This window comes from Azospirillum sp. UENF 211521 (assembly GCF_058780535.1).
Map to the genome: position 1 here is coordinate 7,501 of NZ_JBSNCF010000001.1, position 897,900 is coordinate 905,400.

An 897,900-nucleotide genomic window follows, 5' to 3' on the forward strand; every position below is an offset into this window, starting at 1 on the left:
ATCATCCTGCGCACCGGCCAGCCCGGTCAGGCGCCGGAGGAGGACGTGGTCCTCGCCTACGACATCAACGACTACAAGTCCAAGGCGGAGCTGACGGCCAAGAAGCTGTTCACCTCCGTCGTCGCGGCCCTGCGCGCCTACGCCGACATCGTGGCGTTGGAGACCAACCGCCGCGGACTCCAACAGATCATCCAGTCCACCGACCGGCTGTTCGAGCTGCGCTGCATGCAGCAGTTCGCCGCCGGGGTGCTGACCCAGCTGTCCGCCTTCCTGCGGGTGAAGCCCGACGCCGTCCTGTGCGCCCAGCGCGGCGCCGCCGGGCGGCCGCTGCCGGACGGCGCCTTCTACGTGCTGGCCGGCGCCGGCTGCTACGCCGAGGCGGCTGGGCGGACGGCGTCGCCGGCCGAGGCGGTGAGGCCGGGCGCGGCGATCCCGCCGGCCCTTGCCGGCCGCATCACCGACGCCTTCCGCAGCCGCCGCAGCCATTACGGCCCCAACGAGACGACCCTGTTCATCCGCGTGCCGGACGGGCACGAGGTGGCGGCCTGGATCCACACCGACCGCCCGCTGGACGACGTGGACCGCGCGCTGGTCGAGGTGTTCGCCTCCAAGATCGCCATCAGCTTCGCCAACGTCAGCCTGTACGAGCGGCTGCGCGAGGCCAACGAGACGCTGGAGGCCCGCGTCGCCGAGCGCACCCGCGCGCTGGAGGCGGCGAACGCCAAGCTGGAGCGGCTGGCCACCGTCGACCCGCTGACCGCCGTGTGGAACCGCCGGCATTTCCTGGACCTCGCCGCGGCGGAGCTGGGGCGGGCGCATCGCCACGGGCGGCGGCTCAGCGTCCTCCTGCTCGACCTCGACAACTTCAAGGCGGTCAACGACGGCCATGGCCACGCCGCCGGGGACGAGGCGCTGCGCACGGCGGTGATCCGCGCCCGCGAGGCCCTGCGCACCTCCGACCAGATCGCCCGCTTCGGCGGGGAGGAGTTCGTCGCCCTGCTGCCGGAGACCGACCTTGGCGGGGCGCGCATCGTCGCCGAACGGGTGCGCGCCGCCATCGCCGGCAGCCCGGTGATGACCGACGGCTGGTCCATCCCCATCACCGCCAGCCTGGGCGTGGCCGAATGGCGCGCGGCGGAACCCTCCATCGAGCTGACGCTGCGCCGCGCCGACGCCGCGCTCTACGAGGCCAAGCTGGCCGGACGCAACCGCGTGTGCGTGGCCGACGATCCGGAAGCGCCGCCCAGCCCCTGATCCGCCATCGCGATCCCCGGCGTGGCTCGCAACAAAGCAACGCTTTTCCGGCGGTCCGCAAAGTGATCGCACACCGCCCGCATACGGATATTTCCCGGGCTTGAACAAAATTTGCAAATTTCAAGGGTTCTGCACTTTGGCGTTGCAGGGTCCAAGGGCGTGGATTACCGCTCAACCGGACTCGACATCATGAGACGGCGCAAGCGACGAGCGGAATTCGGTCCCGCTGCGGTCTCCTCCGAGGGCTCTGGGTTTCCGTTCAGGGTTTCAGCCATGTGGCACGCGTACGTTCAGGCCCTGTTCCTGGCGCTTGCCTTGGCCGGGCTGGGGTTCGGCATCGGCAAGGCGGCGGTTCTGCTCGGCGAGCGCGCGATCGAGCGGCGGCTCGGCACCGGAAGCCTGCGCAACCTCCTTGCCCGCCGCGCCAAGATGGAAGCCGGGTTCGAGGCGCGCCGGACGCAGCGCATCGCCGACCTGCGCAAGGCCGAGGGGGAGAGCGGCGAGGCCCTGCGGCGGCGCCAGTCGCTGGAACGGCGCCTGCGCGACCTTCAGAACCGCGGCGACGACCTCCTGCGGCTGATCGGCGAGGAGGTCGCCGGAACCCCCTGCTACATCGCACAGGTCGCGAACAAATACGTCGGCGGCGGCACCAACCAGCCGGCGCAGCACGCCTTCATCGACTCCGGCTGGGCGAGGCCCCAGACGGTCGAGGTGTGGGCGCGCACCATGCCGGTGGCCCGGGCGGAGATCGAGCGGCGCTACCCGCCCGCCTTCGGCTATGTGGTGTTGCGGATCCAGGAAGCGCCACAAGCCTCCCCGGTCGCGGCCAACGCCGCGATCATGACCGGCGTTGCGGAAGCCGGCTACGGCGACTCCACGCTGGACGCCGCCCTCCCCTTGGCGAAAGCGAGCTGAGGGCGCCATGGCCCATCCGCCGATCCCCTATCTCTTCTCCGCGCTGGTCGGCGTGGCGACGGTGGCGGTCTCGCTCCTGTCGGCGCGGCGGGAACTCCGGACGGCGGAGGACCGGATCGCCAGCGCCGCGGCCCGCCGGCAGGCCCAGGTGGATCGCCTCAAACGCCTCGCCCGCGCCACGCTGGATCAGGCGCGGGAGCTGCGCGCGGCGCGGCGGCGCAAGGACTCCATCGACCTGGCCTGCGAGGATCTGGAGCGGCGGCTGACGGCGGCGGGCGCGGTGGACCGGCGGGTCTATGTGCTGGACGATCGGCGCACCCCGGCGGACGCCGGATGGGTGGTGACGGTGGCCCACGCCGATTATGGCGCGCGGGTCACCGGCGGCCTGGAGAAGACGGCCCTGGAGCGCTGGAAGAGGGGACGCCGCTTTCTGGTCTGGGGACTGGACGAGACGAAGGCGCGGGAGAAGACCAACGCCCGCTATCCCGTGCACAAAGGCTTCTCCATTCTTTCGGTGAAGCCTTACCTCGACTGAGAACCCGGACGGATAGGCTTCCCCGTTTGGGGGAGCCCCGGTGGCGGTCATCTGCCGGACGGACGGTTGCTGTCACCTCTTTTCGCTACCATGTCCTTCACAGTTGCGTCATTCTGATCGGGTCAAGCGGAGGAGCCATGATGGATCTCGATCTGGTCGTGCTCGTTGGGGCGATGGCTGCGGCCCTCGCCGGTCTCGCTGCCGCCCGCCCGGCCATGAAGCCGGTGCGCGTGCGCAGCCGGAACCGCCGTCGGCGCTGACCGCCCGGCGCCGCGCACGCGGCGCTGCGGTTTACGGTGCCGCACGCGCGGCGCTGCGGTCAGGCGGCGGTTCGGCCCCGGAGGCGCTCCGGGGCTGCCGTCAGCGGTCCAGGTTGCGGATCGCGCGGTTGAGTTCGTACTCTTTGGAAGCGACGTGCGCTTCCAGATTTCCCACGCGCTTTTCAAAATCGCGGAAGCGTTGCGTCAGGCCGGCCAGCGTGCGGTCGGGCTTGATCGATACGCCGCGCCAGAAGGCCTCCTCCTCCGAATTGCGGTAGACCGCCGGCGGCTTGACCGGCAGGACCAGCACCGCGATCACGTAGGCGAGGATCACCGGCGGCATGAAGAAGAACAGGCCGAGCACCAGGGCCAGCCGCACCAGTCCGGGCTTGAAGCCGAAGTAGTCGGCGATGCCGGCGCACACGCCCCCCACCACGCCACGCTGCGGATCGCGGAAGAGCCGGTGCGGGTTGGGCGAGTCGTAGGGCGAAGAACGGTCCATCGTCGGGCTCCCGTCAGGTCGGAATGAGGGTGGAAGGCGGCCGGCTCACAGCTTGTCGCGCCAATTGGGCGACTCCGCGTCGAGCACCCGTTCCAGCGCGTGGATGCGGCCCTCCAGGCGGTTCGAAATGTCCCACAGCTCGGCCAGGAGCTGCTCGTCCTGGGCCGACAGCCCGCGCTGCCCACGCCATTTGGTGATGTAGTGGAAGATGATCCAAAGCGGTGCCACCACGGTCATGAAGAGCACCGCGAGGACGAAGCTGAAACCGCTCATCGGGGGACGGCCTTTCTTGTTGTTTGGGAAACCCCTCTCCCGCGCACCGGCGGGAGAGGGGACTCGAACGCCAACCCCGCCGTCGGAAAGGACGGAGCCTGGGTTGGCGCCGGCACCGGTGCGGGATCAGCTTCCCCGGCGCGCGGCGACGCGGGCCTTCAGCGCGGCCAGCTCGTCCTGGACCTTCTTGTCGGCCTCCAGCTCGGCGATCTCCTCGGTCAGCGTCTTGGTGCGGCCGACGTCGTAGGCCTCCACGCGGCCTTCCAGCTCGTCGAGGTTGCGCTCCACCTGCTCGAAGCGGGAGAAGGCGTCGTTGATCCGCTCGTCATGCAGGGTGGAGCGGACGCGCACGCGGTTGGCCGCCGTCTTGGTGCGGGCGACCAGCGCCTTCTCGCGGTTCTTGGCGTCGGTCAGCTTGGCCTGGAGGCGGCCGATGTCCTCGTTGGACTTGGACAGCGCCTCCTCGACCTGGGCCAGTTGGGCGGTCAGGACGTCCGCCTCCTCGGCGGCGCGCGACTTGGCCAGCAGCGCCTGCTTGGCGAGATCCTCGCGGTCGTGGGTCAGGGCGGTCTCGGCCTTGCGGTCCCAGGAGTCGCGCTCGCGGTGCAGGTCGGCGATGCGGCGCTCGATCTCCTTGCGCTCGGCGATGATCTTCACCGTGGAGGAGCGCACCTCGACCAGCGTGTCCTCCATCTCCTGGATGATCAGACGGATCAGCTTCTCCGGGTCCTCCGCGCGGTCGAGCAGGGAGTTGAGGTTGGACTGCACGATGTCGGTCAGGCGCGAAAAGATGCTCATGGGGATGTGTCCGTTCTTGGTCGCTTTGGGTCGGGCGTCGGTTGCGTCAGCCGAGGATCGTGGCGATCAGCAGGCCGGCGGCGAAGAACGCCCAGTTCTCGGTGGGGCGGCTGGTCAGGTAGGTCCGGATGCGCGCGGCCAGCGGACGGGCCTCGCGGGTGTAGCGGCGGTGGTAGTCGCTGTAGTGGCTCATGCGGGTCTCCTTGTTTGGTTCCCATCTTCGCAATGGCCGTGCCAACGCCGGAAACTCCGGCAAAGCCTTGGATTTCCTGGAGAGGGTGGATGTCGGCCGGGCTTGGAGCATCGCCCTTTCCGCGATAGGATGAGGAAATTCACGAACTCTTCGCCTTTTTGACCATGCAGCCCAATCCGCCCTCCCTGCTCGGGGAATCCCCGGCCTTCCACGCGGTCCTTGCGCATGTCTCCCGCGTGGCACCGCTGGAGCGCCCGCTGCTGGTCATCGGGGAGCGCGGGACTGGCAAGGAGCTGATCGCCGCCCGCCTGCACTATCTGTCCCGTCGCTGGGACCGTCCTTTCGTGAAGGTGAACTGCGCCGCGCTGACCGAGAGCCTTCTCGATTCCGAGCTGTTCGGGCACGAGGCCGGCGCTTTCACCGGGGCGATCCGGCGGCAGATCGGGCGGGTGGAGCAGGCCGACGGCGGCACGCTGTTCCTGGACGAGATCGCCACCGCCAGCGCCGCCGTTCAGGAGAAGCTGCTGCGCGCCGTGGAGTATGGCGAGATCGAGCGGGTCGGCGGACGGACCCAGACCGTCGACGTCCGGGTGATCGGGGCGACCAACGCCGACCTGCCGGCGCTCGCCGAGACCGGGCGCTTCCGCGCCGACCTGCTGGACCGGCTGGCCTTCGACGTGGTGACCCTGCCGCCGCTGCGCGCCCGGCGCGAGGACATCCCGGTGCTCGCCGAGCATTTCGCGCTGGGCATGGTGCGTGAGCTGGAGCGGGCGCTGTTCCCCGGCTTCGCCCCGCGGGCGCTGGAGCAGCTTCTGGACCATGGCTGGCCGGGCAACGTGCGCGAGTTGCGCAACGCGGTGGAGCGGTCCGTCGCCGCGTCCGACCCGGAGGGGATGGTGGAGGACATCCTGCTCGACCCCTTCGCCTCCGCCTGGCGGCCGGCGGCGCCGGCGCTGTCCGCCTCGTCACCGGTCGCGGAGGAGGCGCCTCCCGTTGCCGCCGGAGACTTCCAGGAGCAGGTGCGGCGCTTCGAGTCCGGGTTGCTGGAGACGGCGCTGGAGCGGCACCGCTTCAACCAGCGCCAGACCGCCGAGGCGCTGGGGCTCGGCTACCACCAGCTTCGCGGGCTGCTGAAGAAGCACGGGCTGATCGGCAGACCCGAGTAGCCTTGCCCCTCTCCCGCCCCGGGAGAGGGACTTCACTTCTTCTCCAACAACAACGTGCCTTTGCTCTGCAGCCGGTCCTTCACCTTGTTGGCCAGCAGGCCGAGCGCCCAAGGAAGCTGCACCTCCACGGTGACGCTGTCGTCCTGCACGTCGATGAAGCCGGTGACGGTCTGGGCCATCGCCACCACGCGGAAATCCACGCGGTCGTCGGTCCAATGGTCGTCCATGCTGCTGGCGACCGCGGCGAGGTGGGAGCGGGCCTGCCCCACCCCCTCCGCCACGCGCCGCTTCGCCTCGTCCCGGCCGAGCTTGTGGGGAATGGAAACGGTCAGGGGCTTCGACATGAACAGGCTCTCCGCTGCGTCAACGCTTATTCACACAAACAACAGTCCGCGGCGGCTTTTCTTCCACCCCCGTCATCCATCTGCAACGGTGCTAAGACAAATCTTATCTCTTTCGAGGGCGCTCTTTCGTCGCAACGGGGCGGCGGCGTATAGCTTTCCATCACAGATTACATCGGGCATGGATTTCTTGGGGGCCGCGACCGCGCCGTGAGCAACGATCGACCGGGCGAACTCTTTGCGGGGCCGCGCCCCATCCAGACGCGGGGCGAGGAACCGGCGCTGCGCCCCCGCCTGCCCAAACGCGCGCCCAAGCCGGAAAAGCCCGCCAAGCCCGAGAAACCCAAGGCCGAGAAGCCGCGGAAGGCCACTCCGCCGCCGCGCAAGCCCGCTCCGAAACCGGCCAGAGGCGGCGGCGGGCGGCGGCGGACGATCCTCGGCACGCTGGTCTATGCCGGGATGGTCGCGGGGGTGTGGTGCGGCATCGCGCTGGGCGCGGTGCTGGCCTGGTTCGCGCTGGACCTGCCGGACATCTCCAAGGTGGCGCAGTTCGAACGGCGCGCCTCGGTCACCGTGCTGGCGGCCGACGGGTCGGAGTTCGCGCGCTTCGGCGACCTGCACGGCACGACGCTGGGCGTGCGCGACCTGCCGCCGCACCTGATCAACGCCGTGCTGGCCATCGAGGACCGGCGCTTCTATTCGCATTTCGGCGTCGATCCCATCGGTCTGGCCCGCGCGCTCTACGTCAACTGGCGGTCCGGGCGCTCGGCGCAAGGCGGCTCCACCATCACCCAGCAGCTCGCCAAGAATCTGTTCCTGACGCCCGAGAAGTCGCTGAAGCGCAAGATCCAGGAGGCCATGCTGGCGCTGTGGCTGGAGCACCGCTTCACCAAGGACCAGATCCTCACCGCCTATCTGAACCGCGTCTATCTGGGGGCGGGCACCTTCGGCGTGGACGCGGCGGCGCGCACCTATTTCGGCAAGCCGGCGACCCAGCTCGACCTGCGGGAATCGGCGATCATCGCCGGCCTGCTTAAGGCGCCCTCGCGCTACGCCCCGTCCTCCAACCCGGACGAGGCGGCGGAGCGGTCGCGCGTCGTGATGGGCGCCATGGTCGACGCCGGCTTCATCACCGCGCCGGAGCTGGAGGCGGCGCGCAACGCCCCGCCGTCGGCCAAGCGCAAAGCGGGCGGCGACGGGCGCTATTTCGCCGATTGGGTGACGGAGCTGGTTTCGGCCTTCGTCGGCTCCGGCCACGGCGACGTGGTGGTGCGCACGACGCTGGACCTCAAGCTGCAACGCGCGGCGGAGCAGCGGCTGGAGGAGACCTTGGCCGGCCCCGGTGCCGCCGCCAACGCCCGCCAGGGCGCCCTGGTCGCCATGACCACCGACGGCGCGGTGCGCGCCCTGGTCGGCGGGCGGGACTACGACAACAGCGAGTTCAACCGCGCCACCCAGGCGATGCGCCAGCCCGGTTCGGCCTTCAAGCCCTTCGTCTATCTGGCGGCGCTGGAGGCCGGCTGGTCGCCCGACAGCCCGGTCGAGGACGCCCCCGTCCGCATCGGAACCTGGAGCCCCGGCAACTACGACGGCAAGTTCCGCGGCACCATCACCATGGCCAACGCGCTGGCCCATTCGTCCAACACCGCGACCGTGCGCATCATCGACCGCATCGGGGTGGAGCGGGTGCGCCGGGTGGCGGCGGGGCTGGGCATCAACTCGCCGCTCGGCAAGGACTTGTCTCTGGCGCTCGGCACCAGCGAGGTCAACCTGCTGGAGCTGACCCGCGGCTACGCCGGCATCGCCAACCGCGGCGCCCCGGTCTGGCCCTACGCCATCACCGAAATCCGCGACCGCGACGGCAACGTCCTGTACCGGCGGCAGGCCGGCGGCTCCGTCCCGGTGGTCGATCCGGCGCACGCGGTGCAGCTCACCCGCATGATGACCGGCGTCATCGAATACGGCACCGGCAAGTCGGCGAAGCTCGACCGCCCGGCGGCGGCCAAGTCGGGCACCACCCAAGATTACCGCGACGCCTGGTTCGTCGGCTTCACCGCCGACCTCGTGGCCGGGGTGTGGCTGGGCAACGACAACAACGCCGAGATGAAGCGGGTCACCGGCGGCTCGCTGCCGGCGAAGCTGTGGCAGGGCTTCATGCTGGACGCCCACGCCGGACGCCCGCCCCGCCCCCTGCCGGGGATGGAGGGCGCCCCCGCCTATGTCGCGTCCGGCATCGCCGAGCCCGCCCGCGCCACCCCGGCGGCGGCTCCGGCCCCGGCGCGCGGTTCGTCGGGTGGTGTTGCGGGCGGCATCGGTTCGCTGATCGAAAGCCTGACCGGCAAGGGCAGCGCGCCCCAGGTGCAGTACGACTACGGCAATCCGGTGCGGTGAGGGGGAGCGTATTGCCCCCACCCCGGCCCTCCCCCGCTGTCGCGGGAGAGGGTGCCTTCTGCGAAGCGGCGGCAGTCCCCTCCACCTCGCAGAGGGGGAGGGTTAGGGAGGGGGCAAGCCCGGCAACGACTCAGCCCCCAGATACCCCAGCACGCCCTTCCCCACCCGCGTGCCCATGGCGAAGCAGCCCTGGAGGAGGTAGCCGCCGGTCGGCGCCTCCCAATCCAGCATCTCCCCGGCGACGAAGGTCCCCGGCAGGCGGGTCAGCATCAACGATCCGTCCAGCTCCGCCAGCCGGACGCCGCCGGCGGTGGAGATGGCGCGCTCGATGGGCCGCACCCCGGTCAGCACCATCGACAGGCCCTTGATGTGGCGGGCCAGCGCCGCCGGGTCGGACAGCGCCGACGCCGGGGTGAACTCGCGCAGCAGGGCGGCGCGCGGGCCGGTCAGCGACAGGGACTTCTTCAGGAAGGTGGACAGCGATTCCGCGCCGCGGCGGCGCAGCCGTTTGGCGATCGCCGACTCCGGCAGGTCCGGCATCAGGTCGATGGTCAGGGCGGCCCAGCCCTCGCGCTCGATGGCGTCGCGCAAGGGGGCGCTCAGCGCGTAGACGGCGCCGCCCTCGATGCCGGTCTCGGTGATGACGAACTCGCCCTTCAGCCGGCGGTCGGCGAAGGCGAGGCCGACGCTCTTGACCGGCTGGCCGGCGAAGCGTTCGCGCAGGTGATCGGACCAGGGCACCTCGAAGCCCATGTTGGACGGGCGCAGCGGCGCGATGTCCACCCCGCGCGCGGCGAGAAGCTCCGTCCAGGCGCCGTCGGAGCCGGTGCGCGGCCAGCTCGCCCCGCCCAGCGCCAGCAGGGTGGCGCGCGGGGCGACGGTGGTCTCGGTGCCGTCGCCGCGCTGGAAGTGCAGCGCGCCCTGCTCATCCCAGCCGAGCCAGCGATGACGGGTGTGCAGAGTGACGCCCAGCCCCTCCAGCCGGCGCAGCCACGCGCGGACCAGGGTGGAAGCCTTCATCTGCACCGGGAAGACGCGCCCGCTGGAGCCGACGAATGTCTCGATCCCGAGCCCCGCCGCCCAGTCGCGCAGGTCCGCCGGGGAGAGGTCGGCCAGCAGATCGGCGAACAGCGGCGCCTGCGCGCCGTAGCGGGCGGTGAAAGCGTCCAGCGCTTCGGAATGGGTCAGGTTCAGCCCGCCGCGCCCGGCCAGCAGCAGCTTGCGCGCCGGGGTGGGCATCCGTTCATAGACGGCGACCGAGCGGCCCGCGGCGGCGATGACCTCCGCCGCCATCAGCCCGGCCGGGCCGGCGCCGATGATCGCAACATCGGGAGAGAAGGCGTCGGGAGAAAAGACAGTGTCAGGGGCGTCGGTCATCGGGTCCCCCGAGGGGTGAAGGATGTCGACCGGTCCCGTCCGGCCCGCCGCGTGGCGGCAAGCGGGGACGGGACCGGGGCACTCAAGAAGCGGGTCGGCGGCGCGGGACCGGATCAGTCCGCGTCGTCCTCCTGGGCCACCTCGTCGGCAAGGTCGTTGGCCATGTCGGCGAAGTAACCCGCGTCCACCTCAAGCCCGTTCTCCTCGCAGATCCGCATGAAGATGCGGTAGGCGTGCAGGATCGCGACGTCGAGAACGACGAGGTCGCCCTCCTCGCTGTGCTTGTCGGTGATGCCACGCTCCTGGAGCGTGCCGACGATGTCGTGAGAGGCGGCCTGAAGCACCGCTTCCATGGCTTGTTTGTGCAGAGTCGACATCGCGGGGGTCCTCTTTCTCAAGTGGTCGTCTGCCGTCGGGCGAGGCGCGTTCATTGCCGGCCCGTGGTAGAAAACCCCTCTTAGCAGCTTCGGGTTCTCGCCGCAGCGATCATCGCGCGCCGTCCTTCGCATGGCTCTGCAGATAAGTCAGCAGCAGCCGGCCCTCCTCCTCGTCCAGCCGGGTCAGCCGCTTCATGGCGTTCATCTTGCCGATCCAGGCGTTCGCGTCGAAGGCGGCCGGCGGGTGCAGGGTGTGGCACAGCGAGCAGTTGGCGTCGTAGACCCGCGCGCCGTAGTCCCACAGCGCGCCGAGCGTGCCCACATAGCCGCCCGCCCCGGTCCAGGCGGTCAGGCGGACCTCCGTCCACTCCTGTTCGGTCTCCGGATCGGTGACGGTGCGCAGCGCAGCCGTCTGCCCGGCCGCCGCCGCGTCCAGCTTGACCGTGGTGATGCGCTTGCCCGGCTGGGCGTAGAGCGTCTGGGTGGAGTTGCCGCGCTGCCAGCCGGTGATCTCCACCTTCAGAGCGCCACCTTCCACTGTCAAAACCTTCACCGGAGTCGCCGCGGCAATCTCGCCGTCCCCGGAGACCCCCGGAGCCGGCGGCGCGCCGTACAGGGCGAGACTGGTCAGGGCGTAGGCTGTGTCGCCGGGCTCCAGGGCCAAAGCTTTCGCCTGCTCCGACAGGCTGGCAAAAAACTGGCGATGACCGGCGGTCACGTCGGGAAAGCTGTGGGCGATGCCCTTGTGGCAATCGATGCAGGTCTTGCCGGCCTTCTCCGCCCCTTCCATGGCGCCGGCGGCCTTCGGCGTCTGCTTGTGGAAATCCATGGCGCCGAAGGAATGGCAGTTGCGGCATTCCTGGCTGTCGGTGGCCCGCATGCGGTCCCATTCGCGGCGCGCCAGCGTGTGGCGCTTGGCCTCGAACTTCTCCTTGCTGTCGATGGAGCCGATGAGCCAGTGGTACAGCTCGCCGGACGCCTGCACCTTGCGGATCACCTTGTGCGTCCAGTCGCGCGGGACGTGGCAGTCGGCGCAGGTGGCCCTTACGCCGGAAGCGTTCTGGTAGTGCGGCGAGGTCTTGTACTCGACATACACGGTGTCGCGCATCTCGTGGCAGGAGATGCAGAATTCCATGCTGTTGGTCGCTTCCATCGCGGTGTTGAAGCCGCCCCAGCCGACCACTCCGACGACGACGCCCACCAGACCGGCCAGCGCGAGCGCCCCGAAGCCGCCCGCCAAGCCGCCCGCCGTCTTCCATCCCCACCGCATGTCGATACCCTGCAACCATCCTCAGTAAAAGGAATGAGGCCGGGCCGCCCCAAGGACGCCCGGCCCCATCCAACCCCGAACCGTCAGTCGAAGGGATGCGGCTTCGGCGTCTTGTCCGTGGACGGCGGCAGGATCGGCAGAGCGAAGCTCGGCTGGTCACCGGTCAGCGTCTTCAGGAAGGCGACGATCTTGGCGTTCTCGTCGGTCGAGAACTTCTTGCCCAACTGGATGCGCCCCATGACGTCCACAGCGTCGGACAGCGTCGCGGCCTCGCCGTCGTGGAAGTAGGGGTAGGTCAGCGCGACGTTGCGCAGCGTCGGAACCTTGAAGTTGAAGCGGTCGGCCTCCTCCTTGGTCACCGCGATGCGGCCCTCGGCGGGGTTGTTGGTCTTGTAGGGCTCGACGACGCCCATCTTCTGGAAGGTGTTGCCGCCGACGGCCGAACCGTTGTGGCAGGCGGTGCAGCCCGAGTCCTTGAACAGCTCGTAACCTTCCAGCTCGACGGTGGTCAGGGCCTTCTTGTCGCCCTTCAGCCACTGGTCGAAGCGGGAGTTCGGCGTGACCAGCGTCTCTTCGAAGGCAGCGATGGCCTTGGTCACCTCTTCGATGGTGATCTTGGTCTCACCGAAGACCTCACCGAATTCCTTCTGGTATTCGGGGATGGAGCGCAGCACCTCGACCGCCAGGGCGTGGGTGGAGCCCATCTCGCCGGGGTTGGCGATCGGGCCGCCGGCCTGCTCCTGCAGGGTCAGCGCGCGGCCGTCCCAGAACTGCGCCACGTTCAGGCTGGAGTTCAGCACGGTCGGCGAGTTGATCGGACCCTGCTGCCAGTTGTGGCCGATGGAGGTCTTCAGGTTGTCGGTGCCGCCCATGGACAGGTTGTGGCACGAGTTGCAGGAGATGAAACCGGACTTGGACAGCCGGGGATCGAAGTACAGCTTCTTGCCGAGTTCAACCAATCCGGGATTGGTGACCTTCGCCGGCTCGATCGGTGAAATCGGTTCTCCGGCGGCGAAAGCGGGTGCGCCGAAGGTGGCGACGGAGGCCGCCAGCAGGACCGCAAAGGACACGGCAGCACGCATGGACATCGCACTTCTCCCTTATCGAAGTTCTAATATTTTGGCTAATGCCTTGATGCGGAATGACAGTGACACGCACCGCTCTGGTGATACCAGTGACAGGCGTGTCGCGCGGCAATGCGCCGCATGTCCGTAAACGAATTGTGCCTACTGGAAACAGTCATCGGTGCCGGCATGAAAAAGGGGCGGCGGGAGAACCCGCCGCCCCATCGGAACGTCAACCAATTGATTATTTCAGGTTGTGCCTATTCGGCTGCGGCCTGGCTGGCCATGCCGCCTTGCGCGCCGGACGGCATGCCCTTCACCACCTCGTCCGCCGTGGCGCGGTGGACCTTCACGGAGCCGGTCCACTGGCCCCAGGCCTTCGCGTCGATGGTGTCGCCGTTCTTGCCCAATGCCTTCAGCCGCTTCTGGTCCTCGTCGGTCAGCACCTGCTTGGGCAGGGGGGCCAAGCCGGCGACGTCGGCGGCGGTCATGCCCAGCATGCCGGCGACCCGGCTGCCGTAATCGTCATGGACCAGGAAGAAGTGCCAGAGCATCCGTTCCTGGACGTCGCGTTCGCACTGGCCGAGCAGGGTGCCCATGTTCAGGACCAGATCGTCGCGCTCCCAGTCCATCATGGTGCAGTAGCGGGCGCGCGCCTGGACATAGTCGTTGCGGCGCTCGATCACGCTGCGGGTCAGGCGGCCGTGGATTTCCGGCGGGTTGTTCGGCTCCTCCCGCTGGGCTTCGCTGAGGCCGTTGTGGATGGACGGCTCGAAATTGACGTGCGGGTTCTGCCCCGGCGCCAGATCGCGCTGATAGGACATTTGCCCACCCGACAGGTTGGTGGCGACCGGCGCGTTCTTGGCCTGATTGATCGGCAACTGCTGATAGTTGGGGCCGACCCGGTAGCGCTGCGTGTCGGAGTAGGAGAAGGTCCGTCCGACCAGCATCTTGTCGTCGGAGAAGTCCAGCCCGTCGACCAGAACGCCGGTGCCCATGGCGATCTGTTCGTTCTCGTTGAAGAAGTCCTCGACATTGCGGTTCAGCGTCATCACGCCGACGTGGCGCAGCGGGAAGTCCGACTCCGGCCAGATCTTGGTGTCGTCCAGCGGGTCCCACTCCAGCTCGGGATGGTCATGGTCCTCCATGACCTGGACGAACACGTCCCATTGCGGGTAATCGCCCCGGTCGATGGCCTCGAAGAGGTCCTTGGAGGCGGAGCCGAGATCCTGCCCCTGCACCTTAGCCGCCTCCTCCGCCGTCAGGGAGGCGACGCCGCAGCGCGGGTGGAAGTGGTACTTGACCAGCACCGTGTCGCCGTTGGCGTTCACCATCTTGTAGGTGTTCACGCCGAAGCCTTCCATGTGCCGGTAGTTGGCCGGAATCCCGCGCGGGCTGAACAGATGCGTCAGCATGTGCATGGATTCGGGCGTCTGGCTCATGAAGTCGAAGATGCGGTTCGGCTCCTGGCGGAAGGTCACCGGATCGGGCTTCAGCGAATGGATGACGTCCGGGAACTTGATGGCGTCGCGGATGAAGAAGACCGGCAGATTGTTGCCGACGAGGTCCCAGTTGCCATCCTCGGTGTAGAATTTCACCGCAAAGCCGCGCGGGTCGCGCGCCACCTCCGACGAATCGCGCCCGCCGATGACGGTGGAGAAGCGGATGGCCAGCGGGGTCTTCTTGCCGGCTTGCCCGAACAGCTTGGCACGGGTGTATTTGGACGCCGGCTCGTCGCCGATCTTGCCCGTCGCTTCGAATTCGCCGTAGCAGACGAAACCGCGGGCGTGGACCACGCGCTCCGGGATGCGCTCGCGGTCGAAGTGGGAGATCTTCTCCAGGAACTGGTAGTTCTCCAGCGTCGCCGGGCCGCGGGGCCCCACGGTGCGCTGGGATTGGTTGTTGGTGATCGGGTGGCCCTGACGGTTGGTCAGAGTCTTCGATTGGTCAGCCATCGCTTTCTCCCTGAACAGCAAGCCGTGCCGGCGCACCCCTGGGGCGTCCGGTTGGGAGGTCAACGCCCCCAGTTTGGAACCGTTCCAATCCAAAACGCCGGACGGCGGCACCCTGTCCGTCAGGGAGATGCCCAAACGGAAAAGGGCGGCCCCGAAGGACCGCCCTTTCCGCAAACGTCGTGGCCGCAAACGTCGTGGATGACGTGAGCTTTTCGACGCGGGCTATTAGAAGCCCATGCCGCCCATGTCGTCCATGCCACCCGGCATGCCGGCCGGAGCAGCCTTCTTCTCCGGCTTCTCGGCGATCATCGCCTCGGTGGTGATCAGCAGGCCGGCGATCGAGGCCGCGTCCTGCAGGGCGGTGCGAACCACCTTCACCGGGTCGATGATGCCGGCGGCGACCAGATCGGTGAACTCACCCTTCTGGGCGTCGTAGCCGAAGTTGGCGTCGTTCTGGTCCAGCAGCTTGCCGACCACGATCGAACCGTCGGTGCCCGCGTTGTAGGCGATCTGACGGACCGGGGCCTGCAGGGCGCGGCGGATGATCTCGATGCCGACGCGCTGCTCGTCGTTGATCGGCTTCAGGGCTTCCAGGGCCTTGGTGGCGTACAGCAGAGCGGTACCGCCGCCGGCGACGACACCCTCTTCCACCGCGGCGCGGGTGGCGTGCATGGCGTCGTCAACGCGATCCTTGCGCTCCTTCACCTCGACCTCGGTGGCGCCGCCGACGCGGATGACGGCAACGCCGCCAGCCAGCTTCGCCAGACGCTCCTGCAGCTTCTCGCGGTCGTAGTCCGAGGTGGTCTCCTCGATCTGCGCCTTGATCTGGCCGATGCGGGCCTGGATGTCCTCGGCCGAGCCGGCGCCATCGACGATGGTGGTGTTCTCCTTGGAGATCACGACCTTCTTGGCGGTGCCCAGCATGTCGATGGTGACGTTCTCGAGCTTGATGCCGAGATCCTCGGAGATGACCTGGCCGCCGGTCAGGATGGCCATGTCCTCCAGCATCGCCTTGCGGCGGTCACCGAAGCCCGGGGCCTTGACGGCGGCGACCTTCAGGCCGCCACGCAGCTTGTTCACGACCAGGGTCGCCAGGGCCTCGCCCTCGACGTCCTCGGCGATGATCAGCAGCGGACGCGAGGACTGCACGACGGCCTCGAGGACCGGCAGCAGGGCCTGCAGACCCGACAGCTTCTTCTCGTGGAGCAGGATGAACGGGCTCTCGAGGTCCGCGATCATCTTGTCGGCGTTGGTGATGAAGTACGGCGACAGGTAGCCGCGGTCGAACTGCATGCCCTCGACGACGTCCAGCTCGGTCTCGAGGCTCTTGGCCTCTTCCACCGTGATGACGCCCTCGTTGCCGACCTTCTCCATCGCCTGGGCGATCATCTTGCCGATCTCGGCTTCGCCGTTGGCGGAGATGGTGCCGACCTGGGCGATCTCGTCGTTGGTCGTGACCTTCTTGGCGCGGCCGCGGATGTCGGCCACGACGGTCTCGACGGCGAGGTCGATGCCGCGCTTCAGGTCCATCGGGTTCATGCCGGCGGCCACCGACTTCACGCCCTCGCGGACGATGGCCTGGGCCAGAACGGTCGCCGTGGTGGTGCCGTCGCCGGCCAGGTCGTTCGTCTTCGACGCGACCTCACGCACCATCTGGGCGCCCATGTTCTCGAACTTGTCCGACAGCTCGATTTCCTTGGCGACCGAGACGCCGTCCTTGGTGATGCGCGGAGCGCCGAAGGACTTCTCGATCACGACGTTGCGGCCCTTCGGACCCAGCGTCACCTTCACGGCGTCGGCGAGGATGTCCACACCGCGCAGCATCTTCTCGCGCGCGGAGGCGGAGAACTTAACTTCCTTGGCAGCCATTGCTCACTTCCTTGAAATTCGGGGGGTTGGATCGCTCAGCGCGGGCGGAGGCTCAGGCCTCGACGACGCCCATGATGTCGGATTCCTTCATGATGAGGAAATCCTCGCCCTCGATCTTCACCTCGGTGCCCGACCACTTGCCGAACAGGATGCGGTCGCCGGCCTTCACGTCGAGCGCAACGACCTTGCCGCTCTCGTCACGGGCGCCCGGACCAACCGCGACCACTTGGCCCTCCTGGGGCTTTTCCTTCGCGGTGTCGGGAATGATGATCCCGCCCTTGGTCTTGGTGTCGGACTCCAGACGCTTGACGACGACGCGGTCGTGCAGCGGACGGAACTTCATGGGGATGCCTCCAGGATCAAGGCTTATTGAAAGGATTGGCGCCGGGCTCGGGGCTGTTAGCACTCTCCCCCGGCGAGTGCCAGACAGCTAATCGAGCTGCGGTTTCGATTCAAGAGGCTCGTTGCGGCAATCGGTGCGATTCCTGGCAGCAGTCGCCCACACTTGCTGCTAATGCATTGAAATAGCAGAAAAAATTTTGTTGATTGCCGCAGCCGCGAACGGCACACTTTCACAAAAGAATCACCAGGACGCAGCGGAAGGACGCCATCGGTTCCACCATCACGGAGGCAGAGCATGGCCAGTCTGGGTCTTCAGCTTCGCGATTACCGCCTGACCACGGCGGAGATTCTGTACCACATGCCCGACCACCCGCACCTGCTGCAGAGCTATCTCTGGCAAGAGTTGGACATCGCCCCGGGCTACCCGGTGCTGCGCCGGTTCCTGGATTTCTGGCAGGCCAACCTGGACGGCAGGCTGCATTCGGTGAAGCTGGCGACCAACCGCCTGATCACGCCGGGTGAGGCCCGCGCGGTGGCCGCGGAATTCCGGTGGACCTGACGCCCCCGTAAACGCGGGAAAATGTGAAAAAATAAACCATTATTAAGAGCATAACTCTTTCGATACGCTCTCCTCAGCACGCACTGTCCGTGCCGATGCACGTCCACGACAAGCTGGGGAATGACGAACATGACGACGCCGGTCTGCGAAGAAGCGGTCAACCTCGTGAAGCATTTCGAGGGTCTCTACCTCAACGCCTACCTGTGCCCGGCGGGGGTGCCGACCATCGGCTACGGCCACACCGCCGGGGTCGAGCTTGGGCAGAGCATCTCCTCCGCCCAGGCCGACAGTTTCCTGCAGGCGGACCTGACCTCCGCCGCCGCCCAGGTGGACAAGCTGGTCACCGTCGCGCTGAACCCGGACCAGCGCGGCGCGCTGGCCTCCTTCGTGTTCAACCTGGGGGCCGGCAGCCTGCAGTGCTCGACCCTGCTGCGCCTGCTGAACCAGGGCGACTACGAGGGTGCGGCCGGCCAGTTCGGCCGCTGGGTCTACGCCACGGTCAACGGGGTCAAGACGCAGCTTCCGGGTCTGGTGAAGCGCCGCGCCGCCGAGGCCGACTTGTTCGAAAGCGCCACCACGCCGCTGCCCCAGGCGTCGGTCAGCACCGCCACCGGCGCGTGAGCGCTCTTAATAACCCTCTCCCCTCCGGGGAGAGGGTGGCCCGGAGGGCCAGTGAGGGGGTTGTGCGTGGCGTTAGGTTCGGCAAAAGCGCAACCCCCTCACCCTAACCCTCTCCCCAGAGGGGAGAGGGGATTGCGTCCCTCACCTCTTCCTTTGGCCGGTCAGCCGCAGGCCGCGGTCGATCCATTGGGCGGTCAGCTTTTCCTGGACGGCGTTCTGGCGCAGCCGCTGGTTCAGGTTGGCGAAATCCACGCGGTCCAGGCTCTGGTCCTGGTTGAAGCAGGAGAAGACCACCGTCTCCTCCCCCGTCACCGGGTCGGTGTGCCGTTGCAGGCACTGGGCGCAGATCTCTTTCATCATGCATTGCATGGGGGAGTTGATGGAGCCGATGGCGGCGTGGCCGGGCTTCAGGCACGGCTTCAGCACGCCGTGCCGGGCCGCCCCGACCGCCGCCATCATGCGGTCGGAGCCGATGGCGACGATGCGGTCCACCGTCTCCAGCGGGATGTCCGCCGGCCCCAGCTCGCCCGCCGCGTAGGCGCGCATGGCCTCCACGATGTTGCCCACGAAAGTCCGGTCGCCGGGGCGCGTCGGCGTGAAGCCCGGTGCCTCGTCGCAGCACCAGACGACGCGGTCGGCGGCGGCCTCGATCTGGTCGGTCTTGTAGCGATCCTCCAGCCGCTTGTAGCCGGCGAAGTAGAGGACGCGGTTGCCGCGCGCCCGGCAGGCCTGCCCGATGGAGAACAGCACGGCGTTGCCCAGCCCGCCGCCGACCAGGGCCACCGTCTCGCCCTCCGGGATCTCGGTCGGGGCGCCGGTCGGCCCCATCACCACCACCGGGTCGCCGGGCTTCAGCAGGGCGCAGAGGTCGGAGGAGCCGCCCATCTCCAGAACGATCAGGGAGAGCAGCCCCGCCGCCTTGTCCACCCAGGCGCCGGTCAGGGCCAGCCCTTCCATGGCCAGCGTGGTCCGGCCAATCCGTTGCGCCAGCGTTTCGAAATTCTGCAGCCGGTAGAATTGTCCGGGTTCGAAACGGCGCGCCGCGGCCGGGGCCTTCACCACCACCTCCACGATGGTCGGGGTCAGGCGGGTGACGCTGTGCACCAAGGGCCGCAACTCGGCGTTCAGGCGCCGCACCAACGCCTCCGGCGTCACGGAGGTGGGCGCCCGGCGGGCCAGGGCGCGGCTGACCACTGGATAGCCGCGCTTCGCCCCGCCCATCGCCTTCACCACATTGCCGGCGAAGGACGGGTGCAGGTCGCCGAAGAAGCTGAGGAACCGCCCGTCCGGCGCCCGCGCCATCAGCACATGGGCCTGGCTCGGCTTGGCCTGCCGCTCCGGGGTCACCGGCCGCCCGTCCTCGTCGATGGCACGGAAGCAGCGCCCATCCAGCTCCACCCACTCCGGTTCCTCGCGGGCCAGGACGGTGTTCGGCTGGGTGCCGGCGGCGACCAGAATGGTGCGGGCGGGGAGCCGCGCGTCCACCGCGGCGGGCGCCACCACCCCGTCCGGCCCGACCGGGCTGATGGCGAGGTGGATCGCCCGCGCGGCGCCCGATTCGTCGATCTCCACCCCGCGCGGGGCGGCGCGTTCCAGGAAGCGGATGCCCTCGGCCAGCCCGTGCGCCACCTCCTCGTGGTTCAGCGTGTAGCTGGGGCTGTCGATCAGCCGGCGGCGGTAGGCGATGGTCGAGCCGCCCCAGGATTGCAGCAGCGCCGTAACGCGTGGCTCACGCCCCTGCTCCCCCGCCTCGAGACGCTCCGCCCGGATGGCGCGGGCGTGGGCCAGGAACTCGTCGGCCAGTTCGGCCTCGTCGGGCGTCCAGCGGGCGCGCACCGCCGTCTCCCCCCGGTCGGCCTCCAGAACCTCGTAGCGGGACAGGAACTTCTCGACCTGGACGGGGTAATAGGCCAGCGCCTCCGTCGCCGTGTCGATGGCGGTCAGCCCGCCGCCGATCACCACGATGGGCAGCCGGACCTGGAGGTTGGCGATGCTGTCCGGCTTGGCCGCCCCGGTCAGTTGCAGCCCCATCAGGAAGTCCGACGCCTGCCGCACCCCGCGGGCCAGCCCGTTCGCCATCGGCACCACGGTCGGCTTGCCCGCCCCCATGCACAGGGCGATGTGGTCGAAGCCCAGCTCCAGCGCCCCGTCGATGGTCAGCGTGCCGCCGAAGCGCACCCCGCCGATGATCGTCATGCGCGCCCGGCGTTCCAGCAGCAGCCGGATCACCTTCAGGAAATTCTTGTTCCAGCGCACGGTGATGCCGTATTCGGCCACCCCGCCGAAGCCGGCCATCACCCGCTCGTCCAGCCGGTCGTAGAGGTCGCGCACGTCGCGGATCGGCCGGAAGGGCACCCGCGTGCCGCTGGGCAGGACGCCGGAGAGGTCGGCGGGCAGCGGCTCGATCTTCAGCCCGTCGATGCCGACCACCGTGTGGCCGTCGTTCATCAGATGATGCGCCAGCGTGAAGCCCGCCGGCCCCAGCCCGGCCACCAGAACCTTATAGCCGCTGTCCGGCCGCATCAGCGGGCGGCGCAGGTCCAGCGGGTTCCAGCGGGTCAGCAGGCTGTAGATCTCGAAGCCCCAGGGCAGTTCCAGCACGTCCTTCAGCGTGCGGGTCTCCGCCTGCGGGATGTCCACCGGCTCCTGTTTCTGGTAGATGCAGGCCTTCATGCAGTCGTTGCAGATGCGGTGGCCGGTGGCCGCGCACATCGGGTTGTCGACCACCACCACGGCCAGCGCCCCGATCGGCACACCCTCGGCCTTCAGCGCGTGCATCTCGGAAATCTTCTCTTCCAAGGGGCAGCCGGCCAGCGCGACGCCGAAGGCGCTCTTCTGGAACTCCCCGGTCTTGCGGTCGCGCAGCCCCTTGGAGCAGCTGTCCTTGCCCTGGTTGTGGCACCAGATGCAGTAGTTGGCCTCGTCCAGCGCGCCGGCCAGATCGGTGCCGGGGTCGGTCAGGTGGAAGCCCTGCCGCTCGCGGCAGGCCTCGTCGGGCAGGCGCATCATGGTGACGCCGTGCCGCTCCACCGTCTCCACCGGGACGAGACGCTGCGGGTCGGTGCGGTGCGGCACCTGGAACAGCACGCCGCCGCCGTGCCGGGCGCGCCCGGCCTCGCTGAAGACCGCCCAGGCGGCGTATTGGGCGGCGCTGTCGAGCTGGTCGGCGTGGGCCGCCTCGTCCTCCATCCAGGCCAGCACCTGCCGGGCGAAGGCGGCCTCGGTCAGCGGGCCGCCCAGCCAGTCCTCCAGCCGCGCGGCCAGTTCCGCCCCGTCGAGCGCGGCGACCGCCTCCGGCTTCACCGCCTTGGCGGCGCGGCGCTGAACGAACAGGCGCTTGGCGGTGTAGAGCGGCGCCAGCTCCGTGTGGCGGGCGCGCAGCTCGTCGAGCGCAGCGCGGATGCCGAACAGCTCGCCGATGAAATCCTCGGCGTGGGGGGCGAGCGCGATCAGCAGGTCGCTTTCCGCCTTGGCCTCCAGCCGGTCGGGCTGGGCGCGGGCGGACAGCAGCCGGTTGGCGAGCGCCGCGTCCGTCTCGGACAGCCGGGCGAGGAAGGCGCGGTCGAGCCGGGCCAGCCCGTCCTGCCCGTAAAGCTCGTGGAACGACAGGCCGAAGCCGAGGGTGAGGTCCGCCATCGCCGCCCCGCATCCGAAGCCGTTGGTAAGACTGATATTTGTAACACCCGCGGCCCACCGGCTTCACCCGAAACCCGTGCCCCTCGCCGCGGGGTAACCCGTGTCCGTTTGACGCAGCCGCTGCCGCACCCCACATGAGCCGGAAGCCCCTACCCCGCCGGAACTTTTCCGCATCATCCGGAGCCGCCCGTCCGTGACCGACATCACCGCCCCCGCCCTCGCCGGGAAAGACGTCCGCGACCCCGCCTCCACCCGTCCCATCGCCTATTGGCTTCTCGTCTGCTGTGGGATGGTCTTCGCCATGGCGGTGATCGGCGCCATCACGCGCCTGACCGAATCCGGCCTGTCGATGGTGGAGTGGAAGCCGCTGATCGGCATCCTGCCGCCCTTGTCGGAAGCGGAATGGAACCGCGTCTTCGGCCTCTACCAGACAACGCCGGAGTTCCGCATCTACAACTCGGCGATGGATCTGGCGGCCTTCAAACAGATCTTCTGGTGGGAGTGGTTCCACCGCTTCTGGGGCCAGCTGATCGGCTTCGTCTTCCTGATCCCCTTCCTGCGCTTCTGGGTCAACGGGCGCATCCCCGCCGCCCTGTGGCCGAAACTGGCCGGGCTGTTCCTGCTCGGCGGGCTTCAGGGGGTGATCGGCTGGTACATGGTCAAGAGCGGGCTGGTCGACCGGCCCGACGTCAGCCATTACCGGCTGGCGCTGCATCTCGGCACGGCGATCCTGATCTACGGGCTGCTGCTGCGCACCGCGCTGGGGATTCTCGACCCGCTGCCGCTGGCCGGCTGGGCGACCGAGTCGGGCCGGCTGCGCAAACACGCGCGCTGGGCCCTGGGGCTGACCGGCGTCACCATCGTCTGGGGCGCCTTCGTCGCCGGGACGGACGCCGGGCTGGCCTATAACACCTTCCCGCTGATGGCCGGCCACGTCATCCCGCCGGAGGTCGCCAACCTGACGCCCTGGTGGATCAACCTTTTCGAGAACACAGCGGCCATCCAGTTGACGCACCGGGCGCTGGCGCTGCTGACCGGGCTGGTGGTCTTGGGGCTCGCCCTGCGGGTGTGGGTGGCCCGCCTGCCGGGCCGCGCCGGGCGGGTGGCGCTGCTGACCGCGGCGATGGTGCTGGTGCAGATCGGGCTGGGCATCGCCACGCTGCTGAGCTTTGTGTGGATCCCGCTGGGCGCCGCCCATCAGGCGGGTGCGATCCTGCTGGTGTCCGGGCTGGTCTGGCTGCTCCACGAGCTGCGCCCGGTGCGCGTTCCGAAGCGCTAACGCTGGCTGATTCCCTCTCCCGCCCCGGGAGAGGGTGGCCCGAAGGGCCGGGTGAGGGTCATGCGAGGATCAAGAGGCTGATCCTTGCCGGCACCCTCACCCTTCCCACGCCTTTGGCGCGGGCCCCTTCCCTCTCCCGGGACGGGAGAGGGGTTTTTTCCACTCATCTCAGTCGTGCTTGCGGATGAACTCCCGCACCGCCGGCATGATGCTCTCGCGCCAGCGGCGGCCGTTGAAGATGCCGTAGTGGCCGACGCCCTTCTGGAAATGGCGGGCGCGCATGTCGTCCGGAAGCGAGGCGCAGAGCCGGTGCGCCGACTCGGTCTGGCCGGGGGCTGAGATGTCGTCCAGCTCGCCCTCCACCGTCATCATGGCGGTCCGGCGGATCGCCGCCGGTTCCACCTTGCGCCCGCGCGACTCCATGGTGCCGTTGGCGAGCGAATGCTTCTGGAACACCGTCTCGATGGTCTGCAGGTAGAACTCCGCCGACAGGTCCATGACCGACAGGTATTCGTCGTAGAAGCGGCGGTGCTGCTCCGCGGAGTCGCCATCGCCGCGGACGAGGTGGCGGAACAGGCCGACATGCTCCCCGATGTGGCGGTCCAGATTCATCGACATGAAGCCGGAGAGCTGGATGAAGCCCGGATAGACCTGACGGAAGCCGCCCGGATAATAGGCCGGGACGGTGGTGATGACGTTGCGCTCGAACCAGGACAGCGGGCGGGTCGCCGCCAGCTTCACCGGCGCGGTCGGGTTGGCCATCGGGTCGATGGGGCCGCCCATCAGCGTCATGGAGCGCGGCTGCACCGCCTCGTCCCCAGCCGCCATCAGCGACACCGCGGCGAGGACCGGAACCGCCGGCTGGCACACCGCGATGACGTGGGTCTGCGGCCCCAGGACGCGGATCAACTCCGCCACCGTGTCGATGTAGTCGTCCAGGTCGAACCGCCCGCGCGCCAGCGGCACCAGCCGGGCGTCGATCCAGTCAGTGACGAAGACGTCATGGTCGGCCAGCAGCGCCGCCACCGTGCCGCGCAGCAGCGTCGCGTGGTGGCCCGACATCGGGGCGACCAGCAGGACGCGCGGCTGCGCCGGGGTGCCCTCCGGCTTGGCGAAGTGCAGCAGGTTGCAGAAGGGCTGGCGGTGGGCGATGCGCTCGGTGACCGCCACCGTCTCGCCGTTCACCACCGTGGTTTTCAGGCCGAACTCCGGCTTGGGGAAGCGGCGGGTGGTGCGCTCCAGCAGTTCCGCGCCGGCGGCCATGGCGCGGCCGACGCGGGTGTAGGACACCGGGCTGAACGGGTTCTGGAAGGTGTGCTGGGTCGCTTCGGCCAGGAGGCGCATCGGGCGCAGAGCGGCGTGCTGCAGATCGTAGAGATGGTAGAGCAACAGGTCCTCGCTTCGGCGGTTGGTCCCACGCCCGGTCGGCTGGGTGTCGTCATTGATCGGCCGTCATTGGTCGTATGACCAACCGATAGATTGGCCAGTCCTTATCCGGAAGGTCAATAGCCGACACCCGTTCTCGGGCAAAAAACTTACATAAGAAACAGTCAGCCACACGAAACAGACCATGCAACGCTGCACTGCAAAGGAGGCAAGGCAGGAGGATCAAGCCCAAAGAAAAAGGCGCGCCCGCGGAACCGCGCACGCGCCTTGCAGCGAACAGGTGCCCGGTATGCCCGAGCGGGAAAATCGGTTATGGCACCGCCACGGTGGCGCGCACCGGCAGATGATCGGACGCGCGGCGCGTCAGAACCGTGCGCACCACCTCGTAGGACGGGATGGTCAGCCCGTTGTTCACGTAGATACGGTCGAGCCGCAGCGTGGGCATCCGCGCGTGGAAGCTGCGCGGGCTGGCCCAGTCGGGAAAAGCCTCGGCCAGCTTGCGCAGGCGGGGGGAGTTCGGCGCCCATTCGTTGAGGTCGCCCATGAACAGGGTCGGCAGGGCCGGCTGTTCCTCCAGCCGGTCGACGATGGCGCCGACCTGCCGCGCCCGCTCCCACGGGTCGAGCCCGAGATGGGCGACGATGATGCGCACCGGGCGCCCCTCCACCTCGACGATCACGTCGATGCCGCCACGCGGCTCCCGCCGCCCGACGCTGAGGTCGATGGGCTCGCATTTCAGGACCGGCAGCCGGGTCAGGATGGCGTTGCCGTAATGGGCGTGGGCGTTGTGCTTGGTCGGGCCGGCGTGGGCCTTCAGGCCGGTGGCGCGCTCCAGGAAGGCGAACTGGTCCAGCCCGGATTCGCCGCGGTGGTGCCAGCCGACCTCCTGAAGCCCGACCAGATCGACGTCCAGCTCCTTGATGACCTCGGCGATGCGGTCCGGCGCGAAGCGCGCGTCCAGCCCGACGCAGCTGTGGATGTTCCAGGTCGCCACGCGCAGCGGCGCCATGCCCTCCGGCACCGGACCGCTGCGGCTGTCGACGCGGCGCTTCGGGCGGCGGACGCGGGCGGCGCGCAGCGCGGAGGCGATCCGCTGCACACGCTCTCGGCTGAATCGGATCACCGCTCTTGGTCTCCCCTCGCTGTCTCTCCGGTGGCTGGCCGTCTCGCCGCCAGGGCCCGCACCAGCCGGTTGCCGGCCCAGCCGAGCCCCAGCGCCGTCACCGCCGCCAGACCCAGAAGAACCATGTCGGTGGGCGTCGGTTCCGTCAACACACGCTCAAGCTGGTGCCCGAGCAGGTTGAAGACAAGGATTCCCGGCGCCATTCCCAGGATCGTCCCGAACAGATAGTCGGCAAACCGGATGCGGGACGCCCCGGCGACGAGGTTCACCACGGTGAAGGGGGCCACCGGCACTACCCGCAGCGCCGCCATGGCCAGCACGCCACGCTCGCCGAACGCCGCGCTCGCCCGCTGCACCACAGCGCCGCCGTAGCGCTCGATGGGGCGCCGGCCGGTGAACCGTCCCACCCAGAACAGCGCCGCGGCGGAGGCCAGCACCCCGGCCAGCGCGGTCGGGAAGCCCATCCACGGCCCCAGCGCGATGGCCGTCGCCGCGATCAGCAGCAGCACCGGAAACAGCACGAAGCCCCCGGCGACGTAGAGCAGGATCAGCCACAGCGGCCCGAAGGCCGACTCGCGCAGGCGCTCGAACCCCTCCAGCACGGCGTCCAGCGTCGCCCAGTCGCGCAGCGGCGTGTGGTTCCACAGCCCCCACACCCCGCCCACCACCGCCAGGATGATGCCCAGCGCCAGCCAGTGGTGGCGCCGCGGGATGCGCGACGGCAGGACGCGCCACACGATGTCCGCCGCGCTGACCGGGCGTTCCGGATCGAAGAGCATGGAATCGGCGACGGCGGTGGCCAGCAGGCCGGGGTCGGCGTCCTCCAGCAACTCCAGCGTCCGCCCGCCGGGCCGGCTCAGCGCCTCCACCGTGCGGATGAGCGAGCCGGTGCGGCGCAGCTCCGCCGCCACGCTGTCCGGCGTCACCCCGAGATGCTCGGCGAGCAGGTCGTCGCGCACCCCGGCGATGGCCAGCCGGGCCTCGCGCCCTTCCACCCGCCCCTGGGGCGCCTCCAGCGCCAGATCGCATTCGGTGTCCAGCCCCATCGACCGGTTGTTCAGGTTGGCCGAGCCGATGCGCAGGAGCCGATCGTCCACCACCATCACCTTGGCGTGGATGGTGATGCCGACGCTGCCGGTTTTGGCGCTCTCGGTCTTGGCGATGTAGAAGCGGAAGCGCCCGTTGCGGTCGGCCTCGCGCAGCTCCTTCACCAGCCGGGCGCGGGCGCCGAGCATCACGGTGTTCTCCAGCCAGCTCGACGTGCGGGCGGAGTTGACGACGACGACCTCCGGCCCGTCCGGCTCGGCCAGCCGCGCCTTCAGCGCCTCGGCCACGGCGACCGAGGCGAAATACTGGCTCTCCAGGTAGATGAAGCGCTCGGCCGCGGCGATGGCGGCGGTGTAGAGCGCCTCGACCTCCCGCACCTCGGCGCGCCCGTTGTAGCCGGGCTCGGTGCGGGCGATGCCGACGGGCATGCCCTTGAGCAGCGGGACGAGCTGTTGCGGCCAGGGGTCGGGGCTGTCCGGCCCGGCCCGGCGCGCCTTCAGCCGCAGCCGCCGGGGGCGCTTGCCGTCGGAAGGGCCGCCGCCGCCGCCAAGCACGTCCATGGCGGGCGGCGACAGCACGCAGCCGGTGGCACGGCGCCAGCGCTCGCGGAACAGGTCGCCCAGCGCGCGGGCGGCGTCGCCGTCCACCGCCATCATCAGGTCGTGGAAGGGCTCGTAGGGGGAGCCGTCCGGCTGGCGGCGCAGCGGCTCGTCGGCGCGGTGGGCGCGGGTGTCCCAGCGGTTGGCGGTGATGTCCAGCCCGCCGCAGAAAGCCAGCCGGTCGTCGATCACCAGCATCTTCTGATGGTGGCAGGCCCCGGCGGGATGGTCGCCGTCCAGCCGGTACTGGAGCCGCGAATGGCTGAGCCAGCCGCGCAGGAACAGCGGCTGCGACCAGCGGGCCAGGTCGAACAGCTCCGCGAAGTCCCACTTCAGAACATGGATGGTCAGGTCCGGGCGGGTCGCGGCCAGCCAGTTCAGCAGGTTGCCGAGCTTGTCGGGGCGGCGCGGGTGGCGCGCCTGCGGGGTCAGCCGGATGCGGGCGTCGAAGTCCCAGGCGGTCAGGTAGATGCTGCGCCGCGCCTGCCGCATCGCCGCCTTGGCGAGCGCGAAGTAGTCCTCCCCATCGACGATGACGCCGACCCGCTCGGCCCGCTCCACCCGCCAGCAGGTGCGGCCCGGCACCAGCAGCGGGTCCGCGGCCATCATGGGAGACGCCGGAAGCGGCGTTGCGGGGAGGGATGGCTGGGCGACGGACGGCTGGTCGGGCATGGGACGCGGCTGGACCGGGGTTCCTGCGGGGATCGGCATCGGGGGTTCACATATGGTGCGTCCGGGACGGGCTGCGACCGGCCAGGAAGGCGAATGCCCGAACAACACCGCAGCCGCCCAACCCTCCCCGCCCCCCGCCGAGAGGCGAAATTCCATTGCCCGACCGGCCGGGACCTGGGTACCGTCAGGAGGACTCCATTCGTGCCCGTCCCTGCTCCCGTCCTTGCCCCGTGACCCGCTTGTTGTGAGCCGCTTGTCCGTCCCTCCACACAATCCGCCCGTCACGGCCGCCCGCTCCCGGCGGGACCGATGCTGAGCCTCGTCCTGCGTCAGGTGCTGGCCGCGGTGCCGGCCCTGCTGGGCCTCGCGCTCGCCGCCGGCGTGGTGGCGGCGCTGGCCGGACCGGGCTGGGCCCCCGCGCTCGGCGCCGCGCTGGCCGCCCTGCCGGCGACGCTGGCGCTGGTCGTGCCGGCGCTGGCCCTGGGAACCGGGCTCGGCGCCCTGCTCGGTGTGCTGGGTGGAGCGGGCGCCGTTTTGGGCGGGTTGGGTCCGGCCATGCCGGGCTTCCTGCTGGCCGCGGTCTTCGCCGCCACGCTGGCGAAGGCGCCCGTCCTGCTGGGCGTCGTCGCCGTGACCCTGCCCGCCGCCGCCCAGGCCGCGGTGCTCGCCGGCCGGGCGCGGGCCGGGGCGGAGGACACGGTTTTGCTGGCGGCGCGCGGACGAGGGGTGGACGGTTCCGCCCTGCTGTGGCGGCTCAGCCTGCCGCTGGGGCTGTCGGCGGCGGTGGGCGGCCTGCGCAGCGCCGTGGCGGGAACGGTGACCGCGGCCGTGGCGGTGGAAAGCCTGTTCGGGACCGGCTTTTCCGGCGCCGGGCGGCTGTTCGTCGAGGCGGCGCGGGCCGGGGATGCCAGCATGGCCGTCGCGGCGCTCGCCGGGCTGTGCGGCCTCGCCGTGCTGCTGAACGCGCTGTGCGGCGCGCTGCACGGCTGGATCGACCCGCGCGCCCGGATGGCCTGATGCACGGACCCGCCGGCACCGACTCTCATTGGCGCGACGGTCCCTGGCAGAAGGCCGGGCAGCGGCTGACCGCGCACCGGCCCGCCGCCGCGGGGCTGACCGTCCTCGCGGCGCTGATGCTGGCGGTCGCCGCCGGCCTCGTCGCCGGGGGCGGCCCGGTGGGGGCGGCGCTGGCCGCCGGGCACCAGAGCCTGACCTTCGCACTGTTCGCCGGGCTGGGCGGGGCCGCCCTCGGCCTGCTCTGGGCCGCCACGGCGGTGGCCCTGGGCGAGCGGGCGGAGCGGGCGATGATGACGCCCGCCACCGCGCTGACCGGCCTGCCCCTGGCGCTGGCGCTGCCGCTGGCCGGCGGGTTGCTGGGTCCGGAGCGCGGGCTGGCGCCGATGGCCGTGGTGACCGCCCTGATCGCCGCCCCGGCGGTGGCCGTCGTCGCGCGGGACGAGCTGCGCGCCCTGCTGCGGCGGGAGTTCCTGAGCGCCGCCCAGGCCGCCGGGATTGCCAACGGGCGCCGGTTGCGCCGCCACATCCTGCCCAACGCCGTCCTGCCGCTCGCCGCCGCGGCCTGGACCGCCCTTCCCCGCGCCCTGATGGCGGAAAGCCTCGCCAGCCTGCTCGGCCTCGGCCTGCCGGAGGGGGTGACCGGCTGGGGAACCGCCATCGGCGCGGCGGCGCGGGCGGGCGACGCCGTGGCGCTGGCCGGCCCGGCTCTGCTGCTGGCGCTGACCCTGTGGGCGCTGCACGGGGTGGGCGACGGAATGCGGCTGGCCTTCTCCACGACCGGGGGGCGCCGGTGAGCGGATCGGAAGAGCGCACGCCGCTGCGGGTGGAGGGGCTGTCCCTGCTGACCAGCCGCGACATCCTGCTCGACCGGCTGAGCTTCGCCGTCGAGCCCGGCGAGGTGCTGGCCCTGTCGGGCGGCGCCGGGGCGGGCAAGACGCTGCTCCTGCGCGCGCTGGCCGGCCTCGCGCCCAAGGGCGTCACGGTGCTGGGCGACATCCACATCCGGGGGCGGCGCATCCTGGTCACCCAGGACGGCGCCCTGGACCCGCTGCGCCCGCTGGGCGCCCAGTTCACCGAGCTGTTGGCCCACCAATCCGGGATGGACGAGCGTACCGCCCTGCGCCGCGCCGCCGAGGCGCTGGAGCGTTTCCAGGTGCCCGCCGCCGCGCGCCGGCTGGCGCTCCACCCCCACGAGCTGGGCGAGGCGATGCGCTGGCGGGCGGCGCTGGCGCTGGCCATGGTGGCGCAGCCGGCGCTGCTGCTCGCCGATGCCCCCGCCGCCGCGCTCGACCCCACCCAGCGCGTCCGCCTGCTGAGCGATCTCGCCGCCTGGACGCGCGAGGCTGGAACAGCGCTGCTGCTGGCCGGACGCCCGCAACCCGATCCAATCCAGGCCGACCCGGTCCACTCCGGTCTGGCCGACCGCCGGCTGATCCTGGCCCAAGGGCGCCTGGAAGCGCCGGAGGAGGAGCCCACCCCCGCCCCGCCCCCGGTGGAGCCGGCGCCCTCCGGCCCGCCCATCCTGTCGGTGCGCGACCTGCGCGTCGCTTTTCCGCTGGGGCGGAGCTGGCGCGGCGAGGAGCGCTGGCTGACCGTGGTCGACGGCCTGTCCATCGAACTGGCCGAGGGCGAGACGCTGGCCCTGCTCGGCGAGACGGGCAGCGGCAAGTCGGTGCTGGCCCGCGCCATCCTGCGGCTGGTGCCGCCGGTCGGCGGTCAGGTGTCCTGGCTGGGCACCGACCTCGCCGCCGCCCCGCCGGAGGCGATGCGCCGGGCGCGGCGGGACCTGCAAATCCTCTTCCCCGATCCGCTGGCCGCCCTCGACCCGCTGATGACCATCGGCGCGCAGCTCGCCGAGACGCTGGAGTCGCTGCGGCCCACCCGATCCCCAGCCGACCGCGCCGCGCGGATGGCCGAGGCGCTGGAGGAGGTCGGGTTGCCCACGGCGGTCCTCGACCTCCATCCCGGGTCGCTCCGTCCGGCGGAGGCGGCGCGCGCCGGGCTGGCCCGCGCCCTGCTGCCGGAGCCGCGCCTGCTGGTCTGCGACGAGCCGGCCGCGACGCTCGACGGGGCGGAGCGGGCGGACTTCCTGGCCCTGCTGCAAGCGATCCGCCGCCGCCGCCGGCTCGCCCTGCTCTACGCCACCCAGGACGCGGCGGAGGGCCTGCGGATGGCGCGGCGGGGGCTGGTGCTCCTGCTCGGCCGGATCGTCGAGTCGGCGGACAGCGCGGTTCTGGCGGCGGGGGCGCGCCACCCCTACAGCCGCGCGCTGGTCGCGGCGGCCGGCTTGGTCCGCCCGGCGCTGCACGGCGATCCGCCCTCCCCCCTGCGCCCGCCGACCGGCTGCGCCCTGCGGCTGCGCTGCCCGCTGGCCCATGACGGTTGCGCCCAGGTCCCGCCGTCTCTCGACCCCGTGGCGCCGGGCCACCGAGTCGCCTGCCACGTCGCTCAGGACGAGGCCCAGGACGGCGCCCAGTCTGGCGGAAAAGCGCCCTAGGCCCCGTTCCGGAGCCCGCCGGCGCCTTGGGCACGGCCGCAATTCCGTCCCAAAAAGGTCTGAAACTGCGCGGGTTGGCAAGGAGGCGGGCACGGGATAACGTCCCCGGCCTTCACTGACGCATTGCCGAAATCACGAAAAAGGACAGGGATGCTTCGCGCACGCACCCGGTGGACGGCCCCCTGCATGGGCGCACTCGCCGTCCTTCTGCTGCTCCTCGCCGGCCTCGCCGCGCCGGCGCTGGCCGCCGGCCCCGTTCCGGGCGCCGCCATGCCGGCCCCGGCCGCCGCGGCCCCCGCCGAGCCCGCCGCCTCGCCCGATCCGACGCCCGAGCAGATGCAGGCGATGATCACGACGCTGGAGGACCCGGCGGCCCGCGCCCGGCTGGTCGAGCAGTTGAAGGCTCTGGTCGCCGCGCAGAAGGGGCTGGAACAGGCCAAGGCCGAGGAGGCACCGGCTGCCAGCACCCTGCCCGAGACCATCGGCGCCAGCGCCCTGTCCTTCCTGGCCGAGCGCATGGACGTGCTGAGCCGCCAGCTCGTCCAGGTCGGCAACGTGTTCAAGGAACTGCCCGGCGCCATCGACTGGGCGAACCGCCAGATGGTCGACCCGTCGGCCCGTGACCGCTGGGTGCAGATCGCCATCCAGCTGACGATGATCCTGACCGCCGGCCTGGCGATCCAGCGCTTCGTCGGCTGGCTGCTCGCCCGCCCGCGCAACGCGCTCGCCGCCCGCCGGGGCAGCACGGTGCTGGTGCGCTTCCCGCTGCTGCTCGGCCGCGCGCTGCTGGAGCTGGCGCCCATCGCCGCCTTCATCGTCGTCGCCTACGCCATCCTGTCGGTCAGCGAGCCGGGGCCGCGCGTCCGGCTGGTCGCGCTGGCCGTCATCAACGCCACCGTCATCCTGCAGATCCTGCTGGTCGCCGCCCGCATCCTGATCGCTCCCTTCGCGCCCTCCCTGCGCATGGTGCGGGTGGGCGACGCCAACGCCCAGCGCCTCTACCGCTGGGTCCGCCGGCTGGCCGCGGTCGGCGTCTACGGCTATTTCCTGGCCGAGGGCGCCTATGTGCTGGGCCTGCCGCTCGGCGCCTACGGCGCGCTGCTGAAGCTGCTGGGGCTGGCGATCGCCGGCATGCTGATCGCGCTGATCCTGCAGAACCGCCGCATCGTCGCCGACTGGATGCACGGCAACCCGCTGTCCGGCGACGGCGACCCGGCGGCCACCGCCGAGCGCGAGTCGGAGGGCCAGGGCGCCGTCCTGCGCTCCGCCCGCCGCCGCTTCGCCGACGTCTGGCACGTCCTGGCGATCATCTACGTCGTGGTGACCTTCGGCGTCTGGGTGCTGAACGTCTACGGCGGGTTCGAGTATCTGGCCCGCGCCACCGGCATCACCATCCTGGTCGCGGTGATCGCCCGGCTGCTGGTCAACGGCATCAACCGCGGCCTGCGCCGCGGCCTGCGCATGGTGCCGGAGAGCCAGGGCGCCCTGCCGCCGCTGAAGGACCGCGCCTCCCTCTACCTGCCCTTCCTGCACCGGGCGGTGAAGACGGTGATCTGGGTTGGTGCTGCGATGATGATCCTCTACGGCTGGGGCTTCGACACGCTGGCCTGGACGGACACCCGGCTCGGCCAGCGCATCCTGCGCAGCACTGTGACCATCGGCCTCCTGTTCATCGGCTCCGTCATCGCCTGGGAGGTGGTGAGCGCGATGATCGAGCGCTTCCTCGCCTCCACCGACCGCAACGGCACGCGGATCGAGCGCAGCGCGCGGGTGCGCACCCTGCTGCCGCTGCTGCGCAACGCCTTCCTGATCCTCCTGGTCACCATGGTGTCGCTGATCACCCTGTCGGAGCTGGGCGTCAACATCGCGCCGCTGCTGGCCGGCGCCGGTGTGGTCGGTCTGGCCGTCGGCTTCGGCTCGCAGACCCTGGTCAAGGACATCATCACCGGCCTGTTCATCCTGTTCGAGGACAGCATCTCCATCGGCGACGTGGTGGACGTCGGCGGCGGCCATTCCGGTTCGGTGGAGGCCATCTCCATCCGCTCCATCCGGCTGCGCGACGGGTCGGGCGCCATCCACACGGTGCCCTTCAACTCGGTCAGCACCGTCAAGAACATGTCGAAGGACTTCTCCTACGCCCTGTTCGAGGTGCGGGTCGCCTACCGCGAGGACCCCGACCGCGTGATCGAGCTGCTGAAGGACATCGGCGCCAGCCTGCAGTCCGACACCCAGTTCGCGCCCGACATCATGGGGCCGCTGGAGGTGATGGGCCTGGACAAGTTCCAGCCCGACTCGACCCAGCTCATCACCGCGCGCTTCAAGACCCGCCCGACCAAGCAGTGGGGCGTGTCGCGCGAGTTCAACCGCCGCATGAAGAAGCGTTTCGACGAGTTGGGGGTCGAGGTGCCGACCGGCTCCATGCAGCTCATCGTCGGCGGGAACCACCCCGACCGCGCCCTGGCCGAAGCGCTCAGCCAGGGTTCGTGACGCGCGCGATGCCGGCGGTCACTCCAGTGACCGCCGGTGTCCTCGCCGGTGTCCGCCGCCGGTGTCAGTCGTTGCGCAGCAGCGGGGCGGAGGGCTGGCCGAGCGCCCGCCACGTCCCGAGGAAGCCGAAGGCCAGCGTGATCGCGGTGCTCAGCAGCGCCGTGGTCAGCACCGCCGACGGCAGGAAGGTCCAGTCCCAGCGCATCAGGAAAGTCATCACCGCCCAGGCGGTGATCGTGCCGATGATCCCGGCGATGGCCGCGGTCAGGATGCCGAGCAGCCCGTATTCCAGCAGGAACGCCTTCAGCACGTCGGCCCGCGTGGCCCCCAGCACCTTCAGCACCACCGCGTCGTAGACCCGGCGGCGGTGCCCGGCGGCGACCGCCCCGGCCAGCACCAGCGTGCCGGCGGCCAGCGTGATCCCGGCGGTGACGCGCACCGCCGTGCCGATGTGGCCCAGCATGGTGCCCACCGTGTCCAGCGCGTCCTTCACCCGCACCAGCGTGACGTTGGGGAAGCGCTGCAGGACGGAGCGCTGCACCTCCGGCTCCGCCTGCGGCGTGCTGCGGATGGTGGCGATCCAGGTCTGCGGCGCCCGCTCCAGCGTGCCCGGCGCGAAGACCAGGGCGAAGTTGATGGCCAGCGTCGAGAAGTCGGCGGCGCGCACGTTGCCGACCGTCGCCTCGATGGTGCGGCCCAGGACGTTGATCCCCATGGTGGCGCCGGGACCGATGCCGAAGGCGCTCGCCACGTTCTGGTGGATGGAGATCAGCGGCTTCCCCTTGTAGTCCTCCGGCCACCAGGAGCCGGCGACGATCTCCGAATGCTCGGGCAGCTTGGCGGAATAGGTGATGCCGCGGTCGCCGGACAGCACCCAGGACTGCTCGGGGTTGACCAGCGCCTTTTCCGCCGGTTGGCCGTTCACCGTCTCGATCCGCCCGCGCAAGCTGGGCACCGCCTCGAACCCGCTGGTGCCGGGAAGGGCGGAGAGCGTCTGTTTCAGCGGCTCGAACTGGTCGGGCTGGATGTCCACGAAGAAGAAGCTGGGCGCGTCCTTCGGGATCGTCTCGTTGACCCGGCGGGAGAAGTTGCCCTCGATCAGCGCGATGGCGACCAGCACCGTCAGGCCGAGGCCGAGCGACAGCACCACCGCCCCGGTCGGGTTGCCCGGCCGGTGCAGGTTGGCGAGCGCCAGCCGCATCCCCGGACGGCGCGGCCGCCCCGCCGCCGCGGCCCCGCGCACCACCAGCCACGCCGCCACGCGGAAGGCGATGAAGGTGGCGATGGAACCGCCGACGAACCAGGCGGCGAATATTTTGTTGTGGGCGGTTGCGACGGCCAGCCCGGCCAGAGCCGCCACGGTCAGCGCCATCGCCGCCAGATAGACCGCGCGCGGGCGGCCCCCGGCGGGGGCGACCACGTCGCGGAACTGCGCCGCCGCCGGCACCTCCCGCGCGCGGCCGAGCGGCCACAGCGAGAAGGTCAGCGCGGTCAGCAGGCCGTAGAGCGCGGCCAGAGCCAGGGCGCCCGGGTAGACGCCGATCCGGGTGGGCACCGGCAGCACCTGATCGAGCAGCGACCCCAGCCCCAGCGGCGCCACCGCGCCGAGCAGCAGCCCCAGCAGGATGCCCAGCCCGGACAGGGCGAGGATTTGCAGCAGATAGACCTGGAAGACCAGATCGCCCGGCGCGCCCAGGCATTTCAGCGTGGCGATGGTGCGGGCGCGTGAGTCGAGATGGCTGCGCACCGCGTTGCCCACGCCGACCCCGCCAACCAGCAGGGCGGTCAGCCCGACCAGCGTCAGGAACAGCGTCATGCGGTCGATGAAGCGCTCGATCTGCGGGGAGGCGTTGGTGAAGTCGCGGACCCGCCAGCCGGCGTCGGGGAAGCGCGCCGTCAGCGCCGACTGCCACGCCGCCACGTCGGTGCCCGGCGGCAGGGCCAGCTTGGCGGTCCAATAGACGATGCTGCCGGGCTGGAGCAGGCCGGTGCCCTCCAGCGACGGCAGACCGATCATCACCCGCGGCCCCAGCGAGAAGGCCCCGTTGGACGCGCGGTCCGGCTCGCGCGTCAGCACGCCGCGCACGGCGAATTCGCCCTCGCCCAGCCGCAGCGTGTCGCCGGTCTTCAGCCCCAGCCGGTCGAGCAGCCCGTCCTCGACCAGCGCCCCCCAGCGCCCGTCGCGGTTGGCCAGCGCCGTGTGCAGGTCGCCCTCCGGCGCCAGCGCCACGGAGCCGTAGAGCGGGTAGACGCCGTCCACCGCCTTCAGTTCGACCAGCGTGGAGCGCTGGTCGTCGGCGGAGCGGGCCATGGCGCGCATGTCCACCGACTGCGACAGGCGCCCGGCCTGTTCCAGCCAGGCGCGCTGCTCGTCGGTCGGCGGCGCGTAGATCTGGCGCAGCGCGACGTCGCCGCCCAGGATCGCCCGTCCGTCCGCCTGCAGGCCCGACAGCACGCCGCCGGACACGGAGTTGACCGCGGCGATGGCCGCGACGCCCAGCGTCAGGCAGGCCAGGAAGATGCGAAAGCCCTTCAGCCCCCCGCGCAACTCGCGGCGGGCCAGACGGAAGGCGAGGGCGAGGTTGGTCATGGGGGCGTCCAGCGGGGTATGGGGTGATGGTCGGGAGGGGGGCGCGACGCGACCACTCCCTCAAAGGACGCTCAGTCGCCGGCCACGCGCTCGCGTTCGGCGCGGGCGGCGAGGCCGTCGTCGACGATGCGCCCATCCATCAGGCGCACGGTCCGGTCGCAGCGGTCGGCCAGGGAGGGGTCGTGGGTGATCAGCACCAGCGTCGTGCCGCGCCGCTCGGCAAGGTCGAACAGCAGCTCCACGATGGTGGCGCCGGTGCCGATGTCGAGGTTGCCGGTCGGTTCGTCGGCCAGCAGCAGCGACGGCTCGGCGACGAAGGCGCGGGCCAGGGCGACGCGCTGCTGCTCGCCGCCGGAGAGCTGGCCCGGATAGTGGCTCAGCCGGTGGGCCAGCCCGACCGCCTCCAGCCCGGAGCGCGCGCGGTCGAAGGCGTCGGCGGCCCCGGCGAATTCCAGGGGGATGGCGACGTTCTCCAGCGCGGTCATCGTCGGCACGAGGTGGAAAGCCTGGAAGACGATCCCCACATGGTCGCGGCGGAAGCGCGCAAGCCCGTCCTCGTCCAGCCGGCCCAGATCCTGTCCGGCGACACGCACGGTCCCGCCCGTGGGGCGTTCCAGACCGGCCATGACCATCATCATGGTCGATTTGCCGGAGCCCGACGGGCCGACCACGCCGACCCGTTCACCGGGCTGGATGCGGAGATTCAAGCCTCTCAGGATGTTGACGGGTCCGGCCGCGCTGTCCAATCTCAGATGCACCTCGTCGAGATCGACGATGGTGGACTCAACGGAATCGGGTCGGGACATTGGCATGCGTCTCTGGAACGGGCGGGGGAACGGGCGGGAAAACCTCACGCCATATGGCATGGTGCGCCGCCATTTCAACACGGCCCTCCTTCGGTCGGGGCTGGCCGCTCTCGCCGTCGTTGCGGCAATCGGCGTGGGAATCGGCATGACCGCGCCCGCGTCTGCCCAGACGGGTGCGGGGAAAGGGCCCTACACCCTGCTGGCGCTCGGCGACAGCCTGACCGCCGGCTACGGCCTTCCCGAGGCGCAGGCCTTCACCGTGCAGTTGCAGGCGGCGCTGCGGGCGAAGGGCTACGACGTGACCGTCGTCAACGCCGGCGTGTCGGGCGACACCACGGCCGGCGGCCTGTCGCGGCTCGACTGGGCGCTGGCCGACAAGCCGGACGCCGTGCTGGTGGAGCTGGGGGCGAACGACATGCTGCGCGGGCTCGACCCCGCCGCGGCGCGCGCCAACCTCGACGCCATCCTGAAGCGGCTGACCGGCGAGAAGCTGCCCGTGCTGCTGGCCGGCATGTACGCGTCGCCCAGCCTGGGCCGCGCGTACGTGGAGCGCTTCAACGCCATCTACCCGGAACTGGCGAAGACGTACGACGTACAGCTCTACCCGTTCTTCCTGGACGGCGTGGCGGCCGACGCCGCGCTGAACCAGCCCGACGGCATCCATCCCAACGCGGCCGGCGTGAAGGTGATCGTGGAGCGCATCACGCCCCACGTCGCCCGCCTTCTGGACGGCATCGCCAAAAGCGGAGACTGACACCCATGGCGACCCTGGCCGGCGACAGCGCCACCACCGAGACCCACTTCAAGGCCGCATCGGCCACCGGCACCGAATGGGGCGCCGTCGTCAAGTCGTGCCTGGACGAACTCGGCGCGGTGGAGGGCTGCAACCTCGGCTTCCTCTACATCACCGACGCGCTGGCCGAGCACGCGACGAGCATGGTCACCCTGCTGCGCGGCGTCACCGGCATCCGCGACTGGGTGGGAACGGTCGGCATCGGCGTCTGCGCCAACGACGAGGAGATCTTCGACAAGCCGGGGATCGCCGTGATGGTCGCCCGCCTGCCGCCGGAGGGCTTCCGCCTGTTCCCCGTGGTGTCGGGCGACATGGAGCCGCTGCGCCGCATGGCTGGCGGCTGGCTGGACAAGCACGGCGCCATGCTGGCGCTCGCCCACGCCGACCCGCGCCACCAGGACTTGGCCGGGCTGGTCGTTTCGCTGGCGGAAACAACCGGGGCCTTCCTGGTCGGCGGCCTGTCGGCCTCGCGGTCGGAGTTCCCGCAATTCACCATTCCCGGCAACACCGCCACGATGGTCGGCGGGCCGGTGGCCGACGGCGGCGTGTCGGGCGTGCTGTTCGCGCCGCAGGTGCCGGTCGCCACCGGGCTCAGCCAGGGCTGCACGCCCATCGGGCCGGTGCGAACCATCACCGCGGCGGAGGACAACGTCGTCCTGGAGATCGACGGGCGCCCGGCGCTGGAGGTCTTCAAGGAGGACATCGGCGAACTGCTGGCCCGCGACCTCAAGCGGGTGTCCGGCTACATCTTCGCCGGCCTGCCGATCGCCGGCAGCGACACGGCGGATTATCTGGTCCGCGACCTGATCGCCATCGACCCGCGGGCCGGCTGGATCGCCGTCGCACATCATGTGCAGAGCGGCCAGCCCATCCTGTTCACCCGCCGCGACCAGCAGAGCGCCGAGTCGGACATGCGCCGCATGCTGGCCAATCTGAAGAAGCGCGTGAAGACCACCCCGAAGGGCGCCCTCTACGTCAGCTGCATCGCCCGCGGCCCCAGCCTGTTCGGCGAGGGCAGCCAGGAGCTGGCGCTGATCCGCGAAACCTTCGGCGACATCCCGCTGGCCGGATTCTTCGCCAGCGGCGAGATCTCCAACGCCCGCCTGTACGGATACACGGGCGTGCTCACCCTGTTCCTTTAAGGACCATAACCAAATGCAATACCGTCCGCTCGGCCGCACCGGCCTGTCGGTCAGCGCCATCGGCCTGGGCACCATGACCTGGGGCCGCCAGAACAGCGAGGCCGAAGGCCACGCCCAGATGGACTACGCGCTCGGCGAGGGCGTGAATTTCTGGGACACGGCGGAGATGTACGCCATCCCCCCGACCGCCGACACGTACGGACGTACGGAGGAGGTGATCGGCACCTGGTTCAAGGCGAACGGCAAGCGCGATCAGGTGATCCTGGCGAGCAAGGTCGTCGGGGCCAGCGACGGCGGCTTCGCCTGGGTGCGCAACGGCGAGGCGAAGCTCGACCGCGCCAACATCTTCGCGGCGGTCGAGGCCAGCCTGCGCCGGCTCCAGACCGACTACATCGACCTGTACCAGCTCCACTGGCCCGACCGCTCGACCAACCGCTTCGGCGCGCGAAACTACGTCCACCGGCCGGAGAAGGACGGCACGCCCATCGAGGAGACTCTGTCGGCGCTCGACGAGCTGATCAAGTCCGGCAAGGTCCGCCACATCGGCGTCTCGAACGAGTCGCCCTGGGGGGTGATGCAGTTCCTGAAGCTGGCGGAGGACAAGGGCCTGCCGCGCATCGCCTCGATCCAGAACGCCTACAGCCTGCTCAACCGGACCTTCGAGCAGGGTCTGGCCGAGGTGTCGCTGCGCGAGGATGTCGGGCTTCTGGCTTACTCGCCGTTGGCCGCCGGCACGCTGACCGGCAAGTATCTGGACGGCGCCGTTCCCGCCGGCACCCGCCGCGCGCTGGATCACCGCAAGTCGCGCTACGCCACCGTCAACGCCGACGTGGCGACGAAGGAGTATCTGGACGTCGCCCGGCGCCACGGCCTGTCGCCGACCCAGATGGCCATCGCCTTCACCCTGCAGCAGCCCTTCGTGGCGTCCTCGCTGATCGGCGCGACGACCATGGAGGACCTCAAGTCCAACATCGCAGCGGTGAACGTCACGCTGTCGGACGAAGTGATGAAGGACATCGAGGCGGTCAACGCCCGCTATCCCGACCCCTGCCCGTAACCGTTCCGGAACGCCAATGATCCGTCTCTTCGTCGCCCTCGATTTTCCGGAGGAGGTGCGCCGGCGTCTGGCGGGGCTGGGCGGCGGCGTGCCCGGCGCCCGCTGGACCGACGCGGACAACCTGCACCTGACGCTCCGCTTCATCGGGGAGGTGCCGGAGGATCAGGCAGCGGAGATCGACGAGTCGCTGGCGCAGATCGTGGCGCCGGCCTTCGATCTGGTCCTGGACGGCGTGGGCGTGTACGGCAGCGGCCGCAACGCCCGCGTCCTCTGGGCCGGGGTGGAGCGCAGCGACGCCTTGTCGCACCTCCAGTCCAAGGTCGAGTCGGCGCTGGTCCGCTGCGGCCTGCAGGCGGAGGAGCGCAAATTCTCGCCCCACGTCACGCTTGCCCGGCTGAAGGACGCGCCGAAGGATCGGATCGGGCGCTTCGTCGAGGAGCGCGGGATGTTCCGCGCCGGTCCGATCCGGGTGGATCACTTCACGCTCTACCGCAGCCACCTGGGCAAGGGGGCCGCGGTGTACGAGGCGCTGTCGGAGTACGGGTTGGGATGACGGGCGGGCGGCGCCTTACAGCGGCACGCCCTTGATCATCCGCGGCAGCTCGCCGACCACCCCCATCGCGTGCCGCATGAAAAAGCGCTTCAGCGGCGGCAGGCGGTTGACGACGGCCATGCCGATGTCGCGGGCCAGCTTGATCGGCGGGATGTTGTTCGAGAACAGATGCACCAGACCGTCGCAGACCACGGCCAGCAGCACCGTGTCGAAGCGGCGCCAGCGCTGGAAGCGCGCCAGCACCTCCGGCGAACCGACGTCCAGCCCCAGCCGGTGGGCGTCCACGATCACCTCGGCCAGAGCGGCCACGTCGCGCAGGCCCAGGTTCAGCCCCTGCCCGGCAATGGGGTGGATGGCGTGGGCCGCCTCGCCGATCAGGGCGACGCGCTCGGCGATGAAGCGCTCGGCCAGCAGGACCGACAGCGGCCAGGCGTCGCGCCGGGTCACCAGCTCGATGTCGCCCAGATAGCCGCCCGAACGCCGGGTCAACTCGTCGATGAACTGGTCCTCGGGCAGCTTCAGATACATGTCGACCAGCGACCGCTTCTCGCTCCACACGATGGAGGAACGGTTCTCGGTCATCGGCAGCACGGCGAAGGGGCCGTTGGGCAGGAAATGCTCCACCGCCACGCCGTTGTGCGGCTCCGAATGGCGGATCGTGCAGATGATCGCGGTCTGGTCGTAGGCCCAGGTGCGCAGCTTGATCCCGGCGCTCTCCCGCGCCAGCGAGCGGCGCCCGTCGGCCCCGACCACCAGCCGCGCCTTGACCACCCGCCCGTCGGCCAGCGTCACCGTGGCGCCGGCGCGGCTGCGCTCGATCGACACGGCCTGGGCCGGGGCGAGATGATGCAGGCCGGGCAGTTCCCTGGCGCGGGCGAACAAAGCGCGGCGCATGTCCTTGTTGTCGAGAATCCAGCCGAAGGGCTGGTTCTTGCCGTCCCAGGTCAGCTCCGTGTGGTCGTAGTGGACGAACAGGGGCGAGAACTGGTCGGCCACCCGGATGTCCAGGATCGGGCCGGCGTCGGGCTCCATGTGCTTCCACACGCCCGCCCCCTCCAGCACCTTCATCGAGGCGTAGGCGACCGCCGTGGTGCGGATGTCGAAATCGTCCCCCGCCTGCCGGTCCGGGCTGTCGCGGTCGATGCAGACCACCGGAACGCCCGCGGTGGCCAGGGCCGCCGCCATGCTGAGTCCGGCCAGTCCGCCGCCCAACACGACGACGTCGGTCGTGATCTCCTGCGCTGCGGTGGTGCCCGATTCGGTCATGATGGCGCTGCCCTTCGATCAGTGTAGACGGGTACGAACAATCGTTCCGCTCGGTCCGGATGTCCAGCGGCGCGGCGTCGCGGCACCCGGTTTGCGTAATTATTAGGCATGACCTGCCCAATCGATCGGCGAAACATCCAAAAACCGCTGAAAAGGGCCGATTCTGCAACCGGCACGATTTTTGAAGACATTGCTTTTTATGGTCGAGGCGAACACGCTCGAGTCACGTTCGGGAAACCCGCCGTCACGGCGGGATCGGCCGAGGGGGGACCGGGCGACCGCAAGGGCCCGCAAACACGCATACCAAGGGGAAGCCACATGAAACTGGTTATGGCCATCATCAAGCCGTTCAAGCTCGACGAAGTGCGCGAGGCGCTGACGTCGCTCGGGATCCAGGGCCTGACGGTGAGCGAGGTGAAGGGCTTCGGACGCCAGAAGGGTCAGACCGAGATCTACCGCGGCGCCGAGTATTCCGTGAGCTTCCTGCCCAAGGTGAAGGTCGAGGTCGCGGTGTCCGACGACCAGTACGAGCAGGTGGTCGAGGCGATCCAGAAGGCCGCCAACACCGGCCGCATCGGCGACGGCAAGATCTTCGTGCTGGACATCGCCCAGGCCGTGCGCATCCGCACCGGCGAGACCAACACCGAAGCCCTCTGAGGCGTCCTGGAGGAAGCGGACCGGGCGGGGCGTCATCGCCCGGCCCCTCCCGCGAGGGGGGAAGGCGCGTCCGCTTTTTCTTGCCGCAGGGCGTCGATGATCTGCCCGGAGACTTGAGGCCGGGCGCGCCAATCTTTCCGCTGTGACGCTAAGGCCGCCGGAACGGGCGGCGTATGCTTTCCCTTGACCGGGTCTCGTCCGGTTTTGTGCCCTTGTGCCGGGACTCCACCGCCGGTAGGATCGTTTCCGTTTCGTATCGGGCAGAGGCCCCCGGAGGCCACTGACGGGCCGTGCCCCTCGGGGCCGGCCCGGCCTTCCCGGGCCGTCCTCATGGAAAGGATTCTCGGCGGCATGTCGCTCCCGGACCTCGGCACCTTCGCTCTCGTCAACGACCGGCTCGACCGGCTGTCCGACTACCCCTTCACCCGGCTGGCGACCCTGCTGTCCGGGGTGACGCCGCGCGCCAACGCCGAGCCGATCATGATGTCGGTGGGCGAGCCGCAGCACCAGCCGCCGGCCGTCATCGACGAGACGCTGCGCGCCAACGCCCATTTGTGGGGCAAATACCCGCCGGTCGGCGGCACGCCGGAGTTCCGCGAGGCGGTGGGCGCTTGGCTGGCCCGCCGCTACGCCCTGCCGGACGGGCTGTTCGATGCCGAAAAGTCGGTCCTGCCGGTGTCCGGCACGCGCGAGGCGCTGTTCCTCCTCGCCCTGCTGGCCGTGCCGCCGTCCAAGGCGGGCCGCCAGCCGGCGGTGCTGATGCCCAACCCCTTCTACGCGCCCTACGAGGGCGCGGCCCTGCTGGCGGGGGCGGAGCCGGTGTTCCTGCCCTCGACCCGCGAGACCGGCTTCCTGCCCGACCTCGACGCGCTGACGCCGGAGCTGCTGGAGCGCACGGCGCTGTTCTACCTCTGCACCCCCGCCAACCCGCAGGGGGCGGCGGCCGACGCCGCCTATCTGGAGCGGGCGATCGGGCTGGCGCGGCGCTACGGCTTCATCCTGGCGGTGGACGAGTGCTACGCCGAGATCTATCTGGACACGCCGCCGGTCGGCGCGCTCCAGGTCGCGTCGGGGCTGGCCCATGATGGGAAGCCCTGGGCGAACATCCTGGTCTTCCATTCCCTGTCCAAGCGGTCGAGCGCCGCCGGGCTGCGCTCGGGCTTCGTGGCCGGCGATCCGGAGCTGATGTCCCGCTTCACCCGCCTGCGCAGCTACTCCAACGCCGGGATGCCCCTTCCGGTGCTGGCGGCCAGCGCCGCCCTGTGGCGGGACGAGGCCCATGTCGAGGAGAACCGCGCGCTCTACCGCGCCAAGTTCGACGCGGCGGAGGCTTCGCTGAAGGGGCGCTACGGCTACTACCGGCCGGACGGCGGCTTCTTCCTGTGGCTGGAGGTCGGCGACGGCGAGGAGGCGACGCGCCGCCTGTGGGCGGAGGGCGGCATCCGCGTTCTGCCCGGCGCCTACCTGACCCGCAGCAACCCCGGCGAGGCCAACCCCGGCGCCCCCTTCATCCGCATCGCGCTGGTGAACGACGCCGAGACGGTCGCCCACGCCTGCAGCACCATCGCCCGCATCCTGGGATAAGAGCCGCCCGGTTCGGCTCACGTCACCCCGGTCTTTCGCCCCGAAGGACGGGTCCGGTTCAGCACGTTCTTGAGGACCTTCTGCCCATGGCACGACCCGCAAGCCCCCGCAGCGGAAGCGGCAAAAGCGCCGGAGCACGGCCCGCCGGTGCGCGGCCGGAGAAGCCGCCCTTCTTCTCGCCCGCCACGCGCGCCTTCGTGGTGGCACGGGCGCGCGAGCTGGCGGGCTTCGCGCTGGGCGTGGTCGGTCTGGTTCTGATGGTCATCCTGGGCAGCTACAACCCGGCCGATCCCTCGTGGAACGCGGTCCCGGCGGCGGACGCCCACATCCACAACCTGTTCGGCCGGTTCGGCGCCCATCTGGCGGACGTCCTCATCCAGTCGCTGGGCTGGGCGGCCTATCTGCTGGCGCTGGTCCCGATGATGTGGGGCTGGCGGCTCAGCCTGCAGAAAAGCATCCGTCATCCGCTGTTCCGCAGCGTGCTGGCGGTGTGGGGCGTGCTTCTGGTCGCCATGTTCCTGGCCGGGATGGGCGGCGGAGGCGGGGATCCGCTGAACGGCCATCCCGGCGGCAGCTTCGGCATCGTCCTGCTGGACGGGGTCAGCAAGCTGCTGTTCGGCGGCCCCGGCAATCCGCTGGTCGGCACCGTGGCCGGCGTGGCCGGCGGGTTGATCCTGTTCGTCGCCATGGGCCTGTCGATCCGCGAATGGGCGGCCAGCCTGCGCGAGACCGCCGCCGGCCTCGCCCGCCTCGGGCGGGGGGCGCGGGCCGGCGTGTCCTTCGTGCGCGACAAGGGCGCGGAGGCCGCGCGCAACGCGGTTCACCAGACCGGTGGCCTGCTGCGCCGGGAGCCCAGCCTCGCCACCGCGGACCGGAAGGCCGTCGCCCCGTCTCTCGACGACACACCCGACGAGGACGGCGCCGCCATCACCCTGCGCGCCGCGCCGCGCGGCCGGCTGTCCGACTCCATCAGCGTCGAGCCGCGCGTCGAGGCCAAGACCCGCGCCGTTCCGGTGGTGACCCCACCCGCCGGGGGCAAGACGAAGGCCGCCGACCAGGGGCGCCCGTCCAAGCAGGCCGCTCTTAATCTGGAGGAGGCCGATGGCTACGAGCTGCCGCCGCTCGACCTGCTCCAGATCGTTCCGACCAGCCTGCGCGGCGAGAAGGTGGACGAGGCGGCGCTGCGCGAGAACGCGGTGAGGCTGGAGGGCGTGCTGTCCGACTTCGGCGTGCGCGGCGAGGTGCAGAAGGTCCATCCCGGCCCGGTCGTCACCCTCTACGAGCTGGAGCCGGCGCCCGGCACCAAGTCGTCCCGCGTCATCGGGCTGGCCGACGACATCGCCCGCTCGATGAGCGCGGTGTCGGTCCGCGTCGCCGTGGTGCCGGGCCGCAACGTCATCGGCATCGAACTGCCCAACGCCAAGCGCGAGACGGTGCTGCTGCGCGAGCTGCTGGCCGGAGACGTCTTCGACAAGACGGCGGGCAAGCTGCTGCTGGCGCTCGGCAAGGACATCGGCGGCCAGTCGGTGGTGGCCGACCTCGCCCGTTTCCCGCACCTGCTGGTCGCCGGCACCACGGGCTCGGGCAAGTCGGTGGCGATCAACACGATGATCCTGTCGCTGCTCTACCGTCTGCCGCCCGACCGCTGCCGCTTCATCATGATCGACCCCAAGATGCTGGAGCTGTCGGTCTATGAGGGCATCCCGCATCTGCTGACGCCGGTCGTCACCGATCCGAAGAAGGCGGTGGTCGCCCTGAAATGGACAGTGCGGGAGATGGAGGACCGCTACCGCAACATGTCCAAGCTGGGCGTGCGCAACATCGAGGGCTACAACGCCCGCCTGCGCGAGGCCCGCGCCGACGGCGAACTGCTGACCCGCCGCGTCCAGACCGGCTTCGACCCCGACACCGGAAAGCCGATCTTCGAGGAGCAGCCGCTCGACCTGAAGGAGCTGCCCTACATCGTCGTGATCGTCGACGAGATGGCCGACCTGATGCTGGTGGCCGGCAAGGACATCGAAGCGGCGATCCAGCGCCTCGCCCAGATGGCGCGGGCCGCCGGCATCCACCTGATCATGGCGACGCAGCGCCCCTCGGTGGACGTCATCACCGGCACCATCAAGGCCAACTTCCCGACCCGCATCAGCTTCCAGGTCACCAGCAAAATCGACAGCCGCACCATCCTCGGCGAACAGGGGGCGGAGCAGTTGCTCGGCCAGGGCGACATGCTCTACATGGCCGGCGGCGGCCGCATCACCCGCGTCCACGGCCCCTTCGTCGCCGACGGCGAGGTGGAGCAGGTGGTGAAGTTCCTCAAGACGCAGGGCGAGCCGAGCTACGTCGACGCCATCACCGAGGAGGACGACGAGGACGGCGGCTCCTTCGACGACGGGTCGGGCGCCGGCGGCGGGTCGGGCGACGACCTCTACGACAAGGCGGTGGCGGTGGTCTGCCGCGAGCGCAAGGCGTCGACCAGCTTCATCCAGCGCCAGCTCCGCATCGGCTACAACTCCGCCGCCCGCCTGATCGAGCGGATGGAGAGCGAAGGCGTGGTCAGCAAGCCCAACCACGCCGGCAAGCGCGAGGTCCTGGCCCGCAACATCGAGGAGTGAGCGGGTGATTGCCCCCTCCCTGGCCCTCCCCCTCTTCGAGGTGGAGGGGACTGCCGCCGCTTCGCCCATGCCCCCTCTCCCTCGAAGAGGGGGAGGGTTGGGGAGGGGGTAAAGCGCTCTTTCTCCTTGGAACCACCACCGCCGCGCCCCATTTCCGCCCGGAACGTCCGGTTACCTAGCAGGCATCATGAAGATCCCGTTCCGCCGCATTCTGGCTGCCGCTGCCGTCGCTCTGTCCGTCACCACGGCGGGAGCGGTCCTCGACCCCGCGCTCGCCGCGCCGCGCGCCGCCGCCCTGTCCGCCCAGGACCAGGCGCTGGTGGCCCAGGCGGAAAGCTATCTGAACGGCATCGGCACGCTGCAATCGAAGTTCGTGCAGGTCGCCCCGAACGGGCACCAGACCGCCGGCACCTTCTACCTCGCGCGTCCCGGCCGGATGCGGCTGGAGTACGACCCGCCGGTGAAGGACTTCGTCGTCGCCGACGGTGCTTTCATCTTCTATTGGGACGGGGAGATGCGGCAGCAGTCCAGCGCCCCCATCGGCAGCACGCTGGCCGACTTCATCCTGCGCAAGAACATCCGGCTGTCCGGCGACGTGACGGTGACCGGCGTCTATCAGGCGCCGGGGCTGGTGGAGATCAGCCTGACCGAGACCAAGGACCCCGGCAAGGGCACCCTGACCCTGGTCTTCGAGGACCGGCCCTTCCAGCTCCGCAAATGGCGGGTGCTGGACGCCCAGGGGCTGACGACCGAGGTGGCGCTGATGAACCCGCGCGAGGGCATGCAGTTCGACTCGAAGCTCTTCTACTTCATCGAACCCAGCAAGGGCGACTACGGCCGCAGCAACTGACCTGCCCCAACGAGTATGCACGGAAGTCGCGCGAATCCCGCCACCGCGACAACCCGCCGCCGCAACGAAGTCCTCCTGATCCTGTTGCCGTGATGCATAGGGCGCGTTCACCCGCGCCCGGTGCACTCGAACGGATGAGGGGAGACGAGACATGGCTACGGAGGCGATGTACGAGGCCCGACGGGTCCAGGGCATGAACGATCTGCTGGCGCGCAACTGGTGGGCGCTGGCGTTGCGCGGTGCCGGGGCAGTGATGCTCGGCCTGCTGGCCTTCCTGCTGCCGGGGGCGACGGTCGCCACCCTGGCGGTTCTGCTCGCGGCCTACCTGCTGATGGACGGGCTGTTCGCCATCGTCGGCGGCGTCCGCGCCGCCCAGGCGCAGGAGCGCAGCCTGCCCTTCATCCTGGACGGCGTGGTCAGTCTGGTGGCCGGCACCGTGGCCCTGCTGTGGCCGGAGGCGAGCCTGTTCGCGCTGATCTTCGTGATCGCCGCCTGGTCGGTCATCACCGGCTTCGCCAAGATCATGACCGCGTGGCGCATGCACCGCACCCACGGCAAATGGGCCTGGGGCGTGGCCGGCGCCCTGTCGGTGCTGTTCGGCTTCGGCATGTGGGTCCTGCCGTCGCTGGGCCTGCTGGCCGTGGCGCTGGGTGTGGGCAGCTACCTGATCGCCTATGGCGCGCTGGCCATCATCACCGCTTTTCGCCTGCGCCGCTGCCTGCACGACCGGACCCATCATTCCAACCATGGCAACGCCGTGGCGGCGGAGTAAAGCATCATCGACCGGGGGCGATGCGGCGGTAGCCCAGCGCCTCCGCGACGTGCGGGCGGCGCACGCCGCCCCCGCCGTCCAGATCGGCGAGCGTGCGGGCAACGCGCATGACGCGGTGATAGCCGCGGGCGGACAGCTTCAGCCGCTCCGCGGCCTCGGTCAGCAGGGCGCGGCCCGGCTGGTCGGGGGCGGCAGCCTTCTCCAGCAGCTCGCCGTCGGCCTCGGCGTTGGTGCGCACCGCCCGGCCTTCGGGAAAGGGGCCGAAACCGGCATAGCGCTCCGCCTGGATCGCGCGGGCCAGCGCCACGCGGGCGGCCACGTCGGCGCTGCCCTCGGCGGGCGGCGGCAGGCTGAGGTCGGCGGGGCTAACGGCGGGCACGTCGATGTGCAGGTCGATTCGGTCGAACAGCGGCCCGCTGATCTTCGACTGGTAGTCGGCGGCGCATTTCGGCGCGCGGGCGCAGGCCAGCGACGCGTCGTCGAGATGGCCGCAGCGGCAGGGGTTCATCGCCGCGATCAACTGCACCCGCGCCGGATAGGTCACATGCTGGTTGACTCGGCTGACCACCGCCTTCCCGGTCTCCAGCGGCTGGCGCAGCGCCTCCAGCGTGCCGCGCGGAAATTCGGGAAGCTCGTCCAGGAACAGCACGCCCTTGTGGGCCAAAGAAATCTCGCCCGGCTTGGCGCGCGACCCGCCGCCGACCAGGGCGGGCAGGCTGGCCGACTGGTGCGGCGACCGGTAGGGGCGCTGGCGCAGCAGTTTGCCGCCCTCCAGCAGCCCGGCGACGCTGTGGATCATCGACACCTCCAGCGCCTCCGCCGGGTCGAGCGGCGGCAGCAGGCCCGGCAGCCGCGCCGCCAGCATCGACTTGCCGGAGCCGGGCGGCCCGATCATCAGCAGATTGTGCGAGCCGGCGGCGGCGACCTCCAGCGCGCGCTTGGCCGTCTCGTTGCCCTTCACATCGCGCAGGTCGAGCGGCGCCTCGGCGCTCTCCTGGATGCGCGGGCGCGGGCGGGTCAGCACCTGCTGGCCGCGGAAATGGTTGATGAGAGCCAGCAGCGTGGCCGGCGCCAGCACGTCCAGCCCCTCGCCCGCCCAGGCAGCCTCGCCGCCACAGGCCTCCGGGCAGATCAGCCCGCGGTCGTGGGCCAGCGCGTTGATCGCCGCCGGCAGCACTCCGGCCACCGGGGTCAGCGCCCCGTCCAGCGCCAGTTCGCCCAGCGCGCAGTAGCGGCTCATTTCCAGATCGGGCAGCACGCCCATGACGGTCAGCAGGGCGAGCGCGATGGGCAGGTCGAAGTGGCTTCCCTCCTTCAGCACGTCCGCCGGGGCGAGGTTGACGGTGATCCGCTTGGCGGGCAGGGCGAGGCCGAGCGCGTGCAGCGCCGCCCGCACCCGCTCCCGGCTCTCCGCCACCGCCTTGTCGGGCAGGCCGACCACGGTGAAGGCGACGATGCCGCCGGACATCTGCACCTGAACGTCGATGTCCAGAACCTCGATGCCCTGGAACGCCACCGTGTTGATCCGTGCAACCATGCCAGACGCCATGCTTTGGGAAATGCACGCGATTGTATGGTCCGCTCGTTCATATTGCCAGGATAACGCGTTTGGTGAGGCGGGTCCGGCTCCGACGCTTGTGCGCGTCAGCCGGCCTCCTTGTCTGTCGCATCCGATTCGATGTGCCAGAGCAGGGCGGGAACGCGGGCCTTCAGAACCCGTCGAATGTCCGTTCCCGAGGCGGTGGTGCCGAAGCTGCTCAATCTCAGAAACCGCCCCGTGTAGAAATTGGCGCGGCTTGGCCGGATGAACTGCCGGCTATCCTTCGAGACCCTCAGAACATACATGGATGGCGCGCGTTTCGCTCCCCAAAGACTGCCATGGTCAGCCGACGCGATGTCTTCCCACCGTATGGGGGATACGGTTTGCCCATAAATGAACAAGCCAGTCTCGTCCGCTTTGATAAGCGGCCCCTTGTGGGTCACTGTAGCAAGAACCTCCATGAATTCATGGCTTGCTACAACAGTCACGGCGATGCCTATCCAGGCACGGACCTGAGTCAGGTCGAATGAGGTGAACAAATACAATCCATACGAAACCAAGCACGCGGCGACTGCCAGTAGGCAAAATTGTTGAGTTCTTGAGCAGCAGGCGACGAGCGATTCGTCATTCTCTTCTCTTCTCATCAATCGCATGCCTATTATAATTTGCGAGTTTTCTTTCTAAGGCGCTTTGTCATCAGCATGGCACGCGAGCGGATTGCGTATTTACGGCGCCGCCGATCGGAAAATAGCAGTTCCAACCGACATGCGTTCTCAAGGTATAGAAATTATCGTGAAATTCAACGCAGACGCTCCTCGCGCCGCAGGGACGCCGGCAACGGATTTTTGGGAAGGCGCCTGATCTGCCCTATCTTTGGCGGAGACCACACCGAACAAGGAACCGGGACCGTGCAGCTTCTTCTCAGCACCTGGGCCGAGGCCGAGGCTTACCTGAAGACCTCCAAGGGCATCATCCTGCCCATCGGCTCCACCGAGCAGCATGGGCCGAACGGCCTGATCGGCACCGACGCCATCTGCGCCGAAGTCGTGGCCCGCGGCGTCGGGGACGTCACCGGGGCCATGGTCGGGCCGACCATCCCCGTGGGCATGGCCGTGCACCACATGGACTTCGCCGGCTCCATGACGCTGAAGCCCTCCACCCTGATCGCCCTGCTGCGCGACTACGTGATGTCGCTGGCCGAGCATGGGTTCGAGCGCTTCTTCTTCATCAACGGCCATGGCGGCAACGTCGCGTCGGTCCGTGCCGCCTTCTACGAGATCTACGCGGAGAACCGCGCCCTGCGCGGCCGGCAGGCGCCGGAGCTGCGCTGCACCCTGGTCAACTGGTGGGAGAACCAGGAGATCGGCCGCCTGTCGCGGGAGCTGTTCGGCGGCAAGGAAGGCTCCCACGCCACGCCCAGCGAGGTGTCGCTGACCCAGTACGCCTATCCCGAGTCGATCAAGACGGCGGCGATGGACCCGGAGACGGCGTCGCCCGGCGGCTTCTACGACGCCCGCGACTTCCGGCGCCGCCACCCCGATGGGCGCATCGGCTCCGCCCCCGGCCTCGCCTCGCCGGAGCACGGCAAGCGCCTGTTCGACACGGCGGTGGAGGCGATTTCCCGCCAGTACGGCGCCTTCCTGGCGGAGGCCTGAGCGGAAAAGCCCGCGGAAAAGCCAGCCTGCGGCCTTGAACTTGGGCGGGGCTTCACCGCATCATCCCGCGCCGAGACAACGATTGGGGGAAACAGCCGTCATGCCGAACCGCCAGAGGCGCGCCGCGCTCGCCATCACCATGGGAGCGGTTCTCGGGCTGGCCGGTGCGCTGGCCGCCGGTCCGGTCCTCGCGCAAACGGCTCCCCGCACCGATCTGGTGGTCGGGATGCGGCTGGAGCCGCCGCACCTCGATCCCACGGCGGGGGCGGCGGCGGCCATCGACGAGGTGACCTACGCCAACCTGTTCGAGCCGCTGACCCGCATCGATGCCGAAGGCAAGGTGGTGCCGGGCCTCGCCGAGAAGTGGGAGGTGTCGGCGGACGGGCTGACCTACACCTTCCACCTGCGCAAGGGGGCGAAGTTCCACGACGGCACCGACGCCGATTCGGCGGACGTCAAGTTCTCGCTCGACCGCGCGCGCGGCGCCGAGTCGGTCAACGCGCAGAAGGGCTATTTCGCCGCCATCGCCGGTGTCGAGGCGTCCGACGCGCGGACCGTGGTCGTCACCCTGTCGCGGCCGGACGGGCTGTTCCTCTTCCACATGGCGTCGGGCGATGCGGCCATCGTCGCCCCGGAATCGGCGGGCGCCAACAAGCAGACCCCGGTCGGCACCGGCCCCTTCAAGTTCGAGCGCTGGGTGGCGGGCGACCGGGTGGTGCTGGTGCGCAACCCCGACTATGACGGGGCGAAGCCGGCGCTGGAGCGCGTCACCTTCCGCTTCATCAGCGACCCGGCGGCCCAGGTCGCCGCGCTGAAGGCCGGCGACATCGACAGCTTCCCGCAGTTCGACACCTACGAGGCGCTGCCCCAGTTCCGCGACGACGGGGCCTTCACCGTCATGGTCGGCACGACGGAGGGGGAGACGATCCTCGGCACCAACAACGCCCGCAAGCCCTTCGACGACGTGCGGGTGCGCCGGGCCATGGCCCACGCCATCGACCGCAAGACGCTGATCGACGGCGTGCTGTTCGGCAACGGGGCGGCCATCGGCAGCCACTTTCCGCCGCACCGCGCCGGCTACGTCGACCTGACCGGCCTCTACCCCTACGACCCGGACAAGGCCAAGGCGCTGCTCGCCGAGGCCGGCCTTCCGGACGGGTTCGCGACGACGCTGCGCCTGCCGCCGCCGATCTATGCCCGCCGCTCCGGCGAGCTGATCGCCGCCATGCTGGCCGAGGTCGGCATCCGCGTGACGGTCGAGCCGATGGAATGGGCGCCCTGGCTGGAAAAGGTGTTCAAGGGCAAGGATTACGACCTGACCCTGATCGCCCACACCGAGCCGCTGGACATCGACATCTACGGGCGCCCCGATTATTACTTCAACTATCGGAGCGAGCGCTTCAACGCCGTGGGGGCGGAGCTGGACCGCACCCAGGACAGCGCCAAGCGCAACGCCCTTTATGGCGAGCAGCAGCGCATCCTGGCCGAGGACGCGGTGAACGGCTTCCTCTTCATGCTGCCCTCGGCCACCGTGCAGAAGTCGGCGGTGCAGGGCATGTGGGTCAACCGCCCGATCCAGGCCAACGACGTGACGGGCGTCCGGTGGAAGTGATCCGGCGCGGCCGGACCGGACCCCGCGGGGGCTGACCCGCGTGCTCGCCTTCCTGGTGCGCCGTCTGCTCACCCTGGCGCTGACGGCGTGGCTGGCCACGCTGGTGGTCTTCGCCGTGCTGGAGGCGATCCCCGGCGACCCCGCCCTGGTGATGCTGGGCACCAGCGCGCAGCCGGAGGCGGTGGCCGCCCTGCGCACCCAGATGGGGCTCGACCGGCCCTGGCCCGTCCGCTACGCCGGCTGGGTCGGCGGCATGCTACATGGGGATTTCGGGACCAGCCTGACCTACGCGCGCCCGGTCGCCGGGCTGGTCGCCGACCGGCTGGCCATCACCCTGCCGCTGGCCGGGCTGGCGCTGGTCCTCTCGGCGGGAATCGCCATCCCGCTCGGTCTGTTCGCCGCCGGGCGGCAGGGGCGGGCGGGGGACTGGGCGGTCATGGCCTTCGGGCAGATGGGCATTGCGGTGCCCGGCTTCTGGTTCGCCATCCTGTTGATCCTGCTGTTCTCCGTGCGGCTGGGCTGGTTCTCCGCCGGCGGCTTTCCGGGGTGGGAGGCCGGGGCGGGGCCGGCGTTGAAGGCGCTGCTGCTGCCCGCCGTGGCGCTGGCCCTGCCGGAGGCGGCGATCCTGGCGCGCATCACCCGCACCGCGGCGCTCGACACGCTGCGCGAGGAGTATGTGCGCACGGCGGTCGCCAAGGGCCTGCCGCGCCGGGTGGTCCTGCGGCGCCATGTGCTGCCGAACGCGCTCATTCCGGTGGCAACCATCCTGGGCCTGCAATTCTCCTTCCTCGTCGCCGGGGCGGTGGTGGTGGAGAATGTCTTCACCCTGCCGGGGCTGGGCCGCCTGCTCTATCAGGCCATCGGCCAGCACGACCTGATCGTGGTGCAGAGCGTCGTCGTGCTGCTGGCGGTGACGGTGGTGGCGGTCAACGCCCTGGTCGACATCGCCTGCGCGGCCATCGACCCGCGCCCGCGGGTGCAGGCATGACAGGGTTCATGAAACGGCTGCGGCGCCTGCCGGTCAGCCTGCTGCTGGGCGGGCTGCTCACCGCGCTGGTGGTGGGGGCGGCGCTGCTGTCGCTGGTCTGGACGCCCTTTCCGGCAGAGCAGGTTCGGGTGGTTGCCCGGCTGCGCCCGCCGGGGCCGGTCCACTGGCTGGGCACCGACCATTTCGGGCGGGACGTGTTCTCGATGATCCTGGTCGGCGCCCGCAACTCGCTGGCCGTCGGGGCGGCGGCGGTGGCGCTGGGCGCTGTGCTGGGCGTGCCGCTGGGGCTGGCCGCCTCCGCCTGGGGGCGCTGGGGGGACGAGGCGGTGGCCCGGCTGGGCGACCTGCTGTTCGCCTTTCCCGCGGTGCTGACGGCGATCCTGCTGACGGCGGCGCTGGGGGCGGGGGCGGTGAACGTCGTGCTGGCGCTTGGCCTGTTCAACGCCGCGGTCTTCGCGCGGGTGGCGCGCGGGGCGGCGCTGGCCGTCTGGCGGCGGGACTTCGTGCGGGCGGCGCTGGCGCTGGGGCGCGGGCCGCTGTCGGTGACGCTGGTGCATGTGCTGCCCAACATCGCCGGGGTGGTGATCGTCCAGGGGACGGTGCTGTTCGCCGTGGCGGTGCTGAACGAGGCGGCGCTGAGCTATCTGGGGCTGGGCATCCAGCCGCCCTCGCCCTCCTGGGGCAAGATGCTGGGCGATGCACAGACCTTCCTGTTCACCGCCCCCCTTCAGGCGATCTTTCCCGGGGCGGCCATCGCGGTGACGGTGCTGGGGCTGAACCTGCTGGGCGACGGGCTGCGCGACGCGCTCGACCCACGCCACCGCTCGGCGGGGCTGCTGTAGACTTGACACAAGACGCTTGGGCTTGTGTCAAGTGTCAAGCGGGTGGGAGTTGTCCCCTCTCCCCTCCGGGGAGAGGGTTAGGGTGAGGGGGATGCGCGTAGCGGTACGTTCGGCACAAGCGCAACCCCCTCACCCGGCCCTCCGGGCCACCCTCTCCCCAGAGGGTAGAGGGCAATTTTCAGGTGCCGCGGTGTTGCTTGGCGATCGGCTGGGAGAATTGCAGCTCGATGTCCCAGGGGAAGTGGATCCAGGTGTCCTGGCTCACCTCGGTGATGAAGGTGTCGACCAGCGGACGCCCCAGCGGCTTGGCGTAGACGGTGGCGAAATGCGCCTTGGGCAGCATCTTGCGCACGACCACCGCGGTTTTGCCGGTGTCGACGAGGTCGTCGATGATCAGCCAGCCCTCGCCGTCCCCGGCGTTGGCGCCCTCCACGCCCTTCAGCACCATCGCCTCGCGCTGGTTCTGATGGTCGTAGCTGGAGACGCAGACGGTGTCGATCATGCGCAGTTCCAGCTCGCGCGCGATGATGGCCGCCGGGACGAGACCGCCACGGGTGATGGCGATGATGCCCTTCCAGGGACCCTTGTCGATCAGGCGCCAGGCCAACGCCTTGGCGTTGCGGTGAAGCTCCTCCCAGGACACCGGGAAGTGCTTGTTGAACGGAACGGCTTCTGGCACGGCTATGGACTCCGAAAGAAACGTGCGCCGCTTATACCGCAAGCCCCACGGCCGGGCAATCGACCGCGTGAAACGCCGAAAAAAGGTCTTGCAGCCCGGAATCCTTTTGAGTAAGTTGCGCGCCTCGACGACGGACGGTCACCGCCGACGCCGGGAAGACAAACAGGAATGCGCCCGTAGCTCAGCTGGATAGAGCACCAGACTACGAATCTGGGGGTCAGGAGTTCGAATCTCTTCGGGCGCGCCATTCCTTCCAGTCTGCACAAGAAAGCCGCCCTTGGGCGGCTTTTCTGCTTTCTGGTGTTTGCTCCGCTGAGGTTTATCTCAGCGGCTTTTTTTCTTTTGCGCCGTGCGCTTCGCCTTGGGCGGTTTGGTCATGGCGTTGAACAGGGCGGTTCTGGTTGCGCCGGGCGGCGGCGTTGAACACGCCGCTCCAGAAGCCGATCGCCTGGCTGGCCGTCCGGTTGGCCATGGACAGCCAGAGGCTTTGCGGTGTCCCCTTCATGCTTCCCCCTTTTGAAAGCCCTGCCGATGAAGCTCGGCCAGGGAGGTAACAGCGCGGCGCGGTCAAACTCCCGCGACGATCGCGCGGCGATGGCGGACCCGCGTCCATGACATGGTCAGGCCGACCCGCTCGGCGCAGCCATAATGCCAGGGGCGGTTCTCGCTATCGCCGGCCCAATGCGGTTCCCCGGCCCGCAAAGGTTTCCCGCAATGGCAACAGGTGGGTGGCGCGGGAAGACGTGCGGCGTCCCGTTTCGTCAGCTGGGTCATAGGGCATCTCATCCAGAGCGTCTTATTCCAGAGGCGTCTCAGGCACGGCGTTTCGGGAAGGCACGGCGTCGAGAGCGTGTGTTTTGTCGGGCGTGTCATCTTGCGGTGCGAAGAATGACCGGCCGGCCCTTCCAGGGAAACGTCGCAAAGGTGAAATGCCCATGGGGTGCCCCCGACCACAGGGGTATGCCCATGGTCAGGCCATAGGTCGCGAGATCGTTGGCATTAAACGCTTTTTGCCCTTATCGCGAATCGGCCCGGCGGGACGGCGCGCCCACTCTTGATCACACCCCGATTCACAGCCGGTTAACCATCCGCGCCTAGCGTCCGCCCCCTTCGCCGCGGCTTTTTGCTGCGGCGCAGCATTTTCCGAAGGGTGAAGGCGTTATCCATGGTTTTCCTGTTGCACTACCTGCCGTCCCTGTCGCTGGTCGCGGTGAGCGGGCTTGCCGGTCTGGCGTTGGGCGTCCTGTCCACGCTGCTTCAGGACCGGCGGGCGATCCTGACCGCGCAGGCCGGGGCCGGCGCGCTGTTCGTGGTTCACTTCTTCGCCCTGGGCGCCCATACGGGCATGCTGATGTGCGCGCTCGGCCTCGTGCAGATGGCCGCCGCCTATCCGGACCGGCGGCCGCGCTGGCTGCGCGTTCTGTTCGCCCTGACCGTCCCGGCGGCGCTGGCCGTCGCGGCGGCGACGTGGCAGGGGCCGATGTCCGCCCTGTCGGCGGCGGGCTTCGTCCTGGGCACCATCGGGCGCTGGCAGAGCCGGGTCGGGCGGATGCGGCTGTTCTTCCTGTCCTCGACGGTGGTCGGGGCCGGCCACAACGCGCTGGCCGGTTCGGCCTTCGGGCTGGCGTCGGACGCGATGACCCTGTCCGGCCATCTGCTCGCCCTCTGGCGCGCCCGCCCGGCGGTTCGCCGGCGGTCGGCGTTGGCGCTTCACTGAAAAAGGAAACCGCGCCGGGGGCGGTGCCCCGGCGCGGTTTCGCAGACGCGTTGACGCTACCGCTTCGCTGTTGAGGTTAGCGCTTCTCTGTTGAGGTTAGCGCTTCTCTGTTGAGGTTAGCGCTTCGCTTCGGCGGTGCCGGCGGTTTCGCGGCGCTCCAGATAGGTCTTGGTGAGCTGCGGCAGGCGCTGTTCCAGCCACGCGGCCATTTCCAGCTCCTCGTCCAGGCTCGGCTGCAGCATCCGGGCGATCTCCGGTTCCCCGGCCTGCTCCGCGGCGGAGATCAGGGCGCGGTAGTTGGCGATCTCGAAATGCTCGAAGGAATAGTCGAAGATCGACGCCTTCACGATCTCGTCCGACGCCACGACACCGGACAGCGATTGGGCGTTGCCGATCAGCATGGCGACGCCGGTCTTGATGGCCGAGGTGTCGGTGCCCAGGCGCTGCAGGCACTGCTTCAGCCGGTCGGCCTGCCGGTTCGACACCTCGATGTGCTCCTGCACCTTGGCGAGGACGTCCGGGTAGTTCTTGATGCGCTCCGCCTGCCGCTCCAGCATCTCGACCGCCTGGCTCTCCATGGCGTGGGCGTCGCGGAGCCAGTCGATCAGGGTCTCCTTGGTGGTGTTGGCCACAGGTCCTCTCCCTCGTTGCGTTATCGGACAGTCCATTGGGGATGGACCGACAACAGGCGGAGCCGCGGTTCGTCACCATCGGACGATGCGGACCAACCCAAGCGGAGCACCCTTCGGATGCATCGAGGAACCTTCACCGGAGCGGCAGGTTTTCAAGTGGTTGGGCAGCCTGCCAGGGGAGGAACCGGCCATGTCGGCAAATGAACCGGCCGTGATGGGAAAAGACCAGATCGTCGACACCCTCAACGATCTGATCCGCATCGTCGAGGACAGCCACGAAGCCTATCGTCAGGCCGCTGAGGCTTTGGAAGACGAGGATTTGAAGGCCCTGTTCAACGATCTGGCCGCCCAACGCGGCGCCATCGTGCGCGAGGTGCAGCGCCTCGTCGCCGAACAGGGCGGGGCGCCGGACATGGGCGGCACCGTGATGGGCGGCGCCCACCGCTTCTTTCTGGAGCTGAAGACCAACGTCCTGGGCCACGACCGCGAGGCGATCCTCGCCGAGGTGCGGCGCGGCGAGGGCGAATGCGTCCGTGCCTACGAGGAGGCCCTGGCCAAGGAGCTTCCCCTGCCGATCACCGCGGTGGCGGTGCAGCATCTCGACCGCATCCGCGCCGACCGCGACCGCATGACGCTGCTGCGCGGCACCCCGGCCTGACGCCGGAAAACACGCGAGGGACGGTTACTCCGCGGCGGCGGCCTGACGCTTCTCCAGATCGGCCAGCAGGGCGCGCTTCTGGTCGGCGTTCATGTGCTTCCAGCCGCGGATCTCCTCCAGCGTGCGCAGGCAGCCGATGCAATAGGCGCGGTCGGCGGTCAGCTTGCACACGCTGACGCAGGGAGACGGGACGATGGCGGCGGGGTCGGTTTGCGGAAGTCCGTCGGTCATACCAAAGGCCAAAAGGAAACGGGACGGCACTGGGCCGTCCCGTCCTTACCATCCGCTAGCGTCCGGTCTCAATCCCAAAGGCCTTTTGCCCGATCGTTTCAGTCGGAGATGTTGGGCGGATCGGGATCGTCCGACCAGTCGTCCTTCGGGGCCGGGTAGCGCTCCAGCCACTTGCGGACCAGGGCGACGTGGCCGGCCTCCTCCTCCGCGAACTCGCGGGCGAGGCGGGCGACCTCCGGGTCCTTCGTCTCGGCGGCGACCGAGGCGTAGTAGTTGTTGCCCTGATGCTCGCTCAGCAGCGCCATCTTCAGCGCGTGGTGCGGTTTCATCAGGTAATGGGCGTTCTCGAAGGCCGCAGACTCCGGGGACTCGGTGGTGGCGTCCCACTGGAATTCCCAGGGGGCGACCTTGGGCAGCGCGCCGAACTCCCGGGCGATCTGCTTCACCTCTTCGGCGTGTTTGGCCGAGTAGGTGGACAGATCGCGGAACAGCTTGGCGACCTCCACATTGTTGTGGGCCTCCATGCTGTCGGCCAGCTCGGTGTAGCGCTCCGCCGCCTCGATCTCCAGGGCCAGCGCGTGGGCGAGGAACAGGCCGACGTTGGCGGCCCCGTTCAGCACTTTCGTCTTCATACCGCGAACCCCTCTTCGATCTGGGCGATGCTGCGGGTGGCCGCCGATTCCGGCTGGAACGGACGGCGATTGCCGGCGAGGAAGATGCCGAGGCCGAACCCGTCGTCCTCGAGGACGGCGCGCATCGCCTCGTTCGGGTCGTCCGTCGGCTCGCGGCCGTAGGGATGGACCGTGCTCTTCCAGTTGCGTTGCTCGGGGCGGAAGGTGACGCAGGGGGACAGGATGTGGATGACCGAGAAGCCGGGGTGCCGCACGCCCTCCACGATCAGGCGCGCGACCTCGTTCGGGTTGTTGGAGAAGCCGCGGGCGACGAAGTTCGCGCCGCAGGCCAGCGCCAGGGCGACCGGCTGGATCGGGTTGACGCCGGGCCCTTCCGGGGTCAGCTTCGACTTGCACCAGTCGGCCTCGGTGGTCGGCGAGGCCTGACCCTTGGTCATGCCGTAGACCTGGTTGTCCATGACGATGTAGGTCATGTCGACGTTGCGGCGGCAGGCGTGCAGGAAGTGGTTGCCGCCGATCGAGAAGCCGTCGCCGTCGCCGCCGAAGATCAGCACGTTCAGCTCCGGCCGGGCCAGCTTCACGCCGGACGCCACGGCCAGCGAGCGGCCGTGCACCGTGTGGTAGCCGTAGACGCTGGTGTAGGCGGGGATGCGCGACGAGCAGCCGATGCCCGACACCACGACGGTGTCCTTGCGCTCCAGCCCCATGGTCGCCATGGCGCGGGTGATGCCGGCCAGCACGGAATAGTCGCCGCAGCCGGGGCACCAGATGGGCTTCACGTCGGACTTGTAGTCGCCGGGCAGCGGGCCCACGACATCGTCGGTCAGATGGGTATCCATGGATTTCGTGCTCCGGCCGGTCAGATCAGGGAAAGAAGCGTCTCGTGCACCTCGCGGGCGCGGATCGGCAGCGGGCCGGGGCGGCTGAACACCGACACCGTGCCCGGCAGGTCGTAATGCCCGCGCAGGAACTTGTGGAACTGGGCGCCGTGCGTCTGCTCGACGACCAGGACCTTGGAGACACCGTCCAGCGCCGCGGCCAGCTTGGCCGGCTGGACCGGGGAGATCAGGCGGATGGCGACCAGCCGGGCCTTGGTGCCGGCGGCCTCCAGCCGGCGCACCGCCTCGCGCGACGGGCCGGTGGCGGAGCCCCAGGTGACGACGGCGATCTCGCCCTCGCCCTCGACGTCGGCCCAGGCGTCGCCGTAGTCGTGGCTGGTCAGCTTGCGCAGGCGCTTGTCGAGCTGCTTCTGGTGGTCGGACGCCTGCGAGGACGGCAGGGCGTTCTCCGCATGCTCCAGACCGTCGGCGGTGTGCTCGCCGCCCGGCATGCCGGGGATGGCGGCGGGGGAGACACCCGATTCGGTGTTGGCGTAGCGCTTGTACGTCGCCTCGCCGCCGAGATCGGTCGCCAGCAGCCGGTTCGCCTTGTGGGGGGCGTCGGCCGGCTTGTCGACGATGGCGCGGGACTGGCCCATCGCCTGATCGGACAGCACGATGGCCGGGGTCTGCAGGGCCTCGGCCAGATGCACCGCCCACTGGGTGGTGAACAGGCAATCGGCGATGGAGGTCGGGCCGACCACCAGATGCGGGGCGTCGCCGTGCAGGCCGTAGACGGCGATGTTCAGGTCGGACTGTTCGGACTTGGTCGGGATGCCGGTGGACGGGCCGCCGCGCTGCACGTCGACGATCACCACCGGGGTCTCGGAGGCCACGCCCAGGCCGATGCATTCGGTCATCAGCGACAGGCCGGGGCCGGCGGTCGCGGTGATCGAGGGCACGCCGCTGAAGGAGGCGCCCAGGCACATGGCGATGGAGGCCAGCTCATCCTCCGCCTGGACCAGCTTGCCGCCGGTCTTGGCGAGGTTGGGGGCCAGCCATTCCAGGATCTCGGTCGCCGGGGTGATCGGGTAGGCGGCGCAGAACTTCACCCCGCCCTTCAGGGCGCCCAGTCCGGCGGCCTCGTTGCCGGAGATGTTCCAGCGGGTGGCGCCCTCCTTGTTGGGGGCGGCCAGCTCCAGGCCGAGGTTCCAGCCGGCGGCCTCCTTGGTTCCGGCGTCGATGCCGGCGTTGGACGCCTGGATGGCGGCGTCGCCCTTCTTGCCCAGCGCCTTCTGGATCACCGCGTCGATGCCGGCGCGCGGCAGGCCGACGATCGCCGCGACGGCGCCCAGGCCGACCATGTTGACGCGCCCGCCGGGGATGCGGCCGGCCAGTTCCTTGATCGGCAGCTCGACCTGGCGGGCGCCGCTGGCGGCCAGGACCGCGGGCACCTCGCCCTGGCTGGGGTCGGTGATGATGACGCTCTTGTCCGACAGCGGAAGCTCGGCCGCGAAGCGCTCCACATTCTGCCAGTCGAAGGCGACGATCAGGTCGAAACGGTCCCCCGGACCGTGAACGGGCGTCGGCGACAGGCGAACGAGGGCGGCGGCCTCGCCGCCACGGATCTGCGGGCCGGTGGTCCGCGACATCAACCCGTACCATCCCACGTTGGCGGCGGCATCCAGCAGCATCTGTCCGGCGGTCATCGCGCCGGCGCCACCGCTGCCCACCAGGGCAATCGTGACCGAGTCCACTGTCATTGGTTAATCCCTTGCGTCCGAATGTGAGTCGCCCGACGCCCGTACGGCTACGTCAGCATTGCGGAACAAGGGAATGATCTGGCGCAAATCGGACGAAAGACGCCACGATTTTGCGAAGTCGCGTTCTGAAATGGTCCGGTCAATGTCTTGCCCGGCGACCGGCCGTCCCTTGGCGTCGATTGTCGCCGGGATTGTTTCTGGACCGGAACGGCGGGCGCCGTCGCACGCTACTCGCTGTAGCGCTCTTCCCGCCAGGGGTCGGCGTCATTGTGATAGCCGCGGACCTCCCAATAGCCGCGGCGGTCCTCCGCCAGGAACTCGATCCGCTTCACCCACTTGGCGCTCTTCCAGAAATAGAGCTTCGGCACGACGACTCGGACGGGGCCGCCATGGTCGCGGCTGATCGGCTGGCCCTCCCAGCCGGTGGCGAGCAGCGCGTCCTCCGCCGCGAAGGCCTCCAGCGGCAGGTTGGTGGTGTAGCCGTCGGAGGAATGGCAGAGGACGAAGCGCGCCTCCGGCCGGGGCTGGACGACCGACAGCAGGTGGCGGGTGGACACGCCCTCCCACTGGTTGTCGTAGCGCGACCATGTGGTGACGCAATGGATGTCGGAGACGACGCGCTCCCGCGGCTGGGCCTGCAGGTCCGTCCAGTTCCAGGTGACGGGAGTGTCGACCAGCCCGTCCACCGCCAGGGTCCAGGTCGCCTCGGTCACCCGCGGCAGGAGGCCGAGATCCAGAACCGGCCAAGTTTCGACCAGACGCTGGCCGGGCGGCAGACGGTCGCGCGCCGGATCGGCGGTCTTTCCGGTCAGCCCCCGCCCCTCCCGCGCCCACTGCTCCTTGGTCGCGACCAGCTTGTCGCGGATCTGGCCATCCTGTGGGCCATCTTGAGAACTCTCGTCGGCCATGGCGGTCCTCCGATGGGGTGGATCGGCAGCGATGTCCCTGGTGAGCGGTACGGATTTATGCATGGATGGGGGCTGGTGTCAGCGCCGATGCCGTGGTTTTCTGCGGTGCGAAAGGCTGATCCCCACCCTTTCCGTTTCATTTTTCCGCGGTTGGTCTGGAAATAGACGGTTTGGACGGTCCCCCTGCCCCTGTTCACGCCCTGCCTTGCTCTGATAGCATGTCCGCCATGCATGATCTGCCCTATCACCGCCCATGACCACCGTCCTTCCCGTCGCCCCGCACGCCGATGCGGCGCCTCTTGGGCTGGAGAAGGCCGGGTTGGCGAGCACCGGGTTGACGGGGACCGGGGTGACGAGGGCCGGGTTGGAAATGACTGGGCTGGACATGGCTCCTGAGGATGCGGCCGGCTTGGCGTGGCTGGACGCGCTCGCCACGCCGCTGTGGCTGCTCCACCCCGATGGCCTGACCTTGTGGCTGAACGGCGCCGCCCGCGCGCTGATCGGCCTGGAACCCGGCGCGCCCGCCGCCGCCGTCCGGATCAGCCTGTCCAACCGCTTCCCCGCCGCGCTGGGGCAGGCCGCCGCGGGGCGGACGGTGGAGGTGCGGGCGGTCATCCACGCCCCTCTGGTCCTGCCGCTGGAGGTGGACCTCCGGCTGGTTCCGGCGCCGCTCCCGAACGGGCTGATCCTGGCCGAAGCCCCCGCCGACAGCGGCGCCCGGCAGGAGATGATGCGGCTGAACGAGCAGCTCATCGCGCTGTCCTACGCCTATCCCGACATCCGCTTCGAGCTGCTGCGCGACGGCACCATCCTCGACTTCGCCGCCGCCAGCCCGGGCGACCTGAACGTTCCCGCCGAGCGCTTCCTGGCGCACCGCGTGCAGGAGGTTCTGCCCGATCCCGCCGCCGCGATGCTCGCCGCGGCGCTCGGCCGGCTGAACGAGGGGCAGACGGTCATCGGTCTGGATTTCTCCCTGCCGCCGCCGCTTGGCCAGACGGGGGCCGGATCGGAGGGGAGCACCAAGTTCTTCGAGGCGCGGCTGGTCGCCCTGCCCGACAGCGACCGGGTGATGTGCAGCATCCGCAACGTCACCGAACGGGTGCTGGCGGAAAGCGCCGCCCGGCGCGCCCATCATCTGCTGTCCGACGCCATCGAATGCATCACCGAGGGTTTCGTGCTGTACGACGCCCAGGACCGGCTGGTGCTGTGCAACGGGCGCTATCGCGAGCTGTTTTCCGCCAACACCGACCTCATCACGCCGGGGGCCCGGTTCGAGGAGGTGCTGCGCGGCGGGGTCGAGCGGGGCGTCTACCAAGTGCCGGACGGCGACCTGGAGGGTTGGATCGAGCGGCGGATCGCGCAGCACCGCGGCGCCGGCGCCCCCATGGAGGTGCAGCTTCACGACGGGCGCTGGATCCGCATCGAGGAATGGCGGACCCACGAGGGCGGGACCGTCGGCATCCGCGCCGACATCACCGACCTGAAGGGCCGCGAGGCCGAGCTGAGCGCCGCCCGCGACGAGGCCGAACAAGCCAACCAGCGCAAGTCCGACTATGTCCACCATCTGAGCCACGAGCTGCGCACCCCGCTGAACGCCGTGCTCGGCTTCGCCCAGATCATCCACGACGAGATGATGGGGCCGAACAACCCGCGCTACCGCGAATATGCCGGCCAGATCGCGGCGGCCGGCGTCTACATGCTGGACCTCATCAACAACCTGCTCGACCTCGCGCGGATCGAGGCGGGGCGGATGGACCTCCATGAGGAGGCCTGCAACCTGTCGCTGCTGGTCGACCTGACCTTCGGCATGATGCAGCCGCGGGCCTGCGAGGCCGCGGTGGCGCTGTGCATGGAAATTCCCGACGATCTGCCCAGCCTGCACGGCGACGCCTCGCAGATCCGGCAGATGCTGACCAACCTGATCGGCAACGCCATCAAGTTCTCGCCGCCCAAGGACGGGTGCGTGCGGGTGCGCGCGGAGCTGACGGAGGACGGCGGCATCGCGCTGACCGTCGCCGACAACGGCATCGGCATGCGGCCCGAACAAATCCCGGTGGCGCTGGACGCCTTCGGGCAGGTGCATGGCCGCAACCAGGGTCATAACCACCAGGGCCGCGAGCGGGCGGCGGAGCGCGGCTCCGGCCTGGGCCTACCGCTGACCCGCGCGCTGATCGCGCTGCACGGCGGTGGTTTCCACATCGACAGCCGGGTCGGGGCCGGGACGACGGTGCGCCTGACCTTTCCGCCCTGCCGGGTCGGCGGGGGAATGCAACGTCTCTAAAAAGCGGGTTTTCAAAAACCGGAAACGGGTCCCCAAAACGCGCAACGGCCGCGCGCGCTGAAAGCGCGGCGGCCGTGAACCCACAAGACGATACCCGCAGGAAAAACGGGCGGCCTGTCGAGGCGCTTTGGCTTGGCCTTAAGCTGGCTTGGCCTCAGGCGGCCTTGCGCACGGCGGCGGCCTCGGAGAAGACCTTGACGACCTGCTCGACGAAGGCGGCCAGCTCGTCATGGCCCAGCGCCGTGATGGTCACGTTGTCCACCACCAGAGCCTCGTCGCTGATCTTGCCGCCGGCGGCTTCCAGCTCGGCGCGGACGGCCTCCGGAGCGGCCAGCGTGCGGCCCTTCAGCTTGCCCGGGATGGCCAGGAGCTGGATGCCCTGATCGATCGCGGCGATCGGCTTGCCGGCGTCCAGGAAGTGACCGACGATGCGGCGGGTGTGGGCGCTCTGCTGCAGCTTGGTGACGCTGCGCTCGCCACCCGGCAGCAGCAGCATGTCATAGTCGGCACCCAGAACCTCGCCGACCTGCTTGTCCACCGGGAAGTAATGGCCCCAGGACTTGCCGTGCCAGCCGTTCACCAGACCCTGTTCGGGAGAAATCGTACGAAGAGTAGCGCCGGTCTTGAGGAGAGCCCGTTGCGGCTCCGTCATCTCCAGTTCCTCAAAGCCGTTGGCGACGAGAATGGCAATGCTCTTTCCTGCGAGGGGTTGATCCATACTGTCTTGTCCTTTCATCGTTCAACCAGAGTGCGCGGGCCATCGCCGAGAATGCGCCGACGGGGAAAAGAAACGGCGCACGCCGCGCAAGGCTTTGCGCGGCGATGGGACCCGCAGCCGGCCCTCGTCCGATGAGGTCCGGCGGGGGGGCAATTACGCCCCTGATCGGTTTGTGGTGAGCATGGAACACAAGTGGCGGCAACGAGGTCCCAAGTCAATGGCTTATTCCGCACTGCAACGCAGCTTCCCCACCATCGGGCAGGGCAACCGACACGGCAATTTCGCGGTCGCGCTCAAGACTTAATCACGATTTCCCGATTATGACGGTTGGGATGGCGCAGGTCAGCCATGCCGTCACGGCGCGGCTGTGACAACGAATGGTCGCGGAAACGGCGCCAGACAAAAAAGGCGGCGGACAAAAAGAAGCGGCCGGAGGCGGACCTCCGGCCGTTTGAAGTCGATAGCGTCAGCCGTTCGAAGAGATCCGGCTCGCACACCGGATCGGGAACCACCGGTCACCGGGGCGGCGGGCCGAGGCCAACCGTCCGGAGGATCGGCGCAAACCGGTCATACGGCCCGAGCCGGGGAGGCTGCCGCGATGGGCGGCCGTATGACCCTTTCACACTCTGCCGGGGCAAAGTGCTGTCTCGTCCGAGGCGGGCGCGTCCGGCGGATGGAACCGGACACACCCTGCGGTTGGATCAATGGAACTGATCGGCCTCGGTGGAGTCCTTGTAGGCGGTGGTCGAGGACTGGCCGCCCGAGATCGCCGTGGCGACCGCGTCGAAGTAGCCGGTGCCGACCTCGCGCTGGTGCTTGGTCGCGGTGTAGCCCTCGGCCTCGGCCGCGAACTCCGCCTCCTGCAGCTCCGAGTAGGCGGCCATGCCGCGCGCCGCGTAGCCCTTGGCCAGCTTGAAGGCCGAGTAGTTCAGGCTGTGGAAGCCGGCCAGCGTCACGAACTGGAACTTGTAGCCCATGGCGCCGATCTCGCGCTGGAACTTGGCGATGTCCGCCTCGTCCAGGTTGGCCTTCCAGTTGAAGCTCGGCGAGCAGTTGTAGGCCAGCAGCTTGTTCGGGAACTCCTTGCGGATCGCCTCGGCGAAGCGCTTGGCCTCTTCCAGGTTCGGGCGGGAGGTCTCCCACCACAGCAGGTCCGAGTAGGGGGCGTAGGACAGGCCGCGGGCGATGCAATGCTCGACACCCGTGCCCTTCTTCAGGCGGAAGAAGCCCTCCGAGGTGCGGCCGGCGTCGAAGTCGATGAAGGGATGGTCGCGCTCATCCACGTCCGAGGTGATGAGCTGCGCGGACTCCGCGTCGGTGCGGCAGAGCACGATGGTCGAGGTGCCCATGGTGTCGGCGGCCAGGCGGGCGGCGTTCAGCGTGCGGATGTGCTGCTGCGTGGGGATCAGCACCTTGCCGCCGAGATGGCCGCACTTCTTCTCCGACGCGAGCTGGTCCTCGAAGTGGACGCCCGCGGCGCCGGCCTTGATCATCGCCTTCATCAGCTCGAAGACGTTCAGCGGGCCGCCGAAGCCGGCCTCGGCGTCCGCGATGATCGGCGCGAACCAGTAGGTGTCGCCCTTGCCCTCGGCGGTCTGGATCTCGTCGGCGCGCTTGAAGGTGTTGTTGATGCGCTCGACCACCGCCGGCACCGAGTTGGCCGGGTACAGGCTCTGGTCCGGGTACATCTGGCCGGCCAGGTTGGCGTCGCCGGCGACCTGCCAGCCCGACAGGTAGATGGCCTTCAGGCCGGCCTTCACCGCCTGCATCGCCTGGTTGCCGGTGAGCGCACCCAGCGTGTTGATGTACGGCTCGGTGTTCAGCAGTTCCCACAGGCGCTGGGCGCCCAGTTCCGCCAGCGTGTACTCGATCTTGACCGAGCCGCTGAGGCGCTTCACATCGTCCTGGGTGTAATCGCGCCGGATGCCTTCGAAGCGCGCGGCGCGGAGAGCGGCCTTGGTCTTTTCATCGAGCGACATGGTCGTTTTCCTTCTTTTCATCACCGTTGCGCTGCTTTTGAGCGCTTGCCCTGACAAAACAACTAAAACGACCTTCGCTGCCTTGCAACATGCCCTTGTTTGTAAAAGGGTCTGTTTGTAAACTACCGTCAGAAAAGTTCTGTAAATCAGTAAATATTGTAAATCCGCCAAGCTGGAGTTCGGTCGGCCATGGACAAGAAGGCGATGCTGGGTCCGAAGGTGCGTCGGCTGCGCCGCGACCACGGCCTGACCCAGGCCCAGATGGCCGAGCAACTGGGAATCTCCCCCAGCTACCTGAACCTGATCGAGCACAACCAGCGTCCGGTCACCGTGCCGCTGCTGCTGAAGCTGGGCCAGCAGTTCGGCGTGGACCTGCAGAGCTTCGCGGAGGACGAGGAGAGCCGCCTCGTCGCCGGCCTGCGCGAGGTCTTCGCCGACCCGCTGTTCGACGGCTCCGACATCAAGAACCAGGATTTCCGCGAACTGGCGGCGGTGGCCCCGACGCTGGGGCAGGCGGTGGTGGCGCTCTACCGCGCCTTCCGCACCAGCCGCGACGACCTGCAGACCCTGTCGGAGCGGGTGGCCGACCGCGAGAAGCTGCATCTGGTCCAGACTTCCTCCTTCCCGCAGGACGAGGTGCGCGACCTCTTCCAGGCCCACTCCAACCATTTTGCCGAGCTGGAGACGGCGGCGGAAGAACTGTGGCAGGAGGGCCGGCTGGAGAAGGGCGACCTCTACCGCGGCCTGACCGACTATCTGCTGAACAACCACAGCGTCCGCGTCCGGCTGCTGCCGTCCGACATCATGGGCTACGCGGTGCGCCGGTTCGACCGGCACGGGCGGCGCATTCTGCTGTCGGAAATGCTGGCGCCGTCCGGACGCAACTTCCAGCTCGCCTGCCAGATCGCCCTGCTGCGCCACCGCGACCTGCTGAACCAGATCGTCGAGTCGTCCGGCCTGACCGGCGACGAGGCACGTCGGCTGGCCCGCATCGGTCTCGCCAACTATTTCGCGGCGGCGGTGGTGATGCCCTACGCCCGCTTCTGGGAGGCGGCCAATCAGGTCCGTTACGACATCGAAATATTGCGACGCCGGTTCGATGCCTCGTTCGAGCAGGTCTGCCAGCGGCTGACCACGCTGCAGCGGCCGGGGGCGAAGGGCGTTCCCTTCTTCCTGATGCGGGTGGACAGCGCCGGCAACGTGTCCAAGCGCTTTTCCGGCGCCGGCTTCCATCTGGCCCGCTTCGGCGGCGGCTGCGCCCGCTGGATCGTTTACGAGGCCTTCCGCACGCCGGGAAAAATCCACAGCCAGCTGGCCCAGATGCCCGACGGCACCACTTATTTCTCCATCGCCCGCACGGTGGTGAAGGCCGGTGGCGGCTTCCGCAGCCCGCCGCAGCAATTCGCCATCGCGCTGGGCTGCGATCTCCAGCATGCGGCGCAGATCACCTATGCGGATGGTGTGGATCTCGAAAACACCGAGGCGGCGACGCCCATCGGTGTGAATTGCCGGCTCTGTCCGCGATTGGATTGCTCGCAGCGCGCCTTCCCGCCGCTGAACCATCGCCTGATTGTCGATGAGAATCTGCGCGGTCTGTCGCCCTATCTCTTCGCCCCGCCGGCGGGAGAGTAACGCCGTTTATTGTGCGATATCGTCTTGTGGTAACCGAAAAGCCACAACAAAATTGTTGGTATAAATTAGTGGTCTGTTGACGAATTTGTTGTTAAAGAAGTGTGCTGCAATGCGGCACGGCTTGGCTTCTGAAACGACACCGGCCACGGCATGCCGGTCACCGAAACGGACCTGCGGATTCCATGAGCAATCTGATTCATGAGCGCGTCCTGCGCGTTCACCACTGGACGGACACGCTGTTCAGCTTCACCACCACGCGCGATCCCTCGTTCCGTTTCGATCCCGGACAGTTCACCATGATCGGCCTGGAGGTGAACGGCCGGCCGCTGCTGCGCGCCTACAGCCTGGTCAGCGCCAGCTACGAGGAGACGCTGGAGTTCTTCTCGATCAAGGTGCAGGAGGGGCCGCTGACCTCGCGCCTCCAGCATCTGAAGGAAGGCGACACGCTGCTGGTCAACCGCAAGGCGACGGGCACGCTGGTGACCGACAACCTGCTGCCGGGCCGCAACCTGTACCTGCTCAGCACCGGCACGGGCCTCGCCCCGTTCCTCAGCATCATCAAGGACCCGGAGATGTACGCCCGGTTCGACAAGGTGATCCTGACCCACACGACGCGTACGGTGGGCGAGCTGGCGTACGGCGACATCATCAACACCGTCCTGCCGGAGAACGAGTTCTTCGGCGAGGACGTCAAGCAGAAGCTGATCTATTACCCGACCGTGACGCGCGAGCCGTTCCGCAACCAGGGCCGCATCACCGACCTGATCCGCAACGGCAAGCTGTTCGCGGACGTCGGGCTGGCCCCCTTCGACCGCGAGGTCGACCGCGTGATGATCTGCGGCAGCCCGGCCATGCTCGACGAGACCAGCGGCATCATGGACGAGCTGGGCTTCTCCATGGGCCACAACGGCGAACCCGGTCATTACGTGATCGAAAAGGCTTTTGTGGAACGCTGAGCGGATTTGCCGGAATAAAGCGGGCCGCGGTTCGTTGATGGGACGTGACGATGGCACGTCATCAACTCCAGCCGGCCCGCCTGGGCCGGGTTGGTCCTTGACGGGCGCGTCTCCCTCGCGGGGGCGCGCCCGTTTTCCTTCCGGAACTGACCCGGTTCGCCAGACCGTTTTGCCGATCCCGCATTTGGTGTAGACATCCCCTCCATGCGCCTCATCACGATCCTCGCCGTGCTGCTCGTGGCCGGCCTCGCGAATTTTGCCGTCTGGTCGCTGCCGAACCAGCCGGTGCCGCTCGACCCGCCGCCCGGTGGCAAGCTGAAAAGCGTGTCCTTCGCGCCCTTCCGCGACGGCCAGAGCCCGCTGACCCAGAAATTCCCCAGCACCGAGCAGATCGACGAGGATCTGGCGGCCCTCGCCCCGCAGGTGGCGGGGGTGCGCACCTACACCTCGCTGGAAGGGCTTGAGGTGGTGCCGGAACTGGCGCGCCGTCACGGCATGCAGGTCACCATGGGGGCGTGGCTGTCGTCCCGGCTCGACAAGAACGAGAAGGAGGTCGCCTCCCTCATCGACCTCGCCAACCGCTACCCGGACGTCATCACCCGCGTGATCGTCGGCAACGAGGTGTTGCTGCGCCGCGAGCTGACGCCGGAGCAGGTGGCCGGCTACATCGACCGCGTGAAGGCGGCGGTGAAGCAGCCGGTGTCCTACGCCGACGTGTGGGAATGGTGGCTGAAATACCCGCAGATCGCGGATCACGTGGATTACCTGACCATCCACCTGCTGCCCTATTGGGAGGACGTGCCGACCGACGTGGCCGGCGCCATGGAGCGCATCCGCGGCAGCTACCGCACCATCGCCCAGCGCTTCCCCGGCAAGCCGATCCTGGTCGGCGAGACCGGCTGGCCGACCGAGGGCCGGTCACGCGGTGCCGCGGTCACCGGGCTGGTCAACAAGGCCAAGTTCGTCAACGGCTTCGTCCGCCTCGCCGAGCAGGAGGGCTTCGACTACAACGTGATCGAGGCCTTCGACCAGGGTTGGAAGGCCAAGCTGGAGGGCACGGTGGGCGGCCACTGGGGCCTCTACACCGCCGACCGTCAGGCGAAGTTCGCGCTGGCCGGGCCGGTGGTGGAGAACCGCCAATGGCGGCTGCTGTTCGGCGTCTCCTCCAGCCTCGCCCTGGCGTTCGTCATCGGGCTGACCCTGCGCGGCCGGCCGCTGACCACCGGGGCCTTCGCCGCCCTGGCCGTCCTGGCGCAGGCGCTCTCCACCCTGTACGTCCACGCCGTCTGGGGCGCCCTGCACGGCAAGCACTACCCGCAGGACGTGGCGCTGTCGGTGGTCATGCTGGCGGCGACGGGTGTCCTGTCGGTGGCCGTCCTGCTGGCCGCCCGGCGGGCGCTGGGCAGCGGCGGTCTGGCTCTGGAACCGCTGGCGCCCCTGCGCGGCCGTCCGGCGCTGTCGCGGCTGGAAACGGTGGGCAAGGCCGCCGCCGTGGTCCTCGCCCTGCTGGGGATCGTCTGGAGCTTCCTGATCGTCTTCGATGGCCGCTACCGCGACTTCCCCAACTGGTACTTCGCCCTGCCGGCGCTCGGCCTGCTGGCGCTCGGCGCCATGCGCGCCACGCGGCGTCCGGAGGGCACGGGGGCGCTGGCCGCCTGGGGCATCGGCGGGCTGTTCCGCCCCGCCGTCCCGGTGGCTGATGCCCCGGCGAGCGGCCTGTGCGGCGCCGTCCGCCGCCTGCCGCTGGAGTCGGCGCTGGCCGTCCTGCTGCTGCTCGGCGCGCTGCTGACCGTGCTGGCGGAGGGCGTGGTGCCGATGGAGTCGCTGATCTACGGGCAGCTTCCCTTCCTTGAGGCCCTGCACGAGGTGATGTGGACCAGCCCGAACTGGGAGGCGCTGTCCTGGGCCGGGCTCCAGCTTCTGCTGGCGGTGCCCTACGCCGCCGCCGTCCTGGCCGCCCGCCGTGGCGAGACCGCCCGCGCCGGCCATCAATGGGTCCGCATCGCCGGGCAGTGACGGGTTTCCCCCTCTCCCGCTTGGCGTGGGAGAGGGGGCACGCTCTGCCTCAGGCCGCCTTCTCGCTCTTCCGGCTGCCCTGATGCTCCGCGGTCCAGCGCTTGGGATCGTGCAGGAAGGCGTGGATTTCGCCCTGCGCCTGCCCATCCAGGTAATGGCCGCGGTTCGCCACCTCCAGCACGTCCCACCAAGTCGCCAGCGCGTGCATCGTGATGCCGAGCGGGGCCAGATGCTCCTGGATCTCGTCGAAGATCCCGTACTGGAACAGCACGAACAGGTCGCGCACGTCGCAGCCCGCCTCCTTCAGCGGCTGGGCGAAGCGGGCCTTGCGGTGGCCGTCCGCGGCGATCTGCTCGACCAGCAGCACGCGCCAGCCCGGCTCGACCCGGCCTTCGATCCGGTGCTTGTAGTCCTGCTGTCCCTCCGGCGCATCCTTGCGAACGAAGACGAGGGGAAGGCCCATCCGGTCGGCGATCAGCGCGGCCCAGGGCACGCCGGCCCCCTCGGCGGCGGCGATGGCGTCCAACTCGCCGTCGCCGATCTCCTGCCCGATCATCCGCAGCGCGAAATCCAGCACCTCGTCGCGCACCGCGGGGTAGGAAAGCAGCCGCCGCCCCTCCAGATGGACCGGGCTGACCAGCCCCGAACCGTGGCGGCAGAGATGGTCCGGGTCGTACCGGACGCAGCCGGTCTCGATCAGATGGCGGGCCACCCCGATGGCCCCCTCGCGCAGCTCGATGTCCCAAGCGTCCGGAATCATGGCTTGCCCCCGTCGTTTTCGTCGTTGTCAGCCTCGTGCCTTTCTTCCGATGATCCCCCGTTCGGAGCGGGCCGCAACCCCTCCACACGCGCCGGGGCGGACGCTTTTGCGGTAGCCGGAACGGAGGAGGACAACGCGCCGCAGCCGTCCTCCGCCGGCAGTCGTGCGCAACGGCACACCAGAGCGGTTGACACGAACCGCGACAAACGTTGAAAAAGAGAATCGAATTGTAGCCATGCAGCTTTGGCAAAGCGGGGCGGGGAGCGGCGATGTCGGACATCCAGGGCTGGGGCCAGGACGAGGACGACGAGTTGCTGTTCGCCGACGAGGACGCTCCGGACCCGTCGTCCGCCCCGTCGCGCCCCGCCGCACCCTGGAAGCTGCTGATCGTCGACGATGACCCGGAGGTGCACGCGATCACCCGCGTCGTGTTGAACGATGTGACCTTCGACGGGCGCCGCCTGCACTTCCTGTCCGCCCATTCGGGGGGCGAGGCGCGGGCGATCCTGAACGATCATCCCGACATCGCCGCTGTCCTTCTGGACGTGGTGATGGAGACGGAGGACGCCGGGCTGCGGCTGGTCCACCACATCCGGGAAGTGCTGGGCAACCGGCGGGTCCGCATCATCCTGCGCACCGGCCAGCCCGGCCAGGCGCCGGAACGGCAGGTGATCGTCAGCTACGACATCAACGACTACAAGGCCAAGAGCGAGCTGACCGCCCAGAAGCTGTTCACCACGACGGTGGCCGCCCTGCGCTCCTACCAGCACATCGACGCCATCGAGCGCAACCGCCAGGGGCTGGAGACGATCGTCGACGCCGCCGGCACCCTGTTCGAGCAGCGCCGCATGGACCGTTTCGCCGTCGGCGTGGTGGAGCGGGTCGCCGCCCTGCTGCCGCGGGCGGCCGGCGCCTTCCTGTGCGCCGTGCCGCACAGCGCGACCCCGGATGGCGCGCCTCCGGATCGCCCGCCCCGGGAGGCGGAGGTGCTGTGCGGAACCGGCGTCTTCGCCGACGCCGTCGGCCGGCCGGTCAGCGCCGTGCTGCCCGGCGCGTCCTGCGCCGACATCGCCGCCGCCCTCGCCCGGGGCCGCAGCCTGCACCGCGACGACCACAGCGTCGCGCTGTTCCAGACCCAGCGCCCCGGTCCCGCCGCGCTGTTCATCGGCGGACACGGCGGCCTGCCCGAGGTCGAGCGGCGATTGGTGGAGATCTTCTGCTCCCGGATGTCGGTCGGGTTCGACAACGTGTCCCTCTACGAGCAGCTCCGCCTCGCCCAGGTCGCGACGGTGCACGCCCTGGGCAAGCTGGCCGAATACAAGGACGAGGTCACCGGGGAGCATGTCCGGCGCATCGGCCGCTGGGCCACCGCCATCGCACGGGAACTCCAGACGCGGGGCACCTGTGGCGACGACGCCGACGACCTGTTCTGCGAATTGATCGGGTTGGCCAGCATGCTGCACGACGTCGGCAAGGTCGCCATCCCCGACCGGATCCTGCGCAAGCCCGGCAAGCTGGACCCCGAGGAAATCACCCAGATGCGCGAACACGCCACCATCGGCGGGAGCATCCTGCGCGACGCCTCCGGCCCGGTCGGCGGGCGCAACTACCTGACGATGGGGGCGGAGATCGCCGAGAGCCACCACGAGAAGTTCGACGGCACCGGCTATCCCCGTGGGCTGGCGGGCGACGCCATCCCGCTGTCGGGCCGCATCGTGGCGGTCGCCGACGTCTACGACGCCCTGCTGCACCGCCGCCCGTACAAGGAGGCGTGGGAACTGGCGGCGGTGGTCGATCTGATCCGCGCCGAGTCGGGCCGGCATTTCGACCCGCGCGTCGTCGACGCCTTCGTCGCGGTCCTGGAGCGCGGCGGGCCGGAGGCGTAGCGGGAACGCCCCGGCTGTTTCAGAGCGTCAGGCCGGTTCGGGGACCCGGTCGTCGGCGACGATCCGGTTCTTGCCGGACTGCTTGGCCGCGTACATGCGCTGGTCGGCCAGATCGACCAGCCGTTCCCAGTCCAGCGGGCGGTCGTGAAGGTATTCGGCGAGTCCGACACTGGCGGTCTGGGGAACTCCGTCCGGGCGCTTGCCCAGCCCCCGCGCGTGCAGCCGCTCCACCGCGGTCAGCGCGCCCTCGCGGGAGGTGTTGGGCATGATGACCACGAACTCCTCGCCGCCCCAGCGCACCAGCACGTCGGACTGGCGCAGCATGGCCCGGATCGCCTCCGCCGACCGCCCGAGCTGCTTATCGCCCTGGTCGTGGCCGAAGCGGTCGTTGATCGACTTGAAGTTGTCCAGATCGAAGAAGATCACCGAAAGCGGGTGATCCGAGCGTTGGGCGTGGGCGAACTGCAGCCGCAGAAGCTCTTCGCCGATGCGGCGGGAGAATGCGCCGGTCAGCCCATCGTGCGACGCCTGATCGACCAGGGCCATCATGAAGTGCAGCTGGCTCATCGCCGCCAGCGTCGCCACCACCATGATGAGCACCAGCAGCCACAGGGCGCCCAGATAGGAGGGGAACGGGAAGACCAGCGAGCCGTAGACCCCGGCCAGCATGTGCGCCGCCAGCATCGGCGTCGCGAAGGCCAGCCCCTCCAGGGCGGTCAGCGGAAAGACGCTGAGCCCCGCCACCATCACGAAGGGCAGGAAGGCGTAGCCGGCGGCCACCGCCAGCGCGCTTCCCGCGATCATGTCCTCGTTCAGCATGGGGTGCGAAGCGAGGAAGAAGATCGTCGGCACGGCCAGCAGCAGGGCCAGCCCCCGCCACGCGCTGCCCATGTCGTCGCAGATCCGGTAGCCGAGCGCCAGCGCGCCGAAGGCGAAGCTGGACACCAGCCGCAGGCCGGCCAGATAGCCCCACAGAGGCCAGGGGAAGATGAAGACGTCGATGACGATCCACAGCGGCGTCAGCACGGCGAACACCGCGGCGACCATGCGGACACGGGAATGGATCAGCACGGCCCGGCGACGCTGGATGATCGGGGTGTGTCCGCCCGGATGCATCAGGTCGCGCAACTGCTCGAAGGAGAGATCGCCGCTCACCGCCTGGAATGCCCTCTCCGCGAACCGTCTGAGGAGATTAAGCGCTTGTTGATACACGCGATGCCCCCCATCGGCAACGTCAATCGCCGTGATGTCCAGGATACGTGCGTATGCCGTGCGGCCTGTGGCATCGACGCATAGGTCCGTGGTTTTCGGGGACAGTCGTCCCCGAGTCCCACCGCTGTCAACGCCGAACTGGTCATACCACTGGGGCAAAAGCACGCGGTGCCCACGAAAAAAGGCCCGGCGGCGGGCCGGGCCTTTTTCACGGGTCGGAACGAAGGAAAGACGGTCAGTCCTTCAGGTCTTCCCACAGCTCCTTCACCTTGGCGAAGAAGCCTTCGGACTGCGGGTGGGAGCCTTCCTTGCCGGCGGTGTCGAACTCGCGCAGAAGCTCCTGCTGCTTCTTGGTCAGGTTGACCGGAGTCTCGACGACGGCCTGGATGTACATGTCGCCGCGCTGCTGGCTGCGCAGCACCGACATGCCCTTGCCCTTGATGCGGAACTGGTGGCCGGACTGGGTGCCCGGCGGGACCGTCACCTTGGTGCGGCTCCCCTCGATGGTCGGCACCTCCACCGTGCCGCCCAGCGCCGCGGTGGTCATCGGGATCGGCACCCGGCAGTGGATGTTGGCGCCGTCGCGCTGGAAGATCGGGTGCGGCGCGATGGCCAGGAAGATGTAGAGGTCGCCCGGCGGCGCGCCGCGCAAGCCCGCCTCGCCCTCGCCGGCCAGACGGATGCGCGTGCCGTCCTCGACGCCCGCGGGGATGTTGACCTGAAGGGTCTTTTCCTTGCGCAGGCGCCCGGCGCCGCCGCAGCTCTTGCAAGGGTCCTTGATGACGCGGCCCTGGCCGTGGCAGGCCGGGCAGGTGCGCTCGATGGTGAAGAAGCCCTGCTGGGCGCGCACCTTGCCGTGGCCCTGGCAGGTCGGGCAGGTGACCGGCTGGGTCCCCGCCGCCGCCCCGGAGCCGCTGCAGGACTCGCAGGCGACGGTGGAGGGGACGCGGACGTTGGCCGTGGTGCCCTTGAAGGCCTCCTCCAGCCCGATCTCCAGATTGTAGCGCAGGTCCTGGCCGCGGCCCGACGCGCCGCCGCCGCCGCGGCGCCCGCCCATGAACTCCCCGAACATCTCGTCGAAGATGTCGGCGAAGCCGCCGCCGCCGCCACCGAAATCGAAGCCGCCAAAGCCGCCGCCGGCCCCGCCGCGCCCGTTCTCGAAGGCGCCATGGCCGAAGCGGTCGTAGGCCGCGCGCTTCTGCTCGTCCTTCAGGACGTCGTAGGCTTCGCTGATTTCCTTGAACTTGTGCTCGGCGTCCTTGTCACCCTGATTGCGGTCCGGGTGATACTGCATCGCCATCTTGCGGTACGCTTTTTTGATCTCGTCCGCGCTGGCGCCCTTCGCCACCCCGAGCAGCTCGTAATAGTCCTGTTTCGCCATGGGCCCCGACCGCCTTCACATTCAACAGACCAATCATATCTCCGGCCCGCCACCGCAGGACGGATGACGGGCCGGACGATACTGCATGGCGCCGGGTTCTCCCGGCTGTGACACCGGAGGCAACGGGCGGCTGTCCGACGGCAGCCCGACAATTGCCTCCGGTTCCGAACGCTTACGCCGACTTCTTCTTGTCGTCGTCCACTTCCTCGAAGTCGGCGTCGACCACGCCCGGCTCGTTCGGGGCGGCGCCCGCCGCACCGGCGGCACCGGCGCCCGGGGCCTCGCCCTGGCCAGCCTTGTACATGGCCTCGCCCAGCTTCATCGACACCTGGGCCAGCGCCTCGGTCTTCGCCTTCACGGCCTCCAGATCCTCGCCGTCCAGCACCGACTTCAGCTCGGCCACGGCGGCCTCGGCTGCGGTCTTGTCGGCGGCCGGGATCTTGTCGCCGTTCTCCTTGATCGTCCGCTCGGTGGTGTGGATCAGGGCGTCCGCGTGGTTGCGGGCGTCCACCAGCTCGCGCCGCTTCTTGTCGTCGGCGGCGTGGGCCTCGGCGTCCTTGACCATCTTGTTGATGTCGGCGTCCGACAGGCCGCCCGACGCCTGGATGCGGATCTGCTGCTCCTTGCCGGTGGCCTTGTCCTTCGCCGTGACGCTGACGATGCCGTTGGCGTCGATGTCGAAGGTCACCTCGACCTGCGGCACGCCGCGCGGGGCCGGCGGGATGCCGACGAGGTCGAACTGGCCGAGCATCTTGTTGTCCGCGGCCATCTCGCGCTCGCCCTGGAAGACGCGGATGGTCACCGCGTTCTGGTTGTCCTCGGCGGTCGAGAAGGTCTGGGACTTCTTGGTCGGGATCGTCGTGTTGCGGTCGATCAGGCGGGTGAACACGCCGCCCAGCGTCTCGATGCCCAGGCTGAGCGGGGTGACGTCGAGCAGCAGGACGTCCTTGACCTCGCCCTTCAGCACGCCGCCCTGGATGGCGGCGCCGATGGCGACCACCTCGTCCGGGTTCACGCCGCGGTGCGGCTCACGGCCGAAGAACTGCTTCACCGCCTCGATGACCTTGGGCATGCGGGTCATGCCGCCGACCAGGATCACCTCGTCGATCTCGTTGGCCTTCAGGCCGGCGTCGCGCAGAGCGGCCTTGCAGGGCTCGATCGTGCGGGCGACCAGCTCGTCGACCAGGGCTTCCAGCTTGGCGCGGGTCAGCTTGACGTTCAGGTGCTTCGGGCCGGACTGGTCGGCGGTGATGAAGGGCAGGTTGACCTCGGTCTGCATGGCCGAGGACAGCTCGATCTTCGCCTTCTCGGCGGCTTCCTTCAGGCGCTGCAGGGCCAGACGGTCCTTGCGCAGGTCGATGCCCTGCTCCTTCTGGAACTCGTCGGCGAGGTAGTCGATGATGCGGGCGTCGAAGTCCTCACCGCCGAGGAAGGTGTCGCCGTTGGTCGACTTCACCTCGAACACGCCGTCGCCGATCTCCAGAACGGACACGTCGAAGGTGCCGCCGCCCAGGTCGTACACGGCGATGGTGCCGGCGCCCTTCTTCTCCATGCCGTAGGCCAGAGCGGCCGCCGTCGGCTCGTTGATGATGCGCAGCACTTCCAGGCCGGCGATCTTGCCGGCGTCCTTGGTCGCCTGGCGCTGGCTGTCGTTGAAGTAGGCCGGGACGGTGATGACCGCCTGGGTCACCTTCTCGCCCAGATAGTTCTCCGCCGTCTCCTTCATCTTCTGCAGGATGAAGGCGCTGATCTGCGACGGGCTGTACTTCTTGCCGACGGCCTCCACCCAGGCGTCGCCGTTGTCGCCGGGAATGATCTTGTAGGGGACGAGGCCCTGGTCCTTCTTGGTCAGCGGATCGTCGTAGCGACGGCCGATCAGACGCTTGATCGCGAAGAGGGTGTTCTCGGGGTTCGTCACCGCCTGACGCTTGGCCGGCTGGCCGACCAGACGCTCCGCGTTCTGCGCGAAGGCGACCATGGAGGGCGTGGTGCGCGTGCCTTCGGCGTTCTCGATCACCTTGGCGCTGGAGCCTTCCATGACGGCCACGCAGGAGTTCGTGGTGCCGAGGTCGATGCCAATGACTTTGCTCATGTTCAGCCTCTGTTGTTCGGCAGATGCGTGGCGGCCCGTTTGGTCCGGCACCGCCGCGATCCCCTTGGGGTCGGTGGAACGGTTGGGTGGATTAACGTCTGTCGCCGGAGATATAGGCAGGTGCGTTTCGGGCTGCAACGTCCTGGTCATTCCGCCAACCGTCAAAAGACCAAAAGGTGACGTGCACACCGGGACATATCGTCGCGCCTGCGGCTTCGCGTCGCAAGTGAATACCGGGGTATTCAGAAGCATAAGGCGTGCAACGGCCCCCCTTCATCCCCGTGCCGGGCCGAAAGCACTCTGTTACAGAGCTTTAACACAAGCAAAACCCCCGCAACCCAGCCATGTTAACTTTTCATTAACAAGTAATGGTGTGCATTTCAGTGCACAATCAATTGCCGGTTGCCTTGTTTCTTTGTTGTCCGAAGATTCTAATAGTGGAGAATCGAAGGAAACATGATATATCCCTCCTGGTCAGGGGGCCGCTCGCGCTCGCAGGCATGGCTTTCCGAAGCGGGACCGTGTGCAGCATTCCATAGGGGGATCAAGATGATGGATGAACGGCGCGACATGGCTCTGGCCATCAAGTCCTGCCTCGACAGCCTTATGGACGACGCGACGAAGTGCGACCTGGACGATCTGGCGCGCTTCATCAGCCTGGCCGCCCTGGCGGCGGAGGAGGCGGCCATGGCCTTCGATCCGAAGGCGGCGCAGTTGAAGGCCCTGATGTCCGGCGGCGCCGGCCACTGCTGACCACCGGAAGAACCGGACCGGGAAAAGACCTGCAACGGCAAAGGAACCGGACCGGCAAATGAGCCGGAAAAAGAAAAAAGCCGCCCTCGACGGGGCGGCTTTCCTGTGTGCGGAGCGTGCCCCGCCGAGCCTTACAGAATCTCCGCCGCGCGGATCGCCCCGTCGAGCAGGGCCAGCGTGTCGGCGCAGGACTCGTCGCCGTCCATGACCATGGGCAGGCGGTAGCTGAACATGGCCGCCGCGGCCTTGCCGTCGCGCTCCGCCCCGACCAGCCACAGGTAATGGGCGTCGGTGCCGCCGTCCTCCTCGGTCATCATCACCGCCTGGGCGAGCACGCCGTCGTCGCCCCAGGGCTCGACGATCCGGTCGCTGGCCCGCGGGTCGTCGGGACGCACGAAGCGCAGCGCCATCTCGCGCAGCACCGCCACCGCACCGTCCGGCCCGTCCTTGGGCGCCACCCGGTCGGTGACCAGCCGCAGCACGCCCCCCGCCGGGGCCGGCGGGTGGAAGGCCGCCACGGCGTGGCCCTCGTGCTCCTCGACCTCCGGGCGCCAACCGTCCGGCAGCCGGAACCGCACCACCCCTTCCCATTCCACGCTGTGGCCCAAACCTTGGCCGTCCTGTGCGCCCGTCACGGCATCCTCCGCTGATCCTGTGCCCCTGATCCTGTGCCGGCACTTTAGGCCGAAGCGCCGGCGAATCCAGCCTTGATCGCGGTCCGCCGAGCCACCATGGTTCGGCGATGATCATTTCCGCCAGCTACAAGACGGACATCCCCGCCTTCTACGGGCGCTGGTTCCTGAACCGGCTGGAGGCCGGATACTGCCGCATGGTCAACCCCTACGGCGGCCAAACCCACCGCATCGGCCTGACACGCGCGGAGGTCGAGGGCTTCGTCTTCTGGACCAAGAATCTCGGACCCTTCCTGCCGGCGCTGGAGGAGGTGTCGGAACGCGGCTTTCCCTTCGTCGTCCAATACAGCGTCACCGGCCTGCCGGGCGCGCTGGAGCGTTCCGTCCCCGACGCGGAGCGCGCGGTGGAGCACATGGTCCGCCTGCGCGACCGCTGGGGGCCGCGCGCCGCCATCTGGCGCTACGACCCCATCGTGACGGCAGACGCAACGCCGCCGTCCTGGCACCGCGCGGCCTTCGCCCGGCTGGCCGGACGGATGCGCGGCCTGACCGACGAGGTCGTGGTGTCCTTCCTCCAGCCCTACCGCAAGACGGCGCGCAACCTGGACGCCGCCGGCGTGCCCTGGCGCGACCCGGACGCGGAGGAGAAGCGCGCCCTGCTGGCCGATCTGGCCGGCATCGCCGCGGACCACGGCATGGCGCTGACGCTGTGCACCCAGCCGGAGCTGGCCGGCGTCCCCGGCACGGCGCCGGCCCGCTGCGTCGACGCGCAACGGCTGTCCGACGTCGCCGGGCAGGCCATCGGCGCCCGAACGAAGGGCAACCGGCCGGGCTGCCTGTGCGCGGAAAGCCGCGACATCGGCGATTACGACACCTGCCCGCACGGCTGCGTCTATTGCTACGCCGTCGCCAACCGCGCCACCGCGCAGCGGCGCTTCGCCGCCCACGACCCGGCGGGCGAGTTCCTCTTTCCACGACCGGCGGCCCGACCGAACGGATGAGGCTGCGTCCCCGCCGCGTATGACGGACGCTTGCGGCGGCCGCGTGCCCGTTTCCTTCCTCCTACACAAAACAATGAATTCGTCATACGCGTCGCACGTCGAATTGAATATGCATTCCCCTAATATTTATGACAGAGAATATTTCTCATATTCCGCTTCTTATGGCCGCAAAGTGTTTCTTTGATAATGAAATTTTGCAAATTACGGCAATAATTTTGATGTTATTTTTTCCGGGCTATAGACTTTCATTTTCAGTGTGTCAATATGCCCCATCAATGAAACCAGGGGGCTTTGGCAATGCTCGGCATGCTTCGAAAAGATTATAAGATCACTCATAAGACGACGGCGCTGGACACCGTTCGCGCCAACATCATGATTGCCGACAATGATCTGAAGATCACTTATATCAATCCATCGGTTACATCCTTTCTTCGCCAAGCCGAAGCGGACCTGCGCAAGGAACTGCCGAACTTCAACGTCGACACCCTGGTCGGCAGCAAGATCGATGTGTTCCACAAGAACCCGGTCCATCAGCAGCGCATGCTGGGCGCCATGACCCGCCCGCACAGCGCCACCATCCGGGTCGGCGCTCACCAGTTCGACCTGCTGGTCTCCCCGCTGATGAAGGACGGGCAGCGCATCGGCTTCGTCGTGGAGTGGGCCGACGCCAAGGAGCGCCTTCTGAACCTTGACTACGCCGCTCAGGTCGCGGCCATCCACCGCTCCCAGGCGGTCATCGAGTTCGACACCGACGGCATCGTCAGGACCGCCAACGAGAACTTCCTGACGGCGTTCGGTTTCCATATGGACGAGATCAAGGGCAAGCATCACAGCCTGTTCATCGACGCCGAGCACAAGGCGAGCGCGGAATACAGCGCCTTCTGGGACGACCTGCGGCGCGGCACGTACCGGTCGGGCCAATACCGCCGGATCGGCAAGCAAGGAAAGGTGGTCTGGATCGAAGGATCCTACAACCCGATCTTCGATGAACACGGCAAGGTAGTGAAGATCGTCAAGTTCGCCACCGACATCACCAACCAGATGAACCTGCTGCGGGATCTCAAGGTTCTCCTCGACCAGAACTTCGGCGAGATCGACCAGGCGATGGTGCAGTCGTCGTCCGAGGTGCGGTCCGCGGCGCTCGCCGCCGAGCAGACCTCGGCCAACGTGCAGACGGTCGCCGCCAGCGCCGAGGAACTGGCCGCCTCCATCGCCGAAATCTCGCAGAGCATGGCGAATTCGCGCACCGCCGCCGACAGCGTCTACGACAAGGCGAATGCGGTCGGCGCCAACGCCGGACGCCTCACCGATGCCGCCCAGTCGATGAACAGCATCGTCGGGCTGATCCAGAACATCGCCAGCCAGATCAATCTCCTGGCGCTGAACGCCACCATTGAGGCGGCGCGTGCCGGCGAGGCGGGCAAGGGCTTCGCCGTCGTGGCGTCGGAGGTCAAGAACCTCGCCAACCAAGCGGCCAAGGCCACCGAGCAGATCACCCGCGAGATCGACCTGATCCAGACGACCTCCGCCGAGGTGGCCGGAGCGCTGGACGGCATCCGCGGGGGCATCGAGACCGTGCGCTCCTTCGTCACCGCCACCGCCTCCGCCGTCGAGGAACAGAACAGCGTGACCCAGAGCGTGTCCGGCAACATGCAGAGCGCCGCGACCTCCGTGCAGACGGCCTCCGCCAACATCGCCGGCATCTCCACCGCGGTGTCCCAGATGGCCCAGGCGGTCGAGCGGACGCGCAGCGCCGCCGTCGTGCTGGTGCGGTGACCCCCGGTTGCGGGTTAGGGGCAGACCTTCTTCACGGTCTCGACCAGCTTGTCCGGGTTGAAGGGCTTGACCAGCCAGCCGGTGGCCCCGGCCTCGCGGCCGGCGGTCTTCTTGGCGGGATCCGCCTCGGTGGTCAGCAGCAGGACGGGGGTGGCGCGGTTGAGCGCGCTGCCGCGGATGGCCCGGGTCAGGGCCAGACCGTCCATGCCCGGCATGTTCAGATCGGTGATGATGCAGTCGAACTTCTGCCGGTTGACCTCCGCCAGACCGGCGGTGCCGTCCACCGCCTCGGTGACGCCATAGCCGGCGTTGCGCAGCGTGAAGGCGACCATGTCGCGGATGGTCTTGGAATCGTCGACGGTCAGGATGGTCTTGGCCACGGGTCCGGTTCCCTGAATGAGCGGGCGCCCCGAACGGACAATTCACCGGGCGCCGCGAGGATCCCCGACGCGAACCGGGGTTGCGATGCGAATAGGCGAAGGTCCCGCCCGGCGCAAGCCCTTCGGTGAGCGGGGGACCGCGCGCATCCCTGCCCCCTTGAGGACGGTGGGACGAAAAAAAGCGGCGCAACGGACCATGCCGCCGCGCCGCCGCAAGAGACGTGCCGCCTGCCGTTCCGAAGAACGGTCAGGCTTTGGTATCGACGTGCTGGCCGCCCAGGTCGTGAGGACCGGCCTTGGCGACGCCCACCATGGCTTCGCGCAGCAGGCGGCCGTGGATGGTGTAGCCGGGCTGGAGCACCTGCACGACGGTGCCGGCGGGCTTGCCGGTGTTGTCGATCTCGAACATCACCTGATGGAAGTTCGGGTCGAACAGCTCGCCGGTCGGGTCGATCTTCTTGATGCCCGCGCGCTCGAAGGCGGAGATGAGCTGGCGCTCCGTCGCCTCGACGCCGACGGAAAGGCTTTTCAGCACATCGTCGTTCTCGCGGCCCTCGGCGGGGACGGCCTCCAGCGCGCGGCGCAGGTTGTCGGCCACCGTCACCAGCTCCTTGGCGAAGCTCGACACGGCGAACTTGCTGGCGTCCTCGCGGTCGCGCTGGGCGCGGCGGCGGGTGTTCTCCACCTCGGCCATCTGGCGCAGCAGCTGGTCCTTCAGGCTGGCGACCTCGGCCTCAAGCTGGGCCACGCGATCCCCGGCGCCGGCGTCCGTGGCCTTGTCCTGGGCGGCCTTCTCCTGGGCGGCCTTGTCCTGGACGGCTTCGGTCTGCTCCACCTCGGTTTCGGCGGGCTTGTTCTGCTCTTCGCTCATGGCTCTCTCGTTGTCGTCTTGGGTCGTCGTCTGATGGGGGATGGGTGAAGCGTTGCCAAGGTCGTCATACGACAGGGCGTCACCCGACAAGGCGGCTGATGACCTTGGCTGTATAATCCACAAGCGGGATGATCCGGGCATAATTGATGCGGGTCGGGCCGATCACGCCGATGGCGCCGATCACCTGCTCGCGGCTGTTCTGGAACGGCGAGATGATCAGCGAACAGCCGGAATGGCCGAACAGCACGTTCTCCGCGCCGATGAAGATCTGCACCCCGTCGCCCTTGCCGGTGGCGTCGAGCAGGCGCAGCATGGTCTCCTTGGTCTCCAGCGCCTCGAACAGGGCGCGCACGCGCTCCAGGTCCGACAGGGCGGTGACGTCCTCCAGCAGCTTCGCCTGACCGCGCACGATGAGCTGGCCGCTGCTCTGCCCGCCGCTGCCCGCCCAGGTGGCGAGACCGGCGGAGACCACGCGCTGCGACAATTCGTCCAGCTCGGTCTTCTGGTCCTCGATCTCGCGCAGCACGGCCTGGCGGGCCTCGTCCAGCGTGCGGCCGACCAGCTTGGCGCTGAGGAAGTTGGACACCATCTGCAGCGTCGCGGCGGGCACGCCGACCGGCACCTCGATGACGCGGTTCTCGACCAGCCCGTCCTCGTTGACCAGAACGACCAGCGCCCGGCCGGGGGCCAGCGAGACGAACTCGATGTGCTTCAGCGGCCGGTCGGTCTTCGGCGCCACCACCAGCCCGGCGCAGTGCGACAGGCCCGACAGCAGGGTGGAGGCCTCGCCCAGCACGTCCTGCAGCGACCGCCCGGAGGAGGCGCATTTCGCCTCGATGGAGCCGCGCTCGTCCTCGCTCAGGCTGCCGATCTCCAGCAGGCCGTTGACGAACAGGCGCAGACCCGCCTCGGTCGGGATGCGACCGGCGGAGGTGTGGGGGGCGTAGAGCAACCCCTGCTCCTCCAGGTCGGCCATGACGTTGCGGATGGTCGCGGGCGACAGGGCCATGCCGAGCCTCCGCGAGATCGTGCGCGAGCCCACCGGCTCGCCGGTCGCCACATAGGCGTCGACGATCAGCCGGAAGATCTCGCGGGACCGTTGGTTCAGCTCGGTGATCATGGTGGGGCGGGGACCGGACGGTGCGGGTGGGTTGCGAAAGGGGCGTCCCGAATTTAGGCAGGTGTCCCCGCCGAATCAACGTGCGCCCCGGTTGCGCGCTGGACGGCGGGGGCGGCGGACGCTAGCTTGCCGCCGATTTCAACAAATTCGCGGATCATGCCCGATGCGTCCCTCCGGCCGCGCCCACGACCAGTTGCGCACCATTTCCCTTGAGCCCCATTTCAGCAAGCACGCCGAGGGGTCCTGCCTGGTGCGGTTCGGCGACACGCACGTCCTGTGCACCGCCAGCGTGGACGAGGGCGTTCCGCGCTTCCTGAAAAACACCGGCCTCGGCTGGGTCACCGCCGAATACGGCATGCTGCCGCGCTCCACCCACAGCCGCACCGACCGCGAGGCCGCCAAGGGCAAGCAGTCGGGCCGCACCCAGGAGATCCAGCGCCTGATCGGCCGCGCGCTGCGCGCCGTCACCGACCGCGCCGCCATGGGCGAGAAGCAGATCAAGATCGACTGCGACGTCATCCAGGCCGACGGCGGCACCCGCACCGCCGCCATCACCGGCAGCTTCGTCGCCCTGCATCTGGCCTTCCAGCATCTGATGCAGATCGGCGCGCTCAAGACCATGCCGCTGACCGACCATGTGGCCGCCGTCTCCTGCGGCATCTACAAGAACACCAGCGTGCTGGACCTCGACTACGCCGAGGATTCGACGGCCCAGGCCGACGCCAACTTCGTGCTGACCGGCCAGGGCGGCATCGTCGAGGTGCAGGGCACCGCCGAGGAGCGTCCCTTCAGCGAGCCGCAGTTCATGGAGCTGCTGGCGCTCGCCCGCAAGGGCATCGACGAGCTGGTGGCCTTGCAGAAGGCGGCGATCGCGGTGAAGTAAAGGCGCGGCTGCGCATTGCCCCCACCCTCCCGCTTCGCGGGCACCCTCCCCCGCCGCCGGCGGTGGAGGGGAACAGGCCCCCTCTCCCGCGAAGCGGGGGAGGGTCGGGGTGGGGGCAACAGTCCACATCGAAGGAACTCCCCATGACCACGCCTCCCCGCCGCTTCACGGGCGGCACGCTGGTGATCGCCAGCCACAACAAGGGCAAGGTCCGCGAGATCGCGGCGCTGCTCGGCCCCTACGCCGCCTCCTTCGTGTCCGCGGGCGAGCTTGGCCTGCCCGAGCCGGAGGAGACGGGGACCAGCTTCGTCGCGAACGCCGAGCTGAAGGCCCTGGCCGCCGCCAAGGCGGGGCATGTCGCGCTGGCCGACGACAGCGGGATGGTGGTGCCGGCGCTGAACGGCGACCCCGGCATCTACTCCGCCCGCTGGGCCGGTCCGGACAAGGACTTCCAGATGGCCATGGGCAAGGTCGAGGACGGGCTGAAGGGCCAGGCCGACCGCAGCGCCTATTTCGTCTGCGCCCTGTCGCTCGCCTGGCCGGACGGCCATGTCGAGACGGTCGAGGGCCGCTGCCCCGGCACCCTGGTCTGGCCGCCACGCGGCGCGCATGGTTTCGGTTACGATCCGATGTTCAGGCCGGACGGTTACGACATCACCTTCGGCGAGATGGACCCGGCCCGGAAGCATGAGATGAGCCACCGGGCCGACGCCTTCCGTCAGCTTGTGGAGCGATGCTTCAAGTGAAACCCGATCCGGGCTTCGGGATCTACATCCACTGGCCCTTCTGCAAGGCGAAGTGCCCGTACTGCGACTTCAACAGCCACGTCCGCGACCGGGTCGAGCATGACCGCTGGCGCGCCGCGCTGGTGCGGGAGCTGGATCATTACGCGGACGCAACGCCCGGCCGCCGGGTCACCTCGGTCTTCTTCGGGGGCGGCACGCCGTCGCTGATGGAGCCGGCGACGGTCGGCGCCGTGCTGGAGCGCATCGCCGCCCGCTGGACGGTCGGCGACGACCTCGAAGTGTCGCTGGAGGCCAACCCGACCTCGGTCGAGGCCGACAAGTTCCGCGCCTTCCGCGCCGCCGGGGTCAACCGCCTGTCAATGGGCATCCAGGCGCTGGACGACGACGCGCTGAAGTTCCTCGGCCGCCAGCACAGCGCGGCGGAGGCGACCGGCGCCATCGCGCTGGCCGCCCGGACCTTCCCCCGCTTCAGCTTCGACCTGATCTACGCCCGCCCCGGCCAATCCGTCGCGGCCTGGGAGGCGGAGCTGACCCAAGCGCTCGACCACGCGGTCGGCCACCTGTCGGTCTACCAGCTGACCATCGAGGAGGGCACGGCCTTCTTCCCCCTGCACGCGCGGGGCGATCTGGTGCTGCCGGACGAGGATCTGGCCGGCGACCTCTACGAGGCGACGCAGAGCCTGCTCGACCGCGCCGGGCTGCCCGCCTACGAGATCTCCAACCACGCCCGCCCCGGCGAGGAGAGCCGCCACAACCTGACCTACTGGCGCTATGGCGATTACGTCGGCGTCGGTCCCGGCGCCCACGGCCGGCTGACGCTGGACGGCGAGAAAGTCGCCACCCGCGCCCACCGCGCCCCGGAAATCTGGCTGGAGCGGGTGGAGCGCGACGGCCACGGCGCCGCAGCACCCGAGCCGGTCGCCCGCGAGTCGCGCGGGTCGGAGCTGCTGATGATGGGGCTGCGCCTGCGCGAGGGGGTGGCCCGCGCCCGGCTGGTCGAGGAGACCGGCCGCGATCTCGACGGGCTGGTCGATCCAGCCGCGCTGGAGCGTCTGGTGGCCGGCGGTTTCCTGGAGGTCGGCAAGGACACGTTGCGCGCCACGCACGAGGGGCGGCAGCGGTTGAACGCCGTTCTGGGGGCTCTTCTGGCCTGACCGCAGGAATACCCGGAAACGTGGTGTGACAAAGGCGCCCAGTCCCCGGCGCGCCCCGTATTTTTATACATCCGTTTATAAGTTTCCTGTGACTGTCGATCATTCTTGGAGTCTCGGCAAAGACAAGGGCAAACAACCGCCGCTTGCCGAGACGCGGGACAGGGCAGACAGTTTCAGGCAGACATCCCATGACCCTCACGAAGCTTTCCATCCGGGCCAAGCTGTGGGCGCTCGTCGTCGCGGCTTCGGTCGCATCCTTCGCCATCGCTGGCGCCGGCCTTTATCTCAATTACAGCCGAATGCACGCCGACCGGCTCGACACGCTGCACAGCATCGTGGAAACCGGGGTCACCCTGGCCGCCACGCTGGAGGCGGACGCGGCAGCCGGCAAGATCACCCGCGAGGAGGCGCAGGCGCGCTTCAAGGCCGCGGTGGCCGGCATTCGCTACGCCGGCGGCAAGGAGTATCTCTTCGCCCACACGATGGACGGCTACGGCTTCGCCCACGTCAACGCCAAGCTGATCGGCGCCGACGTCAAGCCGCTGAAGTCGGCCAACGGCGTCCACATGATCGTGGAGTTCATCCGCATGGTCCGCGCCACCGGCGACGGCCTGCTGGAATACGACTGGCCGCGCACGGTCGGCGGCAACGATCTGGCGGTGAAGCTGGGCTATGTCCGCGGCTTCGAGCCGTGGAACATCTTCATCGGCACCGGCATCTTCATCGACGACATCCGCGCCGCCTTCCTGGACCAGCTCCGGACTCTGGCCTTCGTCATCCTGGCGCTGGCGGTGCCGGCCGTCGGCCTGATCGCCTGGGTCGGCACCGACATCAGCCGGGTGCTGCGCGGGCTGGGCGCCAAGATGCGCTCGCTGGCCGACGGCGACCTGTCCACCCGCTTTCCGGAGGCGGAGCGCGGCGACGAGATCGGCGCCATGGCCAAGGCCGTGCTGGTCTTCCAGACCAACGCCCGCGACAAGCAGCGGCTGGAGGCCGAGCAGGCCGCCTCGGCCCAGCGCGCCGGGGAGGAGAAGCGCCGCGCCATGCTGGCGCTGGCCGCCAGCTTCGAGCAGAGCATCGGCGCCGTTGTCCGCACCGTCTCCGACGCGGCGGCGACGATGGAGGAGCGGGCGGCCGAGATGAGCCGCGCCGCCGCCCAGACCGACGAGCTGGCGACCTCGGTCGCCGCGGCGACGGAGCAGACCTCCGCCAACGTGCAGACCGTGGCGGCGGCGTCGGAGGAGCTGGCCGGCTCGATCCAGGAGATCAGCCGTCAGGTCGCCGAGTCGTCGCGCATCGCGGGTGAGGCGGTGACCCTCAGCGGGCGGGCCAACGGCAAGGTCGGCGGGCTGGCCGAGGCGGTGCAGAAGATCGGCGCGGTCGTCCAGCTCATCAACGACATCGCCAGCCAGACCAACCTGCTGGCGCTCAACGCCACCATCGAGGCGGCCCGCGCCGGCGAGGCCGGCAAGGGCTTCGCCGTGGTGGCGAGCGAGGTCAAGGCGCTGGCCAACCAGACCGCCAAGGCCACGGAGGAGATCGCCGCCCAGGTCGCCAACATCCAGACGGTGACCGGCGACGCGGTCGGCGAGATCCAGGGCGTGACCCAGGTGATCCTGCGGGTGAACGAGATCGCCACCTCCATCGCCTCGGCGGTCGAGGAGCAGGGGGCGGCGACCCGCGAGATCAGCCGCAACGTCCAGGAGGCGGCCGGCGGCACGCAGGAGGTGTCGGCCAACATCAGCGGCGTCACCGGTGCGGCGACCCGGAGCGGCGCCACCGCCCGCGACGTGTTGGAGATGTCGCGCCAGCTCGGACACCAGCTCGACACGCTGCACCGGGAGGTCGGGGGCTTCCTCCAGCAGCTCCGTGCGGCGTAAGGTGGGGTGAACGGAACGGGAAAAGGGGTTGGGATGCGCATCAGTCTGGTGGTGGCCGCCGCGCGCAACGGCGTGATCGGCCGCGACGGCACCCTGCCCTGGTCCCTGCCCGGCGACCTCAAGCGCTTCCGGGAGCTGACGATGGGCAAGCCGGTCCTGATGGGCCGGCGCACCTGGGAGTCGCTCCCCCGCAAGCCCCTGCCCGGCCGCGACAATCTGGTGGTCAGCCGCAGCGTCCCGCCGGGCGAGCGGGACGGGGCGCGCTGGTTCGGCGGCCTCGAAGCGGCGCTGGACTGGTGCCGCGGCCGCGGCGTCCCGGAGGTCGCGGTGATCGGCGGCGCCGCGCTGTTCCGCGAAACCCTGCCGCTCGCCGACATCGTCCACCTGACCCGCGTCGAGCGGGATGTGGAAGGCGACACCGTCATGCCGCCGCTGGGGCCGGAGTGGGTGGAGACGGAACGCGGCCCGTTGTTGAGCGAGAACGGGCTGGAGTACCGGTACCTGGACCTCGTGCGGCGCCCTATCAGCGCTGGCCCGTGACGGGTCAGGCCAGCAGCGCCCGCACCCGCTCGGCATCCTCCGGAGACGCCGGGTTGTAGACGAGCATCGTCAGGTCCGGCCGCCCGTCCACGGCGAAGGCCGAATATTCCAGCTCCAGCGTGCCCAGCGTGGGGTGGCGCAGGCGCTTGATCCCCTCCCCGAAATGGCTCACGTCGTTCGCGGTCCACAGGGCGGCGAATTCCGGACTCTGGCGCGACAGATCCTCGACCAGAACCTTCACCGCGTCGTCGGCACCGGCGCGCGCCGCGTCGGAGCGGAAGGCGCCGACGACGAAGCGCGCCACCCCCTCCCAATCGAACTGGGCGGCCCGCACGCGCGGGTCGCAGAAGATCAGCCGCAAAATGTTGCGCCGGGCCGCCGGAAGGGCACCGTAGTCGGTCAGCACCGCGGCGGCGGCGCGGTTCCAGGCGACGACGTCCCAGGTCGCCGTCTTGATCAGGGCGGGGCTGGGGTTCAGCGCGTCGAGCACCCGCTGCAGGCGCGGCGTGACCGCCTCACCCACCGGATGGCGCAGCGTCGGTAAGCGGTTGAGGCCGAGGAGGAAAAGATGCTCGCGCTCGGCGTCGGTGAGCATCAGGGCGCGGGCGATGCGCTCCAGCACGTCGGCGGATGGCGCTCCGCCGCGCCCCTGCTCCAGCCAAGTGTACCAGGTGGTGCTGATGTTGGCGCGCTGGGCCACCTCCTCGCGGCGCAGGCCACGGGTGCGCCGGCGCTCCGCCGAAAAGCCGAAGGCCGCGGGATCGAGCTTCGCCCGGCGGTCCTTCAAATAGGCGCCCAGCCGGCTCTCAGCGGGGCTGCTTTCCCCCGATCCGTTCTCCGCCATGGCGCGCCGTCCCGTCCTGTTGGTCATTATACCCCGATAACGTCACGACTTTACCAGGATAAGCCCCCGGCGGACAGTGGCCTTGCGACCCTGATCGGAAGAGGTTTCCCATGCGTGTCTTCGTCACCGGCGCCACCGGCTTCGTCGGTTCGGCCATCGTCCAGGAGTTGCTCGCCAACGGGCACCGGGTCCTCGGCCTCGCCCGCTCCGACGCGGCGGCGACGTCCCTCGCCGCGGCCGGGGCGGAGGTCCACCGCGGCTCCCTCGACAACCTGGAGAGCCTGCGCGCCGGCGTGTCCGCGGCCGACGGCGTGATCCACACCGCCTTCAATCATGATTTTTCGCGCTTCGCCGACAATTGCCGGGAGGATTATCAGGCGATCCTCGCGATGGGCGAGGCGCTGGAGGGCAGCGACCGTCCTCTGCTGGTGACGGCGGGCGCGGTCGTGGCCACGCGCGGCCCGGTGGCGGTGGAGAGCGATCCGCACCGGCCGCCCTCCGACGCCCTGCCCCGCCGCACCGAACTCGCCGCTGGGGAACTGGCCGCCCGCGGCGTCCGGGTCGGCGTCGTGCGTCTGCCGCCCTCGACCCACGGCGTGGGCGACCATGGCTTCACACGCATCCTGCACGACATTGCCCGCCGGACCGGCGTCTCGGCCTTCATCGGCGACGGCGGGAACCGCTGGCCGGCGGTGCACCGCCGGGACGCGGCGCGGCTGTACCGGCTGGCCCTGGAGGCCGGCGCGCAGGGCGGCCCGTTCCACGCCATCGCCGAGGAGGGGGTGCCGCTGCGCCGCGTCGCCGAGGCCATCGGCGCGCGGCTTGGCCTGCCCGTGGTGTCGAAGACGCCGGACGAGGCGGCCGCCCATTTCGGGTGGTTCGCCTTCTTCGCCGGCGTCGATTGCCCGACCTCCAGCGCCCACACCCGCGCCCTGCTGGGATGGGAGCCGCGCGAGACCGGCCTCGTCGCCGACCTCGGCCAGCCCGGCTATTTCACCGAGTGACCGGCCGGCGGGGGGCGGGGGCTTCGACCCTCAGGCCCCCTTGGTCTCGCCCTTGTTCTCGTGATGGCGGCGCTCGATGGCGTCCCACAGGGTGGCCTCCAGCGCCGACCCGTCGAGCCGGTTGATCTCCTGAATGCCGGTGGGCGAGGTCACGTTGATCTCGGTCATGTAGTCGCCGATCACGTCGATCCCGACGAAGACCAGACCCTTCGCGCGCAGCACCGGGCCGATGGCCTTGCAGATCTCCTGCTCGCGCGCGGTCAGCTCCGTCTTCTTAGCGCTGCCGCCGGCGTGGAAGTTGGCGCGGGCCTCGCCCTCCTGGGGCATGCGGCTGACGGCGCCGGCGGGCTCGCCGTCGATCAGGATGATGCGCTTGTCGCCCTGGCGGATCTCCGGCAGGTACTTCTGCACGATCACAGGCTCGCGGTAGAGCTGGGTGAACAGCTCCAGCAGCGAGCCGAGATTCTCGTCGTCCGGCTTCAGGTGGAAGACGCCGGCCCCGCCGTTGCCGAACAGCGGCTTGACGATGATGTCCTTGTGCTGCGCCCGGAAGTCCAGGACCGCCTGCTTGTCGCTGGTGATCAGCGTCGGCGGCATCAGGTCGGGGAAATGGGTGACGAACAGCTTCTCCGGCGCGTTGCGCACCTCCGCCGGGTCGTTCAGCACCAGCACCTTGGGCTGGATGTGCTCCAGCATGTGGGTGGCGGTGATGTAGGCCATGTCGAAGGGCGGGTCCTGGCGCATCAGCACCACGTCCATGGTCGACAGGTCGACGATCCGCGGCTCGCCCAGCGTGTAGTGGGCGCCCTTCTTGCGGACCACGGTCATTTCGCGAACGCGGGCGGTCAGGACGTTGCCGGTCAGGCTGAGGTCGCGCGGGTGGTAATGGTAGAGCGTGTGACCGCGCTTCTGCGCCTCAAGCGCCATCATGAAGCTCGAGTCGGTGTCGATGTTGATGGACTCGATGGGGTCCATCTGGAAGGCGACGGCGAGGCTCATCCTGCGGGTCTCCGGAACGGGCTTTTTGAAGGGGGATCAGTTCAGTTGGTTCTTGAGCTGCTGGATCAGTGCTGCGACCTGATGGCGGTGCCGTTCGCTGGCGGTCAGCTCCAGGAAGGTTTCCAGCGCGGCGATGGCGGCGGCGAGGTTGCCGTTGTGGGCCTCCAGAAGGCCGGTCTCCCGCCACAGCGACGCCTCGGCCGGGGCGAACAGCCGCATCGCCTCCAGCACCTCCAGCGCGCGCGGCACGTCGCGGGCGGTCAGGTGGCGCAGCTTGATGTTGTTCTGAAGCCGCAGCAGGATCTCGCGGTTGGACACCGTCTGGTAATGGCCGGGCTCCAGCTCCGCGGCGCTGCCGGCGGTGGCCTTCAGCAGGTCGCGCAGGTCCACGGCGGTGCGCACCTGCCCCTCGTTGAAGGGGTCGAGGATGGCGCGGGCGCCGTCGGCCTCCAGCCGCACCAGGAAATGGCCGGGGAAGTTCAGACCCAGCATCGTCCAGCCCTGCGAGCGGGCGGCGTGCAGGTACAGGATGCCCAGCGCCACCGGCAGGCCGCGGCGGCGGTCGATGACGCGGAGCAGGTTGGCGTTCTGCAGGTCGTCGTAGGTGTCCTGGTCGCCGGCGTAGCCGTGGCGCTCCACAATGACCTCGTGCAGCCAGGAAATGCGGGCCTCCAGCCCGTCGAGGGTGGGCGAGACGCGCTCCGCCAGATCGTGGGCGATGTCGGCGAGGTGACGGCGGTAGTCGGCCAGCGCAGCGCCCGGCACCTCCAGCGCGCCCAGCGCCAGGGCGGCTTCGGCCAGATCGATCTGCTCGTCCGGCTGCTGCCCCACGCGGCGCAGGATGTCACGGGCCTCGGCGCGGCTGGTCACGGGCGGAGTCCTTCCTCTTACTTCAGCCTTCGCGTCAGGCCCGCCACGCGTCCGGGACGTGGCGCGGCCACGACCAAGGGGTAACGAGCATGACGTCGAAGCGCAAGACATAGCCGGCATACTGCGGGTTGGCCCCCAGATAGGCGTGGGCGGCGCGGGCGAGGCGGCCCCGCTGGCGGGCGTTGACCGCCTCGTTCGCGGTGTCCCAGTCGCTGCGGGCCTTGACCTCGACGATCGCCAGAGTGTCGCCCCGCCGGGCCACGATGTCGATCTCTCCCATGGGTGTGCGCAGGCGGCTTTCCAGGATGCGGTAACCCTTCAGCCGCAGCGCCAGCCGGCAGAGCTGTTCGGCGTAGCGACCGTAATTCTCCGCCCGCCGGCGCAGGGCATCCGGCGCGCTCATGCTTTCTCCTCCCGCGCCAGCTCCAGCGCGCGGGCGTAGACGGTCCGCTTGTTCTGGCCGGTGCGGGCGGCCACGTCGGCGGCGGCGTCGCGGACCGACAGGCGGGTCAGCGCCTCGCGCAGCAGGGCGTCCACATCGGCCTCGGTCGGGGTGGGCTCCTCGCCGGGCGGGCCGATCACCAGCACGACCTCGCCCTTCGGCGGGCCGGCCTCGGCGTAGTGGGCGGCCAGTTCCGGCAGGGTGCCGCGCCGCACCTCCTCGTAGAGCTTGGTCAGCTCCCGCGCCACCGCGGCCTCCCGCGCGCCCAGGATGTCGGCGAGGTCGGCCAGCGACTCGGGCAGGCGCTGCGGCGACTCGAAGAAGACCAGCGTGGCCGGAACGCTTTTCAGCTCCCCGGCGGTGGCGCGCCGCGCGCTGCTCTTGTTGGGCAGGAAGCCGGCGAACAGGAAGCGGTCGGTCGGCAGGCCGGACAGCACCAGCGCCGCCAGCGGGGCGGAGGCGCCGGGCAGCGTGGTGACCGCCACCCCCTCCGCCACGCACTCGCGCACCAGCTTGTAGCCGGGGTCGGAGACCAGCGGCGTGCCGGCGTCGGTGACCAGCGCGATGGATTCACCCGCTTTCATGCGGCCGATGAGGACCGGACGCATCTTTGCCGCGTTGTGTTCATGATAGGAGACGAAGGGCGTGTGGATGCCATGGATGCCCATCAGCTTCGCCGTCACCCGCGTGTCCTCGCAGGCGATGGCATCGGCGCAGCGCAGCGTGTCGAGCGCGCGCAGCGTGATGTCGGCGGCGTTGCCGATGGGGGTGGCGACCACATAAAGGCCGGCGCCGAGTTTACTTGCGGCCCTCGGCTCGCTACCTTCAGCGTCACCAGAGACGCCGGGCCCGGAAACGGGCTCGGGCGCCGGACCGGATGTGGAGATCGTTGGTGGCACGCTTGACGACACCTTTCTCGCGCGCTTGGGGGCAGCGGGCTGCCGCCGCCCTGTTGGTTGCCGGCACGCTTTCGGCCTGCTCGACTGTAAAGGCCCCGGCGCCGCCGACTCAAGCGCCGCAAGCGCCCGTCGCCGCCGTTCCGGCCGCCCCGCAGACCTTGAAGGTGGCGATCCTGCTGCCGCTGTCCGGGTCCAGCGCCGCCATCGGGCAGGCCATGCTGGAGTCGGCGCAGATGGCCCTGTTCGATCTGGCCGGCGACCGGTTCGAGCTGCTGCCCCGCGACACCAAGGGCACGCCCACCGGCGCCGCCGACGCGGCGCGGCAGGCCATCGCCGAGGGGGCGAGCCTGATCCTCGGCCCGCTGTTCGCCGCCGACGTGGCGGCGGTGAAGCCGGTCGCCCAGTCCGCGGGCGTGGACGTGCTGGCCTTCACCAACGACTGGACCCAGGCCGGCAACGGCACCTATGTGCTGGGCTTCGTGCCCGCCGACCAAGTGACCCGCGTGATCGGCTTCGCCCGCTCGCGCGGTGCGACGCGCTACGTCGCGCTGGCCCCGCGCACCGCCTACGGCGACGCCGTGGTCAACGCCGTGCAGGCCGCCTCGCGCCAGTTCGGCGGGCAGGTGGCGCAGGTCGAGCGCTACGACCCGGCGGTGACCGACCTCGCCCAGCCGGCGCGGCAGGTGACCCAGGCCGGCGTGCAGCCGCAGGCGGTCATGCTGGCCGAGGGCGGGCCGCGCGCCCAGGGCCTGGCGTCGGCGCTGTCGGCCAACGGGCTGAACACCCAGCAGGTGAAGCTGCTCGGCACCGGCCTGTGGGACGAGCCCGGGCTGGGCCAGGAACCCGCTTTGGCCGGCGCCTGGTTCGCCGCCCCGTCCCCGCAGAGCCGCGCCGACTTCGAGGCACGCTTTGAGAGGACCTATGGGCGCAAGCCGCCGCGCATCGCCACCCTGTCCTACGACGCCACGGCCATCGCCGCGGTGCTGGCCAAGATGCCCGACGCGGCGGGCCGCTTCGACCGGGCGGCGCTGAACAACCCCAACGGTTTCGAAGGCATGGACGGCGTCTTCCGCCTGCGCGCGGACGGCGTCGTGGAGCGCGGTCTGGCCGTTCTGGAGGTCACCCCGAGCGGTCCCCGCGTGATCGATCCCGCCCCGTCCAGCTTCGAAATGCTGGGGCAGTGATCGCAAAGCTCTGAAAAAAGCGTTCAACCGCGGCGGCGCGAAGCACGACGGAGATCGTGCCTTGTGCCGTCGCGGTGAACCGCGACATCACCCGTGCTGCTTCGCCAGACGGCGGGCGTTGGCGCGGACGGTGCGGTAGGCGGGGGTCATGCCGGCCTGGGTCAGGGCCGTGGCCGACTCGACCATGTAGAGCGCGGCGTGGATGCCGGCCTCGACCGTCTCGGTGACGGTGCGGCGCTGCAGTTCCATCAGGTCGGCGGGGTTGCGGCACTGGCCGAGGCCGGTCACCATCACCATGGCGGCCTGGAGCTGGCCCTGCATCAGGGTCATCCAGGCCTGCTGCATCTCCCCGATGCCCTTGGCGACGGCGTGGGTGGCCTCCACCATCGCCTCCACCTTCTCGGAGCCCATGCGGACGAACTCCGGGTTGGCGAGGTCGATGGGGTTGTTCATCGCCGCCGCCATCATCGCGGTTCGGTAGCCGATCGTCTGGGCCGCCGCCACCCCCATCTCGCCCGTCTTGACGCCGGTCCGGGTCAGATCGCCCGCCACCGTCAGAAAGCGTTGCGTCGGTTCGCCGTTGCCGGCCTTGCGTCTCGCCATTCGCTCCACCTCACCAAAGGACCCGACCGGACCGGAAGGCCCGGCCGGGCCGAAAAAACCGTGACCCGGACGCCAACGCTGCACTGCAGCATTTGGTTCCGGGTCCAGTCTTTACAGGGAAGCGAGCGCGCGGTCGAGATCTTCAACGATGTCTTGGGCGTCCTCCAGCCCGACGGACAGGCGGAGCAGGTTCGGGCGGATGTTCGCCGCCGCCTTCTCCTCGACCGTCAGCTTGGAATGGGTGGTGGTGTCGGGGTGGGTGATCAGGCTCTTGGAATCGCCCAGGTTGTTGGAGATCATCACCATCCGCAGGTCGTTCAGGGCGCGGAAGGCTTCCTCCTTGCCGCCCTTCAGGAAGATCGACAGCATGGTGCCGCCGCCGGTCATCTGGCTGCGGCAAAGGTCGTGCTGCGGGTGACTGGCCAGACCCGGATAGAGCACCCGCTCCACCTTCGCGTGGCCTTCCAGGAACTCCGCCACCGTCAGGGCCGCCGCGCTCTGCGCCGACACGCGCAGTTCGAGCGTCTCCAGACCCTTCAACAGCAGCCAGGCGTTGAAGGGCGAAATGGTCGGGCCGGTGTGGCGCAGGTAGGGATGGATCACATCCGACCCGTACTGCTTGTCGTTGGTCAGGATGATGCCGCCCAGACAGCGGCCTTGGCCGTCGATGTGCTTGGTCGCCGAATAGATGACGACGTCGGCCCCCATTTCGAACGGGCGCTGCAGGACCGGCGTGGCGAAGGCGTTGTCGACCACCACCTTGGCCCCGGCCTTGTGGGCGAGGGCGCTGACCGCGCGCAGGTCGACGACCTCCAGCCCCGGGTTGCTGGGCGTCTCCAGGAAGACGACCTTGGTCGGCTTTGCCAGCGCCTCTTCCCATTGGGACAGGTCGGTGCCGTCGACAAAGACCGCCTCGACCCCGAAGCGGGCCGACAGTTCCTTGATCACCCAGTAGCAGGAGATGAACAGCGAGCGCGGCGCCACGATGCGGTCGCCGGTGCGCAGGTTCGACCACAGGGCGCCGTGCACCGCGGCCATGCCGCTGGTCGTGGCGTAGGCCCAGGCCGCCCCCTCATACTCGCACAGCCGGTCCTCGAACATCGCCGTGGTCGGGTTGCGGAAGCGCGAATAGACGTGGCGGGAGCCGTCGTTGACGAAGGCGCTCTCCGCCTCCTCCGCCGAGCCGTAGACGAAGCCGGAGGTCTGATAGAGCGCCTCGCAGGTCTCGTCGAAGGACGAGCGGCGGACGCCGCCATGGACCAGACGGGAACGCGGGCGAAGCCCCGCGACGTTCGGATTGCGATGATCGGTGCGCGCCATGGCCGCTGTGTCTCCTCTGTCCGCCGGCGGGGCAGACCGGCACAACAAAAAACGCCCCGACCGATCGGGTCGAGGCGCGGACGCGGCTCGGACCTTTTTAGCGGGTTGTTTTACGTGGCCCGCAAGCCGGTCGACCAAATCACCACGTACCCCCGCTTGTAGGACCGCGGCGCCGCGCCGTCAAGGGACAAGGACGCCGTGACAAAAAGGGGCCGCCCTGCGTCAACATCGCGCAGGACCCGACAACGCCACCCGCTTGCCCATCCGAGGCCCGGCACCGGATCATGGCCGCCGGACGTCGGAAAGGGGTGGGGGCCGTGCAGTATCGCAAGGAGCAGGAGCGGCACTTCGTCCGTCTGGTGCTCACCGGGCGCTTCACGAGCCAGGACGCCGGCTTGGTGCGGCAGGCCATCACCGACGTCAAGGACGGGACGGAGCGCCGCCACCTTCTCGACCTGACCGGGCTGGAGTTCATCGACAGCACCGGCATCGGCCTGCTGCTGGTGATGAACGGCGAGGCCCTGTCGGCGGGCAAGGCGCTGTCCCTGCTCTGCGCCTCCGGGCAGGTGCGCAAGGTGGTGGACCTGACCCGCATCGCCATGATCGTCCCGGTGCACGAAACGGTGGCCGATTACATCGCCGCCAGCGTGCCCGAGGCCCTGCTGGCCGCCACCCATCCCTGCGCGCCGGGTGAGGACCCGATGGCCGTCGCCGCCCGCGCGCTGCACGCCAAGCCGCTCCTGCCGTCCGCGGTCGTGCCGCCGGACGCTTCCGATCGGGACGGCGCTTCCGGATAGGCCGCTCGCAGGGCTGGCGCGGGCTTCCCATGTGAAGCACTGGACAGATCCCGTTCCGCGTTTGGGGAGGCACCGAATGGTTCATCTGCACAAGTCGCTGGAATCCGAAGCGTCGAAGGCCGCCGAGCGGGAGGGCCGCTCGCTCGACCAGTTCGTGACCGAGGCGGTGGAGGAGAAGCTGCGCCACGCGCAACGTTCTGCTGCCCAACGTCACGTCACCCCCATCCGCGACCGCGGCGCCCCGATGGACGAGGACGCCGTGGAACGGGCGTGACCCCGACTGGCGGGATCAACGTCGGCGCATTTGACGTCTGATCCCTCTCCCGCCCCGGGAGAGGGTGCCCGCCAAAGCGGGTGGGTGAGGGTCGCACGAGGATCTGCGCAACAATCCTTGGCAGCACCCTCACCCTTCCCACGCTTCGCGCGGGCCCCTTCCCTCTCCCGGGGCGGGAGAGGGGATATCGTTTCCGTTTAGGAGAGCAATCCCCTCAGTCGGTACAACTCGTCGAGCGCCTGACGCGGCGTCAGGCTGTCTGGGTCGATGGATTTCAGCGCCTCCTCCACCCGCGACGGTTCCGGCGGGGCGGCGGGCGCCGACACCGCGGGGGCCGGCGGCGGGCGCTTCAGGGCGGCGCTGAACAGCGGCAGATCCTCGGCCAGACGGTGGATGGCGGCGTTCTGGTCGCCCGATTCCAGGATGGTCAGCACCTCCTCGGCACGGCCCACCACGGCGCCGGGCAGGCCGGCCAGCTTCGCCACATGGATGCCGTAGCTGCGGTCCGCCGCTCCCGCCGTCACCTCGTGCAGGAAGACCACGTCGCCCTGCCATTCCTTGATGCGCATGGTGTGGCAGGACAGGCCCGGCAGCTTTCCGGCCAGCATGGTCAGCTCGTGGTAGTGGGTGGCGAACAGCGCGCGACAGCGGTTGACGTCGTGCAGATGCTCCACGCAGGCCCAAGCGATCGACAGGCCGTCGAAGGTCGCGGTGCCGCGCCCGATCTCGTCCAGGATGACCAGCGCGCGGTCGCCGGACTGGTTCAGGATGGCCGCGGTCTCCACCATCTCCACCATGAAGGTGGAGCGGCCGCGCGCCAGATCGTCGGCGGCACCGACGCGGCTGTAGAGCCGGTCCACCACCCCGATGTGCGCGCTCTCCGCCGGCACGAAGCCGCCCATCTGGGCCAGAATAGCGATCAGCGCGTTCTGGCGCAGGAAGGTTGACTTGCCGGCCATGTTCGGGCCGGTCAGCAGCCACAGCCGGTTGTCCGGGGCGAGGTCGCAGTCGTTGGCGACGAACGGCCCGGCGTTGCCGGCGTCGAGCACGGCCTCCACCACCGGGTGCCGCCCGCCCTTGATCGAGAAGGCGAGGCTGCCGTCCACCACCGGCCGGCGGTAGCGCCGCTCCGCCGCCAATTCGGCCAGCGAGGCGGCGACGTCGAGCGCGGCCAGCGCGTGGGCCGCCTGGGCGATGGCCTCGGCGCGGCTGGTCACCTCCTCCACAAGGTCGTTGAACAGCTCCAGCTCCACGGCCAGGGCCTTGTCGGCCGCCTCGGAGATGCGGCGCTCCAGGTCCGACAGCTCCACCGTGCCGAAGCGCACGGCGTTCGCCATGGTCTGGCGGTGCATGAAGACCTCGCGCCCCGTCTCGGACATCAGCTTGTCCGCGTGGGTCGCCGTCACCTCGATGTGATAGCCGAGCACGTTGTTGTGCTTGATCTTCAGCGCCGGCACCCCGGCGATGCCGGCGTACTTGACCTGGAGCCCGGCGATCAGCCGCCGGCTCTCGTCGCGCAGGGTGACCAGCTCGTCCAGCGCGTAGGAATAGTCGCGCGCGATGAAGCCGCCGTCGCGGGCGAGCAGCGGCAGTTCCGGCGCCAGCGCCTGGGTCAATTGCTGGACCAGCTCGCTGTGCTCGCCCAGCCCCTTGGCCACGGCGCCCAACCCGTCGGGCAGCGGGCCGCCGGGGTGGCCGTTGAGCAGCAGGCGGATGGCCGAGGCCTGGACCAGACCGTCGCGCACGGCCGCGAGGTCGCGCGGGCCGCCGCGCCCCAGCGTCAGGCGGGACAGGGCGCGCTCCAGGTCCGGGCAGCGGCGCAGCGCCTCGCGCAGGTCGCCGCGCAGCCGCTCCTCGTTCAGCGCGAACTCGACCATGTCCAGCCGCTTGGCGATGGCCGCGGGGTTGGTCAGCGGCGCCGAGAGCTGGGCGGCGAGCAGACGCGCCCCCGCCCCGGTCACCGTGCGGTCGATGGTGGCGAGCAGGCTGCCGCGCCGGTCGCCGGTCAGGGTGCGGGTCAGCTCCAGGTTGCGGCGGGTCGCCGCGTCGATCTCCATGACCGCGCCGGGGCCGAGCCGGCGCGGCGGCGACAGGCGCGGCACGCGGCCCTTCTGCGTCAGCTCCACATAGGCGACCAGAGCGCCGGCCGCCGCCACCTCGGCGCGCGAGAACGGACCGTAGGCGTCCAGCGTGCCGACGCCGTAGAGGGTGAGCAGCCGCTGCCGCCCGTTCTCGCTGTCGAAGCGCGGGGTCGGCTGCACGGTCAGGCGCGACTTCCACTCGCCCCACAGCTCGTAGAGGTCGGGGCTCTGGCACAGCTTCTCGGAGACCAGAACCTCCTGCGGGTCGAGGCGGCCGAGGGCGGCGCCGAGGGCGGCGCGCTCCACCGGCTGCACGACCAGCTCGCCGGTGGACAGCTCCAGCCAGGCCAGCCCGAGGCCGCCCGCCGCTTCCGCCACCGCGGCCAGCCAGTTGGAGGACCGGGAGTCGAGCAGGCTGTCCTCGGTCAGCGTGCCGGGGGTGACGATGCGGATGACGCCGCGCTTCACCACCGATTTGGAACCGCGCTTCTTGGCCTCCGCCGGGTCCTCCATCTGCTCGCAGATGGCGACGCGGAAGCCCTGGCGGATCAGGCGCTGCAGGTAGGATTCATGGCTGTGGACCGGGACGCCGCACATCGGGATGTCCTCGCCCAGATGCTGGCCGCGCTTGGTCAGCGCGATGTCCAGCGTCCGGGCGGCGTTCACCGCGTCCTCGAAGAACATCTCGTAGAAATCGCCCATCCGGTAGAACAGCAGGCAGTCGGGATGGGCCTGCTTGATCTCCAGATACTGCGCCATCATCGGGGTGGCGTCAGGGGGAATGGTGATGGGCGAAACGGTGGCGGGCGCGTCGGACACGGGTCTTCAACCGGTTGCGTTGTGACGGGCGAGGTCGGGCCGGCACCCTAGCACGCCCGCGCTGGTGCCGCGATGACCGCTTCGTTAGACTGTTCGATGCCCGTAGAACGAGCAGCCGAAGCTGAAGGAGACCGCCGTGACGCAAGCGCCCGACAACACTGATGGCCGGACCACGGACGTTCAGGACACCGTCCGGGAGGTGCGCGAGGTCGTCGCCCTGTTCAAGACCCGCGAGGCCTTCGACACGGCCGTGGCCGCCCTGCTGGACGCCGGCTTCGACCGCGACGACCTGTCGGTCCTGGCCAGCCACACCTCGCTGGAGGCCGCCGACCAGCGCCCGCAGGCCCCGACGGACGAAGCCCTGACCGGTCTGGTGGGCGAGCTGAAATACGCCTTCCCGCTGACCACCGCCGGGCTTCTCGCCATCGTCGGCGGCCCGATCGCCGCGCCGCTGGCCGCCATCGTCGCCGCCGGCTTGGGCGGCGTCGCCATCAAGGATTACCTGGACGAGCTGACCAGCCACCCCGACACCGACGAGTTCAGCCGCGCGCTGGAGGCCGGCGGGGTCATCCTGTGGGTGCGCACCGCCGAGGTGGAGGACGAGGTGGAGGCCGCCGAGATTCTCGAAGGCAACGGCGGCGGCAACATCCACCTGTCGGTGCGCGAGGAGTAGGCGGAGAGAGACCGGCCGTCAGGCGGCGCAGGCGCGCCAGTCGCCTCCGCCGCCGACCACGGTCAGCCCGCGCAGGCGGAACTGCGCCCGCACCACCGCGGCCCAGCCCTTGCGGATCTGGGCGATCTTGACGGCGTCGGAGGCCTTGGCGTCGGTGGCGGTGCCGCAGATCTCGAACAGGAGCGCGTCGCCGATGGAGCCGGGGCACAGCGCCAGAGCGTGCACCAGCCAGGCCATCAGCTCGGCCGGGGTGTGGCGCGGCAGGCCGCGCTCCGCCAGGGTCAGGGCATTCCCGAGGTTCGCCAGCTCCCGCCGAGCCGTTCCGGGGTTCGGGATCATCAATGGCCTCCCTCGCGCGTGTCTCACCGGGGACTCCTTATCTCGTTGGGATGGAGCGCGTCAGTGACGGCCATCACAGCACGGCCGTCACCGCGGCGCTCCGAATGGGATCATGCAGGAAACAGACGGCAGCCTCTTTTGGTGTGCCGCGTGCGAATTATCCTCTTTCCCGTTATAGTCGGGACGCCGCACGGTTCGCCACACCCCCTCGCATCCCTGGGAAGGCTCACGTTTTGCCGATGCTCTCCACCCGCGCCGCCTCCGCCGACGCGTCCGACGCCAAGGACGCCGGCACCGCCAACATCCCCAACAAGCGCGCGATCCTGTCCCGGCGCAAGCTGGCGGAGGATTTGGAGACGCTGGTGGCGGAGCATGGGACCGGCGACAAGCTGCGCCCCGCCCTGATCGCCCGGCTGCGCGCCGCGCTGAACGACGGGCGGGCCGAGGTGCGCGCCCGCTTCGAGGCCAAGGGATCGGGCGAGGACTGCGTGCGGCAGAACTGCTACCTCGCCGACGGGGTGGTGCGTTCGCTGGCCGACCTCACGGTCACCCACATCTTCCCCTCGCCCAACCCGACCTCCGGCGAGGTGTTCGACATCGTCGCTACCGGCGGCTACGGCCGGGGCGAGCTGGCGCCCTTCTCCGACATCGACCTGCTGTTCCTGCTGCCCTACAAGCGCACCCCGCGGGTGGAGCAGGTGGTCGAGTACATGCTCTACATCCTGTGGGACCTCGGGCTGAAGGTCGGCCACGCGGTGCGCAGCGTCGACGACTGCATCCGCCAGTCCAAGGCCGACGTGACCATCCGCACCGCCATCCTGGAGTCCCGCTACCTCTGGGGTCCGCGCAAGCTGTTCACCGAGTTGCGCCGCCGCTTCGACCGCGAGGTGGTGGCCGGCACCGGGCCGGAGTTCGTCGAGGCCAAGCTGGCCGAGCGCGACAACCGCCACCTGAAGCTGGGCGACAGCCGCTACGTGCTGGAACCCAACCTGAAGGACGGCAAGGGCGGCCTGCGCGACCTGCAGACCCTGTTCTGGATCGCCAAATACCTGTACCGGGTCGAGGATGTGGATGATCTGGTCGGCAAGAAGGTGCTGCTGCCGGAGGAGGCGCAGCGCTTCGCCAAGGCGCAGAACTTCCTGTGGACCGCGCGCTGCCACCTGCACTACCTGACCGGGCGCATGGAGGACCGGCTGACCTTCGACGTGCAGACGTCGATCGGCAACCGCATGGGCTACACCGACCACGCCGGGACCAAGGGCGTGGAGCGCTTCATGAAGCATTACTTCCTGGTCGCCAAGGACGTCGGCGACCTGACCCGCATCTTCTGCGCAGCGCTGGAGGCGGAATCGAAGCGCCCGCCCAAGTTCAACATCCTGCGGCTGGCGGCGCTGGCCCGCCGCAAGGACGTGGACGGCTTCGTGGTGGACGGCGAGCGTCTGAACGTCCGCAGCGACCGCCAGTTCAAGGACGAGCCGCTGGATATGATCCGGCTGTTCCACACCGCCCAGCAGAACGACATCGACATCCACCCCAACGCGCTGCGCGCCATCACGCGCTCGCTGTCGGTGGTGGGGCCGAAGCTGCGCGCCGACCTGGAGGCCAACCGGCTGTTCCTGGAGATCCTGACCGGCCGCAAGGACCCGGAGATCACGCTGCGCCGCATGAACGAGGCCGGGGTGCTGGCCCGCTTCATCCCCGACTTCGGCCGGGTGGTCGCGCAGATGCAGTACGACATGTACCATGTCTACACGGTGGACGAGCACACGCTGTTCGCTCTCGGCATCCTGCACAAGATCGAGATGGGCGAGCTGACCGACGAGCTGCCGCTGTCGTCGGAGGTGATCCACAAGGTGGTGTCGCGGCGCGCGCTCTACGTCGCCGTGCTGCTGCACGACATCGCCAAGGGCCGCGGCGGCGACCATTCCATCCTCGGCGCGCGGGTGGCGGAGAAGCTGTGCCCGCGCCTCGGCCTGACGGCGGAGGAGACGGAGACGGTGGCTTGGCTGGTGCGCTGGCACCTCGCCATGTCCTACACCGCCTTCAAGCGCGACCTGGAGGACGACAAGACGGTGCGCGACTTCGTCTCGCTCGTCCAGTCGCCGGAGCGGCTGCGCCTGCTGCTGGTGCTGACGGTGGCAGACATCCGGGCGGTCGGGCCGCAGCGCTGGAACAACTGGAAGGCCACGCTGCTGCGCGAGCTGTACAACCGCTCGGAGGAGGTGATGTCCGGCGGCCTGTCGGTCGAAGGGCGCGGGCGCCGCATCCAGGCCGCCCAGGCGGCGCTGCGCGCCGAGCTGTCCGACTTCGACGACGCCGATTTCGAGCGGCACCTCGCGCTCGGCTACCCCGCCTACTGGCTGGCCTTCGACGCGGAGACGCTGGGCCGGCAGGCGCGGCTGGTCCGCGAGGCGCTGCGCGACGAGCGGCCGCTGACCGTCAACACGCGCATCGACCGCGGCCGGGCGATCACCGAGGTGACGATCTTCGCCACCGACCACCACGGCCTGTTCTCCCGCCTCGCCGGAGCGCTGGCGGCGGCGGGGGCGGACATCGTCGACGCCCGCATCTTCACCATGACCAACGGCATGGCGCTGGATGTCTTCACCGTGCAGGACGCGGCGGGCGGCGGCGCCTTCGAGAGCGGCGACAAGCTCGCCAAGCTGTCGGTGATGATCGAGAAGGTGCTGTCCGGCCAGTTGAAGCCACTGCACGACCTGACCAAGCGCAAGGCCCCGCACGCCAGCCGCACCCGCGTCTTCCACGTGCCGCCGCGCGTGCTGATCGACAACAACGCTTCGACCACCCACACGGTGATCGAGGTCAACGGGCGCGACCGCCCCGGCCTGCTCTACGACCTGACCCGCGCGCTGACCAACCTGACGCTGCAGATCTCCTCGGCGAAGATCTCGACCTATGGCGAGAAGGCCATCGACGTCTTCTATGTGAAGGACGTCTTCGGCCTGAAGGTCACCCACGAGAGCAAGCTGGCCCAGATCCGCGAGCGGCTGCTGCACGCGCTCGCCGATCCGGCCGGCTGAGGACGGCGCTTTAGGACAGCGTGTCCTCCGCCCAGCCGTCGAGCGCCTTGGCGGCCAGGCCGGCCAGCACGCCGGTCGCCATGCCGGCGGCGTAGTCGGACGCCCAGTGCCGTTCGGTGGCGAGGCTCGACCAGCCCACCGCCGCGGCGAAGCCCAGGGTGACCATGGTTTCCGGGGACAGGCCGCGGTTCAGCCCGACCGCCGTAGTCAGCGCCGACACGTTGATGGCGTGGCCGGAGGGGAAGGAGGCGTGCTTGCCGTCCGCCTTGCCCCAGCGGCTGGGGTCGCGGCCCTCGTTCGGGCGGGCGCGGCAGACGACGCGCTTGATCCCCTTGCCGGCCACCGTCCCCAGCGCGATGGCGAGCAGCCCCTGCCGGGCGAGGCGCGACCAGCCCGGCTTCTCCATGCCCAGCCCGGCCGCCCACAGCGCGCCCAGCGCCGGCATCAGCACCATGCGCGAGCTGGGCACCTGGAGCCCGTCGCGCAGGGCCGGCACCTCCGCGCCCAGGGCGACGGCCTTGCGGCGGGCGGTTCCGTCCAGCCCGTTCACGCCGTCCAGAACGCGGTCCGTGAAATCCTCGTCGCTCATCTCGCGGATCTCCCAAAGCACGCCCCCATCATCGCGGAGGCCAAGCGTAAACAGCCGCGCTGGCGTTTCGTGCCCGCATGGTCCCGCAAGGCAGGGGTGCCCGGCATGGGGGGCCGTCTTGGGGGAGCCGCCTTGGCAATCGCCGACCGTTCCGACGTCCCTCTCCCGGGGCGCGAGAGGGAGGAGTCGGCGATTGCCAAACCGGCCCACAGCGGCGCCTTGGCAATCGCCGACCACCGGCCCGGACATCGGCCAGACATCGCCAAGTCCACCCATGACATCCCGAGTCGCGACTCGCCCGCCCCACCCCGCCTTGGCAATCGCCGACCAATGCCCGAGTCGCTTTAAGTCTGGGCCGAGTCTCCGATGATTCCCACAAGGTCTCTTGGCGAACGCCGACGAGTCTTCTGGCAATCGCCGACGCACCCCCGAGTCGTCCCCAGGCAATCGCCGACCTAGCAAATAGACTCCAGCAATTAGGTCTCAATTAGCCTCGTCGGCGATCGCCAAATGGACTCTCCCGACGGTGCATGATCGACTGCAGGCAGAATGGACGGGGGGACCTATGGGCGACGTGCACCAACTCATCATGACGCATGGCCGGCGCGAGGCGCGGAACCTCGTGGACCCGAAGCGGGCCAGCGTCGTCGATGTCGCGGCGGCGGTGCTGGAGGACGAGTCCAACGCGCTGGGCATCACCTATTCCGGATTCTGCCTGACCAGCCTGCCCCACCGGAAGCTGGCGCCGGACGCCGAATGGCGCCGCGACCAGGGCCGCGTCACCCTGCTGGTCGAGCCGGGCAAGGAGCGCAAGCGCGACGGCAGCCTGATGCCGGTCGGCGTCCCATACGGCGCCAAGGCGCGGCTGATCCTGCTCTATCTCCAGACCCGCGCCATCCAGGACAACAGCCGCGAGATCGAGCTTGGCCGCTCGATGAACGACTGGCTTGACCGCATGGGCGTCTCGGCCGGCGGCTCCACCTACAAGGCGGTGCAGGAGCAGGCGACCCGCATCAACCTGTGCCGCCTGACCTTCTTCTGGGACAAGGACGGGGCCGAGGGCTTCGCCAAGGAGAACATCGTCAACGGCGGCATCCGCCTGCGCGACGACGACGGCCAGGGCACGCTGTGGCGCGAGACGGTGCAGCTGTCGGAAACCTTCTTCGCCGCGCTGAAGCGCTCCCCCGTCCCGATCTGGGAGCCGGCGATCCGCCACATCGGCGGCTGTTCCATGGCAATCGACGTCTATGTCTGGCTGGCCTACCGGCTGCACGTGCTGCGCGACCCGATTCCGGTGACCTGGAAGGCGCTCTTCACCCAGTTCGGCGGCGGCTACAAGGAGCTGAAGCACTTCAAGCCGGAGTTCCGCGTCGCGCTGGACCTCGCGCTGGCCGTCTACGAGGCGGCGCGGGTGGAGTTCTCCGACACCGGCGTCCTCCTCTACCCGTCGCCTCCGCCGATTCCGGAGCGCAAGATCCTCCCCGCCGCGCGCGGGTGAGTCGGCGGCGGGGCAATCGGCGGCTGGTCAGTCGGCGATTGCCAACCCAACCGGCTCCGGAATCGGAGTCGGCGATTGCCAGAGTCCCGGCGGCCGAGGCGACGCCTACCCCGCCTTGAAGGCTTGCACGTTGCCGCCTTCCCGCGTGTAGACCTGCATCGGCCGGCAGCTCTCGTCCATCTTGACGATGAGGACGCCGGCCTTGTCGCGCGGATAGAGCCACATTTCGTACTGCGACACCCGCGCGCTCGGCCCGGTGCGCGCCTCGCTGTAGATCGCGGTCCGGAACTGCCCGACCGGAATGCCCTCCCCGGCGAGGACCGACGCGGCGGGGCGGTTGCACGGCCCCGTCACCATGGCGTTCAGCGCCTCCACCGCTCCGGGTGCCGGCTCCGCGGTGCGCGGCGGCCCCAGCGAGGCGCAGGCACTGAGCCCGAGAAGGCCGGCGCACAGGATGATCCCGGTGGTGCTGCGAGTGCGCGAAAGGCGTCCGGCGTGGCGATGCATCGCGGCCTCCCTGCCCAATGGCGGAGTTGTTGGCGGTGTGTGGTGACGGTGTGCGGTTACCTCTGCGCAAACACGGCGGCGGTGAAAAAGGTTCATGCCGACCTTTGGCAATCGCCGACCTTTCGGAGAATCGGGCGCGCCGGGGATCAGGCGGACAGAAAAAAGGCGGGGCACCGAGGCCCCGCCTTCCTTGCCGACGAATCAGCCAAGCGGACTCAGTCCACCTGGACCTTCTCGCCGTTCTTCCAGGCCCAGAACACGTAGCCCGGCTGCTTCAGGTCGCCCTTGTCGTCGAAGGACAGCGACCCGACCACCGTGTCGAAGGACGGGCCGGCGCGCAGGGCCTTCGCCACGGCGTCGGGCTTGGCGCTGTTGGCCTTCTGCACGGCCTCCGCGTAGGTCTGCACCGCGGCGTAGGCGAACAGCGTGAAGCCGTCGGTGCGGATGTTCTTGGCCTGCAGGGCCTCCACCACCGGCTTGGCGGCGGGGTTGCGCTGCGGGTCGGGCGAGAAGGTGAACAGCGTGCCTTCCGCCGTGTCGCCGGCGATGTTCCAGTAGGACTGCGGCTGGATGCCGTCGGCGCCGATGATCTGCGGGCGGAACTGCTGGTCGGCGGCCTGACGGGCGATCAGGCCCAGCTCCTGGTCGTAACCGCCGTAATAGAGCACGTCCACGCCGTCCGACTTCAGGCGGGTGATCAGCGCGGAATAGTCCTTCTCGCCGGCGGTGATGCTGGTGAAGGCGGCCTCGGTGATGCCGGCGGCGTTCAGGCGGCGCTTCACGTCGTCGGCGAGGCCCTGGCCGTAGGCCTGCTTGTCGTGGACGATGGCGACCTTCTTGCCCTTGTAGCGGTCGGCGATCAGCTTGGCCGCCACCTCGCCCTGCTGGTCGTCGCGGCCGCAGACGCGGAAGACGTTCTTCAGACCGCGGTCGGTGAGCTGCGGGCTGGTCGCGGTGGGGGAGATCATCACGATCCCCTCCTCGCCATAGACGTTGGAGGCGGCGATCGAAGCGCCGGAGCAGACATGGCCGATCACCGCGGCGACGTTCTGGCTCACCAGCTTGTTGGCGGCGGCCACCGCCTGCTTGGCGTCGCAGGCGTCGTCGGCGATGGTCAGGACCAGCTTCTGGCCGAGCAGCCCGCCCTTGGCGTTGATGTCGGCCACGGCGGCCTCGACCCCGGCGCGGGTCTGCTCGCCGTAGGCGGCGGCGGCGCCGGTCATCGGACCGGCCAGCGCGATGGTGATGTCGGCCTGGGCGGCCCCGGCCCACAGGCCGGCCCCCAGGGCGGCGGCGGCGGTCACAGCCAGCTTCGCACGGATCATGGGTGGATTCCTCTCTCCGGGAACAGGTTCTTTTTATCGAACGCTTTCGGGTCGGAGACGGCGGACGCTGCCTCCGAAACGGGCAGACAAGCAAAGCGGCGGGTCCGGCGCAATGGGCAAACAGGCACGGGCTGCCGCACGCCCGGCGCATGACACGGTTTTAGGATGGCGAAAGGCCGGTTCAGTCAACCAATTCGCGCGGCGCCGCGCCGGACGGCACCGGTGGGCCCAGCGCGGCCGGGGCCAGGGCCAGGGCGATGGCCCGGCGCAGGTCGTCGGCCAGGACGGGCTTGTGCAGGATGCTGAACTTGCCGGCCTCGGCCTCGGCCAGACGCTCCGGAGCGGTGTCGCCGGTCACCAGGATACCGGGGATCGGGCGCTTCGACCGCCGCCGCACCTCGCGGATGGCCTCGGTGCCGGTGTGCCCTTCGCCCAGACGGTAATCGGCGACGATCACGTCGGGATCGGGGTGGCGGCGCAGCGCCTCCACCGCCTCGCCGAAGCTGGCGGCGGGAAACACCTCGTGGCCCCATTGCCGGATCATCGCGCACAGCCCCTCGCGGACGATGGGATCGTCCTCGACCACCAGCACGCGGGCGCCGGCCCGCATGCGGGCGGTCACGGGAAAGTCCTCCGGCAGCGTCTCGGCGGGATCGGGCGGTTCGGCGAGCGGCACCTCCACCCGGAAGACCGAGCCGCGCCCCGGTTCGGAGCGCAGGCTGACCGGATGCTCCAGCATGCCGGCCAGCCGGCGCACCACGGCGAGCCCGAGGCCAAGCCCCTGGTCGCGGTCGCGGCTGGCGTTCCCGACCTGGACGAACTCGTGGAAGATGTCCTCCTGCCGGTCGGTGGGGATGCCGATGCCGGTGTCCCACACCTCGATCCGCAGCAGCGCGCCGCGCCGCCGGCAGCCGACCAGGATGCGCCCGCGGTTGGTGTAGCGCAGGGCGTTCTCCACGAAGTTCTGCAGGATGCGGCCGAGCAGCATCGGGTCGCTCTCCACATGGGCGCCGCAGGGCATGATGTGCAGCAGAAGCCCCTTGCGCACCGCCACCGAGCGGCTGTTGGCGGCCACACGATCCAGCAGCTCGGTCACCGGGAAGACCGTGCGCTTCGGCTCGACCGCCCCGGCCTCCAGCCGCGACACGTCCAGCAGCCCGTCGAGCAGCATCTTCAACGCGCCCAGCGCGCGGTCCATGGTGGTGAGGATCTTGCGCATGGCGGGGTCGGTGGCGCGTGTGGACAGCGCCTCCATCAGCAGCATCAGCGACTGCACGGGCTGGCGCAGGTCGTGGCTGGCCGCCGCCAGAAACTTCGACTTGCCGATGTTGGCGCGGTCGGCCTCCCGCCGCGCCTCGGCCAGCGCGGCCTGGGCGGTCTTGTGCTCGGTGATGTCGCGGACGGTGGCGATCACGCTGACCAGCCTCCCGCCGGGACCGCGCACCGGCGAGGCGCGCAGCTCCAGCCAGACCTCCGCCGCGCCGCGTCCCGCGGCGCCCGGACGGACGAACTCCGCGCGCGTGTCCCCGGCGTCCTCGGCGCCGTCGCACAGCGGGCACAGGCCCTCCTCGTCCTCCATCAGGCTGCCCAGCACGTCCCGCGTGGCGCGCCCGTCGGCGGCGCCGGGAGCGATCCCCATCAGCCGCGAGAAGGCGGGGTTGGTGTAGACCACCGGCACGCCGGGCCGGGTGGCGTCGGCGATCAGGATGCCGTCGCCGCTCCACTCCATGGCCCGGTTGCGGATGCGCAGCGCCCGGTCGCCATGGCGGCGCCGCTGAAACTCGACCAGGAAGGCGGTGGTGAACAGCAGGATCACCGCGGTGGTGGCGGCGGCCCAGACGATCGAGACGAAGCGGTTCTGCCGCCACGCGCCGAACACCGTCTCCACCGACTCGCCGACCACCGTCACCAGCGGGTAGTCGGCGGAGGCGCGGAAGGCGTAGATGCGCTCGACCCCGTCGACCGGGCTGACGACGCGGTGGTGACGGACGGTTCCGCTGCCGGCCTCCGGCCACAGGCCGGAGCCGCGGAAGCTGCGTCCGAACACTTGGTCCTGAAGGGCTTGGCGGGCCAGCAGCGGACCGTCGGCTCGGGCGATGGCGACCGAGCTGTCGCGCGGCAGGTCCAACCGGCCATAGAAGCGGGAAAAGATTTCCGCCGGGACGTCGATCACGGCGACGCCGCGGAACGTCCCGTCCGTCCCCTCCAGCCGGCGCGACACCGGGATGAAGACGTCCATCGTGCCCGGGCTGACGAAGGGCAGGCCGATGACGAACCCCTTCTGGTTCCCCTTCCGGTGGGCGCCGGACTTGTGCCGGGCGAACTCCTCCCACTCCAGCACCGGGTTGCGGGTGGTGGTCCGCCCCAAGCCCATGGACAGCCAGCTGTTCGCGTCGTAAATCCGGATGGAGGCGGCCAGCCCTTCCTCGAACGACCGCCGGGTGGGAATCAGGAGCGGAATGTCCTTCTCGACATGGGAGGCCACGTCGATCAGCAGATCGTCCAGCCGGCGGAAGGTGGCGATGGCCTGTTCCTCGACCAGCTGCGCCATCGCCGCCGTGTGCTGGCGGGTGGTCTGGTCGAGGAAGCGTTCCTCGCGGTCGATGCGGGTCAGCAGCGTCCACCAAAGCGCCGCGATGGCGACGGCGACGGCAACGGCGGGAAGAACGAGACGGGCATCCATCCCCCGCGGAAAAGCGATCCATCGTCGCACTGCCGACCTCAAACACTGCCCAACACGCATTATGCGCCAGCCGACTTCCCTCTTCAATGGACAACCCGGCGACCAATGATACAAAAAGTAGAGAATAATCAAACTTTTGCGGGTTGTTTGGCGACGCTGCCGCGGGGACTGGCGGCGAACCGGGCGGCCGGCGGATGAGCTTTGCCCGCGCCATCGCCACCGTCGGCGGCCTGACCCTGCTCAGCCGGCTGGCCGGCTTCGCCCGCGACATCCTGACCGCGGCGGTGCTCGGCGCCGGGCCGGTGGCCGACGCCTTCTTCGTGGCGCTGAAACTGCCGAATTTCTTCCGCCGCCTGTTCGCGGAGGGGGCTTTCAGCGTCGCCTTCGTCCCGCTGTTCGCGGCGGAGCTTCAGCGCAACGGCCGGGCCGCCGCCGTGGCCTTCGCCGAGCAGGCGCTGGCGGTCCTGCTGTGCGTGCTGCTGCCCTTCACCGCGCTGGCCATCCTGGCGATGCCCGCGCTGATGCACGTCCTGGCGCCCGGCTTCGTGGATGAGCCGGCGAAGTTCGCGCTGGCCGTCGACATGGCGCGGCTGACCTTTCCCTACCTGACGCTGATTTCCCTGGTGGCGCTGCTGGGCGGGATTCTGAACGCGCTGGACCGCTTCGGCCCCTTCGCCGCCGCGCCGATCGCCTTCAACCTGACGCTGATCGCCGCCTTGCTGACCGCGCCGCGGCTGGGGCTGGAGCCGGGACGGGCGATGGCCGCGGCGGTGACGCTGTCCGGCGTGGTGCAGCTGGTCTGGATGGGCTGGGCCTGCCGGGCGGCGGGGGTGACGCTGCGGCTGACCCCGCCGCGGCTGACCGAGGGGATGCGCCGCCTGTTCCGGCTGGTCGGGCCGGGGGCCATCGGCGCCGGTGTCATGCAGATCAACCTGTTCCTGAACGTCGTCCTGGCCTCGCTGCTGCCGTCGGGCGCGGTGTCCTTCCTCTATTACGCCGACCGGCTGAACCAGATGCCGCTGGGCGTCATCGGCATCGCCATCGGCACAGCCCTGCTGCCCGTGCTAGCCCGTTACGCCGCGGCGGGGGACGAGCGGATGGTCCGCCACTACCTCAGCCGCGCCTTGGAGTTCAGCCTGCTGCTCGGCCTGCCGGCGGCGGTGGCGCTGGGGGTGGCCGGGGCGCCCATCGTCTCGGTGCTTTTCGAGCGCGGCGCCTTCGGCCCGGCGGAGGCGCAGGCGACGGCCTGGGCGCTGGCCGCCTACGCCATCGGCATCCCCGCCCATGTCATCGTCAAGGCGCTGAACGCCGCCTTCTTCGCCCGCCAGGACACGGCGACCCCGGTGCGCGTCGCCGTGGTGGTGACGGTGGCCAACCTGGCGCTGGGCATCGCGCTGATGCCGGTGCTGGGCCATGTCGGGATCGCGCTGGCCACCGGGCTGACCGCTTGGTTGAACCTCGCTTTGCTGGCCCACGCGCTGCGCCGCCGGGGGTTCCTGCAGCTGGACGGGCGCTTCCTCGGCCGCGCGCCGCGCATCGCCGCGGCGGCGCTGGGCATGGGGGCGGCGCTCCTGGTCGGGGCGTCGGCCCTGGCGCCATGGCTGGAGGCCGCGTCCACCCTGGTCCGCTTCGGCGCGCTGGCGCTGCTGGTCGGCGGCGGCGTCGCGGTGTTCGGGGCTCTGGCGCAGCTGACCGGCGCCACCGATCTGGCCGACCTGAAGGGCTTCCTGCGCAAGGACACTCCGGAATTGGAGCCGCCCGTGTCTTGACCCCGCCCGGTTCCGGCGCGATAACAGCCGCCTCCCAGAAGTTTCGAGCGAGAGTCCTCCCGTGAACCGCATCTTCTCCGGCATGCAGCCGACCCGGCAGCTTCACCTCGGCAACTATCTGGGGGCGCTGCGCAACTGGGTCGAACTGCAGAACAGCTACGAGTGCATCTTCTGCGTCGTCGACCTGCACGCGCTGACCATCGACCAGGACGCGGAGGTCCTGCGCAACAACATCCGCGAGGTCACCGCGGCCTACATCGCCGCCGGCATCGACCCGGAGAAGAACATCCTCTTCAACCAGTCCTTCGTCCCGGCCCATTCGGAGCTGGCCTGGATCCTCTCCTGCCACACGCCGCTCGGCTGGCTGAACCGCATGACGCAGTTCAAGGAGAAGGCCGGCAAGCAGAAGGACATGGCGAATCTCGGCCTCTACTCCTACCCGGTGCTGATGGCCGCCGACATCCTGCTCTACAAGGCCACCCACGTCCCGGTGGGCGAGGACCAGAAGCAGCATCTGGAGCTGGCCCGCGACATCGCCGGCGCCTTCAACCGCCGCTACGACACCGAGTTCTTCCCGCTGCCCGAGCCGCAGATCCTCGGCGAGGCGACGCGCGTGATGTCCTTGCGCGACGGCACCAAGAAGATGAGCAAGTCGGACGAGTCCGAATATTCGCGCATCAACATGACCGACGACGCCGACACCATCGCGACGAAGGTCCGCAAGGCCAAGACCGATCCGGAGCCGCTGCCGGACAATCTGGCCGACCTGGAGAAGCGTCCGGAGGCCGACAACCTCGTGACCATCTACGCCGCCCTGTCCGGCCAAACGCGCGAGCAGACGGTGCAGCAGTTCGCGGGCGCCCAGTTCTCCGGCTTCAAGGCGGCGCTGGTCGACCTGTCGGTCGCCAAGCTGGCCCCGATGACCACCCGCATGAAGGAGCTGCTGGACGACAAGGCGGAGATCGACCGCCTGCTGCGCCGCGGCGGCGAGCGCGCGGCGGCCATCGCCGAGACGAACCTGAACGGCGTGAAGGACATCATCGGCCTTCTGCGTCCCTGAGCCGTAACCTTCTCCCCTCCGGGGAGAGGGTGGCCCGAAGGGCCGGTGAGGGGGTTGCGCTTTTGCCGGACCTACCGACACGCGCACCCCCCTCACCCTAACCCTCTCCCCAGAGGGGAGAGGGGATTTGGAACGCGATCGTTTTGGTCCCTGCCCCACCGACCGAAAGGCGTCCGCCGTGACGGCTCCCATCCTGCTCACCGGGTTCCAGCCCTTCGGGGATCACGCCGTCAACCCGACGGCGCTCCTCATGGAGCGGCTGGCCGGCGAGCCGGGGATCGTCACGGCGGTCCTGCCGGTCGAATACGACGCCTGCGGCGCGGCCTTCGCCGCCTTGCTGGAGGAGCACCGGCCCGCCGCCGCCCTGTGCTTCGGGCTGGCCGCCGGGTCCGAGTACATCAAGATCGAGCGGCTGGCCTGGAACCGCGACGAGAGCGAGCAGGCCGACAACGCCGGGGTGGTGCGCACCGACGACGCCATCGAGCCGGACGGGCCGACCGCCTACGGCTCCACCCTGCCCGTCCCCACGCTGGTCCGCGAGCTGGCCATCGCCGGGCTGCCGGTGACCTTCAGCGACCACGCCGGCGGCTTCGTCTGCAACCACCTGTTCTACCGCGCCCGCCACCTGATCGAGACGGCGGACCTCGACGTTCCCATGGGCTTCATCCACCTGCCGCCGCTGCCGGAGCAGGTCGCCGACCAGCCCGGCCGCTCCGGCCTGACGCTGGACCAGCAGGAACGGGCGCTGCGCGTGCTGGTCGGGCTGCTGCGCCAGGGGCTGGGGATCGCCGCCTGACCCGGCGGACCGATCACCCCCGCTGCGCCAGCCGCTCCATCTCCTTCGCCCAGCCCGCGTAGTTCTTGTGGAAATCGGCCAGCGCCGGATCGTTCCGGGTGCGCTCGGCCATCGCCTGCATCAGCGGCGCCTGGGCCGCCGCCAGTTCCCGCGCGTCGGTGCGTCGGGTCGCCGTCAGGAAGGAGGACAGGCTGGTCACCAGCTTTCCCCCCGCCGGGGCCGCGGCCATCTTCGCCAAATCGTTGACGATCCACGGCATGTATTTCAGCACATAGTCGGCGTAGGTGCGCATGACCGGCGCCTGCTCCAGCAGGTCGGCGCGCTCGCGGTCGAAGTCCTTGCGGTCGAGGATGGCGTGGTTGCGGTAGACGACCGGCGCCTCCGCCGAGACGTCGCACTCCCAGCCTTTGCGCGGAACCAGCAGGTCGGCCTGATCCTTCTCCTCGCGGTAGGGGTAGAAGGGCATGGTCCGGCAGCGCGACGGCTTGTCGGCGTGGATGCCGCAGAGATTGTCCGGCTGGAGCGCCGGGCAGGGAAAGTGATTCGGCAGATAGGCGCTGGGCTGGATCAGCACCGCCACCGTCTTGCGGTTGGGCAGGCGCACGCTGGTGCCCAGCCGGGTGGCGAGGTCGTAGGATTTCGCATTCGACCGCACCACCGTCCAGACCAGCGCCAGCGGGAAGCGGACGGCGTGGGCCACCGCGTCCGTGAGCGTCAGCGGCAGCAGCCCGTGGCAGCATTTTCCGCAGGCGGTGCAGGCGAAGCGCGGTTCCATGGTCCAGTCCCCGTGGCCCTCAACGGCCGCAGCAGGCCTTGAACTTCTTCCCAGACCCGCAGGGGCAGGGCTCGTTGCGGCCGACCTTGACGACCCGGCGCGGCTCGCCCTTCGGGTTCACCTCGCCGGCGCTGTAGAGCCACTGGCCGTCGATGCGGCGGAAGGAGGCCCGCTCGTGGTGGCGCATGTCCTGGCCGTCGCGGCGGAAGTGGATGAGGAACTCGACGGTGCCCTCGTCGCCCTCCTCCGTCGCGCGCAGCACGTCGAGCCGCTGCCAGTCGCACTCGTCGGCCACCCGCTCCGCCTCGGCGCGGTTGAAGTCCTCGCGGATCTCCGGCGCGTGGGTGCGCTCCACATGGTCGAGGTCGTGGCGCACGAAGGCGGTGTAGCGCGACCGCATCAGCGCCTCCGCCGTCGCGGCGGGCGCGCCGGCCAGGATCGGGCCGCAGCAGGTCTCGAAGGAAAGGCCGGAACAGCAGGGGCAGGCGGAGGAGGTCATGGCGCGCGGGTCCGTCGGTGGGTCCGGGGCTGGTGTGGCAGGATGGGCCACCCCGGTCAAGCGCTGCGGACCGAACACAACGGATGGGCAGGGTAGGTCAGGCCGAACGGGCGCGGCGCGGTTCGGACGGGGTGTGGACCGCCGGCTTCACGATGGCGCGCAGCTCCTCGAGGAAGGCGCGGCCGGTGTCGGTGAGCGTGACGATCTTGCGGCGGCGTTCGCGCGGGTCTTCCTGGGCCTGGACGAGATCGAGCCCGGCCTTCCCGAAGCTGTGCCAGCGGCTGAGCGCGGCGACGTTGCGCGACGCGGAGGATTGGGCGATGCCCAGGCGTTCCGCAAGCTCGCCGATGGAAATCCCTTCGTTCTGCGCGATCGTCATGAAGGACAGCGCGTACTGGATCGGCAGGTCGGGATCGAGCTTGCGAAACGCCTCGAGCACATGGACGACGGTGGTCACCTCGTCAGGGCGAACCCCGTCAGCGCGAACAGGGGCCGGCATCAGCGACCCTCCCCGAGCGAGGACCCCATCGGGCCGGTGTGTAGATGATGTTCAGGCGTCCAAGCCATATCACGAATTCCCCGTTATCCCGCCGGGCGTCGAAAAAACGATCCGGAGAGGCCCAGTGGGCGTGCTCAACGAAGACCGAACGACCGCAAAACCCCAAAAAGACACACATGGCTTCCTCTCGATATCCGGAATTCGCGTTCCAATGCGCTGGGTTGAAGAAGGGAGCCGTTAGCTCGCCGGGCGGTATGGGCGCTCCAATCGCCCTGTCGGCGATTCGGGGTGGTGGGTACGATGGCTTTCATCGTGGTCTCCGTGGGTTGAAGGAAGGCAGGGGTTGAAGGAAGGCGCGGCCCCGAAGGGAAACCGCAGGATCGGGTATCGCCTGTCAGCGGTACGCTTGCAACGTCAAAAATGACCGGGCGTCAGAAAGGTTCCGTTCCCGGATGTGTTGGGCCGGGACATAGCCCGCTTCGGTTCCGTCCAGCCCGATGTCGCGCCGCAGATGGGCGCTCAGCGTCTCCACGCCGGCGTCGTCGCCGTCGCGGTCCAGCCACTGCCGCAGCAGGGCGTTCCACAAGGTCTGCATGACTCCTCTCCTTGGTGCAGAGAAGCAATTAATCCGCTATCGGATGATTTCCGTCAAGCCCGATTACAGCGTGCCGGACCAGGTGGTTGGGCTGCTCCGCCTTCGCCCTTGGCGAACCGCCTTTTCCACGGTATGGAGTCCCGTCATGAAGGCGACCCCAAGTACCACCGGCATCGTGCTCTGACGCGTCCGACGCGCGGAGCCTGAACGCGCGCCCCCCGGAAGGGGAGCCCGCGGTGTGTCCCTGCGCCCGCGCGCAGGCAAAAGGCCGCCGGATCGGCGGCTCACAAGCCGTGAGTGGTTTGATGGAAAACGTCTTCGAAAGCCCGTTCAAGGGCATCACGCTGGACAAGCAGGTCACCAACCCGAACATCGTCGTTGGCCGGTACAGCTATTATTCCGGCTATTATCATGGCCACAGCTTCGACGACTGCGCCCGGTTTCTTCTCCCGGACGCGGGCGTCGACCGGTTGGTGATCGGCAGCTTCTGCTCGATCGGGTCCGGCGCGGCCTTCATCATGGCGGGCAACCAAGGCCACCGGAACGACTGGATCAGCACCTTTCCCTTCTTCTGGATGCCCGAGGTGCCGGTGTTTGCCGGCGCGCGGAACGGCTATCGGCCGGCCGGCGACACGGTGATCGGCAATGACGTCTGGATCGGGTCGGAAGCCATCATCATGCCCGGCGTCACCATCGGTGACGGCGCCGTGATCGGCACAAGGGCGCTGGTGACACGGGACGTCGAGCCCTACGCGATCGTGGGTGGCAACCCCGCCCGGGTGATCCGCAAGCGCTTCGACGACGCTCTCATCGCGCTGCTGCTCGAGATGAGGTGGTGGGATTGGTCCGATGACCAGTTGCAGGGCGCCATGCCGATCCTGACCAGCGGCGATGTCGCGCTTCTGCACCGCCACTGGCAGGACGTGATCAAAGCCACCTGACGGCAACCTTGTCGGCTTCGCCTGTTCATTTGCCGGCGAAGCCGATCCCCGTGAGCGACGCCGGACGCGTCCGGAACGCTCAAGCGGCCGGGCGGCCGCCGACGCGGGCGTCCCAGCCCAGCATCGCCACCTCGGCCACGGCCTCCAGCTCGGCGCGCTCCGCGCCGTCGCGGGCGAGGATCGACATGCCGGCCTGCACCGTCTGCACGAAACGGGCAAGCGCGTGGAGATCGACCGAGGCCGGAATCTCGCCCTCGGCCACGGCCCGCGCCATACGCTCCGTCAGGATATCGACCGCCGAGGCGCGCGCCGACCGCACCACCTCGCCCAGCTCGGCGTGCCCCTCGCTGCCGACCGCGGAGAGCGTCACCATGCAGCCGCGCGGGATGTCGCCGCGGCAGCCGGTGAGCGCCGCAGCCGAGTCCATCAGCAGGCCCATGACAGCCTCGCGGGCGGTGTCGGCGGTGAAGAAGCGCCCCCAGACCAGCCCCTCGTGGCTTTTGCGGTAATGGTTCAACGCCTCGACGTAGAGCGCCTCTTTCGATCCGAAGGCGGCGTAGAGGCTGGGCGAGCCGATTCCCATCGCCTCCGTCAGGTCGGCGATGGAGGTCGCCTCGTAGCCCTTGGTCCAGAACAGCCGGGTCGCCTGGGTCAGGGCGGCCTCGCGGTCGAAGGCGCGCGGCCGTCCACGCCCGCGGGCGGGCGGCGTGCCGGCCGTCTGGGCGGTCCTGTCATCGGTGCGCGGGGTCGGACGTGATTTCTGCATCGATCACTATTTAATCCCGCCGCCGCGTGGGGGCAATGGCCTCGGACAACGGTGTTCTATTTCTGTGTCGATCAATACAAAAAACATTGACCGAGGCGCCGAACACCTCTAGCTGTTTTTGTATCGATCGACACAGAAAGGATGGGTCATGGGTCAGCCGATGGGTGAATTGGTTGGAAAGCGCGCCCTGGTGACGGGCGGTTCGCGCGGCATCGGCGCCGCCATCGCTCTGGCGCTCGCCGACAAGGGTGCGGATGTGGCGATCTCCTACGAGCGGTCGGCCGAGCGCGCCGCCGAGGTCGTCCGGGCGATCGAGGCGAAGGGCCGGCGCGCGGTCGCCATCCAGGCCGACAGCGCCGATCCGGCGGCCATGACGGAGTTGGTCCGTCAGACGGTCGAGGGGCTCGGCGGCCTCGACATCCTGGTCAACAACGCCGGCATCGCCCGCCAGGGCCTGATCGCCGAGATGAGCCTCGCCGACATCGACGCGCTTCTGGACGTCAACGTGCGCGCCGCGGTGCTGGTGGCGCAGGCGGCCATCCCGCATCTGAACGAGGGCGGACGCATCGTCTTCATCGGGTCGTGCCTCGCCGACCGCATCACCGCGCCGGGCGTCACCGTCTATTCGATGACCAAGTCGGCGCAGATCGCCCTGACGCACGGCCTCGCCCGCGAACTCGGCCCGCGCGGCATCACGGTGAATCTGGTCCAGCCGGGGGCGACCGACACCGACATGAATCCGGCGAACGGCGATCATTCCGAAATCCTGCGCTCGCAGACGCCGCTCGGTCGTTACGGCCAGCCGGAGGACGTGGCGGCGGCGGTGGCCTTCCTGGCCAGCCCGGCGGCGCGGCAGATTTCCGGGGCCACCCTGACGGTGGACGGCGGCCTGAACGCCTGAACGCCTGATGCCCGAACCGGTTCGGGGAAGCCTTTGTTCGAAAAGGCTCTCCCGGACGGCTTCGGTCAAGGATTAACGATCCGTTAACGACGAATATGGGGCGACCCGAGGACCGCCCACACCAGCGACGGAGACGCCACAGATGCGCCACGCACCGATGAAAACGGCCGTTCCCTCCGCAACCCGGCCGCCGCGGCGGAGTGTTGCCCGATGAGCCGCTCCGCGACGCTCGACGGGCTGCGTGGCTATTTCCTCGTCTTCATGATGGTGAACCACGTGGTGCTGGCCGGCGGCGTGCTGCTCGCCAAGGTCAACCACGCCGAACTCGGCTATGTGCAGGACGCCCAGGGCTTCGTGCTGCTGTCGGGCATTGTCGCCGGGATGTACTACACCCGCGTCTGGACCCAGCGTTCGCCCGAAGCGGCCCGGCGCCGTCTGTTCGCCCGCGCCCGCGAGCTGTACGTCTCGACCATGCTGGTGATCGCGCTGGTCACCGCCATGGTGGTGCTGGTCCCCGGCGCGCGAGAGCCGCTGGGCGGATTCCTCGGGCATCTGGCCGGACTGGAGCCCGGCACCCTGCTGGCGAGCGCGCTCCTGCTGCATTCGCCGACCTTCACGGATCTGCTGATCCAGTACATCCTCTACCTCGCGGCGACGCCGCTGCTGCTCCGCCTGATCCTCGACGGCCACGCCCGCAAGGTCGCGCTGGGCAGCGCCGCGCTGTGGGCCGCCGTGCAGATGGGCCTGCATGTGCCGGTGCTGAGCGCGCTCGACGCCGGGCTGGGGCGGCTCGGCGACGGGCTGGCGGTGCGCGGGCCGTTCAACCCGCTCGCCTGGCAGGTGCTCTACGTCGCCGGGCTGCTGATCGGCAGCGCCGTGCAGCGGGGCCGCTTCGACACCGACCGCTGGTTCCCGGTCGAGCGGCCGCCCTGGCTGGTTCCGGCGCTGGTCACCGTGGTGGTCTGCGCGGTCTGGCACCTGTCCTTCGTCCACGAGCTGGTCAGCCCGATCGTCGGCGAGCGTTTCCTGCGCTACGTCGACCGCACGGAGTTCAGCCTCGTCTACCTCGCGAACTTCGCGGCGCTGGCCTATGCCGTGTCCTGGCTGCTCATCGCCGGGCCGCGGTCGTCCCACCCGGTCGCCGCCGGCACCGCACGGCTGCTCACCGCGCTGTTCACCCTGCCCTTCCTCCGGCTGCTGGGGCGGCACTCGCTGCAGGTCTACCTGTTCCACGTGCTGGTCGCCTACGCGATCCTGCTGATCGACCTGTTCGGCGGCCCCTTCAACCAACTCACCAAGGCGGTCCTGCTGCTCGCCAGCGTCGCCAGCCTCGCCATCCCCGCCCTGTGGCGCGAGCGGAACCGCGCCAAGCCGGCGGAGCAGGGCGCCGTCCGGATGGGCTCGTCCCAAGGCTGAGCGCGCCGGGGGCTTGGACGGACGGGACCCGTCTTGTCCTGGACAAGCCCGCCCCGCTGGGTCAAAGAGAAAGCATCGAAAGGGGTGGGACGGGTGGAAGGGTCATCGCCCGGCCGATCCCCGCCCGCCCCTGCGCTGCTTGAGGACGATCGACCCGCGTGACGAGACGCGCCCATCATCGGTGGTTGGGGACTCTCGCCGCCGCCCTGCTGGCGGTGGCGGCGGCCCTGGCCCCGGCGCCGGCCAAGGCCGACCCCCGCTTCGTGCCCGGTCCCTGCTGGTTCTCTGTGCCGGAGGGCGAGGCCGCGCTGTGCGGGACCGTCGGCGTGCCCGACCGGCGCGACCGGCCGGCGACGCGGGCCTTCCGCCTGCCGGTTGTCGTCCTGCTGTCCACCGCCAAGCAGCCGTCCCCCGACCCCGTCCTGTTCCTGGAGGGCGGTCCCGGCGCCTCCCCCTTCGGCAGCGGCGAGGCGGTGGAAGAGCGGATGGAGGTGTGGTGGTCGCTGACCGCCGGGTTCCGCCGGTCGCGCCACGTCGTGCTGTTCGATCCGCGCGGCGCCGGGCGGGCCGAGCCGGACACCGACTGCCCGGAGCTGGACGTGCTGGGCGCCTCGCCCCGCTTGCGCCCGGTGTCGCGGGACCGCCGCGCCACGCTGGAGCGCACGGCCATCGCCGCCTGCCGCGACCGCTTCACCGCCGCCGGGCTGGACGGCGCGATGTTCACCACCCCCATCGCCGCCGACGACGCCATGGACGTCGCCGCGGCGCTGGGCGCCCCGCGGGTCAACCTGTTCGCCGTGTCCTACGGCACGCGGGTGGCGCTGGAGATCCTGCGGCGCCACGGCGGGCGGGTGCGCACGGCGGTGCTCGATTCCATCTACCCGCCCGACGTCAACGCGACGGAGGAGGCGCCCTGGCTGGTGCAGCGGGCGTTCAAGCGGCTGTACGACGACTGCGCGGCAAACCGCGTGTGCCGCGCCGCCTATCCGGACCTGGAGCGCCATCTGCTGGAGCTGGTGGAGCGGCTGGGCAAGGCCCCGGTGGACGTGCCGGTGGGCGACCCGGAGATCCCGCGCTGGGCGCGGCTGGACAGTGGCGCCGCCCTGTCGGCCCTGCTGGAGGCGATGGCCGAGGGCGAGAGCGTGCCCCGCCTGCCCGCCCTGATCGAACGGGCGTGGCGCGGGCGCTACGACCGCCTGACCGACTGGGTCCCCGCCCCCTGGCTGGGCGACCCCGACTCGGCGGAGGGCATGGCCTTTTCCATCGAATGCCGCGAGACGGTGAATCCCGCCGATCCGCTGCGGCTGGCCGACGCCGCCCGCCGCTTCGCCCCCTACGGCGCGGTCACCGCCGACGATCCCGGCCGGCGCGTCTGCGCCCAATGGCCCGCCGCCGCGCAGGAAGCGTCGGAGCGGCTGCCGGTGGCCAGTGCGGTGCCGGTGCTCCTGCTGTCCGGCGCCTACGACCCGCTGACCCCGCCGGAGTGGGCGGAGCGCGCCGCGACGACCCTGCCGAAAAGCCGGCACCTCGTCTTCCGCAGCGCCGGGCATCTGGTCACCGCGTCGGACGACTGCGCCGTCGCGGTGGCCGCCCAGTTCGTGGATTCGGAAACCCTGCCCGCCAACGCCTGCCCGGCGGCGGCCAAGCCGCCGGGGTTCCAGCCGCCATAAACCCTACTTCAGCGCGTCCAGCATGAAGGCCGGCAGGGCGAAGCTGGCGACGTGGATGTCGGGCGTGTAGTAGCGGGTGGTCAGCCCCGCCGCGGCGAAGCGCGGGCGGATCGCCTCCGCCGTCTGGCGGCGCAACGCCGCGTCGTCGGTGGCCCAGCCGAAGGCCATGAAGCCGCCGTAGTAGCTGGGCACCGGCGCCACGAAGAAGCTTGCGTCCGCGAACAGCCGGCCCAGCCGCCGGTGGCTGTCCTTCAGCTCGCCCGGCTGGAGGAACGGCACGCCGTTCTGGGTGACCAGCACGCCGCCGGGGGTCAGCCGGGCCTTGCAGTCGGCGTAGAACTCCTCGGTGAAGAGGACCGCGCCCGGCCCGTGGGGGTCGGTGGAATCGACGATGATGACGTCGAACCGCTCAGCCGTTTCCTTTACGAAGGCGCAGCCGTCGGCGATCACCAGATCGGCACGCGGGTCGTCGAAGGCACCGGCGCTGATGGACGGCAGATGGGCGATGGACAGGTCGACCACCGAGCGGTCGATCTCCACCATCGTCACCCGTTCCACCGTCTTGTGCTCCAGGCAGCGGCGCAGCATGCCGCCGTCGCCGCCACCGACGATCAGGACGCGGCGGACCCGCCCATGCGCCAGGATCGGCACATGGGTCAGCATCTCGTGATAGACGAACTCGTCGCCTTCGGTGGTCTGGACGACCCCGTCGAGCGCCATCACGTGGCCCAGCACCGGGTTCTCGAAGATCACCAGGTCCTGGAGGCCGGTGCGGTCGCGGTGCAGGACGCGGCCCATGCGCAAGCGCTGGGCCACGTCCTTGTGCAACGTCTCGTCGTACCAGCCGGAGCCGGAGTCGCTCATGACCCGGTTTCGCCGCGCAGCAGCTCGTCGCACTTCACGCCGGTGGGCTTGAAGGCGCGCTCCAGCACCGGAATGGCCTTCATGGGCTGGGCGTCGCCGCACATGAAGATGTCCAGCGCGGCGTAGCCGCGTTCCGGCCAGGTGTGGATGCTGATGTGCGACTCGGCGAGCACCGCCACGCCGGAGACGCCGCCGTTCGGCGTGAAATGGTGCAGGTGGATGTGCAGGAGCGTCGCCCCCGCCACCTCGACCGACTCGATCAGCGTGGAACGGACATGGTCCAGCTCGTCCAGACGTTCGGCACCCCACAGATCGACGATCAGATGGGTGCCGGCGCAGACCTTGCCATCGCGGACGATGAAATGGTCTTTGCGGTCGTCTTGAGATTCCCTCCAGGGACCGGAAGTGATGTTGGTCCGGTTGGAGATTTGACCTTCCGTTTGGGCTTTCCTTGGATCGCTTCCCAAGTCCATCCCCAATTGGAAGAGAGAAGCGGTCTTCGCCATCGTTCTCCCCCATCAGCAGATGTTCCGCGCAAATGGCGCGGAGGAGGGGGGCATATGGGACAAATTCGCATGCGAATCAACACAATTCTGTCCCCGCATCCCCTTTGTGCTTGGCGGCGGGCCTCTGGCGCGCTGTGCGGCGGCGGCGCATAATCGCCCGGCCGCCGCCTTCCGGAGCGGTCCGGAATCCTGTCTGGAGGTCCCCGCCATGAACCGCAAGCCGCTGATCGGCGTTCCCGCCTGCGCCCGCATGATGGGCGAGCATCCCTTCCACGTCGTCGGCGACAAGTATGTGCGCGCGGTGTCGGACGGGGCCGGCGGCATGCCGCTGCTGATCCCGGCGCTGGGGACGGCGCTGGACATGGACGAGGTGGCGGGACGGCTCGACGGGCTGCTGGTCACCGGAAGCCCGTCGAACGTCGAGCCGCACCGCTACGGCGGGTCGCCCAGCGAGCCGGGCACCCTGCACGACCCGGAGCGCGACGACACCACCCTGCCGCTGATCCGCGCCGCGCTGGAGATGGGCGTGCCGCTGCTCGGCATCTGCCGCGGCTTCCAGGAGCTGAACGTGGCGCTGGGCGGCACGCTGCACCAGCGGGTGCACGAGGTGCCGGGCTATTCCAACCACCGCGAGGACAAGGAGGCGCCGCTGGCCGTGCAGTACGGGCCGTCGCACAGCGTCCGGCTGACCCCCGGCGGCGTGCTGGAACGGCTGGCCGGCGGCGCGGCGGCGGTGACCGTCAATTCCCTGCACGGGCAGGGCGTCGACCGGCTGGCCGACGGGCTGATCGTGGAGGCGATGGCCGAGGACGGGCTGGTCGAGGCGGTGCGCGTGGCGGGGGCGCCGGCCTTCGCGCTGGCCGTGCAATGGCACCCGGAATGGCGGTTTTGGGAGAATCCGCTGTCGGCGGCGATCCTGCGCGCCTTCGGAAGCGCCGCCGCCGACCGGGCAAGTCGGCGCCTTTCCTGAAAGATGGTTTCAGGACAATAGATTAGGTCAACAATCGGCGGGTGCCGCGTGCCCAGGAATTGGGCACGCCGCCCTTACGCCATCGCCCTCAGCCGGCCCGCGAGATGCGGCGGAGGAAGTCGATGAGCTGCGCCTGCTCCTCGGTCGAGAGATCCTTCACCATGGCCTTGTCATGGGCCTGGATGCGCGGAATCAGCTCGTCCAGCAGCTTCTCCCCTTCCGGGGACAGGCGGAGCGCGTAGGAGCGGCGGTCGTTGGGCGAGGGCGCCCGGATGACGAGGCCGCGCGACTCGAGCCGGTCGATGACCGCGACCATGGTCGAACGGTCGATGCCCACCGCCGAGCCCAGGTCGGACTGCGACAAGCCCTCGTTCTCCTTGATCATGATCAGGACGCCGAATTGCCCCGGCGTCATGTCGTGGGGCGCCACGGCGTTCTGGAAGCTCTGGAACACAGCCACCTGCGCCTTGCGCAGATTGTAGCCGACGAGCTCCGGCAGAGGGCCGAGGGCCATCTTTCCGGTCTTGCTCGGACGCTGGCGGGTGCGCCGGTCCGAGGGGGTGGGGCGGTCGATGTCGGTCAACGTGAAAGCCGTCGTTTATTGACTAGTCTATTGGTCGTGTAAAATGCAGGCAGGTGCCGATTTTGTCAGCAAGAACCACACAATCCGCATCATTTGCATAGCACCCATTCCCGTTGCGCATTGGTTCGGCCCGGAAGCGGCTCCACCTCTAACCCTATGAAGTGATCGCGCTCCTGACCCCGGCCCCCCCGGAAACAGGCATGCCGGCGCGGTTGCCCGCCGACGGTTCATTCCCCTGCCGCAGACGGGTTCCGAACACGGAGCTTCCGACGCCCGGTCCCCCCCAGACCGGGCGTCTTCGCGCCAAAGCCCCGGCCCGACGGCTGGGGCTTTTTTCTGGTGCTCTTTCCGGTAGGGTGGTTGCCCGAACCGCACCCCTCCGAAAGAAAGGCGCGCCATGGCCTACGCCATTTCCCTGTGGCCCCAGCCCACCGTTCCGGTCGCCGGCGGCGATCCGTTCCCGGTCCGCCGCATCTACTGCGTCGGCCGCAACTACGCCGCCCACGCGCGCGAGATGGGCGCCGATCCGGACCGCGAGCCGCCGTTCTTCTTCATGAAGCCGGCCGACGCCATCGTCGCCGACGGCACCGCCATCCCCTACCCGCCCCGGACCGCCAACCTGCACCATGAGATCGAGCTGGTCGTGGCCATCGGCACCGGTGGGCGCGACATTCCGGTGGAGCGCGCGCTGGACCATGTCTACGGCTATGGCGTGGGGCTGGACATGACCCGCCGCGACCTGCAGAACGCGGCGAAGAAGGAAGGCAAGCCCTGGGACATGGGCAAGGGCTTCGACCAGTCCGCCCCCTGCGGCACGCTGCGCCGCGCCGCCGACATCGGCCACCCCGACAAGGGGTCTGTGACGCTGTCGGTCAACGGGGAACTGCGCCAGAAGGGCGATCTGGCCGACCTGATCTGGACCGTGTCCGAAACGATTTCCTACCTGTCGGGTCTGGTCGAGCTTCAACCGGGCGACCTGATCTACACCGGCACGCCGGAGGGCGTCGGCCCGGTGGTCGCCGGCGACCGGCTGGAAGGCGCGGTCGAGGGCGTCGGCACCATCGCCGTCACCATCGCCTGACATCGGCAATACGGATCACCGGACGATGCGCATCGCCACCTGGAACATCAACTCCGTCCGCATGCGGATGGACCTGCTGCTGCGCCTCATCGACGAGACGCAGCCGGACGTCATCTGCCTGCAGGAGACCAAGGTCGTCGACACCGACTTCCCGATGGCCCCGCTGGCCGGGAAGGGCTACGTCCACGCCCACATCCACGGGATGAAGAGCTACAACGGCGTCGCCATCCTGTCGAAGCTGCCCTTCGCGTCGCGCGACGTGCAGCACTGGTGCGGCAAGCAGGACTGCCGCCACGTCTTCGCCGAACTGCCCGGCGGGATCGAGCTGCACAGCGTCTACATCCCGGCGGGCGGTGACATTCCGGACCCGGAACAGAATGACAAGTTTGCCCACAAGCTTCAGTTCGTGGACGAAATGACCGAGTGGTGGACGACCCGGCGCAGCCCGGACCGCCGCATGGTCATGGTCGGCGACCTGAACATCGCGCCGCTGGAGAACGACGTCTGGAGCCACAAGGAGCTTCTGAAGATCGTCTCCCACACCCCGGTGGAGGTGGCGAAGCTGACGGCGATGCAGGCGTCCATCGGCTGGGTGGACGCGCTGCGCCATTTCGTTCCGCCCACCGAAAAGCTCTACACGTGGTGGAGCTACCGCGCGAAGGACTGGGCGGCCTCAGACCGCGGCCGGCGGCTCGACCACATCTGGGTCACCCCGCCGCTGAAGGACGCGCTGACCGGCCACCGCGTCCTGCGCGAGGCCCGCGGCTGGGAGCCCAAGCCCTCCGACCACGTTCCTGTGATGGTCGATCTGGCCCTGTGATCGGTTAACTTTCCGCGACCAGCGGCACGTTCATCGCCACGACCGACGGCGTCCCATCCTCCGCCACCCGGAAGCGGTGGGCGCAGCCGTCGGTCAGGCGGTGGGCCGGCTTGCCCACCATGTCCCAGCCGGTGGCCAGCGCGTAGAGCGCCCGCATCACCCCGTTGTGGGCCACCGCCCCGGTCGGCACGCCCCCGGCACCCACCTCGGCCAGCCAGGGGATCAGCCGGTTCTGCACGTCGCGCGGGCTTTCTCCGCCCGGCGCCCGGAAGTCGAGGCCCATCCGCTCGCGGTCGGCGGTCAGGGCGCCACTCGACCGCAGCTCCTCCAGCAGGCGGCCTTCCCATTCCCCCCAGCCCATCTCGACCAGACGCGGTTCGGGTGCCGGGTCAAGGCCGAGCAGCCGGGCCGTCTCCCAGGCCCGCCGCTTCGGGCTGGCGACCCAGCGGTAGCCAAGAACGTCCGGCGGCAGCCTCCAGGTGGCGACTCGGGCGCGGCCCTCGTCGGACAGCGGCTCGTCGATGCCGCCCTGGAGACGGTGCGCGGCGTTCCAGGCGGTCGGCCCGTGGCGCAGGATGATGAGGTCGGTCATGGGTTCCCTTTCCGCGCGGCGCCCCGGACGACTTTGTCCAGAACCTCCATCGCGTTGGTCAGATCGTGCTCCGCTTCGGTGATGCGGCGCGCCGCCTCGCCGAAGCGGCGGCGTCTCCCAGGATCGTCGAGCAGCGCCCGGACGGCGGCGGCGAAGGCCGCCCCGTCGCCCACCGGCGGCAGCAGCCCGGTCACGCCGTCGCGCACCACGTCCGGCACCCCCCCGGTCCGCCCCGCCACGACCGGCAGCCCGGCGGCCTGCGCCTCCAGCAGAGCCATGCCGTAAGCCTCGTTCACCGCCGGCCAGACCATCAGGTCGGCCGCGGCGTAGAGCGCGGCGAGGGCATCCGAATCTTGCTGGCCGAGGAACACAACTCCCTCCCCCGCCCAGCTCTCGCGCAAACCAAAGGTTTGCGCTGACGCGGCAGGCGGACCTTCGGTCCGCCGAGAGCGGGGGAGGGTTGGGGTGGGGGCAAGTGTGCCATCCCCGAACATCGCCTCAATCCGAGCGCGAGCAGGGCCGTCGCCTGCGATCAGCAGATGCGAACCGCTTGCCCCCACCCCGGCCCTCCCCCGCTTCGCAGGGGAGGGAGAGAGGGCTTCGGCCAGGATTTCGTACGAACGCTCCTTGTCGCCGCCGCGCATCATGCCGACGGCCAGCAGCCAGGGAATATCCGGATTCAAACCGTAACGCTCGGCCAGCGCCGCCCGGTGCCGGGTGCGCTCCGCGGCGGCGGCCGCGAAGGGCCGCGTGTCCAGGAAAGGCCGCAGCCGCACCAGACGGTCGGGCGATTGCAGCAGCGGCAGCACCCCCTCGGCGTCGTGGCCGGCGAGGTTGACCACAGCGGCGGCCTGCCGGATCGCCGCCTCGGCGGCGCGATGGCCGGCGGCGAAGGGACCGGTGGCCCGCTTCCCCGCAAAGGACGCCTCCGCCACCACATAGGGAATGCCGAAACGGCGGCTGACCGCCGGGCCGATCCAGTCCGGCGCCTTGTGGTAGAGGTGATAGGTGAACCAGAGGTCCGGCGGGTCGTCCCGCCAGCGCCCCGTCAGCCGGTCGGCGCAACGCGCGCCCAGCGCCGCCAGACGCTCCGCCCGGCCCGGACGGCGCCCGTCGTCCCAACTGCGCAACGTGCAGGCCAGAGTCACGCTGTGCCCGGCCCCCTCCAGCGCAGCCATCAGCAGCCGGGCCATGCGGCGGTCGCCCGACGGCACCGGGTGGGTCGGGGCTTTCAGCGGGGCGTAGAAGGCGATGCGCATCGCGGCCCCGGTGTCATGGTGGAAAAATCGCTCAGAACGGGGTCGGTTCCAGTGCGCAGACGACCCGGTTCCGCCCGGCGGCCTTGGCGCGGTACAGCGCCTCGTCCGCGCTGGACAGCATGGCGTCGACGTCGCGAGTCCCCGCCGCGCAGCAGGCCACGCCGATCGACACGGTGAAGCGCACCGCCTGATCCCCCGATGGCACCGCCAGCTCCGCCGTGCGCCGGCGGATGCGCTCCGCCACCATGCGCGCCCCGGCGACGTCGGTGTCCGGCAGCAGGATGGCGAACTCCTCGCCGCCGGTGCGGCCCAGCAGGTCGTTCTCCCGCAGCAGGGCGCGTCCGGCGGCGGTGAAGGTCCGCAGCGCCTCGTCCCCCACCGCATGGCCGTGGGTGTCGTTGATGCTCTTGAAGTGGTCGAGGTCGAGCATCAGCAGCGTGACCGGCCGGCCGTGGCGGCGGGCGCGGGTCAGCTCCTGCTCCGCCGCCTCGACGAAGTGGCGGCGGTTGGACACGCCGGTCAGCGGGTCGGTGATCGAGAGCCGGCGCAGCCGTTCCTCCGACTCCTTCAGCGCTGTCACGTCGTTGATCAGGACGTAGATGACCGGCAGCCCGTCCCACGGCAGGGGCGACATGCTGACCTGGACGCAGGTCCGCTCCCCATCGGTGGACACCATCACCCCGTCCTGCGACCGCACCAGTTCGCGCTTGCGCAGGCAGCGCAGGAAGGCGTCCCGCTGGTCGTCGATGCCCGATTCCTCGACGAAGTCCAGGAAATGGCGCCCGACCAGGGCGTCGCCGCTCTGGCCCAGGATGCGCGCGGCCTCCTGGTTGGCGAAGACGATGCCCATTTCCTGATGGATCAGCAGCCCGGCGGGGAGCAGGTCGAGCATGTTGCCCAGCTTGCTGCGCGTCAGCGACAGCTCGTGGCTGGTCGCCACGGCGTCGCTGTCGTCGTCGAAGTCGATAAAGGAAAGGGTGTCCAGTTCGGAAGAGGCGTACAGACTCGACATGACGTCGCAAAGGTGGAGCAAAGCCGCACTCTATCCCGTCGTCAGCCGCCGTGCAATGCACAGCATCCTCCGACGGACAGACGAGCAGGATTGCTATTTCCGGTTGCGAAACGATCGTGCAGCCGGTCGATCCCCGAGTCGCTGCCGAAGTCGCGGCGCACCCGCTCGGCCCCCGCCACCGCCAGCGCCGCACGGCGGGCCGGGTCGCGGAGCAGCGACTCGAGCGCGCCGGCCAGCGCGGCGGCGTTCTCCGGCTCGACCAGCGTGCCGGTGACCCCATCCTCGATCAGTTCCGCCACGGCGGCGGCGCGGGTGGACAGGCAGGCCAGCCCCTGGCTCTGCGCCTCCATCAACACGTTGGGCAGCCCGTCGCGGTCGCCGTCGCGCGCGGTGCGGCAGGGCAGGACGAACAGGTCGGCGCGGCGGTACTGGGCGATCACCGCGTCCTGTGCCTGCGCCCCCTGCCAGTCGATCCGCCCGTCCAAACCCAACGCCGCCGCCTGCGCCTTCAGCGCGGGCAGCCGGTCGCCGCCGCCGATGTGGGTCCAGCGCCAGTGCAGCCCGGCGGGCAGGCGGGCCAGCGCGTCGAGCAGCAGGTCGAAGCCCTTCTTCTCCACCGCCCGACCGACCGACAGCAGCCGCAGCGGGTCGGCCGGGTCGGACCCGTCGCGCGCCGGGCGCGCCTCCGCCGGGGCGGGGAAGCGGCTGAAGTCCAGCCCGTGGTAGAGCAGCTCCACCCGGTCCGGTTGCGGCGCCAGCGTGCGCAGGCGGTCGAGGCCGAGCGCGGTGCAGGTGACGCCCCAGCGCGCCTCGGCCAGCTTGTCCCGCAGGTCCCAGTCCGGCGAGGTCCAGATGTCCTTGGCGTGGGCGGAAAAGCTCCAGGGCAGGCCGGTCAGCAGCGCTGTGTAGCGGGCGACGCTGGCCGGGGTGTGCAGGAAATGGGTGTGCAGCCAAGTGACGTCCGCCGGCAGCTCCGCCGCCAGCACGCAGGCCTGGCCGAAGCGCCGCGCGCGGTTGCGGCTGGGGTCGCGCCGCAGGTCGGCCAGCCAGGCGGCCCGCGCCGCCGGCCAGCCGGGACGCCGCCGCGCCGCGGCCAGGGCGCGCAGCACGCGGCCGGGCGCGTCGTGCAGATATTCGGGCAGATAGGTCACCGGGGCGGTGACGCGGCGGTTCAGCTCGTGCACCGCCTTGTCGGTCGGTTGACGCAGGCTGACGATGAGTTGACGCAACCCGCGCCGCTCCAGCCCCAAAATCTCCTGCGCGATGAAGGTCTCCGACAGGCGGGGCCAGCCCTTGACGATGACGGCAACGGTCACGCGGCGTCCCCGGCAGCCATCTGGTGCTCGGGCGCGCACGGCGGCTGCGACAGTGCCGGGGCCGGGTCCGAAGCCAAGTCCGGCAGGTAGCGCGCCGACAGGCGGTTGACGCTCTCCAGCCCGCCGAGCAGGCCCGGCACCACCACCGAGGAGGGCGGCGCCTGCCAGGGCAGCCGGCGCAGCGCCGCCGCCATCGCCGCGGCGTCGCGCACCCCGTCGTCCATCAGCACGGAGACCAGCCCCAGCTCCTGCGCACGGGCGGCGCGGATGGTCTGCTCGCGCCGCGGCACCTCGCGCGGGACGATCAGCGCCTTCTTGTCGAAGGACAGGATCTCGCAGAAGGTGTTGTAGCCGCCCATGGCGACCACCCCGACCGCCCCCTGCATCAGCCGCTCGATCCGCGCCTCGAAGGCGGTGGCCTCGACGTTGGGCAGGGCGTCCGCCCGCGCCAGGAACTCGGCCTGGAGGTCCGGCTGCATGAAGGGGCCGAAGACCAGCACGGCGCGGTAGGGGATGCCGGGATCGCTCTCGTAGGCGCGCAGCACCCAGTCGACCAGCGCCTCGCCGTCGCCGCCGCCGCCGGGGGTGACCAGGATGTAGGGCTCGTCCGGCAGGCCGGGGCCGTGCGGGAGCGCCGGGGGCACGGTGCGGTGCAGGTAGCCGGTGTAGACCATCTTGTCGCGCACCGACTGCGGAACCTCGATCCCCTCCAGCGGGTCGCAGATCTGCGGCAGGCCGTAGGCCCAGATCTCGTCGTACAGGTTTTCCAGCGCCGGCAGGACCTTCTTGCGCTCCCACTCCGGGGCGAGCAGGGCCGGCTCGTCCATCACATCGCGCAGGCCGAGCACCAGCGGCACGCCGCGGCCCTTCAGAAGCTCCAGCGTCTCCCGCACCTCGCCGCGCAGGCCGAGCGGCTCCTTGTCGACGATGAACAGGTCGGGCTGGTAGACCTCCGCGGTGTGGCGGATCAGCGAGGCCCGCATCGACAGGATCTCGTCAATGTCCAGATGCAGGTTCAGCGCCGTGTATTCGCCGTTGCGCAGCTTGATGACGCCGGGGATGCGCACGAAGTCCACCCGCGTGCGGAAGTCGAAGCTGCCGACGATGGGCGAGCCGGACAGGATCAGCACGGACAGGTTGCTGTAGCGCTCCACAAGCGCATGGGCGATGGCTCGGCAGCGGCGGAGATGGCCGAGGCCGAACGTGTCATGGCTGTAGATGAGCACGCGGCCCGAGGTCGGACGTTCGCTCATAGACTTCCTACCTCTCCCGATTGGCCTCTTGTGTCCGGCCGCGGCTTGGCCGATGAACGGGTGTGCGCCGTGCCGCCGCCGGGATGGCGGTGGGCCGCGTGCAGGCTCACCATATCCTCAGCGGCCAAGCGGCAGAGGGGGTAAGGTGTCTGCCTGCTCCCGGCACCGGCGTCCCCTTGCGTAGAATGGCGCTATGGAATCCAGCATTTTCCGATTCATCCTTCGGCACAGCGTCCGTCAGCAGATCGTGCTGACCCTGATGACCCTGGCGTCCTTCCCCTTCCTCTACGCCTCGCTCGACCTTCCGAAGCGGATCGTCAACGAGGCGATCGCCGGGAAGAAGCTGCCTGAGTCCTTCCTCGGATTCCATCTCGATCAGGTGACTTACCTGTTCGTCCTATGCGGACTGTTCCTGACTTTGGTGCTGGTCAACGGCGCGTTCAAGTATGTCATAAACACCTACAAGGGCCGGCTGGGCGAGCGGATGCTGCGCCGCCTGCGGTACGAACTGTACGTGCGCGTCCTACGCTTCCCCCTGCCCCGCTTCCGAAAGATGTCGTCCGGGGAGATCATCCCCATGATCACGGCGGAGGTGGAACCGCTGGGTGGCTTCATCGGGGACGCCATCGCCATCCCGGTGTTCCAGGGCGGCACCCTGCTGGTCTACATCGCCTTCATCTTCGTCCAGGACCCGGTGCTGGGGGCAGCGGCGGTGTCGCTGTACCCGTTTCAAGGCTGGCTCATCCCACGGCTTCAGCGCAAGGTCAATCAGCTTGGCAAACAGCGCGTACGTGCCATGCGCCAGATCGCCGACCGCATCGGCGAGACGGTGTCCGGCATCCAGGAGGTGCACACCCACAACACGGCGTCCTGGCACCTCGCCGACCTCAGCCACCGCCTGGGCGACGTGTACCGCATCCGCTTCGAGATTTACCAAAGAAAGTTTTTTGTCAAATTCCTGAACAATTTTATAAACCAGCTCACCCCGTTCTTCTTCTACGCGATCGGCGGTTACCTGGTGATCCATGGCCAGCTCTCCTTCGGTGCGCTGGTCGCGGTGCTGGCCGCCTACAAGGACTTGGCAGCCCCTTGGAAGGAACTCCTCGACTGGTACCAGCAGAAGGAGGACAACCGGATCAAGTACGAGCAGGTGGTGGAGCAGTTCCACGTCCCCGACCTGCTGGCCGAACGCCTGCTGCAGGAGGAGGAGGACGTCCCCTTCACGGGCAGCCTGTCCTTCCGCAACGTCGGGTTCGGGGAGGACGGCGGATCGCCCATCCTGGAGGGGGTGACCTGCGACATCCCGCTGGACGGCCACACCGCGCTGATCGGCCTCGGCTCGGGACGGGACGAGTTGGCGCAGCTCGCCGCCCGCGTGCTTCTGCCCTCGTCGGGCCAGATCCGGCTGGGCGAGCATGATTACGCGGAGCTGCCGGAGAGCGTGACCGGGCGCCGCGCCGCCTATGTCGGCGCCACCCCCTACCTGTTCTCCGCCTCGCTCTACGACAACCTCGTCTACGGGCTGCGCCACCGGCCGCTGCGCGAGAACGGCGAGAGCGAGGAGGAAGCGGAGCGGCGCAAGAGCCGGATGACCGAGTCGGTGCTGTCCGGCAACGCCACCGACGACGTGCACGCCGACTGGATCGACTACGCCGCCGCCGGCTGCGACGGGCCGGAGGATCTGAAGGCCCGCATCCTGCGCGTGGTGACGATGGTCTCGCTGCAGGACGACGTGTACGGCATGGGCCTCAACCGCACCGTCGACCCGGAGCACCGCCCCGACGTGGCCGCCCGCGTGATGGAGGCGCGCGACGCCATGCGCGCGATGATGCTGAACAACCCGGAGCTGGGGCGGCTGGTGGAGCGCTTCGACCCCGACCGCTACGCCGTGAACGCCACGCTGGCGGAAAATCTGCTGTTCGGAACGCCGGTCGGGCCGATCTTCCAGACTGACGCGCTGGCTTCCAATCCCTATATGCTGCATGTGCTGGACAAGGTGGGGCTGAGCGACACCATCCTGGAGACCGGCCACAAGGTGGCGGAGACCATGGTCGAGCTGTTCGCCGGCCTGCCGCCCGGGCATGAGTTCTTCGAGCGCTTCTCCTTCATCGGCTTCGCCGAGCTGCCGGAGTACCAGGCCATTCTGGCGCGCACCGCGAAGGAAGGGCTGGAGGCGCTGCGGCCCGAGGAGCGGACCCGGCTGATGACGCTGCCCTTCAAGCTGATCGGCGCCCGTCACCGTCTGGGCCTGATGACCCCGGACCTGGAGAAGAAGCTCCTGCAGGCGCGGCACCTCTTCGCCAGCGACTTGCCGGCGGACCTGAAGCACGCCGTCGCCTTCTTCGACCCGGAGGCCTACAACGCCGCGGCCAGCATCCAGGACAACATCCTGTTCGGGAAGATGGTCTACGGGCAGGCGCAGGTGCAATCCAAAGTGGGCCGCATTGTGGCGGAGCTGGTCGACCAGCTTCACCTGCGCGACACCATCGTGGAGGTCGGGCTGGACCATCCGGTGGGGGTGGCCGGGTCGCGCCTGTCCGCGGCACAGCGCCAGAAGGCGGCGCTGGCCCGCGCCCTGCTGAAGCGCCCCGACCTGCTGGTGCTGAGCGAGGCGACCAGCGGCCTGGACACCAGCAGCCAGAGCAAGGTGCATTCCGCGATCCTCGGGGAACGCAAAGGATGTGGCCTTGTGTGGGTTCTGCAGCGTGCCGGCTTGGCACGGGCGTTCGAGCGAGTCATTGTGATGAAGGACGGTCGAATCGCCGAGCATGGACGCTTCGACGAGTTGAACAGGCCCGGTACGTTGTTGCATGAATTGATAGCCGCCGAATAAAGCCGGCGGCGTTGAGGAGGCAGACGGCATGAGCATCGCCGAAGAAGTCAATTGCCTGCGCAGGATTCCCCTGTTCGCCAACATCGACACTTCCAAGCTCAAGCTTCTGGCCTTCACCAGCGAGCGGTTGAGCTTCCGGTCGGGGGACATCCTGTTCGAGCAGGACGAGATGGGGACCTGCGCCTACATCCTGCTGCGCGGGGAGGCCGAGGTGGTCATCGCCGGCCCCGGCGGGCCGCTGGCCGTCGCCACGCTGGGATCCAACGAGATCGTCGGCGAGATCGCCATCCTGTGCGACGTGCCGCGCACCGCCACCGTGCGCGCCAGCACCGACCTGGAGGCGCTGTGCGTGCCGAAGGACCATTTCCTCCAGATGATCGCCGACTTCCCGCAGATGGGTCTGGAGATCATGCGCTCGCTGGCCCACCGCCTGGAGCAGACGACGGTGCGCCTGCGCGAGGTCCTGGCCGCTCAGGCGACCTGACGCGCCGCGATCGACATCCCATGCGTGTTCTCTTCCACGTCCAGCATCTGCTGGGCATCGGCCACGACCGCCGCGCCGCGCTGATCACCCGCGGGCTGGCCGAGGCCGGCGTGGCGGTGACGGTGCTGCGCGGCGGGCATCCGGTGCCGGGGATCGATTACGGCCCGGCGGCCGAGATCGTCCAGCTTCCCCCCGCCCGCGCCGCCGACAGCGGCTTCAAGACCCTGCTGGACGAGCACGGCCGGCCCATCGACGACGCGTGGCGCGCCCGGCGCCGCGCCGCAGTTCTGGAGACCCACGAGCGGGTCCGGCCCGACGCGCTGCTGATCGAGTCCTTCCCCTTCGGGCGGCGCGCCTTCCGCTTCGAGCTTCTGCCGTTGCTGGAGGCCGCCAAGGCCGGCGGGGCGGTCACCGCCTGCTCGGTGCGCGACATCCTGGTGACCAAGGCCAAGCCGGAACGGCTGGAGGAAACCGTTTCGACGGTGGAACGGCTGTTCGACCATGTGCTGGTCCATGGCGACCCGGAGCTGATCCCCTTCGCGGCGACCTTCCCCGCCGCGGCGCGGATCGCCGACCGCATCCGCTACACCGGTTACGTCGCGGCCCCGCAGGGCGGCGCTGCGACCGGCGCCGACGGCACCGGCGAGGTGATCGTGTCGGTGGGCGGCGGGGCGGTCGGCCTGCCGCTGCTGCGGGCGGCGCTGGCGGTGCGTGCGTCAACCCCCGCCGGACTTGACGCACGCTGGCGCCTGCTGGCCGGGCCGGACGTGCCGGAGGCGGCGTTCCGCGCGCTCGTCGCCGACGCCCCGCCGGGCACCATCGTGGAGCGGGCGCGGCCGGACTTCCCCGCCCTGCTCCGCCGCTGCCGCCTGTCGATCAGCCAAGCCGGCTACAACACCGTGCTCGACGTGCTCCAGGCCGGCTGCCGGGCGGTGGTCGTGCCCTTCGCCGCGGGCAGCGAGACCGAGCAGGCCACCCGCGCCCGCCTGCTGGAGGAGCGGAGCCGGCTGGCCGTGGTCGACGAAGCCACCCTGACCCCGGAGACCCTGGCCGCGGGCGTGGCCAAGGCGCTCGCCCTGCCCCCGCCGCCCGTCCTCCCCCTGCGCCTGGACGGCGCCACCACCACCGCCCGCCTGCTGCGGGACGCGGTGGCCTACCGCCAAGGCAACAGCCGCTAAACCAATCAAGACGCTTGGATTTTTCCGGTGCGGGGGCCATGCTGACGGTCACCGTGTTCGCTGTCCTTCTAACCCTTTCCCCTCTCGGGAGAGAGGAGGGGGAGGGGGTTTGCGCAAGGCGGTATGTCCGGCAAAAGCGCAACCCCCTCACCCTGACCCTCTCCCCGGAGGGGAGAGGGAACAGAGCAGACGATGACCGTGACCGCCACCGCCCCTTCCGACAGCCCGCCGCGCGCCGGTTGGGACGATCTGACCGCCGAGCTGGACGCCTGGGCCACCGCCGGGCGCACCGCCACCCTGTGGTGGCGCGACGACGACGCCGTCGAGCCGACTCCCGCGCTCGACCGGATGATCACCCTGTCCGTCGAAACCGGCGCGCCGCTGGCTCTGGCGGTCATCCCCGCCGGGGTCACCGACGCCCTCGCCCCCGTCGTCGATGCCGCCCCCACCGTCACCGTGCTCCAGCACGGCTGGTCGCACGCCAACCACGCCGCTCCCCCCGCGAAGAAGGCGGAGCTTGGCGCGGACCGCCCCACCGCCACCGTGCTGGCGGAACTGGCCGAGGGGCGGAGCCTGCTGGAGCGCCGGTTCGGGCCGCGCGCCCTGCCCGTCCTGGTGCCGCCCTGGAACCGTGTCGCGCCCGGCGTGGTGGCCGCCCTGCCCGGCGCGGGCTTCGCCGGCCTGTCGGTGTTCGGGCCGCGACGTGTGTCAACCGTCAACATGATGTGTGTCAATACACACCTCGACCCGGTGGCCTGGAAGGACGGCAAGCGCTTCCTCGGCGACACGGAGTCGCTGGGCATGGCGGTCGCCCATCTGCGCGCCCGGCGGCGGGGTGCGGTGGACGCTGAGGAGGCGACCGGCCTGCTGACGCATCATTTGGCGATGGACGGTGAAACCTGGGCCTTCACCGCGCGTTTCCTGACCGTGACGCGACGCCACCCGGCGGCTCGTTGGCTGCCCGCTGATACCCTGTTCGCCGCAGAAGGACTTCGCTGAGACATGGCCGAGCTGCCCATGGCCCGACCCTCCACTGGGGAGACGCCGACCGTCGCGGAGATGCGCTACCCCGCCGGGGCGCTGGCCGGCGACTACGCGCGGGCCGGGGCGGGACTGGCGCTGACGGTGCTGCCGCTGGCCTTCCTGCCCGTCATCCCGTGGATCGCCGTGCCGCTGGCGGCCTGCGCGCTGCTGTTCGCCGTCTTCGCGGCGCGCACCCTGCAACGCCAGCTGACCCGCCTGACCATGGACGGCGAGGGCCTGCGGGCCGACGGGCCGCTGGGCGGCGCCGTCCGCTGGGACGCGCTGTCCGGCCTGAAGCTGCGCTACTACGCGACCAGACGGGGGCGCGACGACGGTTGGATGCAGGCGGCGCTGAGCGGCGGCGGCAAGACCCTCCGCTTCGACAGCAACCTGGAGGGCTTCGACGCGGTGATCGAGCGGGCCGCCCTGGCCGCCGGGCGCAACGGCGTGACGCTGACCCCGGTGACGGTGGACAATCTGATCGCCCTCGGCATCGAGCCGCCGGAGGACCCCAACGAGACGAGGCCGGCGCCATGAGCCGCACGCTGCTCCGGGTGGAGGACCTCAAGGTCGATTTCCAGGTGCCGGGCGGCGTGGTCCATGCGGTGCGCGGCGTGTCCTTCCGGGTGCGGGCGGGGTCCACCGTCGCCCTGGTCGGCGAATCCGGATCGGGCAAGTCGGTGGCGGCGCAGTCGATCCTGCGCATCCTGCCGCGCAACGCCACCATCGCGGACGGGAAAATCCTGTTCGATGACGGGGTCGTCAACGAGGGTGCCGGTCCCGTCGACATCGCTTCGCTGAAGGCCGACGGCACGGCGATGCGCGCGCTGCGCGGCGGCCGCATCTCGATCATCTTCCAGGAGCCGATGACCTCGCTGTCGCCCCTGCACACGGTGGGCGACCAGGTGGGCGAGGCGGTGCGGCTGCACCAGCGGGTGACCGCCCGGCAGGCCCGCGCCCAGGCCGAGGACATGCTGCGCCGGGTGCGCTTCCCCGACCCGAAGCGGGCGCTGGACACCTACCCGTTCGAGCTGTCGGGCGGCCTGCGCCAGCGCGCGATGATCGCCATGGCGCTGGTCTGCCGCCCCGCCCTGCTGATCGCCGACGAGCCGACGACCGCGCTGGACGTCACCATCCAGGCGCAGATCCTGAAGCTGATCAAGGACCTCCAGGGCGATCTCGGGATGGCCGTGCTGCTCATCACCCATGACCTGGGGGTGGTCGCCAACCTCGCCGACGAGGTGGTGGTGATGCACCGCGGGCGGATCATGGAATCCGGCACGCGCGAGGACATCTTCGCCGACCCCCGCCACCCCTACCTGAAGGCGCTGCTGCGCGCCGTCCCGCGCTTCCACATGGCGCCGGGCGAACGGCTGGTGCCGATCCGCTCCATCACGTCCGAAGGCGGCAGCCTGCTGGAGAAGGACCACCAGCCCTGGCCGGCCGGCGCCGACGCGGCGGGGCCGCTGCTGGCGGTCGAGGGGGTGCGCAAGCGCTACGGCGCGCGCAAGGCCGGCTGGTTCGGCGCCAAGGCCGGGGCGGGCACGCTGGCGGTGGACGATGTCAGCTTCGCCATCGCGCGCGGCGAATGCGTCGGGTTGGTCGGCGAGTCGGGCTGCGGCAAGACCACCCTGTCGAAGATCCTGATGCGCGCCCTGACCCCGGACGCCGGCGACGTCCGCTTCAACGACCATGGTCGGATCGTCGACGTGCTGGGGCTGGAGGGTGCGGCCCTGACCGCCTTCCGCCGCAAGGTGCAGTTCGTCTTCCAGGACCCCTTCGGCTCGCTGAACCCGCGGATGACCGTCTTCGACATCATCGCCGAACCGCTGGTCATCCACGGCATCGGCGACGAGGCGGAGCGCGGCGCGCGGGTGAAGGAGCTGATGGGGCTGGTCGGGCTGGACGCCCGGCACCTGCGCCGCTACCCGCACAGCTTCTCCGGCGGCCAGCGCCAGCGCATCGGCATCGCCCGCGCGCTGGCCCTGCGGCCCGAGCTTCTGCTGCTCGACGAGCCGGTGTCGGCGCTCGACGTGTCGATCCAGGCTCAGGTGCTGAACCTGCTGAAGGACCTGAAGGAACGGCTCGGCCTGACCTACCTGTTCGTCAGCCACAATCTGGCCGTGGTGGACTACATGGCCGACCGTATCCTGGTGATGTGCCGCGGCCGGATCGTCGAGTCGGCGCCGCGCGAGGCGCTGTTCCGCAACCCGGTCCACCCCTACACCCGTGCCCTGCTGACCGCCGTGCCGGAGCCGGACCCCAGCCGCCCGCTGTCGCTGACCGACCTGGAGGAAGGCCGCGCCTCCGACCCCGCGCGCTGGCCCGCCCCCTTCACCATCGACGACGACCACCAGCCGCATCTGGTCGATCTCGGCGGCGGCCATTGCGTGCGCGCCGACGCCGCCATCCGCGTGCGGGAGGTGGCGTGATGATGTGGACCGTTCCCGATGCGACGTTCAATACCCTCTCCCCTCTGGGGAGAGGGAAGGGTGAGGGGGTTGCGCTTTTGCCGGACGCCGCGCCACGGGCAACCCCCTCACCCCGACCCTCTCCCCAGAGGGGAGAGGGAGGATGGCGGCGACGTGCCCTTCTGGCATTGGCCTTCCTCGGGCTCAGCGCCTTCGACGCGGTCGAGACGCCGATGCTGGAGAACGCGGTCGGCGCCGGGTCGCTGCCGCCGGTGGAGAAACGGCTGCCGCTCACCCCGCTGGTCGAGCCGATGGACCGCGCGTGGCAGTCGCCGGGGCGCCATGGCGGCGACCTGCGCCTGCTGATGGCGCGGACCAAGGACACCCGGCTGATCTACGTCTACAGCTACGCCCGGCTGGTCGCGCTGACCCCGAACCTGCGCATCGTTCCCGACATCCTGGAGCGGGTGGACGTCGAGGAAGGGCGGATCTTCACCTTCACGCTGCGCCGCGGCCACCGCTGGTCGGACGGCCATCCCTTCACGGCGGAGGACTTCCGCTACTGGTGGGAGGACATGGCCAACAACGCCAAGCGCTCCCCCGGCGGACCGCCGCCGGAGATGATGGTGGCCGGGGAGGCGCCCAAGTTCGAGGTGCTGGACGCCGCCGCGGTGCGCTACACATGGTCACGCCCCAACCCCTTCTTCCTGCCCATGCTGGCCGGGGCCAAGCCGGTGGAGATCTACGCCCCGGCCCATTACCTGCGGCGCTTCCACCCGCGCTTCACCGAGCCGCTGGAGCTGAAGCAGCGGGTGGAGGCGGAGCGGCAGAAAAGCTGGCAGCAGCTTCACAACCGCAAGGACAATCTGACCGAGTTCGACAACCCGGACCTGCCGACCCTGCAGCCCTGGGTGCCGACGACCGCTCCGCCCGCGGAACGTTTCATCTTCGTAAGGAACCCCTATTTCCATCGGGTCGACCCGGCGGGGCGGCAGTTGCCCTACATCGACCGGGTCATCATGACGGTGGCCGACGCCAAGATCATCCCGGCCAAGACGGGGGCGGGCGAGAGCGACCTCCAGGCGCGCTACCTGCGGTTCGACAACTACACCTTCCTGAAGCAGGGGGCGAAGCGCAACGACCAACGGGTCACGCTGTGGCGCACCGGCATCGGGGCGCAGATGGCGCTGTTCCCCAACCTGAACTGCAACGACCCGGTGTGGCGCGCGCTGAACCGCGACGTGCGCTACCGCCGCGCCCTGTCGCTGGCCATCGACCGCGAGGAGATGAATCAGGTCATCTATTACGGCCTCGCCATTCCCACCAACAACACGGTGCTGGAGGTCTCGCCGCTCTGGACGCCGGCCTACCGCGACCGCTGGGCGCAGTTCGACGTGAAGCAGGCCAACCGGCTGCTCGACGAGATCGGCCTGACCGAACGCGACGTCAACGGCGTCCGCCTGCTGCCCGACGGCCGCCCGCTGGAGATCGTGGTGGAGACCGCGGGGGAAAGCACGGAGGAGACCGACGCGCTGGAGCTGATCGCCGACGGCTGGCGGCGCGTCGGGGCGCGACTCTACATCCGCTCCTCGCAGCTCGACGTGTTCCGCAACCGCATCTTCGCCGGCGACACCTGCATGTCCATCGCGCGCGGGCTGGACAACGCCATCGCCACCGCGGAGATGAGTCCCGCCGAATTGGTGCCGGTCGATCAGGCCAAGTACCAATGGCCGAAATGGGGCCAGTTCTTCCAGACCATGGGCAAGGACGGCGAGCGCCCCGACATGCCCGAGGCGCGCGACCTGCTGGAGGCCTTCCGCGCTTGGCGCGACGCCCCGGACGAGGCGGGGCGGGCGGCGGCCTGGACGCGCATCCTGACGCTCAACGCCGAGCAGGTCTTCACCATCGGCACGGTGGCCGGGGTGCCGCAGCCGGTGGTGGCGCGCCGCACCCTGCGCAACGTGCCGGAGGAGGGTCTGTTCAACTACGACCCCGGCGCGCATTTCGGGCTGTACCGGCCCGACGGCTTCTGGTTCGACGGAAAGGGGTGAGGCCATGCTGGGCTACGTGATCCGCCGCATCCTCATCATGATCCCGACGCTGCTGGCGATCAGCGTCATCACCTTCGTCATCATCCAGCTTCCCCCCGGCGACTATCTGACCACGCTGGTCAACGAGATGCAGAGCCGGGGCGAGAGCATGGACCAGGGCCGGCTGGCCATGCTGCGCGAGACCTACGGGCTCGACCGGCCGATGTACGAGCAGTACGCGCTGTGGCTGGCCGGGATGCTGCGCGGCGACTTCGGCTATTCCTTCGAATACAACCTGCCGGTGTCGGACGTGGTGGGCGACCGGCTGTCGCTGACCGCCATCGTGTCCTTCGCGACCATCCTGTTCATCTGGGTGGTGTCCTTCCCCATCGGCATCTATTCGGCGACGCGGCAGTACAGCCTGGGCGACTATGTCCTGACCTTCCTCGGCTTCCTGGGGCTGGCGACGCCCAGCTTCCTGTTGGCGCTGGTGATGCTGTATTTCGCCAACGTGTGGTTCGGCACCTCGATCGGCGGGCTGATGGACCCGCGCTACATCGGCCAGCCCTGGAGCTGGGGCAAGGCGATGAGCGTGTTCGAGCACATGTGGATTCCGGTGATCGTCATCGGCACCGCCGGCACCGCCGCGATGATCCGCCGCCTGCGCGCCAACCTGCTGGACGAGCTGCACAAGCCCTACGTCGTCACTGCGCGGGCCAAGGGCCTGCCGCCGGGGCGGGCGCTGGTGAAATACCCGCTGCGGGTGGCGCTGAACCCCTTCGTGGCGGACATCGGCAACCTGCTGCCGCAGGTCGTCTCCGGCGCTGCCATCGTCTCGGTGGTGATGTCGCTGCCGACGACGGGGCCGATGCTGCTCCAGGCGCTGCGCAGCCAGGACATGTATCTGGCCGGGTCCTTCCTGATGTTCCTGGCGGTTCTGACGGTGATCGGCGTCTTCCTGTCCGATCTGGCTCTGGCCGCGCTCGACCCGCGCATCCGCCTGAGCGGGGGAGCCAGCCGATGAGCGCCGCCCTGCCTCCCACCACCCCCCTGCCCCACAGCGTCGACACCGACCCCTGGGACCCCGACGAGGTCGAGCGGCTGTCGCCCGAGCAGGAGCGCTTCACCACCGCCTCGCAATGGCGGATGGTCTGGTGGAAGCTGCGGCGGCACAAGCTGGCGGTGGCGTCGGGGATCGTGCTGCTGCTGCTCTACGCCTCGACCCTGGTCAGCGAGGTCCTGGCCCCCTACGCGGTGGACAGCCGCAACTCGCACTTCATCCACGCCCCGCCGCAGAGTGTGCATCTGTTCCACGAGGGGCAATTCGTCGGCCCCTTCGTCTACGGCTACACCTACCGCCTGGACATGGAGATCCTGAAGCGGGAGTACACGCCGGACCCGGCGAAGGTGCAGCCCATCCGCTTCTTCTGCCGCGGCGACCGCTACGAGTTCTGGGGGCTGGTGGAGAGCGACTGGCACCTCGCCTGCCCGGCGGAGGGTGGGACGCTGTTCCTGATGGGCACCGACCGGCTGGGCCGGGACCTGCTGTCGCGGATGATCTACGGGACGCGCATCTCGCTGACCATCGGGCTGATCGGCGTCGCGGTCAGCTTCGTCCTGGGGATCGTCATCGGCGGCATCGCCGGCTATTACGGCGGCTGGGTGGATAACCTGATCCAGCGGCTGATCGAGATCATCCGCTCCTTCCCCGAGCTGCCGCTATGGATGGCCCTGTCCGCAGCATTGCCCGTCACCTGGAACCCGATCTTCATCTATTTCGGGATCACGGTGATCCTCGGCCTCCTGGAATGGACGGGCCTCGCCCGCGCCGTGCGGTCCAAGCTGCTGGCCCTGCGCGAGGAGGACTTCACCACCGCCGCCCAGCTGATGGGCGCCAGCCCAGCCCGCATCATCGGCCGGCACCTGCTGCCCAGCTTCATGAGCCACCTGATCGCCTCGGCGACTCTGGCCATCCCCGGCATGATTCTGGGCGAGACGGCGCTGAGCTTCCTCGGCCTCGGTCTGCGCCCGCCGATCACCAGTTGGGGGGTGCTGCTGACCGAGGCGCAGAACATCAACGTGGTGGCGCTGTACCCCTGGCTGATGCTGCCGGTGCTGCCGGTGATCGTGACCGTGCTGAGCTTCAACTTCCTCGGCGACGGCCTGCGGGACGCCGCGGACCCCTATCGGTAACCCTCAGGGCTTCTTCTTCGCCGACGCGTCCGGCTGCTCCTTGAGGGAGGCCAGCACCATGCGGACGCGGGCGAGGTCGGCGTCGTTGCCCTTCACCGGGGCGGCGGCGGGCGCGGCCTTGGCCGGGGCGCGCTTCGGCGGCGGGGGCTCGGCCGCGGCGACCTGGGTCCGGGGAGCGGGCGATGCCTTGGCGGCGACCGCCTTGCCCGACGCGGCCTTCGTCCTGGCCTCCAGGATGCGGGGGTCGCCGCCCTTCGGGCTCCAGGTGCGGACCGGGCCGGTGTCCACATGGACGTGGCCGGTGTGGGGGTAGAGCGCGTAGCCGCCGCGTTGCAGGGCCGCGGCCTCGTCGGCGAGGCGGCGGGGCGGGACGCCGGGGATGGAGATGTCGGCGGCCTGCCCGCGCAGGTGATAGCTGTTCTCCGCCACGTTCGGGTTGCTGCGCGCCAGCGTGACGTTGGTCAGCGGCGAGCGGTAGCCCGAGGTGATGTGGACCGGCGTGTCGGGGCCGGCGCCGCAGCGGTCCCGCAGGTCGGCGAGAAGCTCCACCAGGGTGGGATCGACGGGCACCGTCTCGCCGGTGCGGCGGTCGCGGAACAGGGTGGCAATGCGGTCCAGGGCCTGCGGGTCATAGCCGTCGGCGCGACGGTAGGTGACGCTGACCGTCTCGCCGCTGGCGGGATGGTGCAGGGTGATCGAGCGGGGGCCGCCATCGAACGAGGCCTGGGGACCCGGAGTGGAGGCGCAGCCGGCGAGCGTTCCGCCGGCGAGCAGGCCCAGCAACGATAAGCGCAGAAGATGCCGCATGCGTCTCCCCAGAGTTCTCTCTGTGGTTGCAGGCGGTTTTCATACCATAATTGTCACACGATCCGGCAGTGACAACGGGCCACGGGACGCGAACGGAGGCTTGGCCGTGTCATCGGCGCATCACTGTCCAAGGGGATAGTTGCCGATCAGAGGGGAAGCGCCATGCCTTCGCGGGCGACCAGCGTTCCGGGGCGCCGGGCCTCGGCGGCGGTGGCGATGACGTCCAGGTCGGCGTCGGTGCGCCGGGGGTCGTGGTGGAAGATGACCGCGCGCTTCACCCCGGCCTCGTCGGCGATGCGCAGGCACTCCTCCCAGGTCGAATGGCCCCAGCCGACGCGGGCGGCGTATTCGGCGTCGGTGTAGGTGCAGTCGTAGATCAGCAGGTCGCTGCCGCGCACCAGCTCCATCACCGCGGGGTCGCGGCCCTCGGCCGGGTGCTCGGTGTCGGTGACGTAGCACAGGCTGCGCCCGGCGAACTCCACGCGGTAGCCGGTGGCCCCGTCCGGGTGGTTCAGCGCGGCGGTGCGCACGGTGACGCCCGGCTTCACCGCCAGCGTCTGGCCGCTGACGAAGTCGTGGAAGGTGCAGTCGGCCCGGAAGATCTCCACCGGCACCGGGAACAGCGGCGCCGACATCATGCATTCCAAAACGGAGCGCATCGTCCGCTCCCGCTCCAGGTGGCCGGCCCTGATCCGCACGCGGCTGGCCGCGTCGAAGGCCGGCGCGAAGAAGGGCAGGCCGCAGATGTGGTCGAGATGGCTGTGGGTCAGCAGCAGGTCGACGTCCACCGGTTCGCCCTGGCGCATCAGCGCCTCGCCCAGCGGGCGCAGGCCGGTGCCGGCGTCGAGGACCAGAAGAGCGTCCCCGCAGCGCAGCTCGACGCAGGGGGTGTTGCCGCCGTAGCGGACCGTGTCCGGTCCCGGGGAAGCGATGCTGCCACGCACGCCCCAGAAGCGGACGGTGAAGTCCGGCGGGGTGTCAGGCGCACCGGAACAGGCGTCGGAAACGGTTCGTGCCGTCATGGTACCGACAATTTGGCGGTAGGACCGTCGCGAGTCGAGTGAAAAGGTTGCTTCACGAAACGACCCTCCGAACCGTCCGATGGTCGATCCGGGGCCGCATAGGGTGACCAGGGGGGAGCCGATCCGCCTCGACGGAAGGGGGGATGGCGCGGGACGGGGGTAGGAGGAAAAGGCGTGCCGCACCGCCGAGATGCGGAGATGCCCAATCCAATAAGATGTGGTAGTTTGCGCCCGTTCGCCCATCGACGCGAAAAATCGCCTCCGGACCCCGACCCCTCGGATGGACCCAGACAAACTCGCCAAAGTGCTCGCCATGGCCGAGTCGGAGCATCAGGGCGAGGCCCAGTCCGCTCTGCGCGCCGCGCGCATCATGCTGTCGAGGGCCGGCCTGTCGTTCCGCGATCTCGCCCGCGGTGCCCGTCCGGTTTCCACCGCTCCGGAACCGCCGCCCGCCGCCAGCGCTCCGCCGCCCGACCGTCCGCCGCCGCCCGACCAGCTCGTCCAGGGGCTGCGCCGCCAAGTGCGCGATTTGGAACTGGAGGTCGCCGGGCTGAAGCGGCAGCTTGAAAAGAGCAACGGCGACATGGAGCGCCAGCGCGAGGAGGCCGACCGCTGGCGCGGCCTCGCCCGCGAGACGGCCGAGAAACTCTGGGACCTCGGCAAGGCGCTGGAGCGCAAGCACAGCCGCCACACCAGCCTGGACAAGCGTCGCGCCATCCTCGACCTGCTGCAGGACCCGAACAGCGCCCTGCTGGCCGATCACGAGATCGCCCGGCGGGTCGGCACCTCGCCCAAGCTGGTCGCCCATTGGCGCCGCCGTCTGGCCATCGTCGGGCGGAAGATCCGCCTGCTGCCCGTGGTGCCGCGCGGCCGCGGCCTGTGGGGCGGCGGCCGGCCGGCCGGGTCGGCGCGCGGTGGGGCCGCGCTGGAGGGCAAGCGGCAGCGCTGGATGGGTTATCCGGTCGCCGTCACCATCTCCGACCGCAACACGTCGAGACCGTCAGGGCCGCCCGGCAAGCGGCCCTGAACAGGTCCTTCGCGTCAGTTGGCCCCATCAGTTGGCCCCATCAATTGGACGACCCGTTGCCTTCGGTCGTCGCGCTGCCCATGTCGGCCGGCGCTTCGGCCGGTGCCTGCGCGGTCGGCGAGCGGTCGGTCACCGCAACACGCCAGACCGTGTTGGACAGATCGTCGGCAACGATCAGCGCGCCCTTGGGGTCCACCGTGACGCCGACCGGCCGGCCGTAGGTGTTGCCGTCGTCGCCCATGAAGCCAGTCACCACCTCGACCGGATCCCCGGCGGGGGCGCCGTCGCGGAAGGGGACGAAGATCACCTTGTAGCCGCTGGGCACGCTGCGGTTCCAACTGCCATGCTCGCCGACGAACACGCCGTCGGCGAAGCGCTCGCCCATCACCGGCGAGGAGAAGGCGACGCCGAGGGCCGCGACGTGCGAGCCCAGAGCATAGTCCGGCTTGATCGCCGCGGCGACCAGCTCGGGCTTCTGCGGCTGGGCGCGCGGATCGACGTTCTGGCCCCAATAGCTGTAGGGCCAGCCGTAGAAGCCACCCTCGCGGACCGAGGTCAGGTAATCGGGCACGAGGTTCGGACCAAGCTCGTCGCGTTCGTTGACCACCGCCCACAGCGTGCCCGTTCCCGGCTGGATGGCCAGCGCGGTCGGGTTGCGCAAGCCCGTGGCGTAGGGCCGGTGCGCGCCCGTCTTCGCGTCGATCTCCCAGACCATCGCGCGGTCGGCCTCGGCGGGCATCCCGCGTTCCGTGATGTTGCTGTTGGAGCCGATGCCGACATAGAGGAACCGCCCGTCCGGGCTGGCGGCCAGCGACTTGGTCCAGTGGTGATTGATGTAGGCGGGCAGGTCGGTGACCTTCTCCGGCGGCCCCTCGGCGCGGGTCTGGCCCTCGCGGTAGGGGAAGCGCACCAGCGCGTCCTGGTTCGCGACGTAGATCTGGCCGTTCGCGAAGGCCAAACCGTAGGGCGCATTCAGATGGTCGGCGAAGACCGTGCGCTCCTCGTACCGGCCGTCGCCGTCGGCGTCGCGCAGCAGGGTGATGCGGTTGCCGCTCGGCACCGAGGTCGTGCCCTTGGCCTTGATGATGCCGGCGATCAGGTCCTTGGGCCGCAGCGGCGGGGCCGAGCCGCCCCGGCCTTCGGCGACCAGGATGTCGCCGTTGGGAAGCACCAGGGTCTGGCGCGGGATGCCGAGGTCGGTGGCAATCGCCGTAACGGTGAAGCCCTCCGGCACGGTCGGCTTCCGGTCCCCCCAGTTGGCGGGCTTGGCGATCTTCATGCTGGGGAGCAGGCCCTGTTGCTGCTCCGGCAGGGGCGGGTTGGCGCCGTAGACCGGCGGCGACGGGGTGCCGTCGTCGCAGGCGGTCAGCAGGGCGACGAGTGCGGCGGCGGCCAGCAGGCTGGAGCGTTTCATCGCGTCACTCCCGCGTGGCGGCCCGCATGGCGGCCCATGGGTTGGCCTGTGAGATGGCTCATGCGGAAGCTGGAGAAACCGAACCAGGTCGCCAGGACGGCGGTCACGGTGACGGCCGCCGACAGGATCAGGCCCTCCGGCATGATTCCCCAGGCGTCCCGCGCGTGCACGAAGGCATTGACGAGGCCGAGCGCGACGGTGATGACCAGCAGCACGAAATAGGCGAGCCCGCGACCGCGACGCCGGCCGGCGCGGAACAGGTCGATGAAGGCCCAGAAAAGCGAGACGCCGGCGAAGACCATGCCGCCGGCGATCAGCCAGGCGGCGAAGTTGCTCCACTGGATCTCGAAGCTCCTGGAATAGGCGATGTCGCAGAGCAGGCCCCCCAGGAACAATGGAAGGGAGGCGGCGAGCAGCACCGCGTGCAAGGGATGGATGGCCCTTGCCGGTCTGCCGTGATCGACGATGGCTACCAAGACGTCATCTCCTTGCCCGACGGGGGTCCGCGCCGGAGCGGCGCGGAAATCAATCCTTTCAATGGGCAGGCAGGGAGATGGTTCCGCGCTGCGGCAGGCCGGCAAGAGACGGTCCGGGGATCGGCGAACCGGCGGTAACCGGCGGTCAGGGCACCAGCCGGTAGCCGCCGGGCTCCGTCACCAGGATCTCGGCGTTGGACGGATCGCGCTCGATCTTCTGGCGCAGGCGGTAGACGTGGGTTTCCAGCGTGTGGGTGGTGACCCCGGCGTTGTAGCCCCACACCTCGCCGAGCAGCGTCTCCCGCCCGATCACCGCGCCGCCGGCCCGGTACAGGTATTTCAGGATCGCCGTTTCCTTCTCGGTCAGGCGGATCTTGCGGGCGCCGCCGTCGGCCAGCAGCAGCTTGCCCGCCGGGCGGAAGCTGTAGGGGCCGATGGTGAAGACGGCGTCCTCGCTCTGCTCGTGGACGCGGAGGTGGGCGCGCAGCCGGGCCAGCAGCACCCCCATGCGGAAGGGCTTGGTGACGTAGTCGCTGGCCCCTGAATCGAGCCCCAGGATGGTGTCGGCGTCGGACGCCGCCGCGGTCAGCATGATCACCGGGCAGCGTACCCCCTCGCGCCGCAGCAGGCGGCAGAGGTCGCGCCCGTCCATGTCCGGCAGCCCGACGTCGAGCAGGATGGCGGCGAAACCGCCCTCCCGCGCCACGGCCAGCGCCGAGGCGCCGTCCCCGGCCTCCACCGTCTCGAATTCCTCCAGAAGCTGGAGCTGTTCGGCGAGGGACTGCCGGAGGGCGGTGTCGTCGTCGATCAGAAGGATGCGTTTCGCAAGCGTCATTCGGGGGCGTTCACCGGTGGCTCCGGGCGCGGAACTTATCATGGCCCGCGCGGGATTGCCCTAGACTTATCGGAAGGGCCGAAGACAACCGGAAGACAAGCCTCAGGCGCCCCACAGGCCGCCCAGCCGCGCGGCCCCGGCGGCGTCCGGGGAAAGGATGACCGCCGTCTCCGGGGCGAGGCCGAGGTCCACCACCGCCCGCGCCGTTGCGGCGTCCGGCACGGCGACGGCGCGCGTCAGCGCCAGCGTGCCCTGTTCCAGATGGCGGCGGGCGGCGGCGTCCTCCCCGCTCAGGCCGGGCTCCCGGCAGAGCAGCCGTTCCACCAGCGCGACGATCCTCAGGCGCCGGTTGTCCATCGCCAGGGCGGCGGCGAGGCCGGGCAGGGCGCCGCCGTCGACCAGCACCCGCGCGCCGTCCGGCAGGCGCGACAGCGCGATGTCCGCCGCCAGCACCGCCGAGGCGTCGAGCCGCGGGTAATCGCCGGGCAGGGGATGCCGCAGGACGCTCCGTCCCTGCGCCTCCAGCGCCAGCGCCAAGCGTTCCGCGTAGCCACCCGGCGCCCGGTTGGCGGGGAGGAGGAGATGCAGGGCCGGCTGGTCCGCCATGGCGATGGGTCTCGCGTGCAGGGGAGGAAGTGAAGGCGGCGACCATAGCGCAAGGTGGATTCGCCCGCACCGGCGGCGGTTTGCGCCACCGTTGCACCACCGGCAACGGTGTGGCGCGCGGGATTTGCTGGACAGGGGTGCGCCACCTGCGCTTTGCTTCCGGCGCTCTCCGACCCATGTCGGGATCTTTCGCCCTTCGGGGCGCAGCACGCGAAGCCTCCGTTATGTACGCCGACGCCCCGTCCGACTCCGCCCCGCCCGAAGCCGTCCTGCCCATGGACGAAGCCGCCATGCGCGCGGTCGACCGGGCCACGGCCGCCCTGCGCCGGGGCGAGGCCGTCGCCATCGAGACCGCCGACGGCAGCGTCGGCGCCGCGGTGTCGGTGGAATCCGTGGCGATCGACGCCGTGCAGCGGCTGGTGCAGCTCACCGGCGCTGCGCCGGTCCTGGCCGTCACCCGCCGCCGCGCCACCGTGCTGAAGCTGATGGGGGAGGGCACGGGCGTCGTCGCCCTGTCGCTTCCCCGCTGCCTGACCGCGGACGAGGCCCACGCGCTGGGCGACCCCGAACACCGCCCGGACGGAGCGATGCCGGACGGCCTGACCGCCACGGCCATGGACCCCGGGTCGCGCGAGACCGCCGCGGTGGACCTCGCCCGTCTGGCGCGGTTGCTGCCGGCGGCCATCGTCGCCCCGGCCACCGGACACACAGCCGCCGGCCACACCGGCAGCGCCGCGGAATGGGCGGCGAAGCACGACCTGTTGCTGGTCCGCGCCCGCGACATCGCCGACTACCGCGTCCATGTGGTGCGCACGCTGCGCCGGGTGGCCGAGGCCCGTGTCCCGCTGTCCGGCGCCGAGAACACCAGCATCGCCGCCTTCCGCCCCATCGACGGCGGGCCGGAGCATCTGGCGATCATCGTCGGCACCCCGGTGGCGGGCGAGCCGGTGCTGGCCCGCCTGCATTCGGAATGCTTCACCGGCGACCTGCTGGGGTCTTTGCGCTGCGACTGCGGCCAGCAGCTGCGCGGCGCCATCGCCGAGATCGCCCGGCAGGGCAGCGGCGTCCTGCTCTATCTGGCGCAGGAGGGGCGGGGGATCGGCCTCGTCAACAAGCTGCGCGCCTACCGCATCCAGGACCGCGGCTTCGACACGGTGGACGCCAACGAGATCCTGGGATTCGAGGCGGACGAGCGGGTCTATCTGCCGGCGGCGGAGATGCTGCGCCAGCTCGGCTTCACCGCCGTGCGGCTGATGACCAACAACCCGGAGAAGCTGCGCCAGCTCGCCCGCTGCGGGATCGAGGTGGTCGAGCGCGTTCCCCACATCTTCCCGTCCAACGGCCACAACGAAGGCTATCTGCGCACCAAGGCGGAGCGCAGCGGCCACATGTTCTGAGACGGCCTTTTCCGAGAATCGACTCTTCGGGGGGCAGGAAACGTCCCTTGCCCGGCAGCTCTTGCCGGGTCGCGGTCCGGACCCGGACCGAAAGCGCCCGATCGGGCGGGATTCCAGCCCACGGAACTGGCACGCCGGTTGCTTAGGGTAGGGCTGGACACCGCGACGGGAGACCGCCCATGGCCATCGACGCCACCACCATCGACGCCGCCGCCGCTCCGCGGCCGGTGCAGCGCGAGCGGTCGCCGGCCCAAGCGGCGCCCGCCCTGACGGTGATGGAAAGCCGGGACAGCCCCGACCGGTACGAGGCCGAGGCCGAGATGTCCTTCGGCGACTTCCTGGACATCATCAACCCGCTTCAGCACATCCCCCTCGTCAACACCGTCTACCGCGAGATCACCGGCGACACGATCAAGCCGTCGTCGAAGGTCATCGGCGGCATCCTGTTCGGCGGCCCGCTGGGCGGCATGGCGTCCATCGCCAACGCGGTGGTGGAGCAGGCCCAGGGCAAGGACATCGGCGGGCAGATCATGGCGTCGCTCGGCTTCGACGGGGACACCGCCACCGGCCACACTCCCCCCGGCACTTCCGGAGCCACCGCCGGAGCCACCGCGATGGCCGCCCTGCCGGACTCCGCCGCCGGAACGTCGGCGCCGGCCGTGGCCGCTGCGGCGGCGGACGCCCAGCCGGCCCGCACCGTCACCGCGGAGTTGCCGGACGCCAAGCGGTCCACGGCCCCGTCGCACGGGGTGGGGGCGGCGATGGGCGGGTCCGGGCGCGATGGCCTGACGGACACGCCGCATCCCTCGCGCATGCCGGCGCGCGACACCCCGCTGGCGAACAGCCTGATGGCCAAATACGCCGCCAAGCCGCACCCCTCCACCATCGGCTTCGCCGCCGCCGCGGCCCCCTCCGGCGCCCGGAAGGCCGCGGAGGCCCAGGCGCCCGCGGCTCAACCGGACGCCGCAGCCGGAACCGGAGCCGCGGCCGCGCCGACCAACGCGGCCGCGCAGGCGAACGCCGCCCCGGCAACCACGCCGCCGACGGCGGCCAACAGCAACGCGTTCGCGCCCGTGACACCGGACATGCTGTCTGAGACGATGATGCGCAACCTGGCCAAGTACGAGCAGGGCCGGCGGGCAGCGCAGACCCAGGCGCCCAGCCTGCGGGTGTCGGGCTGAGCGTCATGAAGCCCGGCTGCGGGTGAAGGAAGGGCGATGGAGATCACGGTTCGTCTTGAGGATCCGCCGTCCGAAGGCCGTCTCGACTGGCCCGGCGGGTCGTTCCGCTGCGTGCTGGGCCGCGGCGGCATCCGCGCCGACAAGCGGGAGGGCGACGGCGCCACCCCGGTCGGCCGCTTCGCGCTGCGCCGCGTGTTGTGGCGCCCCGACCGGCTGGAGCGGCCCGAGACGGCCCTGCCGGCCTCGCCCATCGCGCCCGACGACGGCTGGTGCGACGATCCGGCCGACCCCGCCTACAACCGTCCGGTCAAGCGCCCCTGCGCCGCCAGCCACGAGGAGCTGTGGCGCGACGACCATGTCTACGACGTGATCGTGGTGATGGGGCACAACGACGACCCGGTGGTGCCGGGCCTGGGCAGCGCCGTGTTCATGCATGTGGCGCGGCCCGACCGGGCGCCCACGGCGGGCTGCGTCGCGCTGCCCCTGCCGGACCTGCTGCGTCTTCTCAAGGACTGCGCGCCGGGCACCGCGCTGACCGTGACGGACCCGGCGGGCTAGGCGGCGCTAACCGGCGGCGGGGGTGGGGCGGGCGCCGAAGATCGCCGTGCCGACCCGCACATGGGTGGCGCCGAAGCGGATCGCCGTCTCGTAATCGCCGCTCATCCCCATGCTGACCTCGGGCAGGCCGGCGCGCCGCGCCATGTCGGCGAGCAGGGCGAAATGCATCGCCGGTTCCTCGTCCACCGGCGGGATGCACATCAGGCCGCTCACCGGCAGCGTCCAATTGTCCCGGCAGGCGGCCAGGAAACCGTCCAACTCCGCCGGGGGAATGCCGGCCTTCTGCGGTTCCTCGCCGGTGTTGACCTCGATCAGGCAGCGCGGGCGGCGCCCGCTGCGTGCCATCTCCTCGGCGAGCGCCTCGGCCAGCTTGGGCCGGTCCACCGTCTGGATCACGTCGAACAGGGCCACCGCGTCCTTGACCTTGTTGGTCTGGAGCGGGCCGATCAGGTGCAGCTCCAGGTCCGGGAAGCGCTCGCGCAGGGCGGGAAACTTCGCTTTGGCCTCCTGCACGCGGTTCTCGCCGAACACGCGCTGGCCGGCGGCCAGGGCCTCCTCCACCGCCTCGACCGGATGGGTCTTCGAGACGGCGACCAGGGTCACCGCACCGGCATCGCGCCCGCCGGCGGCGCAGCCTTCCCGGATGGAGCGGCGGACGGCCTCCAGCCGGGTCGTGACGGTGCCGTCTGATGGATCGGTGTGCGAAGCGGACATGGCCGTCCTCCCCCCTTTGTGCTGCCCCGGCTGCGGCGCCTGCCTGTACAGGGACCGGAGGGCGTGGTAACGGACGGACCGACGAAACGCAAGCACCCCGAGGAGAACACGGCATGCGTGGTTGGATGCGTCCCCTGATCCTGTCGGCGCTGATTCTGGGGGCCGCGCCGTTCACGGCCGGCAGCGCCCTTGCCCAGAGCACCGGTGGCCAGAACGCCGGGAGCCAGAATGGCGGGAAGCCCGCCGCCGGCAAGGAAGCTCCGAAGGAGGCTCCGAAGACGGTGGCCGGATCGGCCATCGCCCAGGCGCCCTTCGCCGTGCAACCGTTCCCGCTGCAGGACGACGGCACCTACAAGGAATTCTTGGGCGCGGCGGCCGCCGACCTCAACCGGCGCTGCACCAAGCAGGAAAATTACGGTTGGGAGTTCAAGAAGGACGACGACGCCCGCCGCGACCAGATCCTGGAGTCCACCCTGGGCGGCTTCCGCAAGGCCGGCTGGAAGCTGGGCGAGGTGAAGGTCCGCTCCGTCCGCGATCCGGGGACAACCGCCTACACGGCGGAGAAGGCCAAGCAGCGCCTGCTCGCCGTCTGGACGCCGATGGAGGACGCGGCGATCCTGTTGCTCTGCGAGACCGAAGCGGCGCCCGCGACCAAGAAGTAGCGGGCCAAGGCCAAAGGAAAACGGCGCCCAAAGGAAAACGGCGGCGGATGGGTATCCGCCGCCGTTCTCTTTTTCAACGGGCGTCAGGCCGATCAGAAGGCCAGACGGGTGTCGATCATGATGATGTGCGCGCGGTCGTCGGGGTTGATGCCGCCGTTGTCCAGCGTCGTCATCTTCGAGTCGAGGTCGAGGTAGCTGTACTCCAGGCCCGTGGTCAGGCCGGGCGCGATGGTGTAGGTCACGCCGGCCTGATACAGCTCGGCCTTGACCGGGGCCACGAAGCCGGTGTTCGGGCTGGTGCCGTTGGAGCGCGACTGCGAGTAGTTGGCGGCCAGGATGAACGGGCCGGTGGCGTACTGGGCGCCGACGATCCAGATGTCCTGCTTCTCCTTCACGGTCAGCGACTTGTCGTAGCCGCTGTCGCCGCTGTAGGCATAGCTGCCGCCGATCTTGAAGTCGCCGTAGCCGACGTTCAGGCCGGCGTGGACCGAGCTGAGCTTCTCGAAGCGGGTGGCGCCGACGCCGACGCCGTCATCGACCGCATCGCCGAACTGATAGAAGGCGCTGGCCGCGACGCTGAAGCCGCCGAACTCGTTGGTGTAGGTGCCGCCGGCCTCGACGACGTCCTGGAAGCCGCCGTTGTCCTGGCGGCGGTTGATCGAGGTGTGCGAGTCGCCGGTGCGCGGCGTGTAGGAGACGCCGCCCTGGAAGCCGGCGATAGTCGGGGTCAGGTAGATCACCTTGGTGCCGACGTCGCCCGACGCGAAGGCGCGGAAGTTGTTGGTGGTGGTCGGCAGCAGCGAGTAGGTCTGCGAACCGCCCAGGAACTCCACCGTGTTGTTGTCCGGACCGCCGGCGATGCCTTCGACGTTCGGGCCGATGATGCCGAACTCATCCGACAGGCCGTTGATCGTGCCGGCCTGCAGGGTGCCGAAGCCGCTGTTCACGAAGATGAAGGCGCGGTCGGCGTCCATGGTGCGGACGTTGCCGGTGCCGTTGGCGGCGCGCATGCGCACGCGGCCGCCGTACTCCAGCCCGTTGTCGGCCGTGGCCACCGGCGTGACAATCACGCGGAAGCGGTTGGCGAACTCCGTCGAGCGGGTGTCCTGGTCACGATCCTGATTGACGTAGGCGCCCTGGAAGAACGCGTCGCCGCCGATCTTGACTTCGAACTTGGTCTGGGCGGAAGCCACGCCGCTGCAGGCGATGATCGCGATGGCGGCGCAGCCCGTAACAAGAGAACGCTTCATTGATGGTCCATCCTTCTAGCAGGCCCCCAAGGAGACCGGAGCCGTGCGGTTGTGCTTCCCACCAACTACTAAGCCACTCGTTCCTTTACCCGGCAAGGGTGATTCAGCAGGGAATTCGGTTCAACTGTAACACAGTTGCCATTCCGACACAGTCATAAGTAACTGAAAGCTATTGGTTTTTCCCGCATGCCGTAAATATAGCACATTGCTTGACGAGATTTTGGGCGCAGTGAACAAAGTTTGCGCACGCGAACGCGCCCTGTCGAACCCCGTCGGGCAACGGGGCGGGAGGCGAACGACGCAAGGAAAAGGCGAAACGCCGGCAACCCGGGCCCGGCAACCCAGACGATGCGCAAAGAAAAAGGGCGGTGGCCGAAGCCACCGCCCTTCTCCATCCACGGATGACCGCAGATTAGAACGCCAGGACCGTACGGAGCAGGACGACGTGACCGTCGTTGTCCAGGTCCACAGCGGCCGTGCTCAGGTCGCTGTCGGCCTTGAAGTAGTCGTACTGAGCCTGCAGAGTCAGGCCCGGAGCGACGGTGTAGCCCGCGCCGAACTCGTAGACTTCCAGCTTGCGGCTGCCGGCGGTGTAGAGGCTGCCAGCGTCCTTGCCGTTCTTGTAGTTGGCGCCGACGACGATCGGGCCGGCGGTGTACTGAGCGCCGACAACCCAGAGGCGGCTCTTCTCGTTGTCCGAGGTCGCGGTCTGGATCTGGCCCGACTCACCGAAGTCGGTGTACGAACCGCCGAGCGAGAAGCCGGCGTAGCCAACCTGGGCGCCAACCTGCCAGGCGTTCAGGTCCTCGACGCTGGCGCCGACCGTGGTCGTGCCGGCGGCGTTGCCCCAGTAGTAGCCAGCGCTGGCCTTCAGCGAAACGCCGCCGAAGGTGTTGCTGTAGTTGGCGCCGACTTCGACCAGATCCTCGAACGTGGTCGAGAAGCCGCGGCCGGTGGCGGTGACCGGGGTCAGGTCAGCGCGGTTGACCGAGGCGTGCGAGTCGTCGTTGCGCGGGGTGTAGCTGGCGCCCACCTGCAGGCCGGCGAAGCGCGGCGAGAAGTACACGATCTTGGTCGCGTTGTTCTCGACGACCAGCGACTGGCTCAGCATCGAGCCGTTCAGGCCGCCCAGGCCGCCGGCGATGTCGGTGGTCTGACCGATCCAGGCGGTGACGCCGTCATAGATGCCGAGCTGCAGGTAATCCTGCGGGGCAGTGACGTAGGTGGCGTCGTTGAAGGAGTTGGTCACGCCCATCTGGACCTGACCGAACGCGCCCTGCGCGAAGATGTAGCCGCGGTCGGCGTCCATCGTGCGGGCGTTGTTGGCGCCCGAGTTGGCGCGCATACGGATGCGGCCGCCGTACTCCAGGCCGTTGTCGGCCTTGGCGGTCGGGGTCACGATGACGCGGAAGCGGTTGCGGAAGTCAACCGAACGGGCGCCCTGGTCGCGGTCTTCGTTGACGTAGCCGCCTTCGAAGTAGGCGTCGCCGCCGACCTTGACTTCAAACTTGGCCTGAGCGTTGGCAGCGCCGGCACCCAGAGCCAGAGCGGCAGCGGCGCAGCCCGCGAGCAGATAACGGTTCATGATTGTTGCCTCCATCCTGGCAGCAGAATTTTCAGCCCGGTTAACGTCCTGGCTGGCTCTGTGGTACGCAGATGCGGGGACGCCAGCAAGCCGGAAATCGCAAAGTTGCAGCAATGAAGGAACAGTGTGTCCGACGGAACACACCTTGATGGTGCGCCGCCGTCGCGATTCCGCGGCGCACACCGACCCGCGCCAGGGGGTCCGGTCACGCCCCCGGACACAGCAAAGGCACAGGCGGCGCCCCGCATCGCCTGTTGCCGCGGGCGGGCTTTTATGGTCTTTTCACCCGCATCCGCCGCGGTATCGTGCGCGGTACCCCGAATTTATTGATCCAGGTTCCGACCATGCGCCGTTCCCGTGTCCTTCGCCTTGCCCCCGTCGTGCTCGCGGCGTCGCTCGCCGTGGCCGGTTGCTCCAGCTGGGGCGGCCAGACGGAAACCGTCGATGAGCAGATCAAGAAGGAATACAAGTTCGGCAGCCTTCTCGGCACCGACGGCGGCTTCAGCCTGTTCGGCAAGAACAAGCGCAACGGCGCCGAGCAGGGCGATCCCAACGGCATCGGCGTCAACAGCTTCCTGTGGCGCGCCTCGCTGGACACGCTGTCCTTCATGCCGATCGTCTCCGCCGACCCGTTCGGCGGCGTCATCCTGACCGACTGGTACACGCCGCCGGACACCCCGAACGAGCGTTTCAAGGTCAACCTGTACATCATGGACCGCCAGCTCCGCGCCGACGGCGTGCGGGTGTCGGTGTTCAAGCAGCAGCGCGCCGGGTCGGACTGGCGCGACAGCGCGGTCGGGCCGGAGACGGCGACGACGTTGGAGGACGCGGTGCTGACCCGCGCCCGCCAGATCCGCGTCGCCCAGCAGGCGGCGGCGCGCTGAGCGGACGTGCCGGTTCGGCGGGAAGCGTGGCAGGGCAGGGCGCCGACGGAGCGCCGCCTGTCACCCCGCCGCCGGCGCCTTATCTATCGAGACCTACGAAACTCACGGAACGGCGTCTGCGGTCATGTCGCGTTACAATGTCAAGGAAACCGAAGCGAAGTGGCAGGGCGAGTGGGAGCGGCAGGGCTGCTTCACCGCGCGCGAGGACGCTTCCCGTGAGAAGTACTATGTGCTGGAGATGTTCCCCTACCCGTCGGGGCGCATCCACATGGGGCACGTCCGCAACTACACCATCGGCGACGTGATCGCGCGCTACAAGCGCGCCCGCGGCTTCAACGTGCTGCACCCGATGGGTTGGGACGCCTTCGGCCTGCCGGCGGAGAACGCCGCGCTGGAGAAGAAGACCCACCCGGCCAAATGGACCCGCGAGAACATCGCGGCCATGCGCGCCCAGCTGAAGACGATGGGCCTGTCCATCGACTGGGACCGCGAGGTCGCCACCTGCGACGTGGAGTATTACCGCCACGAGCAGAAGATGTTCCTGGATTTCCTCAAGGAAGGCTTGGCCTACCGCAAGGAGTCCTGGGTCAACTGGGACCCGGTCGACAACACGGTCCTCGCCAACGAGCAGGTGATCGACGGCCGCGGCTGGCGCACCGGCGCGCTGGTCGAAAAGCGCAAGCTGTCGCAGTGGTTCCTCAAGATCACCGCCTACGCCGACGAGCTGCTGAAGGGGCTGGACACGCTGGACCGCTGGCCGGAGCGCGTGCGCCTGATGCAGGAGAACTGGATCGGCAAGTCCACCGGCGTGCGCTTCCGCTTCGACCTCGTCGGGCGGGCGGACACGCTGGAGGTCTTCACGACCCGGCCCGACACGCTGTTCGGCGCCTCCTTCGCGGCGATCTCCGCCAACCATCCTCTGGCCGCCGAGCTGGCCGCCGGCAACCCCGCGCTGGCCGAGTTCATCGCCGAGTGCAACCGCCTGGGCACCAGCGAGGAGGCGATCGAGACCGCCGAGAAGCGCGGCTTCGACACAGGACTGAAGGTGGTGCATCCCTTCGACCCGTCCTGGGAGCTGCCGGTCTACGTCGCCAACTTCGTGCTGATGGAATACGGCACGGGCGCCATCTTCGGCTGCCCGGCCCATGACCAGCGCGACCTGGACTTCGCGCGCAAGTACGGCCTGCCGGTCACGCCGGTGGTCGTCCCGGCGGACGCCGACCTCGCGACCTTCGCGGTCGGCGACGAGGCCTACACCGGCCCCGGCCTGCTGCGCAATTCCCGCTTCCTCGACGGGATGGAGGTCGAGCCGGCCAAGCAGGAGGTCGGCAAGCGGCTGGAGGAGCAGGGGCAGGGCGAGCGCACCACCCAGTACCGCCTGCGCGACTGGGGCGTTTCCCGCCAGCGTTACTGGGGCTGCCCGATCCCGGTCATCCACTGCGAGAGCTGCGGCATCGTCCCGGTCCCGCAGCAGGATCTGCCGGTCGTCCTGCCGGAGGATGTGACCTTCGACAAGCCCGGCAACCCGCTGGACCATCACCCGACCTGGAAGCACACGAGCTGCCCGAGCTGCGGCAAGCCGGCGCTGCGTGAGACCGACACCTTCGACACCTTCATCGAGTTCGAGCTGGTATTTCGCCCGCTTCTGCTCGCCCAAGGCCGAGGACGTCGCCTTCACGCGCGAGGCGGTGGACTACTGGCTGGCCGTGGACCAGTACATCGGCGGCATCGAGCATGCCGTGCTGCATCTGCTCTATTCCCGCTTCTGGACGCGGGCGATGAAGCAGTGCGGCTACCTGAATGTGGAGGAGCCCTTCGCCGGCCTCTTCACCCAGGGCATGGTCAACCACGAGACCTACAAGGACGCCGGCACCGGCGCTTGGCTGGCCCCGACCGACATCCGCAGGAACGATCTCGGCGACTACATCCGCAACGACAACGACGGCCCGGTGACGGTCGGCCGCGTCGAGAAGATGTCGAAGTCCAAGAAGAACGTGGTGGACCCGGCGCACATCATCGGCACCTACGGCGCCGACGCCGCCCGCCTGTTCATGCTGTCCGACAGCCCGCCGGAACGCGACCTGGAATGGACGGAAGCCGGCATCGACGGCGCCTGGCGCTACATCAACCGCCTGTGGCGCATGGTGACGGAGTCGCCGGTCGCTCTGCCGCCCGCCGACGCGCCGAAGCCGGACGCCTTCAGCGCCAAGGCCGAGGCCACCCGCCGGCAGGTCCACAAGGCCATCGCCGGCATCTCGGAAGACCTGGAGAAGTTCCGCTTCAACAAGGCGGTGGCCCGCGTGCGCGAGCTGTCCAACGCGCTCGCCGAGCTGGACGGCACGGGAGAGGGCGAGGCCTGGGTGCTGCGCGAAGGCTTCGAGACCACCGTGCGCCTGATCGCCCCGATGATGCCCCACCTGGCCGAAGAGCTGTGGGCGCAGCTCGGTCACGCCACGCTGCTGGTCAACCAGCCCTGGCCGCAGGCTGACGCCGCCCTGGTGGTCGAGGACTCGGTCACCATGGCGGTGCAGGTCAACGGCAAGCTGCGCGCCACACTGGAGCTGCCGCGCGACATGGCGAAGGACGCCGCGGAGCAGGCCGCCCTGGCCGATCCGAACGTTCAGCGCGCCCTGGAAGGCAAGCCGGTGCGCAAGGTCATCGTCGTCCCGAACCGGGTGATCAATGTCGTCGTCTGACCTCCACAGCGGCCATCGCCGCAACGGCAAGGCCGGCGTCCGGCGGCGGGGGCTTCTCGCCCTCGCGCTGCTGGCGCCGGCGGTGCTCGCCACGGCGGCCTGCGGCTTCCAGCCGATGTATGGAACCCTGGGGACGAACAGCATCGGCACCGCCGAGCTTCAACAGGTGGACATCGGGGTCATCCGGGACCGGAACGGCCAGAAGCTGCGCAACCTCCTGATCGACCGCTTCTACGCCGACGGCCGCCCGGCCAGCCCGCGCTATCGGCTGGAGACGACGCTGACCGCGTCGGAGCAGAAGCTGTCCCTGCAGAAGGACGCGACCGCCACCCGCGCCCAGCTCGTCGTGAACGCCCCCTACCTGCTTGTCGACGCGGCGACGGGAAAGATCCTGTTCCAGTCCAACGCGCGCTCCTACATCAGCTACAACGTGCTGGAGCAGCAGTACGGCGCCCTCGCCACGGTCGAGAACGCCTACGACCGCGCTCTTCTGGAAATCTCCAACGAGATCACCACCCGCGTGGCCGCCGAACTCGGCCGCAAGTCCTGATCCGCCCTGGACAACGGGGGCTGGTCCTCCGCCACCGACGGTGACTTCGTGAAGCTGCAAGCCCGGGCAATCGACGGCTTCCTGCGCAGCCCCGATCCCAAGATCCGCGCGGTCCTGCTCTACGGTCCGGACACCGGTCTGGTGCGCGACCGCGCCATGGGGCTGGGCCGCACCGTGGTCCCCGACCTGTCCGATCCCTTCCGCGTGACGGAGATGCTGGGCCGCGCCGTCGCCGACGATCCGGCGCGCCTGGCCGACGAGGCCGCCGCCCTGTCCTTCACCGGCGGGCGCCGCCTGATCCGCGTGCGCGAGGCGGAGGACAACGCCGCCGCCGCCTTCACCGCCTTCCTGGCCGACCGGACACCCGGCGACAGCCTCGTCGTCGTCGAGGCCGGCGACCTCGGCAACCGGTCGAAGCTGCGCACCCTGTTCGAGGGGGCGGACGGCGCCGTCGCCATTCCCTGCTATGTGGAGGAGGAGGCGGCGCTCGGCCGGGTCATCGCCGACATCCTGCATGGCCACGGCCTGACCGCCGATCCCGATGCGCTGACCTTCCTCGCCGGCAACCTCGTCGGCGACCGCATGGTCGCGCGCGGCGAGATGGAGAAACTGGCGCTCTACATGGGGGCGGAGACGCGCGTCCGGTTGGAGGACGCCCAGGCCTGCGTCGGTGACAGCGCCGCCCTGTCGCTGGACGAGCCGATCTGGGCGGCCGCGGAGGGCGACTTCGCGACGCTCGACCGCTCGCTGGCCCGTTTGTTCGCCGAGGGCATGTCCCCGGTGCCGATCCTGCGCGCCGCCCAGCGCCATTTCCAGCGCCTGCAGCTGGTCGCCGGGCAGGTGGCGGCGGGCAAGTCGGCGGACGCCGCGGTGGAAGCGCTGCGCCCGCCGGTGTTCTTCAAGATGAAGCCGCGGCTGACCGGGCAGGCCCGCCGCTGGCCGTCACCGCTGGTCCGGCAGGCGCTGGAGCGGCTGGTCGAGGCCGAGGCGGACTGCAAGCGCACCAACATGCCCGACCAGACGCTCTGCGCCCGCGTTCTCTTCCAGCTCGCCTCGCTGGCGCGGCGCTGACCCTCTTTCTTATTTCGCGGCCCCTTATTTCGCCGCCAGGAACTGCGGCACCCGCAGCAGGATCAGTTCGTTGTGGTCCTGCTTGCCCAGCGCGCGGCCGGACGAGTAGGGCAGGTTGTTGTCGTTGCCGACGACGATGTGCTCCGCGTCAACCACATCGACGTTCTCGATGGTGACGAAGGGGAAGGTGAACTTGCCCTTTGCGCCGCCGATCTGGGCGACGCCCTTCGGATCGTCGATGTCCATCAGGTCGACATAGCCCACCTTCTTCACGAAGCCCTCGGCGTCGGCCTGGGCGAAGTCGATCTTGTAGACCCGCTTGAACCGGGCCGGGACGTTGAAGCAATCCGGGGTCGGCTGGCCGGTGCAGCCCTGGGCCGGGTCGCCCTCGCCGTTGTCACGCTCGATGATCAGGCCGGTGGTGGCGTCGATCATGTTGAAGTCGCCGATGTTGTTGCCGTTGGCCTCCAGCAGGTACTTGAAGCTGCGGCCCGTGAAGTCGCCCTTGGCGACGTCGAATTCGGCGATGCGCAGATACTCCCGCCCGTCCTTGGTCTCCCACGCGCCACCCGTCCCAAGCTGGGCGTTGAACAGCGGGCCTTCGAACAGCGGGTAGAGGAACTTCCCGTCCTTCGACGCCGCCATGCCCTCGAAACCGCGCGAGCGGCGCACCTCGAAGGCGACGGCGCCGGGCACCGCCGGGGTGGACACTGCGTAATGGTCGGGGGAGCGCACGGGCTTGCCGTCCACCGTGCTCTCGCGCAGGGACAGCAGTGTGCCGGTGCGGTCGGTCTCCAGAATGTAGGGGCCGAACTCGTCGCCGAAATACAGGCGGTCGCCGATGATCTGCACGCTCTCGACGTCGAAGTCGGCGCCGGTCAGATAGCGTTCCGCGGTCGCCTCGGTGACGATGGGAAAGGGCACCTTGCGGTCGGGGTCGCGCAGGAACAGCGTTTCGGCCACCACCGCCTTGCCGGTCTTCCAATCGATGGTCAGCCGGTGCACCGTCAGCATCGCGTCGGCGGAGTTGCCCTTGCTGCCGAAGCCGTTGTCGGTCAGCACCAGGAAACTGCCGTCGCCCACCGCCTTGATGCCGGAAAAGCCCTGGACCGGCTGGCCTTCGAAAGGCAGCGCCATGCCGGTGGCGCGCGGCGCGCCCGGCGCCGACAGGAAGGACGTGCCGTCGATGCTGCGGGGCTGGTCCACGCGCTTGCGGTCGGCGGCGGTGAACTTGCCGGAGGTGCGGAACAGGTCCGGCGCGTCGGCGGGCGGGGCGATGAAGGTGGCGGCGTCGATAACGCCGTGGCCGGCCAGTTCCGCCGGGAATTTTTGGTCCGCGAACGCCGGACCGGCCAGCAGGGCCGCGGTGAGGCCGGCAAGGCACAGGCCGTGGATGGGCTTCATGAATCTCCCCCTCTGTGTCGGCTCCGGCCGCGTCGCTGCGGCCGGACGACCCTGTTTAGGGGGAGTTCATGTTAGCGCCGTTTCACTAAAGTGACAGTTTGGTTCCGCGACACCCTACTCGCCGCCAAGGCGCCGCAGCACGTCGTCGAGCTGGTCGAGCGTCTGGTAATGGATGGTGATGGAGCCGCCCTTGCCCTGCGGGGTGATCGCGACCTTCAGCCCGATGCGGGCGGAGATCTCCTCCTCGAGATTCACCAGATCGACGTCCTTGAGCGTCGGGTCAGTGGCGGCACCGCCACGCCCTCCACCGGCCTTTTTGGTTTTGACCGGCGCGCTGCCGCGCATCAGGTCCTCGGTCTGGCGGACGTTCAGGCCGCGCTTGACCACCTCGCGCGCCACCGACACCGGATCGGAGGAGGTGAGCAGCGCGCGGGCGTGACCGGCGCTGAGCGCCCCCTCCTGCACCATGCCCTTGACCGGGTCGGGCAGGGCGAGCAGGCGCATCATGTTGGCGACGTGGCTGCGGCTCTTGCCGACCGAGCGCGCCAGATCCTCCTGCGTGTGCTCGAACTCCTCCATCAGGCGCTTGTAGCCCTCGGCCTCTTCGAGCGGCGTCAGGTCCTGGCGCTGGATGTTCTCGATCAGCGCGATTTCCAGCGCTTCACGGTCCGACAGCTCGCGGATGACGACCGGCACCTCATGCAGGCCGGCGATCTGGGCGGCGCGCCAGCGGCGTTCGCCGGCGATCAATTCGTAGGAGTTGGTCGTTTCTGGGTCCCGGCGGACGAGCAGGGGCTGAAGAATGCCCTTGTCGCGGATCGACTCGACCAGCCCCTGCAGCGCCTCGTCGTCGAAGGTGCGGCGCGGCTGGTACTTGCCGGGGTGGATGAACTCGATGGGCACCTGCTTGGACTGGCGCACCTTGTCGAGCGCGGAGTAATCCTCCGCCGCCTCGCCGAACAGGGCGGACAGGCCACGGCCCAGGCTGGCGCGGCGGGCACCGCCGTCCGGACGTTTGGTATCCTCCATCACGCGCTCAGCCTCTTCTCACGGCGCAGCACCTCGCCGGCCAGATGGATGTATGCCTGCGACCCGGGGCAGCGCATGTCGTAGATCAGCACCGGCTTGCCGTGGGACGGCGCCTCCGACACCTTCACGTTCCGCGGGATCACGGTGTCGTAGACTTTCTCTCCGAAGAAGCCGCGGACGTCGGCGGCCACCATGTCGGACAGGTTGTTGCGCTTGTCGAACATGGTCAGCACGACGCCGTGGATGTCGAGTTCCGGGTTGAAGGCGCGCTTCACCCGCTCGATGGTGCGGACGAGGTGGCTGAGGCCCTCCAGCGCGTAGAACTCGCACTGCAGCGGCACCATCACGGCGTGAGAGGCGACCAGCGCGTTCAGCGTCAGCAGGCCGAGCGCCGGCGGACAGTCGATCAGCACGTAGTCGTATTCCAGCGCGCTCTTGTCGACCGCCTCGCGCAGCCGGAACTCGCGCCGCTCGGAGGTGACCAGCTCGACCTCGGCGCCGGACAGATCGACGGAAGAGGTGATGATCGAGAGGTTCGGCACCGTCGACACCGTGGCGGCGTCCTCCAGCGGCATGCCGTCGAACAGCACGTCGTAGATGCCGACGCGGCGTTCGGCGCGCGGAATGCCGAGGCCGGTGGAGGCGTTGCCCTGGGGATCAAGATCAATCACCAGGACGCGCTTGCCGATCGCGGCCAGAGCGGTTGCCAAGTTGATGGTGGTCGTGGTCTTGCCCACGCCGCCTTTCTGGTTGGCAATCGATATGACGCGCGCGGAAGGAAGGGCGGAGGGCATGTCAGCCTCGCGGGAAGCGTCGGAGCGGGAATGCATCAGGGTCGCGGTCTTAGACACGGGCGATACCACTCACACGCAGGATGGTTCCGGTGGGGTCGGTGCGGCTGTCGAAGCGCTCGGTCCGCATCTTCCAATATTTGGTGGTATCGGTCAATTCGTCCGCCACATTTTGCCCCTTGGGAAACAGTGCCGCACCCCGGTCTTGGACAAAGGGATGGGCCCAATTCAGCAGATCGTTCAGCGGCGCCAGAGCGCGGGCGGTCACCACGTCGGCGGCGATCGGCGGCACCGCCTCGATCCGCTTGTTGTGTACAGTGACCGACGCTCCAGCCACACGGGCCGCCTCGCGCAGGAAGGCGCATTTGCGGGAGTCGCTCTCCACCAGATGCACCTCCGGCACGCCCATGATGGCGAGGACCAAGCCGGGAAAGCCGGCCCCGCTGCCGAGATCGACCAGCACCCGAGCGCCGTCGGGCAGCAGCGGGTAAAGCTGGGCGGAGTCGAGGAAGTGCCGGCGCCAAGCGTCGGGCAGGGTGGAGGGGCCGACGAGGTTGATTTTCGGCTGCCACTTGCGCAGCGTCGCCTCGTAAGCGGCCAGGCGGTCCAACGTTTCACGTGAAACACCGGTCGCCGCCTGGAAGGCCGCGGCATCGAACAGGCTCATCAGACGGCCACCTTCACGTCGCGCCGTTTCACGTGGCGGAGCAGGGCGACCAGCGCCGCCGGGGTCATGCCGGGAATGCGGGCGGCCGCCCCCAAGGTCGCCGGACGGGCCTGCCGCAGCTTCTGCCGGATCTCCGCCGACAGGCTGCCGATGCTGTCGGGATCGAGATCGTCGGGAAGCTCCAGCGCCTCATCCTTGCGGAAGGCGCGGATGTCGGCCTCTTGCCGGTCGAGATAGCCGGCATACTTCCCGTCGATCTCCAGCTGCTCGACAACATCGGAAGGTATTGCCGACAGCTCCGGCCACAGTCGGGCGAGGGTGGCAAGGTCGAGGTCCGGATAGCGCAGCAGATCGGCGGCGGTCCGCCGCACGCCGTCCTGGTTGACAGCAATGCCCTGCCGCTGCAACTCCGCCGGGGTGGCCTGGAGGGCGCGCACAAGAGTGCGGCCGGTGGACAGCGCCTCAGCCTTCGCCGTGAAAGCATCACGCCGCGCCGACCCGACGCAGCCGATCACCAGCCCCTTCGGTGTCAGCCGCTGGTCGGCATTGTCGGCGCGCAGGATCAGCCGATACTCGGCGCGCGAGGTGAACATCCGGTACGGCTCGTTGGTGCCTCGGGTGATCAGGTCATCGACCAGCACCCCGATGTAGGCGTCGGCGCGGTCGAGCACGAAGCCCTCCGCCGAGCCGCCGGCCAGCAGGGCGGCGTTGATGCCGGCCATCAGGCCTTGCGCCGCCGCTTCCTCGTAGCCGGTGGTGCCGTTGATCTGGCCGGCGAAGAACAGGCCGGGGGTCCGGCGGGTCTCCAACGTCGGCTTCAGCTCCCGCGGGTCCACGAAGTCGTACTCGATGGCGTAGCCGGGGCGGATCATTGCCGCGCGCTCCAGCCCGGGCATCGTCTTCAGGAAACCGAGCTGGACGTCGCGGGGCAGGGAGGTCGAGATGCCGTTCGGGTAGACCGTATCGTCGTCCAGCCCCTCCGGCTCCAGGAAGATCTGGTGGCGCTCCTTGTCGGCGAAGCGCACCACCTTGTCTTCGATGGACGGGCAATAGCGCGGGCCGGTGCTCTGGATCTGGCCGGAATACATTGGCGCGCGGTGGAGGTTGCCGCGGATCAGCGCGTGCATCTCCGGCGTCGTCCAGGTGATCGCGCAGTCGATCTGCGGCGTGTCGATGCGGTCGGTCAGGTAGGAGAAGGGCGGCGGCGGCGTGTCGCCCGGCTGCTTTTCCAGCGCGGCCCAATCGATGGTCTTGCCGTCGAGACGCGGCGGGGTGCCGGTCTTCAGCCGGCCGAGCGGAAAGCCGAGACGCGCCAACGTGTCGGACAGGCCGATGGACGGCGCCTCGCCGACGCGACCCGCCGGGGTGGTTTCCTCGCCGATGTGGATCAGGCCGCGCAGGAAGGTGCCAGTGGTCAGTACCACGCTTCCCGCCGCGAGGGTCTCGCCGGAACCGGTCACCACGCCGGTGACCCGGCCGTCGTCGCCGATGGTCAGGTCCTCGGCGCCGCCGGCCTCGATGAACAAGTTCGCCTGTTCCGCGAGGATCGCCTGCACCGCCCGCCGGTAGAGCTTGCGGTCGGCTTGGGCGCGCGGGCCACGGACGGCCGGTCCCTTGCTGCGGTTGAGGATGCGGAATTGGATGCCGCCGCGGTCGATGGCGCGGGCCATGACGCCATCGAGGGCGTCGATCTCGCGCACCAGATGGCCTTTCGCCAACCCGCCGATGGCCGGGTTGCAGGACATCTCACCGATGGTGTCCAGCTTGTGGGTGAGCAGCAGGGTGCGCGCACCCATGCGCGCCGCGGCGGCGGCAGCCTCGCAACCGGCGTGGCCTCCGCCGACAACAATGACGTCGAACGTTCGCATGGCCGGACCATAGCCGAGTCAGCGCCGGACGCCAAGCGCCGCGACGCCGCAACGCCCGTGTTTCACGTGAAACAGGGGGACCCGGCGCGTTTGTCACGCCATCCCCGGCTCACTTGCCGATGCAGAAATCCCGGAAGATCACGTCCAGCAAATCCTCCACATCGACCCGTCCGGTGATGCGTCCAAGGGCCCGGCTCGCCAGACGCACATCCTCGGCCATCAGCTCCGGCAGGGGGGCGGTCAGGGCGCGGCGCAGGGCGTCCCGGCACTCCTCCAAGGCGGAGCGGTGCCGCGCACGGGTCAGGGCTGGCGCACCGCTGCCGGCCAGCCGGTCGGCGGTAAACGCCGTCAAACGCGTTTCCAGCTCCGGCAAGCCGGCACCGGTCCGGGCGGAGACCGTGGTCGCCTCCCACTTGCCGACCGTCGGCACGGCTGCATCGGCGACGTCCGTCTTGTTCAGAACCACCACCGTGTCCTTGTCGAGCAGAGCAACCGTCGCCGGGTCAAGCGCGGGCAGGGCGGTGGCGTCGAACACGGCGACCTTCACGTCGGCGCGGGCGGCGCGGTCGAGCGCGCGGCGGATGCCTTCCTCCTCGACCTCGTCGGCGGCCGCCTCGCGCAGACCCGCCGTGTCGGCCAGCACCACCGGGTAGCCGCCAAGGTCGAGATGGACTTCGATCACGTCTCGCGTGGTGCCGGCGCGGGCCGAGACGATGGCGGCCTCGCGCCGGGCGAGGGCGTTCAGCAGGCTCGACTTGCCGGCGTTGGGCGCGCCGACGATGGCGATGTGCAGACCTTCGCGCAGCCGCTCCCCACGTCCACGGTCGTCGAGATGGGCGTCGATCTCCGAGGCGAGGGCGTCCAGCACGGGACGCGCGGCGTCCGAGACACCCGAGGGCAGGTCCTCGTCGGGGAAGTCGATGTCGGCCTCGATGTGGGCCAGCGACCGGGTCAGCCGCTCCCGCCAACCGTCGTAGAGTGTGCCGAGCGCGCCTTCCATCTGGCGCAGGGCCTGGCGGCGCTGGGCGGAGGTCTCGGCGTCCACAAGGTCGGCGACCGCCTCGGCCTCGGTCAGGTCGAGCTTGCCGTTCTCGAAGGCGCGGCGGGTGAACTCGCCGGGCTCGGCGACGCGCAGACCGGGCAGGGCGGACAGCGCCTCCACCACGCCGGCCACCACGGCGCGCCCGCCATGCAGATGCAGCTCCACCACATCCTCGCCGGTGAAGCTGCGGGGGGCGGTGAAACGCAAGACCAGAGCGTCGTCCAGCGCCTCGCCGGTCCGGGGATGGCGCAGCCGGACCAGGGTTGCCATGCGGGGTGTGGGAAGCGGCTTGCCGGTCAGGGCGGCGAGGGCCTCGCCGGACGCCGGACCCGAAACGCGAACCACCGCCACACCGGCGCGGCCGGGGGCGGTGGCGAGGGCGAAGATGGTTGGGATCATCGTGCCAAATGTCATCGTGCCAATATTATCGTGCCGGTTCCGGAATGATCAGCCGACCTGTTCCGGCAGCAATTCTTTTTGTTCCGGCTTCAGCATGAGCCGCTCCACACGGCCACCACCGATCACATGCGTTTCCAGGATCGCGTCGACGTCGGCGAAGGAGTGGTAGGTGTACCAGACGCCCTCCGGATAGACGACCAGCACCGGACCCAGCTCGCAGCGGTCCAGGCAGCCGGCGGCGTTGATGCGCACACGGCCGTCCAGACCCAGCTCACGGGCACGCGCCTTCATGTAGTCGCGGAGCTTTTCGGACCCCCGGGCGGCGCAGGAGCCGCGCTTGTTGCCGTCGGGGCGGCGGTTGGTGCAGGAGAAAACATGGGCTTCGAAGTAGGGCTTCGGATCGGTCACTTGCGTCCATCCTGTCCCATGGCGGCGGCCATCTGGGACCAAAACATTTTCTGAAGCTGCTCCATGCCCTGAATTCCCGCCGGCAGCCACGTCTTCATCATCGTCTCGGGGTCCATGGCGAGCAGGGAGGCCTGCATCCGGTCCTGGATTTCCTGCATCATGGCGTCCTGCATGGGCTTCACGTCGGGAAGGCCCAGGAAGTGGCGCGCCTCCTCGGGTGTGCAGTCGATGTCGATGGTGATCTTCATGGCCCCATTCCCTTGGAAGGCGCGCGGTGCGCGGGAAATTAAGGGTTGAGCGCCGCTTCGGCTCATGCCCCACTATACAGATAGGAAGCCCTGGCGCAACGGCACCGCCGCGCCAGTTTATTCCCAACCACGCCACAGACCGGAAACGCCTGCGATGCCCGCGAACCTGCTTGGCCGGGAGACCAGCCCCTACCTGCTTCAGCACAAGGACAACCCCGTCCATTGGATGGCCTGGGGCCGCGACGCCTTCGAACGGGCCAAGCGCGAGAACAAGCCCGTGCTGCTGTCGGTCGGCTACGCCGCCTGCCACTGGTGCCACGTGATGGCGCACGAGAGCTTCGAAAGCCCGGAGATCGCCGGGCTGATGAACGAGCTGTTCGTCAACATCAAGGTGGACCGGGAGGAGCGGCCGGACGTCGATCAGATCTACCAGTCGGCCCTGGCGATGCTGGGGCAGCAGGGCGGCTGGCCGCTGACCATGTTCCTGACGCCGGACGCCGAGCCCTTCTGGGGCGGCACCTACTTCCCGCCGGCCTCGCGCTACGGGCGGCCCGGTTTCCCCGACGTGCTGCGCGGCGTGGCGGAGACCTACCGCAACAAGCCGGAGAACGTGACCCGCAACGTCACGGCGCTGAAGGACGCGCTGGGCAAGCTGGCCGAGAACCGGGCGGCGGGGGAGGTCGACCTCGCCATGCTCGACCAGATCGCCGATCGGCTGGTCCACGAGGTCGATCCCTTCCACGGCGGCATCGGCCACGCCCCGAAATTCCCGCAGGTGCCGATCTTCACGCTGCTGTGGCGGGCCTGGCTGCGCACCGGCAAGGAGCCCTACCGCGAGGCGGTCACCAACACGCTGGCCCACATGAGCCAAGGCGGAATCTACGATCACCTGGGCGGCGGCTTCGCCCGCTACTCGGTGGACGAGATGTGGTTGGTGCCGCATTTCGAAAAGATGCTCTACGACAACGCCCAGCTTCTCGACCTGATGACGCTGGTCTGGCAGGCGGAGCGGGAGCCGCTGTTCGAGACGCGCATCCGGGAAACGGTGGGCTGGGTTCTGCGCGAGATGATCGCCGAGGGCGGCGGCTTCGCGGCGACCCAGGACGCCGACAGCGAGGGCGAGGAGGGCCTCTTCTACATCTGGAACGAGGAGGAGATCGACCGTCTCCTCGGCCCCAACGCGGAGGTCTTCAAGCGCGCCTACGGCGTCACGCCGCAGGGCAACTGGGAGGGGGCGACCATCCTCAACCGGCTGCACCGCATCGAGGCGCTGGACGCCGAGACCGAGGCGACGCTGGCCGAACAGCGGGCGATCCTCTGGCGGGAGCGGGAGAAGCGGATCAAGCCGGGCTGGGACGACAAGGTGCTGGCCGACTGGAACGGCCTGATGATCGCGGCCCTCGCCCAGGCCGGCATGGTCTTCGACGAGCCGGACTGGATCGCCGCCGCGCAGCGCGCCTACGCCTTTGTCCGCGACCGCATGACCGAGGACGGGCGCCTGCTGCACAGCTGGCGGGCCGGGCAGCTCAAGCACCGGGCGACGCTCGACGACTACGCCCACATGGCGCGCGCAGCACTCGCCCTGCACGAGGCGACCGGCGACGCGGAGCCGCTGGAACAGGCGCGGGCCTGGGTGCGGGTGCTCGACGCGCATTTCTGGGACTCCCAGGCCGGCGGCTACTTCTACACGGCGAACGACGCCGACGACCTGATCGTCCGCACCAAGTCGGCCGGCGACGCGGCGACGCCCAGCGGCAACGGCACCATGCTCGCCGTGCTGGCGACCCTGCACCACCGCACCGGCGAGGCCGCCTACCGCGAGCGAGCGGACGCCCTGGCCGCCGCCTTCTCCGGTGAGCTGAGCCGCAACTTCTTCCCGCTGCCGACCTATCTGAACGCGGCGGAGCTTCTCCAGAAGGCGCAGCAGATCGTCATCGTCGGCGACCCGCAGGCATCGGACACCGCGGCGCTGCGCCGGGCGGTGCTCGACCGACCGCTTCCCGACCGCATCCTCAGCGTCCTGCCGCCGGGGACCGATCTGCCCGCCGGGCACCCCGCGCATGGCAAGGGCATGCAGGGCGGGGCGGCGACCGCCTATGTCTGCACCGGCATGACCTGCTCCCCCCCGGTGACCGCGCCCGACGCGCTGGGCGCCGCCCTGACCCGGAGATGACCCCATGGCGCAGACCCTCAATAACCCGGCCGCCGGCAGTCTGACCGTCGACAGCCCGCTGGGCCTGCTGACCCTGACCAGCGCCGCCGGCGCCATCGTGGCGCTCGACTGGGGCCGGTTGGGCGATGACCGGCCGGACCCCGTGCTGGAGGCGGCGGCGCGCCAGCTCCGCGACTATTTCGCCGGAACGCGGTTGGATTTCGACCTGCCGCTGTCCCCCCGCGGGACGGCCTTCCGGCAGAAGGTCTGGGCGGCGATGCAGGCCATTCCCTACGGCGGCGTCCTGACCTACGGCGACGTCGCGCGGCTGCTGGACACGGCGCCGCGGGCCGTCGGCGGGGCCTGCGGGGCCAACCCGATCCCGGTGATCATCCCCTGCCACCGCATCGTCGGGGGCGGCGGGGCCCCCGGCGGCTATTCCGGCCTGGGCGGCCTGCGGACCAAGGACTGGCTGCTCCGCCACGAGCGGCGGCACCGGGTGACAGCGGACCAAGCCGGCGATACGCTGGAGCTTCAGCTTCTATAAAAAGGGAAGGGACCGACCACCATGGTTCACGCGATCCGCATCCACGAGTACGGCGGACCCGAGGCACTGCGCTGGGACGAGATCGAGGTGGGCGACCCCGGCCCCGGTCAGGTGCGGCTGCGCCAGACCGCGGTCGGGCTGAACTACATCGACACCTATCACCGCTCCGGCGCCTACAAGCTGCCGCAGCTTCCCGCCATCATCGGGACCGAGGGCGCCGGCGTGGTCGAGGCCGTGGGGCCGGACGTGACGACGCTGAAGCCCGGCGACCGGGTCGGCTACGCGCCGCTGATCGGCGCCTACGCCGAATCCCGCCTCGCCCCCGCCGACCGGCTGATCCCGCTGCCGAGCTGGATCGAGGACCGGCAGGCCGCCGCCATGCTGCTCCAGGGCATGACCGCTCAGTTCCTCCTGCGCTCCACCTACGCGGTGCAGCCGGGCGACACCATCCTGGTCCAGGCCGCCGCGGGCGGCGTCGGCCAGATCCTCTGCCAGTGGGCGAAGCATCTGGGCGCCACCGTGATCGGCACGGTCAGCAGCGACGAGAAGGCGGAGCTGGCCCGCGCCGCCGGCTGCGACCATCCCATCGTCTACACGCGCGAGAATTTCGTGAACCGCGTGAAGGACCTGACGGACGGGCAGGGCGTGCCGGTGGTCTATGACGGCGTCGGCAAGACGACCTTCATGGACAGCCTGGACTGTCTGCGGCCCCGTGGCTTCATGGTGCTGTTCGGCGCGGCGTCCGGCCCGGTTCCGCCACTGGATCTCCAGGTGCTGGCGGCCAAGGGCTCGCTCTACGTCACGCGCCCGACCCTGTTCAGCTACGTTTCCAAGCGCGACGACCTGATGGCCAGCGCCGCCGACCTGTTCGAGGTGGTGCACACCGGCGGAGTGACCATCAACGTCGGCCAGACCTTCGCGCTGCGCGACGCGGCGGAGGCCCACCGGGCCCTGGAGTCCCGTGCCACGACCGGGTCCACGGTGCTGCTGCCGTAAGGTTCAAAGCCCTCTCCCGCCCCGGGAGAGGGAGGGACCCGCGCGTGAGCGTGGGAGGGTGAGGGTATTGGCAAGGATCAGTGCCTTGATCCTCGTGCGACCCTCACCCGGCCCTTCGGACCACCCTCTCCCGGGACAGGAGAGGGAACAGGTCACTCGGCGGCCCAGAGCGGATTCTTCAGCTTCTTGAGAAGCTCGGCATGGGCCGCCAGCTCCTCCTCGCTCGGCGCGTGGGCGCGCGGGGCGCGGTAGGGGCGGTCGATGCGGATCGCCGCCGGGCCGCCCGTTGCCGGGCCGGAGGCCAGCGCCAGACCGGCCTGACGGCCGCCGCGCAGCTCCAGATACACCTCGGCCAGAAGCTGGGCGTCGAGAAGCGCGCCGTGGTAGGTGCGGCTGGAGTTGTCGACGCCGAAGCGCTTGCAGAGCGCGTCCAGGGTGGCCGGCGCGCCGGGGAACTTCTGCCGCGCCATCAGCAGCGTGTCGATGGCCCGGTCCTTCGGCATGACCGGATAGCCGGCGATCCGCATCTCCCAGTTCAGGAAGTGCATGTCGAAGGCCGCGTTGTGGATCACCAGCGGCGCGTCGCCGATGAAGGCCACGAACTCCGCCACCACGTCGTTGAACAGCGGCTTGTCCGACAGGAACTCCGTCGTCAGCCCGTGCACCGCCACAGCGTCCGGCGGCACGTCGCGCTCCGGGTTGACGTAGCAGTGGAAGGTCTTTCCGGTGGCGACGTGGTTGTGCAGCTCGACGCAGCCGATTTCGATCAGCCGGTGCCCTTCCTCGGGCTTGAAGCCGGTCGTTTCCGTATCGAGGACGATCTCACGCATGAACCACCTGTCCGGGCTGGTATCCCCGCGGCGGCCATTGCCGTCCGCGGCGCCGCTTCACGTCGGCGAGGATGTTGCGCAGTGCCCGCCGGGTGGCCCGCCGCCCGTCGCCGGTGTTGACGACGTGGTCGGCGCGCCGGCGCTTCTCCGCGTCGGGCATCTGCCGGGCCAGAATAGCGGCGAACTTGTCCGGCGTCATGCCCGGCCGCGCCAGCACCCGTGACTTCTGCACCAGGAAGGGGGCGGTGACCACCACGCTGCGGTCCACCTTGGCCTCCCCGCCGGTCTCGAACAGCAGGGGGATGTCCAGCACCGCCACGCGGACGCGGCGGCGCGCCGCCTGCTTCAGGAAACGCCGCTGCGCCGCCTGCACCGCCGGATGGAGGATCGCCTCCAGCCGCTTCAGCGCCGCCGGGTTGCCGAACACCGCGGCGCCCAGCGCCCGCCGGTCCACCGCATCATCCACCACGACACCGGGGAAGGCCGCCGCGATGGCCGGCACCGCCGCTCCGTGGCGCCCCAGCAGCCCATGCACCACGGCGTCGCTGTCGCAGACCGGCGCGCCCATGCGCTTCAGCATGCGCGCCGCCGTGCTCTTACCCATGCCGATGGAGCCGGTCAGTCCCAAGACGATCATCGCGCGACCTCAGCCCTGGAGAACGACGGCCCTCAGCCCCTCGGTCACCTCCGGTTCGCGGCCGAACCAGGCGGCGAAGCCGGGGCGGGCCTGGTGGAGCAGCATGCCGACGCCGTCCACCACGCGGTTGCCGCGGGCCTGCGCCGCGGTCAGCAGCGGGGTCATCAGGGGCGTGTAGACGATGTCGGTGACCACGGCCGAACCGGGCAGGGCGCGCAGGTCCAGCTCCAGAGGCGGCTGGCCCGCCATGCCCTGGGTCGTCGTGTTCACCACCAACGCCGCCCCTTCGAGGAGCGTTTCACGTGAAACCCAATCGGCGGTCTCAATGGCGCCGCCGATATCGGTGGCCAGCTCGTCGGCCCGCGTCCGCGTGCGGTTGACCAGCCAGACCCGCGGCGCCCCTTCGTCGAGGAGCGAGGCGACGACGGCCCGCGCCGCGCCACCGGCCCCGATGACCAGCGCCGGTCCATCCGCAGCCTTCCAGCCCGGTGCGCCGCTCCTCAAATTCTCGATGAAACCGAAGCCATCGGTGTTGCGACCCTCCAGCGACCCGTCCTCGCCGACCACGATGGTGTTGACGGCGCCCATCCGCTTGGCGGTGGCGTCCAGCCGATCGACCGTGCGGTAAGCGGCTTCCTTGTGCGGCACCGTGACGTTGCAGCCACGGAAGCCGAGAGCGGGCAGGGCGCGGATGGCCTGCTCGATGCGGTCGGGCGGCACGGCCAGCGGCACATAGGCGCCGTCAATGCCATACTGGTCCAGCCAGTAGCCGTGCAGCCGGGGCGAGCGCGAATGGCCGATCGGCCAGCCCATCACACCGGCCAGCTTCGCCTTGCCGCTGATCGTCATTCCGCAATCACCCCATGCACCCGCAGGAACCCGAGCAGCGGCAGCAGCGGCAGCCCGAGGATCGTGAAGAAGTCGCCGTCCACCCGGTGGAAGAGCTGCGCGCCCAGGCCTTCGAGGTGATAGGCACCGACCGACCCCAGCACGTCGTCGCCCGCCGCGTTCAGGTAGGAGTCGAGAAAGGCGTCGCTGAACGGGCGCATGGTCAGGCGGGCGCGGTCGACATGGTGCCACAGCCGCTCGCCGTCGCGGAGCACCACGGCGCAGCTGACCAGCCGGTGCGTCTTGCCGCGCAGGTCCTGCAGCTGGGCTCGAGCGGCGTCGCGGTCGGCCGGCTTGTCGAACCAGCGGCCCTCGCACTCCAGCATCTGGTCGGCGCCGATCACCAGGGCGCCGGGGTGCTTGCGGGTGACCCGCTGCGCCTTCAACTCGGCCAACGCTTCAGCCACATCCTCGACCGGGGCGCCCTCGGCGCGGGCGGCGAGCTTGATCTCCTCCTCGTCCACCGCGGCGGGGGCGAGCGTGACGCGCACCCCGGCGCGCTCCAGCATCTCCGCCCGCGTGCGGGAGCCCGAGGCGAGGACGACGGTGGGAACCGCTGCGCTCACGTCAGCGGCCCCTCAGGAACGACGCCGGGCAGGCCGCCGGTCTGACGGCGGGCGAGCAGCATCATGATCTCCGCCGCCGTCTCCTCGATGGAGCGGCGCGACACGTCGATCACCGGCCAGCCGCGGCGGGTGAACATGCGCCGGGCGTCGGTGACCTCGGCGCGCACCACCTCCGGATCGACGTAGGTCGAGGACTCGTTCTGGTTCAGCAGCTTCAACCGGTTGCGGCGGATCTGCACCAGACGGTCCGGGTCCTTGGTCAGGCCGACGACCAGCGGCCGGGTCAGCTTCTCGATCTCCGGCGGCATCGGGCAACCGGGGACGATCGGAATGTTCGCCGCCTTGATGCCGCGGTTCGCCAGATAAATGCAGGTCGGCGTCTTCGACGTGCGCGACACGCCCATCAGGATCACGTCGGCCTCGTGCAGGTCCCAGCTCGACTGGCCGTCGTCGTGGGCCAGCGCGAAGTCCATCGCGTCCATGCGCCCAAAATACTCGGCGTCCAAGGCGTGCTGGCGGCCGGGCTGGCGCTGCGATTCCACGCCGAGGAAGGCGGCCAGCGCGTTGATCAGCGGGTCGAGCACCGGGATGCAGGGGACCTGCACCTCGCGGCAGAAGTCCTGGAGACGGCGGCGCAGCTTCTCGTCCACCAGCGTGAACATGACGAGGCCGCGATTCTCCTGGACGCCCTCCAGAACCATGTCGAGCTGACGCTCGGTCCGCACGAGATTCCAGAAATGCTCGACCGGGCGAACATCGTCGAACTGGATGACGCAGGCGCGGGCGACGCTGTTGATCGTCTCGCCGGTCGCGTCCGACACAAGATGCAGGTGGAACTGTCTCATCCGTCCCCAACGTGTTGTGGAGAACCCGTCCGAATCTGTGGACAACGGGGATCTCCTGGATTCTGTCCCTCGGGGCGGGACTCGTCGCCCCCGCTGGCGCCCCCTTCGGGACAATCCGCGCGCCCTCTCCGGAACATGGGTACAATGACTCCCGCGGACCATGTTATCCACGGGATTCCCAGGCTTCCCGGTATAGCATTTCCGCCGTTTCCGGCGAAAGCGTCCGGAGTCGTCCACAGAATCCGATTTTCGTCCACAGCGCGCCGTCCAGCCTGTGGACGATTCGGCGCAAAGCGGGGATTCCCGTTTTCCACAGGCACCCACCACCCCTTCTTCCTTTCTCTCTTTAAAAAGAATACTGAGTAGAGGGGAGACAACCCGCAGACCCGATTCACTCATAGGGGAACGATCCGCCGTGTCCGAGGCCGTGTCCAAGATTGCCAAGCCGATGCTCGCCGCCCTCGCCGGCGAGGTGCGTCCGCGCTCGCCCTTCTGGCTGATGCGCCAGGCCGGCCGTTACCTGCCGGAATATCGGGAATTGCGCGCCAAGGCCGGCAGCTTCCTGGACATGTGCTACAACCCCGACCACGCGGTCGAGGTGACCCTGCAGCCGCTGCGCCGCTACGACATGGACGCGGCGATTCTGTTCTCCGACATCCTGGTGGTGCCGCACGCCCTGGGCCAGCCGCTGGCCTTCCTGGAGGGCGAGGGGCCGAAGCTCGACCCTGTGAGAAGCGTGGAAGACCTCAAGCGCCTGTCGCGCGACCGCTTCCACGAGCGGCTGGAGCCGGTCTACGAGACCGTCCGCCGCCTCTCCAGCGCGATTCCGGCGCACACCACGCTGATCGGCTTTGCCGGAGCGCCCTGGACGATCGCCTGCTACATGGTCGAGGGGGCGGGGTCCAAGGAGTACGCGCACGTCAAGCGCTGGGCCTACGGCGATCCGGCCGGGTTCGGCGCGCTGATGGATCTGCTGGTCGAGGTGACCGCCGATTACCTGTGCACCCAGATCGAGGCCGGGGCCGAGGTGGTCCAGCTCTTCGACAGCTGGGCGGGTGTTCTTCCGGCCGGCGAGTTCCGCCGCTGGGTGATCGAGCCGACGCGGCGGATCGTGGATCTCATCAAGGCGCGTCACCCCGCGATTCCGGTCATCGGTTTCCCGCGCGGTGCGGGCCTCTCCTATGAGGCTTACGTCACGGGCAGTGGTGTGGATGCGGTCGGGCTCGACACCACCGTCCCGGTGGCTTGGGCGGCCGGGAATCTGCAATCCAGATTGCCGGTGCAGGGCAACCTCGACCCGATCATGCTCGCCGCCGGTGGCGAGGCCCTGCGCACCGCCGCGTCGGAGATTCTGGAGACGCTTGCCGGCAAGCCCTTCGTCTTCAACCTGGGCCATGGCGTGATCCAGACCACGCCGCCGGACCATGTCGCCGAGCTGGCCCGTTTGATCAAGGACTGGCCGAACCGCGGCTAAGCCCCGGCAGGTTCCAAGAAACGCGCAACGGGAAGGGAAGGGGATTCCAGTGCTTTATCTCTGGGTCAAGGCTCTGCACGTCATCAGCATCATCGCCTGGATGGCCGGGCTTCTCTATCTGCCGCGGCTGTTCGTCTATCATTGCGAGACGGCGCCGGGCTCCGAATCCTCGGAGCGGTTCAAGGTGATGGAGCGCCGCCTGCTGCGCGCCATCATGAATCCGGCGATGGGCGCGGCCTACCTGTTCGGAATCGCGATGATCGTGATGGAGCCGGCCTGGATGAAGCAGGGATGGCTTCACGCCAAGCTGCTGTTCGTCCTGGCGCTCACCGGCACGCACATGATGATGGCACGCTGGCGCAAGGACTTCGAGGCGGACCGCAACACCCGCCCGCAGCGCTTCTTCCGCATGTGGAACGAGGCGCCGACCCTGCTGATGATCGGCATCGTCATCTTCGTGATTGTGAAGCCGTTCTGACGGGACGGGGCGGCGGTCAGCCCCGCCGTCCCTTCACCCGACGGGTGACCGCCTTCTCCGCCTCCACCGCCAGGAAGATCGCCAGACCGGCCGCCGTCATGGCCACCCACTGGCTCCAACCCACCGCCGCCGTGCCGAACAGGCTCTGCAGGGGCGGGGCGTAGGTGAAGGCAAGCTGGAAGACCAGCATCAGCCCGATGGAGATCCACACCGGGCGGCTGCCGAACAGCCCCCGCCGGTTCATCACCGAGGCGGTGACCGCCCGCGCGTTCAGCAGGAAGAAGATCTCCCCCATCACCAGCGCGTTGACGGCCATCGTGCGGGCGACCGGCGTCGGGTCGCCGTGGCCCTCGTGCAGCAGGAAGAATCCGAAGCTGGTGGCGACCAGGAGCGCCATCACCAGCACCATCCGCCCGATCAGGAAGCCGGGCAGGATCGGCTCGTCCTTGGGGCGGGGCGGGCGCTTCATCACCGCGGCCTCCGGCGGCTCGAAGGCCAGCGCGAGGCCCAGCGTCACCGCGGTCACCATGTTGACCCAGAGAATCTGGACGGGCGTGATCGGCAGCGTGTAGCCGGCCAGCACGGCGACCAGGATCACCAGCGCCTGGGCGCCGTTGGTCGGCAGCATGAACAGGATCGTCTTGCGCAGATTGTCGTAGACGGTCCGCCCTTCCTCCACGGCGTGGGCGATGGAGGCGAAGTTGTCGTCGGCCAGCACCATGCTGGCGGCCTCTTTCGCGGCCTCCGTCCCCTTGCAGCCCATGGCGACGCCGACGTCGGCGCGCTTCAGGGCGGGGGCGTCGTTCACCCCGTCACCGGTCATCGCGACCGTGTAGCCGGCCGTCTGGAGCGCGCGGACGAGGCGCAGCTTGTGCTCCGGCGTGGTGCGGGCGAAGACGTCGGCGTCGCGCGCCACGGCGACCAGCGCCGCGTCGTCCAGCCGGTCCAGCTCGCTCCCCGACACGGCGTCGCCCGACAGGTTGAACTGCCGCCCGATGGCCTGGGCGGTGCCGGCGTGATCGCCGGTGATCATCTTCACGCGGATTCCCGCCGCCTGGCACTCGGCCACCGCCGCCACCGCCTCCTCGCGCGCCGGGTCGATGAAGCCGCACAGGCCGAGCAGGGTCAGCCCCTCGCGCACGTCGTCCATGTCCAGCACGGTCTGGCCGGGCAAGGCGGGGCGTCCGGCGAGCGCCAGCACGCGCTGGCCGCCCGCCGCCAGCTCCTCCACCCGCGCCAGCCAGTGGCCGGTGTCGAGCGGCGCGCCGCCGCCGTCCGGGGCCCGTACGTGCGCGCACATGGACAGCACGCGCTCCGGCGCGCCCTTGACGTACAGCACCCCGTGCCCCTCATGGTCGTGGTGCAGGGTGGCCATGTACTTGTGTTCGGATTCGAAGGGGATGACGTCCGTACGCGGGCGACGGGCGGCCTCCTCCCGCGCGTCCAGCCCGGCCTTGATGCCGAGCGCCAGCAGGGCGCCGTCGGTCGGGTCGCCGGCCACCGTCCAGCCCTCCTCGCCCCGCTGAAGCTCCGCGTCGTTGCACAGCAGGGCGGCGCGGGCCAGTTCGCTCAGCACGGGATCGGCGCCGGGGTCCAGGGCCTTGCCGTCGCGGCGGAACTCGCCCTCGGGGCGGTAGCCGGTGCCGGTCACCGCGCAGTCGCCCGCAGCGGTGACCACGGTCTGCACGACCAGCTCGTTGCGGGTCAGCGTGCCCGTCTTGTCGGAGCAGATGATCCCGACCGAGCCCAGCGTCTCCACCGCCGGCAGGCGCCGGATGATGGCGTTGCGCCGGGCCATGCGGGTGACGCCGATGGCCAGCGTGATCGTCATCACCGCTGGAAGCCCTTCCGGAATCGCCGCCACCGCCAGACCGACCGCGGCCATGACCATCTCCGGCCAGGGCTCCCCCTGGACCAGCGAGCCGTAGAGGAAAGTCAGCGCGGTCAGCGCCAGGATGCCGATGGTCAGCCAGCGTCCGAAGACGGCCATCTGGGCGAGCAGCGGCGTGGTCAGCTCCTCCACGCCCGCCAGGAGCGTGCCGATGCGGCCCAGTTCCGTCCGGTCTCCTGTAGCCACCACGACGCCGGTGGCCTGTCCCTGGGCCACCAGCGTGCCGGAATAGGCCATGCCGCCGCGCTCCGCCAGGGGAGCGTCCGCCGCCACCGCGTCGGCGCTCTTGGCGACCGGCACGGATTCTCCCGTCAGCGCCGCCTCCTGCACACGCAGGCCCTTGACCCGGACCAGCCGCAGGTCCGCCGGCACCTTGTCGCCCGAGGCCAGAAGGACGCGGTCGCCGGGCACCAGCTCCTCCGCCGGGACGGTGACCTGATGGCCGCCGCGCAGCACCACCGCCTGCGGCGACAGCATGCTGCGGATGGCGTCCAGCGCCTGCTCCGCCTTGCCCTCCTGGACATAGCCGATGGCGGCGTTGATCAGCACGACGCCGGCGATCACCGCGGCGTCCACGAACTCGCCCAGCAGCACCGTGACGACTCCCGCGCCGATCAGCACGTAGATCAGCAAATTGTCGAACTGCGCCAGGAAGCGCATCAGCGCCGACCGGCGGGGCGGCGGGGTCAGCCGGTTGGGGCCGTAGCGGTTCAGGCGCTCCGCCGCCTCGTCGGGCGTCAACCCGTCGTCGGGGCTGTCCAGCGCGGCCAAGGCCTGGTCCGGCGGTTGGGCGTGCCAGGGCAGGGGGGCGGCTTCGGGAGCAGCGATGGTTCCGGGTCCGGAACGGTCATGCGGGCTCATGATCTCAACCAAACCGTTTCTATCCTGAACGTCCAGGTCGTACACTGGTGGCTTGGTTAACAGGGGATGCGGCATCGTGACCCGGATGACATGTCCCGGACGGGAACGCGCAAGAATCCACCCTGTTTCCAAGAATTCGCTTTCATTTGACTTGCAGACGGCGTTCCGCTAACCATCTTTCCCACCACGGGGCGGCAAGCCTCGCGGGCACCCATCCCACATCCGCCGTTCCGTCCCTCCCCAACGATCTGGGCGCGACGTCCGACAGGCATTCCCAGCCTTCAGCGCCGTTCGACGCTCAACCGACGCACCCTGCGCCGGCCCGGGACCTCTGGCACTCCCCCTCGCATGACCGATTCCCTTAAGGCACCCCCATGCATCTCCAAGAGCTGAAGTGCAAGAGCCCCGCCGAACTGCTGGCGTTCGCCGAGGAACTGCAGATCGAGAACGCCAGCACGCTGCGCAAGCAGGACATGATGTTCGCCATCCTCAAGCAGCTGGCGGAGAACGATGTTCCGATCTACGGCGACGGCGTGCTCGAGGTTCTTCAGGACGGCTTCGGGTTCCTGCGTTCGCCGGAGGCCAACTATCTTCCCGGCCCCGACGACATCTACGTCAGCCCCAGTCAGGTGCGCCGCTTCAGCTTGCGCACCGGCGACACGGTCGAAGGGCAGATCCGCGCGCCCAAGGACGGCGAGCGCTACTTCGCCCTTCTCAAGGTCAACACGATCAACTTCGATGCGCCGGACAAGGTCCGCCACCGCATCAACTTCGACAACCTGACCCCGCTCTATCCGGAAGAGCGGCTGCGCATGGAAGTCGACGACCCGACCAAGAAGAACTACACGGGCCGCATCATCGACCTCGTGGCGCCGCTGGGCAAGGGCCAGCGCGGGCTGATCGTCGCCCCGCCGCGCACGGGCAAGACCGTGATGCTGCAGAACATCGCCCATTCCATTGCGACCAACCACCCGGAAGCCTATCTGATCGTCCTGCTGATCGACGAGCGGCCGGAAGAGGTGACCGACATGGCCCGCTCCGTGCGGGGCGAGGTCATCAGCTCCACCTTCGATGAGCCGGCGACGCGCCACGTCCAGGTCGCCGAGATGGTCATCGAGAAGGCCAAGCGGCTGGTCGAGCACAAGCGCGACGTGGTCATCCTGCTGGATTCCATCACCCGTCTGGCCCGCGCCTACAACACCGTCGTTCCCTCCTCGGGCAAGGTGCTGACCGGCGGCGTCGACGCCAACGCGCTGCAGCGCCCGAAGCGCTTCTTCGGTGCGGCCCGCAACATCGAGGAGGGCGGCTCGCTGACCATCATCGCGACCGCGCTGATCGACACCGGCAGCCGCATGGACGAGGTGATCTTCGAAGAGTTCAAGGGCACCGGCAACTCCGAGATCGTGCTGGACCGCAAGCTCTCCGACAAGCGCACCTTCCCGGCCATCGACATCTCCAAGTCGGGCACCCGCAAGGAGGAGCTGCTGGTCGACAAGGGCACCATTTCCAAGATGTGGATCCTGCGCCGCATCCTGATGCCGATGGGCGTGACTGACGCGGTGGACTTCCTGGTCGACAAGCTGAAGCACACCAAGTCGAACTCGGAATTCTTCGAGTCCATGAACCAGTAGTCCGCAGCCGTCTCCCCCGCCCGGTCGAAGGGCGGGGGAGGGCACGAAAAAGGCGGGAGGCCCCTTGGAGCCTCCCGCCTTTTTGTTTGTCCGAAACCAATGGCCCGGATCAGAACCGCGTCATCAGAACGGCGGCCTCAGAACGGCGGCCTCAGAACGGCGATTGGGGCGCCTGTTCGGCCTGACCCTGCTGACCAGCGGTCTGGCGGCGGTACAGGTCGACGAAGTCGATCGGGTTGATCATCAGCGGCGGGAAGCCGCCGTCCTGGGTGCAGCCGGCCACGATGGCGCGGGCGAACGGGAACAGCATCCGCGGCGCCTCGATCAGCAGCACCGGGCGGTGATGCTCTTGCGGCAGGCCCGGGAGCTGGAACAGGCCGCCGTAGGCGACCTCGACCAGGAAGGCGGTCGCCTCGGCCTGCTTGGCCTCGCAATGCAGCTTCAGCACGACCTCGTAGACGTCCTCGCCCATCGGCTGGACCTGCACGTCCACGCCGATGTTGACCTGCGGCTGCGGCTGGCCGGGCAGCAGGCTCTGCGGGGCGTTCGGGTTCTCGAAGGACAAGTCCTTCACATACTGCGCCAGCACATGCATCGGCAGCGACGAGGCGGCTTCCTGATCTTGACCGTTGATCTGCTGATCGGACATGGACAACTCCTGGCCGCGGGGCGGCATCACGATGGAAAGGTCTTCAAGACCCGCTGGCTAGCACGGAACCGAGGGCTCCACAAAGTGAAACCGCCGCGTTTCACCCGCGGTCGTTGCGGTGGGGCGAACCGGGCGGCGCCCAGCGGGAGTCACCGAGCTTGGGCATGTCGTCCGGACCGTCGCGGTCCGACGGACCGGCGCTTCCCGGGCGGCCGCCGTCGGGGTCCACCTCCTGGTAATCGACGTCGATCACGCCCGGTGGCGGGCGGTTTCCGGGGCCGCCATGGGGGCCGCTGCTGCTCCAGGTCCGGCCGCCCGCCCGGCCGTCCATCTGGCCGCCCATCTTGAATGACGCGACCCCCTTCATACGGTCGAACAGCCAACGGCCCAGGGCGTTGCGGATCGGGCGCACGAACAGCAGGAGTCCGACGATGTCCGTCAGGAAGCCGGGGATGATCAGCAGCAGGCCGGCGACGACGACGCAGAAGCCCTCGAACACGGCGCCGACCGGGCTCTCGCCGCGCTCCGCCGACGCCTGCGCGCGCTTCAGCACGGACAGGCCCTGCCAGCGGATCAGGACGGACCCGAGGATGGCGGACAGGACGACCAGCCCGACCGTCGGGCCGGCGCCAATCCAGTCGCCGACCTCGATGAAGGTCGCGATTTCCGCGATCGGCAGCAGAAGGAACAACAGCAACAGTGGATTCATGGCCGTCCTTGCTCTTTCAACCCCGAGGGCCTATCTACACCAGGGTACGTCACCCGATCTTTGGTTGGACGAACAGCTCCGGCACGGGTCATCGGGTGGAATCCTCGGCGGAGAGAGCGAGCTGGGATCTGGTCCCGGCACCGTTCCGGTACACTTAATGCTCACCCGCCGGAGGGTCCAGTAGTGGATCAAGCGGGGTCGGTGATTTCGGGGCCGGCCTTCAGTCACCCGGAAGGATGGATGATGGGAGATGGGTTTGTGTTCGTCGAGATCCTGATCTTCGCGATGATCGCGGCGTTTCTCGTGTACCGGCTGCGCAGCGTGCTCGGCCGCCGCACCGGTGAGGAACGCCAGCGGCCGAACCCCTTCACGGCCCGCCCCAACAACCAGCCCGACAACGTGGTGGCGATGCCCAACCGCGAGCGGCCCGTGCCGAACGCCGTCCCGTCGCCCGACGAGCCGGTGTCGCTGGCCACCGCGCTGGAGCAGATCAAGGCCGCCGACCCCAGCTTCGACGAGAAGTATTTCCTGCAGGGCGCCCGCGGCGCCTTCCAGATGATCGTGGAGGCCTTCGCCAAGGGCGACACGGCCACCCTGCGCCCGCTGCTGTCGGACGAGGTCTACGACAACTTCGCCCGTGCGGTGCGCGAGCGCCAGTCGGCCGGCGAGACGCTGGAGACCCGCATCGAGACGATCACCGACGCCGACGTGGTGGAGGCCCGCATGGACGGGCGCACTGCCCTGGTCACCGTGAAGTTCGTGTCGGAGCAGATGAACGTCGTGCGCAACAGCGCCGGCGCCGTGGTGGACGGCGATCCGAACAGCGTCGTCGAGGCGGTGGATGTCTGGACCTTCGCCCGCAACACCCGCGCCGGCGACCCGAACTGGGCGCTCGTCGAAACCCGCACCCCCCGATGACCGATCGGTTCTGATGCTGTCTCTTCCGGTTGTTCGTCTCAGCGCCGCGGCAGTCCTTGCCGCGGCGTTTCTCGTTGGCTGCGAGCGGAAGGAGGAGGAGGCCAAGGCGCCGCCGCCCCCGCCGCCCGAAAAGCTGGTCCTCACCCCCGTCGCCTTCACGGCGCTGCCCGGTTGGAGCGCCGACCGCGTGGCGGAGGCCGTCCCGGCCTTCCAGCGCTCCTGCGCGAAGGTCAAGGCGCTGGCCGCCGACCGCTCCATCGGCCCGGACGGGGTCGGTGGCAAGGCGGCCGACTGGCAGGCTCCCTGCGCCGAGCTGGCCAAGCTGCCGCCCGGCGACGACGCGGCGGCGCGGGCCTATTTCGAGGCGTGGTTCACTCCCTACGCCGCGGCCAACAACGCCGAGCGGCGCGGCCTCTTCACCGGCTATTACGAGGTCGAGCTGAAGGGCAGCCGGACGCCGGACCCGGCCTTTCCGGTGCCGCTCTATAAGCGTCCCGCCGATCTGGTGATGGTCGATCTGGGCGAGTTCGCCGACCGCTGGAGGGGTGAGCGCATCGCCGGGCGGGTGACGGCCGGCCGGCTGAAGCCCTTCGAGGACCGCGCGGCCATCGAGGCCGGGGCGCTGAGCGGCAAGGGGCTGGAGCTGGTCTGGCTGCAGGATCCCATCGCCACCTTCTTCCTGCACATCCAGGGGTCGGGCCGGGTCAGCTTCGCGGACGGGACGGAGACGCGCGTCGGCTACGCCGCCCAGAACGGCCACAAATACGTCGCCATCGGGCGGGAGCTGATCGACCGCGGCGCCCTGAAGCGCGAGGAGGTGTCGCTGCAGACCATCCGCGCCTGGCTCCAGGCCAACCCCGGCGAGGCGGCGGCGCTGATGAACAAGAATCCATCCTACGTCTTCTTCCAGGAGCTGAAGGGGGAGGGGCCGAACGGCGCCCAGAACGTCGCCCTGACGCCGGGGCGCAGCCTCGCCATCGATTCCAAGTTCCTGCCCTACGGCGTGCCGGTCTGGCTGGACGCCGAGGACCCGCTGGACGCCCAGACGCGGCTGCGCCGCCTGCTGATTGCTCAGGACACCGGCGGGGCCATCCGCGGCCCGGTGCGCGGCGACGTCTTCTGGGGCCACGGTCCGGAGGCGGAGGAGAAGGCCGGCGTGATGAAGAGCGCCGGGGAGTATTACGTTCTGCTGCCGAAGACCGTCGCCCCAGCGAGCTGACCGCCGCCTCTGTCCCCCGCTAAGGAACCGAAGCGCAGCGGCTTCGGTTGTGTCAACCACCGCCGATCCTGGTCGTTCCGGCCAACGGCGGCTCTGGTTGACACACGGGGGGAGGGGGCCATGACCCCGCTGCAACGGCAAATCGACAGGCTCAACGAAATCGAAGGGCTGGCGCGGCTCGGCTACGCCGCGCGCGGTCTCGTCTATCTGATCGTCGGCTGGTTCGCCGTCACGGCGGCCTACGGCAGCAATCGGCCGACCGACACCAAGGGCGCGCTGGTCGAGTTGTTCCAGCACCCCTTCGGTTCGGTCCTGCTCGCGCTGACCGCGCTCGGTCTGGCCGGCTACGCGCTGTGGCGGGTCATGCAGGCGGTGCTGGACGTCGACCATGTCGGGACCTCGCCCAAGGGGCTGGTGGTGCGCGCCGGCTTCGTCGTCGCCGGGGTGATCCACGCCGGTCTGGCGGTCTTCGCCATCAAGCTGCTGGCCGGGCAGGGCGGTGGGCGCGGCGACGGCGAAGCGGCCGCCCATGACTGGACGGCGTGGCTGCTCGCCCAGCCGATGGGCCGTGTCCTGGTCGCCGCCGTGGGGGCCGTCATCATCGGGGTGGCCGTGGCCCACGCCATCAAGGCCTACAAGGCCAGCTTCCGCCGTGAGCTGGACGCCGACCCGGACACCATGAAGGTGATCTGCCCGATCGGCCGCTTCGGCTTCGCCGCCAAGGGGCTGGTCTTCGCGGTGGTCGGCAGCTTCTTTCTGGTGGCGGCGTGGCAGTCGGACTCGTCGGAGTCCGGCGGGCTGCTCAAGGCGCTGCAGTTCCTCCAGCAGCAGCCTTACGGCCCCTGGCTGCTCGGCGTGGTGGCCGCCGGGCTGTTCGCCTTCGGCGCCTTCAGCGTCGTCCAGGCCGTCTATTGCCGCATCGACGGCGAAGCGGCGGAGCGGCAGTTCCGCGCCATGGTGTAAGCGAAAAGAACCGGACCAAAAGAAAAGGGCGCCGAGGGTTTCCCCGGCGCCCTTACGTCTCAGGCCGATGTTTCACGTGGATCGTCGTGCCTCTCGGATGATCACCCCTGAGTGATCATCGGGCCCAGGCGGCGGCCGGCGAAGACGTGGATGTGCAGGTGCGGAACCTCCTGGTTCGCGTCCTCGCCGCAGTTGGACAGGATGCGGTAACCGGGCTCGGCGGCGCCGGCGCCGCGCGCCACCTCGCCGACCGCGCGGAACAGGCCGGCGATCTCCGCCTCCGTCGCGCGGGCGCTGAAATCGTCCATGTCGACGTAGGCGCCCTTCGGGATCACCAGGATGTGCGTCGGAGCCTGCGGGTTGATGTCGTGGAAGGCCAGCGCGTGCTCGGTCTCCAGGACCTTCTTGCACGGGATTTCGCCGCGCAGGATGCGGGCGAAGACGTTGTTCGGATCGTAGGTCTTGGCCATCGCGTCGTTTCCCCTTCCGCCTTTGTCGATTCAAGCCGTGATTGTCAGGCCTTGCGCGCGTTCTTTTCGGCGATGCCGCTGGTGCCCTCGCGCTGGGCCAGCTTCTCCCACACTGCGGAGGGTTCCAGCCCGGCGTCGGCCCACAGCACCATCAGGTGATAGAGCAGGTCCGCCGATTCCGAGGCCATCGCCGCCGTGTCGCCGCGCACCGCCTCGATGACCATCTCCACCGCCTCCTCGCCGACCTTCTGGGCGATCTTGGCGGTGCCGCGGTGGAACAGCTTGGCGGTGTAGGAGGTCTCCGGATCGGCGCCCTTGCGCGCCTGGACGGTGGCGTAGAGCCGGTCCAGGACCTCGGCGGAGATCTTGTCCTCAGCCATGCGCGGCCTCCCTCACGCGGGCCGGGCGCACCGGGATGCCGGCCTCGGCGAGCGCCGCCTTGGCCTGCCCGATGGTGTAGGTGCCGAAATGGAAGATGGAGGCCGCCAGCACCGCCGTGGCGTGGCCCTCGCGGATGCCTTCCACCAGATGGTCCAGCGTGCCGACGCCGCCCGAGGCGATGACCGGGATGCGCAGCCCGTCGGCCACCTTGCGGGTCAGGGCGAGGTCGAAGCCGCTCTTGGTGCCGTCGCGGTCCATCGAGGTCAGCAGGATCTCGCCGGCGCCGTAGGACTCCATGCGCTTGGCCCACTCGATGGCGTCGATGCCCGTGGCCTTGCGCCCGCCGTGGGTGAAGATCTCCCAGCGGCCCGGCTCGACCTGCTTGGCGTCGATGGCGACGACGATGCACTGGGCGCCGAACTTCTCCGCCGCCTCCTGCACGAACTCCGGACGGTGGATGGCCGCGGTGTTGATCGACACCTTGTCGGCGCCGGCCAGCAGCAGCTTGCGGATGTCGTCCACCGTGCGCACGCCGCCGCCGACGGTCAGCGGCATGAACACCTGCTCGGCGGTGCGGCGCACCACGTCGTAGATGGTGTCGCGGTTCTCGTGGCTGGCCGTGATGTCGAGGAAGGTCAGCTCGTCCGCCCCCTCCCGGTCATAGACGCGGGCCTGCTCCACGGGGTCGCCGGCGTCGATCAGATCGACGAAGTTGACCCCCTTGACGACCCGCCCGTCCTTGACGTCCAGGCAGGGGATGACGCGCATCTTGAGCATCAGCCGGCCTTTCCGGTGACGGGAGCGGGGGAGAGCAGGTCCAAGGCCGTCTTCGGATCGATGCGCCCGTCGTAGAGCGCGCGGCCGCAGATGACCCCCTGGATGCCGGTGTCCTCCTCCTTCTTCAACGCGATCAGGTCGTCGATGGAGGAGACGCCGCCCGACGCGATCACCGGGGTGGTCAGGTGGAAGGCGAGGTCGGAAGTTGCCTCGACGTTCACGCCGCCCATGGCGCCGTCGCGGTTGATGTCGGTGTAGATGATCGCGGCGACGCCGCTGTCCTCGAACTTCAACGCCAGATCCAGCGCCTTGATGGTCGAGGTCTCGGCCCAGCCGGCGACGGCCACATAGCCTTCCCGTGCGTCGATGCCCACCGCCACCTTGCCGGGGAACTCGCGGCAGGCTTCGCGGACCAGCTCCGGCTCGCGCAGGGCGACGGTGCCGAGGATGACCCGGCTGACGCCCTTCTCAAGCCAGTGGGCTATGGTCTTCAGGTCGCGGATGCCGCCACCCAGCTGCACCGGGATGGTCACGGCGCCCAGGATGTCCTCGACCGCCTTGCCGTTGACCGGCTTGCCCTCGAAGGCGCCGTTCAGATCGACCAGATGCAGCCATTCGAAGCCCTGGCTTTCGAACAGGCGGGCCTGGTCGGCGGGTTCGGTGTTGAAGACGGTCGCCTGGCTCATCTCGCCGCGCAGCAGCCGAACGCAGGCACCGTCTTTGAGGTCGATGGCGGGATAGATGATCATCGCGGTGTCTCGTCCTATGGCGTGTCGTGAAGCGTGTCGGGGGTGAGGTCTTTCACATAAAAATGGCCGGCCAGCTTTTTGCCGTCCACCAGCGCATAGAAGGGATGCGTGCCCCAGCGTCTGAAGCCGAGGTCCTCGTACAGCGCGATGGCCGCGGTCTGCGTCTCGCGCACGTCGAGGTTCAGCACGCGGAAGCCGGACGCCCGCGCCTCCTCCTCGACCGCCACGGTCAGGCGGCGGGCGAGGCCGTGGCCGCGCGCCCAGGGGGCGACGAAGCTGGTGGTCAGGGTCGCGGCGTGGGCCTGCGCCTCGTTGTTGCGGGCCGGCTTGACGAGCTGGGCGGAGCCGGCGATGACGCCGTCCAGCCGGCCGACGAACAGGATGCGCTCCGGCACCACCAGAACGCCCTTCCAGTAGCGCTCCATGATCTCGCGGGGTGGCGGCGCCACCCAGCCGAAACCGCCGCCGGCCTTGACGGCGTCGTCGGCGGCGTCGCACAGGTCGTGCAGATCGCCGGTCTTCAGCGTGTCGATGCGTTCGACCGTGACGTCGGTCATCGTCAGACCCGCCAGGTCAGGAAGTTGGCGACCAGGGCGAGGCCGGTCTCCTGGCTCTTTTCCGGATGGAACTGGGTGCCGACCAGATTGTCGCGCCCGACCACCGCCGCGAACGGGCCGCCGTAATCGGCGCTGGCGATCACGTCCTCCGGCCGCTCCACCGCGAAACGGTAGGAGTGGACGAAGTAGGCGTGCGCCCGCTCCGGCAGGCCGGCCAGCAGCGGGTGCTCCCGGCGCACGTCCAGCTCGTTCCAGCCCATGTGCGGGATCTTCAGCGTCGGGTCGGTCGGCTCCAGCTTCGCCACCTCGCCCTTGATCCAGCCCAGACCCTCGGTCACGCCGTATTCGCGCCCGCGTTCCGCCATCAGCTGCATGCCGACGCAGATGCCCAGGAAGGGGCGGCCCTTGCCGTGCACCACCTCCTCCAGCGCGTCGAGCATGCCGGGAACCTCCGACAGGCCGCGCTTGCAGTCGGCGAAGGCGCCGACGCCCGGCAGCACGACGCGGTCGGCCTTGCGCACCGCGTCGGCGTCGGACGTCACCAGGACCTGGAAGGAGGCATGGGACTCCGCCGCCGCGCGCTCCAGAGCCTTGGCGGCGGAACGCAGGTTGCCGGAGCCGTAATCGATCAGCGCAACGGTTTCCATGAAACGAGGACCTTGTGACAGAGAGCCGGCCTTATGGAAGCCGCCGGTTTTTTTTAGAGAGAGCCGCCCAGCGTCCCCTTGGTGGAGGGCACGGCGTCGCGCTTGCGCGGGTCGATGTCGATCCCGGCCCGCAGCGCGCGGGCAAGCGCCTTGTAGCAGCTTTCCACGATGTGGTGGTTGTTCTCGCCATAGAGGCATTCGACGTGCAGCGTCACGCCCGCGGCCATGGCGAAGGCCTGGAACCACTCGCGGAACAGCTCGGTGTCCATGTCGCCGATCTTGTCGCGGCTGAAGGACACCTTCCAGATCAGGTAAGGCCGGTTGGAGAAGTCCAGCGCGACGCGGGTCAGCGTCTCGTCCATCGGGATGTAGGCGTGGCCGTAGCGCTGGATGCCCTTGCGGTCGCCGAGCGCCTTCGCCACCGCCATGCCGATGGCGATGCCGCTGTCCTCGGTCGTGTGGTGGGCGTCGATGTGCAGGTCACCCTCCGCCGCCACCGTCAGGTCCATCAGGCTGTGGCGCGACAGCTGCTCCAGCATGTGGTCGAGGAAGCCGACGCCGGTCTTCACGTCATAGACGCCGGTGCCGTCCAGATTCACGGCGACCCGGATCCGGGTTTCGGTGGTGTTCCGCTCGATCGAGGCGCGGCGGACGCCATTGGCAAGGCTCTGGTCCATGAGTCCGGGTTTTATCAGGAAGCGCGCGGGCGCGCCAGAGGTGCCGCCTCCGAAAACGCCTATGACCTTCGGGCGCGATGCCGCATAATGCGTGTGTGTGCATGAATGAATGCACGTTGAACGCGCATAATGGGATATGCCACCAGACATGCCGACGCCCGGACGTCTTTTTCCGGCCCTCGCGGCCCTGCTGGCGCTGGCCGCCTGCATGGGCGGGGAGCTGCCGCAGACCCGCAAATCGCCGCCCGTCGCCCGCGGTTCGACGGAGCCGGTCCGCTTCGACGGCCTGTCGCTCGGCTCGATGCGGCGGGGCATGGTGACGGGACGCTATGTCTGGGCGCTGGAGTGCTGGCCGCCCTACGAGGACGTCTATTGGACCAGCGGGCGCAGCCTGCACGAGAACTCCACCTTCCAGGAACGCTTCGCCGAGGTTCTGGCCGACGCCGGCTACGACGTGGCGGGCGTGCAGGGCAGCGATTACGAGGCGGAGTTCGACCGCAAGCGCGCCCGCTACATCCTGCGCGGCGACCTGCGCGCGGTGAACAGCGACCTGTGCCGTCGGCGGAGCTGGCTGACCGGCCGCAGCGAGGGCGTGTCGGGGGTCGGCAGCCTGCGGGTGGACTGGGCGGTCTACGACGCCGTGACCGGGCGGCTCATCCACCGCGTCACCACCACGGGGGTGGCCCGCCAGGACAGCGGCGTGCCGCAGGGCGACGTCCTGCTGATCGAGGAGGCCTTCGCCACGGCGGTGGAGGCGCTGGGCGCCGACCCCGGCTTCCGCGCTGCGGTGTCGCGGGGTGGGGCGTTAGCGTCAAGTGGACCGGCTATAGTGTCAAGTGGTCGGGGAGGAGTGTCAACCGCCCCACCGGGAGCGTCAAGTGCGGCTCCGCTAGTGTCAAGTGGGGCGGCGGGAGCGTCAAGTGCGCCCCCGGATGCGTCAAGTGGCTTGGCCGTGGTGTCAACCATGACGGTCGATCCCGGCGGTGCCTCCGCCGGACCGGCACCTTTCCTGGAGGAAACCCGTCACCCGACCCTGATTCTGCGCATCGCCGACCCGCTCCAAGGCTACGCCGACGATCCCGCCGCCCGCGTGTCCGCCGCCGCCGTGCGCGTCGGTCCGGAGGAGCGCAAGGGCCGGGGAATCGTGCTGGGCGAACTGGACGGCCAGTCGCTCGTGTTGACGTTCGACGCCGGGCTGGACGCGACCGTGACCGTCGCGCCGTCCCGCGCGGTGTCGCTGGACGGCATGGTGATGGCGCGGGACCGGTCGGGCGGGATCGCCCTGGTCCGCGTCCCGGCCCGGCTGCGCGCGGCGCCGCTGCGTCTGGACACCCCGGCGGTCAGCGAAGCGGTGACGGCGGTTCTGGAGCGGGGCGCCGACACGGCATCCGGCATCCTGGCGGCCCGGCGCGCCGACCCGCAGGCGATGCCGGGTGTGGAGGCGACGCTGCTGCAGGCCGACCTGAGCGGGCCGGACCCGGCGCCGGGCGACCCGCTGGTGGACGAGGCGGGCAACCTGCTGGGCGTGGCCCGTCCGGGTCCGTTGCCCGGTGGGGCGCACGGCCTGTCCGCCTTTGTCCCGGTGATGGAGGCGCTGGCCCGGCTGGGGGTGGAGGTGACGCAGTTCGCCGCCCGGCCAATTCCGTCCCGTGGGATACCGGTCCATGACGGCAGACTTGACGGGACCCGCCGTCCCCCCACATAGACCCGTGTTCCGATGTGCCTATATCGGCCGGCGTCACGCCGGGCCGTTCGGGCACGGGCGCCTCTTCCTTAGACCACGGTCCCGATGACTTCCCACGATCCCATCCAGTGGCACGGCACCACCATCCTCTCGGTCCGCAAGAACGGGCAGGTGGTCATCGCCGGCGACGGCCAGGTGTCCGTCGGCCAGACGGTCATGAAATCGAACGCCCGCAAGGTGCGCTGGCTCGCCGGCGGCACGGTGATGGGCGGCTTCGCCGGCGCCACCGCCGACGCGCTGACCCTGTTCGAGCGGCTGGAGACCAAGCTGGAGAAGCACCCCGGCCAGCTGCTGCGCGCCTGCGTCGAGATGGCCAAGGACTGGCGCACCGACCGCTACCTGCGCCGGCTGGAGGCCATGATGGCCGTGGCCGACCGCAACGTCAGCCTGATCCTGACCGGCAACGGCGACGTGCTGGAGCCGGAGGACGGGCTGATCGGCATCGGCTCCGGCGGCGCCTACGCCCTGTCGGCGGCGCGCGCGCTGGTCGACATCGATGGTCTGGACGCGGAGGCTGTGGCCCGCAAGGCGATGAAGATCGCCGCCGGCATCTGCGTCTACACCAACGAGAACGTCACGCTTGAAAAGCTCTAACCCTCAGACCGGGTCCCACGCCATGTCCGCCCCCAGCATCGCCGCCGCCACCGCCGCCTTCAGCCCGCGCGAGATCGTCTCCGAACTCGACCGCTACATCGTCGGCCAGCACGAGGCCAAGCGCGCGGTCGCCATCGCGCTGCGCAACCGCTGGCGCCGCCAGCAGCTCCCCGAGGGGCTGCGCGAGGAGGTTCTGCCCAAGAACATCCTGATGATCGGCCCGACCGGCGTCGGCAAGACGGAGATCGCCCGCCGCCTGGCGAAGCTGGCCCAGGCGCCCTTCCTGAAGGTCGAGGCGACCAAGTTCACCGAGGTCGGCTATGTCGGCCGCGACGTCGAGCAGATCGTCCGCGATCTGGTGGAGGCCGCCATCGGCCTGACCAAGGAGCGGCTGCGCAAGGAGGTCGCCGCCAAGGCCGAGCTGCGCGCCGAGGAGCGCGTGGTCGACGCGCTGTGCGGCGAGAACGCCAGCCCGGAGACGCGGCAGAAGTTCCGCAAGATGCTGCGCGAGGGCACGCTGAACGACCGCGAGATCGAGATTCAGGTGGCCGACACCGCCGGCGGCCTGCCGACCTTCGACATCCCCGGCATGCCGGGCGCCCAGATGGGCATGCTCAACCTGAACGACATCTTCGGCAAGGCGCTGGGCGGGCGCACCAAGTCCCGGCGCATGTCCGTCGCCGAGAGCTACACCGTTCTGATGGCGGAAGAGTCGGACAAGCTGCTCGACCAGGAAAAGGTCGTTTCGGAAGCGATCCAGGCGGTGGAGCAGAACGGCATCGTCTTCCTCGACGAGATCGACAAGATCTCCGCCCGTTCCGACTACAAGGGCGGCGCCGACGTCAGCCGCGAGGGCGTGCAGCGCGACCTGCTGCCGCTGATCGAGGGCACGACCGTCAGCACCAAGCATGGCGCGGTGAAGACCGACCACATCCTGTTCATCGCGTCCGGCGCCTTCCACCTGTCCAAGCCGTCGGACCTGCTGCCGGAGCTGCAGGGCCGCCTGCCGATCCGCGTCGAGCTGAAGGCGCTGGAGCAGGAGGATTTCCGCCGCATCCTGACCGAGCCGGAAGCCAGCCTGATCAAGCAGTACAAGGCGCTGCTGAAGACCGAGGAGGTCGACCTCGTCTTCACCGACGACGCCATCGACGAGCTGGCCCGCCTCGCCACCGAGATCAACGCCACGGTGGAGAACATCGGGGCGCGGCGCCTGCACACCGTCCTGGAACGGCTGCTGGAGGACATCAGCTTCACCGCCAGCGACAAGGCCGGCCAGACCGTCACCATCGACGCGGAAACCGTCCGCGCCCAGGTCGGCGGCCTCGCCAAGAACGCCGACCTGTCCAAGTTCATTCTGTAGGGCGCGCTGCGGCTATCGCATTGAAGTCCCCTCTCCCCTCTGGGGAGAGGGTTATGAGAGTCCACCCGCCTTGATCGGCTTTCTTGATCGGCGGCCCGGCTGGCCTTAGGATGGCCGGCGTCTCACCACGGCAGGATGCGCAGACCAATGGATTTCAACCCGACCGCAACGTCCGTTCGTTTCGTCTTCGGGGAAATCCGCGTCCATGCCTGCTTCCATCACGCCGCCCGCCATCACTCTGGCGAACCTGTCCTGGTCCACGCCTGACGGGCGTTCCGTCCTATCCGACATCAGCCTGGGGTTCGGCCTTGAACGGACCGGGCTCGTTGGACGCAACGGCACCGGGAAATCGACCCTTCTCAAGCTGATGACGGGGGCGTTGCGCCCGCAATCCGGGACCGTGACCGTCCGCGGCAGCCTGGGAATCCTGAATCAAAACCTGTCGGTGAGACCGGACGACACGGTCGCCGGTCTGTTCGGCGCGGCCGCCATGCTGGACCTGCTGCGCCGCGCCGAGCGGGGCGATGCGGACGTCGACGCGCTGGCCGAGGTAGATTGGACGCTGGAAGGCCGCATCCGGTCGGCGCTCGGCCGGGTGGGGCTGGAGGCGGAGCCCGAGACGCCGCTGACGCGCCTGTCCGGCGGGCAGCGCACGCGCGCCGCCCTGGCCGCGGCGATCTTTCCGGAGCCCGATGTCCTGCTGCTGGACGAGCCGACCAACGATCTCGACCGCGAGGGACGGGAAGCGGTCGTCGGGTTGCTGGCCTCCTGGCGGGCCGGGGCGGTGGTGGTCAGCCACGACCGCGACCTGCTCGACCGCATGGACGCCATCGTCGAGCTGACCACCCTCGGTGCCACCCGCTACGGCGGCAACTGGAGCCATTACCGCGCCGCCCGGGCGCTGGCCCTCGATGCCGCCCGCCACGATCTGGCGGATGCCGAGAAACGTGTGGCGGAGGCGGCCCGGACGGCGCAGGCCACCGCCGAACGCAAGGCGCGCAAGGACCGGGCGGGGCAGCGGAAGGCGGCGAAGGGCGACCTGCCGCGCATCCTCCTCGGCGGCCGGAAGGAGCGCAGCGAGGCCACCGGCGGCGACAACGCCCGCCGCGCCGCCCAGCAGAAGGCCGACGCGCTCGACGCCGTGGCCGGCGCCCGCGCGCGCATCGAAGTCCTTCAGCCGTTGTCGGTCGTGCTGCCGCCCACCGGCCTTCCGCCCGGCCGGACCGTGCTGACGCTCGACGGCGTCACCGCCGGCTACGAAGCGGGAAGGGTGGTCGTCCGCGACCTGTCCTTCACCATCACCGGGCCGGAGCGCGTCGCCGTCACCGGCCCCAACGGGTCGGGCAAGACGACCCTGCTGGCGCTCGTCGCCGGCCATCGTGCCCCCTGGTCCGGGACGGTCCGCGTCGTTGCCGGTGCGGTGATGCTCGACCAGCGGGTGAGCCTGCTCGACCCGTCGGAAACGATCCTGGACAACTTCCGGCGCCTCAACCCGCGGGAAGGAGAGAACGCCTGCCGGGCGTCGCTGGCCCGCTTCATGTTCCGCGCCGACGCCGCGTTGCAGCGCGTGTCGACCCTCAGCGGCGGGCAGACGCTGCGCGCCGGACTCGCCTGCGTCCTCGGCGGCGCCGTTCCTCCGCCCCTGCTGATCCTGGACGAGCCGACCAACCACCTGGACATCGAGTCCATCGAAGCGGTGGAAGCCGGGCTGCGCGCCTATGACGGGGCGCTGCTCGTGGTCAGCCACGACGAGGCCTTCCTCGACGCCATCGGGCTCACGCGCCGGCTGGACCTCACCAGTCCGTCAGGAAGCGCTCCTTCGGCAGGTGGATGACCACCGACGTGCCGGCGCCTTCCAGCGAGCGGATCTCCAGCCGGCCGCCGTGGCGCTCCACCAGCGACTTGGCGATGGACAGGCCCAGCCCGATTCCCTCGAACCGGCGGGCCAGCGAGGAATCACCCTGGAAGAAGGGCTGGAAGACGGTTTCCAGACGGTCCTCCGGGATGCCGACGCCGCTGTCGAACACCTCGGCGACCAGGGCGCCCGCGGAATCCACGCGGGCCGACACGCCGACGCGCCCGCCTTCCGGGGTGAACTTGATGGCGTTGGACAGAAGATGGAGCAAAACCTGCTTCAGCGCCCGCGGGTCGGCCAGCAGGGGCGGCAACTCGCTGGCGATGTCGGCCTCGACCTGGAGCTTGCCGCGCTCCGCCCGCTTGGCGACAAGACGGACGCAGGACACCACCACGTCGCGGAAGTCGCAGAGCGCTTCCTCCAGATCGACCTGACCGGCCTCGATGGTGGCCATCTCCAGCAGGTCGTTGATGTTGGCCAGCAGCAGCTCGCCCGAGCGTTTGATCTCCGCCGCGAAGTTGACGTACATGGGATTCTCCAGCGACCCGAGCATCTGCTGGTGGATCACGTCGGCGAAGCCCAGGATGCCGTTCAGCGGCGTGCGCAGTTCGTGGCTCATGTTGGCGAGGAAGGCGGTCTTGGCGCGGTTGGCCAGTTCCGCCGCCTCCTTGGCCTCGATCAGCGCCTGTTCGGCGGCCTTGAAGGCGCTGAGGTCGCGCAGCATCGCGACGAAGACGTGGAAGCCCGGCAGGTCGATCTCCGACAGGGACAGCCAGACGACCATGGCGGTGCCGTCCCGGCGCAGGACGGTCACCTCCCGCCCGACGCCGATGACCTGCCGAACCCCCGTCTCCCGGTAGCGGCGCATGTGGTCGCCGTGCTGCGCGGCCTCCTCCGACGGCATCAGCACGGCGATGTGCCGGCCGGTCAGCTCGTCCGGACTGTAGCCGAGAAGCAGCTCCGCCGCCTGGTTGGCGGCCAGGATGACGCCGCGGGCGTCCACGGTCAGGATGGTCTCGACCGCCTGCTCCACGATGGCGCGGTTGCGCGCCTCGCTGCGCTGGAGTTCCTCGTCGGCGGCGCGGGCGGTCGTCACATCCTCGATCACCGCAGCCAGCGCCCGCAGACGCCCGTCGGGACCGTGCAGGCAGGACGGGCGCATGGCGGCGCGCATCACCCCGCCGTCGGCGCGCAGGAAACGCTTCTCGAAAGGGGCCGGCGCCGTCTCGCCCCGCACCATCCGGCCGAAGCGCAGGCTTTCCCAGGCCCAGTCCTCCGGATGGGTGACGTCGGCCAGATGCCGTCCGGCCATGTCCGGCGGGCTGTATCCCAGGCTGCGGGCGAAAGCGGGGTTGGCGGCCAGGATGCGGCCGTCCGGCGCGGCCACGACCATGCCGACCGACGCGCTGTCGAAGATGGAGCGGAACAGGGCGTCCGTGACGCCGTCCCCCGGCATTACGGACCCGACCTCGGCGGTCATACGATAATCCCGTCTGGTCAAGCCTGGCTTCGGGGCAACCCAGGCTGGATGGTAAGGGATTCGGCGCGGTGAAAGCGAACGCGAAACGTCCGGTTGCCCAGGCCGAAGGTGCGACCGATTAACCCACAAGGCAATTCAGGATGTTGCGGCAGGGGGAATTCTTTCCGGGGTTGTGCTCCCTACCGCCGCCTTGGAGCCGTCCGCCGCCGCACCGCCGCACCGCCGCGGGCCGGCGCCTCGTCCAACAGAAGGAGAAGCCGATCCAGCGTTCCGTCGTCGAGGTCGTGGATGCGCTCGGCCAGCCGGTTCGCCAGCTCGGTCGCCTTCGGGTTGAGCCCGGCGGTGTCCACCGTCACGCGGGGGTGGGACAGGGCGGCCAGCCGCTCCAGTTCCTCCGCCTCGTCCCAGATGATGCCGAAATAGGCGCAAATCTGCCGGACGAGCTGGGCGGAGGGCTGGCCACGCTTGCCATGCTCCAGCGCCGACAGATAGGCCGAGGAGATGTGCAGGTCCGCCGCCATCTGCTTGAGCGTCACGCTCTTGCCCTCGCGCAGGGCGCGGACCCGTTCGCCGAAGGGTGTCATCGCGGCCCCATCCTACCGGTGATGGTCGCGCCGCCGCTTGACGAGGACATACAGCGCCCCGTCTCCGCCGTGCCGGGGCTGCGCCGGGCGCACCGCCAGAACCATCGGGCGCAAGGAGGCGTCGGCCAGCCAGCGCGGCACCGACTGGCGCAGCACGCCGACCCCGCCGGTGTAGGTGCCCTTGCCGGTGATGACCAGCACGCAGCGCCGCCCCTCGTGCCAGGCGCGGCGGACGAAGCCGGACAGGGCGCCGTGGGCCTGGTCCTGGCTCATCCCGTGCAGGTCGATCCGCCCGTCGATCTCCATCTCGCCGCGCGAGAAGCGGTCGGCGGTGCGGCGGTCGATGTTGTCGAGGTTGCCGACCTTCAGCGGCGGCTGCGACGGGCGCCCGCCCTTCGGCAGGCCGCCGCGCGGCGGCAGGGTGGGGGGGAGAGGCGGTGGTGGCGACCGGCTCCGGCTCGCCCGCGGGGGCGGCGGGGGGATCGGGGGCCTCGACGATCCGGCCCGGCATCGGCTCCGCGTCGCGCATGGCGATCCGCCACAGCCGCCGTTCCTCGGTGGAGACCGAGCGGCGGCGGCTCATGATGGGGACCTCGGCGCGGCCCGTCCGGGCGCGCGGGTCGAAGGGCGGGTCGGATCAAGCACGGGTGAACAGGGGTTCCGGCACGGACAACGCTCCGATAAACCCTTGAACACTCAGCCGTGTCAATCCTCCACCAGAAGAATGTGAAGGCGCCGCGGCCCGTGGGCGCCCAACTCGATCCGCATCTCGATGTCGCCGGTCCGCGACGGCCCGGTGATGAAGTTGACGGTGCGGGGCAGGGCGTCCTTTCCGCCACCATCCCCACCGGCGGCGCGCAGCCGGTCCCAGGCGTCCTCCATGGTGCCGACGATCTGGCCGCGCCGCAGCACGACGATGTGCGTGTCGGGCAGGAAGTTCAGCGTGGTCGGCCGCTCGGCCCCGGACAGCAGCATCAGCGTGCCGGTTTCCGCCACCCCGGCGAAGGCGCCGGTCAGCGACGCGCCGTCGCTGTCGCGGGCCCGCCCCTTGGTCACCGTGAGGGTCGGGCGCTGGTCCCAGGGGATGGGGTCCAGGGCGGCGTCCGGGGCGACGCGGACCTCGGCGGGCAGGTTCAGTCCGGCCAGATAGTCGGCCACCGCCCCCGGCACCTCGGCCATTCCGCCCAGGAGCTCGATGGTTGCCGAGACCTCCGTCGCCATGGCGGCGAACAGCTCGACCTGCTCGTCGTGGGGACGCTGGGCGCGGGCCGGGATCAGATTGCGCGGGTGGGTGGCGAGCCTCCGGCGCGCCTCCTCGGACCCCTCGGCGGAGTTCAGCGCCTTGCGGATGCCGCCCAGGATCTGGGCGCGGGCGGAGCCGGTGTCGGCCATGGTCAGCGCGTCCCCTTCTTTTCGGCCGCTTTCTTCTCGGCCCACATCTGCTGAAAGGTCCTGCCCTCCGGCGCCGGCATGTCGCGGTGCCGCGTCCAGCCCTGGGCCAGCGGCAGGCGGGCGAAGCGTCCCTTGCCGCGGCCCAGCATCCCCAGCGCCCGCGCCGCCATCTTGGTAGCGGCGTGGTACAGCGCCGGGCGCCGCGCGAACCAGCCCCACAGGGCCAGCCCCCGGCGCATGGCGGCGGGCTGGAGATTCTGCTCGAACTCCTTCTCCCGCCAGTGGCGCATCATCTTGGGCAGGGGGATGCGCATCGGGCAGACCGCCTCGCACCGCCCGCAGAAGGTGGAGGCGTTGGGCAGGTGCCCGGCCTCCTTCACCCCCAGCAGGGCCGGCTGCATCACCGACCCGATCGGCCCCGGATAGACCCAGCCGTAGGCGTGCCCGCCGACCGCGCCGTAGACCGGGCAATGGTTCATGCAGGCGCCGCAGCGGATGCAGCGCAGCACGTCCTGGAACTCGGTGCCGAGCAGCGCCGACCGCCCGTTGTCGAGCAGAACGACGTGGAACTCCTCCGGCCCGTCGAGGTCGCCGGGGCGGCGCGGCCCGGTGGAGAAGGTGGTGTAGGCCGACGCCTCCTGGCCCGTCGCGGAGCGCGCCAGCAGGCGCAGCACCAGGGCGGCGTCCTCCAGCGTCGGCACCACCTTGTCGATGGTGGCGATCACCACATGGACGCGCGGCAGGATCTGGGTCAGGTCGCCGTTGCCCTCGTTGGTGACGATGACGGTCGAGCCGGTCTCCGCCACCATGATGTTGGCGCCGGTGATGCCGACGTCGGCCTGCTGGAACTTGCGGCGCAGCACCTGCCGCGCCTCGGCGATCAGCACCTTGGGCTCGTCCAGGACGCGGTCCGCCGGCAGGTCGGTGTGGGCCTGGCGGAAGGTGCCTTCCACGTCCGCCTTGGACAGGTGGAAGGCCGGGGCGATGATGTGGCTGGGCGGTTCGCGGCGGAGCTGGATGATGTATTCGCCCAGATCCGTCTCGATGGGGGTCAGCCCGTTGGCTTCCAGATAGTCGTTGATCCCGATCTCCTCGGAGATCATCGACTTGCCCTTGGTGACGGTCTTCGCCCCGACCTTGCGGCAGATGCCCAGGATGGCGTCGCGCGCCTCCTGGTCGGTGCGGCACCAGTGGACATGGCCGCCCTGCTCGGTGACCTTGCCCTCGAAGGCCTCCAGATAGGTGTCGAGGTTGGCCAGGACGTGGTTCTTCAGGTCGCGGCCCTGGTCGCGCAGCGCCTCGAACTCCGGCAGGCGGTCGGCGGCCTGTTTGCGGCGGTTGACGAAGCCGGCCGGCGCGATGGCCAGGACCTTCTGAAGCCGCTCGTCGCTCAGCGCCTTGCGGGCGTTCTCGGGGAAGGCGTGGGTGGTCGGCTGCATGGGGTCACGCCCTCCCACTTTTTATGGGCTCGCCAATCGGTGGGGTGTCGGTGACGCCGGCCAGCACCTCCGCGACGTGGCGGACGCGGACGGCGGAGCCCTCGCGCTTCAGCTTGCCAGCCATGTTCAGCAGACAGCCCATGTCGCCGGCCAGCAGCGTGTCGGCCTTCGTCGCCGTGATGTCCGCGGTCTTGGCCTCGACCATGCGGTTGGAGATGTCCGGGTACTTGACGCAGAAGGTGCCACCGAAGCCGCAGCAGACGTCCGCCCCCGGAAGCTCGTTCAGCGTCAGCCCCTCGACCTTGGCCAGCAGGCGGCGCGGCTGCTCCTTGACGCCCAGCTCGCGCAGGCCGGAGCAGCTGTCGTGATAGGTGATCGTGCCGTCGTAGCGCGCGCCGGTGTCCGTCACCCCCAGCACGTCGGTCAGGAAGGACACCAGTTCGTACGTGCGCGCCGACAGGTGCTGCGCCCGCGCCGCCCAGGCCGGATCGTCGGCCAGCAGCTCCGGGTAATGCTTGCGGATCTGCCCGGCGCAGGAGCCGGAGGGGACGACCACGTGATCGAACCCCTCGAAGGCGGCGATGGTGCTGCGGGCGAGGTCCCGCGCGGTGGCGCGGTCGCCGGCGTTGAAGGCGGGCTGGCCGCAGCAGGTCTGGGACGCGGGCACTTCGACCGTGCAGCCGGCGTCCTCCAGCAGCTTCACCGCGGCGAAGCCGACCGTCGGGCGGTAGACATCGACGAGGCAGGTGACGAACAGCCCCACTCGGGGGGCGGGGCGCGTGTCGGCCATGATGTCCTTGCGTCTTCCTGGTGCTGATCCCCTGACGGTGGCGACTGTAGGTCCTCCCGCCGGGGATGGCAACGGGCCGGGCCGGCGGCGTCCGGTCGCGGTGTGCCGCTGGTCGAAGGGTCTCTGCACAACCAAAAGTAAGAAAGGTCAAACATACAGAAAGCGAAACAAACAATGGGGCAGGCGCGCTTTCTGTTTCAAAAAGATGGAAAACGTTTTTACCAAAATGAAATCTAAATTCACATATCGTCCGTATACGAAATCAGGCCGACCAATCAGTTCGGTCATGGGAATCGTCTGGAAGTTGTAGAGAACGTTGTGTGAGGGGGAGGGGCAAGTCCATGAGTCTGATGGGATTTTTCCGGGGTGGGTCCAAGGGCGGCAACGGGCGCGGCGCTGAACTGGCCGAGCTGACCGAAGCGCTCGACCTCTACGGCAACCACGCCGGCGTGGGACTGTGGGACGCGGTGTTCCACAACGGCGACCCGGCGCACCCGCAGAGCCGCTGGACCTGGTCCGGGCAGTTCCGCCGCCTGCTCGGCTTCGAGGGCGAGCAGGATTTCCCGAACCTGATGACCTCCTGGTCGGACCGTCTCCACCCGGACGACAGCGCCCCGACCTTCGCCGCCTTCGGCGCCTTCCTGGCCGACGCCAGCGGCCGCACGCCCTTCAACGTGCGCTACCGCGTCAAGATGCGCGATGGTTCCTACCGCTGGTTCCGCGCCATCGGCGGCTGCCGGCGCAACGCGGCCGGCGTGGCGCTACGCGCCTGCGGCTCGCTGATCGACGTCCAGGAGGAGGAGGAGATGCGCCAGCGCGCCGGCTCCCTCGCCGCCGACTTCGACGTGAAGGTCAGGAGCGTGGTGCAGGCGGTGTCCGGCAGCTCGACCGACATGCAGGGCGTGTCGCGCCAGCTCGGTGCCCTGTCGGAACGGTCGACCCGCCAGAGCGCGGAGGCCGCTGCCGCCACCGCCCAGGCGGCGTCCAACGTCCAGGCGGTCGCCGCCGCGGCGGAGCAGCTCTCCGCCTCCATCGGGGAAATCGGCCAGCAGGTCGAGCGGTCGGTCGCCATCGCCCGCGAGGCGGTGTCGCGCACCGAGCAGATCGGCGGCACCGCCGACAGCCTCGCCCAGTCGGCGCAGCTCATCGGCGACGTGGTGAAGCTGATCCAGGGCATCGCCGGCCAGACCAACCTGCTGGCGCTCAACGCGACCATCGAGGCGGCGCGGGCCGGCGAGGCGGGCAAGGGCTTCGCCGTGGTGGCGAGCGAGGTGAAGAGCCTCGCCAACCAGACGGCCAAGGCGACCGAGGACATCTCCGCCCAGATCGCCGGCATCCAGGCGGCGACCAACCAGACGATCGGCGCCATCCAGGGCATCGGCGAGACGATCCGGTCGATCAACGAAATCTCCACCACCATCGCCTCCGCCGTGCAGGAGCAGGCGGCGGCGACGCAGGAGATTTCCAACAACGTCGCCCAGGCCGCCCGCGGCACCGACGAGATCGCCCGCAGCATCGAAGCGGTCAGCGTGGCGGCGAACGAGACGGCGCAGGCCTCCACCCTCGTCATCCGCTCCTCCTCCGACCTGTCCGGCCAGTCCGACAGCCTGAAGCATCAGGTCGAGACCTTCCTGCAGGCGCTGAAGGCGTCCTGACGACCGGACCGGCGCGGGGAAGGGGGATCTCCGCGCCGGTCCTCCATTGCTCAGGCCACCAGACTCGCCGCGATCGCGCACATGACGACGCCGATGCTGGTGTCGAGCGCCCGCCACGCGCCGGGCCGGGCGAAGACGGGCCGCAGCAGGCGGGCGCCGTAGCCCAGCGCGAAGAAGAACAGGAGGGAGGCGGTCATCGCCCCCAGCGCGAAGGCGTGTTTGCCCTCGGCGAACTGGGTCGACACCGACCCGACCAGCACCACCGTGTCCAGATAGACGTGCGGATTCAGCCAGGTCAGCGCCAGGCAGGTCGCCAGCGTTGCGCCAAGCCCCGCCGGAACCGCCGAGGCCGGGTCCAGCGCGCCGCCCGCCCGGAAGGCCGAGCGGAAGCTGCGCAGCCCGTAGACCAGCAGGAAGGCCGCTCCGGCGTAGCGGGTCGCCGTCTCCAGCCAGGGCAGCCATTGGGCGGCCTGGGCGAAGCCGCCGACCCCGGCCAGGATCAGCAGGGCGTCCGACACCGCGCAGGTCGCGCAGACGGCCAGCACATGCTCCCCGCGCAGGCCCTGGCGCAGCACGAAGGCGTTCTGCGCGCCGATGGCGACGATCAGGCTGAGACCCAGCAGAAGGCCGGGAAGGAAGGCGGAGAGCATGGCAGCCTCACGGGGTGAAACGAGGCCGTTCCCCTACCACCGCCGTCCGGATTAGAATAACTAAAGTCCCTTATCCTGATTAAGGAACGCTAATCCCATGCTGGACTACGCCCTGCTCGCCGCGCTGGCCGCGGTGGTCCGCACCGGCAGTTTCGAGCGGGCGGCGACGCAGCTCCACGTCACCCCCTCCGCCGTATCCCAGCGGGTGAAGCTGCTGGAGGAACGGATGGGGACGATCCTGGTGGTGCGCGGATCGCCCTGCACCGGCACCCCCGCCGGCCTGCGGCTGAGCCAGCACGCGGAGCGGGTGGCCCTGCTGGAAAGCGAGCTGCGCGACGGGCTCCCCGGCCTGCCGCAGGACGGGCCGGCGGTGACGGTGCGCATGGCGGTCAACGCCGACAGCCTCGCCACCTGGTTCGTCGCCGCGATGGCCGGGACGCCGGACGTGCTGTTCGACCTCGTGCTGGACGACCAGGAGCACAGCGCCGACTGGCTGCGCCGGGGCGAGGTTCTGGCGGCGGTGACGGCGAGCGCCCAGCCGGTGCAGGGCTGCGACAGCACCCCGCTGGGTGCCTTGCGCTACGTGGCGACGGCCAGCCCGGACTTCCTGCGCCGGCATTTCCCCGATGGGGTGGAGGCGGCGGCGCTGGCCCGCGCGCCGCGCTTGACCTACAACAGCAAGGACCGGCTGCAGACGCAGTGGACCCGGCAGGCCTTCGGGGTGGAGATCGCCTCGCCGACCCACTGGATGCCCTCCACCCACGCCTTCGTCGACGCGGCGCTGGCCGGGCTCGGCTGGGGGATGAATCCGGAGCCGCTGGTCGCCGACGCCCTGCGCGACGGGCGGCTGGTGGCGCTGGTGCCGGACCAGCCGCTCGACGTGCCGCTGTTCTGGCAGCGCAGCCGCATCGCCAGCCGCACCCTGGCCGACATCACGCGCTCGGTGTTGACGACGGCGCGCGCCCAGTTGACACAAGTCTGACGCTTACCGGTTAACGGTCGGCACCATCATGCTCGCCAGGAAGAGGGCGGCAGCGGCGACCACGATGCTCGGCCCGCCCGGCAGGTCCCAGTTCAGCGAGGAGAGCAGGCCGCCCAGCACCGCGGCGATCCCGAAGACCGAGGCCAGGGCGGCCATCGCCTCCGGCGTGCGGGAGAAGCGGCGGGCCGCCGCCGCCGGGATGATGAGGAGCGAGGTGATCAGCAGGATGCCGACGATCTTCATCGCCGCCGCGATGACCAGCGCGATCAGCAGCATGAAGGCCAGCCGCAGCGCCTCCACCGGCATGCCCTCGACCCGCGCCAGATCCTCGTCCACCGTCACCGCCAGCAGCCGCCGCCACAGCAGCAGCAGCCCGCCCAGCGCCGCCGCTCCGCCGGTGTAGATCCAGGCCAGATCGGCGGTGGTGACGCTCAGGATGTCGCCGAACAGATAGGCGACCAGATCGACGCGCAGCGTCTCCAGGAAGGCGATGGCGACGAGGCCCAGCGACAGCGACGAATGCGACAGGATGCCCAGCACGGTGTCCGTGGCCAGCGCGCGGCGCCGCTGCAGCCCGACCAGCGCCAGCGCCAGCGCGACGCAGACCCCGACCACCCCGATCAGCGGGTTGACGCCCAGCAGGAAGCCCAGCGCCACCCCCAGCAGGGCGGAATGGGCCAGCGTGTCGCCGAAATAGGCCATGCGCCGCCACACCACGAAGGACCCCAGCGGGCCGGCGACCAGCGCGATGCCGCAGCCGGCGGCCAGCGCGCGCAGAACGAAATCATCCATGGCAGCAGTCCCCGTCATGGCCGGGTACCACGGCGCCGTCGCTGGCGTGCGCGTGGTCGTGGTGATGGACATAGACGGCCAGCGCGTCGGCGTGGCCGCCGAACAGGGCGCGGTATTCCGGGTGGCGCCGCACGTCCTCCGGCGCGCCCTGGCAGCAGAACATGGCCGTTCAGGCAGAGCACGCGGTCGGTGCGGGCCATCACCGTGTGCAGGTCGTGGCTGACCAGCAGCACGCCGCAGCCGCGGGTGCGGCGCAGCGTCTCGATGCGCCCGAACAGCTCCGCCTGCCCATGGACGTCCACCGCCTGGTCGGGCTCGTCGAGCACGAGAAGCTCTGGATCGCCGAGCAGAGCGCGGGCCAGCAGCACCCGCTGCATCTCGCCGCCGGAGACGGTCTGGACCGGGCTGGCGGCGAGGTGGGAGACGCCGGCTTCCTCCAGTGCCGCGGTGATGCGGGCCTCGGTCACCGGGCGCCACAGCGCCAGGAAGCGGCGGACGGTCAGCGGCAGGGTCGCGTCGACGGTCAGGCGCTGCGGCATGTAGCCGATGCGCAGGCCCCGGCGGCGCTCCACCACCCCGGAGGAGGCGCGGACGAGGCCCAGCACGGCGCGCACCAGCGTCGTCTTGCCGGCACCGTTGGGGCCGATCAGCGTGACGATCTCGCCGGGCCGCACCTCCAAATCCACGCGGTCGAGGATCGTCCGCCCGCCCAGCCGCACCGTCAGGCCCTTGGTGTCGACCAGGGGAGGGGCCAGGGCCGGAATCGGCGAACGCGCCGCGCGGGAGGCCGCGTGATGGGCCCCATGATCGATTGACATGTTATGTTATAACGTGACATTGCTGGAAACGAAGACAGCTATGCGCCGGAAAGACCCGGCTGTCCAGTCAGACGATGAGGAACCCACCCATGCGCGCCGCGATGCGTCCCCTGCCGCTCCTTGCCCTCGCCGCAACCCTCGCCGCTGCCGGCCCGGCGCTGGCCGAGGCGCCGAAGGTCGTCGCCTCGATCAAGCCGGTCCATTCCCTGGTCGCCGCGGTGATGGAGGGTGTGGCGGAGCCGGCGCTGATCGTGCGCGGTGCGGCGTCTCCCCACACCTACGCCATGAAGCCGTCGGACGCGAAGGCGCTGGCCGCCGCCGACCTCGTCTTCTGGATCGGGCCGGAGCTGGAGGGCTTCCTCGAAAAGCCGGTGACGGCGAACGCCAAGGAGGCCACCTCCGTCACGCTGCTGGAGGCGCCGGGTGTCACCCTGCTCGACGCCCGCGAAGGCGGCGCCTGGGAGGCCCACGACCATGGGCACAAGCACGATCACGGGCACGACCATAAGCACGACGACAAGCACGCCCATGAGGACGAACACGACCATGACGAGGTGAACACCCACATCTGGCTCTCCCCCGCCAACGCCCGCGCCATGGTGGCGGCGATCGCCGAGGCTCTGTCGGCCAAGGACCCGGCCAACGCCGCCGCCTACACGGCCAACGCCGAACGCACCGCCCGTTCCATTGACGCGCTGGACGCGGAGCTGAAGGCGGCGCTGGCCCCGGTGGCCGGCAAGCCCTTCGTCGTCTTCCACGACGCCTACCAGTATTTCGAGGCGCAGTACGGCCTGAACGGCGTCGGCGCGATCACCGTCAACCCGGAACGCCGCCCCTCGGCCAAGCGGCTGTCGGAGATCCGCGCCAAGATCGGCGGCCTCGGCGCCGCCTGCGTCTTCGCCGAACCGCAGTTCGAACCGGCCCTGGTCAACACCATCGTCGAGGGCACCCCGGCGAAGAAGGGCGTGCTCGACCCCGAAGGGGCGGACTTGAAGGACGGCCCCGGCCTCTACCCCGCGCTGATGCGCAACATCGCCGCCTCGCTGAAGGATTGCCTGGGGTCCTGAGGCGTCTCGGCGCTTAAGCCTTGCCCCCGGCTGTGCTAGACCCGTGTCGGAATTCTCCCAGGGAGGCAGGCATGAAGATCGGGGTCGTCGGGTGCGCGGGGCGCATGGGGCAGATGCTGGTGCGCGAGATCGCCGCCACGCCGGGCTGCACGCTGGCCGGCGGCACGGAGCGGGTGGGCGGCCCGGCGCTCGGCAAGGACATCGGCGTCCTCGCCGGTCTTGAACCGCTGGGCGTCACCGCCATCGACGACGCGGCGGCGCTGTTCGCCGAGGCCGACGCGGTGATCGACTTCACCAGCCCCGAGGCCAGCGTCCGCCACGCCGCGCTGGCCGCCCAGTCTCAGACGGTGCTGGTCATCGGCACGACCGGCATCGGCCCGGCCCAGCAGGAGCCCATCGCCCAGGCGGCGACCCACACGCCCATCGTCCAGTCGCCGAACATGTCGCTGGGCGTCAACCTGCTGCTGGCGCTGGTCGAGCAGGTCGGCCGGGCGCTGGGCGACGACTACGACATCGACATCCTGGAGATGCACCACCGCAACAAGGTGGACGCCCCCTCGGGCACCGCGCTCGGCCTCGGCCGGGCGGCGGCGGCGGGGCGCGGGGTGGCGCTGGAGGATGTCTGGCAGAAGGTCCGCGACGGCCACACCGGCGTCCGCCCGCGCGGCGAGATCGGCTTCGCCACGCTGCGCGGCGGCGACGTGATCGGCGACCACACGGTGGTCTTCGCCGCCGAGGGCGAGCGGGTCGAGCTGACCCACAAGGCGTCGGGCCGCCAGGTCTACGCCAAGGGCGCCGTCCGCGCCGCGCTGTGGGCCAACGACAAGCAACCCGGCCTCTACAGCATGAAGGACGTGCTGGGCCTCTGACCGGTCAGGCCGCGGCCACTAAGCCGCGGCCTCGTCCTCCGGCATGGCGTGCCCCTGCTCCCAGGCGAGCAGGGCGCGCTTGCGGGGAATGCCATAGCGGTAGTTGTGGATGATTCCCGATTTCTGGATCACCCGGTGGCAGGGGATCAGCACGCAGACCGGGTTGCGCCCCACCGCCGCCCCCACCGCCCGCATGGCGGTCGGCTGGCCGATGGCGCGGGCCACGTCCTCGTAGGACACGACGGCGCCGGAGGGGATGCGCAGCAGCGCCTCCCACACCTTGATCTGGAAATTGGTGCCCTTCATCAGCAGGCGCAGCGGCTCGCGTCCGGCGGAACCGTCCCAGCGGAAGGCGCGGGCGGCGACCGGGCGGGTGGCGTCGGCGTCCTCCACCAAGCGGGCGGCCGGCCACGCGGCGGCCATCTCGGCCAGCGCGTCGCGCCCGTCCTCCTCCTCGGCGAAGCTCAGCCAGCAGACGCCGCGCTCGGTGGCGGCGACCAGCGACGGGCCGAAGGGGGTGGGGTGCAGGCCCCAGCGGATGGTCAGCCCGCCGCCCAGCGCCTTGTACTCGCCCGGCGTCATCGCCTCGCAGGCGACGAACAGGTCGTGCAGCCGTGACGGGCCGGACAGGCCGACGTCCAGCGCCACGTCCAGGACGCTCTGGTTCGCGGCGAGCAGCCGCTTGGCGTTGTCCAGCGTCAGGAACTGCAGGAAGCGCTTCGGGCTGATCCCTGCCCATTGGGTGAACAGCCGCTGGAAATGGAAGGGGCTCATGCCGGCGACCGTGGCCAGCTCGTCCAGCCCCGGCTGGTCCTGCCAATGGTCCACGAGATGGCGGATGGCGGCGGCGATGGCGCGGTGGCGCCGCGCGTCAACGGGGTCTTCAGCAGGATTCAGGCAGGGCATGGCGGTTCTCTCCCAGGCTCCATGTCCGGCGCAGGATGCGCCGCCGGAGCGGGCCGACCAACCCGTTTCTTGCGCATTCCTTCGGTGGTCAGGGCACCGGTTCGGGATGGCAGGGCGCGCGGCGCCACAGGGCCAGCGCGCCGCGCAGCGCCTGGGCGAAGTCCGCCCGCTCGTCCGGCGTCAGGAAGGCGCCGACGGCCACCGACTGGCCGTGCGAGGTGAGGGTCACCCGGCCGCCGTGCCGGGGCGGGCCGTCCAGGGTGACGCGCAGCCAGTTGGGCTGGAGGCTCCAGCGACGCTCCGGCTTGTTCCGGGCGACGCGCTGGACGGTCAGGTCGGTTTCGGTCAGGCGCACCCGCTCGTACAGTTGGGCGGCGCGGTTGTTGACGCGGAAGGCCAGCCAGAGAATCACCACGTCCAGCCCGCAGAAGGGCACCACCGGCCACGCCCCGTTGGCCGCGAAAATCCCGGCGATCAGCAGGTTGACGAGGATCACCACCCCCATCAGAACGCGGTATCCGTGCCGCCCCAGGCTGCGGTGCGGGTGCAGGATCGCGTCGAAGAAGACGCGCGGCGCCGGAGTCAGGGCCGGGGTTGGGGCCGGGGATGGGGTATGACGGGCCATGGTCATGCACACAAACTAGTCCACATCGGGCGCGCCTTCCACCCGGCGTGTTTGCAAGAACCGCCGGGGTCCCGCTATGCTGCGCGCCATGAAGCCCGCCGCCGTCCAGGAATTCTTCCGCCGCCTCAGCGCCGCCAACCCGGAGCCGAAGAGCGAGCTGGAATACATCAATCCCTACACCCTGCTGGTCGCCGTCGTCCTGTCGGCGCAGGCCACCGATGTCGGCGTCAACAAGGCCACCGGCCCGCTGTTCCAGATCGTCACCACGCCGCAGCAGATGGTGGATCTGGGGGAGGAGCGGCTGCGCGGCTACATCAAGACCATCGGCCTCTTCAACACCAAGGCCAAGAACGTCATCCGGCTGTCGGAAATCCTGGTCGCCCAGTATGGCGGTGAGGTGCCGCGCGACCGCGAGGCGCTGGAAACCCTGCCCGGCGTCGGGCGCAAGACCGCCAACGTGGTGCTGAACGTCGCCTTCGGCGAGGAGACCATCGCGGTGGACACCCACATCTTCCGTGTCGGCAACCGAACCGGCCTTGCCCCCGGCAAGACGCCCGACGCGGTGGAGGCGAAGCTGCTGAAGGTGGTCCCCAAGGCCTACCGCCGGCACGCCCACCACTGGCTGATCCTGCACGGCCGCTACGTCTGCAAGGCCCGCAAACCCGACTGCCTCGTCTGCCCGGTCAGCGACCTGTGCGGCTTCAAGGACAAGGTGCTGCCGGCCGCCGTGGTGTGAGCGGCAAGCTGTGATGTTTCCCGTGAAACGGCGGCGATAACTGGAAAAAGAAAAAGCCCGGCGAGGGGTGATCCCCGCCGGGCTTGCTCGTGAAACCGCGTTTAACGGCGTTTAGCCGTCCACCACGATGGGGTCGAGTGCGGCCGGGGCCGGGGCCGCTTCCGCCGGGGCGGCGGGGGCCGCGGCCGGCTTGGCCGCCGGGGTGTATTTGCCGATCTCGCCGTTCAGCAGGGCGCCGGCCTCGACCGCCAGCTCGCCGTACTTGATCGAGCCGTTGATCTTGCCGGTGGAGCGCACGGTCAGGCGACCGCGCACGATGATGTCGCCCTCGAAGCGGCCACCGATGTCGGCTTCGTCGATCTCCACGGCGCCCTTGAACAGGCCGGTCTCGGCGATCTCGATGGACCGGCCGTCGCGCAGCTTGGCCTCCACCGTGCCTTCCACCACCAGCACGTCGCAGGACCCGATCTCACCGTTCAGGGAGATGTCGCGGCCGACGATCAGGCGGCGCTGGTCGCTGGCCAGCGGGGCGGCCAGCGGGGCTGCCGGCACCGGAGCGACCGGGGCGGGGGCCGCGGCGGCCGGGGCACCATACCCCTCGGGACGGCGCGGCGCGGCACCCGGCAGGTCGACGGTGCGGCGCGGAATGTCCGTCGGCTTGTAGCTCGAACCGGGGATCGGGGCGCCGGCCGGCGGCTTCGGGGTGCTCGTGTTCATCTCGGGTCCCTTGGAGGAAAACGGCTCGGGTTGCGGCGTGCGGCCGGCCGGGGCGGGGCCGGCCGGCGGATTCGCCGCGGACGGGTTGCTCAGGGAGGCGAGCGGCGACACCGCCGCCGCGGGTTCGGCGGCGCCCGCCTGCGGTGCGGCCAGGGTGGCCGGGTCGGCGCTTTGGGTCTTCGGCGCACCGACGGGCGGATTCTTTCGTCCGAACAGCATGAACGTTGATCCCCAGGTCAGTCAGGTCGTGAAGGTTGGCAGGTCGTCGAGGTCGGGTCATCGGAGGCGGTTTCGCATGAACCGGGCCCGATCGACGGCAGCCAAAAGACCACCCCGCCGGGGTAACACGGTCATCCGGCCGGCCGCAAGTGGGCTTTGGTGCACGGTCGGGGCCGCGCCGCAGGACGGTCCGTCACGGCCCTTCCCGGCGGGGAAGGCCCGTCATGGACCCCGTCATGGAGTGGTAGATGTGGACCATGAAGGCGCTCGCGATCACCGGCACCAGCAGGTTGACGAAAGGAATTGTCGAAAGAAAGGCAATTACGGCGCCAGCCAAAAATGGTTTCAACGGGCTGGAACGCCGCAGAAACCCCGCCTCCTTCCGGCCCATCCGCCGGATCGCCACCATCTCGAAGTATTCGCGGCCGAGAAGATAGCCGTTGGCGGTGTAGAAGATCAGCAGGTTCAACCCCGGCACCATCAGATACAGGGGCAGGGCGAACAGATTGACGAGCAGGACGATGGCGAAAAAGCGCAGCGCGGTCAGCAGTTCTTCGCCAAGGCCGGTCTGGCGGGGCGGCGGCAACTGGGGATAATGGCGCCGCTCCACCGCCTGCACCACCTCGTCGAGGAAGAAGCTGGACACCATGCCGACCGTGGCGGGAAACAGCACCCAGGCCAGCAGCAGGACCGCCAGCCCGCCCAGCACGTCCAGCACCCCGTCGACCCAGGCGTAGCCGGTCAGCGCCGTGTGGAACAGCGCCCACCACACCGCCCCGGCCAGCAGGGCGAAGGCCAGGATGGCGGACAGCACGCCGATCCACACGACGCGGCGGGACGCCGGGTCGGAAAGCTGTCCAATGGCGAGAAGCAGGGCGCGGATCATACGGACTCTCTCGATGGGGCCGTTGCGGTCAGGCGACGCTTATCTACGACGGCGGGCCGTTCCATTCCAGGGGGCCTTGCGCCGCGCTTGAGATGTGGAGGCGGGCGGCTATACTCGCGCCCGGTTTTCCTCCACGGTTCCGACACCGTCTTTCCCCGCCTTTTCCCAAAGTTTCCAAGGAGCGCCCATGGCCACGGCCGAATTCGACGTCACCGGCGTCGGCAACGCCATCGTCGACGTGATTGCCCATGCCGACGACGCCTTTCTCACGGCCAACGGCATCGAGAAGGGCGCGATGACGCTGATCGACGCCGCCCGCGCCGAGGAGCTGTACGGCCGCATGGGCCCGGGCATCGAGGTGTCGGGCGGCTCCGCCGGCAACACCATGGCCGGCATCGCCTCGCTGGGCGGCAAAGGCGCCTACATCGGCAAGGTCCACGGCGACCAGCTCGGCCAGGTCTTCCGCCACGACATCCGCGCCGCCGGCGTGCATTTCGAGACGGCGGCCGGCCATGGCGGCGCCCCGACGGCGCGCTGCCTGATCCTGGTGACGCCGGACGCCCAGCGCTCCATGAACACCTTCCTCGGCGCCTGCGTGGAGCTGGGGCCGGAGGACATCGACGAGGCGCTGATCGTCAACTCGCAGGTCACCTACCTGGAAGGCTATCTGTGGGACCCGCCCCGCGCCAAGGAGGCCTTCCGCAAGGCCGCCGCGACCGCCCACGGCGCCGGGCGCAAGGTGTCGCTCTCGCTGTCCGACAGCTTCTGCGTCCACCGCCACCACGCGGAGTTCCTGGACCTCGTCGAGGGCCATGTCGACATCCTGTTCGCCAACGAGCATGAGATCACCGCCCTCTACAAGACCGACCGCTTCGAGGACGCGCTGGAGGCGGTGAAGCGCCTCGGCAAGACCGCCGCCCTGACGCGCAGCGAGAAGGGGGCCGTCATCGTCTCCGGCGGGGAGGTGGTCGAGGTTCCCGCGTCCCCGGTCGCCCGCGTGGTCGACACCACGGGGGCCGGCGACCTCTACGCCGCCGGCTTCCTCTACGGCTTTACCCGCGGCATGGCCCCGGCGGTGTGCGGCCGCATCGGCGCGCTGGCCGCCGCGGAGATCATCAGCCACGTCGGCCCCCGTCCGGAGGTCGTGCTGGCCGATCTGCTGAAGGACGCGGGCGTTCCGGCCTAATTGCCGTAACAGCGCCTGTACGGTATAAGCTGGCGGACCTTCCCGTCCGCCGGCTTTGCCCCCATGCAAGTGTATCTGCCGATCGCCGAGATGTCGGTCAACGCCCTGCTCGTGCTCGGCATGGGGGGGCTCGTCGGCTTCCTGTCCGGCATGTTCGGGGTGGGCGGCGGCTTCCTGATGACGCCGCTGCTGATCTTCATCGGCGTTCCGCCCGCCATCGCGGTGGGCACCCAGGCCAACCAGCTCGTCGCCGCCAGCGTGTCGGGCGTGCTCGCCCACTGGCGCCGCGGCAACGTGGACGTCAAGCTGGGCGTCGTCATGCTGCTGGGCGGCATGGTCGGCACGGTGGTCGGCGTCTGGATCTTCTCCCTGTTGCAGCGGATCGGCCAGATCGACGCGGCGATCACGCTGTCCTACGTCTTCTTCCTCGGCACCATCGGCACCATGATGATGGTGGAGGCCAGCCGCGCGCTGATCCGCCGCCGCGCCCCCACCGCCAAGCGGGGCAAGCTGCACCGCCACATGTGGCTGCACGGCCTGCCGCTGAAGATGCGCTTCCAGCGCTCCAAGCTCTACATCTCCGCCCTGCTGCCGGCCGGGATCGGGGCGATCGGCGGAATGCTGGTGGCGATCATGGGCATCGGCGGCGGCTTCATGCTGGTGCCGGCGATGATCTATCTGCTGAACATGCCGACCGGGCTGGTGGCCGGCACCTCGCTGTTCCAGATCATCTTCACCACGGCCATGGCGACGCTGCTCCAGGCGGCGACCAACCAGACGGTGGACGTGATGCTGGCGCTTCTGCTGCTGATCGGCGGGGTGATCGGCGCGCAGTTCGGCACCAAGGCCGGCGGCCGGCTGCGCGGCGAGCAGGCGCGCCTTCTGCTGGCCTCGCTGGTCGTCGCGGTGGCGCTGAAGCTCGCCTTCGATCTGGTGGTCGAACCCAACGACGTCTTCACCATCTCGACGAGGATGTCGTGAGCGCTGTCGGCAGGGGCGCCGGGCGGCTGTGGTCCGTCCGGGTCGTCGGCGGGCTGGTGGGGCTTCTGGCGGGGGGGTTCCTGGCCTCCATGGTGTGGGCGCAGCAGCTCGTCGCCGACCTGTCGAGCCACCTGATCGCCATCACCACCGGCTTCACCGGGACGGAGGTCGTGCTGTTCGGCACCACCGACGGGGCGGGCGACGTCGCCATCGTGGTGACCGGCCCGCGCACCCCGGTCACGGTGCGCCGCAAAGAGCGCATCGCCGGCATCTGGATCAACGCGCGCAGCGTGCGGTTCGAGCAGGTGCCCGGCTATTACATGGTCGCGACGAACCGCCCGCTGGACCAGTTCGTGGGCCGCCCGGTGCTGGAGCGCCACCAGATCGGCCTGCCGAACCTCCAGCTCGGCCCGCGCGAGCAGCTGGCCCCGGACCAGCTCGCCCTGTTCCGCTCCGCCCTGATCCGCAACAAGCAGCGGGCCGGGCTCTACGGCATCACGCTGGGGCAGGTGGCCTTCCTCGGCGAGCGGCTGTTCCGGACCAACATCTATTTCCCGGCCAACGTGCCGACGGGGCTGTACAATGTGGAGGCGCTGCTGATCCGCGACGGCGAGGTGGTCAGCGCCCAGACCACGCCGCTGGTGGTGTCCAAGGTCGGCTTCAGCGCGGAAATCTACGACTTTGCGCGCAACCAGCCGATGATTTACGGTGTTGCCGCGGTGATTGGCGCCATCGCCGCCGGCTGGCTGGCCGGCGCCATCTTCCGGAGGGTGTGACCCATGTCCGATCCGATTGCGACCGATCCGAACGCCGGGGCGGACGTCACCCCGGACGCCACGGCCAAACCGCCGGTCCGCATCTTCCTGGTCGTGGTGGACGAGAGCCCGGAGCTTCAGCTCGCCCTGCGCTACGCCTGCCTGCGCGCCCGCAAGTCGGGGGGCAAGGTGGCGCTGCTCTACGTCATCGAGCCGGGCGAGGTGCAGCAGTGGCTGGCCCTGGAAAACCTGATGCGCGAGGAGCAGCGCGCGGAGGCGGAGCAGAAGCTGCAGAAGCTGGCGCGCGACGTCAACCGCCTGACCGGCACCCTGCCGGCCCTGTACGTACGCGAGGGCAACCGCCGTGACGAGGTGCTGGCCCTGATCGACGAGGAGCCGAGCATCTCCATCCTCGTGCTGGCCGCCGGTATCGATCCGGAAGGGCCGGGACCGCTGATCTCCTACTTCACCAACCGCGGCCTCGCCAAGATGCGCATTCCGCTGACCATCGTGCCGGGCGGCATCGGCATCGATGCGCTGGACGCCATTACGTAAAGCGTCAACGCCCGTAAAGCGCGGTGAGGCTGCGCTGGTCGATGTCGGACCGATCATCGGTCAGCACGGGATGGCCCTCCAGCGTGGCGGGGGCCAGCGTCTCCAGGATGCGCGAGGCCGCGTACGTCGCACCCGGCGGAGCGGCGCGCAGGCGTACGCTCAGATCCTCGAGCGTACGGGCCTCCTTCGTGGCGATCAGCAGGTAATTCCCGCGTCCGGCATCGGCGACGTACACCGACGGGAAGACCGCGCCCTGCGTCGCCGCCAGCGGCCCGACCAGGGCGTCGCGGTCCATGGGGGAGGCGACGTTCATGACCAGCACGCCGCCCGGCGCCACCCGCCGCTCCACCGCCGCGAAGAACTCCCGGGTCGCCGTGAAGAAGGGGATCAGGGCGGTCGAATAGAGATCGACGATCACCACGTCGTGCTGCTCCGGCGACCGCTCGACGTGGCGGCGGGCGTCCTCCACGGCGACGCGCACCTCGGGCCGCAGGCCGAACCTCTCGCGCGCCACATCGACCACCGCGGGGTCCAGCTCCACCCCCAGGATGTCGGCGCCGGGCCAGCTGTCGAGGATCTCCTTGGCGGCGGCTCCACCGGCCAGCCCCAGCACCAGGACGCGCGTGCCATTGCCCAAGGCCGGAACGGCGGCGAACAGGTCGTAATACAGACCGGTCGGCCCGCCGTCCTTGCGCAGCCGCGACTGGGTGGCCCAGGCCACGTTCAAGTGCAGGCGGATCTGCTCGGCGTCCTCCTGCACCATGATCGTGTTGTGCGGCGTCTCGCGGTAGAGGGCGAAGCCCTGCCCCTCGCCATGGCCGGCGGCCCAGGCCAGGGGAACCGCCAGGGCCGCGGCGGCGGCCACCCGTTTCCCACCCGGAACGAACAGGCAGGCGAGCGCCGGCAGGACCACCGCCAGGGCGTAGCCCGCCGACACCCCGACCTGCGGGATCGCGTAGAAGGAGGCGAAGAAGGTGCCGCCGATGCTGCCCAGCGTGCCGACCGCATAGATCCGCCCCGCCGCCGCCGCACCGGTCAGGCTGCTCAGGCCCGCGCAGAGCGGCGACACCATGGCCAGCGCGAAGGACGGCAGGCCGAGGATCAGCGCCGCCCCGACGACCGACCCCTCGACCGCGTTGAAGCGGCCCGCGGCGTCGGCCAGCATCGGCTTGCCCAGCCAGGGCGTCAGCGCCGCCGCGGCGACCCCGGCCAGCAGGGCGGCGCGCAAGGCCGGCACCGCCTTCGGCCCGTCGCCGAGCTGCCCGCCGGTCCAGTAGCCGGCGGCCATGAAGGTCATCACCACGCCGATGACGGCGCCCCACTGATAGACCGAATAGCCGAAATGCGGCGCCATCAGCCTTCCGCCGAGGATCTCCATCATCATCAGCGACCAGCCCGCCGAAAACGCGGCGGCGGCCAGCGCGACGGGACGGAGGGACGGGCGGGCAGGGGAGGGGTCGCGACCGCTCAAGGCCGGCGACCGCGGGTTCGTGGCAGCGCCCTATTCATCGGTCCCGTCATTGGTCCCTGTCTTCTCCTTCAGCCCATAGACCTCGATCGGGTCGTTCAGCCCCTTCACCGGATGCCAGCCGACCGAGACGAGGCGGCTGGCGCAGGCCTCGGCCACCTCGGCGGAGGTCAGGACGTTGCGCTCCAGCCGGCTGCACAGCCCCTCGATCCGGCTGACCAGATTGACCGCCGGGCCGATGACGGTGAAGTCCAGCCGGTTGGCGGAGCCGATGTTTCCGTACATGACCTCGCCCATGTGGAGCGCGATGCCGCAGCGCAGGGTGGGCTGGCCCCAGGCGGAGCGTTCGGCGTTGCGGGCGGCCATGTCGGTCAGCGCCTCCTCCGCGGCGTCCAACGCCTTGGTGCAGGCGGCGGCGCCGGTCGGGTCGCTCTCCTCCAGCGGGAAGATGGCCAGCATGGCGTCACCGATGAACTTCATGATCTCGCCGCCGCGGCTTTCCACGGCGCCGCCCATGATCTCGAAATAGCCGTTCAGCAGGGCGATCAGCTCCTCGCGCGGCAGCCGGTCGGCCAGAGAGGTGAAGCCGCGCAGGTCGCAGTACCACAGCACGGCGCGGACGTTGGCGCCGGTGCCGCGGCGGATGTCGCCCGACAGGATGCGCGCGCCGGTGCGGTGGCCGACATAGGTGTCCAGCACGGTCGTCGCCAGCCGCCGCAGCGCCAGCGTCTCCAGCACCGCGCCCAGCGCCGGCAGCACCGCGTCGACCAGCGCCAGATCGGCGGTGGAGAAGCCGCCGGGCCGGTCGGTGGTGAAGCTCAGCACGTTGCGCCGCCCCCCGGCGAACAGCACGGCCATGGCGACGTAGTCGGTCGCCCCCTGCGCTTTCAGCTCGGCGAAGACCGGGTACGGGTAGGGCGGCTCCATCTGCTCCAGCCGGTAGCGCAGGCCATCGGCGCCGTCCTCGATCAGGGTGGCGAAGGGGCTGGTCAGGTATTCGGTGCTGGTCTCGGTGCCGTGGGCGCGGGTGGTGGTCTCCACCTGTTCGGCGTTGCGGCGCCAGAAAAAGGCGATGGTGCGGATCTGCGGGTGCAGCAGGGGCAGGGCGCAGACGGCGCGCAGCAGCGGCACGCCGGAGGCCATCAGGCGCCGGCAGAAGCGGTCCATCATCGGCTCGAAGCCGGGCGCGTGCCGGCCTTCCAGCAGCAGCCATTCGACGACCTCCCGCGCGGCGTCGTCGATGGAGGGGCCCCCAGGGATGGCCGCGGGAACGGCCGGTGCGGTGGCCGCGGGCGGTGCCATGCTCACGGATCGATAACCATAAAGATGCGATGCTTGATCTGTCGGCGGATTCTGCCCAAGTTTCGCCTACGCCGCCAGTGTTGTTCGGCGCCGATGGAGGATATCACCATGTTCATTCAGACCGAGCAGACGCCCAACCCGGCGACTCTCAAGTTCCTGCCGGGGCGTGACGTGCTCGGACGCGGCACCGCGGACTTCCCGTCCCGCGACGGCGCCGCCGCTTCGCCGCTGGCCCAGCGGCTGTTCGAGATCGACGGGGTCCAGGGCGTGTTCCTGGGCGCCGACTTCGTGACCATCACCAAGGCCGGCGACAAGGAGTGGTTCCTGCTGAAGCCGTCGATCCTCGGCGTCATCATGGAGCATTTCACCGCCAACCGGCCGGTGCTTCTGGAAGAGGCGGCCGGCGACGGCCACGCCGCCAGCGCGGACGACGACGAGATCGTCACCCAGATCAAGGAGCTGCTGGACACCCGCGTGCGCCCGGCGGTGGCCCAGGACGGCGGCGACATCACCTTCTACGGCTTCGAGGAGGGCGTGGTGTATCTGGAGATGAAGGGAGCCTGCTCCGGCTGCCCCAGCTCCACCGCCACGCTGAAGGCCGGCATCGAGAACATGCTGCGCCACTACATCCCCGAGGTGGTCGAGGTCCGCGCCGTCCGCTGACGGCATCCACCGGACGGGCGTGGCCGGCACAGGCCGCGCCCGCCGGCGTGTCTCTCCGCTTGCTCCGGCCGTTTTATTCCGGCCGTTTTATTCCGGCCGTTTTATTCCGGAACGACGAACTGCATGCCCAGCCAGCGCCACCGTCCTTCGGGACCCGGCAGGGTGCAGTTCACGCGCGTGCGGCCCGGCGGGAAGGGATCGCGGATGCGCACCTCCACCCGGTCCTCCGTCACGCGCTCCAGCGCCGTCCGGCCCTGGCCGGCGGCGAAGCAGGCCAGCCGCGCGATGTCGCCGATCTCGTCCGACACGGTGAAGCCGATCGACGGCGGGTTGACGGTCAGCAGCGGGTCGTCGGGCGTCAGGTCGGTCACCGGCAGCGGCAGCGCGTTGGCGGCCAGCCGGAAGCGGTCCACGCTGCCGAAACTTTCGTTCATCACGAAACGCGGCAGGGTCGCCCGGTCGGCCTGCGGGTGCAGGACGCCGGACTGCTGGCCGAAGGCGGCGGCGAAGCCCTGCTCCGTCACGATGGTCCGCAGCGCCGACGACACCTCGCCCTGCGGGTAGGCGAACAGGGTGGGGCGCTGGCCGGTCTCCGCCTGCAGCCGGTCGGCCATGCGGCGCAGCTCCGCCTTCACCTCCTCGGCGGGGCGGGACACCAGCGACTGGGTGGAGGCGCCGAGCCCGCCGAGCGTGACCCCGGCGGCGGCGAGCTGCCGCACCTCCGCCCAGGTCATGTGGGCGGGCGACCCGCGGTCGACGGCGTCGGTCGCCACGAACAGGGTGAAGGGAAGACCCGCCGCCTTCAGCCGGGGCCATGCCTCGCGGAAGGCGGAACGGCTGGCCTCGTCGATGGTGATCGCCACCGTCCGGTCGGGCAGCGGCGCGCCGCTGCGCAGCGCCTCCAGGATGCGGGGCAGGGGCAGGACCTGGTAGTCGCCGTCCTGAAGCTCGTCCAGATGGGCTTCGAACTGGTCGATACGGATGCTGATGGACGGAGTCTGGTCCTCGCCGAAGCGGTCGTAGGCGAAGACGACGGCGGTGTTCGTGGTTCCGTCTCCAGCAACGGCGGGCGCCGCAACGCCGGGGCTTCCCGCCAGGGCCTGGAAGGCCCAGGCGGCGGCCACGGCGAAGAGGGTGGCGGCGCGGCGGAACGGCATGGCGGCCTGTCGTGGGTCCGGAACGGTCGCGCGGCCGGACCGGAGCCCAGGCTGCGCCACGGCTGGTGTGGCACAGGGATGGCGCCGGGAACAAGTCCGCAACACGCACGATGCGCTTCGAGCGCCTTCGTGATGCAGCCTTGCAACAACCCCTGTGACATTGGGCCTTATGGCGCCCGGCCGCGGGGATGGCGCCCGCGACCGGGGTCGTGGGCCATCACCCCATCATCACGCCGCCGAGCGCGGCGTCGGTCAGCAGGGGGTAGCGCTGCTCGTCCGGCAGCTGGTAGTGCCACCACTCGAAGCTGTAATGCCGCCAGCCCGCCGCCGTCATGACGCCGAGAAGGGCGGCGCGGTTGCGCTGCTGCTCCGTGGTCAGGTCGGTGCGGCCATGGTGGGACTGTTCGGTCATGTCGTCGAAGCCGGTGCCCATGTCCAGCGGGCGCCCGGAGCCGTCGGCCAGCGTCAGGTCCACCGCAACGCCGCGCGAATGGGTGGAGCCGCCCGACGGGTCGGCGATGTAGGAGGGATCGGGCAGCGCCCGCCACAAGGCCCATTGCGCCTCGACCGGGCGGAAGGCATCGTACAGCCGCAACCGGCAGCCGATGCCGCGCGCCAGCCGGATCGCCGCGCGCAGCGCCGCCGCCGCGTCGGGGTGCAGCAGGCAATGCGGGTGCCGGTAGATCGGCGCCCCGGTCAGGTTGTCCGGCGTGGCGTACAGCAGGTCGATGTCGACGTCGAAGTCCGGTGGTGCGATGGGTGTGAGCATGATCCATGCCGTCAGGGAAGGTCGGGGCTGTCTATCACGCTCTTGACCCAGGCTTGAAGTGGGGCTTTGAAGATGGCGGACCTGACGACGCGTGTGAGGCGATGAGAGTTCTGGGACTGGACACGGCGACCTCCGGCTGTTCGGCCGCGCTGTGGGACGATGGCGCCGTCACGGTGCAACGGCGCGAGCCGATGGCCCGCGGGCAGGCGGAGGCGCTGGTGCCGTTGGCGCAGGCCGCGCTGGCGGAAGCCGGCTGCGCCTTCGACGCGCTCGACCGCATCGCCGTGACCGTCGGGCCCGGCGCCTTCACCGGCCTGCGCATCGCGCTGGCCGCGGCGCGCGGCTTCGCGGTTGCCGCCGGGCTGCCGGTGGTCGGGGTCACCAGCTTCGACGCGATCGCCCACGGCCTGCCGGAGGCGGAGCGGGACGGCCGGACCGTCCTGGTCGCCGTGGACTCCCGACGCAGCGAGCCGTTCCTGCAGCTGTTCCACCCGGACCTGACGCCGTTCGGCGAGCCGGCGATGCTGGAGCCCGCCGCGGTGCCGGGTTGGCTCGACGGGCTGCTCGCCGGTGAAGCCGGTGCCATGCCGTTGCTGGTCGCCGGGGACGGGGCGGCGGCGCTGCGCCCGCTTCTGGAGGGGCGTGCCGACACCGCCTTCGCCGCCGGGCCGGGCACGCCCGACGCCGCCGTGGTCGCCGCGCTGGGCGCCCGGCGCGAGGTCGGACTGCCGGCCCAGCCCTTCTATCTGCGTCCGCCCGACGTCTCCCTGCCGCGGAAGACGGCATGACGGCGGCCCCGCCCGAGACGTTCCGTTCCCCGGCGTCTCATCCGGTGCGGCTTCAGACCGCCGGCCTTGCCGACGCCGCGGTGATCGCGGCCCTGCAACAGGGGTGCTTTCCCGACGATCCCTGGGGCAGCGAGGCGGTCGCCAGCCTGATCGGCCAGCCCGGCTTCTTCGCCGCTCTGGCCTTGCGGGAGGGCGTGGAGGGCGACGATCCGGTCGGCTTCCTGCTCGCGCGGGTTGCCGCCGACGATGGCGAGATCATCGCCGTCGGCGTCCGGGACGACGCGCGGGGGCAGGGGACCGGGCGGCGGCTGGTGGTGGCGGCTTTGGACGGCGCGCGGGCGCTGGGCGCCACGGCGCTGTTCCTTGAAGTCGCCGAAGACAATGGTATGGCGCAATCCCTGTATAAATCTTGTGGCTTCTTTGCCGTGGGCCGTCGTCCCGGCTATTACCGCAGGGTGGACGGAAGGGTTGCCGCCCTGGTGTTGCGGTATTCGTACACCGACGAATAAATCTTAACCTTTCTGAATCCACAGGCGGTGCACCCCGTCCGGCTCATCCGGATTTTCGGGCGTCACGGCGAGAATGGAGTGACCCAGTTCGGCTAAGGATCGGGGTACATTCTCCAAGGGTTCGCCAGCGTTCAGCCGGACTTCAAGCGTCTGCCCGGCCGCCATGCGCTCCACCGACAACTTGGTCTTGACGAAGGTTAACGGGCACACCTCGCTGGTGATGTCCAAAAACAAATCCGGAGATTTTTTTTCGTACACTGCTTCCTCTTTAAGAGCAAAGGATGGATATTGCACGCGGCCACAAACCTCTTTATATGGAGAGGAATGCCAAGCTGCGGAGCAAGCTTACATGAGCAATGGTAACCCTTCCAACGCGCTGTTGTCTCTGACCACGGAGATCGTGGCGGCGCATGTCTCGAACAATACAGTCGCTCTCGGCGATCTTCCGACGCTGATTGAGCAGGTGTACAAGTCACTCGCGAATGTCGGGACCGAGCCGGTTGCGACTGAGGAGCGTCCGCAGCCCGCGGTGCCCATCAAGAAGTCCGTCACTCCCGACTACATTGTATGCCTGGAGGATGGCAAGAAGCTGAAGATGCTGAAGCGCCATCTGAAGACGGCCTACGACATGTCGCCGGAGGAATACCGCGACCGCTGGGGCCTGCCGGCCGACTATCCGATGGTCGCCCCGAACTACGCCCGCCAGCGCAGCTCGCTGGCCAAGCAGATCGGTCTCGGCACCCGCGCCCGCCGCGGCGCGGCCTGAGGTCCAGGTCCATCAAGCTTGTGCGTTGGTGTCCGGCGGACCGCCGCTGTTCGGTCCGGTCCGCCCCGGAACCCCTTCGCCCGGATGTGACCGCTTTTTCCTTCCCGCGTGATCCCTGCCGTCCCGTCTTGCCGCCGTCCCCGTTCGCCGGGGCCGGACCTTGTGGCTTGCCCGGAGTCCGGGCATGCCGGGGGCGGGATCGTCACGTCGCGGTTGACCGGCAACCGGCCATTCGTGTTATCCCTGTTCCGTGCCCGACCGGGCTCCGGATGGAGAACCGGCGGTTGCCGCGACCCGAACAACGCCAGCGAAGCGTCGAGTATGGCTGATACAGGCACGGACCAGGGCAGCTCTTCGGATCTGCGCATGGGCTCCCTCGAAGTGCGGCTGGCCGAAAGCGCCGCCGAGATCGATTGGGCGCAGGCGTTGCGCTACCGCGTCTTCTACGAGGAGATGTCGGCGGTGCCGTCGCCGGACATGGCCGCGCGCCATCGCGACTTCGACGATTTCGACACCCTCTGCGATCATCTTCTGGTCATCGACCACGCCCGCGGCGACGGCCCGGACTCCGTGGTCGGCACCTACCGGCTGATCCGCCGCCCGGCGGCGGCCAAGGCCGGCCGCTTCTATTCCAGCGACGAGTACGACATCGGGCGGCTGCTCAGCTATCCGGGGGAGATCCTGGAGCTGGGGCGGTCCTGCGTCGACGCGGCCTACCGCACGCGCGGCAGCAGCATGCAGCTGCTGTGGCGCGGCATCGCGGCCTATGTCTTCCACCACGACATCGCGGTGATGTTCGGCTGCGCCAGCCTGCCGGGCACCGACCCGGTGGCGATGGCCGAGCCGCTCGCCTACCTGCATCACTTCCATCTGGCCCCGGAGGAGCTGCGCCCGGTGGCCCTGCCGGAACGCTGTGTCGGCATGGACCTGATGCCCCGCGACCAGATCGATCCGAAGCGCGCGCTGTCCGTTCTGCCGCCGCTGATCAAGGGCTATCTGCGGCTGGGAGGCTTCATCGGCGCCGGCGCGGTGATCGATCACCAGTTCAACACCACCGACGTGTCGATCGTGGTGAAGACCGACCTGATCACCAACAAGTATTCCAAGCACTACGAGCGGCGCAGCCGCGACGCCCAGATCGCGTGATCCGCGATTGCATCAGGAGACGGGTGGCATGACGGCGGTGGATGCAACCGGTGCGCGCGCCCTGGGATCGCCGGTGCGCGGCGGCCTGCGTCTGGCAGTCTATGTGCTGTGGACACTCCTGCTGGTTCCGGTGCAGGCGCTGGCCGTCGCTGTGCGCTCGCCGCTGCGCTTCCGGATACCGCGCTTCTACCACCGGGTCTGCGCCGCCATCCTGGGCATCGGCGTCGTGGTGCGCGGCGAGCGCGCCACGGACGGGCCGGTGCTGTTCGTTTCCAACCATTCCTCCTACCTCGACATCACGGTGCTGGGGTCGGTCATTCCGGGCTCCTTCGTGGCGAAGAGCGAGGTCGCCGGCTGGCCCTTCTTCGGGGCGCTGGCGAAGCTGCAGCAGACCGTCTTCGTGGAGCGCAAGGCCCGCTCCGGGGTGGAAAAGCAGCGCGACGAGCTGGGCGCCCGGCTGGACGCCGGCGACAGCCTGATCCTGTTTCCCGAGGGCACCTCCAGCGACGGCAACCGCACGCTCCCCTTCAAGACGGCGCTGTTCGCGGTGGCCGCCCGGCGCATCGGGGACCGGCCGCTGACCGTGCAGCCGGTCAGCATCGCGCCGACGCGGCTGGACGGCATCCCGATGGGGATCGCCTTCCGTCCCTGTTACGCGTGGTATGGCGACATGGATCTCGCCCCCCATCTGTGGACGGTCTTCACGCTGGGCCGCATGACGGTGGAGGTGGAGTTCCATCCCCCGGTGACCATCGACGGCTTCTCCAGCCGCAAGGCCCTGGCCGATCATTGCCAGCGCGCCGTGGCGCGGGGCGTGGAGCGCGCGGTGTCCGGGAAGCCGCTGCCCGCCGCGACGCCGTGACGGGAACTTTCCACACCGCGAAATGGAAAGACGCCGCGCGGGCACGATTGACTCGTTTTCCCGCACTCGTGCTACCATATCGGCAGGGTGCGACGCCGCGACGCGGCGGGTCGCGCGCCGGATAGCGCCGCTCGATGCGGTGCCGTCCTGGCGCGCGTTTTTGCATTGGTCGCGATCGCGGTTGGTCGGATCGTTCAGCGCTGTGGAAGGGATCGTTGGGTAAGAAGCTCTTCATCAAGACCTGGGGCTGCCAGATGAACGTCTACGACTCCGCCCGCATGGCGGATGTCCTGGCACCCCTGGGATACCGGCCGGTGGACGAGCCGGACGGCGCCGACATGGTGATCCTCAACACCTGCCACATCCGGGAAAAGGCCTCCGAGAAGGTGTTCTCGGAGCTGGGCCGCCTGCGCCAGCTCAAGGACGTCAAGGCCGAGGCCGGCGACGGCCGGATGATCGTCGCGGTGGCCGGCTGCGTCGCCCAGGCCGAGGGCGAGGAGATCGTCGCCCGCGCCCCCTTCGTGGACATGGTCTTCGGGCCGCAGACCTACCACACCCTGCCGGAGATGGTCGCCAAGGCCAGCCGCAAGGCGGGCAGCGTGCTGAACACCGACTTCCCCGTGGAGTCCAAGTTCGACTTCCTGCCGGACGAGAGCGCCAGCCAGGGCGTCTCCGCCTTCCTGGCGGTGCAGGAGGGTTGCGACAAGTTCTGCACCTTCTGCGTGGTGCCCTACACCCGCGGCGCCGAGTTCTCGCGGCCCGGCGCCCAGATCGTGGCGGAGGCCCGGCGCCTCGTCGCCGGCGGCACGCGCGAGATCAACCTGCTCGGCCAGAACGTCAACGCCTGGCACGGGGAGGGGCCGGACGGCACCACCTGGGGCCTCGGGCGGCTGGTCCGCGAATTGGCCGAGATCGACGGTCTGGAGCGCATCCGCTACACCACCTCGCACCCGCGCGACATGGAGGACGACCTCATCCGCGCCCACGCCGAGGTGCCGCAGCTCATGCCCTACCTGCATCTTCCGGTGCAGGCCGGGTCGGACCGCGTGCTGGCGGCGATGAACCGCAAGCACACGGCGGACGACTACCGCCGCATCGTCGACCGGCTGCGCGCCGCCAAGCCGGATCTGGCGTTGTCGGGCGACTTCATCGTCGGCTTCCCCGGCGAGAGCGACGCCGATTTCGCGGCGACGCTGCGCCTCGTCACCGACGTCGGCTACGCCCAGGCCTATTCCTTCAAGTACAGCCCGCGCCCCGGCACCCCGGCGGCGCTGGAGCACGCCCAGGTGCCCGAGGATGTCAAGGAGGCCCGTCTGGCCGCGCTCCAGCAGTTGCTGAACGCGCAGCAGCAGGCCTTCAACGAGAGCTTCGTCGGGCGCACCGTGCCGGTCCTGTTCGACCGCGTCGGCAAGCGCACCGGCCAGCTCCTGGGCAAGAGCCCCTTTCTGCAGTCGGTGCACGCCGAGGCCAACGAGCGGCTGCTCGGCCGCATCGTCGCGGTGCGCATCGACGCGGCCCATCCGAACAGCCTTGCCGGCAGCGTGGCGACCGGTGAATACCGCAGCTCCGCCACCGGCACGCAACCCGTGGAGGCGACCGTTTGAACGGCTTGCCCGATCAGCGCCCTGACCAGCGCTCCGATCAACGCCCAGATCAACGGATTGATCTGAACTTCGACGACAACCGGCTGTTGCCGATGCTGTACGGGGAGCATGACCGCCACCTCGCCCGCATTGAGAACCAGCTGGGCGTTTCCCTGATCTCCCGCGGCAACACGCTGACCATCGCCGGCCCGGCGGAATCGTCGGAAGCCGCCCGTTCGGCCATCGACGCCCTCTACGAGCGCCTGAAGCGCGGCATGACCGTCGGCACCGGCGAGGTGGACGCCGCCGTCCGCATGGCGACCGGCGTCGGCGGCGCGGTGCGCGACCAGAATCTGGCGACGCTCAGCCGGGGCGAGGTTGCGGTGCGCACCCGCCGCAAGGGCGCCATCACCCCGCGCTCCCCCATGCAGGCGGCCTATCTGCAGGCGCTGGCGGAAAGCGAGATGGTCTTCGGCCTCGGCCCCGCCGGCACCGGCAAGACCTACCTCGCCGTGGCCCAGGCGGTGGCGCTGCTGACCACCGGCCAGGTGGACCGCATCATCCTGTCGCGCCCCGCCGTCGAGGCGGGGGAGCGGCTGGGCTTCCTGCCCGGCGACCTCAAGGAGAAGGTGGATCCTTATCTGCGCCCGCTCTACGACGCGCTGCACGACATGCTGCCGGCGGAGCAGGTGAAGAAGCGGCTGGAGTCCGGCGAGATCGAGATCGCGCCGCTCGCCTTCATGCGCGGCCGCACGCTCGCCAACGCCTTCGTCATCCTGGACGAGGCGCAGAACACCACGCCGATGCAGATGAAGATGTTCCTCACCCGCCTGGGCGAGGGGGGCCGCATGGCGGTCACCGGCGACATCTCCCAGACCGACCTGCCGGCCGGCGCCAAGTCCGGCCTGCGCGAGGCGCTGGACATCCTGGAAGGGGTGGAGGGCATCCGCTTCGTCCAATTCACCGCCGCCGACGTGGTGCGCCACCCGCTGGTCGCCCGCATCATCCGCGCCTATGACCGTGCCGAGGGCGCCCGCGCCGAGAACGACCGGGCCGCGGAGGACCGTGCCCGGGGCACCCGCGCCGACGGCCGGCGCCGGCCGGCCCCGGACGGGGAGGGAACACCGTGATGGCCGTCGACGTCGTCGTTTCACGTGAAGCGGGCGAGTGGGCGGACAACGCCGAATGGCTGTGCGAACAGGCGGCGCTGGCTGCGCTCTCCGTCACCTACGACGAGGATGAGGGGCCGGCGGAGCTGTCCGTCGTGCTGGCCGACGACGCGCTGGTGCACCGCCTGAACCGCGAATACCGCGGCAAGGACAAGCCGACCAACGTGCTGTCCTTCGCCCTGACCGAGGCGGAGGAGCCCGAACTGGGCGAGGACGCGCCGGTCATGCTGGGCGACGTGATCCTGGCCTGGGAGACCGTCGCCCGTGAAGCCGCCGAGCAGGGTAAAACACCTTCGGACCATATGACCCACCTTGTGGTGCATGGCGTTCTTCATTTGCTCGGGTATGATCACGAGACGGATGACGAGGCCGAGGAGATGGAGCAGCTCGAAACCGACGTGCTCGCCACCCTCGGAATCGCCGATCCGTACGCCGCCACGCGCTCTCCGCCCGGAGAGCCGAACCTGGACGAACAACCACCGGACCGATGAGCGAGATTTCCGACAGTCGAACGCCCCGTGAAGACGGGGCCGAAGATCAGCAATCCTTGGGCCACCTGTTTCGCGGGTGGATGAGGACCGTTTTGGGGGGGCGCGACGACGCCACCCTGCGCGCCACGATCGAAGACCTGATCGAGGATCAGGACAGCGGCGAGGGATCGCTGGGGGCGGCCGAGCGTGCCCTGCTCGCCAACATCCTGAAACTGCGCGACCGCACCGTCGACGACGTGATGGTGCCCCGCGCGGACATCGTGGCGGTGGAGGTGGACACCCCGTTCCCCGCCCTCGTCCAGCGCATGGCGGAGGACGCCCATTCCCGCCTGCCGGTGTTCCGTGAAACGCTCGACGACGTCGTCGGCATGGTCCACATCAAGGACGTGATCGTGGCGATGGCCAGCCGGACGCCGGTCGAACTCAAGGACATCGTGCGCGATCTCAGCATCGTCGCGCCCAGCATGCCGGTGGTCGACCTGCTGGTGCAGATGCGCCAGAAGCGCCAGCACATGGCGCTGGTGGTCGACGAGTTCGGCGGCATCGACGGCCTCGTCACCATCGAGGATCTGGTCGAGGAGATCGTCGGCGAGATCGAGGACGAGCACGACGAGGAGGCGACTCCCCATTTCGTGGAACGTCCCGACGGCTCGATCATCGCCGACGCCCGCGTCTCCATCGAGGATTTCGAGGATCGCGTCGGCGCCTTCCTCACCGAGGAGGAGCGCGAGGACATCGACACGCTCGGCGGTCTCGTCGTGTCGATGGCCGGGCGGGTGCCGGGCAAGGGCGAGACGCTGATCCACCCCTCCGGGCTGGAATTCGAGATCGTCGAGGCCGACCCCCGCCGCATCAAGCGGCTGCGCGTCCGCACCGCTCCCGCCGAGAATTCCGCTCTGGCCGAGGTCGGGTAAGACCCCGCGGGTATTTTCACCACGAGGGCACGAAGGACACACAGACGGCGCAAAGAGGCTCCACCGCATCCCCGGACCGACCGGCGAAGCGGGCGCCTCTTTGTGCCTCTCTTCGTGTCTTCGTGGTGAGGCCGTTTCCAGCCCGGCACAATCGCCTCTCCAGCCCATCCGCATCCGGAGTGCCACCCCTTGACCGCCACCGACATGACGACCACCCCGGCCCGGCTGGGCCGCCTGTCCGCGGGTCTGGCCGGTCTGACCGGCTGGCGCCGGCTGCTGGCGGCGGCGGGGTTCGGCGGGCTGGCGACGCTGGCGCTGCCGCCGGCCGATGCGGTGCCGCTGCTGCTGATCGCCTTTCCGGGGCTGCTCTGGCTGCTCGACGGCGCGCGGACCAGGCGGCAGGCATTCGCGGTCGGCTGGTTCTTCGGCTTCGGCCATCACCTGCTCGGCCTCTACTGGATCAGCGCGGCTCTGTTCACCGACATCGAGCGTTTCTGGTGGGCTCTGCCGCTGTCGGCGGCGGGCCTGCCGATCCTGCTGGCGATGTTCACCGGCTTCGCCACGCTGCTGGTCTGGACGCTGCGGGGCCGAGGACTGGGGCAGGGGCTGGGGAAAGCGGTTCTGTTCGCCGCCTCCTGGGCGCTGTTCGAATGGCTGCGCGGCCATGTCTTCACCGGCTTCCCGTGGAACCTGATCGGTTATGGCTGGACGGGCGTCCTGCCGGTTCTGCAGGGCGTCTCGCTGATCGGCGTCTACGGCCTCAGCCTGCTGACCGTGCTGGTGGCGGCGCTGCCGGTGGCGCTGGCCGATCCGGCGGTGCCGCGCCGCCGCGCCTGGGGGGCGCTGGCCGCCGGGCTGGCGCTGTTCGCGGCGCTGGGTGCCTGGGGCGGGCTGCGGCTGGCCGGGGCGTCGGACGCGACGGTTCCGGACGTGCGGCTGCGGCTCGTCCAGCCGGCCATCGACCAGCGGTTGAAATGGGCGGCGGGCGAGCGGGTGCGCAACGTCCAGCAGCAAATGGAACTCTCCGTCGCTGCCGCCGCGGACTCCACAACCGCCGCGCCGGTCACCCATGTGATCTGGGCGGAGACCGCGGTGCCCCTGTTCCTCGACCAGGACGCCCGCCTGCGCCAGGCGCTGGGGTCGGTCACCCCGCCCGGCGGGCTGCTCATCACCGGGGTGCCGCGGATGGAGGCCGGGCCGGAGGGCGAGCCGCTCTATTACAACAGCTTGGCGGCGGTGGACGGCAGCGGGGCGGTGACCGGGCGCTTCGACAAGTTCCACCTTGTGCCGTTCGGCGAGTACATGCCGCTGCGCCGCTGGCTGCCGGTCGGGGCGATCGCCGGCAACGGGGCGGAGTTCTCCGCCGGGCCGGGGCCGGTGTCGCTGGACCTCAAGGGCCTGCCGCCGGTCAGCCCGCTGATCTGCTACGAGGTGATCTTTCCCGGCGCCGTGCTGCCGGCGTCGCAGGACGGCGCCACCCGGCCGCGCTGGATGCTGAACCTGACCAACGACGCCTGGTACGGCAACACCGCCGGCCCCTACCAGCATTTCGCCATCGCCCGGACCCGCGCGGTCGAGGAGGGGATGCCGCTGGTGCGCGTCGCCAACACCGGCATCTCCGGCGTCGTGGACTCCCACGGCCGCATCACAGCCATGCTCCCGCTTGGTTACAGGGGTGTGGTCGATGCGGCCTTGCCGGAGGCGTTGCCCACCCCCACTCTCTACGGACGTGTGGGCGATGGCGCGTTTGGGTTGCTTCTTTTGACCTGTTTCGCGGTGGGCCTGCGCGCACGACATCGCGGTTAGCGCAACCGAGACTCTTTTTTCAATCACGCGCATCGGGAGCGCTCGGGCGCGCTTGACTGCATACATGGATATGTCGTATCAAGGTTGCACAACTGTTTCAGGGAATTAGAGCAATGCCAGCAACAGAAACGCGGGGCCGCCGGGCCACTGCCGGCCGCCCCAAGACGGGCAAGCCGAACCCGATCGACGTTCACGTCGGCTCCCGCGTCCGGTTGCGCCGGACCCTTCTCGGAATGAGCCAGGAGAAGCTGGGCGAGGCCATCGGCCTGACCTTCCAGCAGGTGCAGAAGTACGAACGCGGCGCCAACCGCATCGGCGCGTCGCGCCTGTTCGACCTCAGCCGCGTCCTGGACGTGCCGGTCTCCTTCTTCTTCGACGACATGCCGGCGGAAGCCGCCGCGGCTCCGGTCGATGACGAGGAGGGCGGCGCCGCCGGTTTCGAGGAGCGTTCGGGCGGCTACGAGCCGGATCCGATGGCCAAGCGCGAGACGCTGGAACTGGTGCGCGCCTACTACCGCATCAACGACCCGTCGGTGCGCAAGCGCCTGTTCGAGCTGACCAAGGCCGTTGCCAATTCCGGCATGGTCGAAGCGGCCGAATAAACGCTTCAGAGACGCGAGCCGAACAACCGGAAGCAATCCGGACGGCAGGATGATTGGGGAACGCGGCCAACCGGCCCGTTCCCCGATGTCGTTTCTAAGGGGAATTTCCCCCCGACTCCTCCAACCGCGGGGAGATCGCTTGACCTGAAACGCAAACCTTGCCACATACGGCAAACGACTGGCTTTCCGTGGGTGCTGCGCCGGTCTCCCAAAAAACTTTTGTTGAATAGCCCCCGCCCATTGCCGAGGTTCGTCGTGGCCAAGCTCAACTACGTGTTCACCAGCGAGTCCGTGTCCGAAGGCCATCCGGACAAGGTGTGCGACCGCATCTCCGATGCGATCGTCGATCTGTACCTGTCGCACGACCCCTACGCCCGCGTGGCGGTGGAGACGCTGGCGACCACCAACCAGATCGTTCTGGCCGGTGAGGTGCGTGGGCCCGAGAGCATCACCCCCGACATGCTGGTCCAGGTCGCCCGCGCCGCGGTGAAGGACATCGGTTACGAGCAGGACGGCTTCCATTGGGAGAAGATGGACGTCAAGTGCTTCGTCCACTCCCAGTCCGCCGACATCGCGGTCGGCGTCGACGCCGCCGGTGAGAAGGACGAGGGCGCCGGCGACCAGGGCATCATGTTCGGCTACGCCTGCAACGAGACCCCGGCCCTGATGCCGGCGCCGATCTACTACAGCCACGCCATTCTGAAGTCGCTGGCCGAGGCGCGCCACTCCGGCGCCGCCCCGCAGCTCGGCCCCGACGCCAAGAGCCAGGTGACGCTGCAGTACGAGAACGGCAAGCCGGTGCGCGCCACCGCGGTGGTGGTCTCCACCCAGCACGCCGACGGCCTGACCCAGGAGGAGGTGCGCGAGATCGTCCGTCCGCACGTCCTCAACTGCCTGCCGGCGGGCTGGATGTGCGACGAGGCGAACTTCTACGTCAACCCGACCGGCCGCTTTGTCATCGGCGGTCCGGACGGCGACGCCGGCCTGACCGGCCGCAAGATCATCGTGGACACCTACGGCGGTGCCGCCCCGCACGGCGGCGGCGCCTTCTCCGGCAAGGACCCGACCAAGGTCGACCGCTCGGCCGCCTACGCCGCGCGCTACCTCGCCAAGAACGTGGTCGCCGCCGGCCTGGCCGAGCGCTGCACGATCCAGCTCTCCTACGCCATCGGCGTGTCGAAGCCGCTGTCGGTCTATGTCGACACCCACGGCACCGGCACGGTGGACGAGGACCGGCTGTCGGAGGTCCTGCAGAAGCTGGTGGACCTCTCCCCGCGCGGCATCCGCACGCATCTGGGCCTGAACCGTCCGGTCTACGCGCGCACCGCCGCCTACGGCCATTTCGGCCGCGATGCCGAGGCCGACGGCGGCTTCTCCTGGGAGAAGACCGACCTCGTCAACGACCTGCGCGCCGCTTTCTTCTAAGAGCGGCTTCTTCCAAGACCGGACCCGTCCGTCCGGGATGCAGGGGCCATGCGGCCCCTGCACTTGTTTTGGGACCCTGTTGTCACGATGACCGACTCCTTCCTGGACTCGTCCAAGAGGCTCTACGGGCGGCGCAAGGGGCGCCCGCTCCGCAAGCGCAAGACCGAGCTGCTCGACGGGCTCCTGCCGTCACTGGAAATCCCGGTGCCGCAGCCGGGCGACCGCATCGATCCCCACGCCCTGTTCGCCGCCCCGATGCGCGACATCTGGCTGGAGGTGGGCTTCGGCAGCGGCCACCACATGGCGTGGCAGGCGGCGAACAACCGCGACGTGGGCGTGATCGGCGCCGAACCCTTCATCAACGGCGTGGCCGGCCTGCTCAAGCTGGTCGACGACGAGAAGGTTCAGGACAACGTCCGCATCCTGCCGGACGACGCCCGTCCGCTGCTCGACGCCCTGCCGGACGCCTCCATCGGGCGCGCCTTCGTGCTGTTCGCCGATCCCTGGCCGAAGAAGCGCCACTGGGAGCGCCGCTTCATCGGCCCGGACAACCTGCCGCGCCTCGCGCGCGTGCTGAAGGACGGGGCGGAGCTGCGTCTGGCCAGCGACGACATGGGGCTGGTGCGCTGGATGCTGGAGCACACGGTTCGCCACCCCGATTTCGAATGGACCGCCCGCGGCCCGTCCGACTGGCGCCACCGCATCGCGGAATGGCCGCCCACCCGCTATGAGGAGAAGGCCATCGAGGCCGGGCGCAAGCCGGTCTTCCTGCGCTTCATACGGAAGGCGCGGGGGTAGACACCAGCGGCGCGCCGTAATGCTCCACCACCGGGAACGGGTCGTAGAAGTGGTGGAGCAGGGCCTTCCAGCGGGCGTAGCGGTCGGATCCCCGGAAACCTTCGGTGTGGTCCTCCAGCCGCTCCCAGCGGACGAGCAGAAGATAGCGGTCCGGCGCCTCCAGGCAGGGGCGCAGCTCCAGCCCGAGGAAGCCCGGAGTCGCGGCGATCAAGGGCTGAGCCTCGGCCATCGCCCGTTCGAAGGCCGCGCCCTGGCCGGGCCTGACGGTCAGGAGGGCGGTTTCAAGGATCATGGCGGACTCCGTTCCGAGGGTGTTTTCCGGGCGGCACGGCGGCCGCCGAGGGCTTGACGATACCCCGGCCAAAGCCCTCCACCAAGGCCCGGGCATAGGACTTTGCGGAAAAGCGCTTGCGGCCTGCTCCGGAATGTCTATATTCACCGCATGAACCCATACGGATCGGCGGCTCGGGAAACCGGGCCGGCGGGACGCTTTGCGGGTGGGCCTTGGCCCACTTATTTTTTTATCAGCGTATGGAATCCTCGTGTTGGTCCCAGGGCGCTGTGCCAGGGGAGACCGCGGGGGCGGGTCAGGTGGAATGGAAGCAACCGGTCGTATCGAGCAGATCATCACGCCGTCGGTCGAGGCCATGGGCTACGAACTCGTGCGTGTGCAGTTGACCGGTGGGCAGCGCATGGTTCTGCAGGTCATGGCGGAACGCGCCGACGGCGCGCCCATGACGGTCGAAGACTGCGCCGACATCAGCCGCGCGATCTCCGCGGTGCTCGACGTTGAAGATCCGATCAAGAGCGCCTACACGCTGGAGGTCAGCTCGCCCGGCATCGACCGGCCGCTGACCCGTCTGAAGGATTTCGAGCGTTTCGCCGGTTTCGAGGCCAAGCTGGAGACCCGGCTCGCCGTCGATGGCCGCAAGCGCTTCAAGGGCATGCTGAAGGGCGTCGACGACGGCCTCGTGTGCATCGAATCGGAACAGGGAGCCGCCCGGCTGGAGTTCGACAACATCCTGCGCGCCAAACTGGTTTTGACGGATGAACTGATCCGCGCCAGCCAGGGCCAGGGTTGACGGCCGCTCCGGGCTTCACTCGAAGAACAAACGCCAGTCCAGGAAGTGTGACGGATGGAACTGCTGCAAGTCGCTGACGCGGTTGCCCGCGAAAAGAACATCGACCGGGACGAGGTCCTGGAGGCGATGGAGCAGGCGATTCAGAAGGCCGGGCGCTCCAAGTACGGCCACGAGCACGACATCCGCGCCCGCATCGACCGCAAGACGGGCGACATCCACCTGACCCGCCACCTGGAGGTGGTCGAGGCGGTGGAGAACGAGGCGACCCAGGTGACCCTCGCCTACGCCCAGCGCCGCAAGCCCGGCGCCCAGCTCGGCGACTTCCTGGTCGATCCGCTGCCGCCCATCGACTTCGGCCGCATCGCCGCCCAGACGGCCAAGCAGGTCATCGTCCAGAAGGTCCGCGACGCGGAGCGCAAGCGCCAGTTCAACGAATACAAGGACCGCACCGGCGAGATCGTCAACGGTCTGGTCAAGCGCGTCGAGTACGGCAACGTCACCGTCGACCTGGGCCGCGCCGAAGCGATCCTGCGCCGCGACGAGCTGCTGCCGCGCGAGCACTTCAAGAACGGCGACCGCGTGCGCGCCTACATCTTCGACGTGCGCGAGGAAGCGCGCGGTCCGCAGATCTTCCTGTCGCGCACCCATCCGATGTTCATGGCGAAGCTGTTCGCCCAGGAAGTGCCGGAGATCTACGACGGCATCATCGAGATCAAGGCGGTCGCTCGTGACCCGGGCTCGCGCGCCAAGATCGCGGTGATCAGCAACGACAGCTCCATCGACCCGGTCGGCGCCTGCGTCGGCATGCGCGGCAGCCGCGTCCAGGCGGTCGTCGGCGAGCTGCAGGGCGAGAAGATCGACATCATCCAGTGGAACCAGGAGCCGGCGACCTTCATCGTCAACGCCCTGGCCCCGGCCGAGGTCGCCAAGGTCGTGATGGACGAGGACAACAGCCGCATCGAGGTGGTGGTGCCCGACGACCAGCTGTCGCTGGCCATCGGCCGCCGCGGCCAGAACGTGCGGCTTGCCACCCAGCTCACCGGCTGGGACATCGACATCCTGACCGAGCAGGAGGAGTCGGAGCGCCGCTCGGACGAATTCCGCACCCGCTCGCAGCTCTTCATGGAAGCGCTGGACGTGGACGACGTGATCGCCCATCTCCTGGTCGCCGAAGGCTTCACCACGGTGGAGGAGATCGCCTACGTCGAGACCGAGGAGCTGGCCGAGATCGAGGGCTTCGACGAGGACGTGGCGGAAGAGCTGAAGCAGCGCGCCCTGAACTTCCTCGACGAGCAGGACGTCCGCATGACCGAGAAGCGCCAAGCGCTCGGCGTCGAGGACGCGGTGGCGGAAGTCACCGGCTTCAGCCCCACCCTGCTGGTCAAGCTGGGTGAGAACGGCGTGAAGACGATGGACGACCTCGCCGATCTCGCCGCGGACGAGCTGCGCGACATTCTCGGCAAGGAGGCCCCGACGGAAGACGAGGCCAACGAGATCATCATGGCCGCCCGTGCCCACTGGTTCGACGGCGAGGAAGGCGCGCCCACCCCGGCGCAACCCTCGGCGGACGACCAGGCGGCGCAGAGCTGAGCCGGGACTTAGGACGCACAAACGGTACGGATGGTTGGGCTGAGCGACAGGAACGAACAGACTCCGGCGGACGGTGAACCGGACGGCCTCGCGGCCGAAGGGGAGGCGCTGCTGCCGGCGGACCTGGAAAAAGGCCCGCTGCGCCGCTGCATCGCCACCGGAACCGTGCAACCGAAAGACGGCATGATCCGTTTCGTGGTATCACCCGACGGCGAGATCGTGCCCGATCTGGAGGAACGGCTTCCGGGCCGCGGCCTCTGGCTGTCGGGGGACAAGGCGGCCTTCACGAAGGCCATTGCCAAGAACATGTTCGCCAAGGCGGCGCGGCGCGCGGTGCGCGTCCCGCCCGATCTGGTGGAACGGTTGGAGAAGCTGCTGGAACGGCGGTGCCTGGATGCCTTCGGGCTGGCACGCCGGGCCGGGCAGGCTCTGGCCGGATACGAAAAGGTGCGCGAGGCGCTGAAGACCAACCAGGTCGGACGCGCCGGACCGCCCTATCTGCTGGTCGAGGCCAGCGACGGTTCGCCCGACCAGCGGGGCAAGATCACAGCGCTGGCGCCGGATATGCCGGTCGTGGACCTGTTCGACGCTGCGGCGATGGCCGCGGCCCTGGGACGGGAAAACGCCGTGCATGCGGTGGTGGCGCGCGGGAAGCTGGCCAAGGGATTGGCACGCGACTCCGCGCGTCTCAAGGGTATCAAAGGCTTTGTCGCCGGCTCCGCGCCGGCCGGCCACGTAAGCAACGTCTGACCATTCGGGAACCGATGACCGACAGCAACGACCAGGACCAAAAGAAAGTCTTGCACCTCTCCGGCTCCGGCAAAGGGAAGCTGGAGCTGAAGAAGCCGGTCGAGACCCAGGTCCGGCAGAGCTTCTCCCATGGCCGGTCGAAGCCCGTGACCGTGGAGGTCAAGCGTAAGCGGGCCGTGGAGAAGGGCGCCCTGCCGGGCGTGGCCGACGGCGGCGCCGCCGCGCGTCAGGCCGCCCAGGGCATCCCCGTCCGGGGTGGGCCGGGCCAGCGCCAGCGTGGCGGTGGCGGCGGCGCCGTCCGTCAACTGACCAACCAGGAACGCGAGGCGCGCATCCGCGCCCTGCAGGGGGCGGCTGAAGACAACCGCCGCCGCGCCGAGGAGGAGGCCGAGGCCGCCGTCCTGGCCGCCGAGGCTGCCGCCCGCGCCGCCGAGGAGGCGGCCTCCCAGCCGGCCCCGGTGGTCGAGGCGGAGCCGGAGATTCTCGACGCCGAGACTCTGCGCCAGCGCGAGCTGGCCGAGCTGCGCGGCATCGAGGAGGCGGAGCGCGCTAAGGCCCAGGAGGCCGAGCGTCGCCGCCAGGAAGAGGAAGCCAAGCGCAAGGAGGCCGACGAGGCCAAGCGCAAGGACAGCGAACCGGCCCGTCCGCAGGGCGCCGGCGCCCGTCCGGCCGCCGGTGGCGCCGGTGCGCGCACCGCGGCCACCACGGAGGCTCCGGCCGCCCGTGGTCCGGGCGCTCCGGCCGCTCCCCGCTTCGGCGAGGAAGAGGACGACCGCCGCGGCAAGCCCGGGAACAAGAAGGCTCCGGCTCCGGCTCCGGTCCGCAAGGCCGCTCCGGGCGCCGACCGCCGCAAGGGCTCCAAGATGACCGTCTCGCAGGCGCTGAGCGACGAGGGTGGTGAGCGCACGCGCTCGCTGGCCGCCGTCCGCCGTGCCCGTGAGCGCGAGCGGCTCCGTCAGATGAGCCGTCAGGAGACGCAGAAAGTGACCCGCGACGTCGTGCTGCCCGAGGTCATCACCGTCCAGGAGCTGGCGAACCGCATGGCGGAACGCGGCGCCGACGTGATCAAGCAGCTCATGCGCATGGGCGTGATGGCCACCATCAACCAGACGATCGACGCCGACACGGCGGAACTGATCATCGCCGAGTTCGGCCACCGCGTGCGCCGCGTGTCGGAGGCGGACGTCGAGGTCGGCCTGCGCCTCAACGACGATGCGGAAACGGCCCTGGTGCCGCGTCCCCCGGTCGTCACGATCATGGGCCACGTCGACCACGGCAAGACCTCGCTGCTCGACGCGCTGCGCCAGACCGACGTGGTCAGCCGCGAGGCCGGCGGCATCACCCAGCACATCGGCGCCTATCAGGTGCAGCTGGAGTCGGGTGCGAAGATCACCTTCATCGACACGCCGGGCCACGCCGCCTTCACCGAGATGCGCGCCCGCGGCGCCAACGTCACGGACGTGGTGGTGCTGGTCGTGGCGGCGAACGACGGCGTCATGCCGCAGACGATCGAGGCGATCCATCACGCCAAGGCCGCGAAGGTTCCGATCATCGTCGCCATCAACAAGATCGACCTGCCCGACGCCAAGCCGGACCGTGTCCGCCAGGAACTGCTCCAGCACGAGCTGGTCGTGGAAGAGCTGGGCGGCGACATCCAGACCGTGGAAGTGTCGGCCAAGGCCAAGCGCAACCTGGACAAGCTGGAGGAGGCCATCCTCCTGCAGGCGGAAATCCTGGAGCTGAAGGCCAACCCGGGCCGCACCGCCGAGGGCGTCGTGGTCGAGGCCAAGCTGGAGCGCGGCCGCGGTTCGGTCGCCACCGTGCTGGTCCAGCGCGGCACGCTGAAGGTCGGCGACGTCTTCGTCACCGGGTCGGAATGGGGCCGCGTCCGCGCCCTGGTCAACGACCGCGGCCAGAGCGTCGAGCAGGCCGCCCCGGCCAGCCCGGTCGAGGTGCTCGGTCTCAACGGCACGCCGCTCGCCGGCGACGACTTCACCGTCGTCGAGTCGGAAGCCCGCGCCCGTGAGATCGCCGAGTTCCGCCAGCGCAAGAAGCGCGAAGCCGCCAACGCGGCGTCGGCCCGCGGCTCGCTGCAGGACATGTTCAGCCGCATCCAGGCCGGCGAGGCCAAGGAACTGCCGGTCGTCATCAAGGGCGACGTGCAGGGCTCCATCGAAGCGATCTCCAACGCCCTGGAGAAGCTCACGGCGGAGAACACCGAGGTCAAGGTCCGCGTGCTGCACGCGTCGGTGGGTGCGATCAACGAGTCCGACATCACGCTGGCGAACGCCTCCAACGCGATGGTCATCGGCTTCAACGTCCGCGCCAACCCGCAGGCCCGCGACATGGCCAAGCGCGACAGCGTCGAGATCCGCTACTACTCGATCATCTACAACGTGATCGACGACGTGAAGGCGGCGCTGACCGGCATGCTGTCGCCGACCCTGCGCGAGCGTTTCATCGGCTACGCCGAGATCCGCGAGGTGTTCAACATCACCAAGGTCGGCAAGGTCGCCGGTTGTATGGTCACGCAGGGCACCGTCAAGCGCGGCGCCGGTTGCCGCCTGCTGCGCGACAACGTCGTCATCCACGAGGGCACGCTCAAGACGCTCAAGCGCTTCAAGGACGAGGTCAAGGAAGTGCGCGAGGGTTACGAGTGCGGCATGGCCTTCGAGAACTACGACAACATCCTGGCCGGCGACATCATCGAGGCCTTTGAGATCGAGGAGGTGGCGCGCGAGCTGTAAGCCCGCCGCCGCACCCCGGCTCACGGACCGGTCACAGACGACGTTGCAGATGACAAGGGCGCCCGTGCGCCCTTGTCGCGTTTTCGCGGAGGGAGCGATCCCTCCCGCACCGCATTCGGGATCGACAGCATGAGAAAGAAACACGACCTGGCCGGAAAGCCGCCGTCCCAGCGCCAGCTCCGCATCGGCGAGGAAATCCGCCATGCTCTGGCGGACTTGTTCCGGCGCGGCGACTTCCACGACCCCGAACTGGCGGAACTGAACGTCACGGTGACCGAGGTGCGGATCAGCCCGGACCTGCGCAACGCCACCGCCTTCGTCACGCCGCTGGGCGGCGGCCCGATGGACGAGACGCTGTCGGCCCTGCGGCGTGCCGCCCCCTTCCTGCGCGGCCAGGTCGCCCGGGCCATCAACCTGCGCCACGCCCCGACGCTGAGTTTCGAGGCCGACACCTCTTTCGACTACGCCGGTCGCATCGACGACATCCTGCACAGCCCGGCGGTCGCCCGCGACGTCGGCTACCGCTCGCTCGCCGACCGTGTGAACGGCGACGACGACCATGACGACGAGGACGACGGCTGGGACGAGGAGGACGAGACCGAGATGGACGATCTCGACGACGATGAGGACATCGACGACGAGGACGACGACGACAAGGACGACGACGAGGATGAGGGCAACGGCGGCGGGGACGAGGGGCGCCGTGGCTCGTAAGCGCAAGGGCGAGCCGATCCACGGCTGGATCGTGCTGGACAAGCCGGCGGGGATGACCTCGACCCAGGCGCTGTCCAAGGTGCGCCGCCATCTCAACGCGGAGAAGGCCGGACACGGCGGCACGCTGGACCCCATCGCCACCGGCATTCTGCCGATCGCGCTGGGCGAGGCGACCAAGACCGTCTCCTACGCCATGGACGGCGAGAAGACCTATCGCTTCACGGTGGCCTGGGGCGCCCGCACCACGACCGACGACCGTGAGGGAACGGCGGTGGAGACCTCCACGGTGCGTCCCGACGCCGAGGCGATCCGCGCCGCTCTGCCCGGCTTTCTGGGTTTCGTCGAGCAGATCCCGCCACAATACTGCGCGCTGAAGATCAACGGCGAGCGCGCCTACGACATGGCGCGCGAGGGCGAGGTGGTGGACATCGCCCCGCGCACCGTGCGCATCGACCGGCTGGAGCTGATCGAGGTTCCGGACGCCGACCACGCGGTGCTGGAGGTCGATTGCGGCAAGGGCACCTACGTCCGCTCCATCGCCCGTGACCTCGCCGAACGGTTGGGGACGGTGGGGCACATCCGCGATTTGCGACGCCTGCGCGTGGGGTCCTTCACGCTGGACGGGGCGATTTCCCTGGACGATCTGACCGCGATGGAGCAAGGTGCCGCGGTCGAAAGACTTCTGCTTCCGATCGAGACCGCGCTGGACGACATCCCGGCGCTGGCCCTGACGGATGTGGAAGCGCACCGACTGAAGCACGGCCAGACGGTGGCACTCCTCACCCGGCAGGACCGCGAACGCCTCACGGCGCTGCGCGGCGATGTTGGTGGGGATGGCACCGTCATTGCGCTTTTCGGCGGCAAGCCGGTGGCGCTGGCGCGCGTGGAGGGGGCGGAGGTCCGTCCGGTGCGCGTTCTCAACCTATGAACGATGGAGACCCCGATGTCGATCACGCCCGATCGCAAGCAGGAACTCATTAAGGACTATTCGCGCGGCACCAACGACACCGGTTCGCCCGAGGTCCAGGTCGCGATCCTGTCCGAGCGCATCCGGAACCTGACCGAGCACCTGCAGGGCCACAAGAAGGACTTCCACTCCCGCCGTGGTCTGCTGGTGATGGTCGGCCAGCGCCGCCGTCTTCTCGATTATCTCAAGAAGAAGGACAACAGCCGCTACGCCACGCTCATCGAGCGTCTGGGCCTGCGCCGCTGATTTTCAAAAGGCGTCCGTCCTGGTGACCGAACATCCGTCCCGATCCGCGCTCGATCCGCCGCACCGTCCTTCGGTGCACCGGGAAGTGTCGCGCCGGTCGGGGCGTTTGGTTGTTCGCGAAGGTATGTTCTAGTCAGACGGCCGGCCCGGACCTTCCGGGACCGGCCGTTTTGATGTTTTAGCCCTTTTCGGGTTTTAGCCCTTTGCTTGGGGTTTCACATGCGGGGTCCGACGACCGATGACCCCGGCTTAGGCCAGCAATCCGGCGGGCCTAGGTGTCGGATGGAAGGAAGAATCCATGTTCAAAGTTTTCCGCAAAGAAATCGAATGGGGTGGACGCAAGCTGACGTTCGAGACGGGCAAGATCGCTCGTCAGGCCGACGGCGCGGTGCTGGTCACCTATGGTGAGACCACGGTCCTCTGCACGGTCGTCGGCGCCAAGTCGCCGAAGCCGGGCGTCGATTTCTTTCCGCTGACGGTCAATTACCAGGAAAAGTCCTTCGCAGCCGGCAAGATTCCCGGCGGCTTCTTCAAGCGTGAAGGCCGCCCGACGGAGAAGGAGACGCTGGTCAGCCGCCTGATCGACCGTCCCATCCGTCCGCTGTTCGCCGATGGCTTCCGCAACGAGACGCAGGTCATCTGCACCGTGCTGAGCCACGATCTGGAGAACGATCCGGACATCGTCGCGATGGTCGGTACCTCGGCCGCGCTGACGATCTCCGGCATCCCGTTCCTCGGTCCGATCGGCGCCGCCCGCGTCGGCTACGTCGACGGCCAGTATGTGCTGAACCCGACCATGGACTCCGTTGACGGTTCCGCGCTCGACCTCGTGGTCGCCGGCACCCAGGACGGCGTGCTGATGGTCGAATCGGAAGCCAAGGAGCTGTCCGAGGAGGTCATGCTGGGCGCCGTGATGTTCGGCCACAGCGGTTTCCAGCCGGTCATCGACGCCATCATCGATCTCGCCGAAGAGTGCGCCAAGGAGCCGTGGGACCTGCCGGAGCCGGCCTACGACCGCGCCGCCCTGAAGGCGAAGCTGCGCGCGACCGTCGGCGCCGACGTCGAGGCCGCCTACACCGAGACGGTGAAGCAGGTCCGCTACGAGAAGATCGGCGCCGCCAAGGCGAAGGCGCTGGAGGCTCTGGCCGAGGCCCATGAGACCCAGGCCATCGTGACCGAGTTCAAGGAGCTGGAGGCCGACATCCTGCGCGGCGCCGTCCTGAAGACCGGCCGCCGCATCGACGGCCGCGACACCAAGACGGTCCGCCCGATCGTGTCGGAGGTCGGCGTGCTGCCGCGCGCCCACGGTTCGGCGCTGTTCACCCGCGGCGAGACGCAGGCGCTGGTCGTCACCACTTTGGGCACCAGCCAGGACGAGCAGATCATCGACGCGCTGCAGGGCGAGTACCGCGAGCATTTCATGCTCCACTACAACTTCCCTCCGTACTCGGTGGGCGAGGCCGGCCGCATGGGCTCGCCGGGCCGCCGCGAGATCGGCCACGGCAAGCTGGCGTGGCGCGCCATCCACCCGCTGCTGCCGAAGAAGGAAGACTTCCCCTACACGCTCCGCGTGGTGTCGGAAGTGACCGAGTCCAACGGTTCCTCGTCGATGGCGACGGTCTGCGGCACCTCGCTGTCGCTGATGGACGCCGGCGCTCCGCTGGCGCGTCCGGTGGCCGGCATCGCCATGGGCCTGATCAAGGAAGACGACGGCTTCGCGGTCCTGTCGGACATCCTGGGTGACGAGGATCACCTGGGCGACATGGACTTCAAGGTGGCCGGCACCGACGCGGGCATCACCGCGCTGCAGATGGACATCAAGATCACCTCGATCACCGAGGAGATCATGAAGATCGCCCTGGGCCAGGCCAAGGACGGCCGCCTGCACATTCTGGGCGAGATGTCCAAGGCGCTGACCGGCGCCCGCGAGGCGGTGAACGAGAACGCCCCGCGCATCACCGTGATCAACATCCCGAAGGAGAAGATCCGCGACGTGATCGGCTCCGGCGGCAAGGTGATCCGCGAGATCGTGGAGCAGACCGGCGCCAAGATCGACATCGAGGACGACGGCACGGTCAAGGTCGCCGCGGTGGACACCAAGGCCGCCCAGGCCGCCATCGACTGGATCAAGGGCATCGTCGCCGAGCCGGAAATGAACGTGGTCTACACCGGCAAGGTCGTGAAGGTCGTCGATTTCGGCGCCTTCGTGAACTTCCTGGGCTCGCGCGACGGCCTCGTCCACATCTCCGAGCTGGCGCAGCAGCGCGTCGGCAAGGTGTCGGACGTGGTGTCGCAGGGTGACTCGGTGAAGGTGAAGGTCATCGGCTTCGACGACCGCGGCAAGGTGAAGCTGTCGATGAAGCAGGTCGATCAGGCCACCGGCGAAGACCTGACCAAGAAGGACGGCCCCGCCGCCTGATAAGCGGGGTCCTTTTCTCCCTCTCCCGCGCGAGCGGGGGAGGGTCGGGGGAGGGGGCAAGGCGCCGAAGGGCGCCTTTTTTCATGCGCGCCAGCCCACCAGCCAGCCGGTTTCGGCCTATCGCCATAGCCCGCGCCGAAAGGCCGGTTTGTTGTTTTCCGTCCGCTGAACGGGCGGTCCATTTCCGTAAGCGATTTCTGCACGGAGTGGTTTGCAAAGTCCCTCGCTCACTGATTGCTTCGAAGATTCGAATATAGCAGGCGAGCCAAGACCTCTTATTGAGAAAGCAAATTTTTGGCGCGCGTCATGTTAGCGCCCGTCAGATCGGCGTCCGTCAAGTTGGCGCCCGCTAAGTCGGCTTCCATCAGGTAGGCGCCCGTCAGATTGGCGCCCGTCAGGTTGGCGCTCGTCAGGTCGGCTTCCATAAGGTAGGCGCCAGTCAGGTTGGCGCCCGTCAGATCGGCGCTCGTTAGGTAGGCGCCCGTCAGGTTGGCGCCCGTCAGGTTGGCGCCTGTTAAGTCGGCTTCCATCAGATTGGCGTCCGTCAGGATGGCTTCCATCAAATAGGCGTCCGTCAGGTCGGTGCCGGTCAGGTCGACGCGCGTCAAGTTGGCGTCCATCAGGTAGGCGCTCGTCAGGTAGGCGCCGGTCAGGTAGGCGCCGGTCAGGTTGGCATCCGTCAGGTTGGCATTTGTCAGGTCGGCGAACATCAAGTTGGCGCCCGTCAAATTCAGGCAGGACAAACAATCTCGGGCGATGCTCCAATCGGTGAGAGGCCCAAGCAGACGATGCAGGGTGGTGGCGGCCAGCGTGGAGTTCTCCACGCCCTCCGGCTCCAACCGGATGATGGACCGTTCGGACGGCACCAGCGATGCCGAAACGGCGGCGTCCAAGGTGGCGAGAAGGGCAACCTCGGCGTTGCGGACTCGCCGTTCGGCCTCCCGGGCACGAAAGCTTCCTTCAGGAAGGGGCATGCCCACCCGGACGCAATCGTCGAACAGGCGGGTTAGGGTGTGCCTCCAGCCGGCGGCATCCTCAGCGTTCTTTTTCGCCCTGCAAACGACCTCCGCCCTCAGGAATTCCAGCAGGTCGCGATCCATCACCGCCGGGCCGCACAGGGCGAGCCAGCGACGGAGTGCGCCCAGGACATCATCCCGGTCGCCATCCGGCCCGACCTTGCGGTGGATGACCGTGACCTCGTGCGCAATGCGCCGTGCGGTCAGGAATTGCCCGAAGCTCTTGTGGGTGAACTCGATGGCGCGATGCTCCTGCCCTGCGTGGGCGCGGCAGAAAAAGCTGTCCAGCAGGCTGCTGAGCGCCTCGTCTCGCTGCTCTTTCAGCTGGTCCAGATGACCATCGAGCCCGGCGTTCCTGAGCCGCTCCCGAACCACGGGGAAGGGCACGGTTCGGTCGCCACCAGCATGCCAAGCCGCCACCGCCACCTCTTCCAGCATCCGTTCCAGATCGTCGCGTTCCAGCGAGTCCACCGCTTCCGGCGGCGCGCTTGCATTCCGGCGATGCGCTCGGTTCAGCACGTGGCCGAACAGGCGCGTGTAGAGGTCGTGAACGTCGTCGATGGTGGCGGCTCGCTCCTCCCCTTCCAGTGTCAGAAGCTGGGCGACCAACCAATTCAGCAGCGGCTGTTCGGTCAGCGAATCCAGATGGGTGCTGTTTTGTTTCAGAACATCCGGCAAGCCTTCGGCCCGGCCAAAGCGTTTCCACCACTCGGCCCGCTGGTCCAGTTGCGCAACCTCTTTGTCATCGAACCACTCGCGCCGGTGATCCTCAATGCAGAACCGCAGAACATGCAGGCGAGCGCCATCGGCGCGGGCGATCGGCTCCATGGCGTTGGCCGCCCCTGGGCGACCGGCCAGCAGCAGCAGAACGCGCATGCCGTCCCGATTCCATTCCGACCAAGCGTGCCCCAGGTTGCCGACGAAGCCACTCAGGAGCGTCTGCGCGCCCTGGCCGGCCTTCGCCAATTCGTCCAGCCCGTCGAGGATCAGGATCAGCGGCGGCCCACGGTCGATCCGGATGCCCTCCAGCGCGTCGTGGCCCAACTCCTCCCGCAGGAAGCGGGACAGTTCAGTCCCCGCGTCGCCCCGATAATTCAGCCGACCGAGCGGCACCAGCAGCACCCGCCGCCCCCGCCGCGCCAGCCTTGCGGCCAGCATGGCGCAGGCGCTCGACTTGCCGGCCCCAGGTTCACCCGACAGGACCCGGACCGCGTCCCGCGCGTCGGTCCGTTCGACCCATCCATCGAGTTCGGCGTCCAGCCACCGGATCGGGATCGGCGGATCGTCCCTCCGCCGCTGGCCGGGGGCGGGCGGTTCCCCGATCGACGCCCGCAGAGGCACATAAAGATCGTGTAGGGAAAAGCGCGGAATCCTCTCCGGATCGAGCGAGCGTAGAGGCTGATGCACCGCTTCCACCAGACGGGCGCGGTAGGCTTGCCAATCCAGCGTCCGTTGCGCCGCGCCGTCCAGCGGCGTCGTTCGTGTCACCTCGGCGAGCATGGCGCGGTAATCGGCCTCCCGGCTGGGGGCGCGCAACTCGGCGGCCAGCGCCAGGACAAAATCCTCGCGGAAGGCCAGACGCATCACCTCCCGATGCTCCTTCGGCACGCGGCAGACTCGTTGCCAGTCGGTGAAGGCGTCAAGCACCACGGACAGGGCGGGCCAGCGGTCCGGGTCGGAAAAGGCGGCGGCGGTCAGTTCCAGGGTAGTGTCGGCGGTGTGGCGGGCCAGTTCGGCCTCGATCTCGCGCGGGTCCGCCTCCGCGGCGAGGAGAGGGGCCTGCCGGGCGAAGCGCTGGATGCTGCGGATCGCCGCCGTGTAGGCGCCGCGCTGAAGCAGCAGGCGGGCGCCGTCCTCCGCCGTGGCGTCGCTTGGCCCGTCGCGGGTGAAGGCGTCCGCCGCGTCGATGAATTCCTTGACGGCCTCGACGATGTTGCCGGCAGCGGCGTTCAGCCCGACCTTGCCGAGGGCGATGGCGAGTTTCTTCTTATCGACGATGATCGGCATGAGCGGCCCCTGTCCGGAAGACCGGTCGAAACTAGGAAGTAGGCGCTCTCTTCGGTGGTTCTTTGTTTTGAGATGCCGTTGCCCTACGATCGGCTTTCCCGCTCCACGGCCCCGGTGATCCGCGATGCCCGTTTCCATTCCCGCCGACATCACCCTGTGCACCCATTACGGCGACGGCATGCTCCTGACGAGCGAACTGATGACGCTCGAACAGCGGTTCTTTCTGAATTGGAACGCGTTGCAGAACCGGCTGCTCCAAACGCCCGGTGTGCTGGAGGGGCTGGCGGTGACCCAGGGTGACGGCAATCAACTGTCGGTCGGGAGCGGTGCGGGCTTCGATGCCGTGGGACGTTTCCTGGTGCTGCCCGGCGAGGGCGTGTCCCTGACCGTGCCCGGCGGTTCGTCCGCTCCCTGTTACCTCCACCTGCTCTTCCCCGATCCGGTGCCGGTCAGCGAATTTGCGACCACCATGAATCTGGCGGCCTCGCCGCGGGTCGGCGACACGGAGGAGGCGCCGGGCAGCGGCGTGCTTCTGGCCGAAATCCGGCGCGATGCGGCGGGGGCGGTCACCGGCGTGATCGACCGGCGCCAGCCGGTGCGCTCCCGCCTGCCCGCACCGCTGACCGACGCCGGGTGAGGTGAGGGCGGCTGTTACAGCCGCTCCGTCCCGAAGGTGTCGCAGGCCTTCATCTGGCCGCTCTCCAAGCCGGTGCGGAACCATTGCACCCGCTGGGCGGAGCTGCCATGGGTGAAGCTGTCGGGGGCCACGGTGCCGCGCGACTGCTTCTGCAGACGGTCGTCGCCGATGGCGCTGGCCGCCGTCAGGGCCTCCTCGACGTCGCCGGGCTCGATGATTTGGCGCTCGCGGTTGGCGTGGTTGGCCCACAGCCCGGCGAAGCAGTCGGCCTGAAGTTCCAGCCGCACCGACAGCCCGTTGGCGTCGGCCTGGGAGCCGGCTTGCCGCTGGGCCTGCTGCACCCGGTCGGAGATGCCCAGCAGATTCTGCACATGGTGGCCGACCTCGTGGGCGATCACATAGGCCTGGGCAAAGTCGCCCGGCGCGCGAAAGCGGTCGCGCAGGTCGCGGTAGAAACTGAGGTCGATGTACACCTTGCGGTCCTGCGGGCAGTAGAAGGGCCCCATGGCCGCCTGGGCGAAGCCACAGCCGGAATCCACCGTGCCGGAGAACAGCACCAGCGCCGGGTCCTGGTAGGTCCGGCCCATCTGCTGGAACTGGGCGGTCCAAGTGTCCTCGGTGTCGGCGAGGACGACGGAGACGAAGCGCTTCAGCTCGTCGTCCCCACCGCCGCGCGGGGCGTCGGTTTGCTCGTTGCGGGCCTGCTCCTGCGGGACGGTGCCCTGCAGCAGGTCCAGCGGGTTGATGCCAAGCAGGAGCGAGACCACCACGATCACCGCCAGCCCGCCGATGCCGATGCCGCCGCGCCCGATGGGGATGCCGATCCCACCGGTGCGGAACCCGCCGCTTCCAGGCGCGCCGCGCCGGTCCTCGACATTCTCGCTCTCGCGACCGTCCTGCCACCGCATCGCCCGATCCTCCCCCGACGCATTGCGAGAGGAAAACCAGCGAGGAGGCTCGGCTGTTCCGGCGCTCCGCCGGATGCGTCATCCACGCGCTTGACCGCAAGCGGAGCCGTGCCATTTCCTAAGGCATGAACCACCGCTCCTTCGTCCCGACGGAACCCGCAACCGACACCGGCCCGCTGCCCTTCCGCGTGTACTGGTGGCAGGCTCTGGTCTTCTGGCTGCTCACCAACACCTACGGCGTGTTCGAGCGGGGCGGGGAGCCGTTTCCCGGCTACCAACCCTCGCCGCTGCAGCCGCCGGGCTGGGCCTTTCCCGTCGTCTGGTTCAGCATCAGCCTGATCCAGCTCTGGGGTTGCGTGCGGATGCTGAACGCGCCCTGGCCGATCCGCTGGCGCCCGGCGCTGATCGGCATGCAGGGGGCGCTGTGGCTGCTCTACGCCAGCTTCGGCTTCGCCTATTTCACGATGGGCAGCCCGATCCTGGCGGCGGCCTGGACCATCGCCTACTTCATCATCGCCTCGACCTGCGTGCTGCTGGTCTGGCCGGATGACCGCGCCATCGCGGCGAGTTGGCTGCCGCTGGTGCTGTGGACCGGCTTCGCCTCCATCGTCGCCGTCCATGGCGTGGTCCTGAACCCGGACCCGCTGTTCGGGCTGGGGCCGGGGCTGGGGACGCGCTGATCAGCCGCGGTAGCGGTGAGTCGTCCCGGTGAAATCCTCCGCGAGATAGCTGCCGTCGCCGTCGGGCCGCACCCAGCCCGGCGCGGCGGGAGCCTTGCCGTGCCCGCCGGGGATGTCCAGCACATAGGTCGGCTGGCAGAGGCCGGAGACGCGCCCGCGCAATCCCTTCACCAGCGCCTGCCCCTCGGCCAGAGTCGGGCGGAAATGGCTGGTGCCGGCGGCGAGGTCGGGATGGTGCAGGTAATAGGGTTTGATCCGGTTGCGCACCAAGCCCCGGAACAGCGCCTCCAGAGCCGCCGCGTCGTCGTTGATGCCCTTCAGCAGCACCGTCTGGCCCAGCAGGGGAATGCCGGCGTCGGCCAGACGGGCGATGGCGCCGCGCGCCGGCTCCGTCAATTCGTCGGCGTGGTTGACGTGGATGGCCATCCAGGTCGCCAGCTCCGGCGCCTTCAGCGCCTCGACCAGTTCTGGGGTGACGCGCGCCGGGTCGGCGACGGGGATTCGGGTGTGCAGCCGGACCACCCCGACATGGGGAATGTCCGACAGGCTGCGGACGATGTGCGACAGCCGCCGCGGCGACAGCAGCAGGGGATCGCCGCCGGTCACCACCACCTCCCACACCTCGGGGTGCGCGCGCACGTACGCCAGCGCGGCGTCCAGCTCCTCGGGCGACAGAGCCTCGCCGCCCGGGCCGACCATTTCCCTTCGGAAGCAGAAGCGGCAATAGACCGCGCAGGCGTGCAGCGGCTTCAGCAGGACCCGGTCGGGGTAGCGGTGGACGATGCCCTTGACCGGGCTGCGCACCACGTCGCCGATGGGGTCCTCGCGCTCCTCCGGGGCGGTGTACGCCTCTTCCGGAGTGGGGACGTACTGCGCGTACAGGGGATCGCCGGGCGCGGCGTCCGCCAGCGTTTCCAGCAGGTACGGGGTCAGGGCGATGGCGTAGCGGTCGGCCACGGTGGCCACGGCCTCGCCCGCCGCGGGCGTCATCAGCCCGGCGGCCACCAGATCGGTCACGCTGTGGGCTGCCTTCATCGCTCGTTCCCGATCCGCCGCTTTGCGCCTATCATGAGAGGCCCGCTCTTACTCCCGCAGGACCCATGCTGTCGACTCTTCCCCGCCTGATCGGCCACCGCGGCGCCAAGGAAAACGCTCCGGAAAACACGCTCGCCAGCCTGCGCGAGGCCGCCCGCCAGGGTGCCGCCTGGGTCGAGGTCGACGTGATGCTCACCCGCGACCGTGTGCCGGTGCTGATCCACGACGACACGCTGGAGCGCACCACCAACGGCGCCGGGCCGGTGCCGGACCTGACCCTGGCGGAGCTGAAGGCGCTGGACGCCGGTTCCTGGTTCGACACCCGTTTCGCCGGCGAAACGGTGCCGACCCTGGAGGAGGCGCTGGGCGTGATCCGCAAGTTGGGTCTTGGCCTGAATCTGGAGATCAAACCCTATCCCGGCCAGGAGGTGCCGACGGCGGACGTTGCGCTGGACCTGCTGGCGCGGCTGTGGCCCGCCGGCCTGCCCCTGCTGGTGTCGAGCTTCGAGGTGCCCTGCCTGGAGGTGGCGCGCGACCGGGCGCCGGAGATTCCGCGCGGCTACCTGCTGTGGGACCCGCCGGCCGACTGGGCGGCCATCGCCGACCGCATCGGTGCGGCCACGCTGAACGTCCACCAGAACCGCCAGACGGCCGAGAGCGTCGCCGCCTACCGCGCCACCGGGCGGCCGGTGCTGGCCTACACGGTCAACGACGCGGCGCGGGCGCGGACTCTGTTCGACTGGGGCGTTGCCGGTGTCTTCACCGACGCGCCGGGCCGGCTCGCCGTAGAACTGGCCGAACCGACACCGCTGTGAAGCGGTTGCCGTTGGGACCGCCGGTTGACGTTTGGGGAACTGTCGCGGTGACAGATTTTTTTCTAACACCGCGAATCCGCTCGTCCGCACGGAAATTTCCTCATATATAGATCGCTCATGGCGGCCAGGCCGTCGGGGGCACGACTCCCGGCGGCGTTTTTCGTCGTCTTTCGGGTCGCGCTGTCCGGGCGCCCGTGCGCGGGCGCTCTCATGGTCTTGGAGGTTTCGTTGAAGGCGCTTAAGCCGTTGCTGATGTCTGGCCGGGAGGTTCTGCCGCTCGTCGAGGGTGGCAAGGGAATTGCCGTCTCCAACGGGGAAAGCTCGGGCGCCTGGTCGGCGGCCGGGGGTATCGGCACATTCTCGGGCGTGAACGCCGACAGCTACGACGAGAACGGGAATCTCCTGCCGCAGGTCTATCACGGCAAAACCCGCCGCGAGCGTCATGACGAGCTGATCAAGTTCGGCATCGAGGGCGGCATCGCGCAGGCCCGCATCGCGCACGAGACGTCGAACGGCCAGGGCCGCATCCACATGAACGTCCTGTGGGAGATGGGCGGCGCCGAGCACATCCTGCACGGCGTGCTGGAAGGCTCGCAGGGCATGATCCACGGCGTCACCTGCGGCGCCGGCATGCCCTACCGCGTGGCGGAGATCGCCGTGCGCTACGGCGTGCACTACTACCCCATCGTCTCCTCGGCCCGCGCCTTCCGCGCCCTGTGGCTGCGCGCCTATCACAAGTTCCGCGAGAATCTGGGCGGCGTGGTCTACGAGGACCCGTGGCTGGCCGGTGGCCACAACGGCCTGTCCAACTCCGAGGACCCGCTGAAGCCGGAGGATCCGTTCCCCCGCGTCCTGGCGCTGCGCCAGATGCTGAACAGCTTCGGCCTGAACGACACCCCCATCGTCATGGCGGGCGGCGTCTGGTGGCTGTCGGACTGGGAAGACTGGATCGACAACCCCGACCTCGGCCCGGTGGCCTTCCAGTTCGGCACGCGCCCGCTGCTGACGCAGGAGAGCCCGATCTCCAACGCCTGGAAGCAGCGCCTGCTGACGCTGAAGGAAGGCGACGTCTTCCTGAACCGCTTCTCGCCGACGGGCTTCTACTCCTCCGCCGTCAAGAACCCGTTCCTGATGGACCTGATGGCCCGCTCCGAGCGTCAGGTGGCCTATCTGCCCAAGCCGGTGGGCGAGCATTCCGCCGAACTGCCGCTGGGGCCGCGCGGCCGCCCGGTCTATGTGACCGAGACGGACAAGGCCCGCGCCGAGGGCTGGCTGTCCCAGGGCTTCACCAGCGGCCTGAAGACGCCGGACAGCACGGTCATCTTCGTCACGCCGGAGCAGGCGGAGCGCATCCACCGCGACCAGGTGGACTGCATGGGCTGCCTGTCGGCCTGCAACTTCTCCAACTGGGCGCAGAACGAGGAAGGCACGAACGGCAAGCGCGCCGATCCGCGCTCCTACTGCATCCAGAAGACCCTGCAGGCGGTCAGCCACACCGACGACTGCGAAAACCAGCTCATGTTCGCCGGTCACAACGCCTTCCGCTTCGCGTCGGACCCGTACTACAAGGACGGCTTCATCCCGACCGTGAAGCAGCTGGTCGAGCGGATCGCCACCGGCTACTGACGCCGGCGGCCCGCGGTTTTGCGGGGGCTCTTGCTCCCCGACCTGAAATCGTTCTAAAGTGAGCGGGCTGCGGCGGATCGCCGCGGTCCGTTTCGCGTTCTGACTTTGTGACCTGAACCTGGGCGAACAGACGACGATGACCGGCACCCGACCCTTCAAGCGCGCCCTCGACCGCCTGCAGACGGCCGGCTTCCGCCCGACGCGCCAGCGTCTGGGGCTGGCCCGCCTGCTGTTCGAAGGGGAGCACCGCCACGTCACCGCCGAGCAGCTCCACACCGAGGCGATGGGGGCGGATCTGCGGGTGTCGCTGGCCACCGTCTACAACACGCTGAACCAGTTCACCGCTGCCGGCCTGCTGCGCGAGGTGGTGGTGGAGGCGGGCAAGTCCTACTTCGACACCAACACCAGCGACCATCACCATTTCTTCCTGGAAGGGACGGGCCGGCTGGAGGACATCCCCGGCGACGACGTGGTGGTGCAGCATCTGCCGCCGGCCCCGCCGGGCACGCGCATCGCGCGGGTGGACGTGATCGTCCGGCTGAGCGCGGAGCAGGGCGAGGACCGCTGAGGAACGGCCGGCCGCTGGCCGCGTCACGGAAAAAACGGTCGTCCAACCGGGTCCCTGGGGAATTTCCGGAACATTGACGCGTTTTGGGAGCAATGGCATAAGCCGTAGCCGAGGCTCGGCCGCCGGAGGCCCCACGCCCGCGCGCGGCCGGGCCGGACAGAACCCCGTCTGGAGAACGCCGCCATGTCGCTGAAGGGCACGAAGACCGAGCAGAACCTCAAGGCGGCCTTCGCGGGGGAGAGCCAGGCCAACCGCCGCTATCTCTATTTCGCCCAGAAGGCCGACGTGGAAGGCCACAACGAGGTCGCCGCCGTCTTCCGCTCCACGGCGGAGGGCGAAACCGGCCACGCCCACGGCCATCTGGAATTCCTGGAGGAGGCCGGCGACCCGATCACCGGCCTGCCCATCGGCGACACGGTGAGCAACCTCAAGGCCGCCATCGCCGGCGAGACCCACGAATACACCGACATGTATCCGGGCATGGCCCGCACCGCCCGCGAGGAAGGCTTCGAGGAGGTCGCGGACTGGTTCGAGACGCTGGCCAAGGCCGAGCGGAGCCACGCCGGACGCTTCCAGAGGATGCTGGACCAGCTGTCGTCATGACGGCGCGCCGGACCGAAATCACCCGCGCCGACATCCTTCCCCTGGACCGCTACGCCCGCGAACGCGCGGCCCGCCGCAGCGCCCTGGTCGCCGTGAAGAAGAGGCGCCGCGTCGCGGTCGGCCCCTGCGCCGTCGTCCATTTCGAGAATTACGAGACGATGTGGCAGCAGGTCCACGAGATGCTGTTCATCGAGCGGGGCGGCGAGGCGCAGATCGACGGCGAGCTTCGCGCCTACAACGGCCTGATCCCGCAAGGGACGGAACTGGTCGCCACGCTGATGTTCGAGATCGCCGACCCGGCGCGGCGCGCCGCCGAGCTCGGCGGGTTGGGCGGGGTGGAGCGCACGGTGACTCTGCGCTTCGCCGGCCACACGGTGACCGGCCGGCCGGAGGAGGACGTGGAGCGCACGAACGAGGCCGGCAAGGCGTCCGCCGTCCATTTCCTGCATTTCGACTTCACGCCGGAGCAGATCGCCGCCTTCCGCATCCCCGGGACGGAAGTGATCCTCGGCATCGGCCATTCCCGCTACGGCCACATGGCGGTGGTGCCGGAGGCGGTGCGGGCGGAGCTTGCGGGGGACTTCGGGTAGAGGGGACCCTTGCCCCCTCCCTAGCCCTCCCCCGCTTCGCAGGGGAGGGAACTGTCTCTCTCTCCTGCGAAGCGGGGGAGGGGAGGGGCCCGCGGCGCCAGCCGTGGGAAGGGTGGGGGCAACGCTTGCCGGTTACTCGAACGTCTCGTCCTTGTAGGCGCCCCAGAACTCACCGCGGCTCATCCAGCCGCGATAGCCCTTCAGGTCCACCTCGCACCACTCGCCCTTGCACTTGCGCAGCCAGCCGATCACCCCCGGCTGGGCGCGGGCCACGACGGCGGCATCGCCGCGCGGCTCTTTGCGGACGGTGCGGATGTCGCCGGTGATGACGATGCTGCGCTTGCCCGACAGCATGCTCTGGTGGACCCAGCCCTCGCTGCCCTCCCAGTCGCGGATGCGCCGCCAAGTGTCGAACTCCTGGGTGATCTCGACCGGCATTTCCTTGCGGGTGAACACCCATTCGATGGGGTAGCGCACGTTGGGGCCGGTGCGCGCGTTCACCTCGCCCGAGCGCAGCGACACGAAACGGGGGATCGGCAGGCCCGAGGCGTGGGTCGGGTCCTTCTCGCGCCGCGCGCCGTCGGACGCGTCGGCTGTGGACGGCGTGACCGGCGCCAAGGCTGCGATGGCCAGCGCCAGAACGGCGAGAGCGCGGCGGATGGCAGACGTCGTCGGCAACGGCAACACCGGCAGCCCCGTGCTGTGGAGATCGGAAGGATTTGAGTCGGACGCACTATAATTAGGGGTAGCCGCCGGGGGCAAGCGCAAGGCGCGGGCGGGCGCACGGCATCGGTTCTTGTCACATGGCGGGGCGGCTCATCAGGCCGGCCACCGCGCCGAATCGTCACTGCCATCTGGACAGCTTCCCAACCGCTTGATAGGACAAGCGTCGGCCCGGAATGGGGGAGGCACCGTCTATGACCGAAAAGAAGAAGCCGCTCGTCGTCGTCACGCGGAAACTGCCCGACGTCATCGAGACGCGGATGATGGAGTTGTTCGACGCACGGCTGAACTCCGACGACGAACCCCTGACCCACGCGCAGCTCATCGAAGTGGCGCAGGCGGCCGACGTGCTGGTTCCCACCGTCACCGACCGCATCGACCGCGAGGTGATCGAGAAGGCCGGGCCGCAGCTCCGCCTCATCGCCTCCTTCGGGACGGGCGTCGATCACATCGACCTGAAGGCGGCGCGGGAGCGCGGCATCAGCGTCACCAACACGCCGGGCGTCCTGACCGAAGACACGGCGGACATGACCATGGCCCTGCTGCTGGCGGTCGGCCGCCGGGTGGCGGAAGGCGAGCGGCTGGTGCGCTCCGGCCAGTGGAAGGGCTGGGGGCCGACGACGATGCTCGGCCACCGCATCCAGGGCAAGCGGCTGGGCATCCTCGGCATGGGCCGCATCGGGCAGGCGCTGGCGCGGCGGGCGCGCGCCTTCGGCATGTCGATCCACTACCACAACCGCCGCCGCGTCTATCCGGACGTCGAGCAAGAGCTTGAGGCGACCTATTGGGAGAGCCTGGACCAGATGCTGGCGCGCATGGACGTGGTGTCCATCAACTGCCCGCACACCCCGGCCACCTACCACCTGCTGTCGGAGCGCCGGCTGAAGCTGCTGCGCCCGCACTGCTTCATCGTCAACACCTCGCGCGGCGAGGTCATCGACGAGACGGCGCTGACCCGCATGCTGTCGAAGGGCGAGATCGCCGGCGCCGGCCTGGACGTGTTCGAGCATGAGCCGGCGGTGAACCCGAAGCTGTTGCGGCTCGACAACGTCGTCCTGCTGCCGCACATGGGCTCCGCCACCATCGAGGGCCGCATCGACATGGGCGAGAAGGTCATCATCAACATCAAGACCTTCGCGGACGGCCACGCCCCGCCCGACCGCGTCCTGGAAACGCTGCTGTAAGGCTGAGTGCTGGAGAGGGCGTCTAGAGGATGCCCTCATACAGCACGGCCATGGGGATCTCGATCCCGACCGAGGGGAAGCGCAGCGTCCCGCCCCCGATGACGTCGCGGACCACCCAGCTTTGTTCGTCCTCGCGGTGCCACAGCTCGGCATAGCGCTTTGTCGAGTTCGAGCAGCAGGATTTCCTGCACCGACGGGATTTCCCGGTAGATCGCCAGCTTCCGGCCACGGTCGAACTGGGCGGTGGAGGGCGACAGGATCTCGACGATGATCGTCGGGTCCACTGTCCCCGGCTTGCTCGACGTCGGTCCACACGCAATGGCGACATCGGCCTGGAACCAGGCATCGTCACGATCGGGCAGGCGGATGCCGGCTTCGACCCGCGCCCGGCAGGGCGGGCGGAGACGTTTCCCGAACTCGACGACGATGTTGGCCGCGAGAAGAGCGTGCGCGTCGGACGGCGGCGCCATGGCGACGGGTTGACCGCCGACCAGCTCATAGCGGGTGTCGGTTCCGTCGTCCCAGACGAGGAATTCCTCCACGGTCATCGGGCGGGGTGCCGGATCGCTCATGCCCATGAGTATGGCCCTCTCCCTCGTCGCTTCCAAGGGGGCGCCGTCCAGGAGGCCGCCGCAGCTATTTCGCGGCCAGCCCGCCGCCCAGCTCGATGCGCACCTCCACGACTCCCGGCTCGTCCAGGTTCTCCTTGCGGATGAAGCCGAGCGCGCGGCACATGCCGAGCATGCTGGTGTTCTCGCGCAGGACCTCGCCGTAGACCTCCCTGATCCCGCGGGAGCGGGCGTAGTCCAAAATCTTGTTCATCAGCTGGTAGCCCAGCCCCTGGCCCTTCATGTCCGACCGCACCATCACGGCGTATTCGGCGCGCAGGTTGTCGGGGTCGGCGGTGATGCGCACCACGCCGTACATGATGGTCTCGCCGGTTTCCGGGTCCGGCCCGACGGCGACCAGACCCATCTCGCGATCGTAGTCCATCTGGGTCAGGCGGGCGGCGGCCTGGTGCGACAGCCGCTTCAGCGGCGCGAAGAAGCGCAGCCGCAAGTCCTCCTGCGTCTGGTTGGCCACCATGTGGTGCACCAGCGGCTCGTCCTCCGGCAGGATGGGGCGGACGAGGAACTGGCGGCCGTCCTTGATGGTGATCCGATCCTCCAGCCCCTTGGGGTAGGGGCGGATGGCCAGACGCTTGGCGCCGGGCAGGGCCGGCACGCCGACCTTGATGCGGGCGTCGAGCGCCAGCACGCCTTCCGCGTCGGCGAGCAGCGGGTTGATGTCCAGTTCGGCGACTTCCGGGAAATCGACGATGAGCTGGGAGATCTTGTTCAGCGTCAGCGCCACCGCCTCCAGATCGACCGCGGCGCGCGAGCGGTAACCCTGCAACTGGCGCCAGATGCGGGTGCGGCCCATCAGCTCGGTCGCCAGCTTCATGTTCAGCGGCGGCAATGCCAGCGCGTAGTCCTCCACCACCTCCACCCCGATGCCGCCCTCGCCGAACAGCAGGACGGGGCCGAACAGCTCGTTCTCGGTCATGCCGACGATCAGCTCGTAGGCGTCGGCGCGCACCGCCATCTCCTGGACGGTGAAGCCTTCGATGCGGGCGTCGGGCACCGCCTCGCGCACGCGGGCCAGCATGGCCTCGGCCTCGGCCTTGACCTCCGCCGGCTCGGTCAGGTGCAGGGCGACGCCGCCGACGTCCGACTTGTGGGTGATGTCCGGCGACAGGATCTTCAGCGCCAGCGGCCCGCCGATCATCTCGGCGCAGTGGGCGGCCTCGTCCGGCGTGTCGGCGCGGCGGGTGTCGACCACCGGGACGCCGTAGGCGGCGAGCACGCGTTTGGCCTCGTACTCGCTCAGCCAGTCGCGCTTCTCGGCGATGGCACGGGAGATGATCTTGCGCACCGTGATGCCGTCGGGCTGGAAATCCTCCGGCACCGACGGCGGCGTCTCCATCAGAAGCTCCTGGTTCCGGCGGTATTCCACCAGATGCAGGAAGGCGCGCACCGCGTGGCTGGGCGTGTCGTAGGTCGGGACGCGGTTGGCGGCGAACAGCTTGCGCGCCTCCGCCGCCGTGTTGTCACCCAGCCAGCTCGTCAGCACCGGGTGCTTGCGCGTCTTGTTGGCGATCATGGTGTCGACCACGGCTTGCGCGGCGGCCCGCCCGTCGGTCACCGCGGTCGGGCAGTTCAGCACCAGCACGGCGTCGTTGTTGGGATCGGCCATCAGCGCGTTCAGCGCGTCGGCGTAGCGCTTGGGCGGAGCGTCGCCGCCGATGCGCAGCGGGTTGCGGGCGCTGCCGGCGCCCAGCGCCTTCTCCAGCGCGTCCATCGTCTCCGGCGCGAACTGGGCCAGCCGGCCGCCGGACAGGATCAGGCTGTCGGTCGCCATCACCCCCATGCCGCCGCCGTTGGTCAGGATGGCCAGCCGGTCGCCGGTGATCGGCGACCCGGTGCCCAGCGTGCCCACCGCGTCGAACAGCTCGTCCAGCCCGGTGACGCGCAGGATGCCGGCGCGGCGGAAGGCGGCGTCGTAGACCGCGTCGGACACCGCCAGCGCCCCGGTGTGGGAGGTCGAGGCCTCCAGCGCCTCGTCGGTGCGGCCGGACTTGATGACGATCACCGGCTTCTGGCGGGCGGCGGAGCGCGCCGCCGACATGAACTTCCGGGCGTCGCTGATGCTCTCGATGTAGAGCAGGATGGCCCGCACGGTGGCGTCGCCGGCCAGATAGTCGAGCAGGTCGCCGAAATCGACGTCCGCCTTGTCGCCCATCGAAATCAGGTGCGAGAAGCCGATCCCCCGCGCCGTCGCCCAGTCGGCGATCGAGGTCACCACCATGGAGGACTGCGCCACCAGGGCCACGTCGCCCTTCTTCGGCGTGACGTGGCCGAAGCTGGCGTTGACCCCGCGGCCCGGCACCATGATGCCCAGGCTGTTGGGACCCAGCACGCGCATCAGGTGGGGCTTTGCCGCCTCGCGCAGGGTCTGGATCTGCTCCTTGGAGAAGCCGCTGGAGATGACGATGGCCGCCTTGGTTCCGCGATTGCCCAGAGCTTCGACAGTGGCGGGCACCGTGGCGGCGGGGGTGCAGATCACCGCAAGATCCGGCGTGACCGGCAGATCGTCCACCGACTTGTAGGTCAGAACCCCCTCGACCGCGCGCTCGCCGGTCACCGGCATGATCGGGCCGTCGAACCCGGCGTTGAACAGGTTGCGGGCCACCACGGCGCCGATGGTGTTCGGCTTTCGGGTCGCCCCGATCAGGGCGATGGAGGCGGGCTTGAACAGGCGGTCGAGGTTGCGAACGGTCATGGCCGGGTTCCGGGAGTTCGTCTCACACAGCAAGGCTCGAACAGCCGCCATTCCGCTAAAGATCGGACCGGGGCCGTCGAGTTGCAATCAGCGGTAAGGAGGCAATCGCAGGACGGGAACGCGACCGATCGCCGCTCATGTTGCGGTGCAACATACACATTGGTCATACCTTTGTACAGGCGCCCTTTGTCGCGCCCCCGTCCGGAGCGGATATCCCTGCCGCTCATCGGGGCTTGAGCGGGCGGGCGTGATGCTCCACCCTGTTGACCCTCAACGGAAAAGAACAGGGAGCGGGAGCCATGAAGGTCGGGATCGTCGGGGCCGGCGCGGTGGGCGCCACGGCGGGATTCGCCATGGTGATGAGCGGTGCGGCCAGCGAGGTCGTGCTGGTCGACATGAACGAGAAGCTGGCCGCGGCCCAGGCGCAGGACATCGCCCACGCCGTACCCTTCGCCCGCGCCGCCCAGGTGCGCCAGGGCGGCTACGCGGCGCTGGCGGGGGCCGGGGTGGTCGTGCTGGCCGCCGGCGTGGCGCAGCGGCCCGGCGAGACGCGCCTGCAACTGCTGGAGCGCAACGCGGCGGTCTTCGGCGCCATCATCCCGGCGGTGCTGACGGCGGCGCCCGACGCGATCCTGCTGGTGGCGACCAACCCGCTGGACGTGATGACGCAGATCGCCACCCGCATCTCCGGCCTGCCGCCGTCGCGGGTGATCGGCTCCGGCACGATCCTCGACACCGCGCGGTTCCGCGCGCTTCTGGCCGACCGGCTGGGGGTGACGCCGAAGTCGGTGCACGCCCATGTGGTGGGCGAGCATGGCGATTCGGAAGTCCTGCTGTGGTCCGGCGCCACCGTGGCCTGCCTGCCGGTGGACCGCGGCGCCGAGCGGCTGAAGCGCCCCCTGACCGCGGAGGACCGCGCCGCCATCGACGAGGGCGTGCGCCGCGCCGCCTACCGCATTATCGACGGCAAGGGGCACACCGCCTTCGGCATCGCCGGCGGCCTGTCGCGCATCGTGGCGGCCATCGCGGGGGACGAGCGGGCGGTGCTGACCTGCTCCATCCTCAACGACGAGGTTCTGGGGGTGCCGGACGTGGCGCTGTCGCTGCCGCGGGTGATCGGGGCGGGCGGCGTCCTGGAGACGGTGATGCCCGACCTGTCGGAGGCGGAGGCGGCGGCGCTGAAGCGCAGCGCGGAGATCCTGAAGGAGGCGGTGACCTCGGTGGAGAAGTCGCTGCCGTGACGGGGAAAAGAGGAGTGGGGCCGGTCCGCGTTGCAGGACCGGCCCCGCGCTGCGGAGCCGGCCCTTGCAACCCGTCCAGTCGAGAGGCGCGTCAGACCACCGGGCCGAGCTGGCCCTTGGTGGCGGCGGCGGCGCGCTCCATGCCTTCCTGGATCTTCTTGGCGGCTTCCTGCTCGTCGCCCCAGCGCAGGATCTTCACCCACTTGCCCTTTTCCAGATCCTTGTAGTGCTGGAAGAAGTGGGCGATCTGCTCGGTGGTGATCTCCGGCAGGTCCTTGTAGGACTTCACGCTGCTGTAGAACGGGTGCAGCTTGTCGACCGGAACGGCCAGCAGCTTCTCGTCCTCGCCGCCCTCGTCCTCCATGAACAGCACGCCGATCGGGCGCGAGCGCAGGACGGCGCCCGGGATGACCGAATGGCGGCCGACCACGCAGACGTCCACCGGGTCGCCGTCACCCGACAGGGTGTGCGGGATGAAGCCGTAGTTGCAGGGGTAGTACATGGCGGTGTGCAGGAAGCGGTCGACGAACATCGCGCCCGACTCCTTGTCGATCTCGTACTTCACCGGCTCGCCGCGCAACGGGATCTCGATGACCACGTTCACGTCCCACGGGGCGTTCTTGCCGACCGGAACCTTGCTGAGATCCATGGAAAACCATCCTTCGACTGCAAAAGCGGGTTGCGCTTGGTTGTGGACGCGGGCCAAAGCTCCCGGCGCCGCGCGCGCGGAGTTTAGGCAGATGCGGGCGTAAGTCAAAGCCACTTGCGCAGGTGCGGCAAAGGGACGAGCCTTCGCCATGCCCTGCATCCTCTTTGCGCTGCTCTGTCTCGCCTTTTTTCCCCTTGCGGCACGGGCCGATCCCCCCGCGAAGGCTGTCCACGCCATCGCCATGCATGGCGACCCCGCCTATCCGCCGGGCTTCGCGCATTTCGCCTACGTCAATCCCGACGCGCCGAAGGGCGGCACACTGCGCCAGGCGGTGACCGGCGGCTTCGACACGCTGAACCCCCATGTGGTCAAGGGCGTGCCGGCGCTGGGGCTTGGTTTCGTCTTCGAAACGATGCTGGCCCGCTCGTGGGACGAGCCCTTCTCGCTCTACGGTCTGCTGGCCGAGAGCCTGGAGGTGCCGGAGGACCGGAGCGCCGCCGTCTTCCATTTGAACCCCGCCGCGCGCTGGCACGACGGGACCCCGGTGACCGCCGCCGACGTGCTGTTCTCGCTGGAGGTCCAGCGCGCCCATGGCACGCCGAACCGCCGCCAGTATTACGCCAAGGTGGCGAGCGCCGAGGCGCCGGACGCGCGCACCGTCCGCTTCGCCTTCGCCCCCGGCCCGGACGGGCGTTTCGACCGCGAGATGCCGCTGCTGATGGGGTTGATGCCGATTCACGCCAAGGCGTGGTGGGCGGGGCGGGACTTCGCCGCCACGACGCTCGACCCGCCGCTGGGCAGCGGCCCCTACCGGGTCAAACAGGCGGAGGCCGGACGGCGCATCGTCTACGGGCGGGTGGCCGACTACTGGGGGCGGGATCTGCCGTCGCGGCGCTGGCTGTTCAACGCCGACACGCTGGATTTCACCTATTACCGCGACGACTCGGTGGCTCTGGAGGCGTTCCTGGCCGGCCAGGGCGACGTGCGGCGCGAATCCGATCCCGCCAAATGGGCCACCGGCTACGACGGCCCGGCGCTGCGCGCGGGGCGGATCGTGCTGGAGGACCTGCCGCACCGCCGCCCGGAGTTCGCCCGCGGCCTGATCTTCAACACGCGGCGTCCCCCGTTCCAGGACATCCGGGTGCGGCGGGCGCTCGGCCTCGCCACCGACTTCGCCTGGATCGGCAAGACGCTGTTCCACGGCGCGCTGGTCCGCACGGCGAGCTACTACCCGAATTCCGAACTGGCGGCGGAGGGCCTGCCGGGGCCGGAGGAAGTGGCGGTGCTGGAGCCCTTCCGCGACCGCCTGCCGCCGGCGCTGTTCACAGACCCCTTCACACTGCCGCGCAGCGACGGCAGCGGCCCGGCGGGGGCACGGGACAATCGGCGCGAGGCGCTGCGCCTGCTGGCCGAGGCCGGCTGGCGGGTGAGCGGCGGGCGGCTGACCGACGGGGCGGGGCGTCCCTTCGCCTTCGAAATCCTGCTGGGCAACCCGGCGGACGAGCGGGTGGCGCTGGAATACGCCCGTTCGCTGGAGCGGCTGGGCATCGCCGCCACGGTGCGCACGGTGGACAACGCGCAGTATCAGGGACGGCTCGATCATTTCGATTTCGACATGACCTTGCGCTGGTGGGTTTCCAGCCTCTCGCCGGGCAACGAGCAGCTTTACTATTACGGGTCCGAGGCGGCGGACCAGCCGGGCAGCCGCAACTACCCCGGAATCCGCGACCCGGTGGTGGACGCCATCGCCGCCTCCATCGCCGAGGCGCGGACGCGCGCCGATCTCGTGGCCCGCGTCCGCGCGCTCGACCGGGTGTTGCTGTGGGGCCATTACATGGTGCCGCTGTTCCACAGCCCGGCCGACCGCATGGCCCGCTGGTCGCGGCTGAAGCATCCGGAGGCGACGCCCCTCTACGGCCCGCTGGTCGAGTCCTGGTGGATCGAAGAGGGCGGCTGAACCTCCGCGTGACCGCCATGGACCCGGTGGGCGTGCAGGATCAGGTCCGTGACGGCGTCCAGGTCGGTGAAACGGTCGGTGTTGACGATCAGGTCGTACTGCAGCGGATCGCCGTTGGAGACCTTGAAGAACTCCTTGAAATACTTGGCACGGGCGGCGTTGACCCGCTGCACCTCGTGCAGCGCGTCGGCGACCTTGGCGGGATCGCCGCCGGCCAGCCGCGCGGCGCAGACCTCGTCCGAGCCGACGATGCGGACGCGGAAGCGCGGCGCCCCGCGCAGCAGCAAATGCGCCCCACGCCCGACGATCACCCCGCCGCGGAAGGCGATGCCGTTGACGACGCGGGTCAGCAGCCGCTGGTACTCGGTCAGCGGGTCGTGCAGCCCCATCAGGCTGGCGTAGAGGAACATCCCCGCCCGTCCCGGCAGCTTCTCGTCGAGTTGGCGCATCAGCGTCGGGTCAGAGGTGGCCGTCGCCACCACGGCGTCGAGGATCTCCTTGTCGAAGCAGGGAACCCCCAGCGACGCGGCGAGCTTCGCCGCGATCGCCTCGCCGCCGGCCCCATGCTCGCGGGCGATGGTGACGACGGGGGGCGGGGACTCCAGCGGGCCAAAGCGGGGCCGGTGCGGCTGGAGCTGGTCGGTTCGGATGTAGGTCAGAAGCGCCTGGAAGTCGTCGCGGGCCATGGCTTCCCTCCGCGAACGGTTGCGACGGTTCCAGTGTCCGGCCGGGCGGCGGCGGGGTCAACGACGCCCAAGGGGGAGGGGCACGTCGCCGCACCCCTTCCGCGCGCCGCCGAAAAGACCTTACAGCACCTTCACCGCGATCACCGTCAGCAGGACGACGATGATCCACAGGGCGACGCGCTCGCTGATCCGGCGCTCCACCCAGCGGTCGAGCATGTGCTTGATCGAGTGGGGGTGCAGGCGCAGACCGCCGTCGGCCAGTTCGGCGGCGGCGCGTTCGGCCTGGTTCACCAGCCGGGGCAGACGGCGCACCGTCGACACCATGGCCTCCAGATCGTCGAGGATCTGGGCTTCCGGCCCGCGGTTCTCCCGCATCCAATCCTCGATCAGCGGGCGCGCCAGTTCCCACATGTTGATGTCGGGGTTCAGGATGCGGCCCACCCCCTCCGCCGTCAGCATGCTCTTCTGGAGCAGGAGGAGCTGCGGCTGGGTCTCCATCTCGAACTGCTCGGTCACCGCGAAGAGCTGGGCGAGCAGCCGGCCGACGGAAATCTCGCTCAGCGGCTTGTTCTGCAACGGCTCGCCGATGGCGCGGCAGGCCTGGGTGAAGACCTCGATCGACTGGTGGCGGGGGACGTAGCCCGCCTCGAAATGAACCACCGCGACGCGGCGGTAGTCGCCGGTCAGGAAGCCGATGAGCATGTCGGCGAGGTAGGTCCGCGTCGCCCGGTCGAGCCGGCCCATGATGCCGAAATCGACGGCGGTGATGTTGCCGTCCTGGGTGACGAACAGGTTGCCCGGATGCAGGTCGGCGTGGAAGAAGCCGTCGCGGAACACCTGGTTGAAGAAGCTGGCCGAGGCCTTGGCCAGGATCTCGTCGCGGTCGTAGCCGGCGGCGTCGAGCCTTTCCGACTCGTCCACCTTGAAGCCGCGGATGCGCTCCAGCGTCAGGACGCGGCGCGCCGTGCGGTCCCAGTCGATGGTCGGGACGTTGAAGGTGGGGTCGTCCTTGAAGTTGTCGCCCAGCTCCGACGCCGCCGCGGCTTCCATCCGCAGCTCCATCTCCAGGCGGGAGGTGCGGGCGAAGGTGTCCACCACCTCGCGCGGGCGCAGCCGCTTCAGCTTGGGCATGACCGCGACGGCCAGCTCGGCCAGCCAGTAGAACAGGTCGATGTCCCGCTCGAAGGCGTTCTCGATGCCCGGCCGCAGCACCTTCACCGCGACCTCCCGCCCGTCGGCGGTGACCGCGAAATGCACCTGCGCGATGGAGGCGGCGGCGACCGGCACCTCGTCGAAGCTGCGGAACAGCTTGTTGATCGGGGCGCCCAGCTCCTCCTCGACGATGGTGCGGGCCTGCGATCCTGGGAAGGGCGGCAGCTTGTCCTGAAGCTCGGCCAGATCCAGCGCCATCCGCTCGCCGACGAGGTCGGAGCGGGTGGACAGCAGCTGCCCCAGCTTGATGTAGGTCGGCCCCAGGTCGGCCAGCGCGCGGGCCAGCCGCTGGCCGACGCGGCCCGGCTCCTTGGCGTTGCCGACCCAGCGCCAGAACAGGGCGAAGCCGGGGGCGGTCTGCGGCAGCGTTTCCGGCAGCGCGTTGTAACGCGCCAGCGTGCGGCCGATCACGAAGAGGCGGCCGATGTTTCGGGCGGTCCGGAACAGCATCCGGTCAGATCCGCCAGCCGGAATGGATGGCGGCGATGCCGCCCGTCAGGTTGCGCACGCGCACCGCGCCGAAGCCCGCGGCCTCGATGCGCTTGACCATCGCCTGCTGCTCGGGGAAGCGGCGGATGCTCTCCGCCAGATAGCGGTAGCTGTCCTCGTCCCCGGCCACCACGCGGCCGAGCCGCGGCAGGACCTGGAAGGAATAGACGTCGTAGATCTCGCGCAGGACCGGAAGGACCACGTGGCTGAACTCCAGGCAGAAGAACTTTCCGCCGGGCTTCAACACGCGGCGCGCCTCGGAAAGCGCGGCGTCGATGCGCGTGACGTTGCGCAGGCCGAACGCAATGGTGTAGGCGTCCACCGAACGGGAGGCGATGGGCAGCCTTTCGGCGTCGCCGACGGTCCAGTCCACGCCGGTCAGCAGGTTCCGGTCGTAGGAACGGTCGCGCCCGACGCGGACCATCGACTCGGTGATGTCGCAGACCACGGCCCGCCCGCCGCCGCGCTCCAGGAAGCGGAAGGCGATGTCGCCGGTGCCGCCCGCCACGTCGAGCAGGGTCATGTCGGCGCGCGGCGCCACCATCTCCATCAGCGTGTCCTTCCACAGCCGGTGGATGCCGCCCGACATCAGGTCGTTCATCAGGTCGTAGCGCCCGGCCACGCTGTCGAAGACGGCGCGGACGAGGCCGGACTTGGCGTCGGGATCGACGGGGCGGTAGCCGAACCAGTTCCCTTCGGCCCCGGCGGACACGCCGGTGGCCTGGGCCGGAGCTGCGGGCTGGGACGGGGCGGAGGGGGTGCGCGGATCGGTCATGGCGCGCAACATAGCGCGCGACCTGGGCTTGCGCCAGCCGGGGCGTTGCCGTGACGCACCCCCGGCGCGCGGTTTTTGCGGGCTTGACCCCACGCCCCGGCTTCGCCACCGTGCCGGCCGGTGGACGATGCCAGTGGATGACGGCGGACGGACGGGGACCATGGCCACGCTGCAGGAAGCCCTGCTGATCGCCTTCGACCTCCAGCGGGAGGGGCGCTTCGCCGAGGCCGAACTCGGTCTACGGGCAGATCCTCGACGCCGTTCCCGGCCACCCGCCGGCCCTGCATCTGCGCGGCCTTCTCCTCGCCCAGTGCGGGCGGCTGGAGGAGGGATGCGCGCTGGTCGGGCAGGCCATCGCGAGCGACGGCTCCCAGCCCGACCTGCACGCCAACCACGCCAGCCTGCTGGAAGCGCTGGGCCGCTTCGGCGCGGCGGCGGAGGCGCTGTTCCGCGCCGCCGCCCTCGATCCGGAGCGGGTGGCGCTTCTCAACAATTTCGCGCTGCGCCGGCTGGCCGCCGGTGATCCGGCCCCGGCGGAACAGGCGCTGCGCGCGGCGGTGGCCCTCCGGCCGGGGCTGGCCGATCCGCGAATCAACCACGCCGAGGCGCTGGATGCGTTGGGCCGCGTGGAGGAGGCGCTGGCCCAGCGGCGGATCGCCGCGCTGCTGGTGCCGGACGACGCCGCTCTGCTGGGGGCGCTGGCCCTGCGGCCCGACGCCGTGGAGGCCGACCTGCGCCGCGCCCTGCGGCTCGACCCGGAACGGGCGGTGCTGTGGAACCGGCTGGGCGCGCGGTGGAAGGACCGTGGCGCGCTGCCCGCCGCCCGCAACGCTTATGAGCGCGGTCTGGCGCTGGACCCCGCCGACGCCGCCCTGTGGAACAACCGGGCCAACGTGCTCAAGGGGCAGGGCGATGCGGAGGGCGCGCGGGGCATCCTGCGGCGGGCGGCGGCGCTCCAGCCGGACTCGGCGGCCATCCGCAACAACCTCGCCGACGCCCATGCCCTCTGCGGCGACCCGGCGGCGGCGCTGGCCGAGGCGGAGGCGGCGCTCGCCCGCGATCCCGCCCTGGCCGACGCGCGGCTGGTGCGGGCCGCGGCGCTGCTGGCGCTCGGGCGTTTCGCCGAGGGCTGGGACGCCTGGGAGGACCGCTGGACCGCCGAGCCCTGGTGCCGCACCGTCGGGCGCTTCCCGCAGCCGCTGTGGAGCGGGCAGCCGTTGGGCGGCGGACGGCTGCTCGTCTGGGGGGAGCAGGGGGTGGGCGACGAGCTGATGTTCGCCACGCTGCTCCCTTTTTTGACGCAATCGTCAACAGATGAGATGCAATCATCAACAGGGGCTTTGGCGGGTTGCCTGCTGGAGTGCGACGCCCGGCTGGCGCCGCTGTTCGCCCGCGCGCTGCCGGGGGTGGAGGTGGTGCCGCGCGGTCCGCAGCCGGACCCGCGCCTGTCGGCCCCGGACATCGCCGCGCAGATCCCGTCGGGCAGCCTGCCGCGCCTGCTGCTGCGCGCCGAGGAGGATTTCCGCCGGCTCCGTCCGATCCTGGCGCCCGATCCGGCGCGGGCACCGGCGCTTCGGCGGACCGGCCGGCGTCCCCTGGTCGGCATCGCGTGGCACACCACCAACCCGAAATGGGGACGCCTGCGCAACGTGCCGCTGGCCGAACTGGCCCGCCGGCTGGACGCGGCGGGCGCCGACATGGTCGTCCTGCAATACGGCGACTGGTCGGATGAGGTGGCCGCGCTGGCGGCCGACGGCGTCGCCGTCGCGCTGCCGTCCGGGCTGGACCGCAAGGACGACCTGGAGGGGCTGGCCGCGCAGATCACCGCCACCGACCTCGTCGTCACCATCGACAACGCCACCGCCCACCTCGCCGGCGCGCTGGGCCATCCGGTCTGGGTGCTGCTCGCCCACGCGGCGGACTGGCGCTGGCTGGTCGGCCGGGACGACTCGCCCTGGTACCCCTCGGCCCGCCTGTTCCGGCAGACGGCGGCGGGGGACTGGCGGGCGCCGCTGGAGGCGGTGGCCGACCGGCTGCGCGCCCTTTTCCCGTAGGTCTGCTACCCTTCGCACCCTCTACCATCCAGCGCGGACACACGCGGACACATGGCGACAATCGCGGAAGCCCTGGCCATCGCCTTCGACCATCACGAGTCCGGCCGTCTGGCCGAGGCCGAGATCCTCTATGGCCGCATCCTCGACGCCGATCCCCATCAGGCGACCGCGCTGCATCTGCTGGGCGTGCTCTACGGCCAGACGGACCGGCCGAAACTGGCGGCGGCGCTGTTCGTCGGCGCGATCGGTCTGGTCCCCGACAACCCGGGCCTGCGCTACGACCTCGCCCGCGTCCGGCTGATTCTGGAGGATGGGGAGGGTGCGGTGGCCGCCCTGCGGCGGACGTTGGCGCTCCAGCCCGACCACGCGGCGGCGCTGTTCCAGCTCGCCCTGGCCTGCCGCGGCGTCGGGCGGCACGACGAGTCGCTGCTGGCGCTGGAACGGCTCCTGACGCTCCAGCCCGACAGCCTGGAGGCGCGCTACCTCGCCGATCGGGCGGTGGCGCGGGAGGGCCGGGCGCTTCTGGAGCGGGGGGAGATCGGGCGGGCGGTGGCGCGGCTCACCCGCCCGGTGGCGGAGGCGGTGGGCGTGCCGCTCCTCTCCGCCCACGCCGCCGCCCTCTACCGCGACGGGCGGGCGGTGGAGGCCGCCCGGCTGCTGCGCGGGATTCTCGCCGTCCTGCCGGCGGAGGCCCTGGCGCTGTGGAACCTGTCGCTGGGCCGGCTCGACGGCGGCGTCGAAGGCGGCGACGCGGCGGCGGCGGAGCGGCTGGCCCGCCGCGCCCGCGCCCTGGCCCCGCAGGAGGCGGAGGCCCACGCCAAGCTGGGGCTGGCGCTGGCCGCCCAGGGCCGGCGGGCGGAGGCGGCGTTGGCCGCGCGCGCGGCGCTGGCCTGCGATCCGGCGCACGCGCCGTCCCTGTCCAACCTTGGCGCGCTGATTGTCCAGAAGGATTGCGGGCAGGCCCTGCGGCTGGCCGACCGGGCGCTGCGGCTGGCCCCCGATCTGGGCGAGGCCTGGGTCGTCCGCGGCGACGCCCTGGTGCATCTCGACCGCCCGCGGGACGCGGAGGCGGCCTTCCGCGGCGCGCTCCGCGCGGCGCCGCAACTGGTCGTCGCCCATTGGAATCTGTCCCATCTGCTGCTGCGGCTGGGCGATTACGCCGCCGGCTGGGCGGAGTACGAGTGGCGCTGGCGGAGCGAGGCCCTGGCCGGGCAGCGCCGGCCCTTCCGCCAGCCGCTGTGGGACGGCTCGGACCTGACGGGGCGGACCATCCTGATTCACGCCGAACAGGGGCTGGGCGACACCATCCAGTTCGTCCGCTTCCTCGACGCGGTTCTGCGGGCCGGACCGGCGCGCGTCTATCTGGAGGCGCACGGCCCGCTGCTGTCCCTGCTGGAGGGCAACACCAACCCGGGGCGGGTGACGGTGATCCCGCGGGCGCCCGACTTTCCGGGGGTGGGCGGCCTGCCCGGCACCGACGTCCAGATCCCGCTGATGAGCTTGGCCCGCCTGTTCTGTCCGAGCCTGGAGTCGATTCCCGCCCGCGTGCCCTATCTGCACCCCGATCCGCAACGCGCCGCCGCCTGGTCTGAGCGGCTGGCGGGCGAACGGCTGGCGGACGGGCAACCGACGGGTGGGCCGGGGCTGCGGGTCGGGCTGGTCTGGGCGGGCAACCCGTCCTTCCACGGCGACGCCCAGCGCTCGCCCCGGCTGGCCGGGCTGCGGCCGGTGCTGGAGGTGGCGGGCGTGCGTTTCTTCGCGCTGCAGAAGGGGCCGGGGCGGGAGGATCTGGAGGGGATGGACCTGCCGTCCTCCTTCACCGACCTGGGGCCGGACATCGCCGACGTCGCCGACACCGCGGCGATCATGGCCAACCTCGACCTCGTCATCTCCTCATGCACCGGTCCGGCCCATCTGGCCGGGGCGCTGGGGGTGCCGGTGTGGGTCGTGCTCCCGCACCCGCCGGACTGGCGCTGGCTGATGGAACGGGACGACAGCCCCTGGTACCCCACCGCCCGGCTGTTCCGCCAGACCCGGAGCGGCGACTGGTCCGGCCCGGCGGAGGCGGTGGCGCGGGCCTTGCGGAGGCTGGTGGACGGTTTGGGGGGCTGAAGGCGCCCCTTGCGTCAACCGGCGCTTCCCACCATCCTCCTTGCCATCATGCCCGAACTTCCCGAAGTCGAAACCGTCTGCCGCGGCCTCGCCCCCCATCTGGAGGGGCGGACCCTGGTCCAGGTGCTCCAGCGCCGCGCCAACCTGCGCGTTCCCTTTCCGGACGGCTTCTGCGAGCGGCTGACCGGCCGCCGCGTCGAGTCGGTGCGCCGCCGCGCCAAGTACATCCTGGTCCATCTCGACGACGGGACGGTGCTGATCGCCCATCTCGGCATGTCGGGCCGCATGATCATCACGCCGGAGCGTCCCGACGCCTGGGGCGCCCACGACCATGTCGTGCTGGAGACCGACGCCGGAACGGTGGTGACCTTCAACGACGCCCGCCGCTTCGGCCTGATGGACCTCGCCATGGCGGAGACCCTCGCCGAGCATCGGCTGCTGCGCGGCCTCGGGCCGGAGCCGCTGGGCAACGAATTCTCCGGACCGGTGCTGGCCACGCGGCTGGCCGGGCGGATGACCAGCATCAAGGCCGCCCTGCTGGACCAGAGCGTGGTCGCCGGGCTCGGCAACATCTACGTGTCGGAGGCGCTGTTCCTCGCCCGCCTCAGCCCCACGCGCATCGCCGCCACGGTGACCGGCGCCAAGGCGGAGCGGCTGGCCACGGCGATCCGCGCGGTGCTGGAGCGGGCCATCGCCGCGGGGGGATCGTCCTTGCGCGACTACCGGCAGGCGTCGGGGGAACTCGGCTATTTCCAGCACCAGTTCTCGGTCTACGACCGCGAGGGCGCGCCCTGCCCGGGCTGCAGCTGCGACGTGGCGAAGACCGGGGGCGTCCGCCGGATCGTCCAGGCGGGCCGTTCGACTTTCTATTGTCCGCAACGCCAGCGTTGATATAGGTGGAAGGTATGACGGCTCCATCGGCCACCGCGAGGGCGACGCTCGCCGCCCTCCTCCTCGCCGGCCCCGCCCTTGCGGGTCTGGCCGGGGTTCCTTTGCCCGCAACCTCGTCGGCCTGGGCGGCAGACCCCGCCCGTGCCGACTCCGCCCGTGCCGATTCTGCCCGTTACGTCGAAGGCATGGGAGACGTGCCGGTCATGCCGGGCCTCGCCCCCGCCGAGGAGGCGCCGCTGGTCTTCGACAAGCCCGCCGGACGCATCGCGCAGTCCGTCATGGCGGGCGCCATGGACCGCAACGCGGTCCTGTCCTTCTACAACCAGACCATGCCGCAGCTCGGCTGGAGCCGCGCCCCGCAACGGGCGGGCGGCAGCGCCAGCTTCCTGCGGGAGGGCGAGGAGCTGCGCCTGGAATTCGTCGAGCCGGCCCGCGCCGCCGTCTCCGCCGCGAAGGCGGCGGCCACGGTGGTCCGCTTCTCGCTGATTCCGCGCTGACCCTCCAAAAAGAGACCAAGAGCAAACCAGAAGCACCCCCGCCCGGAGCGAGGGGGCAAACCACGGGAGCCTGCTGCATCATGCCGTACGAAACCATTCTCGTCGAAACCCGCGGACCGGTCGGGCTCGTCACGCTGAACCGGCCCAAGGCGCTGAACGCGCTGTCCGACCTGCTGGTGACCGAGCTGGGCCAGGCGCTGGACGCGCTGGAGGCCGACGACTCCGTCGGCGCCATCGTGGTCACGGGTTCGGAGAAGGCCTTCGCCGCCGGCGCCGACATCAAGGAGATGCAGAACTTCTCCTACATGGACGTCTACAAGGCCAACTTCATCACCGCCAAGTGGGAGCGGCTGGCCAAGTGCCGCAAGCCGACCATCGCCGCGGTCGCCGGCTACGCGCTGGGCGGCGGCTGCGAGCTGGCGATGATGGCCGACTTCATCCTGGCCGCCGACACCGCCAAGTTCGGCCAGCCGGAGATCACCATCGGCACCATCCCCGGCGCCGGCGGCACGCAGCGCCTGACCCGCTTCGTCGGCAAGTCCAAGGCCATGGAGATGTGCCTGACCGGCCGCCTGATGGACGCCGCCGAGGCCGAGCGCGCCGGCCTCGTCAGCCGCGTCGTGCCCGCGGTGGATCTGGTGGACGAGGCGGTGCGGGTCGCCGAGAAGATCGCCAAGCTCTCGCGCCCGGTCGTCATGATGGCCAAGGACGCCGTCAACGCCGCCTACGAGACCACCATGTCCGAGGGCATCCGGGTCGAGCGCCGAATCTTCCACGCCACGTTCGCCGTCGAAGACCAGAAGGAAGGCATGGCCGCCTTCGCCGAGAAGCGTCAGCCGGATTGGAAGCATCGCTGACATCCCCCAACTCCTCCCCCGTATCTAGCGGGGGAGGACCAGAAATCCGTCAAGATCTCGTAATCTTTCCTTTGCCGAAAAACAGTGTTGGACGGTGCCTTGACTCTCATTCGGCTGGAGCGTATAAGGCCCCCTCGCACTGGGACAGGCGTGTCGTCCGGAGTAGGGTTTTCATGGCCAATCATAAGTCTGCTGAAAAGCGCATTCGTCAAACCGCGCGTCGTACGGAGATCAACCGTAACCGCGTCAGCCGTATCCGCACCTTCGTGAAGAAGGTCGAGACGGCGATCTCGTCCGGCAACAAGGCTGAAGCCGCTGAGGCTTTCAAGGCCGCGCAGCCGGAAATGATGCGTGGAGCCTCCAAGGGCGTTCTGCACAAGAACACCGTGTCGCGCAAGCTGTCGCGCCTGTCGGCCCGCATCAAGGCTCTCTGAGTTTACTCGGCGTTATAAAGCCGCGCACCAGGTCTGGGCGCGGCTTTTTGCGTTTTTGATAAGTACAGTCTCCGTTCTTTCCGAGTCCTCCGGCAGAACTCCGGTGGGGCAGGGGATCGCGGCTGTTGGATGGCGAGTCGCCTCCAGTGGTCCTGGTCTTTGGTGAAGACAGGGGCGGGTTTCGGAATCGCTGCGTGATTTTTGCCGCAGTCCGGACCGTTCGCTTTCTGTCCTATTGCCACGGCGAGGGCGGCTGATTAGACTTTCCTTCCGTTGGGAATGACGCACCGATGTCGTCTTTGACGTCACGCGCCGTTCGCTGAGGGACGGAGACGTTCAAAGCCGCGGGCAAGGTTGCGGGACGCTCAAGAAGCTCGACTCGACCCGTTGCTCCTGGAGCGATGCTTTTCTTAAAACTCGACGTGGCAAAGGCGGAGTCCAACTTCGCCGAAGGGATAGTATTGCCGTCCAGTTGGGAGGCATCCACCGTTGGAGTCTTCAGGAGAGGAACGTTTTGAAGGCAGGACGCCTAAGTTAAAGGACTTGCGTTAAGCGGTCCGGGTTCGGTCGGGCGGGATGGTGCCCCCTGCGGCGCGGGGCCGTCCGGGGGGAAAGGAGCGGGGTAGGGGAAGCATGTCGGTCGGCGCGTCGTTGGATCAGCAGTGGGCCCGCATCCGGGGCCGCCTCAAGGACGAGGTGGGCGAGATCGCCTACCGCAGCTGGCTGCAGCCGCTTTCCTTCGCCGGAATCCGCGGCGGGGAGGTGCGCATCGTCGTGCCCACCCGCTTCATGCGCGACTGGGTGCTGACCCACTACGCCGACCGCATCCGCAACCTGTGGGCCGGCGAGAATCCGGACGTCCTGTCCATCGACGTCGTGGTCGCCTCGGCCAACGCCCCATCCATGCTGATGCCGGAGGAGGACGCGGGCGAGCCGTTGCGCGATCCCGCTCCGGCCGACGGTGCCGGCGGCGGCCCGGTTCCCCCGCCGCCCGCCCCGCGGGCCGCGGCGCTCAACCAGTCCGCGTCCTATGGTGCCGCCTCCTACGGGGCCAATTCCTACATCGGCTCGTCCTATTCGGCGGGGCCGCCCTCCTTCGCGTCGGACGAGTCGCCCACGGCGGTCGCCTCGGTGCTGGAGGACCGGACCGACATCTCGGCGCCGCTGGACCCCCGCTTCACCTTCGAGAATTTCGTGGTGGGCAAGCCGAACGAGCTGGCCCACGCCGCCGCCCGGCGCGTCGCCGACGCCACCTCGGTCACCTTCAACCCGCTGTTCCTCTACGGCGGGGTCGGGCTGGGCAAGACGCACCTGATGCACGCCATCGCCTGGCAGATCCGGCGGAACGATCCGAACCGCAAGGTGATCTACCTGTCGGCGGAAAAGTTCATGTACCAGTTCATCCGTGCGTTGCGCTTCAAGGACACCATGGCCTTCAAGCAGCAGTTCCGCTCGGTGGACGTGCTGATGATCGACGACGTGCAGTTCATCAGCGGCAAGGACAGCACCCAGGAAGAGTTCTTCCACACCTTCAACGCGCTGGTGGACCAGAACCGTCAGGTCATCATCTCCGCCGACAAGAGCCCGTCCGACCTGGAAGGCATGGAGGAGCGGCTGCGCTCCCGCCTCGGCTGGGGCCTCGTCGCCGACATCCACCCGACCACCTACGAGCTGCGGCTGGGCATCCTGCAAGCCAAGGCGGACGCGCTGAACGCGGCCATCCCGCTGAAAGTGCTGGAGTTCCTCGCCCACAAGATCACGTCCAACGTGCGCGAGCTGGAAGGGGCGTTGAACCGCATCGTCGCCCACGCCGAGCTGGTCGGCCGGGCCATCTCGCTGGAATCGACGCAGGAGGTGCTGCACGACCTGCTGCGCGCCAACGACCGCCGCGTCACCATCGACGAGATCCAGAAGCGGGTGGCGGAGCATTTCAACATCCGCGTCGCCGACATGCATTCGGCCCGCCGCGCCCGCGCCGTGGCCCGCCCGCGGCAGGTCGCCATGTACCTCGCCAAGCAGCTCACCGCCCGCTCCCTGCCGGAGATCGGGCGCAAATTCGGCGGGCGCGACCACACCACCGTGATGCACGCGGTGAAGAAGGTGGAGGAGCTGCGCACCACCGACCCCGCCTTCGCCGAGGACGTCGAGCTTCTCCGCCGCATGCTGGAGAGCTGAGCGGGCCGTTACAGGTCGATGAAGTTTGCGCCCACTCCCGCTTGAGCCATGGACGGCGCCCGGATATCGCGGCACAGTTGCCGCTGCGGCGGAGTCCGGCAGGACCGGCCCCGCGGCCGGCCCCGCGATGGGCACAGCCAGCATGAATTCGGGCCAATAAGAAAAGGGGAGAGCAGGTGCCATGACCAAGGTTCCGGAAACCACCAGCCTGGAACAGCGCTCCAGCGCCGAGACGCAGCGCGCGGCCAAGGGCTTCACCCGCCGCCTGCTGCTCCAGGGGACCGCCGCCGCCGCGGGCGTCTCCGCGGTCGGCCCCTTCATCCTGCGCGAGGGCCGCGCCGCGTCGGGCAGCGTCAAGATCTTCTCCTGGGCCGGCTACATCAGCCCGGACATGTTGGCCGACTTCGAGAAGAAGACCGGCATCAAGGCCACCCTGACCGAATACGGCACCAACGACGAGCTGCTGAACCAGCTCAAGGCCACCGGCGGCGCCGGCTTCGACATCATCCACCCGACGGTGGACCGCGTGCCGAACTACGTGGAGTTCGAACTGGTCCAGTCGCTGGACGAGTCGAAGGTCAAATGGGACGGCTGCCTGAAGTCGGCGGTCGAGGGCTCCGCCGCCATGGGCGGCGTGGTCGGCGGCAAGCGCTTCTTCGCCCCCGCCGACTGGGGGACCGAGGCCATCGCCTATGATCAGGCCAAGGCGCCGCTGACCTACGGCACCGCCAGCTACGGCGACCTGTGGAAGCCGGAGCACGCCGGCAAGGTGACGGTGCGCGGCCATTCCGGCCTGATCGGCATCGGCCTGTGGCTGGAAGGCCAGGGCAAGCTGCCCCACCCGATCCGCGAGCAGTTCAAGGACGAGGCGAAGGCGCGCGCCAACTTCGACGCGATCCTTCAGGTCGCCGCCGCCAACAAGAAGGCCATCGGCCAGTTCTGGTCGAATGAGAACGAGGCCCAGGGCGCCTTCCGCACCAACGGCTGCGTCATCGGCCAGACCTGGGATTCGTCCGCGGTCGCCCTGCGCAAGGAAGGGCTGCCGATCCGCTTCCTGGCGCCGAAGGAAGGCGCGCTGGCCTGGATGGAAGGCTTCGCGATTCCGGCCAAGGCGGCGAACCTGGAGCAGGCCTATGCCTGGATCAACTGGTTCTACACGCCGGAGGCGGGCGCCCTCTACACCAACCATTCCGGCATCTCCAGCACGGCGGTCGGGGCGGAGGCGCATCTGTCCGACCTGAACAAGCAGTTCTTCGCCGACGCCTATCCGGGCGACGCGCTGCAGAAGCTGTGGTGGTGGCCGATCCAGGAGGCTTGGTACGTCTCCATCCGCAACGAGTACCAGGACCGCTTCCTGGCGGCGTGAGTGCGACCCTCTCCCGTCCCGATTGTCCCCTCTCCCCCCTGGGGAGAGGGTTAGGGTGAGGGGGTTGTGCATGGCGCCACGTCCGGCACGAGCGCAACCCCCTCACCGGCCCTCCGGGCCACCCTCTCCCCGGAGGGGAGAGGGTTAAAGGCGGCGGCCCAACCGGGGATTTCCAGCATTCCAATCAGGTGCCTATGAGTCAGGACGTCCAGCTCGAGTCCGTCACCATGCGGTTCGGTTCCGTCACCGCCGTCCGCGACGTGTCGCTGACGGTCGGGGCGGGGGAATTCTTCAGCTTCCTCGGCCCGTCGGGCTGCGGGAAGACCACCATCCTGCGCATGGTCTCCGGCTTCATGGAGCCGACGGAGGGCGCCATCCGCATCGGCGGGCGGGACATGCGCGGCATCGGCCCGAACAGGCGGCCGACCGCGCTGATCTTCCAGAATCTCGCCCTGTTCCCGCTGATGACGGTGGCTGAGAACATCGGCTTCGGGCTGGAGGTGCGCGGCGTGCCCTCGGCGGAGCGCCAGGGGCGGGTGCGCAAGCTGCTCGACCTCGTGGCCCTGCCGGACGCCGCGGAAAAGAAGGTGACGGAGCTGTCGGGCGGCCAGCGCCAGCGCATCGCCATCGCCCGCGCGCTGGCCGTGGAGCCCGCCGTCCTGCTTCTGGACGAGCCGCTGTCGGCGCTGGACCTGAAGCTGCGCCAGCACATGCGCGCCGAGCTGCGCGACCTGCAGAAGCGGACCGGCGTGACCTTCATCTACATCACCCACGACCAGGGCGAGGCGCTGACCATGTCCGACCGGATCGGCGTGATGTCCAGGGGCGTGCTGGAGCAGGTGGGCGACGGCCGGGCCATCTACGACCACCCGGAAACCGCCTTCGTCGCGTCCTTCGTGGGTGAGAACAACCGCTTTGCCGGCACCGTCGCCGAGTCGGCGGGGGGCATGGCCGTTCTGGACACGCCCCGCGGCCGTCTGGTCGGGCGCAACCCGCGCCGCCTGTCGCCCGGTGACCGCGCCACCCTGTTCGTCCGGCCGGAGCGCATGGCGGCGGGGGCGGGGGCGGAAAACGCGCTGGAGGCGCGGGTCACCCACCGGGATTTCGAGGGCGCCTTCATAAACGCCTTCCTGGAGGGCGGCATCACCGTCCAGGTGCCGCATCTCGGCGACGAGCCGCCGCTGACCCCCGGCGAACCCGCCCGCATCGCCTTCCGGGCCGAGGACGCCGTGGTGCTGCCGGACGCGCCGGCGTAACGCCGCTCAGCGACCTACCGGGACAACCGCGCGGAAGGGCACCTTCTCGAAATCGCTGACCAGCGCGTCCAGCCGCACCGCCCAGGCCCCGGCCACCGGCAGGGTAATGCCGTCCGCCGCGTAGACGCCGGGCGCCAGCTTGGGCAGGGGGCGGGTGATGCCCTCGATCCCGGCGGCGGGCAGGGCCAGCTCCGCCGACACCTCCAGCGCGTCGAGCGGCGCGCCGTCCGGTCCCGTCAGGCGCATCTCGACGCGGTTCGCTCCCGGCGTCGCCGGGGTCACCGTCACGATGGCGGTGCGCCCGCGCGCCACGACCGCGGTGCTGAAGCCCGCCGGCTTCTCGGCGAAGACCGGCGGGGCCTGGGTGCGCGGCGGGGGGGTGGTGCCCAACCCGGCGGTGAACAGGATGACCAGCCCCGCCACCACCATCTCGGTGTGGACGCTGGCGCGCAGCCGGACCGCTCCCTCGGCGCCCATGGTCTCCAGCCGTGGGGTCAGCCGCCAGCGGTTGACGGCGGCCAGCGCCAGCAGGGCCAGCGCGCAGACGATCTTGCCGGTCCAGATCTGCCCATAGGCGGTGGTCAGGATGGTGCGCGGGTCGGCGATCTGCAGGACGCTCAGCCCCGCCCCGGCGAGCAGAAGCACGCCCACCGCCGGAACCGCGATGGCGGAGAAGCGCCGGACCAGCCGCAGCGACTCGGCCGGCGGCTCCGTCCGCAGCAGCACGGCCAGCGGCCAGAAGCCGCCGATCCAGAAAGCCACCGCCAGACCGTGCAAAGCGACCAGCGGCACGCTGAGCCAGCGTGGCTCCGCGGTCGCGGCGTGGCCGGTGGCGGCCAGCGCCAGCGCCGCCCCGACCGCCCCAATGACCAGCAGCACGCGACCCGCCGTTCCCCTCTCCTCCAGCGCCAGCCCCAGCGCGGCGGCGATCAGGCTGAGCAGGGCGAGAAGGGCGCTCGGCCCCGCCGTGCTGGTCAGGCCGGCGGTCCAGGGCGAGGCGCTGGCCAGGGCGGACAGCGGCGCCCCTTCCAGCACCGCCCCGGCCAGCCCGGCGTTCAGCACCGCCACCAGCGCGGCGACGCCGACGCCCAGGCACAGGCCGGGGCGCAGGCGGCGGTTCAGCGGACTCCACCGCCCCGCCACCAGCACCAGGAACAGCCCGCCACCCACCGCGGCGAGCAGGCTTCCGTAATGGAGCGCCCGGACCGCGGCGGCGGCCAGCAGCGTGGCCGGCGGCGTCGCGCCGCCCAGTTCTACAGGTCGTTCCGGTTCCGCACCGATCCCGAACAGGAGCGATCCGGCGACCGGGTGACCGTCCGCCGAGCTGACGCGGTAGCTGAGGATGTGGGTCCCCACCGCCAGCCCGCCGGGCAGCGGGACGCGCAGCGCCCCGTCCCCGGCGGCCGGGGCGGGCAGGGGAAGGGTCACCCCGCCGGGACCGATCAGCGTCACCGACACCGGCCGAACCGGCTCGTTGAAGCGCAGCACGGCCTCGGCGGGCGGGCTGTCGAGACGCGCCCCGTCCTCCGGGGCGCTCTCGACCAGCACGGCATGCGCCAGGGCCGGCGCGGACAGGGACAGCAGCATCAGGGCGGCGATCCACCCCACGACCAGCCGGCGCATGCGTTTTTCCTTTTCTTACGGCTTGGCGGTCAGGGTGACGCCGGGGGCCGGCTCCTTGTAATCGTGGTCGGTCTTGCCCGGTTCCGGGATCTCGATCCAGCGGTGCACGCCCGTCTCGCATTCCTGCACCACGGGAAAATAGACCACGGTGCCGGGCGCGGCGTCCGGCAGGCGGGCGCGGAAGACGAACTCGTCGTAATGGGCGTCGGGCAGCGAGCCGCCGGTCCAGGCGATCTCGGTGACGCCCTTGCTCAGCGACTCGCCGTAGTAATCATAGGCCTTGGCGTATTGGCCCTCCTTCGTCGTCAGGGTCCAGCCGGGCTTGGGCATCGGCTTCACCGCTATGACGCCCTCCGGGATCTGCACGCGCAGGGCGACGGTGGGGGAATTGCCGCAGCCATGGCCGACGCGCAGCACGCCCTTGTAGGTGCTGGCGGCGGGGGCCTGCTTGGTCTCCAGCGTGGTGTGGGCGAGGGCGGCGGAACCGGGAAGAAGACCGGGCAGGCAGGCGAGGACGGCGGTGGCCAGCAGGGCGCCGCGGGTGTTGCGGATCATGGGAACTCTCCGGTGTGTGCGCAGGCGCCGGATGGGGCCGCAAGGCCTTGGTTCCGACCGACGGCGTTTCCGTTTCCGCAGCGGCCCCCACCCCGGCCCTCCCCCGCTCCGCGGGAGAGGGTGCCTTGCGCGAAGCAGCGGTAGTCCCCTCCCCTGCGAAGCGGGGGAGGGTCAGGGTGGGGGCAACCGTCAGCGACGACGGGGAGACGGAAGGAGAAAGCGGTCGCGTGTCGGAAAAGGCCGTTCAGCCGCAGGTCCGCGCCTGTGAATGCGTGTGTCTGCGAGGGAACTCGGTCAGACACCCACCGGAGGCGCCCGGGCGGAGAAGGCGCGCGGGGCGCGGCCGGCCCCGGCCTCGTCGTCCGCGGGCCGCGGAACGGCGGCCAGCACGATCCCGGCCGGCGGCAGCGGGGCCGGCGCCACGGCCGGACCCAGCAGGGACCCGCCGCCCAGCGACAGGCAGATCGGGCAATAGGTGACGTGGCCCGGCGTGCCGTCCGGAACCGGGCCATGGTCGGAGTGCTGTGTGGCGGAGACGTCGGGCGCGGCGCCGGAATGGCAGATCGAGCCGGCCATGGCGAACGGCACCGACTCCGCCAGGACCTTGGCCAGCGGCGCCGGGACGTGGGTGGCCATGACCAGGGCGTGGAAGACCAGCACCAGCGCGGCGACCCACGCTGTGGCTTCCCTCATCACCCCGGATGTCCGCCATGCACGCATGCCCCCACTATGGGCACAGTCCAAGCCTCGAAAAAAGGCAATAAAGTTGTGGTTATTGGACGGGACATGGCCTCGCTTGCGCTCCGGCCTGCGGTCGTGAGAGGCTTTCGATCCTAGAATCTCGGCGGGTTGGGGGAGTGGTCATGGGCGGCGTGCTGCGCCGGTACGGTCCGGTGTTGACCGCGGCGATCCTGCTGGCGGTGGCCGCGTGGCTGCTGCTGCTGGTCGTGCTGCCGCAATTGCTGATGGTGGATTTCTCCTTCCGCCCGTCGCTGCCGCCCAGCAAGGCCGGCGGGCCGGAGGACGTCTACACGCTGCGCAACTACGCGACGCTGTGGACCAACCAGATCCATCTGGCGATCTTCCTGAAGACGATCTGGGCGAGCAGCCTCGTCACCGCCGTCACGCTGGCGGTCTGCTACCCCGTCGCCTTCTACATGGCGCAGGTGGCGCCGCGGCGGCGCCTGCCGCTGCTCGTGTTGATGCTCGTCGTGCCCTTCTGGATCAACGAGCTGCTGCGCACCTTCGCCTGGTACATCATCCTGGCCTTCAACGGGCCGCTGAACGCGCTGCTGGTCGGGCTCGGCCTTTTCTCGGAGCCGCAGCGGCTGCTCGGCGGCGACGTGGGTGTGATCGTCGGGATGGTCTACGTCTACATCCTCTTCATGGTGTTCCCGATCATGAACGCCATGGAGTCGCTGGACCGCAACCAGATCGAGGCGGCGCGCGATCTGGGGGCCGGCTGGCTGCGCATCCACCGCCGCATCGTCATCCCCCACGCCAAGCCGGGCATCGCCGTCGGCTGCATCATGACCTTCATGCTGGCGGCGGGCAGCTACGCCGTGCCGGCCCTGCTCGGCGGACCGCAGAGCCGCTGGTTCACCGAGGTCATCTACAACTGGTTCTTCGAGGGCGGGAACTGGAACCAGGGGGCGGCCTACGCCTTCATCCTGCTGATCCTGTGCGTCGCCTTCATCCTGCTGATGATGCGGCTGTTCCGCGTCGGCCTCACCGACATCGCCAAGTGACGGGTATCGCGACATGACCGCCGCCACTTTCCGCCGCTGGGTCACCGGGGCTTATCTGGTCCTGTTCTTCGGCTATCTGTTCCTGCCGCTGGGGATCATGGCGGCGGCGACCTTCAACAGCAGCCGCTTCCCGACCGTCACCCCCTGGATGGGCTTCACGCTGCAATGGTTCGGCGCCCTGTGGGCCGACCAGCGCATGTGGCAGGCGCTGGGGACCAGCCTGCTGGTCGGGGCGGGGGTGATCACGGTGGCGGTGCCGCTGGGCTTGGCGGCGGCGCTGCTGCTCGACCGGCTGCACAGCCGGGCGCGGACCTTCCTCTACGCCGTGATGGTGTCGCCGCTGCTGACGCCGGGGGTGATCGTCGGCATCTCCACGCTGGTCTTCTGGCGGGAGTGGTTCGGGGTGACCGGCGGCCTGTTCCTGACCATCCTGGCGCAGTCCAGCTTCATCGCGGCCTACGCGATGCTGCTGTTCCTGGCGCGGCTGCAACGGTTCGATCAGACGCTGGAGGAGGCGGCGCTGGATCTGGGCGCCACCCACGGGCAGGTGTTCCGGCGGATCACACTGCCCTATCTGACGCCGGCCATCCTGTCGGCGTCCTTCCTGGCCTTCCTGCAGAGCTTCGAGAACTACAACACGACGCTGTTCGTCCGTGGGCTGGACACCACGCTGACGGTCTACATCGCCTCGAAGGTGCGCACGGGCCTGACGCCCGCGGTCAACGCGCTGTCGCTGATCCTGATCGCGCTGACCATCCTGGGCGCCGTCGTCTACGAAATCCTGCGCCGGCGCGAAGCGCGCCGGCAGCCGGACCCCGCGTGACGGCGGCAGACCTTATTCTTCGCTCTCGTCCGCGTCAGCCTCGATCTGGGCGGCCAGATCGCGCAGCATGTCGATGACGTCCTCGTGGCTGGTCTCGTCCACGGCGGTGTTCACGGCGGCCTCAATCATCGCGACGGCGATGTAGGGGCCGAGAACCCCGCCTTCCTTGATCGCCGCCTCGAGATGCTTCTCGGCGACCGACAGGGCCTTCTCGAAGAGGGCCTCGGCCGTCTGGTTGGTGCTGTCCTTGCTCATCTTGCGGTCCGTTGCGGGTGTTATGGTGCGACTCCTATAACACCGCCCCGCCCGGGTTGGCGCGGCAAATCGGGACGGTGCGGGGAATGACCGTCATGCCCGGGCTTGCCCCGGCCCGCGCCACCGGCCACATTCGGCCCGAACCATCATCCGACAGGCGACCATGACCGATCCGACCCGCCCCGACCTCTACCGTTTCTGGATCACGGAGCATGTGCGCTTCGCCGACCTCGACGCGCTCGGCCACGTTAACAACAACGCCATCGGCGTGTATTTCGAGCAGCTGCGCGTGTCGCTGGTCCATGACTGCGGCGGTTTCCGCGGCGAGTCGCCTTGGACCGTCGTGCTGGCGCGCAGCGTCATCGACTACAAGGCGGAACTGCTGTTCCCGGCGGACATCCGCGTCGGCGCGCGGGTGGCGAAGGTCGGCAACACCTCCGTGGTGTTGGGGGCCGCGATCTTCGACGGCGACCGCTGCATCGCCGTGCAGGAGGCCGTTTGCGTCATCGTCGACAAGGACAGCCACCGCCCGACCCCGGTGCCGGCCGACCTGCGCGACGCCCTGTCCCGCTACGCGTGAGGACGCCGTGCCGCCCCTGTCCCTCGACCGCCGCACCCTGCTGACCGGTTCCGCCCTGCTGGCCGGGGCCGGCCTGCTGCCACACGCGGCCTGGGCGGCGATGGCGGCGGCGATGGGGGCGGCGGTGGGGGAGGGGACGGCGGTCAGCCTGTCGGCCGTTCCGGCCCGTGCCAATCTGGCGGGGGCGGGCTTTCCCGACACGGCGGTCTGGGCCTATGACGGGCGGGTTCCGGGGCCGGAGCTGCGCTTCCGCCAGGGCGACACGGCGCGCATCGCCTTCGCCAACGGCCTGCCGGAGCCGACGAGCATCCACTGGCACGGCCTGCGCGTCCCCAACGCCATGGACGGGGTGCCCGGCCTGTCGCAACCGCCGGTGCCGGCGGGCGGGCGGTTCGACTACGAGTTCCCGCTGAAGGATGCCGGCACCTTCTGGTACCACCCGCACGTCAACAGCGGGGTGCAGGTGGCCCACGGCCTGACCGGCGCCTTCATCGTGGAGGAACGGGAGCCGATCCGCGTTGACCGCGACCTGCTCTGGCTGCTCGGCGACTGGCGCCTGACGAATGAGGCGGAACTGGCCGGCGGTTTCGGCCATCCCATGGACGCCACCCACGCCGGGCGCATCGGCAACACCGTCACCATCAACGGTGCGGTGCGGGACAGCGTGCCGGTCCGCGCCGGGGAGCGCGTCCGCCTGCGCCTGATCAACGCGGCGAACGCCCGCGTCTTCGCGCTCGACTTCCAGGGGCACGCGCCGCGGGTGATCGCGCTCGACGGCCAGCCGGTGACGCCGCACGCCCCGCCGGACGGCAGGGTGGTGCTGGCGCCCGGCCAGCGCGCCGACCTCGTGATCGACATGGAAGGCCGACCGGGGGAGGGCTTCGACGTGGTCGACGGCTTCTACCCGCGCATGGCCTACCGGCTGACCCGCCTGACCTACGGCGACGAGGCGCCCCTGCGCGACTCGCCGCTGGACGCCCCGATCGCGCTGGCCGCCAACCCGCTGCCGGAGCCCGATCTCGCCGGCGCCGTCCGCCAGGACGTGGTGCTGGACGGCGGGATGCACGGCGCCATGCCGAAGACCGCCGGGCCGCGCGGCCCCTTCTGGGCGCTGAACGGCGTCGCGGCCATGGAGCATCATCATCTGGAGCCGCTCATCACCGTCAAACGCGGTCAAACGCAGGTGACGGCCTTTGTCAACGAGACCGGCTGGTGGCACCCCATGCACCTGCACGGCTTTCCCTTCCGCGTCCTCTCGCGCAACGGCCGGCCGGCCGAACACCGCGAATGGCGCGACACCGTCCTGCTCGGCCCCCGTGAGACGGCCGAGATCGCCTTCGTGGCCGAAGAGGCCGGCGACTGGATGCTCCATTGCCATGTTCTGGAGCATCAGGAGACCGGCATGATGGCCGTCCTGAGAGTGACCGCGTGAAACGACCCGCCCCCAAACACCGCCCTTCCCCCCGCGGCAGCGAACCGCGCACCGCCCCCCGTGTCGCCCCGCAGGTTGCCGAGGTGACCGTCACCGAGGTCGGCGCCCGTGGCGACGGCATCGCCAGCTTCGACGATGCCAAGCTCTTCGTGCCGCTGACCGTTCCCGGCGACCGCGTGCGGGTGGCCGTGAAGGAAGCCGCCAACGCCAAGGGAGACGGCCTGCGCGCCGACCTGCTGGAGATCCTGGAGCCCGGCCCCGGACGCGCCGCGCCGCCCTGTTCCCATTTCGGAACCTGCGGCGGCTGCACGCTCCAGCATATGGAGGACGCCGCCTACGCCGCCTGGAAGGTCGGGCTGGTGCAGGGCGCGCTGGCCCGCGTCGGGCTGGGCGACACGCCCCTGGAGCCGCTGTCGCGGACGCCGCCGGCCGCGCGCCGCCGCGCCCGTTTCGCCGCGCTGAAGCGGGGGCGCCGCGTCTGGCTCGGCTTCAACGAGCGGATGAGCCACCGGCTGACCGATCTGGCGGAGTGTCCGGTGCTGCGGCCCGGCCTGTTCGCGCTCGTGGAGCCGTTGCGCGGGCTGCTGCTGTCGGTTCTGCCGGACGGCGGCGGCTGCGACGTGAACGCCACCGAGCTGGAGGGCGGGATCGACCTCGTGCTGGTCGGCCCGCGCAGCCTGGACCGTGCGGCGCGGGAACGGCTGGTGGCCTTCGGCGAGGCGGAGCGGGTGGCGCGCATCTCCTGGCAGGCCGATGAGCGTGGCACATCGGAACCCATCGCCCACCGCCGTCCGCTGGCGGTGTCCTTCGCCGGACTGCCGGTCACCCCGCCGCCCGGCGCCTTCCTCCAGGCGAGCGCCGAGGGGGAGGCCGCCCTGGTCGCCGCCGTCCTCGCCACCATCGGGGAGCCGAAGCGGGTGGCCGACCTGTTCGCCGGGCTGGGCACCTTCGCGGTCCCGCTGGCCCAGCGGGCGGCGGTCCATGCGGTGGAGGGGGACGCCCCGGCGCTGGCCGCGCTGAACAAGGCGGCCGGGTCGCTGCGCCTGACCACGGAGCGGCGCGACCTGTTCGAGAATCCGCTGACGGCGAAGGAACTGGCCCGGTTCGACGCGGTGGTCTTCGACCCGCCGCGCGCCGGTGCCGCCGCCCAGGCGCAGGCCTTGGCCGGCTCGAAGGTGCCCCGCGTGGTGGCGGTGTCCTGCAACCCCGCGACCTTCGCCCGCGACGCCCGGACGCTGGTGGACGGCGGCTACGTGTTGAGCCGCGTTTACCCCGTGGACCAGTTCCTGTGGTCGGCCCACGTCGAGGTCGTCGGGGTGTTCAGCCGCCCGTAGCGGCCGCGAGGGGAACGGGGCACCACGAAGGCACGACGATCATCGCCATCGTCGCGCCCTCGTGGCGAGTCGCCCTCAGTCCAGCTGCATCACGATGGCCTTGAGATAGGCCGACTCGGGCAGATGCGGGTGCACCGGATGGTCCGGCCCGGCCCCGGCGCTGCGCAGGATGCGCCCGGTCCGCCCGGCGTCGTGCAGGCCGCGGGCGACCTGTTCGGCGAAGGTCGGCGGGTCGACGTTGTGGCTGCACGACGCGCAGAGCAGGAAGCCGCCCGGCGCGGTGATCTTCGCGGCCAGACGGGTCATCTTGCGGTAGGCGCGGCAGCCGACGGCGAGGTCCTTCTTGGACTTCACGAAGGCCGGCGGGTCGGCGATGACGACCTCGAACGTCTCGCCCTCGGCGTTCAGCCGTTCCAGCTCGTTGAAGGCGTCGGCGCGGCGCGCCTCGAAGCGGTCGGCCACACCGTTGGCCTCGGCGGCGCGGGTGGCGTTGTCCAGCGCCCCCTGCGAGCGGTCGACCGACACCACCGACGACGCGCCCTCGACGGCGCAGAGCACGCCGAAGCCGCCGTTGTAGCTGAAGAAATCGATGGCCCGCTTGCCCTTCGCCAGCTTGGCGATGAAGGCGCGGTTGTCGCGCTGGTCGTAGAACCAGCCGGTCTTCTGACCGCCCAGCGGGTCGGCGAAGAAGGTGGCGCCGTTCTCCTCCAACCGGATCGGGCCGTCGATCTCGCCCTTCACCAGCCGGCTTTCCTCGGGCAGCCCCTCCAGCGCGCGCTGGGTGCTGTCGTTGCGCAGGATGACCGCGCGCGGGGCCAGCACCTCGTCGATGGCGGCCAGGATGGCGTCGATCCGCTGGTCCATGAAGACGCTGTTGGCCTGCACCGTCACCACGTCGCCATAGCGGTCCACGATCAGCCCCGGCAGCCCGTCGGCCTCCGCGTGCACGACGCGGTAGTAGGGCCGGTCGAACAGCGCCTCGCGCATCGCCACCGCGCGCCGCAGCCGCCCGGCGAGGAAGTCGTGGTCGACCACCGTCGCCGGGTCGCCGGAGAGCATCCGCGCGGCGATCAGCGTGTGCGGGTTGAAGGTGGCGATGCCCAGCGGTTTTCCGCCGGGGTCCAGCAGGCGCACCGGGCTGCCCGCCGGGATGGCCTTGGCCGCCGTGTCCATCTGGACTTCGTTGGAATAGACCCAGGGGTGGCCGTGCAGGACGCGCCGCTGGCGGCCGGCCTGCAGATGGATCGCCCGGTATTTGACGGGGGTGGTGGGGGTGTCGGTCATGATGGCCGCATCCTAGCCGCTCGCGCCCGCCGAGCAAACGGTCACGTCGCCGGAGTCGTGGGAAACGGAGTCGTGGGAAACGGGGCCGGGATTCGCGGGATAGGGCGGGGCGCCGGCCCGTTCCGGTGGGACTTACGGGATGCCGTGCGGGCTTTCCGCCTGCGACCGATGCGCGCGGTTGTCGTTGGCGCCGTCCATCGCCTTGCACAGCCGCAAGGTTTCCGTGCGGTGCCCGTCCTGGTGAAAGCAGGTCAGCAGCGACCCGCGCGACCCGGTCTCCCCGGCCAGCAATTCCGGCAGGGAGGTGTGGATCGCCGTGCATCCGTGGCCGCGCGCCAGCCCGTCCATCGAGCGCAGCAAAGTCTCCGCGGGGCCGCTCATGTCGAACAGATCGAGCACGACGAAATTCTCCACCGCCAGAATTCGGCCGTGGCGAAGATGCTCCGCAATAGCGTATGAGAAAAGTCCATGGAGGTACCCCCGTGCGTTCTGCACGGTCATGATGCCCGACGGCGTCGCGGGGGTATCAACCGGCCCGATAAGTGCTGCGGCAAATGCGCGCCATTGCTCCACCGGCAAGTCCGGGAAGATGGCCCGCACCAGCGGATAGGCCTGGTCGATCTGACGCTGACCGAGAGGTTTCGCGATGAAGCTTTCGTCCATGCCCGTCCGACCGCGTGAAGGACGGTGAACGATGGCAGGCACCGGTAAGACCGGTCGTTGACGTAGATCAATGTTGCAAGGTCCACCCCTACACATATTGGGATTATTGGAGGCAGGCGCAACCGGCGTCCGCATAAGAAGTGCATCGTATGTGAACCTGCCCCCCTCCTTAACAGTACGTACCCAGCGGTGGTGCAACCTCAGAGGGAGCGGCCCGAGCCGCCCGGGGCAAACGGGAGAGATTGAATGACATCAGCGACTCTGACGCCAGGGGCCGCCCTGGGCAGCCAGCGGGTGTCGGAAAATGTGCGTTACTACGAAGACGCCGTCCGACTCTTCGTCATCGCTGCAGTGTTCTGGGGCGTCGTCGGCTTCCTCGCCGGCGTCTTCATCGCGCTGCAGCTCGCTTTTCCGGCGCTGAATCTCGGCCTTGAGTGGACGAGCTTCGGGCGCCTGCGGCCGGTCCACACGTCGGCCGTGATCTTCGCGTTCGGCGGCAACGTCCTGTTCGCCACCTCGCTCTACTCCGTGCAGCGCACCAGCCGCCAGTTCCTGTTCGGCGGTGAAGGCCTCACGAAGTTCGTCTTCTGGAACTACAACATCTTCATCGTCCTGGCGGCGCTGAGCTACGTGCTCGGCTACACCCAGGGCAAGGAGTATGCGGAGCCGGAGTGGATCCTCGACCTCTACCTGACGGTCATCTGGGTCCTCTACGCCATCCAGTTCGTCGGCACGGTGATGACCCGCAAGGAGTCGCACATCTACGTCGCCAACTGGTTCTTCATGGCGTTCATCCTGACCGTCGCGATCCTCCACATCGGCAACAACGTCAACGTCCCGGTGTCGCTGACCGGGATGAAGTCCTACCCGTTCGTCTCGGGCGTGCAGAGCGCCATGGTGCAGTGGTGGTACGGCCACAACGCGGTCGGCTTCTTCCTGACCGCCGGCTTCCTCGGCATCATGTACTACTTCGTTCCGAAGCGCGCGGAGCGGCCGGTCTATTCGTACCGCCTGTCGATCGTGCACTTCTGGACGCTGATCTTCCTCTACATCTGGGCCGGCCCGCACCACCTGCACTACACGGCCCTGCCGGACTGGGCGCAGACGCTGGGCATGACCTTCTCGGTCATGCTGTGGATGCCGTCCTGGGGTGGCATGATCAACGGCATCATGACCCTGTCGGGTGCCTGGGACAAGCTGCGCACCGATCCGGTCCTGCGCTTCCTCGTGACGTCGGTGGCCTTCTACGGCATGTCGACCTTCGAGGGCCCGCTGATGTCGGTGAAGCCGGTCAACGCCCTGTCGCACTACACCGACTGGACGATCGGCCACGTGCACTCCGGTGCGCTCGGCTGGGTGGCCTTCATCTCCTTCGGCGCGATCTACTATCTGGTCCCGGTCCTGTGGAAGCGCTCGCAGCTCTACAGCCTGCGTCTGGTCAGCTACCACTTCTGGACCGCCACCATCGGCATCGTGCTCTACATCACCGCCATGTGGGTGTCGGGCATCATGCAGGGCCTGATGTGGCGCGCCTACGACAACCTCGGCTTCCTCCAGTACTCGTTCGTCGAGACGGTCGCGGCCATGCATCCCTTCTACGTGATCCGTGCTCTGGGCGGCGTCCTGTTCCTGGCTGGTGCCCTGATCATGGTCTACAACCTGTGGCGCACGGCCAAGGGTGACGTCCGCATCGAGAAGCCCTATGCCTCCGCCCCGCACAAGGCGGCGGTCGGTGCGGCCTGACGCCGGAGGAACTGAGAAAATGGCTGAGCAAAAAAAGGGCTTTAGTCACGACACGATCGAGCGGAACACGCTTCTGCTCATCGTCCTGATCCTGATCACCGTGTCGATCGGCGGCCTCGTCCAGATCGTCCCGCTGTTCACGATCGAGTCGACGATCGAGAAGGTGGATGGGGTCCGTCCCTATTCGCCGCTCGAACTGGCTGGCCAGAACATCTACTTCCGCGAAGGCTGCTACAACTGCCACAGCCAGCAGATCCGTCCGTTCCGCGATGAGGTGGAGCGTTACGGTCACTACTCGCTGGCTGCGGAAAGCATGTACGACCATCCCTTCCAGTGGGGCTCCAAGCGCACCGGTCCGGACCTGGCCCGCGTGGGCGGCAAGTACTCCCACGACTGGCAGGTCGCCCATCTGGTCGATCCGCGCGCCGTGGTGCCGGAGTCGATCATGCCGGGCTACGCCTGGATGAAGGACCGTCCGCTGAAGTACACCGACATCCAGGATCACATGAAGACCCTGCGCATCGTCGGCGTCCCCTACACGGACGAGCAGATCGCCAGCGCCAAGGCCGACCTCGAAGCGCAGAAGAACCCGGACGCCGACACGGCCGGTCTGATGAAGCGCTACCCGAAGGCCGTCGTGGCCAACTTCACGGGCAACAAGGGCGTCACCGAAATGGACGCGCTGGTGGCCTACCTGCAGGTCCTGGGCACCATGGTGGACTTCACCAAGTACCAGTCGCCCAAGCAGCTCCAGCAGTAACCGGGAGGGATCCATGGACTTGGATTCGATCACTGTCGCCCTGCGGTCCTTCTGGACCGTCTGGCTGGCCCTGCTCTTCACCGGCATCGTGGTCTACGCCATGTGGCCAGGCAACCGGGGCAAGTTCGAAGACGCCTCCCGGATCCCGCTCAAGGAAGATGGTCAGGAGTTTTAGGCCATGGCACAGAAAGAAAAGGACGCCCTGTCCGGCGTCGAGACCACCGGCCACGAGTGGGACGGCCTGCGGGAGCTGAACAACCCCCTGCCCAAGTGGTGGCTGTACATCTTCTACGTCTGCATCGCGTGGTCCCTCGTCTACTACGTGCTCTACCCGGCCTGGCCGCTGGGCAAGAGCTACACGAAGGGCCTGCTCGGCTACTCGCAGCGCGAGGAGCTGGTGCAGAAGGTCGCCGACGGCAAGAAGGCCCAGGAAAAGTACCTGACGGCCATCGCGGCGACCTCCGTCGAGGACATCCAGAAGAACAAGGACCTCCTTGCCTTCGCGATGGCCGGCGGCCGCTCCTACTTCAACGAGAACTGCGCGGCCTGCCACGGCGCCGGCGGCCAGGGCGCCAAGGGCTTCCCGACGCTCGCCGACGACGTGTGGCTGTGGGGCGGCACCACCGCCGACATCTACAAGACCATCCAGCACGGCATCCGTGCGGATGACGGCGACACCCGCGGCACCGTCGGCATCGGCATGACCGCCTTCGGCCGGGACGGCATCCTGAACCGTGACCAGATCGGTCAGGTCGCCGAGTACATCCTGTCGCTGAACAAGCGGTCGACCGACGCCGCCGCCGCGGAGAAGGGCAAGACCGTCTACGACGAGAACTGCGCCGCCTGCCACGGCGAGAACGCGCAGGGCTCGCTCGCGGTCGGCATGGAGGTCGGCGCTCCGCCGCTCGTCACGGCCAACTGGCTGTATGGCGGCGACAAGGCTACGCTGGTCCAGACCATCACGAACGGCCGCGCCGGCGTGATGCCCGCCTGGTCGAAGCGTCTGGACGACGCGACGATCAAGTCGCTGGCCGTCTACGTGCACAACCTGGGCGGCGGCAAGTAAGCCGTCCAGACAGGAGGACCCGCCGGGGTGGGGGACGCCCCCCCGGCGGGTCCGCCGGACTTCGGTGCCGGGGAGGCGACTCCCCGGCATTTTCTTTGTCTGGTTCTTTGTCTGGGCATCTTTGCTCCGGCCCGCGACACGGGCGCGGGGGAGGGCGCAAGCACCCCGATTCCGCCCCCGAATCCTTTGATCCAGCGCAATGCCCCTGTGACGTTGTGCCGCCATAGTCCCTTCGCCACGGCCGAACCATGTCGGCTTGGCCAAGCCGCCCCAAGGGCGGACGCCAGACGAAGAAGGCGAGGTCATGAGCGCGACCACCGAACAGCCGCCACCGCGAAGCGATGTCTTGGAAGGCCCGGTCCCGTCTGCCGGGAATGCACCCGCTGCCCCGCCGAAGGCGCCGCGCCGCGCGTCGCGCTCCATGTACCAGAAGCACGCCAAGGTCTATCCCAAGGCGGTGCACGGCCCCTTCCGCAGCCTCAAGTGGGCGGCGCTGGCGGTTCTGCTGGCCATCTACTACGTGCTGCCCTGGGTCCGCTGGGACCGCGGGCCGAACGCCCCCGACCAGGCGGTGCTGCTCGACCTCGCCAACCGCCGCTTCTACCTGTTCTTCGTCGAGCTGTGGCCGCAGCAGATCTATTACCTGACCGGCGCGCTGATCCTGGCGGCGCTGGGCCTGTTCCTGGCGACCTCGCTGGCCGGCCGCGTCTGGTGCGGCTACGCCTGCCCGCAGACGGTGTGGACCGACCTCTATGTCTGGGTTGAACGGCTGGTCGAGGGCGACCGCGGCGAGCGCATCCGCCTCGACCAGGGCCCCTGGACCGCCCGGAAGGCCGGGCGCAAGGTGGTGAAGAACCTGATCTGGCTGCTGATCGCGCTGGCGACCGGCGGCGCCTGGATCTTCTACTTCACCGACGCCCCGACCCTGCTCGGCGAGATGCGGCGCTTCGAGGTGTCCTCGACCGCGCTCGGCTTCATCGGCCTGTTCACCGCCACCACCTATCTGCTGGCCGGTTTCGCGCGGGAGCAGGTTTGCACCTACATGTGCCCGTGGCCGCGCTTCCAGTCGGCGATGATCGACGAGGACAGCCTGATCGTCACCTACCAGGACTGGCGCGGCGAAGGCCGCAGCCTGCTGCGCAAGTCGCAGAGCTGGGAGGAGCGCAAGGCCGAGGGGTTGGGCGACTGCATCGACTGCTTCAACTGCGTCCAGGTCTGCCCCGCCGGCATCGACATCCGCGACGGGCTGCAGATGCAGTGCATCGGCTGCGGCCTGTGCATCGACGCCTGCGACGAGATCATGACCAAGGTCGGGCGCCCCACCGGCCTCATCACGTTCGACACCCAGACCAATCAGGTGGCCGTCGCCACCGGCGGGCAGCCGGTGCCCTACCGCCTGCTGCGCCCGCGCACGATCCTCTACACGCTGATGATGCTGGTCATCGCCGGCGGCATCGGGGTCGGGCTGCTGCTGAAGCCGGGGCTGGACATCAGCGTCCTGCGCGACCGCGCTCCGCTGTTCGTGGCGCTGTCTGACGGGTCGGTGCGCAACGCCTACACCTTCAAGATCTCCAACATGACCCGCGACCCGCGCGCCTACACGCTGGCGGTGTCCGGGGTGGCGGGGGCCAGCCTGTCGGTGGCCGGCGACGGCCAGGACGAGCAGGCCGGCACCCAGCGCCTGACCGCCGGGGCGGACATGGTGGCGACCTACAGAATTTTCGTGACCGCGCCGCGCACCGGTTTGCAAGGCACCTCCCAGCCCCTTACCTTCAGGCTTACCTCGGCCGATGGTGAGGTGGCGACCTATGACTCCGTCTTCATGGGGCCGGCCAACTGATCCCGACCGGCTCTTCGCGCTGCATTCACCAAAGGTCAAGACGACGATGACGCTGTCCACCGACGCCGGAACCCGCCGCACCCCGCCCCGCCGGACCGGCCGCCAGCCCGGCTGGTACATCCCCTGGATCTTCGTGGCCGGATTCGCCGTCGTGATCGCGGTCAACGGCGTGATGCTGCACTTCGCCCTGTCGAGCTGGACCGGCGTCCAGACCGAGCAGCATTTCATGAAGGGCCTGAAGTACAACGACGATCTGGCCGGCGCCCGCGCCCAGGCCGAGCGCGGCTGGAAGGTCTCCACAGACTTCACCAGCACTGAGGCGCAGAAGGGCATCCTGGCGCTGACGCTGCACGACAAGTACGGCAATCTGCTGAAGGACGCCGAGGTGAAGGTTGCCTTCATCCGCCCGACCAGCGAGGGCCACGACGTCCGTCTCGACCTGCCCTATCTGGGCGAGGGCCGCTTCGCCGCCCTGGTGGCGCTGCCGCTGCCCGGCCAGTGGGACCTGCGGGTGGAGATCCACCATTCCACGGGCGACTACCAGGACGAACAGCGCCTCTTCGTCAAGTAAGTGTCCCCCAAGCACGCATCCCCCAAGTAAGCGTCCATCGAACGGGCGCACGGCACACCAGCACACGGGTTTCGTGACATGACCGTCTGCCTCCACTGCGGGCAGGAGCATCCCGAGGGCACCGGCACCACCGCCTCCGATGGCGCCGGCCCCTTCTGCTGCACCGGCTGCGCGGCGGCCTACGACCTCGTCCGCGGGCTCGGGCTGGAACGCTACTACGAGCGGCGCTGCGTCGATCCCGCTGCCCGGCCCCTGCGCCCCGACGGCGAGGCGCCGCCGCTCGACTACGCCCCGCACGCCAAACCGGGAACCGACGGCACCGCCTCGTTGCACCTGATGATCGACGGGCTGCAATGCGCGGCCTGCGTCTGGCTGATCGAGACGGCGCTGGCCCGCCAGCCGGGGGTGACGCACGCGCGGCTGAACATGACGACGCGCCGCCTCTCGGTGACGTGGCGCGTGGCCGAGACCGACGCCAACACGGTCGTCGACACCGTCGCCCGCATCGGCTACCGCGCGGTGCCCTTCGACCCGGAGCGGCTGGGCGACGCTCAGGCGAAGACGGAGAAGGAGCTTCTGCGTTCGCTGGCCGTCGCCGGCTTCGGCGCCAGCAACGTCATGCTGCTGTCGGTGTCGGTCTGGGCCGGCCATGCGACGGGCATGGGCTCCGCCACCCGCGACCTGATGCACTGGCTGTCGGCGCTGGTCTGCATGCCGGCCATCGCCTACGCCCTGCGGCCCTTCGCGCGCTCCGCCTTCCAGGCGCTGCGCCGCGGGCGGACGAACATGGACGTGCCGATCACCATCGGCGTCCTGCTCGCCACCAGCATGAGCCTGTTCGAGACCATCAACAGCGGCCAGCACGCCTATTTCGACGGCGCGATGATGCTGCTGTTCTTCCTGCTGATCGGCCGCTACCTCGACCAGCGGGCGCGCGGCCGGGCGCGCTCGGCGGCGGAGCAGCTTCTCGGCCTGCACGCCACCTCGGTGACCGTGCTGAACGAGGACGGGCGCAGCGCCATCGTCCCGCCGGATCAGGTCAGCCCCGGCTCCACCATCCTGGTGGCGGTGGGCGAGCGGGTCGCGGTGGACGGCACGGTGGCCGACGGCGTGTCCGACCTCGACACCGCCCTGATCACCGGCGAGACGGTGCCGGGCAGCGTGCGCCCCGGCGACCGCGTGTTCGCCGGCATGCTCAACCTTACCGCCCCGCTGCGCGTGACCGTCACGGCGGTGGGCGAGGGCACGCTGCTGGCCGAGATCGTCCGGCTGATGGAGGTGGCGGAGCAGGGCCGCGCCAAATACGTCGCCATCGCCGACCGGGTGTCGCGCCATTACGCCCCGGTCGTCCATGTGGCGGCGCTGGGCACCTTCCTCGGCTGGCTGCTGCTCGGCGGGCTGCCCTGGCAGGATTCGCTGATGAACGCCGTCGCTGTGCTGATCATCACCTGCCCCTGCGCGCTGGCGCTCGCCGTTCCGGTGGTGCAGGTGATCGCCAGCGGGCGGCTGATGCGGCAGGGCATCCTGCTGAAGACCGCCACGGCGCTGGAGCGGCTGGCCGTCATCGACACGGTGGTCTTCGACAAGACCGGCACGCTGACCGAGGGGCGCCCCGTCCCGCAGCTCGACGGCGTGGCCGAGGACGACCTGCGCCTCGCCGCCGCGCTCGCCGGGGCCAGCCGCCACCCGCTGGCCCGCGCCCTGACACGTGCGCTGCCCAACGTCCCCGTCGCCGCCGGCGTGCGCGAGATTCCCGGCGCCGGCCTCGCCCTGGATGACGCTGATGGCGAGGTCCGGCTGGGCAGCCGCGCCTTCACCGGCGCGCCGGACACGGCGGAGGACGCCGCCGGGCCGGAGCTGTGGCTGGCCCGCCCCGGCGCCGCCCCGGTGCGCATCACCTTCCTCGACGCGCCGCGCGCCGACGCCGCGGCGGTGGTGCGCGGGCTGAGGGCGCGAGGCCTCGACGTCCGGCTGCTGTCCGGTGACCGCCGTGGTGCCGTGGCCGCGGTGGCCGCGCAGCTGGGCATCGAGGACTGGCGGGCCGGTCAGACGCCCGCCGACAAGACCGCCGTCCTCGACGCCCTCGCCGCCGAGGGCCGCAAGGTGCTGATGGTCGGCGACGGGCTGAACGATGCCCCGGCGCTGGCCGCGGCCAGCGTGTCGATGTCGCCGTCCACCGCGGTGGACGTCAGCCAGACCGCCGCCGACGTGGTGTTCCAGGGCCGCCGCCTGCGCCCCATCCTGGAGGCGCTCGAGGTGTCCCGTCGTTCCGGGCGGCTGGTGCGCCAGAATTTCGGCATCGCGCTGGTCTACAACCTGTTCGCGGTGCCCATCGCCATGGCGGGCATGCTGACGCCGCTGCTGGCGGCGCTGGCCATGTCCTCCTCCTCCCTGATCGTTATCGCCAACGCCCTGCGGCTCAGCCGCGGCGCGGTGACCAAGGACCTGACCGATGACCGAGCTTCTCTATCTGATCGCGATCGCGCTGAGCCTGGGGCTGATGGGCCTGGGGGCGTTCCTGTGGGCTCTCAAGTCCGGGCAGTTTGACGATCTCGACGGGGCGGCCCACCGCATCCTGTTCGACGACGAGCCGCCGCGCCCGAACGCCGAGCCGTCGAGCCCGCCGAAGGGGCGGTGAGGAGGCCGCTCTTAAGGCGTGGCTATGGCAATTCGGCCACGGTCCCTGCGAGCACCGTTGCGAAACAGACCGAATATGACGATTATGGGAGCGTTGTACGGCTAAGGGTTGGGTCATGCCATGCCACCCTTTGACATGGGACGCGCCCGCGAAAAGGGCGCGGCGAGTGAGATGAATCCCTGTGGGGCCTGTCCCGTGCGCAGTCTGACCGTCTGCGCCGCTCTGGATCCCGAGGAACTGCGCCGTCTCGCCGACATCCTCCAGACCTCCCGCGTCGAAGCCGGACAGACCCTGTTCAGCGAAGGCGACGCGGCCGACGCGCTCTACAACGTCACCGCCGGCACCGTGAAGCTTTACAAGCTGCTGCCGGACGGGCGCCGCCAGATCACCGGCTTCCTCGTCACCGGCGACTTCCTGGGGCTGGCCGTCAACGACAGCTACGCCTACACCGCGGAAACGGTCACGGCGGCGACGCTCTGCCGCTTCCCGCGCAAGAAGATCGACGCGCTGATGGACGAGTTTCCGAAGATGCAGCGCCGTCTCTTCTCCATGGCCTCGAACGAGCTGGCGGCGGCGCAGGACCAGATGCTCCTGCTCGGCCGCAAGACGGCGAAGGAGAAGATCTGCTCCTTCCTGCTGATGCTGTCCCAGCGCGCCGCCCGGCGCGGGCACAAGGAAAACCCCGTCTACGTGCCGATGAGCCGGGCCGACATCGCCGATTACCTGGGCCTGACCACCGAGACGGTCAGCCGCACCTTCACCCAGCTGAAGACCGCCGGCGTGATCTCGCTGCAGGAAGGCAACAAAGTTCTGATCAGCGACATGGACGCCATCTACGACATGGCTGAGGGCTGCTGAGCTTCCTTTCGGATACGGAATGATCGCTTCGATCATCGTTCGTGATCTGATATGTCGTATTCCAGGAAAAATTCGCATCTTTCGTGCGATCCCGCTCTGGCGGGACGCGCCCGCGCGGGCTAACATCCGCCGCCCGACCGGCCGGAACCGAGAACAAACAACGACGGCCGGCCCAAAGAAGAACGGCTGCAACAGCCCACGCTCAGGAACCGAACCCCGATGACCGAACCCGATACAAAGCGCGTCACCGACGAAGAAGCCCTTCTGCTGCACTCCTCCGGGCGTCCGGGCAAGCTGGAGATCGCGCCCACCAAGCCGCTGACGACCCAGCGCGACCTGTCGCTGGCCTATTCGCCGGGCGTGGCCGTTCCCTGCCTGCGCATCGCCGAGGACCCCAGCACGGCCTACGACTACACGGCCAAGGGCAACATCGTCGCCGTCATCTCCAACGGCACGGCGGTGCTGGGCCTGGGCGACCTCGGCGCGCTCGCCTCCAAGCCGGTGATGGAGGGCAAGGCGGTGCTCTTCAAGCGCTTCGCCGACGTGGACGGCATCGACCTGGAGGTCGACACCAAGAGCGTCGACGAGTTCGTCAACTGCGTCCGCTTCCTCGGGCCGAGCTTCGGCGGCATCAACCTGGAGGACATCAAGGCGCCGGACTGCTTCATCATCGAGGAGCGCCTGCGCGAGCTGCTGGACATTCCCGTCTTCCACGACGACCAGCACGGCACCGCCATCATCGCCGCCGCCGGCCTGATCAACGCCTGCGACATCACCGGGCGGGCCCTCAAGGACGTGACGATGGTGGTCAACGGCGCCGGCGCGGCGGGCATCGCCTGCGCCGAGCTGTTCACGACCATGGGCGTGCCGCGCGAGAACATCATCCTGTGCGACACCAAGGGCGTGGTCTACCGCGGCCGCACCGACGGCATGAACCAGTGGAAGTCGTCCTTCGCGGTGGAGACCGACAAGCGCACGCTCCAGGAGGCGGTCGCCGGGTCCGACGTCTTCGTCGGGCTGTCGGCCAAGGGCGCGATGACGCCGGAGATGGTCAGGTCGATGGCGGACAAGCCGATCATCTTCGCGCTGGCCAACCCCGATCCGGAGATCACCCCGGAGGAGGTGAAGGCCGTCCGCTCCGACGCCATCGTGGCGACCGGCCGCTCCGACTACCCGAACCAGGTCAACAACGTCCTGGGCTTCCCCTACCTGTTCCGCGGCGCGCTCGACGTGCGGGCGACCACCATCAACGAGGCGATGAAGGTCGCCGCCGCCAAGGCGCTGGCCGCCCTGGCCCGCGAGGACGTGCCGGACGAGGTGGACGCCGCCTATGCGGGCCGCCGTCTGCGCTACGGGCCGGAATACATCATCCCGGTGCCCTTCGACCCGCGGCTGATCGTGACGGTCCCCGCCGCGGTGGCCCAGGCCGCCATGGAGACCGGCGTGGCGCGCAAGCCCATCGTCGATCTGGCGGGCTACCGGAACGCGCTGCGCACCCGGCTCGACCCGACGGCGGACAGCCTCCAGCTCATCCTGGAGAAGCTGCGGGCCAACCCGCGCCGCGTCGTCTTCGCCGAGGGCGAGGAGGAGCGGACGATCCGCGCCGCGCTCGCCTACCGCGCCGCCGGCTTCGGCACGCCGGTGCTGATCGGGCGCGAGGCGGTCATCAAGGAGCAGCTGGCGGCGATGGGCCAGTCGGCCGTCTCGCTGGAGATCCACAACGCCCGCATCTCCGACGCCAACCGCCGCTACAGCGACTATCTGTACCGCCGGATGCAGCGCCGGGGGGCCCTGCTGCGCGACTGCCAGCGCATGGTCAACCAGGACCGCAACGTCTTCGCCGCGCTGATGGTGGCGCAGGGCGACGCCCACGCCATGGTCACCGGCCTGACCCGCAGCTTCGGCGTCGCCTTCGAGGAGGTCCGCCGGGTCATCGATGCCAAGGCGAACGAGCCGGTCTTCGGCCTGCACGTCTTCCTGACGCGCAACCGCACGGTCTTCATCGCCGACACCACGGTGCATGTCCGCCCCGACGGCCGGACGCTGGCCGACATCGCCATCGGCGCGGCGGCCAAGGCGCGCCAGATGGGGCACGAGCCGCGGGTGGCGCTGCTCTCCTTTTCCAACTTCGGCCAGCACCCGCACCCCCACGCCGACCCGCTGCGCGAGGCCATCGCCATCCTCGACAGCCGCCGCGTCGATTTCGAGTATGACGGGGAGATGTCGGCGGACGTCGCGCTGGACCATCAGCTGATGAAGCGGGTCTACCCCTTCTGCCGCCTGTCCGGTCCGGCCAACGTGCTGATCATGCCCGGCCTGCATTCGGCCAACATCACGGCCAAGATGCTCCAGAAGATGGCCGGCGGGCAGATGATCGGCCCGCTGCTGATCGGCTTGGACAAGCCGGCGCAGATCGTCACCATGGGCGCCTCGGTCAGCGATCTGGTCACCGCGGCGGCGCTGGCGGCCCACGACTCGCTGCCCTGGTGAGCGAAGGGGGCTCTTCGAACGACGCGCGGGTCGGGCATTTTCCCCGGTCCGCGCGTTAATCTTTTGTGACGCCCGCTCGCCGGCTTGCGGGATGGTGTAAAAGCGGAGTTCCGTCTCCAAGACCGTCCGCATGACGCACGGAAAGCGCCGTCCATGACTCCCAAGCCGATGCCGCCTCTCCGGTTGATCTTCGCCGCCGCGCTGGTGCTGGCGCCGCTGCTGCCGGCCCTGTGGGGGCTGTGGCGGCAGGGGACGATCGGGCCACTGGTGGCGATGCTGGGCGGGCTGGCCGGGATCGGCGGGGTGGCGCTGATGATCCAGCTCTATTTCCGCGACCTGCGGACGGTGGCCGCCCACGCGGCCCGGCTCGCCGCCGGTCCGACGGAGCCGGTGCCGTCCCTGCCCGTCACCGCCTCCCGCCCGGTGCGGGCGGCGGCGGCGGCGGCGGTGCGGCTGCACCGGGTGATGAACGCCCGCACCGAACTGGCGCTGGCCCAGCTCGAAGCCAACGAGTCGATCATCGAGGCGCTGCACGACCCGCTGGTGCTGGTCGGGGCGGAGCGGCAGGTGGCCCGGGCCAACCAGGCGGCGCGCGCCCTGTTCGGCGACCGCATCCTCGACCGCGACCTCGCCGCCTCGCTGCGCAACCCGGCGGTTCTGGAGGCGGTGGACGCCGTGCTGAAGGGCGGCGCCTCGCGCATCCTGGAATTCAGTCTGCCGGTGCCGGTGGAGCGCATGTTCGAGGTGCGGGTCAAGCCCTTCCAGCGCCGCGTTCCCCGCCCGGTCCCCGGCGAGGACGGGGCGCCCGCCGGGACCGTGCCGGGGCGGATGGTCATCCTGACGCTGCACGACATCACCGCGCTGCGCCGGTCGGAGCAGATGCGCGCCGACTTCATCGCCAACGCCAGCCACGAGCTGCGCACCCCGCTGTCCTCGCTGCTCGGCTTCATCGAGACGCTGCGCGGCCCCGCCCGCGAGGATCTGGAGGCGCACGAGCGTTTCCTGTCGATCATGCAGGACCAGGCCAGCCGCATGGCCCGCCTCGTCAACGACCTGCTGTCGCTGTCGCGGATCGAGCTGGACGAGCACATGCCGCCCGCCGGCACGGTCGACATGCTGGACCGGCTGGACGGGGTGATGGCGGCGCTGGAGCTGAAGGCGGCCAGCCGGCGCATCCGCCTGACGCTGGAGGCGCCGGAGAACCTGCCCGCGGTGGTCGGCGACGAGGACCAGCTCACCCAGGTCTTCCAGAACCTCGTCAGCAACGCGATCAAATACACCCGCGAGAACACCGACGTGACCGTCGCCGTGTCGCTCGCCGACGGCATGGCGGTCGGGGTGTCCGGTCCGGCGGGACGCGGCGGGCGGGGGATGCCAATGGTCGCCGTCGCCGTGCGCGACCAGGGGGAGGGCATCGCCCGCACCCATCTGCCGCGGCTGACCGAACGCTTCTACCGCGTCGACGCCGCGCGCTCGCGGGCGATGGGCGGCACCGGGCTGGGGCTGGCCATCGTCAAGCACATCGTGAACCGCCACCGCGGCCGCCTGACCATCGAAAGCGCGGTCGGGGTGGGCAGCACCTTCACGGTCTATCTCCCCGCCGCGTCTGAGGAGTCGGGAGAGGGCCGCGCCGCGGAGCCCGCGCGGCGCCAAGCCTGAAGGTTGCGTCTACCCCGTCCGGCGTGACCGAAAGTGGGCGTCGTCATGAAACTGTCATAAAACCGTAATCAGCGCGTCGCGGACCCCGACTAGTGTCCGCCCCGCAAGCCGCCCGCCCCTGGGGGAAGCGGCACGGGGTTGAACCATCGCGTTCCCCGGAAAAGGGGCAACCGGACCATCGGAGGGATACCGTGAATTCCAAGAAGCTCGCCGTCACCGCCGCCGCGGTCGTCGCCATGACCGCCGCCTTCGCGGGTGCTGCGAACGCCCAGTCGCGCGACCAGATCCGCGCCGTCGGCTCCTCGACCGTGTTCCCGTTCACCACGGCGGTTGCCGAGGCCTTCGGCAAGGGCGGCAAGTTCAAGACCCCGGTCGTCGAGTCGACCGGCACCGGTGGCGGCCTGAAGCTGTTCTGCGCGGGCGTCGGCCCGCAGCACCCGGACGTGGCGAACGCCTCGCGCCGCATCAAGAAGTCCGAGGTCGAGCAGTGCGCCGCCAACGGCGTCGCCCAGATCACCGAGCTGAAGGTCGGCTTCGACGGGATCGCGCTCGCCTATTCCAAGCAGGCCCCGCACACCGATCTGACCACCCAGATCCTGTGGAAGGCGCTGGCCAAGGAAGTCCCGGTCGACGGCAAGATGGTCGCCAACCCCTACAAGAAGTGGTCGGACATCGACCCGAAGCTCCCGAACAAGGAGATCGAGGTCCTCGGCCCGCCCCCGACGTCCGGCACCCGTGACACCTTCAACGAGCTGGTGATGCTCGAAGGCTGCAAGAAGGTCGCCGAGGTCAAGACGATCGTCGCCGACGAGAAGGCCCGCGAAAAGGCCTGCATGACCATCCGCGAGGACGGCGGCTACGTCGAGGCCGGCGAGAACGACAACCTGATCGTCCAGAAGCTGACCGCCAACCCGGACGCCTTCGGCGTGTTCGGCTACAGCTTCTACGACCAGAACCGCGACAAGCTGCAGACCGCCAAGATGGACGGCGTCGAGCTGTCGCCGGAAGCGGTCCAGGCCGGCAAGTACGAGCTGTCGCGCCCGCTGTTCATCTACATCAAGAACGCCCACGCCGGCGTCATCCCGGGCATCCGCGAGTTCATCGCCGAGTACACCTCGGAGCGCGCGATGGGAGAGGATGGCTACCTGGGCGACAAGGGCCTGATCTCCATGCCGAAGGCGGAACGCGACGCCGCGCGCACCTCGGCGACCAACCTGACCCCGCTCCAGCTCTGACCGGCTGACGGAACCGGCGGCTCTCCTCGGAGGGCCGCCGGTTTCCCGTTTGTGCCAGGAGCCCGTTTTCAGCCCATTTCCGGCGGTTTCGCATGCAGCTCACGGTACTGCTCATCGTTCTGGCCCTGCTCACAGTGATCGGTTACCAGATGGGCCGGTCGCGTGCCGTCGCCTCCGTCGGCGGCCGCATCGTCGAGCTTCATTCGGTGCCGTCCTACCACGGCTTCTACGTCGCCCTCTGGGCGGGGCTTCCGGCCCTGCTGCTCTTCGCCTTCTGGGGGGCGTCGGAAGGCTGGCTGGTCATGCAGATGGTCCTGTCCGGCCTGCCGGACCGGCTGGTCAACGGCGACGCCCAGTCGCTCGGCCTGCTGCGCGCCGACATCCTGAACCTCGCCCACGGCGTCACCACCGGCCGCGAGCCCGATCCGGAGGTGGTTGCCGCGGCGGAACGCTACGTGCGGCTGCACGCGCTCGGCGACTGGAGCCTGCTGGTCATCGGCTGCTGCGTCGCCATCGGCGGCCTGCTCTACGCCCGCCGCCGCATCGACCCCGACCTGCGCGCCCGCAACCGGGTGGAGCGCACGGTCAACATCGCGCTGGTCATCTGCTCGCTGGTCGCCATCCTGACCACCATCGGCATCGTGCTGTCGCTCCTGTTCGAGGCGATCCGCTTCTTCGCGGTGGTCAACCCGCTGGAGTTCCTGTTCGGCACGCACTGGAGCCCGCAGATGGCCATGCGCGCCGACCAGGTGGGCTCCAGCGGCTCCTTCGGCGCGATCCCGCTGTTCGCCGGCACGCTGCTGATCACCGGCATCGCCATGGCGGTGGCGGTTCCGGTCGGGCTGATGGCGGCCATCTTCATGTCGGAATACGCCAGCCCGGGCCTGCGCACCTGGCTGAAGCCGATCCTGGAGGTGCTGGCCGGCATCCCGACCGTGGTCTACGGCTTCTTCGCCGCCCTGACCATGGCGCCCTTCGTCCGCGACGTGGGCAACAGCCTGGGGCTGAGCGTCAGCTCGGAATCGGCGCTGGCCGCCGGCTTCGTGATGGGCGTGATGATTATCCCCTTCGTCAGCTCGCTGTCGGACGACGTCATCAACGCGGTGCCGCAGAGCTTGCGCGACGGTTCCTACGGGCTGGGCGCCACCAAGTCGGAGACGATCCGGCTGGTCGTGCTGCCCGCCGCCCTGCCGGGCATCGTCGCCGCCATCATGCTGGCGGTCAGCCGCGCCATCGGCGAGACGATGATCGTCACCATGGCCGCCGGCCTCACCGCCAACCTGACCGCCAACCCGCTGGACGCGGTGACCACGGTGACGACGCAGATCGCCACGCTGCTGGTCGGCGACCAGGAGTTTGACAGTCCCAAGACGCTGTCGGCCTTTGGGCTCGGCCTCGTCCTGTTCGTCGTCACCCTGACCCTCAACATGGTCGCCCTCCGGGTGGTCCAGAAGTATCGAGAGAAATATGACTGACCTCGTGGAACAGGATACGCGGGCCATGTCGGTCGCCGTCACCAAGTCGCGCTACCAGAGCGAGGAGTTCTCCGCCCGGCTGCGCCGCCGCTACGCCGCGGAGCGCCGGTTCCGGATCGCCGGGATGGTCGCCGTCGGGATCGCCTCGCTGATGCTGGTGGTTCTGCTCGGCTCGATCATCAGCAAGGGCTACACCGCCTTCTGGCAGGCGCAGATCCGGCTGGAGGTGACGCTGGACAAGCAGCAGGTGGAGGAGCGGAACTACACCGCCCTTCTCCGGCAGGCGCTCTACGCCCAGGTCCCAACCGCCACTGACCGCGCCACCCGCCGCTCGCTGAACGACCTGCTGTCCTCCGGCGCGCCGTACGAGCTGGAGGCGAAGGTCAACGCCAACCCGTCCCTCGTCGGCACCACGCAGACGGTCTGGGTCCGCGCCGACGACGAGATCGACCAGTTCATGAAGGGCTTCATCCGGCGCGACGTGCCGGAGAGCGAGCGCCGGCTGAACGACGTCAAGATCGCCGCCATCGACGCGCTGGTCGCCAACGGCTCCATCCGCAGCACCTTCAACACCACCCTGTTCACCGCCGGCGACAGCCGCGAGCCGGAACAGGCGGGCATCCTGGGGGCCGTCGTCGGCTCCGCCCTGACGCTGGTGGTGACCATGCTGCTGTCGGTGCCGATCGGCATCGCCGCCGCGGTCTACCTCGAGGAGTTTGCGCCGAAGAACCGCTGGACCGACCTGATCGAGGTGAACATCAACAACCTCGCCGCGGTGCCGTCGATCATCTTCGGCCTGCTGGGTCTGGCGGTGTTCCTCGGTTTCTTCGGTCTGCCGCGCTCCGCCCCTCTGGTCGGCGGCTTGGTGATGGCGCTGATGACCCTGCCGGTCATCATCATCGCCTCGCGCGTCGCCCTGAAGGCGGTGCCGCCGTCGATCCGCGAAGCGGCGCTGGGCGTCGGCGCCTCGCCGCTGCAGACGGTGACGCACCACGTCCTGCCGCTGGCCCTGCCGGGCATCCTGACCGGCACCATCATCGGCATGGCCCGCGCGCTGGGCGAGACGGCGCCGCTGCTGATGATCGGCATGGTGGCCTTCATCGTGGACATCCCGGGCGGCCTGACCGACAGCGCCACGGCCATCCCGGTGCAGATCTACATGTGGGCGGACAGCCCCGAGCGGGCCTTCACGGAGCGCACCTCGGCGGCGATCATGATCCTGCTCGCCTTCCTCATCCTGATGAACGGCCTGGCCGTCTTCCTGCGCAAGAAATTCGAGAGGCGTTGGTAACCCCATGAGCGTCCAGACCCACATCCCGGCCACGGCCATGCCTTCGCGTCCCGCCGCCGGCATCCACGGCACCAAGATGGTCGCCCGCGACGTCAAGGTGTTCTACGGGGCCAAACAGGCGCTCAAGGGCATCAACCTGGAGATCCAGGAAAACCGCGTGATGGCCCTGATCGGCCCGTCCGGTTGCGGCAAGTCGACGTTCCTGCGCTGCCTGAACCGCATGAACGACACCATCGAGAACTGCCGCGTCGAGGGGCTGATCGCGCTCGACGGCGAGGACGTCTACGGCAAGAACATCGACGCCGTGCAGCTCCGCGCCCGCGTCGGCATGGTCTTCCAGAAGCCGAACCCCTTCCCGAAGTCGATCTACGACAACATCGCCTACGGCCCGCGCATCCACGGCATCGCCAGCCACCGCGACGAGATGGACGAGATCGTCCAGACCTCGCTGAAGCGCGCCGGCTTGTGGAACGAGGTGAAGGATCGCCTGCGCGAGCCGGGCACCGGCCTGTCCGGCGGCCAGCAGCAGCGCCTGTGCATCGCCCGCGCCATCGCCGTCAGCCCCGAGGTGATCCTGATGGACGAGCCCTGCTCGGCGCTCGACCCCATCGCGACCGCCCACATCGAGGAGCTGATCGACGAACTGCGCGAGAACTACACGATCGTCATCGTCACCCACAACATGCAGCAGGCGGCCCGCGTCTCCCAGAAGACCGCCTTCTTCCATCTGGGCGACATGGTGGAGTGCGACGACACCGAGGAAATCTTCACCAACCCGCGGGACGAGCGCACCCAGGGCTACATCACCGGCCGCTACGGCTGATCCCCGGCCTCTGATTCCCGGCCTCTGATTCCGGGCACCGCCGCGACTCCTCCTCAGCGAAGGACGTGAAGCATGAGCAACGAACACATCGTGCGTTCCTTCGCGCACGAACTTGAGCGCCTGTCCAACCTGATCACCCAGATGGGCGGCGTCGCCGAAGCGCAGGTGGACGCCGCCGTGAAGGCAGTGGCCCGCCGCGACGTCGCGCTGGCCGCCCAGGTCATGCAGGCCGACCAGCGCATCGACGCCTACGAGCGCGACATCGACGCCGAGGCCGTGCGCCTGCTCGCCCTGCGCCAGCCGCTGGCCCAGGATCTGCGCGAGATCGTGTCGGCGCTGAAGATCGCGTCGGACCTGGAGCGGATCGGCGACTACGCCTCCAACATCGCCAAGCGCTCGCTGGCGCTGGCCCAGGTGCCGGTGGTGCGCCCGGCGGTGGCCATCCCGCGCATGGGGCGGCTGGTCGAGTCGATCATGAAGGACGTGCTGGACGCCTACATCGAGCGCGACGTTCAGCGCGCCATCGCCGCCTGGGAACGCGACGAGGAGCTGGACGACCTCTACACCAGCCTGTTCCGCGAGGTCCTGACCTACATGATGGAGGACCCGCGCAACATCACGCCCTGCACGCATCTGCTCTTCATGGCGAAGAACCTGGAGCGGATCGGCGACCACGCCACCAACATCGCCGAGACCATCCATTACCTGGTGGTCGGCACGCCGCTGCGCGCTGCGCGCCCGAAGAGCGACGGCAGCAGCTTTGCCGTGGTCGAGCCGGAGGGGCTCTCCACTGAGTCGGCGGAACGGGGATTGCCGCGGGACGGCGGCCCGGATAACGATGGAGCGGGACATGCCGCGTGACGGCGAGACGCGCAGTGGGAGCGGGACAAGCATGAATTCGGCGCTGAAGCCGCTCGTTCTCATCGTCGAGGACGAAGCCGACATCGTGACGCTGCTGAAGTACAATCTGGAGAAGGAAGGCTTCCGCGTGAACGCCGCCACCGACGGCGAGGAAGCCCTTCTGCTGGCCGGCGAGCAGACGCCGAACATCGTCCTGCTCGACTGGATGCTGCCGCTGATGTCGGGGCTGGAGGTCTGCCGCCAGATGCGCCGCAACAGCAAGATGCGCGACATCCCGATCATCATGCTGACCGCCCGCGGCGAGGAGGCGGACCGCGTGCGCGGCCTGAACTCCGGCGCCGACGACTACATCACCAAGCCCTTCTCCCCGACCGAGCTGGTCGCCCGCATGCGCGCCGTGCTGCGCCGCTCGGCCCCCGGCATGACCGACGAGACGCTGCAGTTCGCCGACGTCACCATGGATCTGGCCGCCCACCGGGTGCGCCGGAACGGGCGCGACGTGCATCTGGGGCCGACCGAATTCCGCCTGCTGCGGCATTTCATGCAGCACCCCGGCCGCGTCTTCTCGCGCGAGCAGCTTCTCGACGTGGTGTGGGGCCACGACGTCTATGTCGAGCCGCGCACCGTGGACGTGCACATCCGCCGCCTGCGCAAGGCGATGAACGAGGAGACGGAGATGGACCTGATCCGCACCGTCCGCTCGGCCGGCTACGCGCTGGACAGCAAGTCCATCTGAGCGAAATGCCCAAGCGCTGACCTCGCCCCCACCCGAACCCTCCCTCGCTGACGCAGGGGAGTGGACTGATTTTCCCTCTCCTGCGAAGCGGGGGAGGGAAGGGGCCCGCGGCGAAGCCGTGGGAAGGGTGGGGGCCAAGTGTGCGTTGCGAAAGCTACCCCTCCAACAGCTCCACAGCCTCGCGCAGGATCGCCACCTTCGGGCCGAAGCGCTTCGCCGGGTCGCTGTCCTCGATGAAGCCGATCATCATGCGCAGGGCATGCGCCACCCGCGGGGCGAGGTCGGGGTGCGCCGTCACATGCTGCGCCTGATGGGCCAGCGCGTCCCGGTAGGGGTGGCCCTCGAACCCCTCCGCGGCGATCGCCTCGAAGCGGTTCGCGTGCTCGATCACCAAACCATTATCCACCGGGCTGTGGTCGTCGGTCATTGCGCTCACACAAAGAGGATCGCGCCGGTCTTCGGCGCGTCGTTCAGGAAGGTGACGACGCCGCCGGTCGTCACCGGCACGTCGGGGCGCAGCGGCGCGCCAACAGGCAGGCCGAGCGCGCGCAACCCCATCTCGCAGGCCATGACCGTGACCTTGAGCATCACGCAGGCCTCCAGCAACTCCTCGAAGCCGGCCAGCCCGTTGGCGGTGAAGGCGGCGTCGCGCTCCGCCGGGCGGCTGCCGTCGTCGGCGGGGTCCAGCCGGTGCCAGCCCGGTGCGCCGTCGGCGTCCCCGGCCAGCAGCGTGTTCAGGGCGCGGCCGGTGAAGAACAGCGTGACCTTGCGGTTGGTCGCCGCCGCCGCGCTGGCCATCACCAGGGCGTAGTGCACCCGGTCGAAGCCGCCCGCGAACAGGACGATGGACAGGTTTTCAGGACCTTCCATGGGGGGAGCCTCTCAGCCGCCGCTCAGTGGGCGGACAGGTCGTGGATGGTCGGGTGGGCGCCGCACAGGGGGCAGTCCGGGTCGCGGCGCACGGTGATGCGCTGGAACGAGGCGTGCAGCGTGTCCAGCATCATCAGGCTGCCCGACAGGCCCTCGCCGATGCCCATGATCTCCTTCAGCACCTCGGTCGTCTGGAGCGAACCGACGAAGCCGGCCAGCGCCCCCAGCACGCCGCCCTCGGAGCAGGACGGCACCAGACCGCGCGGCGGCGGTTCTGGGAACAGGCAGCGGTAGCAGGGGTGCGGGTCGCCGAGATGCGCCTTGAAGGTGGAGACCTGCCCGTCGAAGCGCAGGATCGCCGCCGACACCAGCGTCCTGCCCGCGAAGTAGCAGGCGTCGTTGAGCAGGAAGCGCGTGGCGAAATTGTCCGAGCCGTCGGCCACGATGTCGTAGCGCCCGATCAGATCCAGCGCGTTGTCCTTCGTCAGGCGCGTCTTGTGCACCTCCACCGCCACGTCGGGGTTCAGCGCGCGGATGCGGGCGGCGGCGCTCTCCACCTTTGGAACGCCGAGCGACGATTCGTCGTGGATGACCTGCCGTTGCAGGTTGGACAGGTCCACCGTGTCGTCGTCGATGACGCCGATGGTGCCGACCCCCGCCGCGGCGAGGTAGAGCAGCAGCGGCGCGCCCAGCCCGCCGGCCCCGACGACCAGGACGCGGGCGCGCAGCAGCGCCTCCTGCCCGACGCCGCCGACCTCCGGCAGGATGATGTGGCGGGAATAACGGTGAAGCTGGGTGTCGGTGAAATCCATGATCCGCAGAATAGCGCGGAACGCCCCGTGCCGCGCAAGTCCCCTTGCTCAGGGCCTTGCCGCGGGCGGCGGCGTCAGGCGAGCAGGCTCATCTTGTAGGGAGTGGTCTTCGACGTGCTGGACGACTTGCTCGCGTCCTCCGCCGCCCACTGCTTCAGCCGCGCCTCGCGCTCCCGCATGATCTTGTCGAACGGGCGTTCCTCGGTCGACTCAGGCGTTTTGGCGACCTTCTGGATGAAGTTCAGCTGATAGGGGATTTCGCCGATCACGTTCTTCGGCGGGACGATCACCAGCTCGTACTGGCCGGGGTCGATCTTGAAGCTGGGCTTCTTCAGCATGTCCTCGCCCGATTTCGTCGGGTCCATCGTGTCGCCGGAGGCCACGACCTTGCCCTCCTTGCTCATGAGGGCCCAGCGCGTGTAGGGCAGGGACATGTTGCCGACGAACTCGCCGCCCTGGGCGACGGTCAGCGTGTGCTTCTGGACGCCGCTGTCGTTGCCGACGACGGCGCGGGCGATGCCCTTCATCTGGGCGCCGTTCGCCACCATCATGATGTTCTGGCGCTCGGTGATGTCGAGCGTGTATTCGCGCTCGTTCACCCCGCGGACGGCCTGGGAGATCACCGCGGTGTAGGTGCCGGGGCCGAGCTTGGCGCTGGTTTCCGCCGCCTCGTTCTTCGCCTTCGCCTCGGCGACGACCTTGTTGTTCTGGTCGACGATCTTGATGTTGGTGTTGATGTCGGCGATCTTGAAATTGAATTCGCCGGTCTTCGACACCGTGAACTGGCGGTAGTCGGTGGATGCGAGGTTGGAGTCCAATTCGTTGGTGATGCCGCGGAACTGGAACCAGTTCATCGTCGAGGCATTCGGAATCGCGACGCCCATGGTGGCCTCCCCCCGCTGGTCCTGTGCCGTCAGCTCCGCATCGTCGGGCGGTCGTGCCGCAAGCCGGACCGCCGCCCGGAACGGCGGAGCCGCGCCGGCTGAAACACCCGGCACCGACAGGCTAGATTACTAAAATCCAATCTTTCTGTCAAACCGCCGCCCGATTCCAGGGGCGGGCACAAAGACCGGACGCATCCCACTCTACAGCAGGATGCGCGACGATGCAATATTCGCCGCCCGGTTGCGCGGGGCGGCCGGCCGAAAGTCCCCTGCCACGCCCATGGGCGGGCGCGGCAGGGGGCAACGGTTTACTCCAGCCCTTCGAACAGGGCGGTGGAGAGGTAGCGCTCGGCGAAGGACGGCAGGATCACGACGATCAGCTTGCCCTCGTTCTCCGGACGGGAGCCGATCTCCAGCGCCGCGGCCAGCGCCGCGCCCGAGGAGATGCCGACCGGGATGCCTTCCAGCTTCGCCACCTTGCGGGCCGTCTCGAAGGCGCGCTGGTTGGAGATGCGCACGACCTCGTCGATCAGGTCCTTCTTCAGGACGTCCGGCACGAAACCGGCGCCGATGCCCTGGATCTTGTGCGGGCCGGGCATGCCGCCGGACAGGACGGGGCTGTCCTCCGGCTCCACCGCGATGGTGCGGAAGCCCGGCTTGCGGGCCTTCAGGACCTCCGACACGCCGGTCAGCGTGCCGCCGGTGCCGACGCCGGAAATCAGGAAGTCGGCCTTGCCGTCGGTGTCCTTCCAGATCTCCTCCGCCGTGGTGTTGCGGTGGATCTCCGGGTTGGCGCCGTTCTTGAACTGCTGGAGCATGTAGGCGTTCGGATCGGTGGCGACGATCTCGTCGGCCCGGCGGATGGCGCCCTTCATGCCCTCCGCCGCCGGCGTCAGCACCAGCTCGGCGCCCAGCAGCTTCAGCATCTTGCGGCGCTCGACCGACATGCTTTCCGGCATGGTCAGGATCAGCCGGTAGCCCTTGGCGGCGGCGACGAAGGCCAGCGCGATGCCGGTGTTGCCGGACGTCGGCTCGACCAGGGTGGTGCGGCCCGGCTCGATGGTGCCGGCGCGCTCCGCGGCGTCGATCATGGCGAAGCCGATGCGGTCCTTCACGCTGGCCAGCGGGTTGAAGAACTCCAGCTTGCCGACGATCTGGGCCTTGGCCCCGGCGTCCTCGGCCAGCCGGTTGACGCGCACCAGCGGCGTGGCGCCGACGGTGTCGAGAATGCTGTCGTAGATCTTACCGCGAAACTCGGAACCCGGCATTTTTCACTCCTCCGGTGTGTGGTATTTTCCCACTTTCTACATCATGCGTAGAATTTAACCGTTTTCCGTGTGGGATCAAATCGTAAAATCGATGCGGTCTTCGGTCTCGCTCTCGACGCCGGCGGTGCGGGCGCGCAGGCAGAGATCCTCGATGGTGATGTCGTCGAGCTTCTTCATGCATTCCTCCTGAAGCTCGTTCCACAGCGGACGCACCACCTTGTGCCCCAGGATGGAGCCCGCCGGCTCCTCGATGGGGTCGGTCGCGGTCTCCATGGAGCGGACCACCTTCACGATCTCGCCCAGCGTGATCCGCCGGCGCTCGCGGGCCAGCCGGTAGCCGCCGCGCGGCCCGCGCACGCCGGCCAGGACGCCGTCGCGGACAAGCTGCTGGAGCACCTGCTCCAGATAGCGCTTGGGAATGCCCTGCCGGCGGGTGATCTCGCCGGACTGCACGGGTTCGGTGCCGGCGTTGTAGGCGATGTCCAGAACCGCCTCGATCGCGAACATCAGCTTCTTGGAGATGCGGAGCATCAGTGCTTCTCCTGCGCGGGGGCGGGCGGGGTGAACTGGCCGGTGGAGCCGAAGCCCCCGGTGCCGCGGGCGCTGTCGGGCAACGCCGCCGACTCGGCCCAGGCGGCGCGCTCGTAGCGGGCGATCACCAGCTGGGCGATGCGCTGCCCGCGCTCCACCGTGAAGGGCTGGTCGCCGTGGTTGATCAGGATCACCCCGACCTCGCCGCGGTAATCGGCGTCGATGGTGCCCGGGCTATTCAGCACCGTGACCCCGTGCTTCAGCGCCAGGCCGGAGCGCGGCCGCACCTGCGCCTCGTAGCCGTCGGGCAGGGCGAAGGCGACGCCCGTGGGAATCAGCGCGCGGCGGCCCGGCTCCAGGACGACCGGCTCCGCCAGCGCGGCCAGCAGGTCCATGCCCGCCGCGTGTTCCGTCGCGTAGGCCGGCAGGTCCAGCCCCGCGGCGTGGGCGAGCCGGACGATGGGAACGGGAATGGCGGATGCCGTTGCGCTCACGGAATGGTCTCCTGGGGGGTGGTGTCGGGGGTGGGGGGCGGGTTGAAATGCCGGGCGATGGCCTCGGCCAGGCGGGCGGCCACGGCGTCCTTGCCCATGGTGGGCCAGTCCTCGGCACCGTCGGCGCGGATCAGGTGGACGGTGTTGTCGGCCCCGCCGAAGGTGGTGGTGCCCGGCGACACGTCGTTGGCGACGATCCAGTCGCAGCCCTTGCGGGCGCGCTTGGCGGTCGCGTAGTCCACCACGTTGCCGGTCTCCGCGGCGAAGCCGACGACCAGCGCCGGGCGGCGCGGTCCGGCCTGGGACAGGGTCGCCAGGATGTCGGGGTTCTCGGTCAGGGTCAGGCTCGGCGGGCCGCCGCCGTCCTTCTTCAGCTTGCGGTCCGACTCGCCGGCCACGCGCCAGTCGGCGACGGCGGCGGCGCAGACCGCGATGTCCGCGGGCAGGGCCGACTCGCAGGCCGCCAGCATCTCCCGCGCGGTCTCGATGGGGCGCACGGTGCAGCCGGGCGGGTCGGGCAGGCGGGTCGGGCCGGTGACCAGCGTCACATCCGCCCCCAGCCGGCGCAGCGCCTCGGCGATGGCGTGGCCCTGCTTGCCGGAGGAGCGGTTGGCGATGTAGCGCACCGGGTCGATGGGTTCGACGGTCGGACCGCTGGTGACCAGCGCGCGCTTGCCGGCCAGCGGCTTGGGCGCGTCCAGCTCCTCGAAATGGGTGGCGATGGCCTGGACGATCTCCATCGGCTCGGCCATGCGCCCGAATCCGTACTCGCCGCAGGCCATCTCGCCCTTGTTCGGGCCGACCCGGCGCACGCCGCGCTTTTCCAGAAGCGCGAGGTTGTCGCGGGTCGCCGGATGCTCCCACATGCGGACGTTCATCGCCGGGGCGACGAGCACCGGCTTGTCGGTGGCCAGCAGCACGGTGGCGGCCAGATCGTCGGCCATGCCGGCGGCCATGCGGGCCAGCAGGTTGGCGGTGGCCGGGGCGACGACCAGCAGGTCGGCGTCGCGCGACAGCTGGATGTGCCCCATCTCAGATTCGTCGGTCAGGGACCACAGGTCCTGGTAGACGGTGTCCTCGGTCAGCGCCTGCACGGACAGGGGCGTGACGAACTGCGCCCCGGCCCGGGTCAGGACCGCGCGCACGCGCACGCCCCGCTCCTTCAGGCGGCGGATCAGCTCCAGGCTCTTGTAGGCCGCGATGCCGCCCGCGATGACGAGCAGGATGCGCTTGCCGGACAGCACGGATGTTTCGGCCACGGGGGTCCGCCGCTCCTTGCTATGGATTTTGTAGAATTCAGATATTCCATCACGGCGCCCGGTACAAGCGTCCTTCGCTGATCCTCACAGCGAATCCGGTGTGAAATGCACATCCATGACCGGAATGTGAAACCATGGATGGGATATTTCGTTGCGCGACCGCATTCCGGGTCTTTCGCCCGCGGCCCGTCATCGCGTAGAGTGCATTTTTAAGGATTTGCTGATAACCAGTGCAATCCGACTGTCTTTTTCCGCATTTTCCATTTGAATTCAAACGGTCCATGCCCGCCCGCTCAACGCCGATCCTTCTCGTCGAAGACACGCCGTCACTGGCCCGCGTCTATGCGGAGTTCCTGAAGAAGGACTGCACCTCCGTCACCACGGTGGAGACGGGGGCGGCGGCGCTGGAGCAGCTGGCCGACGGCGCGCCGCGGATCGTGCTGCTGGACCTCCAGCTTCCCGACATGCACGGGATGGACGTGCTGAAGCGGATCAGCGCCCAGGCGCTGCCTTGCGCGGTCATCATCATCACCGCCCACGGCTCGGTCGGGGTGGCGGTGGAGGCGATGCGCTACGGCGCCTATGATTTCCTGGTGAAGCCCTTCTCGGCGGAGCGGCTGACCGTCACCGTGCGCAACGCCATGGAGCGGCTGCGCCTCGCCCAACTCGTCGACAGCTTCGAGAAGGACCTGGGGCGCACCCGCTACCACGGCTTCCTCGGCTCCTCGCTGGCGATGCAGGCGGTCTACCGGATCATCGACAGCGCCGCCTCCTCCCGCGCGACGGTCTTCATCACCGGAGAGTCGGGCACCGGCAAGGAGGTCTGCGCCGAGGCCATCCACCGGCAGAGCCCACGGGCCGACCGTCCCTTCATCGCCATCAACTGCGGGGCCATCCCCAAAGACCTGATGGAGAGCGAGATCTTCGGCCACATGAAGGGCTCCTTCACCGGGGCGGTGGCCGACCGCGAGGGGGCGGCGGCGCGGGCCAACGGCGGCACCCTGTTCCTCGACGAGATCTGCGAACTGGCGCCCGACCTGCAGACCAAGCTGCTGCGCTTCATCCAGACCGGCACCTTCACCCCGGTCGGCGGCAGCCGGCTGGAGAAGGTCGACCTGCGCATCATCTGCGCGACCAACCGCGACCCCCTGCGCGAGGTCGAGGAGGGGCGCTTCCGCGAGGATCTCTATTACCGGCTGCACGTCATCCCCATCCACCTGCCGCCGCTGCGCGAGCGCGAGGACGACGTGCTGGAGATCTGCCGCCAGTTCCTGGCCGACTACACCCGGGAGGAGGGCAAGGGCTTCGTCCGCTTCTCCCCGGCGGCGGAGCAGGCGCTGCGCACCTACCACTGGCCGGGCAACGTCCGGCAGGTGCAGAACGTGGTGCGCAACATCGTGGTGCTGCACGACGGCGACACGGTGACGCCGGCCATGCTGCCGGCCCCGCTCGGCACCCCGGCGGGGACCGCCGCGCCGGTCCCCGGCAACGGCGGAAACGGTCATGGCGGCGGCCATGCCCATGCCCACCCTTCCGCGGCCCAGGCGCCGTCGCCCAAGACGGTGAAGCCGCTGTGGGAGGTGGAGCGCGACGCCATCGAGGAGGCCATCGCCGCCTGCGACGGCAACATCCCGCGCGCCGCGGCCCTGCTGGAGATCAGCGCCTCGACGATCTACCGCAAGCGCCTTGCCTGGCAGGCCGAGGGGAAACTCTGACCCCCGGCCGTTCCGGGACCGCCGCACCCCTGTTTCGTTTCCGCGCCGATGGTCCAGACGAAGCATAGGCTTCGTGTGCGTTCAATTCACGCAAGACCATCGAAAGTCTTGCCGTGCCGGGACCTGCCGCCATCGGCTTATTTCCAAATGACCAAACTGGCCACATTGGGCATATGCCGTGAAGCCGCCTTGCCGGTTCCGGTGCCATCCGGCTAGCCTCCCCTCGCGTTGCTTTGCTTGCGCTTCCGCCCGGCGCCACACCGGACCGCTTCACCGGATCGCCACGCATGTCCGCCGCGCACAGCCCATCGTCCTTCGCCGGCCCCTTGCGCCCTGCGGCGCGGACCGGCGGCGGGTCCCGACCGAGGAGCAGGAGTTCGCCTTATGACCACCGGCACCGTCAAATGGTTCAACACCACCAAGGGATATGGCTTCATCGCGCCGGAGGCTGGCGCCAAGGACGTGTTCGTGCACATCACGGCCGTGCAGAAGTCGGGTCTTCACGCCCTGTCCGAGGGCCAGCGCGTCGAGTTCGAGGTCGCGCGCGGCAACAACGGCAAGGACGCCGCGGTCAACATCAGCGTCATGGAGTGAAGCGGCGTCATGACGTGACGTAGCCGCGGAGCCGGTAGGCCTCCACGGCTTCCCGGGTGAGGCGGGGGATGTCGCGGCACAGCGACCTCACCTCACCCACCGCGTTGCTCCGGCAGGCCAGCTCCAGCGCCCGGGCGGCCGCCGACAGGTCGCGGGCGCCGAAGGTCCCCGCGGTGCTCTTCAGCGTGTGGGCCTCCTTCGCCAGCCCGGCGAGATCGGCCGGGTTCCCGTCCGCCGCCGCGGCACCGCCGCGGGCGATGCGTTCGGCCCGCTCCAGCGTCTCCTCCACGAACTGCCGGATGACGTCGGCCAGAAGCTCCGCGTCGAGATCCTGGGCGAGCTGCTGCAGCACCTCCATGTCCAGGACGCCTCGGCCCGGGACGCCTCTGTCGGGCGCCCCTTCCACCGTCGGGACCGCGCCCTCCTCGGGCGCGGGGGGCGCAACGGGGTCCGGCGGGGCGGCGTCCAGCCAGCGGGCCACCGTCTCCAGCAGATGCGGGCGGTCGATGGGCTTGGCCACATGCCCGTTCATCCCGGCGGCCAGACAGCGGTCGCGGTCGCTGTCCATGGCGTCGGCGGTCATGGCGATGATGGGGACGCTGCCGGCCGGCGGCGGCAGGCCGCGCAGACGGCGTGTGGCGGTCAGCCCGTCCATCTCGGGCATGGCGAGGTCCATCAGCACCAGCCCGTAGGGCGACGGGCCGGACGCCGCGGCCTGCACCGCCTCCAGCGCCTCCCGCCCGTTGCTGACGATGTCGACCCGATGGCCGGCGCCGCGCAGCAGCAGGGCGGCGACCATCTGGTTGGTCGGGCTGTCCTCCACCAGGAGAATCCGTCGGCCCGTGCCGGCGGAAGGTGGGGCGGCCGGACCCTGCGGGCGCGGCTCCGCGGCGGGCGGCGGCTCGGCCACGCTCCGCCCGGTGACGGCGGCGAGCAGGCGGGATGGGCGGGCTGGCTTCGTCACTGTGGCGTCGGCGCCGTTGCCGTCGCCGCCCAGGTTGCGGTGCGGCAGGGCGAGCCGGACGATCCGCCCCACGCCCCGCGCGCGCAGCCGGTCGGTCAGCGAGCCGGCGACCGGGGTTTCCACGCTGCCGATTACCGCGATGCCGGCGGCGGGCAGGGTGCCGGCGTCCAGCCCGGCCACCATCGCCATCACGTCCGGCGCGCTCACCGTTGCCCCCCAGGAACGGATCTGTTCAGCCAGCGCCCGCCGGGCGACGGGATTGGATTCCAGAAGCAGGACGGTCTGCCCGGCCAACGGCGGCTCCGCGCCGGCGCGCGCCGTCCCCGGCTCCAGCGGCAGGGTGAACCAGAAGCGGCTGCCCTGGCCGGCGGCGCTGTCGAAGCCGATGCTTCCCCCCATCATCTCGACCAGCCGCTTGGAGATGGCCAGCCCCAGACCGGCGCCGTCGTGGCGGCGCGACAGGCGGGGATGGACCTGGGAGAACTCCGTGAACAGCTCGGCCTGCGCGTCCTGCGGAATGCCGATGCCGGTGTCGGCCACCTCGAAGCGCAGGCGCGGCGGCGCCTGGCCGTCGCCGTCCAACTCCGACAGGGTGACGGCGACGCCGCCCTGGTCGGTGAACTTCACCGCGTTGCCGACGAGGTTCAGCAGGACCTGCCGCACCCGCCCCGAGTCGCCGCGCAGCGTCGCCGGCAGGCCGCCGGGGATGCAGACCGCCAGCTCGATCCCCTTGGCGAAGGCGCGGGCGGCCTGCAGCTCGGCCACGCTCTCCACCGTTTCGGCGGGGGAGAAGCGCCCCGACTCCAGGGTCAGCTTCCCGGCCTCCATCTTGGAGATGTCCAGGATGTCGTTCAGCATGGACAGCAGCGCCTCCGCCGACTCGCGGGCGGTGTGGGCGTAGGCGCGCTGCTCCTCCCCCAGCGGGCCGTCCAGCAGCAGGCCGAGCATGCCCAGGACGCCGTTCATCGGGGTGCGGATCTCATGGCTGATGGTGCGCAGGAACTCCGACTTGGCGCGGCTCGCCAGCTCGGCCTGCTCCTTGGCGAGGCGGAGCTGCGCCTCGGTGCGGCGGTGGGCGGTGATGTCGCGGAAGGACACCATCGCCATGGTCCGCCCGCGGTAGGGAACGTAGCGGGTCTCGCCCTGCACCGTCAGGCGCTCGCCGTTGCGGCGCAGGCAGACGGTCTCGAAGGGAGCCTCGTCGCGGGCGCGGATGCGCTGCCAGGTGAGGTCGCGGTCCTCCGGCGCCATCAGCGCGGTGATCGACTGCCCGGTCAGCTCGTCCGGCGCGTAGCCCAGGATGGCGGCGGCGGCCCGGTTGGCGTCGGCGATCACCCCCTGCTCGTGCACCAGGATGCCGTCCATGGCGGCGTCCGACAGCTTGCGGAAGCGGTCCTCGCTCTCGCGCAGCGCCCGCTCCACCCGGCGGTGGTCGGTGATGTCGGTGTAGGTCATCAGGACCGAGCGGTCGGGCAGGAAGCCGGCGGTGATCTCCAGCACCCGGCCGTCGGGGCGCGTGCGCTCGATGCGGCTGACGCCCTCGGGGCGCAGGTTGGTCAGGTGGCGGGCGACGATGTCCGCCGTGTCGCCGGGGCCGAACTCGCCGCGTTCGGCCATGAAGCGCAGGAAGCCGGCCATGCTGTGGCCGGGATGGAGCGCGTCGCCCGGCAGGTCGAGCATCTCGCGCAGGCGCCGGTTGCAGGTCAGGAAATGATAGTCCGCGCTCCACACCACGAGGCCCTGGGACATGGCGCTGAAGGTGGCCTCCAGCAGGTCGGACTTGTGGGCCAGCTCCTGCTCGCGCCGCTTCAGCTCGCTGATGTCGGTGCGCAGCCCGACATAGCCGCCGTCGCTGGTCCGCCGCTCCTCGATCTTGAACCAGCGCCCGTCACCGATCCGCAGCACTTGCGGCCCCTGCGGGTTGCGGTGCCGCTCCATCTCCCGCTCGACCCAGCGGTCGATGTCGCCGGGGGCGCAGTCGGGGTAATGGCCGGTGGCGGCGGCGCGGCGAATCAGCGATTCGAAGGGAATGCCGGGCTCCAGAGGCCCCAGCAGGGCGTAGATTTCGCGGAAACGGGCGTTGCACTGGACCAGCCGGTCGTCGGCGTCGAACAGGGCGAAGCCCTCGTTGACGACCTCGATGGCTTCGGACAGGCGGCGGTGGGCGTCGGCCGCCCGGCCGTCGGCGGCGCGGGCCTCCGCCTCGGCGCGCCGGGTGGCCTCCCGCTCGCGCAGCACCGCCAGGGCCATCACCGCGCCGGCCAGCCCGATCCCGAAAAAGGGCCAGATCAGCTCGTCCGTCCCATGTTCCAGAAGATGCTGCAGCGTGTGCAGCGCGCTCGCCATCAGAAGGAGGAGCGCGACCAGGGTGAGCCAGCTCCAACGGCGCAGCCGGCGGTGGAGGAACGACATTCGGCGCTCCGCATGGGACGAGGCGAAAACGTTACGGCTTTTGCGCCTCCGGAGCAACGAATCCGGGGGCGGCGCGCAGCCGGCCGACGGCGCGGCGCCGGCCCAGCAGGCCGTGGCGCGGCCCGAACAGGACGGCCAGCGCCAGGATCAGGCCGGACGCCACCGCGATCATCCCCGCCGCGTTCAGCGAGTGGGAGACCCCGAGCAGCATCGGCCCGAAGGCCGCGGCGCCGTAGCCCACCAGCGCCGCCAGCACCCCCAGCGCGACGCTGAGCAGGATCTGCGCGGCCAGCCGGTCGGTCAGCAGGCGGGCGGCGGCGGGCGGGGCGATCAGCATGGCGATGACCAGGATGGAGCCCACCGCCTCGAAGGCGGCGATGGCCGTGGCGGCGACCAGAAGCACCACCCCGTAATGGAACAGCCCGGCCGGGATGCCCAGCGTGGAGGCCAGCGCCGGGTCGAAGGTGGTGATCTTCAGCTCCTTGTAGAACAGCCCGACCAGGGCGACGCAGAGGGCGAAGACCGCGGCCAGCGTCAGCACCTCCCGCGGCAGGGCGGCCCACACCGCCGGATCGGTCAGCGACGCCCAGCCCTGGGGGGCCAGCCACAGGATGGTCTCCAATTGGCCGTAGAGCACGCAGTCGGCGTCGAGGTCGACGCCGGCGGCCGACGCCTGCTCGATCATCACCACGCCGGCGGCGAACATCACGGTGAAGACGACGCCCATGGCGGCGCCCGACTCCAGCCGGCCCAGCCGCCGCACCACCTCGATCAGCAGGCCGGCCAGCGCCGCGGCGGCCAGCGCGCCGAGCATCATCGGCAGCGTCTCCCGCGTGCCGGCGACCAGGAAGCCGCCGACGATGCCGGGCAGGATGGCGTGGCTGACCGCGTCGCCCATCATGCCCTGGCGCCGCAGCACCAGGAAGTTGCCGACCAGCGCGCAGGAGGCGCAGGCCAGCACCGCGGCGAGCAGGGCGGGGGCGTCGATCTGAAGGAATTCCTGGACGTCGGGCATCATGACGGGGCGCTCCGCTCCTCCAGCAGCCGGACCATGTCGCCGGGCAGCACCGAGTCGATGGGGTCGACGCCCCAATTGGCGTGGGCGGGCAGCAGGGCCGGGTAGTCGGCCAGGAAACGCTCCCACAGCCGGCGGTCGCGCGCCGCCGCGCGGGCGGCGGCCTGTCCGGCGGGGGTCAGGGCGCCCCCCTTGCGAACATCGTCCCGGACATAGCCGCGCAGGCGCAGCCAGAGCGCCGCGGCACCCTGCACCGGCCGGCCGTCCAACAGGTCGGTCAGGGCGCGCCGTTCCGCGAAGGTCAGGCGCAGCCGCCCCTGGCGCAGCGCGGCGGCAACCAGCCCGCGCGCCGGGGCGAACAGGAAGCTGAGCAGGAAGAAGCCCCCGGCGACCAGGACGATCACCGCACCGGCCGGCAGCTTGGGCAGCAGGGCCGACAGGGTGGCGCCGAGCCAGCCGGACAGCGCGCCGATCACCGCCGCGATCAACGTCAGGGCGGGCAGGCGGTCGGTCCAGAAGCGCGCCGCGGCGGGCGGGATGATGAGGAGCGCCACCACCAGGATCAGCCCCACCGTCTGGAGCCCGATCACCGTCACCAGCGTCGCCAGCCCCATCAGCACGAGGTCGAGCGCCCCCACCGGCCAGCCCTGCACGGCGGCGAAGCCGGGATCGAAGGCCAGGACCCGCAACTCCTTGAACAGCAGGGCGACGGCCAGCGCCGCCCCGGCAGCCAGCAGGCCGATGGCGATGGCCTCGCCCTGCGCCATGGCGGCGGTCTGGCCCAGGATGAAGGTCTTCAGCCCGGCCTGCCCGCCCAGCTCCAAATTCTGGATGACGCTGAGCAGCACGACACCCAGCCCGAAGAAGACCGACAGCACCGCGCCGATCGCCGAATCCTCGGTCAGCCGGGTGAAGCGGGACAGCGCCTGCACGGTCAGCAGCCCGACCACCCCGCTGGCCACAGCCCCGGCCAGCAGCAGCGGCAGCGACCGCTCCGGCAGGCCGAGCGCCGCCCCGACCAGGAAGGCGACGGCGATGCCGGGCAGGGTGGCGTGGCTCAGCGCGTCGCTGACCAGGGCGCGGCGGCGCAGCAGCAGGAAGGTGCCGACCGTCCCGCCGGCCAGCCCCAGCGCGGCGGTCCCGGCGACCACCACAGCGCTGTTGAAGCCGGACTGGAAGGTCAGGATGCGCAGGGCCTCCTCGAACAGGGGATCGATCATGACGCCTCCGCCCCCAATGCCCCCAATGCCGCCGGGGCCGGCATCGGCCGTCCGCCGTAGGTGCGGGACAGCAGGTCGGGCGTCATCACCCGCGCGACCGGCCCCTGGGCAACCACCCGTGTGTTGAGCAGCAGCGCGTGGTCGAAATAGTCGCTGACCGTCTGCAGGTCGTGGTGGACGCAGATCACCGTCCGCCCGGCGGCGTCGAGGTCGCGCAGCACCTGGAGCACCGCGCGCTCCGTCGCCGCGTCCACCCCGGCGAAGGGCTCGTCCATGAAATAGAGCTGCGCCTCCTGGGCCAGCGCGCGGGCCAGGAAGACGCGCTGCTGCTGTCCGCCGGACAGCTGGCCGATCTGGCGCTTGGCGAAGTCGGCCATGCCCACCCGTTCCAGCGCGTGCAGCGCCGCCTCCTTGTGGGCGCGGGTGACCGGGCGGAACCAGCCGATCTTCCCGTAGCGGCCCATCGCCACCACGTCGAGCGCCGAGACGGGGAAGTCCCAGTCCACGCTTTCGCGCTGCGGCACATAGCCGATCAGGCGGCGCTGCTTGGCGATCGGCCGGCCGAACACCTCGACCGTTCCCGACACGCTCGGAACCAGCCCGAGGCACGCCTTGATGAGGGTCGACTTGCCCGCCCCGTTCGGCCCGACGACGGCGATCAGCCCGCCCGACGGGGCGGCGTAGTCGACGTTCCACAGCACCGGCCGGCGGTGGTAGGCGACGGTCAGGCCGCGGATCTCCAGAGGAGGCGGCCCGATGGGCGAGGCCTCCTCGGGGGCGGTGCGGCTGCCGGGGGTGCGCCAGAGATACTGCATGGTCCGTTCCTCCTCCGCCGCGTCAGCGCTGCGCCAGGGCGAGCTTGCCCTGGAAGCCGCCGGCCGGTGCTTCGCCGCCCAGCGCGCGGGCGATGGTCGTCACATTGTGGTCGATCATGCCGATGTAGGTGCCTTCATAGCTGCCCGGCGCGCCCATGGCGTCGGAGAACAGGGCACCGCCCAGCGTCACCCGGTGGCCGCGCGCGCCCGCCCCTTCGACCAAGGCGCGGACGTTGCGGTCGGACACGCTGGTCTCCGGGAAGACCGCCGGCACGCCGCGGTCCGCCAGCAAAGCGGCCAGTTCCTCGATGATCCGCAGGCCGGCTTCGGATTCCGTGCTGATCCCCTGGATGCCGCGCACCTCGATCCCGTAGGCGCGGCCCAGATAGTTGAAGGCGTCGTGGGCGGTGACCAGCACGCGGGCCTTGCCGGGGATGGAGGAGAGGATGCGCCGGGCGTACGCGTCGAGCCGCGCCAGCTCCGCCCCGTACGCGTCGGCGTTGCGGGCGTACGCCTCGGCGCCCGCGGGGTCGAGCCGGGTCAGCCCGTCGCGGATGGACGGCAGGGTGCTGGCCCAGATCCCCACATCCATCCAGATGTGCGGGTCGTGGGCGCCCTCGAACTCGGGCGGGCTGAGCAGCCGCTCCTTGGGCACCGCGTCGCCCAGCGCCACCACCGGCTTGCCGGACTCGCGCAGCCGGTCGAAGGCGGCGGTCATCTTGCCTTCCAGATGCAGGCCGCTGATGAACACCGCGTCGGCCCGCAGCAGCTTCACCGTGTCGGAGCGGGTGGGCTTGAACAGGTGCGGATCGACGCCTTCGCCCATCAGCGCCTCCACCGCCGCCCGGTCGCCGGCCACCGCCCGTACGAGGTCGGCGACCATGCCGGTGGTGGCGACGATCTTCGGGCGCTCGCCTTGGGGCCGTTCACCCTCGGCCCGCGCCGCTCCCGGCAGCAGCAGGGCAGCGGCCAAGCCAATCGCCAAGACAGCGGTCGCGATAAACTTCGTCAGGCTCTTTGTCGCGAAGGTTTTTGAACATATGTTCATATTCATTGGTCCCGACAAAGATCGGCAAGGTTAGGGTGGAGGGTCCAAGTAAACGGGTTGGAGTGCATTTGCGTTCCACGAATATATGAACCGCCTCTCCGGCCTTGCAAGGCGGATCGTGACGATCCGTGTCTTACCGAACGGGGTGGAGTGCGCTACAGTGGCGGGATGATCGTGCTCTTTACGGATTTCGGGCTGTCCGGCCCCTACACCGGGCAGATGAAGGCGGTGCTGGCGCGGATGGCGCCGGGCCTGCCGGTCATCGACCTGTTCGCCGACGCGCCCGCCTTCGACCCGCAGCTGTCGGCCTATCTGCTGGCCGCCTACGCTCCGGAATTCCCGGCGGACAGCGTCTTCCTCTGCGTGGTGGACCCCGGCGTCGGGACCGACCGCCGCCCGCTGGTGGTGGAGGCCGACGGGCGCCGTTTCGTCGGGCCGGACAACGGCCTGTTCGAACTGGTGCGGCGGCGCGCCGGGTCGGTGCGCGCCTGGAGCATCGGTTGGCGGCCGGAGCGGCTGTCGGCCAGCTTCCACGGGCGGGACCTGTTCGCCCCGGTGGCGGCCAGCCTCGCCATGGGCAACCCGGTCGCGCTGGAGCCCGTCGATTTGGCCGGCCTCGCGCGCGCCGACTGGCCGGACGATCTGGCGCGGATCGTCTATGTGGACGTCTACGGCAACGCCATGACCGGCCTGCGCGCCGACCGGCTGCCGGAGGACGCGGTGCTGCGGGCCGGCGGGCGCACGGTGCGCCGGGGCCGGACCTTCGCCGACGTCCCGGTGGGGGAGGCGCTGTGGTACGCGAACTCCAGCGGTCTGGCGGAGATCGCCGTCAACCGGGGCCGCGCCGACCGTGATGGGGGGCTTGCGGTGGGAATGCCGGTGGAGGTCGTCCTATAGCCCGTCCAGGCAGCGGTCGAGCAGGGCCAGGTCCACGGGGCGGGCCAGCACGGTGACCGGGCTGTTGCCCGGCTCAGCGTCCAACTGGGCGTCCGGCGCGCCGGCGGTCAGGATGATCCGGGTGTGCGGGTAGAGCATGCAGGCCAACGCCGCGGCCCGGTCACCCTCGTCCTCCGGCCGGCGGCGGCGCAGCAGGGCGACGGCCGGCCCCTCCGCTCCGATCAGGCCCAGCGCCTCGAAGCCGCCGGACACCGTGGACACGGCGAAGCCGCGTTCGGCCAGATGGCGCGCCAGCGCGTCCCGCTGGCCGGGATCGTCGTCGGCGATGACGGCGCGGCGGCCTCCCTGGCCGGGCGGGCGGATGTCGGCGTCGATGGAAAAGCCGGTCGTCATGCGGGTCCCACCACGGGCTTTCCTGGAATCTGACCGGTTTTCTACGCCACGCGGAAGCCGGTTGCAAATCCCCATGGGCGGCACGCGCCGCCCGATCAGCGGATACCGACGTCAGCGGATCTTGACGACGGTGGGGCGGTCGACGATGGACAGCATGGGCAGGTCGCTGGGCCGGTTGCCGTAGCCCCAGGTCTCGCCGAACGGGCCGTTGGCGGCGATCCAGCCGCGCACCCGCTCCAGCTTGTCGAGCCGCACGCAGTTGCCGGTGCACAGCCGTCCGGTCAGGGCGCCGTCCTCCACCTCCATCCCGGTGGCGAGCAGATCATCGACCTCCAGTTCGCGCAGCAGGGCCGGCATGTAGACGTCGAGCGCCCCGGTGGCGACAACCACCCGGCGCCCCTCGCGCCGGTGCATCTTCAGGGTCTCGACCAGCGGGGCGTGCCAGCGGATGCGGTGGACCAGCCGTTCCGCGGCGACCAGCGCGTCGGCCAGCGGAACGCCGCGCAGCGTCCGGCGGAGCAGGATGGTCTTGATCGATCCCGGAAAATCCACCCCCGGCCCGCGCCCGCGCGCGTGGCGGTGCAGGCCGGAGCGCAGGGCGTCCAGAAAGGCCAGCCGGGCGCGGTTGCGCCCGATGACCTCGCCGATGAACATCAGCAGGCTGTCGCCGTGGATCAGCGTCCCGTCGAAGTCGAAGAAGGCCACCCCCGGCGCGATGGAGGCCAGGGGGCCGGCGCCATGTGTGGTGGGGCTTCCGGTGGAGGGGCCGGAGGCGATGGCGTCGAAAACGGGAGTGGCGCTGGTCTGCATGCGCCCTTATCCGGCGGAACGCGCCGCGTCACAAGCCAAATGCTTTGAACGGGGCCGTTCGGGGCAACTTCCGGGGCAACTTAGTGCAGCGACGGGCTGGGGGAATCGTCCGCGTCGTCCGTGTCGATGAGCATCTCGCCCATGGCGATTTCTCCGGCGCATTCCTCCAGCCCGGCCTTGACGGCGATCAGGAGGTTGATGATCTCGCCGTTGTCCTGCTCCAGGATGCGCAGACGCTCCTCCAGCTTGTCCAGACGGCGGGTGACGCTGTCGGTCAGCCGGTCGAGGCGGGCGAGAACCGGGTCGTTGTTCGTGTCGTCCATGGCGGCGGTTGGTCCGTCGATGATTCGTGTGCGTTCCTGAAGCTAGGACCACGCATCGCCTCTGGACAGACCCGCGCCCGGCGCAACCCGCAATTGATGGGATTATCGTCCGGATGGTGCCCGGCGAGTCCCAAAGGACTCAGCAACGGGCACGCCCGGTCGTTACTCCCCCTCCGATGTGGTGGTGCGGCGGCTCAGCGGAACACCATACAGTTCAAGCCTATGGCCGAGCAGTTCATAGCCCAATTCGCGGGCTATGACTTCCTTCAGCCGTTCGAGATCTTCATTTTGGAACTCCACCACCTTTCCGGATTCGAGATCGATCAGGTGGTGATGGTGCTCCGACCCGGCTTCCTCGTAGCGGGCGCGGCCGTCGCCGAAGTCCAGCCGGTCGATGACGTTCGCATCCTCGAACAGGCGCATCGTGCGGTAGACGGTGGCGATGGAGATGCGCGGGTCGATGGTGGACGCCCGGCGGTGAACCTCTTCCACATCGGGGTGGTCGGCGGCCTCCGACAGCACGCGCGAGATCACGCGGCGCTGGTCGGTCATCTTCAGCCCTTTCTCGATGCAGAGCTGTTCGAGGCGCGAAGGCATGGAAGTCCCCTTGTTGTCGTCTCATGGGCGCGCATATTCCGGCCGATGTGGCCCGGTCCTTGCGCTGGTCGCCGTCCCTCCCCGGTACGGCCCCCGAATGCCCGAGCACCATACTGTGATTCGGAACCATTCACAAACGCCGACGTTTGGTGTCGGCTTACGGAAAGGGCGCGCGCCATGATGACCCTGGACATCCACCACACCACCACCTACCGCTACGCCAACCCGGTGACCTTCGGCGACCATCGCCTGATGTTCCGGCCCCGCGACAGCCACGATCTACGGTTGATCGAGACGGGGCTGGTGATCAGCCCTCCCCCGGCCTCCGTCCGCTGGCTCCACGACGTCTTCGGCAACTCCATCGCGGTGGCGAGCTTCGACCAGCCGGCGACGGAGCTGCGCTTCGAAAGCCACATCCGGGTCGATCACTACCCGATGGGCGAGCTGGAATTCCCCATCGAGGACTACGCGCGTTCCTATCCCTTCAGCTATTCCGCGGAGGAGGTGCCGGATCTGGCGCTGACCACCCAGCGGCATTATCCGGACCCCGAGCATCTGGTGGACGAATGGGCCAGGCAGTTCGTGACGCTGGGCGAGGGCGGCCCGCCCGACACGCAGGACATGCTGGTGTCGATGACCCGGGCCATCAAGGAGACCTTCACCTATCAGGCGCGCGACCTGGAGGGCACCCAGAGCCCGGTGGACACCCTGACGTGGAAGAGCGGCTCCTGCCGCGATTTCGCGCTTCTGATGATGGAAGCGGTGCGCTCGCTGGGCTTCGCGGCGCGCTTCGTGTCCGGTTACCTCTACGATCCCGCGCGGGACGGGCAGGAGGGTGCGATGACCGGCGGCGGGGCGACCCACGCCTGGGTGGAGATCTATCTGCCGGGCTGCGGCTGGGTGGAGTTCGACCCGACCAACGGCATCATCGGCGGCAAGAACCTGATCCGCGTCGCCGTTGCCCGCGACCCCTCGCAGGCGGTGCCGCTCGGCGGTTCCTGGACCGGGGCGCCGGCGGACTTCCTCGGCATGACGGTGGATGTACAGGTCACGGCGACCGGCGGGACGGGTGCCGGCAACGCTCTGCAAAACCCGGTGCCGGCGGCCGGAGCCGCCTGACACGGCAACCAATTGCAAACGAACGTCTGCCAGAATGGAGGGTCCGGGGCCGTTTCGGTGCCGGACCGACCGTCCCATCCGACAGACGAGGCTGCGTCACCCCGTGCTCGATCCCGATCCGACCAGTCCCGCCCCCAGCGGCACGCCGGAAACGGAGGCCGCCCCCGTCCTGGTCGCGGGCCTGCTGGCCGTCCGTGAGCCGTCCGTCGGGCCGGACACGCCCTGCCGCGCCCTGCGGGACCGGCTGGCCGCCCAACCCGGCCTGCCGGCGCTCGCCGTGACGGCGGAGGACGGACGCGTTCTTGGGCTGGTGGACCGCGTGGCGCTGGCGGGGGTGGCCGATCCGGAGGCCTTGGCGCGGACGGCGATGGACCCGGTGCCGCTGCTGGTCGAGGCGGACCTTCCGCTCTGCGAGGTCGCGCGGCGGATCATTCAGGACAATCCCGGCGCGCTGGCTTCCGGCTTCGCCGTGCTGGAGGACGGGCGGTACCTCGGCATCGGGTCGGGGGTGGCCCTGCTGGCGCGGACCGACGAGCAGATCATTCAGCGGACCCGCCAGCTCGACGAGGCCCGCCGCGCCGCCGAGCGCGCCAACCGCGCCAAGACCGCCTTCTTCGCCTGCATGAGCCATGAGATCCGCACCCCGCTGAACGCCATGATGGGCTTCGCGGAGCTGCTGGAGCAGGAGGTCCTGGGACCGATCGCCAACCCGCTCTACCGCGACTACGCCCGCGACATCGCGGAAAGCGGCCGCCACCTGATGGACCTTATCAACGACCTGCTCGACCTGTCGAAGGCCGAGGCCGGGCGGCTGGAGCTGGCCGAATCCCTGGTGGACGTGCCGCGCGTCGCCATGGGCAGCGCCCGGCTGCTGTCCGACCGCGCCGGCCGGGCCGGGGTCGGCATCGACACGGACCTGCCGCCCGACCTGCCGCCGCTGCGCGCCGACGAGCGCAAGCTGCGGCAGATGCTGCTGAACCTGCTGTCCAACGCGGTGAAGTTCACGCCTCCCGGCGGGGTGGTCACCCTGAACGGCCGCGTGGCGGCGGACGGGACACTGTGCCTGTCGGTGCACGACACCGGCATCGGCATGACCGCCGATGAGCTGGAGAAGGCGCTGGAGCCCTGGGGCCAGATCGACAGCGCGCTGGGCCGCAACCACATCGGCACCGGCCTCGGCCTGCCTCTGACCAAGCGGCTGGTGGAGCTTCACGGGGGGAGGCTGGACATCGACACGGCCCCCGACCGCGGCACCACCATGACGCTGGTCTTCCCGGTGGAGCGGGTGGGGGGGTAACCTTTGCCCCCACCCCGGCCCTCCCCCGCTGCGCGGGAGAGGGAGATTGGGTCCCCTCCCCTGCGAAGCGGGGGAGGGTTAGGGAGGGGGCAACGGGAGCGGGTTACGCCAGCCCCTTCTCCATCGCGCTGGCCAGACGGCGGGCGAAAGCGGCGGGGTCGGGCAGGGCCTCGCCTTCCACGATGCGCGCCTGGTCGAGCAGCAGCCACGCCGCGTCGTCCAGCGAGGTCGCCGCACCGCTCGCCTTGGCGCGCTCGGCGAGGCGCTTGATCAGCGGGTGGGCGGGGTTGACCTCCAGGATGCGCTTGGCCGCCGGGGCGTCCATGCCGAGCTGCTTGTGCTGCTTCAGCAGGCGCTCCAGATGCATGTCCATGTCGTTCTCGTCGGCGACGAGGCAGACGGCGCTGTCGGTCAGGCGCTCCGACGGGCGGACGTCCTTCACCACGTCCTGAAGCGTCAGCTTCAGCAGGACCAGCAGGTCGGTCAGCTCGCCCTCGGACGCCTTCTCCTCGGCGGGCTTCTCCTCGCCGCCCTGGATCTTGCCGAGATCGGCGCCGCCGCGGGTCACCGACTTGAAGGGCTTGTCCTGGAAGCTGCCGACCGACGGCACCCAGAACTCGTCCACAGGGTCGGTCAGCAACAGCACCTCGACGCCCTTGGCCTTGAAGCCTTCGAGCTGCGGGCTGCGCTTCAGCGTCTCGATGTCGTCGCCGCTGATGGTGAAGATGGCCTCCTGGCCTTCCTTCATGCGGGCCAGATACTCCTCCAGCGAGACCAGACCGTCACCGGCGGTGCTGCGGAAGCGCATCAGCTTCAGCAGATCGTCCCGGTGCTCGTAGTCGTCGTAGAGGCCTTCCTTGAGGACGGCGCCGAAATTCTCCCAGAAGGCCGCGTATTCCTCCGCCTTCTCGGCGTCGCGGGCCTTCTTGCCCAGCTCCGACAGGACGCGGCGGGTGATGCCGGCGCGGATCTTGGCCAGCATCGGGTTGTGCTGGAGCATCTCGCGGCTGATGTTCAGTGGCAGATCCTCGCTGTCCACAACGCCGCGCAGGAAGCGCAGGTAGGGCGGCAGCAGGCCTTCCGCCGAATCGGTGATGAAGACGCGCTTGACGTACAGCTTCACCCGGTGGGCGCGCTTGGGGTCGAACAGATCGAACGGCTTGGAGGACGGCACGAACAGCAGGTTCGTGTATTCGATGGCGCCCTCGGCCCGCCAGTGCAGGGTCAGCCACGGATCGTCGAAGGCGTGCCCGACATGGTGGTAGAACTCCGTGTACTGCTCCGCCGTGATCTCGTTCTTGGAGCGCATCCACAGGGCCGACGCGCTGTTCAGCGACTTGGCGTCCTCGCCCTCGCCGAAGAGGATCGGGATGGCGATGTGGTCGGAGTATTTGCGGACGATGGCGGAGAGGCGGTGCTCCTCCAGATACTCGTCGTCGCCTTCGCGCAGGTGCAGCTTGATCTGCGTGCCGCGCGGCAGGTCGGCGACGTCGGAGATGGTGAACTCGCCCTTGCCGTCCGACAGCCAGCGCCAGCCCTGCGTCTCTCCGGCCTTGCGGGTCAGCACCTCCACCCGGTCGGCGACCATGAAGGCGGAGTAGAACCCGACGCCGAACTGGCCGATCAGGTTGACGTCCTTCTTGGCCTCGCCCTCTTTGGCGCTGTCCTTCAGGTTGCGCATGAAGGCGGCGGTGCCGGAGCGCGCGATGGTGCCGAGGTTCTCGACCAGATCCTCGCGGTTCATGCCGATGCCGTTGTCGGCCACGGTGAGGGTCCGCGCCTCCTTGTCCACGACCAGCCGGACCTTCAGGTTCGGGTCGTCGGCGGACAGTTCGGGCTGCGTCAGCGCGGCGTAGCGCAGCCGGTCGCAGGCGTCGGAGGCGTTGGAGACCAGCTCGCGCAGGAAGACTTCCTTCTCGCTGTAGAGCGAGTGCGCGACGATGTCGAGCAGGCGGCTGACCTCGGCCTGGAAGCTGAGCCGTTCCTCGGTCATGGTGTCATCCTTGATCGTTCTTGTTGGTGGTGGGCTTGTTTGTAATGGGCTTGCCGGTGGGTCCGGAGGACGGCGCAGATATGTGTGAGCGCGCCGCCCCATGCAAGAGCGATCGGCTGGCGTTGCGCTGGAGTTTCGCAACCGGAGTGGTGGGTTTGGGGGAGCGTTGCCGCCTCCCTAACCCTCCCCCGCTAACGCAGGGAAGGGGATGAACTCGCTCTCCTGCGCAGCTCTCGCGCAAACCAAAGGTTTGCGCTGACGCGACAGGCGGACCTTTGGTCCGCCGAGAGCGGGGGAGGGAAGAGGCCCGCGAAGCGGGAAGGGTGGGGGCAACCCGGCCCCGCAGCCTCAGCGCTTCTTGCCCTGGATCGGTTCCGGCTCCGGCGCCGGCTGGCCCATGCCCATCAGCGCGCTCATGTCCGCCCCGTTCAGTAGGAACTGGCCGGTCTCGGTGACGTCGATCTTGTAGCTGCGCACATCGTTGCCGGCGTCGTCCTTGGACGCCTGCCCGAAGGCCTGGAGCATGGCGATCACCCCCAGCGCGTTCTGGGTGCTCTCGTCGGCCTTCTTGCCCGGCTTGGGCTGCATCGCCTTGGTGGCGGCGTCCAGGCCGCGCAGCAGCACGGTGCTGCTGCCCACCGCGCCGAAGGCGGAGTTGGCGGCCATGCGCATTGCGCCGGTCATGGTGCCGGAGGCCGCCGGGGTGTTCACCACGAAGCGGTCGATGCGCAGCTCCGTCCCGACCTCGGCCATGGCGCCCATCAGCCGGTTGCCGATGGCGGTCATCGCCGCCTCGTCGGTCCCAACATCGGCGCCATCGTCCGGCAGGGCGGCTTCCTCCTCGCCCTCACCCTCTTCCTCATCCTCCTCACCGGCGGCGGCCTGGGATTCGGCGAGCGTGGCGAGGTCGGCGAAGGCCCGCCACAACGAGGCGGTCGGCAGCTTCGCGGTGCTGATCTGGATGTCCAGCTTGTCTGGCATGAAGGCCTTCGGGGCCACTTCCGGCTCCAGCGTCAGGCCGCTGGACTCGATCCCGAAGGTGGTGGAGGCCATCGGCTTGTCCAGGTCCTCGGCGCTGCCGCGCAGGACGAGCTGGCCGAGGGCGAGGCGGGTGCCGTCCTCCGGGTTCAGGGCCGTCAGGCCGGACAGGCGGACGCGTCCGCTCGCCCCGCCCATCAGGTTCTGCATCAGCGGGATCAGCTCCGCGGCCGGGGGCTGGGTGCCGGCCAGGGCGTGGGTCTGGGTCAGCCGCTGCATGGCGTCGGCGCGGGCGAGGTCGACGCGGGTGTAGGTGCCCTCCATCGTCAGGCCGCCGAGGTTCAGCACCTCCTTCTTCGTCTCGTCGAGGAAGCGCAGGTTGCTGACGGACAGGGCGCCGGGGCCGCTCCACAGCGGGGTGCCGGCGGCGGCGGTGCCGTCCGGCTTCAGCTCCCCGGCGACGGTGATGGCGCCGACGGTCAGGGCGCTCTCGTCCTTCTTGCCCTTCTTGCCCTTGCGGTCGCTGGTGACCGACAGGTCGCCAAGCTCCGCGTCCATGGACAGCGCCGTCTCGTAGGCGCCGGACCACAGGGCGCTGATGCGCTGGCGGCCCAGCTTGACGGTGGCCGACGGCTTGCCGTTGTCCAGGATGGCGACGCGGTCGGGCAGGGTGGCGGTGACGGCGTGGGTGTTGCCGTCCTGCGGCTTCACCGTCAGACGGATGGTGCCGATGTCGGCGGTGGTGCCATCGTCCGACACCGCGGCCAGGGCGGGCAGCGCCACCTCGTAATGGTCGCCGGCCGGGGTCGCCACCGGCTCGCCGGTCCAGCGCAGCTCGGTTTCGTCGCCTTCGCTCTTGGGGAACCAGCGGGCCAGCCCGTCCTTCAGCGCGGCGGCGAGCGCCCTGGCCCCGTCCTCGGTCACCGGGGGCGCCTCGGCGCGGGCGGCGGCGGGCGGCAGCGCCAGGGTTGCGAGCATCAGCGCGGCGGCGAGCGGACGGGCGGGAAGACGGCGCATGAGGAATCCCTTAGGGTGGAGCGCGCCAGGGTAGACGGGATAACCGGCGCCCGTCCATCGGCCCGAGGTTTTATACCGTTTCCGAAAGAGTTCGGCCCCGGATGGGCGTTGCAGCATGGCACGGCCGCCCTGACGCTTGCATTGCCGGTCCCCAGGCCCAAAACTTACGCTTATGACCTCTGTCCTTTCTTCGTCCGGGGGCGGTCTGGGTGCGGGTGGCCGGGTGGTCGCCGTGCTGGGGCCGACCAACACCGGGAAAACCCATCTCGCCATCGAGCGCATGCTCGGCCACCGGACGGGGATGATCGGCTTTCCGCTGCGCCTGCTGGCCCGCGAGAACTACGACCGCATCGTGTCGATCAAGGGCAAGAACGCCGTGGCCCTGGTGACGGGGGAGGAGAAGATCCTGCCGCCCAGCCCGTCCTACTGGGTGTGCACGGTGGAATCCATGCCGCTCGACCGGGCGGTGGACTTCCTGGCGGTGGACGAGGTGCAGCTCTGCGCCGATCCGGAGCGCGGGCACATCTTCACCGACCGGCTGCTCAACGCGCGCGGGCTGGTGGAGACGATGTTCCTCGGCTCCGACACGGTGCAGCCGCTGATCCGCCGGCTGGTGCCGCGGGCCGAGTTCATCAGCCGGCCGCGCTTCTCGCAGCTCACCTACGCCGGCTACCGCAAGCTGACGCGCCTGCCGCCGCGCTCCTGCGTCGTCGCCTTCTCGGCGACCGACGTCTATGCGCTGGCCGAGATGATCCGGCGCCAGCGCGGCGGCACCGCGGTGGTGCTGGGGGCGCTGTCCCCGCGCACCCGCAACGCCCAGGTCGGGCTCTATCAAGCGGGGGAGGTCGACTATCTGGTGGCGACCGACGCCATCGGCATGGGGCTGAACATGGACGTCGACCATGTCGCCTTCGCCCGCATCGTGAAGTTCGACGGCTTCGCCCCGCGCCGCCTGCGCGCGCCGGAGGTGGCGCAGATCGCCGGGCGCGCCGGGCGACACATGCGCGACGGCACCTTCGGCACCACCGACGAGGTGGGGGAGCTGGAGGCCGACGTGGTCGACCGCGTCGAGAACCACCAGTTCGAGACGATCAAGACGCTGATGTGGCGCAACAGCAAGCTGCGCTTCGACACGCCGGGCTTCCTGCTGAAGTCGCTGGAGGAGCGCCCGCCGATCCCCGAGCTGCTGCGCGCCCGCGACGCCGACGACCATCTGGCGCTGCAGGCGCTGGTCCGCGACCATGAGGTGATGGACCTCGCCAAGGGCCGCGACAACGTGCGCCTGCTCTGGGAGGTCTGCCAGGTCCCCGACTTCCGCAAGGTGCTGTCGGACGCCCACACCCGGCTGCTCGGGCAGATCTTCCGGCAGCTGCGCACCGGCATCGGGCGGCTGGACGAGGATTGGGCGGCCAAGCAGATCGCCCGGCTCGACCGCACCGAGGGCGACATCGACGCGCTGGTCGCCCGCATCGCCCACATCCGTACCTGGACCTACATCTCCAACCGGCCGTCCTGGCTGACCGACCCGGTGCACTGGCAGGCGCGCACCCGCGCCATCGAGGACAAGCTGTCCGACGCCCTGCACGAGCGGCTGACGCAGCGTTTCATCGACCGCCGCTCGGCCACGCTGGCGCGCACGCTGAAGGACGGGCGGGAGCTGATCGGCGGCGTGCGCGCCGACGGCGAGGTGGTGGTGGAGGGCCATCCGGTGGGCCGGCTGGAGGGCTTCCGCTTCGTCCCCGACGCCCCGGAACGGTCGGAGGAGGCCAAGTCCCTGCTGACCGCCGCCCGCCGCGCGCTGCGCGAGGAGGTGGCGTCCCGCCTGCGCGCCTTCGAGCAGGAGCCGGACGACGTGTTCGCTCTGGGTCCGGACGGGGTGCTGACAGCGGACGGCTTGCCGGTGGCCCGGCTCGGCCCCGGCCCGTCGGTGCTGACCCCGGCGGTCCTGCCCTTCGACGAGGGGCTGCTCGACCAGGGGCAGCTCGACCGCGTGCGCGTCCGGCTGGAACGCTGGCTGAAGGACCGCGTGGCCGCCCGGCTGCGCCCCCTGCTGGCGCTGCGCGATGCGGACGATTTGACGGGCGCCGCGCGCGGGCTGGCTTTCCAGCTCGTCGAGAACATGGGGGCGCTGCCCCGCGCGCCGGTCGCCCCGATGGTGGAAGGGCTGGAGAAGGCCGACCGCAAGGCGCTGTCCCGCCATGGGGTGCGGCTCGGCGTGTCCCACCTCTACCTGACGGCGCTCGCCAAGCCGGGGGCGGTGGAGCTGCGCGGGCTGCTGTGGGCGGTGAAGCACCGCCTGCCCCTGCCGGTGCCGATCCCGCCGCCGGGCCGCGTCTCGGTGGAGGCGACCGGCGCGCCGCCCGCCTTCTGGGACGCCATCGGCTACCCGGCGGCCGGGCCGCGCGCGCTGCGCGTGGACATGCTCGACCGGCTGGAGACCGAGCTGCTGACCGCCGCCAAGGAAGGCCGGACGGTGGCCGAGCCGGCGCTGGCCCAGATGATCGGCGCCAAGCCGGACGAGCTGGGCGCGGTGATGAAGGGGCTTGGCTACACCCGCTCGGTGGCGGAGGATGGGGCGGTCTCCTGGCGCCGCCGCCGCAACCCGCGCCACAAGCCCCGCCGCGAGGCCCCCGTCAACACCGACCACCCCTTCGCCAAGCTGCGCCAGCTTTCGGGAATTGGATGAAGAGATTTGCTTTTGCCCCCTCCCTGACCCTCCCCCGCCTTCGGCGAGGGAGGGGACTTCGCAAATTTTCCCTCTCCCGCGCAGCGGGGGAGGGAGGGACCCGCGCGGCAGCGCGGGAGGGTGGGGGCCCCGCATGACCGACCTCGACGACGATGACGATCTCCCCGACTCCGGCTCCGACCCCACCCCGGCGGGGCGGCTGCGGATCGACAAGTGGCTGTGGTTCGCGCGTTTCTTCAAGACGCGCAGCCTCGCGGCGAAGCTGTGCAACGGCGGCGGCGTGCGGGTGTCCGGCACGGTGGTCGGCAAGGCGCATTACGCGGTGAAGCCCGGCGACGTGCTGACCTTCGCCCAGGGGCGGCACATCCGCGTCATCAAGGTGGTTGCTCTGGGCAGCCGGCGCGGCCCGGCGCCGGAGGCCCAGGCCCTCTACGAGGACCTCGCCCCGCCGGTGCGCGAGGAGGCGATCCAGGACCCCTACCGCGCGCCGCCGGCCCCGCGGGAGCCCGGCGCCGGCCGCCCGACCAAGCGCGACCGCCGGGCGCTCGACCAGCTGCACGGAGAGGAGTAAGCCGGAACAGCCGGGAAAAGCGGCGGTGAAGCGCGGGCGGGGCCATTGCCATTCGGGCGCCGCAACCTCATCTGCGCAAAATAATCCCGCAACGGCCGACTTTTTCGGAGCCCGCCGCCCCCATGCTCGAACTGTTCTCCGACCCGCAGGTCTGGGCCAGCCTCCTGACGCTCACCGCGTTGGAGATCGTGCTCGGCATCGACAACATCATCTTCATTTCGATCATGGCGGCCAAGCTGCCGGTCCACCAGCAGCAGAAGGCCCGGCAGCTCGGTCTGGCGCTGGCGCTGATCATGCGGCTCGCGCTGCTCGCCTCCATCTCCTGGGTGGCGACGCTGACGGAGCCGCTGATCACCGTGCTCGGCATGGGCTTCTCGGGCCGCGACCTGATCCTGCTCGGCGGCGGCCTGTTCCTGCTGGCCAAGGGCACCATCGAGATCCACAACACCGTGGAAGGCCACGAGGAGGACAGCGCCGCCCCCAAGCTCGCCAGCTTCGGCGCGGTGGTCGGGCAGATCATCGTGCTCGACATCGTGTTCTCGCTGGACAGCGTGATCACCGCGGTCGGCATGTCCAACGACCTGCCGGTGATGATCACCGCCGTCGTCATCGCCATGGCGGTGATGCTGTTCGCCGCCCGCCCGGTGGGCGACTTCGTGAACCGCCACGTCACCGTGAAGATGCTGGCCCTGTCCTTCCTGCTGCTGGTCGGCGTGGCGCTGATCGCCGACGGCTTCGGCTTCCACATCCCGAAGGGCTACCTGTACTTCGCCATCGCCTTCTCGACGCTGGTCGAGGCGCTGAACCTGATGGCCGCCGCCCGCCGCAAACGGAAGAAGGCCGAAGCGCACTGACGCTCCGGCCCTCCTGAACGGGTCCTCCGACGGGCCGTCCCTTCGCGGGGGCGGCCCGTTCGCCTTTCCGGGTCAGGTCCGCATCAGACCGTCGCGGAACTCCACCTCCTCGACCAGATGCTCGTAGGCGAGCTTGAACAGGTCGCGGATCGAGACGATGCCGACCGCGCGCTTGCCCTGGGTGATCGGCAGGTGGCGGTAATGCTTCGACTGCATCAGGGTCAGCGCGTCGATGGCGTCCGCGTCCGGCGGCAGGGTGTCCGGGTTGCGGGTCATGATCGTCGACACCTCGGTCTCGAAGGCGTCGATCTGGGTGGAGAGCACCTTGTTGTTCAGGTCGCGCTCGGTGACGATGCCGACGAGGTCGCCGTGGTTCACCACCAGGACGGCGCCGATGTTCTTTTCCGCCATCAGCTTCGACACGGTCAGGACGGAGGTGTCCTCCGTCACCAGGATGAGTTCCTGCGACTTCACCACGTCCGGAACCAGCTTCCGCTTCATCATTTCCCCCAATTTGTAATTTGTTTACAAACTCAAGCGCTGCAGGGAAACAATAGCAAATCTCGCGGGTGCGAAACTGCGGCAGAAGACCGCACCTCGGATGGGGTGGTCCGGATTGGGGATCGGGCGGAGTGTCAGACGCGCCGGAGGACGACGGTCAGGTTGTTGGCCGGCATCTCCACCAGCTCGGCGAGGGTGAAGCCGGCGGCGGCGCGCTCCACCGCGTCGAGGTCGCGCACGCCCCAGGCGGGGTTGCGGGCCTTCAGGTCGGCGTCGAAGGCGGCGTTGCTCGGCGCGCTGTGCCGCCCGCCGCGTGTGAAGGGGCCGTAGAGCAGCAGCGGCGCGCCGGCGGGCAACAGTCGCCCCGCCCCGGCGAACAGGCCGAGCGCCGCCTCCCACGGGGCGATGTGGATCATGTTGATGCAGACCACCGCGTCGGCCGCCTCGACCGGCCAATCGGGCGCGGCGGCGTCGAGGTCCAGCGGGTCGCGCAGGTTGGGCAGCGCCGCGGCGGCGGCCCACGAACGGACGCTGTCACGCAAGCCCGGGTCGGGGTCGCTCGGCTGCCACGTCACGCCGGGCAGCGCCTCGGCGAAGGCCACGGCGTGCTGGCCGGTGCCGCTCGCCACCTCCAGCACCAGCCCTTGCGGCGGCAGGACGCGGCGCAGCACCTCCAGAATGGGGGCTCGGTTGCGCTCCGTCGCGGGAGCGTGGCGGCGGGAGTCCTCGGGGTGCAGCGGATCGAACATGGCGACAGGCTACCCGCGCCCGGCGCCCAGGGCAACCGCGGCGGGGTCGTGGCGCCCGGCCATCCAGGCCCCGGCGGCGAGGAGGAGGGCGCCGGCCAGCACCGCCGCGGCGGCGCCCAGCAGGGCGGAATCGAAGCTGCCGGTGCGCGCCACCACCAGCCCGGCCGGCACCGGCCCGATGATCTGCCCCAACCCGTAGACGGCGGTCAGCGCCCCGATAACGCGGGCCGACGCCCCGCCCGACAGGTGGCGCCCCAGCGTGAAGGACAGGGTGACGATGCCGACGAAGGTCCCGCCGAACAGCACCGCCGACAGCAGGGCCGCCGCGGGGGACCCGGTGATCGGCAGCAGGATGCCCACCGTCTGCACGACATGGGCGAGGATCAGCGCCCGCCAGAGGCCGAGCCGCCGCCCGGCCGCCGCCCAGACGATGCCCGACGGCATGGCCGCCAGACCGGTGACCATCCAGGCCGCGGCGCCGAGCGATGCCGTCTCCGGCATCGTCTTCAGGATGGCGACCAGGAAGGTGCCGGTGACGATGTAACCGGCCCCCTCCAGGAAATAGGCCAGCGTCAGCAGCACCATGGGACCGGAGGGGCGGAAGGGGGAGGCGGGTGTGGGGCGGCCGGTGGTTTGGGCGGCGGCGTGGGGGGCCTCCCTCGGCGGGTCGCCCACCCACAGCCAGGACAGCGTGCCGAAGCCCAGGCAGGCCAGCCCCAGCCACAGCCAGTCGCCGCGCCAGCCCAGCCGGTCGCCCATCACGGCGACGAACAGGCCGCTCGACGCGATGCCGAGGCCGACGCCGGTGTAGAGCCAGCCGGTCCAGGACTCCCGCCCGGCGCGGGCCAGCGCGTCCAGCGTCATGGCGATGCCCAGGATGAACAGGCCGGCGCTGGCCAGCCCGGAGACGAAGCGCAGCACGGCCCAGGCCGTCAGGTCGTCGGTGAAGCCCATGCCGGCGGTGGAGGTGACGCTGGCGATCAGCGCGGTGCGGAAGACGGCGGTGCGCGCCGCGCCGTGGGGCACCAGCCCGACGCCCAGCGCCCCCAGGAAGTAGCCGAGATAGTTCAGCGAGGCGAGCAGCCCCGCGGCGTCGGTGCCCAGCCCGGTGGCCGCCTGCATCGCCGGCAGGATCGGCGTGAAGGCGAAGCGCCCCACCCCCATGGAGACGACCAGCACCAGCACGCCGCCGATCAGCGTCCGGACCATGCACTCCTCCCACCGGCTCGTTTTTTTCGTGTGCGCCCATCCTCGCGCGTCGGAACCTTCATTTCCAATGATTTGTTCCGATGCTATGCTTCACTATGAGTGATGGCACTGGATCGGGGAGGAGGCGATGGACCTCGCGGGCCTGCGGGTGGTGAAGGCGGTGGCGGACACCGGCAGCGTCAGCCGGGCGGCGGAGACGCTGAACTGCGTCCAGTCCAACGTGACGGCGCGGCTGAAGCGGCTGGAGGAGGATCTCGGCGTGCCGCTGTTCCTGCGGCTCAGCCGCGGCATGGCGCCGACGCCGGCCGGGCGGGTGCTCGCCGACTACGCCGACCGCGTGCTGCGCCTCGTCGCCCAGGCACGCGACGCGGTGGCCGACGCCGCGGGGCGGGGCGGGCGGCTGTCCATCGGCACCATGGAGACCACCGCCGCCGTCCGGCTGCCGCCGATCCTCGCCCGCTTCCACGCGGAGAATCCGGACGTCGAGCTGACCATCGTCCCCGGCCCCACCGAAACCATGCTGGGGGAGGTGCTGGCCGGGCGCATCGACGGCGCCTTCGTCTCCGGGGCGGTGGAGCATCCCGAGCTGGTCAGCCAGCCCGTTTTCGAGGAGGAGCTGGTGCTTGTCGAACCGGCCAGCGGCATCACCAGCGAGTCCGGGCGGAACACCCTTCTGGCCTTCCGGCGCGGCTGCGCCTACCGCGCGCGGGCCGAGACGGCGATGCGCGAGGCCGGGCGGGTTCCCTACCGCGTCATGGAGTTTGGGGCGCTGGAGGCCATCCTGGGCTGCGTCGGCGCCGGCATGGGCGTCACCGTCCTGCCCCGCGTCGTGGTGGAGCGGGAGCCCTGGCGCGGCCTGTTCACCGCCCGCGCGTTGCCGCCGGAACTGGCCCGCATGCCCACCCGTTTCGTCCGGCGGGTGGATTCCATGGAGACGGTGGCGCTGCGCACCTTCCTGGAGGCGGTCGCGGAGGGGAATATGGAGGGTGGGGCTGCGTCGCTTGCGCCCACACAACCGGCGGGGTTGATCCCGTCTCGGGCGGCGTGCTAGGCAAGCGCCGCGGTCGGGCCATGGTCCATTCATGCCCCCGGCCGCGCCCACGCGCGAGCACGTCAGTCGAAGCGTCCATCGATGCGACTCGAACCCCGGCGCGTGAACACCGCCGGAACTGGCGAGAACAGCGGAGAACGAATCATGCCCTACGTCGTGACGGAAGACTGCATCAAGTGCAAGTACACCGATTGCGTCGAGGTCTGCCCCGTGGACTGCTTCTACGAGGGCGAGAACATGCTGGTCATCCACCCGGATGAGTGCATCGACTGCGGCGTGTGCGAGCCGGAATGCCCGGCCGAGGCCATCGTGCCGGACACCGACGGCCGCGCGGAGAAGTGGATGGAGCTGAACCGCGACTACGCGGCGCAGTGGCCCAACCTGACCCGCAAGAAGGACGCGCTGCCCGACGCCGACGCCATGAAGGGCGTGGACGGCAAGTTCGACAAGTTCTTCTCTCCGAAGGCCGGCGGCTAAGCGGAGTCGGGACTATTGCGGCGCATGGCATTCTTTTGCCGCCATGCAAAAACGACAGGTCGGCCATCGGCGGGCAACGTCAGAATCCGGACGGCTGCCCGCGCGTAGCCTTTGTAACCCGGCCGTAACATCGCTATAATACGCGCCCGGAGCCGGCCTCAGCGTCATTGCCGGAATTCCCATCGACCAAGGGCTCAGTGCAACAGTGCGCGGCGTGGAGGACCCCATCCCCACGGTGTGTCGTTGTCACCGGGCCTTTTTCGCCCCCTCCACCGGGGCGGCAAAATGGCGCGATCGCGAGAAGTGAGAGCCAACCCAAATGTCGAACAAGCTTGACTTCGAGGCCGGTGACTTCGTCGTCTACCCGGCCCATGGCGTCGGTCGGGTCGAGGGAATCGAGACCCACAGCATCGCTGGCATGGATGTTCAGCTCTACGCGATCACGTTCGAAAAAGAGCGCATGACGCTCAAGGTTCCGGTCGGCAAGGCCAAGGCCGCCGGCCTGCGCCGCCTCAGCACGAAGGACCGCATCAAGGTCGCCCTGGAGACGCTGCAGGGCCGTTCGCGCGTCCGCCGCACGATGTGGAGCCGCCGCGCCCAGGAGTATGAGGCCAAGATCAACTCGGGCGACCCGGTGGCCATCGCGGAGGTCGTGCGCGACCTGTACCGCGGCGCCGACCAGTCCGACCAGTCCTACAGCGAGCGCCAGATCTATCAGGCCGCCCTGGAGCGTCTGGCCCGCGAGCTGGCCGCTGTCGAGAAGATCGACGAGACCAAGGCCACCGAGCGGCTGGAGCTGGTCCTCAAGAAGGCCGCCTGATCCGGTGCGGACCCGCTTCCCGGCTTCAGGGGCCGGGAACCGGTTCGAAAATGTGATGTTGACGATGAAGGCGCGGCGCTTTGGCCGCGCCTTTGTCTTAAGTTTTCGTCTTTCGCCGGGCCTGTGCGGCGCCTACACTCCCGCCCCCGGCCTGTTCTGGGCCGGTCCGTGACCGCTGGATGGGGTGAGCGTCTCCGGCATGTCTGAAGCGCAGAAATTCATCGATCTCCGAAACCCGCGGCGCATCTGGGCCGTCGGCTCGATCCACGCGCAGACGGACCATCTCCACGCCGTGCACGAGGTGATCGCGGCGCGCTTCCTGCCCGGCGACCGGCTCGTCTATCTCGGCAACATGGTCGGCTGGGGCGAACGGGTGCTGGAGACGGTGGACGCGCTGCTGGCCTTCCGCACCTGGCTGCTGAGCTGGCGGGGCATGGAGGCCGGCGACATCGTCTATCTGCGCGGCGCGCAGGAGGAGATGTGGCACAAGCTGCTCCAGCTCCAGTTCGCGCCCGACCCGCAGCAGGTTCTCGACTGGATGACCCGCCATGGCGCGGGGGCCACGCTGGCCGCTTATGGCGGCACGGTGGAGCAGGGCATGGCGGCGGCTCGCGGCGGCACCATGACGCTCGGTCGCTGGACCCAGGGGCTGCGTCAGGCGATGCACGCGCAGCCCGGTCACGAAAATGTGTTCAACACCCTGCGCCGTGCCGCCTACTGCACCGGGCCGGAACAGGGGCAGGGCGGCGTGCTGCTGGTCAGCGCCGGGGTGGACATCCGCCGCCCGCTGAACCATCAGGGCGACGCCTTCTGGTGGGGGGCGCCCGGTTTCGCCCAGATGTCAGAGCCTTACGGTGGTTTCGCCCGCGTCGTGCGGGGCTACGACCCGGCTCGCAAGGGCGTCGCGGTGACCGACCGCGTGGCGACCCTGGACGGCAATTGCGGGTTGGGTGGGCATCTCGTTTGTGGATGCCTGTCGCCTTCGGGTGAGATCCTGGACCTGTTCCAGGTCTGACCCATCTCCCTTTTTCCTATCCGTCTTATCCGTCCCCTCGGCCTCCGCCACCGAATCCCTTCCGGTGCGGATGATCCGAAACGTCTTGTGCTGCGTATGACGTGCAACAGGGCGAGGGGAACGGCTGTTGTCCCAACCGTCGGCACTCCGTGGCGAAGCGGCCACGACGAACCGACGGATCTTTGGACCTGAGGGGGCCTGTCCCTTCGGACTCCGCAGCACAGGGCACGAGCAGCCTGAAACGCGGCCGCCCAGACGGGAAGGAAGGGACGTATGGCTTACATCGACGATCCCGAGACTCAGCGCGCGAATCTGAGTTTCATCAAGGCCTCCATGCGTGAGCCTTTGCTGACGCGCGACCATGAATTCGATCTGGCCCGCAAATGGCGCGAGGGCGGCGACGAGCGCGCCCTCCACGAACTGGTGCGCGCCTACACCCGTCTGGTGGTGGCGACCGCCGCGCGCTTCCGCAACTACGGCCTGCCCATGGGCGACCTCGTGCAGGAGGGCAATGTCGGGCTGATGCAGGCGGCCAGCCGCTTCGAGCCGGACCGCGAGGTGCGTTTCTCGACCTACGCGGCCTGGTGGATCCGCTCGGCCATGCAGGACTACATCCTGCGCAACTGGTCCATCGTCCGCACCGGCACCACCGCCGCCCAGAAGTCGCTGTTCTTCAACCTGCGCCGCCTGCGCGCCCGCATCGAGAGCCTGAGCCAGGGCGGCACCGGCTCCGGCAACGGCCTGACCAAGGAAGGGCGGGAGTGGATCGCCGGCGAACTCCAGGTCGACGTGACCGAGGTCGAGGCGATGGAGATGCGGCTCTCCGCCTCCGACCAGTCGCTGAACTCGCCGGTGGCCGACGGCTCCGACGAGGACTGGCAGGACTTCCTGGCCGACCAGCGCCCTTCGCCGGAGGAGGTGGTGATCGGCATGCGCGACAGCCGCACCCGCTCGCAATGGCTGGCCGAGGCGCTGGGCGAACTCAGCCCGCGCGAACGCACGATCATTCAGGAGCGCCGCCTGCGCGAGGAGGGCGCCACCCTGGAGCAGCTGGGCCGTGAACTGGGGGTGAGCAAGGAGCGGGTGCGCCAACTCGAACACCGCGCCCTGCTGAAGCTGCGCCAGTCGATGCTGAAGCGGGTGGAAGGGTTCGGGGATCTGCTGGCGGACGCCTAGCAGACCGCTTGCCCCCTCCCTAACCCTCCCCCGCTTTCGCAGGGGAGGGGACGGACGCCGCTTCGTGATCATCTCCCTCCCCTGCGAAGCGGGGAAGGGCCGGGGTGGGGGCAAAGCCCGCTTACGCCTTCTCTTCCTCCCGCACCGCACCGGCGCCATCCCCGCCACCGTTGTTCCCTTCGCCATCCAGGGCGACCCGCCACACCTCGGTCGTGCCGTTGCGGCCGCGGAGCGTCCGGTCGCCGACGCAGTCCAGCGGGGCCGCGCCGTCACCCTGGAAGGCGGTGGCGGCGCTCGACAGGACAATGACCTCCTCGTCCCCCTGAAGGGCGGAGGCCAGCTCCTCGATGCGGGCGGCGACGTTCACGGTGTCGCCGACGATCGTGTAGTTGATCCGGCTTGCCGACCCGATGTTGCCGACCACCACCGGCCCGGAATGCAGGCCGATGCGCACGCGGATCGCCGGCAACCCCTCCGCCGCGCGGCGGCGGTTGCCTTCGCGCACGGCGCGGGTGATGGCGTGGGCGGCGCGCAGCGCGCGGGCGGCGTGGTCCGGCTGCTCCTCCGGCGCGCCCCAGAAGGCCATGATGGCGTCGCCGATGAACTTGTCCACCGTGCCACCCTCCGCCTCGATGCAGTTGGCGAGCAGGGTGAAATGCTCGTTCAGCAGGGCGGCGGTGTCGGCGGCGCCCATATGCTCCGCCATGCGCGAGAAGCCGCGGATGTCGGTGAACATCACCGTCACCTCCCGCTCCTCCGACTGGAAGCTGGTCAGGCCGCCGCGGCGGTGCATCAGCCGCAGCACCAGGGCCTTGGGCACATAGGTCTCGAACCAGCGCAGCCCGGCGACCATGGCGTTGAAGGCGCTGTTGGCGCGGGCCAGCTCGCGCAGTCGCGAATCGGGAAGCTCGTCGATCGCGCGGAAGTCGAAGGTCCGGACATGGTCGGCGGCCTCGGCCAGATGGGCCACCTGGGTGCTGATGCGCCGCCCGACGATCAGCGCCACCGCCACCGAGATCAGCAGGATGCCCAGCCCGGCCAGCCCGGTGGTGTAGAGGCGGCGGACCTCCGCGCTGGCCTCGTTGGCGCGGAAGCTGATGCCGATGGTCCAGTCCTGCTGGCCGTAGCCGGCCATGCTGCGCATCAGGAACAGGTAATCCTCGTCCAGCACGTTGACGGTCCGGCCCTCCACCCGCTTCTTCAGGGCGTCCACCGGCTGGCCGGACTGCCAGAGCGCCGCCAGCGCCGGATCGGCCACCTGATCGATGCGCGGCAGGGGCGGACCGTCGGTCTTGGTGGAGAAGTCGAACTTCATGCCGGCCAGCGACGGGTGGGCCAGAACGTGCTGCCGGTCGAACAGGACGAAGGCGTTCAGCCCCTGCTCCACATAGAGCGTGGACAGGAAGCGCGACAGGTCGCCCAGCGACACCCCGACGACCACCTGCCCCAGATAGGCGCCGTTGCGCCGCACCGGCTGGAATAGGGTGACGAAGCTGGTCCCCGCCTCCTTCGACCACAGCGGGTCGGCCCAGACGGCGGTGGTGCGGTCGGCGCCGTTGCGCAGCTCCGGCGCCAGTTCCGGCTCGTGGCGCAGATCCTCCCGGCCGATGTGGAGCTGATTGCCCAGCCGGTCGGCGCGCAGGCCGGTGCGGTCGGGGTGGAAGAAGGCGATGCCCGTGACATCCGGCGCCCCGGCCAGCGCGCCGCGCAGCGTGTCCTGGAGCGAGCGGGAATCGGTGGGGTCCAGCTCCCCCCGCTCCATCAGTCCGGCCACGAAACGGGCCATGTCCCGCGCGGGGTTGAGCTGGTTGCGGATGCGCACCTCCACCCCCGACAAGGCGAGGTCGGCGCGGTCGTTCAGCAGGGCGAAGGTATTGCGGCTGGCGCTGACGAGGCCGAGCACCAGCACGCTCGCCACCGCCAGCAGCATCAGCGAGCCGAAGCCCGCCACCAGCACCGCCGCGATGGGCAGGCGCAGGCGCGGGCGGCCCAGCGCGGGCGGGCGCGTCCGGCGCGGACCACCCTTTTTGCGCACAGCCTCCTTCAACGCGGAAATCCGGGCTCCGGTTCGCAGAAAACGCCGTTTGGTGGGTTGGTCAGCCATGGCGCGGAGCCTACAGGACGCACGCGGCCATCGGCAATCGGCCATCGCGCCGCGTCCTGCAACGGTCACTCCACCGTCAACTGGGCGCCGTCAACCGGGCGCCATCAGCCGGTGATGATCTTCACCGGACGTCCGGGCTGGATCGGCGTGCCCGGCGGTAGGTCGTTGATGATCCGGAACAACTCCTCCGCGTAGGGCTCGCGCGGCATCTGGCGGACGAAGCTCTCGACGCTGTCGCCGGGGCGGGCGGTCAGCACGCGGATGCGCCGGGGCTGGTAGGACGCCGCCTCCTGTTGGGTCAGCCGGCGGAAGCTGTTGGCGGTCTCGCGGAAATCGCCGTCGAAGCGGGACAGCCCGCCGCCGGGGGCCAGGAAGGTGAAGCGGTAGAGGGTGCCGGAGTCGGCGCGTATGGCAACCAGCCGCATGTCCACCGCCCCGGCGTCGGTCTTGCCCTGCGTCAGCGCGGTCGCCGCCGGCATGCCGTTGACGGTGAAGGATTGCAGGTCGCGCAACGGCGCCCCCTGCGCCCAGGTGCCGGTCAGATAGGCGGCGGGGTCGCGCGCGCCCGGCGCCTTGCCGCCGTCGAAGACGATGGCGCCGCCGTTGGGACCCTTGGCGATCACCTGCTGCGCCCCGTTGAGCAGGCTGTAGCCCTGCGGCACATCGAAGGCGATGCCCAGCTGCGGGTGGGCGAAGCTGCGGCCGCGGACGAAGCCGTTCTCCGGGCTGTCGCCGTAGATCACCCCGTCCATCGCCGTCATGTAGGGATCGACGGGCCGCGCCCCGCGGGGCAGCTCGCGGGCGATGGCCGCCGCCTCGTCGACGCGCGACGCGGTCTGCGGGTGGGTGGCGAAGAAGTCGAAGCCGCCCTCCGCCGCCCCCTTGCCGGCGCGCAGGCCGGAATACTGGGTGTCGCGGCGCATGGTTTCCAGGAAGGTCGCCATGGCGAAGGGGTCGTAGCCGGCGCGGTGGAGATACTCGATGCCCAGCCGGTCGGCCTCCGTCTCCTGGCCGCGCGAGTAGCGGGCGAGCAGGGCGGTGCCGCCGATGTTGGCGATCTGCGCCAGCTCCGGGCTGCCCAGCACGAGGCCGATGCCGGCGGCGAGCAGCCCGGCGATGGTCTGGTTGGTCTGCCGTTCCTGGCCATGGTGGGCGATGACATGGCCGATCTCGTGCCCCAGCACGCTCGCCACCTCCGCCTCGTCCTTGGCGAGCGCCAGCAGGCCGCGGGTGATGTAGACGTAGCCGCCGGGCAGGGCGAAGGCGTTGACCACGTCGCTGTCCAGGACGGTGAAGGTCCAGGGGCCGGAGCGGTCGGTCTGGGCGGCCAGCCGGTCGCCGAGGCCGGTGATGTAGGCCTGCAGCCGCTGGTCGGGGTAGGCCCCGCCATACTGGGCGAGGATCTTGGGATGCTCCTGCGCGCCGATCGACTCCTCGCTGCCGCCGAGGAGCTGGGCGCTGGCCGGGGCACAGGCCGAGGTGAGCAGCAGAACGGCCAGCCCCGCGGCGACGATCCGGCGCAGCGGGGACGGGGAGGGTGATTGCTTCTGACGTCCCCTCTCCCCTCTGGGGAGAGGGGTGGGGTGAGGGGGTTGCGCTTGTGCCGGACATTGCGCCACGCGCAACCCCCTCACCGGCCGTCCGGGCCACCCTCTCCCCAGAGGGGAGAGGGCTGGATCGGCCGATTGCCTTGGCGAAAACAGGGAAGACGGCTTGCGTTCGGTCGTCGGTTCGGTCGTCATGGGTCGTCATATCGGAAGGGGGCTCGCAGACATCAAACTCCCCGTCCGCTCCGCCTGTTCCACGGCTCCATCCCCATGCTCACCATGCCGCGCCGCATTCTCTCGCTGACGCTGTCCGCCCTGCTGCTGATGGCGACCACCGCCGGGTCGACGGAGCTGCGCGTCGCCGCGGTGACCGACGGCGCCACGCTGCTGCTGGAGGACGGGCGCAGCCTGCGTCTGGCCGGCATCGAGCCCGCCGCACCACCCGCCCCACCGCCCACGGGGGCGGAGCCGGGCCGGGGCTGGCCGCTGGCCGAGGCGGCGCGGCTGGCGCTGGCGGAGCTGGCCGTCGGGCAAAGCCTGACGGTGCGCGGAGAGGCGCGGACCGACCGGCACGGGCGCGTGCTGGCGCAGGTGATGCGCGGCGACGGGCTGTGGCTCCAGGGCGAGTTGCTGGCGCGCGGCCTCGCCCGTGTGCACACCCGGCCCGACGCCCGCGCGCTGGCCCGGGAGATGCTGGCGGCGGAGGCCGCCGCGCGGGACGCCGGGCGCGGCATCTGGCGGACCCGCGCCTACGCGGTGCGGCCTGCCGACCCCGACGCGCTGCGCCGGGACCGCGACAGCTTCCAGATCGTCGAGGGGCGGGTGCTGCGGGTGAGCAAGGCCGGCGGCGACGCCTATCTGGATTTCGGCGAGGATTGGCGGACCGACGTCACGGTGCACATCGGGCGGGCCGCGCTGCGCGAATTCGTAACCGCCGGCATCGACCCGCTGTCCTACGAGGGGCGGACCGTCCGGGTGCGCGGCTGGGTGGGCCTGCGCGCCGGTCCTCTGATCGAGGCGACCCATCCCGAGCAGATCGAGCGGCTGGATGGGGCGGCATCGCCCCTCCGGGCGACGCCCCACCCGTCCGCTCCTCCGCCGGACGTTTCCGACGACGAGGAGGAGTGAGCCTGTGGCGGACGGCGGACGGGCGTCCTACACTTGCTCCCATTCGGCCCGGACTGACAGGACCTCTTCATGCCCCGCAGCGAGCTTTTCCCGCCCATCGACCCCTACCAGACCGGCTTCCTGCCCGTGGACGAGATCCACACGCTCTATTGGGAGCAGTCGGGAAACCCGCGCGGCGTGCCGGTGCTGTTCCTGCACGGGGGGCCGGGGGCGGGCGCCTCGCCGACGCACCGGCGTTTCTTCGATCCCGGCCATTACCGCATCGTCGTGATGGACCAGCGCGGGGCGGGCCGCTCCACCCCGCTGGGCGAGGTCCGGCGCAACACGACCGAGCTGCTGGTGGAGGACGCCGAACGGCTGCGCCGCCATCTGGGGATCGAGCGCTGGCTGCTGTTCGGCGGAAGCTGGGGATCGACCTTGGCGCTGGCCTACGGGCAGACCCATCCGGAACGCTGCCTGGGGCTGATCCTGCGCGGCATCTTCCTGATGCGGAAGGCGGAGATCGACTGGTTCCTCTACTCCATGCGCACGATCTTCCCGGAGGCCTGGGCCGCCTTCGCCGGCCACATCCCGCCGGAGGAGCGCGGCGACCTGCTGGAGTCCTACTGGCGGCGGCTCAATTCGCCCGACGCCGCGACCCGCATGGCGGCGGCGCGGGTGTGGAGCCTGTACGAGGGGTCCTGCTCCTCGCTGCTGCCCTCGCCGGAGCTGATCGCGACGAGCGCGGAGGACACCCACGCGCTGGGCCTCGCCCGCATCGAGGCGCACTACTTCCGCTCCAACCGCTTCACCCCGGAAGACAAGCTGCTGCGCGACGTCCACCGCATCCGGCATCTGCCGGGGGCGATCGTCCAGGGCCGCTACGACATCGTCTGCCCGATCACCAGCGCCGACGAGCTGCGCCGCGCCTGGCCGGAGGCCGACTACCGCGTGGTGCCCGACGCCGGCCATTCCGCCATGGAGCCGGGCATCCGCGCCGCGCTGGTCCAGGCGACGGAGCGGTTCAAGGAGTACCGGTAGGGGAAGGGGGGCGCCGGCCCCCTCATACCTCTCCCGCATGCGCTCCCCCTTGCGTTGCGGCGTGGCCGCGCGTATAACCCTGCGCTCCAACGGGCGGCGAGGCCGGGTCCGAGACCCAGGGCATGCCCAACCGTCAGTCGGGAACATCCAACGCAAGGATTGAAAATGCCCAAGCTGAAGACGAAGAGCGGCGCCAAGAAGCGCTTCAAGGTGACCGCGTCCGGTAAGGTGCGCGCCCAGGCGGCCTTCAAGCGCCACTGCCTGGAGCAGAAGAGCCCGAATATGAAGCGCAACGCGCGCGGCATGATGACCCTGGCCGAGCCGGACCAGAAGATCGTGCTGAAGAACTGGCTGCGCAACGCTTGATATCGTAAGGGAATCTGAACCATGGCTCGTGTTAAGCGCGGCGTCACCACGCACGCCCGTCACCGCAAGATCCTGAAGCTCGCCAAGGGCTACCGGGGTCGCAATTCCAAGAACTTCCGCATCGCGATTGAGAAGGTCGAAAAGGCCCTTCAATACGCGTATCGCGACCGCCGCAACAAGAAGCGCGATTTCCGCGGCCTGTGGATCCAGCGCATCAACGCCGGTGTCCGCCAGTACGGCCTGACCTACTCGCGCTTCATCAACGGCATCAAGCTGGCCGGCATCGAGATCGACCGCAAGGTCCTGTCGGATCTGGCCGCCCGTGAGCCGGAGGCCTTCAAGGCCATCGTCGATCAGGCCCAGGCCGCTCTCGCCTCCAAGGCCGCCGCCTAAAGGGTTCGCCGCGCAAGCGGAAACCCCGGTCCGGCGCCGGACACGAAAGAAGGGAGCCGTGCCTCTGGGCCGGCTCCCTTTTTCTTTACGCTCGCACTTCCTTATGGCTCGCGGGAAATGACATGCTCGATGCGCTGAAAGACGAACTCCTGTCGCAGGTCAACGCCGCTGGCGACCTCGCGGCCCTCGAAGAGGTGCGGGTCACCGCGCTCGGCAAGAAGGGGCGCATCACCGGCTTCATGAAGGAGCTGGGCGGGCTGTCGCCCGACGAACGGCGCGAGCGCGGCCAGCAGCTCAACGCGCTGAAGGACGAGATCGCCGCGGCCATCGACGGCCGCAAGGCCGACCTCGCCCGCGCCCATCTGGAGGCCCGCCTCCAGGCCGAGCGCATCGATGTGACCCTGCCGGTCCGTCCGGAGACCGAGGGGCGCATCCACCCGATCAGCCAGACCATCGACGAGATGGTGGCGATCTTCGCGGAGATGGGCTTCAGCGTCGCCGAGGGGCCGGACGTCGAGGACGACTTCCACAACTTCACCGCCCTGAACTTCCCGCCGGGCCACCCCGCCCGCGACATGCACGACACCTTCTATCTGCCCGATGCGGGCGACAAGAAGATGCTGCTGCGCACCCACACCAGCCCGGTGCAGGTCCGCACCATGCTGAACAAGAAGCCGCCGATCCGCATCATCGCGCCGGGCCGCACCTACCGGTCCGACTACGACATGACCCACACCCCGATGTTCCACCAGATCGAGGGGCTGGTCATCGACGAGGCGACCCACATGGGCCACCTCAAGGGCTGCCTGATCGAGTTCTGCCGCGCCTTCTTCGACGTGGACGACCTGCCGCTGCGCTTCCGCCCCAGCTTCTTCCCCTTCACCGAACCGTCGGCGGAGGTGGACATCGGCTGCTCCCGCAAGGGCGGCGAGCTGAAGCTCGGCAATTACGGCGACTGGCTGGAGATCCTGGGCTGCGGCATGGTGCACCCCAACGTGCTGGAGGCCTGCGGCATCGACAGCACGAAGTACCAGGGCTTCGCCTTCGGCATGGGGATCGAGCGCGTGGCGATGCTGAAATACGGCATCCCCGACCTGCGCACCTTCTTCGAAGCCGACCTCCGCTGGCTGAAGCATTACGGCTTCGTGCCGCTCGACGTTCCCAGCATGGCCCAGGGCCTGACGCGCTAAAGGAGCCGGACCCATGAAGTTCACGCTGTCCTGGCTGAAGGACCATCTGGAGACCGACGCCACGCTCGACCAGATCGTGGAGAAGCTGACCGCCCTCGGCCTGGAGGTCGAAGGGGTGGAGGACCGTTCGAAGGAGCTGAAGCCCTTCCGCGTCGCCCACGTCGTCTCCGCCGAGAAGCACCCGGACGCCGACAAGCTGCGCGTCCTGGTCGTCGACACCGGCACCGAAAAGCTCCAGGTCGTCTGCGGCGCGCCCAACGCGCGCGCCGGCCTGAAGGGCGTCTTCGCGCCGGAGGGAGCCTACATCCCCGGCTCCGACATCACGCTGAAGAAGGGCGTCATCCGCGGCGTCGAGTTCGAACGGCATGATGTGCTCCGAGCGCGAGCTGAAGCTGTCGGAGGAGCACAACGGCATCATCGAGCTGCCGGACGACGCGCCGGTCGGCGTGGCCTACGCCGATTACGCCGGCCTGGGCGACCCGGTCATCGACATCAGCCTGACGCCCGACCGCGCCGACTGCGCCGGGGTGCGCGGCATCGCCCGCGACCTCGCCGCCGCCGGTCTGGGCACGCTGAAGCCGCTGGCGGCGGAGCCGGTCAAGGGCGCCTTCGCCAGCCCGTTCGGCGTGACCATCGAGGCGCCGGACGCCTGCCCGATGTATGTCGGCCGCTATTTCCGCGGCGTGACGAACGGCCCGTCGCCGAAGTGGCTGCACGACAAGCTGGTCGCCATCGGCCTGCGCCCGATCTCCGCGTTGGTCGACATCACCAACTTCATCACCTTCGACCTGTCGCGCCCGCTGCACGCCTTCGACGCCGACAAGGTGAAGGGCGGCATCGTCGTCCGTCTGGCCCGCGAGGGCGAGACGCTGGCGGCGCTGAACGGCAAGGAATACCCGCTCGACACGGGCATGACGGTCATCGCCGATCAGGAGCGGGCCGAGGCGCTGGGCGGCATCATCGGTGGCGAGGCGTCGGGCTGCACCGAGACGACGGTCAACGTCTTCCTGGAGGCGGCGATCTTCGACACCGTGCGCACGGCGCAGACGGGCCGCAAGCTGGGCATCGAGTCGGACGCCCGCTACCGGCTGGAGCGCGGCGTCGATCCGGCGGCGGTCGTGTCGGGGATGGAGCGGGCCACCCGCCTGATCCTGGAGATCTGCGGCGGCGAGGCCTCCGACCTCGTCATCGCCGGTGAGGAGCCGCAATGGCGCCGCACCCTGACGCTGCGTCCGGGCCGGGTCGCCGCCCTGGGCGGCGTCGCGGTGCCGCGCGACGAGCAGACCCGCATCCTGATCGATCTCGGCTGCGAGATCGTCGGCGAGGATGTGGACGGCACCCTGCGCGTCGTTCCGCCCTCCTGGCGCGCCGACATCCACGGCGAGGCCGATCTGGTGGAGGAGGTGCTGCGCATCCACGGCTTCGACGCCATCCCGGCGACGCCGCTGCCGCGCGAGAGCGTGCTGACCCGCCCGGCGCTCTCCACCAAGCAGCGCCGCGTCGGGTTGGCCAAGCGCACGCTGGCCGTTCGCGGCCTGTCGGAAGCGGTCACCTGGTCCTTCATGGCCGGTCCGGTGGCCGAACTGTTCGGCGGCGTTGGCGAGGGGCTGACGCTGGTCAACCCGATCAGCGCCGATCTCGACGTGATGCGCCCGTCGATCCTCGGCAACCTGATCCAGGCGGCCGGGCGCAACGCCGACCGCGGCCACGCCGACGCCGGCCTGTTCGAGGTCGGCCCGGCCTTCCGCAAGCCGTCGCCGGACGGGCAGGACATCGTGGCCGCCGGCATCCGCGCCGGCAACGCGGTGCCGCGCCACTGGGCGGAGAAGGCCCGCGGTGTCGATGCCTTTGATGCCAAGGCCGACGCGATGGCCGTGCTGGAGGCCGCCGGCGCGCCGGTGACCAACCTGCAGGTCACCACCGACGCGCCGGGCTGGTACCACCCCGGCCGCTCGGGCGTGCTGCGCCTCGGCCCGACGGTGATGGCCCGCTTCGGCGAGATCCACCCGACCGTGCTCGGCACGCTGGGCGTGAAGGGGCCGGTGGTCGGCTTCGAGGTCTTCCTCGATGCCATCCCGCTGCCCAAGAAGAAGGGCGGCACGGCGCGTCCGCTGGTCCAGCTCTCGCCCTTCCAGCCGCTGGAGCGCGACTTCGCCTTCGTCGTCGGCAAGGACGTCGAGGCCGACAAGCTGATCCGCGCCGCCAAGGGCGCCGACAAGGCGCTGGTCAGGGACGTGACCGTCTTCGACGTCTACCAGGGCACAAACGTCGAGGAGGGCAAGAAGTCCGTCGCGCTCTCCGTCACGCTCCAGCCGACCGAGCGGACCCTGACCGAGCCAGAGATCGAGGCCATCGGCCAGAAGATCGTCGCCGCGGTCGCCAAGGCCACCGGGGGCAGCTTGCGCAGCTGATCCTTGCGCACCCAAAGGCTGCGGATCTGGAAAAAGGTTCAATTTCATAAGACAAAGTTCGGGCCTCCGCCGCAAGGCGGGGGCCCGTTGTTTTTTGGTGTCCGAATGGAACGGGTCCTGGTTTGGACAGTTCAAAGGATTGTTTCGGACTCGACACGTCTGGATTCGCCGTGCACGCTGCGTTCCGTTGTTTGCGGCGCGCTTCGGTGCGGCGTTGGCGCGTGCCGCATATGCGCTTTTTCAGAGTTGAAGAGAGTTGATCCATCAGATAAAGCGAATGAACAGAAGTTTTCAAAACATGCGTCCGTATTGTCGCGATGCTGCGCGTCACTGCCTATAAATTTCAGAAATGGAATGTTTTCTTTCCACGATACATGGCGGGCATTCCAAAAAATTAGTGTCACTGATATTTCGATTTTTTTAATAGTTTTCATTCTTTTTTGAGGTGGTCATGTTGATAACGGCGCGGGGTGTTGTGGCCCCGCCGCCCTCAGACCTGGTGAAGAATCCGATGGTGAGCTTTACGAACGACGATGCCAGAACCGCGCCAGTCCTCGCCATGACCGGGGATGCCGGTGGCGGTCCGGCGGGCGGTGACGGCGCGTTGCGCCGCGAGGACGGCGATGGCAACGCGCCGGCCGAAGCCAGCCGGCTGGTCATCGTGGTGGACGACGACCGGTCGATCGTGGAAGGGCTGGCGCTGCTTCTGGAGGCCTGGGGGTACGACGTGCTGACCGCCCTGTCGCTGACCGAGTTGGCGCAACGGCTGCCGCAGGCGCCCGGCCGTCCGGGGCTGGTCCTGGCCGATCACTTCCTGCCGGCGGGGGGCACGGGCGCCCAGGCGGTGGAGATGGTGCGGGCCCATGTCGGCGCCACGGTGCCCGCCCTGATCCTGACCGGCGACACCATGCCGGAACGTCAGGTCGAAGCCGCCGCCATGGGCTGCCGGCTGCTGCACAAGCCGGTGCAGATCGGTCCGCTCAAGGATATGGTCGACACGCTGATGAACAGCGCCGGCTGACCCCGGCCAAGGGGGTGGCGCGGGGGTGGGGCGTCCGCCTCACTCCCGGCGCAGGCTGCCGGACACCGCCAGGAAGGCGTCGACCACCAGCGGGTCGAACCGGCTGCCCGACAGGCGGCGGATCTCGGCCACCGCCACGTCATGGTCCAGCGCCTTGCGGTAGGGACGGTCGCGGGTCATGGCGTCGAAGCTGTCGGCCACCGCGACGATGCGGGCGCTCAGCGGGATGGCGTCGCCCTGCAGGCGGTCGGGATAGCCGGTGCCGTCCCAGTTCTCGTGGTGCGAGCGGGCGATCTCCGCCCCCAGATGCAGATGCGTCCGCCCTTCGGACCGCCGGCTGGCGCGGTCCAGCAGGTCCCAGCCCGTGGTGGTGTGGGCCTGCATGACGGCCCGCTCCTCCGGGGTCAGCGGCCCGGTCTTGCCGAGGATGACGGGGTCCAGCGTGGCGTTGCCGACGTCGTGGAGGATGGCCGCCAGGCCGACCGACTCCAGGAACACCGTGTCGAGGATGGCGGGGTAGCGCCCCTCCTCGGCCAGCCGGCGGGCGATGCGGTCGGTCACCAGCGCGATGCGTGGGCCGGTCTCGGCCTCTGCGCCGGGGTGGCCGGCGCGTTCCGCCAGATCGGCCATGGCGATGACCGTGTGCTCCTGGCTGCGCCGCAGCTGCTCGTAGAGATGCAGATTGTCGAAGCCGACGGAGATCTTGCGGCAGAACACCTCGATCAGGTTGCGGTCGAGGTCCGACAGCGGCCGGTCGGAACTCAGATAGACCACATTCTCGCGGTCGTTCGGCGTGCGGATGTAGAGCGTGCAATGGTCGGCGGCGTAGCGATTGCTGCGCGACTCCAGGCAGCGCTTGACCTCCGCCAGGACGGCGGGCTCGACATGGTTGGCCGCCGGCTCGTCGATCAGCGTCTCGAAGCGGCCGGAGCCGGCCAGCACATACAGCCCGTCCGCCGCACCGCTGATGACCGGGCCGCGCTGCACGCACAGGATGGCGTCCGGCCCGACGCCGAGGATGCCGGAGAGCTGGGTCAGCACCCCGGCGGCGAACAGCTTCATCGAGCGCGCCTGGAACAGCGACGACGACGCCTCGATGATCTTCTCCAGCCCGCGCCGGTTCTTCTCGATCGCCATGATGTCCTCGTAGGAGCGCAGGGCGGCGACCGTGGTGGTGAACAGCTGCTGGGCGGTGAGCTGCGTCTTGGCCTTGTAGTCGTTGATGTCGTAGTCGAGGATCACCGCGCGCTCCGGCGCCTGGCCGGGCTGGCCGGTGCGCAGGATGATGCGGACGTGGCGGTTCTTCAGCTCCTCGCGGATGTGGTGGACGAGCTGCAGCCCGGCGTCGTCGGTCTCCATCACCACGTCCAGCAGGATGATGGCGATGTCGTCCTCGCGCTCCAGGATCGCCCGCGCCTCCGCCGCGGAATAGGCGGAGATGAACTCGGCGGGGCGTCCCTTGTAGGCGAAGTCGGCCAGGACGAGCTTGGTGATGGAGTGCACCTCCGGCTCGTCGTCCACGATCATCATCTTCCACCGGTTGCCGGTGGCCGGCGACCCGGTTTCGCCGTTGCCGTCGCCGTCCTGGTCGTCCAGAAAGAGGAACTCGTCGTCGGAGTCGGTCATTGGCAGGGCCTGGGACGGAGCGGGCGGGAAGCGCAAAAGATTAACACGGCGCGGCTGCGCCCGCCTACCGCCACGATCGATGCATTTTCGACGAAAAAGCTCAGTAATTTAACGGAGGCGGCGCGTTGCGGCCGCATGGCGGAGAACGGCGCTGGGATCAGAAGGTGTCCAGCTCGATCACCCAGCAGTCCATGGAGCGCTGGGCCAGCGCGCCGCAGACATTGTCCACCTGCGTCCGGGTGAAGGGGCCGACGCCCATCTGGTAGGTGGTGCGGGCGCCGCGGAAGACCGGCCAGACCATCGGCGGCAGGTCGCGGTAGGCCGTTCCCGGGCCATAGGTGAATTCCTGCCACGCCCGCAGCCCCTCGGCGTGGCTGACATACTCGCCAAGCCGCGCGGCGAACAGCGGCCCCGGCTCGATCGGCGGCATGCCGGGCAGCGGGTAGGGGGCGACCACTCCGATCAGCCCCTCCGCCGTGGCGACCGCCCGCGTCCGGCCGGGCATGCCCAGCGTCACCCGCCCGTTCGCGGAATCGATCAGGCTGACCACGTCGCCCTTGCGCAGGGTGAAGCCGCGCCGCTTCTTGTTGTCGAGGATCTCCGTCGCCTTGATGGCGTCCGCCGCGACGACGTAACCCTGGGCCGGCACCTGGGCGGCGATCTCCCAGGCGCTGCGCGGCACCACGGCGGCGCCGCGGTGGATGACCGGCGGCTTGCCGGTCGAGGGAGGCGATCCGCCGGCGTTGGCCCCGGCGGCGGTGGCCCCCATGGCGGCGGTGATCGAGCGCGACACCATCAGCGCCGGGTCGAGCGAGTCGGAGGGCACGTAGCCGATCGGCTGGCCGCCGATGGCGACCTCGGTCCAGCTGGTTCCGCGGGGCGTGCCCAGAGCGTTCAGCGCCTTGCCGCGCGGCAGGGTCTGGATGATCCGGGCGTCGGCGTTGGGGCCGATGCGCACCTCGATGTCGCGGTTGAGGACAACCTCGCCGGTCAGCGGCGCGCCGATGGCGACGGGGCTCTGCGCCAGAGCGCCGTCCGGGGCGAACCACATCGTCGCCGCGGCCAGGATCAGCCGCAGCGCCAGAACGCGGAGGGCGGTGGTGGAACGCGTGCGCACGGCGGTGGACCCCCATGGAGGAGGGGCCATTTTGCCTCGGTCCGGCCCGCCGGGGCAACCCGGCGCGTGCGCCCCGGGGCGGATGTCACGGAACGGCACGGTCGCTCAGGCCGCGCGATCCCCGCCCTGGCTTCCTCCCTGGCTCCCGCCCACCAGATCGTGGATGGCTTCGGCCAGCAGGCGGACCGGCTTGGCGGCCATGCCGGGGGCGCGGTGCAGCGCGATGTCGATGTCCGGCAGGTCGGGAAAGCCGTCCGCCACGGTCAGCCGGCGCAGGCTGGGCGGGATGGTGCATTCCTCCATGGCGGTGACGCCGAGCCCGCCCAGCACGGCGCCATGGACCGCCACCACGCTCTTGCTGATGAAAGCGACGCGCCAGCCGCGTCCGATCCCCTCCAGCGCCGCGACGGCGAGGTCGCGCACCACGCAGCCCTTGGGGAACAGGGCCAGCGGCAGCGGGTCCTCGCGCTCGATCGGGGTGGAATCGACGACGGTGGAGCGTGGCGGGGCGACCCAGGCCACCGGCTCCCGCCGGACCAGTTCGCCGCTGCGGCTGTCGGGGTGGCGGGTGACGAGCGCGAGGTCGTAGCGGCCCTTGTCGATCTCCGCCACCAGATCGGGGCTGTTGTCGCAGATCACCTCCACCGGCACGTCGGGGTAGGCGGCGGCGAAGCGGGCCAGCACGCCGGGCAGCAGCATGGTGGCGTAATCGTCCGGCGTGCCGATGCGCACGCTGGCCACCGTGGCGGGCCGGCGCATCAGCGTCAGCACCTCGTCGTTCAGGGTGAGCATCCGCCGGGCGTAGGTCAGCAGAAGCTCGCCCTCCTGGGTCAGGTGGACGCTCTTGGTGTCGCGTTGGAAGACGCGGGTGCCCACCACCTCCTCCAGCCGGCGGACCTGCTGGCTGACGGCGGCCTGGGTGCGGCCCAGCGTGTCGCCGGCACGGGTGAAGCTGCGCGCGTCGGCGACGGCGACGAAGGCGCGCAGGAGGTCGGTGTCGAGGTTGGCCGGCATGGTCACGCATTCAAGCAGAGGGGGCGCGCGGGTTCAACGCACGAAAGGACCATCACGATCTGTGATGATCCTCATAAAGCCTATTCGTTTCCAAGATTTTTCGCGCGGGCGCAGGGTGCCCTCCGATCTTTGGGAGGGCTGAGCGATGGGCGTGTTCGAGGCGATGACGACGGTGGTGCTGGAGGCCGGACGGCTGGACCGCCGGGAGGAGCGCCGGATCGGCAGGGTGCCGCCGCCGCGGCGCTTGCGTCTGCCGCGGATGCCGGCCTTGCCGGTGCTGCTGCTGGCGATCCTGGTGGTGTGAGTGCGGGGTCAGAGGGTGGGCGTGCCGTCGGCGGGCACCGCGGCGGCGGGCGCCGGCTCGGGGGCGGGCGCCACCACGGGGGCTGCGGGCGGAGTGATGCGCAAGGGGGCGCTGTCCGGAGGCGAGGCGGCCGAAGCCGGGGCTTCCGCGGGAGTTTCCGCCGGGGCTGGGGCGGGAAGCTCCTCCGCCTCGATCGCCGCGGCGGGCTTGGCCTCGTCCTTGGCCGCTTCCTTAAGCGTGTCCTTCGGGGTGTCCTTCGCCGCGTCCTTGGCAGCGTCTTTGATCTCGGGGGCCGGAGTCGGGTCGGTCGAATAGTCGGCGACGATGCGGGCCTGGCTGCCGGCGATGACCAGAACCTTCTGTCCGATCTCGATCGGCTTCTCTTCCCGCTGCGTGACCGACAGCAGTTCGCCGTCCGGCTTGCGGACGATGTATTCCCAGCCCGTAGTGTCGCCGGTCACATGCTCGATCGAGGTGCCGAGCAGCCCGCCGATGGCCGTGCCGCCGACCGCGCCCAGCGCCGAATTGATGCCGAAGGTGCCGGACTGCGAGCCGAGCACGCCGCCGGCGGCCCCGCCGGTGACCGCGCCGACGGTGCCGCTGGTGCTGATCTTGACCTGACGGAACCCGATGACGACCGCCCGCTCCACCTTGTTCGCCTGCTGGGTCGCGGTGGCGGCGTAGGTGTTCGGGGAGTAGTTCGGGGTGCAGCCTGCGAGAATGCCGGCGACCAGGGCCGCGGCGGGCAGGCCAAACATGACAGTGCGCGTCACGGGACATCATCCGTTTGGAAGCCTGACCGGGTGATAGGCGATTCCGCGCGGCGAGTCATTCGACTTTTTGTGGGCTCCGGGATGCGTGGACAAAAAGAAAGCGGGCCTTGCCGGACCCGCTTTCCGTCACATCACCGCGAAGCCGGCGTTCACTCGTCGCCCATCTTGAGGGCGGCGATGAAGGCGCTCTGCGGGATTTCGACCTGGCCGAACTGCCGCATGCGCTTCTTGCCTTCCTTCTGCTTGTCCAGCAGCTTGCGCTTGCGGCTGATGTCGCCGCCGTAGCACTTGGCCGTCACGTCCTTGCGCAGCGCGCCGATGCTCTCGCGGGCGATGATCTTGCCGCCGATGGCCGCCTGGACGGCGATCTTGAAGAGCTGGCGCGGGATCAGCTCCTTCAGCCGCTCGCAGAGCTGGCGGCCGCGGCGCTCCGACTGGGAGCGGTGGACGATCATCGACAGGGCGTCCACCGGCTCGGCGTTCACCAGGATCGACATCTTCACGAGGTCGCCTTCCTCGTAGCTGTCCATCTGGTAGTCGAAGCTGGCGTAGCCGCGGCTGATCGACTTCAGGCGGTCGTAGAAGTCGAAGACCACCTCGTTCAGCGGCAGGCGGTAGACCAGCATGGCGCGGGCGCCGGCGTAGGTCAGCTCGATCTGCTGGCCGCGCCGCTCGGTGCAGAGCTGGAGGATGCCGCCCAGATACTCATCGGGGAGCATGATGGTGGCCTTGATCCACGGCTCGTCGATGCGGTCGATCTTCATCACGTCCGGCATGTCGGCCGGGTTGTGCAAATCCATCACCGTGCCGTCGGTCATGTGGAGCTTGTAGACCACCGACGGCGCCGTGGTGATCAGGTCCAGGTTGAACTCGCGCTCCAGCCGCTCCTGGATGATCTCCAGATGCAGCAGGCCGAGGAAGCCGCAGCGGAAGCCGAAGCCCAGCGCCGCCGACGTCTCGGCCTCGTAATGGAAGCTGGCATCGTTCAGCTTCAGCTTGCCCAAGGAATCGCGCAGCCGCTCGAAGTCGGCGGCGTCGACCGGGAACAGGCCGCACCACACCACGGGGATGGACGGCTTGAAGCCGGCCAGCGGCTCGGCCGCCGGGCGGCGGTCCTCGGTGATGGTGTCGCCGACCTTGGTCAGCGTGATGTCCTTGATGGCGGCGGTGATGAAGCCCATCTCGCCCGGCCCCAGCTCGCCGGTCAGCAGGGCCTTCGGGGTGAAGACGCCGACGCGGTCCACCTCGTGCGCGCTGCCGGTGGACATGAAGCGGACCTTCTGGTTCACCTTCAGCCGCCCATCCACCACGCGCACCAGGATGACCACGCCGAGATACGGGTCGTACCAGGAATCGACCAGCAGGGCCTTCAGCTCGCCGTCGGCGTTGCCCTTGGGCGCGGGCAGGCGCTGCACCACGGCTTCCAGCACGGCGTCGATGTTCAGGCCGGTCTTGGCCGAGATCTCCACGGCGTCGGTGGCGTCCAGGCCGATCACGTCCTCGATCTGCTGCTTGACGCGGTCGGGCTCCGCCGCCGGCAGGTCGATCTTGTTGAGGACCGGGATGATCTCGTGGTTGTTGTCGATCGCCTGATAGACGTTGGCGAGCGTCTGCGCCTCCACACCTTGGCTCGCGTCCACCACCAGGATCGAGCCCTCGCAGGCGGCGAGGCTGCGGCTGACCTCGTAGGCGAAGTCGACGTGGCCCGGCGTGTCCATCAGGTTCAGCGTGTACTGCTGCCCGTCCTTGGCCTTGTAGAGCAGGCGGACGGTCTGCGCTTTGATGGTGATGCCGCGCTCGCGCTCGATGTCCATGCTGTCGAGCACCTGTTCGCGCATCTCGCGCGAATCGAGGCCGCCGCACTGCTGGATCAGCCGGTCGGCAAGGGTCGACTTGCCGTGGTCGATGTGCGCGATGATCGAGAAATTGCGGATGTGCGAAAGGTCAGTCATCGGTGCCCGGAGCCCTGGTTTGGGCCGGAACATAGGGCGGACGGACGATGCGCGCAATGGAGAAGGGTGACGGCCCGGCTTCGACCGGCGTCGGCCGCGGTGCACGGGGCGGCTTCCCCAACACCCTCTCCCATGGTCCGCCGCGCGACAACCATGCCGCGCGCCGGCCAGGGGCGGGGCCGCCCATGGCACGGTGCGGCGTCCGGCCTTTTCCCTTTACCGTCCCGCGCCAGCCATGGACTATGGCGGCGCGAAGCGTGCCCTTGGGGGATCATTCATGAAATGCGCGGTGATCATCCCGGTCGGGCCGGGGCACGATGGCTTGTCCGAAGAGGCGGCCGCCTCCGTCGAGGCGGCGTTCCGCACTGGCCAGGGACCCTTTTCGGACGTGATGATCCTGCGCATTCCCGACCCGGACGGCGCGATCGGCCGCTCGCGGTGCCGGAACTTCGGCGTCGAACACGCCATCCAACACGGTGCGGAATGGGTCTTCTTCCTGGACGCCGACGACCTGATGGATCCAAACGGCTTCGCGGCGGTCCGCACCCATGTGGCGGACGTCGACGCCGTCTTCGGGATGATTGCCGAGCAGTGGTACGGGTCGGACGCGGTGAGTCTGCGGGACAAGCAAGTGGGGGCGACCACGCTTCTGAGCGACATCCTCCTGAACGACCCGTATCTGACCCTGCAGATGGGGCATTTCGTCCGCGCGCGCGTCGCGCGATCCATCCCGTTCGACGAGGCCATGGATACCGGCGAGGACTTCAAATACTACCTGGAGCTCTGGCGGACGCACCGATGCTGCAAGATCGGGCAGCCGCTCTTCATCAACCGGCGCGGCGCCCACTCCACCGGCCCGCGGTCGGCCGACGGCGGCGGGTGGCGCCGGGCCGTGACGCGGGTGTTCGGCGACTTCTTCCGCACCCACCCCATCGTGATCAACTTCGTGGTGTCCGGCGTGAAGGTCGGCTTCGCCATCGCCAACCCGTTCGACAGGATCCACCGCCATTACCTGCGCCGCGTCTTCTTCGAACAGGAGGAGCTGGACTGTCTGCGGGGTCTCGTGCCGGCCGGGTCGTCGATCCTGGAGATCGGCGCCAACGTCGGGAACCACGTCGTCTACTACGGCCTGTTCATGGCGCCGCGCCGCATCATCGCGGTCGAGCCCAACCCGGCGGCCCTGCATTTCCTGAAAAAGAACGTGGAGATCAACCGGCTCGACCCGGCGACGGTCACCGTCCTGGAGTGCGGCGTCGGGGACCGCGCCGGTTCCTTCGACCTGTGCGTCGCCGACGAGGCCGACCTGGGGGCGGCGCGGCTGGTGCCGGCGGAGGGCGGGCGCGTCGCCGTCCACCCCATCGACGATCTCGTCCGGGAGCGCGTCGACTTCATCAAGATCGACGTCGCGGGCATGGAGATGGACGCGCTGTCCGGCGCCCGGAACACGATCGCCCTCCACAGGCCCATCCTGTTCATCGAGGTCGGGAGCGCCAACAGGGACGCCTTCTTCGACTGGGCCGGACGGAACGGTTACCGAATCGCCAAGGAATTCCCGTGCGCCGACGCCTCGAACTGCGTGGCCGTGCCGGTGTGAGGCCGCCGGACGGGGTTACGGGATGCCCGGCCCGACCCCCACCGGAATGACGCGGACGCCGTCCTGATCGGTCGGAATGTAGCGCCAGGGATCGAGGACCACCGAGCCCGCCGGAAAGCGCAGACCGGCAAAGGCGCTGTGCTTCGCCCCGATCAGGTAGGTGGCGACGGGCAACGAGTCCTCGACGAGGGGAGCGGAGTCCATGTGGGGGTCGATCAGGGTGACCGGGACGCCCCGCTCCTCCAGGATCGCGCGCAACAGCAGGGCCGGGCTGCCCGTGGCCATGTCGCAATCGGACTTGAACGCCCAGCCCAGGATCACCTTGGGCGGCTCATGGGCGCACATCAGGTCGGCAAGCCATTCGGTCTGCTTCTCGCGTGACCTCATGACGGCGTCGAAGGTGTCGAAGCTGAGGTCCAGCTCGCGCGCCAGCCAGGACATGGCGATGTTGTCGCGGGGGTGGCATCCGCCGCCGTCGCCCATGCCGCCCTTCATGTAGCTTGGGCTGATCAGCCGCCGTGACGCCAGCGCCAGACAGTCCGTCACCGCGTCCACGTCGGTGCCCGGCAACTTGTGGCACACCTCCATCATCGTGTTGGCGAAGGCGATCTTCATGCCGATGAAGGTGTTGTAGGCCACCTTGATCAGTTCGGCGTTCTCGAGGGCGGTGGCGTAGAACGGAGCGTCCGTGATGGTGCGGTAGAACGCTTCGGCGAGCGCGGCGGCTTCCCGATCGTGTCGGCCGAAGAGAACGAACTCCGGTTGGAGGAAGTCGCGCATGGTCGTGCCCATGGCGATGAAGAACGGGTTGTAGCAGAGCTTGATGCGGGGCGTCAGGACGGGCAGGACGTGGCGGCGGATGGTCCCCGGCAGGACGGTGGAGATGATGACGACCACCGTGTCGCGCGACGCCACACGCGCCACGTCGCGGCAGGCGGCCACCAGATGCTCGTAATGGAAATCGGTCCGGCTGTCGGGAAGGCGCGTGATCCCCTCGTACAGGGGGTCGTGGGGGGTCTGGACCGCGATGAAAAGAAGGTCGGCGTGGTCGACGACCTCCTCCAGCGTTCCGAACCGCAGGCTGCTCGCTTCGAGATAGGGATCGAACGGTTCGCAGCCGTCCGGACCGGTTTCGGTGTAGGAGCGCCGCCCCTTGTTCATCACATCGGGGCGGACGTCGAAGCCCATCACGTCATGGCCCTTCAGCGCCATCGCCACCGCGCAGGGCAGGCCCAGCTTGCCCAGGCCGATCACGCCGATCCTCATTGGGCGTCTCCCGTTTCGACCGGACGGTCGCCGCTGGAACGGATGATGGCCGCGAGCCGGTCGGCGTCGCGCTGCCGCACCGGCCACGTGCGATCCAGTATCAGCATGTCGCGGGCGATCCTCTCGCGGTTTTCCCCCGACCGATGGCGCAGGTAGGTTTCGTCGAGTTCCGATTTGCCGACCGAGAAGTGGCGGTGCTCCACCGTCACATCGCCGATGAAATGCAGTCGCTCGACCCGCTTGGCCACGTCCATGATCCAGGTGTCGTTCGCGATGAATTCAAAGACGCCGGGGGTGAAGTAGCCCAGGGTCTCGTACCAGCGGCGGCTGACGACGGGAAAGGCACAATGCTTCTCGCCATTGATGCCGTCTTCGAACCACATGCAGTAAACGTCGTCTGGGAACTTGGCGATTTCCTGGTCCAGGCGATGGTCCCATCCCGACTGGACATAGACCTGGTCGTCGTTGGCCATCATCAGGACATCGCCGGTGCAGGAGGCGGCGAGGTCGTTCCAGGAGAGGGAGACGCTTTTCGGGGGGCCGACCAGCGCCGTGAAGCGGCGCAACTGGACCCCGACCTCGGCCAACGCCTCGAACATCCGTTTGTAGTCGGGTAAAGCGGGGTCGTCGGAGTCGACATAGGCCAGGACTTCGACCCGTTCCACCGCCCCCGCGGTTGCGGCAACGCTTTCGATCAGCCGCTGCAGCCCATCCGGCCGCCCGCGGGTGGGACAAAGGAGGGAATAATTCAGAGTCCGCATAGGGCCGTCCCAGATGTCGCTGTCACCGGGGTCATGGTGTGGTTTCCGGCGACGTTCTACGGTTTCACGCAAGGACCGACGTTTGGAGGGAAGGGAGTGCTCGCCCGAAGATTGAACAAGGGTGCGAGGCGCCCGACGACCTTAGGGTGCGATCCAACGAAAATTCCATCGGGCGCACAATAGACCAGGGATGTCCCAACCGGGAAGGGAAAGCGTGGCGGGCGTCATGCCATTCTCGCGATGTCACGCGCTCCGCCGCTTCGACGGTACCGATCCGCAATCGTCCGGAACAGCTCGCCGTTGCGCTGTCCCCTGCCTCGCCCCCTCCGTCACCCCACCAGAACCGGCGCCACTGCGCGGTACAGCTCCATGTACTCCTCGGCCGGACCGTGCCAGCCGAAGTCGCGGGTCATCGCGTGCTGCTGCAGGACGTGCCAGCGTTCGGGCTTGCGGTAGAGGGTGGCGGCGCGGCGCAGCGCCCAGGTCAGCTCCTGGACGTTGGCGTTGACGAACTGGAAGCCCGTCGCGCTGCCGTCGTTCACCGCCGCCGGGTTGGCGTCCACGATGGTGTCGGCGAGGCCGCCGGTGCGGCGGACCAGCGGCAGGGTGCCGTACTTCAAAGCGTACATCTGGGTCAGGCCGCAGGGCTCCGACCGCGAGGGCACCAGGAACAGGTCGGCGCCGGCCTGGATGCGGTGGGACAGCGCCTCGTCATAGCCGATGCGCACGCCGACCGACTTCGGGTACCAGGTGGCGAGATGGCGGAAGCCGGCCTCCAGCGCCGGTTCGCCGTTGCCGAGAACGGCGAGCTGGCCGCCCCAGGCGATCCATTGCGACGCCGCCTCCAGCACCAGATCCAGCCCCTTGTGGCCGGTCAGGCGGCTGACCACCGCGGCCAGCGGGGCGTCGGGCCGGCGGTCCAGCCCGAAGGTCGCCTGGAGGTCGGCCTTGCACAGGTCCTTGCCGCCGAGGTCGGCAGCGCCGTAGCGGGCGGCGATGTGCGGGTCGGCGGCCGGGTCCCAGATCGCGTAGTCCACGCCGTTGAGGATGCCCGTCAGCGCCTCGGCCCGCGTGGCGAGCAGCCCCTCCAGGCCGGAGCCGTGCTCGGCCGTCTGGATCTCGTGGGCGTAGGTCGGGCTGACCGTGGTCAGGCGGTCGGAATAGAAGCAGCCGGCTTTGAGGAAGCCGACGCCGCCGTAATACTCCACCCCGTCGATCCGGAAGGCGGCCGACGGCAGGCCGAGGTCGCTCATCATCCAGGCGCCGAACAGGCCCTGGTAGGCGATGTTGTGGATCGTCGTCACCGTGCCCGGCCGGAACGGCCCGGCGAAGCGGTCGGGGCGCAGTTCCAGATAGGCCGGGATCAGGCCGGTCTGCCAGTCGTGCCCGTGCAGCACATCGGGACGCCACCAGGGGTCGAGGCCGTCCTCCGCCGCGAAGCCCGCCGCGCACCAGGACAGGGCGGCGAAGCGTTCGGCGTTGTCGGGCCAGTCCTTGCCGTCCGGCCCCAGATAGGGGTTGCCGAGCCGGTCGTAGAGCGCCGGCGCGTCCAGCACATAGGCCAGCACCCCGTCCGGCGTCCGTCCGATCCGCAAGGTCGCCGGGGCGCCCCCGGGCCGGTCGGTGCCGGGCAGATCGGTCAGGGGCTTGCCGACCGGCTGCAGGTCGGTCAGCCCGTTCAGCACCGCCGGATAGCCGGGCAGCAGCAGGCGGACCTCGGCTCCAGCGCGGTTCAGGGCGGGGGGCAGGGCGGCGGAGACATCGGCCAGCCCGCCGGTCTTCACCAGGGGGTAGCATTCCGGCGTTATGTACAGGACGCGCATGGAGGCGGGGTCTTTCGGTTTCTTCTTGGTCTTGCTTCATCTCCCTCTCCCCTCTGGGGAGAGGGGCGGGGTGAGGGGGATGTCGAGGGACCGGACGCGCAGGCGGCGCCGGACCCCCTCACCCTAACCCTCTCTCCAGCGGGGAGAGGGGATTTGTGCTCAGTCCTTGGGCAGGCGGTCGATCATGTCCTGGGTGATCAGGCAGACGCCGCCCTCGCTGCGGTGGAAGCGCTTGGCGTCCAGCTCCGGGTCCTCGCCGACGACCAGCCCCTCGGGGATCACCACGCCGCGGTCGATCACCACCTTGGTCAGGCGGCAGTGGCGGCCGATGTCGACGTCCGGCAGGACCACCGCCTGGTGCAGCTCGCTGAAGGAGTTGACGCGCACCTCGCTGAACAGCAGCGAGTTCTTCACCAGCGAGCCGGAGATGATGCAGCCGCCCGACACCAGGCTGTCCACCGCCATGCCGCGCCGGTTCTCGTCGTCGAAGACGAACTTCGCCGGGGGAAGCTGCTCCTGGTAGGTGAAGATCGGCCACTCGCGGTCGTACATGTTGAGCTGCGGCGTGACGTGGCAGAGGTCGAGGTTGGCCTCCCAATAGGCGTCGATGGTGCCGACGTCGCGCCAGTAGGGTTCGGACTCGTGGCCGTTCAGGATGGCGGAATCGGCGAAGTCGTGGGCCATCACCCGCGCCCCGCTGGTCACCAGATGGGGGATGATGTCCTTGCCGAAGTCGCGGGACGAGGCGGGGTCGTTGAAGTCGCGCTCCAGCTGGTCATAGAGGAACTGCGCGTTGAAGACGTAGATGCCCATGCTGGCCAGCGACTTGTCCGGATTGCCCGGCATCGGCGGCGGGTCGGCGGGCTTCTCGACGAAGTCGATGACGCGCTGGGTCTCGTCCACATGCATCACGCCGAAGCCGGTCGCCTGGGCGCGCGGCACCTGGATGCAGGGGATCGTCACATCGGCCTTCTTGGCGATGTGGTCGAGCAGCAGCGCGCCGTAATCCATCTTGTAGATGTGGTCGCCGGCCAGGATCAGGATGTATTCCGGCTCGTGGTCGCGCAGGATGTCCAGGTTCTGGTACACCGCGTCGGCGGTGCCCTGGTACCAGGCGGTCTCGCTGATGCGTTGCTGCGCGGGCAGCAGGTCGCAGAACTCGTTCATCTCGCCGCGGAAGAAGTTCCAGCCGCGCTGCAGGTGGCGCAGCAGGCTGTGCGACTTGTACTGCGTCAGCACGCCGATGCGGCGGAATCCCGAATTGATGCAGTTCGACAGCGCGAAGTCGATGATCCGGAACTTGCCGCCGAAATAGGTGGCCGGCTTGGCGCGACGGTCGGTCAGCTGCTTCAGCCGGCTGCCCCGGCCACCGGCCAGGACGAGGGCCACGGCGCGGCGCGGCGCCAGCCGCAGATCCCGTTTGTCGAGCATGTGTCTCCCCTTTCGGTTCTCTTTTTTGCTGTCGGCCATCCGGAAGCGTCCGGCAGACCCGTGTGGGCGGGGACCGCTTGTCCCCGGTCCCGTCCGGCTCCGCCGGTCAAGAGCTGACCGTGCCACATTTCCCGGGGGCGGGCCAATAGGCCGAGGGGAACAGGCCGGAAATAGAAGGGGTTGCCCAACGGTTGTGCGGAATTGAGGCGCAGTGTTGTGCACAATAAACAGGCAAGCGCGCGTGAAACGGGCGTGCGGCGCCTTGATGGGAAGCAACCGGCCCACAATCCACGGGCGAATCACCCGGCAACGCAAGGCTTTGGGTGGTTCGATTTTCTGCCCAATTTCTGGGCAGCGCAGGCGCGCGAACTCGGGTCCTATGCTGCTTTGCGGTCATCCGAAAGGCCGCAACCCCCGCGATTCCTAGCCCTTTTGGGTTGGCACGCTTCTTGAAGACAAATCGGCGTACACGGCCCCCTCCCGCCGCCCCGTCTGTACCGGGGACGGGGCGAAACGGGCCAGAAGCATTCGAATAAAGAGGAGCCTCGATGAGCCGTCTCTTCACCCTCGCCGCGCCGACGATGGCGGCGATTCTGGGCTTGGCCGGTCTGCCTGCCGCCGCCCTCGCCCAGGAAGCGGCCGCCGCCGCGGCCGAGCCCACCCTGAGCAGCGGCGACACGGCTTGGATGCTGGTCGCCACGGCGCTGGTCCTGTTCATGACCATCCCGGGTCTGGCGCTGTTCTACGGCGGCATGGTCCGCAAGATGAACGTGCTGGCCATCGTGATGCAGAGCTTCGCGATCTGCTGCCTGGTCAGCATCCTGTGGTTCTTCGCCGGTTACAGCATCGCCTTCACCGAAGGCACCCCCTATTTCGGCGGCCTGTCGAAGTTCATGCTGGCCGGCATCACCAAGGACGGCCTGTCGGGCGTCATTCCGGAGACGGTCTTCATCGTCTTCCAGATGACCTTCGCCATCATCACCCCGGCCCTGATCACCGGCGCCTTCGCCGACCGCATGAAGTTCTCCTCCATGCTGGTCTTCACGGGCCTGTGGTCGCTGATCGTCTACGCGCCGATCACCCACTGGGTCTGGGGTCCGGGCGGCTATCTGGCGGGTGACGGCGTGCTCGACTACGCCGGCGGCACCGTGGTGCACATCAACGCGGGCGTGGCCGGTCTCGTCGCCGCCATCGTGCTGGGCAAGCGCAAGGGCTACCCGAACGAGAACTTCGCCCCGCACAACCTCGTGCTCAGCCTGATCGGCGCCTCGATGCTGTGGGTCGGCTGGTTCGGCTTCAACGCGGGCTCCGCCGTGGCCGCCGACGGCCGTGCGGGCATGGCCATGCTGGTCACGCAGATCGCCGCCGCCACCGCCGCCATGTCCTGGCTGCTGGTCGAGTGGGCCACCAAGGGCAAGCCCTCGGTCCTCGGCATCATCTCCGGCGCCGTCGCCGGTCTGGTCGCCATCACCCCGGCCTCGGGCTTCGTCGGTCCGACCGGCGCCCTGGTCATCGGTCTGGTCTCCGGCGTGGTCTGCTACTGGGGCGCCACCGGCCTCAAGCGCGCCCTCGGCTATGACGACTCGCTGGACGCCTTCGGCGTGCACGGCGTGGGCGGCATCGTCGGCGCCATCCTGACCGGCGTCTTCGCCCAGGAAGCCATCGGCGGCACCGCCGGCGCCCTGGAAGGCAACGTCGGCCAGATCTGGACGCAGGTCTACGGCATCCTCGCCACCGTCGCCTACTCGGCGGTCGGCTCCTTCATCATCCTGAAGGTCATCGACGTGGTGATGGGCCTGCGCGTCGACGAGGACGTCGAGCGCGACGGCCTGGACCTCGCCCTGCACGGCGAGACCATCCACTAAGCACTCTTTGCAGCCTGGTTGTTTCCTCCATGAACTTCCGCCGCCGGGGCCTCCCGGCGGCGGATTTTTCATATCGGGCCCCCGACGTCAGGGGCCGTGACGCGCTCAGCGGCGCAGATACATCTTGCCGACGCCGTTCAGCGCTGTGAAAAGCTGAATGAACTGCGCCAGGAAGGCGTCCCAGGCCAGCGGCCCGGCCCTCTCCGCCACCGCTTGGTGCATGGCGCCCAGGCTGGTCCGCCCGTCCACCCGCGCCAGGATCGGCCCGGCCAGACGGGGCAGGGGCAGGGGGACGACGGCGCCCATCAGCTCCGCCTCCAGCACGCCGCCGGGAGGCAGGCCCTTGGCCACCGCGGTACCGTCGAGGTCGCGCAGCACCGGCACCACCTCCGGCCCGTCCGGGCGGGCGACCGCACCCTCGGCGTCCTCGGGACGGACGAGATAGGCGATGTGCTTGGTCATGCTGCCGGTGACCTGCTCGGCCCAGGCGGCGCGCTCCAGCCGGGACAGCCCTTCGAGCCGCTTCAGCAGGCGGGGGTCCTTCACCCAGACGGCGGGGTCGTAGCGGTACGGGTCCACCAGGGCGGCGATGGCGAGACCGCCCGCCGCGGCCAGCTCGGCCAGCTCCGGCACGGTGAAGGGCCGGTCGCAGGAGTGCAGCAGCAGGTCGTAGAGGTCGGCGTCGGCCTGTTTGTGGTCGTTGATGAAGGGGTTGCGCAGCAGCCAGTTGGACGTCGGCAGGCGTTCGATCAGCCGGCGGGCCAGCGCCACCTGTTCCTTCGGCGGCAGGTCCGCCGCGATGGTGCGCAGCGCCGCCTGCATGGGATAGACGCCGGTGCGCCCGTACGGCGCGTAGACCATCAGCCCGATCCCGCCGCCCGGCTTCAGCGCCCCAGCCAGCGAGCGGACGCCCGCCGCCGGCTCGTCCAGATGGTGCAGCACGCCGCAGCAGTCGATGTAGTCGAACGGCCCCCCCTCCTCCAACAGCCCGCCGAGGTCGAGCAGCGAGCCGCGGCGGAAGTCGATGTTGGTCAGCCCGCGCGCCGTGGCCCGCGCCTCGGCGATGTCCCGCGCGGCGTCGGAGAGGTCGAGATAGGTGACGCGGCCCGGATTGCCGGCGTCGGCCAGTTGCTGGGCGATCATGATCGTCCCGTCGCCGGTCCCGCCGCCGGCCACCAGAACCCGGAGGGGCACGGCGTGGTCGAGGCGCCCGCCGAAGACGTTGTGGTTCACCTCGTCCAGATGGCTGGGCGATCCGGTGATCAGGCGCTTTTTCTCGTCGGCGGGGTTGCGCGCGGGATAGGGGAAGGCTTCGTACTGGGCGCGCAGGGTGTCGATGCTCATGGATCGGGCAACCGGTCAGGTGGACGGGTGCCGGACCATAGCATCAATGGAACGGCCTTGGGGGAGGCGGAGGGGAGGAACACCTCCCCTCCGCCTCCTCTCACGCCAAAGGCAACCGGATCTCCGTCAGCCACTCCTCGGGGGGAAGAGTGCGGGGATTGTTCAGATATTCCTCGACGCAGGGGCGGTCGGCCGGCGCATGGCCGCTCGATGGCAGCCAGTCGCGGTAGAGCCAGCGGTAAGGGCGTTCCAGCTCCGCATAGGGCCCCTTGTGGACCAGCACCGCGTGGCGGCCTCCGGCGACCTCCAGGGGATGGACGGCGCCGTCCTCGGGGATCGGCCCGTCGAGCAGCAAGGCCGCTTCGGAGCGGAGCTGGTCGGCGGGGACGGATTCCGGGTCGTCGTAATAGACCGCAAAGGCGCGCACTCGCGGTCCCATCAGCCCGCGGGCGGCGGCCCAGGCGTACAGCCGTTCAAAGGCCGTGCCGATGTCCATGTAGGGGCCGCTGTGGGCCATGGCTGCAAGGCGCAGCGGCGGCAGGTCGCGGATGATGACGTCGTGCATGCTTCGCTCCTCGTCCGGTGGTTGGTCGGATGGAGGAACCAGGCGGCCTTGCCGCCGGTAGGCGCCGGGGCTCAGGCCGTAGACCTGCCCGAAGGCGCGGGTGAACGCCTCCACGCTGCCGTAGCCGGCGCGCCGTGCGACCTGCGCCATGCCGTCTCCGCCCTTCACGAGGTCGCCTGCGGCCCGGTGCAGGCGCAGCCGCCGCAGCGTGTCCGCCACCGTCTCCCCCGTCATGGCGCGGTAGATGCGGTGGAAATGATAGGGCGAGAAGCAGGCGACGGCGGCCAGCCGTTCCAACTCCAGAGTCTCGTCCAGATGGGCGGCGATGTGGTCGATGACACGCGCGATGCGGCGGCCGTAGTCCAGCAGGGTGTCGGGCTTGGTCATGGGTCCTCCATGCCCGGCACCCTAGCCGAGGGCCGCTTGATCGCGCTTGCGGACCTTCAGCCTTCCGCCGGGCGGACCACGCCGACCTCCAGGCCGTTGCGGTTGGTCACCGGCTGGTGGATGAGCTGGTCGGCCCGCGCCCACTGTTCGTCCGACAGCACCTTGGTGGCGCGGATCAGGGCGGCCAGGGCGACCTCGCGGGCGCGCGGGGTGCCGTCGTCGATCTTCAGGGCGATGCCCAGCCCCTGCTTGGGCAGAACGGCGCAGCCCACGCCCTCGGCCCCGCCCTTGACCAGCACCAGGCCGCCCGCCGCCTGCATCATGCCGGTGTCGAAGCTGTCCTTGCCGGCGATCAGGTGCGGGTGCGACCGCCAGGCGCGGCGGATGCGGGCCACCGCCTCGGCGCGGGAGTCGGGCAGGTCCTTGGGGTCGCCGATGCGGGCCATGGCGTAGGCGATGGCGCCCAGCGGGATGCCGATGGTCGGGATGGCGCAGCCGTCGACGCCCCAGGGGGCCTGCGACAGGTCCTGGCCGGTCATCTGCTCCATCACGCCCAGGATGCGCTGCTGCACCGGGTGGTCGAAGCGGACATAGCCCTTGGTCGGCTCGCCCTTGTGCAGGGCGGTGGTCAGGAAGCCGGCGTGCTTGCCGGAACAGTTGTTGTGGAAGGCGGTCGGCGTCTCGCCGTTGCGGATCATCTCGTGGGCGGTGTCGGTGTCGGTCGGCAGATGCGCCCCGCACTCGTAGTCGTCCACGGTCAGGCCGATGCGCTTGATCCAGGCCTCGGCGATGCGGGTGTGGCGGATCTCGCCATGGTGGGAGGAGCAGGCCAGAGCGAGCTCCTGGTCGCCCAGCTCGTAGGAGTCCAGCGCGCCGGTCTCGACCAGCGGGATCGCCTGGATCGACTTGATGGCGGAGCGCGGGTAGACCGGCGCCTGGATGTCGCCCCACTGGGCCAGCACGCGCCCGTCGGAATCGACGATGCAGGCGCGCCCGCGATGGACGGATTCCACCATGCCGCCGCGCGTCACCTCGACGAGGATCGGCGCCTCCGGCGGTCCGGACAGGTCGGCGTGCCCCTCGGCGGGGTGGTGATGGTCGGCGTGGCCGTGGTGGTCACCGTGGCCGCCGCAGCAGGAGGAATGGTCGTGGCTCATGGGTGGAGAGCTTGCCTCTCTCCGGGTCGCGAGGCAAGGTGTCGCACCATCGGACCCGCCGGATCATGGCTGATTCGCCGCCGATCCGCGCCATGCGCGGGCCGAAACTACGAGTGATTGTGCAAGCCATGCGTGGATATTTCGCCATCGGGGTGGAGCGGATCAGCAAGCCGGGCAATGTCGGCAACCTGATGCGCTCCGCCCACGCCTTCGGCGCCTCCTTCTTCTTCGCCATCGACCCGGAACCCGACCTGCACGAGGCGCACATCGTCGACACCTCGGGCGCCGCGGAGCATCTGCCGCTCTACGTCTACGACCGGGTGGCCGATCTGGCCTTGCCCAAGGACTGCCAGCTCGTCGGGGTGGAACTGACCGAGGACGCGGTGGAGCTGCCCAGCTTCCGCCACCCGACGCGCGCCGCCTATGTGCTGGGGCCGGAGCGCGGCAGCCTGTCCGAACCGCTGCTGGAGCGCTGCGACTTCACGGTGAAGATCCCCATGAAGTTCTGCATCAACGTCGGGGTGGCCGGCGCGCTGGTGATGTACGACCGGATGATCAGCCTGGGCCGCTTCGCCGAACGGCCGGTGCGCGTCGGCGGCCCGACGGAGCCGCTGCGCGATCATCAGCACGGTCGCCAGATCATGCGCAACCCGGAGCGCCGCCGCCGCATGCGCGGCATCCAGAAGCCGGTGGTCGTCCGCGACGACGAGTGATCCGGAAAGCCTCCACGGTCCAGGAACCGCCACGCCGCGAAGGAGACGTTCGATGTCCGACCCGCTCTACGACGACCGCTTCTACGACATCCAGGAGGAGGGGTCGCTCCGCTCCGCGCGGGTCATCGCGCCGCTGGTGCTGGGCTGGGTGGGGGCGGACTCGGTCCTCGACGTCGGGTGCGGGGTCGGCACCTTCCTGCGGGCCTTCGCGGAGGCGGGGATCGCGGACATCCAGGGGGTGGACGGGGACTATGTGCGCCGCGACCGTCTGCGCATCGATCCGTCCCGCTTCCGCGCCCAGGACCTGTCGCAGCCCTTCGAGCTGGGGCGGCGGTTCGGCCTCGTCCTGTCGCTGGAGGTGGCCGAGCATCTGCCGGAAGAGCGGGCGGAAGGCTTCGTCGACGATCTTTGCCGCCATGGCGATGTCGTGCTGTTCGGGGCCGCCATCCCCGGCCAGGGGGGCAAGGGCCACATCAACGAGCAGTGGCAGAGCCATTGGGCTGGAAAGTTCCTGTCGCGCGGCTACGAGGCCTTCGACATCCTGCGGCCAATCCTGTGGGCCGATCCGTCCGTCGAGTTCTGGTACCGCCAGAACACGGTGATCTTCGCCAGTCCGGACGGCATCGCCGCCAACCCGGCTCTGGCCGCCATGCGGGGGAAAGGGCTGCCGCTGTCCTGCATGGGGCTGGTCCATCCGGAACTGCTGGCCCTCCACGCCCATCAGGCGGCCCGGTCGCGGCGGGTGGTGGACGTCTTCAACCAGATGGCCGCGCAGGGCGGCAGCTACCGCTTCGACAAGGGAGTGGACGGGTCGGTCAACATCGTGCGCATCGAGTGACGCGGTTGGACGATGGTCGCTCCCGTCGCCCTTCAGCCGCGAGCCCTGCCCCGAGCCTCAGAACGTCACGAAGGGGTTGAGGATCAGCCCCAGCGCGCCGGTGAAACGAAGCGGCGCGTCGGTCACCGCCAAGCACAGGCAGCCCTCCTCGTCGGCCACCGGGCGGTGGCGCACGGAGTCGTCGGCGACGGACAGGTCGCCGCGGGCGAACTGGCCGAGATCGTCGGTGAAGCCGCCGTCCAGCACCAGCGTCAGCTCGATCCCGCGGTGGGTGTGGTGGGGCGGCCCGACGCCGCTGGCCAGCCGCATCAACCGGGCCTTGCCGCGGCGTTCGGAGTCGTAGCCGGAGCCGGAGCCCAGCGGGATGTCGTAGCAGTCCATGCCGCGCATCAGCCGCTTCCAGGGCAGGCGCGACAGGTCGCCGCCGATGTAGCGGCGCAGCGGTTCGGGCAGCAGCGGCACCTCGGCCGGCTGGCAGACCAGCTTCGGGCGGGGCACGCGGGGCAGGGGCGGCAGGTCGTCCAGCCGGGCCAGCACCGTTTCCAGGCAGGCGGGATCGACCTCCTCCGGCTCGATGCTCTCCAGCAGGGCGCCGCCGACCGCCTCCATCTCGGCGACGTTCAGGCGGCAGCAGGGGCACAACGCCAGATGGGTCGCCACGATCAGCGACGCCGCCTCGCCCAGAGCGCCGCCGGCGTAGTCGATCAGCAGGGTGTCGCCGGGATGGTGGGTGGGCACGGTCATTGGGAGTCCCTCATGGCCTTGCGCAGCCGTTCCATGGCCAGCCGCAGGCGCGACTTGACGGTGCCCAGCGGTATGCCCTGTTCGGCGGAGATCAGGCTGTGCGGCTTGTCCTCGAAATAGGCCAGACGCAGCAGGTCGGCCTGTTCCGGCGGCAGGGTCCTCAGCGCGGCCCGCAGGCGTCCGGCGGTCTCGCGCGCCGCCACCCCGTCGTCGGCGCTTTCCACCGGGTCGGGCACCAGGGTGGGGTCGGCGGGGTCGATCTCGGGCCGCTGCTCCCGCCGCAGCGCGTCGATCCGCCGGTTGCGGGCGATGGTGAACATCCAGGTGGCGGCGGACGCCTGGCTCGGGTCGTAGGTCTCCGCGCGGCGCCACACCAACAGCATCACGTCCTGCACCAACTCCTCCGCACCACCCGCGTCACAGCCCTGGCGGCGCAGATAGGCCTTCAGCCGCGGGGCGAAATGACCGAACAGGGCCGCGAAGGCCGTGCGGTCGCGGTCCCGCCCGACCGCGGTCAGCAGCTCTTCGAACGTCCGGTCGGCGCCGGCGGCTGGGGAACCGAGATCCTGCATCCACGTCTTCGGGCACGTCTTCTGGCACGTCGTCGGGCACGCCGTCTGTGCGCTCAGGGGCTGTGCGCACGAAGGCAGGCCCCGCAACACATGGTGCGCGGGGCGCCCCGCTGCAAAGCGTGTTTGGCGCTCCTCCGCGTTCTGTGCACCGTCGTGTGGTCGGGCGGCCAAGGGAGTCATGGGTGGGCTGCGGCGTTCCGTCGGGCGTTCGATGGGCCTTCTACGCACCCCGCCGGCCATCGGATCACCGGCTTTCGATACGAAATCGAGCGATCGATTGCAGGACCGGGCTTTGGGACAACCCGTGACTTCGCCGCCGGGAGGGGGCGGCGGCCCTGGAAAGCCTCACCGAATTGGGGTAGGGTCCGCCCCACTCCCGAACCCGTCCGCGAAACCATTCGAGCCTTCGCCAACCGATGTTGCCCATTCGCACCATCCGTCGCACCGCCGGCGCCGCTCTGCTTCTGGCCGGTCCGATCCTCGCCGCAACCGTTGCCACGGCCAGCGCCGCCGATCCGCGCCTGCTGGGGTCCTTCAAGGACTGGAACGCCTTCGCCTTCGACGAAGGCGGGCACAAGGTCTGCTACATGTCCAGCCAGCCCAAGAAGAAGGAACCCGCCGCGGCCAAGCGCGGGGACATCTACGTGCTGGTGACCCACCGCCCGGCGGAGAAGGCGCTGGACGTCGTCAGCGTCGTCGTCGGCTATCCCCTGAAGAAGGACAGCGAGTCCACGGTGGACGTGGGCGGCAAGTCCTTCAAGCTGTTCACCGACGGCGAGACCGCCTGGGCGCGCGACGCCGACACCGACAAGGCCGTCACCGCCGCGATGCGCGACGCCAAGGGCAAGTCCATGGTGGTGAAGGGGGTTTCGGCCCGCGGCACGAAGACCACCGACACCTACGGCACCGACGGCTTCGCCCAGGCTTACGACGCGATCAACCAAGCCTGCGGCGTGAAGCGCTGAGCAGCGCTGGTCTTTTCACTTGGTCGCTCCTCGTTTCGTCTTTTGACTCCGGACGCTCGTGGCCCTATTTAGGGGGCCATGAGCGCCTCCAACCATGCTGCTGCCTTTGCCCTGCCGGCGACCGACGCTGACGGGCGCAAGAACCTTGTCGGCCTGTCCCGCGACGAGCTGGAAGCCGAAATGCTGTCCGTCGGCCTGGAGAAATTCCGGGCCCGCCAGCTCTGGCACTGGATCTACCACCGCGGAGCGACCGACTTCGCGGTGATGACCACGCTCGCCAAGCCGGTGCGCGAGAAGCTGGCGGAGAGCTACGCCGTGGCCCGCCCGACGGTCGTGCGCGACCTGAAGTCGGTGGACGGCACGCGCAAGTGGCTGCTGCGCATGCCCGACGGGCAGGAGGTGGAGAGCGTCCACATCCCCGAGGAGGACCGCGGCACGCTCTGCGTCTCCTCGCAGGTCGGCTGCACGCTGACCTGCCGCTTCTGCCACACCGGCACGCAGCGTCTGGTGCGCAACCTCGACGCCTCGGAGATCGTGGCGCAGGTCATGCTGGCCCGCGACGCGCTCGGCGAATGGCCGGCGCCGCCGGACGGGCGGATGATCTCCAACATCGTCATGATGGGGATGGGGGAACCGCTCTTTAACTACGAGAACGTCGCCAAGGCGCTGAAGATCGTCATGGACGGCGACGGGATCTCGATCTCGAAGCGCCGCATCACGCTCTCCACCTCCGGCGTCGTCCCGGCCATGAAGCGCTGCGGCGAGGAGCTGAACGTCAACCTCGCCGTCAGCCTGCACGCCGTGACGGACGAGCTGCGCGACATCATCATGCCCATCAACCGGAAATACCCGTTGAAGGAGCTGATGGACGCCTGCCGCAATTACCCCGGCCTGAACAACGCGCGGCGCATCACCTTCGAATACGTGATGCTGAAGGGCGTCAACGACAGCCCGGCGGACGCCCGCGCCCTGGTCAAGTTGCTGGAGGGCATCCCGTCGAAGATCAACCTGATCCCCTTCAACCCCTGGCCGGGCGCCCCCTACGAGCGTTCGACCGACCGGGCGATCCAGGTCTTCGGCGACATCGTCAACAACGCCGGCTACGCCAGCCCCGTCCGCACCACCCGCGGCGAGGACATCATGGCCGCCTGCGGCCAGTTGAAGAGCGCGTCCGTCCGCCTGTCCGCCGCCGACCGCGCCGCCATCGAGAAGGTGCTGGCCGAGAAGGACGCGGCGCTGGCCGGATAAGGCCGGACCTATCCCTGGGAGTGCTCCGTGCCTGAGTTCGCCGTCGATCCCGGCCTGATCCTGTTCCTGTTCAACGCCGCGGCGGTCTGGCCGCTGATGCGCATCTTCCGCCGGGCGGGCTTCTCGCCCTGGTGGGCGCTGGTGATCTTCGTGCCGGTGATCGGGCTGGTCGGCGTGCTGGGGCTGCTGACGGTGCGGCGCTGGCCGGCGCGGGTGCTGGTCGACGGGCCGGCGCGTCCGCGCAAGGCGCGGAGGGCCGCGTGATGGAGATGCTCGATTCCGTCGTCGCCCTGCTCAACGCCGTCTATTGGCAGCCCTGGGCGGCGATCATGTCCACCGACCCGTGGACCGCGAACCTTGTCATGGCGATCCTGCTGATGCTGAAGCTGATCTTCGGCGGCTGGGTGCTGGCCAAGGGCGGGCGCAGCCCGCTGTGGGCGCTGGTCCTGCTGATTAACGGGGCGGACATCCTGGCGATGTGGCTCTACGCCTACATCCGCTGGCCCTTCGTCGACCGGGCGCCCGCCCGCCCCGCTGCGGAGAGCACCGTTGCGGCCGACGCCGGGACGGATTGAGTGCCCCAGCCCTCTCCCCTCTGGGGAGAGGGTGGCCCGAAGGGCCTCTCGCGCTGGCTGAAAGCCAGCGCTGACGGCGGCAGGCGGATGCCTCTGGCATCCGCCGAGAGCCGGTGAGGGGGATGTGCGTTTCGGTACGTTCGGCAGAAGCGCAACCCCCTCACCCTAACCCTCTCCCCAGAGGGGAGAGGGGACTTATGAGCGGGACCGATTGATTCGCATCGGTCGTAGGGCTACTGTCCGGCACCGATATTTTTCCCCACCCGCGTGAGTAGTCCCATGAGCGGTGCGTCCGGCAAACAGATCAAGAAAGTGGTGCTCGCCTATTCGGGCGGCCTCGACACCTCGGTGATCCTGAAGTGGCTGCAGGAAACCTATCAATGCGAGGTGGTGACCTTCACCGCCGACCTCGGCCAGGGCGAGGAGCTGGAGCCGGCACGCAAGAAGGCCGAGCTTCTGGGCATCAAGCCGGAAAACATCTTCATCGACGACCTGCGCGAAGAGTTCGTGCGGGACTTCGTGTTCCCGATGTTCCGCGCCAACACCCTCTATGAGGGCACCTACCTGCTCGGCACCTCGATCGCCCGGCCGCTGATCGCCAAGCGCCAGATCGAGATCGCCAACCAGGTCGGCGCCGACGCCGTGGCCCATGGCGCCACCGGCAAGGGCAACGACCAGGTCCGCTTCGAGCTGGGCTACTACGCGCTCCGCCCGGACATCAAGATCATCGCCCCGTGGCGCGAGTGGGATCTGAACAGCCGCACCCGGCTGATCGACTACGCCGAGAAGAACCAGATCCCGATCGCCAAGGACAAGCGCGGCGAGGCCCCGTACTCCACCGACGCCAACCTCCTGCACATCTCCTACGAGGGGAAGGCGCTGGAGGATCCGTGGGTCGAGCCGTTCGAGGACATGTACACCCGCTCCGTCGCCCCGGAGAAGGCCCCGGACACCCCGACCTATGTCGAGGTCGAGTTCAAGCGCGGCGACGCCGTGGCGATCGACGGCAAGGCCCTGTCCCCGGCGGCCCTGCTGACCGAGCTGAACCGCCTGGGCGGCGAGAACGGCATCGGCCGCCTCGACCTCGTCGAGAACCGCTACGTCGGCATGAAGTCGCGCGGCGTGTACGAGACGCCGGGCGGCACCATCCTGCTGGCCGCCCACCGCGCGATGGAGAGCATCACGCTCGACCGCGGCGCCGGCCATCTGAAGGATGAGCTGATGCCGCGCTACGCCGAGCTGATCTACTGCGGCTACTGGTTCAGCCCGGAGCGTCTGGCGCTCCAGGCGCTGATCGACCAGACCCAGGAGCCGGTGAACGGCGTGGTCCGCCTGAAGCTGTTCAAGGGCAACGTCACGGTCGTCGGCCGCAAGTCGCCGAACAGCCTCTACCGCATGGACTATGTGACGTTCGAGGAAGACAGCGTCTACAACCAGAAGGACGCGGAAGGCTTCATCAAGCTGAACGCGCTCCGCCTGCGCCTGGGCGCCATGGCCCGCGCGAACGTCAAGTAAGCGCGAGACCATTCCGGATGTGGAACGAGGGGGCTTCGGCCCCCTCGTTTCGTTTCTGCAATGGCTGCGTGGTGCGCTCACGCCGCCCGGATGTTGACGAGGAAGCGCTCGACCTCCAGGCGGAGCGTTTCCGCCTGCCGGCTGAGTTCCTCGGCCGACGACAGCACCTGGGAAGCCGCCGACCCGGTCTCCACCGCGGCCTGATGGACCTGGACGATGCTGCCCGACACCTCCGTCGTGCCATGGGCGGCCTGCTGGACGTTGCGGGCGATCTCGCCGGTGGCAGCACCCTGCTCCTCCACCGCGGCGGCGATGGTGGTGGCGATGCCGTTGATCTCGCCGATGGTCGCACCGATGGTCTTGATGGCGCGGACGGTGTCGGTGGTCACCCCCTGGATCGTCTGGATCTGGGTGGCGATCTCCTCGGTCGCCTTGGCCGTCTGGTTGGCGAGGCTCTTCACCTCCGAAGCCACAACGGCGAAGCCCTTGCCGGCCTCCCCGGCGCGGGCGGCCTCGATGGTGGCGTTGAGCGCCAGCAGGTTGGTCTGGTCGGCGATGGCCTTGATGAGCCCGACCACCTCGCCGATCTTCTGCCCGGCCTCCGCCAGCCCCTGGACCGTCCGGTCGGTGCGGGCCGCCTCCTCCACGGCGTTGCCAGCGATGGTGGTGGAGGTCGCGACGTGGCGGCCGATCTCGGTGATGGAGGCGGACAGCTCCTCGGTGGCCCCGGCGACCGCCTGGACGTTGGTGGTCGCCTGCTCCGACGCGGCGGCGACCGTTGACGCCTGCCGGCTGGTCTCCTCCGCCGTGGACGACATGGACTCCGCGGTGGCGCGCATCTCGGTGGCGGCCGACGCCAACATTTTCAGCGTCGCGTGCACCGTGCCGTCGAAGCCGACGATGTATTGTTCGACGAGCGCCTGCCGGGCTTCCTTGCGGGCCTGCTCCTGGCGCTGCTCCTCCTCCATCCGGCGGTTCGCGACGGCGGAGTCCTTGAACACCGCCAGCGAGCGGGCGAGCGTGCCGACCTCGTCCATCCGGTCGGTGCCGTCGACGGTGATGCCGAGGTCGCCCTTGGCGAGGCGCTGCATCAGTTCGGCCATGGCGCGCAGCGGGGCGACCACGCGGAACAGAGTCGTCGTCACGGCGAAGGCGGCGGCCAGCACGCCGAGCAGCACCGCGATCCCCAGGATCCAGCGGGAGGTGTCGTAAGCGGCGTTGGTCCGCTCATACACCGCCTCGGCCTCCTTCAACTGCAGATCGACCAGCTTGCCGACGGCCGCCGCCACCGGGTCGATGCTGGGGTAGAGCGTGGACACCGCGAAGGCGTCCAGCGCGGCCTGATCCTTGGCCTGCATCAGCCTGCGCGCGGTCGTCGCGGCGTCACGCGCCTTGCCCATGTGGCGTTCGGCCTCGTTCGCCAGTTCCTTTTCGCGGGCGTTCATCGAGGTGGCCGTGAAGGCCGACCAGCGCGTCGCGATCTCGCCGAGCGCCGCATCGATGGACTTGAGGCCGTTCTCCCACGTCTCGGCGCCGCCGCGCACCTTGTGCGTGGTGTCGACGATGTTGACGGCGAACATGTCGGAGACGACCTTCAGGTCACGCAGCGGGACGACGCGGTCCTTGAACACCGTCTCCATGCCCCGGTGCGACTGCCCCAGGGCCAGCCAGCCGGTGGCCGCAATCGCGAAAAGAAAGAAGCACAGAACAGAGAGGGCAACCAAAAGGCGTGCTTTGACCGTAGACATCGGCTTATTCCACGATGCGTTGACATTTCCAGTCGATGCATTGTGAAGGATATATATTAACATTATGCTGCATTTTAGCGAAAAAATATTTCGCCAAAAGGTTATGGTCGGTGTGTGGGCAAGGCACCGCCGTGGATGTCACGGCGGCGTCTTGCCCTGGACGGCTTCGATGTGTTTCAGGGCCTACCATTAAAGGTTGTTGGTTGGGGCGGTGCCCGTCACCCCTCCAGCCGGAAGCTCCCATCCTCGTCCAGCCCGGCGAAGGGGTTCCAGGCGACCTCCCAGGGATGGCCGTCCGGGTCGGCGAAGTAACCGCTGTAGCCGCCCCAGAAAACGTCCTGCGCCGGTTTCAGGATGCGCCCGCCGGCCCGCTCGGCCTGGGCCATCACCGCGTCCACCTCCGCCTTGTTGCGCAGGTTGTGGGCCAGCGTGATGCCGCCGAAGCCCGAGGTCGGGCCGGACTCGGCCAGATGCGCGTCCTCGGCCAGCGCCTCCCGCCCGAACAGGGCGAGCGCCACGCCGCCCAACTGGTAGAAGGTGATGGCGTCCTGGCTGACCGGGGAGGGGGTCCAGCCCAATCCCTCCTCGTAAAAGCGGCGGCTGCGCGCGAGGTCGGCGACGCCCAGCGTGATCAGGCTGACTCTCTGTTCCATTAGCTTCCCTTCCGTTCCATGGCGGGCGGCATGGCGACGGGCAGCCCGGCCTCCTTCCAGCCTTTGAAGCCACCCTCCAGGTGGCAGACATTCTCCAACCCCATCGACTGCACGGTGTCGGTGGCGAGCGCCGAGCGCCAGCCACTGGCGCAGTAGAAGACGAAGCGCTTGCCCGACGCGAAGACCGGCTTGTGATAGGGGCTGTCCGGGTCCACCCAGAATTCCAGCATGCCGCGGGTGGCCGGGAAGGCGCCGGGGATCATGCCGTCGCGCGTCAGCTCGCGCGGGTCGCGGATGTCCACGAAGACCACGTCGGGGTCGCCGTGCAGGGACAGCGCCTCCTGCGGCGTGATCGCCTGGATGCGGGCGTTCGACTCGGCCAGCAGTTCCTTGTAGCCCTTCTTCATCGGCATGGCGGTTTCCTCCGTTTTGACCCTTTGGCGTTATCGAACCCTTGGCGGGACCGTTGGCGCGTCCGCGCTGTTGTCGCTCTGAGCAACTGTGCAACAGGCCGCACCGCCCGGTCCACCGGGAAGGGCGGCGGGGGCAGGGGGAGTTCAGGGATAGCCATGCCGATCGCCACCGACGGACCCACCGAAGCCGCCGCCGCTTTGCCCACCGTCATCGACCCGGTCCGCGTGGAGCGGAACGAGCGCTACGTCCGCCGCCGCTTCTGGAACACGCTGCGCGCCAACCTGCACCGCGTTCCCTTCCTGGAGCAGGCGCTGGCCGCCTTCTTCTGCGCGACCGACCCGCGGACGCCCTTCAAGGCCAAGGCGATCCTGATGGCGGCGCTGGCCTATTTCGTGCTGCCCGCGGACTCGATCCCGGACTGGCTGATCGCGGTCGGTTTCGTGGACGATGCGGCGGTGCTGGCCACGGCCGTCCATGCGGTGCGCAGCAATCTGAAGCCCGAGCATGAGGAGCGTGCCCGCGCCGCCCTGCGCAAAGAGCAGCAGATGAAGCCTGCCGCGGGTGACGCTTCCGGGATGAAGCCCGCCGGAAACGGCTGACGGCTCACGCCTTGGCCGCGGCCGCCCGCTCGGCCCGCGACTGCGCGGCGTCGCGGTGCGCGGTGTAGAGGGCGGAGGCGGCGATCACACTGGCGCCGACCCAGCCCCAGAGGTCCATGGCCTCGCCGAACAGCGGCCAGGCGAGCAGGGCGGTGAAGGGCAGGCGGGCGTAGTCGTAAGGCATCATCGCCGAGGCCGGCGCCAGCTTGAAGGCGCGGGTCATCGCCAGTTGCCCCAGGGTCAGGACGCCGCCCAGCAGAGCGAGCCAGCCGAGCGCCGTCCAGCTCGGCCACTCCCACACGAACAGCGCCGGCACCAGCGCCATCGGGGTCAGGAACAGCCCCATGTAGGCGACCACCACCATCACCCCGTCGGAGGTCGCCAGCGCCCGCACCTGGAGCGTGGTGATGGCGGCGGCGACGCAATGCAGGAGCATGACCAGGATCGTCGGGTCCAGGGTGGCGTCGTCCGGGCGGATGACGATCATCACTCCGGCCAGCCCGACCAGGACGGCGGCCCAGCGCCGCGCCCGCACCGTCTCGTTCAGGAACAGCGCGGCCCCGGCGGTGACGAAGAGGGGGATGGTGAAGCTGAGCGCCGTGGCGTCCGGTAGCGGCATGTGGGTGACGCTGTAGAACCAGCACAGCATCGCCACCAGACTGGTCGCCGAGCGCGAGGCGTAGAGCCCCGCCCGCCCGGTGCGCAGCCGCCCCAGCCCGACCGCTGCGATCCAGGGCAGCATGAACATCAGGCTGAACAGGTTGCGGAAGAAGACGATTTCGAAGGGATGAAGCTCGCCGCTGACATGGCGGATCATCGCGTTGCCGATGGCGATGAACAGGGCGGCCCCCAGCATCCAGAAGGCCGCCTCCAGCGGCTTTCCCGCCATGCCGGGGCCGGAGGCGGGACCTTTGGCGGTGAGCGCGTGGGTGGGCAATCGGTCGCGTCCCTGGCGGATCGGCCTGCGGGTGGCGCTCCATTGCCGGAAACGCCACCCCAGCGTGCATCGCTATCCTGCTCTTCGGACCGGTCCGGGTGCAAGGGACATTCGGGGGAGGATCAGCCGCCGGCCTTCAGTGACTCGAGGCGGGCGCGAATCAGCGTGTATTCCGGCTCCTCCGGCTTGAACTGGGCCAGCAGGCGGGTCCACAGGTCGGTGGCCTCCGCCGTCTGGCCGACGCCCGCGGCGTTCAGGCCGAGCAGCCAGAGCGCGTCGCGGTTGTCGGGTTCGGCCGCCAGCGCCTGACGGAGCGAGGCGACGGCCTCCTCCGGCATCGGGCCGGGCTTGCTGCTCCGCGGTTCCGCCGACAGCAGGGCGGAGGCGTAGGCGACCAGCACGTCGGGCCGCGTGGGCGCCCGCTCCCGCGCCTTGCGGGCGGCGTCGATGGCCTTGGCCGATTCGCCCATCACGCCGTAGGAGCGCGACAGCCGCAACCAGCCGTCCACGTCGTCCGGGTTGGCCTCCAGCCGGGCGGCCAGCCCGTCGACCATGCCGCGGATCATCTGCTGCTGGTCCTCGCCCTCGGCCTGGCCCTGCGCCTGGCCCTGGCCCGGATTCTGGCCCTGCCCCTGGCTCTGGGCGACCGGCGGCTGTTGCTGCGCGGGCAGGGGCTGCGGCGTCACCTTGGCCGGGTCGAGGTTCAGCGCCTTGGCGGCCTCCGCGATCTGCGTCCGGACGATCGGCACCCAGGGCGCGTCGGCGTGGGACTCGGCGAGTAGGGCGCTCCAGCGCTCCAGGGCGTCCTTGCTGTCGCCGGCCTGGAAACGAGCCAGCGCGGCATAGAAGCGGGCGCGCGGCTCCGTCGGGTCCTTCGCCAGCACGCGGTCGAAGGTCTTGCGGGCCTCGTCCGGCACGGTGCCGCCGTTGGCCGAGATCAGGACCTCGCCGTAGCTGCCGAGAAGCTCCAGGTCGTCGCCGGCCAGGGCCACCGCCTTGCCCAGCGCGTCGGCGGCCTCGGGCAGGCGGCCCATCTTGGCGTAGGCTTGGCCGAGGATGGCCCAGCCCTGCGGGTCGTCGGGGGTCTCGGCGAGCTGGGCCTTCAGCTTGTCCATCGCCGCCAGCACGTTCTTCGGCGGCCCGCCGCGCTCATGGTCGAGGTTGCGCGAGGCCAGCGGCTGGGCCGGCAGCTCCGGACGGCCGAGCTTGCCGTAGACGGCCAGCGTGCCGAGCGGCAGCAGGACGGCCAGCAGGGCGGCCAGCGCCATCGCGCTGCGCGGCGCGCGGGCGGCGGGCACCTTGCCCTTCTTCGCGTCCTTCGCCCCATTCTTCACGGGGCCCTTGCCGCGGTCGGCGATGGCCAGCATGCGGCGGCCGATCTCGGCGCGGGCGGCGGCGGCCTGCGCCTCGCTGATCAGGCCGCGGCCCTGGTCGCGTTCCAGCTCGCCCAGCTGGTCGCGGTAGACCTCCAGGTCGTAGGCGGCGCGCTCCTCGGCGGCTCCCTCGGGCTTCCTCAGCAGCGGCGGCACGATCAGCAGCACCACGGCCGCCGTCAGTGCGGCGGCGACGATCCAGAACAGCATCAGGCTTTGTCCTTGCGGAGCAGGGCGTCCAGGCGCCGCCGCTCGTCCTCGGTCAGCGGGGCGGTGTCGCCGCCCGCAGCAACGGCAATCCCTTTCCGCCCGCGCAGGTACAGGGCCGTCACGACGCCGCCGATGGCCAGGATCACGAAGGGGCCGATCCACAGGAACAGCGTCGTCGCCTTGAAGGGCGGGCGCAGCAGCACATAGTCGCCGTAACGGTCGGTGACGAAGCTCAGCACCTGCTGGTTGCTGTCGCCGGCGGTCAGCCGCTCGCGGACCAGCACGCGCAGGTCGCGGGCGAGCGGCGCGTTGGAATCGTCGATCGACTGGTTCTGGCAGACGAGGCAGCGCAGATCCTTGCTGATCTCCCGGGCGCGGCCCTCCAGCGCCGGGTCCTTCAACACCTCGTCGGGCTGGACGGCGGAGGCGGCGACCGGGGTCAGCGCCAGCAGGACGGCGAGAAGGAGGGCTCTCACGACGCGCTCCGCAGATGCTTGACCATGGGCAGGATCTGCTCCTCGACCACCTGCGGGGTCAGCGGGCCGACATGCTTGAAGCGGATGCGGCCCTGGCGGTCGAGCAGGAAGGTCTCCGGCACGCCGTAGACGCCCCAGTCGATGGACACGCGGCCGTCCAGGTCGACGCCGATGCTGGCGTAGGGATCGCCGTTGCGGTTCAGCCAGGCGATGGCGTCCTCCGCCTTGTCCTTGTGGTTGATGCCGCGCACCGTCACCCCCTGCTCGCGGGCGAGCCGGGTGATGATCGGATGCTCGGCCTTGCAGGGGATGCACCAGGAGGCGAAGACGTTCACCAGCGTGACGTCGCCCTTCAGCGTCGCGTTGGACAGCCCTTCCTTGTGGCCCGGCAGCGGCGGCAGGGAGAATTCCGGCGCCGGCTTGTCGATCAGGGCGGACGGAATGTCGCGCGGGTCGCGGTCGAACCCACGCAGGAAGGCCACGCCGACACCGACGAACAGCAGCAGCGGCAACAGATAGATCAGGCGGCGCATCGGAAGCGTGTCCTTACTCGGCGGGCTGAAGAGTGCCCTTGGCGGCGCGGCGGCGTTCCGGGGCGCCGATGCGGAAGCGGCGGTCGGACAGGCTGACCAGCCCGCCCAGCATCATCCCCAGCGAGCCGATCCAGATCCACGGCACCAGCGGGTGATGGTACAGCCGCACGGTCCAGGCCGTGCCGTTCTGCGTCGGGTCGCCCAGCGCCACATAGACGTCGGACAGCCAGGTGGTGTGGATCGCCGCCTCGGTCGTCGTCATGCGGGTGACCGGGTAGCTGCGGCGCTGCGGCGTCAGGGTGGCGATGGTCCTGCCGTCGCGGGTGACGGTGAAGACGCCCTGTTCGGCGCTGTAGTTCGGGCCCTGCACCGTGCCGACGCGGTCGAAATGCACGGAATAGGCGCCGACCGTGGCGGTGTCGCCCGGCTTCATCGCCTTGATCGTCTCGCTCTGCCACGCCGAGGTGCCGGTCATGCCGGCGATGGCGATGCCCATGCAGGCGTGGGCGATGGTCATGCCCCAGGCGCTGCGCGGCAGGTTGACCGCGCGGTTCCAGCTGTCCTTCACCGGGATGCGGAACAGGCGGATGCGCTCGGCGAACTCGGCGATCGAGCCGAAGAAGGCCCAGGCGGCGAGCGCGACCCCGACCAGCGCCAGCAGCGGCCCGCCGCCATTGGTGACGTAGGCGGCGATGGCGACGCAGGCCACGGTCGCCACGCCCGCCGTCCACAGCCGGGTCAGGGCGCCCAGCAGATCGGCGCGCTTCCAGGCCAGGAAGGGGCCGACCACCATGGCGATGACCATCGGGATGGCGACCGGGATGAAGGTGGCGTTGAAGAAGGGCGGGCCGACCGACACCTTGCCGAGGTTGAGCACGTCGAGGAACAGCGGGTAGAGCGTGCCGATGAAGACCGTCGCCGTCGCGGTGGACAGCAGCAGGTTGTTCAGCACCAGCGAGCCCTCGCGGCTGACCGGGGCGAACAGGCCGCCGGTCTTCAGGCTGGGCGCCCGCACGGAGTAGAGCAGCAGCGAGCCGCCGGTGGCGATGGCCAGCAGGACCAGGATGAAGACGCCGCGCGCCGGGTCCACCGCGAAGGCGTGGACCGAGGTCAGGATGCCCGACCGCACCAGGAAGGTGCCCATCAGCGACAGCGAGAAGGTGATGATCGCCAGCAGGATGGTCCAGGTCTTCAGCGCGTCGCGCTTCTCCACCACGATGGCGGAGTGCAGCAGCGCGGTGCCGGCCAGCCAGGGCATGAAGGAGGCGTTCTCGACCGGGTCCCAGTACCACCAGCCGCCCCAGCCCAGCTCGTAATAGGCCCACCAGGAGCCGAGCGCGATGCCGGCGGTCAGGGTCGACCAGGCGGCCAGCGTCCAGGGACGCACCCAGCGCGCCCAGGCCGGGTCGACGCGCCCTTCGATCAGGGCGGCGACCGCGAAGGAGAAGGCGACGGAGAAGCCGACATAGCCCGCGTAGAGGAAGGGCGGGTGGAAGGCGAGTCCGGGGTCCTGGAGCAGCGGGTTCAGGTCGTTGCCGTCGAGCGGCGCCGGAACCACGCGCAGGAAGGGGTTCGAGGTGATCAGGATGAACAGCAGGAAGCCGACGCCGATCATGCCCTGGACGGAGATGACGCGGGCCTTCAGCGAGGGCGGCAGGTTGCGCCCGAAGATGCCGACCGCCGCGCCGAACACCGTCAGCATGACGATCCACAGCATCATAGAGCCTTCGTGGTTCCCCCACACGCCCGACACCTTGTAGAGCATCGGCTTCATCGAGTGGCTGTTGGCGACCACGTTCGACACGCTGAAGTCCGACACCACATGCGCCCAGGTCAGGGCGCCGTAGGCGACCAGGACCAGCAGCATCTGGGCGATGGCGGCGGGGCGGGCGACGCCCATCCAGGCGGCGTTGCCGGTGGCGGCGCCCACCAGGGGGACGCCGGACTGCACCAGCGCCACGAACAGCGCCAGCACCAGCGCGTAATGGCCGAGTTCGGGAATCACGGGCCCGATGCTCCCTTGAAGAACGGAATGAGGAGGAGTGGGGAAGCCGCCAGCGTCACGAGCTGGGCTTCTGCTCCTTCGAGTTCGCCTTGAAGTGCTCCGCCTCCTTCAGGGCGGCGGCGACCTCCGGCGGCATGTAGTTCTCGTCGTGCTTGGCCAGCACCTCGCGCGCCTGGAAGACGCCGTTGATCATGCGGCCTTCCGTGATGACGCCCTGGCCCTCGCGGAACAGGTCGGGAAGCTGGCCGCGGTAGCTGACCGCGACGGTGTGCACCGTGTCGGTGACGCGGAACCGCGTCGTCACCCCGTCGGGCATCTTGCTGACGCTGCCTTCCTCGACCAGACCGCCCAGGCGGAAGTTGCGGTCGCCGATGTCCTGGGTCTGCAACTGCGTGGGGCTGAAGAAGAAGACGATGTTGTCTTCGAACGCCGTCAGCGTCAGGGCGGTGGCCGCGCCAAGGCCCAGCAGGGCGAGGCCCAGCATGTAGAGGCGCCGTTTCTTGCGGGTCATCCTTCACCAACCTCCGCCGCGGGCGACGCCGCGGCTCCGTTGCGCGCCCGGCGCCGCCGCGGCGGGCGGCTGCCTTCCAGCGCCTTCAGGGTCGTCTCGGCGCCGCGCAGCGCCTTCAGCGTGGCGACCAGCAGGCCGACCATCACCAGCGCCGCCAGCGCGTAGGACGACCAGACATACGCGGCGTAGCCGCCCATCGCGAAAAACTCTGCCATCCTTGCCTCCGGCCCCGCCTGTTCCCGTGCCTCAGCCCTGCGCCTCGGTCAGGCGCATCGTCTGGATCTTGCGTTGCACGATCTCCGCCCGCAGGCGCAGCAGGACCACCGTGATGAAGTAGGCGGTGAAGCCCAGCGCCATGACCAGCAGCGGGACCAGCATGGACCCGTCGATGGTCGGTCCGCCCATGCGGATGACGCTGGCCGGCTGGTGCAGGGTGTTCCACCAGTCCACCGAGAATTTGATGATCGGCACGTTCACGATGCCGACGAGAAGCAGCACGTTACCCGCCCGCGTCCCGCGCTGCGGGTCGTCGAAGGCGTTCACCAGCGCCATGTAGCCGAGATAGAGGAAGAACAGGATCAGCACGCTGGTCAGCCGCGCGTCCCACACCCACCACGTCCCCCACATCGGCGCGCCCCACAGCGAACCGGTGACGAGGCAGATGAAGGTGAAGCCGGCGCCGACCGGGGCGGCGGCCTTGGCGAACAGGTCGGCCAGCGGGTGCTTCCACACCAGCCCGCAGGCGGCGGCGATGGCCATGTTGACGTAGACGAACAGGCTCATCCAGGCGGCGGGCACGTGGATGTACATGATCCGCACGGTGTCGCCCTGCTGATAGTCGCGGGGCGAGCCGATCAGCGCGATGTAGAGCCCGACGATCAGCAGGATCACGGTCGCCCCCGCCGTCCAGGGCAGGATCGCCGCCGACAGGCGCTGGAAGCGGGCAGGATTTGCAAATCGATGCATAGGACCTATGGGCCTCTGGTCGTGCTGCGGACGATATAAGCTCAGTGATGCCCCAGCGCGAGGGGTTTCGCCTTGATCTTGGTCAGGAAACATGGCCGCACACCGTGGTGTTTTCAGGACGGTGCGGCGGCCTGTCGCACTGACGGTACGACGGGTTGACGCGGCCTTTCCATGCTACGTTGGTGCAGGACGGGGGAAAAAGTCCGGCCGGTCCGGGTAATGGGGCGAAACCGCGCTCAGTGCCGGTGGGCGTGGTGGGCGTCCGGAAAGTGGGCGTGCCGGTGCCGCAGGCGCCCGTGGCGGTGCCGGTGGCTGTGCGGTTCGGTTACCGGGCCATCTTGCGGGCCGTCGTGATGGTGCCGGTGGTGCGCGTCATGGACGTGCGGGTGGTCGTGCTCCATCTCGTCATGGTCGTGCTCGTGGTCATGGTCCTCCGTCAGGTGCAGCCAGACGCCGACCCCCATCAGGACCGCCGCCGCCGCCAGCCCGAGCGTCACGGGCTCCCCGAAGATCGCCAGGGAGGCGATGCCGCCGACGAAGGGGGCCGTCGAGAAATAGGCCCCGGTGCGGGCGGCGCCGATGTGGCGCAGGGCGACCACGAACAGCACGAGGCTGACGCCGTAGCCGAGCAGACCGACCAGCATCGCCCCCGCCGCGGTCGGCGCGGCGGGCAGGGCGTCGCCGAGCGCCAGGGCGATCCCGACATTGGCGGTGCCGGCCACCAGCCCCTTGATCGTGGCGATGTCCGCCGGGTCGGCCAGGGACACCTTGCGGGTCAGGTTGTTGTCCACCGCCCACATCAGGCAGGCGGCGGCGACCGCGGCCGGTCCCCAGCCGCCGTTTCCCCAGCCGGCGGCGAGACTCACCGGTCCGCCCCAGGACAGCACGACCGCTCCCGCCACGATGGCGGCCATCCCGGCGACGAGCCGCCGGTCGACGCCCTCGCGGAAGACGAACCAGGCCAGCAGGGCGGTGAACACCCCTTCCAGATTGAGCAGAAGCGAGGCCGTCGATGCCGGCGTCGCCGTCAGGCCGAACATCAGCAGAACCGGCCCGGCGACTCCCCCGGCAGCGACGGCGGCGAGCAGCCACAGCCATTCGGCGCCGCGGAGGCCGCGTTCGCCGCGCTGGCGTGACCCTGTCAGCAGACGGACCAGCCCCAGCCCGGTGCCGGAGCCGAGATACAGCAGGCCCGCCAGCATCCAGGGAGACAGGTCATGGACCAGCAGCTTCGCCAGCGGCGTGCTGAGGCCGAAAAGGACCGCGGCCAGGATGGCGGTCGTCGCGCCGGTTCGGGGCATGAGCGCCTCGCACGCCTGTTGAGTGGGGGAACCCTTGCCCCACCCTAACCCGCCCCTGCTCTCGCAGGGGAGGGGATGAAGGCTACCCCCTCGCCCGCAAATAGGGGGTCATGCGCCACTCCGCGTAGCGGATCAGGCGCGAGGCGATGAAGTTCAGCAGAAGATAGATGCTGCCCGCCACGATGAACACCTCGAACACCGCGAAGCTCTGCGCGATGATCTTGCGGGCGATGCCGGTGATCTCCAGCAGCGTGATGGTGCTGGCGAGCGAGCTGGCCTTCACCATCAAAATCACCTCGTTGCCGTAGGCCGGCAGCATCTGGCGGATCGCCACTGGCATCACGATTCGCCGGAACAGCAGCGTGCGCGACATGCCGCAGGCCCGCGCCGCCTCGATCTGGCCCTGCGGCACCGACAGGATGGCGCCGCGCAGGATCTCGCTGGTGTAGGCGCCGGTGTTCAGCGTCAGCGCCAGGATCGCGCACCAGAAGGGCTCGCGCAGGTAGATCCAGAGGAAGCTGCTGCGCACCAGCTCGAACTGGCCCATGCCGTAATAGATCAGGAAGATCTGCACGAGCAGCGGCGTGCCGCGGAAGACGAAGACATAGCCGGCCATCAGCCGCTCGGTGACGCGGTTGCCGTACAGCCGCAGCAGGGCCACCGCGAAGGCCACGCCCGCGCCGAACAGCAGCGCCAGCCCGACCAGCTGCAGGGTCACCGGAACGCCGCGCAGGAGGGTGGGCACGCTGTCCCACATCAGTTCCCAGTTCATGGGTCAGGCCCTCCGCACGCCGCGATTGGCGTAGCGCTCCGCCCGCTCGAACGCCACCGTGGAGACGGTGGTGAGCAGGAGGTAGAGCACCGCCGCGGTGGTGTAGAACAGGAACGGCTGGCGGGTCGACCCCGCCGCCACATGCGACACGCGCATGATCTCGGCCAGCGCCGTCACGGAGATCAGCGCCGTGTCCTTCAGGGTGAGCTGCCAGACGTTGCCCAGCCCCGGCAGGGCGTAGCGCAGGGTCTGCGGCACCAGGATGCGGCGCAGGATCAGCCAGCGCGACATGCCGCAGGCGCGCGCCGCCTCGATCTGGCCGTGGGGCACCGCCTGGACGGCGCCGCGGATCACCTCCGTCGAATAGGCGCCGGAGATCAACCCGACCGCCAGCACGCCGATGGAGAAGGCGTTCAGCTCGATGTAGCCCTCGTAGCCGAAGACCCGGCCGACGGCCATGACCGCGCCGCTGCCGCCGAAGAACAGCAGGTAGATGACCAGCAGTTCGGGGACGCCGCGGACGACGGTGGTGTAGACCTCCGCCACGCCGGTGAGGGCGAGGTTGCGGCTGAGCTTCGCCGACGCGCCGAGCGAGCCGAAGACGAGGCCGAGGACGAAGGCCGACACCGACACGGCGACCGTCATCGCGGCCCCGCCGAGAAGCTGGCCGCCCCACCCGTTCGGGCCGAAGGAGAGAAGTTCGAACATGGATTCCCGGCGTGAGCCTCCGCGGGGGGCGCCTCGCGGAAAACCGCCGCCCCGCGGAGGGAAGGCGGCCTTACTTGATCGAGATGTCGTAGCCGAAGTGCTGGGTGCTCAGCTTCGTGATGGTGCCGTCCTGGTTGGCCTCGGCGATGGCCTTGTTGAACAGCTCCTTCAGGTCGCCGTCGGCCTTGCGCAGGCCGACGCCCACGCCCTTGCCCAGCACGCCGCGCGCGAAGGCCGGGCCGAACAGGGTCATGCCGTTGCCGGCGTCCGCCTTGAGGATGGCGTCCACCGCGGACCGGTCGCCGAAGATGGCGTCGACGCGGCCGGCGGCCATGTCGATGCCGGCGTTGTCCAGCTTGTCGTAGGTGCGGACCGCCACCTGCGGCAGAAGCTTCTCCATGAAGTTCGCCTGGATGGTCGAGGTCTGCACGCCGACCGTCTTGCCCTTCAGCGCGTCGGCCAGGGCGGCGATGGCGGCCTTCGGGTCATCCTTGGACAGGTCGTAGCGCTCGCCGGGGAAGGTCGCCTTGGCGAGCGGCGAATTCTTCATGGTGCCGAACATCGACGGCTCGGTGCCGTAGGGGCCGGCGAAGGCGATGACCTTCTCACGCTCGTCGGTGATCGACATCGCCGCCATGATGGCGTCGTACTTGCCCTGCTGGATGGCCGGGATCATGCCGTCCCAATCCTGGGCGACGATCTCGCACTCGGCCTTCATCTTCTTGCAGAGTTCCATGGCGAGGTCCGGCTCGAAGCCGACCAGCTTGCCCGACGGGTCCGTCGCGTTCCACGGGGCGTAGGCGCCCTCGGTGGCGATGCGGATCTTCTTCCAGTCCTTGGCTTCGGCGGCGGTGCCGGCAACCGCAACGATGGCGCCGAGCGCCAGGGCCGCAACGATCTTCTTCACGGGAAAACCTCCTCTGTTCTGATGCCCTTATGGATGGCTCTTATGCTCGGGCAGGCTCTGAGGTTTACGGTTTTACAGCGCCAGTCAAGGGAATTGAGCGGGCCGACTTCGCGCGACCGATTCAGCCGCCGCCGGACAGGTGGCGCGACAGGAACTGTCGCACGCGGTCCGATTCCGGATTGACCAGAACCCGGTCGGGCGGCCCCCGCTCCTCGATCCGGCCCTGGTGGAGGAACACCACCTCCGACGCGACCTCGCGGGCGAAGCCCATCTCGTGCGTCACCAGAATCATGGTGTTGCCCTCCTCGGCGAGCTGGCGGATGACCAGCAGCACCTCGCCGACCAGCTCGGGGTCGAGCGCGGAGGTCGGCTCGTCGAACAGCATCACCTTGGGCTGCATGGCCAGCGCGCGGGCGATGGCGGCGCGCTGCTGCTGCCCGCCGGACAGCTGCACCGGGTAGGACTCGGCCTTGGCCAGGATGCCCACCTTGTCGAGAAGCTTGCGGGCGCGGTCCACCGCCTCCGCCTTCGGGACGCCCAGCACATGGACCGGCGCCTCGATGACGTTCTCCAGGATGGTCATGTGGGTCCAGAGATTGAAGCTCTGGAACACCATGCCCAGCCGGGTGCGGATGCGGTCCACCTGACGGGAATCGGCGGGGACGGTCTGGCCGCCGCGCGCCTTCTTCAGGCCAATGGCCTCGCCGCCGATGACGATCCGCCCCTCGTCCGGGACCTCCAGCATGTTGATGCAGCGCAGGAGCGTGCTCTTGCCGGAGCCGGAGGAGCCGATCAGCGTGATGACGTCGCCCTCGCGCGCGGTCAGGGAGACGCCCTTCAGCACCTCCAGCGGACCGAAGCGCTTGTGGACATTCTCGACGAGGACGGCTTCGGGGGCGTGGGGATTCGTGGGCGGGTGTCGGTGCATGCGGGGCTTGTCGGCGGAGAGCGGGGCGGGGAGCGGACTGGTCCGCCCAACCCTGGACGGTGCCGCTAGGCTAGACCGCCGGACAAACTCCCGCAACGCGGATTTTGCGGGCTCCGGGGCAACCGCGCGGCGGGGCAAGCCGGCGGGTTTTTCACCACAGCAGCAGCACCAGAAGCTGCGGCGCCAGGATGCGCAGGCACATGGCCAGCGGGTAGACGGTGGCGTAGGCCAGCGCCGGCGCCTCCGACGCGACCACCGCGTTGGCGTAGGCGAGGCCCGGCGGGTTGGTCTGCGCCCCGGCCAGCACGCCGCAGATGCTGAGGAAGTTCAGCTTCATCACGCCGCGCGCCAGCAGCCCGGTCAGCAGCAGCGGGACCAGCGTGACCAGGACGCCCCAGGCCATCCAGGGCAGTCCGGCGCCGCTCGCCATCGTCTCGACGAAGCGGTCGCCCGACGCGATGCCGAGCACGGCGAGGAACAGGACGATGCCGATCTCGCGCAAGGCGAGGTTGGCGGCGGGCGGCATGAACCAGACCAGCGGCCCGATGTGGCCGATGCGCGCCAGCACGATGGCGACGATCAGCGGCCCGCCGGCCATGCCCAGCCGCAAGGGCGCCGGCATGCCCGGCAGGAACAGCGGGATGGCGCCGAGCAGCGCCCCCAGCGTGATGCCGACGAAGACCGGGATCATCTCCACCGTCTGCAGCCGCCGTTCGGAGTTGCCGATGATGCAGGCGGCCGCCTTGAGGTCGTCGGGCTTGCCGATCACCGTCAGGATGTCGCCGAACTGCAGCTTGAGCGCGGCGTTGGGCACCAGCTCCACGCCGGCGCGGTTGACGCGGCTGACCACCACGTCGCAGGCCCCCTTCAGGTTCAGCGCGGCGATGGACTTGCCCAGCACCGGGTTGGCGGTGACGACGATGCGCTCCCACCGCAGGTCGCTGCCCTTGGTGGTCAGCCGGACGTCGGCCTCCCGCCCCATCAGCAGGCGGACTTGCTCCAGCCGCGGGCGCGGGCCGACCACGTGCAGCACGTCGCCCTCCTCCAGCCGCGTGTCCTCGCCGGGCACGCGGAGCTGGCCGCCGCGCAGCAGCCGCGACGCGCAGACCCCCAGGCTCGCCAGCATGGTCAGGTCGCCCAGCCGCACCCCGCGCAGGGCCGGGTTGGTGACGGCGATGTCCATGGTGTCGAGCGCCGCCACCTCGGCGCGCCGGGCGGCCTCGAAGGCCCTGGCCTCCTCCTGCGGGTCGATGCGGAAGACGATCCGCACCACCGCCATGGCCAGCAGGTTGCCGGCGATGCCGAAGGGGTAGGTGACGGCGAAGGCCAGCCCCGGCAGGGCCATCACCGCGGCGTCGGCCCCGACCTCCTTAAGCACCTGCTGCGAGGCGGCCAGCGCCGGGGCGTTGGTCACCCCGCCCGCGAAGACGCCGAGGCCGGAGCCCAGCGGCACGAGGTCGAACAGCACCAGGATCGCGGTCAGCAGGATGCTCGACCCGACCATCAGCAGCGCCAGCCCGTTCAGCGCCAGCCCGGACTTCTTCAGCGCGGCGAAGAAGCCGGGGCCGACCTGGATGCCGATGGTGTAGACGAACAGGATCAGGCCGAAATCGCGGATGAACTCCATCATCTCGGCGTTCAGCGTCACCCCGGCCTGCTTGGCGAAATGGCCGACCGCGATGCCCGCGAACAGCACGCCGCCGATGCCCAGCCCCACGTCGCGCAGCCGTATGTGGCCGAGCGCCAGCCCGAGGGCCGAGGTGATGCCCAGCATGAACACCACGCGCGCGATCGGCGGCATGGCCAGGAAGAGGTCGATGAGCGCGTGCATGGCCGCGTCTCCCCACGCGAGGACAGACCGCCCTGCTACCAGAGGAATAGGACGATCAACTGCGGTGCAAGGATACGCAGAAACATAACCATAGGGTAAACAGTGGCATAGGCGAGGGCGGGAGCCTCCGATGCGCTCATTGCGTTTGCAAAGGCGAGCGCGGGCGGGTCCGTCATGCTGCCGGACAGTAAGCCGCAGATCGTCAGGTAATTCTGCCGGGCGAAGACCCGCGCGACGAAGCCGACGGTCAGCAGCGGGATCAGCGTCACCAGCACGCCGCAGCCGATCCACAGCAGCCCGTCGCCGTGCACCAGCGTCTCGACGAAGCGGTCGCCGGACATCAGCCCGACCACCGCCAGGAACAGGACGATGCCGATCTCGCGCAGCGCCATGTTGGCGGCGGGCGGCATGAACCAGACCAGCGGCCCGATGTGGCCGATGCGCGCCAGCAGGATCGCCGCCACCAGCGGCCCGCCGGCCAGCCCCAGCTTCAGCGGCGCCGGCATGCCCGGAATGTAGAAGGGGATGGAGCCGAGCAGCACGCCGAGCAGGATGCCGAGGAAGACCGGCACGAACTCCACCTGCTGGAGCCGCCGCGCCGAGTTGCCCATCAGCGCCGCCACCCGCTGGAGGTCCGACGGCTTGCCGATGGCGGTCAGGATGTCGCCGAACTGGAGGTGCAGCGCCGGGCTCGGCACCAGCTCCACGCCGGCGCGGTTGACCCGGCTGACCACCACGTCGTAGGCGTCGGCGAGGTCGAGCTGGCCGATGGCCTTGCCCAGCACATGCTCGTTGGTGACGACCAGCCGGTCCCAGCGCATGGCGGTGCCCTTGGTGGTCAGGGTGACCTCCGCCGCCTCGCCGAGCAGCCGCTTCGTCGCCTCCAGCTTGATCCGCGGCCCGACCAGATGCACGACGTCGCCGGCGCGCAGGCAGGTGTCGGGGTGCGGCACCTGGAGCCGCCCCTCGCGCAGCAGGCGGGAGATCATCACCCCCTGGTCGCCGAACAGCGCCATGTCGCGCAGCGGCAGCCCCATGGCCGACCGGTTGCGCACGGCGACGTCCAGCGTCTCCAGCGTTTCCACCTGGGCGCGGCGCTTGCGTTCGAAGGCCTCGGCCTCCGCCGCCGGGTCGATGCGGAAGACGACGCGGATCAGCCCCATGGTGATGAGGATGCCGACGATGCCGAAGGGGTAGGCGACGGCGTAGCCGAGGCTCGGCGTGTTGATCTCCGCCGCCGAGGCCCCGACCTCGCGCAGCATCTCCTGCGCCGCACCCAGCGACGGCGTGTTGGTGACGGCGCCGGAGAAGATGCCCAGCACCGCCGGCAGCGGCACCCCGCCGATCTCGTGGATCGCCACCGCCACCAGCACCCCCAGCCCGACCAGCGCGGCGGCCAGCAGGTTCAGCGTCAGGCCCGATTTCTTCAGGGCGGCGAAGAAGCCGGGGCCGACCTGCACGCCGATGGTGTAGACGAACAGGATCAGCCCGAACTCCCGCATGAAATGCAGGACGTGATGGTCGAAGGTCAGGCCCAGCGCCTTGGCGACATGCCCGGCGGCGATGCCGGCGAACAGCACCCCGCCGATGCCCAGCCCCACGCCGCGCAGCTTGATCTGTCCCAGCGCCAGCCCCGACGCCGCCACCACGCTGAGCATCAGCATGATGCGGGCGATGTCGGGAAGGCCGTTGAACAGATCGATCAGCAGGGTCATGGCGGGCACCCGGTCCGGTTGAGCATTGAGGGGGCGAAGGCGCCTATGAATGCCCGCTCCGTTCCGTCCGGGCAATGCCCTGGAATGGAAAGGGACATTCCACGGATCAAAATTTCGCCACTTTCTGGCCCTAAACCGGAGGAAGCCTTACGGCATGAAGTGGCTGGCCGGACCCGTGAACCCCTGCGGCCCGGCCCCTAAGCGACGATCAGGGCTCCGGTTTTTCCGGCGCTCCCAGCCAGGCCCCGGCTGGATCGGCGGCCATCGCAAGAACCCCCTTGCGATGGCCGTTTCTTTTTGGGCCGTTTCCGTTTGGCCCGACCTTTTGTGAGGCCGTTTCTTTTTGGCACCCGGACGGGCTGTGCTATAGCTCCCCCCGCTTCGTCCACCGCAAGAGCCCGCCCGCCGCCATGCCCGTTTTCGCCGGTTCCGCGCTGACCTGCCTCCGTGGCGACCGGCTGGTCTTCACCGGGCTGGACTTCCGGATCGCGCCGGGCGAGGCGCTGTTCCTGCTCGGCCCCAACGGCAGCGGCAAGTCCAGCCTGCTGCGCGTGATGGCCGGGCTGCTCAAGCCGATCCGCGGCCAGCTGTCCTGGGACGGCGTGCCGGTGACCGACGACCCCGACGCCCACCGCGGCCGCATTCATTACGTCGGCCATCTCGACGCGGTGAAGCCGGTGCTGAGCGCGGTGGAAAACCTGTCCTTCTGGGCCACGCTGGGCGGCGCCGCCGACCCGCGGGGCAACGCGCTGAAGGCGCTGGAGCGGCTGGGCGTGCCGCACATCGCCAACGTGCCGGGGCGCTACCTGTCGGCGGGGCAGAAGCGGCGCCTGAACCTCGCCCGCATCATGGCCGCCCCCGCCGCCCTGTGGCTGCTCGACGAGCCGACCGTGGCGCTCGACCGCGCGGCCATCGCCCTGTTCGAAGGGATCATCGCGGAGCACCGGGCCGGCGGCGGCATGGTCGCCGTCTCCACCCATGTGGACATCGCCATGCCCGGCGCCGGCGAATTGCACCTCGACGAGTTCACCCCCGTCCCCCACGACGAGGACGACGGGGGCGAGGGCGACGACGTTTTGGAAGAGGAGGACGCGGTATGACCCGCTTCCTGCGCCTGATCGGGCGCGACCTGCGGCTGGCGCTGCGCCAGGGGTCGGACGCCAGCATCGCCGTGATGTTCTTCGTGCTGTGCGTCGTGCTGTTCCCCTTCGGCGTCGGGCCGGAGCCGAACATCCTCGCCCGCATCGCCGCCGGGGTGATCTGGGTGGCGGCCCTGCTCGCCTCGCTGCTGTCGCTGGAGCGGCTGTTCCAGAACGACTACGAGGACGGCTCGCTGGAGCTGCTGTCGCTGTCCACCCTGCCGATGGAGGCGGTGGTGCTGGCCAAGACGCTGGCCCACTGGCTGGTGACCGGCCTGCCGCTGATCGCCGCTGCCCCGCTGCTGGCCCTGCTGCTGAACATGGACGCGGAGGGATTCGGGGTTCTGGTGCTGACCCTGCTGGTCGGCACGCCGATCCTCAGCCTGATCGGCAGCATCGGGGCGGCCCTGACGCTGGGCGCCCGGCGCGGCGGCGTTCTGCTGTCGCTGCTGATCCTGCCGCTCTACATCCCCGTGCTGATCTTCGGCGCCGGGGCCATCGACGCCGCGCTGAACGGCCTGACCCCGCGCCCGCACCTGCTGCTTCTGGGCGGCCTTCTGGCCGGCGCCCTGCCGCTGGCCCCCTGGGCCGGCGCCGCCGCGCTGCGCCAGGCGGTGGAGTAGGGCCGGCCTTCCTTCCCCCTCGCCGAATTCAGGCGGGGAGGCGGACGGTGCAGAGCTTGTCCGGGCTTTCCTTGGCGATGGCCTTGTGGCCCGCGATGGCGGTGTTGATCGCGTCGGGGGTCAGGCGGTGCGGGCCGGGCGCCAGCACCACGGCGACGCCGCTGGCCGACAGCAGCGGGAAGCGCCGCACCGCCCCGTAGCGGTCCTTGCCCTCGAAGCAGCCGGCCTCCCGCGCCTCCGCGTCGTAGAGGCTCTCCGCGTCGGAGCGGAACTGCGCGACGAGGTCCGCCACGCGGGCCAGCGCCTCCCCGTCCGCGGCGCCGCTGAGGGCGACGAAGAAGTCGTCGCCGCCGATGTGGCCGGCGAAGCCGCCGTTGCCCGACGCCCAGGCCTTCAGCCGTTCGCTGAACATCAGGATGGCGCGGTCGCCCTGGCGGAAACCGAAACGGTCGTTGAAGGGCTTGAAGTTGTCGAAGTCGAGATAGGTCAGGACATGGCCGCGGTCCTGCTCCTGCAGGGCGCGCTCAATGTGGCGCACGATGGCGGCGTTTCCGGGCAGGCGGGTCAGCGGGTTCTGGTCGGCGGCCATGGCGAGGTTGCGCTCGTGCACCAGCCGGATCAGCGCGCCGCTGGACAGGAAGCCGGCATACTCGCCGCCTTCGATGATGATGATGCCGTCGCTGGCCTCCTCCGCCGAGAAGGCCTCGATCACCTGGTCGAGCGGCGTGGAGATGTCGCAGACCGGGCTTTTCACCACCAGATCCAGCAGCGTGTCGCCCAGCCCCTTGTTGCGCAGCAGCTCGCTGCCGAAGCGGGAATAGACGAAACGCTTCAGGTCGCGTTCGCGGATCAGCCCCAGCGGGCGCTGCTGGCGGTCGACGATGGGGGCGATGGACGGGCTGTTGTCGCCGCGGAAATACTCCAGAAGCTCGGTCTTGGGGGAGGTGACGGCCAGCGGCGGCTGCCGCTCGATCACCTCGGACAGGCGCAGGCGGGCCTCGTTCGGCTTGCGGCGGTCCTGGCGGTTCAGCTCCTCGACGATGCCGTAGAGCTCGGGCACGGCGGTCAGCTCCAGGCTCGGCCGGGCGATCAGATAGCCCTGGGCGAAGTCGCAGCCGAGATCGCGGCAGGTGTAGAATTCCTTCTCCGTCTCCACCCCCTCGGCGATGATGAGGATGCCGAGCGCGTGGGCGTAGCCGACCAGCGCGTGGGCGATGGCCCGCTTGCGCGTGTCCTGGTCGATGCCGTCGATGAAGTAGCGGTCGATCTTCAGATAGTCGGGCTTGGACTCGTAGAGCAGCCGCAGCCCGGCGAAGCCGACGCCGAAATCGTCCAACGCCACCCCGATGCCCGACTGCCGGTAGCGGTCGATGGCCTGTTCGATGCTGTGGTCGGGGCGCAGCTCGCGGCGTTCCGAAATCTCCAGGCTGACGGTCAGGCGCGGGTCGGCCGCGCCGCCGTCCAAAGCGAAGGGGGGCAGCCAGGGCGAGCCGGCAACCCCGACCACCCGCGCGTCGATGTTCAGGAACAGCTTGGCGCCCGGCCAGTTGTCCAGCTTGCGGAAGGCGGCGGCCGCCTTGGTGTGCAGGGCGCATTCGACCTCGGCCAGCAGGCCCTGCATGCAGGCGGCGTCCAGCAGGTCGTTGGGGGTGGTGAAAGGGCTGCGCTCCAGGCCGCGCAGCAGCGCCTCCATCCCGTGGCAGCGCCCGGTGCGCATCTGCACGATGGGCTGGAAGGCGACCGACAGGCCGGCCAGCAATTCGGTCCACTGCGCCGGCAAGGGGGCCTTGCGGGCGCTCCCCATCGGGGCGCCGCGGCGATCGTCCCACTCTTCTGCTGGCACCGAGGCCATGGCTTCGTCCACCGCCGGCTGTCCATGTTCGTCACGGGCTACCCCATCTTGTAGCGGATCATCTTTTCGATTTCGTGACAAAGGCCGGGCGTGCCGGCGGCGGGCGATCCAAAATGCCCTTCGCACCGCGGCCCCGCTTTGCGCTATAGGGGTGCGCTTCAACGCAGACGATGATGGATCGGGGGGCGGCGGGGCATGAAGGTCGGCATCGACATGGGGGCGGCCATGACGGCTGGCGCGACGGGGGCGTCGGCGATGCTGGATCTCGAGGAGCTGCTGGCGACCCGCCTGCTGGTGCAGGGCAACTCCGGCTCCGGCAAGTCGCACCTGCTGCGCCGCCTGATCGAGCAGAGCGCGCGCTGGGTGCAGCAGGCGGTGATCGACCCCGAGGGCGACTTCGTGACCCTGGCCGAGCGCTTCGGCCACATCGTGGTGAACGCCGACGAGCACAGCGAGGCCGCCCTGCAGAGCGTCGCCGCCCGCGTGCGCCAGCACCGCATCTCCGTCGTGCTGAACCTGGAGGGGCTGGACGCGGACATGCAGATGCGCCACGCCGCCGCCTTCCTGGGCGGGCTGTTCGACGCCGACCGCGACCACTGGTACCCCATGCTGGTGGTGGTGGACGAGGCGCAGCTCTTCGCCCCGTCGGCCGCCGGCGAGGTGTCGGACGAGGCGCGCAAGGTCTCGCTGGGCGCCATGACCAACCTGATGTGCCGCGGCCGCAAGCGCGGGCTGGCCGGGGTGATCGCGACGCAGCGCCTCGCCAAGCTCGCCAAGAACGTGGCGGCGGAGGCCTCCAACTTCCTGATGGGCCGCACCTTCCTCGACATCGACATGGCCCGCGCCGCCGACCTGCTGGGCATGGAGCGCCGCACCGCGGAGATGTTCCGCGATCTGGAGCGCGGCCATTTCATCGCGCTCGGCCCGGCCATCTCGCGCCGTCCGCTGCCGCTGCGCATCGGCGCGGTGGAGACGCAGGGGCGGGCCGGCAGCCCGAAGCTGATGCCGCTGCCTGACACCCCGCTGGAGGACGCGCGGGAGCTGATCTTCAAGCCGGGCGAGCTGGAACCGCCGCGTCTGCCGGTGCGCCGCCCCTCGACCAGCGCCAGCGCCGACCTGCTGGCCCAGCTTGCACGCCCGCGCCCCTTGCCGGTGGAGCCGGAGGGCGAGGACGCGGCCCCCGCGCTGCCCATGGAGGAGCCGGAAACACCGGAGCAGGCGGCGGAGCGCAAAGCCGCCTACGAGGCGATCCTGCGCGCGGTGTTGGCCGATCCGGAGGCGCCCTACCGCTCCATCGCCGTGCTCTATCAGGACTTCCTGGTGCGCTGCCGGACCCAGGGGGTGCGGGGCGAGCTCCTGGAACTGCCGGCCTTCCGGCGCAAGCTGGCGGCGGCCCGCGCCGGGGCGGGGGACGGCACCGAGGAGAATCCCGCCTGGGAAAAGGCAACCCAGGTGGCGGCCACCCTGCCGGAGGACATCCAGGTCGTCTTCCTGCTGCTGGCCCGCGCGGCGCTGGACCATCTGCCCTGCCCGTCGGACGCCGAGGTGGCGCGCGCCTGTGGCAGCCGGTCGCGCGGGCGGGCGCGGCGCCTGCTGACCTACATGGAGCAGCGCGGCTTCGTCGCCACGCGCAGCGGATTGGGCAACACGCGCAGCATCGCCCTGCCGGCGCTGGGCTGGGAGACGGCGCTGGGCGACCCGAACGCCGATGACGGATCGGAGGGGCCGGAGGATGGCGGGTTGTTCGCCACCGCCTGATTCCTCTTTACTCGTCGTCGGGCTCGATCCCGGCGGCCAGGGCGTGGGCCAGACGCCCGGCGGCGGCGACTGCGGCCATGGCCTCCTGCGCCTTGGCAGTGATGCGCGCGGTGCCCTCGGGAGCCGGTTGGTAAAATGACGGGTCGGGCAGGCGCTCGGCGAAATCCCAGGCGCCGGTGGCGGGGTCCCAGACCTCGAACACGTCGGGGTTGGGGCGGCGGGCGACCCAGGCACGGGCGGCGTTGCCCTCGGCGCGGAAACGCACCCCGAAGAAGCGGCTGGCCGCCATGGCCCCGATGGCCGCGGTCAGATCGGCGTCGGCGTCCGGGAAGCGCTGCGTCAGAGCGGCGCGCAGGGCTTCCGCCAGCGCGCGGCGGTCGTCATGATGGGGGAGGCCGTCGGGATCGGTTCTCATGGCCCGCGATGGTAGAGGGACGGCACGCCTCCGCAAGCGGGCGCGATGTCGCAAGCCCCCCGAACGTTCCCGGAGTCGTCATGGTCAGCCTGTCCGAAGCCTATGCCATCGCCATCGGCCACCACCGGGCCGGACGGATGGGCGAGGCCGCCGGGGTCTACCGGGCGATCCTCGACGCCGACCCGCGGCAGGCCGACGCGCTGCATCTGCTGGGTGTCCTGGCGGGCCAGACCGGGCGGAGCGAGGAGGCGCTGTCGCTGATCGCCCAGGCCATCGCGCTGGACCCGGAGGCGGCGGACTATCACGACAATCTGGGCAGCCTGCGCCGCGGCGGCGGGGACGCGGTGCGCGCGGCCGCGCAGCACGCGCGCGCCCTGGCGTTGGAGCCGGCGCGGGCCAAGGCGGCCTTCAACCGGGGGCTGGCGCTCGGCGATCTGGGCCGGATGGGGGAGGCGCTGGAATGCTTCCGCACGGCCCTGCGGATCGACCCCAGCTATGGGGCGGCGGCGCTGGTGGCGGGGCGGCTTCTGGCCGGTGGGCCGGAACCGTTGGCGGCCGGGCGCTGGCTGTCCCATGCGCTGTCCGTAGCGCCGGACAGCGCCGACGGCTGGGCGGCCGTCGGGCGTGCACGGCTGGCGGCGGGGGAGGCCGATGGGGCGGTGACGGGCTACGACCGGGCGGCGCGGCTGCGTCCGGACGACGGGGCGGCGCTGAGCAACCTCGCCATGGCGACCTTGCAGGCGAGCGGCGCCCTGCCGGAATTTCCCCGCGCCGACCACCCGGAGGCGAGTTGGGGCGAACCGCTCGCCCGCGCGCTCGACCTGTTCCTGGCGGCGCTGGAGCGCGGGGCTGGGGAGGTGGCGGAGGCTGCGCTGTTCCGCACCGCCGTGCTGACCATCCACCGTGGCATGCTGGACGACGCGCGGCTGGAGCGGATCGCCGGGCGGGCGCGGGACCGGCTGCGACGCGCGCCGGGAGACGGTGCGGCGGCGGCCTGCATCGCCCACGGCCTCTACCGGCGGGGGCGGCTGGTGACCGCCTCGAGGCTCGCCCGGCGCTGTCTGCGCGGCTGGTCGGAGGAAGCGATCCGCGCCGACCCGCAGGCGGCGAAATGGCGGCAGGTCGACGCGCGCCCGGTCTTCCTCGATGCGCTCGCCGGGTATCGGCCGCGCATCGCCGAGGCGGGGGAGCGGTCGATGCCGGTTCCGCCCGCGGCGGGTGGTGGCGCGATCCTGCTGGTCAGCGTCGATTCCGGCTATTGGCGGCGCTTCGGCGGCTGGTTCCTCTCCCACGCGCTGAAGCACCCGGCGGGCGACCGCGTGCATGTCCACATCGTCAACCCCGGCGCGGCGGACCGCGCCGATCTGGACCGCCGCTGCGCCGCCCAGCCGGGGCGGCTGTCCTGGTCGCTGGAGCGCATCGACCTGTCCACCCACGCGCCGGGGGCGGAGACCACCTATTACGCCTGCGCGCGCTTCTTCGTGGCCCTGGACCTGCTGGACCGGACGGGGGCGCCGGTCTTCATCACCGACATCGACGCCCGTTGCACGGCGCCGCTTCGACCCGATCTGCGCAGCGGGGCAGACTGGGACCTGACGATCATGCGCGACCGCCGCGCCCGCGGGCCGTTCGACGACATCATCGTCAGCTTCCTCGGCATCGCGCCGACCGCGGCGGGGCGGGAATTCCTCGGCCTCGTCGGCGCCTACATCGGCTGGTTCTTCGACCGCGGCGAGGCGGCCTGGACGCTGGATCAGGCGGCGCCCTACACCATCCTCCACGACTGGACGCGGCGCGGGCGGGTGCCACGGCTGCGCGAGTACGAATTCCTACGCCTGCCCTGGTTCGATTTTCCGGTGAAGGGCGAGGGGTGACGGGCCGCTACGACGCCTGGACGCTGTTGTCCTTGCGCCGCGACAGCTGCAACTGGCCGTCCAGGCACTTCACGTAGGTGGTCTTGCCGGCCTTCAAATTGTCGCAGACGGTGACCAGAGCGCGCGGGATCGCCGCGAACTCCTTCGAGCCGCGCGACTGCGTGTTGTAGGCGGCGAGGTGCTGGCGCAGCCCCTCCTTCGACACCGGTTTTCCGTCGTTCCCGATCATGCTCGTCCCCGCGCGCGTGGTTTCTGGTCGCCGAAGCTACGCGGGGACGGTTCCGGACTCAACGTTCGCCATGTCAACCTTTGGCATCATCCGCCGGCTGATCCGCCGGTTTTCCGCCGTCGCCGGTCCAGTCGTCGGTGATGTAGCGCTGCGCGTCGCTGATTTTTTCCACCTCGTCGCGGCTCGGCGGCTTGGGCACGCGTGACTGGCCGTTCTCGTGGTCCTGGTCCATGGGTCCTCCATCGCTTTGCCAGTGATGTGGACGGACGGGCGGGATCGGCAAGCCCGTTCCGGACCGGGGTACGGCCTTCGCGTTTGGTCGCAGGGGACCGCTATGACCGCCGCCCGCTTGACAGGCGAACCCGCGCCGCCGGATCATCCGGCCGTTAACCGCTAAGAATTCCAAAGAGAATTCGCCCCATCCGGGGTCGTTCCGGGATCACGCAGGGAGTATGGGAACCATGAACACGCTCGCGCGCCGTCTGGCCGGCGCCGCCATCCTTTCCGCCGGTCTTTCCTTCGGCCTCGCGGCCACGCCGGTCCTGGCCGACACGCCGAAGGACACGCTGGTCATGGCCTGGCAGTTCGACGACATCGTGACGCTCGATCCCGGCGAGATCTTCGAGCTGTCGGGGGCCGAATACGGCGCCCAGGTCTATGACCGGCTGATCCGCTTCGACGTCAACGACGTCAGCAAGATTTACGGGCAGGTGGCGGAAAGCTGGACCGTTTCCGACGACGGCAAGACCTTCACCTTCACCATCCGCGACGGCATCACGTTCCACTCCGGCAACCCGCTGACGGCGGAGGACGTGGCCTACTCGCTCCAGCGAGCCGTGAAGATGAACAAGGGGCCGGCCTTCATCCTGACCCAGTTCGGCCTGACGCCGGAGAACGTCGATCAGAAGGTCCGCGCGACCAACCCGCGCACCCTGGTCTTCGAGACGGACAAGACCTACGCCCCGACCTTCGTGCTCTATTGCCTGACCGCCGACGTCTCCGGCGTGGTCGATGCCAAGCTGGTCAAGAGCAAAGAGGTCAACGGCGACTTCGGCGCCGCCTTCCTGAAGACCAACTCCGCCGGGTCCGGCCCCTTCGTGCTGCGCCAGTGGAAGGCCAGCGAGCTTCTGTCGCTGGAGGCCAACGCCAAGTACTGGGGCGGTGCGCCGGCGGTGAAGCGCGTGCTGATCCGCCACATCGCGGAGCCGGCGACCCAGCGCCTGCTGCTGGAGAAGGGCGACGTGGACGTGGCCCGCAACCTGAAGCCGGAGCAGTTCGAGCCGCTGCGCGGCAACGACAAGATCCGCATCGTCCAGGCGCCCAAGGGCACGCTCTATTATTTCGGCCTGAACCAGAAGAACGAGGTGCTGGCCAAGCCCGACGTGCGCAAGGCCTTCAAATACGCCGTGGACTACGACGGCATGGCGAAGACCATCATGAACGGTCTCGGCACCGTCCATCAGGCCTTCCTGCCCAAGGGCTTCCTCGGCGCGCTGGAGGAGAACCCGTACACGTACGACCCGGCCAAGGCGAAGGAGCTGCTCCGCCAAGCCGGCTATCCGGACGGCATCACCGTGACCATGGACGTCCGCAACACCTCGCCCAGCATGGACATGGCCCAGGCCATCCAGGGCAGCGCGGCGGCAGCGGGCATCAAGATCAACCTGCTGCCGGCGGACGGCAAGCAGGTGGTCACCAAGTACCGCGCCCGCAACCACGAGGCGCTGCTCTACCAGTGGGGTGCCGATTATCAGGACCCGAACACCAACGCCGACACCTTCGCCGCCAACCCGGACAACGCCGACGACGCGAAGGCCAAGCCGCTGTCCTGGCGCAACGCCTGGGACATCCCCGAGCTGACCAGGAAGACCGCCGCCGCGGTCGAGGAGCGCGACACCGCCAAGCGCGCTGCGATGTACCAGGAGCTTCAGCGCGAAGTTCTGGAGACCTCGCCCTTCGTCATCATGTTCCAGCAGACCGAGGTGATCGCGGAGCGCAGCAACGTCGAGGGTCTGGTCTGGGGGCCGAGCTTCGACAGCAACTACTACTGGAAGGTCAGCAAGAAGTAAGGCGGGCTTTATCCTTCCCGCACGTCATCCCCTCTCCCCTCCGGGGAGAGGGTTAGGGTGAGGGGGATTCGCACGGCTCGTACGTTCGGCACAAGCGCAACCCCCTCACCCTCCCCTCTCCCCAGGGGGGAGAGGGTTTTTGCTTTCAAGCTTGGGTGAAACTTGGCCGCTATCTTGAAACGACCGGGGATGCCGGGGCGGCGTCATGCGATCCGCGGAGCGGGTCTGCTCGTCTCGGTGGCGCTGACCGTCCTCGGCCTCCTGCTCGTCACCTTCCTAATCGGGCGCGTGGTGCCCATCGACCCGGTGATCGCCGTGGTCGGCGACCGTGTGTCCGCCGACACCTACGCCCGCGTCCGGCAGGAGCTGGGGCTGGACCTGCCGCTGTGGCAGCAGTTCCTGCGCTACGTCGGCGACGTGATCCAGGGCGATTTCGGCACCTCGGTTCTGACCTCCCGCCCGGTGCTGGAGGACATCCTGCGCGTCTTCCCGGCGACGCTGGAACTGGCCACCGCCGCGCTGGTCGTCGGCGTTCTGCTGGGCATCCCGGCGGGGGTGATGGCCGCCGTCCACCGCGGGCGCTGGCCGGACCATCTGATCCGGGTGATCGGGCTGATCGGCCATTCCATCCCGATCTTCTGGCTGGGGCTGATGGCGCTGCTGGTCTTCTACGCGCGGCTCGACTGGGCGCCGGGGCCGGGGCGGGTGGACGTCTTCTACGAGGGGCTGGTCGATCCGGTGACCGGGATCATCACGGTGGACGCCCTGCTGGCCGGTGAGAGCGACGTGTTCTGGAGCGCGCTGCACCATCTGGTGCTGCCGGCGGGCATCCTCGGCCTCTACAGCGTCGCCTACATCGCGCGCATGACGCGCAGCTTCATGCTGGACCAGCTTCGCCAGGAATACATCACGACGGCCCGCGTCAAGGGCATGTCCGAGGCGCGGGTGATCTGGCGCCACGCGCTGGGCAACATCGCGGTGCCGCTGACCACGGTGGTGGCGCTGTCCTACGCCTCGCTGCTGGAGGGGTCGGTGCTGACGGAGACGGTGTTCGCCTGGCCGGGGCTGGGGCTCTACATCACCAACTCGCTGCTGTCGGCGGACATGAACGCGGTGCTGGGCGGCACGCTGGTGGTGGGGGCGGTCTTCATCGGCCTGAACCTGCTGTCCGACCTGCTCTATCGTCTGTTGGATCCCCGTGCGAGATGAGGGTGGCGCGATGACCGCACAAACTGACACCACCGAAGGCGGAATGCGGGCGTGGCTGACGGCGGAGACGCCGCGGTCCCGCGGGCAGGCCCGGCTGGGCCGGGTCTATCTGGGCTGGCTGGCCTTCGCGCGCAACCGGCTGGCGATGATCGGGCTGGGCATCGTGCTGCTGCTGGTGCTGATGGCGGCGCTGGCCCCGCTGCTCGCCCCCTACGATCCCTACACGCAGGACCTGTCGCAGCGGCTGCTGCCGCCCAGCGCGGCGCACTGGCTGGGCACCGACGCCTTCGGGCGGGACATCCTGTCGCGCATCCTCTACGGCTCCCGCCTGACGCTGATGATCGTGGCGCTGGTCGCGGTGACGGCACCGGTCGCCGGGCTGCTGATCGGGACGGTGGCTGGCTATCTCGGCGGCTGGGTGGACGCGGTGCTGATGCGCGTCACCGACATCTTCCTGGCCTTCCCGAAGCTGATCCTGGCGCTGGCCTTCGTCTCGGCGCTGGGGCCGGGCATCGAGAACGCCATCATCGCCATCGCGATCACCAGCTGGCCGCCCTACGCCCGCATCGCGCGGGCCGAGACGATCACCATCCGCAAGAGCGACTTCATCAGCGCCGCCCGGCTCCAGGGCGCCTCGACGCCGCGGATCATCCTCGGCCATGTCGTGCCGCTCTGCTCCTCCTCGCTGATCGTGCGGGTGACGCTGGACATGGCGGGGATCATCCTGACGGCGGCGGGGCTGGGCTTCCTCGGCCTCGGCGCGCAGCCGCCCGCCCCGGAATGGGGCGCGATGATCGCCACCGGGCGCCAGTATGTGCTGGAGCAGTGGTGGGTCGCCACCATGCCCGGCATCGCCATCTTCGTGGTCAGCCTGGGCTTCAACCTGCTGGGCGACGGCCTGCGCGACGTTCTGGACCCGAAAGGCCAATGAGCCAACCGCCAATGAGCGACAAACCTCTGCTGGAGGTCGAGAACCTCCGCATCTCCTTCCCCACCCGGACGGGCGTGACGCAGGCGGTGCGCGGCGTCTCCTTCACCGTGGGCCGGGAAAAGCTGGGCATCGTCGGCGAGTCCGGCTCCGGCAAGTCGATGACTGGGCGGGCCATCCTGCGGCTGGTCCCGCCGCCCGGAATCGTGACCGCCGACCGGCTGAGCTTCCAGGGCGAGGACCTGCTGACCCTGCCGGAGAAGCGGCTGCGCGGCATCCGCGGGCGCCGCATCTCCATGGTCATGCAGGACCCGAAATTCTCGCTGAACCCGGTGATGACCATCGGCGCCCAGATCGCCGAGGCCTACCGCGTCCATTCCAGCGCCGGCACGGCGGAGGCGAAGCGGCGCGCGCTGGAGATGCTGGAGGCCGTGCGCATCCGCAACCCGGAGCGGGTCTACGGACTCTACCCGCACGAGGTGTCGGGCGGCATGGGCCAGCGCATCATGATCGCCATGATGCTGATCCCCAACCCCGACCTGCTGATCGCCGACGAGCCGACCTCGGCGCTCGACGTGACGGTGCAGATGCAGGTGCTGGCGATCATGGACGAGCTGTGTTCCAGCCGCGGCATGGGGATGATCTTCGTCAGCCACGACCTGAACTTGGTGGCGTCCTTCTGCGACCGCATCCTCATCATGTACGCCGGCCGTGTGGTCGAGACCTGCCGCGCGTCGGAGCTGCACGCGGCGACGCATCCCTACACCCGCGGCCTGCTCGACAGCCTGCCCCGGCTGGACGACACGCGGGCGGAGCTGCCGGTGCTGGCGCGCGACCCGTCCTGGCTTGAAGATATCTCTCCCTCTCCCCTCCGGGGAGAGGGGCGGGGTGAGGGGGATGTTGGGGGACCGGTGCGTTCGGCAATGGCCGGACCCCCTCACCCTAACCCTCTCCCCAGAGGGGAGAGGGGACATGGTCCGGCGGAGGGTGGGCGATGATCGACGTCAGGGATCTGCGCGTCACCTTCGGCCATGGCGCCGACGCCGTGGCCGCCGTGCAGGGGGTGTCCTTCGCCGTGCGGGAGGGTGAAAGCTTCGGGCTGGTCGGCGAATCGGGCTCGGGCAAGTCCACCGTGCTGCGCGCCGTCGTCGGTCTGAACCACGACTGGACCGGGTCCATCGCCGTGGCCGGGGCCGCGCAAAGCCGCCGCCGTGAGAAGGGCTTCTTCAAGTCCTGCCAGATGGTCTTCCAGGACCCCTACGGCTCGCTGCACCCGCGCCACACCATCGACCGCATCCTGGCCGAGCCCATCGCCATCCATGGCTTGCGCGACGTCGACGCGCGGATCGACCGGGTGCTGCGCGACGTCGGGCTGGGGCCGCAGTTCCGCTTCCGCTACCCGCACCAGCTCTCCGGCGGGCAGCGCCAGCGCGTCGCCATCGCCCGCGCCCTGGTGCTGGAGCCGCGCGTGCTGCTGCTGGACGAACCGACCTCGGCGCTCGACGTGTCGGTGCAGGCGGAAATCCTCAACCTGCTGAAGCGGCTGCGGGCGGAGCACGCGCTGACCTACGTGCTGGTCAGCCACAATCTGGCGGTGGTCGCCACCATGTGCGACCGGCTGGCCGTGATGAACCGGGGCCGCATCGTCGAGGAGATGGACGTGGAGGCCCTGCGCCGGGGCGCGGCGCGGGAGGACTACACGCGCCAGCTCCTGCGCGCCAGCCAGGGCTACGACCGCGCGGCGGCGGACAGCTTCAAGGACTTCGCGTAGGCGCTCAGTCCGCGTCCGGGATCTGCGCGGCGGGGCGGGTGGCCAGCGCGTCGGCCCGGGCCTGGAGCTTGGCCAGCAGGCCGTCGAGCTGGCCCATCTCCTCCTCAGTCAGGGCGCTGGTCAGCTCCCGCTCGTAGGCGAGAGCGAGGGGGACGATCTCCGAGTAGATCGCCAGCGCCTTGGGCGTCAGGGTGAGCTGCGCCTTGCGGCGGTCGGTGGCGCCCGATTCGCGCAGGATCAGCGCCGAATCGAGCATCCGGCTGATCGCCCGGCTGACCTGAACCTTGTCCATGGCGGTGCGTTGGGCGATCTCCCCCGCGCTCAGCGTCTCGCCGCCGCCCAGCACGGCGATGACCCGCCATTCCGGGATGGTGATGGCGAATCGCTTCTCGTACAGCTTCGCCACGGTGTGGCTGACCGTGTTGGACAGCACCGACAGGCGGTAGGGCAGGAAGCGGGTGAGATGCAGCACCGGCGCGGCGGGGTCGGCGCCGGAACGCTTGCGGCGGGGGGAGGCCATGGGGTGTCGCGCCTTATCGGAATGCGGGAACCGGAAGCCGGTTTCTCCATCCTGCCCCGGAAATTGGCGGACGCAACCGTTTCAGGTAAAAATTTCCAATCCGCGGATACGTCCCCGACCGGCTCAGCGGTTGAGAATCAGGGGTTGAGAATCAGCGGTTCACGATCAGCGCCACGCCCAGCACCGCGACGATGGCGCCCGCCCAGGCGCCGGCCCCCGGACGCTGGCGGGTCAAGGCCCACAGCATCGGCAGGATCAGCACCGGGCTGGTGGCCGACAGGGTGGCGACCACGCCGGCGTTGCCGTGGGCCAGCCCGATCAGCAGCAGCGTCATCCCCAGCCCGAGCCCGATGAAGCCGTTCACCACCACCTGGGCGAAGATGCGCGGCGTCAGGCCGGGGCCGAAGCCGAAGCGCTGGCCGGGCAGCAGCCCACCCGCGAACAGCAGCAGTCCCGACATGCCGACGCGCACCGCCGCCGCCGCGATGGGGTCGGCGCCCGCCGCCATCACCGGCCGGGCGATGACCGAGCCGGCGGCCTGGCAGACGGCGGCGATCAGGCAGGCGCCGACGCCGACCAGCAGGCGCCCGCGCACCGACTCCCAGTCGTGGGGAACGGTGCCGGTGCCGTTCGGGATCGGGCTGGCGCGGAAGAAAATCGCCAGCATCACCCCGGCGGTGACCAGCGCGATGCCGACCGCCGTCCACGGCCCCAGCGCCTCCCCCAGCACGGCCCAGGCGAGCAGCGCGGTGATCGGCGCGTTGGTGGCGTAGATGACCGAGTTGCGGCGCGGCCCGATGCGCCCCAGCGCCCAGAACAGCGCGGTGTCGCCCATCACGATGCCGACCGCGCCGGACAGCGCCAGGATCGCCGCTCCCTGCAGGTCGAGCGTCTGCCAGCCGCCGAGAAGCGTCGCGGCCAGCGCCGTGCCGACGAAGACGATGCTCATGCGCAGGCGGTTGAAGGCGACCGAACCGATGGCCCGCACCGGGCCGATGGCGATCAGCCCGCTGGCCGCCCAGCAGAGCGCGGCCCCCAGGGCGGCAAGGTTGGCGGTCAGCATGATGGGAGCTTCGCAAGGGCGGGGTGGGGCGCAGGGCAGGGCATCGTGCCGGCACCCTATCCGGAACCCGGCCGCCGCGGTAGTGCGGCGGTGGCATGACGGGGGTGTTGGGCGGGGGTGTGGGCGGGCGGTCCGCTTACTGGACCACGATCCGCCGCACCACGGCCCTGGTGGCGCGGGCGAGATCCGCCGGGGCCAGGGCGATCTGCAGGCCGCGGCGCCCGCCGTTGACGACCATCTCCGTCAGAGACTCGGCGCTGGAATCGATGAAGGTGGGCAGGGCCTTGCGCTGGCCCAGCGGGCTGATGCCGCCGACCATGTAGCCGGTGGTGCGCTCCGCCAGGGCGGGGTCGGCGAGATCGGCCTTCTTGGCGCCCGCGGCGGCGGCCAGCGCCTTGAGGTCCAGCTTCGCCGCGACGGGGATGACGACGCAGGCCAGCGCCTTCGGCTCCAGCTGGACGATCAGCGTCTTGTAGACCACGGCCGGGTCCAGCCCCATCGCCGCGGCGGCGTGCAGGCCGATGGCGTCCGCCGAGGGGTCGTACTCATACTCCATCAGGCGGTGGGCAACCCCCGCCGCCTTCGCCGCGTTCACCGCCGGTGTGACCTTCGCCGCCATGATGCCCCTGCTCCCCCGGGCGCGGATTCGCCCTTGCGCGCCGGGAGCTTAGCAGACCGCTCGGACGAGGGGGAGAGGGTGGCGGGGGGACGGGCGTCCGGCCGCGGTGCACCCCTTTCGACGACGCAATTTTGCCCAAATTGCGTCGGTGTTCATGCCAACGCGCCTTGGACAGACGGGCCGCCTGCCGCGATTCTGACCACCGGCCCGTTTCCCGGTCGGAGAGTTGGAGAATCATGGTTCCACGCACGCTGCTTGTCGTCGATGACGATCCCACCCTGGAAGGCCGGGTCCAGGATGCCCTGCCGGTGTGCCGGATCGTCGCCGCGGGCGGCGTGGCGGACGCGCTGGAGGCGGTGCGGGCGCACCGGCCCCCGGTGGTGGCCCTGTCGGTCGATCTCGCGCGGCTGGACGAATCGCCGCAAGACGGCGGTGGCGGCCTGGACGCCCTGTCGCTGATCCTGGGCGAGGCGCCGTCGATCAAAATCATCGCTCTGGCCCCGCAAGACCAGCGGGTGCTGGCGGTGCGCGCGGTGGCGCGCGGCGCCCACGAGGTGTGCGGCAAGCCGATCGACGCGCAGGAGCTGGCCGGCGTGGTGCAGCGCGCCTTCCAGCGCGCCGACCTGGAACTGGAAGGGCGCCGGCTGGCCACCGGTGACGCCCCGCCGACGCTGCGCGTCCTGCGCGACGAGACGGAGCGGCGCGCCCTGATCGACTCGCTGGCCCGCTCCGGCGGCAACCTGTCGGCGACGGCGCGCCTGCTCGGGGTCAGCCGCCCGACGCTCTACAGCCTGCTGCGCCAGCACGGCATCCGCGCGGATTAGCGCGGGCTCGGCTCACTCCGCGCGGGAGCCGGGGTTGCCGATCATCGACAGGAACTCGCGCCGGGTGGACGGGTCGCTGCGGAAGGCGCCCAGCATCCGGCTGGTCACCATGGTGACGCCGGTCTTGTGCACGCCGCGCGTGGTCATGCACTGGTGCTGCGCCTCGATCACCACGGCGACGCCTTCGGGCTGCAGCACCTGATCGATGGCGTTGGCGATCTGCGCCGTCATCTTCTCCTGGATCTGCAGGCGCTTGGCGTAGGCCTCGACGAGGCGCGCCAGCTTGGAGATGCCGACGACGCGCTGGCGGGGCAGGTAGGCGACGTGCGCCTTGCCGATGATCGGCACCATGTGGTGCTCGCAATAGGATTCCAGCCGGATGTCGCGCAGGACGACCATCTCGTCGTAGCCGTCGGTCTCCTCGAAGGTGCGCGCGAGGATCTCCTCCGGCTCGATGGCGTAGCCGGCGAAGAACTCCTCGTAGGACCGGACCACGCGGTCCGGCGTGCCGACCAGCCCCTCGCGCGCCGGGTCGTCGCCGGCCCAGCGGATCAGCGTGCGGACGGCCTCCTCGGCTTCGGCGCGGGTGGGGCGCGCGGTCTCGCCGTGGGTGGCGCCGACGGAATGGCCGGGGCCGCGGAGGATGTTGTCGGCGTGCGGGGTCTTGGAAGCCGTCACGGGGCGAAGCCTTTCGATTCCTGGTCGAGTCTCGGTCGGATGGGTCCTGGCGACAAGCGGTCCGGTCGCGCGGCGCGCCGATGCCGGAGCCGGCTTATCGGGTATAGATACGACCCGCCGCTCGCCCGGATCACTGCAATCTTCCGAAGGCAGGCAGCGCAGCGGAGTATGGCGCAAGTGGGTGCGCCGCCCCACGGTCAAGGCGCCGGACCCCGCCGTTCCGCGCGCCCTGCGGCGATCGGTTGCAGGCGCCCGGGAAATCCAAGACGGCACCGCCGCGCGGGCGGCGTCCGTCCGGCTGTCAGTTCAGCTGGCGGGGCTGGTGCGGGCTGTCCAGCGAGAAGGCGGGAACCGCCACGTCGAAGGCCTCGCCGGCGCCCGTCTCGAACCGGTAGGAGCCGACCATGATGCCGGAGGGCGTGGGAAGCGGCGTGCCGCTGGTGTATTCGAAGCTGCCGCCGGGCTCCAGCACCGGCTGTTCGCCCACCACGCCGGGCCCGCGAACCTCCTGCACGCGCCCCAGCGCGTCGGTGATGTGCCAATAGCGCGTGCGCAGCCGGACGGTCTCCTGGCCTTCGTTCTCGATCCGGACGTGATAGGCCCAGACGTAGCGGCTTTCGGCGGGCATCGACTGCTCGTCGAGAAAGACCGGCTGGACGGTGACGCGGATCGCGCGGGTGACTTTCGTGTACATGGCGGCACTCCCGGCCCAGAGAATAGGGGCGGGGGAAAGCGCCTGTCCAGTGGTGGAGCGAGGGACACCCCCTCCGGATGCCCCGAGGCGGCGGGACGGGGGTGCGGCGATGCATGCAGGACACACCGGGAAGCCATGCGCAACGGACCGGTTCCGGCCCTTTCACGATCGCTTGAACCCCCTGTCCGCTGGTGTTATATGCGAGGTCCCTGCAACGGCCGAAGAGCCTTGCCCATGTCTCGTCCGCACAGCATCAGCATCCGACGACGACGCCATACCGCGCTGCGCGCGGTTGCGGCCGTCCTTGGGTCGCGTGCGGACGCTTCGGGTCTCCGCCGGCACTGATCCGGCGCTCCCCCGGCGCGGCGGCGCGGTCCGCCTCCGACCACAGTCCTTTTGCCGGGAAGCTCCTGACATGATGATCTCCCTGGAAGAGCCGCGGCACGACGCGGCGATCGAAGCCCTGCTCGACCGGTCCTTCGGCCCGGATCGTTTCAAGAAGACCGCCTACAAGCTGCGGGAGGGCGTTGCCCCGATCCCGGAGCTCGGCTTCGTCGCCATCGAGCATGACGAACTGGGCAACGAGATCCTGGAGGGCACGATCCGCTATTGGCCGGTGACCATCGGCGGCACGGTGCCGGCGCTCCTGCTCGGCCCGATCGCCGTGTCGGACCGGTTGCAGGGCGGCGGGCTCGGCAGCAAGCTGATCCGGATGAGCCTGAACAAGGCGGCGGCGCTCGGCCACCGGGCGGTGATCCTGGTCGGTGACGCGCCCTATTACGCGCGGTTCGGCTTCACGCGGGAGCTGACGCTCGACATGGCCCTGCCGGGCCCGGTCGATCTCGACCGCTTCCTGGGGCTGGAGCTGGTCCCCGGCGCCCTGGCCGGCGCCGCCGGCATGGTGACCGTCCCGGCGACGGACGAGGGCTATGGCGTGCCCGCGAACGAGGACGTGCGGCCGGCTTCCGGCGGCACCGCCTTGTTTCCGCGGCTGATCTCGCCGCTGGTGTCGGTTTTCGCCGCCTCCCCGCGGGAACTTGCCGAATCCCGCCTGTGGCATGCTCGAACCGCTTGAAAGCGGCGAAAGCGTCGCCTATAAACATGCGGCGCGCGGGTGTAGCTCAATGGTAGAGCAGAAGCTTCCCAAGCTTACGACGAGGGTTCGATTCCCTTCACCCGCTCCAACGACTTCCCTAGAAGATCAATGAGTTAGCGCCGAACCGGGATGCCCGGTGGTGCCTCGTTGTGCCTGATTCTGCCCCATGCTAGCTTACATCGGTGCTTACACAGGGCGTGTAAGCGGGCTGTAAGCCGAAGGCAGGCGAATCAACGCCCCCACGCGGAAAGCCCGCCCAGCGGCCGTGTGAGCGCCTCTCGTGTAAGCAGGGGGTGACACAGCATGGCCCGCGTCCGCCTCACCAAGACCCTTGTGGACGAGCTACAGCCGCCGGAGAAGGGGCAGGCCTTCGTCTGGGATAGCGAGGTGCCCGGCTTCGCCGTCCGTGCCACGCCCAGCGGTGCGAAAGCCTGGATCGTGCAGATGCGCGTTCGTGGTGGCAAGGAACGCCGCATGACCATCGGGTTCTGCAACAAGGTGCCGCTCGACAAAGCGCGCCAGGAGGCCCGGAAGGTTCTCGCCACCGCCGACCTTGGCCGCGATCCCGCCCAGGAGCGCAAGGAGGCGCGCGAGGTCAAGCCGGACATGAACCCGACGCTGACCGAGTTCGCGACTCGCTGGCTGGAGGAGGTCGCCGGACGGCGCAACCGCGCCGGCACCCTGAAGAACCGCCGCCTGCTGCTGAAGAACCACATCCTGCCGGTCCTTGGCGAGAAGCGCATTACGGACATCCGCCGCAAGGACATCGAGGACATGCACCACGGGATTTCCAAGCGCTTCCCCGTGGCTGCGAATCGGGCGGTGTCACTGTGCTCCGCCATCTTTTCCACCGCCGAGCGCTGGGGGATGCTGGCCGAGAACCCTGCCAACAAGATCGAGCGCAATGCGGAGGAAGGGCGCGAGCGGTATCTGACGCCAGAGGAGATTGCGCGCCTACAGACCGCTCTGGACCAGAGCCAGGCACAGGACTCCGCCGATGTGGTCCGCTTGCTGCTGCTGACCGGCGCTCGGGTTGGCGAAGTGCTGGCAATGCAATGGGGGCATGTGGACCTGAGCGTCGGCCTGTGGGTCAAACCGGCCGCGACGACGAAGCAGAAGCGTATCCACCGCGTCCCCCTCTCGCCCGCCGCCGTCGAGGTTCTGGCGAAGCGTCAGAGCGCCCAGGAGGCGAAGCAGCGCAAGGGCGAGCTGCCGCCGTGGGTCTTCTCCGGCGACGGCGCCAACGGTCACATGACGACCATCCGCACCTTCTGGGCGGCGGTCTGCCGCCGCGCCGGCATCGAAGGAGTTCGGGTGCATGACGTGCGCCACACCTTCGCCAGCTTGCTCGTGTCGTCGGGGGAGAGCCTGCCCGTGGTTGGGGCATTGCTGGGACACACCCAGGCCAAGACGACCAGCCGCTATGCTCATCTTCAGGATGATGCATTGAGAATTGCCACGAACCGTGTTGCGGGAATTACCGTATCTCTTCAGAAACAATAATCCTAAGCATTGTGATGGTTGGGAGGGAATATGGAGCGTGGACTTCCTTATGAAGACTTCCTTTATAATAAACTTGGATCAAAGATTGCCGATACAACAAATATTAGAAAGGGTTTAGGTGAAAAAGAAGGGATGGAATATGTTCACGATTTTATAGATATGTTTATTAATGGAGCAGTGGTTGCGTATGGGCGCCCTCGTGATGGTGATTTGCACAGCCAAATAACAAGAGAATTTTGGATCTACTTTAAGGCGCATGCCAAGATGAGAGATTTTTCATTTGATATCCGTGATGACCATTGGGGTGTTGTAGGCCCTACGTTTGGAAAGTGTTTTGTGGATGTCATTGTTAAGGAAACTAAAGAGATGCCGGCACTTCCTCGTAAGGGACGGGCTCCGAAATCTGGATGGAAGATTGTTGCGGCTATTGCATGCAGAGTAATAGAAAAGGAAAGCTATCCAGAAACCCAGGCAAAGATGATAGAAAAAATCGACGAAGAAATAAATAACCTTGGAATTAATCTCGACTATAGTCATGAAACCATAAAAGATTTCGTGTCTACTATATATAAATTTAAGCCAAGATAATTAGGTGAGGTTGGGGAAAGCCGTTTTTCCCCTTTCTTACCCTACTTACGTCGACAAGTACGCATCCGTGGGAAAAATGAGGGCCTCTTGACCGCTGAGAGGCACCTCGATGAGCAAACGTTCCATTCTACGCAAGTCTGCGGCAAACCCCCTCGAGAGGCTTTGCACGCCGGAGGAGGCGGGTGAAACTTTTGGAATTGCACCGCAGACGCTGGCCCATTGGCGCGTCCGTGGATGCGGTCCCCGCTATCTCACCCTGTCGGCGCGTTGCGTTCGATATCGGGTTTCAGACATACAGGAGTGGCTTGATGGCCGAACAAAGGAGTCGACAGCGGAAAACGATAAATCGTGACCGCCATGAAATTTCCCAGCGCGGCGGGTCAAGTTGCCTCTCGTCCAAACCATTTGATCGAACAACAAAGTAGTAGTTCGCACTCTCAACGGGTATCGCAAGAAACACCGATTGAGAATATTAATGACGTGGGAAAACATCTAAAATCACGCAAGCCGATTGTGGAGCGAATTATCAATGCGGGAGCCGAAATTCGATCATCAAAACCAAGTTCCATAAACTTTCTGCATTCAGTGTTGTGTCAAGTTGGATTGCCTCGTAGCTGCACCAAGGATGATAGCTTCGAGCGAACAAACGGAAATGTATCATTGTTATTGAGGGCAGGTTCGCTTTGGACAGGACGCGGGTGGGAAAAACAACCGCTTCCCTATGGGGCTATGCCCAGGCTGGTGCTGATTCACCTGTGTTCTGAGGCGGTCCGAACAAACTCACCGGTTATGCAACTCGGCGACAGCATACGCAGTTTTCTGCTGACGATCGGTGTTGATACCGGAGGACACGAATACAAGCGCTTCCAGGCACAGATGAAGGCTCTGGCGGCCTGCGAAATGCGGCTGGGCATCGGACAGACCACGGTACAAGCTCAGCCTATCGAACGTTTCGAGGCATGGCTACATGAGACAGGGAAGCAGGGAACGCTATGGCCGGGCACGTTAGAGCTTTCACTGCGCTTCTACGACACGTTGCGTCAATTCGCAGTTCCTTTGGACCCGCGCGCCCTGGGCGCCTTGCGGCACTCGGCGTTGGCCTTGGACACCTACACATGGTTGGCTCACCGGCTGCACCGTGTTCGGGCAGCAGCCGGCGCCAAGGTATCGTGGGCGAACCTTCGCGACCAGTTCGGACAGGAGTACAGCGACAAGAAGAACTTCAAGCGTGAAATGTGGAAAGCGTTGATAATGGCTATGGCGGTCTATCCCGAGGCCAGGGTCGAGCCCGTTGAGGGCGGCATACTTTTGCGACAGTCGCCCCCACCCATCGCGAAGGAGGCGTTCCCCGTCAAAACCCTTTGGTCGTGATGGTTCGGGACATCACCACCCCCTCGCAGGTGTGCGTATCGCGCGGGAAACTGCAAGGTTATCCACGGGACATTACCACCCCTTCGTTCGGGACTATGCCACCCCCGGCATTCGAGTCGGATACGGGAGATCACCACCCCATAATACCGGTAATATTATTCCTCTAAATTTCTTACCGGTGGTTGGATGGTCACCATCGGGGGATAATGCGCGGCGACCATGCTCCGCGGCGCGACCCCCGCGCTGACCGCGGAGGTCATGGACCACAGCCTCACCCATCCTACTCCATGGACAGTCTGGTAGGCAGAATGGCTTCGAGCTGCCGATACAGCTCGTTGCGCATCAACGTCAGCCGTTGACGCGTCATGATCCGAGTGTCGGCGTTGGCAATAACCTCCGCAAAGGTTCTTCGCTTCTCCAACATCTGGCGTAAATCTGTGCCAAAGGTCGCGGGATCTTTGTTCGGGATTTGAATGAGGCCGGCGTATCGGTGAAGATTGCTGGTATAAACCTTCATCTCTTTGAACGAGTGTCCGTCAGGGGCGATGATCGGGCCGAAAAATTCATTCAGCCACACGATGATTGGAACGCTGGGCGGCAGCGAGTGAATGGTCCGGCCCAAGCCTTCCAGTGTCTCAAGTTGGGCCGAGGTGCCCGCGACAACGGAGTGAACCATCACGTTCCACCCCCGGCTTTCCAACGGGCGCACGATTGAGCCATCGGCGAGACGATTGGCCAACGGGATGAACAGCGCTGGACCGATGTCGATCACCACGTCGCCGTGGTGGTCAAGCGCGGCGTCGATCATCTGGTTCACATCGGAAAGGTTCACGGTGCCGTCGGGCAGCACGTCGAGCGTCTGGGCGCGAAAGCGCCGATAGGTCGAGAAGGTGCTGTTCACCGGATCGGCGTCGAAGGCCAGCAGCCGGCCGTCGTTCTTGTGGCTGTCCTGGATGTACTGGGCGAGAACGCTGGCGACCAGGGTCTTTCCCACGCCGCCTTTGCCCTGAAGCACGATATGAACGAACGCCATGTTTGCACCTTTCAGTAAAGATCGCTGGAGGTCGGCTTGCTGTTACGGAGGAAGACCTGCGGCGGCGGTTCGGAACCGTGGGACGCCCGTTGCGGCGCGGGGGCCAGCGAGGGTAGCGGGGTGGCGGGAGTTGCGGCGCCGGACACCTCGGCCAAGGCGACGAAGCGCGGCAGCGATTTCTCGACGAGGTAGCGCTTCACGTAGATCTGGAACTGGCGAAGGCCAATGGGCACCTCGGCCGCGAACTGACGGTGGACCGAAGATACCGACCAGCCCTTGGTCAGTTCCACCCAGATCGCTTCCCGTCGCGCCAGAAACGCCACCCGTCCCGCTGTCGCCTGTAGTCGTGACATCATCAGCCTTCCCGTTTGTGCGTGCGAAGCTCTTAGTCAGCACATAATCCACAAACGCGGATTTGAAAATGAATTTCGCGCACACGCGAAGTATTGCGAATCGTTTTGCGCTGCATGGAGTAATTAAGAACCAAGTGGCATAACGCGACGATCCTCGTATGTACTGCGAATCAATTTTCATTTGCGTTGCAGGGCAGGATGGGTGATGTACCAGTACACTGGTCCATCACGTCCTTATTCGCCTGCGGCTCAACGGCTTCCTGCTCTGCGAGGCCAGCAGGCTCCGCCTGCACGTCGAGGAGTACGCCATGAAGAGAACGCCGCAGGGTGAAGGCACCCGCCGAACCACATCGCCCATCAACGTCTGGTGCTTGCCTGCAGAGCGCGCGGAGATCGAAGCGAACGCCAAGGCCGCCGGACTGTCCCTATCGACCTATCTGCGGGAGGTGGGACTCGGGACCAAGCCACGGAGCGTCGTGGACTATGAACAGGTAGCCGTGTTGGCCCGGACCCACGCCGACCTCAATCGACTCGGAGGCCTGCTCAAGATTTGGCTGACCAACGAGGAGAGGGAAAACCACCATCAGGTGTGCAACCTTCTTGAACGGATCGCCGATACAAGTGAAGCCGTTATCAATACCGCACGTAAGATAGTGATGTCCCCGTAGGACTGATCCGGTCTGGCGAAACTCCGACCGCAGCCGCATCTTACGCCGCCCCTCGCGCTTCCGGTTCTCTCTGTGTCTGCGTCGTCGCGGTCAGGATATCGCGTGGTGCTGCGCTCGCTGGCGTGGTGCCAACTGCACAGGGAAGGAGGTGAAACGATGAACGTCGTCGAGATGGAGGAAGCCGTATCCGCACTGGCGCTTCAGCCCTTCGATGCGGCGGAATTCCTCTATGAGCCCGTTTGAGAAAGGTGATTTGCCTGTTTTCGGTGTGGAAACAGGAGACAGGCGATGTGGACGAAGACCCATCGGGCGAAGCAGGCGCGGCAGGACCGGCGGTCGGAGCGGTATTCGACGGAACTGACGGACCAGAGTGGATATTGATCGAACCGCTGCTGCCTCGCCTGGCCAAGCGGGGCCAGCGGTGCAGCGTCGATCTGCGGGAGGTTCTGAACGCCTTTGGGGCTGGGATGAAGGGACATGGCCAGTTCCTTCCCGGAGAGCTGGAACCACTTCAGCCCAGGCAGCGTACCCCCATCACTCATTCCAGCCATTCCGCCAGCTGTGTCGAATGAGCGGATGAACCCCAACCCGACGCCGGTTGACACGTTAGCGATGTGGTTGCCTCTTTAGTGGGTGATCAAAGGCTGCTATCACAGCAGAGAATGCAAAGGGACGCACGCCAGTGACCACAATGGATCAGGAAGACCTCGCGGGACGCCTATGGAGCTTGTGCCATGTCCTGCGGGACGACGGCATCGTTTACCACAAATACCTATCTGAGCTTACCTACCTCCTGTTCCTCAAGAACGCGAAGCAGCTCGGCGCAGAGCGTGAGATTCCGCAGGGCTGTCGATGGGACGACCTCCTCGCAGCTCGAGGGCCCGGCATGCTGGGCTTTTATCGTAAGTTGCTGACGCGACTTGGCGAGGACGTTGTTGATGAGAACGTCCGCAGCATATTTTCCTTTCCAACAACCGTATTTTCCCACGACGAAAATCTCGAAAAGGTAGTTTCAGGGATTCAGGCTATTAATTGGCATGACTGCAGCCGTGATGACCTGGGATTGATCTATGAGAGCCTCCTGGAACGCAATGCGACGGAGGCCAGGTCTGGCTCTGGTCAGTATTTTACTCCAAGGCCATTGGTGGACGTGATGGTGCGAGTGACAAAGCCGCAGGCAGGCGAGACCATTTTTGACCCGGCGGCCGGGACTGGCGGCTTCCTTATCGCTGCGCATCGCGCAAATACATCTCGAACTGCGCAGGATCGCGTCTATCAAGGCTTGGAGATCGAGCGGGACACCTTCCGACTATGCCTCATGAACCTTTATCTCCACGGGATGAACGGCCGAGTGATCCACGGCGATGCGTTAACGACGGATTCGGAAGGTCTGCAGCCAGCGAACCTTATCCTAGCTAATCCGCCGTTCGGAATCAGCGCCGGTGGTGCACGCAAGCGGCGGGCCGACCTCCCTTATCCTACCGCAAACAAGCAACTCGCCTTCCTCCAGTATATCGGTCTCGCAATGGCCCACCGTGGACGCGCCGCAGTCGTGGTCCCAGATAATGTACTATTTGAGCCGGGAGTCGGTCTGCAGGTTAGACGGGATCTCATTGAGAATTTCGACCTGCACACTATACTGCGCCTGCCTGGGGGTATTTTTTATGCCCCTGGTGTGCGAACCAACGTCCTCTTCTTTAATCATCGCGATACCGAGCAGCCAGCAAACGAGGATGTATGGTTTTACGATCTCCGGACCGGCATGCCGACCTTCACGAAGCGCAAGACCCTCCAGGACGGCGACTTTAAAGATTTCGAGACCGTGTTTGGAGAGGATCCGTATGGTCGATCGCAGCGTACCCCGAGTGTGCGGTTCAAACCTGTATCCAAGGAAGAAATCCGAAGGCGAAACTACGATCTCGATATTCGGTGGACGGAGGACGCTCCTGAGGAGGGCACGCCCGACTTGGCCGATCTCATGACTCAGATGGACGACGCGCTCACTGAGGCACGCGCGGCCCTGTTGGAGATCAGCGCGATCGTGAGCGGTGTTGAGGAAATAGATGCCCCGAACTCAGGTGGATAAGGCAGTCATGACATTGATTGCGCCGGAAGAAGGCGGCAAGATCGAACTCGGTACGGTGGTCACCCAGATTCGGGTATCAGCGATGCCCGGCGACCTGCCAACAGGTACGTATTTCATTGGCCTAGAGGACATCGCGTCTCAAGATGGGCAAATTATCAATCTGTCTTATGCCTCCGATGTCCGAAGCCGAGTTATCCAATTCCAAAGCGGGGATGTTCTTTACGGCCGCCTCCGACCCTATTTGAGAAAAGCTGCTGTCGCTAACTTCGAAGGCTCTGCGTCCAGCGAGATCATTGTTCTTCGATGTACGGAAAAAATCCTTCCACGCTACCTGCTAACCCTTCTGCTGAGCGACGATTTTACTCAGTTTGTCAATGCGCGAACGAAGGGCGACCGCCCGAGAACATCTTTCGCGACGATTGCCAGCTATCAACTCGACCTTCCATCTCTGGAAGCCCAAGCAGAAGTCTGCACTTACGACAGTCGGCTTGTCGCAGCAGTGTCAAGGCTTTCAGAGGCCATGGCGGAACTGGAGCGCGCAGCCACGGCTCTCATGGAAACGACGCGGTCAAGGCTGATTTGGGGTGCGGGCGGGGAAAGATTCCTGGTTCCTCTGGCCGACCTTGTGAAGTCCATCGATTACGGCACGTCTACAAAAAGCGCTTACGGTGGTGTCGGCACACCAGTTTTGCGTATTCCCAACATTGCACCGTCTGGTGAAATCGACGCGACCGATCTCAAGTACACATCGATGAACCGGCGCGAGTATGAGCAGTATCGCCTTAGAGCGGGAGACATCCTTCTTGTTCGATCCAACGGAAGCCTTTCGCTGGTGGGACACGCTGCCAAGGTCGACGAGGTCCATGAGGGGTATGCCTTCGCGGGATATCTCCTACGTATGCGGCCTCGGGATGGCGTGTTGAGTGATTACCTGCTGGAACTCGTCCGCAGCGGTCCCTTCCGGCGAATGGTCGAGGCAGCGGCACGATCAAGCACTGGCATCAACAATCTGAGCGCCAAGCGCTTGTCCGCATTTCTTGTCCCACTCCTACCGATGGAACGCCAGGAGCGCATCGTCGATACACTGGCGCGTTTGTACAGTGTCGTGGCCTCGTCTTCGCAAAACCTGAGCGAAGTGCTGTCCTGCGCAAATGCGCTTCAGAAGACCGTGAGGCGGGGCTGGTTGAGGCACTCTGAATCGCAAGCGTTGGAGCAACCGACCAGTACGAACCGTGGCGAGCGCGCTAGTCCTGATCATTTGAACGCAAGGGATCTGCATATGGACGAGGATATCGAAACTATGCTGTTGCGGCGCCTAGACGCAATGCCGTCCAGAGCGGGCAGTTTCGAGACACTCTCCGAGGGCGTGCAGGCGGATTATGATGCGCTTCGGGATGCAGTATATAAACTGCTTGCGGCGAATCCGCCAGGCTTAGAGCAGGTTTTCGATGAGCAAAGTGGCTCAATCATATTGCGGAGGCCGAAATGAGGCTGGTCTACCTCAAGGTTTACGAGGCTGAGGCGTGCGGAAATTTACTGAACGGACTAAGCTTATCTCTTGATAGAGGTGACATCAAAGATAATCAGCCATTTTCCACTCTTTGTCTGGTTGGGCGTAATGGCTCAGGAAAGTCGCAATTCCTACAAATCATTGCCGAGATTTTTCAGGATGCGTGGCACACCTGCGCGGAAGATCAAGAGAGAGCCGACGCCAATAGAGGGTTAACATTCGAGTTAATTTATGACTTCGACCACGCCGTCCTCGAGCAACAAAGGGTGAGGCTGTCACGATTGGCCTCTCATAGGCGTCGCGCAGCGGTGCGCATGGAGAGGGAAGGAAGCGAAGGGTGGACAGAGGTGCCGTCCGACGACCCACTCTACGGCGAACTGCTGCCGCCGATTGTGGTTGGCTATACCTCTGGCGACAATGAGACGCTCAGCCTGCCCTTTTTCAAGAGCCGAGCGGGCTACGCGAAGGACGTGAGTTCGGCGGCACTGGATCCAGAAAGGCGGACAAGGGAGGTTCCCGACAATAGACTGCTTCTGATTGATTACGGCACCAATCTAGAAGTATTGATCGCCAACCTGATGCTGGGCTCCGAAGAACTCCGCGGAAAGATGCTCGAGCATGCCGCCCTTGCAGAACTAGCCTCCTGGCGATGCATAATTCAGCTCGAGCCTTCCACTATAACTCGAACGAAGCCGATAAATGGTCGCCGAGGCGTGAAGTTGACCGAGGAATTGGAGACCATCCTGCTCAAGCTGCGGGCATGTTCGACCTGCCAACACCATGATAGTGGCTCGGATACTTATACTCTGGACTTTTTTGTTAACGGACAGAGCCGTGCTGCCTTTAGGAAACACTGGAACGATGCTGCAGAGCTTTACCGCTCATTCCACAAACTTGCGATGCTCAACGATCTTGCCATCCCGAAGAAGGTGCGCAATCGCCTAACACGCCAGATCATGAGAGGGCATTTCGCGACACGACTACCGGAGCCACAGGACGAGCAGAAGGTATTCAGGTTCGAGGAGGTGCGATTTCACGCCAAAAAGGCTGGAGAAGCTCCAGTCGATTATGTAGCGCTATCCGACGGAGAGCATCAACAAGCACAGATCTTTGGCGTATTCTCAATGATCACTGATGCCAATGCGCTCTTCCTGCTTGACGAGCCGGAATCTCATTTCAATCCACAGTGGCGCGTCAAATTCATAAACCGACTAATGTCGATACCTATCCCTAAGGTGACGCCCCGGGAGGTAATTCTAACATCCCACGCCCCGTTCGTCCCCTCCGATATGCGGCGCGAGCAGGTGATCATTTTCAAAAGGACTAAAGACGGCATTGAGGCGCGCAATCCCTCCAACGAGACCTTCGGGGCAAGCTTTGATCGCATCCTAAAGGACTGTTTCGAGATCGAGCCACCCATCTCGCAAGTGGCGCGCGACGAGATCAAACGCCTTACGGAAGAGGCCGGGGTAGAAGAAATCGAGGAAGCTCTTCCCAAGATCGGGGCATCTGTAGAAAAGGCCTTTTTGATCGACCGACTCAATCAAATGAAGGGCGGAGGCGAATAGTTGCTGTTCAATTTTCCACCGAATCCAGTTCAGTCAAACTGGTTTCAGGACTTCCTGATCGATATGGTTAAGGAGGTTCTTAACGCAAGAATATCTGGTGTGGCCTCCAAGTTATGGAAAGCGCTTCTGCCCCCGGCGCATTCAGATGTGCTTTCCGCCCGCCATGGCTTAAAATCGCGTTATGAAAAGCTGAATAAAGCAGCTCAGAGTCTCTCCGTCGCCCAAGCCCAACACCTACTTGCTCTGGTCGGCTCCGCCAGCTACTACAAGGACGTACTGTCTGGTATTATACCCTATCAGACACCGCTTGGGATTACGGATGATTTCGAACAATCCCTGAAGTCGCTGTTTGACTTTTCGTTTGACCTTCTCGGCAAATTAAAAGGCGTGCCGGCCGACGGGCGGACCATTAGAGACGCCTTATACCATCGTGCCTATCATGCTATGCCAGGGCACTACTGTCCATTCTGCGGTATCGATCGCTTCGATGCTCCTCATCCGGATATGCCACGCCACGCGCTGGACCATTATTTGGCGATCTCCATCTACCCTATTTTCGGGACCCATCTGCCGAACCTTGTGCCGATGTGTGGGCGCTGCAACAGTAGCTTCAAGCTCGCAACCGATATGCTCACAGCCGAGGATGGTAACGCTCGGCCCTGCATTGACCCCTACGGAGGGCAGACGGCGAAGGTTTCGCTGATGAACAGCTCCCCCTTCGGGGGCGCGGGAAATGACCAGATGCCTCAATGGGTAATTGATTTCCAGCCCCCACTACAGGCGTTTGAGACCTGGGATAAGGTCTTCAGCATCCGATTGCGTTACAAGGAAAGCCTGCTGAATGCGGAGTACAAGTCCTGGCTGGGGGATTTCGCACGGTGGGTTGTGGATAGCCAGCTCACTGTGACCAACAACGTGGATGCCAGCACCGTTCTCAGGAGATGGGCTTCCCTTTGTCCCGAGCTGAGCGACCAAGGTTTCATCAAACGGCCTATGTTCGAGATGCTCGCAGCATCTGCGTTGCGGGCGGACCCAATAGGAGATCGCGTCACTAAGCTAGTCAAAACTCTATGCGCGCTATGACAATTGCCCGCCTCCGTCCTTTTCCAAATCCTGTTTGGAACGGCTCATGCAGGGTTCTGGCGGGACAGCGCTGTGTGATTCACCGGACGGCCACCCTGCCGCGCCCTACCCCGACGGCAGCGCAGCCGCAGCACCTATGCCTGGACAAGGGCTACGATTACGATGGCCCGCGGCAGATCGCCTACGACTGCGGCCTCACCGCCCACATCCGGCGCCGGGGCGAGGATCGACCGCCCCCCCCGCCCAGCCCGGCAAACCACGAGGGTGGGTGGTGGAGCGGGCGCACTCCTGGCTGAACCGCTATCGGCGCATCCTGGTCCGCTGGGAAAAGCTCGCCCTCACCTACGAGGCCATGCTCCACATCGTCTGCGCCGTCACCGTCTGGGAGTTCGTCTCCCTACTGGAATAGGTTCTTAGTCCTACAGTTGAGCCTGAGAGGCTGGGGGGTATGAGCTGTTGAAGGGAGTCTCCGTTTTTGGAGGCTCCCATGACCGCAGCCCTGGATGTGTTGACGGGGTGGCCGGCGCGGCTCGATGAGCTGTTCGGCCGCATTTCCAATGAATTCGCGCGTGCCGAGCCGCGTCGGCAGGCCCGCAAGTACCTGGAAGGGCTGCTCGGAGGCGCCAAGCGCAAGAACGGCTGGCAGTTGGCCGAACAGATCGGCGACGCCCGGCCCTGGCGCACGCAGCGGGTGCTCAGCCATGTGCTGTGGGACCAAAACCATGTCCGCGACGTATGCCGCGCCTACGTCGTCGAGCAACTCGGCCGTGACGGTGTGCTCATCGTTGATGAAACCGGCTTTCTCAAGAAGGGCGAGCACTCCGTCGGCGTGGCCCGGCAATACTCCGGCACCGCCGGGCGCATCGACAACTGTCAAGTCGGTGTGTTCCTGGCCTACGCTACCGAGCGTGGCCACGCACTGATCGACCGCCGCCTCTACCTGCCCGAGGACTGGCTGGATGACGTGCATCGGCGCGAGGGGCGCATCCCGGCCGACGTGGCGTTCGCCACCAAGCCGGCGATGGCGCGGGCGATGATCGCGCAGGCCCTGGATGCCGGCGTGCCGTGCGGCTGGGTGGCGGCGGACGCGCTCTACGGCTCGGACAAGAGCCTGCGCGTGCTGCTGGAGCAGCGCGCGGTTCCCTACGTGCTGGCGGTGCGCGGCAACGAGGTGCTCAACGTCCTGACCGCTGAGCGCGAGTTCCTCCACCTCAAGGCCTCGGCCTTGGCCGACCTCGTGCCGGAGGATGGCTGGAAGCGGCTGAGCGCCGGCGTCGGCGCCAAGGGGCAGCGCTATTACGACTGGGCCCGGTTGCGCCTGTTCCGGCTTCAGGAACCGCCCTGGGATCACTGGCTGCTGATCCGCCGCAACCGCAAGGACCACGCCGACAAGGCCTACTACGTCACCTTCGGGCCGATGGAAACCACCTTGGCGGAGTTGGTACGGGTGGCCGGGTGGCGGTGGGCGATCGAGGAATGCTTCGAGATCGCCAAGCAGGATTGCGGATTGGCCGATTACGAGGTCCGCAGCTGGCACGGCTGGTACCGGCACATCACCCTCGCGATGCTGGCGCTCGCCTTTCTCGCCGCCATGCGCCGGCGGCTCAATGTGGAAAGGGGGGCGGCAGCCGTACGCCATTCGAGCCGATTGCCTACAGCATGCCGGAGATCCGCCACCTCATCGCCGCCCTTCAGAGGCAATGTCCACCCGGGCTCACCTTGATCCTCGGTTGGTCGGTGTGGCGGCGAACCCATCAAGCCGTCGCCCGTGCGTATCACTGGGGCCGCCAGCTCATGCCCAGGCAACCTCAACTGTAGGATTAGAGTGCGTAACAAAACCGGCTGGGAGCGGTTGGTAGGGGCATGGCAGCCCCTCTTGTTTGCGACGCCTTGTGGGCGATCATCGAGCCTCTGATCCCGCCGGAGCCGCCCAAGCCAAAAGGCGGACGGCCCCGGTTGGACGATCGTGCGGCGTTGACCGGCATCCTGTTCGTGCTGCGCACGGGCATCCCTTGGGAGCTCCTGCCGGTGGAGATGGGCTGCGGCTCGGGTATGACCTGCTGGCGGCGTCTGCACGAGTGGCATCGGGCTGGCGTGTGGGAACGGCTGCATCGTGTGCTGCTCGACCGGCTCGGCTATGCCAACGCCATCAACTGGGATCGTGCGGCGGTGGACAGCGCCAGCGTCCCGGCAAAAAGGGGGGTGAGGAGACCGGCCCGAACCCGACGGATCGCGGCAAGCCGGGCTCCAAGCGCCACATCCTCGTCGATGCTAACGGCATCCCGCTCGCCCTGAGGATCTCGCCAGCCAACCGGCACGACAGCAAGCTGCTGGAGGCGCTGGTCGATGCCGTGCCGGCGATCCGCCAGTGTGCGGGCCGGCCCCGGCGGCGACCGGCCAAACTGCATGCCGACAAGGGCTACGACTTCGCTCACTGCCGGCGGGCGCTGCGCCAACGAGCGGTCATTCCGCGGATTGCCCGGCGTGGCGTCGAAAGCAGCGAGCGTCTCGGCCGATACCGATGGGTGGTCGAGCGTACGCTCGCTTGGTTTGCCCGCTTCCGCCGCATCGCCGTCCGCTACGAACGGCGCGCCGACATCTTCACTGCCTTTCACCATATCGCGGCCAACCTCATCTGCTGGCGCTTCGTCCAGAGATGGTTCTGTTAGGCGCTCTTAGCGCATTGCAACTTACATAGCAGCTTACTTTTCTGTGCACGAGAGCGAAATACTATGTAATATCAATACAATACAGCAGGAATTCCAGAGCTTCCCAAGCTTACGACGAGGGTTCGATTCCCTTCACCCGCTCCAACATCTCCCTTAAAATCAGACGTCTGCTGGAGCCCTGACATTGAGGGCGCACAGGCGTGTGGGGTGGCCGCGGACACTGGTCCGGCGGCCTGATCCCCGTTGTGAAATCGGTGCTTACCGGTGCTTGCCGTTGTTGGAGGTCAAGGCGCCGACCGCGGCGCCGGCCGCGCCGCCGATCACGCCGCCCATCACCGCGCTGCCCCCCGTCAGGGCGCCGACCGCGGCACCGCCCGCGGCACCGATGGCGCCACCCGACAAGGTCCGCTGTTCGCGGTGGCTGAGGTTCGAGCAGCCCGTCAGGACAAGGCCGCCAACCACGATCACTGCCAGTTTCTTCACCATGATCCTACCCGTTTTCTTCCCTGCATTCTTGGATGCCGCCAGCCTCGGAAAGCAGCGGTCAAGCCTGCGCTTGTGGCGCATGCTTACGGAATGAACACGCCTTTGCGTGTGACTATTCCGGGGCGGAGAGCCGTCCGTTCCATCCCTAAGAGGGCCGGTTCGCTCCCCCTTCCTTCCTCGAAATAGGGGGCCAGAGGCGTCCTGCAAAGCCGCTGGTGGTGATGTTTGGCTAACAGCCAAGAAACTATAATAAAAATCAGGTTATTGTTCGTTTACCTTTCTCCGCGTCGAAAGGTTGCACGGTTTCGGAGGTGTTTCCTCTTTACTTCATCCAGGCCGCGTGGAAGGTTCAGTGTCCTAACGACCTGCGCGACATTGAGGACGCAGGCCTATCGGAAACGTCCCAGGATGCCCCACATGCTGCATCTTTCCAGGCCGCAGGCCCATGCCGTCCTCCCGGCGAGCCGCCCGAGCGACCGCCGCGAACGGCACCCGCTGCAACTGGTGAGTGCCCATCCGTGCGCGCCAGCCTTTGAGCGCTCGAATGCGGCAATGCATCCAGCGGTGTCGGCAGCAGATGCGGCGGTTGGCCACTCCACGTCCAAGGCCCGTTCCGGCTTCGACGGGGAGCCGCTGGCCCGCGTCATCCACATGGCGGCCACCGGCGTGTGGGTGGTGAAGCGTCAGGGCCGGATGCTCGAAATCGGCGGGCGGCTTCATTGGAGTTGCCCGCGCTCCCTCGCGTCGGACGCCGAGCGGGCCGGCGTCGCCCTGTCCGATCTGGTCATGAACACCGGTCGCCAAGCCTGACCCGGCGGGACAAAGCAAGGCGGTGAAAAAGAACGAGCGGCGCCCGGAGGTGCCGCTCGTTCGCATGGTCCGGCCCGGATGGGGCGCCGGTCAGCGCTCCATGGTCACGGCCTTGATGGTTTCGACGCGGATCTCCTCGGTCAGCCGTTCCTTGTAGGCGGCGAACTCCGGGGTGGTCTTGACCTTGTAGGAGCGGGGGTGCGGCAGATCGATCGGGATGTCGCACTTGATGCGGCCGGGGCGGGCCGACATCACCACGACGCGGCTGGCCATGAAGATGGCCTCGTCGATGTCGTGGGTGACGAACATCACCGTCTTGCGGTCGGCCTCCCAGATGCCCAGCAGCAGCTCCTGCATCAGCTCGCGAGTCTGGTGGTCCAGCGCGCCGAAGGGCTCGTCGAGCAGCAGCATCTTCGGGTCGTTGGCCAGCGCGCGGGCCAGCGCCGTGCGCTGCTGCATGCCGCCGGACAGCTGGGCGGGGTGGTGGTTCTCAAAGCCCTTCAGCCCGACCTGGGCCAGGAAGCGGTCGGCGATCGCCAGCTGCTCCGCCCGCGGCAGGCCGCGCTCGCGCAGGCCGAAGCAGACGTTGTCGCGCACGGTCAGCCAGGGGAACAGCGTGTAGGACTGGAAGACCATGCCGCGGTCCGGGCCGGGGCCCGACACCGCCTTGCCCTCCAGCAGCACCTCGCCGGCGGTGGGGGTTTCCAGACCGGCGACGATGCGCAGCAGCGTGGACTTGCCGCAGCCCGACGGCCCCAGGATGGTGATGAAGTCGTTGTCGGCGACCTCCAGGCTCGTCGGCACCAGCGCGCGGGTCGGCGCCGTGCTGTTGCGGCCGGGGAAGGTCTTCTCGACGTTGCGGATGGACAGCTTGCTCATGGCCGGCGCTTATCGTCCTTTGGCCCACGGGAAGAGACGGGCGTTGAGCGCCCGGAACAGCAGGTCGGTGATCAGGCCGATCACGCCGATGATGAAGATGCCGAAGATCATCTGCCCGGTGTCGAGGAAGCGCTGGGCGTCGATGATCATGTGGCCGATGCCGCGCGACGCGCCCACCAGCTCCGCCACGATCACGTAGGTCCAGGCCCAGCCGAGCACGAGGCGCAGCGCCTCGAAGATCTGCGGCGAGGCGGCGGGCAGCAGGACGCGCAGCACCACGCCGTCGCGCTTGGCGCCCAGCGTGTAGGCGGCCTCCACCAGATCGCTGCGGATGCCCGACACGATGACCGTCACCATGATGATGAGCTGGAAGACGGAGCCGATGAAGATGACAAGGATCTTCTGAAGCTCGCCCACGCCCGCCCACAGGATCAGCAGCGGGATGAAGGCCGAGGCCGGCAGGTAGCGGGCGAAGGACACGAAGGCCTCGAAGAAGGCCTCCACCGGCTTGAAGGCCCCCATCAGGATGCCCAGCGGCACCGCCAGGGCGGCGGCCATGACGAAGCCGGCGAAGACGCGCCAGACCGTGACGGCGATGTCCTCGGCGAAGCCGAACTCCCGGAACAGCGCGATGCCCGCCGTCAGCGTGTCGCCGGGCGAGGCCAGGAACAGCGGCTTCACGAAGCCGCCGTAGGTGGCGATGCCCCAGCCCAGGAAGAACAGCACGAAGCAGGCGATGCCCAGCACCGTGCGCAGCGCCGGAGCGACCGGCTTCAGCGGAGTGAAGAGGGGGGACATGGGATTGGCGGACCGTTGTCGGGTTTGGAAGGCGGTGCCCCCTCCCTAACCCTCCCCCGCCTTCGGCGAGGGAGGGAACTCAACCCCCTCTCCCGCGAAGCGGGGGAGGGCTGGGGGAGGGGGCAGGAACTTACTTAACGAAGGACGTGTCGGTCATGCTGTCCAGGCTCGGCGGCGCCTTGCGGATCAGCTTGGCCTCCAGCATCACGTCCTGGACCTCCTTGATGAAGGTCGGCATGGTCTTGGTCAGATACTCGATGTTGCCGGCCTTGTCGTACCAGAGCACGGTCTTCGCGGAGGAGGCGAACTGCTCCGGCGTCTGGTTGACGTCGCGGGCCATGATCTCGAAGGCCTTCTTCTCGTCCTTCTTGATCTCGTCCAGCGCCTCGAACCAGCTGTCGACGAAGGCCTTCACGACCTTCGGGTTCTTCTGGATGTAGTCGGGCTGGAAGGCCAGCGTGTCGATGATGACGCCCGGCGTCTGGTCCGACGTGACGATGATCTTGCCGTTGGCCTCGCGCACCTTGGACAGGTACGGCTCATAGGTCACGGCGGCGTCGAACTGGCCGGCGACGAAGGCGTTGGCGGCGTCGGACGGCTGGAGGTTGACGGTCTGCACCTCGCCGATCGACAACCCGTTCTTCTTCAGCACATAGGCCAGCCAGAACTGCGGCACGCCGCCGTACTGCACGGCCACCTGCTTGCCCTTCAGGTCGGCGAGGCCGTTGATCGCGTCGCGCACGACGATGCCGTCGCCGCCGTGCGAGCTGTCGAGCACCAGCACCTGCGTCACGTCCACGCCGGAGGAGGCGTAGAGCAGGTGCGTGTCCACCGTGGTGGTGATCGCCTGCACCTCGCCCGCCGCCATCGCCTGGTGGCGGTTGGACGTCGGCATCTTCTTGATCTCGACCTCGATGCCGTTCTTCTTGAAGATGCCGGTTTCCTTGGCCAGCGTGATCGGTGCGAAGCCGGTCCAGCCGCTCATCGCCACGGTCACCTTGGTCTGCGCCGAGGCCGAAACCGCGCACAGCCCGGCGACGGCCGCCGCCAGGGCTCCGGCCATCCACGACGTCTTCCTCATGATCCCCCGCTCCCGGTTCTGAAGGTGTCTTTTGATCGCGCCGGGCGGCAGACCGCCGCCCACGCATCCGTGTGCCGCATTGTGCACGCGCGCGGGGCGGGTGGGAAGAGACGGGCCGATGCGGCGGCGCAAGCCTGACCTTCGTTGGAAGGCGCGGGGGAAGCTCTTGCAACCAAAGGCTAATTGGGATGCTTGCGTGCCCAATCCATATACCAACTGAACAAAGTGCGACGGGTGTATGCCGTTCTTTTGGGCACCACAGAGGGGAGGCCGGACCGATGCGCTCCATGGACCCGATGAAGCCGCCGCTGAACCCGCCGGCGAACCCGCCGATGACCGCGACGGACCGCCAGCGCACGCTGGACTATTTCGAACGACTCGGCCGGGACAAGGTGCGGCTGTACAGCGCCATCGACTGCGACCGCTACCTGGGCGGCTGGCAGGTGCGCGAACTGGCCGACCAGTGGCTGGCCGAGAAGGCCGAGGAGGAGCGCCCGGTGCCGCTGTGGCGGAGGATCGTGCGGCGGCGCTGACGCCGCCGTACGCTTTCCTTGCGTCTGCGCCGCCTCGGGCCGTTTACGCCGCCCCGGCGTTCGCCATCATCTTGCGCAGGTCGTTGGGGAAGACCGGCTTGTGCAGGATGCTGAAACCGTTGCGGCGGGCCTCGTCCAGCCGTTCCGGGGCGGTGTCGCCGGTCAGGATGATGCCCGGCACGTCCTTGCCGACCAGCCCCTGCACCGCGGCCAAGGCCTCCGGACCGGTCCGCCCCTGCTGGAGCTGATAGTCGGCCAGCACGATCTGCGGACGCCGACCGTCGGCGCGCAGCCGCTCCAGCGCCTGGTCGCCCGACCGCGCGGTCAGCACGCTGTAGCCCCAGCCCTCCAGCATCGCCTTCAGGCCGAGCAGGATGATCGCCTCGTCGTCGATGACCAGCACCATGCCCTTGGTCGCGCAGTCGTTGGCGGCCTGCCGGAAGAGGTCCATGGCGGGCGGCGGCGCGGCGGCGCGGGTCCTCTCCACGACGACGCGCGGCATCTCCACCGAGAAGACCGAGCCGATCCCCTCCTTCGAGCGCACGCGGACGCGGTGGTCGAGCAGCTTCGACAGGCGCTTGACGATGGCGAGGCCGAGGCCCAGCCCGCGGTCGCCGCTGCCCTGGATCTGGGTGAACTCCTCGAAGATGTCCTCCAGCCGGTCGGCGGGGATGCCGACGCCGCTGTCCCACACCTCGACGCGCAGACGGTCGGGGCCGCTGCGGCGGCAGCCGATCAGGATGCGGCCCTGACGGGTGTAGCGCAGCGCGTTCTCGATGAGATTGCGCAGGATGCGCTCCAGATGCGACGGGTCGGTGCGCACCCAGGCCCGCGTCGGCACGGCGCGCAGCTCCAGCCCCTTCTGGGCGGCGCGCGGCGCGTATTCGGCGACCAGACGGCCCAGCACCTGGCCCAGGCGGACCTCCGCCGGGTTGGCGGCGATCTTGCCGGACTCCAGCCGCGACATGTCGAGCAGACCGTCGAGCAGGCCCTTCAGCGTGTCCAGCGCCTGACGCATGTTGTCGAGCAGCGGCAGGCTGGGATGGCCCTGCAGGCGGTCGCCCAGCGCCGCGGCGAAGAGGTAGAGCGACTGCACGGGCTGGCGCAGGTCGTGGCTGGCGACGGCCAGGAACTTGGACTTGCCGGCGGCGGCGTGCTCCGCCGCCTCCCGCGCGCGGCGCAGGTCGGCCTCGGCCTGCTTGCGGCCGGTCACGTCGACGGCGGCGCAGGTGATGCCGGCCAGCGCGCCGTCGGGGCCGCGCAGCGGGTCGATGGTCATGTCGTAGAAATGGTCCTGCCCGGCGCGGCGGATGCGGACCTCCTCGCGCACGCCCTCGCCGGTCTCCAGCGCCCGGCGCTTGATGGCGGTCAGGGCCTCGGCGTCGTCGGCGTCCTCGAACACCTCGGCATCGGTCTTGCCCACGACGTGCTCCGCCGTGAAACCGAGCGCCGGGTTGTGCATCCAGGTGTAGCGCAGGGCGCAGTCCTGGTTGAACACCACGACGCCGGAGTTGCGCAGCGCCGTGCGGAAACGCTCGTTGGCGACGCGCAGCGCCTCCTCGGTGGACTTGCGCTCGGTGATGTCGATGCCCGAGACGATCAGGTGGGTGATCCGCCCGTCGGGGCCGCGCATCGGGGTGACCCGCATCTCCATGATCGCCGCACGGTCCCCGGCGATGCGCACCGGCGCGTCGAAGCGCGCGGAGTCGCCATGGGCGGCGCGCTCCACCGCCGCGCGCAGGCGGTCGCCCGCGGCGCCGGCGAAGGCGCGCCGGCAGGCCTCGTGGAAGGGATGGCCGACGATCTGCTCGACCGGCAGGCCGGACGCCTGGACGGCGGTCTGGTTGACCTGAAGAACGTCGCCGTCCGGGCTCAGCACGCCGACGAAGGTCGGCAGGGCGTCCAGAACGGCGCGCAGATGCTCCTCCGAGCCGCGCAGCGCGCGCTCGCGGGCCTCCAGCGTCTCGGCCATGGCGTCGAAGGCGCGGCCGAGCTGGCCGATCTCCGACTTGCGGTCGACCAGACCGGCCCGCGCGCTGGAGTTGCCGGCGCTCCACCCCTGGGTGGCGCGGATCAGCGCCTCGACCGGACGGCGGATGAACAGGGTGCCGCCGATCCAGGCGGCCAGGATGGCGACCAGCAGGCCGGTCAGCGTCATCAGCAGGCCCTGGCGGGTGGCGCGGTCGATGGTGCCGGCCACGGCGGTGTGGTCGAGCCCGACGCTGATGAAGAGGTCGCGCGTGCCCTGGCGGGACGGCGAATAGGCCAGCACCCGCGCCACCCCATCCATCCCCGGCAGGGTGGTGACGCCGCCGCGGTTCTCGTTCAGCAGGTCCAGATAGGGCCGCGGCACGCGCTCGCCGCGCTGGGCGATGCCGTTGGGCAGCTTGACCAGGATGGTGCCGTTGCGGTCGGTGACCAGCAGGCTGGCGTTCTCGGGCAGGGGGCGCGCGGCGAAGTTGGTGGCCAGCCAGGGCAGGTCGAGGCCGAGCGTCACCACCCCGGTGACCGTGCCGGCCTCGTCGCGGAAGGGGACCGCGAAGGGCAGCATGGCGGTGCCGGGCTCCGCCGCCGGGCCGGGGGTCGTCCATTCGCCGACGACGAAGCGGCCCTCCTCCAGCGCGCGGCGGACATAGGGGCGCTGGGCGTTGGCGAGGCCGGAGGCGGCCGACGCGCGGTCGGGCGTGGCGCTGCACAGGAGGGTGCCGTCGCGGTCGAGGACGGACAGGTTGCGGTATTCGGGCGCGCGCTGGGCGAGCCGGATCAGGTGGGCCTGGCATTGCGCGTAGTCGCCGGACCGCAGGGTGGCCGATTCCGCGATGGAGGTGACCATCAGACGGGCGCCGTCGACGATCCGGGCCTGTTCCCCCTCGACCAGATGCAGCAGCCGCTCGGCCTGGGCGGCGACTTCCTCGGCACGCTCCGCACGGAACTGGAACACGCTGTAGGCCTGGATGCCCAGGGCCGGCAGGACGGCCAGAAGCACCAGCAGGAAAAGGCGGGCCAGCAAGGTCATCGTGTCACAGGCTCCCATCGGGCGGGAAAGCAGTCGGAACCAAAAGTCCGCTATCGTTTCGCCTGTGTTCCGAATAACCTTTGCATGGTTAAATCGCAGTTAATGGTCAGGATTTATTTTCTTACAGATTGGCAACCTGCGGGATTTCTGCTGGAAATAAAGGGGTAGGTGGGGTGGGTGTGTCAAAGATTTACTTCTGAATTTCTCCTAAAATTTTTGGATCTTCAGCATCGAAAGAGGTAATCACCACCACTTTTGACGGTCGGATCCGGAAGGCGGTCATTCTGGGGCCGCACCGGACGCCGCGCCCCGCCATCGTGGGGAACGGGCGCCCGGCGCTCCGCGGCAACTCAGGCCAACAGGTCGACGCCCTGCGAGCCGCGCGGCGCCAGGGACGAGAAGGTCTTCTGCGCGCCGGTCAGGTCGCCCGACTGAAGCGCGCTGTTCATGCTTTGCAAAGCCGTCTTGAACAGCTCGGCGACCGATGTCGAGGAGGAGGATGTCGACGAGGAGGACGATGAGCCGCCGTCCGACGCCTCCTTTAGAAAGGACAGCAGCGACGAGACGGAGTCCTGCGCTCCCGGCAAGTCGCCCGATTGCAGCGACTGCGACAGGCTGCCCATGGCGTCCTTCATCGCGTCCGGCGGGCCACCGGCACCGCCCGGCGGCGGGCCCGGAGGCGGGCCGCCCGCGCCGCCCTGTCCACCGGCGCCCTTCGGGCCGTTCGCCGCGAAGGCCTGCTGGACCTGGGTGACGTCGCCGGTCTGCAGCGCTTCGCCCACGGCGGTCAGCATCTTGGTAAGGGGGGAGTTGGCGTCGGACGCCGAACCGCTCCCGCTTTGCAGCTTGGACAGGGACTCGTAGGCGCTCTGAATCGAATCGAGGTCGCCGGATGTGACGGCGTCCTTCAACTGGTGCAGGCCCTCGCGCACCTCCTTGCCCGGTCCGGTGGGCCTCTGCTGGGCGATGCCGGACGCGGCCGATGACGTCACGCTCGAAATGGACATGGCGGTCTCCTTCGTCCCGCGCCGTTCCGCGCCGTGCAGGCGGAGTTCGGCTTGTACGGGTCGGGTTGCGGATGTCGGATTGGACGCGCCCCGGCCGCGACTCCTGCGCGGCGGCCGGGAAATATTTCTCCGTATCTCTCCCAGGAGGAGGTGCCCTGGGTCGATGGACTCTCGTTGCGCAACCTTTGGTAAATGCGGGGTGCCTGACCCTTCCGAACCGGATCGCCCGCTTCCTGTGGAGGGGGAGCGTGCTACAGTGCAGGCCCCGCCGTTCCGGAAGACCCGTTTGCCGTCGAAGATCCACCACCGTCCGCTGGTCCTTCTCGTGTTGGCCGCGCTGCTGCCGCTGGTTGTCCTGTCCGCAGGTCTGGGCGGCGCGTGGCTGCGCGGGCAGCAGAGCGCGATGGAGGCCAACGCCGTAGCGCTGGTGGACCGGCTGTCGGCCCTGGTGGACCGGGAGCTGTCGGCGCAGATCGACGCGCTGAAGGCGGTGGCGGCGTCGCCCCTGCTGGACGGTCTGGCCACGGGCCGCGACGTCGATGCCGTGACCTTCTTCGAATACGCCGAGCGGGTGCAGGGCGCGCTTCCCCTATGGTCGACCATCGTCCTCAGCGACGTCGAAGGGAACCGGCTGGTCGACGCCCCCTTCCTGGTCGGCGGTGTCCGGGGCAGGGTGCTGGACATCGACAGCCACCGGCGCGTGGTGGAGACGGGCAAGCCGGCGGTCGGCACGATCCTGCGCGGCCCGCGCGGCGCCTACGCCTTCCCCATCCGCGTTCCGGTGACGCGCAACGGCGCGCCGGTCGCCGTCCTGTCGGCGGTGGTGATGCCGGAGGGCTTCCAGAGCCTGCTGTTTGGCAACCGCCTGCCGCCGGGCTGGATCGCCGCGGTCATCGACGCCGAGGGACGTCTGGTGGCACGGGCCGGCGGTGAGCCGGACATGATCGGGCGCCACGCCAGTGAAAACGCGCTTCGCGCCCGCCGCACCGCCGACAGCGGCGTTTACGACGGAATGACCCTGGAGGGCGCTCCGACAGTGGTCGCCTTCCGCACGCTGCCCGACTATGGGTGGTCGGTCCATTTCGCCATCCCGCAGGACGTCTACCGGGCGCCGGTCTCCAACGCGGTCTGGCTGGTCGGGGTGGGGGCGCTGGCCAGCCTGACGCTGGCCGGCGCCTTCCTGTGGCTTCTCGCCCGCGAGTTGCGGCTGCGCCGCCGCCAGGAGACGGCGCGGGAGGAAAGCCTGCGGCTGGAGGCCCTGGGCCGGATGACCGGCGGCGTCGCCCACGACATTGCCAACCTGCTGACCGTCGTGAAGAGCGGCATCGCCGCCATCCGCAGCCGCCCCAACGATCCGGAGCGCATCGCCCGCGTGCTGCCCGAGATCGAGGGGGCGGTGACGCGCGGGCAGGCGCTGATGCGGCAGATGGCCGCCTTCGGCCGGCGCAGCGTCTACGAGCCGGTGCCCTTCCGCCTCCAGGACCGCAAGGCGTCGCTGGAGGCCCTGCTGGCGCGCTCCGCCGGCAGCGCGGTGGACACCGCCCTGATCGTTCCGGACGATCTCTGGTCCATCCTGGCCGATCCCGAGGCCATGGAGGTGGCGCTGCTCAATCTGGCGGTGAACGCCCGCGACGCCATGCCGGACGGCGGCACGCTGACCATCCTGGCGGAGAACCGCGGCCTGCCGGGGCGGCGGGGCGACGACACCGGGCTGACCGGCGATTTCGTGGCACTGGCCGTCCGCGACACCGGGACCGGCGTCCCGCCGGAGCATCTGCGCCGGATCTTCGAACCCTTCTTCACCACCAAGCCGGAGGGCAAGGGCACCGGGCTGGGACTCAGCCAGGTCTTCGGCTTTGCCCGGCAGTCGGGCGGGACGGTCACGGTGACCAGCACGGTCGGGGCCGGCTCCACCGTGACGCTCTACCTGCCGAGGGCGCGGGCGGGCGACTCCCCCGGCTGAGACGGTCCGGGGGGGCGATGCGGCGGCGCGGGAACCGCCGTGCCGCGCGCCGTGTTGAACGGGCGCCATGAACACCGCATTCCGCACGCCCCCCCATCCCACCACGACGGACGGCGCCCCGCGCACCGTCGGCGTGGAGGTCGAGTTCGCCAATCTCGACGCCCCGTCGGCGGCGGCGGTGGTGCGCCGCCTCTACGGCGGCGCGCTGGAGCCGGAGAGCCCGCACCGCTGCCGGGTGACCGGCACGCGGCTGGGCGACTTCGCGGTGGAGCTGGACATGCGCTCCGCGCATCCGGGCAAGGCGCCGGACAAGGTGGAGGCCAGCAAAGCGGAGGAGGGCGAGGCCGGCCCAACGGACAAGGGACTGGGCAAGGCGGTCGGCAAGGCGGTGGACGGCGTGGTCGAGGCGCTGCGGCCCTGGTGGGGCAACATCGGCAGCCTCGTCATGCCCTTCGAGATCGCCGCCCCGCCCGTCCCGATCGCCCGGCTGGCCGAGCTGGAGCCGCTGTTTTCCGCCTTGAGCGACCAGGGCGCCGCCGGTACCGACGCCAGCCCGCTGTTCGCCTTCGGCCTGCACCTGAACCCGCAGGTGGCGCGCACCGACGGGGACTATGTGCTGGACCATCTGAAGGCCTTCCTGCTGCTGGCCCCCTGGCTGCGCCGCGAGATCCGCGTGGACCCGACCCGGCGTCTGACCGGTTTCATCGCCGCCTTCCCGGTGGACTACGCGGTGAAGGTCGTCGATCCCGCCTACCGTCCCGACCTCGACGGGCTGATCGGCGATTATCTGGAGGCCAACCCGACCCGCAACCGCGAGCTGGACCTGTTCCCGCTGTTCGCCCATCTCGCCCCGCAGACGATGGCCGCCAAGCTGGCCGACCCGCATGTGCGGCCCCGCCCGACCTTCCACTACCGCTTGCCGAACGCCCGACTGGGCGATCCGGACTGGCGTCTGGCCCAGGACTGGAACCGCTGGGTGGCGGTGGAGGAACTGGCGGCCGACCGCGGCCGGCTCGACGCCCTGGGGACGGACTTCCGCGCCTTCGCCGCGCGCAAGGCGCTGGACGACTGGGCCGCCGAGGCGGGCCGGCGGCTCGCCGTCTGAGGGCGAGGGCATGGCCGCCTTCATCGCACGGGGACGTCCCCTGATCGGAGTCACCGCGTCGGTGCACGGCAGCCGCATCGCCTGGTGGGCGAACCGTCTGGCGCTGCGCCGGGCCGGGGCGCGGGCGGTGCGCATCACGGCGCGCGACCCCTTTCCCATCGAGCGGCTGGACGGTCTGGTGGTTGGCGGCGGCGACGACATCGACGCCGCCCTCTACGGCGAGACCGCCCGTCCGAAGATGCGCATCGACCCGGAGCGCGACCGGCTGGAGCTGTGTGCGCTGGACGGCGCGGCGGCGCGGCGGTTGCCCGTTCTGGGCATATGCCGGGGCTCGCAAATGATCAACGTGCACCGCGGCGGCTCGCTGATCACCGACATCCACGAGGTCTACGAGGAGGCGCCGCGGCTGCGCACGGTCCTGCCGCGCAAGCGCATCCGCATCGATCCGCGCAGCCACCTCTACCGCATCCTGGGCATCGCCGAATGCCGGGTGAACGCGCTGCACCATCAAGCGGTGGACCGGCTGGGCGACGGGCTGCGCGTGGTGGCGCGCGAGACGGTGGGGATCGTCCAGGGGATCGAGGCGGTCCATCACCCCTTCCTGATCGGGGTGCAGTGGCATCCCGAATATCTGGTCGCCGATCCGCGCCAGCAGGCGCTGTTCCACACGCTGGCCGCCACCGCCGCCGGAACCGCAAGCCTGGAGGACGCCGCGGCCTTGTAACCGCGCCTCACCTGCGCAATCGCTCCTTAACTGTTCGTTGTGCCACCATTTCCCTCGCGCGCGGAAGCGGCTATCCTAACGATCGGGCCTAATGATCGGGCCGCCGCAACGGCGGAGGGGCAAGGGCGTGACGGAGAAACAGACGGGCCGGCGGCTTCGGCTGCACACGGTGACGATGATCACCGCGCTGGCCACGGCGTTTCTGATGGCCGGGCTGACCCTCGGGGTGGGCGGGGCCTTCGTCCGGGTGCTCGACCTTGCCGAAGAAGCGGACCGCGCCATCGTTCCGCAGATCACCCGCCAGCACCAGTACGCCGTCTTCGCCGCCCGCATGGGCCAGCTCGCCGAGGCCGTCCTGCGCTCCCGCTCGCCGGAGGAGCGCGCCGGCGCCCTGGCCGAGGTCGAGGGCGTGTCGCAGCGCTTCGCGGCGGACGCGGCAGCCCCGGAGCTGCTGCAACGGCTCGATACGGCCATCCAGGCGGTGCGCCGCACCGCGGAGCGGGCCGACGCCATCGACGCCCTGGCCGCCCAGGCCGTCGCCCTGCAGCGCAAGGGGGACGAGGCGTTCCTGAGCCTGCTGCGCTCCGGCGCCCCCCTGGCGGTGCAGGAGCCCTACCACCGCGCGCTGGAGGCGCTGGCCGCGGGGGTGACCGCGACCGACACGGAGCAGCTCGCCGTCGAGGTCGCCCGCTTCCACGAGCACGCCGCCGCGGTGGTGAACGCGCTGATCCCGCTGGAGGCGGGAGAGCGGGCGCCGCTCGCCCGCACCGCGCGCGACCTCGACGGGCTGGGCGCGCTGTTCACCCTGCGCCAGACCATCCTGTCCGAAGCGGGCTTGATGGGGCTGGAGACGGAAATCGCCCACGGCGTGCTGAACGACCTCAGCGGCAGCCTGACCGACGCCGCCGCGACCAACACGCGGCGCATCGCCGACACGCTGACCGACCAGGCGCGCAGCGGCCTGTGGATCGTTCTGGTCGGGCTGGGCATCGCCTCGGCGGTGCAGACGGTGCTCTACGTGCTGTTGCGCGTCCATGTGGTCCGCCCGATCCGCCGCGCCTCGCAGGCGCTGGCCATGGTGCAGAAGGAGCGCCGCACCGTCCGCCTGCCGCCCGCCCTGTTCGCGGAGCTTCAGGCCATCTCCACCAGCGTCGAGCGGTTCGGCACGGCGCTGGTGGAGACCCATGCCTACGCCGAGGCGCTGAAGGCGGGGGAAGAGCGGATGCGCGCGATCCTGGCGGCCTCGCCCTTTCCCATCGTGATCGCCCGGCGGTCGGACGACGCCGTCCTGTTCGCCAACCCCCAGGCCGAGGCGCTGTTCGGGACCGAGGGGTCGCGGCTGGCGCTGACCCGTAACGCGCGCTTCTTCCTCCACCCCTCCGACGCCGCCCGGCTGTCCCGTCTGGTCGCCGAGCAGGGGGCGGCGAGCGACCTGGAGATGGAAATGCGCACCGCCGCGGGCCGGCCCTTCTGGGCGATGATCTCCGCCGTGGAGATCCACGACGTGGACGAGCCGGCCATCCTCATCGCCGTCAACGACATCACCCTGCGCAAGCGCTCGGAGGAGGAGACGGAGGCCGCCAAGCAGCGCGCCGAGGGCGCGCTGGCCGACCTGCGCGACACCCAGGCCCACCTGATCCAGGCGGAGAAGATGGCCTCGCTCGGCGGAATGGTCGCCGGGGTGGCGCACGAGGTGAACACGCCGGTGGGCATCGCCCTGACCGGCATCACCCATCTGGCCGACCAGACCCGCAAGGTGGTCCGCGGGGTGGAGGCCAACACGCTGCGCCGCGCCGACTTCACCGGCTACCTGACCACCGCGGGGGAGGCCTGCCGGCTGATCGAGAGCAACCTGAACCGCGCCGCCGAACTGATCCAGAGCTTCAAGCAGACCGCCGTGGACCAGACCAGCGAGGAGCGGCGCCGTGTCGATCTGGCCGCTTATCTGGACGATGTGCTGACCAGCCTGCGCCCGCGGCTGAAGCAGACCCCCCACCGGGTGGAGGTGGTTTGCCCGGCCGGGCTGTGGGTTGACAGCTACCCCGGCGCGCTGTTCCAGGTCCTGACCAACCTGACCATGAACGCCGTGATCCATGCCTATCCGGACGGTCGGGCGGGCACGCTGACCATCGCCGTGACCCGCCCCAACCCGCAGGAGGTCGAACTGCGCTTCGCCGACGACGGCTGCGGGATTCCCGCCGCGAATCTCGGGCGCGTCTTCGACCCCTTCTTCACGACGCGGCGCGGCGAGGGGGGAGCGGGCTCGGCCTGCACATCGTCTACAACATCGTGACCACCCGCCTGCGCGGCAGCATCCGCGTGGACAGCCGCGACAGTGGCCGGGAGGGTGGCCAGGGGAAGGGGGGCACCTGCTTCGTCCTGCGCTTCCCCGCCAAGGCTCCCTCCGCGGTGGACAGCGGCGAACCGGCTGCGATCCGGCCGGAACCCGCGGTCTGAAACGAAAAAGGCGCGCCGGAGACTCCGGCGCGCCCTTCGCTGCAAAGCTTGAAGGCCTTACTTGCTGCCGTCCGGGCCGCAGTTCGGGGTGCCCGGCGGGCAGTGGGTGCCGGTCGCGGTCTGGTTGTCGCGGGCCGGGTTGCTGCTGGTGGCGCTGCCCATGCCCGACGGCACCGTGGTCTGGCCCTGCCAGGTGCCGCCCGACGAACCGCTGCCCATGGTGCCGTTGCCCATGGTGCTGCCTGACGAACCGGGCATGGTGGTCCCCGGCATGGTGTTCATGGTGCCGGACGAGCCGGCGGTGCCCGGGGTGGTGACGCTGCCCGGAGTGGAGCCCGGGCCGGAGGTGCTCAGGCCGGTCGACGGCGACGTGGTGGTGCTGGGGACGGTCGGGCTCACGGAGGTGCCGCCCGACTGGGCGACGGCGGAGCCGGCCATCAGCGCGAGGGCCGACGCGGCGGCGATCAACAGGGTACGCATCCTCATCTCTCCATCTGGTGGCGGCGCCCTTTGGCCGGGCGCCCTCCTGGCGGGGGTTCGGTCCGGCGCCCTGCGGCGCGCCCGTCCCCCATTCGCCCATCCCCAACAGGAGGCCCGGCGCATCGTTGCGGCAAAACCGAAGGCCCATTCCGATCTTTTGGCGAGCCGCCCGCCGTCCGGGCGTTCCGTCCGCCGCCATCCGGAAGCGGCCGCCGGGCGATTCCGGAGCAGCCCGCCGCCTTGCGGAACAGGCCGCCGCCGGAAGAGTTGACGCAAGCACCGTTACGGCACGTCGAGGCAGGAATGAGCGAACATCGGGATGCGGCTGACCTTGCCGGGACGCGGCCCATCCTGCGCCCCGGCGCCACCTGCTGGCGGAGCGAGCGGGCGGACCGGGTGGCGGTGCTGGTCGACGGCGCCGCCTTCTTCGCGGCGGTGCGCGCCGCCCTGCTGCGGGCGCGGCGGTCGGTGATCCTGCTCGGCTGGGACATCGATCCGCGGATGCGCCTCGACCCCCACGACCCGGAAACGCTGGGCGATTTCCTCGCCCGCCTGATCCGCCGCCGCCCGTCGCTGCAGATCCACGCGCTGAAATGGGACATGCCGTTCCCGATCTCGCTGGAGCACCCGCACGGGCCGCTGGAGCGGCTGAACCGGCGCACCGGCCCGCGGCTGACGCTGGAGTTGGACGACGCCCTGCCGGTGGGCGCGGCGCAACACCAGAAGCTGGTGGTGGTCGACGACGCGCTGGCCTTCTGCGGCGGCATCGATCTGGCCGGCGACCGCTGGGACACGCCCGAGCATCTGGACAACGACCCGCGCCGCCGCTGGCCGACCGGAGAGCTTCACGCGCCGCGCCACGACGTGATGATGGCGGTGGACGGACCCGCCGCCCGCGCGCTGGGGGTGATGGCGCGCGAGCGCTGGAGCCACGCCACCGGGCAGGCGCTGCCGCCCCCGCCGCCGGAGGGCTTCCTCGCGGCCGGCGCCGATCCCTGGCCGGAGGGGCTGCACCCGCTGATCACCGACGCGGATGTGGGCATCGCCCGCACGCTCCCCGACTGTCTGGTCGGCCGTCCGGTGCGCGAGAACGAGGCGCTGACCTTCGCCGCCATCGCCGAGGCGCGCCACAGCATCTATCTGGAGAACCAGTATTTCGCCTCCTTCCGCGTGGCCGAGGCGCTGGCCCGGCGGCTGCGCGAGCCGGACGGGCCGGAGGTGGTCGTCGTCGTCCCCATGGAAAGCCCGAGCTGGTTCGACCGCATGGCCATGGACACGCCGCGCGGCGTGGTGCTTCAGGAACTGCGCGCCGCCGACCGCCACGGCCGCCTGCGCGCCATGACCCCGCTGACCGAGGGGGGCAACGGCATCGTCGTGCATTCCAAGCTGATGGTGGTGGACGACCGGCTGCTGCGCATCGGGTCGAGCAACCTGAACAACCGCTCCATGGGCTACGACACGGAATGCGATCTGGCGGTGGAGTCGCCGCCGGGCGACCGCAGCGCCGCCGCCCGCAGCACCGCCAATGCCATCGGGGCGGTGCGCAACCGCCTGCTGGCCGAGCATATGGGGGTGGACCCGTCGGAGATGACCGCCGCCGTCCGCGCCACGGGCAGCGTCGTGGCCGCCATCGACCGGCTGAACAAGCCGTCCGGACGCCGGCTGGCGCCGCTGCCCGACACCGACCCCGGCCTGACCGAGCAAGCCTTCGCCGCCTTGCGCATCGCCGACCCCGACCGCCCGGAGGAGGCTTGGGCGGTGTGGAAACGCATGCCGCCGGCCCCGGCGCCGGCCCGCTCCCTGACCCGCGCGGTGGGGGCGGCGCTGTTCACCGCCGGGGCGATCGCCGGGGTTTACGCCGTGGCGTTGGCGATGGTCGAGACCGACCGCGGCGGCCGCTGACCGGCCTGCCGCGAGCTGTCGTCAGGCGGCCCGTCTGCGGACGTTGGACAGGCCGCGCAGATTCTCCTCCAGCCCGTTCAGCCGCGCCAGCCCGCCGCTGATCGCGTCCAGCTCCCGCCGCAGCCCCTCGGGCACGCGCAGGTCGCCGGCGAAGCCGGTCAGGGTGTCGGCCAGGGTGTCGCCCAGCCGGTCCAGCTCGCCCATCAGGTGCCGTTCGTGCCCGGCGACGTCCTGTTGGCCGGTGCTGAGGCTTTGCAGGCGGGCGGCCAGATCGGACAGCAGCGCGTGCTCGGCGGCCACCTTGGCCTGGGCGTCCTGCCCGGCGATCTGCTGGGCGATCGCCTGCTGCATGCGGTCGATGCCCTTCTGGATCACCTGGATGGCCTCGTTCGACTGGCGGGCCAAGTCGCGCACCTCGTTCGCCACCACGCGGAAGCCGTGGCCGTATTCCCCGGCCCGCGTCGCCTCGATGGCGGCGTTCAGCGCCAGCATGTTGGTGGCGGACATGATGCGGGTGATGGCGTTGACCGAATCCTCCAGCGCGCGGGATTCCGCGACGATCTGCTCGAACCGCGTCAGGTCGGAGGTCGCCTCGGCCCGGCGGCGGTCGAGATGCTCCTGGAGGTTGGCGAGAAGCGCGCGGTTCTCCGTCGCGCAACGCTGGGCGTCGTCGTGGCGGCCGGCGATCTGCACCTCGCTGTCGCGGATGAAGCCGACCAGGGCGGCCACCGCGTCCTCCGTGTCGGACAGGCGGGCGCGCAAAGTCTGCACCTCCCGCTCCGCCTGGTCGAGCGCCGCGCCGACGCGGGCCTTGGCCGCGTCCACCGCCTGCGGCACCTCGGCGATGGCGCGCTCCGCCTCCGGCGGGATGCCCTGGGGGCGGCGCGCGAAGGCCAGACGGGCGGCGCACAGGCTGCCGAACTCGTCCAGCGGGCCATCCATGCCGTTGTCGCTCAGCAGGCGCCGCCACTCCTCGGAATCCCGGTGCAGGGTGACGAACAGGCGGTTGGCCTCGTCCGTCGTCAGCGTCTCGCCGTCGAAGGTCAGATGCTCGTGCGGGATGAAGTTGAACAGCGAGGTGACCATGGTCCGCCGCGTCTCCAGCACCCAGTACTGCACGACCATCACCACCATGATGGTGACGATCATGCCGAGCGCCGCGGCCGGCCCCTCCGGCACGCCGAACCGGTGCAGCGTGGCGTTCCACAGCGGGTTGAGGAGAACCACCACCACGATCACCGGAAGGCCGATGATGAGGAGAAGCAGAGCCTGCGCCTTCAAAAATCCCCTGCTGAGCATCGCTCCCTCGTCACCTTGTCCAGTGGTCATTCCGAATCCCCGCGCAATCAAAAGGACGCGATGGTCCCTCATGTTCGCGCATCGTAAAACCACACACCGTAAAAGGTAAAGAAGCATTGATTTTGCCTAGCATTCGAGACAAATTTTTTGAATGGCCGCGCTTCCGGTGCAGAGGTGGAGCGGGACGGGCAAGTCGGGGCGGGAAAAACAGCCGAAAATCGGGCCGGAATCGAAGCGGGCGAGCCGTTTCCGGCCCGCCCGTTCCATGTCACCCACACGCTGCGTCAAATGGCAGCACGACCCGTCAGGAGCGCGTCTCCGCCACCGAGCCCGGCTCGGAGATCACGATGTCGACGCGGCGGTTCTGCTGTCGTCCCGACTCCGTGCTGTTGGAGGCGACCGGCTGGGCCGACCCCAGCCCCTGCGCGGCGATGCGGCTGGGGTTGACGCCGCGCGCGGTCAGCGCGTCGCGCACCGCCATGGCCCGCTCCTCCGACAGGCGCAGGTTGGTGGCCGACGAACCGGTGGTGTCGGTGTAGCCCTCGATCCGCACGGTCCGTTCCGGGTTGCGCTGCAGGAAGCTGGCGAGTTCGCTCAGACGCGCGTCGGCGCCCGGAGTCAGGCGGGCGCTGCCGGTGGCGAACAGCACGTCGCCCAGCGACATCACCAGACCGCGTTCCGTCCGCTCCGCCTGGAGGGCGCGGATCTGGTCCTGGAGGCGGTAGGTCTCGGCGTTGGCGACGACCTGCTGCGCGCCCTTCATCGCCGCCACGTCCTGGGCGATCTGGATCTGCCGGTTGGCGAGATAGGCCTGATGGTCCATCTCCGCGGTGTTGCCGTCGCTGCGCGCCCGCTCGCCGCGCTGCAGCGCCTCTTCGGCGCGGCGCAGCTCCAGCGTGGCGTTGCTGGCCAGCTGCGGGTTGGCGGCGGCGCTGGAATAGGACTGGCGCGCCTGGGCCAGGGCCGGGGTGTCGTCCGGGGTGGCGCAGGCGCCGAGCGACAGGGCGACGACGCCCAGCGACGCCAGGGCCAGGCTTTTCCTCATCGTCCAAGTCTTCTTGTCGGTGGTGTGCATCACGGCGTGCCCTCCAGCGTGCGCGGGGAATCCCAGGTCGAGGTCCCGCTCATGCCCGACGGGGCCAGGGGAGCGGCGGCGGAGGCGGCGGGCGCCCGGCCCGGCACACCGCTGTTGGGCACACCGCTGTTGGGATTCGCGAGCGTGCGGACCGCGCTGGCGGCCTGCTGCGCCGTCGCCCGCTGCGAGCGCACGGTGGCGAGTTCGGCGTCGGCCTGCGCCTGCTCGGCGAGGCGGCGGGCCTTGGTCCGCTCGTCCTCGCGCATGGCGGCGTTGGCGGCGGCCAGCTTCTCGCGGGCGGATTGGAACTCCGCGGGGGAATGTTCGAGGGCGCCGGCCCGTTCGGCCTGCTGGATGGCCTGCGCCGACGCGCCGAGCTGGGCGGTCGGCGGCGGCACGCTGCCGGCGCAGGCGGCCAGCCCGAGCGACGCCGACAGGATGGTCGCGGCCCTCCATCCCACCCTGGGCCATCCCAATGTCGAAATGCTGTTGCGGTTCATGCTGCGGCTTCCCGAATGACCGCGGCGCATGGCCGCGGGAGAGTGATCGCCGCTCCAACGCGCCGCCGGGGGGAAGGTTCCTTGTCCGCACATCCGCGCCGGGAAACGCCCCGCCTGCGCACAAAAAGACGGCCGGGGGAGTGCCCCGGCCGCAAGGTCTGCCTGGATGGGAGGGGGAAAGGGAGGGGCTTTACTTCTGGATGCCGGTGACCTGCTGCTGGGCCTTGTTGCCGATGCCGGCGGAGAGGTTGGAGACGGTGCCGAGGTTCTGGTTGAACAGGGCGCCCGGCGCACCGAACTGCATGGCCTTGACCTGCTGCTGGGCGGTGTTGCCGATGCCGACCGCGCTGTTGCTGACGGTCCCGGCGTTGCTGTTGAAGCCACCCAGAGCGAAGGGCGCCTTCACCCCGCCGCCCATCCCGCCACCCGCCTGCAGCCCGAAGACCTGCTGCTTGGCGGTATTGCCGACGCCGGCGGCGAGGTTGGAGACGTTGCCCAGGTTGGAGGCGGTGCCGAAGGGCCCGGCCAGCCCGCCACCGGCTTGCACGCCCATCACCTGCTGCTGCGCCTTGTTCTGGATGCCCGCGGCGGTGTTGGAGATGACGCCCAGGTTGCTGGCGTTGCCCAGCGGGATGCCGCCGGTCATCAGGTCGCCGGCGAAGGCCGGGGCGGAGCAGAGCAGGACGGCGGCGGCGGCGATCAGGGTGGTGCGGCGCATGGTGTGTTTCCTTCCGGTGTCTGGGGGAGTTGGCTGCCGGTTCCGTCTGCGTCGGGGCCCGGCCTGTCCGATGACCAGACCCTACGCCCCGCCGCCCTCCCCCGCTGTGGCCTGCGCCACACCCGGATGCGGTTTGCCTTCACGGTTCCAATTTTGACGTTCATCAAGACTCCGCCCGGCAAAGCGGTGTTTCCTCGCATCCCATGACCACCGATCTTCTTCTCGCCGCCCTGTTCCTGTTCGCCACCCACGCCGTGCCGTCCTGGCCGGGGGTGCGGCCGTGGCTGATCGCCCGGCTGGGGCGGGGCGGCTTCGTCGCCCTGCATTCGCTGGGCTCGCTGCTGGCGCTCGGGCTGTTCATCTGGGCCTACCGCGAGGCCGGGGGCGGGGAGCCGCTGTTCGTTCCCGCCGGCTGGGCGGCGCCGCTGGTCGTCGCGCTGATGCCGCTGTCCTTCCTGCTGATCGCCGCCCGCGTCACCAGCAAGGCCGGCGAGCCCGACGCGCCCAACCCGCCGCGGGGCATCTACCGGATCACCCGCTTTCCCGGTTCCATGGGGCTGCTGCTGTGGGCGCTGCTGCACCTGCAAGCCACCGGGGACGGGCGGCGGGTCGTGCTGTTCGTCGCGATGGCGGCCATCGCCCTGTTCGCCATGGTCAAGAACGACTGGCTGCTGCGCTGCGGTGCTGCTGGGCGGGCCTACCGGGCGGAGACCTCCGCGCTGCCCTTCGCCGCCATCCTGGCCGGGCGCCAGCCTTTCCGGCCCGGCGAGATCGGCTGGGGCCGCGTCCTGGGCGCGCTGGCCGCCTACGCCGCGATGATCGCGCTGCACCCTTGGCTGTTCGGGGTCAGCCCGCTCTATTGGCTGTAGCGGCACAGCGTGCCGCTCCGCCTGTTGATGGTCTTGAGACCAGACCGCACCGGAAGGACAACGCCATGGAGCATCACACCAGCCCCGACGACCCCCGCGTCCGCGAGCGCGCCCGCGCCATCTGGGAACGGGAGGGCCGTCCCGAGGGGCGCCACATCGAGCATTGGCAACAGGCCACCCGCGAGATCGCCGAAGAGGACGCCGTCCCCGGCCCGGACGCCGGTCTGCAGACCCCCGACAGCGCCAGCGAGCGCGCCCTGCACGAGGCCGCCGAGCATCTGCGCGGCGTGGACGCGCACAGCCACCACCGCCAGTCGACGACCATGGAAAGCTGATCGGGGGAAAGCTGACCGGGGGAAAGCTGATCGGGCAGGCGGCCCGTCAGTCCTCGTCGTCCAGCGACAGCTGGCGGACCTCAAGCCGGGGATCGGGCCGTTGGGAATGGGGCTGCGGCAGCGGGCGGGGCTCCGCCGCCCGGCCCGCGGCGGGAGGCGGCGCAGCGCGCGGCGGGCGCAGCGGCTTGTTCACCGTCCCGCGCGGCCCGATGCTCGGCTCGTCGCCGAAGTCGGGCAGGGGCGGGCAGCGGTCCATCACCGCGCGCATGAGGACGGCGACGCGGTCCGTCTGCTTGCGCAGGCCCTGCCCGCGCTCCCCGTCGTAGAGCGGGTCGTCGAGGAACTTGCGGATCTCCATCAGCGCGCGGAACTCCACCCCCACCGTCTCGTGGGTGCCGATGGGCAGCGCCTTGACCCGCGCGAAGGTGTTGAAGAAGCCCAGGCTCTCCTCCACGAACAGGATCACCATGCGGGCGTGCAGGCGTTCCAGCGCAGTGGTCATCGGGCCGATCAGCTCCTCCATCTCCGACGGGGCGGCGTCCAGCCGTTCCTGGGTCACCGCCGCCAGCGAGAAGAAGTCGCGCACCTTGCGGGAGAATTTGCGGTAGCGGCCCATCCCGCCGACCGACACGCGCTCCCGCGCCGCCGCCGCCAGATCCGCGCAGACCTTCAGCATGTCGTCGAGCCGCATCAGCATGCGGGCGACTTCGCGCTGGCGTTGGGCCGCGCTGACCATGGGGGCGGGCGGGGCCTGCCGGCGGGGAGGGGAGGGGCGGCCGATCATCAGACCATGGTTATCCCGATCCGGTCCGCCGGGTCTAGTTCGCCGTTCGGACGTTCAGCACCCGTTCGCCGCCGCCGCGCAGGACGGTCACCTGAAGCGGCGTGCCGGCCCGCACCAGACCCATGCGGTTGCGGAAGTCGGTGGCGCTGCGCACCGGCCGCCCGTTCACCGCGGTCACCACGTCGCCGCTGCGGAAGCCGGCGCGCTCGGCGGCGGACCCGCGCTCCACCTGGGCGATGACCGCCCCGGCGTCGCCGGTCAGATTCATGCTGTCGGCCAGATCGGGGGTCAGGTCCTGGATGGAGACGCCCAGCCGGCCGCGCCGCACCTCGCCATACTCGACCAGCTGCTCCATCACCGAGCGGACGATGCTGACCGGGACGGCGAAGCCGATGCCGACCGACCCGCCGGCCGGGCCGATGATGGCGGTGTTGATGCCGACCAGCTCGCCGTTGAAGTTCACCAGCGCGCCGCCGGAATTGCCGGGGTTGATCGAGGCGTCGGTCTGGATGAAGTCCTCGTACCCCTCGATCTTCAGACCGCTGCGGCCGAGCGCCGAGACGATGCCCGAGGTCACCGTCTGGCCCAGCCCGAAGGGGTTGCCGATGGCGACCAGGAAGTCGCCGACCTTGAGCTGGTCCGAATCGCCCCAGGGCAGGGCGGTCAGCTTCTCCGCCTCGATCTTCAGCAGCGCGATGTCGGTCGCCGCGTCCCGCCCGACCAGCTTGGCGCGCAGGCGGCGGCGGTCCTTCAGGGTGACGGCGATCTCCTGCGCGTTCTCCACCACATGGGCGTTGGTGATGACGTAGCCGCGCCGCGCGTCCACGATCACGCCCGACCCGGCGCTGACCTGCGGGCGGGCCTGCTGCTCGGGGACGTTGAAGAAGCGGCGGAAGAAGGGGTCGCGCAGCAGCGGGTTCTCGGCCTGCGGCGCCCGCGACAGAACGGCGATGTTGACGACGGCGGGGGTCACCTGCTCCAGCATCGGCGCGATGGTCGTCACCCCGGTGACGCCGGCGGGCAGGGCCGCGGCGGCGGGGGCCGGGCCCGCGCCCGGAACGCCGATCCCCAAAAGCCCGGCCACGCACATCGCCCCCGCAAACCGAAGCGCCGCGAACCGAAGCGTTGTCGTCATCGGCATCTTGTCCCTATTCCAGTTGTTCCGCACCGCGTTGGCGCCGCTGATGTGGGCGAGCGGCACCCGCGGGTCAAGCCTGTGCGCCCTTTGCCCCACCGCTCGGCCAGCGCAGAGGGATGGAGTATAGGGCGAGGGCGGCGACGGGTGAATCCTCCATACCGCCGACCGCCGTCTTTCGCGGCACCGCTCCGGCGGCCGGCTTCTATGCTTGGTTGCATGACGACAGGGTGTGTCATCGCGCGCCGTCCAGGACTTCATTAAGACTTTGTTCAGCGGGATCTGCGAGGACGTATTGTGAAGGATTTGCCTGAAATCCAGGCCATGTCTGGTGTAACCTCAGTTTTCCTAAGACGTGCTTTCCTCCATGGCGGATACTCAACAGCGGCCCGCCGACGGTGACGACGATGAGCGACGTTCCTCTGATGGAACTGACCGAGCATGATTACCTCCAGATGGAGGAGGCGCTGTCGCAGACCGCGCGCGGCCGCGCGTTCCTGCGCATGCGCGACCGACGATCACGCGTGGTCGCGATGGACGAGTTCCATCGGCTGACCGGCGCGCTGGAGCAGCAGATCAACCGGCTGCGCGGGGTGGAACCCGGCGCTCTCCCCCGCCTGACTCCGGGCGGCGGCATGGGGAGCGGCATGGGCGACAATCTGCAGCTTCAGCAGGAGCTGATGTCGATCACCCAGGTGGTGCGCGAGACGCGCAGCGACATCGCCGCGCTGCGCCCCGCCGACACCGGGTCGAACCGCATCGAGGCGGCGACCGGCGAGCTGGACGAGATCGTCGCGGCGACCGAGCGCGCCACCACCGACATCCTGAACGCCACCGAGAAGATCCAGGAGATCACCCAGGGCATCCCGCGCACCGATCCCGACATCGCCGAGATGGTCGACGCCATCGACGCCTGGAGCATCGAGATCATGACCGCCTGCGCCTTCCAGGACATCACCGGTCAGCGCACCACCAAGGTGGTCAACACGCTGCGCTACATCGAGCAGCGCGTGAACACGATGATCGAGATCTGGGGCGTCGACCGCATCGCCACCGCCTCGGAAACCGCGTCGATGGGCGAGGGGACGTCCCACCGCAAGCTGGGCGACACCCGGCCCGACGCGCATCTGCTGAACGGCCCGCAGCTCGGCGGGCCGGAGGTCAGCCAGGACGACATCGACGCCCTGTTCGACACGCTGGCCACACAGATCCCCCAGGTGCTGGAACGGGCGGAGCCGGCCGAGACGCCTGCCCCGCCCCCGCCGCCCCCTCCGCCGCCCGCCGCGAAGCCGGCCCCGCGTCCCGCGCCCCCGCCGCCCGAACCGTCGGGTGGCGGCAGCGAGATTTCGCAGGCCGACATCGACGCGCTGTTCGCCTGAGGCGCCGATGGCGAACGACGGCTCCCACAAGTCCCGGATACGCTTGAGCCAGGAGCAGCTGGACCGGGTGTGCGAGCGCCATGTCCGCTTCACCGAGGGGCGGCCCAACGGCGCCCGCGCCAACCTGCCCTTCTTCGACCTGACCGGGCTCGACCTGTCGGGCCGCAACCTGACCGGCGCGCACCTGTCCGGCGCCATCCTGCGCGACGCCCGGATGCAGGGCACCATCCTCGACCACGCCGACCTCTACGGCGCGGACCTGCGCGGCGCCGACCTGTCGGAGGCGCGGCTCTACCGCACCGACATGCGCGGCGCCAACGTGCGCGGCGCCATCCTGGACGGCGCGGTGATGGTGGAGGTCGACCTGCGCGACGGCAGCGTCGCCAACCGCAGCGCGTCCGGCGAGCTGAAGGTGATCGGGTTCGAGCCGGGACCGGCGGACATGGCCTCGGCCAAGCTGACCAACGCCGACATGGCGCGGGCCAAGCTGTCGGGCAGCTTCGCGCGGGCGGCCGACTTCACCAACTCCCGCCTGTCCGGCGCGCGGCTCCAGCGCACCGACCTGCGCGACTGCAACTTCTCCGGCGCCGACCTCCAGGGGGCCGACCTGAACGGCGCCGATCTGCGCGGCGCCATCCTGGACGGCGCCAAGGTGTCGGAACTGGACCTCGTCACCTCCATCCGCACCGACGAGGAGGCCGCCGCCGCCGCCGAGGCGCCGCAGCCTTCCCCGGAACCGGACGAGGAGCCAGCGGCCGAGCCCGCCCGCCCGGCGATCGCGGCGGCGGAGATCGAGAGTCTGCTGCACCAGCATCTGCTGTGGCTCGGCACCAGCGGCCAGCAGGGGCGCCAGCTCGATCTGACCGGCCTGAACCTGGACGGGGTGGACCTGTCGGGCAAGGTCCTGACGCTCGCCAAGGGCTCGGGCGTTCGGCTGCGCCACGCCCGGCTGAACGGCGCGCAGCTCCAGGCGGCCCAGTTCGACGGCGCCGACCTGCGCTCCGCCGACCTGCGCGGCGCCGACCTGCGCGGCGCCAAGCTGGACCGCGCGATCCTCATCGACGGCTGCCTGGACGGGGCCAATCTGGGGATGCTGCTGATCAGCGCCGGGGCGAAGATGATGCGGGCGTCGCTGGTGCGCGCCCGCATGGCCGGCGCCTCGCTCAGCGCCACCAACATGAAGGGCTGCGACCTGACGCTGGCCGACCTGACCGGCTGCGACCGCAGCAGCGCCATCTTCGACGAGGCCATCCTGGACGGCGCCCGGCTGGGAAACGCTTAGGGTTCGGGGCATAGGGTTCAAAGCCGCTGCACCACAAAGAAAAAGCCCCTCCCCGGCGGACCGGGAAGGGGCTTTTTTCGTGCTGCGACCGGCCTTGGAGTCAGGTCGCCCCCTGGGGGGCGATCTGGCCGCCGGGGGCGACGCCCGGCTGGCCGGTGACCGGCTCCGTCGCGTGGTGGGCGATGGCCGTCGGCGCCGACTCCGGGCTCATCAGCGACATGCTGACGGTCGGGGTCTTCCATTCCAGGCTGTCGAAGGCGCCGCAGTGGCCGCACAGGCCGCCCCAGCTCGGGCTGACCGCGTTGCAGGCGCTGCAGGTCCAGGCCGCGTCCGCCGGGGCGTTGGCCGCTTGGGCCAGCCAGGCGCGCGCCGCCTCCTCATCCTGCCGCTCCGCCCGTTCCAGCTCGGCCAGGAGCTGGAAGACGCGGCGCGACGGCCGCATCTCCAGCGCCTTGGTCAGGTGGGCGCGGGCCTCGCCCCACAGATGGGCGTCGAGGGCGGCGCGGGCCACGGCCAGCAGCGACTCGACGTCGTTGGGGGCGTGGTTGCGCAGCTTCTCGAACAGCTTGACGCGGGTCATCGGGTCGTAGCTGGAGACCACCTCGCGGTAGGCCGAGGTCAGGTCGGGGTGCGGGTTGACGCGCCAGCAGCGCTCGATGGTCTTGGCGGCATTCTTGTGCTTGCCGATGGCCATCTGCAGCCGGGCCGCGCGGGCCGCCGCCGGGACGAAGCCGGACAGCAGGTCGTGCGCCGCCTGGGCGTGCGACAGGGCCGAGTCGGACCGGCCGCGGCGCTCCGCCTCGAAGCTGCGCTCCAGAAGCAGGGTGGCGCGGTGGCGGCGGCCGTCGTCGGGGTTGATGGCGCCGGCCTGGACGGCCTGCTGCAGCGTGCCTTCCGCCGCCGCCCATTCGCCCGAGCGGGCTTCCAGGTCGTACAGCGTGCCGAGCAGCCAGGGCGTGTTGGGCTGGAGCGACTGGGCGCGGCGGGCGAGCTGCAGCGCCTCCACCCGGTCGCCGGCCTTCAGCGCCTGCGTCAGCAGGCCGCGCAGGCCGAGGAAGGCGGTCTCCGGCCGGTCGAGCATGGCGGTGAAGTATTCCTTCGCCGCACGGTCGTCGCCCTGGAGCTGGGCGGCCTGGGCCGACAGCAGCATGGTCAGCGGCGGCTCGTTGAGCAGCCCGTCGGCCTTGCGGGCCATCTTGCGGGCGGTCGTGGCGTCGCCGGCGGCGACGGCGACCATGCCGCGGGTCAGCGCCTGGTAGCCGCGCTCGCGCCGGCGCGACCGGCGGTAGCGGCCGTAGTTGCGCGGCGCGCCCAGGATGGCGCGGGCCAGCCGGTACAGGACGATGCCCGCCGCCAGGGCCGCCACGCCGATCAGGATGGCGATGCCGATGCCGGTCTCGACGACGTAGCCCTGCCAGTTGATGGCGAGGGTGCCGGGGTGGTTGGCCAGCCAGACCGCGATCGCGACGACGATGGCGACCTTGATGATGAACCAGATGGCGCGTGTCATTGGGCCGCTCCCTTGACCCCGGCGGACTGCGACAGCAGGCCGATGGCGCGGTTGGTGAGCTGCTGGCCGGCCTCGTTGGCGGCCAGACGGGCCTTGGCGTCGGCGATCCACGGCGCGGCGACCTGCGCCGCCGGGCCCTTCAGGGCCGCCAGCTCCTTGACCGCGCCGCCGAGGTTGCCGGCCTGCAGGGCGGCTTCCGCGCGGGCGACCACCGCCGAGGCGCCGTCGCCGACCGCGTCGCCGCCCGAGCGGCGCACGGTGACCAGCGTGGCGATCTTGCCGGTGACCTGCTCGACCCAGTCGTTGCCCTCGCCCTGGTTGTCGGCGCGCACGATGTCGGAGGCCATGGCGGAGAAGCGGTCGGTGAGCTGCGGCTGCGTCGGCACGCCCTTGGCGGCGTAGCCGGCCACGGCCTCCAGCGGCTGCGTCACCTGGGCGTCGCCCGACGCCACGGCGCGGACGGCCTGGAGTTCCTGCTGGAACGGCTGCCCGGCGGCCAGGGCGGAGCGGAGCTGCCCGGCGGCGAGCACCAGCGTCTGGGCGGCGGTGGCGGCGTCGCGGCGGGTCTCCACCGCCTGGTTGACGGCGGCCAGCTCCTGCTTCAGCGCGTCCACCTCCTGGCGGATCTGTCCGGCGGCCTGGGCCTCGCTGCCGACCGCGTCGACGCGCTGCTGGACCTGGCCGAGCTGCTCGGTCAGCTGGGCGACGCGCGGGTCGGGCTCGGCCGGAGCCGCCGCGGCGGCGGCCTGCGGACGCTCCTCGAGCTGCTGGATGCGGGCGGTGAGCTGGCCGACGGCGTTGTCCAGCGTCTGCTGGTCGATGCCGGAAGCGGCCGCGTTGCCCTCGGCCGGGGCGGCGGCGGGGCGCTGCTCCAGCTTGGCGAGGCGCTCGGACAGCTGCTGGATCTGGTTGCGCAGGGCCGGGTCGGGCTGCGCCGCCGGGGCGGCCGCGGACGGGGCGGCGGGGCCGCCGGCGGTGGGCCAGCCGGGAACGCGCGGGCCCCACCAGGGCTGCGACAGGGCGGCGGCGCCGACCAGCAGGGCGATCAGCGACACGGCGGTGGCGAAGCCGGCCCCGGACTTGCGCTCCTCGCGCGGCGCCTCGTAGCGCGGCGGCTCGTAGGAGGAGGTGGTGTAGGCGGAGGCGGGGGGCTCCACCGGCGGCGGAGTCTCGCTTTTGACCTCGTCCGACGTGTAGGCGGCGGCCTTGAAGGGATCGGCCTTGGCCTCTTCCTTGATCTCTTCGGAGCGGATCTCCTCGCCCTCGATCGTCTCGGCCTTCACGCCGCCGCCGGGCAGCGTGTCGGCGGCGCCCGGAAGAGTATCAGCGACGGGCGGCAGGGTGGAGGGCGGCAGGTCCGCGGCCGGCACCGGGCCACCGCCCGGCAGGGTGTCCTCGGCCTTGCCGGACTCGGTTTTGAACGGCTCGGCGCCTTCGGAAAGGGGAGCGATCGGCGTGATGACGGGAGCGTCCGGCGGCGGCAGCGGCATCACCGAGCCTGCGGCGTCGGGAGCGTTGCGGTCCTCGCTCGGCGTGGCGGCTTCCAGGTCGGCTTCGCTCAGCTTGATGCGGTGCTTGGCGGCGGAGGCGCGGAGGTCGGCGTGGCGGGCCAGCGGGATGGCGCCGCGCTTCTTCCAGCCCTGCACCGTGGTGACCGGGATGTCCAGCTTGTGGGCCATCGGGCGGATGCCGCCGAAGCGCTCGATGATGCGTTCGACGGCGGGGCCGCCGGACACCTGGTTCTGATCGGCCAACGGGTTCTGGTTGGGCGTCTGGTTCTGGTCGGACGGCGTGTGGCCGTTCGGGTCAGCCTCGTGTTCGGAGCCTGGGCGAGAGGTCATTGGGTGCCTTCTGGTCGCAGTTGTTCTCAACGAACGCCACACAAGCCCCCAAGCGGATGCGCTCAAGCCCGGCCCGTGCCGCCGGATGGTTCCGGCAGCAGGCCGAGCAGAGAGTCCTGCTCCGGCCGTGGCGCCACCCGTACGTTCTGCCACGGTGTCACTCCCAGCTCACCGTACGCGCGGGCAGCCTCCGCGACCGCGGGGCTGAGGCAGAGCGCGTCCACTGTACGACAGCGGTCGATGAGCCCGGCCTCGGCGACAAGCCTAACAAACGAACGGGCGGTACGGGGAGAGAAAAACAACACGGCGTCCAGTGTTCCCGTACGCAACAGCGCCGCCGTGCCGTCCGACAGCCGCGCGCTCGGAACGGCGTCGTACAGCGTTTCCCGCAGGATGGAAAATCCGGACTCGCCCAACATGGCCGAGAGGTCGCCGGCGAGCTTGGTTCCTGCGACATGAAGTAGCGGACCCGCTGCTGCGGTGCAGCGGCGGCGCACCAGATCGGCCAGCGCGTACACGTCGCCGGACGCGCTCTCGACCTGCGTGAAACCGGCCGCGCGGGCGGCGGTCGCGGTGGCGTCGCCGACCGCATAGACCGGACGGTCACGTCGGCTCGTACGTCTGGTGTAGCCCCGTACGCCGTTTGCGCTGGTGAAGAGGAGGGCCTGTACGTTCCCGACGTCCGGCTCCGGCCCGTCGAGCCAGCGGATTTCCAGCATCGGCTCCGTCGACACGGCGAATCCGAGTGCGCCCAGACGGGCCGCCAGCGGCTCGGAATCCTCCGCCGGACGGGTGACCAGGAGGTGAGGGGCCGCCATCGCCGGCCGCCGTCAGCTCTTGAAGAAGTCGGGCGGCAGGACCGCCTTGATCTCCGCCCCGGCGTCGGCGCCGATCGCCGCGGCGTCGGCGGCGCTGCCGCTGCGCTCGGCCCGGAAGACCTGCCGCCCGTCGTTGGACAGCACCTTGGCCTTCAGATGCAGCCGGTCGCCGTCCAGCGTGGCCAACCCGGCGATGGGGGTGCGGCAGGAGCCGTCGAGCATGGCGAGGAGCGCGCGCTCCGCCGTCACGCGGGCCGTGGTGGCGGCGCAGTTCAGCGGGGCGAGCAGGGCGCGGGTGGCGTCGTCGGCGCTGCGGATCTCGATGCCGATGGCGCCCTGGGCGACGGCGGGCAGCATCTCCTCATGCTCCAGCACGGCGGTGATGCGGTCGGTCAGGCCGAGGCGGCGCAGCCCGGCGAGCGCCAGCAGGGTCGCGTCGACCTCCCCGGCCTCCAGCTTGGCGAGGCGGCTCTGCACGTTGCCGCGGAAGGGCACGACGGTCAGGTCGGGCCGCCGCTCCAGGATCTGGGCCTGACGGCGCAGGCCGGCGGTGCCGACGACCGAGCCGGCGGGCAGCGTGTCCACCGTGTGGCCGCCGCGCGAGAAGAAGGCGTCGCGCGTGTCCTCGCGCGGCAGGAGCGTGGAGACCTCCAGCCCGTCGGGCATCCAGGTCGGCACGTCCTTCATGGAATGGACGGCGAGGTCGGCGCGGCCGTCGAGCAGCGCGTCCTCCAGTTCCTTGGTGAACAGGCCCTTGCCGCCGGCCTCGGCCAGCGTGCGGTCCAGGATGCGGTCGCCGGTCGTCTTGAAGACGACGATCTCGATGGCGCCGGGGGCGGCCAGATGCGGGTGCGCCGCGATCAGCCGGTCGCGGGTCTCGTGGGCCTGCGCCAGCGCCAGCGGGCTGCCGCGCGTGCCGATGCGGAGCGGTTGGGTCATGAGGGCAGTGTTCTAGGCGATCCGCCGCGCTTTGCAAGCCCTGGTGACGGGCATGCTACTCTTTGGTGAAACACTTTGCGGCGTATCTCACGATGCGCGCCGCGCCGTGACCACCATGCGGCGGCTGTCCACCGTCCAGGGCGCATCCTCGAAATCGCCGGCCAGCCGTTCCACGGCGAATCCGGCGGTCTCCAGCATCAGCTCCAGCTCGTAGCGGAAGATCATCCGCCAGGTGAAGCCGTATTCGGTCACCGCGATCTTGCCGTCCGCCAGCAGCTCGTCGTACCAGCCGTGGATGCGCTGGCATTGCTGTTCGTCCAGGCGGGTGGCCATACTGTTGCGGATGTAGCGGTTGCCGCTGTGGGGGCTGCGCCGCGGTTCCGACGGGCTGGGCTTGGACTCGGCATCCATCGGCATGGTCAGCGGGTTCATCACGTCCAGCGCCAGCGCGCCGCCCGGCGCCAGATGGGCGGCGGCGGCGGCCAGCGCGCGGCGCTCCGCCGCCAGGTCGGGGATCAGCATCAGCACGTTGAAGGGAAAGACGGCCAGCCGGAAGTCCCGTACCGGTAGGTCGAGCGCCGTGGCGTCCTGCCGCACCATGTGGACGCGGTCCCGCACCTCCGGCGCCTCGCGCGCCAGTTTGGCGCGGAGCTGGTCGAGCATGGCGTCGGAAACGTCCACCGCCCACACCGTGTGCCCGGCGCGGGCCAGCGGGATGGTCAGGCGGCCGGTGCCGCAGCCGATCTCCAGAACCGGGCCGCCGGTCTCCGCCGCGCGCTCCTTGTAGAAGGGCACGTCGCCGAGGATGCCGAGCCGGGCCAGCGTCGCCGCATGCTCGGCCCGCGCCTCGCCGATCTCCAGCGAGGGGTAATCGCCGTCGTAATAGACGATGCTGGCGTCGTTGTCGGGGACGTCCTTGTTCATGGAAAGGGAAAGTCCTGAGGAATCCGGGTCAAGACCCTATACCAGAGCGATGGAGACGGCTAGTTTGACGGCCATCATGATCGTTCTTGGAATCGAAACGAGCTGCGACGAGACGGCGGCGGCCATCGTGACCGACGCGCGGGAGATCCGCGCCGACGTGGTGCTGTCGCAGCTGGACGACCACACGCCCTACGGCGGGGTGGTGCCGGAGATCGCCGCGCGCGCCCATCTGGAGCATCTGGACGGGCTGATCCGCCGCGCCATGGCGGAGTCCGGGCTGGGCTTCGCCGACCTCGACGCCGTGGCGGCGACGGGCGGGCCGGGGCTGATCGGCGGGGTGATCGTCGGGGTGATGACCGCCAAGGCCATCGCCGCGGCGCGCGGCCTGCCCTTCGTCGCGGTGAACCATCTGGAAGGCCACGCGCTGACCGCCCGGCTGACCGACGATGTGCCCTTTCCCTACCTGCTGCTGCTGGTCTCCGGCGGGCATTGCCAGCTTCTGGTGGTCGAGGGGGTGGGCCAATACCGGCGGCTCGGCACCACCATCGACGACGCGGTGGGCGAGGCGTTCGACAAGACGGCCAAGCTGCTCGGCCTCGGCTATCCCGGCGGGCCGCTGCTGGAAAAGGCGGCGGCTCTGGCGACGAACCCGGGCCGCTTCGACCTGCCGCGCCCGATGGTCGGGCGCCCCGGCTGCGACTTCTCCTTCTCCGGCCTGAAGACCGCGGTGCGGCGCCATGTCGAGGAACTGGGAACGCCCCTGTCGGCGGAGAACCGGGCCGACCTCGCCGCCGCCTTCCAGACCACGGTGGCCGAGGTGATGGCCGACCGCTGTGCCCGCGCCATGCGCCGGTTCAAGGAGCTGCACCCGCAGGGCGGCGCCCTGGTGGTGGCCGGCGGCGTGGCGGCCAACAAGACGCTGCGCGCCCGCCTGCAAAGGCTGGCCGACCGCGAGGGCATGCCCTTCGTGGCGCCGCCGCTGCGGCTGTGCACCGACAACGCGGCGATGATCGCCTGGGCGGGGATCGAGCGGCTTCGGCTGGGCCAGACCGACCCGCTGGACTTCGCGCCGCGCCCGCGCTGGCCGCTCGACCCCAACGCGAAGCCGGCCATCGGCAAGGCCGGGGTCGGCTCCGGCGTGAAGGCGTGAGGATGAGCCCGTCGTGACCCTGACCTTCCGCACCGCCGGACGCGACGACGTCCCGGCGATTATTCGGCTGACCGTCGACGACGCCCTGTCCACGGCCGGGGACGTCTACAGCGAGCCGCTCGACCCGGTCTACGGGGAGGCCTTCGACCGCATGGCGGCCCAGCCGGGCAATTCCATCGTGCTGGCGGAGTTGGACGGGCGGATCGTCGGCTGCTTCCAGTTCACCGTCGTGCACGGGCTGGTCCGCCGCGGCGCGTCGCGGGCGACGGTGGAGGCGGTGAAGGTGGACAGTGCGCTGCGCGGCCAGGGGATCGGCAGCGCCATGATGCGGCACGCCATCGCGCTGGCCCGCGCCGAGGGATGCGTGATGGTGCAGCTGACCAGCCAGACCCGGCGCACCGACGCCCACCGCTTCTACGAGCGGCTGGGCTTCCGGGCGAGCCATGTCGGGATGAAGCTCCTGCTGACGCCGGAGGCGTGACCGTCCGGGTTGCGGACGGGGACCGCTCCGCCTAAACAGTCGGCCAAATCCAATGAACCAGAACAGGAAAACGGGGGAATCCATGGCGGCGACGGACGTCCGGCGCATCGGCGTGATCGGTGGCGGGGCCTGGGGCACGGCGCTGGCTCTGGCCGCCCTGCGCGCCGGGCGGGAGGCCCTGCTGTGGGCGCGCGAGCCGGCGGTGGTCGAGTCGGTCAACGCCGCGCGGGAGAACCGCGACTATCTGCCCGGCGTGAGCCTCCCCGCCGCGTTGCGCGCGACCGGCGACCTGGCCGAAGCCGCCGCCTGCGACGCCATCCTCCTCGTCACCCCGGCCCAGCATCTGCGCAGCGCCTGCGCCGGCCTTGCCGGCCATCTGCGGCCGGGCACCCCGCTGGTCATCTGCGCCAAGGGGATCGAGCTGGACAGCCACGCCCTGATGAGCGAGGCCGCGGCCGCCGCGCTGCCGGCGGGGACGCCGCTGGCCGTGCTGTCCGGCCCGACCTTCGCGGCGGAGGTGGCGCGCGGCCTGCCGACCGCGGTGACGCTGGCCTGCGCCGACGCCGCGCTCGGCGCCCGTCTGGTCGAGGCGCTGGGCAGCCGCACCTTCCGCCCCTACCTGTCGGACGATGTGGTGGGGTCGCAGATCGGCGGGGCGGTGAAGAACGTGCTGGCCATCGCCTGCGGCGTGGTGGAGGGCCGCAAGCTGGGCGACAACGCGCGGGCGGCGCTGATCACCCGCGGGCTGGCGGAGATCACGCGGCTGGCCCTGGCGCTCGGCGGACGGCCGGAGACTCTGATGGGGCTGTCGGGGCTGGGCGACCTGACGCTGACCTGCTCCAGCCTGCAGTCGCGCAACATGTCGCTGGGCGCCGCCCTGGGCGCCGGCCGGACGCTGGCCGAGGTGCTGGCGGAGCGCCGCTCCGTCGCCGAGGGCGTCTACACCGCCGCCGCGGTGATCGGGCTGGCCGGGAGGAAGGGCGTCGACATGCCGCTGTGCGCCGCCGTGGACGCCATCCTGAACCGCGGCGCCGGGCTGGACGCGACCATCGACGGTCTGCTGTCGCGGCCCTTCCGCGGGGAGGGTCGCTGAGGAACGGGCGGTTTCCCGAATTCGGAATGGTTGCAAGGGCGGATGGGTTGTGCGAGGCTTCGCGCCATCGCAATAGGAGTCCGTTCCATGTTCGCCCCGCCGCACCCGTTCGCCCTGCTGGCGCTCCGCGCCGCCGCCCTGCTGGACGCCGGGCGGACGATCGCCGCCCGACGGGGCGGGGACGGGCGAAAACAGCGCGGCGCCTGAACGAACCCTCCGCAACGACGGCCGCGCGCGTCCCGGGCGTCCGCCGCCGCTGCGCGCGCCCTTCCTCTGGCTGCACCGCTGAGGCATGTCCGTCCGCGGCCGACCGCGCGTCGCGGCACCTTCCGCGGCGGTCGCGGCTGCGCTAGGCTCCCGCCCGACCGAACGGAGGGGTTCCCCATGCTGTACATGTTCCATTGCACCGACAAGGCCGGCGCCGCCCAGGTGCGGGCCGACAACCGCCCGGCCCATCTGGCCTATCTGGAGGCGCACGCCGACCGTCTGTTCGCCGCCGGCCCGCTGCTGGCCGACGACGGCCAGGGCATGGCCGGCAGCCTGCTGATCGTGGAGTGCGCCGACGAGGCCGACGCCAAGGCGTTCGCCGCCAACGACCCCTACGCCCAGGCCGGGCTGTTCGAAAGCGTGGAGATCCGGGCGTGGCGCCGGGTCTACCCGAAGTCCTGAGCGGGGGCGGACGGCGATGGCCCGCTGGCTTCTGAAGTCGGAGCCCTTCAAATACTCATGGGAGCGCATGGTCGCCGACGGCACCACCCATTGGGACGGCGTGCGCAACCATCAGGCGTCGAACAACCTGAAGGCCATGAAGGTCGGCGACCGCGCCTTCTTCTACCACTCGAACGAGGGGCTGGAGGTGGTCGGCGTCGTCGAGATCGCGCGGGAATACTACCCGGACCCGAGCGACGAGGCGGGGCGCTTCGGCATGGTCGACGTGCGGGCGCTGCTGCCCGTGAAGACGCCGGTCACGCTGAAGACGATGAAGGCCGACCCGCTGCTCCAGGGCATGGCCCTGGTCAAGCAGTCGCGCCTGTCGGTCTGCCCAGTGTCGGACGCCGAATGGGCCCATGTCTGCGCGCTGGCCGGGATCGAGGCGTGACGGCTCTTTAAAACTGGCGAGAGCGCTCGTCTGCGCCCGGCGGGTCAGTCCGCCGGTTCGCAGATGGCCGCCTGGAAGTCCTGCGTGGCCTGAAGCATCCGGCGGGCCAGCGCCTGCATCTCCGCCGCGGCCCCGGCGAAGCCGGCCTCCGTTCCGAACGGCGCCAGGGCGGCCGAGCCGGACGTTTCCAGTTCGGCCAGCGACGCCGTGCGCAGGGCGGCGTCGATCACCATCAGGCTGGTGCGGCTGCCCATCTCCGACAGGCGCCCGGCCAGTTCGATGCCCTGCCCGGCGCTGCCGCCGGCCGCGCCGCTTCCTGTGGTGCCGTTTCCGGTGGTGCCGTCCGCGTTGGTCGTGCTGGCCATTCCGGTGCCCTGCTGTTGGGGGAACGCCATGCACGCTAACGATGCGCCGGTTAAGACCGGGTTAAGCGGCCCCCCGAAGGGCGTTATCATGCTTTCGTATTATGCGCGACAAATAGTCGCGCGGTCGCGCCGGCGTGGATGCTGGTGACGTCAAAGGAACGGGCGGTGCGCTGCAACAAAGAGGGACCGAAAGCCCCGATGGAGAGGACGGACAATCAGCCGTTCTGCTTGTGGTGACGGGAACTTGTGTGGATAATGTCCCGCAACAGGGGCGGTCGGAAGCCGCTCCCCAACAGCCCTTCAGGGCGTAACCAGAAGCACTACGGGGGAATCGCGAGCCAATGTCCGACAATTCGTTTTTTCCTGTTAAGCCGGAAATCGCCAAGACCGCTTACGTGGACGAAGCCGCCTACGCCCGCCTGTACGAGCAATCGATCAACGATCCGGAAGCCTTCTGGGGCGAGCAGGGCAAGCGCATCGACTGGATCAAGCCCTACAGCAAGGTGAAGGACGTCAGCTACACCGGGGACGTCCACATCAAGTGGTTCTACGACGGCACGCTGAACGTCTCGGCCAACTGCGTCGACCGCCATCTGGCGACGCGCGGCGACCAGACCGCCATCATTTTCGAGGGCGACGATCCGGGCGTTTCCAAGCACATCACCTACAAGGAGCTGCACGAGCAGGTCTGCCGCCTCGCCAACGTTCTGAAGAAGAACGGCGTCAAGAAGGGCGACCGCGTCACCATCTACCTGCCGATGATCCCCGAGGCCGCCTACGCCATGCTGGCCTGCGCGCGCGTCGGCGCCATCCACTCCATCGTGTTCGGCGGCTTCTCGCCGGACAGCCTGAAGGACCGCATCGTCGACTGCGACAGCCACTTCGTCATCACCTCCGACGAGGGTCTGCGCGGCGGCCGCAAGGTTCCGCTGAAGGCGAACGCCGACAAGGCCGTCGCCGCGGCGCCGGGCGTCAAGCATGTGCTGGTCGTCAAGCACACCGGCGGCAACGTCGCCTGGACCGAGGGCCGCGACCTCTGGTACCACGAGGAGATCGCGTCGGTCTCCGCCGACTGCCCGCCGGAGGAGATGAGCGCGGAGGACCCGCTGTTCATCCTCTACACCTCGGGCTCGACCGGCAAGCCGAAGGGCGTGCTGCACACCACCGGCGGCTATCTCGTCTACGCGTCGATGACCCACCAGTACGTCTTCGACTACAAGGACGGCGAGGTCTACTGGTGCACCGCGGACGTGGGCTGGGTCACCGGCCACAGCTACATCGTCTACGGCCCGCTGGCCAACGGCGCCACCACGCTGATGTTCGAAGGCGTGCCGACCTATCCGGACATCTCCCGCTTCTGGCAGGTGGTGGACAAGCACAAGGTCAACATCTTCTACACCGCCCCGACCGCCATCCGCTCGCTGATGCGCGAGGGTGAGGGTCCGGTGAAGAAGACCTCCCGCTCCTCGCTGCGCATCCTGGGCTCGGTGGGCGAGCCGATCAACCCGGAAGCCTGGCTGTGGTACTACAACGTGGTCGGCGATGGCCGTTGCCCGATCGTCGACACCTGGTGGCAGACCGAGACCGGCGGCATCCTGATCACCCCGCTGCCGGGCGCCATCGGCCAGAAGCCGGGTTCGGCGACCAAGCCCTTCTTCGGCGTCAAGCCGGTCGTCGTGGACAACGACGGCAAGGAGCTGGAGGGCGAGACGGAAGGCAACCTGTGCATCGCCGACAGCTGGCCGGGCCAGATGCGCACGGTGTTCGGCGACCACGAGCGCTTCGTCCAGACCTACTTCTCGACCTTCGCGGGCTACTACTTCACCGGTGACGGCTGCCGCCGCGACGCGGACGGCTATTACTGGATCACCGGCCGCGTCGACGACGTGATCAACGTGTCGGGCCACCGCATGGGCACGGCGGAAGTGGAAAGCGCGCTGGTGGCCCACCCGAAGGTGGCCGAGGCCGCCGTCGTCGGCTACCCGCACGACCTCAAGGGCCAGGGCATCTACGCCTACGTCACGCTCAACGCCGGGGAAAGCCCGACCGAGGAGCTGCGCAAGGAACTGGTGGCCTGGGTGCGCAAGGAGATCGGCCCGATCGCCTCGCCGGACCTGATCCAGTGGTCGCCGGGCCTGCCGAAGACCCGTTCGGGCAAGATCATGCGCCGCATCCTGCGCAAGATCGCCGCGAACGAGCACGACAGCCTGGGCGACACCTCGACGCTAGCCGATCCGACCGTCGTGACCGACCTGATCGAGAACCGCATGAACAACGCCTGATCGCGGCGTTCATCGGAGCCTGTCTACGGACCGGGGGCCTTCGTGGCCCCCGGTTTCGTTTTGGAACTGTTACTTGGGTGTGGAGTCCGATCCGTCGGAGGCGCCGCTGCCGGACTGCGACTTCACGTCTTCGGCGGTGCCGGGCTTCAGGCCGGACTCGCCGCTCGCCGCGTCGGGGACGGAGCCGATGCGGCCTTGCGCGCGGGTTTCCGCTGCGTTCTTCTGCTTGTCGGTTCGGCGCTCGCCCAGCGTCGGGTCCTGGGCGCCGGTCGATTCCATCCAGGCTTCGCCCTGGGACGGCGGGGCGGCGCCGAGGCCACCCTCCACCGTCTTGGCGTCCTGCGCGGCGGCGGCACCGGTCAGGGCGAGGCTGGCGGCCAGCAAGGCGATGGCGCCGGGGACGTAAGACGAGGCCTGGGTCGTCATGGTTCGCTCTCCTCCTTGGTGGGAGGGGCAACAGCGGAGCGAGACGGCGGGTTCCCAAATCATCCTTTGGTGGAGCCGGGTTAGCCCATGCCCGTCCCGTCGCACCAGGGCTGGCGCCGTTCGCCGTGATAGGGGCGGGCGAGCCCCGCCGCGATCAGCGCGGCCGACAGATCGTCACCCCCACCGGTCAGCACGCGGGCGCGCACCCGGCCGCCATATTTGTCGGGCTGGACGTCGAGCAGCCGCACCGGGGCCGCCCCGATCAGGCGGCGCGCGTGGTCGCGGGCGGTCTCCGCCAGTTCCCGCTCATGGGGGCAGCGGGCGCGCATCTCCGGCGCGTCCAGCCCATCCACGCGGACATGGGTTTCCACCACCTGGCCCAGCCAGATGGTCGCGCGCACCAGCAGCGTGTCGCCGTCCAGAACCTCCAGGACCTCCGCCGGGATCGGGCCGGGCAGGGCGGGCGGAGCAGCGTGGGTTGGGCCGGACAGCAACGTGGAGAGAAGCGCCAGCCAGAGCCCGGCGGAGCGGGCCGGGCATGGGGTGAAGGTCTTGGGCGATCCCATGGCACGGCCTTTCCGGGCACCGGTTCGCGAAGCGGCGAACCGGTCACAGAGTAGCGCGCGAACAGGAACGCATCAAGCACAACCTAGGTATTCTATCCTGGTTGCGTATGTATTCAATTTCGGAGCAGGGATGTTCAGGCAATCGGTCCTAGCGGTGCTGGATCAGAAGTCCGAGCAGCGGCCCTTGAACTCCCAATCGCCGAAGCGGGTCGGCTCCGGTCCCTGCGGGCCGCCGATCTCGCCGGGCATCTGCTCGGGTCCCTTCGCCCCCTCTCCGGCGTTGGCGTCCGGGGTCCGGGCCTCATCGGTCTTCGTTGCCTCGGAGGCGGGCTTCGCGGCGTCCTGCGGTCCCGGTCCGGTGGTCTTCGTCTCGGTCATGGCCGTCCTCTGGGGTCGGGTGCGGTGCTTGGCCATCTTGAACGATGCCTTCCGCCAAGCCCATATCACCAGACAGGTCCGGCGGAAAGCCCCGCCGAGGCCGTCCTGTCCAACCAACAGTGAAACCATCCAGAAGATCGCCCGGAACATCGTCAAGAGAACACTGCCATGACCAGCTATGTGAAGACCACCATCCTCCTCGCCGGCCTGACCGCCCTGTTCATGGGCATCGGCTATCTGATCGGCGGCAAGGGCGGCATGATGATCGCCTTCGTCATGGCGCTGGGCATGAACCTGTTCAGCTACTGGAACTCCGGCGACATGGTGCTGTCCATGTACGGCGCGCGGGAGGTCGATGCCTACACCGCCCCCGAATATTACGGCATTGTCCAGAAGCTGGCCGAGCGCGCCGGCCTGCCGATGCCGCGCGTCTACATCATGGAGAACGACCAGCCCAACGCCTTCGCCACCGGGCGCAACCCGGAGAACGCCGCGGTCGCCGCCACCACCGGCTTGCTGCGCCTTCTCAGCCCGGAGGAGATCGCCGGCGTCATGGCGCATGAGCTGGCCCATGTGAAGAACCGCGACACGCTGATCATGACGATCACCGCGACCATCGCGGGCGCCATCTCCATGATCGCCAACTTCGGCATGTTCTTCGGCGCGTCGCAGGGCAACAGCCAGAACGGCCAGGGCGGCAACCCGCTGGGGCTGATCGGCGGCATCCTGATCGCCATCCTGGCCCCCTTCGCGGCGATGATCGTCCAGATGGCGATCAGCCGCACCCGCGAGTACGAGGCCGACCGCATCGGCGCGGAGATCTGCGGGCGCCCGCTGTGGCTGGCCGACGCGCTGACCCGCATCCACAACTACGCCCACCAGATCCCGAATTACGCAGCGGAATCCAACCCGGCCACGGCGCATCTGTTCATCGCCAACCCGCTGCATGGGCGCAGCCTGGACAGCCTGTTCTCCACCCACCCGAACATGGAGGAACGGGTCCGCCGCCTGCGCGGCATGGCCGGCCCCTCCTTCATGCCGCGCAGCCCCTGGGGGTGAGTTCGCCATGTCCATCGCACGACCGGATGGGCGGTGAAGCCGGGGGCAAGATCGACACGGATTTCACGGATTTGGGCACGGATTTCACGGAGTCCCCGATCCGTGCCGCATTCCAGCCGCACCGGGCCGATCAGCTCCGTGAAATCCGGTTTTGATCCGTGAAATCCGTGTCGATTTTTGCCCGCGTTCGCCGGGCGCTGCGTTCAGGCTGGCTTTTCCGGCCCGGACGGTTCGCGGTTGCACGCCGAAAGACGTACGTCTACCTTCCCTCCGCTTGCCGATTGTGGGGCGCTCAGGGGGGAACACCGCATGTCCGACGTCACGAAATACCGCCTCGTCACCCGGTCCGACTTCGACGGGCTGGTCTGCGCCGTGCTCCTGAAGGAGCTGGGCATCCTCGACGAGATCAAGTTCGTGCATCCCAAGGACATGCAGGACGGCAAGGTCGAGATTTCCGACCGCGACATCACCACCAACCTGCCCTATGTGCCCGGCGTCCACCTCGCCTTCGACCACCATCTGTCGGAGACGATCCGCGTCGGCAAGCGCGACAACCACGTCATCGAGGCCGACGCCCCCTCCGCCGCCCGCGTCGTTTACAATTACTACGGCGGCAAGGAGCGCTTCCCGACCATCTCCGACGCGATGATGGCCGCGGTGGATCAGGCCGATTCCGCCCAGTACGGCATCGAGGACATCCTGAAGCCGCAGGGCTGGGCCCTGCTGAACTTCATCATGGACGCGCGCACCGGCCTCGGCCGCTTCCGCGATTTCCGCATCTCCAACTATCAGCTGATGATGGAGCTGATCGACTATTGCCGCAGCCACGGCATCGACGAGATCCTCGCCCTGCCCGACGTGAAGGAGCGGGTGGACCTCTACACCGAGCATGAAGCGAAGTTCTCCGACCAGCTCGCCCGCTGCAGCACGATCCGCGGCAACGTCGTGGTCGTCGACCTGCGGCGGGAGGAGACCATCTACGCCGGCAACCGCTTCATGATCTACGCCATGTACCCGGAATCGAACGTGTCGATCCACGTGCTGTGGGGTCTGAAGCAGCAGAACACGGTTCTGGCCTGCGGCAAGTCGATCATCAACCGCAGCTCCAAGACCAACATCGGTCCGCTGATGCTGGAGTATGGCGGTGGCGGGCACGAGGCGGCGGGCACCTGCCAGGTGGACAACGAGAAGGCCGGGGCGGTGCTGGAGGAGATCGTCGGGCGCATGCGCGCCGACGGCTGACAGGGATCGTGCCGGATCTGTTTCTCGACAAGACCCCGCTGTTCGAGGCGGGGTGGCTGAGCGTTTCCGCCGCCACCAGCCGGGATGACGTGCTGCTGTGCCTCGCCGAGGCGGAGCGCCGCGCCGAGGCGGGGCTGGAGAGACTCGGGCAGACTCTGACGCAGGGCGTTGCCGCGGCGGACCACGACCGGCGCATCGACGCCCTGCTGGCGCTGGAGACGCGCGGCATCCCGGCGTCCGGCACGGCGGCGGACGGGGCGGTGGAGCGCGTCATGATGGAGGTCGGCTTCCGCAAGCGCGACCTGATGCCCCGTTTCCACGAGCTTGCCGAGCACTGCCGCGCCGTCCATCGTCGCGCGCTGGCGGTCGCGCGGGACGCCCGCTGGGCGCTGATGCTGGAGCGCGCCGCCGCCGACCCCGGCGGGCCGTCCAGCCCCATCCAGGGAACCGGGACCCGCTACGTCAAGAGCGACCGCTACGACGCCCGCGCCGCGCGCAGCCTGCCGCCGGACGACCGCGTGCGCGCCGACCGTTTCCTCAAGCGGCTGGGCGAGGACCCGGTGCCGCCGGAGCTGGAGCTGAGCCCGCTGGAGGGGACGGCGCTGTGGGGGATGAAGGCGGGCAACGGCAACCGCTTCATCCTGCGCCGGGGCGAGTTGCGCGGCGTCGTCTGCTTCGTCGTCGAGGACGTCGGCCCCTATCCCGACCACGAGGGCGGACGGCGCGGCGCCCTGGCCCGCTGAGGGGCCCTGCCGAACGGCGTCCGATTCCGCTCGGCCGCGTGCAGCGGCTACTCGACACCCGCGGCCCGGCGCGCTACATCCAGCGGCATGTCCGACGCCTCCCTTGCCGCGCGCTCCGCCGCGCTCGACCTGCTGCGCGATGTGCTGCGCAAGTCCATTCCCTTCGATGACGCGTTCGACGCGCATCCGGAGTTGCGCGCGCTCGACCCGCGCGACCGCGGCTTCGTGCGGCTGCTGACCGCCACGGTGCTGCGCCGGCTCGGCCAGATCGACGCGCTGATCCAGGGCAGCCTCGCCAAGCCGGGCCTGCCCAAGGCCACCGTTCACGACATCCTGCGGCTGGGCGCGGCCCAGCTCGTCTTCCTCGGCACGCCCGCCCACGCCGCCGTCGACACGGCGGTCGAGCTGGCCGCGGCCAGGGGGGCTGAACCTTACAAGGGCCTGATCAACGCCGTCCTGCGCCGCATCGGGCGCGAGGGGACGGAGCTGGCCGCCCAGCAGGACGCCGGGCGCCTGAACACGCCGGACTGGCTGTGGCTGGCCTGGCGACAGGCCTACGGCATCGGCCGCACCCGCGGCATCGTCGAGGCGCACCTGCACGAGGCGCCGCTGGACATCACCGTCAAGGCCGACCCCGCGTTGTGGGCGGAGCGGCTGGAGGCCAGGCTGCTGCCCACCGGCACGCTGCGCCGCGCCGCCGGCGGCAACCTCACCGAGCTGCCGGGCTTCGCCGAGGGGGCCTGGTGGGTGCAGGACCTCGCCGCCTCGCTGCCGGCCAAGCTGTTCGGCGATCTGGCGGGCAAGCGCGTCTACGACCTGTGCGCGGCGCCCGGCGGCAAGACCGCCCAGCTCGTCGCGCAGGGCGCTGAGGTGACGGCGGTCGACCGCTCCGCCAAGCGGCTGGAGCGGGTGCGGGATAACCTGACCCGCCTGAACCTGTCGGCGGAGGTGCTGGCGACCGACGCCGCCACCTGGACCCCGGACCAGCCCGCCGACGCGGTGCTGCTCGACGCCCCCTGCTCGGCCACCGGGGCGATCCGCCGCCATCCCGACATCCTGCGCGTCAAGACGCCGGAGGACATCGGCAAGCTGGCCAAGGCGCAGAGCCGCCTGCTGGCCCACGCCGTCGATCTGGTGAAGCCGGGCGGAACGCTGGTCTACTGCACCTGTTCCATCCAGCCGGAGGAGGGCGAGGCGCAGATCGACCGCATCCTGGCCCGCGACAAGCGGGTCGAGCGGCTGCCCATCACACCGGTTGATCTGGGTGGCGGCCATGCGGGGGATGGCAATTTGGCCGAGTTGCTCAACGAGCGCGGTGAGGTACGATCCCTGCCGGGCATGCTCGGGGACCTCGGCGGGATCGACGGGTTCTTCGTGGCAAGGCTGCGACGGTTGCACGATTAGGGCACCACCGGCTTGCGGGGGTCGAGGCGAATTTGATACGACAACAGGATGCATCCCCCCGATCGCCCGAATGCCTTCAGCGAAGCGCCGGCCATCGCCTCCCCCTGCCGTGTGACGGGGTGAGCCGATGAGCGCCGGGCGTGGGAAAATGGGCCGCTTGCGGGACGGCGTCGCGCAGATCGCCTTCGGCAACCCGATCTACAAGCTGACCTTGGGCGGCCGCGCGCCGACCGCCCTGTCCGCCGTGCCGCCGGACCCCTGGCCGGGCGACGCCGGCGAAGGTTCGGCGATCCTGGCCGGCGTCTTCCGTTTCAGCGGGCAGGCCGCGGCGGCGGACGCCCACGGCGCGCCGAACTGGCGGGCGGGCGGCGCCGTCTGGCAGGACGCCCTGCACGGCTTCGACTGGCTGCGCGACCTGCGGGCGGTCGGCGGCGACACGGCGCGGCGGCGCGCCCGCGCGCTGGTGCTGTCCTGGCTGGACCACAACGGAAGCTGGAACGCCCAGACCTGGGCGCCGGAGGTGCTGGGCTCCCGCATCGCCGCCTGGATCGGCCTGCACGACTTCTACTGCGCCTCCGCCGACGACGAGTTCCGCGCCGCGGTCTTCGACAGCCTCGCCCGGCAGGTCAAGCATCTGACCCGCGTGGTGCCCGGCGCGCTGGACGGCAAGGCGCTGGTCACCGCGGCCAAGGGCCTCGTCTATGGCGGATTCTGCCTGCCGGAGCACGAGCGGGTCGGGCAGGACGCGCTGAAGCTGCTGGAGCGGGAACTGCCGCGCCAGATCCTGCCGGACGGCGGCCATGTCGAGCGCTGCCCCTCGGTGCAGCTGCGCATCCTGCGCGACCTGATCGACATGCGGTCGGTCCTGCGCACCGCCCGCGCCGACGTGCCGGAGGCGCTGCAGCACGCCATCGACCGCATGACCCCGGCCCTGCGCTTCTTCCGCCACGGCGACGGCGGCCTCGCCCTGTTCAACGGCGGGCGGGAGGAGGACGCGGCGCTGGTCGACACGGTGCTGGCCCAGGCCGACGCCCGCGGGCGCCCGCTGAAGAGCGCGCCGCACACCGGCTTCGAGCGGCTGATCGCCGGGCGGACCATGGTGCTGATGGACACCGGCGTGCCGCCGGTCACCGGGCTGGACGCCACCGCCCACGCCGGCACCCTGTCGCTGGAGATGTCGGTCGGCAAGGAGCGGCTGATCGTCAATTGCGGCGCCCACCCGGTGAAGACCGGCCCCTGGCGCGCCGCGCTGGCCGGCACCGCCGCGCATTCCACCGTCGTGCTGGCCGAGACCAACTCGTCGGAGGTGATGGAGCAGGGCGGGCTGGGCCGCCGCCCCTCCCATGTCGGCTGCGAGCGGCAGGAGAACGACGGGGCGGTGCTGGTCGTCGCCACCCACAACGGCTACAGCCGCAACTTCGGCTATCTGCACCGCCGCCGCGTTTATCTGGCGGAGAACGGCGAGGACCTGCGCGGCGAGGACATGCTGGAGCCGGTGATCGGCGCCACGCCGGAGCCGCGGCCCTTCACCATCCGCTTCCACCTGCACCCCGCGGTCCAGGCGAGCCTCGTCCAGGGCGGGCAGGTGCAGCTGAAGCTGCCGAGCGGGGCCGCCTGGCGGCTGCGCGCGTCGGGCGGCACGCTGGAGCTGGAGGAGAGCATTTATCTGGGCAGCGGCGACGAGCCGCGGCGGACCACCCAGATCGCCGTCTCCGGACATACCGGCCCCGCCATCAAGACGGTGAAATGGGCCTTGCGCCGCGAGCGCAAGGGGGGGTAAACCGCGCGCATCCGCGGCGGACAGGCCGTGGGAATACGGATCGGTGCCTGTTTCGAGAGTCTGTGGAGTGTTCGCCCTGCGACCGTGACCCCCGCCCAGGCGGGGGTGGCGAAGCGGGGTGTTTCGCTTTTCCGGCTTTCCGGGTCCCGTCTTCCCATGCCCCGTTTTCTCAGGCCCTGTCCGCCGCAGCCGGTTCCATGACAGCCAGGATGCCCCGATGAGCCCGCCGAACGTCGCCCACTCGCCCGCCCCCGATCTCGTCCGCATCACGCGCGCGCTGATCTCCGTGTCCGACAAGACGGGCCTTGTCGCGCTCGGCCAGGCGCTGGCGGCCAAGGGCGTGGAGATCCTGTCCACCGGCGGCTCGGCCCAGCGGCTGGCCGAGGCCGGCATCCCGGTGAAGGAGGTCTCCGACCACACCGGCTTCCCGGAAATCATGGACGGGCGCGTCAAGACGCTGCACCCGCGCGTGCATGGCGGCATCCTGGCCCGCCGCGACATCCACGCCGAGGCGATGACCACCCACGACATCCCGCCGATCGACCTCGTGGTGGTGAACCTCTATCCGTTCGAGGCGACGGTGTCGAAGGGCGCCGACTACGCCAACTGCGTGGAGAACATCGACATCGGCGGCCCGGCGATGATCCGTGCCGCGGCCAAGAACCATGACTTCGTCACCGTCGTCACCGATCCCGAGGATTACGAGGCGGTCCTGGACGAGCTGGCGACCCATGACGGCGCCGTCACGCTGAAGCTCCGCCGCACGCTGGCCCAGCGCGCCTACGCCCGCACGGCCTCCTACGACGCGGCCATCTCCTCCTGGCTGGCCGGCCAGCTCGGCGAGACCTTCCCGCCGCGCACCACCCTGTCGGGCAAGCTCAGCCAGACCCTGCGCTACGGCGAGAACCCGCACCAGCAGGCGGCCTTCTACGTCACCGGCGAGCAGCGTCCGGGTGTCGCGACGGCGATCCAGCTCCAGGGCAAGGAGCTGTCCTACAACAACCTGAACGACACCGACGCCGCCTTCGAGCTGGTCGCCGAGTTCGAGCGCCCGGCCGTCGCCATCATCAAGCACGCCAACCCCTGCGGCGTGGCCGAGGGGGCGAACCTGCTCGACGCCTACAAGCAGGCCCTGCTGTGCGACCCGGTCAGCGCCTTCGGCGGCATCATCGCCGTCAACCGTCCGCTGGACGCCGCCACGGCCGAGGAGATCGCCAAGCTGTTCGCCGAGGTGGTGATCGCCCCGGACGCCGACGACGCGGCCCGCGCCCTGCTCGCCACCAAGAAGAACCTGCGCGTCCTGCTGACCAAGGACGTGCCGAACCCGGCCGAGCCGGGGATGATGGTGAAGCAGCTCTCCGGCGGCTTCCTCCTCCAGAACCGCGACAACGGCCGCATCACGCTCGACGACCTCAAGGTGGTGACCAAGCGCGCCCCGACCGAACAGGAACTGGCCGACCTGCTCTTCGCCTTCCGCGTCGCCAAGCATGTGAAGTCGAACGCCATCGTCTATGCGAAGAACGGCGCCACGGTGGGCGTCGGCGCCGGCCAGATGAGCCGCGTCGAACTCGGCGCGCATCGCCGCCATCAAGTCGGCGGAGGCCGCCAAGACCGCCGGTCTGAGCGAGCCGCTGACCAAAGGCTCGGTGGTCGCCTCGGACGCCTTCTTCCCCTTCGCGGACGGTCTGCTGGCCGCGGCGGAAGCCGGCGTGACGGCGGTGATCCAGCCCGGCGGCTCGATCCGCGACAACGACGTCATCGCCGCCGCCGATGAGAAGGGTCTGGCGATGGTGCTGACCGGGATGCGCCACTTCCGGCACTGAGCATCCGCGTTCGCGAGCTCTTGCCCCCTCCCTAACCCTCCCCCGCCTTCGGCGAGGGAGGGGACCAACCCCCTCCACCGCGGAGCGGGGGAGGGCCGGGGAGGGGGCAATGCACTTTCTACCCCCGCCGCGCCCCCATCAGCCGCGCCAGCAAGGCGGCGGCTTCGGTCTGCGGCGTTTTCCCGTCCGCAGCCTCGTCCGGCTTCAGGCGCCCGGTCGCCGCCATGGCGATCAGCATCGCCGGATGCAACGCCGGGTGATGCCCCGGCGGCCGTCCCGCCGAATCGTCTTCCCCACGCGCCGCGGCGTGGTCGCGGGCCAGCGCCTCGTTGATGTGGGCGAAGGCCTCAATGTCCTTGATGTGCAACATGTCCGTTCCGCCCTCCGCGCAAAATTCGTTGTGCGTCGCAGCAAAAGGCAAGTTAGCAGCTTCCGCTGGGTGAATCCGCCGTCATGCCGCGGCGGACTGTCGCACCGTATTCGCATCGCCCGGTGCCGGCTCCCGAACCGCCAGCATAAGCCCAAAACCGATGACGAAGAAAGCCACAACGCTCGCCATGCCGGCCCGCTGGCTCTCGAACAGCGCGGTCGCCAGCCCGAAGGCGAGCGGCCCGACGAAGCCGGCCATGCGGCCGGTCAGGCTGTAGAGCCCGAACATCTCCCCCACCATGCCCGGCGGGGCCAGCCGCGCCATCATCGACCGCCCGGCCGCCTGCGCCGGCCCGAAGAAGGCGCCCAGCCCCAGGGCCAGCACCCAGAACCACGCCTTCTCCGTCGCCAGCAGCAGCGGCACGCCGAAGGCGGTCAGGCCGATCAGGCTGACCAGGATGGTCGGCTTGGCCCCCATCCGGTCGTCCACCCAGGCGAAGCCGATGGCCCCGACGCCGGCCACCACGTTCAGCGCGATGGCGAAGAGCAGGATCTCCTCGAAGCTCATGCCGAAGGCGTGGGCGGCGAAGATGCCGCCGAAGGCGGTGATGGTGTTGATGCCGTCGCGGTAGATCGCGCTGGCGATCAGGAAGCGCAGCGTGTTGCGGTATTTGCGCGTCTCCGCCAGCGTCCGGCGCAGCGTCGTCATGCCCTCCCGCGCCGCCTGACGGATGCCGAGACCGGTCGCCGGCACGTCCGGCACGAACAGGAAGAAGGGCAGGGCGAACAACCCGTACCAGGCGGCCGCCAGCAGGGCGGTGGCGCGCACCGGCGCCTGCTCCGCGGTGTCGAGCAGGCCGAACAGCGGGGCGGGCGACTTCACGAAGACGAACAGGGCGACCACCAGACAGGCCAGCCCGCCGAAATAGCCGATGCCCCAACCCCAGCCGGAAATCCGCCCGAGCATCCGCGGCGGCGCCAGCGCGGTCAGGCTGGCGTTGTAGAAGACGTTCGCCAGTTCGAAGGCGACGGTGCCGATGACCACGCAGACCAGGGCGAACAAAGCGTGGGACGGGTCGGGCTTCACCCACCAGAGCGCGGCGCAGAAGACCACGGTCAGGCCGGTGAACAGCGCCATCCACGGCTTGCGCCGCCCCGTCCGGTCGGCCACCGCGCCCAGCACGGGGCTGAGCAGGGCGATCAGCAGCCCGGCGACGGTCAGCGCGGCGCTCCAGCGCGAGGCGCCCGCCACCTCGTCCCCGACCACGCCGCGGGCGAAATAAACCGAGAAGATGAAGGTCGTGATGATGGTGTTGTACGACGAGTTCGCCCAGTCGTAGAGGCACCAGGACGCGATGGCACGGCGGCTCGGCGCCTCGGCGGTGTGGGGCATGCTGAAGGATCGGCCGTCTGTTGTCCGGGATGGCCCACTCTAGGCAAAGCGGCCGGGAATGCCAACCCGGGGGCGGGGCTACGCCGGTTTGGCGGAGTCCGCCACCGGCGTGGTGGCTTTCGCCAGCGCCACGCCCTGGGCGATGCCTTGCGCCATGTTTTGGGCGACGGTGGTGTCCAGTCGGGACTCGAAGCCCTTGAACCACGCCTGTGTCTTCAACGCGTCCGGTGTCTTAAGGATGTGCCGCAGCGGGTCGGACTGCGACCGGTCCATCGCCTGCTTGATCAGGGTCGCGAGCGGGTTGTCGCTGTCGAGCTTTTCCGGTTCATCGCCCTTCTCCCTCGTGTGGATTTCGTAGGACACCTGCGCCGACGCCCGTCGTGTCGCCCATTCGGTCGAGGTCTTCTCCTCGGGGCCGACGGCGTCCAGGAAGGTGAGGTTCGCCTTCATCCTTGCGGCCTCGTCGCCGCGGAACGGATCAGTGAAGCTGGCCTCCTGGCTGATCGGGCCGTTGTAGAGGCCCATGGCCAGACCCTCCTGCTGCGCCATGATCGATTGGGCGATGTCCTGCTCCTGCTTGGAGAAGTTACCGCCGGCGTTGCTGCGGACCGCTTCCAGCGAGCGGCGGTCGAGATCGCCCATCAGGGAGTACCAGTCCCGGCCCTCGAAGCTGTCGAAGTCGAAGGGCTTGCCGCTCGCCTTCATGGCCGCGTACTGCGCGTCCATGCGGGTGCGGGCGTCCTTGGCGATGGCCGGCCCGCTCAACCCCGCCGAACTGGACACCGCCCCCGGATCGGACACCGCCTTGGCCAGCGCCGTGGCGTTCTTGCCGTCACGCGTCGGGAAATAGGCTGCGTAGGGACCGGCGGACGTGCCGTTTCCGGTCTTGCCGGCCTTGGACGCGGTGGTGGTCGCCATGAAGGCCTGGGCTTCGACCGACAGGGTGACGAAGACGGCCGAGCCGCCGGAGGCCGACGCCGCCTGACCGGCGGCGGTCTGCGACGGGGCTCCCTTGTCGGCGCCCAGCACGGTCAGAGCCGCCTTGAGGCTGAAACCGAGGCTGAGGCCGGAGGCCGGCGCGTTCGACGGGTTGATCGACATGAGGCCCTCCCGACCATCCAGGCGGGCACTTTGGTCGCTGCCGCCATTCGTTGACGGCAGCGTAACGCTTTCAGGCGGGAGTTGTCAAAATTGCGAGGTTTTATTCGGTATGGCGAATGGCCGCGGGCGAATTGGGCGGCGCGGGTTCGTCGAGGTGAACCGGAACGACGTCGATGGTGGGTCGACGTTCGTCCAGGCGTGTGTCGATCCTCGCGCGCAGATCCATCATCTGCGCCTGGATCGCCTCGATCTCCGCCTTCTGCCGCTCCAGGTCGGACAGGTCGGGCAAGGGGGAGAGAGGGCGGTGGCGCTGTGGTCGGGCGTCTTGTCGGTGCTCATGGATCCTCTCCGGTTCGGCGTCGGTCGGCTGGCGGGAAACCCCGAAGGCACGCGTCCGCTCAGCCGCCCACGCCGAACGAAATCTGGTTGTTGTCGTAGCGGGCGACGATGGTCAGCCGATCGCCGGGGCGCACCCGGATCGGTGTCTCCAGATAGGTCATCGCCTGCTTCCAGTGATTCGTCCGCGCCCGGCTTTCGGAGCGGTAGACGACCTCCTCGTCCATCTGCAGGTCGAACCAGAAGGCGACGCCGTGGCAGGTGCCCTCCGCCGTGATCTCCACGGCGATCTCGCGGCCGCCCTCCTCGGGCATGTTGCGGGTGAAGTCGAAGTCGAGCGCGGTGAAGGCGGCCGACAGCGGCGTGTGGGTTTCGGCGCCGAGGTCGATCTGCTGGTAGCCGGGGGAGCGGAACACGTCGAACGCCGACATGTCGAAGCCGCCGATGGTCTTCACCGGGTTGATGCGGGCCAGCTCCGGCGTTTCCACCAGCATGGCGTAGACGGTCGAGGCGCGCGGGATGATCGCGCCGCCCGGCTTCACCAGATGGGTGCGCGCGTGCTGAAGGACCGACAGCATGCGCGGCGCCAGCATGCCGATGTTGATGAGTTCCGACACGAAGACGTCGGCCTTCTCCGGCAGGTCGCCGCCCTCGCCCACCGACAGGCGGGTGGACAGCTTCGGCACCACGTCGATGCGGTCGGCGTAGCCGTTGTTGGCGACGGTCTCGCGGGCGATGCGGGCGAGGATCGGGTTCACCTCGCAGGTCACCACCTTCCGTGCCCCGGCGCGCGCCGCCATCATGGCGACGATGCCCGAGCCGGTGCCGATCTCCAGGACCAGCGAGTCCGGGGTCACCGCGCGCTTCAGCGCCGCCTCGTAGGCGTCGTTGCGCTCGAAGTCGTTGATCATCGGCAGGTGCCAGCCGGGGACGGCGTTGGAATGGATCAGCCGGCGGGTGAACTGCACCAGCGGGTGGTCCGGCGCGATGGCGCGGGCGGCCTCGATGGCCTCCACCGCCTCGTTGGCGCGGTCGAGGCTCTGCAGCGTGTGGGCGAGGCCGACATGGGCGGGGACGAAGCGGGGCGCCGCCGCGATCACCACGCGGAACGCCTCCTCGGCCTCCTCCAGAGCGCCGCGGGTGCTCAGCGCCTCGGCGAGGTTGTAGCGGGCCTCCAGATACTCCGGCGCGCGTTCCAGGGCGGCGCGGAAGGCGGCCTCCGCCTCGTCCAGCCGGCCCAGCTCGCGCAAGGTGGTGCCCAGGAAATTGTGCATCTCCGGCGCGTCGCCGCGCAGGGCCAGGGCGGCGCGGAAAGCGCCTTCGGCGTCCTCCAGCCGGCCCAGCGCCTTCAGCGCGTTGCCCAGGTTGCCGTGAAGCTCCGGCAGGCGGTCGTTGAGGGCGATGCCGGCGCGGAACGCCGCCTCAGCCTCCGCCGCGCGGCCGAGCTGGAAGAGCAGGCTGCCGCGGCTGTTGTGGAAGGACGGGTCATTGCCGTCCTCGGCGATGGCGTGCGTGAAGAGGTCGAGCGCGCCGTCGGGATGGCCGGTGTGGGCGGCGACGACGCCCAGCAGGTGCAGGGCCTGCGCGTTGTGCGGGTCGGTCGCCAGGATCGCCCGGCAGGCCGCCTCCGCCCCACCCAGATCGTTCGTCCGCAGCAGGCGGATGGCGTCGTTCAGGGTCGGCTGGGGGTCGGTCATCGCGGCGGGCTCCGGTTGGGCGGACATTCCTTGGAATGGCCGCACCATAGCCGGAAAGCGGGCGGGACGCATGGGGAAACCCTCGTCCGGACCCGCCCGAAGGGAGCCGGACGAGGGGTTTGAAGCTGATTACCCCGCCGTCAGGCCGCGAAGCTGCCGGTTCGCCACCGCCAGCATCGACAGGTCGACGTTGGGCTGGGTGCGCAGCTCGGACAGGAGCTGTTCCACCCGCTCCACCACCGGCCGGCGGTGGGCGATCCAGGCCTCCACCGGGGCGTCCGCGGGAAGCTGGTCCACCGCCTCCAGCACGCGGGTGGTCAGCGCGGTCTGGTGGGCGAACAGGTCGTCCACCAGGGCGGCCACCGCCTGCTTCTGCCAATGGTTCTCCGCCTTCGCCGCGGCGGCCTTGTCGCGCAGCCACTCCAGGCCGAAGCGGCGGCCCAGCATGAAGTAGACCGCGGCGACGTCCGCGACCCCGCGCCCGGTGCGCCCGGCGATGCGAACGAGGTCGGGGGCGGCGGCCAGAACCGGCAGCGCCGCCATGCGGCGGGCCAGCTCGGCGGGGACACCCTGCTCCTGGTAGGAGGCGACGCGGGCGGTCAGGCGGGCCGTCTCCTCGGCGTCCAGCACGTTGTCGAGACCGGTGAGAAGCGTCTCGATGCCGGGCCGGAAGGCCTCCGTCTCGCGGGCGATGTCCAGCGGCTGCTGGCAGCTCGCCAGGAACCAGGCGGCGGCGCGCTCCATGTGGCGGACCGTCTCCAGGATCATGCTGGTCTGGAGCGCGGCGGGAACCACGTTGTCGAGGTCCTCGATCCCCGTCCACAGAGAGCGCAGGCCGAAGGCGTCGCGCACGATGGTGTAGGCGCGGGCGACGTCCCCCGGCCCCATCCCGGTCTTCTCCATCATCTCCTTGACGAAGGTCGGGCCGGTGCGGTTGACGAGGCTGTTGGTGACGCTGGTCGCAATGATCTCCCGCCGCAGCCGGTGCCGTCCCACCGCGTCCGCGTGGGCCTTGCGCAGCGGCTTGGGGAAGTAGCGGGTGAGGTCGTCGGCCATGAAGGGATCGTCCGGCAGGTCCGACGCCAGCAGATCGTCGTAGAGCGTGATCTTGGCGTAGGCCAGCAGCACGGCCAGCTCGGGCCGGGTCAGCCCCTCGCGGTTGGCCATGCGGGCGGACAGCTCCTCCTCGTCGGGCAGATACTCGATGGCGCGGTTGAGCCGGCCCGCCTTCTCCAGCGAGCGGATCAGCCGGGCCTGCGCCTCCAGCGCGTCGGGACCCTGGGCGCGGGCGACGGTCAGCGCCTGGCTCTGCAGATAGTTGTCGGCCAGTACCAGGCCGGCCACCTCGTCGGTCATGGCGGCGAGCAGCTGGTCGCGCTGCTTCAGCGTCATGTCGCCGCGGACGACCACGTCGTTCAGCAGGATCTTGATGTTCACCTCATGGTCGGAGGTGTCGACGCCCGCCGAATTGTCGATGGCGTCGGTGTTCAGCCGCACCCCGTGCTGCGCCGCCTCGATGCGGCCGCGCTGGGTGACGCCCAGGTTGGCGCCCTCGCCGATCACCTTGGCCCGCAGGTCGCGCCCGTCGATGCGCAGCGCGTCGTTGGCCTTGTCGCCGACCTCGGCGTTGGTCTCCTCCGCCGCCTTCAGGTAGGTGCCGATGCCGCCGAACCACAGCAGGTCCACCTCGGCCTTCAGCAGGGTCTGCATCAGCTCCAGCGGGGTGACGTGGTCCTTGGCGATGCCGAAGCGCTGGCGGATTTCCGGGGTCAGCTCCAGCGACTTGGCCGAGCGGTCGAAGACGCGGCCGCCCGCGGACAGCAGCGACGCGTCGTAGTCCGCCCAGGAGGAGCGGGGCAGGTCGAACAGGCGCTGCCGCTCCTCCCAGCTCCGCGCGGCGTCGGGGTCGGGGTCGATGAAGATGTGGCGGTGGTCGAAGGCGGCGAGCAGGCGGATGTGCTTCGACAGCAGCATGCCGTTGCCGAACACGTCGCCCGACATGTCGCCGACGCCGACGACGGTGAAGTCCTGCGTCTGGGTGTCGTGCCCCAGCTCGCGGAAATGGCGCTTCACCGATTCCCAGGCGCCGCGGGCGGTGATGCCCATCTTCTTGTGGTCGTAGCCGGCGGAGCCGCCCGACGCGAAGGCGTCGCCCAGCCAGAAGCCGTGATCCACCGACACCGAATTGGCGATGTCGGAGAAGGTCGCCGTGCCCTTGTCGGCGGCGACCACCAGATAGGGGTCGTCCCCCCAAATTTCCAAGTCGTGGCGGACCACCTCGGGCGGCGGCACCACCGCGCCCCCGGCGTCGAGGTTGTCGGTGATGTCGAGCAGGCCGCGCATCAGCGTCTTGTAGCACTCGATGCCTTCGGCAAGCTGAGCCTCGCGCCCGGCGGACGGCGGCGGCGGGCGCTTGACCACGAAGCCGCCCTTGGAGCCGACCGGCACGATGACCGTGTTCTTGACCATCTGCGCCTTCATCAGCCCGAGTATCTCCGTGCGGAAATCCTCGCGGCGGTCGGACCAGCGGATGCCGCCGCGCGCCACCTTGCCGCCGCGCAGATGGACGCCCTCCATCCGCGGGCTGTAGACGAAGACCTCGACCATCGGGCGGGGCAGCGGCAGGTCGTCGATGTGGCGGCTGTCGATCTTGAAGGAAATGTAGGTCTTGGGCCGCCCGTCCGCGCCGGTCTGATAGGCGTTGGTGCGCAGCGTGTTGCACAGCAGGTTGAGGAAGCGCCGCAGGATGCGGTCCTCGTCGAGGTTTTTCACCCCGTCGAGCGCGCGTTCGATCTCCGCGGCCAGCCCCGGATCGTTCTGCGAACGGCGGGCCGGGTCGAAGCGGCTGTGGAACAGGGCGACCAGCTTGCGCGCGATGGCCGGATGGCCGGCCAGCGTGCTTTCCACCACGTCCTGCCCGTAGGGGATGCGGGCCTGACGCAGATACTTGGCGTAGGCGCGCAGCACCGTCACCTCCCGCGCGGTCAGGCCGGCGCGAAGGACGAGGCGGTTGAAGCCGTCATCCTCCATCCGGCCGTCCCAGACGGCGGCGAGGGCGTCCTGGAACTTCTCCTTCACCATGGCGCAGTCGATGGGCAGCCCGTTCTGCGAGCGCGCGGTGAAGTCGTGGATCCACACCGGGGCGGCGTGGCCGGCGATGGCGATCTCGAAGGGTGCCTCGGTGATCACCTTCAGGTCCATGTGCTCCAGCATGGGCAGCACGTCGGACAGCGGCACCGGTCGGCCTTCGTGGTAGATCTTGACGTGCAGCTCGTCCCCTTCGGCCTCCAGCGGGCGGTAGAGGTTGATGCCCAGCGTGCCCTGGGCCGTCGCCTTCTCGATCCGCTCGATGTCGAAGACCGCGGCCTCGGCGTTGAACTCCTCGCGGTAGGCGGTGGGGAAGGCGTCGGCGTAGCGGCGGAACAGGGTGCGCCCCTGCTCCTCGCCGTGGGTCTCGACCAGCGCGTCGCGCAGATGGTCGTCCCAGCCGCGCGACGCCTGGACCAGCCGCGCCTCCAGATCGGTGGCGTCGACGGCGGGCACGCGCCCCGGCTCGGTCCGGATGATGAAATGCAGGCGGGCCAGCACGCTTTCGGTGAGCTGCGTGGTGAAGCCGGTGCAGGTGCCGTCGTAGGCGGCCTCCAGGATGGACTGGATGCGCCGGCGCAGCGTGGTGTCGTAGCGGTCGCGCGGCACGTAGACGAGGCAGGAGGCGAAGCGCTCGAACGGGTCCTTGCGCACGAACAGAGCCAGCCGCTGGCGCTCCTGCAGGTGCAGGATGCCGACGGCGATGTCCAGCAGCTCCGGCACCTGGATCTGGAACAGCTCGTCGCGCGGGTAGGTCTCCAGGATGTGCAGAAGCGCCTTGCCGTCATGGCCCTGCGGGTCGAAGCCGGCGAGATCCATCACCTCCGCGACCTTGCGGCGCAGGTAGGGGATCTCGCGCGGGCTGCGGTTGTAGGCGACGGAGGTGAAGAGGCCGGCGACCAGCCGCTCGCCGATGATCCGCCCCTCGGCGTCGAAGCGCTTGATGAGGAAGGCATCCATCGGCACCGCGCGGTGCACGGGGGAGGGGCGGTTGCCCTTGGTCACCATCAGGACGCGCGGGTTGCGCAGGAAGTCGCGCACGTCGGGCGGCAGGGTGGCGTAGTTGCGCAGCCCGTCGAAGACGGTGACGGAGTCGTCGCGCAGGATGCCCAGGCCGCTGCCGGCGACCAGCCCCAGCGAGGAATCCGCCCCGTCGGCGCCGCTCTCGAAGCGGTATTCGCGGTAGCCGAGGAAGGTGAAGTGGTCGTCGTCGGCCCAGGACAGGAAGGCTTTGGCCTCGTCCACCTCGTCGTCGGGGATGATGGCCGGGACGGCGGCGCGGGCGCAGTCGGCCTCCACGATGGCGGCGCGCACCTGCTGGCGCATGGCCCGCCAGTCGGCGACGGCGGCGCGCACGTCGGCCAGCACGCGCTCCAGCCCCTCGCGGGCCTGATCCAGCGCGGCGGCGCCGGTGACGGCGCCGACCTCGACATGCATGAAGGATTCGGGGGCGGCGTCGGTGGGGGCCGCCGCGGGTTCGTACAGCTCCACCAGCTGGCCGTCGGCGTCGCGCTTGACCCGCACCACGGGGTGGATGACCAGATGGACGGTCATCCCCTGGCGGTTCAGCTCCGCGGTCACCGAGTCGACGAGGAAGGGCATGTCGTCGTTGACGATCTCCACCACCGTGCGGTGGGATTGCCAACCATGCTCCTCGACCCGGGGGTTGTAGACGCGGACTTTGGCGCGGTCCGTCGCCTCGCGCTGCTGGCCCCATTGCCACATGGCCAGCGCGGCGCCGTAGAGCTGCTCGGCCGGAGCCTGGATGATGTCGTCGGGCGGGACGTTGTCGTAGAACTGCCGTACGAAGCGCTCCGCCGGTGCCGCGCGGCTGCGGCCCAGCCGCTCGCGAACCTGCCGCACGACCTCTTCGGTCAGCTCGTCCTTGAGCTGTTCGGCCCTGAGAGCCATCGCTCCAATCCTTCCCTGATTTTTTGCGGCGGTTGGCCGCCGTTGTAGGGAGAGGGTAGCCGATTTGCCGCGACAGGCAACAGGCGGAGGGGCGTAACCGGAAGAGGCGGTTAGTACGGAGCGGCCCTTCGTGTCCAAATCGATGAAAGTTGAATGAGTCCGGAAGTGGGCGTATTTTTCGTTCCGTCGCGCTTCCCGAGCGCAACCATCGAGACGATCATGCCCAGCGACGACGCCCGCCCGCCGGAGGCCACCCCGGTTCCGCCCGCCAAGCCCCGCCTGCACGTCCTCGTGGTCGATCCCGACCCGGCGCTGGCCGGGCTGACGCGCGCCGCGCTCGACGGCTTCGCGCTGGACGGGGCGCCGGTGACGGTGCTGACCGCCGCCACCGCCGCCGAGGCGCGCGAGGCGCTGTACCGCAACCCCAGCACCGCCGCCGTCCTGCTGGAGCCGGTGCTGGACCCCGCGGCGGATGGGGTGCCGGAAGGGCTCGGCCTCATCGACCACATCCGCAAGGATCTCGGGAACAGCCGGGTCCGCATCCTGGTCTGCACCGCCCACCCCGGGCGGGCGCCGGAAGAGGAGGTGGTGGAGGGCCACGACGTCAGCGACTACCGCCTGAAGGACGGGCTGACGGCGCGCACGCTGCGCACCGCGGTGGTCCCGCGGCTGCGCGCCTTCACCAACCTGCAGACCCAGGCGGCCGGGCGCAAGGCGCTGGCCCGCATGCTGGTGGCGACCACCGGCCTGCTGGAGATGCGCACCCCGGACGTGCTGTTCCCCAACATCCTGCCGCGCGTCGTCGGGCTGCTGGGCATCGGGCGGCACGCCCTGCTGTGCATCCAGGGCGACACGCTGCCGCGCGACCGCCGCATCCGCGTGCGCGCCTCCACCGGGCGCTTCGCCAAGTGGAAGGACGTGGACGTCGCCGAGCTGGGCGAGCCCAACGTCGCCGCGGCGCTGGAGCGGCTGAGCCCGAGTTCCGAGACCATCGTCGAGCCGGGCTATTGCGCGCTGCGGCTGCGCGCCCATGGCGGGATCATCGGCATGATCTACGTCGAGGGCCACAACAACGAGGGCACCGCGCGCGAGTGGCAGCTGCTGGAGCTGTTCCGCAACAAATGCTCCATCGCCTTCGAGAACGCCCTGCTGTTCGAGGAGCTGAACACCGCCCAGAAGGCCACCGTGCTGGCCATGGGATCGCTCGCCGAATACAAGGACAACGCCGCCGCCGGCCACCTCCAGCGCATCGAGCGGCTGGTCGGCGACATCGCCCGCGAACTGCGCCTCCACGGCCGCTTCGCCGACGAGCTGGACGAGGAACTGGCGGAGAAGGTCGGGCTGGCCGCCCTGCTGCACGACGTCGGCATGCTGAGCGTGTCGGACGAGACGCTGGGCATCCCCGGCGAGCTGGCGAACAACGACATGGCGGCCATCCAGCGCCACACGCTGATCGGCCACCGCATCCTCAGCGAGGCGGCACTGCCCCTGCGCGGGCGCAGCCTGCTGTCCATCGCCGCGGAGATCGCCCGCTACCACCACGAGCGGTACGACGGGTCGGGCTACATGGAAGGGCTGCGCGGCGGGGCGATCCCGGTGTCGGCGCGGATCATGGCCGTGGCCGACGTGTTCGACGCCCTCATCACCGACCGCCAGTACCGCAAGGCCTGGGGGGTGGAGCACGCCATCACCTGGATCGCCGAGCGGGCGGGCAAGGACTTCGACCCACTGGTGGTCGAGGCGTTCCTGACGGTGGTCCGCCGCATCCAGGCCGAGGAGCCGGACTGGTTCCCCAAGCCGGAGGGCGGGAACCAGGGCCTGCTGGTGGCGGCGATCGGGCGCAAGCTGCGCGCCCTGTTCGGCAACCGCGCCGAACCGATCAACTGATCCCCGTCTCCGTATGATGGAACCGGACCGAACGGCCTTTCCCAAGTGGAAGGGCTGTTTCGCCGTCGTCCTGCGGTGTCGTCCTGCGGTGATGCCAGACGGTGCGACGCTGTGTCCAATGCTCTCATTATGGTTGCGCCATAAATACTATAGTGTACAAAAAATCGTGTTACTATGAATTATGCAACCGATGCCGCGGGCGCGCTCCTTGGCGGCGCTCCGTTGTGGTAATCGGGCGGCAGCATTTGGCGGAGCCGACCATGAAAGCCAGACATTTCTTTTCAAGCCTGCTGACCTCCTGCGCCCTGCTGTTGGGCGCGACGACGGCCCAGGCCGCCTACCCGGAGAAGCCGATCACCATGATCGTCGCCTATGGGGCGGGCGGATCGACCGACGTGACCGCGCGCATGCTGGCGCCCTTCATCGAGAAGTATCTGGGCGGCGGCGCGCGGATCGTGGTGATGAACCGCGGCGGCGCCGGGGGGAGATCGGCTTCGCGGCCATCGCCGACGCCACGCCGGACGGCTACACCATCGGCTTCATCAACACGCCGAACGTCGTCACCATCCCGATCGAGCGCAACGCCCGCTTCACGCTCGACCGGCTCGACCCGCTGGTCAACATCGTCGACGATCCGGGCATCATGACGGTCCACGGCGACAGCCCCTACAAGACGGTGGATGATCTGATCGCCCAGGCGAAGGCCAATCCGAACACCATCACGCTGGGCTCCACCGGCGTCGGGTCGGACGACCATCTGGCCATGCTGCTGCTCCAGCGGCAGGCCAACGTCCGCTTCACCCACGTGCCCTTTCCGGGCAGCGCGGAGAACTACCGGTCCATGCTCGGCCGCCACACCCAGGTCTGCGGCCAGAATCTGGGCGAGGGGCTGCGCGGCAAGGCCGGCGGCGACAACATCCGCGTTCTGGGCGTGATGAGCACGCAGCGCTGGGACATGGCGCCCGACCTGCCGACCTTCAAGGAACTGGGCTACAACATCACCATGGCGTCGCTGCGCGGCGTCGGCGCGCCGAAGGGCCTGCCTCCGGAGGTCCGCGCCAAGCTGATCGACGCGGTGACCAAGGCCGCCAACGACCCGGAGTTCCAGAGCAAGGCCCGCGACACCTACCAGCCGCTGCGCATCCTCGACTCCGAAGCCTTCTCGGCGGAGCTGAAGGAGCTGGACGGCGATTTCCGCAACCTGTGGCGCGAGTTCCCCTGGTTGAAGTGATTGGGCTGAAGTGATCGGGGGAGAGCGAACAGGACGGGCCGTATAGAAAAGGCCCCTCTTCCATGCGGAGGAGGGGCCTTTCTGTTGGGCGGTTCTGTTGGGCGGCGTCGGAGGACGCCACGGCGTCCTCCCCGCATCGGGCCGGGTCAGGCCGCGGTGATCCGGCCGATGAAGGCTTCGATCTCGTTGTCCAGCCGGTTGAAGCTGCGCGACAGCTCCTCCGTCGTGGTCTGGACGGCGCCGGCGGAATGGCCGGTGGTCTCCGCCGCCTGCTGCACCAGCCGCATTTCCTGGAGCACGGCCACCGTGTCGGTGGCGGCGCGCTGCGAACGCTCGCTGATGTCGCGGGTGGCGGCGTCCTGCTCCTCCACCGCCGCGGCGACGGTGCTGAGGGATTCGTCCACCTGCCGGATGGTGCTGACGATGGCGCGGATGGCGTTGACCGCCGCGGTGGTCGCCGCCTGCACCGCCGCGATCTCCGCGCCGATCTCGTCGGTGGCCTTGGCGGTCTGGTTGGCGAGGCTCTTGACCTCCTGCGCCACCACGGCGAAGCCCTTGCCGGCCTCGCCGGCGCGGGCCGCCTCGATGGTCGCGTTCAGCGCCAGCAGGTTGGTCTGGCCGGCGATGTTGTTGATCAGGCCGACCACCTCCTCGATCTTCCGGCTGGCCTCGCTGAGGCCCTGGACGATCGAATCGGTCCGCCCCGCCTCGTCCACCGCGCCGCGGGCGAGCTGGGTCGACTGGGTGATGGAGCGGGTGATCTCGTAGATGGAGGCGCGGAGCTGCTCGGCGCCGGCGGCGACGCTCTCCACCTCGCTGGTGGCCTCCTGCACGGCGTGGGCGACCGAGTCGCTGTGGTGGCTGGTCTGGCGGGCGTTCTCCAGCATGACGTTGGCTTCGCCGCGCATGGAGTTGGCGGAGCGCACCACCTCGCCCATCATCGCCTTGACCGACGCCTCCAGGTCGGCGGCGAGGCTGTTCATGGCCCGGCGCTGCTCTTCCGCGGCGCGGGTGCGCATGGCTTCCTGCTCGCGCGCCATCTCCTGGACGCGCAGCGCGTTCTCCTTGAAGACACGGACGGTGCGGGCCATCTGGCCGATCTCGTCGCCGCGCTCGGCGGCGGGCACCTCGTCCTCCAGCCGGCCCTGGGCCAGCCGTTCCATCACCGTGGTCAGTCGGACCACCGGACGGGCGATGTTGAAGCCGATGAACAGCGCCACGCCCACCGTGATCAGCAGGGCGACGATCGCCGAGGCGATGAAGGCCTGGGTGGTCGCGTCGACCGACGCGTTCACGTTGGCGTAGGCGTCGGCCGACTGCTGGCGCTGGTAGGTCAGGTAATCGCGCGAGGTGCCGTTCAGGCGCCCGTAGGCCGCCTGGACCTCCTGCAGGAAGTCGAGCGGATCGACGCCCATCTTCAGCAGGTCGAGGAAGCTGGTCACCTTCGCCTGATAGGCCGCGGTGTCGGAACCGAAGCGCTGGAGGATCTGCCCCTCCTCGTCGGTCGCGGCCGACTGGCCCTTCATCTTGTCCGCCTGGACCTTCAGCTTGGAAAGATGTTCGATCAGCGCCTTCGCCTCATCCTCGACCGCCTTGGGGGAGGCGTTGGCGGTGCTGAGGATCACCGTCCGGTAGAGGCCGGCGTGGGCGACGGTCAGCGTGTCGGTCAACGCCTGGACATCCGCTTCCCGCGTGAAGGAGCGGTTGAACAGCGTGTCCAGCAGGCGTGACTGTTCCGTGATGGCGGAGCCGCCGAGCAACGCGATGGCAAGCATGCCCAGGATCGCTGTCGCCGCCGGGATTCCCATTTTCGTGGGAATGTGGAGGTGATTGAGGAAAGTCATGGAGCACCTGCTTCAGCCATTGGCCGGTCCGTTGGCGCCGGATGGTCAGCCGGATGGTCATGGGGGCTGGAACCGCACCCGACGCCGGCCGGCGGCCGGCGGCGGGCGGTTTCGGGGATGGGCGGCACCCGGACGGAGCAATCCGCCGGGGTCGCGTCAGCCCCGGATCACTTCAGCCAGGGCGACGACTGCCACAGCGACTTCAGCTCGGTGTCGAGCTGCTTCAGCTCCGCCGCGAAGGCGTCGGGGCTGAGGACGCGCAGCGGCTGGAAGGTCTCCTTGGCCTCGGCCTTCGCGATGAACTCCGGATCGGTCGCCGCCTTGGTGACGGCGTCCACCAGCTTGGCGCGGATGTCGGCGGGCAGGCCCTTCGGCGCGCAGACGCCGCGCAGCGAGGCCATCAGCACCGGGTAGCCCTGTTCCGCGAAGGTCGGGATGTCCGGGGCGGCCTTCCAGCGCTCCTTGCTCATCACGCCGAGCACGCGGATCTGGTCGGAGGCCTGGCCGCGCAGCCCCTCGCCGAGATTCTGGCCGCTGATCTGGATCTTCTTGGCGAGCATCGCCTTGTAGTTGGCGGCGGAGCCGGAGAAGGGCACGTGGGTGAACTGAACGCCCGCCTGGCGCTGCACCAGCAGCATGGCGAGCTGGTCGTCCGAGCCCACGCCGGTGGTGCCGACGGTGACGGTGTTCGGGTTGGCCTTGGCGTGCTCCACGACGTCCTTCAGCGTCTTGAAGGTGCTGTCGCCGGGAACGCTCCACACGCCGGGGTCGTCGACGACGTTGACCAGCGGGTCCAGCCGGTCCGCCGAGAAGCGGGCCTGACGCTCGATCGGGATCGACACCATGTTCGGCGTGTTGCAGAAGCCGATGGAATAGCCGTCCGGCGTGGCGTCGGCGATGGCCGCGAAGCCGATCTCGCCGCCGGCGCCCGGCTTGTTCACCACCTCGATCCGGGCGCCGCCCAGGTGCTTCTCGATGAAGGGCGCCAGCAGGCGGGCGGTCACGTCGGTCGACCCGCCGGCGTCGTAGGCGACGACCACGGTGATCGCCTTCTCGGGATAGGCGGCCTGGGCCGTCGACAGCGCGGTCGTCGACATGGCCAGCGCCAGGGTCCCGGTCGCCAGCGCCAGGAACTTGCTGCGAATGATCATCTGGATGCCCTTCTTTCCTGCGGTATTGCGGAAGACCCCCTTGCCCGCGGACGCGGCGGGGTCCCGGGAGATCCCGCCCGTCCCGATGCGGACACAGGCTGGGACTCCTTTTCTGAAATTCTCGTAAAGATGGATCGGCGGGTATTTGTCGTCATTGAAACAAATCGGTCAGAAGCGGCACGAAAACCCGTCTCGTCCTTCGACAAGAGGGATGCATACTTCAGTATGTCTGTTTCCGTGGGTGGCCGATCCCCTCGCCGGCGCTGCGGCGGACTCCGATGGTGTGTCTCGGAAAAAGGAGCGGTTCATAGACCCAACGCCGTACAATCGATCCACTGAGGCGGTTTCGACGCCTCAGGGTGGAAGATACAACGTCGTTGTTCGTGCATCAATCGTGCTGACCGCGCTCATCACGCCGATATTGCGGTGATTTTCGAAGAATGCTTTCCATTCGGCGCATTCTTTGGGATTCCCGTGCGATCGGGCTTGGGTGACAAGCGTCAAATGGACGCATAATGAAACCGGCCTGCGGCGAAATGACCGCGTCAGCCCATCGCCACCATGAAGGCGACCGAAATCGAGATCGGGGACATCAGTGTGGACAGCAGGAGCGACATCGACACCAGCTCCCGCCCCGTCTGGTAGCGCTCGGCGAAGGCGTAGACGTTGACGCCGATGGGCAGCGCCGCCGCGGTCACGGCGGGGGCCAGCCAGTCCGGCGGCAGATGGAACACCTCCACCGCCAGCACCCAGGTCAGCACCGGGTGAAGGACGGTCTTCATCACCGCGAGGACCAGCGCCTGGCCGAACTTGCCCGACAGCTTCCCGAAGGACAGCGAGGTGCCCAGCGTGAAGCAGGCGCAGGGCAGGACGGTGGCCGCGGCGTAGTCCGCCGCCTTCATGACCGCGTCCGGCACATGGACGCCGCTCAGGTTGAAGCCCATGCCGACGACGATCGACAGGATCATCGGGCTGAGCAGGGTCGCCTTGACGGCGTTGACCGCGGCGGCGACCGGCCGTCCGCCCGCCGTCCGCTGCGCCTCGGCGATCATCGTCGCGGTGGTGAAGAGCAGCGGTGACTGGAACAGGATCAGCAGCATCACCGGGATGGCCACCGACGATCCGTAGGCGTCCATCAGGATCGGCGCGCCGAGCAGGCCGATGGAGGAGAAGGAGGGGGCGAAGCCGCCGATCGCCGCCTCGTCCCGCCGCCGGATGGACAGCATCCAGGCCGCACCCAACCCGAAGATGATGAAGGCCGCGACGAAGAAGGACGCCACGAAGCCCCATTCGATGGGATCGGGGATCTTCGCCTTGGCCATCGCCGCGAACAGCAGGGCGGGCAGGGCGTAGATGCCGAGAAAGCGCGACAGCCCCTGAGCCGCCGTGTTGCTGAAATTGCCCGATTTCCCGGCGTAGAAGCCGAGCGCGACCAGGACGAACATCGGCAGCACGATTTGAAAGATGAGCGTCATGGCGGCGGAAACCGGTCTTGGGGCGGCTCGAAGGGCTGTGCGGGTTGCCGGGGCGCGTGGTCCGGCGGATGCCGGGGGGCAGCGCCCGGGGGTCAGCGCAGGGTGGGCGTCTCGACGATTTCCGGTTCCGGCACGCCCAGCACCTCCATCAGCGACTTGCCGGCGTCGAGCTGCTGCGACCAGATCTTCTCCTTGGCCATCAGCTCCAGGCAGCGCCGCAGCACCTCGTCCATCACGGCCAGCGGCACCACGGTCACGCCGTCGTCGTCCCCGATGATCAGGTCGCCCGGGTTGACCACCATGCCGCCGACGCCGGCCGGCACGTCCATCTTGCCGCCGAAGGCCTTGTGCGGGCCGCGCGGGACCGAGCCCTTGGCGAAGACCGGAAAGCCGATGGTCCGGATTTCCTGGAGGTCGCGGACGGAGCCGTCGATCACCAGACCGCCCAGGCCGCGCGACTTGCAGCCGCGGACCACCCATTCGCCGGCCAGCGCCACCTCCTCCAGGCCGGCGCCGGCGACCACCACCACCTCGCCCGGCTCAGCCAGGCTGCAGGCGGTCAGCAGCATGCTGTTGTCGCCCGGCATCGACACGGCGGTGCGGGCCTGCCCGCAGATGCGCATGCCCGGGGCGCAGGGCTTGATCCGGGCGTCCATGCTCTGGCAGCGGTTCTGCACGTCGGACGCGATGCTGCTGGGGACCGTCTTCCAGATCTCCAGCATGTCCGGGGACAGGCGCGGAAAATTCACGATGTAGCGTTGCATAGCCATGGGGAGGACCTCGTCGTCTGGATGGTTTGCCGTCTGGGCTGGCTTATCGTCGGGGCTGTACGAAGCGGGGCTTGGAAGCGCGACCAGCGGCACCGCCGGTCGCAGCGCGACGACAGCGGAGCCGGTGACGATCAGGCGGGGGAGGGCCGGTGTTGCCGGAGCGGCGGACGCCGGCCGGACAGGAACGTCCTATCCGGGAAAGTCACGGGCTCGGCCCGTCCGACGCGACCAGACCATCCATGGTGCATACAACCCTAATCGGATAAAAGTTCTATTTGTTTCGTCTTTGAAGCTTAGTCCTTCCGGGGGTCATACGCAAGTAGGTTGCCAACGAGTAAATTTGTTCACGTCTTCATGTGCGGTATGTGCGACGCGAATAACCTACAAAGGCATGTCATTTGCTGAAGCCTGCGCCTTTAAATTGCGGCTTTCCGCGGCTGGCGCGCTGTATGGCTGCGTCGGTTCGGGGCTGGTGTGGTGGGGGAGGCGAGGGGCCGGTGGCGGCCGGTGGACGGGAACGGTCCAAACGCGGCGTTCCAGGCGGACTCGGTTTCAAAGCGACGGCGCCGGTTGCGAAAGCGCAACGCGCGGGGAGGCGGAAGGGAAAGGGGAGGCGGAAGGGAAAAACGAAAAAGGCCGGCACCCGAAGGTCCAGCCTTTCCATCAACCGTCCTGTTTCCCTCCGAAAGGCCACCGCCCCCGTCGGGAGAATGGAGCGGGCGAAGGGATTCGAACCCTCGACCCCAACCTTGGCAAGGTTGTGCTCTACCCCTGAGCTACGCCCGCGCTCCGTTTCGCTGCCGTTCGGACCGTTGTTCGGTGCCGTCCGGCGGCGTGCGGCGGACTATACTCATGGATCGGCGCAATGCAAGCGTCATGTTTCACTTTTCTCGGGCGCCCAAACAGATTTTCCCGGACGAATGTTTCCGGCGTCGCTAAAGATGACTCCATGGACACCCGCGACACCCCCGAGGGCAGGGCCGAGGAGCCGCTGCCGACGAGCCCGGAGCAGCTCCTGGAGCATCTCGCGGCGCTTGGCATCCGCACCGTGACCCACCGCCATCCGCCGCTGCACACGGTGGAGGAAAGCAAGGCGCTGCGCGGCGCGCTGCCCGGCGGCCATTGCAAGAACCTGTTCCTGAAGGACAAGAAGGAGCAGCACTGGCTGGTCGTCGCTCTGGAGGATGCGCGGGTCGAGCTGAACCGCTTCGACAAGGTGATCGGGTCGGCGCGGCTGTCCTTCGCCTCGGCCGACCGGCTGTGGCGGCATCTCGGCGTGCGGCCGGGTTCGGTCACACCCTTCTCCGTGGTCAACGACCGCGAGCGGCGGGTGAGGGTGGTGCTGCAGGAGCAGATGCTGGCCCACGACCCGCTGAACTACCACCCGCTGCTGAACGACCGCACCACCGCCATCGCCGCCGCGGACCTGCTGCGCTTCCTGCGGGCCGGCGGGCACGAGCCGCTGATCGTGCCCTTCGGCGAGGAGCCGCCGGACTCTCAGCCGACGCTTGCTTAACGCGCCCCGTGCGCTCATCTATCACGCGAGATCGCAAAGGGATACGTGACCGCCATGTTCTCCATTCCGCCCGCCAACAAGCCCGTCGCCGCCGGCGCCGCTCCCGCCGCCGCCGGTGACCTGATCAAGGACAGCAGCGACCGCGCCTTCATGGCCGACGTCATCGAGGCGTCGCAGTCCGTGCCGGTGATCGTCGATTTCTGGGCGCCCTGGTGCGGCCCGTGCAAGCAGCTCGGCCCGATCCTGGAAAAGACGGTGCTGGCCGCGAAGGGCAAGGTGCGGCTGGTCAAGATCGACACCGACAAGGACCCGATGATCGCCTCGCAGCTGCGCGTGCAGTCGATCCCGGCGGTCTACGCCTTCTTCCAGGGGCGTCCGGTCGACGGCTTCATGGGCGCCCTGCCGGAGTCGCAGGTGAAGGCCTTCGTGGAGAAGCTGCTGAAGCTGGCCGGTGCTGCGGGCGGCGGCGAGGGCGACATCCTGGAGGAGGCGCTGGCCCAGGCCAAGGAGGCGCTGGAGGCCGGCGACACCCAGACCGCGTCGGAGATCTACGGCGAGATCCTGCAGGCCGATCCGGAGAACCTGAACGCCGTGGCCTACGCCGGGCTGGTCCGCTGCCTGATCGTCAACGACGAGCTGGCCCGCGCCAAGCAGATGCTCGACAAGGTGCCCGAGCAGATCGCCAAGGACAAGGAGATCGCCGCGGTGCGCAGCGCGCTGGAGGTCGCCGAGCAGGCCGCCAACGCCGGCCCGATCCCGGAGCTGACGGAAAAGGTCGCCCGCAACGAGGACGACCACGAGGCCCGCTTCGACCTCGCGCTCGCCCTGTTCGCCGCCGGCAAGCGCGAGGCCGCGGTGGACGAGCTTCTGGAGCTGGTGCGCCGCGACCGCGCCTGGAACGACGAGGCCGCCCGCAAGCAGCTCGTCAAGTTCTTCGAGGCCTTCGGCCCGACCGACCCGCTGACGGTGCAGAGCCGCCGCCGCCTGTCCTCGATCCTGTTCCGCTGATCACGGAGGCCCGCGGCCCGGGGGCGACTCCGGGCCGCGAGTCCGTTTCGTTCGAGTCTGTTTCGTCGAAGGCCGCTTCGTTCGCCGTCGCTCTGTTCGTGGGCGCTCTGTTCGCCGTGTCCGGGGGTTCTATATTCGTCGCATGAGCCGGAACCCCATCGACCCGTCACCGGACCGCTTCCCGCGGCAGCTCCCGATCTTCCCGCTCGCGGGGGTCCTGTTGCTGCCGCGCGGGCGTCTGCCGCTGAACATCTTCGAGCCGCGCTACCTCGCGATGGTCGAGGACGCGTTGGCCGGCGACCGCATGATCGGCATGGTCCAGCCGACCGATCCGGCCTGCCGCCTGCGCGAGCCGGCGGTCTACGGCACCGGCTGCGCCGGACGCATCACCAGCTTCGCCGAGACCGAGGATGGCCGCTACCTGATCACCCTGACCGGGGTCAGCCGCTTCGCCATCATGCGGGAGCTGGACGGCCAGCGCGGCTACCGCCGGGTTGCCGCCGACTGGGACCGCTTCTCCGGCGACCTGATCGACCCGCTGGAGCGCGGCGGGGTCGACGGCGGCGGGCTGGATCGTGCGCGTCTGCTGGCCGGGCTGAAGGGCTATTTCAAGATGCAGGGGCTGTCGGTGGACTGGAAGGCCATCGACGGCACCCCGGACGAGCGGCTGGTCACCTCGCTGGCGATGATCTGCCCCTTCTCGCCCAGCGAAAAGCAGGCCCTTCTGGAGACGCCGGACCTGCCGGAGCGCGCGAAGCTCTTGATCGCCCTGGTCGAGATGGCCATTCTCGACGGCCATGAGGGCGACGGCGGCAACGCGCTGCGTCACTGACCGTTCCCTTCGACCGACACTGCACTTTCCGACTGCGAGGCCCGATCCATGAGCGCCCACCCCAACGACGACACGCCCGCCGACGGCAAGACGCAGGCGCGCGTCGATCCGAAGCTTCTGGAAATCCTCGTCTGCCCGCTGACCAAGGGGCCGCTGCGCTACGACGCCGAGCGCGCCGAGCTGATCAGCGACCGCGCCGGGCTGGCCTATCCGATCCGCGACGGCATTCCGATCATGCTGATCGACGAGGCCCGCAGCCTCGACGGGAAGCCGGGAGCCGCCTGATGTCCGACGAGCAATTCGCGTCGGACGCCTTCGGCACCAAGCACTGGCCGGTGGAAGTCCGGCTGAAGAAGGAGGAGAAGCGGCTGGAGGTCGATTTCGACAACGGCCAGACCTTCTCCTACCCGGCGGAGTTCCTGCGCGTCCACAGCCCGAGCGCCGAGGTGCAGGGCCACGGTCCCGGCCAGAAGCAGACCGTTTCGGCCCGCCGCCACGTCGGCATCATGAGCCTGGAGGCCATCGGCCATTACGCCCTGCGGATCGTCTTCGACGACCTGCACGACAGCGGCATCTACTCCTGGAAGCTGTTGTACGAGCTGGGCGAGGACCAGGAGCGCCTGTGGGCGGAGTATCTGGCGGAGTTGGAGGCCAAGGGCCTGAGCCGCGATCCCCGCGGCCGGCGCTGACGGGATGGAAAGGCGGGGTGCGGCATCCGGTCGCGGCCCCGCTGGTTTCCATGTGGCCTTTCCGGGCGCCGGGGTGTGGCGTGTTGCTCTTTCATGAAAAGGGCGTAGATAACGGCCCATCGACCGTTCCTCCGCCGCAGGATGACCGCCGTGACCGCGACCGACCCGACCGGCGCGACCGCCCGCCAAACCGCCGCGCCCAACACCGGTTCGGCGCCAGCGGGCGGTGCCGGGCTGCCGGTTCCCACCACGTCCGCGCCGGAAGATCCGCGCGATGATCCGCCACCCACGGAGCGTGGCTGGGGTGGATGGACGCGCGGCTATGGGCGGCGCGGCAGCGCGTTGCGGCAAAAGCTGGCCGCGCATCTGGCGGCCCGGCGGCGCAAGCGGCGCGCCTGGGCGCGCGACATCGCGCGGATCGTCCTGGTGGTGTCGATCATGGCGCTCGCCGCGCTGGCCGTGGAGATCGGGCGCAAGGCGGTCGTCGTTCTGAACCGCGCCGATCTGGGCGTCGTCCACCTGTTCGGGGTGCGCGGCTGAAGCGCTTGGTGTTCCCTCTCCCCTCCGGGGAGAGGGTTAGGGTGAGGGGGGTGAGCGCGGCAGTGCGTCCGGCAAAAGCGCATCCCCCTCACCGGCCCTCCGGGCCACCCTCTCCCCGGAGGGGAGAGGGCTAAGGATGGCGTGATCTCCTCAGGGCAGGATGACCACGTAGCGTTTCGTCGTGGTCTCCAAAACCTCCCACACGCCCTCGAAGCCGGGTTCCAGCGTGAAGCGGTCCCCCGGGCCGACGGTCCAGCGGCGCCCGTCGGCGTGGCTGATGGTGCTGGTGCCCTCCAGGATCTCGCAATGCTCCCACTCGTCGTAGACGATCCGCCAGGAGCCGGGGGTGGAGCGCCAGACCCCGGCGAAGCGTTTGCCGTCCGCCGACTCGTACTCGTTCCAGGTGGTGAAGACCGGCGCGCCGGACATGACGCGGTCGGGTGCCGGGCCGCCGGTCTCGGGCTCCACGGTGGGGCGGGCGGGGTCGGTCAGCAGGGCGAAGCTCATCACGGTCTCCCTTTCACCAGGTTCTTTTCACCAAGCGGCGAGCAGCGGCGGCAGGCCATGCAGGCTGTCGATGCGGCGGTAGTTCTCGGTGGGCGGTTCGGCCACCTCGTGCGCCCAGGTGACGTGGTAGGGCACATGGACGGCGTGGCCGCCGACGGCCAGCACCGGCAGGATGTCCGACCGCACGGAATTGCCCACCATGACGAAGCGCGCCGGGTCCACCCCGTGGCGGTCGAGCAGGCGGCGGTAGGTGGCCGGGTCCTTCTCGCTGACGATCTCGACGGCGTCGAACTTTCCAGCGAGGCCGGAGCGGGCGATCTTGCTTTCCTGGTCGAACAGGTCGCCCTTGGTGACGAGCAGAAGACGGTAGCGTCCGGACAGCCCCTCCACCACCTCCTGCACCCCGTCGAGCAGGTCGACCGGGTGTTCCAGCATCGCCTTGCCGAACTCGACGAGGCTCTGGATGTCCCGACCGCCGATGCGCCCGTCGGTCAGGTCCACCGCCGTCTCGATCATCGACAGGACGAAGCCCTTGATGCCGTAGCCGTAGACGCGGAGGTTCTCGCGCTCGGCCTGCAGCAGGCGCCGGTCGATGTCCGCGGGATCGGCCAGATGGTTGGTGAGCAGCGCGCGGAAGCGGTCCTGCGTCATCGAGAACAGGGACTCGTTGTGCCACAGCGTGTCGTCGCCGTCGAAGGCGATGGTGTCGATCATGGGAAGAACTCGGTGTCGGACGACGGTCGGATCAGAGGTAGGACGCCCCGCGGCGCCTGTCCAGCGCTCCGTTTCAAACCCGGTTTGTTGGTGAACTGCACAATTTGTGACGCCCAAAAGCTGTGCATTCGTCCATTATTCTTGCATCGGTGATATTCCTACGACAGCTATCGAGAAAGCTCACGGCTCGCATACCCACATGGCGGTGGCGGGTTTGCGCGGGATGAGCAATATTCTTTCTCACAAAGCGAGGGCGCGGCGGCCACTTCCGGCAGGCCCCCTCGGGACCTTCAAAGATAGGATGACCACCATGGCAATCGCTCTGCGCACGGCCCCCGCCGGCCGTACCCTGCGCCCTGCTCCGGTGGCGTATGTGCTGGACAGCGTTCTGGACACGTTCGCCCTGTGGCGGCAGCGCACCATCACCCGCCGCGAACTGGCTCGGCTGGACGACCGGATGCTGCACGACATCGGCATCTCCCAGATCGACGTCGAAGGTGAGATCAGCAAGCCGTTCTGGAAGGCTTGATGCCGCCGTTACGGCTGCGGGAGACCGCAAGGAAAAGGGCCGCCCCTGTCTAAGGGAGCGGCCCTTTTCGCGTTCGGGTCTCGGGGGTTCCACAAGCGGTTAAAAGAAAAGGCCACTCCTCCCGCAGGAAGAGTGGCCTTTTTCTTGGCCGAAACGCCGCCCGATCAGATGCAGATCTGCTGGAGCGGGGCGAAGCCGTTGAAGCAGACCGCCGAGTAGGTCGTCGTGTAGGCGCCCGTGGCGTGGATGCGCACGCGGTCGCCGGCCTTCAGGTCCATCGGCAGCTTGTACTCGGCGCGCTCGTAGAGCACATCGGCGCTGTCGCAGGTCGGGCCGGCCAGCACGACCGCCTCGGTGTCGCCTTCCCCGTCGTCCCCCATCACCTGGATCGGGTACTGGATCGCCTCGTCCATCGTCTCGGCGAGACCGCTGAACTTGCCGATGTCCAGATAGACCCAGCGCTTCACGTCATTGGCCGACTTGCGGGAGACGAGGACGACCTCGCTCTCGATGATGCCGGCGTTGCCGACCATGCTGCGGCCCGGCTCCACGATGGCTTCCGGCAGGCGGTTGCCGAAGTGGGTGCGCAGGGACTCGAAGATGGCTTGGCCGTAGGCGGTGGTCTCCGGCACGTCGGTGCGGTAGCGGGTCGGGAAGCCGCCGCCCAGGTTGATCATGCCGAGGTCGACGCCCAGCACCTCAAGCTCGCGGAACAGCTGCGCCACCTGGAAGATGGCGTGGTCCCACTGCATCAGGTCCTTCTGCTGCGAGCCGACGTGGAAGGACACGCCGTAGGGAACGACGTTCATGCCCTTGGCCTTCAGCAGCAGCTCGCGCGCCATGGCGAGGTCGCAGCCGAACTTGCGCGACAGCGGCCACTCGGCGCCCTCGCCGGAGGTCAGGATGCGGCAGAAGACGCGGGCGCCGGGGGCAGCGCGGGCGATCTTCTCCAGCTCCGCCTCGCTGTCGAAGGCGAACAGGCGCACGCCCAGCTCGAAGGCGCGGCGGATGTCCGCTTCCTTCTTGATGGTGTTGCCGTAGGAAATGCGCTCCGGCGCGCAGCCGGCGGCCAGAACCATCTGGATTTCCGGGACGCTGGCGGTGTCGAAGGCCGAGCCCAGACGGGTCAGCAGGCCGAGGATCTCCGGCGCCGGATTGGCCTTCACAGCGTAGAAGATCTTGGCGTCCGGGAGAGCTTCCTCCAGGTCGTGGTAGTTCGCTTCCACGACGTCCAGATCGACGACGAGGCACGGGGTCTGCGGACGCTGCTCTTCGAAAAAGCGCGCAATCTTATCGGTCATCTCAGTCTCCCGGACGCAAGATGAAGGTGTCGGACGAATTGTGAAAAAGCAGGGGCGGAGCGGCCGCGCGCTGCTGACCGGTCAAAAAGAAAAGACGGTCAGGCGCTCAGGCCGCCCATACTGGACTGCCGTGTCGCCTTGCGGGGAAGAGCTGAACGGGACAGAACCGGAAAGAGTCGGAGACGGGTGAGCCGGCGCCCACCCACAACAACATGAACCATCGTAACCTCCAAGACGCCGCCTTGCTTAAGGGACGGTCGGGGATCACGCGTTACGTCGTTGCATAACCACATCTCGAAAAGGACGAGGGGCGGGCCAGCGGCACGTGCGCTTGCGAGTTGCGGTTACATAGATCGAACCGGCCGCCTTTTAAAGTGAAAAATGCGACCGGGCGCAAAAAAGTAGCAAGCGTTACGCAAAGGTAAAAATAGGGAGGAATAACATGGACTTGAGTACGGCCATTCCGGTCTGGGACATGGCGGCCCGGCTGGCCGCGGCGGCGGTTTGCGGGGCGGCGCTGGGACTCGACCGTGAGATCCGGGGCAAGGCGGCAGGGCTGCGCACCCACACGTTGGTGGCCATCAGCGCGGCGGTGACCACCCTGGTTGCGCTGGAGCTTTACTGGGGCATGGCCGGGAAGGGGACCGGCGGGGGCGACATGGATCCCACCCGCGTCATCCAGGGCATCGCCCAGGCCATCGGCTTCATCAGCGCCGGAGTGATGTTCCGCGCCGGGACCACGGTGCGCGGGGCGACCACCGCGGCGGTGATCTGGATGGCCGGCGCGCTGGGCATCGCCTGCGGCGCCGGGTTCTACGTGCTGGCGGGGATGGCGCTGGCGCTCTGCCTCGCCGTCACCATCGTTTTCTCCTACGTCCTGCGCTGGATACCTGAGTCCGTCAAGTCCGAGGACTGACGAGAAGCCGGTGCGCCAGCGCGCCGCCGAGCGCGACCAGCCCGATCGCCGTCATCATGGGAAGCGGACTGTCCGCGTGGGAGTGGCCGAGGGCCACGCCGATCAGCGCCGCCACGGTCATCTGGACGAAGCCGACCAGCGAGGAGGCCAGCCCGGCCATCATCGGGTAGGGGCCGACCGCCCCGGCCATGGCGTTGGGCAGGGTCAGCCCGGCGCCCAGCATGAAAAGAAAGACGGGACCGACCACCGCCGCCAGATGCAGCACCCCGCCCAGCGCCAGCCCGACCCCGAGCAGCCCGCCGGCCAACGACACCGCCGTGCCGGTGCGGATCATCCGCGGTCCGCCCAGCCGCGCGCTCAGCCGCCCGGCCAGGAAGGAGCCCACCGCGTAGCCCAGCACCACCGCGGCGAAGCTTCCCCCGAACTGCGCGGGCGTCAGGTTCAGCCGCCCGATCAGCACGAAGCTGGACCCGGAAATGAAGGCGAAGATACCGCTGTAGGCGAAGGCCACCGTCAGCATCTGCCCGACGAAGCTGCGGTCGCGCAGCAGCAGCGCGTAGTTGGCGAGCAGTCGTCCGGGCTGCAGCGCCGTCTCGTCGCGGTTGGCGTTGGTCTCGCCCATCAGGGCCCAGGTGGCGGCCAGGATCAGCGCGGCGAAGCCCGTCAGCAGCAGGAAGTTGCTCCGCCAGCCGAACCACTCCGTCAGGACGCCGCCCAGGATCGGGCCGGCGGCGGGGGCCAACGTCATGGCCATCGCCATGTAGGCCAGCACCGTCGCCGCGCGGTCGCGCCCGAAGACGTCGCGCACCACCGCCCGCGCCACCACCGGGCCGCAGCAGGCGCCCAGCGCCTGGAAGAAGCGCGCGACGATCAGCGTCTCGATGTCGTCGGTCAGCGCGCAGGCCGCACTCGCCACCAGATAGATGAGGATGCCGCCGAGCAGGGCGGGCCGCCGCCCGAAGCGGTCGGACACCGGCCCGTAGACGAGCTGCGACACCGCGAAGCCGGCGAGGAAGACCGACAGGGTGAGCTGCACCGTGGCGATGTCCGTGTCGAACACGCTGACCAGGGTCGGCAGCGAGGGCAGGTAGAGGTCGGTGGACAGCGGACCGAAGGCGACGAGCGCCGTCAGCAGCACGCGGACGGTCAGGGAATCGGGACGGGGCATGGAGAGGGTCGGGCCGGGAACAATGGGGGAGGCGCACTCTAGCAGAGGCTTGGCGCGACCCCGTCACGGCGTTTCGGCATGACCGTCATTTGCAGGTGAAACCATTTCCGCGTCCTCGCCGCTTCCCTCGCCGTAGCGCAGCAGCCGCGCGCCGTTGGCCTTCAGCCAGAGGCGCGGCGTGCGCACGTCGCCGGTCAGCTGCGCGCACAGCGTCCAGAATCGCTGGGAGTGGTTCATCTCGCGCAGATGCGCCACCTCGTGCCCCACCACGTAATCCAGCACGGACTCCGGCGTCAGGATCAGCCGCCAGGAGAAGGAGAGCCGCCCGGTGGCCGAGCAGCTTCCCCAGCGGCTCTTGGTGTCGCGCACGGTGACGGCGGCGACCCGCGCGCCGATCAGCGCGGCCTTGGCGCGCGACCGCTCGGCCAGCTCGCGCCGCGCCTCCGCCATCAGGAAGTCGCGCACCCGGCGGGCGACATGCTCCGCCCGGCCGCCGACCAGGATCGCGCCGTCCTCCCGCCGGGTCGCCCCGCGCAGGTCCGGGCTGTGGCGGATGAGGTGGTCGATTCCGAGATAGGGCACCACCGCCCCGTCGGCGAAGGGCAACTGCGGCGGCAGGGCGGCCAGCCGCGCCCGCACCCAGCCGTCGTGCCGCCCGACGAAGCGCAGCGCCTCCGCTTCTGGAACGCCCACCGGGATCACCACCTGGATCAAGCCGCGCCCGGCGTCCACCCGCAGGGTCATGCGGCGGGCGCGGGCGCTTTCCCGCAACTCCAGCGGCACGGGCAGCCCGGCGACCGCCAGGGCGCGCGGCGCCTTGGGGCGGGGGGACGGGGGTTTGGAGGGCTGGGATTTGCGGCGGAAGAACATACCTGTCTTATAGCCCGCGTGGCCCGCCGGGGCCAATGGGGGCGTGCTCTTTCGCATTCAAACGGAATTTGTCCCAAGTGAGATTTGCATGTGATATTTGACTTGGAGGCCCAAGTGGCCGGATAAATGCGCTGTAATTCCAGTCCTTGTGGTGAAGTCGTGGCCGAGTATACCGGAAAGAACTCAACCGAAAGTCATATGACGGATCGTGCGATCTGGCTTGAGGCTCTGGTCTCCGCCAACGGCGCCGCTCACGCTCTTCTTGGGCTGGACGCGCGGCTTCTCGTCGTCAACCAAGCCTTTGCGGCGGCCTTCGGCTGCCTGCCGGAGGAGGTGGAGGGCAAGGGCCTAGCCGATCTGGATGTTCCCGCGGCCATCGTCGCCCAGGTCGAGGCGCAGGTCCGACGCGTCGTCCTCACCGGGACCCCGGCGTCGGCCTTCGGCCTGCTGCCCCGGGGCGAGATGGTGCTGAGCCCGGTGCGCGACGCGGACGGGATCGTCACCGCGGTCGCCGCCATCGCCGACACCAACGCCGCCGCCCTGGCCGCCGCCCGCGCCGAGGCCGAGCGGGCGAAGGCCGAGACCGAGCGGGTCCGCCAGGAGGCCGAGACGGGCCGCACCGCCATCGGTCGTTTCCTGTCCGCCGCCAGCCACGACCTGCGCCAGCCCTTCCAGGCCATGCATCTCTTCCACCATCTGCTGATGGGGCGCCTGACCGATCCCGGCGCGCGCGACCTCGGCGAGAAGCTGGAGATGTCGATCGAGGCGGCCGAAGGGCTGCTGCGCGCCCTGCTGGACGTGTCGAAGCTGGAGGCCGGGCTGGTCCGGATGCAGGAGCAGACCTTCCCCATCGACGAGACGCTGGGCCGCCTGCTCAACGAATTCGCGCCGGAGGCCGACGCCAAGGCCCTGCGCTTCAACGTCCGCCCCGCGGACGCGGAGGTGAGCACCGACCCGGTTCTGCTGGAGCAGCTTCTGCGCCCGATCCTGTCCAACGCCCTGCGCTTCACCGAGTCGGGCGGCGTGCTTCTGGCGGCGCGGCGGCGCGGTGCTGCGCTGCGCATCGAGGTGTGGGACACCGGCCTCGGCATCGCCCCCGCCGACCAGTCGGCGATCTTCGACGACTTCCGCCAGCTCGGCAACCCGAACCGCGACCGCCGGCACGGGCTGGGGCTCGGCCTCGCCATTGTGCGGCGCCTTGCGACGCTGCTGGGCTTGACGGTTTCGCTGCGCTCGGTGCCCGGCAAGGGCTCCGTCTTCGCGGTGGACGTCCCCTTGGCGGCGGCGAGCGCCGCGGAACGGCCGGTCGAGAGCAGCAGCGCGGCGTGACGGGGCGGGGAGCACGTTTCCTCCCTCCCACCGAACGAACAGAGAGCGCCGTCCTCGCTTGCGCTTGCCGACCCGTCCATCGGCGCCGCACCGGACGTCCATGGAGCGCGCATACTTCCTCCGAAGGCCGGGGGCTGTTCACGGCCCGTCGGCCCCGACGTCATGGTCTGGGTGCCCCATGGGCGCGGCCCGGGATCGGAGGGGAGCATGCATCGCGAAGCAGGGTGCCGGCTGGCCGGCTGTCTGGCGGGGATGACGATGGCCGCCTTCGCCGTCCTGCCCGCCGCCGCGCAGACGACGAGCCTGGAGTGGGATCAGCGTGGCTGCGTCTTCGGGCCGCGGCCCGGCCTGGACCGGCTGGTGCCCGGCTACAACCCCGGTGCGCAGCCCTACTACTGCCCACCCCCTGCCGCGCTGTATCCCGCGCCGCCGGTCGCGGCCCCGACGGCGTCGCACTATCTGTCGGCACCGAGCCGGTCCTACTGCCTGCTGCGTTCCTCCGGCCTGATGGGGGACAGCCTGTCGCAACTGGCCGGGTCGCTGTGCCGCGACGACGCCGCGTTGTGGGCGCTCGCCCAAACATGGCACCCCGAGAGATGACGTAAGGGTGATAGTCCGTACTGATACGTACGGCTGATTGACAGCCTCCCCCTCTATCCTTAAGGCTTGCAAAAAAGAAACACACATGCGGGGAGGAAAACCATCGATGCCGGCGCAACATCCGCCACCGACTTAAGTCCCGTTCCATGCCTTACGCAGGACCGACGTTGCAACCGCGAGGAGCGGGTGCGGCGCGCCCCTGCGCGCGTGTTCCGGACACGTCACCAAATCTTCACAAGACCGTCGCGGGACCGCAACCCGCGCCCTGCATGTCAGCACATCACGCAATCGATTGGTTCCAGGGAGAGACCACCATGCTGACCCGCCGCAAGCTTGCCGTCTCGACGGCCGCCTTCGCGCTCGCCGCCGGTTTCACCGGCGCCGCCCACGCCCAGCAGAAGACCGTCGTCGAATTCTGGCACGGTCTGCCCCAGCCGCTCGGCGGCCAGCTCGAGCAGGTGGTGAAGGGCTTCAACGACAGCCAGGACAAGGTCCAGGTCAACCCGACCTTCAAGGGCAGCTATCCGGAGACGATGCAGGCGGCCATCGCCGCCTTCCGTGCCGGCAACGCCCCGCACGTCGTGCAGATGTTCGAGGTCGGCACCGCCACCATGCTGTCCGCCGGCCCGGCCATCAAGCCGGTGCACCAGCTGATGAGCGAGACGGGGTCGGGCCTCGACGCCGCGGCCTACATCCCGGCGGTCCGGGGCTATTACAGCTCCAAGGACGGCAAGATGATGGCCCTGCCGTTCAACAGCTCCACCACCATCACCTTCTACAACAAGGACGCCTTCCAGAAGGCCGGGCTCGACCCCAACAAGCCGCCGGCGACCTGGCCGGAGGTGGCCGACGCGGCGCGCAAGCTGAAGGCGGCCGGCGTGACCTGCCCGATGACCTTCTCCTGGCCGACCTGGACCCAGTTCGAGCAGGTCGGCGCGCTGCACGACAAGCCCTTCGCGTCGGAGGCCAACGGCTTCGGCGGGCTGAACGCCACGCTGAAGATCAACGACCCGTTCTTCGTGAAGCATCTCCAGACGCTGATCGACCTGCAGAAGGAAGGCGCGCTGCGCTACGGCGGCCGGGACAACGCCGCCGACTCGCTGTTCCCGTCGGGTGAATGCGCGATGATCCAGGCCTCGTCGGGCCTGCGCGGACGCATCGTCAAGGAGGCCAAGTTCAACTGGGGCGCCGCGCCGCTGCCCTACTGGCCGGACGCCATCTCCTCGCCGAAGAACTCGATCATCGGCGGCGCCGCCTTCTGGGTGATGACCTCGCCCAAGCGCACCGCCGACGAGTACAAGGCCGTCGCCGCCTTCTTCAGCTACCTCGCCCGTCCGGAGGTGGACGCCAAGTGGCACATGGACACCGGCTACGTCCCGGTGACGCTCCAGGGCTTCGAGCTGGCGAAGAAGGAAGGCTTCTACGACAAGAACCCCGGCGCCGAGGTGCCGGCGGAGCAGCTGACCCGCACCGCCACCACGGAGAACACCATGGGACTGCGGCTGGGCAACCTGCCGGAAATCCGCAACATCATCCAGGAGGAGATGGAGAAGGCGTTCCAGGGCCAGCAGACCGCCCAGCAGGCGCTGGACAACGCGGTGAAGCGCGGCGACACGGTCCTGCGCAACTTCGAGCGCGCCAACAAGAACTGAGTGGCGCGGCGGTTCGTCCCCCTCTCCCGTCCCGGGAGAGGGTGCCCGCGTAGCGGGCGGGTGAGGGTCGTACGAAGATCAAGGCGGTGTCCTTGGCAGCACCCTCACCCTTCCCACGCCTGCGGCGCGGGCCCCTTCCCTCTCCCGGGGCGGGAGAGGGCTGAAAGAACCGGAGACAACCAAGGGATTCCATGCAACGTCGCGTGATTTTCGACAACAAGGCGCTGCCCTACCTGCTGCTGGCGCCGCAGGTGGCGGTGACGCTGATCTTCTTCATCTGGCCGGCGGCGCAGGCGCTGTGGCAGTCCGTGCATCTCCAGGACGCCTTCGGGCTGCGCAGCCAGTTCGTCGGGCTGGAGAATTTCGAGGCGGTGCTGAGCGACCCGAACTATCTGGAGACGGTGAAGACCACCATCGTCTTCAGCGTGTCGGTGACCGTGCTGTCGCTGGGCTCCGCGCTGGGGCTGGCGGTGCTGGCCGATTCGAAGATCCGGGCGGCGTCGGCCTACAAGACGCTGCTGATCTGGCCGTACGCGCTGGCCCCCGCGGTGGCGGCGGTGCTGTGGATGTTCATCTTCAACCCGGACATCGGCATCCTGGGCCGCGCGCTGAACAATCTCGGCTACGCCTGGGACTACCGGCTGAACGACGGGCAGGCGATGACCATGGTCATCCTGGCGGCGAGCTGGAAGCAGGTCTCCTACAACTTCATCTTCTTCCTGGCCGGTCTCCAGGCGATCCCGCGCTCCGTCCTTGAGGCGGCGAGCATCGACGGGGCCGGGGCACTGCGCCGCTTCTGGACGATCACCTTCCCGCTGCTGTCGCCGACGACCTTCTTCCTGCTGGTGGTCGATGTCGTCTACGCCTTCTTCGAGACCTTCGGCACGATCCACGCCCTGACCCACGGCGGGCCGGGCAAGGCGACCGAGACGCTGATCTTCCGCGTCTACCAGGACGGCGTGGTCAACCACGACCTCGGCGGCTCCTCGGCGCAGTCGGTGATCCTGATGGTCATCGTCATCGCGCTGACCGCCATCCAGTTCCGCTTCGTCGAGCGCAAGGTGCATTACTCATGACCCGCGACCGCGACACCCCGCGCTCCGGCGGGCGCCTGATGGACATGGTCCCGCACCTGATCCTGATGCTGGGCGTCCTGATCTTCGCCTTCCCGATCTACGTGACGATCATCGGCTCGACCTGGGACGCCGCGACCATCGGGCGCGGCAACCTGCCGCTGACGCCCGGCGGGGAGATGCTGAACAACTACGCCTCGGCCTGGAGCGAATCGCAGGGCAACCGCGTCATGCACACGCCCGTGCGCATCATGATGTGGAACAGCCTGATCATGGCGCTGGTCATCGCGCTGGGCAAGATCGCCATCTCGATCATCTCGGCCTACGCGGTGGCCTTCTTCCGCTTTCCGCTGCGCATGGCCTTCTTCTGGATGATCTTCATCACGCTGATGCTGCCGGTCGAGGTCCGCATCATCCCGACCTACGAGGTGGTGGCCAACCTCGGCCTGATCGACAGCTACGCCGGGCTGACCATCCCACTGATCGCCTCGGCCACGGCGACGCTACTGTTCCGGCAGTTCTTCCTGACCATCCCGGACGAGCTGGTGGAGGCGGCGAAGATCGACGGGGCGGGCGCGCTGCGCTTCTTCCTGGACGTGGTGCTGCCCCTGTCGCGCACCAACATCGCGGCGCTGTTCGTCATCCTCTTCATCTACGGCTGGAACCAGTATCTCTGGCCGCTGCTGATCACCAACAGCGCGGAGATGGAGACGGTGGTCATCGGCATCACCAAGATGATCGGCAACGGCGAGGCCGCGACCGACTGGAACCTCATCATGGCGACGACGGTGCTGGCCATGCTGCCGCCGGTGGCGGTGGTCGTGCTGATGCAGCGCTGGTTCGTCAAAGGCCTTGTGGACAGCGAGAAATAAGAAATGGCAACGGTCGATCTGAATCAGGTCCGCAAGTCCTACGGCTCCGTCGAGGCCATCAAGGGCATCGACATCAGCGTCGCGGATGGGGAGTTCCTCGTGCTGCTCGGCCCCTCGGGCTGCGGCAAATCCACGCTGCTGCGCATGGTCGCCGGGCTGGAGAGCATCACCGGCGGCGAGATCGCCATCGGCGGGCGGGTGGTCAACGGGCTGGAGCCCAAGGACCGCGACATCGCCATGGTGTTCCAGAACTACGCGCTCTACCCGCACATGAGCGTGTTCGACAACATGGCCTACGGGCTGAAGATCCGCGGCCTGCCCAAGGCGGAGATCCAGGCGCGCGTGGCCAAGGCCGCGGAAATCCTGGAGCTTGGCCGCTTCCTCGACCGCCGGCCCAGCCAGCTGTCGGGCGGGCAGCGGCAGCGCGTTGCCATGGGCCGCGCCATCGTGCGCGAGCCCGCCGCCTTCCTGTTCGACGAGCCGCTGTCCAACCTGGACGCCAAGCTGCGCACCCAGATGCGCGTCGAGATCAAGCGGCTTCAGGACCGGCTGGGCATCACCAGCCTCTACGTGACGCACGACCAGGTGGAAGCGATGACGCTCGCCGACCGCATCCTGGTGATGAACCACGGGGTGGCGGAGCAGGTCGGCACGCCGCTGGAGGTCTACCAGCGCCCGGCCAGCCTGTTCGTGGCCGGCTTCATCGGGTCGCCGCCGATGAACATTCTGGACGCGCGCTTCGACGGCGCGGGGCAGGCGGTGGCGCTGCCCGGCGGCACCGCCTTCCTCCTGCCGCGCCCGCGGCCCGACATGGCCGGGCGGCCGGTCAAGCTGGGCGTGCGGCCGGAGCATCTCGCCCCAGAGCATTCGGGCACGCCCGGCGACGGGCCGCTGATCGTCACGGTGGAACTGGTGGAGGCCCTGGGCGCCGACACGGTGGTCTACGGCCGCCTGCCGGACGGCGAGGCGCTGGTGGTCCGGGTCGCCGGCCTGCCGTCCTGCCGCGAGGGCGAGACCTTGCGCGTCGGTGCTCCGCCCGACGCCCTGCACCTGTTCGACGCGGAGAGCGGGCGGCGGCTGCCGGATTGAACGGGCCGGTTGCATTCGCTGCCGCCCATGCTCCACTGTCGATCCGTCATGTCCCGCCGGAAACAAGGATAAGAAACGCCATGAAGCTCTACCTGAAGCCGGGCGCCTGCTCGCTGTCGCCGCACATCGTCCTGCGCGAAAGCGGCTTGGCCTTCGACGTCGCGGCCGTCGACCTCGTCGCCAAGAAACTGGAGGACGGCAGCGATTTCCTGGCCGTCAACCCGAAGGGCCAAGTGCCGACGCTGGCCTTCGACGACGGCGCCGTCCTGACCGAGGGCGCGGCGATCGTTCAGTGCATCGCCGACCGCGTGCCGGAGAGCGGCCTGCTGCCGGCCGTCGGGACGATGGAGCGCTACCGCGTGCTGGAATGGCTGAACTTCATCGGCACGGAACTGCACAAGACTTTCAGCCCGCTGTTCCGCGCGACCACGCCGGACGCCTTCAAGGAGATCGCCAAGCAGACGCTGGCCGCCAAGTTCGCGGTGGTGGAGGCTGGGCTGGCCGGCAAGGACTACCTGACGGGCGACCGCTTCACGGTGGCCGACGCCTATTGCTTTACGGTGCTGCGCTGGGCGCCGCGGGTCGGCCTGCCGCTGGACGGCTGCCCGAACATCACCGCCTACATGGCCCGCGTCGCCGCGCGCCCGGCGGTGGCTGCGGCGCTGGCGGCCGAAGGGATCGCCTGACTCACCTGTTCGATCCCGGGACAGCCGGTGATTGCCCGAGTAGACTGCTTGGGCAATCACCAGCAGGGAGGGGGGCTTCGGCTCCCGTGAGCATGAGCGCAACCGACCGCAAACCCGTTCCGCCCTTCCACCTTGCCTTTCCCGTCCGCGACAAGGAGGAGGCGCGCGCCTTCTACGCCGGCCTGCTGGGCTGCGGGGTGGGGCGGGAATCCGACCGCTGGATCGACTTCGACCTCTACGGCCATCAGGTGGTGGCCCACGTGACCGAGGATGCCGGGACCCGGGCCACCAACCCGGTCGATGGCGAGGACGTGCCGGCCAGCCATTTCGGCGTGATCCTGGACTGGGACGACTGGCACGCGCTGGCCGACAGGTTGAAGGCCGAAGGCGTGCGATTCCTCATCGAGCCGCAGATCCGCTTCAAGGGGCAGGTCGGCGAGCAGGCCACCATGTTCTTCCTCGACCCGAGCGGGAACGCCCTGGAGTTCAAGAGCTTCCAGGACATGGGGCAGATTTTCGCGCGGTGACACCGGCGGCAATGCTTCGACGCCATCGGCATTTCCTTCACCCCGGAGGGGAAGATCCGGCCCAGGCCCACGGTCCGATTTTCCCCTCCGCATCGGCAAAAGCCCGTGTTTGCGCGTCATCGGGATGGCATGGAAGCTGCTAATGGGAAATTGCCGAAGCAATTGTGCCGGTCAACCGTGAGGTGTCCCATGAGCAGCCTGCCCGTCACCGCGGCGGGAATTGGATCATCCGGTGCGTACGCGCTGAACGGTGGCATGGTCACCCGCTTCTCCGCGGCGACCAAGGCCAGTTCGGAGATGATGGCACGCGTCGGGGTCGGCGATTCCGCTTTTCAGCAGCAGATGAGAATCGCGGCGGACCCGAACGCCGTGGACCCGGCGGTCACGGCGCGCAGCCGTGCCGTGCAGGCCCACGCCCTGTTCCGGCAGGGCGGCCAAGTCGTCGCCGCGGTCTGGCGGGACGGCCAGACGCAAATGAGCAACGGGCTTGCCGCGCGGCTCGACTGGACCGCGCTGGAGCGGCAGACCGCGTCTCTGTCCGAGGCGCAGCGACGCGACGCGATCGCCTCCGCCATCGCCAAACAGCTTGGCGGAGGCGTCCAGGTCCAGCGCTACGGCGACAGCGGTGCCGCGCCGACCCGTGGCGCGCTGATCGATGAGCAGGCCCCGGCGAACCGGGCCGCAAACCGGGCGGTGCGCGACGGGCGATAACCCCGCCGCGCACCCAACAGACTTCAGGCCGCGGAGCGCTTGTTGCCGCCGGACGGGCCGCCGTGCGGGGCGGGGCGGCGGTTGTGGCGGTTCTGCTGGTTGGCCGAGGCCTTGGCCTTCAGCGGCTGGTCGCCGGTGGCGCCGGCAACCCGCGCGCCCTGCGGCGCCAGCGGCTTCGCACCCTGGGCCTTCGGCGCCTGAGCCCGCTGGCCCTGCGGCTTGCCGCCGCCCGGCTGCTGCTGCTGGGGCTGGCCGCGGCCCGGACGGGGCTGCTTGGGCGCCGGCTTCGGCGGCTTGGCGGAGGAGGCGTGGATCGCCGCCACCACCGACGCGTGGTAGGGGTGGTCGTGGTCCGCCGGGACCGGCTGGCGGATGGTCTTCTCGATGGCCTTCAGATAGGCCACCTCCTCCGCGTCGCAGAAGGACACCGCGCTGCCGTCGGTGCCGGCGCGGGCGGTGCGGCCGATGCGGTGGACGTAGCTCTCCGGCTCGTTCGGCAGGTCGAAATTGATGACGTGCGTGATGCCGTCGATGTCGATGCCGCGCGCCGCGATGTCGGTCGCCACCAGCGCCTTGAGGTCGCCGCTGCGGAAGGATTCCAGCGCGCGCACGCGGGCCGACTGCGACTTGTCGCCGTGGATCGCGTCGGCCGGGACGCCGGCCTTCTTCAGATGGTCGGCGATGCGGTCGGCGCCGTGCTTGGTGCGGGCGAAGACGATCGTCCGCTCCATGGCGCCCTCCTGGAGGAGGTCGGCGAGCAGGCGGCGCTTGTCGGCGCGCTCGACGAACAGCACGCGCTGGGCGATGCGCTCCACCGTGGTGGACTGCGGCGCCACCTCGATCCGCTCGGCGTCGGTCAGGATGCTGTGCGCCAGCTCGACCACGGCTTCCGGCATGGTGGCGGAGAACAGCAGGGTTTGGCGCTGCTTCGGCAGGACCGCGACCACCTTCCGCACGTCGCGGATGAAGCCCATGTCGAGCATGCGGTCGGCCTCGTCCAGGACGAAGATCTCGATCTGGTCGAGCACGCACTGCTTCTGGGCCATCAGGTCGAGCAGGCGGCCCGGCGTCGCCACCAGCACGTCGGTGCCGCGGGCCAGGGCGGCGACCTGCGGGCTCTGCCCGACGCCGCCGTGGATCACCGTGCGGCGGATCGGCAGGTGCCGGCCGTAGGTGCGGAAGCTCTCGCCGATCTGCAGCGCCAGCTCGCGCGTCGGCGTCAGGATCAGCGTGCGCGGCGCCTTGGCCTGCACGCGCTTCTTGTTCTGGAACAGCCGCTGCAGGATCGGCAGGGTGAAGGCGGCGGTCTTGCCGGTGCCGGTCTGGGCGAGGCCGAGCACGTCGCGGCCCTCCAGAAGAACGGGGATGGCGCCGGCCTGGATCGGCGTGGCGGTCTGGTAACCCTCTTCGGCGACGGCGCGCAGAAGGGGCTCGATCAGGCCGAGGCCACTGAATTCGGTCATACGGGGAGGGTCCTGGTCACGTGAACAGAGGCTGCACCTGGGCCGTGCCCGGACATGGCCGGGGGCGGCGTGGCTTGGGGCGCTCCGCCGCGGGAGTGCGCGGAGCCATCAATTCACCGTGGGAAGGCGCAAGCGGCGCCGGTACCGGGACGACGAGGAGCCGGCAGCCCCAAAGCAAAATCGACCGGACACACATAGGGGGTGGGGCGGCTTTTGGCAAGCAAACAAGGGCCTTGGCCCGGTTTCGGACCGGAAATGTCCCTGGGACGGACGGCGATTCCGGGTGACGGTGGGAGCGGCGTGGGTGTGACGTCCCGGCGGGTGAGGCATTTTGCCGCGTGAATTCCCGGATAAAAAAACGGGGTATAGGATTGCGAATGAATTTCAGTATTATGATTGGCGCTGCAGCATGGCGCCCCGGATCGCGGGAGACGGCGCCGCAACGGATGGCAAAGGCGGTGGGGCAATGACGTCGCGTCTCGAATCCTTGTGCCTGGAAAAGGGACTGAAGATGACCGGCCAGCGCCGGGTCATCTCGCAGGTCCTGTCGGAGTCGGAGGACCATCCCGACGTGGAGGAGGTCCACCGCCGCGCCGTGCTGATCGACCCGCGCATCTCCATCGCCACGGTCTACCGCACCATGCGCCTTCTCGAGGACGCGCAGGTGATCGAGAAGGTGGACCTGGGCGACGGCCGCGCCCGCTACGAAGAGGCGTCGACCGACCATCACCACCACCTGATCGACACGCGCAGCGGGCGGATCATCGAGTTCGCCAGCCCGGAGCTGGAGGCGCTGAAGGAGCGCATCGCCCGGGAGCTGGGCTACCGCATCGTCGGTCACCGGCTGGAAATCTACGGCGTTCCGCTCGACGGCGGGGATGCGCAGGGCGGCAACTCTGGCGAAGGCGGGGAGCGTCGATGAAGAGCATGCGCTGGCTGACGATCGATCCCTACCCGACGGTGACCCTGGATTGCCGCGACGCGGTCCAGCGCTGCTACGCCGGCCTGTGCGGCTGCGGCCAGCCGGAGCGCTACGCGCTGGAGGCGGCGGTGACCGTCTTCCGCTACCACCATCCCGAAACCCCGCCCTTCCAGGCGGAAACCATCGTCAGCCAGTGGGTGGCCGGACCGGTCCGCCACTGACGCCGGCTCCGGCCGGCGCTCACCAGCGGCGCCGCTTGCGCTCCAGCGTGTCGGGGGCGAAGTCCTCGGGCCGCAGGGTCTTGGCGAAGTCCGGCGGGGCGAGCTGGTTGTCGAGGCCGCTCACCACATAGCGGTCGCCCGTGAGGTCGTAGGTGATCTCCAGCGCCGGGGCGAAGACGGGCACCTGCGGATAGGCGATGCCGTGCGCCTCGGCGTAGCGGACCAGATCGCCCTTGGCGTCGTAATGGTCGGCCATGACGATCTGCCAAGTGTCCTCGTCCAGATAATAGGTGCGCTCCGGCAGGGCGTGGCGGAAGTTCGGCTTCACCCGCGCCTCGACGATCCAGACCCGGTGCATCTCGTAGCGCAGGAACTGCGGGTTGGGGTGGCCCAGCCACAGGAAGTCCACCGGCGCCAGGCCGGGCGTGTTCATCCGGCTGGCGTTGTAGGGCACATACATCTCCCGCCGCGTCACCAGCGTGAAGTCGAAGCGGTCGATCGGGCCGCTGAACATGTCCAGCATGTCGGCGGTGCGGATGCCGCCGCTGGCCGGGTCCGGCGTGTCGTAGACGAAGTCGGGCGCGCGGACGGGCTTGCCGCCCTCGCCCTGGCGGAACCAGGCGGCGAAGCCGGACTGGATGGGGTTCAGCGTGCCGTGCAGCAGCAGGGTGGTCCCGGCCTCCGCCTTGGGCATCAGGGTGGTGCGGCGGTAGTGGAAGGGCCGCCCGCCGTCGATGCCGGCGGCGTAGCTGGACTGCCAGTCCTCGCGGTGGACCGCCGCGGTGTAAATGCCGCCGGACTCCGGCAGGACGGTGGCGCCGGTGCGGCTGAAGAAATTCCCGCGCCAGCGCAGGATGTGGTTCCACATCGCCTGCACGCCGTTGGCCGGAATGGGGAAGGGCACCCCCACCCGCGCCCCGCTCAGCGCCAGACCGTTTTCGCCCAGCTTGGCGCGCTTGGCGTTCGCGATCGACTCCTCGTAGACGCGCTGCGGGGCGGCGGCGCTGCGGCGGCTGGGGAAGACCGGGATCTCGAAGGACGGGTATTTGGTCAGCATCTCCTGCAGGCCGCCGGACAGGCGGACCTTGTAGCGGTCGATGTCCGCCGGCCCCACGGTGAACCAGCGCCCGTCCTCGTCGTAGGGATCGGGCAACGGGGCGCCCGGCTTCCAGCCGTCGGGGGCTTGGGTCAGGCCGCCCTTCCAGGCCGGAATGGCCCGCGTCCGGCTGGCGCCGCGCACCGCGCCGAAGGGCGTCAGTTCCTCCCCCAGCGCGGGGACCTTCTCCTGCGCGGCGATCGGGGCCGCGTAGGGAAGCACCGGCAGGGAGAGCAGAAGGCTGGAGAACTGGCGGCGGTTCATGCGCGTCTCGCGGCGTGGCGGGTCGCGGGGACGATACCCCAATCGGGCGCCGGTTCGAACGGACAAAGGACGTTCAAGAGGGTGCTCAGGGCGGCGGTGCCGCGGCGAGGGCGCGTTCGACCTCCCCCATCGCCTGTTCCAACGCCACGGCGAGCGTGGCCACCCGGTCCCAGGGGGCGTCCTGCATCAGCGCCTGCTCCAGCGCCTGCGCCGCGTCGCCGAGCGCTTTCGCGCCGGCGTTGCGGGCGCAACCCTTCAGATTGTGGGCGCCGGCGCGGATCGCCGTTCCGTTCCGCGCGATGACGGCGTCGGCGACCTCGTCGGCGATGTGACGGCCGATGCCGATGAAGTCGTTCAACAGCTCGTTCATCAGCGCCCGGTCGTCGCCGCAGAGCCGGCGCAGCACGTCGAGGTCGATCGCCGGGGTTTCCGGCGGCGGCTGAGGAGGCGGGCTCGGTGCCGCCGCGTCGGCGGCCGCGGGCGGCAGGAACCGGGCCAGAACGGCGTCGAGCTTGACCAGATCCAGCGGCTTGCTCAGCGCCTCGTCCATGCCGGCGGCGGCGTAGCTCTCGATGTCCGCCGGGGCGGCGTTGGCGGTCAGGGCGACGATCGGCAGATGGGCGCCGGTGGCGCGCTCCGCCGCGCGGATGCGGCGGGTCAGCTCGAACCCATCCACCTCCGGCATTTGGATGTCGGTCAGCAGCAGGGCGTAGCGCCGCCGCTCCAGCGCGGCCAGGGCCTCCGCCCCGCCGGTGGTCAGTTCCGCCGTGTGGCCCAGCGCGGTGAGCTGCATCTGCAGGACCTTGCGGTTGATGGCGTTGTCCTCCGCCACCAGGATCAGCCGCCCGCGGGCTTCCGCTTCGGCGATGGCCCGCTCCGGACTCAGCGGGGCCGGGGCGCAGGGCGCGGCGGTGGGCGGGCCTTCGCCGGGTGCGGCGTCCGCCAGGGCGCGCCCGGCGGCCACCGTGACGGCGCGCACCAGCGCGGCGCGGCGGACCGGGCGGCTGACCGCGACCGACCCGTCGGCGATTGGTCCGCCGGCGACTGGCCCGCTGGCGACCGGCCTGCCGATGCCCGCCGGGTCCTGCAGCAGCACCGTCGGCACCCGCGCTTCGCCGACGCGGCGGCCCAGCAGCTGCGGCGCCTGGGCGGCGGCGGGGGTGTGCAGCGCCTCGTCGACCACCACGACGTTCAGCGCGCCGCTGGCTTCGCGGGCCGTGCGGGCCAGCTCGGCCAGGGCGTCCGGTTCCCCGGCGGCCAGAACCCGCGCCCCGGCGGCCTCCAGATAATCGGCGACGATCCGGCGCTCCGCCGTCTCCGGCAGGCCGACCAGGACGGTCAGGCCGGCGAGGTCCGGGTCCGCCGCCGGGAACGCCGGCGCCGCGGCGGCTTCGGCCGGGGCGAGGGCGGCCGCGTTGTCCAGCGTCAGCTCGACCCAGAAGGTCGAGCCCACCCCCGGCGCGCTGTCCACCCCGATCGTCCCGCCCATCAGCGCGACCAGCCGCCGGCTGATCGACAGGCCCAGCCCGGTGCCGCCGAAGCGCCGGGCGGTCGAGCTTTCCGCCTGGGTGAAGGGCTGGAAGAGCTGGCGGCGCGCCGTCTCGGAGATGCCGATGCCGGTGTCCGTCACCGCGATGCGCAGCCGGGTGGCGGTCCGAGTGTTTGTGTCCGCCCCGACCACCAGGGTGGCCTGCACGACGATCCGCCCGCGCTCGGTGAACTTGATGGCGTTGCCGCACAGGTTGAACAGGATCTGGCGCAGCCGCACCGGGTCGCCGGTCAGCGCCTGCGGGATCGCCGGGTCCACATAGGTCAGCAGCGTCAGCCCCTTGGCCCGCGCCGCCGGGGCCAGCGTGTCGGCCACCCCTTCGACCAGGGCGGGGATGGAGACGGGCACCTGCTCCAGGTCCATCTTGCCGGCCTCGACCTTCGAGAAGTCGAGGATGTCGTCGATGATCCGCAGCAGCGAGGTCGCCGATTCCCGCATGGTCGCCACGGTGTCGCGCTGCCCGCCGTCCAGCGGCGTGCGCTCCAGCAGTTCCAGCATGCCCAGCACGCCGTTCATGGGGGTGCGGATCTCGTGGCTCATGGTGGCGAGAAAGGCGGACTTGGCGGTGGTCGTCTGCTCCGCCTGCTCCTTGGCGCGTTCCATCTGGTGCTCGGCCAGCTTGCGCCGGGTGATGTCGTAGACCCAGGCGAGATGAACCGGGCGGCCGTCGAGCAGCGTGGGGTCCACCGACACCAGCGCCCAGAAGGTCGAGCCGTCGGCCCGCCGCACCCGCACCTCGGCGTCGCGCAGCGAGCGGCGGAAGAAGGTCCAGTGCGTCTCGTGCGCCTCGGTGTTGTCCGGCTCGATGAACAGGTCGGCGATGGAGACTCCGACCAGCCGCTCCTTCGGCACGCCCAGCAGATGGACCAGCCGGTCGTTGCACATCACCAGCACGCCGTCATGGGTGTAGGCGCAGACGCCGACCGGGCTCGATTCCAGGATGGCGCGCATCTGCTCGCGGCTCTGCCGCAGCTCCTGCGTGCGCTCGGCCACCTTGGTCTCGATGGAGCGGATCTGGTCGTAGGCGCGCAGCGCCGCGATCACCGCGGTGAACAGACCCTCCGCCGACAGGTCGGCCTTCGACTTGTAATCGTTGATGTCGCAGCCGACGATCACGTCGCGCTGCGGCGCCTGCCCCGGCTGGCCGGTGCGCAGGATGATGCGGACGTCGAGGTTGCCCAGCGCGCCGCGGACCCAGCGGACCAGCGTCAGGCCGGCGTCCTCCTCCTCCATGACCACGTCGAGCAGGATGACGGCGATGTCCCGCCGGTGGCGCAGCAGGGCGCGCGCCTCGGCGGCGGAGCGGCAGCCGATCAGCTCCAGCCGGCGGCCCTGGAACTCCACGTCGTCCAGCAGGAGGGCGGTCATGGCGTGGACGTCGTCCTCGTCGTCCACCACCAGGATCGGCCAGGGCGGAGTCTCCTCCCGGTCTCCATCCTCCTCGTCGGCGAACAGGATTTCGTCGTCCGGGTTGGGATCGGTGTCGGGCACGATCAGCTCGTCGGTCATGATGCGTCCGTCATGCTGCGTCGGTTTCCGGGTCCTTCCCGGCGGCGCCGGCCATCCGCGGCGCCGTCATGGGAATCCGCAGGAGGAAGCTGGTGCCCCCGCCCGGACGGTCGTTCGGCGGCGGACTCTCCACCGAGATCCGGCCGCCCAGCGATTGCGTCACCAGATTGAAGACGATGTGGAGACCGAGCCCGCTGCCCCCGGTGCCGCGCTTGGTCGTAAAGAAGGGTTCGAACACCTTGGGCAGATTGTCCGGGGCGATGCCGACGCCGTCGTCGGAAAAGCGGATGTCCAGCTCGCCGTCCGGCAGTTCCTCCACGGTCAGCGCCATCGCGCCCTCCCGCCCGTCGGGGAAGGCGTGGGTCAGCGCGTTGATGACCAGATTGGTGATGACCTGGCTGAGCGCGCCGGGGTAGCCGTCCATGGTGATGCCGTCCGGGCAGGCGACGCTCATCCGGTGCAGGCTCTTGCGCAGGCGCGGCCCCAGCGAGGTGATGATCTCGTCCAGGTAGGAGCGCAGGTCGAAGCGGCGGCGCTCCTGGCTGGTCTGGTCGACGGCGACGCGCTTGAAGCTCTGGATCAGCTCCGCTGCGCGGGTCAGGTTCTGCTCGATCAGGCGCGCGGACTCGCCCGCCGCCGCCACATAGGCGGTCAGGTCGGACTTTTTCAGCGCGCCCTTCGCGAAGGCCTCGGTCAGCGTCTGCGTCTTCGACGCCAGATGGGTGGAGCAGCTGTAGGCGATGCCGACCGGCGTGTTGATCTCGTGCGCGACGCCGGCCACCAGCAGGGCGAGCGAGGCCATCTTCTCCGCCTGGACGAGGCTGTCCTGGGTTTCCTTGAGGTCGGCGTAGGCGGTCTCCAGCGCTTCCATGGCGTGGAACACCTCCTCGGCGGAGCGCGCCTCGACCGTCACGTCGGTGAAGGTGCGGACGAAGCCGCCCTCCGGCAGGGGGTTGGACCGCACCTCGATGATCGTGCCGTCGGGCCGCCGCCGCTTGAAGGCGAAGGGCTGGTCGGGCACCACGGCGGTCTCGTCCAGCTCCAGGTCGGGATCGATGCTGAAATCCTCGAAGGCGCCCTTGGCGCGCTGGAGCCGGATGATCTCGGGAAACAGCGGGTTGCGGGCCAGGAAGGCCGCCGGCACGTCGAGAAGCTCCGCGGCGTGGCGGTTGGACATGACGACCCGCAGGTTGCGGTCCACCATGATGATGCCCTGGTCGGTGTTGTCGAGCGTGATCTGAAGGACGTTCCGCTCGCGCGCCAGATCCCGTTCGGCCTGCATGCGCTCGGTCACGTCGGACATGGTGCCGGTCAGGCGGACCGCCGTTCCCTCGGCGTCGCGCAGGGCGGTCGCCCGGTCCTCGATCCAGCTCCAGCCGCCGTCCCGGCGGCGCATGCGGTAGACGGCGGTGTAGGCGCTGTCGGTGTCGCGCACGCGGCTGCGGGACGCCGCGACGACGCGCCGCCGCTCCTCCGGGTGGATCAGCGACTCCCAGGTCCGCGCGGTCATCGCCAGTTCCGCCGGACCGTAGCCGAGCAGCGCGGGGAACTCCTTCGACCACCAGTACTGGCCGGTCCGCAGGTCGTAATCCCAGACGGAGGAGCGGGTGGCGGCGATGGCCAGCCCCAGCCGCTCCTCGCTCTGGCGCAGGGCGGCCTCCTCCTCGTCCAGCCGGGTCAGCATGCCGTTGTAGGCGGCGATCACCCGCCCCAGCTCATCGGCCGACGACCACTGCACGCGCTGACGCAGATGCTCCTGCTCGGCGGTGCGGATCGACGCGATCAGCCGGCCCAGCGGCACGCCGATGGTCAGCCGGTGGGCGGTCAGCGCGGTGACCAGCGTGCCGACCAGCATCAGCAGCAGGAGCCACAGCGTGTTGACCATCTCCTGCCGGATCTGCGCGTCGACCGAGGCGTAGCTGAAATGGAGCGTCAGCGTGCCGAGCCGGCGGTTCTGCACCTGGATCGGACGGCGCACCGTCTCGCGTCCGGCGAAGGGGCGGCAATCGTCGTCCGGCCAGGCGAAGCGGCCGTCGGCCAGCTCGTCGGCCACCTCGATGCACTGAAGCTCGCGGTTGACGGAGATCGCCTGGATGATGTTGCGGATGGCCGGAACGTCCACCGCCCACAGGCTGGAGGACAGGGCGACGGCGTTGATTTCCGCCACCGCCTCGATCCGGTCGCGCAGGGCGCCGCGCAGATCCTTGTACTTGCCGTAGAAAAAGATCGAGGAAAAGCCGAGCGTGGTCAGGATCAGGATGGGAATCAGGATCAGCAGGAATTTCGCCGACACCGTCGGCACCGTCTTCCACGCCTGCTCGATCACCGTCATGAAAGGGTTTCCCGCTGCGGGGTGGCGTGACCGGGGCGGACCGGCGGCACGGCGCCGCCTTACCGGTCATGCGGTTGTACTATCAACGGACGTGTTCCGTCTACGGTGTGAATGCCGTGAAAATTCTCCTTATGATCGATAAAATCGACGTGATGTATACTTGAAGCTTGAGAGGGGATCGGCCTTGCACTACTGTTCGCGGGAGCCGATTGCGCGGTGCAACACAAGAGGATGTCATGAATTTCCAGGTGCGCCGTTCCTCCGAAACCATCGAGGTGCTGTTGAGCGGCCGGTTGGAATTCACCGACCATGACAGCCTCCCCGACATCGTGGACCTGCTGAACGGGGAAGGGGCGCGCCGTGTCGTCCTGGACATGGACGGGCTGACCTTCATCGACTCCGCGGGGATCGGCATGCTTCTGATCCTCCAGGACGAGTCGGAGCAGCGCAACATCAAGCTGGTCCTGCGCAACCTGCAGGGCGACGTGCTGCGCTCCATCGATCTGGCGCGGATCGGCGAAGTCGTCACCATCGAGCGGTGAGCGGATGATGGACGGTTTTCCCGCCTCTTCCACCGGCCTTCCGCCCGGTCCGCCCGGCGCCGTACGCCCCTTCAGCGTGGTGCGGGACCGCGTGCCGGCGGACGTCGTCGCCCGGGTCGCGGCGCGCTTCGGCCCGGGCGAGGCCGTGATGGGCGCCGCAGACGCGGCGGATGACCGGGTGGCCGCCGCGGTTCTGCTGGCCCAGGCCGACCGCGACATCCTGCGCGGCGCCTTCGGGCTCAACCGCTTCCTGACGGTGGAGCTGACGGAGCGGGAGGACGGCACCGGCGCCATCGACGCCGACTGGCTGGGCGCCCCGCCGGTGGAGCGGGGATTTTACCTGTCGCTGACCACCGGCACCGCTTACGGCCTGCAATGCGCGGTTCTGGTCTGCGACGAACTGACCCGGCGCGGCGTGCTGACGCCGGAGCGGCGCGGCAATGTCGAGCTGTGCCTGCACGAGGCCATCGCCAACGCCATCGTCCACGGCAATCTGGGCATTCCCAGCGCGACCAAGGAGCAGCCGGAGGGCTACCGCCTGTTCAGCCGGCTGCTGCGCGAGCGGCTGGGCGACGGCGCCGTGCGGCAGCGGCGGATCGACATCTTCGCGCGCTGGACCGCCGACAGCCTGTCCATCGCGGTGGTCGACCAGGGCAACGGATTCGACGCCGCGGCCCTGCCGCAGGACACCGACAGCGGCGCCCAGTCCGGCCGCGGCTTCGTGTTCATGCGGGCGCTGGCCCGGCGCATCCACGTGACCGACGGCGGGCGCTGCACCCTGCTGCAGTTCGACCTGTGACGGACAGGCGGGTCCACGCATGCCCATTTCCCTCGCCGCCAGCCGGGTCCTGATCGTCGACGACAACGAGTTCAACAGGAAGTCGCTGGCCCTGATGATCCGCCGCGCCGGGCTGACCCAGATCGAGGTCGCCGAGAACGGGGTGGAAGGGCTGCGCAAGGTGGAGAGCTTCCGCCCCGACCTCGTCCTGCTCGACGTCAGCATGCCGGTGATGGACGGGCTGGAGATGTGCCGGCGCCTGCGCGAGCGGCTGACCCACGAGGAATTGCCGATCCTGTTCCAGACCGCTCTGGACAGCGACGAGGAGCAGGTCCGCTGCTTCGAGGCCGGCGGCAGCGACTTCATCTCCAAGCCGATCAAGCCCGGCGAGTGCGTCGCCCGCGTCCGCCACCAGCTCGAAAAGCGCAAGCTGTTCACCGACCTCGCCAATTTCCGCGCGCGGGTGGAGCGGGAGCTGAAGCACGCCAAGGCGATGCAGCTTTCCCTGCTGCCCGAGCCGAGGGAGCTGGAGGCGGTCGCCGAGCGGTACGAGCTGGTGCTGGACGCCCATTTCGAAACCTCGTCGGAGCTGGGCGGCGATTTCTGGAACGTCTACCCGCTGGACAGCCACCGCGTCGCCTTCCTGATGGTCGATTTCGCCGGGCACGGCATCACCGCCGCCATCAACACCTTCCGCCTGCACACGCTGATCGACCGCTTCCCCATGCAGCACGTGCCGCCGTCGGAATGGCTGTCCGGACTGAACCGGGCGTTGAAGGAGGTGCTGCCGGTCGGGCAGTTCGCCACCGCCTTCTTCGGCATCCTCGACCTGCACACCGACACGCTGACCTACGCCTCGGCCGGGGCGCCGAATCCGGTGGTGGGGATCGCCGGGGAGCTTCGGCTGCTCGACTCGGCGGGGCTGGTGCTGGGCGCGTCGCGCCGCGCCGTCTACGCCGACCGCAGCCTGCGCCTGCCGCGCGGGAGCTGCCTGTTCCTCTACAGCGACGCGTTGATCGAATGCAGCGGCCCGGACAGCGAGCCGATCGGCCAGGACGGGGTCCCGGGCCTGCTGCGCGCCGCCATCGCCGCCAACCGCGCCCGCCCGCTGGGGCCGCTGTTGGAGCGCTTCTACGCCCGCACCAGCCTGCCGCTGCGCGACGACCTGACCGCCGTGTGGATCGCCCGTCGGGCGTAGGGCCCGGAAACGGGAAAGGCCGCCGCGGGTGGTCCGCGGCGGCCTTTCTGCCTGAGTTCCGGTTTGGCTGAGTTCCGGTCTGCCTGCCTCTCGGGGGAGGGGTGCCGTTACGCCTGCGTCTCGGAGGCGGCGTAGCGGCGGCGGACCCACATCACGCTCTTCACCGCGAAGAAGGTGACGCCGATGCCCAGCGCGATGAGCAGGAGGATCTTCGGACCGTTCTCGCCGATGGCGGCGGCCGCCTCGCCGAACAGGTAGCCGGCCCCGGCGAAGCTCCAGGCCCAGATGCCGGCGGCGATGAAGTTCCAGAACAGGAATTTTCGCCAGGGCATGCGGGATGTGCCGACGGCGACCGAGGCGATGTTGCGCACCCCGTAGAGGAAGCGGAAGGCCAGGATGAAGCCGACGCCGTAGGTTTCCAGCCAATACAGCACGCGGGACGCGCGGGCCTCCGCGGCCGGGAAGCGGGCCAGCGCCTTGGCGCCCCATTTGCGGCCGATCCAGAAATAGCACTGGTCGCCCATGAAACTGCCGATCCAGACGGCGGCCACCAGCCAGTAAAGGTTGATGATCCCCAGGTGCGCGCCCATCCCGCCGAAAATCACGAAGGTCTCGCCTTCGAAAAAGGCCCATATGAAGGCCAGGGGATAGAAGGCATCGCCCCAATCCTGGAGCCAGGTCATCCAGTCCAAAGCACCCTCCCCGCGGGTCGTTCCTTTCGGCCCGGACCGCCGGCGGCGCGCCACGGAAACGCAGGCGCGGCCGTTGGTCAGGCTACGGACACATCATTGCACATACGTGCGTGTCTTGTCGCGCCATCATTCCCGAATCGGGGGGAGGAACCCGTACAAAGTTGGGGTACGAAACGATCTATTGCCGCGGGATTATTTTGTTTCCGGACACGTATTCTGTGAATCGGTCAGTGTTCGTGACTTGGTCAGCCATCCTCGCCAGACAATTCGCCGACCGCCTGCCGGGCGGCGCGCAGCAGCAGGGGATTCGGTTCGGACGGGCCGTCCTCCCCCTCTTCCTCCTCCCACGCTCCCGGAGCGGCGCGGCGCTTCAGTTCGCGCGCGGCTTCGATCAGCAGATGGGCCAGCTTGTGGTCGGGCAGGGCCTGCGCCAGCGCCCGCAACTCCGCGTTGGTCAGGGCCGCCGGGTCGAAGTCGGCGCGCGGGGCCATCGGGACGGGCGGCGGCGGGACGAGCGCGAGGGTCATGGGCGCCGGGGCCGACGGTGACGGCACGTCCTCCCGCACCACGTCGACGGCCACCGGCGCCGCCACGGTGGTGGCGCGGGACCGGCGCGCCGGTTTGCGCGCCCGCTCCGTCTCGGGCAGGCTGTCGAACAGGAGAGGTTGCGTGCTCATCCGGTCACCCGCGATCCGTTCACCGCTAGTTTGCGAAGTGTTCTCTTTTCATTCTAGAGAATGAAGGCCGGAAGTCGAGGGGAAACTTTTCGGGCACCCTCTTCAAACGCCTCTTCAGACCCCTCTTCAAACGCCGCGTCAGGCGATCGCGTCCAGGAACCGCTCGGGGCGCAGGATGCGGGTGCGGCCCACCTGGCGCACCGACAGAAGCTGCCGGTCCACCGTCACCAGCCAGTCGGCGTCGGCGGCCAGCGCCACCGCCAGGAACATGTCGTCGTCAGGGTCGCGGCACAGCCGCTCCACCGGGGCGGGCTCGACCCGCCGGGCCTCCGCGGCGAAGGCGTCCAGGAAGGCGGCGCGTTCCGCCGCCGGGCGGTAGCGCTCGAAGTCCGGGCGCATCAGCACCTCCCGCAGCTCCGCCAGCGTGGCGTCGGAGACGACGGCGGTCCCCCGCGCCCGCACCGCCGCGACGCTGTCGCGGATGGCCAGGCTGCGGCGGGGCACCTCGGCGCCGAGCAGGGCGCAGCCGACGAGGATGTTGGTGTCCAGAACGACCCGGAAGTGCCGTGCGGCGTGCGGGAGGCTGGCGGTCATGCGGCCGTCGGGTCCATGGCCGCTCAGCCCTTGCGGGTCAGCAGCAGCGCGGTCAGGTCGTCGTCGATCGGGCCGATGGCGCGCAGGCGCTCCAGCAACCCGTCCAGGAAGCGGGCGCCGTCCGCCTCCTCCAATCGCTCGGTGACCAGGGCGGCGAGGCCCGGCTCGTCCAGGACGTCGCCGCCGACCGGGATTTCGATGGCGCCGTCCGAATAGAGGAACAGGCGCCCGCCGGGGGGCAGGGGGAGGGAGCGCTCCTCGTACTCCGCCGAGGCGAGCAGGCCGAGCGGCAGGCCGGCGCTGTCGCCCAGCAGCGGTTCGGCATCGCCCGGCCCCCAGACCATCGGGCGCGTCGATCCGGCCGAGGCGTAGACGAAGCGGTTCTCCGCCGGCTCGACCACCCCGGCCAGCATGGTGGCGAACTGCCCGTTGGGAAGCAGCGCGCACAGCCGCCGGTTGACGATGGACAGGAACTCGGCCGGGGTCAGGCCGGACATGTCCATCTGCTGGCAGATCGCGTGCAGGCGGAAGGTGTTCAGCGCCGCCCCCACGCCGTGCCCGGAGAAATCGACCATGTAGAGCATGGTCCGGCCCTGTCCCTGGTCCTGCCCCTGGCCCGGCTCGGCGGCGTCGTGCCGCAGGTCCCAGAAGTCGCCGCCCAGCTCCGACGAGGGGGCGAAATGGGCGGCGATGCCCACCCCCGCCGCGGCCTCCACCTCGGCCAGCCGCTCCGGCGAGGGCATCAGCCGCTCCTGCATCTTGCGGGCGAGCGACAGCTCGCTCTCCGTCCGCTCGTGAAAGCGTTGCAGGTCATGGAGCAACGCACGGTTCTGCAGGTGGATGCGGACGCGGGCCAGCAGCTCGACCGCGTTGATCGGCTTGGTGACGTAATCGGTGGCCCCGGCGGCGAAAGCCTTGGCGCGGTCCTCCGCCCGGTTCAGGCTGGACTGCACGAGGACCGGCAGGTCCTTCCAAACGGGAAGCGCGCGCAGGCGCCGGCACATCTCGAACCCGTCCAGGTTCGGCATCATCAGGTCGAGCAGGATCAGGTCGGGCCGGAAGCTGTCCAGCCGGGCCAGCGCGTCGTTGCCGTCCTCCGCCATCTCGATGCGGGTGACACCGCCGCGTTCCAGCAGCGCCTGGAGCAGGTGGCGGTTCACGCGGTTGTCGTCCACCACCAGGACGCGGGCCGTGTCCAGCCCCGGAACCTCCGGCAGGTTGTTCATCGCGCCCCCCCGCGGCCGATCCAGACCAGGGTGTGGTCGTCGAGCGGCACGTCGCCCTGGGCGGCGGCGAGCGCGGCGGTCACCGCCGCGAAGGCGGCGTCGCCGCCGCCGGCCAGGGCGTCCGGGACGGCGGCGCTCCGCAGCAGGGCGGCGAAGCCGCCGCTGCGCCCGTTCAGGGTCTCCAGAACGGCGGTCGAGTGCAGGACCAACGCCGAGTCCGGCGGGAAGGGCAGGCTGCGCTCCTCGTAGCGGGTGCCGGCGGCGACGCCCACCGGCGGACCGGCCCCCTCGCCGAAAACCAGCGCGGCGTTGCCGGGCGGCACCAGGACCGGCGGAGCCGCCGCCGCGGCGGCGTAGGTGAAGCGCTCCGCCGCGCGGTCCACCACGCCGTAGATCACCGTGGCGTGCTGGCCAAGCTCCAGCAGGCAGACGGCCCGCTCGTTCAGCTCGCTCAGGAAGGCGCCGGGCCGCTCGCCGAGCTGGGGCGCCAACTCGTGGATCAGCGTGTGCATGCGGAAGGCGTTCAGCGCCGCCGACACGCCGCGCCCGGCCATGTCCAGCAGGAACAGCCCGAACCGCCCGCCGGCCAGCGGCAGCACCCCCCAGAGGTCGCCGCCCAGATCGGAGGACAGCGCCGTGTGCGAGCGCAGCGTCACCCCCGCGCCGTCCATCAGCGCGGCGCACAGCGACGGGGAGGGCAGGAGATGGTCGTACATGGAGCGGGCCATCGCCAACTCCCCCTCGACCCGCGCCCGGTAGGTCTGCAGGTCGCGGATCAGCACCCGGTTCTGCAGGTGGATGCGCACGCGGGCGACCAGCTCCGTCCGGTCCAGCGGCTTGGAGATCAGGTCGGTCGTGCCGGCGGCGAAGGCGCGGTTGCGGTCGTCGCTGGACGACAGGGCGGTCTGCACCAGCACCGGCAGGTCGGCGTAGGCGTGGTCGGCGCGCAGGCGGCGGCACACCTCGAACCCGTCCATCCCCGGCATCATGATGTCGAGGATCAACAGGTCCGGCGCCTCGGCGGCGATCTGGGCCAGCGCGTCGAAGCCGTCCTTGGCGTAGACGACGTTCTGGAAGCCGGCTTCGCCGAGCAGAGCGCCGATCAGCGTGCGGTTGAAGTCGGTGTCGTCCACCACCAGGATGCGGCAGGCGGCGATGGCGTCGTCCATCAGAGGGGGAACCTCATGCGGATGCGCCGCCCCCCGTCGAGAAGCTGAAGCTCTTCCACGATGGCGGCGATCAGGTCCAGCCCGCGGCCCGAGGCGCCGTAGTCGATGCGCTCCGGCCGGGCGAAGCCGGTTCCCTCGTCGGCGACCTCGACCACCGCGCACGCGCTCTCCAGCCAGGCGGCGACCTCGATCCGGCGCTCGGCGAAGGCGGGGTCGGCCATGCGCGCCGCCAGATCGTGGGAGAAGCGCTCCAGCGCCTCCACACTCAGCCCCTTCATGCCTTCGACCTGGAGGTTGCCGTGGACCACCGCGTTGCTGATCGCTTCGTGCAGCGCCAGCTCCATGTCGTCGCGCTGGGCCTCCGGCATCGGGTGCAGGGCGGCCAGCCCGTTCAGGATGCGGCCCGCCAGATGCAGGCGGTTGGCGGTCACCGTCGTCACGCAGGCGAACAGGTCGGCGCGGGCGGCGCGCTGCGCGGCCTCGACGATCCGGGCGTCGGACAGGCCGGCGACCTCGATCCAGGCGCCGAAGGGCGGCTGCCAGAATTCCGGCGCCTCGACGGCGCCGGCGTCGCCCACCAGAAGCAGAACGGAGGCGCCGAACGCCTCCCCCGCCGGGGAGCCGGGCCGCCGGGGCGGAAGCCGAAGCGCCGCCGACAGACGGTCCAGCCGGTCGGCCGGCACGCCCAGGCCTTGCAGGGCGGCGACGCGGGTGGGGGAGGGGACCAAAGGGGTCAGTCCTCGATCGTCACGATCTTGTTGAGCTGGGCCACGGTCAGCACGCGCTTGACCTGCCCGGCGGCGGAGCGCAGGACGAGCTGCTTGTCCGCGTTCGCCATCTCCTCCCGCGCGATCAGCAGCATGCCGATTCCCGCCGAATCGACGAATTCCAGCGTGGAGAGGTCGAGCACCTGACGTCTGGCCTTGTTCTGCAGCATCTCCCGGATCAGGGCCCGCAGCTTGGCGTGGTCGTTGAAGGTCAGGCGACCGCGCAACCGAACCAGGGTCTCCTGCTCCTTGTCCTCAATTCCGTAGTCCATCGGTCCGGTGTTCCTGAAGGGTGTTCCTGAAGGGGCATTGGGGCGGGTGGTCTTGTGCGGACCATGCCAGAATGGAGCAAGAGAGGCCGGGGATTCCAGAGAATCCCTTGGCCTCAGAAAAGTTCGATGTCGCCGCCGGAACTGTCGTCCTGGCCGGCATCGACGTCAAGGACGCCATGCTCGTCCAGCGCCGTCCCTTCCAGCAGCAGACGGCGCACGAAGCGCTGGCGCATCTCGCTCAGCTTGAAGCGGCCCAGCAGTTCGTCGAGCCATTCCTGCGGAACCTGCGGCCCCAAGGAAGCGGGCATTTCGACGCGGGTGCGGTTTTCCAGCTCGTTCAGCCCCTCAGCCATGATGGCGAGGCTGTCGTTGATGGCCTCCAGCCGCTGCTTGGTCAGGTCCTGGAACTGCATCCCGGTGACCATGCGGCTGATGGTGGCGGACATGTCCGACGACACGGTCGCCGCCGTTTCCAGCACCGCCTGGAAGTGGTTGGTCTGGTCGACCAGGCTGTCCATGGTCTTGTCCACCCGCTCCTTGGCGAGCATCTGCGGGGACATGTCGGTGTCGGCGATCTGGCGCAGGATGTCGTGGCCGTTGCGCACGCCCTTGACCACCGCGGTGACCTTGGAACGCATGCGGTCGGCCAGCGCCCCGGTGTTGCGGGAGAGGTGGCGCACCTCCTGGGCGACCACGGCGAAGGTGCGCCCGGCCTCGCCGGCGCGGCTCGCCTCGATGGTGGCGTTCAGCGCCAGGAAGTTGGTCTGGCGGTTGATGGCGTCGATGTCGCCGATCGACTTCTCCAGCTCCGCCACGTCCTTCTGCACGTCGTCGAGCAGGTAGACCATGCTCATGGCGTGGCGCGACAGCATGACGATGTTGGAGATCATGTCCGCGATCATCTGCTGCATGCCGGTGACCAGCTGGTCCATCGGCACCCGTTCGCCGTCGATGGAGACGGAGCCGGCCATGCCGACGATCTGCTCCACCCGCTCCGACTGCTGCATGGCCTTCTCGGCCAGCTCGCGGAAGCGGGAGGACAGGTCAAGCGTGGCGTCCTCGACCGTGGACGAAGTGCGGGTCAGCTCGTTCTGCACCGCCTCCAGCGTGCGGCGCTGGATGTCGGCGTAGCCCATCCAGGTCGCCAGAAGCTCGCCGGTCACCGGGATCTTCGGGCCGATCTCGGGCAGGCCGTTCACCGGGGCGTCGCCGTCGGGCAGGTCCGGCGCCTGCGGTTCCGGTCGGGCGTCCAGGTGGGTGGCGCGGCCGTAGAAAGACATGGTGCTGCTCCTCAGTTCGCGCGCGTGCGGTGATCGCCGATGGCGTCGAACGCGCGCAGCATCTCGGCCGGTATCTGCGCCAGCGGCAGTTCGACGGCGACCGCCCCGGCGTCCCGGGCGGCGCGCGGCATGCCGTAGACGACGCAGCTCGATTCCTGTTCGCCGATGGTATAGGCCCCCGCGTCGCGCATCGCCAGCATGCCCGACGCCCCGTCGCGGCCCATGCCGGACAGGATCACCCCCACCGCGTTCGCCCCCGCCGCCTTGGCGACGGAGGAGAACAGCACGTCCACCGACGGGCGGTGGCCGCTGACCGCCGGCCCGTCCTGGATGTGGCAGGAATAGCCCTGGGCGTCGCGGATGATCACCAGATGCCGGTCGCCGGGGGCGATGTAGACCTTGCCCTGGACCAGAGGGGCGCCCTGGGTGGCGACCTCCACCGACGGCGGCGAGATGCGGTCGAGCCGGGCGGCGAAGCTGGGGACGTAGCTGGGACCCATGTGCTGGGTGATGACGATGGGCGGGCAGTCGGCGGGCATGACGGCCAGCACGTCGCGGATGCGCTCCACCCCGCCGGTCGAGGCGCCGATGGCGATGAAGCGGGTGCCCGATCCGGCGCGGCGCGGCGTCTGGAGGGGGGAGGTCGCGGGCTTGGGCCGCCGCATCGACAGGCGGGCGGTGGCGGCGATGCGGATCTTGCCGACCAGCTCGTGGGCCATCGCCTCGAAGCCGTGACCGTCCGAGCCGTCGGGCTTGGCGACGCAGTCCACCGCGCCGATCTCCAGCGCGCGGATCGTCGCCTCCGACCCCTCCTGGGTCAGGGAGGAGACCATGACGACCGGCGTCGGGCGCAGCGTCATGATCTTTTCCAGGAAGGACAGCCCGTCCATCCGCGGCATCTCGACGTCCAGCGTGACGACGTCCGGATTGGTGCGCTTGATGACGTCGCGCGCCTCGTAGGGGTCGCGGGCGACGCCGACCACCTCGATGCCGGGCTCGTCCGAGATGACGGCCTTCAGCATCTCCCGCATCAGGCTGCTGTCGTCGACGATCACGACGCGGATGGAGCGTGTCATGGCTCAGTCCTCCCCGAACAGTTCCACGTCGCCCTCGATCGGCTGGTGCCGCAGGCTGGAGCGGAAATGCAGTTCCTGGTTCGCCGTCTCCGACAGGGCCTCCGGCCGCAGCATCTTGCGCATGGCCCGGCCGGTGTGGGGAAAATAGTGGATGCGCCGGGCCGAGGCGCCGCCGAGATCCTGGCCCATCAGCTTCAGCCCCTCCCGCCGGACATAGTCGAGCGCGAAGGCGGCGTTGCGCTGGCCGACGTCGAAGCTGGAATCGATGACGCGGGCGCCGCCGAACAGCTTCACCTCCAGCCGCCCACGCTGGGCGCCGCGGGCCAGCAGGTCGTTGATCAGCCGCTCCATGGCGACCGAGCCGTAGCGCGCGGCCGCCCCGGTGCCGGCGTCCTCGGACTCCGGCACCTCGGGCAGCAGGAAATGGTTCATGCCGCCGATCGCCGTCGCCGGGTCGTGGACGCAGGCGGCCACGCAGGAGCCCAGAGTCGTCACCATCATCACGTCCGAGCGGTCGCTGACCAGATGATGGCCGAGGAAGACCTTCATCGTGTGGGCGCGGAACTGCGGGTGGAAGTAGCCGCCGGTCTGCCGGGCCTCCGCCGCGCGGCGGCTTGCGAATGCGGTCATGCGTCACAGCCTCCGGTAGATGGTGGGGCCGGTCTGGCGGAAGCGGTCCGACACGCCGTACAGGCTTTCCGAGTGGCCGAGGAACAGGTAGCCGCCGGGCTCCAGCATCCGGGCGAAGTTGCCGATGACCTGGGTCCGCCCGACGCGGTCGAAATAGATCAGCACGTTGCGGCAGAAGATCGCGTCGAACGGCCCCTTCATGGGCCAGTGCTCCAGCAGGTTCAGCGGCTTGAAGGTGATCAGCCGCTTCAGCTCCTCCTCCATCGCCACCATCGGCTCGCCGTCCTCGCGCTGGCGCCGGGTGAAGCGGTCGCGCAGGGGGGCCGGGATGCTGGCCGCCAGTTCGGCGGGATAGACGCCGCGCCGGGCGGTGTCGACCATGTGGGTGTCGATGTCGGTTGCCAGGATCTTCGCGTCCCAGCGCCGCAGCTCCGGCCCGAAGCTGGAGGCCAGGACCATGGCGATGGTGTAGGGCTCCTGCCCGGAGGAGCAGCCCGCCGACCAGACGCGCAGCCGCGGGTGGGAGGACTCCCCGGCGTGGCGGGCGCGCATCTCCGGCACCGCGGTCTTCGCCAGGAAGTCGAAATGGTGCGATTCGCGGAAGAAGCTGGTCAGGTTGGTGGTCAGGGCGTTGACCAGGAAGCCGACCTCGTTCGCCCCCTCCTCGCTCTCCAGCAGGGCGCAGTAGGTGTCGAAGTCCGGCAGGCGCAGGTCGCGCAGCCGCCGGGCGAGGCGGGAATAGACCATCTCGATCTTGTGCGGGGCCAGCGCGATCCCGGCGAGCTGGTAGAGCATGCGGGCGATGAAGTCGAAATGCCGCCGCTCGAACGGGAACTCCCGCCGGCCCGACGTCGCCGCGGGGACGGCGCGGTCAGCCGCATCGGAGTCCGGAGCCGGGCTGGGGGCCGCGGTCATGCCGCCCGCCCGCGGGCCTGGGCCCGCGCTTCGCCGGCGAGTTTGTCCAGCAGGCCGAGCACGATGCCCGACAGCCGGTCGAGATCGGCCAGGGCCTGCGCCTCGGCCGCGTCGTCTCCCTGCTCATGGGCGCGCAGGGCGCGCTTGCCGGCCTCGTGGAAGCGGGCGTGCGGCTCGGCGATCCGGTCGAAGGACGGGCAGGAGCGCACGGCGGCATCCGTCACCGTGTCGTACCACTTGCCCAGGCGGCAGCCGTGATGGTCGGCCAGCCGGTCCGCGCTGGCCTCGCCGTGGCCCTGGACGGTCTTCAGCACGGTGTCGCGGAAGGTCACATGGTCGATCTTGGTGTTCTCGATCAACTGGATGTGGCGGGCCAGCTCGGACGCGCCACGGGTCCGGCCGGCGTCCAGCGAGAAGAAGGCCATCTGCTGGCGCAGCTGCCCGGCCTGCTCCTCCAGCGAGCGGGCGGCGGCGGTGCTTTCCTCGACCAGCGCGGCGTTCTTCTGGGTCATCTCGTCCATCTGGGCGACGGCGGTGTTGACCTCGTCCAGGCCGGACGCCTGCTCGGCGGTGGCGCGGGCGATCTCCGACACGAGGTCGGCGACCCGCGCGATGCCCGCCACGATGTCGGTCAGCGACGACCCGGCGGAGCGGACCAGCTCCACCCCGTCCTTGACCTGCGCCCCGCTGTCGAGGATCAGCGTCTTGATCTCCTTGGACGCCTGGGCGGAGCGCTGGGCGAGGTTGCGCACCTCCTGCGCCACCACGGCGAAGCCGCGGCCCGCGTCGCCGGCCCGCGCCGCCTCGACCGCCGCGTTCAGCGCCAGCAGGTTGGTCTGGAAGGCGATCTCGTCGATCACCCCGATGATGTCGGAAATCTTCTGCGACGAGCGCTCGATCCCGCGCATCGCCTCCACGGCGCTGGCGGCGACCTGACCGCCCTTCTCGGCGGCGCGGCGGGCGTCGTTGGCGAAGGCGTTGACCTGCTGGGCGTTGTCGGCGTTGGAGCGGACGGTGGCCGCCAGCTCCTCCATGCTCGCCGCCGTCTCCTCCAGCGAGGAGGCCTGCTGCTCGGTGCGCTCGGACAGGTCGAGGCTGCCGTCGGCGATCTCGCGGCTGGCCGCGGCGATGGATTCGGCGGCGCCGTTGATGCGGCGGACGATCTCCGACAGCTTTTCCGCCGTGCCGTTGAAGTCGTCCTTCAGGCGCAGGAACACGCCCTCGTACGGCTTGTCGATGCGCCGCGACAGGTCGCCTTGGGACAGCGATTCCAGCATGGCGGCCAGATCCTCGGTCACGCCGGAGACGTTGGCGGCCAGCCGGTTCATGCCCTCGCTGACCAGCCGGAAGAAGCCGGTCTTGCCGTCCAGCGCGATCCTTTGGCTGAAGTCGCCGCGCACGGCGCTGTCGACCATGCCGGCGATCTCCGCCTCGATGGACAGTTCCGCCGTCAGGTCGCGCCATTCGACGACGAGGCCCAGCTTTTCGCCATGGCGCCCGGCGACCGGGCAGGCGGTGATTTCGAAGCTGCGGCGGCCCGCCTTGACCATGCCCTTGTAGGGGCTGGCGAGGCCGCTCAGGCTGGAGCGCAGGCGCGGGGCCTCGGTGTCGAGCGCGTCGAGAGTCGTCCCGATCAGCCCGGCGGCGTCGAAGGCGGGCAGGGCCTTGCGCAGGTCGCCCTCGGCGGCCTTGAACATCGTGAGCGCGGCGGCGTTGCAATCGGTGACGGTCCCGTCCTCGCCCACCGTCATGATGCAGGACGACACGCGGTCGAGCGCGATCCCCGCCCGCACGGCGGTCACCGCGTCCTCCTTGAAGGCGGCGACGGCGCGGGCCATCGCGCCCAACTCGTCGCGCCCGTCGGTGTGGGGGACGGTGACCGACAGATGGCCGTCGCTGAGGTCCGTCATCACCTTGCGGATGCCCTGGACCGGGCCGGTGATCGAGCGGGCGATGACCTGCGCGGCGCCGATGCCCAGCAGCAGCGACAGGCCGCCCAGCACCAGGGCCAGCAGGACGCTGTTCTCCACCTCGGTTTCGGCCCTGGTCTCGATCGCCTTCTGCTCGGCGTGGATGGCGGTGGCGATGGAGTCCAGCGTCGCGGTCAGGGCGGTGACGATCTTGGCGACGATCTCGGCGCGCAGCCGGTCGATCTCCTTGTCGGCGGCGACGGCGTCGCGGAAGGCGGTGCGGTAGCCGGGGGCCCGTTCCGACACCTCGCGCAGCAGCGCGGCGAGGCGGGGCTCGGTCAACAGGGCCTGGGCCTCGCGCACATGCTCCAGCATCTCGTCCAGGTTCTTTTCCATCGGCGCCGCGGCGGTGGCGTCGCGCATGCCGAGCGCGCGGTTGGCGAAAAGGCGGCTCAGCACCCAGTGCTTCTCCATCTCCTCGCCGACCAGGGCGGCGTCCTTGTCGCCGGTGGCCTGGACGCCTTCGACGATGCGCTCCAGCGTCTCGGTGATCTGGGTGCCCAGCGGGTCCATGGTCTGGTGGATGGCCGCGTCGTAGCGGTCGCGGACGACGCGGATCGCCTCGAACTGGGTGTGGTACTCGGTGTGCAGCCGCGCCAGCTCGGCGAAGGCGGCCGCTTGGCTGGAGCGCTGGATGGCCGCGCCGTGGGCGGCCAGCGCCTGATCGAACTCGGTGCGCAGCGCGCGCTGGCGGTTGAGCGCGGCGGGGTCGCCGGAGACCAGATAGTCGCGCCCGTGGATGCGCTGGTTGGCGAGGCGGGCGGAGAGGTCCTTGGCGAAGGTGGCGATCTCGCCGCCGGTGAGCACCGCGTCAACGCTGCCGTTCAGGCTGCGGATGCTCAGCAGGCTGGCGGCGACCTGGGCGGCCAGCAGGGCGAGCAGGAGCGCGAAGGCCAGCCACAGCCGCTTCGAAATGCCCATCGCCCCAACGAACGAACCGACCCCTTTCGCCATGCCATCCCCCTTGCCCGCCGCGTCGTCCCGGCGTTAGCCCTTATTTGAAACAAACCCGTGTGAAAAGCCGCGACATGACGCACCCCCGTCGGCGCCTGTGTGGGCACCTCCGTGGGGCGATGTTCAGGACGCCCGTTCCAGCGCCGGCAGGGCCCTGGTCGCGGAGTCCAACTCGCTGTTCTCGACGGAGAACAGCTTCTCGACGCAGAGCAACGTGACCATGCGGTCGTCGGCGGTGTAGAGGCCGCTGAGATACTCGGCGCCGACCATGCCGCCGTCCACGTCGGGCGGCGGCTTGATGGCGTCGTGGCCGATCGTCAGGATGTCGGAGATGGCGTCGACCAGGATGCCGCGGGTGCGTTCCCCCACCTGGATCACCACCACAACGTGGCGCTTGGTGACCGCCGTCGCACCGCCGCCGAAGCGGGCGCGCAGGTCGAAGATGGGGATGATGATGCCGCGCAGGTTGATGACGCCGCGCACATAGTCCGGCAGGTTCGGCAGGCGGCTTTCCGGCGTCCAGCCGCGGATCTCGCGGACCGACAGGATGTTGACGCCGTATTCCTCGCTGCCGACGGTGAAGGTGACGTACTGCTCCTCGGCGGCGTTGACCGCCATGACGTCGGTGCGTGCGTCGGTGCGGGTACCGCCGACGGTGGCGAGCGCGGTGGAACTGCTCATCGCTGTGGCCTCAGACCGGTTCGAGTGCGGGTGCGGGCAGCGCGGCCACCGGCGGACGCGGCGCCCTGGAATCCATGTGCCGGCTCATCTCGCGCAGGCCGGCGACGTCCAGGATCAGGGCGACGCGCCCGTCGCCCAGGATGGTCGCGGCGGCCACGCCGTCGAGGCGGCGGAAGTTCGCTTCCAGGCTCTTGATGACGACCTGCTGCTGGCCCAGAACCTCGTCCACGACGAGGCCGAGGCGGGAGCCGTCCTCCGTCTCCACCAGCACGACCAGCGCGCGGGTGGGGTCGGCGACGGCGCCGGGGATGCCGAACAGCTGGTGCAGGTAGACCAGCCGCACATACTCGCCGCGGGCCATCATCACGTCGCACTTGCCGACCAGCCCGTGCAGGTCCGCCGCCTTGGGGCGCAGGCTCTCCACGATGTTGGTCAGCGGCAGGACGAAGCGCTCCTCGCCGACCGAGATCACCATGCCGTCGAGCACCGCCAGCGTCAGCGGCAGCGACAGCACGAAGCGCGAGCCCTCGCCCGGCGTGGAGTAGACGCCGATGCGCCCGCCGAGCGAGGTGATGTTCCGCCGCACCACGTCCATGCCGACGCCGCGGCCCGACAGGTTGGACACCTGGTCGGCGGTGGAGAAGCCGGGCAGGAAGATCAGGTTGTCGATCTCCTCGTCCGACAGGGTGGCCCCCGGCTGGACGAGGCCTTTCTCGATGGCCTTGGACAGCACCTTGGGCCGGTTGATGCCGCGCCCGTCGTCGGTGATCTCGATGACGATGCGGCCCGAGCGGTGCTGCGCCGACAGGTGCACGGTGCCGGCGCGCGGCTTGCCGACGCGCTCCCGCTCCTCCGGCCCTTCCAACCCGTGGTCGATGGAATTGCGGATCATGTGGGTCAGCGGATCGACGAGGTTCTCCACCACCGTCTTGTCCACCTCGGTCGTCTCGCCGCTGGTGACGAGCTGGACCTCCTTGCCGGTGGTGGCGGCGCATTCGCGGACCAGCCGCGGCATGCGGGAGAAGACGCTCGACACCGGCTGGGCGCGGATCGACATCACGCTCTCGCGCAACTCGCGGGTGTGCTGGGCCAGCTGCTCCAGCCCTTCCAGAAGCTCCTGGAACTCGCCGGGGGGCAGCTCGCGCACATGCTCGGCGATCATCGCCTGGGTGATGACCATCTCGCCGACCATGTTGACCAGCCGGTCGATCTTGTCGAGATCGACGCGGATGGTGTGGCTGGTCAGCCCGGCGTGCTCCGCCCCGCCGCCGTTGGGGCGCGGGCGGGCGGCCTCGGCCTTCGGAGCGTCGGCCCCGGGGGTTTTGGGGGGCGCTTCGGGGACCGCGGCGACCACCGCCGGCGGGGCGGCCGTGGCAACGGGCACCGGATCGGTGACGGGGGGCGGGGCCTCGGGGGCGGCGGGCGGCGGGGCCTCCGCGGTGATGCGGATGTCGCAGTCGTCGGCCACGAACTCGAAGACGTCGTTGATCTTGTCCAGATCGACGTCCGCGTCGGCGATCAGCGTGACCGTCCAGGAGAGGTGGAGAAGCTCCGCCTCCAGGTTCTGGAGGTTGGGCAGGGCGTCGGTGTGGCATTCGACGGTGGCGTCGCCCAGCCGGCGCAGCGCGCGCAGCATGAAGGCCGGCTCGTTGCCCGACATCAGCAGGTCGGACCGCGGCCGGAAGACGATGGTCCAGCGCAGCTTGCCGGGGGGAACCGGGTCCTCCGCCGCGCGGGCGGCGGCGATGGCGGCCATGGCGTCGCCGAACAGCCCGGCCTCGTCGTCCTCGTCGTCAGCGTAGACAGGCGCGGGCGCCGGAGCGGCGGGGGCGGCCGCCGGAGCCTGGACCTGCGGCGCGTCGCCGCCCGACAGATGGCGGCGCAGGGCGGCCACGGTGCCGTCGGTGGTCCCCGCCGGGGCCGGGTCGCCCTCGCGCGCGTAGGCCAGCATCTGGCCCAGCAGGTCGTTGGCGCGGATCAGCGTGTCCACCAGCTCGGTCGTGACGGGAACGGTGTTGTTGCGCACCCCGTCCATCACCGTCTCGAACTCGTGCGCGAAGGCGACCAGCTCGGTGAAGCCGAAGGCGCCGCCGCCGCCCTTGATGGAATGGACGGCGCGGAAGATGGCGTTGACCTCGTCGGAATCGACCTCGCCCGGCGTCAGCCGCAGCAGGCCGGACTCGGCGACCTCCAGCAGCTCCGCGCTTTCGTCGAAATAGGTTTGCTTGAACCGGCTCAGGTCTTCCACGGGCGCCCCCTCACAAGCCAGGACGCGGCGTCAGCCGCAGACCTTCTGAACGACGGAGATCAGCTTCTCCGGGTTGAAGGGCTTCACGATCCAGCCGGTCGCCCCCACCGCCCGGCCTTCGGACTTCTTCTTCTCGTCGGCCTCGGTGGTCAGCATCAGGATGGGCAGCGTGCGGTGCGCCGGGGTGGCGCGCAGGCGGCGGATCAGGGTCAGCCCGTCCATCACCGGCATGTTCAGGTCGGTGATGACGAGGTCCACCTTGTTGGCGCCGATGACGCCCAGCGCCTGCTGGCCATCGGCGGCCTCCACCACGTCGTAGCCGGCGCCCTTCAGCGTGAAGGAGACCATGTCCCGCATGGTCCGCGAATCGTCGACGGTGAGTACCTTCTTCTTCACGCTTGGCTCCATTGCTTCAACCAGCCGTCCAGCCCCAGATCCTCGCAGGCTTCCGCCAGGACCTCGGACGGCTGGGCGATGGCGAACGTACGGTTCTGTTCGGCGGCGTGCCGGGAGGCGACCAGAAGTGCCTGGACGCAGGCGGTGCTGACCCGCTCCACGGCCGCGGCTTCGGCGATGACGGTCTGGGAGGCGGCGAAGCCGGCGCGCAGGCTGTCCAGCAGGGGCTGCGCCATGGCGAGGTCGAGGTCGCTGGGCAGGCCCAGCCGCACCGTTCCCCCCTCATCGCTCCACTTGATCAAAGTCACCGCCCGTCTCCTTGCAACCCGACCGGGCAATGCCCCGTCCGGAAGACTGATCATGTCCGGCATTTGGTAAAAAACCTGCCTGAAACACGTATAAGGATTCGTTAAGGCAACTGGACTGACCTGTGTCAACCGGAGCGCGTTCCAGCGGTGTGGTCCGGTTCTTTCGCGGTTTGATCGTTTTGTGACACGGCTGTTGCCGCGGTCGCCAAAGGAACGGTGAAGGCGAAGGTGGCGCCCTTGCCGGGGGCGCTGTCGACCCGGATGCGGCCGCCGAGATGCTCGACGATGCGCTTGCTGATGGCCAGCCCCAGCCCGGTGCCCTGCGGCTTGTCGGTCATGGTGTCGCCGACCTGCCGGAAGCGGTCGAAGACGATGGCCTGATGCTCCGCGGCGATGCCGGGGCCGCTGTCGGTGACGGACACGCGCAAGGCATCGTCTTCGACCGCGACAGACAGCGACGCCCGGCCGCCCGCCGGGGTGAATTTCGCGGCGTTGGACAGCAGGTTCACCGCCACCTGCACCAGCCGGTCATGGTCGCCGCGCACCGGCGGCAGGCCGTGCGGGATGGTGACGGCCAGCGCGATGCCGCGCTCGTGGAACAGCCGGGCGGTGGCCGCCGCCGCCTGCTCCAGCGCGGCGCCGAGGTCCATCGGGCGGACCTGCCAATCGATCTCCCCCGCCTCGATCTTCGCCATGTCGAGGACTTGGTTGATGAGGCGGGTCAGCCGCTCGCTCTCGGTGATGACGAGGCCGAGAAACTCCTGCCTCTGCTCCAGCTCGATGTCGGGGTTGTCGTGCAGCACCTCGGTCAGGGCGCGGATGGAGGTCAGCGGCGTGCGCAGCTCGTGCGTCACGGTGGACAGGAACTCGTCCTTCAGCCGGTCCAGCTCCGTCAGCCGTTCGTTGGCGGCGCGCAGAGCGGCGGACGCGCGCTGCAGCTCGGCCGTCCTGTGTTCGAGCTGGCGGCTGTATTCGATGACGTGGCTGGTCTCGTCGAGCATCCGCATCAGCTCGGGGTAGCTGACCTCGCCGCCCTCCACCGCGGAGGCCAGCGCCACCCGAGCCGAGGCGGCGCCGATCGCACCGGCGAGCAGCCGCTCGGCGAAGCGCACCAGCTCCGCCCCGGCCCGGCGGTCCGGCTCCAGCGGCCCGTGGCGGCGGGCATGTTGGGCGAAGGCGGCCTCCGCCCGCTGTGGGCCGAGGAAGCGCGCGACGATGCGCTGCAGGTCGCCGACCGTGGCGGTGCCGCGCCACGCGCCCGCGGGCAGGGGAGCGTCGCGGTGCTGGAACACCTCGACGAAGGCGGTGGCCTGCGCCCGCTCGCCCAGGCCGGGCCGGTCGAGCAGGGAGACCACGACGTAGAGGCCGATGTTGAGCAGCATGCTCCAGAACAGCGCGTGGGTCAGCGGGTCCATGCCGTCCAGCCCGAACAGGGCGTAGGGCCGCAGCAGGGCGACGCCCCACGGCCCCTGGTCGATGAAGGAGGCGGGCAGCCAGCCCGACCGCGCGAAGCTGGGCAGCAGCAGCGTGTAGGCCCAGGTCAGGATGCCGGCGCCGAGGCCGGCCAGCGCGCCGCGCCGGGTCGCCCCCGCCCAGTAGACGCCGCCGATCAGCGCCGGGGCGAACTGCGCCACCGCTGTGAAGGAGATCAGGCCGATGGCGCTCAGCGCGTAGGCCGAGCCGGCGATGCGGAAATACAGGTAGCCGAGCAGCAGGATCGCCACGATGGCGGCGCGCCGGATGGTCAGCAGCAGCGGCGACAGGTCGTGCAGCCGCTCCAGCCGGGCGCTGCGGGCGCGCAGCAGAAGCGGCATCACGATGTCGTTGCACACCATGGTGGACAGCGCGATGGCCTCGACCACGATCATGCCGGTGGCCGCCGACAGCCCGCCGATGAAGGCGAGCAGGGCCAGCCACTCGTTCCCGGCGGCCAGCGGCAGCGCCACCACGAACATGTCGGGGTCCACCGCCTGTTCCGGGAAGCGGATCAGCCCAGCCACCGCCACCGGCAGAACGAACAGGTTGATCAGCAGCATGTAGAGCGGGAACAGCCACAGGGCGCGGGTCAGGTGCCGCTCGTCCACATTCTCGATCACCGTCACCTGGAACTGGCGGGGCAGGCAGAGCACCGCCGCCATCGACAGCAGCGTCATGGTCAGCCACGACCCGTCGGCCAGCGCCGGGGCGGAGGTGTAGAGGGCCTGGATCTCCGGATGCTCGGCGGCCGTGGCGAACAGCTCGGTGGGGCCGTCGTGCAGCCCCCAGACCACCGCCGCGCCGACCGCCAGGAAGGCCACCAGCTTGACCACCGATTCGAAGGCGATGGCCGCCACCATGCCCTCGTGATGCTCCGCCGCGTCGATGTGGCGCGTGCCGAAGATGATGGCGAAGGCCGCCATGACCACCGCGACGTAGAAGGCGTTGTCCAGCACGACGGGCAGGGAGAGGCCGCCGGTGGCGCCGGACGGGTCGGTGCCCCACAGCACGTCGAAGCTGACCGCCACGGCCTTGAGCTGCAGGGCGATGTAGGGCGTTACCCCGATCACCGCGGTCAGCGCCACCAGCCCGCCCAGCCCCTGGCTGCGCCCGTAGCGGGAGGCGAGGAAGTCGGCGATGGAGGTGATGCGCTGCGCCTTGGCGATGCGCAGGATCTTGCGCAGCACCAGCGGCCCCAGCAGCATCAGCAGGGTCGGGCCGAGATAGATCGGCAGGAAGCCGATTCCCAGCGACGCCGCCCGCCCGACCGAGCCGTAAAAGGTCCAGGTGGTGCAGTACACCGCCAGCGAGAGCGCGTACACGTACGGCGACGCGATGACGCTACGCCCGCCGTCGGCCCGCCGGTCCGCCCACCAGGCGATGGCGAAGAGGAGGAGCAGGTAGGCGAAACTGGCGGCGACGATGGTGGGCCAGGGCATCTCAACGCCCCCTGCGTTCCAGAAGCACCGCCGACAGCGCGATCACCCCGCCCCATACCCCCAAGGCGTACACGTACAGCAGCGGCAGGCCGAACAGCGTGTCCCCGGCGCCGAAGACGCGCAGCAGCGGCGGGTTGAATGCGACCACGCCGAACAGGAACAGCGCGATCAGGCGGTCGGCGCCCGCCCGGCGCGGTGGAGGGGGTACGGGTTGCGGGGCGGACCCTCCGGTCAAAAGGCGCGCTCCCGCGCCGCCAGCTCGACGATGATGTTGGCGCCGCGGATGGCGTCGTCGAGCGTGCGGACGTTGCGTTCCTTGAGCATCTCGACCATGCGCAGGAAGACCGCGGCGGTGACGAGGCTGTCGCCCAGCGCCGTGTGGCGGTCCACCACCTCGATCCCCAGCCGTTCGGCGATGCCGTCCAGCGTGTGGTCGCCGCCCTCGCCGAGCAGCATCCGCGACAGCAGCATGGTGTCGAGCACCGGGCTGTCGAAGCGCACGCCCGACGCCTTTTCCTTCATCTTCAGGAATTTCAGGTCGAAGGCGGCGTTGTGGGCGATCAGCACCGCGCCCGACACGAAGCCGCGGAACTGCGGCAGCACCTTGTCGATGGTCGGCTTGTCGGCGACCATCGCGTCGGTGATGCCGTGGAAGGGGATCGACTCCGCGGGGATGCTCCGCTTCGGGTTGACCAGCGTGTTGAAGGTCTCGCCGGTCAGGATGCGCCCGCCGACGACGCGCACGGCGGCGATCTGGATGATCTCGTCGCCGGTGCTGGGGGAGAGGCCGGTCGTCTCGGTGTCGAAGACCACGTAATGGAGCTGGTCGAGCGGCGTGCGGCCAAGCTCGCTGGTGGCCAGCGGCTGGTGCAGCAGGTTGAAGTCGAAGAATTCCGGCCGCGCCCCGCCGCGCGTCGCGGTGTGGGCCGACGGCGGCTTCAGCGCCGGCGGCAGCGGCACGCGCAGGCGCGACAGCAGCTCGCCCTCCGATCCCGGCCCCTTCACCGGCTCGCTCCACATCGTGCTCTTGTGGTGCTGGAGCACGTCGCCGACCGTCAGGCCGCCCAGCGCGTCGGGCAGCGGGTGGTCGAGCCAGCTGTCCACGATGCCGCTGGGCACCGACGGGCCACGCCACGTGATGTCCAGATAGACCCAGCTGTCCCCGGCCTCCACCGACAGGTCGTAGGCGGGGACCCCGGTCAGCGCGTAAACGTATTCGATCAGATAGCCGAACAGGATCACGAGGCTGTAGCTGTCGCCGTGCACCCATTGCGGCAGGCCGGTCAGCGTCACGCCGTACTGGGCGTCCGGCCCGACCCGGTGGCGGATCAGGTTGATGAGGTTGGTGGAGTGGATGTCGCTCATCGGCCAGGAGCCGGTGACGACGCTGCGGTACGCGTTGGTGACGCGGGCCAGCCGCTCCGACAGGGTGTTGGACGAGTCCATCAGCGCGGCCTGGAAGGCGGCGCGCTCCTCCGGCCCCAGCTCCGGCGTGTCGTCCAGCGTCTCCAGCACGGCGCGCAGGTTGGCGATGGGGGCGCAGAAGCCCTCGGTCGCCTCGCGCAGCAGGGCGTCGCGCTGGCCGAGCGCGGCCAACTCGCTGGTCGCGTCGGACAAGGTGATGACGTAGCCGGTGATGGTCGGCGGCTCGTCCGAGCCCTCCGGCGGGTCCTGCAGGATGGCGCTCATCCGCCCGGCCAGCAGGATGTGCCCGTCGGTGGTAGCGCCGACGAACTGGGCGGTGGTGCCGTGCTCGTGGTTGACGTGCCGCCCCTCGCGCACGCGGAGCGTCAGCCGCTCCAGCGTGTGGATGACCGGCTCCGCCACCACGAAATGCAGCAGCGAGCGACCCAGCCCGAGGTCGCCGGCCAGATGCAGGATGTCGAGCGCCGTCTGGTTGTAAAGCAGGATCTGGTGCTTCAGGTTGCAGACCAGGACGCCTTCGTGCAGGTCGCGCAGGACGGCGGCCAGCCGCGTCTTCTGCTCCTCCGCCTTGGCGGTCGACTCCGCGACGGTGCGGGCGGTGTCGCGGCGGGCGGCAGCCAGCTTGTCCGACAGCTCGTTGACCGCCTTGGCCACCGGGGCGAGGTCGCCGTAGCGGGCCAGCGGAATGCGCGCGCCGGTCTTGCCGTCCGCCGTGCCGTGGGCGATCAGCCCGGCCTCGCGGCTCAGCGTTTCCGAGGCGCGCAGCAGCCGCCGGTCGACCAGCCCCCACAAGCCCCAAACCGCGGCGGTGACGGCGGCGGTCATGGTGACCGCGTAGGTGACGAAGGCGTTGGGGTCGTTGTTCGCGCTGAAGCCGACCGCGGCCCCCACCGACAGCAGGGGCAGGCCGACGCCGGCGGCGCGGAAGGCCAGCGGGATGATCCGGCGCGGCTCCGCCGGGGTGGTTGCCGGGGCGGCGGTTCCGGCGCTTTCGGTGGTCGCCGGGGCGCTCAAGGCTGCGGCTCCGTGGCCCCGCCCTGGTTGCCGCCCTGGTCGTTCTCGGGGGTCAGGTACTTGCGGACGGTGGTGACGAGGTCGCGGGTCGAGAAGGGCTTGGTGATGTAGTCGGTGGCGCCCAGCGCCATGCCCTTCTGCCGCTCCACGTCGCGGCTCTTGGCCGTCAGCATGATGATGGGCAGCGACTGGTAGGCGGGGTCGGCGCGCAACGACTGGCAGACGTCGAACCCGTCGCGGCGCGGCATCATAGCGTCCAGCAGGATCAGGTCGGGCGTGCTTTCCGCAACCGATGCAAGGGCTTCCTCGCCGTTGCGGGCGATGCGCACGGCAAAGCCCGCCTTCTGCAGCAGAACCTGCAGGGACAGGACGATGCTGGGTTCGTCGTCGGCGACCAGGATCGTCGGCTTCATACCAGGGTTTCCTCCGGTTCGCCGGTCTGATGCGCCGGCTTCTTGCGGCTGCGCTTGTTCTAATATGCGTGCCTGTTCAATCCCATGTTAGCGGCAAGGAGAAGGACAGATCAAGACGAAGCCCGTCCGCAATACCGAAATTGCGGACGGGCTTTTTCAAAGGAAAGAAGCGGAATAGAGGGGGCGACAGTTTGTCGCGGCGCTGCCGTTGCCTGCGGTCAGCGCGTCGAGACGACAATGGGCTGCGCTTCCACCTTGCCCTTCAGCGACGCGGCGGCCTGACGGGCGGCGGCGGTGTCGGCATAGCCGCCGACGCGGACGACGTGCCAGGACCGCTGCTCGGCGTCGGTCCAGTCCAGCGCGTAGGCGTTGAAGCCGAGACCGCGCAGGCGGCGGACGAGCCCTTCGGCGTTGTCGGCCTGCTGGAAGGACCCGACCTGCACGGTGTAGCGCCCGTCCGGAACGGCGGCGGACGCCGGGGGCGTCAGCACGCCCGACGATGGCGCCGTGACGGGCGGAGTGGACGCGGGCGGGGTGGAAGCCGTCTTGGGCGCCGGCTTGGCGGGCTGCGGCGCCGGGCGGGCCACGGCGGCTTGGCGTTGGGTCGCGGCGGGCGGAGGCGGGGCCGACAGCATGGCCTGAAGCTCCGCCGTTTCCGCGGTCTTCACGGGGGGCGGGGCTTTGGCGGGCTCGGCCGGGGGCGGCGCCATGGCCGATGCCGGCGGATGCGCCGGGGGCTTCGCGCTCTCCGCCGTTTCCACGGGGTGCGGTGCGGGGTGCGGCGCCGGGGCGGGCTCGGCCGGTCTGGCGGCGGCGGGCGACGGCAGGGCCGGCGGCTCCGGAACCTTCAACGCCGGTGGCGGAATCTGCGGCAGCGCCATGGGCGGCGTGGCCACCGTGGGCGCCGGCGCGGCTGGTGCGACGATGGTCTGCGTCTGCATCGGCGTCTGGGCCGGCGCGGCGGGGGCCGGCGCAGCGGCAGGGGCCGCGCGGGTGATCAGCGCTTCCGGTTTCGCCGGAGTCCCGGTGCCGGGCGAGGCGCCGCCGGGGGCCGGGGCGCTGGGGACGGCGGTGATGAGAGGCGCCGGCGGCGCCGGCGGCGCGTCGCCGCCCTGGTCGAGCATCACGACGACCGCGCCGATGCCGATGGCGGCGGCCAGCGCCGCAGCGATCTTGCCGATGGGCAGATGCCGCTCCGTCTTCCGTCCGGAGGCCGGGGACAACGGATCGTCGTCCTCCGCCGGGTCGGCCTTCAAATCGTCGTTGAGGGCGCGCAGAAGGCGGGCGATGTCGTCCCGGGCCTCCACGCCATCGTCGGCGGGGGCATCGGCCATCGGGGACGGCTTGTGTTCCGCCTTCTGGCCGGCGGCCTTCATCTCATCCTTGAACGTCACGGCGGCGTGCGCACCCAGTTGAAGATCGCAAGGAGTCGGAAGTCACGGAGACGCGGCCCCGAAGGGCGACGCCACGATCCAAAGACCTTCTACTGTATTTCGACGTTCGTTCAAACGCCGATGCGACGAATTGGCGTGAGAAAGTTGGGCGCGAAGGCGCATCGAGGGCGCTTTTTCCGGGTTCAGGGCGCCGGCCGGTAGGGGTGTTCGGCCATCCAGTGGCGGGCGATGTCCAGCCGGGTGGCGACCCATGCCTTGTCGTGGCCCCGCACATAGTCGAGGAAGCGGGCCAGCGCCGCGGCGCGCCCTGGCCGCCCGACCAGCCGGCAATGCAGCCCGACCGACATCATCTTCGGCTGGTCTTCGCCTTCGGCGTAGAGCACGTCGAAGCTGTCCTTCAGGTAGGTGAAGAACTGCTCGCCGGTGTTGAAGCCCTGGTTGGTCGCGAAGCGCATGTCGTTGGCGTCGAGCGTGTAGGGCACGATCAGCTGCGGCCGGCCGAAGCGGTCGTCCCAATAGGGCAGGTCGTCGGCGTAGCTGTCGGCGTTGTAGAGGAAGCCGCCCTCCTCCGACACCAGCTTCCAAGTGTTGGGGCTGCACCGCCCGAGATACCAGCCGAGCGGGCGGGAGCCGGTCACGCGGGTGTGAACCTCGATGGCGCGCAGCATGTGCTCGCGCTCCACCGCCTCCGGCAGATGCTGGTAGTCGATCCAGCGGTAGCCGTGGGTGGCGATCTCCCACCCGGAGTCCAGCATGGCGCGGACGGCGTCGGGGTTGCGCTCCAGCGCCATGGCGACGCCGTAGACGGTCACCGGCAGGCCGCGCTCGGTGAACATCCGGTGCAGCCGCCAGAAGCCGGCGCGGGACCCGTACTCGTAGATCGACTCCATGTTCATGTGGCGCATGCCGACGATGGGCTGGGCGCCGACGATCTCCGACAGGAAGGCCTCCGACGCGGCGTCGCCATGCAGGACGCAATTCTCCCCGCCCTCCTCGTAGTTGATGACGAACTGCACCGCCACCCGCGCCCCGCCCGGCCAGTAGGGGTGCGGCGGACGGGATCCGTAGCCGATCAGGTCGCGCGGGTAATCCTGGGACATGGTGGGGGCGCTCCGTCAGCGGGGAGGGGGACGGTCAGGAGGCGGAGGTGGAGGACTTTTCGGCCGGCTGCTCCTCCGGCACCTGATGGCGCAGGATCAGCGGGGCCTGCAGGGCGCTGAACAGCAGGGTCAGCGGCATGATGCCGAACACCTTGAAGTTCACCCAGGCGTCGGTGGTCATGGTGCGCCACACCACCTCGTTCAGCGCGGCCAGCAGCAGGAAGAACCACGCCCAGCGGATCGCCAGCGTGCGCCATCCGGCGTCGGACAGGTTCAGCACCGAGCCCAGGACATGCTTCAGCACATTGCGCCGCGTCAGGTGCGCCGCGAACAGGACCGCGGCGAACAGCAGGTTGACCAGCGTCGGCTTGATCTTGATGAACAGGTCGTCCTGGAGCCACAGCGTCAGCCCGCCGAACAGCAGGACGAAGCCCGCCCCGACCACCGGCATCACCGGCACCTTGCGTTCGAACCGCCAGGAGACCAGCACGGAGATGCTGATCGCCACCATGAAGACGGCGGTGCCGATCATGATGCCGGCCTGGGAATTGGCGATGAAGAAGGCCGCCAGCGGGCCGGCTTCGATCAGCAGTCGGGCGTATTGGTTCATGATCCTCACATAGACCGAACCGGGCCTGGGATAAAGTGAATCCCTCTCCCGGGACGGGAGAGGGATTGAAGACCGAGGGAGTATGGAAGCGGTCAGAACCGGTAGGAGGCGCGGATCGAGCCGTAGTTGCTGTAGGATTTCTGCCCCTCGAACTCCGGCGACAGGAAGTTCTGGGCGTAGGAGATGCCGAACGCGCCGTAGCGCAGCGCCACGCCGAGCTGGAAGGCGGCGATGAAGTTGTGCTTGTCCACCGACCGGCTGTCGCGGAAGCTGTTGCCGTCGAGGAAGATGTTGCGGGCGACGGCGCGCCCCTCCGCCCCGGCGTAGACGTACCAGGAGAAGGGCGGGCGCGGCGCTCCCGCGGCCACGCTGTCCTGATAGGGGATGCTGGCGGTCGGACGGAGGATCAGCGCGCCGACCGGCGGCGCCATGTTGCCGCCCAGCCGCATGGTGAAACCCGCCCCGCCGAAGGTCAGGACGTTGCCGACGCTGCCGGCGACGTGGGGGCTGATGTCCGCCTCGAAGGGGCCGATGCGGGCCGGGCGCTCGGCGCGCCAGACATGCTCGTAGCTGAGGATGATGCCCGGCTCGTTCTTGAGCTGGTAGTTCCAGCCCTCCGGCCAGCGGGCTCCGGGGACGATGCGGTGCACCGCCTTCTGGGTCTGCTCCGCCAGCGAGGCCGGGCCGACCATGCCGAGGTCCAGGTCGATGCGGTCGACCTGCCGCGTCTCCTCCGAGATCACCGACAGGCGGCCGTACAGCCAGCCGGCGTAGGGGCGGTCGGTGGGGTCGGGGATCGGCTTGGTGATGTCGCTCGGGGTGTACATGTTCTGGCCGAAGGCGATGCCGTAGCGCCGCACCCCATGCTCCCCGATCCAGGGGACGAGGTTGGCCAGCCAGTCGATGTTGCCGTAGGTCGGGCGCTCGCCGGAGATGTAGTAGAACTGGACACCGTTCGTGTAGTAACGGTCCGTCCCGCCACCGAACAGGTCGTTGTCGACCCAGGCGCCGATGGACGGTCCGGACCGGGGAGCGGTGTCCGGCGGCGGAGCGGTGTTCGTGTTTGGAACATTGTCCGCCTCTGGTGCGCTTTGGGCCAGCACCGGCCCCGTCGCCAGCCCGAGAGAGAGGGCGGCGATCACGCTCCAACCTGCACGCACGGCCATAATGGTCCAATTCCCTTCGTTGCCGAGCACCCTAAGATAAGACGCAGGCGCCCTTTGGCGCCTGCACTTTCGGGTGAGGCAAAATAGTTTGCGGAGGGTGGCTTACTGGAAGGCCGCCTCGGCGAAGCTGCGCAGCTTGCGGGAATGCAGCGTCTCCATGCCGTGCTCGCGCAGAAGCTCCATGGCGAGCACGCCGATCTTCAAATGCTGGTCGACCCGCTCGCGGTAGAAGCGGTCGGCCATGCCCGGCAGCTTCAACTGGCCGTGCATCGGCTTGTCGGACACGCAGAGCAGCGTGCCGTAGGGAACGCGGAAGCGGAAGCCGTTGGCGGCGATGGTGGCGCTTTCCATGTCCAGCGCGACGGCGCGGCTCTGGCTGAAGCGCATCAGCGGCTCGCGGTGGTCGCGCAGTTCCCAATTGCGATTGTCGATGGTCGCCACCGTGCCGGTGCGCATGATGCTTTTCAGCGCGTAGCCGGACAGGCCGGTCACCCGCTCCACCGCTGTCTCCAGGGCGCGCTGCACCTCGGCCAGCGCCGGGACGGGCACCCAGGTCGGCAGGTCGGCGTCCAGCACATGGTCGTCGCGGACATAGCCGTGGGCCAGCACATAGTCGCCCAGCCGCTGCGTGCTGCGCAGGCCGGCGCAGTGGCCCAGCATGATCCAGGCGTGCGGGCGCAGCACGGCGATGTGGTCGGTGATCGTCTTGGCGTTGGACGGGCCGACGCCGATGTTGACCAGGGTGATGCCGTTGCCGTCCGGGCGGGTCAGGTGGTAGGCGGGCATCTGCGGCAGGCGGAGCAGCCGCGCGCCATTCGTCGGCGCCTCGCCGGGGTTGCCCCCCAGATTGGCGTTCTGGACGATGACGCCGCCGGGCTCGACGAAGCGGTCGTACTGGCTGCGGTAGGCGGCCAGCTCGGGATCGGCGGCTGGCTCCATGATCTCGCGGGCCATGCGGATGAACTCGTCCACATAGAACTGGTAGTTCGTGAACAGGACGAAGTTCTGGAAATCCTCCGGCGCCGTCGCCGTGTAGTGGCGCAGCCGGTGCAGAGAGAAATCCACCCGCGGCGCGGTGAACAGGGCCAGCGGCTTCACCGCGTCCAGCGACTCCTCGTAGGTGCCGTTGACGATGGTGTCGTCCATGCGGGCGAGGTCGGGCAGGTCGAACAGGTCGGGCAGCCCGGCCAGCCGCTCCGGCGTCAGGTCGCCCTCGACATGCATGCCCTGGGGGAAGGCGAAATGGATGGGGATCGCCTCGTCGCTGACCCCGACCTCCAGCGGAACATGGTGGTTGCGCAGCAGGAGCGAGAGCTGTTCGCGGTAATAGCGGTCGAACAGGTCGGGGCGGGTCAGCGTCGTGGAGTAGGTGCCCGGCCCCTCGACGAAGCCGTAGGCCAGCCGCGTGTCCACCGTGGCCGCCGAGGCGGTGGAGAGCCGGACGTAGGGGTAATGGGCCTGCTCCCGCCGTCCGCCGTCCTCGCCGCGGGTGAAGGCGGCGAAGCGGTCGCGCAGATAGGCGGTGTTGCGGTCGTAGAGGTCCCGGACGAGGGCCAGGGCGGCGTCCGCGTCGGTGAAGCGCTCGACAGGACCGGGAGGAACGGGGGAGGGGGAGGTCTTGGCAGCCGTCATAGTCTTCAGATAGGGCTTGGGCGTGGCGGCCGGAAGCCCTTTTCTCGTCCTGCCCGACTGCCCGACTGCCCGACTGCCCGACTGCCCGCCGCCGGCCCGCGCCGGGGCGCCGTTACTGGGACGGCAGCCCCATCAGCGACTTGGCGAACTGGTCGGCGTCGAAGGGGCGGAGGTCGTAAACGCCCTCGCCGATGCCGATGGCGTGCACCGGCAGCTTGAACCGCTCGGCCAGCGAGACCAGGACGCCGCCGCGCGCCGACCCGTCCAGCTTGGTCAGGATCAGGCCGGAGACGTTCACCATGTCGCGGAACACCTCGACCTGATTGTGCGCGTTCTGGCCGGTGGTGGCGTCGAGCGTCAGCAGGGTGGTGTGCGGGGCGCTCTCGTCCACCTTCTTGATGACGCGGACGATCTTGCGCAGCTCCTCCATCAGGCCGGCCTTGTTCTGCAGGCGGCCGGCGGTGTCGATCAGCAGGATGTCCACGCCCTGGCGCCGCGCCTCCTCCAGCGCGTCGAAGGCGAGGCCGGCGGCGTCGGCCCCGGTGTCGCGGGCGATCACCGGGCAGCCGGTGCGCTCGCCCCAGATCTTCAGCTGGCTGACCGCGGCGGCGCGGAAGGTGTCGCCGGCGGCCAGCATGACCGTCTTGCCCTCGGCGCGGAACTGGCGGGCCAGCTTGCCGATGGTCGTCGTTTTGCCGGTGCCGTTGACGCCGACCACCAGGATGACGTGCGGCTTCAGCGCGGCGTCGATGACCAGCGGCTTGGCGACCGGGCCGACGATCTTCGCCACCTCGGCGGCCAGCGTGGCCTTGACCTCCTCCGGGCTGACCTCCTTGCCGAAGCGGGTGCGCGCCAGCTCCGCCGTCACCTTGGCCGCCGTGGTCGGGCCGAGGTCGGCGGTGATGAGCAGCTCCTCCAGCTCCTCCAGCGCCTCGTCGTCGAGCTTGCGCTTGGTGAAGATGCCGGAGATGCCCTCGGTCAGCTTGGACGAGGATTTGGACAGGCCGTCCTTCAACCGGGCGAACCAGCCCTTCTTGGGCTTCTCCTCCTCAGCCGTCAGGGCCGCGGGAAGGTCGTCGCGGACGATCTCCGGCGTGTCCTCGCGCTCCTCCGGCCCGGACGGCGGAGCGATGGGCGGCGGGGGCGGGGTCTCGACCGCGGGCGGCGGCGGGAGTTCGGGTTCCGGCACCGGTTCGGGCTCCGGGGCCGGCGGCTCCTCGGCGACCGGCTCCGCGGGCGCCGGCTCGGCGGGGACCGCTTCCGGGAGCGGGGCGGTCGTCTCGTCCTTGCGGGCTTGCTCTTCGGGCTTCTTGCGGCCGAACCAACGCAGGATCATGGCGTGTCCACTGTTCTCAAAGGGGGGTGCCGGTCAGCGCGCCGCCGGCCACGCCGGTGACTGTGGCGCGCAGGACGGAGCCGGGGGGCCGGGGCGTGCCCAGGCGGATTTCGGCGAAATGCTGGGTGCGGCCGAGATCGTCCTTCTCGACCAGAACGGACACCTCGCGACCGACCAGCGAGGCCAGGGTGCGGGCCTCCGCCTCGGCGCCGCGCGCGCGCAGACGGGCCGCGCGCTCCTTGCGCAGGCCGCCGTCGACCTGCGGCATGCGGGCGGCCGGGGTGCCGGGGCGCGGGCTGTAGGGGAAGACGTGCAGCCAGGTCAGGCCGCACTCCTCGACCAGCCGCAGCGTGTTCTCGAACATCTCGTCGGTCTCGGTCGGGAAGCCGGCGATGAAGTCGGCGCCGAACACCATGTCGGGGCGCAGGGAGCGCACGCGCTCGCAGAAGGCGATGGCGTCGGCGCGGCTGTGCCGGCGCTTCATGCGCTTCAGGATCATGTCGTCGCCGGCCTGGAGCGACAGGTGGAGGTGCGGCATCAGCCGCGGCTCCGTCTCGATCAGGCGCCACAGGTCGTCGTCGATCTCGATGCAGTCGAGCGAGGACAGGCGCAGCCGCGGCAGCTCCGGCACCAGCGCCAGCAGGCGGCGCACCATCTGCCCCAGCGTCGGCGTGCCCGGCAGGTCGGGGCCGAAGCTGGTGATGTCCACGCCGGACAGCACGACCTCGTTGTAGCCAGCCTTCACCAGCGCCTGCACCTGCTCCACCACCGCGCCGATCGGGACGGAGCGCGAGGGGCCGCGGCCATAGGGGATGATGCAGAAGGTGCAGCGGTGGTCACAGCCCTGCTGGACCTGGACGAAGGCGCGCGCGCGGTCCTCGAACCCGCCGATCAGGTGGCCGGCGGTCTCCTTGACCGACATGATGTCGTTGACCAGCACCTTCTCCGCCGGGGCCAGGCCCCAGCTTTCAGGCTGCAGCTTCTCCTGGTTGCCCAGGACCTGATCGACCTCCGGCATGGCGCCGTAGCGCTGCGGGTCGATCTGGGCGGCACAGCCGGTCACCACGATGCGGGCGTTCGGGCGCTCGCGGCGCAGCTTGCGGATGGTCTGGCGGGCCTGCCGTTCCGCCTCCGAGGTCACCGCGCAGGTGTTGACGATGACGACGTCCCCCAGCCCGGCGTTGCGGGCGTGGGTGCGCATCACCTCGGATTCATAGGTGTTCAGGCGGCAGCCGAAGGTGACGATCTCCGGCTCGTTGGTCACAGTGTCGCTCATGCTCTTTCAGCCTAACGGGCGGCCATTCATTCAGGCGGCTGCCAACTCCGCAGACAGCCGCCCGGTGTAGCTGAGGGCGACCGGGCCGGTCATCAGGACGCGGCCGTCCTCACGCCATTCGATGGTCAGGGTGCCGCCGTCCAGGATCACGTCGACCTTGCGGTTGGTCAGCCCGCGGCGGATCGCGGCGACCGCGGTGGCGCAGGCGCCGGTCCCGCAGGCCTGGGTGATGCCGGCCCCGCGCTCCCACACCCGCATGCGGACGGTGGTGGGGGACAGCACCTGGACGAACTCGACGTTGGTGCGCTGGGGGAAGGCCGGGTGATTCTCGAACACCGGACCGACCTCGGCCAGCGGCACCGCCTCGGCGTCGTCCACGAAGAAGACGGCGTGCGGGTTGCCCATGCTGACCGCGGTGGGGCCGGCGAAGCCGCCGTGCGACACCGCGTCGAGGCGCAGCGTGTCGGCCGGTTCCGCCAGCGGGATCTGCGTCCAGTCCAGATTGGCCGGGCCCATGTCCACGGTGATCCGCCCGTTGTCGGCGCGGCTGGCCTGCAGGATGCCGGCGTTGGTCTCGAAGGCGACGCGCTCCGCCCCCGCCTCCTCCATCAGCAGCCAGCCGACGCAGCGCGAGGCGTTGCCGCAGGCCGACACCTCGCCGCCGTCGGCGTTGCGGATGCGCATGAAGCCCGCCGTGCCGTCGGTTTTCGCCGGTTCGATCACGATGAACTGGTCGCAGCCCACCCCGGTCTTGCGGTCGGCGATGGCCCGCACCTCGGCCTCGGCCGGCGAGTACGGCGTTTTGCGGGCGTCGATCACGACAAAGTCGTTGCCGAGCCCGTGCATCTTCAGGAATTCGCGCGTCATGACCGCCGTTATATGGCGACCGGGCCCGCGGAGTCCATGGCCGCACGGGGGGACCGTGGCAAACAGTTCATGGGATCGCCGGAGGGATCAGTGGGTTTCGGCCCCGCCGGTGTCCGCCGTGTCGCCGTCGGTCAAGGTGGCGGGCAGGGTGGCGCCCGTCGCCGGGGGGATGCCCTCCAGCAGGTCGAGCATCCGGGCGAGCATGTCCTCCGACTCGGGCCGCGGCGGCGTTCCGCCGGTCCGCTCCCACGCCTCGTAGTCCCAGCCCGCAGCGCCCATCGCCATGTCGGGCAGCGTGAAATGCCCGTCCATGGTGTGGGTCTGCGGTCCGTCCGCGCGGGACAGCCCGACCAGCAGGGCGATGGACAGGGCAACTCCGGCCACCCAGGCCCACAGCACGTCGCTGTTGTTCATGGCTCCCTCCCGGCTCTTCGCCAAGGCAGGTCGGTGTCGGGGCCGTTCCCGTTGGATGCGCCCCCTTCCATGGACTTCGGGTGTCCGCGGCGGCGCACAATAAGACTTCCGGAGATACCCGGAAGGAGGGAGGCGCCTTCAGTGCTCCGGGGATCAGGCGCCCTTGAAGACCAGATGCTTGGAGGCGGCGAAGTTCAGGAGCATGCCGGACAGCGAGCCGGCGGCGACGGCCAGCACTGGGTGGGCCTCGGCGATCGGCAGGGCGGCCTCCAGCCCGACCGAGACGCCGTAATTCACCACACCGCCGAAGGCGTTGGCGGCCAGGAAGGTGGCCCATTGCCGGTAGAGCGGCGCGTCGGCCGCCCCGCGGAAGGTGAAGGCGCGGTTCAGCGCGAAGGTCGTGGTGGCGGCGGCCAGATAGGCCGGGATGCGGGCGGCGAAGAACTCCAGCCCGGCGCCGAAGACAAGCGCGTAGACCACCGCCGTGTCCACCACCAGACCGACGATGCCGACCAGGCCGAACTTGCCGAACTGCACGGCCAGCCGTCCCAGCCGGCTGTCGGGAAGGGCATCGATGGGGTTGCCCATGGTCAGGACCCGGCCGCCTTGCGGGCCGGATGGACGCCCGGCGCGGGGATGGAGAGGTAGCGCATGCGCTTGGCCTCGCGGCGGCCCAGCGTGACCGTGTCGAGGATCAGCCCGCAGGTCAGGCTGAGGAAGCCCAGCAGCATCAGCCCGGTGGACAGCACGGCGGTGGGCAGGCGCGGCACCAGCCCGGTCTGCAGGTAGGTCGCCACCACCGGCCAGGCGAGGATCACCGACGCCGCGGCGAGGGCGGCGAAGATGGCGAAGAAGAAGGGCAGGGGGCGCTCCTCCTTCACCAGATTGACGATGGTGCGCAGGATGCGGACGCCGTCGCGGATGGTGTTCAGCTTGCTGTGCGAGCCCGGCGGGCGGTCCTTGTAGGGCGCCTTGATCTCGGCGATGGGCATGTTCAGCTCCAGCGCGTGGACGGTCAGCTCCGTCTCCGTCTCGAAGCCGCTGGCCAGCGCCGGGAAGGACTTGATGAAGCGCCGCGAGAAGACGCGGTAGCCCGACAGCATGTCGTGGATGCGGTTGCCGAAGATCAGCGCGACCATGCCGGTCAGCAGCTTGTTGCCGAAGCGGTGGCCGGGCCGGTAGGCCTTGACGATCTCGGTGACGCGGGCGCCGTTGACCATGTCGAGCTGGTCCTCCCACAGCCGCTTGACCATCAGCGGCGCGGAGGGCGCGTGGTAGGTGTCGTCGCCGTCGACCAGCACATAGACGTCGGCCTCGATGTCGGAGAACATCCGGCGCATGACGTTGCCCTTGCCCTGCAACGGCTCGCGCCGGACCACGGCGCCGGCGGCCTTCGCCACCTCCACCGTGCGGTCGGACGAGTTGTTGTCGTAGACGTAGACGGTCGCGTCGGGCAGCGCCCTGCGGAAGTCCTGCACGACGGCGGCGATGGCCGCCTCCTCGTTGTAGCAGGGGATCAGCACCGCCACCACGGGCGCCATGGCGGGCCCTGTGTCCATATCCGTGTCCGGCTCGGTGGTTGGGGCGGCGTACGCCGCAGGGCGGTCGTTGGCAGAGTGGTCGGGGGCAGAGTGGTCAGTGGCAGGGCGGTCGATGGTGGAGACGGTCATGGCGATGCGCTTCGAAACGGTGCCGGTGTAAGGTTAAACAGCACACTCGCCTGATTTAATCCACCGACCTTTCATGGTCCGCCATTCGTTGCACGGCGCAGAGGTTCAGCGGCTCGCCCAGGTTGTTGGGGATGGCGCGGCAGTTGTCCTGCTCGACCCGCAGACCCAGCAGGGCGGCGGCCCTGGCGGCGCCGGGCGTGTCGGGGATGGTGCTGAGCATCAGGAAGCGCCCGCGGTGCGCCCCCACCTTGTCCTGCATCAGGGCGAGGTAGCCGTTGCCGACCGAGTCCGGCTGGAGGAAGTTGGACTGGATGCGCACGAAGGGGATGCGCGGCGGGAAGGCCGGAATGACGTGGGAGATCGCCCAGTAGCCGGCCATCAGCACCATGGTGTCGTCGGGGTCCTCGATGGGCGGCACCGCGGCCTCCACCCAACGGTCGCTCCACGGCACGCGGCCCCAGTCGGCGGGGCGGGCGGTGGCCTGGGCCAGCAGCAGGAGCGCCGCCGCCAGGACGAGCGCCGCCCGGCGCGGCACCGGCAGCAGGCCCGCCGCCACGACGATGGCCAGCGGCGCCAGCATTTCCAGCGGCACCAGATAACGGTAGATGCAGAACATCCCGACCCACAGCGCGTAGGTCACCGCCATGGCGGTCAGCAGGTAGCGGGTGGCGGCGGTGTCGGCCAGTCCCGCAGAGGGATGGCGGAAGGCCCGCCCGAGCAGCGCCAGCGCGGCGGCGGCGGGCACGAGGACGAACAGCACCAGGACGCGCAGGTCGAGGAAGGGCACCTCGCCGACCTTCAGCGGCGCGAAGGGGAAGACCAGCGGAAAGAACAGCCGCTCCAGCCGCGAGTCCGGGAAGAAGCTGACGTTGACGTAGCCGGACAGGGCGGCGAAGGGCGACTTGAAGATCTGGTTCATGTGCGGGAAGACGGGGTTCCCGTACTCCACCCACAGATGGGCCATCCAGAAGCCGCCGCACAGCGCCAGCCCGCCGAGCACCCCGATGCCGAAGGCGAAGGCCAGCCACAGCCGCCGCCAGGGCCGCGCCGGCAGCGCCAGGAAGGCGAGGCAGAGCCCGACCGCGTAGATCACCGTCGGGTTCTTCATCCCCATCGCCGCCCCGGCCAGCAGCCCCGCCGCGGCCGCCCGCGCGAGGGCGCCCGGCGCCGGCCCGTCGACCAGCCGCGGCAGCGTCCCCGCCACCACGACCAGCGCGCCGAGGATGCCTAGGCTGACCATGTTGTCGTGGAAGGTGGTGCCGAGCAGCCCCAGCGTGCCGCCCCCGAAGCCGGCCATCACCGCCAGCAGCGCGGCCAGGGCCACCCGCTGCCCCGTGCCGCCGACGCGCAGCGTGGCGTGGGCCAGCAGGAAGAGCAGCGCCAGGTTCAGCCCATGCAGCGTCCCCCACACGAAGCCCGCCGCGCGCGCCGGCAGATGGCTGGCGAGCAGATAGAAGGGCACGTCCAGCAGGGGGTTGTAGAAGCTGGGCATCTGGGCCGGCAGCATGTCCATGCCCAGCCGCCCGGTCAGCAGGGCGTAGGCGTTGTACCAATGGTAGTTCCGCAGGTCCCAGTTGGCGTCCATGCCGAGCGCCAGCCCGAGCAGGCCGTAGAGCGGCGGGGCCAGCAGCAGAAAGGCGAGCGCCGCGGTGCGCGGGCGGGGAGCGGTGGGGAGCAAGGTCATGGAGGTCGGGGAACCCAGGGAAGCGTCGGCCCCTTGGTAGGCGAGGGGACGCCCCACAGCAAGGACGCGATGCCGGTCCTGGGGCGGGAGCGGGAATTCGGGAGCAATTTCGTTGCGTCCGGCTGTGTTCCGGGATGCGGAATCGCGCGCCGCGAGCGGCATTTGCGGCAAGCTTCCTCTGGCAATGGCGGGACGGGTCTGCTATTCACCGAACTCCGCATGCACACGCTTGCGCCTCTTTTGCGCGACAGGATTCTGGCGATGGAAAAGTTTACGGTTCTCACCGGTGTTGCGGCGCCGCTGCCGATGATCAACGTCGACACCGACATGATCATTCCCAAGCAATTCCTGAAGACCATCAAGCGGACCGGGCTGGGCAAGCATCTTTTCGACGAGATGCGCTACACCCCCGAAGGCGCCGAGGTCGCGGAATTCGTCCTCAACAAGCCGGCCTACCGCAGCGCCAAGATCCTCGTGTCGGGTGACAATTTCGGCTGCGGCTCCTCGCGCGAGCATGCGCCGTGGGCGCTGGCCGATTTCGGCATCCGCTGCATCATCGCGCCCAGCTTCGCGGACATCTTCTTCAACAACTGCTTCAAGAACGGCATCCTGCCGATCAAGCTGCCGAAGGAACAGGTGGACCTGCTGCTCGACGACGCGTCGCGCGGGTCGAACGCCATCGTTTCGGTGGATCTGGAGAAACAGGAGATCACCGGTCCGGACGGCGGCAAGATCAGCTTCGAGGTCGATCCCTTCCGCAAGCATTGCCTGCTGAACGGGCTGGACGACATCGGCCTGACCATGCAGCAGGCCGCCTTCATCGACCAGTATGAAGGCAAGCAGCGCGGCGGCCAGCCGTGGCTGTGGGGCTGATCCGGCCCGGCTGTGGGGGCCAATCGATAAGCGGTCCCACGGCGTCTGGCCGTGGCGGCCTTGCGGACCGGCGGAGCGGGACCCACCTTCCGGCCTGTCGGTCCGCGGATTAGACAACACTGATAAAGTCTCCAATGGGAGTGCGTGCGCCATGCCCGCCAACAAGAAGCTTCTGTTTTTGCCCGGCGACGGGATCGGTCCGGAGGTCATGCGCCAGGTGCGCCGGGTCATCGACTGGCTCGACCGCAAGCGCAACGTCACCTTCGACGTCACCGAGGGGCTGGTCGGCGGCGCGGCCATCGACGCCTACGGTGTTCCCCTGAAGGACGAGACGCTGGCCGACGCGCTGGCGGCGGACGCGGTGATGCTGGGCGCCGTCGGCGGCCCGAAGTGGGACAACCCCACCGACTACACCAAGCGTCCGGAAGCCGGCCTGCTGTCGCTCCGCAAGGAGCTGAACCTGTTCGCCAACCTGCGCCCGGCGGTGGTGTTCGACGCCCTGGTCGACGCCTCGACCCTCAAGGCCGACGTCATCAAGGGCCTGGACATCCTGATCGTCCGCGAGCTGACCGGCGGCGTCTATTTCGGTGAGCCGCGCGGCATCACCGACATCGGCAACGGCGAGCGCCGCGGCGTCAACACCCAGGTCTACACGACCAGCGAGATCCGCCGCGTCGCCCGCGTCGCCTTCGAGCTGGCGCGCAAGCGCGGCAACAAGCTCCACTCGATGGAGAAGGCCAACGTGATGGAATCGGGCCTCCTGTGGCGCCAGGAAGTCACGAAGCTCCATCAGGAGGAATTCTCCGACGTCACGCTGGAGCACATGTACGCCGACAACGGCGCCATGCAGCTGCTGAAGAACCCGAAGCAGTTCGACGTGATCGTCACCGACAACCTGTTCGGCGACATCCTGTCGGACGAGGCGGCGATGATGACCGGCTCGCTCGGCATGCTGCCGTCGGCCTCGCTCGGCGCCCCGGACGCCAACGGCCAGCGCAAGGCTCTGTACGAGCCGGTGCACGGCTCCGCCCCGGACATCGCCGGCCGCGACCTCGCCAATCCCTGCGCGACGCTGCTGTCCTTCGCCATGTGCCTGCGCTACTCGTTCAACATGGACGAGGAGGCGAAGATGCTGGAGAAGGCCGTGCAGAACGTGCTGTCGGGCGGCATGCGCACGGCGGACATCATGGCGCCGGGCATGGCCCGCTGCTCCACGACCGTCATGGGCGACTCGATCCTGCGCGAGCTGGACAAGCTGGCCTCCTGACCGGTTGCGGTCCCGGCCTTACGGGTCGGAGGCCGCCAACCAGCGGACGACGAAAAGAAGGCCCCTCTCCGGTTCCGGAGAGGGGCTTTTTCGTTGGTGCCGTCAGTCGCCTTCGCCCGGGCGTATGGCGGCCCCGCGTCCGCCATGGCTCGCCTGTCCGCCCTTCCGCCCCGCTTCGGCGGCCAGGGATGGGTTCTTGGAGAAGCTGCGGGAGGACGCCGGTACGCTCCGGCCTCCCTTCCGCCCCGCCTCCGCGGCGAGTTCCGGGTTCTTGGAAAAGCTGCGCTTGTCGGCTGGCACGCTTTCCCCGCCCTTGCTGGCGATCTGGCGCTGCCGGTCACGGTCCATCGACGCGAAGCCGCGGTTCGATGTGCGACCGCTCCCGGATTGGACTTCGTCTTGGCCGTTGTCTTTCGAGGCCATCTTCAACCTCCACCTCTGCCACATGTCGGAAAACCAATGGGGGGCGACTTGGTTCCGGAGAGGTCGTGATTCTGATTCCTTTGGCACCCGTAAGTGGCAGGGGACCACATCGGACAGCACCGGGGAACGCTTCGCTTCCCGATCGGTTGACCGGAGAGGGGTAAGCCGAAGCGGGACCACAAAGCAGAAAGGTTCAACGATGGGAGTCGAACTCACGGCCGAACGACGGCTGTTGTCCGAGAAGGAATTCGAACAGGTCCGCCGCAGCCATTACCCGGAGCTGGAGTCCCTGGAACGGGACGAGACCTTGACACTCGCCCGCTGGTTGCGTGGGGAGCGTGACCGGGCGCGCGACATCATCGCCTCGCGCCGCCGTGGACGGCGGGGCAAGGCCAGCGGCGCCGGCCAGCAATCGGCCGACGCCAGCGAGCGTGGCCTGTCCGCCAAGAAGCAGGTCTACGCGCGGGCCCTGAAGCGGGTGAACGGGCGGCTGGAGCGGTTCCGCGCCGAGCGGCGGCGTGAGATCGTCCAGGCCAACCTTAAGGACGCCCTGAAGCGCAAGAAGGAGGCGGAGCCCCAGCATCCGTCGCCCGGACGCACCCCGCGCAAGGGCATGCGTCCAATCCCCAGCGGGCGCCGGACGGTCGAGACCGATCCGCGGGAGATCGGGCGCGTCTCGCAGTTCGTGAAGGACGCCCAGGCACGTCGCGATTCCTGATCCAGTGCCGCGAAGCCGGAGCGGCGGGCGTTAGCCCGCCGCCTCCAGCGCCCGGATCGCCTCGGCCATCGCGACGAGGCGCCGGGCGTTTTCGACATGCAGGTTCTCGACCAGCCGCCCGTCCACCAGCACCACGCCCTTGCCTTGCGCGACGGCCTCGGTGTGGGCCTGGATGATTCGGTGGGCCTGGGCGACCTCGTCCTCGCTCGGGGCGAAGGCAGCGTTGCAAGCGGCGATGGTCTTGGGATGGATCAGCGTCTTGCCGTCGAAGCCAAGCTCCCGCCCCTGGACGCAGGACCCGGCGAAGCCCGCGTCGTCGTTCAGGTCGAGATGCACCCCGTCCAGGATGGCGAGGCCGTAGGCCCGCGCCGCCAGCAGGCAGAGGCCCAGGCTGGTCAGCATCGGCAAACGGTCGCGCGTGTGCGCGGCGTGCAGGTCCTTGGCGAGGTCGGAGGTGCCCATCACCAGCCCGCCCAGCTTCGGGCTGGCCCCGGCGATCTCCCTGGCGTTGAGCATGCCGAGCGGCGTCTCCATCATGCACCAGATGGTCTGTCCGTCGGGCGAGCCGTTGGCGCGCAGCACCGTCTCGGCCTGACGGACCATGTCGGGGCTCTCCACCTTCGGCAGCAGCACCGCGTCGGCTCCGCTGGAGGCCGCCATCACGAGGTCGTCGTAGCCCCAGGGCGTGTTCAGCCCGTTGGTGCGGACCACCAGCTCCCGCCCGCCATAGCCGCCGGCGGCGATGGACGCCTTGATGGTGGCGCGGGCCTCCGCCTTGGCGTCGGGGGCGACGGCGTCCTCCAGGTCGAGGATCAGCCCGTCGGCGGGCAGGCTGCGCCCCTTCTCCAGGGCGCGGGCGTTGGAGCCGGGCATGTAGAGCACGCTGCGGCGCGGGCGGGCGGTGGCGGCCATGGCATTCCCTCAGGCGATCTTGTGTCGTTGCCGCAGGATTAGCCGCCGGAGCGCGCGCTGTCCATGCGGTGCGTAGGGCTGGTCTGCATGGAAACATCCCCAGCGTGTGGCGCGGAGGGTTTAGGATGCGCGCCCAACCTTTCGGATCGTCCGCCCATGAAGACCGTCATTTCGATCCAGTCCCACGTCGCTTACGGCTATGTCGGCAACCGGGCCGCGGTGTTCCCGCTGCAGCGGCTGGGCTGCGACGCCATCGCGGTGAACACGGTGCAGTTCTCCAACCACACCGGTTACGGCGAATGGACCGGGCAGGTCTTCACGGCGGAGCATGTGGCCGACCTGATGGACGGCGTCGCCGCCCGCGGCGTCCTGCCGACCTGCGACGCGCTGCTCTCCGGCTACATGGGCGACGTCGGGCTGGGCCGGGTGATCGTCGAGACGGCGGCCCGGCTGAAGGCGGCCAACCCGCGCGCCGTCTACGCCTGCGACCCGGTGATGGGCGACGTCGGGCGCGGCTTCTTCGTGCGCCCCGGCCTGCCGGAGTTCATCCGCGACCACGCCGTCCCCGCCGCCGACCTGATGACCCCCAACCAGTTCGAGCTGGAGTATCTGACCGGCCGGACGGTGGAGACGCTGGACGACGCGCTGGCCGCCACCGCCGCCCTGCGGGAGCGCGGGCCGCGGCTGGTCCTGGTGACCAGCCTGACCCGCAAGGACGCCGACCCCGGCCACATCGAGATGCTGGCCGACGACCGGGACGGCGCGTGGCTGGTCTCCACCCCGCGCCTGCCGCTGGACCCGTCGCCCAACGGGTCGGGCGACGCGGTGGCCGCCCTGTTCCTGGCCCATTACCTGAAGGCCTTCGACCCCGCCGACGCGCTGGAGCGGGCGGCGGCGGCGATCTACGCCATCTTCCAGACCACCCGCCGGATGGGCACGCGGGAGCTGCAGCTGATCGCGGCGCAGGACGAGTTCGTGAACCCCGGCCAGCGCTTCACGGCCACCCGCGTCCGGTAAGCCACCTATTGCGACACGCGTCCGAGAGACGGCGCGAACAGAGGAACGACATGCGGATTTGCGTCTACGCCGGGTCCAACCCCGGCACCAACCCGGCCTATGGCGAGGCCGCGGAGCAGCTTGGCCGCCAGATGGCGGAACGTGGCATCGGCCTCGTCTACGGCGGCGGGCGGACCGGCCTGATGGGGCGGATCGCCGACTCGGTCCTGGCGGCCGGCGGCACCGTCACCGGCATTATCCCGCAATTCCTGATGGACAAGGAAGTCGGCCACCAGGGCCTTCAGGAGCTGCGGATCGTCGCCACCATGCACGAGCGCAAGGCGCTGATGGCCGAGCTGTCGGACGGTTTCATCGCGCTGCCCGGCGGCATCGGCACGCTGGAGGAGCTGTTCGAGGTGTGGACCTGGGCGCAGCTCGGCCGCCACGACAAGCCCTGCGGCCTGCTCAACGCCGCCGGCTTCTACGACGGGCTGGCCGGCTTCCTCGACCATGTGGCGGGGGAGCGCTTCATGCAGCCCAAGCATCGCGAGATGCTGATCGTCCGGGACACCGCGCCGGGCATCCTGGACGCCTTCGCCGCCTACGAGCCGCCCGCGGTGCGCAAGTGGTTGGACGAGGCCCGCACCTGACGCGGCCAGTCCTCAGGGTTCGAAGAGCTTCTTCATCAGGGCGTTCCAGTCGCGCTTGAACTGGGTGCCGAAATCCGCCTCGGCGACCGCGTTGTTGCGGCCGGCGGGGCGGACGATGGCGGCCGCCTGGGAATCGGGCTGGGCCTTCGCCTTGCGTTGGACGGTGACGACCCGCTTCTTCGGAGGCGGCTCGGGCTTGTGGGCGGGCAGGGGCGCCGCGGTGACCGTGACCGCGGGCGCCGCCCCTGTCTGGGAGTTCCGGGAAAAGGCATCCTTGCACCAGCCGCTGTTGCGCGCCTGGGTCAGCGCGTCGCCGTCGAGCAGCCAGCAGTCGACGCTGCCCGCCCCGGCGGCGGGGGCGGGCTGGATCGGTGCTGTCAGAACAAGCGCCAGCGTCAGTGCACCGCACCGGGACCGCCAAGGCATGCTTCGCCCTCTCCCTCGCCGTTGGACCGACGTTCAGCAATACAACGTCGGGCGCCCCTTTATCTGCGGCGCGAAACGGGAGTAGGGCGGCATCGCCGTGGTAACACGGGCGGAGGCGCGGCGCCCCGGCCCTTCAGGTCAGGTGCTGCTGGCGCAGGTAGTCCTCGGACTGCATCTCCATCAGGCGGCTGACCGTGCGCTCGAATTCGAAGGCGTGGGTGCCCTCGGGGTACAGCCGTTCCGGCGGGCCTTCGGCGGCGACCACGAGGTTGACCTTGTGCTCGTAGAGCGCGTCGATCAGCGTCATGAAGCGCTTGGCCTCGTTGCGCAGCTCGTCCTTCATCGTCGGCACGCCGTGGATCAGCACGGTGTGGAAGTGCGTGGCGATGGCGATGTAGTCGGCCGCCCCCAGCGGCTTGCCGCACAGGCTCCAGAAATCCACCAGGGCGACGCATTTGGCGGCGCAGGCGATCTCCACCTTCCGGCCCTGGACCGACAGATGGGTCGGTTCGCCCCGGGCGCCGTCGGTCAGCGTCGCGAAGGTCTGGCGGATCCTGGCGTCGCTCTCCGGGCCGAGCGGCCAGAAATAGACGGGCTTGCCCTGGAGCCGGTCCAACCGGTAGTCGGTCGGCCCCTCCAGCGCCAGGACGTCGAGCTTTTCCTTGAGCAGGGCGATGAAGGGCAGGAACAGCTCGCGCTGCAGGCCGTCCTTGTAGAGCATGTCCGGCGGCCAGTTGGAGGTCGCGACCACCACCACGCCGAGGTCGAACAGGCTGGTGAACAGCCGGCCCAAAATCATCGCGTCGACGACGTTGGTGACGTGGAACTCGTCGAAGCAGAGCAGCCACGCCTCGTCGGCCAGCGCGCGGGCCAGTTCGGGCAGCGCGTCGTCGGCGTCCTTGCCCTTGCTCTTGCCCGACTGGCGGTGCTGGTGGATGCGCTCGTGCACCTCCAGCATGAATTCGTGGAAATGGACGCGGCGCTTCTTCTCCACCGGGGCGGTGTCGAAGAACAGGTCCATCAGCATCGACTTGCCGCGCCCGACGCCGCCGTACATGTAGAGGCCCTGCGGCGCCTCCACCGGTTCGGAGCGCGGGCGGCCCAGCCCGAACCGCTCCAGCCAGCCGGCCTTCGCCCCGCCGGCCTTTTCGGCGGGCTGCGGGCTGTAGCCCTTCAGCGCCTTGTAGAGGCTCTGGAGCTTCTCGGCGGCCAGCTCCTGGTCGGGGTCGGGGCGCAGCGTTCCGGTGCCGCGGCGGGCCCGGTAGAGCGAAAGCGGTCCGTCAGACATGGAATTCGCGGGTCTCGGCTGGGGAAGGTCCCTGGGGAGAATTCTAGGTAGCCGATGCGTCCCCGCGGGGCAACGCCCGATCCCGGGATGCAGGTGCGCTCAGGCAACCTCTGCTCAGGCAATCACCCTTCAGGCAATCACCACACGGTTGCGGCCCTGGCGCTTGGCCTCGTAGAGCGCGGCGTCGGCCCGGCGGACGGTGTGTTCGTAGTCCGGGTGCCCCTCGTGCAGCGCCGCCCCGATCGAGGCGGTGACCCGCAGCCCGTTCCCGGCGCCCCCAGCGCCATGGAACCGGTGCTCCTCGACCGTCCGGCGCAGCTGGTCGGCCTTCACGCGCAGCGCCGCCTCATCCATCTCGGTCAGCAGGATGAGGAACTCCTCCCCGCCGTAGCGGAAGACGAAGTCGCCGGCCCGGACGTGGGTGTGCAGCAGCTCCGCCATGTCCGAGAGGACGGAGTCGCCCGCCTGATGGCCCAGCGTGTCGTTGATCGTCTTGAAATGGTCGGCGTCCATCAGCAGCACGGCGAAGGGTTTGCCGTGACGCAGGCTGATCGCGACCTCGCGCTGGAAGATCGCCGGCATGAAGCGCCGCGTCAGCAGGCGGGTCAGCGGGTCGCGCCCGCTTTCGATCTCCATCGCCTTCTCGATGATGGTGCCGAGGATGTAGGCGATCTCGGTGACGTCGTTGTTCAGCTCCTTGACGAAGGCGGGCGTGATCCAGCCGCCCTCCACGGCCGCGGACACCTTGGCGCTGATGCGGTTGGTGCGGTCGCGGATGAGGTCCAGCTCGGTCACCCGGCCGAAGGTCAGCTCCGCCTTGTGGTTCAGCCACAGGCCGAAATCGGAGGATTCGATGGCGGGCGGGCTGGCGTGGTTGCTGTCCTCATGGGCGTAGAAGGACACCACCGTGTTGCGCAGCCAGTCGAACAGCGACGACTTCAGCCGCTCGCCCTCCAGCGCCAGGTTGGGGCCGCTCATGAACATCTTCAGCGATTGCTGGTGGCGGACGTTGCCCAGCAGGTCGCCCAGATAGGCCTCGTGCATGTTGTCCAGCACGGTGTCCAGCAGTTCGCCGACGAACAGGATGGCGGACGCGGTCTGGGCGCGGCTGAGGTCGGCGGCCAGCAGGCGGGTGGACAGCTCCTTCTTGACGATCCGCATCCCGGCGTTGACCAGAGTCAGCGGGATGTTGATGCGGGCGTGGATCAGCCCGACCTGGTAATTCTGCTCCAGAACCGCCGCGATGGCCTCGTCGGTGGAGGCGGTGAAGAGCGCGGCGATCCAGCGCGCCAGCGACGGGCGCAGCCGTTCCTGGACCAGCGTGTGGCTGAGGAAGCTGTTGCTGTCCGGCCGGTCCAGCAGGATCGTGTAGAAGACGCCGGAGATCGCCTCGGCCTCGGCGAGCGCAATGGCCGTCACGCGCTCGCGCACGGCGGGCTCGGTGTCGGTCCACAGCGACGACAGCGTGGCGGCAAGGATCGCGGCCTTGCGGTCTTTCTGGCTGTCCATCGTCCCCGTTCCTTTGCGCAACCGTCGCCGATTCCCCCGAAGTCTTAACGCCCGGAGAGCGTCAGGCAAAGCGGCAATCGCGCATCCGGACAATCGGCTTCATTGATGCATTAAGGTTAAACTTCCATTATGGTTTTCGCGCGAGATTGACGGTGGCCGGGGACGGTACCGTCTTGCGTTGGGCAATGCCACGCGGGCGGTCCACCAGAGGCCCCGTTTGGACGGCGTGCGGAGAGTTGTTCACAGCCATGGCCAGCCGCAAACCGGTTCGCGACGCGAACCTGCCGCCCTCTGGAATGGGCCCCACCGGAATAGGAGAGCGGCTGTTCGAGGTGCTGGGGTCGGTGCGCTTCCTGATGCGGGCGTCCGGCGTGGCCTTCATCGTCGTGGTCAACGCGATGATCGGCTACGGCGTCTGGCAGCGCCACAGCGAGGCGGTGCAGGGAGCCGAGCGTTCGACCCGCAACCTTGCCCGCATCCTGGAGGAGCAGGCCGTCCGCACGGTGTTCAGCGTGGACCTGCTGCTGTCCGATCTGGTCACCGTCCTCGACACCCACCCGCAGGCCCGCACCGTGGCGGCGCCGTCGGTGAACGCCCTTCTGCGCAACCGGCGCGACGCCATCGGCCCGATCTCCGGGCTGGTTGTGGTGGACGAGCAGGGCCGCGTCCTGCACCACTCCGCCGACAGCAGCCCGCCGGCCTTCGACCTGACCAACCGGCCCTATTTCGCGGTCCACCGGGACGAGGGCGCGTCGGACGGCGGGCTTCACGTCGGCGCGCCGATCGCCAGCATCGCTTTTCCCGGCACCTACGTCATCCCGATGAGCCGCCGCTGGTCCCACCCGGACGGGAGCTTCGCCGGGGTGGTGGTCGCCATGATCAACCCGCTGCGGCTGGGGGCCGGCTTCGAGGGGCTGCGGCTGGGGCTGGAGGGTACGGTCACCCTGGCGCTGGCCGACGGCACGGTGCTGATCCACCGCCCCTGGGACGAGGGCCGGCAGCGCCTCGCCACGCTGGCCGACTGGCCGGACGTCGACGCCGCGCTGCGCACGCGGGACGCGGCGACGCTGGACAGCGTGCTGCCCACCGACGGGCGCCCCAGCATCGCCAGCGTCCGCCGCGTCGCCGACTATCCCTTCACCGTCGCCGCCACCCTGCCGAAGGCCGAGGCGCTGGGCGAATGGAAGCGCGACAGCGCGGTGTGGATCGCCATGGGCCTGTCCATGTCCATGGTGATCGCCCTGCTGACCTGGTACGTGGAGCGGCAGCAATCCCGGCGGGAGGAGGACCAGAACCGTCTGGAGCGCGCCTCACGCCGCATCCGCGGCATCCTGGAATCCATGGTGGACGCGGTGGTCACCATCGATTCCCACGGCACCATCGAGACCTTCAACCCCGCGGCGGAGCGCATGTTCGGCTACGCCGAGGCGGAGGTGGTGGGGCAGAGCGTCAACATCCTGGTGCCGGAGGGTTTCCGCGCCAGCCACGACCGCTCGATGGCCGATTACCGCCCCAACACCGGCTCGCGCATCATCGGCAACGACCGCGAGGTCCTGGCGCTGCGGCGGGACGGCAGCACCTTTCCGATCAACTTGGCGGTCAGCGCGCTGCGGCTCGGCGGGCCGGAGGGGGAGGGCGGGCCGAGCGACGCGGGCGGCGCGGCGCGGCGCGTCTTCGTCGGCGTCATCCGCGACGTCACCAAGCGCCGCCAGCAGGAGGCCGAGCTGCTCGCCTCCAAGAGCCAGGCGGAGATGGCCAACCGCGCCAAGTCCGAATTCCTGGCCAACATGAGCCACGAGCTGCGCACGCCGCTGAACGCCATCATCGGCTTCTCGGAAATCCTCGACAGCGAGTTCTTCGGCGCGCTGAACGAACGCCAGAAGTCCTGCGCCAAGGACATCCATGACAGCGGCAAGCATCTTCTGGACATCGTCAACGCCGTGCTCGACATGTCGAAGATCGAGGCTGGGCGCTATGAGCTGTCCGAGGAGATGATCGACCCCTGCGAGGCGGTGGCCCAGTGCCTGACCATGGTCCGCGACCGCGCCGCCGACAACGGGGTGGACCTGCGCAACGGTGTGACCGGCGGCCTTCCCGCCATCTGGGTCGACCGCCGCGCCTTCAAGCAGGTGCTGCTGAACCTGCTGTCCAACGCCGTGAAGTTCACGCCCGAGGGCGGCAGCGTCACCCTGGCCGCCCGCGTCGAGGAGGATGGCGCCCTCGCCCTGTCGGTGGCCGACACCGGGGTCGGCATCCCGAAGGCGTTCATGGAGCATCTGTTCCAGCCCTTCCGTCAGGCCGACAACTCCGCCAGCCGCCAGTTCGAGGGCACCGGGCTGGGGCTGTCGATCTCCAAGAACTTCATGGAGTTGCACGGCGGCTCGCTGACCTGCGACAGCACGCTCGGCGCCGGGACCGTCATGACCTTGCGCCTGCCCGCCGAGCGGGTGATGAAGCCGGAGGACACCGCCGCCCGGATCGCCGCCGCGCTGGTGTGAGTCCTGTGAAAGCGGGCATCCGGTCGGCAAAGAAAAAGGCGCCCCCACACAGTCTGGTGCGGCGCCTTTTTTTAGGTTCCGGTGGCTTTCGCCCCCGGCGCTCGGGTTGCGGGAGGACATCGCCTCCCGCATTCCCTTTGTCGGAATCTCAGACGTCCAGCAGCAGGCGCCGCGGGTCCTCGATGTTCTCCTTAATGCGGACGAGGAAGGTCACCGCCTCCTTGCCGTCGATGATGCGGTGGTCGTAGGACAGGGCCAGATACATCATCGGGCGGATCTCGATCTTCCCATTCACGACGACCGGACGCTCCTGGGTCTTGTGCATGCCCAGGATGGCCGACTGCGGCGGGTTGATGATCGGGGTCGACATCAGCGAGCCGTAGACGCCGCCGTTGGAGATGGTGAAGGTGCCGCCGGTCAGCTCGTCCATCGACAGCTTGCCGTCGCGGCCCTTCTTGCCCAGCTCGCCGATCTTGCCCTCGATCTGGGCGAAGCCGAGCTTGTCGGCGTCGCGGACGATCGGAACCACCAGACCCTGCGGCGTGCCGACGGCGACGCCGATGTCGTAGTAGTTCTTGTAGACGAGGTCGGTGCCGTCGATCTCGGCGTTGACCGCCGGGATCTCCTTCAGCGCCTGGATGGCGGCCTTCACGAAGAAGGACATGAAGCCGAGACGCACCTTGTGGCGTTTCTCGAAGAAGTCCTTGTACTCGTTGCGCAGCGCCATGACGTTGGTCATGTCCACCTCGTTGAAGGTGGTCAGCATGGCGGCGCTGTTCTGGGCCTCCTTCAGACGCTCGGCGATGCGCTGGCGCAGGCGGGTCATGCGGACCCGCTCCTCCTGCGCGGCGCGCGGGCGGTCGCCCGCGGTGCCGGCGGTCCACTGGTACTTCTGCGGCGCGGCGGCCGGAGCGGCGGCGGGGGCCGCGGCCGGCTTGGCGGCGTGGTCGATCACGTCGCCCTTGGTGATGCGGCCGTCCTTGCCCGTGCCGGCGATCTGCGCGGCGTCGAGGCCCTTCTCGGCGACCAGCTTGCGGGCGGCCGGGCCGGCGTCGGCCAGGGCGGCGGTGCCCGCCGGGGCCGGAGCGGCGGCGGGGGCGGCGGCCGGAGCCGGCGCGGCGGCGGGAGCGGCGGCCTTGGCCGGGGCGGCCACGGCGGCGCCGGCCTCGCCCAGCACGCCCAGCAGGGCGCCGACGCCGACGTTGGCGCCGTCGGCGGCGACGATCTCCGCCAGCGTGCCGGCGGACGGGGCGTTCACCTCAAGCGTGACCTTGTCGGTCTCCAACTCGACCAGCGCCTCGTCGGCGGCGACCGCGTCGCCGACCTTCTTCAGCCAGCGGGCAACGGTCGCCTCGGAGACGGACTCGCCCAGGGTGGGGACCTTGATTTCGGTAGCCATAAGTTCCTCTCGTACTTTCTTGTTCTACGCCTGGGCGTCGAGTCAGCGGATGACGAGCGCGTCTTCCAGAAGCTTCGCCTGCTCCTGGTTGTGACGCTTGAGCAGGCCGGTGGCCGGCGACGCGGAGGCCGGACGGCCGACGTAGCTGGGGCGCGAGGCCTTGTGCTCGATCGAGGTAAGGGCGCCTTCCAGACGGCGGTCGACGAAGGCCCAGTAGCCCTGGTTCTCCGGCTCCTCCTGGCACCACACCACCTCGGCGTTCGGGTAACGGGCGAACTCCTCGGTCAGGGCGGAGCGGGGGAACGGGTAGAGCTGCTCCAGCCGGACCAGCGCCACGTCCTTGATGCCGCGCGCGGTGCGCTCCTGCAGCAGGTCGTAATAGACCTTGCCGGTGCAGACCACGATGCGGCGGATCTGCTCGTTCGGCAGCAGGTCCGTCGCCGTCTCGCCGAGCACGCGGCGGAAGTTCGTGCCCTCGGCCAGTTCCGACAGGCTGGAGACGCACAGCTTGTGGCGCAGCAGCGACTTCGGCGTGAACAGCACCAGCGGCTTGCGGAAGGGCCGGCGCATCTGGCGGCGGAAGGCGTGGAACAGGTTCGCCGGGGTCGTCAGGTTGCAGATCTGCCAGTTGTCCTCGGCGGACATCTGCAGGAAGCGCTCCGGACGGGCCGAGGAGTGCTCCGGCCCCTGGCCCTCGTAGCCGTGCGGCAGGAGGAGCACGAGGCCGGACATGCGCAGCCACTTCGACTCGCCCGACGAGAGGAACTGGTCGATGATGGTCTGGGCGGTGTTGGCGAAGTCGCCGAACTGCGCTTCCCACAGGGTCAGGCTGTGCGGCTCGGCCAGCGAGTAGCCGTATTCGAAGCCGACGACGGCCGCCTCGGACAGTGGGCTGTCATGCACCTCGAACGGGCCCTGGTCGGGGCGCAGGTGGTTCAGCGGGATGTACTTGTTCTCGTTGTTCTGGTCGTACATCACCGCGTGGCGGTGCGAGAAGGTGCCGCGGCCGGAGTCCTGGCCCGACAGGCGGACGCCGTTGCCCTCGACCAGCAGCGTGCCGTAGGCCAGCGCTTCCGCCGTCGCCCAGTCGATGCCCTCGCCGGTCTCCAGCGACTTCTTCTTGGCCTCGAGCTGGCGGGCGATCTTCGAGTTGATCGCGAAGTCCTTCGGATACTCGCAGAGCTTGTTGCCGACCTCGCGCAGCACGTCGATCGCCACGCCGGTGTTGCCCTTGCGCTCGTCGTCGGTCTTCGCGGCCTCCAGGCCCGACCACTTGCCTTCCAGCCAGTCGGCCTTGTTCGGCTTGAAGGAGTTGGCGGCCTCGAACTCACCCTCCAGCTTCTTCATGAAGTCCTGGATCATCTGATCGGACTCGGCCTGGGTGAGGACGTTCTCCTCGACGAGCTGCTTGCCGTACAGCTCCCGCGTGGTGCCGTGGGCGCGGATCTTCTTGTACATCAGCGGCTGGGTGAAGCCCGGCTCGTCGCCCTCGTTGTGGCCGTGGCGGCGGTAGCAGACCATGTCGATCACCACGTCCCGCTTGAACTTCTGGCGGAACTCGGCGGCGATGCGGCTGATGTGGACGACGGACTCGGGGTCGTCGCCGTTGACGTGGAAGATCGGCGCCTGGACCATCTTCGCCATGTCCGAGCAGTAGACGCCGGACCGCGAATAGGTCGGGTTCGTGGTGAAGCCGATCTGATTGTTGATGATGAAATGCACGGTGCCGCCGGTGCGGTAGCCGCGCAGCTCCGACAGGCCCAGCGTCTCGGCCACGATGCCCTGGCCGGCGAAGGCGGCGTCGCCGTGGATCAGCACGCCCATGACCTGCTCGCGCTCCAGGTCGTTGCGCTGCGCCTGCTTGGCGCGCACCTTGCCCAGAACGACCGGGTTGACCCATTCCAGGTGGGACGGGTTGGCGGTCAGCGACAGGTGGACGATGTTGCCGTTGAAGTCGCGGTCCGACGAGGTGCCGAGATGGTACTTCACGTCGCCCGAGCCCTGCACGTCCTGCGGGCTGGACGGGTTGCCCTGGAACTCCGAGAAGACCGCGGCGAAGGGCTTGCCCATGAAGTTGGTCAGCATGTTCAGCCGGCCGCGGTGGGCCATGCCGACGACGACCTCCTTGAGGCCGAGCTGGCCGCCGCGCTTCAGGATCTGCTCCAGCGCGGGGATCATCGACTCGCCGCCCTCAAGGCCGAAGCGCTTGGTGCCGGTGTACTTGAGCTGCAGGAACTTCTCGAAGCCCTCGGCGGCGATCAGGCGCTCGTAGATGGCGCGCTTGCCGTTCACCGTGAATTCGGTGTGGTTGCGGCCGCCCTCGATGCGCTCCTGGATCCAGGCCTTCTCTTCGGGGTCCTGGATGTGCATGAACTCGACGCCGATGTTCCCGCAGTAGGTCTTTTGCAGGATCTCCAGGATCTGGCGCAGCGACGCCGTCTCCAGGCCCAGCGAGTAGTTCAGGAAGATCGGGCGGTCCATGTCGCCCGGGCCGAAGCCGTAGGTCGCCGGATCGAGTTCCGGGTGCGGCTCGCGCTTCTCAAGACCCAGCGGGTCGAAATGCGCGTTCATGTGGCCGCGCACGCGGTAGACGCGGATGAGCATCAGCGCGCGGATGCTGTCGAGCGTCGCGGCGCGCAGCTGCTGGTGGCTGATGCCGCCATAGACCTGCTGGGCGTGGGCGACGAGGCCGGCGTTGCCGTTGGTCGCGGCCGGAGCGCCGATGCTGTCCAGCGAGGCGGCGATGGGGTCGAGCGCGCCGTTGGCGAGCGTGCCCTCCTCCAGGCTCCAGGACGGGCCGTTCAGCTCGTTCAGGACGGCGCGGGAGTCGTCGTCCAGCTCCCTGAAGAAGCCGTTCCAGCTCGAATCCACCGAGGAGGGGTCCTTCAGGAAGCGCGCGTACAACTCCGCGACATATTCGGCGTTCGAGCCGAACAGGAACGAGGTCTTCTCCAGATTAGCGGACATATGTTTGCCTCGGGCGTTTGCCCGGTTCCCTCAGAGAGTTTTTTTGCTTGTCGCGGGGCTCCGGGCGGCCCCGCATCTCCGGGAGGAGACACGGGGCCGCCGGTCCTTCGGCAGTGGGCGGGAATATGGGGTCCCGCCCGCCGCTTTATCAGCCCTTGAAGACCTTGAGCATGGTGGAACCCAGGCTCGCGGGGCTGTCGGCGACGGCGATGCCGACGGACTTCATGAACTCGATCTTGAAGTCCGCGGTGTCGTTGCCGCCGGAGATCACCGCACCGGCGTGGCCCATGCGGCGGCCCGGAGGCGCGGTGCGTCCGGCGATGAAGCCGACGACCGGCTTCTTGGTCCCGGAGTCGCGGATGAACTCCGCGCCCTTGACCTCGGCGTCGCCGCCGATCTCGCCGATCATGATGATGCCCTCGGTCTCCGGGTCCTTCAGGAACAGCTCCAGGCTGTCCACGAAGTTCGTCCCGTTCACCGGGTCGCCGCCGATGCCGATGCAGGTCGTCTGGCCCAGACCCGCCGCGGTGGTCTGCGCCACCGCCTCGTAGGTCAGCGTGCCCGAGCGCGAGACGATGCCGATCTTGCCGCGCTTGTGGATGTGGCCCGGCATGATGCCGATCTTGCACTCGTCGGGCGTGATGATGCCCGGGCAGTTCGGCCCGATCAGACGGGTCTTGGAGTTGCCCAGCGCCCGCTTGACGCGCACCATGTCGAGCACCGGGATGCCCTCGGTGATGCACACCACCAGCGGGATCTCGGCGTCGATCGCCTCCAGGATGGCGTCGGCGGCGAACGGCGGCGGCACGTAGATGACGCTGGCGTTGGCGCCGGTCTTCTCGACCGCGTCGGCCACCGTGTCGAAGACCGGCAGGTCGAGGTGCTTGGTGCCGCCCTTGCCCGGGGTGACGCCGCCGACCATCTTGGTGCCGTAGGCGATCGCCTGCTCGGAATGGAAGGTGCCCTGGGCTCCGGTGAAGCCCTGGCAGATCACCTTCGTGTTCTTATCGACGAGAACAGCCATCTTACGCGGCCTCCTTCACGGCCTTGACCACCTTGTCGGCGGCGTCGGCGAGGTTGTCGGCCGAGAGGATCGGCAGACCGGACTCGCTGAGGATCTTCTTGCCCAGCTCGACGTTCGTGCCTTCCAGACGGACGACCAGCGGAACGTGCAGGTGCACCTCGCGGGCGGCCGCGACCACGCCTTCGGCGATGACGTCGCAGCGCATGATGCCGCCGAAGATGTTGACCAGGATGCCTTCGACGTTCGGGTCGGAGAGGATCAGCTTGAAGGCCGCGGTGACGCGCTCCTTGGTGGCGCCGCCGCCGACATCGAGGAAGTTGGCCGGCTCGCCGCCGTACAGCTTGATGATGTCCATGGTCGCCATCGCCAGACCGGCGCCGTTGACCATGCAGCCGATGTTGCCGTCCAGCTTGACGTAGTTGAGGCTGTGCTTGGCGGCCTCAATCTCGGCCGGGTCTTCCTCGGCCTCGTCGCGCAGCTCTTCCACATCCTTGTGGCGGAACAGGGCGTTGTCGTCGAAGCTCATCTTGGCGTCGAGCGCCAGGATCTCGCCCGAGCCGGTGACGATCAGCGGGTTGATCTCGACGATCGCGCAGTCCAGGTCCACGAAGGCCTGGTAGGCGGCGACGATGAACTTGGCGGCGGCGGAAACCTGCTTGCCTTCGAGGCCGAGGGCGAAGGCGACCTTGCGGGTGTGGTAGCCCTGGATGCCGGTGGCCGGGTCGATGGCGACCTTGACGATCTTCTCCGGCGTGTTGTGGGCGACCTCCTCGATCTCCATGCCGCCCTCGGTGGACGCCATGATGGTGACGCGGCCGGTGGCGCGGTCGGTCAGCATGCCGAGATACAGCTCGCGCTTGATGTCGGCGCCTTCCTCGACATAGAGGCGCTTGACCTCGCGGCCTTCCGCACCGGTCTGCTTGGTGACCAGCACGTGGTTCAGCATCTCGGCGGCGTTCTTGCCGACCTCCTCGATTGACTTGACGACGCGGACGCCGCCCTTGCCCTCGGGGTTGTCCTTGAAGCGGCCGGCGCCGCGGCCACCCGCGTGGATCTGCGACTTCACGACCCACACCGGGCCGCCCAGCTCGCGGGCGACGGTCTCGGCTTCCTGCGGGGTGTAGGCGACGCCGCCGCGGGGCACCGCGACGCCGTACTTCTTCAGCAGGCCTTTGGCCTGATACTCATGGATGTTCATCGGGCGTCCATCTGTTTTTATGGTCGGCTGACGGATTTCGGGTCGGCTGACGATGGGCGAAGATCGGGCAGGCGTTTCCTGCTGGCGGACGCGCCAGGGCGCAAGTCTTCAGGGGAGCTCAGTCCTTCAGGAAGCCTTACGCCGGCTGGCGCGAACAACCGCGGTTACTGTACCACCGGAAGCGGACGGTTCAACCGTCCGCCCCGGAGCGACAGGCCGCAGGCCGCCGCGCAGGCAAAAAACAGGCCGCCTTAGGAGGCGGCCTTATCAGCCTGCTGCTTCTTGACCACCTCGACGAGCTGCTTCACAGCGTCGACCGAGTGATCGAACATCTTCTTCTCTTCCGCGGAGAGTTCGATCTCGATGATCTTCTCGACGCCACCGGCGCCGATGATCGTCGGGACGCCGACGTAGAGGTCGTTCTGGCCGTACTGGCCGGTCAGGTAGGCGGCGACCGGAACGACGCGCTTCTGGTCCTTCAGGTAGAACTCGGCCATCTGGATGGCGGAGGCGGCCGGGGCGTAGAAGGCCGAGCCGGTCTTCAGGAGCTTGACGATCTCGGCGCCGCCGTCGCGGGTGCGCTGCACGATGGCGTCCAGCTTCTCCTGCGTGGTCCAGCCCATCTTGACCAGATCCGGCAGCGGGATGCCGGCGACGGTCGAGTAGCGGACGAGCGGGACCATGGTGTCGCCGTGGCCGCCCAGCACGAAGGCGGTGACGTCCTCGACCGACACCTTGAACTCGTCGGCCAGGAAGTAGCGGAAGCGGGCCGAGTTCGAGCACGCCGGCCATGCCGACGACGCGCTCCGGCGGGAGGCCCGAGGCCTGCTGGAGCACCCACACCATCACGTCCAGCGGGTTCGTGATGACGATGACGAAGGCGTTCGGGGCGTACTTCTTGATGTTCTCGCCGACGGTCTGGCAGACGCCGGTGTTGATGCCGATCAGGTCGTCGCGGCTCATGCCCGGCTTGCGCGGCACGCCGGCGGTGACGATCACCACGTCGGCGCCTTCGATGACCGAATAGTCGTTGCCGCCGCTGAGCTTGGCGTTGAAGCCTTCGACCGGCGAGGTCTCAGCCAGGTCGAGGGCCTTGCCCTCCGGCATGCCTTCGGCGATGTCGAACAGCACGACGTCGCCGAGTTCCTTCTGGGCAGCGAGCAGAGCCAGCGTGCCGCCAATCTGGCCGGCGCCGACGAGCGCAATCTTCTTGCGAGCCATGGAGCGTTTCCCTAAGCGTGAGCGTCCCCCATTCAGCGGAGGACAGAACCGATTGAGTGTAGCGTCCTAGGGGTCCAGCGCCCTGAGATTTCGAGGGCGGTTCCTAGCGCGATTCCGGCCCGAGGGCAAGCGTGACCGCAAGCACGGGACACGGAACTGTGCAATCGATTACGGCGAATGGCCGGAACGGCAAACAGGAATTTGGCGTTGCGGGTGCGGCGCACTATTCTTTGGATAGGTTTTCACGGCCGTTCGGCTTGGGGGGAAGAACCATGATTCGCTTTGCACCGGCATTCTGCCTGACCGCGACCCTGGCGCTGGGAAGCGGCGGCGCGGCCTTGGGACAAACCGTCGCAGACTACGAGGCCGCTCTGGCCAAGGCCCCGTTGAACACGGCGGCGGCCACCACGCCGGCGGCCGCTTCGGCGAGCATGGCAGCGGACACCCCGTCGGCCACCGACGTGCTCTATTGCCGGCCGGTGTCGAACTATGTGTACACCTCCGTTCCCCCGGGGGAGCGCAGCGGGATCGTGGTGCCCTTCGTCGCCTTCGACGGGCCGAGCGACCCGGAAACCCTGCGCAAGCGCGCCCTGTGCGAGACGGTGCGCCAGATGGCGGTGATCCAGTTCGATTCCGGGTCGGGCGAGGAGATCGTCACCCCGCCGCAGCTGATCGACACCGACCCGTCGCGCCCGCTCTACCAGAGTGATCCGGCGCTGGCCCCCGACGCGCGCCGGGCGCCGGCCCGCCGCCCCCTGGAAATCCAGTAACGGTCAATCCAGTAACGGCCAGTCCAGCGGCCGGAAGCCTGGGAGCGGCGCTCTACGGCGTCAGGAGCGGACGCCGTAGAGCGCCAGGTGACGGGCCATGTCCGCCGCGGGCATCGGGTAATCGGTGCCCTGCCGGGCGTTCAGCACGGCGCGCGGCGGGATGCCGGCGGCGCGGATCTGCACCCGCATGGCGCAGCGCATCGAATAGCCCGCCCGCCAGACCAGCGCGGTGACCGCGCGGGGGTCGCCGGAGCGCAGGATGTCGTCCACGATCCCCGGATGGACGGCGGCGCGCAGGGCCAGGGCGGCGCGGACGAAGTCCATCTCCTCCCAGGACAGGGCGTCGCCCAGCGCCGTCTCGTCCAGGGCACCCTGGCGGTGCAGGCGCACGGCGCGGCGCCCCGGCGACTCGGCGGGATCGCGCCCTTCGGCCCAGGCGACGCGGCGGCGGGTCACGGCGGCGACCTCCGCCGCGGTCGCCGCGTCCAGGTCGGTGCGGCGGCGCAGCAGGTCGGCCACCGAGTCGTCGACGAACTCCGCAAGCCGCAGGGCCAGCCGCTGCGGCAGGGCGGAACGGCCGGCCAGCTTGGCCTGCCAGTCGGGATGGCCGCCCGACCGCTCCACCAGATCCTCCAGCCGGTCGTCCGGAATGACCGCGCCGTCGTTGTCCAGCAGGACGCCCGTGGCCTCCACGTCGCCCGTGTCGACGATGGCGCAGGACAGCGGCGCGCTGACCGCCGGCCGCCGCGCGATGGCCGCCAGCGCCCAGCCCGCCGGGTGGGCGGCGATGACCTCCAGCAGGTCCTCGTCGGTCAGGGTGGTGCAGCAATGCAGGATCGGCTCCGCCACCGAGCGCTCGACGTCGCGGGCCAGCGTGCGCGCCACGGCGGGAGGCGCGCAAGCGACGTCCTTCAGCGCCCCGGCCAGCGCCGTCCGCACATGGGTCGCGTGATCGCGGGCCAGCCGCTCCAGCGTGCGCAAGGCGGCGGCGGTGGCCTTGTCCCGGCGGTCCGGAGGCAGGTCGGGCAGCAGCCGGCACAGCTTGCGCGCCAGCAGCGTGCGCACCCCGGCATCGGCCATGCCGGCCCGCCGCGATTCCACAAGCGCTGTGCCGACGCGGCGGCGGGCCGGTTCCGGCGCAGGAGGAGCGGGGGAGAATCGTCGAACAGATAGCCGAGCAGTTCGGGATCGATTCCCTCATCCCTGGGGGTGCCCGTTCGCGGCGCCGGGCGGGCCGCGCCGGGGCGGTCGTCGTCTTGGTCGGCGTCTTGATCGGCGTGGGAGGGCTGACGTGGCTGCATCCGGATATCCAACGACGGCGCGGTTAACGGGCCGCTAATGGCGCCGAACTTGTCATTGAACCCTTCATCGGCGCCCGTCGTGCGCAACCGTACCCTGTACCAGCGGTCACGCCTCCAGTCACGCCAGCGGCCGGCGATGTGAAAGCGGCGAAAAATGCGGGCTGAAAAGAAAAAGGGCCGCAACCCCGATGGGGCGCGGCCTTGAAGAGTTTAGGGAGGAAACGCACTGCAAAAGCAGTAACGAGGCGGATCATAGGCTCTGACCTTGGCGGATGGTAATACCAAGTTGGTATTGGTGCGGTGCGGTGTGCGCATGGCGATGCGGGAATAAAATGTTGTTTGCCCAGCGGGTGAGCAGGATTTCGACCGTTTGCACACATTCGAGCCGGACGAGCGGATGATGGAAACACAAACGATCGGGCCGGGAATATTGTTTGTGACCAGAACGATGGCGCGCGATGTCTCGCCGAATGCTGGCGTGATCCATCCGAGCACGCCCGTGGTCACCGCCTTCCCTGGATGCGGTTTGCGCGTTCGGCGAAATGGTCGAGGGGTGCTCCGGTCCGCTGGGAAAACCCTCCCCCGCGGCGGTCCGGCGGCGCGGGGGAGGGGAAAGGAGACGACGCTCAGGCGGCCAGCTTCTCGCGGATCAGCGCCTTGGTCTCGTCCAGGCCGTAGAGCTGGATGAAGGAGCCCATGCGCGGGCCGGTGGTCTGGCCGAGCAGCACCTCGTAGAGCGCCTGGAACCACGCGCGCAGCTCGGTGAAGCCGTGCTCCTTGCCGACGGCGAAGACCTCGTTCTGGATGACGTCGCCCGCCGCGTCGGCGGGGATGCCGCCCAGACGCGTCAGCAGATCCTCCAGCGCGGCGCGCTCGGCGTCGGTGGGGGCGCGGAAGCGCTTCGTCGGCTTGACCTGATCCTGGTAGTAGCGGACGGCGTAGCCGACCAGCTTGTCCAGGAAGGGGCTGTTCTCCGGCGTCGCCTCGGGCGCGTAGCGGCTGATGAAGCCCCACATGACGTCCTTGGTCTCGGCGTTCGCCGCCCCGGCGAGGTTCAGCAGCAGGTTGAAGGACACGTCCGAGCGCACCGCCGGCGCCGTGCCGTTGTGGATGTGCCAAGCCGGGTTCTCCAGCGCCTTGGCCGGCTCCTCCACCGGCAGCTTGGCGACGAAGGCCAGATACTCGTCCACCGCCCGCGGGATCACGTCGAAATACAGGCGCTTGGCCGACTTCGGCTTCTGGAACATGTAGAGGGCGAGGCTCTCCGGCGGGGCGTAGGCCAGCCACTCCTCCATGGTCAGGCCGTTGCCCTTGGACTTGGAGATCTTCTGGCCCTTGTCGTCCAGGAACAGCTCATAGTTGAAGCCCTGCGGCGGGGTGCCGCCGAGGATGTTGACGATCTTCCCGGCCAGTTCGGCCGACGGGATCAGGTCCTTGCCGTACATCTCGTAATCGACGCCCAGCGCGTACCAGCGCATGCCCCAGTCGGGCTTCCACTGGAGCTTCACATGGCCGCCGGTGACCGGGACCTCGACCTTCTTCCCATCCTCGTCCTGGAAGACGATGGTGCCGGCGTCCACGTCGCGCTCCAGAACCGGGACCTGCAGGACGCGCCCCGTGGAGGGGGAGACGGGCAGGAAGGGACTGTAGGTCTGCTGGCGCTCCTCGCCCAGCGTCGGCAGCATGACGGCCATGATCTCGTCGTAATGCCGCAGCACGCCGAGCAGCGCCTCGTCGAAGCGGCCCGACTTGTACCAGTCGGTGGAGGACTGGAACTCGTACTCGAAGCCGAAGCTGTCGAGGAAGGCGCGCAGCCGCGCGTTGTTGTGCGCGCCGAAGCTGTCGTGCGTGCCGAACGGGTCCGGGACCTGGGTCAGCGGCTTGCCGAGGCTGGCGGCGACCAGCTCCTTGTTCGGGATGTTGTCCGGAACCTTGCGCAGCCCGTCCATGTCGTCGGAGAAGCAGAACAGCTTCGTCGGGATGTCGCTCATCCGCTGGAAGGCCTGACGGACCATGGTGGTGCGCGCCACCTCGCCGAAGGTGCCGATGTGCGGCAGGCCCGACGGACCGTAGCCGGTCTCGAACAGGACGTAGCCTTTGGCCGGCGGCTCTTTCGCGAAGCGCGCGACCAGTTTGCGCGCCTCCTCGAACGGCCACGCCTTCGCCTGCAACGCCAATTCCCGCTCGCCGGTCATGGTAGAGCCCCTTCAAAACTCGACGGAAGTGTAGAAAGGCAGCGACCCTAGGGCGCAGCGCGCCGTCCGTCAACGGGCGCCGCTTGTCCGTTTCACGGTTCGGGCGCATGTCTGGATGTGGATCACCCGCCGAGGACCCGCATGAGCTGGCTGTTTCTGTCCGTCGCCATCGCCTTCGAGATCGTGGGCACCGTCGCCATGAAGATGTCCGACGGCATGACCCGCCTGTGGCCCAGCCTGGCGGTGGTGGCCTGCTATCTGGTGGCCTTCGCGATGCTGGCCCAGGCGCTGCGCGAGATCGAGGTCGGCGTGGCCTACGCCATCTGGTCCGCGGTGGGCACGGCGGCCATCGCGGCGATCGGGATTTGGGTCTTCGGCGAGTCGCTGAACTTCCTGAAGCTGGCGGGGATTCTGCTGATCGTTGCGGGGGTGGTGAGTTTGCGGATGTCGGGGGGCGGGGCGTAGTCGTTTTTAAGAAAAGGTGATGGCTTGCATAGCATTGCCCCCTCCCTAACCCTCCCCCGCTTCGCAGGGGAGGGAGCAGGCGCCGGTTTCGCAGAAATCTCCCTCCCCTGCGTCAGCGGGGGAGGGCCGGGGAGGGGGCAAAGCAGGCGCCAATGTACCCTTCAAAGAAAAGGAGCATTCTACTTCGCGCAATCGGCCAGCCCGTCCCGTTCCACCACCGCCATGCGGCGCTCGATGACGCCGGCCCGTCGCGCCACGTAGGCGCCGGGCGGGTTCGGGGACCAGTTGCGCGGGTTGGGCAGGACGACGGCCAGCAGGGCAGCCTCGCGGCGGGTCAGGGCCGATGCCGGCTTCTTGAAATGGTGGCGGGCGGCGGCCTCGGCGCCGTAGACGCCGTCGTCCCACTCCACGATGTTCAGATAGACCTCCAGGATGCGGCTCTTCGGCCACAGCGTCTCGATCAGCAGGGTGAACCACGCCTCGATGCCCTTGCGGGTCCAGCTGCGGTCCGGCCAGAGGAAGGCGTTCTTGGCGGTCTGCTGGCTGATCGTGCTGCCGCCGCGCAGGCGCCGGCCCTCCTCGTTGTCCTCGAAGGCGCCCTCGATGGCCGCCCAGTCGAAGCCGCCATGGCCGCAGAACAGCGTGTCCTCCGACGCGATGACCGCGCGGGCGAGGTGGGGGGAGATGTGCGACAGGGGCACCCAGTCGTGCGCCAGCCCGGAGCCTCCGGCGGCGCGGATCAGCATCAGGGGCGTGGCCGGCACCGGCACCACGCGGTAGAGCGCCGCCCAGCCGACGCTGAAGGCCACCAGGGCGACGGCCAGGGCCATCAGGAGTCTCAGCAGACGCCGGACCGGAAACCGCATGCGCTCGACCTCTCCTCTGCGACGCTCAAGGACGGGGGGAGCACTTTCGAGGGGGCGGGCCGATCGGTCAACACGGGTTTGCTCGCATTGCGGCGGCGGGCGCCTTTATACTGCGCGCCATGGATCTGACCTCGGCGCCCTCCCTCCCGTCCTTCAGCCTCGATGACGCGCCGGCCCTGGTCGCCGGCGCGCGGCGCGTGGTCCTGCTGACCGGCGACGGGGAGGTGGAGGAACTGGCCCCCGCCGCCGCGGCGAAGCGGGTGCGCCGCCAGCCACCGCTCGTTTGCCATGCGCGGGCGATGGCGCGGCGGCTGGGGAGCGAGCCCTTCGCCGCCTTCGACCTGCTGGAGCTGTTCGCCTTCGTCCTGCCCGCCCGCTTCTGCGTGCCGACCCCGCGCGGGCTGGCCGAGGCGCTGGACCTGCCGATCCCCGACGGGCTGGAGGACGACGCGCTGGCGCTGCACCGGGCGGTGCGCAAGCTGCTGGGTTTGCTCGGCACGCCGGGGCGGGAGGAGGCGTCCGACCCGGTGGCCTTCGCCTGGGAGATGGGGCGCGCCGGCTGGCTGTGGGCGCCCGCCGTTCTGGCCGCGCTCGGCAAGCCGGATGGGCCGGAGAAGGGGGCCGCCCGCGCCGGCCTGCGCGTCTGGACCCGCATCAAGGAATGGCAGGACGGTCCGCCCGAGCCGCCGCCCGCCCATCACCCGGTAGAGCCGGACGAGGCGCGCCGCCGGCTGTCGGTGATGCTGTCGGCCAGCGTGCCCGGCAAGGTGGCCGAGCCGCGCCCGCAGCAGGCCGACTACGCCAGCGCGGTGTCCGCCGCCTTCGCCCCGCGCCCCGCCCCCGACACGCCGAACGTCGTGCTGGCGGAGGCCGGAACGGGCGTCGGCAAGACGCTCGGCTACTTGGCGCCGTCCACGGTGTGGGCGGAGAAGAACGGCGGCACGGTGTGGATCTCCACCTACACCCGCAACCTCCAGCACCAGATCGACGCGGAGCTGGACCGCCTCTACCCCGAACCGGCGACCAAGGCGCGCAAGGTCGTGCTGCGCAAGGGCCGGGAAAACTACCTGTGCCTGCTGAACCTGGAGGAGGCGGTGCGCGGCATGCCGATGCAGCCGCACCACGCCATCGGGGTGGGGCTGATGGCGCGCTGGGCCGCGGCGACGCGCGACGGCGACCTGACCGGCGGCGACTTTCCCGGCTGGCTGGTCGACATCGCCGGGCGTGGGCGGACGCTGGGCCTCGCCGACCGGCGGGGCGAGTGCATCTACTCCGCCTGCGACCATTACGCCCGCTGCTACATCGAGAAGAGCGTGCGCCGCGCCCGCAAGGCCGACGTGGTGATCGCCAACCACGCGCTGGTCATGGTGCAGGCGGCCCTCGGCGGCGGCGAGGAGCCGACACTGCCCACCCGCTACGTCTTCGACGAGGGGCACCATGTCTTCGACGCGGCGGACAGCGCCTTCGCCGGGCATCTGACCGGGCGCGAGACGCAGGAGCTGCGGCGCTGGCTGCTGGGCGCCGAGGAGACGGGGCGCAGCCGCGCCCGCGGGCTGAAGCGCCGCATCGAGGATCTGGTCGCCAGCGACGAACAGGCGCAGGAGCTGATGGACGCGGTGATGCTGGGCGCCCGCGTCCTGCCGGCGGAGGGCTGGGCGGCGCGGCTGTCCGCCGACAATCCGCAGGGACCGACCGAGGCCTTTCTGCTCGCCGCGCGGCGGCAGGTCTATTCGCGGACGGCGGGGCAGGGCGGCCCCTACAGCCTGGAGGCCGACAAGGCCTATCCGGTGGACGGGCTGCTCGACGCGGCGGTGGCATTGGAGGCGGCGTTGGTCCGGCTGGCGGAACCGCTGGCCGGGCTGGCCAAGCGGCTGGCCGCAAGGCTGGAGGACGAGACGGCGGAGCTGGACAGCGACCAGCGGCGGCGCATCGACGCCATGGCGCGCAGCCTGACCCGGCGCGGCGTGCTGACCGTCGAGGCGTGGCGGGCCATGCTGAAGACGCTGCCGGTGGAGACCCCGGCGCAGTTCGTCGACTGGTTCGCGGTGGAACGGATCGACGGGCGCGACGTCGACGTCGGGCTCTACCGCCACTGGATCAACCCGACCGTTCCCTTCGCCGAGGCGCTGGCCGGGCCGGCGCACGGCATGGTGGTCACCTCCGCCACGCTGACCGACGGCACCGGCGACACCGCCATGGACTGGCAGGCGGCGGAGGACCGCTGCGGCGCCAGCCACCTGCCCAAGCCGGCGCTGCGCGCCCAGGTGCCCTCGCCCTTCGACTATCCCAACCGCACGCGGGTGATGGTGGTCACCGATGTGCGCAAGGACGATCTGGGGCAGGTGGCCTCGGCCTACCGCACGCTGTTCCAGGCGGCGGGCGGCGGGGGCCTGGGGCTGTTCACGGCGATCAGCCGGCTGCGCGCCGTCTACGACCGCATCGTCGAGCCGCTGGACGCCACCGGCGTCCCGCTCTACGCCCAGCATGTCGACCCGCTGGACGTGGCGACCCTGATCGACATCTTCCGGGGGGAGGAGCACGCCTGCCTGCTCGGCACCGACGCGGTGCGCGACGGGGTGGACGTGCCGGGCCGCAGCTTGCGGCTGATCGTGTTCGACCGGGTGCCCTGGCCGCGGCCCGACATCCTGCACCGCGCCCGCCGCGACGCCTTCGGGCGGCGCCGCTACGAGGACATGATCGCGCGGCTGAGGCTGAAGCAGGCCTTCGGCCGGCTGGTGCGCCGGGCCGACGACACCGGGGTGTTCGTTCTGCTCGACCCGATGATGCCGAGCCGCCTGTTCGGCGCCTTCCCCGAGGGGGTGGAGGTGCGCCGCGTCGGCATCAAGGAGGCGGTGGAGGCGACGGCGGAGTTCCTGCGGGGCTGGTGAGGCCCCGCAGGAGCCGGACAGCGCCTCAGGCGGCGCGGATCGCCGCCAGGAAGCTCTCCACGTCGCGGCGCAGGTTCTCCGCCTGCGAGGCCAGCCCGCCGGCCGCACCCAGCACCTGATGGGCGGCGGCCCCGGTGGTGCCGGCGGCCTCGGTCACCTGCGCGATGTTGCTGGACACCTCGCGCGTGCCGATCGCCGCCTGCTGGACGTTGCGCGAGATCTCGTTGGTCGCGGCGGACTGCTCCTCGATCGCGGCGGCGATGGAGGTGGAGATCTCGTTGATCGCCGCGATGGTGCGGCCGATCCCCTCGATGGCGCCGACCGAGCCGGCGGTGGCCTCCTGGATCGCCTGGATCTGAGAGGCGATCTCGTCCGTCGCGCGGGCGGTCTGGTTGGCGAGCTGCTTCACCTCCGACGCGACGACGGCGAAGCCCTTGCCGGCCTCACCGGCGCGGGCCGCCTCGATGGTGGCGTTGAGCGCCAGCAGGTTGGTCTGGCCGGCGATGTTGGTGATCAGCTGCACCACGGCGCCGATGCGGTGCGCGGCGTCGGCGAGCCCGCGCACGGAGTCGGTGGTGCGCCCGGCCTCCTGCACCGCCTGTCCGGCGATGCCGGTGGAGCGGGTGACCTGCGAGCCGATTTCCCCGATGGAGCTGGACATCTCCTCCGCGGCGCTGGCCACCGTCTGCACGTTGGCGCTGGTCTGCTCCGCGGCGGCGGCGGCGTTGGCCGCCTGGTCGTTGGTCTGGCGGGCGGTGACCGCCATGCTCTGGGCGGTAGTGTCCAGCTCGGTCGCGGCGGCGGCGACGTTGCGCAGCGCGTCGGCGACCTGCTCCTCGAAGGAGGCGATCAACCGCTCGACCGCCTCGGTCCGCCGCAGCTTGGCGGCCTGCTCGGCGGCCTGTTCGGCGGCCAGCCGCTCGGCCTCGATCAGCCCGTCCTTGAAGACCTGGACGGCGGTAGCCATGGCGCCGATCTCGTCGCCGCGGCTGGCGAAGGGGATCGCCGTCGTCTTGTCGCCGCCGGCCAGCCGGCGCATCGCCTCGGTCATCGCGCCGATCGGGGAGGAGACGCCGCGGATCATCATCAGCGCGCCGCCCAGGCAGACGGCGACGCCGATGAGCAGCGCGACGATGAGCATCGTGCTGGATTGGGCGTAGACGGCGTCGGCGTCGTCGCTCGCCTTGGCGGCCCCGCGGTTGTTGTGGTCGATCATGGAGTCGAGCGTCCGCCCGACCTCCTGGAAGCTCTTGTCGGCCGCGTCGCGGAACAGGGCGTTGGCGGCGGCGTTCTCGCTGCGGCGCGACAGGGCGACGATCTGGCGGTGCAGGGTGAGATACTGCCCCCACTGCTGTTCGAATTGGGCGAACAGCCCGCGCCCCTCGGCGGTGCGCAGCGTCGCCTCGTAGGTCCGGCGGGCGTTGACGATGCTGGCTTCCATATCGTCCATCCGCTTCTCCACCGCGGCCATCTCCGTCTCGGTGGCGCTGAGGATGTGGGCGCCCTGCAGGATGCGGAAGTTCGACACGGCGTCGTTCACGGTGTTGACCTGAACGACCCGCGGCATCCAGAAGCTGGCGATTTCCGTCGATCTGTCGTTGACCACCGACAAACGGTTGATTCCCAAGGCGCCGATACCAGCGAGAAGCAGGGATAGAAACGCAAAAACAGCGAACGTTTTTGTTCTGACGCTGATGTCATTCATGACGTTTTTCACTTTTCTGTTGTTTTGGTGGTCGGTTTCCTCGCGTGCTCACCAAAGAACGATTTTTATTTTTCTTGTCTTCGTCGAGAATTACGATTCTTGCAATGAACCGGTTGCGGCAAAATTGTTCATTGTGTGACAGTGAGGCGATGCCTCACACGCTCCGCGCGGCCGGCCGCATGGGCGCGCGGATGGGCAATGCAAAAGCCCATATGTTCTGCGATAAGTTGAAGAATTGGTCGGCGGCCATGGGGCGACCATGCGGAGGGATTCGCGGGACGCTTCCGAAGATGTCGGTCCGGAAGGAATTGGCGTCCCACAGTCATCATGGCCGCCGTGCTCCCGCGGGCGGTGAAGGAGACTTCGCTACTCTACCGATGCAGAACCTGAACGCCTTTCGGGCATACACGGTTTCTAGTGTCGCGTGCAGGCGCTGACCGGCGGCCCCGCGGAGCCCGGACCAAAGGTGGAATGAATGGAGCGCACACCGAGAATGGCCATGTCGTATCCATGCGTAAAAGTGCTGCGCACCGCGTATCCCAGTGTTTTCTACACGATAATACGTATCGTCGCAACATGAGAAAACGTGCAACCGACGATCGGCCTCGTCGCGAGCGGGGCGCCGTGGGAAGCAAATTCACCTTGGAAATGGAGGCTTCCTCTCCAGGCCTGGGAGAAACCGGCGTGGTGCAGCTTGGGGATCGGCTCAAAACCGTGCGCGAATTTCTTGGTGAGACACAAAAAACAATGTCTCGCCGATTCCGTCTCGGGGAGAACACATGGCAGTCCTATGAGTTGAACGGCAAGCTGCCGAAGGGGGAGACCCTGTCGGAACTGGCCGCCCTCGGCATCGACATGAACTGGCTGCTGACAGGACGGGGCAACATGCGGACGGCGGCCGGCCGGCCGGAGTCCGGCGATGGTGACCCTCCGTCACCGCCGCGGGAGGCCGCCGCCTCCCGGCCGGTGCTCGATCTCGCGCTGCTGAGCGAGGCGACCGCCCTTGTCGAGCAGGGACTGGCCGACCGGGGGCGCCGGCTGTCACCCCGCGCCAAGGGCCATCTGGTGGCGGCCCTGTACGGCCTGACGGTGGAGAGTGGGGGCGGTTCCCGTCCGGCCGGTGTCAGCCCGGCCGCGGCGGCTCATCTGCTCTGGCTCGCCCTGCAGATGGAGGATGGGGCGCAACAGGCGCTGAGCGGCGATGGGGCGGTCAGGCCGCCGTGATGGCGGCCGGCCGGTCCGCGCCGATGCGCGAGAGGTCGAAGGGCGTCGTCTGGTAGATCTGGTTGATCCAGTTGGCGAACAGCAGATGGGCGTGGCTCCGCCACCGGTTCTCGGGTGGGCGGCTCGGGTCGTCGTCGGGGAAATAGCCCTGGGGAACCGGCGTGGCCGCGTCCTTGGCGACGTCCCGGACATACTCGTTGCGCAGGGTATCCGTGTCGTACTCGATGTGGTTGAACATGTGCAGCGAGCGGTGGGCGGCATCCTCCAGCAGGCAGGGGCCGGTCTCCGGGGAATCCAGGAGCACGCGCAGGCCGCTTTCGGGGGGGATGTCCTCCTCGCGCACCTCGGTCCAGCGCGAGACCGGGATGGGCACGCCGTCGGACAGGCCGCACAGGTAGGGCGAGGCGGGGGCACGGTTGCGGTGCCGGTACACGCCGGATGCCTTGCGCGACAGAAGATGCTTCGGCACGCCGTGGAAATGATGGACGGCGGCCTGCGCCGCCCAGCAGATGTTCAGGCAGGCATGGACGTGGCTCTGCGTCCAGTCGAAGACCGAACACAGCTCGTCCCAGTAGGAGACCTCCTCGAAGGGCATCGTCTCGACCGGGGCGCCGGTGATGATGAAGCCGTCGAACGTCTCACGGCGCGCGTCCTCCCACGACCGGTAGAAGGCGCTCATGTGGTCCGCCGCGGTGTTGCGCGGCACATGGTTGGTGATCCGGATCAGCGACAGTTCGACCTGGAGCGGGGTGTTGCCCAGCAGGCGGGCGATCTGCGTCTCGGTCCGGATCTTGTCGGGCATCAGGTTGAGCAGGCCGAAGCGCAGGGGCCGGATGTCCTGCCGGATGGCGTCGGCCTCCTGCATGACCATGACGCCCTCGGACTGGAGGGCGGTGAAGGCGGGAAGATCGTTGGGGATCCTGATGGGCATGACTCGTCCGGCTCCGCTGTCGGTGCATCGGTCGGAACAGACGTCATGGCGAACCCCGTTTGATTGCCGGTCCGGCCACATCCCCCTTCGGGACGCCACCTTGCTCGGGTAAGCAGGTTGGCGTTGAGCGTCCGCTCAACTCTTGATGCGCGGTGCACATTATACGGGCAGCGGCGGCTTGGCAACAGCGGCGGGTCCGTGGTGACGGGGCCGCGGTTCCGTCAGGCGGGAGGGGCCGGGTAGAACCACGTGTTGAGCAGGAGCAGGAACGCCCAGAAGCCGATCTCCAGCGTCTCGGTGATCGGCTGGATGCGCCGTATGGCGCCGTAGACATGGACCGCCAGCATCAGCCCGAACACGGCGAACAGGACGTCGAAGGCGTAGGCGGTCGCTTCCACCGTCGTCGCGCCGCGCAGCATCAGGAACTCGACGATCAGGATGAACGCCCCGAGGCAGCGGCCGAAATAGACGGCGAGGTCGGTGTCCTGCGGGATGCGCCACAGCATCAGTCGTGCCCAGGCGAGCGGCGCGATGAAAATCGGCAGGGCAAAGAAAAGCGTCGTGCTTGTCATCAGGACAAGCAAATAGGTCTGCGCGTGCTGCGCGTAGAGGCCCAGCATGGCGACTCCTCCATTTTGTACTTTTGATGAGACAGTGACCGGTGACGGCCATGGAGTGCCGGGACAGCCGCCGGTTGTCAAACCGATTGCCGCGCGCTTCTTCGAAAGTATGAGGGGACGCGGGATGCCGTAGCCCATGCCGCGGCGGGGCTGCCGGTGGACGGTCCCGCGACCGCCCACCGGTCCTGTCTTGCGGCCCTCAGGCAGCCTTGATGGCGACGAGGAAGTTTTCCACCTCGCTCTTCAGGCGCATCGCCCCCTGGTTCAGGTCGCCGGAGGCCGACATCACCTGGCTCGCGGCGCTGCCGGTCTCGGTCGCGGCCTGCGACACGCGGCCGATGTTGCTGGTCACCTCCTGGGTGCTCTGCGCCGCCTGCTGGACGTTGCGGCTGATCTCCTGGGTCGCCGCACCCTGCTCCTCGATGGCGGCGGCGATGGAGGAGGAGATGTCGTTGATCGAGGAGATGGTCGCCCCGATCCCGCGGATGGCGCCGACCGCCCCGCCGGTGGCCGCCTGGATGGCGCCGATCTGCTGGGCGATCTCCTCCGTCGCCTTGGAGGTCTGGTTGGCGAGGCTCTTGACCTCGCTCGCCACGACGGCGAAGCCCTTGCCGGCCTCGCCGGCGCGGGCGGCCTCGATGGTGGCGTTCAGCGCCAGCAGGTTGGTCTGGGCGGCGATGTTCTGGATCAGGTCCACCACGTCGCCGATGCGCTGGGCCGCTTCCGACAACCCCTGCACGGTGGCGTTGGTGCGGTCGGCCTCGTCCACGGCCTTGCCGGCGATGTTGGCCGACTGGGACACCTGCTGGGAGATTTCGGTGATTGAGGCGGCCATCTCCTCCGACGCGGCGGCGACGGTCTGCACGTTGGCGGAGGTCAGTTCGGCCGCCGACGCCGCGCTGCCGGCCTCGGCCCGCGTGTGCTCGGCGATGTCGGTCATGCTGCGGGCGGTGGTGTCGAGCTGTGACGCCGCGGCGCCCACGGTCTGCAGGACGCTGTGCACCGCGCCGTCGAAGTTGCGGATCAGCGAATCGATCCGCTCAGTGCGGCGGCGCTTGTTCTCCTCCTCCGCGGCCTGGGCGGCGGTCAGACGCTCCGCCTCGATCAGCCCGTCCTTGAAGACCTGCACCGCGCGGGCCATGGCTCCGATCTCGTCCTGGCGGTCCCCGCCCTCCACGGCGACGCCGAGGTCGCGCTTGGCCAAGCGGTCCATGATGGCGGTCAGGGCGACGATGGGCCGGGCGACCGACTTGGTCATGGCGATGCCGGCGAACAGGCAGAGGACCGCGACGAAGGCGATGGCACCGAGGATCCAGCTCTGCGCCCCGACGTAGGTGGCCCGCCCCGAGTCCGCCGCCTTCGTCGCGTTCTCGACGTTGGATGCGGTCAGCTCGTTGACGAGCGCGCTGCTCTCCTCATAGGCCTTGCGCGACTGCTCCCGGTAGATGCCGGTGGCCTTCTCGTTCTCGTTGGCGCGGGACGGGGGAAGAAGCGTGTCCCGGCTGATCGTCATGTAGCGGTCCCACGAGGCTTCCCAGCGCTTGAAGGTCTGGGTTTCCCAGCCGGTGGTCAGCAGAGGCGCGTACTTCCGCTTGGCCTCCGCCAGCCGATTCTGGACGGCCGCCATCTCCTTTTCGACCTCGGCCATCTCCGCGGGGTAGAGGGCCAGGATGTGGGAGGCCTCCAGGATGCGGTAGTCGCTCATCGCGCCGTCGATCTCGCCGATGGCGGTGACGCTGGGCAGCCAGTTGGAGCGGATGTCCTCGGCGGCCCGGTTGACGGTGCTCAGCCGGTCGACGGCGAACAGTCCCAAGGCGATCGACATCAGCAGGACCGCAACGGTGGCGGCGACCACCTTGGTCCGGATGGTCATGGAACTCAGCATGGACATGGCGCGTATCTCTTTCCCCCGAAACGATGCGGCGGCGATTGATTGTTTTGAGTCTGAACGAAAGGAAGCGGCAGACCAGCCGCCCGTGCGGTGGGCGTTGGATTTGCCGTGATCAAATGATTGAACAACAGATATTAAGAAAGACGCAAGAATGACGCAGGGAGGGCTGCCCCCCGCTTTTCAAATGGTTTCTTTCTTTTAAGAAAGATGAATGTCTGAAGAGGCGAATGCGACCGGACGACCGCAAGCCAAGGTTCAGAGGGGCGGCGCGTAGGTGGCCAGCAGGAAGGACAGGGTGACCACGCTGGCGATGGTGGACATCAGGATCGCTGTGGAGGTGCGCTCCACATAGATGCGGTACTGGCTGGCCACCACGAAGGTCAGGGCGCCGGTGGGCAGGCCGGCGAGGATGATGGCCGACCCGGCCCAGAAGGGGTCCAGCGGGAACAGGGTCTGGATGAGGAACCAGGCCAGCGCCGGCTGCACCACCAGCTTGCACGCGCTGATCCAGCCGGCCTCCATCAGGTTGGCCTTCAGGCTCTGGGTCGCCAGGAACAGGCCGATGGCGAACAGGGCGCAGGGACCGGCGGAGGCGCCCATCAGGTCGCAGTAGATGGCGATCGGGCGTGGCACCGGCACGCCGGACAGGAAGACCGACCAGGCGAGCCCCAGGGCTGTGGAGATGATCAGCGGGTTCTTGACCAGCGCCCGGCCGACGTCGCGCAGCGCCTTGCCGAGGCCGCCGCCCTGGCTGTTGGCGAATTCCAGCCAGATCACGGCGATGCCGACCATGATCGCGCTCATGATGACGGTGGCGAGGATCGCCGGGGCCAGACGGTCCGGGCCGAAGGCCGCCAGGAACAGCGGGATGCCCATGTAGCCGGTGTTGGAGAAGCAGGCGTTCAGCCCCTGCATGCACTGGATCTGCGTGCGCTCGCGGTGGATCAGCCAGCCGAGCAGGGCGCCCAGCGCGTAGACCGCCAGCATCGAGCCGAGGAAGGCGCCGATGAAGGGGCCGTTGAAGATCTCCGGCAGCGAGCGCTTCGCGGTGCCGAGGAACAGCACCGGCGGCAGGGCCATCCAGTAGACGAACTTGTTCAGCGCCTCCGACGAGGCGGGACCGAGAAGCTTCGCCTTACCGGAAAGGACGCCCGCCAGGATGATGGCGAAGACCGGGAGCGCCACATTGAAGACCACCGACATGGGGGCCGACCTTAAGGGGCAACCCGTCCCCTGTCGAGGGACCCACCCGTCCGCCCCGGGCATAGCTCCCTTGACGGCGCTCCCTCCCTTGACGGCGCGCGGGGGGCGGGCAAGATTGGGCGGGGCCCTTTTTCCGCAGGAGTTTCGATGATCAACCATCACAGCGCGCTCATCTACGTCATGGTGCTGGTGTCGGCGTGCGACGGCGACATGACGGACGCGGAGCTTGAGGCCATCGGCGAGAACGTCCGCTATCTGCCGATCTTCAAGGATTTCGACATCGACCGGCTGACCGACGTGACCCGCGAATGCTCCGGCCTGCTGGCCGACGCTGACGGGCTGGAGACGACGCTCCAGATCGTCAAGGAGGCGATTCCGTCCAAGCTGTCCGAGACCGCCTACGCGCTCGCCTGCGACATCGCCGCGGCGGACCCCGCGGCCTCGCAGGAGGAACTGCGGATGCTGGAGCTGATCCGGCACAAGCTGGGCGTGGACCGGCTGTGCGCCGCCGCCATCGAACGCGGCGCGCGGGCGCGCCACACCCGCCTGTGACGGCCGGTGACATGACCGGACAGACAGGTCTGGCGGGGCGGACGGTCGGCGTCATCGGGCTGGGCCTGATGGGCCGGCCGATGGCCCGCAATCTGGCGAAGGCCGGTGCTGCCCTGGTGATCAGCAGCCGCAGTCCCGGCCCGGTCGAGGAACTGGCGGCCGAGGGCATGAGCCCGGCCGCCAACCCCGCCGAGGTCGCGGCCCGCGCCGATTCCATCGTTCTGATGCTGTCGGACACGGTGGCGGTGGAGGCGGTGGCCACCGCGCTGATCGACGCGCTGCGGCCCGGCCATCTCGTCATCGACATGGGCACCACGGCGGTCGGGGCGACCCGCAAGCTGGCCGAGGCCGTCCGCGCCAAGGGTGCCGACTGGGTCGACGCCCCGGTGTCGGGCGGCACGGTGGCGGCGGAGGCCGGCACCCTGACCATCATGGCCGGCGGCACGGAGGAAGCCTTCGCCCGCGCCCTGCCGCTGTTCCAGGCGATGGGCCAGCGCATCACCCATGTCGGCGACAGCGGGGCTGGGCAGGTCGCCAAGATGGCCAATCAGGTGATCGTCGCGCTGAGCATCGGCGCGGTGGCCGAGGCGCTGGCGCTGGCCAAGGCGGCGGGGGTGGAGCCGGGCAAGGTCCGCGACGCCATCCGCGGCGGCTTCGCCGAGTCGCGCATCCTGGAGCTGCACGGCCAGCGCATGGTCTCCGGCGACTTCACGCCGGGCGGCCGCGTGGTCACCCAGATCAAGGATCTGAAGCAGGCGGAGGAGTTGGCGGAGCAGTCCGGCATGCAGCTTCCCGCGCTGGGCCTCAGCCTGGAGCTGTTCGAACTGCTGGCCGAGCAGGGCGACGGTGGGCTGGACCACTCCGCCTTGTACCGGCTGTTCGTCAAGTAAGCCCTTCAGGCGCCGGTCGGGTCGCCTTGGCCGGCGCCATCGAGGGCCAGATGCAGCAAGGGGAACGGGCGGCCGCTGTCGTCCAGCGCGGAGCGCCCGACATCCCGGAAGCCGAGGCGCCGATAGAAGGCCCGGGCGGCGTTGTTCTGCTCGTTCACGTCGACCGTCAGCTCCGGCCCGCCCTCCAGGGCGCGGGCGACCAGGGCGCGGCCGATCCCCCGGCCGTGCCACGCCGGATCGACGAACAGCGTGTCGATCTTGGACCCGGTCATGCCCAGGAAGCCGACCGGCCGGTCGTCGCCGTCCACCGCGACCAGCAGCGCCGCCGCCGGAAGATACTGGTCGCGCAAGAGGCCGGCGTAGAAGCCGATGTCCTCCTCGTTCAGGAAGTCGTGCGTGCTGCGCACCGCGGCGAGCCAGACCTCAAAGAGGACCGGGGCGTCGTCCGGGCGGGAGGGACGAAGCGGGATCACGCGTCCAGATACTCCTTCACCAGCAGCTCGGCGATCTGCACGGCGTTGAGCGCGGCGCCCTTGCGCAGGTTGTCGGTGGCGGCCCAGAAGGACAGGCCGTTGTCCACCGTGTAGTCCTCGCGGATGCGGCTGACGAAGACCGGGTCGTCGCCGGCGACCTCGACCGGGGTGATGTAGCCGTCGTTCTCCTGCTGGTCGATCACCTGCATGCCCGGCGCCTTGCGCAGGATGCGGCGGGCCTCCTCGGCGGTCACCGGCTCCACGCATTCGACGGTGATCGCGGCGGAGTGACCGATGAAGACGGGGACGCGGACGCAGGTCGCGCTCACCTTGATCTTGGGGTCGAGGATCTTTTTCGTCTCGACGTTCAGCGCCCATTCGTCCCGCGTCGTGCCGTCCTCCATGAAGGGGCCGACGTGGGGAATGACGTTGAAGGCGATCTGCTTGGAGAAGACGGACTTCTGCACCGGATCGTTCACGTAGATGGCGCGGGTCTGGCCGAACAGCTCGTCCATACCCTCCTTGCCGGCGTCCGAAGCCGCCTGGTAGGTGGAGACGACGACGCGGCTCACCGTGACCTGCCCGTGCAGGGGCTTCAGCGCCATGGCCAGCAGGATGGCGGCGCCGCCGGGGCTGGCGACGATGTTCTTCTTCGCGTAGCCGGCGAGCGCGTCGCCGTTGACCTCGGGAATCACCAGCGGGACGTCGGGGTCCATGCGGAACTGCGGGCTGGCGTCGATCACCACGGCGCCCGCGGCGGCGGCGCGAGGCGCATGGGCCGCCGAAACCTTGGCGTCCGCGGCGAACAGCGCGATGTCCACGCCCTTGAAGTCGAAGCGGCCGACGTCCTCGACCTTCAGCACCGCGTCCTCGCCGAAGGACACCTCCTTGCCGACCGCGCTGTCGGCGGCCAGGGCGATCACCGCGTCGGCCGGGAACCGGCGGTCGGCGAGGGTGGTCAGCATTTCCCGTCCGACGTTGCCGGTGGCGCCGACGACCGCGACTGTGTAGCCCATGGCGGTTAATCCCTGTGATCTGCGGTGCGAAGAGGGCTTGAGGTATGCGGTTCCCATTGGAATTGCAACAGCGCCCGCGTTGTGACACCGTGTCCGCCCTATCACGAACGACCGCGACCGGCACACCGGGGCATGGCCACTCCGCTCGAAGACATCATCGCCAAGGCGATCAAGGACGCGGACAAGTCCTTCTTCAACGAGGACTACACCAAGCAGGCCCGTTCGGTGATGAACGCGCTGAAGAAGGCCGGCTACGAGGTCGCGCCGGTCCGCCCGCCCGAGGGGCTGGTGGAGTGGGCCAAGGAGAACATCCCCTTCGGCCGGCTGCGTCCGGCGGAGCTGATTACCCAGATGTATTCGATGATGGTGGAGAATGTTCGCCGCTTCGACAAGTAATAGGCTGAACGGCAAAACCGCGTTTTGGCCCTGGTAATACCAGCTGCAGCAAAGCCCGTTAGTTTTCAGGCACTTCCCGCGGTGCGCCATTTTGGCCACGGCCAAGTCCCTGCCGTTGACTCGTGTGCGGTAGAGGCGTAATTCAATCGCCAAACACAGCAGGGCTTAAAACTTTCGGTCTCGCATCACCCGCCGTCGCGGCAACAGCCCTCCTTGCCGCGACCGGTCGCCGAACTGAGGACGACGCAATGGCAAACGGCAGCGGTCGGCCGCTCTCTCCGCATCTGCAAGTCTACAAACTCCCCAGGACCGCGCTCCTGTCCATCACGCACCGCATCACGGGCGTGGGGCTGGCCGTCGGGACCCTTCTGCTGACCTGGTGGCTGGTCGCCGCCGCCACCAGCCCCGCCGCGTACGAACGCGCGCAGCACTTCATCGGCTCGTTCTTCGGGCTGCTGCTGATGTTCGGCTGGTCGCTGGCGCTCTACTATCACCTGTGCAACGGCATCCGGCACCTGGTGTGGGACGCCGGCAAGGCGTTCGAGCTGAGCGAGGCCGACCGCGGCAACCAGATCGTCATCGGTGCGGCGGCCGTGCTGACCGTGCTGACCTGGGTCATCGGCCTGGCCGTGTGGTGAGGAGAGAAGACATGGCGTCCAACAGCAAGACCCTCCGCTCGCCGCTGCAGATCGCGCGCGGCCTGGGCTCCGCCAAGCACGGCACCGAGCATTGGTGGCACCAGCGCGTCACCGCCATCGCCCTGGTTCCGCTGACCATCTGGTTCGTCTTCGGGGTGATCCGCCATCTGGGCGCCGACCACGCGGCCTTCGTCGCGTGGCTGCAGTCGCCCTTCTCGGCGCTGATGATGGTGCTGACCGCCGTGGTCACCTTCCACCACGCCCAGGCCGGGCTGCAGGTGGTGATCGAGGACTACGTGCACAACGAGATGGCGAAGATCCTGAGCATCCTGGCCGTGAAAGCCCTGTGCTTCGTGCTGGGTGCCGCCTGCGTCATCGCCGTCCTCAAGATTTCGTTCGGAGCCTGACGAGCCATGGCCGCCTACGATATTATCGATCATTCCTATGACGTCGTCGTCGTCGGTGCCGGCGGTGCGGGCCTGCGCGCCACCTTCGGCATGGCCGAGAAGGGCCTGAAGACGGCGTGCATCACCAAGGTCTTCCCGACCCGCTCGCACACCGTGGCCGCCCAGGGCGGCATCTCGGCGGCGCTCGGCAACATGAGCGAGGACGACTGGCGCTTCCACATGTACGACACTGTCAAGGGGTCGGACTGGCTGGGCGACCAGGACGCCATCGAGTACATGTGCCGCGAGGCCATCCCGGCGATCATCGAGCTGGAGCACTACGGCGTGCCCTTCTCGCGCACGCCGGAAGGCAAGATCTACCAGCGCGCCTTCGGCGGCATGACCGCCCATTACGGCAAGCAGCAGGCTTATCGTACCTGCGCCGCCGCCGACCGCACCGGCCACGCCATCCTGCACACCCTCTACCAGCAGTCGCTGAAGCACGAGGCGGAATTCTTCGTCGAATATTTCGCGCTCGACCTCATCATGGAGGACGGCGTCTGCAAGGGCGTGGTGGCCTGGAACCTCGACGACGGCACCATCCACCGCTTCCGCGCCCAGCTCGTCGTTCTGGCGACGGGCGGCTACGGCCGCGCCTACTTCTCCGCCACCTCGGCCCACACCTGCACGGGCGACGGCGGCGGCATGGTGCTGCGCGCCGGCCTGCCGCTGCAGGACATGGAGTTCGTGCAGTTCCACCCGACCGGCATCTACGGCTCCGGCTGCCTCATCACCGAGGGCGTGCGCGGCGAGGGCGGCTACCTCACCAACTCCAACGGCGAGCGCTTCATGGAGCGCTACGCGCCGTCGGCCAAGGACCTCGCCTCGCGCGACGTGGTGTCCCGCTCGATGACCATCGAGATCCGCGAGGGCCGCGGCGTCGGTGAGCACAAGGACCACATCCACCTGCACCTGGAGCATCTCCCGCCGGAGATCATCCATCAGCGCCTGCCCGGCATCGCCGAGACGGCCAAGATCTTCGCAGGCGTGGACGTCACCAAGGAACCGATCCCGGTTCTACCGACGGTGCACTACAACATGGGCGGCATCCCCACCAACTTCCGTTGCGAGGTGGTCAACCCGACCGCCGAGGACCCGGATCGCGTGGTGCCCGGCCTGATGGCCATCGGCGAGGCGGCCTGCGTGTCGGTGCACGGCGCGAACCGCCTGGGCTCCAACTCGCTGCTCGACCTCGTGGTGTTCGGCCGTTCGGCGGCCATCCGCGCCGCCGAGATCGTCGAGAAGGGCAAGTCGGTGTCGTCGTCCGCCGCCGCGACCGACGTCGCCCTGGAGCGCTTCGACCGCATCCGCAACGCCAAGGGCTCCATCAAGTCGTCGGAGCTTCGCCTGGAGATGCAGCGGACCATGCAGAACAACTGCGCGGTCTTCCGCACCGGCGAGGTGCTGGAGGAGGGCGTCAAGCTCATCGACCAGACCTTCGCCAAGAAGAGCGACATGGCGATCAGCGACCGTTCGTTGGTCTGGAACTCCGACCTCGTCGAAGCCATCGAGCTGGACAACCTGCTGTACCAGGCGGTCGCCACGCTCCACTCGGCGAAGAACCGGCCGGAGAGCCGCGGCGCCCACGCCCGCGAGGATTATCCGGACCGCGACGACGAGAACTGGATGAAGCACACCGTCATCGAGGTGTCGGACAAGGGCGAGACGAAGATCGGGTACCGCCCGGTCCATCTCTACACCCTGACCGACGAGGTGCAGGTGTTCCCGCCCAAGGCCCGCGTCTACTAAGGCGGCAAGAGCAAGGCAAGGATACGAACCATGGTCGAATTCAACCTGCCCGCCAATTCCAAGGTCGGCGTCGGCAAGACCATCAACGCCGCCAGCGGCGCCAAGCGGGCGAAGACCTTCAAGATCTACCGCTGGTCGCCGGATGACGGGCAGAACCCGCGGGTCGACACCTACGTCGTCGACCTCGACAAGTTCGGCCCGATGATCCTGGACGCGATCATCTACATCAAGAACAACATCGACTCGACCCTGACCTTCCGGCGGAGCTGCCGCGAGGGCATCTGCGGGTCCTGCGCGATGAACATCGACGGCACCAACACGCTGGCCTGCCTGAAGGCCATCGAGGAGGTGAAGGGCGACGTCAAGATCTACCCGCTGCCGCACATGCCGGTGGTCAAGGATCTCGTCCCCGACCTGAAGCACATCTACGCCCAGCTCGCCTCGATCAAGCCGTGGCTGCAGTCGCAGTCGCCGGCCCCGAGCCGCGAGCGCCTGCAGTCGCCGGAGGACCGCGCCAAGCTGGACGGCCTCTACGAGTGCATCCTGTGCTTCTGCTGCTCGACCTCCTGCCCCAGCTACTGGTGGAACGGCGACCGCTACCTCGGCCCGTCGATCCTGCTCCAGGCCTACCGCTGGATCGTGGACAGCCGCGACGAGATGACGGGCGAGCGCCTCGACAACCTCGAGGACCCGTTCCGCCTCTACCGCTGCCACACCATCATGAACTGCACCAAGGCGTGCCCGAAGGGCCTCAACCCGGCCAAGGCCATCGCCGAGATCAAGAAGCTGATGGTTCAGCGCCGCTGATCCGTCCGTTTCGGTTCACCGATGAAGAACGGGGCGCCTCCGCAAGGGGGCGCCCCGTTTTCTTTGGCCGTTCGGCGGCGTCGCGGCTCAGGCGAAGTCCGGGTCGGTGGGCCGGGACGGCGGCAGGTCGTCGTTGGGCAGGGGGGAGGGCATGTCCTCCTGCGGGCCGGGGGTCGGCAGGTCCGGGTTGTCGGTCAGGGGGCCCGGGGTGGGAACGTCCTGGCCCGGCGGCGGGAAGGGCGGGGCCGCGCGCAGCGGCTGCGGAAAGGCGCTCGAATAGGTCCAGCCCATGGGTCGGTCGCTCCCGGTGTGGTGAGGGTGTCCTGCATCAACCGTCCGGCTGGCCCGTCTGCGCAGGTTGACCGGCGGCGATGAGGGGGTATGCTTTTCGAGGGAGCGAACCATCCGGATAGAACCAACCCGAAGCCGAAAAGGGAGAAGATCATGGGCAGCACGGCCGGTCAGGCGTTGAGCTACATCCAGGGCGAATGGATCGCGGGCAACCCCGCCATCGTCGGCCCGATGACTCACGCGCTCTGGCTGTCTTCGGTCGTTTTCGACGGCGCCCGCGCCTTCCAGGGCGTGGCCCCCGACCTCGACCGCCACTGCGCCCGCGTCGTGCGCTCCGCCCAGGTGATGGGCCTCGCCCCCATGCTGACCGCCGGGGAGATCGAAGAGCTGTGCTGGGACGGCATCCGCCGCTTCCCCAAGGAGGCCGAGCTGTACATTCGGCCGATGTTCTACGCGGAGGAGGGCTTCGTCGCGCCCGATGCCGAGAGCACGCGCTTCGTCCTGTCGGTCTACGAGGCGCCGCTGCCCAGCGCCGCGGGCTTCACCGCCGGACTGTCCAGCCGCCGCCGCCCGGTGCCGGACATGGCGCCGACCGAGGCCAAGGCCGCCTGCCTCTACCCCAACGCCGGGCTGGCGCTGAAGGAGGCGCGGGAGCGCGGTTTCGACAACGCCATCATGCTCGACCCCATCGGCAACGTGGCGGAGTTCGCGACGGCCAACCTGTTCATCGCCAAGGACGGGGTGGTGCGCACGCCGGTGCACAACGGCACCTTCCTCAACGGCATCACCCGCCAGCGCGTGATCGCCCTGCTGCGCGACGACGGCGTGGCGGTGGAGGAGGCTAGCCTAAGCCCCCGCGACGTGCTGGAGGCGGACGAGGTGTTCTCGACCGGCAACTACGCGAAGGTGGTGCCGGTCACCCGCGTCGAGAAGCGTACTCTGCAGCCCGGTCCCCTGGCGGCGCGGGCGCGGGCGCTCTATTGGGAGTTCGCCTTCCGCTGATCCGCTTCGGATAACCCGGAAAGCCGGTTTTTGGGCGGTATGCGGCCCGAAAACCGGCTTGATAGGCGGTCCGTTCCGCGGCATGATTCCTTCGAAACGGTGAATCGGTCCATCGAAGGACTCATGTTGAGGGGGGAGATGATGCAATTCCGCGAACGGCGCCGCGTGATCCAGGTGATCCGCACCGTCTACGATCCGGAGCTGAAGCGCGGCCGCTCGGAGCTGGTCGGGAAGATCGACAAGGCCGCGCCCGCGGTCACCGACAAGCTTCAGAAAAGCTGCACGCCGGAGGAGCTGTCGGACATCCTCACCTATCTGGACGAGCGCCACAACCGCCTGCGCAACGAGGCGGTGCGCGCCGGGGCGGAAACCCTGCCAGCCCAGATGCGCGCGGCGGCGGAGTATTTCCGCACCCACCGCGACGGCGACGCGCGGGCCTTCGCCACGGACATTCGCTTGGCGTGGGAAGAGTTGAAGACGGCCCTGCGCGAGGCCGGCTTTTCAAAGGGCAAGGTGCTGAAGAAGGCCGCGGAGCGGGCGGAGACGCCGGCACCCTCCGAGTCTTTGGCCGCGGAGGACACGCCTGCGCTGGCGGTGTCCCCGTCTGCCGCTGCACCGGTTCGCAAGCCGCGCGCGAGGAAGGCGCGAACCGCGCCCGCCGCCATGGAGGGCGCCGTGGACGGGGCGGTCTCGGCTCCCGGCGGGACCGGCACTCCTCCGGCGACCTGAGAGCCGCGCCACCGGTTCACCCCAGGCTCAACCGCCGTCGCGGACCAGCGCGCTGGCGGCGTTGCGGTGATGGGTCAGCGACGCGGCGAGGCGGGCCAGCCAGACGTCGCTGGCGGTCCGGCCGGCGGGCAGGGTGCGGCGGCGTTGTGCCGTGCCGCGGCGGGCCTCCGCGGCCAGACGGTCGTGCAGGCGAAGCGCGGCGGCGTGGGTCAGCGTGGCGCAGCGCTCCACCCCATCGAGAACCGCCGTCCGCAGCGCGCCACGGGGCGGTGCGTCGTCGTGACGGCGTTCAAGCTCTTCCAGAAGCGACGGGAGGGGGTGTGATCTTGCGATTCCGGTCATGGCCGGACGCTAAACCCTTCCGCCGATGCTGTAAAGGAAAAATATCCTAGGACGGTGTGCCGCGCGGCTGGTTCTTACTGGCTCGCCCAGACGATGCGGGCCATCCAGGCGACCTCGGCGCGCGGGATGCTGCGGTCCGGATGGGCGCGGTTGATGGAGATCAGCTCGATCTTCGTGGCGGTTTCGCGGACGAGTTGCTTCGCCATCACCTCGCCGCCCTTGGTGCGGACGACGACGCGGTCGTTGCGCCGGATCTGTGCGGCGGGCGAGACGATGATGGTGTCGCCGTCGCGGTAGACGGGGTCCATGCTGTCCCCGGCGATCTCCAGCGCGTAGGCGTGCGGATCGCCGATGCTGGGGAACAGAAGCTCGTCCCAGCCCACCCCCGAGGGGAAGCCGGCGTCGTCGAAGAAGCCGGCGTTGCCCGCCTGCGCGTAGCCGATGACCGGCACCCGCTGCAGCGAACCCGCGCCGGCGGAATCGCCGACCAGGCTGACGAATTCCGACAGCGACGCGCCGGTCGCCTCCAGAACCTTGGACACGCTCTCCGTCGAGGGCCAGCGGAGCTTGCCGTCGCCGGTGGTCCGCTTGCTCTTGTTGAAGGTCGTCGGGTCCAGCCCCGCGCGCCGCGCGAGCCCGGAGGCCGACAGCCCGTGCTGGGCCGCGAGGCGGTCGATCGCCCGCCAGATGTCCGCATGTTTCAGCATGGGAGGATAATCACATAATCACGGAAAGCCGTCCCTAGGAACCTATTCATATTTTCCTTGACGAAGGACTTCAATCAGTACATAACGTGAACATGTGTTCGCCAGCCGCGCGCGCCGCGGCCCATCCGGCGCTCCGCCCGAGAGCGAAGCTGCGCCCGCGAACGCAAAAGCTGCAATTCCGAGGGAGGCCCGCGCATGGTCCAACGCCGCAACATGTCCATGGTCCTGTCCGACGCCGTCGGGGAACCGTTCGGCAGCGCGGAGGAGGCGTGGTTCTGGTCGGTCCAGGCGCAGGACGCCAAGGCCGCCGGCGCGCGCATCGCCGCCGGGAAGGGGCTGGTCCAGCGCCCGTGCGAGCCCGGCGACGTGCTGAGCGCGGTGGACCGGCTGTACCGCCGCCGCCTGCTGATCCGCGATCACCTGCATGTGCTGGTCCATTACGGGCGCCGCCTGATGGCGCCGGACCCGGCGCGGTATCGCGAACAGCGCGCCCACACCCTGTGGCGGGAGGCGTTCGAGCGGCTCCACCCGGTGCTGCGCGAGAAGGGCATCGTCCAGTGAGCACGCCGATGCCGCCGTCGTGCCATATGGGGCCCTGCCGGACGCAAGGGGACTCGCCGCGCGCCTGGGTGGTCTTCCGTGGCGAGGCGGAGCTGTGGTGGCTGCGCCTTCTGAAACCGGGATTCCGCCACTGCTTCGCGCTGCTGCACGACGGGCGCCGCTGGGTGATCGTCGATCCGCTGTCGCCCTTCACCGACGTGTCGGTCCTCGACCTCCCCGCCGCCTTCGACCTGCCGGGCTGGTACCGCGGGCTGGGCATGGCGGTGACCCCGGCGCCGGTGCGGCGCGGCCTGACCCGCCCGGCCCCCTGGGGGCCCTTCACCTGCGTTGAGGCGGTCAAGCGCCTGCTGGGTCTCCACGCACCCGGCGTCCTGACGCCCTGGCAGCTCTACCGGCGGCTGACACGGCCCGCCGCATCCTGATCCGCGCCGCCGCGTCCTGCTTCCCGCCGCCCCGTCCCGTCACGACCGAGGAACCCCCGCCCATGGCGAACCTGTTCAAGGCGCCGCGGCCATCCGCGCCGTCCGCCCCCGCTCCGGAGCCCGCTCCCGTCGTCGCCGCTCCACCCCCGCCGGCGCCCGCCCCCGAGCCCGCACCGACCCCGGCCCCGCCTCCCGTGGAGACGCCGGCGCCCGTCACGACGCCCTGGTGGAACACGGCTCCGCTTCCCGAACCCGCCGCCCCGGTGGCGGAAGTGCCCGCCCCCCCGCCGCCCCCCGTCGTCGAGCCGGCCGACCCGGCTCCGGCGACGGAGGAGGAAAAGGACCCGGCCAAGGCCGCCGAGGCGATGATCCAGCGGCGCAACCGAGGACGGGCGGGGACGGTCCAGACCTCCTGGCGGGGCGCGCTCGACGTCGGCGCGCTGGTCCCGCTGCGCAAGCGCCTGCTGGGGGAGTGATGGGATGAGCGACACCCTGAATGACAGTGTGAGCGGCCGGCGGCGCGGCAAGGCCTCCGCCCCGCCGAACGGGCCGGAGCGGTTGCTGGAGCGCTACCGGGCGGCGCGGGAGCGCCGGTCGGTCTGGGAAAGCCACTGGCAGGATTGCTACGACCACGCCCTGCCCAACGGGCAGCCCTTCCGCGGCGGCGGTACCCCCGGCGAGCGGCGGGTGGACCGGCTGTTCGACGGGACCGCGCCGGACGCCGTGGAGCAGCTCGCCGCCAGCCTGCTGGCCGAGCTGACCCCGCCCTGGTCGCGCTGGTTCGGGCTGCAGCCCGGCCCGTCGCTGCCGGACGGGGAGCGCGACCGCGTGGCCCCGATGCTCGACCGCGCCGCCGGCATCCTGCAGGCGCATGTCGACCGCTCCAACTTCGCCGTCGAAATCCATCAAGCCTTCCTCGATCTGGTGACGGTGGGCACCGCCTGCCTGCTGATGGAGGAGGCGCCGCCCGGCGGTGCGTCCAGCCTGCGCTTCACCGCGGTGCCGCTGGCCGAGGCGGTGCTGGAGGAGGGGGCGGACGGGCGGCTGGACGGCACCTTCCGGCGCAGCGAGGCGACGCTGGCCCAGATCGAACGCCGCTTTCCCGGCGCCGCCCTGTCGGACGCGGTGCGGGAACGCGGCGCCGCGGAGCCGGACAGCCGCTTTCCGCTCGTCGAGGCGGTGCTGCCGGACGGGCTGGCCTACCGCTGGACGGTGGTGCTGGACAGCGGGCTGGCCGATCCCGCCACGCTGGCCGAGGGGCGCTTCGCGCAATCGCCGTTCATCAACTTCCGTTGGTTGAAGGCACCGGGGGAAACCTATGGCCGGTCGCCGGTGATGAAGGCGCTGCCCGACATCAAGACCGCCAACAAAGTGGTCGAGCTGGTGCTGAAGAACGCCTCGGTCGCCGTCACCGGCATCTGGCAGGCCGACGACGACGGGGTGCTGAACCCCGCCACCATCCGGCTGGTGCCGGGGACGATCATCCCCAAGGCGGTGGGCTCGGCCGGGCTGACGCCGCTCGCCAACCCCGGGCGGTTCGATGTGTCGCAGCTCGTGCTCGACGACTTGCGGGCGCGCATCCGCCACGCGCTGCTCACCGACCGGCTGGGGCCGCTGGACCAGCCGCGGATGACCGCCACGGAGGTCGTCGAACGCTCCGCCGAGATGGCCCGGCTGCTCGGCGCGACCTACGGGCGGCTGCAGGCGGAGCTGCTGACCCCGCTGGTGCTGCGCGCCGTCGGCATTCTGCGCCGCCGTGGCGAAATCCCGGACATCGCCGTCGATGGGCGCACGGTCGCGCTGCAGCACCGCTCCCCGCTGGCCCAGGCGCAGGCGCAGCGGGACGTCCAGGCGACGCTGCGCTGGCTGGACACCGCGCGGCAGCTCGGTCCGGAGGCGCTGTCCACCGTCGACGTCGCGGCGACCGCGCGCTGGCTGGGCGAGGCCTTCGGCGTGCCCGCCAAGCTGGTGCGGGCGGAGGCGTCCCATGGCTGATCCGGCGGACTGGAACACCGGCGGGTGGGGCTGGCTGGAGGGCGTGCCGCCCGCCGGGGCCGTCCCGGCCGGCGACCCGGCGCCCAGCTTCGCCCGCTGCTTCGCCGGGCCGGACGGGGCGCGGGTGCTGGACACGCTGAAAGCCATGACGCTGGACCGCACGCTCGGCCCCGACGCCTCCGACGCCGCGCTGCGCGACCTGGAGGGCCAGCGCCGTCTGGTCGCCCTGATCCTCGCCCTGGCCGCCCGCGGGCAGGGCGCCTGAGTCTTTCATCGATAAGGAGCTATCCATGGCCGACAATTTGCTGACCTCGCCCGTTCCCGGCGCCTTACCCGCCGCTCCGGCGGTGCCTGAGAAGTTCCGCGATCCGGGGACCGGTGCGGTGCGCGTCGAAGCGCTTCTGAAGTCTTATCTGGAGCTGGAGCGCAAGCTGTCCGCCCCCGCTTCCGGTGATGACGAGCGGCCCGACCTGCTGAGGGCGCCGGGCGTGCCGGATGGGCCGGAGGGTTATTGCATCGCCTGCGACCACGGGCTGTTCGAGCCGGATCCGGCGATCAACGGCCGCCTGCATGGCGCCGGCTTCACGCCGGAGCAGGCGCAGCTCGTCTACGACCTCGCCGCCGAGCGGCTGGTCCCGCTGATCCAGGAACTGGCCGCCGAGTTCCAGGCGGAGCGCGAGGTCGAACGGCTGTCCGCCCAGTTCGGCGGAGCCGAGCGTTGGCGGGAGGTGTCGCGGCAGCTCCACGCCTGGGCGGTGAAGAACCTGCCGCCGGCCGCGGTGGAGGGGCTGTCGACCACCTATGAGGGGGTGATGGCGCTGCACCGGATGATGACCGGCGGCGAGCCCGCCGCCCTGTCCATGCCGGCCGGCGCACCCTCCGCCGGCGGGGAGGCGGAACTGCAGGCGCTGATGCGGGACCCCCGCTATTGGCGTGACCGCGATCCGGCGGTGGTGTCGCGGGTGACCGACGGGTTCCGGCGTTTGTATCCGACGGCCTGATTGTTGGGCCGGCGGCGCGGCGTGGCTTCGCGGAAGGACCGTCGAGGCCATGCCGCGTCGGATGGGCGAAATGTCGCAGCCGGTTTCAAACTGGTCGGGGAGGGCGGGGACGGCCAACTTGGACGTTGCGTGTTTGAAATAAAAAAGCGACGCTTTCGCGCAGAATGACCGCCGCCCGGAAGAAGCCGGGTGCGACGACTGCCGCCGGGACCGTGATGACGCTGCGCCGCAAGATCCGCTGGCTGACCTGGATCGGCCTGATCGGCTGCCTCATGGCGGCAATACCGGCGCTTTACCTGCTGCGCAGCGGTTTGATCACGGAGCGGGAACGGCTGACCCACGCGCTGGTCGGGTCGGCGCACGCCATGCTTGGCGAGATCAACGCGTCCATCGAGGCCGGTGCCCTGGCGCGGGACGAGGGGCAGGGACAGGCGCGGCTGGCGCTGCGGGCGCTGGGGCGCGATCCCTTCCATGTCAGCGTGTTCACCGACGGGCGCGTGCCCGAGGGGTGGATGGGCGAGGGCCGTTCGGTCCGCGCCAGCCTGGCCTTCGAGCCCTGGGGCTGGACCATCGCGGCGGTCAGCGGGACCGACGACCTCGATCGCGAGTTCGCCATGGAGGCCCTGGCCTTCATGCTGTTCATCGCCGTCCTTCTGGTGCTGAGCTGGCCGCTCTCGGTGTTCCTGTCGCAGCATGTGCTGGGTCCCATCGAGGCGCTGTCAGAGCGGATGGAGCGGCTGACCGAAGGGCAGACCGGCATCGACATCCCCGGCCGCGACCGCAAGGACGAGTTCGGCGCGATGGCCCGCGCCATGGACTATTTCCGGCAGGCCGCCGAGGCGTTGATCGTGCGCGACGAGCGGCTGTTCGGCATCATGAACAACATCGGCGAAGCCATCGTGCTGGTCGGCGAGGACGGTCTGGTCGAGGAGCACAACCCCGCCGCCGTCGCGCTGTTCGGCGTGCCCGCGGAGCGGCTCGACGGCCATCGCTTCGCCGACCTGTTCGCCGAGGAGGACCGCGAGCGCGTCGCCCGGCTGCTGGGGTTGGGGGCACCGGCCGACGGTGCCGTCGCGGGGGTGGGAACCGGCGGCCGCAGGGAACGTGCCGAGGAGCTGGTGATCGAGCGGGCGGACGGGCGGATCGACGCCTCGCTCTCCCTGTCCTGCCTGGACGTGCAGGGGCGGCGCAGCTACGTCTGCGCGCTGGCCGACATGACGGAGCGGCTGCGCCACGAGCGGGAACTGCTGCGGCTGGCCACGCGCGACCGGCTGACCGGCCTGCCGAACCGCGCCCTCATCGAATCGCTGCTCGACACCTCGATCGAGCGGGCGCGGCGCCACGGCCGCCGCTTCGCGGTGCTGTGCCTGGACCTGTCGCGCTTCAAGCTGATCACCGACACGCTGGGCCACCACGCCGGGGACCTGCTGCTGCAGGAGGTCGCCTCGCGGATCGTCCTCACGGTCCGGGCGAGCGACACGGTGGGGCGCATCGGCACCGACGACTTCGCGGTGATCCTCGACGAGGTCGGCGAGGCGCAGGAGGTGGAGATCGCCGCCCAGCGGATCCTGGCCGCCTTCGACGAGCCGGTGCTGCTGATGGGGACCGAGCATTACGTCCGCCCGTCGATCGGCATCGCCCTTTTCCCCGACCACGCCGACAGCGCGCAGGAGCTGGTCCGCTCCGCCGACACGGCGCTCTACGCGGCCAAGCGGGCCGGCGGCAAGCGCCACGCCTTCTTCCGCAAGGAGCTGGCCGACCAGGCGCACCGCCATCTGGCGCTGGACCGCGACCTGCGCGCGGCGCTGGCGCGCGGCGAGTTCCAGCTTCACTACCAGCCCAAGGTGTCGCTGATCGACCAGTCGCTGGAGGGGTTCGAGGCGCTGCTGCGCTGGGACAAGCCCGGCTTCGGCATGATCCCGCCCGGCGAGTTCATCCCGGTCGCCGAGGACACCGGCTTCATCGTGCCGCTCGGTGACTGGGTTCTGGACGAGGCGTGCCGACAGTTGCGGGAATGGATCGACCATGGGCTGGAGCCCGTGCCGGTGGCCGTCAACATCTCGCCGCGCCACCTGCGCCAGCGCTCCGCCGAGGACTTCCGCCGCATCATCGACCGTCACCGCCTGTCGCCCGATCTGGTCGAGCTGGAAATCACCGAGGGTGCGGTGATGCAGGACATGGACCACGCCCTGTCCGTCCTGGCGGCGCTGAAGGCCATGGGCATCCGCGTGGCGGTGGACGATTTCGGCACCGGCCATTCCTCGCTGAGCTACCTGAAGCGGCTGCCGGTGACGACTCTGAAGATCGACCGCTCCTTCGTGAACGGCGTGCCGAGCGCGCGGGAGGACAACGGCATCGTCTCCACCATCATCGCCATGGCCGATATGCTGGGGCTCGACGTGGTGGCGGAGGGGGTGGAGAAGCAGGAACAGGCCAATTTCCTGCGCCACCACAATTGCACCCTGGTCCAGGGCTGGCTGACCGGGCGTCCGGTCCCCGCCGGGCAGGCCGCGGACCTGCTGGCCATGCGCCTGCGCCGGACGGCGTGAGATTCAAAAGGTCCGGGGGCCGTCGCCCCCGGACCGTCCCGATCCAGGCGTCAGCGCAGCGCGCCCTTGACGTCCTCGTACTTGTCCTTCTGCCAGGACTCCAGACCCTTAAGGTCGTTCTCCGTCATGTCGACGGTCAGGCGCTTGCCCTTCATGTGCAGCCGCTCCAGCGGCAGGACGACGTCCTTGTCGCTCATGTCGGCGATGTGGTCGACGTCGATCACCGCGAAGGTCTGGCCGCCCTTGCGGACGATGCCCTCGATCTCGGCGATGTCCTTGCCGTCGCTGCCGTAGACGTCCTTGCCCTTGAGCTGGGCCGCGGTCATCTTCGCGACCGCCGGGTCGAGCGAGCCGTGGGTGGCCGCGACCTGCCCGGTCGCCTTGTTGCTCGGGACCTCCTTGGCGGTTCCGGACATGCTTTCGGCCATGGCGGGCGTGGCGAGCAGAAGCGCGGCGACGCCACAGGCGGTGATGATCGTCTTCATGAAGCGTATTCCTTTTTTATGCCGTGTTTTCGGGCCGTTGAGGCCAACCGTTCAACAGCGCGGTTCCGGGGAATATTCCCTGCCACAAGGGAGTACCGCGCCTAGGGGATGGCTCCGGCATAAAGGAAAATATTCTTGACATGAGAGGCCGGATGTCCTAGAAACGGTCTTGCCAACGCCCGTTCTGCGTCCCCTCACAGGATGGGCCGCGGCATCCCGAACCTCCCCTCCATGCCTGTCCTGAAAGAGGCTGGCCGGACAACCGAAAGGCCCGGCCAGCCTCTTTCTTTTTCGCGCTTCGCCCGCGGCCGGGCGCGCGTCCCCCCGTCCTGTCCGGGGATCGGGCGCGCCTGACAACCGGGTGGCGGAATGCTTCCCGCCGGACGGGACCCCGCAGAACGCGAAAGGAAAACAGTCCGATGTCCACCTCGGTCGCCCAGGCTTTCGTCAAGCAGTTCGAGCGCGAAGTGCACGACGCCTACCAGCGCATGGGCTCCAAGTTGCGCAACACGGTGCGCACCAAGAACAACGTCCAGGGCGCCTCCACCGTCTTCCAGAAGGTCGGCAAGGGCACCGCCTCGACCAAGGCGCGCCACGGCGCCGTTCCGGTGATGAACCTGGACCACACGCCGGTCGAATGCACCCTCTACGACTTCTACGCCGGCGACTGGGTCGACCGGCTGGACGAGCTGAAGACCAACATCGACGAGCGGCAGATCATCGCCAGCGCCGGCGCCTACGCGCTGGGCCGCAAGACCGACGAGCTCATCCTCGGTGAGCTGAACAAATCCACCAATTACGCGGGTGGCCCCGGCGACGGGCTGACCAAGGCAAAGGTGCTGGCGGCCTTCGAGAAGCTGGGCGAGTCCGACGTGCCGGACGACGGCCAGCGCTACGCCGTCGTCGGCTGGAAGCAGTGGAGCCAGCTCCTCGGCATCGACGAGTTCGCCAGCACCGAATATGTCGGCGCCGACGAGCTGCCCTGGCGCGGCACCCAGGCCAAGCGCTGGCTGGGCACGCTGTGGATGCCCCATTCCGGCCTGAAGGCGGAGGGCGGCGTGCGGCTGTGCCACTGGTACCACAAGACGGCCGTCGGCCACGCCTCCGGCGCCGACGTGAAGACGGACATCTCGTGGCACGGCGACCGTGCCGCGCACTTCGTCAACAACATGATGTCGCAGGGCGCCGGCCTGATCGACGCGGCGGGCGTCGTGACCATGCGCTGCCTGGAAGCCTGACCCCGGACACCTGACGCTCCCCGCCGACGACCGATCTGGAGTTTTCCCCATGCCCTATCTTCCGAAGGACCTGAGCGTCCTCGCCTACGCCAACGGCTTCACCCTGTGGCACTACACGACGCCGGACGCCGCCACGCTGGTGGACAACAGCGGCTATTTCAACGGCGCGTCCGACCTGCTGCGCAGCGGCGACATGATCCTGGCCAACACCGGCACCGCCGGGGCGCCCGCCGCCGGCGTCCTCGTCGTCGCCGCCAACGCGGCGGGGGTGGTGGACGTCGCCAACCTGTCGCCCTTCGGCGCGTCCAACACCGACTGACGATCCCTTTCCCACCCACATTCTGGAGACAGCATCATGACCGTTTCCTCCGGTTGCTCCTGGCTGGTTCCCACCGGCGCCGTTCTCGCGTTCGGCGGCGCCAGCGCCCCCGACGGCTATCTGTTCTGCGACGGCAGCCTGCTCGACGACGCCAGCCACCCCGCCCTTGCGGCGATCCTGGGCCGGGCGTTCAGCAACGCCTCCGACGCCACCGGCACCTTTCGTGTTCCCGACCTGCGCGGCCGCGTGCCCGCCGGCCTGGACAGCATGGGCGGCACCGCGGCCAACCGTGTGACTTCCGCCGGAGCCGGCATCGACGGCACGACCCTCGGTGCGGCGGGCGGCGAGCAGGTCCACACCCTGACCATCGAGGAGATGCCGAACCACAGCCACGATGTGATGTGGTTCAAGATGGGAAACAACTTCGCGGGCGGCAACGGCGCCATTCCCCAGCGTCAGCAAACCTCGAGCGTCGGCGGCGGCCAGCCGCACAACACCGTGCAGCCGACCCTGATCCTGAATTACGTCATCAAGACCTGATCACGGCTCACGCCAAGCCGGGGCGTTCAGGCGCCCCGGCATCCTTCCTCTGTTTCGAAGGATCGAACCCATGGCATTGACGGCCATCGGGCTGTGCAGCCGCGCGCTCCTCAAGATTGGGGCGACGGCGATCACCGCCTTCGACGAGGGCACCGCCGAGGCGGAGGTCGCGGCGGGCCTCTACGAACCGGCGCGCGACGCGCTGCTCTCCGCCAACGCCTGGAGCTTCGCCACCCGGCAGGCCCGGCTGGCGCGGCTGGCCGACGACCCGGTCGCCGATTACGGCGTGGCCTTCCAGCTTCCCGCCGATTTCCTGCGCGCGCTCGGCGCCGGGGCGGGCGGGCGGGGCCGCGGGCTGGACTATCGCATCGCCGGACGGGCGCTGCAGGCGGCGTCCGACGCGGTGGTGCTGACCTATGTCGGGCGCCCGGCGGAGGAGGACTTCCCGGCCTTCTTCGATCAGGCGCTGATCGCCCGGCTGGCCGCGGAGTTCTGCATTCCGCTGACCGAGAGCACGAGCCGGGCGGAGCTTCTGCAGCGGCTGGCCGAGAGCGAGTTCCGCCGCGCCCGCCAGATCGACGCCCTGCAGGACAGCCAGCCGGGCTTCGAGGATTTCACCCTGATCGACGCGAGGGGCTGATGGCGCGGATTCGTCAGGTGAAGACCAACTTCACGGCGGGGGAGATTTCCCGCCGGCTGCTCGGGCGCGGCGACCTGCGCGCCTACGACAACGGGGCGCTGGCGCTGCGCAACCTGTTCATCCACCCGACCGGCGGGGTGACGCGCCGCTCCGGCCTCGCCTTCGTCGATCCGGCCCGCGGCGACGGGCGGCTGGTCGCCTTCGAGTTCAACACCGAGCAGACCTATCTGCTGGTCTTTTCCGACGGCCGGATCGACGTCTACGGCGACGACGCGCCCATCGCCAGCGTCGCGGCGCCCTGGACCGCCGCCCAGCTTTCCCAGATCACCTGGACGCAGAGCGCCGACACGCTGCTGGTCTGCCACCCCGACGTGCCGCCGCGCAAGCTGACCCGCAGCGGCGCCGACGCCTGGGCGCTGAGCGGCTGGAGCTACGTTGCGGAGGGGGAGCGGGTGGCGATGCCCTTCTACCGCTTCGCCGATCCCGCTGTGACGCTGACCCCGTCGGGCACGGACGGGCTGGTGACAGTGACGGCCTCCGCCGCGGTCTTCGACCCGAAGCAGGAGGGCACGCGTCTGCGCATCCAGGGCAAGCAGCTCCGCGTCGAGGGGGTGGTGTCGGGGACGCAGGTCACCGCGACGGTGCTGGAGACGCTGGCCGGCACCGCCGCCACGACGGCCTGGGACGAGCAGTCCTTCTCGCCGCTGCGCGGCTGGCCGGTGTCGGCGGCCTTCCACCAGGACCGGCTGGTCATCGGCGGCTCGCGCGATCTGCCCAACCGGCTGTGGCTGTCGCGCTCCGCCGACCTGTGGAACTTCGACCTCGGCACCGGGCAGGACGACGAGGCCATCGAGTTCGGCATCCTGTCCGATCAGGTGAACGCGGTGCGCGCCGTCTTCTCCGGGCGGCATCTCCAGGTCTTCACCTCTGGCGCGGAGTACATGGTGTCGGGCGACCCGCTGACCCCGCAGAACATCCAGGTCCACCGGCAGACCCGCATCGGCTCTCCCGTCGACCGCTCCGTCCCGCCGCGCGACGTGGACGGGGCCACCCTGTTCGTGTCGCGCAACGGGCGGGAAATCCGCGAATTCCTCTACACCGACACCGAGGCCGCCTATCAGGCCAACGATCTGGCGCTGCTCGCCCGCCATCTGGTGGTGAAGCCGCGCGACCAGGATTACGACCAGGGCCGCCGGCTGATGTTCGTGGTTATGGAGGACGGCGCGCTGTGCGCCCTGACCGTCTACCGGCTGGAGCAGGTGACCGCCTGGACCCGGCTGGAGACCGACGGGGCGGTGCGCTCCGTCGCGGTGGTCGGGGACGAGGTCTACGCGCTGGTCGACCGCGCCGGGCGGTGGAGCGTGGAGCGCTTCGACGACGCCCTGAACCTCGACGCCGCCCTGGTCGGCGACCACGACTCCCCGACCGCGGTGTGGAGCGGGCTGGATCATCTGGAGGGGCGGACCCTCGCGGTGGTCGCCGACGGCAGGGTCCGCGCCGACGCCACCGTCGCCGCCGGCAAGATCGTGCTCGACCCGCCGGCCCGCCATGTCGAGGCCGGGCTGCCCTACAGCCACCGCATCGACCCGCTGCCGGTCAGCCTGCTCGGCCAGGCGGGCGGAACCGACGCGGTGCGGCTGGTGTCCGTCGGCTTCCGGCTGGAGGAGACGGCAGCGCTCCACGCCGACCTGGGGCGCGGCCTTCAGGAACTGCCGCTGCACCGGACGGGGCCGCAGCCCGTGGGCGGCGTCCCGGCGCTGGTCTCCGGCGACCGCAGGCTGCGGGCACTGGGCTGGCGGCGCGACAGCGACCGGCCGCTGTGGAGCATCCGGCAGGACGCACCGCTGCCCTTCACGCTTTTGTCCGTAACCATGGAATTGAGGGTGAACGACTGATGGGCGGAATCACGACCCTGGCCACCACGGCGTTGCCGCTGGTCAACTCCGTCGCCGACACGGTGGACCGCGTCTCCGGCACCTCGGACAGCGCGCGCCGGCAGCAGGCCGCCGACGAGCGCCGCTACGCCCAGCAGGCGGAGCAGCAGCGGCTGCAATGGCAGCGCGAGGACGAGCTGCGCCGCCAGGACCAGGAGCTTCAGCGCCAGAAGGACGAGCAGGCCCGCATCGAGGCGGAGCGGCAGCGCGCCCGCGAGATGGACTGGCTGGCGCAGAGCCAGAATCTGGCCGCCGGGCAGCTCCGCGCCGGGCAGGCCGCCACGCTGGCGGACAAGGAGGGGGACGCCCGCACACGGCTGGCCCAGATCTCGGCCGCCGCGCAGTCCGACGAGCGGCGGCGGGTGGACGCCCTGCGCCGCACCGTGGCGCGCACCCGCGCGACGCTCGGCTCCAACGGGGTCAGCGCGGCGGATGGGTCCGGCGAGGCGATCCTGCTCGGCGTCGTCAAGGACAGCGCCGCGGAGCGCGGGGAGGCCGAAGGCACCGACCGGCTGAAGCGCGAGGCCATCCAGCAGGAGGTCGACAGCGTGCGCCGCCGCAACCTGCTGGAGCAGGCGCAGCTCGCCGAGCGGCAACGGCTGGAGTTCATGAGCCGCTTTTACTGACACCCCCGGTCAACCCACGCAGGAGAAGGGGCGCCCCCCAATGCCCAGCGCATTCGACGTTCCGCGCGGCAACCCGCGCGTCCAGTATCTTGCCGACGGCGTGCAGACCGACTTCGTTTATCCGTTTCCGATCTTCGAGGACGGCGACCTTCAGATCTTCCTGGGCGCGGCGCGGCAGACCACCGGCTACGCGGTGACCGGCGCCGGGGAGACGGCGGGCGGCACGGTGGCCTTCGCAACACCGCCGGAGGCCGGGACGCCCGTCCTGCTGCGCCGCCGCCTGCCCATCGAGCGGATGAGCGATTTCCTGGAGAGCGGGCCGCTCCCGGCCGCCAGCCTGAACCGCGAATTCGACCAGCTCACCGCCGCGCTCCAGCAGGTGGCCGGGGATCAGGAACTGATGCTGCGCTACACCGACACCGACCTGCCGGCCTCCAACCGCTTGCCGGAACGGACGGTGCGGGCCGGCCAGCTCCTCGCCTTCGATACGGTGGGAAACCCGATCGCCCGCAAGCCGGTGGACGAGGAGGCGCTGTCCACCTTCGTCGCCCCCGGCGCCGGCGCGGTGCGCCGCCCGGTGCGCGAGAAGCTGGCCGACGCCCTGTCGGTGAGGGATTTCGGTGCGGTCGGCGACGGCGTCGTCGACGACACGCGGGCGATCCAGGCCGCGCTGACCAGCGCGGACGCCGTCCATGTGCCGCCGGGCACCTACCGGATCACCAACACGCTGACCGTCGGCTACGGCCAGACTCTGTATGGCGCCGGGCAGAGGTCGGTCATCGCCGGCGCCTCGGCCGCGTTCGACCTGATCCATCTGCCGGACGGCTACGCCACGGTGAGCGGCCTGCGGCTGGAGCGGGGCGACGCCGCGGTGAGGCTGTTCGGGCGGGACGGACCCTGCGTGCACAACACGCTGAGCGACCTGACCATCTGGGACCCGCGGGTCGGGCTGCTGTTCGACGGCTACGCCGACCCCAATTGGCCCTGCTACTGGAACATGGTGTCGCGCGTGCTGGTGGCCCGCCCGTCGCTGCACGGGGTGTGGCTGACCCGGACGGGGGAGGGCGACACGCCCAACGCCAACCGCTTCTCCATGGTGCGCGTCTATTCCCTGTCGGCGCCGATCGCCGGCTGCGGCTTCTTCGTGGAGCAGGGCAAGTACAACAACAGTTTCCAGGACTGCGAGGCCAACCTGTCGACGATGGCTCTGGCCTGCTTCCGCGTCGGCGCCAACACCGACAAGACGCTGATCCTGAACTTCTACGCGGAATCCTTGGGCGGCGTGCCCAACGTGCAGCTCGACGCCGGGTCGGTCGAGACGGCCATCGTCAATCTGCTGTCGATGTCCGCCGGGCCGGCCATCTACGACCAGTCCGGGGGCCGCTACACGGCGGTGAACGCCGGCTATCCGGAAAAGAACCGGCTGGCGCGCAGCCGCGTCTCCGAGCTGGTCGTCGAGGCCCTGCGCTACGACACCGAATATGTGGAGCCGCAGGCCGGTGGGGTGGTCGCGCTGGACCTGACCAGCTCCGTCTATCTGGCGAGTGCCTACAGCGGCGACGTGGAGCTTCGGCTGCCGGCGGCGGAGGCGGCCAACGGCCACGCGGTGACGGTGAAGCGGACCGACGCCTCCCTCCACCGCCTGACCATTACCGAGGAGGGCGGGCCGGGGCCGGACGGCCGGACGGCGGCGCTGGGCAACCGCTACGACTTCGTGACCGTCGTGTCGAACGGGGCCGGCTGGTGGGTGGTGGCCGGCAACAACCGGCCGGACAACGCCCATTTCCACGACCAGCCGGGCCTGTTCGAGCCGGACCTGAACCAGGCGCTGTATCTGGTGAGCGCCTTCAGTGGTGCCGTCACGGTGCGGCTGCCACCGCCGGGGGCGCTGCACGCGGTCGGGCGCACGGTGACGGTCAAGAAGGCCGATGTCTCGGGCAACCCGATCACCGTCACCGTGCAGGGCGGCGGCGGGCCGGACAACGCCCCGGTGACCCTGGCCGCCACCGGCAGCGCGGTCACGGCGATGTCCAACGGCGCCGGCTGGCACATCCTGGGGCGGGTGGCGTGATGGAGGCGGCGGACACGCGCAAGAAGGGCTTCTTCGCCTTCGTCCAGGACTGGAACCGGCAATCGGATCTGACCACCCCGCGCCACCATCTCCAGATCGCCGCGTGGCTGGAGCGGCAGGCGGCCGGCGTCGGGCCCTTCGGCATCGGGTCCTTTGGAATGGGGCCGCGCCTGCTGCTGATGGCCTTCCGCGGGGCGGGCAAGTCGTCCATCGTCGGGCTGTTCGCAGCCTGGATGCTCTACCAGGACCCCAACCGGCGGCTGCTCGTCCTGGCGGCGGACCTGAAGCTGGCCAAGAAGATGGTGCGCAACGTCAAGCGCATCATCGAGCGCCACCCCGACACCCTCGGCCTGAAGCCCCCGGCGAAGGAGCGTGACCAGTGGGCCGCCGACCAGTTCACCGTGGTCCGCGCGCAGGAGTTGCGCGACCCCTCCATGGTGGCGGCGGGTGTCGGCGGCAACATCACGGGTAGCCGCGCCGACGTGGTGATCTGCGACGACGTCGAGGTGCCGCGCACCTCCGGCAGTCCGGGCAAGCGCGCCGACCTGCGCGAGAGGCTGGCGGAGATCGACTATCTGCTGGTGCCGGGCGGGGTGCAGCTCTATGTCGGGACGCCGCACAGCTACTACTCCATCTACGCGGAGGAGCCGCGGACGGAGGCGGGGGAAACGCGGCCCTTTCTGGACGGTTTCGCGCGGCTGGTTTTGCCCGTCTACACCGACGGCCCGGACGGCCGGCGCCGCTACGCCTGGCCGCAGCGCTTCGGCGAGGCCCACGTCAACCGCATCCGCAAGGCGACCGGCCCCAACAAATTCACCAGCCAGATGCTGCTCCAGCCGGTCAACGAGGCGGAGGGCTTCCTCGACCCCGACCGGCTGGGCCGCTACGACGGCGAACTGGACTACCGGGAGTCGGCGGGGCGGGCGGTGCTGACGCTGAACGGCCTGCGCATGGCCTCGGCCTCCTGCTGGTGGGACCCGGCCTTCGCGCGGCCGGCGGCGGAGGGCGGCAAGCCCGGCGATTCCAGCGTCGTCGCCGCCCTGTTCGGCGGGGCGGATGGGCGTTTCTACCTGCACCGCGTGCTCTACCTGTCGGTGGACCCCGGCGATCCGGACACCGAGGCGGAGCAGCAGTGCCTCCAGGTCGCCCGCTTCCTGGAGCGGCACCATCTGCCGGCGGTCCATGTGGAGATCAACGGCATCGGGCGCTTCCTGCCCGGCCTGCTGCGCAAGGCGCTGCGCACGGAGAAGGTCGGCGCCGCCGTGGTCGAGGAGGCGAGCCGCCGCGCCAAGGCGCTGCGCATCCGCGAGGCGTTCGACGCCCTGCTGGCCGACCGCCGTCTGCTGGCCCACGCCACGGTGTGGGAGACGCCCTTCATCCGCGAAATGCGCGAATGGTCGCCGGACGGGCGCTACACGGGCCGCGACGACGGGCTGGACGCGGTGGCCGGCGCGCTGTCCTGCGAGCCGTTCCGCTTCGACCGCCAGCCGGCGCCGGGGCGGAAGCCGGACTGGCGCGCCGCGACGGCGCCGACCCCGGTGGAGGATTGGGGCGTGTGATCCGGTCCGCAAAGCCTCTTGGTCCCTCGGGCCGCCATCCCTGACCGGATGGCGGCCTTTTCTTTTGCCTTTTTCCTTGGAGAACGGAGATGCAGGAGTCCATCGACCTGTCCTGGTGGATCACGGCGGTCGAACTGCCGGTGATGGGCGGGCTGTTCTGGCTGATCGCCCGGCTGCGCCGGGACGCCGAGTCCGCGCTGGAAACGGTGCGGGCCCGCGCCGAGACCGCCCAGGCGCAGGTGCGCGAGAGCCTGGCCGCCTACAAGCTGGAGGTCGCCAAGACCTACGTCTCGGTGGCGACGCTGAAGGATGTGGAGCGGCGGCTGACCGACCATCTGCTGCGCATCGAGACCAAGCTGGAGAACGGCTGCGCGCCGTTCGCCCCGCCCTACGGCGACGGAGGCCGCCGATGAGAACGTCGACAAGAACCCCGGCAAGAGCGCCGATGAGAACGCGCGTCCTCAAGCCGGAGCCGGGACCGGGCGTTCCGCCGCTGGGTCCGTCCGCCGATGGTTCCGGCCAAGCCGTCGACACGCTCGCCCGCACCCTGTGGGGGGAGGCGCGCGGCGAATTGGTTCGGGCCATGGAGGCGGTGGCGGCGGTCGTGATGAACCGCGTCGACCGGGCGCACAACCAGGGAGGGTGTTGGTGGGGCGGCGACGTGGTCGCCGTCTGCCGTCTGCCGGGACAGTTCCCCTGCTGGGACCCGGACGCGCCGGGACGGCTGGGGCTGCTGTCGGTGACCGCCGCGGACCCGGTCTTCGCCGCCGCTCAACGGATCGCCCGCCGCGCGGTGGCCGGCCTGCTCGACGACCCGACCAGCGGTGCGACCCACCTGCACCGGGCGGGGGAAAACCCGCAATGGGCGCAAGGGCGCAGCGTCTGTGCCGAGATCGGCGGGTTCCAGTTCTACAACGACGTCGAATGACGCCGCGTCACGCACCGGCACCTCCCTGCGGCGTTCCGGCGGGCCGGACATCCGCATCCGGTCCGCCGCCGCGGAAGGAGAGGGTGGAACGGACCGGTCAGGCGGCTTCCTTGATCATCGCCAGGTAGATCTTCCAGGCGGTCTCGACCGAGACGCCGCCGGCGCGCGACCCGGCGGCCAGCATCGCCGCCGAGGGCTTCAGCGGGACGGGCGTGCTGCTGGGCTCCGCCAGGGCGGCCAGGGGGGCGCTGTCCACGCTGGACACGATCACCCCATGGATGCGCGAGTCGAGCGCGTGTTCCACCGGGTGCCGTTCCTTCACAACATTCATCGCAATCGCGTTCATGGGGCATCTCCTTGCTTGCCCTTCTCTCAGCAATCCCGATGCCAATTCCGATTGGTTGCCGCCGAGACGGCGGGCGCCCTTGGGAATCCTTGATTCTGCGGCTTTTCCGTGTGGTCGGCGGGGGGCGGCCCGGCGGAACGGCGAATTTTCCTTCTGCAAAATGCCGCGGGATTCCCAAAGCCACATTTGCAAATTGCGAAGCAAACAGCGCAACGTCCCATTCTGAAGTTATCAACGGTCCGCCGATCCTCCCAAATTTGCCACGGCTGGCTTTGGCGGGCGGCTTTGCGCTAAGGTCCCGTGCCATGACTGAACGGATCATCTTTCATATGTGCCGCGCCGCGGAGTGGGAGAAGGCGCTCGCCGCCGGGGCCTACCACGGCTCGTCGCAGGACGCGGCGGACGGCTTCATCCACTTCTCCACCGGCGCCCAGGTCGAGGAAAGTGCCGCCAAGCACCGCGCCGGGCAGGACGGCCTCGTCCTGCTGACGGTGGACGGCGCCGCGCTGGGTGACGCGCTCCGCTGGGAGCCGTCGCGCGGCGGCCAGCTCTTTCCCCATCTCTACGGCCCGCTGCCGCCCGCGGCGGTGCTGCGCGCCGACCCGCTGCCGCTGGGGCCGGACGGCCGCCACCTCTTCCCGGCGACCTTCCGGGATGCCGCCCTCTCTTGAGTCTCTGAGGATACCACGCCGTGATCGACCTCTTTCCCATCGTCGGCCCCGTCCTGCGCAGCTTCGATCCGGAGACCGCGCACGGGCTGACCATCAAGGCCCTGTCGAGCGGGCTGATGCCGCCGGTGCGGGAGAAGGACGATCCCATCCTGCGGACCACGGTGTTCGGCCTGGAGTTCGCCAACCCGGTCGGCCTCGCCGCCGGCTTCGACAAGAACGCCGAGGTGGTCGACGCCATGCTGCGGCTGGGCTTCGGCTTCGTGGAGGCCGGCAGCGTCACGCCCCGGCCGCAGCCCGGCAACCCCAGGCCGCGCCTGTTCCGCGCCCCGGAGCAGGGAGCCGTCATCAACCGCATGGGCTTCAACAACGCGGGGCTGGAGCCCTTCGCCCAAAGACTGGAGCGACGCCTGTCCGGCGGGCACAAGGCGCCGGGACTCGTCGGCGCCAACCTCGGCAAGAACAAGGACACGGTGGAGGCGGCGGACGATTACGTCCTCGGCGTCACCCGGGTGGCCGCCCTGGCCGACTATCTGGTCGTCAACGTTTCCTCCCCCAACACGCCGGGCCTGCGCGCGCTCCAGGGGCGCGAGCCGCTGCGCACCCTGCTGGGCCGCGTTCTGGACGCCCGGTCCGCCTGCCGGCTGGCCAAGGCGCCGCCGGTCCTGCTGAAGATCGCGCCCGACCTGACCGACGAGGACAAGGCGGACATCGCCGCGGTCGCGCTCGAGTCGGGCATCGACGGGCTGATCGTGTCCAACACCACCATCGCCCGGCCCGCGGACATCCCCGAGCCGCTGCGCGCGGAGGCCGGCGGCCTGTCCGGCAAGCCGCTGTTCGCGCCCTCGACCGCCGTCCTGGGCGAGATGTACCGGCTGACCGGCGGCAAAATGCCGCTGGTCGGAGTCGGCGGCATCGCGTCGGGCGCCGATGCCTACGCCAAGATCCGCGCCGGCGCGTCGCTGGTGCAGCTCTATTCCGCGCTGGTCTACGCCGGGCCGGCGCTGGTGCTGGCGATCCGGCGCGACCTCGCCGCCCTGCTGCGCCGCGACGGCTTCGCCTCGCTGAGCGACGCGGTGGGGGCGGATCACCGCTGAGCGGGCGCATGGCGGCCCTGGCGGCCTTCCTTCACGGGCTGGCCGTCGCCGCGGCGGCGGTCTCGGTCGCCCTCGGCCTGCCGGAACTGCGGCCCGGCACCGACCCGGCGATGGGCTGGATCGGCGGCGGTCTGATCCTTCTGGCCGGCGCCGCCGTGGACCTGCACCGCCGGCTGGCCCGCCGGCAGCGCGACACCCTGGAGCGCCTGGACCGTCTGCAGAAGAGTGTGGACGCGCTGGCCGAACGGCTGGAGCCGCGCGTCGCACCGGAGGCGGAGGCCGGCGACGCCGATCGCTCCGCGGCCACCCACGAGGCCGTCCTTCAGGAGGTCAGGCTCCTCCACGCGCTGGTCGCGCGGCTCGGCGAAGTCCGGCCGGCGGAGGAACGCGAAGCGCCGCCGCCATCCGGCCCGGGGCCGGCCTTCCCGGACTCGCGCCGTCCGGACCCGCAGCCTGCGGCCAAAGCCGAAGCCCGGCCGATGGACGGGGCCGGCGTTCTGGAGGTGGTGCGCGACGCGCTGGCCGCCGACCGGATCGACGTCCACCTCCAGCCGATCGTCAGCCTGCCCCAGCGCAAGCACCGCTTCTTCGAAGTGTTCTCGCGGGTGCGCGCCGCCGACGGGGCGCTGATCCTGCCCGACCGCTATCTGGAGATCGCGGAGCGCGCCGGGCTGATGGCCACCATCGACAATCTGCTGCTGGTCCGCTGCATCCAGCTGATCCGTGAGACGGAGCGGCGCCAGCACGCCATCGGCTTCTTCTGCAACATGTCCGCCGCCACGCTCAGCGACGCGGCCTTCATGCGGCAGTTCCTGGACCTGATGGTGCGCAACCAGACGCTGGTGCCCAAGCTGGCCTTCGAGTTGAGCCAGCAGGAGCTGCGGGCGGGCGGGGCGGTGACGATGGGCATCCTGTCGCAGCTCGCCCGCATCGGCTTCCGCTTCTCCATGGACCGGGTGACCGACCTGGACATCGACGTGAACGCGCTGCTGCGGCACGAGATCCGCTATGTGAAGCTGGATTGCGGCCTGCTGCTCGACCCGGTCCTGGCGCCCCGCATCGAGGATCTGCGCCGCCGCCTGGACGGCACGGGCATTGACCTCATCGCCGAGAAGATCGAGACGGAGGCGCAGCTCGACGCGATCCAGCGCAGCGGCATCGATTTCGGCCAGGGCTACCTGTTCGGCGAGCCCCGCCCGGCGCGCAAACCGTCCTGAGATCATTTTGCCGTGAATTCATTTTGCAAGAAAATTCGCCGTTCGGGCGGCGGATTCGCGCCGGAAATGCCCCCGGCGCCCTTGACAGAAAGCCCGCCCGCATTAGAGATTTCGCCTCCCGGCATCCGCCGGGTGCGATGCAAACAGTCAAATGGTGACTTCGGTGACGTCCAACATCGCCATCACGCTGCCCGACGGCAGCGTGCGGGAGTTCGACCGGCCGGTGACGGGGCTTGAGATTGCCCAGTCGATCGGACCGCGCCTTGCCAAGGATGCGCTTGCCGTCAAGCTCGACGGCGAGGTGAAGGACCTCACCACCACCGTCACCACCAACGCCAAGATCGAGATCGTCACGCGCAGTCATCCGGACGCGCTCGAGGTCATCCGTCACGACGCCGCCCACGTCCTCGCCGACGCCGTGCAGAAGCTCTATCCGGGCACGCAGGTGACCATCGGTCCGGCGATCGCCAACGGCTTCTATTACGACTTTGCGCGCGAGGAGCCCTTCACGCCCGACGATCTGGCGAAGATCGAGGCGAAGATGCGCGAGATCGTCGCCAAGGACGTTCCCATCGTGCGCGAGGTCTGGACCCGCGACGATGCGGTCGCCTACTTCAAGACGCTCGGCGAGCATTACAAGGCCGAGCTGATCGAGGCGATCCCGGCGGACCAGGACATCAGCGTCTACCGCCAGGACGACTGGCTGGACCTGTGCCGCGGTCCGCACGCCCCGACGACGGGCAAGGTCGGCAACGGCTTCAAGCTGATGAAGGTGGCCGGCGCTTATTGGCGCGGCGACAGCCGCAACCCGATGCTCCAGCGCATCTACGGCACCGCTTGGCGCGACGAGAAGGAGCTGAAGGCCTACCTGCACCAACTGGAGGAGGCGGAGAAGCGCGACCACCGCCGGCTGGGCAAGGAGCTGGACCTGTTCCACGTGCAGGAGGAGGCCGTCGGCTCGGTCTTCTGGCACCCGAAGGGCTGGACGCTGTTCCGCACGCTGGAGACCTACATCCGCACCAAGCTGAGCCAGGCGGACTATGTCGAGGTCAAGACGCCGCAGCTCATCGACAGCTCGCTGTTCAAGGCGTCGGGCCACTGGGACATGTATGGCGACAACATGTTCAAGGTCTCGGCCGACGACGGCGAGAAGATGCTCGGCATCAAGCCGATGAACTGTCCGGGCCATGTGCAGATCTTCAAGCACGGCTTGCGCTCCTACCGCGACCTGCCGATCCGCATGGCGGAGTTCGGGGCCTGCCACCGCAACGAGCCGTCGGGCGCGCTGCACGGCATCCTGCGCGTGCGCGCCTTCACCCAGGACGACGCCCACATCTTCTGCACGGAAGATCAGGTGCCGACCGAGGCGGCGGACTATTTCAAGCTCCAGCTCGGCGTCTACCGGGACCTCGGCTTCGACAAGATCGCGGTGAAGCTGGCCCTGCGCCCCGACGTGCGCGCCGGCAACGACGCGGTGTGGGACCGCGCGGAGGAGGGGCTGCGCACCGCGCTGCGCTCCGCCGGCCTGGAGTTCGAGGAGCTGCCGGGCGAGGGCGCCTTCTACGGCCCGAAGGTGGAGTTCCACCTGACCGACGCCATCGGGCGCACCTGGCAGTGCGGCACGCTGCAGCTCGATTTCGTGCTGCCCGAGCGGCTCGACGCCTCCTACATCGGCGAGGACGGCGCCCGCCACCGTCCGGTGATGCTGCACCGGGCCATCCTGGGCTCGCTGGAACGCTTCATCGGCATGCTGATCGAGCATTACGCCGGCAAGTTCCCGATGTGGCTCTCCCCGGTCCAGGCGGTGGTCTGCACCATCACCAACGAGGCCGACGGCTATGGGCAGGAGGTCGTCAGCCTGCTGAAGCGCCGCGGCATCCGTGCCGAACTCGACACCCGGAACGAGAAGATCAACCTGAAGGTCCGCGAACACAGCCTTCAGAAGGTTCCCGTCCTGGTGGTTGTGGGCAAGCGCGAGGCGGAGGAGCGGACGGTCGCGCTGCGTACCCTCGGTGGTAAGGACCAGGAAGTTCTTGCCCTCGACGCCGCTCTCAATAAACTGAGTGAGGAGGCGCGGTCCCCCGCGGGCGTCGCCGCCTTCGATTCGCCGTTCTAACCGACCGCACCGGCCGGGCGGGCCTTCCTCCGGGAGGTCGCGCCCCGGTGGGTTTCCAGTCATGGAGAAGCGTCCATAGCCAGGATACCGTCCGAAGCCGCTCCGACCCGCGATGGACCGCGGGTTAACCGGGAGATCACGGCTCGCTCGATCCGTCTCGTCGGTGCCGACGGCGAGATGGTGGGCGTCGTTTCGCTGCGCGATGCGCTGCTGGCCGCTGAGGATGCGGGCCTCGACCTCGTCGAGATCGCTCCTCAGGCAGAGCCTCCTGTCTGCAAGATTCTCGACTATGGCAAGTACAAGTACGAGGCGCAGAAGAAGGCCGCCGAGGCGCGCAAGAAGCAGAAGATCATCGAGGTGAAGGAGATCAAGCTCCGACCCAACATCGATGACAACGACTACGACGTGAAGATGCGCTCGGCCCGCCGCTTCCTTGAGGAGGGCGACAAGGTCAAGGTGACCATGCGCTTCCGCGGGCGCGAGATGGCGCACCAGGATCTTGGCATGAACGTGCTGGTCCGCGTGCGCAACGAGTTGGACGAGTTGGCAAAGGTCGAACAGATGCCGAAGCTCGAAGGCCGCCAGATGGTCATGGTCCTGGCGCCGAGGTGACCCTTCGGCGCGAAGGCCCGGCCGCCTTCGGCAGAGCACACGCGTCCCCCCAAAAGGCCCGCCGGTTCCGGCGGGCTTTTTTGTTGAACGGCAGGGCCGTTTTGCAATTACGGGGTAGCGGCATTGCGCAAGCGGGGCGGCGCGCCGACGTGAGGCTCGTTCCGCCTCCACCATACGGCCGATGCCCCGACCCTCCCTGTTCCGCCGCGCCGCCCTGGCTGTGACGCTCGCGCTGCCGCTGCTGTCCGGCCTGTCCGCCCCGCCCTCCGCCAGGGCCATGGACCTGTTCGGGGACGAATTCCGCACCGTCGACGACGTGCTGTCCTACAACCGCGGCCACGGCGTGCGCTTCCTCGACCGCCAGGGACGCTTCATCGGGTCGATCGGCGAGACGTACGGCGACACGCTGACCCTGGAGAAGCTGCCGAAGCACCTGATCCAGGCGCTGATCGCCAAGGAGGACCGGCGCTATCTGGAGCATGACGGAATCGACTTCCAGGGGTTGGCCCGCGCGCTGGCCGTGGCGGTGACCTCCGGCCGCTTCAGCCAGGGTGGCAGCACGCTGACCCAGCAGACGATGAAGCTGATCTTTCTCAACCGCTACAACCGCTGGTCCCGCAAGGCGTACGAGCTGTACAGCGCCAGCGACTTCGAGGAGCAGCTCGGCAAGAAGAACGTGCTGTACCTGTACCTCAACCGCGCCTATTTCGGTTTCGGCGCGTACGGCGTGGACGCCGCGGCCCGCGTCTTCTTCGGCAAGCCGGCGGGCAAGCTGTCGCTGAAGGAATCGGCGATGCTCATCGGCGCGCTGCCCGCCCCCTCCCGCCTGAACCCCTTCGCCGACCTGGAGAAGGCGGAGGCGAAGGCCGCCCTGGTGCTCGACGCCATGGCCGACGCCGGCTTCATCACCGAGCGCACGGCGGAGCAGACCAAGCGCCAGCGCCCGATGCTGGCCGCCGCCAACAAGGCGGCGGTCCTGTCCACCGGCCATTTCCGCGAGACGGCCAAGGCCCGCTTCGACCGCTTCGCCGCCGACCGCTACGGCGGCGACCTTCCAGGGCCGACCTTCACCGCGCGGACCACGCTCGACCGCGACCTTCAGGCGGCCGCATTGCGCAGCGTGGAGACCACCCTGACGCGCCACGCCAAGAGCCTGGGCGACGCTGAGGTCGCGCTGGTCGCTCTGGACGGCGACGGCGCCATCCTGGCGATGATCGGCGGGCGCGACGCGGCGGCCCGACGCGACCATTTCAACCGCGCGCTCCAGGCGCGCCGTCAGCCCGGTTCCGCCTTCAAGCTGTTCGTCTTCCTCGCGGCGCTGGAGCGCGGGTTGACTCCGGCGTCGCTGGTGGACGGCTCGCGCATGGAGTTCACCGACGGGCGGGCCATCCGCAACTTCGACAACCGCTACCCGTCGTCGCTGACTCTGGCCGAGGCCTTCGCCCATTCGACCAACACGGCGTCGGCCCGGCTGACCCGCGGCCACGCCGAGGAGGTCGCCGAGGCCGCCCGCCGTCTCGGCGTCGAGTCGCCGCTGGAGCCGGATCTCGGCCTCGCGCTGGGGGTCAGCGAGGTGTCGCTGCTGGAGATCACCCAGGCCTACGCCGTGGTCGCCAACGGCGGCAGCAAAGTCAGCGGCCACCTGTTCCAGCGCATCGGCGATCCTGCCGGGCGGACCATTTACAGCTATACCCCGCCGAAGGCGGACCGGGTGATCGATCCGCAGACCGCCGCCACCCTGAAAGCCATGCTGGGCGAGGTGATGCGGGACGGCACCGGCAGGACGGCCCGCCTGCCGGCGGCGCTCGCCAAGCGCGGGACCGGGGGCAAGACCGGCACCACCAACGACTACCGGGACGCTTGGTTCATCGGCTTCGCCGACGGCGTGGCCGGGCGTGCGCTGACGGTGGGGGTATGGGTCGGCAATGACGGCAACACGCCGATGAAGGGGGTGACCGGCGGTTCCGTCCCGGCGGAAATCTGGCGCCGCTTCATGGTCGAGGCGGCGCGGGTGAAAGGCTAACGGCCCTTCGCCCCGGCGAGCAGGGACGCGCCGACGAAGCCCAGCGACCGCCCGTTCCGCCCGACCTCGTACCAGGACCCGAAGGCGGCCATCACGGTGACCGTCTCTCCTTTTTCCAGGACGTCCGCCACCTTGGCGTCGCAGAAGGGGGCGACGCGCAGGTTCGCGGCGGCGCGGATGCGCACCCTTGTCCCCGCGGCGATGGCCGGGCGGCGCGTGTCGGCGCCGCGTTCTTCGGTGATATGGCCGGGCAGGGCGCAGCCGCGGTCCTCCTTCGACGCCTTGGCGTAGCCGCCCTTGAAGCGGTTCGCAGGCGCGCTTTCCGCGACTGCCGGGAGGGTGGGGGCGGGGGCAGCTGGCTTGCGGGCAGGCAGAGGGGCGGCGATGGGGGCGGGGGCGGTCGGCACCAGAGGCTCCGCCGCGGGAGCGGCGGCGGTGGCCGGTTCCGCCGTTGCTGCCGCCGGCGTCGCTGTTGACGGCGCGGGCGCGGTCAGCGCCGGTACGGGAAGCAACGGCGCCAGCCCCTGCGGCGCCGCTTTCCCCACCATTCCCAAAGGGGTCAACCGGGGCAGCACGGCGGTCGGCGGCGAGCGCGGCGTGACGGTCGGTTCGGCCTCGTCCGCCCGCGCCGAAGGGCCGCCGAACAGCGCCAGCAGGCCGAGGAGGCAAAGGACGATCCGGCGCATCCGCCGCCTCAATCCACGACGACGCGGGCGACGAGCGCGGGCAGGGTCTGGCAGCGGAACAGCCCGTCCAGGGTCTGCTGCTCGGTCAGGCGCAGCGACAGGGCGCAGCCGTAGGCGTTCACCGTCAGGGTGGTCTGGGCCAGCGCGCCAATGGCGGCGGAGGGCTTGGCGATGCTGTAGCCGGGGGCGCCCAGCCGCCCGGCGAACGCGCCGTTGACCGGATTGACGGAATCGATCTCCAGCGTCAGCGGACCCAGGTTGTTCAGCACCGTTTCCGAATGCGGGTCCTCCTTCGTCGCGTAGAGCTGCACCGGCACCGCCTTGCTGCGGGCGATCCAGTCCTTCAGCGCCAGATTGCCCAGCACCGGGTCGCGGCTCTGCAGCGCCGCTTCCAGGGCGATCTGGCGCAGCGACGGGTCGTTGCCGCCCAGCGCGGCTTCGAAGGCGGCGATCCGCGCCGGGCGGTCGGGGCCGGCGATCCGGGCGCGCAGCCCGGCGATCCGCGCGGCGCGCGCCTCCTCCTGCCGCCGTTCGGCGGCGGCGCGCTCCTCCTCGACCTTGGTCGCGGCGGCCTGCCGGGCGAGCAGATCCTCCTCGCGGCGGCGGCGGGCGTCCTCTTCGGCGCCGCGGGCCTCGGCGTCGCGGGCGATCTGCTCGCGCAGGCGGTTGGCCTCGGCGGAGCCGGCCAGCACCGGGCGGCCGGGAAGCTCCTCCAGCGGCTGGCCGATGCCCTCCAGCACCTCCGGGTTGCGCAGCTCGATGCGCGCGCTCCAGCCGTTGGGGCCGAGCGTGGCGAGCGCGGTGGCGGCGAGCGTCTTCTCCAGCCCGGCCTCGGCGACGGGGCGGATGAAGGTCACGGCGCCGTCGCGGCTTTCCACAGCGTAGGTCGGCTGGGCGAGCCGCAGCTTGGCCGCGATGCGGACGGCGGCGCGCGAGTCGGCGGATTTCGTGGCGGTCTTGCCGTCGAGGGCTTTACCGTCGAGGGACTTGCCGTCCGGGGCCGGGGCGGGAACCGGCTCCGCCGTCACGTCCTCGACGGTCCAGAGCGGCGGGACGAGGCGCGACACCTCGGCGCGGATGCGGTCGATCGGCAGGTCGGACGCGCGGGCGGCCGGAACGGGAGCCAACACGGGCGCCAGCCCGAACATCAGCGTCGCCGCGATCCCCCATGCCGCCGGTCGCACCATCGCTCGTTCTCCACCGGAAGTGACCACCACTGCTTGTGCCGGTTCGTCCAGGCACTGGTACAGCGAAGCCGGCGACGAAGGGAAGCGGCTTTTGCCCCGGCCGGCGCCGCGCGCGATGGCAGGAACGGTGAACCCCGAACCGGGATCGCGACCCCCGGTCGAAATTGGCTTTGTGCCCACACGCCGCTTGCAATATCATCATACAAGTGAATGTATATTCGCCGGAAACGCGAGCGCCTTTCCGCAACGGCAGGGGACCAGGGCAACGATATGGCGGGCAGACAGGGGAACAAGGAAGGGCCGGTCCTGGTCTGTCGCAACGTCAAGGTTTCCGGCCGACGCACCAGTCTTCGGATGGAGCCCTATATTTGGGACTCCTTGAAGGAAATCTGCGAACGTGAGGGGCTGTCGCTCAACGACATCTGCACGCAGATTGATCAAAGGCGCGGCGAAGCGAACCTGACCGCCTCCATCCGCGTCTTCATTGTCAGCTATTTCCGCAACGCCATCGGAAGCCGCGGTTTTTCCGAGGACGGACCGTCCAGCATCCTGCGCAAGGCGATGGACGACGCGATCCCGCCATTCGACTGAGAGGCGGGTGGCGCTCGCCCCCGCTCACCAGCGCAGGCTGGGGAGGGCGTAGGTCGGCCGGTGGCCGGACGCGGCGGCCGCCGCGGCCAGCTTGGCCGGGTCGACGGCATCGCCCCAGGCGCCGCCCAGCTCTTCCCGATGGATGCCGAAGGTGACCAGCGCCACGTCGATCCCGGCGGCGTTGGCTCCGGCCACGTCGGTGCGCAGGCTGTCGCCCACCGCCAGGATGCGCCGCTTGTCCTCGACGCCCATCAGCGACAGGCAGCGGTCGTAGACCGGGGCGTGCGGCTTGCCGTGCCAGAACACGTCGCCGCCCATCTCCTCGTAGCGCTGGGCCAGCGTGCCGGCGCAGATGACCATCTGCTCGCCGACCATCACGATCAGGTCGGGGTTGGCGCAGACCATCGGCAGGTTGCGGCGGCGGCAGGCCTCCAGCGCCGGCTCGTAGACCGCCAGCGATTCCCCGAAATCGACGATGCCGGTGTTCACCACGAAATCGGCCTCGTCCGGCGACGCGACGGGCGTGTAGTCCAGCCCCTCATACACGTCCATGTCGCGGTCCGGGCCGATGTGGTGCAGCCGCCGGCCCAGCGCTGCGTGCCACGGGTCCTCGCGGTCGCGCAGCGCCTCGTAGGTGGCCTCGCCCGAGGTCATGACGTGGTGATAGCGCTCGCGCCCGATCCCCATGCCCTCCAGCTTGGCGATGGCGCCGCCGGTGCGGCGCGGCGCGTTGGACAGCAGACAGATCACCTTGCCCGCCGCGCGCAGCCGGTCCAGACACTCCGGCACGCCGGGATAGGGCCGCTCGCCGTCGTGCAGGACGCCCCACAGGTCGAGGATGACCCCGTCGTAACGGTCGATGACGGGGGCGATGCCGGAAAGCTGGACGATGTCGGTCATGGGGTCCGGTGGTGTGTCGGGCGGGGAAGGCGGGGCGGCGGCTCAGCGGCCTTGCGGGCCGCGCCCGGGCCCAGCGTGTTTGGGCTCGGCGAGAAGCTCCGCGTAGACGGCCAGCGTGTCGGCGCACATGCGCTGCTTGGTGTAGCGCTCGGCGACGAAGGCGCGGGCGCGGGCGCCGATGGCGTCGCGCTGCTCCGTCGTCAGGGACAGTGCCTCGTCCAGCGCCTTGGCCAGCGCGTCGGGATCGGCGGGCGGCACCACCCAGGCGGTCTCGCCGGGAATCACCGTCTCCTGGTAGGCGCCGATGGCGGAGACGATCACCGGGCGGCCCATGGCCTGGGCTTCGACGATCACCCGCCCGAAGGCTTCCGGCTCCTGCGAGGCGGAGACGACGACGGTCGACAGCCGGTAGGCGGCGGCCATGTCGTTGCAATGGTCGGTCATCGTGACGACGCCTTCCAACCCGGCGCGGCGCACCTGCTCCTCCAACTCCTGCCGGTAGCCGGTGCGACCCTGGTCGGACCCGACGAGCAGTGCGCAGACGTCCTTGCGCCCCAGCTTCGCCAGCGCGTCGATCAGCACCGTCTGGCCCTTCCAGCGGGTCAGGCGGCCGGGCAGCAGGATCACCGGCTTGTCGTCGGGCAGCCGCCATTTCTGGGCGAGCTGGATCATGCGGGCGGAGCTGACCCGCTCCGGCGCGAAGGACAGCGGGTCGATGCCGCGGTGGATGGTGCGGATGACCGCCGGATCGACCGCGTAATTCTCCAGGATGTGGCGGCGGATGAAGCCGGAGATGGCGATGATCCGCTCGCCCCGCGCCATCACCGAATTGTACCAGCGCTTCAGCCCGTTCTTGTAATTGTACGGGGCGTGGAAGGTGGTCATGTAGCGCGTGCCGGTCGCCTGGCAGGCCAGCCAGGCGCTCCAGGCCGGGGCGCGGGAGCGGGCGTGCACGATGTCCACGCCGTTCTCCCGGATGATCGCCTCCAGCTTGCGCGCGTTGCGGCGGATGACCAGCGGGTTCTTGGAGGCCAGCGGCAGGGTGATGTGGCGGATGCCGGCGCGGTCCAGCTCCGCGGCCATCGGCCCGCCTTCGGACGCCACCAGCGGCAGCGCGCCGGCCTGGGCCAGCGCCAGCGCCACGTCGATGCAGCCGCGCTCGGCCCCGCCGGTGACCAGCGCCGGCAGCACCTGGAGAACGACGGGCCGGCGTCCGGCGGCCGCGAAGGCGCCCTTCGCGAAGGCGTCGGCCGGGTTGCGCGGGTCCTCGCCGGTGCTAAGCTGGGATTCGACGTCCATAGTCACAGATTCCTAAAGTCCTGGCCCACAGAGGTGTCCGAAATGACCGAACCCGCAGCCGGCCCCGTCCCGTTGCCGGGCGGCGCGCACCATAGCCTGAAGCGCGGCGCCGCGACCATAGCCTATCGTCACACCCCCGGTCGCGACCCGGAAGGTCTGGCCCCCGGCGTGATGTTCCTCGGCGGCTTCATGTCGGACATGACCGGCACCAAGGCGCTCGCCCTGGAGGAATGGGCGGCGGGCGAGGGGCTGTCCTTCACCCGCTTCGACTACCAGGGCCACGGCGCCTCCAGCGGGCGGTTCGACGAGGGCACCATCGGGCTGTGGGCCGACGACGCGCTGGCCGTCCTGGACCGCGTCACGGTGGGGCCGCAGATCCTCGTCGGCTCCTCGATGGGCGGCTGGATGATGCTGCTGACCGCGCTGCGCCGCCCGGAGCGGGTGGCCGGGCTGGTCGGCATCGCCGCCGCCCCGGACTTCACCGAGGACCTGATGTGGGACCTCTTCGACGAGTCCGTCCGCCGCGAGATCCTGGAGACGGGCCGCTGGCTGCGCCCCTCCGACTACGGGCCGGAGCCGCAGCCGATCACCCGCGCCCTGATCGAGGACGGGCGCGACCACCTGCTGCTGCGCCAGCCGATCGCCTTCGACAAGCCGGTGCGCCTGCTGCATGGCATGGCCGATCCCGACGTGCCCTGGCAGGTCAGCCTGACGCTCGCCGACCGTCTGAGCAGCGCGGACGTGCGGGTGACGTTGGTGAAGGACGGCGACCATCGCCTGTCGCGCAACCAGGACATCGATCTGCTGTGCCGTACGGTGGCCGATCTGGTCCGCAGTCTCGGCTGAGTGCGGTCTCGGCTGAGAGGGGAGGTTTCGCTCCGCCCGGCGGATCATCCATAAGGCGGTGCAAGATTTTTCCAAAAAGTGATTTCAGGGGCTTGCGCACCGCCTTCGGGCTGGATATAAACGCGGCCTCTGCGGAGGGGTGGCCGAGTGGTCGAAGGCGCACGCCTGGAAAGTGTGTATACCCCAAAAGGGTATCGAGGGTTCGAATCCCTCTCCCTCCGCCAGTTTTTCCTGCTGACTTTTCTGTGGCGTCAGCAGAAGCGAGATACCGCCGTACTTCCGGGCGGTTAGCCTTATACTTTCCCAGACATCGACCCTGTAATGGGCCATAAGCCGCGCTGTTTGGCCGGTCTGTGCCCGTTTTTCTCCGCCGGTCCGGGATCGACTTCCCTTTCGGGCGCGAAAGGTTACTCGCCTGCCGTGGCGCTGTCTCCCGGTTTGGGGAAGCTCCGCGCATGACCGGAGCCGCCGCGTTCCCGCCAAGACCACGATAGCCCGACAGCGCCGCCCAAGGTTTGGGTGAGTGGCACTGACGAAAGAGCGCGGCGCCCCGAGGGGACGCCGCGCTCTTTCCCGGATCGGGAAACGATCAGCGGGAAGGGAAGCCGAGGAGCCGGCACTGCTCGTTCCAGGCCAGCGGGATGTCGGTTTCCAGCATCGTGGCCAGGGTGAGGCGGAGCGGCTGCTCCCCGCGCAGGATGGCGTCGACGAGGTCGGGGGCGAGAAAGGCCAGCCTCAGGATCTGGCGGATGTAGGCCTTGGTGCGGCCGGCTTCGGTGGCCAGATCCGACACCGACGCCACCTGCCCCGAGGCGAGTCGCCGGCACCAGCGATGCGCCCGGGCCAGCGCCTTGACCAGCGCCTCGTCGACACGCGGCCGGGCGGTCAGGTCCTGGCCGTCGGGACCGACGATCACCCGAACACCTCGATAGACTGCTCCTGAGCGCGGGTTGATGCCGATGAAAGAGCCGCACGGACGGGAAGGCGGCGTTCTTTGGGGGGGCTGAACTGTGGATTTTGGCTGAAAAGGCGGAAATATGCGGCGGTTTTGCCGCTATCCGGGCGCAGTTCGCCCCTCAGGCCGATCAGACGCCGGAAGTTGTAGGCGAGGGTGGCGAGACCGATCTTCACCGTCGCGCGACCCAGGCCGATGGTGCGGATGAACAGCGCCATGCGCACCTTCCGGTCGGCGAACACGTGCTCGACGGCCGAGCGCACCGCCGAGCGGGCACGGTTGGCACGCTGGTGTGGCTCCGGCATCGGTCGGCCCTTCGGCTTGTGGAAATGCACCATGCTGCGGCGCCCCGCCGCCGCGATGGCCGCCTCGTTGGCCTTCGAGCGGTAGGCGCTGTCCGCCCACACCCGGCTGTCGAAGGCGTCGGGGTTGAGCCGGCCCGGCAACTGCGCGCCGTCGTGCCGCGCCGCGCCGGTGACGATGAAGCGCCGGATCAGACCGAACCGGCAGTCGATGGCGATGTGCGACTTGTAGCCAAACGCCAGGATCAGAAGCCCCTCCACCACGCGCGCCTGCGTGTCCTTCTGGCGCGCCTTCCGGCGGCCAGGGTAAGGGGGCTCACCGTCACGGATCTGGCGCTTCTCCTCCCGGTTCAGCCGCTGCCGGGGCGCTTCCACGATGGAGGCGTCGATGATCTGGCCATGCTCCCTCCAGATCCCACTTCAAACCAAGGGAATCACGGGAACACCGACAGCGCTACTGTTTTTCGAGGCGTCCAGCGGGGTGTTGTCAGGTTGGTGGTGAACGGTCCGGCATGGCAGGGTGTTGGGCATGTCCACCACCCCGTACCGCGGTGTCCGTTTTCCCGCTGGGATCATCGGCGAGGCGGTCTGGGTGTCCCGTTGCTCCAACCTGAGCCTACCGAGGTCGCACTGATCCGTGCGACGCCCGGCATCCTGATCGGCGACGAGGCCATCGCGGAACGGGGGCTACACTTTGGCCGTCCGTCCGCCGGCGCGCTCAGGCGCCTCGGGTGTACGCCCGGCGCCGGTGCGACAAGCGGGCCACGTGCGCCGACACGCAACCAGCTCAGGACGTACGATGTCGAGCCCGTCCAGGTCACCACCGAAACGCTGCGGTCCAATGGAGCGGCTTTCTGTCGGCAAGGCTGATTCATCGCAGTTTGGCGGTCAAAGAAAAAATCACGGGGTCTTAAGCGAAGCCAAGCAGTGGATTTACTTCGCAGATGCAAATTCGCAATCGCAAAATAAACGCCTTCACGCATAGGCCTTTTCTCTAATTCGATCAAATTCATTGGCCGAGATACCGTAACACCAGCCAATTTTCATGGCGGCATCGGTCCTTCCCGTATCGCCAGGATCCTATAAAACGCCGCAGCCGATGCAGTGGCGATGCGGAAACCGTATCGAACTTATGTAACGGCTCGCCAATCCGTCAAGCTTGGGACTTCCGTTCCTGGTCCCCATTCCTTCAACGGCATTCAACGAATGTGACCAATGAACGCTGGAGCGGAAGATGCCCCACCTCATCGCCTCGCCTCATTGGAGGGAATCCTGACGGCAGGGAGACGAGGATAGCGGAGAGACGGCGATGACGACGGCTGACGTGAACGATCTCGTGTCGGTGAAAAACGCTGGCGTGGCGCAGACCCAGAAGTCGGACAAGCTGACCTTGCTCCCACTCGTTGCGCTCGTTGTCGGCTCGATGATCGGCGGCGGCGTTTTCAATCTTCCATCGGACATGTCCAAGGGAGCGTCGCCCGGCGCCATCCTGATCGGCTGGATGATCACCGGCATCGGCATGATGATGCTCGCCTTCGTGTACCAAAACCTCGCCGTGCGCAAACCGAACCTGAACGCAGGCCCCTATGCCTATGCCAAGGCCGGCTTCGGACCGTTCGTCGGCTTCAACAGCGCCTGGGGCTATTGGCTGAGCGCCTTTCTTGGAAACGTGGCCTATGCGGTGGCCATCTTCTCGGCCCTGTCCCACTTCTTCCCCATCTTCGGCGACGGCAACAACCTGCCGTCCATCGTCGGCGCGTCGCTGTGCCTGTGGCTGATCCACGCGCTCGTGCTCAGCGGCATCAAACAGGCGGCCTTCGTGAACGTCGTCACCTCGATCGCCAAGCTGGTGCCGCTGTTCCTGTTCGTCCTGGTGGCCATCGTCGGCTTCCATTGGGATCGCTTCACGGTGGATTTCTGGGGAACCGGCGCCGGATCCGGCACGGGTGGCCTCGGCTCGGTCATGGAGCAGGTGAAGAGCACCATGCTGGTGACTCTGTGGGTGTTCATTGGCATCGAAGGCGCCAGCGTCTATTCCGCCCGCGCGGCCCGCCGCTCCGACGTCGGGCGGGCGACCGTGATCGGCTTTGTCGGCGCGTTGGGAATCTACGTGCTGGTCTCGCTGCTGGCGACGGGCATCCTGCGGCAACCCGAACTCGCCGACCTCAAGGTGCCGTCCATGGCGGGCGTGTTCGAGTCCCTCGTCGGCCCGTGGGGCGCCGCCCTGATCAACATCGGCTTGGTGATCTCGGTCGGCGGCGCCTTCCTCTCCTGGACGCTGCTGTGCGCGGAGATCCCCTACACCTGCGGCCGCGACGGGACTTTCCCGAAATGGTTCGCCGCGGAGAACGCCAACGGGTCGCCCGTGAACGCGCTGTGGGCAACCAATCTCCTGATCCAGTTCTTCCTCGCGCTCAGCTTCTTTTCGCGCAGCGCGTACCAGTTCTTCTACTTCATCGCCTCGGTCGCGATTCTTCCCCCTACGTCCTGTCCGGCGCCTACGCGTTGAAACTGGCCCTGACCGGCGAGGGCTACGGTGCCGAATCGCGGACGAAGGGCATCCTGGTCGGTGCCTTGGCGACGGCCTACGGCCTCTGGCTCGTCTACGCGGCCGGCCTTCAGTACCTGCTGATGTGCGCGGTCCTCTTCGCGCCGGGAATTCTCGTCTATGTCCGGGCCCGACGCGAGCACGGGGAGCCCGCCTTCACCGGCGTGGAGGTGGCCATCGCGGCGGTCATCGCCCTCCTCGCCGTCCTCGCCGCCTGGCTCATGTGGACCGGCACGATCAGCCCGCTGTGACGGCCGCCGCGCCGTCACAAGACAAGCCGTCACGAGACAAGCCGTCACGAGACAACAAGGGCCCGCGCGCAATCCCGGGCCATCGAAGCAGGGAGATGCGTCATGTCTGAAGTCGGCGTGCATTCGGAAGTCGGCAAGCTGCGGACCGTCCTGGTTTGCCGGCCGTCTCTGGCGCACCAGCGCCTCACCCCCGGCAACTGCCGCGACCTTCTGTTCGATGACGTCATCTGGGTGCACGAGGCGCAGAAGGACCACCACGACCTCGTGCTGAAGATGGAGGAGCGCGGGGTCGAGGTGCTGGACCTGCACGACCTGCTGGCGCAAACGCTCGACGATCCTGAGGCGCGCAGGTTCGTGCTCGACCGCCGCGTCACCGCCAACACCGTCGGGGTCGCCGCCGTGGAGGTCATGCGCCCCTGGCTGGACGAGATGCCGTCCAGGGACCTCGCCGTCCACCTCATCGGCGGCATCGCCATATCGGACCTGCCGGACAACACCGTGAGCGTGCTGTTGAACGAGGCGTTCGGCGGCACCGATTTCGTGCTGCCGCCGATCCCCAACACGCTGTTCCAGCGGGACCCGTCCTGCTGGATCTACAACGGCGTGACCTGCAACCCGATGTTCTGGCCGGCCCGCAAGCCGGAGACGCTGCTGCAGCGGGCGGTCTACAAGTTCCATCCCCGCTTCCGGGACGGCGGCTTCACGATCTGGTGGGGCGACTCCGACGAGGACTTCACCGGCGCCTCCCTGGAGGGCGGCGACGTGATGCCGATCGGCAAGGGCATCGTCCTCATCGGCATGGGGGAGCGCACCAACCGCCAAGCGGTCGGCCAAGTGACCCGCGCGCTGTTCCGCAACAACGCGGCGTCGCGGGTCATCGCCTGCCTGATGCCGAAAAGCCGCGCGGCCATGCATCTGGACACGGTGTTTTCGTTCTGCGACCGCGATCTGGTGACGGTCTTCCGGGAAGTCGTCGACCAGATCCGCTGCTACAGCGCCTACCCCCTGGACGACGAGGGGCGCTTCGAGGTGCGGCCCGAGGCGAGGCCGCTGCTGGAGGTCGTGGCCGATGCGCTGGGCTACTCCAGGCTCCGCGTCGTCGGAACCGGCGGAAACGCCTACGAGGCGGAGCGCGAGCAGTGGGACGACGGCAACAACGTCGTCGCCCTCGAACCCGGCGTGGTCGTGGCCTACGACCGCAACACCTACACCAACACGCTGCTGCGCAAGGCCGGCGTCGAGGTCATCACCGTCCGCGGGGCCGAACTCGGCCGCGGACGGGGCGGCGGCCACTGCATGACCTGCCCGATCTGGCGGGAGCCCGCCTACTGACGACCCGCCGCGGACAACGAACCCGGAGGGAACCCCAGGAGGAAAAGATGAGCTTCAATCTGCGCAACCGGTCGCTGCTCACCGTCCAGGATTACACGCCGCGGGAATTCCGCTATGTGCTCGACCTCGCGCGCGACCTCAAGCGTGCCAAGTACGCCAGGACCGAGCAGCAGCACCTGCGCGGCAAGGAGATCTGCCTGATCTTCGAAAAGACGTCGACGCGGACCCGCTGCGCCTTCGAGGTCGCCTGCCACGACCAGGGCGCCAACGTCACCTACCTCGATCCCGCCGGCTCGCAGATCGGCCATAAGGAATCCTTCAAGGACACCGCGCGCGTCCTCGGCCGGATGTACGACGCCATCGAATACCGCGGCGCCGCGCAGGGCGGCGTGGAGCAGTTGGCGAAGTACGCGGGTGTACCGGTCTACAACGGCCTCACCGACGAATACCACCCGACCCAGATGCTCGCCGACGTCATGACGATGCGCGAGCACAGCGACAAGCCGATCACCGACATCACGTACGCCTATGTCGGTGACACCCGGTCCAACATGGGCCATTCGCTGATGATCGTCGGCTGCCTGATGGGCATGGACGTACGCATCTGCGGGCCGCAGAGCCTGTGGCCGTCGGAGGAGTACACCGCCATCGCCCGGAAGCTGGCGGCGGCCTCGGGCGCACGGCTGACCATCACCGACAACACCGCCGAAGCGGTGGCCGGGGTCGATTTCATCCACACCGACGTTTGGGTTTCGATGGGCGAGCCCAAGGATGTCTGGCGGGAGCGGATCGCGTTGCTCAAGCCCTATCAGGTCAACCCGAAGCTGATGGCGGCAAGCGGCAACCCGCAGGTCAAGTTCATGCACTGCCTGCCGGCCTTCCACGACAGCGAGACGACGCTCGGCCGGCAGATCGCCGAGGACTACGGGATGCCCAACGGGCTCGAGGTGACCAACGAGGTCTTTGAATCGGAGGCGAACATCGCCTTCGAACAGGCGGAGAACCGCATGCACACGATCAAGGCGCTTCTCGTCGCCACGTTGGGGGAATGAGGGGGAGAATGAGACCATGCGCGTCGTCGTCGCTTTGGGAGGCAACGCTCTGTTGAAACGCGGCGAGCCGATGACCGCCGACGTGCAGCGCCGCAACATCCGCGTCGCCGCCGAGGCCATGGCCCCGGTCGCCCGGGAGCATCAGCTCGTGATCAGCCACGGCAACGGGCCGCAGGTCGGGCTTCTGGCGCTCCAGGGCGCCGCTTACCGGCCGGACGAAGCCTATCCGCTGGACGTCCTGGGGGCCGAGACCGAGGGCATGATCGGCTACATGATCGAGCAGGAGCTGGGCAACCTCCTGCCGTTCGAAGTGCCCTTCGCCACGCTGCTGACCATGGTGGAGGTCGACGGCGACGACCCGGCCTTCAACGATCCGACCAAGTTTGTGGGGCCGGTCTACGGAGCCGCCGAGGCCGAGCGCATCGCGGCCGAGAAGGGGTGGGTGTTCAAGCCGGACGGCGCATCCTGGCGGCGGGTCGTGCCGTCGCCGGCCCCCAAGCGCATCTTTGAGATCCGGCCGATCCGCTGGCTGCTGGACCAGGGAACCATCGTGATCTGCGCCGGCGGCGGCGGGATACCCACCATGTACCAGCCGGCCATGCACCAGCCGGCCACGCACCAGCCGGGCAAGGAACGCACGCTGGTCGGCGTCGAGGCGGTGATCGACAAGGACCTCTGCTCGGAGCTGCTGGCGCGCGAGCTGGGTGCCGACCTTCTCATCATGGCGACCGACGCCGAGGCCGTGTTCCTCGGCTGGGGAACGCCGGACGCGCGGGCCATCCACCGCGCGAGCCCCGAGGCGATGGGCCGGTACAGCTTCCCGGCCGGGTCCATGGGGCCGAAGGTGGACGCCGCCTGCCGGTTCGCGACGGCGACGGGGCGAACCGCGGCTATCGGGGCGCTCGCCGACATTCCGGCGATCGTGCGCGGCGAGAAGGGCACGCTGATCGACACCGCCTTCACGACGACGAGTTGGCACGGGTAGGCGGCCTGATTGGGGCGGCGATCCGGAAAAGGAGGCTGCGGCCATGGCGAACCACGTTTCGATGCCGGCTGGGGAAAAGCGGGAGGCGCGTCGGCCCACCCTGCTTGACGCCCTGCTTCCGATGATCGTCCTCATCGCCCTGCTCGCGCTGTCCTACCTCCTGTTCGGCAAGGACGCTTCCGCAGGGCCGAACCAGGTGGCGCTGCTGTTCTCCGGGATCATCGCGGCGGGGATCGCCTACAAGAACGGGATGCCCTGGGACGGGGTGCGCCAGGCTGTGGTCGACGGCATCTCCACCGGGCTTGCGGCCATCATGATCCTGCTGGCGGTGGGCGCGCTGATCGGCACCTGGGCGCTCAGCGGCACCATCGTGGCGATGGTCTATTACGGCCTCCAGATCCTCAGCCCCCACTATTTCTACGCGACGACCGCGATCATCTGCGCCCTGGTCGGCTTCAGCATCGGAAGCTCCTGGACCGTTGCGGGGACCATCGGCATCGGCCTGATGGGCGTGGCGGCCAGCATGAACCTGTCGCCGGAAATCACGGCCGGCGCGGTGATCTCCGGCGCCTATTTCGGCGACAAGGCCTCCCCGCTGTCCGACACCGCCAATCTGGCGACCGCGGTGACGGGGTCCGGGATCTACGAGCACATCCGGGAATCGCTGTTCACCTCGGTCCCGGCCCTGCTCGTCGCCATCCTTCTCTTCGGGATGCTGGGGGCGCCCGGCGATTTCGACGCCACCGCCATGATGTCCGGCATCGAAAGCCACTTCACGGTGTCGCTCTGGGCCTTCACGCCGCTGCTGCTGGTCCTCGGCCTGTCGATCGCCCGGTTTCCGCCCTTCATCACGATCTTCTTCGGCGCCCTGGCGGGCGGGCTTCTGGCGGTTGTCCTGGAGCCGGGGCGTGTCGCCGCCTTCGCCGCCGCACCGGAGCTGCCGGCCGCCGTCACCATGCTGAAGGGTGTGTGGATGGCGCTCGCCAACGGCTACGTCGCGCACAGCGGCAACGAGTCCCTCGACGTCATCCTGACGCGGGGCGGCATGTCCAGCATGATGAACACGGTGTGGCTGATCATCACCGCGCTGTCGTTCGGCGCGACGGTGGAGCATGCCGGGCTCCTCAATCGCCTGATCGACCCGGTGATCCATCGGATGAGGTCCGTCGGCGGGCTCGTGGCGACCGTGGTCGCCACCTGCATCGGCGCCAACATCGTCACCTCGGACCAGTATATCTCGATCGCCCTGCCGGGCCGGTTGTTCAAGGCGGAATTCGCGAAGAGGGGTCTCGCCCCCGTGCTGCTGTCGCGCGTCGTCGGCGATTCGGCGACGGTGACCTCACCGCTGATCCCCTGGAACAGTTGCGGGGCCTACATGGCGGCGGCGCTCGGCGTGTCGGCGACCGGCTTCGCCATGTACTGCTTCTTCAACATTCTCAATCCCTTGGTGACGATTTTCTTCGCCGTCTCCGGTCTGCGGGTGTGGAGAAGGACCATCGACACGCCTCCGGGCAACGCACCGCCGCTGCAAGGCTGACGAGCCCTGCACACGGTGTCGGCCGCTGCGTGGCGCGGATCGGAGCAGTTCCGTCTTTTGGCTCAACGTGTGGAGTGATCACTGCCAGGATGGAGGGGACGATCATGAACCGCTGTTTTCTGGCGGGCTGCGCTGCCGCTGCTCTGGCAATGGGCGCCGGGAAAGCCAACGCCCAGGCCAAGTACGAGATAAAAATCGGTGGCGATGCCTTCTTCGAAGCGGGCTTCGTCAATCAGGACCTTGACTCAGGCCTGCGTTCGACCGAGTTCCGCAACCGCTTCCGCGTGCACATCACGCCGGTTGCCAAAGCGGACAACGGCCTGGAGTATGGTGGGCGCATCCGCATCCGCGCCTCCGGTTCCGACACCGGCGTCAACGCCGATCGTGCCTTCATCTTTGCACAGGGCCGGTTCGGCGAGGTGCGCCTCGGCGTGTCCAATTCCTTCAACGATGAGACCTTCATCTCGACGCCGGGCGACTATCTGCCGACCAGCATCATCGATCTCGATCAGGTGACGAACTGGGTCGGCCCAACGACGGCCGGGCAGTCCGTCAACCCGGCGAATGGCCGGTATCAGGGCTCCGACGTCCTCGGTGGGGTCGCCGAAGCCGTCAACGCCGCCAGCATCCTGTGGCCATCGCTGACACCGGACGCCAACGCAACGAAGATCGTCTACTTCTCCCCACGTTTCGCCGGCGTGCAGTTCGGTGCCAGCTACACCCCGCGCAACGACTCCTTCAATCAGGACGTCAACCGGTCGAAGGCGTCTTCGGCGATCGCCAACCAGGGCGTCACCAACTCCTTCGCCAATCTGGTCGAGGTCGGCGCGAACTATGACGGCAACGTCTTCGGCTTCGACGTCAAGGCCAGCGCCGGCTATTTCTGGGGCACGTCCTCGGACAGCACGGTGGCTGCGGACTCCTTCCGCGACCTGAACGCTTGGCAGGTTGGCGCGCAGCTCGGTTATGCCGGCTTCGCCGTCGGTGGCAGTTACACCAGCTTCGGCAAGTCGGGCCAGAACAAGCGTCCCGGTTTCTTCGCGGACGATATGTACAACTGGACCGCGGGTGTGCAGTACACCGCCGGGGCCATCGTGGTGGGTGCGAATTACAAGTACGGTGTCGACCCCGGTTCCATGCTCGACCCGGGCAGCCGGCGGGTGACGGCCTACGAAGTTGGGGCCGGTTACACGGTCGCTTCGGGCCTGACCGTGAACGCCCAGTACGACTATGTGCTCTCCAACAGCGATCGCCCCGAGACCGCGGCCACGGGCTCGCCGGATGACAAGGCGCACGTCATCGTGCTTCGCACGGTCCTGGCGTTCTGATCGTCAAGGGAGCGGAAAAGCTGATCCGGCGTGGAGCGTTGAACCGAAAAGCGCCGGAATGCGGGACATCGTCAACGTTCCCATGGAAGCCACGGCAAGGAAGGGAACCATGGCAAAAACGATGAAAGCGGCGGTGGTCCGCCAATTCAAAATGCCGCTGTCGATCGAAGAGGTTCCGGTGCCGGAGGTCGACAACAGGTGGTTTCCAGCATGCAGACCCGCGTCCGTGATGGGACGCTCCGTTCCGTGACGCCTGCCGCGGCCGGGCCATCGCGCTTGCCGGCGGGATCCGGCGGAGGCCCGGATCGCGGTGGCGCCGGAACCCGGACCGGCTCGTTTGATCGCGGCAGCTTTGGTGGAGGCAGGCTGGGTGGCGGTCGGTCGGGTGGTCGGCGTGAGCGGCATGGATCAACCGGACTTCGGCGTTCGCAGATCAGGAAAAACTGCGAACGTCCGGGCGCCTCGCATTCCGAAAAAACACTCGATTCTCTCGGGACAATGAACATGATGCACAGCCGCAGGAAGAAAATGGAAAAATCCCAATATAAGTACGTTATCATCCTGATAGCAAAAACGGCTATTGTTGTTGTGGCAATAGCCATCGCAGGATATCTGATTTTTGGCCATAATAGTGATGTTCACCCGCTCGAAAACAAACCAATGATCGTTCCGCTTCTGCGATAGAGAAATATTTTCATGAATATTGATTTTTGGTTCTTGCCATCGCGTTCTTGAAGACACTTGACCAGCTTCCCTCTGCACGGAAAACGGGGATGGTCAAACTTCATTTGGCCCTTGCAGCGCGGGAAAGCCGGAGCGGATGCTCACCCGGAGCGGTTCGCCTTTCGCACCCCCCTCAAATGGGGCGCCACGAGCTTTTCGTAGGCAAACTTGACCTGCCGGTACTCCTCTTCGCACAGTTCGGCCCGTTCGGCCGGCAGATAGCCCTTCTCCACGAAATCGCCGAAGCTCTTCCGGTCGGAGCCATAGCTGATGCACATCAGGTTGTAGAAACGTTGGGCCGGCAAGCTGTGCTCGTTCGCGAAGTCCTTCAATTCCGTCGGCGCTTCCTTCGCCTCGCTCGCGTACATCACGGCAACGCTGGCGATCACCCGGCGGGCCTCGTCCTTGCCCAACTGCAGCAACGTGTAGGCGGCGATCTGGTCGGCGGCATCCTCCTCGCGGCCCAGGATCGGCACTTTCTTCAGATCAAAAATGGCGTGGGCGAGTTCGTGAAGCACGACCTCCAGAAAGGGTCCGACGATGTAGTTCGCAGGCGTCAGCCCCTCGCTGACACCAGCCGGTGGGATGTTTTGTCCGAGTTCCTGGATGTAGGCGAGATACTCGTAGCAGATGCTCAGTGTGGCGTCGGAGGTTTCATAGGAGGCATTGATCTCACCGTCGCACCCTTCGGTCCTGATGGTCAGCACGCGCGGCAGGTCGATTCCCTCGACGCGGCCGCGGATGCGTTCCAGCACGCGCTTGTCCTGCAACGTCCGGTAAATCGCCTCGTGCGAAGGGTTTTTCGGTACGGCGTAGACGATCCGCACATCGCCTGGACGGGCGTCCGCCGGGCAAGCGATGGCAACGGTCGCCAGTGCGATCAGAAGAACGCCGCAAAACCTGTGAGCGAAACGGGTGCAACGTGAATGAGCACGCATGGGCCGCGCTCCTCTGTCGGCCAAGGGGACGTTAATCGGTCCCACAGACATCATCCAACATGATCTTTTCCGGCCCGCTCGTCACACCAGGGTGGCAAGCGCTTCCTTGGTGAAATCGCGCAACGCCTCCATGCGCCCTTCCCGAACCTTCCGGACCCATTGTGGGTCGGAGAGCAGGGCCCGGCCGACGGCGACGAGGTCGAAGTCACCGCGCTCGAAGCGGCGCAGCAACTCATCCAGAGGGCTGGGCTGCGAACTTTCGCCCTGGAAGGCGGCGATGAACTCGCCCGACAGGCCGACGGAACCAACGGTGATCGTGGCCTTGCCGGTCAGTTTCTTGGCCCAGCCGGCAAAGTTCAGGTCCGAGCCCTCGAATTCCGGCTGCCAGAAGCGCCGCTGCGAACAGTGGAAGATGTCGACGCCCGCGTCGGCCAGCGGAGCCAGCCACGCTTCCATCTCCTCCGGCGTCTTGGCGAGGCGCACCGCGAAATCCTGCTGCTTCCACTGCGAGAGGCGGAGGAGCACGGCGAAGTTCTCGCCGACCGCCGCACGCACCGCCTTGACCACCTCGACCGCGAAGCGGCTGCGTTCCGGCAGGGTGGAGCCGCCGAAGGCGTCGGTCCGCTTGTTCATTCCGGCCCAGAAGAACTGATCGATCAGGTAGCCGTGGGCACCGTGGATCTCGACCGCATCGAAGCCCAGCCGCTTCGCATCCGCCGCGGCGCGGCCGAAGGCGGCGATGGTGTCCGCGATGTCCTGCTCGCTCATGCCGTTGCCGCCGGGCTTGCCCGGCACGACGAGGCCCGAGGGGCCTTCGAATGGCTGCGCCGGCGTCCAGCCGGACAGGTGCGGGGCCATCACGCCCATGTGCCAGATCTGCGGCGCCATTGCGCCCCCCGCCCCGTGCACGCCGTCGATGACCCTCTTCCATCCGGCCAGCGCATCCTCTCCATGGAAGCGCGGAACGTTGGGATCGTTCGAGGAGGTGGGCCGGTCGATGACGGTGCCCTCGGACAGGATCAGGCCGACCTCGTTCTCCGCCCGGCGGCGGTAATAGGCGGCCACATCGTCCGTCGGCACGCCGCCCGGCGAGAAGGACCGGGTCATCGGGGCCATGACGACCCGGTTCTTCAGATTCAGCGACTTCAGGGCAAACGGGCGGAAGAGGATGTCCACGCTCATGGTGACGGTCGCCTCTGCAATGGTTTGTGAAAGAGGACGTGGAAGCCAGGGCACGGTCTTTCTCTGCGCCGGTTGTCTTCGCCAACAGAGCGCCGCGACGCTTGTTGCCCAGGCGATGTCGTGCAGGATCGGCAATCGCCCATTTCGCCCCGCCGTCCGCCGAGGCTGAGCGAGCGCAGAAGCAGGTCGGACAGGGTCTGGGCCACCAAGTCCGACGGCATGGCGGGTCTTCTCTCAAAATGTCTATAAAGAAAGCCTGAATATTTCTATGAATGTGTTTAAAGCATACAAACAACTAAATCTAAATGTTAATAATAGGTGTGGTTGTCCGTTGCCATGCCAGCGTTCGGGGACGTACCGCCGCCGTGTATCCGCTGATCAGCTTGCGGACGGCAGCAGCACGGATGGCAGGGACGCCGCCAGCATGGCGATCACCTGCCCGGTCAGGGCACCGAACACCGTCAGGATGGCGGCGGTCCGAGGGTCGAGTCCCCAGGCCCGGAAGGACATGGCCACCATCCCGAAGGCGAACCCTGACAGGCTTTGAACGAACCCGGCCACGGCTGCGCCCAGCGCGACGATCCACAACGACGCTTCCATCACCGCTCCCGAAGTCCCTCGCCGCCCGGTGGCCCGGCCGGACGCCCGTGCCAAGCCGCCGCTTGCGGGAGAGGCGTGGGGACCCGGACCCATCAAGAGGCTTTCCCGGGCGCGGAGACCGCGATCCCGGGCAGTGTTGCGATGGGAACACCCTTGGTCCGCCCAGAGCACGGAACGGACCCGCCGTCTTGTCGGAAACCTACTCAGCGTTTGCGTTTGCGCCAGCACCACACCGTGGTGAGCACGGGGACCGACAGCGCGGCCCAGGACACGGCGTCCACGACGCCGTCATCCAGCAAAGCGGCAACCAGCCCGACGGCGGTGACGAGCGCGATCACCGTCGGAATGCCGAAGACCGCCAAGGGTCGGAAGGGAGCGCGCGGCGTCATTCCGCGGCCTCCCCGGCGGCATGATCCTGGAGACGGCGATCCTGGACATGGTTGTCCTGGGCACGGCGATTCTGGACAAGGCGGCGGCGGGCGATCCACAAATACAGGCCGCTGCCGAGGATGACGATGGTCAGCAGGTCCAGCACCGCCCACAGGACCTTCATCGGCAGCCCGCCGTAATCGCCGAAATGCAGCGGCTGCGACAACCGCAGCGCCAGCATGTACCAGGGCATGGAGCGCATGTCGGTGAAGGCCCCCGTCTCGGCGTCGATCAGGGCGGGGGTCAGGATGCGGTTGGTGGCCGGCGTGGCTCCCTTCAGCCACACCGCGTAATGGTGGTTGCTGGAAAAGCGCACGCCGGGGAAGGCGACGAATTGCGGCCGCATGCCGGGAGCGGCCGCCATGGCGGTGCGGACCGCCGCGTCGACCGAGGCGAAGCGCTCCGGAACCGGCTTGCCCTCGTAGGGGGCGATCATCGCCGCCAGCTCGTTGGCGCGCCAGTAGGCGACGAGCGGCACGGACAGGGTGTTGATGACGCCGGTCAGCCCGACCACCACCACCCACATCAGCGTGACGATGCCCAGCATGTTGTGCAGGTCGAGCCACTTCAGCCGCCGGCCGCGCCCGGCCCGCACCGTGCCGAAGGACAGCTTGCGCATGAAGGGGGCGTAGATCACCACGCCCGACAGGGTGGCCAGGACCAGCAGGAAGCCCATGAAGCCGAGGAACAGCTCGCCGGGCAGCCCGGCGAACAGGTCCACATGCAGGCGCAGCATCACATGCATGAACCCGCCGTCCTCGTTCAGGTCGGCGAGGATCCGCGTGGTGCGCAGGTCGATGGCCGAGATGTGCATCTGCGACACCGGAGGACGGGCCCCCGGTCCGGTGGTGACGTTCACCACCGGCCGGTCCACGTCGAAGCTGAGGAACAGCGGCCGCTCGCCGGGGTAGGTCGCCAGCGCCGAGGCCACAGCCTCGTCCAGCGATTTCAACGGCGTTTCGGCCGGCATCGGCGGGAGGGTATCCTCGGCCGTCAGCGCCTCGATCTCGTCATGGAAGATCAGCGGCAGGCCGGTCAGGCACAGCAGCAGCATGAAGATCGTGCAGATCAGGCTGGTCCATTTGTGGATCGCAGTCCAGATCCGGATGGTTCGGTTGGTCATCGGGGCCCCCTCATGCCGCCGTCACAGCTTCGCCGGTCGGGCATCCACCTCCAGAAATCCGCCGTCAGAAGTCCACCGACACCGACAGCTTGGCCGTCAGCGGGTTGCCCTGGCTGAGGTAGCCGCCGGAGGCCGACGCCCAATAGGCCTTGTCGGTCACGTTCTCGACCGCCGCCCGGATGGTCACCGGACGGTTCTGGACCTCGGTGATCATCCGCGCGCCGACGTCGAAGCGGGTCCAGCTGGGAATCTTCAGCGTATTGGCGGCGTTGAGATACTGCGATCCGGTGTGGATCACGCGCCCGGTCAGCGTCACGGTGGGGACGGATGCGGGGAGGAAGGGCAGGTCCCATTCGACGTTGGCGTTGAATTGGTGGCGCGGCACGCCGACGGCGTCCTTGCCCTCGGTTGCGGCGCTGCCGGTGTCGCTCAGTTCCGGATCGATGACAGTGGCGCCGCCCAGAAGCCGGACGCCCGGCACCGGCTCGCCGTACAGCATCAGCTCGATGCCGCGGTTGCGCTGTTCGCCGGACACGCTGTAGACGCGGGTGAACGGGTCGGTGACGCCGCTGGGCTGGGTGGTCTGGAACAGCGACAGCGAGCCGCCGAAGCTGCCGAAGTCCAGCTTGCCGCCGACCTCGTACTGGACCGACCGGTAGGGCGCGAAGATCTCGCCGGAGTTGGCCGCGGTGGACGGGGCGGTCGGCCCCTGCGCCAGCCCTTCGATCCGGTTGGCGTAGAGCGACAGCGTCTCGACCGGCTTCACCACCAGCCCGACCACCGGCGTCAGCGCCGACTGGTCGTAATCGGAGGTGCGGGCGCCGTTGGCCCGGTTGTAGCCGCGCACCTGGATGTTCTGCTGGCGCAGGCCGGCGGTGACCATCACCCGGTCGTTCAGGATCGACACCGTGTCCGACGCGTAGACGCTGCGCAGCACCGACTCGCTGACCTTCGGCAGGTCGCCGACCATGCCGCTGGCCGAGGTCGTCGCCGGGCGCGGCAGGCCGACCATGGTGTAGAGGTTGATGGTCGAGGTCGTGCCGAACTCGAAGCCGTTGTTGTTGGTCGTCCGCAGCGCGGAGGCGCCGGCGTTCAACTGGTGCCGGAACGGGCCGGTTTGCAGATCGGCCCGGACGCCGCCCTGGCCGGTGACGGTGTCGTCCTCGCGCGGGACGGTCAGGCGCCGGACCGTGCCGGTGCCGTCGGGCCGCGTGATGGTGGGAGAGGCGTAGTCGCCGTCCTCGCGCATGCTGCGCAGGCCGAAGGCGCCGTAGGCGGTCAGGGTGGGCAGGATGTCGTACTCGGCGCGGATCTGGCCGAAGGTGTCGCGCATCCGCGAATAGCTCCAGGGCTGCGCGTAGTTCTGCGAAGCCGACGGCACCGCCGGGACGAAGCTGCCGACATAGACCACGGGTCGGCCCTGATCCACCCGCTGGGTCTGGGTGCCGACGTCGAGCGCCACGCGGGCGCGCTCGCCGCGGTAGTCCAGGGCCAGGGAGCCGAGCGTCAGCCTCCGCTCCTCGTCGTCGATGGCGGTGTCGCCGCCGCGGATCGCGGCGTTGGCGCGCACGCCGAACTGCTTGGCGTCGCCGAACCGGCGGCCGACATCGGCCGCCAAACCGAGGCGGCTGTCCATGGCGTAGCTGGCGGTCAGCCGGGTCAGCGGATCGTCCTCCGCCCGCTTGGGCACGAGGTTCACGCCGCCGCCGATGCCGGACCCGCTGGGGGCCGCGCCGTTGAGGAAGGCGTTGGCGCCCTTCAGCACTTCCACCCGTTCGAACATGTTGGTGGCGACGATCTGGCGCGGAGCGGTGCCGTAGAGGCCGTCGACCGACAGGTCCTCCCCGGCCAGCGGGAAGCCGCGGATGACGAAGCTCTCGGAGAAATTGCCGTAGCCGAGGCTGCTGCGCACGGCCGGGTCGTTGGCCAGCACGTCGGCGATGGTGTCCGCCTGCTGGTTGCGGATGGTTTCGGCGGTGTAGCTGGTGACGGAGAAGGGAACGTCCATCGCGTCCTGGTTGCCCAGCGCGCCGATGCGCCCGCCGCGCGCCACCTGACCGCCGGCATAGGCCGGGGGCAGGGCGCCGGGGCCGGTGGCGCCCCGGCTTCCCTCGACCTGCAGCGGGTCGAGCAGGACGGCGTCGCCGGCGGACACGCGCTCGACCGTCACGGTGTCGGCGTTGAGGAAGCGGGCGGCCAGCCCGGTGCCGGACAGCAGGCGGTTCAGCCCTTCGCGCGCGGTCATCGATCCGCTGACGCCGGGAGAATTGACGCCCTGGGTCACGGCGCCGGGGCTCAGCACCTGGATGCGGGTGGCGGTGGAGAAGGCGACGAGCGCCCCGTCCACCGACTGCGGCGCGATGGCGAAGGTCACCGGGCCGGCCGTGATCGACTCCTGGGTCGACTGCGCCAGTGCCGCGGCGACGCCGGACAGGAGAAGGCCCGGCACGATCAGCATCGTCGTCGCCAGAAGGCGCCCCATGAACCGGGCTTTGGACCGGACTTTGAACCGGCTTGGGACCCCGTGCCCCAGCCGCCCGCCCAGAACACCGTCCCGGCACCCGTTCGTCACACCCGTCGCTTCACACATCACCGATGTCATCGCTCGCCTCTGTCGTCCGGTGAGAGAGCGCGCCGCTTTCTGCGATTGCGTCTCATTCTCTCCTTTCCCGAACATGACGACGGGCGCACGGAGAACCCTGGGAAGTTTTTTCAGGCCCCGCGTTTTTTTCAGCGGAGCAGGGTCAGGTAGGGAGTGATGCGGGTGGCGCGCACGCCGAGACCGCGCTCCAGCGCGTCGATCACGGCGTCCGGCCGGTCGAGCGCGAAGACACCCGACACGACGCGCTCCGCCGCCTCGTCGTTCAGCAGGACCACCCGGCCCGGCCATTGCCGGTTCAGCGCCGCGATGACCGAGGCGAGCGGCTGCTGGCGGAAGACAATCTGGCCCTGGCGCCACGCGAAGGCGACGGCGGGGTCAACCGCCCGTGGCCCGGTCACGCCGTGGGCATCGGCCTCCGCGCTCTCGCCGGGGCGCAGGCGGACGCTGTCGGGCCAGGGGGCGTTGCCATCGGCGTTCCGATGGGCGACGACCTCCACCAGCCCTTCGCCCACGGTGACCGTCGTGCGGTCGGTCTCGCGCCGGACGCTGAACTGGGTTCCCAACACGCGGGCGGCGCCCGCCCCGCCATCGACGACGAAGGGATGGTCGGGATCGCGCGTGACGTGGAACCACGCCTCGCCGCGCAGAAGCCTGACGCGCCGCTCGCCGTCCCGGTCATCGAACGCCAGCGCGGTGTCGCCGTTCATCTCGACCGTGGAGCCGTCCGGCAGCGTTAGGGTCCGGCGCTGGCCGGTCGAAGTCACCTGATCCGCGACGGCGTTCTGGTACAGCGTCGGTCCGTGCCAGACGCCGACGCCGCCGACCGCCAGCAGGATGGTCAGCGCCGCGGCGAGGCGCCGGATGCCGGCCGCCGCCGGGCGGCGCGGCGGCGCGACGCGGGACTCGGCGTAGGCGGCGCGGGCGGGTTCCTTCAGGTCGTGAAGGAGGGTCTGCAAGCCGGTCCAGGCGCCCGAATGGGCCGGGCTGCGGGCCAGCCACTCGGCGAAGGCGGCGCGCTCCGCCGGCCGGACATCGTCGGACTGCAGACGGAAGTGCCACGCGTTGGCTTCCGAGAACAGCCGGTCCTCGTCCGGTCCGCCTTCCACTGGTCCGCCTTCCGCCGGCTCGCTGCGCTGTCCGTCCTGATGATCCATCGCGTCCCGCTGAGCGCTCCTGCTGTGCCGTGTTTGGGGTGTCTCGTGTTTGGATAGACGGTCGAGGGCGGCCGATCCCTCAAAGAAAATGGCCGGCCGGGACCCAGGCCCTGCCCATCATCGCGGCGGGCGCCGCTTCATGCGGGCGCGGCACTGCTCCAGCGCCGTGCGCAGATGGTACTCGACCGTGCGGGGGGAGATGCCAAGCCGTTCGCCGATGGCGCGGTAGGACAAGCCTTCGACATGGTAGAGAAGGAAGACGTCGCGGGTCTTGGGCGGCAGGGAGTCGATGGCGCCGCGCAGCCGGGCCATGGTCTGGTTCCGCTCCACCACCGCATCGGCCGCGGGGCCGGAGGAGGGCAGGTCCTCGTCGGGCGGACCGGCCTCGCGCTGGCGCTGGCGCTTGGCCGCCCGGCAATGGTCCAGCGCCACGCGGTCGGCCACCACATACAGCAGCCCGGCCGGGTTCTGGACCGCCTCGCCATCGGGCAGGCGGGCCAGCCGCAGGAAGGCGTCCTGCGCGAGATCGCCCGCTGTTTGCGGATCGCCGGTCCGCCGCGCGATGGCACGCTCCACGCGCAGGCGATGGGCGTCGAACAACTCCGCGATCTTGCGCGCCCAGGCGCCCATGGCGCCCGTCATCGGGCGCTCCGGGACCGGGTGTCGTCGGGCAGCGGTGGGCAAAGGATGTCGGGCACAGACGCGCGGAATGACGGATGCGAGGACACCGGCGCCCGTGGGGTCATGGCCAAGGAGGCCGGTCGCACCCGTATAGCCGCATCACGCTTGGAATGCGAACTATTCTTATTATCAAGGCTCGCGGCGGACCGGTGGTCCCGGCGTGCGCTTGGACGGGTCCGGCGTTTTCGCCCTTTGCCGCGAGCTCAGGATCTGCTCGATGGTGACCGGGCGGAAATCCCACACATCCACGCCGACGTCGAACTGCCGGGGCATGCCCTTCAACTGGCCGTGGCTGTGGCCGTGCAGGTTCAGGGCGCCCTTGTACATGCCGTTCCAGGTGCGGAAGGCGTAATGGCACAGCACCAGCCGCCGCTCGTCCAGCAGCAGTTCCGCGTAAGGCTGCACGCTCGTCCAGCCGGGCAGGGCCAGGGTGGCGGGGCCGTCGTTGTTGCCGGTGATGAGGTGCTTGGTGCCGTGCAGGCGCTCCAGCAGCACCACCATGGCGTCCGGCTTGCGGTGCAGGGCGAAGTCGCCGAGGTGCCAGACCGTGTCGTCCGGGCTGACCGTGGCGTTCCAGCTGGCCACCATGGCCTCGTCCATGTCCGCGACCGAGGCGAAGGGCCGGCGGAAGCGGCTGATCGCGCCGGCGTGGCCGAAATGCGTGTCGCTGGTGAAGAAGACCGCCATCGGGAGGCCTCAACACAGCGGCGGCGCGGAGGGTTCCCCGCGCCGCCGGCTGATGACGCCGTCCGTCAACCGTGCTTGTGCCCGTCCGCCGACGGATCGAGCAGCCGGTGCAGATGCACGATGAAGTAGCGGGTGTGGGCGTCGTCGATGGTCATCCCGGTGGCGCCGCGCCACGCCTTGTACGCCTCGTCGTAGTTGGGGAAGATGCCGACGATGTGGACCTTCGTCGGGTCGACGAACTGGTCGGAATCGGGACGGACGAGTTCGCCGCCGAAGACGAGGTGGAGAAGCTGCTTGTCGGGCATGACGCGGGCATCCTTGTTGGGCGGGGTTGGGATGGGAGTGGAACGGGGTGCGCCGGTTTTTTGAGTACGTCATATCCGCCGTCCACCCGCTTCTTCAAGTGCAATGACAGTTCTGTGGTGCCCGGTTACCCCCCGATTGTCGCTTTTTTCCCGAAAGCTGGGCAAAAGGCACCGCCTTGGGGCATAGTCTAAGGAAGAACAGAAGAAGCGAGGGGTGATTCATGGTTGTTGGTAATACCACAAATCGGGCGAAAGGCCGGCGCGAGGTGGCGGTCTGGGACTTGCCGACGCGCCTGTTTCATTGGGGTCTGGTCCTTCTGGTGACGGTCGCGGTGGTCTCTGCCAAGACCGACCGCATGACCATCCACATGCTGGCGGGGGAGGCGATCCTGGCGCTCCTGCTGTTCCGGCTCGTCTGGGGGCTGATCGGCAGCCAGACGGCGCGGTTCAGCCATTTCGTGAAGGGGCCGCGGGCCGTCCTCGCCTACGCCTGCGGGATGCTCCGCGCCAAGCGCGGCGGCCAGGAGGCGGTGCCGGTCGTCGGACACAACCCGATGGGGGGGCTGATGGTGCTGGCGCTGCTCGGGGCACTGACGCTCCAGGCGGTGGCCGGCCTCTTCACCTCCGACGACATCCTGGTGGACGGGCCGCTGGTGCCTCTGGCGTCGGGGGGCGTGGTGGCGGGCTTCAGCACGCTGCACCGCATCCTGGCCGACGGAATCCTGATCCTGATCGGCGTGCATGTGCTGGCCGTGCTGGCCTATCTGGTCGTCAAGCGGGACAATCTGATCCGTCCGATGGTCACGGGGCGGAAGGCGATCCCGGCGGATGCGCCGGTCGATTCGCCGAAGCGCCGTCCGGCCACTCTGGCCCTGGCGGTGCTGGCCGCGGCGGCCGGGCTGGTCGCGGCGGTGGTGCAGGCGGGCTGAGGCTCGCCGCAAGGGTCCTTCCCCGCGACCGGCGGGGAAGGACAGGCTCGTGAACCGGCCGGATCAGTCGGCGCGGTAGCGCTCGTGGCAGGCCTTGCAGGCGCCGCCCACGGCGGCGAACTGCTTGGCGGTGGCGGCCTTGTCGCCGGACGCCGCAGCGGCTTCCAGCCCCTTGGCGGCCGCCTCGTAGGCCTGGGCCTTGGCGGCGAAGTCGGCGTTGTTCGCCCAGATGTCGGCCTTGGCCTTGGTGTCGCCCTTGTCGCTGCCCGCCGGGAACAGGGTGGGGATCTGGGCGGCGAAGGCGCTCATGCGCTGGGCGGCCGGGCCGACCTGGGCGACCTTGTCGCTCCCCAGCAGGTCCTTGATCTCGGCCATCGCGTTCTTGCTGGTCTGGAAACCGTCCTTGCGCGCCTTGATCGAATCCTGGGCCATCGCCGTGCCGCCGACGAGGAGCAGGGCGGCCGTGGCGGCCAGCGTGACGCGGGTGAGCATGCAGATCCTCCGGATGATGGGTTTGCTTAGAAAGAGGTACGATACCCCGTCCGCGGCGCGGGCTGTCAAGCCGGGCCTGTGCGGTGCAGCATCCGGCCTTTGGGCCGAACGGTGCGTCCGTCTGCCGGGAAACCGCCCCGCTCGGGGAGTGATCGGCTTGCAAGAGCAATAAGGCGGAAGTAAGGTCCCGCGTCGCGTTCGCGCGGTCATACCAAGTTCTCACCCGAACCTTCCGCCACCTTCGTCATAGGGGCCAGTACGCCATGTCGATCATCGCGTCCCGTCTGTCGCGCATCAAGCCCTCGCCGACCATCGCCGTCACCCAGAAAGCCCGCGAGCTTGCGGCGGCCGGTCGCGACGTCATCGGCCTCGGCGCCGGCGAGCCGGACTTCGACACCCCCGACAACATCAAGGACGCCGCCATCAAGGCCATCCAGGCCGGCGACACCAAGTACACCGCCGTGGACGGCACGCCCGCGCTGAAGAAGGCGATCTCCGCCAAGTTCGAGCGCGAGAACGGCCTGAAATACGCCCCCGACCAGATCACGGTCGGCGTCGGCGGCAAGCAGGTGCTGTACAACGCCCTGATGGCGACGCTGAACCCCGGCGACGAGGTCATCATCCCGGCCCCCTACTGGGTGTCCTACCCGGACATGGTGGAGCTGGCCGAAGGCACGCCGGTCTTCGTCTCCTGCCCGGCCGAGCAGGGCTTCAAGCTGCAGCCCGCCGACCTGGAGAAGGCGATCACGCCGAAGACCAAGTGGCTGATCCTGAACTCCCCGTCCAACCCGTCGGGCGCCGCCTACACGCGCGACGAGATGAAGGCCCTGACCGACGTGCTGGTGAAGCACCCGCAGGTCTGGGTCATGACCGACGACATGTACGAGCACCTGCTCTACGACGGCATCGAGTTCGTGACCCCGGCCCAGGTCGAGCCGGCGCTGTACGACCGCACGCTGACCGTCAACGGCGTGTCGAAGTCCTACGCCATGACCGGCTGGCGCATCGGCTACGCCGGTGGCCCGAAGGCGCTGATCAAGGCGATGGGCGTGATCCAGAGCCAGTCGACCTCCAACCCGACCTCGATCGCCCAGGCTGCCGCCGTCGAGGCGCTGAACGGTCCGCAGGACTTCATCAAGGAGCGCGCGGCGGTGTTCGCCCAGCGCCGCGATCTGGTGGTGTCGATGCTGAACCAGGCCAAGGGCATCTCCTGCCCGAAGCCGGAAGGCGCCTTTTACGTCTACCCGTCCTGCGCCGGCACCATCGGCAAGACGACGCCGGACGGCAAGGTGATCGAGACCGACGAGGATTTCGTCACCTACCTGCTGGAGTCGGAAGGTGTCGCGGTCGTCCAGGGTTCGGCCTTCGGCCTGGCCCCGCACTTCCGCATCTCCTACGCGACCAGCACCGAGGCTCTGGAAGAGGCCTGCAAGCGCATCCAGCGCGCCTGCGGCAATCTGAAGGACTGATCTCCGGCATTTGCGACCGGTGAAAAAGGAAGAGGGGGCCGGAAGGCCCCCTCTTTTCGTTTGTGCGCTTTTGCTTTACGCGCCGCGGTCGGCGCCCGCAGCCTGCAGGGCCGAGGGAGCGTCCTTGGCCGACACCAGCCGCAGGACCACGGCACCCGCCGTCGCCGACAAGATCGAGCCGGCGAAGACGCCCACCTTCACCGCGTCGCCCAGCTCCGGCGAGGTCGGGAAGGCCAGCGCGCCGATGAACAGGCTCATGGTGAAGCCGATGCCGCACAGCAGGGCGACGCCGTAGAGCTGCGCGGTGTTGGCGCCGGCCGGCATGTTGGCGAAGCCGAGCCGGATGGTCAGCCAGGCGGTGCCGAACACGCCGACCATCTTGCCGAGGAAGAGGCCGAGCGCGATGCCCAGCGGCAGCGAGCCGGTGAGAATCGAGGGGCTCATGCCGGCGAAGGACACGCCCGCGTTGGCAAAGCCGAAGACCGGGACGATCAGGAAGGCCACCCAGGGGTGGATGCCGTGCTCCAGCCGGAGCAGCGGCGCGTGGGGGTCGGCCGCTTCGCCGGAAGAGGGACGCAGCGGGATGGTCAGGGCCAGGGTCACGCCGGCCAGCGTCGCGTGAACGCCCGACAGCAGAACCGCGCCCCACAGCCCCGCACCCAGAACCAGATAGGGCAGGAGGGTGCGCACGCCGAACCGGTTGAGGCCGATCAGCGCCGCCAGGATCAGCGCCGCCACGCCGAGCGCGGGCAGGGACAGATCGGCGGTGTAGAACAGGGCGATGATGATGACCGCACCCAGATCGTCGATGATCGCCAGGGCGGTCAGGAAGATCTTCAGCGAGACCGGAACGCGCGGCCCGAGCAGAGACAGCACGCCGAGCGCGAAGGCGATGTCGGTGGCCGCCGGGATCGCCCAGCCGTTGACCGTCGCCGGGTTGCCGGCGTTGAAGGCGAGATAGACCAGCGCCGGCACCAGCATGCCGCCCGCCGCGGCGACGCCCGGCAGGATGCGGCACGACCAAGTGGAAAGCTGGCCGTCCAGCATCTCCCGCTTGATCTCCAGCCCGACCAGCAGGAAGAAGATCGCCATCAGACCATCGTTGATCCAATGGCCGATGCTGAGCCCCAGGACGTAGGTGTGCAGCGTGTCGAAGTAAGCGGTGGACAGGGGGGAATTCGCCACCACCAGGGCCAGCGCCGCGGCGACCATCAGCAGGATGCCGCCCGACGCCTCGTTGCTCATGAAGTCCCGGATGAAAGCAGCCGGGCGCCGGCCGGCGGGTTGCCTGTGAGCATCCATGGCGCTTGTTTCCTTTTCTGATTTGGTCGGAGGAGCGGGATTGCCGGAGGAGTTGTGAGGACGCAATTTGTGAAAAGAATGTGGCGTCATGGCGGATTCGCCATGACGCCCACGCAAGTTTCTTATCCGTCGCGCATCATTTTCAGCCGCGCGTCGTCACATGATGAAATTCGTGACGAGGACGTAGAGCGTCAAGCCGACCAGGCTGATCGTTCCGCCCCAGGCCCAGGCGAACTGGACCTTGCTCGGCAGCAGGTCGCGCTCGAAATCGCTGGTGAAGTTGTCCTTGACCGCCTTGATGGTCAGCCAGAACAGGACCGGTGAGAAGACCAGGGCCATCACGGAAGCGAGCTGGACCACGAAGATCGGCTCCGGCAGGCCGAAGACCACCGCGATGCCGGCGATCAGCCACACCACCTGCATGCCACGGTAGAGCAGCTTGCGGATCGCCGCGGTGTCCCAGTCGCGCTTCAGACGGACCACGCATTCCTCGAACAGGCGGGCCTGTCCGTCGAAGTAGGTGAAGACGGTGGAGAACAGAGCGGCCACGCCGCCGGCGATGATGACCGGGAAGATCCACGCGCCGAAGGTGTCGGTGTAGATGCTGGCGATGGTCACGCCCATCTCCGAACCCTTGGGCACCAGACCCTGCGGGTGCAGCACCACGGCGCCGACGATCAGGAAGATCATGCCCGACAGCATCGAGATGACGTAGCTGATGTTCATGTCGCGCTTGAACAGGATCAGGCTGTTCTTCATGTAGTTGGGGTCGAGCTGCACGGTGTGCCCCTGGGCGCGCATCTCGTTGACCTTGACCATGCCGGCCTTCTTGTCGACGGCCCAGTTCGACTGCATGGGCGCGACTTCCAGCGTGGTCGGGAAGTAGCCGAACATGGCGCCGAACAGCATCATCGAGCCGATCGGCGGCAGGGTCGGCAGCAGGCGCGACAGATACTCGCCCGGCGGCGGGGCCTGGAGCGCGAAGGCCACGAAGCAGGACACGGCGAAGACGATGATGAGGATCTTGCAGATGCCCTCGACCGCCTTGTAGCTGCCCATCCACAGGATGCCGACGGTCAGCAGCAGGATGGCCACCGCCCAGAGCTGCATCGACATGAAGGGGAAGGCCGCCCACATCAGCGCCGCGCAGCCGAGCGCGCGGCCGGCGATGCCCACGGTGTTGGCGAAGCCCTGGAAGATCATGAACCACAGCGGCCAGGTGCCGACGCGGTGGTAGGCGTTGATGATGGATTCGCCCTTCACCATCGTGTAGCGGTGGGCGAATTCGAAGGCGCAGTATTTGATGATGTAGGCGGCCAGGATCACCCACAGCAGATCGTAGCCGTAGAGCGCGCCGGCGGTCGGCGCGTGCATGATGTGGCTGGCGCCGATGCCGGTCATCGCCGCGGCGATGCCGGGGCCCATGGCCTTCCAGGTGTCCATGAAGCCGGTGCCGGGGGCTTCCAACCGGATGACCTTCTTGGCGCTGCCGTCCGCGGCGGCGCCGTATGGGCCATCGGCGTCGATGGCCGCGCTGTTCGTCGAGCTGACGCTCATTCCCGTTCCTCCCTAGGATTGGCCTGTCGATTGGCGTCGGGCCGTTCGAGACATTTTTGGCCCGGTTCCGTCCGGCTCCTTTTCCGATCCGTGCTTTGCTGCAGGGGCTGGTGTCCTGCACGCCATAGTTTGGTATGCCAAATATCAGCGGAACGTAGGAAAAAAAATCTGGGAGAACGGGACGTTTTTCGGACTCAGGGAAAAGGAAAAAATCAGGGACTAAAAACCGGTCATACCCATATTGTATATGATCATGGCGTCAATGATGAAAAGCAGTTCATGTTGAATTCCGATGGTTGTTCAGTGAATGGTGGGATCACATATCTTAATGGACTCAGTAAGCTTGGGCCGCAAGCTGCGTCACCTCCCTAAAGGCTGTCCCTGTTGAGTCAGGGGCAGCCTTTTGTCATTCTGATATTTCGGATGTGTGAGGATAAACCGCGATCCCAGGGATAAAAACTGGCCAGCTTTCTGGTCGAGCGTCACCGGTGCCGTGTGATTGGAGACGTATGGATTAGGTTTTTAATCCATTGACCGGCGCATTTTGCAAAGGCCACCAAGCGGCAGCGGAGCGTGCGGCTCGGCATGACGTGCCGCCCTGTGAAAAACGCGCAGGTCCTGGGGGACGGGGCGTGGCTATGCTGAGGGGTAAGGAGGGGCGGAACGCCGTGCAACGCCCGCCGGTCGGCCTGTTGTCGGAGTGTCGCCTCGATGGATGCGCCGTCCGGAACCGGCGCCCCGATTTGTCCGTGCGGGAGTTTCCATGGTTCTGGAACCGATCTCACTCGCCGTGGCGCTGTGCCTCGCCACCTTTGCCGCGACCGCCGTCGCGTCCCTGCTCACCACGCTGTGGGGAACCCACCGGAACCCCGGCGCCTTTCTCACCTCCAACCGGCCCTGCGGGCGTCCGGCCAACATGAACCGGCCGCCGCGCGGGGCGCGCCGCCATTTGCGGATCGCCGCGGAAGCGCGCGACTGAGGGGGGCGGTCAGGGCGCGCGCTCGGATGGGGCTGGAATCAGAAAGGGCCGCGACTGGATCGCGGCCCTTTCGTCGTCCGGTGTCGTCCGGCTGCCGGCGAGGCATGCTCACAGGACGCCGTACAGACGGGACTTCTCGCACCAAGCGTTCATGAAAGACGCGAAGGCCGCCAGGAAAGTCGAGCGCTTCGTGCCGTTTTGGTTGGCATGCAGATGGGTCACAGTCGCATAGGTCATGATCATCTCCGTCGTTCGATGAAGACACTGTGCTCTGGTATACCAAATACCAAAAGTGCAATCGCTGCATCGCTCGCTTGCCCTCATCACATGGCGGGTTATGTAAGAATTACTTGTTGCTTGTGGCGCTGATTTATTGTTGAGCAGATTTTCTTTCTTCGGTCTTGCTTCCGGCCATGAGAAAGGGGCCGGAGGACGCTCCCCCGGCCCCGCGCTCCCACACTTCCAGCGCTACTGCGCCGCCAGCGTCTCCTTGCGGATCTCCACCGCCTTGTCGGCGGCCTTGCCGGTCAGCTCCTGCAACCGCTCGAAGCTCCAGGTGAAGGTGCCGACGCCGAGCGACAGGGAGCGCAGCTCGACGATCAGGTCGTGCATCTCGGCCTGCGGCAGATAGGCCTTCACCTCGTCCCAGCCCTGCCAGCCGGGGCGCGCGTCGTAACCGAGGATCTGCCCGCGCCGCCCGCTGACCAGCCGCTGCACCTTCGACGTGAAGTCGCTGGGCACGGCGATGGAGACGGTCAGGATCGGTTCCAGCAGCACCGGCTCGCAGGCCGGCAGCGCCTCGGTCATCGCCTGCCGCGCCACCGTCTTGAAAGCCATCTCGGAGCTGTCCACGGCGTGGAACTGGCCGCCGGTCAGCTTCACCGCGAAGTCGACCACGGGGAAGCCCAGCGGCCCGCGCACCGCGTAGTCGCGCACGCCGGTCTCCACCGCCGGGATGAACTGGCGCGGCACGACGCCGCCGACGACGCCGTCCTCGAACTGGAAGCCGGTGCCGCGGGGCAGCGGCTTGACCTCCACATGGATGTCGGCGAACTGGCCGTGGCCGCCGGTCTGCCGCTTGTAGCGGGCGTGGTGGGACGTGCCCTTGCGGATCGATTCACGGTAGGGCACCTGCGGCGGCACCCCCTTGACCGAGACGTTGAACTTGTTGCGCAGCCGGTCCATGGCGATCTGGAGATGGATGTCGCCCTGGCCCCACAGCACCAACTCGCCGGTGTCGGTGGACTGGTCCAGCTTCAGCGACGGGTCCTCCTCGACCAGCTTCTGGATGGCCGCGGTCAGCTTCACCTCGTCGTTGCGGTTCTGGGCGTGCAGGGCGAGGCCGAAGACGGGCGGCGGCAGCTCCGGCCACGGCGCCGACCGGCCGGCGTTGCCCTTGTCGGTCAGCAGGTCGCCGGTCGCCGCCTTGTCGAGCCGGCCGAGCGCCACCACCTCGCCGGCCGCCGCCTGGGACAACTTTTCCTGGTTGTGGCCCATCATGCGGAAGACGCCGGACACCCGCTCCCCGCCCAGCGTCATGCCGTCGCTGACGGTGCCCCGCCAGACGCGGACGAGGCTGATCTTGCCGGCGTGGGAGCCGTTCAGCGTCTTGAAGACCTGGGCGGCCACCGTGGCCTCCGCCGGGATGCCGGCGCGCTCCGCCGAGGTGGCGACGTCCGGCCCCTCGTGGCGCAGCGCCTTCAGCAGGCGGCGGATGCCGTTGTCGTTCTCGGCCGAGCCGAAGAAGACCGGGACGATCAGGTCGTCGGCCAGCTCGCTGGCCAGCCGGTCGTAGACCTCCTGCGTGTCGGGGGCGACGTCCTCCAGCAGCTTCTCCAGAAGCGCGTCGTCATAGTCGGCCACCGCCTCCAGCATCTCCTGCCGCGCCTCGTGCTCGCGGTCCTTCAGGCTGTCGGGGATCTGGACGAGGTTGGACGGCTTGTGCGGGTTGAAGTGCCAGGCGCGCTCGCTGACCAGATCGACGAAGCCGGTGATCTTGCCGCCCTCGCGGATCGGCACCTCGCGCAGCACCAGCTTGCGCGCCGACACCGCCTGATAGGCCTGCACCACGTCGCGCACCCTGAGGTCGCCCAGGCTGTCGACCTTGTTGATGAACAGCAGGTGGGGGATGCGGTTGTCGTCGAGGAACTTGAACAGGGGGGCGAGCAGCACGGCCTTTTCCGGGGCCGCCTCGGCCACGATCACCGCGACGTCCGCCACCATCAGGGCGCTCTGCGTCTCGCAGGCCAGCTCCACCGAGCCGGGGCAGTCGAGCACGCTCCAGCGTTCGCCCAGGAACTCGAAGGAGGCGACGTTGACCTCGACGCTCATCTGCCGGGCCTTGGCCTCGGGGGAGCTGTCGCCGACCGCGTTGCCGTCGCGGACGCTGCCCTTGCGCGTGGTCGCCCCGGCGGCGGACAACAGGCTTTCCAGAAGCGATGTCTTGCCGCTGAGATAGGGGCCGACCAGCGCAGCGCAGCGGGCCGTCTGGATCTGTGAATGGGGCATGCACACCTCCCGTATGGCGTCTTCCCGTGTGGGCATCGGCCGGAACGCCGGGTGGCCTGGGTGGGCCGGGTGGGACGCTGTGGCCGGAAGCACCGGCGGCGCGCATGGCCCTGACAGGGTGCCGGACTGGTCCGGTGCTTTGAAAACAGTGCCTTTTCAAGGTTATGGTCCACCCGTGGCGGGGGACCTGTCGATGGAAAAAAGGGGCGGCATGACGTCACGCCGCCCCTGGTGGGGTGTCCTGCCCTAGGGCGGGCTGTTTGAAGGGGCACCATCGGCGTAGGGCGCCAGGGCCGCCGCGATCACCCGGTGGACGGGCGTCGGCACCCCCAGCTCCGAGCCGAGTTGCACCACCGCCCCGGACAGCCAGGGCAGTTCCAGCCGCCCGCCCCGCGTCAGGTCGTTCAGCATGGACGAGGTCATGACGGGCGGCACGCCGTCGAGCAGGGCCTCGACGCGGGCGACGATGCCGGTGCCCAGATCGACGTCGCGGGCGCGGGCCAGCCGGGCGACCTCGGCCACCGCGTCGAGGAACAGGGCGCGGCTCTCCGGAACGCGGCGGATCACCCCGGCGGGCTGGCGGGTCAGGGCGGTGACGCCGCTGAAGGGCGTCAGGAAGGCGAACTTCTCCCACTGCGCGCGCAGGATCGCCGCGGACAGCACCCCCTCGAAGCCGGCCGTCTCGGCCAGCGCGTGGAAGGCGGTCAGCCGGGGCGAGGGGCGCCCGTCCAGCTCCCCGTAGGTCAGGCGGGCCAGCGTTCCGGTGTGGCGGATCACGCCGGGGGCGGCGATGGTGGCGCCGATGTGGGCGACGCCGCCCGCCACATGCTCCCGCCCCAGGATCTGGCACAGCGTGTCCATCCCGGTGACGCCGTTCTGCACGGTGACGACCACCGTGCCCGGCTTCACCAGCGGGCGGCAGGCCTCCGCCGCTCGGTCGGTGTCCCACAGCTTGACGGCGAACAGCACGAGGTCCACCGGCCCGACCTCCGCCGGGTCGTCGGTCGCGCGGACGTCGGTCAGGTGCAGGGGGGCGGCCTCGCTCTCGATGCGCAGGCCGTCGCGGCGGATGGCCTCCAGATGCGGCCCGCGGGCGATGAAATGCACCTCGGCTCCCTGGGCCGCCGCGAGGCGCGCCCCGAAATAGCCGCCGACCGCGCCCGCCCCCATGATTGCGATGCGCATGCGTTGCTCCTCCCAAATGCGGTCCGGGCCGGCGCGCTCCGTTAAATGGTGCCGATCGATCGGCGGAGGCCGGGCGGGCCTTTGGTGCCGGACGCTGGGGGACAGTGTGGCGCGCGCGGAACTTTGCGGCAATAGGCCGCAGGATTGCGGATTGCCGGAGACCGACTTTCTTTCGACAGTGGGCGGACCGATCGGCGCCCCGTCTCCGCATGACGCTTCCGCTTTGGCCGGTCCGGGGGATTTGCCATGAGATCTGTCATGAGCGCCTTTGTCCGAACGCCGCGGCGCCGCGTCCTGTGGGTCCTGCTGGCCGTCCTCCTGCTCGCGCCGTTGCAGCCGGCGGGCCTCCGCGCCCAGCCCGGCGATCCGGAGCGCGAGCAGGTCCGCGCCGTCGCGCTGAAGGCGGCGGAGCTGATCGCCACGCGGGGCCTGGAGGAGGCGGCGACGGTGTTCAACCGCGACGGCGAGTTCCGGCACGGCGCGCTCTACGTCACCGTCATCGACTTCGCCGGGGTGTGGAAGGTCTATCCGCCGCGGCCCGCCGGAGTCGGGATGAGCGTCATCAATGTGAAGGACCCGGACGGGCGCGACATCGTCCGCGATATCCTGTCGGTGGCGCGGGACGGGGGCGAAGGCTGGGTGGACTACCGCTGGCTGAATCCGGCCAACAACCGGATCGAGCCCAAGACCACCTTCGTGAAGCGCGTGCCGGGCCAGGAGCTGGTCGCCTATGTCGGCCTTTATCACTGACGGCGTGGGGCCGCGTCTTCGGAGCGCCCGATACGGACGCTTGATACGCATGCTGTTGCGGCGCACATCTTGATCCGCACCGGGCGCGCCCAAGCTTGTCGGGGTGGCCTTCACGGCATGCCGGGGCATGCGGATCGCGCAGGGCTGCTGTTTAGAAACTTTCTAAAGTAGGGACTTTACCCGGGGTGCAGCGGGGCGTAGCCTCGATTGCAGCCAAGAATGGAAGACAACCCCTCGGAGGATTGAGAAACCATGCAGATCGACATCGGGATCGCGGAAGCCGACCGCAAGGCCATCGCCGAAGGCCTGAACAACGTGCTCGCCGACACCTTCGCCCTGTATCTGAAGACGCATTCCTTCCACTGGAACGTCACGGGGCCGATGTTCAACACGCTCCACACCATGTTCATGACCCAGTACACGGAGCTGTGGACCGCCCTGGACGAGGTGGCGGAGCGCATCCGCGCCCTCGGCTATCCGGCGCCGGGCAGCTTCTCGCAGTTCACCAAGCTCGCCTCGATCAAGGAGGAGCAGGGCGTTCCGAACGCCCAGGAGATGCTGCGCCAGCTCGTCGAGGGGCATGAGGCCGTCGCCCGCACCGCCCGGAAGGTCTTCCCGACCGCCGAGGAGGCCAACGACCAGCCGACCGCCGACCTGCTGACCCAGCGCCTGCAGATCCACGAGAAGACCGCCTGGATGCTGCGCTCCATGCTGGAGTAGTCGGCAGCGCCGCCGGGCGGCGCAGCGCGGCCCGCGAATTGATGGGGCGCCGTCCTTCGGGTCGGCGCCCCGTCCTTTTGGGGCCAAAGAAAACAACAGGGGCGCAACAAGAGGCGGGGCCGCGCGTTCTCCAGGGAATGTCCGATGGACGCGGGAGAGGGCGCCATGGCCTCCTACGACTACGACCGGGTGCGGGGAGCGGACCGTGCGGCGACGGGCGGGCAGGATGCCCTGCTGCTGGCCGCGCGGCTGCTGATCGGGGCGATCTTCGTGCAGAGCGGATTCGGCAAGCTGATGGACCTCGGCGCGTTCGCCGGGAGCCTGGAAGGGCAGGGGTTGCCCATGCCGATGCTGCTGGCGGCGCTGGGCGGTGCGGTGGAGTGCTTCGGCGGTCTGGCCGTGGTGCTGGGGGCCTGGACGCGGCTGGCCGCGGCGGCGGTGGTGCTCTTCACCATCATGGCGACGCTGATCGCCCACCGCTACTGGACCTACCCGCCGGAGGCCCAGGGGATGCAGCGCATCCAGTTCATGAAGAACCTCGCCATCATCGGCGGCTTCCTCGCGCTGATCGCCGCCGGGGCCGGGCGGTTCAGCGTCGACGGGCTGATGAAGCGGCGGTAGGAGGGGGCCGGTCGCCCGGCCCCCGCCATAAAAAGCCTTACCAGTTGCCCGCCGGGCTCGGCTCGCCCTCGTGGTGGGCCAGCCAGCGCTCGGCCTCCAGGGCGGCCATGCAGCCCATGCCAGCGGCGGTGACGGCCTGCCGGTAAATCTTGTCCTTCACGTCGCCCGCCGCGAAGACGCCCGGCACGTTGGTGGCCGTCGAATCGGGGGCGGTGACGATGTAGCCCTCGGAGTCGGTCTCCACCTTGCCCTGGAAGACGGCGGTGGCCGGGACATGGCCGATGGCGACGAAGACGCCGGCGACCGGGATGACCCGCTCCTCGCCCGACTTCACGTTCTTCACGCGCACGCCGGTGACGCCGCGCGGGTTGCCCAGCGAGCCGTCGCCCTCGCCGACGATCTCCTCGACCACGCTGTCCCAGACCACCTCGATCTTGGGGTTGCGGAACAGCCGGTCCTGCATGATCCGCTCGGCGCGGAAGCTGTCGCGGCGGTGGATGACCGTCACCTTGGAGGCGTGGTTGGTGAGGTACAGCGCCTCCTCCACCGCGGAGTTGCCGCCGCCGATCACCGCGATCTCCTTGCCGCGGAAGAAGAAGCCGTCGCAGGTGGCGCAGGCCGACACGCCGAAGCCGCGGTAGATCTCCTCGCTGGAGATGCCCAGCCAGCGGGCCTGCGCGCCGGTGGCGATGATGACGCTGTCGGCGGTGTAGGTGTCGCCCGAGTCGCCCTTGCAGACGAAGGGGCGCTGGCTGAAGTCGACGTCGGTGATCAGGTCGAAGACCATCTTGGTCCCGACATGCTCCGCCTGCTTCTGCATCTGCTCCATCAGCCACGGCCCCTGGATGGGGTCGGCGAAGCCGGGATAGTTCTCGACGTCGGTGGTGATCATGAGCTGGCCGCCCGGCTGCATCCCCTGCACCATCAGCGGCTGCAGGTTGGCGCGCGCCGCGTAGATGGCCGCGGTGTAGCCGGCAGGACCGGCGCCGATGATGAGAACCTTGGTGTGGTGGGTGCTGGGCATCGCTCTGTCCGTCACGATCTGGTCTGGTGCGGACCATAGGGCCGCGCCGAACATATGGTCCAGATCGGGCGCGCTGTCATCGGAAAGCCTGCCATGCCGCCCCCTCATGGGGACGATGTTTCACCCCGGCCGGCCCGGGGATCGTCCCTCACGGGTGGGCCGGGGCCGGGGCCTTGCGGTTCTTCAGCCAGGCGCCGACGCGGTGGCGCCACTGCTCGTGCCAGATGTAGACGCTGTTGCGGACCCAGTTCATCTGCACGGCGCGGCGCCGGCCCTCGAAGGAGTGGTGCCCGTGCCAGGAGGTGTCGCAGCGGCGGAAGCACAGCAGCGTCCCCTCGTCCGGCGGCACCTCGGCGGCGTAATCCTCCAGGTTCGGGCTGCGCAGGACGCGCAGGCGCCCGCCCGACGCCTCCCAGGGTGGGTTCATGTAGATCAGGACGGTGACGATCTTGCTGGCCGAATCGGGGTGGATCTTGCCGTCCGTCGCCCGGCACATGCCGCGGGCGGTGAACATGGTCGGGTAGCGCGACAGGTCCAGCCCGAACTTCTCCGAGAAGGCCTGGCAGACCGCCTCGCCGCGCAGCTCCTCGATCAGGGCGTCGAAGGCCGGGCCCTGCGGGAAAACGCCCAACGGGATCGAGCCGGGTTTGTCCACCCTGGGGTAGTCGCGGTGCAGAGCCTCCAGATGCTCCCGCTTCACGAAGCCGGGGACGCAGAGGAAGTCGAACGGCTCGTGCTGCAGCGGGGTGGCGCGGAAGCGGTCCAGATCCAGCATGGAGAAGGGCGTGGACATGGGGCGGTCTCCAGACGGCAACAATTCAGGCCACGGCAATTCAGGCGACAGGCGTGTCGGGGAAGGCCAGCTCGTGGCGCGCGCGCCATTCAGGGCCGACGTAGTTCACGATGATCGACTTGCGGACGCCGCGGATCGGGCGCGGGGCGAAGCCATGCCACGTGTTCGTCCCGGGAACGAAGACCAGTCCCCCGTTGAAGGCGTAGGGCGCGCGGGTGACGACGGTGCGGGTGGCGTCCAGCACGTCGGTGCCCCAGCCGGCGCAGTCCGGCCCCTTGGAGAGATAGATCAGCATCGTGAACTTCTTGACGCCGATGTCGGTGTGCGGCTCCAGCCAGAAGCCGTCGGTGTCCTGGCAATATTCTATGCGCAGCGAGGTGCCGGCCAGATCGACGCCGCAGGTGCGCCCGATCGCCTCCGTCACCGCCCGCTGCTGGAAGGCCGTGGCGACCGCGTCGCAGACGGGATGCTCGGCCCGGCTGCGGGCGCAGAAATAGCTGCGGGTGGCGTTGTTGGTGTCGCGCTTGCCCATGGTGTCGCCGACCGGCGGCGGCGCCCAGGGCAGGGCGGCGATGCCGTCCGCGGCCTCGTCGGTGAGCGCGCGCGACAGCAGCCAGTGGCGATAGGGCTCATCCTTGATCGGGGCGTTGTCCAGGCAGCGGATGAAGGCATCCTGGACCGCGTCGGGCGTGACCATGCGAAGAAATCCAATGCGTCCCAGCGGTAAAAGCGAATTATCACGCGCCGGGACACGCGCTAAATGAATTAGCGTTCATGAAGCGTTTGACAGGAATCTCCTCTGATGAGGGCAAGCAAACAACGATGCATCGCGGCAACGCGGGGCGCGCGGCGCCCCGGATTTCAAGCGCCATGCTTGGCGCGATGGGCGAGAAGACGGTGCCGCAACTCTTCGGCGACTTGCCGGGTGTCGTCCAACGTTGGGTAGGTCCACTGTTCCAAGGCGCCGGTGAAGGGCCGGGTGATGCCTTCCTTGTAGAGTTCTTCGTGGAAGCTGCGGAACTTGGGCGAGCCGCCCTCCAGCTCGATCACGTAGACCGGCTTTCCGGTGGAGCAGGCTTCCGAGGTCATGGACACGCTGTCGCAGGTCACCACCACGGCGTCGGCCAGCCCGAGATAGGCGAAATAGGGGTTCTCGCCGGTGCCGTCCCACACCTCCGCCGGCAGGCCGTTCAGGCGGGCGCGCAGGATCGCCTCGTTGTCGGCGCCGGTGCGGCGCGACGGGGTGACCATCAGCCCGGCCCCCTTGCCGCGGGCCAGCTCCGACAGCTTCTCCGCGACGTCGCCCATGATGGTCGGGGTCAGGGCGTAGACGCCGTTGGTGCCGCCGATCAGAACGGCGACGCGCGGGTGCGGCAGGTCGGCGAGCCGCGGGGCGTGGCGCTGCGCCGCCTCGGCCAGCAGCTTGGGCGTCACACGGTGCAGGGCGCCGCGGGTGGCCATGACGTTGGGGCCGCGCAGCCGGTCGTGGCGGGGCACCACGACGAGGCCGAAATGGCGCGGGTTGATCTGGGGGTCCTGGATGTAGACGGTGAAGGTCCGGCCGCGCGACTGCTTGCTGGCGGCCAGCAGCGGCGCGATGGCCTGACGCCCCGACCCGATCATCAGGTCGGGCCAGGGCGCGCGGATGGGATCGCCCTCCGGCCCGGCGGCGAAGCGGTTGCCCAGCCGCAGGAACGGGCTGAGCTGGCGCCACGGGCTGCGCAGCCGCACCCGCTTCACGACGGGGGTGAGGCCCAGCGCCTCGGCGAGGCCGATGCACTGGTTTTCCATGCCGGGCTTGCCGTCCGAGACGACCCAACAGGTGAGGGAACCGGGAAGGGAGGACTGCATCGTCACACGAATGGTTTTGAGGGTGCGGCGGGTTGTCGCGCCCAGGTGGGCGTCGGAGCTGGATACATCGATAGAAAGTTTTTCCACCGACGCCGATACGGGTTTCTTGCTTGGCGTGGATGGCTGCGCCGTGTAATATCCTTTCTTCAAATCACCCCCGGAGCGACCGAGCAAACCATGCGGCGGGTCAAACTCGACCGAATTGACCGGCGGATTTTGCGCGACCTGCAAAATGACGGCCGGATGACCAACGTAGAACTCGCGAGGCGTGCCGGCATCTCTGCCCCTCCGTGTTTGCGGCGTGTCCGCGCCTTGGAAGAGGCGGGCTTCATCCGCGGCTATCACGCCGACATCAATCCCGACGCGCTCGGGTTCGGTGTCACCGTGTTCGCCCAGGTCGGCCTGTCCAGCCAAGCTGAAGTGGACCTAAAGAAATTCGAGGAACTCGTCAACTCCTGGCCCATGGTGCGTGAATGCAACATGCTGGCGGGCGAGTATGATTTCCTGCTGAAGATCGTTGCGGAGGACTGGGACGACTACCAGCGCTTCCTGACCACGAAGCTGACGGCGGCGCCCAACGTGGCGCACGTCAAGTCGGCCCTGTCGATCCGCACGTCGAAGCACACGCCCGGTGTGCCGATCGATGTGGACTCGCCGGACATCCCCGACTCGCTGGAGGATGACGACGAGGAGGACGAGGGCGAGTCCTCGACCCGTCTGGCGCGCCGCTGACGCGGCACCGCACCGACGCTTAACCAGTCACGGCCAGCCGGCATCGCACCCACCCTGTGGGCGGCGTCGCCGGCTGTTCGCGTTTCGGGAACGCGGCCCCTGCGCAATTTTGTGACGGCGAGCCTTTCCGAAAATGGTTCCCTGCCCGTCTTCGCACATGCGATGTTTTTCGCGGCGAAGGTGCTAAACTTGCGCGACACCGACTTCGCCGCTTTTGCCCGTGATGATTTTGTCCGTGATCGGGAGACGATGATGGCCTCACCCCGCCGCCGTGCCCTTCCGCCGCGCCTCCTCCTGCCGACGCTGACTCTCGCCGCCGTCCTGGCCCTGCCGCCCCTGCTCGGCCCCGCGCCGGCCGTGGCGGCGACGCCCGGAGTCCATGCGGAGGAGATCGTCCGCTTCCCCTCGCTCGACGCCGACCTGACCAGCGGCGCCCCGACGCCGCTGACCGGGCGCTTCCTGCGGCCCAAGGCCGACGGTCCCTACGCCACGGTCGTCCTGCTGCACGGCTGCAGCGGCCTCTACGCCAAGACCGGGCGGGTGGCGGCCCGGCACATCGACTGGGCGCTGACGCTGCGCGAGCAGGGCTACGCGGTGCTGATGGTGGACAGCTTCGGCCCGCGCGGCGTGGCCGAGGTCTGCACGGTCAAGGAGCGCCCCGTCCGGGCGACCGAGGAGCGCAAGCGCGACGCCTGGGCAGCGCTGGCCTATCTGCGCGCGCGCAGCGACGTGGACGGCGAGCGGATCGCCCTGATGGGCTGGTCGCAGGGAGCCGGCACGGTGCTGGCCGCCTATGGGCCGGGCGGTCCGGGCGGCGGCTTCCGCGCCGCCGTCGCCTTCTACCCCGGCTGCCGGACGCCGCTGAGCGACGCCGATTGGCAGCCCGAGGGTCCGCTGCTGATGCTGCTGGGCGGCAAGGACGAGTGGACCCCGGCGGAGCGCTGCCTGGAACTGGCGAACCGCGAGCCGGTGAAGGAGCGCACCGAGGTCGTGGTCTACCCCGACGCCCATCACGGCTTCGACTCCCCCCATGCGCCTTTGCGCAAGCGCCGCAATCTGGCGACCGCCCCGGCGGGCGAGGCGACGGTCGGCACCGACGAGTCCGCCCGCAAGGACGCCATCGAGCGGGTCAGCGCCTTCCTGGCGGAACGGCTGCGGGGGTAGGGGGCGCGCCACGGCTGAAAAACAAAGCGCCCCGCACCGGTTGTCGGTGCGGGGCGTTTCGTTTCGCGGTCGGTGGCGGGGCCGATCTTGCGAACCGGCCCCTGAAGCGTGAACCCGCGCTTACTTGAAGGCGACGGTGACGATCTCGTAGACCTTGGAGCCGCCCGGCGTGGAGACTTCCACGCTGTCGCCGACCGACTTGTTGATCAGCGCGCGGGCCAGCGGCGCCTGGATGGACAGCATGCCGTTCTTGATGTCGCTCTCGTCCTGGCCGACGATCTGGTAGGTGATCTCTTCGTCGGTGTCCTCGTCCGCGAGCGTGACGGTGGCGCCGAACTTCACCGCACTGCCGGACAGCTTGGTCGGGTCGATGACCTCGGCGCGGCTGATCTTGTCCTCCAGCTCGGCGACGCGGCCCTCGATGAAGCTCTGGCGTTCACGCGCGGCGGTGTATTCGGCGTTTTCCGACAAGTCCCCGTGCTCACGCGCCTCGGCGATCGCCTTGATGACGTTGGGCCGTTCGACAGTCTTGAGGTGCTTCAACTCCTCTTGCAGGCGGTTGTATCCCGCCGCAGTCATTGGAACTTTTTCCATCGTTCAATCCATCACCATGCCGACGCAGCGCCCTGGGAAAGCTACGGCGCGGCGGAGGAGGTCCGCCGCGCCGTAAACCGTCCTAATAGGAACCGCTAAGGTACGACTGCAACGGCGCGACTTCAAGGCTGCCGTTCCGGAGTGCGGCAATCGCTTCCACCGCCGCGCGTGCACCGGCCATGGTGGTGTAATAAGGCAGGTTGTAGGTCAGCGCCGTGCGCCGCAGGCTGAAGCTGTCGGACAGGGCCTGCGCGCCGTCCGTGGTGTTGATGACCAGATGCACCTCGCCGTTGATCATCGCGTCGACGATGTGCGGCTGGCCTTCCACCACCTTGTTGATCGACTCCGCCGGGACGCCGGCCTGGCGCAGCGCCGCCGCGGTGCCGGTGGTCGCCAGGACGCGGAAGCCCATGGCGTGCAGCTTCTGCCCGATCTGCACGGCCGACGGCTTGTCGCGCTCCTTCACCGAGATGAAGACCGTGCCCTGGACCGGCAGGGTGACGCCGGCGCCGAGCTGCGACTTGGCGAAGGCCAGCGCGAAGTTGTGGTCGAGGCCCATCACCTCGCCCGTCGACTTCATCTCCGGGCCGAGCACGATGTCGACGCCGGGGAAGCGGGCGAAGGGGAACACGGCCTCCTTCACGGCGGTGTGCGGCGGGGTTGGGCCGTTCAGCGTGAAGTCGGCCAGCTTCTCGCCGGCCATGACGCGGGCGGCGACCTTGGCGATGGCGGTGCCGGTGGCCTTGGCGACGAAGGGCACCGTGCGGCTGGCGCGCGGGTTGACCTCCAGGATGTAGACCGTGCCGTCCTTCACCGCGAACTGGACGTTCATCAGCCCGACGACGTGCAGGGCACGGGCCAGCGCCTCGCCCTGGCGGCCAATCTCGGCGATGGTCTCGGCGGGCAGCGAGTAGGGCGGGAGCGCACAGGCCGAGTCGCCGGAATGGATGCCGGCCTCCTCGATGTGCTCCATGATGCCGGCGATGTAGACCTGGCCGGTGGCGTCGGCCACCACGTCCACGTCCACCTCGATGGCGTCCTGCAGGTAGCTGTCGATCAGCACCGGGTTCTTGCCCGACACCTTCACGGCGTTGCCCATGTAGCGCTTGAGCCCGGCCATGTCGTGGACGATCTCCATCGCGCGGCCGCCCAGCACGTAGGACGGACGGATGACGACGGGGAAGCCGATCCGCGCGGCAACCGTCTCCGCCTCCTCCAGCGACCGGGCGAGGCCGTTGGCCGGCTGCAGCAGGTCGAGCTGGTGCAGCAGCTTCTGGAAGCGCTCGCGGTCCTCGGCGAGGTCGATGGCGTCCGGCGAGGTGCCGAGGATCGGGATGCCGGCCTTCTCCAGCGCGTCGGCCAGCTTCAGCGGGGTCTGGCCGCCGAACTGCACGATGCAGCCGAGAACCGTGCCGTTGCGCTGCTCGACGCGGACCAGCTCGATCACGTCCTCGGCGGTCAGCGGCTCGAAATACAGGCGGTCGGCGGTGTCGTAGTCGGTGGACACCGTCTCCGGGTTGCAGTTGACCATGATGGTCTCGATGCCGGCCTCGCGCAGGGCGTAGACGGCGTGGACGCAGCAATAGTCGAACTCGATGCCCTGGCCGATGCGGTTCGGCCCGCCGCCCAGGATGACGACCTTCCGCTGAGCGGTCGGGTCCGATTCGCACTCGGCGGCGCCGGTGCCGTCGGTTTCGTAGGTGGAGTACATGTAGGGCGTGCGCGAGGCGAACTCGGCCGCGCAGGTGTCGATGCGCTTGAAGACCGGCGTGACCCCGGCGGCGCGGCGGGCCTCGGCGACCTCGGCCTCGCTTTTGCCGGCCAGCTCGGCCAGACGGGCGTCGGAGAAGCCCATCTGCTTCAGCGCCTGCCAGCCGGCCTTGTCGGTCGGCAGGCCGCCGCTGCGGATCGCCTGCTCGCGGTCCACGATGGCCTTGATCTGCTCCAGGAACCACGGGTCGTACTTGGAGACCTGCTGGACCTCGGCGACGGTGAAGCCGTGGCGGAAGGCCTGGGCGATGACCAGCAGGCGGTCCGGCGTCGGCCGGGCCAGCGCGCCGCGGATGGCCGAGGCGTCCGGCGTGTCGCTGTCGCCGATGCGCACCTCGTTGAAGCCGGTCAGGCCGGTCTCCATGGAGCGCAGCGCCTTCTGCACCGACTCCTGGAAGGTGCGGCCGATCGACATGGCCTCGCCCACCGACTTCATCGAGGTGGTCAGCAGCGGCTCGGTGCCGGCGAACTTCTCGAAGGTGAAGCGCGGCATCTTGGTGACGACGTAGTCGATCGTCGGCTCGAAGCTGGCCGGGGTGGTGCCGGTGATGTCGTTGGTCAGCTCGTCCAGCGTGTAGCCGATGGCCAGCTTCGCGGCGATCTTGGCGATCGGGAAGCCGGTGGCCTTCGAGGCCAGCGCCGAGGAGCGCGACACGCGCGGGTTCATCTCGATGACGATCAGCCGGCCGTCCGCCGGGTTCACCGCGAACTGGACGTTGGACCCGCCGGTCTCCACCCCGATCTCGCGCAGCACCGCGATCGAGGCGTTGCGCATGATCTGGTATTCCTTGTCCGTCAGCGTCAGCGACGGGGCGACGGTGATCGAATCGCCGGTGTGGACGCCCATCGGGTCGATGTTCTCGATGGCGCAGACGATGATGCAGTTGTCCGCTTTGTCGCGGACGACCTCCATCTCATACTCCTTCCAGCCCAGCACCGACTCCTCGATCAGCACCTCGCCGACCGGGCTGGCGCGCAGGCCGCCGCGCACGATGTCCTCGAACTCCTGACGGTTGTAGGCGATGCCGCCGCCGGTGCCGGCCAGCGTGAAGCTGGGGCGGATGATCGCGGGCAGGCCGACGAACTCCAGCGCCTCGGTCGCCTCCTGCATGTTGCGCACGAGGCGCGAGCGCGGCGATTCCAGGCCCAGCTTGTCCATGGCGTCGCGGAACAGGATGCGGTCCTCGGCCTTGGCGATGACGTCGCGCTTGGCGCCGATCATCTCCACGCCGAGCCGTTCGAGGGTCCCGTCGTCGGACAGGGCCATGGCGGTGTTCAGCGCGGTCTGGCCGCCCATGGTCGGCAGCAGGGCGTCGGGGCGCTCCTTCTCCAGGATCTTCGCCACCACGGCCGGGGTGATCGGCTCGATGTAGGTGGCGTCGGCCAGACCCGGATCGGTCATGATGGTGGCCGGGTTGGAGTTCACCAGGATGACGCGGAAGCCTTCCTCGCGCAGCGCCTTGCACGCCTGGACGCCGGAGTAATCGAACTCGCAAGCCTGGCCGATGACGATCGGCCCCGCGCCGATGATGCAGATGGATTTGATATCAGTGCGCTTGGGCATGGGTCCGCTTCTCGACGTTCGTGCAGCAAAAGCCCCCTCGCGCCATTGGCCCCTTTCGGGGCGCGGGTGTGAGAGGGCACGGATCAATATGTCGTTGCGAGGCCCCTTTATAGGGAACAAGGCGGCGCGGGGGAAGGGGTGGGATGATGCGCGGGCCACATGTCTGAAACATCGCCAGCGGGCGGCGAGGCAAGGCTTGAACCCGCGCCGAAAGGGCGTCATCAATCGGGGTGCGCCGGAAACCCGGCGTGTTCCGAATTCGTCCAGCGGGAGAAGCCCGCACACCTGATCCTGATCGCCGCCGGAGTTCGCGCCCAACGATGACCCACGCTTTCGCCAAGGACAGCCGCGCCTGCGCCGCCTGCGTTTCGTGGGGGGGCGACCGCGCCCTGTCGGACGACAACACGCTCGTCCACGTCGACCGCTACAGCGCGGAGGGGGAGTGCCGGACGGCGACCAGCCAGGATTACCGGAAGGTCACGCGCTCCTACCACACCTGCGCGACCTGGGCGCCGCTGCCGATGCTGAAGAAGCACGGCGGCCGGCCGGAGCGCCAGCCGGTCTTCGCCAGCCGCCCGGCGCCCGCCCTTGCCGCCGTCACGCCGGTGCCCGAGGCCGTGGCGGCCGCGCCGGTGCGCGTGGTTGCCACCGCCGCCCCAGCCGTTCCGCCGCCGCCCCCCGCGCCGCCGGTCTGCCGGTCGGAGCCGCTGGACCTCGACCAGATCCCGCAGATCGCCAGCCTGCTCTACGTCCACTGGCGCCGCGTCCTCCGTGGGCGTCCGATGCCGGAGGCGCATGACATCGACACCGCCCAGATCCGCGAATGCGTGCCGCGCCTGTGCCTGATGGAGCCGCTGCGCGGCGGCGAGGACTTCCTCTACCGGGCCTGCGGGCGGGCGGTGCAGCGGCGGATCGGGCAGCGCGTGGTGCCGCGCCCGGTCAGCGACTGCCACCCCGCCGAGGCGGCGGCGCGCTTCAACGCCGACCTGCGCGCCTGTCTGGAGACGGGGGAGCCGCGCGGCCTCCTGGTGCGCGACGACCCGATGCTGCCGGGCGCGCGCTTCGTCGAACTGCTGCTGCCGCTGTCCGACGAGGACGGCCGCCCGGCCCGCGTGCTGGCTTTCCGGCACGTGCCGGGGGGCTGACGGGAGGCGGCGGTGCCCTGGAGCGCCCAGCCCCCGCCGGGATCTCCGATGCCGTCGCCCGGCGACGGCAAGCCGGTCGGCGGCGCCGATATGGTGGGGGTTTGGCCCTCCGCCGTGTGGATCGTTGTCGGCACGCTCTTCTATCTGGAGAACCCGCAGAGCTTCGCCGGCTGGAAGGGCGCGCTCTATTACGTGGTCGGCACCGCCGCCGTGGCGCTGGTGATCGGGCTGGTCAGCCTGAACCTGCGCCGCGCCATCGCCGGCATGCTGGCCGAGGTGTTTCCCCGCCGCGACCGTTTCACCGACCTCGTGAGCCTGATGCTGCGGCTCATGCTGGCGACCGCGGAGGGCATGCTGGTGGCCCTGCTCGCCCGCTGGACGCTCGGCGCGCTGGGGTAGGGCGCGTTGGGTAGGGTGATCCTTCGCTAACCAATCGGCGCTACACTGGGCGTCCCGGGACCGCTCGTTCCGGGGAGGGAGCGTCATGCAGAACCTGTCCGCCTACTGGTCACCGGCTGAACTGGCCGTCAACGGAATCATCCTGCTGCATCTGGTCGGGGCGCTGGGTCTCGGCATCCTGATGGGCTACGAGCGCTCCTTCCACGGGCGGGCGGCGGGGATGCGGACCTACGCGCTGGTCTGCCTCGCCTCGACGGCGCTGACCGTGGTCAACGCCTATCCGGGGCTGTGGTACGGCGGCATCGGGAGCGGAAACGGCGGGGGCGGCGACCCGACGCGGGTCGTTCAGGGCATCGTGACCGGCATCGGCTTTCTCGGCGCCGGGGTCATCATGCGGGAGGGCTTCTCCATCCGCGGCCTGTCCACCGCGGCGTCGATCTGGACGGCGGCGGCGGTCGGGGTGACAATCGGGCTCGGCTTCTACGCCGCGGCCATCGGCGCGGCCTTCCTGGTCATCCTGGTGATGAGCGCCTTCCGCCGGCTGGAGGCGGTGCTGCCCCACCACACGGTGGTCCAGGTGATGCTGGTGTTCGAGCGCGATCAGGCGCCCCCGGCGGAGGTGCTCCGCGTCAAGGCGCTGGAGCACGGCTACGAGATCGTGTCCTGGGCATTCCACCTGCGCAACGGCAGCGGTCACCTGGAGTATCAGCTCACGCTCCAGGCCAACGGCACGCCGGACCCGATGGAGCTGATCGACAAGCTGGCCCGCACCAGCCGGGTGGTGGAGTTCCGCCTGTCGCCGTCGCGCATGTGAGAGACCGGCGGGGCTACTTGTCCAGCAGGAAATAGGCGAGGTCGATGCTGGGCGCGGCCAGCCCGAACTGCGTCAGCAGGGTGTGCACCTGCCCGCGATGATGGGTCTGGTGGTTGAACACATGGGCCAGCACCGCGGAGAAGGGCATGGTGAAGGCCTGCCCGGCCAGCGAGTGGTAGTGGAGGTCGGTGGCGAAGCGGGCCTCCTCCTGCGCCGCCACGACGCGGATGAGGCGCTCGTCCTCCGCCTCGCGGGCGGCGCGCAGATCGTCGAAGCCGTCATAAAGGATCTCGTCGAGGGCGAAGGGCGTCGGCCCGTCCCCCTCGATGCGGCGCAGCCACACCCGGTCGGCCACCAGGATGTGGTTCAGCGTGCCCCGCACCGAGCGGAAGAAGGCGCTGCGGTCCTCGCGGTACTGGGCGTCCGACAGCTCGGCCGCCACCGCGTAGAGGCGGCGGTTGGCCCAGCGGTTGTAGCGCGCGAACCGTTCGAAATGCGCCCTCATCGCCCTCTCTCCCTTCCCTAGACCCCGGCGCGCTTGGCCGACAGGCCGGCGGGGGACAGCAGCACCTCGCGCTTGCCCTGGTGGTTGGCTTGGCCGACCACGCGCTCCGTCTCCATCCGCTCGACCAGACGGGCGGCGCGGTTGTAGCCGATCTGGAGCTGGCGCTGGATGAAGCTGACCGACACCTTGCCCTCGCGCACCACCAAGTTGACGGCCTGCATGTAGAGGTCGTCGCCGGAGTTGCTACCGCCGCTCTCGTCGTCCTCGTCGGCGACCGCCTCATCCTCTTCCTCGGTGATGGCGGTGACGTAGTTGGGGGCGCCCTGCGACTTGATGAACTGCACGATCTCCTCGACCTCCGAATCGGAGACGAAGGGGCCGTGGACGCGGGTGATGCGGCCGCCGCCGGCCATGTAGAGCATGTCGCCCTGGCCGAGGAGCTGCTCCGCCCCGGCCTCGCCGAGAATGGTGCGGCTGTCGATCTTGGAGGTGACCTGGAAGCTGATGCGGGTCGGGAAGTTGGCCTTGATGGTGCCGGTGATTACGTCGACCGACGGGCGCTGCGTCGCCATGATCAGGTGGATGCCGGCGGCCCGCGCCATCTGGGCGAGGCGCTGGATCGCCGCCTCGATCTCCTTGCCGGCGACCAGCATCAGGTCGGCCATCTCGTCGACAATCACGACGATGTAGGGGAGCGGCGTCGGCTCCTGCGGGGTCAGGTCGAAGACGGTCTCGGCCTCGCCGGGAACATGGCGGCGGGGCATCGGCTCGCCGTTGGCGATCATCTCGGCGATGCGGGCGTTGTAGCCCTCGATGTTGCGCACGCCGAGCTTGGACATCGCCTCGTAGCGGCTCTCCATCTCGCGCACGGCCCAGCGCAGCGCGATGACGGCCTTCTTCGGGTCGGTGACGACCGGGGTCAGCAGGTGCGGGATGCCGTCATACACCGACAGCTCCAGCATCTTCGGGTCCACCATGATGAAGCGGCAGCGCTCCGGCGGCAGCCGGTAGAGCAGCGACAGGATCATCGTGTTGATGGCGACCGACTTGCCCGACCCGGTGGTGCCGGCGACCAGCAGGTGCGGCATGCGGGCGAGGTCGGCGACCACCGGTTCCCCACTGATGTCCTTGCCGAGCGCGATGGCGAGGTGGGCCTGCGATTCGGCGAAGGCCGCGTGGTCGAACATCTCGCGCAGATAGACCATCTCGCGCACCGGATTCGGCAGCTCGACGCCGATCACGCTACGGCCCGGCACGATGGCGATGCGGGCGGTGACCACGCTCATGGAGCGGGCGATGTCGTCGGTCAGGTTGATGACCGTCGCCGACTTGGTGCCCGGCGCCGGCTCGAACTCGTAGAGCGTGACGACGGGGCCGGGGCGCACGTCCATGATCTCGCCGCGGACGCGGAAGTTCCGCAGCACCGTCTCCAGCATCCGCGCGTTGCGGGCCAGGACCGTCTCGTCATGCTGCTGCGGCGGGCGCGGCGGCGGGTTCTGGAGGAGCGTGGTGCCGGGCAGCGCGTAGGGGTCGTCTTCCCCGGTGGGCTCGCCGTACGCCGCGTCGTCCTCGTCCGCGCTCTCCTCGTCGGCGTTGTCCTCATCGGTGCCATCCAGCGCGACGGAGTCGTCGGCGTACGCGCCCTCCTCGTCATCGCAGGCGAGGGCATCGTCCGCCGCGTCCTCGGACGTCTCGTCCTCGGGCAGATCCTCGGCGTCGGGAATGAGGACGTCCTCGACCTCCGCCGGCGCGTCCACGGCCGCATCCGACACCAGGACCGGGGCCGCCTCCGCGGGTCGCGCCTCATAGGCCCATTCGACGCCGGACAGGAACGCGAAGCCGGCGACCACCGCCAGCGCCTCGTCGCCGAGGTTGGTCGAATAGACCGTGCCGGCCCGCGGGGTTCCGGGCAGCACCTCCACATCCCACAGCAACCGCCCGTCCGGGCGCGCGTTGGGAATCAGGTTGAAGGGGCGGCCGTTCAGCGCGCACCACAGATTGAACTCGTCGGCGGTGACGACTCCCGACTGGGTCGCGGGCGCGGTCAGGTGGGGCGTGCGCGGCGTCATGCCGGGGCTCCCGGTTTCTGTTCGGTGGAGAAGGACTCGCCGTCTTCGGCGTCGTCGTGGGTGTCGTCGGTCTCGGTCTCGGTCTCGGTCTCGGTCTCGGCGTCCGCGATCCCGTCCGTTTCGGCGTCTTCGTCCGCAAGAGCCTCGGGGGCGGGGGCCGCCGTGCCGTCCGCATCCGGTTCATCGTCATCCGGCGCGTCGACGTCCAGCTCGGCCTCGTCATCCGTCTCCTCGTCCGCCGCGGCGGGAATGAGCGCGGCGCAGGGCGGTTCGTCCGGCGGCTGTTCGTAGGCGGCGACCAGGATCTTGTCGATGGTCTCGCCGTCGCTGGACATCGGCAGGGCCAGCCGCTCCCAGGTCCGCATGACGCCGCTGAAGTCGGCGGTGTAGACGCGGGCGACCGGCAGCCGTTCGCGCAGGAGCGAGGCGTATTCGGGGCGCAGGATGGCCCGCTGCTCCTCCGGAAGATCGTCCAGCGTGGCGCCCAGGCGCGAATGCCCGAAGGCGGCGGCGAGCGACTGGCCGTAATAGGAGTAAACGAAGTCGTCGTCGCCGATGACTTCGAAAATCACAATATTATCCTTCCACGGCCGCAGGTCTGCCGGGGCGATGCTGCTGGACACCGGCGGCCTTCCGCCGATGCATTTGGTGAGCCAGAAGTCAAGCAGGCCGCTCAGGTGCGGCGTCGCCAGCTCGGTTCTTTCCTTGATCATGGATTGGGCGCGGAATGTCTCGGGCGGCGCCCCGCGGGGCTACCCCCTGGAGCTTTCATGGACCGCCGGAACCATACCCGGAAGGGGCGGGCAGGCGCAACCGCAAGGGCGACGTTGCCCAAGGGCCGGACATGGATTCCCGGGCGGGTGTGTCCGTGGCTCCCGTCCGGTCCCGCGCGGGCGCGCCGGACGGCAAAACCTTGAAGCAAAGGGTCTTTTCACGATCAATCGATAATTCACATTCGAAGCATATCTTAAGGAATCACACGCTTATGTGCAGAACAATAATAATAAATAATCAGGCATGATAATGATCCATCATGCAGTTGTACTCTTTATAAAAAAGACTCTTAGTGGTTGATTGCTTTCTGATGTGGTGCTACAAGATGTTTGTCGCGATTGAAGTGCTGACGTTTGAACACAAAATAAAGGAGGAAACTGTGACGACATTTCTTGATCTGCAAAATGGCTTCTACAACGGGCTCTGCCAGGGCCTCGGCCTGTCGCCGAGCTCGTTCCAAATTCTGCAGCCGTCGCCGCCGCTTGTGGCCAACAACAACACGCTGTTGTGGGATTACTTCAACAACATCCCGCCGCAGTCGCTGACGCAGAACTACATCGCGAGCGGCGGCAACCAGTTCTTCTCCAACTACAAGGGCATCATCAGTTCGCTGGTCGCACCGCCGAACACCTTCGAGGCGGACATCGGGCCGGACAACTACAAGGCCTGGAAGAGCTACATCGCCGGCATCGTGCCCACGCCGGCGGCCAACCAGCTCCCCAGCACCTTCTTCCAGTGGGGCATGATCAACGCGCCGACCGTGGCGAACATCGGTGCGCAGGACCTGTCGGCGATGCTGCTCGAGACCGTCAGCGCCGCCAGCCTGGCGCTGATGCCCTACACCAGCGTGCCCTTCCAGACGCCGCCGGCCCCGCCGCCGGATTGGAACGCCGGCTATGCGGTGCTTGCCCAGCAGCTGTCGCAGGCGCCGTCCCGCTCGTTCACCTTCTCCAGCTCGACCATGAACAGCAACGTGTCGAGCAGCTGGTCGAAGGGCGGCAATTCGGGCTTCTTCGGACTGTGGGGCGGCAGCAGCTCGACGTCCTCCCAGAGCACGAAGTTCGCCTCCAGCAACGTGCAGATCACCAAGGCGACCTTCCGGCACCTGCTGACCTTCGCCGCGTCGCCGGGCAACTGGTACAGCTCGTCGGCGATGGGGCTCGCCTATTCCAGCGCCGATACGCCGCCGTGGAGGACGGGGGCGCTGCCCAGCTGGAAGACGGTGTTCGATCCGTCCACGGGCACGACCACCCGGTTCATGGTCAACCTGATCGTGGCCGACACGATGTACATCGAGGTCACGTCGGACGCCAAGTTCGACGCCAACGACCAGAGCGTCATCAACAACAACAAGTCGTCCGGCCTGTGGCCCTTCTACACCAGCGGGTCGGGCAGCGGCTCCTCGACCTCGGTGTCCTTCAACCAGAACGGCAACATGACCGTCACCATCACCAGCGATCCCGGCGTTCCGATCGTCCTGGGCGGCAACGTCCTGCCGGTCCAGACCTATCTGGGCCATTCGACCGCCGCCCTGAAGTCCGTGTCGCACAAGGCGCCGGCCATGGCCTGAGGGCCGGGGCCGCCGCCCGCTGAAACCGCGGCGAGTGGGGGCCGGCCGTACCCGCGGCCGGTCCCCTTCGCTTCATGACGCTCCGGACGGAAATCGGGAGAACGCGATGTTACGCCAACACGAAGCCGCTGCGGTCACGCCGGGCGGCATGGAAGGGCTTCAGAACCGCTGGTACAATGCCGTCGTCCGATCGCTCAATCTCACGTCCGCCGCGTTCCAACTCCTTCAGCCGTCCTTCGTCGTGCCCCAGACGAATCTGGGGCTGTGGCGTTACGGCCAGGAGATTCCGCAGCGTTCCCTTACGGCGAACGCCTACGACATGAGCCTGGACCGCTTTTTCGACATCTACGCGGCGGTCGTCGGCCAACTGAACTTTCCCGAGTCCTGCTTCAGGGCGGACATCGGCGACGACACCTACGAGGCGTGGACCGCTTATCTTGCGACGCTCCACCCCCAGCCGTCCGCCCAGCAACTGCCATCGCTGTTCCTGGTCTGGGCGATGATCAACGCGCCGACGGTCGCCAACGTGGGGCAGCAGGATCTGGCGGAGATCGCCCTGATCGGCTCGGCCCAGGCGGCGCTGGAGCCGTATGCCGGACCGGACGGGCAGCCTGCGGAGTTCGGGGAAGCTACGCGCAGCTGATCCAGAGCCTGGCCCATGGCATCACCACATCCTTCAGCTTCGACAGCAGGACGGCCAGCGGCGATGTGTCCGGCTCCTGGACCGGCGGCGTCGACACCGTCAGCGACGGGTTGTGGAGCGGCGCGGTTCCGGGCAACCGCCAAAGCCTGCTGTTCTCGCGCAGCCACGTGCAGGCGTCGGTCGGCGTGTCGGGGCTGGTCACCTGGCCGCTCACGCCGGGCCCCTGGTACGATTCCTCGATCTTCGCGACCGCCTACGCCGATCCGGCCACGCCGCCCTGGCCCGACCCGGCCCAACCCGCCTGGGACGCGGTGTTCGGCGCCGACGGCAGCCTGCCGCGGGTCATGGCGTCGCTGGCGGTGGCGAAGGGGATCGACGTGACCGTCACCTCGGACGCGGTTTATTCGCCCCTGGACCAGGCCATCATCGAAACCTTCGCCCCGCTCGGCCTCTGGCCCTTCTACCTGCCGAGCGGCATGGCGCAGACCACGGTCAGTTTCGGACCATCCTCGGGCATGACCATCCGGACCGTCTCGGCGCCGGGAACTCCGGTCGTTCTGGGCGGCAACGTTCAGGCCATCGGCGCCTTCCTGGGAGTCGGGGCGGGGTAGGCGTCCGACCAGCGGGCGCCCCGTCCCCTCTCACCCCGTGCCGGTCACCCGACGCAGCTCACCCCGGTGCCGCCCAGCCCGCAATAGCCTGCGGGATTCTTGGACAGATACTGCTGGTGGTAGTCCTCGGCGTAGTAGAAGGGCGGGGCCTCGCGCAGCTCCGTCGTCACCGGGCCGAAGCCGGCCTGCTGCAGGCGGGCCTGATAGGAACTCGCGGCTGGCCTCGGCGGCGGCGCGCTGGGCCTCGCTGTGGGTGTAGATGGCCGAGCGGTACTGCGTGCCGACGTCGTTGCCCTGACGCATGCCCTGGGTCGGGTCGTGCGCCTCCCAGAAGACGCGCAACAGCTCCTCGAACCCGACCTTGGCCGGGTCGTAGACGACGCGCACCACCTCGGTGTGGCCGGTGCGGCCGGAGCAGACCTCCTCATAGGTCGGGTTGGGGGTGTGGCCGCCCTGATAGCCGACCATGGTCGTCCAGACGCCCGGCACCTTCCAGAACTTGCGCTCCGCCCCCCAGAAACAGCCGAGCCCGACGTCGACGACCTCCAGACCCTCCGGATAGGGCGGGGTCAACGGGTTGCCGTTGACGTGGTGGCGCGGCGGCACGGGAACCGGCGTGTCGCGCCCGGGCAGGGCCTCCGCCGCGCTGGGCAGCGCCAGGGGCTTGCGCATGAACATTCCGAGCATCTCGGCCTCTCCGATGGCGTAGGAATTGGGGATGGGGACTTGGGGATTATGTCGGGTCGCCCCGCCCCGGAGGCAAGTTGCCGCCTTTGCAAGGGAGCCTTCCGCGGCCCCGCCTGTTTACCCTTCGGAATGTTCAGTCCAAGGTGGAACCGCGGGAGAATACGATGACGATCGACGACGCCACCCTCCAGCGCCTGATCGACAAGGGGCGCAAGCACGGCAACCGGCTCGGCATCGAGCAGCTCGGCCAGGACGTGCCGGTGGAGACGATGACCCCGGAGGAGGTCGCCGTCGTGGTGGAGCGGCTGGAGGCCGCGGGCATCGACGTGGAGCTGACCGACGAGCGGCTGAAGCGACCGCGCGGCGGCGGAGATTATGAGCGCGGGGCCGGCGTGGTCACCATCGCCAGCCCGGCGGCGCCCGCGGTGTCAGCCCCCGGCGCCCGCCCGTCCGAACATGGCTGGGCCGACGAGGGGCTGGGCCACGCCCACGGCGCGCATCACGGCTCCCGTCGGGCGCCGACCTGGGACCGCGACGGGGTGGACATGCTGCCCATCGTCTCGGTCCTGGTGGTGGCGCTGGTGCTGATCATCGCCCTGGGCGGCTGACCCGCCAAACCGTCAGCCCGGCTTGGCCAGCGCGTGGATGAGGATCGCCGCGGTCGCCGCGACGTTCAGCGACTGGATGCGGCCGGTGCCGGGCAGGGTCAGGATGTCCTCGCAGGCGGCGAGGGTGGCGGGCGGAAGCCCGTCCTCCTCGTTGCCCAGCACGACGGCGGCAGGCCGGTCCCCGGTGGCGAGGGCCGCCGGGTCGGTGACCACCGCCCGGCCGCGGCCCAGCGCCGTCCCGGCCACCCGGTGGGACTCGCGCAGCCGCTTCAGGACCGCCGGCAGGTTGGCCGCCCGGTACAGTTCCACCCACTCGAAGCCGCCTTCGGCGACGCGGTAGGCGGACTCCGACGGCAGGGCCTGTCCGGGATGGTCCGAGACCACGACGCGCCGCAGGCCGAAGAAGGCGGCGGTGCGCAGGATGGCGCCCAGATTGTGCGGGTTGCCGACCCCGTCGAGGATCAGCAGCGGCTGCCCGTCCGCCGCCCAGCGCTTCGCCGCCTCCACGTCGAAGGCCGGCACCGGGCGCGGCGCGATCAGCGCGACCACCCCGCCGTGCAGCACCGTTCCGGCGACCTTGGCCAGCTCGTCGGCCTCCACCATGCGGTAGGGCCGGCGCGCCGCCGCCATCGCCTTGCAGAAGTCGCCGGTCTTCGCCTTCAGCCGCTCCTCGAAGAACAGCCGCTCCACCCGCGCCGCGTCATGGGCGAACAGGGCGGAGACGGCGGACAGGCCGGCGACGCGGAACAGCTTCCCCGCCTCCCGGCCCGGCTCCTCGCGTAGCCCGTCCCGGCGCGGATCCTTGCCGGCGTGGGGAGGACCCGGACGCGGGGAGCGGGCAGGGGAGGGGACGGGCGGACGGCCGCGCGGGGTCGTCGGCTTCGGCATGATGGACTCGGGGGCTTGGGGAACGGGCCGGCATTCTGGACCAACCCGTTCCCGAACTCAAAGCCCTCAGTGGTTTCCGTTCTTGCTCCGCGCGTAGCCGGCGTAGGCCGCAGCGGCGGCGGCCGCGACCCCGGCGACGAGCAGCGGCGACACCCAGCCGGGCGGCGGGGTGCGGAAGCCGCCGGTGACGCCGCGGCCGCGCTCCACCGGGCTGAACAGGTTCCCGTCGCTCGGCGCGGCGGGCGGAGTCCGGCTGAAATGGCGGTGGGCGCCGTGTCCGGCGATCTTCTCCATCAGGCGCGGCGCCACCGCATGCCCCAGCCGGGTCAGCGGCGTCATCGCCCCGACCATCGCCTGGGCGCGCGGGCGCAGGGCGAGGGACAGCACGGTGTCCGCCACATCCTGCGGGTCGTCGTAGAAGGGGCTTTCCGCGTCCAGCTGGTGGCCGGTGTAGTTGGCGCCGTGCGACATGCCCGGCGTGTCGGTGAAGAACGGGTAGACGCCGCAGACGTGGACGCCCGGCGCGTCGACCAGCTCCGCCCGCAGGCTTTCCAGAAGCCCCTCCAGCCCGAACTTGCTGGCGGCGTAGGCGGCGGCGTAGGGGGCGGGCGCCCAGGCCCCGACCGACACGGTGTTGATGAGCACCCCATGGCCTTGCCGGCGGAACAGCGGCAGCACGGCGTGGGCGGCGTACAAGGGGCCGAACAGGTTGGTCTCGACGACGCGGCGGTGCGCCTCCAGCGGCGTGTCCTCGAACCGCCCGACGGCGCCGACCCCGGCGTTGCTCACCCAGACATCGATGCCGCCGTACAGCTGCATTGCCCGGTTGGCCAGCCGGAGCACCGCCTGGGCGTCGGTGACGTCGGTGGGCACCACCTCGGCCTCGCCGCCCAGCTCCCGGCATTCCTCGGCGACCTCGCCGAGCAGGGCCTCCCGCCGGGCGGCCAGCACCAGCCTGGCCCCCTCCCGCGCGAAGGTCAGGGCGGTGGCCCGCCCGATCCCGCTCGACGCTCCGGTCACGACCACCACGGCTCCGCGCACGCTGTCCATCCATCCTCTCCCGATCAATGCCTTCTGCGGCATCAACAGGACGGGACGGCGGGGCGTCGCGGTGCCGTGGCGACGGCGGGGCGGATCAGATCAGCTTGATCGCCAGGAAGCCGCCGATCAGCGCGACGGCGAAGGCGGTGGTGACCAGGGTCAGCCGCTTTTCAATGAAGGCGCGCACCGGCTCGCCGAACCAGTAGAGCAGGGCGGCGACCAGATAGAAGCGGATGGCCCGCGACAGGATCGAGGCGCCGATGAACACCCAGATGTTCAGCTTCGCCACACCCGCGGTGATGGTCAGCAGCTTGTAGGGGATGGGCGTCATGCCCTTGATGATGAGAATTTCCGCGCCGTATTCGACGAAGGTATGGCGCAGCGTCTCGAACTGGGCTTCCAGGTGGTAGAAGTCGATGACCGCCTTGCCGATGGCCTCGTACAGGAAGAAGCCGATCATGTAGCCGGCGACGCCGCCCACCACCGAGGCCAGCGTGCAGATCGTCGCGATCCGCCACGCGGCCTGCCGGTTGGCGAGCACCATCGGCACCATCAGGATGTCCGGCGGGATCGGGAAGAAGGAGCTTTCCGCGAAGGAAACCCCCGCCAGCCAGGTGGTGGCGTTCTTCGAGGCCGCCTTGGCCATCGTCCAATCGTAAAGGCGCTTCAGCATGCCGGTCGCAGCCCGTGTTGTGCCGGTGAGGGAGCCCCTGTTTTAGCGGGGGACCGGGCCAGCGGCTACGACCAATTCGGGGCGGCCCCGGAAAGGCTACGCCATCGGCCTAGCGGGGCGCGGGCGTGCTCCCGGACTCGGCGGTGTCCGGTTCCGCCTTCTCAGGGTCGGCGCGCGCCACCGGATCGCAGTCGCCGTCGCGGGAACCGCCGGGATGGCCGCCCGGCATGCCGCGGTAGCGCGTGTCCGGGTTGGACCCGCCGCCGCCGCTCTGCTCGTCGCACAGCCGCCCGATGTCGGTCTTGCGGATGGGCTCCTTGGGCTCGCTGGTCGTCTGCCCGGTGTGGTCGTCGGTCATGGCCGGTCTCCGGCTGCGGTGTGGGAAACCGGGCAACAGGCCAGCGCCGCCGCGGTTCCCGTTCCGCCCAGCTTCCGCTCCACCGGCGCTCACTTCGTCGCGGATTCCAGATAGGCGATCAGGTCGGCCCGGTCCTCCGGCTTCGCCACCCCGGCGAAGGCCATGCGGCTGTCGGCGATGACCGCCTTCGGGTTGGCGAGATAGGGGTCGAGCGTCTTGGCGTCCCACGCGATGCCGGAGGCCTTCAGCCCCTCGGAGTAGTTGGCGTAGCTCTCCACGGTGCCGGCCTTGCGCCCGAACAGCCCGTGCAGCGTCGGGCCGACGCGGTTCTTGCCCGCCTCCACCGTGTGGCAGGCCTTGCACTGGCGGAACAGCTTCTCGCCGTTCGCCGGATCGCCGTCGGCCAGGGCCGGGAGCGGCGCCGCGGCGAGAAGGACCAGGGCGGCCAAGGCAGTACGGGCGGCGGTGGGGGCGGCGGTGCGCATGGGTCGTGGGCCTCCTTCGTTTCGCCGCGGCGGAAGGTCGCGGCGTCGAGGGAGACTTTACGGATCGCCGGAGTCCGGGCCATTGGACTTTGGATCAGCGGAGTCCGCGCCTTTTTCGGACGCCGCCTCCGGTTTCAGCGCCTCGTCCAGCCAGGCGAGGTGGGGCGCGGCGGCGCGGCGGGCCTCCTCCTCCATGCAGCGGTAACGGGCGATCACCTCCTGTCCGAAGGCGGTCAGGCCGGTCCCGCCGCCCTCCCGCCCGCCGACGTTGGTGCGCACCACCGGCTCGCGGAAGGCGGAGTTCATGGTTTCCACCAGGAACCACGCGCGGCGGAAGGACATGCCGAGCGCCCGCGCCGCCGCGGAGATCGAGCCGGTGCGGTTGATCTCCTCCAGCAGGGACACCTTGCCGGGTCCGATGGCGCCGGAGGGGTGGAGGAAGCGCAGCCGGATGTCGGTCGTCATGGCCTGAAGTCTCGCCGGGAAACGGATGGGTCTCCGCCCAAGGTATCATCGGACGGGCGGTGGTCGGTCCCGAATCTGGGGCTGGTCGCGTCTGCAACCAAAGTCGAATTTACCGGCCTTCCCCGAAACCGCGATAACGGCGGGGCGCTGTGACGGATACCGATCATCGGACGAACGGACACAGGGCGCACAACCCGCCAAACGTCATTCCACGACATTCAGTTCGGGCAATCCGCTTCGGGAGGAAACCGCCGTGATCCATCAGGCCCTGGAAACGCTCAGCAAGCAGGTCGCCATCCGGCCGCGCTACGACAACTTCATCGGCGGCCAGTGGGTGGCGCCGACGAAGGGCCAGTATTTCACCAACCTGACCCCGATCACCGGCAAAGTGCTGTGCGAGGTCGCCCGCTCCACCGCGGAAGACATCGAGAAGGCGCTGGACGCCGCCCACAAGGCCAAGGACGCCTGGGGCCGCACCTCCCCGGCGGAGCGCGCGCGCATCCTCAACAAGATCGCCGACCGCATGGAAGAGCGTCTGGACGTCCTGGCGCTGGCCGAGACGCTGGACAACGGCAAGCCGATCCGCGAGACGACCCACGCCGACCTGCCGCTCGCCATCGACCATTTCCGCTACTTCGCCGGCTGCGTCCGCGCCCAGGAAGGCACCATCGCGGAAATCGACCACACCACCTACGCCTACCATTTCCATGAGCCGCTGGGCGTCGTCGGCCAGATCATCCCGTGGAACTTCCCGCTGCTGATGGCCGTGTGGAAGCTGGCCCCGGCGCTGGCCGCCGGCAACTGCGTCGTGCTGAAGCCCGCCGAGCAGACCCCGATGGCCATCATGGTGCTGATGGAGATCATCGGCGACCTGCTGCCCGACGGCGTCCTCAACGTCGTCAACGGCTTCGGCATCGAGGCCGGCAAGCCGCTGGCCCAGAGCCCGCGCATCGCCAAGATCGCCTTCACCGGCGAGACGACGACCGGCCGCCTGATCATGCAGTACGCGGCGGAGAACATCATTCCGGTCACGCTGGAGCTGGGCGGCAAGTCGCCGAACATCTTCTTCAACGACGTGATGGCCGACGACGACGAGTTCCTGGACAAGGCGCTGGAAGGCTTCGCCATGTTCGCGCTGAACCAGGGCGAGGTCTGCACCTGCCCGTCGCGCGTCCTGGTGCAGGAGAAGATCTACGACAAGTTCATGGAGAAGGCCGTCGCCCGCGTCGCCGCCGTCAAGCAGGGCAGCCCGCTCGACCCCGCGACGATGATCGGCGCCCAGGCGTCCATCGACCAGCTCGAGAAGATCCTCTCCTACATCGACATCGGCAAGGCCGAGGGCGCCAAGGTGCTGATCGGCGGCGAGCGCGCCCATCTCGGTGGCGAGCTGGAGAGCGGCTACTATGTCCAGCCGACGGTCTTCGAAGGCCACAACAAGATGCGCGTCTTCCAGGAGGAGATCTTCGGGCCGGTCGTGTCCGTGACCACCTTCAAGACCGAGGAAGAAGCCCTCGCCATCGCCAACGACACGCTCTACGGCCTGGGCGCCGGCGTGTGGAGCCGCGACGGCAACCGTGCCTTCCGCATGGGCCGGGCCATCCAGGCCGGCCGCGTGTGGACCAACTGCTACCACCTCTACCCGGCCCACGCGGCCTTCGGCGGCTACAAGCAGTCGGGCATCGGCCGTGAGACGCACAAGATGATGCTCGACCACTACCAGCAGACCAAGAACCTGCTGGTCAGCTACAGCCCGAAGGCCCTGGGCTTCTTCTAAGCGTTTTGTCTCCTCCCTGACGACCTTTGGGCCGGCGGCCATTCGGCCTCCGGCCCTTTTTCTCATCCGACGGGCCATTCACTCGGGAGTGTCCGCCCATGGTCGAACGAGTCGTCGCCACACCGGCGGCCCTGGCGCTGATCGAAAAGCTGCGCGGGCTCTACGGGCCGCTGTTCTTCCACCAGTCCGGCGGCTGCTGCGACGGCAGCGCGCCGATGTGCTTCATGGACGGGGAGTTCCGCCCCGGCGGGCAGGACGTCCGGCTGGGCGAGATCGGCGGCTGCCCCTTCTACATGGGGGCGGCGCAGTTCGAATACTGGTCGCACACCCAGCTCATCATCGACGTGGTGCCGGGCCGCGGCGCCAGCTTCTCGCTGGAGGCGCCGGAGGGCGTGCGCTTTCTCACCCGGTCCCGCCTGTTCTCCGATGGCGAGGTGGAGGCGCTGCGCTCCGATCGCGGCGATATGATGAAAAAGACATAGCGCTGTTCCGTGGAATGCGGTATTCAGAATTCGACTTTGGGATTTTCCCCAGTCGGCACGGCCTCCGGGCGGTCTGATCCGTGTTCAGACCGGCTCCCCCGCGTGGTGGTGCATATGGAACCGAACTCAGGCGCCTTCCGCGACGGCGGAAGGCGCCTTTTTCGTTGCGTGGGAAAGACGCGGTCCGTTGGACCTTTGGAGGAGCGAAGGCCGCGGTTCCGTCCGCGGCCCCCTCTTATCCGATGACCGCCGGCGTGGCGCTCAGGCGCGCTTCCAGGTCGTGCCCTGCGGGCCGTCCTCGAGAATGATGCCGAGGTCGGCCAGCTCCTTGCGGATGCGGTCGGCCTCCGCGTAGTTCTTGGCCTTGCGGGCGGCCAGACGGTCTTCGATGCGCTGCTGGATGTCGGCGTCGGACAGGGCGGCGGCCCCCTTCGGCGCCCAGCGGAACCACGCCTCCGGGTCCTGCTGGAGCAGGCCCAGCGCCTCTCCGGCGGCGCGCAGGGCGCCCTTGGCGGCGGCCTTCTCCGCCTCGCCCGCCGCCTTGTTCACCGCCGAGGCCAGCTCGTGCAAGTGGGAGATGGCGAGCGGGCTGTTGAGGTCGTCTTCCAGAGCGGCCAAGACATCGAAGGGCAGTTCGGCGTCCGCCGCGGCCGGCTCGCCGCGCAGCGCCTGATACCAGCGGTCGAGTGTCGCCTTGGACTGCTTCAGCCCCTCGCGGGTGAAGTCCAGCGGCTGGCGGTAATGGGCGCTCAGCAGCGTCAGGCGGATGGCCTCGCCGGGGAACTCGTCCAGCAGGTCGTGCACGGTGAAGAAGTTGCCCAGCGACTTGGACATCTTCTCGCCCTCGACGGTCACGAAGCCGTTGTGGACCCAGTAGCGGGCCAGCGGCTCGCCGCCGTGGGCGCAGCGGCTTTGGGCGATCTCGTTCTCATGGTGCGGGAAGATCAGGTCCAGCCCGCCGCCGTGGATGTCGAAGGTGACGCCCAGATGCTCCTTGGCCATGGCCGAGCATTCGATGTGCCAGCCGGGGCGCCCGCGGCCCCACGGGCTGTCCCAGCCGGGCTGGTCGGCGGCGCTCGGCTTCCACAGCACGAAGTCGGAGGAGTCGCGCTTGTAGGGGGCGACCTCGACCCGCGCGCCGGCGATCATCTCGTCCAGCGAGCGGCGGGAGAGCTGCCCGTACTCCGCCATCGACGGCACGGAGAACAGCACGTGCCCTTCCGCGGCGTAGGCGTGGCCGCGCTCGATCAGCAGGCCGATCAGGGCGACCATGTGCGAGATGTGGTGCGTGGCGCGCGGCTCGATGGTCGGGCGCAGCGCGTTCAGCGCGTCCATGTCGGCGTGGTAGAGGTCGGCGGTGCGTTTGGTCAGCGCCTCGATCGGCTCCCCGCTGTCGCGCGAGCGGTCGATGATCTTGTCGTCGACGTCGGTGATGTTGCGGACATAGGTCACCGCCGGGTACAGCCGCCGCAGCAGCCGGAACAGCAGGTCGAACACCACCACCGGGCGGGCGTTGCCGATGTGCGCGGTGTCGTAGACCGTGGGTCCACACACATACATGCCCACCCGGTCCGGAGTCATCGGCTCGAAGCGTTCCTTGCGGCGGGTCAGCGTGTTGTAGAGGTCCAGCGGCACGGCGCCATGTCTCCTGTATGGGGTCTTCGCGATCTTACGCGGTCTCTCCCGCGAGGCGCTTTTGCGCGCGGGTTCGGCCGATCAGGGGTAGCAGGTTCTTCAATTCCGGTCCATGGTCCCGCCCGGTGAGGGCCCGGCGCAGGGGGAGGAACAAATCCTTGCCCTTCCGACCCGTCTTCGCCTTCACCGCACCCGTCCAGGTGCCCCAGGTGGAGAGGTCCCACGGCTCATCCGGCAGCAGGGCCGCCGCCTCGGCCAGGAAGGCGGGATCGTCCGCCGCCGGGGCGACCGGGGCGTGGGTCACCGCCCACCAGTCGCGGGCCTCCGCGACGCGCGATAGATTGGGGCGCACCGCCTCCCAGAAGGCGGCGTCGGCCTCATCCAGGCCGAGCGCAGCCAGCTCCCCGGCGACCCGCTCGTAGGGCAGCAGATGGAGGATGCGGGCGTTCAGCCGCAACAGCTCCTCCGGGTCGAACTTCGGGGTGGCGCGGGACACCTTGGCGATGTCGAACTCGGCCACCAGCTCGTCCAGCGTCAGCCGCGGCTCGATGGCGTCGGAGGTGCCGAGCTTGGCGAGCAGGCTGGCCAGCGCCATCGGCTCGATCCCCTCCTCCTCGCGCAAGCTGGCCACGGACAGGCTGCCCAGCCGCTTGGACAGGCCCTGTCCCGTCGCGTCGGTCAGCAGCGGCAGATGGGCGAAGACCGGGACGGCCCCCCCAACCGCCTGGAAGATTTGGATTTGCACCGCCGTGTTGGCGACGTGGTCCTCGCCGCGGATGACGTGGGTGATGGCGAGGTCGGCGTCGTCCACCACGCTGGTCAGCGTGTAGAGCGGGCGCCCGTCCTCGCGGATCAGCACGGGATCGCTGAGCGCGGCCCCTTCGAAATGCACCGGGCCGCGCACAAGGTCGGTCCATTCCACCGGTTTGTGCTCCAGCTTGAAGCGCCAGTGCGGCTTGCGCCCCTCCGATTCGAGGCGGGCGCGGTCGGCGTCGCCCAGGCGGAGCGCCGCGCGGTCGTAGATCGGCGGACGGCCCTGCGAGACGAGGCTGGCGCGCTTGAGGTTCAGCTCCTCCGGCGTCTCGTAGCAGGGGTAGAGCCGCCCGCTGGCCTTCAGCGCCGCCGCCACCTCGTCATAGCGGCCATAGCGGTCGCTTTCCCGCGCGAAGCGGTCCCAGGTCAGACCGAGCCAGGTCAGGTCCCGCTCGATCCCCTCCGCGTATTCCGGCTTGGAGCGCTCCTCGTCCGTGTCGTCGAGGCGCAGCAGGAAATTGCCGCCCGCCTTGCGCGCGAACAGCCAGTTGACCAGCGCGAGGCGCACATTGCCGACATGGAGGAGACCGGTCGGGCTAGGGGCGAAGCGGACGGCGACGGACATGCGGGCATCATTCGAAAGTCGGGAACAGGGCGGCAGTCGTAGCACGCCGCGCGCCGGTCCGAAAGACGCCCATCAGGCGCCAAAGGGGGCCTATCGCGTTCGGCATTGAATCCCTCTCCCGCCCCGGGAGAGGGGGCCTGCGAAGCAGGCGGGTGAGGGTCGTGCGAGGATCAAGCCACCGATCCTTGGCGGCACCCTCACCCTTCCCACGCTTCGCGTGGGCCCCTTCCCTCTCCCGGGGCGGGAGAGGGGATATCAAGCGCGGCCTCCACCCCTCCACAATTTCCGGCGCACATGGATTGTTTCGAATGAAACAATTCTTGCGCGGAGCGGTGGCGGAGGCGATGCTGTCCCCCTGTGCGGGTTTTCGGCCCGCGAAACCAATTGGAACGGGAGAGCGGCCATGAAGCTGGCCGAAGCCCTGCTGCGCGCGCTGAAGGATCGCGGCGCACAGGCCATGTTCGGGATTCCGGGCGATTTCGCCTTGCCCTTCTTCAAGGTGGCGGAGGAAACGCAGATCCTGCCGCTCCACACGCTGAGCCACGAGCCGGCGGTGGGCTTCGCGGCGGACGCGGCGGCCCGCTACAGCTCGACGCTGGGGGTGGCGGCGGTCACCTACGGGGCGGGCGCCTTTAACATGGTGAACGCGGTGGCCGGCGCCTACGCCGAGAAGTCGCCGGTCGTCGTCATCTCCGGCGCGCCGGGCACGACGGAGGGCAACGCCGGCCTGCTGCTGCACCACCAGGGCCGCACACTGGACACGCAGTTCCAGGTGTTCAAGGAGATCACCGTCGCCCAGGCCCGACTGGACGACCCGGCCAAGGCCCCGGCGGAGATTGCCCGGGTGCTGGGGGCCGCCCGCGCCCTGTCGCGCCCGGTCTATCTGGAAATCCCCCGCAACATGGTCAACGCCGAGGTCGAGCCGGTGGGCGACGACCCCGCCTGGCCGGTGGACCGTGACGCGCTGGCCGCCTGCGCGGACGAGGTGCTGGCGGCGATGCGCTCGGCCACGTCGCCGGTGCTGATGGTCTGCGTCGAGGTCCGCCGCTACGGGCTGGAGGCCAAGGTGGCGGAGCTGGCGCAGCGGCTGGGTGTGCCGGTGGTCACCACCTTCATGGGGCGCGGCCTGCTGGCCGACGCGCCGACCCCGCCGCTCGGCACCTACATCGGCGTCGCCGGCGACGCGGAGATCACCCGGCTGGTCGAGGAGTCGGACGGGCTGTTCCTGCTCGGCGCGATCCTCAGCGACACCAACTTCGCGGTGTCCCAGCGCAAGATCGACCTGCGCAAGACCATCCACGCCTTCGACCGGGCGGTGACGCTGGGCTATCACACCTACGCCGACATCCCGCTCGCCGGGCTGGTGGACGCGCTGCTGGAGCGGCTGCCGCCGTCCGACCGGACGACGCGCGGCAAGGAGCCCCACGCCTACCCCACCGGCCTGCAGGCGGACGACGAACCGATCACCCCGATGGACATCGCCCGCGCCGTCAACGACCGCGTGCGCGCCGGGCAGGAGCCGCTGCTGATCGCGGCGGACATGGGCGACTGCCTGTTCACCGCCATGGACATGATCGACGCCGGACTGATGGCGCCGGGCTATTACGCGGGCATGGGCTTCGGCGTGCCGGCGGGCATCGGGGCGCAGTGCGTGTCGGGTGGCAAGCGCATCCTGACCGTGGTCGGCGACGGCGCCTTCCAGATGACCGGGTGGGAGCTTGGCAACTGCCGACGGCTGGGCATCGACCCCATCGTGATCCTGTTCAACAACGCCAGTTGGGAGATGCTGCGCACCTTCCAGCCCGAATCGGCCTTCAACAATCTGGACGACTGGCGCTTCGCCGACATGGCGGCGGGCATGGGCGGCGACGGTGTGCGCGTGCGCACGCGGGCGGAGCTGAAGGCGGCGCTGGACAAGGCCTTCGCCACGCGCGGGCGCTTCCAGCTGATCGAGGCGATGATCCCGCGCGGCGTGCTGTCCGACACGCTGGCCCGCTTCGTCCAGGGGCAGAAGCGCCTGCACGCGGCGCCCAGGGAGTAGGCGCGGGGGAAGCCGCGTCCGCAGGCTGGCGGCCAGCCTCCCACTGATCGGGTTGATCCGCTAAGCCGTTGTCGCGCTTGTGCTTGGAGCGAGGTGCCGAAGCGAAATACCCCCTTCGGCACCGCCGCGGCGCAACAATTCGTTAACCATAAAAGCCCACCCTGTCCCTGCTTTCGGGCGCAATTGATTCAGGGACGAGGACGGCGATGACCTGCATTGTTGGCTTGGTGGACGGCGATCGTGTGTGGATGGGCGGTGACAGCGCGGGCGTGAACGGCCTGGACATCACCGTGCGCGCGGACACCAAGGTGTTCCGCAACGCCGACCTGCTGATCGGCTTCACCAGCAGCTTCCGCATGGGCCAGCTTCTGCATTATCGGCTGGAGCCGCCGCACCGCGACCCCGAGGCCGACGTCTTCCGCTACATGGTCGTCGATTTCGTGGACGCCGTGCGCGGCTGCCTGAAGGACGGCGGCTACGCCCACCGCTCCAACGACGTGGAGACCGGCGGCACCTTCATGGTCGGCTACGAGGGGCGGCTCTTCTCGATCCAGTCCGACTATCAGGTGGGCGAGGCGGTGCGCGGCTATCACGCCATCGGCTGCGGGTCCGACTACGCGCTGGGCTCGCTCGCCTCCACGGTCGGCCTGCCGGCGGAGGAGCGGGTGCTGAAGGCGCTGGAATGCGCCGAGCTGTTCAGCGGTGGCGTGCGCGCCCCCTTCACCATCCAGTCGATGGTCCGCCGCCCGCATCTGGCGCTGACCGAAGCGGCATAAGACCACAATAAAACTCAGGACTTCCTGCGCCGTTTTCGCCATCCGGCAAGACGGCGCGAAGTCGTGCCTGCATCATGGCAAACTGTGCTATAGGGACGGCGCTCCGTCCGCCAGAGATGGAGAAGAAAAAGACCATAAATACAGTGGGTGCTAGAGAATGGTGGACCAAACTGTTGGTGATGCGGATCGTTTGATTGGCGAAGAGTCGCGCGATGTCTCGGGCCGGGTTTCGGACCGGGTGCATGGCCTGCCGGCTTACTGCAATTCGCCTTACTTCGTGTTCCCAGCGCTGATCCTTCTGCTGATCATGCCGCTGTCGATCCTTTTCCACCCGTCCTGGATCGTTCCGCTGGCCGAGCTGTACGCGGTCGGCATGATGGTGACGATCATCCGCCTGACGCGCTGAGTCCCTGGGTCGTCCGCCACCCCGGCGCTTCGCTTCCGCTTCCCAGGGAGCGGCCGGGGTGGAGGTCCATCGCGTCCCCTTACGCCAGCAGGCCCGTCATCACCGCGCGAAGCTGGGCCGGGCGCACCGGCTTGTTCAGCACATGGCAGCCCCTGGCCTGCGCCTCCTCCACCACCTCGGCGGTGCGGTTGGCGGTGATGAGGACCGACGGCAGGTCCGCCCCGCAGCGCTCGCGCACCCGCGCGATCTCGGTGAAGCCGATCACCCCGTCGTCCAGGTGGTAGTCGGCGAACAGCACGTCCGGCGCCACCGCCCCCAGCCCGGCCAGCGCCTCGTCGCCCGACGCCGCCGTGGCGACGCTGCACCCCCAGCCCTCCAGCAGCGCGCGCATCCCGGCCAGCACCGCCGGCTCGTTGTCGATCACCAGCACCCGCGTGCCGGCCAGCCGGTTCGAGGCGGTCTGCACCGGCGCCTCCAGCGCGCGCACCGGGCGGGCGTAGCGCCCGAAGGGCACGGTCACCGCGAAGACCGACCCCCGGCCCGGCTGAGACCGCACGGTGATCGGGTGGTCGAGCATCCGCGCCACCCGCTCCACGATGGCGAGGCCGAGGCCCATGCCGCGCACCCGCTCGTTGGCGCAGGGCGTGTCGAGGCGGCGGAACTCCTGGAAGATCTCGTCCAGCTTGTCGGCGGGCACGCCGGGGCCGGTGTCCCACACCTCGATCCGCAAACCTTCCGGCGTCCGTCGGCAGCCGACCAGCACGCGTCCGGCGCCTCCCTTTGCTCCCCTCTTGGCCTGGGTGTAGCGCAGGGCGTTGGACAGGAAGTTCTGCAAAATCCGGCGGAGCAGCCGGATGTCGCTGCGCACCACGGCGTGGCTGGGCACGACGCAGAGGTCCAGCCCGCGCTCCTTCGCCACCGCCGCGTATTCGGTGGCCAGCGCGCCGAACAGGCTCTTGATCGGGAAATCGGCGATCTCCGGCCGCACCGCCCCGGCGTCCAGCTTGGAGATGTCCAGCAGAGCCGACAGCAGGTCCTCGACCGAGGCCAGGGCGACGTCGATGTTGTCGACCAGCCCGCGGTTCGGCTCCGGCTGCTCCAGGTCGCCCAGCGCCGAGACGAACAGCCGCGCCGCGTTCAGCGGCTGCAGCAGGTCGTGGCTGGCCGCCGCCAGGAAGCGCGTCTTGGACAGGTTAGCCTGCTCCGCCTCCGCCTTGGCGAGCCGCAGCGCCTCCTCCGCCGCGATGCGCTCGGCGATCTCCTGCTGGAGCTGGCCGTTGAGCCGGGTCAACTCGGCGGTGCGCTCGACGACGCGGCGCTCCAGGCTGTCCTTGGCGTCGGCCAGCGCCTCCGCCGCCATGCGCCGCTCGGTGATGTCGTGGATCAGGCCGAAATAACCCAGAACCTCCGGCTTGCCGCCGCCGCGCCGCTCGCCGAAATGCGGGATGTAGGTGGCGACGGCGTAGCGCGGCGACCCGTTCTCGCCGGGCAGCTCCAGGTCGAAGGTCACCTCCTCGCCAGCCAGCGCCCGCAGCACGTAAGAGCGCCGCACCTCGTAATAGAGGTCGCCCAGCGCCGCCCACATGGGCTGGCCCTCGATCTCCTCGCGCTTGCGGTTGAACCAGCCCTCGTAGGCCTTGTTGACGAAGCGGAAGCGCTGCTCGGCGTCGACATAGGCGATCAGCGCCGGAACCGCGTCGGTGACCAGCCGGATGCGTTCCTCGCTGTCGCGCAGGGCCTGTTCGGCGCGCTTGCGCTCGGTGATGTCGGTGAAGGTCAGGACGAAGCCGCCGCCCGGCATGGGGTTGCGGCTGATCTCCAGCACCGTGTCGTCCAGCCAGGGCTGCTCGACGAGGCAGCTTGGCATCATCAGCGCCTTCAGCGACAGGCCGCGGTCGCCCAGCGCCGCGTGGTGCAGCACGAAATCGGCGAAGCCCGCCCCACGCTCCGCCACCTTGGCGGGCAGGCGCAGCAGGCCCGTGAAGCGCTCGTTCCAGGCGACCAGCCGCTGGTCGCGGTCGTACACCCCGACCCCCTGGGCGATGTTGTCCAGCGTCGCCTGGAGGAGCGCCGACTTCTCGGCCAGCTCGCGCTCGCGGCGGCGGGTCTCATGCTCCTTGATGTCGGTGATGTCGGTGTAGACGCCGACCACCCCGCCGTCGCGGGTCCGCCGCTCGTTGACCTGGACCCAGCGCCCATCGGCCAGCCGGTAGACGTAGGGACCCTTCAGCGCCCGGTGCTGGGCCAGCCGTTCCGACAGCCAGCGGTCGGGCCGCGGGTAGGCGTCGGCGATGGTGCGCGAGGAGGCCGCCAGCTCGGCGATCTCCTGGAAGCGGATGCCCGGCAGGATGCGGTCGCGGATCTCCGGCCACAGGGCCAGATACTTGCTGTTGCACAGCACCAGCCGGTCGTCGGCGTCGAAGATGGCGAAGCCCTCGTTGACCGACTCGATGGCCTCCGACAGGCGGCTGCGCATGGTGTCGGCCAGCTCCTTGGCGCGGGCCAGCGCGCGGTGGCTGTCCTCCAGCTCGCGCAGGGCGCGCTCCAGCTCCAGCGTGCGCTCGCGCACCTTCTGCTCCAGGACGATGGCGGTCTGGAACAGGGAGAAGGCGCCCCCCTGCACGTCCATCGACCGCTCGACCCGGTCCATCAGCACCTGGTTGATGCGGCGGAGCTTGGCGTTCTCGCGCTCCAGCGCCTCCAGCCGCTTGTCCTCGCCGTTGGAGGGAAGGGTGGCGGGTGTTGGGTCGGCGGGTGGGCGGGACGGTTCCCGCCAGTCGAAGATGAGCGTCATCGCGCACCTATCGCGACACCGGTGAAGGTCTGGTTGACGTGCATGGCGTTGTACTGCTCGCCGTAGGCGCAGAAGCCGATGACGTTGTGCCGCGCCAGCGCCGCCGACATGACGTGCTTGAGCTGCCGCTGCTCCAGCTCCAGCCGGCGCAGGATGCAGTCGCAGCCGAGCACGAGGTCCGGCGGCCCGCCGACCTCCGCGGCCAGCTTGCGCATCATCTCCTCAAGATTCTCCACCGGGTCGACGCCGCGGGCGACGGTCAGCACGATGCCCTCGTCGATGGCGCAGTAGAAGGTCAGGCTCTCGTCGTCGTTGACCTTCTGGATGGAGCGGACATGGTACTCGCCCCCCACCCGCACGACGACGGGATAGGCGGCGAAGATCAGGGGGGTCAGCGGCTCCCCCTCCAGCCCGACCATGCGGGCGTACTCGCGGCCCGCCGGCTCGGCGTTGATCTCGGTGACGATGCGGCGCTGCGGGTCGGCGCCGGTCACCACCATCTTGGCATCCGACGCCACGAAATGCTCGGTCCGGAAGACGACGAAGCGGCGCGCCGTGGTGACCAGCATCAGCACGGCGGCGTTGGTGTGGAACCGCCCCTCGTGCAGGACGAAGGTGCGCTCGAAGCGCAGTTCGTCCCCGGCGGAGCCGCCGAACAGCGGGATGTCCATCAGCACGCTGTGCAGCGCGCTGACCACCATCTCCTCCGCCCGCGACATGCCGTCGATCATCAGGAAGGCGAAGCTGCCATGGTCGGGGAAGGCCTCGGTGCGGGCGGCCAGGGCGACATCGCGCTGCTCCATCAGGCTGCGCAGGACGCGCGGCGCGTCGGCGATGGAGAAACGGTCGAGGTCGTCGATGCGCTGGGTGGCGATGGTGAAGTCGGCGCGCGGGAAGCCGATCCCTACCAGCGACCCGGCGGCGTAGCCGAAGGGCGTGATCTCCCCCGCCGTGGTGCAGCCGACCACCGGCACCGGCCCGAACAGCTCGGCCAGCGCCGCCGCCAGCTCCACGCGGTCGTAATGGGCGGAGCAGAAGACCAGCACCATCTCCAGCTCCGCGACGGCGGCGGGGTTCCGTCCGCACAGCCCCTCGAAGAGGTCCCGCGCGGCGGTGCCGGCGTCCTCCGCCATCGAGACGGCCCGCGGCAGGGACGGGCTGGGCGTATGGGCGCTTGGCACAGGGGTGCTGGGCGGAGCATCGGAAAGGAGAGCGTCCGAGGCCGGATGGCTGGTCACAATGCGGGTCCCGAAAAGCATCGGCATGGCATCCAACACCCCAGACCGCCACCCGACGCCGGAAGGCCGGCCGGGGAACGTGGGCGGATGACCTATAGGTTACTTCACCACCGCCCGCCGGGCAAAGCCGGCGCGGGGGTGCGGGCATGCGACCATGGTCTAAGACCGCCCGATTCCGAGTGTGCTCAACGGGTCCTGCTCAGCCGGCCCGGCGCGCCATCGCCTCGCGGTCGTGCGCCGGGCCGGTCCGCTTCTTCGCTTCCCCCGGCGGGACGCCGTTCATCAGGAAGCGCAGCGTCGGCGAGCGGCGGACCAGCCCGTGATGGACCGCCAGCGGCACGATCAGCCCCACCGCGGTGATCGCGGCGAACTCCAGCAGGGGCGGGGCGGTGACGGCCAGCAGGGCGAAGCCGAGGGCCATGACCACCAGATGGTGCAGCAGGTAGATGGTGTAGGAGGCCTGCGACAGCGCCCGCACCCGGCGGCTCTCCGCCGAGAAGAAGGACTGCGTCAGGCCGAGGACGAAGCGGAAGGCCGACCAGGCGGCGACGGCGCGCAGCGCCTCGTCGAGGAAGCGCACCGGCATGGGCTTCTCGATTCCGACCATGCCGATGTGGATGGCGAAGCAGGCGAGATAGGTCAGCGCCACGCCCCAACTCGCCTTGGCGTAGCGCGCGGCTCCGCCCGGCCAATGGGCGATCAGCACGCCGACCGCGAAGAAGCCTCCCGAGACGACGATGCTCACCGCCGTGGAGTTGGTCGGCACCAGCGGCGTCACCAGCCAGTCGGAGATGTTGTCGAAGCCCAGCACCCCCATCATGACGAGGCTGAGCAGAAGCGGCGGCAGCCAATCCGGCGGGTCGGCCAGCCAACGGGCCAGCCCCGGCGCGCGCTCGGCCATCCGCCGGTGCAGGGAGACCAGCAGCGGGTAGGCGAGGCAGAGCGCCAGCACGCTGATGAACAGCTCGACCAGGAACCACAGGTGATAGACGAGCCCGCCGCTCCAGAAGGCCGCGGGGATGGTCTGGGTGAGGAACTCCCCCGCGGTCAGGCCGGGGTCGATGGCGCGGCTTTCCATCCACAACTGCGCGACGTTCAGCGTCGCCGCCATGGCGACGAGCGGCACCAGCAGACGCGAGGCGCGCGAGGTCAGCGTCGCCCGCGGCCCGTGGCGGCGCAGGCTGTGGGTGATCAGCAGGCCGGAGATCAGGAAGAAGGCGGGCATGCGGAAGCTGTGGATGAAGTCCGCGAACATCCCGATCCAGGCGATGCCGTCGGGGGAGTTCATCACCCAGTCGTAGCCCGGCGTGTAGATCAGCGCCGCGTGGTAGGGAACGCCGAGGATCATCAGCAGGCTGCGCGCCGCGTCCAGCGAATGATCCCGTGTGCCGCCCATTCCAATTGATACGCCCGCCGCCGCCATCGCCCTCACCTTTCGGGGTCTCTTTCGTTTCGCCTCTCCGAACGAACGCGCCAGGGCATCGTCCGGACGCGCTAGGGACGGTGGCGCATTCGGGGGACCGAGGTGGTGGTAAGCCGTTCTTGGCGGTTGCGCTCCCTCCGCACCGGCGCGCGCCGCGGGTTCACGACGCAAGGGTTCACGGCGATGGCCTGGACCTGTTACAAGACCGCTGCGGAGCGCTCGCATTCACGCGGGTGGCGCCGTCGTTCGCGCCCGTATTTCCGCGGGTGGCTTTTGGAGGATTCCGTCATGCTCTGGCTCGCCGCCTACATTGGCAGCGTACTCGCCATCAACTACGCCTTCAGCCTGGCGCCGCATCTGGATCTGGTGTGGTCCTGCTGGGCCGGGTTGATCTTCATCCTGCGCGACATGGTCCAGGTCCGCTACGGTCACTGGTCGCTGGCCGCCATGCTGGCCGCCACGCTGCTGTCCTTCCTGCTGGCCGACCCCTTCGTCGCGACCGCCAGCGTCACCGCCTTCGCGGTGTCGGAACTGATCGACTGGGGCGTCTTCACCGTCACCCGCCGCCCGCTGCGCGACCGGCTGTGGATCAGCGCCGCCCTGTCGGTGCCGGTGGACACGGCGCTGTTCTTCGGCATGCTCGGCATCTGGGACCCGACGGTCTGGGCGGCCAGCCTCGCGTCCAAGCTGGCCGGCGTGTCGGCGGTGTGGATGCTGATGCGCGCCCGGTCGGCGCGGCCGGCGACGGCCTGATCCGGTCCCGGATTTGGCAATCGCCGACTCGGCGACCCGCCGGTTCCGGCGCGGCTGGTCCCGGCCGTGCCGGGACAAGGCGGCGTCGGCGATTGCCAAAAGGATCGCAGGGCGTCAGGCCACGGAGGTCGCGGTCTCGGTTGTCTGGCAAGGGGAGGGCGCCTCGTCGGGGATCTCGACCAGGAAGATGGCGCCGCGGCCCGGGCGCGACAGCACCCGCACCCGGTAGCCGAGCAGGCGGCTGAGCCGCGCCACCGTGGCGAGGCCGAGGCCGAGGCCCTTGCGCCGGTCGCGCTCCGGATTGCCGATCTGGTAGAAGTCCTCGAAGATCAGGTGCAGCCGGTCCTGCGGGATGCCGGGGCCGGTGTCCTGCACCTTGATGGCGGTGAAGCCGCGCGCCTGCCGGCAGGTCACCCGGATGGTGCCGTCGTGCGTGTATTTCAGCGCGTTGCTCAGCAGGTTGCGGACGATCCGCTCCAGCATCGCCGGGTCGGTCGTCACGCGGGCGCCGCCGCAGGTGACGCGGAAGCCCAGGCCCTTGCCGGCGGCCTCCAGCCGGCCCTCCTCGCAGATGCGCTGCAGGAAGACGGGCAGGTCCAGCTCGGACAGCTGCGGGCTGATCACCCCGGTTTCCAGCGTGGCGATGTCCATCAGCGAGTTCAGCAGGCGCTGCGTCGCCTCGAACCCGTCGCGGGCGGCGTCCACCAGCTTGCGCTGCCGCGGATTCTCCGCCTGCTCGCCGATCATGTGCAGATAGATGCCCAGGGTCTGGAGCGGCTGGCGCAGGTCGTGGCTGGCCGCGGCCAGGAAGCGCGACTTGGCGGCGTTGGCCTGCTCCGCCTCCGCGCGCGCCAGCGCCAGCGCGTCGTAGCTGCGGCGCAGCTCGGCCATGCGGTCGCGGTCCTGCAGCACGGAGTTGACGGTGGCGACCAGCAGAAGCGTGATGATCAGGCCGGCGAACAGCACCCCCCGCGGCGTGGCGCTGGCCACGCTCTCCTCGAAGGCGTGGGTGCCGGACAGGACCAGCGTCCAGGGGCGCCCGAACACCTCGATGCGCAGGACGTCGCGGAAGGCGTCCCGGCTGGGCGCGGAATCGAACATCAGCGAGTCCGGCGAGGTCTCCGTCCCGTCATAGACGCGGATGTCCAGCAGTTGGGACGCGCCCTGGCCCATGATGCTGCGCATCAGGTCGTGCGCGCGGAAGGGGCTGTAGACGAAGCCCAGCAGCGCCTCGCGCCGGTCGGCGGCGGTGGTCAGCGGCAGGGTCTGGTCGTAGACCGGCACATAGATGAGGAAGCCGGGCTGCACGTCCTCCTCGGTTTCCTGGACCAGCCGCAGCCGGGCGGTCGCCGCGGCGGTGCCGGTGCTCCGGGCGCGCTCCATGGCGGCCTGGCGGGTCGGCTCGGCGTGCATGTCGAAGCCGAAGGCCCGCAAGTTGCGGCTGGCGAAGGGCTCGATGTAGACGATCGGGAAATACTCGGGCCGCTCCCCCTCCGGCGTCACGCGGTAGCTGTAGAAACCGGCGGCGTGCAGCGAGGCCTCGTGCTGCTCCCGGTCGTGGGCCTTCACGCGCCGGGCGTAGCCGATGCCCTGGATGCCGGGATAGCGGTCCTCGACATGCAGGCCGGTGACGTAGGCCCGCCATTCGGTGCGGCTGACCTGCCCGCCGCCGGCGTCCACCATCGCCACGGCGCCCTGGAGCATCTGTTCGTAAGTGTCGAGCCGCTCCCTGACGTCGCCCGCCAGATCGCGGGACAGCGCGCGGAAGCGCGCCTCGGCCAGCCGGTGGTTCTGCTCGGTCAGCAACAGCCAGGCGAGGCCGGTCAGCAGCAGCCCCAGCCCGAAGACCACCCAGCTTTCCCAGGAACGGAACAGCCGTCCGTCGGGAACGGCGGCGCGCTTGCGCTTCGGCTCGTTGGGCCTTGGCTTGGGCGGCGCGGCGGGTGCTGAGGGTAATGGAACATCCATGGCGGCCCGGCCCGTCACGCCGTGCCGGCGGGCTGCTCCCGCAGCACCTTGGTCAGCACCGCCTGGAGATGGGGCGGCAGCACCGGCTTCTGCAGGACGGTCAGCCCGCGGGCGCGGGCGTCGCGCAGCCCTTCGGTGGAGGTGTCGCCGGTGATGATGACGCCCGGCACCTCGGCCCCGGCCTCCGCGCGGATGCGGTCGATGGCCTGGACGCCGGTGCGCCCCTCGCGCAGGCGGTAGTCGGCCAGGATGGCGTGCGGCGTTTCCCCGGCGACGGACAGGCGGTCGACGGCCTCGCCCTCGCTTTCGGCGGTGACGACCCGGTATCCCCACATCTCCAGCAGGAGGTTGAGGGCCTGCAGAACCGTCCGCTCGTCGTCGATCACCATGACGAGCTTGTCCTGGTCGTCGTCACCCGCGGGAGTCACTGTGTCCAATCCATCCGTTCACAAAGGCCGGTGATCATACAGATCAACAGGCGTCCGGCCAGAAAAGAGTACCGCACCCGTGAGATGGGCGCCATGCAGAGGGGCGGCTGTGTAGCACAGACGATGGTTTATTCGGTCAGTACATTTGTCCTATTACCTCCATTGCGCGCCTATGGCCGGAGCGGCAAAGCCCCGCATTCCTGGCGGGTTCGATCAAAAGCATTGAGATGGCGAAGCGCATCGTCCATTCTTCCGGCCCTCCGGACAGTCCTATGACCTTCCTTCGGGCGACCAATATCTTCGGGCGGCGGCAATGACGGGCGAACGCATCTATCTGTACGACACGACGCTGCGCGACGGGGCGCAGACCCAGGACGTGGATTTCTCCGTCGCCGACAAGATCGCCATCGCCCGCGACCTCGACCGGCTCGGAATCGACTATGTGGAAGGCGGCTGGCCCGGCGCCAACCCGACCGACGACCAGTTCTTCGCCGAGGCGCCGGACCTCGCCCGCTCGACCTTCACCGCCTTCGGCATGACGCGCCGTCCGGGCCGCAGCACCGCGAACGACCCGCAGCTCGCCGCCCTGATCCAGTCCAAGGCGCGCGCCGTCTGCATCGTCGGCAAGACCTGGGACTTCCACGTCGACGTGGCGCTGGCCATCCCGCGCGAGGAAAACATCGCGCTGATCGCCGACAGCATCGCCGCGCTGAAGGCCGCCAAGGGCGAGGCGCTGTTCGACGCCGAGCATTTCTTCGACGGCTACAAGCGCAACCCGGCCTACGCCGCGTCCTGCATCAAGGCCGCCTACGAGGCCGGGGCGCGCTGGGTCGTGCTGTGCGACACCAACGGCGGCACGCTGCCGCACGAGATCGACGAGATCGTCCGGCAAGTGATCGGGGAGCACGGCATCCCCGGCGACCGGCTGGGCATCCATTGCCACAACGACACCGAGAACGCCGTCGCCAACTCGCTGGCCGCGGTGCGCGCCGGGGTGCGGATGGTGCAGGGGACGATCAACGGGCTGGGCGAGCGCTGCGGCAACGCCAACCTCGTGTCGCTGATCCCGTCGCTGATGCTGAAGATGGGCTGCGACGTCGGCATCAAGCCCGCCGACCTGCCGCTGCTGACCGAGATCAGCCGCAAGTTCGACGAGCGGCTGAACCGCGCGCCGAACCGCCACGCCCCCTACGTCGGCGCCAGCGCCTTCGCCCACAAGGGCGGGCTGCATGTCTCCGCCGTGGAGAAGGACCCGTCCTCCTACGAGCATGTCGAGCCGGAGGCGGTCGGCAACCGCCGCCAGATCGTCATGTCGGACCAGGCCGGCCGCTCCAACGTCATCGCCCGGCTGCGCGAGATGGGCATGGCCGTGGACCCGAAGGACGAGCGGCTGAACCGCCTGCTCGACGTCGTGAAGCAGCGCGACACCGAGGGCTACGCCTACGACACCGCCGAGGCCAGCTTCGAGCTGCTGGTCCGCCGCGAACTGGGCGAGGTGCCGGACTATTTCACCCTGAAGCGCTTCCACGTCACCGACGAGCGCCGCTACAACGCCAAGGGCGAGCTGGTGGTCGAGTCCGAGGCCGTCGTCCGCGTGAAGATCGGCGGCAAGGAGTATCACGAGGTGGCGTCGGGCAACGGCCCGGTGAACGCGCTGGACACCGCCATGCGCAAGGCGCTGGAGCCGCTGTACCCGCTGCTCGACGGGGTGAAGCTGTCCGACTACCGCGTGCGCATCCTGGCGGCCAAGGACGGCACCGGCGCCATGCCGCGCGTGCTGATCCGCTCGCGCAACGGCGACGGGCAGGAATGGTCGACGCTGGGCGTCTCCACCAACATCATCGAGGCGTCGATGGAGGCGCTGGTGGACAGTTACACATTCAAGCTGTTTAAAGGCGGTGCAACACCGCGAAGCTGAGACCAAAGTTCAGATCATGACCTCCGGCAAAGACCCCAACCGCCCCTCCGTCCTGGGCGGTCCGACCATCATCCTCGTGCAGCCCCAGCTCGGCGAGAACATCGGCGCCTGCGCGCGGGCCATGCTGAATTGCGGCCTGACCGAGCTGCGTCTGGTGAAGCCGCGCGACGGCTGGCCGAACGAGAAGGCGGTGGTCGCGGCGTCGGGCGCCGATCCGGTGCTGGATGGGGCCAAGCTCTACGAGACGACCGCGGAGGCCGTGGCCGACCTGAACGTGGTCTTCGCCACCACCGTCCGCACCCGCGGGATGATCCAGGAGTTCGTCACCCCGCGCGTCGCCGCAACGGAACTGCGTGCCCACGTCGACTCCGGGCACAAGACCGGCGTGCTGTTCGGGCCGGAGCGCACCGGTCTGGTCAACGACGACCTGACGCTGGCGTCAACGCTGATCACCGTTCCGCTGAACCCGGCCTTCTCCTCGCTCAATCTGGCGCAGGCGGTCCTGCTGATCGGCTACGAGTGGTTCCAGACCGGCGAGACCCCGCCGGACCGCGTTCTGCACACCGGCCAGACCCGCCCGGCGACCAAGGCGGAGCTTGTGAACTTCTTCGAGCATCTGGAAGGCGACCTCGACCGCACCGGCTTCTTCACCTCGCCGGAGAAGCGCCCGTCGATGGTCCGCACCCTGCGCAACGCGCTGGAGCGGATGCAGATGACCGAGCAGGAGGTCCGCACCTTCCACGGCGTCGTCGCGGCGCTGACCGGGCGGCGCAAGGGCGAACCGTAACCCTCCTCCCTAACCCTCTTCCCTTCCGGGGCCAATCGCTGCCTATACTGCCGCATGGAATACACCTTGCAGCATATGGACGTTGGCCTCGTCCTGCTCGACGGCGACCGGCGCGTGGTGTCGGTCAACGCGTCCGTGGCGCGGATGCTGGGGCGCGACCGTCCGCTGCTGGGGGCCAGCCTGCATGACCTGCACCCGCCGGGCAGCCGCGCCAAGGTGGAACTGCTGCTGGCCGCGGCGCACGACCCGGACTCCCCGGCGGCGGCCAGTTCCATGATGGTGGCCCTGCCGGGGCGGACCATCGTGGTGAAGGCCACCGCCCTGCCGCCGGGCGGCGGGGCGGCGCTGGCCCTGATGCTGTTCGAGGTGACCGGGAAGGCGCTTCACGAGCCGGTGCCGCCGCCGGTTGCGGACGCGGTGCCCGAGCCGGTCACCCCGCTGGTGAAGCTGCCGATCACGACGCGCCAGGGCGTGGTGCTGATCGATCCCGCCGACGCGGTCTATGTGCAGGCCGACGGCCATTACACGCGGGTCCACACGGCGGATGGCGCCTTCTTCTGCTCGCTCTCGCTGTCGGAGCTGGAGGCGCGGCTCGACGTGCGGCAGTTCGTGCGGGCGCACCGCCGCTATCTGGTCAATCTGCGCCACGCCCAGGCCATCGACCGCAGCGACGGGCGGGCCGCCTTCGTCATGGCCGCCCCCGGCTCCCCCCGCGTGCCGGTCAGCCGCGGCCGGATCGAGCAGTTGAAGAAGCTGTTGGCCCTTTAGCCTTTCCCCTTGCGCGCATCAGGGTTGTTCCCGCCGGCCTGTGACTTCGGGTGTCGGTTGATCCGCCTCAATCGTTCGGGCCCGCCGCAGGCGTAGAACAAGGCCATGGCCGGCGCCCGCATCGGGTGGGCGCCACGATGACGAGGAGATACGGCCATGGCTTTCCTGGACGACGACCACGCCTATGTGGACCAGCTGGTGGTGGAATATTATGGCGACCGTCTGACCGCGCTCTCGCCGGAACGGCTCGCCGCCCTGCACGCCCTGTTCGGCGAGGTGATGTGGCACGAGGGGATCGAGGCGCTGACCCCGCAACGGCTGAACACGCTGCTGGAGTTCACCGAGGAAGAGCTGTCGCACGCCGCCTGAATGGGGCGCCTGAATGGTAAGAGCGCGAACCGTTCGCGCAGAACACCCGCCGTTCACGCCGCCCGCCCGCCGTTCGTGCAGCGGGTCTTGTTCCAAGGCCCGCCTTCCGCGAAGAGGAATGTCAAGACATCCTCCTTTGTGGGAATCACGACCGTGGACGCAACCGACACCCCCGACCGCTACGTCTCCTTCAAGGGCATCGACTGCGAGGGCAACTCCCGCCGCATCATCGAGCGCCTGTACATGCACATCGACGACCCGGCCAAGACCAACGCCTTCTGGGAACGCTTCCGGGCGAAGCTGGCCGTCGCCGACGATCCGTTGAAGCGTCAGGCGGACGGGCTGTGCCTGCTCTGCGCCAACGTCTATTACATCTCCGACCTGTTCGAGGAGCATGAGGACGAGGAAGGTCTGGCCATGCTGCGCCAGCTCGAGGACGAGTGCTGCTGACGCCGTGTGGTGGACACGACTCATGGTTTGAGCCGACTCATGGTTTGACAAGGCGCGCCGAATCCGTATAGTGCGCGCCTTCACTCCTGGGAAAGCGGGCGTGCCTCTTGTTTGCGCCCCGTCCGCGGCCTGTTCCGCGGAACTACCGGGACAAAACCAACTCGTGTTCCATCGAGGATCAAATGGCCAAGCGTCAACAGTCCAAGTACAAGATCGACCGCCGCCTCGGCGTAAACCTCTGGGGCCGTGGCAAGTCGCCGATCAACAAGCGTGAGTATGGCCCCGGCCAGCACGGCCAGCGCCGCAAGAAGCCGTCCGACTACGGCCTGCAGCTCATGGCGAAGCAGAAGCTGAAGGGCTACTACGGCAACATCGGCGAGAAGCAGTTCCGCCGCATCTACGCCGAGGCCGTGCGCCGCAAGGGCGACACCGGCGAGAACCTGGTGGGCCTGCTGGAGCGCCGCCTGGACGCGGTGGTCTACCGCATGAAGTTCGCGCCGACCCCGTTCGCCGCGCGCCAGATCATCAACCACGGCCACATCCTGGTCAACGGCCGCCGCCTGAACATCCCGTCGGCCCAGATCAAGGAAGGCGACACCATCGAGGTGCGCGCCAAGTCCAAGCAGATGGCCCTCATCCTCGAGGCCACCGCCTCGGGTGAGCGCGACACCCCGGACTACCTGGAAGTCGACACGGGCGCCCTGAAGGGCCGCTTCGTCCGCGTCCCGCTGCTGGCCGACATTCCGTACCCGGTCCAGATGGAACCGAACCTGGTCGTTGAGTTCTACTCGCGCTGACCGTTCGGCCCAACCGACACGCGAAAGGCCGCGCCTCCGGGCGCGGCCTTTTTCGTTTGGGCCCTTTTCGTTTGAGGATGGGCGGTCGGATTGAGTTCCCTCTCCCCTCTGGGGAGAGGGCTGGAAGGCGTCGTTGAGTACTGTGAAATAGGTTGTAAAGGTTCTGAGCGGTGTTCAAGAACCTTTCTCTGTCGCGGTCAGCGTGGCCCGGCATTCGGCCCGCATGGCCTCGGCATCCCACTCGTCGCCGTCTCCTTCGCTCGGTTCAGGATAACAGTCGATTCCCGGAATGGGCAACGTCCGCGCTGGAGGGACGGCGGAAAGAAAAAAGCCGGAACCCTTGCGGGTCCCGGCCTTGAGGTGCGGGGATCGGGGGCAATCCCCGCGGGGGAGAGGGATCAGGCGTCGGCCGTTTCCAGCGCCGGATAGTCGGTGTAGCCGCGGGCGTCGCCGCCGTAGTAGCTGGCCTTGTCCGGCGTGTTCAGCGCCGCGTCGCGGCGGAAGCGCTCCGGCAGGTCCGGGTTGGCGATGAAGGGCTCGCCGAAGCTCACCGCGTCCGCAGCACCGGCGGCGATGGCCGCCTCGGCCTGTTCCTTGCTGTAGCCGCCGTTGATGATGAAGGGACCCTTGAAGATCCGGCGCAGCTCCGCCGCGAGGTGCGGGGCGCCCTCCGGCGGGGCCATGTGGTGGCCCGGCTGGCCTTCGATGACGTGCAGGAAGGCGAGGCCGAAGGGGTTCAGCGCCTCGGTGACGTGGGTGTAGAGCGCCCGCGGATCGCTGTCCGCCATGTCGTTGAAGGTGCCGGTCGGCGACAGCCGCACGCCGACCCGGCCGGGGCCGACGGCGGTGCTCACCGCGTCCAGGATCTCCAGCAGGAAGCGCGCCCGGTTCTCCACGCCGCCGCCGTAGCGGTCGGTGCGCTTGTTGGTGCGGTCGCGCAGGAACTGGTCGATCAGGTAGCCGTTGGCGCCGTGGATCTCCACCCCGTCCAGCCCGGCGTCGAACACCGCGCGCTTGGCGGCGTCGGCGAAGGCCTTGACCAAGCCGGGGATCTCGTCGGTTTCCAGGGCCCGCGGGGTGGGGAAGGGCACCAGTCCCTTGCTGGTGTAGGACTGACCGGCGGCGGCGATCGCCGAGGGAGCGACCGGCAGGGCGCCGTTCGGCTGGAATTCCGTGTGGGAGATGCGGCCGACGTGCCAGAGCTGCGCGGCGATCAGCCCGCCCTTGGCGTGGACCTCCTCGGCGATGCGGCGCCAGGCGAGCGTCTGCGCGTCGGTGTGGATGCCCGGCGTGCTGGGATAGCCCTGGCCGGTGGCCGAGACCTGCGTCGCCTCGGTGATAATGAGGCCGGCGGAAGCGCGCTGCCCGTAATACTCGGCCATCAGCGGGGTGGGGACGTTGCCCTCGCCAGCGCGGCTGCGGGTCATCGGCGCCATGATGACGCGGTTCGGCAGCTCCATGGAGCCAAGACGCAGCGGCGTGAACAGATCGGCGGTGGTCATGATGCGGTTGCCCTCTCGATGTGGCATCGGGTCCCAAGTTGGGGTGTCCCAAAGCGGGGTCCGGGGTTCCGCGGGTTGGGCGGCGCCCGGTATGTATGTGCGTACATACTTGCCAGCGCCATCCGGCCTTGTCAAGTATGCACGTGCATACCTATTATCATTTCAGCCGCCGCACGGATCGGCGGCCAGTGAGAGGGCCTGCATCGTGGACAAAACCGACACCCCCGCCACCGACCCGGCGACTGACGACGGCTGTTGCGGCACCGGGGCCGACGCGCCCGCGCGCAAGCGCGACCGCGAGGCAACCAAGGGCGTGCTGCTGGACGCGGCCAAGATGGTGTTCGCCGAGCGCGGCTTCGACGCCGCGACCACGCGCGACATCGCCGGACGCGCGGGCGTGAACGAGCAGTTGATCCAGCGCTATTTCTCGGGCAAGGCCGGGTTGCTGCTGGCCGTCGTCGAGCGCTACGGGCGCGAGGAGGGGAGCGGCTGCGCCATGCCGCCGCCCGGCGACGACCTGGAGGAGGATCTGGCGGCCTTCCTCTTGCACCAACTCCGCCACGCCTGGAAGTGCCGCGACTTCACGCGGGTGATGCTGGCGCGCGCGCTGGTCGATCCGGACATCGCGAACGAAATGGCGCGCACCCTGTCGGAAAGCCGCATCCCCTGCCTGCTCAGCCGGCTGGAGATCTTCCGCGCGCGCGGGGCGATCGCGGCGGACGCCGACCTTGCCCACGTCGCGGCGGGTATCGCCACGCTCAGCTTCGGGCTGGGCTTCCTCGATCAGGTGGTGTTCGGGCGCTGCCCGGACCGCGTCAACGAGGTGGTGAAGACGCTCGCCCACACCATGGCCCACGGCCTCGCGCCGCGGGCCTGAGCCGCCTCAATCGGCGCGGCAGGCGGCGGCGCGGGCCTGCTCCGCCCGGTTTTGTTCGGCCCGGTTCTGCTCTGCGCGGGCCTCGGCGCGGGCGGCCCGGTGTGTGAACAGCGCGTCCGCCGAATAGAGCGCCAGCGCCACCCAGATGCAGACGAAGGCCACGAGGTGTGAGGAGGTGAAGGCCTCCCCATAGACCGCCACGCCGAGCAGGAGCTGCCCGGTCGGGCTGATGTATTGCAGGATGCCGATGGTCGACAGCTTCAGCCGGGCGGCGCCGACCATGAACAGCACCAGCGGGATGGCGGTCACCGGGCCGGTCAGGATGATCAGCAGGTCCGTGCCCAGCCCGTGCGCGCCGAAACTCCCCAGTCCCTGGGCGTTCAGCCACAGCAGATAGACGATGGCCGGCGGCACCAGCAGCACCGTTTCCACCAGCAGCCCGATCAGCGGGTCGATGGCCGCCTTCTTGCGCACCAGCGCGTAGACGCCGAAGCTCAAGGCCAGCGACAGCGCCACCCAGGGAACCTCCCCGTAGGACAGGACGAGGCTCAGCACGCCCGCCGCCGCGATCAGAACCGCCAGTCCCTGCCGCTTCGACAGCCGTTCCTGAAGGAAGGCCATGCCGAGCAGCACGTTGATGATCGGGTTGATGTAGTAGCCGAGGCTGGACTGCACCAAATGGCCGTTGTTCACGGCCCAGATGAAGATGGTCCAGTTGCTGCCGATCAGCGCCGTCGTCACCAGGAAGATGCCCAGGCGCCGCCAGCTTCCCACCCCGCGCACGATGCCGGACAGGCCGCGCGTCGGCACCAGCCACAGCCCGACCAGCACCACCGTCCACAGCACCCGGTGGGCGACGACCTCCACCGCTCCGACGTTGCCGAGCTGCTTGAAGAAGATCGGCGCCACCCCTCCCCAGATCAGGAAGGCGGTCAGGGCGGCGGCGAAGCCCAGGGTGGCGGGGTTGCGCCCGTCGGCCTGCGGCAGGGAGGGGGAGGGAGTCTGGGCCATGACTCCCCTTTACCATGCCCAAGAAATGGGCGATAGGAACGCCCCCTCATGCCCGCACTGCGCGCCGGGAATGCCGCATTTCCCGCAGGGGTTTTCCCGATCAGCCCCCTCCGCCGCCTGCGGTGCCGCCTCCGCTTCCGCTGGCGTTGGGGGCTCCGTTCCGCGGCATCGCGCCGGACGATCCCGACGAGCCCCGGCCGATCGGGACGTTGGTGCCGACACCCTCGTTGCGGACCAGCGCGCGGGCCTCGCGCAGCCGGTCCACGCATCCGTCCGGATCGCCCTTGCCGGCGGCGGACCGCGCGTCGCCCAGCAGGCCGCGCAGCCGGTCCTTCTGCTCACCGGTCAGGGCGGTGTGGTTGCGCCCGCCGGCCACCACCTTGTCGCCCAGGAACAGGTCGGAGAAGCGGGACACCTCGTCCCGGCAGGCGGTCAGCCGCTCCTGCTTGGGAACCGTTCCGTCCTGGCCTTGCGCTTGGACGGGAAGAGCCATCAGAGCCAGCAGCGCCGCCGCTGGGAACACACGCCTGTCCATGACCGGGCCTCCTTTTCCGTGCCGACACCTCCGCGGGGTTCGTCGATGGAAAAACAGGGTTGGGCCGGGGCCTGTTCCGCCAAAGGAAAAGGGCCCCGCGCTGGCGGAGCCCTTTGTCACACGTCTGCGGCGCGGCTGGCCGATCAGGCGTTGGCGCCCGTCGCGACGCCCTTGTCGGCCAGCAGCGACTGCAGCTCGCCCGACTCGTACATCTCGCGCACGATGTCACAGCCGCCGACCAGCTCGCCCTTAACGTAGAGCTGCGGGAAGGTCGGCCAGTTCGAGTAATCCTTCAGCCCCTGGCGCAGGCCCGGGTCCTCCAGGATGTTGATGCCCTTGAACTTCACGCCGACGGTGCTGAGCACCTGGACGACGGCGGCGGAGAAGCCGCACTGCGGGAAGACGGGCGTGCCCTTCATGTACAGCACGACATCGTTGCCCTTGATGTCCTGCTCGATGCGATCCTTGACGTTCTGGTCAACCATGTCTCTCGGCCTTCTTACGATGTCGTCGTGTCTTGCGGAGTGTCTTGCGGGACGGCGTCCTACGCGCCTTCCGGCACGGCGGTGGTCAGGGCCAGGGCGTGCAGCTCCCCGCCCATCCGGCCCTGGAGGGCGGCGTAGACCATCTGGTGCTGCTGCACGCGCGACTTGCCCTTGAAGGCGGCGGAGGTGACCAGCGCGGCGTAATGGTCGCCGTCGCCGCGCAGGTCGGCGATCTCCACCGTCGCGTCCGGGATGCCTTCCCTGATGAGCTTCTCGATCACCGCGGCTTCCATCGCCATGGCCGTCATCCTGTTCCGTCAATCCCTGCCCATGCGGGCGCTGCCCGTATAATTAGGCGGAGCGGCCGGGTTTGTCACCGGAGAAGCGACGACATTCCGCGGTGCGAAGGGTTTGGTGGTGTTGAAGCACTCGCCCCCCTCCCTAACCCTCCCCCGCTTCGCAGGGGAGGGGACTGAAACTCCCTCTCCTGCGAAGCGGGGGAGGGAAGGGGCCCGCGGCGAAGCCGTGGGAAGGGTGGGGGCAACACCGAACCCCAAAACGAAAAGGCCGGGCGACGCATCCGCCGCCCGGCCTTCCGTTCTTCGACCCCTCAACCGCGTCCGATCACTCGGCGGCGGCCATGTAGCCGGGCAGCCAAGCCTCGTTGGCCGCCTTCAGGCGGGCGATGGTGATCGCCTCACCGCCGCGGCCGGTCAGGGCCGTGCCGTTGGTCTTGCCGAGCACGCTCACCGGCACGCCGGCGGCCTTGGCCTTCTCCTGCACCGCGGCGGCCTTGTCGGAGCGGACGGCCAGGACGTAGCGGCCCTGGTCCTCGCCGAACAGGGTGCCGGCGTCCGCACCGTCGAGGCCCGACAGATTGGCGCCGATGCCGCCGGCCATGGCCATCTCGGCCACAGTGACCAGCAGGCCGCCGTCCTGGATGTCGTGGCTCGACACCACCAGACCCTCGGCGATCAGGCCGCGGACAAACTCGCCGTTGCGGCGCTCCACCGCCAGATCGACCGGCGGCGGCGGGCCGTCCTCGCGACCCAGGATCTCCCGCAGGTAGAGCGACTGACCGAGATGGCCGGTGCCCTCGCCGACGAGCAGGATGGTGTCGCCCTCGTTCTTGAAGGCGATGCCGACGGCGATCATGGCGTCGGGCAGCAGGCCGACGGCGCCGATGGCCGGGGTCGGCAGGATCGCCTCGCCGTTGGTCTCGTTGTAGAGCGACACGTTGCCCGACACGACCGGGAAGTCCAGCGCGCGGCAGGCGTCGGCCATGCCCTGGATGGCGCCGACGAACTGGCCCATGATCCGCGGCTTCTCGGGGTTGCCGAAGTTCATGTTGTCGGTGACGGCCAGCGGCAGGGCGCCGACGGCGGACAGGTTGCGGTAGGCCTCGGCCACCGCCTGGGCGCCGCCGCGCACCGGATCGGCGAGGCAGTAGCGCGGGGTGCAGTCGGTGGTGACGGCGATGCCCTTGCTCTGGCCGGGCAGCCGGACCACGCCCGCGTCGGCCTGACCGGACATGAAGCGGGTGTCGCCGTTCACGAGGCTGTCATACTGCTCCCAGATCCAGCGCTTGGACGCCTGATCGGGGCAGGACATGATCTTTTCCAGGATGTCGCCCAGCGTCTTGTCGGCCGGCAGGGCGCGCACGGCGTCCTCCAGCTCCGCGGCGGCCGGGGTCGGCTCCCACGGGCGATCGTAGAGCGGCGAGGCGTTGGAGACCGGCGCGATCGGCATGTCGCACCAGGTCTGGCCGTGCATCTTGATGACCAGCTTGCCGGTGTCGGTCAGCGTGCCGATCACGGCGAAGTCCAGCTCCCACTTGTCGAAGATCGCCTTGGCGACCTCCTCGCGGCCGGGCTTCAGGATGATCAGCATGCGCTCCTGGCTTTCGGAGAGCATGATCTCGTAGGGGGTCATCCCCTCCTCGCGCATCGGCACGTCGTCGAGCACCAGCTCGATGCCGAGGCCGCCCTTGCCGGCCATCTCGACCGAGGAGGAGGTGAGGCCGGCCGCGCCCATGTCCTGGATGGCGACGATGGCGTCCGTCTCCATCAGCTCTAGGCAGGCCTCGATCAGCAGCTTCTCGGTGAAGGGGTCGCCGACCTGCACGGTCGGGCGCTTCTCCTCCGAATCCTCGCTGAACTCGGCCGACGCCATGGTGGCGCCGTGGATGCCGTCGCGGCCCGTCTTGGAGCCGACGTAGACCACCGGGTTGCCGATGCCGGCAGCCGCCGAATAGAAGATCCGGTCGGCCTTGGCCACACCCACGGTCATCGCGTTGACCAGGATGTTGCCGTTGAAGGCCGGGTGGAAGTTGGTCTCGCCGCCGACCGTCGGCACGCCGACGCAGTTGCCGTAATGGGCGATGCCGGCGACCACGCCCGACACCAGATGGCGGGTCTTGGGATGCTCGGGCGCGCCGAAGCGCAGCGCGTTCATGTTCGCGATGGGCCGGGCGCCCATGGTGAACACGTCGCGCAGGATGCCGCCCACGCCCGTCGCGGCGCCCTGGAAGGGCTCGATGTAGGACGGGTGGTTGTGGCTCTCCATCTTGAAGATGATGGCGTCGCCGTCGCCGGCATCGACCACGCCGGCGTTCTCGCCGGGGCCGCAGATGACCTGCGGGCCGGTGGTCGGCAGCGTCATCAGCCACTTCTTCGACGACTTGTAGGAGCAATGCTCCGACCACATCACCGAGATGATGCCCAGCTCCGTGTAGGTCGGCTGGCGCCCCAGGATCTCCAGGGCGTTGTTGTATTCCCCTTCGGACAGGCCGAACTCGCGGGCCATCTCCAGGGAGACTGCGGGCTGCTGCGCGGTGGTCACGACAGGGCCTCCACCAGACCATCGAACATGGGCTTGCCGTCGGTGTTGCCATGGAAGGCGGACACCGCGTCCTCGGGGTGCGGCATCAGGCCGAGCACGGTGCGCTTGGCGTTGAAGATGCCGGCGATGTTGTCCAGCGAACCGTTCGGGTTCCAGTCGTTTCGGTTCCAGCGCGGGGCGGCGTCGCCCTCGTCGCTGACGTAGCGGAAGGCCACCTGGCCCTCGCCGTCCAGCCGCTTCACCGTCTCGGCGTCGGTCCAGTAGTTGCCGTCGCCGTGCGCCACCGGGTAGCGGACGATCTGGCCCTTGCGGTACTTGGCCGTGAAGGGGCTGTCCGTGTTCTCCACCCGCAGATGCACGGTGCGGCAGATGAACTTCAGCTTGGCGTTGCGCATCAGCGCGCCGGGCAGCAGCCCCGCCTCGGTGATGATCTGGAAGCCGTTGCAGATGCCGAGCACCCGCACGCCCTGATCGGCCCGCGCCTTGACCTCGCGCATGATCGGCGAGTGCGCCGCCATGGCGCCGGAGCGCAGATAGTCGCCATAGGAGAAGCCGCCCGGCACGAGGATGAGATCGACCTTGGGCAGTTCGGTGTCGCGGTGCCAGACCAGATGCGGCTTGGTTCCGCTGGCGGCCTCCAGCGCGGCGACGGCGTCGCGTTCGCGGTTGGAGCCGGGGAAAACGATGACGGCGGCCTTCATGGGGCTTGGAAAATCCGGCGTCGTGGGGGGAACGGTTCGAGGCCGGACACTAAAGGCCCCGCCCCGCCAAAGCAAGGGCAAGGACCCCGCCATTCTCCCTTATCGGCCCTGCGTTGACGCGCCGGCGGCCTGTTCGCGCAGCCAATCGGGGAAGGCCGGCGCCTCGGTGTGGCCGCGCTGGCGGCTTTCCAGCAGGTAATAGTGGCCGGATACCACCCCTTCGGCCCCCAGCGGGGCGGTCAGCCGCCCGGTTTCCAGCGGGCGCTCCACGAACAGCCGCGGCACGATGGCGACGCCCAGCCCGTCCTCCGCCGCCTGGATGGCGAAGTAGGTGTGGTCGACCTCCATCCGGTTGCGGAAGGCGTCCAGCTCCAGCCCGTGCGCCGTGCTCCAGGCCGGCAGCAGGTCGGCGCGGGCGCGGATGGTGATGACCGTGCGGCGGGTCAGGTCGGCGGGGCTGCGCAGCGTCTCCAGCCCCGGCAGGGACGGGCTGCACACCGGAACGCAATGCTCGCGCATCAGGGGCAGCGGCTTTAGCCCAGCAAAATGGGCGGGGTCGCGGCGGATGGCGTAGTCGAAGGGACGGCCGATGTCGATCGGGCCGGGGGCGGTGGACAGCGACACCGCCAGTTCCGGGAAGCGCTGCTGGAACAGGGGCAGGCGCGGCAGCAGCCAGTGCATGGCGAAGGTTGGGATGCAGTCCACCCGCAGCGTCCGCCGCCCGTCGCCGTCGAGCAGCGTGTCGGTTGCCTGCTGGATCTCGGTGAACAGGTCGGCGATGCGGGTGAAGTAGCGCGCCCCGGCCTCGGTCAGCCGGACCTGCCGCTGGCTGCGGTCGAACAGGGGAACGCCGAGGAAGAGTTCCAGGCTGCGGATCTGGCGGCTGATCGCGCCGGGGGTGACGTTCAGCTCCTCCGCGGCGAGGCGGAAGCTGGAATGGCGGGCGGCGGCGACGAAGGCGCGCAGGGCGTTCAGCGGCGGGAAGCGGGAGGACATCCGTTGAGTTTTTCTCACCGGTCGGCGGAAGACAAGTCGTTTGTCGGTGCCCGACCGGCTGGCTAGGGTGCCTGCCGCTTTCCGTCGCCTCCTGGTCCGTCATGTCGCACATCACCCGCCGGCTGGTCTGGTTCCTCGGCGTCTCGCAGCTGCTGTGCTGGGGGATTTCCTATTACCTGATCGCCATCTTCGGGAACCCCATGGCCGCCGACCTGGGGCTGAGCCTGCCGGTGGCCTTCGGCGGCTTCACGGCGGCGCTGCTGGTCATGGGCGTGGTGTCGGGCAGCGTCGGGCGGGCCATCGACCGCTGGGGCGGCCGCCCGGTGATGGTCATCGGCTCGCTGCTGACGGCGGCGGGCTGCCTGGGGCTGGCCTCCTCCACCGGGCTGGTGAGCTATTACGCCTCCTGGCTGGTGCTGGGGCTGGCGATGCGGGCGAGCCTCTACGAGGCGGCCTTCGCCGCCCTGGCCCGGCTGGGCGGCCCGCTGGCGCGGGTGCCGATCTCGCAGATCACGCTGCTGGGCGGGCTGGCCTCGACGGTGCTGTGGCCGGTGGGGCAGGCGATGGCCGACGCCTGGGGCTGGCGCGGCGCGCTGGTCGCCTACGCGGTGATCGCGCTTCTGACCATCCCGCTGCACGCCGCCATCCCGTCCGACCGCTACGTGCGCCCGCCGGTGCCGGCCGGGACGGAGCCCGCCGGACCCGTGGACCCGCGACGGCGGGCCTGGGTGGCGCCTGTGTTCTACATGGTGATGACCACGGCGGTCGGCGTGCTGACCTCGGCGATGTCGGCGCACATGATCGGCATCCTGGTCGGACTGGGGGCGGCGCCCGCCGCGGCGGTGTGGATTTCCACGGTGCGCGGCGTCGGCCAGTCCTCGGCCCGGCTGTGCGAGGTGCTGTCCGGTGGGCGCCTGCATCCCACCGTCCTGGCGCTGCTCGCCTGCGGCCTGCTGCTGCCCGGCTTCATCATCGGTTTGTGGAGCGGCGCGGTGCTGGCCGCCGGCGTCGCCTTCTCGCTGCTGTTCGGGGCGGGGGCCGGGCTGGCGACCATCGTGCGCGGCACGCTGCCGCTGGTGCTGTTCGATCCGCAGAGCTACGGCCGGACGGTCGGGCGGCTGCTGGTGCCGAGCTTCTACGCCGCCGCCCTGGCGCCGATGGGCTATGCGGTGATCATCGAGCGGGCGGGGGAGACGGCGGCGCTTCTGCTCTCCGCCGTCCTGGCGCTGGTGGCGGTGGGCGCGGCGGGGGTGCTGTGGGCGACCGCCCGCCGCTGAGACATCAGTCGCCGCCGTTCAGTCTCCGCCGTTCAGGCGCTTGCTCCAATCCTCCACACCCTGGGTCAGCCGGCGCTCGGCCAGCGTGCGCCAGCTCTGGGCCAGCACCGGCAGGGCGGCCATCTCAGCCAGAGCCTCGCGGTTCTGGGTGTCCACATAGAGGACGTGCAGCAGCCGGGCGAGTGTCCAGTGCGGGTAGGGCCGCTCGACCAGGGCCAGCCGGTCGCCGGGGCCGATCACGCCGGGTTCCGGCACGCGGTAGTACCAGCCGGTGCGCCCGGTGGTCTGGACGCGCTTGGCCATGTCGGGCACGGCGAAGCGGTGGTTCAGCTTCCAGCAGGGCTGGCGGGCCTGGGCGACCTCCAGCAGGGCGGTGCCGGCGCGGAAACGGTCGCCGACGCAGACGTCGGCCTCGGTCAGGCCCACCGTCGCGAGGTTCTCGCCGAAGGCGCCGGGCTGGCCGAGCAGCGGCACGTCCCCGCCCAGTTCCTCCCGCCACGCCGGGTGGTGGTCCAGCGGGTAGTGGTGGATGGCCTTGTCCGGTCCGCCATGGACGCGGCGGTCGGCCTGCTCGTCGTCCAGGAAGCCTTCGGGGCCGACCGCGCGCGGGCCATCCACCGGGGACTTGGCGATGGCGCTGGTCCGCCCCGGCGGGCCGAAGGGAGCGGCCTTGCCGACGAGGACGGCGGTGATGGTGGTCTCGGTCACGGTGTCGTCTTTCCTTTGGGCGTCTTCTTGATCTTGACCGGTTTGAGGGCCCTGGCCTGCTCCTGCAGGGCCACGTAATGGTGCCACACCAGCTTGGCGGCGAGGCTGCGGTGCGGGCGCCAGGGCTCGGCGACGGCGAGGAGCTGGGCCGGGGTCGGCTTCTCCGCCCAGCCCTTCAGCCGCTGCACGCCGAGCTGGATGGCGAGGTCGCCGACCGGCCAGATGTCGGGGCGGTCCATCGCCATCATCAGGTAGATTTCGGCGGTCCAGCGCCCGATGCCCTTCAGCGCGACCAGGGCGGCGATGGCCTCCTCGTCGTCCATCCTGTGAATGGCGTCGAAGTCCAGCCGGCCGTCGGCGACGGTCCGGGCCAGCCCGCGGGCGTAGCCGATCTTCTGGCGCGACAGGCCGCAGGCCCGCAGATCCTCGTCGGGCAGGGCCAGGATGGCGTCGGGCGTCACCACCCCGACCATGGCCTGGAGCTTGGCCCACAGCGCCGCGGCGACCGTGGTGGAGAGCTGCTGCTCGATGATCAGGCAGAGCAGACCGGAGAAGCCATCCGGGCGGCGGAAGTCGCGCACCGTCGGGCCGCCGACGCGCAGGGACTCGGCGAAGATGGGATCGAGCGCGGAGAGATGGTCGATGGACATGGCCGAACGAAAATGGGGGATGCGCAGCGGTTGCGCATCCCCCATTTTCCGACAGGCAGGATTGAGCGCGGACGGCCTTAGGCCATCAACTCTCAGGCCACCAGCTCGATCGCGTAGTCTTCGATCACGGTGTTGGCCAGCAGCTTGCTGCACATGGCCTCGACCTCCTTGCGGGCGGCGGCCTCGTCGGTGCTCTTGAGCTGAAGCTCGATGACCTTGCCGGCGCGGACGTCCTCGACGCCGTCGAAGCCCAGCGTGTGCAGCGCGTGCGCGATGGCCTTGCCCTGGGGGTCGAGAACGCCGCGCTTGAGGGTGACGTGAACCTTCGCCTTCATCGGATGTCCGCTCGCTTGATGGTGCTGATGGGGTGGGGAAAACGGATTGTTGGACGGTCTTTTACTGGACGGTCTTGGGCCCCTTGACGTCCACCGGGCCGCCTTCGGGCAGGATGCCGAGGCGCCGGGCGACCTCCTGGTAGGCCTCCTCGACCTGACCGAGGTCCTGGCGGAAGCGGTCCTTGTCCAGCTTCTCGTTGGTCTTGATGTCCCACAGGCGGCAGTTGTCGGGGCTGATCTCGTCGGCCAGGACGATGCGCATCTCCTCGTTCTCCCACAGCCGGCCGAACTCCAGCTTGAAGTCCACCAGCCGCAGGCCGATGCCGAGGAAAAGGCCCGATAGGTAGTCGTTCACGCGGAGCGACAGCGCCACCATGTCGTCGAGGTCCTGCGGAGCCGCCCAGCCGAAGGCCGTGATGTGCTCCTCGGTGACCATGGGATTGTTCAGCTCGTCGGACTTGTAATAATACTCGATGATCGAGCGCGGCAGCGGGGTCCCCTCGGGGATGCCGAAGCGCTTGGACAGCGAACCGGCGGCGGTGTTGCGCACGACCAGCTCGATGGGGATGATCTCGACCTCGCGAACCAGCTGCTCGCGCATGTTCAGGCGGCGCACGAAGTGCGTCGGCACGCCGATTTCCGACAAACGGCTCATCAGGTATTCGGAGATGCGGTTGTTCAGCACCCCCTTGCCGGTGATGATGCCCTTCTTCTGGTTGTTGAAGGCGGTCGCGTCGTCCTTGAAGTACTGCACCAGCGTGCCCGGCTCCGGACCTTCGAACAGGACCTTCGCCTTGCCTTCGTAGATGCGCCGACGTCGTGTCATGAGAGATCGTCCAAAAACGTGTAGCCCGGGCCGATGGGTGACCGGTCCAGGGGATATGCACGAGTGATATAGCAAGCTGGCCCAGGGAACACAATGCGCGGGGTCCGCGGCGGCTCCTACCCGAAGGAGACGGGCTGCCATGGCGCCTCGTGCGGCCGGCCGGGGGCGAAGTGCCAGACGGGGTCGAGGTCCGGGCGCTCGACGGCGGGCAGGGCGATCAGCGCGCTCGACACCGTGCCGAATCCGGTGGGCAGCAGGAAGTTCATCGCGCCGCGCTCGCCGCGCTCGCCGTCGTCCCAGATGCGGCTCGCCAGCAGCTCCGGCCAGCCGCCCCACTGGTCTTCGGCCCGCTCCGGGTCGGGCGGAGTGGCGTGCCGGAAGAGGGGGAGATACTGGGCCTGCCGCGGGTCCTCCGTCACGTCGTCGAGGTCGCTGGCGGTGACCATGTGGACACCCTCGGGAATCTCGATCATCTCCGGACGGTTGCGCGGGGAGGGGCCGCGATGGACGAGCAGCCGGGCGTCGCGGTTGTCGGCGATCAGCAGGTTGAAGGGGCGGTAGGCCCGCGTGTCGAGCTGCGCCATGGCCTCCGCCGCCTCCGCCGCGTCGGCGAAATCCAGCGCGTCGAGAACCAGCTCCCCGCGCGACCGCTTGCCGGCCTCCGGCCCCAACGTGCCCATGCGGTTCAGCACGGCGGCGACGACGCCCTCGTCGTTCATGCCCAGCCAGGAGCCGCCGGCCAGTTCGTCCAGCCCGGCGACCACGTTGGGACGGTCGGGCCAGTGGCGCGCCGGCGCCTTCCAGGGCCGTCCGGCCATCTCGTCGCGGTTGGCGCCCAGGATCAGGGGCCATGTTGCGTCCGGTCGTCGCAGGAGGATCACGCTGCACATGGGGAATCTTGCCTTCCGCTTCCCTCTTGGGTATGTCGCCGCACGCCGGATTCGCCGATTGGCCGGTGGGTGGGGGCGATGACGACGCCCGTTCCACCGGCTATATAGTCTTGTATCTGGGAGCGCAAAACCAATCCAAGGAGCCGGGTCCCATGACGACCTTCGACGAGCGCGAGAGGGCCTTCGAGAACAAGTTCCAGCACGACCAGGACCTGCTCTTCAGGATTCGTGCACGCCGCAACCGGCTGGCCGGGTTGTGGGCGGCGAGCCTGCTGGGTCTGACCGGGGGCGAGGCCGACGCCTACGTCCGTCAGGTCATCGACGCCGACATCGGCGCCACCGGCCCGCACGACGTCCGCGACCGTCTGGCCGCCGACCTGCACGCCCGGGGCGTCGACATCTCCGACCACCGCGTGGAGAAGGAATTGGCCCAACTGCTGGACGTCGCCCGCCAGCAGGTGCACGCGGAGTAGAGTTTTCGTGGGGGAGGTGTTGCCCCCTCCCTGACCCTCCCCCGCTCTCGCAGGGGAGGGGATAAAAACTCCCTCTCCCGCGAAGCGGGGGAGGGAAGGGGCCCGCGGCGAAGCCGTGGGAAGGGTGGGGGCTCCGGGGATCAGCGAAGCCCCCGACTCCTCACTCCCCGAACACGCGCTTGAACACCATGTCGACGTTCTTCGTGTGGTAGGTCATGTCGAACATCGGGGCCAGCGTCTCGCGGGAGATGTGCTTGGCCACGTCGGCGTCCGACGACAGCAGGTCGAGGAAGTTTCCGCCCTTCTCCCACACCTGCATGGCGTTGCGCTGCACCGCCTTGTAGCTGTCCTCGCGGCTCATCCCGGCCTGGGTCAGGGCCAGCAGGACGCGCTGCGAGAAGACCAGGCCGCCCAGGTCGTCCAGGTTCTTCTGCATGCGCTCCGGATAGACCACCAGCTTGTCCATCATGCCGGTCAGGCGGGCCAGCGCGAAGTCCAGCGTCACCGTGGCGTCGGGGCCGAACATGCGCTCGACCGAGCTGTGGGAGATGTCGCGCTCGTGCCACAGGGCGACGTTCTCCAGCGCCGGGACCACGGCGGCGCGGACGATGCGCGCCAGACCCGTCAGATTCTCCGACAGCACCGGGTTGCGCTTGTGCGGCATCGCCGAGGAGCCCTTCTGGCCCGGATGGAAATACTCCTCCGCCTCGCGCACCTCGGTGCGCTGCAGGTGGCGGATCTCCACGGCCAGATTCTCGATCGACGAGGCGATGACGCCGAGCACCGAGAAGTAGAAAGCGTGACGGTCGCGCGGGATGACCTGGGTGGACACCGGCTCCGGCGTCAGCCCCATCTTGGCGGCGACGTGCTGCTCGACCCGCGGGTCGATGTTGGCGAAGGTGCCGACGGCGCCCGAGATGGCGCAGGTGGCGATGTCGGCGCGCGCCTGGACCAGACGCTCGCGCCCGCGGGCGAAGGCGGCGTAATGGCCGGCCAGCTTCAGGCCGAAGGTCGTCGGCTCGGCGTGGATGCCGTGGCTGCGCCCGATGGTGACGGTGTCCTTGTGCTCGTGGGCGCGGCGCTTCAGCACGGCCAGCAGCTTGTCCATGTCGTCGAGCAGCAGGTCGGCGGCCTGGGTCATCTGCACGGCGAGGCAGGTGTCCAGCACGTCCGACGAGGTCATGCCCTGGTGGACGAAGCGCGCCTCCGGCCCGACATGCTCGGCAAGGTTGGTCAGGAAGGCGATGACGTCGTGGCGGGTCTCCCGCTCGATCTCGTCGATGCGGTCGATCTCCCACTTGCCGCGCTCCCACACGGCGGCGGCGGCCTCCTTCGGGATGACCCCCAGCTCCGCCTGCGCGTCGCAGGCGTGCGCCTCGATCTCGAACCAGATGCGGAACCGGTTCTCCGGCTCCCAGATGCGGGCCATTTCGGGGCGGGTGTAGCGGGGGATCATCGGACTCTCCGGGGGTGGCGGACCTGAACGCTTCGGCGGCGGGCGGGGGGCGCGTCGGGACTGTGCGGCGGCGGAAACCGCCCCCGGCTGCCCGCGCGCGGGACCATAACCGCGCCGGACGGCGCTGCAAAGCCCCTTCGGAACTCCGAGGAAAGCGGGCTGCGCGTCATAAGGTTTCCACGCGCGCGGCGCTCTTCGCGGAAAAGTCGCAGAGACTGGCAATTCGTCGCGCCGTCTTCTTCACCTTGATCTTGCCGAGTCCCGGCTACGCGCACTAATGATGTGGAATATGCGCCGCGGCCGGGCAACGCCGGGCGTGGTTCCAGGAGGGCTCTCGTTGTCCGATCCGATCGCCGAGTTGATGCGCGAGCCGTCCCGGACTTCGGACGAGAGGCGCCTGTACCGTCTCCAGTTCCTGGCCTCCCTGTTTCTGGTCGCGGCGGTGGTGCTGGGCTTGGGCGCCTACTTCATCTGGCAGCACCGGATGGATTTCGAAGCCGACCTGATCCAGACCGAGGCCCGCTACCGGGAGGAGCAGCGTCGGACCCTGCAGGAGGAGCTGGAGAACGCGCGCTCCTACCTCGCCTACATGCGGTCGCGCACCGAGCCGCTGCTGCGCGCCGAGCTGCGGGCCAAGGTGGACGAGGCCTACGGCATCGCCTGGACCATCTACGAGCGTGAGAAGGAGTATCTGCCGGAGGTGTCGATCCGGCAGTCGATCAAGGAGACCCTGCGCCCCCTGCGCTTCTTCGGCGGGCGCGGCTACTACTTCATCGACGACATGCAGGGCACCTGCGTGCTGCTGCCCACCGACCCGCAGCGGGAGGGCCGCTCGCTCCTCGACAACCGCGACGACCAGGGGCGCCCGATCATGCGCAACCTGATCCGTGCCGTGGATGATCCGGAGATGCAGGGCTTCACCCGCTACCGCTGGTACGCGCCGGGCAACCCCCACAGCATGTCCGACAAGTTCGCTTACGTCCGCCGCTTCGAACCGTTCAACTGGCTGATCGGCGCCGGCGACTACATCGGTGCGGTGGAGGAGAAGCTGCAGCGCGAGACGCTGGAGCGGCTGCGTGCCCGGCGCTTCGGGGATTCGGGCTTCATCGCCGTCCTGCGGGAGGATGGCGAGGTGCTGCTCTCGCCGACCTCTCCGGCGGCGGAGGGGAAGAACGCGCGCGACCTGCCCTGGGAGACCGAACGGGATCTGGTCACCCGCCTGCTGCAGGCCGGGCTGTCGGGCGGCGGGGAACTGCGCTTCGACTGGGTGCATCCGGTCACCGGGCGCCCGGCGCCGAAGCTGTCCTACGCCACGCCGCCGGACGTCTGGGGCTGGGTGCTGGTCGCCGGCTTCTACGCCGACGACGTCGACGCCGTGATGGCGCAGCGGCGGGCCGAGATCGGCGCCGGCATGAAGAAGCGCATCCTGACCACGGTGGCGGTGCTGGCGCTGGCGCTGGGCGCGTCGGCCGGGGTGTCCTGGCTGGTCACCGGCTGGGTGCGCCGCATCGTCCGTGGCTACCAGTCCAACATGCGGGAGAGCGACAGCATGCTGCGCGAACGGGCGCGGCAGCTCTACCTCGCCAACTTCTTCGTCGACCATGTGTCCGAGATCGTCGTGCTGGCGGACTCGGAGCTGCGCATCGCCTACGTCAATCCCTTCGGCTGCGCCGCGCTGGGCGCCCCGCTGGCCGGGCTGGCCGGCGGCCATGCCGACCTTCTGGAACGCTTCCGCGACGCGGCCTCCGAGGCGTCGGCCCATTACGAGACGCTCTACCGCACCCGCGACGGGCGCGTTCTGGAACTGGAGGTGACGGCCAGCCGGGTCACCTACGAGGGCGACGCCTACTACTGCGCCATCGCCCGCGACATCTCCGAGCGCAAGCGCGCGGAGTGGGAGCTGCGGCTGTCCGCCAAGGTGTTCGACAACGCCGCCGAGGGCATGGTCGTCACCAACGAGAAGAACCGCATCGTCGCGGTCAACGATGCCTTCTGCCGGATCACCGGCTACAGCCGCGAGGAGGTGATCGGCGGCGATCCGGCCATGCTCGCCTCGGGCCGCCAGGACGGGATCTACTACGCCGACATGTGGGCGAAGCTGAAGGAGGAAGGCCACTGGTCCGGCGAGATCTGGAACAAGCGCAAGTCCGGCGAGGTCTATCCGGAGTGGCTCAGCATCCAGGTCGTGCGCAACGAGGCGGGGGAGGCCGTCAACTACATCGCTGCCTTCTCCGACATCACCGAGAAGCGCGCCCAGGAGGAGCGCATCCGGCATCTGGCGCAGTACGACTTCCTGACCGACCTGCCCAACCGCTTCCTGCTGCGCGACCGGCTGGAGCGCGCGATGCTTGCCGCCGACCGGCACGGCAGCAAGGTGGGGCTGCTGTTCGTCGACCTCGACCGTTTCAAGACCATCAACGACAGCCTGGGGCACGGCGTCGGCGACCGGCTGCTGCGCGCGGTGGGGGCGCGGCTGCTGGAGACGGTGCGGGCCAGCGACACGGTCAGCCGCCAGGGCGGCGACGAGTTCGTCATCCTCCTCAACGACCTGGACGGTCCCGACGCGGCCTGCTCGGTGGCCCGCAAGGTGCTGCGCGCGATGACCGAGTCCTTCCCGGTGGACGGGCACGAGTTGCAGATCTCCCCGTCCATCGGCATCGCGCTCTATCCCGACGACGCGCCGTCCATCGACGCGCTCCTGAAATGCGCGGACATGGCGATGTACGCGGCCAAGGAGGCGGGGCGCGCCAACCACCAGTTCTTCACGCCGGAGCTGAACAAGCGGGCGTCGGAGCGGATGTGGCTGGAGAGCAACCTGCGCCACGCCCTGGCCGACAACGAACTGGAGCTGCATTTCCAGCCGCAGTTCGCGGTGGACGGCCGCCGCCTCGTCGGGGCGGAGGGTCTGCTGCGCTGGCGCCGCCGCGACGGCACGATGATCCCGCCCGGCCAGTTCATCCCGGTGGCCGAGGACACCGGCCTGATCCAGCCGATCGGCGACTGGGTGCTGGGCGAGGCCTGCCGCCGCGCCGCCGACCTGCTCGCCCGCGGCCATCCGCTGCTCATCGCCATCAACCTGTCGGCGGTCCAGTTGCGCCGCCCCGGTCTGGCCGACCGCGTGGCCTTCTGGCTGGACGCCTACAAGGTGCCGGCCCGCTGCCTGGAGCTGGAGGTGACCGAAAGCGTCCTGATGGACGAGTCCGACATGGTGACCGGCACCTTCGCCCGGCTGCGCGAGATGGGGGTGGCGCTGGCCATCGACGATTTCGGCACCGGCTATTCCAGCCTCAGCTATCTGAAGCGCTTCCGCGTCGACAAGCTGAAGATCGACCGCTCCTTCGTGACCAGCCTGACCGACGGGTCGGACGGCGGGGCCATCGCCGAGGCGATCATCGGCATGGCGCGTTCGCTGCGCATGCAGACCCTGGCCGAGGGGGTGGAGACGGAGGAGCAGTTCGGCGGGCTCGCCCGGCTGGGCTGCGACCAGATCCAGGGCTATCTGCTGGGCCGCCCCATGCCCTACGACGATTTCGTGGCCTTCATCGCCCGCCATGCCGACACCCCGGAAGCGGTCGGGGAGTCGGTCGGCTGACGGGCGATGCGCCGCGAGGTTGGTCCTACGCGCCCAGCACGCTGCGGTCGTTCTTGGCGACCAGCGCCTGGAAATAGGGGCCGAGCTTCGCGTCGTCGAGGCCGAAGGCCTGCTGGAAGCGCGCGATCAGATCGCGCTCGCCCTGTTCGGCCTGGCCGTCGGCCATGGCGCTGTCGATCATGTTCAGCAGAATGCACAGCCGCTGCTGTTCGCTCAGGTTCGGCGTGGCGGCGGCCAGGAAGGTGTCGGGCGGGGTGCTGCGCGCGTATTTGAAGCAGCGGTCCAGCTCTTCGCGCGTGGCGCTGCGGCCCATCACCGACAGCAGATGGCCGACCTCCTCCGGGTCCAGCTCGCCGTCCGCGCCCATGCAATAGATCAGCGAGACGACCAGCGTCCGGCGGGGGGTGAGATCCAGCGGCGCCGATCCCTTGAACATGTCGAAAAGGCCCATGGTGCTACCTCTGTGGTGACGAACGCCGCACATATGGGGGCGTCGGTCCGGGCAACAAGATGGGACTGCAGGACAGGGTTGCGGCTACAGCAAGCCTTGGGCTTTGAAGCTGACGTGCTTGCCCTTGCCGACGATGACGTGGTCGTGCACCGCGATGCCCAGGCTGTGGGCGGCGCGCAGGATTTCCTTGGTCATCTCCACGTCGGCGCGGCTGGGGGTGGGATCGCCGGACGGGTGGTTGTGCACCAGGATGATGGCGCTGGCCGACAGCTCCAGCGCGCGCCGCACCACCTCGCGCGGGTAGACTGGGGTGTGGTCGACCGTGCCGGTCTGCTGCACCTCGTCGGCGATCAGCTTGTTCTTGCGGTCGAGGAAGAGCAGGCGGAACTGCTCCGTCGGCTGGTGCGCCATGGCGGCGGTGCAGTAGTCGAGCAGGGACTGCCAGTTGGCCAGCACCGGCCGATCCATCACCCGCTGCCGCATCCCGCGCAGCGCCGCCGCCCCGACCGCCCGCAGCGTCGCGACGGCCTTGTCGGAGGCCAGCGAGACCTCCCCCACGCAATAGCCGCGCAGGCGGGGCGGCGGGGCGTTGACCACGCTCCAGAGGTCGCCGAAATCGCGGATCAGCGCCTTGGCCAGCGGCTTCACGTCGCGGCGCGGGTTCACCGCGAAGAGGATCATCTCCAGCAGCTCGTAGTCCTGGAGCGCGTCCGGCCCGCCGTCGAGGAAGCGGGTGTAGAGGCGCTGGCGGTGGCCCTTGTGATGGGCCTCCTGATGAGCCTCCTCCGCGGAGACGTCCGCGGGCGGCTCCAGCCCGGGAAGCTCCTGGGCCTCCTCCGCATCCCCCGACCGCTTCGCGCGTTTCCGTCCCGCCATCCCGACGCCACCATACGAGTGTGTGCGTCGGGACTATACCTCTTCCGCGCGAAAATCACATCCGCGGGGATATCAAACGGCGGCGGTCGCTTCCTCGGCCGGGACGGCGTAGGGGGGCTTGTGGAAACCGGCGGGGGACAGGGTGAAGATCTCGCAGCCGTCTTTGGTCACGCCGATCGAATGCTCGAACTGGGCGGACAGCGACTTGTCCTTGGTCACCGCGGTCCAGCCGTCGCCGAGGATCTTCACGTCGTAGCGGCCGGCGTTGATCATCGGCTCGATGGTGAAGATCATGCCCTCGCGCAGGACGGCGCCGGTGCCGGGGTTGCCGAAATGCAGGACCGACGGCGGCTCGTGGAAGACGCGGCCCAGCCCGTGGCCGCAGAAGTCGCGGACCACCGAGTAGCGGTGGCCTTCCGCGAAGGTCTGGATGGCGTGGCCGATGTCGCCCAGCGTGGCGCCCGGCTTCACCTGATCAATGCCGATCATCAGCGCGTCGTAGGTGACGTCGACCAGCTTCTTCGCCTTCACGCCGACGTCGCCGCACAGATACATGCGGCTGCTGTCGCCGTACCAGCCGTCGAGGATGGGCGTGACGTCGATGTTCAGGATGTCGCCGTTCTGCAGCCGCTTGTCGCCGGGGATGCCGTGGCAGACCACATGGTTGACGGAGATGCAGTTGGCCTTCGGGAAGCCGCGGTAGCCGAGCGGCGCCGGGACGCCGCCATGGTCGCGGATGTATTGCTCGAGCAGCCGGTCCAGCTCGCCGGTGGTGACGCCCGGTTGGACGTAGGGCGTGATGAAATCGAGCGTGGCCGCGGCCAGCCGTCCGGCCTTGCGCATGCCCTCGAAATCCTCCGGCCCATGAATCCGGATGCGATGGGAATCGAGGTCGTCGTGGTCCAAGAGAATCGTCCCCTACAGATCAGGTCCCAGGAAAACGCGCCGGCGGGCCCGGCGGTGAACATGTAGCGCGGTCAATCCGTGCGGATCGGCAGCGGCCGTTCCAGCTCGATCGCCTGCGGGGTGATCCTACAGGACCAGCACACGGCTTCCACCCCCGATTCGAGCGCGAGGCGCAATCCGGCGGCGTAGGCGGGGTCGATGTCGGCGGCGACTCGGAAGTGGGTGCAGTCGGCGCGCTGCACAAGGTAGACCATGACCGCCCGCGCGCCCTGGCGGACCATCTCGGCCATCTCCACCAGATGCTTGGCGCCGCGGGCGGTCACGCAGTCCGGGAACTCCGCGGCCTGTCCGTCGCCCCGCGCGGGGCGGCGCAGATGCACGTTCTTGACCTCGACGTAGGCCGGCGGCCGGGCCTCGTCCTCCAGCAGGATGTCGATGCGGGAATTGCGCCCGTACTTCACCTCGCGGCGCAGCCGGGCGTAGCCGGCCAGTTCCGGGATGGTGCCGGCGGCGATGGCGGCGGCGACCAGCCCGTTGGGATGCGACGTGTTGACGCCGACGAGGCAGGGCGCGTCCGGATCGTCCAGCGCCTCGACCAGCTCCAGCGTGTGGGCGAGCTTGCGCTTGGGGTTGTCCGACCGCGACAGCCAGACGGCGGAACCGGGGATGTCCACCCCGATCATGCTGCCCGAGTTCGGCACATGGGCGGTGACCAGGGCGCCATCGAGCTCCACGTCGGCGAGGAACCGCTTGTAGCGGCGGACGAGGCGGCCTTGCAGGAGGGGGGTGGGGAAGAGCATCTTGGGCCCTAGGTTAAAGCGCGCCCCCGCCGTCCGGCAAGCCCGCCGGTCCCGTCATTCCCGCATCAACCGAGAACGGAGCCGACTCCGCATGTCCTCCCCCACCGCCGCTCCCAACCCGACCGCCGCCGTCCTCGTCATCGGCAACGAGATCCTCTCGGGCCGCACCAAGGACGCCAACCTGCCGCACATCGCGGAGAAGCTGGCCGGCATCGGCGTCCGCCTGCGCGAGGCGCGTGTCGTGCCGGACGTCGAGGAGGAGATCATCGCGGCGCTGGACGCCCTGCGCGGCCGCTACGGCTACGTCTTCACCACGGGCGGCATCGGGCCGACCCACGACGACATCACGTCGGCCTGCGTCGCCAAGGCCTTTGGCGTGCCGCTGGAGCGCAACGCCGAGGCGGTGGCCCGGCTGGAGCGTCATTACGGCGACCCGTCGAAGCTGAATGAGGCGCGGCTGCGCATGGCCAACATCCCGGCCGGCGCCTCGCTGATCGACAACCCGATCAGCGCCGCGCCGGGCTTCCGCATCGGCAACGTCTTCGTCATGGCGGGCGTGCCCAACATCATGCAGGCGATGCTCGACGGCGTGCTTCCGCAGTTGGAGGGCGGGCCGGACCTGCACGCCCGCACGGTGGCCTGCGAACTGGCCGAGGGGCAGATCGCCGCGGACCTCGGCGCCCTGCAGGACCGCTACGCCGACCTGGAGATCGGCAGCTATCCCTATTTCCGCAACGGCTTCTTCGGCGTCAGCCTCGTGCTGCGCGGTACCGACGAAGCCCGCGTGGTGGCGGCAACGGAGGAGTTGGCTGGCATCGTCCTGCGCTTGGGCGGTACGCCGAACGTCACGGTGGGGACCAAAGGCTAGACAAGTCTCTAGGACGCCAAGCCGTCCTTGGTCATATTGTCGCCGCCATGGGTAATTCTATGTTGAGGACTGGGACGTGACGGTCATGAAAAGTCGTGCCATGAAACCCTTCGAAAAAGCGGCGATCCTGTTCTTGCTGAAGCATCTGGCCTCCGGCGTGGCCGGGGCTGTTGTCTTGGCGACGGGGCTTTTGATTCTCGACGTCGCCAATCTGGCGACTCTGATCGGAAACAGCGATCACGGCGTTGTTGCCGCGATCATGCTGTATGCCAGCCTCATCCTCACCTTCGGCAGCGTGGCGATGGGCATCGGCATCATGACGATGAACGAGGACACGCGTCCCTGATAGCATGGCTCTGACCGGTGCCGGGCGGGCCTCCGTCCGGATGCGGGCCGCTCAGAACGGCCCGAAGCTGTCGTAAGCCCAGACCAGCGCCACGATGGCGGCGATCCAGACCGCCGCGTAGGGCAGCCAAGTTGTGCGGTTGCGGCGCAACGCCGCCGGCACGATCAGCACGGCGACCATCAGCACACTCACGACACCCAGCCAGTTGATCGATTCCAAGCTCACCTCCCTTGAACGCCAGGGTTGCGGGGATTTTTGCGTGTCCGGCGCTTTAAACGCGCTCAATCCTTGACCAAACGCCCGCGGATTGTCTAAGTCAATCCAGCGGAACGGCGGGCTGCATACAATGATATGCAACTCCGGCGGGCGGGTGCAACCCGTCTTCCAAGCCGAGCCGCGACGGTGCGCGGGCGTGGCGGAATTGGTAGACGCAAAGGACTTAAAATCCTTCGCTTCGGCATGCGGGTTCGAGTCCCGCCGCCCGCACCATACCTCCGGTGACGAAAACCCCATGGCGGCACATGTGCCGACGGCGGCGTCGATGCAAGAGCCGTGAGGCAAACCGTCTCGGATTGAATTCCCCGTTCGCCCCGTCGCGTCTGGTTCCTATACTCGCATCGGTGGTGTTGAGCGGGGCCGGTGCCCCCTGACATGGAAGGGGGCGATGGTGCGTTGGGGCTTGCTTCGTGGTGTGACGGTGTCCGGTTTGATGACGCTTGCGGCGTCGTGCCAGACGACGGGCTACAACAGCGGTGAGCGGGTGGAGATCGATTGTGAGCGTTCGCCGATCCAATCCGGTTGGGGCGACGTCTTCACGCCGCCTTGGGGCAAATGTCACCGCACCACCGCAAGAAAAGTGGAACTGATGATAACCTCGCACAGCCGGTACTTCGAAATTCCGGGTGGCTATGGTTATGCGGCTTATCAGAGCGCCGATAAGAACACGTATATTTTCCAGCAGAGCGTGCGAGACATCGCGCGTCTCTACAAAAACAGGACAAGAGGTTCCTTGGGTTGGGAAGAGCCAAGGACGGAGTCCTTTGCCGGGCTGGATTACCAAGTGCAGCGTTTTACGCTGCGCCGGCAGTCCTGCGCGGTTTATCTGCTCAACGGCGCCCCGATGCCGATGTATCCCGGCTACCGGGACAGAGCGTTCGGATATGTCTGTGCCAATCGCTTGGAGCGGGAGGTGCTGGAGCGGCTGCTGACCTCCTTCAGCTACGATATTTCCCGTGCGGAGAACGCTCCCGTCATCCTTCTGCCTGTGAAGAAAACCGGATGAGTGCCGCTTCGACTTGCAGGCACGGGGACGCCACGCTTGTCTGCAAAGAAGATCATTAAGGATTGGTCGCATCAGTCTCTGTCATATGGCGCGTCACGGTCGTTCATGACAGTCGGCTCTGAGATTCACTCTCAGTGTCATCGCTGGATTTAGCAAAAGCTGATGCGATTGTTCTGACTGTTGCTTTCCAATCGGTTGCCAAGACTCCGCAAATGGGGCATGGTCATTCCAGAAGCGTTGCGATTCAACCAACAAACCGCATGGAGGCAGGACGTGAAGGGCGATCCGCAGGTCATCACCCATTTGAACAAGATCCTGACCAATGAGCTGACGGCGATCAACCAGTACTTCCTGCATGCTCGCATGCTGAAGAACTGGGGTCTGAAGCGCATTGCGCACAAGATCTACGAAGAATCCATCGACGAGATGAAGCACGCCGACAAGATGATCGAGCGCATCCTGTTCCTGGAAGGTCTTCCCAACCTTCAGGACCTGGGCAAGCTGATGATCGGTGAGGACGTGCCGGAAATGCTCGGCAACGATCTGAAGGTGGAGCACAAGGCCCGCACCGACCTGATCGACGCCATCACTCTGTGCGAGCAGGTCCGCGACTACGAGACGCGCGCGCAGCTCACCGAACTGCTGGACGACACCGAGGAGCACATCGACTGGATCGAAACGCAGCTCGACCTGATCCAGCGCGTCGGCATCGTCGCCTACCAGCAGGAGCAGATCTACGGCGAGGGCTGATCCGCTCGAAGCCAGCCGGAGTCCGATTGGGGGGGAGGCGTGGCCGTGGGCTGCGCCTCCCCCTTTTTCGTGGGGCGGTGGGGTGGTTTCGGCAACGCCTTGTTAACCATGGTCTCGTAGCGTGCCGGTTTCCGCTTCAGTTTGCACGGGAACCGCCATCATGCTCCCCATCACGTCCTTGCAGGTTGACGACCTGACGCCGGAGGAGACCGCCGCCGTCGCGCACGCCTATCTGGCGGCGCTGGATGAGAGCGACCTGGACCAGGGCGATCACGAGAGCGCCTTCGACCGGGCGCTGGAGACGCTGCGCGGTTACCGTCCCGGCCTGCCGCAGAACATCGCCGCGGCGGAGCTGGAGTTGCTGCTGGCCTCCCTGCCGGCCGCCGTGCCCCCGGGCGTGTCCCCGGCGCAGGAGCCCGCCCTGGCGTAAGGCGCGCCCGGCCGTCTGCTCCCCGGTTCATGAAAAAGGCCCGCTCCGGTTTCCCGGGGCGGGCCTTTTCAGTTCCGGGTGTTGGCCATAGGCCCGCCGGTCACAGCCCGGTCTGCGGCTTGCCGGTGTCGGCCGTCTTGGTCACGCCGGGGTCGATGAGGGGCTGCAGCGCCGGGGCGATGCTCTTCAGCAATTGGGCGGGCAGGGCGCTGGTGAAGCGGTAATTGTCGGCCTCCGGCCCGTGGACGAAGGCGGTCATGGTCCCGAAGAAGCGGTCGCCGATGTAGAAGGCGAAGGTCGCCGTCCGGTTCACCGCCCGCGACTCGATCAGATGCCCGCCGGGGCCGTAGCGGTCCAGCCGGTGGTCGCCCGTACCGGTCTTGCCGCCGATCGGGATGACCGCCCCTGAGGAGTCCTTGAAGGAGCCCCAGACGCGCTTGGCCGTGCCGTTCTGCGCCACGTCCATCAGCGCCTTGCGCAGGGTGGCCGCGACCTCCGCCTTCATCACGCGCTGGCCGCGCAGCTCGCCCAGCCCGACGACGGCCTCGTAGGGCGTGCCGGCGGCGAAGTGCAGCTTGCGCACGCGCACGGTCGGCTGGCGGACCCCGTCGTTCTGGATGATGCCGACCAGTTCGGCCAGTGCCGCTGGGCGGTCGGCGGAGCTGCCGATGGCGGTGGCGAAGGACGGGACGAGCGTCTCGAAGGGGTAGCCCAGCTTGCGCCACTGCTCGGTGATGCGCTGGAAGGCCTCCTCCTCCAGCCCGATGCGGATGCGGGTGTTCTGGGCCGACTGGCCCTTCTTGAACAGCCAGCGGTAGCTTTCCTGGCGCTCCTGCACGCTGGCCTCCAGCACCTCCTGCCGCTTGGCGTCGGGGCGCTTCTGCAGGTAGGAGACCAGCCACAGCTCCAGCGGATGGATGCGCGCCAGATAGCCGAGGTCGTTGAGCGGAAACTTGTCCGGCCCGTATTTGCCGTAGAGCGACGCGATGTCGCCGTCGTCCAGCTTGGCGTCGGGCAGGCGGGCGCGCAGGAAGGCGCCGAACTCCTTCACCCCGGCCTGCGGGCGGACGGTGCGGAAGATCACCGACAGGCGGTGCGGCATGGGCCGCGACCGGGCGGCCAGCATGTTCAGCATCGCGTCCGGCGTGTGCTTCCGGTAGCTGTTGTAGAAGCGGTTCAGGAAGTCGCTGCCTTCCTTGTCGGCGAAGCGGGCGAGATAGGCCTGGCGGGCGGGGTGGTCGGGGTTGTGCAGGATGTCGGTGCTGTCGTCGCCGCCCTCGGACAGATAGAACTGCACGACGTCGCGCATCATGCGGATGAAGGGCAGGTTGACCGAATTGCGCAGCGACTCGGTCACGCTCAGGATGCTGCCGTTGTCCCGCGGGTTGAAGTTCACGAAGCTGTGCAGCCCGCCGCCGGTGAAGAAGGCCTCGCCGGGGTTCGCCGAATAGCGGCGCTCCATGGCGGCGTCGAGCATGGCGCTTAGACCGCGGTTGGCGGAGGTTGCCAGCCAGTTCGCCGCCCAGCGTGTCAGGTTGTCGGACGCTTCCTCCTCCACGTCGGCGAGGAAGTCCTTGGGCAGGTGGGCGTAGCGGGTGTGCAGTTCCGCCACGATCTCCAGATAGGTCGCCAGCGTGCGCAGCTTCGCCGTGGAGCCGAGGTCGAGCTTGGCGCCCTCGTTGATGTCCAGCGGCTGGTCGAGGTTGTCGGCCTGGACGCGCAGGTAGTTGGCGTCCGGCCCGCGCTCGTACAGCGTGACCGAGTAGATGATCTTCGACAGGTCGCTGCCCTTGGTGTCGAGCAGACGTTCGCCGGTCAGCCCCATCTGCGCGGCGAAGGCCGGGTCGCCGAGCTTCGCCAGAACCTCCACCACGCGCTGCTGCGCCGGGGCGTCGAGCGTCGATTCGGCGGTCAGGTCGATGCGGTCGAGCTGGTAGAGGCTGGACACGCCGAGCATGGAGAGAAGCCGGGCGCGGATGGCGTTGGGTGCCTTCTGCTCCACGAAATTGGCGGTCTGGGCCTGCGGCGGGTCCTCGCGGAACTTCAGCGTCAGGCCGAGCGCCGCGTCGCGCAGCGCGGTGTCGATCACGCCCGCGCCGTGCAGCACGCGCAGATGGCTGTCGGCCAGCCGCTCCAGCGCCGGACGGTCCTGGATCAGGTAATGGGAGGGGCGGCGCTGGGCGAGCAGAAGGCTCAGCACCTGCTTGTAGGCCAGCGCCTTCAACTGCAGGGCACGGGCGTCGGCGGGCTCCTCCGACAGCACCTTCTCGGCCATGGCGAGGTCGGTGCCGAACCAGGCCCACAGCCCGTCGCCCAGCCCGTTCACCTCGCCGAAGCCGGGACGCCCGGTCAGCGGGGTGGAGTTCAGATAGTCGATCAGGATGCGCCGGCGGTGGGCGCCGGTGTCCTCGCCGTCCAGATAGGCGCGGGTGCTGGCCGAGATCATCTGGCGCAGCTTTTCCGTGGCGCCGCTGGTCTGGCCGTCGGGGGAGTGGCGGTACTTCTCGATCTGGGTCGCCAGGGTCGAGCCGCCGGGGGAACGCTGGCCCGGCTTGACCCACTGCACCGGCAGCATGGCCACGGCCCCGGCGAAGCGGTCCCACTCCACGGCGGGGTTGCGGCGCGGCTCGTCGGTGTTCAGCAGCTCGCGGTTCTCGATGAACAGCAGCGTGGCGGCGACCAGCGGCGGCACGTCCTCGAACTTGGCGAAGACCCGCTCCGGGTAGCGGGCGGAGAACAGCGCGGTGCCGTTGCGGTCCAGCAGGGTCAGGCCGGCGCGCGTCTTCTCGTGGTAGATCGGGAAGCCGCCGGCGGCCATGAACTGGTCGAGCGTCGGCGACAGATGCGCCTGCATCTCCACCGCGTACATGTCCGAGGTCAGCGAACGCAGGTAGCCGGGCAGCCCGACATAGCCCATCCGCTCGTTGTAGGGCCCCTGGGTGGGGTGGCGCGCGGCGGGGTTCGGCCCCTCGCCCAGCGTGTAGGTCATGTCCTTGGCGTAGCCGGCGAGCAGGCGGGCCTGCAATCGCGACGTGCGCATCTCCTCCTGCGCCAGGAGGGCGCCGCCGCCCAGCGTCGCCGCCAGCGTCACACCCCAGATCGCGCGTCGCACCCACAACCGTGTCATGTCCGGCTCCAGCCATGACCGCGGGGCAAGACCCGCGAATTGGTTAAAATGCTCGGTAAAATGGCCGAGCGATAGGACCGGAATGTAGAGGTGCCTTGGTTAACAACCGGTGTAATCCCTGGCCCTTCGGGTGTGCGAGTCCGCCCCGAAATCGGCGTAACTCAAATTCGTAGCGGACCGTTGCGGCGGCGCCACGAATGCGCCCATCGGTTGTGTGGTTAAGAAACGTGACCGCGCGCTTCCACGAAATCCGTTAACGCCGCGCGCAGGCGGGCGACGACGCCCGACCAGTCGCCCGAGCGGTCCTGGCCGAACACGCGCATGGTCGGGTACCAGGGATTCGCCTCCCGGTTGCCCAGCCAGCGCCAGCAGGCGTCGGCGCGCGACAGCGTCCAGGTCGGCCGTCCCAAGCCGCCCGCGAGATGGCAGACGGAGGTGTCCACCGTGATGACGAGGTCCAGCGTCTCGGCCAGCGCCGCCGTGTCGGCGAAATCGCGGACGCCGGCCATGGGGTCATCGATGTCCATGCCCGCCGGAGCCTCGGCCAACTGCGACGCGCCCGGCCCCATCTGGAGGCTGACGAAGCGCACCCCCGGCACATCGGCCAGGGGGGCCAGGGCGGCCAGCGGCAGGCTGCGCCGTCGGTCGATCGGGCTCGCCACCCCGCGCACCGTGCGCGGCGACCCCGCCCAGACCAGCCCGACCCGCGCCCTTCCGTCCGCCGGCACCCGCGCGCGCCACGCCGCGACGTCGGCGGGATCGGCGCGCAGATAGGGCACCGCGGCCGGGATGCTGTTCAGATCGGTCGCGAAGGCGCGGGGCAGGCTCATCATCGGGATGTGCCGGTCGAAGGCCGGAAGCTCGTCGCCCCAGGCGATGGCGGCGGTCACGCCATCCACCTGTGCCATCAGCCGCACCAGGGCGGGGGAGCAGCCGACGATCACCCGCGCGCCCCGCGCGGCCAGCAGCGGCGCGTAGCGGACGAACTGCAGAGTGTCGCCCAGCCCCTGCTCGGCGTAGAGCAGGATGGTGCGGCCCGCCACATCCTCCGCCCCGGTCCATTGCGGCTGGGCGAAGCCGCGGTGGACCGGGTCGAGTTGCCGGGTCTCCCAGCGCCACTCGAACTCCTCCCACCCCTCGCGGAGCTGGCCGGAGGCGAGCAGGGCGACGGCGAGCGCGAGATGGGCCTCGGCGTCGGCGGGGGCGAGGCGGATGGCCTCCCGCCCGGCGGCGACGGCCTCGTCGCGGCGGCCCTCGTGCAGCAGGAGGGACAGGCGGTTGCGGTGGAAGGCCGCCCGCTGGGGGGCGAGGCGCGTCGCCCGCGCGCCCTGGCGCAACGCCTCCGCGACGCGGACGGTCTGCTCCAGCAGCGGCACCATGTTGCCGTAGGCGTCGGCGTTGCCGGGGTCCAGAACCACCGCCCGGCGCCCGGCCCGCTCGGCGTCGTCGAAGCGGCCCAGCGTGACCAGCAGATGGACGAGGTTGGCCTGCGCCTCGGCCAGCGTGGGGTCGAGCCGCAACGCCTCGTCCAGCGCCGCCACGGCGCCCTCCGGGTCGCCCGTCTGGGCCAGCGCGGCGCCGAGCATGCGGTGCGCCTCGGCGCGCTGCGGGGCGAGGGTGCGCGCCTTGCGGAAGGCATCGGTGGCGCCCGCCCAGTCGGCGGCGGCGTAGAGCCGCAGGCCGGCCCGCTCGAAGGCCTCGGCCAGCGGTTCGCTGTCGGTGGCGGCGCTGGCCGTCAGGGCGCGGTTCAGGGCGCGGTGGGCGGCAGGGCCATCGCCGGCCTCGGTCAGGGCGCCGCCCAGGGCGAACCAGTCAGCGGCGCCGTCGGGCTTCAAGGCGAGAACGGTGCGGAAGGCGGCGGCGGCCTGCGCCGCCCCGTCCGGCGTGCCCAGCGCCATCAGGGCCTTGCCAAGATTGCCGTGGACATCGGCGGCGAGCGGCAGCCGGGCCGCCGCCTTGCGGATCATCGCCACACCGTCCGCCACGCGGCCGGTCTGGGCCGCCAGCAGCCCGCCGAAATGCAGGGCGTGGGGGTTGTCCGGGTCCGCCGCCAGGATGCGGCCGTAGAGCTGCCGCGCCTCCTCCAGCCGCCCGGACAGATGATGGTCGAGCGCGAGGTTCAGGGCTTCGGCGACGGTGGCCATGGGCGGGGCTCACTGCGGTGGACGATCCCTCTCCCCAAGGGGGGAGAGGGGACAGCGTTAGGCTCCCAGCAGGTCCTTCGCCTTGGCGGCGAGGTCGGCCAGCGGGACTTCGACCTGCTCGCCCTTCACCAGATGCTTCAGCGTCGCCGTGCCGCGCGCCTTCTCGTCGGAGCCCATCAGGACGACCAGCGGAATGCCCGCCTTGTCGGCGTATTTCATCTGCTTGGCGAGCTTGCCGCCGTCGAGCTGGATTTCCGTGTTGATGCCCGCCGCCCGCAACGCCGTCGCGAGCCCGTAATAGTCGGCGGACAGGGCCGGGTCCATCTGCGTCACCAGGACCTGGGCGGTGGCGCCGCCGTCCTTGATGATGCCGGCCTCCATCAGCTGGTAGAACAGCCGCGTCGCGCCGATGGAGATGCCCACACCCGGCAGCTTCGACTTGGTGTAGTGGCTGGCGAGGTTGTCGTAGCGCCCGCCGGAGCACACGCTGCCGATGCCCGGATGGTCGTTCAGGAAGGTCTCGTAGACCGTGCCGGTGTAGTAGTCGAGGCCGCGCGCGATGGCGAGGTTGATGCGCACGATGCCGTCCGGCACCTGGAACGCCTTCAGCCCCTCGATGACCGTGGTCAGCTCCGAAACACCCTGGAGGAAGGTCTCGTTCTCGATGCCCAGCGCGCCGAGCGCGGCGAGCGTGTCCTCGTTGCTGCCCTTGGCGTCGATCAGCGACAGGATCTTCTCCGCCGCGTCGGCGGTCATGCCGAGGCCGGTCAGGCTGGCCTGCACCTTGTCGCGGCCGATCTTGTCCAGCTTGTCGATCTCGCGCAGGACCAGGACGCGCTTCTCCGCGTCGTCCACGCCCAGCCCGTCGAGCAGGCCGAGCAGGACCTTGCGGTTGTTCACGTTGATGGTGAAGCCGCCGAAGTCCAGTTCGCTGAAGACGTGGTAGATGACCGCCGGGATCTCCGCGTCGTAATGGGCGGACAGGCTGTCCTTGCCGATCACGTCGATGTCGCACTGGTAGAATTCGCGGAAGCGCCCGCGCTGCGCCCGTTCCCCGCGGTAGACGCGCTGGATCTGGTAGCGGCGGAAGGGGAAGGCGAGGTCGCGCTCATGCTCCGCCACGTAGCGGGCGAGCGGCACCGTCAGGTCGAAGCGCAGCGCGATGTCCGGCTTGTTCCCCTGCTGGAGGGCGCCGGTGGACTGCACGAAATAGACCTGCTTCTCGGTCTCGCCACCGGACTTGGTCAGCAGGGTGTCCACCGTCTCGAACACCGGGGTTTCCACCGGCACGAAGCCGAACCGCTCGTAGCCGCGGCGGATGGTGTCGAGAAGACGCTGGAAGGCGACCTGCTGGCGCGGCAGCAGTTCCATCGTTCCGGGCGGGGTGCGGGGGGTAATGAGGCTCATCGGCGCGGGTCCGGCTTCGAATGTCCCTAGGGATTCGGCTAGGGTTCTAGCGGCTTTCGCCGCTTCCGTCACCATTGCCGTGGCCCGTTACCGTTGAGCGGGGAACCGTAAGGGGCTAGAACTCCGGCAAACCTCCCCATTCCGCGCCCCGGAGCCGCCATGCCCACCGACCGTCTCGTCCTCCGCCGTCCCGACGACTGGCATGTGCACCTGCGCGACGGCGCCATGCTCAAGGCGGTGCTGCCCTTCACCGCCCACCAGTTCGGCCGCGCCATCATCATGCCGAACCTGAAGCCGCCGGTGACCCGCACGGCCGACGCCGTGGCCTACCGCGAGCGCATCCTGGCGGCCCTGCCGGCGGGCCAGTCCTTCACGCCGCTGATGACCGCCTACCTGACCGACGGCACCGACGCCGATGATCTGGCTCAGGGCTTCGAGGACGGCGTGTTCGCCGCCGCCAAGCTCTACCCGGCCAACGCCACCACCAACAGCGCCCACGGGGTGACCGACCTCGGCAAGATCGCGCCGGTTCTGGAGCGCATGGCGGAGATCGGCATGCCGCTGCTGATCCACGGCGAGGTGACCGACTCCCATGTCGACATCTTCGACCGCGAGGCGGTGTTCCTGGAGCGCACCCTCGGCCCGCTGCTGGAGCGCTACGCGGCGCTGCGCGTGGTGCTGGAGCACGCGACCACCGCGGAGGCCGTGGCCTTCGTCCGCGCGCACGCCGCCTCGGGCCGGGTCGGCGCGACGATCACGGCGCACCATCTGCTGATCAATCGCAGCCACCTGTTCGCCGGCGGCATCCGCCCGCACCTCTACTGCCTGCCCATCGCCAAGCGCGAGACGCACCGCGTGGCGCTGGTCGAGGCGGCGACCTCGGGCGAGGGGCCGTTCTTCCTGGGCACCGACACCGCCCCGCACACGGTGACCGCGAAGGAGAGCGCCTGCGGCTGCGCCGGCTGCTTCACCGCCGCCAACGCCATGGAGCTCTACGCCGAGGCCTTCGAGGAGGCGGGCGCGCTGGACAAGCTGGAGGCCTTCGCCAGCCTGAACGGCCCACGCTTCTACGGCCTGCCGGTCAACGAGGACAAGGTGGTGCTGGAGCGCACGCCGTCCACGACGCCGGACATCGTGCTGACCGCCGACGGCGAGGCCGTGCTGCCCTTCCGCAGCGGCGAGACGACCCGCTGGAGCTTCGTCGGGGCCGCCTGAGGCCGGTCGCCCGGTATCAGTCGCCGGCACCGGAGAGGGCCGGGCGCGAAACCCGGTCCTCCGCCGTCCGGCGCTGCCCGTCCAGCGCCAAGCGCAGGGCGGCGACCTCTTCGCGCAGGCTCCGCAGTTCCTCGGCCACGGGGTGGGTTCCGTCGGGGATGGCGGCGTCGCCGCTCTCCGGGCTCCCCTGGTCCTGCAGGGCCTGCAGCGCGTTCACGATCACTGCGACGCACAGGTTCAGCATCGTGAAGGTCGCCGCCATGATGAAGGGCACGAAGAAGGCCCAGGCGTAGGGGTGGACCTCCATCACCGGCCGCACGATGCCCATCGACCAGCTTTCCAGCGTCATGATCTGGAACAGCGAGTAGAGCGACGCGCCCAGCGTGCCGAACCAGTCCGGGAAATCCGCGCCGAACAGCTTGGTCGCCATCACACCGGCCACGTAGAACAGCAGCGCCTGCAGCAGGATGATCATCGCCAGTCCGGGCAGCGATGTCACCAGGGCATGGACGATCATCCGCAGCCGCGGCATGACGGTGACGAGGCGGAAAACGCGCAGCACGCGCAGGGTGCGCAGGACCATGACGCCCGGACCGAACGGGGCCAGGGTGACTAGGACCAAAGCGAAATCGAACAGGTTCCAGCCGTCCCGGAAGAAGGACCGCCCGCGATGGCCGATGCGCAGCGCCAGCTCCACGGTGAAGACGGCCAGGATCGCGTCGTCGAGCGCGCCCAGCAGCGGCCCGATGGTGTCCGACACCGCGGGCGACGTGTCCAACCCCAGCACGATCGCGTTCAGTAGGATCAACCCGAACACGGCCTTCTGGCCGCGGTCGCTTTCGATCCAGATTCCGGCCCGCGCCAACGGGCCGATCGAGGCGGCGCGCTGCTCCATATCCTTCCCCTCCGGTATCGCCGGGCATCGGTCCGGCGGCGCACCACTATAAGTGATGCGGGGAGGGGGCTCGCGGTGGAAGTGCCCAAGTCGTCCGGCAGTCCGCTCCAGTCCGGTGCTCCGGAATGGAGCAAATCCACCGTGGGGCCGATGGATTAGAACAGGCTTCCCTGTGTCGGCGGGCGCTGCGGCTTCTTCGGCTCCGCTTTTGGTCTGGCAGTCCTCGGCTTCGGCTCCGGAACCGCGGTGGGAGGTGGACCATCGACCCGCGGCCCGCCGTCCACCGTCGCGGCGGCTTTGCCGTCGGCGAAGACCAGCGACACCGCCAAACCCGGCGTGGCCTGGGCGGCGCTGGTCAGCGGCCGGCCGTCGCCGGACTGCACCAGGGCGAAGCCGCGCTCCAGCACGCCCTTGTAGGAGTAGCTTTCCAGGAGCTGCCCCACCGCCGTCAGCCTTGCCGCGCGCTCCTCCACTGCCTTGCCGTAGCTGCGGCCCAGGCGCGGCGTCAGGTCGGACAGCCGCCGGCTGCCGTCGCCGAACTTCACCCGGATCGGGCCGAGCGTCAGCCGCCCGCTCACCCGCTCATACTGGCCGCGCGCCGCAATGACGGCGTGGCGCAGCGCGCCGTCGAGCGCGCGGGATTCCGACGCCAGCCGCTGCCCGGCTTCGGCCAGCTTCTCGCGCGGGTGGCGCAGCGCAGCGCCCAGCTCGTTCAGGCGGGTGTGGCGGCGGTCGAGGAGCGAGGCGGCGGCCAGCGCCAGCCGCTCCGCCCGGTCGTCCAGCCGCTGGGCGTGGCTTTCCAGCAGGGCGCGCGGGTCGCCGAGGCCGCGGGCCAGCCCCTCCACCCGCGTCCGCCGCTCGACCAGCAGGCGGGTGGCGGCGCCGACCATGCGCCGCTCGTCGTCCAGCACCTGGGCCAGCAGTTCCGCCCGCACCGGAACGGCCATTTCCGCCGCCGCTGTGGGGGTGGGGGCGCGGCGGTCGGACGCGAAGTCGATCAGGGTGGTGTCGGTCTCGTGCCCGACCGCCGAGATCAGCGGGATGCGGCTGGCCGCCGCCGCGCGGACGACGTTCTCCTCGTTGAAGGCCATCAGGTCCTCCAGCGAGCCGCCGCCGCGCGCCACGATCAGCAGATCCGGGCGCGGCACCGGGCCGCCGGGCGGGATGCGGTTGAAGCCCTCGATCGCCGCGGCGACCTCCGCCGCCGCCCGCTCCCCCTGCACGGCGACCGGCCAGAGCAGGACCCGGCGCGGGAAACGGTCGTGCAGCCGGTGCAGGATGTCGCGGATGACCGCCCCGGTGGGGGAGGTGACGACGCCGATCACGTCGGGCAGGAAGGGGATGGGCTTCTTGCGCCCGGCATCGAACAGCCCCTCCGCCGCGAGGCGCTTCTTGCGCTCCTCCAGCATCTTCAGCAGGGCGCCCTCGCCGGCCAGCTCCATCGACTCGATGATAAGCTGGTATTGCGAGCGTCCGGGGTAGGTCGTCATGCGCCCGGTGACGATGACCTCCAGCCCCTCCGCCGGCTGGATGGCCAGCTTCGACGCGGTGCCGCGCCAGCACACCGCCTCGATCACCGCCGTGTCGTCCTTCAGGCGGAGGTAGCAGTGGCCGGAGCTGTGGCGCTTGGGCTGGGAGATCTCGCCGCGCACGCGGACGAAGCCGAACTCCTCCTCAATGCTGCGCTTCAGGCGACGGGCGAGGTCGCCCACCGAGAATTCCGGAAGGTTCGAGCCGGGGCGCGGCTCGGGGGCGATCAGCGGAGAGGTCATATCAAGGTCTTGAGTCATGGCGGCACCATGATACAAGGCGCGGTGTCGGCAACAAGCGTGGAAGGACGAGGTGCCATGAAAGTCCTGGTGGTCGGGTCGGGTGGGCGCGAGCATGCGCTGTGCTGGGCCATTCAGAACTCGCCGCTGTGCGACACGCTCTACTGTGCGCCGGGCAACGCCGGCATCGCGGACGTGTCCGAATGCGTCGCCATCGGCGCGGAGGACGTGGACGCCCTGGTCCGCTTCGCCCAGGACAAGGCCATTGACTTCGTGGTGGTCGGGCCGGAAGGGCCGCTGGTGCTCGGCCTCGTCGACAAGCTGACCGCCCTTGGCATCAAGGCCTTCGGCCCCAGCGCGGCGGCGGCGGAGCTCGAGGGCTCCAAGGGCTTCATGAAGGACATCCTGGCCAAGTACGGCGTGCCGACCGCCGCCTATGGCCGCTTCAAGGATGTCGAGGCCGCCAAGGACTTCGTGCGCAAGAACGGCGCCCCCATCGTGGTCAAGGCCGACGGTCTGGCCGCCGGCAAGGGCGTGACGGTCGCCCGCACCGAGGAGGAAGCCTTCGCCGCCATCGACGAGGCCCTGGTCGAGGGCCGCTTCGGCGCCGCCGGGGCCGAGGTGGTGGTTGAGGAGTTCCTGGACGGCGAGGAGGTCAGCTTCTTCGCGCTGTGCGACGGCGAATCGGCCCTGCCGCTGGCCTCGGCCCAGGACCACAAGGCGGTGGGCGACGGCGACACCGGCCCGAACACCGGCGGCATGGGCGCCTACTCCCCGGCCCCGGCGCTGACCCCGGACCTCCAGGCCCGCGTGATGCGCGAGATCGTCGAGCCGACGGTCAAGGGCATGGCGGCGGAGGGGCGCCCCTTCAAGGGCGTGCTGTTCGCCGGCCTGATGATCGGCAAGGACGCCGACGGCAATCCGGTGCCGAAGACGCTGGAATTCAACGTCCGCTTCGGCGACCCGGAATGCCAGACGCTGATGATGCGCCTGAAGTCCGACGCGCTGGCCGCGCTGATCGCGGCGGCGGATGGCCAGTTGAAGAACATCGACCTGCGCTGGCACGACGAGACGGCGCTCTGCGTCGTCATGGCCGCGAACGGCTATCCCGGCGACTACGTGAAGAACACGGAGATCAAGGGTTTCGAGGTGGCCAACGCGGTGGAGGGCGTGACCGTCTTCCACGCCGGCACGAAGCGGTCGGACGATGGCCGGGTGCTGTCGACCGGCGGGCGCGTGCTGGGCGTGACCGCCAAGGCCCCGACCGTGGCCGAGGCGCAGAAGCGCGCTTATCAGGGCGTGGACGCGCTGGATTGGCCGGACGGCTTCTGCCGCCGCGACATCGGCTGGCGGGCGGTGGGGCGCTGAGGAGCCAAGTCCGACGGAGTCTGAGCGCGGAGGAGTGGCGACGCTCCTCCGCTTTTGTTTGCGCGCTCGCTCCGGCCCCGGCGCGGCTGAGCGTCCTGCTTGTGGATGATGGCGTCGCTGCATATGGAGATATGCAGACTTGCGAAAAAATAACTAAAAATTAACATTGTTCTTTGCCGCTGTCCCGTTAAAATTGCAACGGGTTTCAGCTTTGTTTTTTAGAGAGAAACTGGCTGGCACGTTGTCAAAGGACCAGAGGCCGCCGTTATGCCGCTTCGTGGCGCAAAGGGAACTTTCGAAACCGCCCGCCGCGCTTGGCAAGGCTTCATCGCTTGTCTGTTCCTGCAGTGTACCGGATGGCGGCGGCTGGGCGACCGGCTGCTCAAACTCTCATTCGTTCCGGCACTGATTGTTTCGGCGGCGGTCTTCAACCCTTTGGACATCAGCGGCTCCAGCGGTCGAACCTCTCTGGATGCCTATCGCCGGATCGCCACCAGCGTCTATCCCGATAAGGGGCAAAAGAAAATTGTCGTCGTTCAGATCGACGACACGTCACTTGCTGTGAATGGTGAATCCTATCCGCCGTCGTTCGATTTCTACGCACGTCTTATTCAAAAACTAAAGGACGCCGGGGCTGAAAGCATCCTCCTGGATTTGATGATCATCGACAGGAACAGGCCTGGAGAGCCGGGTGGTCTGGATCGCCTTGTCAGCGCGATCGCGGATTTTCCGGTTTTCATGACGGTCGCGCGCAGCAGCCAGCAGGATGACTCGGGGTGCGCGACCGCCGGCCGGCAGAACGTGGAGGACCTGCGCCTTGCGGTGAAAGGAGAGCCTCACCCCCTGATCCGCGACGGGGCGTCCCATGTCGATCTGTTTCCGGACAGCTATTGCGGTTCGCCGCGGCTTTCAGCGGCTCTGGCGGTCTACAACGAGTATTGCGGGCGGAGTGAGGCGTGCCAGGGCAGCCGGAACGATCCGCTGGTCAATCCGGACGCCTTTCGGAACATGACCCTGACCATCGAGTGGGGGCGTGTCTGGCCGGCCGGGGCGGAGGCCGTGCATCCTGACCACCGGCGCCTTGCGGCGGGGTGCCCCGACGGTTCCCTCCTGGACAAGGCCGGCAATTTCCTTCGGACGTTGATGCCGTTCGAGAGCGGCGTCCTGTCCAACGCCCCGGCGGATTGCCGCTATCATCCGGTCATCCGGGCGGAATGGCTGACGGCACCGGAATCGGCGACGGGTGTCGACGGCAAAGCCCTGGCGGATTTGCTGGCCGGCCGGATCGTGGTGGTGGGGGCGATGTTCTCCGGCGTCCAGGATGTCGGCCCGTCGCCCGTGTTCGGCATCGTGCCCGGCATGTTCCTGCACGCCATGGCGATCGACAACCTGATCGTTCGCGGCGCCGGCTTCATGAAGGAGTGGAGCAAGCTCGGGCTTGGCGATCTCGACCTGTCGGTGCTGGTGGAACTTGCCGCCATGGCGCTCGTCGCACTTGCCGCCCGTAGGATCGGCATCTGGCTCGCCCCGCGGACGTTGCTGTCGGCGGTGGCATGGACCCTGCTGCTCATGGCGGCTGGGTCGCTTGTCGGCCTCGCTTTCTCGACTTGGTTGGTATGGCTCACCGGCTTGGAACCGGTGAACTGGATCGGCGTCGCCGTTGCCGGCGCGGCGATCGCCGGCCCGGCCCGCATCGTGCTCGCCAAACGGTTCGAAGAGCTTCGCGTGCTGGAAGCACAGGAAAAGTCACAGAGCAATGGAGGAAACGCGTGATCAGAATGTCCGCTGTGGTCTTGGCCGCCCTGTGCTCGTTCGCGGTGTCCGCGATGGCTCAGGAAAAGATCAAGATCGAAAAGATCATGTTCGGTTCCGGGGGCATGATCGCCGTGTTCGATGAGAAGGGCGGCAAGAAGGGAGAACTGCCCAAGGAGGCGTTCCCGTCGGTTCCCTTCGATGCCGCCGACTACAACCGCAACACCCGCTCTGTGAAGGTGAACGCGGGCGGTCAGGAGGTGTGGCTCAGCCCGTTCCAGGTGCAGGTGTCGGCCAAGGCCCAGGTGCTCACCGAATGCCAGACGGCTCAACGGGTCAGCGGAACGACCTTCTCGTCGCGGGGCGCCTCCGAATGCAAATGAACGCCGCCTTGCGTCGCCCGCTCGTTCCCGCCCTGCTCGGCCTGACCCTGCTCGCCGGCGGATGCAAGTCGCTCGACACGCTGACCACGGAACTCAGCGGCAAGCGAACCTACGAGTCCGTCCCCGCGCGCTTCGTCGAGGTCGCGGAGCAGCGGCGTGTCCCGGACGCCGGGGGCAGCTCCCTGACGGCGCTCGCCGCATCGCTGCAGAAGCCGTCGGGTGCGTCGGCGCGGTCGCTCGACGGCCGTGACCCGCTGCCGCCGGGCACGCGCGAGCTGGCGGGGGCGGAACCGTTGCAGCGTTACGCCAACCAGATCCTGGCGCGTCTTCTGAAGGCATGGCCCCACGCCAAGCCGTCCGTCACCATCGTCGTGACCAACAACCCCGCCTATGTGGCGGAGGCTGTTCCGGCTGGCACCATCCTGGTTTCGCAGGGGGTGTTCGTGAACTCCGAGAACGAGGATGAACTGGCCTTCATCCTGGCTCACGAAGTGTCGCACCTTCTGCTCAACCACATGGACGCCGACCGCCAGCACGCGGCGCAGAAGACGGTCGAGGACACCGGGATGGGGACGCTGCTCTCCGCGGCTCCCCGCTCCAACCCGGACATGGCCAGGAACGCGGCGCTGATCTACACGACCTACCGGACGTTCCAGGACACCGTGGCGCAACCGTCGTGGGCTCGCCAGCAGGAGGACGAGGCCGACCTTCTCGGCTTCGATCTTCTGGAGAAGGCCGGGTACAACACCAACGTCTTTCAGGTCGTGATGGAGCGCTTCGCCGACGACGCGCGCAAGCAGAGCGCCAAGGCCGAGGAAGAGCGCAAGGCACTCGAAGACCAGATCAATGCGCTGATGCAGTCGGGGCAGTACAGCGCGGGCATCAACGCCGCCTTCAAGGAATTGTCGGCCGGTCCGTCCAAGATTTTTGGTGAAATCGGCAAGCAACTGCGCATGGGCCACAATTCCGCGGAGCAGCGCTTCGCGGATTTGAGCGCCTATGCGGTCCGGGAACAGCTGTTCGAGGGCGCGGCCCGGGACAAGAACACGGTGGGTTACGAGAAGGTCGTGTTCCAGGGGGCGGCGCTGAAGGCGCTGTCGCGCAGCGTCCTGGTGCAGCGCGCGGAGAGCCTGATCGCGAAGGAGCGTCTCGCCGAGGCGGAGGCCGCCCTGAAGGAGGTCGCCAAGGGGGGCTTCGAGTCCGATCCCTATCTGCGGATGACCTACTACCGGCTTCACACCAAGCAGAACCGGCCGGACCTCGCGGTGAAGGATCTCGAGATCGCCGTCAAAAGCGCCTCAGCTCCGCCGGAGGCGTTCGATCTGCTGATCGCCGAGCATCGGGCCGCCGGCCGGGCGTCCCAGGCTCTGGTCGCCCTCGACGCCAAGGACCGCCGCTTCGGCGGGGCTGAGCGGGGCTATCCGCTCCGCATCCGGCTGCTGGTCGAGGCCGGCCGCACGCCGGAGGCCGGGTCCGTGGTCGAGCGCTGCCGCGCGGTGCGGGGCCCGCTGGTCCGCGAGTGCGAGGACGCGTGGAGTCAGGCGACGGTGGCCAGCCTGTCCCAGCCGCAGTGACGAAACGCCGCCCCGGCACTCACCCGGGGCGGCGCTCCCTGAAGAACTCCCGCAGCATCTCCGCCGCCCGCGTCTCGTCGATGCCGCCGTAGACGTCCGGGGCGTGGTGGCAGGTGGGCTGGTGGTAGAAGCGGGGGCCGTGCTCCACCCCGCCGCCCTTGGGGTCGTAGGCGCCGAAATAGACCCGCCGCAGCCGGGCGAAGCTGATCGCCGCGGCGCACAGCGCGCAAGGCTCCAGCGTCACATAGAGGTCCAGCCCCGGCAGGCGCGGCTCGCCGAGCGCTGTGCAGGCGGCGCGGATCGCCAGCACCTCGGCGTGGGCGGTGGGGTCGTTCAACTCTTCCGTCCGGTTGCCGGCGCGGGCCAGCACGGCGCCGGTCGCCGGATCGACCAGCACGGCACCCACCGGCACCTCCCCGCGGGATGCGGCGGCTTCGGCCTCCTCGAAGGCGATGTCCATGGGGGAGGGGGGGCGGCTCATGCGGGGCACCCTGCCCGGCGGTCCCTGTTTTCGTCAAGCCGCGGAACGCCCTCCGGCGTTGTTAAGCATCGGACGAAACAGGGAGGACGATCATGAGCAACCATGTCTACAAGAAGGTGGAAATCGTCGGCACCGCCGAGACCACCATCGACGACGCCATCCGCAACGGCATCGAGCGGGCGTCCAAGACGCTGAAGAACGTGGACTGGTTCGAGGTGGGCGAGATCCGCGGCCACGTCAGCGGTGGAAAGGTCGCCCACTTCCAGGTGGTGATGAAGGTCGGCTTCCGCCTCGAAGAATAACGGCGGGGACCCCGTGCCGTGGGTTGCGGGCGGGGCTTGCAAGCCCTATGGTCCGTGCCCATGGACACCCCCGATTACGAACATTCCAAAGCCATGCCCGGCGCCGCCGATGCGGACGCGGGCGAGCCCGATGCCGGCGAGCGCATCGCCAAGCGGCTGGCGCGCGCGGGCTTGTGCTCGCGACGCGACGCCGAGCGCTGGATCACCGACGGCCGCGTGGCCGTCAACGGCACGACCCTGGACAGCCCGGCCTGCGTCGTGCGGTCCGGCGATGTCGTGCAGGTGGACGGCAAGGTCATCCCCGAGCCGGAACCGGCGCGGCTGTGGCGCTATTACAAGCCGTCCGGGCTGGTCACCACCGCCCGCGACGAGAAGGGGCGCACCACCGTCTTCGAACGGCTGCCGCCGGACATGCCGCGCGTCATCTCGGTCGGTCGGCTCGACCTGACGACCGAAGGGCTGCTGCTGCTGACCAACGACGGCGAGCTGGCCCGCTTCCTGGAACTGCCGGCCACCGGCTGGACCCGCCGCTACCGCGTGCGCGTCTTCGGCGAGGTGAACGAGGTGAAGCTGGCCGAGCTGGCGAAGGGACCGACCATCGAGGGGGTGAAGTACGGTCCCATCGAAGCCGTTCTCGACCGCATCCAGGGCCGCAACGCCTGGCTGACCGTCAGCCTGAAGGAAGGTAAGAACCGCGAGATCCGCAAGGTGATGGAGGCCTTGGACCTCCAGGTGAACCGGCTGATCCGCGTCGCCTACGGCCCCTTCCAGCTCGGCAAGCTGGAGGAGAGCGCCGTCGAGGAGGTGCCGAAGCGCGTCGTGCGCGAGCAGGTGTCCCAATTCTTCACCGGCGCCGATCCGGCGGAGGATGGCAAGGCCAAGGGCAAGACCTCTGCCGCCAAGACCTCTTCCGCCAAGGCCGCCGCCAAGAGCGAGAGCACTGGCACCGAAGGCGCCAAGGGCCGTTCCGCCGCTCCGGCGAAGGCGTCCAAGCCGCGCGACGCCAAGGCCGGCTGGGCCAAGGCGGAGCCGAAGGCCGCGTCCGAGCGGCGCGGCCCGGCCAAGCCGGCCTCGGGCGGCTACGCTTCCGGGAAGCCCGCTTCCGCTAGGCCCGCTTCCACCAAACCGGACGGCAAGCCGGCGGGCAAGCCCGGCACGCTGACGCTGAAGGGCGGCAAGCCCGGCGGGAGCCCAGGCGGCGGCAAGCCAGGGCCGAAGCCGCGCGGCGGCGGTGGCGCGCCGTCCGAGGGCGGCGGCCGGGGGCCGGAGCGGACCCGTGCGGATCGTCGGCGGTAAGCACCGCGGGCGGCGGCTGGCCGCCCCGGCGGGGAGCGACACGCGGCCGACCACCGACCGCACCCGCGAATCCCTGTTCAACATCCTGTCCCACGCCGACTGGGGGCCGGACGGCGCCGACCTGCTGGAGGGCGCCGTCGTCGTGGACGCCTTCTGCGGAACCGGCGCCCTGGGGCTGGAGTCGCTGTCCCGCGGGGCCGCCCACGCCAGCTTCCTCGACCTGGGCCGCGCCGCGCTCGACGCCGTTCGGGCCAACGTCGCGGCGCTGGGGGAGGGGGCGAACGCCGCGGTCCTGCGCGCCGACGCCACCCGTCCGCCGTCACCGCTCCGCCCCTGCACGCTGGGCTTCCTCGACCCGCCCTACGGCCAGGATCTGGCGCCGAGGGCGCTGGCCGGGCTGGCGAAGGCCGGCTGGCTGGCCCCTGGCGCCGTCCTGGTGGTCGAGGTCGCCGGGCGCGACCCGCTGCCCCTGCCGCCCGGCTTCGCGGAGCTGGACGAGCGCCGCTACGGCGACACCCGCGTCCAGTTCCTGCGGTACGGGCTGCCTCAGCCGTAGGTGAAGAAGGCCGAGGTGACTTGGTTCGGAGCGATGCCGGCCAGGGTCAGCCGGTCGCCGCCGCCGAAGTCGAGCAGGGCGCTGCCGCTGCCGTCCGATCCCAGGCGGTAGGTCATGTTGGAGGCGATCTGGATGCGGTCGTTCTGCGCGCGGCTGAAATCAGCGATGCGGTCCTGACCACCGCCGCGGGTGAAGACGAACAGGTCCGCCCCCGAGCCGCCCCACAGCGTGTCGTTGCCGGCATCGCCCCACAGCGTGTCGTTCCCCTCGTCCCCCATCAGCAGGTCGGCGCCCGAGCCGCCATGGAGTGCGTCGTTGCCGGCCTGCCCGCGCAGCGTGTCGTTTCCGGCGTCGCCCCACAGCAGGTCGTTGCCGGCGCCGCCGAACAGCTGATCGTTGCCGCTCAGCCCGCTCAGCGTGTCGTTGCCCGCCCCGCCATAGAGGCTGTCGGCCCAGGTGTTGCCGGTCAGCGTCAGATTCTTCGGGATCTCGACGATCTGGAAGGTCTTGCCGGTGAACTGCTCGGCGTAATAGTCGATGGAGTTCATGTAGTTGGGGCGCAGCGTCGGCGTCAGGTCCGACATGATGGTGCCGGTGGCGGCGAAGTTGCCGTAGGTGGCTCCGCCCGCATACTCGTCGAAGGCGCCGATCATGTGTCCGAACTCGTGGGCCGCCAGCTCGTCCTGGTAATCGGGACCCCAGTCGGTCTGGGTGCACCAGTTCAGCATGTCGCAGCGCCCGTAGCTGTTGCTGACGTTCACGTTGTAATGCTGGTTCCCGGCCGCCACGAACTGCACGTCGAAGCGGATGGCGTAGCTGCTGGTGCCGTCCGACAGGCTGTACTTGTCGCCCCAGATCCCCTCGATCCCCTGCTCCCAGACCTGCTTCAGCGACCCGGCGTCGTCGCCGGTCAGGTGGATGCGGGTCTGCACGGTGAAGGCCGTGCCATCGAAGCCGAGGTCGTATTTCACGTCCCAGCCGAACCCGCCATCCGCCCGCGTCTCCGCGTAGTTGATGGTCACCGGGGCGAAGCTGGTGGGAACCGGCGCCGCGGGAGCCGCCGCCAGGGTGCCGGCGTTGTTCCCGTAGCTGTAGCTGACGGCCTGCGTCGTGGTGGTCTGGGTGGCGGGGCTCTGGGCGGCCCCGTTCCGGGCGGCGTTCTGGCGCATGGCACGCTTCATGGCACGATTCCCCTGGTTCTGTGCGTCTTGGGGGACATCATGCGGGCAGGATTGAAGGCTTTCTTGTGACTTTAACTATACATTAACCTTTTTCCTAAGGGCGTAGGACACCCCCTTACGGTTGGCTCGGCGGAGCGGCGGGACCTCGGCCGGTCGGCCCTGTTATGGCCTAGGACGAGCGGCGGCGGGCGCCGCGTCTGGGGCGGGGCGGGGCATGATCAAGGATCTCTGGTACAAGAACGCGGTCATCTACAACCTGTCGCTCGGCACCTTCATGGACGCCAACGGCGACGGGATCGGCGATTTCCAGGGTTTGCAGCGCCGGCTGGACTATCTGCAGGGGCTGGGCGTGACCTGCGTCTGGCTGGGACCGTTCCAGCCGTCGCCGATGCGCGACCACGGCTACGACGTGGCCGACTACTACAACGTCGATCCGCGCTACGGCACGCTGGGCGACTTCGTTGAGTTCAGCCACGCCTGCAAGCAGCGCGGCATCCGTCTCATCATCGACCTCGTGGTCAACCACACGTCGGACCAGCACCCCTGGTTCCAGGCGGCGCGAAAGGACCCAGGCTCCCCCTACCGGGACTGGTACGTCTGGTCGGACAGGAAGCCGGCCGACGCCGACCAGGGCGTCGTCTTTCCCGGCGTGCAGAAGACGACCTGGAGCTGGGACAAGGAGGCCCGCGCCTACTACTTCCACCGCTTCTACGAGTTCCAGCCCGACCTGAACACCGCCAACCCGGAGGTGCAGGCCGAGCTGCTGAAGGTGATGGGCTTCTGGATCGAGCTGGGCGTGTCGGGCTTCCGCATGGACGCCGTGCCCTTCGTCATCGCGGCCAAGGGGCCGGAGGTCAAGAAACCCAAGCAGCAGTTCGACATGCTCCGCACCTTCCGGGAGTTCGTGCAGTGGCGGTGCGGCGACGCCGTGCTGCTGGCCGAGGCCAACGTGCTGCCGACCGTCGACCAGGAGTATTTCGGCGATGACGGCGACCGCATGCAGATGGTCTTCAATTTCCAGGTCAACCAGACCCTGTTCTACGCGCTGGCGACGGCGGACACGCGGCCGCTGGCCAAGGCGCTGGATGTCACGCGGGTGCCGCGGCCCGGCACCAACCAATGGGGCCTGTTCCTGCGCAACCACGACGAGCTTGACCTCGGGCGCCTGACCGAGGCGCAGCGCAAGCGCGTCTTCGACGCCTTCGGTCCGGACAAGGACATGCAACTCTACGACCGCGGCATCCGGCGGCGGCTGGCCCCGATGCTGCGCGGTGACCAGAGGTGGCTGGAGCTGGCCTACAGCCTGCTGTTCACGCTGCCCGGCACGCCGGTGCTGCGCTACGGCGACGAGATCGGTATGGGCGACGACCTGTCCCTGCCGGAGCGCGAGTGCGCCCGCACCCCTATGCAGTGGTCGGACGAGCCGCAGGGCGGCTTCACCAAGGCGGACGACCCCGTGCACCCGGTCATCAGCGGCGGCGCCTACGGCTACGAGCGGATCAACGCCGCCCACCAGCGCCGCGAGCCGTCGAGCTTGCTGAACTGGACCGAGCGGATCATCCGCATGCGCAAGGAATGCCCGGAAATCGGCTGGGGCGACTTCCAGGTGCTGCCCACCGGATCGAACGCGGTGCTGGCGATCCGCTACGACTGGCGCAACAACTCGGTGCTGGTCGTCCACAATCTCGACGACCGTCCCCACGAGGTCACGCTGGCGGTCGATGGCACGGGGGAATCGCCGCGGCTGGTCAACCTGCTGGCCGAGGACCACAACGATCCCGGGGAGGACGGGCGGCATTGCCTGGTGCTGGAGCCCTACGGCTACCGCTGGTACCGGCTGGGCGGGCTGGACTACCTGCTGCGCCGGACCGAGGGGCCGGGCGGCGGGACGAAGCGGTCTTGACTTTGCCCGGCCCGCTGGGGGACGCTGGCGGTGCCGTCCCCATCCGGGGGCGGCGCAACAGACGCTTGTTCTCAGGGCAGGGTGAAAATCCCGACCGGCGGTAGCCCCTCGCAAGAGGGGGAGCCCGCGAGCGCTCCCGGCCGTCAGGCGGGGAGGTCAGCAGATCCGGTTCAAGGCCGGAGCCGACGGTGACAGTCCGGATGGAAGAGGACGAGCCGGTCATCGACCGTGGTCCGCGCGTCGCGCCTTGGCGTGGCGCGTGGGGCGCGTGCGCTGGCCTGCGACGGCGGTTCGCGCGGGGCATCCCGCGCGCCGCCGGAAGTCTCTTTGCGCCCTGATTCAGGCTCGCCCCAACCGGAGTGAGAACCGTGAATCAGACCTTTGCCAGCAACTCCGCCTCCGCCGGCCTTCTCGACCGCTTCGGCAGCGCCGAGGAACGGGTGACCCGCGCCGTGGAGGCGATCCGCCAGGGCGGCGGGGTGGTCGTCGTCGATGACGAGGACCGCGAGAACGAAGGCGACGTCATCTACGCCGCCGAGACCATCACCGCCGAACAGATGGCCCTGCTGATCCGCGAAGGGTCGGGGATCGTCTGCCTGATCCTGACCGACGCCGACGCGCGCCGTCTCGACCTGCCGCCCATGGTCGGCAGCAACACGGCGCGCTTCGGCACCGCCTTCACCGTCTCCATCGAGGCGCGGGAGGGCGTGTCCACCGGCGTGTCGGCGGCGGACCGGGTGACCACCATCCGCACCGCCATCGCCGACGGCTGCCGGCCGGAGGACCTCGCCCGGCCGGGCCATGTCTTCCCGATCCGCGCCCACGCCGGGGGCTTGGCGGCGCGGCGCGGCCACACCGAGGCGACCATCGAGCTGACCACCCTGGCCGGGCGCCGTCCTGCAGGGGTGCTGTGCGAGGTGATGAACCCCGACGGCACGATGGCCCGCCTGCCCGAACTGGTCGCCTTCGCCGAGCGCCAGGGCATGCCGGTGGTGACCATCGAGGACCTGGTCGGGGCGATGCGCCTGCGCGCCGCCGCCTGACCGGTGTGCTGAGCGGGACCGGCCCCCTCCATCGCGGGGCGGGGCCGGACCGCTGCGCCGTCTCCGGTGCGATATCACACCCGCCCGCTCTTTTCCCATTGAGGGCGACCGGATTGCCCTGTACGCGGTGCCCGGCGACCGGTGTTTCCGGGATATGAGCGGAGAGGGTTGATGAGGACGATGGTGCGCGCGTGTCTGGCGACGGTGGGAGGCCTGCTGGTCGCCGCCTTGGTTCTGGCGTCGGCCCCGGCGCGCGCGGAGAACTGGACGGTTGCGTCCGAGGACTATTTCCCGCCCTACAATTACACCGAGCGCGGCAAGCGGACGGGAATGGACACGGAGATCGTCGATGCCCTGCTGAAGGACATCGGCGTCTATCCGGTTCACCGCCCCATGGGCTGGCCGGAGGTGGTGCGGGCTCACGACGAGAACGAGGTGGATGTCGCCTTTCAGTTCTTCACGTCGCCGCGCCGTCTGGAGCGTGGCCATCTGATCGGTCCCTACCGCGTCGGCGCGACCGTGCTCATGGTCCGCAGCAACGCCGAGATCACCTACACGGGCATCGAGGATTTGCGGGGCCTGCGGATCGGCGTCGTCGACGGCTTCGAATACACCCCCGAGTTCGACAGGTCGCCCCTGTTCGAGCGGGTGTCCAGCAGCAGCAACGTCGTGTCGTTCCGCCGCCTGCTGCTCGGCCGCGTCGATGCCATCGCCGGTGATTCGCAGGTGCTGCGATCCCTGGCCGACAGCGAGGGCCGGACGGGTTCGGTCAAGATCCTGGCCAAGCCGCTGGCCATGGTGCCGCGCTACATATCGGTCCCCAAGCCGCGGGCGGAAAAGGCCGCGCGGCTGCAAGCCGCCTACGAGAAGCTCAAGCAGGACGGCACCATCGACGCCATCGTCCGCCGGTGGGAGCGGTAGGGAAGAAGCACGCGCGAACAGGACGGAGCCGCGCGGGCATGGCGGAGGTGTTACGCGGGATGCCGCTCGATCTCGGCGACCGCGTGTTCGGCGAGCGACGCCAGCGCCTCGGCGGACGCGCCGTCTGCGCCTGCACGGACATGCCGTGGATCATCGCGCCGCTCGGCATGGATGACACCGGCTTCTCGGTGCGCGATCCCTCCCGGCTCGCCAAGGTCTATGCGGACGGCCGGGGGCATTTCCAACCGATGTCCGGAACGCCGTCTTAGAGTAGGACCGGCGCGACGGGCCGCCGGTCCTGCGCCGTTCGTCCGCCCGAAGGAGCGGAGGCAAATGCGCGTCCTTGGCGATGGCGGTTTCTTTCCGAAGCAAACAGGACGGCATCGAGCGGCTGCTATATCCGGTTGTGATGCGGATGGCGGCGGACGGCCCGCGCGGCGCTGCGGCGCTTTGGCCTTGCTCGCTTTGGATGTAGGCGGTGCGGCGTTCGTCTGCTAAGGAAAGGGCGCCGGCCGGCGGCCCCGGATGACTCAGGTGTCGAGGTCCGGTCTGCCCGGGATCGGGCGGTGCAGGCAGAGGAATGATGATGGAATCGTCGCGCACCGCGGTATGGGTCGGCCGCCCTCCCAAGGAGGATGCCACCGGCCCCTCCGACCGGATCATCGACATGGCGGCTCGGCTTTTTGCGGCCCAGGGCTTTGCTGCGACCTCGATCGGGCAGGTCGCGGCCGCCTGCTGCGTCGGGAGCGACACGATCCATCGACGCTTTCCGTCGAAGGCGGCGCTCTTCGCGGCGGTGGCCGAGCGGATGCGCGCGCGGACCCTGGACGGTCTCGAAGCCGAGATCGGCTCCGCGGACGGCGACGCGCTGTCGCGCTTGAAGCGCGTCGCCCGCTGGTTTCTCGCCATGAACCTGGAACCGGACATGGTCGCGCTGAACCGGATCGCCCTGAGCGAAGCGATCCTCCTCGGTCCGGAGGAGGACGATCCGGTCACCGAGCGGCTGGTCGCCCTGGTCGCCGCCGCGCAGTGGGACGGCAAGCTGGGCGGTGACGATCCGCGCATGATCGCCGCGCATCTGCTGCACTCCATCGTGTCCGGCCCGTCGAACGACGCCATGCGGGGGCGCAAGACCTACGCGTCGACGGAGTCCCAGGACCGGTTCTTCGATCAGGCCTGGGCCTTGTTCCTGCGCGGGGTGGGGCGATCCCTGCCACCCGGCGGCCGCTGATCCCACTCCGTAACGGTCCGAGCGGCCAAGGGAGGCCGCGCGGGCGACCGATTGTTTTCGTCATCGGCTGCAAAAATTGCTCAAACCCGCGCAGGAGCGCGGCGGGGCTTCCCGTATCAAGGGCGGGAACATTTTTGGGCAATCGGGGGCAGGTCGGCACGGAGAAAGCCGCTGGACAGCATCACCCTGCTCGTCCGACGGCTCGGCCGGTTCCAGGACATAAAGCGCAAGGCCATGACGGATCATCACGACAGCGCGCCGGCGGCCAGCCGGCGCGGCGGGGACGGCTCGCCCTGGGAAGCGGTGCTTCACGACCCGGCACGGGCGGAGGGCGTCTTCCTGCTCGGGCTGGCGGCGGCGCGGCTGGGGCGGGCGGAGGCGGCCATCCGCTGGTTCCGGCGCGCCGTCCGGCTGCAACCCGGCTGGGCGGACGTATGGGCGGCCTTGGCCGACGCCTGCCGCCGTGCCGGACGCTGGAGGGAGGCGGCGGGGGCCTTCGCCGTGCTCCTGTCCTTGTCCCCCGCCGACGGCGCGGCGCTGGTCAACCTTGCGGTGCTGGAACGGGCCGCCGGCCACCCGCGGGCGGCGGTGCGCCGGCTCCGCCGCGCCCTGGCGCTCGACCGCCGCCAGGCCGCGACCTGGAACAACCTCGGCAACGCGCTGCGCGACCTCGGCGCGACCGCCCAGGCCGCGGCGGCGTGGCGGACGGCGCTGGCGCTCGACCCCGGTCAGGCGGACGCGCTCGGCAATCTGGGCGGCGCGCGGCGCGACCAGGACCGCTTCGCCGAGGCGGGGGTCCTGCTCCGCCGGGCGCTGGCGCTGGCCCCGCAGCACGCGGCGCTTCACGGCGTCCTGGCCTACGCGCTGAGCGGCGAGGGCCGGCTGGCGGAGGCCGAGCGGGCCTGCCGCCGCGCGCTGGCCCTGGCGCCGGCCCTGGCCGATCCGCTGTGCACGCTCGGCCTGACGGTGCAGCGGCGCGGCGGCGGCGATGCCCTGCGCTGGTTCGACCGGGCCGCGGCGGCGTCGCCGGGCCACCCGCTCGCCCGCTTCAACCGCGGTCTGGCGGAGCTGGAGAGCGGCGCGCTGGCCGACGGCTGGGCCAACTACGCCTGCCGCTTCGCCGCCGGCCGCGCCGGACGGGAGCGGCGCTTCTCCATCCCCGAATGGCGGGGGGAGCCGCTGGCCGGCAAGCGGCTGTTCATCTGGCGCGAGCAGGGGGTGGGGGACGAGTTCCTGTTCGCCTCCTGCTACGCCGACGCCATCCGACAGGCCGACCAGGTGGTGATCGAATGCGAGCCGCGCCTGCTGCCGCTGTTCGCCCGTTCCTTCCCCAAGGCCATCGTCCGGGCCGAGCAGCCACTGCGCGGGCGGGCGCTGGTGGAGACGGTGGACTGCGACCTGCACAGTCCCGCGGGCTCGCTGCCGCGTTACCTGCGCGGTGGGCTGGCGGACTTCCCGCCGCGATCCTCCTGGCTGTTTCCCGACCCGGCGCGGCTGCTGGACCGGCGGCAACAACTGGATGGCATCGGCGGGGACCTGCGCGTCGGCATCGCGTGGCGCAGCCAGCTGATGACCGTCGAGCGGCAATGGGCCTATCTGCCGCTCGGCGAATGGGGGCCGGTGCTGGGCGTGCCGGGGGTGACCTTCGTGAACCTCCAGTACGACGACTGCGAGACGGAGATCCAGCGGGCGGAGGCGCGCTTCGGCGTTCCCATCTACGAGTTGGAGCGACTCGACCTGAAGAACGATTTCGAAGGAACGGCGGCGCTCACCGCCAACTTGGATCTGGTCATCGCGCCGGCCAATTCGGTGGCGGAGCTGGCCGGCGCCCTCGGTGTCCCGGTCTGGCGCTTCGGCGCGCGGGACTGGACCCATCTCGGCAGCGGCGTGCGCCCCTGGTACCCGTCCATGCGGGTCTTCCATCCCCGCGCGGGCGAGCCGCTGTCCGCGGCGCTGGGGCGCATCGCGGCGGAGCTTCGCCGCGCCGCCGCCCTGGCGCGCCGGGCGGGTGTGGAGGCGCCGGGGCCGCGCCCTTCCGCCCGCCCGATCCGGCGCACCCATCCCCAGGCCCCCTCGCTGCGGCGGCATTGAACCACCACGGCCGGATGCCGCCGCGTCGTTTCGCTGTGTTTGAAGAGTGGCGGCTCAGACGGGGCGGTTCGTGCCGGGAACCGGTGCCGCGTCGGGAGTCAGGGCGTCGGAGGACGCCGTCCGGGCGCCGAAGGCCCGTTCGAAGATGCGGTCGGCCAGATCGGCGGGGGGCGCTGCATCGCCGTCCGCTTCCGTCAGGGCGAGTTCGACGGTCACCATCTCGTCCAGCATGGCCTGGGCCGCGACGGACTGGGCGAGGAGGCGGCGCGCCTCCCGCAGCGTCGCGCGGGGCCAGCGTTCCAGATCGCCGCCGTGGCGGTCGAGCAGCTCGCGAAACTGGTCTTCGGTCATCGCGTCATCCGTCCTCGAACGAATCCCTGGCGGCCTGCGCGCTGGCGCGCAACAGCGTGCGGAGCTGCTGACGGGCGCGTTTCAGGAGCGATTCTACCGCAGTCACGCTGATTTGCATAATGGTTGCGACCTCGGCGTTGCTCAGACCCTCGTTGTAGAACAGGGCCAGGGCGGCACGCTGCTGCGGCGGCAGCCGGTCCTGGGCGTCGCGCAGGCGGGCGGCCACCTGCCGGCGCTGGATGTGGGTGACGGCGTCGGGGGCGTGGTCCGGCGGCTCGGGCACCGAGTCCAGATCCTCCCCCGCCGGGCGGCGCTTGTGGTCGATGCAGCGGTTCAGCACCACCCGGTAGAGCCATGTGGTGAATTTGGCCCCCTCGTCGGTCCAGTGGTCGCGCCGCTGCCAGACCTGGAGGAAGGCGTCCTGGGCGATGTCCTCCGCCTCGGCGTCGCTGCCGCACAGGCGGCGGGCGAGCGCGTAGGCGCGCTTCAGGTGGCGGTGGACGAGCGTGCGGTAGGCCGCCTGATCCCCGGCGCGGATGCGCGCCATCAGGACCTCGTCGGTCTCCGCCGCCAGGCCGGCCATGCTCCTGCCGGACACGGAATTGTGAAGGGTGCCGGACGGACGGGTGCCGTCCTCAGCCGTACAGGCCGCCGCGCGCATGATCCATGGATCTCCCGATCACGGATGCGTGCGACCCTTTGGCCGAAGCACCGGTTGAGCTGGGGACCGCGCCGCGTTCTGCGGCGATGGTCTGCCACGCCTTCGTCATGAAGGACAGCTGGCGGATGATGGCCTCGGTCGCGGCCACGGGGTCCCGGCGCGCGGCGGCCAGACCGGCCTGCCGGACCAGGGACCGGTAGAAGCGCCGCAGCGTTGCCGCGACATCCCCACCTTTATCCAATTTCAGAACGGAATCAAGCCCCAAGAGGATGGTGATGGCGCGGTCCATGGCCTGGAAATGGGCGTCGAACCGGCCGTCCCGCGCGGCGTCGCGCGCCTGGTGCAGATGCGCCGCCGCCGTCTCGTACAGGCGGACGACGGCGACCAGGGGCGGCAGTGCCGCGCTGTTGGCGGAAGCGTAGGCGGACAGGGCCTTGGTCAGGGTCGGGTTGCGCATGGCGCGGCTTCTCCGGATGGGGATGCGGGGACGTCGACGGGCGCGCGGCGCCGTCAGTCGTCGCTGCTTTCCTTGTATTTCAGCTGCTGGAGCAGGAGGTTCGCGGCCTCCGCCTTGGCCTCCAGCCGGGCGTAGTAGGCGGTCAGGCGGGTGCGGTAGTCCTCGGCCTTGGTCTTGATGTCGTCGGACCGCCGGGTCATGTCGGTGTTGTCGGCGTCGAGCTGCGAGACGATGCGGGCGATGTCGCCGCTGTCCTTCGCCGCGATGCCGTTCAGCGTGGTGTAGAGCCGGTCGGCCAGCCCTTGCGAGAAGCCGACGTCCACCGACCCGGTCTGGCCGGTGTAGACCAGAACCAGCCCGGCGAAGGCGGTTCCGTCGTTGCCGATGATGCGGTTGCCGCTGACCCGGAACAGCGAGGAGTCGCCGTCCACCGACGCGCCGGACAGGGTTCCGTCCTCGGCCACCGTGATGTCCAGCGTGAAGTCCGTTCGGCCGAGGCTGCGGTCGTAGCGCAGCAGCTTCAGGTCGGTGGAGGAGCTGGTCATCTCCAGCCCCAGCAGCGTGCGCACCGCGTCGATGTCGCCGGTCAGCGCGGCGTTCAGCGCCGTCTCGTCGACTGTCAGCGTGTTGTCGCTGGCGAAGGTGATGCCCAGGCTGGCCAGCGACAGGGTGTCGCCGTCGTCCGTCGTCACCTTCGCGTTCAGGGCGTCGTAGACCGTCTTGGTGACCTGCCGCAGCAGGCTGTCCGCGAACAGGGTGGCGTCGCTGTCGGCGGTGCCGCCGCTGCCGACGGTCTGATGGGTCTGGGCGAAGGCGCGGAAGGCGTTGTAGGCGTCCACGAAGCCGGTGATCGCGCCCTTGATCGACGCCAGATCGGTGCCGATCTCCACCCCGATCGTCTGGCCGGGCAGGGCGGCATAGAGGTCGAAGGTCAGCCCGTCGACGGCGTCGGCGATGGTGTTGCTGCTGCGCTCCACCCGCACCCCGTCGACCGTGACGACGGCGTTCTGGGCCGCCACCAGCTCGTTGGCATAGCCGCCGTCCGCGTCGGTCAGGCCAAGGCCGGTCAGGACGCCGCTGCCGCCGTCGTCGAAGGTGATCGCCTTGCCGGTGTCGTTGGCGGTGAGGATCAGCTGGTACTGGCTGTCGGTCACCTTCACGATGCTGGCGGTCACGCCGCTGGTGGATTTGCGCGCGTTGATGGCGTCGCGGATGTCGGTCAGGGAATCCCCGGCCTCCACGTCGATGGACACCGCGGTGCCGCCCGCGACGCCCAGCGTCAGGGTGCCGGACTGGCCGAGCGCGGCGCTCTGGCTGGCGGTGGTCGCCGCACCGATCTTGTGGCGGGTGGCGAGCTGCTCCACCACGATGGAATAGGTGCCGGTCTCCGCCCCGTCCGCCGCGGTCACCGACAGCACGTCGTCCGCCGCGGTGGAGCCGCCGCCCGACAGATAGGCGGTGCGTTCCTCGAACAGGTTGCTGCCGGCGCCGGTCGATACGCTGCGGTTGCGCAGCCCGTCCAGCGACGTGTTCACCGCCAGAAGCAGCGACTGCATGTCCTCATAGGCGGCGATCCTGGCCTCGTTGGCGGTGATTGTCGTGTCGATGCGGTCGGCGCGGGACAGGCGCTTCTGCACCGACGCCTCGATCAACGCCGAATAGTCGATGCCGGTGCCCGACCCGCTGGCGATCAGCGACGAACTGCCGGTCGATGCGGCGGTCGAGGATGAGGTTGAGGACACCGTCGTCATGGGCGTTGGTCCGGCAGGGGAAGGGGCGGGCGAGGGGTGTGTGCGTGGCGGTGCGTTCGGCGCCGGCCCATCCCCCTCGCCCTAACCCTCTCCTTGGCGAAGGGAGAGGGATGGCGGGCCTTATCGCAGCAGCTGCAGCAGGTTCTGCGGCATCTCGTTGGCCTGGGACAGCACGGCGATGGCCGCCTGGGTCAGCACCTTGGTCGAGGCCAGCTCCGCCTGCTCGGCGGCGACGTCCACGTCCATGATCGCCGACTGCGCCGCCTCGGTGTTCTCGATGGAGGTGTCGAGCACCTGGCCGCGGAACTCGAAGCGGGAGATCAGGGCGCCCACGTCGGCCCGCGCGCTCGACAGCGTTTCCACCGCCGTGTCCAGCGCGGTCAGCGCGGCGCTCGCCGTGGCGGAGGTGCCGACGTCCAGCGTGCCGATGGACAGGCCGGTGGTGTTCACGTTGGCGATGGTGACGGTGATCTTGTCGGTGCTTTCCGTGCCGACGCGGAAATCCACGCCGCTGGCCCAGGCGCCGTTGCCGTCCAGCAGCGGGTCGTCGTTGAAGCGGGTGCCCGACGCGATGCCGTCGATCTCCTCGATGAGCTGCTGGAACTCGGCGTCGAGGTAGCCGCGCTCGGTGTCGGTGACGGCGCCGGACAGCGACTGGGTGGCCAGCGAGCGCATGCGCTGCACGATGTCGGAGACGCGGGACATGCCGCCGTCCGCCGCCTGGAGGATCGAGGAACCGTGCGAGGCGTTGGTCGCCGCCTGCTTCAGCACCGTGATGTCGGAGGTCAGCGAGGTGCCGACGGCCAGGCCCGCCGCGTCGTCCGACGCCTTGGTGATGCGCGAGCCGCTGGCGATCTTGGAGACGGAACTGGCCTGGTTCTCGGAGTTGATGTTCAGGTAGCGCAGCGCGGAGTTCGCCGCCGTGTTGGTGGAGATGACGGGCATGATGTGCCTCCTGGTCGGAGCCTGATCGGATGGTGGGGCCGCCTGTGCATCAGCCCTCAGTGCGTCTCACGGCCGGCGCGGCGAAAGCTGGCGCGAAATTTTTCGGTCAGAGGAAATCGCTGAGCTTGGTCTGCTGGAGGATCTTCATCAGGCTCAAGGTCGATTCCAGATTGGCCTGAAGCTGCGACAGCCGCGTCGTCGCCTCCGCGAGGTCGATGTTGCGGATGTCCTCGACGTGGGTCTGGAGGACGAGCTGCTCCTCCAGGTGCCGGTCGATGGTCCGCTCCAGCGTGGCGGAGGCGGAGCCGAGCTTGGTCTGCACCACGGTCAGCCCGTCCGCCGCCGCGTCGGCGAGGTCGGACGCCTCGTCCACCAGGGCGGTGTCCACCGGGTTCGTGGGCATGTTGGCGATCAGGCTGATGGAGCGCAGCGCCTTCTCGATGGCCGGGTCGTCGGCGGTGACGCCGTACTGGACGATCAGGTCGTCGGCGGCCTGGAAGTAGGAGACGCTGCCGTCGCCCTTGTAATAGGTCGTGTCGGCCGTGGAGGGGCTGGTCGCCGCCGGCAGGCCGTCCAGCGACACCGCCGCGCGGTCGGTGCGCCCCCCGGCGAACAGATAGCGGCCCTCCTGTTGGGTGTTCAGCAGCCCGGCGAACTCCGTCATCAGGGCCTGCGCCTCGCTTTTGATGCCATCCGCGGCGCCGCTTCCGGCCCCCTGGAGGCTGGCGACGAGGCTGCGCACCCGGTTGGCGAGGTCGATCATCCCGCCCACGGCGTCGTGCATGGTCTGGATGCGCCCGTTGACCACCTCCCCCTCGTCGACGTAGCGCTCTGAGCGGCGGTAGTGGCTCTCCAAATTGACGAGGCGGCCACTGTCGCCGGCGATGCCCTTGTAATCGACCGATGCCTCGCGGGTTGCCGCCTGCACCTGGGCGGCGGCCACCTGGGACTCCGCCGCCAGCATGTAGCGGACGAGTTGGTTCTGGTGGTTGAAGGTCGCGATCCGTTCCATGCCGGCTCCCTTTCATATGCCTCATGCGCCGGCGGGCTCCGGCCGCATGCGCGGCCGGGACCGCAGTCGCGGTCCAAAGCGGATTGCAATCCGCTTTAGCGAACCAAATTCAGCGCCGTGTCGAACATCTCCTGCACCGCCTTCATGACCGCGGCGGCGGCCTGATAGGCGGATTGCATGTTGCTGATCGCGGCGGTTTCCTCGTTGACGTTCACGCCGCTCTGCGAGGCCATCGTCGCCTCCAGCCCGCTGGCGTAGGAGTCCTGGTCCTCGTAGGCGGTGGCGGCGCGGGCGGCGGCGGTCGCCGCCCCCTGGATGATGGCGCCCGCATACTGGGAGAAGGTGCCCGTCCGCCCGGACAGGCCACCCGCCGCGTCGAAGGACTGCGCCCCGGAGAAGGCCGTCTTCAGCGCCTGCGCCACCGAGCCCTCACCCGCGGACAGCGCCGATCCGCCGGCGGCCAGCGTCGCGGCGGTGGAGAGCGCGCCGGTCGCCAGACGCCCGCTGTCCTGGGCGATCGCGTCGCTCACCCTGAGGTCGGCGGCGCCGCTGCCGGTCAGCAGGTCGTTCAGCCCGAAGCGGGCGGAGAAGCCCTGGCCGTCCGCCCCCGCGGTGCCGTCGCCGCCCAGCGCCACGCCGTTCGCGGAATCGTCGGCCTGGATGACCAGCCGCCCCTGGGCGTCGAGATGGGCCGAGAGCGAGTCCATGGCGTCGATGGCGTCCACCGCGTCCTGCACGGTGGCGTAGGCGGCGAGGTCGAGGTCCAGAACTTCCACCGCCGTGCCGTCCGCCGCCGTGACGGCGACGCGCAGCGTACCGTTGCCGTTCAGCGCGTCCGTTCCGGCGGCCGTGGCGGTTCCGGTCAGCGCGTTGGGCGGGGGAAAGGCGGTGCCCTGGTTGTGGAGGGCGTTCAGCCTGTCCTTCAGCGTCAGGGCCAGCTCGTCCAGCCGGGCTTGCTGCGCCGGCAGGTCCCTGTCGCGGACCTGGATCAGCCCGCCCAGCGTGCCCGAGGAGATGGAAGCGGTGACGTCCTTGCCGTCGATGGTGATCGGGTTGAAGCTCGTCCCGGCACCGACCGTGGATGCGGGCGTGTAGGACAGCCGGTGCACCGCGGAGTCCAGCAGGGACGTGCCGGAGGATGTGGAGACCCGGACCATGCCGTTGGCGTCGGTCTGGTAGCGGATGTCGATGTCCCCGGCGAGGCTCTTCAGGGCGGTGTTGCGCTGGTCCTCCAGGTCGCCGGTGTCCTGGCCGAGCGCCTTGCCGGTCTGGATGCGGTCGTTCAGGTCCTTCAGCGTGTCGAGCGTGCCGTTGATGCGGGTCACCGTGTCGGCGATGGCGTGGTCGGCCTCGCCACGGAGGTCCTGCACCGCCTTGGCGGTGGAGCGCAGCGTCTCCGCCACCGCGGTCAGGTCGTCCACCGCCGCCGCCTTGGCGCTGCCGCTCTCCGGGGAGGTCGCCAGCGTGGCCAGCGTTTCGCCCAGCGTGTCGATGACCGAGCCGAGCGACGACGCTGAGGTGGTGGCGCCCAGCCGCTCCTGGAAGCGGTCCAGATAGTCGCTGACCGTCCGGTTGAGGCCCAAGCCCGACTGCGCCGACACCAGCGACGTCATCAGATAACGGTCCACCGTGCTGCCGATGCCGGCGACCTCCACCCCGGTGAAGCCGACGGCGGTGTCGCTCGCCGTCGGCTTGGCGGTCTTGCGGGTGTAGCCCTCCGTGCCGGCGTTGGCGACGTTGGCCGAGGCGACCGCCATGCCCACCTCGTTGGTGCGCAGCGCGGAGGTGGCGATGCTGCCGGCGACGCGCAGGGACATGATGGCTCTCCTGTGCGGTGGGTCAGGCGGTGACGGCGAAGTGCTTCGCCCCCGCCATCCGGCCGAGCGCCGCGTAGGAACGCGTCGGGCCGGAGACGGACGCGGCGGCGCGCAGCGCGGCGCCGATGGCCGCCTGCCGGGCCTGCCGGGCCTTCGCCTGCGCTTCCAGCGCGCGCACCGACCGGCCGAGCGGGGCCAGCGCGCCGTCCAGCGCCTTGCGCACCGCCAGCCGGGTTCCCAGCGGAACGCGCTTGCTTTGCGCCGCGGCCAGCGCGTCGCGCAGCGTCCCGGCCTGGCTGTGCAGGAGCATTTGCATGGCGCCCGCCGCCCGCAGGGCGTCCACCGCGCGCCCCTCCTGCGCGGCGCTGGCGGCGCGTTCCGCGTGCCCTTCCAACTCCGCGACGAAGCGGGTGATGACCGCCACCGGGTCCGGGCGGGCGGCGGGCCTGGGAGATGTGGGCGGGCTGTGCGGGGTGGGGAGCATGGCGGGTTTCCTTGATGTGTTCCCTCTCCCCTCTGGGGAGAGGGTTTAGGGTGAGGGGGTTGCGCGTGTGCCGGACAAACCGCCATGCGCAACCCCCTCACCGGCCCTCCGGGCCACCCTCTCCCCAGAGGGGAGAGGGTTGGGAAGGGCGAATGCGGGCATCCGTCGAGGCGTCAGCCGCGCAGGGCGCCGGTGCGGCGGTAGGCGGTGGCGGCGCGCTGGGCGCTGCCGGTCTGGCGGATCGCCGCCTGCACCGCGGCCTGCGCCGCGGCGATGCGCGCCCGCAGCCCCAGCAGGTCGTCGATCAGCGCGAGGCGCTCCGCCGCTCCCGGAACCGGCTGGGACCGGTGACGGTCCACCCGCCGGGCGAGGCGGCGCAGCTCGGCGTCCAGAGCGGCTTCGCCGTCGAGAAGCGGTTGCGCGGGCTGCATGGCCGTCACCGCCGTCAGCGCTTCATGGCGATCAGCGTGTCCATCATGTCCTGCGAGGTCGTGATGACTTTGGAGGCGGCGGAATAGGCCTGCTGGGCGACGATCATGCGGCTGAACTCGTCGGTCAGCTCGACCGTGGAGCTTTCCAGCGCGCCCGCCGTCACCGTCCCGGCCTTGGCGTCGCCCGCGGTGCGGAGCTGGTACTGACCGGCCTCCGCCGTCTGGGTGAAGGTGGTGCCGGTGACGCTTTCCAGCCCGTCGGCGTTGGCGAAGGTGGCGATGGGAATCTGGTAGATCGCCCGCGTCTCGCCGTTGTCGAAGACGGCGCGGACGATGCCGTCCTTGCCGATGGTCGTGCCGGTCAGGGAGCCGGGCTTGTAGCCGTTCTGCGTCGTGGTCTCGACGCTGACCGAGGGCGTGCTGTCGCCCGACGCGTGCTGGGTCAGCCCGTTGTTGCTGTTGGCGGTGCCGAGGTTCAGCGCGACCGCGCTGTTGCCGGCCCCGGTGGTCCATCCGTCGACGGTGAAGGACAGGGCGGACAGGTCGGCGGGGGTCGTCGTTCCGTCGGCGGCCACCGTGGCGGCGGAGGACAGCGTGCCGTCGGTGTTGAAGGAGAGCTGGATGGGGAACCCCGCGATGGTCCCGGTGGTCCGGGTGGAGTCGGAGGACATGACGGGGTCGGAGGCGTCCAACTCCCACGTGTTCTCGCCGGTCTTGGTCCAGCTCAGGGTGATGGAGTGGCTGACGCCCAGGCTGTCGAACATCTCCATGTCGGTGGTGAAGCTGTCGCCGGTGTCCGCGTCCGAGGGCAGGTTGGCGTCGATCCCCATGGTCGAGGTCGCCTTGGGCGTGCCCTTGATGTTGGCGACGTTGACCGGGACGAGGCTGTCCACCGACCCCTTGTTGCCGGCGGCGACGGTGCCGTTGGCGTTCAGCGCCCAGCCGTAGAGATAGTAGCCCTCGCTGTTCGACAGGTAGCCCTGGGCGTCGGTGGAGAAGGAGCCGTTGCGGGTGAAGGCGACGGTGCCGTCCGCCGTCTCCTCCGACACCACGAAGAAGCCCTCGCCGTTGATCGCCATGTTGGTGGAGACCGACGACGACTGGATTTCGCCCTGCGCGCTGACGTTGCGGTAGGTGGTGGCGAGCACGCCGCCGGTCTGCTCGTCGATGGTCGAGGTCTTGTTGATGTAGGAGTTGAAGTTCGTCCCGGTGCTCTTGAAGCCGGTCGTGCTGGAATTGGCGATGTTGCTGGAGATGGAGGCGAGCGCCTTGCTCTGCGCCATCAGGCCGGACGTGGCGCTGTACATCGCGCTGGTGATGCTCATCGTCGCACCTGTCGCAAGAAGGGGGAGGGGGCCGGTGAGGAAGCCGGGAGGGGGCGGCTCAGCTCAGCGACAGCACGTCGTCGGCGGGCACGCTGACGCCGCCGATGCCCAGCGCCGCGCTGGTGCCGGAGGTGTCCACGGAGGTGACCGTGCCCTTGATCCGCGTTTCGGTGGCGACGGCGGCCTTGCTGGAGTCCAGCGCGGTGACGGTCAGGCTGTAGGCGCCCGACGTGTGGACCGCGCCGTCGCGGCCCGTGCCGTCCCAGGTGAAGGAATGGCTGCCCTGGCCGGTGGCGCCACTGTCCTGGTAGACGATGGCCCCGTCCTCGTCGCGCACCGTCAGGGTGACCGACGCGGCCTCGCTGTTCAGCGAATATTCCCAGTTGGCCGCGCCGTTCTGCAGGGCGGTCGTGTTGCCCTCCGCCGTCACCGTCCGCCCGAGATAGCCCAGCGCCGAACTGCCGGTTCCCAGCGCCTGCACCGCCGAGGTCAGCTCGTCCAGCTTGTCGCTCATGGACATCTGCTGCTCCAGCGAGGAGAGCTGCACGAGCTGGCTGGTGTATTGGGCGGTGTCCACCGGGTTGGTCGGATCCTGCACCTCAAGCTGCTTCAGCAGCAGCGTCAGGAAGGACTGGTAGCTGCCGGCCAGCGAGGCCGAGGAGCTTTTGGCGGACGAGGTGGTCGTGACGGTCGAGGAGCTGAGCGAGTCAACCTGCATGGCGGCCTCCGGGATGCAGCCTCCCCGTCGCGGGAATCGGGGATTCCGCGTCCGTTTCGGCGTGATGATCCAGCGTGTGGTCCGGGAGGAGGCGCCGCAGGGCGGAGCGTTGTCCCGTTCTGTGGCTATCCACGGAGGGGATCGGAAAAGCTGGCGGACTTTTTTCAGCGCGGCTGGAAAAGCGGCGGGAGAGGCCGCGTGGGGCGCGCCGTCGAGGATGGGTCCGCCGAGCTGGGTGGCACGCACGGCGCTGTGCCGCCGCTGTTCCGTCGCACCATCGGCCCCGATCGTGCGACGGGGAAAAACGGAATCGTCGCTGTTTGGTTTGCTAAGTTTGGATCACGTCCGCCTTGCGGCGGGCGCGGTCAGGCCAGTCGGGCGAGCAACGCATCCAGCATGCGATCGCAGGCGGCCAGCTGGTCCTCGGCGACGAATTCGTCCGGCTTGTGGGCCTCGCCGATGCTGCCGGGGCCGCAGACAACGGTCGGAATGGACAGGCGCCGCTGGAACAGGCCGCCCTCGGTGCCGAAGGAAATTTTGCCAAGGCTGTTGCCGCCGGTGAGCGCCTTGACGAAGGACACCACCTCCGCATCCTCGTCGGTGTCGAGGGCGGGGTAGCTGGACAGCTCCGTGATGTCCACGGCGGCGGCGGGGAAGGCGGTGCGCAGACGCTTCTCCATGGCCTCGGCCTCGGCGCGGACGGCGTCGAGCAGAGGGTCCACCGGGTCCTGCGGCAAGTGGCGGATCTCCATGTCGAGGCGGCACTGGTTGGGCACGATGTTCAGCGCGGTGCCGCCCTGGATGACGCCGGCGTGGATGGTGGTCCAGGGCACGTCATAGCCGGCATCGCGCGCCCCCTCGGTCTGCACCCGCTCCTGAAGGCGGCGCAGGCCGGTGAGCATGTCGCAAGCCATGTGTATGGCGTTCAGCCCTTGCGGGGCGAGGCTCGAATGGCACTCGGCGCCCCGGCAGTCGATGCGCAGCGCCGTCTTGCCCTTGTGGGCGGTGACAACCTGCATCAGCGTGGGTTCGCCGACGATGCAGAAGCGCGGGCGGACCGGCAGGGCCGCCATCATGTCGATCAGGCGCCGCACGCCCAGGCAGCCGACCTCCTCGTCGTAGGACAGCGCGAGATGAAGCGGCTGGCTGAGCGTCCGCCCGGAGGCCCGCTCGGCCAGGGCCATCGCCGCGGCGATGAAGCCCTTCATGTCGGCCGTGCCGCGGCCGTAGAGATTGCCGTCCCGGCGGGTCAGGCGGAAGGGATCGCAGGTCCAGGCCTGCCCGTCCACCGGCACCACGTCGGTGTGGCCGGACAGCAGGATGCCCGGACGGTCGGCCGGGCCGACGCTGGCGAAGAGGTTGGCCTTGCGCCCGTCCTCGCTCGGCACCAGCCGCGTGGCGGCGCCGGCCGCCTCCAGCCGCTCCTTGGCCCAGAGGATGAGGTCGAGGTTGCTGTCGCGGCTGACCGTGGGAAAGGCCACCAGCCGCTCCAGAATGTCCAGCGTCGCACCCATGGCGGGATGGTCCTTCTTCCTTGGTCGTCGATCGGCTTCGGCTTCTCCGCGCCGACGGGACGGAGGCGGCCGGCGGCCGGCCTCCCCCGTTCCCCGTCAGGCCGCTCCGCTCACTTGGCGTCGAAGTAGCCGGCCTGGATGGTCTTGCCGATCAGGTTGCAGATGATGCGACCGGCGGTGATCGCGGTGATGCCGTTCACGTCCTTCTTGGGCGTGATCTCCACGATGTCCATGCCGACGACGCGGCCCTTCTTCACCAGACCGTGGATCAGCGTGCGGATCTGGGGATAGGTCACGCCGCCCGGCGCCGGTCCGTTGACGGCCGGCATGATGGTCGGGTCCATGCCGTCGGCGTCGATGGTCAGGTAGTAGCGCCCGCCGTCGGGAATGCGGTCGAGCACCGCCTTCATGCCGACGTCCTGCAACTCCACGTCGGGGATCAGCACGGCGCCGTAGGCCTGGGCCGCCTCGACCTCCTCCGGCCGGGCGCTGCCGGCGGAGCGCAGGCCGATCTGGAAGATCTGCCCGACATGGTCCATCTCCGCGGCGCGGCGGATCGGGCTGGAATAGCCGCCGCGGGCGCCGTTCACATGGTCGCGCCAGTCGAGGTGCGCGTCGATGTGCACGAGCGTGATCGGGCCCTGGTCGTCGTAGGCGCGCAGCACGGGGATCGGGATGCCGTGGTCGCCGCCGATGATGATCGGCAGCATGCCCTTGGCGAGCATCGCCCGCACCACCGCCTCGGCGTTGCGGTAATGCAGGTCGAGGTCGCGCGGGTTCGCTTTCACGTCGCCACAGTCCACGACCTTGATGTCCTTCCCGCCGAGCAGCGGACCGCCGATGTCGAAGTCCCAGCGCTCCAGCTGGCGCAGCGCCCGTTCGGTGTAGCGGCGGACCCAGGTGGGGGCGTTGGTCTGGTCGTTGGTCACCTCGTCGATCGAGTAGGGATCGCCGTAGGGGATGCCGAGGATGCCGATGTGGCCGTCGAGCTGGTCGAGATCCGTGCAGATGGGGAAGTCGAGGAAGCTCTGCAGTTCGCGGCGCGGCGGGTTGGTCAGGGTGCTGCTCATGGCGGGCGTTCCAGGTTTCTTCTGTGTGATACGGGGGATCAGGGAGCGTCGGGGATTACGGCGATGGCGTCGACCTCGACCACCCATTCCGGGCGCGCCAGGGCGCTGACGACGATGCCGGTGGAGACGGGATGGACGCCCTTCAGCCACTTGCCGATGGTGCGGTAGACCGGCTCGCGGTAGCGCGGGTCGGTGATGTAGACGGTGATCTTGCAGATGTGCTCCATCTTCGCGCCGGCTTCGTCCAGCAGCATCTTGATGTTGCTCATGGCCTGCTCGGTCTGGCCGGCGGCGTCGCCGATGGCCACGCTCTCGCTGGTGTCGAGGTTCTGGCCGATCTGGCCGCGCACGAAGACCATCGCACCGCGGGCCACGACCGTCTGGCAGAGGTCGTTGTCCAGCGCCTGCTCGGGATAGGTCTTCTTGGTGTTGAACTTGCGGATGCGGGTGTGGGTGGTCATGGGTCGGTTCTCTCTTGGGTGAACGGATGCGCCGGGCATGGAGAGGGCGTGTCCGGGAAGCCGAAAGGGCCCCCGGCCGTCACGCCGCCCGGAAAGGGTTGCGGATCAGACGGTCAGTGCAGGGCCGCCAGCTCGGGGAAGACCGACGCCCGTTCCGCCAGCTCGGCCAGCGGGATGTGGCAGGCGATGCGGTGGCCGTCGGCCGCCGTCTGCACCGGCGGCGCGCGCTCGTCGCAGATGGCGCCGAGCTTGCGCGGGCAGCGGCCGCGGAAGGCGCAGCCCCCGCCGCCGGGCGGTGCGGTGGAGTCCTCCAGCAGGATGCGCTCCGGCTCCGGCCCGTCCTCCGCCCCGCTCAGCCGCGGCACCGCCGACAGCAGCGCCTCGGTGTAGGGGTGGTAGGGCGGGCGCAGGACCCGGCCGATCGGCCCCTCCTCGCAGATGGTCCCGCCATAGACGACCAGCACGCGGTCGGCGATGTGCGACACCACGGCGATGTCGTGGGTGATGAACAGGTAGGACAGCCCCAGCTCGTCGCGCAGGTCGGCCAGCAGGTTGAGGATGTTCGCCTGCACCGAGACGTCGAGCGCCGACACCGCCTCGTCGCAGACGACGAACTCCGGATCGGTGGCCAGGGCGCGGGCGATGTTCACGCGCTGGCGCTCGCCGCCGCTCAGCTCGTGCGGGTAGCGGTCGGCGTAGGCGGCGGGCAGGCCGACGCGGGTCAGCAGGGCCGCGATCATCTCCCGGCGCTCCGCCTCGCCCTGGCGGCCGGCGAGGACGAGCGGGCGCTCCATGGCCGCCCCCACCGTCTTGCGCGGGTTGAGCGAGGCGGCGGAATTCTGGAAGACCAGCTGGGCGCGGCGGCGCAGGTCGCGGTCGCCCTCCTTGGCCTGCTTGACGAAGTCGGCGCCGTCGAACAGCACCGTGCCGGCGGTCGGCTCGATCAGGGCCAGCAGCGAGCGGCCGATCGTGCTCTTGCCGCTGCCGCTCTCGCCGACCACGCCCAGCACCTCGCCGCGCTGGATGGTGAAGGAGACGTCGTCGACCGCCACCGTGCCGTCGCGGCGGAGCCACGGCAGGATCGACCGGCGCTCGCCGAAGACCTTGCGCAGCGCCTCGACCTGCACCAGCGGGGCGGTGCGTGCCGGAGGCGCCGCCTGCGGCCGGGACGCGGTCGATTCCTCCGGCCAGGGGGTGCCGGCCAGGGCCTCGGCCTTCCAGCAGCGCACGCTGTTGCCGGCGGCGTCCCCGCGCAGCGCCTGGGGCAGGCTGCGGCAGGTCTCCTCGGCGAACGGACAGCGCGGCGCGAAGACGCAGGATTCGGAGGCGCCCGACAGCTTGCTGACGGTGCCGGGAATCGAGGACAGGCGGTGCCGGCGATCGGTGGTGATGCGCGGCAGCGCCGCCACCAGCCCCTTGGTGTAGGGATGGACCGGCCGGGCCAGCACGTCGCGGGTGCGCCCGGTCTCCACGACCTCGCTGCCGTAGAGGACGCAGACCGAGTTGCAGATGCGGTTGACGATGCCGAGGTTGTGGGAGACGAAGAGGGCGCTCAGATGGTGGCTCTCGCACAGGCCGGCGAGCAGCTCGATGATCCGCGCCTCGACCGTGACGTCGAGCGCCGTCGTCGGCTCGTCGAGGATCAGCAGCTTGGGGTCGCAGCCGAGCGCGGTGGCGATCAGCACGCGCTGCTGCATGCCGCCCGACAGCTGGTGCGGGTAGGACTGCGCGATGCGCCGCGGCTCGCGGATGCCGACCTCGGCCAGCAGCTCCTCCACCCGTGGTGCTGCCTGCCGGGGGGTGAAGCCCTTGTGCTGGACCAGCGGCTCGGCGATCTGCCGCCCGACGGTCAGCGCCGGGTTCAGCGAGGTGAAGGGGTCCTGGAAGACGGCGGCGATGCGGTCGCCGCGCAAGCTCCGGCGCTGCCCGGCGGACAGACGGCGCAGGTCGGTGCCCTCGAACAGGATCTCGCCGCCGTCGATGCGGCCGGCCTCGCCCAGCAGGTCGAGGATGGCCATGGCGACGGTGCTCTTGCCCGAGCCGGACTCGCCCACCAGCCCCATGACCTCGCCCGGCCGGATCGCGAAGCTGACGTCGCTGGCGGCGCGCAGCGTGCCGCGCGGGCTGGCGTAGTTGATGGTGAGGTTGCGCACCTCCAGCAGGGCGGACATGGCGGTCGCGGAGACCGGGGTCGGGCTGGGGGTCGGATCGGGAGACGCGGCGGAAAGGGGCACGAGAGCGGTCATGGGGTCAGTGTCCTCCCGTGTTGCGGGGGTCCAGCACGGCGCGCAGTCCGTCGCCCAGCAGGTTGATGCCGATCACGGTGATGCCCATGGCGATGCCGGGGCACAGCGCGATCCACGGCGCCTGCTCGACGAAGGGCCGGGCCTCGCTGATCATCAGGCCCCAGTCGGAGGAGGGCGGTTGGGCGCCCATGCCGATGAAGCTGAGGGCGGCGCCCAGCAGGATGGCGAAGACGACGCGCAGGCTGGACTCGACCGCCAGCGGCGGCCAGATGTTCGGCAGGATCTCGTGGAACAGGATGTAGGCGGTGCTCTCGCCGCGCAGCCGGGCGGCGGTGATGAACTCCTCCTGCATCAGCTCCAGGGTGATGGCGCGGGTCAGGCGGACCACCTGCGGCACGTAGACGATGCCGATGGCGACGACCGCCTTCCACAGGGCCGGCGGGGTGACCGCCAGGACGAGAATGCCCAGCAGGATGGGCGGGAAGGACATCAGCACGTCCATGCAGCGCATGATGATCTCGTCGGTCCGGCCGCGGCCGTAGCCGGCGACCAGCCCCAGCGGCACGCCGACGAGCAGGCTGATGGCGGTGGCGGCGACGCCCATGACCAGCGAGTTGGTCGTGCCGACGAGGGTGCGGCTGAACACGTCGCGGCCGTACTCGTCGGTGCCGAACCAGAAGTCCGGCCCCGGCGGCTGGAGCCGGCTCATGATGTTCATCTCGTCGTAGGGGTAGGGGGCCAGCCAGGGGCCGGCCACGGCGACCACCAGCAGCGGCGCCAGCAGCGCGATCCCGAGGACGAGCGAGGTGGGCCAGCGCTTCGGCGCGGAGCGGGGGGGCGTTGCGCGGGTTTGGCTCGCGGCGGTCATGTCAGGCGTTCCCCATGCCATGGCGGATCTTCGGGTTGACGAACGCGTAGAGGAGGTCGGCCGCCAGGTTCGCCAGGCAGTAGGCCGTCGAGATGATCAGGATGGTCGCCTGGATCAGCGGCAGGTCGTGGCGCTGGATGGCGAACAGCAGCAGCCGGCCCATGCCGGGGAAGGAGAAGACCGTCTCGATGACCACGACGCCGCCGAGGATCAGACCGAAATCGATGGCGAGCACGGTGATGGTCGGCAGCAGCGCGTTGCGCAGGGCGTGGCGGACGATCACCACCTTTTCCGGCAGGCCCTTGGCGCGGGCGTACTTCACGTAGTTGGTCTGCAGGACGTCGATCATGCTGGAGCGGGTCAGCCGCGCGATGCGGGCGATCAGCATCAGCACCAGCGTGACGACCGGCAGGACCAGATGCGACGCCCAGGGCACGAAGCCGTCGGCGAGCGGCGCGTAGCCACCGGTCGGCAGCCATTTCAGGTAGCTGCCGAAGATCAGAACCAGCACGATGGCCCAGAAGAAGTCGGGAACGGCGATGCCGAGATAGGACACGCCCGAGACCATCTGGTCGGCCATGCGCCCGCGGCGCACCGCGGCCAGGACGCCGGCGCCGATGCCGATCACCGTCACCACCGCCAGGGCCACCACCGCCAGGACCAGGGACCGGCTCAGCGCCTCCATCAGGATGGGTGCCACCGGCTGCTCCAGAACCAGCGAGCGGCCGAGATCGCCCTGCAGGATGCCGGCGGCCCAGCGGCCGTACTGCACGATCAGGGGCTGGTCGAGACCGAGCTTGACCGTGATGGCGTCGATCACCTCTTTCGAGGCGAACTGCCCGGCGATCATTGACGCGACGTCGCCCGGCATCGCCTGCGTCACCAGGAAGACGAGGATCGACATGACGACCAGCACCATCGCCAGATAGGCCAGCCGGGTGAGTGTGTAGAGGAGCATGGAGAGAGCTTCCCTTGGCCCGGGGCCGTCGGGAGCGCGGCGGGCGCTCCCGACGCCGTCGACGGCTCTACTGGCCGACCGAAACGTTGCGCAGGTCGAGGAACATCATCGGGTGGGAGGTGAAGCCCTGCACCCGCGCGCTCACGCCGTTGACGTGGTTGATGACGTAGGGGATGACGCCGGGGGCGTCCTGGACGGCCAGCGCCTGCACCTCGCCATAGAGCTTCTTGGCCTCCTCCTCGCTGGACGCCTGACGGGCGCCGTCGAGCAGCTTGTCCATCGCCGGGTTGCTGTAGTTCCACAGCGCGGCGTTCCACGACCCGCGCGAGTGGTACCAGGGGTAGACCGAGGTATCGATCGTCGGGCGGCTGAAGAAGCCGTCGATGTAGAAGCCCGCCTTGCCTTCGATGTCCTTCAGGAAGACGTCGAAGGGCACGCGCTGCACGTTGACGGTGATGCCCGCCGGCTTCAGCAGCTCGCGGACCGCCAGCCCCAGACGCTCGCGGGTGGCGCGGCCGGCCGGGGTGTAGAGCGTGACCTCGAAGCCGTTGGGATAGCCGGCCTCGGCGAGCATCTTCTTCGCGGCGGCCGGGTCGCCCTTGGCGATCGGCAGATCCTTGTTGAAGTAGGGGTGGCTCGGCGGGATCGGCGAATGGGTCGGCGTGCCGTAGCCGAACAGGGCGATCTGGGTGATCGCCTGCTTGTCCAGCGCGGTCGCCACGGCGCGGCGGACGCGCACGTCGTCGAACGGCTTGGTCGTGCCGTTCATGATCACGCCGTCCCAGGTGGAGGTCGGCACGGCTTCGGCCTTCAGGTTGGACGTCGCCTTGACCTTGTCCACCGCCTCCGGCGGCAGGTTCCAGGCGAGGTCCAGCTCACCCGTGGTCAGCGCCGCCACCTGGCTGGCCGTCTCGGGCAGGATGCGGATCACCACCTCGTCCAGCTTCGGCAGGCCGGCCTCGAAATAGGTCGGGTTGCGCTTCACCACCATGCGGTCGCCGGGCGCGAAGGAGACGAACTGGAAGGGGCCGGTGCCGACGGGGTTGGAGGCCAGCGTGTCGAGGGCGTCGCGCGGCACGATGCGGGCCTGACGCTCGCCGAACAGCTCGGCGAAGCCGGAGTAGGGGGACTTCAGCGTGAATTCCACCGTGTGGGAATCCACCGCCTTCATCGACTCCACGATCTCGAAGTTCACGCGGGCGGTGGAGCCGGTCGCCTTGTCCTGGATGCGGGTGATGGTGGCGAGAACGTCCTCGGCGTCCATCTCGCGGCCGCTGTGGAACTTCACGCCCTTCTTCAGGAAAAAGGTCCAGGTCTTGAGGTCGGCGCTGTGCTCCCAGCGCTCGGCGAGGTCGGGCTTCAGCGTCATGTCGGCGGCGATCGCCGTCAGGCCGTTGAACAGGAGGTAGGCGGCCACATACTCCTGGCCGCCCTTCATCTTGGCGGGGTCGAGGGTGTTCAGGTTCGAATCCACCGCCACCTTGAGCGTGCCGGCGGCCTGCGCGGACAGCGCCGTGCCGGAGAGGAGGAAAGCCGAGAGCACAGCCCGTGCCACCAACCGTTTCACCATAATGAAGCCTCTCTGCTTGCGGGGTCCGTTATGGACCTTGGTTCCTGTTGCCTCGACGCTCTCACAGACGTGTCATGAACGGAACGACCGAGGACGCGCCGTCCGGTGGTCCAGGGTATGCCTAAAAAACACTCATTTTTGCGGATGCGAGCGGGATGCCCGATTTTCGACCACAGACAAAGTCCGGATTTCTCCGCCGGGATTTGGTTCGTCCCGCCGATAATCATGCCTAAAAATTAGGCTCGCTTGCCGACGCGTGTCCCGTACCATGAATGTTTTTTGTCGGCACCATGAATGCATCCGTATGGTATCGGAATGGGGATCAGTCCGTGCCGCCCTCCAGCAGCCCATCCAGGCCGGGGAGGGTGTCAATTGCCGACAGGCGCTGGTGGAGCCGTTGCGCCGCCGTGGGTCCGATGGCGCGGTCGGCGCAGGCGAGGAACTTCGCGGCGTGGGCCTCCATCGACAGGGGGCGGGCGACGGTGCCGCGCGCCGAGGCGCAGAAGCGGCGGACGCTTTGCCCCGTGCGGGTCTCCACCGTCACGTCGGCGCCTTCTGGGGCGCCTTCCGGGGCCAGCCGCGCCCGCTCGGGATCGGCGTTCCAGCCGGGATCGGGCCGCAGGCTCACGCGCTCCATCGCCGCGCGCAGGCGCCGGTCGGCCAGCGTCGGCCCGCTCAGATGATCCAGAGTCAGGTCGCCGTGCAGCATCACGCAGGCCACCGCGAAGGGCAGGCTGAAGCGGGCTTCGCCGGGGGTGGCGGGGCGATCGTAGGTGAGGTTGGCGGCCACCACCGGCGGCACGACGCAGCGCACCGCGGTGATGTCCGATGGGTCCAGCCGGTGCTCCGCCATCAGGTCGCGCACCGCGTCGGCCGCGGCGTGCGAGGACAGGCAAACCGGATAGGCCTTGGTGTCGATGCCGGGGTCGAGCAGGTGCCACCGCCGGCCCAGCTCGTCCAGCGCCGTGACGTCGAAACGGCCCTGCGCCACCAGCCGGGCGAAGCCGCGCGGGTCCTCGACCACGCCGTGCGGCACCGCCCCGCCGCGCATCGCCAGACGCGCCGCGCGCAGCCCGTTCGCGGCGGCCTGGGCGGCCAGCAGCGGTTTGGCGCTCGTGCCGAAGCAGGCCCGCAGGCCGCCAGCCCCGCAGAGCGCGAAGGCGATGGCATCGGCGGCCCGGTCGCCGTCCAGCCGGAAGGCCTTGGCCGCCGCCGCCGCGGCACCGACGGTGCCGAACAGCGCGGTGGTCCACCAGCCGGCTTCGTACACGCCGTTGCCGAGGGCGATGGCCAGCGCGTATTCCGCCTCCGACCCGGCCACCACCGCGGTCAGCAGATCGGCCCCTGTCCCGCCGGCGGCCTCCACCGCGGCCAGGGCGGTCGGCACCACCACGGCGGAACCGTGGACGAAGCCGGCGTAGCAATTGTCGTCGAAATCCAGCGCGTGGGCGGCGGCGGTGTTCGCGAAGGCGGCCCCCTCGGCGCACAGCCGCCCGCCCCCCAGCAGGGTGCACGGACCGGCGGCGTAAATGTCCAGCGCTTCCTCCCGCGCCATGCGGGCGGCGTCGGCGCCGGCACCGGCCAGCGCCACGCCCAGCGTGTCGATGATGCAGCCGCGGCCGACCGCGGCGACCTCCTCGGGAATGCCGCCCCGTTCCAGACCGGCCAGCCAATGGCCGATGAGCCGGGCGGCGGGTGGGGAAGAGGGAGAGGCGGAGGGAGAGGTGGTCATGGCGGGGCCTCGCGCGAACGGTGGCGGACGATCCCGCGAAGCTGCCAGCGACCCTCACCCCGCCGTCAGGTCAAGAAAGGACTTTCATGATCGGGATGAATTGGATTCATAATGTGGCACCCCTCGGGCACCACCGCGCCCGCCGACCGACGGAACCCGCCACCCCCATGCGCCACCGCGACTTCGACCTGGATTCCCTTGAAGTGTTCGTGACGGTGGCGGAGCTGGGCAACATGACCCGCGCGGCGGGCCAGCTGGGGCTGACCCAGTCGGCCGTGTCGCACGTGGTGCGTCAACTGGAAACCGCCTTCGCCACGCAGCTGTTCGACCGGAGCATCCGGCCGATGGCGCTGACCGCCTCCGGCCACCGGCTGTGGCACTGGAGCAAGCGGATCCTCGGCGACGCCCGACAGTTGCCGGCGGTGATCGGCGGCAAGGACACGCTCTTCGTGCCGGAGCTGCGGCTCGGCTGCATCGACACGCTGGCCGCCCCCTTCATGCCGCGGCTGCTCCAGCAGCTGCGCGACAGCGTGCCGTCCTTCAGCATCGCGGCGGGGCTCAGCCGCCAGCTGCGGGAGCAGTTCATGGCCCGGCGCCTGGACGTCATCTTCACCAACGAGTCCTTCGACGACCTGGATCAGGTGGACAGCTTCCGGCTGCTCAGCGAGCCCTTCGTGCTCCTGGTGCCCCGCAGCGCGCCGGACGTCGCCGACGAGGCCGGGCTGCGCGCGCTCTCGCAGGCTTTGCCGCTGATCCGCAACACGGTGGACAGCAGCCTGGGCCGGATGGTGGACCAGCACCTGCGCCGGCTGGGCATGGAGATCCCGCGCAGCTTCGCCTTCGACGCCGTCGACACCATGATGGCGATGGTGGCGGAAGAGATGGGGTGGAGCCTGCTGCCGCCGACCGCGCTGGTGAAAAGCCGCCAGCATCTGGGGCGCCTGAAGGTGCTGCCCTTCCCGGCGGCCAGCTTCCGCCGGTCCGTCTTCGTGGTCGCCCGCAAGGGCGAGCTGGGGGCGCTGCCGGCGCGCATCCACAAGGCCGGCCGCGGCATCCTCACCCAGGGCTATTTCACGGACGTGCTCGCTTCCTCGCCCTGGCTGAAGCCGATGATCAGCCGCTGACGGACGGCGTCTCCGCCGCCCCGCTCATCCCGACTTCATCCGTCGGCGCGCGGCCGGCTCCCGCCGTGGCGCCGGCCCCCGGGCGCGACGCCGAAGGAGCGGCGGAAGGCATGGCCGAAGGCGCTCTGCGAGCTGTATCCGACCGTGCTCGCGACGCTGGCGACGTCGGCGCCGGGCCGCCCCAAGGCGGCGCGTGCGCGGGTGAGACGCCAGGCCCGCACATAGGCCAGCGGCGTCTGCCCCACCCGGCGGGTGAACTGTGCGGAGAAGGCGGCGCGCGACATGCCGGCGACGGCGGCGAGTTGGGCCACGGTCCATGGCCGTGCGATGTCGTCGTGAATGGCGCGCAGCACCCGGCCGAGGCGGGGGTCGGACAACGCGCCCAGCCAGCCCATCCCGACGGCCTCGCCACCCGCCGCATGGGCGCGGATCGCCTCCACCAGCAGCACGTCGGCGAGGCGGGCGGTCACGACCCCATGACCCAGAGGGGTCCGCTCCATCTCGTTCCCCAGCAGGGCGAGGATCGTCGACACCGGGCCCGATCCGGGGGAGGACCGCGGGATCAGCAGGGCTTCCGGCAGCATGTCGAGCAGGAAATCGGCGTTCCCGTCGGCGAAGGAGACGCTGCCGCCGATCGCGATCATGGCGTTTCCGCCAAGCCGCACGGTGTCGCGCCCGGGCATGCCGAAGAGGCTCTGGCCGTCGGTGCGGGGCAGGGCCGGATCGCTGGCGACGGCGTAGGGCGTGCGTCCGATGAGGCAGACGTCCCCAGCGCCCATCACACGGGGAGGGTGGCCCGGGAGGATCAGCCAGCTCGTGCCCTTCAGCAGCGCCACGAACTTCAAGCGGTCGAGCGCCGGGAACCCCAGCGCCCAGTCGTTTGCGGCCTCCAGCCGGGTCAGCCGGCTGACCCGGGGGCCGAGGACGTCCAGAACGTCCGACAACGGATCGGCAGCCAACCAAGACGATCGCGACAAAACCACGGACCCTCTCTTACCGATGATCTTGCACCATGCCTGAACTGAGTGTGCAAGGGAGAAAGGCAATGGGCATGGACGGCAAGGTCGTGGTCATCACCGGCGCGAGCAGCGGCATCGGCCGCGCCACCGCGATGCTGCTGGCCGAACAGGGGGCGTTCGTGGTCCTGGGCGCCCGCCGGGACAGCGCGCTGGCCGAGGTGTCGGGCGCGATCGCCGCGGCCGGCGGCATGGCCGTTCACAAGGTGACCGACGTTCGCCGGCGCGACGATCTCGAAGCTTTGGTCGCCCTTGCCGTCGAGCGGGGCGGCCGGGTCGATGTCCTGGTGAACAGCGCGGGCATCGGTCCGATCTCGCGCTTCGACGCGCTCCGCGTCGAGGATTGGGACGCGATGATCGACGTCAATCTGCGCGGGACGCTGTATGGCATCGCCGCCGTGCTGCCGCTGTTCCAGCGTCAGAAATCCGGCCACGTCATCAACATCGTTTCGACCGCCGGCCTCAAGATCCTGCCCACCATGGGGGTCTATGCCGCGACGAAGAACGCGGTGCGCACCGCCACCGAAGCCCTGCGTCAGGAGGCCGGACCGCATCTGCGGGTGACCGAGATTTCTCCGGGCTTCGTCGCAACCGATTTCGCAGCCTCCATGACCGACCCCGCCATACGGGAGGCGATGGCGAAGCGGGCGGCCACGGTCTCGATCCCGCCGGAAGCGATCGCCCGCGGCGTCGTCTATGCCATCGAGCAACCGGATGACGTCGATGTCGGCAGCGTCGTGATCCGGCCGACGGCCCAGGACTGAACGCCGACTGGCCAGGAGCGTCACACCGTGACGCGCATCGCCGCCGCATCGGCGGGGGCCTTCCGATGCACCGAAGCGCCGTCCACACGCCGCAGCTTGTCCGGGTTCCTGGTGATGTAGAGCGCGACGATCCTTCCCCGCTCGATCTGCAGGGCGGTGGTCTGCACGATCCCGCCGCTCTCCACCGACAGGAAACCGGGGAGGCCGTCGATGACGGCGTAGCGCAGGAGACGGGACGGAGACCGTTCGAACTCCTGCGCGAGCTGGGCGTGCCGGGCCATCACCTCCTCGATTCCGATCAGCGGGCGCTGCGAGGCCGGCACCTTGCCGCCGCCGTCCGTGCGGGCGGCCACATCGTCGGCAAGCAGCAGGCGCAGCCGGTCCAGGTCGCCATGACGCGACGCGGTGAAGAAGGCGGCGGCGATCTCCAGCCCCTGCTCCTTCGTCACCGGGAAGCGCGGGCGGGCCGCCCGTATGTGGTCGCGCGCCCGGCTGGCCAGTTTGCGGCAGGCCGCGGCGTCGCGGCCTATGGCGCTGGCGACGTCGTCGAAGCCCATCCCGAACACGTCGTGGAGCAGAAAGGCCGCCCGCTCCAGCGGCGACAGACGCTCCAGCGCGATCATCAGGGGAAGCGTGATGTCGTCGATGGCCTCCGTTTCCTCCGCGTCGACGATCGGTTCCGGCAGCCACGGCCCGATGTAGGTTTCGCGCCGGCGCCGCGCCGATTTCAGCTCGTTCAGGCAGAGGCGCGTGACGATGGTGTGCAGCAAGGCCGCCGGCTGCCGGACCGTCTCAGGGTCGGTCGCCAGCCAGCGGAGATAGGCATCGTGAACGACGTCCTCGGCGTCCGCCACTGATCCGAGCATCCGGTAGGCGAGCCGGACGAGGCGGGGGCGAAGGGCGGAGAAGGGCGGGTCGGCGGGGGCGTCGGTCATGGTCCTGCGGCCTCGTCATGCCTTCGTCAGTCCGCGTGAACGGCGCTGACCCTGTAGAGGCTCGGCGCGACCGATGTCGCGAGACCCGCGAACCTCCTGAGTTGCTCCTGCGTCTCGGGCTTCCTCATGAATCCCTCGAAGTGCTCTCTGGAGGCCCATTGGGCGTAGTTGACGACCGTCTTCCCGTCGAGGCTGCTGTGGACGCTGACCGACAGGAAGCCGGGCTGGTGGCGGATGGTGCTTTCGGTCGCTTCCGACAGCGCCTTCGCCAGGTCGGCCTGCTTCTCCGGCTCGACCTCGTAGATGTTTATCAGCGTCAGGCACGAGGACCGAGGATCAATCACCGCTGTGTTCTTGGCCATCGTCGTCTCCCTTGAAGGTTCAGCAACGAGGGGGATGACAAGGCCCGCCCCCGGACTGTGACATCCGGGGCGGAAAAAATAAGAAGCGGCGGCCTACGGTGCGGCCGGTGCGGTGGTTCGGGCGGGGCGGCCCTCGATGGGGTAGGCGGGGTCGTTGTAGCCGGGGGAGGAGGGGTGTCCGGTCGTCACCAGACGGTCGACCAGCGCCTCGTCCTCGGCGGTGAAGGTGTAATCCAGCGCGGCGAGGTAGGCGCGCCATTGCTCCTCGGTGCGCGGCCCGGCGATCGGAGCGGTGACCAGGCGATTGTTGAGCACCCAGGCGACGGCGAACTGCCCCGGCGTGATGCCGCGGGCCTCGGCGTGACGCTTGATCTCCTGGGCGATCTCCAGGCTTTCCGGGCGCCATTCGGTGTTCATCATGCGCCGGTCCTTGCGGCCGGCGCGGGTGTCGGCGGAGGGCTCATCCCCCGGCCGGTACTTGCCGGTGAGCACGCCGCGGGCGAGCGGGCTGTAAGGAACCACCCCCAGCCCGTAATGGCCGCAGGCGGGCAGGATCTCGACCTCCGGCATGCGGTTGAGCGCGTTGTAATAGGGCTGGCAGGCCACCGGCCGGTCGATGCCCAGAACGTCGCACAACCGGCAGATCTCGGCGATGCGCCAGGACCGGACGTTCGACACGCCGAACGCGCGGATCTTGCCGCTGCGGATCAGGTCGCCCAGAGCGGCGACGGTCTCCTCCAGCGGGGTGTCGGGGTCCTCGCGGTGCAGATAGTAGAGGTCGATCCAGTCCGTGCCCAGCCGCCGGAGGCTCGCGTCGCACGCCACGTTCAGCCGGCGCCGCGAGAGGCCCCGCTGGTTCGGACCGGGGCCCGTGGGGTTGCCGACCTTGGTCGCCACCACCCAGCGCTCGCGGTCGCCCTTCACGGCGCGGCCGACGATCTCCTCCGAGCGGCCGTCGTTGTAGACGTCGGCGGTGTCGATGAAGTTGATGCCGGCCTCCGCGGCGTGGGCGATGATGCGCCCCGCCGTCGGTTCGTCGGTGGGGCCGCCGAACATCATGGCGCCGAGGCAGAGCGGCGACACCTTCACGCCGCTGCGGCCGAGCTTGCGGTAGTTCATCCTTGCCACCCTCCCATTGTGCTGCTTTGGCCTGAGATGGCCCGCGTTTCCCCATCATCGGAGCCGTCCGTCATCCCGGACGAAGCAAGCTTAGCCGACCTTGCGGGAAACGGGGACCATCTCATCCCGGCCGGGCGGTCTTCGGCGATCAGTCGGCCTTGTAGGCGAGCTTGCGGTCGGCCGCCGGCGGCAGGAACTGGCGGGTGAAGACCTGTTCCGGCTTGGGTGTGGCGGTCAGCTGGTAGCCTTCGACCATGATGCCGATCGAGCGGGCGAGGCGGGCGTCGTCCACGTCGCCGAGGCCGAGGCGGTCGACTTCGGGCGAGAGGATGAGCTGCTCGTAGGAGAACTTCATGCGGGCGCGTTCAAGCTCCTCCTTGGCCAGATTGTCGTAGGCGAGGACCGCCTTGACCCCGGCCTCGGCATTCACGCCGATCTCCACCGCCGCCTTGTTGACCGCGCGGACGAGGCCGGCCACGGCCGCCGGGTTCTCCTTGACCAGCTTCTGGGAGACCATCATGCCGTTGGAATAGAGGTCGAGGCCGAACTCGCCGAACAGCAGCCAGTTGTAGTCCTTGGCGGGGTCCTGGCGGTTGTTGATCAGGTTGAACCAGCTGGTGATGTTGAAGACCAGGGCGCCGTCGATGTCGCCCTTGATCAGCATCGGCTCCTGCAGGTTCGGCCCCATGTTCTCGATGGCGACCTTGGTCATGTCGACCTTGTTGAGCGTGCCGAGCACGGTGACGAGGCGGGTGGTCGGGGTGCCCTGGGCGCCGCCCAGCTTCTTGCCGACAAGATCGGCGGGCGTCGTGATGTGGGTCGCCTTCTTCGAGACGATGGCGAAGGGCGGCTTGTTCCAGAGCTGGTAGACCATGATCGGAACCTCGCCGGGGCGGGTCGCCGCGTTCTGGATGATCGCGTTGATGTCGCCGAAGCCGGCGTCGTAGGCGCCCGACATGATGCGGGTCACCGTGGCCGCCGACCCTTCGCCCTGGTCGATGGTGACGTTCAGCCCCTCGGCCTTGAAGTAGCCCTTCTGCTGCGCCAGCAGGAAGGGCGCGTCGGAGCCCTGGGTCTTCCAGCCGAGCGTGAACTTGATGTTGGTTTCGGCCAACGCCGGCCCGCTAAGGCCCGGCCCACTCAGGCAAAGACCGAGCGCAAGCGTCGAGAGAAGCGTTTTCAACATGGGAGGCTCCGTTTCGGGATGAAGGGTCAGGCGGAAGCAAAGCCCTGGCGGCGGGTGGCCCAGCCGGTGACGCGCGCCTCGACGAGCGAGAAGGCGACGTAGAGCAGGATGCCGAGGCCGGCGAGCAGGAAGAGGCCGGCGAAGACCAGCGGCACGTCGAAGTTCGAGGAGGCCGTCATCATCACGTTGCCGATGCCCTTGTTGGAGGCGACGGTTTCCGACAGCACGCTGCCGACGAAGGCGAAGGTGACGGCGATCTTCAGCGAGGCGAAGAAGAAGGGCATGGTGCGGGGCAGCCCGACGTTCCACAGGATGTCGAGCTTGCTGGCGCCGAGCGACTTCAGGACGTCCTCCAGCTCCGGCTCGGTGGTGGCGAGGCCGGTCGCGATGTTGACGACGATCGGGAAGAAGCACATGGCGAGCGCGGTGAGGATGGCCGGCGTGGCACCCGATCCGAACCACAGCACGAAGATCGGCACCACCGCGACCTTGGGGATCGAGGAGAAGCCGATCAGCAGCGGATAGACCGTGTCGTAGGCGGTGCGGGAGACGCCGATGGCCGCCCCGATGACCACCCCGACGGTGACGCCCAGGACGAAGCCGATCATCGTGGTCCAGAGGGTTTGCAGCACATGGGGCCACAGGATGCCGAGGCGGTCGAACAGCGTCGCGAACACCTGGCTGGGGCGGGGAAGGACCAGATCGGAGACCTGGAGGGCGAGGCAGAGGATTTCCCAGGTCGCGAAGAAGCCGAGGATGAGGATGCCGGCCCAGAGACGGCGGCGCAGTTCGTAGCTCATGGCTCAGGCTCCGCGGATGGCGGTGTCGGTGCGCGCGTCGATGATGAGGTCGCGCAGCCTCTGATTGAGGGCGACGAACTCGGAATCGAAGGTCATCTGGATCGTGCGCGGGCGGGGGAAGTCGACGGCGCTGTCGTCGATGATGCGGCCGGGGCGGGCGCTCATCACGCAGACGCGCGAGGCGAGGAATCCCGCCTCCTTCAGGTCGTGGGTGATGAGCAGGACGGTCGGCTTGCGCTTCAGCCACAGGGATTGCATCGTCCCCCACAGCTCCTCGCGGGTGAACTGGTCGAGCGCGCCGAACGGCTCGTCGAGCAGCAGGAGGCTCGGCTCATGGATGAGGGCGCGGCACAGGTTGGCGCGCTGCAGCATCCCGCCCGACAGCTGCCAGGGATAATGGCCGGCGAATTTGTCGAGTCCGACATCGGCCAGCAGGGCATGCACCCGGTCGCGATACTCCGTCTTGCGCTTGGCGCGGTAGTCGGAGCGGAAGGGCCGCACGATCTTCAGCGGCAGCATGACGTTCCGCTCGATGGTCAGCCAGGGCAGCATGGTCGGATTCTGGAAGGCCATGCCGATGCGCAGGGCCTTGGCCGCCACCTCGCGCCCGCCGACGAGGACGGCCCCCCGGCTCGGTTGCAGCAGGCCGGCGGTCAGCCGCAGGATCGTCGACTTCCCGCAGCCCGACGGCCCGACCAGGGCGACGAACTCGCCCGCGGCGATCCGAAGGCTCGTCTCCTGCAGAGCTGCGACCGACTTGCCCGGCGCGCCGAACGAGACGGCGGCCTGGGAAAGCTCGACGGCGATGGCGGGACGGCCTTGCGGGATGGCGTGGGGTGGGGACATGCGGCGCACCTCGTGACGGACTGATAAACTGTATGCAACAGATGCGCCAGTTTCCGGGATGCGCCGCGCCCCACGTCGCGGGTGACCAGCGTTTGGCAAGGAAAAGTGTGTACAATTTATGCATGCGTTTGATTTGTGCAGTGTGGTGAGGCTGTTGCATCCAAATGCGGCACTTGGCGAGTTGAATTCCCGCCCGACCTCGCTTATGCAGAGCGGGGCTGGAGAGGGCGGCGATGGTCGAGGAAAAGCGTTCGAGGAAAACCGGAGGCGACCGTGTCGCGGTGATCTGCACGGCCTTGCGGCGCGCGATCATCGAGCGGGCCCTTTCGCCGGGGGACCGGTTGCCGGAGGACTCGTTGGGCGAACGCTTCGGCGTCAGCCGGACCATCGCCCGCAGCGCGCTCGGGCAACTGGCGGCGGAAGGTCTCGTCGATCTGCGCCGGAACCGCATCGCCGTGGTCGCCGTGCCGTCCTTCGAGGACGCGCGGGACATCTTCGACATCCGGGTCGATCTCGAGCGTCAGGTCGTCCGGCATCTGGCCGGCAAGCTGACCGACGCCCAGGTGAAGCAGCTGAAGGCCATCGTCGACGCCGAACATCAGGCCCGGCACGGCGCGGAGGGGATTTCGATCCGCCTGGCGACGGAATTCCATGTCCGGCTGGCGGAGATGACCGGCAAGCCCGTTCTGATCCGCTATGTGACGGAGATCTGCTACCGCGCGGGACTGTCTCTGGCGGTCTTCAGCCGGCCCCATTCGTCCGAATGCGCGGTGAATGAGCATCTGGAACTGATCGAGGCGATCCGGACCGGCCCCGCCGACAAGGCCTGCGCCCTCATGGACGAGCATCTGGAGGCCGTGGCTTCCCGCGCCCTGCTGCAAAGCTCGGGCGCCAGGAGCCGCGACCTCATGGATATCCTGGCGCCCTACACGGAATAAGCGCGCCAGGATACCCGGGACCCGTTCAGGTCAGCGGGCGCAGGAGGGATCGAGGATCCATTCGGCGCTGTCGTTCCAGACGTCGGTTTCCACGATCAGGCCGTCCCGAACCACGAAGCGGTCGACGTAGCGGTTGTTGTCGAAGGGGGTGCCGTCCGGCCAGGCGCCGTACAGGTAGCCGAGGCTGTAGACGATGGTTTCCGTCTCGGCCGGCACCACGTCGTAGCGCTCGATCCGCTTCTTCACCCATTTGTAGCGCGCGGCGTTGAAGCCGGTCGGCCCGCTCGGCGTGTCGAAAACGCGATGCCCGGTGAACCGGCAGATGAAGCCCGGCGCCACATGCTTCGCCGCGCGCACGGGATCAGGGGCCATGGAGGCGTCCAGGTAGTCCTTCACGGCCTGCAGGTCGCGTTCGCTCATCTCACTCATTTGGTCCTCCGCAAGTGTCGTCACATTGGTATCAAAAGTGCATACGGTTTTCCCATGCAAACGATACGCCGGATGTAAGATGCCGCAGAACCCGATTTTCGATCTTCTCCTGCGCAACGCCCGCCTGAGCGGCGGGCAGGGCCTGCAGGACGTCGCCGTCCGTCAGGGACGGATCGCCGCCATCGGCCACGGCCTCGCCGGGACCGCCGTCCTTGAGGAGGACGCCGGCGGGCGTGTCGTCCTGCCGGGGCTGGTCGACACGCACATCCATCTCGACAAATCCTGCCTGCTCTGCCGGTGCCGCGATGCCGGCGGCGGCCTCAAGGGGGCGATCGCCGCGGTGTCCCGCCTGAAGAGGGACTTCACGGTCGAGGACGTCTACGAGCGCGGAGCCCGCACCCTGGAGCGCGCGATCACCCAGGGCACCATGTTCATGCGGGCCCATGTGGAGCTCGATCCGCTGGTCGGCCTGCGCAGTTTCGAGGCCATGAAGCGCCTCAAGCGGGATTACGCCTTCGCCATCGATCTGTCGATCTGCGTCTTTCCGCAGGAGGGGATGACCCACGATCCGGCGGTCGAAGGGCTGCTGGTCCAGGCCCTGGAGCAGGGGGCCGATCTCCTGGGCGGCTGCCCCTACACCGATGCCGATCCGTCCCTGCAGATGGAGCGGATCTTCGCCCTGGCGGTGGCGCACGACGTCGATCTCGATTTCCACCTGGATTTCGACCTCGATCCGAGCTGGTCGCATCTTGAGGAGATTTGCCGACGGACGATGGCGGCGGGCTGGCAGGGGCGGGTCGCCGTCGGCCATGCCACCAAGCTCGCGGCCATCGACGAGGCCGCTCTGGAGCGGATGATCGCGCTCCTCGCCGATGCCGGCGTGGGCGTGACGGCCTTGCCCGCGACGGATCTCTACCTCAACGGGCGCGACGCCAACCATCGGGCCCCGCGCGGGGTGGCGCCGGTTCACCGGCTGGCGGACGGTGGCGTGACCGTCTCGGTCGCGACCAACAACGTCCTGAATCCCTTCACGCCCTTCGGCGACGGCTCGCTGATCCGGATGGGAAATCTCTATGCGAACCTTATGCAGCTCGGGCCTGAACGCTTCGGCGACTGCCTCGGCATGATCTCGACCGGGGCCGCCCGGCTGATGCGGATTGCCGACTATGGCATCGCGGTCGGCGGATGGGCGGACCTGATCGTGCTCGACGCCGATGACGAGGCCGACGCCTTCGGCGGCATCGCCGCGCCCCTCATGGGGTTCAAGCGCGGCCGCAAGAGCTTTGTTCGACCGGCGGCGACGCTGGTGAGGTAGCGGCTGCCCGGCCGGGGCGATGCCGTGCGCTCCTGCCGGTTCAGGAATGCTGCGTTGTCGCGGCGCTCAAAGCCCCTCGCCGTCGGCCGTCTGCGGCGGCGGAATGGCCAGCCCGGCCTTGCGCAGCCCATCGACGATCCGGGCGATGGTGTCCGGGTGGATGTTGCGTCGCTCGAACTCGGTGACCGCTTTGACCGGGAAGTTCGGGTCGAGTCGCAGGATCTCCGAGACCGCCTTCGCCGCCTCGGCCCGGTTGCCGGTCTGGCCGTGGATCATCGCCAGAGCGACATGGCCGAGAAGAACCTCCCGCCCCAGATTGGCCCGCCGCATCTCATCGAGCGCGTCAGCGTAGCGGCCATGCACGTAATGATAGGTGGCGATCACGATGCGGTACCAGCTCGGCTGCGCCGGGTTGCGGGCGAAGGCTTCGCGGATCAGCGGGATCCCGCGCTCCCATTCGCCGGTCAGGCTGTAGCAGCGCCCCAGGTCGGCGAGCGTCGCGCTGTCGTTCGGGTTGAGCGCGAGCGCCCGCTCGTACGCCTCGATGCTGCGCTGCGGCTCGCGGCGCAGCCACCAGGCAAGCCCGAGCGCCTGATGGGACAGGGCGCTGTCCGGCGCCAGCGCCACCGCGCGCTCGGCCATTTGCAGCCCGTCATTGATCGGATCGGGGCGCGCCGGGCTGGGGTTGAAGCCGAGCCGGGCTTCGTCGATGGTGACCATGGCGAGCGCCGCCCAGGCTTCCGGGTAGCCGGGGTCGCTCCTCGTCGTCCGTTCCAGGCAATCCCGCACTTCGGCGTGGATGGAGGCGCTGAGCTGGCGCCAGTACTGGCGGGCGCGCAGAAGGCAGGCGTAGGACGACAGGTCCTGCGGTGCGTGCTGGCTGTTCAGCCGCGTTTCCTCGCGCTCGATCACGCCGTCCGATTGCGCCAGGGTGCGGGCGACCTGGACGGCGATGTCATGGCGCAGATCCAGCAGCCTGGCCGGCGTGACGGCGCGGCGGAAACTGTCCGACCACAGGTAGCGATGGTCCTTGGCGGCGATCAGCGTGGCCGTGACCTGGATGTAGTCGCCGGTTTGGGCGACGCTGCCCTTGAGCATGTAGTCGACGCGAGTGGCCGGCACGGCCTCGCGCAGGGCCGGCGCCGACGGATAGCGGAAGCTGGTGTCGGCGCCGAAGACCAGGAAATCCTCGAAGCGGACGAGCGCGGCGACGACATCCTCGGTGATGCCGTCGGCGACGAGGTCGAGAGCGGGGTCGCCGGAGCCGTTGGCGAAGGGCAGAACCAGCAGCGCCGGTCCGCGAACCGCTCGCTGTGTTGCGGCTGGTGCGGTGGCGCGCTCCGCGACGGTCTTCGACGGGGCGGGGGCGATGCCGCGCCAGCCGGCGTACAGAGCGGCCACGGCCAGCAGCATGACGATGGCCGCGACGGCCAAGCAGCGGAGTGGACGGCCGATGCGATGTCCGATCACCAGCGTCGCGTGGGGCGGATGCAGCCGTTCACCGGTTGGCCCCGGTGCCGGACCGGCGGCTTCGTCCGCAAGGTCGGCCCCGGCCGTGACCGGCACCAGGGAGAATTGGGGAGCGTAGCCACCCTTGGGAATGGCGATGCGCAGGGGGTCGGCGGCGCCTTCGGTCAGATAATAGTGCTCCAGCGCGCGGCGAAGGCGGCCGGCCTGGATGCGGACCACCGGATCGAGCAGCGGGTCGAAGCTGGCGTCGCGGTCGAACACGTCCATGGCGATGGTGTAGGCCTTGATGCGGTTGGCGCGCCCGGCCAGAGCCTCCTGCACGATGAATTGCAGGAAGCGTCGCCCGCGGGCGGAACCGCGCAGGCTGCGGCTGCCCAGCACGCGCGCCAGCGCCGCCTCGATGAGCGGTGGCGTGATGGTGGAGGCGGTCAAATGCGTGCTCTGCGGTCCGTCGGAAGTGTGAAGCACGACGCCCTCCTTCCGTTGCGTCCATCCGGCAGTCGCTCCGACGCGGCAAGCGGTTGCCGCAGCCTGCGCTTCCGGACGGTAGTCCTGCATCAGCCAAAAACCATAGATTGTAAAAGGCATGATCCTGAGGCGGGAGGCGTAACATCAAGGAAATCAGTGCGAATGCACGAAAAGTTTCCAAAAAAGGATGGCGTGCACGAGCATTGCAGAATGTCATGCCACGTCATGGGCCGGGCGCATTCTAAACCGGAGAATTGGTGGCTGGAACACTCGCGGATGGTATAGGCGATTTACACCAAGACCCTCGCTCCACTGATTCGCTCGGAATATTGGCCTTTACCTTTTCGTGCAGCACACAAAGGCGTGTTGTCCGCCTGTTACGGTATCAAAGCCAACCGTTTCACGCTTCAAGGCAACGGGCAATCCGGTGCAGGGTGTCCGGGAGCAACGTCCGGAACAAGGCAGGCATCCCGGCGCTCATCCAGGACCGGGGAGAACAGCCCATGTCGGATAAGCTGCGGCACGTCGTGGAGCGGTTCCCGGATTTGGAGGAGATGATCAAGCAACAGAGCGCGGACAACCGGTTTTTCCGTAGTCTCTGCGAAGACTATGGAGAAGCTGTCGACGTTCTGCGCGGCTGGGAGGCATCGAGCCGCGGCCGACGCTCGAAACGCACCGTCGCGTGCCGGGCTCTCATCGCGGATCTGGAACAGGAAATCCTGCTCGAACTCCAGAACCGGATCGACGGTGTGTGACCACCCGCTGGTTTTGCGGCCGAATTCGCCGCCAATTCTGCCAATGGACCGCCAGTCCCGTCACGGATCACGTTGAACACCCGTCCGCGAGGATGATGAGCATGGCAAAAAAACGGAAAGCCGTCCAAAGCGTGGAGCACGAACAACCAAAGCTCAAGCGGCGGGAGTATGAAAGCGCGCTTGCGGAGCTTCACGTCGAACTGGTGAAACTCCAACAGTGGATCGTTCACAAAGGCATGAAGGTCTGTGTCGTCTTCGAAGGGCGCGACACCGCCGGCAAGGGCGGCACCATCAAGGCCATCACCGAGCGCGTGAGCCCACGCGTGTTCCGCGTCATCGCCCTGCCCACGCCGACCGAGCGTGAAAAGTCGCAAATGTACATCCAGCGCTACATTCCGCATCTGCCGGCGGCCGGAGAATTCGTCATCTTCGACCGCAGCTGGTACAACCGCGCCGGGGTCGAGCGGGTGATGGGCTTTTGCAGCGAGGATCAGGCCAAGCGTTTCCTCGACGCCGTCCCCAGCGTGGAAAAGGCCATCATCGAGTCCGGGGTGATTCTGCTGAAATACTGGCTGGAAGTCAGTCCGAAGGAGCAGACGCGCCGGCTGCAGGCACGGATCGACGACGGGCGGAAGGTTTGGAAGCTGTCGCCGATGGATTTGAAGTCCTACGGCCGCTGGTACGACTATTCCCGCGCCCGCGACGACATGTTCGCGGAGACGGACACCTCCTGGGCCCCATGGTTCGTCGCGCGGTCGGACGACAAGAGGCGGGCGCGTTTGAACATCATCCGGCACATGCTCGACCACATCCCCTACGAGGAACTGCCCAGGGAAACCGTGAAGCTGCCCAAGCGCCAGGACCCGGACGGCTACGAGGACCCCAACTACCCGTCAAAGGTCATTCCGGAGTTGCCATGGCCAGCAGGGTGACGCCGGGCGTTCATTGAAGTCGGGCGGTCATTGAGTGAGCCGCGGCGCAACCGACCGTCATCGGGTCCGGCTCGCGACGCGCGGAGCGCCGGGGCCCAGCGATCCGCAGGCGTTGCGTTTCGTGCAGGACTCGTCCCAATGGAGGAGGAGGATGCGGCGCACCTCCTCGATCGTGCGCGGATCGGACTGCGTCGAGTGCCCGGAACGCACGACATATTCGGAGTCGACCCCGTCGATGTGGGCGCTCTTGTACTCCACGACGCCATCGTCCCCGGTTTCGACCGGCCCGTCGCCGCGCACCGCGATGATCGAATGCGCCTTGACCCCCGCGGCGATGGGCGTGCGCGCCAGGGTCTGGACCAGCAGGCTGCCGGGGGTCATGGCGTGGACGCTTCCGAACCCCGTCTGTCCGGCAAGCGCAGTGCTGGCGTCGTCCAGCCGGCCGATTTCCAGGCTCACGCTCAGGAGGCGCCCCGGCAACCGCACGAGGCTTGCGACCAGTTGGCTGATCCGGTTGCCGGCGACGTAGCTGCCGCCGTGCGGCGTGGCGATGAAGACGAGGCGCCGGACCGACGGAACCGGCTTCACGAACAGGGCGCGTGTCAGCAGGTCGCGCGTGTCCCGGTCGAGCTGGAGCTGGTCGGGCGGCTTGCGGAACGCCGCGTTCCACAACCGCGGACCCGTGTCCACCGCCGCCATCTTGGTCAGCAGCCCGCCCTGGCTGTGCCCGATGACGACCATCTCGTGCAGCGCCGGTTCCCGTCCGGACGGGTCCAGCGTGGCCACCGCCTCCTGAAGCGCGTCGCGCAGCAACAGGGCGGAATAGGGAACGGGGTTTCCCGTCTCGTAGCTGAAGAACCAGAACTGGAAATGGTCGCGGATGCGCGGGTCGCTCCGCAGATCGTTCAGCATCTCGGCCCAGCGCACCGGGCTTGACGCCGTCCCGTGGACGAAGACGACGGGGATGCGGCCGGACCGGTAGGGTTCCAGCGCGACCAGACGGGACGGCATCTTGTCCAGCAGGCCACCGCGCAGGAAGCCGCCGAACTCGAATTCCCAGACCGGCATGCCGTCGAGCATGTAGGCGAGCGTGGAGGTGTACTCCACCTCCAGCGGCACGGGTTGGCGGTCGATCAGCACCGTGTCGGTGTCGGACGAGGGGTAGAGTTCGAGCCGCGCGCGCACGTGCCCCTCCGAGAGCTGGCGCCGGGGATCGGGGACGCGCAGCAGGGCGGTCACGGGCGTCTTGACGCGTGGAGCGACCTGGAAGCCCTTTGCCAGGGTGCCCTGCGTGGTCCCCGCCGCCAGGGGCGCGCCGATGCCGGGCTGGCGGTAGCGGGCGTCGAGGCCATGAACCTCCAGCTCGGCGACCGGAAAGAAGCCGGTCAGCTGGCGCCCGCCCCACACCAGCTCTTGGGGATCGAAGGCGACGTCCAACTCACCGAATGGGAGCGGGTGGCGCGCCTCCTTGATGGCGATGCCGGCCCTGTCCTCCGTCGCCAGCCCGGAGGTCAGGCCACGGTTGTACAGGTCGGTGGCAAGCCGGAACCGGGGATCGTAGGGACTGGGCGGTTGATCCATGCCCCCCGGAAAGAGAAAGGCGTAGGCGTAGAGGGCGGAGGCCAGATAATAGGGCCGTCCTCCCTGCTCCTCGGCGTGCAGGAACGACATCTCGGCCAGGGCGAAGATCTCGTCGGCGCCGCCATGCCCCTGCGCGACCACCGCGCGGAGGTCGGCAATGGCGTTCTCCGGCTGCGCCAGGAAGCGATCCGCCAGGGACCAGCGGCGCAGCACGTTGTGGGTCGGATCGCTGAGCGCGTGCGCCGACAGGACATTGCTCGTGAGCTGCCGGTGGAGGGTGACGTGGTCCACGCGTTCGACGCTGACCGCCGATGCGCAGCCTCCGGCGAGGAGCGTCCCGGCCAGCAGGGCCGCGGCGGCGAAGCCTCGCGGAAAGGGTCGGGGCCTCCTCGCGCAGCCTGTGGAGCAACCCGTCGCCATCGGCCGGACCTTTTGCATTGCGTGCACGCCCTTGCCCTCCGCCGGTGCCTTCCGCCCCTGCTCGATCGCCACCGCGAGCGCTTCGCCCGACGTAAAGCCGTCTTCGGGGTCGTCTCTGGAGCTGTCTTCGGGGCCGTCCTCGCGTGATGCGGGACATTGCTTCCCGCGGCCAATCCTGTAGTTCGGGAGGCCACTTCCGACGAGTATTCTACGGTAGCCTGAATGCCGCTCCGCGCTGCCCCCAGGCGCCGTGTTCGGCACGCGGCGGCCATGGTGAAGAGTGTGGGCGTCGGATGGCGCCGGCGGTCTCGGTTACCGTAACGGATGTTACGGTAGCGTACGTGGCACGGCGCCGGCGCTCCGCCACTCCTCAGCCCGTGTGGCGGCCCGTGTGGCGGCCCGTGTGGCGGTCGTGCGCGTGGGTGCGTCGCCATCGCGGGGCAGCGTTACCGTAGCGGCCTCCGTCGACCGTGGCTGCTACTTTCAACGGCGCCGCTCCCTGCGGCTCAATGATCCCGGGACTCTCACCGATGCCGCCACCGATGCCGCCGTCGGCATCCGGGGCAGGAGGGATTTTGATGACGGGAGCGACATGGCTGATACGGTCGGCGCTGTGCCCGGTGCTCTGCGCGTTCGCCCTGGTCGGGTCCGCCTTCGCGGCCGAGGCGCCGTCCATCGGCCCCGCGTCCGACAGCCCATCGCAAGCGGTCGACCAGGACGCGCCGGAAGACGCGCCGATCGACGCCGAGGCGATGGCTATGCTGAACCGCATGGCCGAGACGCTCGCGCAGGCCCAGCGCTTCACCGTGACCATCCGGGCCAGCTACGACGTGGTTCAGGACACGGGCGAAAAGATCACGTTCGGCGAGCGGCGCGCCGTCACCCTGAACCGACCCGACGGGCTGCGCGTCGAAGCGCAGGAAAGCGACGGGAAGCGGTCGCTGGTGACGTTCGACGGCAAGGCGATCTCCGTGTTCAATGCGGACGAGAACGTCTACGCCCAGATCGAACGGGCCGGCACCATCGACGACGCCGTGCGCTATCTGGTCCAGGATCTTCAGGTGCGGCTGCCGCTGGCGCTGCTGCTGGTCAGCACGCTGCCGGACGAATTGGAGCGACGCCTCCAGACGCTCGACTATGTGGAGCGGGACACGCTCACGGCGGTGCCGACCGATCATCTGGTGGGGCAGACCGAGGATGTGAGCTTCCAGATCTGGATCGCCGCCGAAGGCCCGCCCCTGCCGCAGCGCGTGAGCATCACCTATCAGGCCGACGAGGGCGAACCGCAATACCGGGCCGACTTCTCCGACTGGAACCTCGACCCGGTTGTCCAGGCGGCGCAACTCGCCTTCCATCCTCCGGAGGGCGCGGAACGCATCCCGGTCATGATGCGCGTCCGCCGGACCACGGCCGGCAGCCCGGAAGGAACGCCGAAATGAACAGCCCGTCGTCAAGGATCGCCTTTTCCATCGCCGCATCCCTGCTTCTGGTGGTCGGATCGGTCGCGGACGCCTATGCCCGCGGCGGCGGCCGAGGGGGTGGCGGTGGCCGGGGAGGCGGAGGGGGCTTTTCACGGTCCGGTCCGGCGGCGGGGGGCGGCTTCTCCGCGCAACGATCCTCGGCGGGACGGTCCACGGCGGGGCGGTCGACGGCGGGCGTGGGCGCCCGTCAGGCCGGCGCCACCCAGCGGTCGAGCGAGCGGACCGCCGCCGCGCAAACGGCTTCCCGGCAGTCCGGCCTGACGGAGCGTTCCGCGCAACGCGCCGAGACGAAGCAGACGCGCACGGAGGCCCGGGCCGACACGCGCACGTCGGGCCAGCAGGAGCGGACCGAACGCCAGGGGCAACGGCAGCAGGGCCAAACCGAACGGACGGAAGCCCGCCAGCAGGGACAGACCGAACGCACGGAGGCGCGGGCCAATGCCGCGCAGAACATCGCCAACGACTGGGACGGTCATCACTATTACGACGATGATGACGATTGGGGGTGGGCCCTTGCGGGTGCCGCGGTGGGAGCGACCGCCGGCTTCATCGCCGGTGCGGCCACGGCGGGGCCCAACTACGTGACCGTGCTTCCCTGCACACCCACGGTCGTGCCCTACGGCGGCGTCAGCTACTACGGCTGCGGCGGGACCTGGTACAACCGCAGCTATGTGGATGGCAGCGTCACCTACGTCACCGTCAGCCCGCCCCCCGGCTACTGACCGTCTGGAGCGGGATCGGTCGGCCCGATCAAATCCCGGCCGTCCGGGGGAGCGGTCAGCAGGGGGTGAATGCGTGCGATGACGAGGCCGACATGCGGCCGCCCCCTCGGCACAGGATCACCCCGATCCTCCCGCTCCCCGCCAGGATGGGCCGCGGAAGGCTCACTGGGTGCCGCTGCGCTGGGTGGACCCCTGCTGGACGCCGCGCTGGTAGGCCGAAGCCTCGGTCCGCTTGTGATAGTCGTAGAGCAGACCGCCGGCCAGACCAGCACCGGCGCCGATGGCCGCACCCATGCCGGCGTTGCCGGCTATGGCGCCGATCAGCGCTCCGCCGGCGGCGCCTCCGGTCGTGCCGGTGAGCGCGCGCTGCTGGGTCGGTGACATGTCGGCGCAGGCCACGAGGGGAAGCGTGACGACGGCGACGCGGAGGAACGGTGTGAGTGTCATGGTCTTTCCCATCCTGGATGGCCTTTGATCGGAGGCCGTGGACCGCGGCGGAGGAGGCGGATGCCGGCGGATCAGGTGCGGCACGGGTAGCGCTGGGAGAGGAAGCGGAACAGCCCGTCCACCGGGGGCGTGTCCATCAGCTTGGGATTCTGCTTTGCCCAGGCGACGAACGCGGAAACGGCGTCGTTGCGCGACGGCGGAGGTGTGGGCGCACACACCAGCTGGCGCTTGCCTTCGGCGGCCGCCACGACTTGGTGGTACTGATAGGCGCCGACGGCGAAGCCGTGGCAGAAATGGAGCGCCGCGATGCCGGTCGGGTCGTTTGGCGTGGCTTCGCACAGCCGCACAAGGTCGCCCGTGGTCCGGACCTGAAAATTGGTTTCCGTGGGGGTCGGCCCCATCTGCGCGTTCACGGCGGTGATTGCCGTTGCCGACAGGGCGACGGCCAGAGCGACCTTGGCTCGGTGTTTCATGGTTTGCTCCCGGCGCTTTTCGTGGACGAGGAGACGGCTCCCCGACAAACCGGCTGGTCGGATGGACAGTGTGCGGAGGTCGGAGAAGACTTTAACTCGCAAAAGTCAGTGCCTTGAAAAATAGCACTCGATTGAGCCCTGGCAGCAGTCTGCTACGGTAACGCCCGCTGTATCGGCCATGTAAAAACGGCCAAATTCTTTTAGAAATGACAGCAATGAATTACATAGCGGGTGATTGGAATAATTATTCGCATTATTTTAAGTGATTATCTAAAACACATATTTCCGTTGAATCATTATTAATTTTCTTGTCATTTAAATTAAGATCAATCGAAGTTTATTGTTGCGTCATTTGGCAGAATTTCAATCTGGGAGGACGTACCTAACCCTATCCCGGTCATGAACCGACAAGCGAACGGGGCTTGATACGGTAACAAGGCCAACAGTTGCATGCTTCAACGTGGCGGGTGGCTTGGTGCAGAGTTCCCCGCGTCAAAGCCGGCGCCCCGACCCCCTTGCCTTCATCACGGGTCGTTGTCCACGGGGCCGGCATTGCGACGCCTTTGCGCATGCGAAGAAACCGGTCGGCACAGCGAACGCGCAGCCGGCACATGCACGTACAGCCAGAGAGAGCATGTGATGAAAACTCGGCGGAAGCATTCCCTGACTGAACAGCCGCTTCTGACGACGTGGTGTTCCGCCTGGACTTCGGCGTTTCCCTTTTGGGGTCCCTTCATCGAAGCCGCGGGGGAAGCCGCGGGGAACGGAGCCTCGGCAAGACCGACAGGGACAAAGCCGGTGGACGAGACGGCGGCCGGGAAAGGCGCGGATGGCTGGCAGACGCCGGCTTTCCCCAACCCGTTCAATCTTCCCAACCCGTTCCAGGACGCGTTCGACTACGGCGTCGATGCGATGCAGCGTTGGGTCCTGTTCCTGGATGTTCTGCGGCGTCGCGGCGATCAATTCATGGAGCACGCCGACAAAGGAAAGCCGCCCGTCCTGACCTTTCCGTACGAGGTCGTGATCGAAGGGCGGAAGCTGAAGCGGCCGTGCAACTACATGCTGCTTCGCATCCTGCCGGACCCCGCCATCGGCACCGACCCGGCCAAGCGCCCGTTCGTCATCGTCGATCCGCGCGCCGGCCACGGGCCGGGCATCGGCGGGTTCAAGCCGGACAGCCAGATCGGCACCGTTCTGCGCGCCGGCCACCCCTGCTATTTCATCGGTTTCCATCCAGAACCGGAGCCGGGCCAGACCCTGGCCGATGTGGGTGAGGCCGAGGCCTTCTTCATCGAGCATGTCGGGAAACTGCACGATGGCGCGGGCGGCAAGCCGTGCGTCATCGGCAATTGCCAGGCCGGTTGGGCGGTGATGGCGCTGAGCGCGGTTCGGCCCGACCTGATGGGACCGATCATCATCGCGGGTTCCCCGCTGTCCTATTGGGCCGGCGTGACGGGGCGGAACCCGATGCGCTATCTCGGCGGGCTGTATGGCGGCTCCTGGCTCGCCGCCCTGGCCAGCGATCTCGGCAATGGCCAATTCGACGGGGCGCATCTGGTCGGCAACTTCGAGAAGCTGGACCCGGCCAACACCTATTGGAAGAAGGCGTACAACCTGTACGCCCATATCGACACGGAAGCGGACCGCTATCTCGACTTCGAAAAGTGGTGGAGCGGTTTCTTCCTGATGAACGGGGAGGAGATCGAGGCCATCACCGACGAGCTGTTCGTCGGCAACAAGATGACCAGCGGCGGCATCGTCCGGAACGGACGCCGGCTGGATTTGCGCAACATCCGCTCGCCGATCCTCGTCTTCGCATCCTTCGGTGACAACATCACGCCGCCGCAACAGGCGCTGGGCTGGATACTCGACCTTTACAGCGACATCGAAGACATCCGGGCCCACGAGCAGACCATCGTCTACAACCTCCATCACGACATCGGGCATCTGGGCATCTTCGTGTCCGGCCGCGTCGCCCGGAAGGAAACGTCGGAGTTCGTCGAGAACATCGACTTCATCGACCTGCTGCCGCCCGGTCTTTACGAAATGATCCTTCAGCCGAAGGACCCGAACGTCCCCGGCGCCGATCTGGTCGCGGGCGGCTACGTGACGCGGTTCGAGCCGCGCACGCTCGACGACATCCGCGGGCTTGGCGGCAACAGCCCGGAGGATGACCGCTGCTTCGCCGCGGTGGCCCGCATCTCGGACATCAACAAGGGCCTGTACGCCACCTTCGCCCGGCCCTCCATCCAGGCGGCCGTCAACGAGCCCTTCGCCGAATGGCTGCGGATGACGAACCCGGCGCGCAGCCAGTACTACCTGTTCTCGCACCTCAACCCGTTCATGGCGCCGGTCGGCGCCATGGCCGACTGGGTGCGCGAGCACCGCCGCCCGGTGAGCCCGGACAACCCGTACCTGGGCGCGCAGAGCCGCGTCTCCGACGAGATCGCGCAGGGGCTCGACCGCTGGCGGGACGCGCGCGACAGCGCCGTCGAGCGTCTGTTCCTGGGCCTCTACAACGCACCGCTCCTTCAGGCTCTGGTCGGGCTGGCCGCTCCGGGCGAGGGCGCGCGGCCGCCGCACGTCCGCGACGAGGCGTTCGAGGCCCTGGTCGAAAAGCGGATGGCCGAGATCATGGCCCGTGTCGAGGAGGGCGGGGTGCGTGAGGCGCTGTTCCGCGTCCTGATCCACGCGCGGCGCGGCGAGGGCGCCCTCGACGAGCGTGCCTTCCAGATGCTGCGGAAAATCCGCGACGAGCATCCCGGCACCCAGCACCTGTCCGTGGACGCGGTCCGCGCGGTCTTCCGCGAGCAGGTCTTCCTGATGCTGATGGACGAAGCCGCGGCGATGAGCGCGTTGCCCAAGCTTCTGTCCGGCGAGAAGGAGCGCAAGGAGGTGATGGCGCTGGCGGAGCGCGTTCTGGAGGCCTCCGGGCCGCTGACCCCCGACCAGCGCGCCCGGCTGCGGCAGGTGGACGCCCTTCTGCACAACAAGGAGGAGCGCATCGAGGCCGAGCGCGAGCCGCCGCTGCGCGTGTTGGCCGGGGCCGGCGGGTCGTCGCTGGTCAAAGCCGCCACCGACATCCGCCGGACGGACGCGCAGCACAGGGTGACGGGCACCGCGAAGGCCAAGTGACCCCCGGTGCCGATGCATGAGGCTGACAAAAGACAGCTCACAGGAAACAAGGGGAACGCGTCATGAGCAACATGGACCAGACCAGAGCGGCCGCGGCCGTCCCCGACATCGGTGACGACCTGATCTCGCCCGACGAACTCCGGAAGCTCGGCGAGGAGCACGAGATGGCGCTGCTCCAGGAAGCCCTGGAGCGGGAAAAGAAACACATGAAGGAACAGGACACCGTCCGCGAAGCCTTCATGAACCAGCATGTCCGACCCGACGCCAAGGAGCGGTTCACCCGCGCCGTGCGCGACGCCGCGTCGCGCGGCGTGAAGGAAATCCAGGTGGCGCGCTTCCCGAGCAGCTACTGCACCGACGGCGGCCGGGCGATCAACAATTTCGAGCCGGACTGGCCGGAGTCCCTGACCGGCTACGCCCGCGAAGCCTACGAGGTCTTCGACAAGAACCTGAGGGCCAAGGGCTACAAGCTGCGGGCGCAGATCCTGGACTATCCCGGCGGCATGCCGGGGGACGTCGGGCTGTACCTGCGCTGGTGAGGAGGGCGCGTCATGGCCGGCAGCCAGCCACCGCCCGCGCATCGGCACGAAAAGTACGAACGGCTGGTCGCCGCCTGCCGCGAAATCCCCGCCGTCTCCACGGCGGTGGCACACCCCTGCGATGCCTCGTCCTTGGGCGGCGCCGTCGATGCGGCCCGTCAGGGTTTCATCACCCCGATCCTGATCGGCCCGGCCGCGCGCATCCGGGCCGTGGCGGGCGAGTCCGGCCTCGACATCGCCCCGTACGAGATCGTCGACGTCCCGCACAGCCACGCCGCCGCCGCCACGGCGGTGGAGCTGGTGCGTCGGGGGCGCGCCCAGCTTCTCATGAAGGGAAGCCTGCACACGGACGAGCTGCTGCGCGAGGTGGCGAGGAAGGACAGCGGGCTGCGGACGGAGCGGCGCATCAGCCACGTCTTCATCATGGACGTGCCGACCTACGCCAAGCCGCTGTTCATCACCGACGCCGCGGTGAACATCGCCCCGACCCTGGAGGACAAGCGCGACATCATCCAGAACGCCATCGATCTGGCGCGGGCGTTGGGGAATCCCCAGCCGAAGGTGGCGATCCTGTCGGCGGTCGAGACCATCAACCCCAAGATTCCCTCCACCGTGGAGGCCGGCGCGCTGTGCAAGATGGCCGACCGGGGGCAGATCACCGGCGGGGTGCTGGATGGGCCGCTGGCGCTCGACAACGCCATCAGCCCGGAGGCGGCGAGGATCAAGGGCATCGCGTCCCCGGTCGCCGGACAGGCCGACATCCTCGTCGTGCCGGATCTGGAGGCGGGCAACATGCTCGCCAAGAACCTGACCTTCCTGGCGAACGCCGATGCCGCCGGCATCGTGCTGGGCGCGCGGGTGCCCATCGTGCTGACCAGCCGGGCCGACAGCGTGATGACGCGCATGGCCTCCTGCGCCGTGGCGGCGCTGTACGCGCACCGGCAGCGGATCGAACAGCCGGTGAAGGGATGAGACGCCATGACTTGGTCATTTGGGCCTGGGACATCCAGCTTCGGGTCATCCGGATCGGCGATCGTCGCCAGCCTCCTGCTTCTCGGCTGCGAACAGCCGGCGCCGCCACCGGCGGAGGCGACGCTGATCCGCGCGCTGCCGGTGCAGGTGAGCCAGTTCGACCGCACCGCCGCGCTGACCGGTGAGATCCAGGCCCGCCACGAAAGCAACCTCGGCTTCCGCGTCAGCGGCAAGGTGGTCGAGCGGCTGGTGGACGTCGGGCAGGCGGTCACGTCCGGCCAGCTGCTGGCGCGGCTGGACAACCAGGACCAGACCAACGCCGTGAGGTCCGCCGAGTCCGACGTGGCGGCCGCGCAGGCCGCCGTCGAGCAGAGCCGGACGCAGGAGGAGCGCCAGCGCTCCCTGCTCGCCAACGGCTTCACCACCCGGGTCCAGTACGACAACGCCCAGAAGCGCTTCCAGCAGGCGCAGGCCGAGCTGAACTCCGCCGAGGCGCAGCTGGGCTCGGCCCGGGACACGCTGTCCTACACCGAACTGCGGGCCGACCGCGACGGCGTCATCACGGCGAAGGCGGCGGAGCCCGGCCAGGTGGTCGCGGTCGGCCAGACGGTGCTGCGGCTGGCCGATCCGGGCGAGCGGGAGGCGGTCTTCCAGGTGCCGGGCGCCAGCATCCGGCTGGAGGGGCAGGCGGGCCTGCCGCCGGTCGAGGTGCGGCTCGTCAACGATGCGAAGACCGTCACCGAGGGGACGATCCGCGAGGTGTCTCCGGGCGTCGATCCGGTGACCCGGACCTACACGGTGAAGGTCGCCCTGCCCAACGCCCCCGACGCCTTCCTGCTCGGCTCCTCGGTCGTCGGGCGGGCCAAGCTGCCGGCGCGGCCGGTGGTCAATCTGCCGTCCTCGGCCCTGTTCCAGACGGGGAACGGGGAGCCGGCGGTCTGGGTCGTGGTGAAACCGGCCGACACGGTGAGCCTGCGCCCCGTCTCCGTCCTGCAATACGACACCGGCACGGTCACCGTCTCCAGCGGCCTCGACTCCGGTGATCTGGTGGTGATCGGCGGCGTCCAGAAGCTGCGGCCGGACCAGAAGGTCACCATCAAGCAGGGGAGCGGCGCATGACCCGCATCGCGCGACCAACCACGCGGCCCCCATCCATGTGGCCCCCAACCATGTGGCGGCCGCCCGCGAAGCCGCTGCTCGCCGCGCTGCTGGCCCTGGCCCCCGTGCTGGCGGCCTGTCAGCCGCAGGGCGGCCACCACGCCGACGCGGCGCCGGTGATCCGCCCGGTTCGGACCCTCACCGTGGAGCCGGTGACCTTCCGGATGGCCGGCTCCGCCACCGGAACCATCGAGGCGCGGGCCGACGCCGACCTTGGCTTCCGCATCGCCGGCAAGCTGATCGAGCGCAAGGTCGACGTGGGCGCCCTGGTCAAGGCCGGCGACGTGCTGGCGCGGCTGGACGACCAGGACCAGCGCAACGCGCTGCGGACCGCCGAGGCGAACCTCGCCTCCGCCAAGGCCGATCAGGTGCAGGCGCGCAACGAGGAGGGCCGCAAGCGGGAACTGCTGGCCAACGGCAACGCCCCCCAGGCCCAGTACGACGCGGCGCTGCTGGCGATGCGCACCGCCGACGCCAAGGTCGTCGCCACGCAGGCGGCGCTGCAATCGGCCCGCGACCGGGTCGGCTACACGGAGCTGCGGGCGGACCGGAACGGCGTGGTCACCACCATCGGGGCCGAGCCCGGGCAGGTGGTCGAAGCCGGCCAGATGGTGGTGCGCGTCGCCCAGCCGGAGGAGCGCGAAGCCGTCTTCAACGTCGCCGAGACCGGCATCCGGGCGGCGCCGAAGGACCCGGTGATCGAGGTGTCGCTGGCCGGCGCTCCCGACATCGTGGCGGTGGGCCGCGTCCGCGAGGTCTCGCCCCAGGCCGATCCCGTCACCCGGACCCACACCGTCCGGATCGCGCTGGACAACCCGCCCGACGCCCTGCGCCTCGGCGCGACGGTCGTCGGTCGCCTGAAGCAGCCGCCCGCCCCGGTGGTCGAACTGCCGGGAGCGGCGCTGTTCGAGGAGGAGGGGCGGAGCTTCGTCTGGCTCGTCGACCCGAAGGCCCAGACCGTCCGGCGTCAGCCGGTCGCGATCCGGCCCAGGGATGGTGCCAGGGACACCGATGGCCCGGTCATCGTCACCGAGGGACTGACCCGCGGCGACGTCGTGGTCACCGCGGGCGTGCGCAGCCTGACCGAAGGCCAGCGGGTCCGGTTCAACCAGACAATCGAAACGGCGGCAGCGAAATGACCGGCTTCAATCTCTCCGAGTGGGCCCTGCGCCACCGCTCCTTCGTCTGGTACCTGATCCTGTCGCTGACGCTGGCGGGCGGCATGGCCTACATGCGCCTCGGCCGCGAGGAGGACCCGGCCTTCACGATCAAGACCATGGTGGTCCAGGCCAACTGGCCCGGCGCCACCATCGAGGACACCATGAAGCTGGTGACCGACCCGATCGAGAAGAAGCTGGAAGAGATTCCCTATCTCGACTACGTCAAGAGCTACACCAAGCCCGGCGTCTCGGTCGTCTACGTCAACCTGAAGGACTACACGCCGGCCGAGGCGGTGCCCGACCTGTGGTATCAGGTCCGCAAGAAGATCGCCGACATGAAGGCCACCCTGCCGCAGGGCGTGCAGGGACCGGCCTTCAACGACGAGTTCGGCGACACCTTCGGGACGGTCTTCGCCTTCACCGCCGACGGCTTCAGTTACCGCGAACTGAAGGACTACGCGGAGACCGCGCGGGCCGAGCTGATGCGCGTGCCGGACGTCGGCAAGATCCAGTTCGTCGGCGTCCAGAACGAGCGGATCTACCTCGACTTCTCGACGCGCAAGCTGGCCGCGATGGGAATCGACCGCGAGCAGGTCATCGCCGAGCTGCAGGCGCAGAACGCCGTGGCTCCGGCCGGCGTGGTGCAGGCCGGTGACGAGAAGATCTCGGTCCGGGTCAGCGGCGCCTTCACGTCGGAGGACAGCCTGCGCGCCATCAGCCTGCGCGCCAACGACAAGTTCTACCGGCTGGCCGATCTGGCGGACATCCGGCGCGGCTACGCCGACCCGCCGTCGCCGCTGTTCCGCTACAACGGGCAGCCGGCCATCGGGATGATCATCTCCATGGCGGCCGGCGGCAATGTGCTGACCTTCGGCGAGGGCATCCGCGAGCGGATGCGGCGGGTCGAGGCGAACCTGCCGGTGGGCATCGGCGTCCACCTCGTCGCCAACCAGTCGGTGGTGGTCGAGGAGTCGGTCGCCGGCTTCACCAAGGCGCTGAAGGAGGCGGTCGTCATCGTCCTGGTGGTCAGCTTCATCAGCCTGGGCCTGCGCGCCGGGCTGGTGGTGGCGACCTCCATCCCGCTGGTGCTGGGCATGACCTTCATCGGCATGGAGTTCTACGGCATCACGCTCCAGCGCATCTCGCTGGGCGCGCTGATCATCGCGCTCGGCCTGCTGGTGGACGACGCCATGATCACCGTGGAGATGATGATCACCAAGCTGGAGGAGGGCTTCAACCTCGATAAGGCGGCGACCTTCGCCTACACCTCCACGGCCTTTCCCATGCTGACCGGCACGCTGATCACCGTGGCCGGCTTCATCCCCATCGGCTTCGCCCAGGGCGGCGCGGCGGAATACTGCTTCACGCTGTTCGCCGTGGTGGCGATGGCGCTGCTGTTCTCCTGGATCGTGGCGGTCCTGTTCGCGCCCCTCATCGGGGTGAACGTGCTGCCCAAGACCATGAAGGCGACGCATGGCGGCGAACCGGGGCGCCTGATGCGGACGTTCCGGGGCGGCCTGCGCCTCGCCATGCGGGCGCGCTATCTGGTGATCGTCGCGACGTTGCTGCTGTTCGGCCTGTCGGTCTTCGGCCTGCGCTTCGTCCAGCAGCAGTTCTTCCCCGCCTCCGACCGCCCGGAACTGCTGGTCAACCTGACCCTGCCGCAGACGGCCTCGATCCGGTCGACCGAGGAGGTGGTGGACCGCTTCGAGAAGGTGCTGGCGGCCGACCCGGACGTCGAGCGCTGGAGCTTCTACGTCGGCCAGGGCGCGGTGCGCTTCTACCTGCCGCTCGACGTGCAGCTGGCCAACGACTACTTCGCGCAGGCCGTGGTGGTGACCAAGGGCTACAAGGTCCGCGAGGCCGTGCGCGCCCGGCTGGAAAAGGTGCTGAACGAGGACTTCTCCGACCTGAACACGCGGGTCAGCCCGCTGGAGATGGGGCCGCCGGTCGGCTGGCCGATCCAGTACCGCGTCTCCGGCCCCGACGTGGGCGAGGTGCGGGCCATCGCCGCGCGGATGGCCGACACCATCGGCACCAACCCCTACACGCTGCTGGTCAACTACGACTGGAACGAGCCGTCGAAGGTGGTGCGGGTCGACGTTGACCAGGACAAGGCCCGCCTGCTGGGGATCAGCTCCAAGTCGCTCAACCAGGCGCTGAACGCCACGGTGTCGGGTGCCGCCTTCACGCAGGTGCGCGACGACATCTACCTGATCGACGTGGTGGCCCAGGCGACCAACGCGGAGCGCAGCTCCATCGAGACGCTGCGCAACCTCCAGATCGCCATTCCGGACGGCCGCACCGTGCCGCTGGGCGAGGTCGCGACCATGCGCTACGACCTGGAGCAGCCGGTGGTCTGGCGGCGGACGCGCCTGCCGACCATCACCGTCCAGGCCGATCTGGTTCCCCCGCTGCAGGCCGCGACGGTGGTGCAGCAGCTGGCCCCGGCGGTGGACGAACTGCGGCGCAGCCTGCCGCCCGGCTACACCGTCGAGGCGGGCGGCACGGTGGAGAACAGCGCCAAGGGCATGGCCTCGATCACCGCCGTCTTCCCGATCATGATCTTTGTCATGCTGACCATCCTCATGATCCAGCTGCAGAGCTTCCAGAAGCTGTTCCTGGTCATCAGCGTGGCGCCGCTCGGCCTGATCGGCGTCGTCGCGGCGCTGCTGCCGACCGGCACGCCGCTGGGCTTCGTCGCGATCCTGGGCGTGGTCGCCCTGATCGGTATGATCGTCCGCAACTCGGTCATCATGATCGCCCAGATCGACGAGCATCTGGAGGCCGGGGAGCATCCCTGGGACGCCGTCATCAACGCCACCATGCACCGCGTGCGGCCGATCCTGCTGACGGCGGCGGCGGCCAGCCTGGGCATGATTCCCATCGCGCCGGAGGTGTTCTGGGGTCCCATGGCCTACGCGATCATCGGCGGGCTGATCGTGGCGACCCTGCTGACGCTGTTCTTCCTGCCGGCGCTCTACGTCGCCTGGTTCCGGATCCGGGAACCGGCGGCGGAGGAGCGTGCCAAGTCCCGGTATGACGGGGCCATGCACCCGCCGGGTCCGGCGCCGACCAAGGGAGTGACGAGCGGTGTGTGACCGCCCGTCATTCCACCCGCCGGCGCGGGTGGATGACCCGAAGGCCGCGTCCTGAAGGAGGGCACCACCATGGCCGACTTCGTCCACGACCGGTTCATGCCGCACGCCGCCGCCCCGGACTCTCCGGAGCGGTACGAGATGGGCTATGTCCGCAAGGCGCTCGTCCTGTCCATGATGCTGATCCTGCTGATCGGCTGCTTCGTCGTGTTGCGACCCTTCATCGCGGCGATCCTCTGGGCCATCATCCTGTCCTTCAGCACCTGGCCGCTGCATCGGCGAATCGAGCGGTCGCTCGGCGGCCGTACGACGCTGGCGGCGGCGATCATGACGCTGATGATCATGGTGGTTCTCGTCGGGCCGCTCGTCGCGCTTGGAGCCACGCTGTCGGAGACGGTCGTCCGGGGCTTCGAGGCGGTTCACGCCGCCATGAACCGGGGACTTCCGCCCTTGCCGGGCTGGCTGGCCGGCGTCCCGATCCTCGGGGACCGGCTGCAAGAGGTCTGGGGTGTGCTGTCGAGCGGCGAGGCCGATCTGCGCACGACGCTCCAGCCCTATGTCGGCCAGATCCGCGCCTGGGTTCTGTCGAGCGGCGGGCATCTTCTCTCAGGGACGTCGCTGATCGCGCTGAGCGTCCTGATCGCCTTCTTCCTCTATCGGGACGGCCGCACCGCCGTGCGCCGGTTGCACAGCGTCATGGGGCGGATCGCCGGCGCCCGCGCGCGGCAATCCCTCGACGTCGCCGCCGAAACGATCAACGGGGTCGTCCATGGCGTGCTCGGCACCGCGCTGGTGCAAGCCATCGCCGCCACGCTTGGTTACTGGATCGCGGGGCTTCCCGGTGCCCTGCTCCTCGGCTTCATCACCTTCTTCCTGACGCTGGTGCCGATGGGGCCGGCGTTGATCTGGTTGCCCGCCACGATCTGGCTGGCCAGCCAGGGCCGCACCGCCATGGCGATCTTCCTGGTGGCCTGGGTCGGCGTGCTGGTCGGCAGCCTCGACAACATCCTGCGCCCGATCCTGATCGGCCGAAGCAGCGATCTGCCCTTCATCATCATCTTCCTGGGCATCATCGGAGGCCTCGTCGCGTTCGGCCTGATCGGCATCTTCCTCGGTCCGACGCTGCTCGCCGTGGCCTACGGCCTCATCCGGGAGTGGAGCGGGGGCAACGAGCCAGACGACACCGTGGTGGAATAGGCGGGTCAGGCCAGCTTCTGGACAACGTTTGCGATGTTGGAGCCAAGGTCGCCCAGGGCTTTGACCGTCGTGCCGTACTCATCCGCGTATTTCTTGAGGATCGTTTTCCAGTCGGCGTTCGGAATCGCTTCGTAGGTGGACGGGTCGAAGGCCCGCCGAGCCCCGTCGATCAGGGCGTCGAGACGCTTCAGGTCGCCACGGGCGGCGTTCAGCAGAGGCGTGAGGCGGTCGATCAGATCCTTGTAGCGCTTCACCTTGTTGGCCAGACTCAGGAGGGAGGAATCCTCGGTGAGGGTGATCCCGTCGATCTTCTTCTGGTTGAGGATTCGCTCCACGTCCGCGTATTTGGCCTCCGCGGCCAAGAGCTGCCGCTCCAGCTTGTTCACGGAGTCCGCCATGAGGTAGCGGCGGCTTTCGGCCCTCTCGACCGCCTTCATCGACTCCTGCGCGCTGGCCCGGTGTTTCTTCACCGCGCTTTGCAGAGCCACCACCTCGTCCGCGCCATCGTTGAAGCTGTCGTAGGCCGCCTTGCCTTCCTTGACCACGTCGAGCGTGATCTTGGCGCCCGCCACCACCAACGGCAGCGCCGCGCCGCCGGTCAGCACCGTGGCCGTGATCGCGAGGGCCGTCGCCGTCAGGGCGAGCGCGATCTTTCCCACCGTCTTGGCGTAGACTTTCCACTTCATGTCTTCGAGCATCTTGCGCACGGCCGCATCCAGGCCGGCGAAGGCTTTCTTCACGATCATCTTCATGACCGTCGCGATCCCGCCGACGATCCCCCCGAAGCGGTCCGCGGCCCGCTTCTCCATCGTGTCGTTGATCGTGTTTATGAACAAAAACAGGTTGCGGCCGTCGATCTCGTGCTTGGCAATCTTCTGGTCCCAGCTTTGGATCTGCTTCTTGATTTCGGCGACGGTTTTTTCTTCAGTCTTCATCAGCTCTTGAATGGCTTCGCGCACATTCTTGTTGAACAGATCGACGACCTTTTTCGGCATCGGCTTTCCCGACGGGTCGGTCTTCGGGGAGTCCCAGGAAAACTCGGTCTCCACCTTGTTCCCGCCCCCGGCGAACTCGAAATATTTGTAATTCCCGTACTCGTAGGAGAATTTGACCGACTGGTCCGCCATGCTGTTCATCCTTCCGATGCAAAGTGCCGCAAGGCCCAGGCTCAACGGGGCTGTTTCGGGCGAAACGATCCCCGTTGCGTGCAAGGCGTCCCCAGTCGGAAACCCGGCCGTTCCGGAATGGTGATGTCCCGCTGATAGGGGCGGAAGAGGAATTGCCTCCAGGCGGGATCAAACTTGTTCGCGATCCCACCATTTTTGCGACGGAAGATGTCCCGGGGCATCATCCATCCGCCGTTCGGCGAAAACGGCGCTGGAGGAGGACGGTGCCCCGAGCGTGGGCGATCGCGTCAATCCGTTCGACGCTGCGACCCATGCCCGAAGCGCGTCGGCCCGCTCCGCCGCCGGCGCGCTTGTCCCCCTCCCAATGGGTTCGGGCCGTTACAGAAAGTTTCGACGAAGAAGCATTGTTTCCCATGAGAAACTTAAAGATTGTCCTTTGAAAGATATCAACAATTGCAAGTATGCATTCTTTCGCTTTAATCTCCGCAAGCCAAGTGTGGGCTCGGGCAGGTGATCGGTTGAAGGAGTGCGGCGCGGTGAAAGCAGGTTTGTTGAAGAGCGGGGCGACCCGGTTGGCCAGGACATTCCTGATCGCGCCCCTGCTGGCGGTGACGGCCCTGATGGGCGCCGGAACGCTGCAAAAGGCCGAGGCGGCATCGACGCTGGTCTTCTGTTCGGAAGGCAACCCGGACAATCTGGCCCCGGCGCTGGCCCGCACCAACACCAGTTTCGACGCGATCCTGCACGCCTACGACACGCTGGTGCGCTTCGACGCGGAGTCGAAGAGCATCGTGCCCGCGCTGGCGGAGTCCTGGACCATCTCGCCCGACGGCACGGTCTACACGTTCAAGCTGCGGGCCGGCGTGCGCTTCCACGACAGGCCCGGCTACACGCCGACGCGCACGCTGACCTCCGCCGACGTGCTGTTCAGCTTCTTCCGGCAATGGCGCAAGGACCACCCGTACCATTCGGTCGGAACCGGGGCCTACAACTACTTCAACGACCTCTCCATGGGGGCGATCCTGACGTCGATCGAGGCGGTGGACGACCTGACGGTGCGCTTCACCCTCAACCGGCCGCAGGCGCCCTTCCTGGCCAACCTGTCGATGGTCTTCGCCGCCATCACCTCGGCGGAATACGCCGACACCATGGCCAAGCGCGGCACGCCGGAGCTGTTCGATCTGGAACCGGTGGGGACCGGCGCTTTCCAGCTGCTCTCCTACCAGAAGGACAATCTGCTCCAGTACAAGGCGTTCGAGGGGCACTGGGCGGGGCGGCCGCCGCTGGACAATCTGGTCTTCGCCATCACCCCCAACGCCACGGTCCGGCTGAACCGGCTGCAGGCCGGCGAATGCCACGTCATGCCCTATCCCAACCTGACCGACCTGCCGAAGATCCGGAACAGCCCGTCGCTGACCCTGCTGCGGCAGGAGGGCTACAACGTCGCCTTCCTCACCTTCAACGTGGAGCGGAAGCCGCTGGACGACGTGCGGGTGCGCCGGGCGCTCAGCATGGCCATCGACAAGGAAACGCTGGTGGACGCGCTCTACGGCGACACCGGCCGCACGGCGAAGAATCCGTTGCCGCCGACGAGCTGGGGCTACAACGACGCCATCGCGGACATCCCCTACGACCCCAAGGGGGCGAGCCAGCTCCTGGCCGAGGCCGGCTACGCCAACGGCTTCGAGATCGAGCTGTGGCACATGCCGGTGGCCCGGCCCTACATGCCCGCCGGCAAGCGGGCGGCGGAAATGATGGCCAACGATCTGGCCCAGGTCGGCGTCAAGGCCACCCTGGTGACCGACGACTGGTCGGTCTACATGAAGCGGCTGATGAACGGCGACCACCAGCTGGGCATGATCGGCTGGACCGGCGACAACAGCGACCCGGACAATTTCCTCTACACGCTGCTGAGCTGCGAGGGAGCCCGCAAGGGCGGCGGCAACATGGGCAAATGGTGCGACCGCTCCTTCGACGACGCCATCATCGAGGCCAAGCAGACCACCGACGTCGCCAAGCGCACCGCCCTCTACCATCGGGCGCAGGAGATCTTCAAGGATCAGGCGCCGTGGCTGCCGCTGGCCCACTCCATGGTGTTCATGGTGCTGCGCGAGGAGGTGACGGGCTATCGGATGAATCCCTTCGGCCTGCACCTGTTCCACCGCGTCGATCTCGCCCAGTGAGCGGCGGTATGAGCGGCGGCGCGTGGTGATGACCCGCACCAACATCGCCCAGCGGATCGCCGCGGTCGGCGGCATGCCCGTGCTGGTGGCGGCGGCCATCGCCATCGTCGCGTGGTTCCTGCTGCAGCAGTCCGACCGCGCCAATGGCTCGGTGGTCACCGCCGGCACGATCTACCGCGAACTTCTGGGGGCGGAGGCGGCGCGCTCCGACTATCTGAACACCGCGGCCAGCCGGCGGGCGGCGCAGGCCGTCCGATTCGACGCCCACACCGGCGCGGCGCGCCGCCATCTGGACGCCCTGGCCGACGCCACCGAGGACGAGGCGCTGGAAAGCGCCGTCAGCGAGACGCGGCGCGTTCTGGACCGCTACGCCACGCAGATGGAGGAGCTGAAGGCGGTCACCGAGCGGAACGACGCCCTGATCGGCGCCATGGCCCAGCAGGCGGCCCGGCTGATCGACATCACCGACGCCGCCCGCCAGCGCCAGAACCTCGCCAACCTCGGCTATGCCGAGACGGTGGCGGACTCCGACCGCCGCCTGACCCTGCACCGCGACGTGCTGGACAACGCCCGCAGCATCTACGCCGCGCTGGCCGGTCTGTGGCGGCACGAGGCGGCCCGGCTGTCCCGTGAGCACGGTCAGGCTCAAGGCGGTGGCGTACCCGGCAATTCCGGCGCGCACGACACCGGCGTGCTGATGCTGCGCCTGAGCAACAGCGCGGACGCTCTGGAGGAGGCGCTGGAGCGGGCCGCCGAGGCGGAGGGGCGCGGGGGCCGGGGGCAGAAGCGGATCGTCGCGGCGGTCTCGCAGGTGTCCAGCGCGTTGATGGACGGCGGCGACATCCGCGACAGCGCGCAGGAGCTGGAAAAGCGCATCGACCAGATCCTGAACGTCTACGGCACGGCCTACGCCGCCACGCTGAACGAGGTCACCGAACTCACCGCCCACGCCGTGTCGGCCAACGAGACCGAACAGCAGGCGCAGGGCGTGACCATCGCCGTGCTGAAGCTGGCGCACGCCACCGCCGACGCGGTGAGTCACCGGGACATCGGCGCGACCATCGCGCTGATCGCGGACGGCGCGGCGGTGGAGGAGCAGATCGAGCGGATCGCGCTGCCCCCGCTGGTGCGCGGCGGCATGATGTCCGCCGTGGCCGGCTGGCGGGACAGCCTGGACAAGGTGCGCGAAGGGCTGAGCGTCCAGGATCTGATGATCGCCCAGATGGACGCGGACGCGAGGGAGATGGCGTCGGGCGCCAGCGCGCTGAACGACACCTTCCGCAGCAACGCCGAAACCATCGGGGCCTTCCTGCGCTCCGCCCTGGTGCTCGGGGCCACCGCCGGCCTGCTGCTGGCCATCGCCGGGGCCTTCTACGCCGCCCGCTCGATCACCCGCCCGCTGGACCGCCTGCAAAGGCAGATGGTCCATCTGGCCGGGAACCCGCTGACCGGCGCCATCGTGGACACCGGACGCCGGGACGAGGTCGGGGCGATGGCCCGCTCGGTGCAGCATTTCGTCACCGAGATCGCCCAGCGGGAAACCGCCCTGCACGAGGCCAAGAACCAGGCGGAGGAGGCGACACGGGCCAAGTCCTCCTTCCTGGCGGTGATGAGCCACGAGATCCGCACGCCGATGAACGGCGTGACGGCGATGGCCGAGATGCTGGATCAGACCGACCTGACCGAGGAACAGCACGGCATGCTGGGGGTCATCCGGTCGTCGGCCCAGGCGCTCCTCATCATCATCAACGACATCCTCGACTTCTCCAAGATCGAGGCGGGGAAGATGGAGATCGAATCCGTCCCCTTCTCCCCCCTGGAGGTGGTCGAGGAGTCGGCGGAGCTGGTGGCCGGGCGCATCGAGGAAAAGGGGCTTCAGCTGTCCGTCGACGTCGGGCCGGGCGTTCCCGAGCGGCTGACCGGCGACCCGACGCGCGTGCGCCAGATCCTCATCAACCTGATGGGCAACGCCGTCAAGTTCACCGAGAGGGGCAGCGTCGCCGTGACGGTCAGCGCCGAGCCGCGGTCCGGCACGGATGGTGCCGCGGATGGCGGGGTGATGCTACGCTTCGCCGTGACCGACAGCGGGATCGGCCTGACCGGGGAGCAGCGGGCCAAGCTGTTCCAGCCCTTCCAGCAGGCCGACAGCTCGACCTCCCGCCGCTTCGGCGGCACCGGGCTGGGGCTGACGATCTGCCACAAGCTGTGCACCATGATGGGGGGCGGCATCGGGGTGGACTCGGTGTTCGGCGAGGGGTCCACCTTCTGGTTCGAATTGCCCTTCGCGGTGGCCGTCCCGACCGCCGACTGCCCGCAGCCCCGGACACCGACGGCCCCGGCGGTCGCGGTGAACGACGCCCGCGTGGTGGCCATCGGCTTCGACGGCGCCGGGCGCCGGGCGCTGCAAGGCATCCTGGCCGCCGCCGGCATCGACCCGCTGGGCTGGTACGATCTGAACGGGGGCCTTGAAGCGGTGACCGGCACCCATTCCGGTCCGGCGGCGACTTCCAACCGAGGCGGCGACGCCGGGCGGCTGGTGGTGCTCGTCAACGGCGGGGTCCGGTCCGAAGCCGCCATCGCCTGCTGCCGCGCCATCGTGCAGTCCCCCGCCTTCGCCGCCGGTCCGGTCCCCGCGGTCATCCTGGCGGTGCCGCGGGCGCTGGCCTCCACCATGTCGGAAGCCGACCGCATCGGGCTGCTGTGCGCCGTCAATCTGCCTCTGCGGCGGCGAAGGGTCTGGCTGACCATCGCGGCGGCGCTCGGCCGGGCCAGCCTGGAACGGCGGTCGGAACCGCGGGAGCATGACGCCACCGGCTGGGAACCGCCGCCCATCGAGACCGCCATCGTGGCCGGGGCCCTGATCCTGGTGGCGGAGGACAACCCGATCAACCAGACGGTGATCCGCCGCATGCTGAACAAGCGCGGCTACGCCATCGAAATGGCCGACAACGGCGCCCGCGCGCTGGAGATGCTGCGGCCGGGCCGCTATGGCCTGCTGCTGACCGACTTCCACATGCCGGAGATGGACGGCTTCGGCCTGACCCACGCCATCCGCGCCCGCGAGCGGGAGGTGGCGGAGGCGTTGAGCGGGACGGGGGCGGGCGCCGGTGCGGTGGACCGGCTGCCCATCGTCGCGCTGACCGCCGATGCCCTGCCGGGCACGCAGCAGCGCTGCCTGGAGGCGGGGATGGACGGCTATCTGACGAAGCCCATCGAATCCCGGCTGCTGGCCGAAACGCTGGACCGCTTCCTGCCGCAGGCCCGCTCGCTGCGCCTGCCGGCCCGCCGGACGCCCGCCAAGCCGGAGCCGATGGCGGTGGCCGAAGCGCCGCCCGCGCCGAGCTGGGCGGACGCCGACATCGACCCGCAGATCTTCGACCTCGGCCAGTTGGGTCAGAATTTCGGCCGCGACGATCCCGATGCCATGGTCTTCCTCGGTGATTTCCTGGGCATGGCGCCGGGGCTGATCCAGGCCGCCGTGACGGCGCTGGAGGCCGGAGCCGCCGGCCCGGCCCGCGACGCGGTCCACACGCTGAAGGGGGCGGCCCTGTCGATCGGAGCGGCCCGGCTGGGGCGGCTGGCCGGCGACACCCAGGACCTGCTGGACGCCGGGGACGTGGAGACCGCCGCGCTTCTCGCCAGCATGCTGGACGCCACCCTGGACGAGCTGATCACCGCGACCGCCGCGATGCGGGCGTCGCACAGTCCCGCACCGACGTCTTGAAACCGACGTCTTGAACAAGGGCAGCCCATTATGGCGGTAGATTACTCGAAGCTGAGCATCCTCATCGTCGAGGACGACAACTTCACCCGTGGCCTGATCCGCAAGGTGCTGAAGGAGATCGGGGTGCGTTCGATCCTGGAATCCTCAAACGGCAAGGATGGGCTGATGGAGGTGGTGCGGACACGTCCGGACATCGTCTTCTGCGACATCCACATGGCGCCGATGAACGGGAAGCAATTCCTGCAGGGCGTGCGGGGAATCAAGGTCAAGGACGTGGACAAAACCCCGGTGATCTTCCTGACCGGCGATGCCGACCTCAGCACCGTGCGCTTCGCCAAGGAACACAACGTCAACGGCTATTTGGTGAAACCGATCAGCCTCGCCAAGCTGCGCGACAGCATCGACGCGGTGGTGTCCAGCAACGTCGGAATGGCGCAATGGCTGACCTGAAACCAGCCTGATCCCGGCCTGTCAAACGCGCCGAACCCGACATTACGCGCGATGGGATCCCGCGCCGGCCGCAGGGCATGGGGCAGCGCACGCCGTGCGGCGGACTGCGCCGGGGCCGGTCGTCGGTGAAGAACCTGTTGGACCGGGCCAAGGATCACGGGCTGCTACGAGACGCGGGGGCCCCGTAGGCGGTGGCAGGTGGGGGAAAGCGTTGTCATGCCCGGTTTCAACCCTGACTGCCGCCGAGCATTCCCAATGCGGTTCGGCATCAGCTTCCCAGAAGATTCGTCCGGACTTGCAGCAGATGCTCCTGAAGGGCGGCACGGGCCTGATCCCCGTCACGATCCTTGAGCGCGCTGACGATGCGCCGGTGCTGCTCCTCATAAACGGCGCGCCGGGCCGGCGTGAGACTGCGCACCTTCAGGCGCGCCCATTCCGGCTGGTTTCGGATGGCGTTGATTGCGTCGTAAACATCCGCCAGCAAGCCGTTCTTGGCCGCGCCGATGATCGCCACGTGCAGCATGCCGTCCCAATGTTCGAACTCCGGAATGTCCTGGGCGCGTTCGGCATGGGCTAGGCATTCCTCCATCCGGTGAAGATCCGCTGCGGTGGCCCGCCCGGCGGCCAGCTCTGCCGCTTGCGGCTCGACCATCAGGCGCAGTTCCATGACTTCCGCCGGGCTGGCGCCGATGATGCGGCTGGTCAGGCTCTGATCCCCGGCCGTGGCCTTCACCGTTGCCTCCGACGTGACGAACGAGCCGCGGCCCACATGGCGGACGATCTTGCCCTGCTCCTCAAGCACGCGAAGACTCTTGCGCAACGTGTTGCGGGAAACGTTGAAGCGCTTCTCCAACTCACGCTCGGTCGGCAGCTTGGTGCCCGGACCCCAGGTTCCGTCGGCGATGCCTTGTTCGATCAACGCAACAACCGCGCTCGCCCCGGAAGCAGCCCGATCCCTGAGATTCAACGCGTCCATACCCGTTCCACCAGCATACTTGCTCCATTCTTCATCCAATATGGCGCGTCGGCAGCCGCCGTGCAATCTCAAACTTAGGATTTCAACGGGCGTGTTGACGCTACCGATCCAGAAAAAAGGGGCGTGGCGCATTTTCCTCTTGACCAATCATGAGCCGTGATCGCCATATTGGATCACACATGGCGCCGATAGCGCCGCATTGGGACCAATAATGGTTCATGATTGGATCAGCGGAGGCAGCGCATGAAATTTGTCACCTTCCAGCATGACGGGCGCCGCAAGGTCGGGGTGATCGATCCGGACACGCAGCGGGTTTCGCCGATCGAGTCCGTTCTCGGCGAGCCGGTCCGTGACATGCTCGACCTTATCCGCCGTTACGACGCGGCCAAGGGCGAAATGACGCTTGGTTCCGTAGGAATTCCGCTGGCCGACGTCCGTGTCGACGCGCCGATCCCGCGCCCCGACCGCAATATTTTCTGCGTTGGCAAAAACTACCACGACCACGCCCACGAGTTTACCCGCAGCGGCTTCGATGCCGGGTCGAAGGCGGCGGCCGACGCAATCCCCGACGCGCCGATCTACTTCACGAAGCCGCCGGAGACGGTGATCGCCAATGGTGATCCAATCCGTTACCCGCACGGGGTCAGCGACAGCCTCGACTATGAGGCCGAACTGGGCGTGGTCATTGGCAAGGGCGGCCGCGGGATCACCAAGGCCGACGCCTACGACCATGTCTTCGGCTACGTCATCATCAACGACATGACGGCGCGTGACTGGCAGTCGCGCCACAAGCAGTGGTTCCTGGGCAAGAGTTTCGACACCTTCTGCCCGATGGGTCCCTGGCTGGCGACGGCCGACGAGGTCGACGCGGCCAATCTGGGGCTGCGCTGCTGGGTGAACGACGAGCTGCGCCAGAACGCCAACACGCGCGATCTGATCTTCGACATTCCGACCATGATCGAGACCCTGTCGGCCGGAATCACGCTGTACCCCGGCGACATCATCGCCACCGGCACGCCGGCCGGGGTCGGCATCGGCTTCAACCCGCCGAAGTTCCTGAAGCCGGGCGACCGCGTGACGATCGAGATCGACGGGCTCGGCCGGCTCAGCAACGTGCTCGACTGAGCACGGGCGACCATTCTGCAACGGCAACAAGGGAAACACCTTATGGCACAGCATCTGGCTGTCGAGGTCCACGGCGCGGGCGACCCCGTGATCCTGGTCCATGGCCTGGGCGGCACCTCCAACGTGTTCACCCCGCAGGTCGGCGCGTTGTCGCGGTTCTTCCAATGCGTGCGCTTCGACCTTCCCGGTTCCGGGCGAAGCGCCGTCACCGACGACGTCTCGATTTCCGGCTTCATCGATGCGGTCGTGGCGGTCCTCGACAGCCGCGGCATCGAGCGCGCCCATGTGGTCGGCCATTCGCTCGGCACCGTCGTGTGCCAGCATCTTGCCGTCCGCCAGCCGGAGCGGGTGCGCAGCCTGTCGTTGATCGGGCCGCTTCACGCGCCGCCCGAGGCCGCCCGTCCGGCTCTCCGCGACCGCGCCGCCAAGGCGCGCGCCGAAGGCATGGTCGGGATCGCCGATGCGGTCGTCCAGGGCGGCACCTCGGCCGATACCAAGGCCAACCGGCCGGAGGTGGCGGCGTTCGTCCGCGAGATCCTGATGCGCCAGGACCCGGAAGGCTATGCCCGCACCTGCGAGGCCTTGGCCGCCGCCGAGCCCGCCGAGGTGGCGCGGATCGCCTGCCCGACGCTGCTCATCACGGGCGACGAGGACGGCACGGCGCCACCCCCGGCCGTGCGGACCCTGGCGTCGAAGATCCCGGGATCGAAGTTGCGCATTCTCGATCGCTGCGGCCATTGGACGACGTTCGAGCGTCCGGCGGCGGTCAACGAAGCGCTGGTCAATTTCCTGTTCTCCGTCGCCTGAGCAGCTTGCGGAAAAAACGCACCGCCGTGACGCGTTCCCTTCGCGGACGCGGCCAATCGCAAAAGCGGCGGTGTCGGTCGGAGGGCTGAGCCACGGTCCCGGCAAAGCCCGTCCGAAGCACGAACGAGACAATAAGCCGGCAAACCGGCATTCCCGATCGATCAGGAGGAAACGATGCAAACGACTCTCTTCACCGACGTGCGCGTCCTCGACAGCACCGGCGAGCAGCCTTTCGCCGGCGAAGTGCTGGTCCAAGGCAACCGCATCGCCGAGATTTCCAGGCAGGAAGGGGCGATCTCCCGCGACGCGCACCGCCATGTGGACGGCGGCGGCGCCACGCTGATGCCGGGCCTCATCAACTCGCACCTGCACCTGTCGTGGAACAACCAGCCCACGCTCGCGGCCATTCAGCAGATGCCACCGGAAGAGCATGTCCTCTTCGCCGCCGACATGGCCAAGCTGGTGCTGGACGCCGGCTTCACGGCGGGCTTCGGCGCCGCCGCTGCCAAGCCCCGTCTGGACGTGGTCATCCGCAACGCGATCAACGCGGGCCAGATTCCCGGGCCGCGGTACCGCGCGGCGGGCCAGGAGATCGCCACGCCCGGCGGGCTTGGCGACACGTCGCCGCCGCACATCGAGCATGAGGGCCTGAATTTCGGCATGATCGTGTCCGGGCCGGAGGAGGTCCGCCGCGCCGTCCGCAAGTTCATCAAATACGGCGTCGACAACATCAAGCTGAACCTGTCGGGCGAGGAGATCACCGGGGTCGGGGCCGAGGTGACGCCGATGGCGCGCGAAGAGATCGCCGTGGCGGTGAGCGAAGCCAAGATGCATGGGAAGACCCTGTGCGCGCACGCGCGCTCCTCCAAATCGGTCAAGCTGTGCGTCGAGTTCGGCATCGAAGGCATCTTCCACGCCTCCTACGCGGACGAGGAAGCCCTCGACATGCTGGAAGCGGTGAAGGAGCGGCACTTCGTGGCGCCCGGTCTGGCGTGGCTGCTCACCACCGCCCGGGAAGCGGGCGCGTACGGCATCGCCCCCGGGTCGCCGCTGTCGCAGCAGTACGAACGCGAGCTGGAGATCGCCGTCGACAGCATGAGGAAGATGCACAAGCGCGGCATCCGGGTTCTCCCCGGCGGCGACTACGGGTTCGCCTGGCAACCGCACGGCACGAACGCCCGCGATCTCGAGATCTTCGTGAACCTGCTCGGCTTCACGCCGATGGAGGCCCTGATGTCCGCGACCCGGTCCGCCGGGCAGATCATGGGCATGGGCGACGAGCTGGGGATGATCCGGGAAGGCTGTCTGGCCGACCTCCTGCTGGTCGACGGCGATCCTCTCGCGGACGTCACCATCCTGCAGGACCGCAAGCGCCTCCTGGCGATCATGAAGGATGGCGTCTTCCACAAGGCGCCGGAAGCCCTCGCCCCGTGCGAACGCGCCTGAAACCAATCCCGACCCGGCCAAGAAAAGGAGGGGGAACGCGCGATGGACGATCTCGGCTGGCGCAGCGTGCTGTTTGTCCCGGCATCGCGGCCCGACCGCTTCGACAAGGCGCTCGCCGCCGGCGCCGATGCGGTCTGCGTGGATCTGGAGGACGCCGTGGCGCCGGCTCACAAGCAGGATGCCCGTGCCGCGGCCATGCGCTTCCTGGCGGAGGGCGCCAAAGGTGACGGCGGTGGCGGTCCCGACCGCGTGATACGCATCAACACGCCGCGCAGCGTGGCGGGGATGCGCGATGCGCTCGCCCTCATCGAGGCGCGCCCCATGGGTGGCACCGTGGTCGTCCCCAAGATCAACTCGCCCGAGGAGGTCTGCTGGCTTGACCAGTTGCTGACCGAGGCGGGGCTCGATCTTCGCCTGGTGGCTCAGATCGAGACGCTGCGTGGGATCGATCAGGCCGCCGCCATCACGGCCGCGTCCCGCCGGGTGAGCGCCGTGATGTTCGGAGGCTTGGATCTGGCTGCGGAACTCGGCGTCCCGGCGTCCTGGGATGGGCTTCTGTACGGTCGATCGCGGGTCGTCCACGCCGCCGCGCGGGCTGGCATTCCGGCCATCGACATGCCCTTCGTCGCGGTGCGCGACGCCGACGGGTGCCGCGCCGAGGCGCAGCGCGCCCTGACACTGGGCTTCACGGCGAAGATGGCCATCCATCCGGGCCAGGTTCCCACCATCAACGGCGCCTACACACCGACACCGGACGAGGTCGCCGACGCCGAACGGATCGTCACGGCCTGGAAGGACGCCCCGGACGGCGTCATCCAAGTCGACGGGAAAATGGTCGAGCGCCCCATCGTGCTCGCCATGCGACGCACACTGGCCCGCGCGCAGGCTGCCGAACGCGCCTCCACATCGAGGCGGCAGGGTGATGCCGCCTGACGGCCTTGCGTTTGGCTGGAGCCGGCCTGCAAAGGCGGACTTTTAAAAACAGAAAGAGGGGGGAAAGGCAATGCGCAGACACGCATCATTCCGGACGAGGCTGGCGCTGGTAGCCATCGTGGCGGCGACCGCCGGCGCCGTTCTGGCGGGCCCATCCATGGCGGCGGACGTCCGGACGGGTGCCGGCCCGTCAGGGAGCGGCAACCGTCCCAACATCCTGCTGATCCTTGCCGACGATTTGGGCTATTCGGACATTGGTGCGTTCGGAGGCGAGATCCAGACGCCCAATCTCGACGCCTTGGCGCGCTCCGGTCTCCAACTGACCAACTTCCATGTGTCGCCGGCCTGTTCGCCGACGCGGGCCATGCTGATGGCCGGCACCGACAACCATGTGGCCGGGCTGGGGACGATGGCGGAACTGCCGACGCCCGAGCAGAAAGGAAAGGCGGGCTACGAGGGCACCCTCGGCACCAACGTCGTCCCGTTCCCGGAACTGCTGCGCGATGCGGGCTATCACACCTACATGGCCGGCAAGTGGCATCTGGGCATGACGGAGGAACTCAGCCCTCCGGCGCGCGGCTTCGATCGGTCCTACGCCATGCTCCAGGGCGGGGCGGGTTTCTTCGACCAGACCGGCAACGCGCCGCCGCCTGACGGCAAGGGAACGACCAAGGCACGCTACCGCGAGAACGGCAAGCCGGTCGACCTGCCGAAGATCAACTACACGACGAATTTCTACACGGACAAGGTCATCGAATACATCGGCAGCAACAAGGCCGATGGAAAGCCCTTCTTTGCCTATGCGGCCTACACGGCGCCGCACTTCCCATTGCAGGCGCCCGACCACCTCATCGAGAAGTACAAGGACACGTACAAGGCGGGATACGAGGCCATTCGGAACGAACGCTTCAAGCGCATGCAGGCGGCTGGGCTAATTCCGGCAAGCATGACGCCGTCCGAGCCGCCCGCCCTCTGGCCGAAATGGGAGCAGCTTTCCCCGCAGCAGAAGGATGTCGAAGCGCGCCGGATGGCGGTTTACGCGGCCATGGTCAATTCCCTGGACCAGAACATCGGCAGGCTGGTGTCCTACCTGAAGGAGATCGGCGCGTACGACAACACCATCATCGTCTTCCTGTCCGACAACGGCGCCGAGGGGAACGACATTCTGGACTTGGTCCCTGCAGCGTGGGTCGAGGAAACCTTCGACAACAGCCTGGACAACATCGGGCGTCCGGGCTCCTACGTCGGCTATGGGCCGGGGTGGGGTCATGTGAGCGCCGCCCCCTTCCGCCTGTTCAAGGCGTTCCCGACCGAGGGCGGCGTGCGTTCGCCGACCATCATCTCGTACCCCAAACTGGCGCATCGCGGAAAGATCGACGGCCAGATCGCCTCGGTGATGGATCTGGCGCCGACCTTTCTTGAGGCCGCCGGGGTCAAGCACCCTGGAAACAGCCACAAGGGGCGCGCCGTCCATCCCATGCAGGGAACCTCCCTCTGGCCTTATCTGAACGGCCGGTCCGATCGCGCCCACCCGAAGGATCACGCGTTGGGAATGGAGCTGTTCGGGCGTGCCTCCGTCAAGAAGGGTGACTGGAAGCTGGTCTGGGTGAACCAGCCCTGGGGAACCGGCGGGTGGGAGCTTTTCAATCTTGCCGATGATCCCGGCGAGACCCGCAACCTCGTCGATGCCCAACCGGAAAAGGCCAAGGAAATGATGGCCTCCTGGGATGAGTATCGGGAGAAGAACGGTGTGATCTTCGATGAGAAGATCGCCGGCCAGCTTCAGTACAGCAATGGCACGCGCTACTACCAGGAGCTTGAGTGGTAAGCGATGCGACAGCGGCGGCCGGGCATGACCGGGACGCGGCTGGAATGCGGCCGATCGCAAGGAAAGACGAACCCATGGCCAGTAAAAGCACGGTCTTCATCACGGCGCTCGTGACGGCCGGAGTTGGTGCCGCCGCCGGACTGGCGATGTTCGCCTGGCCCGCCCAGGCCCCAGCCATGCCGAACGTCGCGCAGGACACGCTGTGCGACGGTTTGGCCGCGCCCCCCGGCACGAAGGAGGCGCCTCCCGGCATGGTGTGGATTCCGGGGGGCGATACCCGGATTGGCTCCGACCAGCATTACCGCGAGGAAGGGCCGGTGACGCGGGTGAGCGTCGATGGCTTCTGGATGGACCGGACCGAAGTCACGAACGCCCAGTTCCGCCGGTTCGTCGAAGCGACGGGGTATGTCACCGAGGCGGAACGCGTCGTCGACGGAACCGGCGCCGGTGCGGGCCGGTCCTCCGGTTCCGTGGTCTTCGTCGATCCGACCTCCCAGGCCGGGAGGAGCGACACATGGTGGCACTTGGTTCCCGAAGCGAACTGGCGCCATCCGGAGGGCCCCGGCAGCGACATCGGGGGCCGCGAGAACCATCCCGTGGTGCATGTCACGCACAACGATGCCGTCGCGTATGCGCGATGGCTCGGCCGGGAACTTCCCACCGAGGCGCAGTGGGAACACGCGGCCCGGGGCGGGCTGGATGGCGCGCCCTACGCCTGGGGCGGCGAGTTCACTCCTCAGGGCGTGGCGATGGCCAACACATGGCAGGGGGTTTTTCCGATCCAGAACACGCGGGGCGACGGCTATCTGGCGACCGCCCCCGTGGGCTGCTTCACGGCGAACGGTTACGGGCTGCGGGATATGATCGGCAATGTCTGGGAATGGACGTCGGATTGGTATCGGCCGCGGCATGACGGTCTGGGCGACGTCAACCCGACCGGTCCCCGGCAGGAGGACAGTTACGATCCCCGACAGCCGGGGGTCCCCAGCCGGGTGATCAAAGGAGGCTCCTTCCTCTGCGCGCAGAACTTCTGCCAGCGCTACCGGCCGGCGTCACGCCATCCGCAGGAGGTCGGCCTCGGAGCAAGCCATCTCGGGTTCCGGACGGTGCTGAACACGAGGTAGCGGCGGCCCATGGACGTGAGCCGCCGGCTGGTGGAGACAGGTTTGATTGGTCTGTCTCAGCCCTCATAGCGTCCGAAAAAACAGGCGCGGTTCAAACTCCCGCATGGATCTCCCGTCAGGAAACCAGAACATGGCACTCGAAGGAGTGCAGCCGTCCCCCTTTACCGATCTTCGCCACGTCCTTCCCAACCTCTGCGCACAACCACTCACGCACCTCTCCCACAACACCACCCACCGGCGTTTGATCGCCCAGTATGAAGTTGAATGTCGCGCGGGTGTTGAACCCCCTGTCCGACGCCGCCAGAAGCGAGCGGTAGCGAAGCAATCGGGACGTCACCGACAGCCATCCCAGGACGATCCCTTGCCCGTTCAAGGCCGACTGAAGCGCCACCGAATAATCGGAGAAAACCATCGTCTTGTGGTTCGGAGGCAATTCCAAGCCAGCGAGGCGGGCGAACGTTTCCCAGTCGCACCAGTGATCGCTGAGGGTGATCAAGGTGTGCGTCCGGTTGCGCCGCGGCTGATCGAGCGTTCCCATGCGCTTTATGTAGTCCAACGCGGCCACCGGCTGGATGATCTCATCCAGGAAGTGGCTCTCCGGAGGAGCCTTGGACGTTTCTGGAAAGCGGCGCAAGCCCAGATCAGCCCGAACCGGACTCTGCCCGACACCTCCGGCGATCAGCTCGAAGCGCAGGTCCACGTCGGGGAACGCCAGCCGGAAGTCAAACAGCCGCGGAATCAGCCAATGTGCCGCCATCGATGAAGAGATGGACAAGAGCACCGGCTTCCGCCCGCTCTCCTTGTCCTTCCACGACGCAATCAGTTTTTCGATGGCGTCGAAGCTGTTGGACATCAACCCGCTCAGCTCGGCGCCGCGCGTGGTCAGACGCACGCTGGGGCCTGACCGCAGGAACAGCTTCACACCGATGGCCTCCTCCAGGGACGCCACCGCCCGGCTGACCGCAGGCTGGCTAATTCCCAGTTCTTCCGCGGCGCGCGAAAAATTCCGGTGCCGCGCAGCCGCCTCAAAAGCCAGGAAGAGGTTCGTCGGCGGCAAAACCCGCTTCATATCATGCGTCCTGGTTATGATTACCCCCATGCCGCCGGTATACCGCACCCCGCAAAAGCAAACAAACCATTTATTATCAGTCTGTTACGAACTCGCTTCCCAGGCCTGTCGCCGTGCTCCATACACGGAGGAAGTAACAGGGAGAGCAGAGAATGAATTTTTCAAAAATCAGCCGGCGTGATTTCCACACCTTGTTCGGAACCGCTATGGGGACCGCCGTGCTCGGGGGGATTCCCGTCATCGCCCAGGCGGCCGGGACAGCGAACAGCCCCTCCGCGATGGTGCCGAAGAAGGGTGGCCGCGTCCGGCTGGCCCTTGCCCAGCAGAGCACCAACGACACCTTCGACAGCGCGCGTTTCACCAACGCCAACGACTACATCCGCGGGTCCGCCGTCTTCAACACGCTGACCCGCGTCGATGGCTCAGGCCAGGCGCAACCGGAACTGGCCTTGTCTTGGGAAGCGAACCCGTCGGCCACCGAATGGCGCTTCAAGATCCGCAAGGGGGTGGAATTCAGCGATGGCCAGCCCCTGTCGCTTCAGGACATAGCGTTCTCCATCATGCGCCACAAGAACGAAGCCAAGGCCTCGTCGGCGAAGCCCCTGGTCGCCAACATCGCCGCGGTGACCACGGAAGGTGACGACACCATTCTGGTCCGCTTGGCTGAGGCGGACGTCGAGTTGCCCGTTCTGCTCGGCCTGCTGCAGTTCTGCGTGGTGAAGGACGGCACGGAGGATTTTTCCAAGCCGGTCGGCACCGGCCCCTTCGTCATGGCGGAGTTCCAGCCCGGCATCCGCACCGTGCTGACCCGCAACACCAATTTCTGGAAGGACGGCCAGCCTTACCTGGACGAGATCGAGATGATCTCGATCACCGACGCCAACGCACGGGTCAGCGCCTTGCTGTCCGGCGACATCGACATGGCCGCGGACCTGAAAGGCGCGGGCATCGATCAAGTCGCGGCGAACCCGTCCACCAAGATCTTCGAGACGCCGAGCACCCGCTACGCCGGCTATCAGTTCGATGCGGCCACCAACTTCGATCCGAACCTCGGGCTGGCCATCGCCAACATGTTCGACCGCCCGAAGATCGTCGAGACCGTGCTCAAGGGCCACGGCTCCGTCGCCAATGACCATCCGGTCGGCAAGATGAGCCCCTATTACAACGCCAACCTGCCACAGCGCGGACTGGATCTCGACAAAGCCAAGCATTACCTGAAGAAATCGGGAATCGGGCGGACCCCGCTCGAACTCTCGGTCAGCGACGGCGTGGTCTACAGCGTCGAAATCGCCCAGCTTCTGCAGCGCTCCGCCGCCCAGGCGGGCCTGAACCTGACCTTGCGGCGCGAGCCGTCGGAGAGCTACTGGACCGCCGTCGCCGGCAAGCGCCGCTTCTTCGCAACCAACTTCTTCCCCCGTCCGACGCCGCATCTGCTGCTCAACGTGACCTGGAAGAGCGGCTCGCAGTGGAACTTCTCCCATTACGGCAACCCGCGCCTGGACTCTCTGATCGACGGCGTTCGGGCCACTCTGGATGTGGACAAGCGCATCGCCATGTACCATGAGATCCAGGAGATCCTGCACAACTGCGGTGCGGTGACGATGCCGGTCTTCCTGAGCTATCTCGACGGTGTCTCAAGCCGCATCCAGGGGCTTACACCCAACCAGATCGGAAACTTCTCCGGCTTCCGGTTCTCCGATCAGGTCTGGCTTTCGTAAGCGCTGGGTCTCGCCGTGATCAGATTCATCGTCAAGCGGCTGGCAGCAGGCGTCGTCCTGCTGCTGGTCATCTCCCTGCTCATTTTCGTCGGCTGCGAGATGTTGCCCGGCGATGTCGCGCAAATCATGCTTGGACAGTCGGCCAGCCCCGAGAATGTGGCGGCGTTGCGGGCCGAACTGGGATTGGATCAGCCCGCACCGGTTCGCTATCTGGCTTGGCTGTGGGGCATATGTCATGGCGACTGGGGCGTTTCGATGACCTCCCGCCAACCCGTCAGCGTGATGTTGTCCGAACGCCTGTCCAACACGTTGACGCTGGCCGGGCTGACCACGCTGGTCTCGGTTCCCCTGGCCTTGCTGATCGGCATGGTCCTGGCTGTCCACAAGGGCACCCGTCTGGACCGGGTCGGGACCATCGTCATCGTCGGCCTGTGCGCGACGCCGGAATTCCTGGTCGCCACGCTGGGCGTGCTCGTCTTCTCGATCCATCTGCGCTGGCTGCCGGCGATCTCTTACGTGACGCCCGGCTCGGGGGTCCTGACCCTCATCAAATCCATGCTGTTGCCGTTGGCCACCATGACCATCATCGTCACCGCGCAGCTCGCCCGGATGACCCGCGCGGTGGTCGGCAACATCCTGACGCAGCCTTATGTCGAGACGGCCCGGCTGAAGGGCGCCGGATCGGTCCGCGTGATCACGGTCCACGCCTTGCGCAACGCCATCGGCCCGCTGATCAACATCATCGCGATGAACGTCGCCTACCTCATCAGTGGCGTGGTGATCGTCGAAACCATCTTCGCCTTCCCCGGCCTCGCCCGGCTCATGGCGGATTCGGTTCAGGCGCGCGACCTGCCGGTGGTCCAGGCCTGCGCCATGATTTTCTCGGCCTCCTACATCGGCCTGATCATGGTCGCCGACATCGTCGCCAAGCTGTTCGACAGCCGCAAGGAACCGGGGGCTTCCTCATGATGCCGCACCAGACACCCACCCTGTTCAAAAGCCTGTTCCGGCCGACGCTGTTGTCGGTTGTCGTCGCCCTCCTGCTGCTGGTCGCCTTCGTCGTTCTGGCGGCACCGCTGCTGCCGCTGCACGACCCCGACGCCTTTCTGAGCAGCGACGGCTTCGTTCCGCCGTCCGGCGAGTACTGGTTGGGCACCGACTTCCTCGGCCGCGATCTGCTGGCGCGGCTGCTCAGCTCGGGCCGCGTCACCCTTGGCATGGCCTTGCTCAGCACCATTCTCGCCCACCTGATCGGCGACACGCTGGGGTTGCTGGCGGCGTTGCGCGGCGGATGGTTCGATGCGGTCGTCAGCCGGATCGTCGACGTGGTTCTGTCCGTTCCCAAGATCATTGCCGGTCTCGTGGTGCTGGCCGTGACGGGCCCGTCCCTCGTCGCCATCGTGGTGCTGACAGCCGTGGTCTACGCCGCCGGCGTGTTCCGGATCTCGCGCGCGCTCGGGCAAGACCTGATCGCTCAGGATTTCATCACCGTGGCCCGTGCCCGCGGCGAGGGCAATCGGTGGCTTCTGTTCGGCGAGATGCTGCCGCATGTGGTCATGCCGTTGACCGCGGATTTCGCCCTGCGCCTGAGCTTCGCCATCCTCTTCATGAGCGGCCTGAGCTTCCTTGGTCTTGGCGTGCAGCCGCCAATGGCGGACTGGGGCGGACTGGTCCGTGAAAATCTGGACGGCCTGCAAATCGGTTCCTGGGCACCGATCTATCCGGCTCTCTCCATCGCGGTCGTCTCCGTCCTGCTGAACCTGTTCGTCGACGGGCTGCAGGAACGTGAAAAAAAGGAGGGCGGGGTATGACGCTTCTCCATATCCGGAATCTGAATCTGTCCGCGGACAGCGGGAAGCCCATTCTGCGGGACGTCTCGCTGACCCTGGAACATGGCCAGATCTTGGCGCTCATCGGGGCATCCGGGTCCGGGAAAACGACCCTGGCGCTGACCGCCCTGGGGCACATGCGGCCGGGCGTCCGCCACGTCTCCGGACAGGTGCTCTTCCAAGGCCAGGATCTGCTGCGGATGAGCCAGAGCGCACTGGCGCGCCTGCGTGGCCGCAAGCTGGCCTACATCGCCCAGAGCGCCGCGGTCTCCTTCAACCCGCGCATCCGGCTGGACCGCCAGGTCACGGAAAGCAGCCGCATCCACCACACCATGTCCCCCGACGCGGCCCACGCCCGCGCACGGGAGGTCTATCGGACTCTTGACCTGCCCACCGGCGAAGCCTTTTACAACCGATTCCCCCATGAGGTGTCCGGCGGGCAATTGCAGCGGTTCATGATCGCCATGGGCCTGCACGAGATGCCCGAAATTCTGGTCTGTGACGAACCGACCAGCGCCCTGGACGCCACCACCCAGGTGGAGGTGCTGAAGGCCCTGGACACCGGGATCCGCGCCAGCGGGACCGCCGCCATCCTGGTCGGCCACGACATCGCGCAGGTGGTCCAGGTCGCCACCCACATCCTGGTGATGCGCAACGGCGAGGTGGTCGAGCGCGGCACGGTCGAGCAAATCCTCCATCGTCCCGAACACCCGTACACGCGGCAGCTCCTGGAGATGCACCGCGGTTTCGATGCCGAATCCGGAACCATGGCGGACACCGTCGCCACCACCGGCGCGACAGCGGTGTCCCCGCCCGACCGGGCCGACCGGCCGCCGCTTCTGGAGGTTCGCGATCTGGCCGTGTGCTACGGCACCGGCAGTTTCGCGGTGAAGGCGCTCAGCGGTGCGTCGCTGACCCTGAACGGCGGCGAGATGATGGCGGTGGTCGGCGAGTCCGGCTCGGGCAAGAGCACCATGGCCCGCGCCATCGCCGGCTTGGTCCAACCCAGCCAGGGCGACGTCCTGGTCAACGGGCGGCTGATGGAACGGGATGTGCTCAAGCGTCCGCTCCCCGTGCGCCGGGCCGTCCAGATCACCTTCCAGTCGGCCGACACGTCCCTGAACCGCCACCACACGGTGGGCCGCATCCTCGGACAGGTGCTGACCTTCTTCGGGGAACGTTCCAAAGAGCGCCGCGCCGAGCGGATACGCGAACTTCTGGAACAGGTCCATCTGCCCGCCGACTACGTCGACCGTAAGCCGAGCCAGATGTCCGGCGGTGAAAAGCAGCGCGTCAACCTGGCCCGCTCTCTCGCCGCCCGGCCGGACGTGCTGATCTGCGACGAAATCACCTCGGCGCTCGACAACATCGTCGCCGCATCGGTGCTCGACCTGATCAACGAACTCAAGCGCGAGCTGAACATCGGCATCCTGTTCATCAGCCATGACCTTTCGGCCGTGGCGGCGATGTCGGACAAGATCATGGTCCTGCGCAACGGCGAAGTCGTCGAACAGGGTCCCACGGCGCAGGTCCTCCGGGCTCCCCGCCATCCCTACACCCGGCTGCTGCGCTCCTCGGTCGCCGCCATGCGCCTCGGATGGCTGGAGGAGGCTTCCGCGCTCCACCGGTCCCTGCGCGATGAACTCGGCGCCTGAGCCTTTATCCCATCCCATTCATCGGACAGCGTCATCATGAAGATCACCAAAGCCACGATCTATGTCATCAACGGCGAGGGCCTCAAACCCGTCATCGTCAAGCTCGATACCGATGAGGGCATATCCGGCCTCGGCGAGGTCGCCACGGCTTACGGCTGCGGCCGGACCGGCGCCGCGGGCATGATTCAGGATCTGTGCGCACGGTTCGTGATCGGCGCCGATCCGACCCGCATCAACAGCCTGATCGGCGAGATGTACGATCAGTCCTTCTGGCTGAAGAATCCGGGGGGGATTGCCGGAGCCGGCCTCAGTGCCATCGAGCAGGCCCTGTGGGACATCCGGGCACGGGCGCTGAACGTTCCGGTCTACGAGCTGTTCGGCGGACGGATGCGCGACACGCTCGCCTACTACGCCAATGGCTGGTACTTCGGCGCGACCTCCGTTGCCGATCTGCTGCGCCAAGCGGAGGCGGCCGTGAAGGACGGGCACAAGGCCCTGAAAATGTACCCCTTGGCGCGGATTCAGCCCAACGGGACCCTTCGGCACACGGTCAACCGCTACGCGGATGACCGTGACGCGGTGAACACCGCGCTGGATATCGTCGCGCAGGTCCGGCGCACCGTGGGCGCCGACGTCACGCTCATGCTCGATCTGGCCGGCGGTTTCTCGGTGAGCGACACCATCCGCTTCGCCCATGGCCTGGAAGACCTGGACATCGCCTTCATCGAGGAAATCTGCGATCCGGGGGATCTGGGTGCGCTCGAACAGGTCGCCGCCAAGACGAACATTCCGATCGCCACCGGCGAGCGGCAATATCTGCGATACGGCTTCCGCGATCTGCTGGAGCGTCGGGCCGTCGGCATTCTGCAGCCGGACATCGGCAACACCGGCGGGTTCGCCGAAACCCATAAGATTGCCGCCATGGCCGATGCCTACGGCGTCAAGGTGCAGCCCCATGTCTGCGGCAGTTCCGTTGCGGCCAGCATCGCCACCCATCTCAGCGCCGTGATCCCGAACTTCTACGTGCAGGAACACTTCCCCTACTGGGCCCGCATTCCCGGCTGGATCGAAGTGGCGACGGAGCCCTTCGAGACCCGTCTGAAGAACGGCGCCCTGCAGATTCCGGACGGGCCGGGTTACGGCGTCACCCTGAAGGACGCCGTGGTCCGGGAGCACATCTGGGCCGAGGTTCGCTAAGACCGCCCACAGGCGGGTGCGGCACATGTTCAAGACCACCGTGGGAAGGCGGCGCCTTCCCACGGTGGCCGTTACAAAGCAATCCAATGAATAATATGACCGGTAACGATCCGCGTCCGGCCGGCGCCTCCCCTTTGCCTGCCGACATCCTAGACGAGGAACTGGACGCGCTCCGCGCCGAGACGCCGGGGCTCGCCGGGCAAACCTTCCTCCTGAGTTGCGGCGCGTCGCTCATGCCACGCCCCGTGGTCGAGCGGATGCACGATTACCTGGACCTGGAAGCCCGGCTGGGCGGATACGGCGCCTTCGCGGCGTCCGAGGAGCGACTGGAGCGTGTTTATGGGTCGATTGCCCGGTTGATCAACGCAGCACCCGCCGAGATCGCTCTCGTCGAGAACGCCACGGTCGCGTGGCAGCTGGCTTTCCACTCCCTCGACTTCGCCCCCGGCGATGTGATCATCACCGCCGAGGCGGAGTACGGCGCCAATTATGTGACCCTGCTCCAGATGCAGCGGCGCCGGGGAGTCGATATCCGCGTGTGTCCGTCGGACGAGCAAGGCGTCGTCGATCTGGCGGCGCTTGAGCGGATGATCGATCCGAAGGTTCGCCTGATTTCCTTGACGTGGGTGCCGACCAATGGCGGGTTGAACAATCCGGCGGCGGCCGTCGGCCGGATCGCCCGCGCGCACGGCGTTCCCTATCTGCTGGATGCCTGCCAAGCGGTCGGTCAGATGCCGGTCGACGTCCAGGCGCTCGGCTGCGACTTTCTGGCCGCGACCTCGCGCAAGTTCCTGCGGGGACCGCGTGGCGCGGGCTTCCTGTATGTCCGCCGCGCGATGCTGGATCGGTGCGAGCCCCCCTTCATCGATCACATCGGCGCCCGGTGGGTGGAGCGCAACCGCTATGAACTGCGCGACGACGCCCGGCGCTACGAAAGCTGGGAAAGCAACCACATGGCGCGGCTCGGCATGGGCGAGGCCGCCGATTATGCGATGGGAATCGGCATCGACCGCATCTGGCGCCGCTGCCGCCGGCTGGCGCAACGGCTTCGGGATGGCCTGGCAAGCGTGCCCAGCTTCCGGACTCATGACCTGGGCGCGTGCCCCAGCGCCATCGTCAGCTTCAGTTCCGATGCCGTGGACCCACGGACCATCGTCGCCGGAGCGGCAGCCCGTGGCATCGCCATCAGCACCTCGTCGCCGGAAAGCACCCGCCTGGACGCCGAACGCCGGCATCTGCCCACGCTGGTTCGCGCGGCCCCGCACTACTTCAACACCGAGGCGGACGTCGACCAGCTCGTCGCCTTCGCCGAGTCCCTCATTCGCCGCGGCGATGGCTGATCTCACGTCCCCGCCGTCGCGCCATAACGAGCCATAAGGAGACAGACCGTGACCCCCATTCATACCGACTCCGCCCCGGCTGCCATCGGCCCCTATTGTCAAGCCATGCGCCACGGCGATCTGCTGTTTGTTTCGGGCCAGCTTCCCATCGTTCCGGCGACCGGGGCTTTTGTGTCGGAAGACCCCGTCGAACAGATGGCCCAATGCCTTGCCAACATCGCCGCGATTGCCGAGGCCGCCGGCACGGACATCGCCAAATCCCTGAAACTCACCGTTCTGGTCACCGACCTGTCCACCTTCGCCGCCCTGAACGATGAATATGCGAAAGTGTTTTCCACGCATAAGCCGGCCCGTGCCTGCTACGAAGTTTCGGCCCTTCCGAAAGGCGCCCAGGTCGAAATCGACGCGATCATCGCCGTGTGAAGCACGCCACGGAACCATGGTGCCCAGCGGCCATCCAATGAGTGCCGGCGCGACGCCGAAGCGGGCCGTCTCCGCGTCAGTCCGACTGTGGCCCGACAACTCTGTCAGGCCACAGATAGACTGACCTTATTAGCGTGCTGAAAAGGCTGAGTTTGCCCGAACTGGCGTGACCCCGATTCCACAATAAGACTGACCTGATTCCTGCACTTCCACAATAAAGCTGACCCGGCTCCCGTATCCGCCTTGTGCGCCAACACTTTGGGGGTGCAATCCTAGAAAAGTGCCCTTTGGCTTCCGTCACCGGTCGGCCGCCGTAGAGGGTATCCTCGACGACAAGCATTTCGTCGAAAGTCGAATGCGTGTGTCGTTGTCGGCTGGTTCGTGCGAAAAGCCGGATTCCAGGGGTTTCAACGCCCTGCTTGGCCCCGTTTTGCAAACCGGATCGTGCGAAATGCGGGCGGTTCATGCGAGAAGCTCCCCGTCGGGACGAGGGGAAGCGCCTCATGTCGTTGAAAAGCCGACATTCTTCCAGGAAGACAGATCAAGACGCGCTCAGCCCGAGGCCCGTTCTTTGCCTGATGTCCCGCCGGTCGAGGAGGCCGGCGCCGCTTGGCATCTTGTCTCGTGCCGGCTGACGGTTCCGGTCCATCAGCGGGGCGCACGGCGGCCCACGACGCCTATATATTTTACCAAACGGCCGTTACGTGCCGTCTGCATCTTTGGTAAAATGGCCCAGGCGGACGCCTGGCGAGGGTGTCTGAAGCTTAATCGGGTAAAATTCGGCGGCGTGCACCATTTCCGGACCGCTGCGCTGGGAGAGGTCCATGGCCCTGATCGGGTACGCCCGCGTGTCGACCGACGAGCAAACCACTGACCCGCAGCTCGACGCGCTGAAGGCTGCCGGTTGCTCGACGATTCACCGGGAGCATGGGTCCGGCGGCGACCGGTCGCGCCCGGAACTGAAGCGCGCCATCGCGCGCTGCCGCGCCGGCGACGTGCTGGTCGTCGTGCGCATCGACCGGCTGGCCCGTTCGCTCGCCCATCTCCTGGAGATCATCGAGGCGCTCGACGCCCAAGGGGCGGGTTTCCGCTCGCTGGGCGACCCCATCGACACCACCAGCCCGCAGGGCCGCTTCACCTTGCAGATCCTCGGCGCGGTGGCCGAGTTCGAACGCGCGCTCATTCGCGAGCGCACCAAGGCCGGGTTGAAGGCCGCCAGGGAGCGGGGCCGGATCGGCGGCAATCCGGGACTGCGCTTCCGGTCCGCGTCGGCGGTGTGTGCCGTCAACGACGCCCGCGAGGCGCGGCGCGACGCCGATGTGCTGCGGGTGGCCGACGACATCCTGCCACACGTCCGCGCGATGCGGCCCGGCTATTCCTGGGCAACCGTGGCCCGCAGCTTGGCTAGAAACGGCTCGCGGCGCCCCGACGGTGGCCCCTGGACCGGGCCGGCCCTGGCGCGTGCCGTGCGTCGCCTCGCGCGGGACGGGTTCGTGGACGACCGGGTGCTGGAGCGTACGCCGCGGCGGCGGGACAGCGACGACCTCGTCACCCTGGTCGCCTCGGCGGTGAAGACGCTGGACAACCCAACCCTGACCAACATTGCCCGGCATCTTGAAGAGCTGCATTGCCGGACGCCCCGCGGGGAAACACGCTGGTCGGTCTCGTCGGTTCAAAACCTGCTGGGTCAGGCCGTTGCACAGGGTCTTCTAGAAGATCGGCCGCTTCCTGCACCGGAAGCGCCCCGTCGGCGCGGCCGTCCGCCCAAATCGCTCAAAGGTTTGCAAAGCACTTCATAACAGCGACAGGCAATGCCCGTGGTGAGCAGAGTGTTCCGCCCCGCGCATCAGGGTGAACCGGAGCCAAGATCCCGGGCGTTTGATTTGTGAAGGGAGGTCGTGAGCGGTTGTGCTGCGGGGATCAAGCTGTGGACGGTTCCATAGCGCCTGCCAGGATGACGACACCCAGAACGATGATGGCGATGCCGAGCAGCGCCAACGGGGCCAGGGCTTCGCCGAACAGCCACCAGCCGCCGATGGCGGCACCGGCCATGCCGAACCTTGCCCAGACCGAATAGACGAGCGAGATGGGGAAACGTTGAAGGGGCATGGACAACAGCCAGAAGGACAGGGCATCGCCGATGGCGACGATCACCATCGGGCCGATCCGGGTCATCCCATGCGCGGCTTCCTACGAGCTGGGAGGAACGCTCGGCATCGCGCTGCTGGGCAGCCTGATGTCGCTGCTTTACACACGGGCCATGCTCTTGCCGTCCGGGATTGCGATCGCTCCCGAGGCGCGCGACAGCATTGATGAGGCCCTTGCTCTATCGGAAGAACTGGTACCATCCCAGGCCGAGCAGGTGATCGGCGTGGCCCGGGTGGCCTTCGACCAAGCCTTTACCGGTGTCGTCGGCACGGCCGCTCTGATGCTGATTGCCGTCGCCTTTGTCGTGCGTCGCATGCTTGCCGGTCAGGAAGGGGCGAAAGACAACGGTTCTTCGAAGCGACGGGTTGATGGCTGCCGAGGTTGATGCCTCCGGCGGGCGGCATCCGCGCTTCCCATCAGGCGATCTCGTTGCCACCGGTCGCAAACGGCGCGTCGACCCAACCCGCGCTTCCAAGATCCAGGCAGAGTTGGAGGCGGCACCGTCTGCCTAAGCCGAGCCGGGAAACCCGGCGCGGTTCAGTTGTGGATGTCTGATGCCTGCGGCCACTCTCTCCAGCAGCTTGAAGACGGAGAACAGCGTCACCACGGTCAACGCCTTGATCGTTTCGCCGATGGTCAACACGCCCGCCCTGACCATGTTGGTCAACAGCCAGCCGGATTGGCTTCAACATGTTTTTCGGGACGGAGTGGAAACGCGGTGAGGAGCGGCATCAGCCATTTCGCGCCATGCCTCTTGATTCAAGCATCGGACCGCCGCCGCGGACAGTTTGCGCAGCACCGCACGCCGTTGGCGCGCTCGGAGCTTTCCGGTCGGCAAGGTGCCATGGGCGTCCAAGGCGAACTGGACGGCCTGCACGATGTGATGATGGATCACGGGTGCCGTTGCCGGCGCTTGCCGTCCCGGCGATGGTGCCGGCGAATTCGGGTGCTTCTCCCGGATCGGTGGCGCGGGTTTCGCCAAAAACCGTCCCAGACCAGTTCGCTCATCCTGGCTGGCTCTCCATGCGTCCCGGCGGGCCTGCCCGATCAGGCTCGCCGCCTTCGTGTTGGCGGCCACAAACCCGGCATGGAACGGCCCGTCGATCGGAAACCGCGATCTCCATCCGGCATGACGGTTGCGGACCGCGCCGGAAAACAGAACCCTCGGGCCTCCTCCTCGATGATTGCCTCGATACGGGGATAGGGAGCGGGTTCGCGGATCAGCCTCATAAGCCTTCAGCGGGCAATAAATATGGTGGGAACTGGGACCCTAGAAAACAGCCAGTTCATGGAACCAGCGCTTCAAGGCGTCGGCCGATCCAGCCGCCAGGGAGCGCGGTCGCTGTTTGTTGTTGCGCGCATCGCGCGGCGTCATACCGAACGCGGATCGGAAGGCCCGGCTTAAGGCGGCCTCAGAGCGGAAGCCCCAGCGGTGCGCGATCTCAGCGATGCGGAGGCCCCCGTGCGCCGCGGTCAGTTCGCCGAGGCAGCGGTCGAGCCGACGCCGCAGGATGTACGCGGACACCCCGCCGAGCGGCTCGAACAGCCGATACAGGGTCGGGCGGGACAGGCCGAACGCTTCGGCGACCTGGGCCGCTCCGAAATCAGGATCGCCGAGACGCGCGTCGATGTGGCGCTTGATGGCCGCCATGCGGGACGCCTGCATCTGGGGCCGGACGAGATCCAGCGCATCGACGGTCGGGCCCAGGCACCCGGCGACGAAGGCGGCGCTGCCTTTGGTCAGGATCAGGGCCTCGCGGGCCGACAAAGCGTCGGCCGCCCGGTACAGCGACTGGATGTGACCGGAAAGCAGGGCGCCGAGCGGCGTGTCGCCGTGCAGAACCATCCCGTGCAATTCATCCGGCGCGCTCACCAGCGGGGCCAGCATCTCCCGCGGCAGGCAGAGCGTCAGAGTGTCCATGTTGGTGTCGACCGTATGGACGGTCTGCGCCAGATCCAGGACGCAGACGTCGCCCGGACCGACCTGGACATCGCGGCGCCCCATCGTTCCGCAGGAACCGCCCCGGCGCTGCACCTGGATCAGGTAATGGTCGATGCCGCTGCGGGTGATGACCTGGGTGGTGCGGTGAAAGGTTTGCGTCACCGAGGCGCAGCGGCCGAGCAGCACGCCGCCCAGATGATAGGTCTGCAACGTTCCGCGGAACGCGCCGACCTCCTCCTTGGGCAGGGTGATGTCGAACACCGGCGACATCTGGTCCCGCCACAGCCAGAATCCTTCCTCTCCCGGACTCTCCAGGCTGTCGAAGGAAAGAAACGGAGCGGTGCCGTGGGTTGCATCGGCCATCAATGGTACCCAAACAATTCCCTTCGGGAAGGAAAGCCACTCGTCCGCACCGCTGTCAAGATTCAACGGGCATGGCTTTTATAAGCAACAGTGGCTTGGCCGGGCCGAACTTTAGCCCGGATGGATAAGCTCCGACTTGCAACGACGCCCCCTTCGACGGGCGGAGGCGGTGCTGTATTCAATCTTTGCAAGAACAGGGGTGGGTAAACATTATCTTGCCGGCCAATCAATCAGCGCTCCCGGCGCGCGATGGCGCACGGCTTCATGGCTTGGTGAGAACAGACATGGGCCGAAACGGCGAGAGTCAGGACGGCAAGTTGCCCGGGGTCAGGGACCGCATCCACCGTTCGAGAACACGCTCCGCCGCTCCGTCGTCCTTCGGCGCGGACTGCCGCATGCGTTCGGCGGTGTCCCGCGCCTCGCCCGGCGCCATGCCGTAGGCGGCGCGGAATGCCCGGCTGAACGCGGCTTCCGACCCGAATCCCCAGTGGTAGGCGATGTCGGCAATCCGGGGTCGGTCCGGTTGGGGCGCCGCCAGATCGTGAAGCGCCCGCGCCAGCCGACGGTCGCGGACATGCTTCGCCACCCCGCCCAGCGGCTCGAACAGGCGGTATAGGGTCGAGCGCGACAGGCCGAAGGCGTCGCAGATCAGATCGGTCCCGAGGTCGGCGGCGTCGAGCTTCCGGTCGATGAAGCTCGTGATGCGGTCGAGCAGGCCTCCCTGCGGCTCGTCGATCGGGCCGCGGGCGTCGAGCGCCGAACCGATGCCCGCGGCGATCACCCCGATGGCGCCACCGGCCACCGTGGCGGCCACCTTGACGCTCAGGCCGGGGAGTTGGGCGTGGAGGTTGCGGACATGGTCGTTCAGCAGCGTTCCCACCACCGACGCGGCCGGCAGCACCAGCCCGTGCAGGACCTCCGGCGCCTTGTTCGGGGAAATCAGGGCCGCGCGGGGGATCACCAGCGTCAGGGCGCTGAAGGCCGTGGTCTCGACGGCCAGCGGCCGGGCGAAATCCAGAACGCCGACATCGCCGGCCCGCATCGCGAACACCCGTTCGCCCGCCGTGCCGGTGCAGCCCCCGTCGAGATAGACCTGGATCAGGCAGTGGTCCACGGCGCCGCGGGCGATGGTGGCGCTCGTGCGGCGCAGGGTCGCCGGCGGCCCGTCGATGCGCGCCATCAGCATGCTGCCGAGGTGGTGGGTCGTCATCGACCCGACGAAGTCGGACCCGCCGTCCTCCGTGTCGTCTTTCCTGTCGTCCTCCGCGCCGACCGGCTCGGCGTCGAAGAAGACCGACAGGATGTCGCGCCACTGGCGGACGCGCTCCCGGCCCGACAGGCCATCGGGAGGGAAGCGCAGCACCGGGATCGCGGGTTCGTCGGCGGGCACCGCAGGGCTTCCCATGACGGGGACGGAGGCGGTGTCCTTTAGCAAGCTCCGCCCACCGCCCGCAACAGGACGTTGGGCCGGGCCGCCGCCGTGAGACGCGGTGCCAAGTTTTTGGGACGGATCGTCGGGCGGGGGCGGGACCGATCCGATAAATTTCCCTCTCCATAAGGAGTAAGCCGTGGGCCGGTCGGTCGATGGGGAGCGGGATTGCGGCCGTGTCGTGGCCGCACCCGGCGCGCCCGGACCACGCCGCCGCCCATGCCGACAGGGACCGGTGCCAAGGGAATGCAACACGTGACGACGGAGCGTCGGCGCTCCACCGGACGGACCATCGGCCGTGGCAGCCTGCTGTTCCTTCTGCTGAGCGGCACGGCGCTCACCCCCCTGCACTCGGCCGTCGCCGACGACGCGCTGCCGACCGGCGGGCGCTTCACCGCCGGGAGCGGGCGCATCGCCGAGCAGGCCGGCGGGCTGCGCATCGACCAGGGCTCGCGCACCGGCATCGTCGAATGGCAGGGCTTCTCCATCGGCGCCGGGAAGTCGGTCCACATCGACAACGGCGCCGGCGCCACCCTGAACCGCGTCACCGGCGCTCTGCCCTCGCGCATCGACGGGTCGCTGACGGCGACCGGCTCCGCCTATCTCGTCAACCGCGCCGGGATCGTGGTCGGCAAGGAGGGGCGGGTCGCGACCGGCGGCAGCTTCATCGCGTCCACCCACGACGTGCCCGACGCCGCCTTCGCCGCCCAGGGCGACCTGACCTTCGCGGGGACGTCGAAGGCCGCCGTGGTCAACATGGGGACGATCGCCTCGCGGGGCGGCGACGTGGCGCTGATCGCCCGCTCCGTGCGCAACGAGGGCACCATCGCGGCGCCCAAGGGAACCGCTGCCCTGGCGGCCGGCTACGAGGTGCTGGCGAAGGAGAAGGCCGACGCCGACGGTCGGTTCGTCGTCAAGATCGGCGGGGCGGACACCGAGGCGGTCAACGCCGGCACGCTGGCGGCGGCCAACGCCGAGATGCGGGCGAACGGCGGCAACCTCTACGCGCTGGCCGGCAACACCGGCGGCCTCGTCAAGGCGACGGGGGCCGCCACGCGGGACGGCCGCGTCTTCCTGACGGCGGGGGACGGCGGCGCGGTGACCGTCGACAGCCCGGTGGTGGCGCAGCGCCGGACCGCCGAGGCCAACCCGAGGCCGGACCGCCCGACACCAGAGGTCCGGGAGCCGGGGCGGAGGGACGGGGCGGCCAAGCGGCCGCCGCGGCCGTCACGGCGGCCGGACGTGTCGGGCGGCGACATCCGGGTGTCCGGCGAGTCGGTGAGGATCGCCGGAACGCTCGACGCCTCGGGAACGGCCGGACGGGGTGGGACGCTGGTGGCGACCGGCGGGACGGTGGTGCTGTCCGGGACGGCGGCGCTGGACGTGTCCGGCGCGTCGGGCGGCACACTGCTGGTCGGCGGCGACTACCAGGGCGGCCGGAACACGGCGACGCGCTACCTCGCCGAACCGGTGGCGACGGCGCGGACGCTGACGGTGGAGGCGGGGGCGCGGCTCCGCGCCGACGGCACGCGGGGGGACGGCGGCCGGGTCGTGCTGTGGTCCGACCGCGACACCGCCTTCGCCGGGGCGATCTCGGCGCGGGGCGCCGGCAAGGGCGGCGACGCGGAGGTGTCGGGCAAGGCGCGTCTGGCCTTCACCGGCACGGCGGACCTGCGCGGGACGGCGGGCTTCGGCACGCTGCTGCTCGACCCCTACAACCTGACCATCTCCGATGCCGCCGACAGCGGGATGTCCGGCTTCAGCGCCAGCGGGAACGACAGCGTGCTGAACGTGAACACGCTGAAGTCGGCGTTGAACTTCGCCAACGTTCTGGTGACGACGGGGGAGGGCGGAACCCAGGCCGGCGACATCACGGTGGCGGCACCGCTCACCTGGAACGCGTCGACGACGCTCACCCTGTCGGCCTACCGGGACATCACGGTGAACGCCGCCCTCACCGCGCAAGGCAGCGAGGGGATGATCGTGCTGATGGCCGGTCGCGACGTCGCGGTGAACGCGGCCGTCACCGGCGAAAACAGGTCCGATGTTTCGCTGCTGGCAAAGCGCGACGTCGCGGTGAACACCGCCGTGAGCGGGGCGAAGGTGGTGCTGTGGTCGGATTACGGCGGCATCGGGACGGGAACGGTGCGGTTCGGCGCGGGAGCCACCGTCACGGCCTCCGGCGGAGCGTCCATCCTCTACAACCCCACCGCCTACACCGCGCCGACCGATTATTCCGGCATCGCCGGGGCGGGTACGGTGGTGACCGGCTACATGCTGGTGAACACGGCGGAAAATCTGCAGGCCATCGGCACCAATCTGGCCGGCACCTACGCGCTGGGCCGCGACATCGACGCGGACGCCACCGCCGGCTGGAACCACGGCGCCGGCTTCGCCCCGCTGGGCAGCGTCGCCACGCCCTTCACCGGTTTGCTCGACGGGCGGGACCATGCCGTCAGCGGGTTGACCATCAACCGGCCCGGCAGCGACGATGTCGGCCTGTTCGGCGTCGTCGGTACCGGCGGCGCGGTGCGGGACGTCCGCATGGTGGGCGGCAGTGTGCTTGGGGCGAACCGGGTCGGAGCCCTGGTCGGCAGCAACGCCGGGGCGGTGAACTGGTCGTCGGCCACCGGCACGGTGACCGGCCGGGGTGGTGAGGTCGGCGGGCTGGTCGGCAGCAACAGCGGGACCATCGGCCAGTCCTTTGCCACCGGCGCGGTGACGGCACAGGGCGGCGCGGTTGGCGGGCTGGTCGGCAGCAGCAGCGGGACGATCCTCCAGACCTATGCCAGCGGCGCCGTGACGACGGGGGGCGATCAGGTCGGCGGGCTGGTCGGACGGATGACGGCAGGGTCCGTGACCGAAGCCTATGCCCTGGGCAGCGTGACGGGAGCGGTGCGGGTCGGTGGCCTGATCGGCGACAACAACGGCGGCGCGGTGACCGAGAGCTACGCCACCGGGGCCGTGACGGGGCAGGTCGAGGCCGGCGGCCTGATCGGCGCCAACGGCGGTACGGTTTTGGGCGCCTTTTGGGACAAGCAGACCACCGGACTCACGAACGGAGTCGGCAGTGGTGCGGCCGGCGGAATGAGGGGCCTGACCTCCGACCAGATCCGAAATTCCACCTCCGTAAAAGACGGACAGTATTTCATCGTTTCTGGTCACAAATGGTACCTGAACATTTTCGACAGAGGCCCGGACTTCCGGCCTATCGGTGTGTGGGAGGCGGCCAGGAAAGGGGTGGACGGTTACGCGGCCATCAGCAATCTGCATCAGCTCGTCCTGATAAACGCGAGCACCGACTTGGTCGAATACAACAGGGGCGACTATCGGCTGGCCATTGACATCGATGCGTCCGAGACCGCGGGGACGAACCCCGCAGGGATATGGGGCGCCCGCGGATTCCTCCCGATTGGGAGTGCAAACAATCAGTTTCGGGGGAATTTCGACGGCAATGGGTATGTGATCAAAGGACTTTTCATCAATCGCCCAGACACCGCGAACGTGGGTCTTTTTGGGTACGTTTACGGAACAGTAAACAACAAGCCCATCATTAAAAATATCGGACTTATCGATGGTCAAATCATTGGAGAAAATTCAAATTCCGTGGGTGGGCTTGTAGGGGGCCTTAATGGGGGGATTGTTGAGAATTCCTACTTTACTGGAACTGTTTCTGGCGGATTTTTTGTTGGCGGGCTTGTCGGCGAGTCACAGTCTCCTATGGACCAGATCAGGCGATCCTACGCGGTCGCGTCCGTCACTGCGACGGAGAACTCGGCCGGAGGGCTTGTTGGAGACAGTTACGCACAGATCGATCAGTCCTATGCGTCCGGCCGCGTGACGGGAGCCAGCAACGTCGGCGGCTTCATCGGCAGGCATTACCAGGGCGACATCACCAATTCCTATTGGGACACGCAGACCAGCGGGCAGCAGAACGGCGTCGGCGACGCCACCGTGACCGGCCTGACCGGGCTGACCACCGCCGAGGCGCGCCAGGCATCCTCCTATGTCGGCTGGGATTTCACCAAGGACTGGTACCAGTCCGGGGACATGCGGCCCATCGGGCGGTGGGAGGCGGCGAAGCCGGGAAGCGATGGCGTCGCCACCGTCACCAACCTCCACCAGCTCCAGCTGATCGACGCGAACCCGGCGGGGTCCTACCGGCTCGGGGCGGACATCGACGCGCAGGCGACGTCGGGTGCCGATGCGGCCGGCGTCTGGGGAGCGGGCGGCTTCACGCCCTTGGGGACGGGGGGCGCCGGCTTCACCGGTCGGTTCGACGGGCGGGGCCATCTGATCCGCGGGCTGACGATCAACCGTCCGACGAGCGACGACGTCGGGCTGTTCGGCCGGATCGGCTCGGGCGGGACGGTGGGCTACGTCGGGTTGGACGCGACCAGCACCGTGACCGGACGCGACCGGGTCGGCGCCATCGCCGGATTGAACGGCGGCATCATCCTCCAATCCTTCTCGCGGGCCGGCGTGAGCGGGCAGGGCCTCGGCACCGGCGGGCTGGTGGGCCTCAACGCCGCCACCATCCGCCAGTCCTACGCCTCCGGCGCGGTGACCGGGCTAGGCGACGGCGTCGGCGGGTTGGTGGGCGACAACAACGTGGGCGGTTCCATCGCCCAGTCCTACGCCACCGGGGCGGTGACCGGGCATGGCGTCGGCGTCGGCGGGCTGGTGGGGAACAACGGCGCGAGCGGCTCCATCGCCCAGTCCTACGCCACGGGCGCGGTGTCCGGGCAGGGCGCCGCGCTCGGCGGGCTGGTCGGGCGCAACGACGGCACGACCACGCTGTCCTACTGGAACACGCAGACCAGCAGCATGGCGGCTGGCGCCGGGGCCGGGTCGGTCACCGGCGTGACCGGTCTGGACAGCGCGGGGATGCGCGACGCGAGCAGCTTCACCGGCTTCGACCGCATGGTCTGGGCGCCGGCCGACGGAACGGACGCGCCCCTGCTGTATGGCGTGTCCGGCGTGGTCGGCGTGGTGCAGTCCGCCGTCTATGGCGACGATCCGCAGACGGTGCCCGTCTCCTTGCTGGGCGGCTGGGCCTGGAGCCGGGTCACCGGCTCGGCGTCGAGCGCGCTGGCGGCCGGCACGAATGTCGGAACCTATTTGAACTTCCTCGACACATCGGGGGTTTCCGCCAGCTTCAGCGCGGGCGGGGCGGCCCGTGTGGTGAATGTGGGCGCCGTGGTGACGCCGGCGACGCTGACGGTGACGGCGGACAACGGCACGATGGTCTACGGCGACGCCGCACCGTCGCTGGGCTACACGACGTCCGGCTGGAAGAACGGCCAGAGCGACGCTCTTCTGTCCGGCGTGACCGTGTCCACGAGCGCCACCGCGCTGTCGGACGTCGGGGACTACGCCAGCACGGTGACGGGTGGGGTTCTGTCGGGCGCGGCGGTGGGCAACTACACGATTGTCCACACGACCGGCACCGTCTCGATCACACCGGCGACGCTGACGGTGACGGCGGCTGACGGGACGATGGTCTACGGCGATGCCGTGCCGTCGCTGGGCTACACGACGTTCGGCTGGAAGAACGGCCAGAGCGGCGCCTTGCTGTCCGGAGTCGGCGTGTCCACCAACGCCACCGCGCTGTCGGACGTGGGGAGCGCTTATACCACCACGGCAACAGGCGGCACGCTGTCGGGCGCAGCGGCGGGCAACTACATGTTCAGCTACGTCAACGGCGCGTTTTCGGTGACGCCGGCGACGCTGACGGTGACGGCGGCCAACGGAACGATGGTCTACGGCGACGCCGTGCCGTCGCTGAGCTACGCGACGTCCGGCTGGAAGAACGGCCAGAGCGGCGCGCTGCTGTCCGGCGTCACCGTCTCCACGGACGCCACGTCCTTGTCGAATGTCGGAACCGCCTACATCACCACGGCAACAGGCGGGACGTTGTCTGGCGCAGCGGCCGGCAACTACACGCTCAGCCATGTCGGCGGCAGCTTCGCGGTGACCCCGGCGACGCTGACCGTGACGGCGGACAATGGGACGATGGTCTACGGCGACGCCGTCCCGTCGCTGGGCTACACGACGTCCGGCTGGAAGAACGGCCAGAGCGGCGCGCTGCTGTCCGGCGTCACCGTCTCCACGGACGCCACCACGCTGTCGGATGTGGGAACCGCCTACCTCACCACGGCAACAGGCGGCACGCTGTCGGGCGCGGCGGTGGGCAACTACACGCTCAGCCATGTCGGCGGTTCCTTCTCGGTGACCCCGGCGACGCTGACGGTGACGGCGGCCAACGGGACGATGGTCTACGGCGACGCCGTGCCGTCGCTGGGCTACACGACGTCCGGCTGGAAGAACGGCCAGAGCGGCGCGTTGTTGTCCGGTGTCGGCGTGTCCACCAACGCCACCGCGCTGTCGGATGTGGGAACCGCCTACCTCACCACGGCAACAGGCGGCACGCTGTCGGGCGCGGCGGCGGGCAACTACACGCTCAGCCATGTCGGCGGCAGCTTCTCGGTGACGCCGGCGACGCTGACCGTGACGGCGGCCAACGGGATGATGGTCTACGGCGACGCCGTGCCGTCGCTGGGCTACACGACGTCCGGCTGGAAGAACGGCCAGAGCGGCGTGTTGCTGTCCGGTGTCGGTGTGTCCACCAACGCCACCACGCTGTCGGATGTGGGAACCGCCTACCTCACCACGGCAACAGGCGGCACGCTGTCGGGCGCGGCGGCGGGCAACTACACGCTCAGCCATGTCGGCGGTTCCTTCTCGGTGACCCCGGCGACGCTGACGGTAACGGCGGCCAACGGGACGATGGTCTATGGCGATGCCGTGCCGTCGCTGGGCTACGCGACGTCCGGCTGGAAGAACGGCCAGAGCGGGGCGCTGCTGTCCGATGTCAGCGTGTCCACCAACGCCACCACGCTGTCGGATGTGGGGAGCGCCTACCTCACCACGGCGACGGGTGGCATCCTGTCGGGCGCGGCGGCGGGCAACTACACCCTCAGCCACGTCAATGGGTCCTTCTCGGTGACGCCGGCGACGCTGACGGTGACGGCGGCCAACGGGACAATGGTCTACGGCGATGCCGTGCCATCGCTGGGCTACGCGACGTCCGGCTGGAAGAACGGCCAGAGCGGGGCGCTGCTGTCCAGCGTCGGCGTGTCCACCAACGCCACCACGCTGTCGGATGTGGGGAGCGCCTACACGACCACGGTAACAGGCGGGACACTGTCGGGCGCAGCGGCGGGCAACTACACGCTCAGCTATGTCGGCGGCAGCTTCTCGGTGACGCCGGCGACGCTGACGGTGACGGCGGCCAACGGGATGATGGTCTACGGCGACGCGGTGCCGTCGTTGGGCTACACGACGTCCGGCTGGAAGAACAGCCAGAGCGGGGCGTTGCTGTCCGGTGTCGGCGTGTCCACCAACGCCACCACGCTGTCGGATGTCGGAACCGCCTACATCACCACGGCGACGGGCGGCACCCTCTCGGGCGCGGCGGCGGGCAACTACACGCTCAGCCATGTGGGCGGTTCCTTCTCGGTGACGCCGGCGACGCTGACGGTAACGGCGGCCAACGGGACGATGGTCTACGGCGACGCCGTGCCGTCGCTGGGCTACACAACTTCCGGTTGGAGGAACGGACAGGGCGGCGCTCTCTTGTCCGGCGTCGGCGTTTCCACCGACGCCACAGCGCTGTCGAATGTCGGGAACTACACCAGCACGGCGACCGGTGGAGCGCTGTCCGGAGCAGCGGCTGGCAATTACACGCTCAACCACATCAACGGCGCTTTCTCTGTGATGCCGGCGACGCTGACGGTGACGGCGGCCAACGGGACGATGGTCTACGGCGATGCCGTGCCGTCGCTGGACTACGCGACGTCCGGCTGGAAGAACGGCCAGAGCGGGGCGCTGCTGTCCGGTGTCACCGTCTCCACGGAGGCCACCGTGCTGTCGGATGTGGGGAGCGCTTACCTCACCACGGCAACAGGCGGCACGCTGTCGGGCGCGGCGGCGGGCAACTACACGCTCAGCTATGTCGGCGGCAGCTTCTCGGTGACGCCGGCGACGCTGACGGTGACGGCGGCCAACGGGACGATGGTCTACGGCGACGCGGTGCCGTCGTTGGGCTACACGACGTCCGGCTGGAAGAACGGCCAGAGCGGGGCGCTGCTGTCCAGCGTCGGCGTTTCCACCAACGCCACCACGCTGTCGGATGTGGGGAGCGCCTACGTCACGACGGCGACGGGCGGCACCCTCTCGGGCGCGGCGGCGGGCAACTACACGCTCAGCCATGTCGGCGGCAGCTTCTCGGTGACTCCGGCGACGCTGACGGTGACGGCGGCCAACGGGACGATGGTCTATGGCGACGCCGTGCCGTCGCTGGGCTACAGCGTGTCGGGGTGGAAGAACGGCCAGAGCGGCGCCCTGCTGTCCGATGTCAGCGTATCCACCAGCGCCACCACGCTGTCGGACGTAGGAACCGCCTACACCACCACAGCGACGGGCGGCACGCTGTCGGGCGCAGCGACGGGAAATTACACGCTCAGCTACGTCAACGGCACCTTCTCGGTGACTCCGGCGACGCTGACCGTGACGGCCGACAATGGGACGATGGTCTACGGCGATGCCGTGCCGTCGCTGGGCTACACAACGTCCGGTTGGAGGAACGGACAGGGCGGTGCTCTCTTGTCCGGCGTCGGCGTTTCCACCAACGCCACCACGCTGTCGGATGTGGGGAGCGCCTACGTCACGACGGCGACGGGCGGCACCCTCTCGGGCGGGGCGGCCGGCAACTATACCATCAGCCATGTGGGCGGTTCCTTCTCGGTGACGCCGGCGACGCTGACGGTAACGGCGGCCAACGGGATGATGGTCTACGGCGACGCGGTGCCGTCGCTGGGCTACACAACGTCCGGTTGGAGGAACGGACAGGGCGGTGCTCTCTTGTCCGGCGTCGGCGTTTCCACCAACGCCACAGCGCTGTCGAATGTCGGGAACTACACCAGCACGGCGACCGGTGGAGCGCTGTCCGGAGCAGCGGCCGGCAATTACACGCTCAACCACGTCAACGGCGCTTTCTCCGTGATGCCGGCGACGCTGACGGTGACGGCGGCCAATGGGACGATGGTCTACGGCGACGCCGTACCGTCGCTAGGCTACACGACGTCGGGCTGGAGGAACGGCCAGAGCGATGCCCTGCTCTCGGCGGTCGCGGTCTCCACCAACGCCACCACGCTGTCAAACGTTGGGATCTACACCAGCACGGCGACCGGCGGGACGCTGTTGGGCGCGGCAGCCGGCAACTATACGCTCAGCCATGCGACCGGCAGCGTCACGATCACCCCGGCGCCGCTGACGGTGACGGCTGCCGACGGCACGATGGTCTACGGCGATGCCGTGCCGTCGCTGGGTTACAGCGTGTCGGGGTGGAAGAACGGCCAGGGTGACGCCTCGCTCTCGGGCATCAGTGCCTCCGCAAGCGCCACATCCGTGTCGAGCGTTGGTGCTTATACCACCATGGCGACGGGCGGCACGCTGTCTGGGGGGGCAGCAGGGAATTACACGCTCAGCTACGTCAACGGTTCCTTCACGGTGACTCCGGCCACCCTGACGGTGACGGCTGCCAACGGCACGATGATCTATGGCGACACCGTACCCTCGCTGGGCTACACGATTTCGGGATGGAAGAACGGCCAGAGCGATGCGCTGCTCTCCGGCGTCACCGTCTCGAGCGACGCCACGTCACTGTCGGATGTAGGAACCGCCTACATCACCACAGCGACGGGCGGCACGCTGGCGGGCGCGGCAACCGGCAACTATACCATCAGCCATGTGGGCGGTTCCTTCTCGGTGACCCCGGCCGCGCTGACGGTGACGGCGGGCAACGGCATGATGGTCTACGGCGATGTCGTGCCGTCGCTGGGCTACACCAGCTCCGGTTGGAAGAACGGCCAGAGCGGGGCGCTGCTCTCGGCGGTCGCGGTCTCCACCAATGCCACCACGCTGTCCGACGTGGGGAACGCCTATGTCACGACAGCGACGGGCGGCACACTGTCCGGGTCGGCGGTGGGCAACTACACGCTCAGCTACGTCAACGGTGCTTTCTCGGTGACGCCGGCGACGCTGACTGTGACGGCAGCCAACGGGACGTTGGTCTATGGCGATGCCCTATCGTCGCTGGGCTACACGACGTCGGGCTGGAGGAACGGCCAGAGCGATGCGCTGCTGTCCGGCGTCACCGTCTCCACCGACGTCACGTCGCTGTCGAACGTTGGGGTCTACGCCAGCACGGCAGCGGGCGGCACGCTGTCGGGCGCGGCAACCGGGAACTATGTGCTCCGCCATGTGGACGGCAGCTTTTCGGTGACCCCGGCGACGCTAACGGTGACCGCCGCCAATGGCGCAATGGTCTACGGTGACACGGCGCCGTCGGTGGGCTACAGCGTGGCGGGCTGGAAGAACGGCCAGGGGGAGGCGCTGCTCTCCGGGGTCACCGTCTCCACCGACGCCACGTCGCTGTCGAACGTCGGGCTCTACACCTCCTCCACAACGGGAGGAATCTTGTCGGGCGCGGCGGCGGGCAATTACACATTCAGCCGTGCGACCGGCACCGTCACGATCACCCCGGCGACGCTGACGGTGACCGCCGCCAATGGCGCGATGGTCTACGGTGATGCCGCGCCGACGCTTGGCTACAGCGTGTCGGGCTGGCGGAACGGCCAGAGCGACGCCCTGCTGTCAGGGGTCACGGTCTCCACCAACGCATCATCCCTGTCGGACGTTGGAACCTCCTACCTCACCACGGCGACGGGCGGAGCGTTGTCCGGAGCGGCCGTCGGCAACTACACCCTCAGCTACGTCGGTGGCTCCCTCTCGGTGACGCCGGCGGTCCTGACGGTGACCGCTGCCAATGGCGCGATGGTCTACGGCGATGCCGTGCCGTCGCTGGGCTACACCAGTTCTGGTTGGAAGAACGGCCAGAGCGACGCGCTGCTCTCAGGCATCGGCGTTTCCACCAACGCCACGTCGCTGTCGGATGTGGGGGCCGCCTACACCACCATGGCGATGGGCGGAACGCTGGCGGGCGCGGCGGCGGGAAACTACACTCTCGCCTACGTCGGGGGGGCCTTCTCGGTGACGCCGGCGGCGCTGACGGTGACGGCGGCCAGCGGCACGATGGTTTACGGCGATGCCGTGCCATCGCTGGGCTACGCCATCTCCGGCTGGAAGAACGGCCAAGGCGACGCTCTCTTGTCCGGCGTCGGCGTTTCCACCGACGCCACGTCGCTGTCGAATGTCGGGAACTACGCCAGCACGGCGACCGGTGGAACGCTGTCCGGAGCAGCGGCCGGCAATTACACGCTCAACCACGTCAACGGCGCCATATCGGTGACGCCGGCGACATTGACGGTGACGGCGGGCGGAGGCTCCATGATTTACGGCGACGCCGTACCGTCACTGAGCTACACGACGGCGGGATGGAGAAACGGTCAGGGCGGCGCTCTGCTCTCGGCCGTCACCGTCTCCACGGACGCCACGTCCTTGTCGAATGTCGGGGCCGCCTACACCACCACAGCGACGGGCGGTACGCTGTCCGGGCCGGCGGCGGGCAATTACACGCTCAGCTACGTCGACGGTGTCTTCTCGGTGACGCCGGCGACGCTGACCGTGACGGCGGCCAATGGGACGATGGTCTATGGCGACGCCGTGCCGTCGCTGGGCTACACGACGTCGGGCTGGAGGAACGGCCAGAGCGACGCCCTGCTGTCCGGCGTCGGCATCTCTACGGACGCCACGTCCTTGTCGAATGTCGGAACCTCGTACCTTACCATGGCGACGGGCGGAGTGCTGTCGGGCGGCGCGACGGGCAATTACACTCTCGCCTACGTCGGGGGGGCCTTCTCGGTGACGCCGGCGACGTTGACGGTGACGGCAGCCGACGCGACGATGATCTACGGCGAAAACGTCCCGGCACTGGGCTACACCACATCGGGGTGGAAGAACGGCCAGGGTGACGCCTCGCTCTCGGGCATCAGTGTCTCCACCGGCGCCACATCCCTGTCGAATGTCGGGACTTACGCCAGCAGCGCGACGGGCGGGACGTTGTTAGGCGCGGCAGCCGGCAATTACACGCTCAGCCATGTGGGCGGCACCGTCTTGATCAGCCCGGCGCCGTTGACCGTGACCGCCGGCAACGGCGCGATGGTCTACGGCGACGCCGTGCCGTCGCCGGGCTACGGCGTGTCGGGGTGGAAGAACGGCCAGGGCGACGCGTTGCTGTCCGGCGTCACCGTGTCCACCAACGCCACGGCTCTGTCCGACGTCGGCAGCGCCTACCTCACGTCGGCGACAGGCGGGACGCTGTCCGGGGCGGCGGCCGGCAACTACACGCTCAGCTATGTCAACGGCGCCTTCTCGGTGACGCCGGCGGTGCTGACGGTGACCGCGGCCAACGGCACGATGGCCTATGGAGATGCCGTGCCGTCACTGGGCTACAGCGTATCGGGCTGGAGGAACGGCCAGAACGGGGCCTTGCTGTCCGGCGTCGGCGTCTCTACCAACGCCACGTCGCTGTCGAATGCCGGAACCGCCTACATCACCACGGCGACGGGCGGGGTTCTGTCAGGCGCCGCGGCTGGAAACTACACGCTCACTCATCTGGGCGGTACCTTCGCGGTGACGCCGGCGACGCTGACGGTGACGGCGGCCGACGGCACAATGGTCTACGGCGATGCCGTGCCGGCGCTGGGCTACACCACATCGGGTTGGAAGAACGGCCAGGGTGACGCCCTGATCTCCGGCATCGGCGTCTCCACCGCCGTTACGTCGCTGTCGAATGCCGGAGCCTATGTCAGCACAGTTACGGGCGGCGTCCTGTCCGGAGCGGCGGTGGGCAACTACAGTCTCAGCCATATGACCGGCACCGTCACAGTGACCCCGGCGCCGCTGACCGTGACGGCAGGCAACGGCATGATGGTCTACGGCGACGCCGTGCCGTCGCTGGGCTACGGCGTGTCGGGCTGGAGAAACGGCCAAAGCGACGCCCTGCTGTCCGGTGTCATCGTCTCCACCAACGCCACCGCGCTGTCGAACGTCGGGGCCTATGCCAGTGCGGCGACGGGTGGAACGCTGTCGGGTGCGGCGGCCGGCAACTACACGATCCGCTACGTCAACGGTGCCTTCGCGGTGACCCCGGCGCCGCTGACCGTGACCGCAGCCAACGGCACGATGGTCCTTGGTGACAGCGTGCCGTCGCTGGGCTACAGCGTGTCGGGCTGGAAGAATGGTCAAGGCGACGCCCTGTTGTCCGGCGTCGGCGTCTCCACCAGCGCCACATCTCTGTCGAGCGTCGGACGATACGTCAGCACGGCGACGGGCGGGGTCCTCTCCGGCGATGCGGCAGGAAACTACACGCTTCGCTATGTCGATGGTAACCTGGTGATCGTCCAGCCCCCGCCGGTGGTGGTCGTTGACGACCCGTCCCGTCCGGCCGGCACCGCCAATCCGCCGTCCACCGATCGTCCAACCGCAAGCGATCCGCGCGCCACCCCGGGCGTGCCGGTGGAGTTGCCTCCGCCGTCCGGGATCGCCGCCTTCCTGCCTGCGCGTCTCATCGATCCGGTCGCGCCGTCTCCGGCTGTGCCCCCCGTTGCAGGCCGCTCGGGAAGCGAAGCCGGATCGCCGGGCCTCGCATCGGAACAGGATGGGGGCGGCGATGGAACCCAGGACGCTTGCGGCGCGGCCGGCGGCGAAGGCTGTGCATCCCTTCCCCACCCCGCCAACCGGGTTCTGGGAACCTTCCTGAGCGTGAAATCCCCGTGATGCCGTCAAACCCTTGCCGTTTCCCCATCCAAGCCTTCGCCCTGGGTGTCCTGGTCCTGGTCCTGTCGGGCGGCGGCGCGCTCGCGCAGTCCGTGCCGGTCGAACGGAACCCGCCGCCAGAGCAGGCGGCGCCGTCCGCCACAATCACGGTCGATCCTGGCAGCCGCGTGGCGGCGGACCCAACGCCGCTCGGCGTCTCGCTGCGCGCCTTCCGCCTGATCGGCCGCGATGCGGCCGCCCCGCTTCCAGAGGGGGACGAGGTCGTCATCGGCCGGATCGGCCTGGGAGGTGTGGAGCCCGATCCGGCCTTGCGGAGCGAGTTGCGCGCGGCACTCGCCGGCTTCATCGGCCGGCCGCTGTCCATGGCGCTGATCGCCGATGCGCAAGCGGCCGTCGCGGGGGTCTATCGGGACGTCGGCTACCCGTTCGTCTCGGTCAGCGTTCCCCCGCAGGAAATTTCCGCCGGCATCCTCAGCCTGCAGGTGATCGAGTTCGCATTGGGCCGGGTCTCCACCCAGGGGGAAGAGGATGAGCCCGGCGCTTCCGTCGCGGAGCGGATTCGTGGCGCCGAGGGTGAGCGGATTGAGGCGGCGCGGATCGACGAGGATTTGCGTTGGCTCAACCGCTATCCCTACCGCCGGGTGCAGGGCGTCTTTTCACCCGGCGACGGTTTCGGCCGGTCCGATCTGACGCTGGAAGTGACCCGCCAGAAGCCTTGGCAGGTCTTCGCCGGCTATTCCAACACCGGCACGCGCGAGACCGACCGCAACCGCCTGTTCGTCGGCGGCGGGTTCGGCCTTGCCGGGCTCGACCACGCCTACGGCTCCTGGCAGACGACCGGATCGCGCGACCTGTTCTCCGATGCCGGGCGTCTGTTTCCGGGTGACGGCGACCGGGCCCGCTATCTCAGTCATTCGGCCCGCTTCGTTCTGCCGACCGGCGATCGCCAGGCGATCGAGGTCAGCCCGAACTTTGTGGCGACGCGTCAGAAGACGGATCCCTTCACCTCCGACAACACCTTCTTCGAGCTGCCGGTCTACTACCGTTCCGCGCTTTCCGACCTTCTCCCTGGCGTCCACTTCGGCGACGTCCAAGCGGGAATCGAGATCAAGAGGCTGGAGCGGCGGGTCGCGTTCCAGGATGTGTGGCTGGGCCGGGCGCGCGTGGACCTCTTCCAGATCGGTCTCGGCTGGGACCGGAGCTGGAGCGACCGCCTGGGGACGACGGCGATCGGCCTGACCGGCAAGGCCAATCCCGGCGGCGTCCTGGCCGGCAACGACGACCAGGGCTGGAGCGCTTTCTCGAACGGCCGGGTGCGGCGTCTGGACTACGCGTACATGACCGGCGTGGCGAGCCGCAGCACGGACCTCGGCAACGGCTTCGGCCTCGTCAACGAGCTGACGGTCCAACTCGCCGGGCGGGCGCTGCCCGATACGGAGCAGATCGCGCTCAGCGGTCTCTACGCAGTGCGCGGATACGACCTTGGGGACGGCGTGGCCGATCGCGGCCTCATCCTGCGCAACGACCTGCGTTTGCCCGGTTTCTCGCTGATCCGGGACGATGCCGTACACCCCTTCGCCTTCCTGGACGGCGCCATCGGAACCGACTTCGGAGGGCGCCGCACGCTTTCCCTCGCGGGTACCGGCCTCGGCCTCGACTACCGCTTCGCCGGTCATCTGACGATGGGGCTGACCGCGGGCGTCGCCCTGCTTGACGAGGACAAGCGGCGTGCCGGCGATCTCGACCTGAGGGTCCGGATCTCCACCATCTACTGACCCTATGCAACCCTCTTGAGAAGACCGCCGATGATCGCAACCATGACCCGCCCGAGTGTTGCCCTTCTGTCGCTGATGCTTTGCGTTGCCGCCGGTGCCGCATCGGCGCAGCAGCCGACACCGAACCGGACGACGGCCAACTATGACGATTGGATCGTGCGCTGCGAAATGGGGCGCGACGGTGCCAAGGACACGAAGGTCTGTGAGAGCGTGCAGACGGTTGCCGGGCCGGATGGGCGCATCATCGCGCAGACAGTGATCGGCCGGCCGGCCGGAGCCGCCAGCGACAAGATCCTCGTCGAGTTGCCAGCCGGCGTGTGGCTGCCTGACGGGGCGACCATTCGCGTCGGTGACAAGCCGGTTGTCTCGCTCGCCTTCCGTCGGTGCCTGCAATCCTGCTACGCCGACGCGGATCTCTCGAAACAGAAGTCTGGATGCCCTGGCGACGGCAACCCAGCCAATCATCCTGGGTTTTTCCGACGGTCCCGGCAAGGCAATGACCCTGCCGCTGTCCGCCAAGGGCCTGCGCAACGCCTACACGGCCAGCGTAGGAAAGCAGGGAGGCTGAAGCGATATGGTGAACGACCCTTGGGACTTCCGGGATCTCCCAGAGTGATGCAGGACGCGGGCTGACCTGCTCCCCAAGTTTCCTCCACTCAGAGTGCGAGTCCCCTCATGTGATGCCCTGAATGGGCGTTGATGGCAACCGGGGCCGGGGCATGCCACGGCCCGGGTTGCGGCGACGTCCGCGTGGCGACTTCGATCGGTGTGGCGCCGCCGAGGCCGGTGTGCGGTCGGAGGTGGTTATAGTCGCTCCGCCACGCCTCCAGGATGGCACGGGCATGGGTGAGCGAGGTGAACAGAGTCTCGTTGAGGCATTCGTCGCGCAGTCGCCCATTGAACGACTCCGCGAAGGCGTTCTGGAACGGCTTGCCGGGCGCGATGTAATGCCACTCCACCCGGCGTTCCTGCGCCCAGGCGAGAATGGCCATGCTGGTGAACTCGGTGCCGTTGTCCGACACGCACACGACCGGCCAGCCGCGGCGCGCGGCGATGGCGTCCAGTTCCCGCACGACGCGCCGGCCCGACAGCGAGGTCTCCGCCGCCAGGCACAAGCATTCGCGCGTGAAGTCGTCCACCACCGCCAGGATGCGGAAGCGGCGGCCATCGCTCAGGGCGTCGCTGACGAAGTCCAGCGACCAGCGCTGGTTCGGCCCTTGCGGCACGGCGACGGGGGCACGTGTGCCAAGGGCACGCTTCCGGCCACCGCGCCGGCGCACCCGCAGCCCCTCCTCACGGTAGATCCGCAGCAGTTTCTTGGCGTTCACCTTCCCCCCTTCGCGCATGAGCAAAAGCCCCAAACGCCGATGGCCGAACCGGCGCCGCTGGGCGGCCAGTTCCCGCAGGCGGATTCGCAACGGCGCGTCGTCCATACGCCGGGAGCGGTAGCGGACCGATGAGCGGTCCACGCCGAGAATGGCGCACGCCCGCCGCGGGCTGATCCCATGCACCGCCTGCGCATGGGCCACAGCCGCTCGTCGAGCCGCGGGCGTCACCATTTTTTTGCGGCCAGATCCTTGAGCACCGCGTTGTCGAGCATCGCTTCGGCGAGCAGACGCTTCAGGCGGACGTTCTCGTCCTCCTGCGTTTTCAGCCGCTTGGCTTCCGACACCTCCAACCCGCCGTACTTCGCTTTCCACCGGAAGAACGTCGCCTCGCTGACGCCGTGCTTGCGACAGACCTCCGCCGTCGGCCTGCCGGCCTCCTGCTCGCGCAGGATCCCGATGATCTGTTCCTCGCTGAACCGGCTCTTCTGCATGTCCGTCTCCTTGCTCGACGGACTCTAACTCAGCGTGGAGGAGTTTCCGGGGAGCAGGTCACCGGGTCAGTCTTATTGTGGTTTCAGGGTCAATTCGTGTGTGGTTCAGGGTCAGTCTATCTGTGGTCCGACAATTCACCGGCGGCCGAACAGCCGTTCGATGTCAGACAGCTTCAGCTCCACATAGGTTGGGCGTCCGTGGTTGCACTGACCGCTGTGGGGGGTGGCCTCCATCTGGCGGAGCAGGGCGTTCATCTCCTCCACGCTCAGGCTCCGCCCGGCGCGGACGGAGCCGTGGCAGGCCATGGTGCCGCACACATGCTCCAGCCGCTCCTTCAGCGACAGCGCGTCGCCCAGCTCCGCCAGCTCCTCGGCAAGGTCGCGGACGAGGCTCTTGACGTCGCTCTGTCCCAGCAGCGCCGGCACCTCGCGCACCAGAACGCAGCCGGGGCCGAAGCCCTCCACCGCCAGACCCAGCTCCGCCAGCTCGGCGGCGCGGCCCAACAGGCGGTTGGCCGACGGCTCGTCCAGTTCCACCAGCTCCGGGATCAGCAGGGCCTGCCGCTTCACGCCGCCCTCCAGAAGCGCGGTCTTCATCCGTTCATAGACCAGCCGCTCATGGGCGGCGTGCTGGTCGACGATGACGATGCCCTCGGTGGTCTGGGCGACGATGTAGGTGTTGTGGACCTGGGCGCGGGCCGCCCCCAGCGGGTGGCTGTCCAGCGGCGGAGCGGCGGCGGCCTGCGCCGCGTAATCCGGCGGGCGGGCGGCGGGCGCGGCCTGCCAGCCGGCGAGGCGGCCCTGCAAGGGCGGAAGCGGCGCCTGATGGGGCGCCTGGAAGGCGGTCGCCCGGTCGGCCAGCCCGCGCGGCACGACGGAGCCGTAGCTGCCGCCCCAGGACTGCGCCGGCTGCGGTCCCGGGCTGCGGTAGGGCAGGGGGGAGGGCGACAGGATGGTTCCGTCCGCGTCCACCCCGCTCTCCGGGCGCAGCGCGCCCAGCGTCGCCAGCCCCACGGTGGTCGAGGCGCGGTGCCCGGCCTCGGCCAGCGCGTGCTTCAGGGCGCCGACGATCAGCCCGCGCACCAGGCCCTGGTCACGGAAGCGCACCTCCGCCTTGGCGGGGTGGACGTTCACGTCCACCTCCTGCGGGTCGAGGTCGAGGAACAGCGCCAGCATGGGGTGGCGGTCGCGCGGCAGGAAATCGGCGTAGGCCGCCCGCACCGCGCCGACCATCAGCTTGTCCCGCACCGGACGGCCGTTGACGAACAGGTGCTGGTGGCGGGCGGTGGGGCGGTGCAGGGTGGGCAGGCCGATCCAGCCGGCGAGCGTCACTCCCTCGCGCGCCGCCTGCACCGGCACGGCGTTGTCCTGGAAATCGCGGCCCATCAGGGCGCCCAGCCGGGTCAGCCGGGCGTCGAGCAGGTCGCCCTGCGCCGCCGACAGGCGCAGCGGGGAGCGGTTGTCGCCATCCAGCGTGAAGGCCACGCCGGGATGGGCCATGGCCAGCCGTTCGATGCAGTCGCCGATGTGGTCAAACTCGGTCCGGGAGGCCTTCAGGAACTTCAGGCGGGCGGGCACGGCGGCGAACAGGTCGCGCACCTCCACGCGGGTGCCCTGGGCCAGCGCGGCGGGCTGCGGAGTCCCCTTCAGGCCGGCGTCCACGGTCAGCGCCCAGGCGCTGTCGGCGCCGCGCGGGCGGCTGGTCAGGGTCAAGCGGCTGACCGCCCCGATGGAGGGCAGTGCTTCCCCCCGGAAGCCCAGTGAGCGGATGTCCAGCAGGTCGTCGGACGGCAGCTTGGAGGTGGCGTGCCGCTCGACGGCAAGGGCCAGCTCGTCCGGCGCCATGCCGCAGCCGTCGTCGGTGATGGTGATGAGCGATTTGCCGCCGTCGCGCACCACCACGTCGATGCGGGTGGCCCCGGCGTCGATGGCGTTCTCCACCAGTTCCTTGACGGCGGCGGCGGGCCGCTCGATCACCTCGCCGGCGGCGATTCGGTTGACGAGCGTGTCGGGCAGCATACGGATCGGCATGCGCCAAATATAGTAGGGCCACGCATGGAATGCCACCATGAGCGGGGGCTTGTGCGGGGAGGGACGGTGGCGGCCCTCAGGCCCCGGCGAACAGCCCCTTCAGCCCTTTCAGCAGGCCGGTGGCCATGCCGGTGGCGACGTCGTCCATGCCGACCGAACGGACCGAGGCGAGGACGCGGGCATTCGGACCCTGGGCCCCGTCGGTGACCGCCCACAGGCTGGCGCCCTGGCCGGGCCGGGTGTCGGTGAGGCGTCCCAGCGCTCCCCCCTTGATGGCGCCGAGCAGCGGGCCGCTGCGGTCGTCTCCGTCCTTCAGCGGGATCATGCGCACAGGGGTGTCCTTCCTGCCGGACAAGGCGTCGAGGCCGAGCCGGTCGAAGGCGACCTGCATTTCCTTGCCGCTGTTGGGCATGCCGATGCCGATCACGCCGGCTTCCTCCTTGGCGCTTTCCTCGAATGGGTCTTTCACCCCGGCGGCGCGCAGCGCGTCCGGCATCTCGGGTCTGCTGAGGCCGTTCTTCGCCGCCAGCCTGTCCAGCAGGCCATGCGCGGCGCCGCCCAGGACGATCGGCTGGTCCTCGGGCAGGTTGAGCGTCTGGCGCAGCATGCCCATCGCCTCCCGCATGTAGTCGGCCTGCTTGAGATCATAGTCGCGGCGGGCGAGCATGGTCTCCATGCGCGCCGCCAACGGGTCCTTGGCCACCGGGTCCTTGGCCGCCGAGCCGTCGGCCTTCGGGACGGTGAAGGTGATGACTCCGGTCGTCATGGCCCGGAGCGCGTCGGGCGACAGGCTGACCGTGTCCACCGTGCCGTTGCGGCCGGTCGTTGGGGCGGCGGTTCCCGAAGCGGGGGCGTCGGGGCCCTTGGCCGGGGCCGGCTTGGCGGCCATGCCGAAGCTGGCGGGCGTTCTGCCGGTGACGTCGGTGACGGACATGCGCGCTTTCCCCCGCTTTTCGATGGAAGGGGCTTCGAACTGCATCCCCAGGTGGTTGTCGATAATGCCGTGTGCGGTCGAGGTTGTCCATGCGGCGGAACGGTCCGGCCGGGCTGCGGGCGCCCGGCCCGCTTCGTTCCCTCGGGCAATGAGTCGAGGGACGGCGCGTCGCCGTGTTCAGTGAAAAAATAAAGACGGAAATTTCGCTGTCATCTCCAGGAAAGTTTCATAAACATGCCAATGCATGTGGATGAATGAGACGTTTGAATATTGTTTCTTGCTGAGTAAATCTGCCGCTTCATCTAATTTATTTTGGGAGAAGTCCATGTCTGATACCCCCGTCACCTACGCCGCGCCGGTCGATGTTCCGGTGGCCCGGCAGCCCTTCGGCTTGGAGGGCTACAGCAACTCCCTCAACGTCACCATCGGCACGCCGAGCGGTCTGCTGCATGAGGTGCAGGTGGACACCGGATCGACCGGCGTCGTCATTCCCGCAACGCTGCTGATGGTCGACGGCGACACGTCGAAGGGGCTGGTCGCGGGCGTGGTGTCGCTCGGGCCGGCGCAGATCACCTATCACCCGTCGGGGAACACCCTGGCCGGTTGCCTCTATCTGGTGCCCAGCCTGTCGATCGGCGCTTCGCAGGACGATGCGAAGCAGGTCGCCTCGGTCTGCGAGGCCGGGCCGCTGGTGGTCTTCGGCGCGCAGTATGCCGGCAACACCGCCACACCCGATGTCCAGAACCCGGTCGATCCGGGCATGGGCATGATGGGCGTCGGCTTCGGCCGTCCGGCGTTGAGCTACACCGCGAACGCCGGCCAGTCCGATCAGGTCGTCTACACGCTGAGCAATCCGTTCCTGTCGGCGTCGGTGAACGGCCAGCCGCTCTACCCGTCCTATCTGCTGTCCTCGGCGGGGAGCGGGGCGAGCGGCTACATCACGCTGGGCGTGACGACCGCGGCGTTCACGGCCAGCCCCTTCAACGGCCAGACCGTCGCGCTGACCTCGGCCAAACCGCCGGTCACCGCCAACGTCACCAACGGCTGCAACTGCGCCCCGGCGTCGGGCACGCCCTGGCCGGCGGCGCCGACCCAGCCCTATTGGCTGACCGGCCCGGCGACCATCACCATCAGCACGGTCAACGACGCGCGGCCGCTCAAGGCCACCCTGCTGCTCGACAGCGGGGTCACCGGGGCGATGATGAGCGTTCCACAGGCGAAGGCCTGGACGGCCAATCTCGGCGGGGCGGAGATCACCGTCGCCGTGCCGAACGGGTCCAGCCCCGACGCGGAGCCGGTGATGACCTACAGCTTCGCCATGTCCAGCGCGGCCCCGGTCAAGGGCATCTTCGCCATCGACACCACGCTGTCCACCGCGGCGGCCCCGGCGTCGCTGGAGCCGGTCCTGCCGGACGCCGACATCGCCTTCGTCAACACGGGAATCAACCCGCTGCTGGCCTACAATTACTTCTTCGACGCGCAGCTGGGCCAAGTTGGCTTCGCCACCACAGCGGCGGTCACGCTGCCGTAAGCGGCAGCCGGTTCTGTCCGTGGAGCGCCCCGCCATCCCGTCTCGCCGTTGCGGGCCGGGACGGGCGGGGCGGTTCCAGGCACGGGGCGGTCACGCCGGGCCGGTCTTGTCGGCGGGGTGGCCGTCCTCCGGCGTTTCCGGTTCGCTGGGGGTGGCGGGGCAGCTGGCGCGGGACGGGCCGGTGACGACGTCGAAATCGAAATCAGACATGTTGGGACCTCCGGTTTGTCAGGGAGGCCGCCGTGACCGTCAGGGGGATTTTGCGTGCACCGCGTGCTGAAAACACAAAAGCCGCCTCGGGTCGGGCGGCTTTGGGTGCATCGTGGGTGTGCGATACCTATGCCGCCGGAATGTACCAGCGGTACCAAAATCGCCCCAGGAGGGCGGGAGAGGTGAGGCGCACGGGGTTCATGGCCTGCACCCTACGCCGGATCGCCGTGCCGCACAAGAGCTTCCTGCGGCCGGCGCCCGGCGCCTCGGTCATGCCGACGTGCGGCGCTCAGCGGTGCTTGCGGTACCAGCCGATCAGCCCGTTGGTCGAACTGTCGTGCCCCAGCGCGGCGGTCGGGCCGGTCTGGAGTTCGGGCAGGATCTTGCCGGCCAACTGCTTGCCCAGCTCCACGCCCCACTGGTCGAAGCTGTTGATGCTCCACACGATGCCCTGGACGAACACCTTGTGCTCGTACAGCGCGATCAGGGCGCCCAGCGTGCGCGGGTCCAGCTTTTTGAACAGGATGCTGTTGGACGGCTTGTTGCCCTCGAACACGCGGTGAGGGACCAGCGGCTCCACGGCCTCGGCCGGCTTGCCGGACTTGGCCATCTCGGCGCGCACCTCGTCGGCGGTCTTGCCGCGCATCAGGGCTTCCGGCTGGGCGAAGAAGTTCGACAGCAGGATGCGGTGATGGTCGCCGATCGGGTTGTGGGTTTCCGCCGGGGCCAGGAAGTCGGCGGGGACCAGCTCCGTCCCCTGGTGGATCAGCTGGTAGAAGGCGTGCTGGCCGTTGGTGCCCGGCTCGCCGAAGACCACCGGGCCGGTGGCGTAATCCACCCGCGCGCCCTGGCGGTCCACCGTCTTGCCGTTGCTCTCCATGTCCAACTGCTGGAGATAGGCGGGGAAGCGGTGCATGTACTGGTCATAGGGCAGCACGGCGTGGGACTTGGCGCCCCAGAAATTGACGTACCAGACGCCGAGCATCGCCATCAGCACCGGCATGTTGCGCTCCAGCGGCGCGGTGCGGAAATGCTCGTCCATGGCGTGGGCGCCGTCCAGCAACTCATAGAAGCGGTCCATGCCGATGCCGAGCGCGATGGACAGCCCGATCGCCGACCACAGCGAATAGCGCCCGCCGACCCAGTCCCAGAAGCCGAACATGTTGGCCGGGTCGATGCCGAACTTGCGCACCTCCGCCTCGTTGGTGGAGACGGCGACGAAATGCTTGGCGACATGGGCGGGGTCGCCGGCGCTCTCCAGGAACCAGCGCCGCGCGGTGTGGGCGTTGGTCAGCGTCTCCTGGGTGGTGAAGGTCTTGGACGCGATGACGAACAGCGTCGTCTCCGGGTCCAGCCATTCCAGCGTCTCGCTGATGTGGGTGCCGTCCACGTTGGAGACGAAATGCACGCCGATCTGCGGGTGCAGGTAGGGGGTCAGCGCCTCCGTCACCATCACCGGGCCGAGGTCGGACCCGCCGATGCCGATGTTGACGATGTCGGTGATCGGGTGGCCGGTGTAGCCGGTCCAGGCGCCGTCGCGGACCTGCCGGACGAAGCGCTCCATGCGGTGCAGGACGGCGTTCACCTCCGGCATCACGTCCTGGCCGTCCACCATGACCGGGCGGTTGGAGCGGTTGCGCAGCGCGGTGTGCAGGACGGCGCGGTCCTCGGTGATGTTGATCCGCTCCCCGGCGAACATGCGGTCGCGCCAGCCCTCCACGTCCTGCTGGCGGGCGAGGTCGAGCAGAAGGGTGCGAGTCTCCTCGGTGATCCGATTCTTCGAATAATCGAACAGCAGGCCGCAGGCTTCCAGGGAGAAGCGGTTGAAGCGGTCGGCGTCGGCGGCGAACAGGTCGCGCATATGGAGGGTCGAAACGTCCTGGCGGTGACGGGCCAGGGCTTCCCAGGCGGGCGAACGGGTGAGCGCTGACATTGGGATTTTGCCTCCTTCTCGCGTGCGCGGAGCCTAGCACCGATCCGTGCGCGCCGGGTACGCGCCAAAGCGGCGCATCCAACGTGCACAAAGGTCTAGGTGAAGCGGACTATGCGGGGCGGTGGATGAAACCGGCAACCGCTGCCCTGTGTTCTTTTCGGGACAGGAGGTGACCATGACCGATCCCAGCAAACCCGAACAGAATCCGCCGGTTCCGGTGGCCCCGGTTCCAGAGGATGAGGAACGCCGTGAGGACGGGCGGCCCGATCAGGTGGGCATCATCCCCGGCAAGGTGCCGGGCCGCCCCATCGACCCCGGTGATCCGCGCTTTCCGGGGAGCCAGCCGGATCTGGCGTGAGGGGGGTGGTCGCGTTGGGCCCCCACCCAACCCTCCCCCGCTTCGCAGGGGAGGGCTTTTCTCCTCCCCCTGCCAAGCGGGGGGAGGTCGGGAGGGGGCTCGTCGAAACACCGTTCCTCAACTTCCCCCGTCGATCGTCCGCGTCGCGGTCACCCCTTCCGGACGGCCGACCAGCACGGTCAGCAGCCGGTTGGGGTCGAGCAGCCGCTTGGCGACGCGCTGCACGTCCGCCTGGGTGACGCCGTTGATGAAGGCGTCGCGGCGGTCGAGATAGTCGATGCCCAAGTTGTCGCGCTTGACCTGGAGCAGGATGCGCGCGATGGCCTGGGTGCTGCCGAGCTGCAGCGGGAAGCTGCCGGTGAGGTAGGTCTTGGCGTCGGCCAGCTCCTCCTCCGTCACGCCCTGGTCGGCCATGCGCTTCCATTCCTGGCGCATGATGTCCAGCGCCTGACCGGCCTTGGCGTTCACCGTGTTGCCGCCGGCCATCACCAGCGCGGAATGGTCCATCGGGATCAGGTAGCTGTAGACGCCGTAGCTGAGGCCGCGCTTCTCCCGCACCTCCTCCATCAGGCGGGAGCCGAAGCCGCCGCCGCCCAGCACGTAGTTCATCACCGTCGCCGCGTACCAGTCGGGATCGGCGCGCTTCAGCCCGGTCTGGCCCATCAGCATGACCGTCTGCGCGGTCGGCCGGGTGGCGACCAGCGTCTCGCCCAGCCCCTTCGGCTCGACGTCGGGGATGGCGGCGTTCGCGGAGGTGGCGGGCAGGCCGCCGAACACGTGGTCGAGCGCGCGGCCCAGATCCTCCGGGCTGATGTCGCCCGCCGCGGCGACGACCAGCCGGTCGCGCCCGAAGCCGGTCTTCACGAAGCCGCGCAGGTCGTCCGGGGTGATCGTCGGCAGCGACTCCAGCGTGCCGCGGATCTCGTCGCCGTAGGGATGGCCGGGGTAGGCCGTGGAGTAGAACAGCCGCCGTCCGACGTAGTTGGGGTCGGCCTGATCGCGGCGCAGGCTGGACAGCACGGCGGCGCGCATGCGCTCCACCGCCTCCGCGTCGAAGCGCGGCTCGGCCAGCGACAGGCGGGTCAGCTCGAACGCCTCGTCGCGGCGGTCGCTCAGCGTGCGCAGGCTGCCGCCGAAGCCGTCGCGCCCGGCGTCGTAGCCCAGCGCGATGGCGTTGTCCTGAAGCCGCGCGGCGAAGGCCTGGCTGTCGTAGGGGCCGGCGCCCTCGTCCAGCGTGCGCGCGGCGAGGTTGGCGAGGCCCTCCTTGCCCTTGGGGTCGGACGCCCCGGCCCCCTCGAAGGCCCATTCCAGGGCGATGATGGGGACCTTATGGTCCTCGACCAGCCACGCCTCGATCCCGCCGGGGCTGACCACCCGCTTGATCTCGATGGCGGCGGCGGGGGTGGCGAAGGCGAAGGCGGTCAGGAGCAGGGTGAGGACCGTGACGATGGCCCCCTCCCTAACCCTCCCCCTCTTCGAGGTGGAGGGGATCGGTTCGGCGCTCAGGCCCTCCACCGCGGAGCGGGGGAGGGAGGGACCCGCGGAGCGGGAGGGAGGGGGCACGATGCGTGCGATCATCTCAGCTTCCCTTGTCCTGGAGCGGCAGCAGAAGGCCGGTGACGTGGTTGGTCTGGCCGAGAACGGCGCGGGCGGCGGCGTTGACCTGATCGGCGGTCACCGCGTCGATGCGCACCGGCCAGTTCTCCACGTCGTCGATACTCTGGCCGGTGGCGATGGCCGCACCCAGCGTCTGGGCCGGGCCGGTCAGGCTGTCGCGGGCGTAGGCGGCCTCGGCCAGCATGCGCTTCTTGGCGGTGGCCACTTCCTCCTCGGTCACGCCCTTCTCCACGACCTTCTGGATCTCGGCTTCCAGGGCCGCCTCCAGCTTGTCCATCGCGACGCCGGCCGCCGGCGAGGCGCCTGCCGCCAGCGAGGTCATGTCCCAGGACGACGGGCTGTAGCCCAGCCAGGCCGAGGTGGCGATGCGCTGGTCGACGACGAGGCTGCGGTAGAGACGGGAGGTCGGGCCGCCGCTCATGATCTCCGACAGCACCTGGAGCGGGTAGGCGTAACCCTCCTTGTCGGTGCGGTAGGAGGGTGCGAGCCAGTTCCGGCGGATCGAGGGCTGGCGCACCTCGTCGTCGCGCAGGATGACCCGGCGGGCGGCGCTGATCGGCGGCTCCTGCACGCGGACGCGCTCCGGCACCGGGCGGGCGGGAATGCTGCCGTAATATTTCTCGGCGAGCGGCTTCAGCTCCTCGGCCGTCACGTCGCCGGACACCACCAGCACGGCGTTGTTGGGCGCGTACCAGCTCTTGTAGAAGGACTCCGCCTCCTCCCGCGTCAGGGTGGCCATCTCCTGCGGCCAGCCGATGATCGGCGTGCCGTAGGGGTGGTGGACGTAGAGGGTGGCGTTGACCTGCTCGCCGATGCGGTCGGCGGGCTCGTTCTCGATGCGCTGGCGGCGCTCCTCGATGATGACGTCGCGCTCCGGATAGACCACCTGATCGGTGAGGCGGAGGTTCGACATGCGGTCGGCCTCCATCTTCATCACCAGCTCCAGCCGGTCGCGCGCCACGTTCTGGAAGTAGGCCGTGTAGTCCCAGGAGGTGAAGGCGTTGTCACGCCCGCCGTTCTTGGCGACGATTCGGGAGAAGGCGCCGGGCGGCACCTCCTCCGTCCCCTTGAACATCAGGTGCTCCAGGAAATGGGCGATTCCCGACACGCCGCGCGGCTCGTCCGCCGCGCCCACCTTGTACCAGACCATGTGGGTGACCACCGGCACGCGCTGGTTGGTCACCAGCACAACCTGCATGCCGTTGGACAGGGTGAAGGTCTCCGGGAAGAAGACGCCCTTCTCGGCGGCGAAGGCCGGCGTGGCGGCGGGGGCGCCGCCGGCCAGGGCGAAGGCCAGCAGGCCGGCGGCGGCGAGCCGGCGCCAGGGCCGTTTCCAAGGAGGGGGAGCGGTGGGGCCGTTGGGGAGCATGGGCCTCTCGTTGGCAGCGGAGGGAACGGGGCGGAGGGAACGGGAATGCAAAGGGGGCGTCCCCGTCCGGGAACGCCCCCTAGATACTGGTGCGGCGAGCCGCCCGGAACAATGCCCTGGAATCGGGCCCCTGAACGGAGCCCGGGAAGCGGCTTAGAACAGCCCTTCCAGCGGCGCCCGGCGCTTGCGCTCGATGGTCGGGACGGTGCCGTCGTTCAGCGCCTTGCCGGTGGCCTGGGCCTCGCGCAGGCGCTGGTTTTCCTTCTTCGGATCGACGATCTCGTAGGGCTGCTCCTGCGTCTGCCAGAACAGCAGGGAGTCGATCCAGCTCTTGTCGGCGACGACGAGCTGGGTCGTCTCCTGGTCGACCTTGTTGCGGATGCCCGGCTCGATGCCGCCCTTGGCGCCGGCCTGGGCGATCAGGGCCGACTCGCCAGCGGTGCCGGCGGTCGCCGTCCGGCCGCCCGCGGCGGTGGCACGCGACGAACCGCCGAAGACCGAGGCGGCGGCCACCGCGGACGACGTGGCGTCCTGCGGCCGCGCCGCGCCGGGGCGCGGCTCCGGCAGGCGGGTCAGGCTGGGCGGCATGGTCAGCGGCGCGCGGGACACGACGGTGAACTCGTCCGGGCTCGTGCGGTCGAGGCCGATGGAACGGCGGACGTCGGTGCATCCGGTGAGCGCCAGCGCGACGAGCGCCAAGCCCAGCAGCGGACCCCGCCCCAGGGCCCGCCCGAGGGAGCGAGTGGAGCGCCGCGCGATGGAGGAGGCGAAGGAAAGCATGGTCACGTTCGAGTCCCGTCGTCTAGTCGTCAGGCCGCTTGTCGTCGGGCCGCGTCCCTTATAGCGGCTCCGTCGCGTGAACTATTACGACTTTTCGCGGCCGGCGAACAGCCCATCCAGCACGAGAAGCGCCACGCCGACGCTGATTCCGCTGTCCGCCACGTTGAAGGCCCAGAAATGCCACCCTCCGATGTGGAAATCGAGGAAATCGGCGACGGCCCCGTAGAGGAAGCGGTCGATCACGTTGCCGATGGCTCCGCCGATGACCATGCCCAGGGCGAGCGCGAGGTAGCGCCGGTCGGCCTGCCGCAGCCAGAGCAGCAGCGCCACCACGATGGCGAAGGCCACCGCGGCCAGCACGTAGGGCATCCAGGCGTGGGAGCTGCCGAAGGTGCCGAAGCTGACCCCGGTGTTCCAGGCCAGCACGAGGTTGAAGAAGGGCGTGACCTCGATGACCCGTGGATAGGGCTGCATGACCACGTCGAGGATCCACCATTTGGTGAGCTGGTCGAGGACCACCACCAGCGCGGCAACGGACAGGCCGAAGACCGTGTAGCCGCGGCTGCCGGACGTGGAGAGGCTGCTCATGGAGTGCTCCGAAGAGTGAAAGGCGTCCAGGCCCCCTCCCTAACCCTCCCCCGCCTTCGGCGAGGGAGGGGATCAAACTCCCTCTCCCGCGAAGCGGGGGAGGGATGGGGAGGGGGCCCGCTGCGAATCAGAACGCCGGTTCCGCGTCCACGGCTTCGGCGCAACGGAGGCACAGCGTCGGGTGTGCGGCGTTCGTGCCGACCTCCGGAAGGATCTTCCAGCAGCGCTCGCACTTGCCCCCTTCGGCGAGGCCGGGCACCACCGCGATGCCGGCCACGTCGGGCAGGACGAATGCCCCCTCAGGGGCCGTGCCCTCCGCCACGGTGATCTGCGAGGTGATGCAGATCTCGGCGAAGTCCACGCCGTCGAGCAGCGCCTTGGTCGCCGCGTCCACGAAGACGGTCGGGTTGGCCTGGAGCGACGAGCCGATCTTCTTGTTGGCCCGCTCCAGCTCCAGCGCGCCGGTGACGGTGCGGCGGACGGTGCGGATGGACTCCCACTTGGCGGCGAGATCGTCGTCGCGCCACTCCGCCGGGATGGCCGGGAAGACGCGCAGATGGACGCTCTCCTCGCTCCACCCCTCGGTGCCGGTCAGGCCCTCGGGACGGGCGAGCCACGCCTCCTCCGCGGTGAAGCAGAGGATCGGGGCCAGCCACGCGGTCAGGGTGGAGAGCAGATGCTCCATCACCGTGCGGACCGAGCGGCGGCGGACCGAGCCCGGCGCGTCGCAGTAGAGGCTGTCCTTGCGGACGTCGAAGTAGAAGGCCGACAGCTCCACGGCGCAGAAATTGTGGATCGCCACCGACAGGTCGTGGAAGTCGTAGGCTTCGATCTTGGCGCGGACCAGCGCGTCCAGCTCCGACAGGCGGTGCAGGACCCAGCGCTCCAGCTCCGGCATCTCGGCGACGGCGATGCGCTCGGCCGGGGTGTAGTCGGCCAGCGCGCCGAGGATGTAGCGCAGCGTGTTGCGCAGGCGGCGGTAATGGTCGGCTTGGTACTTGATGATCTCCGGACCGATGCGCTGGTCCTCGGTGTAGTCGGTGCTGACCACCCAGAGGCGCAGGATGTCGGCGCCGTACTTGTCGCAGACCTCCTGCGGGGCGACCACGTTGCCCAGCGACTTGGACATCTTGCGGCCCTGCTCGTCGAGCGTGAAGCCGTGCGTCAGCACCGCGTCGTAGGGCGCCCGGCCGCGCGTGCCGCAGCTTTCCAGCAGGGAGGAGTGGAACCAGCCGCGGTGCTGGTCGGAGCCTTCAAGGTAGAGCGAGGCCGGCCACTTCAGCTCCGGCCGCTGCTCCAGCACGAAGGCGTGGGTCGAGCCGGACTCGAACCACACGTCGACGATGTCCCTGACCTGCTCGTAATCGTCGGCGCGGTACGCGTTGCCGAGGAAGTCCTGCGCCGGGCGGGCGAACCACGCGTCGGAGCCTTCCTTCTCGAAGATGTCGGCGATGCGGTTGAACACCTCGGCGTCGCGCAGGATCGCGCCGTTGTCCTTACGGACGAACAGGGCGATCGGCACGCCCCAGGCGCGCTGGCGGCTGATGCACCAGTCCGGGCGCTGCTCGATCATCGCGCGGATGCGGTTCTCGCCCTGGGCCGGGAACCACGTCGTGTCGGAGATCGCCTGCAGCGCCGTCTTGCGCAGGTCGTTCGTCTCCATGGAGATGAACCACTGCGGCGTGGTGCGGAAGATCAGCGGGGCCTTCGACCGCCAGCTGTGCGGGTAGCTGTGCTTGATCCGGCCCTTGGCGAGCAACGCCCCGACCTCCTGGAAGGCCTTCAGCACGGCGCCGTTGGCCTCGCCCGGCTTGCCCTCGGCGGTGTAGACGCGCAGGCCGGCGAACAGCGGGACGTGGTCGTAGTAGCGCCCGTCCTCGCCGACCGTCTGCGGCACCTCGATGCCGTTGGCCTGACCCAGGTGGAAGTCGTCCTCGCCGTGGCCGGGTGCTATGTGGACGAAGCCGGTGCCGGCGTCGGTGGTGACGAAGTCGCCGGCCAGCAGCGGCACCTTGAAGTCGTAGCCGCTGCGGGTCAGCGGGTGGTGGCAGTAGCCGCCGGCCAGACGCGAGCCGGGGAAGCGGTGCAGCAGCCGCGCGTCCTTGATCTTGGTTTCCTTGAAGACGCTCTCGGCCAGCGCGGTGGCGATGACCAGCCGCTCGCCGACCTCGGCGAGGCTGCCCTCCTCGACCGCCAGCACCTTGTAGGTCGCGTATTCGATCTCGTCGCCGAAGGCGATGGCGCGGTTGCCCGGCAGGGTCCAGGGCGTGGTCGTCCAGATGACGATGTTGGCGTCGTCGACCTCCGGCGCCGGCGAGCCCCAGATGGCGAAGCGCGCGAAGACGGTGGTCGAGGTGTGGTCGTGGTACTCGATCTCCGCCTCGGCCAGCGCGGTCTTCTCCACCACCGACCACATGACCGGCTTGGCGCCCTTGTAGAGGCCGCCGTTCATGGCGAACTTGTGGATCTCGCGGACGATCTGCGCCTCGGCGGGCAGCGTCATGGTCAGGTACGGGTCGGCCCAGTTGCCCTCGACGCCCAGGCGGCGGAACTCGCCGGCCTGGATGTCCACCCATTTCTGGGCGAACTGGCGGCACTCGGCGCGGAACTGGTTCAGCGGAACCTCGTCCTTGTCCTTGCCCTCGGCGCGGTACTTCTCCTCGATCTTCCACTCGATGGGCAGGCCGTGGCAGTCCCAGCCGGGGACGTAGTTGGAGTCGAAGCCCTGCATCTGGCGCGAGCGGACGATGACGTCCTTCAGCACCTTGTTGACGGCGTGGCCGATGTGGATGTTGCCGTTGGCGTAGGGCGGGCCGTCGTGCAGGACGAACTTCTCGCGGCCCTTCGCCGTCTCGCGCAGCCGCTGGAAGAGGCCCATGTCCTCCCAGCGCTTCAGCAGCTCCGGCTCCTTGGTGGGCAGGCCGCCGCGCATGGGGAAGTCGGTGCGGGGCAGGAAGACGGTGGACTTGTAGTCGCGGGTCATGTCGGGGATATCCTGAACCTGAAGCAGAACCGTCGGGCGGCAGCGGTCAGGCCCCCGACGCACGCACAAACGAGGCGGTCCCGGCCCCCCTCAGGAGGCCGGGTTGGTAATTCGCGCCATACGCGCCATGACCCACGCCGGATGCAGCATCGCGCGGGATATTAGCGGTGTGGGCGGTGCGGTCAAGGCGCGGCGCCTCCGGGTGCGTCAGTCGAAGCTGGCCTTGCCGCCGTGGGCGGCGGACCAGGTGACCGGGTCGTTCAGGAACTTCTCGACCTCCGACAGGGTGTTCTCGTCGAAGTACTGGTTCTCGCGGGCGACCTTCAGCACGTCCCACCAGGTGCACAGCTCGTGCAGGCGGACGCCGATGCGGTCCATGTTGGTCTTCGACTGCGGGAAAATGCCGTAGTGGAAGATCACGAAGCTGTCGGTCACGGTGGCCCCGCCGTTGCGCAGCGCCGTGACGAAGTTCTCCTTGCTCTTGCCGTCGGTGGCGAGGTCCTCGACCAGGATAACCCGCTGCCCCTCGGTCAGCACGCCCTCGATCTGGGCGTTGCGGCCGAAGCCCTTGGGCTTCTTGCGGACATACTGCATGGGCAGCTCCAGCCGCTCGGCGATCCAGGCGGCGAAGGGGATGCCCGCCGTCTCGCCGCCGGCCACCGCGTCGATGCTCTCGTAGCCGATTTCGCGCTCGATGGTCTGGACGGCGAAGTCCATCAGAGCCTTGCGGGCGCGCGGGAAGGACACGATGCGCCGGCAGTCGGTGTAGACCGGGCTCGCCCAGCCGGAGGTGAAGATGAAGGGCGTCTCGGCGTTGAAATGCAGCGCCTTGATTTCCAGCAGGATCTTCGCGGCGGTGGCGGCGATGGTAGCCCGGTCACCATTGGCAGGGGCGGGCAAAGCGGCGGTGGTCATGGCCTAACGGCTCCCAGGGAGGCTCAAACTGCCCCGTGTGTAGCCCCCCGGCGTGCGATTCGCAATGGGGCGGGCTTGCCCTGCGCCGTCACTTCCCCGGCAACGCCAACGCGATGCAGCGGGTCAGCACCGGGTTGCCGGTCATCTCGCGGTAGGCTTGGACGATGGCGGGCTCGGCGGTCTTGCACTGCTCCATCGTCTGGAACTCGATGGTGGTCGGGCCGCCCTGGTTCAGGATGAACAGCAGAAGGATCACGCGGTCCATCGCTCAACCCTCCGTCCGCGGTTCCTTGGCCAGCACGGCGCGGGCGGCGTCGGCGTCCTGGACGATCTGGTCCTTCAGCTCGTTGAAGCTGCCGAACTTGCGCTCCGGCCGCAGGAACTCGATGAGCTGCACGCGCAGATGCTGGCCGTAGAGGTCGCCGTCGAAGTCGAGGATGTGGGTCTCCAGCCGTTCCACCGTTCCGCCCACGGTCGGGCGGCGGCCCAGGTTGGCGACGCCGTTGCGCCAGACCGTGCCGGCCCCCTGGTCGACGCCGGTGCGCACCGCGTAGAC

The 897,900-nt window shown here is 69.2% G+C and carries 816 protein-coding genes, 5 tRNA genes, 7 pseudogenes and 3 riboswitches (2 of these 831 cut by a window edge); of the genes and pseudogenes, 407 read left to right on the top strand and 421 right to left on the bottom strand.

Annotated features, from left to right (window positions below; translation table 11 throughout):
• The 4 genes from ACWPN5_RS00040 to ACWPN5_RS00055 all read left to right on the top strand — a co-directional run.
• Window positions 1-1,254, top strand: partial view of a diguanylate cyclase gene (locus ACWPN5_RS00040; protein ID WP_492293546.1) — the 3' portion only. Its footprint begins 315 nt before the window's first position; the window shows 1,254 of its 1,569 coding nt (coding positions 316-1,569); its start codon lies beyond the left edge, outside the window; it ends in the stop codon at window positions 1,252-1,254.
• Between the two features lie 273 nt (window positions 1,255-1,527).
• Window positions 1,528-2,169: a hypothetical protein gene (locus tag ACWPN5_RS00045; RefSeq protein WP_492293548.1), complete on the top strand. Its 642-nt coding sequence runs from the start codon at window positions 1,528-1,530 to the stop codon at window positions 2,167-2,169.
• A gap of 7 nt (window positions 2,170-2,176) precedes the next feature.
• Window positions 2,177-2,704: a hypothetical protein gene (locus ACWPN5_RS00050; protein WP_492293550.1), complete on the top strand. Its 528-nt coding sequence runs from the start codon at window positions 2,177-2,179 to the stop codon at window positions 2,702-2,704.
• Window positions 2,705-2,841: 137 nt separating this feature from the next.
• Window positions 2,842-2,964 carry a hypothetical protein gene (locus tag ACWPN5_RS00055; RefSeq protein WP_014239103.1) on the top strand — a complete coding sequence of 41 codons (123 nt, stop codon included), beginning with the start codon at window positions 2,842-2,844 and terminating at the stop codon, window positions 2,962-2,964.
• Window positions 2,965-3,064: 100 nt separating this feature from the next.
• Here ACWPN5_RS00055 and pspC read toward each other — a convergent pair whose 3' ends face one another.
• From pspC to ACWPN5_RS00075, 4 genes are all read right to left on the bottom strand, one after another.
• A complete protein-coding gene (gene pspC / locus ACWPN5_RS00060; RefSeq protein WP_145682549.1) occupies window positions 3,065-3,466 on the bottom strand; it encodes an envelope stress response membrane protein PspC in 402 nt (133 codons plus the stop codon).
• Window positions 3,467-3,511: 45 nt separating this feature from the next.
• Complete coding sequence (gene pspB / locus ACWPN5_RS00065) at window positions 3,512-3,739, bottom strand: envelope stress response membrane protein PspB (RefSeq protein ID WP_109067670.1); 228 nt, start codon at window positions 3,737-3,739, stop codon at window positions 3,512-3,514.
• Window positions 3,740-3,865: 126 nt separating this feature from the next.
• Window positions 3,866-4,537, bottom strand: coding sequence for a phage shock protein PspA (gene pspA / locus ACWPN5_RS00070; protein WP_035670837.1), 672 nt, complete (start codon window positions 4,535-4,537; stop codon window positions 3,866-3,868).
• Window positions 4,538-4,583: 46 nt separating this feature from the next.
• The gene (locus ACWPN5_RS00075) at window positions 4,584-4,730 is read right to left on the bottom strand and encodes a hypothetical protein (RefSeq protein WP_492293553.1); all 147 of its coding nucleotides are present in this window, start codon (window positions 4,728-4,730) and stop codon (window positions 4,584-4,586) included.
• Window positions 4,731-4,894: 164 nt separating this feature from the next.
• Here ACWPN5_RS00075 and pspF point away from each other — a divergent pair, with 164 nt between their 5' ends.
• Window positions 4,895-5,896 carry a phage shock protein operon transcriptional activator gene (gene pspF / locus ACWPN5_RS00080; protein WP_492293555.1) on the top strand — a complete coding sequence of 334 codons (1,002 nt, stop codon included), beginning with the start codon at window positions 4,895-4,897 and terminating at the stop codon, window positions 5,894-5,896.
• A 32-nt stretch (window positions 5,897-5,928) separates the two neighbouring features.
• Here pspF and ACWPN5_RS00085 read toward each other — a convergent pair whose 3' ends face one another.
• Window positions 5,929-6,240, bottom strand: coding sequence for a polyhydroxyalkanoic acid system family protein (locus tag ACWPN5_RS00085; protein ID WP_014239097.1), 312 nt, complete (start codon window positions 6,238-6,240; stop codon window positions 5,929-5,931).
• Between the two features lie 207 nt (window positions 6,241-6,447).
• On the opposite strand from ACWPN5_RS00085, the gene ACWPN5_RS00090 reads away from it, so the two are divergent.
• On the top strand, window positions 6,448-8,628 hold the full coding sequence (locus ACWPN5_RS00090; protein ID WP_492293557.1) for a transglycosylase domain-containing protein: 2,181 nt from the start codon (window positions 6,448-6,450) through the stop codon (window positions 8,626-8,628).
• Between the two features lie 102 nt (window positions 8,629-8,730).
• Here the strand turns inward: ACWPN5_RS00090 and ACWPN5_RS00095 are convergent, their stop codons facing one another.
• The 7 genes from ACWPN5_RS00095 to groES all read right to left on the bottom strand — a co-directional run bounded on the left by ACWPN5_RS00095 (window position 8,731) and on the right by groES (window position 16,883).
• Window positions 8,731-10,005, bottom strand: a complete 1,275-nt coding sequence (locus ACWPN5_RS00095) for a BaiN/RdsA family NAD(P)/FAD-dependent oxidoreductase (RefSeq protein ID WP_492293559.1) — start codon at window positions 10,003-10,005, stop codon at window positions 8,731-8,733.
• A gap of 113 nt (window positions 10,006-10,118) precedes the next feature.
• Complete coding sequence (locus ACWPN5_RS00100; protein ID WP_014239094.1) at window positions 10,119-10,382, bottom strand: hypothetical protein; 264 nt, start codon at window positions 10,380-10,382, stop codon at window positions 10,119-10,121.
• Between the two features lie 109 nt (window positions 10,383-10,491).
• On the bottom strand, window positions 10,492-11,652 hold the full coding sequence (locus ACWPN5_RS00105) for a NapC/NirT family cytochrome c (protein ID WP_492293561.1): 1,161 nt from the start codon (window positions 11,650-11,652) through the stop codon (window positions 10,492-10,494).
• Window positions 11,653-11,735: 83 nt separating this feature from the next.
• Window positions 11,736-12,740: a cytochrome-c peroxidase gene (locus ACWPN5_RS00110; protein WP_145682587.1), complete on the bottom strand. Its 1,005-nt coding sequence runs from the start codon at window positions 12,738-12,740 to the stop codon at window positions 11,736-11,738.
• A 236-nt stretch (window positions 12,741-12,976) separates the two neighbouring features.
• Window positions 12,977-14,671 (bottom strand): catalase, encoded by a 1,695-nt coding sequence (locus ACWPN5_RS00115; RefSeq protein ID WP_492293563.1) that lies wholly within the window; start codon window positions 14,669-14,671, stop codon window positions 12,977-12,979.
• 225 nt (window positions 14,672-14,896) lie between these two features.
• Window positions 14,897-16,540, bottom strand: a complete 1,644-nt coding sequence (gene groL, locus ACWPN5_RS00120) for a chaperonin GroEL (protein ID WP_014239089.1) — start codon at window positions 16,538-16,540, stop codon at window positions 14,897-14,899.
• 52 nt (window positions 16,541-16,592) lie between these two features.
• A complete protein-coding gene (gene groES, locus ACWPN5_RS00125; RefSeq protein WP_014239088.1) occupies window positions 16,593-16,883 on the bottom strand; it encodes a co-chaperone GroES in 291 nt (96 codons plus the stop codon).
• A gap of 294 nt (window positions 16,884-17,177) precedes the next feature.
• Here groES and ACWPN5_RS00130 point away from each other — a divergent pair, with 294 nt between their 5' ends.
• Together ACWPN5_RS00130 and ACWPN5_RS00135 are read left to right on the top strand one after the other, a co-directional pair.
• Window positions 17,178-17,441, top strand: coding sequence for an usg protein (locus ACWPN5_RS00130; RefSeq protein WP_200478527.1), 264 nt, complete (start codon window positions 17,178-17,180; stop codon window positions 17,439-17,441).
• 129 nt (window positions 17,442-17,570) lie between these two features.
• Window positions 17,571-18,062 (top strand): lysozyme, encoded by a 492-nt coding sequence (locus ACWPN5_RS00135; protein WP_200478528.1) that lies wholly within the window; start codon window positions 17,571-17,573, stop codon window positions 18,060-18,062.
• A 141-nt stretch (window positions 18,063-18,203) separates the two neighbouring features.
• Here ACWPN5_RS00135 and ACWPN5_RS00140 read toward each other — a convergent pair whose 3' ends face one another.
• Window positions 18,204-21,698 carry a pyridine nucleotide-disulfide oxidoreductase gene (locus ACWPN5_RS00140; protein ID WP_492293566.1) on the bottom strand — a complete coding sequence of 1,165 codons (3,495 nt, stop codon included), beginning with the start codon at window positions 21,696-21,698 and terminating at the stop codon, window positions 18,204-18,206.
• A 193-nt stretch (window positions 21,699-21,891) separates the two neighbouring features.
• Here ACWPN5_RS00140 and ACWPN5_RS00145 point away from each other — a divergent pair, with 193 nt between their 5' ends.
• Window positions 21,892-22,977, top strand: coding sequence for a COX15/CtaA family protein (locus ACWPN5_RS00145; RefSeq protein WP_145682596.1), 1,086 nt, complete (start codon window positions 21,892-21,894; stop codon window positions 22,975-22,977).
• A 168-nt stretch (window positions 22,978-23,145) separates the two neighbouring features.
• Here the strand turns inward: ACWPN5_RS00145 and ACWPN5_RS00150 are convergent, their stop codons facing one another.
• The 3 genes from ACWPN5_RS00150 to ACWPN5_RS00160 all read right to left on the bottom strand — a co-directional run bounded on the left by ACWPN5_RS00150 (window position 23,146) and on the right by ACWPN5_RS00160 (window position 27,741).
• Complete coding sequence (locus ACWPN5_RS00150; RefSeq protein ID WP_492293568.1) at window positions 23,146-24,366, bottom strand: polyhydroxyalkanoate depolymerase; 1,221 nt, start codon at window positions 24,364-24,366, stop codon at window positions 23,146-23,148.
• A gap of 307 nt (window positions 24,367-24,673) precedes the next feature.
• Window positions 24,674-25,486, bottom strand: coding sequence for an endonuclease/exonuclease/phosphatase family protein (locus tag ACWPN5_RS00155; RefSeq protein ID WP_051658011.1), 813 nt, complete (start codon window positions 25,484-25,486; stop codon window positions 24,674-24,676).
• The gene (locus ACWPN5_RS00160) at window positions 25,483-27,741 is read right to left on the bottom strand and encodes a VTT domain-containing protein (protein WP_492293570.1); all 2,259 of its coding nucleotides are present in this window, start codon (window positions 27,739-27,741) and stop codon (window positions 25,483-25,485) included. Before ACWPN5_RS00160 ends, ACWPN5_RS00155 begins: the two co-directional genes overlap by 4 nt.
• 372 nt (window positions 27,742-28,113) lie before the next feature.
• Here ACWPN5_RS00160 and ACWPN5_RS00165 point away from each other — a divergent pair, with 372 nt between their 5' ends.
• The 4 genes from ACWPN5_RS00165 (at window position 28,114) to ACWPN5_RS00180 (ending at window position 33,805) form a co-directional block, all read left to right on the top strand.
• On the top strand, window positions 28,114-28,821 hold the full coding sequence (locus tag ACWPN5_RS00165; protein WP_492293572.1) for an ABC transporter permease subunit: 708 nt from the start codon (window positions 28,114-28,116) through the stop codon (window positions 28,819-28,821).
• The gene (locus tag ACWPN5_RS00170; protein WP_492293574.1) at window positions 28,821-29,615 is read left to right on the top strand and encodes an ABC transporter permease subunit; all 795 of its coding nucleotides are present in this window, start codon (window positions 28,821-28,823) and stop codon (window positions 29,613-29,615) included. Before ACWPN5_RS00165 ends, ACWPN5_RS00170 begins: the two co-directional genes overlap by 1 nt.
• On the top strand, window positions 29,612-31,318 hold the full coding sequence (locus tag ACWPN5_RS00175; RefSeq protein ID WP_492293576.1) for an oligopeptide/dipeptide ABC transporter ATP-binding protein: 1,707 nt from the start codon (window positions 29,612-29,614) through the stop codon (window positions 31,316-31,318). Before ACWPN5_RS00170 ends, ACWPN5_RS00175 begins: the two co-directional genes overlap by 4 nt.
• Before the next feature lie 186 nt (window positions 31,319-31,504).
• Window positions 31,505-33,805 (top strand): mechanosensitive ion channel domain-containing protein, encoded by a 2,301-nt coding sequence (locus ACWPN5_RS00180; protein WP_247888265.1) that lies wholly within the window; start codon window positions 31,505-31,507, stop codon window positions 33,803-33,805.
• A gap of 64 nt (window positions 33,806-33,869) precedes the next feature.
• Here ACWPN5_RS00180 and ACWPN5_RS00185 read toward each other — a convergent pair whose 3' ends face one another.
• Complete coding sequence (locus ACWPN5_RS00185; RefSeq protein ID WP_492293579.1) at window positions 33,870-36,395, bottom strand: ABC transporter permease; 2,526 nt, start codon at window positions 36,393-36,395, stop codon at window positions 33,870-33,872.
• A gap of 71 nt (window positions 36,396-36,466) precedes the next feature.
• The gene (locus ACWPN5_RS00190) at window positions 36,467-37,201 is read right to left on the bottom strand and encodes an ABC transporter ATP-binding protein (RefSeq protein ID WP_035670660.1); all 735 of its coding nucleotides are present in this window, start codon (window positions 37,199-37,201) and stop codon (window positions 36,467-36,469) included.
• Between the two features lie 145 nt (window positions 37,202-37,346).
• On the opposite strand from ACWPN5_RS00190, the gene ACWPN5_RS00195 reads away from it, so the two are divergent.
• From ACWPN5_RS00195 to thpR, 4 genes are read left to right on the top strand one after another with little or no spacing between them, the layout of a single operon-like run.
• Window positions 37,347-37,955, top strand: a complete 609-nt coding sequence (locus tag ACWPN5_RS00195) for an arylesterase (RefSeq protein ID WP_492293581.1) — start codon at window positions 37,347-37,349, stop codon at window positions 37,953-37,955.
• Window positions 37,956-37,960: 5 nt separating this feature from the next.
• On the top strand, window positions 37,961-39,136 hold the full coding sequence (locus ACWPN5_RS00200) for an FIST signal transduction protein (protein WP_492293583.1): 1,176 nt from the start codon (window positions 37,961-37,963) through the stop codon (window positions 39,134-39,136).
• 13 nt (window positions 39,137-39,149) lie between these two features.
• Window positions 39,150-40,193 (top strand): NADP(H)-dependent aldo-keto reductase, encoded by a 1,044-nt coding sequence (locus ACWPN5_RS00205; protein ID WP_492293585.1) that lies wholly within the window; start codon window positions 39,150-39,152, stop codon window positions 40,191-40,193.
• A gap of 16 nt (window positions 40,194-40,209) precedes the next feature.
• The gene (gene thpR, locus ACWPN5_RS00210) at window positions 40,210-40,746 is read left to right on the top strand and encodes an RNA 2',3'-cyclic phosphodiesterase (RefSeq protein WP_492293587.1); all 537 of its coding nucleotides are present in this window, start codon (window positions 40,210-40,212) and stop codon (window positions 40,744-40,746) included.
• 15 nt (window positions 40,747-40,761) lie between these two features.
• Here thpR and ACWPN5_RS00215 read toward each other — a convergent pair whose 3' ends face one another.
• Window positions 40,762-42,012 carry a UbiH/UbiF/VisC/COQ6 family ubiquinone biosynthesis hydroxylase gene (locus ACWPN5_RS00215; RefSeq protein ID WP_492293589.1) on the bottom strand — a complete coding sequence of 417 codons (1,251 nt, stop codon included), beginning with the start codon at window positions 42,010-42,012 and terminating at the stop codon, window positions 40,762-40,764.
• A gap of 318 nt (window positions 42,013-42,330) precedes the next feature.
• Between ACWPN5_RS00215 and glnK the strand changes: the two genes are divergently transcribed.
• The 5 genes from glnK (at window position 42,331) to ACWPN5_RS00240 (ending at window position 48,487) form a co-directional block, all read left to right on the top strand.
• Complete coding sequence (gene glnK, locus ACWPN5_RS00220; protein ID WP_035670687.1) at window positions 42,331-42,669, top strand: P-II family nitrogen regulator; 339 nt, start codon at window positions 42,331-42,333, stop codon at window positions 42,667-42,669.
• 351 nt (window positions 42,670-43,020) lie between these two features.
• Window positions 43,021-44,253: an aminotransferase class I/II-fold pyridoxal phosphate-dependent enzyme gene (locus tag ACWPN5_RS00225; RefSeq protein WP_492293591.1), complete on the top strand. Its 1,233-nt coding sequence runs from the start codon at window positions 43,021-43,023 to the stop codon at window positions 44,251-44,253.
• Window positions 44,254-44,339: 86 nt separating this feature from the next.
• Window positions 44,340-46,865 (top strand): DNA translocase FtsK, encoded by a 2,526-nt coding sequence (locus ACWPN5_RS00230; protein WP_492293593.1) that lies wholly within the window; start codon window positions 44,340-44,342, stop codon window positions 46,863-46,865.
• Between the two features lie 187 nt (window positions 46,866-47,052).
• Window positions 47,053-47,715 carry a LolA family protein gene (locus ACWPN5_RS00235; RefSeq protein WP_464879103.1) on the top strand — a complete coding sequence of 221 codons (663 nt, stop codon included), beginning with the start codon at window positions 47,053-47,055 and terminating at the stop codon, window positions 47,713-47,715.
• Between the two features lie 151 nt (window positions 47,716-47,866).
• Window positions 47,867-48,487 (top strand): HdeD family acid-resistance protein, encoded by a 621-nt coding sequence (locus ACWPN5_RS00240; RefSeq protein ID WP_145682633.1) that lies wholly within the window; start codon window positions 47,867-47,869, stop codon window positions 48,485-48,487.
• A gap of 4 nt (window positions 48,488-48,491) precedes the next feature.
• Here the strand turns inward: ACWPN5_RS00240 and ACWPN5_RS00245 are convergent, their stop codons facing one another.
• Window positions 48,492-50,024, bottom strand: a complete 1,533-nt coding sequence (locus ACWPN5_RS00245) for a YifB family Mg chelatase-like AAA ATPase (protein ID WP_492293596.1) — start codon at window positions 50,022-50,024, stop codon at window positions 48,492-48,494.
• A 107-nt stretch (window positions 50,025-50,131) separates the two neighbouring features.
• Window positions 50,132-50,566 (bottom strand): hypothetical protein, encoded by a 435-nt coding sequence (locus ACWPN5_RS00250; RefSeq protein WP_200476628.1) that lies wholly within the window; start codon window positions 50,564-50,566, stop codon window positions 50,132-50,134.
• Between the two features lie 369 nt (window positions 50,567-50,935).
• Here ACWPN5_RS00250 and ACWPN5_RS00255 point away from each other — a divergent pair, with 369 nt between their 5' ends.
• The 4 genes from ACWPN5_RS00255 (at window position 50,936) to ACWPN5_RS00270 (ending at window position 55,124) form a co-directional block, all read left to right on the top strand.
• Complete coding sequence (locus tag ACWPN5_RS00255; protein ID WP_492293598.1) at window positions 50,936-51,682, top strand: creatininase family protein; 747 nt, start codon at window positions 50,936-50,938, stop codon at window positions 51,680-51,682.
• Between the two features lie 100 nt (window positions 51,683-51,782).
• Window positions 51,783-53,294: an ABC transporter substrate-binding protein gene (locus tag ACWPN5_RS00260; protein ID WP_492293600.1), complete on the top strand. Its 1,512-nt coding sequence runs from the start codon at window positions 51,783-51,785 to the stop codon at window positions 53,292-53,294.
• Between the two features lie 40 nt (window positions 53,295-53,334).
• Entirely contained in the window at window positions 53,335-54,282 is a 948-nt protein-coding gene (locus tag ACWPN5_RS00265; protein ID WP_492293602.1) for an ABC transporter permease, read from the top strand.
• 8 nt (window positions 54,283-54,290) lie between these two features.
• Window positions 54,291-55,124, top strand: coding sequence for an ABC transporter permease (locus tag ACWPN5_RS00270; RefSeq protein WP_492293604.1), 834 nt, complete (start codon window positions 54,291-54,293; stop codon window positions 55,122-55,124).
• 178 nt (window positions 55,125-55,302) lie between these two features.
• On the opposite strand, the gene gpt is transcribed toward ACWPN5_RS00270, so the two are convergent.
• Complete coding sequence (gpt, locus tag ACWPN5_RS00275; RefSeq protein WP_149165495.1) at window positions 55,303-55,803, bottom strand: xanthine phosphoribosyltransferase; 501 nt, start codon at window positions 55,801-55,803, stop codon at window positions 55,303-55,305.
• 170 nt (window positions 55,804-55,973) lie between these two features.
• On the opposite strand from gpt, the gene ACWPN5_RS00280 reads away from it, so the two are divergent.
• Window positions 55,974-56,050: transfer RNA gene (locus ACWPN5_RS00280), tRNA-Arg, on the top strand.
• 72 nt (window positions 56,051-56,122) lie between these two features.
• On the opposite strand, the gene ACWPN5_RS00285 is transcribed toward ACWPN5_RS00280, so the two are convergent.
• Entirely contained in the window at window positions 56,123-56,308 is a 186-nt protein-coding gene (locus tag ACWPN5_RS00285; RefSeq protein WP_492293607.1) for a hypothetical protein, read from the bottom strand.
• 660 nt (window positions 56,309-56,968) lie between these two features.
• Between ACWPN5_RS00285 and ACWPN5_RS00290 the strand changes: the two genes are divergently transcribed.
• A complete protein-coding gene (locus tag ACWPN5_RS00290; RefSeq protein ID WP_492293608.1) occupies window positions 56,969-57,520 on the top strand; it encodes a YgjV family protein in 552 nt (183 codons plus the stop codon).
• Window positions 57,521-57,636: 116 nt separating this feature from the next.
• Here the strand turns inward: ACWPN5_RS00290 and ACWPN5_RS00295 are convergent, their stop codons facing one another.
• Entirely contained in the window at window positions 57,637-58,152 is a 516-nt protein-coding gene (locus ACWPN5_RS00295) for a YciE/YciF ferroxidase family protein (protein ID WP_014239055.1), read from the bottom strand.
• A 190-nt stretch (window positions 58,153-58,342) separates the two neighbouring features.
• Between ACWPN5_RS00295 and ACWPN5_RS00300 the strand changes: the two genes are divergently transcribed.
• Entirely contained in the window at window positions 58,343-58,810 is a 468-nt protein-coding gene (locus ACWPN5_RS00300) for a PA2169 family four-helix-bundle protein (protein ID WP_492293610.1), read from the top strand.
• Between the two features lie 24 nt (window positions 58,811-58,834).
• Here ACWPN5_RS00300 and ACWPN5_RS00305 read toward each other — a convergent pair whose 3' ends face one another.
• The 5 genes from ACWPN5_RS00305 to ACWPN5_RS00325 form a co-directional block, all read right to left on the bottom strand.
• Window positions 58,835-59,041: a DUF1289 domain-containing protein gene (locus ACWPN5_RS00305; RefSeq protein WP_145682653.1), complete on the bottom strand. Its 207-nt coding sequence runs from the start codon at window positions 59,039-59,041 to the stop codon at window positions 58,835-58,837.
• 98 nt (window positions 59,042-59,139) lie between these two features.
• Window positions 59,140-59,673, bottom strand: coding sequence for a ferritin-like domain-containing protein (locus ACWPN5_RS00310; protein ID WP_145682655.1), 534 nt, complete (start codon window positions 59,671-59,673; stop codon window positions 59,140-59,142).
• Complete coding sequence (locus ACWPN5_RS00315; protein WP_492293613.1) at window positions 59,670-60,512, bottom strand: 2-oxoacid:ferredoxin oxidoreductase subunit beta; 843 nt, start codon at window positions 60,510-60,512, stop codon at window positions 59,670-59,672. Before ACWPN5_RS00315 ends, ACWPN5_RS00310 begins: the two co-directional genes overlap by 4 nt.
• Before the next feature lie 20 nt (window positions 60,513-60,532).
• Window positions 60,533-62,254, bottom strand: coding sequence for a 2-oxoacid:acceptor oxidoreductase subunit alpha (locus ACWPN5_RS00320; protein ID WP_492293615.1), 1,722 nt, complete (start codon window positions 62,252-62,254; stop codon window positions 60,533-60,535).
• Window positions 62,255-62,481: 227 nt separating this feature from the next.
• A complete protein-coding gene (locus ACWPN5_RS00325; RefSeq protein WP_492293617.1) occupies window positions 62,482-63,162 on the bottom strand; it encodes a sulfite oxidase-like oxidoreductase in 681 nt (226 codons plus the stop codon).
• Window positions 63,163-63,415: 253 nt separating this feature from the next.
• Here ACWPN5_RS00325 and ACWPN5_RS00330 point away from each other — a divergent pair, with 253 nt between their 5' ends.
• Complete coding sequence (locus tag ACWPN5_RS00330) at window positions 63,416-65,443, top strand: PAS domain-containing sensor histidine kinase (protein WP_492293619.1); 2,028 nt, start codon at window positions 63,416-63,418, stop codon at window positions 65,441-65,443.
• Between the two features lie 154 nt (window positions 65,444-65,597).
• On the opposite strand, the gene ACWPN5_RS00335 is transcribed toward ACWPN5_RS00330, so the two are convergent.
• Both ACWPN5_RS00335 and aceA read right to left on the bottom strand, forming a co-directional pair.
• Window positions 65,598-66,161 (bottom strand): DJ-1/PfpI family protein, encoded by a 564-nt coding sequence (locus ACWPN5_RS00335; protein WP_094301285.1) that lies wholly within the window; start codon window positions 66,159-66,161, stop codon window positions 65,598-65,600.
• 701 nt (window positions 66,162-66,862) lie between these two features.
• Window positions 66,863-68,140, bottom strand: coding sequence for an isocitrate lyase (gene aceA / locus ACWPN5_RS00340; protein WP_114860663.1), 1,278 nt, complete (start codon window positions 68,138-68,140; stop codon window positions 66,863-66,865).
• Between the two features lie 189 nt (window positions 68,141-68,329).
• On the opposite strand from aceA, the gene ACWPN5_RS00345 reads away from it, so the two are divergent.
• From ACWPN5_RS00345 to ACWPN5_RS00355, 3 genes are all read left to right on the top strand, one after another.
• Complete coding sequence (locus ACWPN5_RS00345) at window positions 68,330-69,772, top strand: helix-turn-helix domain-containing protein (protein ID WP_492293622.1); 1,443 nt, start codon at window positions 68,330-68,332, stop codon at window positions 69,770-69,772.
• Window positions 69,773-69,954: 182 nt separating this feature from the next.
• The gene (locus ACWPN5_RS00350) at window positions 69,955-70,728 is read left to right on the top strand and encodes a ferredoxin--NADP reductase (protein WP_145682665.1); all 774 of its coding nucleotides are present in this window, start codon (window positions 69,955-69,957) and stop codon (window positions 70,726-70,728) included.
• 204 nt (window positions 70,729-70,932) lie between these two features.
• Window positions 70,933-72,744: a glycoside hydrolase family 17 protein gene (locus ACWPN5_RS00355; RefSeq protein WP_492293624.1), complete on the top strand. Its 1,812-nt coding sequence runs from the start codon at window positions 70,933-70,935 to the stop codon at window positions 72,742-72,744.
• A gap of 49 nt (window positions 72,745-72,793) precedes the next feature.
• Here the strand turns inward: ACWPN5_RS00355 and ACWPN5_RS00360 are convergent, their stop codons facing one another.
• Window positions 72,794-73,504: an orotate phosphoribosyltransferase gene (locus ACWPN5_RS00360; RefSeq protein ID WP_200476617.1), complete on the bottom strand. Its 711-nt coding sequence runs from the start codon at window positions 73,502-73,504 to the stop codon at window positions 72,794-72,796.
• Window positions 73,505-73,773: 269 nt separating this feature from the next.
• On the opposite strand from ACWPN5_RS00360, the gene ACWPN5_RS00365 reads away from it, so the two are divergent.
• The gene (locus tag ACWPN5_RS00365) at window positions 73,774-75,390 is read left to right on the top strand and encodes a DUF3369 domain-containing protein (protein WP_145682672.1); all 1,617 of its coding nucleotides are present in this window, start codon (window positions 73,774-73,776) and stop codon (window positions 75,388-75,390) included.
• Window positions 75,391-75,417: 27 nt separating this feature from the next.
• Here the strand turns inward: ACWPN5_RS00365 and ACWPN5_RS00370 are convergent, their stop codons facing one another.
• The 3 genes from ACWPN5_RS00370 to dnaK all read right to left on the bottom strand — a co-directional run bounded on the left by ACWPN5_RS00370 (window position 75,418) and on the right by dnaK (window position 80,327).
• Window positions 75,418-76,545 carry a diguanylate cyclase gene (locus tag ACWPN5_RS00370; protein ID WP_145676250.1) on the bottom strand — a complete coding sequence of 376 codons (1,128 nt, stop codon included), beginning with the start codon at window positions 76,543-76,545 and terminating at the stop codon, window positions 75,418-75,420.
• Between the two features lie 292 nt (window positions 76,546-76,837).
• Window positions 76,838-77,983, bottom strand: a complete 1,146-nt coding sequence (dnaJ, locus tag ACWPN5_RS00375; protein WP_145682674.1) for a molecular chaperone DnaJ — start codon at window positions 77,981-77,983, stop codon at window positions 76,838-76,840.
• Window positions 77,984-78,155: 172 nt separating this feature from the next.
• Window positions 78,156-80,327, bottom strand: coding sequence for a molecular chaperone DnaK (dnaK, locus tag ACWPN5_RS00380; RefSeq protein ID WP_348982507.1), 2,172 nt, complete (start codon window positions 80,325-80,327; stop codon window positions 78,156-78,158).
• A 297-nt stretch (window positions 80,328-80,624) separates the two neighbouring features.
• On the opposite strand from dnaK, the gene ACWPN5_RS00385 reads away from it, so the two are divergent.
• Window positions 80,625-80,828, top strand: a complete 204-nt coding sequence (locus tag ACWPN5_RS00385; RefSeq protein WP_014239027.1) for a hypothetical protein — start codon at window positions 80,625-80,627, stop codon at window positions 80,826-80,828.
• A gap of 131 nt (window positions 80,829-80,959) precedes the next feature.
• Here the strand turns inward: ACWPN5_RS00385 and ACWPN5_RS00390 are convergent, their stop codons facing one another.
• Window positions 80,960-81,463 carry a hypothetical protein gene (locus ACWPN5_RS00390; RefSeq protein ID WP_145682678.1) on the bottom strand — a complete coding sequence of 168 codons (504 nt, stop codon included), beginning with the start codon at window positions 81,461-81,463 and terminating at the stop codon, window positions 80,960-80,962.
• Window positions 81,464-81,570: 107 nt separating this feature from the next.
• Between ACWPN5_RS00390 and ACWPN5_RS00395 the strand changes: the two genes are divergently transcribed.
• Together ACWPN5_RS00395 and ACWPN5_RS00400 are read left to right on the top strand one after the other, a co-directional pair.
• The gene (locus ACWPN5_RS00395; RefSeq protein WP_492293628.1) at window positions 81,571-82,461 is read left to right on the top strand and encodes a DUF1848 domain-containing protein; all 891 of its coding nucleotides are present in this window, start codon (window positions 81,571-81,573) and stop codon (window positions 82,459-82,461) included.
• A gap of 306 nt (window positions 82,462-82,767) precedes the next feature.
• Window positions 82,768-84,237: a methyl-accepting chemotaxis protein gene (locus ACWPN5_RS00400; protein ID WP_492293630.1), complete on the top strand. Its 1,470-nt coding sequence runs from the start codon at window positions 82,768-82,770 to the stop codon at window positions 84,235-84,237.
• 14 nt (window positions 84,238-84,251) lie between these two features.
• On the opposite strand, the gene ACWPN5_RS00405 is transcribed toward ACWPN5_RS00400, so the two are convergent.
• The 3 genes from ACWPN5_RS00405 to hrcA all read right to left on the bottom strand — a co-directional run bounded on the left by ACWPN5_RS00405 (window position 84,252) and on the right by hrcA (window position 86,608).
• Entirely contained in the window at window positions 84,252-84,617 is a 366-nt protein-coding gene (locus ACWPN5_RS00405; protein WP_145682684.1) for a response regulator, read from the bottom strand.
• Between the two features lie 247 nt (window positions 84,618-84,864).
• Window positions 84,865-85,488 (bottom strand): nucleotide exchange factor GrpE, encoded by a 624-nt coding sequence (gene grpE / locus ACWPN5_RS00410; protein ID WP_145682686.1) that lies wholly within the window; start codon window positions 85,486-85,488, stop codon window positions 84,865-84,867.
• Between the two features lie 79 nt (window positions 85,489-85,567).
• Window positions 85,568-86,608 carry a heat-inducible transcriptional repressor HrcA gene (hrcA, locus tag ACWPN5_RS00415; RefSeq protein WP_014239022.1) on the bottom strand — a complete coding sequence of 347 codons (1,041 nt, stop codon included), beginning with the start codon at window positions 86,606-86,608 and terminating at the stop codon, window positions 85,568-85,570.
• 163 nt (window positions 86,609-86,771) lie between these two features.
• Between hrcA and rph the strand changes: the two genes are divergently transcribed.
• The 5 genes from rph to ACWPN5_RS00440 all read left to right on the top strand — a co-directional run bounded on the left by rph (window position 86,772) and on the right by ACWPN5_RS00440 (window position 91,811).
• A complete protein-coding gene (rph, locus tag ACWPN5_RS00420; protein WP_035670630.1) occupies window positions 86,772-87,491 on the top strand; it encodes a ribonuclease PH in 720 nt (239 codons plus the stop codon).
• A 143-nt stretch (window positions 87,492-87,634) separates the two neighbouring features.
• Window positions 87,635-88,237 carry an RdgB/HAM1 family non-canonical purine NTP pyrophosphatase gene (gene rdgB / locus ACWPN5_RS00425; protein WP_492293633.1) on the top strand — a complete coding sequence of 201 codons (603 nt, stop codon included), beginning with the start codon at window positions 87,635-87,637 and terminating at the stop codon, window positions 88,235-88,237.
• Window positions 88,225-89,391 carry a radical SAM family heme chaperone HemW gene (hemW, locus tag ACWPN5_RS00430; protein WP_492293635.1) on the top strand — a complete coding sequence of 389 codons (1,167 nt, stop codon included), beginning with the start codon at window positions 88,225-88,227 and terminating at the stop codon, window positions 89,389-89,391. Before rdgB ends, hemW begins: the two co-directional genes overlap by 13 nt.
• Before the next feature lie 188 nt (window positions 89,392-89,579).
• A complete protein-coding gene (locus ACWPN5_RS00435) occupies window positions 89,580-91,271 on the top strand; it encodes a methyl-accepting chemotaxis protein (protein ID WP_492293637.1) in 1,692 nt (563 codons plus the stop codon).
• 33 nt (window positions 91,272-91,304) lie between these two features.
• The gene (locus ACWPN5_RS00440) at window positions 91,305-91,811 is read left to right on the top strand and encodes a dihydrofolate reductase (protein ID WP_492293639.1); all 507 of its coding nucleotides are present in this window, start codon (window positions 91,305-91,307) and stop codon (window positions 91,809-91,811) included.
• Between the two features lie 4 nt (window positions 91,812-91,815).
• On the opposite strand, the gene ACWPN5_RS00445 is transcribed toward ACWPN5_RS00440, so the two are convergent.
• Complete coding sequence (locus ACWPN5_RS00445) at window positions 91,816-92,655, bottom strand: helix-turn-helix transcriptional regulator (RefSeq protein WP_492293641.1); 840 nt, start codon at window positions 92,653-92,655, stop codon at window positions 91,816-91,818.
• A gap of 110 nt (window positions 92,656-92,765) precedes the next feature.
• On the opposite strand from ACWPN5_RS00445, the gene ACWPN5_RS00450 reads away from it, so the two are divergent.
• Complete coding sequence (locus ACWPN5_RS00450; RefSeq protein ID WP_492293643.1) at window positions 92,766-93,659, top strand: SDR family oxidoreductase; 894 nt, start codon at window positions 92,766-92,768, stop codon at window positions 93,657-93,659.
• A gap of 30 nt (window positions 93,660-93,689) precedes the next feature.
• Here the strand turns inward: ACWPN5_RS00450 and gshB are convergent, their stop codons facing one another.
• From gshB to rsmI, 4 genes are read right to left on the bottom strand one after another with little or no spacing between them, the layout of a single operon-like run.
• A complete protein-coding gene (gshB, locus tag ACWPN5_RS00455; RefSeq protein ID WP_492293645.1) occupies window positions 93,690-94,658 on the bottom strand; it encodes a glutathione synthase in 969 nt (322 codons plus the stop codon).
• Between the two features lie 36 nt (window positions 94,659-94,694).
• Window positions 94,695-95,528, bottom strand: a complete 834-nt coding sequence (locus ACWPN5_RS00460) for a SirB1 family protein (protein WP_145676212.1) — start codon at window positions 95,526-95,528, stop codon at window positions 94,695-94,697.
• A gap of 34 nt (window positions 95,529-95,562) precedes the next feature.
• The gene (locus ACWPN5_RS00465; protein WP_492293647.1) at window positions 95,563-95,931 is read right to left on the bottom strand and encodes a YraN family protein; all 369 of its coding nucleotides are present in this window, start codon (window positions 95,929-95,931) and stop codon (window positions 95,563-95,565) included.
• Window positions 95,928-96,869, bottom strand: a complete 942-nt coding sequence (gene rsmI / locus ACWPN5_RS00470) for a 16S rRNA (cytidine(1402)-2'-O)-methyltransferase (protein ID WP_492293649.1) — start codon at window positions 96,867-96,869, stop codon at window positions 95,928-95,930. Before rsmI ends, ACWPN5_RS00465 begins: the two co-directional genes overlap by 4 nt.
• On the opposite strand from rsmI, the gene ACWPN5_RS00475 reads away from it, so the two are divergent.
• Window positions 96,863-98,053, top strand: a complete 1,191-nt coding sequence (locus tag ACWPN5_RS00475; protein WP_492293651.1) for a penicillin-binding protein activator — start codon at window positions 96,863-96,865, stop codon at window positions 98,051-98,053. The genes rsmI and ACWPN5_RS00475 overlap by 7 nt on opposite strands.
• A gap of 87 nt (window positions 98,054-98,140) precedes the next feature.
• Here the strand turns inward: ACWPN5_RS00475 and ACWPN5_RS00480 are convergent, their stop codons facing one another.
• A complete protein-coding gene (locus ACWPN5_RS00480; RefSeq protein ID WP_035670582.1) occupies window positions 98,141-98,656 on the bottom strand; it encodes a phasin family protein in 516 nt (171 codons plus the stop codon).
• A gap of 111 nt (window positions 98,657-98,767) precedes the next feature.
• A complete protein-coding gene (gene metZ / locus ACWPN5_RS00485) occupies window positions 98,768-99,976 on the bottom strand; it encodes an O-succinylhomoserine sulfhydrylase (RefSeq protein WP_145682707.1) in 1,209 nt (402 codons plus the stop codon).
• A 76-nt stretch (window positions 99,977-100,052) separates the two neighbouring features.
• A riboswitch (SAM riboswitch) is annotated at window positions 100,053-100,132 on the bottom strand.
• 161 nt (window positions 100,133-100,293) lie between these two features.
• On the opposite strand from metZ, the gene ACWPN5_RS00490 reads away from it, so the two are divergent.
• Together ACWPN5_RS00490 and ACWPN5_RS00495 are read left to right on the top strand one after the other, a co-directional pair.
• The gene (locus ACWPN5_RS00490; protein WP_200476603.1) at window positions 100,294-100,773 is read left to right on the top strand and encodes an STAS domain-containing protein; all 480 of its coding nucleotides are present in this window, start codon (window positions 100,294-100,296) and stop codon (window positions 100,771-100,773) included.
• A 76-nt stretch (window positions 100,774-100,849) separates the two neighbouring features.
• Window positions 100,850-101,047, top strand: coding sequence for a hypothetical protein (locus ACWPN5_RS00495; RefSeq protein ID WP_492293654.1), 198 nt, complete (start codon window positions 100,850-100,852; stop codon window positions 101,045-101,047).
• 197 nt (window positions 101,048-101,244) lie between these two features.
• Here the strand turns inward: ACWPN5_RS00495 and mutS are convergent, their stop codons facing one another.
• Window positions 101,245-103,890: a DNA mismatch repair protein MutS gene (gene mutS, locus ACWPN5_RS00500; RefSeq protein ID WP_492296336.1), complete on the bottom strand. Its 2,646-nt coding sequence runs from the start codon at window positions 103,888-103,890 to the stop codon at window positions 101,245-101,247.
• 193 nt (window positions 103,891-104,083) lie between these two features.
• Between mutS and ACWPN5_RS00505 the strand changes: the two genes are divergently transcribed.
• Window positions 104,084-104,620: a hypothetical protein gene (locus ACWPN5_RS00505; protein WP_492293656.1), complete on the top strand. Its 537-nt coding sequence runs from the start codon at window positions 104,084-104,086 to the stop codon at window positions 104,618-104,620.
• 18 nt (window positions 104,621-104,638) lie between these two features.
• Here ACWPN5_RS00505 and ACWPN5_RS00510 read toward each other — a convergent pair whose 3' ends face one another.
• Window positions 104,639-104,959 (bottom strand): hypothetical protein, encoded by a 321-nt coding sequence (locus tag ACWPN5_RS00510; RefSeq protein WP_109069893.1) that lies wholly within the window; start codon window positions 104,957-104,959, stop codon window positions 104,639-104,641.
• Between the two features lie 239 nt (window positions 104,960-105,198).
• On the opposite strand from ACWPN5_RS00510, the gene ACWPN5_RS00515 reads away from it, so the two are divergent.
• Window positions 105,199-108,000, top strand: coding sequence for a [protein-PII] uridylyltransferase (locus ACWPN5_RS00515; RefSeq protein ID WP_492293658.1), 2,802 nt, complete (start codon window positions 105,199-105,201; stop codon window positions 107,998-108,000).
• Window positions 108,001-108,010: 10 nt separating this feature from the next.
• On the opposite strand, the gene ACWPN5_RS00520 is transcribed toward ACWPN5_RS00515, so the two are convergent.
• Window positions 108,011-108,589: a phosphatase PAP2 family protein gene (locus ACWPN5_RS00520; protein WP_200476602.1), complete on the bottom strand. Its 579-nt coding sequence runs from the start codon at window positions 108,587-108,589 to the stop codon at window positions 108,011-108,013.
• A 565-nt stretch (window positions 108,590-109,154) separates the two neighbouring features.
• Here ACWPN5_RS00520 and ACWPN5_RS00525 point away from each other — a divergent pair.
• Window positions 109,155-110,087 carry a replication protein RepA gene (locus tag ACWPN5_RS00525; protein ID WP_014238998.1) on the top strand — a complete coding sequence of 311 codons (933 nt, stop codon included), beginning with the start codon at window positions 109,155-109,157 and terminating at the stop codon, window positions 110,085-110,087.
• A 105-nt stretch (window positions 110,088-110,192) separates the two neighbouring features.
• Here ACWPN5_RS00525 and ACWPN5_RS00530 read toward each other — a convergent pair whose 3' ends face one another.
• The 3 genes from ACWPN5_RS00530 to ACWPN5_RS00540 all read right to left on the bottom strand — a co-directional run bounded on the left by ACWPN5_RS00530 (window position 110,193) and on the right by ACWPN5_RS00540 (window position 114,602).
• Entirely contained in the window at window positions 110,193-110,594 is a 402-nt protein-coding gene (locus ACWPN5_RS00530) for a hypothetical protein (protein WP_492293661.1), read from the bottom strand.
• Between the two features lie 215 nt (window positions 110,595-110,809).
• The gene (locus ACWPN5_RS00535; RefSeq protein WP_200476600.1) at window positions 110,810-111,919 is read right to left on the bottom strand and encodes an ABC transporter substrate-binding protein; all 1,110 of its coding nucleotides are present in this window, start codon (window positions 111,917-111,919) and stop codon (window positions 110,810-110,812) included.
• 181 nt (window positions 111,920-112,100) lie between these two features.
• A complete protein-coding gene (locus ACWPN5_RS00540) occupies window positions 112,101-114,602 on the bottom strand; it encodes an ATP-binding protein (RefSeq protein WP_145682722.1) in 2,502 nt (833 codons plus the stop codon).
• A gap of 194 nt (window positions 114,603-114,796) precedes the next feature.
• Between ACWPN5_RS00540 and murJ the strand changes: the two genes are divergently transcribed.
• From murJ to ACWPN5_RS00555, 3 genes are all read left to right on the top strand, one after another.
• Window positions 114,797-116,371, top strand: a complete 1,575-nt coding sequence (gene murJ, locus ACWPN5_RS00545) for a murein biosynthesis integral membrane protein MurJ (protein WP_492293664.1) — start codon at window positions 114,797-114,799, stop codon at window positions 116,369-116,371.
• 61 nt (window positions 116,372-116,432) lie between these two features.
• Window positions 116,433-117,431: a tryptophan--tRNA ligase gene (trpS, locus tag ACWPN5_RS00550; RefSeq protein ID WP_014238993.1), complete on the top strand. Its 999-nt coding sequence runs from the start codon at window positions 116,433-116,435 to the stop codon at window positions 117,429-117,431.
• Window positions 117,432-117,609: 178 nt separating this feature from the next.
• Window positions 117,610-118,227 (top strand): pyroglutamyl-peptidase I, encoded by a 618-nt coding sequence (locus tag ACWPN5_RS00555; protein ID WP_492293666.1) that lies wholly within the window; start codon window positions 117,610-117,612, stop codon window positions 118,225-118,227.
• Between the two features lie 13 nt (window positions 118,228-118,240).
• Here the strand turns inward: ACWPN5_RS00555 and ACWPN5_RS00560 are convergent, their stop codons facing one another.
• The 4 genes from ACWPN5_RS00560 to ACWPN5_RS00575 form a co-directional block, all read right to left on the bottom strand.
• Window positions 118,241-119,002: a YkgJ family cysteine cluster protein gene (locus ACWPN5_RS00560; protein ID WP_492293668.1), complete on the bottom strand. Its 762-nt coding sequence runs from the start codon at window positions 119,000-119,002 to the stop codon at window positions 118,241-118,243.
• A gap of 19 nt (window positions 119,003-119,021) precedes the next feature.
• Entirely contained in the window at window positions 119,022-119,501 is a 480-nt protein-coding gene (locus ACWPN5_RS00565) for a YchJ family protein (RefSeq protein WP_145676175.1), read from the bottom strand.
• 97 nt (window positions 119,502-119,598) lie between these two features.
• Complete coding sequence (locus ACWPN5_RS00570) at window positions 119,599-120,000, bottom strand: MarR family winged helix-turn-helix transcriptional regulator (protein WP_200476594.1); 402 nt, start codon at window positions 119,998-120,000, stop codon at window positions 119,599-119,601.
• Between the two features lie 394 nt (window positions 120,001-120,394).
• Complete coding sequence (locus ACWPN5_RS00575; protein ID WP_137139539.1) at window positions 120,395-120,595, bottom strand: hypothetical protein; 201 nt, start codon at window positions 120,593-120,595, stop codon at window positions 120,395-120,397.
• Between the two features lie 305 nt (window positions 120,596-120,900).
• Here ACWPN5_RS00575 and catB point away from each other — a divergent pair, with 305 nt between their 5' ends.
• The gene (catB, locus tag ACWPN5_RS00580; RefSeq protein ID WP_492293671.1) at window positions 120,901-121,536 is read left to right on the top strand and encodes a type B chloramphenicol O-acetyltransferase; all 636 of its coding nucleotides are present in this window, start codon (window positions 120,901-120,903) and stop codon (window positions 121,534-121,536) included.
• A 79-nt stretch (window positions 121,537-121,615) separates the two neighbouring features.
• On the opposite strand, the gene ACWPN5_RS00585 is transcribed toward catB, so the two are convergent.
• Window positions 121,616-122,302 carry a TetR/AcrR family transcriptional regulator gene (locus ACWPN5_RS00585; RefSeq protein WP_492293673.1) on the bottom strand — a complete coding sequence of 229 codons (687 nt, stop codon included), beginning with the start codon at window positions 122,300-122,302 and terminating at the stop codon, window positions 121,616-121,618.
• Between the two features lie 148 nt (window positions 122,303-122,450).
• Here ACWPN5_RS00585 and ACWPN5_RS00590 point away from each other — a divergent pair, with 148 nt between their 5' ends.
• From ACWPN5_RS00590 to ACWPN5_RS00600, 3 genes are all read left to right on the top strand, one after another.
• On the top strand, window positions 122,451-123,203 hold the full coding sequence (locus ACWPN5_RS00590; RefSeq protein ID WP_492293675.1) for an SDR family NAD(P)-dependent oxidoreductase: 753 nt from the start codon (window positions 122,451-122,453) through the stop codon (window positions 123,201-123,203).
• Between the two features lie 210 nt (window positions 123,204-123,413).
• Window positions 123,414-124,619, top strand: coding sequence for an OpgC family protein (locus tag ACWPN5_RS00595; RefSeq protein WP_492293677.1), 1,206 nt, complete (start codon window positions 123,414-123,416; stop codon window positions 124,617-124,619).
• 158 nt (window positions 124,620-124,777) lie between these two features.
• Window positions 124,778-126,289, top strand: a complete 1,512-nt coding sequence (locus ACWPN5_RS00600) for an alpha/beta hydrolase (RefSeq protein WP_492293679.1) — start codon at window positions 124,778-124,780, stop codon at window positions 126,287-126,289.
• Window positions 126,290-126,292: 3 nt separating this feature from the next.
• Here the strand turns inward: ACWPN5_RS00600 and speE are convergent, their stop codons facing one another.
• The gene (gene speE, locus ACWPN5_RS00605; RefSeq protein WP_492293681.1) at window positions 126,293-127,153 is read right to left on the bottom strand and encodes a polyamine aminopropyltransferase; all 861 of its coding nucleotides are present in this window, start codon (window positions 127,151-127,153) and stop codon (window positions 126,293-126,295) included.
• Window positions 127,150-127,659, bottom strand: coding sequence for an adenosylmethionine decarboxylase (gene speD / locus ACWPN5_RS00610; RefSeq protein WP_145682744.1), 510 nt, complete (start codon window positions 127,657-127,659; stop codon window positions 127,150-127,152). Before speD ends, speE begins: the two co-directional genes overlap by 4 nt.
• 208 nt (window positions 127,660-127,867) lie before the next feature.
• Between speD and ACWPN5_RS00615 the strand changes: the two genes are divergently transcribed.
• Entirely contained in the window at window positions 127,868-128,629 is a 762-nt protein-coding gene (locus ACWPN5_RS00615; protein ID WP_145682746.1) for a gamma-glutamyl-gamma-aminobutyrate hydrolase family protein, read from the top strand.
• Window positions 128,630-128,717: 88 nt separating this feature from the next.
• Here ACWPN5_RS00615 and ACWPN5_RS00620 read toward each other — a convergent pair whose 3' ends face one another.
• Window positions 128,718-129,212, bottom strand: coding sequence for a MarR family winged helix-turn-helix transcriptional regulator (locus ACWPN5_RS00620; protein ID WP_094301349.1), 495 nt, complete (start codon window positions 129,210-129,212; stop codon window positions 128,718-128,720).
• 397 nt (window positions 129,213-129,609) lie between these two features.
• Here ACWPN5_RS00620 and ACWPN5_RS00625 point away from each other — a divergent pair, with 397 nt between their 5' ends.
• Entirely contained in the window at window positions 129,610-130,293 is a 684-nt protein-coding gene (locus tag ACWPN5_RS00625) for a fumarylacetoacetate hydrolase family protein (RefSeq protein ID WP_492293684.1), read from the top strand.
• Window positions 130,294-130,318: 25 nt separating this feature from the next.
• Complete coding sequence (gene xth, locus ACWPN5_RS00630; protein ID WP_145682750.1) at window positions 130,319-131,113, top strand: exodeoxyribonuclease III; 795 nt, start codon at window positions 130,319-130,321, stop codon at window positions 131,111-131,113.
• Between the two features lie 4 nt (window positions 131,114-131,117).
• Here the strand turns inward: xth and ACWPN5_RS00635 are convergent, their stop codons facing one another.
• The 5 genes from ACWPN5_RS00635 to ACWPN5_RS00655 are packed head-to-tail and all read right to left on the bottom strand — an operon-like array spanning window position 131,118 to window position 136,545.
• Window positions 131,118-131,705, bottom strand: coding sequence for a histidine phosphatase family protein (locus ACWPN5_RS00635; RefSeq protein ID WP_200479742.1), 588 nt, complete (start codon window positions 131,703-131,705; stop codon window positions 131,118-131,120).
• Window positions 131,702-132,964, bottom strand: coding sequence for a glycosyltransferase family 4 protein (locus tag ACWPN5_RS00640; RefSeq protein WP_492293687.1), 1,263 nt, complete (start codon window positions 132,962-132,964; stop codon window positions 131,702-131,704). The genes ACWPN5_RS00635 and ACWPN5_RS00640 overlap by 4 nt, the downstream gene beginning before the upstream one ends.
• Window positions 132,965-132,995: 31 nt before the next feature.
• The gene (locus tag ACWPN5_RS00645; RefSeq protein WP_145682756.1) at window positions 132,996-133,976 is read right to left on the bottom strand and encodes a sensor domain-containing diguanylate cyclase; all 981 of its coding nucleotides are present in this window, start codon (window positions 133,974-133,976) and stop codon (window positions 132,996-132,998) included.
• Between the two features lie 41 nt (window positions 133,977-134,017).
• On the bottom strand, window positions 134,018-135,292 hold the full coding sequence (locus ACWPN5_RS00650; RefSeq protein ID WP_492293689.1) for a glycosyltransferase family 4 protein: 1,275 nt from the start codon (window positions 135,290-135,292) through the stop codon (window positions 134,018-134,020).
• A complete protein-coding gene (locus tag ACWPN5_RS00655) occupies window positions 135,289-136,545 on the bottom strand; it encodes a glycosyltransferase family protein (RefSeq protein WP_145682760.1) in 1,257 nt (418 codons plus the stop codon). The genes ACWPN5_RS00650 and ACWPN5_RS00655 overlap by 4 nt, the downstream gene beginning before the upstream one ends.
• Before the next feature lie 193 nt (window positions 136,546-136,738).
• On the opposite strand from ACWPN5_RS00655, the gene ACWPN5_RS00660 reads away from it, so the two are divergent.
• The 9 genes from ACWPN5_RS00660 (at window position 136,739) to ACWPN5_RS00700 (ending at window position 148,697) form a co-directional block, all read left to right on the top strand.
• A complete protein-coding gene (locus ACWPN5_RS00660) occupies window positions 136,739-139,378 on the top strand; it encodes an ABC transporter ATP-binding protein (RefSeq protein WP_145682768.1) in 2,640 nt (879 codons plus the stop codon).
• Between the two features lie 28 nt (window positions 139,379-139,406).
• A complete protein-coding gene (locus ACWPN5_RS00665) occupies window positions 139,407-139,862 on the top strand; it encodes a cyclic nucleotide-binding domain-containing protein (protein ID WP_145682773.1) in 456 nt (151 codons plus the stop codon).
• A gap of 20 nt (window positions 139,863-139,882) precedes the next feature.
• Window positions 139,883-141,040 (top strand): glycosyltransferase family protein, encoded by a 1,158-nt coding sequence (locus ACWPN5_RS00670; RefSeq protein ID WP_492293692.1) that lies wholly within the window; start codon window positions 139,883-139,885, stop codon window positions 141,038-141,040.
• Window positions 141,041-141,232: 192 nt separating this feature from the next.
• On the top strand, window positions 141,233-142,039 hold the full coding sequence (locus tag ACWPN5_RS00675) for a polysaccharide deacetylase family protein (protein ID WP_492293694.1): 807 nt from the start codon (window positions 141,233-141,235) through the stop codon (window positions 142,037-142,039).
• 3 nt (window positions 142,040-142,042) lie between these two features.
• On the top strand, window positions 142,043-142,600 hold the full coding sequence (locus ACWPN5_RS00680; RefSeq protein WP_492293695.1) for a hypothetical protein: 558 nt from the start codon (window positions 142,043-142,045) through the stop codon (window positions 142,598-142,600).
• Window positions 142,597-144,495 carry an ABC transporter ATP-binding protein gene (locus ACWPN5_RS00685; RefSeq protein ID WP_492293697.1) on the top strand — a complete coding sequence of 633 codons (1,899 nt, stop codon included), beginning with the start codon at window positions 142,597-142,599 and terminating at the stop codon, window positions 144,493-144,495. Before ACWPN5_RS00680 ends, ACWPN5_RS00685 begins: the two co-directional genes overlap by 4 nt.
• A gap of 167 nt (window positions 144,496-144,662) precedes the next feature.
• Window positions 144,663-146,525: an ABC transporter substrate-binding protein gene (locus ACWPN5_RS00690; RefSeq protein ID WP_247888272.1), complete on the top strand. Its 1,863-nt coding sequence runs from the start codon at window positions 144,663-144,665 to the stop codon at window positions 146,523-146,525.
• 4 nt (window positions 146,526-146,529) lie between these two features.
• Complete coding sequence (locus ACWPN5_RS00695) at window positions 146,530-147,528, top strand: ABC transporter permease (RefSeq protein ID WP_145682785.1); 999 nt, start codon at window positions 146,530-146,532, stop codon at window positions 147,526-147,528.
• On the top strand, window positions 147,525-148,697 hold the full coding sequence (locus ACWPN5_RS00700; protein WP_492293700.1) for an ABC transporter permease: 1,173 nt from the start codon (window positions 147,525-147,527) through the stop codon (window positions 148,695-148,697). The genes ACWPN5_RS00695 and ACWPN5_RS00700 overlap by 4 nt, the downstream gene beginning before the upstream one ends.
• A gap of 3 nt (window positions 148,698-148,700) precedes the next feature.
• On the opposite strand, the gene ACWPN5_RS00705 is transcribed toward ACWPN5_RS00700, so the two are convergent.
• Together ACWPN5_RS00705 and ACWPN5_RS00710 are read right to left on the bottom strand one after the other, a co-directional pair.
• Window positions 148,701-149,504 carry a YcbK family protein gene (locus ACWPN5_RS00705; protein WP_492293702.1) on the bottom strand — a complete coding sequence of 268 codons (804 nt, stop codon included), beginning with the start codon at window positions 149,502-149,504 and terminating at the stop codon, window positions 148,701-148,703.
• A 146-nt stretch (window positions 149,505-149,650) separates the two neighbouring features.
• Window positions 149,651-150,526: an MBL fold metallo-hydrolase gene (locus ACWPN5_RS00710; RefSeq protein WP_145682792.1), complete on the bottom strand. Its 876-nt coding sequence runs from the start codon at window positions 150,524-150,526 to the stop codon at window positions 149,651-149,653.
• A 280-nt stretch (window positions 150,527-150,806) separates the two neighbouring features.
• Between ACWPN5_RS00710 and ACWPN5_RS00715 the strand changes: the two genes are divergently transcribed.
• A complete protein-coding gene (locus ACWPN5_RS00715) occupies window positions 150,807-151,553 on the top strand; it encodes a hypothetical protein (RefSeq protein WP_247888273.1) in 747 nt (248 codons plus the stop codon).
• A 40-nt stretch (window positions 151,554-151,593) separates the two neighbouring features.
• Here the strand turns inward: ACWPN5_RS00715 and ACWPN5_RS00720 are convergent, their stop codons facing one another.
• The 4 genes from ACWPN5_RS00720 to ACWPN5_RS00735 all read right to left on the bottom strand — a co-directional run bounded on the left by ACWPN5_RS00720 (window position 151,594) and on the right by ACWPN5_RS00735 (window position 154,884).
• Window positions 151,594-152,967, bottom strand: coding sequence for a PQQ-dependent sugar dehydrogenase (locus ACWPN5_RS00720; RefSeq protein ID WP_145682794.1), 1,374 nt, complete (start codon window positions 152,965-152,967; stop codon window positions 151,594-151,596).
• On the bottom strand, window positions 152,964-153,443 hold the full coding sequence (locus tag ACWPN5_RS00725) for a DUF2231 domain-containing protein (RefSeq protein ID WP_492293706.1): 480 nt from the start codon (window positions 153,441-153,443) through the stop codon (window positions 152,964-152,966). The genes ACWPN5_RS00720 and ACWPN5_RS00725 overlap by 4 nt, the downstream gene beginning before the upstream one ends.
• A gap of 145 nt (window positions 153,444-153,588) precedes the next feature.
• A complete protein-coding gene (locus tag ACWPN5_RS00730) occupies window positions 153,589-154,278 on the bottom strand; it encodes a response regulator transcription factor (RefSeq protein WP_145676112.1) in 690 nt (229 codons plus the stop codon).
• Window positions 154,279-154,380: 102 nt separating this feature from the next.
• The gene (locus ACWPN5_RS00735; protein WP_492293708.1) at window positions 154,381-154,884 is read right to left on the bottom strand and encodes a glycosyl transferase; all 504 of its coding nucleotides are present in this window, start codon (window positions 154,882-154,884) and stop codon (window positions 154,381-154,383) included.
• Between the two features lie 224 nt (window positions 154,885-155,108).
• Between ACWPN5_RS00735 and ribA the strand changes: the two genes are divergently transcribed.
• The 3 genes from ribA to ACWPN5_RS00750 all read left to right on the top strand — a co-directional run bounded on the left by ribA (window position 155,109) and on the right by ACWPN5_RS00750 (window position 158,020).
• Complete coding sequence (gene ribA / locus ACWPN5_RS00740) at window positions 155,109-156,281, top strand: GTP cyclohydrolase II (RefSeq protein ID WP_200476828.1); 1,173 nt, start codon at window positions 155,109-155,111, stop codon at window positions 156,279-156,281.
• A gap of 179 nt (window positions 156,282-156,460) precedes the next feature.
• On the top strand, window positions 156,461-157,462 hold the full coding sequence (locus tag ACWPN5_RS00745) for a hypothetical protein (protein ID WP_492293710.1): 1,002 nt from the start codon (window positions 156,461-156,463) through the stop codon (window positions 157,460-157,462).
• 36 nt (window positions 157,463-157,498) lie between these two features.
• Window positions 157,499-158,020 (top strand): L,D-transpeptidase family protein, encoded by a 522-nt coding sequence (locus ACWPN5_RS00750; RefSeq protein ID WP_200476830.1) that lies wholly within the window; start codon window positions 157,499-157,501, stop codon window positions 158,018-158,020.
• A 6-nt stretch (window positions 158,021-158,026) separates the two neighbouring features.
• Here ACWPN5_RS00750 and ACWPN5_RS00755 read toward each other — a convergent pair whose 3' ends face one another.
• On the bottom strand, window positions 158,027-158,734 hold the full coding sequence (locus tag ACWPN5_RS00755) for a YggS family pyridoxal phosphate-dependent enzyme (RefSeq protein ID WP_145682805.1): 708 nt from the start codon (window positions 158,732-158,734) through the stop codon (window positions 158,027-158,029).
• A 113-nt stretch (window positions 158,735-158,847) separates the two neighbouring features.
• Here ACWPN5_RS00755 and ACWPN5_RS00760 point away from each other — a divergent pair, with 113 nt between their 5' ends.
• Window positions 158,848-159,396, top strand: a complete 549-nt coding sequence (locus tag ACWPN5_RS00760; protein WP_145682807.1) for a hypothetical protein — start codon at window positions 158,848-158,850, stop codon at window positions 159,394-159,396.
• Window positions 159,397-159,488: 92 nt separating this feature from the next.
• Here ACWPN5_RS00760 and ACWPN5_RS00765 read toward each other — a convergent pair whose 3' ends face one another.
• Window positions 159,489-160,646 carry a porin gene (locus ACWPN5_RS00765; RefSeq protein ID WP_145682809.1) on the bottom strand — a complete coding sequence of 386 codons (1,158 nt, stop codon included), beginning with the start codon at window positions 160,644-160,646 and terminating at the stop codon, window positions 159,489-159,491.
• A gap of 412 nt (window positions 160,647-161,058) precedes the next feature.
• Window positions 161,059-162,231 (bottom strand): porin, encoded by a 1,173-nt coding sequence (locus ACWPN5_RS00770; RefSeq protein WP_145682814.1) that lies wholly within the window; start codon window positions 162,229-162,231, stop codon window positions 161,059-161,061.
• Between the two features lie 344 nt (window positions 162,232-162,575).
• On the opposite strand from ACWPN5_RS00770, the gene ACWPN5_RS00775 reads away from it, so the two are divergent.
• The 4 genes and pseudogenes from ACWPN5_RS00775 (at window position 162,576) to holA (ending at window position 167,432) form a co-directional block, all read left to right on the top strand.
• Entirely contained in the window at window positions 162,576-163,115 is a 540-nt protein-coding gene (locus tag ACWPN5_RS00775; protein WP_014238944.1) for a DUF3576 domain-containing protein, read from the top strand.
• Window positions 163,116-163,239: 124 nt separating this feature from the next.
• A pseudogene (leuS, locus tag ACWPN5_RS00780) lies at window positions 163,240-165,811 on the top strand (leucine--tRNA ligase).
• Entirely contained in the window at window positions 165,798-166,361 is a 564-nt protein-coding gene (lptE, locus tag ACWPN5_RS00785) for an LPS assembly lipoprotein LptE (RefSeq protein ID WP_145682818.1), read from the top strand. Before leuS ends, lptE begins: the two are co-directional and overlap by 14 nt.
• Before the next feature lie 48 nt (window positions 166,362-166,409).
• Window positions 166,410-167,432, top strand: a complete 1,023-nt coding sequence (gene holA / locus ACWPN5_RS00790; RefSeq protein WP_492293714.1) for a DNA polymerase III subunit delta — start codon at window positions 166,410-166,412, stop codon at window positions 167,430-167,432.
• Between the two features lie 24 nt (window positions 167,433-167,456).
• Here holA and ACWPN5_RS00795 read toward each other — a convergent pair whose 3' ends face one another.
• The 8 genes from ACWPN5_RS00795 to ACWPN5_RS00830 all read right to left on the bottom strand — a co-directional run bounded on the left by ACWPN5_RS00795 (window position 167,457) and on the right by ACWPN5_RS00830 (window position 175,288).
• Window positions 167,457-168,836, bottom strand: a complete 1,380-nt coding sequence (locus ACWPN5_RS00795; RefSeq protein ID WP_145682824.1) for an esterase-like activity of phytase family protein — start codon at window positions 168,834-168,836, stop codon at window positions 167,457-167,459.
• Window positions 168,837-168,950: 114 nt separating this feature from the next.
• Window positions 168,951-169,865, bottom strand: a complete 915-nt coding sequence (locus ACWPN5_RS00800) for a ParB/RepB/Spo0J family partition protein (protein ID WP_186466050.1) — start codon at window positions 169,863-169,865, stop codon at window positions 168,951-168,953.
• Window positions 169,865-170,659: a ParA family protein gene (locus tag ACWPN5_RS00805; protein WP_014238938.1), complete on the bottom strand. Its 795-nt coding sequence runs from the start codon at window positions 170,657-170,659 to the stop codon at window positions 169,865-169,867. The genes ACWPN5_RS00800 and ACWPN5_RS00805 overlap by 1 nt, the downstream gene beginning before the upstream one ends.
• 49 nt (window positions 170,660-170,708) lie before the next feature.
• On the bottom strand, window positions 170,709-171,323 hold the full coding sequence (rsmG, locus tag ACWPN5_RS00810) for a 16S rRNA (guanine(527)-N(7))-methyltransferase RsmG (RefSeq protein WP_145682831.1): 615 nt from the start codon (window positions 171,321-171,323) through the stop codon (window positions 170,709-170,711).
• Entirely contained in the window at window positions 171,323-173,191 is a 1,869-nt protein-coding gene (mnmG, locus tag ACWPN5_RS00815) for a tRNA uridine-5-carboxymethylaminomethyl(34) synthesis enzyme MnmG (RefSeq protein ID WP_492293717.1), read from the bottom strand. The genes rsmG and mnmG overlap by 1 nt, the downstream gene beginning before the upstream one ends.
• Before the next feature lie 109 nt (window positions 173,192-173,300).
• On the bottom strand, window positions 173,301-174,632 hold the full coding sequence (gene mnmE, locus ACWPN5_RS00820; protein WP_492293719.1) for a tRNA uridine-5-carboxymethylaminomethyl(34) synthesis GTPase MnmE: 1,332 nt from the start codon (window positions 174,630-174,632) through the stop codon (window positions 173,301-173,303).
• 48 nt (window positions 174,633-174,680) lie between these two features.
• Window positions 174,681-175,040 carry a (2Fe-2S) ferredoxin domain-containing protein gene (locus tag ACWPN5_RS00825; protein WP_038530197.1) on the bottom strand — a complete coding sequence of 120 codons (360 nt, stop codon included), beginning with the start codon at window positions 175,038-175,040 and terminating at the stop codon, window positions 174,681-174,683.
• Entirely contained in the window at window positions 175,037-175,288 is a 252-nt protein-coding gene (locus ACWPN5_RS00830) for a DUF6489 family protein (RefSeq protein ID WP_014238933.1), read from the bottom strand. The genes ACWPN5_RS00825 and ACWPN5_RS00830 overlap by 4 nt, the downstream gene beginning before the upstream one ends.
• Before the next feature lie 154 nt (window positions 175,289-175,442).
• Between ACWPN5_RS00830 and ACWPN5_RS00835 the strand changes: the two genes are divergently transcribed.
• From ACWPN5_RS00835 to ACWPN5_RS00845, 3 genes are read left to right on the top strand one after another with little or no spacing between them, the layout of a single operon-like run.
• A complete protein-coding gene (locus tag ACWPN5_RS00835) occupies window positions 175,443-177,461 on the top strand; it encodes a thioredoxin domain-containing protein (protein ID WP_492293721.1) in 2,019 nt (672 codons plus the stop codon).
• Window positions 177,462-177,465: 4 nt separating this feature from the next.
• Window positions 177,466-177,987 (top strand): methylated-DNA--[protein]-cysteine S-methyltransferase, encoded by a 522-nt coding sequence (locus ACWPN5_RS00840; RefSeq protein WP_492293723.1) that lies wholly within the window; start codon window positions 177,466-177,468, stop codon window positions 177,985-177,987.
• A 21-nt stretch (window positions 177,988-178,008) separates the two neighbouring features.
• Window positions 178,009-178,983 carry a quinone oxidoreductase family protein gene (locus ACWPN5_RS00845; RefSeq protein WP_145682839.1) on the top strand — a complete coding sequence of 325 codons (975 nt, stop codon included), beginning with the start codon at window positions 178,009-178,011 and terminating at the stop codon, window positions 178,981-178,983.
• A gap of 152 nt (window positions 178,984-179,135) precedes the next feature.
• Here ACWPN5_RS00845 and dnaQ read toward each other — a convergent pair whose 3' ends face one another.
• From dnaQ to ACWPN5_RS00870, 5 genes are read right to left on the bottom strand one after another with little or no spacing between them, the layout of a single operon-like run.
• A complete protein-coding gene (gene dnaQ, locus ACWPN5_RS00850) occupies window positions 179,136-179,813 on the bottom strand; it encodes a DNA polymerase III subunit epsilon (RefSeq protein WP_145682841.1) in 678 nt (225 codons plus the stop codon).
• On the bottom strand, window positions 179,806-180,450 hold the full coding sequence (gene coaE / locus ACWPN5_RS00855) for a dephospho-CoA kinase (RefSeq protein ID WP_492293726.1): 645 nt from the start codon (window positions 180,448-180,450) through the stop codon (window positions 179,806-179,808). The genes dnaQ and coaE overlap by 8 nt, the downstream gene beginning before the upstream one ends.
• Before the next feature lie 9 nt (window positions 180,451-180,459).
• Entirely contained in the window at window positions 180,460-181,299 is an 840-nt protein-coding gene (locus ACWPN5_RS00860) for a shikimate dehydrogenase (RefSeq protein ID WP_492293728.1), read from the bottom strand.
• A complete protein-coding gene (locus ACWPN5_RS00865; RefSeq protein WP_492293730.1) occupies window positions 181,296-181,904 on the bottom strand; it encodes a Maf family protein in 609 nt (202 codons plus the stop codon). Before ACWPN5_RS00865 ends, ACWPN5_RS00860 begins: the two co-directional genes overlap by 4 nt.
• Window positions 181,901-182,749, bottom strand: a complete 849-nt coding sequence (locus tag ACWPN5_RS00870) for a pyruvate, water dikinase regulatory protein (RefSeq protein WP_035670316.1) — start codon at window positions 182,747-182,749, stop codon at window positions 181,901-181,903. Before ACWPN5_RS00870 ends, ACWPN5_RS00865 begins: the two co-directional genes overlap by 4 nt.
• Before the next feature lie 448 nt (window positions 182,750-183,197).
• On the opposite strand from ACWPN5_RS00870, the gene hemE reads away from it, so the two are divergent.
• Both hemE and hemJ read left to right on the top strand, forming a co-directional pair.
• Window positions 183,198-184,223 carry a uroporphyrinogen decarboxylase gene (gene hemE, locus ACWPN5_RS00875; RefSeq protein WP_492296338.1) on the top strand — a complete coding sequence of 342 codons (1,026 nt, stop codon included), beginning with the start codon at window positions 183,198-183,200 and terminating at the stop codon, window positions 184,221-184,223.
• A gap of 49 nt (window positions 184,224-184,272) precedes the next feature.
• Window positions 184,273-184,701, top strand: coding sequence for a protoporphyrinogen oxidase HemJ (gene hemJ, locus ACWPN5_RS00880; protein WP_038530217.1), 429 nt, complete (start codon window positions 184,273-184,275; stop codon window positions 184,699-184,701).
• 16 nt (window positions 184,702-184,717) lie between these two features.
• On the opposite strand, the gene ACWPN5_RS00885 is transcribed toward hemJ, so the two are convergent.
• The gene (locus ACWPN5_RS00885; protein WP_492293732.1) at window positions 184,718-187,453 is read right to left on the bottom strand and encodes a cation-transporting P-type ATPase; all 2,736 of its coding nucleotides are present in this window, start codon (window positions 187,451-187,453) and stop codon (window positions 184,718-184,720) included.
• Window positions 187,454-187,827: 374 nt separating this feature from the next.
• Between ACWPN5_RS00885 and rho the strand changes: the two genes are divergently transcribed.
• The gene (gene rho, locus ACWPN5_RS00890) at window positions 187,828-189,084 is read left to right on the top strand and encodes a transcription termination factor Rho (RefSeq protein WP_014238917.1); all 1,257 of its coding nucleotides are present in this window, start codon (window positions 187,828-187,830) and stop codon (window positions 189,082-189,084) included.
• Between the two features lie 151 nt (window positions 189,085-189,235).
• Here rho and secB read toward each other — a convergent pair whose 3' ends face one another.
• Both secB and ACWPN5_RS00900 read right to left on the bottom strand, forming a co-directional pair.
• Window positions 189,236-189,733 carry a protein-export chaperone SecB gene (gene secB / locus ACWPN5_RS00895; RefSeq protein WP_145676057.1) on the bottom strand — a complete coding sequence of 166 codons (498 nt, stop codon included), beginning with the start codon at window positions 189,731-189,733 and terminating at the stop codon, window positions 189,236-189,238.
• 100 nt (window positions 189,734-189,833) lie between these two features.
• Complete coding sequence (locus ACWPN5_RS00900; protein WP_492293734.1) at window positions 189,834-190,442, bottom strand: FxsA family protein; 609 nt, start codon at window positions 190,440-190,442, stop codon at window positions 189,834-189,836.
• Window positions 190,443-190,685: 243 nt separating this feature from the next.
• On the opposite strand from ACWPN5_RS00900, the gene ACWPN5_RS00905 reads away from it, so the two are divergent.
• The 3 genes from ACWPN5_RS00905 (at window position 190,686) to ACWPN5_RS00915 (ending at window position 193,542) form a co-directional block, all read left to right on the top strand.
• Complete coding sequence (locus ACWPN5_RS00905; protein WP_492296340.1) at window positions 190,686-191,360, top strand: Tim44/TimA family putative adaptor protein; 675 nt, start codon at window positions 190,686-190,688, stop codon at window positions 191,358-191,360.
• Between the two features lie 13 nt (window positions 191,361-191,373).
• Window positions 191,374-192,579, top strand: coding sequence for a murein transglycosylase A (gene mltA, locus ACWPN5_RS00910; RefSeq protein WP_492293736.1), 1,206 nt, complete (start codon window positions 191,374-191,376; stop codon window positions 192,577-192,579).
• Between the two features lie 120 nt (window positions 192,580-192,699).
• Window positions 192,700-193,542, top strand: coding sequence for a DUF1206 domain-containing protein (locus ACWPN5_RS00915; protein WP_492293738.1), 843 nt, complete (start codon window positions 192,700-192,702; stop codon window positions 193,540-193,542).
• Between the two features lie 101 nt (window positions 193,543-193,643).
• On the opposite strand, the gene ACWPN5_RS00920 is transcribed toward ACWPN5_RS00915, so the two are convergent.
• The 7 genes from ACWPN5_RS00920 to hisB are packed head-to-tail and all read right to left on the bottom strand — an operon-like array spanning window position 193,644 to window position 197,800.
• A complete protein-coding gene (locus ACWPN5_RS00920) occupies window positions 193,644-194,012 on the bottom strand; it encodes a histidine triad nucleotide-binding protein (protein ID WP_109069963.1) in 369 nt (122 codons plus the stop codon).
• Window positions 194,013-194,056: 44 nt separating this feature from the next.
• The gene (locus ACWPN5_RS00925; RefSeq protein WP_492293740.1) at window positions 194,057-194,392 is read right to left on the bottom strand and encodes a phosphoribosyl-ATP diphosphatase; all 336 of its coding nucleotides are present in this window, start codon (window positions 194,390-194,392) and stop codon (window positions 194,057-194,059) included.
• On the bottom strand, window positions 194,385-195,170 hold the full coding sequence (hisF, locus tag ACWPN5_RS00930) for an imidazole glycerol phosphate synthase subunit HisF (protein ID WP_492293742.1): 786 nt from the start codon (window positions 195,168-195,170) through the stop codon (window positions 194,385-194,387). The genes ACWPN5_RS00925 and hisF overlap by 8 nt, the downstream gene beginning before the upstream one ends.
• A complete protein-coding gene (gene hisA / locus ACWPN5_RS00935; protein WP_145682862.1) occupies window positions 195,170-195,919 on the bottom strand; it encodes a 1-(5-phosphoribosyl)-5-[(5-phosphoribosylamino)methylideneamino]imidazole-4-carboxamide isomerase in 750 nt (249 codons plus the stop codon). Before hisA ends, hisF begins: the two co-directional genes overlap by 1 nt.
• A gap of 14 nt (window positions 195,920-195,933) precedes the next feature.
• The gene (locus ACWPN5_RS00940; RefSeq protein WP_145682864.1) at window positions 195,934-196,476 is read right to left on the bottom strand and encodes a GNAT family N-acetyltransferase; all 543 of its coding nucleotides are present in this window, start codon (window positions 196,474-196,476) and stop codon (window positions 195,934-195,936) included.
• 2 nt (window positions 196,477-196,478) lie between these two features.
• Complete coding sequence (hisH, locus tag ACWPN5_RS00945) at window positions 196,479-197,123, bottom strand: imidazole glycerol phosphate synthase subunit HisH (protein ID WP_145682866.1); 645 nt, start codon at window positions 197,121-197,123, stop codon at window positions 196,479-196,481.
• Window positions 197,124-197,176: 53 nt separating this feature from the next.
• Window positions 197,177-197,800 carry an imidazoleglycerol-phosphate dehydratase HisB gene (hisB, locus tag ACWPN5_RS00950; RefSeq protein WP_145682868.1) on the bottom strand — a complete coding sequence of 208 codons (624 nt, stop codon included), beginning with the start codon at window positions 197,798-197,800 and terminating at the stop codon, window positions 197,177-197,179.
• Between the two features lie 148 nt (window positions 197,801-197,948).
• Here hisB and ACWPN5_RS00955 point away from each other — a divergent pair, with 148 nt between their 5' ends.
• The 4 genes from ACWPN5_RS00955 to ACWPN5_RS00970 all read left to right on the top strand — a co-directional run bounded on the left by ACWPN5_RS00955 (window position 197,949) and on the right by ACWPN5_RS00970 (window position 203,332).
• A complete protein-coding gene (locus ACWPN5_RS00955; protein ID WP_492293746.1) occupies window positions 197,949-199,505 on the top strand; it encodes a serine protease in 1,557 nt (518 codons plus the stop codon).
• 84 nt (window positions 199,506-199,589) lie between these two features.
• Entirely contained in the window at window positions 199,590-200,138 is a 549-nt protein-coding gene (gene hslV, locus ACWPN5_RS00960) for an ATP-dependent protease subunit HslV (protein WP_094301402.1), read from the top strand.
• A 22-nt stretch (window positions 200,139-200,160) separates the two neighbouring features.
• Complete coding sequence (gene hslU / locus ACWPN5_RS00965; protein WP_145682872.1) at window positions 200,161-201,498, top strand: ATP-dependent protease ATPase subunit HslU; 1,338 nt, start codon at window positions 200,161-200,163, stop codon at window positions 201,496-201,498.
• 205 nt (window positions 201,499-201,703) lie between these two features.
• Complete coding sequence (locus tag ACWPN5_RS00970) at window positions 201,704-203,332, top strand: ABC-F family ATP-binding cassette domain-containing protein (protein WP_492293748.1); 1,629 nt, start codon at window positions 201,704-201,706, stop codon at window positions 203,330-203,332.
• On the opposite strand, the gene ACWPN5_RS00975 is transcribed toward ACWPN5_RS00970, so the two are convergent.
• The 6 genes from ACWPN5_RS00975 to ACWPN5_RS01000 form a co-directional block, all read right to left on the bottom strand.
• Window positions 203,292-204,833 carry a PAS domain S-box protein gene (locus tag ACWPN5_RS00975; protein ID WP_492293750.1) on the bottom strand — a complete coding sequence of 514 codons (1,542 nt, stop codon included), beginning with the start codon at window positions 204,831-204,833 and terminating at the stop codon, window positions 203,292-203,294. The two genes, ACWPN5_RS00970 and ACWPN5_RS00975, sit on opposite strands and share 41 nt — an antisense overlap.
• A 179-nt stretch (window positions 204,834-205,012) precedes the next feature.
• A complete protein-coding gene (locus ACWPN5_RS00980; protein WP_145682879.1) occupies window positions 205,013-205,417 on the bottom strand; it encodes a helix-turn-helix domain-containing protein in 405 nt (134 codons plus the stop codon).
• A 12-nt stretch (window positions 205,418-205,429) separates the two neighbouring features.
• Window positions 205,430-205,723, bottom strand: coding sequence for a Smr/MutS family protein (locus ACWPN5_RS00985; protein ID WP_247888635.1), 294 nt, complete (start codon window positions 205,721-205,723; stop codon window positions 205,430-205,432).
• A 399-nt stretch (window positions 205,724-206,122) separates the two neighbouring features.
• A complete protein-coding gene (locus ACWPN5_RS00990) occupies window positions 206,123-206,809 on the bottom strand; it encodes a LutC/YkgG family protein (protein WP_492293752.1) in 687 nt (228 codons plus the stop codon).
• 2 nt (window positions 206,810-206,811) lie between these two features.
• Complete coding sequence (locus ACWPN5_RS00995; protein WP_492293754.1) at window positions 206,812-208,248, bottom strand: LutB/LldF family L-lactate oxidation iron-sulfur protein; 1,437 nt, start codon at window positions 208,246-208,248, stop codon at window positions 206,812-206,814.
• 4 nt (window positions 208,249-208,252) lie between these two features.
• On the bottom strand, window positions 208,253-209,038 hold the full coding sequence (locus tag ACWPN5_RS01000) for a (Fe-S)-binding protein (protein WP_492293756.1): 786 nt from the start codon (window positions 209,036-209,038) through the stop codon (window positions 208,253-208,255).
• Window positions 209,039-209,379: 341 nt separating this feature from the next.
• Between ACWPN5_RS01000 and ACWPN5_RS01005 the strand changes: the two genes are divergently transcribed.
• Window positions 209,380-210,693 (top strand): methyl-accepting chemotaxis protein, encoded by a 1,314-nt coding sequence (locus ACWPN5_RS01005; RefSeq protein ID WP_145682889.1) that lies wholly within the window; start codon window positions 209,380-209,382, stop codon window positions 210,691-210,693.
• 50 nt (window positions 210,694-210,743) lie between these two features.
• Here the strand turns inward: ACWPN5_RS01005 and ACWPN5_RS01010 are convergent, their stop codons facing one another.
• A complete protein-coding gene (locus tag ACWPN5_RS01010) occupies window positions 210,744-211,343 on the bottom strand; it encodes a LysE/ArgO family amino acid transporter (RefSeq protein WP_145682891.1) in 600 nt (199 codons plus the stop codon).
• A gap of 97 nt (window positions 211,344-211,440) precedes the next feature.
• Here ACWPN5_RS01010 and ACWPN5_RS01015 point away from each other — a divergent pair, with 97 nt between their 5' ends.
• A complete protein-coding gene (locus ACWPN5_RS01015; RefSeq protein ID WP_492293759.1) occupies window positions 211,441-212,325 on the top strand; it encodes a LysR family transcriptional regulator ArgP in 885 nt (294 codons plus the stop codon).
• A 3-nt stretch (window positions 212,326-212,328) separates the two neighbouring features.
• Here ACWPN5_RS01015 and znuB read toward each other — a convergent pair whose 3' ends face one another.
• Both znuB and ACWPN5_RS01025 read right to left on the bottom strand, forming a co-directional pair.
• Window positions 212,329-213,117, bottom strand: a complete 789-nt coding sequence (znuB, locus tag ACWPN5_RS01020; protein WP_200479187.1) for a zinc ABC transporter permease subunit ZnuB — start codon at window positions 213,115-213,117, stop codon at window positions 212,329-212,331.
• Window positions 213,118-213,131: 14 nt separating this feature from the next.
• On the bottom strand, window positions 213,132-213,935 hold the full coding sequence (locus ACWPN5_RS01025; protein WP_492293761.1) for an ATP-binding cassette domain-containing protein: 804 nt from the start codon (window positions 213,933-213,935) through the stop codon (window positions 213,132-213,134).
• Between the two features lie 89 nt (window positions 213,936-214,024).
• Between ACWPN5_RS01025 and znuA the strand changes: the two genes are divergently transcribed.
• Both znuA and dapB read left to right on the top strand, forming a co-directional pair.
• Entirely contained in the window at window positions 214,025-215,002 is a 978-nt protein-coding gene (gene znuA / locus ACWPN5_RS01030; protein WP_492293763.1) for a zinc ABC transporter substrate-binding protein ZnuA, read from the top strand.
• Window positions 215,003-215,073: 71 nt separating this feature from the next.
• The gene (gene dapB / locus ACWPN5_RS01035; RefSeq protein WP_492293765.1) at window positions 215,074-215,871 is read left to right on the top strand and encodes a 4-hydroxy-tetrahydrodipicolinate reductase; all 798 of its coding nucleotides are present in this window, start codon (window positions 215,074-215,076) and stop codon (window positions 215,869-215,871) included.
• Window positions 215,872-215,889: 18 nt separating this feature from the next.
• Here dapB and ACWPN5_RS01040 read toward each other — a convergent pair whose 3' ends face one another.
• Entirely contained in the window at window positions 215,890-216,777 is an 888-nt protein-coding gene (locus tag ACWPN5_RS01040) for a methylated-DNA--[protein]-cysteine S-methyltransferase (protein WP_145682898.1), read from the bottom strand.
• Window positions 216,778-216,865: 88 nt separating this feature from the next.
• Window positions 216,866-217,402 (bottom strand): DUF2244 domain-containing protein, encoded by a 537-nt coding sequence (locus tag ACWPN5_RS01045; protein WP_492293767.1) that lies wholly within the window; start codon window positions 217,400-217,402, stop codon window positions 216,866-216,868.
• Window positions 217,403-217,478: 76 nt separating this feature from the next.
• Here ACWPN5_RS01045 and nth point away from each other — a divergent pair, with 76 nt between their 5' ends.
• Window positions 217,479-218,138 carry an endonuclease III gene (gene nth / locus ACWPN5_RS01050; RefSeq protein WP_200479181.1) on the top strand — a complete coding sequence of 220 codons (660 nt, stop codon included), beginning with the start codon at window positions 217,479-217,481 and terminating at the stop codon, window positions 218,136-218,138.
• Window positions 218,139-218,249: 111 nt separating this feature from the next.
• Here the strand turns inward: nth and ACWPN5_RS01055 are convergent, their stop codons facing one another.
• Window positions 218,250-219,074: a bactofilin family protein gene (locus ACWPN5_RS01055; RefSeq protein ID WP_492293769.1), complete on the bottom strand. Its 825-nt coding sequence runs from the start codon at window positions 219,072-219,074 to the stop codon at window positions 218,250-218,252.
• Window positions 219,075-219,267: 193 nt separating this feature from the next.
• Window positions 219,268-219,960, bottom strand: a complete 693-nt coding sequence (locus ACWPN5_RS01060) for an EI24 domain-containing protein (protein WP_145682906.1) — start codon at window positions 219,958-219,960, stop codon at window positions 219,268-219,270.
• A 187-nt stretch (window positions 219,961-220,147) separates the two neighbouring features.
• Between ACWPN5_RS01060 and ACWPN5_RS01065 the strand changes: the two genes are divergently transcribed.
• The 4 genes from ACWPN5_RS01065 (at window position 220,148) to ACWPN5_RS01080 (ending at window position 223,437) form a co-directional block, all read left to right on the top strand.
• Window positions 220,148-221,146, top strand: coding sequence for an adenosine kinase (locus tag ACWPN5_RS01065; RefSeq protein WP_200479792.1), 999 nt, complete (start codon window positions 220,148-220,150; stop codon window positions 221,144-221,146).
• A gap of 63 nt (window positions 221,147-221,209) precedes the next feature.
• Window positions 221,210-222,127, top strand: coding sequence for a sulfite exporter TauE/SafE family protein (locus ACWPN5_RS01070; protein WP_145675987.1), 918 nt, complete (start codon window positions 221,210-221,212; stop codon window positions 222,125-222,127).
• A complete protein-coding gene (locus ACWPN5_RS01075; protein WP_492293772.1) occupies window positions 222,124-222,903 on the top strand; it encodes a TIGR02186 family protein in 780 nt (259 codons plus the stop codon). Before ACWPN5_RS01070 ends, ACWPN5_RS01075 begins: the two co-directional genes overlap by 4 nt.
• 3 nt (window positions 222,904-222,906) lie before the next feature.
• Window positions 222,907-223,437 (top strand): universal stress protein, encoded by a 531-nt coding sequence (locus ACWPN5_RS01080; protein WP_492293774.1) that lies wholly within the window; start codon window positions 222,907-222,909, stop codon window positions 223,435-223,437.
• Between the two features lie 4 nt (window positions 223,438-223,441).
• On the opposite strand, the gene ACWPN5_RS01085 is transcribed toward ACWPN5_RS01080, so the two are convergent.
• Both ACWPN5_RS01085 and ACWPN5_RS01090 read right to left on the bottom strand, forming a co-directional pair.
• Complete coding sequence (locus ACWPN5_RS01085; protein ID WP_492293776.1) at window positions 223,442-224,908, bottom strand: fused MFS/spermidine synthase; 1,467 nt, start codon at window positions 224,906-224,908, stop codon at window positions 223,442-223,444.
• A 30-nt stretch (window positions 224,909-224,938) separates the two neighbouring features.
• The gene (locus ACWPN5_RS01090; RefSeq protein ID WP_145682917.1) at window positions 224,939-226,207 is read right to left on the bottom strand and encodes an adenylate/guanylate cyclase domain-containing protein; all 1,269 of its coding nucleotides are present in this window, start codon (window positions 226,205-226,207) and stop codon (window positions 224,939-224,941) included.
• 108 nt (window positions 226,208-226,315) lie between these two features.
• On the opposite strand from ACWPN5_RS01090, the gene ACWPN5_RS01095 reads away from it, so the two are divergent.
• Entirely contained in the window at window positions 226,316-226,870 is a 555-nt protein-coding gene (locus tag ACWPN5_RS01095; protein ID WP_014238873.1) for a NifU family protein, read from the top strand.
• Between the two features lie 101 nt (window positions 226,871-226,971).
• Here the strand turns inward: ACWPN5_RS01095 and ACWPN5_RS01100 are convergent, their stop codons facing one another.
• Window positions 226,972-228,027, bottom strand: a complete 1,056-nt coding sequence (locus tag ACWPN5_RS01100; RefSeq protein WP_200477425.1) for a polysaccharide deacetylase family protein — start codon at window positions 228,025-228,027, stop codon at window positions 226,972-226,974.
• A gap of 217 nt (window positions 228,028-228,244) precedes the next feature.
• Entirely contained in the window at window positions 228,245-228,796 is a 552-nt protein-coding gene (gene ddpX / locus ACWPN5_RS01105; protein ID WP_145682921.1) for a D-alanyl-D-alanine dipeptidase, read from the bottom strand.
• Window positions 228,797-228,897: 101 nt separating this feature from the next.
• On the opposite strand from ddpX, the gene tsaB reads away from it, so the two are divergent.
• Both tsaB and ACWPN5_RS01115 read left to right on the top strand, forming a co-directional pair.
• Window positions 228,898-229,584 carry a tRNA (adenosine(37)-N6)-threonylcarbamoyltransferase complex dimerization subunit type 1 TsaB gene (tsaB, locus tag ACWPN5_RS01110; protein ID WP_145682923.1) on the top strand — a complete coding sequence of 229 codons (687 nt, stop codon included), beginning with the start codon at window positions 228,898-228,900 and terminating at the stop codon, window positions 229,582-229,584.
• Window positions 229,581-230,093 (top strand): GNAT family N-acetyltransferase, encoded by a 513-nt coding sequence (locus ACWPN5_RS01115; protein ID WP_492293780.1) that lies wholly within the window; start codon window positions 229,581-229,583, stop codon window positions 230,091-230,093. The genes tsaB and ACWPN5_RS01115 overlap by 4 nt, the downstream gene beginning before the upstream one ends.
• A 3-nt stretch (window positions 230,094-230,096) precedes the next feature.
• On the opposite strand, the gene ACWPN5_RS01120 is transcribed toward ACWPN5_RS01115, so the two are convergent.
• Complete coding sequence (locus tag ACWPN5_RS01120; RefSeq protein ID WP_014238868.1) at window positions 230,097-230,387, bottom strand: sulfurtransferase TusA family protein; 291 nt, start codon at window positions 230,385-230,387, stop codon at window positions 230,097-230,099.
• A 55-nt stretch (window positions 230,388-230,442) separates the two neighbouring features.
• On the opposite strand from ACWPN5_RS01120, the gene ACWPN5_RS01125 reads away from it, so the two are divergent.
• The 11 genes from ACWPN5_RS01125 (at window position 230,443) to trmB (ending at window position 241,655) form a co-directional block, all read left to right on the top strand.
• Window positions 230,443-230,859: a Ros/MucR family transcriptional regulator gene (locus ACWPN5_RS01125; RefSeq protein ID WP_014238866.1), complete on the top strand. Its 417-nt coding sequence runs from the start codon at window positions 230,443-230,445 to the stop codon at window positions 230,857-230,859.
• Between the two features lie 321 nt (window positions 230,860-231,180).
• Window positions 231,181-232,005: a GNAT family N-acetyltransferase gene (locus tag ACWPN5_RS01130; RefSeq protein WP_145682927.1), complete on the top strand. Its 825-nt coding sequence runs from the start codon at window positions 231,181-231,183 to the stop codon at window positions 232,003-232,005.
• Between the two features lie 28 nt (window positions 232,006-232,033).
• On the top strand, window positions 232,034-232,867 hold the full coding sequence (locus ACWPN5_RS01135; protein WP_492293782.1) for a lysophospholipid acyltransferase family protein: 834 nt from the start codon (window positions 232,034-232,036) through the stop codon (window positions 232,865-232,867).
• A 254-nt stretch (window positions 232,868-233,121) separates the two neighbouring features.
• Entirely contained in the window at window positions 233,122-234,471 is a 1,350-nt protein-coding gene (miaB, locus tag ACWPN5_RS01140; protein ID WP_247888725.1) for a tRNA (N6-isopentenyl adenosine(37)-C2)-methylthiotransferase MiaB, read from the top strand.
• Window positions 234,472-234,563: 92 nt separating this feature from the next.
• Window positions 234,564-235,580 carry a PhoH family protein gene (locus ACWPN5_RS01145; protein WP_247888286.1) on the top strand — a complete coding sequence of 339 codons (1,017 nt, stop codon included), beginning with the start codon at window positions 234,564-234,566 and terminating at the stop codon, window positions 235,578-235,580.
• Window positions 235,580-236,110, top strand: a complete 531-nt coding sequence (gene ybeY, locus ACWPN5_RS01150; protein WP_145676368.1) for an rRNA maturation RNase YbeY — start codon at window positions 235,580-235,582, stop codon at window positions 236,108-236,110. Before ACWPN5_RS01145 ends, ybeY begins: the two co-directional genes overlap by 1 nt.
• On the top strand, window positions 236,107-237,024 hold the full coding sequence (locus ACWPN5_RS01155; RefSeq protein WP_186466051.1) for a hemolysin family protein: 918 nt from the start codon (window positions 236,107-236,109) through the stop codon (window positions 237,022-237,024). Before ybeY ends, ACWPN5_RS01155 begins: the two co-directional genes overlap by 4 nt.
• Window positions 237,025-237,213: 189 nt before the next feature.
• On the top strand, window positions 237,214-238,830 hold the full coding sequence (gene lnt / locus ACWPN5_RS01160) for an apolipoprotein N-acyltransferase (RefSeq protein WP_492293785.1): 1,617 nt from the start codon (window positions 237,214-237,216) through the stop codon (window positions 238,828-238,830).
• A gap of 113 nt (window positions 238,831-238,943) precedes the next feature.
• Window positions 238,944-239,432 carry a helix-turn-helix domain-containing protein gene (locus ACWPN5_RS01165; RefSeq protein ID WP_145682940.1) on the top strand — a complete coding sequence of 163 codons (489 nt, stop codon included), beginning with the start codon at window positions 238,944-238,946 and terminating at the stop codon, window positions 239,430-239,432.
• Window positions 239,433-239,687: 255 nt separating this feature from the next.
• On the top strand, window positions 239,688-240,857 hold the full coding sequence (gene metK / locus ACWPN5_RS01170; protein WP_145682942.1) for a methionine adenosyltransferase: 1,170 nt from the start codon (window positions 239,688-239,690) through the stop codon (window positions 240,855-240,857).
• Window positions 240,858-240,944: 87 nt separating this feature from the next.
• Entirely contained in the window at window positions 240,945-241,655 is a 711-nt protein-coding gene (gene trmB / locus ACWPN5_RS01175) for a tRNA (guanine(46)-N(7))-methyltransferase TrmB (protein WP_492293787.1), read from the top strand.
• Here trmB and ACWPN5_RS01180 read toward each other — a convergent pair.
• Window positions 241,633-241,947: an antibiotic biosynthesis monooxygenase family protein gene (locus tag ACWPN5_RS01180; RefSeq protein WP_145682946.1), complete on the bottom strand. Its 315-nt coding sequence runs from the start codon at window positions 241,945-241,947 to the stop codon at window positions 241,633-241,635. The two genes, trmB and ACWPN5_RS01180, sit on opposite strands and share 23 nt — an antisense overlap.
• Before the next feature lie 304 nt (window positions 241,948-242,251).
• On the opposite strand from ACWPN5_RS01180, the gene rimP reads away from it, so the two are divergent.
• The 8 genes from rimP (at window position 242,252) to pnp (ending at window position 252,170) form a co-directional block, all read left to right on the top strand.
• The gene (gene rimP / locus ACWPN5_RS01185) at window positions 242,252-242,737 is read left to right on the top strand and encodes a ribosome maturation factor RimP (RefSeq protein WP_014238849.1); all 486 of its coding nucleotides are present in this window, start codon (window positions 242,252-242,254) and stop codon (window positions 242,735-242,737) included.
• A 54-nt stretch (window positions 242,738-242,791) separates the two neighbouring features.
• Window positions 242,792-244,327, top strand: a complete 1,536-nt coding sequence (gene nusA, locus ACWPN5_RS01190; protein WP_145682948.1) for a transcription termination factor NusA — start codon at window positions 242,792-242,794, stop codon at window positions 244,325-244,327.
• Between the two features lie 30 nt (window positions 244,328-244,357).
• Window positions 244,358-245,077 carry an RNA-binding protein gene (locus tag ACWPN5_RS01195; protein ID WP_145682950.1) on the top strand — a complete coding sequence of 240 codons (720 nt, stop codon included), beginning with the start codon at window positions 244,358-244,360 and terminating at the stop codon, window positions 245,075-245,077.
• 14 nt (window positions 245,078-245,091) lie between these two features.
• Window positions 245,092-247,824 carry a translation initiation factor IF-2 gene (gene infB, locus ACWPN5_RS01200; RefSeq protein ID WP_200477420.1) on the top strand — a complete coding sequence of 911 codons (2,733 nt, stop codon included), beginning with the start codon at window positions 245,092-245,094 and terminating at the stop codon, window positions 247,822-247,824.
• A gap of 129 nt (window positions 247,825-247,953) precedes the next feature.
• Window positions 247,954-248,538: a 30S ribosome-binding factor RbfA gene (rbfA, locus tag ACWPN5_RS01205; RefSeq protein WP_492293790.1), complete on the top strand. Its 585-nt coding sequence runs from the start codon at window positions 247,954-247,956 to the stop codon at window positions 248,536-248,538.
• Window positions 248,528-249,466 carry a tRNA pseudouridine(55) synthase TruB gene (gene truB / locus ACWPN5_RS01210; RefSeq protein ID WP_492293792.1) on the top strand — a complete coding sequence of 313 codons (939 nt, stop codon included), beginning with the start codon at window positions 248,528-248,530 and terminating at the stop codon, window positions 249,464-249,466. The genes rbfA and truB overlap by 11 nt, the downstream gene beginning before the upstream one ends.
• Window positions 249,467-249,481: 15 nt before the next feature.
• Window positions 249,482-249,751: a 30S ribosomal protein S15 gene (rpsO, locus tag ACWPN5_RS01215; RefSeq protein ID WP_035670129.1), complete on the top strand. Its 270-nt coding sequence runs from the start codon at window positions 249,482-249,484 to the stop codon at window positions 249,749-249,751.
• Window positions 249,752-250,049: 298 nt separating this feature from the next.
• Window positions 250,050-252,170 (top strand): polyribonucleotide nucleotidyltransferase, encoded by a 2,121-nt coding sequence (pnp, locus tag ACWPN5_RS01220; RefSeq protein WP_145682959.1) that lies wholly within the window; start codon window positions 250,050-250,052, stop codon window positions 252,168-252,170.
• 275 nt (window positions 252,171-252,445) lie between these two features.
• Here pnp and ACWPN5_RS01225 read toward each other — a convergent pair whose 3' ends face one another.
• Window positions 252,446-255,193, bottom strand: coding sequence for a pentapeptide repeat-containing protein (locus tag ACWPN5_RS01225; protein WP_492293795.1), 2,748 nt, complete (start codon window positions 255,191-255,193; stop codon window positions 252,446-252,448).
• Window positions 255,194-255,317: 124 nt separating this feature from the next.
• Here ACWPN5_RS01225 and ACWPN5_RS01230 point away from each other — a divergent pair, with 124 nt between their 5' ends.
• A complete protein-coding gene (locus ACWPN5_RS01230) occupies window positions 255,318-255,830 on the top strand; it encodes a hypothetical protein (RefSeq protein WP_492293797.1) in 513 nt (170 codons plus the stop codon).
• A 14-nt stretch (window positions 255,831-255,844) separates the two neighbouring features.
• Here the strand turns inward: ACWPN5_RS01230 and ypfJ are convergent, their stop codons facing one another.
• On the bottom strand, window positions 255,845-256,738 hold the full coding sequence (gene ypfJ / locus ACWPN5_RS01235; protein ID WP_492293798.1) for a KPN_02809 family neutral zinc metallopeptidase: 894 nt from the start codon (window positions 256,736-256,738) through the stop codon (window positions 255,845-255,847).
• Window positions 256,739-256,863: 125 nt separating this feature from the next.
• Here ypfJ and ACWPN5_RS01240 point away from each other — a divergent pair, with 125 nt between their 5' ends.
• A complete protein-coding gene (locus ACWPN5_RS01240) occupies window positions 256,864-257,418 on the top strand; it encodes a TspO/MBR family protein (RefSeq protein ID WP_145682964.1) in 555 nt (184 codons plus the stop codon).
• Here the strand turns inward: ACWPN5_RS01240 and ACWPN5_RS01245 are convergent, their stop codons facing one another.
• Window positions 257,419-258,453, bottom strand: a complete 1,035-nt coding sequence (locus ACWPN5_RS01245; protein ID WP_492293801.1) for a lysine-2,3-aminomutase-like protein — start codon at window positions 258,451-258,453, stop codon at window positions 257,419-257,421.
• 65 nt (window positions 258,454-258,518) lie between these two features.
• Between ACWPN5_RS01245 and ACWPN5_RS01250 the strand changes: the two genes are divergently transcribed.
• The 5 genes from ACWPN5_RS01250 to ACWPN5_RS01270 all read left to right on the top strand — a co-directional run bounded on the left by ACWPN5_RS01250 (window position 258,519) and on the right by ACWPN5_RS01270 (window position 262,655).
• The gene (locus ACWPN5_RS01250; protein ID WP_200477416.1) at window positions 258,519-259,268 is read left to right on the top strand and encodes a glycerophosphoryl diester phosphodiesterase; all 750 of its coding nucleotides are present in this window, start codon (window positions 258,519-258,521) and stop codon (window positions 259,266-259,268) included.
• Between the two features lie 228 nt (window positions 259,269-259,496).
• Window positions 259,497-260,894, top strand: a complete 1,398-nt coding sequence (locus ACWPN5_RS01255; protein WP_247888275.1) for an NAD(P)H-dependent flavin oxidoreductase — start codon at window positions 259,497-259,499, stop codon at window positions 260,892-260,894.
• A 136-nt stretch (window positions 260,895-261,030) separates the two neighbouring features.
• Window positions 261,031-261,462 (top strand): iron response transcriptional regulator IrrA, encoded by a 432-nt coding sequence (gene irrA / locus ACWPN5_RS01260; protein WP_014238832.1) that lies wholly within the window; start codon window positions 261,031-261,033, stop codon window positions 261,460-261,462.
• Between the two features lie 183 nt (window positions 261,463-261,645).
• The gene (locus ACWPN5_RS01265; RefSeq protein WP_014238831.1) at window positions 261,646-262,065 is read left to right on the top strand and encodes a rubrerythrin family protein; all 420 of its coding nucleotides are present in this window, start codon (window positions 261,646-261,648) and stop codon (window positions 262,063-262,065) included.
• Complete coding sequence (locus ACWPN5_RS01270) at window positions 262,062-262,655, top strand: DUF3501 family protein (RefSeq protein ID WP_492293804.1); 594 nt, start codon at window positions 262,062-262,064, stop codon at window positions 262,653-262,655. The genes ACWPN5_RS01265 and ACWPN5_RS01270 overlap by 4 nt, the downstream gene beginning before the upstream one ends.
• 132 nt (window positions 262,656-262,787) lie before the next feature.
• Here the strand turns inward: ACWPN5_RS01270 and ACWPN5_RS01275 are convergent, their stop codons facing one another.
• Entirely contained in the window at window positions 262,788-263,342 is a 555-nt protein-coding gene (locus ACWPN5_RS01275; RefSeq protein ID WP_137103725.1) for an SH3 domain-containing protein, read from the bottom strand.
• 230 nt (window positions 263,343-263,572) lie between these two features.
• Between ACWPN5_RS01275 and ACWPN5_RS01280 the strand changes: the two genes are divergently transcribed.
• On the top strand, window positions 263,573-264,562 hold the full coding sequence (locus ACWPN5_RS01280) for a 2-hydroxyacid dehydrogenase (RefSeq protein ID WP_145682982.1): 990 nt from the start codon (window positions 263,573-263,575) through the stop codon (window positions 264,560-264,562).
• A gap of 35 nt (window positions 264,563-264,597) precedes the next feature.
• Here the strand turns inward: ACWPN5_RS01280 and ACWPN5_RS01285 are convergent, their stop codons facing one another.
• A complete protein-coding gene (locus ACWPN5_RS01285) occupies window positions 264,598-265,140 on the bottom strand; it encodes a Uma2 family endonuclease (RefSeq protein ID WP_492293807.1) in 543 nt (180 codons plus the stop codon).
• A 58-nt stretch (window positions 265,141-265,198) separates the two neighbouring features.
• The gene (locus tag ACWPN5_RS01290) at window positions 265,199-267,883 is read right to left on the bottom strand and encodes a bifunctional acetate--CoA ligase family protein/GNAT family N-acetyltransferase (protein ID WP_492293809.1); all 2,685 of its coding nucleotides are present in this window, start codon (window positions 267,881-267,883) and stop codon (window positions 265,199-265,201) included.
• A 299-nt stretch (window positions 267,884-268,182) separates the two neighbouring features.
• On the opposite strand from ACWPN5_RS01290, the gene ACWPN5_RS01295 reads away from it, so the two are divergent.
• Window positions 268,183-269,124, top strand: a complete 942-nt coding sequence (locus tag ACWPN5_RS01295; protein ID WP_492293811.1) for an L-lactate dehydrogenase — start codon at window positions 268,183-268,185, stop codon at window positions 269,122-269,124.
• A 91-nt stretch (window positions 269,125-269,215) separates the two neighbouring features.
• Here ACWPN5_RS01295 and ppa read toward each other — a convergent pair whose 3' ends face one another.
• On the bottom strand, window positions 269,216-269,773 hold the full coding sequence (gene ppa / locus ACWPN5_RS01300; protein ID WP_035670072.1) for an inorganic diphosphatase: 558 nt from the start codon (window positions 269,771-269,773) through the stop codon (window positions 269,216-269,218).
• Between the two features lie 148 nt (window positions 269,774-269,921).
• Between ppa and ACWPN5_RS01305 the strand changes: the two genes are divergently transcribed.
• The gene (locus ACWPN5_RS01305; RefSeq protein WP_492293813.1) at window positions 269,922-271,730 is read left to right on the top strand and encodes an extracellular solute-binding protein; all 1,809 of its coding nucleotides are present in this window, start codon (window positions 269,922-269,924) and stop codon (window positions 271,728-271,730) included.
• On the opposite strand, the gene ACWPN5_RS01310 is transcribed toward ACWPN5_RS01305, so the two are convergent.
• The 3 genes from ACWPN5_RS01310 to ACWPN5_RS01320 all read right to left on the bottom strand — a co-directional run bounded on the left by ACWPN5_RS01310 (window position 271,685) and on the right by ACWPN5_RS01320 (window position 274,892).
• The gene (locus ACWPN5_RS01310; protein WP_145682995.1) at window positions 271,685-272,416 is read right to left on the bottom strand and encodes a cytidylate kinase-like family protein; all 732 of its coding nucleotides are present in this window, start codon (window positions 272,414-272,416) and stop codon (window positions 271,685-271,687) included. The genes ACWPN5_RS01305 and ACWPN5_RS01310 overlap by 46 nt on opposite strands.
• A 120-nt stretch (window positions 272,417-272,536) precedes the next feature.
• Window positions 272,537-274,078: a 2-polyprenylphenol 6-hydroxylase gene (ubiB, locus tag ACWPN5_RS01315; protein WP_247888276.1), complete on the bottom strand. Its 1,542-nt coding sequence runs from the start codon at window positions 274,076-274,078 to the stop codon at window positions 272,537-272,539.
• Window positions 274,079-274,082: 4 nt separating this feature from the next.
• Complete coding sequence (locus tag ACWPN5_RS01320) at window positions 274,083-274,892, bottom strand: class I SAM-dependent methyltransferase (RefSeq protein ID WP_247883174.1); 810 nt, start codon at window positions 274,890-274,892, stop codon at window positions 274,083-274,085.
• 476 nt (window positions 274,893-275,368) lie between these two features.
• Here ACWPN5_RS01320 and ACWPN5_RS01325 point away from each other — a divergent pair, with 476 nt between their 5' ends.
• The 9 genes from ACWPN5_RS01325 to ACWPN5_RS01365 all read left to right on the top strand — a co-directional run bounded on the left by ACWPN5_RS01325 (window position 275,369) and on the right by ACWPN5_RS01365 (window position 286,534).
• A complete protein-coding gene (locus ACWPN5_RS01325; protein ID WP_492293816.1) occupies window positions 275,369-276,946 on the top strand; it encodes a glycosyltransferase family 9 protein in 1,578 nt (525 codons plus the stop codon).
• Window positions 276,947-276,997: 51 nt separating this feature from the next.
• Window positions 276,998-279,058 (top strand): tetratricopeptide repeat protein, encoded by a 2,061-nt coding sequence (locus tag ACWPN5_RS01330; RefSeq protein WP_492293818.1) that lies wholly within the window; start codon window positions 276,998-277,000, stop codon window positions 279,056-279,058.
• A gap of 48 nt (window positions 279,059-279,106) precedes the next feature.
• Window positions 279,107-279,949 (top strand): bifunctional DNA-formamidopyrimidine glycosylase/DNA-(apurinic or apyrimidinic site) lyase, encoded by an 843-nt coding sequence (gene mutM, locus ACWPN5_RS01335; protein ID WP_200480084.1) that lies wholly within the window; start codon window positions 279,107-279,109, stop codon window positions 279,947-279,949.
• A gap of 14 nt (window positions 279,950-279,963) precedes the next feature.
• Window positions 279,964-280,446 carry a hypothetical protein gene (locus ACWPN5_RS01340; RefSeq protein ID WP_145683001.1) on the top strand — a complete coding sequence of 161 codons (483 nt, stop codon included), beginning with the start codon at window positions 279,964-279,966 and terminating at the stop codon, window positions 280,444-280,446.
• 80 nt (window positions 280,447-280,526) lie between these two features.
• Entirely contained in the window at window positions 280,527-281,303 is a 777-nt protein-coding gene (locus tag ACWPN5_RS01345) for an enoyl-CoA hydratase (RefSeq protein ID WP_014238815.1), read from the top strand.
• 173 nt (window positions 281,304-281,476) lie between these two features.
• Entirely contained in the window at window positions 281,477-281,737 is a 261-nt protein-coding gene (rpsT, locus tag ACWPN5_RS01350; RefSeq protein WP_014238814.1) for a 30S ribosomal protein S20, read from the top strand.
• Between the two features lie 633 nt (window positions 281,738-282,370).
• Window positions 282,371-283,912 (top strand): chromosomal replication initiator protein DnaA, encoded by a 1,542-nt coding sequence (gene dnaA, locus ACWPN5_RS01355; protein ID WP_492293820.1) that lies wholly within the window; start codon window positions 282,371-282,373, stop codon window positions 283,910-283,912.
• Window positions 283,913-284,093: 181 nt separating this feature from the next.
• A complete protein-coding gene (locus tag ACWPN5_RS01360) occupies window positions 284,094-285,278 on the top strand; it encodes an extracellular solute-binding protein (protein ID WP_492293822.1) in 1,185 nt (394 codons plus the stop codon).
• 194 nt (window positions 285,279-285,472) lie between these two features.
• Window positions 285,473-286,534: an ABC transporter ATP-binding protein gene (locus ACWPN5_RS01365; RefSeq protein WP_492293824.1), complete on the top strand. Its 1,062-nt coding sequence runs from the start codon at window positions 285,473-285,475 to the stop codon at window positions 286,532-286,534.
• Window positions 286,535-286,540: 6 nt separating this feature from the next.
• Here ACWPN5_RS01365 and ACWPN5_RS01370 read toward each other — a convergent pair whose 3' ends face one another.
• The 3 genes from ACWPN5_RS01370 to ACWPN5_RS01380 all read right to left on the bottom strand — a co-directional run bounded on the left by ACWPN5_RS01370 (window position 286,541) and on the right by ACWPN5_RS01380 (window position 289,405).
• Window positions 286,541-288,157, bottom strand: a complete 1,617-nt coding sequence (locus ACWPN5_RS01370) for a copper resistance CopC/CopD family protein (protein ID WP_492293826.1) — start codon at window positions 288,155-288,157, stop codon at window positions 286,541-286,543.
• Window positions 288,158-288,172: 15 nt separating this feature from the next.
• On the bottom strand, window positions 288,173-288,712 hold the full coding sequence (locus ACWPN5_RS01375) for a YcnI family copper-binding membrane protein (RefSeq protein ID WP_492293828.1): 540 nt from the start codon (window positions 288,710-288,712) through the stop codon (window positions 288,173-288,175).
• A 294-nt stretch (window positions 288,713-289,006) separates the two neighbouring features.
• Window positions 289,007-289,405, bottom strand: a complete 399-nt coding sequence (locus ACWPN5_RS01380; protein ID WP_186466053.1) for a DUF2946 family protein — start codon at window positions 289,403-289,405, stop codon at window positions 289,007-289,009.
• Window positions 289,406-289,575: 170 nt separating this feature from the next.
• On the opposite strand from ACWPN5_RS01380, the gene ACWPN5_RS01385 reads away from it, so the two are divergent.
• The gene (locus ACWPN5_RS01385) at window positions 289,576-290,460 is read left to right on the top strand and encodes an ABC transporter permease (protein WP_492293831.1); all 885 of its coding nucleotides are present in this window, start codon (window positions 289,576-289,578) and stop codon (window positions 290,458-290,460) included.
• Between the two features lie 13 nt (window positions 290,461-290,473).
• Window positions 290,474-291,283 carry an ABC transporter permease gene (locus ACWPN5_RS01390; protein ID WP_145683017.1) on the top strand — a complete coding sequence of 270 codons (810 nt, stop codon included), beginning with the start codon at window positions 290,474-290,476 and terminating at the stop codon, window positions 291,281-291,283.
• A gap of 12 nt (window positions 291,284-291,295) precedes the next feature.
• On the opposite strand, the gene ACWPN5_RS01395 is transcribed toward ACWPN5_RS01390, so the two are convergent.
• Window positions 291,296-291,538, bottom strand: a complete 243-nt coding sequence (locus ACWPN5_RS01395) for a hypothetical protein (RefSeq protein ID WP_035670021.1) — start codon at window positions 291,536-291,538, stop codon at window positions 291,296-291,298.
• Window positions 291,539-291,701: 163 nt separating this feature from the next.
• Here ACWPN5_RS01395 and ACWPN5_RS01400 point away from each other — a divergent pair, with 163 nt between their 5' ends.
• Genes ACWPN5_RS01400 through ACWPN5_RS01410 form a run of 3 tightly spaced genes read left to right on the top strand, consistent with a single transcriptional unit; the run spans window position 291,702 to window position 294,884 of the window.
• On the top strand, window positions 291,702-292,118 hold the full coding sequence (locus ACWPN5_RS01400) for an acyl-CoA thioesterase (protein WP_492293833.1): 417 nt from the start codon (window positions 291,702-291,704) through the stop codon (window positions 292,116-292,118).
• A 7-nt stretch (window positions 292,119-292,125) separates the two neighbouring features.
• Window positions 292,126-293,550 (top strand): multicopper oxidase family protein, encoded by a 1,425-nt coding sequence (locus ACWPN5_RS01405; RefSeq protein WP_492293835.1) that lies wholly within the window; start codon window positions 292,126-292,128, stop codon window positions 293,548-293,550.
• Window positions 293,547-294,884, top strand: a complete 1,338-nt coding sequence (locus tag ACWPN5_RS01410) for a class I SAM-dependent RNA methyltransferase (protein WP_492293837.1) — start codon at window positions 293,547-293,549, stop codon at window positions 294,882-294,884. Before ACWPN5_RS01405 ends, ACWPN5_RS01410 begins: the two co-directional genes overlap by 4 nt.
• Window positions 294,885-294,959: 75 nt before the next feature.
• Here the strand turns inward: ACWPN5_RS01410 and ACWPN5_RS01415 are convergent, their stop codons facing one another.
• Both ACWPN5_RS01415 and ACWPN5_RS01420 read right to left on the bottom strand, forming a co-directional pair.
• Complete coding sequence (locus ACWPN5_RS01415) at window positions 294,960-296,168, bottom strand: class I SAM-dependent rRNA methyltransferase (protein ID WP_492293839.1); 1,209 nt, start codon at window positions 296,166-296,168, stop codon at window positions 294,960-294,962.
• A gap of 132 nt (window positions 296,169-296,300) precedes the next feature.
• Window positions 296,301-296,831: a hypothetical protein gene (locus ACWPN5_RS01420; protein WP_492293841.1), complete on the bottom strand. Its 531-nt coding sequence runs from the start codon at window positions 296,829-296,831 to the stop codon at window positions 296,301-296,303.
• 246 nt (window positions 296,832-297,077) lie between these two features.
• Here ACWPN5_RS01420 and ccoN point away from each other — a divergent pair, with 246 nt between their 5' ends.
• From ccoN to phoB, 17 genes are all read left to right on the top strand, one after another.
• On the top strand, window positions 297,078-298,574 hold the full coding sequence (gene ccoN, locus ACWPN5_RS01425; RefSeq protein WP_014238794.1) for a cytochrome-c oxidase, cbb3-type subunit I: 1,497 nt from the start codon (window positions 297,078-297,080) through the stop codon (window positions 298,572-298,574).
• A 19-nt stretch (window positions 298,575-298,593) separates the two neighbouring features.
• Window positions 298,594-299,334, top strand: a complete 741-nt coding sequence (gene ccoO / locus ACWPN5_RS01430; RefSeq protein ID WP_145675884.1) for a cytochrome-c oxidase, cbb3-type subunit II — start codon at window positions 298,594-298,596, stop codon at window positions 299,332-299,334.
• Between the two features lie 13 nt (window positions 299,335-299,347).
• A complete protein-coding gene (locus ACWPN5_RS01435; protein WP_014238792.1) occupies window positions 299,348-299,509 on the top strand; it encodes a cbb3-type cytochrome c oxidase subunit 3 in 162 nt (53 codons plus the stop codon).
• Window positions 299,510-299,512: 3 nt separating this feature from the next.
• Window positions 299,513-300,400 carry a cytochrome-c oxidase, cbb3-type subunit III gene (gene ccoP / locus ACWPN5_RS01440; RefSeq protein ID WP_035672924.1) on the top strand — a complete coding sequence of 296 codons (888 nt, stop codon included), beginning with the start codon at window positions 299,513-299,515 and terminating at the stop codon, window positions 300,398-300,400.
• Between the two features lie 304 nt (window positions 300,401-300,704).
• Window positions 300,705-302,240 (top strand): cytochrome c oxidase accessory protein CcoG, encoded by a 1,536-nt coding sequence (ccoG, locus tag ACWPN5_RS01445; protein ID WP_492293844.1) that lies wholly within the window; start codon window positions 300,705-300,707, stop codon window positions 302,238-302,240.
• Window positions 302,241-302,286: 46 nt separating this feature from the next.
• A complete protein-coding gene (locus ACWPN5_RS01450) occupies window positions 302,287-302,811 on the top strand; it encodes a FixH family protein (protein ID WP_492293846.1) in 525 nt (174 codons plus the stop codon).
• 78 nt (window positions 302,812-302,889) lie between these two features.
• Window positions 302,890-305,358, top strand: a complete 2,469-nt coding sequence (locus ACWPN5_RS01455) for a heavy metal translocating P-type ATPase (RefSeq protein ID WP_492293848.1) — start codon at window positions 302,890-302,892, stop codon at window positions 305,356-305,358.
• A complete protein-coding gene (gene ccoS / locus ACWPN5_RS01460; RefSeq protein WP_247873944.1) occupies window positions 305,312-305,449 on the top strand; it encodes a cbb3-type cytochrome oxidase assembly protein CcoS in 138 nt (45 codons plus the stop codon). Before ACWPN5_RS01455 ends, ccoS begins: the two co-directional genes overlap by 47 nt.
• Before the next feature lie 195 nt (window positions 305,450-305,644).
• A complete protein-coding gene (locus ACWPN5_RS01465; protein WP_247873943.1) occupies window positions 305,645-306,307 on the top strand; it encodes a Crp/Fnr family transcriptional regulator in 663 nt (220 codons plus the stop codon).
• A 219-nt stretch (window positions 306,308-306,526) separates the two neighbouring features.
• On the top strand, window positions 306,527-308,797 hold the full coding sequence (locus tag ACWPN5_RS01470) for an NADP-dependent malic enzyme (protein WP_492293850.1): 2,271 nt from the start codon (window positions 306,527-306,529) through the stop codon (window positions 308,795-308,797).
• Between the two features lie 153 nt (window positions 308,798-308,950).
• Entirely contained in the window at window positions 308,951-310,456 is a 1,506-nt protein-coding gene (locus ACWPN5_RS01475) for an ATP-binding protein (RefSeq protein WP_492293852.1), read from the top strand.
• 191 nt (window positions 310,457-310,647) lie between these two features.
• The gene (locus ACWPN5_RS01480) at window positions 310,648-311,691 is read left to right on the top strand and encodes a PstS family phosphate ABC transporter substrate-binding protein (RefSeq protein ID WP_200477879.1); all 1,044 of its coding nucleotides are present in this window, start codon (window positions 310,648-310,650) and stop codon (window positions 311,689-311,691) included.
• Window positions 311,692-311,783: 92 nt separating this feature from the next.
• Window positions 311,784-313,166: a phosphate ABC transporter permease subunit PstC gene (pstC, locus tag ACWPN5_RS01485; protein WP_145675866.1), complete on the top strand. Its 1,383-nt coding sequence runs from the start codon at window positions 311,784-311,786 to the stop codon at window positions 313,164-313,166.
• Window positions 313,159-314,457, top strand: a complete 1,299-nt coding sequence (gene pstA / locus ACWPN5_RS01490; protein ID WP_211101651.1) for a phosphate ABC transporter permease PstA — start codon at window positions 313,159-313,161, stop codon at window positions 314,455-314,457. The genes pstC and pstA overlap by 8 nt, the downstream gene beginning before the upstream one ends.
• 37 nt (window positions 314,458-314,494) lie before the next feature.
• Window positions 314,495-315,280, top strand: coding sequence for a phosphate ABC transporter ATP-binding protein PstB (pstB, locus tag ACWPN5_RS01495; RefSeq protein WP_186466067.1), 786 nt, complete (start codon window positions 314,495-314,497; stop codon window positions 315,278-315,280).
• Window positions 315,281-315,352: 72 nt separating this feature from the next.
• Window positions 315,353-316,141, top strand: a complete 789-nt coding sequence (phoU, locus tag ACWPN5_RS01500) for a phosphate signaling complex protein PhoU (RefSeq protein ID WP_145683052.1) — start codon at window positions 315,353-315,355, stop codon at window positions 316,139-316,141.
• A 31-nt stretch (window positions 316,142-316,172) separates the two neighbouring features.
• Window positions 316,173-316,877: a phosphate regulon transcriptional regulator PhoB gene (gene phoB / locus ACWPN5_RS01505; RefSeq protein WP_014238776.1), complete on the top strand. Its 705-nt coding sequence runs from the start codon at window positions 316,173-316,175 to the stop codon at window positions 316,875-316,877.
• Between the two features lie 154 nt (window positions 316,878-317,031).
• Here phoB and ACWPN5_RS01510 read toward each other — a convergent pair whose 3' ends face one another.
• The 8 genes from ACWPN5_RS01510 to coaBC all read right to left on the bottom strand — a co-directional run bounded on the left by ACWPN5_RS01510 (window position 317,032) and on the right by coaBC (window position 322,995).
• Window positions 317,032-317,304 carry a hypothetical protein gene (locus tag ACWPN5_RS01510; protein ID WP_145683055.1) on the bottom strand — a complete coding sequence of 91 codons (273 nt, stop codon included), beginning with the start codon at window positions 317,302-317,304 and terminating at the stop codon, window positions 317,032-317,034.
• A gap of 5 nt (window positions 317,305-317,309) precedes the next feature.
• The gene (locus tag ACWPN5_RS01515; RefSeq protein WP_145683058.1) at window positions 317,310-317,747 is read right to left on the bottom strand and encodes a DsrE family protein; all 438 of its coding nucleotides are present in this window, start codon (window positions 317,745-317,747) and stop codon (window positions 317,310-317,312) included.
• A gap of 23 nt (window positions 317,748-317,770) precedes the next feature.
• Window positions 317,771-318,559: a HesA/MoeB/ThiF family protein gene (locus tag ACWPN5_RS01520; RefSeq protein ID WP_145683061.1), complete on the bottom strand. Its 789-nt coding sequence runs from the start codon at window positions 318,557-318,559 to the stop codon at window positions 317,771-317,773.
• A gap of 74 nt (window positions 318,560-318,633) precedes the next feature.
• Window positions 318,634-319,443, bottom strand: a complete 810-nt coding sequence (locus tag ACWPN5_RS01525; RefSeq protein ID WP_492293857.1) for a hypothetical protein — start codon at window positions 319,441-319,443, stop codon at window positions 318,634-318,636.
• Between the two features lie 308 nt (window positions 319,444-319,751).
• The gene (gene cysK / locus ACWPN5_RS01530) at window positions 319,752-320,711 is read right to left on the bottom strand and encodes a cysteine synthase A (protein WP_145683066.1); all 960 of its coding nucleotides are present in this window, start codon (window positions 320,709-320,711) and stop codon (window positions 319,752-319,754) included.
• A 75-nt stretch (window positions 320,712-320,786) separates the two neighbouring features.
• On the bottom strand, window positions 320,787-321,242 hold the full coding sequence (locus tag ACWPN5_RS01535) for an RrF2 family transcriptional regulator (protein WP_014238770.1): 456 nt from the start codon (window positions 321,240-321,242) through the stop codon (window positions 320,787-320,789).
• On the bottom strand, window positions 321,242-321,736 hold the full coding sequence (dut, locus tag ACWPN5_RS01540; RefSeq protein ID WP_145683069.1) for a dUTP diphosphatase: 495 nt from the start codon (window positions 321,734-321,736) through the stop codon (window positions 321,242-321,244). The genes ACWPN5_RS01535 and dut overlap by 1 nt, the downstream gene beginning before the upstream one ends.
• Window positions 321,733-322,995, bottom strand: a complete 1,263-nt coding sequence (coaBC, locus tag ACWPN5_RS01545; protein ID WP_492293860.1) for a bifunctional phosphopantothenoylcysteine decarboxylase/phosphopantothenate--cysteine ligase CoaBC — start codon at window positions 322,993-322,995, stop codon at window positions 321,733-321,735. The genes dut and coaBC overlap by 4 nt, the downstream gene beginning before the upstream one ends.
• A 281-nt stretch (window positions 322,996-323,276) precedes the next feature.
• Here coaBC and ACWPN5_RS01550 point away from each other — a divergent pair, with 281 nt between their 5' ends.
• Window positions 323,277-324,710, top strand: coding sequence for a sigma-54-dependent transcriptional regulator (locus ACWPN5_RS01550; RefSeq protein WP_492293862.1), 1,434 nt, complete (start codon window positions 323,277-323,279; stop codon window positions 324,708-324,710).
• 384 nt (window positions 324,711-325,094) lie between these two features.
• The gene (locus ACWPN5_RS01555) at window positions 325,095-325,304 is read left to right on the top strand and encodes a cold-shock protein (RefSeq protein WP_014238764.1); all 210 of its coding nucleotides are present in this window, start codon (window positions 325,095-325,097) and stop codon (window positions 325,302-325,304) included.
• Between the two features lie 7 nt (window positions 325,305-325,311).
• On the opposite strand, the gene ACWPN5_RS01560 is transcribed toward ACWPN5_RS01555, so the two are convergent.
• Genes ACWPN5_RS01560 through ACWPN5_RS01580 form a run of 5 tightly spaced genes read right to left on the bottom strand, consistent with a single transcriptional unit; the run spans window position 325,312 to window position 332,715 of the window.
• Complete coding sequence (locus ACWPN5_RS01560) at window positions 325,312-328,680, bottom strand: PAS-domain containing protein (RefSeq protein ID WP_492293864.1); 3,369 nt, start codon at window positions 328,678-328,680, stop codon at window positions 325,312-325,314.
• Window positions 328,681-328,711: 31 nt separating this feature from the next.
• Window positions 328,712-329,698, bottom strand: coding sequence for a metal ABC transporter permease (locus ACWPN5_RS01565; protein ID WP_492293866.1), 987 nt, complete (start codon window positions 329,696-329,698; stop codon window positions 328,712-328,714).
• Window positions 329,695-330,915: a metal ABC transporter permease gene (locus tag ACWPN5_RS01570; protein WP_145683084.1), complete on the bottom strand. Its 1,221-nt coding sequence runs from the start codon at window positions 330,913-330,915 to the stop codon at window positions 329,695-329,697. The genes ACWPN5_RS01565 and ACWPN5_RS01570 overlap by 4 nt, the downstream gene beginning before the upstream one ends.
• A complete protein-coding gene (locus ACWPN5_RS01575) occupies window positions 330,912-331,730 on the bottom strand; it encodes a metal ABC transporter ATP-binding protein (RefSeq protein WP_492293868.1) in 819 nt (272 codons plus the stop codon). Before ACWPN5_RS01575 ends, ACWPN5_RS01570 begins: the two co-directional genes overlap by 4 nt.
• A 22-nt stretch (window positions 331,731-331,752) precedes the next feature.
• Entirely contained in the window at window positions 331,753-332,715 is a 963-nt protein-coding gene (locus tag ACWPN5_RS01580) for a metal ABC transporter solute-binding protein, Zn/Mn family (RefSeq protein ID WP_492293870.1), read from the bottom strand.
• 231 nt (window positions 332,716-332,946) lie between these two features.
• Here ACWPN5_RS01580 and ACWPN5_RS01585 point away from each other — a divergent pair, with 231 nt between their 5' ends.
• Entirely contained in the window at window positions 332,947-333,675 is a 729-nt protein-coding gene (locus ACWPN5_RS01585; protein WP_200479175.1) for an SAM hydrolase/SAM-dependent halogenase family protein, read from the top strand.
• Here ACWPN5_RS01585 and ACWPN5_RS01590 read toward each other — a convergent pair.
• From ACWPN5_RS01590 to ACWPN5_RS01605, 4 genes are all read right to left on the bottom strand, one after another.
• The gene (locus tag ACWPN5_RS01590; RefSeq protein WP_200479176.1) at window positions 333,670-334,068 is read right to left on the bottom strand and encodes a response regulator; all 399 of its coding nucleotides are present in this window, start codon (window positions 334,066-334,068) and stop codon (window positions 333,670-333,672) included. The two genes, ACWPN5_RS01585 and ACWPN5_RS01590, sit on opposite strands and share 6 nt — an antisense overlap.
• A gap of 111 nt (window positions 334,069-334,179) precedes the next feature.
• Entirely contained in the window at window positions 334,180-334,878 is a 699-nt protein-coding gene (locus ACWPN5_RS01595) for an HAD family hydrolase (RefSeq protein WP_492293873.1), read from the bottom strand.
• An 80-nt stretch (window positions 334,879-334,958) separates the two neighbouring features.
• Entirely contained in the window at window positions 334,959-335,201 is a 243-nt protein-coding gene (locus tag ACWPN5_RS01600) for a hypothetical protein (RefSeq protein WP_145675830.1), read from the bottom strand.
• Between the two features lie 162 nt (window positions 335,202-335,363).
• Complete coding sequence (locus ACWPN5_RS01605) at window positions 335,364-335,798, bottom strand: Fur family transcriptional regulator (protein ID WP_038525613.1); 435 nt, start codon at window positions 335,796-335,798, stop codon at window positions 335,364-335,366.
• A 177-nt stretch (window positions 335,799-335,975) separates the two neighbouring features.
• Between ACWPN5_RS01605 and ACWPN5_RS01610 the strand changes: the two genes are divergently transcribed.
• Window positions 335,976-336,917, top strand: a complete 942-nt coding sequence (locus tag ACWPN5_RS01610) for a transglutaminase family protein (protein ID WP_145683101.1) — start codon at window positions 335,976-335,978, stop codon at window positions 336,915-336,917.
• A 103-nt stretch (window positions 336,918-337,020) separates the two neighbouring features.
• The gene (locus tag ACWPN5_RS01615) at window positions 337,021-338,214 is read left to right on the top strand and encodes a sensor histidine kinase (protein WP_492293875.1); all 1,194 of its coding nucleotides are present in this window, start codon (window positions 337,021-337,023) and stop codon (window positions 338,212-338,214) included.
• A gap of 103 nt (window positions 338,215-338,317) precedes the next feature.
• Here the strand turns inward: ACWPN5_RS01615 and htpG are convergent, their stop codons facing one another.
• Both htpG and ACWPN5_RS01625 read right to left on the bottom strand, forming a co-directional pair.
• Window positions 338,318-340,207, bottom strand: coding sequence for a molecular chaperone HtpG (gene htpG, locus ACWPN5_RS01620; RefSeq protein ID WP_492293877.1), 1,890 nt, complete (start codon window positions 340,205-340,207; stop codon window positions 338,318-338,320).
• A gap of 348 nt (window positions 340,208-340,555) precedes the next feature.
• Entirely contained in the window at window positions 340,556-342,202 is a 1,647-nt protein-coding gene (locus ACWPN5_RS01625; protein WP_492293879.1) for a hypothetical protein, read from the bottom strand.
• A gap of 172 nt (window positions 342,203-342,374) precedes the next feature.
• Here ACWPN5_RS01625 and ACWPN5_RS01630 point away from each other — a divergent pair, with 172 nt between their 5' ends.
• The 3 genes from ACWPN5_RS01630 to ACWPN5_RS01640 all read left to right on the top strand — a co-directional run bounded on the left by ACWPN5_RS01630 (window position 342,375) and on the right by ACWPN5_RS01640 (window position 346,313).
• Window positions 342,375-344,888 carry a helicase-related protein gene (locus tag ACWPN5_RS01630; protein ID WP_492293881.1) on the top strand — a complete coding sequence of 838 codons (2,514 nt, stop codon included), beginning with the start codon at window positions 342,375-342,377 and terminating at the stop codon, window positions 344,886-344,888.
• A gap of 133 nt (window positions 344,889-345,021) precedes the next feature.
• On the top strand, window positions 345,022-345,459 hold the full coding sequence (locus ACWPN5_RS01635; protein WP_200477678.1) for an RNA-binding S4 domain-containing protein: 438 nt from the start codon (window positions 345,022-345,024) through the stop codon (window positions 345,457-345,459).
• Between the two features lie 122 nt (window positions 345,460-345,581).
• On the top strand, window positions 345,582-346,313 hold the full coding sequence (locus ACWPN5_RS01640) for a TerC family protein (RefSeq protein ID WP_145683128.1): 732 nt from the start codon (window positions 345,582-345,584) through the stop codon (window positions 346,311-346,313).
• A gap of 72 nt (window positions 346,314-346,385) precedes the next feature.
• On the opposite strand, the gene ACWPN5_RS01645 is transcribed toward ACWPN5_RS01640, so the two are convergent.
• From ACWPN5_RS01645 to ACWPN5_RS01655, 3 genes are all read right to left on the bottom strand, one after another.
• On the bottom strand, window positions 346,386-346,817 hold the full coding sequence (locus tag ACWPN5_RS01645) for a CBS domain-containing protein (protein WP_492293883.1): 432 nt from the start codon (window positions 346,815-346,817) through the stop codon (window positions 346,386-346,388).
• A 131-nt stretch (window positions 346,818-346,948) separates the two neighbouring features.
• Window positions 346,949-347,563 (bottom strand): DUF938 domain-containing protein, encoded by a 615-nt coding sequence (locus ACWPN5_RS01650; protein WP_145683151.1) that lies wholly within the window; start codon window positions 347,561-347,563, stop codon window positions 346,949-346,951.
• Between the two features lie 9 nt (window positions 347,564-347,572).
• The gene (locus ACWPN5_RS01655; RefSeq protein ID WP_492293885.1) at window positions 347,573-348,772 is read right to left on the bottom strand and encodes a YbfB/YjiJ family MFS transporter; all 1,200 of its coding nucleotides are present in this window, start codon (window positions 348,770-348,772) and stop codon (window positions 347,573-347,575) included.
• A 127-nt stretch (window positions 348,773-348,899) separates the two neighbouring features.
• On the opposite strand from ACWPN5_RS01655, the gene ACWPN5_RS01660 reads away from it, so the two are divergent.
• The 5 genes from ACWPN5_RS01660 to ACWPN5_RS01680 all read left to right on the top strand — a co-directional run bounded on the left by ACWPN5_RS01660 (window position 348,900) and on the right by ACWPN5_RS01680 (window position 353,311).
• Window positions 348,900-349,823 (top strand): LysR family transcriptional regulator, encoded by a 924-nt coding sequence (locus ACWPN5_RS01660; RefSeq protein WP_492293887.1) that lies wholly within the window; start codon window positions 348,900-348,902, stop codon window positions 349,821-349,823.
• Window positions 349,824-349,967: 144 nt separating this feature from the next.
• Window positions 349,968-350,300 carry a ferredoxin FdxA gene (gene fdxA / locus ACWPN5_RS01665; protein ID WP_014238741.1) on the top strand — a complete coding sequence of 111 codons (333 nt, stop codon included), beginning with the start codon at window positions 349,968-349,970 and terminating at the stop codon, window positions 350,298-350,300.
• Between the two features lie 319 nt (window positions 350,301-350,619).
• Complete coding sequence (locus ACWPN5_RS01670) at window positions 350,620-351,120, top strand: CarD family transcriptional regulator (protein ID WP_014238739.1); 501 nt, start codon at window positions 350,620-350,622, stop codon at window positions 351,118-351,120.
• 199 nt (window positions 351,121-351,319) lie between these two features.
• Entirely contained in the window at window positions 351,320-352,135 is an 816-nt protein-coding gene (locus tag ACWPN5_RS01675; RefSeq protein ID WP_145683176.1) for a hypothetical protein, read from the top strand.
• Between the two features lie 273 nt (window positions 352,136-352,408).
• Window positions 352,409-353,311, top strand: coding sequence for an RNA polymerase factor sigma-32 (locus tag ACWPN5_RS01680; RefSeq protein ID WP_145683183.1), 903 nt, complete (start codon window positions 352,409-352,411; stop codon window positions 353,309-353,311).
• A 121-nt stretch (window positions 353,312-353,432) separates the two neighbouring features.
• Here ACWPN5_RS01680 and ACWPN5_RS01685 read toward each other — a convergent pair whose 3' ends face one another.
• A complete protein-coding gene (locus tag ACWPN5_RS01685) occupies window positions 353,433-355,346 on the bottom strand; it encodes an adenylate/guanylate cyclase domain-containing protein (RefSeq protein WP_492293889.1) in 1,914 nt (637 codons plus the stop codon).
• Between the two features lie 173 nt (window positions 355,347-355,519).
• Entirely contained in the window at window positions 355,520-357,034 is a 1,515-nt protein-coding gene (locus ACWPN5_RS01690; protein WP_492293891.1) for a M48 family metalloprotease, read from the bottom strand.
• A 198-nt stretch (window positions 357,035-357,232) separates the two neighbouring features.
• On the opposite strand from ACWPN5_RS01690, the gene ACWPN5_RS01695 reads away from it, so the two are divergent.
• The 7 genes and pseudogenes from ACWPN5_RS01695 to ACWPN5_RS01725 all read left to right on the top strand — a co-directional run bounded on the left by ACWPN5_RS01695 (window position 357,233) and on the right by ACWPN5_RS01725 (window position 364,491).
• Window positions 357,233-358,090 carry a thermonuclease family protein gene (locus ACWPN5_RS01695; RefSeq protein WP_247888279.1) on the top strand — a complete coding sequence of 286 codons (858 nt, stop codon included), beginning with the start codon at window positions 357,233-357,235 and terminating at the stop codon, window positions 358,088-358,090.
• A 69-nt stretch (window positions 358,091-358,159) separates the two neighbouring features.
• The gene (pip, locus tag ACWPN5_RS01700) at window positions 358,160-359,110 is read left to right on the top strand and encodes a prolyl aminopeptidase (RefSeq protein WP_145683206.1); all 951 of its coding nucleotides are present in this window, start codon (window positions 358,160-358,162) and stop codon (window positions 359,108-359,110) included.
• 165 nt (window positions 359,111-359,275) lie between these two features.
• On the top strand, window positions 359,276-359,476 hold the full coding sequence (rpmI, locus tag ACWPN5_RS01705; RefSeq protein ID WP_014238730.1) for a 50S ribosomal protein L35: 201 nt from the start codon (window positions 359,276-359,278) through the stop codon (window positions 359,474-359,476).
• 21 nt (window positions 359,477-359,497) lie between these two features.
• Entirely contained in the window at window positions 359,498-359,869 is a 372-nt protein-coding gene (rplT, locus tag ACWPN5_RS01710) for a 50S ribosomal protein L20 (RefSeq protein ID WP_014238729.1), read from the top strand.
• Between the two features lie 122 nt (window positions 359,870-359,991).
• Window positions 359,992-361,059: a phenylalanine--tRNA ligase subunit alpha gene (gene pheS / locus ACWPN5_RS01715; RefSeq protein ID WP_014238728.1), complete on the top strand. Its 1,068-nt coding sequence runs from the start codon at window positions 359,992-359,994 to the stop codon at window positions 361,057-361,059.
• Between the two features lie 13 nt (window positions 361,060-361,072).
• Window positions 361,073-363,470 (top strand): annotated as a pseudogene (pheT, locus tag ACWPN5_RS01720) (phenylalanine--tRNA ligase subunit beta).
• Between the two features lie 559 nt (window positions 363,471-364,029).
• Window positions 364,030-364,491 (top strand): response regulator, encoded by a 462-nt coding sequence (locus ACWPN5_RS01725; protein ID WP_492293894.1) that lies wholly within the window; start codon window positions 364,030-364,032, stop codon window positions 364,489-364,491.
• Window positions 364,492-364,530: 39 nt separating this feature from the next.
• Here ACWPN5_RS01725 and ACWPN5_RS01730 read toward each other — a convergent pair whose 3' ends face one another.
• From ACWPN5_RS01730 to ACWPN5_RS01740, 3 genes are all read right to left on the bottom strand, one after another.
• A complete protein-coding gene (locus ACWPN5_RS01730) occupies window positions 364,531-366,117 on the bottom strand; it encodes a DUF3369 domain-containing protein (RefSeq protein ID WP_492293896.1) in 1,587 nt (528 codons plus the stop codon).
• 157 nt (window positions 366,118-366,274) lie between these two features.
• Window positions 366,275-367,234 (bottom strand): SH3 domain-containing protein, encoded by a 960-nt coding sequence (locus ACWPN5_RS01735; RefSeq protein WP_145683235.1) that lies wholly within the window; start codon window positions 367,232-367,234, stop codon window positions 366,275-366,277.
• 105 nt (window positions 367,235-367,339) lie between these two features.
• On the bottom strand, window positions 367,340-368,248 hold the full coding sequence (locus ACWPN5_RS01740) for a LysR substrate-binding domain-containing protein (protein ID WP_492293898.1): 909 nt from the start codon (window positions 368,246-368,248) through the stop codon (window positions 367,340-367,342).
• Between the two features lie 145 nt (window positions 368,249-368,393).
• On the opposite strand from ACWPN5_RS01740, the gene ACWPN5_RS01745 reads away from it, so the two are divergent.
• Entirely contained in the window at window positions 368,394-368,552 is a 159-nt protein-coding gene (locus ACWPN5_RS01745) for a hypothetical protein (protein WP_186466055.1), read from the top strand.
• An 8-nt stretch (window positions 368,553-368,560) separates the two neighbouring features.
• Here the strand turns inward: ACWPN5_RS01745 and ACWPN5_RS01750 are convergent, their stop codons facing one another.
• Window positions 368,561-369,325, bottom strand: coding sequence for an outer membrane lipoprotein (locus ACWPN5_RS01750; protein ID WP_492293901.1), 765 nt, complete (start codon window positions 369,323-369,325; stop codon window positions 368,561-368,563).
• A 149-nt stretch (window positions 369,326-369,474) separates the two neighbouring features.
• Window positions 369,475-371,277, bottom strand: a complete 1,803-nt coding sequence (gene lepA / locus ACWPN5_RS01755) for a translation elongation factor 4 (RefSeq protein WP_145683251.1) — start codon at window positions 371,275-371,277, stop codon at window positions 369,475-369,477.
• Window positions 371,278-371,554: 277 nt separating this feature from the next.
• On the opposite strand from lepA, the gene ACWPN5_RS01760 reads away from it, so the two are divergent.
• A complete protein-coding gene (locus ACWPN5_RS01760; protein ID WP_492293903.1) occupies window positions 371,555-372,871 on the top strand; it encodes an FkbM family methyltransferase in 1,317 nt (438 codons plus the stop codon).
• A gap of 15 nt (window positions 372,872-372,886) precedes the next feature.
• On the opposite strand, the gene ACWPN5_RS01765 is transcribed toward ACWPN5_RS01760, so the two are convergent.
• The 4 genes from ACWPN5_RS01765 to glgC form a co-directional block, all read right to left on the bottom strand.
• Complete coding sequence (locus ACWPN5_RS01765; protein WP_200478753.1) at window positions 372,887-374,137, bottom strand: nucleotide sugar dehydrogenase; 1,251 nt, start codon at window positions 374,135-374,137, stop codon at window positions 372,887-372,889.
• Complete coding sequence (locus tag ACWPN5_RS01770) at window positions 374,134-374,970, bottom strand: glycosyltransferase family 2 protein (RefSeq protein WP_492293906.1); 837 nt, start codon at window positions 374,968-374,970, stop codon at window positions 374,134-374,136. Before ACWPN5_RS01770 ends, ACWPN5_RS01765 begins: the two co-directional genes overlap by 4 nt.
• A gap of 257 nt (window positions 374,971-375,227) precedes the next feature.
• Window positions 375,228-376,721: a glycogen synthase GlgA gene (gene glgA / locus ACWPN5_RS01775; RefSeq protein WP_492293908.1), complete on the bottom strand. Its 1,494-nt coding sequence runs from the start codon at window positions 376,719-376,721 to the stop codon at window positions 375,228-375,230.
• 159 nt (window positions 376,722-376,880) lie between these two features.
• Entirely contained in the window at window positions 376,881-378,152 is a 1,272-nt protein-coding gene (glgC, locus tag ACWPN5_RS01780; RefSeq protein ID WP_145675784.1) for a glucose-1-phosphate adenylyltransferase, read from the bottom strand.
• 548 nt (window positions 378,153-378,700) lie between these two features.
• Between glgC and ACWPN5_RS01785 the strand changes: the two genes are divergently transcribed.
• Window positions 378,701-380,017, top strand: a complete 1,317-nt coding sequence (locus ACWPN5_RS01785; protein WP_200478755.1) for an ammonium transporter — start codon at window positions 378,701-378,703, stop codon at window positions 380,015-380,017.
• Between the two features lie 105 nt (window positions 380,018-380,122).
• Here the strand turns inward: ACWPN5_RS01785 and ACWPN5_RS01790 are convergent, their stop codons facing one another.
• The 3 genes from ACWPN5_RS01790 to ACWPN5_RS01800 all read right to left on the bottom strand — a co-directional run bounded on the left by ACWPN5_RS01790 (window position 380,123) and on the right by ACWPN5_RS01800 (window position 383,470).
• Complete coding sequence (locus ACWPN5_RS01790; protein ID WP_492293911.1) at window positions 380,123-381,361, bottom strand: class I SAM-dependent methyltransferase; 1,239 nt, start codon at window positions 381,359-381,361, stop codon at window positions 380,123-380,125.
• Between the two features lie 100 nt (window positions 381,362-381,461).
• The gene (locus ACWPN5_RS01795) at window positions 381,462-382,313 is read right to left on the bottom strand and encodes an AraC family transcriptional regulator (RefSeq protein WP_145683296.1); all 852 of its coding nucleotides are present in this window, start codon (window positions 382,311-382,313) and stop codon (window positions 381,462-381,464) included.
• Window positions 382,314-382,369: 56 nt separating this feature from the next.
• The gene (locus tag ACWPN5_RS01800; RefSeq protein ID WP_492293914.1) at window positions 382,370-383,470 is read right to left on the bottom strand and encodes an asparaginase; all 1,101 of its coding nucleotides are present in this window, start codon (window positions 383,468-383,470) and stop codon (window positions 382,370-382,372) included.
• A 128-nt stretch (window positions 383,471-383,598) separates the two neighbouring features.
• Between ACWPN5_RS01800 and ACWPN5_RS01805 the strand changes: the two genes are divergently transcribed.
• Together ACWPN5_RS01805 and ACWPN5_RS01810 are read left to right on the top strand one after the other, a co-directional pair.
• Window positions 383,599-384,183 carry an RNA methyltransferase gene (locus ACWPN5_RS01805; RefSeq protein WP_145683311.1) on the top strand — a complete coding sequence of 195 codons (585 nt, stop codon included), beginning with the start codon at window positions 383,599-383,601 and terminating at the stop codon, window positions 384,181-384,183.
• A gap of 52 nt (window positions 384,184-384,235) precedes the next feature.
• Window positions 384,236-385,021, top strand: a complete 786-nt coding sequence (locus ACWPN5_RS01810; protein ID WP_492293916.1) for a class I SAM-dependent methyltransferase — start codon at window positions 384,236-384,238, stop codon at window positions 385,019-385,021.
• A 57-nt stretch (window positions 385,022-385,078) separates the two neighbouring features.
• On the opposite strand, the gene ACWPN5_RS01815 is transcribed toward ACWPN5_RS01810, so the two are convergent.
• Both ACWPN5_RS01815 and ACWPN5_RS01820 read right to left on the bottom strand, forming a co-directional pair.
• On the bottom strand, window positions 385,079-385,765 hold the full coding sequence (locus tag ACWPN5_RS01815; protein WP_145683326.1) for a ChrR family anti-sigma-E factor: 687 nt from the start codon (window positions 385,763-385,765) through the stop codon (window positions 385,079-385,081).
• Entirely contained in the window at window positions 385,762-386,337 is a 576-nt protein-coding gene (locus tag ACWPN5_RS01820; protein WP_145675768.1) for a sigma-70 family RNA polymerase sigma factor, read from the bottom strand. The genes ACWPN5_RS01815 and ACWPN5_RS01820 overlap by 4 nt, the downstream gene beginning before the upstream one ends.
• Before the next feature lie 416 nt (window positions 386,338-386,753).
• On the opposite strand from ACWPN5_RS01820, the gene ACWPN5_RS01825 reads away from it, so the two are divergent.
• From ACWPN5_RS01825 to ACWPN5_RS01845, 5 genes are all read left to right on the top strand, one after another.
• On the top strand, window positions 386,754-387,302 hold the full coding sequence (locus ACWPN5_RS01825) for an invasion associated locus B family protein (protein WP_145683333.1): 549 nt from the start codon (window positions 386,754-386,756) through the stop codon (window positions 387,300-387,302).
• Window positions 387,303-387,380: 78 nt separating this feature from the next.
• On the top strand, window positions 387,381-388,550 hold the full coding sequence (rlmN, locus tag ACWPN5_RS01830) for a dual-specificity RNA methyltransferase RlmN (protein ID WP_145683340.1): 1,170 nt from the start codon (window positions 387,381-387,383) through the stop codon (window positions 388,548-388,550).
• A 27-nt stretch (window positions 388,551-388,577) separates the two neighbouring features.
• Complete coding sequence (locus ACWPN5_RS01835; protein WP_014238704.1) at window positions 388,578-388,814, top strand: hypothetical protein; 237 nt, start codon at window positions 388,578-388,580, stop codon at window positions 388,812-388,814.
• Window positions 388,814-389,125, top strand: a complete 312-nt coding sequence (locus ACWPN5_RS01840; protein ID WP_114857868.1) for a hypothetical protein — start codon at window positions 388,814-388,816, stop codon at window positions 389,123-389,125. The genes ACWPN5_RS01835 and ACWPN5_RS01840 overlap by 1 nt, the downstream gene beginning before the upstream one ends.
• A gap of 279 nt (window positions 389,126-389,404) precedes the next feature.
• On the top strand, window positions 389,405-390,640 hold the full coding sequence (locus ACWPN5_RS01845) for an argininosuccinate synthase (protein WP_035669763.1): 1,236 nt from the start codon (window positions 389,405-389,407) through the stop codon (window positions 390,638-390,640).
• A 77-nt stretch (window positions 390,641-390,717) separates the two neighbouring features.
• Here the strand turns inward: ACWPN5_RS01845 and ACWPN5_RS01850 are convergent, their stop codons facing one another.
• The 3 genes from ACWPN5_RS01850 to ACWPN5_RS01860 all read right to left on the bottom strand — a co-directional run bounded on the left by ACWPN5_RS01850 (window position 390,718) and on the right by ACWPN5_RS01860 (window position 393,454).
• A complete protein-coding gene (locus ACWPN5_RS01850; RefSeq protein WP_492293920.1) occupies window positions 390,718-392,451 on the bottom strand; it encodes a methyl-accepting chemotaxis protein in 1,734 nt (577 codons plus the stop codon).
• A 155-nt stretch (window positions 392,452-392,606) separates the two neighbouring features.
• Entirely contained in the window at window positions 392,607-393,041 is a 435-nt protein-coding gene (locus ACWPN5_RS01855; protein ID WP_492293922.1) for a VOC family protein, read from the bottom strand.
• Window positions 393,041-393,454 (bottom strand): rhodanese-like domain-containing protein, encoded by a 414-nt coding sequence (locus ACWPN5_RS01860; RefSeq protein ID WP_492293924.1) that lies wholly within the window; start codon window positions 393,452-393,454, stop codon window positions 393,041-393,043. Before ACWPN5_RS01860 ends, ACWPN5_RS01855 begins: the two co-directional genes overlap by 1 nt.
• Before the next feature lie 156 nt (window positions 393,455-393,610).
• On the opposite strand from ACWPN5_RS01860, the gene ACWPN5_RS01865 reads away from it, so the two are divergent.
• Window positions 393,611-394,054 carry a YkvA family protein gene (locus tag ACWPN5_RS01865; RefSeq protein WP_492293926.1) on the top strand — a complete coding sequence of 148 codons (444 nt, stop codon included), beginning with the start codon at window positions 393,611-393,613 and terminating at the stop codon, window positions 394,052-394,054.
• 4 nt (window positions 394,055-394,058) lie between these two features.
• Here ACWPN5_RS01865 and ACWPN5_RS01870 read toward each other — a convergent pair whose 3' ends face one another.
• The 15 genes from ACWPN5_RS01870 to ACWPN5_RS01940 form a co-directional block, all read right to left on the bottom strand.
• A complete protein-coding gene (locus ACWPN5_RS01870) occupies window positions 394,059-394,991 on the bottom strand; it encodes a DMT family transporter (protein ID WP_492293928.1) in 933 nt (310 codons plus the stop codon).
• 122 nt (window positions 394,992-395,113) lie between these two features.
• Window positions 395,114-396,574, bottom strand: coding sequence for a c-type cytochrome biogenesis protein CcmI (ccmI, locus tag ACWPN5_RS01875; protein ID WP_492293930.1), 1,461 nt, complete (start codon window positions 396,572-396,574; stop codon window positions 395,114-395,116).
• A complete protein-coding gene (locus ACWPN5_RS01880) occupies window positions 396,574-397,050 on the bottom strand; it encodes a cytochrome c-type biogenesis protein (protein ID WP_492293932.1) in 477 nt (158 codons plus the stop codon). The genes ccmI and ACWPN5_RS01880 overlap by 1 nt, the downstream gene beginning before the upstream one ends.
• Window positions 397,047-397,583: a DsbE family thiol:disulfide interchange protein gene (locus ACWPN5_RS01885; protein WP_014238694.1), complete on the bottom strand. Its 537-nt coding sequence runs from the start codon at window positions 397,581-397,583 to the stop codon at window positions 397,047-397,049. The genes ACWPN5_RS01880 and ACWPN5_RS01885 overlap by 4 nt, the downstream gene beginning before the upstream one ends.
• Window positions 397,584-397,596: 13 nt before the next feature.
• Window positions 397,597-399,588: a heme lyase CcmF/NrfE family subunit gene (locus tag ACWPN5_RS01890; RefSeq protein ID WP_492293935.1), complete on the bottom strand. Its 1,992-nt coding sequence runs from the start codon at window positions 399,586-399,588 to the stop codon at window positions 397,597-397,599.
• Window positions 399,589-399,643: 55 nt separating this feature from the next.
• The gene (gene ccmE / locus ACWPN5_RS01895; protein ID WP_035669742.1) at window positions 399,644-400,099 is read right to left on the bottom strand and encodes a cytochrome c maturation protein CcmE; all 456 of its coding nucleotides are present in this window, start codon (window positions 400,097-400,099) and stop codon (window positions 399,644-399,646) included.
• Window positions 400,096-400,314, bottom strand: a complete 219-nt coding sequence (gene ccmD / locus ACWPN5_RS01900) for a heme exporter protein CcmD (protein WP_035669739.1) — start codon at window positions 400,312-400,314, stop codon at window positions 400,096-400,098. The genes ccmE and ccmD overlap by 4 nt, the downstream gene beginning before the upstream one ends.
• Before the next feature lie 31 nt (window positions 400,315-400,345).
• On the bottom strand, window positions 400,346-401,065 hold the full coding sequence (locus ACWPN5_RS01905) for a heme ABC transporter permease (RefSeq protein ID WP_137103663.1): 720 nt from the start codon (window positions 401,063-401,065) through the stop codon (window positions 400,346-400,348).
• Between the two features lie 236 nt (window positions 401,066-401,301).
• Window positions 401,302-402,366: a DMT family transporter gene (locus ACWPN5_RS01910; protein ID WP_492293938.1), complete on the bottom strand. Its 1,065-nt coding sequence runs from the start codon at window positions 402,364-402,366 to the stop codon at window positions 401,302-401,304.
• Window positions 402,367-402,448: 82 nt separating this feature from the next.
• Window positions 402,449-403,138, bottom strand: coding sequence for an ABC transporter permease (locus ACWPN5_RS01915; RefSeq protein WP_145683407.1), 690 nt, complete (start codon window positions 403,136-403,138; stop codon window positions 402,449-402,451).
• A gap of 3 nt (window positions 403,139-403,141) precedes the next feature.
• Complete coding sequence (locus ACWPN5_RS01920) at window positions 403,142-403,846, bottom strand: ABC transporter permease (RefSeq protein ID WP_014238679.1); 705 nt, start codon at window positions 403,844-403,846, stop codon at window positions 403,142-403,144.
• 70 nt (window positions 403,847-403,916) lie between these two features.
• Window positions 403,917-404,753 (bottom strand): transporter substrate-binding domain-containing protein, encoded by an 837-nt coding sequence (locus ACWPN5_RS01925; RefSeq protein WP_200527335.1) that lies wholly within the window; start codon window positions 404,751-404,753, stop codon window positions 403,917-403,919.
• 121 nt (window positions 404,754-404,874) lie between these two features.
• The gene (locus ACWPN5_RS01930; protein ID WP_145622999.1) at window positions 404,875-405,681 is read right to left on the bottom strand and encodes an ABC transporter ATP-binding protein; all 807 of its coding nucleotides are present in this window, start codon (window positions 405,679-405,681) and stop codon (window positions 404,875-404,877) included.
• Window positions 405,682-405,832: 151 nt separating this feature from the next.
• The gene (locus tag ACWPN5_RS01935; RefSeq protein ID WP_145683422.1) at window positions 405,833-407,512 is read right to left on the bottom strand and encodes a putative transporter; all 1,680 of its coding nucleotides are present in this window, start codon (window positions 407,510-407,512) and stop codon (window positions 405,833-405,835) included.
• Window positions 407,513-407,547: 35 nt separating this feature from the next.
• The gene (locus tag ACWPN5_RS01940) at window positions 407,548-409,227 is read right to left on the bottom strand and encodes a putative transporter (protein WP_145683430.1); all 1,680 of its coding nucleotides are present in this window, start codon (window positions 409,225-409,227) and stop codon (window positions 407,548-407,550) included.
• 410 nt (window positions 409,228-409,637) lie between these two features.
• Here ACWPN5_RS01940 and ccmA point away from each other — a divergent pair, with 410 nt between their 5' ends.
• Together ccmA and ccmB are read left to right on the top strand one after the other, a co-directional pair.
• Window positions 409,638-410,327 (top strand): heme ABC exporter ATP-binding protein CcmA, encoded by a 690-nt coding sequence (gene ccmA, locus ACWPN5_RS01945; protein ID WP_145683438.1) that lies wholly within the window; start codon window positions 409,638-409,640, stop codon window positions 410,325-410,327.
• Window positions 410,324-410,989: a heme exporter protein CcmB gene (ccmB, locus tag ACWPN5_RS01950; RefSeq protein ID WP_145683445.1), complete on the top strand. Its 666-nt coding sequence runs from the start codon at window positions 410,324-410,326 to the stop codon at window positions 410,987-410,989. Before ccmA ends, ccmB begins: the two co-directional genes overlap by 4 nt.
• 28 nt (window positions 410,990-411,017) lie before the next feature.
• On the opposite strand, the gene ACWPN5_RS01955 is transcribed toward ccmB, so the two are convergent.
• On the bottom strand, window positions 411,018-412,853 hold the full coding sequence (locus ACWPN5_RS01955) for an EAL domain-containing protein (RefSeq protein WP_492293942.1): 1,836 nt from the start codon (window positions 412,851-412,853) through the stop codon (window positions 411,018-411,020).
• A gap of 183 nt (window positions 412,854-413,036) precedes the next feature.
• Between ACWPN5_RS01955 and ACWPN5_RS01960 the strand changes: the two genes are divergently transcribed.
• The gene (locus ACWPN5_RS01960) at window positions 413,037-414,599 is read left to right on the top strand and encodes a helicase HerA domain-containing protein (RefSeq protein ID WP_492293944.1); all 1,563 of its coding nucleotides are present in this window, start codon (window positions 413,037-413,039) and stop codon (window positions 414,597-414,599) included.
• Window positions 414,600-414,606: 7 nt separating this feature from the next.
• On the opposite strand, the gene ACWPN5_RS01965 is transcribed toward ACWPN5_RS01960, so the two are convergent.
• Window positions 414,607-415,014, bottom strand: coding sequence for a hypothetical protein (locus ACWPN5_RS01965; protein WP_186466059.1), 408 nt, complete (start codon window positions 415,012-415,014; stop codon window positions 414,607-414,609).
• Between the two features lie 80 nt (window positions 415,015-415,094).
• Between ACWPN5_RS01965 and ACWPN5_RS01970 the strand changes: the two genes are divergently transcribed.
• Window positions 415,095-416,888 carry a tetratricopeptide repeat protein gene (locus ACWPN5_RS01970; protein WP_492293946.1) on the top strand — a complete coding sequence of 598 codons (1,794 nt, stop codon included), beginning with the start codon at window positions 415,095-415,097 and terminating at the stop codon, window positions 416,886-416,888.
• A 7-nt stretch (window positions 416,889-416,895) separates the two neighbouring features.
• Here ACWPN5_RS01970 and ACWPN5_RS01975 read toward each other — a convergent pair whose 3' ends face one another.
• Window positions 416,896-417,117, bottom strand: a complete 222-nt coding sequence (locus tag ACWPN5_RS01975) for a hypothetical protein (RefSeq protein ID WP_145683459.1) — start codon at window positions 417,115-417,117, stop codon at window positions 416,896-416,898.
• A 73-nt stretch (window positions 417,118-417,190) separates the two neighbouring features.
• Window positions 417,191-417,349 (bottom strand): hypothetical protein, encoded by a 159-nt coding sequence (locus ACWPN5_RS01980; protein ID WP_162801236.1) that lies wholly within the window; start codon window positions 417,347-417,349, stop codon window positions 417,191-417,193.
• 229 nt (window positions 417,350-417,578) lie between these two features.
• On the opposite strand from ACWPN5_RS01980, the gene ACWPN5_RS01985 reads away from it, so the two are divergent.
• From ACWPN5_RS01985 to ACWPN5_RS02005, 5 genes are all read left to right on the top strand, one after another.
• Window positions 417,579-419,186, top strand: coding sequence for an ABC transporter substrate-binding protein (locus tag ACWPN5_RS01985; RefSeq protein ID WP_492293949.1), 1,608 nt, complete (start codon window positions 417,579-417,581; stop codon window positions 419,184-419,186).
• A 189-nt stretch (window positions 419,187-419,375) separates the two neighbouring features.
• Window positions 419,376-420,395, top strand: a complete 1,020-nt coding sequence (locus tag ACWPN5_RS01990) for an ABC transporter permease (RefSeq protein ID WP_492293951.1) — start codon at window positions 419,376-419,378, stop codon at window positions 420,393-420,395.
• 10 nt (window positions 420,396-420,405) lie between these two features.
• Window positions 420,406-421,326, top strand: a complete 921-nt coding sequence (nikC, locus tag ACWPN5_RS01995; RefSeq protein WP_186466061.1) for a nickel transporter permease — start codon at window positions 420,406-420,408, stop codon at window positions 421,324-421,326.
• 11 nt (window positions 421,327-421,337) lie between these two features.
• Window positions 421,338-422,321, top strand: coding sequence for an ABC transporter ATP-binding protein (locus tag ACWPN5_RS02000; protein ID WP_492293953.1), 984 nt, complete (start codon window positions 421,338-421,340; stop codon window positions 422,319-422,321).
• Window positions 422,318-423,094, top strand: a complete 777-nt coding sequence (locus ACWPN5_RS02005) for an ABC transporter ATP-binding protein (protein ID WP_492293955.1) — start codon at window positions 422,318-422,320, stop codon at window positions 423,092-423,094. Before ACWPN5_RS02000 ends, ACWPN5_RS02005 begins: the two co-directional genes overlap by 4 nt.
• A gap of 4 nt (window positions 423,095-423,098) precedes the next feature.
• Here the strand turns inward: ACWPN5_RS02005 and ACWPN5_RS02010 are convergent, their stop codons facing one another.
• The 3 genes from ACWPN5_RS02010 to ybaK all read right to left on the bottom strand — a co-directional run bounded on the left by ACWPN5_RS02010 (window position 423,099) and on the right by ybaK (window position 425,296).
• Window positions 423,099-423,614: a MarR family winged helix-turn-helix transcriptional regulator gene (locus tag ACWPN5_RS02010; RefSeq protein ID WP_492293957.1), complete on the bottom strand. Its 516-nt coding sequence runs from the start codon at window positions 423,612-423,614 to the stop codon at window positions 423,099-423,101.
• 151 nt (window positions 423,615-423,765) lie between these two features.
• The gene (locus tag ACWPN5_RS02015) at window positions 423,766-424,677 is read right to left on the bottom strand and encodes an EamA family transporter (protein ID WP_492293959.1); all 912 of its coding nucleotides are present in this window, start codon (window positions 424,675-424,677) and stop codon (window positions 423,766-423,768) included.
• 136 nt (window positions 424,678-424,813) lie between these two features.
• Window positions 424,814-425,296, bottom strand: a complete 483-nt coding sequence (ybaK, locus tag ACWPN5_RS02020; RefSeq protein WP_145683475.1) for a Cys-tRNA(Pro) deacylase — start codon at window positions 425,294-425,296, stop codon at window positions 424,814-424,816.
• Between the two features lie 236 nt (window positions 425,297-425,532).
• On the opposite strand from ybaK, the gene ACWPN5_RS02025 reads away from it, so the two are divergent.
• Window positions 425,533-426,120, top strand: coding sequence for a helix-turn-helix domain-containing protein (locus ACWPN5_RS02025; protein ID WP_145675710.1), 588 nt, complete (start codon window positions 425,533-425,535; stop codon window positions 426,118-426,120).
• A gap of 12 nt (window positions 426,121-426,132) precedes the next feature.
• On the opposite strand, the gene folE is transcribed toward ACWPN5_RS02025, so the two are convergent.
• Window positions 426,133-426,765: a GTP cyclohydrolase I FolE gene (gene folE / locus ACWPN5_RS02030; RefSeq protein ID WP_492296341.1), complete on the bottom strand. Its 633-nt coding sequence runs from the start codon at window positions 426,763-426,765 to the stop codon at window positions 426,133-426,135.
• A gap of 334 nt (window positions 426,766-427,099) precedes the next feature.
• On the bottom strand, window positions 427,100-427,492 hold the full coding sequence (gene apaG / locus ACWPN5_RS02035; RefSeq protein WP_114859762.1) for a Co2+/Mg2+ efflux protein ApaG: 393 nt from the start codon (window positions 427,490-427,492) through the stop codon (window positions 427,100-427,102).
• Window positions 427,493-427,907: 415 nt separating this feature from the next.
• Here apaG and ACWPN5_RS02040 point away from each other — a divergent pair, with 415 nt between their 5' ends.
• From ACWPN5_RS02040 to ACWPN5_RS02060, 5 genes are all read left to right on the top strand, one after another.
• The gene (locus tag ACWPN5_RS02040) at window positions 427,908-428,567 is read left to right on the top strand and encodes a GNAT family N-acetyltransferase (RefSeq protein WP_200479690.1); all 660 of its coding nucleotides are present in this window, start codon (window positions 427,908-427,910) and stop codon (window positions 428,565-428,567) included.
• 35 nt (window positions 428,568-428,602) lie between these two features.
• A tRNA-Gly gene (locus ACWPN5_RS02045) sits at window positions 428,603-428,676 on the top strand.
• A 215-nt stretch (window positions 428,677-428,891) separates the two neighbouring features.
• Complete coding sequence (locus tag ACWPN5_RS02050; RefSeq protein ID WP_492293962.1) at window positions 428,892-430,091, top strand: tyrosine-type recombinase/integrase; 1,200 nt, start codon at window positions 428,892-428,894, stop codon at window positions 430,089-430,091.
• Between the two features lie 30 nt (window positions 430,092-430,121).
• Window positions 430,122-430,679 carry a hypothetical protein gene (locus ACWPN5_RS02055; RefSeq protein ID WP_492293964.1) on the top strand — a complete coding sequence of 186 codons (558 nt, stop codon included), beginning with the start codon at window positions 430,122-430,124 and terminating at the stop codon, window positions 430,677-430,679.
• 357 nt (window positions 430,680-431,036) lie between these two features.
• The gene (locus tag ACWPN5_RS02060; RefSeq protein WP_492296343.1) at window positions 431,037-432,050 is read left to right on the top strand and encodes a replication protein RepA; all 1,014 of its coding nucleotides are present in this window, start codon (window positions 431,037-431,039) and stop codon (window positions 432,048-432,050) included.
• A gap of 280 nt (window positions 432,051-432,330) precedes the next feature.
• Here ACWPN5_RS02060 and ACWPN5_RS02065 read toward each other — a convergent pair whose 3' ends face one another.
• A complete protein-coding gene (locus ACWPN5_RS02065) occupies window positions 432,331-433,083 on the bottom strand; it encodes a nucleotide-binding protein (protein WP_492293966.1) in 753 nt (250 codons plus the stop codon).
• Between the two features lie 11 nt (window positions 433,084-433,094).
• Entirely contained in the window at window positions 433,095-433,439 is a 345-nt protein-coding gene (locus ACWPN5_RS02070; protein WP_492293968.1) for a hypothetical protein, read from the bottom strand.
• Window positions 433,440-433,744: 305 nt separating this feature from the next.
• On the opposite strand from ACWPN5_RS02070, the gene ACWPN5_RS02075 reads away from it, so the two are divergent.
• From ACWPN5_RS02075 to ACWPN5_RS02115, 9 genes and pseudogenes are all read left to right on the top strand, one after another.
• A complete protein-coding gene (locus ACWPN5_RS02075) occupies window positions 433,745-434,104 on the top strand; it encodes a plasmid mobilization protein (RefSeq protein ID WP_492293969.1) in 360 nt (119 codons plus the stop codon).
• A 105-nt stretch (window positions 434,105-434,209) separates the two neighbouring features.
• On the top strand, window positions 434,210-434,347 hold the full coding sequence (locus ACWPN5_RS02080; protein WP_492293971.1) for a hypothetical protein: 138 nt from the start codon (window positions 434,210-434,212) through the stop codon (window positions 434,345-434,347).
• Between the two features lie 448 nt (window positions 434,348-434,795).
• Window positions 434,796-436,190 carry a class I SAM-dependent DNA methyltransferase gene (locus tag ACWPN5_RS02085; protein ID WP_492296345.1) on the top strand — a complete coding sequence of 465 codons (1,395 nt, stop codon included), beginning with the start codon at window positions 434,796-434,798 and terminating at the stop codon, window positions 436,188-436,190.
• A 7-nt stretch (window positions 436,191-436,197) separates the two neighbouring features.
• On the top strand, window positions 436,198-437,679 hold the full coding sequence (locus ACWPN5_RS02090) for a restriction endonuclease subunit S (protein WP_492293973.1): 1,482 nt from the start codon (window positions 436,198-436,200) through the stop codon (window positions 437,677-437,679).
• Complete coding sequence (locus ACWPN5_RS02095) at window positions 437,676-439,268, top strand: restriction system-associated AAA family ATPase (protein ID WP_492293975.1); 1,593 nt, start codon at window positions 437,676-437,678, stop codon at window positions 439,266-439,268. Before ACWPN5_RS02090 ends, ACWPN5_RS02095 begins: the two co-directional genes overlap by 4 nt.
• Entirely contained in the window at window positions 439,269-440,351 is a 1,083-nt protein-coding gene (locus tag ACWPN5_RS02100) for an HNH endonuclease (RefSeq protein ID WP_492293977.1), read from the top strand. It abuts the gene before it with no gap.
• A 253-nt stretch (window positions 440,352-440,604) separates the two neighbouring features.
• A pseudogene (locus tag ACWPN5_RS02105) lies at window positions 440,605-440,760 on the top strand (transposase); the annotation flags it as partial.
• Between the two features lie 78 nt (window positions 440,761-440,838).
• Complete coding sequence (locus ACWPN5_RS02110) at window positions 440,839-442,074, top strand: IS701 family transposase (RefSeq protein WP_492293979.1); 1,236 nt, start codon at window positions 440,839-440,841, stop codon at window positions 442,072-442,074.
• A 140-nt stretch (window positions 442,075-442,214) separates the two neighbouring features.
• A protein-coding gene (locus ACWPN5_RS02115; RefSeq protein ID WP_492293981.1) for an IS5 family transposase occupies window positions 442,215-443,020 on the top strand; the annotation gives its coding sequence in 2 pieces (ribosomal slippage) (window positions 442,215-442,542 and window positions 442,542-443,020; 807 coding nt in all).
• A 258-nt stretch (window positions 443,021-443,278) separates the two neighbouring features.
• Here the strand turns inward: ACWPN5_RS02115 and ACWPN5_RS02120 are convergent.
• Window positions 443,279-443,506: a YMGG-like glycine zipper-containing protein gene (locus tag ACWPN5_RS02120; protein ID WP_014238634.1), complete on the bottom strand. Its 228-nt coding sequence runs from the start codon at window positions 443,504-443,506 to the stop codon at window positions 443,279-443,281.
• Window positions 443,507-443,923: 417 nt separating this feature from the next.
• Between ACWPN5_RS02120 and ACWPN5_RS02125 the strand changes: the two genes are divergently transcribed.
• On the top strand, window positions 443,924-444,316 hold the full coding sequence (locus ACWPN5_RS02125) for a hypothetical protein (RefSeq protein ID WP_492293983.1): 393 nt from the start codon (window positions 443,924-443,926) through the stop codon (window positions 444,314-444,316).
• 90 nt (window positions 444,317-444,406) lie between these two features.
• Here the strand turns inward: ACWPN5_RS02125 and ACWPN5_RS02130 are convergent, their stop codons facing one another.
• From ACWPN5_RS02130 to ACWPN5_RS02140, 3 genes are all read right to left on the bottom strand, one after another.
• Window positions 444,407-445,195, bottom strand: a complete 789-nt coding sequence (locus tag ACWPN5_RS02130; RefSeq protein ID WP_014238630.1) for an ABC transporter ATP-binding protein — start codon at window positions 445,193-445,195, stop codon at window positions 444,407-444,409.
• Window positions 445,196-445,204: 9 nt separating this feature from the next.
• On the bottom strand, window positions 445,205-445,993 hold the full coding sequence (locus ACWPN5_RS02135) for an ABC transporter permease (RefSeq protein WP_038529855.1): 789 nt from the start codon (window positions 445,991-445,993) through the stop codon (window positions 445,205-445,207).
• Window positions 445,994-446,123: 130 nt separating this feature from the next.
• On the bottom strand, window positions 446,124-447,074 hold the full coding sequence (locus ACWPN5_RS02140) for an ABC transporter substrate-binding protein (protein ID WP_145682469.1): 951 nt from the start codon (window positions 447,072-447,074) through the stop codon (window positions 446,124-446,126).
• 278 nt (window positions 447,075-447,352) lie between these two features.
• Here ACWPN5_RS02140 and ACWPN5_RS02145 point away from each other — a divergent pair, with 278 nt between their 5' ends.
• Entirely contained in the window at window positions 447,353-447,607 is a 255-nt protein-coding gene (locus ACWPN5_RS02145; protein ID WP_492293985.1) for a hypothetical protein, read from the top strand.
• Window positions 447,608-447,650: 43 nt separating this feature from the next.
• Here the strand turns inward: ACWPN5_RS02145 and ACWPN5_RS02150 are convergent, their stop codons facing one another.
• Window positions 447,651-450,623: a PAS domain-containing protein gene (locus ACWPN5_RS02150; protein WP_492293987.1), complete on the bottom strand. Its 2,973-nt coding sequence runs from the start codon at window positions 450,621-450,623 to the stop codon at window positions 447,651-447,653.
• 350 nt (window positions 450,624-450,973) lie between these two features.
• A complete protein-coding gene (locus ACWPN5_RS02155; protein WP_145682466.1) occupies window positions 450,974-451,630 on the bottom strand; it encodes a hypothetical protein in 657 nt (218 codons plus the stop codon).
• Window positions 451,631-451,916: 286 nt separating this feature from the next.
• On the opposite strand from ACWPN5_RS02155, the gene ACWPN5_RS02160 reads away from it, so the two are divergent.
• The 5 genes from ACWPN5_RS02160 (at window position 451,917) to ACWPN5_RS02180 (ending at window position 457,879) form a co-directional block, all read left to right on the top strand.
• Window positions 451,917-453,593, top strand: coding sequence for an ATP-binding protein (locus tag ACWPN5_RS02160; protein WP_492293989.1), 1,677 nt, complete (start codon window positions 451,917-451,919; stop codon window positions 453,591-453,593).
• 67 nt (window positions 453,594-453,660) lie between these two features.
• A complete protein-coding gene (locus ACWPN5_RS02165) occupies window positions 453,661-454,698 on the top strand; it encodes an amidoligase family protein (protein ID WP_145682464.1) in 1,038 nt (345 codons plus the stop codon).
• Between the two features lie 10 nt (window positions 454,699-454,708).
• On the top strand, window positions 454,709-455,422 hold the full coding sequence (locus tag ACWPN5_RS02170) for a gamma-glutamyl-gamma-aminobutyrate hydrolase family protein (RefSeq protein ID WP_145677111.1): 714 nt from the start codon (window positions 454,709-454,711) through the stop codon (window positions 455,420-455,422).
• A gap of 127 nt (window positions 455,423-455,549) precedes the next feature.
• On the top strand, window positions 455,550-457,715 hold the full coding sequence (locus ACWPN5_RS02175; RefSeq protein ID WP_492293992.1) for a sensor histidine kinase: 2,166 nt from the start codon (window positions 455,550-455,552) through the stop codon (window positions 457,713-457,715).
• Window positions 457,697-457,879 carry a hypothetical protein gene (locus tag ACWPN5_RS02180; RefSeq protein ID WP_492296346.1) on the top strand — a complete coding sequence of 61 codons (183 nt, stop codon included), beginning with the start codon at window positions 457,697-457,699 and terminating at the stop codon, window positions 457,877-457,879. The genes ACWPN5_RS02175 and ACWPN5_RS02180 overlap by 19 nt, the downstream gene beginning before the upstream one ends.
• 57 nt (window positions 457,880-457,936) lie before the next feature.
• Here the strand turns inward: ACWPN5_RS02180 and ACWPN5_RS02185 are convergent, their stop codons facing one another.
• Entirely contained in the window at window positions 457,937-458,359 is a 423-nt protein-coding gene (locus tag ACWPN5_RS02185; RefSeq protein ID WP_145682462.1) for a hypothetical protein, read from the bottom strand.
• Between the two features lie 303 nt (window positions 458,360-458,662).
• Between ACWPN5_RS02185 and ACWPN5_RS02190 the strand changes: the two genes are divergently transcribed.
• On the top strand, window positions 458,663-460,261 hold the full coding sequence (locus tag ACWPN5_RS02190; protein ID WP_145682461.1) for a phospholipase D-like domain-containing protein: 1,599 nt from the start codon (window positions 458,663-458,665) through the stop codon (window positions 460,259-460,261).
• Between the two features lie 21 nt (window positions 460,262-460,282).
• Here ACWPN5_RS02190 and ACWPN5_RS02195 read toward each other — a convergent pair whose 3' ends face one another.
• From ACWPN5_RS02195 to ACWPN5_RS02210, 4 genes are all read right to left on the bottom strand, one after another.
• Window positions 460,283-461,590 carry a methyl-accepting chemotaxis protein gene (locus ACWPN5_RS02195; RefSeq protein WP_492293994.1) on the bottom strand — a complete coding sequence of 436 codons (1,308 nt, stop codon included), beginning with the start codon at window positions 461,588-461,590 and terminating at the stop codon, window positions 460,283-460,285.
• Window positions 461,591-461,864: 274 nt separating this feature from the next.
• Window positions 461,865-462,635, bottom strand: coding sequence for an OmpA family protein (locus tag ACWPN5_RS02200; protein ID WP_145682519.1), 771 nt, complete (start codon window positions 462,633-462,635; stop codon window positions 461,865-461,867).
• A complete protein-coding gene (locus tag ACWPN5_RS02205; protein WP_492293996.1) occupies window positions 462,635-463,096 on the bottom strand; it encodes a DUF4398 domain-containing protein in 462 nt (153 codons plus the stop codon). Before ACWPN5_RS02205 ends, ACWPN5_RS02200 begins: the two co-directional genes overlap by 1 nt.
• 229 nt (window positions 463,097-463,325) lie before the next feature.
• Window positions 463,326-463,853, bottom strand: coding sequence for a hypothetical protein (locus tag ACWPN5_RS02210; RefSeq protein WP_145682459.1), 528 nt, complete (start codon window positions 463,851-463,853; stop codon window positions 463,326-463,328).
• A gap of 203 nt (window positions 463,854-464,056) precedes the next feature.
• Here ACWPN5_RS02210 and ACWPN5_RS02215 point away from each other — a divergent pair, with 203 nt between their 5' ends.
• Together ACWPN5_RS02215 and ACWPN5_RS02220 are read left to right on the top strand one after the other, a co-directional pair.
• Window positions 464,057-464,722 carry an NnrU family protein gene (locus ACWPN5_RS02215; RefSeq protein ID WP_492293998.1) on the top strand — a complete coding sequence of 222 codons (666 nt, stop codon included), beginning with the start codon at window positions 464,057-464,059 and terminating at the stop codon, window positions 464,720-464,722.
• A 65-nt stretch (window positions 464,723-464,787) separates the two neighbouring features.
• Entirely contained in the window at window positions 464,788-465,057 is a 270-nt protein-coding gene (locus tag ACWPN5_RS02220) for a DUF2934 domain-containing protein (protein WP_145682457.1), read from the top strand.
• A 46-nt stretch (window positions 465,058-465,103) separates the two neighbouring features.
• On the opposite strand, the gene ACWPN5_RS02225 is transcribed toward ACWPN5_RS02220, so the two are convergent.
• The gene (locus ACWPN5_RS02225; RefSeq protein ID WP_492294000.1) at window positions 465,104-465,841 is read right to left on the bottom strand and encodes a hypothetical protein; all 738 of its coding nucleotides are present in this window, start codon (window positions 465,839-465,841) and stop codon (window positions 465,104-465,106) included.
• 34 nt (window positions 465,842-465,875) lie between these two features.
• Window positions 465,876-466,976: a Do family serine endopeptidase gene (locus ACWPN5_RS02230; protein ID WP_492294002.1), complete on the bottom strand. Its 1,101-nt coding sequence runs from the start codon at window positions 466,974-466,976 to the stop codon at window positions 465,876-465,878.
• A 407-nt stretch (window positions 466,977-467,383) separates the two neighbouring features.
• Between ACWPN5_RS02230 and ACWPN5_RS02235 the strand changes: the two genes are divergently transcribed.
• Together ACWPN5_RS02235 and ACWPN5_RS02240 are read left to right on the top strand one after the other, a co-directional pair.
• Complete coding sequence (locus ACWPN5_RS02235; RefSeq protein WP_492294004.1) at window positions 467,384-468,355, top strand: hypothetical protein; 972 nt, start codon at window positions 467,384-467,386, stop codon at window positions 468,353-468,355.
• Window positions 468,356-468,398: 43 nt separating this feature from the next.
• Complete coding sequence (locus ACWPN5_RS02240; RefSeq protein WP_247888256.1) at window positions 468,399-469,637, top strand: pentapeptide repeat-containing protein; 1,239 nt, start codon at window positions 468,399-468,401, stop codon at window positions 469,635-469,637.
• A 100-nt stretch (window positions 469,638-469,737) separates the two neighbouring features.
• On the opposite strand, the gene ACWPN5_RS02245 is transcribed toward ACWPN5_RS02240, so the two are convergent.
• The 5 genes from ACWPN5_RS02245 to ACWPN5_RS02265 form a co-directional block, all read right to left on the bottom strand.
• Window positions 469,738-471,147 carry a heme biosynthesis protein HemY gene (locus ACWPN5_RS02245; RefSeq protein ID WP_145682453.1) on the bottom strand — a complete coding sequence of 470 codons (1,410 nt, stop codon included), beginning with the start codon at window positions 471,145-471,147 and terminating at the stop codon, window positions 469,738-469,740.
• Entirely contained in the window at window positions 471,144-472,988 is a 1,845-nt protein-coding gene (locus ACWPN5_RS02250; RefSeq protein WP_492294006.1) for a mitofilin family membrane protein, read from the bottom strand. The genes ACWPN5_RS02245 and ACWPN5_RS02250 overlap by 4 nt, the downstream gene beginning before the upstream one ends.
• A gap of 62 nt (window positions 472,989-473,050) precedes the next feature.
• The gene (locus tag ACWPN5_RS02255; protein ID WP_492294008.1) at window positions 473,051-473,806 is read right to left on the bottom strand and encodes a uroporphyrinogen-III synthase; all 756 of its coding nucleotides are present in this window, start codon (window positions 473,804-473,806) and stop codon (window positions 473,051-473,053) included.
• A 12-nt stretch (window positions 473,807-473,818) separates the two neighbouring features.
• Complete coding sequence (gene hemC / locus ACWPN5_RS02260) at window positions 473,819-474,745, bottom strand: hydroxymethylbilane synthase (protein WP_492294010.1); 927 nt, start codon at window positions 474,743-474,745, stop codon at window positions 473,819-473,821.
• A gap of 87 nt (window positions 474,746-474,832) precedes the next feature.
• On the bottom strand, window positions 474,833-475,669 hold the full coding sequence (locus tag ACWPN5_RS02265; protein ID WP_200478553.1) for a class I SAM-dependent methyltransferase: 837 nt from the start codon (window positions 475,667-475,669) through the stop codon (window positions 474,833-474,835).
• A gap of 76 nt (window positions 475,670-475,745) precedes the next feature.
• Between ACWPN5_RS02265 and tsaD the strand changes: the two genes are divergently transcribed.
• The 5 genes from tsaD to ACWPN5_RS02290 all read left to right on the top strand — a co-directional run bounded on the left by tsaD (window position 475,746) and on the right by ACWPN5_RS02290 (window position 479,492).
• Window positions 475,746-476,819: a tRNA (adenosine(37)-N6)-threonylcarbamoyltransferase complex transferase subunit TsaD gene (tsaD, locus tag ACWPN5_RS02270; RefSeq protein WP_492294012.1), complete on the top strand. Its 1,074-nt coding sequence runs from the start codon at window positions 475,746-475,748 to the stop codon at window positions 476,817-476,819.
• 13 nt (window positions 476,820-476,832) lie between these two features.
• Entirely contained in the window at window positions 476,833-477,300 is a 468-nt protein-coding gene (locus ACWPN5_RS02275) for a GNAT family N-acetyltransferase (RefSeq protein WP_200478555.1), read from the top strand.
• An 82-nt stretch (window positions 477,301-477,382) separates the two neighbouring features.
• Window positions 477,383-478,393: an NAD(P)H-dependent glycerol-3-phosphate dehydrogenase gene (locus tag ACWPN5_RS02280; RefSeq protein ID WP_492294015.1), complete on the top strand. Its 1,011-nt coding sequence runs from the start codon at window positions 477,383-477,385 to the stop codon at window positions 478,391-478,393.
• 384 nt (window positions 478,394-478,777) lie between these two features.
• Window positions 478,778-479,062 (top strand): YciI family protein, encoded by a 285-nt coding sequence (locus ACWPN5_RS02285; RefSeq protein WP_145682445.1) that lies wholly within the window; start codon window positions 478,778-478,780, stop codon window positions 479,060-479,062.
• A gap of 16 nt (window positions 479,063-479,078) precedes the next feature.
• Window positions 479,079-479,492: an EVE domain-containing protein gene (locus ACWPN5_RS02290; protein WP_035669391.1), complete on the top strand. Its 414-nt coding sequence runs from the start codon at window positions 479,079-479,081 to the stop codon at window positions 479,490-479,492.
• Between the two features lie 44 nt (window positions 479,493-479,536).
• Here the strand turns inward: ACWPN5_RS02290 and ACWPN5_RS02295 are convergent, their stop codons facing one another.
• Window positions 479,537-479,857: a hypothetical protein gene (locus ACWPN5_RS02295; protein ID WP_145682444.1), complete on the bottom strand. Its 321-nt coding sequence runs from the start codon at window positions 479,855-479,857 to the stop codon at window positions 479,537-479,539.
• Between the two features lie 341 nt (window positions 479,858-480,198).
• On the opposite strand from ACWPN5_RS02295, the gene acs reads away from it, so the two are divergent.
• Entirely contained in the window at window positions 480,199-482,139 is a 1,941-nt protein-coding gene (acs, locus tag ACWPN5_RS02300; RefSeq protein WP_145682443.1) for an acetate--CoA ligase, read from the top strand.
• Between the two features lie 69 nt (window positions 482,140-482,208).
• Here acs and ACWPN5_RS02305 read toward each other — a convergent pair whose 3' ends face one another.
• The 3 genes from ACWPN5_RS02305 to ACWPN5_RS02315 form a co-directional block, all read right to left on the bottom strand.
• Window positions 482,209-482,565, bottom strand: a complete 357-nt coding sequence (locus ACWPN5_RS02305; RefSeq protein ID WP_492294018.1) for a hypothetical protein — start codon at window positions 482,563-482,565, stop codon at window positions 482,209-482,211.
• An 80-nt stretch (window positions 482,566-482,645) separates the two neighbouring features.
• The gene (locus ACWPN5_RS02310; RefSeq protein WP_145682441.1) at window positions 482,646-483,131 is read right to left on the bottom strand and encodes a thermonuclease family protein; all 486 of its coding nucleotides are present in this window, start codon (window positions 483,129-483,131) and stop codon (window positions 482,646-482,648) included.
• Window positions 483,132-483,293: 162 nt separating this feature from the next.
• Window positions 483,294-483,509, bottom strand: a complete 216-nt coding sequence (locus ACWPN5_RS02315; RefSeq protein WP_145682440.1) for a DUF1674 domain-containing protein — start codon at window positions 483,507-483,509, stop codon at window positions 483,294-483,296.
• 168 nt (window positions 483,510-483,677) lie between these two features.
• Between ACWPN5_RS02315 and htpX the strand changes: the two genes are divergently transcribed.
• From htpX to purH, 6 genes and pseudogenes are all read left to right on the top strand, one after another.
• A complete protein-coding gene (gene htpX, locus ACWPN5_RS02320) occupies window positions 483,678-484,568 on the top strand; it encodes a zinc metalloprotease HtpX (protein WP_492294020.1) in 891 nt (296 codons plus the stop codon).
• A 309-nt stretch (window positions 484,569-484,877) separates the two neighbouring features.
• Window positions 484,878-485,810, top strand: coding sequence for an exopolyphosphatase (locus ACWPN5_RS02325; RefSeq protein WP_492294022.1), 933 nt, complete (start codon window positions 484,878-484,880; stop codon window positions 485,808-485,810).
• 8 nt (window positions 485,811-485,818) lie between these two features.
• Window positions 485,819-486,553, top strand: a complete 735-nt coding sequence (locus ACWPN5_RS02330; RefSeq protein WP_492294024.1) for a hypothetical protein — start codon at window positions 485,819-485,821, stop codon at window positions 486,551-486,553.
• Between the two features lie 87 nt (window positions 486,554-486,640).
• The gene (locus ACWPN5_RS02335) at window positions 486,641-487,957 is read left to right on the top strand and encodes an RsmB/NOP family class I SAM-dependent RNA methyltransferase (protein WP_145682438.1); all 1,317 of its coding nucleotides are present in this window, start codon (window positions 486,641-486,643) and stop codon (window positions 487,955-487,957) included.
• A 148-nt stretch (window positions 487,958-488,105) separates the two neighbouring features.
• Window positions 488,106-489,737, top strand: a complete 1,632-nt coding sequence (locus ACWPN5_RS02340) for a heparinase II/III family protein (RefSeq protein WP_492294026.1) — start codon at window positions 488,106-488,108, stop codon at window positions 489,735-489,737.
• 217 nt (window positions 489,738-489,954) lie between these two features.
• Window positions 489,955-491,560: pseudogene (purH, locus tag ACWPN5_RS02345) on the top strand (bifunctional phosphoribosylaminoimidazolecarboxamide formyltransferase/IMP cyclohydrolase).
• Window positions 491,561-491,678: 118 nt separating this feature from the next.
• On the opposite strand, the gene ACWPN5_RS02350 reads toward purH, so the two are convergent.
• The 6 genes from ACWPN5_RS02350 to ACWPN5_RS02375 all read right to left on the bottom strand — a co-directional run bounded on the left by ACWPN5_RS02350 (window position 491,679) and on the right by ACWPN5_RS02375 (window position 501,454).
• The gene (locus ACWPN5_RS02350) at window positions 491,679-491,930 is read right to left on the bottom strand and encodes a hypothetical protein (RefSeq protein WP_492294028.1); all 252 of its coding nucleotides are present in this window, start codon (window positions 491,928-491,930) and stop codon (window positions 491,679-491,681) included.
• Window positions 491,931-492,011: 81 nt separating this feature from the next.
• Complete coding sequence (locus ACWPN5_RS02355) at window positions 492,012-493,322, bottom strand: MFS transporter (RefSeq protein WP_492294030.1); 1,311 nt, start codon at window positions 493,320-493,322, stop codon at window positions 492,012-492,014.
• 78 nt (window positions 493,323-493,400) lie between these two features.
• On the bottom strand, window positions 493,401-494,423 hold the full coding sequence (locus tag ACWPN5_RS02360) for a hypothetical protein (RefSeq protein ID WP_145682433.1): 1,023 nt from the start codon (window positions 494,421-494,423) through the stop codon (window positions 493,401-493,403).
• A gap of 100 nt (window positions 494,424-494,523) precedes the next feature.
• Window positions 494,524-494,712: a hypothetical protein gene (locus tag ACWPN5_RS02365; RefSeq protein WP_492294032.1), complete on the bottom strand. Its 189-nt coding sequence runs from the start codon at window positions 494,710-494,712 to the stop codon at window positions 494,524-494,526.
• A 109-nt stretch (window positions 494,713-494,821) separates the two neighbouring features.
• Window positions 494,822-496,456: a tetratricopeptide repeat protein gene (locus ACWPN5_RS02370; RefSeq protein WP_145682431.1), complete on the bottom strand. Its 1,635-nt coding sequence runs from the start codon at window positions 496,454-496,456 to the stop codon at window positions 494,822-494,824.
• A gap of 129 nt (window positions 496,457-496,585) precedes the next feature.
• Entirely contained in the window at window positions 496,586-501,454 is a 4,869-nt protein-coding gene (locus ACWPN5_RS02375) for an NAD-glutamate dehydrogenase (protein ID WP_492294034.1), read from the bottom strand.
• A 219-nt stretch (window positions 501,455-501,673) separates the two neighbouring features.
• Here ACWPN5_RS02375 and ACWPN5_RS02380 point away from each other — a divergent pair, with 219 nt between their 5' ends.
• Both ACWPN5_RS02380 and ACWPN5_RS02385 read left to right on the top strand, forming a co-directional pair.
• Complete coding sequence (locus tag ACWPN5_RS02380) at window positions 501,674-503,341, top strand: HD-GYP domain-containing protein (protein WP_492294036.1); 1,668 nt, start codon at window positions 501,674-501,676, stop codon at window positions 503,339-503,341.
• Window positions 503,342-503,549: 208 nt separating this feature from the next.
• Window positions 503,550-504,572: a tripartite tricarboxylate transporter substrate binding protein gene (locus ACWPN5_RS02385; RefSeq protein WP_492294038.1), complete on the top strand. Its 1,023-nt coding sequence runs from the start codon at window positions 503,550-503,552 to the stop codon at window positions 504,570-504,572.
• Window positions 504,573-504,718: 146 nt separating this feature from the next.
• Here the strand turns inward: ACWPN5_RS02385 and ACWPN5_RS02390 are convergent, their stop codons facing one another.
• The 5 genes from ACWPN5_RS02390 to ACWPN5_RS02410 all read right to left on the bottom strand — a co-directional run bounded on the left by ACWPN5_RS02390 (window position 504,719) and on the right by ACWPN5_RS02410 (window position 510,598).
• Window positions 504,719-506,347, bottom strand: a complete 1,629-nt coding sequence (locus ACWPN5_RS02390; protein WP_492294040.1) for a methyl-accepting chemotaxis protein — start codon at window positions 506,345-506,347, stop codon at window positions 504,719-504,721.
• Between the two features lie 236 nt (window positions 506,348-506,583).
• Window positions 506,584-507,567: a Bug family tripartite tricarboxylate transporter substrate binding protein gene (locus tag ACWPN5_RS02395; RefSeq protein ID WP_145682427.1), complete on the bottom strand. Its 984-nt coding sequence runs from the start codon at window positions 507,565-507,567 to the stop codon at window positions 506,584-506,586.
• A 545-nt stretch (window positions 507,568-508,112) separates the two neighbouring features.
• A complete protein-coding gene (locus ACWPN5_RS02400) occupies window positions 508,113-509,042 on the bottom strand; it encodes an AEC family transporter (RefSeq protein WP_200477426.1) in 930 nt (309 codons plus the stop codon).
• 92 nt (window positions 509,043-509,134) lie between these two features.
• Window positions 509,135-509,812 carry an RraA family protein gene (locus ACWPN5_RS02405; protein ID WP_014238571.1) on the bottom strand — a complete coding sequence of 226 codons (678 nt, stop codon included), beginning with the start codon at window positions 509,810-509,812 and terminating at the stop codon, window positions 509,135-509,137.
• A gap of 711 nt (window positions 509,813-510,523) precedes the next feature.
• Window positions 510,524-510,598: transfer RNA gene (locus ACWPN5_RS02410), tRNA-Gly, on the bottom strand.
• Window positions 510,599-510,761: 163 nt separating this feature from the next.
• Here ACWPN5_RS02410 and ACWPN5_RS02415 point away from each other — a divergent pair.
• The 6 genes from ACWPN5_RS02415 to ACWPN5_RS02440 all read left to right on the top strand — a co-directional run bounded on the left by ACWPN5_RS02415 (window position 510,762) and on the right by ACWPN5_RS02440 (window position 514,397).
• Window positions 510,762-511,328, top strand: coding sequence for a prolyl-tRNA synthetase associated domain-containing protein (locus ACWPN5_RS02415; RefSeq protein ID WP_038529754.1), 567 nt, complete (start codon window positions 510,762-510,764; stop codon window positions 511,326-511,328).
• Window positions 511,329-511,382: 54 nt separating this feature from the next.
• Window positions 511,383-512,336 carry a tetratricopeptide repeat protein gene (locus tag ACWPN5_RS02420; protein ID WP_492294043.1) on the top strand — a complete coding sequence of 318 codons (954 nt, stop codon included), beginning with the start codon at window positions 511,383-511,385 and terminating at the stop codon, window positions 512,334-512,336.
• Between the two features lie 142 nt (window positions 512,337-512,478).
• On the top strand, window positions 512,479-513,168 hold the full coding sequence (locus tag ACWPN5_RS02425; RefSeq protein ID WP_492294045.1) for an LON peptidase substrate-binding domain-containing protein: 690 nt from the start codon (window positions 512,479-512,481) through the stop codon (window positions 513,166-513,168).
• A 48-nt stretch (window positions 513,169-513,216) separates the two neighbouring features.
• Window positions 513,217-513,453, top strand: a complete 237-nt coding sequence (locus tag ACWPN5_RS02430; RefSeq protein WP_492294047.1) for a Trm112 family protein — start codon at window positions 513,217-513,219, stop codon at window positions 513,451-513,453.
• The gene (locus ACWPN5_RS02435; protein ID WP_200477428.1) at window positions 513,453-513,857 is read left to right on the top strand and encodes a gamma-butyrobetaine hydroxylase family protein; all 405 of its coding nucleotides are present in this window, start codon (window positions 513,453-513,455) and stop codon (window positions 513,855-513,857) included. Before ACWPN5_RS02430 ends, ACWPN5_RS02435 begins: the two co-directional genes overlap by 1 nt.
• A gap of 150 nt (window positions 513,858-514,007) precedes the next feature.
• The gene (locus ACWPN5_RS02440; RefSeq protein WP_492294049.1) at window positions 514,008-514,397 is read left to right on the top strand and encodes a hypothetical protein; all 390 of its coding nucleotides are present in this window, start codon (window positions 514,008-514,010) and stop codon (window positions 514,395-514,397) included.
• Window positions 514,398-514,547: 150 nt separating this feature from the next.
• On the opposite strand, the gene ACWPN5_RS02445 is transcribed toward ACWPN5_RS02440, so the two are convergent.
• Together ACWPN5_RS02445 and ACWPN5_RS02450 are read right to left on the bottom strand one after the other, a co-directional pair.
• Complete coding sequence (locus tag ACWPN5_RS02445; RefSeq protein ID WP_492294051.1) at window positions 514,548-514,904, bottom strand: cupin domain-containing protein; 357 nt, start codon at window positions 514,902-514,904, stop codon at window positions 514,548-514,550.
• Between the two features lie 27 nt (window positions 514,905-514,931).
• The gene (locus ACWPN5_RS02450; RefSeq protein ID WP_492294053.1) at window positions 514,932-515,618 is read right to left on the bottom strand and encodes an HAD family hydrolase; all 687 of its coding nucleotides are present in this window, start codon (window positions 515,616-515,618) and stop codon (window positions 514,932-514,934) included.
• Window positions 515,619-515,928: 310 nt separating this feature from the next.
• On the opposite strand from ACWPN5_RS02450, the gene ACWPN5_RS02455 reads away from it, so the two are divergent.
• Window positions 515,929-516,147 carry a DUF1127 domain-containing protein gene (locus ACWPN5_RS02455; protein ID WP_014238561.1) on the top strand — a complete coding sequence of 73 codons (219 nt, stop codon included), beginning with the start codon at window positions 515,929-515,931 and terminating at the stop codon, window positions 516,145-516,147.
• A gap of 164 nt (window positions 516,148-516,311) precedes the next feature.
• On the opposite strand, the gene ACWPN5_RS02460 is transcribed toward ACWPN5_RS02455, so the two are convergent.
• Window positions 516,312-517,448 (bottom strand): type III PLP-dependent enzyme, encoded by a 1,137-nt coding sequence (locus ACWPN5_RS02460; protein ID WP_035669307.1) that lies wholly within the window; start codon window positions 517,446-517,448, stop codon window positions 516,312-516,314.
• A 442-nt stretch (window positions 517,449-517,890) separates the two neighbouring features.
• On the opposite strand from ACWPN5_RS02460, the gene ACWPN5_RS02465 reads away from it, so the two are divergent.
• Complete coding sequence (locus ACWPN5_RS02465; RefSeq protein ID WP_200477431.1) at window positions 517,891-518,364, top strand: MgtC/SapB family protein; 474 nt, start codon at window positions 517,891-517,893, stop codon at window positions 518,362-518,364.
• Here the strand turns inward: ACWPN5_RS02465 and ACWPN5_RS02470 are convergent.
• Together ACWPN5_RS02470 and ACWPN5_RS02475 are read right to left on the bottom strand one after the other, a co-directional pair.
• Complete coding sequence (locus ACWPN5_RS02470) at window positions 518,348-519,532, bottom strand: multidrug effflux MFS transporter (RefSeq protein ID WP_492294055.1); 1,185 nt, start codon at window positions 519,530-519,532, stop codon at window positions 518,348-518,350. The two genes, ACWPN5_RS02465 and ACWPN5_RS02470, sit on opposite strands and share 17 nt — an antisense overlap.
• Before the next feature lie 63 nt (window positions 519,533-519,595).
• A complete protein-coding gene (locus ACWPN5_RS02475; protein ID WP_492294057.1) occupies window positions 519,596-520,402 on the bottom strand; it encodes a M48 family metallopeptidase in 807 nt (268 codons plus the stop codon).
• 198 nt (window positions 520,403-520,600) lie between these two features.
• On the opposite strand from ACWPN5_RS02475, the gene ACWPN5_RS02480 reads away from it, so the two are divergent.
• From ACWPN5_RS02480 to ACWPN5_RS02520, 9 genes are all read left to right on the top strand, one after another.
• Entirely contained in the window at window positions 520,601-521,731 is a 1,131-nt protein-coding gene (locus ACWPN5_RS02480; RefSeq protein WP_200477434.1) for a PAS domain-containing sensor histidine kinase, read from the top strand.
• 207 nt (window positions 521,732-521,938) lie between these two features.
• Window positions 521,939-522,331 carry a hypothetical protein gene (locus ACWPN5_RS02485; RefSeq protein WP_145682416.1) on the top strand — a complete coding sequence of 131 codons (393 nt, stop codon included), beginning with the start codon at window positions 521,939-521,941 and terminating at the stop codon, window positions 522,329-522,331.
• A gap of 314 nt (window positions 522,332-522,645) precedes the next feature.
• A complete protein-coding gene (gene ugpB, locus ACWPN5_RS02490; protein WP_145682415.1) occupies window positions 522,646-523,983 on the top strand; it encodes a sn-glycerol-3-phosphate ABC transporter substrate-binding protein UgpB in 1,338 nt (445 codons plus the stop codon).
• 191 nt (window positions 523,984-524,174) lie between these two features.
• Window positions 524,175-525,059 carry a sn-glycerol-3-phosphate ABC transporter permease UgpA gene (ugpA, locus tag ACWPN5_RS02495; protein ID WP_145677226.1) on the top strand — a complete coding sequence of 295 codons (885 nt, stop codon included), beginning with the start codon at window positions 524,175-524,177 and terminating at the stop codon, window positions 525,057-525,059.
• Window positions 525,056-525,928, top strand: coding sequence for a sn-glycerol-3-phosphate ABC transporter permease UgpE (ugpE, locus tag ACWPN5_RS02500; RefSeq protein WP_145677228.1), 873 nt, complete (start codon window positions 525,056-525,058; stop codon window positions 525,926-525,928). The genes ugpA and ugpE overlap by 4 nt, the downstream gene beginning before the upstream one ends.
• Window positions 525,929-525,931: 3 nt before the next feature.
• Window positions 525,932-527,017, top strand: coding sequence for a sn-glycerol-3-phosphate import ATP-binding protein UgpC (locus ACWPN5_RS02505; protein WP_492294061.1), 1,086 nt, complete (start codon window positions 525,932-525,934; stop codon window positions 527,015-527,017).
• Between the two features lie 80 nt (window positions 527,018-527,097).
• Complete coding sequence (gene gstA, locus ACWPN5_RS02510; protein ID WP_492294063.1) at window positions 527,098-527,703, top strand: glutathione transferase GstA; 606 nt, start codon at window positions 527,098-527,100, stop codon at window positions 527,701-527,703.
• 92 nt (window positions 527,704-527,795) lie between these two features.
• Window positions 527,796-528,230 carry a VOC family protein gene (locus tag ACWPN5_RS02515; RefSeq protein WP_145682411.1) on the top strand — a complete coding sequence of 145 codons (435 nt, stop codon included), beginning with the start codon at window positions 527,796-527,798 and terminating at the stop codon, window positions 528,228-528,230.
• 189 nt (window positions 528,231-528,419) lie between these two features.
• Window positions 528,420-528,941, top strand: coding sequence for a hypothetical protein (locus ACWPN5_RS02520; RefSeq protein WP_492294066.1), 522 nt, complete (start codon window positions 528,420-528,422; stop codon window positions 528,939-528,941).
• 23 nt (window positions 528,942-528,964) lie between these two features.
• On the opposite strand, the gene ACWPN5_RS02525 is transcribed toward ACWPN5_RS02520, so the two are convergent.
• Complete coding sequence (locus ACWPN5_RS02525) at window positions 528,965-530,404, bottom strand: DEAD/DEAH box helicase (RefSeq protein ID WP_492294068.1); 1,440 nt, start codon at window positions 530,402-530,404, stop codon at window positions 528,965-528,967.
• Between the two features lie 466 nt (window positions 530,405-530,870).
• Here ACWPN5_RS02525 and ACWPN5_RS02530 point away from each other — a divergent pair, with 466 nt between their 5' ends.
• Window positions 530,871-531,326 (top strand): Fur family transcriptional regulator, encoded by a 456-nt coding sequence (locus ACWPN5_RS02530; protein ID WP_145682408.1) that lies wholly within the window; start codon window positions 530,871-530,873, stop codon window positions 531,324-531,326.
• On the top strand, window positions 531,323-531,547 hold the full coding sequence (locus ACWPN5_RS02535; RefSeq protein ID WP_145682407.1) for a hypothetical protein: 225 nt from the start codon (window positions 531,323-531,325) through the stop codon (window positions 531,545-531,547). Before ACWPN5_RS02530 ends, ACWPN5_RS02535 begins: the two co-directional genes overlap by 4 nt.
• Window positions 531,548-531,566: 19 nt before the next feature.
• Here the strand turns inward: ACWPN5_RS02535 and ACWPN5_RS02540 are convergent, their stop codons facing one another.
• From ACWPN5_RS02540 to ACWPN5_RS02550, 3 genes are all read right to left on the bottom strand, one after another.
• Window positions 531,567-532,907, bottom strand: coding sequence for a DUF1329 domain-containing protein (locus ACWPN5_RS02540; RefSeq protein WP_145682406.1), 1,341 nt, complete (start codon window positions 532,905-532,907; stop codon window positions 531,567-531,569).
• Between the two features lie 85 nt (window positions 532,908-532,992).
• Window positions 532,993-535,965, bottom strand: a complete 2,973-nt coding sequence (locus tag ACWPN5_RS02545; RefSeq protein WP_492294071.1) for a hybrid sensor histidine kinase/response regulator — start codon at window positions 535,963-535,965, stop codon at window positions 532,993-532,995.
• Between the two features lie 10 nt (window positions 535,966-535,975).
• Window positions 535,976-538,297: a PAS-domain containing protein gene (locus ACWPN5_RS02550; protein WP_492294073.1), complete on the bottom strand. Its 2,322-nt coding sequence runs from the start codon at window positions 538,295-538,297 to the stop codon at window positions 535,976-535,978.
• 236 nt (window positions 538,298-538,533) lie between these two features.
• Here ACWPN5_RS02550 and ACWPN5_RS02555 point away from each other — a divergent pair, with 236 nt between their 5' ends.
• The 3 genes from ACWPN5_RS02555 to ACWPN5_RS02565 are packed head-to-tail and all read left to right on the top strand — an operon-like array spanning window position 538,534 to window position 540,815.
• The gene (locus ACWPN5_RS02555) at window positions 538,534-538,839 is read left to right on the top strand and encodes an STAS domain-containing protein (RefSeq protein WP_200477444.1); all 306 of its coding nucleotides are present in this window, start codon (window positions 538,534-538,536) and stop codon (window positions 538,837-538,839) included.
• A 4-nt stretch (window positions 538,840-538,843) separates the two neighbouring features.
• A complete protein-coding gene (locus ACWPN5_RS02560; RefSeq protein ID WP_492294075.1) occupies window positions 538,844-539,638 on the top strand; it encodes an ATP-binding protein in 795 nt (264 codons plus the stop codon).
• Between the two features lie 19 nt (window positions 539,639-539,657).
• Window positions 539,658-540,815, top strand: a complete 1,158-nt coding sequence (locus ACWPN5_RS02565) for a PP2C family protein-serine/threonine phosphatase (RefSeq protein WP_145682403.1) — start codon at window positions 539,658-539,660, stop codon at window positions 540,813-540,815.
• Window positions 540,816-540,922: 107 nt separating this feature from the next.
• Here ACWPN5_RS02565 and ACWPN5_RS02570 read toward each other — a convergent pair whose 3' ends face one another.
• The 32 genes from ACWPN5_RS02570 to ACWPN5_RS02725 form a co-directional block, all read right to left on the bottom strand.
• Window positions 540,923-541,498, bottom strand: coding sequence for a DedA family protein (locus ACWPN5_RS02570; protein ID WP_145682402.1), 576 nt, complete (start codon window positions 541,496-541,498; stop codon window positions 540,923-540,925).
• A 254-nt stretch (window positions 541,499-541,752) separates the two neighbouring features.
• Complete coding sequence (locus ACWPN5_RS02575) at window positions 541,753-542,184, bottom strand: hypothetical protein (protein WP_492294078.1); 432 nt, start codon at window positions 542,182-542,184, stop codon at window positions 541,753-541,755.
• A gap of 138 nt (window positions 542,185-542,322) precedes the next feature.
• On the bottom strand, window positions 542,323-542,778 hold the full coding sequence (locus ACWPN5_RS02580; RefSeq protein WP_145682400.1) for a putative toxin-antitoxin system toxin component, PIN family: 456 nt from the start codon (window positions 542,776-542,778) through the stop codon (window positions 542,323-542,325).
• Between the two features lie 23 nt (window positions 542,779-542,801).
• Window positions 542,802-544,004 carry a PP2C family protein-serine/threonine phosphatase gene (locus ACWPN5_RS02585; RefSeq protein WP_492294080.1) on the bottom strand — a complete coding sequence of 401 codons (1,203 nt, stop codon included), beginning with the start codon at window positions 544,002-544,004 and terminating at the stop codon, window positions 542,802-542,804.
• A complete protein-coding gene (locus ACWPN5_RS02590) occupies window positions 544,001-545,173 on the bottom strand; it encodes a response regulator (RefSeq protein ID WP_492294082.1) in 1,173 nt (390 codons plus the stop codon). The genes ACWPN5_RS02585 and ACWPN5_RS02590 overlap by 4 nt, the downstream gene beginning before the upstream one ends.
• Window positions 545,173-545,901, bottom strand: a complete 729-nt coding sequence (locus ACWPN5_RS02595; RefSeq protein ID WP_186466033.1) for an ATP-binding protein — start codon at window positions 545,899-545,901, stop codon at window positions 545,173-545,175. The genes ACWPN5_RS02590 and ACWPN5_RS02595 overlap by 1 nt, the downstream gene beginning before the upstream one ends.
• Window positions 545,902-545,906: 5 nt before the next feature.
• On the bottom strand, window positions 545,907-546,212 hold the full coding sequence (locus ACWPN5_RS02600) for an STAS domain-containing protein (RefSeq protein ID WP_114858414.1): 306 nt from the start codon (window positions 546,210-546,212) through the stop codon (window positions 545,907-545,909).
• A gap of 113 nt (window positions 546,213-546,325) precedes the next feature.
• Window positions 546,326-547,492 carry a methyl-accepting chemotaxis protein gene (locus tag ACWPN5_RS02605; RefSeq protein ID WP_200479115.1) on the bottom strand — a complete coding sequence of 389 codons (1,167 nt, stop codon included), beginning with the start codon at window positions 547,490-547,492 and terminating at the stop codon, window positions 546,326-546,328.
• Between the two features lie 11 nt (window positions 547,493-547,503).
• Window positions 547,504-548,568, bottom strand: a complete 1,065-nt coding sequence (locus ACWPN5_RS02610) for a protein-glutamate methylesterase/protein-glutamine glutaminase (RefSeq protein ID WP_145682395.1) — start codon at window positions 548,566-548,568, stop codon at window positions 547,504-547,506.
• Window positions 548,569-548,571: 3 nt separating this feature from the next.
• Window positions 548,572-549,198 (bottom strand): chemotaxis protein, encoded by a 627-nt coding sequence (locus ACWPN5_RS02615; RefSeq protein ID WP_145677269.1) that lies wholly within the window; start codon window positions 549,196-549,198, stop codon window positions 548,572-548,574.
• Window positions 549,199-549,201: 3 nt separating this feature from the next.
• A complete protein-coding gene (locus ACWPN5_RS02620) occupies window positions 549,202-550,113 on the bottom strand; it encodes a CheR family methyltransferase (protein ID WP_145682394.1) in 912 nt (303 codons plus the stop codon).
• Window positions 550,110-553,037: a methyl-accepting chemotaxis protein gene (locus ACWPN5_RS02625; protein WP_492294086.1), complete on the bottom strand. Its 2,928-nt coding sequence runs from the start codon at window positions 553,035-553,037 to the stop codon at window positions 550,110-550,112. Before ACWPN5_RS02625 ends, ACWPN5_RS02620 begins: the two co-directional genes overlap by 4 nt.
• 123 nt (window positions 553,038-553,160) lie before the next feature.
• Window positions 553,161-553,718 (bottom strand): chemotaxis protein CheW, encoded by a 558-nt coding sequence (locus ACWPN5_RS02630; protein ID WP_145682393.1) that lies wholly within the window; start codon window positions 553,716-553,718, stop codon window positions 553,161-553,163.
• A 10-nt stretch (window positions 553,719-553,728) separates the two neighbouring features.
• Window positions 553,729-555,966: a chemotaxis protein CheA gene (locus ACWPN5_RS02635; protein ID WP_145682392.1), complete on the bottom strand. Its 2,238-nt coding sequence runs from the start codon at window positions 555,964-555,966 to the stop codon at window positions 553,729-553,731.
• Between the two features lie 30 nt (window positions 555,967-555,996).
• A complete protein-coding gene (locus ACWPN5_RS02640) occupies window positions 555,997-556,374 on the bottom strand; it encodes a response regulator (protein ID WP_014241666.1) in 378 nt (125 codons plus the stop codon).
• On the bottom strand, window positions 556,359-556,670 hold the full coding sequence (locus tag ACWPN5_RS02645; RefSeq protein WP_038529688.1) for an STAS domain-containing protein: 312 nt from the start codon (window positions 556,668-556,670) through the stop codon (window positions 556,359-556,361). Before ACWPN5_RS02645 ends, ACWPN5_RS02640 begins: the two co-directional genes overlap by 16 nt.
• Before the next feature lie 125 nt (window positions 556,671-556,795).
• The gene (locus ACWPN5_RS02650; protein WP_492294089.1) at window positions 556,796-559,585 is read right to left on the bottom strand and encodes an ATP-binding protein; all 2,790 of its coding nucleotides are present in this window, start codon (window positions 559,583-559,585) and stop codon (window positions 556,796-556,798) included.
• A 1-nt stretch (window position 559,586) separates the two neighbouring features.
• On the bottom strand, window positions 559,587-559,820 hold the full coding sequence (locus ACWPN5_RS02655) for a hypothetical protein (RefSeq protein ID WP_145682390.1): 234 nt from the start codon (window positions 559,818-559,820) through the stop codon (window positions 559,587-559,589).
• Entirely contained in the window at window positions 559,817-562,024 is a 2,208-nt protein-coding gene (locus ACWPN5_RS02660; protein WP_492294092.1) for a 3'-5' exonuclease, read from the bottom strand. The genes ACWPN5_RS02655 and ACWPN5_RS02660 overlap by 4 nt, the downstream gene beginning before the upstream one ends.
• Entirely contained in the window at window positions 562,021-562,437 is a 417-nt protein-coding gene (locus ACWPN5_RS02665; protein WP_145682388.1) for a response regulator transcription factor, read from the bottom strand. The genes ACWPN5_RS02660 and ACWPN5_RS02665 overlap by 4 nt, the downstream gene beginning before the upstream one ends.
• 218 nt (window positions 562,438-562,655) lie before the next feature.
• Window positions 562,656-563,831, bottom strand: a complete 1,176-nt coding sequence (locus tag ACWPN5_RS02670; protein WP_492294094.1) for an SPOR domain-containing protein — start codon at window positions 563,829-563,831, stop codon at window positions 562,656-562,658.
• Window positions 563,832-564,013: 182 nt separating this feature from the next.
• Window positions 564,014-564,931, bottom strand: a complete 918-nt coding sequence (gene puuE, locus ACWPN5_RS02675; RefSeq protein WP_492294096.1) for an allantoinase PuuE — start codon at window positions 564,929-564,931, stop codon at window positions 564,014-564,016.
• Window positions 564,932-564,965: 34 nt separating this feature from the next.
• A complete protein-coding gene (locus ACWPN5_RS02680; RefSeq protein WP_145682385.1) occupies window positions 564,966-565,541 on the bottom strand; it encodes a septation protein A in 576 nt (191 codons plus the stop codon).
• Between the two features lie 92 nt (window positions 565,542-565,633).
• Window positions 565,634-566,707, bottom strand: a complete 1,074-nt coding sequence (locus ACWPN5_RS02685) for a lipid A deacylase LpxR family protein (protein WP_492294098.1) — start codon at window positions 566,705-566,707, stop codon at window positions 565,634-565,636.
• 102 nt (window positions 566,708-566,809) lie between these two features.
• Window positions 566,810-568,339, bottom strand: a complete 1,530-nt coding sequence (locus ACWPN5_RS02690; RefSeq protein WP_492294100.1) for an AMP nucleosidase — start codon at window positions 568,337-568,339, stop codon at window positions 566,810-566,812.
• A 112-nt stretch (window positions 568,340-568,451) separates the two neighbouring features.
• Window positions 568,452-569,675 (bottom strand): signal recognition particle-docking protein FtsY, encoded by a 1,224-nt coding sequence (gene ftsY / locus ACWPN5_RS02695; RefSeq protein WP_492294102.1) that lies wholly within the window; start codon window positions 569,673-569,675, stop codon window positions 568,452-568,454.
• Between the two features lie 16 nt (window positions 569,676-569,691).
• Window positions 569,692-570,951: a tRNA (N(6)-L-threonylcarbamoyladenosine(37)-C(2))-methylthiotransferase MtaB gene (gene mtaB / locus ACWPN5_RS02700; RefSeq protein ID WP_103040384.1), complete on the bottom strand. Its 1,260-nt coding sequence runs from the start codon at window positions 570,949-570,951 to the stop codon at window positions 569,692-569,694.
• 30 nt (window positions 570,952-570,981) lie between these two features.
• Window positions 570,982-571,818, bottom strand: a complete 837-nt coding sequence (gene dapF / locus ACWPN5_RS02705; RefSeq protein ID WP_492294105.1) for a diaminopimelate epimerase — start codon at window positions 571,816-571,818, stop codon at window positions 570,982-570,984.
• A gap of 87 nt (window positions 571,819-571,905) precedes the next feature.
• The gene (locus ACWPN5_RS02710; protein ID WP_145682379.1) at window positions 571,906-572,232 is read right to left on the bottom strand and encodes a hypothetical protein; all 327 of its coding nucleotides are present in this window, start codon (window positions 572,230-572,232) and stop codon (window positions 571,906-571,908) included.
• A gap of 153 nt (window positions 572,233-572,385) precedes the next feature.
• Entirely contained in the window at window positions 572,386-572,820 is a 435-nt protein-coding gene (locus ACWPN5_RS02715) for a GtrA family protein (protein ID WP_200479923.1), read from the bottom strand.
• 2 nt (window positions 572,821-572,822) lie between these two features.
• Window positions 572,823-573,791, bottom strand: coding sequence for a glycosyltransferase family 2 protein (locus ACWPN5_RS02720; RefSeq protein WP_492294107.1), 969 nt, complete (start codon window positions 573,789-573,791; stop codon window positions 572,823-572,825).
• Between the two features lie 166 nt (window positions 573,792-573,957).
• Window positions 573,958-575,586 (bottom strand): hypothetical protein, encoded by a 1,629-nt coding sequence (locus ACWPN5_RS02725; RefSeq protein ID WP_492294109.1) that lies wholly within the window; start codon window positions 575,584-575,586, stop codon window positions 573,958-573,960.
• 261 nt (window positions 575,587-575,847) lie between these two features.
• Here ACWPN5_RS02725 and leuD point away from each other — a divergent pair, with 261 nt between their 5' ends.
• Window positions 575,848-576,459, top strand: a complete 612-nt coding sequence (leuD, locus tag ACWPN5_RS02730; protein WP_145677319.1) for a 3-isopropylmalate dehydratase small subunit — start codon at window positions 575,848-575,850, stop codon at window positions 576,457-576,459.
• A 151-nt stretch (window positions 576,460-576,610) separates the two neighbouring features.
• Window positions 576,611-577,726: a 3-isopropylmalate dehydrogenase gene (gene leuB / locus ACWPN5_RS02735; protein ID WP_014241645.1), complete on the top strand. Its 1,116-nt coding sequence runs from the start codon at window positions 576,611-576,613 to the stop codon at window positions 577,724-577,726.
• Between the two features lie 102 nt (window positions 577,727-577,828).
• Here leuB and ACWPN5_RS02740 read toward each other — a convergent pair whose 3' ends face one another.
• Window positions 577,829-578,149: a con-10 family general stress protein gene (locus ACWPN5_RS02740; protein WP_014241644.1), complete on the bottom strand. Its 321-nt coding sequence runs from the start codon at window positions 578,147-578,149 to the stop codon at window positions 577,829-577,831.
• 199 nt (window positions 578,150-578,348) lie between these two features.
• Between ACWPN5_RS02740 and ACWPN5_RS02745 the strand changes: the two genes are divergently transcribed.
• A complete protein-coding gene (locus ACWPN5_RS02745) occupies window positions 578,349-578,867 on the top strand; it encodes a hypothetical protein (RefSeq protein WP_145682375.1) in 519 nt (172 codons plus the stop codon).
• A 30-nt stretch (window positions 578,868-578,897) separates the two neighbouring features.
• Here the strand turns inward: ACWPN5_RS02745 and ACWPN5_RS02750 are convergent, their stop codons facing one another.
• Entirely contained in the window at window positions 578,898-579,779 is an 882-nt protein-coding gene (locus tag ACWPN5_RS02750) for an HpcH/HpaI aldolase/citrate lyase family protein (RefSeq protein ID WP_145682374.1), read from the bottom strand.
• Window positions 579,780-579,935: 156 nt separating this feature from the next.
• Here ACWPN5_RS02750 and pdxY point away from each other — a divergent pair, with 156 nt between their 5' ends.
• Both pdxY and ACWPN5_RS02760 read left to right on the top strand, forming a co-directional pair.
• The gene (gene pdxY, locus ACWPN5_RS02755) at window positions 579,936-580,796 is read left to right on the top strand and encodes a pyridoxal kinase PdxY (RefSeq protein ID WP_145682373.1); all 861 of its coding nucleotides are present in this window, start codon (window positions 579,936-579,938) and stop codon (window positions 580,794-580,796) included.
• 50 nt (window positions 580,797-580,846) lie between these two features.
• Window positions 580,847-581,425: an LOG family protein gene (locus ACWPN5_RS02760; protein ID WP_145677325.1), complete on the top strand. Its 579-nt coding sequence runs from the start codon at window positions 580,847-580,849 to the stop codon at window positions 581,423-581,425.
• A 12-nt stretch (window positions 581,426-581,437) separates the two neighbouring features.
• On the opposite strand, the gene ACWPN5_RS02765 is transcribed toward ACWPN5_RS02760, so the two are convergent.
• The 3 genes from ACWPN5_RS02765 to ACWPN5_RS02775 form a co-directional block, all read right to left on the bottom strand.
• Window positions 581,438-581,851, bottom strand: a complete 414-nt coding sequence (locus ACWPN5_RS02765; RefSeq protein WP_145677327.1) for a hypothetical protein — start codon at window positions 581,849-581,851, stop codon at window positions 581,438-581,440.
• A 133-nt stretch (window positions 581,852-581,984) separates the two neighbouring features.
• Entirely contained in the window at window positions 581,985-583,139 is a 1,155-nt protein-coding gene (gene zapE, locus ACWPN5_RS02770; protein ID WP_492294113.1) for a cell division protein ZapE, read from the bottom strand.
• Window positions 583,140-583,268: 129 nt separating this feature from the next.
• Window positions 583,269-584,648 carry a diguanylate cyclase gene (locus ACWPN5_RS02775; protein WP_145682370.1) on the bottom strand — a complete coding sequence of 460 codons (1,380 nt, stop codon included), beginning with the start codon at window positions 584,646-584,648 and terminating at the stop codon, window positions 583,269-583,271.
• Between the two features lie 248 nt (window positions 584,649-584,896).
• Between ACWPN5_RS02775 and ACWPN5_RS02780 the strand changes: the two genes are divergently transcribed.
• Window positions 584,897-587,146 (top strand): ATP-binding protein, encoded by a 2,250-nt coding sequence (locus ACWPN5_RS02780; RefSeq protein WP_492294115.1) that lies wholly within the window; start codon window positions 584,897-584,899, stop codon window positions 587,144-587,146.
• A gap of 148 nt (window positions 587,147-587,294) precedes the next feature.
• Here ACWPN5_RS02780 and odhB read toward each other — a convergent pair whose 3' ends face one another.
• The 5 genes and pseudogenes from odhB to mdh all read right to left on the bottom strand — a co-directional run bounded on the left by odhB (window position 587,295) and on the right by mdh (window position 594,955).
• The gene (gene odhB, locus ACWPN5_RS02785) at window positions 587,295-588,545 is read right to left on the bottom strand and encodes a 2-oxoglutarate dehydrogenase complex dihydrolipoyllysine-residue succinyltransferase (RefSeq protein ID WP_492294117.1); all 1,251 of its coding nucleotides are present in this window, start codon (window positions 588,543-588,545) and stop codon (window positions 587,295-587,297) included.
• A 42-nt stretch (window positions 588,546-588,587) separates the two neighbouring features.
• Window positions 588,588-591,512, bottom strand: coding sequence for a 2-oxoglutarate dehydrogenase E1 component (locus ACWPN5_RS02790; protein WP_145682368.1), 2,925 nt, complete (start codon window positions 591,510-591,512; stop codon window positions 588,588-588,590).
• A 148-nt stretch (window positions 591,513-591,660) separates the two neighbouring features.
• Entirely contained in the window at window positions 591,661-592,536 is an 876-nt protein-coding gene (gene sucD, locus ACWPN5_RS02795) for a succinate--CoA ligase subunit alpha (RefSeq protein WP_014241630.1), read from the bottom strand.
• A 1-nt stretch (window position 592,537) separates the two neighbouring features.
• Window positions 592,538-593,734 carry an ADP-forming succinate--CoA ligase subunit beta gene (gene sucC, locus ACWPN5_RS02800; RefSeq protein WP_014241629.1) on the bottom strand — a complete coding sequence of 399 codons (1,197 nt, stop codon included), beginning with the start codon at window positions 593,732-593,734 and terminating at the stop codon, window positions 592,538-592,540.
• 251 nt (window positions 593,735-593,985) lie between these two features.
• Window positions 593,986-594,955: pseudogene (gene mdh, locus ACWPN5_RS02805) on the bottom strand (malate dehydrogenase).
• Between the two features lie 272 nt (window positions 594,956-595,227).
• Here mdh and ACWPN5_RS02810 point away from each other — a divergent pair.
• Window positions 595,228-595,725, top strand: coding sequence for a hypothetical protein (locus ACWPN5_RS02810; RefSeq protein WP_145682367.1), 498 nt, complete (start codon window positions 595,228-595,230; stop codon window positions 595,723-595,725).
• A 60-nt stretch (window positions 595,726-595,785) separates the two neighbouring features.
• Here ACWPN5_RS02810 and ACWPN5_RS02815 read toward each other — a convergent pair whose 3' ends face one another.
• The 3 genes from ACWPN5_RS02815 to ACWPN5_RS02825 all read right to left on the bottom strand — a co-directional run bounded on the left by ACWPN5_RS02815 (window position 595,786) and on the right by ACWPN5_RS02825 (window position 599,221).
• Complete coding sequence (locus tag ACWPN5_RS02815; protein ID WP_492294120.1) at window positions 595,786-596,805, bottom strand: DUF2336 domain-containing protein; 1,020 nt, start codon at window positions 596,803-596,805, stop codon at window positions 595,786-595,788.
• Window positions 596,806-597,276: 471 nt separating this feature from the next.
• The gene (locus ACWPN5_RS02820; protein ID WP_145682365.1) at window positions 597,277-597,513 is read right to left on the bottom strand and encodes a hypothetical protein; all 237 of its coding nucleotides are present in this window, start codon (window positions 597,511-597,513) and stop codon (window positions 597,277-597,279) included.
• A 139-nt stretch (window positions 597,514-597,652) separates the two neighbouring features.
• On the bottom strand, window positions 597,653-599,221 hold the full coding sequence (locus ACWPN5_RS02825; RefSeq protein WP_492294122.1) for a lysine--tRNA ligase: 1,569 nt from the start codon (window positions 599,219-599,221) through the stop codon (window positions 597,653-597,655).
• A 141-nt stretch (window positions 599,222-599,362) separates the two neighbouring features.
• Between ACWPN5_RS02825 and ACWPN5_RS02830 the strand changes: the two genes are divergently transcribed.
• On the top strand, window positions 599,363-599,686 hold the full coding sequence (locus ACWPN5_RS02830; protein ID WP_038529606.1) for a DMT family transporter: 324 nt from the start codon (window positions 599,363-599,365) through the stop codon (window positions 599,684-599,686).
• A gap of 179 nt (window positions 599,687-599,865) precedes the next feature.
• Here the strand turns inward: ACWPN5_RS02830 and mtgA are convergent, their stop codons facing one another.
• Window positions 599,866-600,552, bottom strand: coding sequence for a monofunctional biosynthetic peptidoglycan transglycosylase (gene mtgA / locus ACWPN5_RS02835; RefSeq protein ID WP_492294124.1), 687 nt, complete (start codon window positions 600,550-600,552; stop codon window positions 599,866-599,868).
• 119 nt (window positions 600,553-600,671) lie between these two features.
• Between mtgA and ACWPN5_RS02840 the strand changes: the two genes are divergently transcribed.
• Window positions 600,672-603,440, top strand: a complete 2,769-nt coding sequence (locus tag ACWPN5_RS02840; protein WP_492294126.1) for an ATP-dependent DNA helicase — start codon at window positions 600,672-600,674, stop codon at window positions 603,438-603,440.
• 25 nt (window positions 603,441-603,465) lie between these two features.
• Here ACWPN5_RS02840 and ACWPN5_RS02845 read toward each other — a convergent pair whose 3' ends face one another.
• Window positions 603,466-605,145, bottom strand: a complete 1,680-nt coding sequence (locus ACWPN5_RS02845; RefSeq protein ID WP_145682361.1) for a methyl-accepting chemotaxis protein — start codon at window positions 605,143-605,145, stop codon at window positions 603,466-603,468.
• 747 nt (window positions 605,146-605,892) lie between these two features.
• On the opposite strand from ACWPN5_RS02845, the gene ACWPN5_RS02850 reads away from it, so the two are divergent.
• Window positions 605,893-606,369, top strand: coding sequence for a hypothetical protein (locus tag ACWPN5_RS02850; protein ID WP_247888250.1), 477 nt, complete (start codon window positions 605,893-605,895; stop codon window positions 606,367-606,369).
• On the opposite strand, the gene ACWPN5_RS02855 is transcribed toward ACWPN5_RS02850, so the two are convergent.
• The 4 genes from ACWPN5_RS02855 to ACWPN5_RS02870 form a co-directional block, all read right to left on the bottom strand.
• Window positions 606,356-607,300 carry a homoserine O-succinyltransferase gene (locus ACWPN5_RS02855; RefSeq protein ID WP_492294128.1) on the bottom strand — a complete coding sequence of 315 codons (945 nt, stop codon included), beginning with the start codon at window positions 607,298-607,300 and terminating at the stop codon, window positions 606,356-606,358. The two genes, ACWPN5_RS02850 and ACWPN5_RS02855, sit on opposite strands and share 14 nt — an antisense overlap.
• Before the next feature lie 49 nt (window positions 607,301-607,349).
• Window positions 607,350-607,454: riboswitch (SAM-I-IV-variant riboswitch) on the bottom strand.
• Between the two features lie 67 nt (window positions 607,455-607,521).
• On the bottom strand, window positions 607,522-607,920 hold the full coding sequence (locus ACWPN5_RS02860) for a hypothetical protein (RefSeq protein ID WP_145682358.1): 399 nt from the start codon (window positions 607,918-607,920) through the stop codon (window positions 607,522-607,524).
• Window positions 607,921-608,119: 199 nt separating this feature from the next.
• Window positions 608,120-609,811 carry a methyl-accepting chemotaxis protein gene (locus ACWPN5_RS02865; RefSeq protein ID WP_492294130.1) on the bottom strand — a complete coding sequence of 564 codons (1,692 nt, stop codon included), beginning with the start codon at window positions 609,809-609,811 and terminating at the stop codon, window positions 608,120-608,122.
• A 255-nt stretch (window positions 609,812-610,066) separates the two neighbouring features.
• The gene (locus ACWPN5_RS02870; RefSeq protein ID WP_492294132.1) at window positions 610,067-611,014 is read right to left on the bottom strand and encodes an AEC family transporter; all 948 of its coding nucleotides are present in this window, start codon (window positions 611,012-611,014) and stop codon (window positions 610,067-610,069) included.
• A 147-nt stretch (window positions 611,015-611,161) separates the two neighbouring features.
• On the opposite strand from ACWPN5_RS02870, the gene ACWPN5_RS02875 reads away from it, so the two are divergent.
• Together ACWPN5_RS02875 and ACWPN5_RS02880 are read left to right on the top strand one after the other, a co-directional pair.
• The gene (locus tag ACWPN5_RS02875) at window positions 611,162-611,566 is read left to right on the top strand and encodes a tellurite resistance TerB family protein (protein WP_038529588.1); all 405 of its coding nucleotides are present in this window, start codon (window positions 611,162-611,164) and stop codon (window positions 611,564-611,566) included.
• A gap of 11 nt (window positions 611,567-611,577) precedes the next feature.
• Window positions 611,578-612,456, top strand: a complete 879-nt coding sequence (locus ACWPN5_RS02880) for an NAD(P)-dependent oxidoreductase (RefSeq protein WP_200479755.1) — start codon at window positions 611,578-611,580, stop codon at window positions 612,454-612,456.
• 5 nt (window positions 612,457-612,461) lie between these two features.
• Here the strand turns inward: ACWPN5_RS02880 and ACWPN5_RS02885 are convergent, their stop codons facing one another.
• Both ACWPN5_RS02885 and ACWPN5_RS02890 read right to left on the bottom strand, forming a co-directional pair.
• Complete coding sequence (locus ACWPN5_RS02885; protein WP_492294135.1) at window positions 612,462-612,929, bottom strand: acetyltransferase; 468 nt, start codon at window positions 612,927-612,929, stop codon at window positions 612,462-612,464.
• Window positions 612,926-613,945, bottom strand: coding sequence for an aspartate-semialdehyde dehydrogenase (locus ACWPN5_RS02890; RefSeq protein ID WP_492294137.1), 1,020 nt, complete (start codon window positions 613,943-613,945; stop codon window positions 612,926-612,928). Before ACWPN5_RS02890 ends, ACWPN5_RS02885 begins: the two co-directional genes overlap by 4 nt.
• 132 nt (window positions 613,946-614,077) lie before the next feature.
• On the opposite strand from ACWPN5_RS02890, the gene ACWPN5_RS02895 reads away from it, so the two are divergent.
• The 5 genes from ACWPN5_RS02895 (at window position 614,078) to ACWPN5_RS02915 (ending at window position 617,981) form a co-directional block, all read left to right on the top strand.
• The gene (locus tag ACWPN5_RS02895; RefSeq protein ID WP_014241604.1) at window positions 614,078-614,341 is read left to right on the top strand and encodes a hypothetical protein; all 264 of its coding nucleotides are present in this window, start codon (window positions 614,078-614,080) and stop codon (window positions 614,339-614,341) included.
• Between the two features lie 248 nt (window positions 614,342-614,589).
• Window positions 614,590-614,979 (top strand): succinate dehydrogenase, cytochrome b556 subunit, encoded by a 390-nt coding sequence (gene sdhC, locus ACWPN5_RS02900; RefSeq protein WP_145682352.1) that lies wholly within the window; start codon window positions 614,590-614,592, stop codon window positions 614,977-614,979.
• Window positions 614,980-614,990: 11 nt separating this feature from the next.
• Window positions 614,991-615,386, top strand: a complete 396-nt coding sequence (gene sdhD / locus ACWPN5_RS02905) for a succinate dehydrogenase, hydrophobic membrane anchor protein (RefSeq protein ID WP_035675804.1) — start codon at window positions 614,991-614,993, stop codon at window positions 615,384-615,386.
• A 6-nt stretch (window positions 615,387-615,392) separates the two neighbouring features.
• The gene (sdhA, locus tag ACWPN5_RS02910; protein WP_035675802.1) at window positions 615,393-617,174 is read left to right on the top strand and encodes a succinate dehydrogenase flavoprotein subunit; all 1,782 of its coding nucleotides are present in this window, start codon (window positions 615,393-615,395) and stop codon (window positions 617,172-617,174) included.
• A gap of 30 nt (window positions 617,175-617,204) precedes the next feature.
• The gene (locus ACWPN5_RS02915; protein ID WP_014241601.1) at window positions 617,205-617,981 is read left to right on the top strand and encodes a succinate dehydrogenase iron-sulfur subunit; all 777 of its coding nucleotides are present in this window, start codon (window positions 617,205-617,207) and stop codon (window positions 617,979-617,981) included.
• Window positions 617,982-618,068: 87 nt separating this feature from the next.
• On the opposite strand, the gene ACWPN5_RS02920 is transcribed toward ACWPN5_RS02915, so the two are convergent.
• Window positions 618,069-618,272 (bottom strand): hypothetical protein, encoded by a 204-nt coding sequence (locus ACWPN5_RS02920; protein ID WP_035675800.1) that lies wholly within the window; start codon window positions 618,270-618,272, stop codon window positions 618,069-618,071.
• 153 nt (window positions 618,273-618,425) lie between these two features.
• Here ACWPN5_RS02920 and ACWPN5_RS02925 point away from each other — a divergent pair, with 153 nt between their 5' ends.
• On the top strand, window positions 618,426-619,274 hold the full coding sequence (locus ACWPN5_RS02925) for a branched-chain amino acid aminotransferase (RefSeq protein WP_145682350.1): 849 nt from the start codon (window positions 618,426-618,428) through the stop codon (window positions 619,272-619,274).
• Window positions 619,275-619,412: 138 nt separating this feature from the next.
• Window positions 619,413-620,003, top strand: a complete 591-nt coding sequence (locus ACWPN5_RS02930) for a hypothetical protein (RefSeq protein WP_492294140.1) — start codon at window positions 619,413-619,415, stop codon at window positions 620,001-620,003.
• A 27-nt stretch (window positions 620,004-620,030) separates the two neighbouring features.
• Here ACWPN5_RS02930 and ACWPN5_RS02935 read toward each other — a convergent pair whose 3' ends face one another.
• Both ACWPN5_RS02935 and ACWPN5_RS02940 read right to left on the bottom strand, forming a co-directional pair.
• Complete coding sequence (locus ACWPN5_RS02935; RefSeq protein ID WP_492294142.1) at window positions 620,031-620,345, bottom strand: hypothetical protein; 315 nt, start codon at window positions 620,343-620,345, stop codon at window positions 620,031-620,033.
• A gap of 74 nt (window positions 620,346-620,419) precedes the next feature.
• Entirely contained in the window at window positions 620,420-621,052 is a 633-nt protein-coding gene (locus ACWPN5_RS02940; RefSeq protein WP_145677380.1) for a S24 family peptidase, read from the bottom strand.
• Window positions 621,053-621,247: 195 nt separating this feature from the next.
• Here ACWPN5_RS02940 and ACWPN5_RS02945 point away from each other — a divergent pair, with 195 nt between their 5' ends.
• The 7 genes from ACWPN5_RS02945 (at window position 621,248) to ACWPN5_RS02975 (ending at window position 627,580) form a co-directional block, all read left to right on the top strand.
• Window positions 621,248-621,613: a hypothetical protein gene (locus ACWPN5_RS02945; RefSeq protein ID WP_492294144.1), complete on the top strand. Its 366-nt coding sequence runs from the start codon at window positions 621,248-621,250 to the stop codon at window positions 621,611-621,613.
• Entirely contained in the window at window positions 621,610-622,035 is a 426-nt protein-coding gene (locus ACWPN5_RS02950) for a hypothetical protein (protein ID WP_247888249.1), read from the top strand. The genes ACWPN5_RS02945 and ACWPN5_RS02950 overlap by 4 nt, the downstream gene beginning before the upstream one ends.
• A gap of 62 nt (window positions 622,036-622,097) precedes the next feature.
• Window positions 622,098-622,511: a hypothetical protein gene (locus ACWPN5_RS02955; RefSeq protein ID WP_492294146.1), complete on the top strand. Its 414-nt coding sequence runs from the start codon at window positions 622,098-622,100 to the stop codon at window positions 622,509-622,511.
• A gap of 4 nt (window positions 622,512-622,515) precedes the next feature.
• On the top strand, window positions 622,516-624,030 hold the full coding sequence (locus ACWPN5_RS02960; protein WP_492294148.1) for a portal protein: 1,515 nt from the start codon (window positions 622,516-622,518) through the stop codon (window positions 624,028-624,030).
• A complete protein-coding gene (locus ACWPN5_RS02965; RefSeq protein WP_145682344.1) occupies window positions 624,023-624,295 on the top strand; it encodes a Bbp19 family protein in 273 nt (90 codons plus the stop codon). The genes ACWPN5_RS02960 and ACWPN5_RS02965 overlap by 8 nt, the downstream gene beginning before the upstream one ends.
• A gap of 25 nt (window positions 624,296-624,320) precedes the next feature.
• Window positions 624,321-625,031, top strand: a complete 711-nt coding sequence (locus ACWPN5_RS02970; protein WP_145682343.1) for a capsid assembly protein — start codon at window positions 624,321-624,323, stop codon at window positions 625,029-625,031.
• Between the two features lie 164 nt (window positions 625,032-625,195).
• Complete coding sequence (locus tag ACWPN5_RS02975; protein WP_492294150.1) at window positions 625,196-627,580, top strand: putative bifunctional diguanylate cyclase/phosphodiesterase; 2,385 nt, start codon at window positions 625,196-625,198, stop codon at window positions 627,578-627,580.
• Window positions 627,581-627,630: 50 nt separating this feature from the next.
• Here the strand turns inward: ACWPN5_RS02975 and ACWPN5_RS02980 are convergent, their stop codons facing one another.
• Entirely contained in the window at window positions 627,631-628,065 is a 435-nt protein-coding gene (locus ACWPN5_RS02980; RefSeq protein ID WP_145682341.1) for a PRC-barrel domain-containing protein, read from the bottom strand.
• A 419-nt stretch (window positions 628,066-628,484) separates the two neighbouring features.
• Between ACWPN5_RS02980 and ACWPN5_RS02985 the strand changes: the two genes are divergently transcribed.
• From ACWPN5_RS02985 to ACWPN5_RS03030, 10 genes are all read left to right on the top strand, one after another.
• Window positions 628,485-629,303 carry a phage capsid protein gene (locus ACWPN5_RS02985; protein WP_145682340.1) on the top strand — a complete coding sequence of 273 codons (819 nt, stop codon included), beginning with the start codon at window positions 628,485-628,487 and terminating at the stop codon, window positions 629,301-629,303.
• 49 nt (window positions 629,304-629,352) lie between these two features.
• Complete coding sequence (locus ACWPN5_RS02990; RefSeq protein ID WP_145682339.1) at window positions 629,353-629,622, top strand: hypothetical protein; 270 nt, start codon at window positions 629,353-629,355, stop codon at window positions 629,620-629,622.
• 36 nt (window positions 629,623-629,658) lie between these two features.
• A complete protein-coding gene (locus ACWPN5_RS02995; RefSeq protein ID WP_492294153.1) occupies window positions 629,659-630,162 on the top strand; it encodes a phage tail protein in 504 nt (167 codons plus the stop codon).
• A gap of 70 nt (window positions 630,163-630,232) precedes the next feature.
• Entirely contained in the window at window positions 630,233-630,802 is a 570-nt protein-coding gene (locus ACWPN5_RS03000) for a phage connector family protein (protein ID WP_145682337.1), read from the top strand.
• Window positions 630,802-632,697, top strand: a complete 1,896-nt coding sequence (locus tag ACWPN5_RS03005) for a phage tail protein (protein WP_492294155.1) — start codon at window positions 630,802-630,804, stop codon at window positions 632,695-632,697. Before ACWPN5_RS03000 ends, ACWPN5_RS03005 begins: the two co-directional genes overlap by 1 nt.
• Window positions 632,697-633,362, top strand: a complete 666-nt coding sequence (locus ACWPN5_RS03010) for a hypothetical protein (RefSeq protein ID WP_492294157.1) — start codon at window positions 632,697-632,699, stop codon at window positions 633,360-633,362. Before ACWPN5_RS03005 ends, ACWPN5_RS03010 begins: the two co-directional genes overlap by 1 nt.
• A gap of 40 nt (window positions 633,363-633,402) precedes the next feature.
• Window positions 633,403-635,433: a glycosyl hydrolase family 28-related protein gene (locus ACWPN5_RS03015; RefSeq protein WP_200479487.1), complete on the top strand. Its 2,031-nt coding sequence runs from the start codon at window positions 633,403-633,405 to the stop codon at window positions 635,431-635,433.
• Window positions 635,433-636,992, top strand: coding sequence for a phage terminase large subunit (terL, locus tag ACWPN5_RS03020; protein WP_492294159.1), 1,560 nt, complete (start codon window positions 635,433-635,435; stop codon window positions 636,990-636,992). Before ACWPN5_RS03015 ends, terL begins: the two co-directional genes overlap by 1 nt.
• Window positions 636,993-637,081: 89 nt before the next feature.
• Window positions 637,082-637,405, top strand: coding sequence for a hypothetical protein (locus ACWPN5_RS03025; protein WP_145677420.1), 324 nt, complete (start codon window positions 637,082-637,084; stop codon window positions 637,403-637,405).
• Between the two features lie 32 nt (window positions 637,406-637,437).
• Window positions 637,438-637,920 carry a cell wall hydrolase gene (locus ACWPN5_RS03030; protein ID WP_492294161.1) on the top strand — a complete coding sequence of 161 codons (483 nt, stop codon included), beginning with the start codon at window positions 637,438-637,440 and terminating at the stop codon, window positions 637,918-637,920.
• 97 nt (window positions 637,921-638,017) lie between these two features.
• Here the strand turns inward: ACWPN5_RS03030 and ACWPN5_RS03035 are convergent, their stop codons facing one another.
• The gene (locus ACWPN5_RS03035) at window positions 638,018-638,266 is read right to left on the bottom strand and encodes a hypothetical protein (protein WP_114861265.1); all 249 of its coding nucleotides are present in this window, start codon (window positions 638,264-638,266) and stop codon (window positions 638,018-638,020) included.
• A 305-nt stretch (window positions 638,267-638,571) separates the two neighbouring features.
• Here ACWPN5_RS03035 and ACWPN5_RS03040 point away from each other — a divergent pair, with 305 nt between their 5' ends.
• The 6 genes from ACWPN5_RS03040 (at window position 638,572) to ACWPN5_RS03065 (ending at window position 645,999) form a co-directional block, all read left to right on the top strand.
• Window positions 638,572-638,937: a DUF952 domain-containing protein gene (locus ACWPN5_RS03040; RefSeq protein ID WP_145682331.1), complete on the top strand. Its 366-nt coding sequence runs from the start codon at window positions 638,572-638,574 to the stop codon at window positions 638,935-638,937.
• Between the two features lie 20 nt (window positions 638,938-638,957).
• Window positions 638,958-640,031, top strand: a complete 1,074-nt coding sequence (locus ACWPN5_RS03045; protein WP_492294164.1) for a quinone-dependent dihydroorotate dehydrogenase — start codon at window positions 638,958-638,960, stop codon at window positions 640,029-640,031.
• An 8-nt stretch (window positions 640,032-640,039) separates the two neighbouring features.
• Complete coding sequence (locus ACWPN5_RS03050; RefSeq protein ID WP_492294165.1) at window positions 640,040-641,248, top strand: EAL domain-containing protein; 1,209 nt, start codon at window positions 640,040-640,042, stop codon at window positions 641,246-641,248.
• A gap of 151 nt (window positions 641,249-641,399) precedes the next feature.
• Window positions 641,400-643,364, top strand: coding sequence for a threonine--tRNA ligase (gene thrS, locus ACWPN5_RS03055; RefSeq protein ID WP_492294167.1), 1,965 nt, complete (start codon window positions 641,400-641,402; stop codon window positions 643,362-643,364).
• 84 nt (window positions 643,365-643,448) lie between these two features.
• Window positions 643,449-643,976 carry a translation initiation factor IF-3 gene (gene infC, locus ACWPN5_RS03060; RefSeq protein ID WP_038529535.1) on the top strand — a complete coding sequence of 176 codons (528 nt, stop codon included), beginning with the start codon at window positions 643,449-643,451 and terminating at the stop codon, window positions 643,974-643,976.
• A gap of 181 nt (window positions 643,977-644,157) precedes the next feature.
• Window positions 644,158-645,999: a transglycosylase domain-containing protein gene (locus ACWPN5_RS03065; RefSeq protein WP_492294170.1), complete on the top strand. Its 1,842-nt coding sequence runs from the start codon at window positions 644,158-644,160 to the stop codon at window positions 645,997-645,999.
• Here the strand turns inward: ACWPN5_RS03065 and ACWPN5_RS03070 are convergent.
• Together ACWPN5_RS03070 and ACWPN5_RS03075 are read right to left on the bottom strand one after the other, a co-directional pair.
• The gene (locus tag ACWPN5_RS03070) at window positions 645,996-646,685 is read right to left on the bottom strand and encodes an SH3 domain-containing protein (RefSeq protein ID WP_145682326.1); all 690 of its coding nucleotides are present in this window, start codon (window positions 646,683-646,685) and stop codon (window positions 645,996-645,998) included. The two genes, ACWPN5_RS03065 and ACWPN5_RS03070, sit on opposite strands and share 4 nt — an antisense overlap.
• An 8-nt stretch (window positions 646,686-646,693) precedes the next feature.
• Complete coding sequence (locus ACWPN5_RS03075; protein WP_492294172.1) at window positions 646,694-647,872, bottom strand: hypothetical protein; 1,179 nt, start codon at window positions 647,870-647,872, stop codon at window positions 646,694-646,696.
• Between the two features lie 270 nt (window positions 647,873-648,142).
• Here ACWPN5_RS03075 and ACWPN5_RS03080 point away from each other — a divergent pair, with 270 nt between their 5' ends.
• Window positions 648,143-648,463: a ribbon-helix-helix domain-containing protein gene (locus ACWPN5_RS03080; protein WP_145682324.1), complete on the top strand. Its 321-nt coding sequence runs from the start codon at window positions 648,143-648,145 to the stop codon at window positions 648,461-648,463.
• Window positions 648,464-648,487: 24 nt separating this feature from the next.
• Here the strand turns inward: ACWPN5_RS03080 and ACWPN5_RS03085 are convergent, their stop codons facing one another.
• On the bottom strand, window positions 648,488-649,363 hold the full coding sequence (locus ACWPN5_RS03085) for a TIGR01459 family HAD-type hydrolase (RefSeq protein ID WP_145682323.1): 876 nt from the start codon (window positions 649,361-649,363) through the stop codon (window positions 648,488-648,490).
• A gap of 42 nt (window positions 649,364-649,405) precedes the next feature.
• Window positions 649,406-650,662 carry a glycosyltransferase family 4 protein gene (locus tag ACWPN5_RS03090; RefSeq protein ID WP_492294174.1) on the bottom strand — a complete coding sequence of 419 codons (1,257 nt, stop codon included), beginning with the start codon at window positions 650,660-650,662 and terminating at the stop codon, window positions 649,406-649,408.
• A 42-nt stretch (window positions 650,663-650,704) separates the two neighbouring features.
• On the opposite strand from ACWPN5_RS03090, the gene ACWPN5_RS03095 reads away from it, so the two are divergent.
• Both ACWPN5_RS03095 and ACWPN5_RS03100 read left to right on the top strand, forming a co-directional pair.
• Window positions 650,705-651,508 carry an alpha/beta hydrolase gene (locus ACWPN5_RS03095; protein ID WP_492294176.1) on the top strand — a complete coding sequence of 268 codons (804 nt, stop codon included), beginning with the start codon at window positions 650,705-650,707 and terminating at the stop codon, window positions 651,506-651,508.
• 133 nt (window positions 651,509-651,641) lie between these two features.
• Window positions 651,642-651,732 (top strand) — tRNA-Ser (locus ACWPN5_RS03100).
• Window positions 651,733-652,097: 365 nt separating this feature from the next.
• Here the strand turns inward: ACWPN5_RS03100 and ACWPN5_RS03105 are convergent.
• Both ACWPN5_RS03105 and ACWPN5_RS03110 read right to left on the bottom strand, forming a co-directional pair.
• Window positions 652,098-652,424: a hypothetical protein gene (locus ACWPN5_RS03105; protein WP_247888603.1), complete on the bottom strand. Its 327-nt coding sequence runs from the start codon at window positions 652,422-652,424 to the stop codon at window positions 652,098-652,100.
• Entirely contained in the window at window positions 652,421-653,179 is a 759-nt protein-coding gene (locus ACWPN5_RS03110) for a transposase (RefSeq protein ID WP_492296349.1), read from the bottom strand. The genes ACWPN5_RS03105 and ACWPN5_RS03110 overlap by 4 nt, the downstream gene beginning before the upstream one ends.
• A gap of 910 nt (window positions 653,180-654,089) precedes the next feature.
• Between ACWPN5_RS03110 and ACWPN5_RS03115 the strand changes: the two genes are divergently transcribed.
• From ACWPN5_RS03115 to ACWPN5_RS03145, 7 genes are all read left to right on the top strand, one after another.
• Window positions 654,090-655,274 (top strand): basic amino acid/polyamine antiporter, encoded by a 1,185-nt coding sequence (locus ACWPN5_RS03115; protein ID WP_492294178.1) that lies wholly within the window; start codon window positions 654,090-654,092, stop codon window positions 655,272-655,274.
• Window positions 655,271-655,564, top strand: coding sequence for a hypothetical protein (locus tag ACWPN5_RS03120; RefSeq protein ID WP_492294180.1), 294 nt, complete (start codon window positions 655,271-655,273; stop codon window positions 655,562-655,564). The genes ACWPN5_RS03115 and ACWPN5_RS03120 overlap by 4 nt, the downstream gene beginning before the upstream one ends.
• Window positions 655,565-655,666: 102 nt before the next feature.
• Window positions 655,667-656,896 (top strand): arginine deiminase, encoded by a 1,230-nt coding sequence (locus ACWPN5_RS03125; RefSeq protein WP_492294181.1) that lies wholly within the window; start codon window positions 655,667-655,669, stop codon window positions 656,894-656,896.
• A gap of 47 nt (window positions 656,897-656,943) precedes the next feature.
• Window positions 656,944-657,948, top strand: a complete 1,005-nt coding sequence (locus ACWPN5_RS03130; protein WP_145682319.1) for an ornithine carbamoyltransferase — start codon at window positions 656,944-656,946, stop codon at window positions 657,946-657,948.
• A 16-nt stretch (window positions 657,949-657,964) separates the two neighbouring features.
• Window positions 657,965-658,933, top strand: a complete 969-nt coding sequence (arcC, locus tag ACWPN5_RS03135) for a carbamate kinase (RefSeq protein WP_145682318.1) — start codon at window positions 657,965-657,967, stop codon at window positions 658,931-658,933.
• A gap of 43 nt (window positions 658,934-658,976) precedes the next feature.
• Window positions 658,977-660,470, top strand: a complete 1,494-nt coding sequence (locus ACWPN5_RS03140; RefSeq protein WP_492294184.1) for a Na+/H+ antiporter NhaC family protein — start codon at window positions 658,977-658,979, stop codon at window positions 660,468-660,470.
• Window positions 660,471-660,574: 104 nt separating this feature from the next.
• The gene (locus tag ACWPN5_RS03145; protein ID WP_200476685.1) at window positions 660,575-661,798 is read left to right on the top strand and encodes a porin; all 1,224 of its coding nucleotides are present in this window, start codon (window positions 660,575-660,577) and stop codon (window positions 661,796-661,798) included.
• Between the two features lie 3 nt (window positions 661,799-661,801).
• On the opposite strand, the gene ACWPN5_RS03150 is transcribed toward ACWPN5_RS03145, so the two are convergent.
• Complete coding sequence (locus ACWPN5_RS03150) at window positions 661,802-661,993, bottom strand: hypothetical protein (protein WP_492294186.1); 192 nt, start codon at window positions 661,991-661,993, stop codon at window positions 661,802-661,804.
• Between the two features lie 15 nt (window positions 661,994-662,008).
• Between ACWPN5_RS03150 and ACWPN5_RS03155 the strand changes: the two genes are divergently transcribed.
• A complete protein-coding gene (locus ACWPN5_RS03155; protein ID WP_492294188.1) occupies window positions 662,009-662,482 on the top strand; it encodes a hypothetical protein in 474 nt (157 codons plus the stop codon).
• A 140-nt stretch (window positions 662,483-662,622) separates the two neighbouring features.
• Here ACWPN5_RS03155 and ACWPN5_RS03160 read toward each other — a convergent pair whose 3' ends face one another.
• The 10 genes from ACWPN5_RS03160 to ACWPN5_RS03205 form a co-directional block, all read right to left on the bottom strand.
• Window positions 662,623-663,459 carry a DUF4344 domain-containing metallopeptidase gene (locus tag ACWPN5_RS03160; RefSeq protein WP_492294190.1) on the bottom strand — a complete coding sequence of 279 codons (837 nt, stop codon included), beginning with the start codon at window positions 663,457-663,459 and terminating at the stop codon, window positions 662,623-662,625.
• A gap of 81 nt (window positions 663,460-663,540) precedes the next feature.
• Window positions 663,541-664,641, bottom strand: a complete 1,101-nt coding sequence (locus tag ACWPN5_RS03165; protein WP_492294192.1) for an NADH:flavin oxidoreductase — start codon at window positions 664,639-664,641, stop codon at window positions 663,541-663,543.
• 378 nt (window positions 664,642-665,019) lie between these two features.
• Window positions 665,020-665,241: a hypothetical protein gene (locus ACWPN5_RS03170; RefSeq protein ID WP_211101645.1), complete on the bottom strand. Its 222-nt coding sequence runs from the start codon at window positions 665,239-665,241 to the stop codon at window positions 665,020-665,022.
• Window positions 665,242-665,444: 203 nt separating this feature from the next.
• Complete coding sequence (locus ACWPN5_RS03175; RefSeq protein ID WP_145682313.1) at window positions 665,445-665,630, bottom strand: hypothetical protein; 186 nt, start codon at window positions 665,628-665,630, stop codon at window positions 665,445-665,447.
• Window positions 665,627-666,793 (bottom strand): PepSY-associated TM helix domain-containing protein, encoded by a 1,167-nt coding sequence (locus ACWPN5_RS03180; protein ID WP_492294195.1) that lies wholly within the window; start codon window positions 666,791-666,793, stop codon window positions 665,627-665,629. The genes ACWPN5_RS03175 and ACWPN5_RS03180 overlap by 4 nt, the downstream gene beginning before the upstream one ends.
• A 64-nt stretch (window positions 666,794-666,857) precedes the next feature.
• Window positions 666,858-669,275: a TonB-dependent siderophore receptor gene (locus ACWPN5_RS03185; RefSeq protein ID WP_492294196.1), complete on the bottom strand. Its 2,418-nt coding sequence runs from the start codon at window positions 669,273-669,275 to the stop codon at window positions 666,858-666,860.
• Between the two features lie 248 nt (window positions 669,276-669,523).
• The gene (locus ACWPN5_RS03190) at window positions 669,524-670,549 is read right to left on the bottom strand and encodes a FecR family protein (RefSeq protein ID WP_492294198.1); all 1,026 of its coding nucleotides are present in this window, start codon (window positions 670,547-670,549) and stop codon (window positions 669,524-669,526) included.
• 117 nt (window positions 670,550-670,666) lie between these two features.
• Window positions 670,667-671,191, bottom strand: coding sequence for an RNA polymerase sigma factor (locus ACWPN5_RS03195; protein WP_492294200.1), 525 nt, complete (start codon window positions 671,189-671,191; stop codon window positions 670,667-670,669).
• A 168-nt stretch (window positions 671,192-671,359) separates the two neighbouring features.
• Window positions 671,360-671,917 (bottom strand): metallophosphoesterase family protein, encoded by a 558-nt coding sequence (locus ACWPN5_RS03200; RefSeq protein WP_492294202.1) that lies wholly within the window; start codon window positions 671,915-671,917, stop codon window positions 671,360-671,362.
• Between the two features lie 65 nt (window positions 671,918-671,982).
• The gene (locus ACWPN5_RS03205) at window positions 671,983-672,222 is read right to left on the bottom strand and encodes a DUF4170 domain-containing protein (RefSeq protein ID WP_014241380.1); all 240 of its coding nucleotides are present in this window, start codon (window positions 672,220-672,222) and stop codon (window positions 671,983-671,985) included.
• A 221-nt stretch (window positions 672,223-672,443) separates the two neighbouring features.
• Here ACWPN5_RS03205 and ACWPN5_RS03210 point away from each other — a divergent pair, with 221 nt between their 5' ends.
• Complete coding sequence (locus ACWPN5_RS03210; RefSeq protein WP_492294204.1) at window positions 672,444-673,151, top strand: cytochrome b/b6 domain-containing protein; 708 nt, start codon at window positions 672,444-672,446, stop codon at window positions 673,149-673,151.
• Window positions 673,152-673,214: 63 nt separating this feature from the next.
• Here the strand turns inward: ACWPN5_RS03210 and ACWPN5_RS03215 are convergent, their stop codons facing one another.
• The gene (locus ACWPN5_RS03215) at window positions 673,215-673,643 is read right to left on the bottom strand and encodes a c-type cytochrome (protein ID WP_014241377.1); all 429 of its coding nucleotides are present in this window, start codon (window positions 673,641-673,643) and stop codon (window positions 673,215-673,217) included.
• A 263-nt stretch (window positions 673,644-673,906) separates the two neighbouring features.
• Between ACWPN5_RS03215 and ACWPN5_RS03220 the strand changes: the two genes are divergently transcribed.
• Window positions 673,907-675,112, top strand: a complete 1,206-nt coding sequence (locus ACWPN5_RS03220; protein ID WP_145682306.1) for a pyridoxal phosphate-dependent aminotransferase — start codon at window positions 673,907-673,909, stop codon at window positions 675,110-675,112.
• Between the two features lie 75 nt (window positions 675,113-675,187).
• Here the strand turns inward: ACWPN5_RS03220 and nhaA are convergent, their stop codons facing one another.
• A complete protein-coding gene (gene nhaA, locus ACWPN5_RS03225; protein WP_492294207.1) occupies window positions 675,188-676,414 on the bottom strand; it encodes a Na+/H+ antiporter NhaA in 1,227 nt (408 codons plus the stop codon).
• Window positions 676,415-676,570: 156 nt separating this feature from the next.
• Window positions 676,571-677,971, bottom strand: coding sequence for an Nramp family divalent metal transporter (locus ACWPN5_RS03230; RefSeq protein ID WP_145682304.1), 1,401 nt, complete (start codon window positions 677,969-677,971; stop codon window positions 676,571-676,573).
• Between the two features lie 763 nt (window positions 677,972-678,734).
• On the opposite strand from ACWPN5_RS03230, the gene ACWPN5_RS03235 reads away from it, so the two are divergent.
• Entirely contained in the window at window positions 678,735-678,950 is a 216-nt protein-coding gene (locus ACWPN5_RS03235) for a hypothetical protein (protein ID WP_145682303.1), read from the top strand.
• Window positions 678,951-679,058: 108 nt separating this feature from the next.
• Here the strand turns inward: ACWPN5_RS03235 and ACWPN5_RS03240 are convergent, their stop codons facing one another.
• From ACWPN5_RS03240 to ACWPN5_RS03250, 3 genes are all read right to left on the bottom strand, one after another.
• Window positions 679,059-679,187 (bottom strand): hypothetical protein, encoded by a 129-nt coding sequence (locus ACWPN5_RS03240; protein ID WP_282186894.1) that lies wholly within the window; start codon window positions 679,185-679,187, stop codon window positions 679,059-679,061.
• A gap of 231 nt (window positions 679,188-679,418) precedes the next feature.
• Window positions 679,419-681,458 carry an elongation factor G gene (locus tag ACWPN5_RS03245; RefSeq protein ID WP_492294210.1) on the bottom strand — a complete coding sequence of 680 codons (2,040 nt, stop codon included), beginning with the start codon at window positions 681,456-681,458 and terminating at the stop codon, window positions 679,419-679,421.
• A gap of 246 nt (window positions 681,459-681,704) precedes the next feature.
• Entirely contained in the window at window positions 681,705-682,643 is a 939-nt protein-coding gene (locus ACWPN5_RS03250) for a ketopantoate reductase family protein (RefSeq protein WP_492294212.1), read from the bottom strand.
• Between the two features lie 258 nt (window positions 682,644-682,901).
• On the opposite strand from ACWPN5_RS03250, the gene ACWPN5_RS03255 reads away from it, so the two are divergent.
• The 3 genes from ACWPN5_RS03255 to ACWPN5_RS03265 all read left to right on the top strand — a co-directional run bounded on the left by ACWPN5_RS03255 (window position 682,902) and on the right by ACWPN5_RS03265 (window position 684,734).
• Window positions 682,902-683,393 (top strand): cache domain-containing protein, encoded by a 492-nt coding sequence (locus ACWPN5_RS03255; protein ID WP_247888609.1) that lies wholly within the window; start codon window positions 682,902-682,904, stop codon window positions 683,391-683,393.
• A 252-nt stretch (window positions 683,394-683,645) separates the two neighbouring features.
• Window positions 683,646-684,113 (top strand): Dps family protein, encoded by a 468-nt coding sequence (locus ACWPN5_RS03260; RefSeq protein ID WP_035675596.1) that lies wholly within the window; start codon window positions 683,646-683,648, stop codon window positions 684,111-684,113.
• 144 nt (window positions 684,114-684,257) lie between these two features.
• Complete coding sequence (locus ACWPN5_RS03265) at window positions 684,258-684,734, top strand: DoxX family protein (RefSeq protein WP_247888244.1); 477 nt, start codon at window positions 684,258-684,260, stop codon at window positions 684,732-684,734.
• Window positions 684,735-684,771: 37 nt separating this feature from the next.
• Here ACWPN5_RS03265 and trxB read toward each other — a convergent pair whose 3' ends face one another.
• The 4 genes from trxB to ACWPN5_RS03285 all read right to left on the bottom strand — a co-directional run bounded on the left by trxB (window position 684,772) and on the right by ACWPN5_RS03285 (window position 688,342).
• Entirely contained in the window at window positions 684,772-685,758 is a 987-nt protein-coding gene (gene trxB / locus ACWPN5_RS03270) for a thioredoxin-disulfide reductase (protein WP_035675595.1), read from the bottom strand.
• A gap of 148 nt (window positions 685,759-685,906) precedes the next feature.
• Window positions 685,907-686,551, bottom strand: a complete 645-nt coding sequence (locus tag ACWPN5_RS03275) for a 2OG-Fe(II) oxygenase (protein ID WP_492294215.1) — start codon at window positions 686,549-686,551, stop codon at window positions 685,907-685,909.
• 40 nt (window positions 686,552-686,591) lie between these two features.
• Window positions 686,592-687,248: a 2OG-Fe(II) oxygenase gene (locus tag ACWPN5_RS03280; protein WP_492294217.1), complete on the bottom strand. Its 657-nt coding sequence runs from the start codon at window positions 687,246-687,248 to the stop codon at window positions 686,592-686,594.
• 164 nt (window positions 687,249-687,412) lie between these two features.
• Window positions 687,413-688,342: a mitochondrial fission ELM1 family protein gene (locus ACWPN5_RS03285; RefSeq protein ID WP_247888611.1), complete on the bottom strand. Its 930-nt coding sequence runs from the start codon at window positions 688,340-688,342 to the stop codon at window positions 687,413-687,415.
• Between the two features lie 237 nt (window positions 688,343-688,579).
• Here ACWPN5_RS03285 and ACWPN5_RS03290 point away from each other — a divergent pair, with 237 nt between their 5' ends.
• The gene (locus ACWPN5_RS03290) at window positions 688,580-689,134 is read left to right on the top strand and encodes an Lrp/AsnC family transcriptional regulator (RefSeq protein WP_145677495.1); all 555 of its coding nucleotides are present in this window, start codon (window positions 688,580-688,582) and stop codon (window positions 689,132-689,134) included.
• Between the two features lie 249 nt (window positions 689,135-689,383).
• Complete coding sequence (locus ACWPN5_RS03295) at window positions 689,384-690,298, top strand: dienelactone hydrolase family protein (RefSeq protein WP_492294220.1); 915 nt, start codon at window positions 689,384-689,386, stop codon at window positions 690,296-690,298.
• Between the two features lie 120 nt (window positions 690,299-690,418).
• On the opposite strand, the gene greA is transcribed toward ACWPN5_RS03295, so the two are convergent.
• Window positions 690,419-690,892, bottom strand: a complete 474-nt coding sequence (greA, locus tag ACWPN5_RS03300) for a transcription elongation factor GreA (protein ID WP_081862970.1) — start codon at window positions 690,890-690,892, stop codon at window positions 690,419-690,421.
• Between the two features lie 82 nt (window positions 690,893-690,974).
• Window positions 690,975-694,226: a carbamoyl-phosphate synthase large subunit gene (carB, locus tag ACWPN5_RS03305; RefSeq protein ID WP_492294222.1), complete on the bottom strand. Its 3,252-nt coding sequence runs from the start codon at window positions 694,224-694,226 to the stop codon at window positions 690,975-690,977.
• Between the two features lie 320 nt (window positions 694,227-694,546).
• Here carB and ACWPN5_RS03310 point away from each other — a divergent pair, with 320 nt between their 5' ends.
• The 3 genes from ACWPN5_RS03310 to ACWPN5_RS03320 all read left to right on the top strand — a co-directional run bounded on the left by ACWPN5_RS03310 (window position 694,547) and on the right by ACWPN5_RS03320 (window position 696,584).
• Window positions 694,547-695,371, top strand: a complete 825-nt coding sequence (locus tag ACWPN5_RS03310) for a PAS domain-containing protein (RefSeq protein ID WP_492294224.1) — start codon at window positions 694,547-694,549, stop codon at window positions 695,369-695,371.
• A 48-nt stretch (window positions 695,372-695,419) separates the two neighbouring features.
• Window positions 695,420-695,770 (top strand): hypothetical protein, encoded by a 351-nt coding sequence (locus ACWPN5_RS03315; RefSeq protein WP_492294225.1) that lies wholly within the window; start codon window positions 695,420-695,422, stop codon window positions 695,768-695,770.
• Window positions 695,771-695,855: 85 nt separating this feature from the next.
• Window positions 695,856-696,584: an MgtC/SapB family protein gene (locus ACWPN5_RS03320; RefSeq protein ID WP_492294227.1), complete on the top strand. Its 729-nt coding sequence runs from the start codon at window positions 695,856-695,858 to the stop codon at window positions 696,582-696,584.
• Window positions 696,585-696,597: 13 nt separating this feature from the next.
• Here ACWPN5_RS03320 and ACWPN5_RS03325 read toward each other — a convergent pair whose 3' ends face one another.
• Genes ACWPN5_RS03325 through ACWPN5_RS03335 form a run of 3 tightly spaced genes read right to left on the bottom strand, consistent with a single transcriptional unit; the run spans window position 696,598 to window position 699,730 of the window.
• Window positions 696,598-697,089, bottom strand: a complete 492-nt coding sequence (locus tag ACWPN5_RS03325; RefSeq protein ID WP_145682292.1) for a DinB family protein — start codon at window positions 697,087-697,089, stop codon at window positions 696,598-696,600.
• Between the two features lie 17 nt (window positions 697,090-697,106).
• Complete coding sequence (locus tag ACWPN5_RS03330; protein ID WP_200476706.1) at window positions 697,107-699,158, bottom strand: DNA translocase FtsK; 2,052 nt, start codon at window positions 699,156-699,158, stop codon at window positions 697,107-697,109.
• Complete coding sequence (locus ACWPN5_RS03335; RefSeq protein ID WP_492294230.1) at window positions 699,155-699,730, bottom strand: PAS domain-containing protein; 576 nt, start codon at window positions 699,728-699,730, stop codon at window positions 699,155-699,157. Before ACWPN5_RS03335 ends, ACWPN5_RS03330 begins: the two co-directional genes overlap by 4 nt.
• Before the next feature lie 581 nt (window positions 699,731-700,311).
• On the opposite strand from ACWPN5_RS03335, the gene ACWPN5_RS03340 reads away from it, so the two are divergent.
• The 3 genes from ACWPN5_RS03340 (at window position 700,312) to ACWPN5_RS03350 (ending at window position 702,756) form a co-directional block, all read left to right on the top strand.
• Window positions 700,312-701,502, top strand: a complete 1,191-nt coding sequence (locus tag ACWPN5_RS03340) for a hypothetical protein (protein ID WP_145682289.1) — start codon at window positions 700,312-700,314, stop codon at window positions 701,500-701,502.
• A 106-nt stretch (window positions 701,503-701,608) separates the two neighbouring features.
• Window positions 701,609-702,145: a hypothetical protein gene (locus ACWPN5_RS03345; RefSeq protein WP_492294232.1), complete on the top strand. Its 537-nt coding sequence runs from the start codon at window positions 701,609-701,611 to the stop codon at window positions 702,143-702,145.
• Between the two features lie 65 nt (window positions 702,146-702,210).
• A complete protein-coding gene (locus ACWPN5_RS03350; RefSeq protein ID WP_492294234.1) occupies window positions 702,211-702,756 on the top strand; it encodes a hypothetical protein in 546 nt (181 codons plus the stop codon).
• A 44-nt stretch (window positions 702,757-702,800) separates the two neighbouring features.
• Here ACWPN5_RS03350 and msrA read toward each other — a convergent pair.
• Window positions 702,801-703,443, bottom strand: a pseudogene (msrA, locus tag ACWPN5_RS03355) (peptide-methionine (S)-S-oxide reductase MsrA).
• A 164-nt stretch (window positions 703,444-703,607) separates the two neighbouring features.
• Here msrA and ACWPN5_RS03360 point away from each other — a divergent pair.
• A complete protein-coding gene (locus ACWPN5_RS03360; protein WP_145682286.1) occupies window positions 703,608-704,051 on the top strand; it encodes an RNA polymerase sigma factor region1.1 domain-containing protein in 444 nt (147 codons plus the stop codon).
• A gap of 12 nt (window positions 704,052-704,063) precedes the next feature.
• Here ACWPN5_RS03360 and ACWPN5_RS03365 read toward each other — a convergent pair whose 3' ends face one another.
• From ACWPN5_RS03365 to ACWPN5_RS03390, 6 genes are all read right to left on the bottom strand, one after another.
• Window positions 704,064-704,939: a TrmH family RNA methyltransferase gene (locus tag ACWPN5_RS03365; RefSeq protein WP_492294236.1), complete on the bottom strand. Its 876-nt coding sequence runs from the start codon at window positions 704,937-704,939 to the stop codon at window positions 704,064-704,066.
• A 66-nt stretch (window positions 704,940-705,005) separates the two neighbouring features.
• Entirely contained in the window at window positions 705,006-705,989 is a 984-nt protein-coding gene (locus tag ACWPN5_RS03370; RefSeq protein ID WP_145682284.1) for an SDR family oxidoreductase, read from the bottom strand.
• An 85-nt stretch (window positions 705,990-706,074) separates the two neighbouring features.
• A complete protein-coding gene (locus tag ACWPN5_RS03375; RefSeq protein WP_038529360.1) occupies window positions 706,075-706,653 on the bottom strand; it encodes a YqaA family protein in 579 nt (192 codons plus the stop codon).
• 109 nt (window positions 706,654-706,762) lie between these two features.
• A complete protein-coding gene (locus tag ACWPN5_RS03380) occupies window positions 706,763-707,011 on the bottom strand; it encodes a hypothetical protein (protein ID WP_145682283.1) in 249 nt (82 codons plus the stop codon).
• A gap of 89 nt (window positions 707,012-707,100) precedes the next feature.
• Window positions 707,101-707,496 (bottom strand): c-type cytochrome, encoded by a 396-nt coding sequence (locus ACWPN5_RS03385; RefSeq protein WP_145682282.1) that lies wholly within the window; start codon window positions 707,494-707,496, stop codon window positions 707,101-707,103.
• Window positions 707,497-707,553: 57 nt separating this feature from the next.
• Window positions 707,554-707,961: a winged helix-turn-helix domain-containing protein gene (locus ACWPN5_RS03390; protein WP_492294238.1), complete on the bottom strand. Its 408-nt coding sequence runs from the start codon at window positions 707,959-707,961 to the stop codon at window positions 707,554-707,556.
• A gap of 253 nt (window positions 707,962-708,214) precedes the next feature.
• Between ACWPN5_RS03390 and adh the strand changes: the two genes are divergently transcribed.
• Window positions 708,215-709,735: an aldehyde dehydrogenase gene (gene adh / locus ACWPN5_RS03395; RefSeq protein WP_492294240.1), complete on the top strand. Its 1,521-nt coding sequence runs from the start codon at window positions 708,215-708,217 to the stop codon at window positions 709,733-709,735.
• Between the two features lie 98 nt (window positions 709,736-709,833).
• Complete coding sequence (locus tag ACWPN5_RS03400) at window positions 709,834-710,217, top strand: DUF779 domain-containing protein (RefSeq protein ID WP_492294242.1); 384 nt, start codon at window positions 709,834-709,836, stop codon at window positions 710,215-710,217.
• A gap of 261 nt (window positions 710,218-710,478) precedes the next feature.
• Here the strand turns inward: ACWPN5_RS03400 and cysS are convergent, their stop codons facing one another.
• Complete coding sequence (gene cysS / locus ACWPN5_RS03405; RefSeq protein ID WP_200478984.1) at window positions 710,479-711,852, bottom strand: cysteine--tRNA ligase; 1,374 nt, start codon at window positions 711,850-711,852, stop codon at window positions 710,479-710,481.
• Between the two features lie 34 nt (window positions 711,853-711,886).
• Window positions 711,887-713,230: a glutamate--tRNA ligase gene (gene gltX / locus ACWPN5_RS03410; RefSeq protein ID WP_492294245.1), complete on the bottom strand. Its 1,344-nt coding sequence runs from the start codon at window positions 713,228-713,230 to the stop codon at window positions 711,887-711,889.
• A gap of 403 nt (window positions 713,231-713,633) precedes the next feature.
• On the opposite strand from gltX, the gene ipdC reads away from it, so the two are divergent.
• The 3 genes from ipdC (at window position 713,634) to ACWPN5_RS03425 (ending at window position 716,453) form a co-directional block, all read left to right on the top strand.
• Window positions 713,634-715,271 (top strand): indolepyruvate/phenylpyruvate decarboxylase, encoded by a 1,638-nt coding sequence (gene ipdC / locus ACWPN5_RS03415; RefSeq protein ID WP_492294247.1) that lies wholly within the window; start codon window positions 713,634-713,636, stop codon window positions 715,269-715,271.
• Between the two features lie 206 nt (window positions 715,272-715,477).
• On the top strand, window positions 715,478-716,047 hold the full coding sequence (locus ACWPN5_RS03420; protein WP_014239485.1) for a hypothetical protein: 570 nt from the start codon (window positions 715,478-715,480) through the stop codon (window positions 716,045-716,047).
• 157 nt (window positions 716,048-716,204) lie between these two features.
• Complete coding sequence (locus ACWPN5_RS03425) at window positions 716,205-716,453, top strand: hypothetical protein (protein ID WP_200478981.1); 249 nt, start codon at window positions 716,205-716,207, stop codon at window positions 716,451-716,453.
• 79 nt (window positions 716,454-716,532) lie between these two features.
• Here the strand turns inward: ACWPN5_RS03425 and ACWPN5_RS03430 are convergent, their stop codons facing one another.
• The 3 genes from ACWPN5_RS03430 to ACWPN5_RS03440 form a co-directional block, all read right to left on the bottom strand.
• Entirely contained in the window at window positions 716,533-719,247 is a 2,715-nt protein-coding gene (locus tag ACWPN5_RS03430) for a NahK/ErcS family hybrid sensor histidine kinase/response regulator (protein WP_492294249.1), read from the bottom strand.
• A complete protein-coding gene (nosP, locus tag ACWPN5_RS03435; RefSeq protein ID WP_492294251.1) occupies window positions 719,244-720,428 on the bottom strand; it encodes a nitric oxide-sensing protein NosP in 1,185 nt (394 codons plus the stop codon). Before nosP ends, ACWPN5_RS03430 begins: the two co-directional genes overlap by 4 nt.
• Window positions 720,429-720,684: 256 nt before the next feature.
• Window positions 720,685-721,881, bottom strand: a complete 1,197-nt coding sequence (locus ACWPN5_RS03440; protein WP_492294253.1) for an acyltransferase family protein — start codon at window positions 721,879-721,881, stop codon at window positions 720,685-720,687.
• A 315-nt stretch (window positions 721,882-722,196) separates the two neighbouring features.
• On the opposite strand from ACWPN5_RS03440, the gene ACWPN5_RS03445 reads away from it, so the two are divergent.
• Window positions 722,197-722,661, top strand: coding sequence for a preQ0 transporter (locus ACWPN5_RS03445; RefSeq protein ID WP_137102420.1), 465 nt, complete (start codon window positions 722,197-722,199; stop codon window positions 722,659-722,661).
• A 114-nt stretch (window positions 722,662-722,775) separates the two neighbouring features.
• Here ACWPN5_RS03445 and ACWPN5_RS03450 read toward each other — a convergent pair whose 3' ends face one another.
• Window positions 722,776-724,629: a CHASE domain-containing protein gene (locus ACWPN5_RS03450; protein WP_492294255.1), complete on the bottom strand. Its 1,854-nt coding sequence runs from the start codon at window positions 724,627-724,629 to the stop codon at window positions 722,776-722,778.
• Window positions 724,630-724,643: 14 nt separating this feature from the next.
• Complete coding sequence (locus tag ACWPN5_RS03455) at window positions 724,644-725,057, bottom strand: response regulator (RefSeq protein ID WP_014239494.1); 414 nt, start codon at window positions 725,055-725,057, stop codon at window positions 724,644-724,646.
• A 313-nt stretch (window positions 725,058-725,370) separates the two neighbouring features.
• Between ACWPN5_RS03455 and cimA the strand changes: the two genes are divergently transcribed.
• The 6 genes from cimA to rpsD all read left to right on the top strand — a co-directional run bounded on the left by cimA (window position 725,371) and on the right by rpsD (window position 730,146).
• The gene (gene cimA / locus ACWPN5_RS03460) at window positions 725,371-726,975 is read left to right on the top strand and encodes a citramalate synthase (protein ID WP_145682270.1); all 1,605 of its coding nucleotides are present in this window, start codon (window positions 725,371-725,373) and stop codon (window positions 726,973-726,975) included.
• 16 nt (window positions 726,976-726,991) lie between these two features.
• The gene (locus ACWPN5_RS03465) at window positions 726,992-727,762 is read left to right on the top strand and encodes an RNA methyltransferase (RefSeq protein WP_492294258.1); all 771 of its coding nucleotides are present in this window, start codon (window positions 726,992-726,994) and stop codon (window positions 727,760-727,762) included.
• 66 nt (window positions 727,763-727,828) lie between these two features.
• On the top strand, window positions 727,829-728,530 hold the full coding sequence (locus ACWPN5_RS03470) for a LytTR family transcriptional regulator DNA-binding domain-containing protein (RefSeq protein WP_374191492.1): 702 nt from the start codon (window positions 727,829-727,831) through the stop codon (window positions 728,528-728,530).
• A 156-nt stretch (window positions 728,531-728,686) separates the two neighbouring features.
• A complete protein-coding gene (locus ACWPN5_RS03475) occupies window positions 728,687-728,899 on the top strand; it encodes a hypothetical protein (protein WP_137115697.1) in 213 nt (70 codons plus the stop codon).
• 153 nt (window positions 728,900-729,052) lie between these two features.
• Window positions 729,053-729,349, top strand: coding sequence for a N(2)-fixation sustaining protein CowN (cowN, locus tag ACWPN5_RS03480; RefSeq protein ID WP_094303160.1), 297 nt, complete (start codon window positions 729,053-729,055; stop codon window positions 729,347-729,349).
• A 182-nt stretch (window positions 729,350-729,531) separates the two neighbouring features.
• Complete coding sequence (gene rpsD / locus ACWPN5_RS03485; protein WP_014239501.1) at window positions 729,532-730,146, top strand: 30S ribosomal protein S4; 615 nt, start codon at window positions 729,532-729,534, stop codon at window positions 730,144-730,146.
• Window positions 730,147-730,544: 398 nt separating this feature from the next.
• Here the strand turns inward: rpsD and ACWPN5_RS03490 are convergent, their stop codons facing one another.
• Window positions 730,545-731,648 carry an alkene reductase gene (locus ACWPN5_RS03490; protein ID WP_145682266.1) on the bottom strand — a complete coding sequence of 368 codons (1,104 nt, stop codon included), beginning with the start codon at window positions 731,646-731,648 and terminating at the stop codon, window positions 730,545-730,547.
• Between the two features lie 205 nt (window positions 731,649-731,853).
• On the opposite strand from ACWPN5_RS03490, the gene ACWPN5_RS03495 reads away from it, so the two are divergent.
• A complete protein-coding gene (locus tag ACWPN5_RS03495; RefSeq protein ID WP_145682265.1) occupies window positions 731,854-732,525 on the top strand; it encodes a TetR/AcrR family transcriptional regulator in 672 nt (223 codons plus the stop codon).
• Between the two features lie 6 nt (window positions 732,526-732,531).
• On the opposite strand, the gene rarD is transcribed toward ACWPN5_RS03495, so the two are convergent.
• The 7 genes from rarD to ACWPN5_RS03530 form a co-directional block, all read right to left on the bottom strand.
• Window positions 732,532-733,536 (bottom strand): EamA family transporter RarD, encoded by a 1,005-nt coding sequence (rarD, locus tag ACWPN5_RS03500; RefSeq protein ID WP_145682264.1) that lies wholly within the window; start codon window positions 733,534-733,536, stop codon window positions 732,532-732,534.
• Between the two features lie 100 nt (window positions 733,537-733,636).
• Window positions 733,637-734,071, bottom strand: coding sequence for a hypothetical protein (locus ACWPN5_RS03505; protein WP_145682263.1), 435 nt, complete (start codon window positions 734,069-734,071; stop codon window positions 733,637-733,639).
• A gap of 143 nt (window positions 734,072-734,214) precedes the next feature.
• Complete coding sequence (grxD, locus tag ACWPN5_RS03510) at window positions 734,215-734,556, bottom strand: Grx4 family monothiol glutaredoxin (protein ID WP_014239508.1); 342 nt, start codon at window positions 734,554-734,556, stop codon at window positions 734,215-734,217.
• 59 nt (window positions 734,557-734,615) lie between these two features.
• Window positions 734,616-734,855, bottom strand: a complete 240-nt coding sequence (locus ACWPN5_RS03515) for a BolA family protein (RefSeq protein ID WP_038531271.1) — start codon at window positions 734,853-734,855, stop codon at window positions 734,616-734,618.
• 325 nt (window positions 734,856-735,180) lie between these two features.
• Window positions 735,181-737,361, bottom strand: coding sequence for a phosphoribosylformylglycinamidine synthase subunit PurL (gene purL, locus ACWPN5_RS03520; protein WP_200479359.1), 2,181 nt, complete (start codon window positions 737,359-737,361; stop codon window positions 735,181-735,183).
• 32 nt (window positions 737,362-737,393) lie between these two features.
• Window positions 737,394-738,098, bottom strand: coding sequence for a phosphoribosylformylglycinamidine synthase subunit PurQ (purQ, locus tag ACWPN5_RS03525; protein ID WP_014239512.1), 705 nt, complete (start codon window positions 738,096-738,098; stop codon window positions 737,394-737,396).
• Window positions 738,099-738,197: 99 nt separating this feature from the next.
• Entirely contained in the window at window positions 738,198-739,094 is an 897-nt protein-coding gene (locus tag ACWPN5_RS03530; protein WP_145682262.1) for a LysR substrate-binding domain-containing protein, read from the bottom strand.
• A gap of 101 nt (window positions 739,095-739,195) precedes the next feature.
• Between ACWPN5_RS03530 and ACWPN5_RS03535 the strand changes: the two genes are divergently transcribed.
• Window positions 739,196-740,371: an MFS transporter gene (locus tag ACWPN5_RS03535; protein WP_137115702.1), complete on the top strand. Its 1,176-nt coding sequence runs from the start codon at window positions 739,196-739,198 to the stop codon at window positions 740,369-740,371.
• An 18-nt stretch (window positions 740,372-740,389) separates the two neighbouring features.
• Here ACWPN5_RS03535 and ACWPN5_RS03540 read toward each other — a convergent pair whose 3' ends face one another.
• The 5 genes from ACWPN5_RS03540 to ACWPN5_RS03560 all read right to left on the bottom strand — a co-directional run bounded on the left by ACWPN5_RS03540 (window position 740,390) and on the right by ACWPN5_RS03560 (window position 743,780).
• Window positions 740,390-741,079 carry an MOSC domain-containing protein gene (locus ACWPN5_RS03540; RefSeq protein ID WP_492294263.1) on the bottom strand — a complete coding sequence of 230 codons (690 nt, stop codon included), beginning with the start codon at window positions 741,077-741,079 and terminating at the stop codon, window positions 740,390-740,392.
• Window positions 741,076-741,729, bottom strand: coding sequence for a DNA-3-methyladenine glycosylase family protein (locus tag ACWPN5_RS03545; protein ID WP_492294265.1), 654 nt, complete (start codon window positions 741,727-741,729; stop codon window positions 741,076-741,078). Before ACWPN5_RS03545 ends, ACWPN5_RS03540 begins: the two co-directional genes overlap by 4 nt.
• 92 nt (window positions 741,730-741,821) lie before the next feature.
• Window positions 741,822-742,064 (bottom strand): phosphoribosylformylglycinamidine synthase subunit PurS, encoded by a 243-nt coding sequence (gene purS, locus ACWPN5_RS03550; protein ID WP_014239518.1) that lies wholly within the window; start codon window positions 742,062-742,064, stop codon window positions 741,822-741,824.
• Between the two features lie 61 nt (window positions 742,065-742,125).
• Window positions 742,126-742,890, bottom strand: coding sequence for a phosphoribosylaminoimidazolesuccinocarboxamide synthase (gene purC / locus ACWPN5_RS03555; RefSeq protein ID WP_014239519.1), 765 nt, complete (start codon window positions 742,888-742,890; stop codon window positions 742,126-742,128).
• Window positions 742,891-743,006: 116 nt separating this feature from the next.
• The gene (locus ACWPN5_RS03560) at window positions 743,007-743,780 is read right to left on the bottom strand and encodes an NRDE family protein (protein WP_492294267.1); all 774 of its coding nucleotides are present in this window, start codon (window positions 743,778-743,780) and stop codon (window positions 743,007-743,009) included.
• Window positions 743,781-743,932: 152 nt separating this feature from the next.
• Here ACWPN5_RS03560 and ACWPN5_RS03565 point away from each other — a divergent pair, with 152 nt between their 5' ends.
• Complete coding sequence (locus ACWPN5_RS03565; protein WP_145682257.1) at window positions 743,933-744,253, top strand: DUF1476 domain-containing protein; 321 nt, start codon at window positions 743,933-743,935, stop codon at window positions 744,251-744,253.
• A 160-nt stretch (window positions 744,254-744,413) separates the two neighbouring features.
• On the opposite strand, the gene purB is transcribed toward ACWPN5_RS03565, so the two are convergent.
• Window positions 744,414-745,709, bottom strand: a complete 1,296-nt coding sequence (gene purB / locus ACWPN5_RS03570; RefSeq protein ID WP_449226465.1) for an adenylosuccinate lyase — start codon at window positions 745,707-745,709, stop codon at window positions 744,414-744,416.
• Between the two features lie 337 nt (window positions 745,710-746,046).
• Between purB and ACWPN5_RS03575 the strand changes: the two genes are divergently transcribed.
• Window positions 746,047-749,301, top strand: coding sequence for a bifunctional diguanylate cyclase/phosphodiesterase (locus ACWPN5_RS03575; RefSeq protein WP_145682256.1), 3,255 nt, complete (start codon window positions 746,047-746,049; stop codon window positions 749,299-749,301).
• A 25-nt stretch (window positions 749,302-749,326) separates the two neighbouring features.
• Here ACWPN5_RS03575 and ACWPN5_RS03580 read toward each other — a convergent pair whose 3' ends face one another.
• From ACWPN5_RS03580 to sfsA, 4 genes are all read right to left on the bottom strand, one after another.
• On the bottom strand, window positions 749,327-749,752 hold the full coding sequence (locus tag ACWPN5_RS03580) for a tellurite resistance TerB family protein (protein WP_200477347.1): 426 nt from the start codon (window positions 749,750-749,752) through the stop codon (window positions 749,327-749,329).
• Window positions 749,753-749,836: 84 nt separating this feature from the next.
• On the bottom strand, window positions 749,837-750,628 hold the full coding sequence (radC, locus tag ACWPN5_RS03585) for a RadC family protein (RefSeq protein WP_200477346.1): 792 nt from the start codon (window positions 750,626-750,628) through the stop codon (window positions 749,837-749,839).
• A gap of 72 nt (window positions 750,629-750,700) precedes the next feature.
• The gene (gene map, locus ACWPN5_RS03590; protein WP_145682254.1) at window positions 750,701-751,534 is read right to left on the bottom strand and encodes a type I methionyl aminopeptidase; all 834 of its coding nucleotides are present in this window, start codon (window positions 751,532-751,534) and stop codon (window positions 750,701-750,703) included.
• A 71-nt stretch (window positions 751,535-751,605) separates the two neighbouring features.
• Entirely contained in the window at window positions 751,606-752,334 is a 729-nt protein-coding gene (gene sfsA, locus ACWPN5_RS03595; protein ID WP_200477345.1) for a DNA/RNA nuclease SfsA, read from the bottom strand.
• Between the two features lie 91 nt (window positions 752,335-752,425).
• Between sfsA and ACWPN5_RS03600 the strand changes: the two genes are divergently transcribed.
• Both ACWPN5_RS03600 and ACWPN5_RS03605 read left to right on the top strand, forming a co-directional pair.
• Window positions 752,426-753,202, top strand: a complete 777-nt coding sequence (locus tag ACWPN5_RS03600) for a competence/damage-inducible protein A (protein ID WP_492294271.1) — start codon at window positions 752,426-752,428, stop codon at window positions 753,200-753,202.
• Window positions 753,203-753,287: 85 nt separating this feature from the next.
• Window positions 753,288-753,548 (top strand): hypothetical protein, encoded by a 261-nt coding sequence (locus ACWPN5_RS03605; RefSeq protein ID WP_247888259.1) that lies wholly within the window; start codon window positions 753,288-753,290, stop codon window positions 753,546-753,548.
• A 51-nt stretch (window positions 753,549-753,599) separates the two neighbouring features.
• Here ACWPN5_RS03605 and ACWPN5_RS03610 read toward each other — a convergent pair whose 3' ends face one another.
• Window positions 753,600-753,767, bottom strand: a complete 168-nt coding sequence (locus tag ACWPN5_RS03610) for a hypothetical protein (RefSeq protein WP_186466028.1) — start codon at window positions 753,765-753,767, stop codon at window positions 753,600-753,602.
• A gap of 187 nt (window positions 753,768-753,954) precedes the next feature.
• On the opposite strand from ACWPN5_RS03610, the gene ACWPN5_RS03615 reads away from it, so the two are divergent.
• The 4 genes from ACWPN5_RS03615 (at window position 753,955) to ACWPN5_RS03630 (ending at window position 756,010) form a co-directional block, all read left to right on the top strand.
• Window positions 753,955-754,037, top strand: a tRNA-Leu gene (locus ACWPN5_RS03615).
• A gap of 175 nt (window positions 754,038-754,212) precedes the next feature.
• Entirely contained in the window at window positions 754,213-754,830 is a 618-nt protein-coding gene (locus tag ACWPN5_RS03620) for a hypothetical protein (protein WP_492294273.1), read from the top strand.
• A 273-nt stretch (window positions 754,831-755,103) separates the two neighbouring features.
• On the top strand, window positions 755,104-755,580 hold the full coding sequence (gene bfr, locus ACWPN5_RS03625; protein WP_200477342.1) for a bacterioferritin: 477 nt from the start codon (window positions 755,104-755,106) through the stop codon (window positions 755,578-755,580).
• Window positions 755,581-755,740: 160 nt separating this feature from the next.
• Window positions 755,741-756,010: a hypothetical protein gene (locus ACWPN5_RS03630; RefSeq protein ID WP_145682249.1), complete on the top strand. Its 270-nt coding sequence runs from the start codon at window positions 755,741-755,743 to the stop codon at window positions 756,008-756,010.
• 100 nt (window positions 756,011-756,110) lie between these two features.
• Here ACWPN5_RS03630 and ACWPN5_RS03635 read toward each other — a convergent pair whose 3' ends face one another.
• From ACWPN5_RS03635 to hisS, 3 genes are all read right to left on the bottom strand, one after another.
• Window positions 756,111-759,137: a transglycosylase domain-containing protein gene (locus ACWPN5_RS03635; protein ID WP_492294276.1), complete on the bottom strand. Its 3,027-nt coding sequence runs from the start codon at window positions 759,135-759,137 to the stop codon at window positions 756,111-756,113.
• Window positions 759,138-759,355: 218 nt separating this feature from the next.
• On the bottom strand, window positions 759,356-761,281 hold the full coding sequence (locus tag ACWPN5_RS03640; RefSeq protein WP_492294278.1) for a tetratricopeptide repeat protein: 1,926 nt from the start codon (window positions 761,279-761,281) through the stop codon (window positions 759,356-759,358).
• 57 nt (window positions 761,282-761,338) lie between these two features.
• Entirely contained in the window at window positions 761,339-762,688 is a 1,350-nt protein-coding gene (hisS, locus tag ACWPN5_RS03645) for a histidine--tRNA ligase (protein ID WP_492294280.1), read from the bottom strand.
• A gap of 159 nt (window positions 762,689-762,847) precedes the next feature.
• Between hisS and pyrC the strand changes: the two genes are divergently transcribed.
• Window positions 762,848-763,903 (top strand): dihydroorotase, encoded by a 1,056-nt coding sequence (gene pyrC / locus ACWPN5_RS03650; protein ID WP_492294282.1) that lies wholly within the window; start codon window positions 762,848-762,850, stop codon window positions 763,901-763,903.
• Window positions 763,904-763,919: 16 nt separating this feature from the next.
• On the opposite strand, the gene ACWPN5_RS03655 is transcribed toward pyrC, so the two are convergent.
• Both ACWPN5_RS03655 and xseA read right to left on the bottom strand, forming a co-directional pair.
• Entirely contained in the window at window positions 763,920-764,798 is an 879-nt protein-coding gene (locus ACWPN5_RS03655) for an ion transporter (protein ID WP_492294284.1), read from the bottom strand.
• A gap of 155 nt (window positions 764,799-764,953) precedes the next feature.
• Window positions 764,954-766,570, bottom strand: coding sequence for an exodeoxyribonuclease VII large subunit (gene xseA / locus ACWPN5_RS03660; protein ID WP_492294286.1), 1,617 nt, complete (start codon window positions 766,568-766,570; stop codon window positions 764,954-764,956).
• A gap of 75 nt (window positions 766,571-766,645) precedes the next feature.
• Here xseA and purD point away from each other — a divergent pair, with 75 nt between their 5' ends.
• From purD to ACWPN5_RS03680, 4 genes are all read left to right on the top strand, one after another.
• On the top strand, window positions 766,646-767,935 hold the full coding sequence (purD, locus tag ACWPN5_RS03665) for a phosphoribosylamine--glycine ligase (protein ID WP_492294288.1): 1,290 nt from the start codon (window positions 766,646-766,648) through the stop codon (window positions 767,933-767,935).
• A 267-nt stretch (window positions 767,936-768,202) separates the two neighbouring features.
• The gene (locus ACWPN5_RS03670) at window positions 768,203-769,708 is read left to right on the top strand and encodes a CHASE2 domain-containing protein (RefSeq protein WP_492294290.1); all 1,506 of its coding nucleotides are present in this window, start codon (window positions 768,203-768,205) and stop codon (window positions 769,706-769,708) included.
• The gene (locus tag ACWPN5_RS03675; protein WP_145682240.1) at window positions 769,705-770,070 is read left to right on the top strand and encodes a hypothetical protein; all 366 of its coding nucleotides are present in this window, start codon (window positions 769,705-769,707) and stop codon (window positions 770,068-770,070) included. Before ACWPN5_RS03670 ends, ACWPN5_RS03675 begins: the two co-directional genes overlap by 4 nt.
• The gene (locus tag ACWPN5_RS03680) at window positions 770,061-771,644 is read left to right on the top strand and encodes a M48 family metalloprotease (protein ID WP_200477333.1); all 1,584 of its coding nucleotides are present in this window, start codon (window positions 770,061-770,063) and stop codon (window positions 771,642-771,644) included. Before ACWPN5_RS03675 ends, ACWPN5_RS03680 begins: the two co-directional genes overlap by 10 nt.
• 19 nt (window positions 771,645-771,663) lie before the next feature.
• On the opposite strand, the gene ACWPN5_RS03685 is transcribed toward ACWPN5_RS03680, so the two are convergent.
• Window positions 771,664-772,104: a nucleoside deaminase gene (locus ACWPN5_RS03685; RefSeq protein WP_186466042.1), complete on the bottom strand. Its 441-nt coding sequence runs from the start codon at window positions 772,102-772,104 to the stop codon at window positions 771,664-771,666.
• A gap of 113 nt (window positions 772,105-772,217) precedes the next feature.
• On the opposite strand from ACWPN5_RS03685, the gene ACWPN5_RS03690 reads away from it, so the two are divergent.
• The 3 genes from ACWPN5_RS03690 to rsmD are packed head-to-tail and all read left to right on the top strand — an operon-like array spanning window position 772,218 to window position 774,279.
• Window positions 772,218-772,427 (top strand): dodecin, encoded by a 210-nt coding sequence (locus ACWPN5_RS03690; RefSeq protein ID WP_014239544.1) that lies wholly within the window; start codon window positions 772,218-772,220, stop codon window positions 772,425-772,427.
• Between the two features lie 60 nt (window positions 772,428-772,487).
• A complete protein-coding gene (locus ACWPN5_RS03695) occupies window positions 772,488-773,723 on the top strand; it encodes a pseudouridine synthase (protein WP_492294293.1) in 1,236 nt (411 codons plus the stop codon).
• Window positions 773,704-774,279, top strand: a complete 576-nt coding sequence (gene rsmD / locus ACWPN5_RS03700) for a 16S rRNA (guanine(966)-N(2))-methyltransferase RsmD (RefSeq protein ID WP_492294295.1) — start codon at window positions 773,704-773,706, stop codon at window positions 774,277-774,279. The genes ACWPN5_RS03695 and rsmD overlap by 20 nt, the downstream gene beginning before the upstream one ends.
• Here rsmD and ACWPN5_RS03705 read toward each other — a convergent pair.
• Window positions 774,270-775,460 (bottom strand): calcium-binding protein, encoded by a 1,191-nt coding sequence (locus ACWPN5_RS03705; RefSeq protein ID WP_492294297.1) that lies wholly within the window; start codon window positions 775,458-775,460, stop codon window positions 774,270-774,272. The genes rsmD and ACWPN5_RS03705 overlap by 10 nt on opposite strands.
• 214 nt (window positions 775,461-775,674) lie before the next feature.
• On the opposite strand from ACWPN5_RS03705, the gene ACWPN5_RS03710 reads away from it, so the two are divergent.
• The 6 genes from ACWPN5_RS03710 (at window position 775,675) to ACWPN5_RS03735 (ending at window position 782,649) form a co-directional block, all read left to right on the top strand.
• The gene (locus tag ACWPN5_RS03710) at window positions 775,675-777,363 is read left to right on the top strand and encodes an alpha-amylase family protein (RefSeq protein ID WP_492294299.1); all 1,689 of its coding nucleotides are present in this window, start codon (window positions 775,675-775,677) and stop codon (window positions 777,361-777,363) included.
• Window positions 777,364-777,426: 63 nt separating this feature from the next.
• Window positions 777,427-777,579, top strand: a riboswitch (FMN riboswitch).
• Between the two features lie 152 nt (window positions 777,580-777,731).
• On the top strand, window positions 777,732-778,406 hold the full coding sequence (ribB, locus tag ACWPN5_RS03715; RefSeq protein ID WP_145682233.1) for a 3,4-dihydroxy-2-butanone-4-phosphate synthase: 675 nt from the start codon (window positions 777,732-777,734) through the stop codon (window positions 778,404-778,406).
• Between the two features lie 171 nt (window positions 778,407-778,577).
• On the top strand, window positions 778,578-779,327 hold the full coding sequence (locus ACWPN5_RS03720; RefSeq protein WP_492294301.1) for a substrate-binding periplasmic protein: 750 nt from the start codon (window positions 778,578-778,580) through the stop codon (window positions 779,325-779,327).
• A 59-nt stretch (window positions 779,328-779,386) separates the two neighbouring features.
• Complete coding sequence (locus ACWPN5_RS03725; RefSeq protein WP_492294303.1) at window positions 779,387-779,596, top strand: hypothetical protein; 210 nt, start codon at window positions 779,387-779,389, stop codon at window positions 779,594-779,596.
• A gap of 398 nt (window positions 779,597-779,994) precedes the next feature.
• A complete protein-coding gene (locus tag ACWPN5_RS03730) occupies window positions 779,995-780,558 on the top strand; it encodes a TetR/AcrR family transcriptional regulator (RefSeq protein ID WP_492294305.1) in 564 nt (187 codons plus the stop codon).
• A 234-nt stretch (window positions 780,559-780,792) separates the two neighbouring features.
• Window positions 780,793-782,649, top strand: a complete 1,857-nt coding sequence (locus ACWPN5_RS03735) for a tetratricopeptide repeat protein (protein ID WP_492294307.1) — start codon at window positions 780,793-780,795, stop codon at window positions 782,647-782,649.
• A gap of 54 nt (window positions 782,650-782,703) precedes the next feature.
• Here the strand turns inward: ACWPN5_RS03735 and ACWPN5_RS03740 are convergent, their stop codons facing one another.
• From ACWPN5_RS03740 to ACWPN5_RS03830, 19 genes are all read right to left on the bottom strand, one after another.
• Window positions 782,704-783,000, bottom strand: a complete 297-nt coding sequence (locus ACWPN5_RS03740; RefSeq protein ID WP_145682230.1) for a hypothetical protein — start codon at window positions 782,998-783,000, stop codon at window positions 782,704-782,706.
• A 4-nt stretch (window positions 783,001-783,004) separates the two neighbouring features.
• Entirely contained in the window at window positions 783,005-783,583 is a 579-nt protein-coding gene (locus tag ACWPN5_RS03745) for an RNA polymerase sigma factor (RefSeq protein WP_247889054.1), read from the bottom strand.
• A 52-nt stretch (window positions 783,584-783,635) separates the two neighbouring features.
• Window positions 783,636-784,118, bottom strand: coding sequence for a flagellar export chaperone FliS (locus ACWPN5_RS03750; RefSeq protein WP_200479547.1), 483 nt, complete (start codon window positions 784,116-784,118; stop codon window positions 783,636-783,638).
• Between the two features lie 53 nt (window positions 784,119-784,171).
• Window positions 784,172-785,869 carry a flagellar filament capping protein FliD gene (gene fliD, locus ACWPN5_RS03755; protein ID WP_492294310.1) on the bottom strand — a complete coding sequence of 566 codons (1,698 nt, stop codon included), beginning with the start codon at window positions 785,867-785,869 and terminating at the stop codon, window positions 784,172-784,174.
• A gap of 120 nt (window positions 785,870-785,989) precedes the next feature.
• Window positions 785,990-786,814, bottom strand: coding sequence for a flagellin (locus ACWPN5_RS03760; protein ID WP_145682226.1), 825 nt, complete (start codon window positions 786,812-786,814; stop codon window positions 785,990-785,992).
• A 106-nt stretch (window positions 786,815-786,920) separates the two neighbouring features.
• A complete protein-coding gene (locus ACWPN5_RS03765) occupies window positions 786,921-787,826 on the bottom strand; it encodes a flagellin (protein WP_492294312.1) in 906 nt (301 codons plus the stop codon).
• A gap of 95 nt (window positions 787,827-787,921) precedes the next feature.
• Window positions 787,922-789,643 carry a flagellar hook-associated protein FlgK gene (flgK, locus tag ACWPN5_RS03770; RefSeq protein ID WP_492294314.1) on the bottom strand — a complete coding sequence of 574 codons (1,722 nt, stop codon included), beginning with the start codon at window positions 789,641-789,643 and terminating at the stop codon, window positions 787,922-787,924.
• 22 nt (window positions 789,644-789,665) lie between these two features.
• Entirely contained in the window at window positions 789,666-790,127 is a 462-nt protein-coding gene (locus ACWPN5_RS03775) for a hypothetical protein (RefSeq protein ID WP_492294316.1), read from the bottom strand.
• A gap of 173 nt (window positions 790,128-790,300) precedes the next feature.
• On the bottom strand, window positions 790,301-790,558 hold the full coding sequence (locus ACWPN5_RS03780; protein WP_492294317.1) for a hypothetical protein: 258 nt from the start codon (window positions 790,556-790,558) through the stop codon (window positions 790,301-790,303).
• Between the two features lie 14 nt (window positions 790,559-790,572).
• Window positions 790,573-791,883 (bottom strand): flagellar hook protein FlgE, encoded by a 1,311-nt coding sequence (flgE, locus tag ACWPN5_RS03785; RefSeq protein ID WP_492294319.1) that lies wholly within the window; start codon window positions 791,881-791,883, stop codon window positions 790,573-790,575.
• Between the two features lie 58 nt (window positions 791,884-791,941).
• Window positions 791,942-792,601 (bottom strand): flagellar hook assembly protein FlgD, encoded by a 660-nt coding sequence (locus ACWPN5_RS03790; protein ID WP_492294321.1) that lies wholly within the window; start codon window positions 792,599-792,601, stop codon window positions 791,942-791,944.
• Window positions 792,602-792,966: 365 nt separating this feature from the next.
• A complete protein-coding gene (gene argE, locus ACWPN5_RS03795; RefSeq protein WP_492294323.1) occupies window positions 792,967-794,115 on the bottom strand; it encodes an acetylornithine deacetylase in 1,149 nt (382 codons plus the stop codon).
• A 110-nt stretch (window positions 794,116-794,225) separates the two neighbouring features.
• Window positions 794,226-795,185 (bottom strand): agmatinase, encoded by a 960-nt coding sequence (locus ACWPN5_RS03800; protein WP_014199764.1) that lies wholly within the window; start codon window positions 795,183-795,185, stop codon window positions 794,226-794,228.
• A gap of 38 nt (window positions 795,186-795,223) precedes the next feature.
• A complete protein-coding gene (locus ACWPN5_RS03805) occupies window positions 795,224-795,646 on the bottom strand; it encodes a RidA family protein (RefSeq protein WP_014199765.1) in 423 nt (140 codons plus the stop codon).
• Between the two features lie 113 nt (window positions 795,647-795,759).
• Window positions 795,760-797,892 (bottom strand): dipeptide ABC transporter ATP-binding protein, encoded by a 2,133-nt coding sequence (locus ACWPN5_RS03810; protein ID WP_492294325.1) that lies wholly within the window; start codon window positions 797,890-797,892, stop codon window positions 795,760-795,762.
• A gap of 4 nt (window positions 797,893-797,896) precedes the next feature.
• On the bottom strand, window positions 797,897-798,760 hold the full coding sequence (locus ACWPN5_RS03815; protein WP_492294327.1) for an ABC transporter permease: 864 nt from the start codon (window positions 798,758-798,760) through the stop codon (window positions 797,897-797,899).
• Window position 798,761: 1 nt separating this feature from the next.
• A complete protein-coding gene (locus ACWPN5_RS03820) occupies window positions 798,762-799,718 on the bottom strand; it encodes an ABC transporter permease (protein WP_014199768.1) in 957 nt (318 codons plus the stop codon).
• A 67-nt stretch (window positions 799,719-799,785) separates the two neighbouring features.
• On the bottom strand, window positions 799,786-801,288 hold the full coding sequence (locus ACWPN5_RS03825; protein WP_119507325.1) for an ABC transporter substrate-binding protein: 1,503 nt from the start codon (window positions 801,286-801,288) through the stop codon (window positions 799,786-799,788).
• A gap of 322 nt (window positions 801,289-801,610) precedes the next feature.
• Window positions 801,611-803,020: an MmgE/PrpD family protein gene (locus tag ACWPN5_RS03830; protein ID WP_492294330.1), complete on the bottom strand. Its 1,410-nt coding sequence runs from the start codon at window positions 803,018-803,020 to the stop codon at window positions 801,611-801,613.
• A 167-nt stretch (window positions 803,021-803,187) separates the two neighbouring features.
• On the opposite strand from ACWPN5_RS03830, the gene ACWPN5_RS03835 reads away from it, so the two are divergent.
• On the top strand, window positions 803,188-804,144 hold the full coding sequence (locus ACWPN5_RS03835) for a LysR family transcriptional regulator (RefSeq protein ID WP_247888235.1): 957 nt from the start codon (window positions 803,188-803,190) through the stop codon (window positions 804,142-804,144).
• A gap of 35 nt (window positions 804,145-804,179) precedes the next feature.
• Here the strand turns inward: ACWPN5_RS03835 and ACWPN5_RS03840 are convergent, their stop codons facing one another.
• The gene (locus ACWPN5_RS03840) at window positions 804,180-805,103 is read right to left on the bottom strand and encodes an AraC family transcriptional regulator (RefSeq protein WP_492294333.1); all 924 of its coding nucleotides are present in this window, start codon (window positions 805,101-805,103) and stop codon (window positions 804,180-804,182) included.
• Window positions 805,104-805,195: 92 nt separating this feature from the next.
• Between ACWPN5_RS03840 and ACWPN5_RS03845 the strand changes: the two genes are divergently transcribed.
• Complete coding sequence (locus ACWPN5_RS03845; RefSeq protein ID WP_492294335.1) at window positions 805,196-805,924, top strand: SDR family oxidoreductase; 729 nt, start codon at window positions 805,196-805,198, stop codon at window positions 805,922-805,924.
• A gap of 20 nt (window positions 805,925-805,944) precedes the next feature.
• Here the strand turns inward: ACWPN5_RS03845 and ACWPN5_RS03850 are convergent, their stop codons facing one another.
• The 6 genes from ACWPN5_RS03850 to ACWPN5_RS03875 form a co-directional block, all read right to left on the bottom strand.
• On the bottom strand, window positions 805,945-806,859 hold the full coding sequence (locus ACWPN5_RS03850; RefSeq protein WP_492294337.1) for a sigma-70 family RNA polymerase sigma factor: 915 nt from the start codon (window positions 806,857-806,859) through the stop codon (window positions 805,945-805,947).
• A gap of 26 nt (window positions 806,860-806,885) precedes the next feature.
• Window positions 806,886-807,221, bottom strand: coding sequence for an antibiotic biosynthesis monooxygenase family protein (locus ACWPN5_RS03855; RefSeq protein WP_200480046.1), 336 nt, complete (start codon window positions 807,219-807,221; stop codon window positions 806,886-806,888).
• A 93-nt stretch (window positions 807,222-807,314) separates the two neighbouring features.
• Window positions 807,315-808,340 carry an aldo/keto reductase gene (locus ACWPN5_RS03860; RefSeq protein WP_492294340.1) on the bottom strand — a complete coding sequence of 342 codons (1,026 nt, stop codon included), beginning with the start codon at window positions 808,338-808,340 and terminating at the stop codon, window positions 807,315-807,317.
• A gap of 148 nt (window positions 808,341-808,488) precedes the next feature.
• Window positions 808,489-809,454: an ABC transporter substrate-binding protein gene (locus tag ACWPN5_RS03865; RefSeq protein ID WP_492294342.1), complete on the bottom strand. Its 966-nt coding sequence runs from the start codon at window positions 809,452-809,454 to the stop codon at window positions 808,489-808,491.
• 98 nt (window positions 809,455-809,552) lie between these two features.
• A complete protein-coding gene (locus ACWPN5_RS03870) occupies window positions 809,553-810,326 on the bottom strand; it encodes an ABC transporter permease (RefSeq protein WP_145682210.1) in 774 nt (257 codons plus the stop codon).
• A gap of 3 nt (window positions 810,327-810,329) precedes the next feature.
• Window positions 810,330-811,172, bottom strand: a complete 843-nt coding sequence (locus ACWPN5_RS03875) for an ABC transporter ATP-binding protein (protein WP_145682209.1) — start codon at window positions 811,170-811,172, stop codon at window positions 810,330-810,332.
• Between the two features lie 233 nt (window positions 811,173-811,405).
• Between ACWPN5_RS03875 and ACWPN5_RS03880 the strand changes: the two genes are divergently transcribed.
• Complete coding sequence (locus tag ACWPN5_RS03880; RefSeq protein WP_145682208.1) at window positions 811,406-812,110, top strand: GntR family transcriptional regulator; 705 nt, start codon at window positions 811,406-811,408, stop codon at window positions 812,108-812,110.
• A gap of 30 nt (window positions 812,111-812,140) precedes the next feature.
• Here the strand turns inward: ACWPN5_RS03880 and ACWPN5_RS03885 are convergent, their stop codons facing one another.
• Complete coding sequence (locus tag ACWPN5_RS03885) at window positions 812,141-812,539, bottom strand: nuclear transport factor 2-like protein (protein ID WP_492294345.1); 399 nt, start codon at window positions 812,537-812,539, stop codon at window positions 812,141-812,143.
• Between the two features lie 79 nt (window positions 812,540-812,618).
• Between ACWPN5_RS03885 and ACWPN5_RS03890 the strand changes: the two genes are divergently transcribed.
• Complete coding sequence (locus tag ACWPN5_RS03890) at window positions 812,619-813,854, top strand: amidohydrolase family protein (RefSeq protein WP_145682206.1); 1,236 nt, start codon at window positions 812,619-812,621, stop codon at window positions 813,852-813,854.
• 66 nt (window positions 813,855-813,920) lie between these two features.
• Here the strand turns inward: ACWPN5_RS03890 and ACWPN5_RS03895 are convergent, their stop codons facing one another.
• On the bottom strand, window positions 813,921-815,792 hold the full coding sequence (locus ACWPN5_RS03895) for a tetratricopeptide repeat protein (protein WP_492294347.1): 1,872 nt from the start codon (window positions 815,790-815,792) through the stop codon (window positions 813,921-813,923).
• Window positions 815,793-816,295: 503 nt separating this feature from the next.
• On the opposite strand from ACWPN5_RS03895, the gene ACWPN5_RS03900 reads away from it, so the two are divergent.
• Window positions 816,296-816,547 (top strand): hypothetical protein, encoded by a 252-nt coding sequence (locus ACWPN5_RS03900; RefSeq protein WP_145682204.1) that lies wholly within the window; start codon window positions 816,296-816,298, stop codon window positions 816,545-816,547.
• Window positions 816,544-817,479, top strand: a complete 936-nt coding sequence (gene ppk2, locus ACWPN5_RS03905) for a polyphosphate kinase 2 (RefSeq protein ID WP_492294349.1) — start codon at window positions 816,544-816,546, stop codon at window positions 817,477-817,479. The genes ACWPN5_RS03900 and ppk2 overlap by 4 nt, the downstream gene beginning before the upstream one ends.
• 57 nt (window positions 817,480-817,536) lie before the next feature.
• Here ppk2 and ACWPN5_RS03910 read toward each other — a convergent pair whose 3' ends face one another.
• The gene (locus ACWPN5_RS03910; RefSeq protein ID WP_145682203.1) at window positions 817,537-819,351 is read right to left on the bottom strand and encodes an esterase/lipase family protein; all 1,815 of its coding nucleotides are present in this window, start codon (window positions 819,349-819,351) and stop codon (window positions 817,537-817,539) included.
• Window positions 819,352-820,058: 707 nt separating this feature from the next.
• Between ACWPN5_RS03910 and ACWPN5_RS03915 the strand changes: the two genes are divergently transcribed.
• Complete coding sequence (locus ACWPN5_RS03915) at window positions 820,059-820,919, top strand: DUF2092 domain-containing protein (protein ID WP_492294352.1); 861 nt, start codon at window positions 820,059-820,061, stop codon at window positions 820,917-820,919.
• Window positions 820,916-821,683, top strand: coding sequence for a hypothetical protein (locus ACWPN5_RS03920; RefSeq protein WP_492294354.1), 768 nt, complete (start codon window positions 820,916-820,918; stop codon window positions 821,681-821,683). Before ACWPN5_RS03915 ends, ACWPN5_RS03920 begins: the two co-directional genes overlap by 4 nt.
• A 162-nt stretch (window positions 821,684-821,845) precedes the next feature.
• Here ACWPN5_RS03920 and ACWPN5_RS03925 read toward each other — a convergent pair whose 3' ends face one another.
• A complete protein-coding gene (locus tag ACWPN5_RS03925) occupies window positions 821,846-822,130 on the bottom strand; it encodes a YMGG-like glycine zipper-containing protein (RefSeq protein ID WP_145682200.1) in 285 nt (94 codons plus the stop codon).
• A gap of 71 nt (window positions 822,131-822,201) precedes the next feature.
• Window positions 822,202-822,603 (bottom strand): Rap1a/Tai family immunity protein, encoded by a 402-nt coding sequence (locus ACWPN5_RS03930; RefSeq protein ID WP_145682199.1) that lies wholly within the window; start codon window positions 822,601-822,603, stop codon window positions 822,202-822,204.
• 798 nt (window positions 822,604-823,401) lie between these two features.
• Here ACWPN5_RS03930 and ACWPN5_RS03935 point away from each other — a divergent pair.
• The 7 genes and pseudogenes from ACWPN5_RS03935 (at window position 823,402) to ACWPN5_RS03965 (ending at window position 833,862) form a co-directional block, all read left to right on the top strand.
• Entirely contained in the window at window positions 823,402-825,738 is a 2,337-nt protein-coding gene (locus ACWPN5_RS03935; protein WP_492294356.1) for a DUF3141 domain-containing protein, read from the top strand.
• Between the two features lie 62 nt (window positions 825,739-825,800).
• The gene (locus ACWPN5_RS03940; RefSeq protein ID WP_145682197.1) at window positions 825,801-826,277 is read left to right on the top strand and encodes a hypothetical protein; all 477 of its coding nucleotides are present in this window, start codon (window positions 825,801-825,803) and stop codon (window positions 826,275-826,277) included.
• Between the two features lie 42 nt (window positions 826,278-826,319).
• Window positions 826,320-827,249, top strand: a pseudogene (locus tag ACWPN5_RS03945) (bifunctional enoyl-CoA hydratase/phosphate acetyltransferase); the annotation flags it as partial.
• Window positions 827,250-827,255: 6 nt separating this feature from the next.
• Entirely contained in the window at window positions 827,256-828,368 is a 1,113-nt protein-coding gene (locus tag ACWPN5_RS03950) for an efflux RND transporter periplasmic adaptor subunit (protein ID WP_145682195.1), read from the top strand.
• Window positions 828,369-828,418: 50 nt separating this feature from the next.
• Window positions 828,419-829,546 (top strand): efflux RND transporter periplasmic adaptor subunit, encoded by a 1,128-nt coding sequence (locus ACWPN5_RS03955; protein ID WP_492294358.1) that lies wholly within the window; start codon window positions 828,419-828,421, stop codon window positions 829,544-829,546.
• The gene (locus tag ACWPN5_RS03960; RefSeq protein ID WP_492294360.1) at window positions 829,543-832,668 is read left to right on the top strand and encodes an efflux RND transporter permease subunit; all 3,126 of its coding nucleotides are present in this window, start codon (window positions 829,543-829,545) and stop codon (window positions 832,666-832,668) included. The genes ACWPN5_RS03955 and ACWPN5_RS03960 overlap by 4 nt, the downstream gene beginning before the upstream one ends.
• Before the next feature lie 69 nt (window positions 832,669-832,737).
• A complete protein-coding gene (locus tag ACWPN5_RS03965) occupies window positions 832,738-833,862 on the top strand; it encodes an AI-2E family transporter (RefSeq protein WP_145682192.1) in 1,125 nt (374 codons plus the stop codon).
• A gap of 5 nt (window positions 833,863-833,867) precedes the next feature.
• Here the strand turns inward: ACWPN5_RS03965 and ACWPN5_RS03970 are convergent, their stop codons facing one another.
• Window positions 833,868-834,989 carry a hypothetical protein gene (locus tag ACWPN5_RS03970; RefSeq protein ID WP_200477045.1) on the bottom strand — a complete coding sequence of 374 codons (1,122 nt, stop codon included), beginning with the start codon at window positions 834,987-834,989 and terminating at the stop codon, window positions 833,868-833,870.
• A 572-nt stretch (window positions 834,990-835,561) separates the two neighbouring features.
• Here ACWPN5_RS03970 and ACWPN5_RS03975 point away from each other — a divergent pair.
• Genes ACWPN5_RS03975 through ACWPN5_RS03985 form a run of 3 tightly spaced genes read left to right on the top strand, consistent with a single transcriptional unit; the run spans window position 835,562 to window position 841,346 of the window.
• Window positions 835,562-837,172, top strand: coding sequence for an ABC transporter substrate-binding protein (locus ACWPN5_RS03975; protein ID WP_492294363.1), 1,611 nt, complete (start codon window positions 835,562-835,564; stop codon window positions 837,170-837,172).
• Between the two features lie 28 nt (window positions 837,173-837,200).
• Window positions 837,201-840,896 (top strand): hybrid sensor histidine kinase/response regulator, encoded by a 3,696-nt coding sequence (locus tag ACWPN5_RS03980; RefSeq protein WP_492294365.1) that lies wholly within the window; start codon window positions 837,201-837,203, stop codon window positions 840,894-840,896.
• Window positions 840,897-840,926: 30 nt separating this feature from the next.
• Window positions 840,927-841,346: a response regulator gene (locus ACWPN5_RS03985; RefSeq protein ID WP_145682189.1), complete on the top strand. Its 420-nt coding sequence runs from the start codon at window positions 840,927-840,929 to the stop codon at window positions 841,344-841,346.
• A 268-nt stretch (window positions 841,347-841,614) separates the two neighbouring features.
• Here the strand turns inward: ACWPN5_RS03985 and ACWPN5_RS03990 are convergent, their stop codons facing one another.
• A complete protein-coding gene (locus ACWPN5_RS03990; protein WP_492294367.1) occupies window positions 841,615-842,454 on the bottom strand; it encodes a FadR/GntR family transcriptional regulator in 840 nt (279 codons plus the stop codon).
• 111 nt (window positions 842,455-842,565) lie between these two features.
• On the opposite strand from ACWPN5_RS03990, the gene ACWPN5_RS03995 reads away from it, so the two are divergent.
• The 6 genes from ACWPN5_RS03995 to ACWPN5_RS04020 all read left to right on the top strand — a co-directional run bounded on the left by ACWPN5_RS03995 (window position 842,566) and on the right by ACWPN5_RS04020 (window position 849,585).
• Entirely contained in the window at window positions 842,566-843,447 is an 882-nt protein-coding gene (locus ACWPN5_RS03995) for a fumarylacetoacetate hydrolase family protein (RefSeq protein WP_492294369.1), read from the top strand.
• A gap of 42 nt (window positions 843,448-843,489) precedes the next feature.
• A complete protein-coding gene (locus tag ACWPN5_RS04000) occupies window positions 843,490-844,254 on the top strand; it encodes an alpha/beta fold hydrolase (protein ID WP_145682186.1) in 765 nt (254 codons plus the stop codon).
• A 174-nt stretch (window positions 844,255-844,428) separates the two neighbouring features.
• Complete coding sequence (locus tag ACWPN5_RS04005; RefSeq protein WP_492294371.1) at window positions 844,429-845,700, top strand: metal-dependent hydrolase family protein; 1,272 nt, start codon at window positions 844,429-844,431, stop codon at window positions 845,698-845,700.
• A 42-nt stretch (window positions 845,701-845,742) separates the two neighbouring features.
• Complete coding sequence (locus ACWPN5_RS04010; RefSeq protein ID WP_492294373.1) at window positions 845,743-846,633, top strand: HpcH/HpaI aldolase/citrate lyase family protein; 891 nt, start codon at window positions 845,743-845,745, stop codon at window positions 846,631-846,633.
• A gap of 118 nt (window positions 846,634-846,751) precedes the next feature.
• On the top strand, window positions 846,752-848,461 hold the full coding sequence (locus ACWPN5_RS04015; protein ID WP_492294375.1) for an arylsulfatase: 1,710 nt from the start codon (window positions 846,752-846,754) through the stop codon (window positions 848,459-848,461).
• A gap of 74 nt (window positions 848,462-848,535) precedes the next feature.
• A complete protein-coding gene (locus tag ACWPN5_RS04020) occupies window positions 848,536-849,585 on the top strand; it encodes a formylglycine-generating enzyme family protein (RefSeq protein WP_492294377.1) in 1,050 nt (349 codons plus the stop codon).
• Between the two features lie 115 nt (window positions 849,586-849,700).
• On the opposite strand, the gene ACWPN5_RS04025 is transcribed toward ACWPN5_RS04020, so the two are convergent.
• The gene (locus ACWPN5_RS04025) at window positions 849,701-850,654 is read right to left on the bottom strand and encodes a LysR family transcriptional regulator (protein WP_492294379.1); all 954 of its coding nucleotides are present in this window, start codon (window positions 850,652-850,654) and stop codon (window positions 849,701-849,703) included.
• Between the two features lie 152 nt (window positions 850,655-850,806).
• Between ACWPN5_RS04025 and ACWPN5_RS04030 the strand changes: the two genes are divergently transcribed.
• From ACWPN5_RS04030 to ACWPN5_RS04065, 8 genes are all read left to right on the top strand, one after another.
• Window positions 850,807-852,372, top strand: coding sequence for an ABC transporter substrate-binding protein (locus tag ACWPN5_RS04030; RefSeq protein ID WP_492294381.1), 1,566 nt, complete (start codon window positions 850,807-850,809; stop codon window positions 852,370-852,372).
• Window positions 852,373-852,387: 15 nt separating this feature from the next.
• Window positions 852,388-853,341: an ABC transporter permease gene (locus ACWPN5_RS04035; RefSeq protein WP_200477035.1), complete on the top strand. Its 954-nt coding sequence runs from the start codon at window positions 852,388-852,390 to the stop codon at window positions 853,339-853,341.
• The gene (locus ACWPN5_RS04040) at window positions 853,338-854,183 is read left to right on the top strand and encodes an ABC transporter permease (protein ID WP_145682178.1); all 846 of its coding nucleotides are present in this window, start codon (window positions 853,338-853,340) and stop codon (window positions 854,181-854,183) included. Before ACWPN5_RS04035 ends, ACWPN5_RS04040 begins: the two co-directional genes overlap by 4 nt.
• A complete protein-coding gene (locus ACWPN5_RS04045) occupies window positions 854,180-855,856 on the top strand; it encodes an ABC transporter ATP-binding protein (RefSeq protein WP_492294384.1) in 1,677 nt (558 codons plus the stop codon). The genes ACWPN5_RS04040 and ACWPN5_RS04045 overlap by 4 nt, the downstream gene beginning before the upstream one ends.
• Window positions 855,857-855,892: 36 nt before the next feature.
• Window positions 855,893-857,053, top strand: coding sequence for a mandelate racemase/muconate lactonizing enzyme family protein (locus ACWPN5_RS04050; protein WP_200477033.1), 1,161 nt, complete (start codon window positions 855,893-855,895; stop codon window positions 857,051-857,053).
• A gap of 95 nt (window positions 857,054-857,148) precedes the next feature.
• Window positions 857,149-858,393, top strand: coding sequence for an aminotransferase class V-fold PLP-dependent enzyme (locus ACWPN5_RS04055; protein WP_492294386.1), 1,245 nt, complete (start codon window positions 857,149-857,151; stop codon window positions 858,391-858,393).
• A gap of 48 nt (window positions 858,394-858,441) precedes the next feature.
• Complete coding sequence (locus ACWPN5_RS04060) at window positions 858,442-858,816, top strand: Rid family detoxifying hydrolase (RefSeq protein ID WP_200477031.1); 375 nt, start codon at window positions 858,442-858,444, stop codon at window positions 858,814-858,816.
• Window positions 858,817-859,640: 824 nt separating this feature from the next.
• The gene (locus ACWPN5_RS04065) at window positions 859,641-860,615 is read left to right on the top strand and encodes a recombinase family protein (protein ID WP_200477030.1); all 975 of its coding nucleotides are present in this window, start codon (window positions 859,641-859,643) and stop codon (window positions 860,613-860,615) included.
• 121 nt (window positions 860,616-860,736) lie between these two features.
• Here ACWPN5_RS04065 and ACWPN5_RS04070 read toward each other — a convergent pair whose 3' ends face one another.
• The gene (locus ACWPN5_RS04070; protein WP_492294388.1) at window positions 860,737-860,973 is read right to left on the bottom strand and encodes a DMT family transporter; all 237 of its coding nucleotides are present in this window, start codon (window positions 860,971-860,973) and stop codon (window positions 860,737-860,739) included.
• On the opposite strand from ACWPN5_RS04070, the gene ACWPN5_RS04075 reads away from it, so the two are divergent.
• Window positions 860,957-861,349, top strand: a complete 393-nt coding sequence (locus ACWPN5_RS04075; RefSeq protein WP_492294390.1) for a hypothetical protein — start codon at window positions 860,957-860,959, stop codon at window positions 861,347-861,349. The genes ACWPN5_RS04070 and ACWPN5_RS04075 overlap by 17 nt on opposite strands.
• A gap of 123 nt (window positions 861,350-861,472) precedes the next feature.
• On the opposite strand, the gene ACWPN5_RS04080 is transcribed toward ACWPN5_RS04075, so the two are convergent.
• The 3 genes from ACWPN5_RS04080 to ACWPN5_RS04090 form a co-directional block, all read right to left on the bottom strand.
• Complete coding sequence (locus ACWPN5_RS04080; protein ID WP_162801347.1) at window positions 861,473-861,631, bottom strand: hypothetical protein; 159 nt, start codon at window positions 861,629-861,631, stop codon at window positions 861,473-861,475.
• Window positions 861,632-862,234: 603 nt separating this feature from the next.
• Complete coding sequence (locus ACWPN5_RS04085) at window positions 862,235-863,269, bottom strand: AraC-like ligand-binding domain-containing protein (RefSeq protein WP_492294393.1); 1,035 nt, start codon at window positions 863,267-863,269, stop codon at window positions 862,235-862,237.
• A 304-nt stretch (window positions 863,270-863,573) separates the two neighbouring features.
• The gene (locus tag ACWPN5_RS04090) at window positions 863,574-864,659 is read right to left on the bottom strand and encodes a helix-turn-helix domain-containing protein (protein ID WP_492294395.1); all 1,086 of its coding nucleotides are present in this window, start codon (window positions 864,657-864,659) and stop codon (window positions 863,574-863,576) included.
• Window positions 864,660-864,953: 294 nt separating this feature from the next.
• On the opposite strand from ACWPN5_RS04090, the gene ACWPN5_RS04095 reads away from it, so the two are divergent.
• From ACWPN5_RS04095 to ACWPN5_RS04105, 3 genes are all read left to right on the top strand, one after another.
• The gene (locus ACWPN5_RS04095) at window positions 864,954-878,501 is read left to right on the top strand and encodes an MBG domain-containing protein (RefSeq protein WP_492294397.1); all 13,548 of its coding nucleotides are present in this window, start codon (window positions 864,954-864,956) and stop codon (window positions 878,499-878,501) included.
• Window positions 878,502-878,593: 92 nt separating this feature from the next.
• Window positions 878,594-880,276, top strand: a complete 1,683-nt coding sequence (locus ACWPN5_RS04100) for a ShlB/FhaC/HecB family hemolysin secretion/activation protein (protein WP_492294399.1) — start codon at window positions 878,594-878,596, stop codon at window positions 880,274-880,276.
• 30 nt (window positions 880,277-880,306) lie between these two features.
• A complete protein-coding gene (locus tag ACWPN5_RS04105; protein ID WP_492294401.1) occupies window positions 880,307-880,909 on the top strand; it encodes an invasion associated locus B family protein in 603 nt (200 codons plus the stop codon).
• 23 nt (window positions 880,910-880,932) lie between these two features.
• Here ACWPN5_RS04105 and ACWPN5_RS04110 read toward each other — a convergent pair.
• The 3 genes from ACWPN5_RS04110 to ACWPN5_RS04120 all read right to left on the bottom strand — a co-directional run bounded on the left by ACWPN5_RS04110 (window position 880,933) and on the right by ACWPN5_RS04120 (window position 885,060).
• A protein-coding gene (locus ACWPN5_RS04110) for an IS3 family transposase (RefSeq protein WP_492294403.1) occupies window positions 880,933-882,095 on the bottom strand; the annotation gives its coding sequence in 2 pieces (ribosomal slippage) (window positions 880,933-881,837 and window positions 881,837-882,095; 1,164 coding nt in all).
• A 135-nt stretch (window positions 882,096-882,230) separates the two neighbouring features.
• On the bottom strand, window positions 882,231-884,126 hold the full coding sequence (mutL, locus tag ACWPN5_RS04115; protein WP_145689004.1) for a DNA mismatch repair endonuclease MutL: 1,896 nt from the start codon (window positions 884,124-884,126) through the stop codon (window positions 882,231-882,233).
• Between the two features lie 76 nt (window positions 884,127-884,202).
• Window positions 884,203-885,060: a hypothetical protein gene (locus tag ACWPN5_RS04120; RefSeq protein ID WP_492294406.1), complete on the bottom strand. Its 858-nt coding sequence runs from the start codon at window positions 885,058-885,060 to the stop codon at window positions 884,203-884,205.
• A gap of 325 nt (window positions 885,061-885,385) precedes the next feature.
• On the opposite strand from ACWPN5_RS04120, the gene ACWPN5_RS04125 reads away from it, so the two are divergent.
• Complete coding sequence (locus ACWPN5_RS04125) at window positions 885,386-886,591, top strand: hypothetical protein (RefSeq protein ID WP_200479918.1); 1,206 nt, start codon at window positions 885,386-885,388, stop codon at window positions 886,589-886,591.
• Window positions 886,592-887,090: 499 nt separating this feature from the next.
• Here the strand turns inward: ACWPN5_RS04125 and pgi are convergent, their stop codons facing one another.
• Window positions 887,091-888,734, bottom strand: a complete 1,644-nt coding sequence (gene pgi / locus ACWPN5_RS04130) for a glucose-6-phosphate isomerase (protein ID WP_145689007.1) — start codon at window positions 888,732-888,734, stop codon at window positions 887,091-887,093.
• A gap of 175 nt (window positions 888,735-888,909) precedes the next feature.
• Between pgi and ACWPN5_RS04135 the strand changes: the two genes are divergently transcribed.
• Complete coding sequence (locus ACWPN5_RS04135) at window positions 888,910-889,092, top strand: hypothetical protein (RefSeq protein WP_145689008.1); 183 nt, start codon at window positions 888,910-888,912, stop codon at window positions 889,090-889,092.
• 117 nt (window positions 889,093-889,209) lie between these two features.
• Here ACWPN5_RS04135 and ACWPN5_RS04140 read toward each other — a convergent pair whose 3' ends face one another.
• From ACWPN5_RS04140 to ACWPN5_RS04175, 8 genes are all read right to left on the bottom strand, one after another.
• Window positions 889,210-890,670 carry a M16 family metallopeptidase gene (locus tag ACWPN5_RS04140; protein WP_492294408.1) on the bottom strand — a complete coding sequence of 487 codons (1,461 nt, stop codon included), beginning with the start codon at window positions 890,668-890,670 and terminating at the stop codon, window positions 889,210-889,212.
• Between the two features lies 1 nt (window position 890,671).
• Entirely contained in the window at window positions 890,672-892,078 is a 1,407-nt protein-coding gene (locus ACWPN5_RS04145) for a M16 family metallopeptidase (RefSeq protein WP_492294410.1), read from the bottom strand.
• Between the two features lie 153 nt (window positions 892,079-892,231).
• A complete protein-coding gene (locus ACWPN5_RS04150; RefSeq protein WP_211111723.1) occupies window positions 892,232-892,858 on the bottom strand; it encodes a DUF3035 domain-containing protein in 627 nt (208 codons plus the stop codon).
• 84 nt (window positions 892,859-892,942) lie between these two features.
• On the bottom strand, window positions 892,943-893,446 hold the full coding sequence (lspA, locus tag ACWPN5_RS04155) for a signal peptidase II (protein WP_014239673.1): 504 nt from the start codon (window positions 893,444-893,446) through the stop codon (window positions 892,943-892,945).
• 127 nt (window positions 893,447-893,573) lie between these two features.
• The gene (gene ileS / locus ACWPN5_RS04160; RefSeq protein WP_492294412.1) at window positions 893,574-896,429 is read right to left on the bottom strand and encodes an isoleucine--tRNA ligase; all 2,856 of its coding nucleotides are present in this window, start codon (window positions 896,427-896,429) and stop codon (window positions 893,574-893,576) included.
• Window positions 896,430-896,636: 207 nt separating this feature from the next.
• Window positions 896,637-897,344 (bottom strand): orotate phosphoribosyltransferase, encoded by a 708-nt coding sequence (locus ACWPN5_RS04165; protein WP_200479574.1) that lies wholly within the window; start codon window positions 897,342-897,344, stop codon window positions 896,637-896,639.
• Between the two features lie 88 nt (window positions 897,345-897,432).
• Window positions 897,433-897,609: a hypothetical protein gene (locus ACWPN5_RS04170; RefSeq protein ID WP_492294414.1), complete on the bottom strand. Its 177-nt coding sequence runs from the start codon at window positions 897,607-897,609 to the stop codon at window positions 897,433-897,435.
• Window positions 897,610-897,612: 3 nt separating this feature from the next.
• Window positions 897,613-897,900, bottom strand: the end of a protein-coding gene (locus ACWPN5_RS04175) for a bifunctional riboflavin kinase/FAD synthetase (RefSeq protein ID WP_145689013.1). It continues 669 nt past the right edge of the window; only the last 288 of its 957 coding nucleotides appear in the window; its start codon lies beyond the right edge, outside the window — the gene reads right to left on this strand; it ends in the stop codon at window positions 897,613-897,615.

Bases quoted from the DNA above. Each gene is read 5' to 3' on its own strand.
- ACWPN5_RS00045 (WP_492293548.1), top strand. From the start codon at position 1,528: ATGTGGCACGCGTACGTTCAGGCCCTGTTCCTGGCGCTTGCCTTGGCC.
- ACWPN5_RS00050 (WP_492293550.1), top strand. From the start codon at position 2,177: ATGGCCCATCCGCCGATCCCCTATCTCTTCTCCGCGCTGGTCGGCGTG.
- ACWPN5_RS00055 (WP_014239103.1), top strand. From the start codon at position 2,842: ATGATGGATCTCGATCTGGTCGTGCTCGTTGGGGCGATGGCTGCGGCC.
- pspC (WP_145682549.1), bottom strand. From the start codon at position 3,466: ATGGACCGTTCTTCGCCCTACGACTCGCCCAACCCGCACCGGCTCTTC.
- pspB (WP_109067670.1), bottom strand. From the start codon at position 3,739: ATGAGCGGTTTCAGCTTCGTCCTCGCGGTGCTCTTCATGACCGTGGTG.
- pspA (WP_035670837.1), bottom strand. From the start codon at position 4,537: ATGAGCATCTTTTCGCGCCTGACCGACATCGTGCAGTCCAACCTCAAC.
- ACWPN5_RS00075 (WP_492293553.1), bottom strand. From the start codon at position 4,730: ATGAGCCACTACAGCGACTACCACCGCCGCTACACCCGCGAGGCCCGT.
- pspF (WP_492293555.1), top strand. From the start codon at position 4,895: ATGCAGCCCAATCCGCCCTCCCTGCTCGGGGAATCCCCGGCCTTCCAC.
- ACWPN5_RS00085 (WP_014239097.1), bottom strand. From the start codon at position 6,240: ATGTCGAAGCCCCTGACCGTTTCCATTCCCCACAAGCTCGGCCGGGAC.
- ACWPN5_RS00095 (WP_492293559.1), bottom strand. From the start codon at position 10,005: ATGACCGACGCCCCTGACACTGTCTTTTCTCCCGACGCCTTCTCTCCC.
- ACWPN5_RS00100 (WP_014239094.1), bottom strand. From the start codon at position 10,382: ATGTCGACTCTGCACAAACAAGCCATGGAAGCGGTGCTTCAGGCCGCC.
- ACWPN5_RS00105 (WP_492293561.1), bottom strand. From the start codon at position 11,652: ATGCGGTGGGGATGGAAGACGGCGGGCGGCTTGGCGGGCGGCTTCGGG.
- ACWPN5_RS00110 (WP_145682587.1), bottom strand. From the start codon at position 12,740: ATGTCCATGCGTGCTGCCGTGTCCTTTGCGGTCCTGCTGGCGGCCTCC.
- ACWPN5_RS00115 (WP_492293563.1), bottom strand. From the start codon at position 14,671: ATGGCTGACCAATCGAAGACTCTGACCAACCGTCAGGGCCACCCGATC.
- groL (WP_014239089.1), bottom strand. From the start codon at position 16,540: ATGGCTGCCAAGGAAGTTAAGTTCTCCGCCTCCGCGCGCGAGAAGATG.
- groES (WP_014239088.1), bottom strand. From the start codon at position 16,883: ATGAAGTTCCGTCCGCTGCACGACCGCGTCGTCGTCAAGCGTCTGGAG.
- ACWPN5_RS00130 (WP_200478527.1), top strand. From the start codon at position 17,178: ATGGCCAGTCTGGGTCTTCAGCTTCGCGATTACCGCCTGACCACGGCG.
- ACWPN5_RS00135 (WP_200478528.1), top strand. From the start codon at position 17,571: ATGACGACGCCGGTCTGCGAAGAAGCGGTCAACCTCGTGAAGCATTTC.
- ACWPN5_RS00140 (WP_492293566.1), bottom strand. From the start codon at position 21,698: ATGGCGGACCTCACCCTCGGCTTCGGCCTGTCGTTCCACGAGCTTTAC.
- ACWPN5_RS00160 (WP_492293570.1), bottom strand. From the start codon at position 27,741: ATGATGGCCGCGGACCCGCTGCTGGTGCCGGGCCGCACCTGCTGGCGG.
- ACWPN5_RS00165 (WP_492293572.1), top strand. From the start codon at position 28,114: ATGCTGAGCCTCGTCCTGCGTCAGGTGCTGGCCGCGGTGCCGGCCCTG.
- ACWPN5_RS00170 (WP_492293574.1), top strand. From the start codon at position 28,821: ATGCACGGACCCGCCGGCACCGACTCTCATTGGCGCGACGGTCCCTGG.
- ACWPN5_RS00180 (WP_247888265.1), top strand. From the start codon at position 31,505: ATGGGCGCACTCGCCGTCCTTCTGCTGCTCCTCGCCGGCCTCGCCGCG.
- ACWPN5_RS00185 (WP_492293579.1), bottom strand. From the start codon at position 36,395: ATGACCAACCTCGCCCTCGCCTTCCGTCTGGCCCGCCGCGAGTTGCGC.
- ACWPN5_RS00190 (WP_035670660.1), bottom strand. From the start codon at position 37,201: ATGTCCCGACCCGATTCCGTTGAGTCCACCATCGTCGATCTCGACGAG.
- ACWPN5_RS00195 (WP_492293581.1), top strand. From the start codon at position 37,347: ATGACCGCGCCCGCGTCTGCCCAGACGGGTGCGGGGAAAGGGCCCTAC.
- ACWPN5_RS00200 (WP_492293583.1), top strand. From the start codon at position 37,961: ATGGCGACCCTGGCCGGCGACAGCGCCACCACCGAGACCCACTTCAAG.
- ACWPN5_RS00205 (WP_492293585.1), top strand. From the start codon at position 39,150: ATGCAATACCGTCCGCTCGGCCGCACCGGCCTGTCGGTCAGCGCCATC.
- thpR (WP_492293587.1), top strand. From the start codon at position 40,210: ATGATCCGTCTCTTCGTCGCCCTCGATTTTCCGGAGGAGGTGCGCCGG.
- ACWPN5_RS00215 (WP_492293589.1), bottom strand. From the start codon at position 42,012: ATGACCGAATCGGGCACCACCGCAGCGCAGGAGATCACGACCGACGTC.
- glnK (WP_035670687.1), top strand. From the start codon at position 42,331: ATGAAACTGGTTATGGCCATCATCAAGCCGTTCAAGCTCGACGAAGTG.
- ACWPN5_RS00225 (WP_492293591.1), top strand. From the start codon at position 43,021: ATGTCGCTCCCGGACCTCGGCACCTTCGCTCTCGTCAACGACCGGCTC.
- ACWPN5_RS00230 (WP_492293593.1), top strand. From the start codon at position 44,340: ATGGCACGACCCGCAAGCCCCCGCAGCGGAAGCGGCAAAAGCGCCGGA.
- ACWPN5_RS00235 (WP_464879103.1), top strand. From the start codon at position 47,053: ATGAAGATCCCGTTCCGCCGCATTCTGGCTGCCGCTGCCGTCGCTCTG.
- ACWPN5_RS00240 (WP_145682633.1), top strand. From the start codon at position 47,867: ATGGCTACGGAGGCGATGTACGAGGCCCGACGGGTCCAGGGCATGAAC.
- ACWPN5_RS00245 (WP_492293596.1), bottom strand. From the start codon at position 50,024: ATGGTTGCACGGATCAACACGGTGGCGTTCCAGGGCATCGAGGTTCTG.
- ACWPN5_RS00260 (WP_492293600.1), top strand. From the start codon at position 51,783: ATGCCGAACCGCCAGAGGCGCGCCGCGCTCGCCATCACCATGGGAGCG.
- ACWPN5_RS00270 (WP_492293604.1), top strand. From the start codon at position 54,291: ATGAAACGGCTGCGGCGCCTGCCGGTCAGCCTGCTGCTGGGCGGGCTG.
- ACWPN5_RS00285 (WP_492293607.1), bottom strand. From the start codon at position 56,308: ATGAAGGGGACACCGCAAAGCCTCTGGCTGTCCATGGCCAACCGGACG.
- ACWPN5_RS00290 (WP_492293608.1), top strand. From the start codon at position 56,969: ATGGTTTTCCTGTTGCACTACCTGCCGTCCCTGTCGCTGGTCGCGGTG.
- ACWPN5_RS00300 (WP_492293610.1), top strand. From the start codon at position 58,343: ATGTCGGCAAATGAACCGGCCGTGATGGGAAAAGACCAGATCGTCGAC.
- ACWPN5_RS00305 (WP_145682653.1), bottom strand. From the start codon at position 59,041: ATGACCGACGGACTTCCGCAAACCGACCCCGCCGCCATCGTCCCGTCT.
- ACWPN5_RS00310 (WP_145682655.1), bottom strand. From the start codon at position 59,673: ATGAAGACGAAAGTGCTGAACGGGGCCGCCAACGTCGGCCTGTTCCTC.
- ACWPN5_RS00315 (WP_492293613.1), bottom strand. From the start codon at position 60,512: ATGGATACCCATCTGACCGACGATGTCGTGGGCCCGCTGCCCGGCGAC.
- ACWPN5_RS00320 (WP_492293615.1), bottom strand. From the start codon at position 62,254: ATGACAGTGGACTCGGTCACGATTGCCCTGGTGGGCAGCGGTGGCGCC.
- ACWPN5_RS00325 (WP_492293617.1), bottom strand. From the start codon at position 63,162: ATGGCCGACGAGAGTTCTCAAGATGGCCCACAGGATGGCCAGATCCGC.
- ACWPN5_RS00330 (WP_492293619.1), top strand. From the start codon at position 63,416: ATGACCACCGTCCTTCCCGTCGCCCCGCACGCCGATGCGGCGCCTCTT.
- ACWPN5_RS00335 (WP_094301285.1), bottom strand. From the start codon at position 66,161: ATGGATCAACCCCTCGCAGGAAAGAGCATTGCCATTCTCGTCGCCAAC.
- aceA (WP_114860663.1), bottom strand. From the start codon at position 68,140: ATGTCGCTCGATGAAAAGACCAAGGCCGCTCTCCGCGCCGCGCGCTTC.
- ACWPN5_RS00345 (WP_492293622.1), top strand. From the start codon at position 68,330: ATGGACAAGAAGGCGATGCTGGGTCCGAAGGTGCGTCGGCTGCGCCGC.
- ACWPN5_RS00350 (WP_145682665.1), top strand. From the start codon at position 69,955: ATGAGCAATCTGATTCATGAGCGCGTCCTGCGCGTTCACCACTGGACG.
- ACWPN5_RS00355 (WP_492293624.1), top strand. From the start codon at position 70,933: ATGCGCCTCATCACGATCCTCGCCGTGCTGCTCGTGGCCGGCCTCGCG.
- ACWPN5_RS00360 (WP_200476617.1), bottom strand. From the start codon at position 73,504: ATGATTCCGGACGCTTGGGACATCGAGCTGCGCGAGGGGGCCATCGGG.
- ACWPN5_RS00365 (WP_145682672.1), top strand. From the start codon at position 73,774: ATGTCGGACATCCAGGGCTGGGGCCAGGACGAGGACGACGAGTTGCTG.
- dnaJ (WP_145682674.1), bottom strand. From the start codon at position 77,983: ATGGCGAAACAGGACTATTACGAGCTGCTCGGGGTGGCGAAGGGCGCC.
- dnaK (WP_348982507.1), bottom strand. From the start codon at position 80,327: ATGCTTCTGAATACCCCGGTATTCACTTGCGACGCGAAGCCGCAGGCG.
- ACWPN5_RS00385 (WP_014239027.1), top strand. From the start codon at position 80,625: ATGATGGATGAACGGCGCGACATGGCTCTGGCCATCAAGTCCTGCCTC.
- ACWPN5_RS00395 (WP_492293628.1), top strand. From the start codon at position 81,571: ATGATCATTTCCGCCAGCTACAAGACGGACATCCCCGCCTTCTACGGG.
- ACWPN5_RS00400 (WP_492293630.1), top strand. From the start codon at position 82,768: ATGCTTCGAAAAGATTATAAGATCACTCATAAGACGACGGCGCTGGAC.
- grpE (WP_145682686.1), bottom strand. From the start codon at position 85,488: ATGAGCGAAGAGCAGAACAAGCCCGCCGAAACCGAGGTGGAGCAGACC.
- hrcA (WP_014239022.1), bottom strand. From the start codon at position 86,608: ATGATCACCGAGCTGAACCAACGGTCCCGCGAGATCTTCCGGCTGATC.
- rph (WP_035670630.1), top strand. From the start codon at position 86,772: ATGCGTCCCTCCGGCCGCGCCCACGACCAGTTGCGCACCATTTCCCTT.
- rdgB (WP_492293633.1), top strand. From the start codon at position 87,635: ATGACCACGCCTCCCCGCCGCTTCACGGGCGGCACGCTGGTGATCGCC.
- hemW (WP_492293635.1), top strand. From the start codon at position 88,225: ATGCTTCAAGTGAAACCCGATCCGGGCTTCGGGATCTACATCCACTGG.
- ACWPN5_RS00435 (WP_492293637.1), top strand. From the start codon at position 89,580: ATGACCCTCACGAAGCTTTCCATCCGGGCCAAGCTGTGGGCGCTCGTC.
- ACWPN5_RS00440 (WP_492293639.1), top strand. From the start codon at position 91,305: ATGCGCATCAGTCTGGTGGTGGCCGCCGCGCGCAACGGCGTGATCGGC.
- ACWPN5_RS00445 (WP_492293641.1), bottom strand. From the start codon at position 92,655: ATGGCGGAGAACGGATCGGGGGAAAGCAGCCCCGCTGAGAGCCGGCTG.
- ACWPN5_RS00450 (WP_492293643.1), top strand. From the start codon at position 92,766: ATGCGTGTCTTCGTCACCGGCGCCACCGGCTTCGTCGGTTCGGCCATC.
- gshB (WP_492293645.1), bottom strand. From the start codon at position 94,658: ATGAGCCTCGCCGTCGCCTTCCAGATGGACCCCATCGAGTCCATCAAC.
- ACWPN5_RS00465 (WP_492293647.1), bottom strand. From the start codon at position 95,931: ATGAGCGCGCCGGATGCCCTGCGCCGGCGGGCGGAGAATTACGGTCGC.
- ACWPN5_RS00480 (WP_035670582.1), bottom strand. From the start codon at position 98,656: ATGGCGAGACGCAAGGCCGGCAACGGCGAACCGACGCAACGCTTTCTG.
- metZ (WP_145682707.1), bottom strand. From the start codon at position 99,976: ATGGCGCGCACCGATCATCGCAATCCGAACGTCGCGGGGCTTCGCCCG.
- ACWPN5_RS00495 (WP_492293654.1), top strand. From the start codon at position 100,850: ATGGTTCATCTGCACAAGTCGCTGGAATCCGAAGCGTCGAAGGCCGCC.
- mutS (WP_492296336.1), bottom strand. From the start codon at position 103,890: ATGATGGCGCAGTATCTGGAGATCAAGCAGGCCCATCCCGACTGCCTG.
- ACWPN5_RS00510 (WP_109069893.1), bottom strand. From the start codon at position 104,959: ATGATCCCGAACCCCGGAACGGCTCGGCGGGAGCTGGCGAACCTCGGG.
- ACWPN5_RS00515 (WP_492293658.1), top strand. From the start codon at position 105,199: ATGCTCTCCACCCGCGCCGCCTCCGCCGACGCGTCCGACGCCAAGGAC.
- ACWPN5_RS00520 (WP_200476602.1), bottom strand. From the start codon at position 108,589: ATGAGCGACGAGGATTTCACGGACCGCGTTCTGGACGGCGTGAACGGG.
- ACWPN5_RS00525 (WP_014238998.1), top strand. From the start codon at position 109,155: ATGGGCGACGTGCACCAACTCATCATGACGCATGGCCGGCGCGAGGCG.
- ACWPN5_RS00530 (WP_492293661.1), bottom strand. From the start codon at position 110,594: ATGCATCGCCACGCCGGACGCCTTTCGCGCACTCGCAGCACCACCGGG.
- ACWPN5_RS00535 (WP_200476600.1), bottom strand. From the start codon at position 111,919: ATGATCCGTGCGAAGCTGGCTGTGACCGCCGCCGCCGCCCTGGGGGCC.
- ACWPN5_RS00540 (WP_145682722.1), bottom strand. From the start codon at position 114,602: ATGGATGCCCGTCTCGTTCTTCCCGCCGTTGCCGTCGCCGTCGCCATC.
- murJ (WP_492293664.1), top strand. From the start codon at position 114,797: ATGAGCTTTGCCCGCGCCATCGCCACCGTCGGCGGCCTGACCCTGCTC.
- ACWPN5_RS00560 (WP_492293668.1), bottom strand. From the start codon at position 119,002: ATGGAACCGCGCTTCGCCTGCACCGCCTGCGGAAAATGCTGCCACGGG.
- ACWPN5_RS00565 (WP_145676175.1), bottom strand. From the start codon at position 119,501: ATGACCTCCTCCGCCTGCCCCTGCTGTTCCGGCCTTTCCTTCGAGACC.
- ACWPN5_RS00570 (WP_200476594.1), bottom strand. From the start codon at position 120,000: ATGCCGGCCCCTGTTCGCGCTGACGGGGTTCGCCCTGACGAGGTGACC.
- ACWPN5_RS00575 (WP_137139539.1), bottom strand. From the start codon at position 120,595: ATGCAGACCTTGTGGAACGCCCTGCTGCGGCAGTGGCTGGACCGCGAC.
- catB (WP_492293671.1), top strand. From the start codon at position 120,901: ATGGAAAACGTCTTCGAAAGCCCGTTCAAGGGCATCACGCTGGACAAG.
- ACWPN5_RS00585 (WP_492293673.1), bottom strand. From the start codon at position 122,302: ATGCAGAAATCACGTCCGACCCCGCGCACCGATGACAGGACCGCCCAG.
- ACWPN5_RS00590 (WP_492293675.1), top strand. From the start codon at position 122,451: ATGGGTCAGCCGATGGGTGAATTGGTTGGAAAGCGCGCCCTGGTGACG.
- ACWPN5_RS00595 (WP_492293677.1), top strand. From the start codon at position 123,414: ATGAGCCGCTCCGCGACGCTCGACGGGCTGCGTGGCTATTTCCTCGTC.
- speE (WP_492293681.1), bottom strand. From the start codon at position 127,153: ATGAGCGACTCCGGCTCCGGCTGGTACGACGAGACGTTGCACAAGGAC.
- speD (WP_145682744.1), bottom strand. From the start codon at position 127,659: ATGGCGAAGACCGCTTCTCTCTTCCAATTGGGGATGGACTTGGGAAGC.
- ACWPN5_RS00615 (WP_145682746.1), top strand. From the start codon at position 127,868: ATGAACCGCAAGCCGCTGATCGGCGTTCCCGCCTGCGCCCGCATGATG.
- ACWPN5_RS00625 (WP_492293684.1), top strand. From the start codon at position 129,610: ATGGCCTACGCCATTTCCCTGTGGCCCCAGCCCACCGTTCCGGTCGCC.
- xth (WP_145682750.1), top strand. From the start codon at position 130,319: ATGCGCATCGCCACCTGGAACATCAACTCCGTCCGCATGCGGATGGAC.
- ACWPN5_RS00635 (WP_200479742.1), bottom strand. From the start codon at position 131,705: ATGACCGACCTCATCATCCTGCGCCACGGGCCGACCGCCTGGAACGCC.
- ACWPN5_RS00640 (WP_492293687.1), bottom strand. From the start codon at position 132,964: ATGCGCATCGCCTTCTACGCCCCGCTGAAAGCCCCGACCCACCCGGTG.
- ACWPN5_RS00645 (WP_145682756.1), bottom strand. From the start codon at position 133,976: ATGTCGAGTCTGTACGCCTCTTCCGAACTGGACACCCTTTCCTTTATC.
- ACWPN5_RS00655 (WP_145682760.1), bottom strand. From the start codon at position 136,545: ATGAGCGAACGTCCGACCTCGGGCCGCGTGCTCATCTACAGCCATGAC.
- ACWPN5_RS00660 (WP_145682768.1), top strand. From the start codon at position 136,739: ATGGAATCCAGCATTTTCCGATTCATCCTTCGGCACAGCGTCCGTCAG.
- ACWPN5_RS00665 (WP_145682773.1), top strand. From the start codon at position 139,407: ATGAGCATCGCCGAAGAAGTCAATTGCCTGCGCAGGATTCCCCTGTTC.
- ACWPN5_RS00670 (WP_492293692.1), top strand. From the start codon at position 139,883: ATGCGTGTTCTCTTCCACGTCCAGCATCTGCTGGGCATCGGCCACGAC.
- ACWPN5_RS00675 (WP_492293694.1), top strand. From the start codon at position 141,233: ATGACCGTGACCGCCACCGCCCCTTCCGACAGCCCGCCGCGCGCCGGT.
- ACWPN5_RS00680 (WP_492293695.1), top strand. From the start codon at position 142,043: ATGGCCGAGCTGCCCATGGCCCGACCCTCCACTGGGGAGACGCCGACC.
- ACWPN5_RS00685 (WP_492293697.1), top strand. From the start codon at position 142,597: ATGAGCCGCACGCTGCTCCGGGTGGAGGACCTCAAGGTCGATTTCCAG.
- ACWPN5_RS00695 (WP_145682785.1), top strand. From the start codon at position 146,530: ATGCTGGGCTACGTGATCCGCCGCATCCTCATCATGATCCCGACGCTG.
- ACWPN5_RS00700 (WP_492293700.1), top strand. From the start codon at position 147,525: ATGAGCGCCGCCCTGCCTCCCACCACCCCCCTGCCCCACAGCGTCGAC.
- ACWPN5_RS00705 (WP_492293702.1), bottom strand. From the start codon at position 149,504: ATGCGGCATCTTCTGCGCTTATCGTTGCTGGGCCTGCTCGCCGGCGGA.
- ACWPN5_RS00710 (WP_145682792.1), bottom strand. From the start codon at position 150,526: ATGACGGCACGAACCGTTTCCGACGCCTGTTCCGGTGCGCCTGACACC.
- ACWPN5_RS00715 (WP_247888273.1), top strand. From the start codon at position 150,807: ATGGACCCAGACAAACTCGCCAAAGTGCTCGCCATGGCCGAGTCGGAG.
- ACWPN5_RS00720 (WP_145682794.1), bottom strand. From the start codon at position 152,967: ATGAAACGCTCCAGCCTGCTGGCCGCCGCCGCACTCGTCGCCCTGCTG.
- ACWPN5_RS00730 (WP_145676112.1), bottom strand. From the start codon at position 154,278: ATGACGCTTGCGAAACGCATCCTTCTGATCGACGACGACACCGCCCTC.
- ACWPN5_RS00735 (WP_492293708.1), bottom strand. From the start codon at position 154,884: ATGGCGGACCAGCCGGCCCTGCATCTCCTCCTCCCCGCCAACCGGGCG.
- ribA (WP_200476828.1), top strand. From the start codon at position 155,109: ATGTACGCCGACGCCCCGTCCGACTCCGCCCCGCCCGAAGCCGTCCTG.
- ACWPN5_RS00745 (WP_492293710.1), top strand. From the start codon at position 156,461: ATGGCCATCGACGCCACCACCATCGACGCCGCCGCCGCTCCGCGGCCG.
- ACWPN5_RS00750 (WP_200476830.1), top strand. From the start codon at position 157,499: ATGGAGATCACGGTTCGTCTTGAGGATCCGCCGTCCGAAGGCCGTCTC.
- ACWPN5_RS00755 (WP_145682805.1), bottom strand. From the start codon at position 158,734: ATGTCCGCTTCGCACACCGATCCATCAGACGGCACCGTCACGACCCGG.
- ACWPN5_RS00760 (WP_145682807.1), top strand. From the start codon at position 158,848: ATGCGTGGTTGGATGCGTCCCCTGATCCTGTCGGCGCTGATTCTGGGG.
- ACWPN5_RS00765 (WP_145682809.1), bottom strand. From the start codon at position 160,646: ATGAAGCGTTCTCTTGTTACGGGCTGCGCCGCCATCGCGATCATCGCC.
- ACWPN5_RS00770 (WP_145682814.1), bottom strand. From the start codon at position 162,231: ATGAACCGTTATCTGCTCGCGGGCTGCGCCGCTGCCGCTCTGGCTCTG.
- ACWPN5_RS00775 (WP_014238944.1), top strand. From the start codon at position 162,576: ATGCGCCGTTCCCGTGTCCTTCGCCTTGCCCCCGTCGTGCTCGCGGCG.
- lptE (WP_145682818.1), top strand. From the start codon at position 165,798: ATGTCGTCGTCTGACCTCCACAGCGGCCATCGCCGCAACGGCAAGGCC.
- ACWPN5_RS00795 (WP_145682824.1), bottom strand. From the start codon at position 168,836: ATGAAGCCCATCCACGGCCTGTGCCTTGCCGGCCTCACCGCGGCCCTG.
- ACWPN5_RS00800 (WP_186466050.1), bottom strand. From the start codon at position 169,865: ATGGAGGATACCAAACGTCCGGACGGCGGTGCCCGCCGCGCCAGCCTG.
- ACWPN5_RS00805 (WP_014238938.1), bottom strand. From the start codon at position 170,659: ATGCCCTCCGCCCTTCCTTCCGCGCGCGTCATATCGATTGCCAACCAG.
- rsmG (WP_145682831.1), bottom strand. From the start codon at position 171,323: ATGAGCCTGTTCGATGCCGCGGCCTTCCAGGCGGCGACCGGTGTTTCA.
- mnmG (WP_492293717.1), bottom strand. From the start codon at position 173,191: ATGCGAACGTTCGACGTCATTGTTGTCGGCGGAGGCCACGCCGGTTGC.
- mnmE (WP_492293719.1), bottom strand. From the start codon at position 174,632: ATGATCCCAACCATCTTCGCCCTCGCCACCGCCCCCGGCCGCGCCGGT.
- ACWPN5_RS00830 (WP_014238933.1), bottom strand. From the start codon at position 175,288: ATGAAGATCACCATCGACATCGACTGCACACCCGAGGAGGCGCGCCAC.
- ACWPN5_RS00835 (WP_492293721.1), top strand. From the start codon at position 175,443: ATGCCCGCGAACCTGCTTGGCCGGGAGACCAGCCCCTACCTGCTTCAG.
- ACWPN5_RS00840 (WP_492293723.1), top strand. From the start codon at position 177,466: ATGGCGCAGACCCTCAATAACCCGGCCGCCGGCAGTCTGACCGTCGAC.
- ACWPN5_RS00845 (WP_145682839.1), top strand. From the start codon at position 178,009: ATGGTTCACGCGATCCGCATCCACGAGTACGGCGGACCCGAGGCACTG.
- dnaQ (WP_145682841.1), bottom strand. From the start codon at position 179,813: ATGCGTGAGATCGTCCTCGATACGGAAACGACCGGCTTCAAGCCCGAG.
- coaE (WP_492293726.1), bottom strand. From the start codon at position 180,450: ATGATCGTCTTGGGACTGACCGGCTCCATCGGCATGGGTAAGAGCACG.
- ACWPN5_RS00860 (WP_492293728.1), bottom strand. From the start codon at position 181,299: ATGACGATCAGCGGCAAGGCGAAGCTGGCCGGTGTGATGGGCTGGCCG.
- ACWPN5_RS00870 (WP_035670316.1), bottom strand. From the start codon at position 182,749: ATGAGACAGTTCCACCTGCATCTTGTGTCGGACGCGACCGGCGAGACG.
- hemE (WP_492296338.1), top strand. From the start codon at position 183,198: ATGCTCGCCGCCCTCGCCGGCGAGGTGCGTCCGCGCTCGCCCTTCTGG.
- ACWPN5_RS00885 (WP_492293732.1), bottom strand. From the start codon at position 187,453: ATGAGCCCGCATGACCGTTCCGGACCCGGAACCATCGCTGCTCCCGAA.
- rho (WP_014238917.1), top strand. From the start codon at position 187,828: ATGCATCTCCAAGAGCTGAAGTGCAAGAGCCCCGCCGAACTGCTGGCG.
- secB (WP_145676057.1), bottom strand. From the start codon at position 189,733: ATGTCCGATCAGCAGATCAACGGTCAAGATCAGGAAGCCGCCTCGTCG.
- ACWPN5_RS00900 (WP_492293734.1), bottom strand. From the start codon at position 190,442: ATGAATCCACTGTTGCTGTTGTTCCTTCTGCTGCCGATCGCGGAAATC.
- ACWPN5_RS00905 (WP_492296340.1), top strand. From the start codon at position 190,686: ATGGGAGATGGGTTTGTGTTCGTCGAGATCCTGATCTTCGCGATGATC.
- mltA (WP_492293736.1), top strand. From the start codon at position 191,374: ATGCTGTCTCTTCCGGTTGTTCGTCTCAGCGCCGCGGCAGTCCTTGCC.
- ACWPN5_RS00915 (WP_492293738.1), top strand. From the start codon at position 192,700: ATGACCCCGCTGCAACGGCAAATCGACAGGCTCAACGAAATCGAAGGG.
- ACWPN5_RS00920 (WP_109069963.1), bottom strand. From the start codon at position 194,012: ATGGCCAAGACCTACGATCCGAACAACGTCTTCGCCCGCATCCTGCGC.
- ACWPN5_RS00925 (WP_492293740.1), bottom strand. From the start codon at position 194,392: ATGGCTGAGGACAAGATCTCCGCCGAGGTCCTGGACCGGCTCTACGCC.
- hisF (WP_492293742.1), bottom strand. From the start codon at position 195,170: ATGCTCAAGATGCGCGTCATCCCCTGCCTGGACGTCAAGGACGGGCGG.
- hisA (WP_145682862.1), bottom strand. From the start codon at position 195,919: ATGATCATCTATCCCGCCATCGACCTCAAAGACGGTGCCTGCGTTCGG.
- ACWPN5_RS00940 (WP_145682864.1), bottom strand. From the start codon at position 196,476: ATGACCGACGTCACGGTCGAACGCATCGACACGCTGAAGACCGGCGAT.
- hisH (WP_145682866.1), bottom strand. From the start codon at position 197,123: ATGGAAACCGTTGCGCTGATCGATTACGGCTCCGGCAACCTGCGTTCC.
- hisB (WP_145682868.1), bottom strand. From the start codon at position 197,800: ATGGACCAGAGCCTTGCCAATGGCGTCCGCCGCGCCTCGATCGAGCGG.
- ACWPN5_RS00955 (WP_492293746.1), top strand. From the start codon at position 197,949: ATGCCGACGCCCGGACGTCTTTTTCCGGCCCTCGCGGCCCTGCTGGCG.
- hslV (WP_094301402.1), top strand. From the start codon at position 199,590: ATGACTTCCCACGATCCCATCCAGTGGCACGGCACCACCATCCTCTCG.
- hslU (WP_145682872.1), top strand. From the start codon at position 200,161: ATGTCCGCCCCCAGCATCGCCGCCGCCACCGCCGCCTTCAGCCCGCGC.
- ACWPN5_RS00970 (WP_492293748.1), top strand. From the start codon at position 201,704: ATGCCTGCTTCCATCACGCCGCCCGCCATCACTCTGGCGAACCTGTCC.
- ACWPN5_RS00975 (WP_492293750.1), bottom strand. From the start codon at position 204,833: ATGACCGCCGAGGTCGGGTCCGTAATGCCGGGGGACGGCGTCACGGAC.
- ACWPN5_RS00980 (WP_145682879.1), bottom strand. From the start codon at position 205,417: ATGACACCCTTCGGCGAACGGGTCCGCGCCCTGCGCGAGGGCAAGAGC.
- ACWPN5_RS00985 (WP_247888635.1), bottom strand. From the start codon at position 205,723: ATGGAGATCGACGGGCGGATCGACCTGCACGGGATGAGCCAGGACCAG.
- ACWPN5_RS00990 (WP_492293752.1), bottom strand. From the start codon at position 206,809: ATGGCCGACACCGGCTCCGCCCGCGCCCAGATCCTGGGCGGCATCCGC.
- ACWPN5_RS00995 (WP_492293754.1), bottom strand. From the start codon at position 208,248: ATGCAGCCGACCACCCACGCCTTCCCCGAGAACGCCCGCAAGGCGCTG.
- ACWPN5_RS01000 (WP_492293756.1), bottom strand. From the start codon at position 209,038: ATGGCCGACACGCGCCCCGCCCCCCGAGTGGGGCTGTTCGTCACCTGC.
- ACWPN5_RS01005 (WP_145682889.1), top strand. From the start codon at position 209,380: ATGAGTCTGATGGGATTTTTCCGGGGTGGGTCCAAGGGCGGCAACGGG.
- ACWPN5_RS01010 (WP_145682891.1), bottom strand. From the start codon at position 211,343: ATGCTCTCCGCCTTCCTTCCCGGCCTTCTGCTGGGTCTCAGCCTGATC.
- ACWPN5_RS01015 (WP_492293759.1), top strand. From the start codon at position 211,441: ATGCTGGACTACGCCCTGCTCGCCGCGCTGGCCGCGGTGGTCCGCACC.
- znuB (WP_200479187.1), bottom strand. From the start codon at position 213,117: ATGGATGATTTCGTTCTGCGCGCGCTGGCCGCCGGCTGCGGCATCGCG.
- ACWPN5_RS01025 (WP_492293761.1), bottom strand. From the start codon at position 213,935: ATGTCAATCGATCATGGGGCCCATCACGCGGCCTCCCGCGCGGCGCGT.
- znuA (WP_492293763.1), top strand. From the start codon at position 214,025: ATGCGCGCCGCGATGCGTCCCCTGCCGCTCCTTGCCCTCGCCGCAACC.
- dapB (WP_492293765.1), top strand. From the start codon at position 215,074: ATGAAGATCGGGGTCGTCGGGTGCGCGGGGCGCATGGGGCAGATGCTG.
- ACWPN5_RS01040 (WP_145682898.1), bottom strand. From the start codon at position 216,777: ATGCCCTGCCTGAATCCTGCTGAAGACCCCGTTGACGCGCGGCGCCAC.
- ACWPN5_RS01045 (WP_492293767.1), bottom strand. From the start codon at position 217,402: ATGGCCCGTCATACCCCATCCCCGGCCCCAACCCCGGCCCTGACTCCG.
- nth (WP_200479181.1), top strand. From the start codon at position 217,479: ATGCTGCGCGCCATGAAGCCCGCCGCCGTCCAGGAATTCTTCCGCCGC.
- ACWPN5_RS01055 (WP_492293769.1), bottom strand. From the start codon at position 219,074: ATGCTGTTCGGACGAAAGAATCCGCCCGTCGGTGCGCCGAAGACCCAA.
- ACWPN5_RS01060 (WP_145682906.1), bottom strand. From the start codon at position 219,960: ATGATCCGCGCCCTGCTTCTCGCCATTGGACAGCTTTCCGACCCGGCG.
- ACWPN5_RS01065 (WP_200479792.1), top strand. From the start codon at position 220,148: ATGGCCACGGCCGAATTCGACGTCACCGGCGTCGGCAACGCCATCGTC.
- ACWPN5_RS01070 (WP_145675987.1), top strand. From the start codon at position 221,210: ATGCAAGTGTATCTGCCGATCGCCGAGATGTCGGTCAACGCCCTGCTC.
- ACWPN5_RS01080 (WP_492293774.1), top strand. From the start codon at position 222,907: ATGTCCGATCCGATTGCGACCGATCCGAACGCCGGGGCGGACGTCACC.
- ACWPN5_RS01090 (WP_145682917.1), bottom strand. From the start codon at position 226,207: ATGGCACCGCCCGCGGCCACCGCACCGGCCGTTCCCGCGGCCATCCCT.
- ACWPN5_RS01095 (WP_014238873.1), top strand. From the start codon at position 226,316: ATGTTCATTCAGACCGAGCAGACGCCCAACCCGGCGACTCTCAAGTTC.
- ACWPN5_RS01100 (WP_200477425.1), bottom strand. From the start codon at position 228,027: ATGCCGTTCCGCCGCGCCGCCACCCTCTTCGCCGTGGCCGCCGCCTGG.
- ddpX (WP_145682921.1), bottom strand. From the start codon at position 228,796: ATGCTCACACCCATCGCACCACCGGACTTCGACGTCGACATCGACCTG.
- tsaB (WP_145682923.1), top strand. From the start codon at position 228,898: ATGAGAGTTCTGGGACTGGACACGGCGACCTCCGGCTGTTCGGCCGCG.
- ACWPN5_RS01115 (WP_492293780.1), top strand. From the start codon at position 229,581: ATGACGGCGGCCCCGCCCGAGACGTTCCGTTCCCCGGCGTCTCATCCG.
- ACWPN5_RS01125 (WP_014238866.1), top strand. From the start codon at position 230,443: ATGAGCAATGGTAACCCTTCCAACGCGCTGTTGTCTCTGACCACGGAG.
- ACWPN5_RS01130 (WP_145682927.1), top strand. From the start codon at position 231,181: ATGGCTGATACAGGCACGGACCAGGGCAGCTCTTCGGATCTGCGCATG.
- ACWPN5_RS01135 (WP_492293782.1), top strand. From the start codon at position 232,034: ATGACGGCGGTGGATGCAACCGGTGCGCGCGCCCTGGGATCGCCGGTG.
- miaB (WP_247888725.1), top strand. From the start codon at position 233,122: ATGAACGTCTACGACTCCGCCCGCATGGCGGATGTCCTGGCACCCCTG.
- ACWPN5_RS01145 (WP_247888286.1), top strand. From the start codon at position 234,564: ATGCTGTACGGGGAGCATGACCGCCACCTCGCCCGCATTGAGAACCAG.
- ybeY (WP_145676368.1), top strand. From the start codon at position 235,580: ATGGCCGTCGACGTCGTCGTTTCACGTGAAGCGGGCGAGTGGGCGGAC.
- ACWPN5_RS01155 (WP_186466051.1), top strand. From the start codon at position 236,107: ATGAGCGAGATTTCCGACAGTCGAACGCCCCGTGAAGACGGGGCCGAA.
- ACWPN5_RS01165 (WP_145682940.1), top strand. From the start codon at position 238,944: ATGCCAGCAACAGAAACGCGGGGCCGCCGGGCCACTGCCGGCCGCCCC.
- trmB (WP_492293787.1), top strand. From the start codon at position 240,945: ATGACCGACTCCTTCCTGGACTCGTCCAAGAGGCTCTACGGGCGGCGC.
- ACWPN5_RS01180 (WP_145682946.1), bottom strand. From the start codon at position 241,947: ATGATCCTTGAAACCGCCCTCCTGACCGTCAGGCCCGGCCAGGGCGCG.
- rimP (WP_014238849.1), top strand. From the start codon at position 242,252: ATGGAAGCAACCGGTCGTATCGAGCAGATCATCACGCCGTCGGTCGAG.
- nusA (WP_145682948.1), top strand. From the start codon at position 242,792: ATGGAACTGCTGCAAGTCGCTGACGCGGTTGCCCGCGAAAAGAACATC.
- ACWPN5_RS01195 (WP_145682950.1), top strand. From the start codon at position 244,358: ATGGTTGGGCTGAGCGACAGGAACGAACAGACTCCGGCGGACGGTGAA.
- infB (WP_200477420.1), top strand. From the start codon at position 245,092: ATGACCGACAGCAACGACCAGGACCAAAAGAAAGTCTTGCACCTCTCC.
- rbfA (WP_492293790.1), top strand. From the start codon at position 247,954: ATGAGAAAGAAACACGACCTGGCCGGAAAGCCGCCGTCCCAGCGCCAG.
- rpsO (WP_035670129.1), top strand. From the start codon at position 249,482: ATGTCGATCACGCCCGATCGCAAGCAGGAACTCATTAAGGACTATTCG.
- pnp (WP_145682959.1), top strand. From the start codon at position 250,050: ATGTTCAAAGTTTTCCGCAAAGAAATCGAATGGGGTGGACGCAAGCTG.
- ACWPN5_RS01225 (WP_492293795.1), bottom strand. From the start codon at position 255,193: ATGCCGATCATCGTCGATAAGAAGAAACTCGCCATCGCCCTCGGCAAG.
- ACWPN5_RS01230 (WP_492293797.1), top strand. From the start codon at position 255,318: ATGCCCGTTTCCATTCCCGCCGACATCACCCTGTGCACCCATTACGGC.
- ypfJ (WP_492293798.1), bottom strand. From the start codon at position 256,738: ATGCGGTGGCAGGACGGTCGCGAGAGCGAGAATGTCGAGGACCGGCGC.
- ACWPN5_RS01240 (WP_145682964.1), top strand. From the start codon at position 256,864: ATGAACCACCGCTCCTTCGTCCCGACGGAACCCGCAACCGACACCGGC.
- ACWPN5_RS01245 (WP_492293801.1), bottom strand. From the start codon at position 258,453: ATGAAGGCAGCCCACAGCGTGACCGATCTGGTGGCCGCCGGGCTGATG.
- ACWPN5_RS01250 (WP_200477416.1), top strand. From the start codon at position 258,519: ATGCTGTCGACTCTTCCCCGCCTGATCGGCCACCGCGGCGCCAAGGAA.
- irrA (WP_014238832.1), top strand. From the start codon at position 261,031: ATGACCGGCACCCGACCCTTCAAGCGCGCCCTCGACCGCCTGCAGACG.
- ACWPN5_RS01265 (WP_014238831.1), top strand. From the start codon at position 261,646: ATGTCGCTGAAGGGCACGAAGACCGAGCAGAACCTCAAGGCGGCCTTC.
- ACWPN5_RS01270 (WP_492293804.1), top strand. From the start codon at position 262,062: ATGACGGCGCGCCGGACCGAAATCACCCGCGCCGACATCCTTCCCCTG.
- ACWPN5_RS01280 (WP_145682982.1), top strand. From the start codon at position 263,573: ATGACCGAAAAGAAGAAGCCGCTCGTCGTCGTCACGCGGAAACTGCCC.
- ACWPN5_RS01285 (WP_492293807.1), bottom strand. From the start codon at position 265,140: ATGGGCATGAGCGATCCGGCACCCCGCCCGATGACCGTGGAGGAATTC.
- ACWPN5_RS01290 (WP_492293809.1), bottom strand. From the start codon at position 267,883: ATGACCGTTCGCAACCTCGACCGCCTGTTCAAGCCCGCCTCCATCGCC.
- ACWPN5_RS01295 (WP_492293811.1), top strand. From the start codon at position 268,183: ATGAAGGTCGGGATCGTCGGGGCCGGCGCGGTGGGCGCCACGGCGGGA.
- ppa (WP_035670072.1), bottom strand. From the start codon at position 269,773: ATGGATCTCAGCAAGGTTCCGGTCGGCAAGAACGCCCCGTGGGACGTG.
- ACWPN5_RS01305 (WP_492293813.1), top strand. From the start codon at position 269,922: ATGCCCTGCATCCTCTTTGCGCTGCTCTGTCTCGCCTTTTTTCCCCTT.
- ACWPN5_RS01310 (WP_145682995.1), bottom strand. From the start codon at position 272,416: ATGGCCCGCGACGACTTCCAGGCGCTTCTGACCTACATCCGAACCGAC.
- ubiB (WP_247888276.1), bottom strand. From the start codon at position 274,078: ATGCTGTTCCGGACCGCCCGAAACATCGGCCGCCTCTTCGTGATCGGC.
- ACWPN5_RS01320 (WP_247883174.1), bottom strand. From the start codon at position 274,892: ATGACCGATCCGCGCACCCCCTCCGCCCCGTCCCAGCCCGCAGCTCCG.
- ACWPN5_RS01330 (WP_492293818.1), top strand. From the start codon at position 276,998: ATGGCGACAATCGCGGAAGCCCTGGCCATCGCCTTCGACCATCACGAG.
- mutM (WP_200480084.1), top strand. From the start codon at position 279,107: ATGCCCGAACTTCCCGAAGTCGAAACCGTCTGCCGCGGCCTCGCCCCC.
- ACWPN5_RS01340 (WP_145683001.1), top strand. From the start codon at position 279,964: ATGACGGCTCCATCGGCCACCGCGAGGGCGACGCTCGCCGCCCTCCTC.
- ACWPN5_RS01345 (WP_014238815.1), top strand. From the start codon at position 280,527: ATGCCGTACGAAACCATTCTCGTCGAAACCCGCGGACCGGTCGGGCTC.
- rpsT (WP_014238814.1), top strand. From the start codon at position 281,477: ATGGCCAATCATAAGTCTGCTGAAAAGCGCATTCGTCAAACCGCGCGT.
- dnaA (WP_492293820.1), top strand. From the start codon at position 282,371: ATGTCGGTCGGCGCGTCGTTGGATCAGCAGTGGGCCCGCATCCGGGGC.
- ACWPN5_RS01360 (WP_492293822.1), top strand. From the start codon at position 284,094: ATGACCAAGGTTCCGGAAACCACCAGCCTGGAACAGCGCTCCAGCGCC.
- ACWPN5_RS01365 (WP_492293824.1), top strand. From the start codon at position 285,473: ATGAGTCAGGACGTCCAGCTCGAGTCCGTCACCATGCGGTTCGGTTCC.
- ACWPN5_RS01370 (WP_492293826.1), bottom strand. From the start codon at position 288,157: ATGCGCCGGCTGGTCGTGGGGTGGATCGCCGCCCTGATGCTGCTGTCC.
- ACWPN5_RS01375 (WP_492293828.1), bottom strand. From the start codon at position 288,712: ATGATCCGCAACACCCGCGGCGCCCTGCTGGCCACCGCCGTCCTCGCC.
- ACWPN5_RS01380 (WP_186466053.1), bottom strand. From the start codon at position 289,405: ATGAGGGAAGCCACAGCGTGGGTCGCCGCGCTGGTGCTGGTCTTCCAC.
- ACWPN5_RS01385 (WP_492293831.1), top strand. From the start codon at position 289,576: ATGGGCGGCGTGCTGCGCCGGTACGGTCCGGTGTTGACCGCGGCGATC.
- ACWPN5_RS01390 (WP_145683017.1), top strand. From the start codon at position 290,474: ATGACCGCCGCCACTTTCCGCCGCTGGGTCACCGGGGCTTATCTGGTC.
- ACWPN5_RS01395 (WP_035670021.1), bottom strand. From the start codon at position 291,538: ATGAGCAAGGACAGCACCAACCAGACGGCCGAGGCCCTCTTCGAGAAG.
- ACWPN5_RS01400 (WP_492293833.1), top strand. From the start codon at position 291,702: ATGACCGATCCGACCCGCCCCGACCTCTACCGTTTCTGGATCACGGAG.
- ACWPN5_RS01415 (WP_492293839.1), bottom strand. From the start codon at position 296,168: ATGACCGACACCCCCACCACCCCCGTCAAATACCGGGCGATCCATCTG.
- ACWPN5_RS01420 (WP_492293841.1), bottom strand. From the start codon at position 296,831: ATGGACGAAAGCTTCATCGCGAAACCTCTCGGTCAGCGTCAGATCGAC.
- ccoN (WP_014238794.1), top strand. From the start codon at position 297,078: ATGACATCAGCGACTCTGACGCCAGGGGCCGCCCTGGGCAGCCAGCGG.
- ccoO (WP_145675884.1), top strand. From the start codon at position 298,594: ATGGCTGAGCAAAAAAAGGGCTTTAGTCACGACACGATCGAGCGGAAC.
- ACWPN5_RS01435 (WP_014238792.1), top strand. From the start codon at position 299,348: ATGGACTTGGATTCGATCACTGTCGCCCTGCGGTCCTTCTGGACCGTC.
- ccoP (WP_035672924.1), top strand. From the start codon at position 299,513: ATGGCACAGAAAGAAAAGGACGCCCTGTCCGGCGTCGAGACCACCGGC.
- ccoG (WP_492293844.1), top strand. From the start codon at position 300,705: ATGAGCGCGACCACCGAACAGCCGCCACCGCGAAGCGATGTCTTGGAA.
- ACWPN5_RS01450 (WP_492293846.1), top strand. From the start codon at position 302,287: ATGACGCTGTCCACCGACGCCGGAACCCGCCGCACCCCGCCCCGCCGG.
- ACWPN5_RS01455 (WP_492293848.1), top strand. From the start codon at position 302,890: ATGACCGTCTGCCTCCACTGCGGGCAGGAGCATCCCGAGGGCACCGGC.
- ccoS (WP_247873944.1), top strand. From the start codon at position 305,312: ATGGGCCTGGGGGCGTTCCTGTGGGCTCTCAAGTCCGGGCAGTTTGAC.
- ACWPN5_RS01470 (WP_492293850.1), top strand. From the start codon at position 306,527: ATGACCGAACCCGATACAAAGCGCGTCACCGACGAAGAAGCCCTTCTG.
- ACWPN5_RS01475 (WP_492293852.1), top strand. From the start codon at position 308,951: ATGACTCCCAAGCCGATGCCGCCTCTCCGGTTGATCTTCGCCGCCGCG.
- pstC (WP_145675866.1), top strand. From the start codon at position 311,784: ATGCAGCTCACGGTACTGCTCATCGTTCTGGCCCTGCTCACAGTGATC.
- pstA (WP_211101651.1), top strand. From the start codon at position 313,159: ATGACTGACCTCGTGGAACAGGATACGCGGGCCATGTCGGTCGCCGTC.
- pstB (WP_186466067.1), top strand. From the start codon at position 314,495: ATGCCTTCGCGTCCCGCCGCCGGCATCCACGGCACCAAGATGGTCGCC.
- phoU (WP_145683052.1), top strand. From the start codon at position 315,353: ATGAGCAACGAACACATCGTGCGTTCCTTCGCGCACGAACTTGAGCGC.
- phoB (WP_014238776.1), top strand. From the start codon at position 316,173: ATGAATTCGGCGCTGAAGCCGCTCGTTCTCATCGTCGAGGACGAAGCC.
- ACWPN5_RS01510 (WP_145683055.1), bottom strand. From the start codon at position 317,304: ATGACCGACGACCACAGCCCGGTGGATAATGGTTTGGTGATCGAGCAC.
- ACWPN5_RS01515 (WP_145683058.1), bottom strand. From the start codon at position 317,747: ATGGAAGGTCCTGAAAACCTGTCCATCGTCCTGTTCGCGGGCGGCTTC.
- ACWPN5_RS01520 (WP_145683061.1), bottom strand. From the start codon at position 318,559: ATGGATTTCACCGACACCCAGCTTCACCGTTATTCCCGCCACATCATC.
- ACWPN5_RS01525 (WP_492293857.1), bottom strand. From the start codon at position 319,443: ATGGGCGTCGCGATTCCGAATGCCTCGACGATGAACTGGTTCCAGTTC.
- cysK (WP_145683066.1), bottom strand. From the start codon at position 320,711: ATGCCGGGTTCCGAGTTTCGCGGTAAGATCTACGACAGCATTCTCGAC.
- ACWPN5_RS01535 (WP_014238770.1), bottom strand. From the start codon at position 321,242: ATGCTCCGCATCTCCAAGAAGCTGATGTTCGCGATCGAGGCGGTTCTG.
- ACWPN5_RS01550 (WP_492293862.1), top strand. From the start codon at position 323,277: ATGCCCGCCCGCTCAACGCCGATCCTTCTCGTCGAAGACACGCCGTCA.
- ACWPN5_RS01555 (WP_014238764.1), top strand. From the start codon at position 325,095: ATGACCACCGGCACCGTCAAATGGTTCAACACCACCAAGGGATATGGC.
- ACWPN5_RS01560 (WP_492293864.1), bottom strand. From the start codon at position 328,680: ATGTCGTTCCTCCACCGCCGGCTGCGCCGTTGGAGCTGGCTCACCCTG.
- ACWPN5_RS01565 (WP_492293866.1), bottom strand. From the start codon at position 329,698: ATGATGCCCGACGTCCAGGAATTCCTTCAGATCGACGCCCCCGCCCTG.
- ACWPN5_RS01570 (WP_145683084.1), bottom strand. From the start codon at position 330,915: ATGATCGATCCCCTGTTCGAGGAGGCCCTGCGCATCCTGACCTTCCAG.
- ACWPN5_RS01575 (WP_492293868.1), bottom strand. From the start codon at position 331,730: ATGCAGTATCTCTGGCGCACCCCCGGCAGCCGCACCGCCCCCGAGGAG.
- ACWPN5_RS01585 (WP_200479175.1), top strand. From the start codon at position 332,947: ATGATCGTGCTCTTTACGGATTTCGGGCTGTCCGGCCCCTACACCGGG.
- ACWPN5_RS01590 (WP_200479176.1), bottom strand. From the start codon at position 334,068: ATGACGACCGGCTTTTCCATCGACGCCGACATCCGCCCGCCCGGCCAG.
- ACWPN5_RS01595 (WP_492293873.1), bottom strand. From the start codon at position 334,878: ATGCAGACCAGCGCCACTCCCGTTTTCGACGCCATCGCCTCCGGCCCC.
- ACWPN5_RS01600 (WP_145675830.1), bottom strand. From the start codon at position 335,201: ATGGACGACACGAACAACGACCCGGTTCTCGCCCGCCTCGACCGGCTG.
- ACWPN5_RS01605 (WP_038525613.1), bottom strand. From the start codon at position 335,798: ATGCCTTCGCGCCTCGAACAGCTCTGCATCGAGAAAGGGCTGAAGATG.
- ACWPN5_RS01610 (WP_145683101.1), top strand. From the start codon at position 335,976: ATGATGACCCTGGACATCCACCACACCACCACCTACCGCTACGCCAAC.
- htpG (WP_492293877.1), bottom strand. From the start codon at position 340,207: ATGACCGAGGAACGGCTCAGCTTCCAGGCCGAGGTCAGCCGCCTGCTC.
- ACWPN5_RS01625 (WP_492293879.1), bottom strand. From the start codon at position 342,202: ATGCGCCGTCTTCCCGCCCGTCCGCTCGCCGCCGCGCTGATGCTCGCA.
- ACWPN5_RS01630 (WP_492293881.1), top strand. From the start codon at position 342,375: ATGACCTCTGTCCTTTCTTCGTCCGGGGGCGGTCTGGGTGCGGGTGGC.
- ACWPN5_RS01635 (WP_200477678.1), top strand. From the start codon at position 345,022: ATGACCGACCTCGACGACGATGACGATCTCCCCGACTCCGGCTCCGAC.
- ACWPN5_RS01640 (WP_145683128.1), top strand. From the start codon at position 345,582: ATGCTCGAACTGTTCTCCGACCCGCAGGTCTGGGCCAGCCTCCTGACG.
- ACWPN5_RS01645 (WP_492293883.1), bottom strand. From the start codon at position 346,817: ATGATGAAGCGGAAGCTGGTTCCGGACGTGGTGAAGTCGCAGGAACTC.
- ACWPN5_RS01650 (WP_145683151.1), bottom strand. From the start codon at position 347,563: ATGTTCGATCCGCTGCACCCCGAGGACTCCCGCCGCCACGCTCCCGCG.
- ACWPN5_RS01655 (WP_492293885.1), bottom strand. From the start codon at position 348,772: ATGGTCCGGACGCTGATCGGCGGCGTGCTGGTGCTGGTCGTCTCCATG.
- ACWPN5_RS01660 (WP_492293887.1), top strand. From the start codon at position 348,900: ATGGACCTCGCGGGCCTGCGGGTGGTGAAGGCGGTGGCGGACACCGGC.
- fdxA (WP_014238741.1), top strand. From the start codon at position 349,968: ATGCCCTACGTCGTGACGGAAGACTGCATCAAGTGCAAGTACACCGAT.
- ACWPN5_RS01670 (WP_014238739.1), top strand. From the start codon at position 350,620: ATGTCGAACAAGCTTGACTTCGAGGCCGGTGACTTCGTCGTCTACCCG.
- ACWPN5_RS01675 (WP_145683176.1), top strand. From the start codon at position 351,320: ATGTCTGAAGCGCAGAAATTCATCGATCTCCGAAACCCGCGGCGCATC.
- ACWPN5_RS01680 (WP_145683183.1), top strand. From the start codon at position 352,409: ATGGCTTACATCGACGATCCCGAGACTCAGCGCGCGAATCTGAGTTTC.
- ACWPN5_RS01695 (WP_247888279.1), top strand. From the start codon at position 357,233: ATGCTCACCATGCCGCGCCGCATTCTCTCGCTGACGCTGTCCGCCCTG.
- pip (WP_145683206.1), top strand. From the start codon at position 358,160: ATGCCCCGCAGCGAGCTTTTCCCGCCCATCGACCCCTACCAGACCGGC.
- rpmI (WP_014238730.1), top strand. From the start codon at position 359,276: ATGCCCAAGCTGAAGACGAAGAGCGGCGCCAAGAAGCGCTTCAAGGTG.
- rplT (WP_014238729.1), top strand. From the start codon at position 359,498: ATGGCTCGTGTTAAGCGCGGCGTCACCACGCACGCCCGTCACCGCAAG.
- pheS (WP_014238728.1), top strand. From the start codon at position 359,992: ATGCTCGATGCGCTGAAAGACGAACTCCTGTCGCAGGTCAACGCCGCT.
- ACWPN5_RS01725 (WP_492293894.1), top strand. From the start codon at position 364,030: ATGACCGGGGATGCCGGTGGCGGTCCGGCGGGCGGTGACGGCGCGTTG.
- ACWPN5_RS01730 (WP_492293896.1), bottom strand. From the start codon at position 366,117: ATGACCGACTCCGACGACGAGTTCCTCTTTCTGGACGACCAGGACGGC.
- ACWPN5_RS01740 (WP_492293898.1), bottom strand. From the start codon at position 368,248: ATGCCGGCCAACCTCGACACCGACCTCCTGCGCGCCTTCGTCGCCGTC.
- ACWPN5_RS01745 (WP_186466055.1), top strand. From the start codon at position 368,394: ATGGGCGTGTTCGAGGCGATGACGACGGTGGTGCTGGAGGCCGGACGG.
- lepA (WP_145683251.1), bottom strand. From the start codon at position 371,277: ATGACTGACCTTTCGCACATCCGCAATTTCTCGATCATCGCGCACATC.
- ACWPN5_RS01760 (WP_492293903.1), top strand. From the start codon at position 371,555: ATGAAATGCGCGGTGATCATCCCGGTCGGGCCGGGGCACGATGGCTTG.
- ACWPN5_RS01765 (WP_200478753.1), bottom strand. From the start codon at position 374,137: ATGAGGATCGGCGTGATCGGCCTGGGCAAGCTGGGCCTGCCCTGCGCG.
- glgA (WP_492293908.1), bottom strand. From the start codon at position 376,721: ATGCGCGTCCTGTACATAACGCCGGAATGCTACCCCCTGGTGAAGACC.
- glgC (WP_145675784.1), bottom strand. From the start codon at position 378,152: ATGCTCGACAAACGGGATCTGCGGCTGGCGCCGCGCCGCGCCGTGGCC.
- ACWPN5_RS01785 (WP_200478755.1), top strand. From the start codon at position 378,701: ATGAGCCGTCTCTTCACCCTCGCCGCGCCGACGATGGCGGCGATTCTG.
- ACWPN5_RS01790 (WP_492293911.1), bottom strand. From the start codon at position 381,361: ATGAGCATCGACACCCTGCGCGCCCAGTACGAAGCCTTCCCCTATCCC.
- ACWPN5_RS01795 (WP_145683296.1), bottom strand. From the start codon at position 382,313: ATGACCAAGCCCGACACCCTGCTGGACTACGGCCGCCGCATCGCGCGT.
- ACWPN5_RS01800 (WP_492293914.1), bottom strand. From the start codon at position 383,470: ATGAGCCACGACCATTCCTCCTGCTGCGGCGGCCACGGTGACCACCAC.
- ACWPN5_RS01805 (WP_145683311.1), top strand. From the start codon at position 383,599: ATGCGTGGATATTTCGCCATCGGGGTGGAGCGGATCAGCAAGCCGGGC.
- ACWPN5_RS01810 (WP_492293916.1), top strand. From the start codon at position 384,236: ATGTCCGACCCGCTCTACGACGACCGCTTCTACGACATCCAGGAGGAG.
- ACWPN5_RS01815 (WP_145683326.1), bottom strand. From the start codon at position 385,765: ATGACCGTGCCCACCCACCATCCCGGCGACACCCTGCTGATCGACTAC.
- ACWPN5_RS01820 (WP_145675768.1), bottom strand. From the start codon at position 386,337: ATGCAGGATCTCGGTTCCCCAGCCGCCGGCGCCGACCGGACGTTCGAA.
- ACWPN5_RS01825 (WP_145683333.1), top strand. From the start codon at position 386,754: ATGTTGCCCATTCGCACCATCCGTCGCACCGCCGGCGCCGCTCTGCTT.
- rlmN (WP_145683340.1), top strand. From the start codon at position 387,381: ATGAGCGCCTCCAACCATGCTGCTGCCTTTGCCCTGCCGGCGACCGAC.
- ACWPN5_RS01840 (WP_114857868.1), top strand. From the start codon at position 388,814: ATGGAGATGCTCGATTCCGTCGTCGCCCTGCTCAACGCCGTCTATTGG.
- ACWPN5_RS01845 (WP_035669763.1), top strand. From the start codon at position 389,405: ATGAGCGGTGCGTCCGGCAAACAGATCAAGAAAGTGGTGCTCGCCTAT.
- ACWPN5_RS01850 (WP_492293920.1), bottom strand. From the start codon at position 392,451: ATGTTAATATATATCCTTCACAATGCATCGACTGGAAATGTCAACGCA.
- ACWPN5_RS01855 (WP_492293922.1), bottom strand. From the start codon at position 393,041: ATGGAACAGAGAGTCAGCCTGATCACGCTGGGCGTCGCCGACCTCGCG.
- ACWPN5_RS01860 (WP_492293924.1), bottom strand. From the start codon at position 393,454: ATGCCGATGAAGAAGGGCTACAAGGAACTGCTGGCCGAGTCGAACGCC.
- ACWPN5_RS01865 (WP_492293926.1), top strand. From the start codon at position 393,611: ATGCCGATCGCCACCGACGGACCCACCGAAGCCGCCGCCGCTTTGCCC.
- ccmI (WP_492293930.1), bottom strand. From the start codon at position 396,574: ATGCTGTTCTGGATCGTCGCCGCCGCACTGACGGCGGCCGTGGTGCTG.
- ACWPN5_RS01885 (WP_014238694.1), bottom strand. From the start codon at position 397,583: ATGCGCCGCCTGATCTATCTGTTGCCGCTGCTGCTGTTCGTCGGTGTC.
- ccmE (WP_035669742.1), bottom strand. From the start codon at position 400,099: ATGACCCGCAAGAAACGGCGCCTCTACATGCTGGGCCTCGCCCTGCTG.
- ccmD (WP_035669739.1), bottom strand. From the start codon at position 400,314: ATGGCAGAGTTTTTCGCGATGGGCGGCTACGCCGCGTATGTCTGGTCG.
- ACWPN5_RS01905 (WP_137103663.1), bottom strand. From the start codon at position 401,065: ATGCATCGATTTGCAAATCCTGCCCGCTTCCAGCGCCTGTCGGCGGCG.
- ACWPN5_RS01910 (WP_492293938.1), bottom strand. From the start codon at position 402,366: ATGCCCCGAACCGGCGCGACGACCGCCATCCTGGCCGCGGTCCTTTTC.
- ACWPN5_RS01915 (WP_145683407.1), bottom strand. From the start codon at position 403,138: ATGAACTGGGAACTGATGTGGGACAGCGTGCCCACCCTCCTGCGCGGC.
- ACWPN5_RS01920 (WP_014238679.1), bottom strand. From the start codon at position 403,846: ATGTTCGAACTTCTCTCCTTCGGCCCGAACGGGTGGGGCGGCCAGCTT.
- ACWPN5_RS01930 (WP_145622999.1), bottom strand. From the start codon at position 405,681: ATGCACCGACACCCGCCCACGAATCCCCACGCCCCCGAAGCCGTCCTC.
- ACWPN5_RS01935 (WP_145683422.1), bottom strand. From the start codon at position 407,512: ATGCACGCGCTCATCGACCTCTTCCTGGCCATGCCGCCGATCGCGCGC.
- ACWPN5_RS01940 (WP_145683430.1), bottom strand. From the start codon at position 409,227: ATGACCCTGCTGATCGATCTGTTCAACGGCCTTCCCGACATCGCCCGC.
- ccmA (WP_145683438.1), top strand. From the start codon at position 409,638: ATGCCCGTTTTCGCCGGTTCCGCGCTGACCTGCCTCCGTGGCGACCGG.
- ccmB (WP_145683445.1), top strand. From the start codon at position 410,324: ATGACCCGCTTCCTGCGCCTGATCGGGCGCGACCTGCGGCTGGCGCTG.
- ACWPN5_RS01960 (WP_492293944.1), top strand. From the start codon at position 413,037: ATGAAGGTCGGCATCGACATGGGGGCGGCCATGACGGCTGGCGCGACG.
- ACWPN5_RS01965 (WP_186466059.1), bottom strand. From the start codon at position 415,014: ATGAGAACCGATCCCGACGGCCTCCCCCATCATGACGACCGCCGCGCG.
- ACWPN5_RS01970 (WP_492293946.1), top strand. From the start codon at position 415,095: ATGGTCAGCCTGTCCGAAGCCTATGCCATCGCCATCGGCCACCACCGG.
- ACWPN5_RS01975 (WP_145683459.1), bottom strand. From the start codon at position 417,117: ATGATCGGGAACGACGGAAAACCGGTGTCGAAGGAGGGGCTGCGCCAG.
- ACWPN5_RS01980 (WP_162801236.1), bottom strand. From the start codon at position 417,349: ATGGACCAGGACCACGAGAACGGCCAGTCACGCGTGCCCAAGCCGCCG.
- ACWPN5_RS01985 (WP_492293949.1), top strand. From the start codon at position 417,579: ATGAACACGCTCGCGCGCCGTCTGGCCGGCGCCGCCATCCTTTCCGCC.
- ACWPN5_RS01990 (WP_492293951.1), top strand. From the start codon at position 419,376: ATGCCGGGGCGGCGTCATGCGATCCGCGGAGCGGGTCTGCTCGTCTCG.
- nikC (WP_186466061.1), top strand. From the start codon at position 420,406: ATGACCGCACAAACTGACACCACCGAAGGCGGAATGCGGGCGTGGCTG.
- ACWPN5_RS02000 (WP_492293953.1), top strand. From the start codon at position 421,338: ATGAGCGACAAACCTCTGCTGGAGGTCGAGAACCTCCGCATCTCCTTC.
- ACWPN5_RS02005 (WP_492293955.1), top strand. From the start codon at position 422,318: ATGATCGACGTCAGGGATCTGCGCGTCACCTTCGGCCATGGCGCCGAC.
- ACWPN5_RS02010 (WP_492293957.1), bottom strand. From the start codon at position 423,614: ATGGCCTCCCCCCGCCGCAAGCGTTCCGGCGCCGACCCCGCCGCGCCG.
- ACWPN5_RS02015 (WP_492293959.1), bottom strand. From the start codon at position 424,677: ATGCTGACCGCCAACCTTGCCGCCCTGGGGGCCGCGCTCTGCTGGGCG.
- ybaK (WP_145683475.1), bottom strand. From the start codon at position 425,296: ATGGCGGCGAAGGTCACACCGGCGGTGAACGCGGCGAAGGCGGCGGGG.
- ACWPN5_RS02025 (WP_145675710.1), top strand. From the start codon at position 425,533: ATGGTTCCACGCACGCTGCTTGTCGTCGATGACGATCCCACCCTGGAA.
- apaG (WP_114859762.1), bottom strand. From the start codon at position 427,492: ATGTACACGAAAGTCACCCGCGCGATCCGCGTCACCGTCCAGCCGGTC.
- ACWPN5_RS02040 (WP_200479690.1), top strand. From the start codon at position 427,908: ATGATGATCTCCCTGGAAGAGCCGCGGCACGACGCGGCGATCGAAGCC.
- ACWPN5_RS02050 (WP_492293962.1), top strand. From the start codon at position 428,892: ATGGCCCGCGTCCGCCTCACCAAGACCCTTGTGGACGAGCTACAGCCG.
- ACWPN5_RS02055 (WP_492293964.1), top strand. From the start codon at position 430,122: ATGGAGCGTGGACTTCCTTATGAAGACTTCCTTTATAATAAACTTGGA.
- ACWPN5_RS02060 (WP_492296343.1), top strand. From the start codon at position 431,037: ATGAAATTTCCCAGCGCGGCGGGTCAAGTTGCCTCTCGTCCAAACCAT.
- ACWPN5_RS02065 (WP_492293966.1), bottom strand. From the start codon at position 433,083: ATGGCGTTCGTTCATATCGTGCTTCAGGGCAAAGGCGGCGTGGGAAAG.
- ACWPN5_RS02070 (WP_492293968.1), bottom strand. From the start codon at position 433,439: ATGATGTCACGACTACAGGCGACAGCGGGACGGGTGGCGTTTCTGGCG.
- ACWPN5_RS02075 (WP_492293969.1), top strand. From the start codon at position 433,745: ATGAAGAGAACGCCGCAGGGTGAAGGCACCCGCCGAACCACATCGCCC.
- ACWPN5_RS02085 (WP_492296345.1), top strand. From the start codon at position 434,796: ATGGATCAGGAAGACCTCGCGGGACGCCTATGGAGCTTGTGCCATGTC.
- ACWPN5_RS02090 (WP_492293973.1), top strand. From the start codon at position 436,198: ATGACATTGATTGCGCCGGAAGAAGGCGGCAAGATCGAACTCGGTACG.
- ACWPN5_RS02095 (WP_492293975.1), top strand. From the start codon at position 437,676: ATGAGGCTGGTCTACCTCAAGGTTTACGAGGCTGAGGCGTGCGGAAAT.
- ACWPN5_RS02110 (WP_492293979.1), top strand. From the start codon at position 440,839: ATGACCGCAGCCCTGGATGTGTTGACGGGGTGGCCGGCGCGGCTCGAT.
- ACWPN5_RS02120 (WP_014238634.1), bottom strand. From the start codon at position 443,506: ATGGTGAAGAAACTGGCAGTGATCGTGGTTGGCGGCCTTGTCCTGACG.
- ACWPN5_RS02125 (WP_492293983.1), top strand. From the start codon at position 443,924: ATGCTGCATCTTTCCAGGCCGCAGGCCCATGCCGTCCTCCCGGCGAGC.
- ACWPN5_RS02130 (WP_014238630.1), bottom strand. From the start codon at position 445,195: ATGAGCAAGCTGTCCATCCGCAACGTCGAGAAGACCTTCCCCGGCCGC.
- ACWPN5_RS02135 (WP_038529855.1), bottom strand. From the start codon at position 445,993: ATGTCCCCCCTCTTCACTCCGCTGAAGCCGGTCGCTCCGGCGCTGCGC.
- ACWPN5_RS02140 (WP_145682469.1), bottom strand. From the start codon at position 447,074: ATGAGGAAGACGTCGTGGATGGCCGGAGCCCTGGCGGCGGCCGTCGCC.
- ACWPN5_RS02145 (WP_492293985.1), top strand. From the start codon at position 447,353: ATGCGCTCCATGGACCCGATGAAGCCGCCGCTGAACCCGCCGGCGAAC.
- ACWPN5_RS02150 (WP_492293987.1), bottom strand. From the start codon at position 450,623: ATGACCTTGCTGGCCCGCCTTTTCCTGCTGGTGCTTCTGGCCGTCCTG.
- ACWPN5_RS02155 (WP_145682466.1), bottom strand. From the start codon at position 451,630: ATGTCCATTTCGAGCGTGACGTCATCGGCCGCGTCCGGCATCGCCCAG.
- ACWPN5_RS02165 (WP_145682464.1), top strand. From the start codon at position 453,661: ATGAACACCGCATTCCGCACGCCCCCCCATCCCACCACGACGGACGGC.
- ACWPN5_RS02170 (WP_145677111.1), top strand. From the start codon at position 454,709: ATGGCCGCCTTCATCGCACGGGGACGTCCCCTGATCGGAGTCACCGCG.
- ACWPN5_RS02185 (WP_145682462.1), bottom strand. From the start codon at position 458,359: ATGCGTACCCTGTTGATCGCCGCCGCGTCGGCCCTCGCGCTGATGGCC.
- ACWPN5_RS02190 (WP_145682461.1), top strand. From the start codon at position 458,663: ATGAGCGAACATCGGGATGCGGCTGACCTTGCCGGGACGCGGCCCATC.
- ACWPN5_RS02195 (WP_492293994.1), bottom strand. From the start codon at position 461,590: ATGACCACTGGACAAGGTGACGAGGGAGCGATGCTCAGCAGGGGATTT.
- ACWPN5_RS02200 (WP_145682519.1), bottom strand. From the start codon at position 462,635: ATGCACACCACCGACAAGAAGACTTGGACGATGAGGAAAAGCCTGGCC.
- ACWPN5_RS02210 (WP_145682459.1), bottom strand. From the start codon at position 463,853: ATGCGCCGCACCACCCTGATCGCCGCCGCCGCCGTCCTGCTCTGCTCC.
- ACWPN5_RS02215 (WP_492293998.1), top strand. From the start codon at position 464,057: ATGACCACCGATCTTCTTCTCGCCGCCCTGTTCCTGTTCGCCACCCAC.
- ACWPN5_RS02220 (WP_145682457.1), top strand. From the start codon at position 464,788: ATGGAGCATCACACCAGCCCCGACGACCCCCGCGTCCGCGAGCGCGCC.
- ACWPN5_RS02225 (WP_492294000.1), bottom strand. From the start codon at position 465,841: ATGATCGGCCGCCCCTCCCCTCCCCGCCGGCAGGCCCCGCCCGCCCCC.
- ACWPN5_RS02230 (WP_492294002.1), bottom strand. From the start codon at position 466,976: ATGACGACAACGCTTCGGTTCGCGGCGCTTCGGTTTGCGGGGGCGATG.
- ACWPN5_RS02235 (WP_492294004.1), top strand. From the start codon at position 467,384: ATGAGCGACGTTCCTCTGATGGAACTGACCGAGCATGATTACCTCCAG.
- ACWPN5_RS02245 (WP_145682453.1), bottom strand. From the start codon at position 471,147: ATGACACGCGCCATCTGGTTCATCATCAAGGTCGCCATCGTCGTCGCG.
- ACWPN5_RS02250 (WP_492294006.1), bottom strand. From the start codon at position 472,988: ATGACCTCTCGCCCAGGCTCCGAACACGAGGCTGACCCGAACGGCCAC.
- ACWPN5_RS02255 (WP_492294008.1), bottom strand. From the start codon at position 473,806: ATGGCGGCCCCTCACCTCCTGGTCACCCGTCCGGCGGAGGATTCCGAG.
- hemC (WP_492294010.1), bottom strand. From the start codon at position 474,745: ATGACCCAACCGCTCCGCATCGGCACGCGCGGCAGCCCGCTGGCGCTG.
- ACWPN5_RS02265 (WP_200478553.1), bottom strand. From the start codon at position 475,669: ATGAACAAGGACGTCCCCGACAACGACGCCAGCATCGTCTATTACGAC.
- tsaD (WP_492294012.1), top strand. From the start codon at position 475,746: ATGATCGTTCTTGGAATCGAAACGAGCTGCGACGAGACGGCGGCGGCC.
- ACWPN5_RS02280 (WP_492294015.1), top strand. From the start codon at position 477,383: ATGGCGGCGACGGACGTCCGGCGCATCGGCGTGATCGGTGGCGGGGCC.
- ACWPN5_RS02285 (WP_145682445.1), top strand. From the start codon at position 478,778: ATGCTGTACATGTTCCATTGCACCGACAAGGCCGGCGCCGCCCAGGTG.
- ACWPN5_RS02290 (WP_035669391.1), top strand. From the start codon at position 479,079: ATGGCCCGCTGGCTTCTGAAGTCGGAGCCCTTCAAATACTCATGGGAG.
- ACWPN5_RS02295 (WP_145682444.1), bottom strand. From the start codon at position 479,857: ATGGCCAGCACGACCAACGCGGACGGCACCACCGGAAACGGCACCACA.
- acs (WP_145682443.1), top strand. From the start codon at position 480,199: ATGTCCGACAATTCGTTTTTTCCTGTTAAGCCGGAAATCGCCAAGACC.
- ACWPN5_RS02305 (WP_492294018.1), bottom strand. From the start codon at position 482,565: ATGACGACCCAGGCCTCGTCTTACGTCCCCGGCGCCATCGCCTTGCTG.
- ACWPN5_RS02310 (WP_145682441.1), bottom strand. From the start codon at position 483,131: ATGGGATCGCCCAAGACCTTCACCCCATGCCCGGCCCGCTCCGCCGGG.
- ACWPN5_RS02315 (WP_145682440.1), bottom strand. From the start codon at position 483,509: ATGACCGAGACGAAGACCACCGGACCGGGACCGCAGGACGCCGCGAAG.
- htpX (WP_492294020.1), top strand. From the start codon at position 483,678: ATGACCAGCTATGTGAAGACCACCATCCTCCTCGCCGGCCTGACCGCC.
- ACWPN5_RS02325 (WP_492294022.1), top strand. From the start codon at position 484,878: ATGTCCGACGTCACGAAATACCGCCTCGTCACCCGGTCCGACTTCGAC.
- ACWPN5_RS02335 (WP_145682438.1), top strand. From the start codon at position 486,641: ATGTCCGACGCCTCCCTTGCCGCGCGCTCCGCCGCGCTCGACCTGCTG.
- ACWPN5_RS02340 (WP_492294026.1), top strand. From the start codon at position 488,106: ATGGGCCGCTTGCGGGACGGCGTCGCGCAGATCGCCTTCGGCAACCCG.
- ACWPN5_RS02350 (WP_492294028.1), bottom strand. From the start codon at position 491,930: ATGTTGCACATCAAGGACATTGAGGCCTTCGCCCACATCAACGAGGCG.
- ACWPN5_RS02355 (WP_492294030.1), bottom strand. From the start codon at position 493,322: ATGCCCCACACCGCCGAGGCGCCGAGCCGCCGTGCCATCGCGTCCTGG.
- ACWPN5_RS02360 (WP_145682433.1), bottom strand. From the start codon at position 494,423: ATGTCGATCAACCCGTCGAACGCGCCGGCCTCCGGCCTCAGCCTCGGT.
- ACWPN5_RS02370 (WP_145682431.1), bottom strand. From the start codon at position 496,456: ATGACCGACCCCCAGCCGACCCTGAACGACGCCATCCGCCTGCTGCGG.
- ACWPN5_RS02375 (WP_492294034.1), bottom strand. From the start codon at position 501,454: ATGGCTCTCAGGGCCGAACAGCTCAAGGACGAGCTGACCGAAGAGGTC.
- ACWPN5_RS02380 (WP_492294036.1), top strand. From the start codon at position 501,674: ATGCCCAGCGACGACGCCCGCCCGCCGGAGGCCACCCCGGTTCCGCCC.
- ACWPN5_RS02390 (WP_492294040.1), bottom strand. From the start codon at position 506,347: ATGCTTGCCATCGCGTTGCTCGGCGGCTCCGCCATCACGGAACAGTCA.
- ACWPN5_RS02395 (WP_145682427.1), bottom strand. From the start codon at position 507,567: ATGATCATTCGCAGCAAGTTCCTGGCGCTGGCGACCGGGACCCTGGCG.
- ACWPN5_RS02400 (WP_200477426.1), bottom strand. From the start codon at position 509,042: ATGACGCTCATCTTTCAAATCGTGCTGCCGATGTTCGTCCTGGTCGCG.
- ACWPN5_RS02405 (WP_014238571.1), bottom strand. From the start codon at position 509,812: ATGGCTATGCAACGCTACATCGTGAATTTTCCGCGCCTGTCCCCGGAC.
- ACWPN5_RS02415 (WP_038529754.1), top strand. From the start codon at position 510,762: ATGGACACCCGCGACACCCCCGAGGGCAGGGCCGAGGAGCCGCTGCCG.
- ACWPN5_RS02420 (WP_492294043.1), top strand. From the start codon at position 511,383: ATGTTCTCCATTCCGCCCGCCAACAAGCCCGTCGCCGCCGGCGCCGCT.
- ACWPN5_RS02425 (WP_492294045.1), top strand. From the start codon at position 512,479: ATGAGCCGGAACCCCATCGACCCGTCACCGGACCGCTTCCCGCGGCAG.
- ACWPN5_RS02430 (WP_492294047.1), top strand. From the start codon at position 513,217: ATGAGCGCCCACCCCAACGACGACACGCCCGCCGACGGCAAGACGCAG.
- ACWPN5_RS02435 (WP_200477428.1), top strand. From the start codon at position 513,453: ATGTCCGACGAGCAATTCGCGTCGGACGCCTTCGGCACCAAGCACTGG.
- ACWPN5_RS02445 (WP_492294051.1), bottom strand. From the start codon at position 514,904: ATGAGCTTCGCCCTGCTGACCGACCCCGCCCGCCCCACCGTGGAGCCC.
- ACWPN5_RS02450 (WP_492294053.1), bottom strand. From the start codon at position 515,618: ATGATCGACACCATCGCCTTCGACGGCGACGACACGCTGTGGCACAAC.
- ACWPN5_RS02455 (WP_014238561.1), top strand. From the start codon at position 515,929: ATGGCAATCGCTCTGCGCACGGCCCCCGCCGGCCGTACCCTGCGCCCT.
- ACWPN5_RS02460 (WP_035669307.1), bottom strand. From the start codon at position 517,448: ATGACCGATAAGATTGCGCGCTTTTTCGAAGAGCAGCGTCCGCAGACC.
- ACWPN5_RS02465 (WP_200477431.1), top strand. From the start codon at position 517,891: ATGGACTTGAGTACGGCCATTCCGGTCTGGGACATGGCGGCCCGGCTG.
- ACWPN5_RS02470 (WP_492294055.1), bottom strand. From the start codon at position 519,532: ATGCCCCGTCCCGATTCCCTGACCGTCCGCGTGCTGCTGACGGCGCTC.
- ACWPN5_RS02475 (WP_492294057.1), bottom strand. From the start codon at position 520,402: ATGTTCTTCCGCCGCAAATCCCAGCCCTCCAAACCCCCGTCCCCCCGC.
- ACWPN5_RS02480 (WP_200477434.1), top strand. From the start codon at position 520,601: ATGACGGATCGTGCGATCTGGCTTGAGGCTCTGGTCTCCGCCAACGGC.
- ACWPN5_RS02485 (WP_145682416.1), top strand. From the start codon at position 521,939: ATGCATCGCGAAGCAGGGTGCCGGCTGGCCGGCTGTCTGGCGGGGATG.
- ugpB (WP_145682415.1), top strand. From the start codon at position 522,646: ATGCTGACCCGCCGCAAGCTTGCCGTCTCGACGGCCGCCTTCGCGCTC.
- ugpA (WP_145677226.1), top strand. From the start codon at position 524,175: ATGCAACGTCGCGTGATTTTCGACAACAAGGCGCTGCCCTACCTGCTG.
- ugpE (WP_145677228.1), top strand. From the start codon at position 525,056: ATGACCCGCGACCGCGACACCCCGCGCTCCGGCGGGCGCCTGATGGAC.
- ACWPN5_RS02505 (WP_492294061.1), top strand. From the start codon at position 525,932: ATGGCAACGGTCGATCTGAATCAGGTCCGCAAGTCCTACGGCTCCGTC.
- gstA (WP_492294063.1), top strand. From the start codon at position 527,098: ATGAAGCTCTACCTGAAGCCGGGCGCCTGCTCGCTGTCGCCGCACATC.
- ACWPN5_RS02515 (WP_145682411.1), top strand. From the start codon at position 527,796: ATGAGCGCAACCGACCGCAAACCCGTTCCGCCCTTCCACCTTGCCTTT.
- ACWPN5_RS02520 (WP_492294066.1), top strand. From the start codon at position 528,420: ATGAGCAGCCTGCCCGTCACCGCGGCGGGAATTGGATCATCCGGTGCG.
- ACWPN5_RS02525 (WP_492294068.1), bottom strand. From the start codon at position 530,404: ATGACCGAATTCAGTGGCCTCGGCCTGATCGAGCCCCTTCTGCGCGCC.
- ACWPN5_RS02530 (WP_145682408.1), top strand. From the start codon at position 530,871: ATGACGTCGCGTCTCGAATCCTTGTGCCTGGAAAAGGGACTGAAGATG.
- ACWPN5_RS02535 (WP_145682407.1), top strand. From the start codon at position 531,323: ATGAAGAGCATGCGCTGGCTGACGATCGATCCCTACCCGACGGTGACC.
- ACWPN5_RS02540 (WP_145682406.1), bottom strand. From the start codon at position 532,907: ATGAACCGCCGCCAGTTCTCCAGCCTTCTGCTCTCCCTGCCGGTGCTT.
- ACWPN5_RS02545 (WP_492294071.1), bottom strand. From the start codon at position 535,965: ATGACCGACGAGCTGATCGTGCCCGACACCGATCCCAACCCGGACGAC.
- ACWPN5_RS02550 (WP_492294073.1), bottom strand. From the start codon at position 538,297: ATGACGGTGATCGAGCAGGCGTGGAAGACGGTGCCGACGGTGTCGGCG.
- ACWPN5_RS02555 (WP_200477444.1), top strand. From the start codon at position 538,534: ATGAATTTCCAGGTGCGCCGTTCCTCCGAAACCATCGAGGTGCTGTTG.
- ACWPN5_RS02560 (WP_492294075.1), top strand. From the start codon at position 538,844: ATGATGGACGGTTTTCCCGCCTCTTCCACCGGCCTTCCGCCCGGTCCG.
- ACWPN5_RS02565 (WP_145682403.1), top strand. From the start codon at position 539,658: ATGCCCATTTCCCTCGCCGCCAGCCGGGTCCTGATCGTCGACGACAAC.
- ACWPN5_RS02570 (WP_145682402.1), bottom strand. From the start codon at position 541,498: ATGACCTGGCTCCAGGATTGGGGCGATGCCTTCTATCCCCTGGCCTTC.
- ACWPN5_RS02575 (WP_492294078.1), bottom strand. From the start codon at position 542,184: ATGAGCACGCAACCTCTCCTGTTCGACAGCCTGCCCGAGACGGAGCGG.
- ACWPN5_RS02580 (WP_145682400.1), bottom strand. From the start codon at position 542,778: ATGACCGCCAGCCTCCCGCACGCCGCACGGCACTTCCGGGTCGTTCTG.
- ACWPN5_RS02585 (WP_492294080.1), bottom strand. From the start codon at position 544,004: ATGAACAACCTGCCGGAGGTTCCGGGGCTGGACACGGCCCGCGTCCTG.
- ACWPN5_RS02590 (WP_492294082.1), bottom strand. From the start codon at position 545,173: ATGGACGACGCCATCGCCGCCTGCCGCATCCTGGTGGTGGACGACACC.
- ACWPN5_RS02600 (WP_114858414.1), bottom strand. From the start codon at position 546,212: ATGGACTACGGAATTGAGGACAAGGAGCAGGAGACCCTGGTTCGGTTG.
- ACWPN5_RS02605 (WP_200479115.1), bottom strand. From the start codon at position 547,492: ATGTCTTTCTACGGCCGCGCCACCCACCTGGACGCCCGACCGGAACCG.
- ACWPN5_RS02610 (WP_145682395.1), bottom strand. From the start codon at position 548,568: ATGACACGCTCCATCCGCGTCGTGATCGTCGACGACAGCAGCCTGATG.
- ACWPN5_RS02615 (WP_145677269.1), bottom strand. From the start codon at position 549,198: ATGACCGCATTCGCAAGCCGCCGCGCGGCGGAGGCCCGGCAGACCGGC.
- ACWPN5_RS02620 (WP_145682394.1), bottom strand. From the start codon at position 550,113: ATGACCGCGGCCCCCAGCCCGGCTCCGGACTCCGATGCGGCTGACCGC.
- ACWPN5_RS02625 (WP_492294086.1), bottom strand. From the start codon at position 553,037: ATGGCGAAAGGGGTCGGTTCGTTCGTTGGGGCGATGGGCATTTCGAAG.
- ACWPN5_RS02630 (WP_145682393.1), bottom strand. From the start codon at position 553,718: ATGAGCAGTTCCACCGCGCTCGCCACCGTCGGCGGTACCCGCACCGAC.
- ACWPN5_RS02640 (WP_014241666.1), bottom strand. From the start codon at position 556,374: ATGGAGCCAAGCGTGAAGAAGAAGGTACTCACCGTCGACGATTCGCGG.
- ACWPN5_RS02650 (WP_492294089.1), bottom strand. From the start codon at position 559,585: ATGCCCTGGCCCACCATCGTCGCCGCCAGTTTCGCCTACCTGCTCCTC.
- ACWPN5_RS02665 (WP_145682388.1), bottom strand. From the start codon at position 562,437: ATGAAGCCGACGATCCTGGTCGCCGACGACGAACCCAGCATCGTCCTG.
- puuE (WP_492294096.1), bottom strand. From the start codon at position 564,931: ATGTCCCAGGATTACCCGCGCGACCTGATCGGCTACGGATCCCGTCCG.
- ACWPN5_RS02680 (WP_145682385.1), bottom strand. From the start codon at position 565,541: ATGAACCAATACGCCCGACTGCTGATCGAAGCCGGCCCGCTGGCGGCC.
- ACWPN5_RS02685 (WP_492294098.1), bottom strand. From the start codon at position 566,707: ATGGCCGTGCGTGCAGGTTGGAGCGTGATCGCCGCCCTCTCTCTCGGG.
- ACWPN5_RS02690 (WP_492294100.1), bottom strand. From the start codon at position 568,339: ATGACGGCTGCCAAGACCTCCCCCTCCCCCGTTCCTCCCGGTCCTGTC.
- ftsY (WP_492294102.1), bottom strand. From the start codon at position 569,675: ATGATCCTGCGTTGGTTCGGCCGCAAGAAGCCCGAAGAGCAAGCCCGC.
- mtaB (WP_103040384.1), bottom strand. From the start codon at position 570,951: ATGAGCGACACTGTGACCAACGAGCCGGAGATCGTCACCTTCGGCTGC.
- dapF (WP_492294105.1), bottom strand. From the start codon at position 571,818: ATGACGCGCGAATTCCTGAAGATGCACGGGCTCGGCAACGACTTTGTC.
- ACWPN5_RS02710 (WP_145682379.1), bottom strand. From the start codon at position 572,232: ATGAACAACAGCGACGTGCTGTGGGCCTGGGTGGCCGGAGTTGCCCTG.
- ACWPN5_RS02715 (WP_200479923.1), bottom strand. From the start codon at position 572,820: ATGGGCAACCCCATCGATGCCCTTCCCGACAGCCGGCTGGGACGGCTG.
- ACWPN5_RS02720 (WP_492294107.1), bottom strand. From the start codon at position 573,791: ATGGACACAGGGCCCGCCATGGCGCCCGTGGTGGCGGTGCTGATCCCC.
- ACWPN5_RS02725 (WP_492294109.1), bottom strand. From the start codon at position 575,586: ATGACCTTGCTCCCCACCGCTCCCCGCCCGCGCACCGCGGCGCTCGCC.
- leuD (WP_145677319.1), top strand. From the start codon at position 575,848: ATGGAAAAGTTTACGGTTCTCACCGGTGTTGCGGCGCCGCTGCCGATG.
- leuB (WP_014241645.1), top strand. From the start codon at position 576,611: ATGCCCGCCAACAAGAAGCTTCTGTTTTTGCCCGGCGACGGGATCGGT.
- ACWPN5_RS02740 (WP_014241644.1), bottom strand. From the start codon at position 578,149: ATGGCCTCGAAAGACAACGGCCAAGACGAAGTCCAATCCGGGAGCGGT.
- ACWPN5_RS02745 (WP_145682375.1), top strand. From the start codon at position 578,349: ATGGGAGTCGAACTCACGGCCGAACGACGGCTGTTGTCCGAGAAGGAA.
- ACWPN5_RS02750 (WP_145682374.1), bottom strand. From the start codon at position 579,779: ATGGCCGCCACCGCCCGCCCGCGCCGCAGCGTGCTCTACATGCCCGGC.
- pdxY (WP_145682373.1), top strand. From the start codon at position 579,936: ATGAAGACCGTCATTTCGATCCAGTCCCACGTCGCTTACGGCTATGTC.
- ACWPN5_RS02760 (WP_145677325.1), top strand. From the start codon at position 580,847: ATGCGGATTTGCGTCTACGCCGGGTCCAACCCCGGCACCAACCCGGCC.
- ACWPN5_RS02765 (WP_145677327.1), bottom strand. From the start codon at position 581,851: ATGCCTTGGCGGTCCCGGTGCGGTGCACTGACGCTGGCGCTTGTTCTG.
- zapE (WP_492294113.1), bottom strand. From the start codon at position 583,139: ATGTCTGACGGACCGCTTTCGCTCTACCGGGCCCGCCGCGGCACCGGA.
- ACWPN5_RS02775 (WP_145682370.1), bottom strand. From the start codon at position 584,648: ATGGACAGCCAGAAAGACCGCAAGGCCGCGATCCTTGCCGCCACGCTG.
- ACWPN5_RS02780 (WP_492294115.1), top strand. From the start codon at position 584,897: ATGGCCAGCCGCAAACCGGTTCGCGACGCGAACCTGCCGCCCTCTGGA.
- odhB (WP_492294117.1), bottom strand. From the start codon at position 588,545: ATGGCTACCGAAATCAAGGTCCCCACCCTGGGCGAGTCCGTCTCCGAG.
- ACWPN5_RS02790 (WP_145682368.1), bottom strand. From the start codon at position 591,512: ATGTCCGCTAATCTGGAGAAGACCTCGTTCCTGTTCGGCTCGAACGCC.
- sucD (WP_014241630.1), bottom strand. From the start codon at position 592,536: ATGGCTGTTCTCGTCGATAAGAACACGAAGGTGATCTGCCAGGGCTTC.
- sucC (WP_014241629.1), bottom strand. From the start codon at position 593,734: ATGAACATCCATGAGTATCAGGCCAAAGGCCTGCTGAAGAAGTACGGC.
- ACWPN5_RS02810 (WP_145682367.1), top strand. From the start codon at position 595,228: ATGATTCGCTTTGCACCGGCATTCTGCCTGACCGCGACCCTGGCGCTG.
- ACWPN5_RS02815 (WP_492294120.1), bottom strand. From the start codon at position 596,805: ATGGCCGATGCCGGGGTGCGCACGCTGCTGGCGCGCAAGCTGTGCCGG.
- ACWPN5_RS02820 (WP_145682365.1), bottom strand. From the start codon at position 597,513: ATGGATCACGCCAGCATTCGGCGAGACATCGCGCGCCATCGTTCTGGT.
- ACWPN5_RS02825 (WP_492294122.1), bottom strand. From the start codon at position 599,221: ATGACCGGCGAGCGGGAATTGGCGTTGCAGGCGAAGGCGTGGCCGTTC.
- ACWPN5_RS02830 (WP_038529606.1), top strand. From the start codon at position 599,363: ATGAGCTGGCTGTTTCTGTCCGTCGCCATCGCCTTCGAGATCGTGGGC.
- mtgA (WP_492294124.1), bottom strand. From the start codon at position 600,552: ATGCGGTTTCCGGTCCGGCGTCTGCTGAGACTCCTGATGGCCCTGGCC.
- ACWPN5_RS02840 (WP_492294126.1), top strand. From the start codon at position 600,672: ATGGATCTGACCTCGGCGCCCTCCCTCCCGTCCTTCAGCCTCGATGAC.
- ACWPN5_RS02845 (WP_145682361.1), bottom strand. From the start codon at position 605,145: ATGAATGACATCAGCGTCAGAACAAAAACGTTCGCTGTTTTTGCGTTT.
- ACWPN5_RS02850 (WP_247888250.1), top strand. From the start codon at position 605,893: ATGTCTCGCCGATTCCGTCTCGGGGAGAACACATGGCAGTCCTATGAG.
- ACWPN5_RS02855 (WP_492294128.1), bottom strand. From the start codon at position 607,300: ATGCCCATCAGGATCCCCAACGATCTTCCCGCCTTCACCGCCCTCCAG.
- ACWPN5_RS02860 (WP_145682358.1), bottom strand. From the start codon at position 607,920: ATGCTGGGCCTCTACGCGCAGCACGCGCAGACCTATTTGCTTGTCCTG.
- ACWPN5_RS02865 (WP_492294130.1), bottom strand. From the start codon at position 609,811: ATGTCCATGCTGAGTTCCATGACCATCCGGACCAAGGTGGTCGCCGCC.
- ACWPN5_RS02870 (WP_492294132.1), bottom strand. From the start codon at position 611,014: ATGTCGGTGGTCTTCAATGTGGCGCTCCCGGTCTTCGCCATCATCCTG.
- ACWPN5_RS02875 (WP_038529588.1), top strand. From the start codon at position 611,162: ATGATCAACCATCACAGCGCGCTCATCTACGTCATGGTGCTGGTGTCG.
- ACWPN5_RS02880 (WP_200479755.1), top strand. From the start codon at position 611,578: ATGACCGGACAGACAGGTCTGGCGGGGCGGACGGTCGGCGTCATCGGG.
- ACWPN5_RS02890 (WP_492294137.1), bottom strand. From the start codon at position 613,945: ATGGGCTACACAGTCGCGGTCGTCGGCGCCACCGGCAACGTCGGACGG.
- ACWPN5_RS02895 (WP_014241604.1), top strand. From the start codon at position 614,078: ATGGCCACTCCGCTCGAAGACATCATCGCCAAGGCGATCAAGGACGCG.
- sdhC (WP_145682352.1), top strand. From the start codon at position 614,590: ATGGCAAACGGCAGCGGTCGGCCGCTCTCTCCGCATCTGCAAGTCTAC.
- sdhD (WP_035675804.1), top strand. From the start codon at position 614,991: ATGGCGTCCAACAGCAAGACCCTCCGCTCGCCGCTGCAGATCGCGCGC.
- sdhA (WP_035675802.1), top strand. From the start codon at position 615,393: ATGGCCGCCTACGATATTATCGATCATTCCTATGACGTCGTCGTCGTC.
- ACWPN5_RS02915 (WP_014241601.1), top strand. From the start codon at position 617,205: ATGGTCGAATTCAACCTGCCCGCCAATTCCAAGGTCGGCGTCGGCAAG.
- ACWPN5_RS02920 (WP_035675800.1), bottom strand. From the start codon at position 618,272: ATGGGCTGGACCTATTCGAGCGCCTTTCCGCAGCCGCTGCGCGCGGCC.
- ACWPN5_RS02925 (WP_145682350.1), top strand. From the start codon at position 618,426: ATGGGCAGCACGGCCGGTCAGGCGTTGAGCTACATCCAGGGCGAATGG.
- ACWPN5_RS02930 (WP_492294140.1), top strand. From the start codon at position 619,413: ATGATGCAATTCCGCGAACGGCGCCGCGTGATCCAGGTGATCCGCACC.
- ACWPN5_RS02935 (WP_492294142.1), bottom strand. From the start codon at position 620,345: ATGACCGGAATCGCAAGATCACACCCCCTCCCGTCGCTTCTGGAAGAG.
- ACWPN5_RS02940 (WP_145677380.1), bottom strand. From the start codon at position 621,052: ATGCTGAAACATGCGGACATCTGGCGGGCGATCGACCGCCTCGCGGCC.
- ACWPN5_RS02945 (WP_492294144.1), top strand. From the start codon at position 621,248: ATGGTCCAACGCCGCAACATGTCCATGGTCCTGTCCGACGCCGTCGGG.
- ACWPN5_RS02955 (WP_492294146.1), top strand. From the start codon at position 622,098: ATGGCGAACCTGTTCAAGGCGCCGCGGCCATCCGCGCCGTCCGCCCCC.
- ACWPN5_RS02960 (WP_492294148.1), top strand. From the start codon at position 622,516: ATGAGCGACACCCTGAATGACAGTGTGAGCGGCCGGCGGCGCGGCAAG.
- ACWPN5_RS02965 (WP_145682344.1), top strand. From the start codon at position 624,023: ATGGCTGATCCGGCGGACTGGAACACCGGCGGGTGGGGCTGGCTGGAG.
- ACWPN5_RS02970 (WP_145682343.1), top strand. From the start codon at position 624,321: ATGGCCGACAATTTGCTGACCTCGCCCGTTCCCGGCGCCTTACCCGCC.
- ACWPN5_RS02975 (WP_492294150.1), top strand. From the start codon at position 625,196: ATGACCGCCGCCCGGAAGAAGCCGGGTGCGACGACTGCCGCCGGGACC.
- ACWPN5_RS02980 (WP_145682341.1), bottom strand. From the start codon at position 628,065: ATGAAGACGATCATCACCGCCTGTGGCGTCGCCGCGCTTCTGCTCGCC.
- ACWPN5_RS02985 (WP_145682340.1), top strand. From the start codon at position 628,485: ATGTCCACCTCGGTCGCCCAGGCTTTCGTCAAGCAGTTCGAGCGCGAA.
- ACWPN5_RS02990 (WP_145682339.1), top strand. From the start codon at position 629,353: ATGCCCTATCTTCCGAAGGACCTGAGCGTCCTCGCCTACGCCAACGGC.
- ACWPN5_RS02995 (WP_492294153.1), top strand. From the start codon at position 629,659: ATGACCGTTTCCTCCGGTTGCTCCTGGCTGGTTCCCACCGGCGCCGTT.
- ACWPN5_RS03000 (WP_145682337.1), top strand. From the start codon at position 630,233: ATGGCATTGACGGCCATCGGGCTGTGCAGCCGCGCGCTCCTCAAGATT.
- ACWPN5_RS03005 (WP_492294155.1), top strand. From the start codon at position 630,802: ATGGCGCGGATTCGTCAGGTGAAGACCAACTTCACGGCGGGGGAGATT.
- ACWPN5_RS03010 (WP_492294157.1), top strand. From the start codon at position 632,697: ATGGGCGGAATCACGACCCTGGCCACCACGGCGTTGCCGCTGGTCAAC.
- ACWPN5_RS03015 (WP_200479487.1), top strand. From the start codon at position 633,403: ATGCCCAGCGCATTCGACGTTCCGCGCGGCAACCCGCGCGTCCAGTAT.
- terL (WP_492294159.1), top strand. From the start codon at position 635,433: ATGGAGGCGGCGGACACGCGCAAGAAGGGCTTCTTCGCCTTCGTCCAG.
- ACWPN5_RS03025 (WP_145677420.1), top strand. From the start codon at position 637,082: ATGCAGGAGTCCATCGACCTGTCCTGGTGGATCACGGCGGTCGAACTG.
- ACWPN5_RS03030 (WP_492294161.1), top strand. From the start codon at position 637,438: ATGAGAACGCGCGTCCTCAAGCCGGAGCCGGGACCGGGCGTTCCGCCG.
- ACWPN5_RS03035 (WP_114861265.1), bottom strand. From the start codon at position 638,266: ATGAACGCGATTGCGATGAATGTTGTGAAGGAACGGCACCCGGTGGAA.
- ACWPN5_RS03040 (WP_145682331.1), top strand. From the start codon at position 638,572: ATGACTGAACGGATCATCTTTCATATGTGCCGCGCCGCGGAGTGGGAG.
- ACWPN5_RS03050 (WP_492294165.1), top strand. From the start codon at position 640,040: ATGGCGGCCCTGGCGGCCTTCCTTCACGGGCTGGCCGTCGCCGCGGCG.
- thrS (WP_492294167.1), top strand. From the start codon at position 641,400: ATGGTGACTTCGGTGACGTCCAACATCGCCATCACGCTGCCCGACGGC.
- ACWPN5_RS03065 (WP_492294170.1), top strand. From the start codon at position 644,158: ATGCCCCGACCCTCCCTGTTCCGCCGCGCCGCCCTGGCTGTGACGCTC.
- ACWPN5_RS03070 (WP_145682326.1), bottom strand. From the start codon at position 646,685: ATGCGCCGGATCGTCCTTTGCCTCCTCGGCCTGCTGGCGCTGTTCGGC.
- ACWPN5_RS03075 (WP_492294172.1), bottom strand. From the start codon at position 647,872: ATGGTGCGACCGGCGGCATGGGGGATCGCGGCGACGCTGATGTTCGGG.
- ACWPN5_RS03080 (WP_145682324.1), top strand. From the start codon at position 648,143: ATGGCGGGCAGACAGGGGAACAAGGAAGGGCCGGTCCTGGTCTGTCGC.
- ACWPN5_RS03085 (WP_145682323.1), bottom strand. From the start codon at position 649,363: ATGACCGACATCGTCCAGCTTTCCGGCATCGCCCCCGTCATCGACCGT.
- ACWPN5_RS03090 (WP_492294174.1), bottom strand. From the start codon at position 650,662: ATGGACGTCGAATCCCAGCTTAGCACCGGCGAGGACCCGCGCAACCCG.
- ACWPN5_RS03095 (WP_492294176.1), top strand. From the start codon at position 650,705: ATGACCGAACCCGCAGCCGGCCCCGTCCCGTTGCCGGGCGGCGCGCAC.
- ACWPN5_RS03125 (WP_492294181.1), top strand. From the start codon at position 655,667: ATGTCTGAAGTCGGCGTGCATTCGGAAGTCGGCAAGCTGCGGACCGTC.
- ACWPN5_RS03130 (WP_145682319.1), top strand. From the start codon at position 656,944: ATGAGCTTCAATCTGCGCAACCGGTCGCTGCTCACCGTCCAGGATTAC.
- arcC (WP_145682318.1), top strand. From the start codon at position 657,965: ATGCGCGTCGTCGTCGCTTTGGGAGGCAACGCTCTGTTGAAACGCGGC.
- ACWPN5_RS03140 (WP_492294184.1), top strand. From the start codon at position 658,977: ATGGCGAACCACGTTTCGATGCCGGCTGGGGAAAAGCGGGAGGCGCGT.
- ACWPN5_RS03145 (WP_200476685.1), top strand. From the start codon at position 660,575: ATGAACCGCTGTTTTCTGGCGGGCTGCGCTGCCGCTGCTCTGGCAATG.
- ACWPN5_RS03155 (WP_492294188.1), top strand. From the start codon at position 662,009: ATGCAGACCCGCGTCCGTGATGGGACGCTCCGTTCCGTGACGCCTGCC.
- ACWPN5_RS03160 (WP_492294190.1), bottom strand. From the start codon at position 663,459: ATGCGTGCTCATTCACGTTGCACCCGTTTCGCTCACAGGTTTTGCGGC.
- ACWPN5_RS03165 (WP_492294192.1), bottom strand. From the start codon at position 664,641: ATGAGCGTGGACATCCTCTTCCGCCCGTTTGCCCTGAAGTCGCTGAAT.
- ACWPN5_RS03170 (WP_211101645.1), bottom strand. From the start codon at position 665,241: ATGGAAGCGTCGTTGTGGATCGTCGCGCTGGGCGCAGCCGTGGCCGGG.
- ACWPN5_RS03175 (WP_145682313.1), bottom strand. From the start codon at position 665,630: ATGACGCCGCGCGCTCCCTTCCGACCCTTGGCGGTCTTCGGCATTCCG.
- ACWPN5_RS03180 (WP_492294195.1), bottom strand. From the start codon at position 666,793: ATGACCAACCGAACCATCCGGATCTGGACTGCGATCCACAAATGGACC.
- ACWPN5_RS03185 (WP_492294196.1), bottom strand. From the start codon at position 669,275: ATGGGGCGCCTTCTGGCGACGACGATGCTGATCGTGCCGGGCCTTCTC.
- ACWPN5_RS03190 (WP_492294198.1), bottom strand. From the start codon at position 670,549: ATGGATCATCAGGACGGACAGCGCAGCGAGCCGGCGGAAGGCGGACCA.
- ACWPN5_RS03195 (WP_492294200.1), bottom strand. From the start codon at position 671,191: ATGACGGGCGCCATGGGCGCCTGGGCGCGCAAGATCGCGGAGTTGTTC.
- ACWPN5_RS03200 (WP_492294202.1), bottom strand. From the start codon at position 671,917: ATGGCGGTCTTCTTCACCAGCGACACGCATTTCGGCCACGCCGGCGCG.
- ACWPN5_RS03205 (WP_014241380.1), bottom strand. From the start codon at position 672,222: ATGCCCGACAAGCAGCTTCTCCACCTCGTCTTCGGCGGCGAACTCGTC.
- ACWPN5_RS03210 (WP_492294204.1), top strand. From the start codon at position 672,444: ATGGTTGTTGGTAATACCACAAATCGGGCGAAAGGCCGGCGCGAGGTG.
- ACWPN5_RS03215 (WP_014241377.1), bottom strand. From the start codon at position 673,643: ATGCTCACCCGCGTCACGCTGGCCGCCACGGCCGCCCTGCTCCTCGTC.
- ACWPN5_RS03220 (WP_145682306.1), top strand. From the start codon at position 673,907: ATGTCGATCATCGCGTCCCGTCTGTCGCGCATCAAGCCCTCGCCGACC.
- nhaA (WP_492294207.1), bottom strand. From the start codon at position 676,414: ATGGATGCTCACAGGCAACCCGCCGGCCGGCGCCCGGCTGCTTTCATC.
- ACWPN5_RS03230 (WP_145682304.1), bottom strand. From the start codon at position 677,971: ATGAGCGTCAGCTCGACGAACAGCGCGGCCATCGACGCCGATGGCCCA.
- ACWPN5_RS03235 (WP_145682303.1), top strand. From the start codon at position 678,735: ATGGTTCTGGAACCGATCTCACTCGCCGTGGCGCTGTGCCTCGCCACC.
- ACWPN5_RS03240 (WP_282186894.1), bottom strand. From the start codon at position 679,187: ATGACCTATGCGACTGTGACCCATCTGCATGCCAACCAAAACGGCACG.
- ACWPN5_RS03245 (WP_492294210.1), bottom strand. From the start codon at position 681,458: ATGCCCCATTCACAGATCCAGACGGCCCGCTGCGCTGCGCTGGTCGGC.
- ACWPN5_RS03250 (WP_492294212.1), bottom strand. From the start codon at position 682,643: ATGCGCATCGCAATCATGGGGGCGGGCGCGGTCGGCGGCTATTTCGGG.
- ACWPN5_RS03255 (WP_247888609.1), top strand. From the start codon at position 682,902: ATGAGCGCCTTTGTCCGAACGCCGCGGCGCCGCGTCCTGTGGGTCCTG.
- ACWPN5_RS03260 (WP_035675596.1), top strand. From the start codon at position 683,646: ATGCAGATCGACATCGGGATCGCGGAAGCCGACCGCAAGGCCATCGCC.
- ACWPN5_RS03265 (WP_247888244.1), top strand. From the start codon at position 684,258: ATGGACGCGGGAGAGGGCGCCATGGCCTCCTACGACTACGACCGGGTG.
- trxB (WP_035675595.1), bottom strand. From the start codon at position 685,758: ATGCCCAGCACCCACCACACCAAGGTTCTCATCATCGGCGCCGGTCCT.
- ACWPN5_RS03275 (WP_492294215.1), bottom strand. From the start codon at position 686,551: ATGTCCACGCCCTTCTCCATGCTGGATCTGGACCGCTTCCGCGCCACC.
- ACWPN5_RS03280 (WP_492294217.1), bottom strand. From the start codon at position 687,248: ATGGTCACGCCCGACGCGGTCCAGGATGCCTTCATCCGCTGCCTGGAC.
- ACWPN5_RS03285 (WP_247888611.1), bottom strand. From the start codon at position 688,342: ATGGAAAACCAGTGCATCGGCCTCGCCGAGGCGCTGGGCCTCACCCCC.
- ACWPN5_RS03290 (WP_145677495.1), top strand. From the start codon at position 688,580: ATGCGGCGGGTCAAACTCGACCGAATTGACCGGCGGATTTTGCGCGAC.
- ACWPN5_RS03295 (WP_492294220.1), top strand. From the start codon at position 689,384: ATGATGGCCTCACCCCGCCGCCGTGCCCTTCCGCCGCGCCTCCTCCTG.
- greA (WP_081862970.1), bottom strand. From the start codon at position 690,892: ATGGAAAAAGTTCCAATGACTGCGGCGGGATACAACCGCCTGCAAGAG.
- carB (WP_492294222.1), bottom strand. From the start codon at position 694,226: ATGCCCAAGCGCACTGATATCAAATCCATCTGCATCATCGGCGCGGGG.
- ACWPN5_RS03310 (WP_492294224.1), top strand. From the start codon at position 694,547: ATGACCCACGCTTTCGCCAAGGACAGCCGCGCCTGCGCCGCCTGCGTT.
- ACWPN5_RS03315 (WP_492294225.1), top strand. From the start codon at position 695,420: ATGCCGTCGCCCGGCGACGGCAAGCCGGTCGGCGGCGCCGATATGGTG.
- ACWPN5_RS03320 (WP_492294227.1), top strand. From the start codon at position 695,856: ATGCAGAACCTGTCCGCCTACTGGTCACCGGCTGAACTGGCCGTCAAC.
- ACWPN5_RS03325 (WP_145682292.1), bottom strand. From the start codon at position 697,089: ATGAGGGCGCATTTCGAACGGTTCGCGCGCTACAACCGCTGGGCCAAC.
- ACWPN5_RS03330 (WP_200476706.1), bottom strand. From the start codon at position 699,158: ATGACGCCGCGCACGCCCCACCTGACCGCGCCCGCGACCCAGTCGGGA.
- ACWPN5_RS03345 (WP_492294232.1), top strand. From the start codon at position 701,609: ATGTTACGCCAACACGAAGCCGCTGCGGTCACGCCGGGCGGCATGGAA.
- ACWPN5_RS03360 (WP_145682286.1), top strand. From the start codon at position 703,608: ATGACGATCGACGACGCCACCCTCCAGCGCCTGATCGACAAGGGGCGC.
- ACWPN5_RS03365 (WP_492294236.1), bottom strand. From the start codon at position 704,939: ATGCCGAAGCCGACGACCCCGCGCGGCCGTCCGCCCGTCCCCTCCCCT.
- ACWPN5_RS03370 (WP_145682284.1), bottom strand. From the start codon at position 705,989: ATGGACAGCGTGCGCGGAGCCGTGGTGGTCGTGACCGGAGCGTCGAGC.
- ACWPN5_RS03375 (WP_038529360.1), bottom strand. From the start codon at position 706,653: ATGCTGAAGCGCCTTTACGATTGGACGATGGCCAAGGCGGCCTCGAAG.
- ACWPN5_RS03380 (WP_145682283.1), bottom strand. From the start codon at position 707,011: ATGACCGACGACCACACCGGGCAGACGACCAGCGAGCCCAAGGAGCCC.
- ACWPN5_RS03385 (WP_145682282.1), bottom strand. From the start codon at position 707,496: ATGCGCACCGCCGCCCCCACCGCCGCCCGTACTGCCTTGGCCGCCCTG.
- ACWPN5_RS03390 (WP_492294238.1), bottom strand. From the start codon at position 707,961: ATGACGACCGACATCCGGCTGCGCTTCCTCCACCCCTCCGGCGCCATC.
- ACWPN5_RS03400 (WP_492294242.1), top strand. From the start codon at position 709,834: ATGGTCGAACGAGTCGTCGCCACACCGGCGGCCCTGGCGCTGATCGAA.
- gltX (WP_492294245.1), bottom strand. From the start codon at position 713,230: ATGTCCGTCGCCGTCCGCTTCGCCCCTAGCCCGACCGGTCTCCTCCAT.
- ipdC (WP_492294247.1), top strand. From the start codon at position 713,634: ATGAAGCTGGCCGAAGCCCTGCTGCGCGCGCTGAAGGATCGCGGCGCA.
- ACWPN5_RS03420 (WP_014239485.1), top strand. From the start codon at position 715,478: ATGACCTGCATTGTTGGCTTGGTGGACGGCGATCGTGTGTGGATGGGC.
- ACWPN5_RS03425 (WP_200478981.1), top strand. From the start codon at position 716,205: ATGGTGGACCAAACTGTTGGTGATGCGGATCGTTTGATTGGCGAAGAG.
- ACWPN5_RS03430 (WP_492294249.1), bottom strand. From the start codon at position 719,247: ATGACGCTCATCTTCGACTGGCGGGAACCGTCCCGCCCACCCGCCGAC.
- ACWPN5_RS03440 (WP_492294253.1), bottom strand. From the start codon at position 721,881: ATGGGCGGCACACGGGATCATTCGCTGGACGCGGCGCGCAGCCTGCTG.
- ACWPN5_RS03445 (WP_137102420.1), top strand. From the start codon at position 722,197: ATGCTCTGGCTCGCCGCCTACATTGGCAGCGTACTCGCCATCAACTAC.
- ACWPN5_RS03450 (WP_492294255.1), bottom strand. From the start codon at position 724,629: ATGGATGTTCCATTACCCTCAGCACCCGCCGCGCCGCCCAAGCCAAGG.
- cimA (WP_145682270.1), top strand. From the start codon at position 725,371: ATGACGGGCGAACGCATCTATCTGTACGACACGACGCTGCGCGACGGG.
- ACWPN5_RS03465 (WP_492294258.1), top strand. From the start codon at position 726,992: ATGACCTCCGGCAAAGACCCCAACCGCCCCTCCGTCCTGGGCGGTCCG.
- ACWPN5_RS03475 (WP_137115697.1), top strand. From the start codon at position 728,687: ATGGCTTTCCTGGACGACGACCACGCCTATGTGGACCAGCTGGTGGTG.
- rpsD (WP_014239501.1), top strand. From the start codon at position 729,532: ATGGCCAAGCGTCAACAGTCCAAGTACAAGATCGACCGCCGCCTCGGC.
- ACWPN5_RS03490 (WP_145682266.1), bottom strand. From the start codon at position 731,648: ATGACCACCGCCGATCTGTTCACGCCGCTGCGTCTTGGCTCCATGGAG.
- rarD (WP_145682264.1), bottom strand. From the start codon at position 733,536: ATGGCCCAGACTCCCTCCCCCTCCCTGCCGCAGGCCGACGGGCGCAAC.
- ACWPN5_RS03505 (WP_145682263.1), bottom strand. From the start codon at position 734,071: ATGGACAGGCGTGTGTTCCCAGCGGCGGCGCTGCTGGCTCTGATGGCT.
- grxD (WP_014239508.1), bottom strand. From the start codon at position 734,556: ATGGTTGACCAGAACGTCAAGGATCGCATCGAGCAGGACATCAAGGGC.
- ACWPN5_RS03515 (WP_038531271.1), bottom strand. From the start codon at position 734,855: ATGGCGATGGAAGCCGCGGTGATCGAGAAGCTCATCAGGGAAGGCATC.
- purL (WP_200479359.1), bottom strand. From the start codon at position 737,361: ATGGCCCGCGAGTTCGGCCTGTCCGAAGGGGAATACAACAACGCCCTG.
- purQ (WP_014239512.1), bottom strand. From the start codon at position 738,098: ATGAAGGCCGCCGTCATCGTTTTCCCCGGCTCCAACCGCGAACGCGAC.
- ACWPN5_RS03530 (WP_145682262.1), bottom strand. From the start codon at position 739,094: ATGTCCTCCCGCTTCCCGCCGCTGAACGCCCTGCGCGCCTTCGTCGCC.
- ACWPN5_RS03535 (WP_137115702.1), top strand. From the start codon at position 739,196: ATGTCGCACATCACCCGCCGGCTGGTCTGGTTCCTCGGCGTCTCGCAG.
- ACWPN5_RS03545 (WP_492294265.1), bottom strand. From the start codon at position 741,729: ATGTCCATCGACCATCTCTCCGCGCTCGATCCCATCTTCGCCGAGTCC.
- purS (WP_014239518.1), bottom strand. From the start codon at position 742,064: ATGAAGGCGAAGGTTCACGTCACCCTCAAGCGCGGCGTTCTCGACCCC.
- purC (WP_014239519.1), bottom strand. From the start codon at position 742,890: ATGACACGACGTCGGCGCATCTACGAAGGCAAGGCGAAGGTCCTGTTC.
- ACWPN5_RS03560 (WP_492294267.1), bottom strand. From the start codon at position 743,780: ATGTGCAGCGTGATCCTCCTGCGACGACCGGACGCAACATGGCCCCTG.
- ACWPN5_RS03565 (WP_145682257.1), top strand. From the start codon at position 743,933: ATGACGACCTTCGACGAGCGCGAGAGGGCCTTCGAGAACAAGTTCCAG.
- purB (WP_449226465.1), bottom strand. From the start codon at position 745,709: ATGATCCCCCGCTACACCCGCCCCGAAATGGCCCGCATCTGGGAGCCG.
- ACWPN5_RS03580 (WP_200477347.1), bottom strand. From the start codon at position 749,752: ATGGGCCTTTTCGACATGTTCAAGGGATCGGCGCCGCTGGATCTCACC.
- radC (WP_200477346.1), bottom strand. From the start codon at position 750,628: ATGGCGGGACGGAAACGCGCGAAGCGGTCGGGGGATGCGGAGGAGGCC.
- sfsA (WP_200477345.1), bottom strand. From the start codon at position 752,334: ATGCTCTTCCCCACCCCCCTCCTGCAAGGCCGCCTCGTCCGCCGCTAC.
- ACWPN5_RS03600 (WP_492294271.1), top strand. From the start codon at position 752,426: ATGTCCTCCCCCACCGCCGCTCCCAACCCGACCGCCGCCGTCCTCGTC.
- ACWPN5_RS03605 (WP_247888259.1), top strand. From the start codon at position 753,288: ATGAAAAGTCGTGCCATGAAACCCTTCGAAAAAGCGGCGATCCTGTTC.
- ACWPN5_RS03620 (WP_492294273.1), top strand. From the start codon at position 754,213: ATGGTGCGTTGGGGCTTGCTTCGTGGTGTGACGGTGTCCGGTTTGATG.
- ACWPN5_RS03630 (WP_145682249.1), top strand. From the start codon at position 755,741: ATGCTCCCCATCACGTCCTTGCAGGTTGACGACCTGACGCCGGAGGAG.
- ACWPN5_RS03635 (WP_492294276.1), bottom strand. From the start codon at position 759,137: ATGACACGGTTGTGGGTGCGACGCGCGATCTGGGGTGTGACGCTGGCG.
- ACWPN5_RS03640 (WP_492294278.1), bottom strand. From the start codon at position 761,281: ATGGCCACCGTCGCCGAAGCCCTGAACCTCGCGCTCGACCATCATCTG.
- hisS (WP_492294280.1), bottom strand. From the start codon at position 762,688: ATGAGCCTCATTACCCCCCGCACCCCGCCCGGAACGATGGAACTGCTG.
- pyrC (WP_492294282.1), top strand. From the start codon at position 762,848: ATGCCCACCGACCGTCTCGTCCTCCGCCGTCCCGACGACTGGCATGTG.
- ACWPN5_RS03655 (WP_492294284.1), bottom strand. From the start codon at position 764,798: ATGGAGCAGCGCGCCGCCTCGATCGGCCCGTTGGCGCGGGCCGGAATC.
- xseA (WP_492294286.1), bottom strand. From the start codon at position 766,570: ATGACCTCTCCGCTGATCGCCCCCGAGCCGCGCCCCGGCTCGAACCTT.
- purD (WP_492294288.1), top strand. From the start codon at position 766,646: ATGAAAGTCCTGGTGGTCGGGTCGGGTGGGCGCGAGCATGCGCTGTGC.
- ACWPN5_RS03670 (WP_492294290.1), top strand. From the start codon at position 768,203: ATGCCGCTTCGTGGCGCAAAGGGAACTTTCGAAACCGCCCGCCGCGCT.
- ACWPN5_RS03680 (WP_200477333.1), top strand. From the start codon at position 770,061: ATGCAAATGAACGCCGCCTTGCGTCGCCCGCTCGTTCCCGCCCTGCTC.
- ACWPN5_RS03685 (WP_186466042.1), bottom strand. From the start codon at position 772,104: ATGGACATCGCCTTCGAGGAGGCCGAAGCCGCCGCATCCCGCGGGGAG.
- ACWPN5_RS03690 (WP_014239544.1), top strand. From the start codon at position 772,218: ATGAGCAACCATGTCTACAAGAAGGTGGAAATCGTCGGCACCGCCGAG.
- ACWPN5_RS03695 (WP_492294293.1), top strand. From the start codon at position 772,488: ATGGACACCCCCGATTACGAACATTCCAAAGCCATGCCCGGCGCCGCC.
- ACWPN5_RS03705 (WP_492294297.1), bottom strand. From the start codon at position 775,460: ATGAAGCGTGCCATGCGCCAGAACGCCGCCCGGAACGGGGCCGCCCAG.
- ACWPN5_RS03710 (WP_492294299.1), top strand. From the start codon at position 775,675: ATGATCAAGGATCTCTGGTACAAGAACGCGGTCATCTACAACCTGTCG.
- ACWPN5_RS03720 (WP_492294301.1), top strand. From the start codon at position 778,578: ATGAGGACGATGGTGCGCGCGTGTCTGGCGACGGTGGGAGGCCTGCTG.
- ACWPN5_RS03725 (WP_492294303.1), top strand. From the start codon at position 779,387: ATGCCGCTCGATCTCGGCGACCGCGTGTTCGGCGAGCGACGCCAGCGC.
- ACWPN5_RS03730 (WP_492294305.1), top strand. From the start codon at position 779,995: ATGGCGGCTCGGCTTTTTGCGGCCCAGGGCTTTGCTGCGACCTCGATC.
- ACWPN5_RS03735 (WP_492294307.1), top strand. From the start codon at position 780,793: ATGACGGATCATCACGACAGCGCGCCGGCGGCCAGCCGGCGCGGCGGG.
- ACWPN5_RS03740 (WP_145682230.1), bottom strand. From the start codon at position 783,000: ATGACCGAAGACCAGTTTCGCGAGCTGCTCGACCGCCACGGCGGCGAT.
- ACWPN5_RS03745 (WP_247889054.1), bottom strand. From the start codon at position 783,583: ATGGCCGGCCTGGCGGCGGAGACCGACGAGGTCCTGATGGCGCGCATC.
- ACWPN5_RS03750 (WP_200479547.1), bottom strand. From the start codon at position 784,118: ATGCGCAACCCGACCCTGACCAAGGCCCTGTCCGCCTACGCTTCCGCC.
- fliD (WP_492294310.1), bottom strand. From the start codon at position 785,869: ATGACGACGGTGTCCTCAACCTCATCCTCGACCGCCGCATCGACCGGC.
- ACWPN5_RS03760 (WP_145682226.1), bottom strand. From the start codon at position 786,814: ATGCCCGTCATCTCCACCAACACGGCGGCGAACTCCGCGCTGCGCTAC.
- ACWPN5_RS03765 (WP_492294312.1), bottom strand. From the start codon at position 787,826: ATGGAACGGATCGCGACCTTCAACCACCAGAACCAACTCGTCCGCTAC.
- flgK (WP_492294314.1), bottom strand. From the start codon at position 789,643: ATGTCCCTGCGCGTCGCCGGCAGCATCGCCACCTCCGCGCTGCGCACC.
- ACWPN5_RS03775 (WP_492294316.1), bottom strand. From the start codon at position 790,127: ATGCTCCCCACCCCGCACAGCCCGCCCACATCTCCCAGGCCCGCCGCC.
- ACWPN5_RS03780 (WP_492294317.1), bottom strand. From the start codon at position 790,558: ATGCAGCCCGCGCAACCGCTTCTCGACGGCGAAGCCGCTCTGGACGCC.
- flgE (WP_492294319.1), bottom strand. From the start codon at position 791,883: ATGAGCATCACCAGCGCGATGTACAGCGCCACGTCCGGCCTGATGGCG.
- ACWPN5_RS03790 (WP_492294321.1), bottom strand. From the start codon at position 792,601: ATGCAGGTTGACTCGCTCAGCTCCTCGACCGTCACGACCACCTCGTCC.
- argE (WP_492294323.1), bottom strand. From the start codon at position 794,115: ATGGGTGCGACGCTGGACATTCTGGAGCGGCTGGTGGCCTTTCCCACG.
- ACWPN5_RS03800 (WP_014199764.1), bottom strand. From the start codon at position 795,185: ATGAGCAGCACCCTGACCAACCCGCCGCGCCGCGAACTGCAGAGCTTC.
- ACWPN5_RS03805 (WP_014199765.1), bottom strand. From the start codon at position 795,646: ATGACCACCCACACCCGCATCCGCAAGTTCAACACCAAGAAGACCTAT.
- ACWPN5_RS03810 (WP_492294325.1), bottom strand. From the start codon at position 797,892: ATGACCGCTCTCGTGCCCCTTTCCGCCGCGTCTCCCGATCCGACCCCC.
- ACWPN5_RS03815 (WP_492294327.1), bottom strand. From the start codon at position 798,760: ATGACCGCCGCGAGCCAAACCCGCGCAACGCCCCCCCGCTCCGCGCCG.
- ACWPN5_RS03820 (WP_014199768.1), bottom strand. From the start codon at position 799,718: ATGCTCCTCTACACACTCACCCGGCTGGCCTATCTGGCGATGGTGCTG.
- ACWPN5_RS03825 (WP_119507325.1), bottom strand. From the start codon at position 801,288: ATGGTGAAACGGTTGGTGGCACGGGCTGTGCTCTCGGCTTTCCTCCTC.
- ACWPN5_RS03830 (WP_492294330.1), bottom strand. From the start codon at position 803,020: ATGACCACCTCTCCCTCCGCCTCTCCCTCTTCCCCACCCGCCGCCCGG.
- ACWPN5_RS03835 (WP_247888235.1), top strand. From the start codon at position 803,188: ATGCGCCACCGCGACTTCGACCTGGATTCCCTTGAAGTGTTCGTGACG.
- ACWPN5_RS03845 (WP_492294335.1), top strand. From the start codon at position 805,196: ATGGACGGCAAGGTCGTGGTCATCACCGGCGCGAGCAGCGGCATCGGC.
- ACWPN5_RS03850 (WP_492294337.1), bottom strand. From the start codon at position 806,859: ATGACCGACGCCCCCGCCGACCCGCCCTTCTCCGCCCTTCGCCCCCGC.
- ACWPN5_RS03855 (WP_200480046.1), bottom strand. From the start codon at position 807,221: ATGGCCAAGAACACAGCGGTGATTGATCCTCGGTCCTCGTGCCTGACG.
- ACWPN5_RS03860 (WP_492294340.1), bottom strand. From the start codon at position 808,340: ATGAACTACCGCAAGCTCGGCCGCAGCGGCGTGAAGGTGTCGCCGCTC.
- ACWPN5_RS03870 (WP_145682210.1), bottom strand. From the start codon at position 810,326: ATGAGCTACGAACTGCGCCGCCGTCTCTGGGCCGGCATCCTCATCCTC.
- ACWPN5_RS03875 (WP_145682209.1), bottom strand. From the start codon at position 811,172: ATGTCCCCACCCCACGCCATCCCGCAAGGCCGTCCCGCCATCGCCGTC.
- ACWPN5_RS03880 (WP_145682208.1), top strand. From the start codon at position 811,406: ATGGTCGAGGAAAAGCGTTCGAGGAAAACCGGAGGCGACCGTGTCGCG.
- ACWPN5_RS03885 (WP_492294345.1), bottom strand. From the start codon at position 812,539: ATGAGTGAGATGAGCGAACGCGACCTGCAGGCCGTGAAGGACTACCTG.
- ACWPN5_RS03890 (WP_145682206.1), top strand. From the start codon at position 812,619: ATGCCGCAGAACCCGATTTTCGATCTTCTCCTGCGCAACGCCCGCCTG.
- ACWPN5_RS03900 (WP_145682204.1), top strand. From the start codon at position 816,296: ATGTCGGATAAGCTGCGGCACGTCGTGGAGCGGTTCCCGGATTTGGAG.
- ACWPN5_RS03915 (WP_492294352.1), top strand. From the start codon at position 820,059: ATGACGGGAGCGACATGGCTGATACGGTCGGCGCTGTGCCCGGTGCTC.
- ACWPN5_RS03920 (WP_492294354.1), top strand. From the start codon at position 820,916: ATGAACAGCCCGTCGTCAAGGATCGCCTTTTCCATCGCCGCATCCCTG.
- ACWPN5_RS03925 (WP_145682200.1), bottom strand. From the start codon at position 822,130: ATGACACTCACACCGTTCCTCCGCGTCGCCGTCGTCACGCTTCCCCTC.
- ACWPN5_RS03930 (WP_145682199.1), bottom strand. From the start codon at position 822,603: ATGAAACACCGAGCCAAGGTCGCTCTGGCCGTCGCCCTGTCGGCAACG.
- ACWPN5_RS03940 (WP_145682197.1), top strand. From the start codon at position 825,801: ATGAGCAACATGGACCAGACCAGAGCGGCCGCGGCCGTCCCCGACATC.
- ACWPN5_RS03950 (WP_145682195.1), top strand. From the start codon at position 827,256: ATGACTTGGTCATTTGGGCCTGGGACATCCAGCTTCGGGTCATCCGGA.
- ACWPN5_RS03955 (WP_492294358.1), top strand. From the start codon at position 828,419: ATGTGGCGGCCGCCCGCGAAGCCGCTGCTCGCCGCGCTGCTGGCCCTG.
- ACWPN5_RS03960 (WP_492294360.1), top strand. From the start codon at position 829,543: ATGACCGGCTTCAATCTCTCCGAGTGGGCCCTGCGCCACCGCTCCTTC.
- ACWPN5_RS03965 (WP_145682192.1), top strand. From the start codon at position 832,738: ATGGCCGACTTCGTCCACGACCGGTTCATGCCGCACGCCGCCGCCCCG.
- ACWPN5_RS03970 (WP_200477045.1), bottom strand. From the start codon at position 834,989: ATGGCGGACCAGTCGGTCAAATTCTCCTACGAGTACGGGAATTACAAA.
- ACWPN5_RS03980 (WP_492294365.1), top strand. From the start codon at position 837,201: ATGACCCGCACCAACATCGCCCAGCGGATCGCCGCGGTCGGCGGCATG.
- ACWPN5_RS03985 (WP_145682189.1), top strand. From the start codon at position 840,927: ATGGCGGTAGATTACTCGAAGCTGAGCATCCTCATCGTCGAGGACGAC.
- ACWPN5_RS03990 (WP_492294367.1), bottom strand. From the start codon at position 842,454: ATGCGCCACGCCCCTTTTTTCTGGATCGGTAGCGTCAACACGCCCGTT.
- ACWPN5_RS03995 (WP_492294369.1), top strand. From the start codon at position 842,566: ATGAAATTTGTCACCTTCCAGCATGACGGGCGCCGCAAGGTCGGGGTG.
- ACWPN5_RS04000 (WP_145682186.1), top strand. From the start codon at position 843,490: ATGGCACAGCATCTGGCTGTCGAGGTCCACGGCGCGGGCGACCCCGTG.
- ACWPN5_RS04005 (WP_492294371.1), top strand. From the start codon at position 844,429: ATGCAAACGACTCTCTTCACCGACGTGCGCGTCCTCGACAGCACCGGC.
- ACWPN5_RS04010 (WP_492294373.1), top strand. From the start codon at position 845,743: ATGGACGATCTCGGCTGGCGCAGCGTGCTGTTTGTCCCGGCATCGCGG.
- ACWPN5_RS04020 (WP_492294377.1), top strand. From the start codon at position 848,536: ATGGCCAGTAAAAGCACGGTCTTCATCACGGCGCTCGTGACGGCCGGA.
- ACWPN5_RS04025 (WP_492294379.1), bottom strand. From the start codon at position 850,654: ATGAAGCGGGTTTTGCCGCCGACGAACCTCTTCCTGGCTTTTGAGGCG.
- ACWPN5_RS04030 (WP_492294381.1), top strand. From the start codon at position 850,807: ATGAATTTTTCAAAAATCAGCCGGCGTGATTTCCACACCTTGTTCGGA.
- ACWPN5_RS04040 (WP_145682178.1), top strand. From the start codon at position 853,338: ATGATGCCGCACCAGACACCCACCCTGTTCAAAAGCCTGTTCCGGCCG.
- ACWPN5_RS04045 (WP_492294384.1), top strand. From the start codon at position 854,180: ATGACGCTTCTCCATATCCGGAATCTGAATCTGTCCGCGGACAGCGGG.
- ACWPN5_RS04050 (WP_200477033.1), top strand. From the start codon at position 855,893: ATGAAGATCACCAAAGCCACGATCTATGTCATCAACGGCGAGGGCCTC.
- ACWPN5_RS04055 (WP_492294386.1), top strand. From the start codon at position 857,149: ATGACCGGTAACGATCCGCGTCCGGCCGGCGCCTCCCCTTTGCCTGCC.
- ACWPN5_RS04065 (WP_200477030.1), top strand. From the start codon at position 859,641: ATGGCCCTGATCGGGTACGCCCGCGTGTCGACCGACGAGCAAACCACT.
- ACWPN5_RS04075 (WP_492294390.1), top strand. From the start codon at position 860,957: ATGGCGACGATCACCATCGGGCCGATCCGGGTCATCCCATGCGCGGCT.
- ACWPN5_RS04070 (WP_492294388.1), bottom strand. From the start codon at position 860,973: ATGGTGATCGTCGCCATCGGCGATGCCCTGTCCTTCTGGCTGTTGTCC.
- ACWPN5_RS04085 (WP_492294393.1), bottom strand. From the start codon at position 863,269: ATGGCCGATGCAACCCACGGCACCGCTCCGTTTCTTTCCTTCGACAGC.
- ACWPN5_RS04105 (WP_492294401.1), top strand. From the start codon at position 880,307: ATGATCGCAACCATGACCCGCCCGAGTGTTGCCCTTCTGTCGCTGATG.
- mutL (WP_145689004.1), bottom strand. From the start codon at position 884,126: ATGCCGATCCGTATGCTGCCCGACACGCTCGTCAACCGAATCGCCGCC.
- ACWPN5_RS04120 (WP_492294406.1), bottom strand. From the start codon at position 885,060: ATGTCCGTCACCGACGTCACCGGCAGAACGCCCGCCAGCTTCGGCATG.
- ACWPN5_RS04125 (WP_200479918.1), top strand. From the start codon at position 885,386: ATGTCTGATACCCCCGTCACCTACGCCGCGCCGGTCGATGTTCCGGTG.
- pgi (WP_145689007.1), bottom strand. From the start codon at position 888,734: ATGTCAGCGCTCACCCGTTCGCCCGCCTGGGAAGCCCTGGCCCGTCAC.
- ACWPN5_RS04135 (WP_145689008.1), top strand. From the start codon at position 888,910: ATGACCGATCCCAGCAAACCCGAACAGAATCCGCCGGTTCCGGTGGCC.
- ACWPN5_RS04140 (WP_492294408.1), bottom strand. From the start codon at position 890,670: ATGATCGCACGCATCGTGCCCCCTCCCTCCCGCTCCGCGGGTCCCTCC.
- ACWPN5_RS04145 (WP_492294410.1), bottom strand. From the start codon at position 892,078: ATGCTCCCCAACGGCCCCACCGCTCCCCCTCCTTGGAAACGGCCCTGG.
- ACWPN5_RS04150 (WP_211111723.1), bottom strand. From the start codon at position 892,858: ATGCTTTCCTTCGCCTCCTCCATCGCGCGGCGCTCCACTCGCTCCCTC.
- lspA (WP_014239673.1), bottom strand. From the start codon at position 893,446: ATGAGCAGCCTCTCCACGTCCGGCAGCCGCGGCTACACGGTCTTCGGC.
- ileS (WP_492294412.1), bottom strand. From the start codon at position 896,429: ATGACCCGCGACTACAAGTCCACCGTCTTCCTGCCCCGCACCGACTTC.
- ACWPN5_RS04165 (WP_200479574.1), bottom strand. From the start codon at position 897,344: ATGACCACCGCCGCTTTGCCCGCCCCTGCCAATGGTGACCGGGCTACC.
- ACWPN5_RS04170 (WP_492294414.1), bottom strand. From the start codon at position 897,609: ATGGACCGCGTGATCCTTCTGCTGTTCATCCTGAACCAGGGCGGCCCG.